This window comes from Sphaerisporangium siamense (assembly GCF_014205275.1).
Lineage (GTDB): Bacteria > Actinomycetota > Actinomycetes > Streptosporangiales > Streptosporangiaceae > Sphaerisporangium > Sphaerisporangium siamense.
Genome location: NZ_JACHND010000001.1, coordinates 3,472,793 through 4,389,811 on the forward strand (window position 1 = coordinate 3,472,793; position 917,019 = coordinate 4,389,811).

A 917,019-nucleotide genomic window follows, 5' to 3' on the forward strand; every position below is an offset into this window, starting at 1 on the left:
AGGGCAGCAGGGGGACGCCGCGCCAGGAGGGGATGGCGTGGCCGTGCAGGTCGGTGCTCTGCGGGTAGACGCCGCGGCGGCTGGCCTCCCGGCCGAAGGCGGCGATGGTGAGCGGGTGCGCCAGGAAGAACGCCGGCTCCTTCCACACGGTCGCCAGCAGGTCGTCGAGGTCGTCGGGGGTTGGGGGGCCGGTGCGGGTGTGGATGCGTTGTTTGAGGTCGGCGTTGTGGAGGAGGCCGAAGTCGGTGTTGTTGATGAGTTCGTGTTCTTGGCGTTCGCGGAGGGCTTCGATGGTGAGGCGGAGTTGTTGGTGGGTTTGGTTCATGGGGTGGTTGTAGAGGTCGGCGATGCGGGTGTGGATGCGGAGGATGGTTTGGGCGACGGAGAGTTCGTATTCGCGGGGGGTGGTTTCGTAGTCGACGAAGGTGCCGGGGAGGTGGGGTTCTCCGGTGTGGCCTGAGGTGATGGTGATGGTGGCTTCGCCGTGTTTGTTCTGTGGGTGGTGGGGGGTGTTCTGGTGTTGTTGGAGGTGGGTGGCGAGGGTGGGGTTGATGGCGAGGAGTTGTTGGAAGTCTTGGCGGGTGAGGGTGAGGGTTGTGGTGGGGGTGACGGCTTGGATGGTGTGTTGCCAGGTGGTGTCGCCGGTGGTGGTGAGGGTGTGGTCGCCGTAGTGGTCGCCGTCGGCGAGGGTGGCGAGGATGGTGTTGTCGCCGTAGGGGCCGGTGCCGATTTTGTTGACTTTGCCGTGGGCGATGAGGATGAGGCGGTCGGCGGGTTGGCCGGTTTGGGTGATGGTTTCGCCGGTTTGGTGTTGGTTTTGGGTGAAGCGTTGGGCGAGGGCGTGGAGGGTGTCGTCGTCGTCGAAGTGGCGGAGCAGGGGGAGTTCGCGTAGTTCTTGGGGGATGACGTGGATGTCGGTGCCTTGGCTGGTGAAGCTGAGGCGGCCGTCGCCGATGGCGTAGGACAGGCGGCGGTTGACGCGGTAGGTGCCGCCGCTGGTGTGGATCCAGGGGAGCATGCGCAGCAGCCAGCGCGAGGAGATGTTCTGCATCTGGGGCTGCGATTTGGTCGTTGTGGCCAGGTTGCGGGCGGCCGTGGTGGCCAGTGCCTGCTGGGCCTGGTTCTCCGGCGTTATATCGGTTGTCTCGGTCACAACCCACACCACCAATCCCTGAAGCAATGAACGGGGGAACAAGGGATCACTCGGATTACTCGGCCAGGAAGGCCGTGCGCAGTGGGGTGATGCCGTCGGCGCGATATCGCTGAATTCCACCGGCGCGGGGCCGGCGGACGCCCGGCGGCCGGACGACGGACGGAGTGCGATTCCGTGTCGCCGGTCGCCGCCTTACAGGAGGGTCACTCGAAAAAGACGTACGCCGATCGCCGGACGATATTCCGGCCGTTCGTCGTGCTCGGGGGTGAAGCTTTTATGTCGCGGGGATGACGGGCGGTCTTTCGATGTCGCGTATGGCGCCGGGCCGCTGTAATTATGCGGTGCCGATCTTTCGTGTGTCAATTCCGTATCCGCCGCTCGCCGGGTTGCGGCCCCCGATATTCGGATTGATCGATAAAGCCGGGTGAGTCAGGTATTTCCGAACACTACGCTGGATTTCGCTGTTGGGCGGTCAAATGCCACCTTCGCCGCGTCCGGTGATCCCCCGAGACGGCCCCGGGGCACGGCGGGAAGGCTCCCGCCGCCCGGGAAGCGTAGGCTCGGAAAGGACGGCTCAGGTCCGCCCGGGAGGCGCCGCGCGCGCCTCCGTGGCGCAGGTGCGCCGGGCGGCCCGCGTCCGAGCACGTTGGGGGCCACCCATGTCCGACCACCTGTTCCGCGACCGCAGGGACGCGGGCCGCGCGCTGGCGGGCCTGCTCGACCGCTACCGGGGCGAGCCGGCGCTCCTCGTCCTCGCCCTGCCGCGCGGAGGCGTCCCCATCGCCTACGAGGTGGCCAGAACCCTCGGGGCCCCGCTCGACGTCTTCCTCGCGCGCAAGCTCGGCGTGCCCGGCCAGGAGGACCTGGCGATGGGCGCCGTCGCGGGCGGCGGCGTGCTCGCGCTCAACGACGACGTCATCCGCGGCCTGGCCATCCCCGCCGAGGTGGTCGAGCACGTCGCCGACTGGGAGGGCCGCGAGATCCCCCGCTGGGAACGGCACTTCCGGCAGGACCGCCCGCCGCGGACGATCGAGGGCCGCGTGGTGATCCTCGTCGACGACGGGATGACCACCGGGGCCGGCCTGCGCGCCGCCATCAAGGCGCTGCGCCGGCGGCGTCCCGTGCGCATCGTGGTCGCCGTCCCCGCCGTCGCGGAGGCCACCTGCGAGGAACTGGCCGCGGAGGCGGACGAGGTCGTCTACGCCACCACCCCCTCGCCGTTCTTCGCCGTCGACCAGTCCTACTGGGACTTCACCGAGGTCACCGTGGAGGACGTGCGCGACCTGCTGCGCGCCTCGGCCGAGTCGCTGCCCGCGAGGGCCTCGACGCCGGTGCCCGGGGAGATCACGGCCGTCCGCGCGGAGGCGCTCCCGACGCAGGACGGGGTCCCGCACGCGGACGCGCTCGCCGACCTGGTGGGGGACGCCCACCTGGTGCTCATCGGGGGCGCCTCTCACGGCACCCACGAGTTCTACGCGGCGCGCGCGGCCATGACCCGCCGGCTCATCGAGGACAAGGGGTTCTGCGCCGTCGCGATCCAGGCCGACTGGCCGGACGCCTACCGGGTCAACCGGTACGTCCAGGGGCACGGCCACGACGCCACCGCCGAGGAGGCGCTGCGCGGCTTCCAGCGGTTCCCGGTCTGGATGTGGCGCAACGCGGTGGTGCTCGACTTCGTCCAGTGGCTGCGCGACCACAACGACAGGGAGATCGGCGAGTGCCATGACAAGGCCAGGTTCTACGGGCTGGACCTGTACGGCATCCACAAGGCGATGCACGAGGTGGTCGCCCACCTGGACCGGATCGACCCGTCGGCGGCGGCCCGCGCGCGGGAGCGGTACGGCTGCTTCGACCACCTGGGCAGCGGTGAGGCCCAGGCGTACGGGTTCACGGCGGCCTGCGGCGCCGGGGACGCCTGCGAGAGCGACGTGATCGGCCACCTGGTGGACCTGCGCAGGCGGGTGCCGGAGTCCGAACGGCGGCAGGGGCTGCTCGCCGAGGACGAGCTGTTCTACCCCGACCTGAGCAGGCGCGCGCTGGAGTCGGCGCGCGAGTACTACCGTTCGATGTTCTCGGGCCGCATCGCGGCGTGGAACCTGCGCGACCGTCACATGGCCGACACCCTCGACGCGATCCTGGAGAACCTCTCCCACCGCAGGGGCAGCCCGGCGAAGATCGTCGTGTGGATGCACAACGCGCACGTCGGCGACGCGCGCGCCACCGAGGCGGCCTGCCGCGGCGAGATCAACGTCGGCGGCCTGGTGCGTGAGCGGCACGGCGAGGACTGCCGCCTCATCGGCCTCACCACCTACACGGGGACGGTGACCGGGACCGGCTGCTGGGAGGGCCCCGCCGAGCGCAGGTGGCTGCGGCCCGCCCTGCCCGACAGCGTCGAGGAGCTGTTCCACGAGGCGGGGGAGAAGGAGTTCCTCACCGCGTTCCGGTTCGCGCCGCGCAGCGGGGACGTGCTGGGCTCGGCGCGCCTGGAGCGCATGGTCGGCGCGGTCTACCGGCCGCGCTCGGAGCGGCGCAGCCACTACTTCCGCGCCCGCCTGCGCGACCAGTTCGACGCCGTCATCCACGTGGACGAGACCCGCGCCGTGGAGCCCCTGGACGGCAGGGCGCACTGGAGCGAGGGCGAGCTGCCCGAGACCTATCCGGCGCGCACCTGACCGGGGGGCCGCGTCCGGCACGAGGAGGACCCGATGGCCGTCACCGAAAGCATCCAGATCCCCGCCGCCGGGGTCGCCCTCGGGGCCGACGTCGTCGTGCCGTCCTTCGCCCGCGGGGTCGTGGTCTTCGCGCACGGCAGCGGCAGCGGCCGGCACAGCCCCCGCAACCGCCGCGTGGCGGCCGACCTCCAGGTCGCGAACCTGGCGACCGTCCTGGTGGACCTGCTGACCCCCGAGGAGGAGCGGGTCGACGTGATCACGGCGGGGCTGCGGTTCGACATCGGGCTGCTGGCGGAGCGGGTGATCGCCGTGACGGACTGGGTGCGCGGGCACGGGCCGACCGCCTCGCTCGGCGCCGGCCTCTTCGGCGCCAGCACCGGCGCGGCGGCGGCGCTGGTGGCGGCGGCCGAGCGGCCCGCCACGGTGCAGGCCGTCGTGTCGCGCGGCGGGCGCCCGGACCTCGCGGGCGACCACCTGCGCAGGGTGACGCGGCCGACCCTGCTGATCGTCGGCGAGCTGGACCCGGTGGTGATCGAGCTGAACCGCGAGGCGAGGGAGATGATCCCCGGAGAGACGTCCTTCGCCGTCGTGGCCGGCGCCACGCACCTGTTCGAGGAGCCCGGGGCGCTGGAGCAGGTGGCGCGCCTGGCCCGCGACTGGTTCGTCCGGCATCTGAGGAGCGTGCCGCGGCCCCAGCCGCACCCCTGGGAGTGACCGCGGGAAGATCGTTGATCGGACACCCTGGGCGTACCGGGGTGAGACCGCCTAGGTGTGGCGATCAACCCTTTACTCCATGTTGTCCCGCGTAGGGTGTCGGTCCGCTGTGTACGCACCGTAGCCTGGCGACTACGGTACATAACGGAGCGTACACATGCCTGTGACATCGAGCACGCGCCTGGCCGTCGGCGAGGCCTTCGCCCGGCGGGACGCGGCGGGACGCCGGTTGGCGGAGGACGCCGAGCGCATCGCGCGCGCGTGCCGTGACATGGCGGCGCGGTTCCACCAGGGCGGGAAGCTCGTCGTCTTCGGCAACGGCGGCGCGGGCACGGACGCCTCGCACGTCGCGGTGGAGTTCATGCACCCGGTCGTCGTGGGCAAGCGCGCGCTGCCGGCCTTGGCCCTCGGCAACGACTCCGCCACGGTCACCGGCGTGACCGCCCGCGAGGGCTTCGCCGAGGTGTTCGCCCACCAGATACGCCACTGGGCCGATCCGGCCGACATCGCGCTCGGGATCTCGCCGGACGGCGCGTGCGCCAATGTCCTGCGCGGGCTGGAGACGGCCCGCGAGCTGGGCCTGTACACGATGGCGCTGCTCGGCGGCGACGGCGGCGCGGTGGCGCGGAGCCCCGCCGTCGACCAGGCGCTGATCGCCAGGTCCTGCGACCCGGCGGTGGTGAAGGAAATCCACGTCACGACCTACCACGTGCTGTGGGAGCTGGTCCATGTCTTCTTCGCCCAGACCGTCCCGCCCGGGTCCGCCGGGTCCGAGACCGGTGAACCCGAGACCTCCGCGCGCGCGGCGGGACGAGCCCGGCGCGCGTCCGAGGGCGGGGGAGATCGGGATGTGGAGGCGGTGAGATGAACGAGCGCGTGAACCGCCTCGCGGACGCCTGCCTGACCTGCTCGGACGAGGCGCTGCCCGCCCGGGTGGTCCGGCCGTCGGGGCCGGGCCTCGCCGTGGTGGAGATCGAGGGCGCCGAGGAGGAGGTCAGCGTCGCGCTGGTCGACGCCGGGCCCGGCGACACCGTCCTCGTGCACGCCAAGGAGGCCATCGCCGTCATCACCAGGGGGCACGGGCATGGCGGGCAGGGCGGGCATGGCTGAGGAGACGCGCCCGGAGGCGGTGCGCCGGCTGTACCCGTTCCTGTACGGCGGCCCGGCCGCGCGGACGGACGCGCCGCCCGGTGACGGCGACCAGGCGCGCCGCGCCGCCGCGCACGCGATCTGGTCCACCGAGGTGAAGGCCGACGAGATCGTGCGCCTGCGCCGCCAGGTCGGGGACATGTACGCCGACCGGCTCGCCGCGTGCGCCGAGGAGATGGCCCAGCGGTTCGCCGCGGGCGGCAGGCTGTTCACGTTCGGCAACGGCGGCAGCAGCACCGACGCCCAGGACATGGCGACCTGCTACCTGAACCCGCCCTACGGCCGGCCGCTGCCCGCGCTCTCGCTCACCACGGACGTCGCCGTCGTGACCGCCCTGTCCAACGACGTCGGGTTCGACATCGTCTTCGCGCGCCAGATCGCGGCCCTCGGACGGCCCGGCGACATGGCCGTCGGCCTGTCGACGAGCGGCGGCTCGCTCAACCTCGTGCAGGCGTTCCAGGAGGCCAGCCGCAGGGACATGCTGACGGCGGGCCTGGCCGGCTATCAGGGCGGACGGCTGGCCGAGCTGGCCGAGCTCGACGTGCTCGACCACCTGTTCGTCGTGCCCTCCTCGTCGGTGCACCGCATCCAGGAGGCGCAGACGACCGTCTACCACGTCCTCTGGGAGATCACCCAGCAGGTGCTCGGCTCCGCGGCCGTCGCACGGCCGCCGGGGGCGGCCCTGCGATGAGCGGAGCCGCGCGGGTCCGGTGACCGGAGGCCATCGACAGCCGGGAGAACGGGGAGAAGGGGGAGGCGGTATGGCGACGACGGCGAAGCAGACGGGGAACGCGACGCGGGAGCGGGACGAACCCGTCGTCCACATTCTCTGGATCAACGCCGGGATGAGCTGCGACGGCGACTCGGTGGCGCTCACCGCGGCGCTGCAGCCGCCCATCGAGGACATCGTCCTCGGCGCCCTGCCCGGGCTGCCCAAGGTGGAGGTCCACTGGCCCCTGATCGACTACTGCAGCGGGCCCATGCAGGGCGCCGACGCCATGATCCAGTGGTACTTCCTGGCGGCCGAGGGCGGCCTGGAGCCGTTCGTGCTGGTCGTCGAGGGGTCCATCCCGAACGAGTCGATCAAGCAGGAGGGCTACTGGTCCGGGTTCGGCAACAACCCCGAGACCGGCCAGCCGATCACCCTGCCCGAGTGGCTGGACCGGCTCGCGCCGGAGGCCACGGCGGTGATCGCGGCGGGCACCTGCGCGACGTACGGCGGCATCCACGCCATGGCGGGCAACCCGACCGGCTCGATGGGCCTGGCCGACTACCTCGGCTGGGAGTGGAGGTCCAAGGCGGGCATCCCCATCGTCAACGTGCCGGGCTGCCCGATCCAGCCGGACAACATGTCCGAGACCCTTCTGTACCTGCTCTACCAGCTCAACGGGCAGGCGCCGATGATCCCGCTGGACGAGGCGCTGCGCCCGACGTGGCTGTTCGGCCAGACCGTCCACGAGGGCTGCGACCGGGCCGGGTACTACGAGCAGGGGCAGTTCGCCGTCGAGTACGGCTCGCCGCTGTGCCTGGTCAAGATCGGCTGCTGGGGCCCGGTCGTGAAGTGCAACGTCCCCAAGCGCGGGTGGATGAACGGCATCGGCGGCTGCCCGAACGTCGGCGGCATCTGCATCGCCTGCACGATGCCCGGCTTCCCGGACAAGTTCATGCCGTTCATGGACGAGCCGCCGGGCGCCCGCGTGTCCTCGACGGTCAGCACCATGTACGGCGGCGTCATCCGCAGGCTGCGCGACATCACGCTCAAGACCGTCGACAAGGAGCCGAAGTGGCGGGCCAAGGGCCGCGCGCTGCTCACCGGATACAAGGCCCCGTGGAGCTGAGATGACCACCTCGAAGGAGCGGAAGAGCGACCTGGTCGAGATGGCCTGGGACCCGATCACGCGCATCGTCGGCAGCCTGGGCATCTACGCCAAGATCGACTTTGCGCAGAAGAAGGTCGCGGAGTGTCACAGCACGTCGTCGATCTTCCGCGGCTACAGCATCTTCATGAAGGGCAAGGACCCCCGCGACGCCCACTTCATCACCAGCCGCATCTGCGGGATCTGCGGCGACAACCACGCGACGTGCTCGGTCTACACGCAGAACATGGCCTACGGCGTGCGTCCGCCGGCGCTCGCCGAGTGGATCATCAACCTGGGCGAGTGCGCCGAGTACATGTTCGACCACAACATCTACCAGGAGAACCTGGTGGGGGTCGACTACTGCGAGAAGATGGTCCGCGAGACCAACCCCGGCGTCCTCGAACTCGCCGAGCGCACCGAATGCGCGCACGCCGCCGAGCACGGCTACCGCACGATCGCCGACATCATGCGCTCCCTCAACCCGTTGGAGGGCGAGTTCTACCGCGAGGCGCTGGTGATGAGCCGCCTGGCCCGCGAGATGTTCTGCCTGATGGAAGGGCGGCACGTCCACCCCTCGACGCTGTACCCCGGCGGCGTCGGCACGGTCGCGACCGTCCAGCTCTTCACCGACTACCTCACCCGGCTCATGCGCTACGTCGAGTTCATGAAGAAGGTCGTGCCGATGCACGACGACCTGTTCGACTTCTTCTACGACGCGCTGCCGGGCTACGAGCAGGTCGGACGGCGCCGGGTGCTGCTCGGCTGCTGGGGCTCGCTCAACGACCCCGCGTACTGCGACTTCACCTACGACAACATGAACGCCTGGGGCCACAAGATGTTCGTCACCCCGGGCGTCATCGTCGACGGCAGGCTCGTCACCAACGACCTGGTCGACATCAACCTCGGCATGCGCATCCTGCTCGGCAGCTCCTACTACGAGGACTGGCAGGACCAGGAGCCGTTCGTCACCCACGACCCGCTCGGCAACCCGGTCGACATGCGGCACCCGTGGAACCAGCACACGATCCCGCGCCCGCAGAAGCGCGACTTCAAGGACAAGTACAGCTGGGTGATGTCGCCGCGCTGGTTCGACGGCCAGGACATGCTCCCGCTGGACACCGGAGGCGGCCCGATCGCCCGGCTGTGGTCCACGGCGCTGAACGGCAAGGTGGACATCGGCTTCGTCAAGGCCACCGGCCACAGCGTCCAGATCACCCTGCCGAAGACGGCCACGCTGCCGGAGAAGACCCTGGAGTGGACGATCCCGCAGTGGAACGGCGAGCCGCTGTCCAACACGCTGGAGCGCAACCGGGCCAGGTCCTACTTCCAGGCGTACGTCGCCGCGTGCGCGGTGTACTTCACCGAGCAGGCCCTCGACGAGGTCAGGCGGGGACACAGCCAGACCTGGGAGCCGTTCGAGGTGCCGGAGGAGGCCATCTCGTGCGGGTTCACCGAGGCCGTGCGCGGCGTGCTGTCCCACCACATGGTGATCAGGAACGGCAGGATCGCCAACTACCACCCGTACCCGCCGACGCCGTGGAACGCCAGCGTCCGCGACAGCAACGGCGTGCCCGGCCCGTACGAGGACGCCGTGCAGAACACGCCGATCTTCGAGGAGAACCCGCCCGGCGACTTCAAGGGGATCGACATCATGCGCACGGTCCGCAGCTTCGATCCCTGCCTGCCCTGCGGGGTGCACATGTACCTCGGCGGCGGCAAGGAACTGCGCAAGATACACAGCCCTCATGCGTTCGGTGCGAGCTGAGCCGCGCGGCGCCGCGCGCCGGGAGGGCGGGCCCGGCGACGCGCCCGCCCTCGACGTGCGGCGGGCGGGCGAGCGCGCCGAGGCGCTGATCGACGAGCTGGCCGCGCTCGCCGACCCGGCCGCCAGGGACAAGGCCGAGGAACTGGTGCGCCTGCTCGTCGGCCTGTACGGCGCCGGGCTGGAGAGGATGCTCGGCGTCGTGGTGGAGTGCGACGCGGCCGAGGTGCTCCGCAGGTTCACCGCCGACGAGGTCGTCTCCGGCCTGCTCGTCCTGCACGACCTGCACCCGCTCGGCACCCAGGAGCGCGTCCGCGCCGCGCTGGACGGCGTGCGCGGGCGCCTCGGGGACGGCGTCGAACTGCTCGGCGTGGACCGCGGCGGCGGGCAGGGCGTCGTGCGGCTGCGGATCGCCGGCCACGGGTGCGCCTCCACGCGGGCCGCGGTCACCGGGGCGGTCGAGCACGCGGTCCTGGCCGCCGCGCCCGAGGTGGCGCGCGTCGAGGTCGAGCAGGCGGCCGAGGCGCCGCCGCTGCTGCAGATCGGGCGCAGGCCGCCGGGGGAGGCCGCGCCGTGACCGCCGCGGGCCCGCCCGCCGGGCTGCGCCGCTTCCGTGAGCCCCCGCCGCCGGAGACGCCCCGCTGCGAGATGTGCGCCGAGCCGCTGGAGGAGCGGCACGGCCACGTCGTGAACGTCCAGACCCGGGCGCTGCTGTGCACGTGCCGGGGCTGCTCGCTGGTCATGCCCGGCAGCGGCCCGGGGGCGCGCTACCGCGGCGTGCCCGAGCGCCACCTGCACCTCCCGGGGTTCCGGCTGACCGCGGCCGACTGGGAGGCCCTGCAGATCCCCGTACGCGCCGCCTTCTTCTTCCACCACTCGGTGCTCGGCCGGTACGTGGCCTTCTACCCGAGCCCGGCGGGCGCCGCCGAGTCGCTGCTCCCCCTGGACGCCTGGGACGACGTGCTCGCGGCCAACCCCGAGGCGCCCCGCCCGCTGCCGGACGTCGAGGCGTACCTCGTCGACCGGGGCCCCGAGCGCCTCGCCTGCCACCTGGTGCCGATCGACGCCTGCTACGAGCTGGTCGGACTCGTGCGCCTGCACTGGAAGGGGTTCCACGGCGGCCCCGAGGCGTGGCGGGCCATCGACGGCTTCTTCGCCGAGATCCGCGCCCGCGCCGGGGAGGACCGTCGTGTCTGAGACGCGGGAGACACCCGCCGGGTCCGAGATCCGGTTCGAGTGCCTGGGCGTGCGCGCCGACCCGCACGCCGCGTCCCCCACCCTGTGCTTCCGCATCGGCGTCCACGAGCCCGTCGGCGAGTCGGTGCACGCCATCGCGCTGCGCGTGCAGATCAGGATCGAGCCGGCGCGCCGCCGCCACGGCCCCGCCGAGAGCGATTTGCTGGCCGACCTGTTCGGGCATCCCTCCCGGTGGGGCGACACGGTCAAGCCGCTGCAGTTCGCCACCGTCTCGGTCATGGTGCCGCGCTTCACCGGCTCCACCGAGGTGGACCTGCCCGTCCCGTGCAGTTACGACCTGGAGGTCGCCGCGGGCAAGTACTTCGCCTCGCTCGACGACGGAGAGGTGCCCCTGCTGCTGCTGTTCAGCGGCACGGTGTTCGCCAGGTCCGGCGAGGGGTTCACCGTGCGCCAGGTCCCGTGGCACTGCGAGGCGCGCCAGGGGCTGCCCGTGGCGGTGTGGCGGGAACTGATGGACCGCTACTTCCCCGGCGGCGGCTGGCTGCGCCTGCACCGCGACACCCTGCGCGCGCTGCAACGGTTCAAATCCGACCGCGCCCTCGCCACCTGGGACGAGACGGTCGAAGCGCTGCTGAAGGAGGCGCGCCGATGAGCGTGGCCATGGACAACGCCCGCAAGGTCGCCGACGCCGTCCTGTACGAGGGCTATCTGCTGTACCCGTACCGGGCCTCGGCGGCCAAGAACCGGGTGCGCTGGCAGTTCGGGGTGCTCGTCCCGCCCGCCTACACCGCGACCTCCGAGCCCTCCGCCAGCGTGACGGAATGCCTGCTCGACGGCGCGGCCAACGCGCTGGTGCGGCTGCGCCTGAGGTTCCTGCACGTCAAGGAGCGCAGGGTGGAGCGCTCGGACGGCGGCGGTTTCGTCCCCGTGGCCCGCCTGGACGCCGGCGAGCGCAGCCACCTGACCTTCGACGAGGCCACCGAGCGCGAGGTGGAGCACGTGCTCGCCATGCCCGCCCTGCTCGGCGTGGAGCGCACGGTGACCGTGCGCGTGCCGGGGGACCGGTCCGAGGAGGCCGTCGTGTCCGGCGCGGGGGAACCGCTCGGCCGGGTGGTCACCGAGCACCGGCCGCTGCGCGCCGTGCTGGACGTCGCGGCCGAGGCGGGCGTGGGCCCCCAAGGGCTGGTGAAGCTGCGCGTCCGCACCCGCAACATCACCGGCTGGGCGGGCGACGGCACGCGCGAGCACGCGCTGCGGCACTCGCTGGTCGCCGCGCACCTGCTCATCGGCGTCACCGCGGGCCGGTTCCTGTCGCTGTCCGACCCGCCGGAGTGGGCGCGCCCGGCCGCGCGCGGCTGCGTCAACGAGAACACCTGGCCGGTGCTGGTGGGCGGGTCCGGCGGGCGCGACGCCGTGCTGTCCTCGCCGATCATCCTCTACGACCACCCGCGCGTCGCCCCCGAGAGCCCCGGAGACCTGTGCGACGCGACCGAGATCGACGAGCTGCTCCACCTGCGCACCCGGACGCTCACCGAGGAGGAGAAGCGGGAGGCGATGGCCACCGACCCGCGCGCCGCGGAGATCGTCCGCCTGGCCGGCGAGCTGCCGCCGGAGATGATGGAACGCCTGCACGGCGCGATGCGCCACGACCCCGCGACGCCGTGGTGGGACCCGGCCGCCGACGCCGAGGTGTCGCCGGACACCGACACCGTGACCGTCGCCGGGGTCAGCGTCGCCAAGGGCAGCCGGGTGCGGCTGACGCCGGGACGGCGGCGCGCCGACGCCCACGACATGTTCCTCGCGGGCAGGACCGCGCGCGTGGAGGCCGTCCTGTCCGACGTGGACGGCGCGCCCCACCTCGCCGTGACGCTGGAGGAGGACCCCGGGGCCGACCTGCACCGCTCGCACGGCCGCTACCTGTACTTCGCGCCGGACGAGGTCGAGCCGCTGGCGGAGCCTCCGGGGGAGGGGGACGCGTGAACGTCCTGGTGGCCGGGGTCGGCAACGTGTTCCTCGGCGACGACGGCTTCGGCGTCGCGGTGGCGCGGCGGCTGGCCGGCGCGGACCTGCCCGCCGGGGCCGTGGTGGGCGACTTCGGCATCCGCGGCGTCCACCTGGCCTACGAGCTGACCGGCGGCGCCTACGACGGCGCGGTCATCGTGGACGCGGTCGCGCGCGGCGGGCCCGCGGGCACGCTGTACGTCCTGCGGCCCGAGCCGGCCGAGGCCCCGCCGGTGTTCGCCGACGCCCACGACATGACCCCCGACGCCGTGCTGGCCCTGTCGGTCGCGCTCGGCGGCGCCCCCGGGCGGGTGCTGGTCGTCGGGTGCGAGCCGCGCGACCTCTCGCCCGGCATGGAACTGAGCCCGCCGGTGTCCGAGGCGGTCGGCCCCGCCGCGGACCTGGTGCTCGAACTGGTCGCGGACCTCGCCACCGCACGAGCCGCGGACCCGGCCACGGAAAAGATCGCGGAACGGACGGCCGCGGCGCCGCCAGGCGCCGCGCGGAAGGAGGACCACCATGATGAAGCGTCTCGTGATGATCTCGGCGCTGGTCGCGGCCGGCGTCATGGTCTACCAGTCGATTCCGGACATCAAGCGGTACATGAAGATCCGGAGCATGTGACCGGCGCGGGCAACTCTCGGGAAACGAGGTGAACTGATCGTGCACGAGTTCGGGATCGCCGAGTCGATCCTCGCCGCGGTCGAGGGCCGCGCGGACGGCCGGCGCATACGCCGGGCGCGCGTCCAGGTGGGCGCGCTGCTCCGCGTCGCCGAGCCCTCGCTCAACGACGCGTTCTCGCTGGTCGCCGAAGGGACGGTCGCCGAGGGCGCGCAGCTCGACCTGGTGACGATCCCGGTGCGGCTCACCTGCCGGGCCTGCGGCGACACCGCCACGTCGGTGGACCCGTACGCGGTCTGCCCCCACTGCGGGGACACCGACGTCGACGTCGAAGGGGGCGACGACCTCGTCCTCGAATCCATCCAGCTCGCGGAGGCGGCGCATGTGCCTGGGAATTCCCGGGGAGATCGTGGAGATCCTCAAGGATCGTCCTGACCTGGCGCAGGTCGACGTGAGCGGGGTGCGGCGCGCCATCAACATCGGCCTGCTGGAGGGGGAGCCGCTCGCACCGGGCGACTGGATCCTCATCCACGTCGGCTTCGCGCTGTCGAAGATCGACGAGGCGGAGGCCAAGTCGGCGATGGACTTCCTCACCGGCATCGGCCAGGCGTACGAGGACGAGATGGCGGCGCTGCGCGACTCGATGATCGAAGAGGGGTGAGGCGCGGTGCGCTTCGTCGACGAGTACCGCGACGCCGGCAAGGCCAGGGCCCTGGCCGCGCGGATCGCCGCGCTGTGCGAGCCCGGCCGCCCGTACAAGTTCATGGAGGTCTGCGGCGGCCACACCCACACCATCTACAAGCACGGCCTGGAGGACCACCTGCCCGCCACGGTCACGCTCGTCCACGGGCCCGGGTGCCCGGTGTGCGTGATCCCGATGGGCCGGGTGGACGACGCCGTCCACATCGCCGAGCAGTCCGGCGTCATCATGGCCACCTTCGGCGACATGATGCGCGTCCCCGGCGGGCGCGGCACCTTCCTGGAGGCCACGGCCCGCGGCGCGGACATCCGCATGGTGTACTCGCCGCTCGACGCGCTGAAGATCGCCCGCGAGAATCCGGACCGGCGGGTGGTGTTCCTCGCGATCGGCTTCGAGACCACGGCCCCGTCCACGGCCATGACGGTGCTGCGCGCGCGGGCCGAGGGCGTCACCAACTTCTCGGTGTTCTGCAACCACGTGATGATCATCCCGGCCATCAACGCCATCCTGGACTCGCCCGACCTGCGGCTGGACGGGTTCATCGGCCCCGGTCACGTCTCGGCGGTGATCGGCTGCCTGCCGTACCGCTTCATCGCCCGCGACCACGGCAAGCCGCTGGTCGTCGCGGGCTTCGAGCCCCTGGACGTGCTGCAGGCGGTGTACCAGAACCTGGTCCAGCTCGCCGAGGGGCGCGCGGAGGTCGAGAACCAGTACGCCCGGGTCGTGCCGTGGGAGGGCAACCTCAAGGCGCTGGCCGTGATCGACGAGGTCATGGAGGTGCGCCCGACCTTCGAGTGGCGCGGGCTCGGCTTCATCTCGGAGTCGGCGCTGCGGATGCGCGACCGGTACGCCGAGTTCGACGCCGAGCAGGTGTTCGGCGTTCCCGGCGTGCGCGTGGCCGACCCGCAGGCGTGCCAGTGCGGCGAGGTGCTGAAGGGCGTGCTCAAGCCCTGGGAGTGCAAGGTCTTCGGCACGGCCTGCACCCCCGAGACCCCGATCGGCACGTGCATGGTGTCGTCGGAGGGGGCCTGCGCGGCCTACTACAACTTCGGCCGGTTCTCGCGCGACCGGGTGCGCGAGGCGACGCTGACCGGGACGGCGGGGGACGGGGAGCGGCCGTGAGCGGCGAGGAGCAGGTGCTGGAACGGATCGAGCGGGTACGCCGCCGCAAGCCCCGCGTGCGCGAGGAACTGGTCACGCTCGCGCACGGCGCCGGGGGGAAGGCCACGCGCACGCTCATCGAGGCCGTCTTCCTGGAGGCGTTCTCCAACCCGCTGCTGGCCCCGCTCGCCGACGGGGCGGTGGCCGACGGGCTGGCGTTCACCACCGACGCCTACGTGGTGACCCCGCTGTTCTTCCCCGGCGGCGACATCGGGGACCTGGCGGTCAACGGGACCGTCAACGACCTCGCCATGTGCGGCGCCCGCCCGTCGTACCTGTCGGCGGCGTTCGTCCTGGAGGAGGGCTTCCCCGTCGAGGACCTGCGCCGCGTCACCGCCTCGATGGCGCGGGCCGCGCGGGACGCCGGCGTGCCGATCGTCACCGGCGACACCAAGGTCGTGCAGCGCGGCAAGGCCGACGGCTGCTACATCACCACGGCCGGGGTCGGCACCGTCGACCCGGCGGTCCGGCTGCGGGCCTCCGCCGCGCGGCCCGGGGACGCCGTCATCGTGTCGGGACCGATCGGCGAGCACGGCGTCACGGTCATGCTCGCCCGGGGCGAGCTGGACATCGAGGCCGACCTCACCTCCGACACCGCCCCGCTGGCCGGCCTGGTCGCCTGCCTGCTCGACTCCTGTGGTCAAGGGCAGGTGCGCTGCCTGCGCGACCCCACGCGGGGCGGGGTGGCGACCGTGCTCAACGAGATCGCCGGAGCGTCCGAGGCCGCGGTCGTGCTCGACGAGGACGCCGTCCCGGTGCGGCCGGCGGTGCGCGGCGCCTGCGAGCTGCTCGGCATCGACCCGCTGTACGTCGCCTGCGAAGGACGCATGATCGCCGTCGTGGACTCCGGCGCCGCGCCCGCCGCGCTGGACGCGTTGCGCGCGCACCCGCTCGGCGCGGGCGCGGCCGTGATCGGGCGGATCGCGCAGGACCCGCCCGGCCTCGTGCTGCTCAGGACCGCCTTCGGGGGGACGCGGATCGTCGACGTGCTCGTGGGCGATCCTCTGCCGCGTATCTGCTGAACGCCCGGTCGCGGCGCGCCGGGCGCAGCAGGGTGCGCACCCGCGCGGCCAGCAGGCCGCGGACCATGCCGGGGGCCATGAGCGCGATGAGCACGGCCGACGCCCACGGCAGCTCACCGCCGCCGCCCTTCCACCGCACCGGGTGCCCGGCGACCCGGTACCCCCGCGCGGCAAGAGTGTGCAGGAGCTCGACGTCGAACGCCCACGAGCGCCACGACGACCGGGCCAGCCCGGCGCGCGCGGCGGCGCGGGTCATGACCTTCAGCGGCGTCTGGGTGTCCCGCACGGGCAGGCGCGGGAACAGCAGGCGCGTCAGGCGGACGAACCCGTTGGTCTTCGCCCGGCGCGTAGCGCTCCAGTCGTGCTGGTCGCGCTGCGCCACCAGGCAGTCGGCCTCGCCGTCCCGCACGCGGGCGACCATCGCGCGCAGGTCGTCCGGCCCCGCCTCCCACCCGTGGTCGGCGTCGAGGTAGGACACGATCCGGCCGCGCGCCTGGGCGAGGCCGTGCCGGACGGCGGCGGCCTTGGCCCCCGGCGCCTCCAGCAGCCGCACGCGGGCGTCCACGGTGAGCGCGTAGGAGCGCGTCGCGGCGGCGGCGGGGCCGGGCGTCGCGGGGTCGGTGACGACGAGGATCTCCGAATCCGGCCAGGCGGCCCTGACGACGTCCAGGGTGGCGGTCATGCCGGTGTGGCCACCGCGCACGGGGATGACGACCGACAGCTCAGGCTCGGGGGCGGGTGACGGCATCGACGCGGGTCTCCTTGTAGTTCGCCCAGGGCAGCAGACGGACGACGGGGCGGGCCACGCCGGTCGAGGCCAGCGAGGCCACGGTCAGCTCCAGGTTCGCGACGCCGTCCCGCCACAGCCGGTGGTCCAGCGGGGTGTTGGCGGGCAGCCACGACGGGTCGGGCAGGCCGGGCGGGGCCGCCACCGGGCGGTCATGCGCCCACATGGGGATGCCGTGCCCGACGAGGTTTCCCGTCAGGTCGCCGTGCGGGCCGGGCGCGACGAGATAGGAGTGGGTGCGGTCGGCCCCTATCACGAGCGTCGGACGCGCCTCGCCGTCCGGCCCGGTCAGCGGCTGGATGCCGCGGCCGGAGCGCAGCCTCCCCGGCCCATGCTCGTACCAGCCGTGGCCGGTGTGGCGGAGCAGCCGCGGCGCGGCGACGCGGCGCGGGTGGTGGCGCTCCAGGGCCGTCAGGATCGCCTCGGCGCACAGGTGCCGGGTCGCGTACCCGTACAGGACCGCGGTGTCGGCGAACCGCAGGAACGCCTGGGACAGCGGGTCGCTCGCCGGCAGCCCGAACAGCTGGTGCTCTCCCACCAGGCTCGGCTCGACCAGGCGCAGGTCCAGGCAGCGCCGGGCCATGGGCCCGAACAGGTTCTCGTAGGCCCAGGCACGGATCGCCGGCGCCCCGGTGTGCACGACGATCACCAACTCGCCGTCCACCACGCCGCACATGTCCGCCATGTTGGCCATGTTGAGCATGTCCGGCATGTCGGCCGATGGGGTGAGAGGCTGGGCGGTGTAGAGGGCCACGAAGTGACCGGAGACCGACCCGGCGTGGTCGGCCAGGAGCCGGCGCAGGCCCGCGTCGAACAGGCTCGCGTCTCCGCGCAGTCCCGCGGGCTGCTCCGCCCCGGGGCCCGGGTCGTACCCGGCGGGGCCGGGCAGCGCGGTCAGCCCGCCTTCGAGGACCGCGTCGATGTCGACGTCCGGCGCGATCCTGCCGGGGGAGGTGACGGCGATGGCCGCTCTGATGCCGGCGAACACGTGCCCGGCGCGCTCCCGGCTCCAGCCCGACGGGTCCACACCGGTGGCGATCACGGCGAAGCCGCAGGCGATGTCGGTGACGGCGGTCGGGTAGACCATGGGGTCGTCGGCGGACGTGGTCACCGCGACGCCGGTGGGGACGCCGAGCGACTTGGGCGCGACGTCGGCCCACACGTCCACCGCGGTGACCGTCGGCAGACCGGCCACCCGCTCGATGACCCGCCGCAGAGGCGAGGCGTCGAACCGCCCGGTGAGGTAGGCGTCGGCGAACACCGTCACAGGCGCGGAGACCGCCGTGCCGGGCGGGGATGGGGGCCTGTCGGGAGGTGTGCGGCAGGGCGCGGGCGATGCCGAGGGGGCCAGCCGCCGGTGCGTGACGTGGGTCGTGGGGTCGCCCGCCCAGAGTTCGTGAGGGAGAGGCTGGGGCGCGGAGAACCATCGCACCAGTCCGCCGTCGGCGAGCGCACTCACCTGGGCCGCCTCTTCCGCGGATTCGCCCTCGGGAACCAGGACCCCCGGCACGCCGTGCCGGGCCGGCGCGCCGGGCGGGCTCACCTGGACCGCCTCCTCCGTGGGCTCGCCCTCGGGGAGCAGGACTCCCAGAACGCCGTGCCGGGCGAGTGCGCCGGGGTCGGTCAGCAGGGGGCGCGTGTGGTGGTCGACGGCCAGGACGCACGGCTCCGGGGTGGCGGGGAGCCTGGAGACCACCCGCAGGCCGCGGGGTGTGGGAGGTGGGCGGGGCGCGGGGGGCTCGGCCGGGAGTTCGTCCGGGTCGAGGAGGAGCAGGCCGCGGTCGCCGTCGACGGTGACGAGGTCGCCGTCCCTGACGACCTCGGGGGCCGTGAGCAGGCCGGTCACGCAGGGCTTGCCGAGCTCGCGGGCCACGATCGCGGTGTGGCAGAGCAGGCCGGAGTCGGCGCACGCGATCGCGGCGGCCTTCACCAGCGCGGGCACCAGCTCGGGACGCGCGGGACCGCAGACCAGCACGCCGCCGTCCGGCATGCCCCCCGCGCCGGCCGCGTCCAGGATCACCGCCGCCACCCCCGCCGCCACCCCCGGCGAGGCCGCCTCCCCGGCCAGCACCCGCCCACCGAAGGGGACCGCCTCCCCAGAAGGCGCCGGGTCGTCGGAGGGGGACGCCTCTCCGGGAAGCGCGGGGGTGGTGGCGGGGCGGGCTTGGAGGAGCCAGAGGTGGGCGTGGTGGTCGCGGGCCCATTCGATGTCCAGGGCGTCGCGTTCGAGGATTTCGGTGGCTCGGCGTCCGAGGTCGCGGACGGCGGTCACGCCGGCCAGGTCCAGGGCCGGGGCGCGGCCGGTCGTCGTGGACGGACGCGCGTAGACCAGATGGTCGCCGCTGAACACGAGCTTGGACCGGCCGCCGGCGGGCCAGGAGATCCACTCGCCGGGCGGCAGGCCGGCCTCCTCGGGCGCGGCGGGCAGCGCGACGACGTACTTCTCCGCGATCCGCTCGCCCCGCCCGGTGTGGACGTCCGGCCGGACCTCGCCGTTCACGAGCAGGACGGCCAGCCCGAGCGTGGCCTCGATCCGCCAGTCCTCGCCCCAGCGGGTGAACAGCACCCCCGCGCTCCACGGCCGGATCGCGGGCTGCACGAGGACGGCCATCCCCGTGGGCGGCGGCAGGCCGCGCGCGGCGGCGTACCCGGTGACGGCGGGGCCGGTGGCGGAGGCGCGCACCTCCGCGACGGCGCGCCCGACCGCCTCCACGGTCGGCGCGGCGAAGCGCGAGGCGAACAGCCCGGCGAAGCTCGCGTGCGCGCCGTCCTCGGCCGGAGCCGAGGAGCGCACCACCACGCCGTGCGGCGCGCGCGCCCGCGCCCACGCCGCGATGCCCTCGACCAGGCCGGACGCCCGGCCCTCGCCGACGGCGGCGACCTCCTCGACGTCCAGCACGATCCCGGGCGGGACCGGCAGCCCGGCCCGGGCCAGGACGGCGAGCGCGACGGCCTTGCCCCCGTGCCGCGACGGATCCTCGGCGTCGATCAACGCGCGCACGCGACCTCCTCGAACGCGGCGGCGAACCCGTCCAGCGTGAGCGTGAACGCGTCCCAGTGATGGGTCTGCGCGAGCAGGCGCAGCGCCCGCAGCAGGCGCTGCTGGGCGACCTTGCGGAACTCCTCCTCGTCGGCGGCCAGTTCGCACGCCACGCCGATCGCCTGGGTGGTCTCGTGGGCGGCGTGGTCGCCCGCGCAGGCCAGCAGCGCGGCCGCGTACAGGTCGTCGCGTCGCGCGGACGCGCGGCGATGGCTGTCGCGCAACGCGGACACCTGCGCGGTCAGATGGTCCTCTCCCTCGCGGGCCAGGCGCTCCAGCAGCGCCGAGGCGTGGCGCGGGTCCTCCCAGGGGGTCGCCGCGAGCCCTTGGCGCTGCAGGAAGCCGCCGCGCCTGGCGAAGGTCTCCGCGTCCGCGTCGGCGGCGCACTCCAGCAGCCAGGCGTGCACGTCCAGCAGGTGGGCGGGCTCGGCCGGGACCATCTGGGCGAGCAGGCAGGCGCGGCCCGCCGTCCTGTCGCCGAGCACCGCGCTCAGGTGGTCCTCGGCGCGTTCGCGGGGGAGCAGCCAGTTGAGGGTGTGGAACGCCATCACCGCGTCCATCGCCGCCGCGAGGTCCCGCAGCGGGGGAGGCGGGGCCGCGCCGGCGAGGTGCTCCTCCAGGAGGGCGAGGCCGGCGGTGAGCGCGCGCCGGGCGTCGTCGAAGGCGGCTCTGGCGGCGAGGGCGCCGTCCAGGGTGAGCAGCCGGTCGCGCACGGCGGCGCAGAAGAGGTCGTAGCGTGCCGCGGGGACGTCGACCACGCCGGGGCGGCGGACGCGGCCGAGTGGCGCGGGGTCGTCCAGCAGCACGCGGGGCGCGACGCGCAACCCCCTGCCGTACAGGTCGTACTCGACGAGCGCGCCGCGCCCGGCGGCGCCCTCCATCAGGTCGATCTCGTAGTCGCAGATCACCAGGTCGCGCCAGCGTATCTCCATGAGGCCCTCCCGCTCGTGGACCTCCGGGGGCGGCGGAGCGCGGCCGCCCCCGGACGTCGCTCAGGTCATCCGTTCAGGTCGGTGGCCGGCTCGGAGACCTTGACGGGCGGGAGGGTGGGAGTGGTGTCGGGTCGCGTCTCGGCGGCGCGGGCGAGCATCGCGACGAATCGGGCGAGCTTGGAGTCGGCGAGCATGACTTCCGCCATGGCGGATTCTCCCTTCGGGAGGTCACCAGCCCAGCCGGCTGACCTCCTCGGTTGCCTCGTTGACGTCCTTGATCGTGTCCACGCCCCGCCAGTAGCCGTTGATCTTGTAGGCGGCGAGCCGCTTGTCGACCGCGAGCTGGGGGAACGTGGTGTCCTCGTGGTCGCCCTTCTCCGGCAGCAGCGGGATCACGTCGGGTTCGAAGACGTAGATGCCGCCGTTGATCCAGTACGGCAGACGCGGCGACTGGACGAACCCGACGATGCGGTCATGGTCGTCCAGGGTCGCGATGCCCCAGGTGGTCCGGTACTGGGCGAGGGCGATGGTGGCCATCGCCGCGGCGGTGACGTGCCGCTCCACGATCTCCTCCAGCGGGAAACGGGTGAGCACGTCGCCGTTGAGGGCCAGCCACCGGTGACCGCGGCCCGGCAGGTGGTCCGCGGCAAACCGCAGGGCCCCGCCCCGGCCGAGGGGTTCCGACTCGACGGCCACCTCGATCTTCATGGGGTAGGAGTGGCCGCTGAGGTGGTCCTGGAGGACGTCGGCCCGGTAGCCGCACGACACCACCACATGCTCGATGCCCTGCGCGGCGAGCCAGTCCAGCTGCCATTCCAAGATCGTCCGTTCGGCGACGGGGATCATCGCCTTCGGGCGGTCGTCGGTGTAGGGCCGCAGCCGGGTCGCCTGGCCACCGGCCAGGATGACGGCCTGTCGTACTGCGTTCGTGTCGGTAACCATGGGCGAACCTTAGCCCCGACCGGGGTGTGCTACCCGACGTGTCGTCGATCGAGGTCACCGTGCCCTCCGGCTCGGCCGGGACCGTCAGCGGCCCGGCGTTCCTGTGGTCACGTCCGCCCTCCGCGCGCCATGTCGGGAATGTGATCGAGCGACTACCTTGCGTAGCGGGGGTTCTGGACACATGATGCGCCCGCGCCGTGCGTCTGGCAAGGAATTCTTTGCCGGGCCGCCCGCCAGGGAGGGACGCCGCACGCCGCGGACCGCCGTCGCGCATCCGCGGGCGCGGGCCTGGGTAGGTCGACGTATGTGAAGAATCTCGGATGAACGACGTGCTCAACGGGGGTGACGATGTCATGACCACGCCATTCGGGACGGAGAGCGCCGGCCGCAGGGTGGACCTGGACGAACTGCGCAGGAAGGTCCGCGCCCAGGTCGCCATGGCGGGGGACCGCGCGTTCGCGAGCCCGCCGCTCGGCGACAGGCGTCCACCGCGCGTCGTGACCGAGGTCGAGCGCGAGGGGGTGCCCTCGACCGACACCGAGGCCACCGCGCCGCTCGGCGTCGGCCCGAGCATGACCGGCAGGGCCGAGAAGATCGCCCAGCGCGAGCAGGAGCCCGGACTCGAGAAGGGCGGTACCGAGGGGCCCGCCAAGCGGCCCTACGGCCGGTCGGGGCCCGAGCGGCACACGGGCGTCGGCGTGCAGGGCACCGTCCACGAGGACAGCCCGACCATGCTCGCGGGCGACCAGGGGGGCTGACCGGCCCACCGCCGTGCGGGCCGCCGGGCCGGCGCGGCCAGGCCCCGCGCGGCCGGACTCGCGTGCGAGGCGTCCCGTCCATGACGGGGGTGATCGACGGCCGCGCCGGTGGCACAGTTGAGGCGTGGCGGACGATGTGCGCATAGGGGTCTTCCTGCTGGCCGCGGGTTTCCCCGGGCGGGATCACGGGGAGGTGCTCACGTCCGCGGTGGACACCGCCGTGGCCGCCGAGCGGGCCGGGTTCGACGACGTGTGGATCGCCGAGCACCACTTCATGTCCTACGGCGTGTGCCCCTCGGCCGTCACGCTGGCCGGATACGTCCTCGGCAGGACCGAGCGCGTGGGCGTCGGCACGGCGGTGAGTGTGCTGTCCACCCGGCATCCGGTGGCGCTGGCCGAGGAGGCCGCACTGCTGGACCGGGTGTCGGGGGGCCGGTTCCGGCTCGGCGTGGGGCGCGGCGGGCCGTGGGTGGACCTGGAGGTGTTCGGCACCGGTCTCGACCGCTTCGAGAACGGCTTCGCCGAGAGCCTCGACCTGCTGCTGGCCGCGCTGAACCGCCCCCGCGTGTCGTCGGACGGTCCGGCCTTCCGCTTCCGCGAGGTCGAGATCGTGCCACGGCCCGGCGGGCCGTTCCTGCCGGTCGTGGCCGCCACCTCGCCCCTGACCGCGCGCCTGGCCGCGTCCCGGGGGCTTCCCTTGCTGCTCGGCATGCACGTCGGCGACGCCGAGAAGGCCGCCATGGTCCGCGAGCACGCCGAGGCCGCCGGAGGGTCACCCGCGCACGCCGGAGGACCCGGGCGGGCGGGACACGTCGCGGCCGGTGTCGCCCACGTGGCGGACACGACCGCCGAGGCGGTGGCGGAGATGCGGAGGTCGCTGCCCCGGTGGCTCGCGCCCGGCCTGGCCGGGTACCGGCCCGTCGACGGCCGCCCCTACCGGCCGCGGGACCCCCACGAGTACGCCGACCTGCTGTGCCGTCTGCACCCGGTCGGCTCGCCCGCCCACTGCGCGGACACCATGATCGCCACGATCCGGCGCACCGGTGTGCGGCACCTGATCCTTCTGGTGGAGGGTACGGGCGACCCGGAGCTGACCCGGGCGAACGTGGCGCGTCTGGGCGCGGAGGTCCTTCCCGCCGTACGGGCCGCTTTTCGGCATTCTCCGTATATCACGCGATAAAACCCTATTTCACAAAAAGTGGGATGACGGGTCAGGGTGACGCGCCCTACCATTGGCCTCCTTTCCCCGGTGATATGCACAATTGGAGACCTGATGGCCTGCGTGCAATGCGGATACGCGTTACCCTCCGACGCCGCCTTCTGCCCCACCTGTCACCGCCCCTCCGACGCGCACGCGAGTGTCCCCACGGACGCCCGCGCCGCCGACGGCACGGCCTCCGCCGCGCCGTCGGTCCAAGGCGTTCCGGTTCCTCCGCTGGGCCGTTCCCCATGGGAGGCGTCGCACGGCCCGGCCGCGCCCGCGCGCGTGGTGCGCCCCATCCAGGGGCTCACGCTGGCGGTGACGGTGACGCTCGGCCTCTGGTGCGTGACGGCGCTCTTCGGCGAGGTGGTCGCCGTGACCCGCGTGATCGTGATCGGCTCCGTGCTCGACGGGAAGGACGTGCCGCAGGGCGCGCTCGACGCGAACGACGAACTGTACGCCCTGAGCTGGCTTGTCGGGTTCCTCGCGCAGGCGGTGGCCGGGGTGGTCTTCGTGGTGTGGCTGTTCCGCGCCCGCGCCAACGCCAAGGCCATGAGCACTCTTCGGCACCGCTACGCCAAGTTGTGGCTGGTCTTCGGATGGATCCTGCCGGTGGTGAGCCTCTTCGTGCCCAAGGGGGTCGTCGACGACATCTGGCTGGCCTCACAGGGGGAGCCGGTCACCGTGCGCGCGCGTCGTCCCGCCCTGGTGCGGGTGTGGTGGATGGCGTGGCTGTGCTCGACCATCGTCCCGTGGACCCTGGAGCGCGTCTTCTTCCGCGAGGACGACCTGGAGGACCTGCGCGCCGCCGCCCTCGTCGAGGTGGCCGCGACCGCGGCCGGGCTCGCCGCGGCCGTGCTGGCGGTCCTGGTCGTCCGGCGCGTCACCGTTTTCCAGGAGCTTCGCCGCACCGGGCCCGCGGCGGGGCCGCGTGCCGCATGATTTGAGTGCCGGGACACGCGGCAGGGGATGACCGGCTCAGGCGATCGAAGGGCGGCTCGTATGCGTGTGGTCATCGCGGGGGGACATGGCAAGATCGCGCTGCGCCTGGAGCGCCTGCTGGCGGGGCGTGGCGACGAGCCGGTGGGCCTGATCAGGAACCCCGGGCACGAGGCCGACCTCGAGGCGGCCGGGGCCCGCCCGGTGCTCTGCGACCTGGAGGGCGCCGGCGTCGAGGAGGTCGCCTCCCACCTGCGGGGCGCGGGCGCGGTGGTGTTCGCGGCCGGCGCCGGGCCGGGCAGCGGCGCCGCGCGCAAGGACACGGTGGACCGCGCGGCGTCGGTGCTGCTCGCGGACGCCGCCGAGCGGGCGGGCGTGCCGCGCTTCGTGCAGATCTCCGCGATCGGCGCGGACGCGTCGCCCCGCGAGGGCTCCGACGAGGTCTGGGCCGCCTACATCCGGGCCAAGGGCGACGCCGAGGACGATCTGCGGGCGCGCGACCTGGACTGGACCATCCTGCGCCCGGGCGGGCTCACCGACGCCCCGGGCGTGGGCGCGGTGCGCCTGGACGAGCGCGTGCCGCGCGGCACGGTCACCCGGGACGACGTCGCCGCGGTGATCGTCGCGCTGCTGGACACGCCCGGCACCGCCGGCCGCACGCTGGAACTGGTCCAGGGCGACGTCCCGGTCGAGGAGGCCGTGGCCAGGTACGCCCGCTGAGCCGCCCGGCCCGTCGCCCTGGCGCCGGCCCGGACCTCGTCACCGCGGCAGTGAACCGGACACGCCGGAGCGGCCTTGTCGGCACGGGAAACCGAATGTCACTCTGGTCGCATGAACCGCGTGACGGTCAACGGCATCGACCTGGCCTACGACACCTTCGGCGCCCCGAGCGGGCGCCCGCTGCTACTGATCATGGGTCTCGGCGCGCAGATGATCCAGTGGGACGAGCGGCTCTGCGCGATGTTCGCCGAGCACGGGCACCACGTCGTCCGGTTCGACAACCGGGACGCGGGGCTGTCCACGCACCTGCGCGCCGCGGGGGTCCCCGACCTCGGCCAGGCGCTCGGCGGCGGGCCCGTGGCGGCGCCGTACCTGGTGGAGGACATGGCCGACGACACCGCCGGGCTGCTGGACGCCCTCGGCTGGGAGGGCGCCCACCTGCTGGGCGTCTCGATGGGCGGCATGATCGCGCAGTCCTTCGCCGTACGGCACCCGGCCAGGACGCGCAGCCTCACCTCGGTCATGTCCACGCCCTCGCCGTACGTCGGCGCGCCGACCGAGCAGGCGCTGGCCGCGCTGCTGGCGCCCTCGCTGCCGGAGCGCGACGCCGTCGTGCGCCGGGCGGTCGAGTCGGCCAGGGTGCTCGGCTCGCCCGGGTACCCGATGGACGAGGAACGGGTGGCCGCGCTCGCCGGGCGCGCCTTCGACCGCTCCTACGACCCGGCCGGGTTCGCCCGCCAGTTCGCGGCGATCCTCGCCTCGGGCGACCGCACGCCCGCCCTGCGCGGGCTGTCGGTGCCGGCCCTGGTGATCCACGGGGAGCGGGACCAGCTCATCCAGCCGCCCGGCGGCGTCGCGACGGCCGACGCGATCCCGGGCGCCAAGCTGCTGACCTTCCCCGGCATGGGGCACGACCTGCCCGAGCCCCTCTGGCCCGACATCGTGGCCGCCGTCTCCGAGCTCACCGGGCGCGCCGAGGCCGTCTAGGGCCCGTACCGTGGAGGTATGGAGAGGATCCTCGTCAGCGCCTGCCTGATGGGGCGTGCCGTGCGCTTCGACGGCCGCGCCAAGACGCTGGACGACGCGCTGCTCGCCCGCTGGCGCGACGAGGGCCGCCTCGTGCCGCTCTGCCCCGAGATGGAGGGCGGGCTGCCCGTCCCGAGGCCGCCCGCCGAGATCGAGGGCGGCGCGGGCGGCGCCGCCGTGCTGGCGGGCCACGCCCGCGTCCTCACGCCCGCGGGCGCCGACGTCACGGCGAACTTCCTCGCGGGCGCGCACGCCGCGCTGGCCGTGGCGCGGTCGATGGGCGTCCGGGTCGCCCTGCTGAAAGAGGGCAGCCCGTCCTGCGGAAGCCTGCGCGTCCACGACGGCACCTTCCGCGGCCGGGTCGCCCCGGGGGCGGGCGTGACGGCCGCGCTGCTGGAGGCGGGCGGGGTGCGCGTCTTCGGCGAGGACCGCCTGGCCGAGGCCGCCACCCACGTCGCCGAGCTGGAGGGGGCGGCGGGCACGGGCAGAGCGCGCTACTCCGGGCAGGGCGGCGGCTGAGCACGGCCCCGGGCGCGAGGGGCCGGGCGCCGCTCCGGCTCAGAGGCCGGTGGCGTCGGTCTCGGGGGCGCCGATGATCGCCTTCTCGTCGGGCTTGAAGATCAGCACGGTGTCGATGTAGGAGCGCAGGGCGGCCTCCAGCCCGACGTCGCGGCCCGCGGTCTCGGACATGTACCAGCGGTGGTCGAGCACCTCGTGGAAGAGCTGCGCGGGCTCCAGCTTGCCGCGCAGGCCGGGCGGGATCGCCGTCACCGTGGGCTGGAAGATCTCGGCGAGCCAGCGGTGCGCCACGATGGCCTCGTCCTCGTGGCGCAGCCCCTTGGCGACGCGGAAGGAGTCGAGGTCGTTGAGCAGCCGCCTGGCCTGGTTCTCCTCGACGTCGAGCCCGGTGAGGCGCAGCAGGCGGCGCTGGTGGTGGCCGGAGTCCACGACCTTGGGCCGCACGATCAGCCGGGCGGTGCCGGCCTTGCGCCTGACCATCATCTCGGCGACGTCGAAGCCCAGGGAGTTGAGCCGGCGGATGCGCTGGTCGATGAGGTGCCATTCGACGTCCTCGACGATCTCCTCCTGGGTGAGCTCGTCCCACAGCCGGTGATAACGGCGGCACAATTGCTCGGCGAACGCGAGGGGATCTATCGAGGAGTGCAGGAAACCGCCCGCCTCCAGGTCCAGCATTTCCCCATAAATATTGATATGAGCGACTTCGATGTCGTAATTGCGCTGGCCTTCGCTGAGCACGGGATGCAGTTCCCCGGTCTCGGCGTCCACCAGGTACGCCGCGAACGCCCCCGCGTCCCGCCGGAACAGGGTGTTGCTCAGCGAGCAGTCGCCCCAATAGAACCCGGCCAGGTGCAGCCGGACCAGCAGGACGGCCAGCGCGTCGAGCAGGCGGATCAGCGTGTCCGGGCGGAGGGTGCCCGACAGCATGGCCCGGTAGGGGAGCGAGAACTGCAGGTGGCGGGTGATCAGCGCCGAGTCCAGCGGCTCGCCCCCGGCCTCGCGCCTGCCCGTCACCACCGCCACGGGCTCGACGGCCGGCGCGTCGAGCCGGTTCAGGTCCCACAGGAGCTGGTACTCCCGCTTGGCGTACCGCTCGCTGATCTCCTTGATCGCGTACACCCGTCCGGACAGCCTGGCGAACCGCACGATGTGCCGGGAGATGCCCCGGGGCAGCGTGACCAGGTGGTGCTCGGGCCACTCCTCAAGGGGGACGTCCCAGGGCAGGCGGATGAGGTCCGGATCGCTGGGGGCGCCGGTCATCTGGAGCGGCAATGTGCTCCTCCATGTCGGGGTTGTCGGATTCGACGGTAACCGGTCCCGGCAGGGGACGGGGAGCCGGTTCAACGGGTGGACGGCAGGCGTACATTTCCTTCCTGCGGCAGGGCGCCCTCCGCGTGGACCGCGCGAGGGCGCCAAGATCGCGGCGGGCTCCGGAGGTAGACCGGTGGCGGCCCTGACAGCCGATCTTCGCTGTGCTGGTCTAGACCGGGTCAAGAGGGTGTCGATTTGGCCTCAATTTGCGACTTTATCGGCCGATGACCTGTGCCGATGCTAGGTTTCACGGTAGCCGCGGCAGGGGTCGGACACGGCCGTTGGTCGCGGGGTGAGTGCTGGTCGGCTACAGCTCGATCACGGGTTGGCCCATACCACTTGACCCCGGCCGGGGATGGACGTACGTTCCTCAAACGTTTAGGAAACTTTCCTAATTGATTGGCCCCATTCCTGGAGGGTTGCATGACCAACTCCGCAGGCTCCCCCAAAGACATCACCCGGCGGCAGATGCTCCGCCGTATCGGCCTGACCGCTCTCGTCGCGGGACCGGCAGGCGGCATGCTGGCCGCCTGCGCGACGGGCGGCGGCAGCTCCGAGGCCTCTCCTAGCGCCGCGCCGAGCGCCGCGGCGACCTCCGCCCAGAACCCGTTCGGCGTCAAGGCGGACGCCGCCCTGGAAGTCGTGATCTTCAAGGGCGGCCTCGGGGACGGCTACGCCAAGGATGTCCACGAGCCGCTGTACAAGAAGACGTTCCCCAACGCGACGATCAAGCACGTCGCGACCCAGCAGATCGCGCAGACGCTGCAGCCTCGTTTCGCCAGCGGCGACGTGCCGGACTTCATCGCCAACTCCGGCACCGACCTCATGGACAACGGCGCCCTGCAGAGCGAGGGCCAGCTCCTCGACCTCACCCCGCTGTTCGACGCGCCGTCCATCGACGACCCGAGCAAGAAGATCAAGGACACGATCCTCGCCGGGACGGTCGAGTCGGGCCTGATCGCGGGCAAGCCGTTCATCCTGAACTACGTGTCCAGCGGCTACGGCCTCTGGTTCAACACCAAGCTCTTCCAGGAGAAGGGCTGGACGCCGCCGAAGGACTTCACCGAGTTCAAGGCGGTCTGCGAGAAGATCAAGGCCGCCGGTCTCACGCCGTACGCCTACGCCGGCAAGAACGCCTCGTACTACCAGTACTGGATGATCCTCATCACCGCCGCCAAGGCCGAGGGCAACCAGGTCCTGCTGGACATCGACAACCTGGTCGACGGCGCCTGGCTGAAGGACTCGGTCAAGCAGTCCGCCGCCGCCTGGGCCGAGATCGGCAAGTTCATCGACAAGAGCTACGAGGGCCTGATCCACACCGAGGTCCAGACCCGGCAGAACCAGAACAAGGTCGCGTTCTACCCGTCCGGCTCCTGGCTGGAGAACGAGCAGAAGTCCAACACCCCGGCCGGCTTCGAGTACGCCGTGGCGCCGACCCCGAGCCTCACGCCGTCGGACAAGCTGCCCTACGAGGCCATCCGCGTCGCCGCGGGCGAGCCGTACATCATCCCGTCCAAGGCGAAGAACACCGCCGGGGCGCTGGAGTACGCGCGCATCATGCTCTCCAAGGAGGGCGCGAAGGGCTTCACCGAGAAGTCCGGCAGCCTCACCGTCGTCAAGGGCGCGGCCGAGGGCCTGTCGCTGTCCCCGGGCATCAAGAGCCTCAACGACGCGATCGGCGCGGCGGGTGACAACATCGTCACCTACAGCCAGTTCGAGAACTGGTACAAGGAGCTGGAGACCGAGCTGCGCAAGCAGACCAACTCCCTGATGTTCGGCCGTATCTCCGCCGACGAGTTCTGCAGCAACATGCAGAAGAAGGCGGACTCCGTCAAGGCCGACTCCTCGATCACCAAGCAGAACCGGACGGTGTAGTCGATCATGCGGCATGGCGACGTCGGGGGCGCCGGAAGGCTGGCCTCGAACAGGATGAGGAAGTACGGGTTCATCTTCTCGTTCCTCGTGGTCCCGGTGATCCTCTACGCGATCTTCGTGATCAGCCCGTACTTGCAGGCGTTCTACATCTCGCTGACCAACTGGCGGGGCATCTCGGCGAACCCCCAGTTCATCGGGTTCGAGAACTTCACACGCCTGCTGGGCGACGACGTCTTCTGGGCCGCGGTGCGGCACCACGCCGTCTTGCTGGTCGCCATGCCGCTGATCACGATCGCGATCGCGTTGTTCTTCTCGTTCCTGCTCAACGTCGGAGGGGGTAGCAAGAGCGGGAAGATGGCCGGTGTCCGCGGGTCGAAGTTCTACCGGGTGGTCTACTTCTTCCCGCAGGTCCTGGCGGTGGCGGTGGTCGGCGTCCTGTTCCAGGCCATCTACCGTCCCGACAACACCGGTGTGCTGAACGGCCTGCTGGAACTGGTCGGCCTCGGTCCCGTGGGCTGGCTCATCGACACGAACCTGGCCCTGTGGTCGATCATGGGTGTGATCATCTGGCAGGGCGTCGGCTTCTACGTGGTGCTGTTCTCGGCCGGCATGGCGGCCATCCCGAGCGAGGTCTTCGAGGCGGCGGCCCTGGACGGCGCCGGGCGCTTCCGGCTGTTCTTCAGCATCACGCTTCCGCTGATCTGGGACACCATCCAGGTCGGCTGGGTGTACCTGGGCATCGCGGCGTTCGACGCCTTCGCCCTGGTGCAGGTGCTCTCCGTGGACCGCGGCGGTCCCGACAACGCCACCACGGTCCTGCCCCTGGAGATCTGGCGCACGGCGTTCACCTTCTCCAAGTTCGGCTACGCCTCGGCGATGGGCGTGGCCCTGTTCTTCCTCACCATCACGTTCGCGGCGCTGAGCCTGCGCGTGACGCGGCGCGAAAGGATCGAGGTCTGAGAATGGCGACCCAGACCGACGCGTACCGGATGGCGCCCTCGCGCGCCGCCTCCCGGCGCAGGCAGAAGAAGAACCAGCTCGGCGCCTTCGGCGCGCTGTCCCACGTGGCCCTGATCGTGTGGGCCGTCCTGGTCATCGGTCCGATCCTGTGGACCTTCCTGGCCTCCTTCAAGACCAACCCCGAGATCATGGGCGACGCGCCGCTCGCCATGCCCGACAGCTTCAGCTGGGCCTCATGGGGACGCGCCTGGGAGAAGGCGCACATCGGGCGGTACATGCTGAACACGGTCCTGGTGGTCGGCGTCAGCACGTTCTTCACGATGCTGTTCGGCTCGATGGCCGCGTACGTGATCGCGCGCTTCCGGTTCCCCGGCAACCGGATCATCTACTACCTGTTCGTCTCCGGCCTGGCGTTCCCGGTCTTCCTGGCGCTGGTCCCGCTGTTCTTCGTGGTCCGCAACCTCGGCCTGATCGACACCCACGTCGGCGTGATCCTGGTGTACATCGCCTACTCGCTGCCGTTCACGGTGTTCTTCCTGACCGCGTTCTTCAAGACGCTGCCGAACTCGGTGGCCGAGGCCGCGATGATGGACGGTTCCTCGCACACCCGGACGTTCTTCCAGATCATGGTGCCGATGGCCAAGCCGGGCCTGATCAGCATCACGATCTTCAACATCCTCGGCCAGTGGAACCAGTACCTTCTGCCCATCGTGCTTCTCTCGGGCAGCGTCGAGGACAAGTGGCTGATCACCCAGGGCATCGCGAACATCAACACCAACGCCGGCTACGAGGCGGACTGGCCCGGTCTGTTCGCCGCGCTCAGCATGGCGATCCTGCCGATGATGATCGTGTACATCATCTTCCAGCGGCAGATCCAGTCGGGCCTCACGGCCGGCGCGGTCAAGTGACCGGTCCGATCCCAGGCTTCTGAGCGGCCCGTTTCACCATCTGTAGGAGATTTCGCCCTGATTTTTCCTACAGATGGTGGAAGATCTCCGTCTACGGCGTCTGTAGCGTCCTCCGCTGAAGCCCGGCCCCAGACGGAGGGTGATGCCGTGACGACGTCGGTCCATCATGCCAAGAGCCGCCGGAAGATTTCCGTGAAGAGACGGCTCGCGCTCCTCTTCACCGCGATCGTGCTCGGGCCCGCCGGGCTCCTGACGGCCCAGGCCCCGGCCTCGGCCGCGCCGCCGCCCGTGCCCCCGAACCCCTGGCAGGCCGACCACTGGCCGCAGCGCCAGCCCTGGCAGGAGCAGGCGCCGTCGGCGCTGTTCAAGGGCAAGCCGGGCGGGCCCGCCGCGATCGACCCGCAGAACTGGAAGAACCCCGACCACATGACCTGGGCCGACTACAAGCCGGTCCCCGGAACGACGTGGGCGAACCCCGCCGCCAAGGGCTCCAAGCGGACGTTCAAGGGCGCGCTCGTCCTGCTGGACTACCCGAACCAGCCCTTCGTCGCCACCCAGCCCGCGCGTTCGACGGTCTTCGGCAACCCCAGCGTGGAGGCCCACGACGTCCCCCGCGACCAGGTCGCCAAGTTCTACAAGGACTTCCTCAACACGCCCAACACGCTGAACCGCGGGCACACCATCCACGAGTACTGGATGGAGGACTCCGGCGGCCGGTACGGCGTCGACCTCACCTCGTTCGGCCCGTACAAGATGCCGGGCAAGTCCCACGAGTACGCCATGGAGTTCCAGGCGGGCACCGGATGTCCGGCGGGCGACACCTGTAACCGCAACATCCGCACCGACGGCCGCGCCGCCTGGGTCGGCGACGTCGGCGAGGAGACGGCCGGCGGATTCGACTTCATCTTCTACCTGAGCGCGGGCCAGGACGAGTCCTCCACCTGGCAGGAGTTCGGGTCGATGAAGTTCCCCACCAAGGAGGACGTCACCGACGAGTTCGGCCCGCCGGACCCGGGCCTGCCCAACTGGGCCAGGACCCGGTACGTCGAGTGGACCTCCTGGGCCTCCGGCTCCACCATCTGGCCCAACGCCGGCGGCGGCTCCTCCACCCAGGCCGAGAGTTCCGGCATGAGCGTGTACGCCCACGAGTTCAGCCACATCCTCGGCATCGGCGACAACTACAACAACCCGTTCGGCGTGCCGCCGCGCCGTGACTACTCCGGCCCCTGGGAGATGCTCAGCCGCGGCACCTTCAACGGCCCCGGCGGGCCGCACAGCCGCTGGGTGATCCCGCCCACCGGCGGCTCGGCCATGGGCGCCCAGCACATGCTCCGCAACAAGCTCAAGCTGGAGATTGTGGACGAGCGGAACATCCTGCGCCTGTCGCGCGAGGCGCTCGCCGAGTCCGGCCTGGTCGTCGCGCGGGTGACCGCCCGCGAGGTGCGGCCGGGCGACACCGGCCTGTCCGGCGTGAACATCGCCCTCGACAAGGACCGTGCCCCGGCGTGCGCGACCGCCACCGACCCGTACTGCGACGGCGGCGGCTACGACAACTACACGGTCGAGGTCGTGGACCGGATCGGCGCCGACTCCTTCACCCCGGACTCCGGCGTGCTGCTGGCCAAGACCAAGGACAAGGACGACGCGCCGTTCGAGTGGGTCGTGGACGCCAACCCCCAGCACATCGGCATGACCGACTACGTGCTGCCCGACGGCACCAAGGTGCCCATCACGATCGGCGACTACCGCCAGCTCTCCGACGCGCTGTTCCACGCGGGCACCGACTCCGGCAGCGAGTACGAGTACACCGACGAGGGCAACCGCCTGCGGTTCTACATCATCGACAAGCACCGCGACCGGCAGGGCCTGCTGTCCTACACCGTGGCGGTCCGCTCCCTGGACGGCGCGGGGCCGCAGAAGCGCGGCGTGCGCGTGCTGCCGAGCGCCGCGGTCACCAAGGGCGGCGACTGGGTGGCCTGCGAGCTGCCGCTCACCAACACGGGCAGGGCCGCGGCCCCGCGCGGGCAGCACCCCGAGGACGTCGCCTCCTACCTGAAGTCCGACGTCTACCGGCTGTCGGCGGCCGTGGACGGCAAGGGCTGGACGGCCTGGCTGCCCAACAAGCTGACCGCCGTCGACTTCGGCAAGACCGCCTCCGTGGTGGTCTACGCGCAGCGGACGCCGGGCGGCAACCACCTCGCCAAGGTGAACCTCACCGCCACCTCCGAGAGCGACCCGTCCAAGACGTCCACCGCCTCCTGCCGGCTGGTGAGCCTCTGACGCACCCGTGGCCGGGCAAGGGGCGGGCCCCCTTGCCCGACCCCTGAACACGAACGGGCACTCTTTCCGGGCCGGCTCTCCCAGGTGATGATGGGACCGTTCTGGATCTTTCGCTCACAGACCGCGCCCGCCGGCCCCGGCGGGCGCGGGCGCGCGTTCAGGAGGCCGACGTGGCGTACATCGAGTTGGGTAACGAGTCCCCGGGTGTCGGCGGGCTCATGGAGTACCGGCCCGAGACCGGCAGGAGCCTGAGCCGGCTGGCCGAGACCCTGCTCAGGGACGAGGAGACGATCTCCCATCCGGACAACACGCTGACCCGCGGGGAGCGTGAGCTCATCGCCACCTACGTGTCCTCGCTGAACGCGTGCAAGTTCTGCTCCACCTCGCACGCCGCCTTCGCCGCCGCCCAGCTGCCCGGGGGCGCGCAGACGGTCGCCGACACCTGCGGCGACCTCGGGAGCGCCCCGGTGTCGGACAAGCTCAAGGCGCTGCTGCGCATCGCCGGCGCCGTCCAGCAGAGCGGCAAGGCCGTGACCGCCGAGGACGTCGCCGCCGCCCGCGCGACCGGCGCCACCGACCTGGAGATCCACGACACCGTCCTCATCGCCGCCGCGTTCTGCATGTACAACCGCTACGTGGACGGCCTCGGCACCTGGGCCCCCGACGACCCCGCCGGGTACGAGCAGGCCGCCCGGCGCATCGTCGCCGAGGGCTACATGAGCCGCTACGCCGAGACCGCCGGCGCCTGACCTCCCGGGCCCTCCGGCCGGACGTCTCCGGCCGGAGGGCCCGTCGCGCGGACGGCAGGGTGGACGGCAGGGTGGACGACAAGGTCACCGGCCCGTGCGAGACTGGCCGCATGGACAGGCTGGACGACGAGGCGATCACCACCCGGCTGGCCGAGGTGCCCGACTGGCGGCGCGAGGGCGACGAGATCCGGCGCACGATCACGGCGCCCGACTTCCGCACGGCCATCGCCATCGTCAACGACGTGGCCGAGCAGGCGGAGCACCTGAACCATCACCCCGACATCGACATCCGCTGGCGGCGGCTGCACCTGGCCCTCACCACCCACGACGCCGGGGGCCTGACCGAGACGGACTTCAAGCTCGCCGCGCGGATCGACGCCATCGCCGCCGACCACGGCGCCTGACCCGCGGGCGATCACGGTCGCCGGCCGGCCGCGCCGCCGGGGACTCAGGCGGGCCCGTCGGGGGAGACGGTCTCGGTGCGGAACGGGCGAAGGCCGCGGCGGGTGTAGTTGGGCAGCGCGTTCGGGTGGTCGTTCGTGGAGGTGTGCAGCCAGACCCGCCGCACCGCGTCGGCCTCCAGCGGCTCCACCCGCCACGCCTGGGCGATGGCCAGCGTCAGGGCGTACCCGCCGAGGCCCTTGCCCACGAACTCGGGCAGCAGGCCGAACGTCGTGATCTCCACGTCGCCCCCGGGGTGGGGTTCGATGTCGGCGATGCCGGCGACCCGCGGGCCGTCCATGATCAGCCAGTACTGCCGCAGGGGGTGCGACAGCCAGTCCGACCACTCCTGCGGGGTCCTGGACGCGCTGCGCCAGCCATGAGGGGCGCCGATGCGCGCCTGCACGTCCGGGATCAGGGGCGAGTCGGCCGCCACGCGTTCGAGCCGCAGCCCCGCCACCGGAGGGGAGGGGCGGAGGTCATCCAGGCTGGTCATTTCCAGATAAGTAATGACTTCTTCCACACCGTGCAGGCTATTCGCGCCGTCGGCCGGGTGGAGGGCGAGCGCCGGCCGCGTGAGGGGTTGGGCCCGTCATCGGCTGGGGAGAACGGGCCCCGACGCGGCCAGCGGGGAGGGGCGGGCCGGACCTAGGTCCGCGCGCGCCCGTCGGACGAGGGCGGCGTGAGCGACAGGTCGAGCTGCTCCTTGGCCACGCTCACGGCCGCGTCCAGGTACGACAGCGTCGCCTGGGCGATCGTGGCCTTCTCATGGGGGGAGAGAGCGCGGCCGGGGGCCAGCGCGCGGTGCAGGGTGTCGGCCAGGAGCTGGGCCATCCTCTCCTCCGGCAGGCGGTGGTCCACGGGCATGTGCGGCGGAGCGAGGAAGAACCCGTACAGCGTGGCGCCGATGACGTTGGCCTGGTCCAGCAGGGACAGGTCCGTGCGGACCGCCTGCTGCCCGCGCAGCATGCGCAGGTACGCCTCGGCCAGCGAGCGCATGCCCTCGGCGACCCGGGTCTCGGGCCTCTGGTGGATCAGCTTGCCGAGCACGGTCACGTCACCGAGCAGCACCGCCTTCACCAGAGGCCGCCGGGTCAGGCCCAGCGCCAGGTGGTGGAAGAGCTCCCGGACGCTCACGCCGCCGGGACGCCGGGCGAGCCCGTCGCGGACCTGCTCCAGCAGCCGGACCCGGTCGCGGCGCAGGAGCGCGGTGAAGAGCTCCTCGCGCGATTTCCAGTGCAGATAGATCGTCCCCTTGGCCACGCCCGCCGAGCGCGCCACGTCGTCGATCGTGGTCTTGTCGTAACCCCAGCGCAGGAGCAGTTCGCCGGCGGTGTCCAAGATCCGGTGGGCTCTCTCCTGGCGCGTGTGCGCGTCCTGCCTGCGCACGCGGGCTTCCATGTCGGGAGTCGTCATGACCTCACTCATTCTCTCGTGACCCGGGCGTCGAGCCCGGTCATGCGGACGTGGTGGACACGAGCGCCCGGCGGAAGGAGCCCCCGGTGGGATTCGCCCCTGGACGCACGTGTCTTATTCGTCCCAAGAGGGTGGTTCTGATTGCCGTTGACGAGAAAAGTTCATGGATACTCTGGGCCACTCTCGTCCACGCGGCGTGACGGCCTGTGCCCGTGGCGTCCGCGTGGTGGCCCGGGGTTCTGCCGGGGTCAGGCGAAGAGGTCGGGCGGGGGGACGGGGGCGACGACCGCGTCGCCGTCCTTGATGGGCGGGGCGCCGGCGACGAACTTCACCAGATCGTCCTCGGCGACGCACCGGGCCTGGGTGAGCCCTCCCGCGGCGCGGCGCGTCAGTGAGGCGATGTGCAGGGGAGCGCGGGAGGCGGCGACGATCAGGTTGCCGAACCTGCGCCCCCGCAGGACGCCGGGCTCGGCGAGCAGCGCGACGTGGCGGAAGGTGCCCTGGACGGTCGCGACGACGCGGCGCGCGAACGGCAGCCCCTTGCCGTCGGCGAGGTTGACCAGCAGGACGCCCGGGTCCTTCAGCACGCGCGCGATGTCGCCCATGTACTCGGCCGTCGCCAGGTCCAGCGGCATGACGGCCCCGGTGAAGGCGTCCAGCACGAACAGGTCCGCCGAGGCGTCCCGCAGCCCCGCGGCGCCGGAGCGCCCGTCGGCGACGCGCACCTTCAGCGCGGGCACCGACCTCAGCCGCAGATGGTCCCGGACGAGCCGCACCAGCGCGGCGTCCGGCTCGATCACGATGTGCCGGGAGCCCGGCCGGGTCGCGGCCACGTACCGGGGCAGCGTGCAGGCGCCCGCGCCCACGTGGACGACGTCGAGCGGCCCCTCGTCGAGCACGTCGATGACGTCGGCCATCAGCCGGACGTACTCGAACTCCAGGTACGTCGGGTCGTCCAGGTCCACGTACGACTGCGGCACACCGCCCATGCTCAGCAGCCACCCGCTCGGCCGGTCGAGGTCGCGCAGCAACTCGACCTCGCCCGAGTCCACCGTGTAGCGGCCGGGGGCGGGGCTCGGCTCGGACTTGCGCTTGCCCACACGGTCTCCCACGGGTTCTGGTATATCCGGATGTGCCATACCCGGCACCCATGGGAGAACCGTATGCGCCGCCGAGGACTGCTCGCTCTCGTCGTGTTCTGCGCGATGCTCCTGGCCGCCGGGCTCGCCGCCGTCATCACCGACGCCCGCCGCGTCACCGGCGGCCCCGAGGCGACCGGCAGGGCCTACCTCGACGCCTGGGCCGCCGAGAACCTCGCCGAGATGCGCGGGCTGGTCGCCTTCCCGCCCGCGAACTTCCTGGAGGCGCACCGGCGGTTCGACGCCGACCTCCAGGTCCTGTCGGTCAAGCTGACGCCCGGGGCCGTCGTGGCCCGCGGCGAGTGGGCCGCCGACCTGCCCTTCCAGGGGGTGCGGCGGATCAGGGAGCTCGGCGAGTGGAAGTTCTCCTCGGTGCTGCGCCTGGCCGTCAGGGACGGCGCGTGGAAGGTCGTCTGGACGCCCGCGACGCTCCTGCCCGGCGTCGCCGCCGACGAGCGCCTGCGCCTGGCGAAGGTCTCCGTGCCCGGCACCGAGCTGCTGACCCGGCAGGGCAGGCCCCTGCCGCACGACAGCGGCGCCAAGGCGTACTTCGACGGCCTGGCGCACCGGGTGGACCGGGCCGAGGAGGACCCGGCGTCGGGCTGGGCCGTCGAGGCGGTCTCCGCGCGGACCGGGGCGTCCCGGAGCCTGGTGGTGTTCCGCCCGCCCACGCACCGCACCCTGCGCACGACCGTGGACTGGTGGACGCAGGCCGCTGCGGCCCGGGCCCTGGACGGCCTCGCCGGCCCGGCCGCGATCGTCGCGGTGCGCCCGTCCACGGGCGAGGTGCTGGCCGTGGCGGACCGCCTGCCGGGCCTCGGCGCCTTCTTCACGGCCTACCCGGCGACGTTCGCCCGCCTGGCGGTCGAGCGGCTCAAGGGCGGCGGGCTGCGGCGCGCGGCGGCGGGCCTCGGGTTCGGCGGAGCCCTGACCTCCGGCTTCGGCGGGGTCTGCGGCACCGTGCGCGCGGCAGGGAACGCCGGCGCGCCGGCCGTGGACGCCGCCGGCCGCGACTCGGTGACCGCCACCCCCGTGTGCATGGCGCTGGTCGCCGCGGCCGTCCAGAACGGCGCCTGGCGCCCGCCGCGGCTGATGTCGGAGCGCGCGGTCGGTCGCCTGGAGACGGCCCGCGTTCCCGCGCCGCGGCGGCTGCCCGCCAAGCCGGCCGCGTGGCTGCGGCGGATGATGGCGGTGGCCGGGACCACCGCCGGCCTGCCTGCGGGCGTGGCCGGCACGGCGGGCACGGCTCCGGCGGAGTCGGGCGCCGACCACGCCTGGTGCGTGGGCTACCGGGACGATCTGGCGTTCGCGGTGTTCGTCGAGAACGGCGGCACGGGCGCGGCGAGCGCCGTCCCGGCCGCCGTACGCTTCCTGGACGCCCTCTGAGGGCTCAGCCGGTCACGGCCTCCCGCGACAGGCGCCGCTCGGCCAGTTCGGCGTACAGGGCCGCGCCGTCGGCGAGCACGGCGTCGTCGAAGGCCGCCTCGGGGGAGTGGTTGTAGGCGGCGCGGGCCGGGTCGACCCCGGCGGGGCACGCGCCGAGGGCGATGAACGCCGACGGCACCTGGTCGCAGACGAACGAGAAGTCCTCCGCCCCGGTGAAGGGCTGCGGGGCCGTGATGTAGCGGTGTTCGTCGAAGACCTCGCGCACGGTGTCGCCGACGAAGGCGGCCTCGCCCCGGTCGTTGACGGTCACCGGGTAGCTGACGTCGTAGTGGGCGTCGACGGTCAGCCCGTGCGCGGCGCCGATGCCGTGCAGCAGCGTCAGGATGCGCTCCTGGACGCGGGTGTGCGCCTCGGCGGAGAACGACCGCACCGTCGCCTCGAACCGGGCCTCCTCGGGGATGATGTTGTCCGCCGTCCCGGCGTGGAAGCTGCCCACCGTGACGACCACGGGGTCGAAGACGTCGAAGCCGCGGGTCACCATCGTCTGCAGCGCGGTGACCATCTCGCACGCCGCCGGGATCGGGTCGCTCGCGCGGTGCGGCGTGGAGCCGTGCCCGCCCGCGCCGCGCACGGTGACGATGAGACGGTCGGCCGCGGCCATGATGGGGCCGGCGCGGCTGACGAACGTGCCCTGCGGGATCACCGAGCTGATGACGTGCAGCGCGTAGGCGGCGACGGGACGGTGCCCGGCGGCGTCCAGCACGCCCTCGTCGATCATGATCTTGGCGCCGCCCGCGCCCTCTTCACCCGGCTGGAACATGAACACCACGTCCCCGGCGAGACGGTCGCGCCGGGCGGCGAGCAGGTGGGCCGCTCCGGCGAGCATCGTGGTGTGCAGGTCGTGCCCACAGGCGTGCATGCGCCCGGGCGTCTCGGAGACCACGGCGGACCCGCCGCGCTCGGTCACCGGCAGGGCGTCCATGTCCCCGCGCAGCAGGACCGCCGGACCCGGCCGCGCGCCGCGCAGCACGGCCGTGACCGAGCTGAGGCCCTTGCCCGTGGAGACCGTGAGGGGAAGCCCCGCGAGCGCGGCGAGCACCTTCTCCTGTGTCCTCGGCAGGTCCAGCCCGAGTTCGGGCTCCCGGTGCAGCGCGTGGCGCAGGCGGATCAGCTCGTCGCCGATGTCGTGGGCGGCTTCGCGAAGTGACACCGCGTCTCCTCCTCGGGTCTTGTGCCAGACATGTCCCCGCGTCGCCCGCGCGTGTAAACGACGCTCAAACGATATGCCGTTGCTTGACGCGCGGTGGGGTGCTTTTGACCGCTCCTTGGGCTGCTATCGCCACCTTTCCGGATAGTACGGAAACGTGGTGATGGAGGGAAACATCTCGGGATTTGCGGCATCGAAGGGTGCGTGTCCTTCTCACCAGGGCCGGGCGCTGTGACCGAGGTTCGAGTACGGAGGACGAAATGCGTGACATCGGCGACCACGAGGTCGTGGGAACGAGGAGCCGCCTCGCCTGGTGGATGCTCGTCGTGCGCGGGATCTGCGCGGTGGTGTTCGGCGTGCTGGCCGTCATCTGGCCGTTGATCACGCTGCTGACGCTGGTGGTGCTCTTCGGCGCCTTCGCGGTCGTCAGCGGGGTCCTCACCCTCGGCCACGCCTTCCGCGGCGACCATCCCCGCGACTCGCGGACCTGGATGGTCGTCTCCGGCGTGCTGAGCATCCTCGCGGGCCTCATCGCCTGGTTCTGGCCCGCCATCACGGCGTTGGCGCTGCTCCTGCTGATCGCCGTCTACGCGGTCGTCATCGGCGTGGCGGAGATCGTCGCCGCGGTCCGGCGCCGCAGGGCGGGCGACGCCGAGTGGTCGTACCTGGGGAGCGGCGTGCTCGCGGTGATCTTCGGAATCCTGCTCTTCATCTGGCCCGCCACGGGCGCGCTGGCGGTGACCTGGCTGATCGGCCTGTTCGCGATCGCGTACGGCATCGCGCTGCTGGTGCTGGCCTACCGGATCAGGGATGTCGGCCACCGCGGGGCCGAGGGCACGGCCGCCCACGCGATGTAGCGCACGCCGAAAATCTTTCTGGATATATCGAGTACGCCGGAAAGTATTCACATATTCACGGTCTCCTGAGGGAATAGTGGAATCACAGCCACCTTCGACCCAGGAGAGCACATGAGCGTCCTCGAACGTCTCTCGCGGCACCTGCTCATCGACGGCTACCGGCTGGAGCTGGATCTGGAGCGCAGCGGCGGGTCCTGGATCGTGGACGGCGGCACCGGCCGCCGGTACCTCGACTTCTACACCTTCTTCGCCTCGGCCCCGCTCGGCGTGAACCCGTTCGACGACGACCCCGCGTTCGTCACCCTGCTCGGCAGGATCGCCTCCAACAAACCGGCCAACTCCGACCTCTACAGCGTCCACCTCGCCGACTTCGCCGACACCTTCGCCCGCGTGCTCGGCGACCCCGAACTCCCCCACCTGTTCTTCGTCGAGGGCGGGGCGCTGGCCGTCGAGAACGCGCTCAAGTGCGCCTTCGACTGGAAGAGCCGCAGCAACGAGTCGCTCGGCCGCCCCCGCGAGCTCGGTGGCAAGGTGCTGCACCTCACCCGGGCCTTCCACGGCCGCAGCGGCTACACCCTCTCGCTCACCAACACCGAACCGGTCAAGACCGACCGCTTCCCCCTCTTCGCGTGGCCGCGGATCGACGTGCCCGCCATCCACTTCGGCGACGTCGAGGCGGCCGAGCGCAGGGCGCTGGACCAGGCCCGGGCCGCCTTCGCGGCGCACCCGCACGACATCGCCTGTTTCATCGCCGAGCCGATCCAGGGCGAGGGCGGGGACAACCACATGCGCCCGGAGTTCCTCCAGGCCATGCAGCGCCTCTGCCACGAGCACGACGCGCTGTTCGTCCTGGACGAGGTGCAGACCGGCGCGGGGCTCACCGGCACGCCGTGGGCCTACCAGCAGCTCGGCCTCGCGCCCGACATCGTGGCCTTCGCCAAGAAGGTGCAGGTGGGGGGGATCATGGCGGGCCGCAGGGTGGACGAGGTGCCGGGCAACGTCTTCCGGACGAGCGGGCGCATCAACTCCACCTGGGGCGGCGGCCTCGTCGACATGGTGCGCTCCCGGCGCATGCTGGAGATCGTCGAGCGGGACGGGCTCATCCCGCGCGCCGGGGAACTCGGTCAGCGCCTGCTGGCCGGCCTGCGGGACCTGGAGCGGGCCTTCCCCGAACTGGTGAGCAACGCCAGGGGCAGGGGCCTCATGTGCGCGTTCGACGTCTCCACCGGCAGGGACCGCCTGGTGGCCGCGCTGCGCGAGGACGAAGGGGTGCTCGTCCTGCCGTGCGGCGAGCGCTCGGTGCGGCTCCGCCCGGCGCTGTCGGTGCGCGAGGAGGAGATCGACCTGGGCCTCGCGGCGTTCGGGCGCGCGTTGACGGCGGCCCGGGACGCCATGGCGGTGCCGGCCTGAGGCAGCCCGCCCCGGCCCGCCTGGCATCCGTCCTGCGCCCCTCGTGTCACGACAGGGCGTCAGGTGCGGGACTGTCCCGGGGTCAGGCTCCGCCACAGTCCGATGGCGGTCACCCGGGAATCGGCGCCGAGCTTCGAGTAAATGCGATTGACGTGGTTCTTCACGGTCTTCTCGCTGAGGAAGAGCCGCTGCGCGATCTCCCCGTTCGAATGTCCGGTCGCGATCAGCTCCATCACCTCGGCCTCGCGTTTGCTCAACCCTGTGTGCGCGTGCTCGTTGTACGTGGCGTCATCGACACTCATCCGGCCTCCGGTGGCGCGAACATTGTCAGATCGCCGAGCCCCCCGCGCTGGCGGTGTAGCGGTTCTGTGCGAGCATAGCCCGCCGTCCCATTCTTTGGGCCCCTGCGGCGGGAGAAAGACTACTTTTGCCGGGAGAGGGTGGGGTTGTCCAGTAAAAGCGTGATGGCCGGTCCATTTGGACCGGCCATCTTCCGCGGGTGAGTGATGGGACTTGAACCCACGACATCCAGGACCACAACCTGGCGCTCTGCCAACTGAGCTACACCCACCATGACCGCGATCGCGTCGCGGCACAGGAGAAAGTGTAGCGGGCTTCCAGGGGTTCTCGCGCCCCGGCACGGTCAAGACCCGGTGATCGCCTCCGCGACCTCGCGCGCGGTCGCGGAATCGGGGCCGGGCTGGGGGACGAAGACGGCGGCGCGGTAGTACCGCATCTCCTGCACGCTCTCGGTGATGTCGGCCAGCGCGCGGTGCCCCCCCTGCTTGGCGGGGGAGGCGAAGTAGACCCGCGGGTACCAGCGGCGGACCAGCTCCTTGACGGAGGAGACGTCCACCATGCGGTAGTGCAGGTAGGCGTCGACCGCGGGCATGTCGCGCGCGATGAAGGAGCGGTCGGTGGAGATGGAGTTGCCGCAGAGCGGCGCCTTCTTGGGCTCGGAGACGTGCCGCCGGATGTACTCCAGGATCGCCGACTCGGCCTCGGCGAGGGTGACGCCCTCGCCGAGGGCGGTGAGCAGGCCCGAGGAGGTGTGCATCTGCCGCACGACCTCCGACATCTGCTCCAGAGCCTCCCGCGGGGGCTTGATGATGACGTCCACGCCCTCGTCGAGCTGGTTCAGCTCGCCGTCGGTCACCACGCACGCGACCTCGACGAGCGCGTCGCGGCCGAGGTCGAGTCCGGTCATCTCGCAGTCGATCCAGACCAGCAGGTCACTCATAATGCTCAGCGTAGTGCCCGGTCAGGAGGCTTTGAGAGAGTCCAGTACGCGATCTATCACCTTGGTGTCCAGATTGTCCGGAATCGAGGCGTACATCAGGGTAGGACGCTGCCCGGGACCCTGGTCGACCAGCAGGTAGAACGCCTGCTCCTTGCGGAACTTCCAGCCGCTCTTCTTGGCCACTTCGGTGAAGTCCATCTCCAGCCGGAGCAGCCACGCCTTCTTGCCGCTCACGTCCATGGCCGCCTCCTTGACGACCTTGCGCTTGTGAGGGGGCGAGTAGAAGACCTTGTCATAGGTGATCATGACCTGACCGACCGTGTTGCGCAGGTCGTCCGGGCCCTTGTACTCGAAGATCTCCGGAAGGGGCGCGGTCGACACCTGGCCCACCCAGTCGTGGTCCTCGCCGTCGTAGTTCTTCTGAGAGGTGATCTCGAAGCCGCTGGTCCACTGCGGGAACCGCCGGTCGGCCGGACCGCTGCCGTTCCACTCCTGCCAGCTCGGCACCCGCCAGTCACCGCCCGGGTAGGTGTACGACAGCCCCGTGCGCGGGTCGGCGATCACGCCGTCCTTGGGCGTGGGCAGGACGGCGGGATAGTCGGTGCTGTCGGGACTCGGCTCCGGCGTGGGCGTCGTCTCCAGCGGGGGCGTGATCTGCGGGTCCGACGGCTCGATCGTCTCGCTCGGGGCCGGGGTGTTCACGGCCACCGGGGTCTCCTCACCCCGCCGGACGAGGGTGACGCCGATCACCAGGGCCACGACCAGGAGGATCACCACCGCGCCGCCGCCGAGCACCCACGGCAGGGTGTTCTTCTTCGCGGGGGGCGGCGGGCCGCCGAACTCCGGCGCGGAGAACTGCGCGGTCGCACCGGGGGCCTGCCCGCCCCACTGCTGCTGCCCGGGGCCGCCGTACGGCGCTCCGGGACGGGCGAACTGGTCAGGCGGCGCGTACGGACCAGGCTGGCCGGGCTGGCCGGGCTGCCCCGGCCGGCCGTACTGGCCGGTCCCGGGAGGGGCGTACTGCCCTGATCCGGGGGGTGTGAACTGGCCGGTGCCCTGCGGTCCCTGGCCGCCCGCCGGCCCCTGCTGACCCCCGTACGGCGACCCCTGCGGCAGGAACTGCGGCCCTGTCCCGCCCTGGGGCCCCGCGCCCTGCGGTCCCTGGCCGCCCGGCGGCGGAGGCGCCTGCTGCGGCCCCGTCTGGGACTGCGGACCTCCGGGCGGGCTCTGCGGGCCGGTCGGCTGCCCCTGCGACCCCGTGCCGGGTTGCCCCTGCGGGGCCGCGCCGGGCTGTCCCTGCGGTCCCGTGACGGGCGAACCCTGCGGTCCCGTACCGGGCTGTCCCTGCGGTCCCGTGCCGGGGCCGGGCTGGGGCGGTGCGCCGGGCCCCGCCTGCGCCGCCTGGCCCGGCTGCGCCCACTGGCCGGTCGATACCGGCCCGCTCTGCCCCGGGGAACTCTCCAGCGGGTGGGTGGCATCGGTCCACTGCGTGCCGTCCCACCAACGCAGTTGGGGGGTTCCGTACGGGTCGGGGTACCAGCCGGCGGGGGTCTGCGTCATGCCCGCCAGAATAGTGACAATCGGAGTTATCGCGCATTTGCTGGCGAAAGGTGGTCCCGCCGGTCGCCCGGCGGGACCACCCGGCTCAGCACTTGTAGGTGAAGGACGCCTCGTCGTGCAGCGGGGTGCCCGACCCCGTCGGCGACAGGACGACCAGCCGCGCGGTGTACTTCTGGGTGCCCTCGCCCTTGACCCGCCAGGGGAAGTTCAGCTCGTAGGTCGTGCCGCCCGAGGGGACCGTGTCGGTCTGCTCGATCGGTTTCTTCCTGTCGCTGCGCCACCACTGGTACTTGATCTGCCCGGCCCCGCCGTTGGTGGTGATCTTTCCCACGATGTTCACCGTGACGTCGCAACCCTTGGGCTTGGGGGCGGTGACGTCCACCGCCTCCACCGACAGCGGCGCGGCGCGCTGGGACCACAGGTACAGGGCCACGGCCAGGACGGCGAGGAACAGCACGCCCGTGCCGAGCACGCCGCCGCGCCGCCGCCGCTTGGGCGGCCTGCCGCCGACCCGGTCCTTGGCCGCGACGGTGAGCTGCTGCTGCCCGGCCCGCCAGATCTGCGCGGCCGTCGTGTCCGAGGGCACGCCCGGACCGAAGCGCATCTCGCCGCCGGTCGTTCCCGCGGCGCCGGCGGGCGCGGTGTCGGGGACGCCGGAGGCCGCCGCCGCCGCGCCGATCGCGGCCGCGTGGCCCGGCGGGAGACCCGGAGGCGCCGCCTGGCCCGCGCCGGTGTCCCGGTAGAGCAGGGTCACGATCTCGCCCTCGTCCACCTGCGGGTTCGTGGCGACCGGCGGCGCGGGCCTGCCGGTCGGCACCTCCGACGCCGACCACCACTGGAGCGTCCGCACCAGCCGCTCGCGGGTCGTGAACCCGGCGGGCAGCAGCTCGCGACCGCTCAGCAGGGTGTCGCGCGCGGCGCTCAGGCCCCGCGACTCCGCCGTGGCCGCCGCGTGCTCCAGCAGGCGGGCCGCGTCGGCGGAGCCCGCGGCCCAGCCGGACGCGAGGGTCCTGGCCAGGGCCGCCCACGCCGCGACGTCCCGCCCGGGCGAGGCGTCGCCGCCGTACAGGGCCGTGGCGAGGCCGCGCTCGGCCAGCAGGGCCGTGCCGTCCTCGCCGACGACCACCGTGCCGGCGTGCAGGGCGCCGTGCGCGAGGCCCGCCGCGTGCACGGCGAGCAGGGTCTGCGCGGTCTCGACCAGGACGGTGGCCGCGCTGCCCGCGTCGGGCGCGTCCCCGGGCGGGCGTCCCCGCGCGAGCTCGTCCAGCGACGGGATGGCCGGGCGGGCGGTCAGCACCCACACGTCGTCCCCCGCGGCCACCAGGTCGGAGACGGGCAGCAGCCCGGTGACGCCGTTCTGCGTGAGGTGACGGTCGGCCAGGACCGCGGCCACCACCCGGTCGCGGGCCCCCGGCGCCGACAGCGCGCGCGGATCGAGCCGCAGCGCGCCGCCGTGGGCGCCATCGGGGGCCACGGCGTCCACCCAGACGCCCGCATCGGAGGCGCGCGAACGGCCGGCGAGCCGATAACCCGCGATGTTGCCGCCCTCTGGCATCTACCGCCGCCTCCGGTGCCGTCCCGCCATCCGCTTCCTCACGAACAGTGTGGCGGGAACGGCGCCCGTCGTCACCAGCCCGACGGCGAGAAGACCGGCCGGCACGTCGTCACCGCGGCCCGGCGGGGGGTCCGCCGGGCCGGTGGGCTCGGTGCCCTCGCCGGACTCGCCGCCCCGCGGCGTCTCGCCGCCGTCGCTCGGGGTCTCGCCCGTCCCCTCGCCGTCGCCGCCCGACCTGGTGGGGGTGGGCGTGGGGGACGGCGTGGTGGGGGTGCGGGTGGGCTGCGGCGACGGGGGAGCCGACGTCGGGGTGGGCGTCGGGGTCGGCTTGGGCCTCGGGGTGGGCTTGGTGCTCACCTTGGGGTCCTGCGGCTCGTCCTCGGTCGCCGACGGCTTCGGCTTGGGCTTGCCGGTCGGCGAGGCGGGGGGCCCCGGCTTGTCCGGCTTCTTGCTGGGCGAGGGCGCCTTCGCGGTGGGAGACGGAGCCCCGGTGGGGGCGGCGGCCGTCTGCCGCGGCGTGGTCGGCTGCGCGCTGGCCTCCTCGGACGGCTCCTGCGTGGGCTCCTCCGAGGGGACCTCGGTGGGGGAGTCGTCGATGGCGGGCTCGGGGCTGCCGTCGGTCGTGACGGTCTCGGCGGGCGCGGGCGTCGGCGTGAGCACCGAGGTCTGCGCCTGCAGGGAGGTGTCGCCGAGCGAGCCGACCAGCACCGCGGTGACGGCGGACACGACCGCCAGGCCGAGCGCGCCGATCGCGATCTTGACGCTGAGCTTCTTCAGGCCGCGCCGGGCGCCGAGGTCGGACTCGGCCAGCGCGGCCCCGGCCTGCGGCGCCGCCTCGCCGAGCGGGAACAGCAGCACGAGCAGGCCGGCGAGGGCGGCGAGGCGGCGGCGCCCGCGCTCCTCCCAGTCCTGGCCGTACGCCTCGACGGCCACGGCCTCCAGTTCGGCGAGGAACTCGGCGGCCGAGGCGGGCCGGTCGGCGGGGTGCTTGGCCATGCCCCGCTCCACCAGGCCGCGCAGCGACGCGGGAACCTGCTCGATCGGCGGCGGCATCGTCTGGTGCTGGCGGGCCAGCACCAGCGCGTTCTGCGACTGGAACGGCCGGGTGCCGGTGAGGCACTCGAAGAAGACCACGGTCGCCGCGTAGACGTCCGTGCTCGGCCCCGCCGGGGCGCCCGCCCACTGTTCGGGCGCCATGTACGGCGGGGTGCCCGCGCCGCTCACGCCGTCGCCGACGCGCACCGCGATGCCGAAGTCGACGAGCTTGCTGTGCCCGGCGCCGTCGATGACGACGTTCTCGGGCTTGAAGTCGCGGTGGACCAGCCCGTTGGCGTGCGCGGCGCCGAGGCCGAGCAGCGACCCCTTGAGCAGGACGAGCGCCGCCTCGGCGCCGGTCGGCCCCTCCGAGCGCAGCATCGCGCGCAGGGAGACGCCGTTGACCAGTTCCATGACGATGGCCGCGCCGCCGTCGGTCTCGACGTACTCGTAGAACCTCGCGGCGTGCGGGCTGTCCAGCAGCTCCAGCAGCCGCGCCTCATGCCGGAACCTGATCAGGAAACCGGGGTCGGAGATGAGGTCGCCGGACAGGTATTTGATCGCGACCGTCGTTCCGTCGGCCTCGTGGCGTGCCATCACGACACGTCCCGAGCCCCCCGCGCCGAGATCTCGGATCTCGGTGTATCCGGGGACTCGCCAGGCCCCCATGTGGCCGTCCAATTCGATCTCCCTTTTGTGGCCGGGCCCCCACCCTTGACGCGAGAACGAAGCTTAACGACGACCTGGCGGCCTGAGGTGCCTAAGTCGATATTTGGCACATTGTCGATGCGATTGTCAGTTATTGCGCGTGATTGCTGGTGACCGCTGGTGATTGCGAGGACACGGCGGAGGTCACCCCGCGCCGCCGGGATCGGGGCGGTCGGAGATGTGCGGAGGCACCGGAATCCCCGCCCGCAGAGCCGGATCCGGCACGGGCTCGCCCCAGGTGGTCCGCAGCGGCAGCACCCCCGCCCACACGGGCAGCGCGTAGTCCTCCTCCTCGTCCCCAGGCGGCCCCTGCCGCGTCTTCACCGACGCCTCGGCCAGCGCCACGGCGAGCACCGCCGTGGCGGCGAGGTCCTTGCGCGACGGCCCGCGCACCGCGTCCCACTGGCCGGGCGCGAGCTGCTCGGTGATCGCCCGCAGCGCCGCCAGCCGCTCGTCCTCGTCCTCGACCGCGCGCGCCGCACCGAAGATCATCGCCGAGCGGTAGTTCACCGAGTGGTGGAAGACCGAGCGGGCCAGCACGAGGCCGTCCACGTGCGTCACCGTGACGCAGACCTCGCCCGGCTCGGCGGCCGTGCGCAGCGAGGCGGCGCCGGTGGACCCGTGCAGGTAGAGGGTGTCGCCGATCCTGCCGTACCCGGTCGGGATCACGCGGGGGGAGCCGTCCACCACGACTCCGAGGTGGCAGATCAGCCCGGCGTCGAGGACGGCGTACAGCTCGGAGCGGTCGGTGCGGCCACGGGCCTTGGACCTGTTGAGCGTCGTGCGAGCGGTCGTGGAAAGCATGCCGCTACCGTAGGACGGAAGTGGATGGTTGTGGATGTCCACTGACGACCACTTCTGAGGGACCACTTTTCCCGAGTTCCCCCCCGAGCCTTCCGGAGACGACCGTGCGCGGGCCCATCGACCTCCCCCTCGCCCTGGACCGCGCGGCGCCGGTGCCGCTCGCCGTGCAACTCACCGGGCAGCTCCGCGAGGGCGTGCGCGCCGGCATGCTCCGCTCCGGCGAGCGGCTGCCCTCCAGCCGGGCCCTGGCGCAACTGCTCGGCGTCAGCCGCACGGTCGTCACCGAGGCGTTCCAGCAGCTCTACGCCGAGGGGTGGCTGGAGGGCCGCCACGGCTCCGGCACCTACGTCGCGCACCTGACCGGCCGCCCGGGAGGGGACGCGGCGCCCGCCGCCCGCCGGGAGGCGCCGGCCGAGCCCGACCCGTGGGGCGACGCCGACTCGCCGCCCGCCGGGGTGATCGACCTGCGGCCGGGACGGCCGTGGGTGCTCGGGTACGACGAGGGCGCCTGGCGGCGTGCCTGGCGCCTGGCCGCGCTGCGCCCGCCCGCCGCCTACATCGACCCGTACGGCCATCCCCGCCTGCGCGCCCTGCTGGCCGGTCACCTGCGCAGGGCCAGGGCCATCCCCGTCGGGCCCGAGAACGTGATGGTCACCCGCGGCACCGGCAACGGGCTCGACCTGGTGGCCGCCGCCCTGCTGCGGCCGGGCGACGGCGCGGGCGTGGAGGAGCCGGGCTACCGCACCGCCCGCCACGTGCTGGCCGCGCGCGGCGGCCGGGTCACGCCGTGCCCGGTGGACGAGCAGGGCGTGATCGTGGACGGGCTCCCCGACGACCTGCGCGTCCTCTACACCACCCCCGCCCACCAGTACCCGCTCGGCGGCAGGCTGCCGATCGCCCGCAGGGAACGGCTGCTCGCCTGGGCCCGGCGCACCGGCGCCACCGTGCTGGAGGACGACTACGACGGCGAGTTCCGCTACGACGTGGCGCCGCTGCCCGCGCTGTACGGGCTCGACCCCGAGCGGGTCGTGCTGCTCGGCACGCTGTCGAAGTCGCTGACGCCGGACGTCGGCATCGGCTGGCTGGTCGCCGCGCCCGAGCTGCTGCGGAAGATCGCCGCGATCCGGCGCGTGCTCGGCGACCGCGCCCCCGGGCCGGTGCAGGAGGCGGTCTCGGTCCTGCTGGAGCGCGGCGACCTGGACCGGCACCTGCGGCGCATGCGGCTGGAGTACGCGCGCCGCCGCGCCGCCATCGTGGAGATCCTCGGCTCCCGCGCGCGGGGCGACTCGGCCGGGCTGCACGTCTTCGTCGGCCTGCCCGCGGGGACGGTCGGCCCGCTGGTCGCCGAGGCCGCCGCGCGCGGCGTGCTCCTCGACACGGCCGAACGCCACCACCACGGCCCGGTGGCCGCCCACGGCCTGGTGATCGGCTACGGCTCGGCGTCCCTCGCCGAGGTCAGGAAGGCGTGCGAGATCATCCGCGACCTGATCGGCGAGAACGCCCGCTGACCCGCCCGGGGCTCAGGCGGCCCGGGGCATGAGGTGGTCGCCCGGCGGGGGCGGGGCCGGGCGCAGCGACTCCACGACCGGCAACGCCCGCGCCGCGTACAGCGGGTCCACGGGAAGGACGTGCCGCGCCCACCACAGCGCGACCTCCGGCTCGGGCGACGGCTCGACGAACGCCTCGGCGTAGATGTCGTACGGCGGGTCGTACAGGTAGCCGGTGGGGACGCCGCGCCGCTCCAGCGCGGCGATCGCCAAGTCGCGGTCCGACACCAGCAGCGGCACCCGGAACAGGGGCTGGCCGGCGTGGGCGCGCACGCCGTCCGCCACGGTGGGCAGCTCGGCCAGCCGGGCGACCCCGGCCAGCCTGCGGTCGCGCTCGCGCGGCAGGCGGGCGAGGCGGCGGCCCTGGTACCAGCGGGCGAGGCCGCCCCGGGTGCGGCGGTAGTCGTGCAGGTCGGCGCGCACCCACGGGTCCAGCGGGGCCAGGCTCGCGCCGCCGTCCCGGCTGCGGGCGAGGGCGTCGCCCAGCGCGCCCGGCCGCAGGGCGATGCGGTACCCCTCGCGGGGCTCGTGCAGCCCTAACGCGCGGGCGGCCCGCATCGCCGGCCGGGCCATGTCCATCCGCAGGGCGAGGTGGCGGGCCGCCGAGGTGGCGACGGAGAAGACGTCCTTGCGCAGGGCGCCCGGCTGCAGCAGCAGGTCGCGCCCGCGCTCCAGCGCGCGCCGGTCGGCGGCGCCGTCCACCACCAGCACGCCCCCCGACCCGGCCCCGGCGTGCTTGGACAGGCTGAACACCCCCGCCACGCCGAACGTGCCGAGCGGGCGGCCGTCGACGGAGGTCTCGGCGGCGTGCGCGACGTCCTCGATCACCACCATGCCCGCCATGGCGCGCAGATCGTCCGGCAGGCCGTACAGGTTCGTGGTGAGCACCGCGTCCACCGTGCCGAGCAGCGCGCGGACGGCGTCGATGTTGCCGTCCAGGACGGAGATGGGGGCGATCACCGGGATCAGCCCGGCGGCCAGCACGAGGAACAGGATCTCGTCCGCCGAGATGGGCGACATGAGCAGGCGCTGCCCCGGGGTGCACCAGTGGCGCAGGGCGAGGTACAGCCCGAGCCGGTTGGAGGGGAGGTACACGCTTTCACGGCCCGTGCGCGCCGTGATGATCTTCTCGGGGCTCACCGCTCCCTCTTCCATCGCACCGCCGCGGTCCGCCACCGCCTCGACGGTCAGAGCAGAAAGGTAGCGCATGCGATGACCGCGGGACGCGGGCTCGGCGTGAAGCCGACCGCCTCCGGTCAGGTCGCCGGCGGGCGAGGTCAGGACGCCAGGGAGGTGCGGATGCGCCCGTAGGTCTTGAGCGCCAGGTCGGCGGTCTCGCGAAGCACCGAGTTGGCGAGGACCGTTCCACGGGCCTTGCGCACGGGGACGCGCACGAGCCAGTGGACCCCCGCGGCCGGCGTCGCCCGGGCGATCCTGCCCTCGGTCACCCAGAGCTCGCCGGTCTTCAGCTTCTCCTTGTACTCCTTCTCACCGCGGCCCATGTCGATCAGGCGGATGCCGGCCTCGGCCGCGCGCTCGGCCATCGCCAGGTGGTGGATCAGGCCGGGGGAGTACTTGGCGAAGGCCGGGTCGTAGGCGGGGAACCACCCGGCGAGCGTGGTCTTGGTGCGCAGCCCGAAGTGGCCCGCGACCGGCCGGTCGCCGACGTAGATCATGTCGAGCGCGCCGGCGAAGTGCTCGGTGTCGACGTCCAGCAGGTTCTCGACCAGGCGGGTGATCCACGGCCGGGAGAACCGGTCGGCGCGGCCGGTCCTGCGGTACTGGTCGGTCTTCCAGTCGGTGAGCGTGCGCAGGACGGCGTGGTCGCGGATCCCGAAGTCGTGGCGCAGCTCGCCGAAGTCGCGCCCGAGCTTGCGGCTCTTGTACGCGGTGCTCTTGTAGGTCTTGCCCGAGACCTTCTTCAGCGTCTCGACGTACGCCTCGTACCCGTCCGACAGATCGATCACGGGGGAGGGGTGGCGCGAGTGCCGTTCGGGGACCAGCGGCTGCCCGGCCAGCAGGTGGTCGAACTCGAAGACCCCGAGCCCGCACGCCTTCATCAGCTCGGGCACGGAGAGCTCGATGTCCTTGGCGTGCACCATGCCCTGCGCGTCGGTGAGCCCCGCCGCCACCGGCCTGCCGATGCCGAGCGGGTGACGTTCGAACGGGAAGAAGCCCACGATGTCGCCGCCGTCGGCCAGCACGGCCACGCGTGCCTGCTCGCGCACCCGGCCCGTCTCCATCGTGAACTCCGGAGACAGGAACGGGCTGTCGAACGACGGGTCGGCGGCCTGGAGAGCACGCCACCGTGCCGTCTCGGACGGCCCGAGCTCGCGGGGATGAACGACGGAGATGCGCATGAGCTCCTACTGGGGTACCTAACGACGCGGGCCAGGCTCGCGCCTTTACCCAGCTTGGCTCCTAGGATGTAATAGTAGGATAAAGATCAGATCACGGTGCCCGTCGGGCCGTTGATCGAATACCTCTCCGCCGCGCATTCCTGAGGCATGTCGCGGGCTTCCATCTCCGCGCGGTGACGGGGCACGTCGAGGTTCGGCGCGAGGCCGCCGACGATGCGATGGACGTCGATGGGGCCGGGGTCTCCTTCCGAGGTGCCCGGCACCTGCGAGTTGCCGAAGTGGCCGCCCCTCGCCCACAGCCGCCGGCTGCGCTGGGCGGCCAGCGAGTGCGGGTAGGGCAGCGGGGGCCCGGCGGGCCAGTGCCGCGGCACCTCCCACGAATCCAGCCAGGCCAGGATGTCGTCCAGCCCGTCGAGCTTGCTCTCGGTGAACGGCTCCTCCACCGAGCCCAGCACGCGGATCTGCACGCACACCCTGCCCTGCCTGTTGAGATCGCCGGGCAGGCCGTTTGCCGCGCGTGTGGGGGGCAGAGACTGGACGATCTGCCCGGAGACGGGGTTCCACACGAGATGGGCGGGCTGTTTGATCTGCACGAGCCGCTGGGCGACGGATTTGGCGGAGACCCGCTGGGGATCGGTCGGCCAAATGAACCAGACCACGCGGGGCGCGCCGCCGGCCATGGGGCCGGCGTCCTCTGGAGCGGGAATTCGACTGGCGACGGGCAGCCATGCTCGGGCCACTGTGCCCCCTCAAATCCTCGGTCGCCGGATTCATACCGCTTTCATGCCAGCTCCACACCTTAAGATGCTTGATTATTAGTTCGGCGCTTCATCGGCAGACTTGAGTGGTTAAAGCGATTATCGGGTGGTCCAGTGACGGACCACGGCTCCCGGCACGACGGCGTGCCGCCGACGCGTCGGCGGCGCCGGGACAGCGCCATGACAGCGCCATGACGGCGGCACGACATCGGCACGACGGCCGTGCGGCGGCGGGGAGCCGGACGCGGGACATCAGGGGGACGGCGCGGGGGTCACCGCCCGTAGTGGGAGCATTTCAAGGGTCTTGCAAGCGTGAGCGGATACGGTGACGAAGTGTTGGAGAACAGTGGCCGGCATGCTCGGCGTCGCTACATCCCCCGCGGGCCCGCGGCCATCGGGGCAGGCCTGATCGCGCTCGCCCTGGTGGCGGGGCTCCTGGCGGTCGCCGCCCGGCGCGGGCCCGAGCGCTCCGAGGGCGTGGCGGCCACCATCGTCGCCACCCCCCAGCCGCCGCCCACGCTGGAACCCCCGCCGGTGGTCGAGAGCTGGCCGCGCTGGGGCGTCACGCACACGCAGTACAGCGCCGACAACGAGACCGACGAGGTCAGGAGCCGGGCGGCCGACCTGTTCAGCCGGGTCCCCGTCCTGCAGAACCAGCACATCATGGGCTGGGGCGCGGGCAACCCCGAGCCCTCGCCCGGCAAGTACGACTTCCGCGACCTGGACCGCCGGGTCAAGCTGATGGCCGCCACCAAGGCCCAGCCGGTCCTCACCCTGTGCTGCGCGCCCGACTGGATGAAGGGCGGCGCGGAGGGCCGCACGAACTGGGGCAAGATCGAGGTCGCCCCCCAGCGGGAGCACTTCGACGACTTCGCCGCGCTGGCCGCCACCGTCGCCAAGCGCTACCCCACCGTCACCCACTACATGGTCTGGAACGAGTTCAAAGGCTTCTGGGACGAGGCGCACAACAACTGGGACGTCGAGGCGTACACCGACCTGTACAACCGCGTCTACGACGCGCTCAAGGCCGTGAACCCGAAGATCCAGGTGGGCGGCCCGTACGTCCCGGTGGACAGCCACGTCTCCAGCGCCAACTCCTCCACGGTCAAGGGACCGTGGGGCTCCATCGACAGCAGGCCGCTGGAGAGCATCCAGTACTGGCTGGAACACAAGAAGGGCGCCGACTTCATCGTCGTCGACGCCTCCTCGGCCACCAACGACCGCGGCCTGGTCCCCGACGAGTTCACCGCGCTGAAGAAGTTCTCCGCCGTGACCGCCTGGCTGCGGGAGAGGAGCGGCGACCTGCCCGTCTGGTGGGCCGAGTGGTACATCTCACCCGACAACATCGACTGGGACGAGCAGCACCGCACGGCCGTGCAGGCCGCGGCCATGATGGAGTTCGCCAGGAGCGGGGCCGCGACCGCCCTCTACTGGAACCCGCAGCGCCGCGAGGGGGACGACTGTCCCGGCTGCCTCTGGTCGCCCGCGCGCGGGGACGAGATGCCGATGGCGGGCCTGATCAGCGGGTTCACGCGCTGGTTCCCCGCGGGCGCCGCGCTGGTGGACGTCCAGACCTCCGACCCGCGCGTCCAGGTGCTCGCCGTGGACAAGCAGATGATCATGGTGAACACGGCCGGCGCGGCGCTGAAGGTCCAGGTCGACGGCCGCCCCTTCGAACTGCGGCCGTACGCGGTCCAGTGGAGCGACCGGGGGCAGTGACCCCCGGCCTGACACCGGCTCGGCGGAGCCCCCTCGGCCAGGAGGCTCCGCCCGCTCAGGTCGAGATCAGCACCGGGAACCTCGCCCGAACAGGCAAGGTCGGCGCAGGGAACGTCACCCGATCACACCAGGTCGGCGCCGGCGACCTCGCCCGCTCAGGCGAGGTCCGTGCCGGTGACTTCGCCCGCTCACGGTGAGGTCAGCGTCAGGAAGCGCTCGACGATCACGGCCAGTGCCGCCGCCGTCATGAGCATGCCGACGATCACCAGCCTGCGGCGGCCACGCGGCGTCCGCTCGGTGCCGCGCAGCCGTACCAGCTCCGCCGCGAACAACGTCGCCACCGCCAGCGCCAGCGCCACCAGCCCCACCGGCGTCCACGGCGTGGAGCGGTCGCCGACCAGCGTCATCGCCGTCGGCGGCGGGATCTCCGAACCCTTCGGGTACGAGCGCAGCGTGTAGATCGCCGCGTCCGCGTTGGCGAACACCCGCTTCAGGCTCGTGGAGGAGTCCAGCGCGGCGCGGAACCGCTTCCCCCAGTCCGAGGGGAAGCCGTGGTTCAGCTCCAGGTACGCCGCCTGCCCGCGACTGGTGATCAGGAACGTGTTGGCCGCCTTGCCGCGCAGCGCCGTCAGCACCCCGGCCAGGTCCTTCGGGTTCTTGGTGACCAGCGCCTGGTCGTACTCCACCAGGTCGATGTCCCGCTCGCGCCACGGGATCGTCGGCGTGACCTCCTCGCCGAGCACCGGCACCAGGTACAGCAGCCGCGCGCTCGGCCGGTCGTGGGCGTAGACGTAGTGCATCGCCGCCGCCTCGCCCGTCGTGACCCGCTCGAACTTCTCGTTCCCGTAGCGCGCCACCAGGAACGCCACCGACAACACCAGCGCCGTCCCCGCCGCCAGCACCGCCGAGATCTTCCGCGTCGTGGCCGGGGACGGGCGGAACCTGCGGCGCCGCTCGGGGACCGCCTCGCCCTCCCGCGCGTCGCCCGTGTTCGCCGGCAGGTTCGGGAAGAACGCGTACGCGCCGAGAATGCACGCCGCGGGCAGCGCGAACATGTAGACGCGCAGGCCGATCTCGCCGCCGTAACTCTGCAGGCCGAGCGCCAGGACGGGAACGCACAGCAGCACCAGCGCGCTGCGGTCGGCGACGCCCCGCCGCAGGCGCCGCAGCAGGCCCACCCCGGCGAACATCAGGATCACGCCGCAGATGGCCAGCCGCACCTGCAGCACGATGGCGTGCTGCGGGTCGGTGCCCTCCAGGCGGTCGCCGGTGTTCTCCTGCAGGTTGGCGAAGATCTTGCCGATGCCGCCGAACAGCTCGTTGATCCGGCCGCTCCAGAACGGCGTCGCCTGGTAGTTGATCCACGCGATCACGATCAGGCCGAGGAACACCGGCAGTGCCAGCGACAGCGTGCTGCGCCGCAGCAGGATCAGGCCCGTCAGCGCGCCGAGCATCATGAACGGCGTGATCTGGTGGGTGGCCGTCGTCGCCACGAACAGGCCGACCAGCAGCGTCAGCAGCACCACCCGGTCGGTCACCGTCGTCGGCCGCGCCGGCAGCTCGCCGGGCGCCAGCCGGTCCAGCCGGGCGAGCAGCCGCCGCAGGCGTCCCTTGGCGGGCAGCGGCGCGGTCCGCGGCTCCGCGCGGCCGAACCAGCGCATCAGGATCGCCACGAACACCAGGTACAGCGCGAACGTGAAGCCCTGCGGCGAAAAGTAGTCCTGGCCGATCCACTGGACGAGGACGAACAGCAGCGCGGCGAACCAGCGCGCCCGGGTGGTCGCGACGATCTGGCGCAGGATCAGCACGAACGGCAGCAGGTACAGCAGGTTGGACAGGAACGGCGTCCACTGCAGCACCATCGACGGGTCGTCGATCCCGGCGGCGCGCAGCACGAAGCCGAACAGCGCGAAGAAGCCCGGCCAGGCGAACCGGGCGTCCAGGCCGGGCAGGGCCTCGCCCGCGCGGCCGATGTACTCGGCGAAGCCCGCGTGGACCCAGGCGGTGTGGAAGCGGGGCTCGGGCTCGATCAGCGCCGCCGCGCCGTGCAGGGCGAAGGTGATCGCGCCGAGCTGGGACAGCAGCAGGCCCTTGCGGTCGGTGTTCTGCGTCAGGGTCACGAAGAACGACACGATGAGCAGCGCGATCGCGGCGAACGCCGTCACGGGGAGCACCGAGATCAGGCCCAGGCCGTCGATCTTGTCCAGGTCGACCCCGCGCATGGGCCCGTGCGGCACCCGCATGGCCAGCACGTACATGACCAGGCCCTCGATGGTGAGCAACGGCGGCAACCAGAACGCCGCCTTCCCCGCCACCCGCCCCGCGAGCACCCCTTCCCGCACCCGGGCCGACCGGTCCCGCGCGGCCTGGTCCCGCCGCGCCGACTCCTCTCCTCGCGTCGCCTGGTCCGGGTGCGCGGCCTGGTCCCGCCGCGCCGCTTTCTCCGTCCGAGCGGCCTTCTGGGCGCGAGCCGTCCCGTCGGCCTCGAAGGTCTTGTTCGCCCGGGACATCCTGTTGGCCCGGGCCGTCTTGCCCGCCCGAGCGGTCCCGGCCGCCTCAGCCGTCTTACTCGCCCCGGCCGTCCGGTCCGCTCCCGTCGCATTGTGCGCGCGAGAGGTCTCGTCGGCCCGCGCCGTCTCCGCCGCCAGGGCCGCCTCGCGGGCCGACTTCCTCGCCCGCGCCTCTCTCTCCCTCCGCTTCCGCGCCGCCTTCTCCGTCCACGTCCGGGCCGGGCTCACACGCTTCCCGGCCGCGGGCCCGGTGGCCTCCGTGGGGACGTGCGCGGACTCCTGGGCGTCGGTCGCCCGGTCCGCGGTTTTCGCGGGGGGTTCGATCGGCTCGCGGGTGGCGAGTATCTCGCGGACGTACCTGCGGGGCGCCGTGTTCGCCGGGTCCAGATACAGGGGCATCACCAGAGGACCGGGAGCCGCCGCGGCCCCCGTGGCCGCCGGGCTACGGAAGTCCGCCGTCTCGTCGCCCGTGTACTCCGCCTCGTCGCGGCCGTCTCCCTCGTCCGGGCCGTCCCCCTTGGGGGAAGGGCCTTGAGCGGAGCCGCCCGGCACGGATTCCTTGGGGCTGGACTTCTCGGCCGCGGGGTCATCCCCGGTGGAGTCCTCCGGCTGGCGGGCGTCCCCAGGTGAGTCCTGGTCAGGGTGCGCCGGGGGTGCGGATTCCTCGGGAGAGGACTTGGGCGTTCTGTGGCGGCGGATGGGGACGTCCGGTGCGGCGGGAGGCTGCACGGCGGGGGCGACTTCCGCGGCGACCTCGGCCGCGCCCCCTTCCGAGGGCGAGGACAGCGCCTGGACGAGGTCGTCTCCCGGCAGCACGGGGATCACCTGGGTGTCCTCGGCATCGGGGACGACCGGCGCCGCCTTCCGCCCGCCCGCCGAGGTCTTCTCACCCGCGCGCGACGAATCGGGATCCGCGCCCGTGGTGTCTTGACCCGTGGGTGCGGAGTCGAGATCCGCGTCCGGGGTGTCGTGGTCCGCGTCCGAGGAGTCGTGGTCCGCGTACGGGGTGGTCTGGTCCGTACGGGGGGAGTTCTGGGCGGAGTCGTGGTCTGGGGGTGGGGGGTTCGGGGCCGGGGGCGGGGTGTTCTCGTCCGGGCCGGAATCGTGCTGGTCCACGGGGGTCAGGTCCGAATCGGCGTTCTCCTCGTCCGGGCGCGGAGACTCCTGCGCCGGCTGTGCGGCGTCCTCGTCGGCGCGCGGGGCGCCGGGGGGCGGGGAGGGGGGTGGCCTGTGGCCCGTGCCGCCGGCCCGCTCGGCCGTCTCCTGCTTCGCCGCTTCACCCGTCCCTTGCCTCACGTTGACCATGATGCGGCCTCTGGCGTGTCCCGCGCGCCAGACGAATGCGGCGTTTCGGTGGGTTTGAGAATTTTACGTAGCCCGCCGAAGATCAGAGCGGCCACCAGCAGCTCGCTGAACAGCAGTCCGTACCCCACCGACGTGATGCCCGTCACCGGCAGCAGGATGACCGACGACGACAGCACGAGCACCGCCAGCCCGATCTGGACGAGGGCGAGCATACGGGCCCTGCTGTTGGCCCGCAGCGCGCTCAGGTAGATCTCGATGAGCACGCGCGGCAGCACCGCGAGGGCCATCAGCCGCAGCAGCGGCGTGCCGTGCTCGGAGAACCCGGGCCCGAACACCGACAGGATCAGCGGGGCCGCCAGGAACGTCACCACCGCGACCGGCCCGATGATCAGGTACGCCCGGCGCAGCGCCTGCCGGCAGTTGGCGGCCAGCCGCGAGCCGTCCGCCGAGCCCTCGATGGTCAGCGAGGTGGCCATGTTGATGGCCAGCAGCTCGATCATCGCCCCCAGCGTCTGCGCCATGGCGAAGTAGCCGAACAGCTCCCCGCTCACCCGCGAGGCGACGTACACCGGCAGGAAGTAGACGATGGCCAGCACCGAGAACGCCCCCGGGTAGTCGCCCGCCAGGAAGCGGCCGATCTCGCGGAGGCCGGGCGGGCGCGTCCCCTCGGGCGCGCCGCGGGCGTGCCGGGGCACCAGGACGCCGAAGATGAAGAGGTTCACCGGAACCAGCGCCAGCGCCGTCGGGATGATCCACGACACGAACACGCCGTCGTCGGGGAGCGCACCCGCCAGGGCCACGAGCAGCCCCATCTTCACGATGCCGAAGCAGATGCTGTTCACCGGCACCCAGACGGCCTGCCGCATCCCGGCGAGCGCGACGTCCTGCAGCGTGAACACCGACCAGATCGCCACCGAGGCGAGGAAGAACAGCCCCGGCCCCCAACCGGCCAGCCGGGCGTAGTTCTCCCCCCAGAACGGCAGCGTGAGCAGGAACCCCACGGCCGCGACCACCGCCGTCACCGTGGCGATGAGGTAGCCGCGCCCGATGAGCCCCCCGGTGCGCTTGCCGGCCACCGGGATGAACCGGGCGAGCGCGCCGGTCAGGCCGAGCGCCGTGAGCCCCGCGAACAACCGCATCGCGTTGATCAGCGCCTGGCTGCGCCCGAAGTCCTCGGGGGAGTACAGCCGGGCGGCGAGCAGCCAGTAGCCCATGCCGAGCACCGCCGTGACGGCCGTGTTGGCCATCAGGGCGTACCCGTTGAGGAAGAGCGGGTTGCGCAGGTCGCGCATGATCCGCCGGCGCAGCCCGGCGAGCCCCCGGTCCCGTCCGTTCTCCTTTCGATCCCTCGGTCCGCCTGCCACGGTGGTGGTCATGGCGGTCTCACCCCCCTCGTCGACGCCTGGCGTCGCCCGCGGTCGCGTCACACGCGCCCGACCACGTGGCGCAGGCCGTACCGCGTCCGGCGCACCACCGCGTACCCCTTGGTCAGCGCGTGTTCCTTCAGATAGATCATGGGGACGCCGCGCCCCTCGACCGCGCGCCGGAAGCGGTCCATGGTGGTGGACCTGCCGACGGTGAGCCGGGAGAGCGCCATGACGTCGCCGGACTCGTCCGCGAGCGCGTTGGCGACCGCGCACGCGGCCCAGTAGCCCGCCTTGCGCACCTCTTTGCGCACCCGGGCGCTGGAGTAGCCGTACGGGTAGGCCATCGTGGCGACGGGCCACCCCACCTTGTCCTCCAGCAGGGCCTTGTTGCGGCGCAGTTCCACGCGCAGCGCGGCGTCGGGTAACTGGTCGAGCTGGGGGTGGCTGTGGCTGTGCCCGGCGATCTCGATGCCGCACGAGGCGGCCTCGCGGGCCTGGCTCCAGGTCAGCATGCGGTCCAGCGGCCGGCCCGCGGCGTCGGGGCCGGCGTCCTCCACCCACCCGCTGGTGAGGAAGACGGTCGCGGGGAGGCCGAGGCGCTCCAGGACGGGCAGCGCGTTCTCGTGGAAGTCGGCGTACCCGTCGTCGAACGTCACGACCACGGGACGCTCGGGCGCCGGGGCGCCGCCCGTGCCGTACAGCGAGGCGACCAGGTCGGCGAGGGTGAGCGGCGTGAACCCCCGGTCCTTGAGGTAGGCCATCTGCGCCTCGAACACCGAGGGCCGCACCGCCAGGGGCCGTGTGGCGCTGTTCGGACGGTCGGTGACGGAGTGGTACATCAGGATCGGCACACGCATGAACTCACCGTTCGTGTCGGTTGGTCTCGGCTCGGTCGCCGCGCAGGCGCAGCCGGGCGGACCCGACCGCGTACCCCCAGGAGGTCCAGGCCAGGCCCGCGACGATCGCCCCCGCCCTGGCGAGCCCCGCGGGGTCGCCGCGCAGCGCGTCCCGCACGCCGCGCAGCGCGCCGAGCGGAAGCACCTTCAGGGCGTGGGAACGCTCGCTGGACAGGCCGTCGCCCGCGCCGACGCTGCGCGCCACCAGGGCCTTGGACAGCCCCTCCGCGTAGCAGCGCGCGCGGAAGTAGCGGAACGTGGCCCGGGCCGCGGGGACCCGGTGGCCGATGACGGCCTCGGGCTCGAACATGATGACCGACCCCGGCCGGCGCTGGGAGAGCCGGATGCAGAACTCGGTCTCCTCGCAGCCGAGCGGCCGGCTCTTGCGTCCCTGCACGCTGCGGCCGATGCCGGAGTGGAACCCGCCGACCTCGCCCACGACGTGGCCGCGGAAGGCGGCGTTGCCCCCCATCACGTTGCGGATGGCCTTGCGCTCGGCGGGCAGGCCGCGGTAGGTGCACCCGACGGTCCAGTCGAACTCCTCGGGGAACCACCGCGGCCGGCGGCCGGTCGCCCACAGGGGCCGGGTCAGCCCGCCGACCCCGACGACGGCGGGGTCGGCCGCCATGGCCCGCGCGAACGCCGCGAGCCACCCGGGCTCGGCCACCGCGTCGTCGTCCAGGAACGCCACCACGTCGCCGGAGGCGGTCGCCACCCCGGTGTTCTTGCCGCCCGACAGCCCTCGTTCGTGGGTGTTCTCCACGACGATCGCGTCGACGTACTCCCGCTTCAGCCTGAGGTGAAGGTCGGGGTTGTGGTCGACGACGAGGATCAGCTCGTGCGGCGGGAACGTCTGGGCGCGCACCGACTCGACGGCGGCTCTGATGTCGTCCCACCGGTCTTCCGTGTAGACACAGATGACGACGGAGATCTTCATCCCGCTATGCCGCGCCCTGGTCCGCGGCGCGCTGCGCGGAGGACGGGGCCGGAGGGGCCTCGACCGCCGGGCGCCGCCACTCGCGCATGATCGTCCTGAGCACGCGCAAGCCGTCCCTGACGACGCGCAGGTTGCTCTCGCCGTGGATGCGGCACCGCTCGTGGCTCGGCACCTCGTGGACGCGCAGGCCGGCCTTGGCCGCGCGGATGTTGAGCACGGTCTCGACCTCGAAGCCCTCGCAGTCGAGGTCGAGGACGTCCAGGTGACGCGTCCAGAACGCGTTGTAGCCGTAGCACAGGTCGGTGTACCGGGTGCCGTAGATGCGGTTCACCATGCCGCGCAGGACGCTGTTGCCGAGGCGGCGGCTGAAGGTGAGGTCGTCGCTGCCCCCGCCGCTCGCGTACCGGGATCCCTTGACGAAGTCCGCGCCGGTCAGCAGGGCCCCGACGAAGTTGATGATCTCGCGGCCGTCGGTGGAGCCGTCGGCGTCGATCATGACGGTGATGTCGCCCGTGCATTCCGCGAAACCCGTGCGAAGGGCGTCGCCCTTGCCCTTCCCACGTTGCTGGACGACACGCAGGTTCGGGCGCAGGCGGCGGGCGACCGCCACGGTGTCGTCGGTGGAGTTGCCGTCCACGAGAATGACCTCGTGGATCCAGTGCGGCAAGGTGGCGAAGACGTGAGGGAGGTTCTCCGCCTCGTTCATCGCGGGGATGACGACGCTGACGGTCGGGGATATGGCCAGGTGCGGGGTCACCGGCGTGAAGCGTTCCACGCCCGGCAACGGCCGCAGCGCGTGGATCTGGGGCTTCCCGTTGTGCTTGGTGATCTCGGGACTCATTTGAGGGAATGTCCTTCCGGGCGGTCTGACATCGGCGGCGACTGCCAATAGGACCGGCGCGACTGGACGGAGAGGGGATTCTCCGTCCCGGTCATAACTGAGGTGTGCTGTGCGAGGGGACGCGCCTTTCAGCGTGCCCCCGAGGGTTCCTTCTCGACGGTTGCGGGCTGGAGGGATGTGCGGACCCGTCCGAAGCCCTTCAGCAGGCGGTCTGCCAGCCGGTAGAGCGAAGGACGGTCAACCACGATGTTGCGCGCCTTGTTCACGGGCGTCCGGCCCATCCAATGGACGGCCGCCGTCGCCGACGGCCGGGAGACCCGGCCTTCGGTGACGTGGGTGGTGCCGTTCTTCAACCAGCCCTTGTACTCCCTGCCCCCCTTGCCCATGTCGACATGGCCCAGGCCGTTCGAGGCGGCCTGCTCCGCCATGTGCAAGTGGTGCATGATTCCGGGGGAGTACCGGGCGAACTCGGGGTCGTAGGCCGGGAACCATCCGACCAGGGTCTTCTCGGTGCGCAGGCCGAAGTGCCCCGCCACCGGGGTGTCTCCGGCGTAGAGCATGGTCAGCACGCCCGCGAACGAGGGCGAGTCGCTGGCGTGCATCTCTTCCAGCAGCTCGACGATCCACGGCTGGGCGAAGCGGTCGACCCGGCCCGTGCGGCGGTACTGGTCGGACTTCCAGCCGGTGAGGACGCGCATGGCGTCCGGGCCGGCGGCGCCCCAGTCGAGGTGGACCACGCCGTGCTCGCGGGCGAGCTTGCGCTCTTTGTAACGCACCGTCTTGTAGTTCTTCGGGGAGCCGGCCCGCACGTGCCCGATGTAGGCGTCGTAGCCGCCGGTGAGGTCCATCATCGGCACGGGCCGCACCGCCGACTCGTGCGGCTCCCATGTGGGCTGCCCCGCGACCATGTGGTCGAAGGCGAAGACCGACAGGCCGCAGGCACGGATCAGGTGGCGGGCGGGGATGTCGAGGTCGGGGACCGCGATGAGGCCGTGGCAGGTGGTGAGCCAGCTTCCGAGGGGCTTGCCGACGCCGAACGCGTGGCGCTCGAACGGCATGAAGCCGACCACCTTGTCGTGGTCCTCGATCACCGCCACCCGGACGTAGGACCGCAGCCGGCCGAGGGCCAGCGCGAACTCCACCGACAGGAAGGGGTTGTCCAGCGAGGGCGTGGCGGTCTGGAGCTCGCGCCAGCGCGCGACCTCCGTCTGACCGAGTTCTCCGGGCCGGATGACCGTCACTTTCATCTTGACCCGGCCCCCTGTTCTACGTGCGTGCTGCCGTTCCCTCGGTACAGCGACCGAAGCACCCACAGGAAACCGGCGAGTACGGCGACGGTGGCCACTCCCGCGCGCGGAGACCATGCGTCGAACAGCAGCATGGCTTCGGCTAAGAGAACGTTTATAACGAGACTTGCCGCGGCACCCACCGTTAGTGCGGCGAGAGGGTCACGATCACGCAACAGTCCGACGACCGATGCCCCCGGGACCACCAAAAGGAACAAAGCAGTAAGAATCGGGCGCGCCGGGGTCTGGATGTCGGCCAGCGCGACGACCGCTCCCGCGGCGCACGCCAGCACCAGCACCCAAATCAGCACCGCCCTATTGATACGCATTTCTCCTGGCTCCGCTGGTCAAGACCGATTGAAGAGGTGGTTGATCGCTGCTCTCATGGGACCAACGGCGCCGCGCGGCAGTCAATGCCGACGCCCGAACCCGGCCACCGGTTTACAGCGACGGCGGCGAGAACAGTGTGTGATCGACCACGTCACCTCCACCTTCCATTGGTCCCGCTGGGGCCGCTGGGGCTCACGGGACAGGGGGTGTTTACAAAGGTACCGTCGGTCAAGCCTAAAGGAGCAGTCAGGGTCGGGTCAGGAGGCGCCCCCGGTGGGCTCACCGGAGGGTGTGTCGGTCGCCGACGGCTCCGAGGTCGGGGGGTCGTCCCGGGGCGGATCGGAGGCGGGAGGCATGTCCTGCCCCTCCCACGACACGGCGCACGAGGCGCCGCCCGCGCCCGAGCTCAGGACCACGTTCGCCCGTCCTGCCTGGGCGGGGTCGGCCGCCTCGACCGACAGACGCGCCTTGGCGCCGGACTCCAGCACGCCGTTCGCCGGCGTCACGGTGAGGCCCTTGCCCGCGGTCGCCCGCCAGGAAAGTCCGCCGTCACGCGCTGAGATGAGGATCACACCCGCGCCCTCGTCCCCGAGCGCTCCCGGACAAGAGATGACAAGCCGGGCGGAAGGGACGGACGGCCGCCGGGACGGGGAGCGCGAGGCGGACGGCTTCGGGGCGGCGGTCGAGGCCGCGGGCGCCTCGGCTGCGCGGGCCCGGGTCCGCGTGGCGCTCGGCCTCGGCGCCGGCGACGACGGCTCGGGCACGACGGCGTCGGCCGGCTCGGGGGCGTAGGTGATCTGCAGTTCGCCGGGAGTGCGGCTCGGGAAGCGCAACGTCGTGGTGGAGCCGTCGCGGTGGCCGGAGTCCTGGCCGGTGATCACGATCATGGCGCCGGTCGTGAGCAGCACGCAGGCCAGCGCGGCGAAGATCGGGGCGGCCCTGCGGCCCGTCCTGGCCCCCGGCTGACGGCGCCCGGCCCGGGAGCGCCCGCGCCCGCCCGTCCCGTCCACGACGGGGTACCTCGCGGTGACGGCGTGCCCGCGTTCCGGTGTGTCCTCGCTCCTGAAGCCGTGCCGAGGGGTGTCGCCGGAGGCGGAGGACCCCTTGGCGCGGCGGTCCGGGCCCACGGGCGGGAAGCCGTTCTTGTCCAGGACGCCGGGCGCGGGCATGATCGCGGTCTTGGCCGCGTCGCGCTCCGACCTGCCGCAGGTCTCGGCGACCCGCCGCCGCAGCGACAGCGGCGGGAATCCCACGGGGAGGGTGTCGAGCAGGCGTTCCGCCGACACGCGGCGGTGGCGGCCCTCGGTGCACACCTCGCAGCCCGCGATGTGCCGGACCAGGCGCCGGCGCAGCGGCTGCGGGAGCGGGCCGTCGATGGAGTCCAGCAGCGCGGACAGGTCCGGGCAGTGGGCGCGGCCGGTCCTGGCGAGGATCACCGCGGCGGCGGCGTTCTCCAGGTGGTCGCGGGCCCGGGCGAGCCGCGTGCCGGTCTGGCGCGAGGTCAGCCCGACGACGGCGCCCACCTCCGCGGCGGTCAGGCCGTGCCGCACCCCGAGCAGCAGCACCTCGCGGTCCTTCTGCCCGAGCTCGCCGAGGGCCTCGCGGACGATGGCCGCGAGCTCCGGGTCCTCCTGGTTCTCGTCCGGGAGCGCGGTTCCGTGGGCCGGCGTGCGCCCCTGGCGCGCGAGGCACTGGTAGCGCGTCAGCGCGTACAGCCAGGCCCGCAGGCGGGCCGGCTCGCGCAGGGCGTCCGCCCGGCCGTGGGCGGTGACGAACGCGTCGTGCACGGCGTCGGCCGCGGCGTCGGGGTCGTCGAGCAGTGAACAGGCGTAGTCGTTGAGTCGGTCGGCGTAGTGGTCGTAGAGACCGTCCGCCGCGCGACCTTCCGCGCGGCGCAGGGCCTCCACAAGACGCTGGTCGTCAGCGCGGCCGGCGCTCGGCCATCCGGGCACGAATGTTCCTCCCCGCAGGACGGGAATCTGGTCGTTGGAAGCACTTGATCACGAGAATTTCTCCTGCCCGCACCAGTCCCCACACGTACAGGACGTCCATTCTCCTCAAGCGGTTCACCCGGGATTGATTAATAATCAGCCGGTATGACCTGGGAAAACAGTGCCTTGTGGGGCCTATGAAACACCTGTGACAAAGCTCAGTCAATGAGACGGCGGACGGTGACATCGGACCGGCCGGCGGTGACGCGGAGCGATCGGCGGGCCGTACGGAAATCCGGTTCCGGAGAGGCCCGCGCCTCCGGAACACGGCGAGACGCCCGGCCCCGCGCGAACCGGGACCGGGCGTCATGGCGGAGCGCCGAGGAGGGGCCTACTGCCCGCCGCAGTTGGGCGCGCACAGGCGGCGCGAGATGCCTTCGAGGAACACCTTGCGGATCTCCAGCGCGTTGCGCGGGAAGAACGCCTGGCCCTGCGTCGCCTGCGCGATGGCCTGCATCTGCCTGCGCCCGGCGGCGTCGTCGGCGCCGAGCGCCACGATGATCACGCTGATCGGCTGCGTCCGGTCGAACTCGTCGCGCAGCTTCTTCAGGATCTCGCTGTTGCTGATGCCGCCCTCGGGGTCGTCGTTGCCGACGCCGTCGGTGAAGACGAGGATGGTGTTGATCTTGTCGGCCTCGTACTCGGCCTTCATCTTGTCGTAGGCGGCGGCCAGCGTGTCGTTGAGCCCGGTGTCGCCGGTCGCCTTCGCCCGCAGCCGCGACAGGGACCGGGTGATGACGTCCCGGCGCGGGACGCCGTTGATCTTCTGGCCGATGGGGCCGACCGGCACCGTCTCGCGGTGGTCGACGCCCTGGCCGTTCAGGTTGGTGGAGAAGACCCAGGTGCCGGCCTCGGTCTTGTCCGGGAACAGCTTCAGCCCCTCGATCGCGGTCTGCGCGATGAGCCGCATGCGGTCGCCGGGGGCGCCGACGGCGGGCAGCGCCATGGTGCCCGAGACGTCCAGCAGGGCCAGCAGGCGGCCGCCGAGCTTCAGACGCGACCACGCCTGGGAGAGCCGGGTCACCTGGGCGGCCTCGGGCATCTTGATGGCGCGCGGGGTCGCCGGGTCCAGGCCGTTCTCCCGGCTGATCGCGGCCCCGCCCTTGCCGTCGGGGGTGCGGAAGCCGTGGTCGCGGACGATCTTCATGGCGTCCGCGCCGGTCAGCGCGGTGGCGAACTTCTTGGCCGCCTCGCGCGCCGCCTGCTCCTTGGCCGTGATGACGATCGGGTAGTCCAGGCTGATCGTTCCCTCGGCGGGGTACAGCGCGACGATCGTGCCCGGCTCGGTCTTGTCGTTGAACGCCCACACGCCCTGCTCGGAGACGATGCCGATCGGCGCGCGCGAGGACTGCTTGGTCATGGTGGCGAACATGTTGGCGGGGGTGCTCACGGCGCTCTCCGAGAGCTGCCGCAGCACGCCCACGAGCTGCTCCTCGCCCGTCCCCGAGCCCTTCAGCACGCTCGCGCCCGCGAGGATCGCGCTCAGCCCGGCCGCGTTCACCATCGGGTCCAGGGGCAGGACGCGGATGTTGCGGCCGATGCCGTCGGGGGTGGCGGCGTTGGCGGCCGACATCAGGCCGCTCCAGCTCGGCTCGCCGAAGGCGCCGCGCAGCTTCTCGACGACGCTCTTGGGCGCCGCGAGCACCACGGGGGAGCGGGCCGCCGAGCCGCTCGGCTCCGAGAGGCCCGCGCCCTTCCGCGAGGCGCGCAGCTTGGAGACCCAGAGGCTGGAGTCCGGGATCCACAGGTCGGCGTCGAACTTCCCGCTGGTCGCGCCGGAGCCGGCGATGGCGTTGGTGACGCTCGCCGAGTCGCCGCTCTTCACCGCGACCGCGACGCACGCGTCTCCCTGCGGCGTGGCGGCGCTGTTGTACGCCGCGGCGATCTTGGAGATGGCGGGCTCGATGTCGGGGGAGGCGACGACGTTCAGGGCGACCTTGGCCACGCCGCCCTGGCCGCAGGTTCTGTCACGGCTCACGATCACGTACGCGGCGACGCCGAGCAGCACCGCGAGCGCGACGGCGCCCGCGAGCGGCACCAGGACCTTGCCCCGGCTCGCCCGGCGGCGGCCCGCGGGCTCGTGATAAGGGTTGTAGCCGCCATCAAGGTCGTCAGTGCGGTGGCGTCCGCCCACGTTGTCCTCTTCGGGTGTTCGATCTCGTCCGGTCTCGGCGCGCTAGCAGCGACCATATAGCGAGATCCCGTGCAATGCTTACGGAACCCTAGCGTTCAGGACTAATTGGGTAAAACCCACCCCTTCCTGCCGTGATTACGGTATGTAGCGTCGCCCCGCGACTATCTGGACATAAGGCGATACATCTTGACTTGCTCTGAACGCGATGTATCGTGATCAGTGGATCACGGGAGCGGCGGCCAGGGGACGGCCGCCGGGCAGGGGGGACGGGCTCGTGTCACCGGCGATCGAAGCCCACAGGGTCACATCGGATCACGCCATGGTCGCCTGGGCGGTCGGCGCGATGGCGTCGCGCGCCGTGGCGCGGGCCGACGGCCGGCCCGACCTGCTCGTCCTGCGCCTGGCCGGCCCGCGCTGCCCCGACGAGGTGCGCAGAGCCCTGCGAGGCTGCGAGTTCGTCCGCGAGGTCGTCGTGTCCGGCCACGTCTGCCGGGCCGTGGCCGACCCCGGCACCGGGCCGCGCGTCGCCGCCGCCCTGCGCGCCGAGGGCCTGCCGGTGGCCGTGGTGATCCTTCAATGGGGGCAGGAACGGCCCCGCCAGGCGTTGCCGCCCTCGCGCGTGGCGACCGGCGCCGGCGTCCCCGCCGGGCCGGACCACCACCCCGACGACGTCGCCACCGGCCCGGCCGCCACCCCGCCCGTCCTCGGGGCGCACGGCGTGTTCTGGGCGCCCGCGCCCGCCGTCGCCACCGCCGAGACCGGCCGCGCGCCGGGCCGCCGCTCGGCGAGCCCGAGCGCCGGCATGCTGACCAGGCTGATCGTCGTGACCACGATGCCGAGCGCGGTCGGCGCGGCCCGCTGACCCACCGGGTCGCGGCACACCTGCGGGCTCACGTACGGGGCGAGGGTCCGGAAGCCGACCGTCACGGCCTTGCGTGCCCGGTGTCCGGCGACGGGGGAGCGCGGCCGGGACGTCGCGGGAGCCGCGAGGCGCACGCCCGCGTCCGGATCTGGCACCATGGCCCCCGATCATCGAGAAGCCGCCGCGTCAGCGCGCCGTAGCCCTCCGGCTACCGCCCGTGCCGGACGGCGCCCGCACGAGGCTGTGGACGAGCCGCGGGTCCCGCAAGCGAGGAGAGTCGCCTGTGCCGTTCACCCCGAGCCATGTCGCCGCGGTGATCCCTCTCATCTCCACCGCGCGGGTGCGCAAGGTGCTGGACCCCTGGGCGCTCGGCATCGGGTCGATGGTGCCCGACCTGCCGATGTTCCTGCCCTACCTCGACGCCTACAGCCGCTGGCACTCGCCGCTCGGCGTGGTGACCGACGACGTGATCGCGACGTTCGTCCTGCTCGCCCTCTTCGCACTGGTGTTCCGCGACCCGCTCACCGCGCTGCTCCCCGCCCCCGTCGCCGCCCGGGTCGCCGCGCTGCCCGGCCCGGCGTGGCGCGCCCCGCACACCATCGCGCTCGGCGCCGCCGCGGGCGCGGCCACCCACGTGCTCTGGGACTCCTTCACCCACGACTGGGGAGCGGAGTTCTGGGGGTGGAGCTGGATGACCACGTCCGTGTTCGGATGGGTCACCGGCTACCGGCTGACCCAGTACGTCTGCTCGGTCCTCGGCCTGGCCGCCGTCGCCTGGTGGGTCGTCCGGGCGCTGCGCGCGCCCGGCGCCGCCCCGCTCCCCCCGCGCCTCACGATGCCGGGCCGGCTGCGCTGGGGCGTGCTCGCCTGCACGGCGCTGGGCGCCGCGGCGGCCGCGGCCGTGTGGACGTTCGTCGACCCCCCGAACCCCGTGTTCGGCTGGGCGGGCGTCGTCACCAAGACCGGCGTCGGCCTGGTGGTCGGCTTCTGCGCGGTGCTCACGGTGTACGCCCTGCTCTGGCAGGCCGGGCGCGTCATACGCTTGTCCCGTGCCTGAGCTCATCGAGGTGGAGGACGCCGCCGACCCCCGGCTCGCCGACTACGTGCGGCTGCGCGACGTCGAGCTGCGCAAGAGCCTGGAGGCCGAGCGGGGCCTGTTCATCGCCGAGGGCGAGAAGGTCATCCGCCGCGCCGTCACGACCGGCTACCCGGTGCGGTCGGTGCTCACCACCCGCCGCTGGCTCCCCGGCCTCGCCGACGTCCTCGGCGGCGCCCGCGTCTACCTGGTGCCCGAGGACGTGATGGCGGGCATCGCCGGCTTCGCCGTCCACCGCGGCGCGCTCGCCTCCATGGCACGGCGCGAACTCCCCGACCTGAAGACGCTCCTCACCGAACCACCCGGTACGGCGAGGGGGACGGCCGGTTTCGACGCGGCGGGCGCCGGGCCCCGGCGCGTGCTGGTGCTGGAGGACCTGGTCGACCATGGGAACGTCGGCGCCATCTTCCGCTGCGCCGCCGCGCTCGGCGTCGAGGCGGTCGTCCTCTCGCCGCGCTGCGCCGACCCCCTCTACCGGCGGTCGGTGAAGGTCTCCATGGGCGCGGTCTTCGCCGTGCCGTACGCCCGCATGTACGACTGGCACCACGGGCTCGCCGAGCTGCGCGACCTGGGGTTCCGCACGCTGGCCCTCACCCCGGCCCCAGCCGCGACCCCCATCGACGAGGTCGCGCTCGGCCCCCGCGTGGCCCTGCTGCTGGGCTCGGAGGGGGACGGCCTGTCGTCCCGCTGGCTGCGCGAGGCCGACGAGGCCGTCCGCATCCCGATGAGCCCTCAGGCGATGAGCCTCGGCGTCGACTCGCTGAACGTGGTCGCCGCCGCCGCCATCGCCTGCCACGGCCTCATGCGCGGCGCCCCGGCCGGTCGCTAGGCGGCGGTGGCGGCGTCGAGGAGGGAACGGGCGGTGCGGTAGCGGGCGGCGTCGGTGCGCTCGCCGAGGATCACCCCGATGTAGGTGCGGCCGTCCCGGGCCGCGGCGAACATCAGGCAGTAGCCCGCCGGGCGGGTGTAGCCCGTCTTCAGCCCCTGGGCGTCGACGGGCAGCAGCCTGTTGGTGTTCTTCCACACGTGGCCGCGGTGCAGGGACGTCTTGGCGACCGCGTGCCGCTTCGTGCCGGCGACCTGCGCCACGACCGGATCGGCGAGGACGGCCTTGGCCAGCGTGACCTGGTCGAACGCGGTCGAATGGTCGCCGCCGGGCTGCGGCATGCCGTCGGGGTTGACGTAGAGGGTGTCCCGCATGCCGAGCGAGCGCGCGGCGGCGTTCATCTTGCCCACGAACCGCTGCACGCCCGGGCCGTACGTGCGGGCCAGCGCGTTGGCGGCGTCCGCGCCCGAGGGCAGCAGCAGCGCGTACAGCAGGTCGCGCACGCTCAGCCGCTCGCCGGCCTTCAGGCCCGCGCGGGCGGCGCCGCCCGCGGCGGCGTGCCGCACGTCGGCCTTGGTGATCGTCACCACCGCGTCCAGGGAGGCGGACCTGCGCACGACGTACGCCGTCATGATCTTGGTGAGGCTCGCCACGGGGACGCGCCGGGTCTCCCGCCGTGCGAACCGCGCCGCCCCGGTCGCCGCGTCGATCAGGTAGACCTCCTTGGCGGTGACGCGGGGCGCGGTACGGGCGTGGGCCGGGCCAGCCAGGCCCGCCACGGCCAGCAGCGCGGCCATGACGGCGACGGTCAGCATGCGCATCCGCATATGATCGCACGGCCGCTCCGGCGATTCGCCCTCTGACGTGGCATCCGTCCCTGTTCTGGGAGTTTCCTGCCCCGCCGCGCACTGCAAGTAGACGGCAAGTAGGGAGCAACCACCCAGGCGTACACCTTTGAGTGAGCGAAAGGGGAGGATCATGAGGACGCGGAGGGGCATGGCCCCCGGGCTGGTGCCGGTCGTGATGAGTGGTACGGCCACCGTGTTCAAACTGATCGTCGCCTCCCTGGCCGTCGCCGGCGCCTACTTCGGCGCGGCGGCGGTCGGCCCGGCGGTGGGCACGGCGAAGGGCACGGCGGAGGGTACGGCCGCGGGCCGGCCCGCCGTCAAAACCGTGACCCTCTCCTCGCGCGCCATGCCGGCCGAGGACACCCGCCTCCCCCGCCCGGGCGTCGTCACGGCGGCACTGGCCGGCGCCGGGCCGTCCTGCCACCGCGTCTACCACGTCCAGAGCGTGATCGACGCCGCCGGCGAGCCCATCGTCTACGAGTGGCGCCTGGCCCGCTGGAGCCCCTCCGCCCGCGCCTGGCGGACCTACCTCGTCTCCGCGACCGCCGGGTTCATGGGCGGGCAGCGCACCGTCGAGTGGTACCCGCGGGTCGTCGGCAACCCCGGCCGGTACCGGGCCGAGCTGTCGATCAGGAGCGGCGCCGACGCCGGCCCGCGCCGGACGGTGACCGGCGAGGGGTTCCAGGTCAGCTGCTGACCGGGTTGCCCGGGCCCAGCGCCTTGCGCGCCGCGGCCACCCACCGGGGGACGCGCACCCGCTCGGCCACCCCGAGCGCCTTGCGGTAGTGCCGCTCGGCCTCCGCCGGCTGCCCGAGGCGCACCGCCAGGTCGCCCAGCGTCTGGGCCACCGGCCACAGGGCCACGACCCCGGTGCCCGCCCCGGCGATCCGGTCGGAGAACGGCCCGAGCGTGGAGTAGGCGTCCTGCATCCGGTCGCGGTCGCCGAGCAGCATGCCCGCCAGCGCCCGCCATGTCATGGCCAGCTCGTACAGGAAGTCGGGACGCACGGGCGTCCGCGTCGCGGCCACCGCGCGCGCGTCCTTCAGGTGGCCCGCCGAGGTGAGCGCGACGGCGTAGGCGTCCAGGGTCCACTTGGCGCCGCGCCGGTGCGCCTCCTCCAGCGGCTCCACCATGTCCTCGGCCTTGCCGTCCACCAGCCGCAGGCAGAAGGCGGTGATCAGCGGCAGGTCCTGGCGGCCCTCCAGCATGCCGGCCCGCGCGGTGAGGCCGGCCGCCCTGCGGTAGGCCCGCTCGGCCCCGGCGTAGTCACCGCTGATCATCATGCGCATGCCCGCGTACCAGGCGCCGACGGCCGGGGGCGCGGGCAGGGCGTACTGCTTGGCCAGCCGCTCGGCCGCGCCGACCTGCGCGTCGGCCTCGGCGAAGTCGCCGCGCGCCGCCGCGCACTCCATCAGCACCAGGTGGGCCAGCGCCTGCACCGCGATCTGCCCGGAGGCCGCGCCGACCTCCAGCAGCTCGCGGCCGATCGCCTCGCGCTCGTCGACGACCGTGATGACGTACGACTGGCGCAGCCGCCCGCTCAGCGCGACGGCCAGCAGCGCCGGGTCGCCGCTCTGCCGGGCCAGTTCCTCGGCCTCCAGGGACGCCTCGTACCCGCGGCCGGTCGCCGAGCCCTCCAGCTCCAGCGCGAGGGTGGCCAGCAGGCTCGCCCGCAGGGACTGCTCGCCGGGCGGCAGCTCGATCAGCGCCCGCTCGGTGACGTCGACGATCTCCCACGCCGTGCGGGTCAGGTCGCGGGCGATGCCCTTGTGCGGCACGGCCACCGAGGCGGCGATCCGCGCGGTCAGCTCCAGGTCGCCCAGCGGCAGCGCCGCGTCCATGGCCTCGCGGCGGCGGGCGCGTGCGGCCGTCATGTCCCCGGCCAGCGCCAGCGCCTTGATCAGCCGGAGCTGTAGCAGCAGGCGCTCCTTGGACGGCGGCCCGCCCGGGCGGGCGCGGTCGAAGGCGGCGATGGCCCGCTCCCACAGCCTCGCCGCCTCGCGGTGGGCGAACCGGCGCTCGGCCTGCTCGGCGGCCAGGCCCGCGTAGTGGACGGCCTTCGCGGCGGTCTCGGCGGTGCCCGCGGCGTCGTAGTGGTGGGCCAGCGCGGCGACGTCGGACGGCGAACGGCTCTCGATCACCGAGGCGACTGCGGCGTGCAGGCGCGACCTGCGCAGCCGGGAGGCGTCCGAGTACAGGGTGTCGCGGACCAGGTCGTGGTCGAAGCGCAGCATGCCGGGGCCCGGCTCGGTGACCAGCCCGGCCAGCAGGGCGGCCTCGACCGCGTCGACCACGGCCTCCTCGTCGCCGGACACGTCCACCAGCACGTCGATGTCGACCTCCCTGCCGATCACCGCCGCCTGCAGCAGGATCTGCTGGGCCGTCACCGGCAGCCGGGTGACGCGGCGGCGCAGCACGTCCCGCACGCCGGACGGCACCTCGGAGATCACCTCGGCCGCCGTGGCCCGGCCGCCGCTCCCCTCGGAGTCCAGCAGGCGGACGGTCTCGCGGACGAAGAACGGGTTGCCGCCGGTGCGCTCGACGATCGTGCTGACGGCGTCCTCGTCCACCTCGCGGACGCAGGTGGCGCGGACCAGCTCGGCCACGGCGTCCCCGTCCAGCCCCTCAAGGCCGACCCGGACGGGGCCGAGCCGGGCGAGCGCCGCCAGCACCTCGGACTGCTGGTCGTTCAGCTCGCCGTCGCGGCAGGTGACCACGAGCAGCACGCGGCCGGCCGCCAGCAGGCTGGGCAGGGCGCGCAGCAGCGCGATCGTCTGGTCGTCCGCCCAGTGCAGGTCCTCCAGGACGATCAGCACGGGGGCCTCGCGCGCGATGGCGGCGATGTAGCCGCCCACCGCGCGGTGCAGGCGGAAGCCGCCGGACGCCTGGTCGTCGTCGTCGCCGGGCGCGGCGTCGTCCAGCAGCGGCGCGAGCAGCGTGCCGTACTCGCCGGTGCCGCGCGCGGCGACCAGCGTGCGCAGGACCTCCACCCACGCCCAGCCCGGGGGCGTGGCGCTGCTGTCGGGGCAGCCGCCCGAGGCGGTGATCCACCCCTGGCCGCCGAGCGTGCGCCCGAGCCGGCGCACCAGCGTCGTCTTGCCCGCGCCGGGGTCGCCGCTGACCACGGCGGCGGTGAACCGCCCGGCCATGGCGTGCGGGGCGGCGCCGGTGAGCCGGTCCAGCTCGGCGTCCCGGCCGACGAACGGCTCGGTCGCCAGGGGCGGCATGTCGCCGGTCTGGCTCTCCGGGCGCGGCGGCCAGGTGCCGGCCGCCTCGGCGAAGCGCGGACGCTGGGGGAGGACGAGTTCCAGGGACGGATCCTGGGAGAGGATGTCCGACTCCATCTTGCGCAGCGCGGGACCGGGGTCGATGCCCAGCTCGTCGGCCAGCGTCGTGCGGGCACGGCGCAGCGCGGCCAGGGCGTCGCCCTGCCTGCCGCAGCGGTACAGGCCGAGGGCGAGCAGCCGCCAGCCCTCCTCGCGCAAGGGGTGCTCGGTGGTCAGCGCCTCCAGGTCGGGGACGGTCTCGGCGTGCAGGCCGAGGCGCAGCCCCGCGTCGCCGTGCCGCTCGCGGGCGACGAGCCGCAGTTCCGCCAGCCTGCTGACCTCCGCCTCCGCCCAGTGGTGCTCGGCGAAGTCGGCGTAGGGCGTGCCGCGCCACAGGCCGAGCGCGGTCTCCAGGCCCGCGCGGGCCGGCTCGGGGTCGTCGTTGTCGAGGTACTTGCCCGCCGCGCGGACCATGCCCTCGAAGCGCAGCGCGTCGACCTGGTCGGGCGTGGTGCGCAGGGCGTAGCCGGAGGCGACGGTGACCAGCAGGCGGTTGGGCCCGCCGCGCGGGCGTCCCGGCTCCAGGACGCGGCGCAGCCGGGAGATGTAGACCTGGAGCCCGGACTGCGCTCCTTTGGCCCCTTCGTCGGTCCACAGGTCGAACAGCAGCGTGTCGACGGGCACGACCTGGCCGCGGGCGACGAGTAATCGGGCGAGGACGGCACGCTGGCGCAGCCCGCCGAGGTCGAGCTCGCCCTCGGCGTACGCCTCGACCGGGCCGAGCACGCGGAACGTCACCATGTCAGCCCCGCCGCCACCCAAGTCGTCAGCCACGTCGTCGCCACGTCAGCACCATGCCAGTCATGTCAGCCGCAACGCTATGCGCGCCCGTGAAGCACGCACAAGCCGTTCGCCAAGGCCCGCTTTCCTCCTCGTGTCCGCCCGGTATAGGGCGCCAGGGCGCGATCACGCCGGAAATGAGGCTACAGGTTTCCGCGCGGCCGGAGACCACCGAGCGGGCAGAGAGGGGATACGCGGGTCAGGCGCGGGTCGCGGGCTCCGGTGAGCGGCGGTCGCGGTCCTTGGCGTCGCGCCTGCGCAGCAGCGACCAGCCGCCGAGGGCGAGGCCGCCCCAGGGGATCTCGATCGTGTAGGTCCAGAAGCCGAACAGGATGGCCGCGGCGAGCGCCGAGCCCGACGGCTGGCCGAAGGCGATCAGCAGCGAGGCCGTGCCGCCCTCCATGATGCCCGCGCCGCTCGGGGTGATCAGCGCGCTGGTCAGCACCCGGCTCACCGCGAACACCGCGACGGTCTCGGCCGGGCCCGGGTAGGCGCCGGTGGCGACCAGGCAGGCCGTCATGATCAGGCACTGGAACCCCAGGAACCCGACCATGCCGAGCGACAGCCCGAGCGAGCCCTTGCGGACGATCTCGGCGGTGTCGGCGCGCAGGCGCTGGATCGCGCCGGACGCGGCGTGCTCGGCGGGGCGGATCCGGCGCGGCAGCACCCCGAGCACCCGGTCCAGGACGCGGCCGAGCACGCCCGCCGCCCGCTCCCAGTACAGGGCCGAGGCCACCACGGCCACCAGGATCAGGATCGAGACCGCCCCGCCCCAGGCGGCGCTGACCACGCGCTGGTCCGGGATGCGCCCGGCGACGAGCAGGGCGATGATGCCGATCGCGGGCAGGATGAACCGGAACAGCGTGTTCCACACGCCGGTGACCACGGCGTACACCACGACGGGCCGGGTCGCGAACCCCCAGCCCTTGGTCATGCCGAAGGTCAGCGCGAGGCCCGCGGCCCCGCCGAACGGCAGCAGGTTGCTGACCGCGCTGCCCGCGGCGTTCAGCGTCAGCGCCTGCAGGTGGGTCAGGCCCGGCAGCGCGGAGGTCATCACGAACGTGTAGGCGTACAGGCTGGCCAGCCACAGCACGGTCATCAGCAGGACCATCGGCACGCTCATGGCGGCGAACTGCGCGCCGATCTCGCCCCAGCTCACGGTGGCGCCGGTGAGGGCGTGGACGATCTGCGGGAGGAACACCACGAGCAGGACCGCCAGGGCCAGCGAGGCCATGGACAGGCCCGCCTTGACCCATTTGCCGCTCATCAGGGTGCTCCCGTCAGTGTTCCGTGATCTGGGTGTCCCGACCGTCAGACGCCCCCGTCCGGTGACCCCGCCCCAGCGGGGGCCCTCGCAACGAGGCTACCCGCGGTCCCCGGACGGCGACGCGCTCTCCAGTCTGGGGCGGCCCGCCCGGCCGGATCTCATCCTCGAGGACGAACTCGCCCCGTCCCGGTCTCCTCCGGTGGCAGGTCGTCGAAGGGGTGGGTGCGGCGGCTGCCCGGGGGCAGCTCGCGGCGGACGTACCACTCGGTGCCGAACACCAGGCGGTACAGCGCGCCGGGGATCTTCAGCATGACGCCGAGCGTGCGCGCGCCGTCCCCGCCGGAGGCCTGGCTGGCGTGCGCGGCCATGCTGGCCCGTTTGACCTTGGTGTACCTGCGGACGTTCACCCGGTGGGTGATCACCTCGCCGGGGGAGTAGGCCCGCTCGAACGAGCGCACGTCGAACTCGGGGGGGAAGCGGTAGAACCGCTGGGCCAGCCGCAGCGCCTTGAGCAGCGGGTCGCGGTTGACGGTGGCCTCCAGCAGGATCGGGGTGCCCGCGAGGTCCGCCGCGCGCTGCCCGACCCGGTAGACCTGCACGTGGTCGGGGTGCCCGTACCCGCCCGCCGGGTCATAGATCGTCAGCAGGTCGGCGTCCTCCTCCTTGAGCACGGCGGCCACGCGCTGGGCGGCCTCCTCGATGTCGGCGTCGATGAAGGCGTTCGGCGGCCGGTCGTCGCCCACGCCCGCGTTCTCGTCGACGCCCCGCTCGTCGAGGCCGGCGGTGTCCAGGCCGGAGTCGCCGTACCCGAGCAGCACCACGCGCGCCACGCCGAGCACGGCCGCCGAGGCGTACAGCTCACCGGTGCGGGCCTCCGCGAGCGCCTCGCCGTGCGGCAGCTCGGCCAGGCCGCGCTCGCCCGCGGTCGCCACGATCAGGACGACCCGATGGCCCTCGGCCGCCAGCATCGCCATGGTCCCGGCCGTCAGAAGAGCCTCGTCGTCGGGGTGCGCGTGGAAGAAGACCGCGGTACGTGCCACGCCGCCATGATTCCACGGCCCCGCCGCCCACGTGCGAGCCGCCTCCCCGTTGACCGGCCGTGAGACCCTTCTCGGCGGCCTCGGAACGGGCCGGTGCGGGGCCCCGGTGCGCCGGGGCGCGTTTGAAGCGGCTTGCGGGCTCTGCGAGGCTGGCCCGGTGCGGATCCTTCACGTCAGCGACTGTTACCTGCCGCGGCTCGGGGGCATCGAGGTGCAGGTGGCCGACCTGGTACGGGCGCAGGCCGCCGCTGGCCACGAGGTCGAGGTCGCGACCGCGACCCCCGGCGAACCGCTCCCCGGCGTGCACCGCGTGGTCGCCCCCATGCCGTTCGGCCTGCCCGTCCACCCGCGGGGCACGCGCCACCTGCTGCGCCTCATGGCCGCCCGCCGCCCGGACGTCGTGCACGTCCACACCGGCGCGGTGTCGCCGTTCGCGTGGATGGGCGTGCGCGCGGCCGTGCGGGCGCGGCTGCCGGTCGTGGTGACCGTGCACAGCATGTGGGACCCGGTGACGCGGGCCCTCTACCGGGGGCTGGACGCGATCTGGGGGTGGAGCAGCTGGCGGGTGGTCTCCACGGCGGTGAGCAACGCCGCCGCCCGCCCGATCCGCGCGGTGGTGGGCGGGCGGGTGCCGGTGGCCGTCGTCTCCAACGGGCTGGACGTCTCCGCCTGGCGGCCCCAGGGCGACCCGCCGCCCCGCGAGCACGAGGGCGTGCACGTCGTCGCCGTGGGCCGGCTGGCCCCGCGCAAGCAGCCCGTCCGCCTGCTCAAGCTCCTGTTGCGGGCGCGCCGCCTGGTGCCGAGGGACGTCCCGATGCGGGCCACGCTCGTGGGGGACGGCCCGGCGCGCGGGTCGATGGAGCGGTACGTCCGCGCCCACGGCATGGGCGACTGGGTGTCGCTGCCGGGCCGGTACTCGCGCGAGCAGATCCGCGCGCTGCTGGCCTCGGCGGACGTGTTCGTCGCGCCCGCGCCGCGCGAGTCGTTCGGCATCGCCGCGCTGGAGGCGCGGGCCGCGGGCGTGCCCGTGGTGGCCAGGGCGCAGAGCGGCGTGGCCGACTTCGTCAGGCCCGGCAAGGAGGGCTTACTCGGGCGCAGCTTCGACGAGCTGGTGCGCTCGGTGGCGCTGCTGGCCCGCGACGGCGGCCTGCGCGCGTCGATCGCGCTGCACAACCGGGAGACCGAGCTGACGCGCTGCCTCTGGCCGTCGGTCCTGGAAGGCTTCGACCAGGCCTACACGCTGGCGGCGCGGCGGCGCGACGCGGCCGGGCGGGGCCGATGACGGTCCGCGGCGGCGCGGACACTCGCTCACGCGGACGACCGGAAACCGGCGACCGCCCCGGATGGGATCGGGAAAGGCCGGTGACCGGGGAAAGGGACTAGAAGGGGAGCACGCGGCCGGACGGGCTGCGGAGATCGAGCGGGGCGGGGTGTCGTGGGGGCCGGGGCCGGGGCGTGGTGAGAATCCGCTTCATGTCCATCTCCTTCGGTACGGGCTCAACACTTCCCTCGTCACTCGTCGGCGGACAGGTCCTTTTTCCTCACTGCGAATTCCACGACCGGGAGGTTCGTGGACCCGACCTCACCTCCTCTTTACCCTTTCCAGGGCCGCCGCAGACGCTTTCCACCCTAGTTTCTTCGACCTTCATTTGCCGTGGAACCCCTAGCCGTCCCCTGTCGCCGTGTCGCACCCTGGCGGCGGTCCGGGCCTCTGACCTCGGATATCGCCGGCGTAAAAACACCGTGTTTCCAATCCGGTTCTGAATTGTCACGGACGGGCGTCCTGCCGGCCCGTCGCCGAGGGGCGCGAAGGGCGGCCGCGGTGAAACCGCGGGGAATCGGGCCGCGCGCGGGCCGCCGCGTTTCCCCGGCGGCTCCCGTCCGAAACCTCGCGGGGGCACGGGAACGCGAATCGAAATCCATCCGTCACATTCGGATGGCTCCGGACCGCATATCGGGTGTTTAAGATTCACTCACCCAACCTCCGGGAGGTCCGATGGGAGCACGGCAGGCGGCGTCGGACCAGGCCCGGGCACGCCCGGCGGAGCGACCGGGAGGAACGGGGCCCTGGGCCGAGTTCGGCGCGCAGATGCGCAGGTGGCGGGGCAGCGCCGGGTTCACCCAGGCCCAGGTGGGGGCGCGGGTCGGCTACGACCACAGCGCCATCAGCAGGCTGGAGAGCGGCGCCAGGGAACCCTCCGACCGGCTGGCCCGCCGCCTGGACGAGGTGCTCGGAGCCGGCGGCGCGCTGCTCGCCGCCTACCGCGCCGTGGCCGCCGAGCAGGGACGCCACGACGGTGCCGGACGCGCGGACCCCCTGCCCGGCGGCGCCCCCGGGCCGCTCGTGCCGGACGGCCTCGTGCTGCCGTCCCTGCTGCCCAGCTACGGCATCGCCTGCCCGCTGCACCCCGAGGCCCGCTGCGAGGTGCCTCCGCTCGCCGAGACTCCCCGCCCCGGCGCCCTGGACGGCAGGGCCCCCGGCGCCGACACCGTCCACCTGCTGTGCGCGCTGCTGGCGGCCTGCTGGAGCGCGGGCGACGAGCGGCCGCTCCCGGGGACGGCGGCGGCCGTGGAGCGGGCCCTGCACCTGATCGTCGGCTGGGCCGGGGAGGCCACCGGACCGGCACGCCGGGCCCTGGTGCGGCTCGCCGGGGCGTACGCGCTGCTGGCGGGGGAGCTGCGCGCGTCGCGGGGCCAGAACGGCATGGCCATGGCCTGGTTGCACAAATGCCTGTACTGGGCGGGGATGTCCGACGACCCGGCCGTCCACGTCGCGGCGCTGTGCGACATGGCGACCATCGCCCGGCTCGAACACGACGCGCCGTCCGCGATCACCTACGCGGGCGCCATGCGGGAGGCGTACCCCGGGCGCCGCTGGGCGGCCGTCATGGCCGACCTGTGCGAGGCCAGGGGCCACGCGCTGATCGGAGACGTCCGCGCGTGCCGCCGCCGCGTCGACGGCGCGCGCGACCGCCTCCACGGGGTCGGCGAGCGCGACCTCGCCGAGGCTCCGTGGCTCGCGGAGGCGTCCGGTCAGGTGTACGTGGAGTCGGCCGCCGCCGGGGCCCTGCGCGATCTGGCCGCGATGACGGCCGACCGGTCGCTCGCCCGCCTGGCGATCGACGCGGCCGGCCGGTCGCTGGCGTGCCTGGCGCCCGGCCGCCGCGCGGCGCGGGTGCTGTTCACCCTGCGCCTGGCCGACGGCCACGCCTGTGCGGGCGATCTGGACGCGGCCGTGGCCATCGCCGAGCCGCTGCTGGCCGAGCTGCCCACGCTGCACACACCCCTGATCGGTCAGGAGTTGTACGGCCTGCGCAGCCGGCTCATGGCGCGCTGGGGCAACCGGCCCGGCATGCGCGACTTCACCGCCCACCTCGGCGCCGTTTGGCAGTGAGCTTGACAGTTCACCGCGAACCGGTGACGTTCCGCGTATCTACGGGACACTCCCGGTGACGTCCCGCGCCTCGCTTTGACGGCCGTTTGCGCCATGCCGCGCGCCCATTGAACCCCGCCGGGGCCGTTGGCACCGTTCACCTCGCATCAGCCGCGGCCCGGGATCCTCTCCGGCCGCGGTCACCCCCCGTATCGCGACAGCGAGGATTCATGAGAGGTCTACTCCGGACGCTGACCTTGGTCGGCGTCGCATCCGCCGTGGCCGCCACCCCGGCGGTCGCCCTGCCCACCTGGGCCGGGCCAACCCCCAGCCCCCTGTCCGCGCAGGCCGTGAAAGAACACGCCGAGCGCGCCGTCGAGGGGAACCGCACCGCGATCCGCGGCGCCGACCCCGACAAGTACGAGGTGTTCCGGGTGAAGGTCGACCCGGGCGGCACCGCACACGTCCGCTACAGCCGCACCTACCGGGGCCTGCGGGTGCGCGGGGGCGACTTCGTCGTCCACCTCAAGCCGGACGGCACCTTCGCCGACGCCTCGGTCGGCCTCACCGCGCCGCTGAACGTCGGCACCCGGCCCGCCGTCCCGGCCGCGACCGCCGCCCAGCGGGCCAAGGAGCGGTTCGCCGGCCGGGTCACCCAGGTCGGTACGCCTGACCTGTTCGTGGACGCCTCCTCCGGACAGGGTCGCCTGGCCTGGGACGTCCTGGTCAGCGGCTGGGCGAAGGACGGGCAGACGCCCTCCCGGCTGCACGTGACCGTCGACGCCACCACCGGGGCCGTCATCGACGCCTCCGACGAGATCAAGATGGCGAGCGAGGTGGACGGAACCGGCAACTCGCTGTACTCGGGCACCGTCACGATCTCCACGACGCAGTCCGGCTCCTCCTACAGCATGGTGGACCCCGATCACGGCAACGGCCGCACGTGCGACATGAACAACTCGACCGGCGGGAGCTGCACCACCTTCACCGACGCCGACAACACCTGGGGCACCGGCACCAACGCCAGCCGGCAGTCGGCGGCCGTGGACGCGCACTACGGCGCCGCCGAGACGTTCGAGTACTTCAAGCAGGTCCATGCCCGCAACGGGATCTTCGGCGACGGCCGGGGTGTGCCCAGCCGGGTCCACTACGGCAGCAACTACGTCAACGCCTTCTGGGACGGCGCCCAGATGACCTACGGCGACGGCTCGGGCAACAGCAGGCCGCTGGTCGCCCTCGACGTGGCCGGGCACGAGATGAGCCACGGCGTGACCGAGAACTCGGTGCCGGGCGGGCTGACGTACTCGGGCGAGTCCGGCGGGCTCAACGAGGCGACCAGCGACATCTTCGGCAGCATGATGGAGTTCCACTCCGGCTCGTCCGCCGACCCGGGTGACTACGACATCGGCGAGAAGATCAACATCAGCGGCAACGGCCGCCCGCTGCGCTACATGTACAACCCGACCCTGGACGGCCGCTCGCATGGCTGCTGGTCGACCAGCACCCAGAGCGTCGACGTGCACTACTCCTCGGGCGTCGCCAACCACTTCTACTTCGACCTGGCCGAGGGCACCGGCGCCACGCCGTACGGCACCTCACCGCTGTGCGGTTCGGCCCCCGCGGTGACCGGCATCGGCCGGGCCAAGGCCGAGAAGATCTGGTACCGCGCGCTGGACACGTACTTCACCTCCAGCACCCGCTACGTCAGCTCCTCCAACCCGGGCAACACCGCGCGCGCCTACACCCTGCGCGCCGCCACCGACCTGTTCGGCAGCTGCTCGACCGAGTACCGGACCGTCCAGGCCGCCTGGACCGCCGTCAACGTGGCGGGCAACGACGCTCCCTGCCAGGCCGGGGACGACTTCTCCCTCGCCGTGTCCCCCACCGCCGGCGCGACCGACCCCGGAGGCGCGGTGGAGACCACGGTCGGCACCGCCGTCACCGGGGGCTCGGCGCAGGCCGTCCGGCTGTCGACCAGCGCCCTGCCCGCCGGGGTCACCGCCGCGTTCGACCCCGCGGAGGTCACCGCGGGCGGCAGTTCCAAGCTGACCCTCACCACCTCGGCCACCACCCCTGCCGGGACGTACGCCGTGACCGTCACCGGCACCGGCACCTCCGCCACCCGCTCGGCCACCTACACGCTCCGGGTGAACGGGCCGGACGGGGGCGGGGTGCCGGACATCTCGCTGGCCGCGGTCAAGGGGCACCTGTCCCAGCTCCAGTCCATCGCCTCCGCCAACGGCGGTAACCGTGCGCACGGCAGGGCCGGCTTCCGCGCCTCGATCGACTACGTGAAGGGCAAGCTGGACGAGGCCGGGTACACCACCGCGTTGCAGTCCTTCAGCTACGGCGGGGCCACCGGCTACAACCTCGTCGCCGACTGGCCGGGCGGCGACCCGAACGACGTGCTCATGCTGGGCGCCCACCTGGACAGCGTCACCGCGGGCCCCGGCATCAACGACAACGGCTCGGGCTCCGCGGCGATCCTGGAGACCGCTCTCCAGGTGTCGCGCTCATCGCTCACCCCGCAGAAGCACCTGCGCTTCGCCTGGTGGGGCGCGGAGGAACTGGGGCTGATCGGCTCCAACCACTACGTGACCAACCTCCCCGCCGCGGAACGGTCGAAGATCAAGGCGTACTACAACTTCGACATGGTGGGGTCGCCCAACCCCGGCTACTTCATCTACGACGGCGACAACTCCGACGGCACCGGATCCGGCCCCGGCCCGGCGGGCTCCGACCGGCTGGAGCGGGTCCTGCAGGACTACTTCACCTCGATCAGCGTGCCCACGCGGGGCACCGACTTCGACGGACGCAGCGACTACGGCCCGTTCATCCGGTACGGCATCGCCTCCGGCGGCACCTTCACCGGCGCCGAGGGCGTCAAGAGCGCCGCTCAGGCCCAGATGTGGGGCGGCACGGCCGGCGTCGCCTTCGACCGCTGCTACCACGGCGCCTGCGACACGACCAGCAACATCAACGACACGGCGCTCGACCGTAACAGCGACGCCATCGCCTACGCGGTCTGGACGGTCGGTGGCTCGGGGCAGCAGCCGGAGGACGACTTCTCGATGGCGGTGCAGCCCGCCTCGGGTTCGGTGGACCCGGGTGGCTCGGTGAACGCGACCGTGTCGACGGCGATCACCCGCGGCGCGGCCCAGCGGATCACGCTGTCGGCCACCGGGCTGCCGTCCGGGGCGAGCGCGGCCTTCACCCCGCAGGTGGTCGACGCGGGCGCATCCTCGGCGATGGCCGTCACGACCTCGGCGAACACCCCGCCGGGCAGCTACGCGATCACGATCAGCGGCACCGGGACCGGCGCCACCCGTACGACGACCTACACCCTGACGGTCAACGGCACCTCCGGCACCTGCACCGGCTACGAGAACACCAAGACCGGCACGCTGAGCACCGGCCAGAGCTTCTACCAGAACGTGTCGGCCACCGCGACCGGTACCTTCCGGGCGTGCCTGGCCGGTCCTCCCGGATCCGACTACGACCTGTACCTGCAGAAGCTGAGCGGCTCGCTGTGGATCGTCGTGGCCCAGAGCACCTCGCCGGGCGCCGATGAGTCCCTCACCTACACCGGTACCCCCGGCACCTACCGCTACCGGGTCCACTCCTACAGCGGCACGGGGACCTACACCCTCGGTTACGACGTCCCGTAACACCCCCCGATCACCGGCTCGGGCCAGGCCCAAGGACGTGTCCTGGCCCGGAGCCGGCTCCATCTCACCGGAAAGGAGATGAAACGACCGTGGGACTCACCAGAGCCCTGCTCGCCGGCCTCCTGCTGGCCGGCGCCGCTCTGTCCGGGGCGTCACCGGCCGGGGCGTCCGCCGAGGCGTCCTACCTCGTGGTACTGAAGAAGGACGGCCAGGCGTTCGACGGCGATCGCGCCGCCTCGCTGGGGGGCCGGTACGGCGCGCGCGTCGATCACGTCTACGAGCACGCCCTGCACGGTTTCGATGCGCGCATGACCAAGGACGCCGCGCGCAGGCTCGCCGCCGACCCGGAGGTCCGCTATGTGGAGCCCGACCGTGTCGTGACCATCGCGAGCCCGGCACCGTCCTGGGGCCTGGACCGCATCGACCAGCGGGCGCTCCCGCTGGACGGGGAGTACCGCTACCCGGGGCTGGCGTCACCGGTGCGGATGTACATCCTCGACACCGGGATTCGCTTCACCCACCAGGACTTCGGTGGGCGTGCCGTGTCCGGACCCGACTTCGTGGATTCGGACGACAACTCCAGCGACTGCAACGGGCACGGTACCTTCGTGGCCGGCGTGGCGGGCGGCACCGCGTACGGCGTGGCGAAGAACGCCTCGCTGATGGGCGTCCGGGTGATGAATTGCTACGGGTCGGGGCGGTGGGCGAACGTCATCGCGGCGCTGGACTGGGTGGTGGGCGACCACCAGCCGGGCGTGCCCGCGGTGCTGAACCTGAGCCTGTCCAGCGGGAAGGTGCAGGCGGCCAACGACGCGGTCGCGGCGGCGGTCGCCGACGGCGTGGTGGTCACCGCGGCGGCGGGTAACGACAACGGTCAGGACGCCTGCCTCCGTTCGCCCGCGAGCACCCCCGAGGCGATCAGCGTCGGTGCCACCCAGCGGGACGACTCCCGGTCGGGGTTCTCCAACATCGGCCCCTGCCTGGACCTTTTCGCCCCCGGCGGCGCGATCGTGTCCGACTGGCACACCGGCGACACCGCGCGCACGGGCGGCAGCGGCACCTCCTACGCCGCCCCGCACGTCGCGGGCGCGGCGGCGCTGTACCTGGCCGCCAACCCCACGGCGACGCCGAGGCAGGTGCAGGACGCGATCGTCAGGAACGCCACCCCTGGCGTCGTGACCAACGCCGGCGCGGGATCGCCCAACCGGCTGCTGTACGTCACCACCGAGGGCGGGCCCGTCACCGACGACTTCTCGATGACGACGCGGCCGGGCTCGGCGACCGTCGACCCGGGTGGCTCGGCGAGCGCCACCGTGTCCACCGCGGTGACCCGCGGGTCGGCGCAGCAGGTCATGCTGTCGGCCGCCGGCCCGCCCGGCTCGTCGGCCGTCTTCACCCCGGCCGTCGTCCAGGCGGGCGCCGAGGCCGTGATGACCCTCACCACCGCGCCCGCGACGCCGCCCGGCACCTACACCGTGACCATCACGGGCACCGGGACCGCCAACACCCGGTCCACGACGTTCGCCCTCACCGTCACCGGCACCGCCTGCCCGGGACACGAGACCACCAGGACCGGGAACCTGAGCGACGGCCAGAGCGCCTACCAGGCCGTCCCCTCCACGGCGGCCGGCACGCACCGGGCGTGCCTGGCCGGGCCGCCAGGATCCGACTACGACCTCTACCTGCAGAAACTGAACGGCTCGACCTGGACGACCGTGGCGCAGAGCACCTCGCCCGGCTCCGACGAGAACCTCTCCTACACCGGCGCCGCCGGGACCTACCGCTACCGGGTCCACTCCTACAGCGGCACGGGCGCCTACACCCTCGGCTTCACCGACCCCGGCTGACCACCGAGCAGGGGGCGCGCCCGCCTGCCCGCGGCGGGCGCGCTCCCGGGGGCTAGGACGTCAGGGCGCACCGTCCCCGGTCCTCCTTGACCGGGCCCTCCGCGTTCGGGCGGACGTCGAAGTCGAAGATCGCGGTCGGGATGTAGAGCGAGCAGCAGGCGTTCGGCGCGTCCACCACCTCGCTGATGCGGCCCTCGATCGGCGCCGCGCCGAGCAGCAGGTACGCCTGCTCGCCCGAGTAGCCCCACTTCTTGAGGTACTCGATCGCGTTCAGGCACGCCCGGCGGTAGGCGATCGTCGCGTCCAGGTAGTGGTTCGTGCCCGACTCGTCGACCGAGATGCCGACGAAGGACAGGAACTCCGAGTACCGCGGCTCGACGTTGCCCGGCAGGAAGACCGGGTTGGAGGTCACGCCGTACTTCTCCATGCCGCCCTTGATGAGGTCGACGTGGAAGTCGATGAACCCGCCCATCTCGATCGCGCCGCAGAAGGTGATCTCACCCTCTCCCTGGCTGAAGTGCAGGTCGCCCACCGACAGGTTGGCGCCGTCCACGAACACCGGGCAGAAGACCCGCGCGCCGCGGGAGAAGTTCTTGATGTCCTGGTTGCCGCCGTGCTCGCGGGGCGGCACCGTGCGGGCCCCCTCGGCGAGCACGCGCTCGGCCGCGTCGCCGCTCGCCGTCCCCGCCAGGCCCCCGTGCGGCTGCGGCGGCCAGGCCAGCGGCGGGACGCGTCCGGGGTCGGTGTCGATGAGCGCGCGCTCCCGCCGGTTCCAGGTGGCGAGCAGGTCCGCCGACGGCGCCGTGCCGAACAGGCCCGGGTGGGTGATGCCCGCGAATCTGACCCCGGGCAGGTGCCGGGAGGTCGCGTAGAGGCCGTGGAAGTCCCAGACCGCCTTGGACGCGCCGGGGAAGTGCTCGGTGAGGAAGCTGCCGCCGTTCTCCTTGGCGAAGACGCCGGTGTAGCCCCAGCCCTGGCCGGCGACGGCGCCCGACTGCTGCGGGATCGGGCCGAGGTCGAGGATGTCGACGATCAGCAGGTCGCCGGGCTCGGCGCCCTCGATCGCGACGGGCCCGCTGAGCATGTGCGGGACGGTCAGGTCGGCGTCGCGCACGTCGTCGGCGGAGTCGTTGTCGCCGATCTGGGCGTCGGTCCAGTCCCGGCACTCCATCCGGAACTCCGCGCCCGCCCGTACCGTGACGACGGCGGGGATGTCCGGGTGCCAGCGGTTGTGGCCGGGCACTTCCTGGTCCCGCATGGAGCGTGTCTGGTCGACGCTGAACACGACCTCGGGCATGGCTGCCTCCTGGGTGGGTCTCGGTCAGACGGGCCGCCGTCCCGGCGGCACGCCGGAGACGATCTCGGGCGCGTCACGGCTGCGCTCCTCCCGCGCGAACGCGTCGGCCACCGCCGGGTCCAGACGGCCCAGGTGCGGCGCGCAGAACACCCGCCGCGCGGCGCACCGGCATTCCGGGCAGGTGTGGCGGGCGGACGCCGTTCCCATGGGCAGCGTCACCTCGAACGGCCCGCATTCTGGACAAAGAAATTGATATGTCGCCATAGCATTCCTTTGGCCGCGTTTCGGGCATTTAGCCCATATTCCCCTGTACGCCTTTCCTGCCCCCCGTGTCAAGGGCGGGCCCCGCCGGCCGTACGGGGCGGGGCTAGAGGAACTGGTCGGCGACGACCGCGGCCACCGTGCAGCCGACCGCGACGCTGAGCAGCCAGAAGCCCCAGCGGATGAGGACGTATTTGCGGTGCGCGATGCGGCTCAGCTTGCGGAGCTGGTCGGAGACCTGCCGCAGGTCCGGGCGCGCCGCGCCGAGCAGGGCGGACGCCAGCGACCGCACCGACTCGAAGCGCGCGATGTCCCCGTAGTACGACGCGATCGAGGGCTTCGCCGCGCGCCGCGTACCGGTCCTCGGGTAGACCGCCCCGGACAGGCACGCGAGCGCGCCGAGCGCGGCGGCCACACCGGTCCACCACAGCCACTCCACGGCGTTCGACAGGTCGTACGGCGACCAGTCGCCCGCGAACAGCCCTCCGGCGACCGCGCCCAGCCCGACCCCGGCGACACCCAGCAGCACCTGCGCCTTGGCGTCCGCCCTGTTGATCTCATCGCGGACCTCCGCCATCAGCCTGCCCGCGTGGGCGAGGGCGGCCGACTCCGCCTCCCCGCGCGCGGCCGGCGCCTCGCGGCCTGCCCCCGCGTTCCTCAGGCGACGTAGCACGTTCTGGCTCCACTCCTCCGGACGGCCGCCGCCGACCAGCGGCAGGCATATGGTGAACCGCACGTAACGCGGGCGAGCATGCCATGCGGCGGCGACGGCCGTACAGGAGGATCGGCGCACTCGGCCTGGTTCGCCGTGGGCGTGCGGAGGTGCGGGAGGGCGCATGCCGATGGATCTGACCGCCGTGATCGGCGGGATCGCACTGGTAGATCACCATGTGCACGGCGCGCTGCGGGAGGTGGTCGGGCGGCCGGAGTTCGAAGGCATGCTCACCGAGTCGGACCGGCCGGTTCCGCCGTGGATGACGCAGATGGACTCCCAGCTCGGGTTCGCGGTCCGCCGGCACTGCGCGCCGCTGCTCGGGCTGGAGCCGTCGGCGGGCGCGGGCGACTACTGGGCCGCCAGGTCCGCGCGCGAGCCGGAGGAGCTGGCCCGCCTGTTCCTGCGGGCGAGCGGCACCGGCCACTGGCTGGTGGAGACCGGGTACAAGGGCGGCATGCTCCTCGGACCGGCCGGCATGGCGGCGGCCGGGGGAGCCGAGGCCCGCGAGATCGTCCGCCTGGAGTCCCTGCTGGAGGAGGTCGCGCCCGGGGCCACGGCGGCGGGCCTGCGGGACGCCTTCCGCGCGGCGCTGCGCGCCCGGTGCGCGGAGCCGGGAGTGGCGGGGCTGAAGAGCGTCGTGGCCTACCGCCACGGCTTCGACTTCGACCCCGCCCCGCCCGGCGACGCCGAGGTCGCCGGCGCGGCGGGCCGCTGGCTGCGGCGGATCGCCGCGGGCGCGGCGCCGCGCGTCACCGACCCGGCGCTGCTGCGCATGGCGCTGTGGGAGGCCGTGCGGACCGGGCTGCCCCTGCAACTGCACGCCGGGTACGGCGACCCGGACATCGAGCTGCACCGCTGCGACCCGCTGCTCCTCACCCGCTGGCTGCGTGCCGTCGAGCCGACCGGCACGGCGGTCCTTCTGCTGCACTGCTACCCGTACCACCGCGGCGCGGGCTACCTCGCCCAGGCGTTCCCGCACGTGTACTTCGACGCGGGCCTGGCGATCAACCATACGGGCGCGCGTTCGGCCGCCGTGGTCGCCGAGACCCTGGAGCTCGCCCCCTTCGCCAAGATCCTCTACTCCTCGGACGCGTGGGGGCCGCCGGAGCTGCACTACCTCGGCGCGCTGCTGTGGCGCCGGGGCATGACGCGCGCCCTGACGGCCTGGGTGGAGGAGGGCGAGTGGACGGCGGCGGACGCGGCCCGGGTCGCGATCATGATCGGCCGTGACAACGCCGCCCGTCTCTACGGCCTCGATCCCACCGGCTGAGCGTCGCCCGTGGGTCACATGCCGAGGGAGCGTTTGAGGAAGTCGAGCTGCAGGTGCAGCAGGTTCTCGGCGACGGCGTCCTGGGCGACCATGTGGGTGACGCCGGTCAGCGGCAGGACGGTGTGCGGACGCCCGGCGGCGGTGAGGGCGGCCGAGAGCCGCAGCGTGTGCGCGGCCACCACGTTGTCGTCGGCGAGGCCCTGGATCAGCATGAGCGGCCGCGTCAGGTTCGGCGCGTCGTCGATCAGCGAGGTGCGCCGGTAGACGTCGGGATGCACGTCCGGGTGGCCGAGGTACCGCTCCTTCCAGTAGGTGTCGTACAGCCCCTGGTCGGTGGGCGCGGCCCCGGCCACCGCGGCGTGGAAGACGTCCGGCCGCCGCAGCACGGCCAGCGCGGCGAGGAAACCGCCGAACGACCAGCCGCGGATGCCCACCCGGCTCAGGTCCAGGTCGGAGTGGCGCTCCGCCGCCGCGCGCAGCGCCGCGACCTGGTCCTCCAGCACCGGGGTGGCGAGGTCGCCCCACACCGTCCGCTCCCAGGCCGGCCCGCGGTTCGGCGTGCCCCGGCCGTCGGCGACGACCACGGCGAAGCCCTGCTCGGCGAACCACTGCGCGACCAGCGTCCACCAGGTCCGCGCGGCCACGACGAGCTGCGTCGCCGGCCCGCCGTAGGGATCCATGAGCACGGGCAGCTTGCGCGAGCCGGGCACGTGCCACGAGGGGAACAGCACCGCCGTGCGCAGCTCGCGCTCACCGGCCCGCATCAGCTCGACCCGCGGGGTGAGCACGGGCTTCTCGGTGAGCGAGGCGATCCCGGCGACGCGGCGGCCTTCGCGGTGGACGTCCACGAGCACGCCGTCGTGGGCCAGGGACCGCGCCGCCACGACCAGCGTGCCGGCGCCGAGCACCCCCTCGTACACGCCGGGCGAGGTGGTGACCCGCCGCACCCCGTCCGCGGGGGAGTACGTCCACAGGTGGCGCTCGGTCGGCTCGTCGGTGGCCGCGAACAGCACCGTGTCGCCGTCGGCGCCCAGCACCTCGCCGACCTGCAGGCCGGGCGGCGTGACCGGCTCGCCGCCCACGACCAGGCGCCGGGTGTCCTCGGAGTCCGCCGCCCACACGAGCGCGCCGGAGGCGGTGAGCGCCGGGGTGCCGCGCACGATCTCGACCCAGGCGGGGTCGCGGTCCTCGCGGACCACGGTCGTGGCCCCGGTGCCGGGGTCCACGCGCAGGACCCGCGCGGTGCGCTGGTCGCGGCTCTGCACGGTGACGAGCAGGGACGTCCCCCAGAACACCGAGACGACGTACTCGAACGCCTCCCGGTCCCAGTCGACGGCCACGCGGGAGCCGTCGAGGCCGACCAGCCAGAGGGTGACGTCGGAGTTGGCCTTGCCCGCCTGCGGGTAGGCCATGCGGCGCGGCGGCGCGGCCGGGTCGGCGGGGTCGGAGATGTACCACCGTTCGAGCGCGGCGTCGTCGACGCGGGCGACGAGCAGGCGCGAGCCGTCCGGCGACCACCAGAAGCCCCGGTCCCGGCCCATCTCCTCGGCGGCGATGTGCTCGGCGAGCCCGTAGACCACCTCGTCGCCGTCGGGGGCGGCCAGCGTCCGGGCGCCCGTGCCGTCCAGGTCCACGACCCGCAGCGCGCCCCCGGCCACGTACGCCAGGCGGGTCCCCGACGGGTCGGGGCGGGGGTCGACGACCGGGCCGGGCACGTCCAGCTCGGCGGGCACGGCCGCCGGGTCGTCGAGGGCGACCGTGTACAGCCGTCCGGACAGCGCGAACGCGGCGACGCGCGCGGCGGCGTCCGTCGCGTACGCCACGATGCCCCCGGACTGCTCCCGGGAGCGTTCGCGGCGGACCTTCTCCACCTCGGGCACCTCACCGGCGGCCTCCAGCGTCGCCGGGTCGGCGACGAGCCGCTCCTCGCCGGTCGCGACGTCGAGGATCCACAGCCGCTCGACGGGGTCGTCCCCGGCGCCGGTCCTGATGAACGTCACGGCGCCGCCGTCGGGGGAGACGGCGAACCGGCGCGGGGTGCCGAGCCGGAAGCGTCGGGTGCGGGCGAACTGTCGGGGAAAGTTCGGTTCGGTCATGCCTGGCATGCTCGCAGAGGACATGGGCCTGGATCTAATGGATTTTGGGCGTTTGCCCAGGTCGGAGGGATATCAGCCCCGGGTGAGGACGAAGTCGTCCTCGTCGTCCCCCTCGCCGACCGATCCGACCGCCCAGAGGCGGGTCGACCCCGGCACGCGGGCGAGCGCCACCCTGCGGATGTAATGGCTCTTCTCGTACTGCTGGTCCTCGCGCCGCTCGCGCAGCGCGGGCCCGTACGACGGCGTCCACGCGCGGCCGTCGAAGTGCAGGAACAGCGGCCGCTCCGGCAGGGAGGCGTCCACGCCGCCGATCCAGACGTCGCGGGGGCCGTACGCCGTGACGTCGAGCAGTTCTCCCTTGGAGACCGCGACGTCCACGCGCCGCCAGGACGAGCCGTCGAAGTGGAGCAGCAGCGGGGTTTCGCCCCCGCCGTCCTCGGCGACCACCTTGCCCACCGCCCACACGTCGGACGGCGTGACCGCGGCGACGCCCTGGAGGTACCCGCCGGTGATCCTGGGCACCTGTGCGCGCTCCCAGGACCGGACGTCCGTGCCGGAGACGGCGGCGCCGTGCCAGATCATCGGCGTTTCCCCGCTGATCCTTCCGGAGGCGGCCGGCGCGTTGGAGCCGACCGCCCACACGTGCCCCGGCGCGGTGGTGAGGGCGGTGAAGACGCCGTCGGCGCGCAGCGCCGTGCGGAACCGCGTCCCCGTCCAGCGCAGGATCTGCCCCTGCGTGTCGTTGCGCGCCGTGAACCAGGCGCCGGCCGGGCCGGTGGAGACCCCGGTGAGGGAATAGTCCTCGGCGACGCCGAAGGGCTGCCACCCGTGCCACCGTGTCCCGTCCCAGCGCGCCGCGTACGGACTGTCGGCGTTTCCGACGATCCACGCGTCGCGCGGGCCGGCCGCGCTCACGCCGACCAGATGCCAGACGTCCTCACCGGCAACCGCCGACTCCGTCCAGCGGGCGCCGTCCCAGTGCAGCAGCGCGGGGGCTCCTTCTCTGTCCTCGGCGCTGCGCTGGTAGCCGACCGCCCAGACGTCCCGCGGGCCGGTCGCCGCGACGCCGAGCAGCGCCGAGGCCCACCCCAACCGGACGTCGCCGGTGAGCCTCCACTCCGAGGGCGGCAGGGACGGCGAGAGCGTGGGTGCGGGGGTGGGGGTGGGCGAGGCGGACGGCGCGGTGGCCATGGGCGGTCTGGGCGCGGAGGACCCCTCGGCGGGGAGGCCGCCGCCGCTGCACGAGGTCACAAGGGCCAGGCAGGCGAGCGCGACGGGCAGGCTTCTCCTCATGTCATGGCATGCTCGCAGGAAGTGACGCGGCCGCGCCAGCGAAACGGGCACCGGTGACGTCGCGAACCCCGCGCGGGTGAACCGCGGGCGACGTGACGGTGAACCGGCTGATCGCGGGTGGGAACGCGTACGGCTCGCGTGGTGGGGCTCACGCGAGCCGTACGGGCATGGGGAGGGGATTTCCGTGGCCACGCGGACACGGCCCGTGCGGTGGTCCCGGAATTGCGGAAATCCCCTGCGAAATGATCACGAAAACCCCGGGAAAGGCCTGAGAAGGGCGCCGGCCTGGTCAGCGTCGCATTACGTGCAGGACGCTGGCGATGCGCTCGGCCGCGGTGACGATGTCGGAGGCGTGGCCGATGCGGCCGGCCCACGAGAGCCAGAACCACCATTCCCCGTCGGCGGCGTTGGCGGCCAGGACGTCCTCGGTGACGGTGGGGGCCATGGGGTTGATCACGCGGAGGCGGGGATACAGCCCGGTGCGCGCGGTCAGGCGTACCTGGAAGGCGTGGGCCTCCAATTGCGCGGCGAGTCGTTCCAGGTGGTCGAGGGCCGCGGCGGTCTCGCCTGATTCTGCCGTCTTCATCGTGGTCTCCAGCGAGGGACAAGGTGACCGGATGGGGAACAGCCTGAACCCGGTCCCGCGTGGCGGCAATCCGAGCGAATCCACTGATAAGTGGAATAGCGTCGAAACGACGGGGGGTTTACGTGGAAACCACGCGGATGCCCGTGCATCAGTCCCATAACGCTGTGGGGCCAAAGGTGCCGGGTCGTTAACATCGGGGAAACATAAGGCCAGGACTCCAGTGGCGGAGGCAAGGGTATGGCCCGTGGAGAGCACTCCCCTGCATGCGCCAGGCGCTGGCGGGAACAGGCCGCGACGCAGGGGTGGAGCCTGTGGCAGACGGCCCAGGCCGTTCACGGCTGCTGCGGGGTGAGCCTGCTCAAGGCCCACCGTCTCGCGCGAGGCTGGTCGGCCCGCCAGGCCGTCGAAGAGCTGGAGCGCCTCTGCGAGGTCCATTCCCTCGGCCTGCCCCGGGCGAGCATCGACCTGCTCAACGCCTGGGAGAACAACCGTGCCCGCCCCCGCCCCCAGACCATCGACCAGATCGCGCGGCTCTACTCCGCCAACGCCGTGCGCCTCGGCCTCGCCGCCGACTACTGCGACGACGGCGACTCCCGGCAGGTCGTGGTCGTGGCCGCCCACCACGCCGTCCCCGTCGAGGACGCCTTCGCCCACGTGCCGCGCGGCCCGGCCGCCGAGTCCGAGGACGAGGGGGAGCGCCGGGCCCTGTTCCACCAGGCGCTGCTCGGCGCCGGGTTCCCCCTGAACGGCCGCCTGCTGGCCGAGGTCGAGCGCACCCGCCAGGACATGGACCGCACGCTGGCGTCCGCCACCGTCAGCGAGGACCAGCTCGACCGCCTGGACGAACAGGTGCTGCGCTACCGCCGCGAGTACATCAAGAGCGCGCCGCTGCCCATGCTCTACCGCCTCATGCTGGAGATCGGCGACGTGCGCAGGCTGGTCGCCGCCCGCCAGCCCGCCGTCGTCCAGCGCCGCCTGCTGAACGCCACCACGATGCTCGCCCTGCTGTCGGCCGACGCGCTCATGAAGCTCGGCGACACCCGGCAGGCCCACGCCTGGTACGGCACGGCGCGCGCCGCCTCCGACGACGTGGGCGAGGTGCGGCTGCGCGCGCTCGTGCGGGCGCAGGAGGCCATGCTGCCGTACTACTACGGCGACCTGACCGAGACCGTGCGCCTGGCCCGCGAGGCCCGCATGCTCGCCGGGAACGCGCCGAGCTCCCCGGCGGCGCTCGGCGCGGCGGCCGAGGCGCGCGCCCTGGCCCGCATGGGCGAGCACCAGGCCGCCCGCGTGGCCCTGGCCGAGGCCGAGCGCATCTTCTCGCGCATGCCGCACGAGGACACCGACCACCTGGCGTTCCGCTTCTCCGAGCGGCGGCTGCAGTTCTACCGCATGGGCACCCTCATCGAGCTGGGCGAGGCCGCGCAGGTCCAGGAGTGGATCTCCCGGTCCGCCAGCCCGTACACCATCGACCCGGCGCTGGTCCTGCTCGACCAGGCGACCCACACCGCCCGGCACGGCGGCTACGACGAGGCCTGCGGGCTCGCCGAGCAGGCGCTCACGCGGGTGCCCCCCGAGCACCGCACCTCGATCGTCGTCACCCGCGCCCGCGCCCTGCTGTCGATGATCCCGCGCGGCCATCGGCGAACACCCGCGGTGCGGCATCTGCACGACCTGCTCGCCGAGAGCGGCCCGCAGCTCGCCCTGGACCGCCGATGAACATCCTGGCGGACGAGGCCACCGCGATCCTCGCGGACGTGTGCGAGACCGTCGGCCTCGACGCCCGGGACGCCCGGCTCCTGCGCGTGCGCAGCAACGCGGTCTTCAAGCTGCGGGACGCGATCGTGGTGCGCATCGCGACCGCGCCCGACGCGCTCACGCGGCTGCCCGTCGTGCTGGCCGTGGCGCGGTGGCTGGCCGAGCGCGGCTTCCCCGCCGTGCGCCCCGCCGACGAGCTGTGCGCGCAGCCGCTGGTCCACGAGGACCGCGTGGTGACCTTCTGGCACTACGTCCCGGCCAGCGGACGGCCCACCACCCACCAGCTCGGCAAGATCCTCCGCAGCCTGCACCGGCTGCCGGTGCCGCCGTTCCCGCTCAAGCGGCTCGCCGACCCGCTGGCCGAGGTCCGCCACTCGGTCGAGCACCGCAAGGAGGTGCTGACGCCGTGCCAGCGGGTCTGGCTGCGCGACCGGGTCGACGAGCTGACCACGCGCTGGGAGTCGCTGCAGACCGGCGCCCCCGCGGTGCTGCTGCACGGCGACGCCTGGATCGACAACCTGCTGCGCTGCCGGGACGGCCACGCGGTGCTGTGCGACTGGGACGGGGTGGCGGTCGGCCCCCGGGAGTGGGACCTGGTGCACACCTACCACGGCGAGCGACGGTTCGGGCTGACCTCGGCGGACGTCGACGAGTTCGCCGGGGCCTACGGCTCTGACCTGCGCGGCTGGCACGGCTACGCGACCCTGATGGAGATCAGGGACATGTACGCGATCGGCATCCACATCCGCAACGCCACCCGCGACCCGTTCTCCCGCAAGGAGCTGCCCCGCCGGCTGGACTCGCTGACCCGCGGGGACGGCCAGGCGCGCTGGTATCTGGCGGAGCCGGCCTGAATCACGGGGGTGTCCCGGGGCCCGCGGTTTGCGGGACGACAGAATTGGCACAATGGGCACAGTGGACATCGGCCTATCAACAGGACACCCCGTGAGTGGTCCCGCCGAGACGAGGAGGCGCGTGGCATGACCGAGCGCCCTTCCCTGGACGCGGGGCTGCTGTCCCCGGTGCGCGCGGGGACGGCCGTGGAGGCCGTCACCTCCGACGAGGCGTTCCTGCGCGGCATGCTCGACGCCGAGGCGGCGCTGGCCCGCGCGCAGGCGCGGCTCGGCCTCGTGCCCGCGCCCGCCGCCGAGGCCATCGGACGGCTGTGCGAGAAGATCGAGCCGGACGTGGCGGAGGTGGCCCGGCGCGCCCGGGGCGCGGGGAACCCGCTGGTGCCCCTGCTGGCCGACCTGCGCGCCGCCGCCGACCCCACCGTGAGCCGATACATCCATCAAGGGGCGACGAGCCAGGACATCGTGGATACGGCGGCCATGCTCGTTGCCGCCCGCGCCCGCGAGATCGTCCTGCGCGACCTCGGCCGCGTCCTCGCCGCCCTGGCCGGGCTCGCCGGCGATCACCGCGACACCCCGATGGCCGGGCGCACGCTCGGCCAGCACGCCGTCCCGATCACCTTCGGCCTCAAGGCGGCCGGATGGCTGCTCGGCGTCCTCGACGCCAGGAACGCCCTGCGGGACGCCCGCCCGCCCGCCCAGCTCGGCGGCGCGGCCGGCACCCTCGAAGGGCTCGGACCCGCCGGGCTGATCGACGCCTTCGCCGCCGAGGTCGGCCTCGCGCCCGCCGTACTGCCCTGGCACACGCGCAGGACCCCGGTCACCGCGCTCGGCGCCGCCCTGGCCGCGGTCGCCGGAGCGCTCGGGAAGATCGCCCAGGACGTCGTGCTGCTGACCCAGAACGAGGTCGGCGAGGTCGCCGAGCCGTCGGCCCCCGGACGCGGCGGGTCCTCCGCGATGGCGCACAAGCGCAACCCCGTGCTGTCCATCATGATCCGCTCGGCCGCCGCGCAGGTGCCCGCCCTCACGGCGATCCTGCACTCGTCCGCGGCGACGGCCGAGCACGAGCGCCCCGCGGGCGGCTGGCACGCCGAGTGGCAGCCGCTGCGCGAGTGCCTGCGCCTCGCCGGAGGGGCCGCCGAGACCGCGGCCGAGCTCTGCGAGGGCCTGGAAGTCCTCCCCGCGCGCATGCGGGAGAACCTGGAGACGACGGGTGAGCTGTCCGGCGGTCTCGGCGCGTCGGCGGACCTCGTCGAGCGCGCCCTGGAGGCCTACCACCGGGACCGGTGAACCGGACGGCGGGGGCCGGCGCACGGCCGAGTACAGAAAGCGGAGAGACGGCGTGGAGCTGCGATATCAGGTGACCGGGCCCGAGGACGGGCCGCTGCTGGTGCTGGGGCCCTCCCTGGGCACCACCACCCACATGCTGGAGGCGCAGGCCGCCGAGCTGAGCCGGTCCTGGCGGGTGCTGCGCTACGACCACCCCGGCCACGGGAGCTCTCCCGCGGCCAAGAACCCCTTCACGATCGAGGACCTGGCCAGGGCCGTGCTCGCGCTAGCGGACGAGGACCGCTTCGCCATCGGGGGAGTGTCCCTCGGCGGCGCGGTGGCGCTGGCCGTCGCCGCGCTGGCCCCCGAGCGCGTCACCGACCTGGTGCTCTGCTGCACCGCGGCGCGGTTCGGCGAGCCGGGGCCCTGGCACGAGCGGGCCGCGCGCGTGCGCGCCGAGGGCATGGGCTGGCTGGCGGGCATCGTCACCGCCCGCTGGTTCACCCTGGGCGTGGACCCGGAGGTCGCCGAGCCGGTGCAGTCCACGCTCCTCGGCACCGACCCGGAGTCGTACGCGCTGGCCTGCGAGGCGGTCGCCGCGTTCGACCTGCGCGACGCGCTGCGGGACGTCAGGGCCCGCACGCTGGTGATCGCGGGGGACCAGGACCCGGCCACGCCCGTGGAGTACTCCGAGGTGATCGCGGACGGGATCCCCGGCGCTCGCCTGGCCGTGGTCCCCGACGCGGCGCACCTGGCGAACGTGGAGCGTGCCCCGGTGGTGGGCGGGCTGATGGCGCGGTTCCTCGGCCACGGCGTGGGCCTGAAGACCCGCAGGGAGGTGCTCGGCGACCCCCACGTGGACCGGGCGCGCGCGGCCGTCACCGACTTCACCGCCGACTTCCAGGAGTTCATCACCCGCTACGCCTGGGGCGAGATCTGGACGCGGCCCGGCCTGGACCGCAGGACCAGGAGCTGTATCACGCTGACCGCGCTGGTCGCGCGGGGGCAGCTGGAGGAGCTGGCCATGCACGTGCGGGCCGCGCTGCGCAACGGCCTCACGCCCGACGAGATCAAGGAAGTGCTGCTCCACAGCGCGATCTACTGCGGCCTGCCCGCCGCGAACGCGGCGTTCGCGGTCGCCCAGAAGGTGCTTAACGAGGACATATAACCGCCCTTCCGGCGTAAACGGCATAAACGTTTTTTAGCAAAAGTCCGCCCGGTTTACCCGGCGATGCTCCCCGAACTCGAAGGCGCCCCGCGACACGCCGGGCGCTTTTGAGTTCGGCGCGGACGGCATGTAAGGTCGGCTGTGTCGTGGCGGAGCCTCGCCACGTCGTGGTCTCCGGGAAAACAGCCGACCGTTGTTTTCTCGCCGGCGGTCGTAGCGCTTCTCCCGTGGTTTTCCGTGAATGCGGGGTAGGGTCACGCTATGCAGCCCCGAGTCGTCGGCCCGGCGGCCCGGTGAAGCTCTTACCAGGGAGAAAGCAGTTGTCTGAAGGCACCGTCAAATGGTTCAACGCCGAAAAGGGCTTCGGTTTCATCGCCCCGGACGATGGTGGTGACGACGTGTTCGTGCACTATTCGGCGATCACCTCCGGCGGCTACCGCACATTGGACGAGAACCAGCGCGTCACGTTCGTGACCGTGCAGGGCGCCAAGGGTCCGCAGGCGGAGCAGGTCACCGTCATCTGATCCCCGCCATTCTCATCCGAGCCCGTACCGCGTCGCCGGTACGGGCCTTGGGCCTTTCAGGCCGCACAGTCCGATCAGATATTCCGCCGTTCTCCGGGGTAGTCGCGACCGGGTGAGACTCACCAACACCTCAGACCTGTGGTGGAAGAACGCCGTCGTCTACTGCCTGGACGTCGAGACGTACGCCGATGGCAACGGCGACGGCATCGGCGACTTCCGGGGCCTCACCGAGCACGTCGATCACCTCGACCGGCTCGGCGTCACCTGCCTCTGGCTTATGCCGTTCTTCCCGACCCCCGACCGGGACGACGGATACGACATCACCGACTTCTACAGCGTGGACCCCAAGCTCGGCACGCTCGGAGAGTTCGTGGAGTTCATGCGGGTCGCGCGTGACCGGGGAATCCGGGTCATCGCCGATCTGGTCGTCAACCACACCTCCGACGAGCATCCGTGGTTCAAGGAGGCGCGCTCCAGCCGCGACTCCCGCTACCGCGACTGGTACATCTGGTCCGACACCCCCGAGCCCGACGATCCCAAGGGCGTGGTCTTCCCCGACAAGGAGGACAGCCTCTGGGAGTTCGACGAGGGCAGCGGGCAGTACTACTACCACCGCTTCTACCGCTTCCAGCCCGACCTCAACGTCGCCAACCCCGAGGTCCGCGACGAGATCACAAGGATCCTCGGGTTCTGGATGGAACTCGGCCTGTCCGGCTTCCGCGTCGACGCCGTCCCCTTCCTCGTCGAGGACGTCGGCAAGAAGGAGGAGTCCGCCAAGGAGGCCGAGCGGGCCAAGGACGGCAAGGGAGGCTCTCGGCCGGATTCGCGGCAGGAACCTCCGCACGCCGCCGGCGAGTGGCAGGGCGGCCAGGGCGCGGGGAGCCACGGACGGAAGGCGGCGGACGACGACGGCGGGCTGCCCGACGTCCACCGCTTCCTGCGCGACATGCGCGCCTTCATGAACCGCAGGAACGGCAGCGCCATGCTGCTCGGCGAGGTCAACCTGCCCTACCCCGACCTGCTGAAGTACTTCGGCAACGACCTCGGCGACGAGGTCACCATGTGCTTCGACTTCATCGGCATGCAGCGCATGTACCTGGCGCTCGCCCGGGGCGAGGCCGCGCCGCTGGCCGAGGCGCTGCTGGAGCGCCCGTACCCGCCCAGCGACTGCCACTGGGCCACGTTCGTCCGCAACCACGACGAGCTGACGCTGGACAAGCTGACCGACGCCGAGCGCCAGGAGGTGTTCGACGCGTTCGGCCCCGACAAGGACATGCAGATCTTCGACAGGGGCCTGCGCCGCCGGTTGCCCCCGATGCTGGACGGCGACCCGCGCAAGATCCGCATGGTCTACAGCCTGCTGTTCTCCCTGCCGGGCACACCCGTGCTGTTCTACGGCGAGGAGATCGGCATGGGCGAGAACCTCAAGGCCGAGGGACGCCAGGCCGTCCGCACCCCGATGCAGTGGACCCCGCACAAGAACGGGGGCTTCTCCACGGCCGACCCGTCCTCGTTCCGCAACCCGATGACCGAGGGCGAGTTCGGGCCCGAGAACGTCAACGTCAGCGCGCAGCGGCGCGACCCCGACTCGCTGCTGATGTGGATGACCAAGCTCGTCGAGCAGTACCGCGAGTGCCCGGAGCTGGCTTGGGGACGCTACGAGATCCTGGACACCGGGGAGCCGTCGGTGCTGGCCCACCGCGCCGACATCGACGGCGCCACCGTGCTGGCCCTGCACAACTTCGCCGACGAGGAGGTCTCCTTCACGCTCCGCCTCGACGACCTGGACGACGGCCAGGTGCTGACCGACCTACTGGTCGACGGCACCACGAAGATCTCCAAGGACGGCGACGCCGACATCGAGCTCGGCCCGTACGGCTGCCGCTGGCTGCGGGCCTCCGAGCCCGAGCTCGCGCCCGCCGACGCGGCCGACGTCGCCGACTCCGAGGCCCGCGAGGTCCAGGGCGCGTGACCCGGGGGCGCCGTCCCCGAGGCGCCCCTGACCCCGTCACCGCAGGTCACCGGGGCCGGACCCTGATCCGGACCCCGGTGGCGCCACGCTGAGCCCGGGGTCGCCTCGGGGCCGCTCCAGGGCTCCATCCGGCCGATCTCCGATGTCCGCGCAGGTCACGGGGCGGAAGAGTCGACGGCATGAACAGTCGTCTCACCGCCGGGGGGTTCGCGGCCCTCGTCTCCGGCGCGGCCGCGATGGCGGCGCTGCACGTCGTCTCGGATCTCGATCCGCTCCGGGGCATGATCAGCGAGTACGCCTACCACCCGAACGGCTGGCTGCTGCCGCTCTCGCTGACGCTGCTCGCCGTCGGATCGGCCCTGTTCGCCGTGGACATGGCGAGGCGGCGGATGGGACGGGCCGCCGCGCCGCTGCTCGGCGGCTGGAGCGTCTGCATGCTGCTGATCGGGGCGTTCCCGACGGACGCGCCGGGCATGTCGCTGTCGATGTCCGGGGGTATCCACCGCTACGCCGCGTTCGCCGCCTTCGTCTGCATGCCCGCGGCGGGCCTGGTCGTGGCGGCGCGCGGCGGCCGGCACGCCCGCGCCCTGCGCGCGCTGAGCTACGCGGCGGGCGTCTTCCTGGTCCTGGTGCTCGTCCCCTACGCCATGCGCATGTTCGGGCTCGACCCCGGCGCCGTGCCGGCCGGTCTCACCCAGCGGCTGGTCGTGGTGACGGAAGTGGTGATCCTCGCCCTCCTCGGGCTGACGGCCGTCACCGGCCGTGGTCGCCGTCCGGCCGCCGCGCGGGCGGCCGTCCAGGACCGGCCGGTGAGCGCCGTCCCGCAGAGGGTGTGACGGGCACCCTAGATGAGGCCGAGCCCGGCGACCGCGTCGCGCTCCTCGCTGAGCTCCCGCACCGAGGCGTCGATGCGCTCGCGCGAGAACGCGTTCACCGGCACGCCCGGCACGACCTCCCAGCGCCCGTTCCTGGACACCGCGGGGAACGACGAGATCAGGCCCTCGGGCACGCCGTAGGAGCCGTCGGAGGTCAGCGACACCGACGTCCAGTCACCCTCGGGGGTGCCGTTCACCCAGTCGTAGACGTGGTCGATGGCCGCGTTCGCCGCCGAGGCCGCCGAGGACGCGCCGCGGGCCTCGATGATCGCCGCGCCGCGCTTGGCCACGGTCGGGATGAAGGTGTCGCGCAGCCACGCCTCGTCGACCTGCTCGGCGGCGATCTTGCCGTTCACCTCGGCGTTGTAGAGGTCGGGGTACTGCGTGGCGGAGTGGTTGCCCCAGATCGTCATCTTGCTGATGGCGGTCACCGGGACGTTCAGCTTGGCGGCGAGCTGCGACAGCGCCCGGTTGTGGTCCAGGCGGGTCATCGCGGTGAAGCGCTCGGCGGGGACGTCCGGGGCGTGCGAGCGGGCGATGAGCGCGTTGGTGTTGGCCGGGTTGCCCACCACGAGCACCCGTACGTCGTCGGCCGCGTGGTCGTTGATGGCCTTGCCCTGCGGGCCGAAGATGCCGCCGTTGGCCTGCAGGAGGTCGCCGCGCTCCATGCCCGCCGTGCGCGGCCGCGCGCCGACCAGCAGGCCCACGTTCGCGCCGTCGAAGGCGACGTTCGGGTCGTCGCTGATGTCGATGCCCGCGAGCAGCGGGAACGCGCAGTCGTCCAGTTCCATGGCGGTGCCCTCGGCGGCCTTCACGGCCTGCGGGATCTCCAGCAGGCTGAGCCGCACGGGCACGTCCGGGCCGAGCAACTGGCCCGAGGCGATGCGGAAGAGCAGCGCGTAGCCGATCTGACCGGCGGCGCCGGTGACGGTGACCTTGACGGGAGCCTGCGTCATGACGTTTCCCTACGTGGACGGTTGACGTTTTCCGAACAGCCGAAGGCTATCCGTTCGCCCAGCACATCCCGCAGCCAGGTGCCGCGGTCGGCCCGTCGACGGCCGAATCCGTTGACGGCCACCCCCCGGCGATCTACGGTGGGCACCCCTCCGTCCCTTCGATGGCGAGTCCAGGAGGTTCCATGGCCGTGGTGGAGACCGTGCGCGGGCCGGTGGACGTCGAGCGGCTGGGGGAGACGTTGATGCACGAGCATGTGTTCGTGCTCGACCCCCAGCACGTCGAGGACTACGGCAGAGGGGCCTGGTGGGACGAGGAGTTCCGGGTCGCCGACGCCGTCGCCAAGCTGCGGAAGCTCGTGGACAGGGGAGTGTCCACCATCGTCGATCCGACGGTGTGGGGCATCGGCCGCTACATTCCGCGCGTCCAGCGGGTGGCCGCCGAGGTGCCCGAGCTCAACATCATCGTCGCCACCGGGCTGTACAGCTTCGCGGACGTGCCGTTCGCGTACGCCAACCAGGGGCCGGGCAAGCTGCTCGACATCCCGGAGCCGATGGCCGAGGACTTCGCCAAGGACATCACCGACGGCATCGCCGGCACCGGCGTGAAGGCGGCGTTCCTCAAGTGCGCGATCGATGGTCACGGCCTGATGCCGGGCGTGGAGCGCATCCTCAGGGCCGTGGCGCTCACCCACGTCAGGACCGGCGTGCCGATCACCGTGCACACCGACCCCCACACCCACACCGGGTCGGCCGTCATCGACGTGTTCACCGAGGAAGGCGTGGACCTGACCAAGGTCGTGCTCGGCCACTCCGGCGACAGCAACGACCTGGACCACCTCATGCGGCTCGCCGACTCGGGGGCGACGCTCGGCATGGACCGCTTCGGGCTGGAGTTCTACAACCCCACCGGCTCGCGGGTGGACACGGTCGTGCGCCTGTGCGAGCGCGGCTACGCCGACCGCATGGTGCTCAGCCACGACTACGCCTGCTTCATGGACACCGTGGGCGAGCACTGGGACGAGGCGCTGCCGCGGGTGGCGCCGCACTGGCACTACGGCCACATCCACGACGACATCCTGCCCGCCCTGCGCGAGAAGGGGGTCACCGACGCGCAGATCCACCAGATGCTCGTCGAGAACCCCCGCAGGCACTTCTCCTAGACGCGGGCCGCCCGTCGCGGCCCGGCCGTCACGGGTGGGCGATGTAGTAGAGGATCACGTCGTGGACGTGGTGGCTCTTCTGCTCGCCGCGGAACTCCATCTCGTAGACGTGGGTGCCGACGTTGATCGCGATGGTGCCCGAGGAGAAGAAGGACCCGGCCATCGACTTGTTGCTCACCACGCTCACGCTGGTGATCTTCGAGTACGGGATGCTGGTGATCGCGATCCTCTTGCCGACGAACGACTTGTCCTGGATGACGACGCGCCGGTCGGTGAGGCCGAGGAAACCGGTGCCCGCGCCGATGGCGTCGTAGACGGCGATGATCTGCTCGCCCTGCATGAGACCGCTCTGGATCTGCTGGAGCTGGTCCGGACGGTCGTGCGGGATGGGCCGGCTCATGGACGCTCCTCCTGCCGTGGGCTCGCCCGCCGGCGGGTCCGGAGGGCAAGCCGACTCTGGCGGACGCCGATCACAACCCGATCCGCGCGCGATTGACGTGCCGTACGGCGGGGAGCCCCCTCGCCGGACGGCACGCCCGTCACACGGTCACTTGAGCCCCTTGTCCAGCCCGGCCTTGCGCAGGGCCTCGGCCAGCGCGCCGCCGCCGGTGGATCCGCGGTCCTGCCGGGGCCGGCCGCCTCCGCCGCCTCCGCCGCGCCGGTCGGGCTTGCCGCCGCCGCCCCGGTTGCGGTCCCGGCCGCCGTCCTGCCCGGACTGCCCGGACCGGCCGCGGGCGTCGGTCTCGTCGTCCAGCCGCAGCGTCAGCGAGATGCGCTTGCGGGGGATGTCGACGTCGAGCACCTTGACCCGGACGATGTCGCCGGGCTTCACCACCTCACGCGGGTCCTTCACGAAGTTCTTGGACATGGCCGACACGTGGACGAGCCCGTCCTGGTGGACGCCGACGTCCACGAACGCGCCGAACGCCGCCACGTTGGTGACCACGCCCTCCAGCAGCATGCCGGGGGACAGGTCCGCCAGCTTCTCGACGCCCTCCTTGAACGTCGCCGCGCGGAAGGCCGGGCGCGGGTCGCGGCCCGGCTTCTCCAGCTCCTTGAGGATGTCGGTGACCGTGGGAAGGCCGAAGGTGTCGTCGGCGAACCGCGCCGGCTGCAGCGTGCGCAGCGCCGCGGTGTTGCCGATGAGCGTCTTGATGTCGGTGCCCGCCGCGTCCAGGATGCGCCGCACCACCGGGTACGCCTCCGGGTGCACGCTGGAGGAGTCCAGCGGGTCGTCCCCGCCGGGGATGCGCAGGAAGCCCGCGCACTGCTCGAACGCCTTCGGGCCGAGCCGGGGGACGTCCTTGAGCGCGCGGCGCGAGCGGAACGGGCCGTTGGCGTCGCGGTGCTGCACGATGTTCTCGGCGAGCCCGGAGCCGATGCCGGACACGCGGGTCAGCAGCGGCGCCGAGGCGGTGTTGACGTCCACCCCGACGGCGTTCACGCAGTCCTCCACGACCGCGTCCAGCGACCGGGACAGCTTGGTCTCGGCCACGTCGTGCTGGTACTGGCCCACGCCGATGGCCTTGGGTTCGATCTTGACCAGCTCGGCCAAGGGGTCCTGGAGGCGGCGGGCGATCGACACCGCGCCGCGCAGCGACACGTCCAGGCCGGGCAGCTCCTGCGAGGCGTACGGGGAGGCGGAGTACACCGACGCGCCCGCCTCCGACACCACGACCTTGGTGAGCCCGAGGCCGGGATGACGCTTGATCAGGTCGCCCGCGAGCTTGTCGGTCTCGCGCGAGGCGGTGCCGTTGCCGATGGCGACCAGCTCGACGCCGTGCTGACCGGCGAGCCTCGCCAGGACCTCGATCGACTCGTCCCATCGGCGCCGCGGCTCGTGCGGGTAGATCGTCTCGGTGGCCACGACCTTGCCGGTGGCGTCCACGACGGCGACCTTCACGCCGGTGCGCAGGCCCGGGTCCAGCCCCATGGTCGGACGGGTGCCCGCGGGGGCGGCGAGCAGCAGGTCGCGCAGGTTGGCGGCGAACACGCGCACCGCCTCGTCCTCGGCGGCCTGCCACAGCCGCATGCGCAGGTCGATGCCGAGGTGGACCAGCACGCGGGTGCGCCAGGCCCAGCGGACCGTGTCCAGCAGCCACCGGTCGGCGGGCCTGCCCCGGTCGGCCACGTCGAAGTGCCGGGCGATGCGGACCTCGTACCCGTTCGGGCCGTCCTCGGCCGGGGCCTCCTCGGGCTCCAGCGTGAGGGTGAGGACCTCCTCCTTCTCGCCGCGGAACATCGCCAGGACGCGGTGGGAGGGCAGCTTGGTGAACGGCTCGGCGAAGTCGAAGTAGTCGGAGAACTTGGCCCCGGCCTCCTGCTTGTCGTCCCTGACCCGGGAGACCAGCCGGCCGCGCGTCCACATCTGCTCGCGCAGCGAGCCGATCAGGTCGGCGTCCTCGGCGAAGCGCTCGATCAGGATGGCCCGCGCCCCTTCCAGCGCGGCGGCGGCGTCCGGCACGCCCTTCTCGGCGTCGGCGTACGGCGCGGCGGCCTCGTGGGGGTCGTGCGCGGGGTCGGACAGCAGGAGATCGGCCAGCGGTTCCAGCCCCGCCTCACGGGCGATCTGGGCCTTGGTGCGGCGCTTGGGCTTGTAGGGGAGGTAGATGTCCTCCAGCCGGGCCTTGGAGTCGGCCGCCATGATCTGCGCTTCGAGCGCGTCGTCCAACTTGCCCTGGGAACGGATCGACTCCAGGATCGCCGCCCGCCGATCCTCCAGCTCGCGCAGGTACCGCAACCGCTCTTCGAGCGTGCGCAACTGCGCGTCGTCGAGCATCTCGGTCGCTTCCTTGCGGTAGCGGGCGATGAACGGCACGGTCGCCCCGCCGTCGAGTAGCTCGACGGCGGCCTGCACCTGCCGCTCGCGCACGCCGAGCTCCTCGGCGATCCGCTGGTGAATGGAGATCGTCACGGTGTTGGTCCGCCTTCGGTTCGAGGTACGGGGACGATTGTGCACCCCCGCCCCTCGATTGTCGCGCCATGCGGGACCCGGTCAGGGCCCCGGGAACGCGAAAGGGGAGCCGCGCCCCGCGCGCGGCTCCCCTTCGTGCCTGGGGCTAGCCCAGGCCGCTCTTCATCGCGGTGATCAGCTCACCGTTGGTGGTGTCTCCGGTCAGCTCCCAGAAGAAGGCGCCGCCGAGCCCCTGGCTCTTGGCCCACTGCATCTTGCTGGTGATCGTCGCCGGAGTGTCGTAGCTCCACCACTGGCCGTTGCAGAACGCGTAGGCCGTACCCGCGATGGTGCCGTTGGACGGGCAGCGGGTCTTGAGGACCTTGTAGTCCTCGATGCCCGCCTCGTAGGTGCCGGGGGCGGCGCCGGTCGCCGTGCCACCAGGCGTCGCCTGGGTCACACCGGTCCAGCCACGGCCGTAGAAGCCGATGCCGAGCAGCAGCTTGTTGGCGGGGACGCCCTGCGCCTTGAGCTTGGCGATGGCGGCCTCGGTGGTGAAGCCCTCCTGCGGGAGGCCCGGGTAGGAGGTGAGGGGCGAGTGCGGAGCCGTCGGGCCCTTGTCGGCCCAGGCGCCGAAGAAGTCGTACGTCATCACGTTGTACCAGTCGAGGTACTGGCCGGCACCCGCGTAGTCGGTCAGGTCGATCTTGCCGCCGGCGGAGCCGTCAGCGGTGATGGCGGCGGTGATGAGGTAGTTCTGGCCGAACTTGTTGCGCAGAGCCTGGGTGAGGCCCTTCAGCGCGTTGGGGCCGCTGGTGTCACAGGTCAGGCCACAGGCGTTCGGGTACTCCCAGTCGATGTCGATGCCGTCGAACACGTCGGCCCAACGCGGGTCCTCGACCAGGTTGTAGCAGGAGTTCGCGAAGGCGGTCGGGTTCTTCGCCGCCTGCGGGAAGCCGCCGGACCAGGTCCAGCCGCCGAAGGAGTAGATGACCTTCAGGCCGGGGTACTTGGCCTTGAGCTTGCGAAGCTGGTTGAAGCTGCCGCGCAGGGCGCCGTTGTCCCAGGTGTCGGCCTGACCGTCGACGCTCTCGCCCGCCTGGTAGAAGCGGTCGTAGTCGGCGTAGCTGTCACCGATGGCGCAGCCACCGTTGGTCACGTTGCCGAAGGCGAAGTTGATGTAGCCGAGCTTCGCGGCCGAGCCGCTGGTGTCGATGTTCTTGACGTGGTAGTTGCGCCCGTAGACGCCCCAGTCCACGAAGTAACCCACGATCTTGTTGCCGCCGCCGCCGCCCTTCTGGGTGGTGGCGCTGATCTGGTTGCTCGCGTCCGACAGGTTGTTCGCCGCGTCCTTGGCCTTCACCGTGTAGGTGTAGGTCGTCTCCGCGCTGAGGCCGGTGTCGGTGTAGGTGGTGCCGGTGACCGTGGTGACCAGCGTGCCGCCGCGGTAGACGTTGTAGCCGGTGACGCCCACGTTGTCGGTGGAGGCGTTCCAGGCCAGGATCACGCTGGAGGTCGTCGTGCCGGTGGAGCGCAGGTTGCCCGGCGCGGTCGGCGGGGTCTTGTCGCCGCCACCGTTGTCGTTGTCGGTGGTCACGCTGAGCGTGTTGCTCGCGTCCGACAGGTTGTTGGCGGCGTCGCGGGCCTTCACCGTGTAGCTGTACGCCGTGTTCGCGGTCAGGCCGCTGTCGGTGAACGAGGTGCCGCTGACCGTGGTGACCAGGGTCGTGCCGCGGTAGACGTTGTAGCCGGTGACGCCGACGTTGTCGGTCGAGGCGTTCCAGGCCAGCGAGACGCTGTTGGCCGACTTGGCGGTCGAGCGCAGGTTGCCGGGCGCGGTCGGCGGGGTCTTGTCGTCGCCACCGGTGTTGTCGGTGGTCACGCTGACGGCGTTGCTCGCGGCCGACTGGTTGTTGGCGGCGTCGCGGGCCTTCACCGTGTAGCTGTACGCCGTGTTCGCGGTCAGGCCGCTGTCGGTGTACGAGGTGCCGGTGACCGTGGTGACCAGCGTGCTGCCGCGGTAGACCAGGTAGCCGGTGACACCGACGTTGTCGGTGGAGGCGTTCCAGGCCAGCGAGACGCTGTTGGCCGTCTTGGCGGTCGAGCGCAGGTTGCCGGGGACGCTGGGCGCCGTGGTGTCGGTGCCGCTGCCACCCGCGGGCGTCCACAGAGCGGGGACGTTCGGCGGCTCCCAGCCGGGGAGCGAGGTGTGGGCCTGCACGCACTTGTAGTCGACGCCGTTGTAGGTGACGATCGTGCCTGCGGTGTACGCCGTGTTCGGGGCCCAGGCCGCGGCCAGGGCGACGCTGCTCGACGCGGTGGAAGTGGCGGACGCGCTGGGGCTGAGCGCCACCGCCGTACCCAGCGGGAGAAGCATCGCTCCCGCTGCGATTAGGAGTTTCGCGGACCTGTATTTCATATGGTGCTCCACGTCCATCGGGCGGATGGGAAGGGGGGTACAACTGGACGCATGTACGGAGCCGACGTGCCGCCGAAGCCGGGACAGTGACGTCGGCCGGTCGCCGGTTTTGCCGGGCGACAGGAGGAGCCAGGCATGGGTGTGGTGGGGATCGCGGCATACTGCGACCTTCCTACCTTGGGCTAGAGCCCTTACTTTTAGGAAGCTTTCCTTTTAATTAGCTGGAAACCTACCCGCAGGCGCTTGCGCCGTCAATGTCTCCGGCACACCCGAGTCGGGCGCGCTCCCGCCGGCCCCGCTCCCCGCCTTCCGGTGGACGCGGGTGCCCCGGGCCGCGCGCGTCTTCTCACCTGGCCAATTCCTGGCGCCGGGACGGACCGGAGACGAGACCGGGCGCCGCGCCATTCCATATAGGCACGGGCCCAAACATGATGATCGTCACACGGGCGCCCACCGCGGGCCGGACTCGCCGGCGGACCGCCCCACGACACGGGCGGTGAGGTTACGCTCGGGGCATGAGCGTGGACGACCAGGAAAGCCGGTCCTACGAGCGGTTCTGCGCGGTCACCGAGGCCGAGACGAGCCGGATGGCCGCCGCCGCGCGCGAGGCGGGCCCCGAGGCGCCGGTGCCCACCTGCCCCGGGTGGAGCGTCGCCAAGCTGCTCAAGCACGCCGGCATCGTCCAGCGCTGGGCCGCGCACATCGTGGGCGGGCGCGTCCAGGCGCCCATCAGCACGCGCCAGGTCCCCGTCGAGCTTCCCGGCGACCCCGGCGACTACCCCGGCTGGCTGGAGGACGGCGGGCGCGCGCTCACCGCGACGCTGCGCGCGGCCGACCCCGGCACGCCGGTGTGGTCCTGGGGGCCCGGCGGGTCCGCCGCGTTCTGGGCGCGGCGCATGGCGCACGAGGCGGCCGTCCACCGGGCCGACGCCGAGATCGCCGCCGGCCTCGCCCCGCGCTTCGACGCCAGGCTCGCCGCGGACGGCGTCGACGAGCTGCTCGGCAACCTCGGCATGGTTCCCGCGGTCGCCGAGCGCCTCGCCGCGCTGGGCGAGGAGAACCGCACGCTGCACTTCCACGCCACCGACCTCGACGGCGCCGGCGAGTGGCTGGTCACGCTGACGCCGGGCGGGTTCACCTGGGAGCACGGCCACGGCAAGGGCGACGTCGCGGCGCGCGGCACGGCGGGCGACCTGCTGCTGCTCGTCTACGGCCGGTCGGACCCGGCGTCCGGCCGCGTCGAGGTCTTCGGCGACCACGGCCTGCTGACCCGGTGGCTGGCGGCCACACCGATCTAGCCCGGCTCCCCGGCCGCCGTCACGTTCAGAGGGAGCGGCCGGTCTCGCCCCAGTGGGCGGCGTCCAACGCCTGGTCAGGCACCTCCTGCGGGCGGTCGGTCGCGACCACTTCCACCATCTCGCTCGGCCGGACGCGCTCGGGAAGCGTTCCGAACCTGACGTACCTCAGGAACGCGTACTCTTCGGCGCTGAACTGCTCCACCGGCGTGTTCTCGTCGTCCATCGCGGCCTCCTCACGCACGACCATTGTCGCCAGCCGCTCATCACCCCGCAATCATCGCGATCACCGTCGCTTCCCCTCAATTCCCGCCGGATCCATGCAGCAGGCGCTTCCAGTCGGGGCCGAGCGCGTCCGCGTACGCCGCGCGCTCGCGGGCCAGCTCCGCCCAGTCCTCCGGCTTCTCGGCCACCGCCAGGCAGTCGTTGCCGTGCAGGCCCCACACTTCCGCCTCCACCCAGCACAGGTGCCGGTACTTGCGCGGCGCCGTGGCCTGCGCGCCGAAATCCCAGCCCACCGCCGACACCGCCTTCCCCGAGAACTGCCGCGCCGCCCGGGCGGCGTACGCGCGCCGGGTCAGCGTGTCCGGGTGCAGGAAGGAGAGGTCGAACCCGTTGAGCCCCAGCCCGAACGCCGCGAGACCGTACAGGAACGTCGCCCGGATCCCCCGCCCGGCGCAGAACGCGGTGATCCGCCGCGCGCCGCGCAACGCCCCCGCGTACGACAGGACGTACACCCGCTTCAGCCGGTGCGACTCCAGGTACCGGCCGAGGGCGGCGATGATCGTGGCGCCGGAGGCGACGGTGTCCCCGACCAGCAGCGTGTCGGCGGGCGCCTCGAACTGCGCGTAGGACACCTCGACCCGCGCGGTGTCCGGCGAGACGGCCACCCGGGAGGTCGCGACGAGGTTCAGCGGCAGGTTCTCGCCGCTCTGCCGGACGACCGCCTCGCCGAGCTGGTAGACGAGGCCCTTGCTCAGGATCGCCAGCTCGGCCGTGCGGCCCGGCTGGTACTCGTCGCCGAGATGGCCGATGAAGAGGCGGCTCGATTCCAGGCAGGCGCGGCGGAAGTCGGCGCCGATCAGATTACGGTCGAACAGCAGCCGCTCCAGCGCGCCGTTGTGCACCACGTACAGACGGGACCCCCGCGTGCCCGCCTCGATGAGCTCCGCGGTGCTGCCGTCCGCGTCGAGGATCACCTGTTCCTCCTGTTCGGTCGTGTTCGTGCTCTCCGTGATGTCCGGGTGACGGTCAGGCGGGCGCGCGGGCCAGGCGCTCGGCCACCGCCGCCACGTTCGACACGGCCTGTCCGCAGGTCAGCGCGGGATCGAGCCGCGTGCCCGCGCGCACCACCGCGAACCTGACCGCGTCCGCCGAGCCGCTCCCGTACAGCGTGGAGGTGATGACCCCGAACTCGGGACGCGACCTCAGCAGCACCAGCTCCCGCCACGTCGCCCCGCCGTGGACGAACTCGTCGACGCGCAGCCAGCGCAGCACGAGGTCGAGGCGCCGGTAGGAGAGCATCCGTCCCCTCAGGCCCGCCTCCGCCTCGTCCAGCCCGCACGACAGCGGGGCCAGGGGCAGATCGGTGAGGAGCGAGGTGTCCAGGTCGCGCACGTAGCAGCGCAGGTACGCGGCCGACACGAACTGCGCGAGACGGCCGCGCGCCTGATCCGGGACGGGCGCGGGCAGCGTCCGCTCGACGAACCGCCTCACGAACGCCTGCCCGTCGAGCCGCTCCGGCGACGCCGCCATGACGGCCGCCACCTGATCGTACGGACGGCCCCAGGCGCGCCCGAGCGTGCGGACGAGCCCGGACAGGTCACCGTCCGGAGTCACCGCCTTTTTCCACATTTCGGCGATTCCCGCGGCGGTCGGATCGCCGAAACGGGGATACCACGCGAGATCCGGGTCGACGCGGAGCGGGCCCGCGCGGGCGTACGGATTCCCGCGGTCGTCGCGGTACTCGCGCGCCTTTCTTTCGCGGTACGCCGGCAACTCCGGAGTGGTCGAGGTATGGCGCACCAAGCCCTCATGGACGAGTGGTCCCAAACGCGCGAGGAAAACGCCGAACCACGGCAGCTCGAACATGTAGGACGACGGGAAGAGCAGATAGGAATCGGTCAGCAGGACGGCGAGCCGGGTCGCGTCCAGCGCCTGACGCAGGGCCGCCTCCGCGTCCCGCCCTGCCGCGTCCCTGCCGTAGCAGGCGAGGATCTCCGGGTTGAGGTACTGGACGAACAGCGGCCTCTCCCGGCGGTGGGCCCCCTCGCGCACGGTCTCGCGCCGCCGCGCCGCGGTCGTCCCGTCCAGCGTCACCGGTGTCCCGTCCAGCGTCACGTTCACCGACAGGTCGCGCGCCGCCGTGAACGCGTCCCCCCGGGCCAGTACGCGCTGCCCGGTCCCGTGCCCGTCGCGCGGCGCCCACGCGGCGGGGCGGCGCGGCGGCCCTTGTCTAGGCTTCATCGTGATCACGAGGGGCGGCGGGACGCGGGGTGACGTGCAGGTCGCGGGCCGAGGTGTAGGAGTCGCGTCCGGCGTTGATCTGCTGGACCACCGTGAAGGTGTCGCGGGCGGTGGCCCTGCGCGCCTCGTCGACGAACTCCCGCAGCTCGGACGCCGCCTCGCCGTGCCTGCTCAGGAACGCCCCCAGGATGGCCGCCCACCGCCGCCGCTCCTCGACGGCGGCCGGTTCCGGCGAGCCGGGCGTCTCGCGCAGACGTTCCTCGGTGACCTCAAGCTGCCCGGCAAGGTCCGGGTCGCCCTCGCCACGATGACGGTTGAAGATCTTGACCAGGCGGGCCTTCGCGGTCTCCCAGGTGTCCCGGGTCATCGCCTGCACGAGCGCGGTGCTCGCGATGCCGGCAAGACCGGCCAGAGCGGGGTCCATCGCGATACTCCTTCGATGCGACGCGTTCCCCACTAACGACTGATCGGCTGCTTGCCCCGCTAGTATGCCCCCGCCCGATGGCGAATTTCCAGAGATTTATAAACGTTCATGCAAATATTCCCCGATCAAACACCCCACCCCAAATACCGCCCCCTCAGTCCCTCCGTGAACCGTTTCATTCTCCCCCAAACGTCCCATACCAAGATTCCATAACCCCCGGCCTTCACCCACCCACCAGGAAGCCCCGCGGATAACCTCCAATCCCACCTGTGACCCGCCGCCATGGTCGCTCACAGTGATCCCACCCGACGACTGCGCGATGGCGAGTCGCTGGGGGATCTAAGTGACCGGCAGAGGGTTCTGGCCGAGGAAGCGGTGGCCGTTGTCGGCGGAGTGGCGTACGGCGGTGAAGGCGTAGTCGATCATCGCGGTTTCGTAGGCATGCGGCGCTGATAGGACCGGGCCGCCGTCGCGGAGGGCTTTCGCCAGGGTGGTGGCTCGCTCCTCGCGCCCTCTCCGGCCAGGTCGTCGGCAGGTGGTGCGGTGGAGGCTTGGGGGTGTGCGGTCAGGCGGTGAGGCGGTGGGGTGGTGACGGAGAGAGGAGGTCGGGGAGGGGGCAGCCGAGGGTCCATTCGGCGAGTTGGTCTCGGGCGATCATGGGGAGTTCGGCGGCTCGGCCCTCGCGTAACGCGGCCGAGGTGAAGCCGCTGGAGGTCACGAGCAGGCCGGTGTGGCCGGCGTAGGCGTGGGCGAGGGCGCCGAGCAGGTTGCGCACGTGGGGAGAGCCCACGTTGTTCGACCATCGCTTGCACTGGACGGCGAACAGGCGGCCGTCCGGCGCGACGGCGAGGACGTCCACCCCGCCGTCGCCGGCGCCGCCCGTGACGCGGACCTTGCGGAAGCCGTCCCGGCGGAGCAGCGCGGCCACCAGGTGCTCGAACTGCTCGCCGCTCATCTGGTCGATGGTCTGCAGGCCGGCGTTCGCGCGAAGGTAGTGGTCGCGCTGCCGGTGCGACCGGCGGACGAGGAGCAGCGCCACGGCGGCGACCGCGACGCCCGCCGTGAGGGTGGCCGCGAGCAGCCACGGCCCGGACGCGCGCACGAACCCGACCGTCGCGTTGATCAGTGGCACCGCGACGACCAGCCCCACGAGCGCCCACATGACGCCGTCGCCGCCGGTGCGCCGCCCCGCGCGCCGGGCCGTTCGTCGTCGAGCCATCGCGAACCTCCTCGAAGACCCAGGGGGCACCTCGGGACCGAGGTGGCCACACCGAAGAGTGTGAACCCCGCCACCGACAAAATCCGGAGAGGCGTCTCTGCCGTGGGTGTGGCATCGCTCGCGGAGACCCATGACGTCGGAGCCGGGCGGCGCCGTCCCGCTCATTCGGGAGACCGTCGATGAGGATCACGAGCCGCTGCTCGGTCAGGGAGTCGTGCGGCGAAGACCCGGCGCGCGTGTGCGCTGACGCCGGGCTTCTAGATCATCGCACGTTCCGCGGGCCGCCATGACCAGATGACCGCCGCGTACCTGACAAAACGGCCGTGAAGCAGGGGCGGAGCGGGATGAAAAAGCCTTCGGTGGGCGCCCCGTCGCCCTGGGCGCGGAGGGCGGCGGGGCCGCCCGCCGGGCGCCGGGTCACTGCGTGGCGGCGGTGCGGAGCGCGCGGAACTGGTCCAGAAGGGCCTGGTCGCCGGTGTGGCGTACGGCGTCGCCGCCGCGGTTCCACAGCCACAGCAGGAGCGGGACGGTGTCCCCGCTGACGAGCGCGTCGCCGTCGAAGCCCGTCCGGGCGTCCTCCACGGTGACGCCGCCCGGCAGCGCCCGCACCGTCCACGCGTGGTGGCTGGTGGAGACCGAGAGGGGACGCTGGTCGGGCGCGTCGAGCACCGTGCCGAAGTCGTCCTTCCAGCGGGTGCTTCCGTAGCCGACGAACAGCTTCAGGACCTCGTCGATGCCGTCGAGGGCGATGTCGCCGGGAATGCCGGACACCGGCCGCCCGGCCACGAGCTCCGCGTCCACGCGGTGGATCACCGTCTCCTGCGCCATGCGGCGGATCCAGAAGCCGACGGTCTGGTCGGGCTCGTACCACGAGGGCGCGGCGTCGCCGGGCTCGTGCGCGGAGAACTGCCCGGTCAGGACGGCGTACGCCTTGTCCAGCGCGGTCAGGGGATCGGCGTCCAGGTGCTCCTCGGGCAGCGACTCGGGGAAGACGCCAAGCCTGATGATCTCCGCCTTGTGGAGGTACACCTGGGCGACGTGCTGGGCGAGGTCGGCGGCCGACCAGTCGGGGCAGGACGGCACCCGGGAGGCGGGGTCGGCGGCGGCGACGGCGTCGCGGAGCAGGGCGAAGTCGTCCTGGAGACGATCGAGCAGACGAGAGGAATCCATACCTCTTATCGAAGCGCACCCACCGGACCGTCCGAACCTGGTTTTCCCGCCGCTGACCGCGCGGGCGTCATGGGACCAGGGCCGAGATCTTCTTCGGTACGCACATGCGCCACGACTCCACGACCAGTTCGCGCATCTCGGCGCGGTCGAGGGCGGCCAGGCGGACGCGGACCCAGTTGTAGCGCTCGTCGGAGGGAAGCGGCATCACGAACTTCTCCGGGTTCCCGGCGACCAGGCCCGCCCGTTCCTCCTTGGGGAAGCCGAAGCCCATCAGAGTCTCGTCCGGCGAGACGGACAGGTACACGATCTTCCCCACCCGGAACTTCACGTGATCGCGGATGAGGTGCTCGGACGTCCGGGGCAGCGCCGACGCCACCTCGCGGATCTCGTCGACGGTGACCATGTGCCCCTCCCGCCGGCCCGACGGCTCCCGCGGGCGACCCGGACGGCCGCCGCGCTCCGGCCGATCATATCCACGCCGCGTGGGACGCGGCGCCCGCCGGTTGGAGGCCGTCCGCCGGTTCGAGCGCCCCTGCCCGTTCCATCGCGGGCACCGGTCGGCGCCGCTGATCCAGGGCGCCGGGGCTCCCGGAGGCGAGGGACTCCATCGCCCGGACGACCCCGTACGGGCCAGGGGTGTCGCGCAGGAGGGCGCCGAGACGGCGGGCCCGCTCCGCGGCGGCGGTCGCGGCGAGGTGGTCGGCGGCCTCCTTCAGCTCGGTGGACGTCGGGACGCCGCCGAGGACGCGGGCGGCGCCGTGCGCCTCTCACGAGCGGCGAGCGGCGTGGCGCGATGCCGTTGTCGTCGGCGAGGATCTTGTGGTGCAGCCGCTGGAGGTCGGGTCCCGGTTCGATGCCGACCTCGTCGATGAGGGTCTGCCGGCCGTCCTGGTAGACGGCGAGGGCGTCGGCGCGGCGCGTCTATTCGCCCCGGACCGCGCGGAACCCCCTCGACGAGACCCGGGCGGACCAAGCCCGTGACCGCTGCCACTGTCGTGGAGCGGACGGACATCGGAACCGGCGGGTCAGTCGGAGGCCGGGATGCGGGTCAGGAGGAGGGCTACGTCGTCGTACTGCTGGGGGAGGGCGTCGACGATGGCGGCGCAGGCGGCTTCGAGGGATTCGTGGGGTTCGGTGAGGGATGTGCGTAGGGTAGCGATGCCGGTGTCGATGTCCTGTTCGCGGCTTTCGACCAGGCCATCGGTGTAGAAGGCGAGGGTGGCGCCCGGAGGCATCGCGAACTCGGTGGTGGTGAAGTCGCCCGCGAACTCGGGGTCGCCGAGGCCGAGCGCCAGCCCGGAGGGCAGGTCGAGGACGACCGCGGCGCCGTCGGCGCCGACCAGGATGGGCGGCGGGTGCCCCGCGCGGGAGATCGCGCAGGTGTGGGTGCGCAGGTCGATGACAGCGTACAGGCAGGTCGCGCACTGGATGGAGTGCATGTCGTCGGCCATGCGGTCGAGCTGTCGCAGCACCTCGTCGGGGGTGAGGTCGAACCCGGCGAGCGCGCGCACGGCCGCGCGGAGCTGGCCCATGCCCCCCGCGGCCACCGCGCCGTGCCCCATGGCGTCGCCGATCACCAGGCCGATGCGGTCGCCGGGCAGCGGGAACACGTCGTACCAGTCGCCGCCGACCGTCATCGCGCTCGCGGGCAGGTAGCGGTGCGCGAGGTCGAGGCCGGGCGGGACGGTGAGCCTGCGCGGCGCGAGGTTCTGCTGGAACGCCTGCGTGATGCGGTGTTCCTTGGAGTAGAGGCGGGCGTTGTCGATGCAGATGGCGGCGCGGGCCGCGAGGTCGGCGGCCAGGGTCTCGTCGTGGGCGTCGAACGGGGCGCGCTCGGGGTTGCGGGTCATGGTGATGAACCCGATGACGGTGCCCCGGGCGGTGAGCGGCGCCGCCAGGTAGGAGGCGGAGCAGAGGACGTCGGCGGCGGAGTCGCCGAGGACGCCGCTGATCCTGCTCACCTCCTCCGCGCCGAGCTCGGCCGCGCCGTAGGTGACGGGGACGCCGGTGCTCATGCAGCGGATGGCCGGGTGGCCGGGGCCGTAGACCACGAGTTCGTTGTCGGGGAAGGTCTTGGCCCAGTCGTGCTCCGGGGTGTGGCGGACGTCGAGCCGGAAGGCCAGCCGCCGCACCCGCACCGAGCCGTCCGCGCCGTGGTCGGGGTAGGCCTCGTCCCTGAGCAGGCCCTCGATGACCGACACGCTGGCGGTGTCGGCCAGGCGCGGCACGGCGACGTCGATGAAGTCCTCGGCGGCCTGCCGGGGGTCGAGGGTGGCGCCGATGCGCGAGCTGACCTCGTTGAGCAGGGCGAGGCGCTCGCCGGCCTCGAAGTCGGCGCGGGTGGGGCGCGGCGCGCGGGTGTCGGCCGCGGTGACCATGACCGTGCCCCACGGTCCGGGCATGCTCAGGGGCTCCAGCTCGAACCGGACCTCGTGGACGCGGCCGTCGGCGCACGCGGCGGACAGGACGCCGCTCCAGCCCGACCCGGACGCGCAGCCGTCCAGCGCCTGCGTGATCGTGTCGCGGCGGGCGCCGAGGAACAGCAGGTCGCAGATGTCGTGGCCGAGCGCCTTGTCTGCCGCACGGCCGAAGAGACGTGTCGCCCCGCCGCTCCACTGCGTGACACGGCCGTTCTCGTCGAGCACCAGGGCCGCGAAACGGCCGTTGTGGATCACTCCCTGGCGTGGACGGCGCCTCCCGTCCGCCCTCGGCGCTTCTGCCCTCGCCGCACGCGCCACCAGTCCTCCTGGCACAGAAAATCGGGACATCGGGTCCAGACCGCGTTGGGAGGCGCGTGATGGTTCCCCCGGGACTGCGCCTGTGTCGCGGCTACCGTCAGTAAAGTATCATCTACGATTTGCTTTCCATCGTGAAAACCCCTCGAAGCCCCCCACCCCTGACGTCTTTCGTTCACCTTGGCGGGTGACGGCACCTGTTTCAAGAGGTTCACGAGGGCGGGCGTCCGCCGGAGCGGCTCACCGGACCCACCCCCGGTCTCGTCCCTGTCCCATATTTCGGATATAACCTACCTGTGATACATGTTTCCCGGCTGAGGAAGGTCTACGGGACGGGGGTCGTCGCGCTCGACGGCGTCGACCTCGACGTGCGCGAGGGAGAGGTCTTCGGCGTGCTCGGGCAGAGCGGCGCCGGCAAGAGCACGCTGCTGCGCTGCGTCAACCTGCTCGAACGCCCGACCAGCGGGACCGTGACGGTCGGGGGACAGGAGCTCACCACGCTCGGCCCCGCCGCGCTCCGGCGCGCCAGGCAGGGCATCGGCATGATCCACCAGCAGTTCGCCCTGCTCTCCTCGCGGACGGTGGCCGGCAACGTCGCCTTCCCCCTGGAGGTCGCGGGCGTCCCCCGGCGCGAGCGCGCCGCCCGGGTGACGGACCTGCTCGACGTCGTCGGCCTCGACGGCAAGGCCGCGCACTACCCCGCCCAGCTCTCCGGCGGGCAGAAGCAGCGGGTCGGCATCGCCCGCGCCCTCGCCGCCGGTCCGAAGGTGCTGCTGTCGGACGAGGCCACGAGCGCCCTGGACCCCGGGACCACGCAGTCGATCCTCGCCCTGCTCAAGCGGCTCAACGCCGAGCTCGGCCTGACGATCCTGCTCATCACGCACGAGATGCACGTCATCAAGGCCGTCTGCGACTCGGTCGCCGTCATGCGCGAGGGCAAGGTGGCGGAGTACGGCCGGGTCGCCGAACTGGTCGCCACGCCGGGGTCCCTGCTGACCCGTGAGATCTTCCCGCTGCCCGAGTCCGCGCCGCCCGGCGCGGTCACGGTGACCTTCACCGGACGGCCGGGCGAGGCGATCCTGTCCGGCCTGGTCCGCGAGTACGACGTGGACGTGGACATCCTCGCCGGGTCGCTGGAGGAGGTGGGCGGCGTGTCGGCCGGGCGCCTGCGGCTGCGGATCGACGGGACCGCCCGCGCCGAGGCCCTCGCCGACCTGCGCCGGCGCGGCCTCGTCCAGGAGGAGTCCGCCGCGCGGGAGGAGGTCCGGTGAACGCCGACGAACTGCTGCCCGTCCTCCTCCAGGCCACCGGCGAGACGGCCCAGATGGTGTTCTGGTCGGCGCTGCTCACGCTGGTGCTCGGCCTGCCCCTCGGCGTGCTGCTCGTGGCCACCGACCGCGGCGGGCTGCTGCCAGCCCCCGCCGCCAAGGCCGTGCTCGGCGGCGTCGTCAACGTGGGCCGTTCGCTGCCGTTCATCGTGCTGATGGTCGCGATCCTCCCGTTCACCCGCCTGGTGACGGGCACGACGATCGGCACGGTCGCCGCGATCGTCCCCCTGACCCTGGGCGCCGTCCCCTTCTACGCCCGCCTGGTGGAGACCGCGCTGCGCGGGGTGGAGCGCGAGGTGGTGGAGGCCGCCCAGGCCATGGGGGCCGGGCGCGTCCGCGTGGTCGCGCGGGTGCTGCTGCCCGAGGCGCTGCCGGGCCTGGTCGCCGGGCTCACCGTCACGGTGGTGGCGCTCATCGGGTACTCGGCGATGGCCGGGGCGATCGGCGGGGGCGGCCTCGGCGACCTGGCCATCAGGTACGGCTACCAGCGCTTCGACACGACCGTGATGGTGATCACGGTCGCGCTGCTCGTGGTGGTCGTGCAGCTCGTCCAGAGCCTCGGCGACCTGGTGGCGCGCAGGCTCTCCCACAAGTGAGGCCCCGGCGGTCGCGGGCCGTCCTGGGTCGTTTCCCGATTGATCAGCCGATGTAAGGAGATATGGCGATGCGTAGGTTCATGGGGGCCGTGGCCGCCGCCGCGCTGGCACTGACGCTGGCCGCCTGCGGCGGGGAGAGCGCCGCGCCAGGGGCGACCACGAGCGCGAGCGCCGCGCAGGACGCGCCGCTGAAGGTGGGCGTGAGCCCCGTGCCGCACGGGGAGATCCTGAAGTTCGTGAAGGACAAGCTGGCCTCCGCGGCCGGGCTGAAGCTGGAGATCGTCGAGTTCACCGACTACGTGCAGCCCAACAGCCAGCTCCAGGAGGGGCAGCTCGACGCGAACTACTTCCAGCACCGCCCCTACCTGGACGACTTCCAGAAGTCCAAGGGCGGCAAGGAGATGGTGTTCGTGCGGGCCGTCCACCTGGAGCCGCTCGGCCTGTACTCGCGGAAGGTCAAGAGCACGGGCGAGCTGGCGAACGGCGCGACGGTGGCCGTCCCCAACGACGCCACCAACCTCGGGCGCGGGCTGAAGCTGCTGGAGGACAACGGCCTCATCGAGCTCAAGCCCGGCGTCGGCGCCGCGGCCACCGAGAGGGACGTGGCGGAGAACCCCAAGAACATCCAGTTCAAGCCGCTGGAGGCCGCGCAGCTCCCGCGCTCGCTGGAGGACGTGGACGCCGCCGTCATCAACGGCAACTACGCGCTGGAGGCCGAGCTGAAGCCGGCGTCGGACGCGCTGGTGCTGGAGAAGGCCGAGGGCAACCCGTACGCCAACGGGCTGGTCGTCCTCAAGGGCCGGGAGGGCGACGCGAGGATCGAGAAGCTGGCCGGGCTGCTGGCCGGGCCCGAGGTGAGGAAGTTCATCGAGGACACCTACCAGGGCTCGGTCATCCCGTCGGCGACGTGACGTCCTCGGAGGGCCGCCGGCGCAGGCCGTCGAACGCGATCTTGCAGACGGCCTCCGCCAGCGCCGCCGCGCCCATGCCGCCGCGCGGCCTGTACCACTCGGTCACCGAGTTGACCAGCCCGAACAGCAGGCGGCTGACCACGGCCGGGTCCACGTCCGGCCGGATGTCGCCCTCGGCCTCGGCCTGGCGCACCAGCTCGCCCGCCAGATGGTCGAACGCGCGGCGGCGGGCCAGGGCCTGACGTTCCACCTTGGTGTTGCCGCGCACCCGCAGCAGCAGCGTGACGAACGGCAGCCGCTCGACCAGGACGTGGACGCTGCGGCGCACCAGGTGCTCCAGGCGGTCGATCGCCCGGCCCTCCATGGCCGCGGCCTCCTCGGCCGCCTCCGACAGCCCGTCCAGGGCCCGGTCCACCGCCAGGCGCAGCAGCTCGTCCTTGCCCGAGACGTGGTGGTAGATCGCCGACTTGGTGATGCCGAGCCTGCGGGACAGGTCCTCCATGCTGGTGGCCTCGTAGCCGCGTTCGTTGAAGACTTTGACGGCGACGGCGAGCAGTGATTCCAGGTCGTAGCCGGGACGGCCCCGGCGGGCCGGGGTGGCGCGGGCGGTGGCCATCGCGGGTGCACGCCTGCCTTTCTGGGGGTCGAGGGACCGCGCGGCCGGGCGGGGAGGTCGTTCACGCCCCCTGATCGCGATCATATCGTCACCGCGGCCGGTGGCCCCGTTTCGTCCGGCGCTGGTACGGGCACGCCTGGCAGGCGATGACGGGGCGAGCGGGCCGTGCCGGGCGGCGCGGGCTCCGACCGGTGTCCGGGTTGGTGGTGTGGGTACCTGTATCGTCGGAAAACGCCGGATTCGCGTATTTGATCGCCACCGAAACCTTCCAAGGAGGTCGACCGCCATGCCGGAGGCATATCTCGTCGACGGGGTCCGCACCCCCCTAGGCCGGTACGGGGGAGTGCTCGCGGGCGTGCGTCCCGACGATCTCGCCGCCCTCGTCGTGGGCGAGGTGCTGCGCCGCGCCGGCGCGCCCGGGGACGAGGTGGACGAGGTGATCCTCGGCGCCGCCAACCAGGCGGGCGAGGACAACCGCAACGTCGCCAGGATGGCCGTCCTGCTCGCCGGGCTCGCCGAGACCGTCCCCGGCTACACCGTCAACCGCCTGTGCGCGAGCGGCCTCACCGCCGTCGTCTCCGCCGCCCAGGCCGTGCGCGCCGGCGAGGCGGACCTGGTCGTCGCGGGCGGCGTGGAGTCCATGACCCGCGCGCCCTGGGTCATGGCCAAGCCCGGCACCCCCTGGGCGCGTCCCGGCGAGGTCGCCGACACCTCCCTCGGCTGGCGCCTGGTCAACCCCCGGTTCGACGCCAAGACCACCCTGTCGATGGGCGAGACGGCCGAGGAGGTCGCCGCGCAGGACGGCGTCTCCCGCGAGGACAGCGACGCGTTCGCGCTGCGCAGCCACCGCAGGGCCATCGCCGCCATGGACGAGGGCCGCTTCGACGCCGAGATCGTCCCCGTCCCCGTCAAGGACGGCGAGGTCACCAAGGACGAGGGGCCGCGCAGGAACACCACCCTGGAGAAGCTCGCCGCCCTGCGCCCGGTGTTCCGCGCGGGCGGCGTGGTGACGGCGGGTTCGTCCTCGCCGCTGTCGGACGGCGCGGCGGCCCTGATCGTCGCGAGCGAGGCCGCCGTCGAGCGGTACGGCCTGCGTCCCCGCGCCCGCGTGGTGACCTCCGCCAGCGCGGGGGTGGAGCCGCGCGTGATGGGCGTCGGCCCGGTGCCGGCGACCGAGAAGGCGCTGGCCCGCGCCGGCTGGCAGGCCGGCGACCTGGAGGCGGTCGAGCTCAACGAGGCGTTCGCCGTGCAGAGCCTGGCCGTCATCCGCAGGCTCAAGCTGGAGGAGGACATCGTCAACGCCGACGGCGGCGCGATCGCCCTCGGCCACCCCCTCGGCTGCTCGGGCGCCCGCGCCCTCGTGACGCTGCTCGGCCGCATGGAGCGCGAGGACGCCCGGCGCGGCCTCGCGACGCTGTGCGTGGGCGTGGGACAGGGCGTCGCGATGCTGGTCGAACGGGTCTGACCAGGTCATAAAGGAAGAGCGGCCCGGGGTGCGGAGCCCCCGGGGCGAGGTGTCGCCGTGCGCGCGTGCGGGGTAGGACGCGAGATGTCCCCCCGCACGCGGACGCTGGGACCCGTGCGGGGTTACCATCCGAACGTACGGTCAGTAAATGACTCCTCGTGGAGGTCCGCCATGGCCACGCTCCGAAGCTATGTGACCGGTTCCTGGCACACGCCGGGCGAGGACGGGGCCCCGCTGCACGACGCCGTCACCGGCGAGGAGGTCGTGCGGATCTCCTCGGCCGGCGTCGACTTCGGGGCCACCCTGGAGTACGGGCGCCGCGTCGGCGGGCCCGCGATCCGCGAGCTGACCTTCCACCAGCGGGCGGCCCTGCTCAAGGCCCTCGCCTCCTACCTGCGGGAACGCCGTGAGGAGCTGTACGGGCTGTCGCTGCGCACCGGCGCCACCCGCGGCGATGCGCGCTTCGATGTCGACGGCGGCATCGGCGTGCTGTTCTCCTACTCCAGCAAGGGCCGCCGCGAGATGCCCAACGACACCGTCTACGTCGAGGGCGCCGTGGAGCCCCTCGGCAAGGGCGGCTCCTTCGCCGCGCAGCACGTCTGCACCCCCCGGCGCGGGGTCGCGGTGCAGATCAACGCGTTCAACTTCCCCGTCTGGGGCCCGCTGGAGAAGCTCGCGCCCGCGTTCGTCGCCGGCATGCCGTCCCTGATCAAGCCCGCCGGCCAGACGGCGTACGTCACCGCGCGGCTCGTCGAGATGATCGTCGAATCCGGCCTGCTGCCCGAGGGCTCGGTGCAGCTCGTCTGCGGCAGCGCGGGCGACCTGTTCGAGCACCTCACCGAGCAGGACCTGGTCGCCTTCACCGGCTCGGCCTCCACCGCGCAGAAGCTGCGCACCCACCCGGTCGTCGCCGCGCGCTCGGTGCGGTTCAACGCCGAGGCCGACTCGCTGAACTGCTCGATCCTCGGCCCGGACGCCGTGCCCGGCACCAAGGAGTTCGACCTGTTCGTCGCCCAGCTCGTCACCGAGATGACGGTGAAGGCGGGGCAGAAGTGCACGGCGATCCGCCGGGCGTTCGTCCCCGAGAGCCTGCTCGGCGACGTCGCCGAGGCCACCGCCGCCCGGCTCGCCGCGATCACCGTGGGGAACCCGGCGGACCCGGCGGTCGGCATGGGCGCGCTGGCGAGCCTGGGCCAGCGCGAGGAGGTCCGCCGCGCGCTCAAGGCCCTGACCGCCGCGGGCTCGATCGTCTTCGGCGATCCCGACCGGGTGGACGTGCTCGGCGCCGACGCCGAGCGTGGCGCGTTCGTCTCGCCGGTGCTGCTGCGCGTGGACGAGGCCGACCGGCCCGAGCCGCACGAGGTGGAGGCGTTCGGGCCGGTCAGCGCCCTCATGCCGTACACCTCCGCCGAGCACGTGATCGAGCTGGCCGCCCGGGGCCAGGGGAGCCTCGCGGGGTCCGTCGTCACCGGCGACGCCGGATTCGCCCGGCAGGTCGTGCTCGGCACCGCGCCCTGGCACGGTCGCCTGCTCGTCCTGGACGCCGAGGCCGGCAAGGAGTCCACCGGGCACGGCTCGCCGCTGCCGATGCTCGTGCACGGCGGCCCCGGCCGGGCCGGCGGCGGCGAGGAGATGGGCGGCGTCCGCGGCATCCTGCACCACATGAACCGCACGGCCGTCCAGGGGAGCCCGGACATGCTCGCGGCGGTCACCGGCCGATGGGTGCCGGGCGCGGCGCGGGACACCTCCGGCGTCCACCCCTTCCGCAAGCACCTGGAGGACCTGCGCGTCGGCGACACGGTGGTCGGCGGGCCGCGCCGGGTCGGGCTGGAGGACATCGAGCACTTCGCCGCGTTCACCGGGGACACCTTCTACGCGCACATGGACGAGGAGGCCGCCCGGGCCAACCCGTTCTTCGACGGCAGGGTGGCCCACGGCTACCTGATCGTCTCGCTGGCCGCCGGGCTGTTCGTCGACCCCGACCCGGGGCCGGTGCTGGCCAACTACGGCCTGGAGAACCTGCGGTTCCTCACCCCCGTCTACCCGGGCGACGAGCTGACGGTCACGCTGACCGCCAAGCAGATCACCCCGCGCGAGGGGCTGGAGCACGGGGAGGTCCGCTGGGACGCCGACGTCACCAAGCAGGACGGCTCGTCGGTCGCCAAGTACGACGTGCTGACTCTGGTGGCCAAGCGCGAGACGCCGGAGTTGCGAGGCGGGCAGGGGTGAGCGAGACTACTAACTGACCGAATGTTCGGTAAAGGTGGCGAGGCATGGCTGACCTCCAGGAGCACTTCGACCGTACGATCGCGCGCGATCAGCGCGTGGAGCCGCGCGACTGGATGCCCGACGGCTACCGCGGCACGATGATCCGGCAGATCGCCCAGCACGCGCACTCGGAGATCATCGGCATGCAGCCGGAAGGGGCGTGGATCACCCGGGCGCCCTCGCTGCGCCGCAAGGCGATCCTGCTGGCCAAGGTGCAGGACGAGGCCGGGCACGGCCTGTACCTGTACTCGGCCGCCGAGACGCTCGGCACCGACCGCGCCGAGCTGACCGGCAAGCTCATCGAGGGACGGCAGAAGTACTCCTCGATCTTCAACTACCCGACGCTGTCCTACGCGGACGTGGGCGTGATCGGCTGGCTGGTGGACGGGGCGGCGATCTGCAACCAGGTGCCGCTGTGCCGCAGCTCCTACGGGCCCTACGCGCGGGCGATGATCCGCATCTGCAAGGAGGAGTCCTTCCACCAGCGGCAGGGCTACGAGCTGCTGATGACGATGATGGCGGGCACGCCGGCGCAGCGCGACATGGTGCAGGACGCGGTGGACCGCTGGTGGTGGCCGTCCCTGATGATGTTCGGCCCGCCCGACCACGCCTCGCCCAACACCGAGCGTTCCATGGCCTGGAAGATCAAGCGGCACACCAACGACGAGCTGCGGCAGCGCTTCGTGGACATGACCGTCCCGCAGGCCGAGGCGCTCGGCGTCACCCTCCCCGACCCCGGCCTGCGCTGGAACCCCGAGCGCGGCCACCACGACTTCGGCCCGATCGACTGGTCGGAGCTCCAGCGCGTGATCAGCGGGAACGGGCCGTGCAACGCCGAGCGCATGGCCGTGCGCCGCGCCGCCCACGAGGACGGCGCGTGGGTCCGCGAGGCCGCCGCCGCGTACGCACGCAAGACCCGCGATGGGGAGGCGGCATGAGCGACTGGCCCCTGTACGAGGTGTTCGTGCGCGGCAAGCGCGGCCTCAACCACGTCCACGTCGGCTCGCTGCACGCCGCCGACGAGGAGACCGCCCTGCGCCACGCCCGCGACCTCTACACGCGCAGGAACGAGGGCGTCAGCATCTGGGTGGTGCGCTCGGAGCACATCGCCGCCACCAGCCCGGACGAGAAGGACCCGTTCTTCGCGCCGAGCGGCGACAAGGTGTACCGGCATCCGACGTTCTACACGATTCCCGACGACGTCCCGCACATGTGAGGCCGCCATGTCTGACATGTCCGCCATGCCGTCCTTCGGCAGCCACCCCGATCCCGCCGCCGGCAACGCCTACGAGGCGCTCAACGAGGCCGACGACCCGCGCTGGGCGTTCGGCACCGGGTTCACCGACCCCCTGGCCGGGGTGGACACCACCCTGCCTTCGGGCGTGGACGGCGCCGACCTGGCCGCGTACTGCCTCATGCTCGGCGACGACGCCCTGATCATGTCCCATCGCCTCCAGGAGTGGTGCACCCACGCGCCCGAGCTGGAGGAGGAGGTCGCGTTGGCCAACATCGCCCTCGACCTGCTCGGCCAGGCGCGGCTGCTGCTCGCCCGCGCCGGGACCGCCGACGGGACCGGGCGCGACGAGGACGCGCTGGCGTTCCTGCGCGACCCCGGCGAGTTCCGCAACGCGCGGCTGGCCGAGGTCCGGAACGGCGACTTCGGGCACGCCATGGCCCGGCTGCTCGTCTTCGCCACCTGGCGGCTGGCCCTGCTCGACCGGCTCGCCGCCTCCCGCGACCCGGTCCTCGCCGCGGTCGCCGCCAAGGGCGTCAAGGAACTGGCCTACCACCGCGACTACGCGGCCGGCTGGGTCGTCCGGCTCGGCGACGGCACCGCGCACTCGCGCGAGCGCGTCTACGAGGGGTTGTCGTCGGTGTGGCCGCTCGTCCCCGAGCTGTTCGCCGCGCACCCGGTGGAGGCCCGCCTCGCGCGCGCGGGCGTGGCGGCCGACCCCGCCGACCTCCGCGCCGAGTTCGACGCCGTGATCGACCAGGTGCTGGCCGCGGCCACCCTCACCCGGCCGCCCCTGCCGTCCGAGGGATCGGCGCTCGGCCGCGGCGGCGCCCACACCGAGGCGCTGACCGTCCTGCTGGAGGAACTGCAGAGCGTCGCCCGCGCCCACCCGGGGGCACGATGGTGAGCCCGACGCGGGAACGGGGCCGGGCCGGCGAGGTCGCCGCCACCGTGGCCGACCCCGAGCTGCCCATGCTCACCCTGGCCGACCTCGGCATCCTGCGCGAGGTCACCGAGACCGGCGACGGCCGCGTCGTCGTCACGATCACGCCGACCTACAGCGGATGCCCGGCGATGGACGCGATCCGCGCCGACCTGTCCGCTGCCCTGCGCGCCGCCGGGTACGCCGACGTCGAGATCCGCACCTCGCTCACGCCGCCCTGGACCACCGACTGGATCGGCGAGGCCGGCAGGCGCAAGCTCGCCGCGGCGGGCATCTCCCCGCCAGGCCCCGCCCCGCGCCGGGCCCCCGGCCCGGTGCCGGTCGCGCTCGGCCCGGTCCGCGCGCGGCTGACCTGCCCGAACTGCGGCTCCGGCGAGACCGGGGAGATTTCGCGCTTCGGCGCGACCGCGTGCAGGTCCCTGTGGCGCTGCCAGGCGTGCCACGAGCCGTTCGAGCACGTCAAGGAGATCTGAGATGGCCGGACGCCCGCCCGAGGACCTTTCGCTATCCGGGCCGGGGGAGCCCGGCGGCGCCGTGCGGGTGGCCGAGCCCGCCCGCGGCCGTGCCACGTTCACGGCGCTGCGCGTCGCCCGGGTCGAACGGCTCTGCGAGGACGCCGCCGCCGTCACCTTCGACGTGCCGCCGGACCTCGCCGAGCGGTTCGCCTTCCTGCCCGGCCAGTCCCTGACCCTCCGCGCCATCGTGGACGGCCGCGACGAGCGCAGGTCGTACTCGATCTGCTCCCCGGCCGGCGGGCCGCTGCGCATCGGCGTCCGCGAGATCCCCGACGGCCTGTTCTCCACCTGGCTCGTGCGCCACCTCAAGGCCGGCGACACCCTCGCCGTCCAGCCGCCGAGCGGCGGCTTCACCGCCGACCTGAGCCGTCCCGCCCACCACGTGTTCATCGCCGCCGGGTCCGGCATCACGCCCGTGCTGTCGCTCGCCTCCTCCGCGCTGGCCGTCCCCGGCTCCCGGGCGACGATCTTCTACGGCAACCGCACCACGCGGACCGTCATGTTCGCCGAGGAGCTCGCCGACCTGAAGGACTCCGCGCCCGCCCGCGTCGAACTCGTCCACGTGCTGTCCCGGGAGCCGCGCGAGCCGGAGCTGTTCACCGGCCGCCTGGACGCCGCCAAGCTGCGGGTCCTGCTCCCCGCCCTCACCGCCGTGCGGGAGGTCGCGCACTGGTGGCTGTGCGGGCCGTACCAGATGGTCATGGACGCGCGGCGGGTGCTCGCCGAGCTGGGTGTCCCGCCCGGACGCCTGCACCACGAGCTGTTCTACGTGGACGAGCCGCCGCCCGCGCCCGTCCGGCCCGCGGCGGGCCCGGAGGAGGAGACGGCCGAGGTCACGGTGATCCTGGACGGCCGCGCCACCACCGCCGCGCTGCCCTTCGACGTCACCGTGCTCGAAGGCGCGCAGCGCGTGCGCCCCGACCTGCCGTTCGCCTGCAAGGGCGGCGTCTGCGGCACCTGCCGCGCCCGCGTCGTGGACGGCGCGGCCGACATGCGCAGGAACTTCGCCCTCGAACCCCGCGAGGTCCAAGCCGGGTACGTGCTGACCTGCCAGTCGTTCCCCGGCTCGGCCAGGCTCACCGTCGACTACGACGCCTGACCCGCCTCACGCCACCCGTCCCGCGGCGGGCAGGCGCAGGTGCCAGCGGCGGCCGTCGGAGGTCAGCGTCACGTGGCCGAGCGGAGGGACGTCCACGCTCCAGAACGCGCCCGGCGCGGCGCCCATCGCGTGGACCACGGCCGCCCTGACGACCGCCGGATGGGTGACGGCCAGGAGGCGGCCATCGCCGTGCCGGGCCGCCAGCCAGCCGGCCACCCGGCCGATCAGCGCCGCGACGGACTCGCCGCCGTGCGGGGCCGCCCCGGGATCGGTGAGCCAGGCGACGAATTCCTCCGGGTGCTCCGCCTGCACCTCGGCGAGCGTGCGGCCCGCCCAGCGGCCCGCGTCCAGGTCCCTCAACCCGTCGTCCACCTCGGCGGTCAGGCCCAGGCCCTCGGCCGTCCGCAGGCAGCGCAGCGACGGCCCGCACAGGACGCGCGGCGCGAGGCCCGCGAACAGAGGCGCGGCGTCCGCCACCTGGCGGACGCCCTGGGGCTCCAGCTCTTCGTCCAGGGGGAACGCGGCCCGGCGCAGCGCGCCGGTCGGGCCGTGGGAGAGCAGGACGATCCTCGCGGTCACGATGTCCACCCCTGGAAACGGAAGGAAGCGGCCTGAAGGAGGGGAATGTCTCCCTTGACGTCAGTTGACGCGTCTGTGGTTCACACCGTAGCGTCCAAGCCGACATTGATGACGGTGTGGGGAAGCCCAGCGAGATTCTGGCACGGCCGCGCCACTGTGACCGGTCCTTCGGGGCCGGGAGTCAGACCCTCCATCGTCACCGGAACTCCCTATGGGACGCGTGATCCCGAGGAGGCGCCTTACTCATGGCCAACACCGCCGTTCCCCAGTCCCGGCCCGTTCCCGTCCGCATTCCCGTCAGGGAACTGCTGCCGTGGGCGATCTTCGCCGGAGTCCTCGCCCTCGCCCTCATCTACTTCGTCGGCGCCGAACAGGGCGCCACCTCGCTGATCTCCGGCGACACCGTGCACGAGTTCGTGCACGACGCACGCCACCTTCTCGGTTTCCCCTGCCACTGAGGCCGGGCTGAACCAGAGATGGTGAGAAACCTCCTGGTCCGCGGCATGCTCGCGGGCCTGGCCGCCGCCGCCCTCGCCCTGGTCTTCGCCTGGGTCTTCGGAGAGCCCCAGGTCACGGGGGCCATCGCCGTCGAGGAGAGCGGCGGCGGCCACGCAACCCACGCCCCGGCGGTGCCGGGCACCGATTCCGGCACCGGATCCGGTGAGACCACCGGGCACGACCACGAGGACGAGGGGCCCGTCAGCCGGGACGTGCAGTCGCCCCTCGGCCTCGCCACGGGCCTCGGCGTGTTCGGCGTCGCCGTCGGCGGGCTGTTCGCGCTCGCGTTCGCCTTCGCCTACGGGCGGGTCGGCGCGCTCGGGGCGCGGGCGACGTCGGCGCTGCTCGCGCTGGGCGCGTTCGTGGCTGTCGAACTCCTGCCTTTCCTGAAATATCCCGCCAACCCACCGGCGGTGGGCGACCCCGCCACGATCTCCCGCCGGACCGTCCTCTACCTCGCGATGCTCGCGATCTCGGTGCTCCTGGCCGTCGCCGCCGTCCACCTCGGCCGCCGGCTCGCGGCGCGCCACGGCGCCTGGAACGCCACGCTGCTCGCCGTCGCCGCCTACCTCGCGGCGGTGATCGTGGCGTACCTGCTCATGCCCACGGTGGACGAGGTGCCGTCCGGCTTCCCCGCCACACTGCTGTGGCGGTTCCGGCTCGCGTCCCTCGGCATCCAGGCGATCATGTGGAGCGGCATCGGGCTGACCTTCGGCGTGCTCGCCGAACGCGCCCTCGCCCCGCGCCGCGCGCTCGCCACCGCCGCCTGACCCCGGGCCGACCTCAGCCCTGGCCACCCGCGGCGCCGCGCCGCTCGGAAGGACGTTCTCAACATGCCGGACCACCCGGCCGCACGCCACCACTACCCCTTCACCGCGGTGGTGGGACTCGACACCCTCAAACTGGCCCTCATCCTCAACGCCGTCTCCCCCCGCACCGGCGGCGTACTGATCCGCGGAGAGAAAGGGACGGCCAAGTCCACGATCGTCCGCGCGCTGGCGGCCCTGCTGCCGCCGGTCGCGGTCATCCCCGGCTGCCGCTTCTCCTGCGACCCCACCACCCCCGACCCGGACTGCCCCGACGGCCCACACAGCGCCACCCCCGGCCCCGACGGCCCGCACGGTAACGCCCCCGACTATCCGGACAGCTCGCAGGGCGACGACCGCGGCGTCACCGTACGCCCCGCGCGGCTCGCCGAGCTGCCCGTCGGCGCCACCGAGGACCGTCTGACCGGCTCGCTCGACCTGGAACGCGCGCTGACCGAAGGCGTCAAGGCGTTCGAGCCCGGCCTGCTCGCCGCGGCGCACCGGGGCGTGCTGTACGTCGACGAGGTCAACCTGCTGCACGACCACCTGGTGGACCTGCTGCTCGACGCCGCCGCGCTCGGCACCTGCTACGTCGAGCGGGACGCGGTGTCGGTCCGGCACGCGGCCAGGTTCATGCTGGTCGGCACCATGAACCCCGAGGAGGGAGAGCTGCGGCCCCAGCTCCTCGACCGCTTCGGCCTCACCGTCGAGGTCGCCGCCTCCCGCGACCCCGGCGAGCGCGCCGAGGTCGTCCGCCGCAGGCTGGCCTACGAGGACGACCCCAAGGGGTTCGCGGCACGCTGGGCGGCGGAGGAAGAGGCCCTCGCCGCCCGCATCGCCGCCGCCCGCGACCGGCTGCGCGCCGTCGAGCTGCCCGACGCGGCGCTGCGCCGCATCTCCGCCGTCTGCGCGGCCTTCGACGTGGACGGGATGCGCGCCGACCTGATCACCGCGCACGCCGCCGTGGCCCACGCCGCCTGGCGGGGCGGCACGCGCGTGACGGCCGACGACATTCGGCAGGCCGCCCGGCTCGCCCTGCCCCACCGCCGCAGACGCGACCCCTTCGACGCCCCCGGCCTGGACGACTCCGAACTCGACGCCCTCCTCCAGGACCCCGCCCTCGACACCGGACCGGACCCGGACGATGCCGCCGGGCGCGGCCCCGATGGCGGCCCCGAGGGTGGGCGCGAGGGTGGGCGCGACCCCAGGGCCGCCGATTCCGGGGACGGCCGGCCCGGCGGACCGGACGGCGGCACCGAGCCGCACCCGGACCCGGACCCCGACCTCGACCCGTCCCCAGGCCCGGGCGGCAACGGCCGGGCCGCCGAGCAGACCCCCGGCGGCCCCGTCCCGGCGGGCGGCCAGGCCGGGGCGCACGGCGAGACAACCAACGGCCTGGATCGCGGGCAGCACGGCGAGACCACCGGCGGCCGGGACCCCGGGCAGCGGGCCACACCGGCAGGCGAGCCGTACCGGGTGCGCGCCCTGACCGTCCCCGGGCTCGGCGCCGGCGCCCCGGGACGGCGGTCCCGGGCCCGTACGTCGTACGGCCGGGTCTCGGGATCCCGCGTCCCCGAAGGCCGCATGGCCGCGCCGCACCTGACCGCGACCCTCCGCGCCGCGGCGCCGCACCAGCACGCCCGCGGCAGGACCGGCCCCGGCCTGGTCGTGCGCCGCGACGACCTGCGCGAGGCCGTGCGCGAGGGCCGCGAGGGCAACCTCGTGCTCTTCGTCGTGGACGCCAGCGGCTCGATGGCCGCGCGCCGCCGCATGGGCGCGGTCAAGGGCGCGGTGCTGAGCCTGCTGCTGGACGCCTACCAGCGCCGCGACAAGGTCGGCCTGGTGACGTTCCGCGGCTCCGGCGCCGAGCTGGCGCTCCCGCCCACCTCGTCGGTGGAGGCGGGGGCGGCCCGCCTGCGCGCCCTGCCCACGGGCGGCCGCACCCCTCTCGCGGCCGGGCTGCGGCGGGCCGCCGAGGTGCTGCGCGCCGAACGCCTGCGCGACCCCGCGCGCCGGCCGCTGCTCGTCGTGGTCACCGACGGCCGGGCCACCGCGGGCTCTCCCGCCGACGTGCGCGGGGCGGCGGCCCTGCTCAGGGACGTCGCGGCCGTCGTGGTGGACTGTGAGAGCGGGCCCGTGCGGCTCGGCCTGGCCGGAGGGCTGGCGCGCCTGCTCGGCGGCGAAGCCGTCCGGCTGGAGGAGCTGGCGGCGGGAAGCCTGCGCGATCTGGTGCGCGAACGCAGGAAGGCGGCCTGACATGCCTCAAGGGAAACCGGCCCGGGTGCCGGAGGACGGCCTGACGACCCGGCAGCGGCGCGCCCGCCCGCTGGTCTTCGTCCACACCGGCCCCGGCAAGGGGAAGTCCACCGCGGCCTTCGGCCTGGCCCTACGCGCCTGGAACCAGGGCTGGCCGATCGGCGTGTTCCAGTTCGTCAAGTCCGCCAAGTGGCGCGTCGGCGAGGAACGCGCGCTGACGGTGCTCGGCGAGTCCGGCGCGGGCGGCGCGGTGACCTGGCACAAGATGGGCGAGGGCTGGTCCTGGATCAAGAAGGCGGGCACCGAGGAGGACCACGCCGCCGACGCCCGCGAGGGCTGGGCACAGATCAAACGCGACCTCGCCGCCGAGACGTACCGGCTGTACGTGCTGGACGAGTTCACCTATCCCATCAAATGGGGCTGGATCGACGTCGAGGACGTCGTCTCCGCGCTCGCCACCCGCCCCGGCACCCAACACGTGGTCATCACCGGCAGGGACGCCCACCCCCGCCTCCTGGAGTCCGCCGACCTGGTCACCGAAATGACCAAACTCAGACACCCCATGGACTCCGGCCAAAAAGGCCAAAAGGGCATCGAATGGTAACCCGCCCTACCCCCACCCTCCCGCCCCTACCACGGCGGACCACCCAAGAGACCGCCATGCCCACCACCAACCCCCCTGCGGTGACCCACCCAACCTCTACCGCCTCTGGCCTTCCGCTCCTGCCACGGCGGCCGGCCCAAGAGGCCGGCATGCCCGCTGCTGAGGCCCCTGTGGTGACCAGCCCTGCCCCTCCCGTGCCGGAGCCCTCCGTCCCCCTGCCGCCGGTCGTTCCGGGTTTTCGTGTGCCCGGCGTTCCTCTTTCCCGGGTGCGGGTCGCCGGTCCGCTGGAGAGGGGCGGGCATGGTTGAGGTTCCGCGTCTGGTGATCGCGGCGCCGGCGTCAGGGGCCGGGAAGACGACGGTGGCGACCGGGGTGATGGCGGCGCTGGCCGCCAAGGGTGTCGCCGTGTCGCCGCACAAGGTCGGTCCCGACTACATCGACCCCGGCTACCACGCGCTCGCCGCCGGACGGCCCGGCCGCAACCTCGACCCTTGGCTGACCGGCGAGGATCTCCTAGTTCCCCTATTCCTGCACGGCGCGGCGGGCGCGGACATCGCGGTCATCGAAGGCGTGATGGGGCTCTTCGACGGCGCGTCCTTCCCGCGCGGCGCCGTCCCCGGGGCGGACGCCGACCACTTCGCCTCCACGGCGCACGTCGCCCGGGTGCTCGGCGCGCCGGTCGTGCTCGTGGTGGACGTCTCGGCGCAGGCCGGCTCGGTCGCGGCGCTGGTGCACGGCTTCGTGTCGTACGACACCCGGCTCCGCGTCGGCGGGGTGATCCTCAACCGGGTCGGCTCGCCCCGGCACGAGCAGATCTGCCGGGACGCGCTGGACGGCATCGGCCTGCCCGTGCTCGGCGCGATCCCGCGCACCGACATCGCCGGCACGCCGTCCCGCCACCTCGGCCTCGTCCCGCCCGCCGAACGCAGCGCCGAGGCCCTCCGCGCCGTCGCGACCATGGGCGACCTGATCACCGCCACCTGCGACCTGCCCGCGCTGACCGAGCTGGCCAGAAGCGCGCCCCCGCTCACGGCCCGCCCGTGGAATCCCCGTGAGGCGATCGCCACCACGGCCGGCGACCGCGCACCGAGCGGTGTGGCGGCGCCGACGGGCGGCGAGGCGGATGTGGCGGTGCGGCGGGGTGGCAGGGCCGATGTGGCGCAGCGAGCGGGCGGCGAAGGCGATGTGGCGCAGCGGGCGGGGGCCGGTGCGGACGCGTCCCGCTCCCCGGCCCCGCCGGAACGCGAGGTCGTCGTGGCCGTGGCCGGAGGAAAGGCGTTCACCTTCGGGTACGCCGAGCAGGCCGAGCTGATCGCCGCGGCCGGCGCGACCGTCGCCGTGTTCGACCCGCTCACCGACGAGCGGCTGCCCGAGGGCACCGCCGCCCTGGTGCTACCCGGCGGCTTCCCCGAGGTGTACGCGGGGGAGCTGTCGGCCAACGAGCCCCTGCGCCGGGCGGTGGCCGCGTTCGGCGGCCCCATCGCCGCCGAATGCGCCGGGCTGCTCTACCTCTGCCGCGAGCTGGACGGCCGTCCCATGTGCGGAGTGGTGGACGCGACCGCGGCCATGACGGACACGCTGACGCTCGGCTACCGCGGCGCCGTGGCCGTACGCGACTCGGTGCTGACCCGCGAGGGCGAGCGCTACCACGGGCACGAGTTCCACCGCACCCGCGTCACGCCCGCCACCGGCGACCGCCCCCTCTACCGATGGCGGGAAGGCGCCGACGGGTTCGGCGGCCCACGGCTGGCGGCCTCGTACCTGCACCTGCACTGGGCGGGCAGCCCCCACCTGGCGCTCCGCCTGGTGGCCGCGGCCCGGAACGGTGAGCTATGAGCGGTTCCGCGGCGACAGCGGCGATCAGCGCGCCCTGGGACGGCGCTTGTGAGCCCCGCCGTGGTGATCGGCATGGGGATCGCCCTGGGGGGTGTGCCGTGAGCCGCACCGTGGTGATCACCATGAGGGTTGCCCTGGGGTGGTGTCTTGTGAGCCGTGCCGTGGTGGTCGCGTACGAGGGGTCGGTCGTGAAGAACCTGGTCAGGGCCGCCGGAGTGCCCTCGGGTGGTGTGGTGTGAGCCGGGCCGTAGTGGTCGCGTACGAAGGGTCGGTCGTGAACAGCCTGGTCAGGGCCGCCGGAGTGTCCAGGGGTGGTGTGCTGTGAGTCGGGCTGTGGTCGTGGTCGGGATCGGTGCGGACGGGTGGGGTGGGCTCGCGGAGCAGGCGCGTCGGGAGATCCGCGCGGCGGACGTTCTCATGGGCGGTGCCCGGCAGCTCGCCCTGGTCCCGGACACCGGCGCGGAGCGCGTGACATGGCCCTCCCCGATGCTCCCCGCCGCCTTCCGCCTCATCGCCGAACGCGAGGGCAAGGCGGTGTGCGTGCTGGCCAGCGGCGACCCGATGCTGTACGGCGTCGGCGGGACGCTGGTGCGGACACTCGGACCCGGGCGCGTGCGCGTGCTGCCGCACCCGTCCGCGGTGTCGCTGGCCTGCGCCCGCATGGGATGGCCGGTCGAGGACACGCCGGTCGTCAGCCTGGTCGGCCGTCCCGCCGAACTGCTGAACCGCGCGCTGCGCCCGTCCGCCCGCGTGCTCGTCCTGAGCGCCGGCGCCGCCACCCCCGGCGAGGTGGCCCGCCTCCTCGCCGCCCAGGGGTACGGCCGCAGCCTGATGACCGTGCTCGAACGGCTCGGCGCGCCCGAGGAACGCCTGGTCGAGGGCCTGGCCGCGACGTGGGACGCCGCCGTGGACCCGCTGAACGTCATCGCTCTCGAATGCCGGGCCGACCCGGGGGTGACCGCGCCGCCGTGCGTGCCCGGCCTGCCCGACGAGGCGTTCGAGCACGACGGCCAGCTCACCAAGCGGGAGGTGCGCGCGGTGACGCTGTCCCGGCTCGCCCCCCGGCCCGGGGAGACGCTGTGGGACGTGGGCGCGGGCGCGGGCAGCGTCGCCGTCGAGTGGATGCGCGCCCACCCCTCCTGTACGGCGATCGCCGTCGAGTCCCGCGCCGACCGGGCCGAGCGGATCGGGCGCAACGCCCGCGCGCTCGGCGTCCCCGGCCTGCGGGTCGTGCACGGCACGGCCCCCGAGGCGCTGGAAGGGCTGGACCCGCCGGACGCGGTGTTCGTGGGTGGCGGGAGCACGGCGCCGGGCGTCCTTGCCACCTGCTGGGACGCGCTCGCGCCCGGAGGCAGGCTCGTCGTCAACGCGGTCACCGTGGAGTCGGAGGCCGTCCTCGCCTCCTGGCACGCCCGCCTCGGCGGCGACCTGCTCCGCCTGGCCGTCCACCGCGCGGGCCCGGTCGGCGGCTTCACCGCCTGGCGTCCCGCGATGCCCGTGACCATATGGACGGCGGTCCGGCCGTGAGCCGGCCGCGGCAGGGCGGGCGGCTGCGGCGGTTCGTGCGGGACCTGCGAGAACACGCGAGAACATGCGAGAACTGGGAGGCGTCGTCGTGACGGTCCACTTCATCGGGGCGGGGCCGGGCGCGGCCGATCTCATCACCGTGCGCGGGCGCGACCTGATCGCCTCCTCGCCGGTGTGCTTGTACGCCGGGTCGCTGGTGCCCAAGGAACTGCTCGACCACGCGCCGCCGCGCGCCCGGCTCGTGGACACCGCGCGGCTGAACCTCGACGAGATCGTGGCCGAGATGCTCGCCGCGCACGCCGACGGGCTGGACGTGGCGCGGCTGCACTCCGGCGACCCTTCCATTTACAGCGCGATGGCCGAGCAGATGCGCAGGCTGGACGCGGCCGGGGTGCCGTACGACGTGACGCCCGGCGTCCCGGCCTTCGCCGCGGCGGCCGCCTCGCTGCGCCGGGAGCTGACCGTGCCCGGGGTCGGCCAGACGGTCGTGCTGACCCGCACCTCCGCCCGTGCGACCCCGATGCCGCCCGGTGAGGACCTGCCGGCGCTCGGGCGGAGCCGGGCCACGATGGTGCTGCACCTGGCCGTCCAGCGCGTGGACGCCGTGGTGGAGGAGCTGATCCCGAACTATGGTGCCGACTGCCCCGTGGCCGTGGTCGCCCGCGCCAGCCGCGACGACGAGGTGATCCTGCGCGGCACGCTGGCCGACATCGCCGGGCAGGTGAAGGAGGCCGGGGTACGGCGCACGGCCGTGATCGTCGTCGGCGGGGTGCTCACGGCGTCGGAGTTCGTCGACAGCCACCTGTACTCGGCGGCCCGGGATCGCGGAGAGCACCCATGAGCCCCGAGAAGACCGCCGCTCCCGGCAGGCCGGTGGCAGGGCCCGCCGCCCCTGGCGGTCCCGTGACGGCGCCCGCCGCTCCTGGCGGTCCCGTGGCAGGGCTCGCCGCTCCTGGCGGTCCCGTGGCAGGGCCCGTCGCTCCTGGCGGTCCGGTGGCGGAGCCGTACGGCTACGTGCGCGACGGTGCGGAGATCTATCGCCGCTCGTTCGCGACCATCCGCGCCGAAGCCGACCTGGCGGGCGTGCCCGACGACGTCGCGCGGGTGGCCGTGCGCATGATCCACGCCTGCGGCATGGTGGACCTCGTCCGGGATCTCGCCTGGTCGCCCGGCGTGGTCGCCACCGCGCGGGCCGCGCTGCTCGCCGGCGCGCCGATCATGTGCGACGCCACGATGGTCGCCGCCGGCGTGACCAGGTCCCGGCTGCCCGCGGCCAACGAGGTGGTCTGCACGCTGGGCGACCCCCGGGTGCCCGAGCTGGCCCGCCGCCTCGGCACCACCCGCAGCGCCGCCGCGCTGGAACTGTGGCGCGACCGCCTCGCCGGCGCGGTCGTCGCCGTCGGCAACGCGCCAACCGCCCTGTTCCGGCTACTGGAACTGATGGACGAGGGCGGTGGACGGCCCGCCGCCGTCCTCGGCCTCCCGGTCGGTTTCATCGGAGCCGCCGAGTCCAAGCAGGCCCTGGCCGATTACGGCGACCTCCCATACCTGGTCGTCCACGGCCGCCGCGGCGGAAGCGCACTGGCAGCGGCAGCCATCAACGCGATCGCAACCGAGAAAGAGTGAACGCGCAATGAACGCCGAACCACAACCCGAACCCCGCGAGAACGAGCCCCGAATCGACGTCCCCCGAAGCGTCCAGATCCGGGGTGGCGAGGCTCGGGGAAGCCAAGATTGGGACGGCGGAGTCCAGGGTGACGAGGTCGGGGGCGGCGAGGCCCGGGGTAGCCAAGATTGGGACGGCGGAGTCCAGGGTGGCCAGGTCGGGGGCGGCGATGCCCGGGGCGGCGAGGTCGGGGGCGGCGACGCCCGGGGTGGCCAGGTCGGGGGCGGCGAGGTTCAGGGGGGTCAGGGGCGAGGGGGCGGGATTCGGGATGGTGAGATTCGGGATTGTGGGGTTCTGGGCGGTGGGGTGCCGGCGAAAGGGTGGTTGCGCGGGGTCGGGGTGGGGCCGGGGGATCCGGAGTTGGTGACCGTCAAGGCCGCCCGGGTCATCGGCGCGGCCGAGGTGATCGCCTACCACAGCGCGCGGCACGGGCGCAGCGTCGCGCGGGCCGTCGCCGCGCCGTACCTGCGGGACGGGCAGATCGAGGAGGCCCTCGTCTACCCGGTCACGACCGAGACGACCCGGCACCCGGGCGGGTACCAGGGCGCCATCGACGAGTTCTACGAGGACTGCGCCCGCCGCCTCGCCGCCCATCTCGACGCCGGGCGCGACGTCGTCGTGCTCTGCGAGGGCGACCCGTTCTTCTACGGCTCGTACATGCACATGCACAAGCGGCTCGCGCACCGCTACCCGACCGAGGTCGTGCCCGGGGTCACCTCGGTGAGCGCCGCCTCGGCGGTGCTGGGCCGTCCGCTGGTCGAGCGCGAGGAGTCCCTGACCGTCCTGCCCGGCACGCTGCCGCCGGACACGCTGGCCGCGCGCATGGCCGAGCCCGGCTCCCTGGCGGTGCTCAAGCTCGGCCGCACGTTCCCCGCGGTCCGCGACGCGCTCGACCGCGCGGGCCGCCTCGGCGAGGCCTGGTACGTCGAGCGCGCCACCAGCGACCGGCAGCGCATCGCCCCTCTCGCCGAAGTGAACCCGGCCGAGGTCCCGTACTTCTCACTCGCGATCATCCCCAGTAGGGCCGGTGCCCGTCTCCCCACCGCCACCCCGGCGCCGGGCGAGGCGAGCCACGGCGGCACGGTGCCGTACGGGACGCATCATGGCGAGGCGGAGCGGCGCGAGTCGGTCCCGTTCTCGGCCGAGCAGAGCCGTGGCGAGGTGGAGCGGCGTGAGGTGGTGCCGGTTCCGGTCGAGCAGGGGAGCCATGGCGGAGCGGTGGCGTATGGGGAGGTAGAGCTGCGGGGGCCGGGGTCGGTTCCGGACGGGCAGGTGGGTCGGGGGGACGTGCGGCGGGGGGAGGTGGCCGTTGTGGGGCTTGGGCCTGCGGGGCAGGCGTGGCTGACGCCTGAGGCACAGGACGCGCTGGCCCGTGCCGACGACCTCGTGGGGTACGGCCCGTACCTGGACCGGGTGCCGCCCAACCCGCGTCAGCGGCGGTACCCGTCCGACAACCGCGTGGAGGCCGAGCGCGCCGCCCACGCCCTGGAACTGGCCGGGGCAGGCTCGCGCGTGGCCGTCGTCTCCTCAGGTGACCCGGGCGTCTTCGCCATGGCGGCGGCGGTGCTGGAGGTGGCGTGCGAGCCGAGGTTCGCCGACGTGCCGGTGCGCGTGGTGCCCGGGCTGACCGCGGCCCAGGCGGTCGCCGCCCGCGCGGGCGCGCCGCTCGGCCACGACTACTGCGTCCTGTCCCTGTCCGACCGGCTCAAGCCCTGGGACGTCATCGCCGCCCGCCTGACCGCCGCCGCCCGCGCCGACCTCGTGATCGCCATCTACAACCCGGCCTCACGCGCCCGCCGCCGGCAGGTGGAGGCGGCCCGCGACCTGCTACTGCGGCACCGCGCCCCGGACACTCCCGTCGTGGTCGGGCGCGACGTCGGCGGCCCCGCCGAGAACGTCCACATCACGACCCTGGACAAGCTGGACGTCAACGACATCGACATGCGCTGCCTGCTACTGATCGGCTCCTCAACAACCCGCCACGCCACCCGAAACGGCGGCCCTGCCGTCTACACCCCCCGCCGCTACCCGGCCTGATCTGACGTGCCGCGCCTCGCCATCCGGGTATCCCTGGGAAGACCGAGCCGCCGGTGCCGGGACGGTTCGAGTGCTGTGTTCGCGAGTGGGTGGGAGGGGCGTGAGTCCGTCGGGTAGTTGCGTGACGACGCGAGTTCGACCCGGGTGCTCACAGCAAGGTACGCACCCAGGCGAGTGCGGCCTCCACGGTCTCGGCCACGCGGCAGTCCGGTAGCGGCGGGCGGCGTACGACGACGACCGGCAGGCCGAGATCCCGGGCGGCGGCCAGTTTGGCCACGGTCATCGTCCCGCCGCTGTCCTTGGTCACCAGGACGTCGATCCGGTGCTCGCGCATCAGCGACCGCTCGCCGTCCGGGGTGTACGGCCCGCGGTCCAGGATGAGGTGGTGGCGCGCGGGCAGGGGCGGCTCGGGCGGGTCCACCGTGCGGATCAGGAACCACAATGCGTCCAGGCCCGCGAACACGGGCAGGCCCTGGCGGCCGGTCGTCAGGAAGACCCTGCGGCCCAGGGAGGGCAGGGACGCGGCGGCCTCCTCCAGCGACCGCGCCCAGTGCCAGTCGTCCCCCTTCTCGGCGCGCCAGCCCGGACGCCTGAGCACCAGCAGCGGGACCCCGGCCTGTTCGGTGGCCCGGACGGCGGAGACGGTGATCCGCTCCGCGAAGGGGTGCGTGGCGTCGACCACCGCGCGTATGCGCTGGTCACGAAGCCATGCGGCCATCAGCTCCGGGCCGCCGAACCCGCCGACGCGGACCTCGCCCTCCGGCAGCCGCGGGTCGCTCACCCGCCCGGCCAGCGACGAGACCACGCGCACCTCCGGACGGCCCGCGAGCGCCGCCGCCAGCCGCCGCGCCTCCCCCGTGCCGCCGAGTATCAGCACCCCCGCCGTCACCGCGCCTCCTAATGCATCTCGCGCATGAGCACGAAGCTCCGTCAGCGCGCCTCGCGGGCCGCGGTGACGGCGGCGGCGACGTCCTCGATGTCCGCGGCGCGCACGCTCCCGCCTCCAGCCTCGACCCGGTACCCATCCCCAGTGGCCACCACCAGCACGGCATCCCCGCTCGGCCGCCCACACCGACGCTCACACCCCACCCAGTGCACCGGCAGCGGCACGCCGCGAGGACCGGCGGCCTCGACTGTGGCGGGGCCGGGACCGCCCTGTGGGGTGAAGTAGGTGGTGGCGGCCTGGTGGGTGGCTTGGGCGGCGTCGGACTGGACGTCGGAGAGGGACTTCTCGCATCCTGGCCGCCCGGCGCAGGATGACACCCCGCTCCATGGGGAACGCGGATCGGTGACCAGCCCGGCCTCCTCCGACCGCGATCGACACTGCTCCGCGTCCTCCGGGGCCAGTCCGGGCACGATCACGCCGCGCCACGGCGTCAGCCGCACCTCGCCCGACCCCACGCGCGCCGCCGCCGCCAGCACGGCCGTCTGCGCGGCCGTCAGCCGTCCGAGTGGCGGCATGACGACGAGCGCCACCCGCCCGTCGGCCTGCGGCATCAGCCCGAGTAGCGGGGCACCCGGCTCCCGGGGGAGTACGGCCTCACCTGCCGCAGCGCGACCCGGTGCCGAAGATCGAGGGGGCGCGGGGAGGCGCGTGGTGATCGCTTCGGGGCCGTCGGTCAGTTCCGCGACGCGCCAGGCGGCGGAACCCCGCGCCGCGCGCTCGGCGAGGAACGCCTCCGCGGCGTCGATCATGAGGTTCACGGCCTCGTGCGGCCCCGCCCGCAGACCGGTGTCCCGCCCGGCCAGCAGAACCACGCCCTGGACGGATACGGCCGGCTTACTAGCGGACGCGGCCGGCTCGTGAGCGGACGTGGCGGGCTCGTGCATGGATGTGGCCGGCTCGTAAGCGGGTGCGGGCGGCCGGTGAGGGGAGCGGAGCGGAGACTCAGCGGATGCGGGGACCGACAGGGGGATGTACGCGATGTCGGCGGGGAGGTGGGCGACGTCGCCGCGGCCGTCGTCCAGGGTGAACAGGAAGCGGCCGGGGAGTTCGGCGAGGGCCGGGCGGGAGACCAGCATGGCGTCCAACTCACGGACCAGCGGGGCGATTTCCAGGAGCCCGCGGCCGTCCAGCCCCGCCAAGGGGGAGGCCAGGATGTTCCGCACCCGTTCGTGCGTGGCCGAAGGGAGGAGGCCGGCGGCGGCCATCCGCTCGGCGAATCGTGCCGCGGCCGGGCCGGTGAGCCCGCGTACCTGCACGTTCGCCCGCGAGGTCAGCTCGACGACCCCCGAGCCGAGGTCCGCCGCCGCCGCGCCGAGTTCGCGCAGCCGCCTGGCCGTGAGCAGCCCTCCCGGGACGCGGACCCGGGCCACGGCGCCGTCCGCCGCGGGATGCGTCTGCAGGGCACCGGGACAGGCGTCCCGCCGCGCCCGCTCGGGAAAGTCCACGACCTCCACGCCGAGGATCGTAACCCCAGACCCGAGCGCCGTGGAGCGGAGCATCCCGCCTAGAGGGCGCGGCCGATTTCGCCATGGGCGGTGGTGGCGTGGTCTGATAGGGGCGACGGCGTTATGGAGGAAGCCGGTGTGAGTCCGGCGCGGTCCCGCCACTGTTACCGGGGAGTCAACCCCACCTGAAGGCCACGGCCCGGCGACGGGCGGGAAGGCCGGGGTGAAGCGCCGATCCGGGAGCCAGGAGACTCCGAGCCGTGTATGGACCCGCTACCCGGGGCGCGGACCCCGAGTGAGGAAACGTGCCGTGCGCGAACTCCCTGTTCTGCTGCTGTCCACCTCCGACACCGACCTGCTCAGCGCGCGCGCGAGCGGTCTGCCGTACCGGCTCGGCAACCCCGCCCGGCTGGCCCCCGCCGACCTTCCTCCTCTGCTGGAGGGCGCCGGGCTCGTGGTCGTCCGCCTGCTGGGCGGCCGGCGCGTCTGGGAGGAAGGGCTGGACGCCGTGCTGGCCGGGCCCCGCCCGGTCGTGGTGCTCGGCGGTGAGCAGGCTCCCGACGCCGAGCTGATGGAGCTGTCCACGGTGCCGGGCGGCGTGTGCGCGGAGGCGCACGCCTACCTGGCCCACGGCGGCCCGGCGAACCTGGCCGAGCTGCACCGCTTCCTGTCCGACACCGTCCTGCTGACCGGCCACGGCTTCGCCCCGCCCACCCCCACCCCGAGCTGGGGCGTCCTGGACCGCCCGCGACCGTCGGGGGCGCAGGGTGTACGACCCGCGGGGGCGAACCAGACGCTGGGCGCCCATGCTCAGGATGCGTCGTCTGAGGAAGGGCAGGGGGCATGGTCTGCGGAGGGGCAGGGGACGCGGCCTGTGGAGGCGCACGAGGAGCGGCCGCTGGTGGGGGTGCTTTATTACCGGGCGCATCATGTGGCGGGGAACACGCGGTTCGTTGAGGTTTTGTGTGACGCCGTTGAGGAGGGTGGGGGGCGGGCGTTGGCGGTGTACTGTGCGTCGCTGCGGGCACCGGAGCCGGGGCTGCTGGAGGTGCTGGCTCAGGTGGACGCGCTGGTGGTCACCGTGCTCGCGGCGGGAGGTACGCGGCCCGCGACCGCGTCGGCGGGGGGTGACGACGAGGCGTGGGACGTGGGGGCGCTGGCGAGGCTGGACGTGCCCGTCCTGCAGGGGCTGTGCCTCACGGGGGACCGCGCGACGTGGCTGGAGAGCGACGACGGCCTGTCGCCGCTGGACGCCGCCTCGCAGGTGGCCATCCCGGAGTTCGACGGGCGGATCATCACCGTCCCCTTCTCGTTCAAGGAGATCGACGCCGACGGCCTGCCCGTCTACGTGGCCGACCCCGAGCGCGCCGCCCGGGTCGCGGGCATCGCGGTCCGGCACGCCGCGCTCCGGCACGTGCCCCCGCCCGCGAGGCGGGTCGCCGTGATGCTGTCGGCGTACCCGACCAAGCACGCCCGCATCGGCAACGCGGTCGGTCTCGACACGCCCGCCAGCGTCGTACGGCTGCTGGCCGCGATGCGGGACCAGGGGTACGACATCGGGGCCGCGGGCGAGATCCCCGGCGTGGCGGAGGAGGACGGCGACGCGCTGATCCACGCGCTCATCGCCGCGGGCGGCCAGGACCAGGACTGGCTGACCGAGGAGCAGCTCGCCGGCAACCCCGTGCGCGTCTCGGCCGCCCGCTACGGCGCCTGGTACGCCACCCTGCCCGAGGATCTGCGCACCCGCATGGAGCGGCACTGGGGCCCGCCGCCGGGCGAGCTGTTCGTCGACCGTTCCCGCGACCCCGGGGGCGAGATCGTTCTGGCGGCGCTGCGCGCCGGCAACGTCGTGGTGATGGTGCAGCCGCCGCGCGGGTTCGGCGAGAACCCCATCGCGATCTACCACGACCCCGACCTGCCGCCGAGCCACCATTTCCTGGCCGCCTACCGCTGGCTGCGCGACGGCTTCGGCGCGCACGCCGTCGTCCACGTCGGCAAGCACGGCAACCTGGAGTGGCTCCCGGGCAAGTCGGCCGGCATGTCGGCCTCCTGCGGCACCGACGCCGCGCTCGGCGACCTGCCGCTCATCTACCCGTTCCTGGTCAACGACCCCGGCGAGGGCACGCAGGCCAAGCGCCGCGCCCACGCCGTCCTGGTGGACCATCTCGTGCCGCCGATGGCCCGCGCCGACGGCTACGGCGACATGGCGCGCCTGGAGCAGCTCCTGGACGAGCACGCCTCGATCGCCGCGATGGACCCGGCCAAGCTGCCGGCGATCCGCGCCCAGATCTGGACGCTGATCCAGGCCGCGCGCCTGGACCACGACCTCGGGGTGGCGGACCGGCCGCACGACGCCGAGTTCGACGACTTCCTGCTGCACGTGGACGGGTGGCTGTGCGAGGTCAAGGACGTGCAGATCCGCGACGGGCTGCACGTGCTCGGCCAGGCCCCGGAGGGACGCGCCCGCGTGGACCTCGTGCTGGCCATGCTGCGGGCCCGGCAGATGTGGGCGGGCGGCGTCGCGCTGCCGGGCCTGCGCGAGGCGCTCGGCCTCACCGAGGACGGCGCCGCCGGGCGCGCCGAGACCGACAGGGCCGAGGGCCTGGCGGCGGCCCTGGTCGAGGGCATGGAGGAGCGCGGCTGGGATCCGGCCGCGGCGGCCGAGGTGTGCGCGTCCGTCCTCGGCGCCGTGGAGGAGACGCGGGACGCCGTGGTGCGGGTGCTGGAGTTCGCGGCCACCGAGGTCGTGCCGCGGCTGGCGGGGACGGCCGGCGAGATCGGGGCGGTGCTGCACGCTCTGGACGGCGGGTACGTCCCGGCGGGGCCCAGCGGTTCGCCGTTGCGCGGCCTGGTCAACGTGCTGCCGACCGGCCGCAACTTCTACTCGGTGGACCCGAAGGCGGTGCCGAGCCGGCTCGCGTGGGAGACGGGGCAGGCGATGGCCGACTCCCTGCTCGCCCGCTACCGCGCCGACACCGGCGAGTGGCCCCGTTCGGTCGGCCTGTCCATCTGGGGCACCAGCGCCATGCGGACGGCGGGGGACGACGTGGGGGAGGTGCTGGCCCTGCTCGGCGTCCGCCCGGTGTGGGACGAGGCGTCCCGGCGGGTCACGGGCCTGGAGGCGGTGCCCGCCGCTGAGCTGGGCCGTCCCCGCGTGGACGTGACGGTCCGCATCAGCGGGTTCTTCCGTGACGCGTTCCCGCACGTCGTGGCCATGCTGGACGACGCCGTCCGGCTGGCGGCCGCGCAGGACGAGCCGGAGGAGCTGAACTACGTGCGCGCGCACGTGCGGGCCGACCGGGCCGTGCACGGCGACGAGCGGCGCGCCACCACGCGCATCTTCGGCTCCCGCCCGGGTGCGTACGGGGCGGGGCTGCTGCCGCTCATCGACAGCCGGAACTGGCGCGACGACGCCGACCTGGCCGAGGTGTACGCGGTGTGGGGCGGTTTCGCGTACGGCAGGGACATGGACGGCGTCCCGGCGCGCCCGGACATGGAGTCCGCCTACCGGCGCATCGCGGTGGCCGCCAAGAACGTGGACACGCGCGAGCACGACATCGCCGACTCCGACGACTACTTCCAGTACCACGGCGGCATGATCGCCACGGTCCGCGCCCTGACCGGCCGCGCGCCGGCCGCGTACGTCGGCGACAGCACCCGCCCGGACGCCGTGCGCACCCGCACGCTGTCGGAGGAGACGGCGCGGATCTTCCGCGCCCGGGTGGTGAACCCGCGCTGGGTGGCGGCGATGCGACGGCACGGGTACAAGGGGGCGTTCGAGCTGGCGGCGACGGTCGACTACCTGTTCGGCTACGACGCGACGACGGGCGTGGTGGCCGACTGGATGTACGACAGGCTCGCGGCGGTGTACGTGCTGGACCCGGAGAACCAGGCGTTCCTCGCCGAGTCCAACCCTTGGGCGCTGCACGGCATCGCCGAGCGCCTGCTGGAGGCGGCGAGCAGGAACATGTGGGAGCACCCGGACCCGGACCTCCTAAGCGCCCTCCAGGAGGTCTACCTGAAGGTCGAGGGCGATATCGAGGGCGGCGGCGGACCGGCGTGAACCGGGGCGCGTGTGGTGCTCTTCCCGGGTAAAGGCGGATGCGTGGGGACCGGGCGGCAAAATGCTTTCGTAAGCAATATGTGAAAGCGCGAATATCTGCATTCCACCGTATTCGGCCGCCTTTTCCGGTGACCCGTCGGCGTCCGGAGTATTGGGCGCCTTACGCGGCGCCGCCTCCGGCCGTTCAGCGAGGAGCGGCGGGGGTGGGGCGGTGAAGCCGCGCGGGGCGGGGAAGAATCGTTGTCGGGGGCGTGATGACGAGGACTCCGATCGCCGACTACGCGTTGCTGTCCGACCGCCATTCGGCGGCGCTGGTCTCGCGGCACGGCTCGGTGGACTGGCTGTGCCTGCCGCGCTTCGACAGCCCGTCGGTGTTCGGGGCGATCCTGGACGACGCGGCCGGCCACTGGTCCATCGGCCCGTCCGGCCCGCGGAAGGTGTCGCGGCGGTACCTGGACGGCACGATGGTGCTGGAGACGACGTTCGAGACCGCGACCGGCACGCTGGTGCTGACCGACGCCATGGTCGTCGGCGAGAATCCCGACGTGCACCGTCTCGGCGCGGGCGCGCCCCACGTGCTCGCCCGCCGGGCCGCCTGCACGCGCGGCACCGTCCGCGTCGAGCTGCGCTACGCCCCGCGATCCGAGTACGGCCAGGTCGTGCCGCTGTTGTGCGAGATCCCCGGCGGGGTGAGCTCCCGGGGCGGCCCCGACCGGCTGACGATGTCGACACCGGTCGGGTTCAACCTGGAGGGCCAGGAGGCCGTGGCGACGGTCGCGATGGAGGAGGGCGCCCGCCTGTGCTTCGCGCTGCACCGCGGCGACGCCTGCGCGGAGGCGCCGCCCGTCTGGGACCAGGCGCGGATCGCCGAGGCGATCGAGACGACGGCGCGGGCCTGGCGGCGCTGGGCCGAGGCCCACCAGCGCTACGACGGCCCCTACCGCGACCTGGTGGGCCTGTCCGGGCGCGTGCTGCAGGCGCTGAGCTACCAGCCGACCGGCGCGATCGTGGCGGCGCCGACCACCTCGCTGCCGGAGAGCCCCCAGGGTGAGCGCAACTGGGACTACCGCTTCTCCTGGATCCGGGACGCCAGCTTCACGATGGAGGCCCTGTGGGTCGCGGCCTGCCCGGACGAGGCGGGCGACTTCCTCGACTTCATGACCACCGCCGCCGCGAGCTACGAGCCGCAGCGCGCCCTGCAGATCATGTTCGGCGTCGGCTGCGAGCACGACCTGACCGAGCGTGAGCTGCCCCACCTGCGCGGATGGCAGGACAGCAGGCCGGTGCGCGTCGGCAACGCGGCGTGGACGCAGCCCCAGGTCGACGTCTACGGCGAGCTGCTGGCCGCCGTCCACCTCCTGGTGGACCAGATCGGGACGCTGGACCGGGAGAGCCGCGCCTTCCTCGTGTCCCTGGCGGACGCCGCCGCGGGCCAGTGGCGTGAGCCCGACCACGGCATCTGGGAGATCAGGGGCGAACCCCGCCACTACCTGTACTCCAAGCTGATGTGCTGGGTGGCCCTGGACCGCGCCCTCGACCTCGCCCCCCGGCTGGACGCCGCCGGGCGCACGGGCCCCTGGCGGACGGCGCGCGAGGAGGTGCGGGAGGCGATCCTGCGGCAGGGCTGGGACGAGGGCTTGGGCGCGTACACGCAGGCGTTCGGCTCGTCGGTGCTGGACGCGTCCGCGCTGATGATGCCGATCGTCGGCTTCGCCCCGGCGCGCGACCCGCGGATCCGGGCCACCATCGGCGCGATCGCCGAGCACCTGACCGACGAGGACGGCCTCGTGTACCGCTACCGGGCCGCCGACGGGCTGGCGGGCGAGGAGGGGCCGTTCCTGATGTGCACGTTCTGGCTGGCCCACGCGCAGGCCCTGGCCGGGTGGCGGGACCTGGCGCGCGAGACCTTCGCGCGGGCGGCGGGGTTCGCCAACGACGTGGGGTTGCTGTCGGAGGAGGTCTGCCCGCGGACCCGCCGGCTCCTCGGGAACTTCCCCCAGGCGTTCAGCCACATCGGCCTGGTCAACGCCGCGTGGGCCATCGACCAGGCGGAACGGGAGGCGCGGGGAGGGCGCTCCGGGAAGCGTCTCGACCTGTGACCCCCGGCGCGCCGGTTGGTCAGGCCGCCGCATCGTATGCGATCCGGCGAAGCGCCTGGTGGATTCGCGAGACTTCTCCGGTATGACGCGGGATTCCGCAACCCGTGAACACAGAAGTGACTCAGGCGCGAGGATGGGCCGCATGATGCGGAGGGAGACGCCGTGGGGTGCTTGGGACCCCGCGTCGCTTTCGGAAGCGGTCGCGATGTTCTCGACCCTGCGCACCCCGTGGTGGATCGCCGGCGGATACGCCATCGAGCTCGCGGTGGGACGTCCGTTCCGTGATCACTCGGACGTCGACGTGCTGCTGCTCCGGCGCGATCAGCTCGCCGCCCACAAGGCGCTGCCCTCCTGGGAGCTGTGGGCGGCCGACCCGCCCGGCGTCCTGCGGCCCTGGACGGCGGGCGAGATCCTGCCGGGGACGGTGCACGACGTCTGGTGCCGCCCGGGCCCCGTCGACCCCTGGCGCGTCCAGGTCATGCTGGACGAGTCGGACGGCCGCGACTGGATCTCCCGCCGCGACCAGCGCGTGCGCATGCCGATCGGCGAGGTCGGCCGCGTCTCCGCGGAGGGCGTCCCGTACCTGGCGCCCGAGGTCCAGCTCTTCTACAAGGCGAAACGCCCGCGCGCCAAGGACGAGCAGGACTTCGGCGAGACCCTGCCGGTGCTCGGCCCCGGCAGGCGGCGCTGGCTGGCCGAGGCCATCTCCCTCGCCTACGGCGACCATCCCTGGCTCGCCCGGCTGCGCGGGTGAGCGGTCACGCGCCGAGGTCGATGGCCCGCACGCCCGAGTAGGTCGTGTAGGACGTGATCGTCCGGGGCGTGCGCAGACCGGGGTTGGCGAGGAACAGCTGCCGCAGCCGCGAGAACGGCCCTCCCCGGCTCTCGGCCTCGGCCACGCCGTCGAGCAGCCGCGTGTCGGTGTCGTCCAGGTGCAGGCGCTCCGAGAGGTTCCAGCCGTCCCAGGGCAGCACCTCGACCTTGTTCAGCGCCGCCAGGTCCCGCACGACGTTGCCCTGCACCAGGTCCAAGCCCGACAGGCCGACGACGGAGACCCCGAACGCGTCCGGGTCGGCCCGTCCCTCCCGGCAGGCGCGCCAGGCGTCGCCCGCGACCAGGAAGCGGTCGCGGGGCACGTCCGCCGGGTCGAACGCGATCGTGAAGGCCTCCATGACCTGCGGGCTGGGAAGCTGGGCGTCCACCAGCGTCCATCCCTTGTCGCGGTCCCAGTACTCGGTCACCCAGTGGTCCTCGTAGCGGTCGGGGACCAGGTAGGTCGCGAAGCCGCAGCGGACGCGCGCGGGCGTGCCGGTGGTGCGCAGCAGGGAGCACAGGCCCAGTGCGAAGTCCCGGCAGGTTCCGGCGAACCGCCGCCCGGGGGCGCGGGGCGCCGTGAGGGGCCTGTCGTCCAGCTCGGTGACGATCCGCAGGATCGCGGAGACGTAGCGCGTCTCGGCCTCGTTCCTGCGGTGCTCCGGCAGCGTGAACCCGAACAGCCACCCCTCTTCCCTGTGGACGAGCAGGTCGCGGACCAGTCGTGCCAGCGCGGCCGGTTCGGTGGGAATGCCGTCCAGCCTTGACAGGTCGCCGGGGTCGCTGAAAACGCTGTGGGCGAGATAAAAGGCCGGCTCATCCGCTTCGAGAGCGCGCGCGTCGGTCATGGTTCGCCTTCCCTCGCTAGGTGCACCGTCACGGACCGGCCTTAGCTTGACGGTAATTAATGGAGAATGTCCACCATTTCACCGACAGCTGCGAAATTACGCGGGTAGATCGGGGTGGCCGAACCGGATATATGTGCTGGTGGTCATAGCGAGCGGTCAGGGGCGTTCCGGGGAGGAGGATGCGTGATCGTTACGGTGCGTGGGGCCGTGCGGGTCGGCGCAGTGCGCGTCGGCGCGCCCGATCGTGAGCAGCTCCGGCGTCGCGTGGTCGACCTGCAGCGTGGTGTGGTCGATGCCGTACTGGTCGTGGACCAGCCGCTCGGCCGCGATCCGCACGCCGTGACAGTCGGCGCCCGGCTCGACCAGGATGTGCGCCGACAGCGCGGCGTACCCGGAGGTCACCTCCCAGATGTGCAGGTCGTGCACCTCCACGACGTGTTCGAGCGACGCGGCCTTCCTGCCGATCTCGGCGGGGTTCATGCCCGCGGGCGCGGCCTCCATGAAGACCCGGCCCGAGTCGCGGACCAGGCCCCAGCCCGCCTTGAGCATCAGCGCGGCCACGACGAGGGCGGCGACGGCGTCGGCCCTGGTCCAGCCGGTGGTCCACACGACGATTCCGGCCACGGTCGTGGCCATGAACGCGTACAGGTCGTTGAGGATGTGCTGGAAGGCGCCCTCGACGTTCAGGCTGGACCTGTCGGCCTTCCTGAGCAGCATCGTCGCCCCCACGTTGACGGCGATGCCGGCGAGCCCGGTGAAGACGACGTACGCCCCCTCGACCTCGGGCGGGGAGATCAGCCGGACGACGCCCTCGTACACGAAGTAGGCGGCGAGCAGCAGCAGCGTGATGCCGTTGATCTGGGCCGAGACGATCTCGGCGCGCTTGAGGCCGTAGGTGAAGCCGCCTCGCGGGGGACGCTGGGCGATCCGCATCGCGACGAGCGCGAACACGATCGCGATCGCGTCGGTCAGCATGTGGCCGGCGTCGGAGATCAGCGCCAGCGAGCTCGCGATGAAGCCGATGACCACCTCGACGGCCATGAAGGCGACGATCAGCGCGAGCGCGCCGCTCAGGTAGCGCCGGTCGGAGTCGGCGCCGAACCCGTGGCCGTGCCCGTGTCCCTGCCCGTGTCCCTGCCCCTGTCCGTGTCCGTGGCCCTGCCCGTTCTCGTGCTCCGGCTTCGGCCCTCGGCCCTTGGGCTCGGAGCGCGCGGCCCGGTCAGCCATCGCCGGCCTCCTTCTCGGTGTGCCTGGAGTGGGTGATCGCCAGGTCGAAGAGCATGCGGACGTGGGAGTCGGCGAGCTGGTAGTACGCCATGCGTCCTGACCTGCGCACCTTGACCACCCGGTGCATGCGCAGCAGCCGGAGCGCGTGCGAGGCCCCGGACATGCTCTGCCCGGTGGCGGCGGCGAGGTCGCACACGCACATCTCACCGCCCTCCAGCAGCGCGGCCATCATGCGGAGCCGGCCGGGGTCGGCGAGCAGGCCGAAGACCTCCGCCAGGTCCTGCACCGTCTCCTCGGAGGGGAGGGACTCGCGGACGGACGTCACACGGTCGGCGTCCACGATCGGGGTGGTACAGGCGTCGGGGTTCATCACTACGACATTTGCACGATCCTTCATATATGGAAGTGTAGGAATCAGGCCGCTCCTTGTCGACCTCCGGGCGCGAAGAGCCGTGCCGCACCACCTCGCGCGGTGCGGCACGGCCCGGGACGCGGCCGTGGCTCACAGGGGAGTGAACGCCCCCGTCTCCGGCTGGAAGTTGGACACGACGCCGGTGTCGACGTCGTAGTACCAGCCGTGCAGGCGCAGCCGCCCGCTCGCGACGCGCCGGGCCACCCGCGGGTAGCGGCGGAGCTTGTCGAGCTGGGCGACCAGGTGCGCGCGGCCCGGCTCCTCGCCGCCGGTGACGCGCGCCTCGCGCCAGCGGTGGGTCTGCAGCAGCCACCAGCGCGTGGTGGGCGCCGAGCGCAGCGTCCAGGAGCGGACCCTGCCCTGGACCGCGCCGCAGCGGGTGTGGCCGCAGACGATGAGGTCGCGAACGCCGAGGATGTTCACGGCGTACTCGATGGTGGCGGCCTCGGCGGTCAGCCGGCCGAGCCGGTAGGGCGGGATGATGTTCCCGGCCGTGCGCAGCTCGAACAGCTCGCCGGGCCGCGCCCCGGTGATCAGGGACGGGATGACGTGGGCATCGGAGCAGGTGACGAACATCGCTTGCGGCGAGATGCCTTCTTTGAGGGGGGCCGCCTGTTCTCGCCCGCCGCTGACCTTGCGGTGGAACATGCGGGCATGGTCGATCAACGACTGCATGAGGAGCACTCCTTCGTGCTGATGACGGGACGGGCAGGGGGAGACCGGCCGGACGCCCGAGGCGAGTCCGGCCCCCGCGTGGCGCGGGAGGCCCGTCGATCAGCAGCGGAAAACGGGCAGCCGCGGCCCTGTCGGCCGCGCCCTCCGCAGGGCGAAGGCGCCCGCTCCGGACGTCCCCGCCAGAGACGCCGTCTCGGCGACGGCTCTCGCTCTCTGCGGTGGGGGCCCGCCGTTGCGCGACGGCGGTGGGGAAGACTTGTGCCAGCCCGCGGCGCCCGGCTGTTCCCACGGCTTCGGGCACCCGTCGTGGTCGGCGTCCTCGGGAAAAGAGGCGGGGGACGGGACGGGGGCCGTCGGCGCGGGCGCCTGCGCGACGAGCGCGAACGGCTCGGACCGGAACGCGGGCGAGCCGGAGGCTTCGGCGCCGGGGGCGACGCCGTGGACGAGCAGGACGGCGGCGGTCACGGCCAGCAAAGCGCGTAGAACCGCCGTCATCGCAGATCGTCGCTCCGTCAACGCATCGCCCCGCTACTTATAGCATGCAGTTGATTACGAATAGTAGTCGAAGGGTCGTGTCACGTACATTGGCTGTTTGGCAAAGGTGCTGGTCACGCTATGGATATGGGAGATCGGCGCGGCGGACACCGTCCCGTGCCCGATGTTTCCGCTAATGCGGCTTTTGATCGCGAGCCTGCACCCGCGGGTCATCCGTTGTTGTGCCCGGCTTCACCGAACGTCCCTAGCGTGGCGGCCATGAGAAAAACCATGATCGGGCTGGGCGCCCTCGTCCTGGCGCTGAGCATGACCGCTCCCGCCTTCGCCGACCAGGGCGGCGACGGCCGGGGCGGGCACGGCGGCTCCTTCGGCCGCGCCACCCTGACCGGCTTCGCCTCCCTGCCCGCCGAGACCTTCGTGCCCGGCAGCGAGCCCTCCGGCGGCCAGATCGGCACCGCCCCGATCAACGGAGTCACCCCGCCGTTCCCCGGCCAGCCCGTCCAGGGCTTCAGCGGCGTCCTGCGCCGCCGCGACGGCACCTTCGACGTGCTGTCCGACAACGGCTACGGCGCCAAGGCCAACAGCGCCGACTTCCTGCTGCGCGTCCAGCGCCTGGCGCCCGACCTGCGCACCGGCAAGGTGCGCGTCATCGGCGGCGTCGACCTCACCGACCCCAAGGGCCGGGTCCCCTTCGCGCTCACCCGCGCCGACAGGAAACTCACCGGCGCCGACTTCGACGTCGAGTCGATCGTCGCGGGCGACGACGGCACCTACTGGATCGGCGACGAGTTCGGCCCGTTCCTGCTCCACTTCTCGGCCACGGGCGTCCTCCTGGACGCGCCGATCCCGCTGCCCGGCGTCAAGGCCCCGGAGAACCCCGACCTCAACGGGGGACAGCCGAACCTGGGCGGCAGCAAGGGCTTCGAGGGCATGGCCCGCTCGGTGGACGGCCGCACGCTCTACCCGATGCTCGAAGGCACCGTCGCGGGCGACCCGGCGGGCACGCTGCGGATCAACGAGTTCGACCTGCGCGCCCGCTCCTACACCGGCCGCCGCTGGACGTACCGGTTGGAGGACCCGGCCAACTCCATCGGCGACCTCATCGCGGTGGACCGCCACCGCTTCCTGGTCATCGAGCGCGACAACCTGCAGGGCGACGCCGCCAGGACCAAGAAGGTCCACCTCATCGACGTCCGCGACCGCGACCGGGACGGCTACGCCGACAAGACCCAGGTCGCCGACCTGCTCGATCTGGCGAACCCGCGCGGCCTCGGCGGGTCCGGCCCGGCCTTCCGGTTCCCGTTCCAGACGATCGAGGACATCGTGCTCCTCGACGACCGCACGATCGCCCTGCTGAACGACAACAACTTCCCCTTCTCCAACGGCCGCACCCCTGGCCGCCCCGACCCCAACGAGTTCATCACCGTAAAGCTGACGCGCGGCCTCGACGCCCATCCCCGCGCCCTGTGACCGGCCGCTGAGCGGCCGCCCCGCGGTTCGCGTCCGGGAAGCCCCCGCCGGCTCGTACGACGGGGGCTCTTCCATGCCGTCCCGTCACGCTCCGGGGGGTGTGGCCGTCACGCGGGTCCACTCGACGCGGCACTGCGCCGCGTTGCCTCCGGAGGTGCCCGTCACCCAGTGGGTGACCTGGGGGCTTTCCCGGCTGTCCTGCACCACCCAGGTGGCGCCGGTGTCGGCGCCGTCCCGGTAGAGGCGGGCCACGCCCGAGGAGCCCACCGTGACCCGCCACGTGGCCGGCGCGGCGGCCGTGGCCGTGGCGTGCACCCGTTCCCACACCCGCGAGCCCTTGCGCATGCTCCACACCCCGCCGCGCTGGACCGTCAGCATGAGCCGCCGGTGCCCGTTGGCGACCTTCGCGCCCAGGCTCACGCCCTCGCCGCCGTCGGGGTCGAGCGCGCTGTCGTCGTCCACCCGCCCGCGGAACTCCAGGGTGAAATCGCAGCCGAGGGCCACGTCGAGCCCGACGGAGGCGCTGGAGCCCCGGGCGGTGGCGCTGCGCAGGCGCAGCGCCCCTCCCACGACCTCGGCGGCGCCGCCCGCGCCGTTGAGCGTCCAGCCCGCGAAGGAGTCCCAGGAGCCCGCCGCGAGGACGTCCACGACCTCCACGGCCTCCACCAGGGCCTCGGCGGGCCGCGCGGCCGTGCCCGAGCACCACACCGACACCTGGGGCGACTCGCGGGAGGCCGCGACCACCCAGCGGGCCGGGGTCTGCGCGCCGTCGCGGTACAGGACGGCCTCGCCCGCCGCGCCGACCGTCACCTGCCAGGTGTGGGACGCGGCGGTGTCGATCTCCGTGGCGTGGACCCGCGTCCAGCCGGGCGTGCCCTGGGCGAACGAGTACACCCCGTCGGCCTGGAGGGCCAGCATGAGCCGCCGGGCGCCGGTGGCGACCTTCAGCGCCGTCCCCGCGCCCGCGCCCGTGGTCGGGTCCAGCGCCCCGTGCCCGGCGACCCGCGCCTTGATCGACGCCGCGAACGCGCCGGCGGGGCCGTACGGCTGCGAGACGCCGGAGAAGCCGGGCTCGGGGCCGGGCGCGGCGTTGACCAGGCGCAGGCCGCCGGAGCCGTCCGCCTCGGCGGCGCCCCCGCCCGGGGTGACCGTCCAGGCGGACAGGTCGCCGAAGCCGCCGCCGACGCCCGTGAACGACGCGCCGGCGTCGAGCGAGGCGACCATGATGTCGGTCTGGTTGTGCTCCCAGGTCACGAAGAACCGGCCGGGGGCGTACTCGTCGGCGCTCGCGTACACGTCCCAGCCGCGGGCGGCGCCGCTGGTCAGGCGGGCGCCGTCGGCGAACAGCCGCCCCGGGCCCCACGGCGCGCCCGGCCGCTTGATCTTGTAGCAGAGGACCTCGCGGTACTGGTCGGGCTTGCTCGCGCCCGACCCCGTGAAGGGCCCGGCCATCGTGTTGTAGATCGCCAGGTAGGCGCCCGAGGAGTCCCTGGTGAGGAGCCCTTTGACGTAATAGTTGGGGATGTCCGGGTCGAAGGTCACCGGGGACCAGGTGAGGCCGCCGTCCCTGCTCGTGCAGGTGACCGCGTGCACGGCGTGGGTGCGGTAGTAGGCGTCCCGCTGGGCGGGGGAGGAGCCGCCCCTGAGGTCGAGCGGGCGGGCCGTCATGACCAGCACGCCGGGGTCGTCGTGCGAGACGACGACCTGCGGCTCCTCGATCGAGCCGACGCCGGGCGGGTTGGCGGTCAGCGCGCCCGGCCGCCAGGTGGTCAGGTCCGTCGAACGCAGCACGCCCGCGCGGTTGGCGCCGCCCGAGGACTGCCAGAACGGCAGCACCCACACCCCCTGATACCTGATCGGCTTGCCGGCGAGCACGACGCCCCGGCTGTTGGCCGGCACCTCGACGCCCACCGGGAAGTCGCGCCACGTCCGGCCCGCGTCGGTGCTCCGCTTGGCGACCATGGTCACCGGGAAGCCGTCGACGTCGCCCTCGCGATCGCGGTCGGCGGCGACGGTGATGCGGCCGAGCAGGGCGTAGAGGGTTCCCGCGTCGTTCAGGAAGATCACGTAGTGGTAGCGGTGCGTGGCGGTCGCCGCGGCGAGGGTGCCGTTCGTCCAGGTGGCGCCGCCGTCGGTGGAGCGCGCGAACAGGATGGACCCCTGGTCGGTCGCGGCCGGGTCCCGCGCGTCTCGCAGGCCCGCGCGCCAGGCGACGACCAGGGTGCGCGCGTCCGGCGCCACGATGTCGGGGACCCGGTTGCCCTCGTGGGCCAGCTCGCCGCCCGCGGAGGTGCTGACCTTGGAGTACACGACGACGGGACGGCCGACCGCCGCTCCCGCGACGTCGGCCTCCGGCCATGATCGGACGGACTGAGGGGTGTCGCCGGCGCTCATGCCTAGAGCCAACACGACCACCGGGCCCGGCGCGGGCGGACCGCCGCGCGTTAACCGGCTGTTCATGGTGATACGCCGGGATTCGTCCGGTCTTGGGCTGCGAGGTCGGCTCAGTCGGGCTGCTCCCCACGGGGGTGGGTGCGGGATCGGTAAGGATGGAGACGTGCAGCTTCGCCCGATCACTTTCGAAGGGCTCGTCGAGGAACTGGCCGACCGCGTCGCGCGCGCGCCCGGACGGACGCGCGTGGCGCTGGACGGCGCGCCGGCGGCCCGGCCCGAGGCGCTGGCGGACGCGCTGGTGGGGCCGTTGCGCCTGCGGGGGCGCGAGGTCGTGCGGGTGTCCGCGTCCGACTTCCTGCGCCCGGCCTCGCTCCGCTTCGAGTACGGCCGCACCAACCCGGACGCCTTCTACGAGGACTGGCTGGACCAGGGGGCGCTCGCCCGCGAGGTGCTCGGCCCGCTGGAGCCGGGCGGGTCCGGCAAGATCCTGCCGACCCTCTGGAACAGCGCGACCGACCGGGCCACCCGCGCCCCGTACGTCACCGTCCCGCCGCACGGCGTCCTGGTCATGGACGGCGTGCTGCTGCTCGGCCGCGGGCTGCCCTTCGACCTCGCCGTGCACCTGTGGCTCACGCCGGGCGCGCTCGCCCGCCGCACGCCCGGGGACCGGCGCTGGACCCTGCCCGCGTACGCCCGGTACGAGGAGGAGACCGGGCCGCGCGATCTCGCCGACGTGGTCGTCCGCGTCGACGATCCCCGGCACCCGGCGATCGTCGTCGGCTGACCGCCGGAGACCGGCCGGGCATACATGAGGCCTCACATGCCGTTTGACCTGGTAAGACGCTTTTCTCCGGATGAGACGTGGGGTCGGCGAAATGTGCGGAATCTGCGGATGGGTGGGCTACGACAGGGACCTGACCGAGTCGCGGGACACCCTGCGAGGCATGACGGAGCAGATGGCCTGCCGGGGCCCGGACGACGAGGGAATGTGGCTCTCGCCACACGGCGCCGTCGGCCACCGGCGGCTGGCGATCATCGACATCGAGGGCGGACGCCAGCCGATGATCGCCGACGAGGACGGCGGCGAGCCGGTCGTGCTCACCTACAGCGGCGAGGTCTACAACTTCACGGAACTACGCGAGGAGCTGGAGGAGCTGGGCCACCGCTTCCGCACCCGCAGCGACACCGAGGTCGTCATCCGGGCCTACCTGGAATGGGGCCCCGGGTTCGCCGCCCGGCTGAACGGCATGTACGCCATGGGCATCTGGGACACCCGCACCGAGCAGATGCTGCTGGTCCGCGACCGGATGGGCATCAAGCCGCTCTACTACTACCCGACCCCCGACGGCGTGCTGTTCGGGTCCGAGCCCAAGGCCATCCTCGCCAACCCCCTGTGCCGCCCGGCCGTCGACGCCGACGGCCTGCGCGAGCTGCTCTCCTTCGTCAAGACGCCCGAGCACGGCATCTACCAGGGCATGTACGAGGTGCGCCCCGGATCGGTCGTCACCGTCGGACGCCACGGTGTGGCCAAGGAGCGGTACTGGCGGCTGGAGTCCCGCGAGCACACCGACGACGTGGAGGCGACCGTCGCCACCGTCAGAGGGCTGCTGGACGACATCGTCGAGCGTCAGCTCATCTCCGACGTCCCGCTGTGCACGCTGCTGTCGGGCGGCCTGGACTCCAGCGCGGTCACCGCGCTCGCCGCCAACGCCCTGCACCGGTACGACGAGGGCAAACTGCGCTCGTTCGCCGTCGACTTCGTCGGCTACGCCGAGAACTTCAGCCCCGACGCGATGCGCGACGCCCCCGACACGCCGTTCGTCCACGACCTCGTACGGCACCTCGGGGAGCTCGGCGTCGAGCACGCCGACATCATCCTGGACTCCGGCGACCTCATGGACCGCGAGGTGCGCTCGGCCGTGCTGCGGGCGCGCGACATGCCCACGGGCATCGGCGACATGGACAGCTCGCTCTACCTGCTGTTCAAGGCGATCCGCGGCCACTCGACCGTCGCGCTGTCCGGCGAGTCCGCCGACGAGGTGTTCGGCGGCTACCGCTGGTTCCACGACCCGCAGGCCGTGCACTCCGGCACCTTCCCCTGGCTGGCGGAGGGCAGCGGGCACCGCTTCAGCGCGCTGGAGGACGTGCTGAGGCCGGAGCTGGCCCGTGAGCTGGACGTCCCCGGCTACCGCGCCGCGCGCTACCGGCAGGCGCTGGACGAGGTGCCCCGCCTGCCCGGCGAGACCGGGCTGGAGGCGCGGATGCGCGAGATCAGCTACCTGCACCTCACCCGGTTCGTCCAGATCCTGCTGGACCGCAAGGACCGGATGAGCATGGCGGTGGGCCTGGAGGTCCGCGTCCCGTTCTGCGACCACCGGCTGGTGGAGTACGTGTTCAACGCGCCGTGGGCGATGAAGACCTTCGACGGGCGGGAGAAGAGCCTGCTGCGCGCGGCCGTGCGGGACGTGCTGCCCGCCTCGGTGCTGGAGCGCCGCAAGAGCCCCTACCCCTCGACGCAGGACCCCGCCTACGAGAAGGCCCTGCGGGACCGGACCGCCCGCGTCCTGTCCGGCCACGTGGCCGCCGAGCGACTCGTGGACGTGGGCAAGGTCCGCGCCATGCTGGAGGCGCCGCAGGACGAGGTCAGCCGGCACGACGTGCGCGGGGCGCTGGAGGGCTTCCTGCAGTTCAACGCCTGGCTGGCCCGGTACGGCGTGCGGGTGGACCTGTAGGGATCCTGGCACGCCGGGCACCCGGAAGCGCCTCGGGGGCCGGGCGGTTCCACTAGGGTGATCCTCCGCCTTCGTGGAGGTCGCCTGACGATGCCCCTTGCCCGAGGCGTCGGCCCTGCCGCCGCGCTCCTGCTCACCCTCGCCGTCCTGACGCCGCAGCGCGTCGCCTCCGACGCCGCCGGACGGGCGGCCGGCGCGCCGCGCGAGATCCGCGAGATCACGGTGGCGGCCTGCCCGCCCGGCGCCATGGAGCCCGCCGAGCTGACGGAGTCGTGCGGCGGCGAGACGGCCGCCGCCCTGTTCACCGGCCTGGTCGACTACGACCCCGCCACGGCCGCGACCCGCGAGGCCGTCGCGTCCTCCATCACCACCACCGACGACCGGCTTTTCACCGTACGGCTGAGGAAGGGATGGCTCTTCCACGACGGCACCGAGGTGAAGGCCGCCGGCTTCGTCCGCGCCTGGAGCCACGCCGCCGGGGCGAGCGCCAACGGGTCCTACTACTTCCGGAACATCGCCGGCTTCGGCAGGCCGCCGCGCGGGGGCGTGCTCTCCGGGCTGAAGGTGCTCGACGACCACACGTTCACGATCAGGCTCACCAGGCCGTCCGGCGGTTTCGTCGCCCTGCTCGGACGGACCGCCTTCGCGCCGCTGCCCGACTCCTTCTTCGCCGACCCCGCGCGGTACCACAAGGCGCCCATCGGCAACGGGCCGTACCGTTTCGTGGCCAGGACCGGCGGCGACGTCACCCTCCAGCGGTTCGACGACTACGGCGGCCCGGTCCTTCCCCGGCCCGACCGCGTCGTCTTCCGCGCCTTCCCCGACTGGGACAAGGCGTTCCAGGCGCTGCGGCGCGGCGAGATCGACTACACGCCGAGCCTGCCGCACGCCCGATGGGACCATGTGGTGAACACCCCGTTCCCCGGCGTCCACGTGCTGAACTTCCCCATGGGACGACCGGAGGCGGGCAACGCGGCCTTCCGCAGGGCCCTGTCGATGGCGATCCCGCGGCAGCGGATCGTGCGGGAGTTCGGGGCCGAGCGCGTGCCGGCCGACGGGTTCGTCCCGCCCCCCGCGACGGGCGCGCGCCCCGGGACGTGCGGCGCCGCCTGCGCGTACGACCCGGCGGGGGCGCGTGAGGCGCTCGCTGAGGCCCGCGCGGCGGGGTTCACGCCGCCGCGCACCTTCACGATCTACTACAACTCCGACGCGCTCCAGCGGAAATGGGCGGCGCTCGCCGCGACCGCCGCGACCAAGGCGTTCGGGGGACGGCCCACGGTCGTCGCCAAGCCCGCGCCCCCGTTCGACGAGATGGTGCGCCGGGCCGACGCGGGCGGCCTCGCGGGCGCCTTCCGGTGGGCGTGGCTGCTGGACGCCCCCCACGCGTCCGACGTCCTCGCGACGTACCGCTCGGGGGCGCCCGACAACCACACCGGCTACGCGGACCGGCGGTTCGACGCGCTGCTCGACGCCGCGGACCGCACCCCCTCGCCCGGCGCCGCCGCCAAGCTCTATCACCGGGCGGAGAAGCTGCTGGTCCGCGACATGCCGGCCATCCCGTTGTTCTTCTACCGCAACGCCGCCGGGTACTCCCCACGGCTCTCGGGCGTTCGCACCACACCGTTCGGCGGCCTCGACCTGTTCTCCGTCCGGGTGTGACGGACCGGCCCGGACGGGTGCGGCCGGGTCAGCCGCGCACGCGGGCGAGCCCGTCGACGATGCCCTGGCGCAGCATGTCGCCGTACGGGCCAGGGGGCAGGGCGGGGGCGTGATCCTCGGCGAGGCGGAAGTAGCGCTCGGCCTCCGCCGGATCGCCGAGCAGCTCGTGCGAGGCGCCCATGTTCAGGTACAGCGACGGGAAGAACCCGGCGACGCGCTCGTCGCCGGCCTCCTTGGCGTGGTGCAGGGCCACGGCGTTCCACAGCAGGACCTCTTCGGGGCTGTCCTGCTGGCGGGCGACGTAATGCGCGGCCACGCAGGCGTCGAAGTCGTCGGAGCGCTCGGCCCACGCCTGGTCGAACAGTCGCCTGGCGTCCTCGGGCCTGCCCTCGGCCTCGGCGCGCATTCCCTCGGTGCACAACCGGACCACCACGTTGGCGGGATCCATCTCCACGGCCACCTCCCTTGTCAGGTGCCCGGCAGCATAGACGCGGGGTACGACAATCCCGGGCCGCTTCCCGGCCCGGAGGAGAGGTCAGCGACCCGGCGCGCAGTCGGGACAGACGCCGAAGATCTCGACGGTGTGGTCGACATCGACGAAGCCGGCCTCGGCGGCCACCCGGTCGGCCCAGCGCTCGACGGCCTTGCCCTCGACCTCGACGCTGCGCCCGCACGAACGGCAGGTCACGTGGTGGTGGTGACCGCCGGTGGCGCAGCGGCGGTACAGGGTCTCGCCGCTCTCGTCGCGGATGGCGTCCACCACCTCGTTCTCACTGAGCACCTGGAGATGCCGGTAGACGGTGGTCAGCCCGACCTGCTCGCCCTGGCGGCGCAGCTCGGCGTGGATCTCCTGCGCGCTGTGGAACCCGGTCAGCTTGCCCAGCACCGACACCAGGGCCTCGGCCTGCCGCGTGCCCCTGACCCGGGTGCCCCGGTTCGGCGGCGGTTCGACCTGGGGAGTGGGCTGGGCCGATTGTGACGTCATGCTGAGCCCTCCCACACGTCGTGACGCTGACCGGTCGCGGACACCGCCGCGCCTATCGCACACTACCAACGCGCGCGGGCCAGTCCTCGTTCCCTCCTCGGGACCGGTGATCGTCGTCGCGGTCCGGGCGGCGGGCTCGCCGGGCGGGCGGCATCCCCCCCGCCTGCCCGGTCGTGACCTGCGATGGCTAGCCGGGCGGCACGGGCAGCCCCGCGCGGAACAGGCCCTGCTCCAGCCGTACGGCGGCGCGCACACCGTCCGCCGCGGCCTGGCTCACCAGCGTGAGGCCGTCCTGCAGCGCCCCCTGCCTCGCCATGTCCCCCGCGGCGAACACGCCCGGCACGGACGTCTGCTGGAACTCGTCCACCAGCACGAACCCGTCATCCAGCAGTCGCGCGCCGAGCTGGGTGGCGAACGGCGCCTGCTGGCGGGTCGGCGCCCGGTGGAAGATGGCCTGCCGGGGCAGGACGGTGCCGTCCGCGAAGTGCACGTTCAGCGCGCCCGCCCGGCCGGTCACCTCGGCCAGCGGCGTGTCGATCAGCTTCACGCCCAGGGCCTCCAGGTTGGCGAGGATGGGCGAGGGCAGGGAGTGCGGCCCGTCGGTGGCCACGACGACGTCGTCGGAGTAGCGGTCGGCCAGGTAGGCGGCGAGCACGACCTGCGTCGGCTCGCGCCCGAGGACCGCCAGGCTCTGACCGGACGCCTCCCACCCGTGGCAGAACGGGCAGTGGAAGATGCCGCGCCCGAAACGCTCGGGCACGCCCGGGACGTCCCAGGGCTCGTCGAGAAGCCCCGTGGCGAGGATCAGCCGGCGGGCGCGGAACACCGGGCCGCCGGTCACCGTGACCGTGAAGTCGTCGATCTCGCCGCCCACCGACTCGGCGTGGGCCGAGCGCACCTCGACGGAGGGGTAGGCGGCGAGCTCCTCCCTGCCGAGGGCGACCAGGCCGATGGGGGTGAAGCCGTCGCGGCTGAGGTACATGTGCATGCCGCTGGCGCGGGCGTTGCGTACCCGTCCGCCGTCCAGGACCAGGGTTCTTCGGCGCTGGCGGCCGAGGACCTGCGCGGCGCTGAGCCCGGCGGCGCCGCCGCCGATCACGATCACGTCGTAGATGGACGGGGTCGCGGGCTCGCCGCGCGCGCTTCTCGCCGTGGACCACAGCAGGCCCGGCGGTGCGGCGTGGTCGCGGGTGCCGTTCGTCTCTGGCAGGTAGTGCTCGTACGGCGCCGGCCAGTTCAGGCGTGCCGTGCTCATGGGACCTGCGGTGCCGGAGGTGTCAACGTCATCGATTCCGTCTCCAGGGTTCGTCGCCGAAGGGCGGCCGGGCTGAGGTCGTCGCCGTCCCCGGGGCGCGGGCGGGCCGCGAGGGGGGTGATCCGAGTGGCGGGCTCGGGAATCTCGGTTGCGTTGTCAGGGCTGAGCAGGACATTACTCGGGAATGGTTCCCGTTTCCAGTAACGTTTCGGGGGAAATGTCGGGCTATGGGGTGGGAGGGGGAGGACATACCAGCCAGCCCGTACGGAGAAGCGTCCGAAATGCCGATTCGGACATAGGTCGCCTGACCAGAACATTATTTCATGTGACTGGATAGACCAGCTGTATCAATGACATACGTGATGCGATCGGAATATCGCCCCCACGCCACCCTGCGCAAAGCTCCACCCCTCACGAATTCGCGGGCCCCGGCGCGATTCCGGGTGGACGAGCGGCGTGGCCCGCCTGGACGGGCCGGCCGCGTCGTCCTCTGGGGATCGGACGCCTCACCTCCCACAACGGGCGGGCCGCCATGCCGGTTCGGCCCTGTGGCGGGGCAAAAGGAAACGTCGGCGGGGCGTGCCATGCTGGCGTACCGTCCGCCGCCTGCTTCCGGAGAGCGAGCCCATGAGCCTGACCTGGCGCCACCTGCCCAAGCCCGCGCGGGCCATCGCCGAGGCCGCGGCCGCCGCGGTCGAGGCCGCCCGGGCCCGCGACGCCGAGGCGTACCCGCGTGAGGTCGCGCGGCTGGCCGCCCTGCCCCCCGAGCGGGCCGGGCTCGTGCTGGGCGGCGTCGTGCGGGCCCTGCTGGAGGAGCAGTACCCCGACGGGCTGACCGCGGACGACGTGCGGGCGCTGGCCGTGCGCTGCGTGCGCGGGGCGGCCGGCTGGTTCCCGGCCGTCGAGCCCGATGTCGTGATCATGCTCGTGGCCGGCGCGCTCGGCCTTCACCCGTCCGCCGACGAGGGCCTGCCTTTGCAGGCCGCCGACGTCGCGGCCCACGCGCCCCTGCTCGTCGCCGACCTGCTCACCACCTCGGCCGCTCCTCTGAACACCCACCTGACGACGGCCTTCACCACCCTGGCCGTCATCGAGCTCTCCGACACGCCCTAGACGGGCGGGGCGTCAGTACAGGTGGGCGGCCGAGCCGGTCAGGGCAGGGCGCGCGAGGTGGCGCCAGGTCAGCCGTACGCCGGTGACGCGCTCGGCGAGGGCGAAGGCGGCGAGGACGGCCAGGTCCGCGGACGGCAGGTCCGCCAGGTCGCCGGAGGGCGCCGGGGCCACGCCGTCGGGCGAGGGCAGCAGGCCGGGGGAGGCACCCCACGGCGCGGTGGGCAGGCCGGGCTCGTAACCGGCGACGACCTGGCCGTCCGCCGCGAAGACGAACTGCCGGCCGTCGTCGGCGTCCAGGTGGACGGCGGCCGTCACCGTGCCCGCCGAGAGACGCCGCGTCACCTCCGCCAGCGTGCCCGCCCGGCCCCCGTCCTCCAGCAGGACCGTGCCCCCCGCGGCGGCGTAGGCGGCGATCGGACGGCCGTCCGCCGCGACGTCAGGGGCGGCGGGGTGTCCGGGTGCCGCGAGGTCAGGGGAAACCGGGTGGGCGGTCGCGGTCGCGGACGTCACGCCGATGCGGGCGAACGCCTCTTCTGGCGACAGTCCCCGTACGAACGTCAGGCAGAAACCGGACACCCATAAGCTGTCGCCGTACTTTTCCTCGAACCAGGCATAGTCGGCTGCCGTCGCGTCGGCCATCGGGCGATCCCTTCGACATCTCGGCGCTACCCATGATCGTGCCACCCGCCTCCGACAGAATTCCGTCGTTCACCGACCCCGGCCGGCCGCGGAAACCCCGCCGCCATAGGGGATCCGCGAGGGGGAGCGGCGATCAGGTGCCGGGGGCCGGACGCGGGCGGCCGGCCCGGTCATCAGGGTGCGAAGCAGCTCCCGCAGGCCGTCGGCGACCTCGATGTGGCCCCGAGGAGCCCTGGCGGCGCGGCTCTGGGAGGTGGCCGAGAACCTCACCGGGGTTGTCCTACGCGCCGGGGCCCGTGTCCGCCTCAGAGGTAGCGCAGGGGCGGCCAGGCGGTTTTCCCCAGGGCGACGCGGCGGTGCACGGTCCACTGCCGGGGTCCGGAAGAATGGAGGCGTCAGGCATTCGAGGAAGGATGTTCCCATCGTGGCTATGAGCCCTGAGGCCGACTGGGTCTCACGATTCGCGGACGAGGTCATCGCCGAGGCGGAGCGTCGCGCCCCCGGCAAACCGATCGTCTGCGCGTCGGGCCTCAGCCCGTCCGGCCCGGTCCACCTGGGCAACCTTCGCGAGGTCATGACGCCCCACCTGGTCGCCGACGAGATCCGCCGCCGGGGCCACGAGGTCGTGCACATCATCTCCTGGGATGATTTCGACAGGTTCCGGAAGGTCCCCGCCGGCATCGACTCCTCGTGGTCGGAGCACATCGGCAAGCCGCTCACCACCGTGCCCGCCCCGCCCGGCAGCACGTACGCCAACTGGGCCGAACACTTCAAGGCGCCGATGATCGCCGCCCTTGAGGAGCTCGGCGTCGAGTACCACGGCATCAGCCAGACCGCGCAGTACACCTCCGGGGTGTACCGCGAGCAGATCCTGCTGGCCATGCGCGAGCGCGAGCGCATCGACGCGATCCTCGACCGCTACCGCACCAAGGCCAAGCCCGCCAAGAAGCCCCAGACGCAGGGGCTGGACGAGGCCGAGGCCGCCGCGGCCGAGGCGGCGGCCGAGGGGTCGGGCGCCGCCTCCGAGGACGACGGCTCCGCCGCCGCGGGCTACTTCCCGTACAAGCCGTACTGCTCGGTGTGCGACCGGGACATGACCACGGTCACCTCCTACGACGACGCGTCCACCGAGCTGTCCTACACCTGCGTGTGCGGCCACTCCGAGACCGTCCGGCTGTCGGAGTTCAACCGCGGCAAGCTGGTGTGGAAGGTCGACTGGCCGATGCGCTGGGCGTACGAGGGCGTGGTGTTCGAGCCCTCCGGCGTCGACCACAGCTCCCCGGGGTCGTCGTTCGTCGTCGGCGGCCACATCGTGAAGGAGATCTTCGGCGCCGACCAGCCCATCGGGCCGATGTACGCCTTCGTCGGCATCAGCGGCATGGCCAAGATGAGCAGTTCCAAGGGCGCGGTGCCCACCCCGGCCGACGCCCTGGCCATCATGGAGGCGCCGCTGCTGCGCTGGCTGTACGCGCGCCGCCGGCCGAACCAGTCCTTCAAGATCGCCTTCGACCAGGAGATCCAGCGCACCTACGACGAGTGGGACACGCTGGAGCGCAAGGTCGCCGAGGGGGTCGCGCTGCCGGCCGACGTCGCCGCGCACACCCGTGCGGCCACCACCGCCGCCGGGCCGCTGCCCGCCACGCCGCGGCCGGTGCCCTACCGCACGCTGGCCTCGATCGTCGACGTCACCACCGGCCACGCCGAGCAGACCCTGCGCATCCTGCGCGACCTGGACGCCGAGCGGCCCATCACCTCCCTGGACGAGGTCCGCCCCCGGCTCGACCGCGCCGAACGCTGGATCACCACGCAGGTCCCCGCCGAACAGCGCACCCGCGTCCGCGACGAGCCGGACGTCGCGCTGCTCGCGTCCCTGGGCGAGCGCGAGCGCGAGTCGCTGCGCCTGCTGCTCGACGGCCTGGACGACCACTGGTCACTGGACGGCCTGACGGCCCTGGTGTACGGCGTGCCCAAGGTGCAGGCCGGCCTCACCCCCGACGCCAAGCCCACCCCCGAACTGAAGGTCGCCCAGCGCGAGTTCTTCGCCCTCCTCTACACCCTCCTCGTCAGCCGCGACACCGGCCCCCGCCTCCCCACCCTCCTCCTGGCCGTAGGCCCCGACCGCGCCCGCGAACTCCTCCGCCCCTGACCCCCCAACGGCCGGCCAGCTGCGGGGAGATCAAGAGGTGATCTCCCCGTGCGGGCACGTCCAGGCCGCTTCCTAGGCCGTTTCGTTCGGTAGGGCGTTCGTCGTGAGGTGTCCGAGTGAGCTGGGTGAAATGCGCCTCGTCCACTGCCTGCGCCTCGCGTTCGGATCTCGCGTTCACGCGTTGCGTTCGCTGTGGGGACGATGGTGGGGGGGATCGCGGTGACCGGCCACGACGGCGGGCCACGGGTGGGGTCAAATCACCTCAGCCATTGAATCTTCTCTTCAGGCGGGTGGTGTGAGGATCGCTGCGTCGCCCAGGCGATCGCTCGGTGTGTCGCTCCCCATGCGCGCCACCCCGCCAGAAGAAAGGTCTAACGGCTGAGGTGGGTCGATCCCACCCGTGCCCGCCGTCGAGGTCAAGCGCCGCGATCCCACCCATCACCTGCGCCACCAGCGAACGGTGAGATGCGAACGCAAGGTGCGAACGTCAGGCGTGAACGCCAAGTGCGAACGCTGGGCGCGAACCCACCGCGCGAACGCGGCTGGGTTGACGCCTACGGACCGCTCGAACATCTCCGCCACCAGGGGAACCCTCCTGTGCGGGCACGTGCCTGCCGATGGGTGTGCTTGTGCCGCTAGAAGGTCTGTGGCTGGGGTTGTAGTTGTGTGATTGGTTGACAGTGGGATTGCTTCTTTGGTGTGGGGTGTCTGTTAAGTCGGGTATGGGGTTGCATGGTGGGGGTGGTGGATTAAGATCAATAAAGTCGTTGATGTGCGAGTTGGTGGGTGAGGGTGGCGTGGGCGAGGCGAAGGCGCCGACCGGAGTCGATCCGTATACCCCGAGCGTCGCGCGGATGTACGACTACTACCTCGGTGGCAAGGACAACTTCGCGTCCGATCGCGAGGCGGCCGAGAAGATCATCGAGATCCTGCCCAACCTGCGTGACATCGCCCGGGAGAACCGCGAGTTCCTGATCCGCGCGGTCACCTACCTCAGCCGTCAGGGCATCCGGCAGTTCCTGGACATCGGCGCGGGGCTGCCGACGCAGCGGAACGTGCACCAGGTCGCGCAGGAGCTGGTCCCCGAGTCCCGCGTCGTCTACGTCGACAACGACCCCATCGTCCTGTCCCACGCTCGGGCGCTGCTCGCCGAGAACGACCGGGTGATCGCCGTGGACGCCGACCTGCGCGACCCCGAGGCTTTGCTGGCCCGCCCGGAGATCCGGGCCCACCTCGACTTCACGAGGCCCGTGGCGATCCTGCTGCTCGGCGTGCTGCACTTCGTCCCGGACGACGTGGAGGCCGCGCGGATCGTCGCGACCCTGAAGGCCGCGCTCGGGCCTGGCGGCCATCTGGTGATCTCGCACGGCTCGATCGGCGAGTTGAGCGACGAGCAGCAGTCGGCGGGCGATCGGGTGTTCAGCCGTACGGCGGTGCCGGGCACCAAGTCGCGGTCGCCCGAGCAGGTGCGCGCGTTCTTCGACGGCCTGGAGCCGGTGGAGCCCGGCGTCGTCCCGTTGCAGGACTGGCGGCCCGACGCCGACGTTCCCCTGGCCAGGCCCGGCGAGGCGGGCGCCGTGGGCGGCGTCGCCCGCATGGCCTGACCCGCGGCGGGTCCACCCCTTCGGGGATCTCGACGGCGCGCTGCCGCACCGGCCGCCGCACTCCCGCGTGGCCTCGTAGGTCGATCTTCCGGAGATCCGCTCCTCCATCTGCCCTAGGTCGACGCGTCTGCCCTGGGTCGGCGCGTCGTGCGCCGATCTTTCGCACGTCGATCTCCACGCCTTGTGCGCCGATCTCCCGTGCGTCCTCCCGGGACCCCTTCACCCATGTCGGCGACGGGAGCGCGCCCGGGGTTCGGGGGAGTCTTCGCAGGTGGAAGGGGTACTAAAAGATAGCTTCATGCTAGGCTGCTGGAACGAAAAAATTTTCCCACCCTGTCCCGGCGCCCGTAAGGTCCTGGCAATCGGGGACCTGGAGCACTTCATGAAGCGACTCACAGCGATCGCCGCCCTCGCGGCGATCGCCACAGCCACCGCCTGCGGCACCACGGGGACCACCTCGTCGGGAGGCATCTACACGACGATCGACGGCGCGAAGCAGATCGACGCGAGCGCGCCGATCAACCCGTTCAACCCGCAGGGCAGCACGTTCGTCGGCTACGACACGATGTCCCTGGGCTGGCCCAAGAACGACCTGATGAATCCCGACCTGTTCTACCCCGGCCTGGCCGCGAGCTGGTCGGCCACGCCCGACCAGGGCGAGGTCGTGATCCACCTGCGCCCGAACGCGCGCTGGTCGGACGGCAAGCCGGTGACCAGCAAGGACGTGCGTACGTCCATCGGCCTCGCCTACACCCAGGGCGGCAGCGCCTACACGGTGAACGCGGGCGCGGCCGGAGCGGCGGCCGACGTGGTGATCGTGGACGACAAGACCGTCAAGATCACACAAGGGGCCAACCGCAGCAACGCCTTCCTCAGGAACGTGCTCTCGACGGTCGTCGTGCCCGACCACGTGTACGGCGCGCTGCTGCCCGCCGGCTTCTGGCGCACGCTCCAGGACGCCCGGGGCACGGGCCCGGCCGCGGACAAGGCCAAGACCGAGATCACCGGCCTGTCGCAGAAGGTCATCACCTTCTCCCCGCGCGAGGACGTCTCCGCGGGCCCCTTCGTGCTGGAGCGCGTGAACCCCGGCGCGGCGCTGCTGAAGCGGAACCCGTACTTCTACGACTCCGCCAAGATCGTGCCCGACAAGGTGAAGGTGCTCAACTACACGGGCAACGAGCAGATCTGGAACTACCTGGTCTCCGGCAAGCTCGACAGCGCCCCCTTCACCGCGGTCCCCGCCGCCGTCATGGCGCGCATCAAGGCGACCGCGGGCAACGAGGTCCGCAAGGGCTACTCCCCGGTCGCGGCGTCGATGGCCTTCAACCAGTCCCGCAAGCCGTACGACGACCCGCACGTGCGCCGCGCGCTCGCGTACCTGATCGACCGCGCCCAGGTCACCCGGGTCGCCTCGCCCGAGGCGGGCACGCCGTCCATCGCCACCACCGGCATCCACGGCAGCGCGGCCAAGGCGTGGCTCGGCCCGGGACTCGCCGGGCTGAACCCGTACAAGGTGGACCCGGCCAAGGCGGACCAGGAACTGAGGGCGGCCGGCATGGTCAAGCGCAAGGGCCAGTGGGGCTTCGCGGACGGCAAGCCGTGGAAGGTGCGTCTCACGGTGCCCGCCGAGTTCTCCGACTGGGTGGCCGCGGCCAAGTCGATCACCAGCCAGCTCAACGACCACGGCATCGACGCGAGCGTGACGACGTCCGCCGACTACACGCTCTACCTGGAGGAGCTGGCCTCGGGCAAGCTCGACGTCGGCTTCTGGCTGATGGCGCTCGGCCCGTCGCCGTACAACATCTACCAGCGTCTCTACGGCTCGGCCAACGGCTGGTCCCTGCTCGCGGGCCGGCTCACCCACTCGCCGCCCGGCAAGGACGGCAACTGGATGGGCGGCCCGGAGAAGATCGGCGGCGTGAACCCCGGCGAGCTCACCAACCGCCTGAACCTGGCGACCCCCGAGGAGCAGAAGAAGATCGTCGGCACGCTCGCGGCGCTGACGAACCAGCAGCTCCCCGTCATCCAGCTCTACGACTACGTCAACACCCAGTTCGTCAACACGTCCCGCTACACCGGCTGGCCTCCCCACGACAGCGAGGCGCTGCGCCTTCCCGCGGGCGTGTGGATGCAGCTCGGCATGATCGAGAAGAAGTAGCCCATGAAGCTTTCCGCGACCCGTGACGGCACCCGGGAAGACCCGGTGGAGCCGAACGCGCAGGCCGCCCCGGTGGCGAGGAAGGGCCATCCGGTCAGGCGCCGGCTCGCCGGCCACCTGGTCAGGGGGCTCGTCATGATCTGGGTGGTCACCACGATCAGCTTCGTGATCATCCGCAGCATCCCCGGCGACCCCGTCCGGGGGCAGTACGAGGCGCTGATCGAACGCGGCATGTCCCCCGATCAGGCCGAGCGCGCCACCGCCGTGCTGTACGGCTTCCTGCCGACCGGCACGCTGTGGGAGCAGTACGTCGGCTACATGAAGGCGCTGCTCCACCTGGACCTCGGCCAGTCGCTCAGCACGCCCGGCACCGAGGTGACCACGCTGCTCGGCTCCGCCGCCTCGTGGACGATCCTGCCCGTGCTCGGCGGCACGCTGCTCAGCTTCCTGCTGGGGGTGACCCTCGGCGTCTACGCGGGCATCAAGCGCGCGGGCAAGCTCGGCGACCTGCTCACCATCTCCGGATCGCTGCTGCACGGCGTGCCGCAGTACGTGTTGGGCCTGCTGATGCTGGCCATCTTCACGACGCTGTGGCCGATCCTGCCCGCGGGCGGCCCGGTCGACGTCGAGTTCCCGCCCGGGCTCAACGGCCCCTACCTGGCCTCGCTGGTCCAGCACGCCACCCTGCCCGTGCTGACGTACGCGCTGGCCAGCTACGGCGGCTGGGTGCTGGCGATGAAGTCCAGCGTGGCGACCGTGCTCGGCGACGACTTCATCCTGGCCGCCGAGCTGCGCGGGCTGTCGCGGTGGGTGCTGTTCCGGTACGTCGCCCGCAACGCGATCCTGCCGCTGTTCACGATCCTGGCCCTGTCGCTCGGCATGCTGTTCGGCGGCGCGATCTTCATCGAGCGCATCTTCAACTACCCGGGCCTCGGCCTGCTGCTGGTCGACAGCATCGGCGCCCGCGACTACGCGCTCATGGGCGGCGCCTTCCTGGTCACCACCATCGCGGTCGTCGTCGCCAACATCGCGGCCGACCTGCTGTACACCGTGATCGACCCGCGGGTGCGGACGGGGGACGCGGCATGACCGTGACGGCGATGCTTCCCGACGGCCAGGGCGGCGGGAGCGCCCGCGCCACGCTGCGCCGCAACTTCTGGCGGGGCGTGGCCCGCGTGCTGCGCCGCAAGCCGAGCCGTGTCGCCGGGGTGGTGATCCTGGCGCTGTTCGCGCTGATGGCCGTGGTGGGGCCCATGCTGTACCCGGCCCACCTGCCGCGCGACGACGACGCCCTGTACGCGCCGCCGAGCCTGGCGCACCCGTTCGGCACCGACTTCGAGGGCACCGACGTGCTCGCGCTGGTCGTCACCGGCTCCCGGTACGTCATCCTCACGGGCCTCGCCACGGCGGTGATCACGGTCGCGGTCGGCACGGCGCTCGGCCTGCTGGCCGGGTTCCACCGGGGCCGCTGGGACACGGTGCTGATGCGCGTCACCGACCTGCAGCTCACCATCCCCGGCCTGCCGCTGCTGCTCGTGCTGTCCACGGTGTGGAAGTTCGAGGGCCCGCTGGAGATGGGCCTCGTGCTCGGGCTGCTCGGCTGGGGCGGCATCGCGCGGGCGGTGCGCTCGCAGACGCTGTCCCTGCGCGAGCGCGGCTTCATCGAGGCCGCGCGGGGGCTCGGCCTGTCCACCCCGCACATCGTCGTGCGCGAGCTGCTGCCCGGCATGGCGCCGTACATCGCGATGAACATGCTCATCGCCGTGACCGGCGCCATCTACGCCCAGGTCGGCCTGTTCTTCCTCGGCGTCCTGCCGTTCGACTCCAACAACTGGGGTGTGATGCTCAACCTCGCCGTCTTCGGCGGCGGCGCCCTGACCAGCGCGGCGGCGCTGCCGTACCTGCTGGCGCCGCTGCTGGCGATCCTGCTGCTGACGCTCGGCATCGTGCTCGTCGTGGACGCGATGGACGAGATCTTCAACCCACGGCTGCGTGAGGAGTGACCCGGGTGACCATGAACGCCACGCGGCTGCTGAGGCGCTCCCGCGCCGAGGCGGCCTCCAGCGGTTCCCCGAGCGGCGCCGCCGCCGGGGCTCACCGCCCCGACCCCGGCCCCCCGCCGGGCGTGCGGGTGCGCGACCTCACCGTCGTCTACAAGACCCCGCTCGGCGAGCTGCCCGCCGTCGGCGGCGTCTCGCTCACCATCGCCCCCGGCACGATCACCGGCATCGTCGGCGAGTCCGGCTCCGGCAAGTCCACGCTGGCGCTGTCGCTGCTCAACGCCGTCCAGCCGCCTGGCCGCATCGCCGGGGGCAGCGTCGAGGTGGACGGCCTCGGCGACGTGCTCCGGCTGGGCGGCGACGAGCTGCGCCACGCCCGCGGCCGGCACCTCGGGTACGTCTTCCAGGCCGCGCAGAACTCGCTGAACCCGCTCAAGACGGTCGGCAAGCAGGTGCTCGACCTCGGGCGCTCCCACGGCGTGGACGACCTGCCCGCGCTGGTCAGGGACGCCAGGGGGCTGCTGGAGCGCATGGGCCTGGACGGCGCCCGCGTGCTGGACTCCCACCAGCACGAGCTGTCGGGCGGCATGCGCCAGCGGGTCGGCATCATGCTCGCCCTGGTGCTGAACGCCCGGCTGGCGATCCTGGACGAGCCGACCACGGCGCTGGACATGATCACGCAGGCGACGATCCTGCGCATCGTCCGCGAGGTGCACAAGGAGCGCGGGCTCACCACGCTCATGATCACCCACGACATCGGCGTGGCCGCGGAGGTCACCGACCGGCTGGCCGTGATGTACGGCGGGCGCGTGGTCGAGCACGGCCCCACCATGGACGTCCTCGGCGCCCCCGCCCACCCGTACACCCAGGGCCTGATCCGGGCCATCCCGCGCCTGTCCGGCGACCCCACGCAGGCCAGGGCCCTGCCGGGGCGCCCGCCGACGCTCGGCACGCTGCCCGCGCGCGGGTGCGTGTTCCGGGAGCGCTGCCCGCTGCGCATGGAGGTCTGCGAGACCACCGAGCCGCCGCGGGTGGCCGTGGAGGAGAAGACCGTCGCCTGCCACGCCGTGGCGGCGAGGCGGGAGGAGCACGCGTGATCACCGGCACCGGCATCACCAAGACCTACCGGCAGCGCGGCGACGTCCTCGGCGGACGCGAGGTGCGGGCGCTGCGCGGGGTCGACTTCGCCGTCCCCCGGGGCGGCGCGGTCTCGTTCATCGGCGAGTCCGGCTGCGGCAAGACCACGCTCGGCCGGATCGTCGCCGGGCTGGAGACCTACGACGCGGGCGAGATCGTCATCGACGGCACGCCGCTGTCGTCGCTGCGGAACAGGCAGCGGCAGGCGGAGTTCCGGAAGATCCAGCTCATCCACCAGGACCCGTACTCGGCGCTCAACCCGAGCCGCACCATCCACCAGACGCTGCAGGCGCCGCTGGCGCTGCGCGCCCGACGCACCGGCCGCCCGTCCTCCTGGGTGGACGACCGGGCCGAGGAACTGCTGTCCCTGGTCGGCATCGACCCGGGGTACGTGCTCGGCCGCTACCCGCACCAGCTCTCCGGCGGTATGCGCCAGCGCGTGGTCATCGCCCGCGCGCTGACCGTGGACCCGGAGATGCTCGTCGCCGACGAGTCGGTCTCCATGATCGACGTCTCGATGCGGCTGAGCGTGCTCGCCCTGCTCAAGGACCTGCGCGAGCGGCTCGGGGTGAGCGTGCTCTTCATCACCCACGACATCGCCACCGCGCGCTACATCGGCGACGCCGGCGAGCTGTACGTGCTGTACCGCGGGCAGGTCGTCGAACGCGGGCTCACCGAGTCGGTGATCTCCGGGCCCGTGCACCCCTACACGCAGTCGCTGCTGTCGGCGATCCCCGTCCTGCACGGCCTCGAACGGCCGGGGCCGGACCGGGTGGTGCCGACCGAGGCGCTGGACGAGCGCCGTCCGGACACCGGCTGCCTGTTCGCCCGCCGTTGCCCGTTCCGCACCGAGGAGTGCACGGCCGAACGGCCCGCGTTGGTCCGCGTGGCCGGGCCGGGCGTGGAGCCGGTGCCGCACGAGCACGCCTGCTACCACCCGGCGCGGCGCAGCGTGATCCCCGAGGAGGCCGCGTGAGGAGCCCCGATCTCATGACCGGCGTCCGGGCCGCCACGCCCACGGAGCTGCCCGCGGTCGGCGAGCTGGCGCGCGAGTCGCTGCACCTGGACGTGGCCGAGGCCTCCGCCCTGGTGGCCCGGCAGTCGGCCCCGCCGGCGGGCCGCGCCTGGACGGCCCTGGTCACACCCGGCCTCGACGGGGTGGTGTTCGCCTCCGCGTCCCCGGTGCGCGGCCATGGGCACATCGACCTGCTCGCCGTGCGCCCGGCCGCGCGGGGCCGGGGCCTCGGCAGGGCTCTGGTCGTGGCCGCCGAGGGCTGGCTGCGGGAGCACGGCGTCCAGGAGGTGAGCCTCGCCGGGAACCCGCCCTGCTACGCCTGGCCCGGCATCGACGTCCGCTACACCCCCGCGGTCCTGCTGGCCGAGAGCCTGGGGTACGAGCGGCGCCACACCGCCTGGAACATGTCCGTCGGCCTGGAACCGTCGGGGCACGCCTGGGCGGCCGCGGACGACGGGGACCTCGCCCGCCTGGCCGCGGCGGACGTCACCCTGCACGCCGCGCCCGCGGGCGGCCGCGGCGAGGTGGCCGCGTTCGTGCGGGCGCACTGGAACGACGCCTGGGCGTGGGAGGCCGAGCAGGCCGCCGGCTGCCACTACGCCGTCAGGGACGGCGAGATCCTGGGCTTCGCCGCCTGGGGCACCCGGCCGGCGTGGTTCGGCCCGATGGGGACGGCAGAGGCCGCGCGCGGGCTCGGCGTCGGCCGGGTCCTGCTGCGGCGCTGCCTGGAGGAGATGGCCGGGGCCGGGCACGCCTCCGCCCAGATCGCCTGGGTGGGCCCGATCGGCTTCTACGCCAAGGCCGTCGGCGCCCGGGTGGAACGCGCATTCTGGCTCTACGGCCGCTCGCTCGTCTGAGGCCGGCCCTTTCGCCCACTCGCTTGGAATGAGGACGCATGACCCGACCACTGGTGGCAACGACGGAACAGAGCGACCCGCGGTACCGGCGGATCGACCGCCTGCCGACCGAGGAGATCGCCCGGCTGATGAACGCCGCGGACTCCACCGTGCCCGCCGCGGTGGCGGAGGCCGTCCCGGCGATCGCCGCCGCGATCGAGGACATCGCCGCGCGCATGCGGCAGGGCGGCCGGCTGCTGTACGTGGGCGCGGGCACCAGCGGGCGCCTGGCCGTGCTGGACGCCTCCGAGTGCCCGCCGACGTTCGGCACCGACCCCGATCTCGTGCGCGGCATCATCGCCGGGGGCGCCCCGGCGCTGACCCGCTCGGTGGAGGGCGCCGAGGACGACGCCGAGGCGGGCGCCGCGGCCGTCCGCGAGGCCGGGGCCGGGCCGCTTGACTCGGTGGTGGGCCTGTCGGCGAGCGGGCGGGCGCCGTTCGTGCTGGCCGCCGTGGCGCAGGCCCGCCGGCTGGGGGCGCTGACCGTGGGGTTGTCGTGCAACCGCGGCGTGCCGCTGTCGGACGCCGCCGAGCACGCGGTCGAGGTCGTGGTGGGCCCCGAGGTGGTCACGGGCTCGACCCGGCTGAAGGCGGGCACGGCGCAGAAGCTCGTGCTCAACATGATCTCGACGATCTCGATGATCAAGTGCGGGCGCACGTTCGGCAACTACATGGTCGAGGTGTCGGCGAGCAACTCCAAGCTCGTCGACCGGGCGGCGCGCATCGTCGGGGAGATCGCCGGGACCGACGTGGCCACGGCCCGTGGCGTGCTGGTGGCCGCCGGGCACGAGGTGAAGACCGCCGTCGTCATGATCGCCCGTGGCCTGGACGCCGACGCGGCGCGCCTGCTGCTGGCCGCCTACGACGGCCGGCTGGACACCGTCCTGGACGCGCGGGTCCCGTAGCGGGATGTGACCCGCGTCATGGCGAGTGACCGCGGGCGAGTTCGGGTGAAATGCGGCCTAAATGGGCATATTTCGGGATAGACAGCGGGTGGCGACCCGCGGTGGGCCCGCGGTCGCCCGCAGCGGACGGGGGAGAACATGTCACCACCTGTACGTGTGCGCCGCGTATACGATGACCCGGCCGCCGAGGACGGCGATCGCGTCCTGGTCGACCGGCTGTGGCCACGGGGCCTGTCCAAGGAGGAGGCCCACGTGGACGAGTGGCTCAAGGACGTGGCCCCCTCGGCGGAGCTGCGCGCCTGGTACGGCCACGACCCGGCCCGGTACCAGGAGTTCCGGCAACGCTATCTCGCCGAGCTGCGGGACTCCCGGCATCGGGACGCCCTGGAACGGCTGCGGACGATCCTCCACGACAAGGCCCCGGTGACGCTGCTCACCGCGACCAAGGACGTGAAGATCAGCAACGCCGCCGTCCTCGCCGACCTCCTCAACGAGCCGGGCTGACCCGGCTCCGGTTGGACGGCTTCCCGGTGCCCCGCGTGCCCGCGGCACGACGCGCCGCGCGCCCGCGTGTGGCTCCCGGAGGGACGGCACGGGCGGGAGTAGGTTCTCTCACCATGACCCCGAGGTCGCCGGTGAGCGCACCGGCCGCGTCCGGTCCGTCGAGGCGCCGCGGCACCCGCGCGGCCGTGACGCTGCTGTCCCTGCTGTCGTTGCCGTCCCTGATGGGCGCGTCGGGCGTGGCGCTGGACGTGCTGACCGCCTCCGGCGCGCCGGGCACGGCCCTCGCCCGCGCGGCGGTCTCGCGGGCCGGGACGGAACGCGTCGGCTCCGTCCTCGGGCTCGGCGACTCGGTGCCCGCGGGGTCGGCGTGCGACTGTGAGGGCTTCGTCGCGCTGGTCAGGGACGGCCTGGCCCGCCGCCAGGGCACGCCGGTGGGCGGCGCCAACCTCGCCGTCCCCGGCCTGACCAGCGAGGGCTTGCTGGACCTGCTCGACGACGACGCCGTGCGGACCGCGGTGGCGGACGCCGACCTGACGATCATCACGATCGGCGCCAACGACTTCGACCCCGCCCTCGCCGAGGAGGAGGCGTGCGGCCCGCGCCTGGCCTGCCACCAGGACGCCCTGGCCCGGCTGCGCACCGGCGTGGACGCCGTCCTGGCCAAGGTGCGCGCGCTGCACGGCCCCGGCGGGCGCGTCGTCCTCACCGGCTACTGGAACGTGTTCCTGGACGGCGCCGCCGGCCGCGCCCGGGGGCCCGCGTACGTGGCGGGCGCCGACCGGCTCACCGTGGCCGTGAACGGCGCGCTGGCCGCGTCGGCCGCCGGCGCGGGGGCGCTGTACGCCGACCTCTACACGGCCTTCAAGGGGCCGGAGGGCGCACGCGACGTCACCGGGCTGCTCGCCGCCGACGGCGACCATCCCGCCGCCTCGGGCCACGCGTTGATCGCCGAGACCGTGCTCGCCGTCCTGGCGGACGCCGACGCCGCGCCGCAGCGCTGACTCACATGCGTTTTTCCGGGCCTGTCCGGGTATCGTCAGGTTGACCCCCGGGAGCCCGGCCGCGCGAGCGGCGCCTGATCGTTGGCCAAGGGGGACGGCATGTTGGAGCGCACATTCGCCGTGGCCGCGCTGCTCGTCTTCGCCGCCTCGGCGCCCGCCGTGATCCCGGGCGACGGGACGGCGCACGCGATCGTCGCCGGGGGCGGCGGCGGGGGAGCGGGGCCGGCCGCCGGGACGGAGGTGTCCGCCACCCAGTACAAGATCCTGCTGCGCCAGTGCCGCTACGCCGACACCCGCAGGGCGCGCCGGCAGTGCCGCCAGGCGGTGAAGGCCAGGTACCGCGTCGGCGCGTGGAACCCCCGCCTGGACTGCCGGACGTACTCCGGCATCACCGTCTGCGGCAGGCTCAAGCTGAACAAGCGCGAGCGCCGCTGCGTCGCGTACCTGGTCAAGGCCGGGCTCACCCGCCGGCGCGCCGAGGTGGAGTGCTACGCCTTCGTGTGACGGCGCCGCCGGGTGTCAGGGCACCAGCAGCACCTTGATCGCGCCGTCCCGCTTCTTCTGGAAGATCTCGTAGCCGTGCGGCGCCTGGTCCAGGGGGAGGCGGTGCGTGGCCAGGTCCAGCACGCCGAGCGGGTCCGCCTCGTCGCACACCAGGGGCAGCAGGTCGTCGATCCACCGCTTGACGTGCGCCTGGCCCATGCGCAGGGTGACGCCCTTGTCGAACATCCGCATCATGGGCAGCGGGTCCGCCATGCCGGCGTACACGCCGACCACCGAGACGGTGCCGCCGCGGCGCACGGCGTCGATGCCCTGGTTGAGCGCGGCCAGCCGGTCCACGCCCGCGTTCCTCATGAGGGGGGCCGCGAGCGCGTCGGGCAGGAGCCCGGTCGTCGCGTGCGCGAGCTTGGCCATGGGGGAGCCGTGGGCCTCCATGCCCACCGCGTCGATCACCGAGTCGGCGCCGCGTCCGCCGGTCAGCTCGCGGACGGCCTCCGCCGGGTCCCGCACGTCGCGGGCGTCGATCACCTCGACGCCGTGGCGGCGGGCCATCTCCAGGCGCGCGCCGACGCCGTCCACCCCGATCACCCGGTGACCGAGGTGCCGGGCCACACGGCAGGCCATCTGCCCGATCGGGCCCAGTCCGAAGACGGCGACGGTACCGCCGGCGGGCAGGTCCGCGTACGCGACCGCCTGCCAGGCGGTGGGCAGCACGTCGGACAGGTAGACGAACCGCTCGTCCGGCGGCCCCGCGGGGACCTTGATCGGGCCGAAGTGCGCCTGGGGCACCCGCAGGTACTCCGCCTGGCCGCCGGGCACGTGGCCGTACAGCTTGGTGTAGCCGAACAGGGCCGCGCCGGTGCCGTGCTCGCGCACCTGCGTGGTCTCGCACTGGGCGAATAGCTTGAGCTCGCACATGTGGCAGTCGCCGCAGGAGATGTTGAACGGGACCACCACCCGGTCGCCCGGGGCGATGTGGGTCACCTCGGGGCCGACCTCCTGAACGATGCCCATGGGCTCGTGGCCGAGCACGTCGCCCTGTTGCAGGAACGGCCCCATCACCTCGTACAGGTGCAGGTCGGATCCGCAGACGCCGGAGGAAGTGATCTTGATGATGGCGTCGGTGGGCTCCTTGATGATCGGGTCGGGGACCTCCTCGACCCGGATGTCGCGCTTGCCGTGCCAGGTAACCGCCTTCATTGCTCCTCTTCCCCGAGTGGACGTGTCGAGGACGGCTACCCGTTCAGGAGCGCTGTATAGCCGATTGTCCCGTTGTGACGGATGTTTCCGACGATGTGGTCCGGGTATCCGCGTGCGCACCGCACCGGGATCGGGCCCCCGGTCGCGCCGCCGGGCCCGTGGCGGGGCAGGCCGAGCGCGAGAGGGGACGAAGTTCGTGATGGAGCACAGTGGGGACGTCATCACCGTCCTGACCACCGACCACCGGCAGATGGAGGAGATCTTCGCCGAGCTGGAGGCGCTGCGCGGCGCCGGACGGGACGACCGCCGCAAGGAACTGGCCGACAAGGTGATCATCGAGCTGGTGGGGCACACGGTCGCCGAGGAGGCGTACCTGTACCCGGCCGCGCGCCGGCACCTTCCCGACGGGGACGCGCTCGCCGACCGGGCGGTGGCCGAGCACGCGCAGGTGGAGCGGCTGATGAAGGACCTGGAGCGCGCCGAGCCCGGCGACCCGGTCTTCGACCACCTGCTCGACCGGCTGATCGCCGAGGTGCGCCACCACGTCCGGGAGGAGGAGAGCCGGATCTTCCCCGACCTGGTGCGCTACGTCGAGCCGGAGGACCTGGTCAGCCTGGGCGGCAAGATCCGGATGATCAAGAAGATCGGCCCGACGCGGCCCCACCCCGCCGCGCCCGGCAGTCCCGCGGCGGGCAAGCTCCTCGCGCCCGGCACGGGTCTGGTGGACCGCGTCCGCGACCTGCTCACCGGCCGGGGGAGGGACTGACCGTCCGCGCCCGGGCGGGCGGCGGCGCGGTTTAGCCGCAGGCCGAGCGGGGAGCAGCCTGGTATGCGGGTAATTGTGGTGGGGGCGACCGGCAACGTCGGAACCAGCGTGATCTCCGCCCTGGAGCGGGATTCGAGCGTCGACACGATCGTGGGCGTCGCGCGCCGCCTGCCGGGGTGGCGCCCCGGCAGGACCGAGTGGCGGGCCGCCGACATCGCCACCGACGACCTCACCGGCCTTTTCGCCGGCGCGGACGCCGTGGTGAACCTCGCCTGGCTGTTCCAGCCCACCCGCGACCCGGCGGTGACCTGGCGGGCCAACGTGCTCGGCGGCATGCGCGTCTTCCGCGCCGTCGCCGAGGCGGGCGTCCCCGCGCTGGTCCACGCCTCCTCGGTCGGCGCCTACTCGCCCGGCCCCAAGGACCGCGCGGTGGACGAGGGCTGGCCCACCCACGGCTGGCCGCGTGCCGCCTACTCCCGCGAGAAGGCGTACCTGGAGCGCGTCCTCGACGTCTTCGAGAACGACCATCCCGGCATCCGCGTGGTCCGCATGCGCCCGGGGTTCATCTTCAAGCGCGAGTCGGCCACCCAGCAGCGCCGCCTGTTCGCGGGCCCCCTGCTGCCGCAGCGGCTCGTGCGGCCCGGCTGGGTGCCGTTCCTGCCGGACGTCCCCGGCCTCCGCATCCAGGCCCTGCACTCCGACGACGCGGGCGAGGCGTACCGGCTCGCCGTCACCCGCCCGGTATCCGGGCCGTTCAACCTCGCCGCCGACCCCGTCGTGGAGCCGGCCGACCTGGCCGAACTGCTCAGGACCAGGCTGGTGCCCGTCACACCGTGGATGATCCGCAGCCTGACGGCCGCTGCCTGGCACCTGCACCTGGTGCCGGCCTCGCCGGGCCTGGTCGAGATGGCGCTCAAGATCCCGATCATGGACACCACGCGCGCCCGCACCGAACTCGGCTGGACCCCGCGCCACTCCGCGATCCAGGCGGTCCGCGAGGTGGTCGCGGGCATGGAGGGCGGCGCGGGCATGGACACCCCACCCCTGGAACCGGCCTCCGGCCTGAAGGGCCGCCTCCACGAACTCGCCACGGGAGTCGGCGGCCGTCCCTAGCCGCGTCCCCGGGCGGAGGCCGACACTCACCCGAACGACGACTTGCGATCCAGGGCGCCGGTAACCTATAACTGTAGTAGGAAGTTTTCGGAAAGGCAGGCGTGAGGAAACCTGCCTGTTCTACTGGAGGTGGTCACCGATGCTGCTGACGTCGATCGATCCGTTCATCCAGGAGTTCGACCGGCAGTTCGACAGGTTCACCCGGCAGGCCCTCGGCGCGGGTGACGGCGGAGCGCGGGTCATGCCCCTCGACGGCGTCCGGCGCAAGGACGACGTCCTCCTCAGGTTCGACCTCCCCGGCATCGACCCCGACTCGATCGAGGTCACCGTCGACCGCGGCGTGCTGTCGGTCAGCGCCACGCGGGAAGAGGAGCACGCGCAGGAGGACCGGGTCTTCGTGCGGGAGCGCCCCATGGGCACCTTCACCCGCCGCGTCTACCTCTCCGAGCACCTCGACAGCGAAAAGGTCGACGCCGCCTATTCCAACGGGGTCCTCGCCGTGCGCATCCCCGTGATCGAGAAGGCCCGGCCCCGCAAGGTCGAGATCCACAAGGGTGCGGAGGTCAAGTCGATCAAGGCGTGAGGTCCGCGAGCGCGTGACGCGACGCGAGGGGCGGGCGCCGGCGACGGCGCCCGCCCCGTTTCAGTTCCAATAATGAGGACGTCCTGGGCCGTCCCGGCCCCCCACGCGGGAAGGAACGAGCGACGATGGCGAGGCTGCCGTTCGACGACGAGCACGCGCCCCTGTATTCCGTCGGACAGGTCGCGGCCATGCTCGACGTCGAACAGGCGTTCCTGCGGCGGCTGGACGACTTCGACGTCGTGCGGCCCGCGCGCTCCAGCGGCGGCCAGCGCCGCTACAGCCGTCACGAGATCGGCGACGTGCAGAACGCCATCGCGCTCGTCGGCGAGGGCATGACGCTGGTGGCCGTGCGCCGCATCTTCGAGCTGCAGCAGCAGGTGGACGAGCTGCGGGCCGAGCTGGCCCGGGAGCGCGCCCGGCGGAGCGGGGAGGACGCGCCGGGCTGAGCGGCCCTCGGATGGCGCGGCCGGTCCGCGGCACGGGGTCCTAGACTCCGGTGTATGCGGCGGCTCGGGAGCACGGTGGTCGTGGTGGTGGGGGAGCGGGCGGCCGAGGTGGTCGGCGGGCTGGACGGGCTGCACAACGTCCGTGCGATACGGCGTGGGGAGCGTGCGGTGGCGGAGGTCACCGATCTGGTGGTGCGCGCGGCGGCCACCTACGTCGTCCACGACGCCGACCCGCTGGGCGGGCTCGGTGAGGCGTGGACGGGCTTCTTCGACGAGTCGGCCCCGGCCGGGGGCCTGGAGGTCGCGATCGAGTCCGCGCTGGCCGACCTGCGGGACGAGCGGGTCCTCCTGCCCGACTACTACCTCGTCCTGGACCCCGACGACATGCCCGCGACCCGGCGGCACTGGTGGCTCGGCGTGCTCGCCGGGGCGGCGCCCTCCCGGGTCGTGCCCACCCCCGGCACCGCGGCGGCGGTCACCGGCGCCCTCGGCCGGCTCTCGGCGGGTCCGTGGTGGCCCGCCGACCTGGAGGGCCGGCTGCGCGCGCTTCCCCGCACCGTCCCCGACCGCGCCGGGCTCCCCACCGCCTGAGGCGGCCCCGGGCGGGCGGCCATGGGAGGCTGTACCCGGAGTCATTTCTCGCGTCTTCAAGTCGGCACATATCCGGTTCGGCTGGTGAGTCCCCGAACCGCCCCCGGCACCACCCCGATCGAGGAGCACCACGTTGCACCTGCTCACCAACCCCCTGAAGGACTACGCCTGGGGGTCGCGCACGGACATCGCCGAGCTCACCGGGCGGCCCGCCCCCTCGCCGGGGCCCGAGGCCGAGATGTGGCTCGGCACGCACCCGGCCGGGCCCTCGACGCTCGACGGGGACGGGCGCTCCCTCGCCGACCTGATCGCCGCCGACCCGCTCGCCGGGCTCGGCGCGCGGACGCTGGAGCGCCACGGCGCGCGGCTGCCGTTCCTCCTCAAGCTGATCGCGGTCGCCAGGCCCCTGTCCCTCCAGGTCCACCCGTCCGCCGGGCAGGCCGCGGAGGGGCACGCCCGGGGCGTCTACGGTGATCCCTGGGCGAAGCCGGAGCTGGTGTGCGCGCTCACCCCGTTCACCGCGCTGGCCGGGTTCCGCGCCGCCGACCAGGCGGCCATGCTGGTCGACCGGCTCGGCGTGCCCGGGCTCAAGGACGTGGTCACGCTGCTGGCCGAGGGGGCGCCGCTGAAGGCCCTCGCCGCGCTGCTGGACGGCCGCGACATCGCCGAGCAGGCCGTCTGGGCCGCCTCCGCCGTCCACCAGCCCGACTACGCCCTGGTGGTCCGCCTGGCCCGCTGCCACCCCGGAGACCCCGCCTGCCTGGCCCCGCTGATGCTCAGGCGGCACGAGCTGGCCCCGGGCCAGGCGCTCTTCCTCGGCGCCGGGGTGCTGCACTGCTACGTCAAGGGCTTCGGCGTGGAGATCATGGGCAGCTCCGACAACGTCGTGCGGGCGGGGCTGACCGCCAAGCCGGTCGACGTGGCGGAACTGCTGCGCGTGGCCGAGCCGGACGCGGGCCCGCTGGTGCCGGGCACGGGGCCGGACGGGGTCTTCGACACCCCGGCGCCGGAGTTCCGGCTGCGGCGCCTCGTGGTGGACGGCGAGACGCGGCTGGAGGGCGGCGTGCCGCGCATCCTGCTGGGTGTGGCGGGCGAGACGCGCGCGGACGGCGTGGACCTCGGCGCGGGACGCTCGGTGTTCGTGCCCGCCGCCGACCCCGCGCCCACCCTGTCGGGCTCCGGCGTGGTCTTCTGCGCCGAGCCCGGCGTCGACGGCTGACAACGGCGGACGGCGCCGCCCCCCTCGGGGAGGCGGCGCCGTCCGGTGACGCGCTCAGGCCGCGCCGAACCGCGGGATCGGCAGATCCTCGGTCGCCAGGTGCACGATGTGCGCCTCGGTGTAGACGTCGATGCTGTGGTGCCCGCCCTCGCGGCCGAGGCCGCTGGCCTTGACGCCGCCGAACGGCGTGCGCAGGTCCCGGACGTTCTGCGAGTTGACCCACATCATGCCCGCCTCGATGGACTGCGCGAGCCGGTGCGTCCTGCGCAGGTCGTTGGTCCACAGGTAGGCGGCCAGGCCGTAGCGGGTGGCGTTGGCCAGCTCCAGCGCCTCGGCCTCGGTCGAGAACGGCGTGACGCAGACCACCGGGCCGAAGATCTCCTCCTGGAAGATCCGCATCTTCGGCGTGACGTCCGCGAACACCGTCGCCCCCAGGAAGTTGCCCTCGGGCAGGTGCGCGGGACGCTCGCCGCCCGCGACGAGGCGGGCGCCCTCCTCCGTGCCGATCCGCACGTACTCCATGACCCGCTCGTAGTGCTCGGGGTGGATCAGCGCGCCCAGCTCGGTGGCGGGGTCGCCGGGGGCGCCCACCTTCACTCGCGAGGCGCGCGCGGCCAGGCGCTCCACGAACTCGTCGTAGACCTCCTCCTGGACCAGGACGCGCGAGCTGGCGGTGCAGCGCTCGCCGTTGAGGGAGAACACCCCGAAGACGGCCGCGTCCAGCGCGCGGTCCAGATCGGCGTCGGCGAACACCAGCAGCGGCGACTTGCCGCCGAGCTCCATCGACAGCGCCTTCAGGTTCTCGGCGGCGTTGCGCATGATGATCTGGCCGGTGGTGGTCTCACCGGTGAAGGAGATCACCGGGACGTCCGGGTGCGCCACGAGCGCCGCGCCGGCGTCCTCGCCGATGCCGTGCACCAGGTTGAAGACGCCGGTGGGGAGCCCGGCCTCCTCCATGATCTCCGGCAGCAGCCCGGCCGACGCGGGGGACCACTCGGCGGGCTTGAGGACGACCGGGCAGCCCGCGGCGAGCGCCGGGGCGAGCTTCCAGGTCTCCAGCATGAAGGGCGTGTTCCAGGGCGTGATCAGGCCGGCGACGCCGACCGGCTTGCGCAGCACGTAGTTGAGCTGCGCCGAGGCGACCCGGTAGACCTCCTCGCCCAGCGTCGTGATGACGTCGGCGAAGAAGCGGAAGTTGTGCGCGGCGCGGTGCGCCTGGCCGCGGGCCTGGGTGATCGGCAGGCCGGTGTCCCGGCACTCCCGGGCGGCGATCTCGTCGTCGCGGGACTCGATCGCGGCGGCGATCCTGCGCAGCACCGCGGCGCGCTGGTCGCCGCTCATCTTCGGCCACGGCCCCTCGGTGAAGGCGGTGCGCGCGGCGGCCACGGCGGCGGCGATGTCCTCGGGGCCGCCCGCCGCCACCGTCAGGTACGGCTTGTTGGTCGCGGGCTCCAGGGCGGTGAACGTCGCCCCGGTGACGCTGGGGACGTGGGCCCCGCCGATGTAGTGCTCAAGGTTCATCAGGCGACTCCCTCGCTCTGAGCCAGTAGTTCTTCGATCCGCGCGATGCCCGCGTCGGTGGGCGGGATCAGCGGCGGGCGCACGTGGCGTGAGGTGATCAGGCCACGCCGCTCGAGTACCAACTTCGCGGGAGCCGGGTTGGTCTCCACGAAAAGCAGGTCGACCAGGGGATGCAGTGCGTAGTGCAGGTCGAGGGCGGTCTTGTGGTCGCCCTCGGTGTAGGCGGTGTACATGCGGGCCACCGCGGACGGGGCCAGGTTGGCCACCGCGCTCACGAAGCCGACGCCGCCGATGGCCAGCAGCGGCAGGCACAGCAGCTCGATGCCGGACCACATGAGGAAATCGCGTCCGCACAGCTGGAGGACGCGGGAGAAGTGCTCGAAGTCCTTCGTCGTCTCTTTGATGCCCACGATGTTGGCATGCGCGCGGCGCAGCCGGGCGACGGTCTCGGGGGCGATGTCCACGGCCGTGCGGGAGGGGACGTTGTAGATGACGATGGGGAGGGAGGGGAACTCCGTGGCGACCGTGGCGTACCACTGGAAGAGGGCCTCTTGCGTCGGCCGCGCGTAGTACGGGGTGATGACCAGCGCGGCGTCGGCGCCCAGCCGCTCGGCCTCGGCCGTGAGGCGCAGGGTCTCGTCCAGCTTGGCGGACCCGGTGCCGGGCAGGAACGGCACCTGGTCGGCGGTCTCGGCCGCGACGGCGGCCATCGCCGCGATCCGCTCATCGACGGTCTGCGCGCTCGGCTCGCCGGTGGAGCCGCCGGTGGAGATCCCGTGCGATCCCTGCGCGAGCTGCCAGCGCACCAGCGCCCGCAGGGACGCGAGGTCGAGCTCTCCGTCCTCGGTGAACGGCGTCACCACGGGGGCGATGGACCCGCGTATGGTGGCCGGGTCCGACCGGAATTTCATGCCAACTCCCTATTGACGGCGCGGCCTTCGCCGCGCGGCGTGCGGGCGCCTGTGTGCCGGCGCGGGCATTGCTGCGTGGTCACGAGCCGCGCCGTTGGGTCTCGTAGGTCTCACGCCAGGTCTTGTTCATGGGGTAGAGGCCGTCCACGGAGGCGCCCTCGTTCACCTGCTCGTAGATGAAGCGCTCCTCGTCCTCCTGTGCGGCCGCGTCGCGGGCGACCTCGGCGACGAGGCGCGGGGGGATGACCACCACGCCCTCGGCGTCGCCGACCAGCACGTCGCCGGGCATCACCAGCACGCCGCCGCACGCGACCGGCACCTGCGACTCCAGCGGGACGTGCTTGCGGCCGAGGACGGCGGCGTGGGGGACGGCGTAGTAGGCGGGCATGTCCAGGTTCGCGAAGGAGGGGCTGTCGCGCAGGCCGCCGTCGGTGACGACCCCGGCGGCGCCGCGGCGCAGGGCGCGCAGCGCGAGGATGTCGCCGAGCGTGCCGGCCCCGTGGTCGCCGCGCGCCTCGATGACGAGCACCTCACCCGGGCGGATCTCCTCGACGGTGCGCTTCTGGGCGTTCATGCCGCCGCCGATGGCGGCGAAGACGTCCTCGCGCAGGGGGACGTAGCGCAGCGTCCTCGCCACGCCGACCATGCGCAGGTCGGGCCGGGCGGGGCGCACGCCCTCGATGAAGTGGTGGTCGATGCCGCGCTTGCGGAGCTGGGAGGACAGCGTGGCCGTCGAGACCGAGCGCAGCGCCGCGGCGGTCTCCTCGTCCAGCACGCCCGCGGACGGGGCGCCCGCCGAGCCGTAGGCCGCGGCGCGGGTCTCCTCGGTCACCTTGGCCTGGACGCCGTACCCGGGCACGTCGCGCTCGTCGGCGACGACCTGGTTGCGCAGGCGGCCCGCGCCCTCCAGCTCGACCTCCACGACGTCGCCGGGGCGCACGACCGTGGACCCGGCGGGGGTGCCGGCGAGGATGAGGTCGCCCGGCTCCAGCGTCATGAAGCGGGACAGGTCCGCGACCAGCAGGTCGAACCCGAACAACAGCTCCTCGGTGGAGGCGTCCTGGACCAGCTCGCCGTTGACGTAGGTGCGCAGCCGCAGCCGGTCGGGATCGGCGTCCCGCAGAATTTCGGGGCCCACCGGGGTGAAGCCGTCCTGGCCCTTGGCGCGTAGGTTGGACCCGAGGTCGGCATGTTTGAAGTCGTAGACTCCGAAGTCGTTGGCCGCGGTGTACCCGGCGACGTGCTCCAGCGCGTGCGCGGGGGAGACGCGGTGTGCCCGCTTGCCGATGACGATGGCGATCTCGCCCTCGAACGCCAGCAGCTCGCATCCCGCCGGCCGCACCACCGGGCGTCCCGACCAGGACAGCGACGACGGCGGCTTGAGGAAGTAGGAGGGGACGGCCGGCGTACGCCCGCGCTCGGCCGCGCGGCTGCGGTAGTTGAGGTGCACCGCGATGATCTTTTGCGGTGCGAGGCCGAGCGGGTGCTCCACGGGTCTGACTCCCTTCAAATCGTATATGACATCCTGGATGATACGCGGTTCTGCCACGTGGAGCTATAGACAAAGATATTTGACTTCGTACATGATTCTGGTGTGCCACAAGCCGGGCAACCCTGTCGGCGGACGTCAGAGGCGGGGCAGAGCCGTTGACGGCCGCCGACCGGGACGGTGGGAACACGAGAATCCGCGGGACCGTGACCGGACCCTCGACATCCCCACTAGATTCCAACGACATCCCCTCGGCCGCGGGACAGGCCGCGGGGGACCGGACGCACCAAGGAGGGGCCTGATGGGCGAGCTCGTCATGGCGGCAAAGATCACGCACGTGCCATCGATCTGGCTGTCGATCCAACCCGGCAAGCACTTCGGGATCCGCAGGCCCGCCGAGCTCGCCCTGACGGAGGTCGGCGAGCGCGCCCGCGAGCGCGGCGCCGACACGTTCCTCATCGCCGACACCCACTGGATGAACAGCATCGGCTTCCACCTCAACGGCAAGGCCAGGCACCAGGGCTCCTACGTCAGCCACGAGCTGCCGCACTTCATCCACGACCTGGAGTACGACTACCCGGGCGACCCCGAGCTCGCCGAACTCGTGCGCGAGGAGATCGTGCTCGGCGGCCAGAAGGCGCGTCTGCACACCTACAAGGACCTCGGCCTGGAGTACGCGACGCTCGTGCCGATGTACTTCATGAACGGCGACTCCTCGATCCGGGTCCTGCCCATCGGCTGCAACATCTACTCCACGATCGAGGAGAACCGGCGCATCGGCGAGGCCCTCCTGCGGGCCATCCACCGCAGTGACCGCAAGGTGGCCTTCCTGGCCAGCGGCTCCCTGTCGCACGCCTTCCCGCCCAACGAGATCGCCGAGTCGCTGCTCGACGACGTCAGCAGCGAGATCAACCGCCAGGTGGACATGGCCGTCCTCGACATGTGGACCGAGGGCAGGGCGGGCGAGTTCCTGGAGATGCTGCCCGACTACAACAAGCGCTGCACGGGCGAGGGCGCCATGGCCGACACCGCCATGCTCTTCGGTCTGCTCGGCTGGGGCGAGTACGCCGGCAAGGGCGAGCAGCTCTGCCCGTACTTCGGCAGCAGCGGCACCGGCCAGGTCGTGGTGGACTTCCCCGTGCCCGTCACGGTCGAGTGACCCGGGCACGCCCTCGCCGGTGATCACGGCGCCATGCAGTACGATAAGAAATCGTATGCGAAAGTACCGGCCGAGGAGCTAGCCACCGATGCACGACCGTCCCGCACTGGCCTATCGTCTCTTCCCCCCGGACACCGATGACGGCCGGGCGGCGGGCTCGCCGCCGGTGCTCCTGCTGCACGGCTTCGCCTCCGACGGCGAGAGCGACTGGGTGGCGCCGGGCACCGTGGCGGCGCTGACGGCCGCGGGCCGCACGGTGATCCTTCCCGACCTGCGCGGCCACGGCGCGAGCCCGGCCCCGGCGAGCGGCGCCGAGACCACCGCGGCGGCGCAGGCCGCCGACCTGGTCGCCGTGCTCGACGGCGCGGGCGCCGGCACGTTCGACGTCGCCGGCTACTCGCTCGGCGCCCGGCTGGCCTGGGAGCTCGCCGACATCGTCCCCGGCCGGGTGCGCCGCGCCGTGCTCGGCGGGCTGGCCCCGATGGAGCCGTTCACCGGCGTGGACGTCGCGGCCCTGCACCGCGCCGTCGACGAGGGCGCCGAGCCCGGCGACCCGATGACGGGGATGATCGCCGGCATGGTGAGCTCCAAGGGCGACCGCGCCAAGGCGCTGGCCTTCGTCGTGGAAGGGCTCCACGACTCGCCCTTCGAGCCCAAGGCGTGGGCCGGCCCGACGGCGCCGGTCTTCGTGAGAGGCGAAGACGACGTGATGACGAACGGGATCGAGCGTATCGTCGGAGTCGTCGGAGGAGAGCTGATCGTCGTCCCCGGTGACCACTTCCAGGCCCTCGCGGGAGCCGAGTTCCGCGGCATTGTCGTGAGAGCCTTGGGTGAGTGACCGTCAGGGCCGTGGTCCTCGGCGTGGACATCAGCTGTTGGCCAGTAAGGGGACGCCTGTGAGAGCCGGGAAGAAGGCCGGAGCCGTGAAGGAGTCGAAGGCGGAGCTCAGTTACGAGCTACTTCGGTCACGGATCCTCGACGGCACCTATGGGCCCGGCTACCGCCTCGTGATGGACCAACTCGCCCGCGAGACCGGCGTCAGCACCATCCCGCTGCGCGAGGCCGTGCGCCGGCTGCAGTCCGAGGGCCTGGTCGAGGTCGTGCGCAACATCGGCGCCCGCGTCGCCGCCTTCGACGCCGCGCAGGTCGAGCACACGCTCAACATCCTCGCCCGGCTGGAGGGCTACGCCACCGCGATCTCCGCGCCGCTGATGAAGCCGCGGCACATCGAGATCTCGCGTGAGATCAACCAGCGCATGGCCGCGGCGCTGGAGGAGTTCGACCCGGCCTCCTTCACGGCGCTGAACCGCCAGTTCCACTTCTCCATCTACGAGCACTGCCCGGACGACCACCTGTGCGTGCTGCTGGAGTCGCAGTGGGCCCGGCTGGACCACATGCGCCGGTCGACGTTCACCTACGTCCCGGGGCGCGCCCGCCGTTCGGTCGCCGAGCACGACCACATGCTCGACCTCATCGCGATGGGCGCCGAGGGCGCCGAGATCGAGCGGGTGGCCTGCGCCCACAAGATCGCGACCGCGGACGCGCTGCACAACGCGCAGCACAGCGCGCACGTCACGCCCCAGCAGCCCGCCGCCCGCTGATCCCGGCCGCGATCGGCGCCACACCGGCGCGGGTCAGGCTGCTGATCCGCCCCGAAAACCACGAGCCCGGCACGCCCCCTCGGTGTGCCGGGCTCGACGCTTTCGCGCCACGGGCGCTCACATCAGCAACTGGCCGCCGTCCACCTGGACCACCGCGCCGGTGATGTGCCCCGCCGAGGGCGAGGCGAGGAAGAGCACCAGCGGGGTGATGTCGCCGGTGGTGGCGATCTTCCGCAGGGGGATGCGGGACTCCCAGGCCGCGCGGGCGTCGGGGTTGTCCGCCAGCCCCGCGGTCATCGGCGTGATGACCGGGCCGGGGGCCACGCCGTTCACGCGGATGCCGTGCCCGGCGAGCTCGATCGCCGCCGTGCGGGTGAGGGCGTCCACGCCCGCCTTGGTCGCCTCGTAGTGCCCGAGGCCAGGGGTGGGCTGGCGCGCGCCGATCGAGCTGATGTTGACGACGCAGCCGCCCGCGCCCGCCTTGATCATCTGGTTGGCGACGGCCTGGGTGACGAGGAAGGTGCCCCGCATGTTCACGGCCATGACCCGGTCGAAGATCTCGACGGGCAGGTCGGTGAGCGGCCCGCCGCCGGCGACGATGCCCGCGTTGTTGACCAGGACCTCGACGGGCCCGAGCCGCTCGGCCACCAGCTCGACGCCGGCGGCGACCGACTCGGGGTCGGTGATGTCCACCGCGACCGGCAGGGCGCCGAGCTCCGCGGCGACGGCGCCGGCCGCGGCCTCGTCGATGTCCACGACGGCGACGCGGTCGCCGTTCTCCGCGAACGCCTGCGCCACGGCGCGGCCGATGCCGCTGGCCGCGCCGGTCACCAGGACGACACGGCCGGCGGTCACCGGGCCTCCGCGATGATGATCCGCGGGCTGGCCGTGAGGCTACGCGTCTCGACCGGGTGCCACCCCGCTTCGGTGAGCCACGCGCGCACTTCGGCCTCCGGATAGACGATCGTGCCGTCGATCACAAGGTATTCGCCGGCGTGCAGCGCGTCGAGGGGACGCTGGTGCTCGTCGTCGTCGAGGAAGAAGTCGAGCAGGATGAGCGTGGCGCCGGGCGCGGCGGCCTCCCGGGCCTTACGGATGATCACACGGTTCTCCGCCACGTCGTGGCGGTGCGCGACGTGTTCGAGGAGCACCAGGTCGAAGCCGGTGGGGAGCTCGCCGGTCAGCGGGTCGCCGGTGATGACCTCGGTGCGGTCGCCGAGACCGGCGCCGTCGAGGAACTCCTTGGCGAACCCGGTCATGTGCTCGGTGGAGTAGAAGGTGCCGTGCAGGCCGGGGTTCGGGCCGAGGGCCTCGGCGAGGAACGCGCCGGACAGGCCGTCCAGGTCCAGCACCCGCTGGTGGCGCGAGAAGTCGTACGCCTGGGCGAGCATCTTGGCGTGCAGCGCGTTGTAGGTCATGACGCCGGTCATGAACGTTCCAAGCCGATCGCCGCCGAGGTCGAGCGGGGCCGGCTTGGCGGTGCGCGACGTCTCGCCGAAGCCGAGCCAGTGCCCGTAGCTGATGCCGTCGAGGAACCCGAGGAAGGGGCGGAGGTCGACGTCGTCGCCGCCACCGGACAGGTAGCGGGCGGTGGCCGGCGAGTTGGCGTACACCCCGTTGGTGCGGGTCACCAGATCGAGGCCCGCCATGGTGTCGGCGAGGATGCGCGCGGTGCGCTCGGGAAGCCCGGTGCGGGCGGAGATCTCGGCCACGCTCGCGGGACCTTCGGCGAGGGCGGCGAACAGGCCGGCTTCGCTGGCCGCGAAGAGCTGCTTGGCGGCCATGTAGCCGACGGCCACGTCGACGATCCTGGAAGGGCCGTCGGACGCGGGGATGTCGGAGTGGGGCGGCATGAACTCAACTCCCTAGATGCTAAACAATATTCGGAATGCTATACGATTCACCTCTCGGCGACCAGAGGTCGCGCGCGTCGGTCATCGGAGGTGCACGATGGAGTTCACAGGTCCAGTCCCCAGGCGCCGGCTCGGCCCCGAAGGTCCGGAGATCCCCGTGTTCGGGCTCGGATCCTGGAACACCTGGGACCGCATGGAGCGCGGTGACGCCGCCACGCTGATCAGGCGGGCCGTCGACCTGGGTGTCGACCTCTTCGACGTCGCCCACTACAACTTCGGCCCGCACGCCGAGGACGCCGTCACCGACCTGCTCTTCAACAGGGCGGTCAGGGACGCGGGGCTCGCCCGGGAAGACTACCTGTTGTGCGGCAAGCTGTGGCTCTGGGACTACCCGAAGACCTCCTTCGCCGAGCAGATCCAGGTCTCCCTGGCCCGCGCAGGGGTCGAGCGCGCCGACTTCGTGGTGGCCGGCGACTTCTTCGGTGACCTGGACATCCGCGCGGTGGTGACCGACGCCACCGAGCTCGTCCACGCGGGCTGGTTCGGGGCCTGGGGCGTCAACAACTGGTCGGCGGCCGACCTGCGGCTCGCCCGCGAGTTCGCCGCCGCCGAGGGACTGGTGCCGCCGACCTTCGCCCAGCTCAAGTACAGCCTGGCCCGCCGCTCGGTGCCCGAGGGCGAGCCGTACGGGCGCATGTTCGCCGAAGGGCTGGCCCTGCAGGCGTCCGACGTCTTCGAGGGCGGCATCCTCGCCGGCAAGCTGAACCCCCAGCGCAAGATCGGCGCGGACCCGGGCGGCATCCGCGAGCGCATCCGCGACTCCTACCCCGAGGTCCAGCGGGTGGCCGAGGGGTTCGGCGCCACCCCCGCGCAGCTCGCCATCGCCTACACCCTCACCCACCCCGCCACGGTGAACGTGCTGTTCGGCGCGAGCGGGCTCGCGCAGCTCCAGGACAACCTCGGCGCGCTGGAGCTGCTCGACCGGCACGGCGACGAGCTGCGCGCGGCGGTCGCGGACCTGTGGATCGACAAGGACGTCGTGCGCCCCGACGCCTCGTGGGGAACCGACGCCCCCGAGCGCTCCTGAGACTCGCACCGGCCGGCGCCTGCCCTGAGCCGCCGGCCGGTGCGGATCAAAGCTCGTGGACGACGCGGCCGTCCACCAGCGTCAGGCTCACGGGCACCTTCGGCAGGGCCTCCGGCTCGGTCTCCAGCAGGCCGGCGTCCAGGACGCACAGGTCGGCGACCTTGCCCGGCTCCAGCGAGCCCTTCCAGGACTCGTCCCCGTCCTGCCAGGCCGGGACGATCGTGTAGGAGCGCAGGGCCTCGGCGACCGTCAGGCGCTGCTCCTCCCCGCACACACGGCCGTCCAGGCCGCGCCGGGTCACCGCCGCGGCCAGTCCCGCCCGCCAGTCGGGGGTCAGGACGGGCGCGTCGGAGCTCAGGCAGAGCCGCACTCCCGCGGTGAGCGCGTCCCGCGTCGGCCAGGTGATCGGCATGACGTCGTCGCCGACCGCGCCGCGCATCATGTCGCCGGTGAAGACCGCGATCCCGGCCTGGGTGTTCAGGCCGACGCCGGCCGAGGCCATCGTGGCGAGCGTCCCGGGCGCGAGCAGGTCGCCGTGGATGATGTAGTGGCGGGCGTCGCGCCCGTCGCGGGCCAGGGCGCCGGCCATCGCGCGCGCTACCGTCCTGGTCGTGCGGCTGCCGGTGGCGTGCACCGCGATCTGGTGCCCGGCCGCGTGCGCCGCGTCGATCATCGCCAGCAGCGCCGCCTCGCGGTCGGCCTCGGAGTCGCCCTCGACCAGCAGGCCGCCGTAGGAGCCGTCGGTGTACGGCTCGTCGACCCAGGCGTTGCGCATCGGGGGTATGCCGTCGGCGAAGATCTTCACGCCCGCGACCCGGAACCAGCCCGGCACGGGGGAGGGCGGCGTGAAGTCGCGCAGGCCGCCGAGCACGTCCTTGAGGGAGCTGCGCCCGTCGAGCTCGCCGAACAGCATGAGCGCGGTGACGCGCGCGGTGAGCCTGCCCTCGGCGGCCAGGTCGGCGTAGTCGCGCAGGGCCTCGGAGCCGAAGCAGCCGCTCGGGCCCGCGTCCTCGCCGGGGCCGAGCCCGGGTTCGGTGTAGCTGGTGACGCCGAGGGGCGCCAGCAGCTCGGCCGTCTTGAGGATGGCGCGGCGCCGGTCCTCACGCGTCTTCAGGGGCGCGGGGGCCTCACCGCCGCCGGCCGCCATCTGCTCCATGAGAAGGGACGGCCACATCTGGCCGAGCCACACGCCGTGCAGGTGGGAGTCGTTGATGCCGGGGAGCACCGAGCGTCCCTCCAGGGGGATGACCCGGGTGCGCGGTCCGATCAACGGCGTGATCTGATCAGCGGTGCCGGTTCTCGCGATCCGGCCGCCGGTGACGGCGATCGCCTCCACCACGCGGTCCGCGGCGTCGACGGTGTGGACCGCGCCGCCGGTCAAGACCAGGTCGGCGGTCCCGGCCAGGTACTCCGATTCGTTAGCCAACATTTCACCATCGCTCTGGACACGTGATTTCGTCGCGAATAACGTACATGGAATCGGATACGATTTGTGAGTGCCTGAACGATGAGGGCGGGCACCCGGGCTCCCGGAGGTATCGATGCCCCTGCATCCGGAGGCGCAGGCCATAGTGTCACGCGCCGCCATCCAGGGCCAGGGCGAGGCTCCCGCCACCCAGCCCAGCGCGGCGGAGATGCGCGAGCAGTTCCGTCAGGTCTGGTCGATGCCGGATGATCTCCCGTCCGTCGGCGGCGTGGTCGACACCGTCTTCCCCGGCCCCGCCGGAGAGGTGCCGATCCGCGTCTACACGCCGGAGGGAGAAGGTCCCTTCCCTGTCTTCGTGTGGTTCCACGGCGGTGGCTGGACGATCGGCTCGCTTGACGAGAACGAGGTCTCCTGCCGTACGGTGTGCGCGGGCGCGAACGTCGTGGTGGTGTCCGTGGACTACCGGCTCGCGCCGGAGAACCCCTACCCCGCCGCGGCGGACGACTGCTACGCCGCCGTGCGGTGGGTGCACGAGAACCCGGAGGCCGTGAACGCCGACCCGTCGCGGATCGCCGTCGGAGGCGAGAGCGCCGGAGGCAATCTCGCCGCCGTCGCCGCGCTCATGGCGAGGGACCTCGGAGGTCCGCGACTGGCCCTGCAAGTGCTCGTGTCTCCCGTGCTCGGCCACCCGGACGACGGACGGGCGTCGTATCGGGACTGCTCGGAAGGATACTTCCTCTCGAAGGCCAGCATGGATTGGTTTTTCACGACATACCCCCGCGACGCGCGCGACCTGGAGGACCCGTACCTCCTGCCGCTGCGCGCCAAGGACCTGTCGGGCCTGCCCCCGGCCGTGGTCCTCGGCGCCGAGTACGACGTGCTGCGCGACGAGGGTGAGGACTACGCCGAGGCGCTCCGCGCCGCCGGCGTCCCCGTGGACCTGGTCCGCTACGAGGGCCTGATCCACGGCTTCTTCGGCTTGCTGTCCCGCGAGCTGTCGGACTCCGCCAAGGCACACCGGCGGGTCATCGACGCTCTGCGGGCGGCGTACGCGAAAGGCGATCGATGAGCGGGCCCCTGCTCGCCCTGGACGGCGTGAGCATCAACCGGGGCGAAGTCCCCATCGTCCATGACGTGACCTTGGGCGTCCGGCCCGGTACGATCACCGTTGTCCTCGGGGCCAACGGTGCGGGCAAGACGACTTTGATGGACGGAATCGCCGGGCTGGCCCAGGTGACATCAGGAACGATCCAGCTGGGGCAGGCCCCCATCGGCAAACTGCCGACCTACAAGCGGGCGCAGGCCGGTCTCGGCTACGTCGAGCAGGCCCGCACGGTGTTCCGCACCCTCACGGTCGAGCAGAACCTCAACGTCTCCAAGGCCGGCGACGGCGACCTCGGCATGGCCTACGGTCTCTTCCCCGAACTGGAGAAGCGCCGCAACCTGCAGGCCGGGCACCTGTCCGGCGGCGAGCAGCAGATGCTCGTCATCGGCCGCGCCCTGGTGTCCTCCCCCAAGCTCGTGATGATCGACGAGATGTCCCTGGGCCTCGCGCCCGTGATCGTCCGCCGCCTCATGCACGCGGTGGAGGACCTGCTGCAGTTCGGGATCTCCGTGCTGCTCATCGAGCAGTTCGCCAACCTCGCGCTCGACGTCGGCACCCACGCCTACGTGCTGCGCAAGGGCCGCGTCGTCTTCGACGGGCCGTGTACGGAGCTGCGCGGCGACGCCGACCGGCTCCACGAGTGTTACTTCGGCTCGGTTGACGCCGGCGCCGGTGAGGAGGGCCTGGCTCGATGACGGCCATCGACAAGCGAACGTGGGGGATCGGCCTCGGCATCGCCGTGGTCGCCTGCGTGCTGGTCCCGAACGTTCTCTCGTCCTACTGGATCTACCTGGCGATCACCGCCATGGTCAGCGCCGTGATCATGCAGAGCTTCGGCGTGATCGTCGGCCGGGCCGGGGTCATGTCCCTGTGCCAGATGTCCTTCGCGGCGATCGGCGCGTGGGTGGTGCTGCGGCTCAACCTCAGCGACGCCCCGGGCGGATTCCTGCTCTGGCTGCTGATCGGCGGCCTCGCCGCCGTCCCCGTGGGCGTGGCGATCGGCCTGCCCGCGCTGCGCATCCGCGGGGTCAACCTCGCCGTCGTCACCTTCGGCTTCGCGGTGTCCGCGGACATCGTCCTCAACGCCAACCAGTTCCCCGGCACCGAGGAGCTGAAGACGCTCAACCGCCCCAGCATGTTCGCCAGCAACGGCAAGTTCTTCATCCTCGTGGTGATCGTCTTCGTCCTGCTGGCCATCCTGCTGGAGTTCTTCAACCGCACCAGGATCGGCATGTCCTGGCGTGAGCTGCGCTACTCCGAGCGGGCCGCCGCCGCGCACGGCACCTCGGTGGCGCGCAGCAAGCTCGCCGCCTTCGCGCTCAGCGCCTTCATCGCCGGCGTCGGCGGCGGGCTGATGGCGGGTCAGCTCGGCCTGGTCGTGGCGAGCAACTTCTCCATGGGCCAGTCCCTGGCCCTGTTCGCCGTGGCCATCCTCATCGGCCCGCACCACACCGAGGGCGCGATCATGGGCGGCGTCTTCGGCGCCGTCATGGCGACGATCCTGGACAAGCTGAAGCTTCCGCAGGACCTGGGGGGCCTGCTCTTCGGCGTCTTCGCGATCTTCGCGCTGCGCACCGGCGTCAGCCAGACCGACTTCACCCGGGCGCGCAAGCGGGAGGCCGAGGCCCGCAAGGTGCTCGCGGCGCTCCCCGAGAAGAGCGAGTCCGAGAAGGCCGGACCCGTCGTCGCGCCGCCCGTGGGTGGCGCGCCGCTCCTGGAGGTGCGCGGCCTGACGGTCCGCTTCGGCGAGGTCGTCGCGGTGGACGGCATCAACCTGTCGATCCCCGACGGGGGAGTCGTCGGGCTGATCGGCCCCAACGGCGCCGGCAAGTCGACCTTCATCGCCGCCGTCACCGGCTTCCTCGCCGGCTACGAGGGCAGCGTCGCGCTCGCCGGCCGGCCGATCGACCGGCTCACGCCGAGCGCGCGGGCCCGCCTGGGGCTGCGCCGCACCTTCCAGACCACGACGATCGCTCCGGAGCTCACGCAGTACGAGTACCTGACGATCGGCGCGGGCCGGAAGCTGGCCAAGGAGGAGGCCGACGAACTGCTCGACTTCTTCGGGTGCCCTCCTGGGGAGGTACCCGTGTCCATCGTGGACGTCGGCACCCGCCGCCTGCTGGACGTGGCCGCCGCCATCGCGGCCCGTCCGAAGGTCGCGCTGCTGGACGAGCCGGCCGCCGGGCAGTCCGCGGCCGAGTCGCTCGCGCTGGGACGCCGCCTCGCGCAGGTGCCGGGCCGGTTCGGTGTGTCGATCCTTCTGGTCGAGCACGACATGGAACTCGTGCGTGCCGCATGCGCTAAGGTGACCGTCCTCGACTTCGGCCATGTGATCGCCTCGGGTCCCACCCGAGAGGTCCTGGACGATCCGGCCGTCATGGCGGCCTACCTTGGCACTGCGGATGTACCCCTCGTCTGAATCAACCCCCGAACCTCTCCAATCAACCCCCCAGGAAAGCGGCAGTAATGAAGCGTTCTCTCACCAGCATCGTGGCGGTGGCCGCCCTCGCCCTGGCCACCTCCGCCTGCGGCGGCGATAGCGGAACCGACGGCCCGATCAAGGTCGGCGCCATCAACGGCATCACGGGCCTGTTCCAGACCCCCGAGGTCCCGAAGGCCGTCCAGGCGGTCTTCGACGAGGTGAACAAGGCGGGCGGCATCAACGGCCGCAAGCTGGAGTTCATCACCAAGGACGACGCGATGAACCCGCAGCGGTCCACCGAGGCCGCGATCGACCTCATCGAGTCGGAGGAGGTCGTGGCGCTGGTCGGGTCCTCCAGCGCGGTCGACTGCGGCCTCAACCGCGCCACCTACAGTAACAACAAGATCGTATCAATTCCCGCGGTCGGCGTCGACGCGACGTGCTTCACGAGCCCGAACATCGCCCCGGTCAACCCCGGTCCGTTCAAGCTGATCACGGCGATGCTGTACTACGCCTCCGAGACCCTGAAGCGCGACAAGGTGTGCATGTACTACACCGTGCTCCCGGGCAGCGGCGGCGGCATCGAGAACGCCATCAAGGAGTGGACCGACATCACCGGCAAGTCCCTCACGGTGAAGGACCTGTCGGTCGGTCAGGGCGACCCGACGCCGTACCTGGTCAAGGCCAAGGCGGCCGGCTGCCAGGCCATCCTCTACAACGCGCAGGTCGGCCCGTGGTTCGCCCAGGCGGCCACGCAGGGCATGACCGACGTCGACTTCATCATGGGCGCCAACAGCTACACCGACGCCAACGCCGCGCTCATCCCCGCGAAGATCAACGCCTACGCGGGCACCGAGTGGCAGCCGTACACCGACGCCACGCTGCCGGGCAACGAGCGCTGGTCCAAGGTCGTCGACGCCAACAAGATCCAGAGGACGGCGTTCAGCCAGGGCGCGGTCATGGCGGCCGATGTCTTCGTCGAGGTGCTCAAGGGCATCAAGGGTGACATCACCCGCGAGTCGGTCACCAACGCCTTCAAGAACATGAAGCCTATCCAGTACCCGATGGTCGGCACGCCCTACGTGTTCGGACCGGGCAACGCGCACAACCCGATCGAGGGCAGCCGCTTCGTCAAGGTTCTGAACGGTAAGTGGCAGGTCCTTCCCGAGGGCTTCATCGTCCCCGGCAAGAACTAGCCCCCCGGGCGTTTTTCCAGAAGGAGTCTGTCCGATGCTGAACTCCATCATCGCCGGCCTGACGAGCGGCGGGGTATACGCCCTGCTGGGCCTGTGCGTGGTGCTGACCTATCGGCTCGTCGCCGTGGTCAACTTCGCCATGGCCGCCACCGGCGCCGTGGGGGCGTTCACGATGGTGTCGCTGACCGAGGCCGGGCTGAACGTGTGGCCCGCCCTCATCCTCGGCGTGGCCGCGGGAGCGGCGCTGTCGGGGCTGCTCGGCGCGGTGCTCGTCCGCTGGTTCTCCGGGCACGACGAGCGCACCAAGGCGGCCGTCACGGTCGCGATCTACGTGGCCCTCATGGCCGCCGGCCTGCGGATCTTCGGCAACAACACGTCGGGCGCCCGGGCCTTCCCGCGGCCGTTCGACTCGCCCGCCTTCACCGTGGGCGACGTCGTGGTCCCGCAGGCGGTGCTGGTCTCGCTGGCCTTCGCGGTGCTGATCACCGTCGGCGTGACACTCCTTCTCAGCAGGACGGGAGTGGGCCTGCGCCTGCAGGCCCTCTCCGAGCGCCCCGAGACCGCGCAGGTCGTCGGAATCCCGGCCCCCCGCCTCGCCATGGCGGTGTGGGTGGCCATCGGCGCCCTGACCACGCTGGTCATCCTCATCGTGGCGCCCCGCCTCGGCGGCGACTTCTCCACGCTGGGCGGGCTCATCGCGACCGCGCTCGCGGTCGCGATGGTGGGGGCCTTCCGCAGCCTCCCGCTCACGCTCCTCGGCGGCATCCTGCTCGGCTGCCTGGAGGGCTTCGCCGCCTTCTGGGAGCCCGTGCAGCAGTACCGGGGCGTGGTCCCCTTCCTGGTGATCCTGGTCCTGCTGTGGTGGCGCAGCCGCCACGAGGTCTGGGACACCGCGCACAGCAGATAACCGATCGGAGATTCACCGCATGTCAGTTCCCACAGCGACCCGCGCGGCCGTCCTGACCGCCCACGGGGAGCCGCTGGCCATCGAGGAGCTTCCGCTGCCGGGCGAGATCGAGCCCGGCGCGGCGATCGTCAAGGTCGACTGCGCGACGCTGTGCGCCACCGACGTGCACATCTGGAGCGGCGCCATGTCGTTCCCGGGGATGCTGCCCATGGTGCTCGGCCACGAGATGGTCGGCACCGTGGTCGCGGCCGGGCCGGGGACGGTCGACGCCCTCGGCCGCCCCGTCCAGCCGGGGCAGCGCATCGGCTGGTCGGAGTCCACCTGCGGCCACTGCTACGGGTGCACGGTCGTCCGCAACCCCGTGGCGTGCTCCAACCGCGGGTACGGCTTCCTCCAGCGGTCCGACCGGTTCCCGTTCTCCACCGCCGGTCTTGCCGAGTACGACTACGTCACGCCGGGCGCGCAGAAGCTGCTGCTGCCCGAGGACGTGAAGGACACCTGGGCGGCCAGCGCGGGCTGCGCCGTCAAGACCGTGCTGCACGCCTTCGACCGCGCGGGAGGCGTTCGGACCGGGTCCACCGTCCTCGTCCAGGGCGCCGGAGCGCTCGGCATCGTCGCCACGGCGGTGGCGAGCGCCTCCGGCGCCCGCACGGTCATCACCGTCGGCGCGCCCGACTCCCGGCTCGAACTGGCCAAGCGGTTCGGCGCCGACGTCACCATCGGCCTGGACGGCGACGCCGACAGCAGGCGTGCCGCCGTCATGGAGGCCACCGGCGGGCGCGGCGCCGACCTGGTGCTCGACCTCGCCGGCGCGCCCGGCGTCGGCGCCGAGGCCGTGGACGCCGCCGCGTTCGGCGGCACCTTCGTCATCGTCGGCACCACCGGCCCCCGCCCCGACCCCATCGCGCTCGGGACGATCATGGGCAAGGAGCTGAACGTCCTCGGCTCCCTCAACGGCGACATCGGCGACTACCACGACTCCGTGGAGTTCCTGCGCGCGTTCCAGTCGCGCTTCCCGTGGGACGAGCTGTTCAGCGCGCCCGTCGGGCTCAGCGGCGCCTCCGAGGCGCTGGCCGCCATGTCGCGCCTGGAGCAGGTCAAGGCCGTCGTCCACCCCTGGCTTCCCTGAGTCTCCCTTCCCCCACCCCGGCGGATTCGCGCCGTGCGGCGTGTTCCGCATGCCGCCAATCCGCCGGTGACACCGCTGTCCGCACCACCGCACGACCGAGGAGTCCGATGTCCGAGCGAAACAAGGTCGTCCCTCTGCGCAGGGCCGGCACCCACGGCCCCGAGGTCTCCCTGCTGTCCCTCGGGTCCTGGCACACCTACGACCGCATGCACTTCGAGGACGCCGTGGCCATGATCCGCCACGCCGTCGACCTCGGGATCAACCTGTTCGACGTCGGCGTCTACGGGTTCCCGGGCATGCCGCCGGTGTTCACCGACGTGCTGTTCTCTGCGATGATCCGCGCCGCCGGCGTGGAGCGCGACGAGTACGTGCTGTCCTCCAAGATGTGGCTGGAGCCGTACCCGGAGATGTCGCTGCGCGAGCAGCTCGACCGGGCCCTGTTCCGCGTCGGCCTCACCCACGCGGACATCGTGATCCTCGGCGACATCCGCCGCGACGACCTGGACCTGCGCCGCCTCGCCGAGGACCTGGCCGCGCTGGAGTCCGACGGCGTCATCGGCTGCTACGGCGTCAACAACTGGTCGGCCACCTCGATCCTGACCCTCCGCGAGCACGCCCTGGCGGCCGGGTCGCCCGGCCCCCAGATGGCGCAGCTCAAGTACAGCCCCTCCCGCCGGTCGATCGCCGACGGCAAGCCCTTCCAGGAGGTGTGGGGCGCCGGCATCACCCTGCAGGCGTCCGACGTCATGGAGGGCGGCATCCTGGCGGGCAAGACGGGGGAGAGCCGCCAGGTCGGCCGCGACCCCGGCGGCGTCAGGGAGCGCATCGTGGAGTCGGCGCCGAAGCTCGCCGCCGTGGCCGCGGACCTGTCGGCCAGCCCGGCCCAGCTCTGCGTCGCCTTCGCGCTGAGCCACCCCGCGGTCAGCACGGTGCTGTTCGGCGCCAGCCGCATGGAGCAGCTCGTCGACAACGTCGCCGCGCTGGAACTGCTGAACCGGGTCGGCGCGGACCGCATCCGCGAGCTGGTCACCCCGTTCTGGGCGGACAAGGACGCGGTCGACCCCGAGGGCCCCTGACCGGCGTCCTCAGCCCCGTCGCGCGCGGGCGCGGCGCTTGCCCTCGTGCATGGCCCGCACGCGGGCGACGGGGATCGTGTGGCCCTCCTCGACCAGGTCGGCGGGCAGCCGCTGCGGGGCGGGCATGAGCGCCGCCCACGGGTCGGCGTCCGCGACCAGGCGTGCCGCCGTGCGCAGGGTGAAGTCGCCCGGCGCGACGCGGTCCAGGTCCTCCCACGCCACCGGGAACGACACCGGCACGCCGGGACGGATCCGCGGGCTGTAGGCGGCGGCCACGGTCGCGCCTCCGGCCCGGGTCGAGTCCAGGAAGACCTTGCCGCCGCGGTCCTCCCGGATGAACGCCGTCGTGGCGAGCGCCGGGTCCAGCCGCTCGGCGCGCGCGGCGACCGCCCGGGTGGCCGCCGCGACGTCCTCCATGGCGGCGCCCGGCTCCAGCGGGACGAAGACGTGCACGCCCTTGGACCCGCTGGTCTTCACCGCGCCCGCCAGCCCGTCGGCGGCGAGCGCCTGACGGACGAGCAGGGCGGCCCGCACGGCCATCGCGAACGCGTCGCCCTCCGGCGGGTCCAGGTCGAGGATCAGGTGGGTGGGCGAGTCCAGCCGGTCGGCCGTGGCCAGCCCCGGGTGGTACTCGACGGCCCGCTGGTTGGCGAACCACAGCAGCGTGCGCCGGTCGTCGCACAGGGCGTAGGAGACCTCGCGCCGCGAGGTCTCCGCCCACAGCGTCACCGTGCGCAGCCAGTCCGGGGCGTACTTGGGGACGTTCTTCTGCATGAACGGCTCCTGGCCCTGGCGCACGCGGATCACCGAGAGCGGCCGGCCGCGCAGCGCGGGCACGATCCGGTCGGCGACGGCGTCCAGGTAGTCGACCAGGTCGCGCTTGGTCGCGCCCGCCCCGTCGAAGAGCGGCTGGTCGAGGTTGGTGAGCGGCACTCCGTCTCGCGTCTCGTCGGTGGTCACCCGCCCACCTTGCCCACCCGGACATTCCAGGGTCAACCACGCGCGCCGGGCACGCTCAGATCGCCACGACCTGGGATGCCCGGCGAACCGGCTCCCGCCGAGGGCTGTCCGGGGCGTTGACCTTGCCGCGACGTCAACGTGTGTAATGCAGGCATGCGGATCGGCGAGCTTGCCGCCATGGTCGGGGTGTCCACCCGTACCGTGCGCCACTACCACCACCTGGGGCTCCTCCCCGAGCCCCCGCGGCTGGCCAACGGCTACCGCGAGTACGGGTTCCGCGACGCGGTCGCGCTCGCGCGCGTCCGGCATCTGGCCGAGCTGGGCCTGACGCTGGACGAGCTGCGCGACGCGCTCGCCGACGACGAGGGCAGGGAACTGCGCGAGGTGCTCCTCGAACTCGACGCCGACCTCGCCAGGGAGCAGGAGGCCCTCGCGATCAAGCGCGAGAGGGTCGCGGCGCTGCTCGCGGAGGCCGACCTGCGGCCTGGCGGCATGGTGTCCCTCGACATGGCGACGATGCTGCGCGACATGTCCGCCGCGGGCTCCAGGATCGCGACGCTCGATCGTGAGCTGTTCGGGCTGATGGGCACCGTCGCGGCGCCCGGCGACCGGGCGCGCGTCGCCGAGATGATGCGCCCCTTCACCGAGCCGGACGCGCTCGCCCGCAGCCAGGACCTGTACCGGCGGCTCGACGACCTGGCCGGCGCCGGCCCGGAGGACCCGCGCGTCGCCGATCTCGCCGCCGATCTCGCCGCCCAGTTCCCCGACGAGATCGCCGCGGTCATCGTGGCCAACCTGGGCGCGGTCCCCGACGCGCTGCGCCCGGAAGGGCACGCCCCCGCGGGCTCGGCCGACGGCCGGCTGTGGGGGGAGGCGATGCTCACCGAGCTGTCGCCCGCCCAGGTCGAGGTGTTCCGCCGGATCGTGCTCATCCTGAAGGAGCGAGGGTGATGGTCAGGATCGCCCGTGCCGCCCTGTTCACCGTGTTCCCCGCCGAGCTCCTGCTCATGATCTGTCTCGTGTCCGGGGTGGCGCTGCCCGGGTACGTCGTCTGGACGGCCGAGACGGTGGTCGTGCTGGTCTTCGCCCTGGAGGCGGCGGCCGCGTACCGCCTGTTCCGCGCGAACCGCAGGGGCGGCGCGGACCGGCGGGCGGCGCTGCGGCTGACCTACCACGGGCTCGTTCCCACGAAGGTGCGAAAGATCATGGAGTTCGAGGCCAAGGCCACGGTCAGCGTCTTTCTGTGGATCGCGCGCCGCCGCGTCGGGGTGCCGCCCGGGGCCACCGCCGGCTCGTACGCGCGGGAGCAGGTCACGATGCTGGTGCTCATCATCTTCGTCACGGTGATCGAGACCGTCGGCCTGGACCTGCTGCTGGTCGCGTTCGGCGTCCCGGACGCGGTGCGTGTCCCGATCCTCGTCGCCGACCTCTACGGGATCGTGTTCGGGGTGGCGTTCGGCGCCGCCTGCGTCACCCGGCCCCACGTCGTGTCGGCGGAGGAGCTCCGTGTCCGGTACGGCGCCTACCTCGACGTCCGCGTGCCCCGCGACCTGATCGCCTCGGTGCGGCCGACCCGTGGGTACAACGAGCGCAGCATGGTGTCCATCGTCGGTGACGTGCTCACCGCGGCCGTTTCGTCGCAGGTCAATCTGGTCGTCGAGCTGAACGCGCCGGTCACGGTCGAGCGTCCCCTCGGGGGCTCCGCCGACGTCACGACCCTCCGCTTCTTCGCCGACGACCCGCGTCTCCTCCTGAACGCCCTCACGACGTCCCCGTACGCGAGCGCCGCCTGACCTGCGGCCTCGTGGACCGGCCGTCAGACCGGGGGAGCGCCCTTCGGCTTCAGGGGCGTGACGGCGAGCGGCGCGGCGGGCGGGGGGACGGCCCAGGCGGCGCCGGCGACGGCGGCGTTGCCGGCCTGGTTCTGGCCGGTGAGAAGCAGGGGCACGGCGGCGGGGGCGGCGCGCATCGCGTGCGCCGTCGCCGCGTTGCCCGCCGAGGCCGGCACCACGACGGGGACGACGGCGGGGGCCACGACGTGGGGTTTGCCCGACCTGTGGGCTTCGGCGGCCAGGCGGCATTCACGGGACGCGGCCGGCGAGCCCGGCATCAGGCAGCGGACCAGGGAGAGCGGCGGTTCGATGGGCAGCATCACGGATCACCCCGATGGTTCGTCGTCGCCGAGCAGGTGGGCGTGCGCGCCGAGCTCGGAGGGACGCAGCAGCCGGGCCTCGCGCTGGAACTGCCGGGCGACGCCCCGGACGACGTGCCGCATGGCGATCACCGGGCTGTCGCCGTCGGCCGCGGCGAGCGCGGCGGTGCGGGCGGCGGCGCCGATGCCCGCGCCCGTCATGTCCAGGCGGCACAGCGCCTCCAGGTCCACATCGGCGCCGAGCGGCGCCTCCTCGGGGAAGGCCAGCCGCCACAGCCTGCGCCGCTCGGCCGCGCCCGGCCGGGGGAAGTGGACCACGAAGTGGAAGCGGCGGGTGAAGGCCGGGTCGATGTTCTCCTTGAGGTTGCTCGTCAGGATCACCAGGCCGTCGCTGGCCTCCAGGCGTTGCAGCAGGTACCCGACCTCCAGGTTGGCGTAGCGGTCGGTGCCGTGGCGGACCTCGCCGCGCTTGCCGAACAGGGCGTCGGCCTCGTCGAACAGCAGCACCGCGTGGCTCTCCTCCGCCTGACGGAACGCGGCCTCCATGTTCTTCTCCGTCTCGCCCACCCACTTCGAGACGACCTGCGCCAGATCGACCTTCAGCAGCTCCAGCCCGAGCATGCCGGTGACGATCTCGGCGGACATCGTCTTGCCCGTCCCCGGCTCGCCGGTGAACAGCGCCTTCACCCCGCCGTTCCCCGAACGCCGCCCGAAGCCCCAGGTCTCGGCGACACGCGGCCAGGCGCGGAACGCCGACACCATCTCCAGGATCTGCCGGAGCTGACCGTCGGGCAGCACCAGGTCGTCGATCGTCCTGCGGGGCAGGATGGACCGCACGGCGCTGCCGTTGCGCCCGCGGGTCACGGTGGCGATCGCGGGCTCGACGTGGTCGGCCACCGGCGCGGGCGGCCCGCCGCCCGCCAGGCGCGCCCCGGCGCCGGCGACCGAGGCCACGGCGCGCAGCTCGCCGCCGCTCATCCGGTACCGGACGGCCAGGTCCTCCAGCAGCGTCCCGTCCACCTGGGGGAGCGCCGCCGACCACATCGCGCGCCGGTCGCGCAGCCCCGGCGCGGGCACGGTCAGCTCGGCGTACGCCCGCGCGGCCAGCAGGCCCGCCGGCCGCCAGGGCTTCAGCCCCGTCAGGCACGCCGGGACCCGGGAGCGCAGCAGCGTCGCGCACACCGCGTCGGCCGTCCGCGGGTCGTCGTGCAGGTCGTCGGTGGAGATCCACAGCACCGCGTCCAGGGACGCGGCGGCGCGCACCCCCGCGGCCAGGTCGCCGCCGTCCGGAACCAGGGCGCGCAGCGGCCTGCCCGCCGCGTGCGCGAGAGCCTGGGCGACGTCGAGCCGATCGCCCGGCGGGCATCCCCACAGCCCCGCCAGGTCGATGTCCCCGGCGCCGAGGGCCCGGCCGAGCCGGGTGAGCCGGTCCGCCGCGGCCAGGTACGGCGGGACCGTTCGCGGTCCGGGGGCCACCTCGCCCGGGTCGTGGCCGAGCAGCCCGACGTCACCGCCCCAGCCCAGCAGGAACGCCAGCACGCCGGGCCCGAGCACCAGCTCCTGCGCCAGCTCCACCGGGGCCTCGCCGTGCGCGCGCAGCAGGCCGAAACGGCGCAGCGGCCCGTCGGGGCCGAGGGCCCGGCGGCGGGCCAGCCGCGCCGCCGGGGTCGCGCCGCCGACCGTCACCAGCAGCTCGACGCACGGGAGCCGCCGGTTCAGGTTGTCCACGACGTAGGCGTAGATCCGCTCGTAGGCGCGGTCCAGCTCGGGCGCGGCGACCAGCACCAGCGCGTCCTGGTCGGCGCGCGTCAGGCCGAACCGGGTGGCGAGCGCGTCCAGGGGCAGCGTCACGCCCTCGGCGGCGGCGCGGCGCCGCAGGTCGCGCTCGGCGTCCGGCTCCTGCTCCGGCGGGGGGCCGGGCGCCGTCATGGCGGCGGCGAACGCGTCCACCTCGTCCAGCAGCACGCCGACCTGCTCGTCGGTCACGCAGAACGGGGTCAGGTCCGGCCGGGTCAGCAGGGCGGCGGCCCGCGCCTGGCGTCCGACCGCCTCGCGCAGCGCCTCGTGCAGGCATTCCAGCCGGATCCGCAGATGTTCCAGCGCGCTCATGGCATCTCACCCACCGGAGAAGGTCAGGGTCCGTCCGCCCAGCCACACCACGCCGGGGACGTCGGCCAGCAGGCCGGCGCGCAGCAGGTCGGCGTGGCGGCGGCCCAGCGGGACGCGCACCCGCACGGCGTCCCGCTCGAAGCGGACCGTGGCGTCGAGGTCGGCGAACCGGGTCAGCGCCACCACGGGATCGGGCGTCTCCCGGTCGCGCCACAGCATCCACGCGATCGTCGCCAGGCCGAGCCCCGCGGCCAGCGTGACCGTGCGCTCCAGGTCGTCGCGGGCGGCGAGCGGCGCGGCCCGGCGTTCGGCGACCAGGGCGCGGACGAGCCCGCCGAGGCGTCCGGCGTGGCCGGGCAGCTCGGTGGCGAGCCGCGGCTCGACCCGCGCGCCCTCGGCGGCCCAGACCGGGGCGCGCCACGGCAGCCGCGTCACCGGGTCGCCGCGCAGCGGCCGCAGGGCCGTCACGAACGGCACGCCCGCCTCGGCCAGGTCGCGCAGGCAGCCCGGCGGCAGCGGACCCTCGCACACCAGCATCGGCGGCCGTCCGCACGCCCGCCAGTGCGGCACCAGGCCGGACGCCTCCTCCGCCCACGCCACCGGGAACAGGCCCCGCGCGTCCACCAGCAGCAGGCCGCCCGCCGCGCCGGTGACCAGGAGCGGGTCCGCGGCGTCGTGGCCGCGGGACACCGCGAGCGCGAGGACGCCGTCCAGCACGGGGAGTGCGGGGCGCAGGCGGCGGGCGGCGGCGGTCAGCTCCCCCTCGGGGACGGGCGGGGCGAGCCCGGCGAACGCGGCGGCGGCCACGGTGTCGCGCTCGGCCCGCCGCCAGCCCCGCTCGGTCACGCCGAGCACCTTGTACGCCAGGGCGGCGGCGAGGAGGGGGGCGTCGTCGGCCAGGTCCAGCCCGGCCAGGGCGGGGCCGATCGCGTCGAGGAGGCCGACCCGGGCCAGCGGCCCGGCGAGCAGGAAGGGCAACGCCGACCACACCCGCGCCTCGCCGGACGCCCCCGCGCGAACCTGCCCGGGACGCGGACGGTCCAGGCTTTCCGAGGGCGGGCCCGTCATCGACGCCACCAGCCGGGCGGTCTCCCCGGGCCCCACTCGCGTGACGAGCCCGGTGAACAGGGCGGCCAGAGACGCGACGACCTCCTCGGGGTCGCCGGACGGGAGCGTCGCGTCCGGCAGGGACCGGGCGAGCCGCGCCGGGTCCGTGCGCAGGGCCAGCTCGGCGAACACCCGCCCGGCCACGGGGGAGGAGGCGGCGTCCGCGTCGCCGAGCAGCGCCAGCAGGTAGGCCCGCACCGAATCGTCGGGCAACAGCGCCAGCAGCGGGCCGAGCTCGCCCCGCTCGGCCAGTTCGGCGAACAGCGTGACGGCGGCCTCCTCTGGCGGGGCGTGTGTGGCGGACCCGGCGGACGGCCCCGGGAACGATTCCGCGAAGGACTCCCCGAAGGACTCGCGGAAGGTCTCCGCGAGCGCGTCCGCGGACGCTCCCGCGCGCGGCCCGGTGGACGTCCCGCCAGGGAGCGGGTCGCCCGGCGGGGTGACCACCATGCCGGTGGCGGCCGTCGTGGGCCACCGTCCCGGCCGCACCGTGATGACGACCGGCTCGGTGATCTCCACGTCCGGGCCGTCCCCGGCCAGGTACTCGGCGAAGTGCTCGGCGAGCACGCCGGGCAGCGCGTCCACGACCCGCCCGGCCAGCGCCCCCGGCTCCGGCCCCCAACTCCACCCCCCACGCCGCACCACCGTCACCGTGCACCGCCCCACCACGACCTCCTCCGACTCCCCGGCACCCCCGGACTCCCCGGCGTCCCCTGGGTGCCCGGCGTGCGGGCCGATCCCGGCGCCCGCCCATTCCGGCGCGGCGGGCGCGGTCACGGCGCCTCCCCAGGCGTCTCCAGTGCGGCGCGAAGGGTCACGATGTGTTCTCCGGTGTCTCCGACGCGGCATGAAGGGTCACGGCGTGTTCTCCGGTCTCTTCGGTGCGGCGCGAAGGGTCACCGGGAGTTCTCCGGTGTCCGGTTGCGGCGTGAAAGGTCACGACGTGTGCTCCGTGTCGCCGGTCGCGGTGGGCGGGATCACGGCGTCTCCTTCGGGGGCTCGTGCGCGGTGGGGGCGGTTACGGGACGTTCAGCTTCTCCAGGCGGCCCGTGTTCCCGGCGACCAGGACCAGCACGCCGTGCGGCCCGGCGTCGAGCGCGACCGGGAGCTCCGCCTTGTCGCCGCCCGGCGGGATCTCGCCACTGGCGACGTGCGTTTCGCTGCCGTCGGAGAGGAGGGCCAGCACAGGGGTGAGGCGGGTGGCCGGGACCGGCAGGGTGACCGTGAGCCTGTCCTTCGCCAGGCTCAGCGGCGTCGTCCACGGCGCCAGCCGCGCCAGGGCGGGCTTGGGCCTGCCGCCGGAGGTCAGCTCGACCCCGAACGCCAGCGGGTCGTCGAAGACCCCGGGCTCGTCGTCGGCGGGCGCGAGGGCGAGCCGCCTGGCACTCAGGGGAAGGGGCGCGACCCTGCCCTCGCCGAGCGGGACGCGCAGCGACAGCTCGGCCCCCACGACCGCCCCCAGGTCGGCGGCCACGCCCGCGCCGGTCAGCGCGAGCGCACCGACGACGTGCCCGCTGTCGGCCACGTACACCACGGAAAGAGCCACGCTCAGCCGCCTCCGTTCATCGCCACGTACACCACGGGAAGAGTCATCGTCAGCCGCCTCCCATCCGTGGTCGAGCCGACCGCGAGAAGGTCATCGGCGGCCGCCTCCCCTCGTCGCCGCGTCCACCGCGGAAGGGGTCATGGTCAGCCGCCCTCCGTTCGTCGTCGTGGGGCACTGTGGAGAGGATCATCGTCAGCCGCCCCCGTTCGCGGCGGTGACGGCTGCAAGGAGCAGGAAGTCGACCGCGCCGGGGCGGTCTTGGACTTCTACCGGGGAGGCCAGGGGGTCGAAGACCCGTATCCGGCAGCGGACCCGGCGGTCGGCGTCCACCGTGGCCTCCACCGTGCTGTGCAGGGCCGAGTCCGACCGGGTGGCCGGCGCCCGGGGGGTGAGGTGGACGTGCAGGACGACGCGGCCGTCGGTCACCTGCTCGGGGGTGACCCCGGCGGGCAGCGGCAGCAGCGTCCCGTCGGTCGCCGTCCCGGACTGGACGAGCACGCTGCCCACCGAGATCCCACCGGAGAAGCTCCCCTGGATGCTCAGGTTCCCGTTGGCCGCCACGGTCATCAGCGGGTCGACCGTCCCGTTGCCCTGGTACAGGCCGAACACCAGGCTCGGCGGGTCGCCGCCGGACAGCACCAGCGCCGGGCGGCCCTCCCGCGCGGCCGGGCCGGTCCGCAGGGTGAGCGCGCCGGCCCGCGCCGACACGGTGTCGGCGCGGACGCCCGCGTAGCGCCGCGCCACCCCGCGCGCCGCGGCCTCGACGCCGGCGAAGTGGCCGTCGGTCCACCGGACGTACCCGAGCAGCACGAGCCAGCGGACGGGCGGGTCGGCGGGCGCGGCCCCGACCTCGGGCGGACGCTGGTCGGCGACCAGCCGCTCGTCCCCGAGCCGGCCGAACAGGATCTGGTAGGTCTCCTCGACCCGGGTCCGCCCGGCCGTCCCGCCGCACGAGCCCGCGACCGGCGACCGGGACGGTTCGCGCTCGGCGGAGGTGAGGAACACCGGGTACGGCTCGCCGGTCGGCAGGTCGGCCCCGTTGACGTCCTCGAAGTCGCTCTCGCGCAGCACCACGGGCTCGGTGACGACGATCTCGCGCCCGGTCCCGTCGACGGCCATGCCCGCCGCCAGGCTCACCTCGACGTAACGGGTGCCGCTCAGCGGGTCGGCGCGGGGCGCGGTGACCAGCTCCAGCCCTTCGGCGATGCCCCATTCGTGCAGGTAGCGCGCCTGGCGCGCGGCGGCGCCGCGGGCGTGCGCGACCGTGGCGGACAGGTCGGCGGCGGCCAGCACCTGGCCCTCGTGGAACTCGGGCCGCAGCGGGCCGCTCACGAGGAATCACCCGGCGACGGCTTCTGCGACCGCCCGGACCGCGGTCTGCGGGTCTGCGGGGACTCGCCTTCGCGGGTGCCGCCTTCCTGCGTGCCGGCCTCCAGCTCCTCAAGGCGCTGGCCGAGCCGTTCGGGAAGTCGCTCCCGCACGTCATCGACCTGCGACCGCGCCGTGCCGAGCTGGGCGCGCAGACCCTCAAGCGCCGAGGTCAGGTCCGCCACCTGGGCACGCAGGACGGAAAGCTCCCGCAGGCTGTCGGTGACCTCGCTCGGCGCGGTGTACACCTGCTCGTGGATCGCCTTGGGCGGCGTCTCGCCCGGCGCGGGGGTGAGCAGCAGGGTCAGCATCTCCTCCAGGTCGCCGGTGCGCGGCCGGTCGGCCAGCAGCCCCTCCGGGTACGGCCGCGGGATCGGGCCGTCCTTGGGCGGTTCCGGACGGCGCGGGCCGGGCGCCGGCGCGCAGCAGAGCCGTTCGGCCAGCTCGCGCAGCCGGTACAGCTTGGGCAGCCACTCGCCGTACGCCGACCCGCCCGGCAGCACCTGCGGCCGCGTCGCCGCGCAGACCCGGACGACGTCGCAGTCGTCCAGCTCCAGGCGGGCGAGCAGGACGTCGGTGCCGGCGCGGTCCGCGCACGGCGGGTTGAGGGTCGCGCAGGCGGCGTCGGTGAGGAAGCGGCGCAGCGCGGCGGTCAGCGCCGCCGTGGACTCGGCGATCCGCCGCAGCTCGGCGATGGTCAGCCGCTCCCCGTCGTCGCCGTCCTCCGGGCGCGGCATCAGGTGCGGCACCTCGATCGCGGAGGTCGTGGCGCGCAGCGAGCAGTCCGCCAGGCCGGGCGACTCCTCAAGCCGGCCGAGCAGCCACTCGCGGACCAGGCTGAGGTCGGCGCGGAACTCCACCTGCAACGCGTGGCTGAGCGGCGTGCCCTGCGCGAGCAGGCGGACCTCCAGCGGCGCGCCGGTGTCCGGCCGGTCGGGCGCGACCCGGGCCGCGGTCTCGGCGACCACGGCGCGGGCGAGCGACCGGCGCAGCGGGTCGGGCCACACGGTCTCGGTGTCGGTCCCGGCCAGCCGCTCGCAGGACCCCCGGAGTGTCTTGCGGGCGTCGCCGACGCCGCCGAGGTCCGGGTAGTCCTTCTTGAGCTGGCTCTGCCCGGCCTGGTCGTAGGTGTCGAACCGGGCGATGGCACTGGCCAGCGCGCGCACGTGCTCGGTCATCTCGCGCGCCACCGGATCCGCCGGGGTCCCGTCGCCGCTCTGGCTCAGCCACGCCAGGCTGTCGGCGTACCGCTTGGCGTCGGAGGCGTCGAACAGGATGGCGCGGTCGGAGCCGAGCGCCGCGACGAACATGGCGTCGGCGTACCGGCCGAGCCGCGCGTCGCGGGCCCGCGCCCGCCCGGCCCTGTCCAGGCCGCCGAGGCTGGCCAGCAGCCGCGTGCCGGGGTTGTACCGGTGGTCCTCGAAGCCGTCCCGCTTGACCAGGAACCGGTAGCCCTCCTGGATCCGGGACGGCACGCAGCCGGGCGAGGGGCACGGCTCCTCGGTCGCGTACGGCGCCACCGGCTCGACGGACAGCTCCTCGTAGCGGACGAACAGCCCGTAGCGGCGGGCGCCGTCGCCGTCGCACGGGTCGCCGCAGTCCACGCCGAGGCCGCCGATCCGCAGCTCGCGCACCAGCGCCGGCACGTCCACCTTCTCGGCACAGGACAGGACGATGTCGTTGCCGGCGTGGTCCAGGGCGTGCCCGGGGCGCACCACGACGGTGCCGCCGCCGCACGGGTCGCAGCCGACCTCCAGGCCGCACACGACCCCAGGCCCGGACAGCGACCGGTTGTGCAGCCTGCTCTTGCCCGTCACGTACCGGACCAGCAGCTCCAGATCGTCCTCGGTGAGCAGTTGCCCGGCGAAGAAGCGCGGCCGGACGAAGGCCGGCGACCGGGTCGCCGTCCCTCCGCAGCCGCATCCGCAGGCTGTCGACATCCTCAGGTCTCCCTCACGAAGAACCAGCTTTCGAACACGTCGCCGCCCGCGCCGGTGCCGGACGTCCAGGGCCCGACCCCGGACGGCGGGACGTCGCAGCCCCGCGACTCACCGTCCTCGGCCGGGTCGATCGTGGGGACGCGCCCTCCGACGTTGGTGCCGTCCACCGGACGGCAGCAGCGGTCGAGGATGAACGCGCCGCGCACGCTGATCAGCACCCGGTCGCTGTCCTGCAGCACCTCGCGGGTGGTCTGCCGGTAGCGGAACTGACGGGTGAACTCCTGGTCCTCGTCCGGCTCGGCGAACGTGCCGCCCATGTACCAGGTCGAGGCGTTGCGCCCGGCGCCGCCCTCGATGACCTGGATCTCCACCACGCCCGGCCGCAGCGTGTCCACGCGGACGTCGTCGGAGAACCGCACCACCAGGCCGCCCGCCTCGTCGTGCGTGCCGAGCAGGGCCCGCGCCTCGTCGACGGTGTAGGTGTGGCCGTGGATCCAGTTGATCCCGGTGATCACGGTGGGCACGTGCCGGCCGAACGGGCGCCGGACGTTCATGTGGATCTGGTCCTCGCGCACCGGACGGCGCCAGTCCACGTCGTCGATCCTGGCCAGCCACAGGGTCTTGTGGCGGCAGCGGGCGCAGGCGGTGTCGCAGCGCTCGTCCTCGGGCGGCTCGTGCCCGGTCACGCGGACGGTGTAGCACTCCTCGGTCCAGCCGAACTCGCAGTCGGAGGACTCGGCGCACCCGTCGTTGTAGACGGCCCGGGTCGGCTCCACCGGACGCTCGGCGTACCGGACGCCCACCCAGACGGTGCCGGTGTCCCGCTCGTCGGGCGGCAGCGCCTTCCACAGGTCGACCAGGGTGCCGTCCCTGACCACGATCTCGTTGCCGTCGCAGTCCACGCCGAGGCCCGGCCTGATGCGGACCTTGGCCCGGTGGCGGTGCCGCCTGGACGCGTCCAGGCCCTCGCCGTCCCCGCCGTCCCCGGCGTTTTCGGCGCCGTCCTCGACGGCCTCGTCGTCGCCCTCAGCGTCGTCGCCGGCCGCGGTCTCCTCGCCGGGCCGCGGCCCGTCGCCGTCCGCGTCGGGGTGGTCGTCCCCCCGCCACGGCGGCTCGACGAACAGCCCGCACACCACGCCGTACCCGAGGAGGCCGCGCAGCCGCAGCCTCAGCTTCTCGCGGAAGTATTCCTGCTCACGCTGGAAGTCCCTGGCGCTCAGCATCTGGCCGTGGAAGTACCGTAACCGGCGCAGCGGCGGGGCGTCGAACCCCGTCGTTCCCGTCTCTGTCTCCGTCATCTCCCTGGTCCTCTCAAGACAATTGCGTGTGCACGCCCACGGCGGAGATCACTCCGGCGCTCACCCCGGCGTGCGCTCCCTTCGGCCCCGGCCTCAGCACCCCGTCGCGGTTCAGCCGCAGCGCGCCGCCCAGCACGGGCGGGGGCAACGGGACGAACGCGGTGTCCACCCCGACCGTGGACCGGGCGCCGACCACGAAACCCGCGCCGCCGAGCCGCACCGACCCCGCGGTGTGCGCGGGGGCCTGCCGTTCGACCAGCCGCCCGAGCGCGCGCTCGTCGGCCGACCCGGCGGGCAGCAGCACGCGGAAGCGGTGCGCGTGCGCGGCCTGCGGGTCCCCGTCCGGGTCGCCGAACGCGCGCAGCGGCGCGCCGCCCAGGGCGGAGCCGCCCACCCGGAACCGGCTCGACGACCGGCCGAACAGCCGTACGGCCCCGAGCCCCGGCCCGGAGCCCGACGCGAGCCGCCGGACCTGGGCCCACTGACGGTCGCCCGTCAGCTCGTCCAGCACCGGCTTGACCCCGAAGACGATGCGCACCGCCTTCTTCAGCGCCCACGGCGTGCCGCGGCGGCGGTAGAGCTCCGGGGCCGCGGCCAGCAGCGCCCGCCGCGTCCGCGCGTCCCACCCCGCCTCGAACGACAGGCCGAGCAGGCCCGCGAGCCAGGGCAGCGCCCGGTCGGGCACCCCGGCCGGGTCGAGCAGCGCGGGGTGGCGTTCGATGACCCGGTCCAGTTCCTCCAGCGAGGCGTCGAACAGCGACAGGAAGCGCTCGGTGAAGTCGTCGGCCGCCGGGTCCTGGCGGAACGCGGGGGGCAGCAGGTCCGCGCTGGTGGCACGCGGGAAGTCCAGGCGGATCCTCCGCACGACCGGGGTCGCGGCGCCGTCGCCGGACAGCCGCAGGCGCAGCGTGAGGAACCGGCCGGGCGGCTGGTCCACCAGGAAGTCGGTGGTCCCGGGCGGCGCGGCCTGCCAGTCGGACTCGGCGTACCGGTCGTCCTCGGACACCACGATCTCGACGCCCACCGCCGTCCCCGGGGGGACGTCGGCGTCCACGCGGACGCGGTGCCAGCGGCACCGCGACAGGCCGCTGTCGATGCGGGCGGTGACGTACTGCCCGGCCGGCACGTACGCCTCCGGCTCGGGCGGGTCCCCGGGCCGCGGCCGGCCGCGCCAGGTGTAGCACCGGGTCGTCTCGCCGTCCGCGCCGTTCTCCGTGAGGCGGAAGCCGTCCTCGCCCGCCGAGACCAGCCCGCTCGGGGGGACGGCGGCGGCCAGCTCCTCCAGGGTGGCGGGCTCGAACGGGCGGTGCCGCCCGCCGCGATAGATGCGCGGGGACCCGTCGTCGGCCAGCACCCAGATCGCCCGGCCCGGCCCGGCGAGCAGCCCGGCGATCTCGCCGGGGATGCCGGTGCGCAGCACGCCGCGGGGCCGCCCGTCCGAGGCGAACCGCCACAGGTCCGTGCCGTCCTCGCGGGCCACCAGCACCTCGTCACCCGGGGCGAGCGCGGCGCGCCGCGCGCCGCGTACCTTGACGACCCCGGCGAGCTGTTCGCCCTCCCGCCGCCACACCAGCACCCGGTCCCGCTCCACCAGCGCGACGCGGTGTCCCCGCGCGGCCACCGACACCGGGTGGCGGGCCAGGCCGGGATCGCGGTCGCCCCGCCACACCGGCGTCCAGCCGCACGCGTCGCGGCGCAGCAGCCGGGGCCCGCCGGGCACGGCCAGGTACCAGGCGCCGGGCCGGCAGCCGGGCGCGAGCCTGCGGTCGGGGAACCACGGCAGCAGGTGGCGCCGGGTCGGCCCCGCGGGGGAGTTCCCGGCGTAGGCCAGGCGGACGCCGGCCGGGTCGTCGAACCCGGTGAGCCCGGTGTCGCCGGGCGGGCCGGTCACCTCCCACCCGACGTAGGCGTCGAGCAGGCGGAAGGTCGGAGGCTGGGGAGCGCACGTCACGGTCGGTCTCCTACGGGGATCAGCAGCGGGCGCTCGGGCCACACGAGCGTGTGGGGCGCGATCGCGTGATCGGCGCAGGGCGGCAACCGCAGGCCGTCGACGGTGAACGTGAGCCGGGACACCGCGCGCACCCCGTCCACCGCCAGCAGCCGCCGCACCGTCGGGGTGTGCCGCAGCGCGCCGCCGAACGGCCAGCCCGCGCCGGAGTCCCCGCCGCGCAGCGGGTCCAGGTACGCGGTCACCGCGTCGCCCGCCGCGGCCAGCACGCCGGCGCGGTCGCGGCCCGGGTCCAGGACGACCCACGCATCCACGGCCACCCGCGCGTACCGCACCGGCCCGGCGACCACCGTGACCCCGGCCGGGGCCACCTCACGGGTGAGATGGCCGGCGACCGCGCGCAGCGTCGCGGCCGTCGGCACCGGAGGCTCGCCGTCGTCGCCCGCGGGCGGCACCACGAGAACGCCCACCACGCCCGGGATCGGCACGCCGGGGTGGTCCGGGTGCAGGCCCGCCACCCCGTGCGCGCGGGCCACCGACGCGCCCGGCGCATGCGCGGCCAGCAGCCCGTAGTCGGCGGGCGTCACGGCGCGGCCCCGGGCGCGCAGCTCCCCGGCGCCGCGTCGGATCGCCTCGGCGTCGGGCTCGGCGTCCGTCCCGCCCGAGGCGGGGAAGGGGTTGGTGACGCCGGCGACGAACGGGAGCGCGGTCACCACGGCGTTGACGGCGCCCGCCCGCACGGCTCCGGCCGCGCCGCCGCCCACGCGGTAGCGCGCCGCCCGCACGTTGCGGAACCCGGGCGGCACGGCCGCGCCGTGCACGCCGTCGCCGAAGGTGACCTCGCCGGTCGCGTGGTCCACGACGAACACCCGGTCGTCGGGGCCGTAGGCGGCCAGGCTCTCCACTTCCTCCCACCGCGTCGCGCGGGCCGCCGTCGTGCCGAACACGTCGCCGCCCGCGTCGTCGTCCACCTCGATCACGACCGAGCCCGCGAGGATCGGCACCTGGCTCAGCGTCATCCGCCGCCGCCCCGCGTCCGAAGGGTCCTGGACCGGTTGCAGCGGCTCGTCCCTGATGGTGCGGGCGGCCGTGGCCGCGACCATGTTGAGCCGCAGCCCCGAGATCGCGGGCGGCGCGCCGTCGAACGCGCCGTGCGCGATCCGCAGCCGCAGCCACCGCAGCGGCGGGCCCGGCCTGGGCCCCGGCGGGCGGGACGGCTCCCAGGAGCGCGGCACCCGCAGCTCCACGGTCCCGCTCGCGCGCAGCCCGCCGGTGTCGTCGCGCACGACGGTGACGGGCACGAACCTGCCGCCGTCCAGCACGTCCCAGCGCAGCAGCGGCGGAGGCGGGGACGGCACGGGGGCGAGCCCGCCGGAGGCCGCGGGCGCGGGCGGCGCGGCGGCCACCACGAAGCCCAGCGTGAGCGCCGGGTACGGGCTCGCGGTGCCCGCCAGGCCGATCCACAGCCCGTTGCCCGGCTCGGGGGCGCGGCGGAAGGGCGCGAACGGGCGTCCGGGGCCTGCGGGGCCGAGCACGATCGCCTGGAGCGACCCGGCCTCCTGCACCGCGAGCGCGGCGAGCGTGGCCGGGGTGGCGTACAGGTCCTCGTCGGTCTCGTAGATCACCTGCCCGGCCGTGCCGGACACGGTGGCCTGGAACCCGGCCGGGACCAGCACCGACGCGCCGTCCGGCGGGTTCACCGCGAACTCCAGCAGCGCGACCGCCGCCCCGGCCGGCCTGCGCCGCACGCCCGCCGTCGCCAGGTGCTCGGCCAGCGCCTTCTCCGGCAGCCGGTTCACCCGGGCGAGCACGGGCTCGGCCTGCGTGCCGAACAGCCGCACCAGCGCGACCCCGGCGTCCCTGCGGTCGGAGTTGGTCCAGTCGGGCGTGTACCCGGGGATCCGGGCGCGCACGGCGGCCCTGACCGCCTCCCGGGTCGCCTCGACCAGCTCCGGCCGCACGCCCGAGGGCCCGGGGCCGGGGACGATCCGTCCCTCGGCGTCGTCGTCCGCGGCCCGCTCCCACCACACCTGCCCGGTCATGTCAGCCCCTCACCCGTCTCGGCCACGGGCACGACCCGGATCCGGATCACCCGCGGCACCGGCAGCTCGAACGACCGCAGCGGCACATCGCGACAGTCCTCCCACGCCGCCTCGCCGTCCACGCCGGCCGCCCCGGCCGCGCTGTCAATGCCTTCAATGCCGTCAGCACAGTTCTCGCCGCCCGTGCCGATCGCGACGGCCAGGACGTCCGCGAGGTCGCCGAGCGCCCGCTGGGCGGCGCGCACCAGGGCGGAGGGGCGCAGCGCCTCCCCGAACGGCCATCCGTCCTCTTCGTCCCCACCCACCAGCGGGTCCAGGTAGCGGCGCAGCGCGGCGGTCACGACGGCCGAGACCCGCGCCCGGTCGGCCGGGTCGCCGGACAGGTCGACGCGCAGCGCCACCTCGCGATAGGCGGGCGGGCGGACGAACACCTCGGCGGTGAGCAGCCGCGCCTCCTCCAGACGGGCGGCGACCACGCGGAGCGCCGCCGGATCGGGCACGGGCGCGGCGACGAAGTCCGGACGGCCGAAGTCCCCGCGCGGCGCGGCGGGCACGATCCGCACGGTCACCGCGCCCGGCACCGTGGCGCAGGGGAAGCCGGGGTGCTCGCCGGGCGAGGCGTGCGCGCGGGCGACCGCGACCCCCGGCGTGGTCTCGGCCAGCGTGACGTGGTCGGCGGCGGTGACGGCGCGGGTCACCTCGCCGAGCGCCCCGGCGGCGCGGCGGCGGGCGTCGGCCACGGTCTCGGGTTCCTCGCCGCCCTCGGCCCGCACCACGTTGGCCCCTGCCAGCGCGCCGCGCCGGATGACGGAGTCCTGGACGGGCAGCCAGTTCCCGGTCAGGCCGCCGTTGCCGGCCCGTCCGCCCCCGACCACGTACTCGACCCTCACGTCCCCGGTCGGCACGGGGACGCGGCCGGTGAGGCCGTCGCCGAACTCCAGCGCGCCCTCCTCCCGGTCGATGACGAAGACCCGGTCGGCGGGAGCGCCGAAGGTGAGGTCGGCCACCGGCCGCCATTCCTCGCCCGCCAGCCACAGGGACGCCTCCAGCAGGCGACCGGCGGCGTCCGGCAGCACGAGCCGCTGTCCCGGCAGCTTCCGCCACGCGCCGATCTGGTCGCCGAGCTCGGCGCCGGTCGCGGTGCGCCACTCGCGGTCCCGGGCGGCCGACACGTTGACCGCCACCTGGAGCAGCCGGGGCGGCGCGGCGAACGTCGCGGCGCGGGTGGACAGCAGCAGCCCCCGGCCCTCGGTGGTCCAGCCGGCGGGCGGCAGCAGCCGGACGATCCCGGAGCGCCGCAGGCCCGCCGTGCCGTCCCGCACCTCGGCGAAGGGACGTGGCGCGTCGTCGGAGCCGGGCCGGAACCAGGACCAGGTCAGCTCGGCGGGCGGCGGCACGTCGCCGGCCGCGCGCGGCGACCACGACGGCGGGGACGCGGCGGGCGCGTCCAGCTCGAACAGCAGCGAGATCGGGCCGGGCGCGGGCAGCGCGCCGGCGAGCGGCAGCGTGAACCGCGCCTCTGCCGGGCCGCCGCCGGGCGCCGCCAGCGGGACCCCGCGGCGGGCCCGCAGGTCCGTGGTGCGGTCCCGGTCGGTCCACACGGTCACCTCGCCCGCGGGGTCGAGCGGGAGGACGGTCACGTCGTCGTCCAGGGTGAAGGCCACCCGCCCCGCCGGGTCCCGCGACAGCACCGTCCCGGCGGGCACGACGGGGACCGGCTCATCGGGCCACTCGGCGGCCAGCCGGAGCACCGTGGCCGCCGCCCCGGCCGGCCGGGGCGGGTCGAGGCCGAGCAGGCGCAGCACGGCGACCGTCAACGCGTCCGGCGCCTGGTCCAGCCAGTAGAGGCGCTGCTCCAGCAGGTAGGCGAACAGCTCCAGCAGCGTGACGCCGGGGTCGGCGGGCGCGTGCAGCGTCCAGACGCCGCCGGACTCGGCGGGAACGCGGCGGCGAATGGCCGCCATCATGTCGGCCCAGGTCAGGTCGTCCAGCTTCGGCGCGGGAATCGTCACGGCGCGCTCCCGGTGGGGCGTGCGGGGGGAGTGGTCACGGAGCGCTCCCGGTCGGGCCGTTCGGCGGGAATGGTCACGGGGTGCTCCCGGTGAGGCCGAGGTAGTACGGGAAGACGAGGTTGGCCTTGGTGTTGCCGCGGCGGATTCGGTAGGTCACCGAGACGGTGACCCGGGAGGCGTCGGCGGGGTCGGTCTCGGCGCGCACCTCTTCCAGTTCCACGCGGGGCTCGTGGGCGCGCACGGCCTCGACGATCGAGTTCTCCAGGTCGCGCAGGCTCTGCACGCCGCCGGGCGCGAACACCGACTCCTGGGCGCGGGTGCCGAAGTCCGGTCGCATCACGCGTTCGCCGGTCGCGGTGAGCAGCAGGGCGCGCAGGCAGTGCTCGATGCTCTGCTCGCCGGCGGCGTACTCCAGCCGTCCCGCCTCGTCGGGCATGATCGGGAAGCGCCAGCCGGTGCCGAGGAAGTCCTCGCTCACGCGGTCCTCGCCTTCGTGGCCAGCACGGAGGTGTCCAATGGCGGTGTGGGGGGCGCGCCGGACGACGCATGGGTGTGGGTGTTGAAGGCGGTCAGCAGCGCGTTGCCGAGCACGAGCGGCTCGGTCGCGCCGCCGCCGAGGTCGATGGACGAGGACTCGATGGTGACCTTCGCGGCCGTGAGCGTGATGTCGCCCGTGGCGGTCACGGTCACGCTGCCGCCCTCGGCCGCGGTGATCCTGATCGCCTTGCCCTGGTCGTCCAGCTCGACGACGTGCCCGGCGGCCGATCTGACCCGGACGGCGGCCTTGGACGCGGTGTCGTCCAGCAGCACCTCGTGCCCGTGCCGGGTCCGGATGATCTTCTGGTCCTTTCCGTCCTTCCTGGCCGCCGGCGGCTTGTCCACGCCGTTGTAGAGGCCGCCGAGGACGATCGGGAAGCGCATGTCACCGTGCACGAACGCCACCAGCACCTCGTCGCCCTTCTCGGGGACGAAGAGCGAGCCGTAGCCGCCGCCCGCGTAGAGCTGGCTCACCCGGCACCAGTCGGTGACGGTGCTGCCGTCGAACCACGGGAAGCGCACCTTCACCCGGCCCTCGTCGTCGCCCTCGTTCTCCTCGACGATGGCCTCGACGACGCCGTAGTAGCGCTTGTCGGTGCTGCGGGCGCGCGGCGTGGTCCTGGTCATGACCGGTCTCCCTCGTGGATGCGCCGGGCGGTGAACTGGGTGAAGAACCCGCTGGTGCTCAGCGAGTGCTCGACCCGCTTGACGAAGTACGAGCCGGAGAACCGCCGGCCGAGGCCGTAGATCTCCAGGTTGTCGCCGGGCCGCAGCTCGGGCAGCCCGGCGACGCGGCCGGTGGCGGTGATGAACTCGTAGGCGCGTTCCCGCAGCAGGCTGATCGCCAGCTCGCGGGCCTCCTGGTCGCTGGTGACCGGCGCGTCGACCAGCACCTCCTGGCGGCCCTGCAGCGCGCTGTCGGCCGCCTGCGGCCCGCTCTGCCCGTCGGCGGTGTTCTGCCCGGCCGGCAGGTTCTCGGCGGTCGCGGTGAACGCGATGGGTTGCTTGGTGCGGGGGTCCCAGCCGCGCACGGTCAGCTTGCTGACCTGCTGCGACACCGTCAGGGTCGGGGTGAACTCGATCAGGTTGGGCACCAGGCCCGCGGGCTGGGCGCCGGGCCCGGTGCTCAGCCCCGGCGCGTAGGCCAGCCGGTAGACCCGGATCGGACGGCCGTCGCGCCCGTCGGTGGGCTTGATGAAGTAGAGGGTGTCCTCGCCGGTGGCCGGGTCGGGCAGGATGTAGCAGTCGAAGTCGAGCCGCTTCGCGCGCTCCATCAGGAACGACGCGTCGTCCTGGTTCTTCTGCACCACCACGTCGTGCGTCGGGCCCTCCTTGGTGACGGCGATCCGCAGGTGGTTGCGCTGGGCGATCAGCTCGGCGATCTGCCAGTCGGGCTTGTTCCGGTAGATCTTGGTCTCGTTCTCGGCGGGTTTGCGGTCCTTGAGCCGCAGCAGCCCGTCCACGCCGCTCACCGCCACGGTCGGCGACGCGGAGTCGGAGAACTTGGGGCTGAGCGTGCTGATCGTCCCGGTGGCGACGGTGAGCAGCCGGTCGGCGTAGCCCAGGCGCACCGACACCCGGCCGCCGAGCCGGAACCGCGTCGAATCGCTGTGCTTGAACCGCAGGTTGACGTCGTCCCAGTTGTTCAGCGTGAGGTCGAACCCGGACATCTCATCGATGTCCCGGTTGACCTTGATGTCGATGATGTCGTTCTTGGTGGTGGGGTCGAGCTCCAACCCCTCGATGTGCACCTCGAACTCCGGCGCGTACCGGTCCGGCGAGGCGACCTCGGGCACGGGCGTGCTCATCGCGTCCCCCTCACGGCAGCCGGGGCACGGTGAGCACCCGGCCCGGCCGCAGGTCGCGCGGATCGTCGATGCCGTTGGCCCGCGCCAGCTCCCGCCAGGCGTCCGGCCGCCGGTACACCGCCGCGGAGATGCTGCTGAGCGTGTCGCCCCGGCGCACCACGTAGCTCTTCTCCACGGTGGGGGAGGACCGCGGCGTCTCGGCCGCCTGCGCCGCCGCCGTGCGGAACTCCTTCAGCGTCAGGTCCAGCAGGGCGCGCAGCGGCACCCCGTCCGGCTTGAAGAGCTGGTAGTTCACGTCCAGCTTCTCCACGACCCCGGTGAACACCGCCTCGTCCCAGACGAACCTGACGATCGGCGGCGCGTGCTCCCGGCTGTCGGGACGCAGCAGGTTCCGCAGCGCGTCCACGTAGCGCACCCGGACGTTCTCCAGCGTGTCGGAGGTGTCCACCAGCGCCTGCACGGTCAGCGTCTCGGTGCCGCCGCGCACGTACTGCAGCGGCGGCGTCTCAAGACCCGGGATCGTGACCTCGGCGAACGTGTTGCTCTTGCTGAGCTTGTAGTCGGTCGGGTTGAACCGCAGCGGGATCCGGCGGCTGCGCTCGTCGGCGATCACCGGCCGGATGATCTCCAGCCGGGCCGGCGCGTCGCCCTGGCGCGCGAAGGACGTGGGGGTGACGCTCACGGGCGGTCCCCGCCGTCGCCGAACCGGCGTTCCGCGTCGGTGTGCCTGGCCCGGGCGCACTCCTGCTCGTAGAGCCGCGCCCACGCCTGGATGTGCTTGTTGAACAGGCGGGTGAACACCGCTCCCTCGTCTCCCTCCACCTGGAACCGGACCTCCAGGTTGTGGATCGTCACCTTCGGCATCCCGGTCACCTCCCTTCGCCGTCCTGCGTGACCTTGGTGAGCCCCTCGTGCGCGATCTCCAGGGACTCCAGCGCGACCGCGTTCTGCTCGCCGTGCAGGTCCGGGCCGCTCCACTTGGCGGCCAGCCCGCCGTGGAACCCCCACGCCACCGCCGGGACGCCGTCCGGGCCGAGCACGATCACCGCGCCGTCGCGGCGTGCGCCGAGCGAGTCGGCCAGCCCGGCCTGGTACCAGGACCACAGCAAGGGGTCGCGCACGACGCCCCGCTTGAGCGTGATCCGGTTCCACGAGTGGCGCAGCGGGAGCTGGCGCACCGAGTCGTTGCGCCCGCCCTCGGCGTAGCTCGTGACCTCCAATTGCGCGCCGAGGCCCGTGACCTCCTGGAACGCGCCCGCCGCGACCAGCGGCAGCAGCAGCGCCTGCGCGGGCGGCAGGTAGGCGTCGCCGGGGTCCAGCGTGACCAGGAAGCGGTATTTGGGCAGCGGGTCCGGCATCATGCCTCGATCACCTCCAGGCCACGGTCCTGGCCGAGCACCAGGCGCAGGCGGACGAACTCCATCGGGACGGCGGGGGCGACCTCGACCTCACAGACCACCAGGCCCGGGTCCTGGTCGGGCGGGTTGTCAGTGTCGTCGCAGGTCACGCGGAACGCCTGCTCGGGCCGCGCGCCCGCGAGCGCGCCCGCCCTGAACGCCGACAGCAGCACCGAGGTCAGCGCGCGCACCAGCGTCAGCCGCAGCTCGGGCGCGTTGACGTCGAACACCAGCGGCAGCGCCACCCGCCGGATCGCGCGCACGAGCAGGTGCACCAGCCGCCGGTGCGCCACGTACCTGCCGTGCGGCGCGGCAGACAGCGTGCGCCCGCCCCACACCAGCAGCCCGCGCCCGCGCGTGCACCGCACCAGGTTCACGCCCGCCTCGAACAGGCGGACCTGCTGCGGCTCGGGGAACTCGTCCGCCAGGTCCACCGCGTCCAGCACCACCGCGTTGGCCGGGGTGTGGTGCGCGCCGCGCTCGCCGTCGAGCCTGGCGATCACGCCGAGCACGTGCCCGGACGCCGGGAGCGCGCCCGGGGCGCCGGGCGCCCGCAGCCCCGCGTGGTAGACCGCCGCCGTGCTCAGCAGGGCGTCGTCGCCGGTCGCCTCCAGCGACCGCACCCAGGCCACCGCGTCGTCCGCCGAGGACGCCGCGGGCGGGACGTCCAGGACGGCCAGCCGGTCCAGGGACGCCGCCGCCGCGCCCAGCAGGTCGAGGACGGTGTCGGTGTGGTCGGTCCCGGTCAGGTCCGCGCCGAGGTCGGGCAGCGCGACCAGCGCCGGCTCCGGCAGCTCGGCCTGCGCGCGCACCGCGTCCAGGTACTCGGCCCTGCCCGGCGCGGCGTCGGCGCCGCCCGTGAGCGTCAGGTCCCAGGCCCGCGAGATCGGGTCGTCCGGTTCCCGGGGACGGGGCGGGGCGTCGGGGACCAGCCGGACCAGCCGGGACGCGGCCAGCCGGGCGGCCACCTCGGCGGGCGGCATGCCGGCGAACGTCTCGGGCGGCTCGCCGGGCGAGGTCACCCGCACCGACACCGTCGGCGGCCCGGCCACCGTGCTCGCCTGGAACCGGATCGCGACGCGGCAGCCGTTCGCCCACGCCCCCGGGCCGGTCGCGACCACCCGGTAGCGCGCGTGGGCGAAGCCGCCCCCGGCCTCCCACACCGCGCCCGCGGTCGCCGCCGGGCCGGTGACCCGCAGCACCCAGGCCGTCCTGCCGCCGTTCTCGAAGAACCCGCGCAGCGCGTACGGCGTGACCGACCTGCCGTCGGGCGGCCCGAAGGCGCCCACGACGTCGTTCCAGCTCTCCACCCGCACCGGGGTGCCGGCCGGGCCGCGGCGCAGGCGGCCGAGGAACGCGGCCACGTCCGTGCGCAGCGGCTCCTCGGCGGAGCCGCGCGGTTCGAACGTCAGGGAGACGCCAGGGAGCGCTGCCATGTCAGGCGTCGATCAGCAGGCTCTCGACGCACAGCACGAGCGTCTCCATGGCGATCTCGTTCTTGGCCGCGCTCAGCGTCGGGCCGGTGTACTTCGTCGGCCAGCCCCGGTCGAAGTTCCAGCGCATCGCCTCCTGGCGGTTCTCGTCCAGCAGGATGATCGAGCCGGACGTGCGGCGCACCTTGCCGTTGAGCGCCTCGACCACCCAGTTGAAGAACCCGACGTGGCCGGTGATGCCCCGCTTGAGCGTGATGTTGGTGAACTTCTTCAGCCCGGGGATCTTGCGTACGGTGATGTCCTCGCTGCCGTTGCGGTACTCGATCGGCGGGATCTCCAGCTCCAGCCCGCTGGCCTCGGTGAACGAGCCGCTCACCGCCACCCCGTCGTCGCTGACGTTGGTCACGATGACCTGGAAGTTGTATGCCGCGTAGGGATCGTCCCTGATCACGGGTGGCATCGGTTCGCCTCTCTCCTTGGAAGGTCTGCGGGGGCGGGACTCAGGCGAGCTGGGTCTCGCGGGTCTTCTGCTGGATCCGGAAGATCACGAACTCGGCGGGGAAGACCGGCGCGACGCCGATGACGCACACGAGCCTGCCGTTGCGCAGGTCGTCCTCGGTCATCGTCGAGCGGTCGCAGGCGACGAAGAACGCCTCCTCGGCGGTCGTGCCCGCCAGCGCCCCGCTGCGCCAGACCGTGGTCAGGAAGTTCGTCACCGTCTGGCGGACCAGGGCCCACAGCGCCTCGTCGTTGGGCTCGAACACCACCCACTGGGTGCCCTCGTCGATCGACTCCTCCAGGAACAGGAACAGCCGCCGGACGTTGACGTACTTCCACGAGGGGTCGGAGGACAGCGTGCGCGCCCCCCACACCCGGTGGCCGAGGCCGGGGAAGAACCGCAGCGCGTTGATCCCCTTGGGGTTCAGCAGGTCCTGGTGGCGCTTGGTGACGTCCTGGGCGATGCCGTCGGTGAGGCGGACGCCCCGGATGACCACGTTGGCCGGCGCCTTGTGCACGCCCCGCTCGACGTCCACGCGGGCGTAGATGCCGGCCAGGTGCCCCGACGGCGGCACCTCCACGTCCAGGTCGGACGAGGGGTCGCGGGTGACGAGCCAGGGGTGGTACAGGGCGGCGTACTTGGTGTCGAACGGCTCGCGGAACGCCTGGATGCCCTCGATGTCGAGCCCGTCCTGCGGGTCGAGGATCGCGAACCGGTCCTTCAGCAGCTCGCAGTGGGTGATCAGCGCGGACTGGACCGTCCCCGACCACACGCCGGGCACCGCGCAGACCGCCACCTCGTCGATGTCCTCCAGGGCGGCGATCCCGGTGCGCAGGCCGCTGCCGCCGTCCTCGCCGACGAAGTCCGCGACGGTCAGCGTGTCGTAGGAGTCGGACCCGTCGGCCAGGGTGAGCCAGCCCCCGGTGGCCGGGACGGGGAAGCGGGCGGGGTCGGTGGACAGCCCGCCGAGCGTCCGCGCCCGGACGAGCCGGGACCGCGCCTCCAGGGTGGCCACGACGCCGGACGGCCGGTCGCCGGTCAGCCGGAGGTTCGGGAACGACTCCTCGACCGTCGTCCCCGCCGGGTCGGTGAACCGGGTGTCCACCCGGGCCTCCACCAGGTAGAGCCGGTCGGTCTCGAACAGCGTGCCCGGCACGGCCGCGCCGAACGTGACGACGTCACCGGCCACCGTGTCCACGGTGAGGGTGGTGAGGTTCCTGCCGTCGTCGAGCTGGACCACCGCGTCCTCGTACAGGCGGCCCGCGCCGCCCACGCGCAGCGTCCGGCCGCCGCCGGCGGTGGTGCCCCGGCGCACCCGGCGCACCGCCAGGCCCTCGCGCCATTCCGGGTGCGAGGTCCCCGACGGGAAGGTCAGCGTGACCTGACCGGAGGCGGGCCGGCCCACCTGCGCCTTGTACCGGGCGCCGCCGATCAGCACCCACACGTCGGCGGGCAGGTCGTCGGGGTCCAGCCCCGCCACCTCGGCGACCTCGACCGTCTCGGCGTCGGCCTCGGCGTCCTCGGCGAGCCGCGTCACGAACAGCGCGCCTTCCTGCGGGTCGGGCAGCACCGGCAGCGCGGCGCCGACCACCGGCCGCACCCGCACCTGCACGGCCCCGCCCCACGACCCCGGGCTCACCGCGGAGAACTCCAGCGTCCGCTCCGGCCCGCGCGCGCCGACCTGCACGTAGTCCCCGCGCGCGGGCCTCAGCTCCGCGGGCAGCGGCGCGTCCAGCTCGATGCGCCGGGCGGTCACGTCGTAGGCGGCGACCTGCGCGGTGTGGATCGACCGCTGGTCGTCGCCGCGGAAGAACTCGATCCGCTGGCCGACGCCGGTGAAGCCGATCAGGTGGCCGAGCTCCACGCTCGACGCCCCGCGGGCGGCGTCCCCGGCGACCGGGCTCACCAAGCCGTGGACCAGCGCGCCCGAGGCCGCCGCGGCGTGCTTGCTGGCGACCCGCTTGACGTACAGGCGCTGCCCGCCGTTGTCGAAGAACCCCTTCACCGCGAGCGGGAACAGCCACCACCGGCCGCCCTCGGACGGGTTGCCCGCCCACGCGTCGCGGACGCCCGCGTCCGGCTCCGGGAGGAACCCGCCGAACGTGCGCTGGAACTCCAGGAAGTTGGTCACCAGCTTGGGCTTTCCTGTGTACGGACCGCGAAGGGTGACCCCGGCCATGCCCGCCGTGCTGGTGCTCACCCCCGCGATCGGCCGCGGCCCCGCGTCGATCTCCTCGACGTAGACCCCCGGGCTCAGATACTCGGGCATTGGCCGGCTCCTCACTTCCTCGTTGATCGCTACTGGTCGCTTACTGGTCGCGGACTTCGATGACGTGCCGGCGGCCGGCGTCCTCGGGCAGGCGCACGACCAGCGAGCCGGTCCGGCCCGGCCGCTCGGTGGCCCGCAGGCGGAACGTCTCCTCGGCGGCGTCCTCGTCGTCCTTCTCGCCCTCCCAGCGCAGCGCCAGCCGGAAGGCGCCCGTGGCGTCGGTCAGCGTGCGCTCGTGCCACGGCACCAGGTCCCTGCTCGTCCGTCCCCGCGCCTCGACCAGCGCGTTCGCGACCGGCGCCCCGGACGCCGCGTCCAGCACGACGCCGTGCGCGGTCCGCAGGCCGGGCGGGTAGGGGAAGGAGGTGCTCGGCAGCAGCCGGACGAGCCGCGGTTCGGTCTGCGCCGCCGGCGGGTGGGTGTCGTCGTAGGGGTGCACCAGGAACTCGACGCCGACGAGGCCGGACGAGAACGGCTCGTCGTCGGCGGGGTACAGGGGCCGGTAGCCGGCGGCCGAGAAGCGGGCCCGGTGGCGTTCCGGCGCGCCGCGCCACGGCCCGCCGCGACGGCCGAGGCCCGGGTACACGAGGGCCGCGCTCGGCGTGCGGACCGCCGCGACGTCCTGCGGCGCCCATTCCTCGCCGGTCCACCGGTCCAGTTCGACGGTCACGCCGGCCGTGCGGACCCGCCGGGCGTAGTCGTCGAACGGCACGAACCAGGCCGGGCTGTGCAGCACCGACCGCGCGAGGGGCGTGAAGCGGCTCATGGCGTGGCCGCCCCGTCGACGATCCGGCTGTGCACGGGCCGGATCTCCTGCTCGGCGACGGCGTCCAGGTTGACGACGCGGAACTCGTAGTTCAGCGAGAGCCGGTACGGCTTCTGGATCGCGTACCAGACCCACGACTTCTGGTCCAGGGTGAGCGGCGTCAGCGTGACGTGCAGCGAGTCCGTCGAGGCCGCCAGGCTCCCGGTGAGCCGCGTGCCGTCCAGGATGGCGTCGTCGTAGAACGTCTGCAGGGCGCGGCCGAGCATGCGGTGCTGCGTCGGCTGGTCACCGCCCCACGGGGTGATCAGGTACCGCAGCAGCAGCGCCATCGGCGGCTTGCGGGTGGTGGGCGCGTCCGGCGGCCGGGAACGCACCGGCGGCCTGTTGCGCGACGCCGGGTCCTCGGCGATCTCGTAGAGGAACACCGTCAGTTTGGGCGGCGGCGTCTGGACCGGCTCGGACAGGTCGTGCAGTTCCGCGATCGGCGGGTCCTGGCTGAGTCCGCGCAGGGACTGGGTCAGGGTTCTCACGATGATCGTCGACACATCGGCGATGACCCCGAAGTCGCCCATGCGAAATCCTCCCCGTTCCGCGTGAAAGCGTGCGGGGGAGAGCATGCCGGGGCCGCCGTGGCGCGAACGCGATCCGGCCGTCACGCGGGCGTCACCGGAGTGTTCCGCCCCGCCGCGGGCGGCGCCGGCCCGCCGGGACGGCCGCGCCCGCGGGGCGACGCGTGCGAAGACGCGGCGGCGATGCCGGGGTGACAGCGATGCGGCATCCTTCCCTTCGTGGAGGCCCCGGGGGAGCGCAGCGGCACGTTGATACTCCGCGTGTGGGTGGAGGAGGGGCGGCGGGACGGCTTCCGGGCGCGCGTGATCTGCACGGTGGGGCCGGGCGAGGCGCGGTCGTGGGCGGTCAGCGAGCCGGCCGACGTGCACGCGGTCGTCCAGGCGTGGCTGGACGGGCTGCTGGAACCGGGCGGGTGACGCCCGGGCGACGCCGCGGTGACGCCCCGCCCTTTAGCATGCGCCGCACCAGGGGGGAACGCGAAGGGGCGATACGCGTGATAATCCTTATTGCCCGGGGGTCACGTGTCCGCGCTTTTGCGGACTAATCACCAAGCAAACGTGCATTTGATCTAATATGGGACTGACTTGTCCTGTACCGCATCGGAAGCTGATCACCAAGGCCACATCGCCCGGGGGAACCGATGACCACAGACACCCAAGTCGTTTCATTACGGCTGCTCAAGGGCTTCGCCTTGTCCGTCGGCCAGCGCCGCGTCTCGATATCGTCAAGCGCCCAACGGCTGGTCGCGTTTCTCGCGCTTCAGGACAGCCCGCGCGCCCGCGCCTATGTGGCGGGAACGCTCTGGCCCGAGGCCACGGTGTCCCGCGCCAACGCCAATCTCCGGTCGTCGCTGTGGCGCGCGGCGCGCATGGGCCACAAGGTCATCGAGGCGTCCGCGCAGGAGCTGGAGATCGGCAAGTACATCAGCGTCGACGTCCGCGACGCCGTCGCCCGCGCGCACCGGCTGCTCGACATCTCGCGCCCGTGCGACGACATCCTGACCGTGCACACGCTGACCGTCCTGTCGGCCGACCTGCTGCCCGACTGGTCCGAGAGCGACTGGGTGCTGATCGAGCAGGAGCAGTACCACCAGCTCCGGCTGCACGCGCTGGAAGCCATGTCGGAACGTCTCACCGCCGCCCGGCGGCACGGCGAGGCGGTCGCCGCGGGGCTCGCCGCCGTCCGCGCCGAGCCGCTGCGGGAGAGCGCCCACCGCGTGCTCGTCAACGCCCACCTCGCCGCCGGCAACCGCGCCGCCGCGATGCGCCAGTACGAACAGTGCCGCACCGTCCTCCGCAACGAACTCGGCCTGGAACCCTCCCAGGCACTCAAAAGCCTCCTCAACTCCTGCCGTCGCCCCACGGCCACCGCGGTATGAAGGACCGGCCTGAAATAGCCATTAAGCCTTATGTCGCCATGTGAACCGTTAACGCGATAAGCCGGGAACGGCCCTCATTCGACCACACCCTGACAAGCCTTTCCGGCCACCCGTTTCGAATTCCGGGGAGCGGCGCGACGGCGGGTCCTAGAGCGCCGGGGGGATGTTGAAGTTGACGCGGAACATGTTGTCCGGGTCGTAGGTGGCCTTCGCCTTGGCGAGGCGGGCGTAGTCGGCCGGGGTGAAGGCCAGCTTGACGCGTTCGGGGGTCGCGTCGGCGACGCCGGAGAAGTTGAAGACGGTCCCGCCGGTGGCCCAGGGGCGCATCTTCTCCGCGAGCTGCTCGTGCGCCCGGCGTATCGCGTCCTCCTGGCCGGGCTCCAGGATGGAGGCGGCGAACAGCGTGTACGCGGCGTCGCGGCCCCCGACCGCGCTGGGGATCGCCGGCGGCCGGGCGTAGGCGCCGCCGAGCTGGCGCATCTCGATCAGCAGCGGCGAGCCGGTGTCCGGCCCGGCCAGCGACAGCAGCGTGTCGACCGCGCCCTCGTCCAGCGTGTGCAGCGAGATGTTGGAGTCGTACACCCGCGCCGGCTCCGTGGGATCGTTGAAGATCGTCCCGACCTCGGTGTAGGGCATCTCGCCGAGCGTGTCCAGGATCTGCGAGCCGATCTCGCGCAGCGGCCGCACCAGCCGCTCGCCCTCCTCGGCGATGCCGGTGAAGGCCAGCCGCAGGTGGGCGATGTACCGGCCGCGGAAGATCTCGGGGACCTCGGGGATCGGCGGGAACGTGACCAGCAGCACCGAGGACGACATCTCCTCCGGCGCGGCCGGCAACCACCGGCTGTAGGCGTGCAGCACGTCCGCGGTCGCCTCGGCCGGGAAGAACAGCCCGCCGCCGTACAGCCGCGACACCGGCACGAGGTCGAACTCCAGCCCGACGACCACGCCGAAGTTGCCCTTGCCGCCGCGCACCGCCCAGAACAGCTCCGGGTCGCCGTCCGCCGTCACCTGCCGCAGCCGGCCGTCGGCGGTGACCAGGTCGACGCGGCGCACCCGGTCGGCGGCGAAGCCGTAGGAACGGCCGAGCGGCCCGACGCCGCCGCCGAGCGTGTAGCCGACGACGCCGACGTTCGGGCTGGACCCGTTGAGCGGGGCGAGGCCGTGCGGCACCGTCTCCGGCAGCACCTGGCGCCAGCGCACCCCGCCGCCGACCCGCGCCGTGCGCGCCGCCGGGTCCACCCGGACGTCGCTCATGCGGCGGGTGGTGACGAGCACCTGGCCGTCGGCGGGCACCGCCGGGCCGTGCCCGGTCGTCAGCACCGCGACCGCGAGGCCGCGCGCCGCGGCGTACTCGACCGCCGCGATCACGTCGTCGGGCCCGGTCGCCCCGACGATCAGCTCGGGGTGGTGGTCCACGGTGAGGTTGAACCCCGACCGCTCGGCGTCGTAACCGTCGTCGCCCGGCCGGAACACCGGCCCCGTGAAAGCGCCCACGATGATCGAGCCTAGACCGCCGCCTACCGGATGAGACGGCCCCGCGCGCGCTCCCGGCCGTATTCCGTGAGGTTCCGTGAGGTTCCGCGCGGGCCCGTGCCGCCCGGCGGCGGTAGGGTCGCCGGGTAACCGCCGGACACCACGCGAAGGGTGGATGCGACATGAGCCCGGAGGAGATCGCCGAGCTGCTGCTGGGCCTCCCGGAGGTCAGCGAGGAGGAGCCGTTCGCGCCCGGTCTGCCGGTGTACAAGGTGGTGGGAAAGGTCTTCGCGATCTACCAGCCCGACCCACCGGCGCAGATCACGCTGAAGTGCGATCCCGCGCGGGCGCTGCACCTGCGCGACGAGTATCCGGCGATCGTGCCCGGGTACCACGTCAACAAGCGGCTGTGGAACACGGTGAGCCTCGACGGCAGCGTTCCCGACGATCTGCTCGCCGATCTGATGCGCCATTCCTACGAACAGGCCGCGGCGGGGTTGCGCAAGGCCGATCGCGAACGAGTACTCGATCGACTTGACCGGGCCGGGCCAATTTAACGCGCAATTACCGCGAACCTAATCAAGTACGCTCCTCTTGCTCTCCGAACCGCCATGGATGACGCCCGTGTGTCAGGATCCTTTCAGCCCAAGGACACGCCTCATCCGTCGAAAGGAGAGACCAGTGGCCAGAACGACTCTTTGGACCTCCAGCGCCGCAGTCCGTCCGGAAAAGTACGAGGGCGGCCTGGAGCAGGGCACGCACACCGGCGGAACCTCGACCTTCGAGATCCCCGCCGGGCAGGAAGTCTGGTTCCACTTCCCGCTCCCGACCCCGTGGCTGGTGAACGACCTGGCTTACTACCTGGAGCGGGTCGCGATCCTCTGGGAGACGGACAACGCGCAGGTCACCGAGGTCGCGGCCTACCACGGCCCGGGTGAGCGCTACACCCTCTCCACGGTTCCGCAGGAGGGCAGCTACCTGCAGGCCGGGCCGGACATCCCCGACAACACCTACACCGTCCAGACCGACGCGGGCGACCGGCCGAGAACCGGCTACGGCGTGCAGGCGTCCATCAAGGTGAAGGCGAACGGCGGCGCGGGCCGCGTCACGTTCGGCGGCGCCGGCGCGACGTTCCACGACACCCCTCTTCGTGGACACCGCGAGGCGGTAGCCCGGCAGTAAAACGCGAGATTTCGGATCGTCTTTCCGAGGAAAAGGCTGGTGGACTCCGGACGCACCGGAGTTCACCGGCTTTTCTTTTTCACCACCCCTATCGGGGACGGCGCGAAAAAGAAAAGTAAATCCGGTGCGCGGCGCGAAAAAGAAGCGCGTGACCCGGCGCCGGGCGAAAATCGAACGCGCCGCCCGGCGCGGGCCCGGAGATCGCCCGGTACCGCGCCGGGGCGCGGGACCGGGCGATCGCGGTCAGTCGGCGACGAGCCGGCAGCACGGCGCGTACGCCGCCACCAGGACCTCCTCGCCGGGATCGTCCAGCACGGTCGGCGCGGCCAGGCCGTCCAGCACGATGAACCGCAGCCGCGAGCCCCGCGCCTTCTTGTCGATCCGCATCGCCTCCAGCAGGTCGGGCCACACGTCGGGCCGGTAGGTGGTGGGCAGGCCCAGCATCATGAGGATCTCGGCGTGCCGGTCCGCGGTCGCGTCGTCGAGGTGGCCGGTGATGCGGCCCAGCTCGGCGGCGTAGCACATCCCGACCGAGACGGCCGACCCGTGCCGCCACCTGTACCGCGCCACCTTCTCGATGGCGTGCCCGAGCGTGTGGCCGTAGTTCAGGAACTGCCGGCGCCCGTGGTCGCGCATGTCCTCGGTGACGATCTCGGCCTTGATCCGGGCCGCGCGCTCGATGATGTCGCGGAGCTGCGGCGTGCCGGGCGTCGTGACGGCCTCGGTGCCGGCCTCGATGGTGTCCAGGATGACCGGGTCGGCGATGAAGCCGATCCTCACGACCTCGGCCAGGCCGTTGACCAGCTCGATCTCCGGCAGCGTTTCGAGCAGGCCGAGGTCGCAGACCACCCCGGCCGGCGCGTGGAACGCGCCGACCAGGTTCTTGCCCGCGGGGATGTTGATCGCGGTCTTGCCGCCGATCGCGCCGTCCACCATCGCGGTCAGCGAGGTCGGCACCTGCACGATGGGCACGCCGCGCAGCCAGGTCGCCGCGACGAACCCCGCGAGGTCGGTGGTGGCGCCGCCGCCGACGGCCACGACGGCGTCGGAACGGGTGAATCCGAGGCGCGCGAGCTCGTTCCAGCAGTGCGCGGCGACCGCGTGGTCCTTGGCCTGTTCGCCGTCGGGCACCGCGATGAGCTCCGCCTCGTGGCCGTGCGCGCGCAGGTCGCCGGCGATGGCGTGCGCGGTGTCCTTCATCGTCTGGCAGTGGATCACCGCGGCCCGTCCGGAGCCGCTCAGCAAGGCTGGTACTTCCGTTAGTGCGTCATCGCCGATGACGATCTCGTACGCGGCCGAACCGCCTACCGGGATGCGCGTCAAGTCAGCACTGGACACAGGTCACCAACTTCCGTCCTAGCGGTCCGGACGATTATCCGTGCCGGTCGCGACGGGGTCAGCAGGGACTTGACATATCGCCGCCACGTTTCGTGGGAACCCTCGACAACGTGCCGTCGGTCCAAAATCATCGAGCGGCAGGCTGTCGTGGGGAGCGCGCTATGACCATGTCAGAGGCCGGATCCCAGGCCGGCGTCGCGCCGGGCCCCGGGCGGTGGGTGCTGGAGACGGCGCACCAGGCCCGGCCGTTCACCCGGTTCTTCCTCGGCGTGTGGCTGCCGGTCTTCGCCGAGTCGATGCCCGCGGGGTTCCGCCGGTACGGGCTGCTGCTGGAACGGCTGGACATGCGGCTGTCCGGCATCTGGAAGTACGTCCAGGCCCGGCAGGTCGTGCCGTGGCGGGACCGCGGTCCCGCGGCGCTGCGGCCCGCCCGTCAGCTCGCGTGGCGGCTGCACCCCGAGGTGCGCGGGCGCGCCCGCGCCGCGCGCCGCGCCCTGGCCTCTCGGGCGTGGCGGGAGGAGGCCGCGGAGTGGTTCGACGGCGGGCTGCGGGCGCGGTTCGTCGCGCGCAACCGGGCGCTCCAGGCGGTGCCGGTCGACGACCTGGACGAGGCCGCCCTGCGCGGGCACATCGATGAGCTGATCGCGCTGCTGCACGACGGCGACATGGTGCACATGCGGCACCTGGTCGCGCAGAACGTCGCGGTCGGCGACTGGCTCGCGCACGTGCGCCGCTGGACCGGCGTGGACCCGGCCGACGCGCTGGCCGTGCTGCGCGGCGCCTCACCGGCGTCGGTCCGCCCGCTCGCCGGCCTGGACCGCCTGGTCGCGGCGGTGCGCGCCGCCGGCGCCGACCCGGGGGCCGCCGGGCCGCCGGAGAAACGCCTGGAGGCGGTGCGGGCCGCCTCGCCGGAGGCCGCCGCGGCGCTGGAGGAGTACCTGGGCGAGCACGGCGACGACCTGCTGGGTTTCGACCTCGACGAGCCGACGCTGCGCGAGATGCCCGCGCTGGTGCTCGCGGCGCTGGAGGCACGGCTGTCGGCCCCGGCGGCCCCGCCCCCCGGCGGCGCGGCGGACCCGCTGCGGGCCCGGGTGCCCGAGCGGCACCGGGCCGAGTACGACCGGCTGCTGGACGACGCGCGGCTGCTGTACGGCCTGCGCGACGACGACGTGGCCTGGACAGAGATGCGGCCGTGGGGGCTGCTGCGCCGCGCGCTGCTCGCCGCCGGGCGCCGGCTCGTGGCGCGGTCGGCGCTGGAAAACCCCGAGCACGCGGTGGAGGCCGACCCCGCCGAGCTGGCCGCGCTGCTCTCCGGCGCGGACGCGCCCACGGCGGCCGAGCTGGCCGAGCGGGCCACGCGGCGGCGCACCGCCGCCCGCCCGCCGCTGGAGCTGGGCGAGGAGGAGCCGGCCATGCCGCTGCCGAGGCTGCCCGCCGCGCTCGCCCGCGTGAACGACGCGCTGCTGGAGGCCATGTCGCAGGACCTGCTGGAGCGGGCCGTCCCGTCCGAACCCACCGACACCGAGGTGCACGGCACCCCGGCCAGCCCCGGCGTGTACACCGGGCGGGCGCGGATCGTGCGCGGGCCGGCGGAGTTCGGGCGGCTGGAGAAGGGCGACGTGCTGGTCGCGCCGACCACCGGCCCCTCGTACAACGTCGTGCTGCCGCTGATCGGCGCGGTCGTCACCGACCGGGGCGGCGCCCTCTCGCACGCGGCCGTGGTCGCCCGCGAGTTCGGCGTCCCCGCGGTCGTCGGCACGCGGGTCGCCACCCAGAGGATCAGGGACGGGGAGCTGGTCAGGATCGACGGCGCGCGGGGCGTCGTCACGGTCCTGTGATCGCCGCGCTGGCCGGGGCCCTCGACCCCGCCGTCTTCGGCGGGAAGGCCGCCGCGCTCGCCGCCGCCGCGGACGCCGGGCTGCCGGTGCCGCGCGGGTTCGCCGTCTCGGTGGACGCCCTGGCCGCGGTCGTGGCCGGCGACGCCGCGGCGACGGCGGCGGCGGGCGAGATGGCGGCACCGCTCGGGCCGGTCGCCGTGCGGTCGTCGGCGGTGGGGGAGGACGGCGCGCGGGCGAGCTTCGCCGGGCAGTACGCGACCGTGCTCGCGGTGCGGGGCGCCGGGGCGGTGCTGGCCGCGCTGGCGACGGTGCACGCCTCCGCCGCGGGCGCGGCCGACTACCGGCGCCGCCTCGGCCTGCCCGCCGGGCGGGTGGCCGCGGTCGTCCAGGAACTGGTGGCGCCGGACGTGGCGGGTGTGCTGTTCACCCGCGACCCGATGGGCGGTGCCGGCATGGTGGTCGAGGCGTCCTGGGGGCTTGGCGAGGCCGTCGTGTCCGGGCTCGTGACCCCCGACCACTGGCTGCTGGACCGGGACGGCGCCGTCCTTCAGGAGCGTCCGGCGCGCAAGGACGTCGCGATCCGGCCGGCCGTCGGCGGCGGCACCCGCGAGGAGCCGGTCGCCGCGCCGTGGGCCGGCCTGCCGTGCCTCGACGCCGCCGCGCTGGCCCGGCTCGCCGAGCTCGGCCGCCGGTGCGTCGCGGTGTTCGGCGCCGAACAGGACGTCGAGTGGGCGCTCGCCGGCGGCCGGCTGTACCTGCTGCAGTCGCGGCCGCTGACGGCGGTGGCCTGATGCCCGGTGAACCGGTGCGGTCGCCCGGCGGGCCGGGGCTAATGCCCGGTGGACCGGCGCCGTCGTCCGGCGGGCCGGCGCTAGTGCCCGGTGGACCGGCGCGCCTCCGCCAGGAACCGGCCGGCCTCGCGGTGGAACTCCTCCGGCCGTTCGAGCGACGCGCCGTGCCCGCAGCGGTCCACCAGGACCAGCCGCGCGTCCGGCAGCCGGTCGGCGAGGTCGGCGAGCTGGTCCGGCGGCGTCATCCGGTCCCGCCGCCCGCCGATGACCAGCACCGGGCAGCGCACCCCGGCGGCGCGGTCGCGGATGTCGTACTCCCGCAGCGCCGCCGACAGCACCTGCCAGCGGCCCTCGTCGTCGGGGATCGGGATCGAGCGGGGGAACCACACCAGCTTGCGGAACGCCCACGGCATCCGCCCGGTGAAGATGTTCCGCAACGTGTCGCGCTGGAGTTCCGGCCACCGGCGCCGCGCGGCCATGGCGTCCCAGCGCGTCACGTACCGCAGCAGCGGGTCGGCCGCGTGGCTGGGCGTGCACTCGCAGACGATCGAGTCGACCAGATCGGGGTGGCGCTCGGCGAGCAGCAGCGCGACCATGCCGCCCATCGAGTTGCCCCAGATCGCGGCCGGGCCCAGGCCCAGCGTGGTGATCAGCGTCGCGGCGTCGCCGACGAGGTCGTCCAGCCGGTGGCCGGGCGCGGCGGGCGTCCGCCAGGAGGTGACGACGACGCGGCGGTGGGCGAGCGGGCCGTACAACGCCCGCGCCCCCGCGGCGGTCCCGGGGTTCTCCATGGTGGTCAGCGCGTCGCCGAGCCCGCGCAGCACCAGCAGCGGGGCGCCGCCGGGGGCGCCGAACTCGACGTACGGCAGCCGCGCGCCGCCGGTCAGATCGCAGTACTGGAGGGACATCGCGTACTCCTCGCATGGACCCGAGAGCCGAAAGCCGTCCTGGCTACTTCTGGCTACATTGCCTTCTCCCGGATGAGGTGGCGCCCCGGCGCCGCCCGATTGGAGCGTAAATCGTGAAGTTGGGCATCGGTCTTCCCAATGTCATCCCCGACGTCCCGGGGCGGGTCCTGGTCGACTGGGCGATCCGGGCAGAGGCGGCCGGGTTCTCGTCGCTGGTGACCACCGACCGGGTGGTGTACCCGGGGTACGACCCGCTGCTGGCGCTCGGCGCGGCGGCCGCGGTGACGAGCAGGATCCGCCTGGTCACCGACGTCATCGTGGGGCCGGTGCGCAGCCCGGTGCTGCTGGCCAAGGACGCGGCCGGGGTATACGAGATCTCGGGGGGCCGGCTGGTGCTCGGCGTCGGCCCGGGGGTGCGGGAGGACGACTTCGTGGTGGCGGAGCGCGACTTCGCCGGGCGGTGGGCGCGATTCGAACGCGACCTCGGCGTCATGCGGCGCGTGTGGGCGGGGGAGCCCGCGGACGGCACCGACCGGTCGCCGCTGCCCCGGCCGCTGCCGGACGGCGGGGTGCCGGTGCTGATGGGCGGGTTCAGCGACGGGTGCATCCGGCGGGCGGTGAAGTGGGGCATCGGCTGGGCCGCGCCGAGCCTGCCGCCGGACGACGTGGTGCCGTTTGCGCAGCGGGTGCGGGAGGCGTGGGCGGCGGCCGGGCGGGACGGCAAGCCGGAGATCATCGCGATGGCGCGGTTCGGGATCGGCGAGGACGTGCTGGAGGAGTCGCGGCACTCGGCACGGGACTACTTCTCGATCCTCGGACCGGAGCTGGCGGAGGTCTTCGCCGATGACGCCGCCCGTGACACCGAGGCCGTCCAGGCCATGATCGGCAAGTACGCCGAGGCGGGCGTGGACGAGCTGATCTTCAACCCGACGGTGGCCCGGGTCTCGCAGGTGGACCGCCTGGCCGAGGCCTGCTTCGGCTGATCCGCCCGCCCGCGCCGAAACCGGGTTCCGTGCCCCGCGCGGGCGACCGGAACCCGGTTTCGGCGCCTTTCACGGCCCGGCGACACCCCACGGCGCCGGGCCGTTACGGGCCTCAGGCCCAGACGTGATCGCCGGGGTCCATGCTGCCGAGCTGCTCGCGCACCGCGTACAGCGCCGCGGGCCCGGGATCGGCGGACGGGATCGGCCGCACCGTCAGCGGGCGCAGCCCGGACAGGGCGGCGGGCACGGCGCCGGCGGCGAGGTAGGTGACGGGGATCGGCGGGTCGCCGCCGGGCGCGACCACGACGCCGTCCGGCTCGCCCGACAGGAACAGGTGGGCCGCACGCCCGGCCGGCAGCAGCGCCGCGGCCAGGCCCAGCGCGGGCGCGATGGCGGCCCCGTCGGCGGCCAGCGCGAACGGGCCGCCGGCCGCCTCGCGCCGGACCACCCGCGCGGCGCCGGGCCCGCCGGGGCCCAGGCGGTGGAAGACGATCTCGGCGCCGAACCGGTCCGGCCAGCCGACGGCGTCGGCGCCGAGGACGAAGACGTGGACGGCGGGCACTACGTCGGCAGCCCGCCGGTCTGGCCCAGCGCGCCCTGGTAGATCTCCCAGCCGAGGAGACGGCGCATGAGCGGGGTGGCGCGGTCGTGCACGTCCCGGTCGACCGCGACGAACGGGTTCTCCTGCTGGCGGATGTACGCCCGGCAGTAGTAGACGAGGATGCCGTGCCTGAGCCGGTCCTTGGTCCGGTTGGCGCCGGTCTGGTGCCACAGGCGCCCGTCGAAGACCATCACCGTGCCGGCCGGCCCGCACACCGCCTGGGTCTCGATGTCGCCCTCGCCCGCCGCGTAGTCCGGCGGCCTGCCGAGCAGATGGGTCCCGGGAATCACCCGCGTCGCACCGTTCTCCTCGGTGAAATCGTCGAGCATCCACATGCTGTTGGCCACGAAGGGGTACGGCGGCCACGGCATTCTGGCGAATGTCTGGTCCGGGTGCAATGCCATCCTGGCGCCGCCGGGCCCCGCGATGTTGGCGTGGATGCTGGAGAGCAGGAAGTTGTAGCCGAGCAGCTCTTCCATCAGCTCGCACACGGCTTCGTTCTGCACGATCTCCTCGAAGATCGTGCCTTTGTTGAGCAACCCGAATACCCGTTGGTTGCCGCCGTCGTACAGGAATGCCGAGTTGTCTTCCCTTTCCGCCTCCGCGAGCTCGGTGAGACGTTCGACGAGCTCCTTGAACTTCGCCGGGGGCAGCGGATTCTCGATGAGACAGAAACCCCATTCCCGAAGGTGCGCCTTGGCTTCCTCGTAGTTGCCGGTTATCGTTCCCAACGCCGTCATACATCGCCTCCGGTGACCGTTGCAGAAAGGGGCCCGATATGGCCGCGCGATTCAAGGTAGGCGCCTGGTTGATGCCGCAGCACACCTCGGTCGAGCGGCTGCGCGCCGCCTGGCGGGAGGCCGACCTGCGGGGCGTGGACTCCATCTGGCTGTGGGACCACTTCTATCCGCTGACCGGCGAGCCGGACGGCACGCACTTCGAGGGCTGGACGCTGCTGGCGGCGATGGCCGTGGAGACCTCCCGCGCCCGCGTCGGCGTGCTGGTGACCGACCAGGACTACCGCAACCCCGACCTGCTCGCCGACATGGCCCGCACCGTGGACCACCTCAGCGGCGGGCGGCTCGTGCTCGGGCTCGGCGCCGGCTGGTTCGAGCGCGACTACGCCGAGTACGGCTACGAGTTCCGGCCCGGCGCCGAGCGGGCGGAGGCGCTGGAGGGGTACGTGGAGCGGGTGAAGGCGCGGCTGGCCAAGCTCAACCCGCCGCCGCTCGGCGAGATCCCCCTGCTGATCGGCGGCGACGGCAAGCGCGTCGTGCTGCGCACCGTGGCACGGCACGCCGACGCCTGGAACACGATGGCGTGGCGGTTCGAGGAGGGCACCAGGACGCTGGACGAGTGGTGCGCCCGCCTGGACCGCGACCCCGCCGAGATCGAGCGGAGCTGCTTCCTGACCGCGCCCGAGCACCTGGACCAGGTGGACCGGCTGGTCGCGGCCGGTGCGCGGCACATCATCATGCAGGTCGGCGACCCGTTCGACCTCGGCCTCGTCGACCGGCTGCTGAGCCTCGCCCGCGAGTCCGCGGCCTAGCGGACGGCCGGCAAGACGCGGCGGACGCGGAAGACGCGGAAGACGGCTCGCGGGCCGGCCGGAGAGCCGGCCCGCGGGTCCGTGCTGAAGGCGGTACGGCGTCCCCGTGCGCATGGCTAGTCCGGCGGCCAGCCCATCAGCTCGTAGATCAGGCGGCCCGCCTGGTCCGCCGACAGGTGGTGGATCCCGGTCATGCCGGCGAGCTCGGCGCCCCGCACGTTCGCCTCGTTGTCGTCCACGTGGATGCACTGCTCCGGCAGCACCCCGATCAGCTCGGCGGTGTAGGTGTAGATCTCGGGGTCGGGCTTGCGCATGCCGACCGTGCCGGAGACGACGACGGTGTCGAACAGCTCCCACCAGTCGCGGGCGTCGTAGTCGAAGTTCCACGAGTTCGACAGCACCGCGGTGTGCACGCCGTGCCGGCGGGCGCGCACCAGCAGGTCCTCCATCGCGTGGTCCATCTGCACGCTGGCGTGGAAGCGGGACACCAGCCCCTTGGGGTCGACCACGTGGCCGTCGGTGGTGCGGATCTCGGCGGCGAATAGCCGCTCGAATTCCGGAATCGACATCTGGCCGCGTTCCAGGAGCTGTATCGGGGTGTATTTCCCGTCCACCACCGGGCGCTCCGTCCACTCGCGCATGAGCTCGGTGAAATGGACCAGGTCCAAAAGCTCGGCGGCGGCGAAGTTGGCGAAGACGTCCTTGGCGGGTAACGTCAGCGTGCCGCCGTAGTCGAACAGCAGGGCTCGGTAACGGCTATTCGGCATGTGTGGCGACCTCCTCCGTCGTGGCGCGTCGCGACAGCCGTAGGATACGTCCGCGGAGCAGGCAGCGGAAGGGGCGTTCCCGCTGCCTATCGCCGCGACTTGACGAAGCCTCACCCGGCGAGTGGACGTCCGCGCGCACCGCCGCCTAATGTCGGTTTCGGCTCGCTCGTCACGGTTCAGGAGTTTTCCGCGTCGTCCGTTATCAGCCCGGAAACGGAGGACTGTTTTGGCCACCCTGCGCACCCCTCCCAAGGCGCTGATTATCGGATTGGACGGCGCCGGTTTCGATATTATCGACCGCCTCGTTTCGGCCGGCCGGTTGCCGAATCTGGCCGCGCTGCTCGGCGCCGGGGCCTCGGCGCCCGTCGACTGCACCTGGCCGGCCCACACCGCGCCGGGGTGGAGCTCGTTCGTCACCGGGCGGCGGCCGGGCGGGCACGGCGTCTACCAGTTCTTCGACACCCAGGACCCCGGGTACGGCGCGCACATCGTGGGCTCCTCCGACCTCGGCTGCTCCTCGGCGTGGGACTGGCTGGCCGCGCAGGGCTGGTCGCTCGGCCTGGTGAACGTGCCGATGTCGCACCCGCCGCGCGACCTGCCCGGCTACCAGATCACCTGGCCCCTCCAGCAGACGATCCGCTACTGCAGGCCGGCCGGGCTGCTCGCGGAGCTGGCGAGGAACGGCGTCCACTTCCAGTCGGACCTGGCGACGATGTTCCGCGGCGACCTCGGGTACCTCGACGAGGCGGTCGCCAACGTCGAGGCGCGCGTCCGGTCGCTGGAGTACCTCATGACCGCCCACCCGACCGACCTGGTGATGGCGGTCCTGACCGAGGCCGACCGGGTGTGCCACCACTACTGGCACTTCTGGGACCCCGGCCACCCGCGGCACGCGCCGGCGCCCGAGGGCAGCGGCTGGGACGAGGCGATCGAGCGGATCTACGGGGCGCTCGACGACGGCGTGGGCCGGCTGCTGGACATGGTCGGCGACGAGACCTCGATCGTGGTGGCGTCCGACCACGGGCTCGGCGTCGGCCGGTACGGCGTCGCGGTCCACCGGCTGCTGGAGGACGCCGGGCTGCTCGCCACCGTCCCGGCCGGTGGGGCGCGGGACGGCGGGCAGGCGAGCTGGTTCGCCGGCGCGCGGCGCTCCGTCGACTTCGGGCGGACGCGCGTCTACATGCCGGTGCCGGGCAGCTACGGCCTGAACGTGAACCTGGCCGGCCGGCAGCGCGACGGCGTCGTCGCCGAGCGGGACAGGGCCGCGGTCCTCGCCGAGGCCGCCGCCCTGCTGGAGGACCTCCGGCCGCCCGGCCGCGACGGCTTACCGGTGTTCTCGGCGGTCGTGCCCCGCGACGTGGTCTACCCGGGCGTCAACGTCGGACGGGCGCCCGACCTGCTGCTCGTGCCGCGCGACGAGAGCGTGCTGCCGATCCCGGACCTGGAAGGGCCGGTGTGGCGGCCGAGCTGGCAGACCGGCCTGCACCGGTACCAGGGCATGTGGATCCACCGCTCGCCGCGGGTCACGCCCGGGCGGCTGGCCGAGCCGGTCCGCATCGTGGACCTGCTGCCGACCCTGCTCGCCGAGCTCGGCGCGAGCTGGCCGGACTCGATCGACGGCCACCCGGTGCCGGTGGTGCGGGAGCGGCACGCCCGCCCGCTCGGCCCCCTGGCCGAGGACGAGGTCGTGGCGCCGGCCCCGGCCGGGCCGACCGAGGAAGACCAGTACACCAGTCAACGACTCCGGGAGATGGGCTACCTGTAGGCGGGCCCTCGACGCGAAGGACACCTGATGGAAGACACCAAGGCAAAGCTGCGGAAGATCCTCGTCGAGTCGCTGGAGCTGTCCCGGGACGCCGCCGACATCCCCGACACCAACCTGGTGCAGGAGCTGGGACTCGATTCGATCAACACGCTGGAGTACCTGATCTGGGTGGAGAGCGAGTTCGGCATCCAGATCGCCGACGAGGACCTCTCGGTCGACCTGATCAACGACCTGAACGTCCTCGCCTCCTACGTCGAGGCCCGCGTGGCCCAGTCGGTGTGAGACCGTGGCCTCTCCCCACCGCACCCCCCACGGTGCCCCCCGCCGTGTCGTCGTCGTCATCACCGAAGGCGCCACCCCGGAGCTGCTGACCCGGTGGAGCGACACGGGCGCGCTGCCCAACTTCGCCCGGCTGTTCCGCTCCGGCCGGTCCGGGCCGCTCGACGCGGACGGGGTGCCGTACGAGCCGCCCGGCCTGGTGTCGCTGCTGACCGGGCGCCGCCCCGGCGACCACGGCTTCTACTCGTACTGGTCGGTCCACGACCCCGACCACCAGCCGAGGGTGCTCACCGCCGAACGGCACCGGCACCCGCTGCTGTGGCAGCAGTCCGAGCTCGTCGGGCTGCGCTTCGCCTGCGTCGGGATCTTCGGCACCCATCCGCCCGCCCCGATGCCCGGTTCCCTGATCACCTACCCGATGCGGACGACGCTGCACGCCTGCTACCCGCCGAACCTGCACCGCACCCTCGCCGAGCGCGGCATCAAGCCGGTGCACGACGTGTCGATCTGGTGGTCGGGCCAGCCGCGGGCCGAGCTGCTGCCCCGGCTGCTGGAGGCCGACGTCCGGCGCGGGCAGGCCGCGCTGACGCTGTTCGACGAGGGCGCCGACGTCACGCTGGTGAACCTCACCGCGATCGACCGCTGCTCGCACATCTTCTGGCAGGAGCTGGAGCTCGGGCCGGAGCGGGAGGCCGCGAGCGCGGTCTTCGCCGCGTACCGCACCGCGGACGGCGTGCTCGGCGACTTCCTGGACCGCCTCGACGACCGCACCACGCTGGTCGCGTTCTCCGAGATCGGCTTCGGGCCGCTGCGGGCGTACTGCTCGATGAACGACGTGCTGGAGAGCGCCGGGCTGTTCGGCCGGGCCGAGCACGGCGGCACCGCCTGGGAGAAGACCGCCGCGTTCGAGGCGGTCCAGGGCACGCACGGGGTGAACGTCAACCTGCGCGGCCGCTACGGCTCGGGCACGGTCGCCGCCGAGGACTACGAGCGGGTCCGCGACGACGCCGCGCGGGCGCTGCTGGAGGCGGTCAACCCGCGCACCGGACTGCCCTACCTGTCCGCCGTGCTGCGCCGCGAGGAGGTCTACCGGGGCGGGGCCCTGGAGCAGGCGCCCGATCTCGTCCTGGAACCCGCCGACTGGCGGTACCTGCCGCTGGGCGACCCGGGCTGGGCGTCGCACGTGCACCGGCACTGGCAGAGCGCCTGGCACCGGCGCCGCTCGTACTGGGCCGCGGCCGGCGCCGGCGTGCGTCCGGGCCGGGCCGAGGAGGTCGCCACCCCGGTGGACGTGGCCGCCGCGGTGGTCGGCTACGCCGGGCGCGAGGTGCCCGCCGGCTTCGCGGGAACGCCGCTGGAGGATCTGCGATGAGGCTACTGCCGCTGGCGATCACCAAGGTGGACGACCACGAGGCCTGCGTCGGCGCGGTCACCGAGGCCGGCGAGTGGATCAGGCCGGAGCCCGTGGCGACCGCGCAGGTGACCGCGGCCGACTCGCCGTTCCGGTACTGGCACCGCACCGAGGTCCCCCTCGGGCCGTCGGCGGAACCGGACGCGCGGCCGGAGGACAGGGCGGTGCGCGGGGCGCCCGTCCTCGACCCGGCGTCCTACGTCCCGCCCGAGGAGCGGCCCGCGCTGCTGGAGCGGCTGTGCGCGCCGGACGCCGAGGCGGCGGTCGGCGGCGCCCGGCGGACGCTCGGGCTGATCCGGGCGCAGGTGCTCGACGTCACGGTCCGGCGGGCCACCGGGGGGCGCGCGTTCCTGCGCTGCCGGTTCCGCGACGGCGCGGGCGCGGAGTACGACTGGATCGTGCCGGAGATCGCGTTCGGCGCGCGGGTGTGGCCGCACGTCCACGACGGCCGCCTCGACCCGCCGTACCGGGCCGGGCTCCTGGAGTCGCTGCGCGGCGCGGACACCTTCCTCACGCTGGGCCTCACCAAGCCGAACGACCGGTTCCCCAACCGGTTCGGCGGCTGTCATCCTCTCGTCGTCGGTGTCCACGCCGCCGTGCCCGACCGGGCCGCGGGTCGCGTCGGGACACCGGCATGACGGGGCGGATGCTCGTCGTCGGCCTGGACGGTATGCCGCTCGACCTGCTGCGCGAGCTCGCCGGGGACGGGATCATGCCGGCCGCGCGGCGGCTGCTGGCCGAGGGCCGCGGCGTGGAGCTGCGGGCGCCGGTGCCCGAGGTCAGCTCGACGTCCTGGGCGTCGTTCCTCACCGGCGCCAACCCCGCGCGGCACGGCGTCTACGGGTTCGTCGACCTGGTGCCCGGCGGGTACCAGACCTACTTCCCGAACGTCACGCACCTGCGCGCGCCGCCGCTGTGGGAGCGGGCCGCCGGGCGCAGGACGCTGTGCCTCAACGTCCCCGGTACCTATCCCGCGCCGGAGACCGGCGGGGTCGTGGTGTCCGGCTTCGTCGCGCCGTCGTTCGAGCGCGCCGTCCGCCCGGCCCGGCTGCTGGAACCGCTGCGCCGGCGCGGATACCAGCTCGACGTCGAGGTCGGCGACGTGGCCGCCGACCCGCGGGCGTTCGTCGGCCGGGTGAGCGCGGCGCTCGCCGCCCGCGCCCTGAGCTTCGAGTACCTGCTCGACACCGAACCGTGGGATCTCGCGATCGCCGTGATCACCGAGACCGACCGGCTGCAGCACTTCCTGTGGCGGCACGTGACCGACGAGACGAGCCCGCTGCACGAGGCGGTGCTCGGCGTGTACGCGCAGGTCGACGCGTGCCTCGCCCGGCTGGTCGAACGGTGCGACGGTGACGACGGGATCGCCATGGTCAGCGACCACGGCTTCGGCCCCGCGGACTGCCAGTTCCACGTCAACGCCTGGCTGCGCCAGGAGGGATACCTCGCTCCGCGCGAGGACACGCCGTCGCTGGCGGAGGTGGACGAGCGGACCTCGGTGTTCGCGCTCGACCCCGCGCGGCTGTACCTGAACCGGCCCGGCCGCTTCCCGCGCGGGCGCGCCGGCCTCGGCGACTCCTTCGCCGAGGAGCTGGTCGCGAGGCTGACCAGCCTGCGCTGGGAGGGACGGCCCGTCGTCGAGCGGGTGCACCGGCGCGAGGAGGTCTACCGCGGGCCGCTGCTGGACCGGGCGCCCGACCTGGTCGTGATGCCGGCGCCCGGAGTCCAGCTCCGCGGCGCGTTCAACGCGGACGCCGTGGTGCGCCCGGACGTCTTCACCGGCACCCACACCCGCGGCAACGCCGTGTTCTACCTGCGCGGCGCCATCGCGGACACGGCGCTGCCTGACCCCATGGACATGGAGGACGTCGCGCCGGTCCTGCTGGACCGCCTGGGCGTGCCGGCCGCGGTTCCCGTCGGAGGTAGGGGATGACCACCACGCTGCCCATCACCATGGTGACGCGCAAGCCGGGCACGTTCGAGATCGCGATCGACCCGCGGATCACCGACCCGGCGTCGTTCCGGGTCAGCTTCCTGATCCTGCTGGACGGCGACCTGGTCATGTCGCCGGAGCACCTCGGCGTGGCCTACATGGCGAGCGTGCTGCGCAAGGTCGGGGTCACCGCCGAGATCCGCGAGGTCGTCCACGGCGAGGAGAAGGCGGCGGTCGACGAGCTGGTCGAGTACGCGCCGCGGCTGGTCTGCTTCACGCTGATGAGCCTGAACGTGTCGAGCTGCCTGCGGGTCTCCCGGCTGATCCGCGAACGCCTGCCCGACACGGTGATCGCCTGCGGCGGGCCCGCGGGCACCTTCGCCGGGCTGGACGTGCTGCGCAACAACCCGCACGTCGACGTCGTCGCGGTGGGCGAGGGCGAGCCGGTCATCCTCGACCTGGTGCAGAAGCTCTACCTGGGCGAGCCGCTGTCCGGCTGCCCCGGCATCGGCCTGCGGCTGCCGGACGGCGAGCTGCGGCAGAACCCGCCGCGGCCGGTGCTGCACGACCTCAACGTGCTGCCGTTCCCGGCCCGCGACCAGCTGGAACAGCACGGCAACAAGCTGGAGTACGTGCGGGTCAGCACCAGCCGCGGTTGCGTCGCGCACTGCACGTTCTGCTCGGCGCCGCACCTGAAGAACCGCGCCCAGCCGGGCAAGCCGTGGCGGGCCCGCGATCCCGAGCTGGTGGTGGACGAGGTCGAGGATCTGGTGAAGCGGTACCGGTTCCGCACCTACGACTTCATCGACTCGACGTTCGAGGACCCCGACGGCGGCCGGGTCGGCAAGAAGCGGGTCGCCGCCATCGCGGGCGGCATCCTCGATCGCGGTCTGGACATCTACTACAACGTCTGCATGCGCGCCGAGAACTGGAGCGACGACGACAACGAGCTGCTCGACCTCCTGGTGCGCTCGGGCCTGGAGAAGGTCAACGTCGGCATCGAGTCCGGCGTGCCGTCCGAGCTGGAGCTGTGGGAGAAGCGGGCGACCGTGGAGAACAACGCCACGATCATCCGGCTGCTCCGTGAGCACGGCATCTACCTCGCGATGGGCTTCATCCCCTTCCATCCCTACGCCACGGCCGAGACGCTGGTGCAGAACGCGGAGTTCCTGCGCAGGAACGCCGGGCACAACCTGCGCCGGCTGACCGAGCGGCTGGAGATCTACCCCGGCACCGCGATCCTGCGCAAGATCGAGGCCGAGGGCCTGCTCGCCGACGGGTACTGGGACACCCTGGACCCGTACGGCTACCACTTCGCCGACCCGCGCGTGGAACGGCTCGCCAAGCACTACGCGTCGCTGTACAACAACGGCGACTACCACCGGCACGGCGTCATCACCGAGCAGTCGTCGGTGTTCGAGTTCGAGACGTTCAACGTCGTCGTGCAGACGTTCATCTCGCGGCTGTACCGGCGGTTCCACCCGGTGCCGGGCGCCAAGGAGGTCATCCAGGCGTTCAAGGACTGGGTGCACGGCGTGCGGCAGGAGTGCGGGCAGTTCAACTTCGAGTTCTTCATGCGCAACCTCGACGCCGTGCTGAACGACCGGCTGGACGGCGACAAGCAGCGCCGCGACGTGGAGGACGTCGACCACTACTTCCGGCAGCGGATCAACCAGATCAAGAGCCAGCAGCTCAGGGTCGGCAAGGCGCTGTACCGGCTGGGCTGCAACGTCGCCGAGATCAGCTCCACGCTGCCGTCCGTACGGCCCGGCGGCGCGCCCCGGAGCTACAGCACCGAGGGCGCGAGCGCCGTATGGTGACCCGCCTACTCGACCACCGCGCCGCGCTGCCCGGCCCGGCGCGGCAGCCCGAGCAGGTCCTGCAGGGTGGGCGCCACGTCGTACAGCGACAGGCCCTCCCTGCGGCCGGGGGTGCGGCCGGTGCCGGACAGCACGAAGATGCCCTGCTCGGCGTGGTTGGCGTGGTCGGGTCCGGTGTCGTTGTCGGGCGAGTACAGGCCGCGGCCGAGGCCGAGCGTGGCGAGCGCGCGCCAGCGCAGGTCGCCGAAGTAGACGATCAGGTCCGGCGGGATCGCGTTGACCTCGGGGTACACGTCGGCGGGCCGCATCGCCCGGTTGCCCATCGGCAGGCCGTCGGGGCCGGGGATCGCCTCGATGGCCGCGGCGATCTGGTCGAGCGTCGCGTCCAGCTCGCGCGCGGGCACCGTGCCCTGCGGCTCGCGGCCGGCCACGTTGAGGAAGATCCGGCCGTAGTAGCCGCCCTCGGCCCAGGCGGTGGTGCGCGACCAGTCGACCTTGGCATCGGCCATCCGCGTCGGGCCGGACGGCTCCTCGGTCAGCACCAGCAGGCCCTGCCGCCGCAGCCACTCGTTGACGCAGAACCCGCCGACCATCGGCTGACCGCCGTGGTCGGACACGACCAGCACGGCGGTGCCGTCCGGCAGGGATTCGAGGAACGCCGCGAGGTGCCGGTCCAGGGCCCGGTAGTAGTCGCGGAAGACGTGCTCCCAGCGGTTGCCCGGCTCGTACCGGGGGTGCTCGGGGTCGCAGTACCGCCAGAAGCCGTGGTGCAACCGGTCCGGCCCCATGTCGACGAAGGCGAAGAAGTCCCATTCGCGGGTGCGGGCCATGTGCCCGGCGAGCGCGAAACGCTGCTCGGACATGTCGAAGATCTGCTGGGAGACGCGTTCCAGGTCGGGCGACCGGAAGTCGTTGACGTCGAGGTGATATCCGCCGGTAATGCGTTGTACTTCGTTACGAAGCTCGCGGGGAAACGTGAAGTCGGCGTCGGTCGAGGGCGCCATGAAACACGACACCATTTCCCCGTGAATGGGGGCGGGAGGGTAGGTGCCCGGCATGCCGATGACGACGCTGCGCCGGCGTTCGGCGGACAGCGCGTCCCACAGTCGCGGCAGCGTGAACTTGTCCGACGAGGCGAAGGCCAGCGACCCGTAGCTGTGGTCGCGCCGGTCGCGGAAGCCGTAGACGCCCAGCTCGCCGGGGGTTCGGCCGGACATCATGCAGGCCCAGGCCGGCACCGTGATCGGGGGCACGACACTGCGCATGGGTCCCCACGCCGCGTCCTGCCGCAGCCGGGTCAGCGTCGGCATGTCGGCGGCGAACCGGTCGAAGGCGAGCTGGGGAGTACCGCAGTCCAGCCCAATCAGAGCGACTCGTTGAGGCATAACACGAAAATACCGGAGACGTCATGAAGTTCGGATATTTCACGCACGTATGGGGCAATTCTGGACTGACCGCCGGGCAGCGGTACGAAACTCTCTGGAACGAAGTGGAGCTCGCCGACCGGCTCGGCTTCGACTACGCCTTCTCCGTCGAGCACCACTTCTCCCCGGAGGAGAGCTGGATGCCCTCCCCGACGATCTTCTGCACCGGCGCCGCGCTGCGCACCGAGCGGATCAGGCTCGGGCCGATGGGCTACATCCCGCCCCTCTACAACCCGATCCGGGTCGTGGAGGAGATCGCTGCCCTCGACCACGTGACCGGCGGGCGGCTCGACGTCGGGCTCACCTCCGGGCTGATGCGGTCGTTCTTCGACCCCTACGGCGCCGACTTCGACCGGCGGCGTGAGCTGACCCAGGAGTGCCTGGAGCTGATCCGGGTCGCGCTGGCCGCCGACGGGCCGTTCTCCTTCGAGGGCTCCGCGCACAGCTACCACGACCTGACCCTGTCCTTCGGCCCGGTGCAGCGCCCGCACCCGCCGCTGTGGATCCCCACCCGCGACCGCAACATGCTGCGCTACCTCGCGCGGATCGGCGCGCACACCTCCTCGACGATGATCGTGCCGCGCTCCGCGCTCGGCCTGGTGTACCGGCACTACGTGCGCTGGTGGCAGGAGGCCGGGCACCCCGGCAAGCCCGACATCGGCTACTGGACGCTGATCCACGTCGCCGACGACGACGAGGAGGCGGTGGAGCGCGCGGCGCCGCACGTCATCCACACCCTGACCAAGGTGCTGGGGTACGGGCGCAACACCTCCGAGCCGATCGGCGGCGGGTACGGCCGGCGGGCCGCGCTCAGCACCGACGACATCCTGCGGCACGCGGGCGACATGAACTTCCTGATGGAGCACAACCTGGTCTTCGCCGGGTCGCCCGCGACCGTGGCCGACCAGATCCGCAGGGCCGCCCAGGAGGGCTGCTTCAACACGCTGCTGGGCGAGTTCAACTTCGGCTCGCTGGACTGGCGGGAGCTGTCGGGGTCGATGCGGAGGTTCGCCGAGGAGGTCATCCCGGCCCTGGCGGACTTCGAGCCGTACTGAGCGGGACGAACAGAAGGAGGAGCCGTGGAACCGGAGCGGATCGACCAGGACACCGAGACGGACGCCGGCCCCGCCGGGCCGGAAATCTACAGCCGCGAGGAGGAGGAACAGCTCGCGGCGCGGCTGCAGGAACTGGGCTACATCGAGTGAAGAGCGAGGCACGATGCCGGAGGGCATGTCCGCGGCGGAGTTCGCGGACTATCTGACCAGATCGGTCGGCAGGGCGGGCACGGCGCTGGACCGGGACCGGCCGCTCGGCGAGCAGCTCGACGTGGACTCCTCCCGGCTGATGGAGCTGTCGATCGCGCTGGAGCTGGAGCTCGGCATGGACCTGCCCGACGACGTCGACCTGCGCGCGCTCAGCCCCGCCGCGCTGTACCGCGACTACCGCGCCGACTCCCGTGCCGGCGACTGACGCGGTGGCGGCGCCGGACGTCGCCACCGACCGGCTGGCCGAGCTGGTGGACCTGGTGCGGCGGGTGCCGGACGAGGTCCGCCGGTTCTCGCTGCCCGCCGAGGCGGCCAGGACGCTGCACCGCGTCGACACGGCGCTGCTCGACCGCCTGGTGGCGCTCGGCCTGCCGCACGTGGAATGCGGGGCGGTCCGGCTGTTCGACGACCACGACATGAGCAACATCGCGCTCCACCTGGGGCTGATGTCGGTGCGGCGGCGGGCGATGCGCGCCTGGTCCAGCGCGCTGCGCCTCGGCGGCGAGGGCAGCCCGGCGCGGCGCGTCCACTTCGTCCCCGGCTGCCCGGCGCCGGGGCACCCGGGGCCGTGCCGCTACCAGGTGCTGGCGCCCGGCGGGACGCGCCGGGAGTGCGTGGCGGGCCCCGACCCGACGGCACCGGTCATGTCGCTGGACCTGCGGGTGCGCGCCGACTGGCCGGAACCGCCGCCCGCGGCGCTGGAGCTGATGGCCGAGGTGCGGCCGGTGCGGTTCTTCCTGCTGCCGGAGGCGATCCGCTGGGACCTGGGCTTCCTGCGCAGGACGGGCCTCGCCGACTGCGGCGGGGTGGCCAAGTACCTGGTGGCCGAGGGGCGGCGGCGCGGGATACCGGTGCGGTTCTCCTTCGGGCTGCTGGTCTCCAAGCCGTACTCGACGCCGCACTGCTGGGCGGAGTTCGAGGTGGACGGGACCTGGGTACCGGTGGACCCGCTGATGGTCGCGGCCATGTGCGCGTGGGCGGGGCTGCCCGCGGCCGAGTGGCCGGCGTCGCGGTCGCCGGGCGCGCTGTTCTGCCGGCTGACCGACCGGTTCACCCGGGTGGCCGTCCACGACGGACTGTGGGCGGCCCTGTCTCTGCCAACGGAGGTAGTGTGATGGGCGCCGCCCAGAGGGATATCCGCGCCGTCGTGTTCGACCTCGACGGCGTCCTGGTGGACAGCTTCGCCGTGATGCGCGAGGCGTTCACGATCGCCTACGCCGAGGTCGTGGGGCCGGGCGCGCCGCCGTTCGAGGAGTACAGCCGCCACCTGGGCCTGTACTTCCCCGACATCATGCGCATGATGGGCCTGCCGCTGGAGATGGAGGAGCCGTTCATCGAGGCCAGCCGGCGGCTGACCGACCGGGTGCGGGTCTACGACGGCGTGCCGGACATGCTGGCGTCGCTGCGGGACGCCGGGCTGGTGACCGGCGTGGCCACCGGCAAGCACGGGTGGCGGGCGCGGGCGCTGCTGGAGGCGGTCGGCCTGTCGCCCGCGCTGGACGTGGTGATCGGCAGCGACGAGGTGTCCCGGCCGAAACCCGCGCCCGACATCGTCCAGGCGTGCCTGGACAAGCTGGGCGTGCCGCCGCGGCGGGCGATGTACGTGGGCGACGCCCCGGCCGACATGCGCAGCGCCCGGGCGGCGGCGGTGCTCGCCGTGGCCGCGCTGTGGGGCGGCGACGGCCAGGGGCCTGAGGCGCTGCTCGCCGAGCGGCCCGACCTGGTGTGCGCGCGGCCGTCGGACGTGGTGGCGGCGGCGGTGACCGGCGATGCCTGAGATCCTGCTGCTCAACGGCCCGAACCTCGGCATACTCGGCCGCCGGCAGGTGCACGTCTACGGCACCGACACGCTGGCCGACATCGAGCGCGCGGTGGCCGACGAGATCGCCCCGGAGTACAAGCTGGCCGGGGTCCAGCGCGACGGCGAGGGCGAGCTGATCGGCGCGGTCCAGGACCACTACCACGTGGCCGGCGCGATCGTGAACCCCGGCGCGCTCATGATCGCCGGCTGGGGCCTGCGCGACGCGCTGGAGAGCTTCCCCGCCCCGTGGATCGAGGTGCACCTGTCGAACGTCTGGGCCCGGGAGTCCTTCCGCCACGAGTCCATCACCGCCGCGCTCTCCGCCGGCGTGATCGCGGGCTTCGGCGCGCACGGCTACCGCCTCGCCGCCAAGGCCCTCCTGCACATCCTGGCGACCCGCCCCGCCGGGTCGCCCTGACGTGGCGGCCGCGGCCCGCTAGGCGGGGGCGGGCGCGGCGGCCGGCGTGACGAGCGGGACGACCTCGGTCTTGAACGCCTCCAGGCTGGTGGTCTCGGGGTAGTCGCGGAAGGACACCACCATCTCGGTGATCCCGGTGTCCACGTACCGCTGCACCTGCCTGGCAACCGACGGCACCGTGCCGACGAGGTTGCGCTCGGCGTAGTTGTCGGGGTGGGCGCTCCAGAACGCGATCACGAACGGGCTGCCCAGCCAGCGGTCCCGCGCGATGTTGTCGGGGAAGATCCGGCACTCGACGTGGACGGCCTCGGCGATGCCGGACGGGTCGCGGCCCGCCCGCGAGCACGCCTCACGCAGCCGCGCCCGGCCCGCGGCCACCTCCGCCGGGCCGCCCTGCCACACGACCTGGTCGGCGCGGCGCGCGGCCAGCTCGACGTCACCCTCGATCCGGTCGGCCTGTAACCGCACCGGCGGCGCCTGGACCGGCGGGGGAGCGCAGTGGGCGTCCTTGAGCCGCCAGTGCTCGCCCGTGTACGTCACGGCGGGCTCGCTCCACAGCAGGCGCAGCGCCTCGACCTGCTCGTCCAGGATGGCCAGCCGCTCGGCCGGCGCGGGCGTCGCCCACCCGTAGGACTCGTACCCGCACGGGTGGCTCCCCGCGCCGAGCCCCAGCACGACCCGGCCGCCGCTCGCCACGTCCAGCGTCGCCGCCCGCTTGGCCAGCGCGCCCGGGTGGTGGTACGGCGCGCAGGGCACCTGGACGCCGATCCGCGCCCGGGCGGTGACCCCGGCCACCGCCGCCGCGGCGATCCAGCAGTCGAAGACCGGCTCCGGCGAGCGCCGCGGCTGGGTGTCCACGCAGTCCTGCACCCACAGCTCGTCGTACCCGAGGCGCTCGGCCAGCTCGCCCACCTCGGTCATGCGCCGCCAGGCCGCCGCGGGATCCCATCCGGAGAACTCCTGGTTCACCCCGTGTGGCAGGAAAGCGCCCCACCGAAATCCGCCGGGTTTCACAGTCGAGTCACCTACTTCGTCAAGTCGCTCCTGTATATAGTCGGTGCCCTCACCTAGGCTACCGCTAGGTGCCCCAATATGCGAAGTACGTCCGGCCAAAGAAAGGGATTCCGACGTGGCGGACGCGGATATTCTCGATAGAGCCGAAGAGTTCTTGTGGCGTAACGCCCGGCTGGTCGACCGGCTGCGTTTCGAGCACCTATTCCGCGGAGGCGGCAGCGACCTGCCCGTCGCCGCGGTGCGCGCCTACCAGAATTCCGACGGCGGGTTCGGCAACGCGCTCGAACCCGACCTGCGCGGCCCGGGCAGCCAGCCCGAGCCGACCAACCTCGCGCTGCAGATGCTCGACGAGCTCGGCGCGACCGGCGACCCCGCCGTGCCGAAGGCGCTGGACTACCTCGCCTCGATCACCCGGCCCGACGGCGGCGTCCCCTTCGTCCTGCCGTCGTCGCGGCGCTACCCGCACGCGCCGTGGTGGCGGACCGAGGACGACCCGCCGGGCACCCTGGTGGCGACCGCGAATGTCGTGGGCACCCTGTATAAGAACGGAATCCGGCATTCCTGGACGGAGCCCGCGACCGAGTTCTGCTGGCGGGAACTGGAACGCCTCACCGGCACCTGGCCGTACGAGGCCCGGTCGTTCATCCCATTTCTGGATTATGTCCCGGACCGGGCGCGCGCCGAGGCCGTGTTCGAGCGGGTCGGAAAACTGATTCTCCAGATCGTGGAATTCGACCCCGACGCCGAGGGCGAAGTGCACAGACCACTCGATTTCGCACCCCGTCCTGACACCATCGCACGGCGGCTGTTCGGCGACGACGTCATCGAAAAGCACCTCGACGCGCTCGTCGCCGCCCAGGAGGACGACGGCGGCTGGACCTTCGACTGGCAGGTCTGGACCCCGGTGACCGAGCCGGAATGGCGCGGCTGGGTCACGGTCCGCGCACTGAAGACCCTGCGGGCGTACGACCGGCTCTGAGGCGGCGGCATGGCTGACACCGCACCATTCCCCATGTGGATCGGCGGCCGTCCCGTGCCCGCCGCCGAGGGCGAGACGTTCGCCTCCTACGAACCGGCGACCGGCACGCGCCTCGCCGACGTTCCCCGGGCGACGTCACCCGACGTCCGGGCCGCCGTGCGCGCGGCCCGGGCCGCCTTCGACGAAGGGCCCTGGCCCCGGCTGCGGCCCGGCGAGCGCGCCGCCGTGCTGCGCCGCGTCGCCGGCCGCCTCGCCGCCGAGTCCGCCCGGCTCGCCGAGCTGGAGGTGCGCGACACCGGCAGCACCATCCGCAAGGCGACGCACGTCGACGTCGCCGGGGCCGCCGCCGCGTTCGAGTGGTGCGCCTGGTGGGCGGAGTCCCTGGACACCCACGAGCCGCCCGGCCCCGCGGCCGAGTACCTGCACTGGCGGCCGGTCGGCGTGGTCGCCGCCATCACCCCGTGGAACTTCCCGCTGCTGCTGGCCGCCTCCCGGGTCGCCCCCGCGATCGCCGCCGGCAACGCGTGCGTGCTCAAGCCCGCCTCCTTCACCTCGCTGACCTCGCTGGAGCTCGGCCGCGTCGCCCACGAGGCCGGCCTCCCCCCGGGCGTGCTCAACGTCGTGACCGGCCCCGGCGCCGCCGTCGGCGACGAACTGGCCAGGAGCCCCGAGGTGGACCTCGTGACGCTGACCGGCTCCGACGGCGTGGGGGAGCAGGTGCGGGCCGCGGCGGCGGGCGCGGTCCGGCTCGACCTCGGCGGCAAGTCGGCCAACGTCGTGCTCGACGACGCCGACCTCGACCACGCCGCCTCCGGCGCGCTGTGGGGCTGCTTCTTCCACAACGGCCAGATCTGCATGGCCGGCGCGCGGCTCATCGCCGCCGACCCGGTGTACGACGAACTGGTCGCCCTGCTCGCCAAGCGCGCCCCGCTGCTGCGGCTCGGCGACCCCCTCGACCCGGCCACCGACCTCGGCCCGCTGATCACCCGCCAGCAGGCGCGCACCGTGCGCCGGCACGTCCAGGCCGCGGTGGCCGACGGAGCGGCGCTGCGCTGCGGCGGCGACGGCCCCGGCGTCCTCCCCGCGGGGCTGGACGCCGCCGCGTACTTCCGCCCGACCGTGCTCGCCGACGTCGCGCCGGACAGCGCCGCCGCGCAGGAGGAGATCTTCGGCCCGGTGCTGTCGGTGATCCGGGTGCGGTCCGACGACGAGGCCGTGGCGGTCGCCAACGGCACCCGGTACGGGCTGAGCGCGGCGGTGTGGTCCGGCGACCCCCGGCGCGCGGCCGGCGTCGCCGAGCGGCTGCGCGCCGACACCGTGTGGATCAACGACTACCGGATGGTCGACGTCACCCGGCCGGGCGCCCCGGGGACCGCCGCCGACCGGCACTGGAACCGGCTGACCAACGAGCTCGATCACTACCGGCGGCGACAGCGCGTAGACGCGGCCGTGGACGCCGGCCGCAGGCGGCGCAACTACGACCTACTGAGCGGCGAGATCTGACCCGTCGGCTCAGGGAGCAGGAGACACGCCATGCCCAAAGCACTGCTCGGCAACGACCTGGTCATCAACGAGGACTCGTGCAACCTGAGCTGCACCTACTGCCTGACCGGCCAGAGCAACCTGAAGGAAGGGCACCAGCTCAAGCTCATCTTCCAGCCGCCCACCCGAGACTCCTACACGCCGGGCGGCCCGCTGGCCGACCGGATCGAGACGGTGTCCGACCGGCTCCGCGACCACTTCAAGCTGCCCCTGCTGAAGGTCACCGGCGGCGAGATCTTCCTGGTCAGGAACATCATGGACTTCCTGGAGCGCGAGGCCCCGAAATACGAGGTGCTCGTCGTCCAGACCAACGCCGTGCTCGTCAACGACGAGCACCTGGCGCGGCTCACCGCCATCCCGAACGTCGTACTGCAGATCTCGCTGGACAGCCACCTGGCGACCGGCAACAGCTACCGGGTCCCCAAGGACTCCCTGCACGACCGGATCGTGGCCGGGATCGCCCACATCATCGAGTCCGGGATCCCCGTCGAGATCTACGCGGTGCTCAACGACCGCAGCGTGTCCGAGATGACCGACTTCGCCGGCTGGCTGATGAGCTTCGCGAACCGGCCGACGTACTTCCCGTTCCCGGTGCGCGGGCCGAGCGCCGAGGAGTTCAAGGTGCGCCCGGATCAGGTGCGCCACATCGAGGAGTTCGCCGAGCGGTACGACGAGTTCGCCCCCATCCTGCCGCCCCGCGCGTACTTCGACCGGCTGCTGCGCTTCTACCACGAGGGACGGCGCAACTTCCGCTGCCACCTGCCGCGGCTGGTCGTGTCCACCTTCAGCGACGGCGTCGTGACCCCGTGCCCGAACATCTGGTTCAGCGACATGGGCAACACCCTCGGCGAGGAATGGGAGAAATCCCTGAACAAGGTCGGCGAGACCGGCCTGTACAAGGCGCTGCTCGCCCCCCGTCCCCGGCTGGAGGCCTGCCACGGCTGCTTCACGCCCTGGGACACCCTGTCGATGTACTTCGAGGACGAGATCACCCTCGACGAGCTGTGCGCCGCGCCCACCTACTCCCCGCCGCGCATCAGGGAACTGCTGGCCGAGATGAAGCGCGAGTACCTGGCGGGCGGCGCGTGACCGGCCTCCCCGGCCTGGTGCGGTCCGGCGACCCGGACCGGCGCGTCGTCAACGGCCTGACCGCGGCGCAGGTCGACAAGGAGGTCCGGCGCCGCGCCGACGAGCTGCGCGCGCTCAGGGTGGCCGGGCCGGTCGCGCTGCGGGCCCCCAACGGCGCCGACTGGCTGGTGGAGTTCCTGGCCCTGCTGGAGGCCGGGGCGAGCCCGCTGCTCGTCTCGGAGGACGCCCCCGACCAGGAGCTCTCCCGGCTGCTCGACCTGGCCCGCGACGGCGACCGTCCCGAGCGGGCGATCCTCGTGCCGACCTCCGGCTCCACCGGCCTGCCCGCGCTCGTCACCCGCACCGAGGCGTCCCTGCTGCGTGAGGGCGAGCGGTACCGCACCACGCTCGCGCTGGACGGGTGCGACCGCGTCCTGCTCCCGCTGCCGCTGTGCCACGCGTACGCGCTGGCGTGGGCGACGGCCGCGCTGGTCGCCGGCGCCGAGCTGCGGGCCGTCCCGCCCGCCGCGCTCACCGCCATCGAGGACGAACTCGCCCAGGGCGCCACGATCATCGCGCTCGTGCCCACCCTCGCCCGGCTGCTCGCCACCCGGCGGCTCCGGCGCGGCGGCGAGATCCCCCCGCCGCCGCGCATGGCGATGGTCGGCGCCGGGCCCGTCGACCAGCGGCTGGAGGACTCCTTCCGCGCCGCGTTCGGCTGCGGCACCTCCCGCAACTACGGCTCCACCGAGACAGGAACCCTGTTCGCCGGCCTGGCCGACCTGCCGTCCCTGTGCGTCGGACGGCCGCTGGACGGCGTGGCCTACCGCATCGTCGACGAGCGCGGGCGGCCCTGCCCGGACGGCAGGCCCGGCGTGCTGGAGGTCGAGCTCGACGACGCCGGCGCCTGGCACTCCACCCGCGACCTCGCCGTCCGGGACGCCGAAGGCCGCGTCTTCATGCTCGGCCGGCAGTCCAGCGCGATCCGCCGCGGCGCGCGCTGGGTGGCGCCGCTGGAGGTCGAGAACGTGCTGCGCGAACACCCCGCCGTCCGCGACGTGCACGTGTACGCGCGGGCCGGGCGGTTCGAGGGCGAGGACGCGATCGTCGCCGAGGTCGAGGCGGCCCCCGGCCTGGACGAGGGCGAGCTGCTGGCGTTCGCCCGCGAGCGGCTGGCCCCGCACAAGGTGCCCACCGAGATCGTCCGCACCGCCCGGCTGGACCGGACGATGACCGGCAAGGTCCGCGCCAGGCCCCGCTACCGGCTCGCCGGACCGGACGTCGTCGCCGCGGCCGTGCGCGGGTACAAGGCGGCCGAGCTGCTGTTCGCGCTGCGCGACCTCGGCGTGCTCGACCGGCTCGACGGCCGCGCCGGCACCGAAGAGATCGCCGCCCGCCTCGGCCTCTCGGCCCCCGAACTCGACTGGGCCCTCGCCATCGCCGCCCGCCTCGGCCTCGTCGTCACCGGCACAGAAGGCGACCCCGAGACCGGCCCGTACCTGGACCTGGAGGCGGCGCTGTCCCGCGGCTGGACGGCCAGGGAGACGATCGCCGACACCCTGCGGCACGGCCGCCGCCGACTCGACGTCCGCGCCCCCGCCGACGAGGTCGTCCACGCCTACCAGGCGGCGATGAACGGCCCCCAGACCGCCGGCCGCACGCGCCTCGGCCGCAGGCTCGCCGCCGTCCCGCCCGGTGCCCACGTCCTGGAGGTCTCCGCCGGACCCGGCCGGTACCTGGCCGAGATCCTCGCCGCAGACCCGGCCGCCACCGGAGAGCTGCTGCGGCTCGGCCGGTTCTCCGGCCCGCCCGCGCCCGGAATCACGACCACGGAGGATCCGCCGGCCGGGGCGTACGACCTGTGCGTCGTCGCCAACGGCATCCACGGCCCCGCGCCCGGCGACGACCTCGCCTGGCTGCTCACCCGGCTGCGTCCCGGCGGGCGGCTGCTCGTCGACGACGTGTTCCTGCCCCCCGAGGGCGCCGGGTCCGAGCTCGGCATCGACTGGCTCACCCACGGCGGCTGGTCCTGGCCGGCCGTGACCGACCTGACCGCAGGGCTCGCCGCGGCCGGCGGCGCCGTCGTGCGCGACGCCCGGATCGGCGCCTCGCCCTGCCACCTCGTCCTCGCCACGGAAGGATCATGATGGCCGACCTCGCCCACCTGACCGCCCGATACGGCCTGGACGACCGGGTCGCCGTCGTCTCCGGCGCCTCCGGGAACATCGGATCCGCCTGCTGCCGCGAACTCGCCCTGGCCGGGGCCACGGTCATCGCCGGCTACCACGGCAACGAGCAGGCGGCGAAACTCCTCGCCGAACAGATCGAGGCCGCCGGCGGCACCTGCGTCCCGGTACAGGCCGACCTCAGCCGCCCGGACGGCGCGCAGACGCTCGTCGACACCGCCCTGCGGACCTTCAAGCGGGTCGACATCGCCGTGGCGGCGGCCGGCATCCGCACCCGCCGCCTGGCCCTCAGCACCGACCCCGCCACGGTCGCCGAACTCCTCGCCGTCAACCTCGAAAGCGCGATCGGCCTGGCCAAGGCGTGCCTGCGCCCCATGATGCGCGCCAGGTACGGCCGCATCATCCTCTTCGGCTCCCGCGCCGGCGTCACCGGCCTCCCCGGCCACGCGGCCTACGCCGCCACCAAGGGCGCGCTACAACCGTGGGCCGCCTCCGTCGCCGGCGAACTCGGCACCCACGGCATCACCGTCAACGTGATCGCCCCCGGCGCCATCCGCGCCGACCAGACCGACTTCCACTCCGAGGAAGAACAGAAACTGGTCCTGAAGTTCATCGGCGCCGGCCGCTTCGGCGAACCGGAGGAGGTCGCCGCCGCGGTGAGTTTCCTGGCCTCCTCCTCATCCAGCTACCTCAACGGCACCACCGTGACCGTCGACGGCGGAGCAAGATTCTGATGGACCCCGCCCGGACGACCAGCACCGCCGCGGTCTCAACGCTCCGGACCAACGCGACTTCCATCGCTGCCGTCACGACGGTCCGGGCCGCCGTGGTCGGGCTCGGCTGGAGTGGCCGGGAGCTTTGGCTGCGCCGGCTCGCGGCCAACCCCGCCTATCAGGTCACCGCCCTGGCCGACCCGGACGACGAGGCCCTCGCCGCGGCCGCCGAGATCGCCCCCGACGCCCGGCGCACCCGCCGCGCCGAGGAGATCGGGCCGGACCTGGCGGACCTGGCGATCGTCGCCGTCCCCAACCACCTGCACACGGCCACCGCCGAGACGCTGCTCGGCACCGGCGTGTCGGTGTTCGTCGAGAAGCCGGTGTGCCTGTCCCGGCCGGAACTGGAGCGGCTGCGGGCCGCAGAGGCGGCGAGCGCCGGACGGCTGTTCGCCGGCAGCGCCGCCCGCTGGCGCGCCGACGTGGGCACCCTGCGGTCGGTCGTGCCGGCACTCGGCCGCATCCGGCTGGTCGAACTGTCCTGGGTACGGGCGCGCGGCATACCCCGGCAGGGCGGCTGGTTCACCGAACGGTGCCGTTCCGGGGGCGGCGCGCTCATCGACCTCGGCTGGCACCTGCTCGACGTCGGGCTCGACCTGATCGGACGGCCCGGCATCGTGCAGGCGTGCGCGGTCACCTCGGCCGACCTGCTCGACGACGGCCGATGGTCGGCGTCCTGGCGGGGCGACAGGACGGCGTCCGGGCGGCGCGACGTGGAGGACGGCGCCGCCGGGTTCCTGGTGACCGACGACGGCGTCGGAATGTTCCTCCGCACCGCCTGGGCCTCCCACCAGCCGTACGACCTCACGAAGATCCGCCTGCACGGCTCCGCCGCCACCGCGTCACTGTCCTGCACGTTCGGCTTCAGCCCGACCCGCGAGCCGACCCCCCGCCTGGTCGTCCACCGCGCCGGCATCGCCGAACCCGTACCGCTGGCGGAGGAGCCGATCGGCACTGAGTATCACCGCCAACTGGAGGAACTGCCCCTCCTGGTCGCCGGCGGCGAGCCACGCGGCCGCGCCCTCGACGAAACCGCGACGATCATCAGCGCCATAGAGGCCCTCTACGCCTCCGCCGCCCCCCCAAGCTCCCCCCTCAAGGAGCGAGCCGGGTGACCCCCACCCCCCACCCCTCGAACAGCAGCCCATCACCCGGCCCCTTCAGCATCACCGGGCCACCCCGCCTCCCGAGCACCACCCGGGGGCCTGGTTCGCTGAGCCGCACCCGGCCGTCCAGTCCGCCGCGCGACGCCCAGCCGTCCGGTCCGCTGGGTGACGCCGGGCAGTCCGGTCCGCTGAGCGATGCCCGTCTGCGTAGGCTCCTGAGCGATGTCCGGCCGCCTGGACCCCAGGACGTTCACGTCTGGACGTTCCCGGCCGACGAGCAGGCCCGGTACGCGGCGGCCCACTTCGTGACACGCCGGATTCTTGGCCGATACCTGGACCTGCCCGCCGAGGCCGTCGAGTTCCAGTACGGCGAGAACGGCAAGCCCGCGCTGCGCCCCGACCCGGCCCGGCCGGACCTGCGGTTCAACCTCAGCCACTCCGGGCCGCTCGCCTTGCTCGCCGTTGCCGTGGGGCGCGACGTCGGCGTGGACGTGGAACGGGTGCGCTCCGGCGTGTCGGCCCGTGCCATAGCCGAACGGCGCTTCGACCGCGAGGGTGCCGAGGCCGTCGCCGCCGACCCCGGCGTGTTCTTCCGCCTGTGGACCCGCAAAGAGGCCTGCGTCAAGGCGTCCGGCGGGCGCCTCGGCTGGGGAATGGCCATCCCGGTCTCCGGCCCCGTCGCCACCGGGACCCCCCGCCTGCCCGGCCCGTGGCGCCTGTACGACCTCCCGGCCCCCGAGGGCTACGTCGCCGCACTCGCACTACCCGGACCGCACCCCGCACACGTCACGACGCACCCACTCCCCGAAGGCCCGCTGCCATGACCTCCTTCCTTGCCTCGGGTGCCGGCTCCGGTACCTACCTCGGCATCGACATCGGTGGGACGAAGGTGGCCGCGCGGATGGAGGTCGGGAACGCCGCCTACGAGGCGGAGGCCCGCTGGCCGCCGTACGCACCCGATCCCGAGCGCGACCTGGCGGTGATCGGGGACCTCGTCGAGCGGCTGGGGCCGCGGGATCGCTGCGCCGCCGTCGGCGTGTCGTCCGCGGCGACGGTCGACGGCGGCGGCCGGGTCGTCGCCTGGCCGAACCGGCCGAGCTGGATCGGCTTCGACCTCGTCGCCGCGCTGCGGTGCCGGCTGGGAACGTTGATCGACGGCGCGCCGGTCCGCGTCGCCGACGACGGCGGCCTGGCCGCGCTTGCCGAGGCGCGCGCCTGCGGCTGCCCCGACCTGGCCTTTCTTGGCGTCGGCACCGGCGTCGGCGGCGGGCTCGTCCTGGACGGCGAGCCGTTCGCCGGCGGCGCGGCGGTCGAGCTGGGTCACATGGTGGTCCACCCCGGCGGCCCGGCCTGCTCCTGCGGCCGCGACGGCTGCCTCCAGGCCACGGCGTCCGGCCCGGCGACGCTGCGCCGTGCCGCCGCGCGCAGGGGCGGGACGGTCACCGCCGAGGACCTCGTGTCGGCAGCCGTCCGGGGCGAGGACTGGGCGGCGGCCACGATCGCCGAAACCGCCACGGCCCTCGCGTTCGCCGTCGTGTCGCTCACAGAGATCGTCCGGCCGAGGCGGGTCCACATCGGCGGCGGATTCGGCGCCGCCGCGCCCGGCCTGGTCCCCGGTGTGGCCGCCCACGTCGCCGCGCTCGCCAGGACCGGCCGGCCTGTGCCGGTCGTGGCGCCGGCCGCACTCGGCCCCAGGGCGTCGCTGCTCGGCGCCCTGCTGCACGCCCGGAACGCTCAACTTCAGGAGGTGGCCGGATGACATCCGCCGAGGTTCCCGCCCAGCCGCAGTTCCCCGAATGGCCCCAGTACGGCGAGGAGGAACGGGCCGGTCTGACCCGCGCCCTCGAACAGGGGCAGTGGTGGCGGGTGGGCGGGGCGGAGGTGTCGGCCTTCGAGCGCGAGTTCGCCGACTACCACGGCGCCCCCTACGCCCTCGCCGTCACCAACGGCACGCACGCGCTGGAACTCGCCGTGGAACTCCTCGGCATCAGGCCCGGCGAGGAGGTGATCGTGCCGGCGTTCACGTTCATCTCCTCCTCCATGGCCGTGCAACGGCTCGGCGTGGTCCCCGTGCCGGTGGACGTGCTCCCGGACACGTACAACATCGACCCGGCGGCGGCCGCGGCCGCGGTCACCGACAGGACCCGGGCCATCATGCCGGTGCACATGGCCGGTTTCTTCTCCGACATGGACGCGCTCGGCAAGCTGGCCACCGACGCGGGCGTGGCGATCCTTCAGGACGCCGCGCACGCGCACGGCGCGCGGTGGCGCGGCCAACGGGTGGGCGAGCTGGGCTCGATCGCGGCGTTCAGCTTCCAGAACGGCAAGCTGATGACCGCGGGGGAGGGCGGCGCGCTGCTGGTCCCCGACCGGGAGACGTACGACGAGGGCTTCGTCCGGCACAGCTGCGGCCGGCCGCCGTCCGACCGCCGGTATCTGCACGAGACCGCCGGGACGAACTACCGCATGAACGAGTTCTCCGGCGCGGTGCTACGGGCCCAGCTCGCCCGCCTCCCGGAACAGATCGCCCGCCGCGAGGCGAACTGGCCGATCCTGCGCGCCCTGCTCGCCGCGATCCCCGGCGTCGAGCCGCAGGGCCGCGACGACCGCTGCGACGTCGTCCCCCACTACATGGCGATGTTCCGCCTCCCCGGCACAACCGAGGAACGCCGCAACGCCATCGTGGACGCCCTGGTGGCCCGAGGAATCCCCGCCTTCGTAGCCTTCCGCCCCATCTACCGCACCGACGCCTTCTGGTCCGCCCCCACCGAACCACTCTCCGTGGACGACCTCGCCCGCCGCTGCCCGATAACCGAAGAAATCGGCAGAGACTGCATCTGGCTCCACCACCGCACCCTCCTAGGCGACGAAGCAGGCCTGACCGCGATAGCCAACACCCTGACCGCCGTGCTCTCCGACCTCTGACGCCATGAGCGTCAGCGTTGTCATCCCCACTCGGGACAAGGCGTTGCGGCTGCGCCTCACGCTGGCCTGCCTCGCCGACACGGAGCCCGCCGGTTACCTGACCGAGGTCGTGGTCGTCGACGACGGGTCCGTCGACGCCACCGCCGAGGTCCTCGCGGAGGCCGCCGAGCGGCTGCCGCTGCGGGTCGTCGCCGGTGGCGGGCGCGGGCGGGCCGGCGCGCGCAACCTGGGCGCCGAGCACGCCGGGGGCGACCTGCTCGTGTTCCTCGACGACGACGTGCTCGTCGGGCCGGGATTCGTGGGCGGGCACCGCGCGCGGTCCCGGCCCGACCGGTTCGTGCACGGTCGGCTGCGCGAGTTACCGGCCGCCGACCACCTGGTCCGTACGCTCGACGGCGCGCCGTACCCGGAGGTGCGCGAGGCCCGCGACCTCATCCACGGCGGACGGTCCAGCCACCCACGGCATCGGCTCAAGGCCAACGCCCTGGAACGCGCGATCGAGGCCATGCACGGCGGCGACCTCCCCGACGCCGTGCCGTGGCTCGGCTGCGTCGGAGCCAACGTGTCGATGCCGCGCGCCCTGTGGGAGCGGGTGGGCGGCTTCGACGCCGGCTTCGGCGAGGTCTGGGGATGCGAGGACCTGGAGCTCGGCCTGCGGCTGTACGAGGCGGGCGCCCGCCGCGACCTGGCCCCGGACGCCCTCGGCGTCCACCTCACCCACCGCCGCCCGTCCCGCTGGGACGAACACGCCACCAACATGAACCGCTTCGCCGCCCTGCACCCCGTCCCAGCGGTCCGCGAACTCCCCTACCTCCTCTCCGCCTCCGGCGACCCGTCTACCTACATAACCCGAGTCCTCACCGCCGCCCGACTCACCACCCCACCGGCTCCCACCGTTCCCTCCGCCCCACCTGCCGGTTCACATCTCGCTGGACCCCCGGTCGCCGGGTCCGCTTCAGCCCCTGCTGGACCTCCACCCCCTAGCCTGACCACCGGACCCGCACCTACCGTCCCCGTCCTCGCCGATCCGGCTGCCGCATCCGCCCCTACCGGACCCACCTCCACCGCCGCTCCTCACCACTCCGGACCTCATCCCGTTGCGCCGGCCGCAGGACCCGCCCCCGATGCGTCATGAGCGGCCGGCTGGTCCTATCGCCGCATCCGGATGACGCGGTGTGGTCCATCGGCGGGTGCATCGCGCGCTGGCGCCGTGCCGGCGAGCCTGTCACCGTGCTAACGGTCTTCGACGGCCCGCCGAACGGTCCCATCGCCGGCCTGCCGTCCGACATGGCGAGCGGCACGGCCGAAGGCGCGGCGGGCGTCACCACCGAGGACTGGCGGCGGGTGGCCGAGCCCGCCGTCCGGCGGGAGGAGGACCGCCGCGCGCTCGCCGCGATCGACGCTGGCGGCGTGTCAGTGGGCCTGCCCGACGCCGCCCTCCGTACCAGTGACAACGAACCACGGTACTCGCGGGTGCTGAGCCTGTTCGGCCGTCCGCACCCCGACGACCACACGCTGCCCGCCGCCATCGCCGCCGCGATCCACGCCCACCTCGCCCCCGGCGACGCGCTGTACGCCCCCCTCGCCGCGGGAAACCACATCGACCACCGCTTGGTGCGCGCAGCCGTCGAGTCCGACCCCACCCTGCGGGCCCGCACGACCTGGTACGAGGACGTCCCGTACAAGCTCGCTCCCCGCGACACCGCCGGCCTCCACCCGCGCTACGAGCCGATCGACCCGGCCGACCTAGAAGCCTGGATCGCCGCCGCCGTCCACTACGAGAGCCAGGCCGAGGCAGTCCTCGGCGGCACGAGAGAACTGCGCGCTCACCTGACCGGCCGCGTCGAGCCCCACGGCGGCGCCATCCGGTTGTGGTCGGCCCCCGCCGCCTGACCAGGCCGTACCCAGCCGTCGAGAGCCGGACCAGGCTGTGCCCGAGGCGACTGGGGGTCGTACCACGCCGTGCCGGAATCGGACCTGTACGGCGGGGGAGAGGGACACCTGACGTGGCCGCATCCGGACTTGACGGTATGCCCCCGACGTACCACCCGATCGTCCTGATTCGCTGCGATAACGGAAACAATCAGCCCATGACGCTGACCGACGCCGCTCGCCGGATTGACGCGGTTGAGCGCTTCATCTGGCTGAACGCCCGCCTCATCGACCGCTACCGCTTCGACTGCCTCTTCCGGGACGGCGACTCCGACCGGCTCGTCGCGGCGCTGCGGCCGTACCAGAACCCGGACGGCGGCTTCGGCAACGCGTTGGAGGGCGACTTCCGCGGCCCCACCAGCCAGGCCACCACCGCCGATTTCGCGCTGCGCATGATGGACGACGTCGGCCGCAGCGACCGCGACATCGTCATCCCGTTCTACGACTGGCTGATGACGGTGACCAGCGAGGACGGCGGCGTCCCCATGGTGCTGCCGACCGTCGAGGGCTACCCGCGCGCGTCCTGGTGGGAGAACCCGACCCCGCCCGGCCTGAACCCCACCGCGACCCTCGCCGCGTACCTGTGGCGCTACGACATCGACCACCCGTGGCGCGACCCCGCGACCGCGTTCGCCTGGCGGGCGTTCGACGGCATCCCGAACCGCATCGCCGCCGGCGAATGGCCGGTGCAGATCGCCTACGACGTCCGTACCGCCGTCCAGTTCCTCGATGTCGTCCCCGACCGCGACCGCGCCGAGAAGACCTGCGCCGAGGTCGGCGAGATCCTCAAGGACCACGACGTCATCGCCTTCGACCCGACCCGGCCCGGCGACATCTCACTGCCCCTCGACTTCGCGCCGGCCGCCGACTCCATCACCAGGAGCTGGTTCACCGACGACGTCATCGAGGCCAACCTCGACGTGTTCGCGGCCGCCCAGGACGAGGACGGCGGCTGGCAGGTCACCTGGGACGTCTGGAACCCGTCGTCCCTCGCCGAATGGCGCGGCTGGTTCACGATCGAGCGGATGAAGATCCTGCGTTCGTACGGCCGTATCTGACTGTGGAGGACTAGCGACGCCATGGCCGCTCCCACCGTCCAGGAAAAGCTTCCCGAACTGGTGCTGACCCCCGTCGACAGGCTCAGGCTGCGACGCACCCGGCGCCCCACCGACTTCCTGGAACGGCTGGGCGCGGGCTCCCCGCGGATCGTCCGCTTCCGGCTGCGCGGCCAGGACACCTACCTGCTGATCGCCCCGGACCTGGTCCGCGAGCTGCTCGTCGCCCAGGGCCGCGCCACCGGCAAGGCGCGCGGCCACAGCCACGCCCGCATGATCCTCGGCCAGGGTCTGCTCACCAGCGACGGCGACCTGCACCAACGGCAGCGCCGCATGATCGCGCCCGCCTTCCACCCGACCCGCGTCGAGCAGTACGCCGACCAGGCCGTCGTCACCGCCACCGTGCTCGCCGAGCACCCCGACTGGCGGGACGGCGCGGTCCGCGACGTCGCCGAGGACATGATCGACCTGATGCTCCTCAACATCGGCCGCATGCTGTTCGGCGCCGACCTCACCGAGGACGCCGGTGCCGTGGCCGGCGCGCTCACCACGCTGCTGCGGCCCTTCGAACGCCGCCTGCTGCCTACCAGCAAACTGATGCGCCGCCTGCGCACCCCCGGCGACCGGCAGATCGCCGCCGCGGGCGCCGAGCTGACCCGCGTGGTCGAACGCCACATCGCCGAGCACCGCGAGTCCGGCGACCGTGGCGACATCCTCTCCATGCTGCTGTCCGCCCGGGACCCCTCCGGCGAGCCGATGCCGGACGGCCAGGTGCGCGACGAGGCGGTCACGATGATGCTGGCCGGCCACGAGACCTCGGCGGCGGCGCTGTCGTGGACGTGGTTGTTCCTCGACGAGAACCCTTCGGTGGCCGAACGGCTGCACGAGGAGGTCGACCGCCTCGACACCACCCCCACCCACGGCGACCTGGACCGGCTGCCCTGGTCCCGCGCGGTGATCGCCGAGTCCCTGCGCATCATGCCCCCGACCTGGATGATGAGCCGCCGCCTCCAACAGGACGTCGTCTTCGACGGCTGGACGGTCCCCGACGGCTCGACCTGCATCGTCGCCCAATGGCTCACCCACCGCGACGAACGCTGGTGGCCCACCCCCCTGACCTTCCGCCCCGAACGCTGGATCACCCCGGCCGGCAAGTTCGACGAGACCGCCCCCGGCCAGCCGCCAGGCGCGTACTTCCCCTTCGGAATGGGCCGCCGCGTCTGCCTCGGCCAACCGTTCGCCCGCGCCGAACTGGCCCTGGTCCTGGCGACGCTGACCCGCCACTGGTCGGCGACCCTCATCCCCGGCCACCCCATCGACATCCGCCCCGGCACCGCCCTACGCCCCGCCCACGGCCTGCGGATGACCCTGCACCGCCGCCCGTGAGGCTGCGGCCACCCATAGAAGCCGAGGCTGCGGCCGCCCGTAGAAGCTGGGGCGGGAACGCGACTCGCGAAGGGAGCAGCGATGCCTGGGGCTGGGGCGCGACCGTCGCTCGCGAGGGAGTAGTGATGGCTGGAACACACAAGAAGCCCGAGGACCTGGACACCGAACTCACCGGCGGCATCAAATCCGGCGGCGAGGAATGGGGCGAATTCACCGTCCGCTACGTCGAGGTCCCCGCAGGCACCGACGTGACCCCCCTCCTGAAGGGCCTCCCCGGAGACCTGTGCCAGTGCCCCCACTGGGGCCTGATGCTCAAGGGCGAAATGTGGCAACGCTACGCCGACGGCTCAGAAATGCTCACCCGCGCAGGCGAACTCTTCTACTGGCCCCCCGGCCACACCGGCATCAACCACGTAGACACCGTCTTCATCGAGTTCAGCCCCACCACCGACCTCCGCCCGGTCATCGAACACATGGCCCGCCTACTCAGTAGCCCGGAGACCCCCTCCCATGGCGACACCGCCGCCCAACCCCTCGTCCCCGACCGCACGTCCTGACCTGCCTTTCCAGGTCGCGGCACATCGGCTGAAGCGGCTCGTACGCGGCCGCCGAGATGACCCACGGGTCCTGGCGCGGACGGCGCCGAAGACCGACCCGCCCCCGGCCGCGCGGCATGGTCCGATGATCCAGTCCGGGATGTGGCCGCTGAGATGAACTGGAGGTCCGGTCCATGCGGGTAGCGCTGGTCAACATGCCCTGGGCGCCGATCGACGTCCCCTCGCTCGCCCTCGGCATCCTGCGCAACACCGTCTCCCAGTCCCTTCCCGATGCCGAGGTCGTGGACGTCCACGCCCACCTGGACTATCTGGACTGGTGCGCCGGCCTCACCGTGGACGACTACCGCTTCTATTCCGATCACACCTACTTCGAGGGCTACGGCGACTGGATCTTCTCCGCCGCCCTGTACGACGACCCCGCCTGGCGGGTCGCCGAGTTCCGCGACCGATACACGAAGTCGATGACCCCGGACGAGCTGTCTCTAACCCTGCGCCTGCACGAGTCCGCGCCCCGCTTCGTGGCCGACCTGGCCGACCGTCTCGCCGCGATCGCCCCCGACATCATCGGCTTCACCTCCACGTTCCAGCAGACCACCGCCACCCTCGCCACCGCCCGCCGCCTGAAACTCCTCCGGCCGAACACGGTGGTCATCCTCGGCGGCGCCAACTGCGACGGCGTCCAGGGCGCGGCCCTGCACCGCAACTTCCCCTTCCTCGACTACGTGGTCCGCGGCGAAGGCGAAGCCGCCTTCCCCCAGCTCCTGACCACCCTGGCCGGCGGCGTACACCCACCTTTACCGACATCCTCTGCGGCGGAGGTGCCCGGCCTGTGCTGGCGTACCCCGGACGGCACTTCGGTCGCCAACCCGATGCGGGCCCGCCCCTTGCGCCCGTCCGAGATCGTGGCTCCCGACTACGGCACCTACTTCGACCGCCTCAGCACCTCCACCGCCCGCGACCGGATCGAGCCCAAGCTCGTCGTCGAGGGATCACGCGGCTGCTGGTGGGGCGAGAAACACCACTGCACTTTCTGCGGCCTGAACGGCACGGCCCTGGAATTCCGGAGCAAAAGCCCGGACCGCTTCTACAACGAAATCATGGACCTGGTGGAACGGCACCAGATCCGGGACATGTTCGTCGTGGACGACATTCTCGACATGGGCTACCTGACCTCCGTCCTGCCCCGGATAGCCGAATCCGGCCAGGACCTGCGGCTACGCTACGAAGTCAAGTCGAACCTGCGCCGCGACCAACTGGAAACTCTCGTCCGCGCCGGCCTGACCCACGTACAGCCGGGCATCGAAAACCTAAGTGGCCGGGTGCTCGACCTCATAGGCAAGGGCGTGACCGGCTGCCAGAACGTCCGCCTGCTCCGCGACGCCGCCTCCGTAGGTCTCTCACTCTCCTGGAACTACCTCTACGGCTTCCCCGGCGAAACCGACGACGACTACGAGTCCGTCCTATGCCAACTCCCCGCCCTGCACCACTTGGCCCCGGCCGAACAGGTGGCTCGAATCGCCATCGAACGCTTCAGCCCCTACTTCGACCGCCCCGATCTAGGCTTCCCCGACCCCCGCCCCCGCGACCACTATCACCTCACCTACGACCTTCCCGAACGAGAACTCGCCGACCTGGCCTACCTCTTCGACGCCCCACCCCAGGGCATCGCCGACACCATGGCCACCCACCTCGCCAACGCCGTCACCACCTGGCGCGACGCCTACTCCACCAGCCACCTCACCTACCAGGAAACCGACAACACGATCACCGTCACCAACACCCGCCCCACCTACCACTGGACAACCCTCCACCTGCAAGACCCCCGCGAGATCGCCGCCCTCCACCTCCTCGACCAACCCCGCACCGCGGCCTTTCTCGAACGTGCCCTCCCCGCCGATACGACCTGGGTCACGAGCCTGCTCAAGCACTGGCACGCCATGGGTCTGCTCTTCACCGACGCGGACCGGTACCTCCACCTGGTCACCACCCCAACGATCCCCGCCCTGCCCCACTCCCTGCCCCCTGAGTGGCCCGGCTGGCAGGACACTCCAACACCCCAGGACCACACGACCCCCCTGCCATGAAGACCGCAGGCTACAGATTCGGACCGATGGGACACCGCCACGTCCGAGGGGGAAAACCGGTGCGAGAATTGGCCGACTGCGCAGCGCGGAAAGCAAGGGCACTATTTCGCGGCTCGATCGACGCATGTCGTGACGAGCTACAAATCCACGAAAGTCGTAGTGCGAGGCCAACGGCATACCTTCGTCCCGGCTTGAGATCTGGTACGTAAGATATGCCTTCGCCCAACGGTGAGCATCGGAGCAATTTCCGGCCGGCACCGCATCGTCGGCGGCTTAGAACCTGTTAAGTGTTACGAAAAGGGTACGCTCCATGCCGGTGATATAAAGGTTCAAAGTACTGTTCGCTCACCCCAGCCGTCAATTGCAAGCGCTAGATGTTGTTCTAGGTAGCTGACAGCCGGACGGAGCTGTGATGGGACCTGGATGGGGGCATTGGCGAGCATCGCCAAGTCGGGATATTTGTGCAGGCTCGGTGCGATTCGTACGGTCCAGGTTCTGGCTTCGATGACCAGGAGTCCGCGGTCGAATAATGCGTGGAGATCACGGCGGAGCAGCAGGCCGCCATTGATGTCGTGATTGGGAGTGTCCCTGTAGCGATAGAGATGGGCGGCTTCGAGACACTCGGCTGGTTGGGCCCCTGTGATGGCGCAGCAACTACCATAGCGTTCTAGGAGGTGGCTACGGAACTTCGCTTGTCCCACCCGTGCCCTTTGAAGGACCTGCCGATGGCCGCCCTTAATAGGCGGGCGCACGCCGCCGTCCTCCCTCCACCACAGTGAGCCAAGGCCGACTGCGGCGCTGAAGAGCTCTCGCAGTCCATCTGGTTTGATGGGGCGGATGGACTGTTGCCCTGACCGGTTTCCATACAAGCTGCGGAGCGCTTTCTCTGGCATCGGTGTGTCCAAAGGACGCCAGGTGCGCCCGTAGTAGCCCTCGAACACGGTGACGTCGATGGTCTCTGACGTCGGAGTCTCGAACTCTTTTCCGCATGGTGAGCATTTGAAGGGAATGTCGCGAGTCTTGCGGGTTTTGAAGGAGGTCGCTCCGCATTGTGGACAGCGCCGTCGCTCCTTCTTGCCGGTACCGGAGGCGATCTCGTCCATCCAGGCAAGACCGAGAACCCACCCTCCGTCCTTAAGAATGACGAGGTCACCCTCTTGGGCGTCGCCACTGTGAGCGACCGTGCTGTTCCACACATACTTATCGCCTAAGACGTCCTCGTAGCCGAGGTTGCCCCCGAATTGCCGGTCGGCCTCCTCGACAGTGAGGAGACTCCACGCTCTCAGCATCGACGTATGATCTCATGCCCGGTCCGCAATGTGCTGACAAGTCAGATCAATCTCGCGCAAGCTGTGATATTTTCGTGTTCCTCCCAGGGAGGGTGTGCGCTGCAGTCCCATGTCAGCCAATGAGCGTAGAACCACAGGTCGGCGAGCTGGGGTGAGGGCGAGCCGGTAGGAGAACCGGGACCAGGAACGGCTCAAGAGGGCGACTGCGGCGCGGTTCATTGGTCCCGTCGTCGCTGCGCAGTTCGCGTCGTGCGCTGCGTGCGTCTGCGCTCCTCTGCGATTCCTGGCAACCCTCGGTCACTTACACCGCACCCGCTGCCTGAGAGTCCTCTGAGATGTGGCAACGATGGTAAGCAAGGTGTCGGCGATCCGGTGGGTGTCCGTCGGCGAGCCGCATTTGTGCGATCACCTTGCCGCTGGGGACGTCGACGGCCACCAGCTCGTCGCTGATTGTGATCGTTCCACCGTCGAACAGGACGTGATGGTTAGGGCACAGGCAGAGAAGGTTGCCCGGCTCGTCGGGGCCGTTGTGAGGCGTGCCAAGCGGGCGGATGTGGGCGCCTTCGGCGTAAGGACCTCGCCTGGTCGTGAGACGGATACCACAGAGTTGGCACCGATGGTCGTGCAGGAGCTTGACCTGCTCCGCGAGCGCCGAGTCACGGATCACGCGGTTGGTTGTGACCGCGCGGCGGCTTGGTGTCGGTGTCCCATTGGGAAGAGATCTGATCTCGTCCTGGGGCGACGAGATGGCGTCGGGTTCAGGGGCAAGTCGGGTGGCCGCAAGTAGCTCATCGTGGTCGACATCACGGAAGTACTCGTCGAGGAGCCGCAGGACGATCTGAGCGCGTACGGCCGGATGGTCGGTGACAAGGTTGTGAGCCCATGAGGGTAAACCGCTGAGTGGCTGGTTCTGCCGCATCCAGCGCTGAGCCGCACTGCCGCTGGCCCTTGGAACGTCGTCATGGTCCGGGAAGGCCCAGAGCCCGTGGTGATAGAGACGGAGTACGGGAAACTCGGCGTGTAGACCGTCGCCGGGATGACCGAACTCTCGCAGGAGCGACTCGAGTGCGGGAAAGGCAACTCTCCATGGCACAAGGTGTTCGTAGCCCCGGGCCGCTCTGCCGAGGGCCCAGAGAAGGGTCAAAGGCTGATGCCGTTTCCGCGCGCCGGGCGTGGCCGATGCGGCGGTTTTGAGTGTGAGGATCTTCTGGAGCAGGTTCTCCAGGGAGCGTCCGTCGATGACGTCGCTCGGACGGGTGACCTCAAAGCCGAGGTTACTCAGTGCGCGTGCGACGGTGGCGTTGCCGCCGGAGAAGTTCTCGGCTTGGAGCGGTCGCCCGTCAACGCCGCGATGTGCCACGCCGGCGATGGCCTTGGAGTCGTACCGCTTCCCGTCATGTAGGAGGAAGTAGTCGCGTGCCGGGCCGTATCCGTAGACCTTGAGAAAGGCATCCCTGCCCAGCTTGTCGTACTCCTCGATGGCGGACAGAACCATCTCGTGACGGAGATCGGAAAGTGCCATAAGGGCATGATAGGAGGAGCTATTGAACTAAATGCCAAACCTGATGGCTATATCAACCGATTGATGTGGTTTTGTCCACTAATTTCGCTGGTATGGGCTAGGCTGTTCGCCGCCGGTCGGCGGCTGCCGGCGCAGATGGGAAAGCCGTATCCCCGTCTCCTGCAAGCGAGATGCAATAGGCGTGGAGCACAACGCGCACCGTTCTGGGCGTGGGTCAGTTCTCGAGGATGTCAAGCGGCTGAGCATGGTAGAACGCTCGGTGTGGAGTAGCGGCAGGATCGGTTGCGGGCGCTGGAGAGTTGTTTCGGCGGCTGTGTCGGGAGGCTGGGCTGACGGGTTTCGGGTGCTCTGGTCTCGGAGAGAGGGACCGCCGCGAGCTGCATGCATTTCGGATGCGGTCGCGGGATGAGGTGTCGCGGCCGGGGGTGGGCGGGCTGGGCGGGAAGCGGCGAATGCCGCCCGAGTGCGTTCGGCTCGGTAATTGCGGTGTTCTCCTCGGCGATGATTCTTCCGCTGTTGCAGACGGCCGAGTAGTCACGACTGGCGTTGGCGGTCGGCCAGGATATGGATGAGGAAGAAGTGGCCAGGGCAGCGACCGCGCGCGTTGAGGTGCAGGCGGTGCTCTTTGAGGAGGGCCGGAAGTTCGCGTTCGTGCTGGCGGAAGGGCCCGGTGCGGACGTGGCCGGGATCGCTGCCGTATGTTTTCGGCTCGGCGTGGTGCCTGGAGGATCGAGGCGCCGGCGTTTCCGCCGGATGGGTTCATGGGCTTTGACGGGGCGGGGAGCGTAGTGGAGAGTCTGACGGGTGACCTCACGTTGACCGAGCCGCGTGAGATCGCAATGCATGAGGACGCTATCGAGATTTTCGTGGCTTCGGTGGTGTACGGCGACGCCCTGCAAACCTTTCTAGGTGCAGATGGGGTGGATTTTCGGAAGTTGGGGCCCAGCCAGAGAAGTAACGCATTTATGCATGGCGATCTGGAGACCTATGAGCTGGAGGCAATGGCACTGCTTGGCGCCTTCGACGCGTGGCTTCCCCTGCCTCTCAAGATGGACCTGCGCTCGTGAGACTCGCCTGTCCGCGTCGCGTTCAGCGGAACGGTGCTGATCCAGACGCCGATTCGACCTGGCCACCTCGCTACGACGAAGCCATCCTCCTGGCGATCCGCTGTGGCACGGGCGACTTCACAACCAGCTTCACCTTCACCCTTGAACGCATCAAGCGCCGTCCCGCCGGTATCTGACTCAGAACGCGACCACGAACCGGCCTGGTCGTCGGACTTGAACCAGGCGCCGCCCTGCGTGTGCCGTCAGTAGTGGTAGGTGTCCGCGGACGTCTTCGCGGCGAGGCTGATGAGTTCCTGGGCGATGTCCATGATCTGCCTTGACGACGTGAGCAGGTGGTTGAGCCCTTTCTCGAACGACGCGCTGTCGTCCTGCTCGGCAGCGGTGAGCATGGTCTTCACATCGCGGTCGAGCGCGTCGATCGCCGCCGACCAATGCCGCTGCATGGGCGGGTCGGGGAGCTGGAAGTAGCGCCGGATCCTTTGGATGTCGGCGACCAGGGCCCTTAGACGTGGGATCGCCTTCTTCTCATCGAGCTCACCGTTCGGAGACTTCAGCTTGAGGTCATTTCCCAGCTCCTCCAGATCGTTGCCGTACTGCATGAGCAGAGCGCCCCCGCCGTACTGCAACCAGGCCGCCGCCTGAGCCGCACGCAGCTCGGAGGAGGCGCGTGTGACGGCGGGGACATCCGTGATCTCGGCCGTCGACCGGAAGCCGAGGCTGACGCCCCCATCCGTGGGCAGGCCGGCGACCGTCAATAGCACCGGCACCACCGCGGCGACGAGCACCAGGGCGCCGCGCCGCACGCTCCGGCCCGTCTCGGTGAGGAACCCGCCGGCCCACTCGCTCCGCCGGACGTTGAACGGCAGGAGGGCCACGACGGCGACGACCGGCACCGAAGGCACGAGTACGGCGACGATCGGCTGGGGCCACGAGGCTCCGAACCACGCCTTCCAGGAACACGAACGCGCCACGAGGTTAACGGGCCCCAGGCATCCGTCCAGCCCGAGCATGAGGAAGATCCCGAAGGCCGCCACCGTCACCGACAGGGCGGTCACGGCGAGGGTTGTGAGCAGGCGGAAGCGTACGGCACGCCAGGCGGTCCACAGCGCGGCGGGGATCACGCCGGCCAGCGTGGTGAAGATCAGGAACAACGTGACGACGAAGGCCAGAGCGCGGGCGTCGATGGGCGGGCGGATCTGCGAATGGAGGTAGGTCAGGGCCAACGCGTTCAGAAGGAGGGCGAGCGCGCCTCCCGCCAACCCCGCGAGCAGCACTTTCGGCAGCGACGGACGGCTGCCCCCCAGGAAGACGCTGACGACCAGCGGCACCAGGCAGGCCGCGGTGGCGCTCGCGGGCCAGAGTGGCACGGTCGTGAAACCGATCAGATTCGCCGACATCGCCAGCAGCAAGGGTACGGTTTGCCCGCCCACCTGGCCGAGCCGCCCGAGCTGGGCGAGCACGGCCTGGTCGTGGATCAGATGGCCGAGCACCAGGAGCTTGCCTATGTGCTCCCACCACAGCAGCCAGCCGGCCAGCACGAACGCGGTCAGCACGACGCGGGCAACGGTCCACCGCCTCCACAACGCGGTGAGTTCCGCGGCCAGCCGGCAGGTGAACACCGCGAACAGCGGCAGCGCGAGCAGCATCCACGGCCGGCTCGGCAGCCACTGGTTGCCGTCGATCCTGTTCAGCACCGCCTCAGCCAGGACGAGCCCGAGCCCGAACCAGAGCCCGGCCCTGACGCCGTTCGTCGGGGTCACCGTCCCTACCACGATGCTGCCGGCCAGCAGCCCAGTGAGGACCGCCGCGGCCATGCTCCAGTCGCCTCGCAGCCCGAAATCCGTGGGAAGGTCGCTCACCACCGCGGTGACGAACAACGTCGCCGCACCGGTCAGTACCATGGGCAGCGCGGTCTCGCCGGGAGCCGCGGCGCGTTCGATGGCCGTCCTCCGGCTCTGCCACGACGGATGGGAGCTCCATAAGTCGCGCAACCTCCGGGGGCCCTGCTCCACGTACCTCGACCAGACGTCCGGTTCGCCGCCCCAGCGGACGGCGGCCAGGTCCGCCTGATGCTCCCGGTGCCGTAGGAGATTCGCTCGCGTGACGGTGACCAGCAGCGTCAGCGCACCGGCCAGCGCCAGCTCGCGCACCAGGATCGGCGCTGCCCCAGGCCAGAACAGCGAACGAGCCTCAGACCACCCGAACAGCTCGCGGGCCAGTATCCTGCCGTTCGCGGTCGCGAACGGCAGGAGGACGATGATCAGGAAGACCCGCCACAACGCGGTCGTCGCGTACGCGAGCCGTACGTCACCCGCCCTGACGTGGGCCAACTCGTGCAGGACCACCGCCGTGAAGCCTGCGGGATCAGCCTGCCTCCTGGCGAGCAGCCCGGCGTGCAGGCTCACTGTGTAGCTGCCCGGCCGGCCGAACGCCACCGCGCCCGAGGTCATCGCCGAAGGGTCGACGACGAACCGCACGCTGCCCTGGTCGATGCCGGCCCGTGTCATCAACTCCCTGAGCACCGTATGGTCGGCCTCCCCGATGATGGGCCGGGTTCTGCGCGCCCGCCACCACGGCAGCGCGAGGAACAGCCCTGCGGCGCTCACGAGAAGCACGATCAGGACGATCGCCGGTCGCCACCACGACACAACTGGCGAAAAGCGCGCATAACACGCGGTCAGTGCCACGTCGTTCCTGATCAGGGCCATGAGATTGGCCAGCCGTTCGGTTCGGGGATCCACCCCAGCGGCCAGCATGCAGCCGAGATCGCGGTTGTCGTTGTCGATCGTCAGCCGCAGCAGACCTTCGTCCGCCATCGACGCCGTGGCCGCCACCAGTGCCAGGATGAGCAGCGCGAACCGCGGATTGGTGCCGACATTGCCCAGCCTGGCGGGCACCGGCTCAGCTCTCGAGCTCGGGACGCTCGCCGCTCGCGGCTTGGATGGCGAGCCGGGCCACGACCCCGTCGGCGACCTGTTCGGCCTGCTTCGCCTCCAGCCCCGCCTCGGCCCCGAGCTCCTTGATCCGGTCGTGTACGGCACGCAGCTGCTCCGCCGTCATCACCGGCATCACAGGATCCGCCCGAGGAGCCGGGTCCCTACCGGTGAGCCTGCGGAAAACCGCCACCAGCCGAGGCTTGAGCCAGCCGCCGGTCGCCGTCACAGCGCTCTCCGCGCTCTTGTTCAGCACCTCGTCCAGCACGATCCAGATCACCGGCGTGACCAGCGCCACGACTTCCCCGAGGCCGAAGCCCAAGGGCTCGCGGCGTGCGCGGGATCGCTTCAACCGCCGCACAGCCTCGTCGTGACCGACGTCGTCGAACGCGTGGACGATGGCCGCCTCTTCGGGGGCCACCTCTGCGACCACCTGGGAGACCACTTCGCGCGGAGAGGGACGTAAGCCCGCAGTCATGGCGAAATCGTACTCACTACAGTCATCTCGATCACGGATGTCGAGAATGCGGTGCCGGCAGTATGGCAAGGGAGCCCAGCAGCGACCCGGCCGTAAGGCCACCGCGGTGCACGCGTGAACGAGGCCCGCGAGGCTCGCTAGAACCTGTCGGCCACCGCACGTGATCGCGACGTGGGCGCCCACCCACGGTCCACTCCATCCGTACTCTCATTTTGCGCCCGGTCCAGGAGAACTCGAACTGGGGTTATCGGCGGGTGTACGGAGAGCTCACCACGCTCGGCATCAAGGTCGCACCCTCCATGACCTTGAAGGGCAGCGTCAAGCACATCCTGGGCGTCATCGAGCACGCCAACAGGCGCATCCGCGTGTTGGGCACCACCGCTCACTCGACCGCTGAACGAACGCCACCTACAGCACGCCCGACGCGAGTACGAACGGTTCTACCACCAACACCGCCCCACCAAGCCCCGACCCAAGCAGCCCCCCTGTGCCCCATCTCGGACCCGATCACAGATGCCGAACGAATCACCGACCTGAACATACGCTGACGAGACCGGCTCGGCGGAGTCCTCCACAAATACTCATATGCGGCTTGACCTGCAAGGATTAAATCATCGGCAAGCGCAGAGCTGGCAGTCGGATTAAGCATCCGGCCGCGATCGCCGACCTTCTGGGGGCGAGGCGGAGCCGTTGCTCTTGCCTATCAGGCCGGAGGCAACGGGTGATCATGGTGCGCGCAGGGTCGGCGCACCCGAGCACGCACGGAGCACGCAACCGCTAGACAAAGATTCCAGAACGCATCCGTCGCCGCATACTTGCAGGTCAGACCATGGTCAAAACGCAAAGCGCGCCCTGCAGGATTCGAACCTGCGACCGTCGGATTAGAAGTCGACCGCCACCCACCACCCCCATCACCCCTCCGACCTGCACCGCAGCCTTTCGGCAACCGGTCGGCGGCCAGCACCATCCCGCGCATATCCCGCAACGGTGCCCAGCCCCGTCACCCGGTGGGACGGGCTGAGGCACGAAGCCCGTCCCGTCGATCGCCCCCAACCCCGCACGGCGCTCAACCTCCGCAGGGCGATCGTAGGGGGACGCGACGCAACGGCCCCATGCGGCACGGCTTCCGTCTTTCGGTCTGGGAGAAAGATCATTACGTAGCCTTCACACTGGCCTGACCCGCGCGCGGAGGCCTCCTCGTCCAATTATCCCGTCTGCTGTCACGACCAAGGGGGTTCTCACGTACTCCCCGGACCCCCACGGCGTGTTCCAAGCGTGTACCAAGAAGTGTTGACGCCTGGCTACCCATCGATCTACCTTATGACGTGGAACACGCGAGGAACACGGGAGGGCATGTGGCGGCTCGCTACTACACGGCGTCGAAGGTTCGCGACAAGGGCCGTGAGAGGTACTCAGTTATCTTCCGTCACCCGATCCGCCTCGACCCCGCCACAGGCAAGCCCGGACGAAGGGTCAGGCGTGGTCTCGGCACGAGCGATGAGGCCGAGGCGGAGGAGTTGGTAACTCAACTCAACATGCTCCTGAGCGACGAGAGCTACTGGAGCGCGACGGCCAGGACGAACGCCGAGGGAAGGTTTGACGGGCGCGTCGTCTCGGCCTTCTTCGACGGCATGACGCCCGCGCGGGAGAAGGACTCGGCCAGGCTCCGGGAGAAGCTGCTGCCGCTCCCCTCAGCGGATGACGGATACCGCCGTGTGCTGCTGCTGGGTACGACCGGCGCAGGCAAGACCACCGTCGTCCGGCAGTTTCTAGGGACAGATCCGGAGTCTGACCGATTTCCCTCGACCTCGACCGCCAAGACAACGGTGGCCGACATGGAGATCGTGATGGGGCCCGGCCCCTTCCGTGCGGTGGTCACGTTCTTTCCGCGCGATGAGATTGTGGATCACCTTGCGGACTGCGCCTCCAAGGCTGCCCTGGCCGCGCTTGACGGGGCGGGGGATGGAGAGATCCGCCGGCTTCTGCTCGATCATGAAAATCAGCGGTTCCGCTTCAGCTATGTGCTCGGCCGGAGGGGACATCGCCCGGTTGCTCTTGCCGTCTCATCTTCCAGTGGGGACGACTTCGATGAATTCGATGACGAGGAACCAGACGAGGGGGCGGCTCAGGACTTCAGCGCCCAGCCGGCGGGCCTGGTCGGCATCGACCTCGATGCCACAATGGCATTGGTCGACGAGGCCGTGGTGACTCTCCGCGACCTGGTCAAGGAGCACGAGGACTACGCACGGACCATACTCGACACGAACGACAGGGAAGATGAGAGGGTCGTTCGGGAGCTCCTTGACGAGGAGCTGGACAAGATTCTTCGGGGAGACGAGCGCTTCAACGCCATAGTGGACTTTTTTCTCGAAGAGATTGAGAAGAGGTTCTACGCCCTCCCCATCGGTACCATCAAGCGCGACCAGCAGGCATGGCCGCTCACATGGACATGGGAGACGGACGAACGGGCCGAGTTCCTGCGGGGCGTCAACCGCTTCACGTCGAACTACGCGCCGCTCTTCGGACACCTTCTGACCCCCCTCGTCGACGGGATCAGAGTGGCCGGACCCTTTGCCCCGCTGTGGCTGGAAGGCGAAGTCCCGCGCCTGGTTCTCATTGACGGCGAAGGTCTCGGGCACACTCCCAAGTCCGCCGCGGCGATCTCGACCCCGGTGGCCAAGGCGATCGACGAGGCTGACGCCGTGCTACTGGTCGACAACGCCGCCATGCCCGTTCAGGCGGCGCCCGCCTCGGCCGTTCGCTCCATCCTCACGTCGGGCAACGCCGACAAGCTTCTCTTCTGCTTCACGCACTTCGACGAGGTGAAGGGCGACAACCTGCGAGGGTTGAAGGACCGGAGAAACCACGTCCTCGCCTCGGTTGAAAACCTGCTGTCCAATTTCCGCATTGAATTCGGCGTGAGGTCTGAGCTCATGCTGCGGCGGCGGCTCGACGTGGCAGTGTTTCTCGCCGATATCGACAAGCCGCTCGATCCCGACACCCAGTCGGGCCGACTGTCGATTAGCCAGTTCAAGAAGCTGCTCTCGGGCATCGAAGCGACCACTGAACGTCCGGAACTCGGCCCGGCGCGTCCCGTCTACGACAAGGCGAACCTCGTGCTCGCCGTCGCCGCGGCCGCGACGTCCTTCCATCGGCGCTGGAACGCGGTGCTCGGCATCCAGCGGCAAGCTGACGTGGCCAAGGAGCACTGGACGCGGATCAAGGCCCTGAACCGCCGCTTCGCTGAAGACACATCAGACCAGTACGATTCGCTGCGACCTGCTTCCGACCTGCGCGAATTCCTGAAAGATGAGATCTACAAGACCCTGCAGCGCCCTGTTGAGTGGACGGGCGACTCACCTGCGGATGACGAGGCCCTGACCGTCGTCATCAACGAATTGTCCCAGGCGATCGCCAGGCGGCTCTCCGCCGCGATCAGGGACCGACTCTCCGTGCGTCCCGTCAGGGAGTGGCAGCATGCCTACTACCTGAGTGGAAGTGGGTCGACCTTCGTCCGTGCCAGGCACATTTCCAACGCGATTTTCGCGCGGAACGTGCCGATTCCAGGAGTCACGCCGTCTCCCGATCACAATGACTTCCTCCATGCCGTGATCGCCGTAGTCAACGACGCGGCCGAAGAAGTCGGGGTGGAACTGCGCTGAGTCTCGCATCCGATTTTTCGCAAGGGCGTGCGGCACTCCGCGCTGAGCCGAGCAACGCGTGCTCAGCATTGGTGGCGTGGGCAGGTAGACGGCGAGCTGCCTGTTCTCGCATGCCTGAGTATCCGGACTCAGAGGCGGAGACGCGCCCCTGGTCGGCGGATGAGGTCCCTGCGGCGGGCGCTGTGTACGACGGGCGGCCCGTAGTTCCGCTGCCGTTCGGGACCGGCGCCCACGCCGCACGCCCGAACGGCAGGCGGACGGCGGGCCGCGCGGCGGCGCGAAGCGCCGCCGCCTTGATCATCTATGAGTGCAATTCGGCAGAGCATGCTACTACGGAATACCCAGCAATAGGAGAGAAGCGGTTACTCCGTCTTCTAATGCCGCTTGAGCTGGGCAAATAGCCTTCGCCGAGTGTGTACCATGCACGATGATCCTTTGTGTCCCTGCGGGGCTCCGCTGCAGTCCATCGTCACAAGCAGGGTGAATCGTACATCGCTACCAAATGTGACCGCCTGGAGTGCTTGCCCTCTACCGTGTTTGGGCAAACTGCGATATCCTCGACGAATGGTCTATATAGGCCTTGCGATGTATGGAGGATGACGTGGTCGAAACTTACAATCTCCTGAATCCAGAGTCTCTGACTGAAAACTACGTACGTCAACTACGGCAGACCATTGACGCATATCTTCCCCAGTATATCTTTATAGGTGAAGTCCTTCAGAATTCCCTGGACGCAGTTCGAGAGACGCAACACGGGAAACATAATATTGATATTACGATCGACCTGGACAAATCTGAGGTATGTATACAGGACGATGCAATGGGGTTTCCCAACGAGCCAAGTCTTCTTTTCCTCGGCGGAGGGAAGAAGGATGGTAAGAAACTCGCTGGCCAGGTTGGGGTAGGCCTCAAGGTGGTTCTCTTCAGTTCAGAGTACTTCAGTATACGATCGAGAACCGTCACGGGTGGATTCAGGTTCGAAATCGATGACGCGTACCGCTTCGACTCTGAAGACACCGTGCGTCCCAACTTCACAGTGCCGAAGCAATTCGAGCCCGACCCTGACCCCCTAGAGAGGTGTGGGACTGAGGTTAGATATCGATTCAATGGAGCGTCGAGAGTCCTCTCGAATTACCTAAAGCAAGTAAAAGAGGAGGCACTTCCCAAAGGGCTTAAGTCAGAATTCATGCCTACACTAACGAACGCCGTGGCAAGTGGAATCTTTCCAACAAGGTTTGCTGCTCTTCTCGCCTGCGACCTGAAGAGATTTTCTTACCTCGCCATGACAGAGGTTCCCGACGCACTTAAGGACACGACTGTTACTGTATCGATATTGTGTCAGAATCCTCAGGCGATCTTAGGTGACGTCCTGGCTGAGCTTTTCGACCAGAAGCAGGGGTTTACTTTTCAAGTGCCGGTCGGGTATCTGCAAATGGGGGAGACCGTGTCTTGGGCGAAGCCCCCGAAGCCGGCTCCTTATGCTCAGAAGCTCGGGGCTGGGGGGGCCGATCTTTTCAGAGTTCAGAATGGGTTCAATGCTACAGAATATCGTAGCGAAAGTGATCTAGAGCAACTTCTGACCAACGCCCGAGGGAAGCTTCCTGACGAGATTGAATCGTTCAGAAGAAACCTTTTCCCTAGGATCAACTTCGTTCGTTTAACGATTGCACGGATACCTCATCTCGAGCGCTATCTGCCTGGCGGAAGCCGACGAATCTTCAGTGCAAATGGAGTCGTGACGCAGCATTCTCCTGACTTGACCAAGGGGCGCAATCAGCAGTACGTAAGGTGCTTCGATATCGTGGTCGACGTAGATGCAGAGCTTAATTATGGGAAGACCCATCTAAAAAATATGCGTCTGGTAGGCCAACTCAAAAGTTTCGTTAATGAGGCGTATCGATCAGTCATTCAGAACGCTGCATCACGCTTCGTAGGCAAGGCGGATCCATTCGAAGAGGAAGAGCGGTCGGTTTCATTCTGGTCCAAGGAGGACCTTCTGCGCCCCGAGCTAACTATCTGCAAGGTCCCTGGAGATGAGAATGATGTAATAGCGCTGTTCTTTGAACTGGCAGGAATGGGCAAGTTCCCAGAGTTTCGCTGGTATGGATTGTCTCAACGGGATAAGTATGACGCGCGGGCTGTTATACAACGTGTAATGGATGACCCGAAGGTCCTCGAAAGGCCAACCGAGAACTCGCTCCGCGTAGTGGAATTTAAGATTCGGGCCGGAGCTATTACAGAAGACTTCGATCGCGAGGATAAGTCTCCTAAAGATGTGCACCTTCTGATAGCGTACGAAGAAGGTGTTTCCAGGTCGCCCCAGTTTCAATTCATCGATATCGGGGATTCGGATACATATGCGCGTGCTCCCGAGAAGATATTTCCACATGTAACCCGGGTCCTTAAGGACATGCAATCCGGCTATGAGGTGCAGGTTCTTCTGTTGAGAGAATGTCTAGAGAAGTTTTTCCCGCCACCGCCGCCTCCTGCGGCTCCGGAAGACGCAATAGACGACTATTGAGACTGATGGTTTCGCGTGCCATCGAAGGAACCGCCCATAGGCGAGTCACCGGGCGGCAGCTTTCGCTCAGGGCCTTGGCCCATGATCGGTAACCATGCGATCATAGGGTGCTCCTAGGATCATATTCGTCCGGCCTGTCCCGCTGGCGCTGGCCGTTGACACCATTATGGGTTTTAGGTGGGCGTATGAGGCTGCTCTCCACAGTGGCCCTGTCGAGCGCTCTGATGTTGACGCGACTTCGCGTGACGGCTCGCCGGCGTCACAGCGCCGTGAGTCCACTACGATGCGGGTGATACGCAATTCAGGTTTTAACGCAGTAGGTTGATTAGTTGCTCGGACATCACTGCCAATCGGTGCTGCACCGCTTCGACTTCCCGCCGAGTCGTACGCTGAAGGCACCACACCCATATCCGCCCCCATTGGCAAACCTCACTACAGGCGCGAGGTGCGAAGCAACATTCTCTCTATCTCTGTCTTCGCCAAACGATCAGGTGCGCTACGACCGCGGCGACCTCATGTATACCCCTCTGGCTCGGTGGGTATGAGAAGCTCCTTCTATGACCACCGATGATGCGGAGGGCGTCTGCCTTCCCCTATACCGCACGCAGGCATCACTCGCGCTTGCTACGCCGGAGAATCACGTCCGTGAGCTTACCGATTGGGTAGAGCACGCTTTTGTCGTACGCGGTGAGGCTGTCCAACAGGAAGGTTGGGAGAGCGCTTACAAGTGGCTCCGGCTTGCCCAAGGGCTGCGCACAATGACCTTCGACATGTCGTACGAAGACGGGGGCATGTGCGCCGTCGGCGATGACTTCGACGCCGTCTGGTCGGAGATGATGGAGGAGTGGCAGCTACACCTAGTGCGGCTTGGCTATGTTCGGGCAGCGCTCGAAGGATTCGTCAGAGTGCTGTACCCGCACAGCTCGCAGCCCGCTACCGCCATCGAAGAGGCGGAGCACCACCTGTCTCACCGCGCCGACGTCTGGCCACTGCATGCACGCGAAGTCGCCCAGCACCTCACGGCCCATACAAGGGATCGGGCCGACGGCACCGCTGTGTCCGTCGCGTCCGGTGTCGCCCAGGCGATCGCAGTGCATCATCAGGTGGTGCACGGCCTCGCAGGAATCCCCGAGCCGATCCACGACGTGGACGCGAAGGTGCACGCAGCCGGCCGGGAAGCCATTTGCGCCGCCAGGGAGGCGTCCACGGCCGTGATGCTGGGCATCCAGCTGCTGCTGGCGAGAGCACTGGCCGAAGGGAGCATCGCGGTTCTTAACGAGGATAAGTACCTCTTCGATGGCAGGTATGTCCCCGATGGTGCTGGCGGCAGCCGGTGGGTAGATGACGAAATGCCCTACAGCGAGTACCTGGCGGTTCTCCACCTTGAGCCTGGCGAGCCGCCGGAGCTCTAACCAGGGTGATCGTACCGGCCGTCGGCTCTGTTCCGCCCGTTAATTCAGGTCATACACCAGCCGGAGTCACAGGAACCGTCCCCCTCGTCGATGCTGCTGTCTCCCAAATCGTCTGCACGGATTGCCTGCGGGAGTGGGCGACCGTACCTGGTGAGATACACAGAATCGCGTCCGAGCGCAGCCCGGCGTTCGTTGATCATCTCCTCAAGCTGCACCGAGAGGGCGAACAGCTCGGGTTCGTGCTTGCGCTGGTGCCGCCACGCGCCGACGGTGCGAAAGGGGCAGAAGAAGCAGGAGCTTTTCGGTGGAACAGGCAGGCCGACCTCCGTGATGATGTGCTCGCAGTCGCTCCTCCGCAACCCGAGATCGAGGAGGGGATACTCGATGAGCTCGTGAGGCTCTCGTCGGCGCCGGTTGGCGCGGTGGATCTCGTCCAGTGATATACCGATTGCCACCGCCGCCGGATGCTCTGCGGTGGCCCCGTGCTCTCGGAGCCACCGCCCGATCACCTTGATTTTGAAGTCCGTTGTGCAGTTACGTCGGCCTGGAGCCCCATTCGCCATGCGCACTGGGATGGGTATCGATCGCGTGGCCGGCCGGTTCAGGCGCTGCATGAGTGTCTCGGTGGATCCGTCACGTCGGCGCCGCCTGAGCTCCTGGACTTCGAGCCCCGCTCGGGCCGCATACGGGATGGCGATCTCGCGAACGTAGGCGAGCGTCGCCGGGTGCTCGCTGTCGTCGCCCACGTTGGCGAAGAGGAAGGTCCGGAAATCGATCTCTCTACGGGCCGCCAGCGCGAGCAGCGCTGTTGATTGCACGCCACCTCCGTAGGAGACGACCTTCACGGAGGCGTAGCTCGGCCAGCCGGAAGCGGCCCGGTGATCGAAGTCGGTTGGGTCGGCGCCATGGGCTCCGAGGGCGTGCTTTAGGCTCGACATGTGAGAGATGATATTGACAGAGGCGCCGCGCATCAAGTGTTTATCTCACAATCGTTGGCGAACAACGAAACTGATCGCGGGCGGCGTCGCAGCCTGGGTCGTAACCGTAGGCGGACAGTTGACTCAGGGCTGAGGCTTGATCACGACGGAGTAGCCCTGGGTCAGTACAGATGCGAGGAACTCCACGGCGGCGGCCTGGTCGGCGCTCGTGAACGTTCGTGCTGCGGGGAGCACCTCTTGCGGCGGGCGCACCATGGTGGTGGGGTTGCCAGACTTGCGGCCGCGAGGCTTCTGTGGGGCGCGCTCACCGGCACGCAGCATGGCGATCTCGGCGGTGACGACGGATCGCTTCCGGTGTTGCGCGTCCGCAAGGATCGTTTCCAAGAGCCAGAGCGGAGAACCAGAGAGGACGAGGTCAGCCTCGGCGATACGTCCACGGTTACGCCATCGGGAAACTGCCTGGGCATCTCGACCGAGGATACGGCCTACCTCCTGAATGCCGAGGATGACAGGCAGTTGTTCGTCGTTCTGCAAGACATAGCCGTAAGGGATGGCCGCCTTGTAGGCCCCGAGCTGGCCCTGATCAATTCGACGGTCTCCGACACCGCTGATGCGCAGCACCGTCGCTAGCAGCCAGTACGGGTTGCCGGAAGCGACTAGGTCGGGCTTGGGCAGTGTGCCTTCTGTGCGCCACTTCTGTGATGTTTGACGCTCGACTCGGAATAGGAAGGCGATCTCAGCGTGCCCGAGCAGGTACGGGACCCGCACTTGAGCCATGAGATCCTTCCCAACATCTGTGCTCCTACCGCAAGCCCGCCAGGCGGGGCTGCCGCCACATCTGGCGGTCCGTACAGATCCTAGACACACCGGCGGATCAGGTCGGGTGGCCGACAGCGGCTCGACATCGAGCAGTTTGCCGGCAGCGGCGACCTCAGTACCGATGTCAAGGTCACTTCGGACGGGGCGGTTACGGCAGCTCCCGTCCGTGCCTGATTTCCCACGTTCCCACATCCGTGTAAAAGTGGCCGAAGTGCCGAAGCCACGCGGCAATGGTCTCGGTCGCTCTTTTGGCCTGCTCATCGGTCATGCCTGCCTGTTCCTGCAGCGCATGCTGCAGCGCAACGTTGGTCAGGCGACTACCCTCCACCAGCCCCCGGAGAGCGGGAATCTCCCGCAGGCGCTTTTCGACCCAGTCGGAGAACTCCTCCTCAGTCAAGGCTGCCGGTACGCCCAAGAACGCGAGGTCCCGCAGGATGGCTGCTTCCAAGGATCGCCCGAATCGAGCCCTTCCGCAGTAGTACGGGTAGACGGCCTCCGGGCGCCGTGTGACCGGGTGCCAGCTCTGCTGGGCTTCCTCTCGTAGCTGGTCGGAGGCAGTCGGGCGGTGTTCCTTTAGCAGCTCCGCTTGTCTTCTCACCAGGGTGGCCATGTGGGGCGTCGCCTCGATTGCGCATGTCTCGATCTCGGCGAGTACCCGGCCGACTTCCGGATGTTCCGCGGACGCCTCGATAAGGATCTCAATGTTCGGGTTTGTGACCCGCCCGGTGGCCTTCCCTGTCAGGTTAGCCGATCCGATCAGACAGCGCTCGCCTGCAATATAGAACTTGGCGTGCAGACTCGGGCATAGGGCGATGCGCAGCCGCTTGTCGTCCTCTGTGAGCTCAATGATTTCAGGGTCCGACACCCCTGCCGCCACCTCCTCAGGCACCCACCGCGTGATGCACTTGATGCTCCTGACTGAGGCGGAGACGGCGGAGAGTACGGCTACTAGAACCTCTCGCTTGATGAAGGGCGCCACGAGGGTTACGCGTCCATGGGCGCCCGTCATCAGTTCTTCTATCTGCCGCCAGATGTGGGCGGACTCGGTCACGCGTCGCTGGCCTTTCCGTCCACAAAGTCGCGGGCGTACCGTCCCCACTCGCGGCGGGCGTCCGCGATACGTTCGCGGTCGCGGTCGGGGTAGGTCTCGTCCTCCATACGAGCCCAGGAGAAGAGCAGCAGCTTGAAAGTCTCCGCGGCACGGTTAAGCCGGTTGCGCAGGTCGTCCACGTCCGCTTCTTCCGGGACGTCTTCAAGGACAGCCATCAGCTGAGCGTGCAGTGGGTGCTTCTCGTTAAAGATCACCTGCAGCATGCCGGCCATGAGGTCGATGCTGAAGAAGGCGGAGGTGTCCTGGAAGCTGGAGATCCATCGCGCGCGGAGATCCTTCTCCAAGGCCTCCTCGACCATAGACTGTGCAGTGTCCTCGTCAAGGTGGTGCCGCTGGGTTAGGGCTTCGACCTGTTCTTGCCGCTTGGTCTCGCTGGTCGCCCCTGCCTCCAGCTCGTCCGTCTTGCCGGTGTAGCCCTCCTCGCTTCGGCGCTTGACGGCATCGGTGGCCCTGGAAGCGGCGTCATCGTCGTGCCGCTTCTTGCTCTTACGTGTACCGACCGTCTGCTGCTTCAGCTGCCGCCGGATGGCAGGCAGGAGCTTCTCCTCTAGGTAGAGCACGAGGTCGATGAGAGGAAGACGCGGATCGTTGAACTCGGCAAGGCGATCCTTGAACCCTTTAAAGGACTCGCCGGTGTCGGCGTGGGCCTTCCAGTCGAAGTGAGCAAGGGAGGAGAAGACAGTGGCGCTCTGCTTGTTGTTCGTCACGCCGAAGATGGTGTCGAGTTCCGGCGGGAACTCCACCTCGACGCCCCACCACCGTTCCGTCGGGTCGTACCCAATAGCCCAGGATGCGTCGAGGTCGAGTTCCCTGCTCTGGCGTACGAGCGAGATGCCGACGTTGCGCCTGGCGTGCTTGCCCCACGGAAGAGTTCCAGGGTCGGTCGTGCGACTGATGTCGTCCGGCCACGGATGGCCTTCGACATTGGCACGGCGTGCCTCCGGGCGAGCGATGGAGGCCCGGACCGTGATGTTGTGCTTCTTGCCCTCATGAAGCACGGGGAAGTGTGACACGCCGGGCTCGGACTCGCTGCCCATGGAGAAAGGCATGAACATCGGCTGGTCTGCGAACGGCGCAGGGGTGGAAGTGGGCGTCATCAGGTAGAGGGGGTCGTTGGGTACGGCGTGGTATTCGCCGTCGACAACTTTGCCCTCTCGGACAGGCGCCATTCGGATGTCGACGCGTCCGTCGTGAAGATAGTGCCGATAGACGCGGCCGATCAGCTCGGCGGTGTTCTTCAGGGTGGCGGCGGCTCCGTACCAGTTGACCTTGTCCAGCTTGGTCCAGACGACGAGCGTGCCGGTATCACCTAGCCCCTCGCTCAGGTCCCGCCAGTAGTCGGGTAACGGATGATGTGTGGGTTCGGGGACATTGTCAATCAACCCCGTTTCGATCTCTTGGAGATCGAGGTAGGTGTGCATGGCGTTGCCCGCGCCGTTGGTCCAGGACCAGACGTCGAGCCGGGTGCACTGGGACATGCTGGAGTTGGGCAGGCCCATGCCGAAACGGCCGATACGGGCGGGGTCGGCACCCTGCCCGTCACCGTACTTCAGGGCGCGCCGCAGCTGCGGCGGCTCCATGCCGTGGCCGTTATCGAGGACGGCGATGGTCTCCACCCGGTGGTTGGTCCGAGCGCCGACTTTCACCGGGTTCTCGCAGGCGAAGACTTCAACGAGAGTGGCCTTGGCGTCGATGCTGTTGTCGATCAGTTCGGCGAGGGCGTAGGCGGTGTTCTTGTAGCCACTGTCCCGCATGGCCTTGACGGTCAGCGAGGGACTGACGATCCGGTAGTTGCTGCCGTCGCTGGTCACGCTGTCTCCCATACGTCTTCCCAGTTGGTGAATGCCTCCGCCACGTCGCCGAATCCGGGAAGCTCCGGGTTCACGACGGTGACGATTTCGCAGGTGGCGGTCCCGCCAGCCTTTGGGCCGCGGATCACGCGGCCGACCATCTGGCTGTAGAGCACCAGGGACCTGGTTGGGCGGGCGATCACTGCAGCGCTAGCGGCCGGGGCGTCGAAGCCGGTCGTCAGGACGCCGAAGTTGCACAGAACCATGGGGCGCTGACCAGCCCCCTTAAACCGAGAGATCACCTGGCTGCGGTGCCGAGGAGAGGACTCTCCGGTTACGAACTCAGCATCAATGCCGGCCGCGGATAGGACGGCCGCGATCAGCCGGCAGTGGTCGACAGAGGCGGCGAACACCAGAATGCGGCGGTGCTCCTGGAGCAGCCCCATGATCGTCTGGACGATCTTGAGGTTCCACTGCTCGTCTCGCGCAAGCTCGGCCAGCATCACGGCCGGGATGTCGAACGACCGCGCAAGGAGCTGTTGATCTTGAGCTGACAGGTGCATACCCGGCGCAGAAGCCACTGTCCTTATCAGCGGCTTGGCCAGATATCCCTGCTCAATCAGGGCCGTCACAGGGTTGGTGTAGCCCTCGATCTCCAACATGACCTTCTGTCGGGAGAAGTAGTCGGAGAGCTCCTCGTCCTTGGAGATATCCGCCCACGTCCGACCTGGAGTAGCTGTCAACCCGAGGAGGCTAGCGTCATGGCGGATCGTCAGTTCATCGACCACCCTCTCGAAGGTGGGAGCGATGATCTGATGAGCCTCGTCGAAGACGGTCAGGGTGCTGCGTGCCGCAAGGGTGGCTAGGAACTGCGGATCCGACTTTAGAGTCGAGACGGCTTTCTCCAGGCCGAGAACGACCAGCCCATCGGTCATCTCCATGAGCATTGCAGGGGCATTGCCCCACACACGAAGAACGGGGAGCGGACGGTCACCGACCTTGGTCCAGGCGCGCTCAAACTCTGCGGCGGCCTGCTCCAGCAGCTCCTGCCCATGCGCCAGCCACACCACCACGGTCGGTTCGTGCTGCCGCAGATGATCGCAGATCAGACTCATGCCCGTTCGCGTCTTGCCAACGCCAGTGGGTAGATGGAGCACTGTCCGCCGCGAGCCGTCGTACAGCAGTTCCTTGACCCGGGCTGCCGCCTGACGCTGATGCGGGAACAAGGCATAGTCGGGCGCCGCCTCCTGCTTGAACGCTGGCGGGAGGGAAGGCGCCCGGTCGATCGTGAAGCCCATAAACTCAAGCAGCTCGCGCCGCTCGTCAGCCGTCCACTTCAGGCCCCGTAGATAGTCCAGGGGTGCCTGCCCATCGCCTACAGAGCCAAGCCGCTGCGCCAGCTCGGCCTGCTTGGGGCCCGGAACCATCTCTATGAGAGCGCAGCGTTCGGCCTCGTCAGCGACCAGGCGCTCGGCGTCGATAGCGATCGGGGCAACGGCCCGCAGCCGATCGTCTGGCGCTTTACCCCCCTCGATCAGATCGAGCAGGGCACATAGCTGCTCGCCGAGATGTGCCCGGATGTACGACACCGGCGCATCAGCGAGGAGCGCCTTGAAGGACATCCCCGGTGACCAAGTCGTCAAGACTCACCTGCCCGATGCGTGGCGGACAAGAGCCCTCACACGCGCGGTCGGCGCAGTCGTCATGAACTTCCTCTCCCAGTTTGAGTACGCCCAGCGCTGCCCTCACGTGTAGGTACTGCACGGTCGCAGCGTGCGAACCACCCTAATCAGGGGCACTGACAACAGGGGCACTATTAGGCGAAAACCCCAGCCCGGGGCGGGGTTTGTCGCTCTCTGGCCGGAAATCCCTGCCCCTTGGGCAGATCTTGTTGCAGGCGAGCTGTGCGCACCACGCTTAGGTGTAGAACGTTCGTTCCAGTAAGCGACCTGTGACACCATGCGGCTGATCGATTCAAGTGGCAGATCTTGTCCACATGACTAGGATCGACTTGCTCCTGGTGGAAACCCGGATGCGGCGCGAGCTTTCCCCCAGGAGTACATTGCTCTGCGACACACGTGAGACGGAGTGGCGGATGATGAACAGGCCCAATGGGTCGGATGTGTCCTACCTTGACTACAATGCCACAGCACCGATCCGACCCGAGGCCGCCGCAGCCGTCATTGAAGCGATGCAGTCGGTCGGAAACGCCTCAAGCATCCACCAACCGGGACGACGGGCCGCGCATCGGGTCGACCTTGCTCGTCGACAGCTGGCAGCCCTGCTTAACTGCTCACCGGGCGAGATCATCTTCACGTCCGGGGCTACCGAGGCCAACAATCTTGCCCTCCGCTCTACCTACATCCCTGGGCGTCCGCTGGTGACGAGCCCGGTGGAACATCCTGCTGTTCTGGAGACAGCCCGGATGGTGACCGTCGAACGTCCAGAGGACCTTGTGTTGCTGCCGGTCGGCTCCGACGGCCTGGTGGATCTCAACGCCGTGGAGCAGGTCTTCGCGACACGAAGCGGTGGGGTCGTCTCCCTGATGAGAGCGAACAACGAGACCGGTGTCCTTACTGATCTTCGAGTCGTGGCCAAGGCGGCTCGTGAGGTCGGCGCCCTCGTTCACACGGACGCCACCCAAATCGTCGGCCGTCTGCCTGTAGATGTTGCTGAACTCGATGTCGACCTGCTGTCGCTGTCGGCCCACAAGTTCGGTGGCCCGCAGGGCGTCGGCGCGCTGTATGTGCGGCGTGGGACGCCACTGCCGCCCCGGTCGCTCTTGGTGGGTGGCGAGCAAGAGCGCGGCTTGCGCGCGGGTACTTTGAACGTGGCGGGGATTGTCGGTATGGGTGCTGCGGCCGACGTGGTACGACGCGACCTTAGTGAGGAAGCCAAGCGTATTACCGCACTGCGTGACCGCCTCGAACGCCTGCTGACCTGTGCTCTGCCTAACTGCCGTATCAATGGCCGGCGAGATCAGCGACTCCCTGGTGTTACGAGTATCACCTTTCCGGGGGTGCCAGCGGATGCCGTGCTGGCGGCCATGCCTGACGTCGCTGCTTCGGAGGGCAGCGCGTGTGCGTCCGGTGCCCCGACGCCGAGCCACGTGCTTCTGGCGATGGGACTGTCCCGAGAGGATGCCGATAGCACGATCCGCTTCTCGCTGGGCTACGTCACTACGGACGCTGAGATTGAGCACGCGGCGCAAGCCGTCGCACGTGCTGTGACGCAGGTTCGTTCCGCGCTGGCCGATGGCTCTCGCTGACTGTCACCCGTTCAACACCTCGTTAGAGGAATGCATCGAACATGGAGGTTCTGGATGTCAGACAGCCGGCTTGGGGAAGCCGCTCATTTTTCCTTCGCGCGACATGAGACCTTCGCGCCTCGCTTCGGCTGGCTGCATAAGGCGTATACGCAGGTTAAAGACGACCCGAGCGCGTTCCTCGCAGATGACGCCCCAGTGCTGTTCGGCGTGGGCAAGAACATGGTCAACGCCATGCGCTACTGGTCGCGGGCCTTCAAGCTGACCCGCGAGCACTACCCGACGAGCGGGGCGCGCTCCAAGTACTCTTTCCCCACCTGGGAGGCCCGTTGGCTTCTCGACGATGATGGCGCTGACCCCTATTTGGAAGAAAATGGCAGCCTGTGGTTGCTGCACTGGTGGCTGGTCTCTTCCCGTCCCGGGGCTAAATGCTGGGCGCCGACCTGGTACACGGCTTTCCATCTTGCGCCGTTCTCCCGGTTCACGGTGGCGGACATGACGCAGGTCGTCACTCGGCACGTGAACTTCTCCTACAAGGAGAGTCCGGTCGAAGCATCAATCGGTCGTGATATCGACTGCTTGACCAAGATGTACGCGCGTAGCGCTCCGGAGAAGGCCGGCTCACCGGGCAGCTATGAAGACCTGCTTGCTTGCCCATTCCGAGACCTCGACCTGCTTACCTTTGTTGGCACGCGTGGCAAGCCAGAGTGGCAGTTCACTAGCGGGCACCGAACCACGCTACCTGCCCGGGTCCTGGCCTATGCCTGCCTCGACTACGCCGCCAAGTTCTCCCGTCAGGCCAACTCGATCTCTGTTGCCCGTCTGGCCAACGAGCCGGGTTCCCCGGGGCGCGCCTTCCGCGTCAGAGAGAACGAGATCGTCATGGCGCTGCAGAAGGTCGCCGCGGACCACCCGCAACTTAACCTGACCGAGGCCGTAGGACAGCGCAGCCTCGCGTTCGCGATCGACCCCTTCGTGCTGGCATGGCAGGTGCTCGACGAGCAGTATGACTTCGTCACCCAGCGCCCCGGTTTCCCTACCCGCGAAGAATGGGCCGCCCAGTTCCCTAAGCTCGCCGAGGCCGAACCAAAGGAACTCACCACCAACACCGCCGAGCCGCTCTTTGAGGAGACCGCGTGACCACCGCGACCCCCACGCGGACCTCCAGCAGCCCCGCGACCTTCGCCCCCCAGTTTCCCGCCGGCATCGAACTCGTCGGCTCCCAGATGCGCTCGACGAACCTTGAGCGGGACATTACGGACGACCTGCACGCTCCCTATGTCGGCGCCCGGGCGGTCGATGTTCTGGAACGTGTTGCTAGCGCGCTTGCCGACCAACGCCGAACCCGCGCCTGGTCGTTCACCGGCCCATACGGATCCGGCAAGTCCACCCTGTCCAACTTCATCGACGCCTTGCTCGGGCGGGACGCCAAGCGGCGCAGCGAGGCCGAGCGCATCCTCGACGAGGCCAGCCCTGCTCTCGCTCAGCGCCTGGTTGGAGCACGCGATGCCATCGCCCCCCAAGGGTTCCTCGGCGGCGTAGCCACCGCACGCCGTGAATCCCTGATCGCCACGCTCGCCCGGGCCCTGCACACCGCGGCGGAGCGACGCTGGGACAAGCGCATCCCCAAGGCCATCGCTGCGGCCCTTACGGCATGCGCCGACCCGGATACTGCCAGCGCTAAGAACATCCTCGACGCCGTTACCAAACTGACGGCGGGCGGACAGCCCCTGCTCCTCGTCATCGACGAGTTCGGCAAGACGCTGGAACACCTTGCTGGGCACAACGAGTTCGCCGACGCCCAGCACGATCTGTTCCTGCTGCAGGAACTCGCCGAGAAGTCGGCCGGCCCCAATGGGCTGCCCGTTTACCTGATGACCCTGCAGCACCTGTCGTTCATTGATTACGCCGCCCGGTCCAGCGAACTGAAAACCCGCGAGTGGGCCAAGATCCAGGGGCGCTTCGAGGACATCACCTTTGTCCCTCATCACGGCGACTCCCTGCACCTGCTGCGCCGCTGCCTCGACCACGCGGCCGTCAGCCCCTCAGGGCAGGCACTGATTACCGCCTCGGCCCAGGCAGCCGCGGAGATCTGGACGGAGCATGGTCTCGGGGCCCTAGCTGAACTCGGACCCGAGCATTTCGCGGACCTCTACCCGCTGCACCCGATCACGGCCCTCGCCGCACCGATCCTCGCTGCCCAAATCGGCCAACACGACCGCAGCATCTCAGGCTTCCTTAACAGCGGGGAACCTAATACCGTCCGTCACTCGCTAGCCCGGCACAGTAGCGAGAAGGCCGACCGTGCCAGCACGGTGCGACTGCCGCAGCTGTACGACTACTTCCTCAACTCTGGGCGCACCACCCTGCTCGCTTCCGCCAACGCGAGCCGGTGGATCGAGGTCGACTCGCGCATTCGGGACGCAAACGGCCTTCCGGACACCGATCAGGACATTCTAAAGACCATCGGTGTCCTCAATCTGATCGACTCCGACGGGGTCCTCAGTGCCACCGCGCCGATGATTCACTTCGCTCTCCACGACCCCACGGAGGTCGCCGACCCCGACGACTTCACGGCGCTCGAAGAACGACTCGCCGACCTTGTCCGCCGGGGCTTCGTGGTTCACCGTGAGTTCAGTGGCGAGTACCGGGTTTGGCAGGGCACGGACGTCGACATCGACGGTCGACTCAAGGAAATCATCAGCCACTTCGATGACGCCTCGGTTATCGATCGTCTCGGCAGTCTCGTCCCACAGGCATTCGTGGCTGGCCGCCATAGCCAGGTCACCGGCATGATGCGCGTATTCTACACCGCGGTTAGTGGTCCGGAGACCAAGACAGTTGCCGCCCCGGACGAGTTGAGGGAGCCTGCCGACGGTCTCGTCGTCTTCCACCTCGGCACCGACGCCGATCGGCCGAGCGTCGACTCGCCCCTGCCAGTGCTCGTTGGCACCACGCCACACCCGGACGTGGTGCTCACGACGGCGACCTACTTGGTCGCGCTTAAAGAACTCAGCAATGACCAGGGCCTCGACCACGTCGCCCGGCGGGAAGTCACCGAGCGAATCGTGCAGGCCGAAGCGGAACTGCTGGAACTGATGCAGGACGCTTTCTACCCGCCGTCCTCCGAGGCGTCGTGGAACCTGTGGCACAGCGGCATCGCCCCCGGCGAAGCACCTGCCGCCTCGAACCTGACGGCCCGAAGTCTCAGCGGACTGGTCTCCCTGGCCTGCGAGTCGGTGTACCCGCACACGCCCCACATCCGCAACGAGATGCTCGGCCGTCACGTCCTGACCAGCCAGGCCGCCCAGGCCCGCGGCATACTGCTAACAGCCATGTTCTCCGCTTCAGGGCAAAAAAACCTCGGCTTCACGGACGGCTACAAGCCCGAGCGCGCTATGTACAGCGGCGTGCTGGCCTACCTTGGCCTGCACCGCCAGAACGGCGTGGCCCAGGCCGAGAGCCAGCAGGAAAGCCTGCTCCCGTACGGCTTCTCCCCGCCTGGAGAAGGCCACGAGCATGCACAGCCCGCCTGGAACGCGCTGAACGAGGTACTCACCGGTGCCACCGAGCGTCTGAGCACCGAGGAGGTCATCCGGACTCTGATGAGCCCGCCTTTCGGGCTCAAGGCCGGAGTCATTCCGGTGTTTCTCGTGCCAGCTCTCGTCATCCGCCGACACGACATCGCCCTGTTCGAGGAAGGCACCTATCTGCCCCGGCTGACCATCGACGTGGTCGAACGCCTCGTTAAGGGCCCGGGACGCTTCTCGGTGAAGTACACGCCGGCCGGAGAAGGCCAGCGCGGCGGCATTATCAAGAAACTGATGATCTCCCTCGGCGTGGAAGCACCACGCTCCAAGGCTCTGCGCAACCCCGACCTGCTCGCGGTCGCCAGTGCCCTAATCATGCGGGTGGCCGATCTCAACAAGTACGCCCGCACCACGCAGAACATCTCCGCCGATGCTCGCGCGGTGCGCGCGACCATTGCTAAGGCGGTGGACCCTGACGAGCTGGTCTTCCACGCACTCCCAAAGGCTCTCGGTCTCCCCGAGGTCCCGGCACGCACGCGCGCCAACGTGGAGGCGGCGAACACTTATGTCGAACGCCTTACCGCAGCTGCGGACGAACTCGTCGCGATCGACGATCGGCTGCGCACGGAAGTCATCCAAGTACTGGCCAAGGAGTTCCGCCTGCCAGCCAAACTGTCCCAGCTGCGTACCCAGCTCGCGGCCCGTCTGCGAGGCTTCGCAGACGCCGTGCTAGCACCGGAACTGCGGGGCTTCGTCGACTTTGTCCTAAGCGACAGTCTCCAAGACGACGACTGGCTTGAGCCCATCGTCGTACGCCTCACCAACTCCGCCCTCGGCGACTGGGACGACCACGAAGTCAAGGTCTTCCCCCAGAAAGCCAGGGTGATGGCTGCAGCCCTCGACCGCGTCGGTCACCTGCACCATGCCGGACGTGAGATCCGTGGTCGGGAAGAGAAGCTCGACGCGCAGCTGTTGACCTTGACCGACAGCGCCGGCGTAGAGCAGCGCACCCTGATCTACGTGCCGGAGCATGCCCGTGGAGAGGCCGACACACTGGCCATTGACGTCTTGAAGCAGGCCGAGAAGGTGCTCGGCCCGGATGGAGCACGCATTCTGCTCGCTGCCCTCGCTCAGCGTGTTACCGATGCCGCCGCAGCGGCAAGTGAAAGGAAGGCAGAGGGATGACAGAAGGAGTCGACAACAAGAAGGTCCGGCACGTGCTCGGTATATCCGGCGGCAAGGACTCCTCCGCGCTTGCTGTCTATATGCGCGACCGAGTTCCGGAGATGGAGTACTTCTTCTGCGACACCGGCGCCGAGCTGCCTGAGACCTACGAGTACCTCAACCGGCTTGAGGCTGCTCTGGGAAAGTCGATCGTGCGGCTGAACGCCGACCGCGACTTCGACCACTGGATGGAGGTCTACCAGGGCACCCTGCCCAGCCCCCAGATGCGGTGGTGCACCAAGAACCTAAAGATCAAGCCCCTGGAAGACTGGGTCGGTGACGACAAGGTCATCTCCTACGTCGCTATCCGCGCCGACGAGAACCGCCTCGGCTACGTCAGCACTAAGCCGAACATCGAGGCCGTCTTTCCCTTCCGCGAGGACGGCATCGACAAGGACGGTGTGATGCGGATTCTCGACGAGGCTGGCATCGGTCTACCCGACTACTACGAGTGGCGCACTCGCTCAGGCTGTTACTTCTGCTTCTTCCAGCGCAAGCACGAGTGGGTCGGCCTCAAGGAGCGTCACCCTGACCTCTTCGAACGGGCCGTCGAGTATGAGGAGAAGGTTCGGTACCGCCACACTGCCATGAAGGGCCGCAACTACACCTGGTCGCAGGGTGAGTCCCTTCCGGATCTGATAGCGCGCAAGGACGAGATCGAGGCTAAGCACCAAGCGGCCTTGGAGCGCGCCGCCAAGCGCATCAAGCCCAACCGGCCCCTCCTGGAAGTCCTCAGTGACGCCCTCGACTCCGAGGATGACGAGGCCGGCTGCTCCGTCTGCCACCTCTGAGAGGGTGACGCCCGGGTCCAACTACATAGGCCCGCCCCGGCGAAGGCTTTCGCGCGGTGGGCCGTTGCCGTCAGTCGTTCGGGCACATCAGAGGATTGCACCGATTAGTGGCTTGTGATGCGGCAGCCGCAGACCTAACCGCCACGTTGCATAGGCTACGCCGGACACGTGGTCTGTGGGGTCGGACCGTGCAGCGCACATCTAAGAGCCCTGAATCGCTCGATTGCTTCCTCTGATCTGCTCCTAGGTGAGATGCTAGGTGCTATGTCGGGACGCGTTCTGAAACGGATAGGCGGAGTCCTGTTTATAGGGGCCGCAATCGCGATGGGTATCTACTTCTATCGAACCGGGCTGGATAAGGCCGACAAACTCGCTAGTGTACTTGGCGCGTTTATCGGCCTTACTGGCCTGGCCCTAGCGCTCTATGGCTCATTGCGGAACGAAGACACGAGCTCGTCGCCCATGCTGGACAATGAATCGTCGGGAGTGCACAACACCATCGGTGGTAACAGCACCTTCCATGGTCCGGTAGCGCAGGGTAATAACTTCAACCAGATTGCCTTCGGGTCGCCGGCGCTCCCTACGCCTCAACAAAGCACTCCACCGTTGGAGAAACTCACTTCCTCTCCATGCGATCCCCATGCCGCTGACGCGGGATGAAACGGTATTCGCCGAGATCTGCGCAAGCTTTTCCCCTTCGTGGCCTCTGACCTCTCTTGTTGGCCGACTTCCCCAAACTCAATCGACTCAAGAATTGATTTGCATTCGAAATGAGATGGCGACGCGCCCCTAAGGGCGGGAACTCTAACCAAGTGACCGGTGGTTCGTTCTATGGCCCAGTCATCCAGGCGGGCAACATTGGCAACGTCACGCTACATGTAGCCGAGGGCGCGCCAGCTGCTGTCGCAGGGTTGCCCGCAAGTCCACCTGGGTTTGTAGGTCGCGACGAGCACCTGCAGCAACTGCGATACTTTCTTGACCCCGCTAGTGAATTCCCCGCGGCCTCAACGATTGCAGTAGTTGTTGGAATGGCTGGAATTGGTAAGACTGCTCTCACTTTAGTGGCCGCTCGTCAGGCGTTGGACGCTGGTTGGTTCCCCGGCGGAGTTTTGTTCATCGACATGTGCGGTTATCATGCAGATAAGGCGGTGCAAGCGGGCGTGGCAGCCGGGCAGCTACTTCGGGCACTCGGCGTGCGCGATACAGATCTGCCCCCGACAGAAGATGAACAACTGATCCTGTATCGATCAATCTTGGAACAGTATGCTCGGGATGGGCGTCGGCTACTAATCGTCGCCGATAACGTTGCTACTTCTGGTCAGCTTATCCCCCTGCTGCCTGCTCATAGCTCTCACCGATTGCTGGTTACATCGCGACACACTCTATCGCTGACTGCACGCTATTTCGAGTTGGATATTCTTGCCGAAGCAGAGGCTCTTGCACTGTTACGGACGGCTCTGCATGTCGCTGAGCACGACCTGCGCGTGGAGATCTATCCTGATCAAGCCATAGCAATTGTTGAGTTATGTGGGTATCTACCACTCGCATTGCAAATCATCGCCGCGCTTATGCGCGCAGAGCCGGATCGCCCTCTTGTGGAAATGGCGGCCGAACTTACCGATGCCCGCGATCGCCTCGCTGTGCTAGATACCGGTGATGCTGATGAATGGGGACGCCCTGTTGCGGTTCGGGCCGCCTTCGACCTTTCCTACCACCATCTCCTTTCCCAGCGCCCGGAACAAGCGCGGATCTTCCGACTCATGCCTCTAAATCCCGGGACTGACATCTCCACGGACGCTGCCGCTGCTCTCGCAGGTCAACCACAGGCTGCGGTGCGTCGTCACCTTGCCGCCCTCGCGCGTGCTCACCTAATCACCCGTGGCAATGAAGGTCGCCGCTGGGGCATGCATGATTTGCTTCGTCTGTACGCCGACGAACATGGCCGAGATAGTAGTGACGCCGACGATCGCGAACGTGCTCTTGATCGTCTCCTCGATCACTACCTTGTACTAGCCGACAAAGCTGACGACTGTTTGCTGGGACCGCTTGCTCCCGCGCCCCAGGGGACCTTTAGGAGCCGCGACAAGGCACTTGCATGGTTCGATGATGAGCGTCTAAGCCTCCTTGGTTCCGTATCTGTCGCGTATGAGACTCGGCGGTTCAAGGTCGCCTTGGACCTTCCTGGCTGCCTTAACCGATATCTGCGATGGCGGGGCTACTATAGCGATCGCATTACAATCGATGTATTGGCTGTGGATGCGGCCCGGCAGCTCCCAGACGCATCCGGAGAGGGTATTGCACTGAATAACCTCGGCAATGCCTTGGGGCAAGTCCGAGATTTCGATGAAGCTATCCATGCCTACCGAGGCGCCCTTGCTATCTATAGGCAGCTCGGGGACCAGTATCGCGCGGGTCTCACCTTAGGTAATCTTGCCACCGCCCTGGCGGAGGTACGCCGGTTTGATGAAGCAGTTTCAGCATGCGAAGAAGCGCTGGTCATCTGCCGCCATACTGGTGATCAGCATGGCGAAGCTCAAGCTCTAAATAACCTTGGTATCGTGTTGCGTGAGGTTCGACGGTTCGAAGAGGCTATCGCTGCTCACAGGCAGGCTCTGGATTTATGGCGCCATCTCGGCGACTTATTTCATCAAGGCATGGCATGGAATAATCTCGGCCTTGCTTTAAGTGATTCTCGTTCTTTTCAAGAGGCGGTCGAGGTGCAGCAGCAGGCCTTGGAGATCAGCCAAAAGATGCAAGACCGATATGGCGAACAATCGGCACTAAATAACCTGGGGTCGGCGTTATTGCGCGTGAGAAATTACGCCGAATCCATCGCTGCTCACCAGAAGGCCTTGGAGATTAGCCGACAACTGGAAGATCAAGATGGTGAACGGTCGGCCTTGAATAATCTTGGTCTCGCGCTGGCCGCTGTGGGCGATTTCGATGAAGCCATATCTATTTACGAGCAAGCTCTGAACATCAGTCGCCAGCTTGGCAAGCAGGATGGTGAGGCTGAAGTGCTAAACAACCTCGGTCTCGCTTTGATCGAGGTTGCTCTCTATGATCAGGCTAAAGCGGCTTTTCGGGATGTAATCACCATCTGTCGCCATCTCGGTATGCAGCATCGTGAAGCTGCAGCGTTAAGTAGTCTCGGTCAGACCTTCACTAGGATGGGTCTGCTCGATGAGGCTATTGCCGCCCATCAAAAAGGTCTGGAAATTTGCCGCGACATCGGTGACAAAGAAGGTGAATTCGCTACACTGATACATCTCGGCGACGCTTTGCGTGCATTTGGCCGTTCTGTGGAAGCTGAAGCAATCTATCAGCAGGCTATCACTATCTCCGACACCCTAGAATGATTGCATTGCTGCTAGTATAGCTGGATAACGGCGGGAGTAGACGTCCAGGACGACGCAGCAGTGGACCTTGCCCTGCGGGGTCGGGTGTTCGGTGATGTCGGTGAACCACGGCTGGTTGAGCCCGCTCCTGCTAATAGCCGGTCGACATGTCGGTCGCTGTTGGCACCTCCGAATCGAGTGCCGGCGGTGGTTGCCGGGTAGGCCCTTGATGCCAGCACGACTCGTCAACACGGCAACTGCGTCGTATCGCACCGCGATGCCGCGGCCGAGGGCGTGTTCGGCGTGCACTCGCCGGCCGCCGTAGACGCCTCGAGAGGCGGTGTGGACCTGGCGTATTATCTCGGTGAGCCAGGCACGGCGCAGCGCCCAGGCCGAGGGCGGGTGCGTCCGCCAAGCGTAGTAGCCCCACTCCGAGACGCCCAGCGCCCGATACCAGACCTGGACTGGGAAGCCTTCGCCGACCATCACCGCGATGGCTTCGAATCGCCCATTGGGACACCACCTTTCCCAGCAGATCGACAGCTCGCCGGGTCACCGCCAAATACGTTTTCCAGCTCTGTGATGCGCCGCCGGGCGGCCGCCAGTTCCGTCTGAGCACAGGACCAAATGCTGGGCTCGAGCCAAGCATCGATGTGGTCTTGCTTACGCCAGTTGCAGATTGCCTGGTCGCTGATCTGCAGGTCCGCGGCCACCTGTGGCACCGTCCGTCCGGACTTCAGCAGATCCAGAACCTTACGACGGAACTCGGGGGGCTCCTGGGCATGGCGACCTATCCTGGGGGATCGAGGCATACCAGTCAGCTAAAGTGACTTCACGAAAGCCAGCGAGCATCAGCACCTGTTAGATCTGAGGGTCCGCGAAAACGCGCCGATGGTAGGCCAGGTGTTGGGGCGCCGGCGTGTGTCCCTCGGCGAGCCGGAGTTGGGTGATCGGCTTGCCGGTCGACACGTCGACGGCTACGAGGTCTTCGCTGATTGAGATTGTTCCACCGTCAAACAGGACGTGGTGGTTGGGGCACAGGCAGAGGAGGTTGCCCGGCTCGTCTGGGCCGTTGTGAGGCATGCCGAGCGGGCGGATGTGGGCGCCTTCGGCGTAGGGGCCTCGGCCGGTCATGAGACGGGTGCCGCAGATCTGGCACTGATAGTCGTGCAGGAGTTTGACCTGCTCCGCGAGCGCGGAGTCACGGATGACGCGGCTGGTCGTGACGGTGCGGCGGGTTGGTGTTGGTGTCCCATCGCGGGGAGGCGTGACCTCGTCCAGGGCTGGCCTAATGGCGTTGGGTTCGGGGATAAGCAAGGTGGCTGCGAGTAACTTGTCGTGGTCGACGTCGTGGAAGTATCCATCAAGGAGTCGCAGGACGATCTGCGCACGTATGGCCGGTTGATCGGCCACGAGGTCGTGTACCCATGAGCGTAAACCGCTGAGCGGCTGGTTCTGCCGCATCCAGCTCTGCGCCGCGCTGCCACTGGCTGTTGGAACGTCGTTATGGCCAGGGAGGTCCCAGAGCCCGTGGTGATACAGACGGAGTACGGGAAACTCGGCATTCAGGCCGTCGCCGGGATGGCCGAACTCCCGCAGGAGCGACTCGAGTGCGGGAGAGGCATCTGGCCACGGCACCAGGCGATCGTCGCGTCGGGCCGCTCTGCCAAGGGCCCAGAGAAGGGCCAATGGCTGGTGCCGCTTCCGTGCGCCGGGCGAAACCGATGCGGCGGTTTTGAGTGTGAGGATCTTCTGGAGCAGGCTTCCCGGGGAGTGTCCGTCGATGACGTCGCTTGGCCGGGTGACCTCGAAGCCGAGGTCGCTCAGTGTGCGTGCGACGGTGGCGTCGCCGCCGGAGAAGTCGTCGGCTCGTAGCGGTCGGCCGTCTACGCCGCGATGTGCTACGCCGGCGATGGCCTTGGAGTCGTACCGCTTCCCGTCGTATAGGAGGAAGTAGTCGCGTGCCGGGCCGTATCCGTAGGCCTTGAGAAAGGCACCCCTTCCCAGCTTGTCGTACTCCTCGATGGCGGACAGAACCATGTCACGACGGAGATCGGAAAGCGCCATAAGGGAATGATAGGAGCAGCTATTGGCCTAAATGCTGAACCTGATGGCCATAGTGCCCTGTTAGTGGGGAGTTGTCTGCAAATTGGTCCGATACGGCCTGGACTAGATCACAGCGGTCGCTGGCCACTTGTGCAGTTGGCACGCCGCATGCACACGTCCTGCAAGCCACATGCCGCGGGCGTCGCAGCGTTCTTGGCGAGGACCACTGACCGAGGATGTGAAGTGGCTCAGCGTGATAGAACGCTCGGTGTGGAGGAGCGGCGGGATCGGTTGCGGGGGTTGGGGGAGCTGTTTCGGCGGCTTCGTCGGGAGGCTGGGCTGACGGGGAAGGAGTTGGCGCAGCGGGCGCAGGTGGGGCAGCCGACCATCTCGCGGATAGAGACGGGGCAGCTTCTTCCTACGCCCGAGACCGTTGAGCGGGTTGCGGCTGCTCTTGGGCTCGGTGAGAGGGACCGCGGCGAGCTTGATGCGCTGCTGGCGCGGCTGCGGGATGAGGTGTCGCGGCTGCGGGGTGGGTTGGCCGGCCGGGAGGCGGCGAATGCTGCCCGGGTTCGTTCGGCTCAGTGGATCGCGGTGTTCTCCTCGGCGATGATCCCGGCGCTGTTGCAGACGGCTGAGTATGCGCGATTGGCGTTGGCGGTCGGCCGGGATGTGGATGAAGAGGACGCGGCGAAGGCGGCGGCCGTGCGGGTTGAGGCGCAGGCGGTACTCTTTGAGGAGAGCCGGAAGTTCGCGTTCGTGCTGACGGAGGGGGCGGTGCGGACGTGGCCAGGGTCGCCGTCGTTGATGCTCGCCCAGCTTGATCGGTTGGTTCAGGTGTCGACGTTGCCGCATGTTCGGCTGGGTGTGGTGCCTTGGAGGACTGAAGCGCCGGCCTTTCCGTTGCATGGCTTCACGCTCGTTGATGGAGCCGTGAGCGTGGTGGAGAGCCTGACGGGTGATCTCACGTTGACCGAGCCGGGCGAGATTGCCATGCATGAGGATGCTTTCGAAGCATTCGCGGCTGCGGCGGTGTACGGGGATGCTCTGCGGGATTTACTGGGTGAAATCGGGGCGGACTTTCGGAAGTTGGCGGCCCAGCTAGAGAAGTGACGCATTTATGCGTCGAATTCCTTGATGATGACCAAGCGCAGGTCATACGCTCGTGACGTGGGTGTATAGCCCTCTAGACGTTGGAGCGTATCCATGAGCGCATGGCGCATGTCCCGGTCCTTCCTCGGCACTTCCCCCTCGGTCCGGGAAGCCCGCCGTTTCGTCACGACGTTCCTCGCGGGCTGGCCGATCGTGGAGTCGGCCGAACTCATCGTCAGCGAGCTGGCCGCCAACGCCGTCCGTCACACCGCCAGCGGCACGTTCGGCGGGCAGTTCCAGGTGATGATCCACGCCCAGCACGACCGGGTGTGGCTGGGCGTCGTCGATGCCGGCGCCGCGTACGGTCCCAGCGTCTTCTCCCCGGAAGACGATGAGGAGGGCGGCCGGGGCTTGATGATCGTCGGCGCCCTGGCCGACACCTACGGCATCCGCGGCGACGAGCGAGGTCGCACGGTATGGGCGCTGTTGCTGGTCAATGCGGGCAAGAACGCCCCGGCCGCACCTCTGCCGGGCTCCGAGGCGTCACGTGCTTGATCGGCTGCCCTGCTGGTGTGAGCGTGGTCCTTATCGCGTGCGGCTCGCTGAGCGGGGTCTGCGGTGAGTCCGCGGGGCGTACCCCATCGCAGGTGGAACATAAAGGCGGTAAGCCTCCAAACCGGTGAACAGCTCAAACGTGCACTGTCTAGGGGAATAGACGACAAAGCGTCTAGGGGCCTAGACTCGGTGGAGCATCACCGAGAGGAACCGGCCGTGCCATCCAGCGAGCTTGAGCGTATCGCCGCGATCGAGGACCCGTACGTCCTGCTGCGCGCGGCCACCGAGCGGCTGAATGCCGCCCAACAAGAGGTGACCGAGCTGGCTCGGCTGCGCCGCCGGGTGATCCAGGATCTGCACGCCCAAGGCATGTCCTACGCCCAGATCGCCGAGGCCGCCGGCCTCACCCGGGGCCGGATTCACCAGATCCGACACACCGGGCCGGCGCCGGAAGGGGCGTTCTTCGGCATGGGCGCAGTGACGGTAGTGACTCCGCTTCGGCTTGATCCCGCGACCGGGCGATCGGTGGTGGCGTTGGACGACATGCGGGCAGGGAGTCGGCTGGAGAATCTTGCGCGCGGCTACGGGCTTAGCGTGGGCTCCGACAACGTCTCGGTGGACGGTGACATCAACTTGAACCGTCCCGGGCTGCTGGTCATCTGCGGGCCGCGCATGTCCGCGGCGGTACGCGAGTGCTACGACAAGGACCCGGTGGTCCGGTGGGACCGCGATGACAAGGGATGGCTGCTGCGCGACACCCGTACCGGGACCGTCTACCGCTCTGGCACGCAGACCGACCCGCCTCGCCCGACGGACTCGGCGTATCTGGGACGACTGCCTCGGCCGGACGGTAACGGCAGTCTTCTGATCATCGCGGGAATCCATCCCAACGGGTCGCTCGGGGTGATCCACCTGCTAGCGAGCGAGACCGCGACGCTGTGGGGGCAGGTGGGGGACCAGCGGTTCTCCACGGTGGTGGGGGTGGAGTACGACCCCGACAGCGGGGAGCCCGTGAAGGCTGAGCTGATCAGTCCGCTGTACCGTCACGACGAGGACTAGGGGCTACGCGACGTGCGTCTGACCTTCGCCACCGAGCCCGCCTATCTCGGCCGCTTGAACGAGGACTTCATCGCTGCCACACAGGATGCGGTCGTGTTGTTGGATGGCGCTGGAACGCCGCCGGGTGTGGAGTGCGGCTGTCATCACGGCGTGGCCTGGTACTCCCACACGCTTGGCTCCACCCTCGTCACGTCGATGACCCAAAGCGCCGGCACACTGGGCGAAATCCTGGCCGATGGGATCAAGACCGTCGCCGGTCTGCACGCGTCCAGCTGCGATCTAACCCATGCCGGTTCGCCCTCGGCCACCGTGGTGATGCTTCGCCGGACCGGCGAGATGCTGGAGTGGCTGGTGCTGGCCGACTCGGTCCTCGTCTTGGACGTTGCCGGATCACCCGAGCCGGTGGTCATCTGCGACGATCGGGAAGCGCAGGTTGGTGCGCGTTATCGAACCCTCATGGACTCACTGCCCGGCGGCAGCCCGGAACATCAGCGAGCGCATGCCCAGTACGTCGAGACGATGCGCCGGCACCGTAATCGCGAGGATGGTTTCTGGGTCGCCTCGGTGGACCCTTCGGCCGCAGATCAGGCACAGAGCGGTGCCATACCTGTTGGCGAGGTTCGCGCGGCTGCTGTGCTGAGCGATGGCGCTTCCCGGTTGGTCGATCGGTTCGAGTTGGCCACCTGGCGGCAGCTGCTGGATCTGCTCGACTCCTCCGGTCCTGGTGAGTTGATCGACCGGGTGCGGCAGGCCGAGCGTTCTGACCTGGAGGGACGTCGCTGGCCTCGCGGCAAGGCGTTTGATGACGCTACGGCCGCTTATGTCACAGCTCTCGGCGACGGTTGGTAAGCGACACGCCACTCTTTGCGTCCATCCCCCTAGACAACCGCGCTTCGCGCTGCCTATCTTCTTTTGTATAGCCCCCTAGACAGTTTGTCTCAGCGGTCTCGCTGTAGCTGTCTAGGGGGATCGACGGGAGATGAAGCGATGGGTATCCGAGGCGCCATCCCGATCCGATTCGAGGATGTGTTCCCCAACGGCTGCTTCATGGTCGGTGAGGTCGACCAGGTCAAGGACTTCGAGGCCTCCACCGCCACCAAGCCGGTCTACGCCCGCGACAAGACCACGGGTGAGTTCGTCTGGCAGGTCACCGTGATCGACTGCGACCCCGATGCTCGGGAGAAGACGGTCAAGGTCAAGATCACCTCGCCGGTTCAGCCGGTGCCCCCGGCTGCGATGCCGGGGTTGCCGTTCATTCCGGTGGAGTTCGGCCAGCTCGCCGTCACGCCGTACGTCAACGGCAACGGCCGGCTCACCTACTCGGTCAAGGCGCGCGAGATGCGCGCTCCACGCAACGCCAACTCGACTCCCGCGGCTTCGGCTGCGGTCAAGCACACCAACGTCTCTGGAAAGGAAGCCGCCTGATGGCTCGCCGCAGGACTGCCCGCATCAGCACCATCACCCTCAACACCGGCAGCGGAGCTCAAGCGATCAACCACCCGTACCCCGCCCGCACTCCGGTCCTGGCCCTGGACTTCGGCGCCCTGTCGGTCCTGGTCACCACTTCCACCGGCGACGAGGTGACCGCCTCCGACCTGGAGTTCGCCCGCCAGCTCGCCCACCAGGCCCACCAGTTCGCCACCTCGGTGGAGCGCTGTTACCACGGTCTGCCCAACGGACGCGGGGTGGCTGCGTGAGGGACAACCAGCACCAGCCCTACACCCACCTGCGGGCCGCGATCGACGACGGGATCACCTGCCTGGACGTCTCCTTCTATACCCCCGACCTGGCCGTCTCGGTGTTCTGCATTGACCAGGAGCGGGCCTGCCTGGACATCTCCAGCGCCGATGGCCAGGTGAGCATCTCCAGCACCGGCGGCGGTCCTGTCACCCGGGCCGACATCGCTCTGGCCCGTGAGCTCGCGCACGCGGCGGCGCGTTACCTGTCGGAGTGCGAGCGCCTGTACGCCAAGCGCCACCTGCCCCCGGCCGCGTGGTGGGGCCGCTGGAACTGGTACTTCCGGCGGCCCCTGATCTCCCTGGACACAACATCAAGAGAGGGCTCAAGCCTAATGTTCAAAAAGCTTCCTGGCGATGAGACGGCACGCCTGGTCTCCACCACGCCGGACACCGCCGTCGTCTTCCGCCCGGCCGTCGTTCAGACCCCGGCCATCCTGACCATCGCCATCGCCGTCTGGCGCATGCTCACCGGGGTGGTCGGCCTGGTCTGGCGTCACCCGATCGCGCTCGCCATCACCGTCGGTCTCGGCGTCATCTGGACCCGATACGGCTACCTGCACGTCCTCGCGCTCGCGGGCCTGGCCGTAGCGGCCGGCGTCTCGTGGAGGCTGGTCGACCGGCCCTCGTTCCTTCGACTGGTCGGCTGGCCACTGCTGGGCTGGTGGCGGCTGGTCTCGGTTTACCGGCGTCACTGGCAGCCGGTGATGATCGTTTCCGGGCTCGGACGGTATCTGCGGGGGCGCGACTGCCTTCCCCGGCTGCTCGCCGTCACCTGCACGCCGTGGGCGGATCTGGTCACGGTGAAGATGCTGTCGGGGCAGGCCGTCACCGACTGGACCGACCGTACCGAGCATCTCGCCCACGGCTTTGGCGCCACCTCCTGCCGGATCAGCGTCCAGCGCTCCGGCCGGCTTCTGCTCACCTTCCCGCGGAGTGACCCGCTGGCCGTCCCGCTCTCGGCCGTCCCCGTGCCTGAGACTGCGGCGGCTGGGCCGGTACAGGTCGGCATGCAGGAGAATGGCCACCCGTGGCTGCTCAAGCTCCATGGCACCCACGTCCTGGTCGCCGGAGCCACCGGAGCAGGCAAGGGCTCGGTGATCTGGTCGGCCATCCGTGGCCTCCTGCCTGCCATGCGCGCCGGGCTGGTGCAGGTGTGGGCGCTGGACCCCAAGCTCATGGAGCTGTCTTACGGCCGGGCCATCTTCGGTGACCGCTACGCTGCCGACCCGGATGCGTGTGCCGATCTGCTGGACGCGGCGGTCAAGGTCATGCAGGAGAGGGCGGGCCGGTTCGCCGGCGTTCAGCGCAACCACACGCCCACCTTCGAGGACCCGTTCGTCCTGGTGGTCGTCGACGAGGTCGCCTTTCTGACCGCCTACCAGCCGGACAAGCACCTTCGCCAACGCATCACCGCCGCTCTTGCCACCTTGACGACCCAAGGTCGCGCGGTGGGCGTCGGCGTGCTGGCCGCGCTCCAGGACCCGCGCAAAGAGGTCATGAACATCCGCAACCTCTTCCCCGACAAGATCGCACTCCGGCTGGACGAATCCGAACAGGTCGACATGGTCCTCGGCGACGGAGCACGCGACAGAGGAGCACTGGCCGACCTCATCTCACCCCGCCCGGAAGCCGGGGCCGGTATCGGGTACGTGCGTTTGGAGACCAGCCCCGACCCGGTACGCGTCCGTGCTGCGTACGTCTCCGACGCCGACATCCGGGCCATGGCTGCCGAGTTCGCCCCGGTGGGTGAGGCTGTATGACGCTGACTCACTTCCTCGACGGTCTGCGTTGTGAGGTGTGCCGCTGTCTCAACGTCCTGTGGCTGGACCCGGCATGCGGGCTGGTCGAGTGCCAGGAGTGCGGCCAGACCGCCGTGACGCTTCCGGCCGAGGACGGCGGTGATGACCAATGACCAACGCCAATGACCGGTCGCTGCCTCGGGCGGTGCGGATGGCGATGCCGCTGGCCCGGGATGTCGTCGAGCAGATCGCCAAGCAGTACGGCGTGTGCATCCGTCCCGTTGCGCTCCAACGGCTGGACATCGCGACCGGCAAGTCCGAGATCATCGATGTTCCCTGCGGGGCGACGTTGGAGTCGAAGTGCCCCTCCTGCGCGAAGCGCAACAGGCAGCTTCGGATGGCTCAGTGCCGGGAGGGCTGGCACCTGGAGGCCGAGCCGATCATCACCCCAGATGAGGCGGACGACTATCAACGCTGCCTTGTTGAGGTACGGGCCGACGCCCAGGTGTGGCGAGATCAGGCCGAAGCCGCGGGGCGGTCCACCGACGAGTTGGATGCGGCGATCGCCGAGTTGGACGACGAGATCAACAACGCCGGGATGCGCGGCAACGTCCTCGGTCGGATGGTGGGCAAGCGGTGCCGGTCGACCAAGCGGCGCCAGGATGCCCCGGACCTGCCTCGGCGCAAGATGAGCGCCTCGACCCTCGGCCGGGTGTTCCACGCGCCGGACGGCAAGATCTTCCGGCCATCGATGTTTCTGACCCTCACCCTGCCGTCGTACGGGCGGATCAAGGAAGGTGTCCCGGTTGACCCGAGCACCTATGACTACGTCCGAGCTGCTCGGGATGCGCTGCACTTCTCCAAGCTGGTGGACCGGTTCGTGCAGAACCTTCGCCGGGTGGCTGGTTTCGATGTGCAGTACTTCGCCGCCGTCGAACCGCAGAAGCGGCTGGCCCCGCACCTACATATGGCCGTCCGCGGGACGCTGCCTCGGGCGGAGATCAAGCAGATCGCCGCGGCGACCTATCACCAGGTCTGGTGGCCGGCGATCGACGAGGTGAAGTACCAGGGCGATCACCTGCCCGTCTGGTCCGATGGCGTCGGATACCTCGACCCGGCGACCGGTGAGCTCCTGCCGACCTGGGACGAAGCCCTTGACCGGCTTGACGCCGATGAGGAGGCGGACCCGCTGCATGTGGTCCGCTTCGGCACCCAAGTTGACGTGCAAGGTGTGCTCGCCGGGACCAAGGACGCCGACCAGTGCATCCGCTACCTGTCCAAGTACCTCACGAAGAGCATCGGCGACACTCTCGACTCGGAGAACCAGGCTCAGCGCCTCCACGCTGAACGGCTGGCGGACGCACTGCGGTTCGAGCCGTGCTCGCCGACGTGCCCGAACTGGCTGCGGTATGGGGTGCAGCCCAAGAGCGCGAAGGCAGGCATGGTCCCGGGCCGGTGCCGGGGGAAGGCCCACAAGCCCGAGCATCTGGGCTACGCGGGCCGGCGGGTCCTGGTGTCGCGGAAGTGGTCCAACAAGACGCTGGCCGAACACAAGCAGGATCGGCGCACCTGGGTTTTGGAGGCCCTCGGCGTCGCGGATGAGCCGGTCGACCCGCACCGCTATGTCTGGCGTCCCGTCCCGCATGGCGATGCCAACGTGCCACCCCTGGCCCTACGGCTGCTGCGGTCGGTTCATGAGCGGCAGCGGTGGCGCAACCACATGAACCAGCTGCAGGCGCAAGGAGACGGACAGGATCTTTCGGCAACTGAAGGGAAAGCTGCATGGGCAAGCGTGACGAGCTGATGACCGTTCCCGACATCCTCACCGAGCTGGGTGGGGTCTTCGTCCGCACCTTCTACCGCTGGCGGGAGATTGGAAAGGCACCCAAAGGCTTCAAGCTGCCCAACGGCGAGATCCGGGTCTACCGGAGCGACTTCGAGGCCTGGCTGGAGACGCTGCGGGAAGCCGCATGACGACCAGCTATGACGTCAAGTTCTGGGACATCCGCCGGAACAAGTCGAGCAAGACGGCGTCGTACGAGGTGCGCTGGAAGGTCGGCGGCAGGGAGAAGTCCAAGACTCTTCGCACCAAGGCCCTGGCCGAGAACTTCCTGTCCGACCTGCGGCAGGCGGCTCGGCGGGGAGAGGCTTTCGACGTCGAGCGCGGGCTGCCCGAGTCGCTGGTCAAGGCCAAGACCGCGCGGACCTGGCTGGAGTTCGCCCAGGCGTATGTACTGGCCAAGTGGCCGCACTCTGCGGCCAAGTCACGCGAGGGCATCACCGACACGATGACCGGCGTCACGCTCGCCTTGCTGCGAGACCGGCCGGGTAAGCCCGAGCTTCGGGTCTTGCGGTCGGTACTGCGGGGGCATGTCTTCCTGCCCGATGGCCGGCGGGGGAGTCTCGACCCGGAGCACGCCGTAGCGCTGCGCTGGCTCACCAGTGCTTCGCTGCCCATGGTCGAGCTGAAAGAGGCCAAGACCGTGCGGGCCGTGCTAGAGGCCCTGTCGGTCACCCTCGACGGGACGCGGGCCGCTGACTCCACCTTCCGGCGTAAGCGGGCGGTGTTCCATCATGCGTTGGAGTACGCCGTCGAACTCGGGGATCTTTCGGCAAATCCGCTGGACCGGGTGAACTGGAAGCCCGCCAAGGTCTCGGGAGAGGTGGACCGGCGGGTCGTGGTCAACCCGGCGCAGGCTCGGGAACTCCTCGTGGCCGTCACATATATCGGACGGTCGCGCGGGGCGATGCTCGCCGGGATGTTCGCCTGCATGTACTTCGCCGGCCTTCGACCTGCGGAGGCGGCGGGGCTCCGGGAGAAGGACTGTCATCTTCCGGCAACTGGGTGGGGCCTACTGACCTTGGAGGAGACGCGGCCAGAGAGCGGGCGACGGTTCTCCGACTCGGGGAGCACCCATGATGTCCGCGGGCTCAAGCAGCGTCGGCGCAAGGCCATCCGGGATGTGCCGATCCCGCCGGAGCTGGTGCGCATTCTTCGCGAGCACGTTGAGCTGCACGGCACCGCGGCTGACGGCCGGCTCTTCCGGACCGCGACTGGCGGCGTCTTCTCCACGACGGCGTACGCCAAGGTCTGGAAGGAGGCACGGACGTATGCGCTGATACCTGATCAGGTCGCGTCGCCCCTGGCCGGCAGGCCGTACGACCTGCGCCATGCGGCCGTCTCGCTCTGGCTCAACGCCGGCGTCCCAGCACCGGACGTGGCCGAACGGGCCGGGCACAGCGTGGACGTGCTGCTCCGTGTCTACGCGAAGTGCGTCGACGGGCAGCGGGAGATCGCGAACCAGCGAATAGCCGAGGCGCTGTCGGCGTGAGGACGATCTACCATCGGAGGGTTGCGGTCATCCCGTGGCCCTCTCTTTTTATGCCTCTGACCTGGGAAAACGTCGCTGCATCCATCCCGTGTATATCCCGTGAGGGGTGGCTGGGAGCTGCTTTGGGTGGCATCCGGCTGCGGGTGGCGTCATGGGCTGATCAAGAGAAAAGACCAGGTCAGCAGGGGTGCGACCTGGTCCTGAGGGCGCGCCCTGCAGGATTCGAACCTGCGACCGTCGGATTAGAAGTCCGGTGCTCTGTCCAGCTGAGCTAAGGGCGCTCTCGGTTAATTGTGCATGATCCCAGGAGTGTCCGTGTACCTTGCGCAGGCGGGTGGCCTGGTCATGTCTTGCGGGAGTCTATGGCCTGGCAGGGCAGGGGGTAGGTGAGTGGCCGGGGGTTCTGAGGTCGGTGTTTTCGGTCGGTGGGTGTGATCTTCGGGCGGAGGTCTCTCTAGTGGTGATCTTCGGTCTTTCAGGGGCTGTCGCGCTGGCCGCACGCGATAAGCGGGATGTGGAGTCGGGCAGCCCGGCGTGTAGGGCACCGGGATTCACCGTCGCGCATCATGCTGTGGCGGCGCCGACAAGAGGACGTGCACCAAGACGATGAAGCACGCTACGCGACACAAACAGCGACTGGGTGGGTGAGAGCGCACGAGGTCAGACCGTCTACGTGGACGCAACCACGTGGGTGTGGGGTGGCTGTCGCTGATCGGTACGGCGCATGACGTGGGTTGGATCGCACCGGCAGACGGGACGGGTGTACTTCGTCGTCGGTACGGGTGGCGGGGAGTGCAGGTTGTCGAGAACTCGGGTGGGCGTATCGGGAGACAACCGGGTAAAGCGCGGGCGCTGCTGGTGAGGTGAAGCAGTAGTCGCTTCGCCTTTCAGGCGCGGACTCATGAAGGGGTGGCCGTTGAGGGTTGATGCGGCCGAGATCGATGATGCCGAGCTGATCAGGCGGTCTGGTGATGACCCTGAGCAGTTCGCGGTGTTGTTCGACCGGTATGGGCGGCAGATTCATCGGTATGTGGCGCGTCGGCTTGGTGCGCAGGTCGCCGATGACATCGTGGCCGAGACGTTTCTGGCCGCGTTCCGGCGGCGTGGAGCGTTCGACACGTCGTTTCCGCAGGCCAGGCCGTGGCTGTACGGGATCGCTACCACGCTGATCGCCCGGCATCGGCGGCAGGAGGAGCGGTTGCTGCGGGCGCTGCACCGGACGGGGGTCGATCCGTTGCCTGAGGCCATGGCGGACGTCGTGGAGCGGCGGGTGGCGGCGCAGGACAGGAAGCGTGAGCTGGCGGGGGCGTTGGCGTCGCTGTCGCGCGGCGATCGGGACGTGCTGTTGCTGGTCGCGTGGGAGGACATGTCGTACGAGGAGGTGGCGCGGGCGTTGGACATCCCCTTGGGAACCGTGCGGTCGCGGCTGCACCGGGCGAGGAAGAAGGCCAGGAGCGTGCTGGAAGAGGAGATCTGATGGGGGTCACTCTCAGGGAGTTTCGGCGAGGCGTGCCGGAGATGACGGTGGAGGCCGAGGGGGCGGCTCGGGCGCGGCTGGTGGCGGCCATGCGTGCTGAGCGCGAAGGTCGCGAAAGCGCGGAGCGGGGAGGCGTCGAAGGCCTGGAGCGGGACGGTCGTGGAGGCCGGGTGGGGCGGAAGGCTGGGCTTGGCCGGGGTGGTGGTTCTTCCGCGGTTCGGTGGTGGCCGCGGTTGGGGGTGCGGGTGGCGGTCGCTATGGGGGTGGCGGTGCTGGTCGGTGCCGGGATCGTTCTGGTGCGGGGCGAGCCTGCCATGGTGCCGGCGGCGAACGTGCGTGAGCTTGGGGAGCGGGCGGCCGAGGCGGCGAAGAGTACGCCCGCACCGGTGGCGGGCACCGGCAAATGGCTTTACATCAAGCAGCTTCAGGCGCCCGCGGCCGAGGGGAGCCACGGGTTCGGCAGGGACCTGCGTAAGCGCACCACGTGGGAGCAGTGGACCAGCTCGGACGGGAAGCAGGTCGCCTGGTATCAGCCGGACGGCAAGCTGCTCGTGCAGGGGACCTCTCCTGGCGTCAGCGCGGCGGAGCTGTCCGAGCAGCCGGTCACTCCAGAGGAGATGATCAAGCGCGTCGAAACCGCGTTGCGGGCGAGCCGCGCTGGCACCATCGTCGAAGTCAATTACGGACCGCCCACGACGAAAGAGCAGGAGCTGTTTCAGGCGATCTCACAGCTGATGAGTGAGCAGTCACTCGGCCCCGAGGTCCGGGCCGCGCTTTTCCGGGCGCTGCCCACCATCCCGGGCGTCTCGATGACGCCGGACGTGGCCGACGCCGATGGCAGAAAGGGGGTGGCGTTCAGCTATTCGGGATCCTGGGCCAGGTCCGACCTCATCCTGGACGCCACGGACTACCGCTTCCTGGGCACCTACGGGGTCGCCGTCAAGGATCAGACCTTCGAGTACGCCGACATCGGCAAGGTCTTCGTCAAAGCAGGCACTCCGCTCGACTGGACGGCCCAACTTGAGACTCAGGTCGTGGATCGGGCCGGCCTGAAGCCCTGACGGGACATGTACAGGGCGGGATAGAAGTCCATGCCGGGAACGCGTGCGCGGAGTCCCACGCGCACGCTTTGCGCCTGGGACATGGCCTGGGGGCCTGTCCCAGGCACGTGTAGCCGGTTATGGCCTCAGCCTCAGCGCTGCGGCGGTGCCAGTGCGCCGCGTGGGTGGGACATGGCCATTGGGCCGTGTCCCACCCACGCGGCACCCGCGCGTCCGAGTTTGCGGGTGCTCCCACGCCACGCCAAAGCGCCCCGGAAGGACGAGTCGACGTCAGGTGGCCCTGGAATTCACTGTGATTCTCTTGAGTTCCTGCCTCCGCCCCTGAGCGGCAGGTACGCGGATGCCTTGGACGGGTACAAGCCGGACGGCTTCCGGGTTCGCGGCAAGACGGTCGCGGACGTCCGCGCCGAGTTGGATCGGCGCGGGTTGAAGGCCGTCTACCAGCTCTGGTGGAGTTACGCCGACGGCGGCTTCTTCCCCGAGCCCGTTTCCGTGGACCGGATAAAGGACGACTTGATCGTCGAGAGCTCCCGCGCGTACAGCTCCGACACGATCGAGCTCACCGTCGTTCCCGGTCCGGAGGCCGGCCCCGCGCCTACTCCCTCTCCCCGCCCCCAATGGTGGGACCTCCCGGAGGAAGGCTGATCAACGGGTCAGAGTTCGCCGCGGAGCGGGAGGCCCGCTTTGCGGTAGATGGCGTCGATGACGGTCATGTTGGCGAGGGCGTCTTCTGGTGGGGTCAGGGGTGGGGTGCCGTTGTGGATGGCGGTTCTGAAGGCGCGGAGTTGGTGCGTATAGGTGGGCTCGCCGGGGACGCGTTCGCGGCGGCGTTCGCCGTCCACGGTGATGGTGAGTCGGTGGAAGAGCTGTGGGGCGACGTAGTTGGTGACGCGCAGGGTGCCGTGCTCGCCCTCGACGCGGGCGGCGATCTTGAGGGGGTGGCCGCCCGACCACATGGAGGCGTGGACGCGGCCGGTGGCGCCCGTAGGGAAGCGCAGGTCGGCGGCCATGGCGCGGTCGACGCCCGGGGATCGCAGCAGGGCGGCGGCCGCGACCACGGACGGCTCGCCGGGGCCGAGCGTGCGCAGGCAGTGGACGGCGTAGCTGCCCGCGTCCATGAGCGCCCCGCCCGACAGTTGCAGTGAGTACCGGATGTCGGAGAAGCGGGGGAGCGGGAAGCACATCCAGGTCTCGACGTGCCGTACCTCGCCGAGCTCGGTGTGGACGATCTCCAGCACGCGTTCCATCAGCGGGTGGTAGCGGTAGTGGAACGCCTCCATGACGACCAGGCCGGAGCGGCGCGCGGCCTCCGCGACGGACGTGGCCTCGGCGGCGTTCGAGGTGAAGGGCTTCTCGCAGAGGACGTGCTTGCCCGCCTCGATCGCGCGCAGTGTCCACTCGGCGTGCAGGGCGTTGGGCAGCGGGTTGTAGATGGCGTCGATGGACGGGTCTGAGATGAGCGCATCGTAGGACCGGTGGACCACGGGGATGCGGTGCTTCGTCGCGAAGCGCTCCGCCCGGGAGCGGTCGCGCGCGGCGACGGCCACGATGTCGACGCCGGGGATGGAGCGGGCGGGCCTGACAAGTGCCATGGGGGTGATCCGGGCCGCCCCGAGAGTCCCGATACGCATGATCGAATCATGCCAGATCGACATGACACGGAGGCCGCGCCGGGAGTCGGGACCGAGGGTTAGGGGGAGGGGGTGGTTCCGGTGCTGGGGCCACAGTTCGGATCGGTGCCGGAACCACGTCGATCGGCGCGGGACCGGCGGTGCCGGAACCACGCCGGATCGGCGCGGGATCGGTGGGTGTAGCCCGAGCTTGCGCGAAGCGGGGGGCTTGGGCCTGGGCGAGAACACAGCCGGGGTTCGAGTCGGCGCCGGGGCGGGCGTCCGGGAGGGGGTGTAGCCGGGAGGCAAGAGCGACGACGGGACAGGGGCAAGGACGGACCTGGACGCGGGGAGCACGGGGAAGCAGACGGGACAACGGGGCACAGAGGGTGAGGGCAGAGCGGGGACGTGGGTGGCACGGGTGCGGACAAGACAGGTGGCGGGGACGGAACCGGATTCGGGGGCAGGGGGACCTGGGCGGGACCAGGGGCGGCAGAGAGGTCGGGGGAGGGTCGGCACGTGGGCGGCACGGGGGTGTGGACGAGACAGGAGGCGAGGGGCGACCAGGACTTCGACGGGACCGGGTGGGGGCAGGCGGAAGGCGGGGTGGCGCGGTGGAGTTTACGGGGAAGTGCTTGGTTTTTGGGAAAGGCTGCCGTTGGTGGGGTGGGCTGCCTAAAATTAGACGTCATGTTCGTCCGTACGGCCCTTCCTGAGATATCGCTGACCGGTGGTGATGTGACGGAGGGGGTCGTGCGCGTAGGCGACACCGTGCGGCGGCCGATGGGGCCGTCCAGTCCCGCCGTTCACGCCCTGCTGCGACACCTGGAGTCCGTGCGGTTCGAGGGCGCGCCCCGGGTGCTCGGTATCGACGACCGGGGCAGGGAAGTCCTCTCGTACGTCCCCGGCCAGGTGGCCACGCGTCCGTTGGCGCCGTACGTGGTGACGGACGAGGTGTTGGTTCGGCTTGGGCGGCTGGTGCGTCGTTTTCATGATGCGGTGTCCACGTTCGTGCCGCCTTCTGGCGCGGAATGGGTGGACGGGTCGGGGGACGACGCGGAACCCGAGTTGGTCGGCCACTGCGACATCACGCCGGAGAACGTCGTCTTCCGCGGCAGCACGCCGTGGGCGCTGATCGACTTCGACATGGCGCGGCCGACGACGCGCCTGTTCGACGTCGTCACCACCCTGCGGCACTGGGCCCCGATCGCCGACCCCATCGACCGCGATCCCGCGCAGCGCCTGCTGGACGTCGGCAGGCGCATCCGCGTCTTCTGCGACGCGTACGGGCTGGAGGGGCGCGACCGGCGCCGGCTCCTGGAGTTGAGCAGGCTCCGGTTCGGCCGCTCGTATGTCGCCATGCGCGCGCGGGCGATCGAGGACGGCGGGGGGTGGGCCCGGATGTGGGAGGGCGGCGCGGGGGAGCGCATCCGCAGGGCCGCCGACTGGCTGGATGACAACTGGGACGAGCTGGAGTTCCACCTCCATTAGCCGATTCACCGGCGTTCCTGCACAATTCTGGACGGCGTAACGAGACGCGACGACGCGATGTCACGTGCCGTGCCACTGACTCATGGGCACCCCGAGTGCGGAGAGTTGAGCGGTGGGCGCGGATACCCGACGCCGTGGCACGAGGATCATGGACGTCGCGGAGGAACAGAGGGTGGGGTCGCGGTGAAGCGGGCGCGTACAGGACCGAGGCGGGTACGGCGGGCGGGGCTGCGGGAGCGGGCCCTTGGGCTGGCCGCGGGCATGGTCCTGGACACGATCTTCGCCGATCCCCGGAGCGTCGCGCATCCGGTGGCGGTGTTCGGACGGGCCGCGTCCCTGCTGGAGGGCCGCCTGTATGGACGGTCGCGGGCGCGGGGCGTGGCGTACGTCGTCATCTGTGCGGGGTCGGCGGCGGCCTTGGGCGTGGCGGCCGAGCGGCTGACCCGGCGCAGCCCGCTGGCGCGTACGGGTGTCACGGCCGTGGCGGCCTGGGCCGTGCTCGGGGGGACGAGTCTGGCCCGGGAGGGCGCGTTCATGGCCACGGCGCTGGAAAGAGGTGACCTGGAGGCCGCGCGCGGACGGCTGTCCCATCTGTGCGGTCGTGATCCGTCCCGGCTCTCGGAGGGGGAACTGGCGCGGGCGACCGTCGAGTCGATCGCGGAGAACACCTCCGACGCGGTGGTGGCGCCGCTGGTCTGGGGTGCGGTGGCCGGGGTGCCGGGGCTGCTGGCGTACCGGGCGGTCAACACGATGGACGCGATGGTCGGGCACCGCTCGGAGCGGTACGAGGTCTTCGGCTGGGCCGCCGCGCGGCTGGACGACGTGGCGAACTACCTGCCGGCGCGGCTCACCGGGGCTGTGGCGAGCGTGTTGGCCCCGCTGGCCGGAGGGTCGCCGCGGACGGCGGCGGCCATGCTGTTCAGGGACGGTCACCGGCATCCGTCCCCGAATTCCGGCCGGTGCGAGGCGGCCTTCGCCGGGGCGCTGGGCGTACGGCTCGGGGGTCGTAACGACTATGGCGGACGGATCGAACACCGGCCGCACCTGGGGGATGGTCCCCCGCCTTCCGTTCCCGACATTTCACGATCCGTACGCTTGGCGCGCGCCGTGAACCTGACCTCCGCCGCCCTCGCCGCGACCGCGGTACTGGCCATCCACCGGTACCTGGGGAAACGGAGAGGCACGAGCGCGTCCGCCGACTGAGATTCTCGGGACCGTGCGTCCGTTCGGGGGGAGAGAGACGCGTGGAGGTCGGCCGGGTGCCGTGCCAGGGGTGGCGCGTGTGCGCGGGGTGCAGTACGTGTACCAGGGCGGGGTCGTCCGGGTGAGGAGGGAAGGCGCGGGATGAGGTTTCCGGGGACCGCGTCCGTGTGGGGAGGCGGGCGCGGGGCGGCCGCTGGGTGAGTGTTTTGTGCCGGGAGTCTCGTCCGGGCGGGGGTCTGGCATGGTTGGGCTGTGCGGACCGGGATGCTGCTTGTGGCGGGGACTACGTCGGATGCGGGGAAGAGTGTGGTCACGGCTGGTATCTGCCGGTGGCTTGCTCGCCGTGGGGTGCGCGTGGCGCCGTTCAAGGCGCAGAATATGTCGCTTAATTCGTATGTGACGGCTGATGGTGCTGAGATCGGGCGGGCGCAGGCGGCGCAGGCGCGGGCGGCAGGGGTGGAGCCTGTCGCCGATATGAATCCGGTTCTGCTGAAGCCGGGCAGCGACCGGCGCAGCCAGGTCGTCGTGCTGGGCAAGCCCGTCGCCGAGGTGGACGCGATGGAGTACGGCGCGCACAAGGACCGCCTCAGGGCCGTCGCGCTGGAGTCGCTGGAGCGGCTGCGGGCGTCCTATGACGTGGTGGTGTGCGAGGGCGCGGGCAGCCCTGCCGAGATCAACCTGCGCCGGGGGGACATCGCGAACATGGGCCTGGCGCGGGCGGCGGGGATGCCGGTGGTCGTGGTCGGGGACATCGATCGCGGCGGCGTCTTCGCGGCCCTGTACGGCACGCTGGCGCTGATGGACGCCGGGGACCAGGCGCTGGTCAGCGGGTTTCTGATCAACAAGTTCCGTGGGGCGCGCGAGCTGCTCGATCCGGGGCTGGACATGCTCACCGAGCTGACCGGACGGCCGGTGTACGGCGTGCTGCCGTGGCTGGACGGGATGTGGATGGACCTGGAGGACTCACTCGCCCTCGACGCCCGTCGCGGGGCGGTTCCGGCGAGCGCGGGTGCCCGGGAGAGCCTGCGGGTCGCGGTGGTGCGCTACCCGAGGATCAGCAACTTCACCGACGTGGACGCCCTCGCCGCCGAGCCGGGGGTGGTGGTCCGCTTCGCCGGGTCGCCCGCCGAGATCCTGGACGCCGACCTGGTCGTCCTGCCGGGATCGCGAGCCACCGTGTCAGACCTGGCGTGGCTGCGCAGCACGGGCCTGGCGGGCGCGCTGCTGGACAGGAAAGGCCCGATTCTTGGTATCTGCGGCGGCTATCAGATGCTCGCCCGCACGATCCGCGACGACGTCGAGTCCGGGGCGGGGCTGGTGGACGGGCTCGGTCTGCTGCCGGCGGACGTCGAGTTCGCCCGCGAGAAGACGCTCGCACGGCCGTCCGGGACGGCGTACGGCCAGCGCGTGGCGGCGTACGAGATCCACCACGGCATCGTGACGGTCGACGCCGGGGCCGAGCCGTTCCTGGACGGCTGCCGCGCGGGCGCCGTCTGGGGGACCACCTGGCACGGCGCCCTGGAGAACGACGGCTTCCGCCGCGCCTTCCTGGCCGACGTGGCGGCGGTCGCCGGCCGCGACTTCGTCCCCGCGCCCGGCGTCTCCTTCGCGGCCCTGCGTGAGCGGCACCTCGACGCCCTCGGCGACATGATCGAGCAGCACGTCGACACCGAGGCGCTGCTGTCCCTGATCCACGACGGCGCGCCCAAGGGTCTTCCCGTCCTGCCACCCGGCGCCTGACAGCCGTCCCCGTGGGGGTACGCGGGCCGGTGCCCGCCGGTCGGCTCAGCCGGGCGTGCGTAGAATCGGGGCGTGCTCGTCTACGACGGAGACTGCGGGTTCTGCCAGCGATGCGTGGACTTCGGCCACGCCCACCTCCGGATGCCGCAGGTGCGGCGCTTTCAGGAGCTGGATCTCGCCGAGCACGGTCTCACGCTTCAGCAGGTCACCGATTCGGTGCAGCTTCTCGGGCCGGACGGCATGCGGGCGTCTGGAGCGCGTGCGGTGGCCGTGCTGCTGGCCGTGCAGCCGGGTCTTGGCTGGCGGCTGCTCGGACGGCTGATGCTGGTGCCCCCGGTGAGCTGGGCCGCCGAGGCGGTCTATCGGATGATCGCCCGCAACCGCCACCGTCTGCCCGGCAGTACGGGCGCCTGCGCGATGCCCCAGCGCTGAGGAACCCCCTCCCGCGCCACCCCATCCGGTGCCTTCGCCACGACAGCGGGCCTTGCCGGATTCGGGAAAGGAAGGGGGGGTCAACTGTCCGGGAATGCTGCTATCGCGTCTCTCGGGTGCGCGGCACGATGCCTTGCATGACAGCAGTGGTGGAGACCGAAGGGCTGACGAAGTTCTACGGGAAACGCCGGGGGCTTGAGGATCTGAGCTTCGAGATTCGGCGTGGTGAGGTGTTCGGGTATCTCGGGCCGAACGGGGCGGGGAAGACGACCACGATCAGGTTGCTTCTGGACGTGATCCGGCCGACCCGGGGTAGCCTGCGCGTGCTCGGTGCCGATCCGCGTGACCCGGCGGTCCGGGGCAGGATCGGGTATCTTCCCGGCGAGTTGGCGCTGGAAGGTCGTGAGAAGGCGCGCGAGTATCTGCGGTTCCTGGCGGACGTCCGGGGCGGGGTGGCGGCGGGGCGGATCGAGGGGCTCGCGGAGCGGCTGGAAGCCGATCTGTCGGTGCCGATGGGGAAGCTCTCCAAGGGCAACAAGCAGAAGGTCGGGCTCATCCAGGCGTTCATGCACGACCCGGAGTTCCTGATCCTGGACGAGCCCACCAGCGGCCTGGACCCGCTGGTCCAGCAGGAGTTCCTGGCCATGGTCCGCGAGGTCCGCGCGGACGGCAGGACGGTGCTGATGTCGTCGCACGTGCTGGCGGAGGTGGAGCACGTCTCCGACCGGGTCGGCATCGTCAGGGGCGGCCGGCTGGTGGCCGTGGAGGACGTCGGCGCGCTGCGGGAGAAGGCGGTGCGCCGGGTGGAGTTCCATTTCGACGCGCCCGTCCCGGAGGAGGCGTTCCGCGACCTGCCGGGGGTGCGCGACCTGAAGGTGGAGGGCGCGAACGTGGTGTGCACGATCGACGGCCGTCCCGACGCGCTCGTCAAGGCGGCGGCGAGGTTCACCGTCGTCCACATGGTCTCGGCCGAGCCGGACCTGGAAGAGATCTTTCTCACCTACTACAGCGAGGACGTGCACCGTGCCCACGTTGGCGCTTAAGACGCTGCGCGAGTCGCGGCGTGCGATCATCGGCTGGACGATCGGCATCTGCGCGTTCACCGGGATGTACACCTCGTTCTATCCGCAGATGGCGGCGAACCCGGATCTCTACAGCGAGATCGCGATGGCGAAATATCCGGACAGTGTGCGCAAGCTGCTGGGCGGCCTGGAGAACATCTCCACCGGCGTCGGTTTCCTCCAGGCGGTCATCTACCAGCTCTTCGTCCCGCTGCTCTTCGTCATGTGCGCGGTGGTCCTCGGCAACAAGGCGATCGCCGCGCCGGAGGAGTCCAAGACGCTGGAGCTGACCCTCACCCTCCCGATCGACCGCAAGCGGCTGGTGCTGGAGCGGTTCGCCGGCCTGGCCACCGCCTTGCTGACCATCGCGGTCGCCTCGCTCCTCGTGATCGCCGTGCTCGGCGTCGCCGTGGACCTCGACGTTCCCTTCGGAAGTCTCCTCGCCGCGCACACCGGCCTTTTTCTGCTGGTTCTCTTCTTCGGTACACTCGCGCTGACCGTCGGGGCGGCCACCGGGCGCAAGGCCCTGGCGATGGCGGTCGCGGGGGTGTACGCGGTCGGGGGGTACCTGGCGCAGACGCTCGCGGCGGACGTCGAGGTGATGAAGTGGCTCAGCCACCTGTCGCCGTTCCACTACTACAGCCAGGGAAATCCGCTGGTCAACGGCCTTCCGGTGGGCGACTACCTCATCCTGCTCGCGGCGACCGCCGTGCTGCTCCTGACCGCCGTCCTCGCGTTCGACCGGCGTGACGTAGGGGTGTGATGGACGTTCTCGCTCACGTGAGCGAGGCCACGGGGGTGCCTGCCGACCTGCTCGGCGGGTACCTGCCGGTCCTCTCCGCCGCCGCGGCGACCGGGCGCCTGCCCGGCCGGGACGCCGTGGACGCGCTGCGCGCCCTCGGGGCCGAGGCCGCCGAGCGGGGCGTCCCCATGCGCGCGCTGGCCGAGGCGTGCCTGCTGGCCGCCGAGCTGGACGCGGGCCCCGCGGGGGCGCCGGTGCTGGCCGCGGCGCGCCGCGCGCTCGGGGCCTACTTCGACGGGTACGAGGAGGCGCAGCTCAGGGCCATCCGCAGCGAGGACGAGGCCCGGCGCGCCTTCATCGACGACCTGCTGCAGGGACGGGCGGACCGGCTGGCCGAGCGTGCCGAGCACTTCGGCCTGCGGCTGGCCGAGGGGTACGTCGTCGCCGCCGCCAAGGACGCCGAGCCCATCGACGCCGACCACCCTCTGGTCCGGCGGATCGAGGAGGCGCTCATCGCCCGGTTCGGCTCGCACAACATCCTGATCGCCGCCCGCGACGGCCTGCTCGTGTGCGTGGCCCCGGCCACGCTCACCGCCGCGACCGGCGAGTTCACCCACCACGTGCGGGGCGGTCTCGGGCCGGGCTGGCGGGTGGGCGTCGGGCGCCCGCACCGCGGCCCCGGCGGTGTGGTGACCTCCTTCCGTGAGGCGAGCGACGCGATCGCGCTGGGGGAGCGGCTCAAGCTGCGCCCGCAGGTGCTGAAGGCCGCCGACCTGCTCGTCTTCCCGGTCCTGTTACGCGACAGGGCCGCGATGGACGACCTCGTGGCCACGGTGCTCGGTCCGCTGCTGGCGGCGCGCGGCGGTCCCGAGCCGCTGCTGGAGACCTTGGAGGCGGTGTTCGGCGCGCAGGGCAACCAGACCGCCGCCGCCCGCAGGCTCGGCATCAGCACGCGGGCGGTCACCTACCGCCTGGAACGCGTCCGCCGTCTCACCGGTTTCTCTCCCGACGATCCGACGCAGCGCTTCACCCTGGAGACCGCCGTCCTCGGCGCCCGTCTGATCGGCTGGCCCCCGCCGGCGCGGCCCGGCGGCGAGCCGTGATTGATCGGTATTGTCCGGTCCTGTCCGGGGAGGGGGGTGTGCCTTACCATACGGAGCGTGATCACGACCCGTGGGCTGGTTCTCCGGTCGATCGGCACGCTCGTCGGACTCGGCGGGCTGGCCTGCTGCCTGACGATGCTCTACCTCGGCGCTCGCGCCGTCATGTCCGTCGGCGGCTCCTGCGGCTCCGGCGGGCGGTACGCGACGGCGGTGCCCTGCCCGGACGGGGTGGCGTGGCTGATACCGGTGTCCACCATGGGCGGCATCCTGGCCCTCGGGGTGTACCTCGGCCTCCGGCTGCCCGTCGGGCCGAGGCTGGCCGTGCTGGCCTGGCCTGCCCTGTTCCTCAGCCTCGGCTGGGCGTTCCTGGACAGCGCCATGGCCGACCCCGCCCTCGGCCTGGGCATCATGATCCCCGGAGTGGTCTTCCTGATCATGGGAGGGGCGCCGCTCGCCCTGCTCCTCCACCGCAGGGCCGCACGCGCGGTCTTCGTGGGCCCCGCACCCTCCCGCCCACCCTTGACGACCCGGGTCGCGGGCCGGAGCGGGGGGCCGAGCGGGGGGACCGTGCGCTGGACCACGTCCGTGGTGCTGCCCGGCCAGGACGACCTGCCCCGCGACGCCGTGGACCTGGACGACCCTCCCCAGGACCGTCCCACCTACCCGCCGCCCCGCACCGCACCCGCCCCACGTCCGCGCTCCCCACAGTTCGCCTACCTGGACGGCCCCCGCGACGCCCCTGAGGATGCACCCCGCGACGCCCCTTGGGACGCACCCCGGGACGCCCCTTGGGACGCCTGAGCCCGATGAGATCGCGAACGGAGTCCCCATGAGCAACGGGAAGGCGCTGCGCGCCTGGGCGATCGCGCTGCACGTGATCGCGATCGCCGGAGGCGTCTACCTGGGCGTCCTGTTCTTCGGCCTGGCGACGGGGACGGGCTGAGGTCAGGGGATCAGCAGCAGCTTGCCGGTGGTACGGCGGCCTTCCAGGTCCTCGTGGGCCTGACGCACCCGCGCGAGCGGGTACCGGTGCGAGATGTGCACGTGAAGCCGGCCGGACTCCACCCAGCCGAGGACGTCCGCGGCCCGGCCGAGCAGTTCCTCGCGGGTGACGGTGTAGTGCGCCAGCGTGGGCCTGGTCAGGAACAGCGACCCGGCCGCGTTGAGCCGCTGCGGGTCGAACGGCGGCACCGGGCCGCTCGCCGCGCCGTACAGCGCCATCATGCCGCGCACGCCGAGCGAGGCCAGGCTCCCGTCGAAGGTGGCCGCCCCGACGCCGTCGTACACGACCCGCACGCCGCGGCCTCCGGTGAGCCCGCGCACCTTCTTGTCGAAGTTCTCGTAGCGGATCACGTCGTCGGCCCCGGCCTCGCGGGCCAGCTTCTGCTTCTCGTCGGTGGAGACGGTGCCGATGACCCGGCCGCCGCGCAGCTTCGCCATCTGGGTGAGCAGCAGGCCCATGCCGCCCGCGGCGGCGTGGACGAGCACGTCGTCGCCGGGGCTCACGGCGTGCACCGAGTGCGTGAGGTAGTGGGCGGTGAGCCCTTGCAGCAGGACGGCGGCGGCCCGCTCGAAGTCCACGCCGTCGGGCAGCGGAATCGTCCGCTCCGCCGGCACCACCACCTTCTCCGCGTACCCCCCGAGACCGTCGCACCAGCCCACCCGGTCGCCGATCGCGACGCCGCGCACGTCCGGCCCCACGGCGGTGACCGTGCCCGCCCCCTCGGAGCCGAGGACGAACGGCGTCTTGATCGGGTAGCGCCCCTCGCGACGGTAGACGTCGATGAAGTTCACCCCGGCCGCGGCCACGTCCACGAGCACCTCACCCGCCCCCGGCACCGGATCGGGCACCTCGGCGTAGTCAAGGGCGTCGGATCCACCGGGAGTCGTGACGACTATGGCATGCATGGCGTAAGGCTCCTTCTCCACGAGTTCTCCACGAGTTTCCTGGCGACGCCGGGAAGGGTCTGACGTGCGCCGTCGCGGACTGTCGATCGTCCCCAACCCCGCGTCACCCGCCCATTGTTCCCCGATGTTCCCGCGGACGCGGCGGGAACCTCCGACGTCCTCGCGTGAGCGCCCGCGGACGGCACGGCGCACGGCTGGCATACTGGGGATCATGGAAGGACCCGGGCTGCGCGTGCGGTTCGACGAGGATCTCCGGCTGTTCCTGCCCCCTCGGCACCGGCGCGAGGAGGAGGTGCTCCTGCCCTACGACGGCGTGTCCTCGCTCGGCCACGTCGTCGAGACCGCGGGGGTGCCGCTGCCCGAGGTCGGCGCCCTGGTCGCCGGTGAGCGCGCGGTGACGCCCGCCTACCGTCCCGAGCCGGGTGAGGTCGTCGGCGTCGCCGCGGTGTCCCGCCCGCAGCCGATCCCGGCGCCGCGCTTCCTGCTGGACGTCCACTTCGGCACGCTCGCGCGGCGGTTGCGGCTGGTCGGCGTGGACACCGCCTACGAGAACGACCTCGACGACGACACGCTGATCGTCCGCGCCAACGCCGAGCGCCGCGTGCTGCTCACCCAGGACCGGGGCCTCCTGCGGCGCAGAAGCCTCTGGCTCGGCGCGCACGTGCGGGGTTCGCGGCCGGCGGACCAGTTCCGCGACGTGCTCACCCGCTTCGCGCCCCCGCTGGCGCCCTGGACCCGCTGCACGGCCTGCAACGGCCCCTTGGCCCCCGCGGGCAAGGACGACGTCGCCCCCGAGCTGCTCCCGGGCACCCGCCGCGCCTACGACACCTTCGCGCGCTGCCGCGACTGCGGCCAGGTGTACTGGCAGGGCGCGCACGGTTCCCACCTGCACGACATCGTCGCGCAGGCCGAGCGGGTGCTGGCCGCCCAGAAGGCCGGCTGAGGCGGCGCCTCAGCGCGTCGTGGCCGCCCCGGCCGCCGGGCCCTGCACGCCGAAGTCGTCGAAGGACGCCTTCAGGGTGCTCTCGGTCTTGTCCGGGACGCGGGCGAGCAGGCCGACGTCCCCGTTCGGCAGGCTGGACGGCGTGCCGGAGGAGTCCAGGAACGTGGCCACCCGGTCGCCGTCCACCCACATGGAGAGCCGGACGCCGTCGGAGGTCTTGGCGCACTCGGCCTGCAGCTTCACCGGGACGTTCTTCTTCAGGCCGCCCACCGACGCGGGCTGGGTGAGGTTGCCGCCCGCGCCCTTGGTCACGCGGCGGATCCGCGCCTCGCCCGTGGCGGTGATCAGGAACTCGTACCGGCTGGGGTAGCTCTCCTCGTCGGCGCGGCAGAACAGGCCGTACTCGCCGGCGCCGGACGTCTCGCGCACGGTCGCGGTCACGGTGAGCAGCAGCAGCTCGGGCGTGGTGGGGGTCGGCGAGGCGGACGGGTCGGGCGTGGCCGGCTGCCGGGGGACGAAGGGGATGGGCGCCTTGACGATGCGCTCGGCGTGGTCGTCGGCGACGTCGATCGCGTAGAAGCCGTTGGGCGCGTACCCGTAGGTGCTGGAGGAGTCGCCGCTGTAGTCCCCGCCGTCCCAGCCGGTGCCGCTCTGGGCGAAGTCGTCCTGGAACAGGGTGTTCAGGTTGGTGGGCGGCGCGGAGTCGCCGAGCAGCGTGCGGGCGCCGAGGGCCCCGGCGACCACGACGGCGGCGACGCCGACCCCGATGAGGCCCTTGCGCCAGGCCGCCGTGCCGGGCGGGCCGGCGGGGCCGTGACCGCCCGCGAACCGGGTGGCCGTCCCTGGGGGGTGCGCGCCGGGGGAGATCCGCGTGTCCGGGGCGGTGTGACCGGGCGGGACGGGGCCGCCGTATCCGGGGGCGGCGCCGTGCCAGGTCGCGGGGCCTTCCTGCCAGGCGCGGAACACCGAGTGCTCGGCGTGCTCGGGCGTGGTGCGGCCGACCATCTGGTCGAGGATCTGCTGGGCCGTGGGCCGGCGCGCCGGGTCCTTGACCAGGGTGGCGGTCACCAGCGCGCGCAGCGAGGGCTCCATGCCGTCCAGGGCGGGCTCGGTGTTGAGCACCTGGTAGACGATGGACGGCAGCGACTCGCCGCCGAACGGCGCCCTGCCGCTGGCCGCGTACGCGACCAGGCATCCCCAGGAGAACACGTCGCAGGCGGGCGAGGCCGGCTCGCCGCGCAGGACCTCCGGCGCCATGTACCGCGGCGTGCCCATCAGCTCGCCGGTGCCGGTGACGCCGCCGAGCGTGTCCAGGGCCCGCGCGATGCCGAAGTCGATCACGCGCGGCCCGACCGGCGAGAGCAGGACGTTGGACGGCTTGAGGTCGCGGTGCACGATGCCGGCGCTGTGGATGGCGGTCAGCGCGGTGGCCACGCCGACGGCCAGCGCGTCGAGGCTGGACCCGCGCATCGGCCCGGACGCCTGGACGGCGCTGTGCAGGTCGGGCCCGTCGACGAACTCGGTGACCACGTAGAGCTGGTCGCCGTCGAGGTCGGCGTCCAGGACGGCCGCGGTGCAGAACCGCCGCACCCGCCGCGCCGACTCGGCCTCCCGCCGGAACCGCACCCGGAACTGCTCGTGCTGGCTGTACTCGGGGTTGATCACCTTGACGGCGACCCGCTGTCCGGACTCGTCCTCGCCCAGGAACACCGTGCCCATGCCGCCGCGACCGAGCCGCCCGATCAACCGGTAGCGACCTAGCTGGGAGGGTTCACCCGGACTTAGGTTGTTCACGCCGTTGCCTTACCGCTATGCACCTGTTCGCGGGGGCCAGCCTACCGAGATCGGCGCCAGGCGACCGGTCAACGCCGCACGGCGACGTGAAGATCACCTGTCGCCTGATGCCTGTGGTCTGCGGGAATCGAGATCGCGTTCGAACCACACGATCTTGCCTTCGGGGCATGACCTGACTCCCCAGCGGCTGCTGAGCGCGTCGATGAGGAACAGGCCGCGCCCGTGTTCTTCGAGTAACCGCCCGGGAATGCGGGCGCCGGTAAGGATCAACTCTGGCGGGACCGTCAAGATGGGCGGCCTGCGGTCATTGTCCGTCACCTCGATACGTATGCGCGTCTCGTTCCGGGTCACGTTCACGGGCAGCTTCGCGTCATGGTGCGCGTGAGTGATCGCGTTGGTCACGGCTTCGCTCGCGCAGACGATCAGGTCATCGATCACGTGTCCAGGAGCCCAGGTATGGATCATCTCCCGCAGGGGGGCGCGTGTGCGGCTCACGGCTTTCGGCTGAGCGGGCATGTCGAGACGGAAACTTCGAATCTCAACGTTGATCACCATGTCGCGTACCCCTCCTGAACAGCACGATCGGCGGACGCGGGGAACGCTGACGTTCGGTCACCGTGGCCTCGCCGTCCGTAGTGGTTTCTCATCTTGCAATCCCAAAACGGGATGGCGCGGCACAACGCTTGGCTGGAACTCCAGCCCTCTCATGCGCATGTGGGGCGAGCGGCTTGCCAGGAAGATGTTCCAAGCCGAGAGGAGGCGCGATGCGGGAAAATTCCACTATTTTGCGAATAAGGCTAGGGGCCGAGTTGCGGGAGTTGCGTGACCGCCTGGGGCTGAGCCTGGACGCGGCCTGCAAGGCTCTCGCGGAGAGCGATCAAGACATCTCGGTCTCGAAGCTGAGCAGGCTGGAGAACGGAAAGGGCGCCATCCGGCTTCAGGATATTCGTGCGCTCCTCGATTTGTACGAGGTGGCGGGCGGTGCCCAGCGTGACGCGCTTCTGCGGATGGCGCGCGAGGCCAAGGCGGTCGCTCCGGCGGCATGGTGGACGGATTATGAGTCCATTCTTCCGTCCGGTCTTTCGACCTATGTCGGGATGGAGGCCGGAGCCGGACGCCTGCTCACGTTCACATTGACGCTCATCGACGGTTTGCTGCAGACGGAGGCGTACGCGCATGCGCTGATCCGGGCATGGGCGCCAGCCGATCCGCCGGAGACGATCGAGCGGCTGGTCGAGCTACGCGTGCAGCGACAGAAGCTGCTGGTCGCGGAGCCCGGGCTTGAGCTCGTCACGATCATGGATGAGGCGGCTTTACGGCGTCCGATAGGCGGAGCGGCGACGATGCGCGCACAACTGAGGCATGTGGCCGATGTCTGTGAGCGGCTGGCCAACGTGACCGTCCACGTCGTTCCGCTCTGTGCGGGGGCCTACGGTCCCCAGCACGGGATGTTCACGCTGATCGAGCCTCGGAACCCCGCGGACAAGCCAGTGGCATATGTGGACTCTTTAGGCGGAAACTTGTACATGCAGCGGCCGGATCAAATATCCCGATTCAGGGTGATGTTCGATCGTCTGCGTGCCATAGCCCTCGATCCCGAGGACTCTCTGCGGGTCATCCGGGCCGTCGCCGAGGAGATGTCATCATGAGTGCCGCGCAATCACGTGATCTTCAATGGTTCAAGGCCAAGGCGAGCACGTCGGGCAATGGTTGTGTCGAGGTCGCACACCTGCCTGACGGAGGCGTCGCCGTGCGGAACAGCCGAACGCCGGATGAGCCGGTGATCCGTTTCACCGCCTTCGAGTGGGACTGCTTCCTCGATGGGGCCAGGAAAGGCGAGTTCGACCTTCCTACCGTGTGATCCGCTCCTGTGGGCCTCGCCGTCCTTTCGTGTGCCGAGGCGTTCAAGAACAATCGTCGAAACCGGGCGGCCGATGATCGCCGCCCGGTTCCCGCGATTCTTCCAGTTCGCGGCTGATCTCAGGCTGCCGCGGTCGCCGTCCGGGACGACACCAGGACCGGGCGGTCGACGAGGCGTACCGCTGCGCGCCCGCCGGGGGTGAAGTGGGTGGCGTTGTGGCCGGGGAGGTCGGCGGTGAGTTCGGTGCCGTCGGGGAGGCGGAGGAGGAGGCGGACCGAGGCGCCGCGGAAGGAGGAGGTGACGATCAGGGCGTCGGTCTCGCCGCCGGGGGTGACGAGGACGGCCTCGGGGCGGACGAGGACGTCCACCTCTGGTGTGCCGGGTATGTCGCCGTGGACGGGGAGGCGTTGGCCGGCCACCTCGACCAGGCCGTCGCCGTCGAGGCGGCCCGGCAGGTGGTTCATGGTGCCGACGAACCCGGCCACGAACGGTGTCGCGGGGCGGTCGTAGATCTCCGCGGGCGGGCCGGACTGCTCCAGGCGGCCCGCCCTGAGCACCGCGACGTGGTCGGCGACCGAGAGGGCCTCCTCCTGGTCGTGGGTGACGAAGATCGTCGTGATGCCGAGGGAGAGCTGCAGCCGCCGGATCTCCTCGCGCAGCGCGACGCGTACCTTGGCGTCCAGCGCGGACAGCGGCTCGTCCAGCAGCAGCACGCGCGGCTCCAGCGCCAGCGCCCTGGCCAGCGCCACGCGCTGCTGCTGGCCGCCGGAGAGCTGGTGGGGGTACCGGCCGCCGTGCGCGGGCAGGCCCACCAGGTCGAGCAGCTCGGCCGCGCGGGCGTGCCGCCCGGCCGCGGCCACCCCGCGCACCCGCATCCCGAACGCCACGTTGTCGCGGGCGTTCATGTTGGGGAAGAGGCTGTAGGACTGGAAGACCATCCCGGCGTCGCGGCGGTTGGCCGGCACCCGCGTGACGTCCTCGCCGTCCACGAGCACGGCGCCCTCGTCGGGGGTCTCGAAGCCGGCCACGCAGCGCAGCGCGGTCGTCTTGCCGCATCCGGACGGGCCGAGCAGGGCGATCAGCTCGCCCGGCGCCACCGTGAGGTCGAGACCGTCGAGGGCGACGGTGTCGCCGAACGTCCGGCGCAGCCCACGGAACTCCACGCGCGCCCCGTTCACGAACGACTCCTTCTGGTTCCGGCGGTCGACAGGATGAGCAGCAGCGCCCAGGTGAGCAGCAGGCTGAAGATGGACACCGCGACCGACAGCGGGGCGTTCGCGCCGGAGATCGTGACGATCCACACCGAGAACGGCTCGAAGCCGAGCAGCCGCGCGACCGTGTACTCGCCGAGCACGAGCGCCAGGGTGAGGAAGGACGCGCCGGCCAGGCCCGTCTTCAGGTTGGGGACGATCACCCGCAGCAGCACCACGGGCCAGGACGCGCCGCAGTTGCGCGCGGCCTCCACCAGCGTGCGGACGTCCATCGCGCCGAGCCCGGCGTCCAGCGCCCGGTAGACGAACGGCAGCGCCAGCACCGCGTAGGCGACGACCAGAACGACGGGGAACGACGGGTTCTGGACGGCGATGATCGTCTGGTAGAACGGCGTGGCCGCCAGGTAGTCGGGGCCCCAGCGCAGCACCGTGCTGATCCCGGCCACGAACGTGATCGGCGGCACGACCAGCGGCAGCGTGCACAGCACTTCGAGCACCGGCCGCAGCCGCGGCGCGCCGAGCCGCACGGCCAGCATGGCGGGCAGCGTGAGCAGCAGCACGACCGTGATCGTCGCCGCGGCCAGCCCGAGCGACAGCAGCAGGCTCCGCGCGAAGCCCTCGGCGGTGAAGATCTCCCCGTACGCCTCCAGGGTGAACCCCTTCGCGGGGTCGTTCACCGTGAACACGAACGAGGCGGCGAGCGGCGTCACGAAGTACAGCGCGGCCACGGTCAGCACCACCGCCCGCCAGGCCCCCGCCGCGCGCCGCGAGCGCCCGGCCCGGGGCGCGGGCACGCCGGCCTCGGGCAGGACGGCCGGGGTCAGCGCAGCCATCGGGCGCTCCTGCGCTGGAGGGGCAGGTAGACGGCCATGACCAGGCCGGCGACCACGATCATGTCGAGGCTGAGGGCCAGGGCCACGTTCTCGTGGCCGATCAGGACGTTGCCGGCCAGCGCGTCGGCGATCTGCAGCGTGACCAGCGGGACGACGGTGCCGACCATGGCGGCGGCGGTCGCGTAGGCGGCGAAGGCGCCGCCGAACAGCAGGACCACGCCGCCGAGCAGGCTCGGGGTGAGCACGGGGATCCCGACGTGCCGCCAGAACTGCCAGGTGGTGGCGCCGTTGTTCTGCGCCGCCTCCCGCCACTGGGGCCGCAGCCCGTCCAGCGCGGGCACGATGACCAGCACCATCAGCGGGACGGAGAAGTACAGGTACACCAGCACCAGGCCCCAGAAGCTGTAGAGGTTCCAGCCGAGGTCGCCGAGGCCGAGGCGCGTGGTGAGCACGCCGGAGTTGCCGAGCGTGGCGATCCAGGCGAAGGCGAGCGGGACGCCGCCGAAGTTGGCGAGCACGCCCGAGGCGGTGAGCACCGCCTCGCGCAGGGCCCGCAGGCGCGAGGTGACCACGGCCTGGGCGAGGAAGGTGCCGAGCACGGCGCCGGCGACCGCGACGACGGCCGACAGCTTCACGCTGCTGAGCATCGCGGTGAGGTAGGCGCCTCGCAGGGACTCGGCCAGGTTGGCCGTGCTGGGGGCGCCGCCCGCGGTGAACGCGCCGCCGAGCAGCGCGGCGGCGGGGACGCCGAAGGCCAGGCCGGCGAAGACCAGCAGGGGCAGTGCCCCGGTCCAGCCGGCGGAGCGGGTGCGGGCCCTGCCGCCGCCCTCGCCCCTGCTCTTCAGGGGGAGGGCGGCGGGGGCCGCAGAGGTGGTCTCGATCATCGGCGGGTCAGCCGGAGACCGCCGCGCCCCAGCCCGCGGCGAGGACTTCCTTGGCCTTGGTGACCTGCGCGTCGGTCGGGAACTCGGGGGTGCCCTCGACCTTCGGCAGCTTGGCGACCAGCGCGGCGTCGGCGCTGCCGTCGGACTGCATGGACGGCAGGAGCACGGGGCGGGCGTACCCCTTCAGCCAGAGGTTCTGGCCTTCGGTGCTGTAGAGGAACTCCTCCCACAGGCGGGCGGCGGCCGGGTGGGGGGCCCACTTGTTGATCGCCTGCGCGTAGAAGTTGGCGTACTTGCCGTCGGCCGGGACGGTGACCTTCCAGTCCACGCCCTTGGCGGCGAACTGGTCGGTGTAGCCGGAGTTGAGGTAGTCCCAGTCGATGCTGATCGGCGTCTCGCCGTTCTGCACGGTCGCGGGGGTCGACTCGACGGGGTTGTAGTTGCCCGCCGCCTTGAGCTTCTTGAAGAAGTCGAGGCCAGGCTGGATGTCGTCGAAGGAGCCGCCGTCGGCCAGCGCGGCGGCGAACACGCCGGCGAACGCGGAGCCGGACTTGGTCGGGTTGCCGTTCATCGCGACCTTGCCCTTGTACTCGGGCTTGAGCAGGTCGGCGAAGGTCTGCGGGCAGGCCGGGATGCGCTTGGCGTCGCAGCCGATGGAGACGTAGCCGCCGTAGTCGTTGTACCAGTTGCCCTGGGCGTCCTTCTGCCCCTCGGGGATCTTGTCGAAGGACCGCACCTTGTACGGCGCGAACAGGCCCTCTCTGGCGCCGCTGAGGGCGAACGCCGTGCCGAGGTCGAGCACGTCGGGAGCGCGGTCCTGGCCCTTGCGGGTCTTGACGGCGTTGATCTCGTCCGCGCTGGAGCCGTCGGGGTTCTCGCTGTTGACCTTGATGCCGTACTTCTCGCCGAACGTCTTGATGATCTCCCCGTAGTTCGCCCAGTCCGGGGGCAGGGTGATGACGTTGAGCTGCCCCTCCTTCTTCGCCGCCTCGACGAGCTTGTCGAGGCCGCCGAGGTCGGCCGCGGAGGTCGCGGTCGCGGCGGAGTTCGCGGTGGAGGAGGAGGCACCGGTCTGCGCGCCGGTGGCCGGGGCGGACCCGCAGGCCGCGCCGAGAGAAGTCGCGACGGTAAGGACGGCGGCCAGGCCGACGATACGCGTTCGTGATGATTGCACGCTTGCTCCCACTTTCGGAGGTTGTGGGATGAACGTAGAAGAGCAGGGACAACGGCTCGCGACTACTTCCCGGCGCGCGGGTTTCTTCGTGTGAACAGCTGGTGACATGGTTCCGGCCCGCCGGGGCGATCGTGACCGGACGATGACGTGCCCGCGGCCTGTGGTGATTTGCCCTCCGGGGCTCTGGGAACGTATGTTCGAAGTAGCACCACCCGCCTTCCCCCGGGTGCTCCAAGTTCCAGAGGCCCAGGGAGAAGAAGCGCCATTGAGCAGAATCTACGGCGATCCCATCGAGGTGTGGACGCGCGACGGCGAGCCCGCCCGCTTCGTGTGGCGCGACCGGCTCTACGTCGTCCGCCGCGCCCTCGACCACTGGGTGACCTCCCGCGAGTGGTGGAAGATCTCCGAGACCGACCCGGGTGAGCGCCGCTTCTGGCGGGTGGAGGCCAGCCCCGGCGGAGACACCGGCACCTACGAGCTGCGCTTCGACACCGCGAGCGGCGGCTGGCTGCTGCTGAGGGCGTGGGACTGATGTTCGCCCACCTCCACGTCGCCTCCGCCTACTCCCTGCGGTACGGCTCCGCCTTCCCCAAGGACCTGGTCGCCCGCGCGGCCGGGCACGGCATGGACATCCTCGCGCTGACCGACCGCGACGGCCTGTACGGCGCGGTCAAGCACGTCCAGGCGTGCTTCGAGGCCGGCCTGCGGCCCGTCGTCGGCGTCGACCTGCTCCTGGACGGTTCCCCGGGCGACGACGGCGACGGCGACAGAGTCACCGTGCTGGCCAGGGCGGACGGCTGGGCGCACCTGTGCCGTCTCACCACCGCCGCCCACCACGCGGGGGAGCGCGGCGAGCCCCGCCTCACCCGCGAGCTGGCCGGCCGCCACGCCGACGGGCTGCTGGTCATGCTCGGCCCCCGCTCCGACGTGGGCCGCGCCGTGGCCGGGCGCCGCGACGGCCGGGCGCGCGAGCTGCTCGCCGCCTGGCGGGCCGCCGTCCCCGACGTGGTGGTCGAGGTCGTCGACCAGTTCGGGCACCGGGAGGCGAGCACCGCCGCGCGCATGATCGCCCTGGCCGAGTCGGCGGGCGTGCCCGCCGTGCTGACCAACGCCGTGCGCCACCTGGACCCGGGGGACTACCGCGTCGGCGACGTGCTGGACGCCGCGCGCAAGCTCGTCCCCCTGCACACGCGCCACCTGGAGCACTCCGCCTCCCACGCCTATCTCAAGAGCGGCGAGGAGATGGGGCGTGTGGCCCTGCGGATCTGCGGCGGCGACCAGGCCCGCGCGTCCCGGCTGCTCGCCCGCACGCGGGAGACCGCCGAGCGGTGCGCGCTGGACCCCTTGGAGGTCCTGGCGCTGCGCGGCGGGCGGGAGCGGCTCCACCTGCCCGAGGTCGACGGCGACGCCGTCCCCCTGCTGCGCGGCCGGTGCGAGGAGGGCCTGGTGGCCCGGGGGATGGAACGGTCCAGCGAGGCGCGCGAGCGGCTGGAAGACGAGCTGCGCGTGATCGAGGCGAAGCAGCTGTCCGGCTATTTCACGGTCGTCTCCGACATCACCGACATGATCCGCCGAATGGGCGTGCGCTGCGCGATCCGCGGCTCGGGCGCCGGCAGCCTGGTCAACTACCTCATCCGCATCGGCGAGGTGAACCCCCTCGAACACGGCCTCCTCATGGAGCGCTTCCTGTCCGAAGGCCGCAAAGGGCTGCCCGACATCGACGTGGACGTGGAGTCCGCGCGCCGCCTGGACTGCTACCGCGCCATCCTGGACCGCTACGGCGAGGACCGTGTCGCCTGCGTCTCCATGATGGAGACCTACCGCGCCCGCAGCGCCATCCGCGACGTCGGCGCCGCCATGGGCCTGCCCCCGCACGAGATCGACGTCATCGCCAAGGCGTTCCCGCACATCAGGGCCAGGCAGATCCGCGCCGCCCTGTCCGACCTTCCCGAACTGCGCGACAGCGGCCTCGGCGACCGCGCCCTGGCCACGATGTTCGAGCTCGCCGAAAAGCTGGACGGCCTGCCCCGGCACATCGCCCTGCACCCCTGCGGCGTGCTCGTCGGCAACTCCGGCCTGCGCGACCGCACCCCGGTCGAACGCAGCCTGCTGGAGTTCCCGATGAGCCAGTTCGACAAGGAGGACGTCGAGGAGGCCGGGCTGCTGAAGCTCGACGTGCTCGGCGTGCGCATGCAGTCGGCGATGGCGTACGCTCTCGGCGAGATCAGGCGGGTGGACGGCGAGGACGTCGACCTGGACCGGGGCGTCCCCCGGGACGACCGGGCGACCTACGACATGATCCGCACCGGGCACACGCTCGGCTGCTTCCAGATCGAGTCCCCCGGCCAGCGGGAACTGGTGTCCAAGCTGGAGCCCCGTACCATGCACGACCTGATCGTCGACATCTCGCTGTTCCGGCCGGGCCCGGTCAACTCCGACATGGTCACCCCTTACCTGGAGGCCAGGCACGGCTGGCGCGAGCCGTCCTACCCGCACCCGAGGCTCAGGCCCGCGCTGCGCGAGACCCACGGCGTCGTCATCTTCCACGAGCAGGTCCTGCGGGTCGTCGACGCCATGACCGGCTGCGGGCTGTCGGAGGCCGAGAGCGTCCGCCGCGCGCTGTCCTCGCCCGAAGGGCGCGAGGCGGTCCGCGCGTGGTGGGAGGGCGCGGTGCTCCCCGAGTTCGACCGCGAGACCACCGACCGCGCCTGGAAGGTGCTCGACGCGTTCGGCTCGTTCGGGTTCTGCAAGGCGCACGCCGCCGCGTTCGCGCTCCCCACCTACCAGTCGGCCTGGCTGAAACGCCACCACGCCGCCGCGTTCTTCGCCGGGGTGCTCACCCACGAACCGGGCATGTACCCCAACCGGGTCATCCTCGACGAGGCCCGCCAGTGCGGGGTGGCCGTCCTGCCCCTGGACGTCAACCGCTCGGGACGGCAGTGGCTCGTCGAGCGGTGCCCCGCCCCGCCCTCCGACGCCCCGCCCGAAGACCCTCCCCGCCGCGTCGGCGAGGGGTACGGCCTGCGGGTGCCGTTCTCGTCGGTCAAGGGCGTCAGCGAGGCCGAGGTCGAGCGCATGGTCGCCGGGCGGCCGTACACCTCGCTCGCCGACTTCTGGGAGCGCGCCCGGCCGTCACGGCCGGTCGCCGAGCGCATCGTGCAGGTCGGCGGCCTCGACGCGCTGTACGGGCTGCACCCCGGAGGGCCGCGCTGGCGGCCGGGCGAGCTGACGCGGCGCGACCTGCTCGCCCAGGTCGGCACCCTGGAGCGCGCCTCGGCGACGGGCGTGCGCGCCGCGCGGCGCGCCGGGACCGGACGCGCCAGGGCCCAGCCTCCCCCCGAGGCCGGAACGGACGCCGTGCAGATCCCGATGGGCTTCACCGAGCACGTCCGGCCGGGCGAGCTGCCCGAGATGACCGAGGCGGAGGCCGTGCAGGCCGAGCTGGAGATCCTCGGCATGGACGTCAGCCACCACATCATCGCCTTCCACGAGGACCTGCTCGCCGCGATCGGCGTCGTCAGGGCCTCGGAGCTGCTCACGATGCGCAACGGCGCCGAGATCCTCGTCGCCGGGGTGAAGGTCGCCACCCAGACCCCGGCCGTGCGCTCGGGGCAGCGCGTCGTCTTCACCACCCTGGACGACGCCACCGGGCCGATCGACCTGACCTTCTTCGAGTCCGTGCAGGGCCACTGCGCCGCCACGCTGTTCGGGTCGTGGCTGCTGGTCGCCAAGGGCGCCGTGCGGCGGGTCGGGGCCCGCGCCGTCTCGCTGCGCGCCCTGGACTGCTGGAACCTCGTCGAGCTCGACGAGATCTGGCGCACCGAGGGAATCGACGCGGTGCGCGCGGTGCTGGGCGCCGCCCCCGCGAACCGGGGCGGGGTCGGCGGGCGGCCCCTGGACTACGGCAACGGCTACCGGCTCTCACCGTACGCCGACATCGGCCCGGCCTCGGGCGTGCGGACCGCGCCGCGCAAGCTGTGGCACGCCAGCCCCGGCAGCTCGGGGCCGCCGCCCGCGCCGCAGCGCCTGGACCTCAATCCCGGGCCGGGTACGTGTGCCGGGGGAGCGAGCGCAGGGCGGGCAGCAGCTTCAGGCGGGGCGCGATCCCCGAAGGACGCGCGCTCATCCGCGCCTCGGTGACCTCGTGGACCGTCACCGCACACAGCAGCGCGGCCAGCACCGCCACCGCGAGCTCGGGCACGCCGAGCCCGGTGAGGTCCTTGCCCTGCGGGGCGCCCGTCACGGGCAGCCGCGACCCGATGAGGAACAGGATGCCGAGCCAGCTCGCCCACCAGGCGGCGAGCATCGCGATCCACACCTTGCGGCGGCCCTCGCGCAGCCCCGCGTCCTCGCGCAGGGCGTGCAGCAGCAGCGCCGGCGCCGCCAGGTTCAGCACGGGGACGAACCAGGCGATGGCGATCATGCCCGGTGTCGCGCCGGCCTGCCGCAGCCACGCGAAGTACGAGAACCCGGCCGCGACCGTGGCCGCCGCCACCAGAAGGATCAGCACCGCGAACCAGGTCATCGCGCCCGTGACGGCCGCCGCGCCCGGCGCGGCGGGGTCGGCGCCGAGCCGCGCGACGTGCCGGGCCAGCGCCTCGCCCCGGGCCCGCTCGAAGACGACCAGGCAGGCGAACGTGGCGATCTGGGCCGCGAGCGCCAGGTAGACGCCGACCGCCGACCTGCGCACTGAGGATCGGGCATAGCGCATGTCTCTCTCCCCCCGGCATGCGCCTCGGTCGTGTTCGCTCTGCGACGTAGCGCGACGCCTGACTCACTCCTATCCAGGAGATCGCCGCGCTAATCGGCGAGCCGGGGGAGAGATCCCGGACCCTCCGCGAGATGATCTGAGGTTCGTCCGGCGGTCAGCGCACGACGCCGGACTCCCACGCCCACGCGGCGGTCTCGACGCGGTTACGGACGCCCAGTTTCGCCTGGATGCTGCTGAGATGCGTCTTCACCGTGGACAGGGAGACGAACAGCTCGGCCGCGACCTCCTGGTTGGTCCGGCCCCGCGCGACCAGCCGCACGACGTCGTACTCCCGCTCGGTCAGCGGCTCGCGCGGCGGCCTTCCCTGGCGGGCCGCGGGCCGGGCCAGGTGTTGCAGCAGGCGCACCGTCACCGACGGCGAGACCAGGGCGTCGCCGTTGGCGGCGGCGCGGACCGCCTCGATCAGCAGGGTGGGCCCGCTGTCCTTCAGCAGGAACCCGCACGCGCCCGCCCGCAGCGCGCCGTACACGTACTCGTCCAGGTCGAAGGTGGTGACGATCACCACGCGCATGGGGTCGGGGACGCCGGGACCCGCGAGGATCTTGGTGACCTCCAGGCCGTCGAGCCGGGGCATCCGGATGTCCAGCAGGCACACGTCGGGGCGCAGCCTGCGGGCCTGCTCCACCGCCGCCGCGCCGTCGGCGACCGCCGCGACGACCTCGATGTCCGGCTGGGCGTCGAGGATCATCTGGAATCCGGTTCGCACAAGCTCCTGGTCATCCGCGACGAGTACCCTCACCCGCCCGATTCTGCCAGCCCCCGGGCACGGCCGCCGCCGCACGGGCGAGCGGCGGCGGGCGGATCGACCGGCGCGGGCGGGTGCGGCGTGCGGGTCGGTCATTCGGCCGACCGCCGGGCCGCCGGATCCGACGGGCGGCCGATCCGCGGGGCGGCACCGCCCGGCCATGCTCGGGGACATGTCCGCGCACATCGTTCTGGAAGGCCGTGGCCTCAGGAAGAGCTTCGGTACCGCCACCGCCCTCGCCGGCGTCGATCTCGCGATCGGCCGCGGCGAGGCCGTCGCCGTCATGGGTCCCAGCGGCTCGGGGAAATCGACCCTGCTCCATTGCCTCGCCGGGATCATGAAGCCGGACTCCGGCGAGGTCCACCTGCTCGGCGAGCGGATCGACGCGCTCGGCGAGCGCCGCCGCAGCGCGCTGCGCCGCACCCGTTTCGGCTTCGTCTTCCAGTTCGGCCAGCTCCTGCCCGAGCTGCCCGCGGACGAGAACGTCGCGCTGCCCCTCATGCTCGGCGGCACGTCGCGGGCCCAGGCCGTGCGGCAGGCCCGGTCGTGGTTCGGCCCGCTCGGGCTGGCCGGGCTGGAGGGACGCCGCCCGGGCGAGCTGTCCGGCGGGCAGGCCCAGCGCGTGGCAATCGCCCGGGCGCTCGTCACCCGGCCCGCCGTCGTCTTCGCCGACGAGCCCACCGGCGCGCTCGACCAGGCCACCGGCCAGGACACCATGCGCCTGCTCGTCGAGGCCGCCAAGCACAACGACGCCTGCCTGGTCGTCGTCACCCACGACCCCGCCGTCGCCGCCTGGTGCGACCGCGTGGCCGAGGTGCGCGACGGCCTCATCGTCCCCCCGCACGCGGCGCGCGCCGCGGGCCAGGGGAGGACGGCGTGAGCGGCCTCCTGGACCTCACCTGGCGCCTGATCAAGGGCGGCGGGCGGCGAGGGACGCTGGGGTCGGCCCTCACCGTGGCGGCGGTCGCCGTCTCGACCGGCCTGCTGCTGTTCGCCGTGGCCGTCAACGTCGCCTTCGACGGGCGCGCCCAGCGCGCCGCCTGGCGCGAGCCCGTCGCCGCCACGGGCGCCCCGCGCGCGATCGAGGCGGTCCGCACCCACTTCACCGGCGACCTGCCGGTCACCGTCGTCCATGTGGCGGTGCTCGACCCCGGCGTGCGCCCGCCCGCAGGGGTGTCCCGCCTGCCGGGGCCGGGCGAGACGCTGCTGTCGCCCGCGCTCGCCCGCGACCCCGCCGCGGCGCGCGGCGTCCCGGGGAAGGCCGTGGGGACGATCGGGGACGAGGCCCTGGCCCACCCCGACGAGCTGGTCGCGCTGGCCGGGCACGCGCCCGGCGACCCGGTGATGAAGGAGCGCTGGACCGGTGACTACCGGTTCGGAACGTCCGCCGTGAAGGTCTCCGGCTTCGCCGGAACGCAGAGCAACACCGCCGTCGGGTACCGGGTGCTCGCCGCGCTCGCCGGCGTGCTCATGATCGTGCCGCTGCTCGTGTTCGGGGGCGCGGCGGCACGGCTCACCGTCGCACGCCGCGACCAGCGGCTCGCCGCCCTGCGCCTGATCGGCGCGACGCCCGGCCAGGTGGTGGCGATGACCGTCGCCGAGGCCGTGATCACCGCCTTCGCCGGCGCGGTGCTGGGGCTGGTCCTCTACGCCGCCGCGGCTCCGTCCCTGCGGCGGATCGAGATCACCGGCGGCACGTGGTTCGCCTCCGACATCTGGCCGGGCGTGCTGCCCGTGGCCGCCGTGCTGGTGGCGGTGCCGCTGCTGGTCGGCCTGTCGGCGGTCGCCGGCCTGCGCAGGGTCGTCGTCAGCCCGCTCGGCGTGGCCCGGCGCCAGACGCCGCCCGCGCTGCGGTTCGTGCGGGTCGTCGCGCTGGTGGCCGTCCTCGCCGCGGTGCCCGTCACGGGCATGGGCGCGCGGCTCGGCGTGATCCTCGCCGTGCTCGCGCTCGCGTTCCTCGCCCTCAACGCGGCCGGCGCGTGGGTGGTCGGCATGATCGGCCGAATCGTGGCGGCGACCGCGCGCGGCCCGGCGCGCCTGCTGGCCGGGCGGCGGCTCACCGACGACCCCAAATCGGCCTGGCGCACGGTGAGCGGGGTGGCGATGACGGGCTTCGTCGCCGGGTTCGTCGGCCTGCTCACCCCGCCCGGGGACCTGGCCACCGACAAGATGACCGCCCTGCTGCTGCGGGACGTGCGCACCGGCACGCTGGTCGTCCTCGCCGTGTCGTTCCTGATCGCGATCGTCAGCGCGGGCGTCACGGCGGCGTCCTCGATCCTCGACCGCCGCCAGGCGTACGCGCTGCTGCGCCTGGCGGGCACGCCGCTGGAGGTGCTCGACCGCGCCCGGCGCGTCGAGACGCTCCTGCCGCTCACCGTCATGGGAGGCGGCTCGATCGCCACCGGCCTGCTGTGCGCGACGCCCTTCGCCATCGGGGCCATGAGCGCGGCGGGGGCGGTCACGCTGCTGTGCTGCGTGGCCCTCGGCTTCGGCGGGGTCGTCGCGGCGGGCGCGCTGACCCGTCCCCTGCTCCGCTCGGTGGCCACCGACCCGGCGCCCCGCCCCGACTAGCCCGGCCCCGGGTCAGGCGCCGGGCGTGCCGTCCAGCAGCACGTCGCACAGGGCGTCGGTGATGGGCATCCCGGTGACCTCCTCGATCAGCAGGAAGCCGCCCTCGGGGTTGACCTCCAGGAACACGTAGTGGTCCTCGGGCGTCAGCGTCAGGTCGATCGTCCCGAAGGACAGGCCGAGGTGCGCCATGACGCCGAGGCAGCGCGCCCGCACCTCCTCGGGGAGGTCGTGGGCGCGCAGCCGTCGTACGCTCCGCGGCGAGTGGATCTCGGTGGCGAACACGCGGGAGCCGGTGACGATCACCCGCAGCGCCAGCCTGCGCAGCACCCGCGCCTGCGCGACCAAGGGGAAGGGGCCCGTGCCCGCGGGGTCGGTGAGCACGGGCGCCTCCTCCTCCGGCACGGGCGGCGGCTCGCTCACGTCCCACGGGCGGTCGAGCACCCGGGCCACGATCTGCCCGTGATGGGCCAGGTAGAAGTCCAGCAGCTCCTCGTGGTCGGTGCTGATCAGCGTGGACGGCAGCTCGAAGCCCGCGCGGCCCGCCACCGAGAGCTGGTACAGCTTGCGCTGGGCCCTGCGGATCGCCGCGCGCGTGGCCGGCACGGCCAGGCAGTCCAGGGTGTCCCACACGTCGGAGGCGAACCCGTCCTGCTGGGTGCTGCCCTCGACGGGCGGCCCGGGACGCCGGAACCACACCGAGGTGAGCCGGTCGAGGTCCACGCGCCGTCCGGCGGCGAGGAGCACGCGCCGCGCCGTGCCGGAATGGTCCAGCGTGACGGACAGGCGCGCGGCGCCGGGGAACCATCCCGGCTCTAAGACGAGCGCGTCGGCCCCCCGCCCGACGAGGGCGCGCGCCACGTGCCGCGCCTGGGTGTCGCCATCCTCGGTGAGGATGAGCACCGTACTACTCATGTCCCGATCTCCACTCGTGCCCGAGGATCGGGGGCGGCCCGCCTCGGCGTTCCATGGACGGTTCACGATGACGCGCGGCACTTGATCACGGCTTGTCGGCGCGGCGGGGCGACTTGCGGATGGCTTGGAGCACTACGCGACCGGTGCGCGCCGATCTATTCCAGATAAAACCTGTAGGGATAGTTGTAAAGTTCGGCCCACGGGATTACCGTGGGGAACGTGAACCGCGCCGCCTACCTGACCACTCGCCGGCACGTCGATCTCTGCAGGGTCACCGGTTCTCTCTGTCACGCCGAGACGCCCACCGGCCGATCGACGACGACAGGAGAAGACCATGCAGGAGTTGTGGTACACCCGAGCCCCTGAGCCCACCGCGACCGGCATCGCCGCCGATCTCGGCTGGCTCGACGACGAGTTCGCCCCCGAGGGCATCGCCGTGCGCCCCTTCAGAGAGACCACCGGTCTCGACGGGCACGCGGGCGGCCCGCTGCGGACGCTGCTCCACGAGAGCGGCAACGTCCCCGCCCTGTGGGCCCGCTCGCGCGGCGCCTCGTCCCGGCTCGTCGCCCTGGCCTGGGCCGAGACGCCGCAGGTGATACTCACCCGTGCCCACGTCACCATCCGCGAGCCCGAGGATCTGCGCGGGCGCCGCCTCGGCCTGCCCCTGCGTCCGGACGTCCCGGTGGACGTCGAACGCGCCACGGCCCTGCGCGGCCTGCGCAACGCCCTCTGGGCCGGCGGCCTCACGCTCAACGACGTCCACCTGATCGACGTCCCCGTCACGCCCGGCGCGGCGGCCCCCGAGCTCGACGCGCTGGCCCGTGGCGAGGTGGACGCGGTCTACGTCGGGAACGCGGCCGTCCTGCACGCCGCCGAGACCCGCGGCCTGCCGGTCGCGATCGACCTCGGCGTCCATCCCGACAAGCGTGTCAGGGTCAACGACGCCACGCTCAGGCTCATCACCGTCGACCAACTGCTGCTGGACATCCGGCCCGACGTCGTCGCCCGCTTCCTGCGGGTGCTCCTCGACGCCGCCGACTGGGCCGCCGCCTACCCGCGGCAGGCCGTCCTGCTGGCCGGCGAGAACGACGACGGCGCGCCCGGCCGGCGCACGCCGCCGCAGCGCACGCCCGGCTCCGGCTGGGACGCGCCGCCGCCCGGCCTGGCCGACCTGCGGGTCGACCTGTCGGCCGAGCGTCTCGGCCTGCTCGCCGAGCAGGAGCGCTTCCTGCGGTCGCACGGCTTCCTGGAGTCCGCCGTGGACGTCCACGGCTGGGCCGACGACACGGCGCTCGCCGCCGCCCATGCGGGCCGCCGCTCCTACCAGGAGCAGACCGTGTGACGCGCACGCGCGGGCCCGCGGGCCCGCGCCCACGAGCCGGTACGGCGAAGAGCGGGGCGCGCTCAGAGGATGGCTCGCCGTACCATCCGGGGCACCGGTGGGGGAGGACGTTTCGGGGTTGGCCGCCCTCCCTCCCGGTGCCCCACCACGTCATCCGCCCTGAGACGCCGCCTCCTTCTCCGGGGCCGGCGGCGTCCGTTCGGTCTCCAGCAGGGTCTTGAGGTCGGCGAGGATGCGCGGCCAGCCCTGCGACACCCCTTCGAGCACCTTGCTCCCGGGGTCGAACCCGTCGTGGACGACGGTCAGCTTGACCATCCCGTCGACCGGCTCGATGTCGAACGTGACCTTGGAGCGCCGCTCGGACGCCCACGTGCCGAACATCTCCTCCGCCACGTCGTGCGCCTTGGCGAACTCCGGCGTGAAGGTGTGCCAGGTGTAGGACAGGCGCCGGTAGGGGTCCGACTCCAGGACGACTTGTTCGGGATCGGCCATCGTGACGCCGGACTCCCGCCAGACCACCGCGGATCCGGTCTTCCATTCGGACTCGAAGGTCACCCCCCAGTACCGCCGGGTGAAGGCGGGCTCGGTCAGCGCCTGCCAGAGGCGCTCGGGCGTGGTGTTGATGTAGGTCGTGTAGACGAACTCGGGCTTGCTCATCGGCTCCTGCTCCAATGCCTTCTTCAGGTCGGCGAGCGCGTGCACGCGGTGGCGGTCGTACCGGTCGATCCAGCGCTCGGCCACGGCGTTGATGGGCGCCGCGTTGAGGTAGTGCAGCTTCTCCCGCCCCCGCCACACCGTGGTCACGAGGTTCGCCTCCTGCAGCACGGCCAGATGCTTGCTGACGGCCTGCCGGGTCATGTCCAGGCCCGCGCAGAGCTCCCGCAGCGTCTGGCCGTTGCGCGCGTTCAGGCCGTCCAGCAACCGCCGCCGGCTGGGGTCGGCCAGCGCCTTGAACACCTCGTCCATCTCGCCACCTCTGATATGCAACCATCAGGCTGCATGTTCACCATAGGCAGCCATACGGTTGCATGTCAACGCGCCGCCCCGGCGGGGAAGTGTCCTGACAAGGGGTCGCGTGCGGGGAACAGTAGGGTCGGACCGTGATCGACCGGAGGCGGTCCGCGGGAAGGAGGCGGCGGTGCGGGTCGGGTTGTTCGTGACCTGTGTGAACGACACCTTGTTCCCCGAGACGGGGAAGGCGGTCGTGACGCTTCTGCGGCGGCTCGGGTGCGCGGTGGAGTTCCCCGAGGGGCAGACGTGCTGCGGGCAGATGCACGTGAACACCGGGTACCGCGACGAGGGCCTGCGGCTGGCGCGCCGCTTCCTGGAGGTCTTCGCGGGGTACGACGCCGTGGTGGTCCCGTCCGGGTCGTGCGCGGCCATGGTGCGCGAGCAGTACCCGAAGCTCGCGGCGGGCATGGGCGCGGCGCGGCCGGGCGCCTTCGCGGGCGCGCACCGCGGACGCACGCGGTTCGCCGAGGCGGTGGCCGCGGTGACGCCCCGGGTGTACGACCTCTCGGAGTTCCTCGTGGACGTCCTCGGCCGCACCGACGTAGGCGCATATTTCCCGCACCGGGTGACATATCACCCGACGTGCCACTCGCTGCGCGGCCTGCGCGTCGGCGACCGCCCCACCCGGCTCCTGCGGGCCGTGCGCGGCCTCGAACTCGTCCCCCTCCCCGCCGCCGACGAGTGCTGCGGCTTCGGCGGCACGTTCGCCGTCAAGAACGCGGCCGTCTCCGCGGCGATGTGCGCGGACAAGGTCGCCGGCGTCGAGGCCACGGGCGCGGAGGTCCTGTGCGCGGCCGACAACTCCTGCCTCATGCACATCGGCGGCACGCTGAGCCGGCTGCGCACCGGCGTGCGGGTGATGCACCTGGCCGAGATCCTCGCCGCGACGGAGGAGGACCGGTGAGCGGCACGTTCCTCGGGATGCCCGCGTTCCCGCGCAACGCCGAGAAGGCCCTGCTGAACTCGCAACTGCGGTTCAACCTCCGCAACGCCACCCACACCATCCGGGCCCGCCGGGCCGCCGTCGTCGACGAGCTCCCCGACTGGGAGCGGCTCCGCGCGGCCGGCAAGGCGATCAAGGACGACGCGCTGCGCAACCTCGACCGCTACCTGGTGCAGGCGGAGGAGGCCGTGACCAGGGCGGGCGGCCACGTCCACTGGGCCGCCGACGCCGCCGAGGCGGGCCGGCTCGTCGCCGACCTGGTCAGGGCGACCGGCGAGACCGAGGTGGTGAAGGTCAAGTCGATGGCCACCCAGGAGATCGGCCTCAACGAGATCCTGAGGGACGCGGGCATCGTCGCCGCCGAGACCGACCTCGCCGAACTGATCGTGCAGCTCGGCGACGACCTGCCTTCGCACATCCTCGTGCCCGCGATCCACAGGAACCGCGCGGAGATCCGCGAGATCTTCCGGGAGCGCATGGCCGACTGGGGCCGGCCCGCGCCGCCGGACCTGACCGACGATCCCGCCGCGCTGGCCGAGGCCGCCCGCCGCCACCTGCGCGAGCGGTTCCTGACGGCCGAGGTCGGCATCTCGGGGGCGAACTTCCTGATCGCCGAGACCGGCACGCTGGTGGTGCTGGAGTCGGAGGGCAACGGCCGCATGTGCCTGACGCTGCCCCGCACGCTGATCAGCGTGGTCGGCATCGAGAAGGTGCTGCCCACCTGGCGCGACCTGGAGGTGTTCCTCCAGCTCCTGCCGAGGAGCTCCACGGGGGAGCGGATGAACCCCTACACCTCCACCTGGACGGGCGCGGCCGAGGGCCAGGAGTTCCACCTGATCCTGCTGGACAACGGCCGGACGAACGCGCTGGCCGACGAGATCGGGCGCCAGGCCCTGCGCTGCATCCGCTGCTCGGCGTGCCTCAACGTCTGCCCGGTGTACGAGCGGGTCGGCGGGCACGCGTACGGCTCGGTCTATCCGGGGCCGATCGGGGCGATCCTCACCCCGCTGCTGCGCGGCACGGCGACCGACCTCGACGCCTCCCTGCCGTACGCCTCCAGCCTGTGCGGCGCCTGCTACGACGTGTGCCCGGTCGCCATCGACATCCCCGAGGTGCTCGTCCACCTGCGCGCCAAGGGGCCGCATCCCCCGGCGGAGCGGCTCGGCATGAAGGCCGTGGGCTGGACGCTGAACCGCCCGGCCCGGCTGCGGCTGGCCCAGCGCGCCGCCTCGCGCCTGCGCCGGCTCGTACCCAGGCGGCGCCTGCCCGGCCCCGGCGCGGCCTGGACGGACACCCGGGACGTCCCGGCCGTCCCCGAGGAGTCGTTCCGCGCGTGGTGGCGGCGGACCGAGGGACGCGAAGGAGGGGCCCGGTGAGTTCGCGGGAGCGGATCCTGGCGCGCGTCCGCGCGGCCGTGGCGGGCGCGCCGCCCGTGCGGGTCGAGCGCGACCACCGCACGGCCGGTCACGGGCCCGGGGACGCCGGGCTGTTCGCCGAGCGGGTCCGCGACTACCGGGCCGCGGTCCACGTCGTCCCCGCCGATCAGGTGGCGGACGCGGTCGCCCGCGCGCTGGCGGAGCGCGGGGCGCGGCGGGTGGTCGTCCCCGACGGTCTTCCCGAGGAGTGGCTGCCCGCGGGACTGGAGCGGCTGCGGGACGACCCGCCGCTCGGCGCGGCGGCGCTGGACGCGGCGGACGGGGTGATCACCGGCTGCGCGGTCGCCATCGCGGAGACGGGCACGATCGTCCTGGACACCGGCCCGGGCCAGGGCCGCAGGGCGCTCACCCTGGTTCCGGACTACCACCTGTGCGTGGTCCCGGCCGCGCGGATCGTCCCCGCCGTCCCCGACGCGGTGGCCCGCCTCGACCCGTCCCGTCCCCTGACGTGGATCAGCGGTCCGTCCGCGACCAGCGACATCGAGTTGAACCGGGTCGAGGGGGTTCACGGCCCGCGCACGCTCGACGTCGTGGTCGCCGCCGGCTGATCGCACCCCGCCGCACCGGCGCTCCGTCGCGGCCCCGTAAAGAATGACATTCCACCACTTGAACCGGAGTTGAGTACTTGATACGTTTTTGAACACCTGAAGAGGGGGCGAGCGGATGGACGCTGACGGGGACCTCAGTGCGCGGGAGGCGTTCGAGGCCATCGGCCAGGTGCGCCGCAAGGTCGGCCGCTCGGCGGCCTGGCTGGGCTGGCTGCTCATCTTCTGGGGGGTCGCGGCGTTCGTCTTCTGGAACGCGATGTACTTCGGCCCGGAGCTCCTCCGGGAGATCGTCGGCGTCGGCTGGATGGTGATGACCGTCGTCTCGGTCGTCTACGTGTACATGCGCGGCGTCTACGGCAAGGGTTCCTCCTGCCGCGAGCAGTTCGCGGTGACCTTCTCCTGGCTCGCCGCGATGTTCGCCGCCGGCGTCTACGCCGACGTCATGCCCGAGGGTCCCACCGGCTGGTGGATCCCGGGAGGGGTCGCGGCCGCGCTCGTGGCGGCGGCGCCCGTCTGCTACGTCGGCTGGCGGTTACGCCCCTGGGAGGGCGAACGGTGACGACGGGAGGCGGAGCGCACCCTCGGCACGACCTCGACCAGCTCATCCACACCCCGGTACGCCTGTCGGTCATGGCGGCGCTGGCCACCGCCGAGAAGGTCGAGTTCCGCTTCCTGCGCGACACCATCGAGGTCAGCGACTCCCTGCTGTCCAAGCACATGCTGGTCCTCGAAGAGGCGGGCTACGTCAAGGTCGAGAAGGCCTTCATCAGCAAGAAGCCCGGCACCTGGCTCTCGCTCACCCCGGCGGGACGCGCCGCGTTCCAGGAGTACGTCACGGTGCTGGAAAGGATCATGAAGGGATCCCCTCATGCTTGAGATCGACGGGTTGAGAAAACGGTACGGCGACGTCGTCGCGCTCGACGGCGTCAGCCTGACCGTCACCCCCGGCCAGATGTTCGGCTTCGTCGGCGCCAACGGCGCGGGCAAGACCACCACGATGCGCATCGTGATGGGCGTGCTGAGCAGCGACGGCGGCGAGGTCCGGTGGAAGGGGGCCAAGGTCGGCCACGACACCCGCCGCCGGTTCGGCTACATGCCGGAGGAGCGCGGGCTGTACGCCAAGATGCGGGTCGCCGAGCAGATCGAGTACTTCGGCAAGCTCGGCGGCATGAGCCCCGAGGCCGCCAGGCGGTCGGCGGGCGACCTCATCGAGCGGCTGAACCTGACCGAGCGGCGCGGCGACGACGTCGACAGCCTGTCCCTGGGCAACCAGCAGCGCGTCCAGCTCGCCGTGGCGCTCATCCACGACCCCGAGCTGCTCGTCCTCGACGAGCCGTTCTCCGGCCTCGACCCGATCGCCGTCGACGCGCTGGCGGGCGTCCTCGCCGAGCGCAAGGCGGCCGGCGTGCCGGTCGTGTTCTCCAGCCACCAGCTCGACCTGGTCGAGCGCCTGTGCGACTCGGTCGGCATCATCAAGGCCGGCCGCCTGATCGCCGGAGGGACGGTCGCGGAACTGCGGGCACGGGAGTCCCGCAAGCTCCTGCGCGTCGTCGTCACCGGCGCCGCCCCCGGCTGGACCGACCGGCTGCCCGGCGAGATCGTCAGCAAGACCGACCGCCCGCGGCACGGCGCGCCGGACGCGTACGGGGACGACCGCTACGACGAGGTGGTCCTCATGCCCACCGACGACCAGGAGGCCCTGCGCGTCGCCGTCCAGGCCGGCCGTGTCCAGCACTTCGCCTGGCAGCAGCCCTCGCTGGCCGAGATCTTCCGTGAGGTGGTCGCGTGAACCCCGTGCTGCTGGTCGCCCGGCGCGAGATCGACGTGCGGGGGCGCACGCGAGGATACCGCTGGGGCCTGCTCGTCACCGCCGTCCTGGTGGCCGTGCTCGCCGCGCTGCCGAAGCTCATCGGCGGCGGCTCCGACTACGCCGTGGGCCTGGCGGGCGCGCAGGCCGACCGCCTGCAGGCCACGCTGAGCGCCCAGGCGGCGCAGGCGAGCGACACCACCCTCAAGGTGGTCCGGTACGCCGACGAGGCCGCGGCGCGCAAGGCCGTCGCCGCCGGGGATGTCGAGGCCGCGATCGTGGACAACGCCACCGTCATCGCCAAGTCCGTCGTGGGCGACGACCTGTCGGTCCTGCTGGACACCGCGCACCGCGTCGCCGCCACCGAGCGGAACCTGACGGCGGCGGGCATCGACCCGGCCAAGGTCGGCCAGGCCCAGCAGGTCGCCCCGCTGAAGGCGGTGTCGCTCGACGGCACCGGCGAGGACGCCACGGTCCGGCGCGTCATCGCCAGCGTCATCGTCGTGCTGCTGTTCATGCTGCTGATCCAGGTCTGCACCTGGGTCGCCATGGGCGTGGTCGAGGAGAAGGGGAGCAGGATCATCGAGATCCTCCTCACCGCCGTGCGCCCGTGGCAGCTCCTGGCCGGCAAGGTCATCGGCCTCGGCGTGCTCGGGCTCGCGCAGATCATCGTCATCGCCGTGGTCGGGCTCACCGCGACGCGGATCACCGGCTCGGTACCCGACCTGCCGGACGGCACCTACGGCGTCGTGGCGAGCGCCATCGGCTGGTTCCTGCTCGGCTACCTCTTCTACGCGGCGGTGTTCTCGGCCATCGCCTCGCTGGTGTCCCGGCAGGAGGAGCTCAGCGGCGTGCTGACCCCGGCGACGATGCTGCTGATGGCGAGCTACCTGATCAGCTTCCTCTCCGTGACGAGCCCGGACAGCACGCTGACGCGCGTGCTGTCGATCGTCCCGCCCTTCTCCGCCATGGTCATGCCGGTGCGGTCCGCGGTCGTCCCCGTGCCCCTCTGGGAGCTGGCGCTGGCGGCCGTGCTCATGGTCGTCGCGGCGGTCATCGTGCTGCGGATCGGCGGGCTCGTCTACCAGCGGGCCGTCCTGCGCACGGGCGCCCGGGTGAAGTGGCGGGAGGCGCTGGCCCGCGCGTCCTGAGTTGCGCACATCCCCCCTTGTGCGGTGAGCTGATATGTCCGCACAAGGGGGATCACATTGACCGGCTTCGACCAGCACTTGACGATCGTCACCAAGCGGCTCGTGCTACGCCCGTTCGGCCCGCACGACGCCGACCGGGTGCGGGGGATCATCGAGTCCGGCGCGCGGTTCCTCCCACCCGGCGCCCCCGGTCACGTCGCGGGCGTCGCGCAGTGGCTGTCGTACGGCGTCCACGACCTGTGGCGGTCCGGCCAGGGCATCCACCTCGCCATGGTCAGCGAAGGCGTGATCGTCGGCGCCATCAGCCTCTTCAAGACCATGTGGAACGCCGGGACCGCCGAGGTCGGCTACGGCGTCCACCCCGCCCACCGCGGGCGCGGCCACGCCACCGAGGCCCTCATGGGCCTCACCGAGTGGATGCTCACCAAGGGCGGCCTGCGGCGCGTCGAACTACGCGCCAACCTCGACAACGCCTCCTCGCTGCGCGTCGCGGAGAAGGCCGGGTACACCCGCGAGGGCCTGCTGCGCGGCGGCGGGTTCGAGGACGACGGCCCGCACGACCTGGTCGTGTTCGGCATGCTGGCCCGCGACCTCGCCATCGGCCCTCCCACGATCAGCGGGCGCGGCTTCGGCACCGGGGTGCGCCTGGAGAGCGAACGGCTGATCCTGCGCCCGTTCACCGGCTCCGACGCCCGGGACGTCTTCGCCGCCGTCGACGGCGACCCGGAGATCAACCACTGGATGCCCTGGGCCGAAGGCTACGACCTGCAGCGCGCCTACGACTGGTGCACCAGGTACGCCCACGCCGACTCGGTGAGCGGTGTCCACTTCGCCATCGAGCCCAAGGACGGGGGCAGGTTCGCCGGGTCCGCGGGGGTGCAGCGGGCGGACTGGGAGCGCGGCGACGTGGAGATCGGCTACTGGATCTCGCCATGGGCCCGCCGCCAGGGCGTGGCGCTGGAGGCCACCCGCGCGGTCGCCACCTTCCTGATGATGCGCGGCTTCCATCGGGTGACCCTGCTCATCGCGGTCGGCAACCACGCCAGCCAGGCGGTGGCGAGGAAGGCCGGCTTCATCCAGGAGGGCGTGCTGCGCCGGGCGCTGCACGTGTCCGGCGGCCTCTCCGACGCCCTCCTGTTCAGCTTGCTCAAAGGCGAGACCGCCTGAGGTGACACCGGGGGGCGCGTGGCCGTGTCCGCGCCGCCTTCCGCAAGATCGCGATGAACCCTCGGTCTTGACTTGGCCAAATACGGCGCAAAGTCATGTCCATAGATTGGCAGATTCGGATATTCTCGCGACCCGGCCATCATAACCGCAGGTCAACGTATCGGAGATCCACATGAAGCCGTCGCTCTTGCTGATCGGGCACGGCGCCCACGACGACACGGGCGCGGCAGAGTTCGGCCGTTTCGTCCACCGCCTGCGGTGCCGGCTCGACGGGGTCGCCGCCGAGGTGTCCGGCGGGTTCGCCGCGCGGGGACGCCCCGCGCTCGGCGACTCGATCGCCTCGCTCGTCGCCCGCGGCCACCACCGCATGGTGGCCATCCCCCTCACCCTCGGCCACAGCGACGACATCCCCGCCGCCCTCGCCCGGGCCCGGGTCGCCCACCCCACCCTCACCTACGACTACGGCCGCTCGCTCGCCGCGTCCCCCCGGGTGCTGGCGCTGATGGCCGAGCGGCTCGCCGACGCGCTCGCCGAGATGCCGCGCCTGGCCGCCGTGCCCGCCGGGTGCTCCGACGACCACGACGCGGTCCGCGAGCCGGTGTCCCCGGCCGAGACCGCCGTGGTGCTGGTCGGGCACGGCTCCCACGACACCGCCGCCAACGCCGAGGTCCACCGGGTGTCGCGGCTGTTCTGGGAGACCCACGCGCCCGGCCTGCTCACCGTCGAGACCGCGTACGTCTCCGACGCCCCGCCCAGCGTCGCCCAGGGCATCGAGCGCTGCCGCCGCCTCGGCGCCAAGCGCGTCGTCGTGCTGCCGTACCTGCTGTTCGCCGGGGCCGTGCTCGAACGCATCTGGGCCGAGGCGCTGGCGTACGCCGCCGGGCACGTCGACCTGGACGTGCGCTGCGCCGAGGTGATCGGCGACTGCGAGGGGCTCGCCGACCTGATCATCGAGAGGTACGAGTCCGCGCTGAGCGCCGTCGAGCCCGTCCACGTCCTGACCGACGAGGCGCTGGAGGTCTCGCTGCAGGAGGTCGAGCCCCTCATGGAGGCCCTGACCGAGGTCGAGTCCGCCGAGCCCGCCGTCGAGCCGGTTGCCGAACCCGCCATCGAGTCCATCACCGGGTTCGTCGCCGACCCCGTCATCGAGCCCGTCGCCGAGCCTGTGGTCGAGCCCGTAGGTGGGGCCGCCGCCGGGCCGGAGGCGCCCCGGCCGCGGCGGCTGACGCCCCGGGGGACGGCGGCACTGGCGGACGGGCGCGTCTGACCCCGATCGGGGCCTTCGCCACCTTTCAGTGGCTTCGTACCGGTAATGGGGTTAAATGGTGACATTCTGTTGAAGAGCGTGATTGGACCTTGATGCCCTGCACCGGCACCCCCGAGCCCGCCGGGGACGGAGACCGCCCCCCGGGGCGAGCCGTGTCCCCGGCCGCGCCGGGCCTGTAGGTTTACTCCACGCACAACGGTTCCGCCACGTCCCGGGAAAGGGAACACCGTCCCCATGTCGTCGCCCTACCTGCTCGGTCTCCGTCTCGACGGCAGGCGCGTGCTCGTCGTCGGCGGCGGGCGCGTGGCCCAGCGCAGGGTTCCCACCCTCCTGGACGCGGGCGCGTCGGTCGTCCTGGTCTCCCCGAGCGTGACCCCCGCCCTCGACGACCTCATCGCCGACGGCGCCATCACTTGGGAGCGCCGGGCCTACCAGGTCGGCGACTGTGACGGCGCCTGGCTCGTCCATGCCTGCACCTCCGACCGGGCCGCGAACGCCGCCATCGCCGCCGAGGCCGAGGCCAAGCGCATCTGGTGCGTGCGCGCCGACGACCGCGACGCCTCCGCCGCCTGGACTCCCGCGAGCGGCAGGGTCGACGAGATCAGCGTCGCCGTCACGGCCGGAGGCGACCCCCGCCGCGCGGCCGGCATCCGGGACGCCGTGGTCGGAGCGCTGCGCGACGGCACCGTCGACGCCCGGCGCAACCGCACCAAGCCCGTCGGAGTCGCGCTGGTGGGCGGCGGCCCCGGCGACCCCGGCCTGATCACCGTGCGCGGGCGACAGCTTCTCGCGCAGGCCGACGTCGTCGTCGCCGACCGGCTGGCGCCCCGGGCCCTGCTGGACGAGCTGGCCCCCGACGTCGAGCTCATCGACGCCGCCAAGATCCCGTACGGCCGCTACCTCGCCCAGGAGAAGATCAACGAGCTGCTGGTCGAGCACGCGCGGCGCGGCAGGTTCGTCGTCCGGCTCAAGGGCGGCGACCCGTTCGTGTTCGGCCGCGGCGGCGAAGAGATGCTGGCCTGCGCGCGGGCCGGGATCCCCGTCCTGGTGGTCCCCGGCGTGACGAGCGCGGTCGCGGTGCCCGCCGCCGAGGGCGTGCCCGTCACCCACCGCGGCGTGAGCCAGGAGTTCCACGTGATCTCGGTTCACGTGGCGCCCGAGGATCCGAGATCAACTGTTGACTGGCCAGGACTGGCGAGATCACCAGGAACCCTGGTACTCCTGATGGCTGTCGAGCGAATCGCCGCGATCGCTCACACACTCATACGAGAAGGACGTTCGCCGGAAACACCCGTGATGGTGGTACAGGACGGTACTCTTCCGACCCAGCGAGCTCTTTATGCCGATCTTTCCACGGTGGCGGAGCGCGTGATCGCCGCTGGGACGCGGCCTCCGGCGATCGTGGTCGTCGGTGACGTCGTCAGGGTCGGCCAGGAGATCAAGATGGTGCGAGCGGAGCGGGTTCCGTGAAATCGGCTGCGAGGAAGACGGAGTGCGCCGATGAGCACACCGAGCGGTCGGGGGACATGGTGACCGGGGGGAAGGACGCCCCCGAGGTCCCGGAGGAACAGACCATTACCTTCCAGGCCATCAGGGTCGAGGAAGATCGAGAGGACGCCCGCGAAGCGGCCGGGCCCGTGGACGCCGAGAAGGCCGAAGACGCCGAGGACACCGCGGACCCCCGGAGCCCTGAGGACGCCGACCGTCCCGAGGACGAAGAGGGACCTCAAGACGCCGAGACGGCCGACGCCGCAGACGCGGTGGATCCGGCCCACCAGGCGGACGCGGCCGACCCGGACGAGCTCGCGGACGACGAGCCGACGGATGCGGCCGACCCCGCCGATCACCCGGACGCGGCGGATCCCGGCGACCGTACGGACGAGTCCGACGCGGCCGAGCGTGCCGACGCGGACGCGCCCGACACGGTGCCGGCCGACACGGACGCGAAGGACCTGGACGCGCCCGACGTGGACGTGGACGGGGTGGAAGCGTCGGATGTGGAAGCGTCGGGCGGAGATGCGCCGGACGTGGACGCGGTGGACGTGGACGCGGTGGATGCGGACACGGATGCGGCGGACGCCGATGTGGTGGACGCGGACGCGCCGGGCTCGGACGAGAACGGACCTCACGCGCCGGAGGAGAGCGAGACCGCGGGGGAGTCGCCCGAGACGGCCGGGCACGTGCGTGAGGTGCCGCTGCCCAAGCCCGTCTCGCGTGCCCTCACCGTCGCGCTGTCCACCCTGCGCGACAGCGTCACCGGCCTGCGCCTCGGCCTGGACGTCCCCGGGGTCGAGGAGGCGCGCAAGGCCCAGGGCGAGCTGCTCGCCCAGCTCGGCAACTACGTGATCCCGCGCGTGCACATGAGCACCGCGCCCGCCCTGATCGTCGTCGTGGGCTCGACGGGCGCGGGCAAGTCCACGCTGGTCAACACCCTCGCCGCCGCCAAGGTGAGCGCCACGGGCGTGCGCCGTCCCACCACCGGAACGCCCGTGCTGGCCTGCCACCCCGACGACCGCGACTGGTTCGCCAAGGGCGACGTCCTCGGCGGCATGATCCGCGTGGACCGGCCCGGCACGGACAGCTCCCTCGACACCCTGGTCCTCGCCACCACCGAGAGGCTGCCCCAGGGGGTGGCGCTGCTGGACACGCCCGACATCGACTCGGTGGTCGAGACGCACCACGACATCGCCCACCGCATGCTCGACGCGGCAGACCTGTGGGTCTTCGTCACGACCGCCGCCCGCTACGCCGACGCCCCCTCGTGGAACGTGCTGCGCCGCGCCAAGGAACGGGGCGCGCGCCTCGCCATCGTGCTGTCCCGCGTGCCGCCGAAGTCCCGCGAGGTGATCGACAAGCACTTCGCCCGCATGCTGCACGAGTACGGCCTCGGCGACGTCGAGCGGTTCGTGGTCAACGAGTCCGCGGTGACCGGCGGCCGCCTGCCGGAGGACGACGTGGCCGAGCTGCGCATGTGGCTCACCGAGCTGTCGGTGGACGAGCAGCGGCGCGAGCAGGCCGTCCAGGCCACCCTCGACGGCGTGATGAACAGCTTCCGCGCGCGGGTCCCCGCCCTGGCCCGCCACCTGGAGGCCCAGGTCGCGTTCCGCTCCGAGCTGCGCACCGACGTTGACGCCGCCTACATGGCCGCGCTCGCCGAGATCGACGAGGCCACGACCAACGGGTCGCTGATGCGCGGCGAGGTGCTCGCCCGCTGGCAGGACTTCGCGGGCTCCGGCGACCTGATGCGCACGCTGCACCTTCGCCGTCCCGGACGCCTGGCGTCCAAGACGTCCCAGCAGGGCCCGGCGCGCTCGCGCGCCTTCAAGACGGCCCTGCGCGCGGCGCTCGAATCCGTCATCGTCTCGGCGGGCCAGCGCGCGGCCGAGGAGGTCGTCTCCCGCTGGCGGCGGCACGACGGGGTCGGCGACCGTCTGGCCGACACGCCCGGGCTCGACGGCCCGTCCGAGGAGTTCGTCCGCCGGGTCGGCCGCATGGTCGGCGCCTGGCAGGAGCACGTGGTGGGCCTGGTCCGCTCGGTCGGCGTGGCCAAGCGCTCGGTCGCCAAGCTGGTCGCCTTCGACGAGGAGTCGCTGGCGCTGGTGTTCATGATCGGGCTGCTGGGCTACGGCGGCTCGGAGGTCGCGGCGGCCTCGGGCACCGGCACCCTCCCCGAGCGGCTGCTGCGCGGCGTGCTCGGCGCCGAGACGCTGCGCACCGTCGGGACCAAGGCGCGCAGCGATCTTCGCGCCCGTGTCAGCGTGCTCTTCGACGAGGAGACATTGCGATACGTGCAGGTTCTCGACGAGGCGGGAATCCCCGACGAGGCCGCGGCCAAGCGGCTCTACCAGGCAACGTACAACCTCGAGGTCGCCCGATGAGTGTCACCGCCGGACGTGCCGGGACGATGGAGCGGAGCGACCTGGGCCATCGGCTGGCGGCCCTGGCGAAGGTCGTCGAGCTCGGCCCCGGCCGGATCGACCCCGAGCTGCTCGCCGAGAGCGGCCGGCTGCTGCTGCGCGCCGGCGACCGTCTCAAGCTGTCCGGCGAGCACACGGTGGTGGCGCTCGCGGGCGGCACGGGCAGCGGCAAGTCCTCGCTGTTCAACCGCGTCTCCGGGCTGGAGCTCTCCCCGACGGGCGTCCGCCGTCCCACCACCGCGCGGCCGCACGCCTGCGTCTGGGGCATCGACGGCGCCGGGCCGCTGCTGGACTGGCTGCAGATCCAGTGGCGGCACCGCTTCGCCCGCGCCAGCGCCCTGGACAAGGGGGAGAGCCAGCTCCACGGGCTGATCCTGCTCGACCTGCCCGACCACGACTCGATCCGCGCCATCACCGATCACGAGGCCGACCGGCTGATCCAGGTCGCGGACGTCATCGTCTGGGTGCTCGACCCGCAGAAGTACGCCGACGCCGCCACGCACGGCAAGTACGTCGCCGAGCTGGCCGGGCACGAGGCGGTGACCGTGTTCGCGCTCAACCAGGCCGACCGTCTGGCGCCCGAGGAACTGGCCGAGTGCGTCGTCGACCTGTCCGACCTGCTCAAGCGCGAGGGGGTGCAGCACCCGCGCATCGTCCCCACCTCGGCGGTCACCGGCAGGGGAGTGAACAGCCTCAAGAGCGTGCTCGCCGAGTCCGTCGCCGGGCGCCGGGCCGCCGTCCAGCGTCTGGAGGCCGACCTCGACCGCGTCATGGCCCGGCTGGGCAAGGTGATGCCGGGGCCGGAGGCCATGGCCGTGCAGCCCACCGTGGACCTGGCCAGGCAGGAAGGGCTGACCGACGCGCTCAGCGACGCGGTCGGCGTCCCCGCCGTCGGAGAGGCCATGGAGAACGTCTACGGCGTGCGCTCCCTGGACTGGATCGGCTGGCCCTTCGCCCGCTGGGCGGCGCGGCTCCGCCCCGACCCGCTCAACAGCCTGCGCCTCGGCAACCTCAAGGACGAGATCAAGGCCGTGACCGCGGCCTCGGTGAGCGCCCAGCCGGCCGAGGTCGAGAATGCCGTGCAGGCGCTCGCCGACGGTCTCACCTCGGGCATGCCGGAGGCGTGGCGCAACGGGGTGCGCGACGCCGCGCGGTCCCAGCTCGGCAGGCTGCCGAAGGTCCTCTCCGAGGAACTGGCGGAGGCCGCGCCGCGTCTCGACCGCGTGCCGGGGTGGTGGCGGCTGATGAGGGTCTGGCAGTACCTGCTGGTGGCGCTGTTCGCGGCCGGGCTGGCGTGGGCCGCGGCGATCCTGATCTACGGCGTGTTCAAGCTGGGGCGGGCGCCGTCGGAGACGCTCGGGGACGTCGCGCTGCTGCCGTGGATCGGCGTGATGCTGGTCAGCGTGCTCGGGCTCGGCCTGCTCTCGGCCATCGCCGGGCGGAACTTCGTGGTGCTGGGCGCGGCCAACGAGCGCGAGCGGCTCGAACGCGAGATGCGCCGGCGCATCTCGGTCGTCGCCAAGGAGATGGTGGTCAAGCCGGTGGAGCAGGAGCTCGCGCGGTACAACGAGTTCTTCGCCGCGCTCTTCTCCGTCCGCCGCTGACCCTCCCGTCCTCCGCGGGTTTTCCACAGGAGACGGCGGGGCGTGGCGAGCCGTCCACAGAACCTGGTTCGGCGACCGTGGAGGGTGACGGGTCCGGGCAGGCTGGCCTCCATGCCGGTGGCACAGCGCGCGCCGGCCCACCACGGGAGGCACCACGATGAACGACATCTACATCACGCTGAGCGGCAACGTCATCGCCGAGCCCCGGCAGTTCGCCGCCGAGGCCGGCCCCCGCGTCACGTCCCTGCGCGTCGCCTCGACGCCACGCCTCTACGACAAGCCCACCCAGTCCTGGTACGACGGTGAGACCAGCTACTACGTCGTCCGCTGCTACCGGGTCCTCGCCGAGAACGTCGCCAGGTCCGTCAAGGCGGGCCAGCCGGTCGTGGTCCACGGCAAGCTGCGCATCCGCTCCCTGGATCGCGACGGCCAGAGACGCTCGGTCGCCGAGGTCGAGGCCGTCTCCGTCGGCCACGACCTGCGACGCGGCGTCAGCGTCTTCGACAGACCCCAGCGAACTTCCCTCACCCCGGCACCCGCCCTCAGCAGTGGCGGCAAGGGCACGGGCGAACACCCCGGCCAGGCGAGCTCTCGCCCGTTGTCCATCGAACTACCGTTTGCCGAATCCATCGACGGCGCATCCGGCGATATCGGATCCAGTGGTGTCGGATCCAGTGGTGTCGGTCCGGGCACTGGGGCCGCCGAGGCCGTCGGGCCGCTCGCACCGGCCCGATCGGAGCCGCTGCCCGCCTGGCCCGAGCCGCTCCCCGCGCCGGAGCCCGTCGCTCTCACGCGCCCGGCGGAACCGGAGACGTCCGCTGAGCCGGCCGGAATCCTGGCCGCCTGACCTGCGGAGACAGGGGCTTGGTGGGGATGCGGTGCGTGGTTGTCGTGATGCGGGTGTCGTTGGTAGGGGGCCGGCGGCGCGGCCGATGTCGGTGGAGGTCGGCTCGCGCGCCGGTCGAGGGGCCGCCGTGGGTGATGTGTGGGTGCATCTGATCAGGTCCAGATGATGCCTCGCACCATGGCTGCTCCTTTCCCGCAGGGGAGCCGCTCGTCGTGGAGCGGTCGGATCGAGGCCGGCGCCTCTGAACCCCCGAGGCGTGGCCGCAGTGCTCCAACGTAGCGGTTCTCTTCGCGGCCCGCACACTCTGCGACTATTGTGTTACACATCGTGAGACGTACAGTCGAGACATCCACCCGGTCCTGGCCGATGTGAGCGTGGGGGAAGTGATGACGGCGCCCGGTCATTCCTCGGTCGAGCCACGCGGCGGCGTGCTATCGCTAGCCGACCGCTGGCCGCTGCTGGCTCAGCCCACCATGCTGGTCCTCTATCTTTGCGCCACCGTGGGCCTCGCCGCGGGCGCCGCGGGCTATCTTGCCACGGCCACCCCGTTCCGCTGGGCCGAGTTCCTGACCTTCCTGGCCCTGGTGGCGTGCGGCGCCGTCTGCATCGAGGCCACCCGCAGGCTCGGCATGCCGGCCGGCGTCTCGCGTGACCTGTTGTCGGCGTGGTGGCTGCCGGTGGCCCTGCTGCTGCCTCCGGTGTACGCCCTGCTGGCCCCGCTGCCGCTGCAGTTCCTGCTGCAGATCCGCGTGCGGGCCACGGTCCTGTACCGCCGCGTGTTCAGCGCCGCCGCCATCGGCCTCGCCGCGGGCGTCGCGTCGATGGTCTTCCACGCCTTCGTGCGCGATCCCGCCGGGCCCGCGCTGCGCTCGGGCGGCCCGATCGTGCTGGCCGTGGCCTGCGCCGTGATCTTCACGGTGCTCAACACGGCCTTGATCGCCGCCGCGCTGCACATCTCCGACCGCGACATCCGCTGGCGCGACGTCCTGTGGGACCGTGAGCGCGTCCTGCTCGACGTCGTCGAGCTCTGCCTCGGCGTCCTGGTCGCCATCGCCTGCGGGGTCAGCCCCCTGCTCCTGCTGCTGACGCTCCCGCCGGTCGTGCTCCTGCAACGCAGCCTGCTGCACGCCCAGCTCAAGGCCGCCGCCCGCACCGACGCCAAGACCGGCCTGCTCAACGCCACGGCCTGGCAGCGCGAGGCCGACACCGAGATCGTCCGCGCCCGCCGCACCGGCGAGACGCTGGCCCTGCTCATCGTCGACATCGACCATTTCAAGCGGGTGAACGACACCTTCGGCCACCTGGTCGGCGACCAGGTGCTCGCCGGCGTGGCCACGGCCCTGCGCAGCCAGCTGCGCGACTACGACGTCGTGGGCAGGTTCGGCGGCGAAGAGTTCGTGATCCTTCTTCCCCGGGCGGACATCGGCGAGGCCCGCCGGGTGGCCGAGCGCCTGCGCTCCCGCGTCGGCAGAATGGCCATCCCCGTCGATGACGCGATGATCACGGTCACGGTGTCCGCCGGGGTGGCCATCATGAGCGTCCATGGCGACGATCTGATCGAGCTTCTCGCCGCCGCCGATCTCGCCCTCTACCGGGCCAAAGAGCTGGGCCGCGATCGCATCTGCCTGCCGGTCGCGCCCGTCCCTCCGCCCCGTGCGCGGGCGGACAACTCCGATGGCGGAATCCCCTAGTCTTAGGAGCATGCCCGAGTACATCTACACGATGCAGCGCGTGCGCAAGGCGCACGGCGACAAGGTTGTCCTTGACGACGTCACGCTGCATTTCCTGCCCGGAGCCAAGATTGGTGTACTGGGCCCCAACGGTACTGGTAAGTCCACGCTTCTGAAGATGATGGCCGGTCTGGAGCAGCCGTCCAACGGCGACGCCCGGCTGATGCCCGGCTTCACGGTTGGCCTGCTTCAGCAGGAGCCCCCGCTCAACGAGTCCAAGGACGTCCTCGGCAACGTCCAGGAAGGTCTCGCCGACGTGCTCGCCATGCGGGCGCGCTTCGAAGAGATCGCCGAGCTCATGGCGACCGACTACAGCGACGAGCTCCTCGACGAGATGGGCAGGCTGCAGGAGGCCCTCGACCACCGCAACGCCTGGGACGTCGACAGCCAGCTCGAACAGGCCATGGACGCCCTGCGCTGCCCCCCGCCGGACGCCGACGTCACCAAGCTGTCGGGTGGTGAGCGCCGCCGGGTCGCGCTGTGCAAGCTGCTGCTGGAGCAGCCCGACCTGCTGCTGCTGGACGAGCCCACCAACCACCTCGACGCCGAGAGCGTCCAGTGGCTGGAGCAGCACCTGGAGAAGTATCCGGGCACCGTCCTGGCCGTCACCCACGACCGTTACTTCCTCGACAACGTCGCGACGTGGATCCTTGAGCTCGACCGCGGCCGCTGCTTCCCCTACGAGGGCAACTACTCCACCTACCTGGAGCAGAAGACGGCCCGCCTGAAGGTCGAGGGGCAGAAGGACGTCAAGCGCAGGAAGCGCCTGCAGGACGAGCTCGAGTGGGTGCGCTCCAACGCGCGGGCCCGCCAGACCAAGAGCCGGGCCCGCCTGCAGCGCTACGAAGAGATGGCGGCCGAGGCCGACAAGTACCGCAAGCTCGACTTCGAAGAGATCCAGATCCCGCCGGGCCCGCGCCTCGGCACCACGGTGATCCGGGCGAACGGAGTCACCAAGGGCTTCGGCGACCGCGTCCTCATGGAGGGGCTGAGCTTCGACCTGCCCCGCAACGGCATCGTCGGCATCATCGGCCCGAACGGCGTCGGCAAGACCACGCTCTTCCGCATGATCATGGACGCCGAGACCCCGGACTCGGGTGAGATCACGATCGGCGAGACCGTCAAGATCTCCTATGTGGACCAGGGGCGCAGCAACATCGCCCCGGACAAGAACGTCTGGCAGGTCGTCTCCGACGAGCTGGACCACATCAAGGTCGGCCACGTCGAGATGCCCTCGCGGGCGTACATCGCGGCGTTCGGCTTCAAGGGCCCCGACCAGCAGAAGCCGGCGGGCATCCTGTCCGGCGGCGAGCGCAACCGCCTGAACCTGGCGCTCACCCTCAAGCAGGGCGGCAACGTCCTGCTGCTGGACGAGCCCACCAACGACCTCGACACCGAGACCCTGTCCAGCCTGGAGAACGCCCTGCTGGAGTTCCCGGGCTGTGCGGTGATCACCTCCCACGACCGCTGGTTCCTGGACCGCATCGCGACCCACATCCTGGCCTGGGAGGGCGACTCGAACTGGTTCTGGTTCGAGGGCAACTACGCCGACTACGAGAAGAACAAGATCGAACGGCTGGGCCTTGAGGCGGCGCGCCCCCACCGCGTGACCTACCGCAAGCTCACCCGCGACTGACACGAACCACGATGGCGGGCCCGGTCCGAGACCGGGCCCGCCATCGCGTTCCCGGGCACATGCCGGGCGCGCCCCGAAGCCGGGGATCAGGGGTTGTTGACGAGGCTCTGCGCGGCGTACTCGAGGTAGTGCCAGAGCTTGGCCGAGAGCTCCTCGGGGAGTTCCAGCGAGTCGACGGCGTCCCGCATGTGCCGAAGCCAGGCGTCCCGCTCGGCGGGGCCGATCACGAACGGCACGTGCCGCATGCGCAACCGGGGGTGGCCGCGGCGCTCGCCGTACGTGCTGGGACCACCCCAGTACTGGATCAGGAACAGGCGCAGGCGCTCCTCGGCGCCGGTGAGATCCTCCTCGGGGTACAGCGGGCGCAGCAGGGGATCTTCCGCGACGCCCTCGTAGAAGCGGCGCACCAGGCGCTCGAACGCCTCCGAGCCGCCCACGGCGTCGTAGAACGAGATGGATTCCGGAGAAGTAGCGGACACGCTCACAAGCCTACTCAGACACTGGCGAGGGGAATCCCGGCGTGGTCGAGCGCGGCCTTGACCCGCACGCGAAGCTCCCTGGCCGCCTCGGCCTGGTGGGCGGGCACGGTCTTCACGGTGATCCGGAAGATCACCGCCGCGGCGGAGATCTGCTCCAGCCCGTACACCTGGGGCTCCTCGACCAGCGCGATGTCGCGGAACTCCGGGTCCTCCCAGATGTCCGCGGCGATCTTCTTGAGGATCTCGCGGACGGCGGTGACGTCCGACTCGTAGGCCACGGGCACGTCCACGAGTGCCCGCGACCAGCCCTGCGACTCGTTGCCGACCCGGTTGATCGTGCCGTTGCGCACGTACCAGACCCGGCCGTCGACGTCCCGCAGGCGGGTGATCCGCAGCGTGACGGCCTCGACGGTGCCGGCGGCCACCCCGGTGTCGATCAGGTCGCCGACGCCGTACTGGTCCTCCACGAGCATGAACATGCCCGCGATGAAGTCCTTGACGAGTTCCTGTGCGCCGAACCCGACCGCGATGCCGAGGATGCCGACGCTGGTCAGGATGGGGGCCAGGTCCAGCCCGAAGCGCCCGAGGACCATCAGGCCGGCGGTGCCGAAGACGATGGCCGTGACCAGGCTGCTGAGGACGGACCCGAGCGTCTCGGCCCGCTGGCGGCGCCGCTCGGTGAGCACGGCGGCGGCCCCGTCCATGGGGGTGGCCCCCCGGAACCGTAGGCGCTCGGGCATGACGCCGTCGGCGGCCCGCCGGATCACCCGGTCGATCAGCCGGTTGAGGAGCGCTCGGATGATCAGGGCGACGACGACGATGAGTGCGATGCTGATGACCCAGGCCACTGGCGACGCCCACTCGGGAGGAAGCACGTTCAGCAGGGTCGCACAGACGGCGTCGTCGCGACCGTTGCCGCCGCAACCTTTCAGAAAATTGACGCCGAACTCCGTGACCGGATCGGGCGTCGGACTGGGCGTCGGGCTGGGGGCCAGCAGGAACACGCGGTTGATCCCCTTCGGATCGGGTCGGTCGGCGAAGACGATTATCGGTACTTGACCTACAAGGAACGGTACTTGACCGAAGCGCCTTCGCCGACCGGCCCGGCCGCCGCCACATCGCGCCGGGGAAGACGGGAGTGCCCGGCCCGGGGCCGCGGAGGGCGGGCCCGGACACCCCGGTGACGTACGGCCCGGGCGGGACACGCACCCGGAAGCGTGTCCCGCGCCGTTTCCGATCGGGGTTCTCCCGATCACCACCGGAGGCGGAGGGCGTCCGCGCCCGGAGGCTGCTTCAGGGGCCGCTCGGCCCGGCGGGGAGCACGGGCCTGAATCGGTTCAGCGCAGCGCCGGAAATCATCCACTGCGCCCGTAAAATGGAGCCCTTATCCTGTAAGGGGTTCTACGTACTCACACGCCGTTGTATGGGCACGTATGCGGGTTTCCCGAAATGTGCCGGAAAACCATACGGAGCCGGCGGGGCGCCCAGCGCTCTGGCCGTGTCGCCACGGTCCGGAGCGCTCCGCACCGGACGCCCCGCCGACCCCGAAGAGCCGCGGTGTGACGCGGGCGGACGAGATGACTGCGCTGCATCGCGTCCGCCACGTGCCTATTCGCTCACCGCGGCCAGCACTCGGGCGACCTTGGTCGCCGCCCCCGCGGGGTCGTCGGCCTTGTGCATGCGCTCGCCCCATGACCACCAGTAGTACGCGGGAGTCGCCTGCGCCCGGCAGGTGACGTTCTCGGCCAGGGTCGTGGCGTTCGGATTGATCACGCGGACGAACGCCCGTCCCGACTGTGTGCGCACCACCCTGGCGAGCAGCCCGCGAGCGTCGAGCTCGTCGGCCAGTCGTTCGAGGTGCTGGAAGCTGTCGTCCACTCGGAGCCTTCCTCGTCTCCAGCGATTTCCCGTGGTGTTAATCCCAGGCGAATCGCGGCTGGTTGGCCAAATCTGACTCACCCGCGCCGATGGGTCAACGAAGGTTCACAGGCGACCGGGTGGGGGGTTATTTCAAGTGGGTTGAAAGAACATCCCCGGCGGGGGACGATTCTATGCCAGCAGCTTCTATCGTCCTTTCACGGCTGGTCATAACTGGTCCATCATTCTCAATAGACGCAGCGTAACCCGGCAGTGATGCTGCGTCATCACAGGTGAGGACCGGTCGGGATATGTGACCAGCATGAGCGGCTGGCCGCAAGGGAGGGGCCGGGATGTCCGGCAGACAGCACAAGGAAACGGAGACGGCCCGGCGCGCCCGGGCCCGCGGCCTCGCGGTCGGCCGTAGCGCGGCCCGAATCGCCGAGGAGATTTATGAAGAGTGTTCCCCCCATTTCGGGACAACTCGAATCAAATCACACCGCCTCGCGCACGGGGTCGCCCTTGCCGACGTGATCGAGCAGGTGCGCGCCCTGTTCGAGCGTGACGGCAAGCCCGCACCCGGCATCGGGGAAACGCTTCTCAGTGCGTACGAAAGCGGGCTGAAGCGCCCCGGGCCCGAGTACCTCCACTATCTATGTTCCGTCTACCGGGTCGAGCCGGCCGCCCTCGGATACGACGGCCCGTGCATCTGTGGCCATGGCCACCGAATGCCAGGCGTCGTACGGGGCGGCCTCAAAGAGGTCAAACCCGAAAATTCCCCCGATACGCGTGAGCTGTGGACGAAACCGCTCAGCGACTCCTCCGCGGACGGGGGTGAGGAGGACGAGAACGTGTTACGTAGGACGCTGCTGGCGATGATCGCCGGATCCACGGTCCCGCTGAACGACTCCGTGCTCGGCGCGGCCGACAACATCCGCAGGCGTATGGACGAGACCCTGGTGTCGACCACCGTGTCCCCGGCGATGCTCGACCACTGGGAAGAGGCCGCGGCCTCTTTCGGACGGCAGTACATGAACACCCCGCCTCTTCGCCAGCTCTGCGACGTGCTCCTGGAGTTCAGCACCGTGCGGCAGGCGATGGAGCGCCACCAGCCGATCGACCTCCAGGAACGGCTGTGCGCCCTGGCCGCCCGCCTGGCGGGGCTGGCCGGCATCATCATGATCGACCTCGGCGACCAGCGCCTTGCCCGCTCCTTCTTCCGCACCTCGCGCACCGCGGCGGACGAGACGGGCGACCGCGCGCTGCGCGCCTGGGTCACCGCCCGCGAGGCCCTGGTGCCCCTGTTCTACGGAGACCCGCGCGAGGCGCTCAACCTGGCCAAGAAGAGCCGCGACCTCGCCGGCCAGACCCCGTGCGCGGCCAAGGCCATGGCCCCCGTCGTGGAGGCCAGGGCGCTGTCCATGCTCGCGAACGCCGGCGGCAAGAAGGACGTGGTCGACCAGGCCAAGCGCGCCCTGGCCCGCGCCCGCGCGGCGTTCGCCCAGATGACTCCCGCCCAGCAGGAGGACACCGTCTTCGGCTACACCGAGCGGCAGCTCTACTTCCACCAGGGCGACGCGCTCACCCGCCTCGGCCAGACCGTCGAGGCCGACCTGATCCTTGAGCAGGCGCTGGAGAAGTACGACGGCGACCTGCTCGACCAGACGCTCATCAGGTTCGACCAGGCGCACTGCCGGCTGCTCGAAGGCGACGGCGCGGAGGCGTTGCGGCTCGGCCAGGAGGCGGTCGAGCGGGTCGGCGAGGGCTTCCGCACGGACATCATCGTGCGCCGCGCCGCCGACCTCGCCCGCGCGATCCAGGCCAAGTGCGGCCCCGTGGAGGGCCTGCGCGACTTCGTCGACCAGCTCGCGAAGCTCAACCCTCCGGCCGACGAGGCGTCCTCCGCTGCCGCGGAGGTCGATGCATGACGCTTGTGCTCAGGCGGTATCGCTGGTCGGATCGGGACGCCGTCTGGGAGCTGCACCGCACCTGCCTCGCCCAGGTCGGGATCACGCTGGGGGACGGGGTCTACTACGAGGACGACATCCCTCGGATCACCGAGATCTACCTGGCCGACCGGGGCGAGTTCCTGGTCGGCGAGGTGGAGGGCGCCGGCATCGTGGCCATGGGCGGCCTGCGGCGCGTCGACGACGAGACCGCCGAGCTGTGCCGGCTGCGCGTGCGCCCCGACTTCCAGCGGCGCGGGTTCGGCACGCGGATCATCGACGCGCTGGAGGCGTCCGCCCTGCGCCTCGGCTACGGCAGGCTGCGCGGGGACACCACGTTGTCCCAGGGCGCCGCGCTGGAGCTCTACCGGAAGTACGGCTGGCGTGAAGTCCGCCGCGAGGAGAGGGGCGGGCAGGTGGTCGTTTACGGCGAGAAGACGCTGGCGCGGGACCGCTCATCGCAACTTACCGGTTAGACGCAATATATCGACGATATCCGGATGATTCAGACCGAAATGCTTGCGGATTTATAGATATGTTCCATAATTGGGTCTTTGTAGCCGGAGACCTGATGAGAGGGCACCCGATGAAGAAGATCGTCGTCCGCAAGCCTGGCATGGTCCATCTCACCGGCAGCGCCAGCGCGATCCACAAGGGGTGAGGGCCCGTCCCGGCCATCTCTGGGTCCACGGAGGCACCTCGCGGGACCGTCTGAGGGTCCTGGACGGGCTCGGGCTCCCCGGATGGCCGGTCCCCGTGCTGGACGCGCACCGGCGGCCGCGCGGGCCGTACGGCTTCGGGGGAGCGCTGCTCCAGGCCCTGGTGCCGGCGGCCCTCGCCCGCGCGCCCGGCGTCGTGGCGGCGCACGACATCGAGATCCGAGCGGTGGCACCCGATCTGCGCGACCGGGTGCCGGCCCGCCGTGCGCCGCTCTACACCCGCCTGCCGGACGAGGAGCGCATCCTCGTGCCCGCCCCGCGCCGCACGCTGCGGATCGCGAATGGCATCACCGAATTCCTCCGGGACTGCGGGGTGCCGCTCCGGACGATCGTGGCGGACAACGTGGACGAGGCCGACGAGACCGATCGCGAACTTCTCCAGACGCTCGCGCGGCGTTTCGATCCGGACCATGTGACGATTGTCACGTGTTCGGCTAAAGCGCCGCCGGATTGGTTTGTGGGACGTGCGATAAAAGCTGATTTATCGGCCGAGAGAGAATCACGCGATCTCGCGGGCCGATATGTCGCCTCCGACGGCATCCTGGACGACCCGCGCGCCCTCGCCGCCTACCACGCGCTGCCCCCGGAGGTACGCGCCCGCCTGCACGACCGCCGTGCCGACCTGCTGGCCGCCACCGGTGGACGATCCTCACACCTCGGGGCGATCCCCTACCACCGCGAACACGGCGGCGACCCCTCCGGAGCCGGCGTCGAGGCGCTGTGGGCCGCCCTCGACCACTGCCTCGGCGAGGGGTTCCTGGACGCCGCCGCCGATTACGGGCTGCGCGGTCTGGCGCTGGCCGAGCCCGCCACGGTCCGCTGGTGGAACCTCCTCCAGGGCGCGGCGACCGCGCTGGCAGGGATCGGCCGCAGGGACGAGGCGCGCGACCTGTACGAGCGGGCGCGCCGCACGAGCCTGGACCCCGAGGTCCACTCGGCGTCGGCCTACGGCGCCGCGATGCTGGACGCGCGCCACCCCGACCCCGCGCGCCGCGACCTCGGCCGCGCCCAGGGCTGGGTCAACGAGGCCATCGCGATCTCGACGCTGCTGCCCGACCGAGCCGTGCGGGCGTTCAAACTGGGCTTCGACCTCAACGGCAAGGCCCTGATCGAGATGCGCGCCGGCCGCCCCGACCAGGCGCTGACGCTGGTGGAGTCGGCCGTCAAGCTCGCCGAGACGGACCTGCCCCCCGGCAGGCACCTGGTCCACCGCATGATCCTGCACGCCAACCGCGCGCAGCTCCTCGGCGTGCTGGGCCACCCGGACGAGGCCCTGGAGGACCTGGACACCGCGGTGGCCATGGACCCCGACTACCCGGACCACCACCTGGATCGCGGCAACCTTCTGTTCCAGATGGGCCGCGCGGACGACGCGCTCGCCGACTACGACGCCGCGATCCGGCTCAGCCCGCCCCTGCCCGAGGGCCACTACAACCGCGCCCAGGTCCTGCTGGCCGTGGGCGAGCTGGGGCGCGCCCGCGCCGACCTGGACCGTGTGCTGGAGCTCGACCCCGGCTACCTGGACGCCTACATCAACCGGGCGGGCCTGCTGGCCGAGCTCGGACTGGACGAGGCCGCCAGGGCCGACGTCACGGCCGGGCTCTCCCTGGCCCCGGGCAACCCGCACCTGCTCTGCGTGCTCGGCCAGCTCGAAACCGCGGCGAAGGCCTTCACCCGGGCGCGCGAGGCCTTCGACGCGGCACTGGCGTCCTCACCCGCCCTCGTCCCGGCCTGGGCGGGCCGCGCGGACCTGCGCTACGAGACCGGTGACCTCGACGGCGCGGTCGTGGACCTGTCCCGCGCCATCGAGCTGGATGAGGGAGCGGCGCTGTACTTCAACAGGGCCGTCGCCCTCGACGGGCTCGGCAGGCGGGACGAGGCGCTGGCCGACCTGCGCCGCGCCCACGAGCTGGACCCCGGCGACCAGGACATCGTCACCGCCCTGCACAGGACCTGACCCGCCTCCCGGCCGCACGAGCCCGCGCCGCCCGGTCGCACGCGGCTCCGCCTCGCGATCGCCCGCGCCCGTCAGCCTGAGGCGCTCGTCACGGCCGGCCGAGGTCCGTGGGCGGGTCGCGGAGCAGGCGGACGACCTCCGTCAGCGTGGGCGGCTCGACGGCGTCGTCCAGGGCCGCGATCTCGTCCAGGGTGTGCCAGGCGTGGCCGAGGAAGGTGTCCACTTCCTCGTGGGTGAGCGCGGCCGGCGTGACCGGCGGGGTGCCGGGGAAGCGCGCCAGATAGAACGGCTCCACCTTCACGTAGTGGACGCCGAGCCAGTGGTAGTCCCGCGCCACGGGCACCCACATGTCGATCACCGCGTCGCCGGGGAGCCCGGTCTCCTCGGCCAGCTCGCGCCGCGCGGCCTCCAGCGGGCCCTCCCCGGAGTCGATGCCCCCGCCGGGCGGCTCCCAGAACACCCGTCCGCTGACGGCGTCGCGCCAGCGCATCAACAGCACCCTGCCCTGGCCGTCCACGCAGACCACGCGCGCGGCGGGCCGGTCACTGGTCGTCATCGCAGGCCTCTTCCCGAACGCGGTGGTTCAGGAGCCGGGGGTCTCGGGAGGGTCGGTGAGGGCGTCGGGCCAGGTGTTGGCGTTGACGATCTCCCAGAACTCCGACTCCTTCGCGCCGCGCCGGGTGCGGCGGGGCGTCTCCCGTGCCTCCAGATCGGCCGCGATGGCGCGCTGTTCCTCGTAGGCGTTCTTCATCGCGTCGAGCCACTCCACCGGGTCCACCCCGGCCCGTCTGGCGGATCTGAGGGCCATGTCGGCGTACTGTTCGGGCGTGGCGTTGAAGGTCCAGCCGGTGCGTTCGAGCAACTGCTCGTCGCTGAGCTCGCCGCGGCGCCAGGCGATCGTCTCGGCGAGGTGTTCGGCGACGAAGACGGCGTTGACGTAACCGGGGAGCATCGCCGCCAGGGCGACCGCCGCTCTCTTCTCCCCCGGTGACAGAGTGTCCCATTTCAGCACCCGCGGCTCCTCCCTCTCCTCCGGGCGCCACTGTACGTCCCGCCCGCGTCCGCCGCGAAGATCAGTCGCTCCGGACCAGGTCGGCGAGGTCGAGGTGCCGGGACAGCTCGGCCACATCGGTGTAGTAGGCGACGTACTCCCGCCCCCTGCGCACGCGCAGCCAAGGCCGGTTGCCGAGAACCAGGGCCTCGACCTCGAATCCTCTGCTGTCGACCCATTTCACGTCATAGAGGCTATGAAGCGGTAGGTCAATAGGGAGCCATGGATGGTGTGGATTTGCCCCTCGGTCCCGCCGGGCGTCGGCAATACGCCTTCCGGGGGGTCCGGACGACGCCGCCGCGCCCTCGGATACGGGCGGACGAGAGCCCTGTGGCCGTCCGGACCGGAAGGCGACGCCCGCGGGCCCGGAGAGCGGTAATCTGCTCACGCGAAGACGAAAGGGTGAGACCCGGTGAGCTCGGAGTTCGTACTGACCTTGTCGTGTCCGGACCGGCCGGGCGTGGTGGCCGCCGTCTCCGGGGTCCTGGCGGCGCACGGCTGCAACATCACCGAGAGCCAGCAGTTCGGCGACCCGTTCGCCGGGCGCTTCTTCATGCGGGTCCAGTTCACCTCCACCCTCCCCGAGGACGAGCTGCGCGCGGCGTTCGCCGCGCTGGTCCCCGAGCTGGCGATGGAGTTCCGGCTGCACGACCTCGCGGTCAAGCCCCGCGTGCTCGTGATGGTGAGCAAGCTCGGCCACTGCCTGAACGACCTGCTGTACCGCACGCGCTCGGGCCTGCTGGACATCGAGATCGTCGGCGTCGTCTCCAACCACCCCGACATGCGCCCGCTCACCCAGTCGTACGGCATCGACTACCACCACCTGCCGGTCACGTCCGAGACCAAGCAGCGCCAGGAGGCCGAGATCCTCACGCTGGTGGAGTACTACCGCGCCGACCTGGTGGTGCTGGCCCGGTACATGCAGGTCCTGTCTGAGGAGCTGTGCGCCAAGCTCACCGGCAAGGTGATCAACATCCACCACTCGTTCCTGCCGTCGTTCAAGGGCGCCAAGCCCTACCACCAGGCGTACTCGCGCGGGGTCAAGCTGATCGGCGCGACCGCGCACTACGTGACCGCCGAGCTGGACGAGGGCCCGATCATCGAGCAGGAGGTCGCCCGCGTGGACCACACGCACTCGCCCGACGACCTCGCCGCGATGGGCAGGGACGTCGAGCGGCTCGCGCTCGCCCGGGCCGTCCGCTGGCACGCGGAGCAACGCGTGGTGCTGGACGGCCACAAGACGATCGTCTTCCAGAGGTAGCGCGCCTCAGCCGGTGAGCCCGGTGTGCTGGGCGAGGAAGGCGTACTGGTCGGCCATGAGGTCGACCGAGCGGCTGACCGCCCGGGCTCCGTGCCCGACCTCGCTCTCGTTGCGCAGCAGGATCGGCGGCCCGTCCGGCGCCTGGGCGTGCTGGAGGGCGGCGCACATCTTCCAGGCGTGCAGCGGATGCACCCGGGTGTCGGAGGAGAAGACCATGAACAGCGTCGCCGGATAGCGCACGCCCTCGCGGACGTGGTGGTAGGGCGAGTAGCCCCACAACCAGGAGAACTCCTCCGGGTCGTCGGTGGTGCCGTACTCGACGTTCCAGGTGGCGCCGAGACCGAACTTCTCGTACCTGACCATGTCCAGCAGCGGCGCCGAGCACGCCACCGCGGCGTACAGCTCGGGGCGCTGGGTGAGCGCCGCGCCGACCAGCAGCCCGCCGTTGGAGCCCCCGGAGATCGCCAGCCGGTCCGCGGTGGTGACCCCGGTGGCGATCAGGTGCTCGGCCGCGGCGTGCAGGTCGTCGAAGACGTTCTGCTTGTGGGCGAGCATGCCCGCGCGGTGCCACTGCTCGCCCTGCTCGCCGCCGCCGCGGAGCTGGGCGACGGCGTAGACCCCGCCGGCCTCGACCCAGGCCAGGGTGGCCCCGGAGAAGCCCGGCGTCATGGACAGGCCGAAGCCGCCGTAGCCGTACAGGATGGTGGGGCGGGGCCCCTCGCCGGGCCGGGACACCACGATCATGTGGACCTCGGTGCCGTCGGCGGAGTGGTACACGACCTGCTCGGTGGTGACCTCGGGCAGCTCCACGGCGCCGGGGGACGCCGCCCACAGCGTGGTCTCGCCGGTGCGGGCGTCGTAGCGCTGGATGCTCGGCGGGGTGGTGTGGTCGGTGTAGCCGAACCAGGCCTCGTGCCCGCCCTCGGGACGCTCGGTGATGCCGCCGATCGCGCCGAGACCGGGAGTGGGGACCTCGCCGACCTTCTCGCCGGTGGTCAGGTCGTGCACGGAGATCTCGCTGATGGCGTGGCGGGTCCAGCCCACCAGCATGACCGGGCGCTCCAGGTCGTCCAGGATCGCGAAGTCGGTGAGCACGGCCTCGGGGTCCTCCGGGACGAGCTCGCGCCAGCCCTCGTAGGCCGGGGCGTCCGGGGAGGCCACGCACATGCGGCCGCGCGGGGCGTCGCGGTCGGTGAAGACGTACAGCAGGCCGTCGCGGCCGAACAGCAGCGCCGTCTGCGCGTCCACCCCCTCCTGGACGGTGACGAACCGGGGGGACTCCAGGGGCGAGGCGGCGAGGTCGGCCACCCAGACGTCGTTGCGCGGCGCCGTGCCCCGCGACGCCGAGACCGTCAGCCACCGGCCGTCCCGGGACACCGAGATGCCGTAGTAGTTGGTCTTCTCCATGCCCTCGCCGAAGATCAGGACGTCCTCGTCGGTGGGCGTGCCGAGGCGGTGCAGGTAGACGCGGCGGTGGTACTGCTCCTCGCCCTCGGGGACCTCGCCGGGGTGGAGCCTGCGGACGTAGTAGAACGCCTCGCCGCCGGGCAGCCAGGCGATGGGGGAGTAGCGGCAGCGGTCGATCGGGCCGTCCAGGCGCTCGCCGGTCGCGATGTCGACGACGTGCAGCCGGGACTCCTCGTCGCCGCCCACCGAGATCTGGTACGCCAGGCGCCGGCCCTCCTTGTCCGGCTGCCAGGAGTCGATCGTGGTCAGGCCGGAGGAGTCGAAGGCCATCGGGTCGAGCAGGACGTGCTCGACCTCGTCGGGGCCGGCGGTGTAGAGCACGGCGTGCTCCTGGTCGGGCTCGCGGCGCATGAAGAAGCGGCGGTCGCCGCGCCAGGCCGGCGGGCCGACCGTGCCGGAGCGGACCAGCTCGGCGATGCGCTCGCGAAAGGTGTCCCGCAGGGGTGACGCGGCCATGGCCTTGGCGAACAGCTCGCCCTGCGCGTCGAGCCATTCCTTCGTCGCGGGATCTTCCGCGCTCTCAAGCCAGCGGTACGGATCGGGCACGGGCGTGCCGTGATAGTGGTCGACCACGGAGTCACGGCGTGCGTTCGGGTACGGCACTCGCGTCATGTAGTGAGCTTATGGCACCCCTGTTACCGCTCGTGAGTCACCGTTTTGTCAAGCTCCGCGTCGGCACCGGATCCGGACGATCGTGTACGAACAACAGTGATCTTTGCCTAATAGGTTTGCTTAGCGGGGCTAACCGGACATAAAACGGAAGGCGGGGTCGGGACGACACGGCCGTTAATTGGGGTGGCGTGAGGGTCGTCTGAAAGGCCACACTTGCTGAAGGGCGGTGCCGTGGAACCCATCCGCTGGGCCGTCCGGCGGAGGTCCACGTGACGGAAGCATCCGGGGCCCAAGACGACGGGCCGCAAGTCGGGGTGCGCTGCGGCGCATCCCTTTCGACGACGTCCATGGCGGGAAGGGCCCGCTGATGCGCCAGGTCCTGCTGCTGAACGCCACCTTCGAGCCGTTGACCACCCTCAACCTGCACCGGGCCGTCGTGCTCGTGATCAGGGAGAAGGCCGACGTCGTCCACCGCGACGGGCGGGGCGCCGTACTCCGCTCCGCCTCGCGCACGGTGGACGTGCCCTCGGTCATCAGGCTCCGGCGATATGTCCGCATTCCTTACCGCTCGCGCATCCCGCTGACCCGGGCCGCGCTCATGCGCAGGGACGACTACCGCTGCGCGTACTGCGGTCTGCGCGCGGAGACGATCGACCACGTCCTGCCCCGCTCCAGGGGCGGGCTGCACACGTGGGAGAACTGCGTCGCCTCGTGCATGCAGTGCAACCACCGCAAGGCGGACCGCCTGCTGGAAGAGATCGGCTGGACGCTGCGCGTCGCGCCGGTGGTGCCGCGGGGCGTCCACTGGCGGCTCATCGGGGCGCAGTTCGACGGCGACCCCCAGTGGGCGCCCTACCTCGCCGAGACGGCCGCCTGAGCCGCGTGCCGGCGGGGCTGTGCGGGACGGGCGGCCTCGGCCCGGTGCCGTGGGCCGCCCGGTTCGTCGTACCCTGAGGACATGCCGCGTTACGACTACCGCTGCCGCGCCTGCGGATCGACCTTCGAGCTCTCGCGCCCCATGTCCGCCGCGGGCGACGCCGCCGTCTGCCCGCAGGGCCACGACGACACGGTAAAACTGCTGTCGACGGTCGCCGTCACGGGCGGCGCGCAGGCCCCCCGTCCCGCCGGGGGAGGCTGCTGCGGCGGCGGATGCTGCGGCTGAGCGATTATGCCGCCCTTCTCCGCTGGAAGGGCAGGTAGCGCTCGGCGCGGTGCGCCCGCGCGGGCACCAGTGTCGGCTCCACCGCCACGATGCGGTCGAACCGGAACGCCCTGATGCCGGCCGCCGTGCGGCACCAGCCCACGAGGTACCAGTGGTCCCGGTGCACCAGGCAGGTGACGGGCTCGACGTCGCGCGAGCTCACCCGCCCGGAGGCGTCGCGGTAGTGCAGGCGCACCACCTGGCGGCCGGTCACGGCGGACGCGATCGTGCGGGCGCGCCGGGCGACGTCCGGGGGCAGGGGAGTGGTCAGGGTGTCGAGCGTCTCGGCCACGACCTCGTCGTCGAGGTTCAGCTGTTCGAATACCGAGCGCAGACCCCGGCGGGCGGTCACCGCCTGGGGGCCTTCGCCCAGATGGGCCAAGGACAAGGCGAGAGCGGCGATTTCGGCGGTCGTCAGAAGGGGCGTGGTGACGTTTGCCATGCCTCAAGACTACCGCCGGGCACCGACATTTTTCGAACACCAGATCGCTGTACGGGCATCCCGGGGGCGACTCTTCTCAGCCCCCGGGTGACGCCCGTCTCACCCTCGCGACGTGTCAGCGAGACAGCTGGGACAGGTCGCGGGACGCGCCGGTGGAGGCCGAGGTCGTGAGCGCGGCGTAGGCCTGCAGGGCGGCGCTCACCGGCCGGGTGCGCTCACGCGGGCGGTAGCCGCCCAGGGACGACAGCAGGCGCTCGCGCCGCGCGGCCAGCTCGGCCTCGGAGACCCGCAGCTCCATGCTCCGCCCGGGGATGTCGATCTCGATCAGGTCGCCGTCCTCGACCAGGGCGATCATGCCGCCCTCGGCGGCCTCGGGGGAGGCGTGGCCGATGGACAGGCCGGAGGTGCCGCCGGAGAACCGGCCGTCGGTGATCAGCGCGCACGCCTTGCCGAGGCCCCTGCCCTTCAGGAAGCTGGTCGGGTAGAGCATCTCCTGCATGCCGGGGCCGCCCTTGGGGCCCTCGTAGCGGATCACCACGACGTCGCCGGCCGACACCTTGCCGCCCAGGATGCCCTCGACGGCGTCCTCCTGCGACTCGAACACCACCGCGGGGCCGCTGAACCGCCAGATCGACTCGTCGACGCCCGCCGTCTTGACGATGGCGCCGTCGGGCGAGATGTTGCCGTACAGGACCGCCAGGCCGCCGTCGCGGGTGTAGGCGTGCTCCAGGTCGCGGACGCAGCCCTCGGCGCGGTCCAGGTCCAGGGAGTCCCACCGGGCGTCCTGCGAGTAGGCCTTGACGGTGCGCACGTTGCCGGGGGCGGCGTGCCACAGCTCCAGGGCCTCCTCGGTGACGCCGGGGGACTTCGGGTCCCAGGCGCCGAGGAACTCGGTCAGGGAGGAGGCGTGCACGCTGTGGGCGTCGCGGTGGAGCAGACCCGCGCGGTCCAGCTCGCCCAGGATGGCCGGGATGCCGCCGGCACGGTGGACGTCCTCGACGTGGTACTTCGCCGTGGCGGGCGCGACCTTGCACAGGCAGGGGACGCGCAGCGACAGCTCGTTGATCTCTTTGAGGCCGAAGTCCACGCCGGCCTCGCGGGCCGCGGCCAGCAGGTGAAGGATGGTGTTGGTCGAGCCGCCCATGGCGACGTCCAGCGCCATGGCGTTCTCGAATGCGTCGCGGGTGGCGATGGCGCGCGGCAGAACCGACGCGTCGTCCTGCTCGTAGTAGCGGCGGGCGATCTCGACGACCTGGCGCCCGGCCTTCTCGAACAGTGCCTTGCGCGCCGTGTGGGTGGCGAGGGTGGTGCCGTTGCCCGGCAGGGCCAGGCCGAGCGCCTCGGTGAGGCAGTTCATGGAGTTGGCGGTGAACATGCCGCTGCACGAGCCGCAGGTGGGGCAGGCGTTCTCCTCCATCTCGAGGAGCTCGGCGTCGGAGACGCCGTCGTCGGCCGCGGCGATCATCGGGTCGATGAGGTCGAGTTTGCGGCCGGGGGTCTTGCCGGCCTCCATGGGGCCGCCGGAGACGAAGACGGTCGGGATGTTGAGCCGGAACGCGGCCAGCAGCATGCCCGGGGTGATCTTGTCGCAGTTGGAGACGCAGACCAGCGCGTCGGCGCAGTGGGCGTTCACCATGTACTCGACGGCGTCGGCGATCAGCTCGCGGGAGGGCAGGGAGTAGAGCATGCCCCCGTGGCCCATGGCGATGCCGTCGTCGACGGCGATGGTGTTGAACTCCCGTGGGATGGCCCCGGCCTCGCGGACGGCGCCGGCGACCACGTCGGCGACCTCGCGCAGATGGACGTGGCCGGGGACGAACTGGGTGAAGCTGTTGGCCACCGCGACGATCGGCTTGCCGAAGTCGGAGCCGGCCACGCCCGTGGCCCGGAGGAGGGCGCGGGCACCCGCCATGTTCCTGCCGTGAGTGACCGTACGTGACCTGAGGGCCGGCATGTCCGTATCTCCCATCCGACGACCGCGGCGGGCCTTTCCGCGAAGGCTTCGCGCCTGAGTCTTCAAATGGTACGGCCACCGCCCGCCTGCCGAGACACGTGGTCCACAGGACGGACGGCGGCGTCGCCGGCCACGGCGGCGCCGGACCGGCGCGGACCGCCACGAGACCGGACCCGAGACGGTGTAGGACCGACGTCGGACCGGCGTGAGAAAAGGTCCTTCGGGGCTCCCGGGGGCAGTGGTGTTCGGTGACGGGAACCCCGAAGGACCCTCTCGACGGTCAGCTCTCGGGGTAACGCGCGGGCAGCACCTGCTCGGCGGCGGCGAAGATCTGCTCGATCTCTTCCTCGGTGAGGGAGCGCTCGCGGTTGGTGATCCACTTGCGCACCCGCGAGCCGTCGAAGACGTCCACCTCGCGGATGTTGAGGATCTTCCAAGGGATGGCGGGGCCGTAGATCGCCAGGGACGGCACGACGGTGATCTCGCGGCCGAGGGCCTTGCCGATCAGCTCGCCGGCCTGCGAGGCCTCCCAGCGGGCCTCGTCCAGGCGGGGCTTCTGGTTGAAGGGCCCGTGGAACAGCTTGCGGTGCGACTGGACCCGCACCGGCAGCCGTTTGTCCCACTTCTCGGAGTCGACCGCGTACACGCCGGTGGGCCCGACGACCAGGTGGTCGATCTGGGCGTCGCTGCCGGGGAAGCCGCGCGCGTGCAGCGTGAGGTAGCCGTTGCGCTCCAGCTTCTTCAGCTGGGCCTCGGTGCGCCGCTCGGCCGCGGAGGCGCGGCGCCAGGGCGCGACCGAGGATGACGTGCGCGCGCGGTAGATCGTGTCGCCGATCGCGGCGATGATCGCGGCGACGAGGCCGAGCCGCCAGCTCCACATGGGAATGCCCACCAGCAGCGCCGCGCCGGCGGCGATGAGGGCGCGTACCCGCAGGTGCCGGTATTTGGGTTGCTGGAGCAGCCCCGCGAGGGAGACGCGCTCGATGGGCGCATAGGTCGCCTCGGGAGCTGAAGGCCGAGATTTCGGCTCCGAGGAACGGTCACTCACCCATATAGGTGACGTATTGTGACCGTCGTCAGGTTCTAGCCCGGAATCCACGTAACTCACGGTAGTTGACGCCCAAGGGTGTGCCTAGTGTTGGCTAGTTCACATTTTTGTGGCCGCACGTTCTCGCATCGTAGGGCGAAAAGCCGGGTATCTAACTCTTTTCTCTCTAGATAACTCGAAGCGCGGGCCCTACTGTGCGGATCGTGGCGCAGATACATGATCTCACAGCCCTGGAACTCGCGGCGGCCGTACGGTCCAGGGAGCTCTCCCCGGTCGAGGTCACCAAGCACTATCTGGAGCGCGTCGAACGGCTCGGCCCCGAGGTCGGGGCCTTCGTCACGCCGACCCCCGAGCGCGCCCTGGAACAGGCGCGCCAGGCCGAGGAGACGGTCCTGCGCGGCGGCGACCTGCCCCCGCTGCTCGGCGTCCCCGTCCCGATCAAGGACCTGAACCTGGTCAAGGACGTCCCCGTCCTGTTCGGCTCGGCGACCTACGAGGGGTTCGTGGCGCCCGTCGACGACAGCGTGGTCGAGCGCCTGCGCGACGCCGGGACCATCATGATCGGCAAGACGGCCACCCCCGAGTTCGGCCTCCCCTGCTACACCGAGACCGACGTCTCGCCCCCGGCACGCACTCCGTGGGACCTGAGCAGGTCCGCGGGAGGTTCGAGCGGCGGGGCCGCGGCGGCGGTCGCCGCGGGGCTGGCCCCGGCCGCGCACGGCAGCGACGGCGCGGGCTCGATCCGCATCCCCGCCTCGGTGTGCGGCCTGTACGGCATCAAGCCCACCCGCGGGCGCATCTCGTTCGCCCCGATCGTCCCCGACCTCGCGGGGCTGTCCACCAACGGCCCGCTGGCCCGCACGGTCGCCGACGCCGCCGCGCTGCTGGAGGTCATGGCGCACAACCAGCCGGGCGACCTGTACGTCGCCCCTCCGTCCCCGATCGGCTTCGCCGAGGCCGCCACCCGCGCGCCGGGACGCCTCAAGATCGGCCGCTACGCCACGCCGGTCGTGCCGGGCGCCGAGGTGCACCCGGACGTCCTCGCCGCCTACGAGGAGGCCTCACGGCTGCTGGCCTCGCTCGGCCACGAGATCGTGGACATGACGCCGCCGTTCGACTCCTCGATCGTCGCCGAGTTCGAGAAGCTGTGGTTCTGCTTCGCTTGCATGCACCCGGTGGACCCCTCGCTCGAACCCCGCCTGCGTCCCCTGACGCGATGGCTGCGCGAGCGCGGCCTCGCCACCAGCGCCCCGGACTTCCTGCGGGCCCAGGCCGCGCTCCAGACGGCCACCCGCTTCGCGTTCCTGGTCATGAACGAGTTCGACGCGGTGCTGACGCCCACCGTCACCCAGCCGCCCGCGCCGGTCGGCTGGTTCGAGGACGCCGGCGACCCCCAGGTCACCTTCGAGCGCATGGAGGGCTTCGCCCCCTTCGCCGCGACCTGCAACGTCAGCGGCCAGCCGGCCGTCAACCTCCCCCTGCACTGGACGGAGGCCGGGCTGCCCATCGGCGTCATGCTCGCCGGCCGCTTCGGCGACGAGGCCACGCTCATCTCGCTGTCGGCGCAGGTCGAGGCGGCCGTCGGCGGCTTCTGGGGCGCGCGGCGCCCCGCGCTGTGGTGACGCTCACCGCCCCCGCGGGCGCGGCACGCCGATCAGCCTGACCAGCTCGGCCGAGACGTCCGCCAGCAGCGTCGCCGGGCGGATCGGCGCGCCGGCGACCGCGCCGAACAGGCTCGGCAGGCCCGGCAGCGGGAAGCCGTCGTCCCGGGTGGCGCGGTGGCCGACGCCGTTCTTGTCCAGCTGCGCCCGGCTCCTGGCCCAGGCGTCCAGCACTTCCTCGGGCGAGGGCACCCCGAAGCCGTGGCCGACCGGCGCGGCGTGGCGCAGGCGCACCAGCGGGGTGTCGGCGAACGTCAGCGCCACCTTGCACCGCAGGGCCAGGCCGTCGCGCGCCTCGGCCGGGATCCAGTCCATCGCCGTGCACGGCTTGCGGCACTTGGCCACGCACGTGGCCAGCGCCCCGGCGAGCTGGCTGTGCTGGCGGTCGAAGTACGTCCGCCACCCCTCCGGCGGCTCCTGCGCCACCCGCAGCGTGCGCTCGGCGGCGGACTTCTCCGACTTGGTGTGGTCGCACTCCCGGTCGCCGATCACCCCGAAGCGGCTGCCCTCGGCGCGCAGGCCCCCCGGCCAGAGCGCCGGGTCGCCCGAGTGGCCGAGCACCGGCTCGAAGGCCAGCAAGGGCAGGTACTCCCCGGCGATGTGCAGGGCCGCGATCATCGAGCTGAGCTCCCGCCGCTCCCAGCGGATCTTGATCACTTCCAGCAGCAGCCCGTAGGCCGGCCGAAGCGAGGCCAGGGCCCCGCGGGGCCGCTCGCGCGGCGTCTGGGGCATGTGACAGTCGCGCGCCCGCTTGCGCAGGTCGCTCCGCACGGCCGCGGCGTCGGTCTCGACGGCGAAGTCCTCGGCGTCCAGCGTCAGCAGGCGCTGCCCGAACTCGCACAACGCGGGGACCAGCACCGCATGGGGGACGACCATGGGGGCCAGCGCGCCGAGATCGGCGAAGGCGTACCTGCGCGCGAGCGCGGTGAGCAGGTCGAGAGGGGAGTTCACCCTGGACACCTTCTCACGCGACCGGTGACCTTCCCTCGGCCCGTGCGACGACCGCGCGGGCCAGCCCGATCAGCGCCCCCGGAGGCGGCGGCCCCTCGGGCGATCGGACGTGGACGGCGAAGGCGCCCTGGGACGTGCGCGCCGCCACCACGCCCGGGTAGAGCATGGCGCGCCCGCCCATGCCGGGGATCGGCCGCCCCTGCTCGCGGGCGAGCAGCCCGCCGAGGGCGATCAGGAAGACGGCCCGGGGCCCGGCGGCGGTGTGCACGTCCACGGTCACCGGAGTGCCCCCGGTGGCCTCGTACCGGCACGAGCGCACGGCGAGCGAGGGCGGCATGGGCGTGCCGCCCGTCCACGCCCTGGCGGGGCCGAAGGGGACGCCGAGCGCCCGGCGCAGGTCGGCGGGGGTGACGAGCGAGGACGGGCCGCCGGGCTCCTCCTCGTCCCGGCGGGCCACCGGGCCGGGCGCGCGGCCGAACACGCGGACCTCCCCGAGGTTCTCCGGGGCCTCCAGCAGGTGCTCGCCGGTGTCGTCGTAGGACGCGGCGCCGCGGTGGCGTGAGCCGGCGAGCACCTCCACGGCCTCGACCCAGCCGGTCCTGCGTCCCACGCGCGCCCGCACCAGATCCCCCTCGGCGAGGGGGCTCCACAGCTCCTCGGTGATGCCGTACGCCTTCACCTCGCGCACGCGGCCGTCGTCCAGCGCGAGCCGGTAGGCGTACCGCGGACGGTCGTCGCCGCCCACCCGGAACCGGCGCAGCCGCACGATCTGCCCCTCGGCCTCCTCCTTGGCGGCGAGGTCCGCCAGGACGCGGTAGATCGGCACGCCGGCCGTCAGCGCGGCGGCCAGGACGGCGACGGGCAGGTTCAGGGACCGCGGCCAGTCGAGGACGGCGGAGCCGACGACGCCGAGCAGCCAGGTCCAGAAGCCGCAGAAGAACGCGGCGGCGAGCGCGCTGAACACGATCGTGCCGGGCGGGCGGCCCCACAGGAAGCGGCGAGGGTAGGTCACGGTGACCGCGTGCCACATGCCGCCGTAGTCGGACCAGGCGCGCCGGTCGTCGGCGGGACGGCCGATCGGCAGGCTCGCCACGGCCCGGCCCGCCAGGCCCAGGGCGGCGGCGTAGGCCAGGTGCCGTCCCCAGATCGTGACGGCGGCGGCGGGCCGCTCGGCGAATCCCTCGCCCGCCGCCAGGTGCTCGCGCACGCCCATCCAGTACCCGGCCACGCGCGCGCCCTCGGCGGTGCCGCGCTCGCCGTTCAGCCTGCCCATCAGCGTGACCAGCACGCCGAACCCCAGGACCGCCGCGCCGACGCCCCCGTCGCGGTCCGAGGAGGAGCCGGAGGTGACGCTCACGGCGACCCCGAGCGCGGCGGCGGGCACGGCCGCGGCGGCGGTGAGCGCGGCCACCTGGACCCGGGTCCAGCGCGGGCGCGACAGGCCCTTCTCACGGGCCTCCGCGATCACCTTCTTCCTGAAGCTCTTCCACCAGCGGCCGAGGTCGCGCGAGCCCTCCGCGAGCGCTCCCGTGGCCACCACGCCGTCGGCCGCCAGGGACCGCACATGGTCGTGCACGAGCTTCTCGTAGGGCCGCAGCGGCGTCCTGGGCGCGCGGGGCCGCACCAGGGACAGCTCGGGCCCGATCTCCTCGATCTGGACGGCGCCCCGGGCCGCCAGGTCCAGCAGGGTGGCCGCCGCGGCCTCGTCGCCGAGCCGCCAGCCGCCGGTGAGCAGGTCCACCAGCGCGGGCGACTCCTCGCGCAGTTCCGCGGTGGCCGGGCCGGGGACGACGGACGGGGAGCGGGTGACGGCGGCCGTCGCCGCCAGCAGCAGCAGCCACAGGCCGGCGGCGGCCGCGGCGGCGACGAAGAAGACCATGGTCGGGGAAACGGCCTAGAAGCGGACCTGGACCGGGCCGCGCTCCTCGCCGGGCGCCCGGAAGTACTCCCGCTCCCGGAAGCCCGCCATGCCCGCCACGATGTTCGCCGGAACGGTCTGGATGCCGTTGTTGTAGGCCAGGACGGCGTCGTTGTAGTACTGCCGCGAATAGGCGATGCGGTTCTCGCCGTCGGCCAGCTCGTCCTGCAGGGCCGCGAAGTTCCGGTCCGCCGCCAGCGCGGGGTAGGCCTCCGAGACGGCGAAGAGGCCGTGCAGCGCGCCGGTCAGCATGTTCTCGGCCATGGCCTGGTCCCGGGGGCCGTGGGCGGAGGCCGCCTGACGGCGGGCCGCGGTCACCGCCTCCAAGGTGCCACGCTCGTGCGCCGCGTACCCCTTGACGGTCTCCACCAGGTTCGGGATCAGGTCGTGGCGGCGCTTGAGCTGCACGTCGATCTGCGCCCAGGCGTTGTCGACCGCCCCGCGCCTCCGGACGAGACCGTTGTAGGCGCCGACGGCGGCGAGGACGAGGAGGGCGAAGAGGAGGGCGAGGGCGCCGGCGGCGACGAGGGCGATCAAGGGGAGCCTCCCGGGCGTACGGGGACGGCGCGCCCGCCCGCCGTGTCCGGCTGTCGCGCGGGCCGCCGTCCTGCTCGGCTCCCATGACACCCGCCCGGGCTTGCAGCGGGCTTACAGCGCGCTGAAGCCGGCACTGCCCGCCCGGCGCGGGGCCGGGCGGGCAGTGCGAGCAGTCGTTGCGCGGGGCGGTCAGGCCGCCGAGGCGTCGCGGGCGCGGGCGCGCAGGGCGCGGCTGATGCCGTCCGCCCCCTCCAGCAGCAGGCGGCGCAGGGCGTGCGGCGGCTCCTCGGCGGAGATGTAGTCCTGCGTGCGGGCGACCGTGGACGGCTCGATCAGCAGCATGGGGTAGCAGCCCATGGCGAAGCGCTGCGCGGTGTCGAACGTCCACTCCTTGTAGATGCGGCCGACCTCGGAGAAGAACAGCTCGCCGTACGGCTGCAGCAGCTCGGTGTGGTTGGGGTCCATGAAGCCGACGATCGTGGAGCGCAGCACCGCGCCGCTCAGCGTGCCGCCGACGATGGACGCCCACGCCGCGGCCTTGCTGTCGGCCGTCGGGATCGCCGCACGGCACAGGGCCGCGGAGCGCTCGCCGGTGGCCGTCGGGTCGCGCCGCAGCTCCTCGGCGATGTCGGCGTCGCCGTAGACACCGCCCGACACCAGGGCGTGGATCAGCGTCCAGCGCAGGTCGGCGTCGACGGTGAGGCCCTCGGGCACCGACTCGCCGTCCAGGATCGCCTTCACGAAGGCGAGATCGCCGGGGGAGGTGGCGCCCGCGGTGAACGCGTTGATGTAGGCGAGCTGGTGGTCGGAGCCGGGCTCGGCCGTGGCGATCAGGTCGCGCAGGGCCCGCGACAGCTCGGCCAGGCCGGTGTCGCGCCAGGCCGGGTCGGCGTACTGCTGGGCGGCCAGGCGGGCCTGGCGCAGCACCGTCTGCAGCACGGTGATGTCGGTGATCGAGCGGACGCCGGAGGTGACGAGCCTGACGTAGTCGCGGGTCGCCATCTCGGCGTCGCGGGTCATGTCCCAGGCCGCCGACCAGCACAGGGCGCGCGGGAGGGACTCGGTGACCGCGGTGATGCCGCCGTCGACGAGCGTGCGCAGCGAACGCTCGTCCAGGCGGATCTTGGCGTACGTCAGGTCGTCGTCGTTGATGAGGATCAGGTCCGGCTGGGGCTCGCCGACCAGCTCGTGCACGGGGGTGCGGGCGCCGATGACGTCCAGCTCGACGCGCTTGACCCGCACGAGCGTGTCGCCCTGCCGGGAGTACAGGCCGATGGCGACGCGGTGCGAGCGCAGCGTCGGGTAGTCGGCCGGGGCCTCCTGCAGCACGTCGAAGCCGAGGAAGCGTCCCTCGTCGTCGACGGTGAAGGACGGGCGCAGGGTGTTGACCCAGGAGGTCTCCAGCCATTCCTTCGACCAGGAGGACAGGTCGCGGCCGGAGGTGCGCTCCAGGGCCGACAGCAGGTCCTTCAGCTCGGTGTTGCCCCAGGCGTGCTCGCCGAAGTAGTCGCGCACGCCCGCCAGGAAGTTGTCCAGGCCGACGTAGGCGACGAGCTGCTTGAGCACCGCCGCGCCCTTGGCGTAGGTGATGCCGTCGAAGTTGACCTCGACGGCCTGCATGTCGGGGATGTCGGCGGCGATGGGGTGGGTGGAGGGGAGCTGGTCCTGGCGGTAGGCCCAGGACTTCTCGACGTTGGCGAAGGTGGTCCAGGCGCCCTGGCCCCAGCGGGTGGCCTCGGCCTGGCACAGCACCGACATGTAGGTGGCGAAGGACTCGTTGAGCCACAGGTCGTCCCACCAGCGCATGGTGACCAGGTCGCCGAACCACATGTGCGCCATCTCGTGCAGGATCGTCTCGGCGCGGCGCTCCACCATGGCGTCGGTGACGCGGGAGCGGAAGATGTAGTCCTCCAGGAAGGTGACCGCGCCGGCGTTCTCCATGGCGCCCGCGTTGAACTCGGGCACGAAGATCTGGTCGTACTTGCCGAAGGCGTAGCGCAGGCCGAACACCCGGTGGAAGAAGTCGAAGCCCTGCTTGGTGACCTGGAGCACGTTGTCGGCGTCGAGGTGCTCGGCCAGGGACGCGCGGCAGTAGACGCCGAGCGGGATGCCGTCGTGCTCGTCGCGGACGACCTCGTACGGCCCGGCGATGAGGGCGGTGATGTAGGTGGACATCACCGGGGTGGGCGGGAAGTGCCAGCGCTTGGCCGTCTGGAGCGTGCCGTGGCGGCCCTGGTGCTCCTCAAGGTCGTCGACGGAGTCGGGGGCGGAGTTGGAGACGACCTGCCAGTCTGCGGGGGCGAGCACGGACAGCTCGAAGGTCGCCTTCAGGTCGGGCTGGTCGAAGCAGGCGTACATGCGGTGGGCGTCGGCGGTCTCGAACTGCGAGTGCAGGTAGACCTTCTGGTCGACGGGGTCGACGAAGCGGTGGAGGCCCTCGCCGGTGCGCATGTAGGTGAGGTCGGCGTCGAGGCGCAGTTCGTTGTGCGCCGCGAGCCCGGGAAGGGGCAGGCGGCCCGTCTCGGCGTCGTAGGCGGTGACGTCGAACTCGACGCCGTTGAGCACGGCGGAACGCACCTTGGCGCCCGCCAGCTCGATGAAGGTGGAGGCGCCGGGGTCGGCACAGGAGAAGCGGACGGTCGTGACGCTCTCGAACCGTTCGTCGCCCTCGGTGAGATCGAGCTCGACCGAGTAGGACTCGACCTTGAGCAGTCGGGCCCGCTCCCGGGCTTCGTCACGGGTCAGGTTGCCAGCCACATCCGCTCCTCTTCACAAATCTCCCCCGCCCCTTCGCGAGAGGAATGCATGAATCCTGCCACGTCGGTCGCTCGAATGCCGCACCGGAAGGGGGTCTTTCCCCCGGTGAGGGGCTTACGCCGACCGCGAAGCACGCTTCGGTAGACCCCTTCCCGACCGGGAGGAGTGAGGAAAGTCAGGAATTGGGCAAGCCGTCGCCGCTCCTCAAGGGGCATTGGTGACGGTCCGATACCGGCGATGTCAGTGGTACGGAAGGGACGATCTCGGTCATTCCCATTCCCCACCGAATTCGACGGGAATAGAAGCCGTGGCCCCTGAGGTTGTCGCACGTGCTACTGAATCACGAGCAGGAAGACGGCCATGACTGAACGAACCCCGGTGGACTTCTGGTTCGATCCGATCTGCCCATGGGCGTGGATGACGTCGCGCTGGGTGCACGAGGTCGCCACGGTGCGCCCCGTCGAGCCGCGATGGCACATCATGAGCCTCGCCGTGCTGAACGAGGGCAAGGACGTCTCTCCGGAGTACAAGGAGATCCTCAAGCACGCCATCAAGCCCGTCCGCGTGCTCCAGGCCGCGGCGGAGAAGTACGGCGAGGGCGTCCTCGGCTCCCTGTACACCGAGCTCGGCACCCGCATGCACAACCAGGGCCGGCTCAAGACCGCCGACATCGGCGGCGCGGGGGAGGGGGCCGAGGTCTCCGAGGTGTTCCGCGACGTCGTCGGAGAGGCCCTTGAGGCGGCGGGCCTGGACCCGGCCCTCGTCGAGGCCGCCACCACCACCCAGTACGACGAGGCCGTGCGCCGGTCACACGAGCGCGGCATCGGCCTCGTCGGCCAGGAGGTCGGCACCCCGATCGTCGCCGTGGACGGGGTGGCCTTCTTCGGGCCCGTCGTCTCCCCCGCCCCCAAGGGCGAGGACGCGGCCAAGCTCTGGGACGGAGTGCTGCTCGTCGCGCGGACCGACGGCTTCTTCGAGCTGAAGCGCTCGCGCACCCGCTCCCCGATCTTCGACTGAGCGGCCCCCGCGCGCCGGAGGGTTGCGGCGTTCCGGCGGCCATGGTCGACTCGAAGAGGACCCGCCGGCCGCCCGCGGACGGCGGGTGGACGGCAGGGGTCGGGGTCGCGTGAGGATTGAGGGCATGCGGCGGCTATATGTGCGGGGCACCTGGGTCACCTCGGCGTCGGGCGACGTCGTCGAGGTCGTCGATCCCGCGACCGAAGAAGTGATCGACCGGGTGCCCGCGGGCTCGCCCGAAGACGTGGAGCGCGCCGTCGCCGCCGCGCGCGCCGCGTTCCCCGCCTGGGCGGCGACCAGCCCCGCCGAACGGGGCAAGCTGCTGGAGTCGGCCGCCGCGCTGCTGGAGGCCCGAGCGGAGCGGGTCGCCCGCACGATCACCACGGACATGGGCGCGCCGTACCCGATGGCGCTGAAGGTCCACACGCTCCCGCCCGTCCGGATGCTGGCCGCCCACGCCCGTCTCGCCGCCGAGCGCGGCGAGACGGAGAGGCGGGTCGGCAACTCGCTGGTCGTGCGCGAGCCCGTGGGCGTCGTCGCGGCGATCACCCCGTGGAACTACCCCCTGCTCCAGGTGGTGTGCAAGGTGGCGCCGGCGCTCGCCACCGGGTGCACGGTCGTGCTCAAGCCCAGCGAGGTGGCCCCGCTGGCGGCGTACGCGCTCGCCGAGGTGTTCGACGAGATCGGCCTGCCGCCCGGGGTGTTCAACATGGTCAGCGGGCACGGCCCGGTCGTGGGGGAGGCCCTCGCCGCGCACCCCGACGTCGACATGGTGTCCTTCACCGGCTCCACGCGGGCGGGCACGCGGGTCGCGGCGCTGGCCGCGCGCACGGTCAAGCGCGTCGCGCTGGAGCTCGGCGGCAAGTCGGCCAACGTGATCCTGCCCGGCGCCGACCTCGGCGCCGCCGTGAAGGCGGGCGTCGCCAACGCCTTCCTCAACTCGGGCCAGACCTGCTCGGCCTGGACGCGCATGCTCGTCCACCGCGACCTGTACGACGAGGCCGTCGGACGGGCGGTGGAGTCGGCGTCCGCCTACACCGTCGGCGACCCCTTCGCCCCGGCGACCCGGCTCGGCCCGCTGGTGTCGGCGGCGCAGCGCGACCGCGTCGAGGGGTACATCACCCGCGGCCAGGAGGAGGGCGCGCGGCTGCTGCTGGGCGGTGAGCGCCCGCCCGGCCGCGGCTACCTTGTCGCGCCCGCGGTCTTCGCCGGGGTCGAGCCCGGCATGGCCATCGAGCAGGAGGAGATCTTCGGCCCCGTGCTGTCGATCGTCCCCTACACCACGGTGGACCAGGCCGTCGAGATCGCCAACGGCACGCCGTACGGCCTGGCGGACGCGGTGTGGGCCGGCAGCCGCGAGGAGGCGGTCGCCGTGGCCAGGCGGCTGCGGACGGGCCAGGTGGCGATCAACGGCGGGCGGTTCAACCCTTTGGCCCCGTTCGGCGGCTTGAAGCGGTCGGGCGTCGGCCGCGAGATGGGCGAGTTCGGGATGGACGAGTACGTCGAGCTGAAGTCCCTGCAGTTCTGACCGGGGACGCGGTGCGGCCGGGAAGGGGCGGTGCCATGGAGCGGGGCGTGCGGCGGGTGGGCGCGTTCGAGGTGGCGCTGGCGCTGGGCGGCCTGCTGCTGGTGGTGCTGGCCCTGCAGAGCGCGGGCCCCGCGCTGTCGGCGTTGCGCGGCGACGGCACGCACGGCACCTTCACCGCGCGCCGGCTGGCGTGCGTCCAGCACCCCGGCCACGAGCAGTGCTCGTGGCTCGGCGCGTTCCGGCCCGCCGGCGGGGGGACCGTGCGCGAGGACGTCGCCTTCTACGGCGCCGAGCGGGACACCTTCACGGCCGGGGCCTCCTCGCCCGCGTTCGACACCGGCAGGCGCGGCCACGTGTACGGGCCCGGGGGCTCCAACGAGTGGGTGGTCGTCGCGGCGATGCTGCTCGCCGGCCTGGCCCTGATGGCGTGGCCTCTGCTGCGCCCGCGCCGCCGTCGCACGGCCCCGGCGCCGTCCTGAGCGTCAGGGCGCCTGAAGCAGGATCTTGCGCGCGGTGTCCTTGCTCAGGCGGTCGACGTACAGGACGCCTTCGAGGTGGTCGAACTCGTGCTGGAAGCAGCGGGCGAGCAGGCCGCGCGCCTTCACCCGCAGCGGCCTCCCGAGCCGGTCGTACCCGGTGACGGTCACGCCGGCGGCGCGGGGCGTGCGCGCGTAGAGGGGCTTGCCGGTCTCGCGGCCGGGCACCGACAGGCACCCTTCCTCGTCGAGCACCTCCTCGGCGTCGTCGACGGTCAGCTCGGGGTTGATCACGTGCCCCTTGCGCCCGGCGGCGTCGTAGACGAAGAGCCTCCTGGACACGCCGATCTGCGGCGCGGCGAGCCCGACGCCGTCGGCGGCGTACATGGCCTCCATCATCTCGTCGACGAGCCTGCGAAGATCTCTGTCGAACTCCGTGACCGGCTCGGCGGGGGTGCGCAGGACGGGGTCGCCGATCACGCGGATCTCGCGCATGAAGATCTCCTGTAAGAGGTCAACCAGCCTAGTGGCTCTTACTGTATCGGAGAACGCGCCGGTCCAGGGCCCCGAGCCGAAGCGAGACGGCGCGGCCTGGCGGCCCGGGCCGCGGCGGGAGTGCGACAATGGGCCCGTGCGCGTCTACATCGCCGCCGACCACGCCGGCTATGAACTCAAGAACCATCTGGTGTCGACCCTGAAGGAGCGTGGCCACGAGGTCGTCGACGAAGGCCCCTTCGTCTACGACGCCGAGGACGACTATCCGATCTTCATCCTCCGCGCCGCCGAGGCCGTCTCCAACGACGAGGGCAGCCTCGGCGTGGTGATCGGCGGGTCCGGCAACGGCGAGCAGATCGCGGCGAACAAGGTGCGCGGCATCCGGGCGGCCCTGGCCTGGAGCGTCGAGACCGCCGAGCTCGCCCGCCGCCACAACGACGCGAACGTCATCAGCCTCGGCGCGCGCATGCACTCCGCGGAGGAGGCCGCGCGGTTCGTGCAGGTCTTCCTGGACACCCCGTTCTCCGGCGACGAGCGCCACCGGCGGCGCATCGCCCAGATCGCCGCCTACGAGGTCACCGGCACGATCCCGCCGCTTCCCTAGCGGCTACGGTCCCTGCCCGTTCCGAGGGCGCCTCGCGGCCTGCGGGGCGCCCTCAGGCATGTTCAGCCGCGGCGGCGGCCCTCACCGCTCCTGCGCGCGGGGTCGGCGCCGCGGCTCTTCTGTGTGTCCGCCTTGCGCGCGGCCTCGTCCCGCAGAGGGCGGCGGTCGGCGGCCTCCTGCTGCTCGTCGGAGGGACGCGACACGTCTCGTGCCCGCATCGCCGTGATCGGGGTGATCTGCAAGCTCTGGAGTGCCATGTCCAGATCGTATGCCTCCGTACCGGTTGCGGCCCGACCGCTCAGAAGACGAGCCCTCCCCAGGGGCGGGTCTCCCACTGCATCGCCGCCGACAGCGCGCGGACGGCCCCCGGGCGCGCCTCGCGGACGACCCCCGCGGCCTGCAAGGCGCCGAGCGCGCGCCCGCCCAGGTAGGCGGCCCCGAGCACGTCCACGGGCAGCTCGACGTCGGCGGGGTCGCCGGTCCTCTCGCACGTGGCGCCCGTGGTGTCGGCCGACAGCCGCCAGCGCCCGGCGTTCCACGGGCACACGGGGTCGGCGACGTCGATGACGACGTCCACCGGCGCGGAGTAGGCCCGGTACGGCATCGCCCGCCCGACGTCCACCACGCGCGCCCACAGCTCGTCCAGCCATCCTGCGTTCAGCACGCGGGGCTCGGCGAGCAGATGGATGATCGGGTCGTCCACGGGCCGGTTGCGCGCGAAGACCCTGGCGCACAGGTCGCGGTCCAGCACGTGCCGCCACAGCAGCGCGTACGCCGCCGGGTCCACGGCGAACAGATCGTCCACCTGCACCTCGCCGTCGGGGACGTCGTGCTCGGTGAAGTTCGGCTTGATGCGGAAGAGGGTGTAGCCGCGCGGCCCGGCGTCGTCCTCGGCCACCACGCAGCGCAGCGAGTTCCTGCCCTTGCGGGCCTCCTCGTCGTCGGCCAGCACCGCGTCCCATGTCGCCGGGCTCCTGGCGTACAGACCGGGACGGCCCGGCATCACGGCCTCGAACACCTTCTCCAGGTCGGCGCGCGCCTCGGCCGGGCGTACGACACGCAGCCGCAGCGCCGGGTCCTCAGGAGCGTGCGGCGTGAACTCCGAGCCGCGCCGCGGGATGTGGAAGAAGAGGCTGTCGGCGGCCCTGCCGTAGCCGAACCTTCCGTAGATGGCCGCCTCGGCGGCGTACAGCAGCGCGACCGGCTCGCCCCCTTCGTGCAGGTCGGCGAGCTGGCGGCGCATGAGCCGGCTGAGGATTCCCCGGCGCCGGTGGGAGGGCAGCACGCTGACCGCCGTGACCCCGCACACCGGGCGGGGGCCGCCGGGCAGCGTCATCGTGAAGCTCAAGCCCCCCGCCGTGCCCACCAGCCGGTCGCCGTCGAAGGCGCCGAGCGAGCGGTCGAACTCGATCAGGGCCTTGAACCGGTCCCTCTTGGCGGGGCCGAAGTCGGCTCCGAAGGCCTCCTCGTCCACGTCGATCCAGCGGTCCCACTCCGACTCTTGGATGGGGCGGATGACCGGTTCCGGCCGGGGATTTGGTTCGGTGTTCATCCGATTAACGTTAGGACCGGGCAAACCGGATCGGCCACCTAATATCCCCGTTTAATGATCAAGGTCTTGGTCAAGTCGGCTGCCCAAAGGGCCTGCTTGCGGATAGAGTCGAGCCCATCATGAGTTCCCGTCCGGCGCCGCTGATCCCCCCGCGGCTCCGCGCGATCTTGGTACGGGTCCCGCTTCTCGTGCCGATCGTGCGATTCCTCCGCAGGGGGCCACTGGCGCGTGACCGGAACCTCCTCATCACCCTGAGCGTCCTCACGCTGCTCCTCGGCGCGCTCGCCGCCCGGGTCTCCAGCGACGTGTTCTCGCCCAGCCTCCTCGTCCTGGTCACCCTCGTCGGCGGTCTCCAGCTCCGGCTGCGCAGCCTGGTCGTCCTCACCGGCGCGGTCGGCGTCGCCCTGGCCTACATCGCCGTCGTGCTCGGGCCGCGCTCGGTCAGCCTCGGCCTGCTCGTCACCATCGGCTTCACCAGCGTGCTCGCGTTCCTGATGGCGCGCACGCGCGGCAAACTCGGCGTCCAGGGCCTGCGCGGCGACGCCATGCTGCTGGAACTGCGCGACCGGCTCAAGAGGCAGGGCGACCTGCCCGCCCTCTCCAAGGACTGGGGCCAGCGCGTCGTGCTCAAACAGGCGGGCGGCTCGTCCTTCGGCGGCGACTTCCTGGTCTCCACGCGCCACGACGACATCCTGGAGGTCGCGCTCGTCGACGTCTCGGGCAAGGGCGTGGACGCCGGCACGCGCGCGCTCATGCTCTCGGGCACCTTCGGCGGGCTGCTCGGCTCGGTGGAGTCGTTCCTTCCCGCCTGCAACGCCTACCTCCACCGCCAGCCCGAGGGTGAGGGGTTCGTCACGGCCGTCCACCTCCGGCTGGACCTGTCCACCGGGGCCTACGAGATCACCTCGGCGGGTCATCCTCCCGTGGTCAAGTTCGACGCGGGCACGGGCACCTGGCAGGTCTCCGCCGCCAAGGGGGTCGTGCTCGGCGTCGTCCCCGACCTGCACTGCGAGCCCGACAACGGCGTGCTCCACAAGGGCGACGCGCTCATGCTCTACACCGACGGGCTCATCGAGCAGCCCGGGCGCGACATCGACTCCGGCCTCGACCGCCTCCTCGGCGAGGCCGAGCGCCTGGTGCCGTCGGGCTTCTACGACGGCGCGCGGCCCCTGGTCAACTCCATGTCGGCGGGGCACAACGACGACTGCGCGCTGATCCTCATCTGGCGTCCCTGAGCCGGGCTCACAGCCAGCCGGCCTCCACGGCGATCCGCACCGCGTCGACACGGTTGCGGGCCCCCGTCTTGCAGATGACGCGCGACAGGTGGTTGCGGACCGTTCCCACGGATAAGTACAGCTTCTCCGCGATCTCCTTGGACGCCGCCCCCTGCGCCGCGATGCGCAGCACGTCGAGCTCGCGGGGCGTCAAGGGGTTGTCGGCGGAGGCCAGCGCGGCGATGGCCAGGTCGGCGTCGACGGCCTTGCGCCCGGCGGCGACCCGGCGTATGCCCTCGGCGAGGTGCTCGGGCGCCACGTCGATGCTCAGGAAGCCGAGCGCGTGGGCGGCGAAGGCGCGCCGGACCTGCCCCGGGTTCGGCTGGCCCGACAGGAGCAGCACCCTGCACCGGGGGGCCTTCTCGTACAGGCGCGCGGCCGCGGTGAGGCCGTCCACGTCGGGAAGGTCCACGTCGATGACCGCCGCGTCCGGGTTGAGTTCCAGCGCCGCTGGGACGATGTACTCGCCGGAGGCGACATCGGCGATCACCATGAGGTCCTTCTCCCCGTTCAGCGAAGCAACCAGGCCCCGCCGTACCAGCGGGAGATGTTCGGCGACCAGGATGCGTATCAAGGTGCTCCCTTGAGTGGCTTAGGAACAGACCCGGCATATGTCGCTTCGCCGGTTCATATCCCACGGTGTCTAGATGATTGCTGACCGTCAATGCAGTCTCTCGATTCGGTCCACGCCGCGCAAGTCACTCCTACGCTTGGTCGTTGATGCCGTTTTCCCGGTGCGGCGGGAGTGCGCGCGGAGTTCGGTTAGGCTCGGAGAGGGCATTGCGCGCCGCAGCCGTCTTCTCCGCAGGTGGGGGTAGGTCTATGAGCTGGCTCATCGTGGCCGGGTTTCTCATCTTCTTCCTCGGGATGGCCTTGTCCATTGCCCTGCACGAGCTCGGGCACCTCGTTCCCGCCAAGCTCTTCGGGGTGAAGGTCACGCAGTACATGGTCGGTTTCGGGCCCACGGTCTGGTCCCGGCGGCGCGGCGAAACCGAATACGGCCTCAAGTGGATTCCGTTCGGCGGTTACATCCGCATGATCGGTCCCCTTCCTCCCCGGCCCACCGACGATCCGAACAAACTGCGCAGTCTGCCCACCGGCCCGTGGCAGGGGCTCATCGAGACCGCCAGGCAGGCGTCCCTGGAGGAGGTACGCCCCGGCGACGAGAACCGCGTGCTGTACCGCAAGCCGTGGTGGCAGAGGTTCATCATCTTCCTCGGTGGGCCGCTCATGAACTTCCTTCTCGCGTTCGCCCTGTTCGCGGTGGTGTTCATGGGCTTCGGCGTCGAGGTCGCCAAGCCCACGGTGGCCAAGGTGTCGCAGTGCGTCATGACCGTGGCGCAGGAGTCCAAGGGCCAGAAGTGCGACTCCACCTTCAAGCCGACCCCCGCCGCGCTCGCCGGGCTCCGGCCCAACGACACCATCGTCTCCTTCGACGGCAAGCCGGTGCGCACGTGGGACGACGCCACCGGCTACATCCGGTCGCACGGCGCGGGCCCGGTCACCATCGGCATCCGCCGCGACGGCGCCCCCATGACGCTCACCACCAGCCTCATCGCCCAGGACCGCCCCTCCGTCGCGGAGCCGGGCAAGGTCGACAAGGGCGTCGGCTTCCTGGGCGTCACCCCGGTCAGCGTGGTCGAGAAGCAGGGCTTCGGGTACACCCTCGGCGCCATGTGGGACATCACCGCCCGCACCGCCCACGCGCTGTCGCAGTTCCCGCAGCGCCTGGTCGGCGTGTGGCAGGCCGCCTTCGGCGGGGCGGAGCGTCAGCTCGACAGCCCGCAGAGCATCGTCGGCGCGGGCCGCATCGGCGGCGAGATCGCCGCGTCCGCGCTGCCCATGGAAGGCAAGATCGTCGCGTTCATCCAGCTCCTGGCGGGCGTGAACCTGGCGATCGGCATGTTCAACCTCATCCCGCTGCTGCCGCTGGACGGCGGCCAGATCGCGGGCGCCCTGTGGGAGGGCCTCAAGCGCGGGTACGCCCGCGTGCGGCGCCGCTCGATGCCGGGCTACGTCGACATCGCCAAGGCCCTTCCCCTGACCTACGCGATGGTCGCGATCCTGCTCGTCGTCGGCGGCCTGCTGGTCTACGCCGACATCGTCGCCCCGATCCGCCTCACCGGCTGACCCCGCGGGCCCGGCCGAGGCCGCCGGCCCGGCCGAGGGGCTAGTACATCGAGATGTGCACGTGGTCGAAGTGGTTGGCCGTGATGCCGCCGCGGTTCGCCATCGCGCGCCAGCCGGGGAAGCCCATGTTGTAGATGCGCTGCCGGTAGATCACGTACTTGACGCCCAGCTTGCCGCCGTTCTTGATCGCCCAGGCGGCGATCTGCTCGCCCAGCGCGACCTGGGCGGCGGACGGCATCGCGCCGCCGGAGCTGAGCATGAAGTCGCAGGCTCGGCCGAGGGGATGCTCGCCGGAGTTCTCGGCGCGGTAGCAGCCGATCGGGAACCGCATGGCGAAGTGGTCCTTGATCTCGGCGCGGATCAGCCGCATGCGGGGGGTGATGTTCTCGCCTCCCGAGGGCAGCTCCGGCGCCCACGACCCGTTGGCCCTCTTGCCGGGCGCGGTCGGCACGAGCGTGTCCAGCTTGTCGTTGATCTGGTCGATCAGCTTCTCGGCCTCCTCGCGCTGCTCCTTCACCTCGGTCATGTCGGCGCGGAGCCGTTCGGTGAGCCGGGCGGCGTCGTCGGAGGCCTTCTTGCGCTCCTCCCGCACGGTCACGAACCTGGCGATCTTCGCCTCCTGCTCGTCGCGGAGCTGGGTGAGCAGCGCGGCGCCGCCGTAGCCGGGGGACAGGAGCTGGCCTGCCATGCCGAGGTTTCCCGCCTGGTACTGGAGCTGGGCCAGGTCGCCCACCTGTGCCTGCGCGGCCCGCAGGCCCGCCTCGGAGTCCTTCAGGCGCGAGCGCGCGGCCTTCTCGGCGGCCTTGGCCTCGGCCGTCGCGACGCGCTTGGCATTGTACTGCGCGATCAGCTTGTCGACCTGCTTGCCGAGCGACTCCAGTTGCGCCTTCAGCTGCTTTTCGGACGGCTTCGGCGCGGCGCCCGCCGTCGCCGTGCCGAGCAGGAGCCCGGCGGTGGTGAACGTGGCCAGAACGGCTGCGGCCACGCCGGCGTGGCGGCCTTTCCTCGGGGGCAGAGCCCTCTCCTCTCCATCTGCCGACCGGGTTAGCTGACGGGTTCGGGCCGGAGCAGCCCTACCACGGACGTGGATTCACCCCAAGAACCTATGGGTCCCCGGTTCCCGGGCGAGGCGCCTGGGATTTGGCGTACCGGCTGTTTCGGCCGGTGATGGATGGATGTTAGTACCTGACCATGGTCAGTGGGGACTTTGGGGCGAAATGTCGCTAAAAATCACCTGATGTCCGAAGTAGCTGGGCGGCCTCCTCCGGGAGCACGTCGTTGACGAACGCGCCCATCGCCGACTCCGAGCCGGCCAGGTACTTCAGCTTCTCCGCCGCCCTGCGGACGCTGAAGAGCTGGAGATGCAGGTAGGCCAGGTCGCGCCCCTGGCGCACCGGCGCCTGGTGCCAGGCGGCGACGTACGGCATCGCCACGCCGAACAGGCCGTCCAGCCGCCGCAGCACTCCGGTGTACAGCGGGCCGAACGACGCCCGCTCGCCGGCGTCCAGCGCAGTCAGGTCCGGCACCCGCCGGTGGGGGTAGACGTGCACCTCGAAGGGCCAGCGCGCCGCGGCCGGGACGAACGCCGTCCAGTGCTCGTTCTCGGCCACCACGCGCACCCCTGCCTTGCGCTCGGCGGCGAGCACGTCGGCGAACAGGTCGCCGCCCGTGCGCTCCCGGTGGCGCGCCGCCGAGGCCAGCATGCGCCGGGTCCGCGGGGTCACGTACGGGTAGGCGTAGATCTGCCCGTGCGGGTGCGTGAGCGTGATGCCGATCTCTGCGCCGCGGTTCTCGAAGCAGAACACCTGCTCCACGCCCGGCAGCCGCGACAGCTCGGTGGTGCGGTCGGCCCACGCCGCGAGCACCAGCTCGACCTGGGCGGGGGAGAGGGCGGCGAAGGAGGAGTCGTGCGCGGAGGTGAAGCACACCACCTCGCACCGCCCGGCGCCCGCCCGCGCCTCGCTCAGCCCGCCCGGATCCTCGTACGCGCCCGCCTGCCCGCCGAAGGACGGGAAGCGGTTCTCGAAGACCGCGACGTCGTAGTCGGGGGAGGGGATCTCGCTCGCCCGGCCCGGGGCGGACGGGCACAGCGGGCACTGGTCGGCGGGCGGCAGGAACGTGCGGCCCTGGCGGTGCCCGGCGATGGCGACCCACTCGTCGAGGACGGGGTCGTGCCGCAGCTCCGAGGCCGGGGGACGCGGCGGCAGGTCGCGGGTGTCGGCCGCGGAGCGGTCGGCGTCCGCGCGCCGGTCGAAGTAGATCAGCTCCCTGCCGTCCGCCAGGCGGGTGACCGTGCGCTTCACTGGGCCGCCGCCTCGGCCGCCTCGCGCGGGTCGGCGAGCACCAGCGCGCCCACCTGGTCGGCGAGGAGGGGACGCGCGTCTTCGGGCAGGCCCGTGTCGCTGATCAGCACGTGCGCCTCCTCGAGTTTGGCGATCGTGCTGATGCCGACCGTGCCCCACTTGGTGTGGTCGGCGAGCACGACCAGTTGCTGCGCGGCGGCGACCAGCTCTCTGTTGGTCTCGGCCTCCAGCAGGTTCGGCGTGGTGAAGCCCGCCCTGAGGTTCATGCCGTGGACGCCGAGCATGAGCGTGTCGACGTTCAGCTCGCGGATGGCGGCCACCGCGACCGGGCCGACCAGCGCGTCCGAGGGCGTGCGCACCCCGCCGGTGAGCACCACGGTCTGGTCCGGCCTGCCCGAGCGGTGGAAGACGTCGGCCACCTGCAGCGAGTTGGTGATGACGGTCAGCTCGGGGACGTCGGTCAGGAAGTGGGCGAGCGTCCAGGTCGTCGTGCCCGCCGACAGCGCGACCGCGGTGCCGGGGCGCACCAGTTCGGCGGCGCTGCGCGCGATGGCCTCCTTCTCGGCCTGCTGGCGCACGGACTTGGCGGCGAAGCCCGGCTCCTCGGTGGAACCGGCGCCGGTGGCCGTGGCGCCGCCGTGCACCTTCTCAACGAGTCCCCGCTCGGCGAGGACCTCCAGGTCCCTGCGGATCGTCATGTCCGAGACGCCGAGCTCGCGCACGAGGTCGGCGACGCGTGCCGCGCCGTTCCTGCGCACCCGCTCCAGGATCGCCTGCTGCCGCTGCTGTGCCAGCATCCCCCACCCCTTTCCCCACATTCCACCAAATTATTACATATCCCCACCGAACTGCTGTTTGAACGTGGTGGGGTCGTGCCGCCGCGCACGCGGTTCCTTTGACGTTTGGGCCTTGTACGGCCCCCGTTCACCGGGCGAGGGTGGGAGCACGAGACGAACCCGAAGGGACGCCGAGATGGCCAGACGCGCGCGCAAGAGCCGGGCACGCAAGAAGAGGAAGGCCAACCACGGCAAGCGCCCGGCGTCACGCTGAGACGCGCGGCACCGGCCTAGGGAGCCTCCGGCGGGCGGGCGCCCCGCCCCCAGGCCGCGAGCAGGCGCGTCTGCGCGTCGGCGTCCTCCGGCAGGGGCGGGCGATCTCCTATCACGCCCGCCTGCCGGTAGGCGTCCTCCGCCCCCGCGAACCACGCCGCGCAGACCTCGACCAGCTCGGGATCCAGACGGTCGCCGGCGTCGATGGCCGTCGCCAGGTCCCAGGTGTGGATCAACGTGTCGGCGAACAGCTCGGTGATGTACTCCTCGCCGGGGACGTCGCCGAAGGACAGGCGCACCGTCCTGGTCAGCACGTCGGCGGGCTCCGTGGCGCGCACGGCGGCCGCCGCGGCGACGTCGAACGCCTTCACCGGGTCGTCGCCCAGCAGGTCCCCCTCCAGCAGATCCTGCACCTCGGCCGCCGACCGGCCGGAAAGAAGCTCCGGGGCGCATAAGCTCTCGCCCACCAGATGCTCGACCAAGGTGCGTACGTCCCAGTCCCCGCACGCCGTGGGGAGCCGCCACTCGCCGGCCCCCACCCGGTGCACGTACCCGCCGAAGTGGTGCAGAGCCCGGCGGTACGCCTCGCGGATGTCCATCGTCATCATGCCCCTCCCGCGTTGTCGCCCCTGACGTTAACCCGGCGAGCAAGATCTCGTCAGGGGGCGCGGGTCACTCAGGGCGGCACGGGTACGGGGCTCAGCCGAGCCCGGCGAGGGCGTCCTCGACGGCGCGGTGGAAGGTGGGGTAGGCGTAGATCATGCTCCGGAGCCGCTCGACCGGGATCCGTTCGTGGACGGCCAGGGTGAGCAGGGCGAGCACCTCGCCGCCGGACGGCCCCGCCGCCGTCGCGCCCGCCAGCACATTGCCGTCCGCCACGAGCTTCACGAACCCCTCGGCACCCGCGATCCAACCCCGGGCGGAGGACTCCAGCGGGACCGTCGAGACGCGCACGCGCAGCCCCCTCTCCCGGGCCTCCCGCTCGGTCAGCCCCACCGAGCCGACCTCGGGGTCGGTGAAGGTCACCCGGGGCACGGCGTGGTACTCCGCCGCGGGGCCCGGCTTGCCCAGGATGTCGGCGAGCGCGATCCTCGCCTGGTACACCGCTACGTGCGTGAACGGCCCTATGCCGGTCACGTCCCCGACCGCCCAGACGCCGTCGGCCGCACGCATGTGGCCGTCCACGGCGATCGCCGGGGCCGACTCGTCCAGGCCGGCCGCCCCGGCGCCGAGCGCGGCGAGGTCCGAGCGGCGTCCGGTGGCCACCAGCAGCCGCTCGGCGCGGTTGCTGCCGGCGTCGGTCATCACGGTGAAGGCCGCGCCGTGGTGGTCAACGCGGGAGACCTCGGTGCCGGTGCGCACGGTGACGCCCTCATCGGCGAACACCTTGGCGAGCAGCTCGCCCGCCTCCGGCTCCTCCTGGGGGAGCAGCCGGTCGGCCGCCTCGACGACGGTGACCTCGGCGCCGAAGCGGCGGAACACCTGCGCGAGCTCCAGGCCGACCGCGCCGCCGCCGAGCACGACCAGCGACTCGGGCACCCGCGCGGCCTCGGCGGCCTGGTGGTTGGTCCAGTACGGGGTTCCGGCCAGCCCCGGGATCGGCGGCACCGCGGCCTGCGACCCGGTCGCGACGACGACGCCCCTGCGGGCGCGCAGGAGCCGGGTGCCGTCCACCAGGACCTCCCGCGGCCCGGCCAGCCTGCCGTGGCCGCGCACCAGGGTGCCGCCCTTGCCCGCGAAACGGCCGGCGGCGGTCGCGTCGTCCCACCCGTCGGTCGCCTCCTCGCGGACGCGACGCGCCACAGGCGTCCAGTCGGGAATCACGGCGGCCCCTCCCGCGGTCCCACGGACCCGGCGGGCATCGGCGAGCAGGTCAGCAGCGTGAATCATCATCTTGGACGGCACGCACCCCCAATAGGGGCATTCGCCGCCCACGAGCCGCGCCTCGACCCCGGCCACGGCGACCCCCGCCTCGGCGAGCCGCCCCGCGACCTCCTCGCCCCCAGGCCCCAGCCCCAGCACGATGACGTCGAACTCTTCCGCTTGCGCACCCATGACGTCCCTCTGCCCCACCCGATATCCACCGAACGCCAACACGTCAAAACATGTCCGAATAGCCGGAATTCCCTGACGCGTCCCCCAACGAGCACGCTTTCCGAGGACACCCTTCGGATACTCACCTCTCGTCCGGAAATTCTCGAAAGGGCTTGAGCGGCGCTGGATGGCAACCAGAACCGCAACCGGGGAGCGGAGACAACGAACGGGATGATCTCGATGATCCGTCCCTAGATCACCCGGCTGTCGAGCACCCGTGCCGGCCATGGTCCAGCTATGGGCAGCGGAGCCACATGACCAGGGGATAAGAGCCCCCACCCGGGATGTCGACCCACCGGTATCCCGCTTCCACGCGCGCTCCCGCGCTTCGATTCATCTTGTCGGACGGATCTTCGTCCCAGAGGCATTCGGGTCGGTCCCCCTGATGCCAGGTGCCCTCACGATCGGTCCATGGCACCGTTCCCCAGACGAGGGCGGTCAGACCGTTGTCCGCCTGAAAGGAGCCGTGGACACCTGGCCCGTTCAGCATCGCGTGTCCCTCGGCCAGCGTGAGGCGGACGCTACCGATTCGCAGGTGGATCGCTGCGACGCCGCCTATAACCAGAGCAGAAGCCATTAGAGCGAGACCCATGCCCTTGGAGATCGTCACCTGACCTGTCAGCGGGCGGCGTATGCGTTGATTGAGGGGCATGGGCGAACAGTAGGTGAAGGGGCGAATTCTGGCGATGTACCCAATCGAGTGGTGGGTCTGGCCGTGATGATCATCTTGATGCCGGAGTGCCCTCGGCCGGGGAGGGGCTCTTCCGCCGTCCGCGCGCGATCAGCCAGAGAAGCCACGCTTGGAGCAGGCCGGTAGCGGGGAAAAGCGTGCTGATGATCACTTCGTTCAGCGATGCGAGCGGCAGGAACATGAGGAGTTGCGAGAGCGGAGAGGTGACCGCGAACAGCACCACCCCCTCCAACCCTTGGCTGCCTGGAGTCGGCCGGGACCGGCGCCCACGGCGCAGGCCGGGCGGCCTGGGCGTGCGGGCCGTGCGACGGCGTGGAGCGCCGTGGCCTTGTATCGAACTGTCCTCACGGGCACGGCACCAAAAGCCGGCCGTGAATAAAGTGAGGCCCGGGTCGGGGATCGTGTCCTCTGCCTGGGCCTTCGGGGTGAGAGCGGACGACGGGAATCGAACCCGCGTAGCCAGTTTGGAAGACTGGGGCTCTACCATTGAGCTACGTCCGCGCGAGCCGGTCGCCGTCTGGTCTAGACTTCATCCGGTCGTCAGGACGTAAGCGTACCGGAGATTCCGAGTGCGCGAGCGGCCAGGCGTTCCGGGGTGTAGCGCAGCTTGGTAGCGCGCCTGCTTTGGGTGCAGGAGATCATCGGTTCAAATCCGGTCACCCCGACACGAGCCTGTCGGCTCGCCCGCGGCGGCGGGGGAGCGGCCCCGTGTCGTAGCGGTCATCCGGGGCGCGAGGGCGGCGGGTTCCCGGCCGGCCGGTCGGCCCGCGCGACTCGGCGTCCGCGCGACCGACACCTATACAAAAGGTGAGATCGCCGTTTGGGCGGGTGCGGACCGTGAGCGCCTGTGCAGACGTCTCCGGTCCGACATCAGCGCGTAACCAGGCCGAAATTTCGACGTAGGCCCAAGGACGTTTTCGCGGCGTTCGCGGGAGGGCTCAGGCGGAGCCGAAAAGCGCCCAGACGGCCTTGCCGCCCTCGTCCAGGGCGTCCCATCCCCAGCGCGTGCTGTAGGTCTCCACGATGTGCAGTCCGCGCCCATGCTCGGAGATGAAATCCGGCTCCTTGGGCGTCGGTATCTCGTCGCTGGGGTCGGAGACGGCGAGCAGCACGTGCGGCGAGAGGCGCAGGAGGATCAGCGTGATCGGCTGGGCGTCCAGGCGTCGCGGCCCGCAGATGCCGTAGCGCACGGCGTTGGTGACCAGCTCGGATACGACCAGGACCGCGTCGTCGCAGAGCGGGGCGAGTCCCCAGCCGCCGAGGGTGGTCCTCGTGACGTCGCGGGCCGTTTTCACGGAATCGGCCTGGGGGCGCAGCGGGCAGGTGGCGGTGTCGCCGTGGAGCGCGGAGCGCATGAGCCGCTGGAAACCCACACCGTCGGCCGGTTCGAGACATCGGGCTGCGGATACCGGCTCCAGCATCCCGCTGATACCTCCCGCCGTCATTGTGAGTCTCCGCGCCCTGTCGTCTCTTTACGAGTTAGTGCACCTTTAGCCCAATATGCACTAGGCCATCATGGGTCAGTATTGCGGCTCATGCAAGACCCAAATGCACGTGCAGCTGCGTCGTGCAAACGCAAGAGCCGGGCCGTTCGCGCTCCGTGAGCACCGGTCAGCGGCCCGTCGGAAGGGCGCGCGCACCAGACCTTGTCAGGCGGGCCGGAAGTGGTGACACTGTGTTGGCTGGCCGTAGACCCGAGAAGAGAAGGAGGCCGAATGACTCAGTACCAGCCTGGCTCCGGTCCGACGGCCCTCCGTATTCTTCTCGGCACCCAGCTGCGCCGCCTGCGCGAAGAGAAGGGCATCACGCGGGAGGACGCCGGCCACGTGATCCGCGGCTCCGAGTCCAAGATCAGCAGGATGGAGCTCGGCCGGGTCGGGTTCAAGGAGCGCGACGTCGCCGATCTGCTCGCCTATTACGGGGTCGCCGAGGGCGAGGCGCGCACCGCCGTCATGAACCTCCTGGAGAGGGCCAACGAACCCGGCTGGTGGCACCGCTTCAACGACCTCCTCCCCTCGTGGTTCCAGGCGTACGTCGGCCTGGAGGAGGCGGCGGCCCGCATCCGCACCTACGAGGTGCAGTTCATCCCCGGCCTGCTGCAGACCAAGGAGTACGCCCGCGCGGTCATCACCGCGGGGGCCGCGGGCATCGGCCCCGCCGAGATCTCGCGCCGCGTCGACCTGCGCATGGAACGCCAGCGCGTCCTCGACCGCGACGACGGCCCGATCTTCTGGGCCGTCATCGACGAGGCCGCGCTGCGGCGCCCCATCGGGGGGACCGACGTGATGCGCGGCCAGCTTGAACATCTGCTTGAGCTCATGCGCCAGCCGAAGATCACCATCCAGGTCATGCCGTTCAGCTTCGGCGGGCACAGCGCCGAGGGCGGCGCCTTCAGCATCCTTCGCTTCCACGACAACGACCTGCCGGACGTGGTGTACGTCGAGCAACTCGCCAGCGCGCTCTACCTCGACAAACGCGAGGAAGTGGACCGTTACAGCGAGGTGATGGAACGGCTGTGCGCCGTCAGCACCACCCCCGAGGCCACCGTCGATATCTTGCAGAAGATCATCTCTGACCGAATGTGACGCCTGTCGATGACGCCGGAGGTGCCTGTCTGCCCTAGACTGGCATGCGGCGCTGGACACCCGCCTCAGTTGAGCACGCCCGAGCCGGACGTGCCCGCTGGCTGTGCACTGAGCCGCCCAAGTGGGCGCGGCGCGCGATCGTGTCGCGGTGGCCGTACGGCATGACGCGCCCGCGATCACCAGAAGCTTGATCAAGGAGACCACCCCGTGAAGACCGCTGTCGAGGAGCTCAGCCCCACCCGGGTGAAGCTCACCGTCGAGGTGCCGTTCGAGGAGCTCGAGACGAGCATGCAGGCGGCGTACAAGAAGGTCGCGCAGCAGGTGCGCGTGCCCGGCTTCCGCCCCGGCAAGGTTCCCGCCCGCATCATCGAGCAGCGCTTCGGCCGCGCGGTGGTCCTGGAGGAGACGCTCAACGACGCCCTGCCGAAGCTGTACGGCAAGGCCGTCGACGAGAGCGACGTCTTCCCCGTCAGCCAGCCCGAGATCGAGGTCACCAAGATCGACGACGGCAAGGAGGTCGAGTTCACCGCCGAGGTGGACGTCCGCCCCGCCTTCGACGTCCCCGACTACAAGGGCATCGAGGTGACCGTCCCCTCCTCCGAGGTCTCCGACGAGGACATCGACGCGCAGGTCGAGGCGCTGCGCCAGCGCTTCGCCACGCTGACCGGCGTCGAGCGCGCCGCCGGCAACGGCGACTACGTCGTCATGGACCTCGCCGCCACGATCGACGGCAAGAACATCGAGGAGCAGCAGGCCTCCGACGTCTCCTACGAGGTCGGCGCGGGCTCGGTGCTCCAGGGTCTCGACGACGCCCTGGTCGGCATGGCCGCCGGTGACGAGAAGACCTTCACCACCACGCTGGTGGGCGGTGAGAACGCCGGCGAGGAGGCCGACGTCACCATCAAGGTCAAGAACGTCAAGGAGAAGGTCCTCCCCGAGCTCGACGACGAGTTCGCCGGCCTGGCCAGCGAGTTCGACACCCTGCAGGAGCTGCGCGACAGCATCCGCGAGCAGGCCCGCCGCAACAAGCTCATCGACCAGGTCGTGCAGGCCCGCGAGAACGCCCTGACGGCTCTGCTGGACCAGATCGACATTCCGCTGCCCGACAGCGCCCTCAACGCCGAGGTGGACGCCCGCAAGCACAATCTGGAGCACCAGATCGGCGAGAGCGGCCTGAGCCGCGAGGCGTTCTTCCGGCTCTACCAGACCACCGAGGAAGAGCGCTTCGCCGAGTTCGACGAGAACTCCCGCAAGGCGATCAAGACCGGCTTCCTGCTCGACAAGATCGTCAAGCAGGAGGACCTGGGCGTCAGCGAGCAGGAGCTGACCAACTTCGTGGTGCGCCGCGCCGCCCAGCTCGGCGTCGCCCCGAACACCCTCGCCCAGCACCTCGCCGACAACGACCAGCTCACCCTGGCCATGGTCGAGATCGTCCGCGACAAGGCCAAGACCGTCATCGGCGACGCCGCCAAGGTGACCGACGAGGACGGCAACGAGGTCGACCTCAAGGCCATCTACACCGAGCTGAACGCCGAGGAGGAGGCCGAGGAGAACGCCCCGGCCGCCGAGTGACCTTCGCGTCCCCGCTCTGAGGCGCGGCCCGCGCCTCCGGTGTGATCGTCCATGCCCTCACCGTGATGCACGGTGAGGGCATTGGCATTTACTGCGACATGCGCACCCTTGTGCAACCTTTGTGGTGATTGTTGCCATATCCGGGGCAACTCTCGACTGTGAGAGCGGGCTACCGGGGGCGCCGGTGATCGAGGCATACCTCATCGTGGCGGTCGCGATCGCCGTGATGATGCTGGTCGGACGAGCGGTGGCACGGGGGACGGGCATACCGGCGGCGATCCCGCTCGTGCTGCTCGGCGTGGCGGCGAGCTTCGTGCCCACCATGTCCAAGGCCGTGGTGCCGCCCGACTTCATCCTCAACCTGTACCTCCCCCTGCTGGTCTACCGCGCCGCCTTCCTCACCGCGCCCCGGGAGACCAAGGAGGACGCGGTCCCCATCTCGGTGATGGCCTTCGGCCTCACCTGCGCCACCGCCCTCGCGGTCATGGCCGCCGTACGCTTCGTCCTGCCGGAGGTCGGCTGGCCCGTGGCGCTCGCACTCGGCGCCGCCGTCGCCCCCACCGACCCGGTGTCGGCCACGTCGATCATGCGCCGCCTCGGCACCCCGCGCCGCCTGGTGACGATCCTGGAGGGCGAGAGCCTCGTCAACGACGCCGTGGCGCTCACCCTGTTCGGTCTGGCCCTCACGGCGCTCACCGAGCCCGTCACGCCCGCCGCGGGGGTCCTGCTGCTCGTGCGCGTCGTCGCGGGCGGCGTGCTGTACGGCCTCGTGCTCGGCTGGGTGGTCGGCAGGCTCCGCGGCCGGATCACCGACCCCGGCGCGCAGATCGTGCTCTCGCTGATCACGCCGTTCGTCGCCTACCTGCCCGCCGAGCACTTCGGCTTCTCCGGCGTGCTCGCCACGATCGCCACCGGCTTCTACCTGGGCACGCGCGCCCACGGACTGCTCCAGCCCGCCTCCCGGCTCACCGGCAACGCCTTCTGGGAGGTGCTGGTGCTGCTGCTGGAGTCCAGCCTGTTCGTCCTGCTCGGGCTGGAGATCCGCCAGGTGATCTCCGGGGTGTCGAACTACTCCATCGGCATGCTGGCCACGACCGCGGTGGTCGTCCTCGCCGCGGTGGTCGTGCTGCGCCTGCTGTGGACCATGATCGCCTTCCGGCTGGCCCGGTGGCTGCCGGGCAAGCACCTGTCGTTCGACCGCGTCGGCAGGCGGGAGCGGCTGGTGATGGGCTGGGCGGGCATGCGGGGCGCCATCACGCTCGCCGTCGCGCTGTCCATCCCGCTGAGCGCCTCCAACCGGCCACTGATGATCTTCCTGGCGGCCGTGGTGGTCCTCGCCACTCTGCTCGGGCAGGCGACCACGCTCGCGCCCCTGCTGCGGCGCCTGGGCCTCGGCGAGTCCAAGAAGGCCGTCATCGAGGAGGCGCACGCCCGCCGGGCCACCGCCGAGGCCGCGCTGTCGCGCCTGGAGGAGCTCGCCTCCGACGACCGGGTCGACGAGCACACCGCCGAGGTTTTCCGGCAGCTTTACGAACTTCGCCTCGACCGCGCCCGCGCCGTCCTGGACGAGAGCGACGGCGACGAGGAGAAGGGGCTCGACGAGCAGAGCCTGCGCTGGCTGCGCAAGCAACTCGCCCGTGCGCAACGGCAGGAAGTGGACGACCTCTACGCCGATGGCAAGATCAGCGCCACCACCCAGCGGCATCTCATCCACGAGCTTGACCTGGAGGAGCGCCGGCGCGCGTCCGATCCGCAGTGACCTTTAGAGACCTGCGCCGTCAGCGAACAGTGTTGAGACCGGGTCTGACCGGTGCTTGCCGCGCGTTAAGGTCACAAGCAACGCCCATCGATTACGACGCATCGGAAGGTGACGCTGTGACCAGCCCGCCGACCTCATACCAGCCCGCCAGCTTCGGGCCGGAGTCCCGGGGCCGTGAGAACGGTTCCTTCCGGCTGGAGGACCAGCTTTACAACCGTCTGTTGCGTGAGCGCATCGTGGTGCTCGGCACCCAGGTGGATGACGAGGTCGCCAACCGCATCTGCGCCGAGCTGCTACTGCTGGCCGCCGACGACGCCGATCGCGACATCTGGCTCTACATCAACTCGCCAGGCGGTTCGGTGACGGCCGGCATGGCGATTTACGACATGATGGAGTATGTGCCGAACGATGTCTGCACGGTGGCCATGGGGCTCGCCGCCTCGATGGGACAGTTCCTCCTGTGCGCCGGGGCCCACGGCAAGCGCTACGCGCTTCCGCATGCCCGCATCATGATGCACCAGCCTTCCGGCGGCATCGGCGGCACGGCCGCGGACATCGCGATCCAGGCGGAGCAGATGCTCTACGTCAAGAAGACCTTGGCCGAGCGCATCGCCCACCACACCGGCCAGCCGCTCGACCAGATCGAGAAGGATTCCGACCGGGACCGCTGGTTCACCGCCGAAGAGGCCAAGGACTACGGCTTCATCGACCACGTCGTGCGCAGCGCCCGGCAGGTGCCCTCCGAGGGCGCCGTCTCCTGAAGGGACAATTCGTGAGTGACCTGATCCGGCCGGGAGACATCAACGGCCGTTACATCATCCCTTCGTTCGTCGAACGCACCACGTACGGCGTCAAGGAGATGAACCCCTACAACAAGCTCTTCGAGGACCGCATCATCTTCCTCGGAGTGCAGATCGACGACGCGTCGGCGAACGACGTCATGGCCCAGCTTCTGACGCTGGAGTCGCTCGATCCCGACCGTGACATCAGCATCTACATCAATTCGCCCGGCGGCTCGTTCACGGCCATGACGGCGATCTACGACACGATGCAGTTCGTCAGGCCCGAGATCCAGACGGTCTGCCTCGGCCAGGCGGCGTCGGCCGCGGCCGTGCTGCTCGCCGGCGGCACGCCGGGCAAGCGCTTTGCGCTCCCGAACGCCCGCATGCTGATCCACCAGCCCTCCACCGAGGGCGGGGGCCAGGGCAGCGACATCGAGATCCAGGCCCGCGAGATCCTGCGCATGCGCTCGCTCCTGGAGGAGATCGTCGCCCGCCACTCGGGCAAGTCGCCCGAGCAGGTCCGCCGCGACATCGAGCGCGACAAGATTCTCAACGCCGACGAGGCCAAGGAGTACGGCCTCATCGACGACATCATCCCCTCACGGAAGAAGCGCGCTCAAGCGGTTGCTTCCTGAGGACGCGGATCGCACCGGAACGGTGCCCAATTGGGCACGTTCCGGTGCGACTCACCGCTAGGGGGCGCACTGAGGGCCCAGAAGACGGTAACGTCGAAACCTGAGCGGGATGACTTTTCGGACCGAGTCCGCAAGATTCGGATCGCGGAGCAGGCGGTCCCACGCAAAGGAGTATCTGGGGTGGCACGCATCGGCGACGGCGGAGACCTGCTGAAGTGCTCGTTCTGCGGGAAGAGCCAGAAGCAAGTCAAAAAGCTCATCGCCGGACCAGGTGTCTACATCTGCGATGAGTGCATCGATCTCTGCAACGAGATCATCGAGGAGGAACTCTCCGAGTCCTCCGAGCTCAAGTGGGACAGTCTCCCCAAGCCGAGAGAGATCTTCGAGTTCCTGGACGCTTATGTCATCGGCCAGGACAAGGCGAAGAAGGCCCTCTCGGTGGCGGTGTACAACCACTACAAGCGGGTGCAGTCCGGCGAACGCGGCCGAGACGACGGTCTGGAGGTGGGCAAGTCCAACATCCTTCTCCTCGGCCCGACGGGCTCGGGCAAGACCTTGCTCGCACAGACCCTCGCCAAGATGCTGAACGTGCCGTTCGCCATCGCGGACGCCACGGCGCTCACCGAGGCGGGCTACGTCGGCGAGGACGTCGAGAACATCCTCCTGAAACTGATCCAGGCCGCTGACTACGACGTCAAGAAGGCCGAGACGGGCATCATCTACATCGACGAGGTCGACAAGATAGCCCGCAAGAGCGAGAACCCTTCGATCACGCGCGACGTGTCCGGTGAAGGCGTGCAGCAGGCTCTGCTGAAGATCCTTGAGGGCACGACCGCCTCGGTCCCGCCGCAGGGCGGCCGCAAGCACCCGCACCAGGAGTTCATCCAGATCGACACCACCAACGTGCTGTTCATCTGCGGTGGGGCGTTCGCGGGGCTTGAGAAGATCATCGAGTCGCGCATCGGCAAGAAGGGCATCGGCTTCAACGCCATCATCCACTCCAAGGACGAGATCGACGCCTCGGACATCTTCTCGGACGTCATGCCCGAGGACCTGCTGAAGTTCGGCATGATCCCCGAGTTCGTCGGCCGTCTGCCGATCATCACCAGCGTGCACAACCTCGATCGCGACGCGCTGATCCAGATCCTCACCGAGCCGAGGAACGCGCTGGTCAAGCAGTACCGCCGGCTGTTCGAGCTCGACAACGTCGAGCTGGAGTTCACCGACGACGCCCTGGAGGCCATCGCCGACCAGGCCATCCTGCGGGGCACGGGTGCCCGCGGCCTGCGCGCCATCATGGAGGAGGTCCTCCTCTCGGTGATGTACGAGGTGCCGTCCCGCCAGGACGTCGCGCGGGTGGTCATCACTCGTGAGTCCGTGCTGGAGCACGTGAACCCCACGCTGGTCCCGCGGGACCAGCTCAACGCCAAGCAGCAGCGCACTCCCCGGGAGAAGTCCGCCTGACCGGCGGCTCCCGCACCAGGCCGCATGAACGCGTGAGCGGAGGGGCGACCGCTCACCGTCATGGCACGCGCCTGCGCCGACCGGCATCGTCCTACCCTCACGTGTCGATCGGGTGCCTAACAGGTTACGTAACGTAGTACAGGGCGGTTACGGTCCGCCGAATGCGCGTTTTTGTGCCTCGTGCCCGTATATCAGGTTACGGGCCTGCGCCGACGCGACACGGGCAAGGGAGCGGCCTCCCTACAATTGGTGACTGTGACAACGCCTGAACTGCCTACTCAATACGCACCCGCCGACGTCGAGACCCGGAGCTACGAGCGCTGGGTATCCGAGGGCTACTTCCGGGCGGACGTAGGCAGCGAGCGCGAGGCCTACACCATCGTCCTGCCCCCGCCCAACGTCACCGGCGTCCTCCACATCGGCCACGCCCTCGACCACTCCATCCAGGACGCCCTCACCCGGCGGGCCCGCATGCGCGGCTTCGAGACCCTCTGGCTCCCCGGCATGGACCACGCCGGCATCGCCACGCAGAACGTCGTCGAGCGCGAGCTGGCCAAACAGGGCCTCTCCCGGCACGACCTCGGCCGCGAGGCCTTCGTCGAGCGCGTCTGGCAGTGGAAAGAAGAGTCCGGCGGCCGCATCCTCGGCCAGATGACCAAGCTCGGCGACGGCGTCGACTGGTCCCGCGAGCGCTTCACCATGGACGAGGGCCTGTCCCGCGCCGTCCAGACCATCTTCAAGCGCCTTTTCGACGACGGCCTCATCTACCGCGCCGAACGCATCATCAACTGGTGCCCCCGCTGCCTGACCGCGCTGTCCGACATCGAGGTCGACCACTCCGACGACGAGGGCGAGCTCGTCTCGATCCGCTACGGCGACGGCGACGCGTCCATCGTGGTCGCCACCACCCGTGCCGAGACCATGCTCGGCGACACCGCCGTCGCCGTGCACCCCGCGGACGACCGCTACGCCCACCTCGTCGGCACCACCGTCGAGGTGCCCTTCACCGGCCGGCGGATCCCCGTCGTGGCCGACGAGCACGTCGACCCCGCGTTCGGCACCGGCGCCGTCAAGGTGACCCCCGCGCACGACCCCAACGACTTCGAGATCGGGCGCCGTCACGGCCTGCCGTCGCTCACCGTCATGGACGAGCGCGGCGTCATCACCGCCCACGGCCCGTTCCAGGGCCTCGACCGCTTCGAGGCCAGGCCCGCCGTGGTCGCCGCGCTGCGCGCGGAAGGGCGCATCGTCGCCGAGAAGCGCCCGTACCTCCACGCCGTCGGCCACTGCTCCCGCTGCAAGACCGTTGTCGAGCCGCGCCTGTCCCTGCAGTGGTTCGTCAACGTCCAGCCCCTGGCGAAGGCCGCCGGCGACGCCGTGCGCGACGGGCGCACCCGCGTCCACCCGCCCGAGCTCGCCAAGCGCTACTTCGACTGGGTCGACGACATGCACGACTGGTGCATCTCGCGGCAGCTCTGGTGGGGGCACCGCATCCCCGTCTGGTACGGCCCCGAGGGCGAGGTCGTCTGCGTCGGCCCCGACGAGCAGGCCCCGCCCGGCTACGTCCAGGACCCCGACGTCCTGGACACCTGGTTCTCCTCGGGCCTGTGGCCGTTCTCCACGCTCGGCTGGCCCGACCGCACGCCCGACCTGGAGCGCTTCTATCCCACCACCGTCCTGGTGACGGGCTACGACATCCTCTTCTTCTGGGTCGCCCGCATGATGATGTTCGGGCTGTACGCCATGGACGGCACCCCGCCGTTCCAGACGGTCGCCCTGCACGGCATCGTCCGCGACCAGTTCGGCAAGAAGATGTCGAAGTCCTCCGGGAACGTCGTCGACCCGCTGGACTGGATCACCCGGTACGGCGCGGACGCCACCCGCTTCACGCTGCTGCGCGGCGCCAGCCCCGGGTCCGACGTCGCGATCAGCGAAGACTGGGTGGCCGGGGCCCGCAACTTCTGCAACAAGATCTGGAACGCCACCCGGTTCGCGCTGATGAACGGCGCGACCGTCTCGGCGCCGCTGCCCGCCCCCGGCGACCTCACCGTCGCCGACCGCTGGATCCTCTCGCGGCTGCGGACGGTGACCGGCGCGGTCGACACCGCCTACGACGAGTTCGAGTTCGCGAAGATCTCCGACCAGCTCTACCACTTCGCCTGGGACGAGGTCTGCGACTGGTACGTCGAACTGGCCAAGATCCAGATCGGCACGGGCGGGGAGGTGGCCGATCGCACCCGCCTGGTCCTCGGCCATGTCTTCGACGCTCTGCTACGCCTGCTGCACCCGCTGGTGCCCTTCGTCACCGAAGAGCTGTGGCGGGCGCTCACCGGCGATGCGTCCCTCATGGCGACCTCGTGGCCGGACACTCGGCCCGAGTACGCCGACCCGGCCGCCGAGAACGAGATCGCCGCGCTGCAGGACCTCATCACCGAGGTCCGCCGCTTCCGCTCCGACCAAGGGCTGAAGCCGGGCCAGCGGGTCGCGGCCAAGCTCAGATTCGACGACGCGGCCCTCGCCGCGCACGAGGCCGCCATCCGGTCCCTGGTGCGGCTCGACGATCCCTCCGGCGATTTCAGCGCCACCGCGAGGCTCGCCGTGGGCGCGGCCGTCGTCGAGCTCGACACGGCCGGGGCCATCGACGTCGCGGCCGAGCGCCGGCGCCTGGAGAAGGACCTCGCGGTCGCCCGTAAGGAGGCCGCCCAGCAGGCCGGAAAGCTCGGCAACGAACAGTTCATGGCCAAGGCCCCCGATGACGTCGTCGCCAAGGTGCGCGCCCGGGCCGCCCAGGCCGACGCCGACATCGCCCGCCTCGAAGCCCAGCTCGCCGCCCTGCCCACGGGTTGATGTGCGCGGGGAGCCCTGTCGGCCTGCGCCGGCCGGGCTCCCCAAGCATCCCGCCATGCCCCCTCGACATCGAAGGTTTGAGCAGGGGTGACCCGGGAATAACCGCAGGCTTGCCGAAGTTGTTCATCCCACGCGCGTGTCGGTGCTAGAGTCTTATCTCGCAGGGCGGCGCACAACTCCGCATGACGCGGAGGCTCCGAGATCGATCCGGTCCCGGAGGTGCTAAGCTCCTCTGCACTCCCGAGATCCTCTCTCTGATCGAGATGTCGCGTCAGACGTTGACACGGCAAGTTGATCAGCGTAAGGTAGTGGAGTTGCCCTGGAGACGGGGTGCGGGTCTTGGCGCTGGTCAGGGCCTGGGTGCTGGTGCGGGTGCCGGTAACGGCCCGGTTTGCCGGTGGTCAGGTTGGTTGATAGCGTCGGGATCACCGCGAAACGAGATGGAAGCCCCGGAGTTCGGGTCCTGGTCGCAGGGTTCGGGTGATGGTGTACGCGTCCGTTTCTTGAGAACTCAACAGTGTGTTAAAAGCCAGTGCATGAATCATGCATGATCCTCCGTCTGCCATGCCTCTGGGTGTGGTGGTGGATGGTTCCTTTGGTTGGACGCCTGCCTTGTGTGGTGGGTGTCTGCCGGGATTTTTTCCAGACATTGTTTGGAGAGTTTGATCCTGGCTCAGGACGAACGCTGGCGGCGTGCTTAACACATGCAAGTCGAGCGGAAAGGCCCTTCGGGGTACTCGAGCGGCGAACGGGTGAGTAACACGTGAGTAACCTGCCCTCAACTTCGGGATAAGCCTGGGAAACCGGGTCTAATACCGGATAGGACCTGGTCTGGCATCGGACTTCAGGTGGAAAGTTTTTTCGGTTGGGGATGGGCTCGCGGCCTATCAGCTTGTTGGTGGGGTAGTGGCCTACCAAGGCGACGACGGGTAGCCGGCCTGAGAGGGCGACCGGCCACACTGGGACTGAGACACGGCCCAGACTCCTACGGGAGGCAGCAGTGGGGAATATTGCGCAATGGGCGGAAGCCTGACGCAGCGACGCCGCGTGGGGGATGACGGCCTTCGGGTTGTAAACCTCTTTCAGCAGGGACGAAGTTGACGTGTACCTGCACAAGAAGCGCCGGCTAACTACGTGCCAGCAGCCGCGGTAATACGTAGGGCGCGAGCGTTGTCCGGAATTATTGGGCGTAAAGAGCTCGTAGGTGGCTTGTCGCGTCTGCCGTGAAAGCCCATGGCTTAACTGTGGGTCTGCGGTGGATACGGGCTGGCTAGAGGTAGGTAGGGGCAAGCGGAATTCCTGGTGTAGCGGTGAAATGCGCAGATATCAGGAGGAACACCGGTGGCGAAGGCGGCTTGCTGGGCCTTACCTGACGCTGAGGAGCGAAAGCGTGGGGAGCGAACAGGATTAGATACCCTGGTAGTCCACGCTGTAAACGTTGGGCGCTAGGTGTGGGGTCCTTCCACGGGTCCCGTGCCGTAGCTAACGCATTAAGCGCCCCGCCTGGGGAGTACGGCCGCAAGGCTAAAACTCAAAGGAATTGACGGGGGCCCGCACAAGCGGCGGAGCATGTTGCTTAATTCGACGCAACGCGAAGAACCTTACCAAGGCTTGACATCGCCTGGAAAGCTCTGGAGACAGGGCCCTCCTTTGGACTGGGTGACAGGTGGTGCATGGCTGTCGTCAGCTCGTGTCGTGAGATGTTGGGTTAAGTCCCGCAACGAGCGCAACCCTTGTTCCATGTTGCCAGCGCGCCCTTCGGGGTGGCGGGGACTCATGGGAGACTGCCGGGGTCAACTCGGAGGAAGGTGGGGATGACGTCAAGTCATCATGCCCCTTATGTCTTGGGCTGCAAACATGCTACAATGGTCGGTACAGAGGGTTGCGAGGCCGTGAGGCGGAGCGAATCCCTAAAAGCCGATCTCAGTTCGGATTGGGGTCTGCAACTCGACCCCATGAAGTCGGAGTCGCTAGTAATCGCAGATCAGCAATGCTGCGGTGAATACGTTCCCGGGCCTTGTACACACCGCCCGTCACGTCACGAAAGTCGGCAACACCCGAAGCCCGTGGCCCAACCCGCAAGGGGGGGAGCGGTCGAAGGTGGGGCTGGCGATTGGGACGAAGTCGTAACAAGGTAGCCGTACCGGAAGGTGCGGCTGGATCACCTCCTTTCTAAGGAGCACCGGCCTTGTGTGTGCCCCGCGCAAGCGGGCAGACCGGGTCCATGTCCGATGCCGGCAAGCGAACGTCTTGCCCATCGGCACGCTCATTAGTGGAGCACTGGCTACTCAACCAGACCCGCCTGCCGGGCCTGCCAGTACTGCCTGCTTCTTCGGAAGCGGGTTCAGGAACGCGGGGTACGGGGTCGGGGTTGGTTGGACACACTGTTGGGTCCTGAGGAAACGGACCTGCTTGCGGGTGGCTGAGGCCGCTGTGGCGGCCCTTGGGGTCGCGGTAGCGGTCTCGCCGCATGCGAGAGCTGGTTGTTCCTCGTTGTCGGGACCGGTCTTCTGTCATACCGGCTCACGTGTCCGGCGTTTGGTTCTTCTCCTCTTGTTGTGGGGGGTTGGGCTGCTGGGTGTGGTGGGTGTTTGGTGGCGGGTTGGGCTGGTGGTCTCGTTTGTTGTTTGTGAATTGCATAGTGGACGCGAGCATCTTTGTGGCCAAGTTTTTTAGGGCACACGGTGGATGCCTTGGCATCAGGAGCCGATGAAGGACGTGGGAGGCTGCGTTAAGCCTCGGGGAGTCGCCAACCAGACGTTGATCCGGGGATGTCCGAATGGGGAAACCTGGCACCAGTCATGTGGTGTCGCCGCCGTCTGAATGTATAGGGCGGTTGGTGGTAACGCGGGGAAGTGAAACATCTCAGTACCCGTAGGAAGAGAAAACAAAATGTGATTCCGTGAGTAGTGGTGAGCGAAAGCGGATGAGGCTAAACCATGCGCGTGTGATAGCCGGCAGGTGTTGCGTGTGTGGGGTTGTGGGACCTTCGTGGGAGGGCTGCCGTTCTCCCGAGGAGTGATAAACCGTTGCGATAGCCGAAGCCTCTGGGAAGGGGCGCCGTAGACCGTGAGAGCCGGGTAGGTGAAATCGTGTCGGCTTCTTGAGGGGATCCCAAGTAGCACGGGGCCCGAGAAATCCTGTGTGAATCTGCCAGGACCACCTGGTAAGCCTGAATACTCCCTGATGACCGATAGTGCACGAGTACCGTGAGGGAAAGGTGAAAAGCACCCCGGTGAGGGGTCGTGAAATAGTACCTGAAACCGTGTGCCTACAAGCCGTAGGAGCGTAACCGTCCTTCGGGATGGTTGTGATGTGACTGCGTGCCTTTTGAAGAATGAGCCTGCGAGTCATGGTGTGTGGCGAGGTTAACCCGTGTGGGGGAGCCGTAGCGAAAGCGAGTCTGAATAGGGCGTTTGTAGTCGCATGCTGTGGACCCGAAGCGGAGTGATCTACGCATGGGCAGGTTGAAGCGCGGGTAAGACCGTGTGGAGGACCGAACCCACCAGGGTTGAAAACCTGGGGGATGATCTGTGTGTAGGGGTGAAAGGCCAATCAAACTCCGTGATAGCTGGTTCTCCCCGAAATGCATTTAGGTGCAGCGTTGCGTGTTTCTTGCCGGAGGTAGAGCACTGGATGGCTGATGGGCCTTACCGGGTTACTGACGTCAGCCAAACTCCGAATGCCGGTAAGTGAGAGCGTGGCAGTGAGACTGCGGGGGATAAGCTCCGTGGTCGAGAGGGAAACAGCCCAGACCACCGACTAAGGCCCCTAAGGGTGTGCTAAGTGGGAAAGGATGTGGAGTCGCAGTGACAACCAGGAGGTTGGCTTAGAAGCAGCCACCCTTGAAAGAGTGCGTAATAGCTCACTGGTCAAGTGATTCCGCGCCGACAATGTAGCGGGGCTCAAGTACGCCGCCGAAGTCGTGGCACTCACACGTGTAGCCCGGTGCGGCTTTGTCGCATCCAGGTGTGTGGGTGGGTAGGGGAGCGTCGTGCAGCCGGTGAAGCGGTGGGGTGACCCAATCGTGGAGGCTGTGCGAGTGAGAATGCAGGCATGAGTAGCGAATCAGAAGTGAGAAACTTCTGCGCCGGATGACCAAGGGTTCCTGGGCTAGGTTAATCCGCCCAGGGTAAGTCGGGACCTAAGGCGAGGCCGACAGGCGTAGTCGATGGACAACGGGTTGATATTCCCGTACCCGCGGGCACGCGCCCATATCGAATCCAGTGATACTAAGGGTCCTTAACCCCTCACGCCCTTCGGGGTGTGGGTGAGGGTGAACGCCTGGCCTGATCTGGTAGTAGGTAAGCGATGGGGTGACGCAGGAGGGTAGCCCATCCCAGGCGATGGTTGTTCCTGGGGTAAGCATGTAGGGAGGAGCGTAGGCAAATCCGCGCTCTATTATCCTGAGATGTGATGCCGAGCCGATTGTGGTGAAGTGGGTGATCCCATGCTGCCGAGAAAAGCCTCTAGTGAGTGTGCCGGCGGCCCGTACCCTAAACCGACTCAGGTGGTCAGGTAGAGAATACCGAGGCGATCGGGTGAACTGTGGTTAAGGAACTCGGCAAATTGCCCCCGTAACTTCGGGAGAAGGGGGGCCTTCGCTGGTGATGGACCGTGCGTCCGGAGCTGGTGGGGGTCGCAGTGGCCAGGGGGAAGCGACTGTTTACTAAAAACACAGGTCCGTGCGAAGTCGTAAGACGATGTATACGGACTGACGCCTGCCCGGTGCCGGAACGTTAAGGGGACCGCTTAGCTTGTGGTAACGCAGGCGAAGGTGAGAACTTAAGCGCCGGTAAACGGCGGTGGTAACTATAACCATCCTAAGGTAGCGAAATTCCTTGTCGGGTAAGTTCCGACCTGCACGAATGGCGTAACGACTTCCCCGCTGTCTCAACCGCAGACCCGGCGAAATTGCACTACGAGTAAAGATGCTCGTTACGCGCAGCAGGACGGAAAGACCCCGGGACCTTCACTACAGCTTGACATTGGTGTTTGGGACGGCTTGTGTAGGATAGGTGGGAGACGGTGAAGCTGTCACGCTAGTGGTGGTGGAGTCATTGGTGAAATACCACTCTGGTCGTTTTGGATGTCTAACCCGCGCCCGTGGATCCGGGTGGGGGACAGTGTCTGGTGGGTAGTTTAACTGGGGCGGTTGCCTCCTAAAGGGTAACGGAGGCGCCCAAAGGTTCCCTCAGCCTGGTTGGCAATCAGGTGGCGAGTGTAAGTGCACAAGGGAGCTTGACTGTGAGACCGACGGGTCGAGCAGGAGCGAAAGCTGGGACTAGTGATCCGGCGGTGGCTTGTGGAAGCGCCGTCGCTCAACGGCTAAAAGGTACCCCGGGGATAACAGGCTGATCTTCCCCAAGAGTCCATATCGACGGGATGGTTTGGCACCTCGATGTCGGCTCGTCGCATCCTGGGGCTGGAGTAGGTCCCAAGGGTTGGGCTGTTCGCCCATTAAAGCGGTACGCGAGCTGGGTTTAGAACGTCGCGAGACAGTTCGGTCCCTATCCGCTGCGCGCGCAGGAGACTTGAAGGGGGCTGTCCCTAGTACGAGAGGACCGGGACGGACGAACCTCTGGTGTGCCAGTTGTTCTGCCAAGGGCATGGCTGGTTGGCTACGTTCGGGAGGGATAACCGCTGAAGGCATCTAAGCGGGAAGCCTGCCTTGAGATGAGGTCTCCCACCCCTGTGAGGGGGGTAAGGCTCCCAGGTGACGACTGGGTTGATAGGCCGGGTGTGGAAGCATCGTAAGGTGTGGAGCTGACCGGTACTAATAGGCCGAGGACTTGACCACAAAGCAACGACACCCGCGCCGGTTGAGGCTGGTGTGGGTGGTGCTCGCGTCCACTGTGTGATCTCAGAGACATCAAACCTGAGACCCACACCAACCAACAGGCACCGGTAATGGTGTGTTGGTGGGTGGTGTGCTCGGTTGGTTGTTTCACGGGGTTACGGCGGTTTTAGCGGAAGGGAAACACCCGGTTACATTCCGAACCCGGAAGTTAAGCTTTCCAGCGCCGATGGTACTGCACCGGGGACGGTGTGGGAGAGTAGGACACCGCCGGACAATCTTTTGAAGTGAATGCAAGGTAGGGCCATCCAGGAGCTTCGTGCTCCACGGGGTGGCCCTTCCTGCATTTCCGGACACTTTTCCTCTTCGTGTCCTGCATTCCAGGACTTTCCATTCGTGGTCTCCGAGACTTCTTCATTCGTGCGTCCCTGCCACAAACTCCGGGACCTTTCCTCCGCCACGAGGGTCTTCATCGAGGGCGCCGCGTCGGCGGGGTGCAGGTCGGCGAATCCCGGCGCCTACAACGGCGGCCCACCCGCCCCTACCTGTCCCTGCCCACGACAGCCGCCGACCGGTCACGAAAGTGAGAACGCCGAGGGGCGCCGCAGAATGGGCTCCGCCTCCGGCTCGGACAGTGCTTCCCCGGGCGCTGACGCGCGCTTCCTCTCGTAGCGCGCACTGCCGAAGGGCCGACTGGGGCGCCGTTATGGGCGCAGGGCTTGGTGGTCAAGCAGGAGAACACCGGCCTGCTGGCTCAGATGATCGCGCTCTGAAGTGCGTCTCACTGAAACCACAGGCTGACCAGGAAAGACGACCCTCGAACACGCCTCGGCCTGGTTGAAGGCGTGCACGGCCACCGAGTAGACAGCGGCCATCGACATCCGCAAGCTCAGCGGCGAGCTGGCGGTCGAGCCGCCGCCCCCACACAGAAATCATCGACTACACACAATGGCGTTCGCCGAGGCCCGGTGGTGTCCGGATCTGCCGATGAGCGCGCACTCCTGGCTTCCGGTGCGACGTCACGTGAGGAGCACGGCGGTGAGCATCGAGAGATACGACTCGTGGGCGAGACGCAGGCTGTCAAGGTCGGATGTCCAGAACCACGCCACAGCGTCGTGCTCGTCCGGCGCGGCGTTGACGGGTGTTCCGGTCCACCTGTCGATCAACCAGATCCGCATGTCGAACGTCGCGGTCCGGATCTCATGCATCGGCGGGCCGGATGGCTCCGATGCCGTGATTCCCAACTCCTCCCGAAGCTCGCGGACAAGGCTCTCCTTCGGATCCTCCCCCTCCTCGACATGACCGCCCGGCAGATCCCACACGTCGGGATACCAACGACGTCCGGCGCTTCGATGACACAGCAACACCCGATCGCCGTCGCGAACAATGGCCGTCACAATCCGGACCGGACCGGAGTCGTCAGTGGAGATCGTCATCGGCACATTTTGACCCATGCGGATCGGAGTTCGGTCAACTTGGCCTACGCGAAGGAAGTGATCGTCATCCTCTGACCTGCTGGAAGGCTCCGACAACCCTAGATAGCCGTCAAAACGACGGCTGCGCCAGGAAGTGGCAGTGGACGGAACGCTGGACTCTCAGAGTTAAATGTGGGGCTCCGCCGGGGAATGGGCCTCGCCTTCGGCTCGGGCTGTGTTTCCTAGGCGCTGACGCGCGTTCCTCTCGTACCGGGTTCGCAGAGCGGTGGCCGGCCGGCCGCCGTCATGGGTGCCGAGCTTCGCCTACCTGCACCCCGCCGACACGGCCCTGAACCGAAGCTCGCATCCGAACGGGACAACAGGAAACAGAAAGAGCACAAAATGAAAAGAGCACGAAGACGCTGTGGCTAGCACCATGGCGATGACAGCGGAGCGAAGGTCGGCGCCAGCCACTTTCCGTGCTATTGAGGACCGTGGCCGGGACCTCTTGTTCCAGGGCTTGCCTGCGAGTCGACGGTGCGGTCGTTGTGTCGTCGGGTGAGCTTGTGCCGGTTAGGGCCTTAGGGCGGGGGCTTGTGGTGAGGGGGCCCAGGAAATTAGGTGGGAGGGGTGAAGAGGGTTTCGGTGGGGGCGTTGATGGTGTCCAGGACTTTGCCTGTGAAGTAGACCGTGCCGATGGCCAGGACGTGGGGGGCGATTTCGGTGAGGAATTGGCGGGTGAGCTGGGATTCGTCGATGACGGTCCAGTCTGCGGGGAGTGGGGCGGTGAAGCGCAGGTGGGGGAGCGCCAGGCGTACGAACGTGACCGGGAGGCCGGCGAGTTCGGTGATGGCTCCTTGGACGTCCTTGTGGTCGGGGAGGCATAGGAGGACATGGTCCACGCGGGGCCAGCGCCGCAGGGCCATGGTGAGGGCCGTGGCCAGCCCGGGTCGGTTGATCGCCGAGTCGACGCACAGTTCGGTCCCGCTCTCGGGAAGGGTGTGGAACGACAGGCGACCCGGGAGTCGTATGGACGCGAGCACATCCGTCAGGGGCTTCGGGGCGGGGAGGGGCAGGCCGAGCAGGGAGAGCATGCGCGCGGCGGCGGCGCAGCCCAGCTCGGCGTTCCACCGGCCGTAGGAGGGCGGAAGGAGATCACGGGGCAGCGTGCCGCCCTCGGTGTCCACTGTCTCCACCTCTACCTTCGTCGTCTCCACCTTCGTCACCGTCTTCGCCTCTAGGTTCGTCTGCGTCTCCGTCTGCGTCTCCGTCTGCGTCTCCGTCTGCGTCTCCGTCTGCGTCTCCGTCCTGCGTCTCCGTCTGCGTCTCCGTCTGCGTCTCCGTCTGCGTCTCCGTCTGCGTCTCCGTCTGCGTCTCCGTCTGCGTCTCCGTCTGCGTCTCCGTCTGCGTCTCCGTCTGCGTCTCCGTCTGCGTCTCCGTCTGCGTCTCCGTCTGCGTCTCCGTCTGGTCTCCGTCTGCGTCTCCGTCTGCGTCTCCGTCTGCGTCTCCGTCTGCGTCTCCGTCTGCGTCTCCGTCTGCGTCTCCGTCTGCGTCTCGTCTGCGTCTCCGTCTGCGTCTCCGTCTGCGTCTCCGTCTGCGTCTCCGTCTGCGTCTCCGTCTGCGTCTCCGTCTGCGTCTCCGTCTGCGTCTCCGTCTGCGTCTCCCCCGTCTGCGTCTCCGTCTGCGTCTCCGTCTGCGTCTCCGTCTGCGTCTCCGTCTGCGTCTCCGTCTGCGTCTCCGTCTGCGTCTCCGTCTGCGTCTCCGTCTGCGTCTCCGTCTGCGTCTCCGTCTGCGTCTCCGTCTGCGTCTCCGTCTGCGTCTCCGTCTGCGTCTCCGTCTGCGTCTCCGTCTGCGTCTCCGTCTGCGTCTCCGTCTGCGTCTCCGTCTGCGTCTCCGTCTGCGTCTCCGTCTGCGTCTCCGTCTGCGTCTCCGTCTGCGTCTCCGTCTGCGTCTCCGTCTGCGTCTCCGTCTGCGTCTCCGTCTGCGTCTCCGTCTGCGTCTCCGTCTGCGTCTCCGTCTGCGTCTCCCGTCTGCGTCTCCGTCTGCGTCTCCGTCTGCGTCTCCGTCTGCGTCGTCTCCGCCTCTGCCTGCGCTTCTGTCTCCGTTGTTTTCAGCTCGGCTTCTACCTCTGCCGTTTCCGCTTCCCGTACTTCGGCCTCCCGTACTTCCGCGTCCCCTGCTTGCCTCTTCGCCGTCTGGATGTCGCCGAGCTTGATGTCGGCTCTGGGCGACGCGTTGGGTTCGGTGGTCGCTGTCGCGCCGTTCGAATGGGTAGGGGCTGGGAGGCGTGGTGACGGGTTCCGGGTTCGTAAGTTCGGTCTTTGGCTGGGAGCTCGCTGCGGTGTCCGTGGTTTCGTTGTTCGGGGCGGTGTCCATCCGGGGTGCGGTGCCGGTGGTGGAGGGCGCGGCTTCCATGGGGCGTGTGGTGCGGGCGCGGATCACCGTGCTGATCGCTTGCTGGACGGCCGGCTGTTGGGGGAGGGAGAGGACGGCCTGGGTTCGAGAGGACGTCACTGCGGCCTTCTCACGGGCTATTTCGGCGGGGGTGTCGCCGAGGACGCCGACGTGTTCGGCGAAGATCTCGGTGATGGCCACGGTGTGCGGGGGGAGCAGGGAGACCTCGTCGGAGGCTCCGCCCATGCCGGCTTCGAGCACGATGACGTCGGCCTCGATGTCCCGCGCGTGCAGGACGCCCGCGATGGTGAAAAGGCCGACGGGGGACAGGTATCCAGGAGATTCGCGGCGGTCCGGCATCGACCGGAGGGCCTGGGCTATCCGCGCGGCCAGCCCGCTCAGCGTCGCGTCCGAGATGGCCGTGCCGTTCACCCTGATGCGTTCACGGTTGGCGCGCAGCGCCGGACTGGTGACGGAGACGACCCGGAGGCCGGCGGCGGCTAGATAGGCGGACGCGTACATGGCGGTCGTGCCCTTGCCCTTGGAGCCGACGACGGTGAGGACAGGGGCGCTCGCCGTGGAGGCGTCGAGCAGCTCCAGGAGCCGGCGGGCGCGGGCGAGGCTGCGGCGCTCTCCCCCGCCGCGGGCGCGCCACTCGGCGAAGAAGACGTCGTCCGGGCTCACCGCACAAGTCTATTGCCGGGCGTGCTTCCCGGTTTTCCACAGGCCGTGGGACGGTCGGTTGGGCGGTGATAGGGGCCGATAAGCTGACGGAGTGATGGCAGGGCAGGAAATTCGCGTCGTCGAGGCAGCGATCCGCGAGCGCGGAGTCGAGTGGGACATCGATCCCACGCTTGACCGCATCGCCGGGCTGGCGGACATCCTCGGGCATCCGGAGCGCATGTACCCGGTCATCCACATCGCCGGCACCAACGGCAAGTCGAGCACGGCCCGCATGATCGACGCGCTGTTGCGCGCGCGGAACCTGCGAACCGGCCGGTACACCAGCCCGGAGTTCTCCGAGATGCGCGAGCGCATCTGCGTGGACGGCGTCCCTCTCCCTGAGGACCGTTTCATCGAGGTCTACCGCGAGATCGAGCCGTATCTGGAGATCATCGACGCGAAGCTCGGCCGGGTGAGCTTCTTCGAGGTGCTCACCGCGATGGCGTACGCGGCGTTCGCGGACGCTCCGGTCGATTTCGCGGTCATCGAGACCGGCATGGGCGGCACGTGGGACGCGACCAACATCGCGGACGGCACGGTCGCCGTGATCACCCCCATCTCTTTGGACCACACCGAGTATCTGGGCCCGGACGTCGAGACGATCGCCGGGGAGAAGGCGGGCATCATCAAGCCGGGCGCGACGGCCGTTCTGGCGCAGCAGCCGCTGCCCGCCGCCGAGGTGCTGGTCAGGCGCGCGGCGGAGGCCGAGGCCACCGTGGCGCGCGAGGGGCTGGAGTTCGGGGTGCTGCACCGCGAGCTGGCCATGGGTGGCCAGGTGCTGCGGTTGCAGGGCCTCAAGGGCGTCTACGAGGACGTCTTCCTTCCGTTGTACGGCGCGCATCAGGCCGGCAACGCGGCGCTGGCGCTCGCGGCGGTGGAGGCCCTCACGGGGGGCGACGATCCGCTGGACGCGGAGCTGGTACGGCAGGCGTTCGCCGAGGTGTCCAGCCCGGGCCGGCTGGAGGTCATACGGCGCGGCCCGACGGTGCTGGTGGACGCGGCCCACAACCCGGGGGGCATGGAGGCGAGCGTCGACGCGATCAGCGAGTCCTTCGGGTTCACGCGTCTCATCGCCGTCGTCGCGGTCATGGGGGACAAGGACGTGGACACGATCCTGGAGCTCCTGGAGCCGGTCGTCGAAGAGATCGTGGTGACGCGCAACTCGTCCCCGCGCTCCATGGACGTGGCCGAGCTGGCCGAGCGTGCCGAGGGCGTGTTCGGCCCCGAGCGGGTGCATCGGGCCGACCGGCTCGACGGGGCCATCGACACGGCCATGGGGCTCGCCGACCAGGGCGACGAGTTCGGCTCCGGCGTCCTCATCACCGGCTCCGTCGCGACCGCGGGCGACGCCCGCATCCTCCTGAAAGCGAACCGATGACCTCCCCCGAGCCGGACGCCCGCAAGTGCACCCCGGCGACCTCCCCACATGCCTCGGATACTCCCGAGTCCCGCCCGACATCCTCGGGAAAGCCGCAACCCCCTGACCGCGCAGCGGCTTCAGAGGAGTCGCGGCGTGTTGAGGGTGGACGGATGGCCGCGGAGGGGCCGTCCGGGGGTGGGGCTGCGAGCTCGGGGGAGTCGCGGTCCGGGGAAGGTGGGGCCGGGAGTTCGGGCGGGCCGGGGTTCGTGGAGCTTGGGTCGGTCGCCGAGGGGGGCGTCGGGGCTTCGTCGGGGGCGCGGTCTCAGGAGGGTGAGTCTGTAGTGCGTGAGTCGGTTTTGTCGGGGGAGTCGGTCGTGTCTGGGGAGTCGGGGGCTCGTAGGGAGAAGGGGTTCAGGGTTACGCCGGGGATGCGGCGGCTTGGGGCGAGTGTGTTGGGGATGGAGGCGATCGTTCTCGGGCTGGTGACGCCCGTGGCGATCGTGATCAACAAGGTGTCGCCAGGGATAGCCGTGGCGGTCGGCCTGGGGCTCGCGGTGGTGTGCGTCCTGGTGGCGGGCATGTTGAAGCGGCCCTTCGCCTACATCGCGGGTAGCGTCGTGCAGGTCCTGGCCATCGCGACCGGGTTCCTCGTCCCGATCATGTTCTTCCTCGGCGTGGTGTTCGCCGCGCTGTGGATCACAGCCATTCTGGTCGCTCGGCGTGTCGAGGGCGTGACTTAACGCTAAAGTCGGCCGGTATGGCCGTCCCCCCAATCCAGGCCACGGGCCTCACGGCTCTCGGTCGGGTCAATCGCATACCGCTCGTGCTCGACGTGATCGTCGGGCTGCTGACCGCCCTCGCGCTTCCACTGGCGATCGTGGCCATTCCGAACACCATCTCGGTGGTCTCCGCTCTGCTGCCTCCGGACATCGCCGGGGTCGGCGTCCTGCGCGCCCACGGGCTCGCCCTGCCGGTGATGCTCTGCGTGGTGCCGCTCACCGCCGTGGCGCTCGGCCGGTTCTCACCCGCCCCCGTCCTGCTCGCGGGCCTGGCGCTGCTCGGCGTGGCCGACGTGGCCGGAGGGTACGCCGGCTCGGCGGTCGCGGTCGGGGTCCTCAGGGCCCTGCACGGCGTCGCCGCGGGCATGCTCGTCCCCGCCACCCTCGCCGCCTGCCGGGAACGATCCGCCTCCTCGCGCGGGGTGCTGGTCCCGGTCTGGGCGGCGGCCCTGGCGGCGGCCTTCCTGACCGCCCAGGCGCTGGCGCTGTGGCCGCTGGACCAGGTGACGTCGTGGCGGGTGACGCTGCAGCCGTATCCGATGCTGACGGGGGTGGCGCTCGCGCTCGCCGCGACATACTTCGCGATCAGCCGTCTCACCGGCGAGGACACCCGGCCCGCCGAGGATGGCCAATGGGAGGGCGCCCCGTACGCCGAGAATGGCCGACGGGGCGGCGCCTGGTCCGCCAAGGATGGTCAACGGGGCGGAGCTTCGCCGTACGCCGAGAATGGCCAACCGGGCGATGCCCGGTCCGCTGAGGGTGGCCAACGGAGTGGAGCTTCGCCGTACGCCGCGAATCGTCGATGGGGCGGTGCGCGGTCAGCCGAGGATGGTCAGCGTGGCGGCGGCGCCTCGTTCGCGCAGGATGGTGGGCGGGAGGGCGCCTGGTTCGCTCAGGGCTTTCGCGCGGGTTCCGGTGGGGACTTGTCGGGTGGGTCGGTGCGGGTGTTGTTCACGCTGGGGCCGTCCGCGGGGGTGGCCCTGCTTGCTCTCGGCACCACGTTCGGGTGGCCGCCGTGGCTCATCGTCGTGTCCGCCGCGGTCGCCGTGGCGGTGCTGCTGACCCCGGCGTGCGCCGGGCGGGCCGGAGGGCCGGCAGGGCGGGCGCTCGCGTTCGTGATGGTCGCCGTCGGGCTGGTGGTGCTGCCGACCGCCGCGCAGGTCACCTACGTGGAGCTGGGCGGCCTCGGCGGGCCGGGGTTGTCGGGTCTGTGGGCGCCGTTCGGGCTGGCCGTGCTGTTGGTACTGGTCGTGGTGCTGGTCATCCCCGCCGCCCGCTTCGCCCCGCACGTCGTGGGCCGGTTCGGCGAGGTTCCCGCGTCCAAGCTGGTCGCAGGGGGACTGGTCGCCATGGTGGCCGGGCTGTGCGCGATCCGGCTGATGGTGCCGGCGCCTTCGGGCATGCCGCTGCTCGTGCCGTTCGCGCTGCTCGGGGGCGGCGCGGCGGTGGCGGTGACGGCGGCACTCCGCGCGGTGCCCTTGTCCACGGCGCTGTCCGCCCTGTCCCTCTGCCTGCCTGCCGTTCTCAGCGGCTTCCTGCTCGGAACGGGTATCCAAGTGGAACGACTGCACGCGGTCAGCACGTCCGGTGAGGTCACCTCGCAGGCGATGGTCGACGGGTTCGTGGAGGCGCTGCACGTCTGGGCGCTGGTCGCCGGGTTCGCCGTGGTCGTCATCCTGGTGCTGGGGGCGGTGCTGGCGACCCGCTCGGCCGAGCGGGCCCTGCGCGACGCCCCGGCCGACACTCCAGCCGATGTCCCGCCGCGGGGAGTCGAGGACGGTGCGGACGAGGGCGCCGCGGACCGGGCGGCGGCCGGCGAAGCGAGCGGCGCCGGCGGGGCCGGCGGGGTCGTGGGCCCGGAGGGGGCGGGGCGGACGGCGGGCGAGGAGGGCGCCGGCGACGGCCCGGAGACGTCGATGATCCCGGTGGTGCCCGCGCCCACCCGGTCCCCAGAGGCGGGCGGCGACCAGGACGGCCGGGACGGCGAGGGGTCCCCGGGCCGGTAAGCTGCGCACACGCTTCCCCTCTCGCCGGCCGTCTCGCGTGGCGCCCGGCGTTGACAATGAAGGAGATTCCCGTGTCCGAGCGCACGCTTGTCCTGATCAAGCCCGACGGTGTCCGCCGCGGCCTCATCGGTGACGTGATCGCCCGCGTGGAGCGCAAGGGCCTCAAGGTCGTGGCCTTGGAACTTCGCACGCTCGACGTGGAGACGGCCAAGGCGCACTACGCCGAGCACGCGGAGAAGCCCTTCTTCGGCGAGCTGGTCGAGTTCATCACCTCCGGGCCGCTGGTGGCCCTGGTGCTGGAGGGGCCGCGCGCGGTCGAGGCGTTCCGCTCCCTGGCCGGCGCCACCGACCCGGTGAAGTCGGCGCCGGGCACGATCCGCGGCGACCACGCGCTGGAGATCGGCGAGAACGTCGTGCACGGCTCCGACTCGCCGGAGTCGGCCGCCCGCGAGGTCAAGCTTTTCTTCCCGGACCGTTTCTGAGCGGTGAACGTCCCCGGCTCCCGCGAGAGCCGGGTGTGAACAGGCCCCGGCGCGCGCGGCGCGCCGGGGCCTGTTCGTTGGGGGTGTTTCCGCAGGTCCCCGCCATGTGATCAGGTGGGTGCGACAAGATTTTCCCCGGCGGGACGGCTCGTTGCCCGCGCGAGTGGGTACGTCACGTTACGATTCGAATGCGAATCGTAATCTCTCGCGAACGACCTGTAGGAAGGTTTCCTTCCCCATGGGCAGCAAGCTGGCATTCCTCGGCCGTGACATGGCCGTCGACCTCGGCACCGCCAACACGTTGGTGTACGTGCGGGGTCGCGGCATCGTGCTCAACGAGCCGTCGGTGGTGGCGATCAACACGACCACCGGCAAGATCGTGGCAGTGGGCATCGAGGCCAAGAGGATGATTGGCCGGACGCCCGGGAACATCGTGGCGATACGCCCGCTGAAGGACGGCGTGATCGCCGACTTCGACGTCACGGAGCGCATGCTCCGCTATTTCATCCAGCGTGTGCACAAACGGCGGCACTTCGCCAAGCCGCGCATCATCGTCGCCGTCCCGAGCGGGATCACCGGCGTCGAGCAGCGGGCCGTCAAGGAGGCCGGCTACCAGGCCGGGGCGCGCCGGGTGTACATCATCGAGGAGCCCATGGCCGCCGCGATCGGCGCGCGGCTGCCCGTCCACGAGCCGACCGGCAACATGGTGGTCGACATCGGCGGCGGCACCACCGAGGTCGCGATCATCTCCATGGGCGGCATCGTGACCAGCCAGTCGATCCGCGTCGGCGGCGACGAGCTCGACCAGGCCATCATCGCGTTCGCCAAGAAGGAGTACTCCCTGATGCTCGGGGAGCGCACCGCCGAGGAGATCAAGATCGCGATCGGCTCCGCCTGCCCGGTCGGGGACGACTGCCACGCCGAGATCCGGGGCCGTGACCTGGTCACCGGCCTGCCGAAGACGATCGTGGTGTCGGCGGACGAGATCCGCAAGGCGACCGAGGAGCCGCTGAAGTCCATCATCGACGCGGTGAAGTCGACGCTGGACAAGTGCCCGCCCGAGCTGTCCGGCGACCTGATGGACCGGGGCGTGGCCCTCACCGGCGGCGGGGCGCTGCTGAAGGGCATGGACGACCGTCTGCGCGACGAGACCGGCATGCCGATCCATCTCGTGGAGAACGCCCTGGACTCGGTGGCGCTCGGCTCGGGCAAGTGCGTCGAGGAGTTCGAGGTCCTGCAGCAGGTCCTGGTGCCCGAACCGAGACACTGACCACATTCGATGGAGCCGAGAGACCGATGAGGGATACGCGCCGTGCGCGGTTGATCCTTGGCCTGCTGCTGGCCGCGGCGCTCGTCCTGATCACCGTCGACCACCGCCAGCGCGACGACTCCCTGTTCGAGCCGGTGCGCTCGCTGGCGTCCTCGCTGTTCGGCGTGGCCGAGCGTGCCGGGACGAGCGTGGTGCGGCCGATGGGCGACCTCGTCGACACCTACGCCTCCGCCGCCGAGTACAAGCGGCAGATCGCGGCGATGCGCGCGGAGAACTCCCGCCTGCGGCGCGAGGTGACCGCGCGCACGCTCGACCGGCAGCGGTCCGAGCAGCTCACGCGCATGCTCGGGCTGTCGGGCATGGGCGGCTACCGCGTGGTGGCGGCCCAGGTGATCGCCAGGCGCGGCGTCCCGGGGTTCGAGGAGGCGGTCGAGATCGACGCGGGGTCGGGCGACGGTGTGCGGCCGGACATGACCGTGCTGAACGGGGACGGTTTGGTGGGGCGGGTCGCCCACGCCGGTCCGGGCACCTCCACGGTGGTCCTGCTGACCGATCCGGCCTCGACGGCGGGGGCGCGCATGGAGGGCGGCAACCAGGTGGGCGTGGTGACGGGCCTGGGTCCGGCCGCGGAGAGCCGTCTGATCCGTTTCCGGCTGCTGGACTCGGCGGCGACGCTGGCGGCGGGCCGCCGCATCGTGAGCTTCGGGTCGGAGAACGGCGTGCCGTACGCGCCGGGGCTGCCGGTGGGGGTGATCGAGCGCGTGGAGCCGACGCCGGGCGAGCTGACCCGGGTGGCCTACGCCAGGCCGTTCGTCGACTTCGCGGGGCTGGACGTGGTCGGGGTGGTCGTGAAGGCGCCGCGCCGCGACCCCCGGGACGCCATGCTGCCGCCCGCGCCGCCGCCGCCCAAGAAGCAGGCCCGCGCGCCCGCTCCTCCTCCCGCGCCGTCCCCGTCCGCGCCGCCCCCCTCGCCTTCGCCGTCCGCGCCGACGCGCGAGGAACGCCGGGACGATCGGCGGGACGAACGCCGGCAGGAGCGCCGCGAGGAGGAACGGGGAGAACGGCGCGGCGAGCAGCGGGAGGACCCCGGCGAGAGACCACGGCGTGAGCAGGACGGCGAGGGCAGGCGGAGCGGCGCGCACGCCCCGCCGGCCCGCCGGGAGCTACGGGCCGTCCACCGGCCCGCGCGCGAGAAGCGTGACAGACATGACGCCCGTGACGGGCACGGGCGGGACCGAGCGGGCGGGAGGACGTGACACAGTGCTCCGAGCGATCACGGCGGTGCTGCTCGCCGGCCTCATCATGATCGTGCAGGTGAGCATCGTGAACCGCCTCCCCCTTCCCGGGGGTGGAGCCCCTGACCTGGTGCTCCTCGGCGTGGTGATGTTCGCCCTGGCGCGCGGGCCGGTGCCCGGGGCCGCCACGGGCTTCGCCATGGGCCTGGCCGCCGACGTGCTGCCGCCGTCGGCGCACGTCATGGGCCAGTACGCGCTGGTGTTCTGCCTGGTGGGCTACGCGGTGGGGCGGGCCGCCGAGCGGGCGCCGGGGGCGTCGGCGGTCACGGTGATCGTCGCGGTGATGGTCGCGCCGCTCCTGGCGGCCGGGGTCGGCGGGCTGCTCGGCGACCCGCGGGCCGACTGGCACACGCTGCCGCGCGTGTGGCCGGCCCTGGTCATGTACAACCTGGCGGTCGCGGCGGCGGTCTTCTGGGGGGTCTCGCGGTTCTCCGCGCGCCGCCACCGGCGCGAGGCCGTCCCCACGGGGGCCTACCCGGTTCGGAGGCACGTGTGATCCGTGTCCGCGCCCGGCTGGTCGTGCTGCAGTTCCTGGTCCTGACGCTGCTGGCGGTGCTGACCGTCCGGCTGTGGCAGGTGCAGGTCGTGCACGGGTCGCAGTTCGTGGTCGCGGCGACCGAGACCCGCACGCGCGACGTGATCGTCCCGGCCGCGCGCGGGCAGATCCTGGACGCGTCGGGGCGTCCCTTGGTGCGCAACCGCGCCTCGCTGGTGGTCTCGGTGGACCGCGCCGAGTTCGAGCGCATGCCGGACGGCGGCGCGGCGGTGCTGAAGCGCCTCGGGGCCGTGCTGGGCCGTCCGGTGAAGGAACTGCGCGAGCGCATCCGCCCGTGCGGGCCGAAGGTGCACCGTCCGTGCTGGCCCGGCTCCCTCTACTCGCAGATCCCCATCGACGACGACGTCTCCACCCGGCAGGCCCTGCAGATTCTGGAGCGCCAGGAGGACTTCCCGGGGGTGGTCGCCGAGGTGCAGGCCGTCCGCGACTACCCCCTCGGGACGGGGGCGTCCCAGACGCTCGGTTACCTGCAGCCGGTCACCGAGGAGGAGCTGAAGAAGCGGTCCAAGCTCAAGGCGAACTTCTCCGGCGTCGACCTGGTGGGCAGGGACGGCCTGGAGTACGTCTACGACGAGGCGCTGCGCGGCCAGCCCGGCCTGCGCCGGGTCCAGGTGGACCGCATGGGCAAGGTGCTCGGCGTCGAGCGGCAGACCTCGCCCGTGCCCGGCGACGTGCTGATCACCAACATGGACGTCAACGTGCAGAAGGCCGTCGACGCGGCGCTGGCCAAGGCGATGAAGAGCGCGCCGAGCGCGGACGGCGCCGCCGCGGTGGTGCTGGACGTGCGGACCGGCGGGGTGGTCGCGATCGGCAGCATGCCGACCTACGATCCCTCGGTCTGGGCGGGCGGCATCGCCGAGAAGGACTACCAGCACCTGCTGTCGGAGAAGGCGGGCCTGCCGCTGATCTCCCGCGCGACCCACGGCCAGTACGCGCCCGGCTCGACGTTCAAGGTCTCCTCGGTGTCGGCGATGGTCAGGGACGGCTACCCCCTGCACGGCAAGTACGACTGCCCGGGGGTGTACGACGTCGCGGGCACGGCGTTCCACAACTTCCACGGCATCCCCCTCGGCGTGCTCGATCTTCACACGGCCCTGGTGAAGTCCTGCGACACGATCTTCTACAAGGCGGCCTACGAGATGTGGCAGCGGGACGGCGGCCTCAAGCCCGTCCCCCGTCCCAAGGAGCCGATGACCAACACGGCCAAGGCGTTCGGGTTCGGCAGGAGGACCGGCATCGACCTTCCCGGCGAGGTGCCCGGGCGCATCCCCGGCCGCGCGTGGAAGAAGGAGATGTGGGACGCCACCCACCACCTGAGCTGCCAGCGCTCCAAGACCGGCTATCCCGAGGTGGAGAAGAAGAACCCCGGCCGGGCGGCCTACCTCAAGAGGCTCGCCCACGAGAACTGCGTGGAGGGCATGCAGTGGAAGGCCGCCGAGGCCGCCAACCTCTCCATCGGGCAGGGCGACGTGCTGGTGACGCCGCTGCAGCTCGCCGCCGCCTACGCCGCCCTGGTCGGGGACGGCAAGCTGCGCAGCCCGCGCATCGCCAAGGCGATCGTCCGGCCGGACGGCAGTCACGTCGAGGAGATCAAGGCCCCGGTGACGGGACGACTGCCCGTCGACAAGGGCACCCGTGACTACATCCGCAAGGCGCTGAGCGAGGTGACGTCGGACGGCACGGCGGCGGGCGCGTTCGGCGGCTTCCCGATGGACGTGGTGAAGATCGGTGGCAAGACCGGCACCGCCGAGGTCTACGGCAAGGAGGACACCTCCTGGTTCGCCTCCTTCGCGCCCGCCGCCGATCCCCGCCTGGTGGTCGTCGTCACGGTGTCACAGGGCGGCCAGGGCGCCATGGCCGCGGCCCCGGCGGCACGGGAGATCTGGGAGGCCATCTACGGCGTCAAGGGGCCGCCGGCCCTGCCCGGCGGCAAGCCGGTCGCGCGCCTGCCGAAGATCAGGAGCGACGGGACGGTGGCGGAGTGAACCAGGCCCTCGTCCCGCGGAACCGCTCGCTGATGCGCAGGGCCGTCGGCGCGCACTCGGCGGTGTGGCGGGCCGACGGCGTGCTGCTGGTCGCGGTCATGGCGCTGTCGGTCATCGGCACGCTGCTGGTGTGGTCCTCCACCCGCACCTGGGCGGCGGGCGCGCCGACGGGCATGGTCAAGAAGCACGTGCTCAACCTGGTCATCGGCTGGGTGCTGTGCGGCATCGCGGCCCTGGCCGACCAGCGCACGCTGCGCATCTACGCCCCCGCGGTGTACGGGGTGGCGCTGCTCGGGCTGCTCGCGGTGATCACCCCGCTGGGGTCCACGATCAACGGGTCGCACTCGTGGATCCTGCTCGGCGGCGGGTTCGCGGTCCAGCCGTCGGAGCTGGCCAAGCCCGCGCTGATCCTCATGCTGTGCGCGCTGCTGGCCGAGCCCGCGCCCGGCACCGACCGGCCCCGCCCGCTGGACCTGCTGCTCGCCATGGCCGCCGCCGCGATCGCCATGGGGCTGGTCATGCTCCAGCCCGACTTCGGCACCACGATGGTGCTCGCCGTGATCACCGCCGCTTCCATGATCTTCGCGGGCCTACGCAAGCGCTACATCGTCGCGCTGGCCGCGCTGGCGGGGGCGGGCGCCGCGGCCGTGTGGCTGTTCGGCCTGCTCAAGCCGTACCAGATCGCCCGGTTCACCGCGTTCATCGACCCCGCCAACGACCCGCGCGGCGCCGGGTACAACAGCACCCAGTCGCTGATCGCCATCGGCTCGGGCGAGCTGTTCGGCAAGGGCCTGTTCCACGGCGGGCAGACCACCGGCAGGTTCGTCCCCGAGCAGCACACCGACTTCATCTTCACCGTCGTGGGGGAGGAGTTCGGGTTTCTCGGCTCGATCGCCGTCGTCGCGCTGCTCGGCGTGATCCTCCTGCGGGGGCTGCGCATCGCCCGCCAGTGCGAGGACCGCTTCGGGGCGCTGGTCGTGGGCGGGATCGTCTGCTGGTTCGCCTTCCAGACGTTCGTCAACGTGGGCATGACGATCGGCATCATGCCGATCACCGGCGTCCCGCTGCCATTCGTGTCCTACGGAGGGACGGCGACGTTCGCCAACATGATCGCGCTGGGCCTGCTGCAGGCCGTCCACATCCGCGAGCGGGCGTTCTGACCGCCCTGGGACGCGCTGGCGCGAGCCGTGGCGCGCAGGAACTACCCTTGGAGTCATGTCTGTCGAGTCGCTGTTTCCCCGTCTGGAACCGCTTCTGCCCAAGGTGCAGAAGCCGATCCAGTACGTAGGGGGTGAGCTGAATTCGACCGTCAAGGACTGGGACGAGGCGAGCGTCCGCTGGGCGCTCATGTACCCCGACGCGTACGAGGTCGGCCTGCCCAACCAGGGCGTCCAGATCCTCTACGAGATCCTCAACGAGCTGCCCGGCACGCTCGCCGAGCGCACCTACGCCGTCTGGCCCGACCTTGAGGCCCTCATGCGCGAGCACGGCGTGCCGCAGTTCACCGTCGACGGCCACCGCCCGGTGCGCGCCTTCGACGTGCTCGGCGTGTCCTTCTCCACCGAGCTCGGCTACACCAACCTGCTGACCGCCCTCGACCTGGCCGGCATCCCGCTGGTCGCCGCCGACCGCGGCGAGGACGACCCCGTCGTCCTGGCGGGCGGGCACGCCGCGTTCAACCCCGAGCCCATCGCCGACTTCCTGGACGCCGCCGTGCTCGGCGACGGCGAGCAGATCTGCATCGCGATCTCCGAGGTCGTCCGCGAGTGGAAGGACGAGGGCCGCCCCGGCGGGCGCGACGAGCTGCTCCTGCGCCTGGCCTCCACCGGCGGCGTCTACGTGCCGAAGTTCTACGACGTCGAGTACCACGCCGACGGCCGCATCAAGCGCGTCGCGCCGAACCGCTCGGGCGTGCCCTGGCGGGTGCAGAAGCACACGGTGATGGATCTCGACGAGTGGCCCTATCCGAAGAAGCCGCTGGTCCCGCTGGCCGAGACGGTCCACGAGCGCTTCAGCGTCGAGATCTTCCGCGGGTGTACGCGCGGCTGCCGGTTCTGCCAGGCCGGCATGATCACCCGCCCGGTGCGCGAGCGGTCGATCACGACGATCGGCGACATGGTCGAGGTCGGGCTGAAGGAGTCCGGCTTCAACGAGGTCGGCCTGCTGTCGCTGTCCAGCGCCGACCACTCCGAGATCGCCGAGGTCGCCAAGGGCCTGGCCGACCGCTACGAGGGAAGCGACGTCGGCCTGTCGCTGCCCTCCACCCGCGTCGACGCCTTCAACATCGACCTGGCCAACGAATTCTCGCGCAACGGCCGCAGGTCCGGCCTGACGTTCGCGCCCGAGGGCGGGTCCGAGCGCATGCGCAAGGTGATCAACAAGATGGTCACCGAGGAAGACCTGATCCGCACCGTCACCGCCGCCTACGGCCAGGGCTGGCGGCAGGTCAAGCTCTACTTCATGTGCGGCCTGCCCACCGAGACCGACGAGGACGTCCTCGGCATCGCCGACCTGGCCAAGAAGGTCATCAAGGCCGGCCGCGAGGCCACCGGCACGCGCGACATCCGCTGCACCGTCTCCATCGGCGGGTTCGTGCCGAAGCCCCATACCCCGTTCCAGTGGGCCGCCCAGTGCGACCACGAGACCGTCGACGCCCGGCTGCGCAAGCTCAGGGACGCCCTGCGCTCCGACAAGGAGTACGGCAGGGCCATCGGCTTCCGCTACCACGACGGCCAGCCCTCGATCGTCGAGGGCCTGCTGTCGCGGGGCGACCGGCGCGTCGGCGCGGTCGTGCGGGCCGTCTGGGAGGACGGCGGCCGGTTCGACGGCTGGAGCGAGCACTTCTCCTACGACCGGTGGATGTCCTGCGCCGAGCGGGCGTTCGCCGGGCAGCCCGTGGACGTCGACTGGTACACCACCCGCGAGCGCGAGGAGGTCGAGGTGCTCCCGTGGGACCACCTGGACGCCGGCCTCGACCGCGAGTGGCTCTGGCAGGACTGGCAGGACGCCGTCGGCGGCGCCGAGGTCGAGGACTGCCGGTGGACTCCCTGCTACGACTGCGGGGTCTGCCCCACCATGGGCACCGAGATCCAGATCGGCCCGACGGGGAGAAAGCTGCTCCCGCTGACGGTCGTCTGACCCGCCGAACGGAAGCAAACACCGCCCGTAACCGTTGCACCCTGTAGGTCGTTCGTCACACCGGCCCCCGGGCCGGGACAGGGAGGGTCGCCAGGCTCATATCCTGGAGCGACGGCCACGGCAGCGACACAGGAAAGGATCACTTAGCTGAAGAACCCCGTTCCTGATGGGCCCCCGCCCGCGCCGGTGGTGCAGCGCCTTCGGGTGCGTTACGCCAAGCGTGGCCGCCTGCGGTTCACCAGCCACCGAGACGTCACGCGCGCCATCGAGCGCGCGGTGCGCAGGGCCGGCATTCCCGTCGGCTTCAGCGCGGGATTCACCCCCCATCCGAAGATCTCATACGCCGGCGCAGCCCCCACCGGGGTGGCCAGCGAAGCCGAATACCTGGAGATCGGCGTCGTCACGACCTGCGCGCCGGACCGGTTGCGCGGCGAGCTCGACGCCTCCTTGCCGCCCGGTCTGGACGTCCTGGACGTGGTGGAGTCGGCCGGCGGCAGCCTGGCCGAGCGGCTGCAGGGCTCGATCTGGGAGGCCCGCCTCCCCGGGATCGAGCCGGCCGAGGCCGCCGAGGCCGCCGCGCTGTTCATGGCGGCCGAGCGCGTCGAGGTCGAGCGGCTGACCAAGAAGGGCCCGCGTCGCTTCGACGCGCGCGAGGCGGTCGTCTCGCTGACGGCGGAGGACGCCGTCGCGCAGGCGGCTCGCCAGGGAACGGGTGAAACGGCGGACCGGGAGCCCGGCCCGCCATGTGCGATACTTCGTATGGTTGTTCGGCACGTTACGCCCGCCGTTCGACCCGACGACGTGCTCACGGGGCTGCGTCTCGTGGCCGCCTTCGCGCCGCCGTCACCACCACTGGTGACCAGGCTGGCGCAGGGTCCGCTGGAGGCGCGCACCGGTGCAATGGCCGACCCGCTCGACCCGGACCGCGACGCTCGCGGCGGCGAGCCGGGACCGGCTGTGCGGCAGGTCGAAGACCACGGATAGGACTTGGCGCCGGGCCCCGCGGCCTGGCGCACAGCGAGAGACGAGAGCTCCCGCGCGGCGCGGAGACGCGCCCGGGAGCTGACGGGAGAACGCCCGCATGCTCGACAACGAGCCCATCGCCGGGGCCCTCGGCCCCGACGGGGATACAACATCACACCAGGAAACCAAGCCGGTCCGGCGCCGCCGCGCGGCGAGCCGCCCGGCCGGCCCGCCGCCGGAGGAGGCCGAGACCGCCGCCCCGGCGGAGACGCCCGCCGCGGCGAGCGCGCAGGCTCCGGCGGAGGTGTCCGTACAGGCTCCGGCGCAGCCGGTCGAGGACGCCCCCGTGGAGGCCGCGCCGGTCAAGCGCACCCGCGCCCGTACCACGAGGAAGGCGGCCGAGGCCGCCGAGGGTGAGGCCCCCGCCGCCAAGCCCGCCAGGACGTCCCGGGCCAAGGCCGCCAAGGACGCCGACGGCGAGGACGAGGCCGCGCCGGTCAAGCGCACCCGCGCCCGTACCACCAGGAAGGCCGCGGAGGCCGCCTCCGCCGAGCCGCAGGCCGTCGCCGAGACGCCCGCCCCTGAGCCGGTCGTGGAGCCCGCCGAGGCCGCTGAGGCCGCCGCGCCGGCGCGCCGCAGGCGCACCCGCAAGACCGCCGAGACGGCGGCCCCGGACGCCCTCCAGGCCCCCGAGCCCGGTGCGGCCCCGGCGGAACGATCCAGGGTCGAGGCCGCGGCCAAGGCCGAGGTCGCCGCCGCGATCGCCGAGTCGATGCCGGTCAACGAGCCCTTGGACGACGAGCCGGTCGGCGAGGACGTCGACGACATCGCCGGCGCCGAGCAGGCCGGAACCGGCGAGGACCGGGGCCAGAGGCCGCTGTTCGCCGATCCGTTCGGACTCGGCGCGCTGGCCGAGGCGCGTGCCACGGCCCCCGCCGTCACCTTCCAGGCCCCCGCGGCGGTCTTCCAGCCGGTCTTCCAGGCGCCCGAGCCGCGCGCGGCCGTGCCGCCCGTCGTGCTCCCGCCCCAGCAGCGCCCCGAGCCCGCCGACGAGGAGGCCGAGGAGCCGGAGGACTCCGCCGAGGGCCCGCAGGACGACGACGGCGAGGACGACGACCAGGGCGGCCGTCGCCGCCGCCGTCGCCGTGGTGGCCGCGGCCGGGGCAAGGCGCGCGAGCACGACGAGGCCGAGGACGGCGAGGAGGACGAGGACGGCAGGCCGGCCGACGCCGCCGAGGGTTCGGCCGAGGCCGACGCCCAGCGCCGCGACAAGGACGACCAGGAGGACGACGAGGACGGCGGCTCCTCCTCGCGCCGGCGCCGCCGCCGTCGCCGCAGGGGCGGGGACGAGGCCGAGGCGGCGTCCGACGATCCGCCGAACACCGTCACCCGCATCCGCGCCCCCCGCGCCGGGCGTCCCACCTCGGTGGACGAGGTGCAGGGCTTCCGCGGCTCCACCCGCCTGGAGGCCAAGAAGCAGCGCCGCCGCGAGGGCCGCGAGCAGGGCCGCCGCCGGCCGCCGGTGATCACCGAGTCGGAGTTCCTGGCCCGCCGGGAGTCGGTCGAGCGCGTCATGGTCGTGCGCCGCCAGGGCGGGCGCACCCAGATCGCGGTGCTGGAGGACGGCGTGCTCGTCGAGCACTACGTCGACCGCGAGGCGTCGCAGTCCTACGTCGGCAACGTCTATCTGGGCAAGGTGCAGAACGTCCTGCCGTCCATGGAGGCGGCGTTCATCGACATCGGCAAGGGCCGCAACGCCGTGCTGTACGCCGGTGAGGTCAACTTCGACACCGCCGGGCTGGAGGGCCAGCCCAAGCGCATCGAGGCGGCGCTGAAGTCGGGCCAGTCGGTGCTCGTCCAGGTCACCAAGGACCCGATGGGGCACAAGGGCGCCCGCCTGACCAGCCAGATCAGCCTGCCGGGCCGCTACCTCGTGTACGTGCCCGACGGTTCGATGACCGGCATCAGCCGCAAGCTCCCCGACAAGGAGCGCACCCGTCTCAAGACCATCCTGAAGAAGGTCATGCCGGAGAACGCCGGCGTGATCGTCAGGACCGCCGCGGAGGGCGCTTCGGAGGACGAGCTCGACCGGGACGTGGCCCGCCTGTCGGCGCAGTGGGAGAACATCCAGCGCAAGGCCAAGTCGGCCAGCCCGCCCGAGTTGCTGTACTCCGAGCCCGACCTGACGATCCGCGTGGTCCGCGACGTCTTCAACGAGGACTTCTCCTCGCTGGTGGTGTCCGGCGACGAGGCGTGGGGCACGGTGGACGAGTACGTCCGCTACGTCGCGCCGCACCTGGCCGACCGGCTCACCAAGTGGGAGGACGGCGACGTGTTCGCCGCCTACCGCATCGACGAGCAGATCGCCAAGGCCATGGAGCGCAAGGTGTGGCTGCCGAGCGGCGGCTCGCTGGTGATCGACCGCACCGAGGCCATGACCGTCGTGGACGTCAACACCGGCAAGTTCACCGGCCAGGGCGGCAACCTGGAGGAGACGGTCACCAAGAACAACCTGGAGGCGGCCGAGGAGATCGTCCGCCAGCTCAGGTTGCGCGACATCGGCGGCATCATCGTCATCGACTTCATCGACATGGTGCTGGAGAGCAACCGCGACCTGGTGCTGCGGCGCATGCTGGAGTGCCTGGCCCGCGACCGCACCAAGCACCAGGTGGCCGAGGTCACCTCGCTGGGCCTGGTGCAGATGACGCGCAAGCGTGTCGGCCAGGGGCTGCTGGAGGCGTTCTCCACGCCGTGCGAGTGCTGCAACGGGCGCGGGCTGATCGTCTCGACCGAGCCGGTCGAGGGCAAGCCCGAGCCGCGGGGCACGCAGGGCAAGATGGCGATCGAGAAGGCGGTGGCCGACAAGCTGGACAAGGCCAAGGCCGACGCCGACAAGATCCTCAAGGAGGGGGCGGTCGGTGTGGCGGTCGCGGCCAACGGCGAGGGCGGCCGGGACAGCGTGACCGGCGCGCTCGGCGGCTCCGAGGACGGCGCCGTCCCGGCGTCCGCCCGGGGGCGCCGCCGCTCGCGGAAGGTCACCAGGCCTGCCGGGCCGGCCGAATAGGCCGGCCCTCCGGCGTACCGTCCGGTTCGACCAAGGACCCCGCAATCCGGTATCCTGGTCAATCGGTGCGTCCGGTGGCGCGCTCAGCTACGCGCGCCTGCTCGGTTCGCCGGTCGTGTTATATCGACGGGAGCTGGACGCAAGAGGCGCAGCGTTCAGCAGCAATCAGCCAGGAGAAGGGTTCCGCGGTGTACGCGATCGTTCGTTGCGGCGGCAGGCAGCAGAAGGTCTCCGTCGGTGACGTCCTCGAGGTGGACAAGGTCGCCGGTGAGGTCGGCTCCACGGTGTCGCTGTCGCCGGTGCTCGTCGTCAACGACGGCGATGTCACCACAGACGCAGCCACGCTTGGCAAGTACGAGGTGACCGCCGAGATCCTCGGCGAGACCAAGGGTCCCAAGATCCACATCCTCAAGTACAAGAACAAGACCGGTTACAAGAAGCGCCAGGGGCACCGCCAGCGGTACACCCAGGTGAAGGTGACCGCCATCAACCCCGGGAAGTAGTGGTAGCGAACCATGGCACACAAGAAGGGCGCCTCGTCCACGCGGAACGGCCGTGACTCCAACGCCCAGCGGCTCGGCGTCAAGCGTTTCGGCGGGCAGCTCGTCAACGCCGGCGAGATCATCGTCCGCCAGCGCGGCACCCACTTCCACCCGGGTGACAACGTCGGCCGTGGCGGCGACGACACGCTGTTCGCGCTCGTCGCGGGCCACGTGAAGTTCGGCAACAAGCGCGGTCGCCGCGCTGTGAGCATCCTCCCGGCCGCGGAGTAATTCCGCCGGACCGGTAATTGGCCCTCGCTTGGGCGGGGGCCGGCAGTCGCGTTGATGAGGCGGATCGGCTTTCTCGATCCGCCTCATCGTCGTGATGGCGCAGGTCGTACGGCGTCGCAAGAGGTCGTGAGGGGGCGCCCGCGAGCGTGCGGACACGCCGCGGCGTGGGGCGTTAAGGTACGCCGGCGAAAAGGGAGTGACGGTGGCGGAGTTCGTCGACCAAGTGGTCCTGCACATCAAGGCCGGTGACGGGGGCAACGGCTGCGCGTCCGTCCACCGGGAGAAGTTCAAGCCGCTCGGCGGCCCCGACGGGGGCAACGGCGGGCGCGGCGGCGACGTGATCCTGGAGGTCGACCCGAACACCTCCACGCTGCTCGACTACCACCACCGTCCGCACCGCAAGGCCGGCAACGGCAAGCAGGGCATGGGCTCCAACCGCGACGGCGCCACCGGCGAGGACGTCCTGCTGAAGGTCCCGAACGGCACGGTCGTCAAGAACGCCAGGACCGGCGAGGTGCTGATCGACCTGGTCGGCTCGGGCACCCGCTACGTCGTCGCGCAGGGGGGCTTCGGCGGGCTCGGCAACGCCGCGCTGGCCTCCACCAAGCGCAAGGCGCCGGGGTTCGCGCTGCTCGGCGAGCCCGGCGACGAGATGGACGTCGTGCTGGAGCTGAAGACCGTCGCCGACGTGGCGCTGGTCGGGTACCCGAACGCCGGGAAGTCCTCGCTGATCGCGGCGCTGAGCGCCGCCCGGCCCAAGATCGCCGACTATCCGTTCACGACGCTGGTGCCGAACCTCGGCGTCGTGACCGCGGGCGAGACCGTGTTCACCGTCGCCGACGTGCCGGGGCTGATCCCGGGCGCCTCGCAGGGCCGCGGGCTCGGGCACGAGTTCCTGCGCCACGTCGAGCGGTGCTCGACGATCGTCCACGTCCTGGACTGCGCCACCCTGGAGCCCGGCCGCGACCCGCTGAGCGACTTCGAGGTCATCGAGGGCGAGCTGGCCGCCTACGGCGAGCTGCACGACCGCCCGCGCCTGGCCGTGCTGAACAAGGCGGACGTGCCCGAGGCCCGCGAGCTGGCCGAGATGGTGCGCCCCATGCTGGAGGAGCGCGGGCTGCGCGTCTTCACGATCTCCGCGGCCACCCACGAGGGCCTGCGCGAGCTGTCGTTCGCCGTGGCCGAGATGGTGGCGGCGGCGCGGGCGGCCAAACCGGTCGAGGAGCCCACGCGGCTGATCATCCGGCCCCCGCAGTACGGTGACGTCCAGTTCCAGGTCCGGCGGGTCGACGAGCACACCTTCCAGGTCACCGGCGAGAAGCCCGAACGGTGGATCCGCCAGACCGACTTCTCCAACGACGAGGCCGTCGGCTACCTGGCCGACCGGCTGGAGCGGCTCGGCATCGAGAAGGCGCTCGGCGAGGCGGGGGCGACCGAGGGCGCGGAGGTCGTGATCGGCCCGATGGAGGGCGGCTACGTCTTCGACTGGCATCCCACCCTCGACGCGGCGGCCGTCCCCGGGCCACGGGGCAGCGACAACCGCATCGGGTGAGCCCCGCGGGAACGGGGACGACGGACGGGACCGGGCAGCGGTCCCGAGGCGAGTGAAAGGTACGAAGGTGGACAACACCGGCCGGGGACGGGTCGCGGCGGCGGCGCGTCTGGTCGTCAAGGTCGGGTCGTCGTCGCTGACGACGCCGCAGGGCATGATCGACGTGGACCGCGTGGACGCCCTCGTCGACGTCCTCGCCGCCCGGGCCCGCGCCGGCACGCAGATCATCCTCGTCTCCTCCGGCGCGATCGCGGCCGGGCTAGGCCCGCTCGGCCTGAGCGCCCGCCCGCGGGACCTGGCGACCCAGCAGGCTGCCGCGTCCGTCGGGCAGGGGGTGCTGGTCGCCCGCTACACCTCCTCCTTCGCCCGCTACGGCCTGCGCGTGGGCCAGGTGCTGCTCACCGCCGACGACATGATGCGCCGCTCCCACCACCGCAACGCCCAGCGCACACTGGCGCGGCTGCTGGAGCTCGGCATCGTCCCGGTGGTCAACGAGAACGACACCGTCGCCACCGACGAGATCCGCTTCGGCGACAACGACCGCCTGGCCGCGCTCGTCGCCCACCTGCTGCACGCCGACGCGCTGGTGCTGCTGTCGGACGTGGACGCCCTGTACGACGGCGACCCGCGCCAGCCGGGGGCGCGGCGCATCCCCCTGGTCCGCGGGCCCGAGGACCTCGACGGCGTGGAGCTCGGCAGGTCGGGCCGCGTCGGCACCGGCGGCATGATCACCAAGGTGGAGGCGGCCCGCATCGCCACCGGCGCGGGCGTCCCGGTCGTGCTCACGGCCGCCGCCCACGCCGCCCAGGCCCTGGCCGGGGCGGACGTCGGCACGTGCTTCCAGCCGGACGGCCGCCACCCCGGCACCCGCCTGCTGTGGCTCGCCCACGCCACCACCGGCCGGGGCCGCCTGCACCTGGACGCCGGGGCCGTGGCGGCCGTGGTCGGCCGGCGCATGTCCCTGCTGCCCGCCGGGGTGACGCTCGTGGAGGGCGACTTCACCGCGGGCGACCCCGTCGACCTCTGCAGCCCGCACGGCACGCCGGTGGCCAGGGGGCTGGTCAACTTCGACGCGGCGGAGATCCCCGACCTGCTCGGCCGTTCGACCCGCGAGCTGGCCGCCAGCCTGGGCCCGGAGTACGAGCGCGAGCTGATCCACCGCGACGACATCGTCATACTGGACCCCGTCACCGAGAGCAGGAGCGCGAGGCATGTCTGAGGCCGAGGACTTCGTGAAGGTCGCCCACGCCGCGAGGGAGGCCGCCGCCGCGCTCGCGCCGCTGCCTCGTGCTCCGAAGGACGCCGCGCTGCGCGCCGTCGCCGACGCCCTGGTGGCCCAGGCCAAGGAGATCGTCGAGGCCAACGCGCTCGACATCGAGGCCGCCCGGCAGGGCGGCACCGCCGAGGCCATGATCGACCGGCTGCGCCTGGACGAGCGGCGCGTCGAGGCCATCGCCGCCGCGGTCCGCGAGGTCGCCGACCTGCCCGACCCGGTCGGCGAGGTCGTGCGGGGGACCACGCTGCCGAACGGGCTGGAGCTGCGGCAGGTCCGCGTGCCGCTCGGCGTCGTCGGCATCATCTACGAGGGCCGTCCCAACGTCACCGTCGACGCCGCCGCGCTGTGCCTCAAGAGCGGCAACGCGGTGCTGCTGCGCGGCTCCTCCAGCGCCTACCGCTCCAACTCGGTGCTGGTCACCGTCATGCAGGAGGCCCTGGCCGGCACCGAGGTGCCCGCCGGCGCCGTCCAGCTCGTGCCCGGCACCACCCGCGAGTCGGTCAAGCACCTCATGCGGGCCCGCGGCCTGGTCGACGTGCTCATCCCGCGCGGCGGCGCCTCGCTGATCAACGCGGTGGTGGAGGAGTCCACGGTGCCGGTCATCGAGACCGGCGTGGGCAACTGCCACGTCTACGTCGACGCCGACGCCGACCTCGGCCTGGCCATGGAGATCCTGGTCAACGCCAAGACCCAGCGTCCGTCGGTGTGCAACGCGGCCGAGACGCTGCTCGTGCACGCGGCCGTCGCCGACGCCTTCGTCCCGGCGGCCCTGGCCCGGCTCGCCGCCGAGGGCGTGACCGTCCACGGCGACGAGCGCGTCGCCTCCTACGGCGCCTCCTCGGGGGCGGACGTGCGGCCGGCCACCGACGAGGACTTCCAGAAGGAGTACCTGTCGCTGGACATCGCCGCCGCCGTCGTCGACTCGCTGGAGGGGGCCGTCGCGCACATCCGGCGCTACGGCTCGGCGCACACCGACGCCATCGTCACCCGCTCCCAGCGGGCCGCCCGCCGGTTCGTGGCGCTGGTGGACTCGGCGGCGGTGGCGGTCAACGCCTCCACCCGGTTCACCGACGGCGGCGAGTTCGGGTTCGGCGCCGAGATCGGCATCTCCACGCAGAAGCTGCACGCCCGCGGCCCCATGGGCCTGCCCGAGCTGACCTCCACCAAGTGGGTGTACACCGGCGAGGGCCACCTGCGCACCTCCACCGGCACGGTCATCGCCGCCGAACGCGCCGAGTGATCGGCGTGTCGCTGCCTGTGATCGGCGTGCCCCGGTGCTTGACTGGTCCGTCATGGGACTCGTCTTCGCCTTCGGGTACGCCATCGCGGTGGTGGTGGCCGCCGACCGGCTGATGCTGTGGCTGGAGCGCCGCGGTCACGTGAACTGGCGGCGCAGGGGACGCAAGTCCCTGGCGGCGAGCCCCAGCGTCCGTCTGGACAGCCTTTTCGAGGAGCGGCCCGGCGCGCGCTAGCCGTCCGGCTCCGCGAACGTGGGCGGGATGCGGCACCTATCCCGGCGTGTCCGGAAGAACCCGCGGCATGACATCCGGCGCGCCGCCGCGGATTATGGACGGATCGCCGCTATGGTGGCGTCTCCTATGGGTGGACGGCGAGTGGGCGGCCTTGGAAGGGTCGGCCCGTACTCCATGGTCGAGCGCCTCGGTCGCGGTGGCATGGGCGAGGTCTATCTCGCCGTCGGCAAGCGCGGGGAGAAAGTCGCCGTCAAGATCCTTCGCGACCCGATCGGAGACGATCCCGAGGCGCGATTACGGCTGGACCGCGAGGTGCGGGCGCTGCGGCGGGTGGAGAGCCCGTACGTGGCCAGGGTCCTGGACTGCGACCTGTCCGGCCACCGTCCCTACCTCGTCATGGAACACATCGAGGGGGAGACCCTCCTCGACGCGGTCCGGCGGAGCGGGCCCCTCTCGGGCGCCCAGCTGATCGACCTCGCCCGGGGTCTGGCCGCCGCGATCGCCATCATCCACGCCTGCGGAGTGATCCACCGCGACGTCAAACCGGCCAACGTGGTGCTCGGCCCGGACGGCCCCGTGCTGATCGACTTCGGCATCGCGCAGGTGTCTGACGCGACCCGGCTCACGATGACCGGCACGTTCCTCGGCACGCCGGGGTACTCCGCGCCGGAGGTCTTCGCCGAGGAGGAGGTCGGCGAGCCGTCGGACGTCCATTCGTGGGCGGCGACGGTCGGGTTCGCCGCCACCGGGCGCCCGACGTTCGGCGGGGGCACGGTCGAGGCGCAGATGTACGCGGTGCTCGACGGGCGCGCGGACCTTGCAGGCGTGCCCGGCTCGCTGCTGCCGCTGGTGCGGGCCGCGCTGAACCGCGAGCCCGCCAAGCGGCCCAACGCCGCGCTGCTCGCCGACCGGTTGTCCCGCCTGGCCCGCGCCACGGCCCCCACCCGGTCACGCACCGGCACGCGCGGCGCCGACCCGTCGCGCACGGGTTCGCGCGGCGCCGACCCGTCGCGGACGGGCACGCGCGGGGCCGACACACCGCGTCCCGGTACGCGCGGGGCCGACACACCGCGTCCCGGTACGCGCGGGGCCGACACACCGCGCGCGGACACGCCGCGTCCCGGGGCGCGTTCCCGGGGCGAGGAGGCGGCCGTGCGCGCCGAGGAGCCGCCCGCGCGGGAGGACGGCGCGGCGGACACCCCGTCCGGCGCGCGGAGGAAGCCCGCGCAGCCGCGCCGTCCGGCCCGACCGCCGGCGCCCGCCGACCGCGCCCGCCGCACGCCCGCCGAGGCGGCAGGGGCCACGGCCGCGGAACGCGTCCGGCGCGCGCCCGGCGACCAGGCGGCGGCCGGGGCGACCGGTTCCCGGGAGCGGGCGCGGCGGACGGCCGCGAACGTCAAGGAGCGGGCCAAGGCCGGCGTCCGCCAGTCGGTGCTCGGCGCGGGGGCGGCCCCGGCCACCGCGGCGCCGCCCGGCGGCGCGGTGCTGATCATGCTGGCGATGGCGGCCGTCCCGTGCGTCGTGGCGTCGGTGATCTGGCCGCTGGCGACGTTCGCGATCACCGGGGCGTTCTGCGTGCTGGCCCGCGCCTGGTGGGGCGGGCACTGGCTCGTCAGACGGCGCAGGTCGGCGCGGGTGCGCGGCACGCTGCGGGTGGTGTCGTTCCCCGTGACGCTGATCGGGGCGGCGCTGACCGCCGCCGTGTGGCCCGGCGTGCCCGCCGCCGCCATCGCCGCGTCGGCGTTCTGGGTGGCGGCCGGCGGGCACATGGACGACGGATGGTGGACCTGGTCCGGCCCCATGACGGTCGCGGGGGTGGTCTTCGGCGTCGTGTGCGGCGGGATCGTCGGCCGTGAGGTGGAACGCGTCGGCGGCCACCTGCCCGACCTGCGCCGGGAGGGGTTGCGTGCGCTGTCGGTGCTCGGCGGGTTCGTCGCGCTGTGCGCCGCCGCCGTCCGCGTGCTGGCCTGGGTGCTCCCGCACGCGTTCTGATAAGCCGGGCCTTTCAGGGCCGGCGGCGTCGCCGGGCGGCGCGCCGCCGGACCCGGCCGGGGGCGGCGCGCCCGGTCAGTTGCTGCCGTCCCGGCGGGCGAACCTGTTGAAGATGCGCTCACCGGCGTTGACGGCGCCCTCCGCGACGTCGCGCAGCACGCCGATGAACGGGTCCTGGGACTGGGCCCACGACTCGCGGTAGGAGCGCGCGGCGGCCTTGACCTCTTCGGAGATGCTGGCGTTGGCGTCGTCCTCGCGGCGCGGGTAGTTGCCGGCCAGGATGGCCTCGTACTCGCCGCCGCGCCGCCAGCGGTCCAGCTCGGCCACGCGCATCACCGCGAACGGGTGGGTGGTGCCGAGCAGGTTGAGCACCTTGAGCAGGCCGTCGCGCACGTCACCGGCGGTGTCGTACTCGCGGGCCTGGTCGAGGAACGCCTCGATGTTCATCTCGTGCAGGCGCGAGCCGCCCGCCAGCTTCATCAGGGCGCGCATGCCGGCCTCGGGGTCCTGGCCGCAGAGCAGACCGCCACGGTCGGCGGAGAGCTCGGCCTTGCGGTGCCATTCCTCAAGGGCGGTGACGATGATGCGCAGCCCGATGTAGCCGAGCGGGATCCACGCCACGCGGGTGGCGAGCCGCGTGAGGATCGCCAGCATCGTGCCGTAGACGGCGTGCCCGGACAGGATGTGCGAGGTCTCGTGCCCGACGACGAAGCGCAGCTCCTCTTCGTCCATGAGGTCGAGCAGGCCCGTGTTGACCACGATGAACGGGTCGTCGAAGCCGATCGCCATGGCGTTCGGCTTGGGGTCCTGCTGGACGTAGATCTCCGGGATCCGGTGCAGGTCCAGAAGGTAGGCGCTGTCGCGCCCCATGTCGTACAGGGCGCGGAACTGGGTCTCGCTGGCGCGCACGGAGGAGGCGAGGAACATCAGCCGCAGGCGACGCTCGCTGAACAGGCCGGACATGCGCTTGAGCACGGAGTCGAAGCCGGACAGGGAGCGCATCGCGACCAGGGCCGAACGGTCGGCCGGATGTTCGTATGCCCGCGAACTGATGCCGGGCAGTTGTACGCGGTTGCGATCCGGGGTGGTGGTGGTCATGGTCGGCATGCTACGTCCGGCCGCCTGCCCGCGCGCGGCGTTGCCGGACGCCTTTCGCCCGCGCGGAGGCGGACCCGCGGCGCGGGCGTCCGGGGCCGGGGGCGGCCTCATGGGCCCGCCGGCGCGCGCGTTAGGGTCCCTCGCATGAGAAACGGGGCTCCCATCAGGCGGCTCGGCGTGATGGGCGGGACGTTCGACCCGATCCATCACGGCCACCTGGTCGCGGCCAGCGAGGTCGCCCACCACTTCGACCTCGACGAGGTGGTGTTCGTGCCCACCGGGCAGCCGTGGCAGAAGGCGGACAAGACCGTCTCCGCCGTGGAGGACCGCTACCTGATGACGGTGATCGCCACCGCCTCCAACCCGAGGTTCTCGGTCAGCCGGGTGGACGTCGACCGGCCGGGACCGACGTTCACGATCGACACCCTGCGCGAGATCGCCGCCATCTACGGGCCGGAGGTGGAGCTGTACTTCATCACCGGCGCGGACGCCCTGGCGCAGATCCTGAGCTGGCGCGACGCCGACGAGCTCTTCACCATGGCCCACTTCGTCGGCTGCACCCGCCCCGGGCACGTCCTGCACGACCCCGGCCTCCCCAAGGGAAGGGTCAGCCTGATCGAGATCCCCGCGCTCGCCATCTCCTCCTCGGAGTGCCGCCAGCGCGTCGCCGCCGGCGAGCCCATCTGGTACCTGGTCCCCGACGGAATCGTCCAGTACATCAACAAACGCGGCCTCTACCGCGACCCGGAGCACTGACCCCTGACGGGAATGCGGCGGCGGGTCTCCTCAGTACAGGTTCGGGGGATTGCCCTTGGTCTCGATGACCCGTCGGGTCTGGCCCTCCCACTTCGAGATGAGATCGCGCCATTCGGGGGAGTGTAAATAGTCGTCCACCGGCGTGGACGCATCGAATTCCGGCATATAGGTACCGATTACGCCCTTGTCCAGCACGCCGTCGACGATCACGCCCGACTCCCGCAGGATAAGGATGGGCAGGCCGAGCTGGAAGGCCATCGCCGGCTCGATGTGGGACCACGGGCTCGTGAGCCATTGGCCGGTGATGGGGCGGGCCGGGCGGTCGGGCAGGTCCGTCAGGTGGTTCACGACGGCCCGCTCGATGTAGGTGCGGCGGAACGCGACGGTGATCATGCCGTTCGACTCCAGCATCAAACGGCGGATCGCTTTCAGGGGAGCGTCCATGTCGTAATCGGTCACGCCCAAAGTGCGCGGCGCGAAACCCCGGTCGTCGAGATACGCGCGGAGCGCCTCGATGAACTCTTCCTGCCGGGAGTTACAAGGGTTCGGATGGCTCAGAAAGACGGAGATCTTGAACCTGGGCCGGGAGGATGACCACCTGCTGGGCACGGGGGCAGGCTACCGCGATCCGCCGCGATAAACCCGCTGACATAACGATGCCGGTCTCCTATCGTCGCCCCATGACGACGGTCTTATGCGTGCCGCAGTGGCAGGGATCCGGCGCGGAGGGGGCGCCGCGGCTGGTGGAGGGGGCGCGGCGTGCCGCGGAGCTGGCCGGGGGCGGGGCGCGGGTGACGGCGCCGGTGCTTGAGGCGCCCGGAGAGCACCGGGACGGGGTGCGGGCGCTCGACGTGCTCGTGGAGAACCTGCGGCTGACCCGGCGGGCCCTGGACGGGATCGACGACGTGGTGGTCACCGTCGGCGGCGACTGCGGCGCGGACCTGGCGCCGATCGCCGCCGCGCGCGCCCGGTACGGCGACGAGCTCACGGTGCTGTGGATCGACGCCCACCCCGATCTCTACCTGCCGCACACCGTCCCGACCGGCGCCTTCCACGGGATGATCCTGCGCACCCTGCTCGGGGAGGGGCCCGCCGAACTCGTCCCGGCGTGCCCGCTGGCGCCCGAGCAGGTGATCATCGCGGGCGTGCGGGCGGGAGACCCCGTCGAGCGCGAGTACCTCGGCAGAGCGCCCGTCCGGACGTACGGCGTGGCCGAGCTGGACGAGGCGGTCGACGGGCTCAGCGGGCCGGTGTACGTGCACATCGACCTGGATGTGCTGGACCCGGGGTCGTTCCGCTCCGTCTGCTACCCCGAGCCGGACGGGGTCGTGCCCGAGGCGCTGGCCGAGGCTGTGGCGCGACTCGATCACGTCGTCGGGGCCGCCATCACCGAGCACGCGCCGCCCGACGGGCCGGCCGACCCCGGCGAGGCCGAGGTGATCCGCCGGATCGCGGCGGCGCTGCCGGTGTGGAACGGCGGCCGGTGAACGTCGAAGTGGTAAATGCCAGCGGGCCGTTGGGCCAAGCCACGCGGGAATCGCTAGATTGGATTGTACCGTCGAGGCCAGAATCCGCACCGGAGGAACAACCCACATCGTGACAGCATCTGAGAGATCGCTCCAGCTCGTGGCTCTCGCGGCCGAGGCCGCGGCCGAGAAGCTGGCCGACGACATCATCGCCTACGACGTGAGCGAGCAGCTGGTCATCACCGACGCCTTCCTGCTCTGCTCCGCCTCCAACGACCGGCAGGTCCGCGCCATCGTCGACGAGATCGAGGAAAGGCTGCGAATCGAGGCCCACGCCAAGCCGGTGCGGCGCGAGGGGGAGCGCGAGGGGCGCTGGGTGCTGCTGGACTACCTCGACATCGTGGTCCACGTCCAGCACGAGGAAGACCGCACCTTCTACGCCCTGGAGCGCCTCTGGAAGGACTGCCCCGCCATCGCCCTCCCGGACAGCGTCACGCGGGTGGCTGCCCAGCGGTCGCGCGGGACGGCAGGTGAGTGACCGGCGGGGCGCAGGCCGCCGCGTCGTCTTCTGGCGCCATGGGCAGACGCTCTGGAACGTCGAGCACCGGTTCCAGGGCCACACCGACATTCCCCTGGACGAGACCGGCCTGGCGCAGGCCGCCCGGGCCGCCGCGCTGCTCGCCGCCCTGCGGCCCTCGCTGATCGTCTCCTCCCACCTTCGGCGCGCCCAGGACACCGCGTCCGCGCTCGGCGCCCTCGCCGGGCTCGACGTCAAGGTCGACAAGGATCTGCGCGAGCGTGGCGGCGGCGAGTGGGAGGGCCTGACCCGCGCGGAGATCGCCGCCGGGTGGCCCGCCGAGTACGCCGCCTGGGAGGCTCCGGGCGGCGAGGAGGTGAGCGAGGTCGCTGACCGGGTCGTGGCCGCCACACGCCGCTGGCTCGCGCACCTGGAGGACGGCGGCCTCATGGTCGTCGCCTCGCACGGCGCCGCGATCCGCCTGGGCCTCGCCCGCCTGCTCGGCCTGCCCGAGGGGCTCTGGTCGATCCTCGGCGGCCTCGGCAACTGCGCCTGGTCCGTCGTCCACGAGGGCACCAGCGGCTGGCGCCTCCTCGAACACAACGCGGGAACGCTTCCGGAGCCGGTCAACAGCGACGACCGCCCCGAATCCGCCCCCATCGCGACCTGACCCCCACGTCGACAGGCTCGGTGCGGACTCCGCGCCGGGCCTTCGTCATGCGCCCGCCGGGGTCCTCACCGGCCCTGGGTCGGCGACCGGCCGTGACGGACGGGGCCATGGCGCGGATTACGATGACAATGTGTGGTCGGCCACGTGTTCCATCTGGCCGACAGGCACCCGGGGGGTGCGAAATGGCCATCTTCTATGTGATCCTCGTGGTCCTGATCCTGGGCACGGCGTTGCTGGCGGCGAGCGTGCGCGTGGTCCGGCAGTTCGAACGGGGCATCGTCTTCCGGTTCGGGTGCGTGCGATCGGCGATCCGCGGACCCGGGCTCGCGCTGCTCGTGCCGATCGCCGACCGCCTGGAGAAGGTCAACCTGCAGATCATCACGATGCCGGTGCCCGCCCAGGACGGCATCACCCGCGACAACGTGACGGTTCGCGTGGACGCCGTCGTCTACTTCAACGTCGTCGACCCGATGCGGGTGACCATCGACGTCCAGGACTACATGTCCGCCATCGGCCAGGTCGCGCAGACCTCGCTGCGGTCGATCATCGGCAAGAGCGACCTGGACGACCTCCTGTCCAACCGGGAGCAGCTCAACCAGGGCCTGGAACTCATGATCGACAGCCCGGCGCTGGGCTGGGGGGTCCACATCGACCGCGTGGAGATCAAGGACGTGGCGCTGCCGGAGTCGATGAAACGGTCGATCGCCCGCCAGGCCGAAGCCGAACGGGAGCGGCGGGCCCGCGTCATCACCGCCGACGGCGAACTACAGGCCTCGGCCAAGCTGAGCCAGGCCGCGGAGGCGATGACACAGCACCCGGCCGCGCTGGAGCTCCGCCTGCTCCAGACCGTCGTCGAGGTCGCCGCCGAGAAGAACTCGACGCTCGTCCTGCCCTTCCCGGTGGAACTGCTCAGGTTCCTGGAGCGAGCCGCGCCCGGCGAGGAGACGCCCGGTGAAGAGCCCGGCCGGTCGGCCGCAGCCGCGCCGTCCGGCACGGCGCCCGCCCAGGACGACGGCCCATCGATCTCGATCACGCCGCACGTCCCGGACGCCCGCCGCTCCGAGGAGTCCACGCCCGTCGTCGGACACCCTGGCCGCTAGGCATTTCCGCGCAAGGGTCCGAGGCAGAACCACGCCGCGATCACAGCGCCCCGGGCGACGGCCGCCGTCCTGAAAATGGGCCTCGCTGCGCTCGGGCTGTGTTCATGAGAGGCTGCCGCGCCTCACTCTCGCCTCCGGGTCCTGAGCTGATCGGGGGAGGGGGACCTCGGGCAACGCCCACCGCGCCCACACGACCTTGCCAGGCCGGCCGGCGAGGAAGACGACCCCCGACTCCGTAGCCAGAGCGGCCACGATGGAAAGCCCACGCCCGTGGACCGCTTGCGGTCCTGGAGTGAGACGCCGAGGCCGGCCGCCCCCGTGATCGGTGACACGGACCCACAGCTCATGAGCCGATCGCCACAGCGCGAGCTGTATCGGGGGCGCGCCGTGGGAGATCGCGTTGGCGAGCGTCTCCGCCACCACCAGCTCGACGTCATCGGCCACGTCCATGAGAAACCAGGAGGTGAGGGTCGCCCGCACCTTGTGCCGTGCCGCGCGTACCTCCGCGGGGTTGTACGGCACTTCCCACGTGGCCACTTCCACCCCGCCAGGGATCGTGATCACGGCTGCTCCTCCGAGGCTGCCGCGATCTTCGCGGCCGTTCATGCCACCCTCCGCTGCCGGGGGGCCTCCGGCGGCATGATCTCCGCCTCCACCGCCCGCATCCGCTCGCACAGTTCTTCGACGCTCCGCGCGTCCTCGATCAACGGTTCGGTCTGCCAGACCGCGATGGCGTAGAACCGGCGGCTCCACAGCCCGTACATGACGTGCCACCCTGGCTCCATCCGGTCGAGCAGGTCGGCCGCCGCCTTCTTGTCCTGGTCCCAGAGCCGGGGGCGGACCTCGGTGACGAGGACACCCGGTGCGTGCCGTCCGCCCGGCCGGCTCATGCCGCCGCTCCCCGCCGGTACGGGGCGCGACGGCGGAGGCCGGTGTCACCCTGGGTTTCTATGACGCGAATACCGCTTATTTTGGACATTCAGCGGGAACCTCAATTTCTAATCAAATACATCCGTATGGTGCGGTCATCGCCTGTGGGGGTGGCGTTTGCGCGTCCGTTTTCGGTGACGCGCTGCCATAGTGGGAATCATCCGCGAGGACGGCGGAAGTCCGACCTGGTGAACGGGCACGTTCACCAGCCGATCACCAGGAGTCCGATGGCCGATCTTTCTCCCGCCTGGCCGCGATTCGGCGCCGCTCTGCGCCAGTGGCGCGAGTCCCGGCGAATGGGGTTACGCGAGACCGCGTCGGTGATCCACATCGATCATTCGCTGCTCAGCAAATGGGAGACGGGTCAGCGCCCCGTACCGGCCGAGCATGCCGCCCGCTTGGATGCCGCCCTCGGTGCAGAGGGGCTGATAACGGCACTTCACGCCGCAATCACCGAATCGGATGAATTGCGAAGTACGCTGCTGGAAAAGCAGCTCACTTCTTCCGGTGAGGACACCATGGAACGACGTGCGGCCATGCAAATCCTGACAGCCATCGGCGCGGGTGCGGCAATACCCGCGAACGCCTTGGAGGACGTCTTCGCCGCGATCGAGCGCGCGACCGGTGACCGCCTCGACCTGGACGACTGGGAACGCAGGCTCTACGAGTACAGCCATCTGATCACCAGGCGGCCGGTGGGATTTCTGATCAATGACCTGACCGCCGACGTACTCGCTCTCGGGCGCATCCTCGAACGGGGCCAGTCGCCCAGCGCGCAGGCCGGGTTGCTCCGTGTCGGAGCAGGGCTCTCCGGGCTGCTGGCGACGGAGTTCGGAGACACGGGGGACCGGCGTGCCGCGCGCCTCGCGTGGCGGTCCGCTCGCCGTGCCGCCGACGCCTCAGGTGATCGCGAAATGTCGGTGTGGGTCCGTGCGAAGGAGGCATCCGATACACGCCATGCGGATGTTCCGTTCCACGTCGTCGCGGAGTTGGCGGATCAGGCCGTCCAGATAGCGGATGGAGTACCCAGCTATGGGCATATGCGGGCGCACTCCGTCCGCGCATGGATAGCGGCCGAGCGGGGTGACCATGCCATGGCCCGCGCCGAGCTGCAAGCCTTCGTCCAGACCTTCGAGAAACTTCCTGACAGATCCGGCCCGAACATCGACCCTGCGGCTTTCGGACTGGCAGAGGCTTATGTGCTATGGCAGATAGCGCACGTTCACACGCGTACCGGGCACGAGAGGGCAGCGGAATCCATTGATCAGGCGCTCGCTATCTATCCGAGAGACGCACAAGGGCCCAGATTGCTCCTACACCTCATCCGTTCCGCTGACCTCGTACGGCACCGCGAGATCGACGAGGGGATCGGCCATGCCTTGGAGACGCTCCAGAGAATGCCCGTGACCACTCCGAGGGCACGGCATATGGCGGCCGAAGTCTTCGCCGCCCTGCCGGACAAGGCCAGGGGGCTGCCCGCCGCCCGAGAGTTGCGCAAGCTCACGGCGTAGGGGGCTCCGAAAGCAGCCGATACTTATACGCGCCGTCGGCCGCCTCGCCGGGTCTACGTGCGCACCTGGTCGCAGGTGTCCGCCAGGTGGGGGTGAACTCCCCAATGAACACGGTCCGAGCGAAGCGAGGCCCGTTTCCCGGGCGGCGGCAGTGCCGGGGCGCTGTCGAAGGTCGTGAGGGTTGACCAACCCGGACCCCTATGTAAAAGTTTTACGTATGCCTCCGCAGATGACAGTGGCCGTGGTGACGTTGCTCAAGGTGTTTCTTGAGGATCCGGGGCGGGAGCGTTACGGCTATGACCTCATGAAAGAGACCGGGTTTCCGAGTGGGAAGATCTATCCGCTGCTGGCCAGGCTGCGCGGGGCGGGGTGGCTGGCGGTGGTCGAGGAGGACGTCGACCCGGCCGTGGCGGGGCGGCCGGCGCGGCGCGGGTACCGGCTGACCGACGACGGGATCCAGGTGGCGCGGCTGGAGCTCGCGAAGCTCAGCGAGCGGCTGCGGCCGTCCTCGGGCCTCGGGGCCCTGCGACCGGAGCAGGGGTTGCGGTGAGCGGCTTCCTGTCCGGACTGAGCGCCGTGGTGGCGTTCGCCGGGCTGCTCGGGGCCGCCGTCGTCGTCAACCTGGTGAGCGAGGAGGTACGGATGCGCCTCGAAAGGCTACCCTTCGTGATCTTACGTCTCGCCGCGCGCCGGATCCCGCCGGAGTTACGCGACGAGATCTACGGCAACACGTTGCTGCCGGAGCTGCACTACCTGCTCAGCGAAGAGACCGGATCGGGGCCGATAACCCGGCTGGTCGCCGCGAACCGGTGGGCGTTGTCCATGTTCGTGCGCCAGGGCGGCTCGCGCACGGCGAAGGGGCTGAACGCGTGCGCCCCTCCCGTCATGGACGGGTTCGAGGACATCCGCCAGCTTCCCCGGAGCCGGCGCAAGCGCTTCGAGGCGCTGACCACGCGGCTGGGCGAGCTGTGCGACCGTCCCGCCGAGATCTTCGAGGACGACGCCCTGGCCCGCCTCGTGTCCGGCGTGGCCATCGCCTGTGAGGCCCTCGTCAACGACCGGGCCGAGCGGCGGGCCCTGGCCCTCGCCGTGCCGCTCATCGCCGGCTCGCATCCGCTGACCCGGCGGCTGGGCCACGACCACCCCGCCGTCCTCAACCTGCGCCGCGCCCACGCGCACGCGCGGCTGCAACTCGGCCATGCGGACGCCGAGAGGCTGCTGCGCGAGCTGTACCAGGACGAGACCCGTGCGTACGGCCACGACGACCCGCGAAGCTTCCGCACGTTGCACCTCCTCATGTGGGCGGTGGCGAACGCGGGCCGCCTCGAAGAGGCCGAGGCCGGACTGCTCCTCCTGGAAGCGCGCATGGGGCGCCAGGCGGGCCTCGATCTGCCCTTGCTCCTGCACGTCCGGTGCAAGCGGAGCTGGATCCAGAGCGAGCTGGGCAAGCGGGACGCGGCGGTGGAGGGCTACAGCGGGGTCATCGCGGGCCGTTCGGGCGAGCTGGGCGCCACGCACGGCGACACCTTGGACGCCATGCACAGCCTCGGCAAGCTGCGCGTCCGGGCGGGTGAGGGCACGTGGGCCGTGGCCACCCTCGCCCGGGCGTACGCCGAGCGCAGGCGCCTGCAGGGGCGTCGCCATCCCGACACCCTGGAGACCGAGAAGTACCTGGCCCTGGCCCGCTTCCAGGCCGCCGGAGACGAGGGCGCGTTCGCGCGCCGCCGGCTGCTGTGGCGGCTCCGCCGGATCCGCAGGGCGCAGATCCGCTCGCGCGAGGCCGCCCACCCCGACACGCTCGACACCCAGCGCTGGATCACCTCGCTCACCAAGCCCCTGGAGACGTCATGAAGCTCGGCCTGCTCACCGCGTGCCTGGGCGCGCAGTCGCTGGACGAGGTCGCCGCGTGGGCCTCCCAGGCCGGATACGAGGCCCTGGAGATCGCGACCTGGCCGAAGGGCACCGGGCACGTCCACCAGGCCGCGCACCTCGACGTGGAGAACTTCTCCGCGGCCGACGCCGAGCGGGTCCGGGAGCTGATGGACCGGCACGCGCTCACCGTCCCCGCGCTGACGTACTGCGACAACAACCTGCATCCCGACGAACGGCGGCGTGAGGCGATCCACCGGCACCTGCGGTCGGTCATCGACACCGCGGCGGCGCTGCGGGTGCCGTACGTGTGCACGTTCGTCGGGCGGGACGTCACCCTGCCGGTGGCCGACAACCTCAAGCTCGCCGAACGGCACCTGCGCCCGCTCGCCGAGTACGCGGCCGGGCGCGGCGTGGGCCTGCTCGCCGAGAACTGCCCGATGGAGGGCTGGCATCCCGACGGCTACCCCGGCAACCTCGCCTACTCGCCCGAGCTGTGGGACTGGATGTCCGGCCTCGGCTTCCGCCTCACCTACGACCCCTCCCACCTGCCCTGGCTCGGCATCGACCCGATCGACGCCCTGCGGTACGCCCTGCGGCGCGGCATGGTCGCCCACGTCCAGGCCAAGGACATCGAGATCGACGAGCGCGCCCGCACCCGCCACGGCGTCTTCGGCAAGACCGCCGAGCGCGCCTCGCCGACCGACGTCGGATGGTGGCGCTACCGCGTCCCCGGCCGCGGCGTCATCGACTGGAACCGCGTCATCGACACCCTCTACGACCACGGCTACGACGGCACCGTCGCCGTTGAGCACGAAGACCCGATTTGGGGCGGCTCCCTGCCCCGAATCCACCAGGGCCTGCGGATCGCCGCCGCCACCTTGCGCCCGTTCATCACCCCCGAGATTGGCGACGCCTCCTCTCCGTGACGCGGCGGCCCCGAGGGGTTTCCGGGGCGGATGGTGTCAATTAGGTGAACGAGGGGCTGTGGCTATATGCTCTCCGAGCGCCGTGACGGGAGTACCCATAGCGGCGACAAGGGGCTATAGCGCAGTTGGTAGCGCGCCTCCATGGCATGGAGGAGGTCTGGGGTTCGAATCCCCATAGCTCCACTTCCGATGAAAGCCCAGGCCGGGAATCGTTTCCTCGCCTGGGCTCGCTCGTTTCCCAGGCTTTCGCCGTCCGGAGGGGCGGCGAGTCGGCCATTCACGCCTTGTTGGGCGTGCTCCCGTGACAGACGCACCCTTGACCGTGCCGAACCCCCGTGTTCTGCTGATGTAACTAGTTGCTGTAACTAGTTACATCGAGAGGTGCGGCATGGTCGAGCACGTGGTCGTGATCGGTGCCGGCGTCTACGGCGCGGCGGTGGCCGCCGCGCTGACGCGGCGGGGCGCCCGGGTCACCGTCGTGGACGCCGGCGCCCCGGCGGGCGGGACCTCCGGGGCGACGTTCTCGTGGGTCAACTCCTGCGGTAAGCGGCCGCGGTCGTACCACGATCTCAACGTCGCGGGCATGGCGGCCCACCGGAGGCTGGCGGCCGACGTGCCGCACGGCGACTGGTACCACGAGGGCGGCAACCTCGAATGGGCCGCCGACGACGCCGGGCGCGCGGAACTGCGCGGCAAGGTCGCAGGCGTCCTCGACTACGGATACGAGGCGCGGTGGCTGAGCCGGGCCGAGGCGCTGCGCCTGGAACCGGACATGGACCCGGCCGGGCTACCGGACGACGAGATCGCCTACTTCCCCCGCGAAGGCTGGATCGAGCCGGTCCGACTGATCGGCCACCTGCTGTCCAGTGCGGTGGCCGGGGGTGCGGAACCGGTGGCGTACGACGGCGTCACCGGGCTGGAGGTGACCGCGGGCATGGTGCGCGCCGTGTGGCTCGCCTCCGGACGACGACTCCTCGCGGACGCGGTCGTGAACTGCGCGGGACCACAGGCCGCCGCGATCGCCGAGCTCGCCGGGCTCGTGCTGCCCATGCGCAACACCCGCGGCGTGCTCGTCTCCACCTCACCGGTCGCGGTCTCGCCGTCGCGCGTCATCCATTCCCCGCACGTCCACCTACGCCCGGACGGCGGCGGGCGCGTCCTGCTGCACACCCATGAGATCGACGGCGCGGCGCACGTCTCCGGCGCCGGGGAGATCAGCGTCGATCCGTCGGCCGTCGGCAAGGTCGTCGAGGCCGGTCGTGCGCTGTATCCGGGACTCCGCGCGGCGACCGTGGAGGGGGTCCGGGTCGGTGAACGGCCCATCCCCGGCGATGGCCTGCCGGTGCTCGGCCGGGTCGTCGCGCTGCCCAACTTCCACTTCGCGGTCTCGCACAGCGGCGCGACGCTGAGCGTGCACGCCGGTGACCTGGTCGCCGGCGAGGTGCTCGGCGAGAACCAGGACGAGGCGCTGGCGGCGTTCCGGTTCGAGCGGCCGGCGCTTGCGGCCCGGTGAGGAGGAATCGTGCGTACGATCGTCCTGCATGACGGTGACCTGGTCGACGGCACCGGCACGGACCCGCGGCGCGCGGTCGACATCGTCGTCGCGGGGGACACCGTCCGCGAGATCGTGCCCTCGCGCCCGGCCGACGCCTACGGCACGGTGGACGAGATCGTCGACGCGGCCGGAATGCTGGTGATCCCCGGGCTGATCAACAACCACACGCACGGCACCGCGTACGGGCCGCTGTTCCCCAGCGGCCATGAGGCCCTGCCACACGAGCAGGTGCTCGCCAACCTCGACCGGCACCTGGTGGAGGGGACGACCACGGTGCTCTGCGTGGACGGCTTCGTCACCGCCGAGGCGCTCGCGCGCACCGGCGAGGCGCACCCGGTCAACGTCAGGCTCGCCTCGTGCAACACCCCCGCCTGCCTGGCGGCGGCGACCATCGCCGACGGCGGCGGTCTCACCGCGGCGAACCGCGCGTTCACCGCGCGGGACGCGGTTCGCGCCGGGGCGGTCGCGCTCGGCGAGATCGGAGCGGGGCACACCCTCGGCGGGGGCGGGGCGAGTTACATGTACATCCCCGCCGAGGTCGAGAGACGTACCGGCGTCCGGATCACGCCCCGCCAGGCGAACGGGCTGAAGGTCGCGGTGCTGGGCCGGCACATCTCGGCGAGCGCGTTCGACCGGGACGCCGTGGAGGAGGCGCTGGCGGGCGCGGGCCTGACCGGCAGGCTCTCGGTCGAGGACGCCCGCGAGATCGTCTCCGGCATCGTGCTGCCGGCCTTCGACATCGCCCTGCGCGGGCTCGCCGAGGCGGCCGGGCAGGCCCGCGCGGCGGGCGTCCCGGTGCTGGTGCACAACGCGGCGGCGTCGATGACCCAGGTCGCCTCGATCGCGCGGACGGACGTCATCCTGATCGCCGGGCACTCCAACCACTCCAGCTTCGAGCTCCGCGAGGCCGTCGAGCACGCCGGACGGCTGAAGGAGATGGGCGCGATCGTGGACGTGTCCACTCTGGACACGTTCGGGGCGCAACGGCTGACGACGGGGCCAGAATTGCTCTATGCGATGTTCTCTGCGGGAGTGGTGGACACGATCTCCACCGACTACGCGGGCGGTCATCACGACCCGATCCTGCTGGCGATCGACCGATCCATCAAGGCCGGCGTGGTGAGCCTGCCGGCCGCGGTGGCGATGGCGACCGCCAACGTCGCGGACGCCGTTCCCGGCGTGGCGCCGCGGCGTGGCCGTGTCGCGCCGGGCATGATCGCCGACCTCGTGGTGACCGACCCCGCGGAACTTCACCACGTGGGGACCGTCATGGTGGGCGGCGAGATCGTCGTGCGAGCCGGGCAGCGAGTCGTGGCCTGAACGGCGCGGGAAACGTCGGACCGACCGGGGGAGTCTGGTGAAGCGAGCGACCATCGGCGACGTCGCCGCGGACGCGGGTGTGTCCACGGCCACGGTCTCCCGCGTCCTCAACGGCGGCGCCGTCACCGAGGCGACCGCCACCCGGGTGTGGGAGGCGGTGGCTCGTCTGGAGTACACCCCCAACGCGCTCACCAAGGGCGTCTTCGCCGGGAGTTCCAGCACGATCGGCGTCGTCATCCGCGATCTGAGCAGCCCCTTCTACCTCGACCTCATCCGCGGCGTCGACGAGGTGGCGGCGGCCAACGACAGCCTCGTCATGCTCGCCAACACGTTTCGCCGCGTCGACCGCGAGGTCGCCCAGGTACGGACCATGGACGAGCAGAGGGTGCGCGGGCTGATCGTGACCACCGGTGAGGCGACCGACGGCCGGACACGCCGGATGGCCGGGAACGGCACCCCGTGCGTGATCGTCGCGCGGTCCGTGCGGGACGCGCCGCCCGGCCTGCACTCGATCACCTTGGACGATGTCGAGGCCGGGCGGCTGATGGCCGCCCATCTGGCCGAGTGCGGGCGCTCCTCCATCGGCGTCGTCTCCTCGGGACGCCGCCCCTCCCAGATCAGGCGTACGGCGGGGCTGCGGCGGGCTCTGGCGGGCCTGGGGTCGCCCTTGCGCGAGGACGCGGTGGCGGTCGCGGAGAGCGAAGAGGACGTGAGCGCCGCCGTCGACGGGCTGCTCGCCCGTGGCCGTGACCGGGGCGAGCCGTTGGACGCGATCGTCTGCACCACCGGCCGGCTGACCGTCGCGGTCCACTCGGCCCTCATCACGCGGGGCATCGCGATCCCCGGCGACCTCGCGTTCGTGACGATGGACGATTTTCCGTGGGCCGCGGCGCTCGGGATCACCGTGGTCGCCCAGCCCTCCTACCAGATGGGCCTGAAGGCCGCCGAACTCATCGTGGACCGCCCCGGCGGGCCGGTCGCGCTCGTCTTCGCGCCGACGCTGGTCGCCCGCGCCTCGTGCGGCGAGCGCCGGACGGCGTGAGCCCGCAGGATCACGTATGGCTGCGTAGGGAGCTGAGCAGGTCCAGGACGCGGGCGCGGTGGGCCAGGTCGCCGAAGGGACTGATGAGGAGTTCGGTGGCGCCGGCGTCGGTGTAGGAGCGCAGGGCGCGTTCGATGGTGGTCTCGTCGCCGGCGATGACGGTCTCGTGGACGCCGGTCAGGCCCTGGCGGTCGAGCAGGGCGCGGTAGCTGGGCAGGTGCCCGACCATGCCGTAGGCGTCGGCGACCCGGCGGACGGCGGCCTCGGGGTCGGCGGTGAGGGCCACGATGACCGTGGTGACGACGCGCGGGGCGGGCCGTCCGGCCTGGGAGGCGGCGCGGGTGACGGCGGGAACGATGTACTCGCCGGTCGTCCGAGGCGTCGTCCAGGTGGTGACGACGCCGTCGGTCAGCTCGCCCGCGATGCCGAGCATGACGGGGCCGAGCGCCGACAGCAGGACCGGCGGGGGCGTGGCGCCGGGCACCTCGACCCGTCCGGCCGCCGTGAGGGTCTCGCCGCGGTACTCCACCTGCTCGCCGCGCAGCAGCGGCCCGAGCGCCGTCAGGTACTCGCGGACGTGCCGGGCGGGGCGGGCGTAGGAGTAGCCGAACCAGCCTTCGATGATCGGCTGGTGGCTGGGGCCGACGCCGAGGACGAACCGGCCGCGGCTCGCCGCCTGGGCGGTGAGCGCCTGTCCGGCGAGCGCCAGCGGATGCCGGGGGTAGGTCTGGGTCACCGCCGTCCCGACGTCGATGCCGGGGACCTCGCGGGCGGCGAGCGCGGCGAGCGTGACCGCGTCCCACGAGGTGAGCTGGTTGGTGTACACGCCGTCCAGCCCCGCCTCCGCGGCCGCGCGCACCTGCCCGATCAGCTCGTCGAGGCTCAGCCCTTCTTGCCCGACGTGGATGGCGAACTTCATGATCACTCCAAAGTGAATCGGACCTTCATCTTCCGTCTACCACCGTACAGTAACCTGAATCCCCGATTCCGTTCGTAGAGGAGCCGAGGAGGGCCCGGACGTGCGAGCCGACGCGCGCCGCAACCGCGACCTGATCGTCGCGACCGCGGTCGAGCTGTTCACCGGGCGCGGCCCCGGCGTCTCCATGGAGGAGATCGCGCGGGCGGCCGGCCTCGGCGTCGGCACGCTCTACCGGCACTTCCCCGACCGGCAGGCCCTGCTGGAGGAGATCGCCGTCGACAGCCTGCGCCGGCTCCTCACCACGGGCCGCGAGCTCACCGCCCAGGGGTTGCCCGGCTGGCAGGTGTTGCGCCTGTTGATGGAGCGCTGCGTCGAGCTGCCCCTCTCTCTGACCAAGTCGCTCGCCGGCGTGCCCACCGCGCACCCCGAGCTGCCCGCCCTGACCGGCGACATGGACGCCCTGCTCAGGCGGATCGCCGAGCAGGCGCAGCGGGAAGGGGCGATGCGCCCCGACATCCCGCCGGGCGAGGTCGTCGGCCTGCTCAACGTGGCCGTCTGCCGCCCCGGCGCCCGCGCCGACGACCCCCTCACCACCGTCATCCTCGACGGCCTCAGGGCGGCCCCGGCCTGACCCGCGCCGGGCCTAGGCTCCCATGTGCACGTGGGACGCCCACAGCGTCGGCATGCCCGGGTGGCGGTCGCGCAGGGCGCGCGTCGCCCGGTGGAGGCAGCGCGCCGCGTGCGCCGGGTCGGAGCCCGCCGCGACCAGGTCCTCGTACACCTTCACGGCGAGCTGCGCGGCGGCGGCGTCGCCGATCTCCCACAGCGTGCCGACGACGTGCGAGAACCCGGCGAGCTGGAAGGCCGAGACGACGTGGACGCACTCGTCGGCCAGCTCCGGCGCGGTGACGGCGGTGTCGCAGGCCGACAGGTAGGCGAACTCGGCGTCCCGCAGCCGGAGCCGGGACACCTCCACCACGTCGAGCGGCCGGCCGGCGTGGTCGTGCACCAGCAGGTGGCTGCCGGACGGATCGGCGGGGTCGGCGGCGGCGTGGCAGGCGAAGTGCGCCCAGGCGCTGCGGGGAAGGCGGGACAGGACGGCGTCGCGGGTGGCGTCCGGGCCGACCAGCCCGTCCAGGCCGGGGAAGAGCCGGGACAGCCGGCTGTACTCGACCCGGGCCCCCGGCAGGGGCGCCGCGCCGGGCGTCTCCGGCATGGCGACCGCGAGCACGCGCGGCCGGCGGGGACCGGGCCGCTCCGCCCGCCGCGCCCGGGCATGGGCCAGCGCCCGGACGGTGGTGGTGTAGGAGGACACGACCCGGTCCATCACCGTACGGCGGCCGGGTCCCGGCGGATCCTCGTGGTGGCCGGCCGCGTGCAGGGGGAAGTACGCCATGGGGCCGCACGGCACCCACCACAGGCGCCGTTCACCGCCCGCCGCGTCTGTCAGCTCGTCGGCCGCGCCCGTCAGTCCGAGACGGTCGAGGACCGGGCCCGCGACGGCGTCCCAGAGCCAGGCCAGCGTGGCGTGCATCGCCCGCTCGGCCCGCTCGCGTTCCGGCTCGGCGCCGCTCCTCAGGGCCAGCGCCTCGCGCATCACCGCGAGCCGCTCGTGGACGGCCCGCGTGCTCAGGCCGGGCAGCTCCTGCACCTGGACGCCGGAGGAGGTGAGGATCAGCGCGTCACACCGATGGTCGCTGACATTGACCATGACCACCGGGCCGTCGCTCGCCTCGGCGCGCAGCCGCGCCAGGTCCGGGGGCAGCAGGAACCTGTCGAGGCCGGGCAGCGACCGGACGCGCTCGATCAGCTCCGCCAGCTCGCCGGCCAGCTCTCGGCGCAGGTCGGGCGAGTCGGACGGGTCGCCGGTCTCGTCGGCGTCGAGCCGCGTCACCAGGTAGGCGAACCGGTCGGCGAGCGCCGCGTCCCGCTCGCGCAACTCGGTCAGGTCGGTGCGCGCGTCCAGGGCCTGGGACAGCAGCACGCCGCGCCCCGCCTCCAGCAGCTCGACCGCCCGCTCGGGCCGTCCGGTCTCCACGGCCAGCGCCGCCGCGTCCCCGGCCAGCCGCGCGTACTCGGCCATCCAGTGCGTCGCGTCGGACCGGGACAGGCCGCGGGCCGCCAGGCGGGGCAGCAGCTCCACGGCGGCGGCCAGTCCCCGCGCCGCCCGTTCGGTCTCACCCCGGCCCGCCGCCAGCCTGCCCCAGCCGCGGGCGGCCTCGACCCGGACCGAGGTCCTGGCCCGCTCCTGTCCCGCGGCCGCCTCCAGCAGGCCGAGGGCCTCCTCCGCCGCACGGTCGTCGCCGGTCGCCTCGGTCAGCTCGTCCAGCGCGCGGGACAGGTTCACCGCGCAGATCGCCCTGGTGGGGTCGTCGCCGGAGAGCGCGGCCAGGGCGGTCCTGCCCTGTGCGATCGCCTCCCGCAGGGCGGCCGTGTCGCCGGTGAGCTCGTAGGACGCGAGCAGGGCGTTGGCCAGTCCGGTGACGGCTCCTGCCAGGAAACGGCCGGAGGCGTTCCTCGCGGACCGCCGGTGGAGCGCGATCGTCTCGTCCAGCAGGCCGGCGTCGCCGGTGCGGCCGGCCATGGCCGTCAGCGCGACGGCGAGGTTGGTCGCGGACTGCGTCCAGAGGGGGTGGTCCTCGGAGAGGGTCTCCACCGCCGTGCGGCCGAGCGCGATCGCCTCGTCCAGTGTCCCGAGGTCGCCGGAGCGCTGGAAACGGGCCACCAGCCACGCCGCGAGCGACGACCGGTACAGCGGCGCGTCCGGGTGGACCGGGGGAGTGGCGTCGACGACCACGTCCGCGAGGACGACGGCCTCGTTCAGGGCCCGCAGGTCCCCGGTGTGCTCGAACTGCTCGCGCAGCAGGCCGGCGAGGTTGTACCGGCACGCCACCTGGAGCGGGGTGCGGGGCGGCGCCTGGGCGGCCGCCCGGCGCGCGACGGCGATCGCCTCGCCCAGCACGTCCTGGCGGCCCGTGCGCTCGAACCGCGCCCGCAGCGCGCTGCCGTGGTTGGTGAGCATCACGGCGGACGGCGGGAGCTCGGGCGGGAGGGCCTCGATCGCCGCCGCCCCGAGCACGCACAGCTCTTCCAGCAGCGCGGGGTCGTCGGTGCGGTCGTACAGAGCGCGAAGGGCGAGGCTCAGCTCCATGAGCGGCACGTACCGCTGGGGGTGGCCGTGCGGCACGACCCGCAGCGCCCACCTGCCGGTCTCGACGGAGCGGTGCAGCGCGGGTACGTCGCCGGTGTGCTCGTAGCGGACCCGCAGGCTCGTGGCGAGGCCGGAGAGGAAGGCGGCGCGGTCCTCGTCCGTCCGTGCCTCCGCCGCGCCCTGCTCCCCGATCTCGATGGCCTCGTCCAGGCTCGCCAGGTCGCCGGACTGCTCGAACAGGCACCGCAGGGCGTTGGAGAGGAAGATCAGGTGGCCGATCCGCATGGGATGCCCGGCAGGAGTGGACCGCGCGGCGTTGCGCCCGACGTGCACCGCGAGCCGCAGCCGGTACGGGTCGGCTCCGCTCGTCAGCCACGTTTCGAGCACTTCGAGGAAGTGCATCCAGGTGAGGGGCTCACCCGGGAGCACCTGCGGGATCGCGGCCAGCGTGGGCGCGAGCGGCTCCGGCGGCGGCAGCGCCGAACCCGACCGGTGGACCATCATGAACAGGGGGACGGCGATGTCCACCTCGCGCGCGGCGCGTTCGTCCGCCAGGGACTGGGCGCGCCGCCAGTGCAGCGTCCCGGCCGCGTGGCAGGTCGCGGGCAGGTCGTACACCTGGGTGGTCGCGGCGAAGAGGGCCTCGGCCTCGGCGAGCGCGGACGGGTCGAGCACGGTGTAGCCGCCCGTCCTCGACCGGAGTGCGCTCAGCCATTTCTCCCTGTTTTCCGGCATGTCAGGATCATGGCAGCGGTGACTCCACGATACTGAGCGAATGCCAGATATCGCGGAACACTTACTCGATATCCTGCCGAGAGTCGCCGAAGAGACGATTGGCCGACTCGGCTACGGACCTCCCACGCAGGTCCATATTTTGACAGAAGATATGGACCCACCATATGTCGGATATATCTCTTCCCGTGGCTTCACGCCGGGCGCCGACGGGGTCGCGGCGATATCGGACCTCGGCGTGCTGCCGTCCGTCCTGAAGGCGACGCGCCTGCTGGTCCTGTGGGAAGAGCGCTACCTGCGCGTCGGTTTCGGGATGCCCGTGGAGGCGTTCGAGAGCGGCGTCGTGGTCCTGGACGCGAGGTTCCGCGGCCACACCCTCCACTGGCGGCCGTTCACGGCCACCCCCGCCACCACGCCGGGCCGGGCCCTGCACCTCCAGTGGGGCACGCCCGCCCGGTACGAGGACGTGGAACTGCCCGGGCCGGTCGCCACGCTGCTCGGCGTCTGGCGGGAGTTCCGGGACGACGATCTCACCCACACGGTGATCCGCTTGCAGGAGGCCGGATACGAGGTGAACTGGGTGGGCCACCCGGACTGAGCGCGGCGACTCCCCTCAGCGGCCCGACGTGGCCGGGGTCCGCCGTGGCCTGCGGCGCTCGGCCTCCGGCCGCACCGGCTCCTCCTCGGCGAGCCGGCGCAGGTACATCTCCCGGGTGTGATCGGTGTGGCGCTTCATGACCTCGGCGGCCCCCTCGGCGTCCCCCCGGTCCAGGGCGTCGACGAGCTCGGCGTGCTCCTTCCAGGCCAGGACCCCGCGCTGGAGCGCCACCGGAGACTGGAACCACCGCACCCGGCGGGAGACCTGCGCGGCCAGGTCGGTGAGCACCGCGTTGCCGGCGAGTTCCATGACGATGCCGTGCAGCTCGAAGTTGAGCGCCACCACCGCGTCGTTGTCGCCGGCGTGGATGGCGGCCAGGCCCCGCGCGCACCGCTCGCGCAGCCGCGCGACCGCCTCGTCGGTGCGGTGACGGGCGGCCAGCCGCGCCGCCTCGGTCTCCAGCAGGCAACGCACGGCGAGCAACTGGTCGGCTTCGGCGAAGGTGGGGACGTGCACGAAGGCGCCGTGCCCCGGGTGCAGGTCCACCCAGCCTTCCCGGCTGAGGTGCTGCAGCGCTTCCCTGACCGGCTGCCGGGAGACGCCGAGCATCTCGGCGAGCTCGCTCTCGGCCAGGTGTTCGCCCGGGCGGACGGTCCGTCTGATGATGAGTTCCAGGAGCGCCTCGTGGACGCTCTCGCGCAACGGGACGGGACGGGCGATCTTGTGTGCGGCGGCCCTGCCTGCGAGGTCCTGCGCGGACATCGCGACTCCAATGATCATCACGGCGCCACGGGTCTCGCGGCCGCCGGGACTCCTTCGTCAACCGCCTACAGAATACAGTTCGCCTTTGTCTTCCTCTCGGCCGGGCGGCCCTGACCTGCTATTTCTCTGACGCGGCGACGCCCAGCGAGGTCGCCGTCCTGATGGCGATGTTGCTCGTCGCGGTGGCCGCCGGGATCACCGCGCCGGGCAGCCCCTGGTAGGAGGCGGCCGCGAGCGACGGCGCCAGGGCTCCGTGCCCGAGCCCGACGACGAACAGCGCCCCCATGAGGATCCACGCGGGGGTGGCGGCGCCGGTGCGCGTGTAGGCGAACATGCCGGCCAGGACGAGGCCGCACAGCGCGACGCCCCGGGCCCCGAGGCGGTCGGTCAGCCGGCCGGCCGGCGGCATCGTGATGATCGCGCGTGGCGCGTCCTGACCGCGGTGGACGACTACGTCCTCGGGCACGTCATCCGCGACGTCCTGGAGGGCAGGTCGGGGCACGGCCGCATGTCGCCGGAGGAACGCGACGAGGTCTTCCTGCCCTACCTCATGGACCTGGTGCGCGGCGGCGGCTTCCCCAACCTCGCGCCGCTGCTGGAGCAGGGCGTCCCCGTGGCGGACGACAACTTCGAGCGCGGCCTGAAATGGCTGCTCGACGGCCTGGCCGCGGAGTTGTCGCTGCCGTGAGCCGGCCGTAGTGTCCGCATCCGGACACTACGAATGGTGACCAATCAATCGCGATATGACGTCCAATCGGGATATCAGCGGCCATAGTCAGAGGGTTCGGTATTTCTCCGAGACCGAAAGGCTCCAATGAGATCCCTCCGGCATCCCCTCGCCGCTGTCGCGGCGGCCGTCACCATGGCCGTCACGATGGCGGTGGCCCCCCTCTTCGCCACCCCCGCCCTCGCCGGCCCGCCCGAGGTGGCGCTGTCCTTATCCTCCGCTCAGGTCCAGGCGGGCGACCCGGTCACGGTCACCGTCACGGTCACCAACGTCCACGCCTTCACGGTCCTGAACGCGGCGGCGCGCGTGTTCACCACCCCCGCGCCCCTGCCGTCCTACGCCACGCTCACCGGATGCGCGGGCGCGGCGGCTCCGTGCACGACGGTCACGGACGGCGGCGGAACCCCGATCGGCTTCCAGGCGCCGGTCGGCGCGCTCTCCGGGGGAGCCTCGGCCACCGTCGCGTTCACCCTGTCCGTCGCGCCGGACGCCGCCCCGGGGGAGCGGACCTTCCAGGGCGAACTGCGCGGGTCGAACTACGCCTCCACGATCGTCACCGGACCGGTGCTGACCGTCGTCGCCGAGGCCGACGCCGCCGTGGCCCTCACCGCCACGCCCCGCCTCGGCCTGCTCGTCCCGAAGATCGACTTCAAGGTGCGGGTCACCGGCAACGGGCCGGGCGCGGTGCGCGACGCGACCGTCACGACGACGCTGCCCGCCGGGCTCACCGCCTCGCCCGGCGACTGCGCCGCGGGCCAGGGCGCCGTCACCTGCGCGACGGGAACCGTGCCCGCCGGGTCCTCGGTGACCAGGACGTTCTCCGTGCCCCTCGGGCTGCTCACCATCGGCGTCCCCTACACCTTCACCGCCACCCGCACGGCCTCCGACCCCGTGGACCCGGTGAGCGCCAACGACTCCGATCAGGTGCGGTGCACGGTGGTGTCGGTGGTGCTGGTGACCTGCGACTGACCGGCGGCCCACGCCAGAGGCCCTCTCCGGCGGCGCGCGGCGGAGGGGGTCTCCTCGGGGGAGGGACCGAGGCGGACGGCCGATACCCTACCTGCCATGCTCCCGAAGACCCCGGTGTCCCGGCCCCTGCCGAGCCGTGAGGACGCCCGATGATCGGCGGCCTGGCCACCGCGCTCATCATCGGCGCGCTGCTGCTCGCCGCGGCCTGCGTGATCGTCGCGATCAGGAACAGGGCCATGGGCGTCGTGCTGCTCATCGGCCTCGGGGTGCTGGAACTGGGGCTGCTCGTGCAGGCGGGCATCGGCGTGGCCAAGGTGATCGGCGGCCAGAGCCCGCACGAGACGGCCACGTTCATCGGCTACCTGGCCGGCACCGTGGTCATCCCGCCGGTCGCCGCCGTCTGGGCGCTCGCCGAGCGCACCCGCTGGGGGCCCGCGGTCGCCGCGGTGGCCTGCTTCGCGATCCCGGTCATGGTCGGGCGCCTGCTGCAGATCTGGCAGGGGACGGCGTGACCGGCGCGCCGGTCGGCACCGGGCCGGGGCGCCTGCTGGTCGCGGTGTACGGCATCTTCGCGCTCGCCGCCGGGGCCCGCGCGGGCGTGCAGATCGCCACCCGGTTCGACGAGGCGCCGCTGGCCTACGCCCTGTCGGCGTTCGCCGCCGCCGTCTACGTCGTGCTCACCGTCGCCCTGGCCAGGGGCGCTCGCCGGACGGCGCTGGCGGCCTGCGCGATCGAGCTGGCCGGGGTGCTGATCGTCGGGACGCTCAGCATGGCCGACCCGGCGGCGTTCCCGCACGCGACCGTCTGGTCGGGGTACGGCAGCGGCTACGTGTTCATCCCGCTGATCCTGCCGCTGGTCGGCCTTTTTTGGCTTTTGCGGACGCGGCGGCCTGATTAGAGGGGACGACGGCGGGCAGGGCGATTCTCCGAGGCCACACGAAGGTCACACAGAGGGAGGAAGCCCTGATGAGCACGATCGAGCACTCGGTCGACGTCGCCGTGCCGGTGCGCACCGCGTACAACCAGTGGACCCAGTTCGAGAGCTTCCCCGAGTTCATGGAAGGGGTCGAGTCGGTCAAGCAGCTCGACGACACCCGTCTCGCCTGGACCGTTCAGGTCGCGGGCGTCCACCGCGAGTTCGAGGCCGAGGTCACCGAGCAGCGTCCGGACGAGCGCGTCGCGTGGCGCTCGCTGGACGAGCCGCGCCAGGCCGGCGTGGTGACCTTCCACAGGCTCTCCGACGAGACGACCCGGGTCATGCTCCAGATGGAGTTCGAACCCGAGGGCATCGTCGAGCAGGTCGGCGACAAGCTGCAGCTCGTCCGCATGCGTGTCCACGGCGACCTCGAACGATTCAAGAAGTTCATCGAGTCCAAGGGGCACGAGACGGGCGGCTGGCGCGGGGAGGTCCCGACGCCGCTCGACAGCGACCACGGCGCCGCCGCGCGCACGGCGCCCCACGGTGACGTGCTGCACGGCACGGGCGCGACCGCGCCCGACCCCGCGTACGACCGGCCCGGCGCCGCCTATGGCGAGCCGGTGCCGCCGCAGCCGGTCCAGCGCGACTATCCGCCGGAGACGACGCTCCCGGCGCCGGGCAGCGGCCCGGTCTCGCCGACCGGCGACCCGCGCTGGGACGACGAGCCGCCGCTGAAGCCCGAGCGTCTGGCCTGACGACGCGGGCGAAGGAGTGGGGGGCGGGGCGACCCGCCCCCTTCGCCGTTTCCAGGTTCGGTCAGCGAACAGCACAGCGGGAGTAAAGCGGATTTATCGGCGTCTGATACAGTAGCGGACATCCAATCATCCTATGAATCGATCTGCTGCTGAACAGGAGGACCGATCCCGCCATGAGCGTGCTCACCCCCTTCGCGACCACCGCGCGCGGGCCGGGAAGGACGGGATCGCTTCCCTGGCTCATCGTGCTCGGCATCGTGCTCGCCGCGCTCAACCTGCGCACGGCCGTCACCAGCGTCGGCCCCGTGCTCGACCAGGTCAGCCGCTCCCTCGGCATGTCCGGGGTCGTGACGGGCCTGCTCACCTCGCTGCCGGTGCTGTGCTTCGCGGTGTTCGGCGTCGTCACCCCCGCGCTGGCCCGGCGCGCCGGCGAGCACCGCCTGCTGCTGGTCTCCCTCGTCGCCCTCGGCACCGGCCTCGTGGTGCGCGTCGCGGTCGACTCCTCCTGGGTGTTCCTGGCGGCCAGCGTGCTCGCCCTCTCCGGCGGCGCGGTCGGCAACGTGCTGATCCCGACGCTGGTCAAGCGGCACTTCCCGGGTCGCGCCGGCGCGATGATGACCGTCTACACCACCGCACTGGCCGTGGGCACCATGCTCGCCGCCGCCGCCACGATCCCGATCGAGCGCGCCGCGGGCGGCGACTGGCACGTGGCGCTCGGCGTGTGGGCGGCGCTGGCGGCGGTGGCCGCCGTCCCGTGGCTCGCCCTCCTGCGCCGCGAGCCCGCGCGCGACCCCGGGCGCCGGGACGCCGGTCCGCGCGCCCTGGTCCGCAGCCGCCTCGCCTGGGCCGTCGCCGGGTACTTCGGCACGCAGTCCCTCCTCGCGTACGTGATGTTCGGCTGGCTCGCCCAGATGCTCCAGGACCGCGGCCTCAGCAGCGGCGAGGCCGGGACGTGCCTCGCCGTCTTCTCCGCGCTCGGCATCCCGGTCGCGCTCGCCGTCCCCGCCGTCGCGGCGCGGCTCGGGAACCAGCGTCCCATGATCGCCGGGTTCGCCGTCCTCTACGTCCTCGGGTTCGCCGGGCTGCTGGCGGGGCCGTCAGCGCTGCTCTGGCCGTCGGTGGTGCTCATCGGCGTCGGCATGGGCTCGTTCCCGTTCGCGCTGACCCTGCTGACGCTGCGCACCCGCACCGCCGACGCCACCGCCGCGCTGTCGGCCTTCGGCCAGAGCGTGGGATACCTCATCTCCGGGGCGGGCCCGATCGTGGTCGGCGTGCTCTACTCGGCCACCGGGGGCTGGACGCTGCCGTTCGTCCTGCTGTTCGCCGTGGTCGCGGCGCAGGTGCTCACCGGGTGGTACGCGGCGGGGAACCGCATGCTGGAGGACGAGGCCCGGTAAGGCCGTCCGCCGCGCGACCGCGGGCCCACGCAGTGGTCAGGTTCCGATAGACTGGGCCCGCATTCGCAAGGGGCTATGGCGCAGCTGGTAGCGCGCCTCCATGGCATGGAGGAGGTCTGGGGTTCGAATCCCCATAGCTCCACCCTCGCGAACCACCCGATACCGCCCCCTCGTGGGCGGTATCGCCGTTTCAGGGGAAGGGCCGGACGCGTGAACCGAACCGGGGTGGTGGTGCGGCGCGCCCTTCCCACCGATCCCGCCGTGCGCGCCTCCGCCTCCCTGTTCGTCACCGAGGCCGAACGCCAGGGCCTGCGCGCCGGCCGCCGCATGCTGTACGTGGGCCCCGAGCCCGCGAACGCCCGCGTCGCCGCCGCGCTGCGGGTCGCGCCGGGCGCGGACGTGCTGGCGCGCCGCAAGCTGCTGCTCGCCGGGGGCGTCCCGGTGCGCGTGGCCACCAGCTACTTCCGGCTCGACCTCTTCGGCGGCACGCCCCTGAGCGAGCCCGGGTTCGTCCGCCCCAGCCTGCAGGCCGGCATCGAGGCCCTCGGCCACCGGTTCGGCCACGCCGAGGAGGACCTGATCGCCCGACCGCCCGAGGGCGACGAGGTGCCCACGCTGGACCTGGCGCCGGGGGAGTGGGTCGTCCAGATCGTGCGCACCGGCCACGACACCTCGGGCACGCCGATCCACACCCTGGAGACGATCTGCGCCGCCTCCCGGCACGTCTTCACGATCACCCAGGTCACCGGCGCCGACGAGTTCTAGCCAGGGGAAACCCGTTCGCCTCGCGGAAGCGGATCTTGGCACACTGTCCTGCATGTCCTGGACGTTCACCTCCCGCCCCGAGGAGTTCCCCGAAGCCGCCGAGGCGTGGCTGCGCGCCGATCCCACGCGCAACACCGTGCCGCTGACCGTGCTGAACCGCCTGCGCCACGGGCTGTGGGCCGAGGACGCCACCCTCGGCTGGCTGACCGCCGGCGGCGAGGTGCGCGGCGCCGTCGTCCACACCCCGCCCTACCCCGTGCTGCTCGGTGACATCCCGCTCGGCTCGGTGGCGGCGCTGGCCGAGGCGCTGCGCGGCCGGCCGATCTCCGGCGTGAGCGGCCCCAAGGAGCAGGCCGAGGCGTTCGCCGCCACCGGCGGCCGCGCCGAGTCCGGCCGCGTGGCCCAGCGCCTCTACCGGCTCGGCGACCTGCGGCCGCACTCGTCCACCGGCGCGCCGCGGCCGGCCGACGAGGCCGACGCGGGATGGGTCGCCTCCTGGATGCGCGACTTCATGGCCGAGGCCGAGCCCGAGAACGCGGGCGGCGACTTCCTGCCGCAGATGAGGCACAGGATCGCCCAGGGCGAGATGGTGCTGTGGGCGGACGCCGGGCGGCCGGTTGCGATGGCCGGGTTCTCCCGCCCGATCAGCGGCATGTCCCGGATCGGGCCCGTCTACACGCCGTCGGGGTCGCGCGGGCGCGGGTACGGCTCGGCGGTGACGCACGCGGCCACCCGCGCGGCCCAGGAGGCGGGGGCCGGTCTGCTGCTGCTGTTCACCGACCTCGCCAACCCGACGTCCAACTCCATCTACCAGAACCTCGGGTACCGCCCCGTCAGCGACTACGCCTCCATCGCGTTCGCGCCCCCGGCGTAGCGGCGCACGGCGGCGGCGTAGCGCCCGCAGAAGAAGTTCTGCGCCAGGATCATCACCGGCCGGCCCAGGCGGCTGTACCAGCGGCCCGGCCGGGTGAAGGCGGTGACGGTGAGGGTGAGTTTCCCGCCGGGGGCGACCTCCAGGAGGAAGGACTCCTCGCCGGACTCCGGATGCCCCGGGAGCGTGCCGTAGGCGAACCCGGCGCGGTCCTCCTCCTCGACGGTCCAGATGATCCGGCAGGGGGCCGTCAGGGCGAGCGGGCCGATCCCGAGGCGGTTCACGACCACCGCGCCCGGCGTCGCCCGGGGCGCGGTGGCCCGGGGCCGCAGGCCGAGCGCGGCGTGCACCCGCCAGGTCAGCAGGGCGTCGGCCGCGCGGCCGAGCGCGGGCGCCTCGCCCACGACGTACCGGCGCCGCAGGTGGTGGTAGCCGGGGGGGAGGTTCCCGGTGCGGGTGGCGCCCACGTCGGCGTAGGTCGGCTCCACGTTCAGGTAGCGCTTCGGGTCCATGGCGCTCTCTCCGTTTCCCAGGATTCCAGGGGACTTCACAGGGGCCGCAGCCTGCGCCAGGCGGCCATCCCGCACAGCGCGAACCCCGCGGCGTTGCACACCCCGTGGGTGGCGGCCATCCACGCGATCGACGGGTGCGGAATGCCGGTGGCCTCGCCGAGGGCCCAGCTCAGCGCGAGCAGCATCGTGGCGGACAGGACCGCGGCCGAGACGGCGAGCAGCGCCCTCGTCAGGCGGTCCCCGGCGAGGTGCCGCACCCGCGTCCAGGTCAGCAGGCCCACCAGCCACATGCCCGCCGTCAGGACGATCGCACCCGCCAGTTCCGCCCAGTCGCCCACGAAGTAGCCGGCCAGCACCAGGGCCGTGCCGCAGGGCACCGTCAGCGCGGCGGCCCCGGAGATCCTCCGCTCCCCGGTGGCGCGGCACACCAGGCCCGCGACCAGCGCGGCGGCGAACCCGGCGTAGTGGAAGTGCGCCACGGTCAAGGCCAGGATCGGCGGCTTGAACCCCAGCAGCGGGTGGCCCGCGCGCTCCCAGAGCAGCGACACGCCCGCGACCGACGGGGCGGCGAGCGCGGTCAGCACGGCCACCTCGCGGGGGGACGGCAGGTGCCGCGGCAGGCGCGTGGCCGCGTGCGCGGCGAGCACGGCGGTGGCGAGCGCGTAGGGGACGGCGAGCGCGACGGCGCCCGGGCCGCGGGGCAGCCACAGCGAGAGGGCGCCCGGCACGGCCCCGGCGATCCAGGCCATGCGGACCGCGCGGGGGACGCCGGCCAATCGGAGCCCGAGAGGGACCACGACGAGCATGCCGGCCGCGATGATGACATTGACCAGGGGGACCATGCCGCCTCCGGTTGAACGTGTTCAAGACACTTCTGACGGCACGGTATCAGGGCGCGGAAGCCGTGATATTCGGGGGCCGCATTATCCGGGCGATGCCACCCGGGAGGAGCACGTGATCCGGACATTCACGACAAAAGCCGCGCGACTCATGTTTCTTCCTCTATACTGTTAACTCCACGTCATGACTGGACTTGACTTTGTGAGTGGTATCACCCTATTTAATGGAGAGGCAGATAACTCCTCCGGCGTTGGGTGGACGGAATGGCTGTGGGACGCTCGCGCCCGGTGCATCGGGCGGCGCAGGCCGACGCGTTCGACAAGATCGGCGACAGGTACGACGAGGCCTTTCCTTACAAGGGCGGTCAGATCGCCTCCGCGGAGTGGATCCTGCGCAAACTCCGCCCCGGCGCCCGCGTGCTGGACGTCGGCTGCGGCACGGGCGTGCCCACGGCGCGGCAGTTCGTCGAGGCCGGCTGCGAGGTGACCGGCATCGACATCTCGCCCGTCATGATCTCCATCGCCGCCCAGAACGTGCCCGAGGCCGACCTGCACCTCCTGGACGTCGTCGAGCTGGACGACACGCTCGGCCGGTTCGACGCGGTCGCGGCCTACTTCTCGCTGTCCATGCTGCGGCGCGAAGAGATCATGGCGTCCCTGCTCCGCCTGCACGAGATCCTGGTCCCCGGCGGGTGGCTCGGCCTCGGCATGGTCGAGATGGACATGGACGACGCGCCGGTCCGCGTCCTCGGCACGCCCATGCGCATGACCGGCTACGGCCGGGCGGCGCTGCGGGCGGTCGTGCAGGAGGCCGGCTTCTCGGTGCGCGAGCAGATGGACCTGGCGTACGTGCCGGCCAGCGAGAACGACCCCTTCGAGATGCAGCTCTTCCTCAACTGCCGGAGGAACACCTTCTGACCGCGGCCCGCCGGGCCCGGCCGCGCGGCCGGTCATGTCAGGGCGGCGAACACGCCGGCCCCGATCAGGGCGACCGCCCAGGCTAAATCGAGATTGAACCACGCCCGGCGCAGCACGGACACCCCGAGCCGCTCGTAGACGACGACCGCGAGCGTGGCCGTCACCGCCAGCATCGCGGCGGTGTGCACCCCGGCCGCCGCGAGGGTCTCGCGGCTGAGCGCGAGCGCCGCACGCTCGTGGCCCGCCAGCGTGACCGGCAGCAGCATCAGCCCCGCGCCGTGCGCGGTCGCCATGAGGAACGACCACCCGGCGAGCTGCCACCCGGTGACGCGCATGCCCACCCAGCGGGGGTGGCGCCGCCGCAGCAGCTTCCACAGGCCGAACCCGCACACCAGCGCCGCCACACCGTACGACACCGCCCGCGGCGGGGTGGCCACCCGGACGGCGGCCACCAGCGCCAGCGTGACCAGCACCGACCCGGCGTGCCCGAGCACGATCGGCGGCAGCGCCCCGAGCACGGCGCGCCGCGACCGTTCCTGCAGGCCGAGCGCCACCGCGAACAGCCAGCCCATGGCCGGGTTCAGGCCGTGGAAGGCGCCGAACCCGGCCAGGACCAGGAGTTGGGTCAGCTCCATGCGCCGCTCAGGGGTAGCAGAAGGAGTCGGAGGAGGAGTCGCCGCCCTGCAGCCTCACCTGGTGGGGCCTGCGCCCGTCGGCGGCGAAGTCCACCAGGAAGCCGGGGTCGAGGGCGATGGAGCCGTCCTCGGCGATGTCCGCCTTGACCAGCCACCCGTCGATGCCGTCGGGGTAGAACACCTCGTCCCAGGACCGGTAGAGCGAGTTGGTGAAGTACGCCCGCCTGCCGTCCCTGCTGACCTCGACCATCTGCGGGCCGCCGTTGCGCGGCGTGCCGGGCGTGCCGGGGTGGGCGGCGCGCCCGGTGATGCCGCCGACGCGCACCGAGCCGGTCTGCCGGGGGTTCAGCGGGTCGGACACGTCGAAGGCGAGCAACTCGCCGGTGCCCCATGCCGAGACGAGCAGGATGCGGTCGTCCAGGGTGAGGGAGATGTCGCTGACCAGCGGCGGGACCGCGCCGAACTGCTTGAGCGGCTCGGGCAGCAGGGCCGGGTCGGCGGGCTCGGCCGGGATCGTGATCGTCTTCTTGGCCTTCCAGACGCCGTCCTCCAGGTACCAGGTGAAGATGTTGGCCGACAGGTCCTCCACGCTGATCACGGTGTTGACGAAGCCGTAGGTCTTGGTGGGGTCGTGGGCGGGACGCAGTTCGAGCGCCATCTGGTGCTGGTCGCCGAGGTCGATCTGCTGCAGGTGGGTGCGCTTGCGCAGGTCCCAGACGTGCAGCTTGTGGCCGTACTGCCGGCCGACGAGGAGGCCGAGGTCGGGCCCGGCCTCGATCATGTTGGGCGTGCCCCACTCGCTTGTGATCATGGTGTCGTGCCCGAGATGCCACCAGAAGTCGTAGTGCAGCCGCTGCGGCCCCCGGTCGGCCTCCCACGGGCCGAGGGGCTCGAAGGTGTCGTGGTCGAGCATGAACACGCCGCCGGGCGCGTCGCCGTCCACGTTGCCGAGCGCGCTGACGTAGATGGCGTCGGTGCCGCAGTGGACGGTGTGGGGGCGGCTGTAGCCGGTGCGCTCGAAGATGACCTCGGGCTCGATGGTCTTGACCAGCTTGGGCCGCGCCGGGTCGTCCTTGACGTCGAACACGTAGATGCGCGAGGAGCGCAGCCCGGGGACGACGAGGTAGCGCCGCTCGACGTGCGGGTGCGGGGCGTACGGGCACAGCGCGGCGCTGCACACGTTCCACCCGAAGTGGTGCAGCTCGTCGCCGGGCACGGTCATGTCGTGCACGCCGACGACCGTGCCGTAGGCGGGGGAGTCGGGGTCGAGGTCGACGGTGGCGAGGCCGTCGGGCCTGCCCTCCCCCTTGGTGTCGAGCAGCGCGACGTACGCCAGCTTCTCGCGCGGCGCCCTCATGGCCTCGCGGGCGGAGGGATAGAACGTGGGATCGGGTTGGATGAGCACATGACCCCCTTCGGACCGGATCGATAACCTATCAATCTTGTAGGGAAAACGGGCGTTGTCCAGAGTGACCAGGTCTTTACTCCTGGTACGTCCGGAAAGTCCTGTGTCCGAGGGGAGATCGCGGGGTCACGGTCGGATCGCGGTTCGCCGTCGCTTGCGTGACGGCCCCGGCGTCGCCTCCCGTGGCGGTCGTCCTAAGAGATGACGCCAAGGAGGCTCCCATGAAGACGCGAATCCTCACCGGTGCCGTTGTGGCCCTCACCTTCTTCCTGTCGGCGTGCTCCGGCGGGGGCGCGGCGAACACGCAGTCGGACGGCGGCGCGCACGCCCCTGCCCCCACCACGTCCGTGCCCCAGGGGGAACAGCCCCCGTCCTCCTCCCGCGCCCCCGCCGAACGTTCCCCCGCCGAGCTGTCCACGTTCGCCCTCGACGTCGACACCGCCTCCTACGGGAACGCCAGAGCCGCGCTGAAGGACGGCCGCCTGCCCGACCCCGGCCAGGTGCGGCCCGAGGAGTTCGTCAACTCCTTCCGCCAGGGGTACGCCGAGCCGCCGGGCGACGGCTTCTCCGTCCAGGTGGACGGCGCGCTAAGGGACGGCGGCGCGCTGCTGCGCGTCGGCCTGCAGACCAGGACCACCGGCGCGGCGGCCAGGAGACCGGCCAACCTGACCTTCGTGGTGGACGTGTCCGGCTCGATGGGCGATCCCGGCCGGCTCGACCTGGTCCGCGAATCCCTGCACACTCTCGTCGACCAGCTCGGCCCCGGCGACGCGGTGGCCATCGTCTCCTTCAGCGACGAGGCGCGGCTGCGCGTCCCCATGACCGGCGCCGACCGGCGCGAGGACCTGCACGCGGCGATCGACACGCTCACCGTGGAAGGATCGACCAACCTGGAGGCCGGGCTGGTCACCGGCTACCAGGAGGCGTCCCGCGCCTTCCGCCCGGTGGCCACCAACCGCGTCGTCGTCCTGTCCGACGGCCTCGCCAACACCGGCGACACCACCTGGCAGGGCATTCTCAAGCGGGTCGAGGAGCACGCCGCGCGCGGCGTCACCCTGCTGTGCGTGGGCGTCGGCCGCGACTACGGCGACGCCCTGATGGAGCGGCTGGCCGACAACGGCGACGGCGCGGCGATCTACGTCAGCTCTCGGGAGGACGCCCGCCAGGTCTTCGTCGAGCGGCTGCCCGCCGCCCTGGACCTGCGGGCCCGCGACGCCAAGGCGCAGGTGGCGTTCAACCCGGCCACCGTCGAGTCCTACCGGCTCGTCGGCTACGAGAACCGGGCGCTGGCCCAGGAGGACTTCCGCGACGACACCAAGGACGGCGGCGAGGTCGGCCCCGGGCACGCGGTCACCGCGCTGTACGAGGTGCGCCTGAAGCCGGGCGCCTCCGGGCAGCTCGCGGTGGCGACCGTCCGCTGGCTGGACCCCGACAGCCGCGCGCCCGGCGAGGCCAGCCGCGCCCTGGAGGTCTCCGGGCTGTCCGGCTCTCTGTGGGAGGGCGCGCCGGCGGCGCTGCAGGTGGACGCGGTGGTCGCGGGCTTCGCCCAGCGGCTCAGGGGCGCCGGGGACGACCTGCTGACGGAGAACCTCGGCGACCTGTCCGACCACGCGACGCGTCTCGCGGCCCTGACCCAGGACCCCATGGTGCGCGAGCTGGCCGAGCTGATCCGCACGGCGGCATCCCTGCGGTGACGGCGTAACCCGTTCGGCGCGCCCGGCGATGTCCGATACACTGGCGTCGCGCCAGGCGGAATTCCGCCTGGGGCGGCTGAGGGGCTATGGCGCAGCTGGTAGCGCGCCTCCATGGCATGGAGGAGGTCTGGGGTTCGAATCCCCATAGCTCCACCTCGGTTATCCCGCCGTCCGGCCGACGGTCATGATTCCGGCCGGGCGGCGAACGTGTGGCGATAGGTCAGCGGCGCGACGCCGACGGTGGCGTGCAGGTGCTGGCGCAGGGAGGTCGCCGTGCCGAATCCCGCCCGCGCGGCCACCTGGTCCACCGGCAGCGTCGTCGACTCCAGCAGGTGCCGGGCGTGCTGCACCCGCTGGAGGGTCAGCCACCTGGCCGGGCTCAGCCCCGTCTCCTCGCGGAACCTGCGCGTGTAGGTGCGCACGCTCATGCGGGCGTGCCGGGCCTGCGCGGCCAGGTCCAGCGGGTCGGACAGCCGCTCCAGCATCCACGCCCGCGTCGGCGCCGTGGTCGCGCCGCCGGGCTCGGGGAGGGGCCGCTCGATGAACTGCGCCTGACCGCCCTCGCGCCAGGGCGGCGTCACACACCGCCTGGCCACCCGGTTGGCGATCTCGCTGCCGTGGTCGCGGCGGACGACGTGCAGGCACAGGTCGATGCCGGCCGCGACGCCCGCCGAGGTCAGCAGGTCGCCGTCGTCGATGAACAGCACGTCCGGGTCCAGGCGCACTCGGGGGAACAGCGCGCGGAAGTGGGCGGCCTCCCGCCAGTGCGTCGTGGCCGGGCGGTCGTCCAGCAGACCGGCGGCGGCGAGCACGAACGCGCCCGTGCAGATCGACATCATGCGCGAGCGGGTCGCCGCGTCGCGCAGGGCGTCGCCCAGCTCGGGGTCGATGGTGCCGTCCTCCACCGGCGCGCCGCCGTGGATGCCGGGAATCAGGACGGTGTCGGCCGTGGCCAGCACCGACAGGTCGTGGTCGGGGAGCACGCGGTAGCCCGCGGGCCCGCGGACCGGACGGCCGCCGGGGGAGCAGGTGACCACCTCGTACACCCGCCGGCCGTCCCGCCGGGCGATGTGGAAGACCTGGCCGGGGATGCCGAGGTCCAGGGTGGCGAAGTCGTCGAGCGCGACGATCACGACGCGATGGGTCATGGCCGGATTCTTGCACATATTGGCTATCAAGCCACTCGTCCCGCACGGGATCAAAATCGATGATGGTCCGCATGACCTCGACGACTGACGTGGCACGAAGATGGCGCCTCCACCGGGCCTGGGTGGTGGCCGGCGTCGCCTTCGTCGCCATCCTGGGGGCCGCCGGGTTCCGGGCGACGCCCGGCGTGCTCATCACCCCGCTGGAGGACGAGTTCGGCTGGACGCGCGGCACCATATCGCTGGCCATCTCGGTGAACCTCACCCTGTTCGGCCTCATCGCGCCCTTCGCCGCCGCCCTGATGGACCGCCTCGGCATGCGCCGCGTGGTGACCTTCGCGCTCATGCTCGTCGCCCTCGGCAGCGGCCTGACCGTGCTCATGACCGCGAGCTGGCAGCTCGTCGCGCTGTGGGGCGTGCTGGTCGGCCTCGGCACCGGCTCCATGGCGCTGGTCTTCGTGGCCACCGTCACCGACCGGTGGTTCGTCCGGCACCGGGGCGTGGTGACCGGCCTGCTCACCGCCGCGGGCGCCACCGGCCAGCTCATCTTCCTCCCCCTGCTCGCGTGGCTGGCCGAGGGACCCGGCTGGCGCACCGCCGCCCTCGCCGTGGCCGGGTCCGCGCTCGCCGTCGTCCCGCTGGTGTGGTTCCTGATGCGCGACCGCCCCGAGGACGTCGGCCTGACCCCGCTCGGCGCCCCGCCGGACGCCGGCCCCGCGCCGGACGCCGTCCCCGTGCCCCCGTCCCAAGGAGGTGCGGCGGCGCGCGCGGTGCGCGTGCTCGGGTCGGCGGCGCGCACCCGCGCGTTCTGGTTCCTGGCCGGCGGGTTCGCGATCTGCGGGGCCAGCACCAACGGGCTGGTCGGCACCCACTTCATCCCCGCCGCGCACGACCACGGCATGCCCGAGACCATGGCGGCCGGCCTGCTCGCCTTGATCGGCGTCTTCGACATCGCCGGCACCGTGCTGTCGGGGTGGCTCAGCGACCGGGTGGACCCCCGCGTCCTGCTCGGCGCCTACTACGCGCTGCGCGGCGCGTCCCTGCTGATCCTGCCCGCGCTGTTCTCGGCCACCACCGAGCCCAGCATGCTCATCTTCATCGTCTTCTACGGGCTCGACTGGGTGGCCACCGTGCCGCCGACCGTCGCGCTGTGCCGCCGCATCTATGGTGCCGACGGCGCGGTCGTGTTCGGCTGGGTCTTCGCCTCCCACCAGGTCGGCGCCGCCATCGCCGCCGTGCTCGCCGGGCTGGCCCGCGACCACCTCGGCCAGTACGACGCCGCCTGGTACGGCGCGGGCGCCCTGTGCGCCATCGCCGCCGTCATGTCACTGCGCGTCGGGCGCGGGGCCGTCCCCCCGGCCGCGCCCGCGCCGTCCGTGCGGGAGGCCGCCCCGGCGGAGGCGGGCAGGGCGTGAGCCCCGCGGGTGCGGCCGCCTGAGATCCTTGGTGCCGTGAACCCGCCAGACCAGAGAGTGCTCCCGCTCGTCGTCAGGATCGAGCGGGCCTCCCCGCCGCAGCGCACCGACGCCCTGGAGGCCGCCGCGCTGGCCGTGCTCACCCTGCTCAACGACGAGCGGGCCCTGAGCGGCGAGTGGGCAGAACCCGTGACCGCCTGGGAGACCATCGGCATCAGGAAGGTCGTCCGCCGGGCGCGGGGCGGCGAGTGGAAGCGCGTGCTGGATCTGCCCGGCATCACCGTCGCCGTGCGCTCCGCCGAGGTGCGCGTCCACCCGCCCGTCCCGCTCGACGCCTGGCCGAAGGACCTGTCGCGGCTCCAGGTCTCCGGCACCGACCTCACCGACACCGCGCCCCCGGACGAACCCGCGCCCGGCGCGGCGATCCTGTGGCTGAACCCCTCCCTGGAGATGTCGGCGGGCAAGGCCATGGCCCAGGCCGGGCACGCGGCGCAGCTCGCCTGGTGGGGCACCGACGAGCCCGCCCGCGAGGCGTGGCGGGCCGGCGGCCTGCCCGTCGCCGTGCGCGTCGCCGGGCCGCGCCGCTGGTCGGCCCTCGTGGACAGCGGGCTGCCCGTCGTGCGGGACGCGGGGTTCACCGAGATCGAACCGGGCTCGCGCACGGTCGTCGCCGACGCGCCGTGGCTGCGGGCCGGCGGCCACCGCCCGGCCGGCTGGGGGCCGCTGCGCAACCCCTCGCCGTGACCCGTTGACCGGGCGGGAAACCTCAGGTCAGAGGCCATGAAAACCCCGTGCGCGGCGGGTACTCGTTCCCGAAGTGTGATCGGGAGATCGGACGGACCGGCGCAATATGCCGTACGCTCCCAACGTGCCAAATGGGGTGGGTAATCACGGCAAAGCCGTCCCGACGTACGTGGCGGCAGACGCGGAGACCGCGCCACTTCCCAAGATCACGGTGGAGTCGCCTCCGCCGGCCGAGGCCCCCGAGCCGCGCCCCAGGCGTTCACTGATCGCGCGCCTCGGCGACCTTCCGATGCGGCTCATCTACCGCCTGCTGGTCGCGGCCGTCACCGCGGTCGCCGTCGCCGTGGCCGGGCTCGTGCTGTTCGTCACCCGCTCCCCGGCCAAGGGGACGCCGGCCGCCGCGCACCCGGCGCCCGCCGTCACGGCCGCCGCTCCGGGCGCGACCACGTCCCCGGCCGTCTCACCCGCCGCCTCCCCGGCGACCTCCGCCTCGGCCTCCGTCACGACCTCCCCGGTGGGCGTCGTCCCGGCGTCGCCGGTCGCCTCGCCCGCGGCCTCCTCGGCGTCCGGGCTGTCGCCCGGCGTCTCCTCCGGCCCGTCGCCCGCGTCCGCCGCGTCGGCGTCCGCCGGCGTCGTCGTGCCGTCCGCCTCGGCGTCCGCAGGGGCCGTCGCGCCGCCCGCCTCCCCGTCCGCCGGGGCCGTCGTGCCCTCCACCGGGGTCACGCCGTCCACCGGAGCCTCCCCGGGCACGCCGCCCACTCCGTCGCCGTCCGCCAGCGCGGGCAGGACGCCGCTCGCGGCGGCCAAGGCCGACCCCCGCGTGCCCAAACTGCCCCGCAACCGCAAGCTCACCAACTACCCCGGGCGGGGCGGGCCGACCAAGGGGCGGGTGACCGACAAGCGGTCCGGCATCTCCTTCGCCCGCTTCGCCAAGCAGTGGAAGCTCGCCAAGTCGGCGCCCTTCGGCACCCGGCGCACGCTCCCGGCGGCGAAGGGGGCCGGATACCGGGCCCTGCTGGCCTCCTGCCCGGTGCCCATCGCCGTGCAGGACAGCCTCAAGGACACCGCCTTCCTGGCCGCGCGCTGGACGCTCAACTACCACCCGGACGGCGCCAAGATCGCCTGGACGGCCTCGCAGCCGATCAAGGCGGGCAAGCGCAAGGGCTGGCTGCTCGGGTACCGCGTCCTGTACAAGGTACGCGGCAAGAAGCGCGCCGCCACCGCGGCCGTCGCCCTCGTCGACGTCCCCGACGGCAAACCCGCCCTCCTGTTCATCTCGATCCCCGACGCACAGAAGAAGCGCAGAGCCGACATCAACACCGTCATCACCAGCTTGCGCCCCCTGTAACCCTTCTAGGGCCGCCGCCGGCCTGTGGCCTCTGTGACCCCTCTCGGGCCGTCGCCGGCCTGCGCGCCCCGTGACCACCCCTTTCGGGCCGTCGTCGGGCTGCGCGCCCGGTGACCCTTCCCGCGCTCTCGCCTGCCTGCGCGCCCTATGGCCCTTCCCGCGCCGTCGCCGGCCTGCGCGTCCTGTGACGCTTCTCGGGCCGTCGCCGGCGGCGCGGGCGTGCGGCGCGGTGCCCTAGGCTCGTAAGACATGACCGAGATCGTCCTCGCCTCCGCCTCTCCCGCGCGGCTCGCGCTCCTGCGCAGCGCCGGGCTCGACCCCAAGGTGATCGTCAGCAACGTCGACGAGGAGGCCGCGTCGGCCCGGTACGCCGACGCCCCCGCAGAACTGTGCCTGGTCCTGGCCCGCGCCAAGGCGTCCGCCGTCGCGGACGGCCTCGCCGAGGGACTGGTCATCGGCTGCGACTCGGTCCTGGAACTGGACGGCCGTGCCTACGGCAAGCCCGAATCGCCCGAGATGGCCGTCGAACGGTGGCGCGCCATGCGCGGTCGCACAGGAACCCTGTACACCGGGCACTGCGTCATCGACGCCGCCACGGGCGCCCAGGCGTCCGCGGCGGGCGCGACCGTGGTCCGCTTCGGCACGCCCGGCGACGACGAGATAGCCGCCTACGTCGCCACCGGCGAGCCACTGCGCGTGGCCGGGTCTTTCACGCTGGACGGCCACGGCGGCTGGTTCGTCGAGGGCATCGACGGCGACCACGGCAACGTGCTCGGCATCTCACTACCCCTGGTCCGTCACCTACTCGCCGAACTCGGCGTCCAGGTGACGTCGCTCTGGAAACAGGGATCTCTCCACTGATCGTGCGACGAACCGGGCGGCAGGCGCTAGCCTGCCGGGCATGAACAGCATGGGCCAGCCCGTCCGCCGTGGCGTCGGCGGCTTCGCCGACGGCGTCAGATATGTCCTCCGAGGTCTCGGCTGGGTCGCCCGCAATCCTCGCCAGTGGCTCTTCGGGCTCATCCCGGCGCTGCTCGCGCTCGTCCTCTACATCGTCGCGCTCGTGCTGCTCGGCACCTACGCGGGCGACCTTGCGGCCTGGGCCACCCCGTTCGCCGACGGCTGGAACTCCGGCCTCCGCCAGACCGTGCGCGTGCTGCTCGGAGTGGTGATCTTCGCGCTCGGGCTCGTGCTCTCGGTCCTCACGTTCACGGCCGCGACGCTCGCGATCGGGGAGCCCTTCTACGAGAAGCTCTCGGAGCGGGTCGAGCACGACCTCGGTGGGCTGGAGGCCGTGCCCGAGGTCCCGCTGTGGCGGTCCATCCCACGGTCACTGCGCGACAGCCTGATCACCCTCGGGTACGCGCTGCTGTTCACGATCCCGCTGTTCGTCCTGGGATTCGTCCCCGTCGTCGGGCAGACCGTCGTGCCCGTGCTGGGCGCCGCCGTGTCCGGCTTCTTCCTGACCGTCGAGCTGACGGCGCTCGCCATGGAACGCCGCGGACTGGCCCGCAAGCAGCGCTTCGCCGCACTACGCGCCGACAAGGCCCCCGCCCTCGGCTTCGGCGTGCTGCTGTTCCTGATCTTCCTGGTGCCGTTCGGCGCGGTCATCGCGATGCCCGCCGCCGTCGCCGGCGCCACCATCATGGTCAGAGAACGCCTGTCCCCCACCCCAACCCCCCACGGCCAGCCCCCCAGATCAGCACACCCCTGAACCACTGCCCTTCAGCGAGCACGCCCGTCCCGTGGCCGTCACGTCCTGGTGATGTGACAGCCCGCGGAGGTCGACCGCGTCCGCTCGCGCCTCGGCGGCGCGGCACTCGATTGTCCACAGGGCCTCCGGAGCATCGCCGGGGACCATGCCCATGACCTCCCCGGGCCGGCCGCGCCGCTGCACGCGGACGTGCAGGCGTTGCCGTATCCGGGGAGAAGCGCCGTCACCAGCGAGGACGCACCCCCGCTGCTGCTTTCCGTGTATGCGGATCGGCATGGGGCCGTTCAGTACGGGGCCGTTGTCGCGCGCGCCGGCGACGTGCGGCGTGCGCGCTCTTTCCGAACGCGCCTCGGTTCGTTGTCCACAGGGCGCGCAGCGGCACCCGCGCCGCCACGGCCGATCCGCGAGGGTGTCCGCCATGACGCCGACACCGATCCTCCTCACCTCACCCGACGACATCCTCGGGGCCGTTCCCTACCTGCTCGGGTTCCACCCGGCCGACAGCCTCGTCGTGATCGCCTTCACGGGGCGGGGCGTCCAGGGCAAGCTCCGCTTCACCACCCGGTGGGATCTCCCACAGCCCCCGGGCGCGCTCGACCGGCTCGTCCCGCTGCTGCGCCGTGAGGACGTCACGCACGTCATCCTGGCCGGGTTCGGCACCGGGCCGCTCGTCACTCCCGCCGTGGACGAGGCCCTGCGGCTGTTCCGCGGCGCGGGCGTCGAGGTCATCGAGGCGCTGCGCGCCCACGAGGGGCGCTACTGGTCCTATGTGTGCCCCCGGGTGGAATGCTGCCCGCCCGAGGGCCGCGCGTACGACACGGTGGCCGGCCCGGTCGCGGCCCGCGCCACCGTCGGCGGGCTCGTCGCCCTGCCCGACCGCGAGAGCCTGCGGAGCTCGATCGCGCCCCTCCACGGGGCGGCGCGGACCGCGATGGCCGAGGCCACCCGCCGCGTCGCCGCCGAGATCCGCGCCCGCCTCCTGTCCGTCCCCGACCCCGCGCACGTGCCCCATGCGTACGTCGGCGAGGCGCTCGACCGCGTGCGCCGCAGCCTCGCCGCGTTCCCCGGCCACGGTCCTCCGCCCGACCCCGAGGCCGCGCGGCTCGGCTTCGACCTGGCCGTCATCCGCGTCCGCGACGAGGCGTGGACGTTGATGGACGACGCGACGCAGGACGTCCACGTGGCGCTCTGGGCCGATCTCACCCGCAGGCTCGAAACACCCTTCGTACCGCCCGTCGCCTCCTTGCTGGCCGCCGCGGCCTGGCGGCGCGGCGACTGCGCGCTGGCGGGCATCGCGGTCGAACGCGCTTTGGCCGCCGACCCGTCCTATTCAATGGCCGGCCTCCTCGCCGAGGGCCTCCGCCGCCTCATCGGCCCCGACATCCTCCGCGACCGCATGCCCACCTCCAAAGACCTCGACACCGCCATGGGCCCACCCCGCATGGACTGGCTCCACCCCTTACTCCCGCTTCTGGACACCCACGCCCTCCCCAACCCCGAACCGAAGTGACAGCCCCCGGGCGAGCGATCGTGGGCCTACCACATCACCGGCAGCGGGAGGGTCCCAGCTGGCACTGGGTCGGGGTGATCCAGACTTCCCGCTATCTGCTGGAGATACGGATTCCGAATCAGGGGTCGCGCCTTCGGGCCGATCCCGCCAAGCTGCTGCCTCTGATCGCCCAGGAGGTACGAAAAGGCGGGACGGCATTCCAATAGCTGTATCGCTGGACTGTGTGCATCCTGATTGCCCTGGTCACGACGATTCGGCGGAAAGCGGTGGCGGCTAAAGAGGAGGCTTCGATAAGACGGCAATACTCAAGATCCGATGCCCCGACCGGGCGCCTCGTTGCTGTCTTACAGTGCCTTGATTCCGCTGCCCGGCCACAGCCTGACTCGCCTGGCCACTGGCTTCGCCATCGGCGCCACCACGGCCTGGCGCTACATTCGCGAACGCGTCGATCTCCTGGCGGCTCTAGCCGATGAGGGGGTGGAAGGAGGGGGGCGAGTTCGGGCGGGGGGTTGGGGAGAGAGGTGCTCGCGAGGAGGTGGGGGTTACTGGTCCAGGTTGTTTCGGCGGCGGTCGTTGTAGGCGCGCATTCTGCCGGGGTAACCCGTGAGTTGGACGTCGTACACGGGGAGGGCGAGTCCTCGTGCCACTTTGATGATGACGGCGGGGGAGCCGACCCGGCGGCGGGTCCATTCACCGTCGTGGGCCACGGCGACAGCGGTGGTGTCGGTGGCGAACGTCTCCGGCTCGACGTAGAACTCGACACCCTGCCGGGATTTCGCGAAGGCTATGAGCGCCTCGATGTCGGCGTCATTGGCCTCACGGTCGAACTTCGCGATCTTGCGGCCACGGAGCCGACGAATTCCATAGCGATCACGCCATCTCATATCCCCTTGTATACCTGGACTCGGCCCCACATGGGCGGCTCCGGGCCACATCGGGGATGGCTCGGGGATGTTCCGGATGGACCCCGGCCGCCGCGGTCCCGAAGATGAGATGGACGGCTGTTCCGATGGGAAGGCACGGGACTCTAATGGCAGGGGCAGTGAGACAACCGGCGACATCCGCGAGCGGAGGCTGGAGGCCCGCGCCTCACCTTCGCGGCGCTCAGCACCCCCAGCTCCGGGTGACCAACGACGACCGTGACGAGGTGGTCGAACTGGTCACCTCCGCCTACGCGGAGGGCCGCCTCAGCAAGGACGAATTCGACGAACGGCTTCATCGGGCGATGACGGCGCGCGTGCACGGCGAGCTGGCGCCGATCGTCGCGGACCTGAACGCCGTGCCCTCGGTACCGCCGCCGCCCATGCCGCCCGCGTGGCCGGGGCAGCCGCGATCCTGGCCCGGGCACGGGTACGCCGCGCCGCCGACCGGCAACGAGCGGCTGGGCGCCGCGGCGGCCCACGTCCTCCCGATCTGCGGGTTGTTCTTCGTCGGCCCGCTGATCATGCTGCTCACCGGAGGCCGGCGCTCGGCGTACATCAGGCGGCACGCGATCGAGGCGCTCAACTTCCACCTGACGGTGCTGGGCGCGACGTTGCTGCTGCCGTTCACCGTGATCGGCATCGTGCTGATCCCGTTCATCTGGATCCTGGCGTTCGTGCTCAGCATCGTCGGGGGAGCCGCCGCGCTCGGTGACGGCCGGTTCACCTACCCGCTCACGGTCCGCCTCATCAAGTGACGCGCGAAGGTGCTCGTCCGGCGGTGAGCGCGGGGGAGGCGCTCAGCGGGCGAGCACCTGGTATTTCACGGTCATCGTGCCGGCGCTGAGGCTGCCGATCGCGTCGAAGGCGGCGCGTGACAGGTCGAGGCACCGGCCGCCGATGTACGGGCCGCGGTCGTTGATGCGGACGGTCACGGCGGCGCCGCTGCGGGGGTTGCTCACGCGCACCTTGCTGCCCAAGGCGAGGGTCTTGTGGGCCGCGGTCATCGCGTTGGGGTTGAACCGTTCGCCGCTGGCCGTCATCTGGCCCTCGTCGTAGTAGGAGGCGCCGCACCTGCCGGAGGCGATCACCTTGCCGGCGGACTTCTTGACCTTTTTCGTCTTCTTGGTGCCGGTGCCGGTGCCGGTGTCGGCCGAGGCCTTCTGCTGTCCGGCGCTCTCCTTGCTCGGGCTGCTGGGCGCCTTTTCGGAAGCGTCCGGCTTGGAGGCCTTCGTGTGACGGGGGGACGGGGACGCCTCGCTCGCCGGGGGCCCGTCCACCGGGGTTTCGGCGGGCGGTGTGGGTGCGGAGGCCGGGGCCAGGACTCCTTCTCCCGGTGACGTGTCCGGGGAGGTCGTGGCGAACGGCCAGGTGGCGGCGAGCGTGCCGTCCGACGGGCTCGTATCGGCGACGGAAGCGGTGGTGGTCTGCCGGGACGTGACGGCGCCCGCGGCCGAGCCGCCGGAGTCGTCGCCGTCGAGGGCGACCCATGCCCCCGCGGACGCGGCGGCGACCACGGCCGTGAGGGCGATCACGGTGCCCCAGCGCCGCCTGGCGCCGCCGTCGGGATCGGAGGGCGTGTTGTAGTCGTACCGACGTGCCGGAGCGCGGTGCTGACCCAAGGGGAACCACTGTCCTAGGTAGGGAACAAGGACGCGGGACGACCGGCGCGGGGGAGCGCCGGAGGCGGTGGACGGACGACGCACCGCGGTCCCGGACACCGAATGGGCTGAAACAACCCAAAAGGCAACGTCCAGCACCATACGGGATAAAGCCCAAGTAAAGTGAAGTCATGGCAACGTAAAGTGAGACACCTCACACGAAACGTGATCACGTGTGGGTGTGGTGTCCCTGCCCGAGAAGGCCGGTCGGCAGGCGGCTCACGGGCGCCGGGGCCCGGCCTCGGTCGGCGCAGACGTCCGGGCATGTCGAGCCGCCCGAAGGGCGAGCGCCACGGAGCGCGCCGACCGGCTGACGGCGGCGGTGTGACGGGCGCGGACGGGCCTCGGAGGGGTGCTCAGCGGTGAGTGCGCCGTGGTGGCGTGATCAGAGAAGGAGCTGGCGGACCGACTCGACCGTGTCGGCCTCTTCGGGATTCTTGTCCGGGCGGTAGCGCAGGACGCGGGCGAACCGCAGCGCCATGCCGCCCGGGTAGCGCGGCGAGCGTTGCACGCCGTCGAAGGCGATCTCGACCACCAGCTCGGGACGCAGCCGCACCACCCACTCGTCGCTCGGCCCGTCGGCGATCGTCAGGAACCGCTCGGTCTGCCAGGCGAGCAGCTCGTCGGTCAGGCCCTTGAATGTCTTGCCGAGCATGACGAAGCCGCCGGACTCCGGATCGCGGGCGCCGAGATGCAGGTTGGACAGCTTGCCCTGCCGCCGCCCGTGCCCCCACTCGGCGGCCAGGACGACGAGATCGAGGGTGTGCCGGGGCTTGACCTTGATCCACCCCGCGCCGCGACGGCCGGCCGCGTAGGGGGTGGCGGGCGACTTGGCGACCAGGCCCTCGTGCCCCTGCCGCAGCACTTCGGTGAAGAACGCCGTGCCTTCTTCGGGGTCGGAGGTGACCAGGCGCGGCGTGATCAGCTCCGCGGGCACGGCCCGCACCAGCGCCGCGTGGCGTTCGCCGTCGGGCAGGTCGAGCAGGTCCTCGCCGTTCACGCGCAGCGCGTCGAAGAAGAACACGCTCAACGGCGTGGTGCCGCGCAGCCGCTCTGTCTCGATCTTGCTGGCCACCCGGCTCGCGGTCACCTGGAACGGCTCGGGACGGCCGTCGGGACGCAGGGCGATCACCTCGCCGTCCAGCACCAGGTCCTCCACGGAGAGGGCCAGCACCGCCTCGACCAGCTCGGGCACCTGCGCGGTGATCTCGTCGAGAGTGCGGGTGAAGACCTTAACCTCGCCGCCCGAGCGGTGCGCCTGGACGCGGACGCCGTCGAGCTTCCACTCCAGCGCGACCGGGCCGCCCCCGAGCTTCTCGAACGCCGCTGTGACGTTCGGCGCGCTCTGCGCCAGCATGGGGGCGACGGGGCGGCCCACCTCCAGGTGGAAGGACCGCAGCGCTTCGACGCCGCCGGTGAGCGCCGCCGCGCCGACCGCGGGGAGCCAGCCCCGCAGCGTCAGGGCGCGCCGTACTTCGGCGGCGGGTGTGCCCGCGGCCTTGGCGACCGCCTCGATCATGACGCCGTTCAGCGCTCCCTGGCGCATCTCGCCGGCGAGCAGGCGAAGCAGGAACGCCTGTTCCTGGGCCGTGACCGAGCGGAACAGGCGGTCCACCAGGTCCTTTCTGGCCGCTTGGGAGCCGGGGCCGGACTGCGCCTTGATGCTGCTGAGCAGGGCGTCCACCTCGGTGAGCGACGCGGCGGCGATCTGGCGCGGCTCGGGGAGGTCCTGCAGGCTGCGCCAGCCGACGCCGATCTGGCGCTGAGGGAGTTCACCGGACAGGTAGGCGACGGCGATCTCGGCCTCGTCCGGCCCGACCCTGCTCAGCAACTCGGAGAGGTGCCGGATCTTGACGAGGCGCGCCGGATCCGCGGCGACGGCGGACGAGGTGCGGGCGAGGTCGATGAGCAGCACAGTCCTCATCGTGTCAGTTCAGGGCGGCGGATGCTGCCGCAGGTCGCCATAAGGGTCATATGCCGCATCCCGCTCACCGCGCAGCGTTGGCGGTGCCGTCCCCGGGAGTGCGATATGTCCTGTTACCGGGTGCGATGGATGGCGATATGCGACGGGAAGAGGGCCGGCGGAAATCGGGTGGAGTGCGCGGCCGGGGACGGCCACCATGGGCGGGTGGAGACCTTCCTGGTGACCGAGCGGCTCCGGCTGCGCCCGTTCACCGAGGCGGACGCCGGCCACGTCCACGCGCTCGACGACGACCCCGCCGTCATGCGCTTCATCAACGGCGGACGGCCATGCTCACGGGACACGGTCCGTCGTGAGACCCTGCCCCGCCTGATGCGCACCTACGACTGGCCGCCGGGCCGTGCCTACTGGGCCGCCGAGGAGAAGGACTCCGGGCGCTTCGCGGGCTGGTTCGAACTACGGCCCCTGGACGCCGGTCCGGACGAGGCAGAGCTGGGATACCGCCTGCGCACCCGCTTCTGGGGTCAGGGATACGCCACCGAGGGCGCCCGCGCCCTGATACGCAAGGCGTTCACCGACCTGGGTCTCCGGCGCGTGATGGCCCAGACCATGGCCGTCAACGCCGGTTCCCGGCGCGTCATGGAGAAGTCCGGCCTGACCTACGTCCAGACCTTCTTCCACAACTGGCCCGAAGCCATCGACGGCTCAGAACACGGCGACGTCGAATACGCCCTGGCCCGCGATGAATGGCTCCATCGAGTCCCTGAATGACGGGAAGACTCAGGGCGCGAGAAGCCCCGTGAGTACCAATGGAAACCCGGGCCACCGGCGAAGTGAGCGCCGGTGGGAATGCGTGGTGAGGTACGGGTGCGGGGAATCCACAGCCAGGGACCTTGTTGAGTTCACCACATGCGTGAAGCCGTCGTGCGTGGGTGCCGGGCGCGACCCGGGGTGAGGGGACGCCGGTGAAGCCGTAGTGCCGTGGTGGGTGGGCTTGTCTCAATGGGGAGCCGGGCCACCACGGGCACTTGGGCGTCGAAGCGGGTCAGCTCACTCCGAGCAGGTCCACCACGAAGATCAGCGTCTCGCCGGGCTTGATGGCGTTGCCCGCGCCGTGGTCACCGTAGCCGAGGTGCGGCGGGATGGTGAGGCGGCGGCGGCCGCCCACGCGCATCCCGGCGACACCCTGGTCCCATCCGGCGATGACACGGCCGGCGCCGAGCGGGAACTGGAAGGCGTCGCCGCGGTTCCACGACGCGTCGAATTCCTCACCGGTGGAGAACGCCACGCCGACGTAGTGCACCTTCACCGTGTGGCCGGGCTTCGCCTCCTCACCGTCGCCCACGGTGATGTCGACGATCTCGAGGTCGGCCGGCGCCGCGCCCTCCGGGAAGTCGATCTCGGGCTTCTTGAGAGCCACGTGTTCTCCTTGTTTCACAGTTCGTTGACGGTGCGCGCCCATGGGATCGGCCGCGCGGGGACCGGAACGCCGACCGGCTTCCCGGCCGACCGCACGACTCTACGGGGTCGCGCCGACGGGCGGGCGCCGAGGGCGTGTTACGCGATCATGCCGCACGGCGCCCGCACAGCAGGCGTCCGACTCCGGGAAGCCCCCCGGCCGCATGGGCGTCCGTCCCGGTGTCGGCGGCCTGGAAGGGCCGGTCCGGGGCGGCAGGGCGGGGGCGGCCGTCCTGCCGGGGAACCCGTCGGTCAGGGCTTGGGCCGGGGCTGAGGGGCGTCGCCCGGCCGCGCGTGGCCGGGGGAGGTGTCCGGCGTCGGCTCCGGTGCGGCGGAGGCGGCTTCCGGGCCTTCGGAGGCCGCCGAGAAGCCGGGGGCCGCGGGCGTGGCCGGTGCGGAAGAGGTGTGCACGCGGCGGTCTTCCGGGGGCGGGGCGGCGGCCCCGGCGTCGGGGTCCGCGGGGGGCGTGGTGGCGGGACCGGAGTCGGCGGAGGTGGTCGCCGCGCGGACCGTCGACAAGGGAAGGGCGATCGTGGCCTCTTCCATGGCCTCGGCCTTGTCGGCGGGCGGCGGCAGAATGGGCTCACCCGACGTCCCCGGCCGATTCGATGACGCGGTGTCAGGTCCGCCGGACGGCCCGGCGGCGGCCGTCCCGGAGGGCGAGGACCCCTGCGCGGCCGGAGAGACAGGCGAAGCGGGAGAGGAGGACTCGTGGGCGGTGCGGAAGGAGTCGTCCTCGCCCCTGACGAGCGGTGTGTCGCCTGAGGGGCCGGTCGGGGGCGGAGGCGCCGGGGTCGGCGGGGCCGAGCCGGACGGGGTCGGGGAGTGGTCGGAAGGGGGAGGAGTCGGGGTCGATTGGGGAGCGGTGGGGGCGGTGGCGGTGGCGTACGGGCCACTGGACGGCGGGCGGGCGACGACCACCGTGTCAGCGGGGCGCAGGCCGCCCTCCAGCACCGTGACCGCCTCCTGCAACGCGGCGGAGGGGACCAGGACGTCGTACCGGCCCGCCACGATCATGCTTCGTGAGCTGAAGTCCCGCGTGCCGCCCTTGAAGGCGTGTCCTGCGAAGCCGAATCCGGCGCCCATCACGGCCCCCCACAGCGCCGCCCATATGGCCAGGGCGAAGAAGGACGCGGTGGTGGAGGTGAACAGCCCGAGGAACATGCCGACGACAAGGCCGAAGACGGCGCCGCTGATCGCGCCGGACAGGGCGGCGCGCGGGTTGGTGAGCCGCCCGGTGACGGTCTCCTCAAGGCGCAGGTCGCTGCCGACGATGGCCACGTTCTGCACGGGATACCCGGCGTCGGAGAGGGTGTCCACGGCCCGCTGGGCGGCCGGGTAGTTGTCGTAGCTGACCAGCAGCCGCCGGTCGACGGCGACGGACGAGGTCGGCGCGGGTGATGTCTGGATCATGGCGATGTCTCGCCTCCGCGGCTAGGGGGTCATTATGACCTCCCCCGCTACCCGGTGGAGGCGGGATATCACGCCAGGTGTGTCACGGGCCTGACCGGTCACCGGCTTTCACGGCGCCGAGGTCGCGGTCGCTCGTGGACGGATGACCTTCTGTACGTGCTCGTCCGCCCATGATCACCGCTCTGAGCCGGCCGCCGTAATGCGGCGCCGGCTTCACCGCGCCACGTCCCACCGACCCGGCGCCATCACGTCACCAGCTTTGGTGGAGGGGCATGCCTTCGGAGTAGCCGGAGGCGCTTTGGATGCCTATGACGGCGCGGGCGTGGAACTCTTCCAGGGTGGTGGCGCCCGCGTAGGTCAGGGAGGAGCGGAGGCCGGCGACGATCGCGTCGATCTGGTCCTCGACGCCCGGGCGCAGCGGGTCCAGGTACATGCGGGAGGTGGAGATGCCCTCCTCGAAGAGGGCTTTGCGCGCCCGGTCGAACGGGGTGTCCTCGGCGGTGCGGAGCCGGACGGCGCGGGCGGAGGCCATGCCGAAGTTCTCCTTGTAGCGGCGGCCGTTGGCGTCGGTGTGGGCGTCGCCGGGCGACTCGTAGGTGCCGGCGAACCAGGAGCCGATCATGACGTTGGACGCGCCCGCGGCGAGGGCGAGGGCGACGTCGCGCGGGTGGCGCACGCCGCCGTCGGCCCACACGTGCCTGCCGAGCGCGCGGGCCGCGGCGGCGCATTCGAGTACGGCGGAGAACTGGGGCCTGCCGACGCCGGTCATCATGCGGGTGGTGCACATGGCGCCGGGCCCGACGCCGACCTTGATGATGTCGGCGCCCGCGTCGGCGAGGTCGCGCACCCCGGCGGCGGTGACGACGTTGCCGGCGGCGACGGGCACCTCGGGGTCGAGGGCGCGGACGGCGGCCAGCGCGGAGATCATCTTCTCCTGGTGGCCGTGCGCGGTGTCGACGACCAGGCAGTCCACGCCGGCGTCCAGCAGCTCCTTGGCCTTGAAGGCGACGTCGCCGTTGACGCCGACGGCGGCGGCGATGCGCAGGCGTCCCCCGGCGTCCACGGCGGGCTCGTACAGGGTGGCGCGCAGGGCGCCGGTGCGGGTGAGCACGCCGACGAGGCGGCCGTCGCCGTCCACCACGGGGGCGAGCCTGTGCCGTCCCTCGTGCAGGGTCTCGAAGGCCGCGCGGGGGTCGACGCCCGCGGGGACGGTGAGCGGCGGGCCCGACATCACTTGGGAGAGCTGGGTGAACATGTCGACGCCGTGGCAGTCGGCCTCGGTTACCACGCCGATGGGCCGGTTCTCCCAGTCGACGATGACGACCGCGCCGTGCGCGCGCTTGGGCAGCAGGTTGAGCGCCTCGCCGACGGTCTCGTGCGCGGTGAGCGTGATGGGCGTGTCGTGCACCAGGTCGCGCTGCTTGACCCAGTCGATCACTTCGGCGACGACGTCGATCGGGATGTCCTGGGGGAGGACGACGATGCCGCCGCGCCGCGCGACGGTCTCGGCCATGCGGCGGCCGGCCACGGCGGTCATGTTGGCGACCACGATCGGGACGGTGGTGCCCGTTCCGTCGTGGGTGGAGAGGTCGACGGCGAGCCGGGAGCCGATCGCCGACCGCGAGGGGACCATGAAGACGTCGCTGTAGGTCAGGTCGTAGATCGGAGCCTGATCGTTGAGGAATCGCACGTTGGTTCAGCCTATGCGATTCATGGTAAACAATGGGATTTCCCAGCTCACTTATGCGATATGTCCTTCGGTGACCGTCGCGGGGAGCGCTCCCGATACCTCTGTAGGCGATGATCGAGACGACCATCGGCCGGTACGGATACATTGACCGCGCGAACGGGTCAAGTGGGGTGACCCTGGAATGTGGAGGCGCTATGTACATCGTCGAACGGCCGGAGCTTCTCGTCGCCGGTTACGCCGTGCGCACCACCAACGCGGCGGAGGCCGACCCGTCCCGGGCGCTCCTGCCGGGGCTGTGGTCGCGCGCGGGCGTGCCGGGGGCCTTCGCCCACGTGCCGGGCCGGGTCGACGACAACCTGTACGCCGTGCTGACCGACTACGAGAGCGACCATCAGGGCGCCTTCACCCAGGTCGTGGGGGTGGCGATCCGGACGGCGGCGGGGCTGCCCGAGGGCATGGTGGCGGTCCGGGTGCCGGGCGTGCACTGCCTGAAGCTGGAGGCGCACGGCCCGATGCCGCAGGCGCTGATCGAGGCGTGGCAGCGCATCTGGAGCTACACCGAGGGCGGGGGCATCCCGCCGCGGGCGTTCTCCACCGACCTGGAGGTCCACCACGCCGACGGCGTGGACCTCTACCTGGCGGTCCTCCCCGCCCCCGCGGGCCAAGGCAGGGACCGGGTCCAGGCCTGACGAGCCGAGGGGCCGGGGGCGGACTGTCGCAGGCGGCCCGGGCGGACGTCAGGCCAGCACGCCGGCCGCGCGCAGCGCCTCGGCCTCGCCCCCGGGGAGCCCCCAGGCGGACAGGTCGCGCAGGCGGGTGGCCTGGGCGGGCGTGCCGCGGGCGCCGCCGAGCAGGCGGGGCGCGGGCGCGGGCTGGGTGATCCCTCCGACCTCGAAGAAGGTGCCGCGCGCGGCGTTGTGCGGGTGCGCGGCGGCCTCCTCCAGGGACAGGACCGGCGCGACGCAGGCGTCCGAGCCCGCGAAGACCTGCTCCCACTCGGCCCGAGTCCTGGTGACGAACGCGGCCGCGAGCCGTTCGCGGATCAGCGGCCAGTTGGCGGGGTCGTCGCGGCCGGGCAGGTCGGTGAGCCCGAGCCCGGCGACCAGTTCGTCCCAGAACCGGGGTTCCAGCGCGCCGACCGCGACGTGCTCGCCGTCCGCGGTCGCGTAGGTGTCGTACATGGGCGCGCCGGTGTCGAGGAGGTTGGTGCCGCGCGGCCCCCAGGCGCCCCTCCCGGCGAACTGGGCGAACATGGCGAACAGCAGGGCCGCGCCGTCCACCATCGCCGCGTCGATGACCCGCCCGCGCCCGGTGCGCTCGCGCTCCAGCAGGGCCAGCAGGACGCCGTAGGCGAGCATCAGGCCGCCGCCCGCGAAGTCCCCGAGGATGTTGATCGGCGGGGTGGGCTTCTCGCCGTCCCGGCCGAGCAGGGACAGCACGCCGGCGACGGCGATGTAATCGATGTCGTGCCCGGCGGCGGCGGCCAGCGGCCCGTCCTGCCCCCAGCCGGTCAGGCGGCCGTAGACGAGCCGCTCGTTGACCGCGTGCAGGTCGGCGGGCCCGATGCCGAGCCGTTCGGCGACCCCGGGGCGGAACACCTCGATCACGACGTCGGCGCGCGCGGCGAGCCGCCTGAACGCGGCGACGCCCTCGGGCCGCTTCAGGTCGAGGCCGATGGTGCGCTTGCCCCGGTCCATGACGTCGGGGCGGGGCCGGTCTCCGCTCGCGGCGACGGGGGCGACCCGGTCGATCCGCAGGACCTCGGCGCCGTGGTCGGCCAGCATCATGCCCGCGAAGGGGCCGGGGGCGAGGCCGGCGAGTTCGAGGACGCGGACCCCGGCCAGCGGGCCCGCGGACGTGCCGGACCCGCCCTGATCTGCGGTGATGGTCATGGATCTTCTCCTCGGGATCCGGCGTCGCGCGCGACGCCCTCACGGAAACGAGCAAACGCTTGGTGTCGAGAGGCTCCACCGCGGCCGCGCACACCCGGACCCGCGGCGTCAACCCCTGTGCCACCGCGCTTCGCGGGGGGCCCCTGAGTTTGCGCGGGTTTAACGTGTCTACTCTGGTCGGTGATTATCCGAGGAGATAACGTGCTAGCGACGATCTCCGACGCTACGTTTCCAGGGGGTGGTGGCATGCCAGATCACACGGTAAAGACGACCGCCCGGATGACGGCACATCGCAGGGCCGTCGAGCAGATCAGGGAGTCGATCAGCGCCCTTCCCGAGGGCGCATCCCCGAGGCTCGCCAAGCCGACCACCAACCTCTTCCGCTTCCGGGACTCCGGCAGGGCCGCGGCGAAGCTGTCCGCCCGCGACCTGGACCAGGTGATCCAGGTGGACCCCGAGACCAGGACCGCCGAGGTCCAGGGTATGACGACCTACGAGCGCCTCGTGGACGCCACGCTGCCGTCCGGTCTCATGCCCTACGTCGTGCCCCAGCTCAAGACCATCACCCTCGGCGGCGCGGTCACCGGTCTCGGCATCGAGTCCACCAGCTTCCGCCACGGTCTGCCGCACGAGTCGGTCGAGGAGATGGAGATCCTCACCGGCGACGGCCAAATCCTCGTGGCCAGGGCCGACAACGAGCACGCCGACCTGTTCCGGGCGTTCCCCAACTCCTACGGCACCCTGGGCTACGCTCTGCGGCTGCGCATCAAGCTGCTGCCCGTCCAGCCGTACGTGCGGCTGACGCACGTCCCGTTCTCGGACGCCCACAAGTGCATGCTCGCCATGCAGGAGATCTGCGACAGCGGGCGCTACGACGGCGAGCCGGTCGACTTCGTGGACGGCACCTACTTCCATCCGGGCGAGATGTACCTCACGGTCGGGCAGTTCGCCGACCGCGCGCCGTACGCCTCGGACTACACCGGGATGCGCATCTACTACCAGTCGATCCGCACCCGCACGCGCGACTGGCTGACCGTCCGCGACTATCTGTGGCGCTGGGACACCGACTGGTTCTGGTGCTCGCGCGCCTTCGGGGTCCAGCAGCCGCTGGTCCGCTCCCTGATCCCCCGCCGCTGGCTGCGCTCGGACGTCTACCGCCGGCTCGTCGGCCTCAACCAGAAGTACGGCGTGACGGCCAGGATCGACCGGTGGCGGGACAACCCCGTGCACGAGTCGGTCATCCAGGACGTCGAGGTGCCGGCCGAGCGGGGCGCTGACTTCCTGGAGTTCTTCCAGGACAAGGTGGGCATGACGCCCGTGTGGATGTGCCCGCTCAAGGCCACCGAAGACTGGCCGCTCTACCCCCTGGAGCCGGGCAAGCTCTATGTGAACTTCGGATTCTGGGGCATGGTCGCCCTGCCGCGCGGCCAGTTCGACGGGTATCACAACAGGCTCATCGAGAGGAACGTGCACGAGCTGGGCGGCCACAAATCCCTGTATTCCACATCGTTCTACCCCCGTGACGAGTTCTGGCGTCTCTACAACGGCGACGCGTACTGGCCGGTCAAGCAGGCATACGACCCCCAGGGACGGCTGCTCGACCTCTACGACAAGTGCGTGCGGGGGCGTTGAGGAGGTTGGTTGGATGACACTCGCCCAGATCTTCGAGAAGGTCGTGGGGCCGGAGGCGAATGTGGCGTTCGCCGCCTACGACGGCAGCAAGGCCGGCCGTTCGGACGCCGACGTCCGCATCGAGGTCAAGACCCCGATAGCGCTCGCCTACCTCGCGCAGGCCCCCGGTGAGATGGGTCTCGCCCGCGCGTACATCGCCGGGCACATCGACGTGCAGGGGGACATGTACACCCTGCTGTCGGAGATGGCGCAGGTCACGCTGAACGACATCCCCCTCAAGGAGAAGGTGTCGATCGCGCGCTCGCTCGGGCTCAAGCCGTTGCTGATGCGGGTGCCCCCGCCCCCGCAGGAGGTCCGCCGCAGCGCCATGGCGCGGCTCGGCAGCCGTCACGCCAAGCAGCGCGACGCCGAGGCGATCCACCACCACTACGACGTCTCCAACCGGTTCTACGAGTGGGTGCTCGGCCCGTCCATGGCCTACACCTGCGCGGTGTTCCCCGAGGCGGACAGTTCGCTGGAAGAGGCGCAGTTCGCCAAGTTCGACCTGGTCGCCAAGAAGCTCGGCCTCAAGCCGGGCATGCGGCTGCTCGACGTCGGCTGCGGCTGGGGCGGCATGGTCATGCACGCGGCCAAGCACTACGGGGTCAAGGCGCTCGGCGTCACGCTCTCGCGCCAGCAGGCCGAGTGGGCGCAGAAGGCCATCGCCGAGGCCGGGCTGTCGGAGCTGGCCGAGGTCCGCCACCTGGACTACCGCGACGTGACCGAGACCGGCTTCGACGCGGTCAGCTCCATCGGCCTCACCGAGCACATCGGCAAGGACCAGCTCCCCGGCTACTTCGGCTTCCTGTACGGCAAGCTCAAGCCCGGCGGCAGGCTGCTCAACCACTGCATCACCCGCCCGACCGGCACCGAGCGCACCATCAACAAGGGCGGCTTCATCAACCGGTACGTCTTCCCCGACGGCGAGCTGGAGTCGGTCGGCTACCTGATCCGGCAGATGGAGGACCTGGGCTTCGAGATCCGCCACGAGGAGAACCTGCGCGAGCACTACGCCAAGACCCTCATGAAGTGGTGCGCCAACCTCGACGACCACTGGGAGGAGGCGCTCGCGGAGGTCGGCCGCGGCACGGCCCGCGTGTGGCGGCTCTACATGGCCGGCTGCGTCGTCGGCTTCGAGCGCAACAAGGTGCAGCTCCACCAGGTGCTGGGCGTCAAGCTGCGCGAGAACGGCGAGGCGGACGTCCCGCTGCGCCCCTCGCTGGACTGGCCCTGATCCACCGCCGGCCCGGCGGCGGCCCGCCCGTGAGTCTTGCTCACGGCGCGGCCGGCCGCCGGGCGGGCGCGGTCAGCGCAGCTCGCGCTTGAGGATCTTCCCGCTGGCGGTCATCGGGAAGGATTCGCGGAACTCCACCAGCCGGGGGTACTTGTAGGCCGCCATGGTGGCCCTGCACCACTCGACCAGTTCCTCCTCGGTGAGCGTCGCGCCCGGCTTGAGGATCACGTGCGCCTTGACCTCCTCGCCGAGGGACTCGTGCGGCACGCCGACGACCGCCGCGAGCGAGACCGCCTCGTGGGTCATCAGGACCTCTTCCAGCTCGCGCGGATACACGTTGAACCCGCCCCGGATGATCATGTCCTTGGCGCGGTCGACGATGAAGTAGAAGCCGTCGGCGTCCCGGGTCGCGATGTCGCCGGTCCGGAACCAGCCGTCCCTCATCACCTCGGCGGTGGCCTCCGGCCGGCCGTAGTAGCCCTTCATCACGTTGTGGCCGCGGACGGCGATCTCGCCGGGCCCCTCGCCCTCCACGGTGTTCCACTCCGCGTCGACCAGGCGCATCTCGACGCCCCAGATGGGCGTGCCCACCGAGCCGGGCTTGGTCGGCCGGTCCCGCTGGTTGAAGCTCGCCACCGGCGAGGTCTCCGACAGCCCGTACCCCTCCAGCACCGGCACGCCGAACGTCTTCTCGACGTCCTTGAGCACCTCGACCGGCAGCGACGACCCGCCCGCCACCGCCGTCCGCAGCGTGGCCGGCGCCGCGAGGCCCTGGGCGTGGACGGCGGTCAGCATGGCCCAGTACATCGTCGGGACCCCGGCGAAGAACGTCACCCGCTCCTCGCGCATGAGCGCCAGCGCGCCCGCCGGGTCGAAGCGCGGCATCAGCACCAGGCTCGCCCGCCGCCGGAACCCCACGTTCATGATCACGGTCTGCCCGAACGAGTGGAACAGCGGCAGCGTCGCGAGCAGGACGTCCTCGCCGGTCCGCTCGAACATCTCGTCGGAGACGATCGCGTTCATGAGCATGTTCTGGTGGCTCAGCTCGGCGCCCTTCGGCTGCCCGGTCGTGCCGCTCGTGTAGAGGATCACCGCCGTGTCGTCCGGCGCGGTGGCCGCGGTCTCGAACGTCCCGGAGTGTCCCCGCAGCGCGCCCCACAACGTCGGGACGCCGTCGATGCCGGACTCGGTGGCGAGCGGCGTGGCGGGCAGCAGGAAGAAGCCGTCGGCGTGCGGCCCGTCCGGGACGGCCTCGCGGAAGGCGGCGAGCCCGCGCTCCCCGAGCGGCAGGTCCGGGGTGCCCTCGAAGCAGAACAGCGCCTTGGCCCCCGAGTCGCGCAGGTGGTAGGCGATCTCGCGTGGCTGGAGCAGCACGTTGAGCGGGACGACCGCGGCGCCGGCCTTGAGGACGCCGTAGTAGACGACGGGGAAGTACGGCAGGTTGGGGCAGGCCAGGGCCACGGTGTCGCCCCTGCCGACACCCCGCGAGGCGAGGAGGTTCGCGACCTGGTTCGCCAGCGTGTCCACCAGCGCGTAGGACATCCGGACGTCGCCGGACACGACGGCCGTGCGGTCGGGGTGTTCGCGGGCGCTGTCCTCCAGGATGACGGACAGGTTGAGCATGGGCGGTCTCCTTTGGTGCGAGGACCTCGCGGGGCCGACGGGGGCGGTCACGCGGTCGCGAGGCTGGCGTCATCCTGGCAGCCCGGCGGCAGTAACGCTACTAATCGGTAACGAGCGTGGACGGACGGCGATGACCCGGCGTAAGTACGTGAGCAGTTGCGTACCACCCGGAGGCGGCAATGCAGTACGACTACGTCATCGTCGGGGCCGGCGCGGCGGGCTGCGTGCTCGCCAACCGGCTCTCGGCCGATCCCGCCGTGCGGGTGCTCCTGCTGGAGGCGGGCGGCGCCGACCGGCGCATGGAGATCCGGGTCCCCGCCGCCTTCTCCAAGCTCTTCAGGACCCGCTACGACTGGAACGTCACCACCGCCAAGCAGGTGGAGATGTCCGGGCGCCGGCTGTACTGGCCGCTCGGCAGGACGCTCGGCGGGTCGACGTCCATCAACGCCCAGATGTGGGTGCGCGGGCACCGGGCCGACTACGACGGCTGGAACCTGCCCGGTTGGTCCTACGAGGAGGTCCTGCCGTACTTCCGGCGCAGCGAGCGGCGGATCGGCTCCAACCGGGGCGGGGTGTACGGCACCGGCGGCCCCATGTTCGTCTCGGAGTTACGCGCTCCCAACGAGGCCACCCTGGCGTTCCTGCGCGCCTGTGAGGAGGCGGGGATGGCCCGGCTGGAGGAGCTGAACGGCCCCTCCAACGAGGGGTTCTCCCAGACGCCGGTCACCCAGGAGCGCGGCAGGCGGTGGAGCGCCGCCGACGGCTACCTCAGGCCCGCGATGAGCCGTCCCAATCTGACCGTGCTCACCGCGGCCCCGGCCCGCCGCGTGCTGCTGGACGGCTCGGGCCGGGCCACGGGGGTCGAGTACGGCGAGGGCAGACAGGTGACGGCCACCCGTGAGGTGATCGTCTCGGCCGGGGCGGTCGGGTCGCCGCGGCTGCTCATGCTCTCCGGCATCGGCGACCCCGCCGAGCTGCGGGCCGCCGGCGTCGAGCCCCGGCACGAGTTGCCCGGCGTGGGCCGCAACCTCATGGACCACCTGGCGGCCGGGATCGTCGTGGCGTGCCCGGCGCCGGTGACGCTGGCCTCGGCCGAGTCGCTCGGCAACCTGGCGCGCTACCTGTTCGGGCGCGGCGGGCCGCTGACCTCCAACGTGGCGGAGGCCGTCGCCTTCCTCAGGACCACTCCGCAGGAGCCCGCCCCCGACATCGAGCTGATCTTCGCGCCCGTGCCGTTCGTGGACCACGGCCTGAGCAGGCCGCCCGGGCACGGCGTCACCGTCGGCGCGATCCTGCTCCAGCCGGAGAGCCGCGGCCGGGTCACGCTGGACGGCGAGGGCGGCGTCGTGGTGGACCCGTGCTATCTCACCGCCGAGGCCGACGTGCGGCGCCTGGCCGCCGGGCTGGCGCGGGCGCGGGAGCTCACCGAGACCGAGGCGTTCCGGCCGTACGCGGGCGGGCCGATGCGGCCGTACGGCGGGGAGCGCACCCAGCCGGAACTGGCCCGCTACGCGCGCGAGACCGCCGAGACGCTCTACCATCCCGCGGGCACGTGCAAGATGGGCATCGACGACGACGCCGTGGTGGACCCGTCGCTGCGCGTGATCGGGGTGCCGGGGCTGCGGGTGGCCGACGCCTCGGTGATGCCGACGCTGAACCGCGGCCACACCCAGGCCCCGACCATCATGATCGCCGAAAAGGCCGCCGATATGATCCGCGCCTCTTGACGGCCGGAGGGATCTTTCCAACGATGGACGCGGAGGTGTGGGGGCGATGACGCTTGCTGTCACGGACATCGACCTGTCCGACATCCCCTTCTGGGGGTTGCCGCACGGCGCGCGCAACGACGCCTTCCGGCGGCTGCGCGAGCTCGACCGGCCGGTGTTCATGGCCGAGCAGCGCATCCCGTTCATCGGCGGGGGCAAGGGCTACTACGCGCTGGTCCGGCACGCCGACGTCACCGAGGCCAGCCGCAACGCGGGGGTCTTCAGCAGCGAGCCGACCTCCAACAGCATCCCCGACCTGCCGAGGTGGCTCGCGATCTACTTCGGCTCGATGATCAACATGGACGATCCCCGGCACGCCCGCCTGCGCCGGATCGTCTCGCGCGCGTTCACCCCGCGGATCCTGCGGAAGATGGAGGAGGACGTCGCCAGGGCGGCGCGCGAGGTTCTCGACGCGGCGATGGCGGAGGGGGCGGGGGACTTCGTCCCGCAGATCGCCGCCCGGCTTCCCGTCCAGGTCATCTGCGACATGATGGGCATCCCGCCGAAATATCACGACATGGTGCTACGGCACACCAACGTCGTCCTCGGCAACGCCGACGTCGAGTACACCGGCATCCGCCCCGACATGAGCCGCCTCAACGTCGCCCGCGGCATCGCCCGGCTGCTGCGCTCGGGCCACGCGCTCAACTCCCTGGCCCGCGGCCTCGGCCGCGAGCGGCGCGCCCGCCCGACCGGCGACCTGACCAGCCTGCTGGTGAACGGCGACGAACACCTGACCGCCCAGGAGCTCGGCTCGTTCTTCATCCTGCTCGTCGTGGCGGGCAGCGAGACCACCCGCAACGCCATCGCCCACGGGCTCAAGCTGTTCACCGACAACCCTGACCAGCGCGACCTGCTGCTCGGCGACCTGGATGGCCGCCTGCCCGGCGCCGTCGAAGAGATCATCCGCTGCGCCACCCCGGTGATCCAGTTCCGGCGCACGGTCACCCGCGACCACGAGATGAACGGCCAGAGGTACGTCAAGGGCGACAAGGTGCTGCTCTTCTACAACTCGGCCAACCGCGACGAGGCCGTGTTCGACGACCCGGACGTCTTCGACATCACCCGCAGCCCGAACCCCCACGTCGGGTTCGGCGGCCCGGGCCCGCACTACTGCCTCGGCGCCCACCTGGCGCGGCGGGAGGTCACGGTCATGTTCCGCGAGCTGTTCTCCCGCGCGCCCGGTGTCCACGCCATCGGCGAGCCCGACTACCTGCTCTCCAACTTCATCAACGGCATCAAGCACATGGGCTACCGCTTCGCCTGAGCCGCCCCGCCGTCAGGAGGTCGCCGCGGCCGGGCGGATCGAGGAGAACACCGTGTTGACGTCCGGCAGCAGTTCCTTCTTGCTCGCCGGCACCGCCATGTAGACGATCGCGGGAACGTCCGCGCCCGTGCTCGCCGCCGCGACCACCAGCGTGGTCTTGGTCCCGCCGGCCAGCACCTGGTAGGCGACCAGGCGCGCGGGCATGCCCCCGGCCGACACCCGCTGCTCGGCCGTCTTGACGACCTTGTTGCCCGCGGGGAAGAACTTGTTGCGCGCGGCGAACGCCACCGCGCTGATCACCGGGGTCAGCTCGGCGGGCTCGGAGGCGGAGTACTTGCCCGCCAGGCTCTTGGCCAGCGGGCCGGTCATGATCTGCGCGAACACCGGCGCGCCCGAGCCGTCGGTGCCGGCGGGCACGTACTGCCGCGTCGCGAACCCGTAGGTGGCGCGCACGTGCTCGGCGCGCGTGTCCAGTTGCCACGGCCCGCCGAGCCTGGGCACGGTCACGGCCCCCGCCCGGTCGGTGAGCGCGCCGATGCGCGGGGACGCCTCGCCGGAGTACTTCGGCAGCCTGCCGATGGACTGCGGCTTGGTGCTGGCCTGCGTGCCGGACGGCGAGGCCTTCGGCTTGCCCGTGCCCGCCTTGGCGGTCGGCTCCGCCGCTGCGGAGCCGGAGGAGGAGCTGAGCGGGCCGGCGAGGAACGCCCACAGCAGGGCCAGCACGAGCGCGACCGCCACGGAGGCCACGAGCGCGATCAGCCACACCTTCCTGCCGTCGCCGCCGTCGGCCTCCTCACCGATCGCCTCGTAGTTCTCGCCGAAGACGGTGTTCCACAGCTCCTGCTGGCGCTCGGGCGGCGGCGTCTTGGGGCCGCTGATCTGGCCGGCGGTGACGAACGGCTTGTCGGGATCCTCGGGGGAGAACGCCGGCCCCTGGTGACGCGGTGGCTGGTGTCCCGGCCGGTGCCCGCCGTCCGGGCCGCCGGGCCCGGGCCCGCCGGGACGCGTCGCCGGGCCGGGGACCCGCATGGTGGTCTCGGTGCCCGGCGGCACGTAGGGGCGCGCCTGGGGGCCGGTGTGCTGGGCGCCCATCTGCCGGGGGTCCATCTGCCGGGGGTCCATCTGCCGGGGGTCCATGTGCTGCGGGCCGGTCTGATGGGGGCCGGCCTGGTGGGGGCCCGTGGGCTGGGGGCCTGTGGGCTGGGGGCCTGTGGGGTGCGGACCGGTGGGCCGGGGCGCGTACGACTCCGGCGGGCGGGGCGGCTGCTGCGGGTGCGGCGCCGTCGCGGGGGCGCCGAACGAGCGCTGCTGCTCCCGGGCGGGCGGAGCGGGGGGCGGAGGCGGGGGAGGAGGCATTTCCGGCCACGCCGGGGGGCGCGTGGACTGGCTGGTCTGCTCAGGAGCCATCGCTGGCGAACCTCCCGACTTCATGCCCGGATTGGGGGTGCTGGGCATGATCTCATGGGGTGCGGGGGTGTCCGCAGGAGAATGCGAGAATGCCCGAGGCAGCCGCAGCCCTGTCGGATCGGTCGGCGGATCCTGCATCGGCAGGCCCTCTTGCGTGAATTGCGGGCCGCGTTCCCGGCCGATCGAGTTCGCCACGGCGAAAAGAGTAAACTAAAGGGACATATGAGGTCACAACGGATCTATCACCTTTAGGTACCTGTGTGAGATTCCGGAGCTTTCCTCTGGGGTGCCCCTGACCCACGCGGGGGCGGCCCGAACGCGAGGAAGGCGCATTGCCCGCTGCGCTACCCTTGAGCTATGCGTGGCAGGACCCTGCTTCTTGGCGGGCCGCGGCGACCGAGCTGAAGACCGGTCGGCGCGGCTGCCCCTCGTGGACACGAGGGGTTTCTTTATTGGTCCGGCCATCCACGCCGAGTCAACCGAGGGACATGGGCCGTGAGTGACGAGCAGTACGATCCGCAGGCGCTGCAGGTGAAGTGGCAGGCGCGCTGGGAAGAGCTGGACCCGTACCGGGCGGGCGAGGACGCCGCCGACGAGCGTCCGCGCAAATACCTGCTCGACATGTTCCCCTACCCCTCCGGCGACCTCCACATGGGGCACGGCGAGGTCTTCGCCATCGCCGACGTGCTGGCCCGCTACTGGTTCCAGCGCGGCTACAACGTCCTGCACCCCATCGGCTGGGACTCCTTCGGCCTGCCCGCGGAGAACGCGGCCATCAAGCGCGACGCCCACCCCGCCGAGTGGACGTACGCCAACATCGACACCCAGGCCAACTCCTTCAAGAGGTACGGCATCTCCTTCGACTGGTCGCGCCGCCTGCACACCAGCGACCCGGAGTACTACCGCTGGAACCAGTGGCTGTTCAACCGGTTCTACGAGCGTGGCCTGGCCTACCGCAAGGGCGGCCTGGTCAACTGGTGCCCCAAGGACCAGACGGTGCTGGCCAACGAGCAGGTCGTCGCCGGCCGCTGCGAACGCTGCGGCACCGAGGTCGTGCGGCGCGAGCTGACCCAGTGGTACTTCCGCATCACCGACTACGCCGACCGCCTGCTGGACGACATGGCCCAGCTGGAGGGTGGCTGGCCCGAGCGCGTGCTGACCATGCAGCGCAACTGGATCGGCCGCTCCGAGGGCGCCGACGTCCGCTTCGAGATCGAGGGCCGCGACGAGCCGGTCACCGTCTACACCACCCGCCCCGACACCCTGTACGGCGCCACGTTCTTCGTGGTCGCCGCGGACGCGGCGCTGGCCGAAGAGATCTGCGCGCCCGAGCAGCTGCCCGCGCTGCGCGCCTACCAGGCCGAGGTCGCCAAGCTGAGCGACATCGAGCGCCTGGCCACCGACAAGGAGAAGACCGGCGTCTTCCTCGGGCGCCACGCCGTCAACCCCGTCAACGGCGAGCGCATCCCGGTGTGGGCCGCCGACTACGTCCTGTCCGACTACGGCCACGGCGCGATCATGGCCGTGCCCGCCCACGACCAGCGCGACCTGGACTTCGCCCTGAAGTTCGGCCTGCCCGTGCGGGTCGTCGTCGAGACCGGCCTGCCCGACCCCGCCGAGACCGGCGCCGCCACCCCAGGCGAGGGCACCCTGGTCAACTCCGGGCCCCTGGACGGCCTGTCCAAGGTCGAGGCCATCGCCCGCATCGTCCAGATCCTCCAGGAACGCGGCACGGGCGCCGCCGCCGTCAACTTCCGGCTGCGCGACTGGCTGCTGTCGCGCCAGCGCTTCTGGGGCACGCCCATCCCGATCATCCACTGCCCCGACTGCGGCGAGGTCCCCGTCCCCGACGACCAGTTGCCGGTCACGCTGCCCGACCTGCGCGGCGAGGCCCTGGCGCCCAAGGGCGTCTCGCCGCTGGCCGGGGCCGCCGACTGGGTCGAGGTGGACTGCCCCAAGTGCGGCGGCCCCGCGCGGCGCGACACCGACACCATGGACACCTTCGTCGACTCCTCGTGGTACTTCCTGCGGTACTGCTCGCCCGGCTACGAGGACGGCCCCTTCGACGTCGAGCGCGTCCGGCGCTGGGGCCCGGTGGACCAGTACGTCGGCGGCGTGGAGCACGCCGTGCTCCACCTGCTGTACGCCCGGTTCTTCACCAAGGTCCTGCACGACATGGGCATGGTCGACTTCCCCGAGCCGTTCCTGCGCCTGCTCAACCAGGGGCAGGTCATCAACCAGGGCAAGGCGATGTCCAAGTCCCTGGGCAACGGCGTCGACCTGGGGGAGCAGATCGACGACTTCGGGGTGGACGCCGTCCGGCTGACCATGGTCTTCGCCGGCCCGCCCGAGGACGACATCGACTGGGCCGACGTCTCTCCGGCCGCGTCGCAGAAGTTCCTGGCCCGGGCGTTCCGCGTCGTGGCCGAGGCGGGCGCGGCCTCGGCGCCCGGCGCGGACCCCGCCTCCGGCGATCTGGAGCTGCGCAAGGTCACCCACCGGACGATCGACGAGGTCACCCGCCTGGTCGAGTCCTCCCGCTTCAACGTGGCCGTGGCCCGCATGATGGAACTGACCAGCGCGGCGCGCAGGGCCATCGACTCCGGCCCCGGCGCCGCCGACCCCGCCGTGCGCGAGGCCGCCGAGACGCTGGCCGTCATGCTGTCGCTGGTCGCCCCGTACGCCGCCGAGGAGGGCTGGGAGCGGCTCGGCCACGGCCCGACGATCGCGCGGGCGGGCTGGCCCGCCGCCGACCCGGCGCTGCTGGTCCAGGAGTCGGTCACCTGCGTCGTGCAGGTGGCGGGCAAGGTGCGCGACCGTCTGGAGGTCTCGCCGTCCATCTCGGAGTCCGCGCTGCAGGAGCTGGCCCTGGCCTCCGAGAAGGTGCGGCCGTACCTGTCGGGGACGCCGCGCAAGGTGATCGTGCGGGCGCCCAAGCTGGTCAACATCGTCCCCTGAGCCCCGCGGGGGCCTGCCGGACGGCATGCGAAACCGCCTGAACGTTCCCCGTGGGGACGCTCAGGCGGTTTCGTGGGCTTCGCCGCGCCCGGGCGGTGGGCGCCGGCGAGCGGCCGGATGCGGCGCCGCTCGCCCGGTCAGAGCTTGCGCAGGACCGCGGTCACCTTGCCGAGGACGGTGGCCTCGTCGCCGGGGATCGGGTCGTAGTTGGGGTTGTGCGGGACCAGCCAGACGTGGCCGTCCTTGCGCTTGAAGGTCTTCACGGTGGCCTCGCCGTCGATCATGGCCGCGACGATGTCGCCGTTGTCGGCCACCGGCTGCTGACGCACGACCACCCAGTCGCCGTCGGCGATGGCGGCGTCGATCATGGAGTCACCGGAGACCTGGAGCAGGAACAGCGTGCCCTCGCCCACGAGCTGCTTGGGCAGCGCGAAGACGTCCTCGACGCGCTCCTCGGCCAGGATGGGGCCACCGGCGGCGATGCGGCCCACCAGCGGCACGAACGCGGCCGTGGGGCGGGTCACCAAAGGCTCCTCCTCGCCGGGGCCGACCGGGTCGACCCAGAGCGCGGGCTCCCCGGGCAGGCGGACCTCCAGCGCGCGCGGACGGTGCGGGTCACGGCGCAGGTAGCCCTTGCGCTGCAGCGCGGTGAGCTGGTGGGAGACACTGGAGGTGCTGGTCAGCTGGACCGCCTCGCCGATCTCGCGCATCGACGGCGGATAGCCGCGCTGCTGCACCGAATCGCGGATCACCTCAAGGATCTTGCGCTGCCTCGGGGTGAGGCCCAGGGAGTCACGCCTGCGCACCGCGAGGTCGGTGACGACCGCGCCGCTCTCGTCTTGCTCGTTCATAGTCAACTCCTCCTCGCCGGGCACCCTCGGACGCGCCGCCACCTCAACGCCATGCCCGCCCGGCCGGCTGCCCGTCCGTGTTCCCGATGTCGCACACAGCGACAATAACGCCGTTCAAGATCGTCATCAAACAACTGTTCGAGATAATCCGAACGTGGTCGCCGGTCGGCGCATGACATCGTACGGGAGTTCGATCGATATCGTGTTCGACTTTCGCGATCTTACGCTGGTGAGGCGGGAAAGTCGATCACATGAGCGATCTCGGTCTGATGCGTCCCTTCTCGGGCGCTCCGGGGCCGGGCGCGGCGCCGGAGGCCCCGCACGGGCGCGACACGCCGGGGCGGGGGCCGTTCCCCCTGATCGGCGGGGGGTTCGCGATCCGGGGCCCCGCCGACTTGCGTTCATGGTGCGGCCCTCCTACGGTTGGACCACAACATCTAGTAGTTACACCGTTGTCGGTTGCCCATAGGTTGTGTTTCCGTGGGCGCACTGTGAGCACCCGCAGTGCGCGCGCATGCCTATTTCGGTTAATCCGGAATGGGCTCGCGAGCGTGGGGCGAATACGGAAACATGGGGCGGATTTTCCCCGGGATCGACCCTCCGGGGGGCCGCATTCACGGGGGTCCGGCCGGGTAACCGGTGGGGAATCGCGAGAAAAGGGAGGCGACACGTGCATTGCCCATTCTGTCGTCATCCAGACACCAGGGTGATCGACAGCCGGTCGACCGAGGACGGCGCGGCGATCAGGCGGCGCCGCACGTGCTCCCAATGCGGGCGCCGGTTCACCACCCAGGAGACGGTGTTGCTGATGGTGAGCAAACGCAGCGGCGTGACCGAGGCGTTCTCCCGGGACAAGGTCATCGCCGGGGTGCGCCGCGCCTGCCAGGGCCGTCCCGTCGGCGAGGACTCCCTCGCGCAGCTCGGGCAGCGCGTCGAGGAGAGCATCCGCGCGACGGGTTCGGCCGAGATCCCCTCCCACCAGGTCGGCCTGGCGATCCTCGGGCCGCTGCGCGAGCTCGACGAGGTCGCCTACCTGCGGTTCGCCTCCGTCTACCGCGGCTTCGAGACCCTCGCCGACTTCGAGGAAGAGATCGAGCAACTGCGCGCCTCGCGGGGCGCGGACCAAGACTGACCACTTCAGACACGACCAACACGCCCGGGGAGTCCGAAGGCCGTCGCACGCCGACGAACTCGCCGGGCGCCGGCGCCGGGGGATGTGCGCGGCGCGCGGATGTGTTCCGACATTAGGGCTCCACGGGGTCCCGGAAGGGGAAAGATCATGACGGAGACGGTGAGCGGTTCAGTGGGGCGCGGGGGCAAGCGGGCCTCCAAGGGCCTGAAGGTCAGGCGCATCCACACCACGCCCGGCGTGCACCCGTACGACCAGGTGCGCTGGGAGCGCCGTGACGTCGTCATGACCAACTGGCGGGACGGCTCGATCAACTTCGAGCAGCGGGACGTCGAGTTCCCCGACTTCTGGTCGGTCAACGCCGCCAACATCGTCACCACGAAGTACTTCCGCGGGGCCGTGGGCACCCCGCAGCGCGAGACCGGCCTGCGCCAGCTCGTCGACCGGGTCGTGGGCGTCTACACGCGCACCGGCCGCGAGAACGGCTACTTCGCCACCGAGGAGGACGCCGAGATCTTCGACCACGAGCTGAAGCACGCGCTGATCCACCAGATCTTCAGCTTCAACTCGCCGGTCTGGTTCAACGTCGGCACCGCCTCCCCGCAGCAGGTCTCGGCGTGCTTCATCCTCGCCGTGGACGACCAGATGGAGTCCATCCTGGAGTGGTACAAGGAGGAGGGCATCATCTTCAAGGGCGGGTCCGGGTCGGGGGTCAACCTCTCCCGCATCCGCTCCAGCAAGGAGCTCCTGTCCAGTGGAGGCACCGCCAGCGGCCCGGTGTCGTTCATGCGCGGCGCCGACGCCTCCGCGGGCACCATCAAGTCGGGCGGGGCCACCCGCCGGGCGGCCAAGATGGTCGTCCTCGACGTCGACCACCCCGACATCGAGGAGTTCATCGAGACCAAGGCCCGCGAAGAGGACAAGATCCGCGCCCTGCGCGACGCCGGCTTCGACATGGACCTCGGCGGCAAGGACATCGTGTCCGTCCAGTACCAGAACGCCAACAACTCCGTGCGCGTCTCCGACGAGTTCATGCGCGCCGTGGAGGGGGGCGAAAGCTTCGGGCTGCGCGCCCGGCTGAGCGGCGAGGTGATCGAGCGGGTCGACGCCAAGGCGCTGTTCCGCAAGATGGCCCAGGCTGCATGGGAGTGCGCCGACCCCGGCGTGCAGTACGACGACACCATCAACGACTGGCACACCTGCCCGGAGACCGGGCGCATCACCGCCTCCAACCCGTGCTCGGAGTACGTCCACCTGGACAACTCCTCCTGCAACCTGGCGAGCATCAACCTGCTCAAGTTCCTGCGCGAGGACGACACCTTCGACGTCGAGGGCTTCGTCAAGACGACCGAGCTGATCATCACCGCGATGGACATCTCGATCACCTTCGCCGACTTCCCCACCGACAAGATCGCCGAGACCACGCGCGCCTACCGCCAGCTCGGCATCGGCTACGCCAACCTCGGCGCCCTGCTGATGGCCACCGGCCACGCCTACGACTCCGAGGGCGGGCGCGCCGCCGCCGCGGCGATCACGAGCCTGATGACGGGCGCGTCCTACCGCCGCAGCGCCGAGCTCGCCGCGATCGTCGGCCCCTACGACGGCTACAAGCGCAACGCCGAGGCCCACAAGCGCGTCATGCGCAAGCACTCCGCCGCCAACGACGGCCTGCGCGGCATGGACACCCTGGACAAGCCGATCCTGGCCGAGGCCACCCGCCAGTGGCAGGAATGCCTGCGTCTCGGCGAGAAGAACGGCTACCGCAACGCCCAGGCCTCGCTGCTCGCGCCCACCGGCACCATCGGGCTCATGATGGACTGCGACACCACCGGCATCGAGCCCGACCTCGGCCTGGTCAAGTTCAAGAAGCTCGTCGGCGGCGGGTCGATGCAGATCGTCAACCAGACCATCCCCCGCGCGCTGCGCAAGCTCGGCTACCAGCCCGAGCAGGTCGAGGCCATCGTCGAGTACATCGCCGAGCACGGCCACGTGATGGACGCCCCCGGCCTGCGGGCCGAACACTACGAGGTGTTCGACTGCGCCATGGGCGAGCGCGCCATCGCGCCGATGGGCCACGTCCGCATGATGGCCGCCACCCAGCCGTTCCTGTCGGGCGCCATCTCCAAGACCGTGAACCTGCCCGAGTCGGCCACCGTCGAGGACATCGAGCAGGTCTACCTCGAAGGCTGGCGGCTCGGTCTGAAGGCCCTCGCGGTCTACCGCGACAACTGCAAGGTCGGCCAGCCGCTCTCGCTCGCCAAGAAGGGCGACGACGCCAAGAACGTCAAGGACGTCAAGGACGCGGCAGAGGCGAAGGCCGCCGAGCCCGTCGTCCAGGTCGTCGAGGTGCCGCGGCCGCAGCGCCGCCGCCTGCCGAACCAGCGTCCGAGCACCACGACCCGCTTCACGGTCGCCGGCGCCAAGGGGTACATGACCGCCTCGTCCTACCCCGACGACGGCCTCGGCGAGGTCTTCCTGAAGATGTCCAAGCAGGGGTCCACCCTCGCGGGGGTCATGGACGCGTTCTCGGTGGCGATCTCGGTGGGCCTGCAGCACGGCGTCCCGCTGGACACCTTCGTCAGCAAGTTCATCAACATGCGGTTCGAGCCGGCCGGCATGACCGACGACCCGGACGTCCGCATGGCCGCCTCGGTCGTCGACTACATCTTCCGCCGCCTGGCGCTCGACCACCTTCCGTACGCCGAGCGGGCGGCCCTCGGGGTCTTCTCGGCTGCCGAGCGCGCCGCCCAGCAGCGCGGGGAGGACCCGGGCGCGGTCCAGGAGGTCATCATCGACACGGCGGAGCTGGCGCAGTCGGCCCCCATCGAGGAGAAGCCGGCCGCGCCGGCCCCGGCCGCCGTGCCGACCGCGCGCGAAAACGGCGCGGCCCCGGCCCTGGAGAGCCACCAGGGCCGTACGGCGGACGCCCCGCTGTGCCTGACCTGCGGCACCAAGATGCGTCCCGCGGGAAGCTGCTACGTCTGCGAGGGCTGCGGCAGCACCAGCGGCTGCAGCTGAGCGCGGTGTCCCGGCTCCGGCCGGAAACCGGGTGGGGGCGGCGGGCCGAAGGTCCGCCGCCCCCGCGCGCTCCGCGACCGGTGAAGGGCGTTTTCCTGGGTAGTCCAGGCGTCATGTCACCTACGGTCGCGGTCATCGCTCACAAGAAGAAGACGCTCGGCGCCGGGCTGGACCGTCTGCGCGTGCTGATCAGCGAGCAGGACGTCGGCGAGTTGCTCTGGTACGAGGTGCCCAAGTCCAAGAAGGCGCCCAAGCGGGTCGCGAAGGCGCTGAAGAAGGGCGCCGATCTGGTGTTCGTCTGGGGCGGCGACGGCATGGTGCAGCGCTGTTCCGACGTGATGGCCGGCTCGGGGGTCCCGATGGCGATCCTCCCGGCCGGCACGGCGAACCTTTTCGCCCGGGACCTCGGCATTCCCATCGACCTTGAGGAGGCCGTGCGCCTCGGGTTCCAGGGCCGGCGCAGGAAGCTGGACCTGGGCAAGCTGAACGGCGAGCACTTCGCGGTCATGGCCGGCGCGGGCTTCGAGGCCGAGATGATCGCCGACGCCGACGGCGGCAGCAAGGGCCGGCTCGGGCGCCTGGCGTACGTGAGCGCCGCGGTGCGGCACGTCGGCGGGCCGCTGGTGCCGATGACGGTCAAGGTGGACGGCGTCACCTGGTTCGAGGGCAAGGGGAGCTGCCTGCTGCTCGGCAACATCGGCACGATCACCGGCGGCATCCGCGCCTTCGACGACGCCCGCCCCGACGACGGCTGGCTGGAGGTCGGCGTCTCCACGGCGCAGGGGCCCATCCAGTGGGCGCGCGTGCTGGGCCGCATGACCGCGGGGCGCAGCGACGAGTCGCCGTTCGTCCGGATCACCCGGGCCAGGGAGGTGACGGCCGAGTTCGGCGCGCCGCTCATGTACGAGCTGGACGGCGGTGACCGCGAGCCGGTCGACCGGCTGGAGGCGCGCGTCGTGCCCGGTGCGCTGACGGTCTGCGTCCCGGAGGCCGCGCGGTAGGCGTGCCTTCCGCCCTTCCCTGAGTGGCGCAGAAGGGGTGCGGCCGGCCGGTGTCCCGCCTGTCCGGCCGCAGCGGCCCGCGACGTCATTCGTGCAGAGGGAGCCGCCTGGTCAGCGCGGTGACGCGGCCACGCGGCCCGAACACCCCGACGGCGACGAACTCGACCTCGTCGCCGGGCGTGGCGGCCAGGTCGGCGAGATAGACGTCGTAGTCCCTGGCGCGCCGGGCCACCTCGTTGAAGCCGACGGTGATCAGCTCCTCGTCGGCCCCGGCCTTGGCGTGCAGGTCCGCGAGTTCGGCGGGCGTGGCCGTCAGGACGGGCACGGCGATCACTACACTGGGGCCGTCGCCGGGGGGGAGGTGAGGCCGGTGGGCCGCTGGGTCGAGGTCGCCGACCATGTCTGGGTGCGCCGTCACACCGAGCTGGACCTGTCGCTCGGCCTGGTCGCCGGCGAGCGCGCCTGCCTGGTGGTCGACACCGGCGCCGACGAACGGCAGGGCGCCGAGTTCGCGGCGGCCGTCCGCGAGCTGACCGGACTGCCGTGGTCGGTCGTGCTGACCCACGCCCACTTCGACCACGCCTTCGGCACGGCGGCGTTCGACGGAGCCACGGTGTGGGCGCACCCGGGCTGCCGGGCCGAGCTGGCCGGCGGAGCGCAAGACCAGCGGACGACCTGGGCGGCGTACTACCGCGCGCAGGGCGACCCCGAGGCCGCGGCCCGCGTCGAGACCGCGCGCATCGTGCCGCCGGACCAGCTCGTCGACGCCGCCGCCGAGATCGACCTCGGCGGCCGTGCCGTGCGGCTCCTGCACCCCGGCCCCGGCCACACCGGCCACGACCTGGTGGCGCACGTGCCGGACGCGGGCGTGCTCTTCGCCGGCGACCTCGTCGAGCAGGGCGCGCCGCCCTCGTTCGACGACTCCCACCCGGCGGCCTGGCCCGCCGCGGTGGACCGGCTGCTGGACCTCGGGGCACGCACGGTGGTGCCCGGGCACGGCGAGCCGGTGGACGCCGCGTTCGTGACCCGGCAGCGCGATGAGCTCGCCGAGATCGCGGACCTGTGCCGGGCCGTGGCCGCCGGCGAGATGACGGCGGACGTTGCGCTCGCGCGCTCGCCCTACCCCGCAGCGTTCACCTCCGAGGCGCTGCGCCGGGCCGCCACGTCCTCGTGACGGCCCCGGGCGCGCCGGGGCGGTCATCCGGGAGCCCGGGGCCCGGCCGGGCTACTCCTCGTCCGGGGCGTCCGGCCCGGCCGGAGACGGGGGAGCGAGGGCGGGGCCGCTGCCGAGCGCCCCGCCGATCGCGGCGATGTCCGGCGCGACCCGCACGCCCGAGCCGTCGCGGCGTCCGAGCTCGGACGGCAGCTCCACCGGCTTGCCCGTCGAGGACACGGCCTTGACCGGCGCGGGGCCCGCCCAGGCCAGCACCAGGACGTCCTCGCCCTTGAGGAAGCGCTGGGCGCGGACGCCGCCGGTGGCCCTGCCCTTGGGCGGGAAGTCGGCGTAGTCCGACACCTTGCCGCCGCCCATGCCGGTGCCGGGCAGCGCCGAGGCCGACCCGGCGATGGTGACCACGCGGGACTCGCGGGAGGGATCGACCACCCCGTACCAGATGACCTTGGCGCCGTCGGCGAGGCGGATGCCGGCCATGCCCCCGGCGGGCCGCCCCTGCGGGCGCACCGAGGACGCCGGGAAGCGCAGCACCTGGGCGTCGGAGGAGATGAACACCAGGTCATGGTCCTCGGAGGTGACCTCGACGGCGCCGACCACGCTGTCGCCGGGCTTGAGGCCGATGACCTCGAAGTCGTCGCGGTTCACGGGGTACTCGGGCACGACGCGCTTGACCATGCCGTGTGCGGTGCCGAGCGCCAGCCCGAGCCCTTGGGGGTCGAGGGAGCCGAGGCCCACGACGTGCTCGCCGGGGTTGAGCGTGACGTACTCGCTCACCGGATGGCCGCCGGACAGGGACGGGGGAGCGGCCGTGGACGGCAGCGCGGGCAGGTCGAGCACCGAGACGCGGATGGCGCGCCCGGCGGAGGTGATCACGCCGACCTCGCCTCTGACCGTCGAGCGCACGACCGCGACCAGCACATCGTGAGCCGAGCGTTCCTCGCCGGTGCCGAGCGGGACGGCGTCGCCGGTGCGGGCGAGCAGGCCGGTGGAGGACAGCAGCACCAGGCACGGGTCGTCGGCGACCTCCAGCGGCATGGCCGCCGCGGTCGCGACGCTCGCGCCGTCCTCCAGCAGGACGGTGCGGCGCGGGGCGCCGTAGGTCTTGGCGACGTCGGCCAGCTCGCCGGACACGACCCGGCGCAGCTTGTCCTCGGAGGACAGGATGGCGGCGAGCTCGGCGATCTCGTCGTTCAACGTCTGACGCTCGCGGTCCAGCTCCAGCTTGTCGTACCGGGTGAGGCGGCGCAGCGGGGTGTCGAGGATGTAGACGGCCTGGGTCTCGGACAGGTCGAAGATCTCCATGAGGCGGGCGCGCGCCTCAGCGGAGTCCTCGGAGGAGCGAATGACCTGGATGACCTCGTCGATGTTGAGCAGCGCGACGATGAGGCCGTCCACCAGGTGGAGGCGCTCCTCGCGCTTGCGCAGCCGGTGGGCGGACCTGCGGCGCACGACGTCGATGCGGTGGTCGACGTAGACCTGGAGCAGCTCGCGCAGGCCGAGCGTGCGGGGCTGGCCGTCGACCAGCGCCACGTTGTTGATGCCGAACGTCTCCTCCATGGGAGTCAGGCGGTAGAGCTCGGCGAGCACGGCCTCGGGGTGGAAGCCGTTCTTGACCTCGATGACCAGGCGCAGGCCCTTGTGCCGGTCGGTGAGGTCCTTCAGGTCGGAGATGCCGGACAACCTCTTGGAGGTCACCAGCTCCTTGATCTTGGTGATGACCCGCTCGGGCCCGACGTTGAAGGGCAGCTCGGTGACGACGATGCCCTTGCGCCGGGGGGTGACCTGCTCGACGGTGGCCTTGGCGCGCATGCGGAAGGTGCCGCGGCCGGTCTGGTAGGCGTCGCGGACGCCGGAGAGCCCGATGATCGTGCCGCCGGTCGGCAGGTCGGGCCCGGGGACGAAGCGCATCAGCTCGTCGAGCGTGGCGCCCGGGTTCTTGATCAGGTGGCGGGCGGCGGCGATGACCTCGACGAGGTTGTGCGGCGCCATGTTGGTCGCCATGCCGACCGCGATGCCGGAGGCGCCGTTCACCAGGAGGTTGGGGAAGGCGCTCGGCAGGACCGTCGGCTCGGTCTCCTGGCCGTCGTAGTTCGGCTTGAAGTCGACGGTGTCCTCGTCGATGGACTGCACCATCAGCATGGCCGCGGGGGCCAGGCGCGCCTCGGTGTACCGCATGGCGGCGGGGAGATCGTCGGGGGAGCCGAAGTTGCCGTGCCCGTCCACCAGCGGCAGCCGCATCGAGAACGGCTGGGCCATGCGCACCAGCGCGTCGTAGATGGCGCTGTCGCCGTGGGGGTGCAGCTTGCCCATCACGTCGCCGACGACGCGCGAGGACTTCACGTGCCCGCGCTCGGGCCGCAGGCCCATCTCGCTCATCGAGTAGAGGATGCGGCGTTGGACCGGCTTGAGGCCGTCACGGGCGTCGGGGAGCGCGCGCTGGTAGATCACCGAGTAGGCGTACTCGAGGTAGCTCGTGCGCATCTCGGTCGCCACGTCGATGTCGACGATGCGTTCCTCGAAGTCTTCCGGCGGGGGCGTGGTGGTGCGTCGGGCCATATCGAACATTGTGCCGAAGCTTGGAGGTGCTCCGCGACCCGAAGCGCTTTTGCGCCCGTACGACGGCAGGCGCGGCGGCGTCGGCCGTTTGGACGTCTCCGGCACGGATAAGGCTCATGCGTTCGCGCCGGGCTCACCCCGCCCGGCAGTCGCCGAGGTGACCGGCGATCGCAGTTTGGTAGTGTCGCCATCGACCGAAGGGAGTGCCCATGAGCGAGATCGCACGTATGTACGCCGTCGTCCTGGACTGTCCGGACCCCCAGGCGCTGGCCGCCTTCTACTCGGCCGTGCTCGGGTGGAAGGTCGTGGACGACCGGCCCGACTGGGTCACCATCAGCGGAGGCGGGGACTACAAGCTGTCCTTCCAGCACGCCGAGGACTTCAGGGCGCCGGTGTGGCCGTCGTCCGACCACCCTCAGCAGATGCACCTGGACCTGGTCGTGGACGACCGCGAGAAGTCCGGCGCCCAGGTGGTCGCCCTGGGCGCGGTCCAGCACTCCCACCAGCCGGGACGGGACTTCACCGTCTACCTCGACCCGGCGGGCCACCCCTTCTGCCTCTGCGACGACTGAGGGGCCGGCCGGGCCCGGCGCCCGTTCAGGCGGCGGGCGTCGTGCCCCCCGGGCGGGGGAAACGGATCACGTTGCGGCCCGTGTACGCCTGCAGGTGAACGATCGTGGAATCGGTCGCGGACTCGGAGGACGGCTTGCGGCGGTGCGCGGAACGGATGTCGCGCACCTTGTGCCGTGGTACGTAAGCGGGTACCGCCGCCAGCCTCTTCATCGAACCCCCCGCCGTGACGCATTCGTTATATAGATGTCTACAGATGTGATCGTAAGACCATCGTAAAGATCGCGGATGGCCGCTAGTAGGGCAGGGGGCGTCCCGACGGGGACCTCAGGTCCAGGGACGCCGCCGTCTCGGTGCGGCGGTTCGTGCGCGGACGGGCGATTCTGATGCGCCTCATCGACGGCTCCTTCCTCTGCGAGGTGCCGGTGTCCCTGGGCACACCATTTCTCCGCGAGGTTGACGTCTTCTTATCAACGGCTTGCAGCCCCCGTCCGCCGGGCGCGCGCGGCCGCGGCCGTCGCCGTTCCCCTTCCCGGGCCGGTGCCGGTGCCGTTACGCTTGGTGTTCCCTTGACCACAGAATGACTCCGTCGTCGGCGCCGCGCCGGTGAGTCAGGTCTGGCCGGGTGTCTGCGAGGGAGCCTCATGACCAGAATGATCGACATCGACCCGTCCGAGTCGCCGCGCGCGCGTTTCGCCTACGAGCTGCGCCGCCACCGTCTCGCGGCGCGGCTCACGCAGAAACAGCTCGCCCGCAGGATCGGCTTCTCCACCAGCGCGGTGGCCATGGTCGAGACCTCCAAGTTCCGCCCTTCCGAGCGCTTCGCCGAGCGGTGTGACGAGGCGTTCGGCCTGGACGGCGTGGTGACCCGCCTGTACGCCGAGGTCTGGCCGCCCCCGCCCCCGGTCCCCGCCCACTTCCGCGACTGGGCGGTCGAGGAACGGCGTGCCACCGCCCTGCGGTTCTGGGCGCCCATGCTCGTCCCCGGCATGCTGCAGACCGAGAGCTACGCGCGCCGGGTGCTCTCCCGCCTGCCCGGGGCCACGGAAACGGAGATCGAGCAGCGCCTGTCGGCCCGCATGCTCCGCCAGGCCGTGCTGTCCCGCGACGACGGCCCGGTCATCACGGCGCTGATCGACGAGGGGGTGTTGCACCGCCCCGTCGGCGGGCCCGCGGTCATGCGCGAACAGCTCGCCCACCTGGTGGCGATGACCCGCCACCCGCGGGTCACCGTCCAGATCGTGCCCTACGGCGCCGAGGCCCTGTCGGGGCTGAACGGCGCCTACTCCATCGCCGAGATGCGCGGCAACCCGTACATGGTGCGCGTCGAGTCCCAGCCCTGGGGGCGCACCCTGTCGGAACGGGGCCTGATCGCCGACCTGGTCAAGGGCTTCGACGCCATCCGCGCCGACGCCTATCCCCAGCACCTGTCCATCGTCATGATCGAAGAGACGATGACGTCCGAATGGGCCTGAGCGGGTCTGTCGGCAGTGGGGGCGCTGTGCGTTCGGCTCTGCGTGAGCGGGTAAAGGGCCGGTCCCTGGATCGCCAATTATGCGTACATGGTCGTCCGGCCATGACGGCTCCCGGGAGGTTTCGGGGTAATTCGGGAGAGACGCGTAAGGGGTGAGGATCATGGCGAAGTGCGAAGTATGCGGCAATGACTATGACATGAGCTTCGAGATCCACGCCAAGGGCGGCGTGCACACCTACGACAGCTTCGAGTGCGCCATCCAGGGCATGGCCCCCACCTGCGAGAACTGCGGCGTCCGCATCGTCGGGCACGGCGTCGACGCCGGCGGCCACTGGTACTGCTGCGCCCACTGCGCGCGCAGGCAGGGCGTCTCCGCGATCGTCGACCACGTCGGCGCCGCGACCTACTGACCGCCCGCGTCCACGCGGTCGTACCGTCGCCGCGACATCGTGGCGGGACGGGGTCCCGCCGCGCGTCCTGGACGGTCCAGGTCCCGCTCTGGCTAATTTATGGTCGTGCCGCTTGCCTTATGGGTGGTGTTGCGGACATTGTTAGGGATGCCGGTCCGGCGGGTGAGGTCAGGTCACCCGCCGGGCCGGTTCCGTGATCCTTCCAGGGGCGCCGCCATGCCCCGCGACCGCCGGGCCGCTGCGGCGCTCACGCCGCCGCCCAGGCCGGAACCGGAACCGGAACCCGCGGATCCCCGCGGTCAGGACCGGACGGGAACGACGGCCGCCGCCGATCACACGCACCCCCGGCCAGTACCGCCCGCACCCACCACGACCGGCGAGGCTCTCCGCTCGCGATCGTGTCCGCCTTTGGCGGGGGAGGGCGCGGAATCTGTTGTGAGGTCCGGCCGGTCAGTCCTTGTCGGACGGTTTGCGGCTGCCCGCGACCAGGCGGTCACGTCCGGCGGGCGGCGGCGCGTCGCGGGGGGACTCGGGGTCCTCGGAGCCGGACTCGGCGGGCTTGGCGGCGCGGCGGGCGCGCGGCGCCTTGCGCGGCGCGGTGACCTCGGCGGTGTCGGAGCCCTCCGGAGACCCCGATGACCCTGATGAGCCGGACGTCCCGGACCCGGAGGAGGTCCCGGGCGAGCCGGGGGAGTCTGAGGAACCGGAGGCGCCGTCGCCGGGGTGGTCCTTCATCTTGGCGAAGGTGACGGGACCCGCCGGGGGCGGCTTGGACGTGGCGTCCCCGTCGCGGGGAGCGTCCACCCGGGTGACCTCGTGGTCGGAGGCCGTCCCGGTGGGCCGGGCGGTGTCGCGCCAGGAGGAGATGACGTCGTCGGCCTCGGCGTCGGCGGCCATCTCGCCGGCGGCCTCGGCCTCGCGCCGCCGGATCACGACGAGGTGGTCGACCGAGACGCGGCCCGCGCCGACCACGGCGAGCAGCACCGACGCGGCTCCGAGCGCGACGACGAGGTTGACGTCCCCGCCGGTGAGCGGCAGGCCGGTGTCCCCGCTGACGAGGGCGAACACCGCCAGCGCCTCGGCGAACAGGATGAGCCCGCAGGCGGGCACGGCGAGACCCGCGACCAGCAGCGCCCCGCCGAGCAGTTCGATGAGCATGGTGGCGGCGGCCCACACACCCGGCCCGGGGGCGCCCATCTTCGCGAACTGGTCGCTCGTCGCGGTCAGCCCGAACTCCAGCTTGTGCCAGCCGTTGGCGAAGAAGATCCCGCCGACGCCCAGCCGGGCGGCGAGCGCGGCGAGATCCTGGAAGGCTCGTCTCACGGTAGCCATTCTGTAGGGGTCTGTCCGTGTTGCACAGGCGATTGCCCTGTATCCCTCCCGTCATGCGCGGTGGGCGTGGAAGGCGCACGCGCGGCCCGTCCGCGTAGATCGCCGAGGGGCGGCGCGCCGTTCTGGAGGGACCGCTGGGGTTGCCGGTCACGGTGAGGCGGTCCCGACCTCTCTAGAGAGCTATAGGTATATGTCCGACATCTAGGCAAAGGGTGATCCGCAACAGACCATTACGGCGTGGGGAACGCCAGCGAGGAATCCGATCCCTCTCCGGTGCCGTCCCCGCGAGACCGCTCCGATCCCCGCGCCTGGTGTGTGGTCGCCGTCGCACGGCTGGCCCGCGACCAGCCGGAGGGAGCGCTGGAGGCCGCCGGCGAGGCGGTCGAACGCGATCCCGACGGCGAGTGGGGGCATCGGCTGACGAGTCTCGCCCTCGAACGCCTCGGCCGCGACTCCGAGGCGGTCGTCGCGGCTCAGGACGCCGTCCGGCTCGCACCCGGCTCCTGGGCCGCGCGGCTACGTCTGGGCGCGGCCCTGCGCAGGCTCCCCGGCCGCTGGAGGGACGCCTGGGCGCAGGCCCAGCAGGCCGTCCGCTTCGCCCCCGAGCAGCCCGACCCGCACGTCCTCATCGGCGACCTGGCGCTGGCCCGGGGCGACCACGGGCAGGCCGCCACCGCCTACCGGGCGGCCCTGCGCCGCGACGCCGACCACCCCGGCGCCCGCGTCAACCTCGGCCTCACCTTCCTGCGCTGGGACCGCCCCCGCGACCACCACGACCCGACCTGGCAGGTGGACCCGCGCGAGACCGCCCGCGCCCGCCGCGCGCTGGAAACGTGGGCCAGGCATCTGCGCGCCCTGTTCGCGGCCTGCCTCGCCGCGGTGGCCGTGCTGTCCTTCTGGTACGGACTGCGCGAGGAGGCCACGATCGGCGGCGCCGCCGCGTTCCTGGTGGCCGCGGCGATCACCGTGCGCCAGGCGAGGAAGGTCCAGGTCTGGCGGTTCGTGCCCGGCATGCTGGCCCGCGACCTGTGGCTCGCGGTCGCCGTCTCGGTCACCCTGCTGGTGACGGCCGCCTACGCGGTCGCCCTGGCCACCATGCCCACCTGGTCGCTCGCCGACGAGGCGCGCACGGCCCTCCCGCTCGTCTCCGCCGCCTCCCCCCTGGTGCGGTGGGACGACGTCCTCGGCGCCTTCTGGGCGGGGCTGTTCGGCCTCGTGCTGTTCAACGGCGTGGCGGTGCTGCTGTTCCGCGCCCTGGCGGAGGCGTGGCGGGGCAGGCCCGTGCGGGCGCTCGCCGAGTTCACCGCCGTGCCGCCCGAGCGGGTCGGCCTGCGCGACCTCGGCGTCACGCTGTGGATCGTGGCCACGCGCCTGTGGTTCCTCGTCGCCGCCCTCGCCCTGGCGCCGCTGATCGCCGGAGAGCCGCGCGCGGCGCTCGCCGGGCCGCTCGTCCCCGCCGCGCTGGTGTACGTGTGGGCCAGGGGCGGTCTGCGGTCACGGCGGCGCGAGGTCGCGTCCTCGGACGCGTGGCTGCTGGTGGCCGTGCTCGCCCTTCTGGTCGCCTCGGGCGCCCTGGTCGTGGCCGGCGCCGTGCCGGCGGGGGACCCGGTGGCCGTCCGGGCCTGGTGGACGGTCGCGGCGGCCCAGCTCGCCGTGCTGCTCGCCTTCGCCGCGCGGGCGGCCAGGGGCTGGTGGCGCGGCTCGGCGGGGCCGTGGCGGGCGTCGCTGGTCCCGTGCGACGGCTGCGGCCCGCGCCTGCCGGGGGAGGTCACCCCCTCGGTGGGGCTCAGCGCTGATGTGCGGCGCGCCTTCACCCACTCCCGGGGCGTCGTGCTGTCCTACACCGACGCCGCGGGGCCCCGCACGCTGGCCGTCGGCGCCGTCACCTCGGTCAGCCCGTCCGGCGACCTGCGGCTGATCGCCGCGGAGGACGCCTGGGCGGCGGCGGAGCGCGACCCGCGCGTGGCCGTCTTCGTCGCCGACCCGGCCGAGCGCCGGTTCTGGGCGGAGGTGCGCGGCATCGCCCTGGCCGACCCGGCCGACAACGTGCTGCGGGTGACGCCCAAGCACGTGCTCGTCGGCGAGTACCCCGGCCGTCACGAGGCCAGGGCCGTCTCGCGCCGCCCCTGAGCCGCCTCTGAGCCGCCCCCTCGGCATCCGCCGCCCCAGCGGTCCCAATGGGCGGCTCCCGGCCCGTAACCCGTCCACGCCGGTCCCCGTCCGCGCGCATGGACGCGCGGCGCGCGGAAAGGGGACAGGGCCGGGGACGCGCGCCGAACGTCCCGGTGCGGTATAACCGGGAGGCGACCGGGGAGGCAAAATGCGGGACTCCGACAGGGCCCGGCCGGCGGGGCGCGCCGTGGCCCGCGATCACTTCGAGCGTGTCCGGAAAGGCTATTTCAGACTTTCGCGCGGGCAGAGGCGTGCCCTCTTCGCCGGAGGTCTCGCCGCGGGCGCGATCCTCGCCCTGGTCCTCGGCTGGTCGTTCGCGGCCTTCGTCACGATCTTCTTACTCCTCTGCTACGCCGACCTCACGCTGAGGTTCCCCCGCGCCGCCGCGACCGTCCTGGTCGTGGTGGCGTGGTGTTCCGTCATGGTCGCGATGGGGGGCTTCGTCCAGCCGAACTCCGCGCTGCCCACCATGTTCATCCTGCTCGGCGTGCTGACCGGCGGGGCCGCGCACCTGATCCAGCACGTCACCCCGTGGGTCACCACCCTGGCCGCGCTCGGCGCCGCCGCCATGGTGACCTTCGCCGTGGCCACCTTCTCGCCGCAGATCGCCCTGTTCGCCGCCTACGGCGTGGCGGTGGTCGTGCTGGTGTACCGGCTGGTCCAGGCCGTCCAGGTGCGTCGCGCCAGGGCGGCGGCGTCGGCCGTGCCCGCGCAGGTCAGGCAGCGGGCGCGCGAGGGCGCCGCCGACCGCGCCGCCGCGGCCGAGCACGAGGTGCCGCCGCCCATCTCCGTCGAGGAGGCGCTCGGCGAGCTGGAGAGCATGATCGGGCTGGACCCGGTCAAGGAGCAGGTGCGCTCCATCGCCGCCTCCATCGAGGCGGCGCGGCTGCGCGCCGAGGCCGGCTACTTCACCGAGCAGCCGATGCGCCACTTCGTCTTCGTCGGCCCGCCCGGCACGGGCAAGACCTCCGTCGCCCGCACCGTCGCCAAGATCTTCTACGCCTTCGGCCTGCTGGATACGCCCTACGTCGTGGAGGCCCAGCGCGCCGACCTCGTCGGCGAGTACCTCGGGGCCACCGCGATCAAGACCAACGAGCTGATCGACCAGGCCCTCGGCGGCGTGCTGTTCATCGACGAGGCCTACGGCCTGATGAACTCCGGCGACGGCCAGCCCGACCGTTTCGGCGCCGAGGCCGTGCAGACCCTGCTCAAGCGCGCCGAGGACGACCGCGACCGGCTGATCATCATCCTGGCCGGCTACGACAAGGAGATGACCACCTTCCTGTCGTCCAACCCCGGGCTGTCCTCCCGCTTCGCCACCAGGATCAACTTCCCGTCCTACGCGCCCGCCGAGCTGCTGAGCATCGTCCGGCTCCTCAGCGACCGGCGCAGCGAGCGGCTGTCGGCGGACGCGCCCGCCGCGCTGATCGGCATGTTCGAGGACGTCCACCGCCGCAACCTGGTGGACGAGCTGGGCAACGCCCGGTTCGCGCGCAGCCTGGTCGAGGCGGCGGCCCAGGCCCGCGACGTCCGCGTCGTGGGCGCGGGCGGCGCGCCGACCCGCGACGACCTGATCACGACAACCACCGCCGACCTGACCAAGGCGTTCAACGAGATCACCGCCAGGTTCCGCGGCTACATGGCCACCCCGACCCTGGAGGAGGCCCTGGCCGACCTCGACCGCATGGCCGGCCTCGAACCCGTCAAGCGGCAGGTCCACGCCATCGCCGCCCAGCTCCGCGTCGCCCGCATGCGCCAGGAGCAGGGGCTGCCCGCGCCGCCGCAGATGCGGCACTTCGTCTTCGTGGGGCCGCCGGGCACGGGCAAGACCACGGTGGCGCGCGTGCTCGGCCGCGTCTTCGCCGCGCTCGGCCTGCTCTCGCGGCCGGACGTCGTCGAGGCGTCCCGCGCCGACATGGTCGGCCAGCACCTCGGGGCCACCGCGATCAAGACCAACGAGCTGGTCGACCGCGCGCTCGGCGGCGTGCTGTTCATCGACGAGGCGTACAGCCTGGTCAACAGCGGCTACCAGGGCGGGGACGCCTTCGGCGCCGAGGCGGTGCAGACCCTGCTCAAGCGCGCCGAGGACGACCGCGACCGGCTGGTGATCATCCTCGCCGGGTACGCCGCCGAGATGGAGCGCCTGCTGGCCACCAACCCGGGCCTGGCCAGCAGGTTCAACCAGCGCGTGACGTTCCCGTCCTACACCTCCGCCGAGCTGACCGCGATCGCCGGCCTGCTCGCCGAAGGCGCGGGTGACCGCTTCGACGCCTCCGCCGAGCGCGACCTCGGCGACGTCTTCTCCTACGTCTGCGCCGAGGGCCTGATCGACGGCCTCGGCAACGGCCGCTTCGCCCGGTCGCTGTTCGAGCGCGCCGCCCTCGGGCGCGACGTGCGCCTGGCCGGGCGCGGCGGCACCGCCAGCGCCGAGGAGCTGACGACGATCACCAGCGCCGACGTGCGCGCGGCCGTGGACGAGCTCGCCGGACGCTAGAAACCGCCCGCGAGCCCCCGAATCCGGCCCGCGCCGGGGCCGTCTCACCCGACACCTGACCCGGTTGACCACATTCTTGTCACCACGCCGTTACCCGATGTAGCAGGATGGGCACACACGGTCGCGAGACCGGCCCTGCGACAGGGTAATCGGCGGAAGGGGGGCGATGGCGGGTTTCCTGCTGCGCCGGCTGGTCAACTACGCGGTCCTGATCGCCGTCGCCACGAGCCTGGCGTACATGCTGGCCGCCCTCGCCCTGGATCCCCGGTCCAACTACGAGGGGCGCAACCCCCGGCCCCCGGCCGCGGTCGTCGACGCCCAGCTGTCGCTGTACAACCTCAACGACCGCACCCCGCTCGTCCGGCGGTACCTGCGGTGGGCCGGCGGCGTGCTGCGGGGCGACCTCGGCAGGACGTGGAACGGCGACCGCGTGGACGCCGAGGTGCGGCGGCGCGTCGGCGTCACGCTGCGGCTCATCGTGCTCGGCCTCGTGCTCGGCAGCGTGGCCGGAGTGCTCACCGGCGCGCTGGCGGCCGTGCGGCAGTACGGCTGGTTCGACCGCCTGTCCACCATGGCCGCGTTCGTGGTGCTGGCCGTCCCCACCGTCGTGCTGGCCAACATGCTGATCATCATGGCGGTCTGGCTCAACGACCGCCTGGGCGTCCAGGTGTTCCTGGTCAGCGGCGAGCACACCCCCGGCCTCGACGGCGGGGTGGGCGCCGGGCTCCTCGACCGCGTCAAGCACCTGGCCCTGCCCACCGTCTCGCTCGCCCTCGGCCAGATCGCCGTCTACAGCCGCTACCAGCGCAACATGATGCTCGACGTCCTCGACGCCGACTTCGTGCGCACCGCGATGGCCAAGGGGCTGCGCCGGCGCACGGCCCTGGTCAAGCACGCCCTTCGCACCGCGCTGATCCCCGCGGTCACCTACTTCGCGTTCACCTTCGGCTCGCTGCTGGTGGGCGCGACCATCACCGAGTCGGTGTTCGGCTGGCACGGCATGGGCGAGGAACTGGTCGCCTCGATCCGGTCCAACGACGTCAACATGGTCGCGGCGATCAGCTGCTTCGCCGCGCTCGCCGTGCTGACGGCGTCGCTGGCCGCCGACGTGCTGCACGCCGTCCTCGACCCCAGGGTCCGGGTGTCCTGACATGATGACGCTGCCGGAGGAGGAGTACGCCGAGATCGCGGCGGACGCCGGGAGCGGGCGCGTCCCCTCCCGGACACGGGTGGTCGCCGCGCGGTTCTTCGGCACGCGGCAGGGGCGTCTGGGGTTCGCGCTGCTGGCCCTGCTGTTCCTGCTCGCCTTCGCCGGGCCGCTGGTCGCCCCCTGGTCCTACACCGACATGGACTTCTCGGCGTTCATGCGGCCGCCCTCGGCGTCCCACTGGTTCGGCACGCTGCAGACCGGCTCGGACGTCTTCGCCCTCACCCTGCGCGGCGCGCAGAAGTCGCTCACCGTGGGCCTGCTGGTCGCGGTGGTGTCGACGGCGGTCGCGGCGGTCGTCGGCTCGTTCGCCGGCTACTTCCTCGGCTGGACCGACCGCACGCTCATGTGGGTGGCCGACCTGCTGCTCGTGCTGCCGGCGTTCCTGATCCTGGCCATCATGTCGCCGCTGCTCGCGGCGGGACGGTTGCTGCTGTTCGCGCTGATGCTGGCGCTGTTCCTGTGGATGGTCACCTCCAAGATCGTCCGGGGCATGACCAAGGCGATCAAGGAGCGCGAGTACGTCAAGGCGGCGCGGTTCATGGGCGTGCCGCCCGCGAGGATCATCTACCGGCACGTGCTGCCCAACCTGGCCTCGCTGCTGGTCGTGGACGCCACCCTCAACGTCAGCGCCGCCATCCTCACCGAGACGACGCTGTCGTACTTCGGCTTCGGCATCCAGCCGCCGGACGTCTCGCTCGGGGCGCTGATCGCCGACGGCTCCCGCACGGCCCTGTACGCGCCGTGGACGTTCTGGTTCGCCGCCGGGGTGCTGGTCCTCGCCGTCCTGGCCGTCAACCTCGTCGGCGACTCGCTGCGCGACGCCCTCGACCCCGGCGCGGGGGGCGGGAGATGACCGGGCGGGCCGGCGACGAGCCTGTTCTGGCGGTCCGGGGCCTGGAGGTGCGCTTCGGCGACGTCCCGGTCGTGCGGGGGATCGACTACTCGGTCGCGGCGGGCGAGATCCTCGGCGTGGTCGGCGAGTCGGGGTCGGGCAAGTCGGTGAGCTGCCTGGCCGTCATGGGCCTGCTCCCGCGGCACGCCAAGGTCGCGGGATCGGTGCTGCTGCACGGCCGGGAGCTGCTCGGCGCGCCTGAGAAGGAACTGGCCGCCGTCCGCGGCGCCACGATGTCCATGATCTTCCAGGACCCTCTGTCGGCCCTGACGCCGGTCTACCGGGTCGGCGACCAGATCGCCGAGGCCGTCCGCGTCCACCGGGGGATGAGCGGGCGGCAGGCCGCCGAGCGCGCGGTCGAACTGCTCGACCTGGTGGGCATTCCGAACCCCCGGCAACGCGCCCGGGCGTTCCCGCACGAGTTCTCCGGCGGCATGCGCCAGCGCGCGGTGATCGCCATGGCCATCGCCAACGACCCCGACGTCATCCTGTGCGACGAGCCGACCACGGCGCTGGACGTCACCATCCAGGCCCAGGTCCTGGAGGTGCTGAAACAGGCACGCCGCGAGACCGGCGCCGCCATCGTCCTGATCACCCACGACCTCGGCGTGGTCGCGGGCCTCGCCGACCGCGTGCTCGTCATGTACGCGGGGCGGCACGTCGAGTCCGGCGCGGTCCGCGACGTCTACCACCACCCCCGCATGCCCTACACGATCGGCCTGCTCGGCTCGGTGCCGCGCCTGGACACCGGCCGGGAGGTCCCCCTGACGCCGATCGAGGGGGCCCCGCCGTCGGCCGCGGCCCTCCCCTCGGGCTGCCCGTTCCGGCCGCGCTGCCCCATGGCCGTCGCCGCCTGCGAGGAGGCCGAGCCTCCGCTCGCCGAGGTCGGACCCGGGCACCGGGCCGCCTGCCTGCGCGCCGGCGAGATCACCGACCGCCCGGCCGCGCTGGCGCCCGCGCCCGGCGTCCTCGTGCCGCCGCCCCGGGAGGAATCGGTGGTGCTGGAGGTCGACGGCCTGGTCAAGCACCACCCCCTGACCAAGGGCGCGGTGTTCCGGCGCCGCGTCGGCACCGTGCGGGCCGTGGACGGCGTCTCCTTCGACGTCCGCGAGGGCGAGACGCTGGGGCTGGTGGGGGAGTCCGGCTGCGGGAAGACCACCGCGCTCATGGAGATCCTGGAGCTGGCCGGCCCCCAGGAGGGCCGCGTCGTGGTCTTCGGGCGTGACACCGCCGCGCTCACCCCCCGCGACCGCATGGCCGTGCGCCGCGACCTCCAGGTCGTCTTCCAGGACCCCCTGGCCTCGCTCGACCCGCGCATGACCGTCCACGACATCGTCGGCGAGCCGCTGGTCACCCACGGGTGCGCCGACACCGGCCCCCGCGTCCGCCGGTTGCTGCGCCTGGTCGGGCTCGACCCCGCGCACGCCGCGCGCTACCCGCGCGACCTGTCGGGCGGCCAGCGCCAGCGCGTGGCCGTCGCACGGGCCCTCGCCCTGGAGCCGCGACTGGTCATCCTGGACGAGCCGGTGTCCGCGCTGGACGTCTCGGTCCAGGCCGGGGTGGTCAACCTGCTGTCGAAGCTCGCGGACCGGCTCGGGCTGTCGTACCTGTTCGTGGCGCACGATCTGGCCGTCGTGCGGCACATCGCCCACCGCGTGGCCGTGATGTACCTCGGCAGGATCGCCGAGATCGGCGCGGTCGAGCTGATCTACGGCGCCCCGGCCCACCCCTACACCCAGGCCCTGCTGTCGGCGGTGCCCATCCCCGACCCCGACAAGGAGCGCGAGCGCCGCCGCATCCTGCTCGACGGCGACCTGCCGAGCCCCGCCGACCCTCCGTCGGGCTGCCGGTTCCGCACCCGCTGCCCGAAGTTCAAGGCCCTGACCGACGCGCGGCGGGTCCGCTGCGTGGAGGAGGAGCCGCAGGTCCGGCCGATGGGCGGCGATCAGGGCGCCGCCTGCCACTACGCGGAGAGGGCCGGCGTCGTCTAGGGGCGCGGACCCGTCCCCGGCCGTTCCCGGTGAGCCTCAGTGATTCCCATTGATCCCGGTCATCTTGGAGGAGAACGTGACAGTGCCGCCCGCGCCTTCGGCGTACCCACCACCCTGGACACCCCTCGCGCCGCCGCGATCGGCGCGCGGGCGGCGGCGCGCGCCGGTCGCGGCGCTGACGGCCGTCCTGGTGACCGTGCTGCCCGTGGCCGGATGCGGGGGAGGAGGCACCGGAGGCGCCTCGCCCGGCGGGGCGCCCGCGACCACCAAGTCGTTCGACATCAACCCGGCGCCGCGCGAGCGGGTCAGGGACGGCGGCACGCTGCGCTGGGGCATCACCGAGTTCCCCACCCAGTGGAACCTCAACCACGTCGACGGCAACCTCGCCGAGGTCAAGAAGGTCGTCGACGCCCTGATGCCGGCCGCGTTCCGCTCCGACGAGAAGGCCGCGGCCACGCCCAACACCGACTACGTGCTGGACGCCCGGGTGATCGCCACCAGCCCGCGCCAGGTCGTCTCCTACAAGCTCAACCCCCGGGCCCGCTGGTCGGACGGCAGGCCGATCACCTGGCAGGACTACGAGGCGCAGTGGAAGGCCCTGCGCGGCCGCGACCTGGACTACCACGTCGCCTCCACGACCGGCTACCAGGACATCGCGAGCGTGCGGCGCGGCGACGACGACCACGAGGTGCTGGTCACCTTCGCCAACCCCTTCAGCGAGTGGCAAGCGCTGTTCTGGCCGCTGTATCCGAAGTCCGCCAACGCCAGCCCCGAGGCGTTCAACACCGGCTGGCTGAACCGCGTCCCCGTCACCGCGGGGCCGTTCCGGTTCGGCTCCTTCGACCCGACGGCCAAGACCGTCACGCTCGTCCGCGACGAGCACTGGTGGGGAGGCCGCGCCAAGCTCGACAAGATCATTTACCGGTCGCTGGCCACCGACGCGCTGGTCGGGGCCTTCACCAACGGCGAGCTGGACGTGTTCGACATCGGGCCGTCCGCGCCCGACTACGCCAGGGCCAGGAACGCCAGGGGGGCCGTGATCCGCCAGGCGGCGGGCCCGGACTTCCGGCACTTCACCTTCAACGGCGAGAGCCCCGCCCTGGCCGACCCGCGGGTGCGCCAGGCCGTCGTCCTCGGGCTGGACCGCTCCGCGATCACCCGCTCCGACCTGCAGGGGCTGGACTGGAACACCGCCCCGCTGAACAACCACTTCTTCATGAACACCCAGGAGGGCTACCAGGACAACGCGGGCGGCCTCGGGAAGTACGATCCGGCCAAGGCCGAGCGGCTGCTGGACGCGGCCGGGTGGCACCGGGCGAGCCCGTCCCGGGTCAAGGGCGGCCGCGAGCTCAGCGTGCGGTTCGTGATCCCGTCGGGGCTCGCGCTCAGCAAGACCGAGGCCGAGCTGACCCAGGCAATGCTCGCCAAGATCGGCGTCAAGGTGGCGATCCAATCCGTCCCCAGCGACGACTTCTTCGCGAAGTACATCATCCCCGGCAACTTCGACATCGCGCCGTTCTCCTACATCGGCACGCCGTTCCCGATCTCCAGCAGCTACGGCACCTACGCCGACGCCACCAGAGGCCCGGGCGGCAAGGTGCAGTGGAACGCCAACTTCGGCAGGTCAGGCTCCCCGGAGATCGACACGGCGATGCGCAGGGCCTCCTCCGACCTCAACCCCGAGCGGGCGCGCGCCGGCGCCAACGAGGCCGACCGCCTGATCTGGCAGAAGGTCAACGTGCTGCCCCTCTACCAGCGGCCGCAGAACTGGGGGGTCAAGGCGCGCCTGGCCAACATCGGCGCCCCCGGCTTCTACACCCTGAAGTACGCCGACATCGGCTTCCTGCGCTGACCCCGCCCCCGCGGCCGCCGGGCCCTAAGGGCCCGGCGGCGGCTCGTCGGGGATGTCGGCGATGTCGTCCAGGGCGGCGGCCAGCTCGTCCGGGTGGTCGCCGATGCGCTCGGCGATCTCCATCAGTACGTGCAGCACGTCGTGGCGGTCGTGGCCGAGGTCGAGCAGGCGCTGCGCGGCCTCCCACATCTGCTCGGGGTCGCCGTTCCACAGCCGGGTGGCGATCTCCTCATGCCAGGCCAGGTGCTCGGCGAAGTCGGGGCGGTCGCGCTCGGCGGCGTGGTCGATCTCCAGCAGGATGCGCCGGTCGGCGTCCTCGGCCGGGTGCAGGGCCGACAGGTCGACGTCCCCGCGCATGCCCTCCAGGAACGGGAAGGCGAACGCCCGCCGCGCCAGGGCCGACAGGTCGCCGTCCGGGAGCAGTCGCCGCACCAAGGAGCGGTCCAGGCCGAAGGTCGTCGGGTCCCGGTAGGCCTCCGTGAAGCGCCCCATGGCCTCGTAGACGGCGTCCAGGGTGGCCCTGAGGCCCTCCTCGGGCAGGCCGGTCCTCGGGGCCGCGAAGCGCACCCAGGACAGCAGGACGTGCGGCATGGCGTCCTGCTCGGCCGGGTCGAGCAGCACCTTGCGCGGCAGCCAGTCCAGCAGGAACGTCTCGCACTTGGTGGGGCTGACCCGCAGCGGCCGGTTGAAGTCCTGGTCGCAGCCGTAGTCGATGATGTGGTCGGCGCAGCGGGACGCCGCGGACGGGTCCGACAGGTGCTCGGCGGCGTCGGAGGCCAGGAACTCGGCCGCCAGCATCGCCCGGCGGTCCCGGCTGTAGGGGGCCTCGCTGAACAGCGGGGCCGGGCGCTTGCGGCCCGGCGGCAACGCCTTGATGCGGGCCCGGGCGAAGGCGTGGTAGGCGCTGTAGCCGTCGCTGACGATGGTGGTCGACTTGCGGCCGAGCCCCTCGGCCGTGGCCTTCATGGCGAACTCCAGCAGCGCGCGGGCCTGCTGGGGCTCCAGCTCCTCGAAGCGCAGCATCGGATTGCCGGCGGCCTCGATGCCGGCCTTCTCCAGCAGGGTGTCGACCTGCGAGGAGACCCACGCGTCACGGGCCATGCCGCGCATGTTGTAGTCGACGATCACCACCAGGGCGTGCGGATCCTCGGCGGGGCCCTGCGCCGCGCCGCTCCCGGCCTCCTGGACGGCCCCGGCGGCGCCGGGAACGGTCCTGGGCACGCCGCGGTAGGCGAAGGTGCACACCACCGTGTCCTGGTCGCCGTAGGCGTCCCTGGAGACGTAGCAGCCCTGCGGCTTGACCGCCCCCACCCGCTCGGCCCAGCGGGGCCGCGCCACGTCGGACTCCATGAGCGCCAGCGCGGCGCCCTCGGCCTTGGCGGCCTGGCGCGCGGTGCCGAGATAGGCGACCGCGATCAGCAGGGTGAGCGCCGCGGGCGTGCCGGCCTTGGCCGCGTAGTCGACCAGGCCCTCGCCCAGGAACTCCTCGACGTCGCCGCGGCGTAAGCGCCTGCCCCACCACGCGCCCAGCATGTCGGAGACCATCAGCTCGGCGTCCAGGGGGCTGCGCACGGCCAGCAGCTCGCGCGCCGCCACGAGCATCTCCGCGAAAACGTCGTCCGGCGGCGGTGTCCCCCTGGGGTCTCGGCGTCGTCGGCGGCTCACGACCCTTACCTTCTCGCATTTCGGGCCCGAACGGCGCGCGGAACGCCGTGTGGTGACCCCGCTGTTACCCGAAATCCCCGGTTGCGGGCCTCCGTGGCCCGCGAGTGTCACCGGACGGTGCGAAGAATGTCACCTTCGCGGCCGACGAGCGGAGCGGAGGCCGCCAGCGCGCGCAGGTGTTCGCGCGCGATGCGCTCCACCGCCGGCGCGGAGACCTCCAGGCCCAGGTGGGCGGCGCACGCCCACACGTCCTCCACGCATCGCTCGACCGTTTCCTGGCGCACCGTCGCGAACTCGCCGGACAGGCGCTCGCTGACGAGCCCGCGCGCCCCCGCCAGGGAGCTGGGCTCGCGGGGCCGCTCGGGTCCCGGCCCGGTGTGCCGCGTCGCAAGAGCAGGCATGGGCGGTTTCGCATCCCTCCGGTGAGCCGGGGGACGTCCATCCCCCGGGGCAGTGCTCTTAGGGGGCGTGCGTACCCATTCCATCCTGAATCACGCGAGTGTCAACCCCTCGCGGTGTAAGGCTTACCCGGCACATCCGGCACCACAGGCGCCCCGCTCGTGGGAAGCTGGTCCCCGAGCGTGTCCGGTCCGCGGATGTGCCACGCCGCCCGGCACGAAACGGTACCGTTCCCTCAAGGACGACGGGAAGGTGACAGCTTGATCGACCTGGGGAAGATCCGGCGCGCCCAGCGCCGGACGCCGAGAAAGTCGGCCGATCTCGCTGCACACGGCGGCGTGTTTTTGACAGGATGCGTTGACCGCATCGCGGCCGGGGCTTCCGTCCGCGCGTGCCCATCACCGATGATGTAGTGCAGTTCTGCGCTGCCAATCACAGTTATGGAGATGTGCCTCGTGGGAGACCCTGGCACGCGACGGAGGTGCCGACCATGAGCGCCGACACCTCCGTGCCCCGTCCCCGGGAGTCGGGTGTGGACATCTCAGACCCCGCCCTGTTCGAGGGCCTGCTCGCGGAGGCTCCGTTCGCCTTCGCGTTCTTCGACACGTCCGCCAGGTTCCTGCGGGTCAACCAGAGCTTCGCCGACCTGAGCGGCGTCGCGGCCGACGAGCACGCGGGGCGCACGGCCTCCGAGATCCTCTCCGCCGATCTCTCCGCCCTGGTGGACGCCGCCCTGCGCAGGGTCGTGGGCGAGCACCGCGCCGTCGCCGGCGGCGACCAGCGCTACCGCGGCATGTCTCCCGCCGGCGAGCTGCGCCACTGGAGCCTCTCGTTCTACCCGATCCACGGTGACAAGGGCGCGGTCGCGGGCGTCGCCCTGTTCGGCGTGGACGTCACCGAGCGCCAGCTCACCGAAGAGGAGCTGCGCCGCAGCGAGGAGCGCTACCGCTCCCTGGTCGAGTCCCAGCAGCAGCTCGTGTGGATCACCTCGCCCAACGGCGCCGTCGTCGAGGACGCCCCGCAGTGGCGCGCCATCACCGGCCAGAGCCTGGAGGAGTACCTCGCCTACGGCTGGCTGGACGCCGTGCACCCCGACGACCGGCAGGCCGCCGACGAGGCCTGGCGCGAGGCGCTGCGCGGCCGCACGATGTTCGAGTGGAGCTACCGCGTCCGCACCCGGGCGAGCGGTTACCGCCACTTCGAGGTCCGCGCCGTCCCGATCATCCGCCACGGCCGGGTGATCGAGTGGGTCGGCGCCAACACCGACGTCACCCCGCAGCGCGAGGCGGAGGAGATGCGGGGCCGGCTGACCGACCAGCTCGGCGCCGCCGCCCTGCGCACCGCACGCCTTCAGGGCGCGACCGCCCTGCTGGCCGAGGCCCTCACCGTCGAGCAGGTCGTCCAGGTCATCATCGACGTCGGCCGCACGGCCCTGGCCGCCGACAAGTCGGCGGTGGCCCTGCTCGACCTGGACCGCGCCACGCTGAAGATGACCCACAGCGGCGGGCTCCCCGACGCCCCGGGGGAGGAGATCCCGCTCTCGCAGTCCAGCGTGATGACCATCGCCGTCAACAGCCGCAGGCCCGTCTTCGCCGAGTCGCCCGAGAGCCTGAAGGCCCAGCTCGTCGAGGCCGGCGCGGACGAGTCGGTGATCTCCGGGTTCCTCGCCCACAGCGACGAGCGGGCCTGGGTCGGCCTGCCGCTGCTGGCGGCGGGACGCGCGCTCGGGGCGCTGCGGTTCGCCTTCACCCGCCCGCAGAAGATCTCCCAGGAGGACGGCGTCTTCCTGGAGGCCCTCGCGGGCCAGTGCGCGCTCGCCGTGGAGCGGGCCACGCTGTTCGAGCGCGAGCACCGCACCGCCGAGACCCTGCAGCGCAGCCTCCTGCCCGACCGGCTGCCGGTGATCCCCGGCCTGGTGCTGGCCCAGCGCTTCCGCTCGGGGAGCAGGCACGTCCAGGTCGGCGGCGACTGGTACGACGCGTTCGTCCTGCAGGACGCCCGGGTCGCGGCCGTCGTCGGCGACGTCATGGGCAAGGGCGTCAAGGCGGCGGCGGGCATGGGCCGCATCCGCAACGCCATGCGCGCCCTGGCGCTGACCAACCCGCCGCCCGCGGCCGTGCTGACGGGCCTCGACCGGGTCTTCGACGCCACCGAGGAGGAGGAGGCCGTCACCACCCTGGCCTACATGGTCGTCGAGCCCGGCACCGGCGAGGGCACCCTCGCCCTGGCCGGGCATCCGCCGCCCCTGCTGGTGTCCCCGCAGGGCACCGCGGTCCTGTCCGACGGCGAGCCCGGCACTCCGCTCGGCTGGCCGACCGTCCGCAAGCAGTTCCGGTTCTGCGTCCCGCCGGGGCACACGGCGGTGCTCTACTCCGACGGTCTGGTCGAGAATCGCAAGCGAGGGCTCGACGCCGGTCTGGCGGAGCTTTCGTCCGTCGTCGCGGAAGCACCCCCTGAAGTCCTAGGAAATCCGCATATGTTGCTTGACTTCCTGGTGGACAGGATGCTGGCGGGGTATGAGCAGGACGATGACGTCACAGTGCTCGCCGTCCACGTGCCGGCCGCCACAAAGAGTGACTGAATGAAACAGTCATAAGGGTTGCTTTCGGGTATCGGTGACCCGCTTCCGTACGCACTACTGTTCCGGTCGGCCTAGGGTGGAAGGCAACCGCTGTGAGGCGGCCGTATGGACTGCGGGGTCATGCCACAATGCTGGGCAGGTGCGTCGCGGTTCGCACGGGCCGTCACGATAGAAGCAAGCGCCCCTAGCGGGCACCTGGGTCCATTCTCACCATGCGTTCGTTCGAGAGGTGTTCGTGTCGCCTGCAAGTTCGACTCGCTCGAAGCCGTCTGAGCTGAACGAGCCCGTCATTCAGCGGCTCATCGAGCGTGGGCGCTCGCAGGGTTTCCTCGAGTCTGAGGATGTCCGCAAGGCCTTCGAGGAGGCGGACATCCCGATGTCGCACGCCGCTGGGTTCCTGCGGAGCCTCAGCAAAGAGGGTGTGACCGTCGTGGTGACCGCTGCGGACTCGGCGGCGCCGAAGAGGTCTCGTGGACCGGCCAAGCGTCGCACAGCCGCCCCCGTCAAGAAGACCAAGACCGCCACCACCGCGGCGGCCAAGGAGCAGCCCGATACCGTCACGGCCGTGGTGAGCGGTGCCGGGGACGAGGCAGCGACGCCGGCCGAGAAGCCGGCCGCCAAGAAGCCGGCGGCCAAGAAGGCCGTCCCGGCGAAGAAGGCCGCGCCCGCCCCTGACGCTCCCGCCAAGGTCGCCACCCCTGCCGCCCTCGCCAAGAAGGCCAAGCCGGAGGTCGCCGTGCCAGCGTCGCCATCGCCCAAGATCGAAACCAAGCCCAAGGTCTCCTCCGACGACGACGAGGAACTCGACATCGAGGGCGACCTCGAACTTGAGGACTTCGACATCGACGCCGAGGTGGAGGCCGAAGCCGACGCCGAAGCCGACACCGAGATCGAGGCGGAGGGCGACGCGGAGCCCGAGGCCGAGACCGAAGAGGAGCCCAAGCCGGGCGTCGAGGTTCAGAGCGACGACGAGGTCCTGATCCTCTCCGACGATGACGACGACGCCCCCGTGGCGCAGGTCGCCGCCGCCGGCGCCACCGCCGACCCGGTGAAGGACTATCTGAAGCAGATCGGCAAGGTCCCCCTGCTCAACGCCGAGCAGGAGGTCGAGCTGGCCAAGCGCATCGAGGCCGGCCTCTTCGCCGAGGAGCAGCTCGCCAACGACGGCGAGCGCCTGCCCGTGGACGTCCGCGCCGAGCTGGAGTGGATCGCCGAGGACGGCCGCCGCGCCAAGAACCACCTGCTGGAGGCCAACCTCCGCCTGGTCGTCTCCCTGGCCAAGCGCTACACCGGCCGCGGCATGCTCTTCCTGGACCTGATCCAGGAGGGCAACCTGGGCCTGATCCGCGCGGTCGAGAAGTTCGACTACACCAAGGGCTACAAGTTCTCCACCTACGCCACCTGGTGGATCCGCCAGGCGATCACCCGCGCCATGGCCGACCAGGCGCGCACGATCCGCATCCCGGTCCACATGGTCGAGGTCATCAACAAGCTGGCCCGCGTCCAGCGCCAGATGCTCCAGGACCTGGGCCGCGAGCCCACCCCCGAAGAGCTCGCCCGTGAGCTCGACATGACCCCCGAGAAGGTCGTCGAGGTCCAGAAGTACGGCCGCGAGCCGATCTCCCTGCACACCCCCCTCGGTGAGGAGGGCGACAGCGAGTTCGGCGACCTCATCGAGGACTCCGAGGCGATCGTCCCCGCGGACGCCGTCAGCTTCACCCTGCTGCAGGAGCAGCTCCACTCCGTGCTCGACACCCTGTCGGAGCGCGAGGCGGGCGTGGTGTCCATGCGGTTCGGCCTCACCGACGGCCAGCCGAAGACGCTGGACGAGATCGGCAAGGTCTACGGGGTGACGCGCGAGCGCATCCGCCAGATCGAGTCCAAGACCATGTCCAAGCTGCGCCACCCGTCGCGTTCGCAGGTCCTGCGCGACTACCTCGACTGACGAGGCTTGACGGGCCCCCGCCGTGGGCGGGGGCCTTCGTCATGTCCGGTCACCTCGCGCGGGCGGGGGATGACCGGGCGTGTTCCCGGCTGAATGCGGTCACGAACGCATAACCACGGGTCACTCGCGGGTGACCACGTCCAGCGTCCACGGGCGGCCCGCGCGGGGTTCCGGGCCCAGCTCGGTGACATGCCCCAGATCGGCGAGAATCCCGGCCAGTTGCCGAGGCGTGCGAGGGTTCGCCCCGGACTCCAGCAGCGACCGGGCGACGGCCCCGCGCGTGGCCTTGGCCATGTGGCTGACCACCGAGCGGCCGCCGTCGGCCGCCTCGCGGAGCACCCGCACCGTCACCCCTCGGGACCCCGGCGGCCACGCCTGCGCGTACGTCGAGGACCGCAGGTCGATCACCACGCCCTTGGCCTCCTTGGCGACGGCCTCGGCCAGCGCCTCGGTCAGGGCGGGCCGCCAGTAGGCCGCCAGGCCGCCGAGAGAAGGCAGGCGCACGCCCATCGACAGGCGGTAGGGCGGAACCCGGTCGGACGGCCTCAGCGCGCCCCACAGCCCCGAGAACACGATCAGCGACCGGCTCGCCCTGCGGCGCCCGGCCGGGCTCAGCGTCGCCAGGCCGAGGTTGTCGTACAGCACTCCGGTGTAGAGCCGGGAGGCGGGGAGGGTGCGGGCCGTGCGCAGCCCGCGGTTCCTGGCCAGCTCATCGGCTTGCCCCGGCGTCAGGCCCAGCACCGCCAGCGCCTCGTCCTCGGGGCCGCGCGCGACGGCCTCCAGGGCGTCGAGCACCTTCTCGCGGGCGGGGCCGAGCGAGGGGAAGCTCAGGGCGTCGAGATCCAGCGGAGCGCCGCTGCCCTTGGCGGCCTTTCCCTCGGACGGCGGCAACAAGATGAGCATGAATCCGCAGTCTAGGGGAGGGATGCCGTGCTGCCCTGGGGGTGGGGGCCGAGGTCAGGGGAGGGGTTAGGGTGCCGGGATGAACCTGGAGAATCTGGACTTCGATCAGCTCGTCCACCGGGCGTGGCCGGCGCCGTGCCAGGAGGGCTTCGGCGGCTGGGTCCTGCGCTACGCGTCGGGGGTGACGAAGCGGGCCAACTCGGTGCTGCCGCTCGGCGAGCCGGAGGACGCCGTCGCGGCGATCGAGGCGGCCGAGAGGTTCTACGCCGCGCGGGGACTGCCGTGCGTCTTCTCCATGGGCCCCGCCGCCCCGGGAGGGCTGGACGATCGACTGGAGGCGCGTGGCTACCGCGTCGTGGATCACACGGCTTACATGACGGCGTCCGTGGAGTCGGTGGCCCGCGGGTACTCCTTGCCCGGCGAGGTCGAACTGGCGGGCGAGGCGTCGGAGGAGTGGCTCGCGGCCTGGTGGGCCGTGGACGGGCGCTTCGGCGATCAGGGCCTGGCCGCCGCGGCGCGCATCCTGGAAGGCGTCCCCGCCACCTACGCCGGAGTGCGGCGGGACGGCAGGATGGTCGCGGTGGGCCGCTCGGTCCTGCAGGGCGACACGCTGGGCGTCTACTGCATGGCCACGCTGCCCGAGGCCCGGCGGCAGGGGCTCGGCGGCGCCGTCCTGCGGGCCCTGGCCGCGGACGGCCGCGCCCGCGGCGCCGTACGCGCCTACCTGGTGGTGATCGCCTCGAACGCAGCCGCGATCGCGCTGTACGAACGACACGGTTTCACCCGGGCAGGCGGTTATCACTACCGGGTGCGCTCACGTGAAGAGATCTGACATGTCCGTCATGCCGCTTCGGCGTAGGCGGTTCCGGCTTTGATCCCCACTCCCCCCACCGGCGGCCGCGAGATCGGCGCGCCGGTGTCCGGGAGCGGGAGGAAGGGCGAGCCCTTCCGTCTGACGACACACCGGCCGAGGACCCCTCGGGCGGCACGGCCGGAACCGCGCCAGGGCACTATCGGTCGGTCATGACTTGCCGGTTTATGGGATCGGGGCGGGGACCTGGGTCACCGCTCCGCGGTCGGGGTCGGGGTTTCGCTCAGGCGCGCCGACTCGTCCTGGATGTCGGCGCCCTTCTCGCGCAGGGCCGCGATGTGGCGGCGCCCGTGGTGTGCGCAGAACAGCAGCTCCCCGCCCATGGGGAGAGATGCGCGGATGTACGCCTGAGCGCCGCACCGGTCGCAACGGTCGACGGCGGTAAGCGGCTTGGTGGGGGCGAGAGCTCCAGTCACGTATCGCCTTTCGGGTCACCCCACTGACGTGGGGATGTTGGCGTCAGTCACTTGGGACAACATCTAACCCGATGCGGACGTTCCCAATCGCCTTCCGGATACGCCGAGAGCAGAATGTGTCGTTAAGTGATGGCGATGGGGCTCCGGCTGCCACGGAACCCCCTGATGGTGGCACTCTAGGCACGGCGGAACATCAAAAAGACGGTAGGCTACGCACACATGTTCGATGGTCGGTGGGAGTGGGAGTGACCGCAGTGAGCACGGAGACGGGCTACACGGCCCGTCACCTGTCGGTGCTGGAGGGCCTTGAAGCCGTCCGTAAGCGCCCCGGGATGTACATCGGGTCCACTGACAGCCGCGGCCTCATGCACTGCCTCTGGGAGATCGTGGACAACGCCGTCGACGAGGCCCTGGCCGGCTTCTGCGACCGCATCGAGGTCGAGCTGTTCCCCGACGGCTCCATCGAGGTCCGCGACAACGGCCGCGGCATCCCCGTCGACATCGAGCCCAAGAGCGGCCTGGCGGGCGTCGAGCTCGTCTACACCAAGCTCCACGCCGGCGGCAAGTTCGGCGGTGGCGCCTACGCCGCCTCCGGCGGCCTGCACGGCGTCGGCGCCTCGGTGGTCAACGCCCTGTCCGCCCGGCTGGACGTCGCGGTCGACCTCGACGGCCGCGTACACGAGATCAGCTTCCGCCGCGGCGTGCCCGGCGTGTTCGACGGCGACGGCCCCACCGCCAAGTTCAAGAAGAAGTCCGGCCTGCGCGACGGCGGGCCCCTGCGCGCCAAGGCCACCGGCACGCGCGTCCGCTGGTGGCTCGACAAGCAGATCTTCCTGGCCGAGGCCGAGGTCTCGCTGGACGAACTGCACGTCCGCGCCCGGCAGACCGCGTTCCTGGTCCCCGGTCTGACGATCGCGGTGCGCGACAGCCGTCTTGAGCAGGTCGTGGAGGACGAGTTCCGCTTCGAGGGCGGCATCTCCGAGTTCACCGAGTTCCTGGCCCGCGACGAACCCATCTGCGACGTCATGCGGCTGCAGGGCTTGGGCCACTTCCACGAGACCGTCCCCGTCCTCGACGAGCAGGGGCACATGACCTCCACCGAGGTCGAGCGCGAGCTCACCGTCGACGTCGCGGTGCGCTGGGGCAAGGGTTACGACACCACGGTCCGTTCGTTCGTGAACGTGATCGCGACGGCCAAGGGCGGCACCCACGTCAGCGGCTTCGAGCGCGCCCTGGTGCGCACGGTCAACGAGCAGCTCCGTGAGACCCGCCTGCTCAAGAACGGCGACGATCCGGTCACCAAGGAGGACATCCTTGAGGGGCTGACCGCGGTGGTCACCGTACGGGTGCCGGAGCCGCAGTTCGAGGGCCAGACCAAGGAGGTCCTCGGCACCTCCGCGGCCACCCGCATCGTCTCGCACGTGGTGTCGCGCGAGCTCAAGGAGCTTTTCGCCAGCACCAGGCGCGCCCACAAGCTCCAGCTCCGCGCCGTCCTGGAGAAGATCGTCGCGGCGGCCAAGGCCCGCATCGCCGCCCGTGAGCACCGGGACAACCAGCGCCGCAAGAGCGCCCTGGAGAACTCGGCGCTGCCGGCCAAGCTGGTCGACTGCCGCAGCGACGCCGTCGACCGCAGCGAGCTGTTCATCGTCGAGGGCGACTCGGCCCTCGGCACGGCCCGCGCGGCGCGCGACTCGGAGTTCCAGGCCCTGCTGCCGATCCGCGGCAAGATCCTCAACGTGCAGAAGGCCTCCGTGGCCGACATGCTGAAGAACGCGGAGTGCGCCGCGATCATCCAGGTCATCGGCGCCGGCTCGGGCCGCGGCTTCGACCTGGAGGCCGCGCGGTACGGCAAGGTCATCCTCATGGCCGACGCCGACGTCGACGGCGCCCACATCCGCTGCCTGCTGCTCACGCTGTTCCACCGCTACATGCGGCCCATGATCGAGGCCGGGCGCGTCTTCGCCGCCGTCCCCCCGCTACACCGCATCGAGATCACCAACCCGGGCCGCGGCAAGGACAAATACGTCTACACCTACTCCGACGCCGAGCTCCACCGCGTCCTGCGCGACCTGGAGCGCCGGGGCAAGCGCTGGAAGGATCCCATCCAGCGTTACAAGGGCCTCGGCGAGATGGACGCCGACCAGCTCGCCGAGACCACCATGGAGCCCCGCCACCGCACTCTGCGCCGCGTCCGCATCGAGGACGCCGAGGCGGCGGAGCAGATCTTCGCGCTGCTGATGGGCAGCGATGTGGCGCCGCGGCGCGAGTTCATCGTCGGCAGCGCGGCCGAGGTCGACCGCGAGGCCATCGACGCCTGAGCCCGCGCCGGCGGCGCGCCGTCACAGATCGACGGGCATCAGCTTGCCGGTGTGCACGTCGTAGACGGCGCCCCCGACGGCCAGCCGTTCCGGCAGGTACGGGTACGTGCGGACACGGATGAGATCGCGGCGGAGCGCCGAGTCCTGGTTGGACACGGTATGGAACTCCAGGCTGCGCGTGTCCATGCCGAACTCGCGATTGATCAGCTCATGTACCTCCTCGTCGGTCGATTTGGCCATCCGGCAGTCGGTGTGCGGCATCACCAGGACACGATCCACGCCCAGCAGGTAGACCGCGAGCACCAGCGTGCGCAGCACGTCGTCGGTGACCCGCGCGCCCGCGTTGCGCAGGATCTTGGCGTCGCCCGCGCCCAGGCCGAGCAGCCCGAGCGGATCGATCCGTGAATCCATGCAGGTGACCACGGCGAGGCCCCGGGCGGCGCGGCCTGTCAGGCCCGAGTACTCGAAGGTCCGTGAGAAGTCGTGATTGGCGGCCAGCACATCGTCGAACGCTCCCGTCATGTGACCAATATTCTCGTACGCCTCCTTCGTCGCCACCGGTGGGGGATGGTTGTCATGGTCTTCGTAAAGATCCCACGATCACGCGTCACCTTCGGTGATGATTGCCTTACCGAGAGTGCGTGATCGTGAAGGAGCTTCAGGGTGGGGAAGACCGATTCGCTCGCCGGCCACCTGCGCGCCCGGGCCAGGTGGCGGCTCGACCGCGTCCAGCGCGCCGACGACGGCTGGAACGCGCGCTGCGCCCTGGCCCTGCTCGACGCCGCCTCCTACGTCCACGATCTGCCGGAGGACGATCCGCTGATCGTCGCACTGGAGCAGGCCGGCTGCTTCGGCCCCTACGGCGTCGGCGACTTCCAGCCCGGCGAGGCCGTCGCCAAGCTGATCGACTTCTGGCACTCGGGGGAGCCGTGGGAACTGCTCACCGCCATCCCGCCGGTCGCACGCGGCGAGGCGGTGCCCACCCGGCGGTGAGCCCCGAGCCCCCCCGCGCAGATCCTTCCGGTGGTGACCTCCGCCCGTCCGCGCCCTCCTACGCCTCGGTTCCCGGCTTCCACTTGATGCCGCAGCCCAGGCTCGGCCGCTGCTCGCCCGGCACCGGACGCCCGGCGAGTGTGGCGTCGATCGCCTCACGCAGCGAGGCGCCCGTCACCGGCTCCTGGTTCGACGGCCGGGCGTCGTCGAACTGGCCCCGGTAGGCCAGCAGCCGGTCGGCGTCGTAGAGGAAGAAGTCCGGCGTGCAGGCGGCCCTGTAGGCCCGCGCCACGTCCTGCGACTCGTCCACCAGGTACGGGAAGCCGAACCCCGCACGCCCGGCCTGCTCCTTGAGGTGGGCGATGTCGTCGTCCGGATAGTTCACGACGTCGTTGCTGGAGATGCCGACCGTGGCGACCCGCCCGCGGTAGTCCGCGGCCAGCGCTCCGAGCCCCTTCTCGATCCGGCGCACGTACGGGCAGTGGTTGGACAGGAAGACCACCAGGGTCGCGGGCGTTGCCTTCAGGTCGGACAGGGACACCCGCCCCCCGTCGATCGACGGCAGATCGAACTCCGGCGCGGCGGTCCCCAGCGGGACCATGAATGAGGTGACAGCCATGGCGTCATTGTCCGTCACCGGCCGCCGTACGGACGGGAGGCGCCGCGCGCCCTTTGTGTGGGATCGACCTGTGGACGACCGGGGCGGCGGGGTGTAGCCGTCCACAGGTCGGCGCCGGGCTCGGAAACCGTCGCCGGGACCTGGTACCAAGGAGGCATGGTTGACGAGAGCGGCCTGCGGGCCGAGGCGGAACACAAGCTGCGGTCCCTCGCCGGGCCCGGCGCGCGGCTGCGTGACGACCAGTGGTCGGCGATCCGCGCGCTGGTGGTCGAGCGACGGCGCGCCCTCGTCGTGCAGCGCACCGGCTGGGGCAAGTCGGCGGTCTACTTCATCGCCACCGCCCTGCTGCGCGCGCGGGGCGCGGGTCCCACGGTCATCGTCTCGCCGCTGCTCGCGCTGATGCGCAACCAGATCGCCGCCGCCGCGCGCGCGGGCGTCAACGCCGCCACGATCAACTCCGCCAACACCGACGAGTGGGACCACGTCCACGCCGAGGTCGAGCGCGGCGAGATCGACGTCCTCCTGGTCAGCCCCGAGCGGCTCAACAACCCCGACTTCCGCGCGCTGGTGCTGCCCAAGCTGGCGGCCGGCGCCGGGCTCGTGGTCGTCGACGAGGCGCACTGCATCTCCGACTGGGGCCACGACTTCCGGCCCGATTACCGCCGCCTGCGCAGCCTCCTGGCGAGCCTGCCTCCCGGCGTGCCGGTCCTCGCCACCACGGCCACGGCCAACGCCCGCGTCACCCACGACGTCGCCGAGCAACTGGGCTCCGCGCCACCCGGCGGGTCCGCCGCGACGGGCGGGGCGGCGGCCGTGGCGCGGCCGGAGGGCGCCGGCGAGACGCTGGTGCTGCGCGGGCCTCTGGAGCGGGACAGCCTGCGGCTCGCCGTCGTGCGGCAGCCCACGGCCGAGCGGCGGCTGGCCTGGCTCGCCGAGGCCCTGCGCGACCTGCCCGGCTCCGGCATCATCTACACCCTCACCGTGGCCGCCACGCACGAGATCTCCGCCTACCTCCGTGAGCAGGGGTTCCAGGTGGCGGCCTACTCGGGCCAGACCGAGCAGGCCGAGCGCCTGGCCGCCGAGCAGGCCCTGCTCGACAACCAGGTGAAGGCGCTGATCGCCACCTCCGCCCTCGGCATGGGGTTCGACAAGCCCGACCTGGGGTTCGTGGTCCACGTCGGCGCCCCCGCGTCCCCGGTGGCCTACTACCAGCAGATCGGCCGCGCCGGGCGCGGCGTCGAGCGCGCCGAGGTGATCCTTCTCCCCGGCCCGGAGGATCGCGACATCTGGGCCTACTTCGCGTCGCTGGCCTTCCCGCCCGAGTCGACCGTGCGGGCCACGATCGGCGCCCTGTCCGAGCACGGCACGATGTCCACGGCCGCGCTGGAGACACGGGTCGATCTGAGCCGTGCCCGGCTGGAGACGATGCTCAAGGTCCTCGACGTGGACGGCGCGGTCGAGCGCGTCAAGGGAGGCTGGCGCTCCACCGGCGCGCCGTGGGCCTATGACGGGGCCCGGTACGCCCGGGTCGCCGCCGAGCGCGCCGCCGAGCAGCGGGCCATGCTCGACTACATCGCCACCGACCAGTGCCGCGAAGAGTTCCTCCGCCACCACCTGGACGACGAGACCGCCCGGCCCTGCGGCCGCTGCGACAACTGCACCGGGACCCACCGTTCGGAGTCCGTCCGTGAGGAGGCGGTGGGCCGGGCCCGCGATCGGCTGCGCCGGCCCGGCGTCGAGGTCGAACCCCGCTCGCAGTGGCCCACCGGCCTGAAAGAGCTCGGCCTGTCCGGCCGCATCCGCCCTGAGGTCTCCGCCGAGCCCGGCCGCGCGCTCGGCCGTCTCACCGACATCGGCTGGGGCAACGTGCTCAGACGTCTGCTCGCCCCCGACGCTCCCGACCGGCCCGTCCCCGACGAGGTGTTCGACGCCGTGGTCCAGGTGCTGGCCGCCTGGGAGTGGCGGCAGCGCCCCGTCGCGGTCGTCAGCGTCCCCTCCGCCACCCGTCCGAGGCTGGTCACGAGCCTGGCCGAGCGGCTGGCCACCGTCGGCAGGCTCACCTACCTCGGCTCCTTGGCCTACCGCAACGGCCCGCCAGGCCGCCAGCACAACAGCGCCCACCGCGTACGCGCCCTCACCACCACGCTGACCGCCAACGCCCTGGGCAGCCCTCAGGACCCCGCCCTGCCCGGAGCGGCTGCCATGCCGGAAGCCGCCGCCGTGTCCCTGTCCAGCGGCCCGGTGCTCCTGGTCGACGACCGCGTCGAAACCGGCTGGACGATGACCGTCGCCACAGCGATGCTCCGCCAAGCAGGCGCCCCGGCCGTCCTCCCCCTCACCTTGGCCACCACCACCTGACCCTAGACACCCCCCAACCTGACCTCCCAGATCAAGGCGCGCCACCGTGCCCGGACCGGCTGCCAGCCGGCATGCGCCGGGCACGGCAACCAAAGGGATCAGAGGCGTCAGGGCAAGGCGCACAAGCGAAAGCGCAGGGCGGAGCGAAGCCAGAGGCCAAAGACGGCGCGCACTCGGGCTCTGGTGGAGCCGGAGGGGAGGGGGTGGAGGTTAGAGGCGGGGGCGGGCGCCGAGGTTGGAGATGGCCTTGGCGGCCAAAGCGTTGCCGGCGGCGAGGGCGTCGGCGGCCTGCTTGCCTTCCAGCCAGGGCTGGAGGAAGCCCGCGGTGAACGCGTCGCCCGCGCCGGTGCCGTCGACCACGCGCTCCACGGGCTCGGCCGGGACGCGGACGGGCTCGGCGCGGTTGTTGGTGTACCAGAGGGAGCCCTCGGCGCCGAGCTTGATCACGACCTGGGGGAACCACGCCGTCAGCACCTTGGCCGCGGCGGCGGCGTCGTCCCGGCCGGTGAGCACCTTGACCTGGGCCTCGTTGGCGAACAGCAGCTTGGCGCCGCTGTGCGTCCATTCAAGGAAGGGCTCGGCGCCCGTGCGCTCCAGCGGCGCGGCCGAGGCGCAGTCGACCGAGATCGACATGCCCGCCCGGCGGGCGTTGTCCAGCGCGGCCAGCCCGGCCTCGCGCGAGCCCTCGTTCAGCAGCGTGTAGCCGGAGAGGTGGAGGTGGCCGCCCTGCGAGAACAGGTCACGAGGAAGGTCCTCGGGGGAGAGGGCGGCGTTGGCGCCGGGGTCGGACAGCAGCGTGCGCTCGCCCTTGTGCGTGACGAGCACGACGCACGTGCCGGTCGGCCGCTCGGGATCCATGACGAGGCGGGCGTCGACGCCGTAGCCCATCAGCTCCATGTCGCGGTTGCGGCCGGTGATGTCGGCGCCCCTGCGGCCCACGAAGGCGACCTCGGCGCCCTCGACGGCGAGCCAGGACGCGATATTGGCCCCAGAACCGCCACCGTGCATGGTGACCACGGCCGGAGTGTCGCTCGCCCGGGCGAGAGGGTAGCGGGCACGTGCGACCGCGTCGGTCATCAGATCGCCCACCACGACAACCCGCGTCATGATGTCACCACCTTGTTGGCACTACAGGAGGCTGCTGACAGAAAACCTAACAGCTTCAAGGCGGGGCGTGGGGCGTAGAGCGGACACCCGGGCACAGTCGATGCACAAGCGTTGCCCAACAAACCAGACATCATCTCCCCAACGCCACCCGACCCGTTCAGCCCTTGCCACGCTTGCGGTTCCGCTCTCGCGGACCCCGCACCACGGCCGGTGCGGAGCCCACCCGGCGACCCGGCGACGACATCCTCACGCCCTCGCGCCAGGTCCCGGAAACCGCGTTCTCCGCCCCCGACACCGTAGCCGCCGGCGCCCACCGCCCGTGCCCGAACCGCGTGCTCCGGCCAAGGCTTTGGTGGGTGGACCTCGATCGGGCGGGGTGCGCCCGCGGCCGTGATCGTGTTCGGGAACCCGGTGGCGCCCAGGGGCGGTCCCAGCCGCCCGCCGTTGAGCGGTGTCGGCCTGGTGGGTATTTGGGGGGTTTGTGGCGAGTGTGGGGGATTGGGGGGCGCTTAGGCTCAGGGGGTGGTAGTTCGTTATCCGGCCCATTGGGAGGCTGACGTCGTCCTCGCCGACGGGGGGACGGCGCATCTGCGGCCGATCCGGCCCGAGGACGCCGACATCCTCCGGGCGTTCTACTCCCGGCTGTCCGACCAGTCCATCTACTTCCGCTTCTTCGGCCCCCACCCGCGCCTGTCGGACCGCGAGGTCGCCTGGTTCACCACCATGGACTACGTGGACCGGGTGGCGCTGATCGCCACGATCGGCACGGAGATGGTGGCCGTCGTCCGCTTCGACCGCATGCCGGACCCCGGCAGCGCGGAGGTCGCGTTCCTCGTCGAGGACGCCCATCAGGGCAGGGGCGTGGCCTCGGTGCTCATGGAGCACCTGCGCGCGGCGGCCAGGGAACGCGGCATCGAGCGCTTCGTCGCGGACGTCCTGCCGAACAACGCCCGCATGATGGCGTTCTTCCGCCAGGCCGGCTACACCGCCCAGAGCCGGTTCGAGGACGGCGTCGTCCGCATGACCCTCGACCTGGCCGCCACGGAGACCTCCCGCGAGGTCACGATGGCGCGCGAGCACCGCGCCGAGGCCCGCTCGATCGAGCGGCTGCTCAGCCCGGCCTCGGTGGTGGTCGTGGGCGCGGGCCGCGAGGCGGGCGGCGTCGGCCAGACCGTGCTGCGCAACCTCCTCGCGGCCGACTTCAATGGCCCGGTGTACCCCGTCCACCGCGAGGTGCGCGCGGTGGCGGGCGTCCGCGCGTACAAGAACGTCTCGGCGATCGACGGGGACGTCGACCTGGCCGTGGTCGCCGTGCCCGCGGACGCCGTCCTGGACGTGGTCGAGGAATGCGCGAGAAAGGGGGTGAAGGGCCTGGTCGTCGTCTCCTCCGGCTTCGGCGAGACCGGGCCGGAGGGGCGCGCCCGCCAGGACGAGCTGGTGCGGATCGCCCGGGCCTACGGCCTTCGCGTGGTGGGCCCGAACTGCCTGGGCATCGCCAACACCGACCCGAAGGTCCGCCTGAACGCCACCTTGGCCGCCCGGCTGCCCGGCAGGGGCCGTGTGGGGTTCTTCAGCCAGTCCGGCGCCCTCGGCACCGCGTTGCTGCAGCGCGTCGCCCAGCGCGGCATGGGCATCTCGACGTTCGTCTCGGCGGGGAACCGGGCGGACGTGTCCGGCAACGACCTGCTGCAGTACTGGGAGGAGGACCCGGCCACCGACGTCGTCCTCCTCTACCTGGAGTCGCTCGGCAACCCGCGCAAGTTCGCCCGCCTGGCCCGGCGGACCGCGCGCAGGAAGCCGGTGGTGGTCGTCAAGAGCGGCGGGATCACCCGCGGCGTGCCGGTGGGCCACGCCGCGCCGGTGCTCGGGCTGCCGGACCCGGCGGTCAGCGCGCTGTTCGAGCAGGCGGGCGTGATCCGCGTGGACGACCTGGCCCAGCTCTTCGACGTGGCGCAGCTCCTGGCGTACCAGCCGCTGCCCAAGGGGCCGCGGGTCGGCGTGGTGAGCAACTCCGACGCGCTGGCGCTGCTGGCCGTGGACGCCTGCGTGGCGGCCGGGCTGGAGCCGTGCCCGCCCGCCAACCTCGGGGCGCGGGCGGGGGCGGCGGAGTACCGGGAGGCGCTCGCCGCCATGGACGGCCGGGTGGACGCGGTCGTGGCGATCTACATGCCGCCGATCCCGGGCAACGCGGCCGAGGTCGCCGCCGAGCTGGTGCGGGCGGCGGAGGAGTCGGGCAGGCCGGTGCTCGCCACCTTCGAGGGCCGCATGGGCATGCCTCCGGAGCTACGCGTCCCGGGCGAGGGCGGCGATCCGGGCAAGGGGTCCATCCCCTCCTATCCCGCCGCGGAGGAGGCCGTACGGGCCCTGGCGCACGTGGTGCGGTACGCCACCTGGAGGAAGCGCCCCCACGGCACCCCGCCGCGTCTGGACGGCGTGGACACCGACGGGGCGCGGGAGGCCGTGGAGGAGATCCTGGCCGGGACGGGGCCCGGAGAGGTCGACGCGGCCGGTCTGCTCGCCCGGTACGGCGTGGAGGTCTGGCCGGCCGAGCCGGTGCGCTCGCCCGAGGAGGCGGTGGCGGCGGCCGAGCGGCTCGGCTGGCCGGTGGTCGTGCGCTCCGCCGACCCCGACGTGGCGCACCGGGCGGGCACGGTACGGCTCGGCCTGACCGACCCGGACGGCGTGCGGCACGCCTACGAGGACCTCACCGCGCGGCTCGGGCGGCGGGTGACGCTGTCGGTCCAGCGGATGGCCCCGCAGCCGGCCGTGCCGACCGTGGTCCGGGTGGTGGACGACCCCCACGTCGGGGCGGTGGTGTCGTTCGGGCTCGGCGAGATCACCGCCAGGCTCCTCGGCGACGAGGCGTTCCGCATGGCGCCCCTCACGGCCGAGGACGCCGCCGCGCTGGTGCGGTCGGTGCGGACGGCGCCGCTGCTGTTCGGCGGGTACGGCTACCCGCCCGTCGCGGTCGGGGCGCTGGAGGACCTGCTGGGGCGGGTCGGAAGGCTGGCCGACGAGCTGCCTCAGGTGGCGCGGCTGGACCTGGACCCGGTCCTGGTGGGGGAGGACGGCGTCAGCGTGCTCGGCGCCCGCGCGATCCTGCGTGACCCGGTCGGGCCGCGTCCGGACCGGGGGCCGCGCCGGCTGCGGTGAGCGGCCGGCGCGTGCAGATGGCCGAATGTGGTCAAACCCACCTATTGATATGCAGGAGGTACGGGGGACGAGGTGGCATTTCGGGCCGCAGATTGTTCGCGAGTTGCCCTCAGCGCGGACGCCGGCGAGGTGAAAGACCCCGCCGAGACAGGGCAGGATGGACCCATGAGGGAAACCCGAGTCTCGGCCGCTGGTCTGCGCGAGGCCATCGAACGCAGCGGCTACTACCCCGACCTCGTGGCCGACGCGGCCGAATCCGCGTTGGGCAAGGAGGCGGTGACGGCGTTCGTCGTCCACCACGAGGCAACCTTCGACCCGGCGATGGAAGTCCGCCGGCATGTCACCGTGGTGATCCTCTCACCCACCCGGCTCCTGGTCTGCCACACCGACGAGCATCCGCCCGCCGACGGTATGCCCACCTCGCACGCCTCCACCACCACCGAGGCCGTCCGTTTGAGCCGGGTCCAGTCCGTGGCGGTGACCCGGGTGGTGCCCGACCCCGCCTCCTACGTGCCCGGCGTGCCACCGAGCGAGGTGACGCTCACGATCGGCTGGGGCGCGATCTCCCACGTCGACCTTGAGCCCGCCACCTGCGGAGACGAGAACTGCGAGGCCGACCACGGCTACACCGGTGCCATCACCGCCGACGACCTGTCCCTGCGGGTCAGCGAGGCCGCCGACGGCCCCGAGGCCGTGACCAACGTCCTGGCCTTCGCCAAAGCCCTCTCCGAGGCCACCGCCCGCTTCGCAAGCTGACCACCCCCGCCGCCGATCGTCCGACCACGGCCCCTCCGGCGGCAAGCCCCCATGTCCCCCACACCCCTGATCGACCGCGGCAGGTCCGGCCGCCAACCGGCGCCACCCCCGGCGGCCGAGCCGCAGCCACACCCCACGCCACCACACCCCAACCGCCGCCCCCGCCGGGTGTCCCCGCCCCCGGCGCGACGGCCCCACCCAGGCAACCCGGGCCACGCCGACGCGGCACAACCCATTGCCTTCCCGCCGGCCCGCCACGGCGATCCCGCCTGCGCAGCGCCCGGCGTTCGTGGCCGTGCCGCGGCTCGTCAGGGGATGCGAGACTGATCGGAGTCCGTGCGGGACGTCCGCCGGGTCTGACCAAGGGGGTCGCTCTATGTTCGAGATCGTGCGGGAGCTTCGATGAGTCCGCTCGTCGGTCCCACGGAACTCGTAGATGCCGTGATCCTGGATGTGCGATGGCGGCTCGTGGGGCCGCCCGGAGCGGAGTCCTATCGCGAAGGCCACATCCCCGGCGCGGTGTTCTGCGATCTCGACCGTGATCTCGCCGCTCCTCCCGGTGCCGGCGGCCGGCACCCGCTGCCCGAGGCGGGGGCCTTCCAGGACGCCATGCGCCGCCTTGGCGTGTCCGGCTCGCGGCCGGTCGTCGTGTACGACGACGCCGACGCCACCGCCGCCGCGCGCGCCTGGTGGACGCTGCGCTACTTCGGGCACCCGGACGTCCGCGTGCTCGACGGCGGCTACCGCCGGTGGGTGGCCGAAGGCTTCCCCATCAGCGCCGAGGAGCCCGCGCCCGCCCCGGGCGACTTCACCGCGCGCCCCGGCGGCATGCCCGTCCTGGACGCCGCGCAGGCCGGTGCCCTGGCCAGGGAGGGCGTGCTGCTCGACGCCCGCGCCGCGGAGCGCCATCGCGGCGAGGTCGAGCCCGTGGACCCGGTGGCCGGGCACATCCCCGGCGCGGTCAGCGCCCCCACCTCCGAGAACGTCGACCCCTCCACCGGCCGCCTCCACCCGGCCGAGTTCCTCAGAGAACGCTTCATCTCCCTCGGCGCCGTGCCCGAGGTCCCGGTGGGCGCCTACTGCGGCTCCGGCGTCACCGCCTCCCACGAGGTCCTGGCCCTGGAGGTCGCCGGCGTCCCCGCGGCTCTCTACGTCGGCTCATGGTCCGACTGGATCACCGACCCCGCTCGTCCAGTGGCAACCGGCTGACCCGCCTCCCCGCCAGCGTGCGCTCCCGGTGGGACGGTGTGTGTTCGCCTGCCTTGTCGCCACTCACCTGATCCACGGCGGATGAGAGCCCGAAGCGACCGATCTTTGCGCGGGACAGTCGCTCCGGGCTGGTGACGATGGTCCGAACGGTGGATCCGGCCTCAGTGGAGTGGGTGGCCGAGGGAGCCGAAGCAGGCGAAACCATGGACGCCCGTCTTCTCCGTCGCCGTGGCCAGGGCCTCGGCGGGGCTGCGTCCGCTGGTGAGCAGCGCGTGGAAGGCCGTCATCAGCGTCAGGGCGTCCTCGTCGCGGACGGGGACCAGGCCGGCGATCACGCATGCCGTGCCCCGGTCGAGGAACGCCCCGGCGAGGCCGAGCGGCGCGCCGTCGACGGGCGCGTGGGCCATCCCGGCGTCGCAGGCGGACAGCACGACCAGCCAAGGCGTGCGCGGCAGCCGCAGCAGGTCGTAGGCCATCAACGGGCCGTCGTCCAGCGTGATGTCCGAGAGCAGTGGGCTGCGGGCGCGGAAGGTCCCGTGCGCGGCCACGTGGAAGACCTCGGCCCGCCCGAGCGCCTCCAGCACCGCGCCGCCGGTGGCCGCGACCCGCACGGCTTCACGCCCGGCCTCCCTATGGACGCGTACGACCATCGCCGCCTCGGCGTCCGCGTGCCGCAGGCCGGGACCGGCCACCCCGGCGACGTGCCGGTGCGGGCCCGGTCGGCGGGCGTCCGCCGCCTGCCAGGCCCGTGCGCTCGACGCCACGCACAGCGCGCGGCCCCGGAACGGCGGCAGCACCGGCCATGGCAGCGTGTGCAGCGCTCCGGTGGGCACGATCACCACCGGACGGTCCCCGATGTCCTTCGCCAGCGGTCCGACGAGCCGGGCGGCCAGCGACTCGGCCTCCCCCGTCACGCCCGCCGCGTCATGGGCACGCGTGTCGCGCAGTCCCGCACGCCGCAGGCCGTACCTCAGCCGGATCGTCGCCTCGGCCGCGGCCGTATAGGACCCCAGCGACCGCAGCACACACCGCCCCGCCGCGACCACGACCGCCGCGAGCCGATCCCCATGCCGCACCACCTCCACCAACGCCACGTCCCCCAACTTCTCAACAGCCCATTCCCCACCCGCCGGGTGTTGGGGGGACGGGGTGGGGTGGGTCAGGGAGCGGCAGTGTTCGGCCCAGCTGAGGACTGATTCGGGGCGGCCGTCGGCGAAGGCCAGTGACAGGCCGAATTCGGCCAGCCGCTCGCCTGCCCGCATGGCGTGCGCTCGTACTCCGGGATCGGCGAGGCGTTGCCCGGCGGCGGTCACGTCCGCCAGGCCCTCGCGCAGCGCGGCCACGGCTCCGGCACGGTCCCCTTGGTGGGCGTGCCGCAGGGCTATGGCGTGCTGCCGGATGAGGCGGTGCGCGCGTCCGGCGGGTGCGTCCGCGATGATCAACGCCAGCTCGGCCTCGGCGGCGGCGGTGTCACCCAGCTCCAGTGCGAGCTCGGCGGCGGTCAGCCGTAGACCCGCCGCCGGGCCCGTCCAGCCCTCGGCGGTCAAGCGGGCGGCGAGCCGGCGCAGCTCGTCCAGCGATCGCGCGTCCGGGACCTCAACGGCCAGCCGGGCGCGCAGCACGACCTCTCCGGCCAAGGGAAGCCAGGCGCGGCGTCCCTGCACGGCGAGCTCCCGTGCGGCCAGCTCCGCGCCCGTCCTGGCCTGGTGCGGGTCGCCGACGAGCAGCTCAAGCTCGGCGAGCAGGAGGCGGGACTCGGCCAGCGAACCCCTGGCCTCCGCCGCCGCGAGTTCCGGAACGGCCAGGGCGAGCAGGGCGCGGGCCTCCCCGGGCAGGTGTGCGGCCAGCAGAGCTTCGGCGAGGTCGGCGCGCATCACGGCCAGGCGCTCGGGATAGCCCGCCAGGGCCCGTTCCGCGGCCTCGTACCCGGCGAAGGCGGCGGGGATGTCCCCGCGCCTCGCGGCGGCGAACGGCAGGTTCGCCTGCGCGAGGGTGGCCAGATGGTCCAGCCCCGCCCGCCGGGCGAGGGCGGCGCACGCCGACAGGTCGCGGGCCGCTTCGTCGTACCGTCCGAGGTAGGTGTGGGCGATGCCGCGGTTCACCAGGGCGCCGGCGAGGAAGCGGGCGTCGCCGGATCCGGTCAGGCCTTCGACGGCCAGGTCGCAGTGGGCCACGGCCTCGGCGCACCGCCCCAGGCGGACGAGCGCCACCGAGCGCTGCACGCCGAGCCGGTGGTGGTCCAGGCCGGTCAGGTCGCCCTCGGCGAGGTCGGCGATCCGCAGCGCGCCCTCGGGGTCGCCCAGGTCGGCCCGGATCGTCACCAGGGACAGCCGGGCCTGCGCCGCGCGTTCAGGCAGGTCGCGGGCCGCCGTGATGGCCCGCGTGAGGTGGTCGGCCGCGACCGTCAGCTCACCGAACTCACGGGCGGCGAGGGCCAGCGCCCGGTGCGCGATGGACACGGCCTCGGCGACGCCGCGCGCCCGCGCCTCGCCCAGCACGACTTCAGCCCGCTCACGCGCCCGCCGGGGATCGACCCCGGACAACACCACGGCCCGCTCAGCCGCCCCCACGAGAGCCCCCACGCCACCTGCCACCTCGTCCGGGCCGGCTTCCTCGCTGCCACGGACGACCTCCACGGCGTCTGAGCACGTGTCCGGTCGCTGCCGGGGTGTCGGGTTGTCCGGAGAGGCATTGGCGCCGTCCCGGGCGATCTCCACGGTGTCCGGAGACGTGGTGTTCGGGGGGAGGGGCATGGGGTTGGTCAGTGGCGGATGCATTGCCAGTTGGTGGCGATGGGGCGGGCGTTGGGGCGGTGGCAGACCAGGCTGAGCCAGCCGTGGGGGAGGCCGGTGGTGGCGAACTGGCCGGTTTCGGTGGGGAAACGGATCTTGCTGATGTGGGGGGTGCGGATCTCGACCCGGGTGCCTCTGGCGGGGGCGGGGTGTACCTGTCCGGCTAGGTCCAGGTATGAGTCACGGAACGTGATCTCGATGTCGATGGTCAGGTCGTCCGCGCCGAAGCGCAGCAGCCTCGGCTCCTCGTGCGCTCCGGCCCGCACGCCGGCCAATCCCGTCAGGCCTCTCATGCCAGTCATGCCGGTCAGATCCGTGCCCGGCTCGGTTGGCATGCAGTCTTCCACTGCCATGCCGTTCTCCGGTGGGGTGTCGGGTTCCGGTGGCTGGGGCGTTCCGGCTGGCGGGGGGGATAGGAGGTTTGCTCCGGATCGTGTTCCTGCCCATTGCGGTGCGCCGGGGCGCCGGTCTGTTCTGGGGAGTGGGCCCGCGGGGGCGCGGGAGAGGGTGATGGGGCCGGCGAGGATGGCGCCGGGGAGGCGTAGGGCGTAGGCCGCCCGTGCGTCGGCGCTCACTCGTTCCGGTATCGGGTCGACTCCGGCCGCGATCCTGAGGGCCGCCAGAAGATACTCGTCGGGTTCGCTCACCGTTCCTCCTCGCCGTTCGCCGTTGTGTCTCTCACGTTCGCCGTGCCGCCTCGCCGTTCGCCCTTCCAGTCCCACCGTCCGCTGCGCGCGTCAGCGGCCGTCCTCGCCCAGAAGGGTGCGGACGCGTCTCAGGCAGCGGAGGCGGGTGGGGCCGACGCTGCCGATGGGCATGTCCATGCGGTGCGCCAGCTGGGCGTAGGTGACCTCGGGGACGGTGACGATCAGGCGGAGCAACGTGCGGCACGGTTCGCCGAGCGTGCCGATCGCGGCCCAGAGCCGGCGCCCGTCGTCGTCGCTGAGCATGCGCGCCACCGGGTCGCCGTCGGTGGCGGGGACGTCGGGCACCAGGCCGGTGAGCTGGTGCCCCGCCCGTTTGCGGCGGATGCGCCCGGCCTCGTGCCGGGTGGTGGTGACGAGCCAGGCGCCGATGCGCTCGGGATCGCGGATCGTGTCCAGTTTCTCCACCAGGCGCAGCCAGGCCGCCTGGACGGCGTCGGCGGCGTCGGCCGTGTCGAGGCCGCAGGCGCGGGCGACGGCCCACATGCGGAACCCGAAGCGGTCGACGAGGCCGCGCCAGGCGGTCTCGTCGAGGAGGTCGAGGTCGTGAGACATGTGACGACCTTGTGTAGTCGTATGGATACTCTTGGTGAGAACCTTAGCGATCCGTGGGGACGAACACCCCGAGATCGGGGAATCGCCGGCCGCGCCCCGGGTCGAGGACGTGCGCGGCGGCCTCGGCGGGGGGCATGTGGCGCGCGGCGGCGGCGATGGCCCCGGCGACGAGCGCGGCCGAGAAGGACGTGCCGCTCCAGCTCGCGTAGCTCCTGAACGGCGCGAAGTCGACGAAGCTGCTGGTCAGGTCTTCGCCGCGCGCGCAGGCGTCCACCCAGGGGCCGTGCGCGGAGAACGGGGCCCGCCGGGCCTCGGCGGCGTCGAGGGCGGCCACGGCGACGACCCGGCGCAGGGCGGCGGGCCAGAACGGCCGGGAGGAGGCCGTGTTGCCGGCGCAGGCCACGATCACGGTGCCGGTGAACCGGCCGAGCGCGCGTTCCAGCAGCGGGGAGGGCCGGTCGTCGTAGGTGAAGCAGCCGAAGGACAGCAGCAGGACGTCCACGCGGGCGCCGCGCAGCCGTCCGAGCGCGTGCAGCACCCCGGCCTCGTCGCCGACGCCGTCGCTGTCGAGCACCCGTGCCACGCGCAGCCGTACGCCCGGGGCCTGCCCGAGCAGCAGCCCGGCGATGAACGTGCCGTGCCCGGCCTGGCGGTCCAGGCGGCCGTCGCCGTCGGCGTCCAGGACCTCCGCGGGCTGGCCCTCGAACCAGTCGCGTCCCTGGAACCACGGGTGCGGGGCCAGGCCGGTGTCCAGCAGGCCGACCGTGACCCGGGACGGCTCCCCGGGCTCGTACGCGGGCGCCGGGGCGGGACGGGGCACCCCGGTGGGACCGCCGAAAAAGAGGGGCTGCCCGGTGACGACGTGGTTGGGGGCGACCTCGTGCCCGGGCCGGGTGAGGGTGGCGGCGAGCTCGCACGGGTCCGCGCCCGGCTCCAGGCGCAGCACGAAGACGCCGTCGTGATATTCGACACTTTGCGTCCAGCGCGCGGCGGCCGTGGGGGAGCGGCTCAGCAGGACTCCAGGGCGGATCAGGGCGCTTCGCCCGGGTGTGTGCTCTACGGTCTGCGCATCCATGACCACTCCTCATCACAAAGGTAGCCACGGAGTGTACCTTTACCAATGCGTAGAGTAAGCAGGCGTGATTAGGTATGACCCGGCTCTGGTGCCCCGCCACGACGGACGGTAGTCTCTCCCTCAGTCGCTTGTGATCATCCCAGTACGAGGACGTTGGGGAAGGCGCACCTCGTACGAAACGGGAGGTCCGGTGTCTGCTCGTGGCGTGCTGTACGTCCACTCGGCTCAGCCCGCGCTGTGCCCGCATATCGAATGGGCGGTCGCGGGTGTCCTTGGCATACCCGTCGACCTGTCGTGGACCCCTCAGCCGGCCCAGCCCGGCACGGTGCGGACCCAGGCCGAGTGGGAGGGGCGCCCCGGCACGGCCGCGGCCATCACCTCGTCGCTCATGGGCTGGCAGCGCATCCGTTTCGAGATCACCGAGGACGCCTCTCCGGGCGTGGACGGCTCCCGCAACGCCTACACGCCGACGCTGGGCGCCTTCACCGCGGTGGTCGGCGTGAACGGCGACATCCTGGTCCCCGAGGACCGTCTGCGCAACGTCATGCTCATGGCCGCGCAGGGCCGCGCCGTGCTTGAGGAGGAGCTGGACAAGCTGCTCGGCAAGCAGTGGGACGAGGAACTGGAGCCGTTCCGCTACGCCGGCGACGGCGCCCCCGTCCGCTGGCTGCACGCTGCCGTCTGACGCTTCTCCCTGCTTCTCCCAGTTCCTCCCCGAGCGGGCACACGTCCTCCGCCCCCGACCGGCGCGCGACCTCTTCCCTCTCGCCGGCCCCCGGGGGTCTCGCCGTCCCTGCCCCCCGCGCCTCGGTAGCGTGGTCGGCGGCGAAAGGGAGTGATCATGGCCACCGAACGTCCCACCCCGCCTCTGATCGCGGACGAGCGCGAGATGCTGCGGGGGTATCTGGACTTCCACCGCGCGACCCTCGCGATGAAATGCGAGGGCCTGTCCGACGAGGAGCTGCGCCGCCGGTCGGTGCCGACCTCGACGCTGACGCTGCTCGGCCTGGTCCGTCACATGGCCGAGGTGGAGCGCGTCTGGTTCCGCCGGGTGATCAACGCCGAGGACGTCCCACGGGTGTGGTCGTCCGACGGCGACTTCCAGGCGGCCTTCGACGTGACCGGCGCCACACGGGCCGAGGCGTTCCCGGCCTGGCAGGCGGAGGTGGAGCACGCCCGCCGTATCGAGGAGAGCGCCGAGTCCCTCGACGTGACGGGGCACTTCGCCCGGTGGGGCGAGGACGTGTCGCTGCGCATGGTCATGCTCCACCTGATCCACGAGTACGCCCGCCACAACGGCCACGCCGACCTCCTCCGCGAGGCCGTCGACGGCACCGTGGGGGCCTGACCGCGAACGCGGCCGGTCGTTGCGCGCGGAGCGCCGAACGCCGTGCGCCCGATCAGGCGGTCCGCACGCCGGGCAGCACGCGGACGGCCTCGCCGTACTCGTGCTGATCGGCGGCGAGTGGCGCTCCGCCGCCACGGCCTTCGACGTGGTGGACCCGGCGACGCTACAGGTGGTCGGGCGGGCGGCCGACGGCGGCGCGGACGACGCCCTCGCGGCGCTCACCGCGGCCTGCGCCGCATTCGAGACCTGGCGCCACGTGCCCGCCGAGGAACGCGCGGCCCTGCTGCGCACGGCCGCCGACCGGGTGCGCGCCGAGGCCGACCGGCTCGCCGCCGTCCTCACCGGCGAGAACGGCAAGCCGCTCGCCGAGGCGCGCGGCGAGGTCCTCGGCAGCGCGCGCATGCTGGAGTGGGCCGCCGAGGAGGGACGCCGCGCGTACGGCAGGGTGACCCCGCCGGGCGCCGCGGGCCCCGGCCTGGTGCTGCGCCAGCCCGTGGGGCCGACTCTGGCGATCAGCCCGTGGAACTTCCCGGCCAGCATGCTCGTCCGCAAGGTGGCGCTGGCCCTCGCCGCCGGCTGCGCCGTCATCGTCAAACCCGCCGAGCAGACCCCGCTGATCGGGACCGAGCTCGTCCGGATCATCGCCGGCGCCGGCCTGCCGTCCGGCGCCCTCCAGTCGATCACGACGAGCCGGCCCGCCGGGGTGGCCGGGGCGCTGCTCGCCGACCCGCGGCTGCGCGAGGTCAGCTTCACCGGCTCCACCGAGGTCGGCCTCGGCCTGCTCCGCGCGACGCGGGACCACCTGCGCCGGACGTCCCTCGAACTCGGCGGCCACTCGCCGGCCATCGTGTTCGACGACGCCGACCTACCCTCCGCCGCGGCGGCCGTCGTCGCCCACCAAGTTCGCCAACGCCGGCCAGAGCTGCGTCTCGATCAACCGGCTGTTCGTGCAGAGAGCCGCGCACGAGGAGTTCCTCGCGCTGATCCTCGACCGGGTGGCGGCGCTGCGCGTCGGCCACGGGGCCGCCGACGGCACCACGATCGGCCCGCTCATCGACTTCGCCGGGCTCGACAAGGTCGAACGGCACGTCGCCGACGCCGTCAAGCGCGGCGCCACGGTCGCCGCCGGCGGAGGCCGCTGGACGCCCGCCGACGACACGCTGACCGGCGCGTTCTACGAGCCCACCGTGCTCACCGGGGTCGACGACGGCATGCGGGTCAGCACCGAGGAGACGTTCGGCCCCGTGCTGCCCGTCTACGTCTTCGACGAGGAGGACGAGGTCGTCGCCCGCGCCAACGCCACCGACTACGGCCTGGCCGCGTACGTCTACTCCACCCGCCTGGACCGGGTGTGGCGGACGGCCGACCGGCTGAACTTCGGCGTCATCGGCGTCAACGAGCCCTTCCCCGTGCGTCCCGAGCTCCCCTTCGGCGGGATGAAGAACAGCGGCCAGGAACGCGAGGGCGGCACCGAGGGCATCGACGCCTACCTGGAGACCAAGTCCGTCTCGGTGAGACTGTGACGAAGGCCGCCATCCGCGAACCCCGGCGTCGGAACCCTGCCCGCCGCCGGGGCCTGGGCGCCGCCGTCACCCTCCTGATCGCGGACCAGCCGGCCCGCTCGTAGCCCCGGGGGTCGCCGGGCTTGGGATCACCCGCGGGAGGGCGGGCATCGATCTGGCGGCCAGCACCGTGAGCGTGACGGCGCAGCACAGGAGCGCGGCGACCTGGCCGGCGGTCACGGCGAGCATGGTCCGGCTGATCGGATCGATGGCGCCGGTGGTCAGGTAGGAGGCGCGGCAGAGCGTCACGGGGATGATGAGGATCACCAGCGCCAGCGGCAGGGAGGCGGTGCGTCCGCCAGGGAACCGCAGACGCGTCCAGAAACAGGCGATGCTCGCGGCCAGGAGCGCCGCGCAGGCCAGCCCCGACTCGCCCAGCCACGGCCAAGTCCACGACCACGCCGGCGAGACGGCCTCCGGCGCCCGCAGGGCCGAGACGGGCACATACACGATCGTGTGGAACAGCACGCCGGCGACGACGGGCAGGGCGGCCGTCCGCCAGGGACGGCGTGTTCGTGGCGCGTCGCGATGGAATCCCGTCAGCAGCGCCAGCACGGGCACCACCACCAGAACGGTGTGCGGCACCAGCGATCGGTCGCCGTCCCACAGTACGGCCCCGGTCTCGACGATGGGGGCGTACGACAGTGCCAGTGCGAGCAGGGCCGACAGCTTCGCGGCCCGCGGGCGATCGCGGACGAGAAGGATGAAGGCCGCGATCCACATGAGGTAGGTCAGCGCATGCGCCATGTCCCACAGCCGCTGCGCGGATCCGGCGTCCCCGAGGCCGGACATGACGGTGCCCCTCAGAAGCTCCGTGAGCCAGGCGGAGCTCAGCGTCGCCTGGAAGGCCAGGCCCAGCGTGGCCACGAGGCGGACCGCCTCACCCCAGGCGAAGAACCTCGGCGCCGCGCCGACGCCGCCGAGGCCCACCCGGACCGAGAGGGCGAGGACGCTGGCGACCTCCGACCAGTGCGGCCGGGGGTTGTCCTCGTCGCGCGCGTCGCCCGCCCCCTCCAGGAACGCGCCGACCATCTCCGCCTCGCGTTCGGCGCGGTAGGAGGCGGGCAGCAGCCGGAGGATTCGCCGGTAGCGGTCTTCGAGAAGGCTCACGCCGTCCCTCCGGCGTACCGGGCGCGCAGCCGCCGGCGCGCGCTCTCGACGTTCCCCGCCAGCCGTGCGGCCTCCGCCTCCAGCGCGCGCGCCCCGGACTCGGTGAGCCGGTAGTAGCGGCGCAGCCGCCCCTGCTCCACCTCCTCGCGATCCAGCGCCACCAGCTCGTCGGCCGCAAGCCGGTCCAGCACCCCGTACAACGTGCCGATCTTCAGCCCGACCCGCCCGTCCGACAGCTTCTCCACCTCCTGCACGATGCCGTAGCCATGCCGCGGCGTGTCCACCAGCGCGGTGAGCACGAGGAACGCGGGTTCCGTCATCGTTCGGGTACTCATGACGCCCACCATATCTTGGAAGGAAAGATATTGTGAAGACAAGGCGTTGAGAGCGATGCCGTGGCGGGACCGGCGGATCAGGAGGGGGGGACGGGCGCGGGGTGGCGGAGGACACTGGCGCCGTGTCCAGCGTGTACAAGAGTTCGCGTGGTCGGCTCGCGGTGCGGCGGTGGTGTTCCGAGGCTCTGGCGCGGGCCGACTTCCCCCTCACGAATGTGACGGTGGACACCAGTGCGGGCGGGGTGGCGCTCGTGTCGGCCGGGCGGGGGGAGCCGCGGGTCGTCGTGGTGCCGGGCACAGGCTTCAACGCGGCGGTGGGGCTGCCGTGGCTGCGGACGCTGTCGGAGCGCTGGGCGACCACGGTGGTGGATCTGCCCGGTCAGCCCGGGCTCAGCGCTCCGTACCGGCCGCGGTGGGGCAGGTCGGCCTGGTACGGGCGGGTGCTGGACGAGATTCTGGCGGCCGCGGACCTGGACGGGGTCGTGCTGGTGGGCAACTCGCTCGGCGCGGCGGTGGCGCTGGCCGCCGGCTCACCCCGGATCGCGGCGCGGGCGCTCGTCTCTCCCGCCGGGTTCATCCGCCTCACGGTGGACCCGGCCATGGCGCTGGCTTCCACCATGTGGCTGCTGCGTCCCACGGCCGGACACACCCGCCGCATGCTCGGGATGTTCGTCGCCCCCGGCGAGGACCCGCCCGAGACCGAAGTGGAATGGATGACCCTCATGGCGGCGAGCTGCCGCACGACCCTGGCTCCGCCGCCCCTGCCCGCCGAACTGCGGACCCGCCGCGCCGACCGGCCCTGCGTGGTCGGCGTGGGCGAGTACGACCGCTTCCTTCCACCCCGCCGCCTGGCCCCGGCCCTGCGCCGCACCATGAACCTCGACCTGCGGATCCTCCCCGGCATGGGCCACCTGACGACTCCGGCTCATCTCGGCGACGTGGTGTCACTGGTGGCCGAGGTCGCCGACCGGCCCACCGGCTGAGCGGCATCACGGGTCGACGGCGCCGCGACGGTCAGTGCGTACCGGAACGCCCCGCGGCCGAAGGCGGCGCGCGGGGCGTCGGGGTGGTTCGGTCAGAGGGGGATGTTGCCGTGGGCGCCGCGGGCGGGGGTGGCCTGGGCGAGGGTCTTGGCGAGGGCGGTGCGGGTTTCCTCCGGCTTGATGACCTCGTCGACCACGCCGATCTGGATCGCGCGCTCCAGGCCGCCGGAGAGCTTCTCGTGCTCCTCGGCCAGCCGCGACTCCAGCGCCGAGCGCTCCTCCTCCGGCGCGGCGGCGATCTCGCGGCGCTTGAGCACCCGGACGGCGGCCAGCGAGCCCATGACCGAGATCTCGGCGGTCGGCCAGGCGAAGACCCTGGTGGCGCCGAGCGCGCGGGAGTTCATCGCGATGTACGCGCCGCCGTAGGACTTCCGGGTGATGAGGGTGACGCGCGGCACCGAGGCCTCGGCGAAGGCGTGCAGCAGCTTGGCGCCGCGGCGCACCACGCCGTCGTGCTCCTGGCCGACGCCGGGCAGGTAGCCGGGGACGTCCACGAGGACGACCAGCGGAACGCCGAAGGAGTCGCACATGCGGACGAAGCGCGCGGCCTTCTCGGCGGACACCGAGTCGAGGCAGCCGGCCAGCCGCATCGGGTTGTTGGCGATGACGCCGACCGTGCGGCCGCCGAGACGGCCCAGCGTGGTCACGATGTTGGGCGCCCACTTGGGGTGCAGCTCGACTCCGGGCTCGTCCAGCAGGCCGTTGACCAGCGGGTGCACCGAGTACGCCCGGCGGGCCTCCTCGGGCAGCAGGCCGGAGAAGTCGACGTCCTCGACCGCGTCGAGGCGCAGGCGTCCCTGGTGGCCGAGCAGGACGGCGAGGCGGCGGGCCTGCAGTACGGCCTCGGTGTCGGTCTTGGTGACGACGTGGACGACGCCGCTGCGCTTGCTGTGCGGCTCGGGGCCGCCGAGCCCCGCCATGTCGATCTGCTCGCCGGTGACGCTGCGGACGACGTCGGGGCCGGTGACGAAGATGCGGCCCTCGTTGGAGAGGATCACCAGGTCGGTGAGCGCGGGGCCGTACGCCGCGCCGCCGGCCGCGGGGCCGAGCACCACCGAGATCTGGGGGACGACGCCGGAGGCGCGGGTCATCGCCGCGAAGACGCGTCCGACGGCGTGCAGCGACTCGGCGCCCTCGGCGAGGCGGGCGCCGCCGGAGTGCCACAGCCCGATGATCGGCACGCGCTCGCGCACCGCGACGTCGTAGGCGTGGACGATGTGCTCGCAGCCCTCGCTGCCCATGGCGCCGCCCTGGAAGCGGGCGTCGCTGGCGAAGGCCACCACCGGCACGCCCTCGACGCGGCCCATGGCGGCGAGCGTGCCGCTGCGGTCCTCGGAAGTGATCAGGTGGAGGGAGCCCTCGTCGACCAGCGCCGAGAGGCGTATCAGCGGATCCCGGGGATCGGGTGGCCCCTGTTCGGAGGTACCGGTCACCACACCGTTGTCGAGTACGGTCACAGTCGCTCCAAATCAGATGCTGGTGAAGGCGACGGCGACGTTGTGGCCGCCGAACCCGAAGGAGTTGTTGATCGCCGCGATCTGGCCCTGGGGGAGCTCGCGCGGCTCGCCACGGACGATGTCCACCTCGACGCCGTCGTCGAGCTGGTCCAGGTTGACCGTGGGCGGCACCACGCGGTCGTACAGGGCCTTGATCGTGAAGACGGACTCGATGCCGCCGGCGCCGCCGAGGAGGTGGCCGGTCATCGACTTGGTGGCCGTCACGAGCGGGTGGTCGCCGATGATCTCCTGGATCGCGATGGTCTCGACGACGTCCCCGGCGGGGGTGGAGGTGGCGTGCGCGTTGACGTGCAGGATGTCCCGGCCGGTCAGGCCCGAGTCCTCCAGCACGCGCCGCGCGGCGCTTCTGATGCCGGCGCCGGTGGGCTCGGGCTGGGCGATGTGGTGGGCGTCGGCGGAGTAGCCGACGCCGGCGGCCACGGCGTAGACACGGGCGCCGCGCGCCAGGGCGTGCTCCTCGGACTCCAGCACGATGATGCCCGCGCCCTCGCCGAGCACGAACCCGTCGCGGTCCCTGTCCCAGGGACGGGAGGCGCGCCCGGGCTCGCCGTTGCGGGTGGACATCGCCCGCATGGCGGCGAAGGAGGCGATGTTGAGCGGGTGGATGGCGGCCTCGGTGCCGCCGGCCACCACGACGTCCGCGCGCCCCGACCTGATCATCTCCATGGCGTAGCCGATGGACTCGGCGCCGGTGGCACAGGCGCTGACGGTGGCGTGGACGCCCGCCGTCGCGCCGATGTCGATGCCGATCCACCCGGCCGAGCCGTTGGGCATCAGCATGGGGACGGTGAAGGGCGACAGGCGCTGCCAGCCCTTCTCCTTGAACAGGTCGTAGGCGTCGAGGATGGTGGTGATGCCGCCGATGCCGCTGCCGACGACCACGCCGAGGCGGTCGGGCGCGACCTTGGGAGTGCCGGCGTCCTTCCATGCCTGGCGCGCGGCGATCAGGGCGAACTGCTCGGCGCGGTCGAGTCGCCGGGACTCGGGCCTCGGCAGGACCTCGGTGGGTTCGACGGCGACCCTGGCGGCGAACTTCACCGGTACGGAGTCCACCCAGTCCTCGGTGAGGGGGGCGACGCCCGACTTCCCGGCGAGGAGCGCCGACCAGGTCGAGTCGACGTCTCCGCCGAGGGGCGTTGTCACGCCGAGCCCGGTGACAACGACGCGTACCCGGTCTGTGCTCACGATGCGCTCCCTGTTCTAGACGCGAAGCATGGTCCACGCGGCGGCGTGGCCGGTCGGGGGTCCCGGGGTCTCCGGGCGCCCGGCCGGATCAGTTCTGGATGAAGTTGACGACGTCCTTGACGTTCTTGAGGTGCTTGAGCTGGTCGTCGGGGATCTCGACGCCGAACTCGTCCTGGGCGGCGACGGCGATCTCGACCATGGAGAGGGAGTCGATGTCGAGGTCGTCGACGAAGCTCTTCTCCAGGGTGACCTCCGACTCCGGGATGCCGGTGATCTCGTTGATGATCTTGCCGAGGCCCGCGAGGATCTCCTGCTCGGTGGCTGCCATGTCGCGATTTCTCCTTGAATCGTGGGTTTTCCAACTATGTACGGTGAGCCGTGCGGGCCCCGTACAGGTTCAGGGGATCTCGACCACTTGGCCGGCGTAGGTCAAGCCGGCGCCGAAGCCGAGCAGCAGGGCGAGGTCGCCGGAGCGGAGCTCACCGCGCTCGGTCATGCGGCTCAGGGCGAGTGGGATGGAGGCCGCCGAGGTGTTGCCCGCGAGCACGATGTCCTTGGCGACCACGGCCTTGTCGGCGCCGAGCTTGCGGGCGATGGCCTCGATGATGCGCAGGTTGGCCTGATGGGGGACGAAGGCGGCCAGCTCCGAGGGGGCGACGCCCGCGCGGTCGCAGGCCTCCTTGGCGACCGGGGCCAGCGCGGTGGTGGCCCAGCGGAAGACCGTCTGGCCCTCCTGGTAGAGGTAGGAGTCGCGGGCCTTGACGGCGATCGCATCGGCCTTGTCGCCCGCGCTGCCCCAGACCACCGGGCCGATGCCCGGCGTCTCGGACGGCCCGACGACGGCCGCGCCCGCGCCGTCCGCGAAGATCACGCAGGTCGCCCTGTCGGTCCAGTCGACCCACTGGGAGAGCTTCTCGGTGCCGATGACCAGGACGTTCGTCGCCGAGCCCGCGCGCACGGCGTCCGCGGCGGCCGACAGGGCGTAGCAGAAGCCCGCGCAGGCGGCGTTGACGTCGAAGGCGCCGGGGGCGTGGATGCCGAGCCGGTGCGCCACCCGGGCGGCGGCGTTCGGGATCTGCGCCTCCAGCGTGCAGGTGGCGACGATGACCAGGTCGATCTCGCCGGCCGACAGCCCGCTGCCCGCCAGGGCCTTGCCGCCCGCCTGGACGGCGATGTCGACCTCGGACTCCTCGGGCCCGGCGATGCGGCGCTCCTTGATGCCCACGCGGCTCTGGATCCAGGCGTCGTTGGTGTCGATCGTCTTGGCGAGGTCGTCGTTGGTGACGACCCCGGACGGCTGGTAGCCGCCGAACGCGAGCACCTTGGCGCCAGGGGCGCCCCGCATGATCCTCACTGAGCGGTCTCCTTGCTGATCAGCGCGCGGGCGGCCGCGAGGTCGTCCGGGGTCTTCAAAGGGACGGTCGCGATGCCGCGCAGCGCCCGCTTCGCGAGGCCGGTCAGGGTGCCGCCGGGGAGCAGCTCGATCATGCCCGTGACGCCGAGGCCCTCCATGGTGGCCATGCAGCGGTCCCAGCGGACCGGGCGGCCGACCTGGTCGACGAGCCGGTCGACGAACTCGGCGCCGGTCGCCACGGCCGCGCCGTCGGCGTTGGACAGCAGGGTGACGCGCGGGTCCGCCGGGGTGATCGCGGCGGCCTCGGCGCGGAGGTGCTCGACGGCCGGGGTCATGTGGTGGGTGTGGAAGGCGCCCGCCACCGACAGCGGCCTGGCGCGGGCCGGAGGGTCGGCGGCCAGCGCGGCGAGCTGCTCCAGCGTGCCCGCGGCGACGATCTGGCCGGCGCCGTTGATGTTGGCGGGGGTGAGGCCGTGGCGCTCGATGGCGGCGAGGACCTCCTGCTCGTCCCCGCCCAGCAGGGCCGTCATGCCGGTCTCGGTGACCGACGCGGCCTTGGCCATGGCCCTGCCGCGCTCACGGACCAGCGCGAGCGCCTGCTCGGAGGTCAGCACGCCCGCGAGGGCGGCGGCGGTGAACTCGCCGACGCTGTGCCCGGCGACGACCACCGGGGGAAGCGGCGAGCCGTCCAGCAGGGCCTCGGCCGCGGCGAGCCCGGCGGCTACCAAGAGTGGCTGGGCGATCGCGGTGTCGCGGATCTCGTCGGCGTCCGCGGTGGTCCCGTACGAGATCAGATCGAGCCCCGCGATCTCGGACCACACGGCCAGGCGATCTCTCAGGCCGGGGATCTCCAGCCACGGGGAAAGGAATCCGGGCGATTGGGCACCTTGGCCGGGAGCGACGATGACGAGCACAAAATCCACCATGCCCTGTAGGAGTTCACCACACTGCTAATGATCCGTACGAACTTTGTCGGGGGGTCTTTGTAGGAAACCTCCAGGCAAGGTTTCCGGCCGGTTACAGAACCTGGTCACGTCACAACGGTTCGCGACAACCGGCCGAGGATCAACCCGACCTGCAGGGTGAAGGCGGACCGCCCCTCGGTCGGCTGGTAGCCCGTCAGTTCTGTGATTTTCTTCAGACGGTAACGCACGGTGTTCGGATGGACGAACAACAGACGGGCCGTGGCTTCCAAAGATGTCCCCTGCTCCAGGTAGGTCGCCAGGGTGTCGAGCAGGGGAGTGCCCTCCAGGGGCTTGTAGACGTTCTCGATGAGCTGCGCCCTGGCGTCGTCGTCGCCGTCGATGGCCCGCTCGGCCAGCAGGTCCTCGGCCAGGACCGGGCGGGGCGCGTCCGGCCAGCCCGCCGCGGCCCGCAGGCCCGCCGTGGCCGCGCGGGCGGAGCGCGCGGCGGCGTGCAGGTCGGGCACCTCGGGGCCGATCACCACGGGGCCCGCGCCGAAGCGGGGCACGACGTGCCGGGCGGCGTCCTTGATGCTGTCCGCGCCGCCGACGATGACGATCAGCCGGTCGCCCTGCACGCCGGCCAGCAGGTCCTGCCCGAGGCGCCGCCCCTTGTCGCGCATGCCGTCGATGACGGTCTGGGGATCGGCGTCGGGGGCGTACCCGGCGAGCACGACGACGGGGGAGGACGTCCACCCGAGGGCGGCGGCCCAGGAGTGCAGCCCGTCGTCCACCTCTCCGCGCACGAGCGCGTCGACGATCAGCGCCTCCAGGCGGGCGTCCCACGCGCCCCGCACCTCGGCCTCGCGGGCGTACACCTGCGCGGCGGCGAACGCCACGTCGCGGGTGTAGCGCAGCATCGCGTTGCGCAGCTGCTCCTCGCCGCCGGGCGCGGCCAGGTCGCCGACCTCGGCCTCCACGACCTCCACGACGACGCGCACCAGGTCGACGGTCTGCTGCAGGGACACCGAGCGTTTCAGCTCGCGCGGCGCGGTGCCGAAGATCTCGATGCTGGGGGCGGGCCTGCCCCCGCCCGCGTTCTGGAACCACTCGACGAAGGCGGCGATGCCGGCCTGGGCCACCAGGCCGACCCAGGAGCGGTCCTCCGCCGACAGGGCGCGGTACCAGGGCAGACGGTCGTCCATCCGGGCCATGGCCGCGGTGCCGAGACTGCCCATCGCGCGTTCGAGCCGTCGTGCGGTGTCCTCGCGTACCCGGTCGTTCACACCCCTAGGGTGCCAGGTGGGACGGAGTGCGGGCGCATCATGGGCCGCCGTGTGTGCGGTATATCACCGCCCCTAGATCACCGCGACGGCCGTGATCAGCCCGATCGCGAGGTGGGTGACGGCCAGCAGGACGGCGCCGGGCTGCAGCTTGGGCTGGCGGGTCAGCTCGCGTACCGAGATGCCCGCGACCCGGTCGAACACCACCATGCCGAGGGTCTGGACGGCGATGCCGACCAGGCCGAACACCAGCGTGGCGAGCAACCCTTCCTGCAGCACGCCGCCCGAGGACCAGATGGAGGCGGCGACGATGAGCCCAACGGCGGCCAGCCCGGAGGCGGCGAGCAGCGCGGCGTTCGGGTTGCGGTCCTGCTGGATCAGCTTGCCCAGCTTGCCCGGCGTCGCCATGTCGATCACGTAGAAGCCGGCGATCAGCAGCAGGACGCCGAGCACGGCGTAGGCGAGGATGGCCAGGGCCCCTCGTCCGAGCGCCTCCGCGAGCGGCGCGGCGAGCGCGATGGTCATATGTCTCTCCTCTGCGAGGTGGGGGGTGCCGGCCGCGGGCGGGCCAGGCGGGAAGGAAGGGTGTCAAAGGGCGATGCGGTGGGGGACGAACGAGGAGGAGTCATCGGTGATCAGGCCGGAGGTCTCCCGGATGCCGAGCCCGGCCGCCTCGTCCCCGACGATCCACGCCCCGAGCACCGGCCGCCAGCCGTCGAAGCCGGGCAGGGCGCGGAACTCCTGGTAGACGTGGCCCTCCGCGCCGTACTCGCCGCCGGTCTCGTTCACGCCGCCGGGCGTGACGACGCGCATGCCCGCGCCCTCCCTGCCGAGCAGCGGCTTGCGGATGTGCGCGGGAAGGTCGCGCGGGCCGTCCAGGTAGGCGGGCAGCAGGTTGGGGTGGCCGGGGTACATCTCCCACAGCACGGCGAGCAGCGCCTTGTTGGACAGCAGCATCTTCCACAGCGGCTCGATCCAGGTCATCGAGACCTGCTGCCGGACGGCCTGCGGCCCGAACGGGTCGGCGACCGCCCACTCCCAGGGGTACAGCTTGCACAGCGTGCGGATCACCCGGCGCTCCATGTCGAGGAAGCGCCCGCTCGCCGGATCCCAGCCGATGTCCTCCATGGCGATGGCGACCGTGGCGAGGCCGGCCTGCTCGGCGGTCTCCTGCAGGTAGCCGAGCGTCATCGCCTCCTCGCCGGTCTCGTCCATGTTCGTCCAGGCGAAGTGCGCGGGGCCGCTCTGCAGCGGCAGTTCCTTCCACCGCGCGACGAGGCGTTCGTGGACGGAGTTCCACTGGTCGTCGCCGGGGTGGACGTCCTTGAGCCAGAACCACTGGACCAGAGAGGTCTCGACGAGGCTGGTCGGGGTGTCGGCGTTGTACTCCAGCAGCTTGGCCGGGCCCGTGCCGTCGTAGCGCAGGTCGAAGCGGCCGTACACGTGCGGGTCGCCGCGCCGCCAGGACGCCTCGATCTCCGGCGCCACCCAGTCGGGTATCGCGAAGTCGCGGTAGCGGCCGGTGGCGATGACGTGCCGGACCGCCTCCAGGCACATGCCGTGCAGTTCCTCGGCCTGGCTCTCCAGGGCCAGCACCTCGTCCATGGTGAAGCTGTAGTGGACGCTCTCGTCCCAGTACGGCCGGGTGAGGTGCCCGGGGTGCGCGGCCCGGTGGTAGGCGAGGCCCTGTGACTCGATGATCCGCTGCCAGCCGTCGCGCGGGTCGGAGGCCTCGCGCCGCACGTCAACTCCCCCCGGAGGTGCGGCCGCCGAAGCCGCCGCGCTGGAGCACCGTGCCCGAGCGGGTGTCGATGCGCGCGTTCGCCGGGCGCACGGTCGTGCCGCCGCCGACCCGTCCCGCCCGCGCCGTGCCGCCGTAGTACCAGCCGTAGGCGCCGTGGGATCCGTGGTAGCCGCCGGAGTGGCCGTCGTCGTCGCAGAGGTCGTCGTCGACCGTGCGGTAGGTGCCGTCGGGCTGCCGGTCGGCGAGGTCGACGCAGTCGGCGGTGGTGCGCTTGGCGAAGGTGTCCTGGGCGGCGCAGAAGCCCACGAGCAGGGTGGACAGCACGCCCATCGTGCCGAGCGTGATCGCGGTGGAGGCCAGCTTCTTCTTCTTGGCGGCGCCCGGGCCCGTTCCGGGAGGCTCGGCCTTCCGTGCCAGGGGGTGAGGGGAGCGCACGGGCTTTTGCCCAGGGTTCGCCATTGATGTCCATCTCTCGAAAAGTGAGAACAGCGTACCGTTGGACCGTTCAACGTGGCTGTCCTAAACATAGTTTCTTTGCACGAAAGATCCCGTTAAAGCAGGCGCAAGTTGTGTCAACGCCGGCACGGAGCGACACGTGGGGCCGGCGGAGTCGTCCAGCGAGGTAGATTCGCGGATGTGGACCCGGTCGAAGCCCTCAAGCGCATCGCCTTCCTGCTGGAGCGCGCCGGCGAGCCCACCTACCGCGTGCGCGCCTTCCGCGGCGCCGCCGCCACCGTCGAGGCCCTGCCCCGCGAGGAGCTTTCGCGCCTGGCCCGCTCCGGGGGGCTGTCGGAGCTGAAGGGCATCGGCAAGGTCACCTCCCTGGCCATCACCGAGGCCCTGGAGGGCGGGACGCCCACCTACCTGCGCCGCCTGGAGGACACCGCGGGGCTCGACCTGGACGAGGCGACGGCCGCGCTGCGCGCCGCGCTCAAGGGCGACCTGCACAGCCACTCCGACTGGTCCGACGGCGGGTCGCCGATCGCGGAGATGGCCCTGGCCGCCCGCGGCCTCGGCCACGAGTACCTGGCCCTGACCGACCACTCGCCGCGCCTCACCGTGGCCCGCGGGCTGTCCCCCGAGCGGCTGCGCGAACAGCTCGACGTCGTCGCCGCGCTGAACGAGGAACTGGCGCCGTTCCGCGTCCTCACCGGCATCGAGGTGGACATCCTGCCCGACGGCTCGCTCGACCAGGAGCCCGAGCTGTTGGACCGCCTGGACGTGGTCGTCGCTAGCGTCCACTCCCAGCTCCGCATGGACGCCGCCGACATGACCCGCAGGATGGTCACCGCCGTCGCCGACCCCCGCGTGGACGTGCTCGGCCACTGCACCGGCCGCGTCGTGCGCGCCGGCGGCAGGCGTGGCGGCCTGCGGCCCGAGTCCGCCTTCGACGCCGAGGTGGTCTTCGAGGCGTGCCGCCGCTTCGGCGTGGCCGTCGAGATCAACTCCCGCCCGGACCGCCTCGACCCGCCCAAGCGGCTGCTGCGGCAGGCGTACGAGACGGGCTGCCTGTTCTCGATCGACTCCGACGCCCACGCCCCCGGCCAGCTCGAATGGCAGCACCACGGCTGCGAGCGCGCGGTCCGGTGCGGCGTCGAGGCCGCCCGCGTCGTGGACACCTGGCCGCTCGCCGATCTGCTCGCCTGGACCTCCGGCTAGTCCGGATCCGGACGCGCGCCGACTGCGGGTCCCCCGAATGTCGGTGTCCGGGCGTAGCTTGCGGGTGTGAACCGTACCGATCGGCTGTACGCGCTCGTCGAGGAGCTGCGCGCGATCTCCCCCCGGTGCCGGTCCGCACGAGAGCTGAGCGAGCGCCTCCATGTGAGCGTGCGCACCATCGAGCGCGACATCGCCGCCCTCCAGCAGGCAGGGGTCCCCATCTACGCCGAGCCGGGACGGCGCGGCGGCTACGTCCTCGACAAGGCCATGTCCCTTCCCCCGCTCAACTTCACCCCGGCCGAGGCGGTGGCCATCGCGGTCGCGCTCAGCCAGGCCCGCGACCGTCCCTTCGCCGCCGACGCCCGCAGCGCGCTGCGCAAGCTGGTCGCCGCCATGCCCGGCCCCGACGGCGACCGCGCCCGCGAGCTCGCCTCCCGCGTCCACCTGATCAGCGACGCGGGCCAGGACCCCGGGCCGGACACCGCGCACGGGCGCGCCGCGGCGGCCCAGGTCATCGACCAGGCGCTGCAACACCGCCGCGTGCTCCTCATCTCCTACGAGGATCGTTCCGGCGCGCTCACCCGGCGCGAGGTCGAGCCGGGCGTCTTCGTCGGCGGCCGCGGCGGCTTCTGGTACCTGGTCGGGTTCTGCCGGCTCCGGCAGGACGTGCGGGTGTTCCGGCTGGACCGCATCCACGACGCCGAGCTCACCGGCGAGACGGCCTCCGCCCGCCCCCAGCTCGACGACTTCGCCTCCGACGTCCCGAACTTCACCGCGCGCAACCCCGTGCTGGACTGATGTTCTGAAATCGCGTCGAAAACACCGACATAATGCTGTCGTTCTTCTCCGGGATCGTGAAGGTGTTCGAGAGGCCGCGCCGCAGGCGAGGCCCATCGCCACGGTCATCCTGATCAGAGGAGATAGAACGTCATGAGCACGCCACCGTTCGACACCGTCGCCTGGTTCGAGGTCGCCACCGACGACCCCGGCCTCGCCCAGCGCTTCTACGGCGAGCTGTTCGGCTGGTCCTTCGAGGCCGACGAGGGGTCGGCGAAGGACGGCCTGGACTACCGCCTGATCCGCTACCGGGGCGGCGAGGCGCCCAAGGGCGGCGTCTACGGCACCAAGGGCGAGGCGCCCGGGCACGCCGTGTTCACCGTCGCGGTCGCCGACGTCGCCGCCACGTGCGACCGGATCGAGGGGCTCGGCGGCAAGACGGTGATGAAGGCGGTCGGCAACGCCAACGGGCCCGACTTCGCCTACGTCACCGACCCGGCGGGCAACCTGTTCGGCCTGTTCACCCCGCGCCCCTGAGCCGGGCGTTCCCGCCGGGGCTGTGAGCCGGGGCTCCCGGACCGAGACGAGGCCCGCCGCGTGCGTCACGCGACGGGCCTCGTGCGGCCGGTCACTGCTCCGAGGGGCGGTCCTGGAGCCGGCGGCGCAGCTCGGCCAGCTCGCGCTCCAGGTCGGCGAGCTGCCGCTCGTCCCCGGCGCCGTTGTGCTGCCGGCCTCCGTACGGGGGCGGGGGAGGGGCGCCGTGCTGAGCCGGATAGCCCTGCGGGGGGTGGTACTGGGGGCCGGCGAGCTCGTGCTGCGGCGGTCCGGCGGGGCCGCCGTACGGTCCGGGCGCGGGCTGCCAGGGCTGCGCCACGGCGAACCCGGCGGGGACGGGCGCCGCGGCGGCCTTGCGGCGCTTGCGGCCGAGCGAAAGGATCACCACGGCGGCCAGGACCGCCACGACGACGGCGCCGCCTCCGACGAGGATCCAGGGCAGCATCGACGACGGCGTCTCGTCCTTGCCCGACGAGATCGCCTGCTGGCTGTCGCTGATGTACTTGGCGACGTAGGGGTGGTTCGGGAACAGCGCCTGCACCTCGCGGAACTTCGGCAGCGCGAGCGAGTAGTGGTGGCGGAAGAAGTCGTCCAGCGCCTCGGAGTACCGGGTGGCGGTGAGCGCCTGGGAGGGCTTGACGTTCTTCTCGTTCAGCTTCTCCTTGATCACACTGACGGGCAGGACGAACGTCTGGCTCTCGGTGTTCTCCCCGCCGTCGGTGACCGAACCGGCGATCAGCATGCCGATGACCTTGCCCTGGCGGCTGAAGACCGGACCGCCGGAGTTGCCGTGGTAGGCCGGGGCCTGCGTCTGGATGTACGGCACGCCGGTCTGGGTGGTGCGCTTGGCGTTGTACGGGCCCTCGGTCAGCGCGGGGTCCAGCTTGGACTCCAGGCTGAAGAACGGGGTGTTGGTCACCAGGCCGGGGAAGCCGCTGATGTAGAGCGTGTCACCGGTCTGGACGTCGCCGTCGTCGCCGAGCGGCACGGTCGGCAGGTTCTGCTGGTTGTTGACCTTGAGCAGCGCGAAGTCCTTGCCCGGATAGCTCTCGCCCACCGACACCAGCTCGGCGGGGACCGGCTTGGCGGTCTTGTCGACGCCGCCGCCGGGCAGGCTCTGCAGCACCGAGAGCTGCTTCTGCAGTCCCTGGATCTTCAGGTGGGTGTTGTTGAAGATGACGAAGATCTGCGTCGCCAGCTTCACGATCTCTTCGTCGGTCTGGTAGTCGCCCAGCTCCTGGAGGACGGCGGCGGCGTCCTCCTTGTTGAACTTGGCGAGCGCCTGCTGGGCGAACATCTGCCCGAGTTGCTCCTCGCCGGTCTCGACGCAGTGCGCCCCGGTGACCATGTAGCCGTCCGGGGTGACCCACCAGCCGGTGCACAGCCCGCCGACCTCGGCGTCGACCGACCGGTTGGGGCCGACGGCGCGCAGGTAGGCGTTGGGGTTGGCGGCCATCTTCTGGAAGATGTACTTGGCGATGTTGCGCTCGTCCTGGGCGATCTTCCCGGTGATCGCGGCGGTGGCGGCCTGCCGGGCGAGCGCCTGCAGCGCCGACTGCTTGATCTCGGGCGTGGGGACGACGACCTGGCCGCTGTAGGTGAGGCTGGTGAGCTGGACGGCCGGGTGCGCCTTGGCCGCCAGGCGGGTGCCCACGGGCACGTCGGGCTCGCCGTCGGCGTGCGCCGCCGTCGCCGCGCCCGCCGTCACGCCCAGGGCGATCGCGACCACCGCGGCGGCCATCGAGAGCTTTCGAGTGATGAATCCGTTCACGTCGGACATCGTCAAACAGTCGGCTTGTTCATGGCTTGTGACTGACTTTGAAACCCGTCCGGAGACGACGACGGGCCCCGCGCCGGTCGCGCGGGGCCCGTGACGCCGGTGGGGGTCAGACCCCCATGGACTGCGTCTCGTTGCTCTCCGGGGTCGGCTGGGCGACGACCTCGGTGACGCCGTTCTTGAGGTGGTAGCGCGCGATGGCCTCGCGCAGCACCTCGGGCTTGACCTCGCCCCGCTTGGCCAGCTCGGTGAGCACGGCCAGCGTGATCGACGCGGCGTCCACGTGGAAGTGGCGGCGCAGCGCCGAGCGGGTGTCCGACAGGCCGAAGCCGTCGGTGCCCAGCGACGCCCAGTCGCCCGGCACCCACCGGGCGATCTGGTCCGGCACGGCCCGCATGTAGTCGCTGACGCCCACGAACGGGCCGGGCACGTCGGTCAGCACCCGGGTGACGTACGGCACGCGCTGCTCGGCCTCGGGGTTGAGCAGGTTGTGCTCCTCGCAGTCCAGCGCGTCGCGGCGGAGCTCCGACCACGACGGCGCCGACCACACCGCCGCCGCCACGCCCCACTCCTCGGCGAGCAGGCGCTGCGCCTCCAGGGCCCAGCGGCCGGCCACGCCGGAGGCGAGGATGTTCGCCCGGGGACCCTCGACGTCCGGGGCCTCGGCGAAGCGGTACAGCCCCTTCAGGACCCCCTCGACGTCCAGGCCCTCGGGCTCGGCCGGCTGCGGGTAGGGCTCGTTGTAGACGGTGAGGTAATAGAAGACGTCCTCGGGGTTCTCGCCGTACATGCGGCGCAGCCCGTCCTTGACGATGTGCGCGATCTCGAACGCCCACGCCGGGTCGTAGACGACCGTGGCCGGGTTGGTCGAGGCGATCAGCGGCGTGTGGCCGTCCTCGTGCTGGAGGCCCTCGCCGTTGAGCGTGGTGCGCCCGGCGGTGGCGCCGAGCAGGAAGCCGCGCCCCATCTGGTCGCCCATCGCCCACATCTGGTCGGCGGTGCGCTGGAACCCGAACATCGAGTAGAAGATGTAGATCGGGATCATGTGCTCGCCGTGGGTGGCGTACGAGCTGCCGACGGCGATCGCCGAGCCCATGGAGCCGGACTCGCTGATGCCCTCGTGCAGGATCTGCCCCTCGGTCGACTCCTTGTACGACAGCAGCAGGTTGCGGTCCACCGCGTCGTAGGTCTGGCCGTGCGGGGAGTAGATCTTGGCGGTGGGGAACATCGCGTCGAGGCCGAACGTGCGGGCCTCGTCCGGGATGATCGGGACGAACCTGGAGCCGATCTCCTTGTCCCGCATCAGGTCCTTCAGCAGGCGGACGAACGCCATGGTCGTGGCGACGTTCTGCTTGCCGGACCCCTTCTTCAGGTCGGCGTAGACCGCGTCGCCGGGCAGCTTGAGCGGCTTGGCGCGGGTGAGGCGCTTCGGCAGGTAGCCGCCGAGCGCGGCGCGCCGCTCGCGCATGTAGGCGATCTCTTCGTCGTTCTCGCCCGGGTGGAAGTACGGAGGCAGCTCGCCTTCGAGGTCCTTGTCGGGGATCGGCAGGTAGAGCCGGTCGCGGAACTCCTTGAGCTCGGCCTTGGTCATCTTCTTCATCTGGTGCGTGGCGTTGCGCGCCTCGAAGTCCTTGCCCAGCGTCCATCCCTTGATGGTCTGGGCGAGGATGACCGTGGGCTGGCCGACGTGCTCACGGGCCGCCTTGAACGCCGCGTACACCTTGCGGTAGTCGTGGCCGCCCCGCGACAGCTTGCGGATGTCGTCGTCGGAGAGGTGCTCGACCATCTTGCGCAGGCGCGGGTCGTCGCCGAAGAAGTGCTCGCGGATGTACTCGCCCGACTCGACGGAGTACGTCTGGAACTGGCCGTCGGGGGTGGTGTTCATCTTGTTCACGAGCACGCCGTCGACGTCGGCGGCGAGCAGCGGATCCCAGTCGCGGCCCCAGACGACCTTGATGACGTTCCATCCGGCCCCCCGGAAGAACGACTCCAGCTCCTGGATGATCTTGCCGTTGCCGCGTACCGGGCCGTCGAGACGCTGCAGGTTGCAGTTGATCACGAAGGTCAGGTTGTCGAGCTCCTCGCGCGCGGCCACGCCGATGGCGCCGAGCGACTCCGGCTCGTCCATCTCGCCGTCGCCGAGGAAGCACCAGACCTGGCTGCGGCTGGTGTCCTTGATCTTGCGGTTGAGCAGGTAGCGGTTGAACCGCGCCTGGTAGATCGCGCCGATCGCGCCGAGGCCCATGGAGACCGTGGGGAACTCCCAGAAGTCCGGCATCAGGCGGGGGTGCGGGTACGAGGGCAGGCCCTTGGAGCCGTGCGACAGCTCCTGCCGGAAGGCGTCGAGCTGCGACTCGTTCAGGCGGCCCTCCAGGAACGCCCGGGCGTAGATGCCCGGGGCCGCGTGCCCCTGGATGAAGACCTGGTCGCCGGACTCGCCGTGGTCCTTGCCGCGGAAGAAGTGGTTGAAGCCCACCTCGTACAGCGACGCCGCCGAGGCGTAGGTGGCGATGTGGCCGCCGACGTTGGTGCGGGCGTTGGCCCGGGTCACCATGACGGCCGCGTTCCACCGGATATAGGCGCGGATGCGCCGCTCCACGTACTCGTCACCCGGGAACCACGGCTCGCGCTCCGGCGGGATGGTGTTGATGTAGTCGGTGCTTCGCAGTCCGGGCACCCCCACCTGATGCTCGCGCGCACGTTCGAGCAGGCGCAGCATCAGATAGCGGGCTCGGCTACGACCCTCCGTCTTCACGACGGTGTCAAGCGACTCGAGCCACTCCTGAGTCTCGCTGGGATCGACATCAGGCAGCTGGCTGGGTAGGCCGTCGCTGATGATCGAGAAACGCTGGCGTCCGGAAGCCACTGGGTCTCGCCTTCCGATTATGGACTGGTAAGCCTCTTCTACGGTGTCTAGGTCGTCTTCCATCCTGGCCGCTTGCACCGGAAAGTGCATCTCTACCCTCCGGTAACAAGATGTCCCTGCTGGCAGGCAGGCAGCCATGGCCTAGACCACCGATGGTAGGACGATTTTCACCACTGGCGGCAAACTATACAAAACCGGAGACATGCTCCTGTTCCCGGCAGGGGGGCCATCAGGGTGCCCGCACCCCTCTGCCTCCCCCTCAAGAGGGACATTCAACCCCGCCCGCGCGCGATGCGCCACGCGCCCCCGCCCGCAAACCCTGACGTCACGGCCTTGGGGCCGTCCACCCACGCCGTTCGCCGGCAAGGCCGGCCGCAAGGCCAACGACAAGGTGAGGAACCTCATGATGCGCGGACTCACGGCGCTGCTGCCGCTCGCCGTCCTCCTGGCGGGATGCGCGTCCTCCCCCCAGAGCGCGGCGTCCCCCACACCGTCCCCCACCGGGAGCGGGCAGATCCTCTCCGCGTACCGGGAACTGGCCCGATGCCTGCGGAGCCACGCGACGCCCGGCTTCCCCGACCCCGTCCTCGACCCCCGCACGGGCGAGGTCACCCTGCCGCCCGGCACCCGCGAGCCCACCGAGGCCGCGATGAACGCCTGCAGGTCCATCGCCGACCGGCTGCCCGCCAAGGGCGGTGGCCGCGCGTCACCGGCCACGACGCGCAGGTCGGCGACACGGCGTCCGGGCGCGTCCTGCACGGCGGCAGCGCCGTCCCCGTCGTGTCGGTGTCGCTCGACCCCACCATGGCGCCGACCGTGCGCCGCGGCGACAAGGTGATCGTCACCCTGCCCGACGGCGCCACGCGATCCGGCACGATCGCCCGGGTGAGCCCGGTCGCCCAGACGGTCCCCGAGTCGCAGGACGGCGGCTCGCCCCAGCCGGCGGTGCCGGTCACGATCACGCTGAAGGACAGGCCCGTCACGGCGCTCGACCAGGCGCTCGTGCAGGTGGACGTCACCGTGGAACGGCACGCGGACGTCCTCACCGTGCCGATCGTGGCCCTGCTCGCCCAGCCGGGCGGCACGTTCGCCGTCGTGACCGTCGCCGGGAACCAGCGCCGGAAGGTCCCGGTGCGCACCGGGCTGTTCGACGAGGGCCAAGGGGTCGTCGAGGTGACCGGGGTGGACGAGGGCGCCCAGGTCGAGGTGCCGGTGGAATGACCGGGCCCGCCTCCTCACTCCTGACCTCCCCATCGCCGTCCGGCCCGCCGGTGCTGCAACTCGGCGACGTCCGCAAGGTCTACCCCGGCGAACCCCCGGTCGAGTCGGTCCGCGGCGTCTCGCTGACCGTCGGGGCAGGGGAGATGGTCGCCCTGCTCGGCCCCTCGGGCTCGGGCAAGTCGACGCTCCTGCACATCATGGCCGCGCTCGACCGCCCGACCTCCGGCTCGGTGCGCCTGGCGGGGCACCCCGTGGAGCGGTACGGCGACCGGCGGCTGTCGGGGCTGCGCGCCCACCACGTCGGCGTGGTCTTCCAGCGGTTCTTCCTGCTCGACAGCCTCACGGCCCTGGAGAACGTCGCCATGGGACTGCTCTACCGGGGCGTGCCCGCCGCCGGGCGCCGCCGGCTGGCCGCCGCCGCGCTGGACCGCGTGGGCCTCGCGCACCGGGCCGCGCACCGCTCGGCCAAGCTGTCCGGAGGGGAGCGCCAGCGGGTCGCCATCGCCCGCGCGCTGGCCGGACGGCCCTCCATCCTCTTCGCCGACGAACCCACCGGCAACCTCGACTCCGCCAACGGAGCCGAGATCGTCGGCAACATCATGGTCATCTCGGTACTGGAGCGGCGCGGGGAGATCGGCCTGCGCCGCGCGCTCGGCGCGGCCCCGCGGCACGTCGCCGGACAGTTCCTCACCGAGTCCCTCGTCCTCGCCGCGATCGGCGGCGCAGGGGGAGTGGCCATCGGCTGCGCGGTCACCCTCGCCCTCGCCCGGGCCCGGGGATGGACGGTGCTCATCCCGGGGGAAGGACTGTGGGGCGGTGTGGCGGTCGCGGTGGTCGTGGGCGCCCTGGCCGGTCTCTACCCCGCCCTGCGCGCGGCCCGCCTGTCCCCGACCGACGCCCTGCGCACGGTCTGACCCGCGCCGGCCTCACTCCCGCGCGTCGCCGTCCAGCGCCTCGTCCAGCGGGACCAGGCCGTGCTGGAGTCCCACGATCGCGGCCTGGGTGCGGTCGGCGACGCCCAGCTTCGCCAGGATGCTCGACACGTGGGTCTTCACCGTCTCCTTCCCCAGGGACAGCGAACGGGCCCCAGGGACAGCGAGCGGGCGATCTCCCCGTTGGAGCGGCCCCTGGCCAGCTCGGTGAGCACCTCGCGCTCGCGCGGGGTCAGCACGTCCAACCGGCCGCGGGGCCCGCCGCGCCGCACCTGCCGGACGAGCAGGGCGGCGACGCCCGGCTCCAGGACGCTGCCGCCCCGGGCCGCGGCGCGCACCGCCTCCACCACCCGGTCCACCGCCGTGGTCTTCGGCAGGTAGGACAGCGCGCCCAGCCGGACGGCGGCCGACCGGCACCACCAGAGCGAGGATGAGCGCGCCGGGGGCCAGCAGCGGCGTGGCGGCGTCCATGAACGGCACCCGCGCGTACGCGTCGGCCGGGGCCTGAACGTAGATGTAGCCGATGATCTGGAGTTTTTCGCCCTTCGACGCCTTCGCGGGCGCGAGGGGCCCGCCGGCGGGCGCCGTCCCCGCGGTCTTCGGGGCGAGGATCGGACTGGTCCACCACGCGGCGGTGCCCGCCGGGGTCTTGCCCCACCCTCCCTGTCCCTCGGCCTGCGGGGGCGGATCGGTCAGCACGAGCAGGCCGGGCGGGAAGGACTTCGGCGCGGTGCTGTCGATCACCCGGCCCGCCGGGTCCAGCAGCGTCTCCACGAGGTCCTGACCGGCCTTCCGCGGCGCCTCGACGGCCACCTTCCCCTCCCCGGCCGCCGTCTTCGGAGGCACCGGGACCTCTTTGTGGGACCGGTCGAGCCCGGTCAGCCCGAAGGAGGCCGTCATCGCCGCCTTCAACAGGCCCCGCGCGGTGGACTCGGCCCCGGACATGACGATCTTGGTCGCGCTCGCGCTCATGATCTTCGCGTCCTCGCCGGCCAGGTTCTGCAGCTTGGCCAGCAGGGTGGAGTCGCCGGCCGACGAGATCACGAAGCCGACCAGGACCGCCTCCACGATCAGCACGGCCGCCGCGGTGACCAGCACGTAGGACGCCGCCGTCCGCGCCCGCAGCCCGAAGCGCCACATCCCCGCAGAGTAACGTTTCGGTGTTTATTTCCCCTCCCTCCGTCGGGGGAGGGCCTCTCCCTCTTTTCGCCGGACGCTCGCCGTACCACTCTGGGAAGTGACCCTGAAGAAGGAGGATCGACGTGTACGCGACCGTAGGCGACCGGCTCCTCGTCCACGGGACCACCGTGGGTGACAGGGACCGGCCGGGACTGATCATCGAGGTACGCGGTACCGAAGGCTCCCCGCCTTACGTCGTGCGCTTCGACGACGGGCACACCGGATTGGTGTTTCCCGGTCCGGATGCGATTGTCGTCCCAGTTCAGCGGGGATCATAAGATCCGTCAGGTGAGATCTCAGACGTTCGAGGTGAGCACGGGGACAAAGGAACGGGTGTACGACATCACCCGGCGGTGCGAGGAGTTCGCGCGGTCGTGCGGAGGAGACGGAATACTCCACGTGTTCGTCCCCCACGCGACCGCCGGGGTGGCGTTGCTGGAGCTCGGCTCGGGCAGCGACGACGACCTTCTCGGCCTGCTGGACGATCTGCTACCGGCCGACGACCGCTGGCGACACGCCCACGGTACGCGCGGTCATGGCAGGTCACACGTGATGCCGGCGCTCATTCCGCCGTACGCGACGATTCCGGTACTGGACGGCAGGTTGGCGTTGGGGACGTGGCAGTCCGTCGCCATCGTGGACCTGAACGTCGACAACCCGGAACGACGTGTTCGTTTGTCGTTTTTGTCGGACTAACAGATAACGGTGCGGGTCACCGGTCGTGGCGACCGTTGACGACGATGGGTCACAGCGTGTGGACTGTGCCGAAGCGGCCTCACAGGGGCCGGTTGAGCCCGCCCGAGGCGGGGCCACCCAAGCAGGAGGGATACACGTGAGCGCGACCGCGGGTCAGGCGCAGGGCGAGCGCGGCCTGGCCGAGCGACTCGGTCTGAAGCCGGGTCAGGTGGTGCAGGAGATCGGCTGGGACGAGGACTCCGACGAGGAGCTCCGCCAGTCGATCGAAGAGCTGACCGGCAACGAACTGGTCGACGAGGATTCCGAGGACGTCGTCGACGTCGTGCTGCTGTGGTGGCGCGATGGAGATGGTGACCTGTTCGACGCCTTGAGCGACGCCATGACCGGTCTGGCCGACGGCGGCCAGATCTGGGTGCTGACTCCCAAGGTGGGCCGGGAAGGTCACGTCGAGCCGAGCGACATCGGGGAGGACGCCACTACTGCCGGCCTCGCCCAGACCAGCAGCGTCAGCGCGGCCCGCGACTGGTCGGGCACACGCCTTGTCGCTCCGAAGGGACGTCGCTAGAGCTCTTCGCTTCCCCTGCCGTACGGCTCACACCGGCCGTACGGCAGGATGGGTGTGCTTCGCGGCCGTTCGTCCGCCGCGGGGCCATCGGAGACCTCGGAACCTTTTCCGGCCGGGGGCCTTCGGGGCGCGCCGGGGCTTCGGGGGTCACGCGCGGGCTCCGGCCCGTTCCGCGGGCTTACGGGGAAAGGAACGGCATGGCTGTCGAGGTGGGCGAGAAGGCCCCCGAGTTCGAGCTCCAGGACCAGCACGGCGTCTCCGTGCGGCTGTCCGGCCTCCGGGGCCATCGAGTCGTGCTCATGTTCTACCCGCTCGCCTTCACCGGCGTCTGCCACGGCGAGCTCGGCGTCCTGCGCGACGAGTTCGTCGCGTCGCTGCCCAAGGACGTCCAGGTGCTCACCGTGTCCGTCGACTCGATCTTCGTCCACCGGGCGTGGGCCGAGCAAGAGCGCTACACGTTCCCGCTGCTCTCCGATTTCTGGCCGCATGGCGAGGTGGCCAGGGCGTACGGTGTCCTCGATGAGGAGAGGGGCGTCGCGCTGCGCGGCACCTTCATCATCGACGCCGAGGGCGTGGTCCGGTGGAAGGCCGTGAACCCGATTCCCTTGGCGCGCGACATCTCCGAGTACCACCGAGTGCTCGCGACAATCCCCTAGAGGTGTGCGCCGGGCGGCGACCTGGCGAAGACGAAGGCGGTGGCGACGATGCCCTGCTATCGATGCGGCGTCCGGCAGACGGACCCGGAACGCGGCGCGAGCCCCTGGCGGCGCGGGGTGCACCGCGAGGCCCAGGTGCTGATCTGCCCGGCCTGCCAGCGCGAACACGACCTCGAACTGGAACACTGCGGGTCCTGTCGCTCGACGCGGCTGATCTGCAGGCTGGGCGAGGTCGAATGCCGCGCCTGCGGGTGGGTGCGCCCCGCGCGCTCCGGCGAGCCGGTGGCCCCTCTGGTCAAGGCCGGCGCGCCCGGCCTGTCGGAGGAGGTCGAGGCCGCGCTGAGCCGCGTCCTCGGGCGACGGCCCGGCGGCTGACCCCCTCGCCGGACAGGTGTCCGAAATATCGGGTTCCTCCGGTTTTGACTCATGCACTTATTTGAGCAAAACTGCGCGGGAATGCGCAGCAGTCTTCTGGTCCTGCCGCGCGCGGGGATATGTGCCGCCACCCCGCGCCGTCGGGCCGTGGCCCGCGCGCGATCGAGGGCGAACGAGCCGCGCCGCGGTATGAAGATCGCGAAAGAGGGGAACGACTCCGTGCAAACCGCCACCCGAAGGAGCACCCCCACCCCTCGCCCTCCCTCCCGTCCGGCCGCAGAAGCCCAGAACGCCGTTCCGGTCACGTCCGGCGCGGTCCCCCCGTCCTTCTCCGCCGATGCTGACACTCCGGCCAAGGCCCGTACGCACGCCGGTCCGGTCATCCACCACCCCCCGTCCGCCGCGGTCGCGCCTCGCGCCGTCACCGCCGCGGTCTCGTCCACGACCACCATGGGAACGAGGGCAGGCGCATGAACAGCTATGTCGTGGCTCTCGACGTCGGCGGCACCGCCATGAAGGGCGGCCTCGTCAGCGCCTCGGGCGAGGTGCTGATGACCGAGCGGCGCGTCACCCCCCGCGCCGACGGGCCTCTGCGCGTCGTCGAGGCGATCCGCTCCTTCGTCGGCGACCTGGCCGCGGCGGGCCCCGGCGCGCCGTCCGGCGTCGGCCTCGCCGTCCCCGGGCTCGTCACCGAGGACAGGGCCGTCTACTCGGCCAACATCGGCTGGAAGGACGTCCCCGCCACCGACTTCACGCCCCTGAACGTCCCGGTCCGCCTCGGTCACGACGTCCGCACCGGAGGCCTGGCCGAGAGCGTCCTCGGCGCCGGCCGCTCCGTGCGGGACTTCCTCTTCCTCCCCATCGGCACGGGAATCGCCGGCGCAGTGATCATCGGTGGCGCCCCGTACGGCGGCTCATCCGGCTGGGGCGGCGAGATCGGCCACATCCCGGTCTTCCCGGGCGGCGAACGCTGCGCCTGCGGCCAGACCGGCTGCCTGGAAACCTACGCCTCCGCCGCCTCAGTAGCCCGCCGCTACGCCGAACGCCTAAGCCGCACCGCCTCCCTCCACCCCCCGTCCGGCCTCCGAGACACCGCTGGACAACCGCCCACCGCTGCGCACCTGAACAGCCCCCGGCACTCGGACACCGCTCGGCACCGGCACACCGCTGGCCACCGGGACGCTGGGGGCATTCTGGACACCTCCGGCCTCCCCGACACCCCCGCCTTCCGGTCGCTCTCCGACCGACAGGCGGCCGCCGGACGCCACACCGCCCCGGGACCGTCCGAGGAGGACATCACCTCCCTGGGCACATCCCCCTACGTCGACGACATCACCGCCGCCCGCGGCACCGCGACCGCCGAGGACGTCGTCCACCTGGCCATGCGAGGCGACCCCGACGCCGCGGCCATCTGGGACGACGCCCTGGAGGCCCTCTCCTACGCCCTCGCCACCTACACCCTCCTCCTGGACCCCTCCACCATCGTCCTCGGAGGAGGCCTCGCCGAGGCCGGCCACGCCCTGCTCGACCCCCTCGCCGAACGCCTCCAGTCCCGCCTGACCTTCCGCGCCGCCCCACCCCTGCGCTCCGCCGCCCTCGGCATGAACGCCGGCATGCTGGGAGCCGCCCTCCTGGGCTGGCAGGCCGCCGGCGTCCCCACCCCCGGCACCACTTGGCCACTCGATGTGCTCAGGTCCCCTTCAGTACCGTAAGGTGTAGCCCGACCGCCCCCAAGAGGGGCCACGGGGGCGCTTAGCTCAGCGGTAGAGCACTCGCCTTACAAGCGAGGGGTCACTGGTTCGAACCCAGTAGCGCCCACATTAAGGCCCTGACCTGCGGAAATGGTCAGGGCCTTCGTCGTGTCCGAGGTGCTACGCCGCTCAGTGACCACTCGCCTTAGCCGGATGCCGGGCGTAGCGTGTGAGGCATGGCCCCACTCAGTGACTACGCTGCGCAACATTTCGGCGCTGAGATTGCCTCCTTCCGCCGTTCCCTCCGCGCTCGCAACCTCAGCGACAACACCGTCCGGGTCTACACCGACGCCGCCGAGCGGTTCGCGAACTGGCTCGGCGACTGGCCGGGCGAGGAGGCGCCGACGGTCGATGTCTGGGACGGCGTGGAGGCCGCTCACATCCAGGCGTGGATGATCTCCTTGCTGGACACCAACAAGCCGGGGTACGCCAACAACCAGTTCAGATCGATCCAGCAGTTCTGGAAGTGGTGGAGCGCCGAGGAAGAGCTCCCCAGCCCGATGCTCGGGCTGACCCCGCCCACCGTGCCGGAACAGCCGGTCCAAGTCCTGCGCAAGGAGCACTTGGGCGCGCTGCTGCGATCCTGCCAGGGCAGGGAGTTCATCAACCGCCGCGACCTGGCGATCCTGTACATCTTCATGGACTCCGGCATCCGGCGCGCCGAACTGGCCGGCCTCCAGGTCGCCGATGTCGACCTGGACCAGCGGGAGGTCCATGTCCTGGGGAAGGGCCGACGCGGCCGGATCGTGACGATCGGCCGGCGGGCCGCGGTCGCCGTCGACCGGTACCTGCGAGAACGGGGTCGGCAGAAGTGGGGGGATCGGCCTGAGCTGTGGCTGGCCGAGAAGAACAAGGGGGTCCTCACCAAGTGGGGCGTGCGCGAGATGCTCGAGCGGCGTGGCCGTGCTGTCGGCATCCCGAACCTGCACCCGCACATGCTGAGGCATTCCTGGGCCCACTACGCAAAGCAGAACCTGTCGGAGGAGGAGCTGATGCGTCTGGCGGGGTGGCGTTCACGGCAGATGGTTGACAGGTATGCCGCCTCGCTGGCGGACGAGCGGGCGCGGGAGGCGGGAAAGCGTCGTCCGCTGGGGGATGAGCTGTAGGGGCTCGTACTCGCGGAGCGTAGTGGCGTGCATGCATTTCGGCGCGAAACCCTAGGACCGATACACCTTTTTGGGTCGTCCGATTTCGGTTCACCTATGGCACATATTATACGATTGGGCCATTCATGGAACGCGACAATACGGACATATCCCGCGTTCCATGTCATCTTGATGAATTTTCAATGACTCTGCGTGCTCGCTTCGAAACCCGCCTGCTGTCGCCGTCGCGGACGAGAGAAATTTCGGGGATTGCATAGTTCCACCGCGAGACCTATCGGCCTAAAGTGATGCAATCTCGGGGGACAGTGGGGAGACGACCTGACACCAGCACGTGGCCGAAACTGCACAGTGGCGGCCGAAGGGGGCCTGACAGCCCGTGAAGATCAGCACAGTAGCCGTAGTCACACTCGTCACCGCCGCAGCGTGGGCGCCGCTCATCATCGAGTTCGCAACACCCGTCGAGGTTCTGGACGTCAAGCTCTTCACCACAGCGCTCGCCGTAGGACTGCTTGCCCCAACGTGCGGGGTGATGCTCTATCTCGTCACGCGCATCGAGGCCGCGCTCTGGGCGAATGCCGCCCGCGTCGAGACCGCGCTCGACCGGCATGCCAAGTTGCTGAAGGAGCAGATCCTGACCGTCGAGCGATTCTTCAGCATTGGCATCCGGTCCAAGCGGATCGCGGAGATTCAGGCGGACGAGATGCACGGACCAGCTGATACGGGGCCGTTCTCCCCCTGGCGCAACTAGGCGCCCGATGCCAGAGGTACGGAGGCCGGGCGTTACTCGTCCGGCCTCTTGTTCCGCTCCCGCTTCAGGCGCGCCTCTTCGAAGCGCCGTGCCCGGTGCTCCAGGTGGACCGCGATGATGTTGGCCTTCGTCTCCTCGGAGATATCGTCGGACGCCTCGATCTCCGCGATGATGGGATCCGGCGGCAAGGCGGGGGGAACGCTAAGTTCTTCTCGTGAGGCGAGACCAGCCGCGATGAGCATCTCACCGATGGTCTTGCCTTCCCCGGCCGCCGACTCGCGCAGCTCGCCCAGGGCGTCGGCGAGGGATGCGCTATCTCCTCGGAGGGATGCCCGGACGGGGAGTTCCTCGGCTGTCGCGAGGCCGGCGTGGACGAGCATCTCGCCGAGTGTGTGCCCGAGGACCCGGCCCATGCCTCGCAGGGCGGAGAGGTCTGGGATCACGCCCTCGTTGATTGCGCGGCTGACCGTGGATTTGTTGACGCCGGCCTCTCGGGCGAAGCGGGTTAGCGCTCCGCGCTCCGTGTAGCCGCGCGCGTTCATCGCGGCGCGTATCCACGCGCCGAAAGGGCCGGTCTGAGCAGCCATGTTGCTCACGAGCAACGATGATACTCGGTCGCTCGCGAGGAACGGTACACCCTTGGTCGATCCCACCTGCTGACTCACGCATCAACTCCAGGTCGATGAGGCTTGTTGTCGCCGACAGGAAGAATCTTGCGGCATTCGTTGCTCCCTCGCAACCATCATTGCTAGGGTGTTTGTTGTTGGGTAGCAACAACAGAGAGGGTGCCCCATGGCGCGCGTGAAATTGCGGCGTGATCGGTTCGTGGAGTCGGCGCAGGGCCGAGGGCTCACATCCCAGCAGGCGCAGGCCGACGCCATTGGTGTTGGCAAGTCCACTCACAGCCGCGCGCTCGCCGGCCACATCACGCTCAGCGGTGAGTACGTCGTCGGCACGCTCAAGGCGCTCGGAGACAAGCAGATCCGCAACATGCTCGACGAGCTGTTCGAGATCGATGGCGAGATGCAGGTGGCGTCGTGAGCATGTCGCCGACATCGCTGCAGTTCCATCTTGCACACGTTGACCCCGACGGGGCGTTGACCGAGGCCGAGCGGATCCAGGCCGCCGAGGCGCGGCACCGCGTCTTCGTCAGCAACGGACGCCTCGGCGGGCTCACCTCCTGGGGCAACACCCAGGACCGGAAGGCGCGCACCAAGCCGGGCCACTCCCGCTCGCCCGCCTCGCTGGACCACTGGATCGCCAAGGTCCGCCAGGAGCAGGAGCAGAAGCCCGCCGGGCAGCGGATGAGCAGCGACGACCAGCTCAAGGCCGCCACAGCGCGACACAAGGCGCACATGCTGCGCCTCGCCCAGGCGTCGGCGCAGGCCCGCCGCATCAGGGCCGCGATGCGCAACCACAGCACCGCCTGACCTCGCACATGCGTGCGGGCCCTCAGCCGACCTCACCGGCGAGGACCCGCGAGACCCACCAACAGCACATCCCATCTCCTGAGAGGAGCTGGTGGATCGTGGTTTCCACGGTATCCCAGCAGACCCCCGCGCACACCGGCCCGAGGCGCACGATCAGCGTCGAGCGCGCCGGCGACGTCCCCGAGCTGGCCCCCTACGACATGCTGTCGTGGTCCCGCGTCATCGTGGAGCGCCGCGACGGGATGTTCGTCCGCCACCACGGCAACGAGTTCAGGTTGCCCCAGATGGGCGCCGACATCGAGACCGCGGCCCGTTCCCTGGTCATCGAGCTGGCCAGCCGCGCGGAGACGGCGGACTACCAGTACGCCGAGGTGCCCGCCGTGGCCATGCAGACCCCGCGCGCGGCTGTCGAGCTGGTCGCCGCCGCCCGCCGGTTGCGCGCCGAGCTTGCCGCCCCCGGCCGGCACCCGGTCGACATGGCCGGAGCCCTGCCCTACCTGGGCGAGGCCGCCATGGACATCGCCGGGATGCTGAACCTGATCAGCGACACCGCCAACGCCCACTCGCTCGCGGCGGTGCGCGACGCGGCCGACGACGCCGCCCACCCGATCGCCAAGGGCGCCAACGCCGTGGCGTCGGTGGTCGAGGCCGTCGAGGTCGCCACCGGTACGTTGATCGACCCCGTCCCCGACACCCTTCCAACCCGCGGGCTCCTGGAGACGCTGGCCGCCGCCCACGTCGAGGGCCTGTCCCTGCACACCGCCCTGCTCGCCGCGATCCACGCCGACCGGCTGGGCGTGGCCCCGGCCGTCGCGGTCGACCTGGCCTGCAACGAGGCGTGGGACGACGAGGTCCGCGCGGCCGGGAAGGTCCGCGCCCAGCTGATCGAGTACGCGCGCCTGGCCGCGCTCGCCGCCGAACACGACGAGACCGCTGCGGCGGTGGTGTGATGGACCTGCACCTCTACACCGACGGGTTGCGGGGCCGGCACAGCGACTCCTACACCCGCCAGGTCGCCGCCGGGGCCTCCGAAGCGCTTCGCGTCCTCAACCACGCCACCGTCCCAGGCGCGGGTGGGGTCACCTACCCGGCCACGATCGCCGACGTCCTCGGCTCCCTGTACGACGCCGCCGCCCGGCATGACCAGCTGCTGTCGCAGCTCGCCGACCACCTGTCCGCCCTGCTCGTCTCCGGCCTGCGCGAGGTGCGCGCGGGCGGCGTGGGTGACCCGGCGACGGCGGTGATGGCCGCCAAGGCGGAGCTGCTCCGCGCCCGCCAGGCCGCCGCCACACTGGCCGGCGCGCTGCGCAACGCCCAGACCGCCGTCTCGGCGCTGTATCTGCTGGAGGACCCGGACGGCGGTGAGGACCAGTGACCGCCACGCTGGAAGGCCGTCACGGCACCTGGCGCGCCGAGCACGTCCTGCCCCGGGACGACGGCGGGTTCGACGTCGTCGTCTCCTACCGGTCCCGCCGCGGCACCTGCTACTCGGCCTACCGCTGGGCGCCGGGGCGGTGGTCGGCGCTGGCCGAGGGCTGGGCGCTGCGCGCGGTTGCGGCCCATGAGGCGCCGGTCGTGGACGCCGGTTCGCGGCTCGGTGCCGGGCACCCGCTGCTGGTCCTGCTGGCTGACGCGCTCGCCGAGCACCTCCTTGCCGAGCACCGGCTCGTCGCACAAGGCGGTGGGCGATGAGCGCCCCGGCCGGAGTCCGTGTGGACGTCGAGGCCGCGGTGCGGCGCCTGGAGGAACTGGCCGCCGCCTGGTCGGCGGGGGAGTGGACAGACGGCCACGCCGCCGAGCTGTACCGCCTGGCCGCTCCGCGCTCACGTATGGCGACCTGGGACCTGTTCGAGGAACTCGCCCGCCGGATCCAGGGCGTTGAGGACGCCGCCCGCACCCTGCTGGGAGGTGGGCGATGACCGGCCTTCGCGCCCGGCGACCCACCGGTGCCGTTCCCTGGCCGCTCATCCTCCTGGAGGGAGGAGAGAAGGCCGGCAAGTCCTGGGCTGCCGCTGAGCTGTCGGCCAGCGAGCGGGTTGGCCAGACCTACTGGCTGGACCTCAACGAGGGCGCCGCCGACGAGTACGGCGCCATCCCCGGCGCCCGCTACCTGGTCATCGAGCACGACGGCACCTGGGGGGACATCCTCGCCTCGGTCGCCGCGGTCCGCGACGAGGCCCGCCGCGCATCCGACGCCGGAGAGGCCCCGATGGTGCTGGTCATCGACTCGATGACCGCCGAGTGGGACCTGCTGAAGGACTGGGCCGCCAACCGGGCCAAGGGCTCGCAGAGCAACCAGAACCGGCTGCGCAAGGACCCCCACGCCGAGGTCCAGGTCCCGATGAACCTGTGGAACGACGCCACCGCCCGCCACCGGCGGCTGATGACGATGCTGATGACCTTCCCCGGCATCGTCGTCATGACCGCCCGCGGCAAAGAGGTCGCCGCGCTCGACACCGGCGGCCGGCCGATCGAGGGCTCCAAGGACTACAAGGTCGAAGGCCACAAGAGCCTGGCCTACGACGCCTCGGTGTGGGTGCGCATGTCCCGCGACCACGCGCCGATGGTCGTCGGCGCCCGCTCGGTCCACGCCGGGCTGCGGCCGGGCGTGGACAAGCCGCAGCCGATCCACGACTTCTCCCTGGACCGGCTCATATTCGACCTGCTCAAGTGCGACCCGGCCACGGCGCGGGCGCGGGATGTGACGCCGATGCAGCCTGGCGACGAGCCGGACGCCGAACGCTCGCCGAAGGCCGCCGCGCTGCTCACCGCAGCCGAAGACTCCGCCTCCGATGCGGACCTGCGCAAGGTGTGGACGGCGATCGGCCCGGCACTCGCCGCCGGGGACATCTCGCAGGCCGAGGCCGACCAGGTCGCCAACCGGATCACCGCGCTGCGCGCCGAGCTGAACAAGGAGGCCGCGGCGTGACCGCGAAACTGCACGGGCTCAGGGTCGCCGCCGGCAAGGTCCTCGCTGACATCGTCACCGCCGGGTATGAGGGAGTCCGCGCCGACGCCGAGAAGGTGTTCGGTGCGGCCCGCCGCGAGCTCGGCGCCAAGACGCTGGACGTGGCCCTCCCGGACGGCACCAGCCTCGGCACGATCAGCATCCTCGCCGGCCCGGCCGAGCGGACGGTCAACATGTCCGCCGTCGCCGCGATCGTCGCCCAGCAGTCGGGCGCCGTGGAAGCGCTCCGCCCTGAGGCGGTCACCGACCCGGCGCTGCTGGCGTTCGTCCGTGACCACATGCCGCACCTGATCGAGACCAAGGTCCGGCAGGAGGACCTGAAGGCCGCGCTGAAGCGCATCGACGCCGAAGGCTGCCTGAACGGCACGGACGGCAAGAAGGTCAAGGTCGCCGAGGTCCAGCGCGGCGAGCCGACCGGGGAGTTCCGCTACCGCCCGTCCCCAGAGGCCGAGGCCGCGATCCGCAGAGCGTGGCAGGCGGGCGAACTGCAGGAACTGCTGGCCGACCTGATCAGGCCCGCTGTTGAAGCCGGCGGCCAGTCGTGAACGCCCCGACATGGACCCCCAACGAGATCGCCCTGCGGCTGTCGCAGCTCTCCAGGGCCTTGGACGATTTGGCGGGCGACCTCGAAGGGCTGGAGAGGGACGCCGTCGTCAAACGCCACACCTACGAACTGGCGTTCGCCCGGGCCTTCCTCGGCCAGGAGTCCGGATCGGTGGACGCCCGCAAGCAGGCCGCGGTCCTGGCCACCGCCGCCGAGAAGCTGGAGGCCGAGACCGCCGAGGCGGTGCTGCGCGCGGCGCGGACCCGGATCGGGACGCTGAAGACGCAGATCGAGACGGGCCGGTCGCTGAACGCCCTCATGCGCTCGGAGATGGCGCTGGCGGGGGTGGGCACGTGAAGCGCTCCGCCCCACTCCGCCGCGGCAAGCCCCTGGAGCGGTACACCCCGCTCCAGGGCGGCGCCCCGCTCGCGCGGAAGACGCCACTCAAGTACCGCTCGGCCAAGCAGGAGGCGGCGTACCGCGTCCGCCGGCCGCTGGTGGCCGCGCTGCTGGCCGAACACCCAGTGTGCGAGCGGTGCCGCCGGGCCCGCTCCGTCGAGGTCCACGAACCTCGCATGCGCTCCCGCGGGGTGGACATCTGCGACCCGGCCGAGTGCGTGGCCCTTTGCCACCCCTGCCACCGCTGGACTCACGACCACCCGGCGAAGGCCACCACCGAGGGCTGGCTGATCCCTTCCCACGACACGACCACGCCCGCGCGTGCCGCTGCTGAGCGGCGCGCGTCGGCCGCCTGGCGCGAGCAGGCCCAGGAGGCGTCGTGAAGCACATCGTCCAGTACTCCACCGGCCTGGCCTCCGCTGAAGTCGCCCGACGCCTGGTCCAAGAGCACGGTCCCCGCGACGTCGTCCTCCTCACCGCGAACACCACCAAAGAAGACCCCGATAACTGGCGGTTCGCCCACGAGGTCTATGACCGGTTCCTCGCCGGCTGCGAGTGGGTGTTCCTCGCCGACGGCCGTAGCCCGATGCAGGTGGGCCGTGACGAGCGGGTCGTGCCGAACAACCGCCTGGCGGTGTGCTCCAAGAAGCTGAAGCGGGAGCTGCTGCGCCGGTGGATCGACGAGCACTGCGACCCGGCGGAGGTAGTGATCGCGCTGGGCTATGACTGGACCGAGGAGCACCGCATCAAGGCCGCCTGGCCGCTGTGGGAGCCCTACAAGGTCGTGGCACCGCTGGCCAAGCGGCCGTTCGTGATGAAGGAGCAGCTCCGCGAGATCTATCGCGAGCGATACAAGATCGAAACGCCTCGCCTGTATGCGGCTGGCTTCCAACATGCCAACTGCGGTGGAGCGTGTGTGCGCGGCGGCCAGGCCCAGTGGGAGCTGCTGCTCCGCTGGAACCGCGAGCGCTACCTGGAGTGGGAGGCCGACGAGGAGGCCACCCGGGCCGAGCTCGGCAAGGACGTGTCGATCCTGCGGGACCGCTCCCGCGGCGCCACCCGGCCGCTGACGCTTCGCACCTTCCGGAAGCGACTGGAGCTCCAGCCGTCCCTGTTCGACGCCGACGACTGGGGCGCGTGCGGCTGCCTGAGTGACCAGCCCGAGGCCGCCCCTTGATGCACGACGCCCCGCGCCGTGCCGGGCGCGGGGCGGCAACACCAAGAACGGAGAACACCGTGAGCACGGACCTTACCGACATCGCCGCCCCGCCACTGACCCAGGCCGGCCGCGACTACCTCACCAAAGTCCTCGACAGCGCCTGGACCGAGCGTGCAGGCCTCACCGGAAAACGCGACGCCCTGCTCCGCGAGGTCGCCAGCATCACCCGCGTCATCGACTGCACCGACCGGTCCATCGCCATGCTGCAGGCCGAGCTCGACGGCCCCGTGTCGTTACTGCCACCGATGGTTGACCTGGGCGACGACCCCGAGGGGGAACTCCCGCTCGAAGCCGCCGCACACGCCGCGGCCCTCGCCGAGCAGTCCAAGGCCGGCCGCGACCCCTACGGGCCGTCCACGCTGCCGGACCTGCCGCGCGCTCTCGGCGCGGTCCGCGTCCCCGGTGACTTCGAGACCGAGCCTGTGGGAGGTGCCCGGTGAGCGCCTCGATCCCCGTCCCGCCCGCCCTCGAGGGCCACCCCGGGCTGTGGGGCAAGGACATGGAGCCAGAGCAGGTCCGCAAGGCGTACGACGACATGCTCAAGGCCGGTCCCCGGCGACGCGCCGCCGAGCAGGCACAGGGCGGCCGCCGTGGCTGAGAACAGTGGCCTCGACCTGCTCGGCATGGTCGCCGCGCTCACCGACCCGGCCAACGCGCACATGCCCACGCTCATCTGCCTCGCCGCTGGCGCGGTGCTCATCGTCGGCTGCGCGGTGGCCCTGGTCCTGCACCGAGACCAGCAGGTGCGCCGCCGGCCGCCGTTGGAGGATCTGGCCGATCCGCCGCACAACCCGAGCATCGACGGCACCTTCGACTACATCCGGAGGCCCCGGTGAAGCGCCGCCAGCAGAAGAAGGCGGAGAAGCAGCGGCAGGCCAAGGTCTTCGCCCGCGAGCTCCGCGCCGCCGTGGAGGACTACCAGCCGGCCGAGGCCCTGAGGGCGATCCGCGAGCGCATCGGGGGTGCGCGGTGACGCTGCGCGTTATGGATTGGTTCTGCGGGGCCGGCGGTTCCTCCCAGGGCGCGCATGCGGTCCCGGGGGTGACCGTCGCCCTGGCCGCGAACCACTGGGCCAAGGCCATCGAGTCGCACGCCGCGAACTTCCCGGAGACCGACCACTGGAAAGGCGACATCCGGGAGGCCCCGGTCCACCGCTGGCCCGTCGCGGACATCTTCTGGGCGTCCCCGGAGTGCCCGCAGTGGTCCAACGCCCGCGGCAAGAAGCGTGACTTCGCCACCTCGCTGCAGGACTCCCTGTTCGGCGTGGAGACCGACGAGGAGGCCGAGCGGTCTCGCGCGCTGATGGAGGAGGTCCCGGCCTACCTGCGTGGTGTGCAGGACCGCGGCGGGCTCGTCCTGGCCGGGGTCGTGGAGAACGTGGTCGACGTGCGGGCGTGGGACCAGTGGGACCGGTGGCTGGGCGAGATCAAGAAGCTGGGCTACCGCACCCGCGTGGTGGCGATGAACTCGATGCACGCCCACACCACCCGCACCCCGATCGCACCGCAGTCGCGCGATCGGCTCTACGTGGCGTACTGGCACCGCTCGCTCGGCCGCGACCCGGACTGGGACAAGTGGCTGCGCCCGCAGGCGTGGTGCCCGACCTGCGAGCAGGTCGTCCGCGCCGTGCAGGTCTTCAAGACCCTCGGCGCCGACATGGGCCGCTACCGCCAGCAGTACATCTACCGCTGCCCCCGCGCCGCCTGCCGCAACGCCGTGGTCGAGCCGCACGTGCTCCCGGCCGCGGCGGCGATCGACTGGACGCTGCCCGGGCAGCGCATCGGCGACCGGGCCAAGCCCCTGGCCGACAAGACGCTCGCGCGGATCAAGGCGGGTCTGGCCAAGTACGCCCGGCCGATCACCCTGGAGGCGGCCGGCCACACCTTCGAGTGCCGCCCCGGCGTTCGCACATGGCCGGTGGACGCGCCGCTGACCGCGCAGACCACCACGGCGACCAAGGCCATGGCCTACGAGCCGTTCATGGTCCCCGCCGGCGGCACCTGGCGCAACGAGCCGACCCCGGTGTCGGAGCCTATGCCCACCAGGACGACACGAGAGAACGACGGCATCGCCATCCCGCCGTTCTTGGTGCCGCTCCGTTCGGGCCGCAACCGCAGCCTGCGCGCCGACACCGACCCGCTCGCGACCGTTGTCGCCGACGGCGGCAACCACGGCCTGGTCGTGCCGCCGCTGCTGATCCCCGTCGAGGGCCGCGAGGGGAAGGAGCCCAGCTCCGCCGAGCATCCGTTGCGCACCCAGACTGCGCGCAACGAGACCGGCCTGGCCTGGCTGCCGTTCGTCGCCGAGTTGCGCGGCGGCGGCTCCGACGCTCGCCCGGTCACCGACCCCCTGGCCACGGTGACCGCGTCCGGCAACCATCACGGACTCGTCGCTCCGCCCGTCACCGCTCTGGTGATGCGGAACAACACCCCGCGCGGCGACGCCGGCCAGATGTCCACTCCCGTCACCGAGCCGCTGCGCACGCTGACCGCGGCGGGCCACCAGTCCCTCATCACCTGGGAAACCCTGCTGGTCCCCTACTACGGCAAGGGGAACGCCCGACAGGTCGCCGAGCCCATCGGCACGCTTACCACCCGCGACAAGTACGCCGTCGTCAACGGGCTCAACCAGATCGACCTGGACGACGTGCTCTTCCGCATGCTCGAACCCCACGAGATCGGCCGGGCGATGGCCTTCGGCGAGGGCTACATCGTCATCGGCAACAAGCGCGAACGCGTCCGCCAGTACGGGAATGCCGTCACCCCCCCGGTCGCCGAGCTGCTCGTCTCGGCGCTGGTGGAGGCCATCACGGGCGAGGACCTGGAGGTGGCCGCGTAATGCCCGCCACCACCCACCGCTCCCACGACGCGCTGTGGCACGCCCACCAGGCGCTGGTGCTCAACGACCGCGAACTGGCCTCGGTCCGACGCTTCGGGAAGAAGGCGACGGTCGACGCGCGGCGCCTCACCCCCTCCATGGCGGACAGCGACCCTGGCGACGCTGCGGCCGCGGTGCGGGCCGCCTGCCAGATCGCCTCCCGCGCCGGGATGGACGCCGCCGAGCTGCGCGAGGTCCTGGAAGCCCTCGGCCTTGCGCAGGCGACGCCCGCCAAGGGGGTGGCCCGCTGATGCCCGCAACCAAGAAGCTCCTCGCCCGCGGCGCGCAGATCCAGGCCGCCGTCCACCGCCACCTGGCCGCCTACCCGCACGCCCAGCTCACCACCTACGAACTGGCCCGGGTCCTGGAGTACGGCAAGGCCGGCCGGTGCGGCGTCAACGGCGCGTTGCACCGCCTCGCCGACGTGGGAGAGGTCCGGCGCGTCCCGGCGGCGGACCCGATGAACGCGCGCCGCACCATCTACCGGTGGCAGGTGGCGCCGTGACGGTTCACTGCCGCGCCATCCACAACGGCGTCCGCTACTGCGACAAGGTGGCCGCCTACCGGGCGACGTTCACCGACTGCCCCGTCTGCGCGCGCGAGGGGTTCCTGACCTGCTTCGGCCACTCGGTGTGCGCCGACGACGCCGCGGACCTGCGCGCCGACCAGTTCGTGTTCGTCCTCGACGGCGCCTCCGCTGTCGTCTCCAACCTGCGGATGGCGGTATGAACCGCCGCCACTTCTCGCCCCCGGCTGACTTGCCGCTGATCCGCGTGGCCCAGATCTGGGCAGGCCGAGCCGATGTCCGCCGCCGGTTCTTCGTCCAGCGTTTCGCCGCCGGTGCGGTCTACGGCATGGACTACCTCGTCCACAAGTCGGCCACCCGGGTCAAGACGTTGCCTGTCGAGGAGTTCCTCGACAAGTTCACTCTGCTGGAGGACACCCCTGAGGGCCTGCTCGCCGACGCTGAACAGCAGGCCGCGGTCGACGAGATTCCGTGGCCGGACCACCCGGAGGTCCGGACGATCGAGACGGTGGAGCTGCCGCCCTTCGATGCGGGGGACACGGCGGTCGCCGGGAGCAGCCCGTCGGTCGCGCCCACGGGACCGGACGGGGGCGCGCCGTGATGGCCCCCTTGCCGAACGGGCGGAACGGCCGCGCGCCGCGCGTCTCCCTCAAGGAACTGGCCGAGCCGTGCGCCCGCTGCTCCCACCAGAACGGCGGACACACCGGCGGCGCCGCCCGCTACGGCTGGGCACCCATCGACACGATCTGGTCATCCGCGACCGGCTGGTGCACCGTCCCCGGCTGCGGCTGCCCCGCCCGGACCAACGACCCCACCGCCGCGCCCCAACGCCCGGCCGAGACCGCCACGGCGATCGCGCCGCCTCCGCCGATCGCGACGGCCCTGACCGGTCCGTGCGGCCACGGGCCAGGCCCATGCGGGGCGACGCCGACCAGACCGTTTGCCGAAGGACCTAGGTGCGCCTCCTGCACTCCTGGCGCCCCACGACCGTGCCCGTGCACCCGCCCGGCGCCGTGGCGGTTCCTGGCCGCCGGCTCCCGCCACCACCGGGACAAGCCGCTCATCTGGGGCACGTGCGACGAGATCCACGCAGCCCATCCCGAGCTGCTCGTCGTCCACGGCGCCTGCTACCCGCGCGCCGTGCGGGGCGTCCGGCCGGAGGTGTCGGCGGACTGGCTGGTCCACCTGTGGTGCCAGGCCCGGGGCGTCCAGGACGAACCGCACCCCGCGGACTGGGACGCCCACGGCGACCAGGCCGGGCCGATCCGCAACGCCGAGATGGTCGCGCTGGGCGCCGACGAGTGCGTGGGCTGGCCGCTCGGCCGGTCCCCGGGAACCTGGGACTGCCTGCGCAAGGCCAAGGCCGCCGGCATCCTCACCCGGGCCATTCACCCCGCGCGCGCCGACTCCTACCAGGACAGCCTGTTCGTGGTGGTCGCATGAGCCTTCGTATCGTCCCTGTCCGATTCAAGGACGCGTGCGGGTTTATCGCCATGTGGCACCGCCACCACGCTCCGCCCGCGGGCTGCAAGTTCTGCGTCGGTGTCGCCGATGACGCGGATGTGCTCCGAGGGGTGGCGATCGTCGGCCGCCCGGTTGCCCGCCTCTTCGACAACGGCATGACCCTCGAGGTCACTCGCACCGCCACCGACGGCACCCGCAACGCCAACTCGATGCTGTACGGCGCCGCCTGGCGCGCGACCAAGGCGCTCGGCTTCACCCGGCTGATCACCTACACCCAGCAGGGCGAGTCAGGGGCGTCCCTGAAAGGGGCCGGCTGGCGCGAGGTCGCGCGGCGGCCAGCCAGGGGCGGCTGGACGTGTCCATCCCGCCCCCGCCAACCGAACGGCGCCGAGGGCATCCCCCGCTCCCTGTGGGAGGTGGCCCTGTGACCACCCGGACCCGAGGCCGTGCCTGCGCGGGCAAGCGACTGGGGTCGGCCAGCGCCGCTCAGAGGGACGAGGGCGGGCGGACGGCCCCGGACAACCCAATCGACGTTAATAACCGACGGGCGGCGCGGATTACTTATGTCACTCGTCACATAATCGACTGCGGTAATCCATTAACGCAATCGGTTGTCGTGCTTAATGGTTTTGCTTGTCGGATTACGGCGTCGGTTGTTGTGGAAGCATTAATAAACCGGCAAGTCTTATTCGACATCGTCTCCGAAAGTGTTATTAATCAACGTCGCAATCGGACACTCCGGGACATTCTTGGAGTGCGCGATGAATGCAGCCGAAGGCTTGCGGGCCAGCCTTCACAATGCCAGAATAAATGCCATCCAATTGACGTACGGGCCGGTCGGTGAAAGGCGCCGTTACGGCGGCCGGCCGTTCGAGGCCTCTATTCGGGGTGCCCGAAGAGATGCCCCACCCTCGCCCTGAGCTTCTCCTTGTTCCGTCGATCCACACGTCAGCTCGCGAGTACGGAAGGCCCCCGCGGTGAAAATCCGAGCTGTACCTCTCACATACAGAGGCGTCACGTTCCGGTCCGCGCTGGAGGCGGACTGGGCCGCGACGTTCGACGCCCTCGATATCTACTGGCAGTACGAGCCCCTCACCCTCCAACTGGAAAGCGGGCAGTTCTACCTCCCGGACTTCTACCTGCCCAACCTGCACACCTGGGCGGAGGTGAAGGGCCCGCACTGGGAGCGCATGGACAAGGCGCTGGAGCTTCGGGACACGCTCGCGGTTGACTGGCCGGGCTGGTGGGCGCACATCCACGTCGTCGTCTTGGAGGCCGCAGGGCCGGGCGACGCCGCGGCGTGGCACGCCCCCAACGGCGAGCGCAAGCTCTGGTTGACCGACTGCGGCGGCTGTGGCCTGTGGACGTGGGTGCACGAGGACGGCGCCTGCTGGCGGTGCGGCCACGTCGGCGGGGGCGACCACCCGCTGTACTGGCCGGCCCCGGCGGCCGAGGGGGCGGGTGTGCTGCGGCCGACTTACCGGATGGCGCGGGCGCCGCGTCCCGAGGTCGGCGTCGGCCGGAAGCTGGGGGCGTAGATGGCCGCGGGGGAGATCCACATCGAGCTGGCCGTCAACTTCGCCGAGGACCCGAAGTTGCGCAGCCTGCTGCGGTACGGGTCCGAGGTGCGGGGGCTGCGGGACCTGTACGTACTGATGATCTGCTACTGCAAGCGCAACCTGACCGACGGGTTCGTCCCGGTCGAAGAGATCGGGCTGATGGTCTACCCGGACACCTGGGACAACGGTCAGCGCGACGCCAAGCGGCTCATCGAGGCCGGCCTGCTGCTGGAGGCGGACGGCGGCTACATCGTGGCCGCCTACATCAAGCGCAACCGCAGCAAGGTCGAGGTGCTGCAGCTTCTGCAGGACAAGGCGGCTGGCGGGTCGCTCGGCAACCACAAGCGGTGGCACGAGGGCAAGGGCGTCGTCAAGGCGGACTGCAAGCACTGCAAACCGAACCTGGATCGCTCCACCGATCGCACCTCCGATCGGTGGAGCGATGGGGGGTCCGATTCGGGTGCGATCCGGGGTGCGAATCGCACCGATCCGGGGGAGCGGTCGAATGCGGCGCCGCAGCAGCACTTTGACGGCGACCGCAGCGACCGCAGCAACGACAGCAATGCGACCGCAGATTCACCGCATGACGAAAGCGGCGTACAAGGCGAGCTGTCTGACCTGCGGGAAGGCGGCGTATCGCATACCGATCGCACCACCGATTCGCATACCGATCGGGGGGCGAGTCGGGTGCGATCCCCAAAGACAGAGACAGAGACAGAGACAGAGACAGATAAGAGCAACCCCCCTACCCCCCAAGGGGGGCAGCGCCGCAAGCGGCGCGTGGAGGGCGAGGACTACGACTCCGACCCGGCCTTCGTGCGGTTCTGGGACGTGTACCCCGAGAAGCGCGGCAAGTTCGAGGGCTTCAAGGCGTGGCAGGCCGCCATGGCTCGCGGCGACGACCCCGAGCGGATCATCCAGGCCGCGCAGTGGTTCCGCGACGACCCCACGCGCAACCCGGAGAAGACCAAGTGGGCGCAGGGCTGGCTCAACAACCGCCGCTACAAGGACCAGCGCCCCGTCCGCCCCCGCGTCCCCGTCGGCAACTTCTGGGAGAACTGATGGACGTCCTGCACGAGCTCGTGCTGCCCAAGCTCGACGGCGCCCGACGCTCCGGCGCCGGCTACGACGCCCGCTGCCCGGCCCACGACGACGGTCGTGCCAGCCTCAGCGTCGGCCCTGGCAAAGAGCACCCGGTGGTGTTCAACTGCCACGCCGGGTGCGACCGCGACGCCATCCTCGCCGCGCTGGACCTCACCTGGGCCGACCTGTGCAAGCCCCGCGAGGACCAGCGCGCCCCCGGCGCCGGCGAGTGGACGCCCCGCGGCCCGGCGGTCGCCGTCTACGACTACGTCGACGAGCAGGGCAACCTGCTGTTCCAGGTGTGCCGCACCGCCGACAAGCAGTTCCCCCAGCGGGTCCCTGACCGCACCCGCAAGACGGGCTGGTCCTGGCGTCTCGGTGATGTCCGCCGCGTGCCCTACCGGTTGCCCAAGGTCATCGAGGGCGTGCTCAGCGGTCAGCGGATCTTCATCGTCGAGGGCGAGAAGGACGTCCACACGCTGGAAAGACTCGGCCTGATCGCCACCTGCAACCCCGGCGGGGCGGGCAAATGGCAGCCCGAGTACAGCGACTTCCTCCGCGAGGCGGATGTCACGATCGTCGTGGACATGGACGAGTTCGGTCAGGCGCATGGCCGGCAGGTCGCCCGTGCGCTCAACGGCATCGCCGCCAGCATCCGCGCCGTCGAACCGCTGAACGGCAAGGACGTCACCGAGCACCTGCAGCGCGGGCACAGCCTCGACGAACTCGTCCAGGTGTGGTCCTCCGAGCAGGCCCCGCGGGTGGACCTGGCCCCGGACCTGTGGGAGTTCATCTCGGTCCCTGACGAGGAGCACGACTGGATCGTCCCCGACCTGCTGGAGCGCGGCGACCGCCTGGTGTGGACCGGGTTCGAGGGTCTCGGCAAGTCCATGGCGATCCGGCAGATGGCCGTGATGATCGCCGCCGGTCTGCACCCGTTCAAGTGGACCGAAATCCCGCCCAAGCGGGTGCTGCTCATCGACTGCGAGAACTCCGAAGTGCAGTCCCGCCGCAAGTTCCGGCCGCTCGCCGCCTGCTCGATCAAGTACGGGCACCGCGTCCCCGACGGCGCGCTCCGCCTCATCCACCGCCCCGAAGGCATCGACGTCCTGCGGCCCGACGACGCCGCCTGGCTGCTCGAACGCGTCACCGCACACAAGCCCGACATCCTGTTCATCGGCCCCTTCTACCGGCTCCACGCCGGCAACATCAACGACGAAGAAGCCGCCCGCAAGACCGTCGCCATCCTCGACCAGGCCCGCGTCCAAGCCGACTGCGCGATGGTCATCGAAGCCCACGCCGGCCACGGCGAGCACGGCAAGAACCGCTCCGTCCGCCCGGTCGGCTCCAGCCTGCTGCTGCGCTGGCCCGAGTTCGGCCTGGGCATCGCCCCCGACGACCCCGACCAGCGGCCCGGCGAGCGCTGCAAGACCGTCGCCGTCAAGCCCTGGCGCGGAGGCCGCGACGAACGCGACTGGCCCAACCGGCTCACCTACGGCGGCGAAGGCAACTGGCCCTGGCAGATCGCCCCCGACTACATCCCGCCCGCGGGCTGGGAATCCTCCACCGGAAGGAACTGACCATGTCCGCGCAGATCACCCTCGCCGGCCGCCTCGCCAGCGACCCGGAGATGAAGTTCACCCAATCCGGCAAGGCCATCACCCGGTTCACCGTCGTCACTTCCCGGCGCCGCAAAAACGGCGACCAGTGGGAGGACGCCGACACCACGTTCTGGACGTGCACCGCGTGGGACCAGCTCGCCGAGCAGATCGTCGAACACCTGCGCAAGGGCGCCGCAGTCGTCGTCACCGGGCAGGCGTACCAGAACAACTGGGAGAAGGACGGCGAGAAGCACTCGCGCATCGAAGTCCGCGTCGACTCGGCCGGGCCAAACCTGCGATGGCCGCCCAAGCAGGCCGAACGCTCCAAGCCGTCCTCGCCGGCTGCCGGTGACCCGTGGGCGAATGGGGGGACGCCGGATGAGCCGCCGTTCTGACGCGATGGTCCCTGCGTGCCCGAACTGCGGCGACTGCCTGCCCGACGCCGGACCGGACGACCAGGTGTGCACCTGCGGCTCGCAGTGGGGCGACCAGCCCTTAGTGCCCACGTGGGTCCCGTCGATGCGCCAGCTCATCGGCACGCTCGCCCAGCTCCTGACAAACCCTGGACCGCCCGACTTCGAGGAGTCTGCATGACCCCCGCTCCCGAGCCCACCCACCTGGAGCACGGCCGCCCGGTGGCCGTGCTCATCAAGCCCTACCAGCGGCGCAAGGACCTGCCGCCGCGGCGCTGGCCGATGCCGCTGATCCGTGACTACGCCCCGGTGAACGTGCTCATCGAGCGGGAGGACGGGACGCGCGTGGTCCGGCCCCGGCGCGGCCTGAGGAGGCTCGATGCCTGAGACGCCTGATGTCCGGCCCGGCCAGGTGTGGGCGGGCTGCGACAAGCGCTCCGCCGGCCGGAAGGTGCACGTGGTCGAGGTCGGCGACACGCACGCGGTCGTCGAGGCGTACATCCCGCCCGGCGCCCGCCACCTGCACACCCGGCCGCCGCGGCAGTCCCGGATCCGCCTGGATCGGTTCCGCCCGACCTCGACCGGCTACCGGCTTGTGTCCGCGGAGGCGCCCGATGCGTGAGATCCCGCCGCACGCCGTACAGGCCGCCGTCCGCGCGGTCCTCGGTCATCCGTGGGGGAGTGGGCCGTGGACGGCGCACGGCGCGCACGAGCGCGGGCGTGACGCCGAGTGCGCCGTCTGCCGCGGCGACGTCGAGGCGATCCTCGCGGTCGCGCTGCAGGCCGCTGCGCCGCTCCTGGCCGAGCACATCGCCCGCCTGATCGAGGCCAACGTCCACGGCGACGCGCAGGACCGGGGCGGTTGGTTGTCTCCGTCGCCGTGCATGGCGTACGTGGACGGCCACGACAACGCCGCCCGGATCGCGCGCGGAGCGTTCGGTGTGGGGGAGCGGTCGGTCGGCGATGCCCCTGTGCGGGCCTGTGAGGCCCCTCAGGGCGATTCGGTAGGCATTGCTCGGGACGTCCGCTCACCGGATGAATCGCGCGCCTCTGAGGGCCGTACAGCGCTTCGCGGCCAGATCGCTCGCGTCCGCGAGGTCGCCGCCCAGTGGGCCGCGCTCGCGCACCGCCGACGACTGGGGGCTGACCCCGGCCGACACCGTCCTCGCTGACGCCGGGCGTGCGGTGCTCCTGTTGCTCGACCAGCCCGCCGACGGCGAGCAGACCCCGACCTCTGCAACCGAGGAGACCGACCATGGCTGAGACCACCTACGACAGCACCGCAGACACCCTGAAGCATTCGCTGCGGGTTGGCGCCCTCATGGGTCAGCCGATCGCCGAGCTGGTCGAACGCTCCGTGCGACACGATCTGTCGAAGACCGAGCCGCCCGAGTTGGAGATCTTCAACGAGTTCACACCGAAGCTGAAGGGCTCCACGTACGGCTCGGAGGAGTACAAGGGCTTCCTGGAGGCCATGGGCGAGGGCTTGCGGCACCACTACGCGAACAATCGCCACCACCCTGAGCACTTCGGCACGCGCGGCGTCTACGGGATGACCCTCGTGGACCTCATCGAGATGCTTGCCGACTGGAAGGCCGCCACCGAACGCCACGCTGACGGCGACCTCGCGCGCAGCCTAGAGATCCAGCGCGAACGCTTCAAACTCAGCCCGCAGCTCGCAGCGATCCTCCGCAACACCGCCGCGCACTTCGGCTGGATCCCGTCGGTGGAGTGCGGAGCCCGCGGCCACGCCCCGAACGGCGACGCCCTGACGTGCAACGTCCACGCCGGCCACGACGGGCCGCACGCCGACGGCGCGATGGACTGCCTGGAGTTCGAAGGCGACGAGCGCACCCAGCCCTCGGCCGACGGCGAGCAGACGGGAGGTGGCGATGTCTGACCGTCCGGTTCTCGCCGTGATCCCGCTCCCGGCCCGCCTCGAGGTGTCGGCTGCCATCCTCGGCGCGCTCGCCGACGTCTGGGAGGAGCACCACGGCCAGACGTTGACCACCGCGCACATGGCCGAGGAGTTCACGCCGTGGGGGAGAGCGCTCGTCATCCGCGAACCCGAACCGTTCACCGCCGACCACGACCATCAGACCGTCGCTGAGGAACCTCCGCAGGGGCCAGCCGCAACAAGGCCCGCCTCATGACACGGGACATGGACACCATGCCTGAAGCGACAGGACATGGAGATAAATGCGGCGCCCGCAAACGCGACGGCTCTGGTGCAACCTGCCGGCACCCGGCCGGCTGGGGCACCGACCACGTCGGCATCGGGCACTGCCGCAAACACGGAGGCAACACCCCCAACCACGTCACCGCCGCCCGCGCGGAAGAGGCACGCCGCGCGGTCGCCACCTACGGTCTGCCTCGCACCATCGACCCCGCAGCCGCGCTCTTGGAGGAGGTGCATCGCACCGCTGGGCATGTCACCTGGCTCGGCGAGAAGGTCGCCGAGCTCGCCGAGGACGACCTGGTATGGGGCGTCACCGAGGAAGTCGACAAGGCATCGGGGGAGTTCCCCGGCACCGACATGACCAGAGCGGCGAAGCCGAACGCGTGGCTGGTGCTCTACCAGCAGGAACGCAAGCACCTGGTGGATGTGTCCGCTGCGGCGATACGAGCGGGTGTGGATGCCGCGCTGGTCCGCATGACCGAGCAGCAAGGGGTGCTGCTCGCTGGCGTGATCTCACGGGTGCTGGCGCGGCTGGAGTTGTCGCCGGAGCAGCGAGCACTGGTTGGCGTGGTGGTACCGGAAGAACTACGGGCGGCGGTGGGGTCCTGATGGGCGGGTCAGCTGGTGACGTGGGTCCTTGCAGAGGATGCCGCAGAGGTTCTCCCATGCCGATCGCGGCCGGCCGCTGGATGCCCGAGCGCCGCCTCGCCCTGACCCGCACCCCGCTCTGCCTACACCCCCGTTAAGGACGGCTGCGGCTCCCGGCCTGCCACCAGGGAGCCGCACATAACCCGTCCGCCGTCATCACCCAAAAGATCACGGTCTGTCCTCATGCTACCTGGGGGGAGACCCGATATGCCCTACTACCTGCACAGCGACCCCGCAGCCGACGACGGGTACTGGCGCAACGCAGGCCTCACCGAGTGCGCCCGCGGCGACCAGTGCACCGACCCCCGCCTCCTTGCCGTCGACGGCACCACGCGCCGGGCCCCCGCGCTCACCCCGCGAGTGTTCTGCGCCGCCGACGAGGCCGTCATCGCTCAGGTCCTGGCGGTACTCCCCGCACGCTGGCGCGATGTCCACGCCGAGCTCGGCACCAAGAGGCAGTCCTCCGGCCCCAAGGTCGCCGTCTCCAAGACCGCGCCGATCCCACTCTCCGAGAACGCCGACGAGTTGCTCCGCGACATCGTCGCCATCCTCACCTCCTGGGAGGAGCGCGTCGCCGCCGTGGCGCGGCTGCACATCGACACCGACGCCTCGCGCCGGCGCCGGGCGCACATCGCCGTCGACGCCGCCGCCCGCACTCTCACCAAGCACCTCGCCGTGCTCCTGGCGCTCCCGGCCGAACCCATGATGCGCGCCGTGTCGCTGACCACCGCGGCGACCCTCCCGCGCGGCACCCGCGGCCTGGTCCGCGAGGCGGCCGGTTACGCCGAGGTCTTCCTCGACCTGTCCGGCGCCGACGCCGGCCTCGAGGTCCTACAGCTGCTCCGCCGCTGCCGCCGCCTTCTCGGCGAGACGCCACCGCCCGTGCGGCGACTCGACGGTGTCGCCTGCGGCGGGTGCGGGTTCTCCGAGCTACGCGAAGTCCTCGATGACGACGGCGTCATGGCTGGTGCCCGCTGCTGGGAGTGCGGCACCGACTACACCACGATGACCTACAACGAGCTCGTCGACGAGCAGAGGGCGGCCGCAACCCGGGCTGGCTGCCGACGACGTGGCCTCGCTCGCGCCGACAACGACGATGTTCTCAGTCGTCGAGCCTGACCTGCGCCACGGCATGCTACTGACCGTAGGCAGCATTGATGAGAGTTCCGTCGAGGGCCTCTGCGATCCGCGCGCCGTAATAGTGATCAGGGCAGTCGACTATCCAATTGTCGCCGACGACCGACCACAAGTCGGTGTAGCCGGGCTGCTGAGCTCTCGATAGCGCCACGGCGGTCTCGGCAACCGACTCTTGACGCTGATCGACGGAGTCGAAGATGACGACCGTCGCTGTCATAGAGGGTTCGGAGCTTCTCGTGAACTCCAGCCTGCACGTCGCCATCTTGCGTTCTGGATGATCAGCCGGAGTGAAAATGGGAGTCTGTTCAGCGCAGACGAGCCCGTGGTCCTTCATGACGGCCATCACGTCGTACGGGCTGAGATACCCAGAAGGCCGAATCTCTACTGGCGTTGGGTTTGCCGCGGTGACGAACATGGAGATCACGAAGCCGAATAGCACCACGGAGCCTAGGACCGCGGCACCAACGGCTGCGGTCATAACCCACGATGTGCCGCCCTCTTGCTCCACCCCGTCAGCGGAGTACAAGGGATTCGGCTGAGGGGTGTCCATTGGTGGTTCCCTTCGAAGCGGCGGAGCGGTCGTGAGCGAGAGCTGGACCGATCGTGTGCCCTATCGTCCATTCGAAGACGCTCGGGGTCACGATCTGGATCACGTCGATGAGGAAGTACTGACTTGGCGTTTGACCCAGCGGCGTGTTATAAATCGCCTTGATTGTGGAACTGCCAGCCCTCGAACGGGAAACCGTCGAGGGCTTTCTGCTTGCCGGGGGGGTGCTCGGCGTGCAGGAACCCCCGATCCGTGAGCCCATCACCATCGCCGCGGCCGCTGCGCGGCTCGGCCGGCCCGAGCCCACGGTCCGCGTCTGGGCATCCCGCCACCACGCCCTCAAGCTGCGTAAACGTGGCAAGACGGCCTGGTACGACTGGCACGATTTGAAGACCATCTCCCGCCAGCTCGACCGCGGCGAACCGGTCCCGCAGACCCCCGAGGAGCGTGACGCGCTGCGCGCGCAGCTGCGCGCCGCCCGCGCGTCCGCCCTTCCATAGACGGCGTGCCGCCTGCCCCGCAGCGGCGCGCCCCGCTGCGCTGGTCCGCACGCCCGCCGACTGGCGCAGCCCCACCCGGTACGGCCCGGCCCGTTCTGTATAGGGCCGCAGAGGGCCGGGCCGTACCACCGCCGGCCCTGGAGAACCACGTGGAAGACAAGCTCAACGACATCGAACGGGACAACCTGCGCAAGGCCGTCGCCAAGCTCCTGCGGTTCACGATGTGGATAGGCGCCGCAGCCGTCGCCTGCACGGCGGCCGCCATCTGGTTCAGCGACTGGCGCCTCGCTGGTATCGCCGGGCTGGCCTGGCTCGGCGTTCTGGCGCTGTACCTGCTCATGTGCTTCATGTCCCATCCGGACAACGAAGCAACGCTGGCCAAGCACATCCGGACGGCTGAGCGGGCGAAGAAGGCGAAGGAAGAGCAGCGCCGCCGCCACGTTGAGGATCTGGAGCGGGACCTGTTCGGCGCGGAGAGCTGAGCGCGGTGCGCGGACGTTTGACCGCCGCGGACGTCGCCGAGGTCGCCGAGTGGGTCCGCCGGTGGCGCGGGCTGGACCTGCCCGTCACGGTCGAGGCCGGGCCGGTGATCGTCCTGTATCAGGGCAACGGCCGGCTCCTGGAGTTCGGCGCCGACGCCATACGACGTCTTGTCCCAGTCAGGAAGAGGTGACCCGTGGCCGGCGGTCTTCGGAGCATGCCCGCGCCTGAGGGGCCCGCCCTCGTGTACGTCACTCAGGGAGCGGGCGCCACGACCGTGGTCCTCGACCGCGCCGACCTATCCGTGCTGGCTCCGCGTGAGCGCGCCATCTGCCGCGCGCTGCTGACGCATGTGCTCAACGGCCTGGACGCCCTCGAAGAGCCACGGGAACGCCTGGTGATCGACACCTACCACCAGGAGCTCAAGCACAGCATCGCCGCGGAGACTGCGGAGGCGCTGGGGTATCTCACCAGGCGTGCATGATCTTCGACCCGGCAGTCTGCGTGTCCACGGAATCACGCGTGGCCGGCCGGGTTGAGAGGATCGGCCGCCGTGGCGATCCGGTCCTATGGCGGAGTAGAGCAGTTGGTAGCTCGTCGGCCCCATAAGTCGAAGGTCCTCGGTTCGAATCCGAGCTCCGCTACGAAGGGCGCCGCGTGGGAACCCCACGCCCCCGTGGCGCCCTGATCCACCGTGCCCCCGTACCCGCCGATTCCCCATGGAGGCCCCCATGCCGGCGAACCACAACCGGAAGCGTACGATCCGCGCGCTGATGGCCGAGACAGGCTTGAAGTACACGGCGGCCGCTCGCGAGTTCGACCGGCGGCAGGCGGAATCGCAGGCCGCGGAGGCGACTGCTGAAGAGCCCATGGCCTCCACCGGTGCTCCGCTGTTCCTTTTCGACCCCAACGAGCGGGGCGAACCGGGCAACGCGTACTGCGCAGAGTTCTATGCGAACCCCTTCCACGGTGAGTTCCTGGCGTGGGCCAGGAGCAACGGCATCGATCCGACGAACTCCTCCCGGCTCGAGGTGTATGAAGGCGACTCGGGGTTGTTCGCCAAGGTCACCGTGTACGACCTCGACGACAAGGGCGTTAAGTTCGTGGTCCCTGGTACCGAGGACTTCTCCAAGCACGTGGCGACGATCCCTCTGTCGTCCATGCCTCCTCGGCCGGGGTGCACCGATGAGTGACAGGCCGCGCTGCTGCGCCTGCCGCACCGGCAGCACAACGATCTGCCAGTGTGGCGCCAGATGGCGGCAACTGGCAGCAGGCAGCAGCGGCCTGGTCCCTCTGCTCCCGCTCGGGTCGGTGCAGTAGGTTCTTGGGGCGGTCCTGGTGGCAGGACGACCGGTCAAATCGCTGCGCCGCCAGGACCGCACCTGACCCTCTCGAATGCACGTTCGAAGTTCTGGGTACGCTCACCTGCATGGAGGAGCGTCCACCACCCGTCTGGCTGCCGTCACTCGGCCACGGCGCTCACCTGCTCGCCTGGCTGCTGCACCACAACGACTGGTGGGCTCATCTGGCGGTGATCCAGACCGTCCCGCCAGGCGGATTCGGCCAGCAGGACACGTTCTATTCGTGGGAGCTCTGCGCGCACGCCGCGATGGTCCAGCCACGCGAAGGCTGGGACTACACGCGCGTGCCGCGACTCCGCGCCTGACGTCTCGGCTGCCCCGTACGTGCCCCTCCGGCTGATGGCCGGCTGCGTCTTACGGGCCGCGTTGGCGTCGCGGTGTAGGGCGGGGAACTAGCCAGCCCGCAGCGGCGGGGCGGCCGAGCATACCTTCACCAGCGTCAAGGCCTCGCGGCCACCAACCACCAGGGAGGCCGCCGTGACCGACTACAAGCTCTGGCCCGCCACCAACGGCCCCGACACCGCCGCCTCGGACTCGGCGGTCACGGCAGGCGTGGAATGGCGCACCACACGAAACGACCTGTATCTCAAGGGCTACAGGTACTACCGAGGCACCACGGCGGTCCGCGGAACCGACGTGGCGACGTGGAACCACGACACCACCAGCATGATCACCGGCAGCCAGACAGCGTTCACCACACCCACCGCCACCGGGTGGCAGGAAGCTCTCCTCACCACGCCGTACCCGGCTGTCGCCTCCGGCGTGAAATACGTGAGCGGCGTCCTGTTCACCGACCCAGGAGATACCGCTAACTGCCACTACACGGCCACCACGGGTTACTGGAGCTCAGGCGCAGGCACCAGCGGCATCGGCGACACCAACCTGTCGGCCCCCGGCATCAACGACTCCGCCGGCGGCCAGGGCAAGTTCGTGGCGGGCTCCACGCTGGCCAGGCCGGTCACCAACGCCAACGGGATCAACTTCTGGGTCGAACCCATCTTGAGCGACTCCGATGGCAGCGGCGGAGGAGGAGACCCGGAGGAGACCGGCACCGTCAGCGCCCAGCTCGTCGGCACCGCGCTCCCAGACGCGTTCGCCGGGCTCATCGACTGGGAGAACGGCACGATCGTCGCCACCCTCCACACCGCCGCCTGGACTCCCGACATCACCACCCTGTCGCGGGTCTCGGGCCTGGCCAACGAGGTCGTGACGGGCCATGGATACGTCCAAGGGACCGGACAGGTGCTCACAGGCAAGTCTTCGACGTTCGTGTCGGCCGCCTCCCTCACCGCGCGCGCCAACTCCACCGCCTATGCCGTGGGCGACCTGGTCAGGCCGGCCTCCTCCAACGGCCACGTCTACCGGTGCATCGCCGCCGGCACCTCCGCATCCAGTGCCCCGACTTGGCCGACCACCCCGCTCACCACGGTGACCGACGGCACGGTGACCTGGATCGAGTGCGGCCGCGGTGTGGCCATCCTGGACTGCGACCCCATCGAGTTCGGCGGCATCACCGGTGAGGCGTTGTACCTGGTGCTCTCCGACCGCACCGCCAGCGGCGCGGCCAACCAGCCGGTCATCCTGCTGGTGCAGTTCGAGCAGGCCGAGTCCGGAACCACGCAGTTCGACTACCATCCCCCTGCCGGTGGGCTCGTGCACTTCCCGGTCTTCTGATGCCGCACAAGCTGATCGTCGGCTCGCGTGTCGGGCGACTGCCGCCCGCGTCGCCCACTGCGGCCACGACGGGGCCGGAGGCGTGGCCAGGGTGGACAGGTTCGTTCGCGCAGACGATCGTAGGTGGGCCGGACATCATCATCGATGAGAGCGGCACCGAGGATGAGCACCTGGTCATCTCCGGGTTGCACCTGATCGGCCCGACCATCCACACCGCGCCAGGCGTGCAGTGGGTGGACATCGTCGGGTGCTGGGTCGAGGGCTGGCAGCCGTCGCTGGGAGGCATCAACCTCTCCCACGCCGACAACAGCAACTGCTCCATCCAGTACTGCCGAATCGCGGCCAGGAGCGACCAGGACGGCACGCCGGAGTCCTACGACGGGATGCGCCTGAACTACGGCATCCGCGTCTTCTCCGACGACGTGCTCATCGCGCACAACGAGATCCACTGGACCCCGGACGCCATCCAGATCGCCGGGTCTCGGAACACGATCACGGGCAACTACTGCCACGACACCACCTACTGGGACAATGACCAGGGCGGCGTGGGCGCCTCGCCCGGCGGCGACCACAACAACGGGTTACTCCACAACGGGGGCGTCGTCTCAGACCTGGTCATCACGGGCAACACCTTCGTCCTCGACCGCCAAGGCGCCGGCATGCCACAGACGGGCGCACTGTCGCTCCAGCAGAGCGCAGAGTTCCCCGGCCAGTACACCAACATCCTGATCGAGGGCAACCTCATCGCCGGCGGCGGCTACGGCTTGTACGCGGGCTATGAGCCGTCCAAGCCCGGCAACTCGTCCGCGACCGGTTTCGTCGTGAGGAACAACAGGTTCTCCACCAGGTACTTCCAGGACTGCGGATTCTTCGGGCACACGACCGGTGCGCAGCCTTGGGGCGTGGACGGCAACGTGTGGGAGGGGAACCGGTGGGCTGAGGGCGTCCGCGACGGCCAGCTCGTGCCGCCCCCGTAGGGAGGCGACGCCGTGGCCGTCATCCGTCAGTCCGCCCCCGCGCTCGCGGTGACCATCACCCCCGACGCCGGCCTGGAGGCCCAGTCCATCACGATCTTCGGGTGGCCGGCGCTGGCCCTGGCGATGGGCCCGCCCGGCTCGATGGAGACCGCGGGCAGCGAACAGGTCGCCGCGATCGTCCGGCAGTCCGCGCCCGCGCTGGCGTTGCCCGTGGGCGGTCTCGGCAGGCTGCTGACGGGCGGCGTGCCGTCTGCGGCCGCGATCATCCGCCAGAGCGCACCTGCCTTCGCGCTCGTCCTGGGCGGCGCCGGGACGCTTCTGGCCCAGGGCACGCCCAAGGCGCGGGCCGTGATCCGGCAGAGCGCGCCGGCGCTGGCGCTCGCGTTGCCGGGCCGCGCGGGGAGCTTGGACGTGCTGACCCCGCCGCCGCTGGACATCCGGATCGTGATCGGGCGGCCGCGGTCCCGGTGGGCTGCAGGCCAGGTCTGGACGTGACAGGAGCGGGGGTGCGCTGTGCTGCAAAAGCGCATCCCCGCCTCGTCGACGGAGTTCCTCCACCTGGACTTCGACGTGGCGCCCGGCAACATCACCACGCTGCCCGTGCAGATGGCGATCACGGTGTACCCGCGGGGGCCGGTGAGCGGGGACTGGGTGGATGCCGCCTGGACTCCCGGGGCGGCGCCGCCGGCGTCTCGCATCCTCATCGGCCCGGATTCAGCTCGCCCGCTAGCGCGGGCGACGTATTGCGTGTGGGGGCGGGTGACGGCGGCACCGGAGCTGCCGGTGGTGGAGGCGCCGTGGGTGCTGACGGTTACGTGAGTCAAGCTGAGGTTTCGTAAGGGTCGATTACTTTTGGGAATACCCATTCCCGTTGGTTAGCGAAGATCGCGTGGGAGGGCCGTTCATGACGACCCTCACCGCTTGGGAGGCCGCGGCCCGCATGTTCGAGCCGCCGGTGCACCGCTGGGCCACCCCCGGCGAGCTCGCCGCCGCGATCGACCCCACCACGGTCCAGACCGAAGCCCTCCACCTCATCGACCAGGCGCTCGTCGACGTCGCCGAAGGCCGCTGCGACCGGCTCATCGTCACGGTGCCGCCCCAAGAGGGAAAAGCACCCGGGTCACCACAGTCGGTCCCCTGTGGATGCTGACCCGCAACCCGGACCTGCGCATCGCAATCGCCTGCTACGCCCAGGACCTGGCCGATGAGTTCGGCCGCAACATCCGCAACCACATCACCGGCAACGACGGCACCGACGGCAGCCTCGACCTTGGCCTGCGCATCGCCCCCGACAACGGCGCCGCCCGCCGCTGGCGCATCGCCGGCCGCCGCGGCGGCGTCCGCGCCGTCGGCCTCACCGCCGGCCTCACCGGCAAACCCGCCGACGCGATCTTCATCGACGACCCGATCGCCGACCTCATCCAGGCCAACTCCGCCGCCTGGCGCGAGGTCGTCTGGGGCTTCTGGACAGCCGTCGCCAACACCCGCCTGGCCCCCGGCGCGCCCGTGGTAGTGATCTTGACTCGCTGGCATGAGGACGACCTCGTCGGCCGGCTCCTGGCCGCCGAGGACGCCCACCGCTGGCGCGTGATCAACATCCCCGCGCAGGCCGACCACGACCCGGCCAAGGGCGAGACCGACCCGCTCGGCCGCGAGCCCGGCGAATATCTCAACTCCGCGCGCGGCCGCACCGTCGAGCAGTGGGAGCAGATCCGCGTCGCTGTCGGCTCCCGGGTCTGGAACGCCCTCTACCAGGGGCGGCCCACGGCACCCGAGGGTGACCTGTTCGAACGCGGCTGGTGGCGCGAGTACACCTCGCCGCGGTGGATCGTCCGCGACGACGGCTCCTACTGGGCGATCAACCCCGACGAGGTCATCCAGTCCTGGGACATGGCCTTCAAGGACACCGACAGCAGCGACTGGGTCGTCGGCCAGGTCTGGGCCCGCTGGGGCCTGCAGGTCTACCTGCTCGACCAGGTCCGCGACCGGATGACCTTCGTCGAGACCCGCAAGGCGGTCCGCCGCCTGGCCGTCAAGTGGCCCCAGGCCACGCTGAAGCTCGTGGAGGACAAGGCCAACGGCCCCGCCGTAATCAACAGCCTCAGCAACACGGTGGCCGGGCTCATCCCCGAGGAACCCCACGGCAGCAAGTACGCGCGGGCCGCCGCGGTCTCCCCCTTCGCCGAGGCCGGGCAGGTCTTCCTCCCGGCCCCCGAGCTCGCCCCGTGGGTCGGCGACTTCATCGAAGAACACGCCTCCTTTCCCAACGGCCGCCACGACGACCAGGTCGACGGCACCTCTCAGGCCATCAACCGGCTCCTGCTGGCCCCGCTACTCGCCGGCACCCTCATCGTCGAGGCCGACGAGCTCGACAGCGAGCTGGACGACTACGAGATCAGCCCGATCTGACCATGCGGGGAGGTGACCGTGGGTTTCACCGACACCGTGCGTGAACGCGTTGGTCTTCCCCTCCGGGAGACGTTCGCGCGCTGGACAGGCCACACCGAGCTGGCCGAGCAGCTGCGGCAGGAGCGCGAGAACGCCGCGTTCTTCCGCGAGAGCCTGTCCGAGCTCGAAAACCGGATGCGCGAGCCCGGCTATGTCCACCTCACCGCGCTCGCCGAGCGGGAGTTCTCCCGCGAGGGCCTGGCCGACATCACCGCGGTGGTCCGGGTCATGGCGATCAAGAACCCGTTGATCAAGCGGGGGCTGGCTCTGCGCGCCTCCTACGTGTGGGGCCAGGGCGTGCAGGTCACGGCCCGGGCCGCGGGGCAGCGCGACCGGCAGGGCCGCCGCCTGCAGGACGTCAACACCGTCATCCAAGGCTTCCTCGACGACCCGGGCAACCGCCGTGCGTTCTCCTCCCAGCAGGCCCGCCAGGAGCTGGAGCGCGCCCTCGGTACCGACGGCAACCTGTTCTTCCCCCTGTTCACCAGCCCGCGGACCGGGCGGGTGCAGATCCGCACGGTGCCGTGGGACGAGATCGTCGAGGTCATCACCAACCCCGAGGACTCCAGCGAGCCCTGGTACTACCGGCGCGAGTACTGGATCGACCGGCGCGACATCGAATCCGGCGGCGTGATCACCGAGCGCCGCTCGGCGATCTACCCGGCGCTCGGGTACCGGCCCAAGATCCGGCCGCGCCGCATCGCCACCGTCACCGGCGGCAAGGCCGACGTCATGTGGGACGCCCCGATCCTGCACGTCAGCGTCAACCGGCCCCTGGGCTCCCGGTGGGGCATCCCCGACGCCTACGCCGCGGTGGACTGGGCCAACGCCTACCGGGAGTTCCTGACCGACTGGGCCCGGCTGGTCAAGTCCTTGAGCCGGTTCGCCTGGCGCTTCACCAGCAAGGGCAGCAAGCAGGCCGCCGCGCGAGCCCGGCTCGCCGCCGCCCCGGCCCGCGACACCGTCACCGGCGACCCGCAGTACGCCGGCGCGACCGCGCTCGGCACCCCCGACATGGTCTTGGAGGCCATCCCCAAGTCCGGCGCCACCATCGACAGCGACTCCGGCCGGCCGCTGGCGGCGATGACCGCCGCAGCGCTCGACGTCCCGGTCACCATGCTGCTCGGCGACCCCGGGCAGACCGGCGCCCGCGCGGTCGCCGAGACCCTCGACCAGCCGACCGAGCTGGCCATGCAGATGCGCCGCGAGCTGTGGACCGACGTCCAGCGCACCATCTACGACTACGTGATCGACCAGTCGGTCAAGGCGCCCATGGGCATGCTCAAGGGCGCCGTCACCGTGGACGAGGACGGCCAGGAGGTCGTCACGCTGCGCGGCGTGACCGAGCGCACCATCGACATCGTCTGGCCCGACCTGGACGACGTCGACCAGGGCCAGCTCATCAAGGCCATCGTCGAGGCCGACTCCACCCAGTACCTGCCTCCGCTGATCGTGCTGAGGCAGTTGCTGCAGGCGCTGAAGGTCAGAGACGTGGACGAGATCCTGGCGCGCGTGACCGACGACAACGGAGAGTTCGTCGCGCCGAAGGCCAACGCCGGCCAGCAGGCGGTGGACCGGTTCCGCCGCGGTGAGGACCCCGCGGCCGCGTTCGGCGGCGGTGACTCCCCGCCGGCGCGGCCCGACCAGCCGCGCCGCGACGAGCGCCGGCCACCCCGTGGGGAGAAGGACCCGGTGTCGGTATGACCTTGCACCTCATCCCGGCGGCCGACGCGGGTGAGCACACCGCGTCGGGGACATGCCCCTGCGGGCCCCGCGCGCGGACGGTGCGGCATGAGGGCGGGCGTCGCGTGGCCGTCGTCCACGGGCCCCTCGGGCGGGACGGGGGCGGGCGTGGCGATCACCGAGCGGACCCTGCGACTGGTCCGGGAGATGCGGGCCAACCTCGACAAGATCGTTGATGAGCAGACCCGGGCCACCACCCGGGCGTGGGTCCGCGCGTGGGACGAGCTCATCGACGCCTTCAACGCCGCGGCTGATGCGCTCATCGCCGCAGCGACCGGCGGCCGGTGGCCCTCCCGGCGCGAGGTGACCCGCTCCCAGCGGGTGCAGCGCGCCCTGGACCTGGCCGCGCGCAGCCTCGGCGACCTTGCCCTCAAGGCCAGCAACGACGTCGCCCAAGCCGCCTGGCAGGCGGTGCATCTGGCGGTCGAGGGCACCGACCCGATCTTGCTGTCGCAGATGCCGGGCAGCCCCCGTGCCCGGGCCGGTATCCGGTTCGGCCGGATCGACGAGCGCGCGGTCGGGTGGATCGTGCAGCGCACCACCGAGCAGATCAACGCGCGGCACTGGCCGCTGGCAGCTGATGCCACTGAGGCGATGCGCCGGGAACTCGTCCGCGGCGTGGTCCTCGGGAGCAACCCGCGCGAGGCGGCCCGGCGCATGGTCGATCGGTGCGAGGGCGAGTTCAACGGCGGCTTGGCCAGAGCGACCAACATCGCCAGGACCGAGATCCTCGACGCGCACCGCGCCGGCGCTCAGGCCGCCCAGGACGCCAACGCCGCCACGCTCGCCGGGTGGGTGTGGACGGCCAAACTGGACGCCCGGTCATGTGCGAGCTGCTGGGCCCAGCACGGCCAGCTTCATCCCCTCGATGAGCCGGGGCCGCTGGATCACCAGTCCGGCAGATGCGCGCGCACCCCGAAGACCAAGAGCTGGCGCGAACTCGGTATCGACCTCGATGAGCCGGACGACGTGATCCCCGACGCCCGGGCCGTCTTCGACGCACTATCCCGCAGCGAGCAGTTGGCGATCCTCGGCCCGGCCCGGCTCGGCATGCTGGAGGACGGTGAAATCTCCTGGGACGATCTGTCCACCCGCCGGAGCGTCGACGGGTGGCGGGATAGCTACAACGTCACGCCACTCAGGGATCTGGGAGCAGACCGCGGTCCTGCCGGCACGCTGCCCGAGCCTCACACGCGGCTGACCCCCGACACACTGCCCGCCACCGATCAACAAGACACCCGGGCACCGCGCCCCGAGCCCAAGCCGGGCTCCCCGGCCAACTCCTCACGTCCGGGCATCGGTGCCCTCATTCCCACAGACGCCGACGACGCCGCGGCCCGCGAGACAGACATTCGGGCTGCCGTCACCCAGCACATCGAGGGCACCTACGCGGGGTTCACCGCCACGGTGAGTGCCGTCCGGGTTATGCCAAACCGTCTGATCATCAGCGGCACCTTCCATCGCGCGGATGCCGAGCTTGGCGAGTTCATCCGGTCGTTGCATCGCGACAGCGATGGCACGTTGTGGGCCAAGCACGGGCTGCTGGAACTCCAGCCCGACGCACAGGGCCAAGGCCTGGCCGCCGCGTTCAATCGCCACCTGCTGGAGTGGTACGTCGACTCGGGGGTCGACCGTGTGGAGCTGCTGGCGAACATCGACGTGGGCGGATATGCATGGGCGCGCGCCGGGTACGACTGGGCCGCTGAGAGCTCGGCGCGCCGGTGCCTGAACCGCCTCGAGCAGGTCCTGGACCGGGCCCGGTATGACCTGGCCGATGCGCAGTCCAGCGGAGACGACGCGCAGGCAGCGGAGCTGGTGACGCAACTTCAGATGGAGATCGGCGATGCCGAGCAGATTCTGGAGCGGGGCCGTACTGTGGAGTTCGGCGCCGACGATTTCCCGACGCCGTACGAGATAAGCCAGGCCGGGCGCCGGTCAGGCCGCACGAGGTGGATCGGAAAACAGGCGATGCTCGGCACGACATGGCAGGCGGTGCGATGGCTCCGGTGAGGCCGAGCGCGGCACGCATCGCGCGTCTTGCCGCCCTCGCCGCCGCCCACGACGCCTGGGTGGCGGAGCGCCTCCCTGGCGCCGAGTTCCGTCCCGAGGGACGGCGCCCCGGATCGGACTACAACCAGCACTACCTGGATGTGAACCCGTCGGCCGACGCCGAGGACGACTTCCAGCGTCGCGCCCGCCAGGCCATGGGCCTGGACCCGCAGACCGGCCGCCGCCCCTCCTAAACCGCGGCGTACGCCGTACGTCAGCACACCCCCAGCCCCGAGCAGGTCTGGCTCGGGGCTTTCGCATTCCCGCACTTGCCCCACTGGAGACTCGCCATGAGCGGCCCAGATGTGTTCACCCTGCTCGCGATCATCTTGTTCGGCACCGCCGCCGTCGTGGCCGGCATCCGTAAGTCGTGGGTCGCCGCGCTTGTCTGCGCCGCCGCGGTGTGCCTGCTGCTTGTCGGCGCGCCCATCATCCGCTCCTGAGCCACTCTCACAGCGAGGACTGACCATGCCCGACCGGCAGCTCTTGGCCGAGGCCACGGCCAGCCTCGGCACCATCCGGCAGACCCAGCCCGGCACCGGCCGCTTCCGTGCGCTGCTCATCCGCGAGGGCTGGGGCAGCAGCGGCTACTACAGCGAGGCCCTGCTCCGGCGGGACGGCGCGAAGACGTGGCCCGCCGGCACGCAGATGTACCTGGACCACCCCTCGGTCAGTGAGTCCGCTGAGCGGCCCGAGCGGTCGGTGCGCGACCTGGCCTCGGTCACGCTCACCGACGCGCAGTGGGACCCGGCCCTGCGCGGTCTGGTCGCCGAGGTTCAGGTGTTCCCCCAGTGGCGGGACTTGCTGAACGAGGAGTTCGCGCGCGCGATCGGCCTGTCGATCCGCGCCGCGGGCACGGTGGAGTACGGCGAGGCCGAAGGACGTCAGGGTCCCCTGGTCGCGAGCCTGGATGACGGCGTCTCGGTCGACTGGGTGACCAAGGCGGGCGCCGGCGGCCGCGTGCTGGAGCTGATCGAGTCCGCGCGCGGCTCCCTGGCCGAGGGCCGGCACTCGGCGGGCTGGGACGAGGACAAACATCCGCGGGCGTCGGATGGCCGGTTCGGTAGCAAGGCCGGCGTCCACTCTGGAGGCGGCGACTCCGGTGGCGGCCGGTCGCATGGCGGCTCCTCCAGGGGCGGTTCGGGCGGCCGTCACGCGGCCGGGAGCGGGTCTTCGGGCGGCGGGGACCCCAGCAGCGGCCGGTCGGCCGGGAGCGGCGCACGGCGTAGCGACAGCTCTGATGGTGATCGCGCCAAGGACAGCCGCTCCTACTCGGCGAAGACCAGCAGGGGTTCCGCAGAGGTCACCAACCACCGTGACGGCAGCGCAACCGTCCGAATCGGCGACTCCAGCATCGACGTTGACCAGGACGAATACAAGGACCTGGCAGGCGGCTTGGCCGCTTTGGCGATGGTGAAGGCAGGCGTCACGTCATCGGGCCGGTCCTTCACCGTCGGCAAAGACCGGCCCATCCCCACAGACGCCGGTGACGAGCCTCTCGCGATTGTGAAGCGCACCGACTCCGACACCTTCCAGGTGCATCTGCGCCCCCGAAAAGGAGCGACCCGCGACGAGATCCTGGCCTCCCCCGGCACAGAGATATCCGGGAATGATGGCGACCGCATCTCCTCTGCCATGAGGCAGTACGAGCTCGAACGCGCGCAGGAGGAGAAGGCGGCCAAGGCCGCGGAGCGTGCGGAGAACGTCCGCGCCAACCGCACCGACCCTGAGGCGGCCCGGCGGCGCGCCACCAGCAGGCAGCCCACGCCCACCGACTCCGACGAGCGGGGCATGCCCAACACGATCGCCCGGCGCGAGGTGACCGCCACCGGCGGCCGGAAGATCACCGTGCACCGCGAAGAGGGGGACGACTACACCCACCTGTCCAGCGACGACGGCCGGTCCTTCGCCCTGACCGGCGACGAGATAACCGAGATCGACGACCGGATCGGCACGGCCGACGACGACAGGCTGGAGAGGGGCGAGCACGACCCGCTCATCGACGAGGATGGTTTCACCTTCGGCCGCATCACCAAAACCGGCTCCCGGTCCTATGACGTCGAGATCGACGGCCAGCCCGCCTTCACACTCAGCACCAGGGACGCTGAGAAGATCCGAGAAGCCCATGAGTCGCTCGTCGGGACCCGGCGTTTCAACACCTCCACGGGGAAGATTGATCTGTTCCCCGCCGGTGGCGGCAAGCTGGGCCTGCGCCACCTCGGCGATGACGGACGCCCCGTGGAGACGGTGTTCAACGCTCAGTCCAAGGAGCGGCTCGACCACGCCGTCGATGTCATTTTCGAGGGCTTCGACGAAGAGGACACCAGTCCCGACGCCCCTGACGCCGGTGTCACCAGCACGGAGTTCCAGTCCAATGTGGGGCCGGTACGGGTCGAGATCACCGACGGCGAGTGGGGCGAGCCCGGCGCCAAGCTGTGGATCACCCCCGTTACCGGCGACGCCTGGGGCGCAGTCATCGATGCCCCCAACATGGACGACTTCACATCGGCCCTGAGCGACCTGATGGAAGCCCGCACGGCAGGCCGGCCTGCGGGGCGCACCCTTCTGAATGAGAGAGCGATGAGCGAGACCATCTCCACCAAGCCCTGGTCTGGCTTCTCCGCCGCGGACTACTCCATTGAGCAGTGGCGCAAGGCGTGCCTGATCGGGCCGGCGGAGGCCTCCGACAGCAAGGGCGACTACTCCCTGCCGGTCCGCGAGCCGGACGGCACGCTGAACCGCAACGCCGTGCACGCCGCGGCCGCCCGGATCGGGCAGGTCAAGGCGGATACGGGTGCCAAGAGCTCCGCCGCGAAGACGTTGGCCGCCCTCTACCGCCAGCTGGATGAGGACCCGCCCGAATCTCTCGCCGCGCTCGCCGAACCTCAGACCAAGCCGGCGAAGGAGGCCGCGTCTGACCGGCACGCCGAGCTGGTCGAGGGTGGCGGCAGCATCGGCGCCTACCTCGAGTCGCGCATCCACGCCGTGTTCACCCAGCTCACCGACGACATGTACGGCGAAGGCCACCTCACCCGGGACGAACGCATCGCCCTGTCCAGCGCGATCGGCGATGGGCTGAAGGCCTTCGTCGCGCGCGTCGAGGCCGACCAGCCGGGCCTGTACCGGCGCGGCCTCTACGACACCCTCCAGGACGCGCCCGCCATGGTGTCGGAGACCTCCGGCGCCACGCTGCCCGCACCCGCCGAGGCGGCCCCCGCCGCAGCCTCCCAGCCCGTCGACGCGCCGCCGGCGGCCGTCGAGGAGTCCACCCCACCGGGCACCCCGCCCGTCCCCACAGAACAGATCAAGGAGAGCGAGATGCCCGAGCTCACCGAAGAGCTGCAGCGCCAGCTGGCCGAAGCCGCCACGCTGGGCAGCAAGCTCGAGGAGGCCATGGCCCTGCTCGGCACGGCCACCACCCAGCTCCAGGCCCTCACCGAGCGCGCTGACGCCGCCGACGCCCGTGCGGACGCCGCCGACGCCAAGGCACTGCGCCTGGAGAACGACAAGGCCGCCCGTACCGCGGTCGCCGAGGCGCTGCAAAACAGCACGCTGCCCGCCCGTTGCCACGCCCGGGTCACCGAGTCGGTGTGCCGCGCGTTGCCCACGCTCGAGAGCGGCGAGCTGGACACCGCGGCGCTGAGCGAGTCCATCACCGCGGCGATCGACGCCGAGAACAGCTACGCCGCCGGACTGCTGGAGGACAGCGGGGCCGGGCAGGTCCGCGGCCTGGGCGAGAGCAAGCCGCTCGCCACCGAACCGCTCAGTGAGTCCGACTTCGAGACCGGCCTGGCCGAGCAGTTCGCCCGGCTCGGCCTGACCAGCGACGCCGCCAAGGCCGCGGCCGCAGGAAGGCGGTAACCACCCGATGGCCACCAACACCGAGCACATGTGGACCAAGAGCCTCAGCGTGCCGTGCACCGCGCCGACCACACCGAACTCCGGGGACCCCGTGCTGTACGGGCAGCTCCCCGGTGTCGCGCTCATCGACGAGCAGGCCGACGGCCTCACCACCATCGCCCTGGACGGCGTGTTCCGGCTGCCGGTCAAGGGCGAGACCACGACCAACGCCGCGGTGAACGCCGGCGACATCCTCTACTACGACTCGGGTGTGATCAACAAGGACTCCAGCAACGGCGTGCGCTTCGGGTACGCGCTGGACGCCGTCGCCTCCGGGGCCACCACCACCATCGGCGTCCTCGTCGGCTACTAGGAGAACCACTTCCATGACGCTCACCACCGACTCCGGCACCTCGCTCGGTCTGGTCGACTCCTACACCGGCGGCACCGAGCACGCCGCCACCTCCCGCATCTACGCCAGCGAGGGCCGCCGGATCACCCGCCGCACCCAGGACCCGCGCTACCAGCGCGACCTGACCGAGGCGCTCAGGCTCTACGAGCGGGTCCTGGGCGGCAATCGGCGCGCCGCCCTGGACTTCCAGGAATCCATGTCCCGCTCGGACTTCCAGTTCCTGTTCGGCGACGTCATCGACCGCCAACTGCTGGCCTTCTACAACACGATGCCCGTCAACTGGGACATCACCGCCCGCCGCGGCCGCGTCCGCGACTTTCGCACCGTCAAGCGGTTCACCCTGGACGGTGGCCGCGGCGTGCTGTCGGAGGTCGGCGAGCTCGCCCCGTACAAGGCCCGCGCGGTCGTCGACGGCGCCTACGAGTACTCGGTCAAGAAGTACGGCGCGGAGATCCCGATCTCATGGGAGACCGTCGTCAACGACGACCTGGACGCCCTGTCGGACCTGCCCAGCACGCTCGGCCTGGCCGCGCGGCGCACCGAGGAACGGTTCGCCACCGCCCTGTACGCCAGCAGCTCGGGCCCGAACTCGACGTTCTTCTCCAACGCCCACAAGAACGTGATCAACCCCACCGTCGGCGGCGCCGGGGTCACCGTCACCAACCCCGCGCTGTCGGTGTCGGCGCTGCAGGTCGCCATGCAGATCATGGGCCAGCAGGTCGACTCCGACGGCGGCCCGATCTACGTGCAGTCGGTGGTGCTGGAGGTGCCTCCGGCGCTGGAGGTCGTGGCCAACAACATCGTCAACTCCACCGAGATCCTGTCGGCCAGCGGCGGCGGTGACGGCACCGGCAACGACCAGCTGCGCGTCCAGAACTGGATGCGCAACCGTGTCACCGTCCGCGTCAACCCCTGGCTCCCGCTGATCGACACCACCACCGGCAACTCCGCGTGGTACCTGTTCGCCTCCCCCAGCTCGGGCCGCCCGGCGATGGAGGTCGGCTTCCTGATCGGCCACGAGACCCCCGAGCTGTGGATGAAGTCCCCCGACGCGGTTCGTGTCGGCGGCGGCCCGGTCGCACCGGAGGAGGGCGACTTCGAGCACGACGGCATCCGCTACCGCGTCCGCCACGTCCTGGGCGGCACGCCGATGGACCACAAGATGGCGATCGCCTCCACCGGCACCAGCTCCTGACATGGGACACCCGCTGCCGACGCCTCGCAGTGATGCCGAGGAGTACGCCGCCGCGCAGCTTCAGGTGCTGGACGACATCCGGGGCCTGCTGCGGGATGTCCGCGACCGGCTGCCCGAGCGGCCGGCGGCCCAGGTGGGGGGCCGGGTGGAGCTGCGCGAGCCTGTTCCCGCTCCGTCCCCCGGCGGGGAGGAGGCCGCGCCGCAGGCCAAGCCCGCCACCAACTCCGCCCCCGGGAAGTCCGCTGCGGCGACGGCCGGTCCCACACGGCCCGGCCGCGCGCGGCGCAAGACCACGCCCAACAAGGAGAGCTCCTGATGAGCGCTACCGCCAAGGGCCAGCCGAACGGGCTGGCCACCCTGGACTCCACCGGCAAGGTCCCGGCGACGCAGCTGGCGGGCCGGTCGGCCGTCGCGCCGCTCACCGCCACCGCGACCCTGGACTTCGCCTCCATCAGCGCGGGCGCGATCGGCACCCACACCGTGACCGTGACCGGCGCGGCCGCCGGCGACAAGGTCGCCCTGGGCCCGCCGGCCGCCATCGAGGCCGGGCTGATCTGGTGCGCGTATGTCTCGGCCGCCAACACCGTGACGATCCGGCTGCTCAACACCACCGGCGGCGCCGTCGACCCGGCCAGCGCGAGCTGGAAGGTCGCCGTCTTCACCACCTGATCATGGCGATCGACTACTCCACCCCCGCAGGCCAGGTGCGGCTGCTGATCCCGGACACCGACGAGCAGAACCTGCTGCTCAACGACCCGCAGATCGAGGCGTTCCTCTCATTGAACAGCGGCAATGTCCGGCTCGCCGCTGCTCAGGCCCTGGACGTCATCGCCGCATCAGAGGCGCTGATCTCCAAGAAGCTCACGATCGACGGGCGCTCCACCGACGGGCCCGCCGTGGCCGCCTCCCTCAAGGCCGCCGCCACCGAGCTGCGCCGCCAGGTCGACGCGGGCGAGGGCGACGACACCGCGGGCGGGTTCGACATCGTGAACTTCGACCCGCAGGCGGGCCTGCGCGGCTGGGGCGCCGGCTTCCTGTGAAGGAGGCGATCGCGTGCCGCTCGGAGGCCACACGCCGATCCATCCTCGCTGGTCGGAGCACCATCGGCCGGTGGCCACAGGCACTCAGACCGGACGCTGCCGCATCACCCGGCACACCGGTAGCACCGGGAATCTGGACACAGACCTGGTCTGGCACCCCGGGATGACGCGGATCACGCTCTACACCGGGCCTTGCCACATCGCCCCGCCGGTGCCCGTCGGCTACCAGGCCGTCGGGGAGCGCCGCACCGGCACCACCGACTACCAGGTCGCCATCGGATGGGACGCCCCGGAGATCCTCGACGGCGACGACGTCGAGATCCTGGCCGCCGAGGACCCCGAGCTGGTCGGCCGACGCCTGAGGGTCACCAGCGCGGTCGGCGATGGCGGTACCCAGCAGTGGGAGCGGCTGCTGACCTGCGTGCAGGACACCACCAACCGGGAGCGGTGATGGCGGAGTTCGAGTTCGATGAGGTCATCACTCACATCCGGCGCATCGAAAAGGCCACCGCCGAGGTGACGGCCAAAAGTCGCCTGGTCGTGGAGAAGACCGGCCACAACACTGTCGGCTACGCCCAGAACCTGGCGCCCGTGGACACCGGCAACCTGCGTGCCTCGATCGGAGTGGACTTCGACGACGACGGCCTGGGGTTCGAGGCCGGGCCGACGGCGGAGTACGGCGCCGATGTGGAGTACGGGACCCGGCCGCACGTGATCCGCCCTCGCGAGAAGAAGGCCCTGTACTGGCCGGACGCCAAGCACCCGATGCGGAAGGTCAACCACCCGGGGACCACGCCGCAGCCCTACATGCGGCCGGCGTTCGACCGGGCGACACAGGAGTTCGACGCGGCGATCGATGCGATTCTCCGGGATGCCTTCTGATGGCGGTCAGCCCGGCGGCGCCGGCCGCCCCTCACACCGTGGCCTTCACCACGGCGTTGGCCGCCGCAGATCTCGCTGTCGATGTCGGCGTCGCTCCCGCGGGGGCTGGCTGGCAGGGCGAGCCGGGCGAGTCGCAGTTCGTGCCGTACGTCGTCCTGTTCCCCTCGCCCGGCAGCACTGACGGCGACCTCGGCGATCCCAACGCCTATCTCGACTACGAGACGCAGGCCACGGTCGTCGGTGTCACCCCGGCGCAGGTCGAGCGGGCCATGGACAAGGTCAAGGCCACGCTGGTCGGCCGCCAGCTCGACGTGACCGGCCGCAACTCCTACCGCGTGCAGCTGGGCGAGGGCGGTCGGCCGATCAGCCGCGACGACTCGGTCCAGCCTCCGGAGTACTACGCCAGCGCGCTGTTCACCCTGCGCACCGGCCCCGCCTAACCACCTCATCTCCCGAGCCCGGCGCCTGAGGCGTGCGGGCCCTTTCGCATGTCCTGGAGGAGCCCCTCGTGGCGACATACGGCATCCAGAGCCCGAGCCCGAACGGTGTGACGCTGACGTTCCGTTCCGCGGCGTCGAGCGACAAGATCAGCGGTCTGCGCACCAAGGCCGGCCGCATCCTCGTCAACAACGCCTCCGGCGCCTCGGTGAACCTCACGTTCTCACCGCCCGGCAACACCGGGTACGGCGTCGCCAACCCCACCAAGGTCGTCGCGTGCGCGGCGGGCCAGATCACCGAGATCACCCTGCTGCCGGAGTACCGGGACGCCACCGACGGCTACAACATCGCGCTCGCCTGGTCGGCCACCAGCAGCGTGACCTGGGCGGCGATCCGCTGATGCCGCGCCGCATGATCCCGGTCCGCAACAAGACGACCGGCCAGGAAGCACTGGTGTCCGAGCGCGCCTTCCCCCTGTTCGCCGCCTCCCACGAGCGGCTCGACCACGACACCCCCACCGATGCCACCGAGGCCGCCTCCCCGGACGCCTCTCCGGCGGTGTCCTCACCTGCCCCGCAGGCCACAACCCCCAAGCCCCAGCGCCGCGGTGCGGCCACCGACGACAAGGAGTAGCCGCCCATGGCTGGTGCAGACCTTCTCGGCGACGGCAACGTCAAGGTCACCTTCTGCCTGACCATCGCCGACATCGACAACCCCACCGCTGCAGAGCTGAACGGCGGCGTGGACCTGCAGGAGCACATCACCAAGCAGGGCCTGGACATCCAGCCCGACCAGGCGTCGGTGGACAACACCGCGCTCGCCTCGCGCACCGAGACCGAGGACGCCGGCACCGTGTCCTACAAGATCGAGCTGACCTGCAAGCGCAAGCAGCTCACGCTGGAGGACATCGCCTGGCACACCCTCACCGACGGCCAGCTCGGCTACCTGGCGGTGCGGCGCAACCTGCCGCACGAGACCGCCTGGGCCGCAGGGCAGGACGCCGAGGTCCACCCGGTCCGCTGCGGCCGCCCGAACATGCAGCCGCCTGAGCTGAACACCGCCCAGCAGTTCAAGAGCAAGCTGTTCAACCACGCCGAGTCCGCGCCGTCTGCGGTGGTGGCCGCCTGATGGACCTGAAGATCGATGACATCCTCGGGAAGCTGCAGCTGCCGGAGAAGAGCGTCCCGCTGTGCCTGCGCGCTGACCTGCAGGCCCGCTTCGACACCCTGGAGCGGGACCTGCGGGCGGCGCAGCGCGCACCCGAGCAGGACTCCCTGGCCGGCAGCGGCGCCACCGCGCGGGAGATCGCCAACCAGATCGAGGCGATCCGGACGGAGATGCAGGCCCACACCGTCGCCTTCCTGCTGAGGGCCTTGCCCAACAAGGAGTGGTCCGACCTTCTCAAGCAGCACCCACCCCGCAAGGGCAACCAGGGCGACCTCGTCTCGGACTACAACACCGAGACCTTCCCCGTCGCGGCGCTGGCGGCGTGCTGCAAGTCGCCCAAGATGACCGAAGACCAAGCGGGGCAGCTGGTGGATGCGATCACCAACGGCCAGTGGTCCCGGCTCACCATGGCGATCGGCGAGCTGAACAACGGCGGTGGGGACATCCCTTTCTCCGTCGCCGCATCCGCGCTGGCGGGCGGCACGCCGACGAGCTAACCCTGGCCGCCTACTACCGGATTCCGCGGTCCAAGCTGCTGGGCCGCGAGCCGGTGGAGACGACGACCTACCACTACGACGAGCAGGGCCGGCTCACCCACACGGTGACCCTTCGGGAGCCGGAGTGGCTGGAGGATGACGTCGCGTGGGCGTTGGCGTGGAAGCAGGAGCAGGCCGGTCTGTGCCCGGGGTGCAAGCTGCCGTTGGAGGAGACGACCGACCCGGCCAACGACGGACGCTACCGGGTGCCTCCGGCAACTCGGTGCTTTGCGTGCACTCCGCTAGCCGAGGCGCATAAGGAGTATGCCGCCTCAGCCCCAGGGGTACTGCTGCACGCGGAAAAGGACGAGGAATAAGACGGCTACTCGGCGCAAGCCAGGATTTCCTCTTGCGTTTCGGCCCCCTGAAGGCATTCCACGGTCTTCTGATTATTGTCGCTGACCTGGTTAACCGTGTTGTTGAACTCGTTCACGGCGGTGAAGGTGACGCGGGCGCCGTTGAACGCGGCGATCAAGGCCAGGAGGCTGAGGAAGACCGCGATGTTGGTCGTGCGGCTGTTGTTGGCGGTGCCGCGGCGCACACGTCCCATGCCGGCGATGCCCAGGGCCATGGCGATGATGGCCAGCGGCCCGCCGATGACGAAGGCGATGGGGACGATACCGCACAGTAGGCCGATAATCGCGCAGATCATCGCGGCTAAGCCCAGGCCGTTGCGGGGTTCGGGCATGGCCATGGGCATAGGCATGGGGTGCTGGTAGCCGTACGGCGGCTGCGCAGGGTGGGGATGGCCGGGCGGCGGCCCGTACTGCTGAGGGTGGCCGTACTGCTGCGGCGGACCGTAGGACTGCGGCGGGTAGGGCGGCTGGCCATGGCCGTAGGGCTGCTGATTCATCGGCACTCCTGATCAACATGGCGCGCGCGGCGCTTCCAGTCCCCCGACCGGTCTCGATGATGACGGCCATCTCGCTCACGCGGTTGTCAATCGTCGCAAGTCGTTATGCGGTGATTTCTGGGGCGGGGGTGGTCCGCCTTGGCCGACCGCACGATCACCACCCGCCTCCGCTTGGATGTCTCCCAGTTCGTCGCCGGGGAGAGCAAGGCCAAGGGCAGCCTCAACAACCTGAACCGGCAGTTCGCCGAGACCGCGGGCGCGGCCGAGGGGTTCCGTAAGAAGCTCGAGGCGTCGTTCAAGCGGCTGCCGGACATCAAGATCACGGCGGATTCTCTTCCGGCCGAGGTCAAGCTGGCCGAGCTGCGCGCCAGGATGCAGACGCTGGCGGCGCAGAAGATCGGCGTGGACATCGACGCCAGCGCGGCGCTGGTGCAGATGGCCGCCATCCAGGCCGAGCTGCAGGAGCTCGAGGGCCAGACCTCGTTCGAGGTCCGGGCCGACGTCGGCAAGGCCCTGGCCGACATCGAGTCGGTGATCCGCGAGGTCCAGCGGCTCGACAACAGCGCGGTGCAGGTCCCCGTCGAGGTGGAGATCCGCGGCGGCGCCTTCGCTGAGCGGCTGCGCGCCCAGGTCGATGCGGCCGCCCGGTCCCTGCCGAAGATCCCGCTCGACGCCGACTCCACCCCGGCGCAGCGGCAGGTCGCCGACCTGCGGGCGCGCCTGGAGTCACTGGGCAGCAAGCGGGTCGGGATCGACATCGACGCCGCGAGTGCGATCGCGCAGGTGCGGTCCATCGAGTCTGAGCTGTCCCGGATCGACGGCGACTCGGCCACCATCGACATCCGCGCGGACGCGGCCTCGGCGGCGGCCGCGCTGGCGGTGATCAGCGGCGAGGTGTCCCGGCTGGACGGCCGTACCGCTAACGCGCGCGTCAACGTGGACATCGCCGGTGCGCTGGCCGCGATCGGGACGGTGGCCGCCGCGCTGGCTGGGCTTGCCGCGGTGCCTGCGCTGGCGTCGGTGGGGTTCGCCGCCGCCGGGCTGGGCGCGGCGTTCGGCGCGGCGGGCGTCGGCGCGGCCTCTTTCGCCGCAGTGGCGGTGCCGTCGCTGGGCCGGGTCAACGAGGCGCTGAAGGAGCAGGAGTCCGCGAGCCGGTCGGCTGGCGGGGCGGGCAAGAGCTTGGCGGCGTCCCAGGCCGAGGCCGCGGCTCGGGCGTTGCAACTGGCCGAGGCGCAGAACCGGGTGCGGGATGCGGCTGTCGCCGTGGTGCAGGCCAAGCGCGCTCTGCGGTCGGCGATCGATGACGTGACGCGGGCCCAGGAGGATGAGCGCCGCGCGTCCGATGATCTTGCACGGGCGGTTGAGGACGGCGCCCGCCGGCACGCTGAGGCGCTTAGGCAGGTCGAGGACGGCGAGCGCGCCGTCCGCGACGCACAGGCCGATGCGCTGCGCGCGCAGGAAGCTCTGAACGACGCCCGTCGTGAAGAGGAGCGCAGCCTCCAGGACCTGGGCAACCGGCTGATCGACACTCGACTTGACCAGCGGCAGGCCGCGGTCGACCTGCAGGACGCGGAAGCGCGGCTGAACGCGACCCGGGCCGATCCGCGAGCGACGCCCAAGGACATCGAGCGCGCGGAGATCGCCTACGAGCGTGCCAAGCAGCGCGTCACCGAGCTGCAGATCTCCATCGAGCGGCTTCAGCAGGAGCAGAGCGAGGCCGACAAGAACGGCGTCGAGGGCTCCGACCGCGTCAAGAACGCAAAAGACGCCCTTGAGCAGGCAAATCGCCGTATAGAGGAATCCGAGCGGGCTCTGGCGGAAACCAGGGCAAATGTCGCTCGCGTTGATGAGGAAAGCGCACGCCGTGTAGCCGACTCGCAACGGCAGGTTGCTGAGTCGCATCGGCGTGTAGCCGACGCCCAGGCCAAGGTGATCGACTCCCAGGAGCGGCTCGTCCGGAGCCAGCGCGACGCCGAGATGGCGGCCCGCCGGCTCAAGGTCGAGCAACTGCAGGCCAAGGCCGCCATGGAGCAGACCGGCGGTTCGGCAGGCGGAGCGATCACCAAGATGTCGCAGCTGTCCAAGGCCGAGAAGGAGCTGGCCAAGGACATGGCCGCCTTCAAGACGACCTACGAGGACTGGCAGAAGAGCCTCCAGCCGGACGTCTTCCCGGTCATCTCCGGCGGCCTGGACCTCATCGCCGATGCCCTGCCGAAGCTGAACCCGCTGGTCAGGGGCGCAGCGGCCGGGTTCACCTTGCTGGAGAAGCGTGCCGGCGAGGCGTTGAAGGATCCCTTCTGGGATGAGTTCATCCGCCGGCTCAGCGCCGAGATCCCGGGGGCGATCGACGATTTCGGTGCCGCTGCGTTGAATGTCGGCAAGGGCGCCGCCGGGATGATCCAGGCGTTCCTCCCCTACGCAGGTGACCTGACCGATTGGGTAGTCGGCATCACCAAGCGGTTCGCCGACTGGGGGACCAACCTGGAGACCAGCCCGGGCTTCAAGGCGTTCGTGGCCTACGCCCAGGCGAACCTGCCCAAGGTGCAGAAGATCGTCGAGAACATCGGCACCGCCGTGGCGAAGATCCTCCAGGCGGCGGCCGCGCCCGGGCAGGGGGCCCTGGACTTCCTGGTCGGCCTGTCTCAGAAGCTGGCCGAGCTGTCGCCGGACCAGATTCAGGCCATCGCCGGCGGTATCGGGGCGATCTTCACGGCGGCCAAGCTCGGTACGACGATCAAGCTCGGCGGCTTCCTCGTCCTGGCCGACGTACTGTCCGAGATGAGCCCGGGCCAGATCCAGGCGCTGGCTGGGGCCATCGTCGCGGTCATGCTCGCGGTCAAGGGCTACCAGACCGCGACCGATGCCATCGAGTTCTTTCAAGGGCTGCGCGGCGAGGTCGGCAAGGCCGGCGATGCCGCCGGCGCCGCCCGCGGGAAGTTCTCCGGCCTCGGAGGAGTCCTGCAGGGCGCGGGGATCGCCGCCGGCATAACCGCCATCGCCGCGGGCGTGGGCCTGCTCGACGACAAGTTGTCGGGGCTGAGTCCCAACATGTCGAACCTGACCCGGCACCTCGGCGACTGGGTCAAGGGCGGCAAACCGGCCGCTGATGTCCTCGATCAGATCCAGGGCAAGATCAGCATTCTGGACCCGCGCGGGCTGCAGGGCATCGGCGATGTCGTGCAGCGGATGAGCAGCGGGCATTGGTGGGACGAGCTCGACACCCAGATGGCCGGCTTCGCCAACACGCTCGGGGGGAAGATCGGCGTCACGCTGGATCACGGCACGAAGCGGGTCCAGAACCTCGACCAGGCCATGGCCAGCATGGTGGCCTCGGGCAACCCGCAGGAAGCGGCGAAGCTCTTCGACGCCATCACCAAGCAGGCGCAGAACGCCGGCACCCCCCTGAACCGGCTGAAGGACCTGTTCCCGCAGTACACCGACGCCGTTGGGAAGTCGGTCCAGCCGACCAACGAAGCCGGCAGCGCGATCGATACGGCCAAGCAGAAGCTCGACGGCTTCAATACCTCCCTGTCGACCTTCTCAGGCCGGACGGATGCCTTTACCGCGCTGCAGAACATGCGCCAGGCATACAACGACGCCCGGGACGCCATCGACGCCGCCAACGGCAAGCTGGACATTAACGCCCAGATGACCGATAAGCAGCGCGACGCGGTGATCCGGGCCCGTGACATGTTCGTCGGCTACCTGGAGAGGGTCCGCGACGGCGCCGATGCTCAGGCCAAGCTGTCGGGGAAGACCACTGACGCCACGCGCACGGTCCTTGAGCAGCTTCCCAAGCTCAGCGACCTGGCCGGGTCGAACAAGGAAGCCCGCGCCCAGGTTCTGCTGCTGGCCGATGCCTATGGAATTTCCCGCAGTGACGCGCTCAAAGCGATGGAGGGCGGCAAGAAACTCAAGGAGGTCTTGGACAAGCTGAAGTCGAAGCAGATTCGCATCGACATGGAAACCAAGGCTGCGGAGGAAAAGCTTAAGAAGCTGTATGACTGGCAGCTGAAAATCCTCGGAGTGAATACTAAGCTGCCCGAGACCATCGCGGCGCCGAAGACCAAGACCAAGGCCGACGGCGGCGTGAGTTTCAACCCATACGCTGCGGGCGGCATCGCCTATTTCGCATCCGGCGCGGAGAATCACATCGCGCAGATCGCCCCGGCCGGGGCGATGCGTGTGTGGGCCGAGCCGGAGACCGGAGGCGAGAGCTACATCCCGCTGGCGCCCAGCAAGCGGGAGCGCAGCACGCAGATCCTCGCGGCGACCGCCCAGATCATGGGCTACCAGCTCATGCCCGCGGGCAAGCTCGCGCTGATCGCCATGGCCGCCGGCGGGCTGGTCGCCGGCCAGAGGACGCCGGTGCTGTCCACCGGCCCGGCGACCGGCGGGCTGACGGTGAGCATCGACAATCTCGGCCAGATGACGGCCAGCCTGGATGCGGTGAACGCCGGGCTCAACGAGCAGCTCGCCGGAGCCACCGGCGTGCTTACCTCCACCATCAGCGAGACCGGCACCCTGACCAAGACCATCTCCTCGGCGGGGCAGGCGGCAGGCAAGGTGGCCACCACCACCGGCCAGGCCGCCACCACCACGGCCTCGGGCACGGCGAAACTGACCACGGCGATCACCTCCCTGACCAAAGCGATCACGAGCCTGACCGCCGCGGTGAACAAGGCCGGGTCGCTGGCCGGCGGCGGGGCGGGCAGCAAGGCGCCCGCGAAGAAGACCACCGCCACCAAGAAGCCCGCGGCCCGCACTGACCCGAACGATGTCACCTACGACCGGGGCCCGACCAGGAAGAACAACACGGGCACGCTGACCGCGGAGCTGCCCCCCAAGCCGTCCAACCAGGTCGAACCTTACGGCGGCAGCGGCGATGGCAGCGGGTCGATCGTGGGGGCCGCGGCGTACGCCGGGGCGTTGGCCGGGGTCGGCGGCGCGGCGGGGCTGATCGGCGCGTCGGCGGGCCGGGCGTTCGGTTCGGTCATGGCGGGATCGGCGGCGCAGGTGGCACGGTCGCTGCCGCTGAACGGCACCGGCTCGGGCGGCACCCAGGCCCGGTCGGCGCAACGGTCCGCGCCGCAGATGGGCGGTGGCGGCGCATCCTACTCCGGGGTGTACGGGGCTGGGGCGGCGCAGAGCGGATCGCTGGCAGGGCGGCTGGCGCACGACGCCGCGACGGGCACGGCTGGTTCAGCCAAGTCGAGCAGCGGCCGAGACGGGCCGTTGATCGAGAACTTCTACGCCGCGCCGAACAGCTCGCCTCGGCAGCTCGCCGAGGAGCTGAACTTCCTGCAGCGTCGCCGGTGACCCGCCCGGCCGGCGGTGCTGCTCATCCACCCATTTTGTGATCTTGGGGGTTTCGCATGCCCAGACCCGATCCCGACGAGCCGGGTATCACCTACGGCGAGAAGCTGCGCCGCAAGGGCCTGCAGATCCGCCCGCGCGGCTGGACCGACGCCACCCGTGACCAGCACGCCTTCGGCCGGCGCGCTGATGGGGTGCGGTGGAAGCGCACCCGCGACCAGCTCGGCCACGACACCACCGAGCACGCCGACGACCGCGTCGATGTGCAGATCAACCTGCGCTGAGGGGGCCGGGTGGCTATCACCACAGAGGGCTGGTTCGTCGACACCCAAGTCAAGATCGCGACGAACGCGATCGCCCTCAACCTGGGCGACACCACGCCGGGCATGTTCAAGTTCGCCCTGTTCCTCGACACCATCACCCCCAACTTCTCGCAGGCCAACCCCGCCTACGGCAGTGCGCCGTTCAACAGCGGAGAGGCCTCGGGCGCGGGCTACACCGCCGAGGGCATCGCGCTGAGCGGGGTGGTCTACGAGGAACACCCCTCAGCGGCCGGGTGGGTGCGCTGGGACTTCAACAACCTGTCCTGGGCGGGGTCCACCATCACCGGCGCCAAGGCCGGTCTGATCCACGTGCCGAGCCTGTCGTACCGGGCCGTGCTGCTGCGCACCTTCGGCCAGGCCTACTCCACCAACGACGGCACCTTCGGCATCAACCTGCCGAGCGACGGCGTCGCCAAGTCTCGGGTCATCACGGCCTGACGGGTCCCGGCAACGACCTCACCCCTGCCCCTGTAGGGCAGGGGTTTCGCATGAAAGGGGCCCGATGGCCACCTATGCAATCGACACCAACGGCGATATCGCCCTGTCGGCGGCGACTGCCAAAACGATCCTGAACGTGATCGCGGCCTCGGGTGGCCTGGTGAAGATCACCGAGCTGAGTGTCTCCTTCGATGGCACCAGTTCCACCGCCGAACCGGTCACGGTCGAGCTGTGCGCCTCCACCCAGGCGGGCGCCGGCACCTCGACCTCCCACACCCCGCTCCAGGTGTCCGGCGCGACCCGGACCGTCAGCGCGACCGGCGCGCGCAACTACTCAGCGGAGCCGACCGTGCTGACCGTCCGCAAGCGGTGGCTGGTCCACCCCCAGGGCGGGCTGCTCGTGGTGCAGTTCCCGCTCAGCCGCGAGCCGCAACTGGCGGCCACCGGCGGCTGGGCGCTGCGCTGCACCGCCCCGGCGACCGTGAACGTGCAGGCCTACCTGGAATTCGCCGAGAACGAGTAGGAGAACCACCTGATGGTGTACCTGTACTGGCGGTGGCCCGGCACGCACACCGACGCCGACGGGCGTCCGGTCACCGAGCGGCGCGCGCCCTACGGCAGCCTGAGCGACGCACGCGGCCAAGCCGACCACGACCTCGCCCTGTGTAAGGCGTCCGACGACTATGCCGCGGCGCCGCTTCGAGTCCTGGACGACGGCGGCCGGGTGCTGTGGGAGGCCACGATCCCTGCGGGCAGGTAGCCGATGATCGGTTTCGCGTCCTCGCCGAATGTCGCCGTGTCCGACACAAGCACCGTCGAGACGGCGCTGTTCTCCCCTCCCGCAGGTTCTTTGCTGGTGGCGGTGCTGATGTGCTTCGACACCGGCTCCAGGCCACCAACCAACACCGGGACGGCCTTGACGTGGACACCTCGGATGCTCACCTCGGGGGTACGCATCTACACCGCCCCCAACAACACCGATCAGACGAACATCAAGGTGTCAGCCCCGTTCGACACCGAGCAGGGAGCCGTCAAGGTCCACGTCGCCACCGGTGTTGACCTCACAGTGCCCGTGGGAGCGACGGGGAGCGGCAGCACCGCCACCAACAACGCGACCATCACCGCCTACACCAGCACCGTGGACGGATCCCGCGGTATCTGCGGCGCGGTCGAAGAGAACGCTCTGGGCACCCCCTCGAGCACTGACCAGGCGGAGCCCTGGAGTGTGAACCTCGGCCTCAAGGGTCTGTCGCTGCTCAAAGCCACCAACACCACACCGGTCGGCTCCACCGTCACCTTCAACCTCGACGCGGCCGGCTCCTCTCCCGCCTCCTGGGAGTGGGCGGCGCTCGAACTTCTCCCCTCGCTCAGCCCCAGCCGCCCCATCCGGCTGATGAATGTCGGCCAAGCCGTCAAACGCGGCACCATCTGGTAGCCGAGGGGAGCGTGCGTGGCTCGTATCGGGCGCGGGTTCCCCTCCCGGATCACCGCGATCAAACCGGCAAGATCCACCGACGCGATCGTCGAGCTGGAGACGTTCGCCACCGTCTGGGAATTCCCCGCCCTTGAGGTCACCTCGCCCTCGATCGGCATCGAGCTGCCGGTGTTCGCCACCACCTGGGAATTCCCCGCGCTCGAGGTTGTCTACGACACCGAGATCAACCTGACGGCCTTCTCCACGGTGTGGGAGTTCCCGCCGCTGGCGGTGGACACACCGATCCTGCCCGGCATCACGATCACCCGCGACGGCGAGATCGAGTGGCGAGGCGTCCTGTGGTCCTCGGCCAACAAGTTCCGCCCCCAGAACGATCTCGCCGGGTGGGACGACCTGCCCGGGCTGGACTCCGGTAACGCGCCCCGGGCCAACGACGACGGCTCGTGGGCCGGTCCGGACTATCCCGAGCAGCGCTCCGTCAGCGTGACCGTGCAGATCGACGACCAGACCGCCTTCGCCGCCTCCCGCAAGGCCATCCGCGACCTGCTGACCCCCGGCGACGATGAGAGCGAGTACCCGCTGGTGATCCGGATCAGCGGGGAGACCTTGCTGGCCTACGGCAAGGTCGCCAAGCGGATCATCCCCTCGACGCTGGCGGGCATCGGCAAGGCCGACGTCGCGATCCAGTGGGTCTGCGCCGACCCCTACCGGTACTGGCTGACCGAGTTCGGGATCACCGTCACCCCTGAAGGGCCGCAGGTCATCTCCAACGGCGGCGGCGCGCGCACCAAGCCGCGGCTGCGCTTCCACGGCCCCGCCAGCGTCCCCCGCATCCGGGTGGCCGGCCGGATCCTGGCGTTCCAGGTCGAACTCGGCGCCGGAGATGTCTTCGACGTCAACTGCCGGACCGGCGACACCACGATCGGCGAACTGGACTACGTGCGCGTCCATGACTTCTCGGTGGCCATCACCGACCTGGTGATCCCCCCGGGTGACTGGGAGCTGGAGTACATCCCCGACTCCGGCGGCGCCGCCGGGGTGGATGTGTTCTGGCGGCCCGCCGAAAGCTGACCTTGCGCGCGGATCGGGGGTCGGTGTGGCCGTCCGGTACAGGTATGTATTCGCCGACCTGCTCACCGACCAGACCATCGATGACCTGCCGCTCAGCAAGGTCTCCTTCGACCACCGCATCAACCAGCCGGGCACCTTCGCCGGCGGCCTGCCGATCACCAACCGGCGGATCGCCCGCCGGCTGGACCGGGTGATCCCCGCCGACATCGACGACCTGTCAGCGGGCCCAGGCCGGATCGTGTGCCACTGCCTGCGCGACAACGGCACGCGCGTGGACCTGTGGGGGACGTACTGGATCTGGTACGCCAAAACCAGCCAGGGCCGCAAGGGGCCGCCGCAGGTGGACCTGCGCGGCATGTCCTTGGACGGCTACCTGGCGTCGGTGGAGATCCAGCAGAACTTCATCCGGTACGGCACCGACCGGGTCACCATCGCCCGGGACCTGCTCACCGAGGCCCAGGCCCTGCCGTACACCGGGCTCGGCATCGCCTTCGCTTCCGGCACCAGCGGCGTGCTCCAGGACCTGATCGTCGCGGCCACCGACAAGGCCAACTACGGCGAAACCGTACGCAAGCTGGCCGAGCAGACCAACGGGTTCGAAACCCACATGGACACCTACCTGGCCGACGGACAGCGGCGGCGCGAGCTGCGCTGGGCGTTCCCCAAGCTCGGCGACGTCGACGGCCGCCACCACGAGTTCTCCCAGCCAGGCAACGTGCTCGAATGGTCGCAGGAGTCCGACGCGCTGCGCGGCGGCACCCGGTGGCGGGCCCGCGGCGACTCGGCCAACAACGACCTGTCGGCGGCGTCCGGGCCGCAGTTCTCCACCCCGGTGGAGGCCACCGCGCACCTGCAGGCCGGGTGGCCGCGCATCGACCGGACCCTGGACCTGCAGGGGGAGATCGACCCCTCGGCGCTGAAGTCGTATGCGGCGTACTGGGCGGCGACCGCGGCCGGCGCCGTGCGGGTACACACCGCGACCGTGCGCCTGGACCCGGCCACCTCGCTCACCCCGCACCGGCTCGGGGACTACGCCACGCTGCGGCTCACCAACCAGCGTTTCCCCCGCCGCAACGGGGTCGCAAGCTTCGTGCGCAGCTGGAGGGTGATCGGCATGGAGATCAGGCCGCCCGAGCGGGGCAACGGCATCGAAGAGGCCAATCTGATCTTCGAGGAGCTGGTGGCCTGATGCCCGTCGGATACCCCCAGGACGCCCTGGTACGGATCGAACGGCTCGAAAAGCTGGTCGACCAGCTGTACACCGCCTCCCAGACCCGGCCGGCCCAAGACGTCATCCGCTCGGCTGCGGTCACCATCGGCGACCCCGATGGGGCCCACATCAAGCTGATCCCGATGGGCGACATCGGCGCCGAGATCCACCTCACCCCCGCCTCCGGGACGAACCCGACCAAGCTGCAGGCCGACACCAGCGCCGGGTACCCGGGCGAGGCGGCCCTGCACATCGTCTCCGGCGACGCCGGCGCGGTGTCCTCAGAGCTGCTGCTGGCCTCCGGCCAGGTGTCCATGCGGATCCTGGACGGCGGCGGCGACGCCGGCGGGTTTGCCTACTGGGGGTCTGATCGGGCGAGGTTCGGGTTCATCGACGGGAGCAACGACAACTACTTCGACTTCTCCGGCAACGGCATCTCCCGGCATTACGGGCAGTGGGAGGACTTCGGTTCGCTGGCCTCCAACGCCGGCGTGCTGTCGGGGTCCTGGACGATCGCCAGCGGCTTCGTCGGGGCGACGGTCCACTATCCCTCCACCATGGACAGCAACATGGGGCCTGTCGCCTCCCTTCGGGACGGCGCGTCCAACCCGAACTTCTACCACTGCCTGACCTCGAGCACGACGAGCTCCTACGACCACGACTGGTCGCCTTCTGGCGGCTTGGGGGGTCCGCTCACCGGCAAGGCGGGCTACTTCTGGAGCTTCCGCCACTGACCTGAAAGGAGGGGCGCGTGCCTGAGTTGGTCGAGATCTACGACAGTGAGGCCTCCTACCAGGGCCGGCCGCCGGACTTGACCTCCCCGCGGTTGGACCCGGACGCGAGCGTGGAGCCGACGTGGGGTGTGCACCTGTGGGATCCGGGGCGCGGCGGCCGCCGGATGGCGATCATCCCGCACGTCCGGCTTGAGACGACTGTGGTGCAGCGCGGTCACGACCCTGAGGACCTGGAGGGCATCGTGGCCACGATCTTGCACCTGCCCTACCTGCCCGACCCGGGCGACCCGCTCTCCTACGACGACCCCGCTCAGATGGCGCTGCTGAACGCCGTCGCCGACGTGCCCGACGCGCTGATGCCAGGCATGCCGCAGGCCGAGAAGTTGGAAGCGACCCTGGCGCTGGTCGCCGCGGTGCGCGAGCACCGCATCACCGTGGATCCGGCCTCCCGGCAGGACCGGCAGGGGGCACTGGACTGGCGGCGCGCGGTGATCCTCGCAGCGGGTGACCGGCTTCCGGCGGAGTACCGGCTCGGGCTGGAGGATCAGGCGCCGGAACATCCGCTGGACGCGATCCTGGCCGGCGTGCGGTTGGACCCGGCACGGATCGCCGCCCGCCGGCAGCGCGAAGCGTGGGCGGCCGCGAGACGCGAGCGGGTGGCGAGCCGCGCTGTGGCGCTCATGGGGCCGCGCAACTTCGGGTTCGGCCGAATCGTGCCGACCGACCCTGCGGGCTGACGACTTTTGCGTGCAGCACGCCAACCTTGTAGCCGGTCGACCGTCCGCCTCACCTTCTGACGGGCGTTGCACCACTCTCTCCCCCCTGACGTGCTGCCCCTGATCTCGGGCGCGGTCGGCACCCACCCATGCCCGAGACCGGAGGCCGAGTGGAACTGCTGTCGATCACGGCGGCACAGGCGAGCGTCCTCGGCAGCATCATCGCCGCGCTGGTCGGAACCGTCGTGTACGGCTTCCGACTGGTCTACGTCGGCCGACTGGTCCCGAGGTCCACGGTCGACGCGCTCACCGACTCCGCCGAGCAGCGCGTCAAGGCCGCCAAGGAGTACGCCGAGCAGAAGGCCGCCGAAGCCGCCGAGTACAAGGCGGCGTGGCTGGCCTCCGAAAAGGCGCGGCACGAGCAGGACGTGCAGATCGGCGAGCTGATGGAGTCCAGCCGCACCACGGTCGCGATCCTGCGGTCCATCGCCCCCGTACCCCCCGGAGAGGCCCGCGATGTGGTGGCCCCGTAGACGCCGGCCCGCGCCGGACCCCGCGCCCGAACCGCAGATCACCACCGAAGAGCCTCAGCGCCTGGCCGCCGCGCGCGCCGCGCGCCGCCAGGCCGAGCGGCAGCTGGAGCTGGCCCGGGCGCGGCGGCCGGAGGTCGAGCAGATCGCCTCCTCGCTGCGCCGGGTCCGCGAACGCAACGGGTTCGCCGAGATCTTCGCCAACGCCTTGAGAGGAACCCCTGGTGATCCATCAGCTGGGTAGCGTCCTGGTCGTCCTGGCCACGACCGAGGCGCTCGCCTGCGCAGTGTTCTACGGGCTGTTCTTCCGCTGGTGGACCAGCGACGAGGGCCGCCACCTGTTCACCTTCATGGGCGTGGTCGCCGCGGCGATGACCTTGTGGACGGTCCTGCTGGTCGCTGGCGGGACCGCATGGACTCCGGCACCGGCAGGGCCCCGGGAGTGGGCGCGGACGCTCACCTTCGCCGCGATCGCCTGGATCCTCGGCGACCGGCTTCGCCTGCTGGCCAAGGGCAAACGCAACGAACGGCGAGACGGAAGGAGACGCTGACATGCCGTATCTGACCCAGCTCGCCGAGGTGGCCCGCCGCACCGGATACCCCGTGACCGAGTGCCCCGGGTGGAAGACCCGCGGCCACGGCCCCCAGCCCGCAGTCGAGGGGGTGGTGTGCCACCACACCGCCGACCGGGAGGACCTGCACGTAGTCCGCGACGGCCGGCCCGGGCTGGACGGGCCGCTGTCGCAGATCTGGCTGCGCCATGACGGGCGAATCTTCATCGTCGCTGCGGGCCGGTGCTGGCATAACGCCCCCTCCACCTCGCCGAACCATACCAACAGCGCCTCGATCGGCATCGAGGCCGAAAACAACGGCCGCTCGCCTTGGCCGGCGGGACAGCTCGACGCCTACCGCCGGTTGTGCGCCGAACTGTGCAAGGAGTTCGGTCTGCCGGCCTCTCGGGTGCGGGGCCACAAGGAAGTCAACACCGCCAAGTCCGACCCCCACACCTTGTCCATGAACGACTTCCGTGCCGAGGTGGCACGGCTCATGACCGGCGCCGGGCCGACCCCGGCCAGCGCCACGCGTGTAGAGGAGGACGCCGTGCCCGAAATCGTGTCCCTGGGCGCCGGCCGCGACCAGGATGTGCCCGCCGCGGGCGAACTGGTGGTGCGCTGGCACACCGAGTACGTGGACGACCCCGACGACCACGGCGCCGACGGTGTGGCGGTGTTCGCCGACGGCGCGCGGTGGGCGCTGTGTGACGCACTGGTCAAGCTGCGCGGCCTGCAGCCTGGCGAGGACGTGGACCTGGCGTGGACGCGGTGCTCCCGCGACGGCACGAAGGTTCTGGACGACCCGTGGCGGTTGACCGTGCACGCCGACCCCGACGGCCGGATCGAGCGCAACCTGGGTGGCCAGTTCGCGCTGAGCGCGGACAACCAGCTGCGGCTGCGGATCCTCAACCCCGGGCCGCGGCCGGTGACGCTGGAGAAGGTGACGATGGCGAAGATCGCCTTGTTCCGGCGTTGACCAGAGGCTGAGGCTCGGCGAACTCTCAGACCACTTTTCTGTGACCTGCGGCGACGCGGGTCCTTTTTGTTGCCCGGCTTCGTCCGAGGAGACCGCGTGCCCCCATCTGACGGCGCGGCCATGCGAGCGGCAGCTCTCACGGCCGCCATCAAGACCCACCTGCTCGTGGGTGACCTGCGGCTGTGTCTCGGCGTGAGCCGGGATGAGGCCATCGCTCACGCCGAGGACGCGATCCGACAGACCGCCGACACGTTCGCGGCGTGGATCGCCGGCACGACCCGACTCCGCCTCATCCCCGGCCCCGTCGTCGACGAGGCCACCGGCGCGCCCGCGGGCGCAACCTTCACTGGAGAGAAGATGCAGCTCAACACCGGCCAGAAGATCACGTACACGGTCGACACCGAGGACGCCTCCGGCTACGACACCAACGAGACCATCGAGTGGTCTGTCGACAACGCCGACTCGCTGGTGCTCACCGTCTCGGAGGACACCCGCTCGGCGACCGTCGTGTCCGGCGCCCCGGGTTCCGGCGTGCTGAAGGCGTCGATCCCCGCGCTTGGCCTGGAGGCCACCGAGGCCATCGACATCGTCCCGGCCGGCACCGCCACCATCAAGCTCGTCGCGGGCCCGGTCGAGGAGGAGAACCCGGCCCCCGAGCAGTAACAGCAAGTCCCCGCCTCGGCGGGCCCTGAACCCCTGAGGAGGGGTACATGCACATCTCACCCGATCCGGCGCCCTCGAAGCGGCCGGTCGAAGCCAAGGTCAAGGCGGCCGGCGTCGGGGCTTTCCTCGGCTCGATCGGTCTGCTGGCCATCCTCCAGGCCGTGGACGCCGACCACAGCCTCATCGACTTCCTGCCCGACTGGCTGGAAACCGTCCTCATCCCGCTGATCCCGACCGGCATCACGGTCGCCGCGGGCTGGAGGGCCCAGCACACCCCGCGCCCGGACCTACCGGACGACCAGCGATGACCCCAGGTGGCCAGGGCTAGCGTGAGTCGTTGTCCTAACGGTCACAGGTACTGCCGCGGTCATGGGTGGACATCGACGCCAGCACGCCCCGCGATAGTCCGGTCATGTCACTTGCGTGCGCAGCAGCCCGTATCCCTCCCCAAGGAGGGGTACGGGCTGCTTTTGGCGTTTTCAGACGTCGTTTCGCTCCGCCCCACACGCCCGGCGGGAGTACGCTCAGTGGCCGTGGATGTGCTGAAGGAACATGGGCTTGCCCGGTCCGAAGAAGAGGTCCTCGAGCACCTCGTGTTGGACATGCTCTACGAATACGCCGCCTTGGATCCCAGCCTCGTCCCTCGCCTGCACGAACTCGCTGAGGCCGTAGGGCGGCACGGCGACGTGCCACGGCTCCTAGAGCACGCGGAGAGCATCATCCATGGCCTCGATTCTCGGGGCGTGATCTCTGTTGCAAGGTCGGTGGGCGGCTGGGTGAACTTCGGCCTCGCGATCACCCCGGATGGTAAGCGGGAAGCCCAGCGGGTGCGGCGGAGGCGTGCGGACATCGCCGCGCGCCGCGCGGCGTGTCGAATCGCGCTCCTTCGGTGGCTCTATGGCCAGGACGCGAAGGTCGAGACGCCCAGCATGGCGAATGCCGAGCACTTCTTCCTGGACTGCCTCTCGTTCTTCTGGGGCGAGCAGTTCCAGGCGGGCGAGGTGGACCGCGCTGCGGCACGGCTGCGTGAGGACAAGCTCATCACGGGGGGCGAGAGCTGGGGAGGGCACACCCCGCGCGCGCAGATCACGTCGAGGGGGATTGACTGCGTGGAGCAGGACCAAGGGGATATCGCGGCATACATGGGGAGGATGGCGATGAGCGGCGGCCAGCACGTCAGTGTCGGCGGGGACTTCCACGGCCAGCTCGGTATGACCGGACAAGGGGACGTCACGCAGACGCAGGACCAGAAGGTCGACATCAAGAAGATCATGAGTGTGCTGGACGGGGTCCGCGCTCAGCTGCCCACCCTGGGCCTCGACGCGGAGGATGCCGAGGGCCTGGATCGAACGATCGCTGAGATCGAGGAGAAGGGCAACGCTGGCGAGCTCACCCAGGAGGAGAAGAAGACTCTGCTCCAGCGGATCGGGGGCTTCCTGGGGAAGGCGACGGCCTTTCTTGGGCCGGCGCTTCTGGCGGCGGTGCAGCAGCTGGCCGAGTCCTCCTAGTAGCACGGGCACTAAGGGCGCCCGCCCCGGAGGGCGGGCGCCGAGGAGTTCCTTGGCAACCTGGGTGCGGTCAGATGCCCAGGGAGTCAAGGACCGGCGGAACGGCGCCGAGCAGGACCGCCAGGGCCACAACCACTCCAACAAGCAGCTTGGGGGCTGTGATGGAGGTACGGCGGACTGCGTAGGCCGCGGTCGTAAGGATGGCGATGACGCCGATCAGCGGGATGTGCTGGTGCATGGGCAGTTCCCCTTCGCCTATGTTAGTCGACCTCTGTCTCGATTCCGCCCGAATTGCTCACGGTTGGTAATTGTCCGCGTACGGTCGGCAATCGAAGGCAAACTCTAGCGGCTCGCTTGACTGTGCGGCCCATGTGTTTGCCGATCCTGAGGAAGATTCGGGGGGCGCGTTCGCAGCTACACGCTAAGTGAACGTCTGAACACGCTAGGGTTGAGGGTTGGTGCATGGTTTTCTTAGTCGACCTCTGCGCCCAAGGGCGGGAAGCCCCCGGCTGGTAACCGCGGGGCCCCCGCCCGCTTCAACGCGACGGCAGGGAGACGACCTCGACCAGGTCCTCCAGCGCGACGTGCTCGGCGACCTCGGCCACCGACCGGGCGTACGCGACCAGAACTCCGTACTGGCGGATCCTCAGCACCTGTCGGCCGTTCAGCACGATCCGATCGATCACGAAACGATCCGGCCCAGCCCATATTGACACCCCGCCAGGCTAAGAATTCGCAGGTCAAGGGATGGCAAAGCGAGCGTAGATCCCCTCGTGAGCGCTGTACCGGTGGTGCATGCCATTCACACCCCCGCGGCGGTCCGCCGCTCTCATCTCCCTGAGCATGCTCCTGGCCGCTCTCCTTGGCGGATCACCGGCGTCCGCCGCACCGGTCACGCTGCCTGAGCCCTCGCCGGCCGCGACCGCACGCGTCGAACTCGCCGAGCTCGCGGTTGACGTGCCCCATGCGATGACCGGCTACTCCCGGGCGAAGTTCCCGCACTGGATCGAGCAGGGCGGGTCGTGCTCCACCCGCGAGGTCGTCCTCGAACGCGACGGGACCGCCGTCGAGCGAGACGAGGAGTGCCGGGCGGTCTCGGGCACCTGGCACAGCGAGTACGACGGCAAGACACTCACGGCCGCTGCCCAGGTCGACATCGACCACGTGGTGCCGCTGGCCAACGCCTGGCGCTCGGGTGCGGACGCCTGGTCGACGGCCAAGCGGAGAGCCTTCGCCAACGACCTCGTAAACCCACAGCTCATCGCCGTGTCCGCCGCCAGCAACCGGGCCAAGGGCGACCAGAACCCGGCGCAGTGGAAGCCGCCGCTGCGCTCCTACTGGTGCACCTACGCCCGCGCCTGGACGGACGTTAAGCACCTCTACGGGCTCGCCGTCACCACCGAGGAGAAGACGGCGCTCGACCAGATGCTCGACACCTGCCCCGACGGCCAGAACCCATGAGCGACCGACTTGAAGCCCACGTCGTCGCCGGCCCTGGTGGCGTCATGACGGACGAGGTCGGCGTGGTCACCGGGGACCTCACCGTGGCCACCGAGGTCCGCGGCGACCAAGCCACCATCACCGTCCAGTACACCGGAGCCGAGGAGTGGTACACCGTCACCGGCAGCCCGCTCACGGTCGTCGGCTGCGACGGGCCATGGGTGCACGCCGCGGTGGTGCGCGCCGTTGCGGCGGGACTGCCTGAGGGGCTCGCGGAGATGGAGGCCGAGTAGCAAGCCCTCGGGCGCGAGGAACCCGCCATAGATACGAATAGGCCCCGGTCCTCCGCGAAGGATCGGGGCCGACGCGAACGGCTATGCGCGCTTCCAGCGCCACCGGCCATTGCTGTACCGGGTGCACCGATAGCGATTTCCGGTCTTCGAGATGCCGAGCTTGCCGTGCGCGGCGGCCGGGCAGTACGCGCCCGGGGTGATGCAGTTCCAGTGGTTGCCGACGCGCTTGTACTGGCAGGCCGCGGCGGCCGTGGTGGCGTCGGCGGCGCCTACGGCGACGGGGGCGACCAGCAGCCCGGCGGCCAGGGCGGCGGTGGAAACGAGAGAGCGGAAGCGCAAGAGGACCTCCTGTGGGGATGAACACGAAGAAGACGAGGGTCGCCCGCGCGTGGTTTGCGTGGTGTCCGGATCCGGACGTTCGCAGCGGCTTCGCCGTAGTCGGGGTGTTCTCGCTGATCGGAATCGCTGCTCGTAGGATCGGCCACAACCCGCGGCCGGGGGAGCTTCATGGCCGACTACGAGATCCCTGACGACCTGCTGAAGCCTCAGGTGGCCTTCGAGCGCGGGCAAAGGGATTGACTGCTGGCGCGCCGGCCGCTCGGGCGGTGGGACACGGCCAGGGCACCTTGCACGACAGGCATGCAGCACGGTTTGCAGGGTGAGGCGAATGCAGATGTTGGATCGCGGTGCGTAGCTGCTGGTACTTGTCGTCTGACTCGCTCGCCGCCTTGCCGCGGAGGACAAGCGAGACCATGAAAGCGCCCCACCCTCCCAGCAGGAGAACGACGCCGATTGCGACGGGGGACATCGCCTGCGCCTGGCACTGCTGGACAGCCATCGCGGTCAAGGAGCCATCGTCGACAACCTGGCCACCAGAGGCGAAAAGGGCGAACACAGCCGGCCCGCAAGACGCGGTAGTGCCCAGTACGTTCAGCGACACCGGCCAGAAGGCAGCGATCAGGCCGACGACCGTCCCCAGCAGCGCGGCTATCGGGCCCCACGGTAATCGGCGCGACTTCATCGTGCGGCTCCCTCTTTACCCAGTACGTGACGCGGCAACGCTAGTCCTGGTGTGCGCGGGCAGGGCGTCGTGTGTACGAAATGTGACCCCCGTACGATCGGCGCCGCACCGCGAGCACGGGGAGCATCCGTCGCAGTAGCGCCAGCGTTAGATTTGGGGCGCATCAAGCGTGCGTTAGGTTGTGCGACAAACCATGCCGTCCTGGTATCGCGAACGAGTGGCAAGCGAGGAATGGTGCAAGCGCATGGTTGCGGCTATGACACGCCTCCGCCTTCGGATCGGCGTGAATGCGGACGGTCGGCCGCGGCTGAAGCTCCCATTAAGAGGCGAGGGGGGAATACACGAAAGGTGACGGGTGGATCACTCTTCTACTACCGCAGCTGACCCGGTGTGCATGGTCGGAGTCAGCGGCTGGGGGCTCCGGCGCCGCTCACGCCGACGACGGTGAGGTCACTCGCCGCCGCGGCCTGAAGCTCCAGGTCTAGGACGACGCCGGCCCCGGGCAGCTCGGCCTCTTGACGCCCCCGGCCCAGCTCCACAGCAGATAACCGCCTGGTTGGAGTCCCGACGACGGTGATCACTAAGTCGTCAACACGACCGTTACCCCAGATCAGAGGCAACTTCGTCAGGTCAGTCCTGCGCCGTTGTAGCGCTGCGGATGTCTGCAGGTGTTGCTACTGGTCGGCGCGTGCGTCCGGTCACAAGGCCGATGATCGAGCTGATCTCGGTGATCCGCGCTTTGTGGGCGATGACGAGGTAGAGGAACATGCCAAGGCCACCACCAACGGCCAGAGAGAGCAGCGCGTTGGAAAATCCTGGCGAGCGGAACAGTTGCTGAGCAATCCAGAGCGAGGCCAGCGCGAGCACGGCGCCGGGCAGTGAGCACCAGTACATCTTGGTCAAGATCGAGCCGATAGCCCATCCCCCGAGCCCTTGCGCGCGGCGACTGGCTAGCATCCACGCCGCGACGGCACCCGCCGCATAGGCGACGGCGTAGGCGAAGGCGAGTCCCATGACGACATACCGGGCAGGCAGCACGAAGTACAGGGTCATCATAAGCAAGGCGTGAAGTGCCGTTGTGCCCGCACCTACCAGTACCGGCGTGCGGGTGTCGCCGAAGCTGTAGAAGACGCGGAGCAGTAACTGGAAGATCGTGAACGGCATCAGCGCCAGGCCGTACACCTGCAGCACGTTGCCGATGTAGACGGCGTCGTCCACCGTTGTGGCCCCGTGCGCGTAGATCGGCACGGTGATGGCCGGTCCCAGGATCATCAGCAGCAACGACATCGGCACCATCACCGCGCTGATGAGGCGCACGCCCGACTGGAACTCATCACGGACCAGGTCGAGCCGCCCTTCACCGGCCGCGCGGCTCATCCGGGGCAGCATGGCGGTGATCACCGAGACGCCGATGACGCCGTAGGGCAGTTGGAAGAGCTGGAAGGCGAAGGTGTAGGGAGTGATGCCGTGGCCGGGCACCTGGTCGCCGGCCGAGCTGGACAAATTTGTGGTGAGCATGAAGCCCAGCTGGGTGATCACCACATACCCTATGGTCCAAATACCCATTCTGGACATCTCGCCCAGTCGGGCGTTGCGCACGTCGAAGCGGGGGCGGAAAGAGAACCCGGCCCGCTTGAGCGACACGATCAGAACCACCGACTGGGCCACGATCCCGGCCGTGGTACCCAAGCCGAGTAGTGCGAGCTGCGCATCGGTGACCTGCGAGATGTTGCCGCCCGCGTGGCCGGTGACTAGCGCGAAGGCCAGTAGGACGCAGATCACCACGAGGTTGTTGACCACTGGTGCCCACATGGGCGCCGCGAAGCGGTCGCGGGTGTTGAGTATGGCGCCGGCCACGGCGCCGATGCCGAAGAAGGCCAGCTGCGGCAGGATGAACCTGGCCAGCGTCACCGCGACCTTGAATTCGTTGCTGTCGGGCGCCCAGTTGGTGGTGTACAGGTCGATCAGCAGTGGTGCGGCGAGCACCGCCACGACCGCCACAACGATCAGCGTGAGCGTGACGATGGTCATCAGCCGTTGTTCGTAGGCCCGTCCGCCGTCGGGGTCCTGCTGCTGCGCTTTGACGATCATGGGGACCACGACGCTGCTCAGCACGCCGAGCAGGAGCAGATCCAGGATGCTGTACGGAATGGCGTAGGCCGCGTTGTACGCGTCGCCCATCGCCGCCGTGCCGATGGCATAGGCGAGCACCATCGTGCGAACGAATCCGGTGACCCTGGACACCATCGTGCCTGCCGCCATGATCGCGCTGACACGCAGGCTGCGACTCATGCTGCTCATCCTCCAACCGGTGTTCTACTGACGACGATCAGGTCGCGCACGGACTGGCTCCGCTTGAACGCCGGTCCCGCCGTGTGAGGACTCCGGCAATATGCCAGTCGAAAATACCGCAGTACTGCGGCTGTACTGAACCGACGGCAACAGCCCACGAGCGTATCGGAAGCGGCGATAGCCCGCGTCGGTGTAGCGCCGTGTTGGAGAATCACCATTCGCTGTGATATGGACCGGCGGCGGCAGTGAAGGCTCGGCGTCGAAGTCGCGGTCAACGCCTGAGTACGGGGAGCACTACTGACCGTGCCCCAATTCGGCCACACTCCCAAGTAGTAGACGACATCCGTTTCAGTTCGCCTACCCGTAATTAGGGTATCCATCTTTCCGAAAACTCATCGTTTTTAACCCAGAGCGAAATACTATGCCCACCTCCGTACCGGCGAAGATCTGAATTGGTTAATATCTGCAGTGCGGCGCTGGTTTGGTCGGGGCGCACGGCCTCCCCCCATTCCGAATTCACGCCGCGCGCGGCACGCTGGCTTCGGTTCCAGCGTGCATTTCGGCAAGGTTTCATACCTACCCCCGAAAGGCGGGACATGAAAAAGCGACTCGTGCTGGCATCGGTATTGACGGGTGGGGCTTTAGCCACTTCCCTTCTGGTAACAGGCCCGCCGGCCTCTGCCACCAGCACATCAGCCGCACTTCTTCTCTGCACGCACGCGCCACTGTCCAGCGGAGGTAAGGCAGGTGGCAAGTCCTGGTGCCCCAGCCACCCGGCCCAGCACACACACCGTGTGTGGGTCGACTGCAGGCCTCAGGGAAGTCCCTTCACCCACAGGGTCTACGGCCCTTACGTCGGCGGAACATCCACTTCAACGGCTTGGTGTGATTTGGGTGAGACTTCACCCAACGTCGGCCACGAGGAGTTCGCCGAACCCCCTCTTCTGGGTAGGTAAGGATCGCCAGGCGTAAACGCTGGCAGAATAGTAAGCAGGACTAAAACGCGATAGCGTGGGCCGGTGGCGGAGTAACGTGATCCGCCACCGGTTCGGTGCGTAAGAAGGATGAATCGTCGCCATATCGCTAATGCCATGCCAGGAAGCTGATAGGTGCGAGCCTTGTGCATTAGTCGTCGATATGGCCTTCACGCGCCATTGACCAGCTTCCTATCCGGATCAATTCAGGATGTTGATGTATACGCGAACTGCCTCGGCATGAGCAGCTTCTGTTGTTACACAGCGTCGGCGACCTTGTCATCCAGCAGCACGTACAACCGGGCGGTGTTAGTGCAGGCATTGCCGAGGCGGCAGTCCACGACCTCGATGGAGACGCCAACCTCTACGCACGCGTGCTGAGAGCTCTTGTAGCTGCATAGGCAGATACCCGGATGGCCACCCGCCTGCGCGGGCGGCTAGGTAGGCCGGTGGTTGTGCCTGGGTCTGCATTCGGCAAGACGGCGGCGTGTCATCCCAAGGGGCCGCCGTTCGGGCGGCAGTAATTGGGGTGCCACCGGAGTACGGCGGAAACGGGCCGCATCTGCCGGAGACCGCACGTCAGGCGGTGGGAGCGGACGCCGGGGTTTCGCCTGTGGATGGCGGTGCCGGCGGGTACCGCTAACGGCTGTCCTGCGGTTCCTCAACCCCCGATGCGGGGTGACTCTCCACCGCGCGTCATGTGATTCCCATGGTGTGGCCGGTCTCGGCGCGCGCCGGTCGATGACCGGCGGCGTCATCGCTTAGAGCTGGGAACGTTGGTTCCCGTCAGAAGGATGAATCATGCCGACCGAATCACTTCAGGAACTGAAGGACTACTACCGCCAAAGCGGCGCTAGGACGGGGATCAAGCTCGGTGACGACGAGATGCGCCGGGTCATCTCGCTGCTCCCTGAGCTGGGGCCCATGGTCGAGACGCCGCCCGCTGAGCTCCGCTACATCGAGGGACTCCTGCGCCTACCGCTCGGGGCGGTTGGTGGCTTCTGGGTCATCCCTGCCTCGGGCGGATCGCCCTGTCCGTGCGGTCGCACGCCGACCGCGCTGGACATCGTCGCGTATGCCGTCAACCAACGGGTGCATGAGGAGCGGCTGCTGCGTGACACCGTGCTCGGCGTGCACAACGTCTTCGAGTTCGCCGACGAGGGGCGCACTGCGCCGTGCCATGTTTGCGGACGGGAGTTCACCAGCCGCTCCTACTGGATCGACAGGCACAAGTACCTGTACGCATGAAGAAGCGTCGCGTTGGCCGCGGCCTTGGCGCGGCTGGCGTGCGCCTCGGCGCAGCCGACCAGCGCGTGGGAGATGCTTCCATAAGGTGTACATCAGGGGCGGCCGGAGTAATACGACCTGCGGAGCCACGGACTTTCGCAGAGCGGAGCCCCGACTTATCCCTCGCTGTTAGAGCCGGAACGTCAGGCCCCCACCAAGGTCGCCACCGATGGGTGGCCCTTTCGGGCGCATTCCGGCCGTACCCCTAATTGTGCGTACGCGCCGAGGCGCGCAGGTACGCGCGTACCCGCGCGAGCGGCTAGGTAGGCGCCTAGGAATGTAGGTGGTTGCCTATGCATGGACCTAGGTCCGCGCCCGGGTCACCAGGCGGGCAGCTGCTGCGGGGCTGGACCGGGGGCGAGGGCGCCGAACAGGTCGAGCTGCCCATCGGCGGCGGGCTGGTGGAGCTTCAGGCAGCGGCGGCAGGTGACCTCGCCGTGGTCGGGGTGGGCGGCGCCGGGGTCCCAGCCGCTGACGCCGACCATGCACGCCGGGCCGGGCATCAGGTGCCCGCCCAGCCAGCGCGTCATCGCGACCTGGTGGACGATGCCGCTGGAGCGCACCCGCAGGTGCGCCCCGCCGGCGTAGGCGGCGCGGGCGGCGGCCGCGATGTCGGCCAGCGCCTCGTAGGTGCCGCTCACAGCCCGGTCACCGGGTTGTCGGTCCAGCGGTCGCCCTCTTCGAGGTAGCCGAGCAGCGCGCGGGAGCCGTCGGCCCAGCCGCCGTGGCGGCCGATGCGCTCCAGGGTCTTGCCGTCGCGCCGGGCGGCGGTGGCGAACCCGCGGCGCAGGCTGTGGCCGCTCCAGCGGCCTTCCAACCCGGCGGCCGCGGCGATGCGCGCCACAACGTCGGCGACGGCCTCGGCGGTCATCCGCCCGGCCGGGTCGCCGATGGTGCGGCCTTCCCGGCGCAGGGGCGGAGCGATGCGGCCGTGCCGGTCGATGCGCACCAGCAGCGGCCCGGCGGTGCTGCCGGCCTGTCCATGGCGGCCAGCAGGTCGCGCACCGCGCGCACCGGGCACGTCGCGGGGACGCGGCCGTAGGGGATGGCCGCCTCGGTGAACTTCTTGATCTTCCGCCGGTAGACGGTGACCAGCAGCCCGTCAGAGGTCTCGGCGACGTCGGCGATGTCCAGCGCGGCCAGCTCGCTGACGCGGGCCGCGCAGGCGTAGCCGAGCAGCAGCGCGACCGCGTCGCATTTGCCGGCCAGCGTGGCCCGGTCGAGGGTGGCGAGCATGGCGCGCAGGGCGTCGGGCACGGCGGGGTCGGCCTTGCGGGGCCGGGCGGCGGGATCCTTGGCCAGGGCCAGGCGCTCGCGGTACCCGGCCAGCACCTTACGGGCGGCCTTGGTCTGCGGCGGGCCCGCGTCGGCGGCCTGGTGCATGGTGCGGATCGCCGCCAGGGCCCGCTCGATGGACGGCGGGGCGAGCGGCCGACCGGTGCGCGCCGAGGGCACGGCGGTCAGGTGGGTGACGTACTCGGTGACGGTCTGGGCGGTCGCCGGCATCGGCGCGCGGCCGCGCTCGGCGCACCAGGCGGCGAAGGCGCTCCAGTCGCGGGCGTAGGCGCGGCGGGTCGACTCCGGGACGCCGGCCTCGATCGCCGCGCGGGCGGCCGGGCTCAGCCAGTGGTCGACGGCGGTGTGCGCCGGGAGGGTCGCCGGGTCGGCCGGGCCGGTCCGGCGGGGTGCGAGCGCGGTCACGGGTGTGCCTCCCGGGGCGAATGTTGACTCCTGACAAGAATTATCAGGAGCCAGAACGAGACGACGGGGGACCACACCAGCCGACACCAGCCAACACCGGGCCCAGACTCAACGGCCTGTCGGCCGATCATCTGAGCTCGTCAATTGATGAACACTTCGCGCGCGGCTCGCCGTCGATAGGCTTTGCCTCAGCTTGGTCTTGGTTGGTCGCTGTCTCATCGGACGGCTCCACGTGGTTGCCCGAAGGGCGGCCCCACCGGCCGGTCTCTGCGGAGTCGGCTTGGTGGTCCAACCAGGAGACAGGTAGTGCCATGGGAAAGCACCGTCGTTCGGATGCTGAGGGGCCAAGGTCTGGGGGAGTTCCCTGGGGCCGGCTTATCGCCTTTGGCGGGCGCGGCCTGGTTCGCGTGCTGCTGTGGGAGATCGGCCGGCGTCTTTGGTCACTGCTGACCGATGACGACGGCCCTGGTCCTCTCTCGCGCTGACACGCGAGGAGGACCGAGGACCGCCCGAACTGGGGGAGGAGCCACCAGCGCCCGAGTCCGGCAAGACTCACCGGGCACGGGGTTTCTCCCCCATCTCTTTTCTCAAGCCTTCGCCACGGTGGTCGTCAGTGCGACCGGCGAGTGTAAGCGTCCGCGCTTACACATCACGGTACACATGCGCGGGGGGTTTCTCGACCGAAGAAACCTCACCACCGAAGTCGCGGCGCATCCGGGTGTCATGACCGCCCGGGACGTCCCCCGCGGTTGACCTGACAGCACAGTGCTCCAGACGCGCCGCCGGGACTGCAAGGGACCGGGTGCGTGTGGTCGCATTGGAAGGCGGTGCGACCGGAGAGTGTAAGCATCCGCGCTTACACGAATCACGGGGCCGGGCGCGTGTCGTCGCACTGGAAGGCGGATAGCTGGAGCCCTAGGGAGCGATCACGGCGGTGGCCTGCCACTCGGGGTGATTACGGTGCGCTCGTGGACAGCCTCGCCAAGCTCGCCCGGTCGGTCGCCGAGTTCGCCGATACCGCCTCGCTCACGCTGGTGCCCGCCGTTCCTGGGCATGCCCTCGGGGCGGAGGTGTGCCTGGCCCCGGACGTGCTGGATCTGCCCGGGTTCTTGGCTCTGGCGCGCAAGCTCGGGGGCGGGGTGCTCTACCTGAAGGCCGCACCGTTCGACCCCGGCGATGATGAGTACGAGGTCGACGATCCGCCCGAGCACCTGCTTAAGCGCAATGGGCAGATCGGTCAGCTCAGCGTCGCGTTCGCCACGAACGGCATCGTGCACTTCTGGAAGCATCGCGCCGGCTGGTACGCCGAGTGGCAGCAGCTCGCCGAGGATGAGGAGTCGCCGGACGACGCCGAGGACGAAGACGGCCGGCTCACCGAGGAGGAGCGGGAGCGGCTCACCGCCGAACTCGTCGAGGCGCTGCTGGCCAACCCGGAGTTCCGGGCCGCCAAGGCAGGAGCCCGGCACCGGACCGGCAGCCTGCTGATCCCGCCGGACACTCCTCGGGTGGTCGAATGGGAGGCGCTCCGGATCGCCTACGACCGGGCCGATGAGCTGGCCAGAGCGGCGTATGCGCAGATCAGCGATGACCGCCTCGATGAGCTGGCGGCCGAGCTGCTGGCCACGCCCGAATACCAGCGGGCCAGCGCGCCGGCGACCCGCAAGCAGACCACCGAGCGGTTCCTCACCCGTCACGCGGACGGATTCAGCCCGCCGGCCCCGATACGCGATGAGCTGTACGCGCGGGCCCAGAAGCTCGCCAAGGCCAACAAGTCGGGGGGGCTATTCTAACCGCCGACCGAAGCGGCCGCGCGTCGGCCGACGGCAGGGCCGATGCCTGCATAGCTCAGCTGCGACAACGTAGGCCGACCCTCTTGGGAAGGTCTATCGCGGTCCGGGGCGACGATCGCCAGAGGTGGCGAATCAGCGGCCCGGACCGCGCCTATAGAACTACGCGCACGACGGCGTCCCGGCGAGGAAGCGTGGATCGGGATCGCGCCAGGCCATCCTGCGCCGTGCGCGCTCGGCGCTATCCCCGTGCATGCCGTACGAAGTACTGGGTTTCGTGAAGTAAGGACAGGCGCTGAAGGTGTCGGCTGCTACGGGGTACCGGCGGGCAGACCAGTCTCCGGGTCGTGCCCAGTCGCCACGCGCGAGGCGCGCAGGAATTCCGGATCCTCATCCGGGTCGACGTTGTACTCCAGCGCCCAACTTCGGTACAGCTCGTTGAACACACGGTCGGCGTCGCGGCCGACCAGCAGCGGCCGGGGCAGTTCGTTGTCATCATCCTTGACCGTTCTAGGGCACGGGTTCCGCGACCGGGGCCTGGGGGATTGTTCCGAGGGGTTCATACGGCTTTTTCAACCCGCCTCGACTGGGGTGCGAATTGCGCCGACTCTAGATCCACTCCTTGTAGCCATCGGATGTAGGCCTCTCGCTCATTCTTGCGGCGGTCCAGTGACTCGCCAGCCATGTGCAGCGTGGTCATCTCCTTGCCCAGGATTTTGTCGTAGCGGGTCTCCCGTGCGGCCTCGTAGACCCCGTAGCCAGTGATGTCGCCGGCCGACATCCGCCCGGTCCGGCCGAAGATCAGCGCAGGTTCCAGATCCTTGAAGAACACCCAAGTCTGCCGGAGTCCGCCGCCGCGCATGCCGACCACGTAGCCGCGCTCGACAACGTGCGCCCTGGTGTCCCGGGCGAGGGGCAGCGTCCCAGCCTGGGCCAGGTTGATGTGGTCATATTTCGGCGGGTTGTTGCCGACTATCCGTCGGTCGTCGCGCGCTCTCGCCATCTCCTCGGACTGTCCGCCGAGCGGCTTACGGCCGTTGGCATCGGGGCCTGTGAGAACTGTGGCCAGGTCAGGAGGGGGCGAGAGGAAAGGGTCGCGGCGACTGATGCTTGGGCGAGTTGGGAGCGGGGCCCGCTGGTGTTCCCGCAGACGCAGGTGCTGCCAGGCTTGGGTCCAGGTCTCGAGGTCGGCGCGGCAGGCGATCACGATGGCGCGGACGATCTCCAGCGGGGGCATACGTTCCCGGTTGGGGTTGAGCGCGTCGTACACGGTGCTTTTGGCCAGCCGAATCTCGGCTGCGGATGCCACGTCGTAGTAGCTACGCTGCCCGCTCCAAGCCCGCAACTCGCGCAGCGCCAGCACGAACTCGCGGGCTGAGTGTGCCTGCCAGGGATCGGGGGCCGACGGTGTGGGGTGCTGGGGTGCGGTGTGGGCCCTGGCCATGCTGCTGCTTGTCGCGGACGTCTGGCGCGAGACTGCCGGGCGCCGACGCCGGGGGGCTTTGTGTGCTCGTTCCCACCGCTCCTGCCAGTCCTCGGGCTGTTCGCCGCACGCGATGACGTAGTCACGCAGAACCTCCCAGGTCGGGCAGGTCCGCCCGCGGGCGGCTTCCGCCAGCGGGGAGTGCCTGCTGAGGCAGCGGGGATCTTCGGCCATCTTGCGATAGGTGGGTTGGCCGGCCCGTGCGCGCAAGTCACGCAGCGCAAGCGCCAGCTCAACGACCGGGCCTTCCCCAGTGATGGGGCTCTCGGGTCTTCCCATCGGGGTCTCGCTCAGCGCTCGGACGCGATCTGGGTCACCACCGCGTCCAGGCGCGCGATCGCGGTGACCGCCGCGAGCGCCACGCCCAGCGCCAGGGCCGGGTCCCGGCCCGTCACCGACAGCACGACGACGAACAGCAGCACCACGAGCAGGATCACCAGGCGCCCGGACGAGCCGGGGCGCGGGACGGGCAGGCAGGGCAGGAACGGCATGAATGCCTCCAAGCGTGTTGTGGTCCGGACGAGCGTGGTTCGACGGTGTGAGGGGACGCGCGACGGGGTTGCCCTCCCCGTGCGCCTCAGACGTCGATACACGCATCATCGCGGCTGATCGCCGTGGCGGGGAGCGGGACGTGACGATCGGCTTTCGCGAACAATCCCACACAGACCGGACCGGCATACGACAACCGTTTCTTCCCTGCTCGGCGGCCTAAGCAAGAGATTGTGCGGGCCGGTGGCGCGATCCACGACGGTCCGCCTCAGTCCGGAGCAGTCCTAGACGATCCGATGGGGGCCGTAGGTGTTCCTGGTCCTCGGGGTCATGGCCGATGATGGTTGGGTAGCGCCGGGAACAGCGGCCTCCGAATCGGAGCATCGCCCCTGGTCGCAGCCCCAAAGCGTCAGTTTGTTGGTCCGGACGAGCGCCGTGGGCTATTACATGAACGGCCCTCCGCCATTGCCCGGCGGGGGGCCGTTGTCGGTGGCAAACCTGAGACAATCCTCCGGACAATCTGATGCCGCACAACCTCCGACGGCGTGCACGACCAGATGTCCCACCAGGAGATGACCTCCCTGGCCGTGCAACACCGGGCCGACACGCAGGGCGTGGCCGACGCCCTCACCGTGGCCGCCGCCGGGCCGGGGCGGGGGTGAAGCGAAGGGGGGCGGGCAGGCAGGGCTTCACTCGGGGAGCAGTGTCCTGCGATCCGGTGCGAGCGGGGACTGGCTGGTACAACCGCCGTCCACCACGAGTGTCTGCCCTGTCATGTAGCGCGACTCGTCGGAGGCGAGGAAGAGCATCGTGTTGCCGATGTCTTCGGGAGCCCCCAGATACGGCAGCGCGTTGTGACTCTGGAGCCGCTCGATGGCCTCGGCCGGCATGTTGTCGCGCAGTGCCGGAGTCATCACCGCCCCCGGGGCGACGGCGTTGCAGCGGACCCGCTGCGGCCCGTACTGGACGGCGATGTATCTGGTGACGTTGATCAACGCCGCCTTCACCGCGCCGTAGGCGATCTGCAAGGAGTCGCCCAGCAGGCGGACCAGAGCGCCCCGGAGGGCGCCGTGACCCACTGCGTCGATCGTTCTACGCGTGCTCGGATCGTGGCGGCAGGGCGCCATCCTCACGCCAGGAGGCCCCTCGTAGGATCGGCCCGTACCGCGCGACCCGGGGGAGCATCATGGCCGACTACGAGATCCCTGACGACATGCTCAAGGCACAGGTGGCCTTCTACGAGGCCGACGCCGTGGTGCAGTCCTTCGAGGGGAACCTGCCGCCGGCGTCCGAGATTGTTGCCGGTGAGGCGGCCATCAGTCCGGCGCAGGAGGAGGAGCTGGCCGCGGCGCGCCGCGAGCGTGGGCTGGCGCTGGATGCCCTGTACGCGCCTCACGACTGGTGGGGCCAGGCGGACAGCAGGCTGGCGGCCCGTGAGGCGCTGCAGAAGGCCGGCTGGGAGGCATTCCAGAAGCCGCCGCGGAGCTGAGGGCTCAAGGTGTGGCTGGGCCCTCTCACACCCTCGCAGCGAAAGGGCCGCAACGCCGCCCTCGCCGTCGCCCCCGCGACAGCGTCACCATTGGGACGCACCAAACGAACGTTAGGTTGCGCGTGAAACCATGCCCGCTGGCTATGAGAACGCGCCCGCCTCCAGCGTGGAGACGGGCGCGTCATGCTATGTCGGCAGCCTGGATGCGGTCAGTCTGGAAGCGCGTCGAGGATCAGGGGGACGGCGCCGAGCAGCGCGGCCAACGCGAGGACGAGTTTCGCCATGCCACCGGGGGCGGCAGTGGAGGATCGTCTGATCGCGTAGGCGGCCACCGCGAGCACGGCAAGCACAATGCTCGCTTTGGCGGCTTTGAGCAGGGTGGACTCCATTCGGTCTCCTAGTAGGGATTGCCGGGCATCGCCGACCTCGCCCGCAGTCGCTACGGCTGGTATCTGTCCGTATGCGAAACGCGATCGGCAGTCGCACTCTAGTGGAGTGATCGGAGATGCGTATCAGGATCGACGATCCATCCCACTCGATCGTCATGGATCCCTCTGAGTCCCTGGACAACGAGCAGAGAGACGCTATTGTCGCCCGGGAGCAGGGACCGATTGCCGGGCCCGTGCGTAGGGCGGGGCGCCTCCCGGCTGGTATCCGCGGAGCCGCCCCGCCCGCTTCACCGCCTCGGCAGAGAGACGACCTCCACCAGGTCCTCCAGTGCAACGATCGCGGCCAGCTCCCGCACGGAGTGGACGTAGGCGACCACATAGCCCAGCTGGCAGACCCGCATCGTCGGCCGGCCGTTCAGCACGATGCACTCCACCTCGAAGCCGTCCGTGCCGACCCGCCGCGCTGCCATGGGGACAGGATAGGAAAGGGCAGGTCAGAGGATGGCAAGAGCCCTAGCTGGGTAGCTTCGCGAGCGCGTCCAGCATGGCTTGAGCGGAAGCGACGTCCGCCTCTGTGTAGCAATGAGGGTTATTGATGATCATATGGGCGCCGGTTCGGGATTCATGCGAACCGTCGGTGACTCCGTTGTTGATCTTGAACTGTCGGGTGCCTTCCTCAATGTGTTCTGCGGCCTCCTTCTGAATCGCGGCGCAGTCCCCGCCTTCACTCTCTGGCACCAGAACGGTGAACTCGGCGCCACCGGCGAGATACCCCGCATAGAAGATGGCCCCGGCCCCGAGGAGCCACCCGCAGATCTTAAGGAAGATCTTTTCGCCGGGCAGTAATCGAGAGGGGCGGGAGGGCTTAGAGGTCATGCGAGTGTGACGCGGACTGGTCGCTGCTGGTGTACTTCGCTACCGGTGGGGCGTCGCCGATGATCGAGATCAGCCCTCGTAGGATCGGCCCGAAACGCACGATCCAGGGGAGCACCATGGCCGACGACACCGAGATCGAGTTCCCTGCCGACCTGCTGCAGGCCCAGCGGGACTACTACGCCGCCGACGCCGAAGTTGAGCGGCTCGTCGCCCAGCTCCCCTCGTCAGTGGACGTCGTCGCCGGCGAAGCCGCGTGGGACGAGGATCTGCGCGCTGCGGTCGAGGGTGCCCGGGCTGAGCGAGGCCGGCTCGTGGGGATCCTGTACGGACACGAGTACTGGGAGACCGCGATGGACAAGTACGCCCGACGGCTGGAACTGCAGAAGCTGGCCCGCGCTCAAGGCTGAGCCTGGACATGGTAACGCCCCGCCACCCGAGGGTAACGGGGCGAGAGGCGCGCTGCCTATCGCGACTGGGCGGGTTCCGCGTCGAGGCAGGGTTGGCACATGGCCACGTCCACGGTTCCCACGCTCGCGCTGCGGTAGCGCACCGTACCGGCCGCTTCCCCGGCGCAGATACCCATTCGATCGTCGTGACGGCGACCGCAGAAGCAGTGGCAGCGGCCGGGATCGGGCTCGATCTCGCCGCGCTCGTGGGCTTCGATCAAGGTGCGACCCTGCGGAGAATTCGCGAACTCGACGAAAGCCTGCCACTCCGGCGACTGCGCCAGGGTTCGCGCCATGCTGGCGTACGCTTCACCGATCTGGCGAATGGATTCCTGCATTGCCATGGCCAGCGGCACGAACGCCTGCGTGAGGCCCTCAAGCTGCTCCGGAGTGATCACAGGAAGCTTGGGAGGCTGCACTCGGTGCGGTGCTTCCGGCGTCCACCGCATAGCGTCGCCCTCATGTGGATCCCACTCCAGGGCGCCATCGATCGCGGCGAGAATGTGGTCGGTGCGGTCCTGCATGGGTCGATCCTCTCGCACAGTCAAGATCATTAGGGGTGGCTGATAATCGGCGTTATCGGTACATGGAGCGCGACGGCCGTTCTCCCTGTTGTCAGAGGGAGGGCGGCCGTCGCGTGTGGATCAGCTCTGATTAGGAAGCGTGCCTGTCCAGCCAACCTGGCTTGATCGCAGGGGCGGGCACTCGGCCTTGGTCCACGGCATCCAGGTCGGTCATGTCGAGCATGATCTGGAAGAGGTACAGAACGCGCAGCACCTTGACCGCCGCCAAGCACACGGCGGCCTCGAAGATCCAGCGAGCGGCGACCAGCTCGCCCGATTTGTTACCGTCAAGCGCCATGGCCACCAGGCAAGCCAGAGCGGCGAGCATTGGGAGCGCCAGCGTCCCGAGCCATTGATTACGTAGGGTCTTGCCGAACGTGCGCTTGGCGGTTCGGGCGCGATCTCCTTGGGCGCTGGAGTAGTGGGCTACGGCGGCTGACGCGAACCCGAAGATGATCGCGATGACGGTAGCGCCGGTCGTGTACAGATCCTTGCGATCGTCCTGCGCCATCCATCCGATGACGTCCCCATGGTGGAACTTGAGCACGACGAACAGGTGCAAGCCGACGAGCGCGGCGGAGAACAGAAGGTCGATTGCTGGGTGCTCGATGATCAGGTCAGCCAAGCGACGCTCAGACGTCATGGCGCACCCTTCCCTGGTCACACCGTGAACACGGACACTAGCGGTCGATGGCGTCCACAGCCAGGCGCAACGCGTGTTCGACTTCGGCCGCTACTGTCATGATTGCACCCACGGCCGACGAATTTCGGATCAGCTGTCCCTGGGCGTCGAAACTCGATATCCGCCTCTTGGCCGTGATTCGCTCCTGCATGAGGTTGACGCTCTCGGCCTCCGCCTCCTCGGTGGCGTCGAAGTAGGTGAGCTTGGCTCTGGCGTTCTCGGCCACGTCGGTGATAGCGGCCAACTGCATGACATCGTCAAGGAGCTCGCGGTGTGCCCTGCGGTAGGACTTGTCCTTGGGGACGTCGACGATGATCGTGATCTTCGCGTCGCCGTACTCCTGCCGGAGTGTGTGGATGGTGCGGCCCAGTCTGGTGTTGGCGTCGGCCACGGCTGCCGCCTTGCTGGTCCCCACGCGGAATTCCATCGTCTGCGCGCCGTCGGCCTTCTGGATCTTGTCCATCGCGCTTTTGCTCACGATGGCACGGACATCGACCTCACCTTCTAGGATGTCGATGCCATTGATCCACTCGGCGAGAGCGTTGGACCCGGGGGCCGAGGTCGAGCCTCGGATCATTCCAACGATGTTTCCATAGGGCAAGAAGCACATGACCGAGGTCTCGAGGAGACCGCGGTTCTCGGCGCTGTTGAACTGTTCGATGGACCCGTCCTCGAAGTTCACTTGCTCGATCCACTCGGCGGCGTCCTTGACCTTCCCGAGCAGGAGGTGGTCCGTTTCCTGGTAGGTCACGACCTGGCCGACTAGGGTCCGCAGCCGGCCCCGGACCATCCGGTCCTTGATCGGTGCGCCAAACAGCCCGGCGAGGATCTTGGGCCAGTCGATCTGTGTCATCCGCTCGTGCTTGTCGCTGACTATCTCGTAAAACGCAACGGTTCGTTCCCTGTCTTTCCTGTTCGTCATGGAACGACACCGCCTTCGATAGGAGTGGGAGTGGAGCGACTATCCCACATTGCGGACGGTCTCGAATGGGATCTAACGGGCAATCCGGAGACAGTTGGTCATAACGGATTGCTATGGGCCGAGGTTGAAGAAGACGAGCAACTAGTGCATCACCCTCTGCGGTCGCCCTTGCGTGAATAGTGGGCGGAAGCAGCCCGCGTCAGCCCAGAACGGCGGCGACGATCTGTGACGGGTCCTGCTCCAGCCGATTGCGCGCGTGGATGTACCGGCGGGTCGTCTCCGGCGAGGCGTGGCCGAGCGCGTCCTGCAGGTGCGACAGCGGTGCCTTGTACTCATCCGCCACCGTGGCGAACGTGTGCCGCAGCGTGTGCGGCGTCACCCGTTCCGGATGCTCCAGCCCGGCGTCTCGAGCGATCCGCTGGACAAGGGCGAACAGGTACCGCGAGGCGAGCGGTTGGCCCGACGCGGTGACGAACAGCGAGCCGTCGAGGTCGGCCACCGCGACGCCTTCCGCCCGGGCGCGCGCCTCGAGGTAGGCGTCCAGAGCCGCGGCGGGCGCGGGCGGCAGGTTTCGCACCCGCACCTTCTTGCCCTTGCCGACGATCCGCACTGTGCGGTGGCCGCGTTCGAAGCCGAGCGAGGACATCTGGAGCGCGCACACCTCGGCCACGCGCGGGCCGATCGCGACCATCAACCGGATGACGGCCGCCGTGCGCAGCGCCGCCGGCGCGCGGTCGGCGTCCGCCGCGGCGATGAGCGCCCGCGCCTCCTCCTCGGTCAGCCCGACCGTCTCCGAGTGCATCCGGTCGAGCTTCGGCCGCGCCGCCGCGGTGAACCGGGGCGGGTCGATCGCGTCCTCCTCGACCAGGAAGCCGTACCAGGAGGAGACCGCGGCGAGCTTCGCCGCCACGGTGGCTGGCTTGCAACTGCGCGGCGGGACCTCCAGCCACCTCGCCCACAAGTTCCCCTCCCCACGGGAGGCGGTGAGCGGGTTGATGTCCGCGCCGGCGGCGAACGCGAGCCACTGGGCCAGGTGCACCCGGTAGGCGCGGCGGGTCGCAGGGGAGGAGAACGACAGCAGCCAGTCCATCGTCAGCTGCTGGATCCGGTCGGGCAGCGGCGTTGGGACAGTTAGGTCGGCGGCCGGGGCTCGGTCGACGATCGTCACTCTCGCTCCTCATAGGGTGGTCAGGGGATTGTGAGACATCAAGACTTTTGATCACGTTTCCGAACACCACGCGGGCCCGGATCGGAGTCTCGCACCAGTCCGTACGGATCTTGCTCGGAAACCGTCGATTCCGAACACCAGGGGCCGCAGGACTGGCGCGCGAGAACAAGCCTTGTCATGCCCCAGAGCTGCCGGATTTGCCTGAATCGAACTCACCGCCTCCGCGCGGCCGACGCGCGCCCGAGCTGGAAAGCGATCAGCACGGTCAGCTCGGCCACCACCGCGCGCAACCCGGCATCCACGTCGTCCTCGCCGCCGGCATCGGTCCACGCCGCCCGCGCGGCCGGGAGGAGCTCCTCGATGGCGCGCCGGCTGAGCAGCCGGGGCCGGGTGATGGTCATGGAGCGCGCGGCGAGTGCGGCGAGGATGTCGGAGGTGGCCTTCTCCACGGCCTGGTCGTCGACCGGGCCGAACGCCCCGCCGCCCCGCTCGTGGCCTTGCCCGTATTGGAGGGTGTTGGCGATCACGACGCGGGCGCCCGGGTCGAGCAGCGCTGCCACCAGGTGGTCGCGGTCGGTGTAGTACTGGGCCACCCTGTCGGTGCTGTCGCTCATGGCGTTCCTCTCCTGGGGGCGTCCCGCTCGGGCGAGGCGAGCGGGGCGCGTAGCGGTAAGGGTGGGGCTCAACGGGCAGCGCGGTCCAGTGCGACCGGTCGGCGCCCGCATCGTGTGGTCTTTTCGTGGGGCGTCCCACCCGCGCCTTCCCCGCGGGCGGGACGCGGGTACGGGCTACGCCTGGATGACGGGACTGTGCACGTCCCGGTGGGTGAGCTGCACGGCCACGCCGCAGTCGCGCAACCCGCGAGCGATCTCGGCGGCCAACACCACCGAGCGGCGCCGCCCGCCGGCGCATCCGGCGGCGATGGTGCAGTCCAGGCCGCAGGAGGCCAGGCCGATGGCGTAGTGGATGGCCGCGGCGATGGTGGAGCCGATGCCCGGGGTGGCCATGACGTGGTCGCGGACGTCCGCGTCGAGGCCGGTGGCGTGCCGCATGGCGGGGTCGTCGCAGCGGTTGCGGAACAGGCGGCGGGCGTCGATGGTCAGGTCGGCCTCAGGCGCCGGGGCGTGGCCGTAGCCGAAAGACATGACGTGGATGGTCACCGGCTACCGCCCTCGGGGCAGGCGTCGAGGATGTCGGCGAGCATCTGGCGGTGGGCGGCGAACACCCGGCCGCCGTAGCCTGCGATGTGGTGGACGAGGTCGTTGTAGGTGTCGGCCCTGACCCACTCGGCGCGCTTGGCGTCGTCGGCGCCCACCAGTGCGGGCAGGTCGGCGCGGTGCATGGTGCCCATGTGCGCGCGGACCGGGACGGTGACCATCCACGCCTCGTCGCTCTGGCGCGGGTCGGGGACGACGCGGGCCGGGAGCGCGACCCACAGGGCGTTGTGCTCCCCGAGGACGAGTCCGGTCTCCTCGGCTAGCTCGCGGATCGCCGTCGCGGTCGGCTCCTCGCCGGGGTCCGCTTTGCCACCGGGGAGCGCCCAGCCGTGGCCGTCGGCGCGCTCCACCATGACGATCCACCGGTGGCCGTCCTCGTCCCAGGCAGTGGGGATCGCATCAGCGCACACCTGCTCACCCCAATGGCCCAACTCGTTGCGGCCGTACCGGATGCCGGTCGGTGCGCACGGGTTGAGCGGACGGCCGTCGACGACCTCGAAGGCGATCAGGGCGGCGGCCTGCCGGGGCGGCCAGTCGATCCGGGTCGGGTCGGTCTGCGGGTCGGCCCAGCCCTCGGTGACGCCGGTGGTGAGGACGTCGGGGTGGGTGTACTGGCGGCCGGGCATCACATGCCTCCGTCGAGGTAGCGGGCGACGATGCCGCGCTCGGCGTCGTCCAGGCTGGCGAGGATCTCCTCGGCGCGGTCCGGGGTCACCTCGTGGTTGGAGATCCAGCGTTCGGCCTCGTCGGTGAGGGTCTCCAGGGCCATCCAGTCGCCGTTCTCGCGGGCGTCGGCGAGCAGGTTGTTGAGGTGGGCGCGAATGGCGTCCTCGGCGGTTTCCCGCTCGGCGGTGGTGAGCAGCGGGTAGGTGAGTACGGGCATGATGGGTGTACCTCTCTGATGGGGTGGGCGGGCGCGCCCGGCGTGGGCGTTCTTGGCGGAGTGACCACGCTGGTGCGCGCCCGCGCAGGGTTGAGTCCTAGCGCCACTTGCCGACGGTCATGGGCTGGGCCCAGCTGTGGGTCTTGCTCCTGTCGATGACGATGTCGCCGTTGTCCTTGAGGACGACCTCGCTCGGGGTGACGCCGTCGGCCTTGAAGTCGGCGCAGACCTTGTCCTTGATCTTCTTGATGGCGGCGTCGCGGTCGGCCTTGCTCTGCGGCATCGTGTGCTCCTTCTTCGTTGTGTGCTGCGTGGCGGTGGGAGTGGTCAGCCGAACAGGCGGTGCAGTCCCTTGGCGCGGGCGCCGGCGCGCCGCAGGGCGTCTTCCTTCAACCGGGTGGCCTTGCGCTTGCCGACGGCGGCCACTAGCTCGCCCTCGGCCTGGTTCTTGGCCTGTCTGGTGACGCCGAGCCCGGTCGCGGTCTCGGCGAGCTTGCTGAGCGTGGCGGCGGTCGCGGCGGCCTGCTTGGCCTTGGCGAGCTGGCCGGCGGTCATGCGGCTGGGCATCGCCGTCACCTCGCCGCGGGGGTCTTGTTCACCAGGGCCTTGAACTCGGTGCCGGGCTTGAACCGAGGGACCCGGGACTCGGCGATGTGGATGGTCTCGCCGGTGGAGGGGTTGCGGCCCTGCCGGGCCGGCTTGTGGGACGCCTCCCAGGTGCCGAACCCGATGACCTGGACCCGGTCGCCGGAGGCGACCGCGGTGCGGATGGTGTCCAGGACTGCGGTGACCGCGGCCTCGGCGGTCGTCTTGTGGATGTCGAGCCGCTCGGCTACGGCGGCGATGAGCTCGGTCTTGTTCATGGACGATCCTTTCGGGGTGATAGGTCGGGGGCGGGTTACCGGTAGATCCAGGGGATGTTCTTCTCGGCCTTGGCGACCTCGCTGTTGAGCTGCAGGTACTCGTCGGTCTCGTCGCGGTCGGTGTTAGCCTCCAGCGCCTCGCGGGCCTGCTTGTACGCCTGGACGGCGGCTTTGCGCTCCTGCGGGCTCTGGCCCTTGTTTCTGATCAAACCCATGTCGTTCTCCCTTTCTTTGGCGTTATTGCTGTAGGTGCCGCTCCGGGCTCTGGCACGATCGGGGCGGACCAGGCGAGCGTCCGCCGGTGGTGACGGTTCAGGGCACCCGGCGGCACTTCTCGGCGTGGGACCCGGCCGCCTGCGGCGAGACGTCGCGGCGGCTGTGCCCGCAGCCCTGGCAGGTCACCGTGCCGACGGGGTAGCGGCCGCCCGCGCGGCCGTGCGGCGCGGACAGCCCGGTCTCGGTCCAGGTGGTGAGCACTCCGCCAAGGGTGCGGAACTTTTGGGTGGTGGCCATGGGGCTCCTCCTATAGAGGTGGTCGGGTGTGGAGCGGACGTTCCGAGCGCGCCCGGATCGCCGGGCGGCTCCCGCAGCGTCCGCGCCGTCAGCGGGCGAGGTCCAAGCGGCGGGCGCGGGCGTACACCGGCGGGTGGCCTGTGAAGACAAAGCCGCCGGCGGCGTGCCACCACGGGTCGACCACCAGGTCGGCGGCGTGCATGGCGGCCATCGCCTCGCGGCCGGGCAGGCCCGCGCGGTCGAGCAGGGCCAGGGCGCGGGCGTCGGCGGCGACCTCACGGCGCCGGTACATGGCGTTGGTGGCCAGCCACACCATCGCCGCCGCGGTGGCCAGCCCGCCGAGCACGGCCCAGGCGTCCGCCAGCGCGGCGATCAGCGCGGCCACGCCGAGGGCGCGCTGCAGGTAGATGATCCAGTAGTCGACCGGGTCGGTGGTGTGGCCGAGGTCGTGGTGGGCGAGCTCGTGGCCCAGGGTGGCCAGGCGCACCAGCGGCGGCTCGGCTACGGCCTCGCCGCCGAAGACGACCGTGGGGCCGGGGGAGCAGCGGTGGGAGCGTTCGGCGCGGGCCGCCCCCGACATGTGCGGGGCGGCGGTGACGGTCAGGTGCGGCATGCCTGCGGCGCGGCGCAGCGTCTCGGCATGGTTAAGCAGGTCACACATGATCGTTTCTCCTGATGTCGATCACGCGAAGGGCAGTTAGATCGCGGATTTCGAGTTAGGTTTCTAACCTCGCGCCGCCAGAGACACAGAGTTGCCCCTGACCTGCGGAAAGTTAGGCAGTTACGTCGGCGTGAGCGGGTTAGCCGAGCGGTCGACGAGGGCTCTGTAGAGGCATCCACGCCGCGCGGCTCGACCTAATTCGCTCCGTCCACGGCTTGGGCCGCGCGCAGGGCGAGTGCCTCGCGGATGAGGTCGGGGTAGACCGGCCACTTGTTGCCGGTGGAGGGCACCTTGACCCCGAGCTCGGCGAGCTGCTCGCGCAACTGCTTGCCGGAGAGCCGGGCGTAGGGCGCCCACCGGGGGGCGTGCCGGGACAGCAGCGCGGGCAGGTCCGCCAGGTACCGCATCTCGCCTCCGAGCACTGCGGCCAGGTCCTCCAGCAGATCCCGCTCATCCTCGGGCTGAGCGGCGACGCCGGCCTTCTCGCGGATTCGCAGGGCACGCTCAACGACCACGCCCGCCTCGGCCTGGGTCACGTAGTAGCCGCGCAGCAGCCCGGGCTTGGCGGTGAACCCGCGGGCCATGAACGTGCCCACGTCGCCGGGGCCCTCGTCGGTTTTGGGCTCCAGGCCGACAGCGGAGATTCCCGCCGTGTAGGAGCCGGTGCCGAGGATGGCGTCGTTGCTGGTCTGGTCGCCAATCGCGAAGCACGCCTTGTTGGAAGTGATGGCCATGAGCCTGCGCGGCAGCGACGCCGAGGAGGGCTCCGGCGTCGCGAAGATCAACGTGACGGCGTACTTGCGGGCCGCGCTCTCTAGCTTGACCGCGATCTCCAGGGCGGCGGCGCCGTACTCCTCGTGCATGAACAGGGCCTGGCACTCGTCGATCACGATGATGCGCGGGCGCAGCCGGGCGTCCTTCTCGGCCAGCTCGCGGGTCACAGCGCGCGCGCCGTGCTCCTGCAGAGCCTTACCGCGGACGTTCAGGTCGTCGTACATGTCGCGGAGCGTGGCCAGGCACGCCTCCACGACCTCCTCCCCGGTCCCGGTCATCAGGGTGCGCAGCCGGGGCTTCATCGGGTCGTAGTCGGCATTGACCGCCATGACGAACACGTCCGCGTCGACCAGCGGGTCGAGCAGCGCGCCGAGCAGGGCGGTGATGATGAGCGTGGACTTGCCCGACCCCATCATCCCGGCGATGCCGTAGTTAGCCTCGAACAGCCGGCCGATGATGGTCTTGCCGCGGATGTCCATGGCGACGGGCACGCCCTTGAAGTAGTCCCCTACACCGTCGGTGAGCAGGGGCCACGGCGGAACCGGGCCGGTCAAGGCACCCTGGTCGGCCACCCACAGGTCCAGTACACCGGGCAGGTTGCGCGGCTCGGTAGGCCAGACCTCGACAGGGAAACGCACCAGGTTGTGCGCCAGGACCGGCTTCTTCTTGACGATCATCTCCACTGTCACGGCCGGTGGGAGTTCCACCTGGGTGCGGTAGCCCTTGCCGTCCCGTTCGGTGGGTAGCACGAACCGGGGCCGCCACCCACCCCTGAACGCCTTGTTCAACGCGGAGATCTCCAGGTTGCGTAGCGCGTTGAGGATCGCTCCCTCGTCGGGTATCACGTCCCGGCCGGTGGCGGCTTCCTCGGCGGACCCGGAGATCCACCGCGGTAGCGCCCCCACCCGGCGCCCTTCCAGGTACGCGGCGAGGGCCAGGGCGAGCGGCGCCACGACCGGCACCGCGGGCCACACGAACGCCACGGCGCTGAACACCGACCGGACCGCGCTGAACACCGCTGCGAACACCGTGGTCGGCTCCGCCACGCCCGCCATGCCGACGCCGATGCTGACCACCAGCAACACACCTCCTGTACCAGCGGCCACGGCGCCTGCGAGTTTGGCCAGGCCCACCACCATGCCCGGCAGATCGGCCAGGCGGGTGTGCCGCGCCTGCTGGGCGCGCTGCTTACGCTCGATCCACTCCGCCAGCGCCTCCCGGTCGCCTGCGGCTTCGGCGGCGCGGATCTGTCGCCGGTGCACGCCGAACGTGGCGGCGTCGTAGGCGCGGACGATCCACGACCGCACGCCCTGGGCCACGGTGAGCAGGACGCCGGCGGTGCCGCGCGCTCCGGCGCGGGCCCGCTCGGACCGGGGCAGGCGGGTGATACTGCCGACGATCCTGACCTGCAAGGACTTGCCCGGCTCGGCGTCGTCCTTGAACAGCACGCGGCCCTCGATCACGGGATGGGGTTCGGCGTCCCGGCCAGGCGCGTCTTGCTCGTGGTCCCGCGGAGCGGAGGCCGGGGTGAGATGCAGCGGCGGGGCGTCCTCGCCGTCGCGGACGACGTAGAACCGGCGGTCGGGGTGGCTCATGCGTGCTCCAAGGAAGAGCGAGCGGTGAGAGATACCAGGTGCTCGGCCACCACGAGCAGGACGGAACCAGTACCGCGCGCGACGTGCACGCACATCCAGCACCCCGCGGCCATGACGTACAGGGCGGGCACCACGACCAGGAGCAGACCGCGGCCGGCGCACCGCCACCACCCGGCCCGGCACGCCGCCTCGCTCAGCTGGGCCGGGGTGCGGGCGTCGGCCGTGGCCTCGCGCAGCGAGCACAGGGCGACAGCGGCCACGGCAAGCAGGCCGGCGAGGATCGTGGCCATCACGCACCTCCGCGGCCGTGTCGCCGGTCGAGCATGGCGAAGTACTCCGGCGTGTCGAACTCGGGGCAGTCACAGGGCGCGTGCGCGCACAGGGCGCACCGGACCTGGGAGGCGTCGATCTGCCCGGCGGCGTAGGCGTCCAGGTCGGGGGACGTCTTGATGCTGATGTGGGGCGTCTTCTTGCTCATCGCAGGGCTCCTGTCAGGGGTTCTCGATGAGTTGGTCGATGTCGCCGTCGGCGAGCCGGGTGGTGACCTGGTCGAGGTCCTTGGCGACCTTGGCGTAGTGGCGCATGGCCTCGGTGTCGCCGCGCTTCTTGGCGGCGGCGGCCTTGCGCAGGTTGCGGGCGGTGGCGTCGGAGCTGCGTTCGATCGCGTCGGCGCGGGTCTTGAACAGCGTCACGGTCGGCTCTCCAGCGGGTCAGGCGGCGATGATGAGGGCGGTGATGAACAGCCAGCCGATATGCCAGGACTGGTCGAGGGCGTAGGCGCCGGTGCCCAGGTGTGGGGCGTCGTCGCGGCCGGGGCGGGGTGCGCCGAGCCGGTAGAAGTCGCCCTTGCCGATGCGCTCGGCGAGGGCGGCCAGGGTGGTGCGGCGGTCGGCCCAGTAGTGCGAGGCCGCGTCCACCGCCAGGCCGGCCAGCACGGCGGCGGGGTGGAGCCGGGCCCCGGTGGCCAGCTCCAGGGCGAGCAGGAACGCGGCCTTGGTGGCGGTGAGCGTGGCGACGTGGCGGGCGCAGGCCAGGCGCCCCGTTCGGCCGGGGGTGCCCTTGATGCACGCCTGCGCGTGGGTCTGCACCCAGTGGTCGCCGAAGCTGTGCGCGGCGTAGAGGGCGGCGAACACAGCGGCGAAAGTCGCGAGGGTCATCACGACACCTCCAGGCGGGTTATGTTGATGTCGTCGGCGTGGACACTCGGCGCGCCGTTCACGGTGGCTGGCGCAGAGGGCGGCTGGACGACATTGCCGGGCAGGAACCGGTAACCCTTGGCGGTCATCTCTTCGCGCGCCGCCTGGACACGAAGCCGTGCCCAGCCCTTGCTGAATCCGTATCGCTCGACGATCTCGCCTTGGGTGGGCGTGCGGCCTTTACGCATGGCCGCGCGGACCCACTTCTCGGCCTCGCGATTGTCCTGCTCATCCGGACGATCCCGGTCACTGTCGTGCTCGCTGTCGAGGGCCGGAGAAGTGACCGGCTGGATGACAGGCGAGGGGGTGTCGGCGGGGGGCTGCGGCGGACAGTCGATCGTCGTCGCCGTGGTCACTTCATCGTTAGCCGGAGTGATCGGCGAAGTGACCGGTGAAGTGATCGCGGCGATGGCGCCGTGGTGGTCGATGGCCGGCCCTTCGACCGTCGTCGCGACGGTCATTTCGCCGGGCGCCGGAGTGGTGTCGGCAATGACCATCTGGGTGACCGTGATGAGGTCGGACTGGGTGCGGATGAGGGCCGCCTGGGCGGCCGTGATCTGTTCGCGGGCTCGGTCGAGCAGTACCGCCCCCTCGGTCGTGGTCTCGTCGGCCTGGACCGCGAGGATCGCCGCCGAGGGGGACTGCTCGCCGTGGCGGACCGCCCACTTCAACGCCTGCCAGGTCTCCGCGCGGTGGAGCACCCAGCGCAAGACGCTGAACTTGGGGGCCCGTGGGTCGATGAGCCCAGCGGTGCGGAGCTGGGTTCGGTGCAGGTGCCGGGAGTGCATGGCCCACAACCAGGGCGACAGGATCGACGCCAGGCCGAACATGATGGCCTGGTCGGTGGGATGCCCGTCCGGGGCGTAGTGGTGGTAGTTGAGCCCGCCCACGATCAGGGCGATGGCGTAGGAGGTGACGCGCAGCCGGAACACACTGTCGCCTTCGATGAGGGCGACGTGGGCGTGCCAGCCGACGTAGATAGCGATGGACTCCACCACTGCAGCGGCACCGAGCGCGGCCAGCAGATCCCAGCCGAACCCCTTGTGGAAGGCGGTGACCTGCCCGGCGATCGCGACCAGGTTGACGCCGACGATCGCGCCGACCAGGACGAGGGTGCGGCGCAGCGTCTCGGCGCGCCGGCGAGCCGTGCCCCACCAGGCGGCCCGATCGCGGCTTCGGATGTCCTTGCGGTGGCGCTTGGCCTCCTCGGCGCGCTGTCGGCGCCGCAGCCGGGCCTCGGCGAGGATGTCCTCGCGCCGGGCCTCGGCTTCGGCGTCACGGGCACGCCGCTCGGCTCGCGTGGGCCTGGTCGAGGGCGAGGTCGAGGCGTCGTCCCAACCATGCGTGGTGTCCTCGGCCGCAGGCATGCGGGTGGTGCTGCGCTCGCGCTCGATCCGGAGCTGGGTGTCGGAGCGCAGCACCTCGGCCTGAGCACGGCGGGCCTCGGCGTCGGCCTCGGCGACCGCCCGCTCGGCCCGGTGATCGTAGAAGGTGGTCACGACGCCACCGGCCGGATCACGTAGGCGAGCGCAGCCTCGAAGCACGCCGGCTCGCACGCCTGCATGAACGACAGCATCGTGGCGGTCTGTGTGGGCGTCAGGTGGGACAGCGCGTCCTGCATGGCCGCGCGGTCGAGGTCGCTCATCGGGCGCTCCGGGCGGTGTTGTGGGCGTGGATCCGCTCGCGGTCGCGGGCGCACGCGGCGTCGGTCTCTTCGCGCTGGGCGGGGGAGAGGCGGGGCATCACGGCGTCACGGGTGGGGATGTGCTCGCCGAGTGCCTCGTAGAGGACCCGGATGAGCAGGTCCGTGGCCTCGGCGTTGGACAGGCGGCTCACCGCGGACTCCGGAGGGTGCGGGTGGGGCGGCGGCAGACGTGGCTGCCGGTGAACTGGGCGCTGCAACGCGAGCAGGTGGTGATCGGCGTGGTGGGGGCGTCGTTGGCACCGGCCGGCCACTGCTGCCGGGCGTGCGGCGCAAGCGAGGGGACTGTGGTCACGACGGCTGCCCGCCAACCGCCGGACAGATCCGGCACGAGGAGTCGCCGCAGGACGTCGCCGTGGGCGCGGGCATGGCCGACGGGTCGTCGGGGGCGACCGCCTCCCGGGTGGCCTGAATCTGGAGGACCGCGTCGTAGAGGGCCGCGGAGAACAACTCCAGCTCGGCCTCGTCGAACGTCTCCTCCGTGTGCATGTCGATGATCGTGCGGGCGATGTCGAAGCCGTAGATGCGGATCAGGTCGATGACGAGGGCCGCGCCGGATCGCAAGCCGAAGGTGAAGATGGACGTGGGGGCGTCGGACGTGGGCGGAGTACGCTCAGCCATGGATCTCTCTCCTGTAACGGCAGGTTGGAGGGTCTAGGGCCTGTTCGGTGTTCCAGCACCGGGCAGGCCCGTTTTGCGTTGGTCGCCTCTGACGACTTCTTGCGGGTGTGGCCACACCCAAGTTACGTTAGGTGTGGCCACACCCGCAAGTCGCATCCAAGGAGAGCTGCAATTGATAACCGAGGGCCATACCCCGTACCGTGATCTCGTGCCCAACCAGCCATCGACCCCGAAGCACGGCGTCCGGATCCCGGACGTCCGGTGGAACGCCTTCGGCGAGCGTGCGCAGCAACAGGGCACCGATCGGACCAAGTTGATCAACGCGTTCATGGCGTGGTACATCCGCGAACCCGGCGCCGAACTGCCCGAACGTCCATCGGTCGGCGAGGAATAACGCCAGCTAATAGGCACCTTTCAATTCAACGTAGGGCGCCATGAGTAAACGATGCACTGAGAGTGCATCGCTGATGCAGCGTGACCGCTCTCAGTGCATCGCCAGTGCGTCCTTCGACGCGCTTGTTAACATCAAGGTCCATCCGCTGGTACGGCCCGCAGGGAGCCGGACGTGGACGTCGTAGACCGCTGGACCGGGCGCCATGCCTGCGCTCTCCAGGCTGCGTTACGCATGACCCACGATGAGTTCGCTGAGTCGCTGGGTGTCGCCCGCAGAACCGTCGCCGCATGGCACGGCAGGCCGGCCGTGGTCTTGCGCTCCGACATGCAGCGCGCTCTGGACACCGCCTATGAGAGGGCGCCCGCGACAGCCCGGGCCCGATTCATGCAACACCTCGGTCGCCTGCAGCGCGGCCCCGGCAAGCAAGAGCAGGCGCTCACGGTGGCCATCGCTGTCGTCGTCAAGGATGGGCACGTGCTCCTGGTGTGCAGGCGCGACGCCGAGACGGCAGGCATCACCTGGCAGTTCGTCGCTGGCGTCGTCAAGCCCGGCGTAGCACCCGAGATCATCGCGGTCCGGGAGACCTTTGCCGAGACCGGCGTGCACTGCTCCGTCCGAACGCACCTCGGCAGCCGCCTTCACCCAGTGACGGGCGTCCACTGCGACTACTACCTGTGCGACTACCTTGCAGGGGACGTCGAGAACCGCGACCCCGAAGAGAATGTGAGCGCCATCTGGGCGCTGCAGACCGCTCTCACCCGCTTCATACCGCCCGAACAGATCTACGCCCCGGTGCTCGACGCCATCGAGGAGAACCATGAACGACCAGCCTGAACGGCCCGCCATTGCCGCTGCCGTCATCGTGGACGACGGTCGACTCCTACTCGTCCGCCGTCGAGTCAGCGAGGGGAGCCTGTCGTGGCAGTTCCCGGCCGGTGCCGTGGAAGCGGGAGAGTCCGGGGAAGAGGCTGCCGTGCGAGAAACGCGTGAGGAGACGGGCCTCGCGGTCGTCCCGGTCAAGCATCTCGGGGAACGCATCCACCCGAACACCGGCCGTCTCATGATCTACGTGGCATGCGAGGTGCTCGACGGATCTGCTCATGTGGCCGACGCCGACGAACTCGCCGAGGTCGAATGGTGCGATCGCGTGTTGGTGGCAGACCATGTCCCCTACCCGTTCTATGAGCCTGTTCAGGCGTACTTGGACGGGCTCCTCTGAGCCAGTCGCAGCGAGCTCCTATGCGCCTGGGTGCTGCTGGGCTGCCCGACGTCGCCGACGTAGTTCACGCTGAGCCTGCGCACGGGCACACTCACGCGAGCAATACTTCACGCCCTCCGATCGGTATTGTCCGTACTCCGCACGTCCCCGTTGGCGGACGAAGGGGCGGCCGCAGGGCTCATTTGTGCATCTTTTGACGGGTGTTCCTTCTGCAAGGTGGTTGTACAGCTGCAAGAATGACACGGAGAAGATCGTGGGCCATCTATCGGATAGATCCCCCAGTCCGACGCTGAATTTCCGTAGCGCGCCGTTCATTGTGTCCTTAAGGTCCGAGAGGCGTAGTTCAATTTCAAGCTTCCTAAGTGCGTTCAAAGATTCTGGCCATAGAAAAGGCTTGTCGCTATTGAGCTGCTGTAGGAAGCGCAAACGCTCGTCGGAAACATCTGGCTCGACGACCCTCTCCAAGCCTCCTTCTTCCTGGCAGGCCAGCCATGTTTGGACGGCGCGCTGAGCGAGACGGATATGGAATGACACCTCCTCGCGGTGGAAGCCTGACCCCGACCTGAAGCGATCGCGGTGCTCCTCTTCGGTAGGAATGGCTGCAATCTCGTCTTCGTGATCGAGACGCAACGACTGGTGTATTTCCTGAAATTCAAAGGCGAACAGCAAGCCGTAGGTTCTCATGAGATGAGCTGCGGCGTCGAGGTCGTCGGGTGGCGTTTCAAGTAGCTCCCGCATGTAGAAGTCTTGCGGAAGGTGGATGGGACTCCCTCGCAGGATCCCAGCCGGCCACGCAAGCCAATCGCCATCTACTTCCACCTCAAGCAATGGAGTCACGGGAGGGGTTGGGATCACAGTCCCCGGCCAGAGCGTAGGACGAAATCGTGGGTCGAGGTATGACGTCATGGCGCCACCCTAGCCGCTAGGGTCGTAGCACGTAACCCTCTTCCTCTGTACCACGCCCCCGGCAGACTGGAAGGCTCCCACATGATCGACATCCCTGCACGAGCTTCTGCATCCCCCTTCGATGCGCTGCGCCACGAAGATCAGAACGGCGAGTATTGGACCGCCCGTGAGCTCCAGGTCGTCATGGGCTACGAGAAGTGGGAACACTTCCAAGACGTCATCGAACGCGCCATCCGATCCGCTGAGAACACCGGCACCTACTCTGAGCAGCCTTTTTCCCGGATCCGGGAGAAAGGCACCGGCGGCGCACCCCGCATCGACTACCGCTTGAGCCGTCACGCGGCCTACCTCGTGGCCATGAACGGCCATCCGAACAAGTCCCAGGTCGCCGCGGCGCAGGCGTACTTCACGGTCCGAACTCGCGAGGCCGAGGTCGCCATGGCCAAGCCCATGTCTGAGCTGGAGATGGCCCGCAAGTACGTCGCCGTCCTGGAGCGAGAGGCAGCCCTCTCCAAGGAGTTGGAGGTGGCTAAGCCCAAGGCCACCAAGTGGGAGGCCTACATCAACAGCGACGGCCTGATCGGCATGCGAGAGCTGGCCGACATCCTGAAGACCAACGTCGTCACGCTCACGAGCTGGCTGGTCGAGGTCAACCTGTTCCGCCGAAGCATCTCGCGGCACGGCGGCGCGCGGAACCTCCCCCGGGCCACCACTCAGAACGCTGGCTACTTCGAGACCAAGACCGAGACGGCCAACGGCGCTGTGTTCCCCGTCGCCTACGCCACGCCTCGCGGGGTGGACGTGGTTGTGGATCTCTGGTGGCGGAAGCAATAACCCAATTTGTGTGCAAACGCGGGCGGGGGACCTGGTGCTGCTGGACAACGGTGCGGCCAATTACGAGGCCGCCGTCTCAGCCCCCGGACCGCTTCGACATCGGCCGCCCTGCCGTGCCGCATCTCAGCTCTGACCATCGGCATCGGCTACTGCATCGGCGCCCGTTGGCCTACACCGAGTTGCGGGTGGTCTTCTTCCAGCTCCCTACCCTCAAACTGGGGTGCGCGACCGACAAGCTGAGCTTGTTTGAGCAAATGCTCACCGGCGGTCTGACCGCCCTACCGGTCATCTGGTGACCGCCGTGACCAAGACGAGCGCGAAGACGAACCTGCGGCCGGGTCTGTGGCCGGATGTACCCGACGATTGCCCGCGCCCTGGACGAGGGCGGCCCGGCCGGGCGGCCACGCACCTACGGAAATCTCTTGCGTAGGTACGGCCGGCCGCCCGGTGAGGAGGTCAGCCAGAACACCGAGGGTCAGGCGATCCGCTGACGGCCGACGAGCGGCAGCCACCCCGCAGAGGACGGCCAGGTGCGGTGCGGCATCTGGGTCCGCAGATCCAACGCCTCAGCGGCCCAGCCTTCGGCGGCTTTCAGAGCGGGACCGGAGATCTGATCGTAGGCGGGGGCAACCCAGATCCAATGGAAGGCCTCGCGCTTCCACCGCTCGGCCAGATGCTTTCTGATCCGCCCGGTCACGCCCTGGGCGCCAGACGCGTTGCCGAGCCACAGGATGCGGTGCTTGGCGTCGAGAGCGAGGTACAGGCCGGGAGAGTAGGCCTGAACGCTGTCGACCCGGGACCAGAAAGGCTCGCCGCTGCTGTAGCAGCCCAAGGCGTGCGTCAGGAGCGGGACGTGATGCCGCTGCAGGACCGGCCCCGGCGCCGAAGCGTCGGCGTACGGGGCGCAGGCCGACGGCCCGATGCCGCTCATTCGGTGTCCTGCGAGAAGGGGAAGTCGTTGATGTCGCCGGCCGTGGCGTCGGTGTTGGTCGGCCGATACCGCAGCAGCTTCAGCTGCTGGCTGGCGACCCCCAAGATGCCCTGCAGCGCCTCGAGCTCGTCCTGCCAGCCTTCCCGATCCTCGGCCGTCATCTCCCGGCCCTCCCCGACGAGAGGCACCATGGCCGTGAAATGCTCGGCGATAGCGTTCGCGGCTCGTTTCGCGCTCTTGAACAGGCCGACCGTGTTCTGGAGCTTGGCCGTCCACTGCTCGCTGGGCGACAGCTGGGACTGTGTGCCCGGCCTGCCGTCGGGCTCGGGCTGGCTGGTCTCCAACGGCCAATGGCTGGTGAACCACTCCGAGTCGGCCGCCTTCGTCTCGGTGGTCACCACCTCCCCGTTCACAACGCGGCGCAGACGGCCCTCAGGTGTGCCCTGCCGCGGCGCGGCCGGGCGGCCAGCGCGTACCTGGAGCACCTCGGCGAACGCGTCGATAGCCTCGACGAACAGCCTGATCCCGTCGCTGGTGGTGCGGGCTGCAGCGAGCTTGGTCGACGGCGTGCGCCGGTCGCCAGTGGATCCGTAGGAACCGAGGAGCACCTTGCCGTTGACCAGACCCGGAACCGCGACATGCGCCAACTCGGCACGAGCCTCGTCGCGGATCGGGCCGGGGTCGGCGGACATCGCGGCGGCGATCAGGTCAGCGGCCGACAGGCCGGTCGTAGGAATGCCCTGCCGGACCATCCGCTGATGGGGGGTGTCCATCGCGGCCGCCGGGAGATCGACTCCGCCGACTGCGGCGGTGAGCAGGGCGCTGCGGATCTCGGCCCTGGTCTGCACGTGCTTAGCGGTCAGGTGTGCTGGCGGCGGCTCAACGAGCACCTTGGTCGTCCTGCGCAGATCGGGGATGTTGTTGGGGAAGACCACCCGGTCGACCAGCCGGACAAGCGCCACCACGGCCTCACGCGGCTCGGCGTGAAGACATGCAGCAGGCGTCGCACCGGACAGGACCGCGTGTTCCAGGTCCGTGATCGCGTCGGCGGCATACGCGGCGTCGGCCAGCTTGCGGCCGGACGCCATGGCCTGGTTGGCGCCGGTGAAGTCCAGCGGGCCCCGCAGGTGGGTGCGCAGGTTGGTCGAGGCCAGCGCTGCGTCGAAGTCCGGCCGGCTCTCGTCGGCCGGGACATATCCGATCACGAACGCGGCGTCGGTGGTCGCAACCTGGATCGCGGCGTTGGCGGCCTCCGCGAACCGGCGATTCTGCATCGCCTCCGCGGCCTTGTTCGGATCGTCGGCCGGGATCTCGATGCTCTCGGGATCGACGCCGAAGAACTCGTTGAGCTTCGCGGTGTATCGGTCCCGCCAGTCAGCCGGGTCCCGCCAGCGCTGATCCTCGGGTCCACCGAAGATCCGTTGAGGCAGGCCGAGCAGTCCGACCGCGGGGAGGAGGCCGTACAGGTCGTGGCGGTGCCGGGTGCGGTTGGAGCCGGCCGTGGCGGCGGAGGTGTCCCACACCTGGTCGCCGACGCGGTAGCGCACGATGTGGTAGGTGGCCCGCTCGGACTGGCCGGAGACCTGAAGGTCGGCCTTCAGGTCGTACTTACGGGCCTTCTCGGCCGCGTTCAGCCTGCCCTCGACGAAGGTCAGGTGGTCTATGAGCGACTGCTCGGACTCGAACTCGACCTCCAGTTGCGCGGGCTGGCGGCCGTCTGGCGCCGTCATCGCCACGACGCGCGGCGTGGCCACGGCGACGGCCTGGGCCACGTCGTAGGCGAAGCGGATGTTGAACTGGTTGATCGCGCTGGCCAGACCGGGCTGCTTGGCGATCAGCTGGTAGAGGATGCCGTGCTCGGTCTTCACCTTGAGGACGGCGTTGGGTTTGAAGCCCTTGACCACGATGCCGGTGTTCTTGCTGCCGCTGGTTTCGATCAGGGGCTTGATGTTGGTGATGTCGGTGGCGAGGCGTTCCAGGGCGCTCTGGTCGAGAGTGCACCGTGGGTCTTTCAGGCCTGCCTGGACGAACTGGGCCCGGTACTCGGGCTCGTCGAGGTAGGGGAAGGGTCCGGTCGGGCGGTTGGGACGACGCGGTGACATACCGCACCTCTGCTTTCGGGCGCAGGGCGGCAGGATTCCGCTGCCGTGCCCTGGAGGACAAGGACGCGGAGTGGGTCCGCCTCCCGTTGTGCAGAGGCCGGTGCCGCCGCCGTACCACCTCCCCGCCATGGCAGGGCACTGGGCCGTTGCAACCACCTTGGACAGATCGCCGTACCGGACCGCCGCAAGCTCCTCAAGGGAACCGCGACATGTGGTCACCCCGAACCGATTCGATCCATTGGGGCTGGTGCGGGTCACCAACATCGGTGCGCTCCAAGCGCCATCTTAAGGGGTACGAGCGACAATCTCCCGATATTCGGTGTCCGCCAGCCGCACCGGTTCACTCGGCGTCTGGGCAGAAATGGACCGGTCACCGGCCGGGGACTTGCTGAGCTTCGGCCTTCCAAAGTTGTATTGCGCTCGGCGTGTTGTCCTCGCACGCGCTGGCCGTACATCTGCTTCTTGGCGAACTGCGGGTGACGTCGTAGGCCGCCCGCGAGGCGCGCGTTGTCCCAGCCGTCGAAGGCCATGCGCGGGGTACCGCCGAGATCGCATGGTGCGACCTCGGCACTGCGGCCGTCCGCGTGCGCTACCCGTTCCACAAGTCCGTGGAGGCGTACCTGGACGACACTCTGAAGTGACAGCCGGGAGTGCCTTCTCGCGAGTGGGCGGCCAGCCGGGAGCCGTCCGCCTATCCTTGGGCCCATGGCCTTCATCGAGGAGCGCGTCGACACCGTCGAGAACGACATCGCGGAGATCAAGGAGACCCTCGGAGCGCACTCCGAGGTGCTCGCCGGGCACACCCGCTCCCTGACCGCACTGGAGCGGAACACCGCACTGATGCGCGACGACATCGCCGAGCTGAAGGCCGGCCAGATCGAGATCCGGGACCTGCTCGCTCGCGTCGTCGCACGTCTGGAGGGTGTGCAGGCGTAGACCGCCCATCGCACGCTGATCCGTTAGCCTGACGTTGAGAGCCCTGGCGTGGGGAAGCGCTGGGGCTCTCGCTATGCCGGTAAACCTCACCGCCGGTTGCCACGTCTACTAATCCCACACCGAGGGCCTCACCGGCGCCCCGCGCTCCCGGTACGTGGAGCGCGGGGCGTTCGAGGGGTGATCAGTCGCCGAGTGTCAGTGTGACCGGGTGGGTCATCTGCTCCCCGGTGTACTGCACGCGGCCGCGGTGGCTGATCTCGACGGCGTAGAAGGGGTGGCCGGCCTGGACGCCGGTGACGCTGAACAAGAAGATGCACACCCCGCGCTGGTGACTCCACGAGCCGTAGGCGAGCTCGCCGAGGCCGAGTGTGCGGCCCGACGGGTCGGAGACCACCACCTGGGCGCCCTCGCGAATATCGCTGTACCCGCCCTTGGAGGTGCAGGTGAGGTCGTTCTCGATGATGGTGCTGTCGCTGCTGAAGCTCACTTCGAGCTGGCCGGTGACGGTCAGCGTGGAGGGCGACGGCGAGGGGGATGGCGACGCGGCGGCCGGGGCCGAGGCTGCTGCAGGGGCCGGCGTACTGCCCTGGGCGAGCGTGAGGATCGTGTAGGCGGCGCCGACGAGTAGCACCAGAGGCACGGTCACGGCGAGCACCCATAACAGTGTGCGGCGCCGCGGACGTGGCGGGGGAGGAGGCGGGTGGCCATAGCCCGGTGGCGGGCCGTAGGGGGGTTGCTGGGGGCCGTGCTGGTAGGCCATCGCGGACTCCTGGGGAAAGCCTGGTGGACTTTTCCTGGACGGTCGGTGGACGCGGTGGGGTTACCGTGAGGTGCGTCTGGTGATCGGATTGTTAGCTCGCAAGGGGTGGGTGAGCCCGCCAGGCGCTAAACTACGGAGAGTGACATGGCTGACGATCCGCTAGATCGCTTAGTGACCACTCGCCTTCGGGGTTTTCGCTGAAATCCCAGGTGAGAATACGCAAGCGGGTATGTCGTACAGCCCAAACCGCCTTACAAGCGAGGGGTCACTGGTTCGAACCCAGTAGCGCCCACCAGCGAAAACAGCCCCGTCTCCGACCTGGGAAAACGGGGCTCGTGCCATTACCGTGCCATTAGCTCTCATCGGCGATCTTGCTCAGTGACCCCTCGCCTTGACGGTGAACACGTTTGTGATCTTGCTGTCCATGGCGTCAGCGATCTTACGGTCCGCTTCCGCCGTGCTGTGCTGGTAGATCATCGCCGCGCGTACGCTGTCGTGTCCCATTCGCTCCATGAGATCGCGAAGGCTCGCCCCGGACCCGGCCGCGAGCGTGTTGCCCGTGTGCCGCAGATCATGGAAGTGCAACCCAGGTAGGCCGATCTTGCGTGTGGCGTCCGCCCAGTTGGCCGCCCTGCGGAAGTTGCTCCGCCGGAAGATGCCGCCACGGGATCCCGTGAAGATCAGTGCGTCGTCTCCCGGACTTGTGTACTTCGCAAGGTGATCGTCCAGCGCCGGGATGATCGCCGAGGGGATCGCGACGGTACGCACTCCCGCCCGTGACTTGGGCGGACCGACGATCAGCTCTCCGGTGTCCAGCTCGACATGCTGTTGCCGGACGCTGACCGTGCCCGCCGTCAGGTTGAGGTCCATCCGCCGCAGCGCCGCCACCTCGCCCCATCGAAGGCTCGCGAACGTGGCCAGCAGCACGAGCGCCCGCAGCCGTTCCGGCATCAGATCGGCGAGCTGGAACACCTGCGCGACCGTGAGCACCGGCCGTTCCTCCGGCTTCTCCTCGCCGGCGCCTTTGATCCGGCACGGGTTACGCGGGATGATCCGGTCGTCTGCCGCCGTCATCAGCACGGCCCGCAGGAACCGGTACGACTTCGCCACCTCGGACGCACCCACGCCTTTGCCGACGAGCGTTGCCCGCCATTCCCTGATCACGGCCGTCTCGATCTTGCCGAGAGCCACGTTGCCGAGATAGGGAATGAGGTACCGCCGCAGCAGCCCCCGGTAGATCTCGACCGTACGAGGCCGGAGGTTCGCCCGCTCCTTGATCCACTTCTCGGCGTACTCGCCGAGCTTGACTTTCGCCCGCTGAGGGTCGGTCCAGTCACCAGTGACGAGCTTTGCTTCCACGAGCGCGAGCGCCTTGTCCGCGTCCCGCTCGGTGGCATAGGTGGCGTCACCGGTACGCATCCGCCCGTCCGGTCCGGGATAGCGGATCTGGAACCGGCCGGACGGCAGCTTGCGGATACTGCCGAAACGGCGTCGTCCCTCCCTGTTGGCCATCAGGCAGCCCTCCCCGTTGCCGAAAGATCTTCGATGGGTCGTCCGTCTGCGCGTGCTTGGGCTTGCTGGAGTGCGGTTCGCCAGCGTTGCCGGTTGGCGATCTCTTTTAGGAGCCGTTCGGCCAGGGGAGGCACGTCATGATCGGCGGGGGTTACGACTCGCCAGAGGTACCGGTGTGGTTCTACGGGCCGCGCCTGGTCATCGGTTGCCGAAAGGCCGAGCTGTTCCAGCACCCAGGCCCGGCGATCCTGCTTGTGCTCGGCCAGGGTCTTGCCCGACCACTTGCGCGAGACCAGGACCCGCCGACCCGCATAGCCGAGATGCTCGGGCTTATGTGCCTTGGACCGACACGAGCCCGGCCGCATCCCTGCCTTGGCTCCTTTGGGCTGCACGCCGTAGCGCAGCCAGTTCGAGCAACTCGGCGCGCACGGCTCGTAGCGAAGCACGTTCATCAGCCGTTCGACGTGCGCCCGCTGAGCGTCACTCGTGGCCTCGTGGCACTCGGTCAGTGATTTCGTGAGGTACTTGGTCAGGTAGTGCAGCCCGAGGTCGGCACCGGGCGATCCGGCGACCACGCCCTTGACGTCGACTTGTTCCCCTAGACGCACCACGTGGAAGGGCTGAGCGGCTTCGTCGGCGTCGAGCAGGTCGAGCGCCTGATCCCAGGTGGGCAGCACCTCACCGGTTCTCGGGTCGAGATAGTCGCCGGCCTGGCCGTCGCCGAGGTCGTCGGTGACCCACACGGGCAGGTGGTCACCCTCGAAACGGACCACGTCGCCCGATGGCCACCACACCTGATGGTAGGTGGCTGCCGCCACGGCCTTCACTTCAGCGCGGGGCATGGTGCCGCGTACGGCCATGTGCAGATGGGGCGCCAGCCGCCTTTGCGGTTCGACGGTGGCGAAGTACTGCACGTCATAGCCCGCCACACGGCGAAGGTTCTGCACAAAGCGATCTACCACCTTGGGGAAGTGGATCGCATCACGCGCGGCGCGCACGTAGTCATAGGTGGAGGGGTCGACCGGTGTGCCGTCGTGACGGACCTTGCCGTAGCTGTCGCAGGTCAAGGTGATGAACAGCGACGGCCGGTGGATGCGCCCGTCCGGTGCGGTGAAGGTGCGTCCAACGGTGCGGTTCTCGCGTTGCCGCTTGGGCAGGTCGGGAGCGTCCTGCCTGCGACGGGTCGACCGAGTGCGCCGCGGCTTGCCCTCTCCGGGGATCACGCTGCCACGGACCCCGGACGCGGCCAACTCGTCCTCTAACGTGGTGATGACCTCATCCCAGATCGCCACGTCTCCACCGATCTCCTCCTCCAGTTCCCGGAGCACGTGAGCATCGGCGCGTTCCTCGACGAGCCAAAGCTGACGGTCGTTTGGTTCGGCGGGTCCGGCGACCGGTTCGGCCTCCAGATGCCAGCCCTCGCGGCATTGGGCCCTACGGAGCTGGACCGCCCGGTTGGCGCACGGCTCACACTTGCTCGCCAGCGTGGCACCGCAGGGAATGTTGATGACCTCGGTCTTGCCGGTCTGGACGTCGGTGCGCTTGACCGGGATGGGCTGGACGCACACGCCGTGTTGCTTGGCGACCTCCTTGATGACGTCCAGAGCCAGCGGCATCGAGGAGCGTACGGCCCGGGGGAGACGGCGGTCGTTCGGGTTGGTCACGCGGCCTCACCGCCGTCCTCTACTGGGAGCGTGATGGCGGTCTGGCCGCACTCACGGCATTCGACCAGGCCCCGCACCGGGTCCAGCCACAGCACGTCGCGGCAGCGGCATACCTCGCAGCACAGGCCGACCAGGAGGTGAACCAGCTTGGTCATCGGTCCTCACCCGCCCCCGCGAACTCGGCCACCATGGCGCGGATGTCGATGTCGGAGACGTAGGCCGCGCGGACCCGGATGGGTTCGGGGGAGGCTTCCAGCCGCACGTAGCCCACCCCGGCACCTACGGCCGGGTTCGAGGAGATCTGATCAGCGAGCGCGCCACGGTCCCGCGCACCGTCGCCGAGCACTAGATCCACCTGTGAGGGCTCGTCGAGCCGTAGGGCGATCTTGTCTGGGAACAGGTTGCGGATGTTGAGGACCTCCTTACGCGGGTCCTGCAAGGCGGCCAGGACGCCGACGCCCACCGCACGGCCCTGTGTGGTCAGGGTGGCCAGTGCGGAGGTGATGCGCTCTTTGAGCTTGCGGTCCGTCTGGTAGGCGGTCAGGAACGCCACCTCGTCCACCACCACCAGGACGAAGGGGTCCTGCACGGTAGGGACGTGGTTGCGTTGGTTGCCCGCGAATCGGCCCGCGCGTTCCTGCATGACCTTGACGGCCAGCTCCAGCAGCTCGGCGCACGCTTCGGGACTTGCCGCGTACCTGTCCCGGAACAACTCGCGGCCATAGGACAGCTCCATGAGCTTGGGGTCCAGCGCCCAGACCTCGGCCAGCCCAGCCGCCGTCGCCGGGAGTAAGCCGCGGATGGCCGACCACAGCCATGAGCCCTTCCCGGCAACGGTCGCGCCGGCCACCAGGACGTGAGTGCCGTGGAGCTTGAGCAGGTACGGCGATCCGTCCTCACACAGGCCGATCGGGAGGGCACCGACCTGGGCGGCGTCGGAGACGGGCATCGCCGCGATCGGGGTTGCCAGCACATCGCGCTGAGGGAAGACGAGGATGACCCGGCCGGGCTTGGCGAGCTTGACGCGGCATTCAGGCGCGGCGAACCCGTGGGCGAGGTTGTCGGCTCGATCCTGCCACTCGGCCGCGGACTGTCCCGACAGCATCTTCACCGTGACCAGGTCGGCCATGGGGGTGGAGGTGACTTTGAGCAGGCGGGGCAGGTATTCGCGTCCGCCGATGTGCTTGGCCAGGCCGGAGACGGCCATGACGGGTTGCCAGTGCCGCCGGTAGATCCACATCCACCGCCACCACGCCCGCAGCCGAAGCCCCGCCCACGCCGAGTAGGACACCGGTTCGGCCAGCCGCCACCCGGCAAGCGCCGAGGCGGTCGCGACGACGGCCACGAGGGCGACGCGCCAGCCGTACACCACCCATAATCCCGCAGGGACGGCGACGGCCAGGCAAGCGACGGGGTGACGCCACACCATCCGCATCAGCCCTGCGATCGTGCGGAGGGCGATCACGGCGATGGTGAAGATGGCCGGGGTGTTGACGACGGTGGGGCGGAATACCAGGGAGTCGGGGGCGGTGGAGACGATGTCGCGGGTGTAGTCGCCGGGGAGTTTGCGCAGCATAAACTGATCGCCTCTTCTCGTGATGTGAGAGTCGATGGGGAGAGAAGTGCGGGGGCCGCCGGAAGTTGCCGCTTCCAGCGGCCCCACCCGAAACCGGTCAGGCCGCCTTGCCGGGTGCCGTCTGATCGGTGACCAGGTCTACTGGGTCGCCCTGGTCGGTCGTGTCGGTCTTGTCCGCGTGCTGGTCGCGCAGTCGCTCGCAGTCGGCCAGGAACCGCGCCGCCGCCTCGAACAGCGACCGGGCGAAGGTGACGTGCGCGTCGGTGATCACGGTGTCCTGGGTGGTGCCGATGGTGACGTGCGCGTCGCAGTGGTCGATGCCGATGAAGGCGTGCGGGTCGTTCCCGGCCGGGTAGTAGTGGACGCTCGCGTGCTGGTCGGGGTAGATGCTGACCCCCACGCGCGGGGACTGCCCGGGGTGCATGCTGATCGTGGTGTAGCTGTAGCCGCTCACGCCGCTTCCTCCCGCCGGTCGGCCTGCTGGGTGTGGTGGAGCCGTTCGACCTCCAGGGCGAAGGCGTGCGCCTGCTCGGCCAGCTCCCGGGCGAACACCCGCACCGCGTCGTCCACCCACGTGGCGGGAAGCACGATCTTCACCACGCTCGACCCGGTGGGGATCTCCAAGATGGGGGTGCGGTCGGGGTAGGTGTGGCAGTCGGCCGCGCCCCGGCCCTGGATGTGCAGGAAGGTCTGTGTCCAGGACACTCCGGACCGGCGGGGCGTCACGCCGCGTCCTTGCTACTGGCGACAGGGCCCGGGGCCGAGGGCTTGCCGGCGGGGCGAGGTGCGCGCATCTCCCGGGCCCGGATCGAGTACGCGAGGCGGCCGGTGGCCTGGTGGACATATGGGGTGACGGTCATGCCGTCGAACTCCACCGGGGTGAACGGCAGCCCGCTGGTCGAGGCCGGGGGAACCGGCTGGACGGGGGCGAGGATCTTGATCGACACCGTCTTCTGCGCGGCCTTGACCACCGGGTCGGCGTCCATCACCGCCACCTGCCAGACCAGCTCACCGCTGATCTTGTCCCGCGCCTGGACGAACTTACCTCCCGTGGAGGCTTCGAAGTCCTTGACCGGTTCGACTTCGCCGACGATGTAGCAGCCCAGCGGGAACACCTGCGTGAACCCGACCGGGATCGGTCCCTGTAGTGCCATGGTGGTGGAGTCTCCCTTCTCATCCGCTCAGCCATCTTGACTGGCCAAGCTGTCTGACTCCAGTAAACGCGAAACCCGCTTGGCTAGTCAAGCAAACCAAGCGGGTTTGATGTTGAAGCTACAAATTCCCTGATGGGGCTAGGGCTAGCGGATCGGATAGGCGTCTTCCAGCTCGTGACGATCGCCTGGCAGCACCGTCTGAAGGACGACCCAGGGCTTGCCCGTGGCGTCACAGGCCACCGCGTACAGATCCAGCAGCGCAGCGGAGGCGGTGACACCGAGCAGGTCGCGTTCCTCCTTGGTGGGGTTGCGCGCGGTGAGGTGCTCGATGATGTGATCCAGCCCCACCCCGGCCGCCGACTCCACCAGTCGGCGCACCCCTTGCGGCAACTCCTCGGACGCCGCAAGCGCGCTGCCCTCGGCCACCTGTGCGGGCAGCCACGCGGACACGATCTCCGAAGGCTGGTCCCCCTGAAGCACCACCGTCTTGCGCAGCACCACCGAGGCGGCGCCGTCGATGCCGAGATAGGAGGCGATCCGCCGGGGCGCCTTGACCAGCCCCACCAACACCAGCCGGGTAGTGGCCGGGATCTCTTTGCGATCCAGCAGTTCCCGCCCCGTCCGCGGATGCCCCCCGGCGGCCAGCGCGGGCCGGCCCCGTACAAAGCGCCCCTTGCCCTGCTGGGTGATGATCCACCCGTTATCCCGCAAGACCCCAAGCGCCTTGACCACGGTGGGCCGGGCCATGCCGAACTCGGCCATCAACTGATGCTCGCTCGGCAGCGGTGAGCCGGGCGGGTACTCGCCGGACTCGATCCGCCGTTCCATCTCGGCGATCAGTTGCGCGTACTTGGGGGGCGTGTACTCGAACGACATCCCGGAGACCCTCGCATTCAGCTTGCCTGCCTAACCAAGCACGTTAGCAGGACAGCCAACCCATGCGAAGCCCTTACCAGCACTAGCGCGCACACAGATGACCGCGCCGCAGGCCACCCCCGGCACGCGAACAAGCCCCCACGGGAACAGTCCCGCAGAGGCTCACACGCACGACCGGCTACGACGACGAAACCGATCCACCCACATCCGAGGCAGCACGCGGACCGGGCGCGCGCACAGCCTTACGCCGACTCTCGGCCTGCCACTGCTCATCCAGCCGCACCGCAAGATCAGCCAGGGTGTCAGCCCCCAGCACGTTGCTGATCCCGAACCGCTCGGTATCAGCCGACCAGGAGTGCCGGCGGATCGCGATCCATCCACCGAAGAAGTCCATGATCTGCCAGGTACGCCCGTGACGCTCCTGAAGTTGGGCGAGAGCAGGGGTACTCACTGGATCAACTGCCAGTCCGGCGCCCGCCCGACAACGAACGCCAGCGCCGAAGCACCCTCCGAAACCGGGAACAGGTAATACCGCTCCCCGTCCGCTGGACGCACCGAGTAAGCGGGCTCACTCACCCCTCGCACGATCGTGACCGTCGCCCGCACCCGTCGATCCGCCCCCCGCACCTCCAGCATCGGAGGCACATACACCGGGAAGGCGTACTCCTCATGCCGCAGCCGAAGCCGGATCACCCAGACCATCCGGCTGGCGATGCCTTGCTTTCTCAGCGCGTCACTGAACCCGCCCAGCAACGCGCCGAAGTAGGCGGCGGTGGACTGCTCCACTGAGCCGTAGGCGAGCGTCATGACACCGACTTCCCTTCATCCGGGGATAAAGCCAAAGATCTAGATCGCTACGCCGCTTCGCTGCCGGGCGCGGGGCAGTCGAAGCACTCCACCCGCCGCACCTCCACCGGCCGCCCGTCCACCCGAGCCGCACCGCTGGCCCGGTGCGCCCGCACAAACCGCCACCCGTTACCCCGGCACCCAGGGCATGCCGTCTGCTCCTGCTGACTCTGTAAACTCATGTTATCCAGAGTCGTAAAGCCAGAATCGGTAACCTATCCCGGGCCGATATCCCTTGACGGCATAACCCCAAGTCCCCTACCTGTTGTAGGTCAGTGATCGGCGACGATCTGGGGGACCAGCGCATGCGGGCACAGGCGAGCGAGCCCATCGGCCTATCTAATGCGTTCTGGCAGCGTCAGGACGTATTTGCGGCACTACGCGCCCGCGATATCGGCCAGATATTCCGCTTGGTCCGCCAATACGGCGGGATGAGCCAAACGCGCATCGGCATCGCCGTGAACCTCAGTCAAGGCAAAGTCAGCGCCATCATGAACGGATCCGCGCAGGTCACGACCCTTGAGGTGTTCGAGCGCGTAGCTGACGGCCTAGCCATACCCGACCCCGCCCGCATCGCTCTCGGCCTCGCGCCTCAGTCCGTCATCGCAGCCATCTCGCCCCGGGATACCTCCCAGGCACCCTCCGAACCACCACGCGGCACGCCACCTACTGTGGGACTCGTCCGATCAGGGGAGGACGAGGACACCATGAGACGCCGCGACTTCGTTGGACTGACCGGCACCGCCCTGTTCAGCGCCATCCTGCAACCCACCTCGGCCAGCCGCCCAGCCGACAGCATCGCCGGCATCGCGGCTGCTCTCACCGACTACTCCACCCCAACCGGACAGCCGATCGACCTGCAAGCCCTCACACACGCTGTCGCCCAGGCCAAAGGCACCTACCAGGCATGCCGCTACACCGAGGTCACCGCGATGCTCCCCGAGCTGCTGCGCGCCGTCCGTATCGCTTGCACGACCATGACCGGAGACGCCCGCCACAGGGCATATGTGCTATCGGCCGAAGCCCACCACGTCGCGGCCTCCATCCTGCTCAAACAAGACGACAAGGGCCTTGCCTGGCTGGCCGCCGACCGCAGCACCCAAGCCGCCCATGCCTCCGAGAACCCCCTGGCGATCGGCTCCAGCACCCGCATCATCACCCGCGCCCTCATGGACGGAAAGCACCACGACACCGCTGTGCTGACCGCCAGCACCGCCGCCCAACGCATGGACAGCGACCTCACCCAGCCGAACCACAACGACTTGTCTGTGTACGGGGCCCTGCTGCTCAGCGGAGCCGTCGCCGCCGCCCAGATCGGCAACCGGCACGCCAGCGCCGAACTACTGGACGAAGCCGAGCAGGCGGGCCGCAGACTCGGCCACGACGGAAACCACATGTGGACCGCGTTCGGACCAAACAACGTCCTATGCCACCGGGTGAACACCGCCCTCACCCTCGGCGACGCCGGCACCGCCATCGACCACGCCCGCCGCATCGACATCGACGCCTTGCCGATCAACGAGCGAAAAGCCACCCTCCTCCTGGACACCGCCCGCGCGTTCCTCATCTGGAGTAAACACGACCAAGCGCTCCATGTGCTCCGTGCAGCAGGTGAAATCGCCCCCGAAGAGATCACCAGCCGCCCCGCCACCCTGCGCCTGGTCCGCGACCTACTCGCCACCGCCCCCATCACCGTCCGCCGCGAGGCCCGCGAATACGCCGAATCCCTCGGAGTCTCGGCGTGAGCAAAGTTCTCTACATCATCGTGTGCGCCGCAGGCCCCGCCGCAGACGTCGGCAAGCTCGTGGCCCTGGCCCAGGATGACGGCTGGATCGTCCAGCTCATCGCCACCCCGTCCGCCCTGGACTTCATCGACGTCCCGGCCCTGGAAAAGCAGACCGGCCGCCCCGTCCGCAGCCAGTACCGCAAACCAGGAGAGCCCAAGTCCCCGCGGGCCGACGCCATCATCGTGGCCCCCGCCACCTACAACACCATCAACAAATTCGCCCAAGGCATCGCCGACACCTACGCCCTCGGCATCCTCTCCGAAGCCCCCAACCTCGGCATCCCCGTCGCCGTCCTGCCCTTCGTGAACTCCGCCCTCGCAGACAGAGCACCGTTCCGCCGCAGCATCAACGACCTACGCGCCGAAGGCGTACACATCCTCCTCGGCCCCGGCCACTTCGAACCCCACCCACCGGGCGCCGGAGGCAACCGCATGGACACCTACCCCTGGCATCTCGCCGTCGCCGCGCTCAACGCACCGTAGCCGTAGGCGAACCGCGGATCTTGCCGAATTGTTCTTGTGAGTTATCAAGGCGACGGCGCTCCGCGCCGCCGCACGGCCCGCCGCCCGCTCCGCCCGGCCGGGCATGCGGCGTGGGCGCCGGTCCCGGCCGGCGGCGGGAACGCGGGCCGCCCGCCGCACACAGCACCCGCCGCACGCAACCTGATCCGCCGACCAGGGACGCGCCGCCGCACAGACGCAGCACGACGATCGCCATGCTGTGGCCGGCCATCACACGGGGCCGGGGGCGATCGAAGGGCCGGGACTTCGTACCTCAGCCCCGGCCCACCGAGTCATCCGAGCAGGGCGGAGCGGCATTCGGGCGAGATCCCGATGCCGGTGTGTAGTCGGTAGGTCAGTTCGACCGTGCTGCCAAACCCGCGACGCCGGAAACTTGTCGCATGCTGATGGAGGCGCCAGTAGATTACCGACGACAAGCGGGTGGAGGACGACCATGCCGATCAACCATGAGTGGGTACTGGCGGAGTGGGATCGTTTCCTCAAGATGACTGAACGCGTTAAAACCGGTGTGACGAGAGGCAACCACATCACGCAGGCGGTCTATAGCTTCGCGGCTCCTGACGATGAGGTGAGGCAGCAAGCATCGATCGTCCAAGAGGCACTCCTGGCCGTCTTTCCAGACGAGGATTTCTACTTCGGGCGCGGATCATTATTTGCCCAAGTGACGGTGCTGCGAGAACTGATACATAAGCACATCCCTCTGGTTCGGAGGGCCGAAGAAATCGCTGCCAATCTCTACGACGATACTCCTGGGCCGGCCATAGCAGCAGAATCTCTCCATCCGTGGGTATGGGATGCCGCTCGTCCTCACTGGGAAAGCGGCAACTACCGAGCGGCTATCCACGCAGCAGCAACCAATGTCAATTCTTGGTTGCGGAAGAAGTTGGGGCGTCGTGACGTATCGGAAGGCCGGGCGGTGCAGCAAGCCTTCAGTCTGGAGGATCCTGACTTGGATCACCCTCGCCTGCGTCTTAGCTCGAAGGAAGATCCGGCACACTTCAAAAGTGTGCATGTGGGAGCCACGCAGATCGGATGTGGCCTCTTCTCGGCGGTACGAAATCCAGTCGCACACTTGGCGGATGATGATCACGATGTCGATGAGCAGGAGGCGTTGGAGTCACTCGCCGCCTTCAGTCTGTTCGCCCGGTGGGTCGATCGAGCAACCGTCGAGGTGGCTGACGGGGGCTCCCCGGAGGGCATGTGACAAGAGGGAGCCTGCTTCAGCACCGCTGTGCGCCCACCTTTGTCCCTCCTGAAGATCCGGAATACTTCCGGAATACACATTGAAGAGGAATGATCGGCTAACTGCAAAGGCGCAGGTCGAAGGGACTGCGAAGGTCGGAACCGCGACGCCCTGTAAAACCGTGGGCTCAGCCCACGCCGGTTCAAGTCCTGCATCTACCACACCAGCAGCAGGAGGCCCCTCATCAGTACAAACGTGGTGAAGGGCTTCTTCTCGTATGTCCGGCTGTCCCCGGCTCCTACAGGTGCCTGTGCCGAATACGCGCCCAAGTTTCAAGGCCCTGATCGCCTCCCAAATCCGGCGCATCGCCTCGCCCTGCTGGCCGTGGATGCACTTGGCGTAGATCCGTGTAGTGGGACGTTTACGCTGTGTCCCGTCCACTCAGCGACCTGAGGGCTGGCACTCCGGCGTTGAGCCACGACGCAGCCGCTATGTCTCAGAGGTCCCCGAGTGAGCGTCTGGCGTTGTCGATGAGTTCCTTGTACGTGATGACCTCGACACGGTTCACGTGCGTGTTGAACGTCCGAAGCGCTTCGTTGATCTCCCCTTCTGGCACGCTCGGCTGGACGGCTGGATGGCCGATCAGAACGATGGCGCTTGCTCGGCGAGTCTCGATGCCGAAGTCTTCGAAGATCTGCTGACGGTTCTCATCTAGGCCGACAAGGTAGTTGACTGCTTGGCCGACGGCATCGTGCACCTCAGCAGTAGGCACCCAGGCTCCGCGATGTCGCTTCACCAGAGAACCCTTCATGCTCATGGCCCGCTTCAACTCGACGATGTGAAGACTTCCATCGCCGCGGATCAGAGGAATGTCTACCTCGTCACCCGACACCAACCTGCGCTGCGCAGCTTCCCCGACGAAGCGCCCACCGAAGATCCAGTGCTGCCCTTCCAGCGCCCGTTGTAGGTCCAGCTCCGTGGCGGTTTTGTCCTCCACCACTTTGCGCAGGCTTTCCAGGCGGGCCGAGCGCTGCTGAAGCTGGGCTGCCCGGAGGATCATCTGACCATCTGAATCAGCGGCTAGGAGAGCCCATGCCTCTGGTGACGCAGCAATCCGCTGAGCGGCTTCCTCCGGGTCTTCGATATCGACCCGCTCTTGGAGCACACGCTCCAGCCACACCATCGTCTCCCTCCGGCCGCGGAAGAGCGAGTATCGCCCTGGCCGATCCGCTGGTGCTACGAGATACCGAGCGTCATGGCTGAGCGAGTTGATATAGGCCAGCAGATCATCCGCATCTGCACCGGGGTGCTGGTCCAGGAACTCGCTCCCCATCTCGGCGACGTACTTGAATTTGATCTCAAGCGTGTTTGCCACAAACCGCCGCAGCCCTTGATTGCGTATGCCGTCCTGAAAAAGTCGGTATCTCTCGTTGAACTCCGGTTGCAAGATCCGTTCCTCGGTGTAATCCAGGGAGTCCTGCAGCAGCCGCACAACCTCCCACTCGCCGACCGAGGCTGCTTGCCCGCGCGCCTCTGTCAAGAGTTGCACGAGCGCCTTCCCGCCCCTGCGGTGGCCGCCGCGTCCAGTTCGCATGTGCTGGAGCACGCAGGTGACCGCTCGCTTCAGCTCGTCGCTCGCCGCCTGCTTGTGAACGTACTCAAGCTGCAGGTCTAATGAGAAGTCTGATCTAACGCCCATGGCTGAAGTGTGACCGGCAGGTGTGACAATTCCTTGCGAGGGTTCCAGGCAGGTTGCCGACGCCGTTCAGGCGCGCTAGAGGTCGTCCTACCGATCGCGGAAACCCATGTCCCGGAAGTTCGCTACGAACAGGCCCAGGTCGGGGAGGTCCTCGAACTCCTTCCAGGCAAGGTAGTCGGCAGCCATGTGACGGATGGACTCTTCCGGCGCCGGCAACACCCCGCCTTGGCGCAGACCTCCTCGTACTGCTCCCGCGACATCCCTCGGGGGAAGCGACGCCCCAGCTCTCGACGTGGCTGAGATGGACCTGATCATCTCGTCTGCCTCGACCCAGGCAAGCCCCGCAGGCCAACTCCTCCGGCTCAAGCCCGTCTGTGACGGTTGGCATCTCACGGCCGAGGAACGGCGACCGGCGAACGGACACGCGAAACGGGCTTGCCCCACCGTCGCCGGTCCGCTGCCGCTTCGCGGTGGGTCGAGGCAGACGGGGTGATCAGGTGGGGGAGACGTGCGCTTCTGCGCGGCTGGTGTAGACCCGCGTTCGGGTTGCAGTTTGGGTTGCAGTTCACCGCCGTACCACGCCGTTCCAGGGGGACCAACCGGGCGTGTTGGTCCAGGTTGAACCCCATTGAAGGGGCAAGATCCGAGCTGCTAATGCGGTTTGGGAGGGTGCGCCGACGCCAGAGTGGTCTGCGTGCCATCGGCGTGCCGGAGATCGTGCCATCGCGTGCCATTCGGAGACGTTGAGACACAGGTCAGATTCATGATCACCGTGCCATTAGCGTGCCATTAGCTCGCGGCCAGGCCGTTCGGTCGCGACTGGGCCGAGGGGGTCCGTCGCAGGTTATGGATCCGCCTAGGCGATCTTGGCTCCTTACAAGCGAGGGGTCACTGGTTCGAACCCAGTAGCGCCCACCAGCCAAGACACCCCGTCTCCGATCTTGGAAACGGGGCGTGGGTGACCAACTGGGTGACTATCGTTCTACGGCAGCGGGAAGATCTCATCCATCGCGGTCGCGCCCTCCTGCATCACGGGCCGGATCTGATGCCGGTAGACGGTCTGGGGTGCCCCGATTTTTCCGGACAGTCGATTTGCGGGCTGAGCCTATGCGGCTCGTGGGTGTGAGTAGTGCTCGGTGAGTGCCTCAAGAGGCGTGCGGTAGCCGAGCGCCGAGTGCAGGCGCTGCCGGTTGTAAAAGCCCTCGATGTAGCGGATGACCTGCTGCCTGGCCTTGGCCCGGGTGGTGAAGACGGCCTGGTCCAGCCACTCGGTTTTGAGCGCGGCGAAGAACGATTCGGCCATCGCGTTGTCGTGGCAAACGCCGGTGCGGCCGGCCGAGCGGCGGATCTGCCGGTCGGCGCAGAACCGGCCGGAGGCATCGCTGGTGTAGTTCGAGCCGCGGTCGGTGTGGGAGACGGCCTCCGGCTCGACCAGGCCGGTGCCCAGAGCTTTGCGCAAGGCGTCTTTGACCGGTTCAGTGCGGTAGTGCTCGGCCATCGCCCAGCCGATGACGGCTTTGCTGTGACAGTCGATGACGGTGGCGAGGTAGGCGAAGCCCTCCTGGGTGTGGATGTAGGTGATGTCGCCGACCAGTTTGACTCCAGGCCGGGGTGCGGTGAAGTCACGGCGGACCAGGTCCGGGATGCCGCGAAAGTTGCCCTGTTCGGTCGTGGTGGGCCGGAAGGCCCGCTGCTGGATGGGGAGCAGGCCGAGTCGGCGCATCAGTGCCCGGACCAGTTCGGGTGAGCACTCCTGGCCGGCGCGGGTCAGGGCGGCATGGACACGCCGGTAGCCATAGGTCTGGTGGCTGCCGGTAAAGATGCTGGTGATGAGGGTCTTGAGGTGTTCGCGTCGTTGGGCGGTGGCCGAGGCGGGACGGTCGCGCCATTCGTAGTAGGGGGGTTCCCCCCGAAGTGTGGACACCTGCAGCCATCGGCACATCCGGACGATGCGGTGGGTGGCCTTCTCCGCGTCGATCAGCTCGTACTTGGCGAGCGTCATCGAGTCTCGGCGGCGAAGAAGGCGGCTGCTTTTTTTAGGAACGTCAGCTTCTCGCGCAGCTCGGCGTTCTCGCGCTCCAGCTCGCGGATCCGGGCCCGTTCCGGCCCCGGCAGCGGCTGCTCGGTCTCGGGGTGGATGGCTTTGTGCATGTTGACCCAGCTGCCGAGCGTGGTGGGGTTCATGCCGAACTCACGGGCCACCGAGGCGACCGTGCGGGGCCGTCCAGCACCATGCGGACGGCTTCCTCCTTGAACTCGGGCGAGAACTGCCTGCGACGCCGCGTCACGTACTTACCTCTTCCAGACTCTCTGTCAGGTTATGTTCCCGACTGTCCGGAAGTTGTAGAGCACCTCAGGGCGCTACTGGGTTCGAACCAGTGACCCCTCGCTTGTAAGGCAATTCAGAGAAGAATTGACCTAGACAGATACCCGCTCTGACCTGGGCATATAGTCCGTCATAGTACGCCGGTGTCCGGGCTTGTCCATGGCGATTGTCATCCAGATAGTCACCCAGGTCTCTGGCTATGGGGCCAAGCCTCGGCCGTCGCCGGTCTCGACTGTCCGAGCGTCACACCGTAGGGAGGACGTCCCTCTCTCCGGGACTCCATCGCACCTCACCGCATCATCTGGGGCCGTCGACAAGTACATCGTGAACTACCACGAGAACGTGAACTTACCTTCCAAGGCGTCGACGACCGTCACCATCACAATGAACAGGGCTAGATAGCAAAGGTACGTCACCTCGCTGGTATGCGGCGGTGACCCATCACAACGAAGGTGTTCCAGCGAGGCCGCCCTCATACAGAGGCCAGACTGCCCATAGGGGCACCTCTTCTCGGGGTCGTGTTACCTAGAGATGTAGGTTCAAAATGTTATTCGTCTACAAACTCCTCTTCATCCCCGAGGCGGGGTTGTTCTTCTGGCGGGGCGGAGCGGCGGTATTCGGGATGGTCGAGGTCCATTTGCTTGGCTGCGTGCAGAGGGGCGGGGTAACGAGAGCGATCGGACCAGGCGATGGTCTGGTGGCAGAGGCGGGCGGTCGCAATCGCCAGGGCTTCGGCGTCGATCTCTGCGGAGAAGACAAACGGGTGGATCTCTGTGGCGGTCATGGTGTACCAGGGGGCCTTGAGCTCGTTCTTCTCGCGGTCGGCTGCATTATCGCCTCCTTTGCCGATTGGGGCATCCCAACGGGTCTTCGTGGATCCGAGGCGGCCGCCACCACTGCCGTCGTAATTTCGGGGAACGTTGAACAGCATCCAGGTGGGGATCCCGAAGTCGGGGGTCAGCCGGTAGAGCTTAGGTGAGGTGCGTGCTTCTTTGCTGGTGCCGTCTTTGTTGACCTGGGTGATGGATACGGGTTGTGGCACCTCGTCGCTCTTGATATTGATTCGGATAACGGCCGCGGGGCGTTTGTGCGGGGCGATGCCGGCGCCGGGTAACCAGGTCCTCTGCTCATCCGGATCGGGGGCACGATTGAGGTTCTGGTTCTGGAGGCCGGGCCATATACGGCGGCATGCATGGCCGTCGACCACGACTGCGTAGGGTTCGCCGTCGAGGTATTCGGATAGGTCTGCTAGTGCTTGGTCGATGTCTTGCCCAGCTTCGGCCCAGCGCTGCTCCTCGCGCTGGCCGGTACCCCTGCGGTGTTCAGGATAGCTGTTGGCGTGAAAGACGTTATTGGCCTGCCGATAGGGCTGCCATTTTCGTTCGATCGAGGTCCATCCCAGCATTGTCCAAACTCCACCCGGTTCGGCAGAAGGAACCAGCGCCGAGGCGAGGATGATCCGCCTCGGTTCGTCGAAGGGGCCTGTGTTTCCGGCCTGCTTACGGACGTGAACACCGCAGAAGGTCATGCGCGGCAGCACAGACTCATCGTCCTCGGTGACGAGAGCGCGTTCGATTCGCTGGTCAATGATGCCGAGCGAACGGTAGAGATCGCAGAGCGCCATGTATGCCGGGTGGTCTTTCTCGGCAGGCTGAACGACCTCGTCCGGTTTGCCGAACTGGCCGCGGCGCTTGCCTAGCAGGTATTGAGCGGTGACGTCGTGTCCAACAAGGAAGCGTCTGGTCTGGAACTTGGCGTCGATTTTCTCAATCTTCAGGGCCATGGATTCGGCCGTGTCGCCATCTTCCTTTGCGAGCTTCTCGGGATACTCAGTCTCGCAGAGCGCGGCGACCATGACCGAACTGTTCCCGTCGAGGTACTTGTCGAAAGGCTTGGCGGCGTCTCGTCGGCCGTTGACAGGGCCGTGCGCGAGGAAGTCTTCCGCGTTGCGGAAGAGCACGCTGACATGGGGAGTGAGAAGGACTTCCTGCCCTTCGGGAGGGTCGAGCCATCCGGGCGCGAGAGAGTACGCTTTAGCAAGACAGTTGATCATGCGTAGTCGGGTCTCGTGCCGGTAGTAGAGACACAGAAGGCGTAGCCGCTCGTACCCCGCTGCCGCGATGGATCGGTGCACGTCATCGACCGGCGGGAAACCAAGGTTGTCTGTGGGCAGGCCAGCCTTTTCGCGGTTTTCTTTCTCCTTCTTCCGCAGTGGGTCGGTCGGGCGGGCGGCGAAACTCATGGCCACCTGAGGCATACCCAGGTGGACCGCACGGCCTCCGAAGATCGCGTCGACGTGGTCGGCCAGGAGTCGCAGGTGGTGCATACCCGCGCCAGTACCCACGGCAAAGGCGTAGTTCTTGGGCATGATGGGGCGCACTTGACCGGGCGGCGGGGTAATGAAGCCCGGTTTTTCCTTCTTTTCCTGGGCGACCTTGACGATCTGCCGCTCCGACGCTGAGCGTTGTTCGATCTGCCGGAGAGGAGCATCGTCCATCTTGAGATGGGCGAGCACCTGGAGTGCGAGGCGGTTGACTGTTCGCATGCCGCCACCGCCGGTTAGGGAGACACGCAGCAGGGGCAGTCCGGGTTTGGGTTGTTCAACCAGCGCCGTCTTGGCGTACACGATGTTGCTGTAGATGCGAGTGACGTGGGAGTCGAGCAGGAGCACGGGACTGGTGATGTTGGGCAGCGTCTTCATCGACAACGAGATGTTCGACAGCCCGTACTGCGCATCGCGGGCCGTCGGGTGTTCGGGGTTGATGTCGTCGCTGTTGTAAATACGACCGAACGGGGCGTGCCAGGCGATCAGTCCCCCTGAGCTGTCAGGCAGGTATTGCACCTGCCGTGGGTCGCCAGGCACCCAGTCGTATACACGTGGCTTCCCCGTCGAGTCTTCTTTGCGAAGCGGGTGGAGCATGTTGATCGTGAACGGGCGTTCGGCCAACTGGCGGGCCAAGTCCCAGGTCACGGTCTCGTACACCCAGCCAGGTGCGACGGGCTGTCGGCCGGGCCGCGGAGCGAGATATTCGGCCAGGAAGTGATGTTGCTGAGGGGTGCGCGAGACGAGCACGGCCAATTGGGGAGGCTCGTTGAGCGGGATGGCATCGGTGGGCATGCCCAGGGCGAACCCTTCGAGGTAGGTGAACATCCGCAGGAGCGTGCGGTCGGTGAGGGGTTCCTTGGAGGCTAGGAATTTCAAGTACTTGTCCAGGTGGACGTAGCCGCCGGTGAGGACCCGCAGCACCGTAGTGGCGATGCTGTAGGGGATCTGCTCGGGTCCGCCGCGCTTGGCGCGCCTCTGCAGATCACGCCAGGCGTCGCGGGTGTCGTCGTCGAACACCCTGAGGTAGACGGAGGAGTCTCCGACCAGCGCCGGAGTGCAGCGAAGGGCCAGGGTGTTGGCGTGGGGGACTGTGGCGATATCGCGGGTCAACGGTCGTGTCTCCGGTTCGGGGGGAAGTGGGTCACACTTGATTCGGATCGATGCCGGCGTAGGACAGGAACGCGCCCAGCGCCTCGCCATAAAGGTCATTCATGCGGTGCTGGACCTCGGGTGGCCAGCGGGAGTGGATGCGCTTGATGATGGTCACCAGGTCCGAGCTCCAGGTCTCGTCTTGGAAGGCGTAGTCCACCAGGTGCAGGTTCATATCGGTGCCGCCGCGCCGAGCGCGTCCAGCGAGCTGGATCAAGTTGACGAGCATCCCGGCGATCACTTGTTCCTGGAGGGTGGGGGTCATGGCCGAGAACTGCGTGGGGGAACGGAGGATCAGGCCGAGTTGCTGCCATGCCTGTTCGCCCGCGGCTCTTAGGACTTCCGCAGGGTCGCCGGAGCCGCCGTCGGGCAGCACGCTCATGCCTGCGGCGTTCACGCTCCCGTACATCCACGCGGGCTCGTCGATGGTCAGGGGCGGCCGGGTGCAGAGGTAGATCGATTGCACGGCCGAGCGGGTCGCGACCACGATGTTCAGGCCGCGGGCGATGACCGACAGCGGGGCGATAAGGATGTCGCCGTAGGCCGGGAAGTCCTCGAACTGCTCGGGTGTGACGGGCCGGGCAAGTGTCTCGGACGGGAGGTACCTGGCATAGCGTGTGGGGTCATCTGAGGGGACTGCGACGCACACACGGTGGTTGAAGCCCTTGGCACGGGACAGGCCTAGCGCGAGATAGGCGCATTGTTCGTAGCTGTTGGCGGCCAGGATGACGCGGGCCCGGTCGGGGTCTTTGCGGCGCAGCTTCTCGATCTTCTGGGAGATTTTCGTCTCGTATAGGCGCGTGCCGAGTTCGATCAAGGCCGAGGGCTTCCCGGCGGGGTGGGTGCCGGAGATCCTTATGGATTCACCCATGAGCGGGTGTCCCGACCCGTAGGTGATTTTGTGGGATTCAGCGACGATCGATCGGGCCTGGGCGTCGGTCATCCACCAGGCGACTGGCGCGTGCACATGCTCACGGACGGCCTGGGGAAAGTAGGCGGTGGCCGACAGCCCCACCACAGGGCGTTCCACCCTAGCTGTCAGCAGGGAGACCAGGCCGCCAAGTTCACTGACGTATGTATGGGGGTCGCCGGAGATGTTCTGCGCGGACAGCTCGGCGTCCTTCTCCTTGTTGTCGAGTCCGGTGACGCGGTATCCGGTGATGGCGCGCCCGAGCATGCCCAGAGGGAGGATGGAATTGACCGCGCGCGGGTGGACGGCCTCAAGGATGCGGTTGGCCGAGGACAGGCCTGAGTGCCGAAGCTGCTGCACGTGGTCGCGTAGCGTGGTCAGGGAGGTGTCGAGTTCTTTCAGGTAGCCGCGGACCACGAGCAGGTTGATCGCTCTGCTGCGGCTACGGGCGTCAGGAATGGTGTCGGCGAGGAGTCCGTGTAACTCCAGTTTCACCAGATCCAGGAAGTCATGCCCCCGCGGTGCGGTCAGCACGTCCAGCGCCCTGCGCACGTCGTCCCATCCCCGGTCCAGGCCGTTGTCCTGTCCAGCGAGGAGGCTGGAGGCTCCGTAGCGTTCGGGCAGCAGCGCATCAAGCTTGCCGAACAACTCGGGCGGGATGCTCTCGCCTTCGGCTACCGCTCCAGGGAAAAGGAGTCCGATCAGTTCGCGGTCGCGGGCATGTGCCAGCCGCCATCCCGCGTTCTGATGGCCGCTGCGCTGCTGTGTGGTGTGTTCGTCGTCGCTCGCGGTGAGGTGCAGCGCGCCGTGGCAGATGCTCAGCAGTAGGAACTCGGCCATCAGCCGAACGTGGCTGACGGAGTTGACCAAGCTGCTCTCGACACGGATGGGCATGTGCTTTGCGTCAGTGTCGAACTGCTGGGGTGCCGAGGTCCAGGGGCGGCGTGAGTGCAAAACGATGTGGGTGGCACACTTGTCGATCAAGTTCGACTGGAACTGGTCGATCTCGTCGATAACGACCGCGTGGCAGGTCCTCAGCGCGAACTCACGCACCGTGACGCCACGGGTCGGGCGGCCGTCCAGGTTTAAGCCGATCTTGAGGTTTCCGTCGATGAAGTTGTGATGGTTGGTGACCACCACAGCAGCGCCGCAAGCGGCGTAGATGGGAGCGAACTTGTCACACCGGGGAATCCACGGGCAGCTGGCGAACGCGCCCTCACGCTGCAACGTGAAGCAGTTTTCCCGGCCTGAGGGATAGGTTCCAGCGGTGTCCAGGAACCGTTCCTGGGCGCAGCCGTAGGCGAGATTGTCGATGTCGCGCTGTCCGCGTTTGCCCCACTCGCCAGGGTAGTGCGGGTCTTCGCGGATGAGCGCGGCGCTTTTGAGCGCTCGTTCCTGTCGGCGGTTAGGCGACATAAGCGGAACGCACGTGGCCCGCTGTTCGAGATGACCGTCCTGGTGCAGGAATTCCAGGTCTGCGGAGATGTCCCACGCGGTGGACAGGGTGGCCTTCACGTCGGGGACGACCAGCGCGATCCGCAATCCTTGGAGAGCGAACCAGGACGCGAGGACGCGGACCAGGACGGTCTTGCCGGTGCCAGTCGGGGCGTTGAGGATCTGGGTCCGTCCGGCGATCAGGCGCATCACCTCGACGACGGAGGAGGACTCTTCGCAATGAAGTTTGCTGAACAGCCGGGCGAGGGTATCGTGAAGGTACCTCTCTGTGTCGCTGTCGTAGCGACGCTCAACGAGTGCCGCTGCGTCCAGCAGTTCTTTTACTGTCGGTGAGATTTCCGGTGTGTAGGGCACGGTGGAAACCGTGGGGAGCGTGGAATGATCCGGGGCGGCGACGAAATCGGGGTAGGTGGGGATGGTGAGCTTTCCATGCACCCAGCCCTCGCCGGTGACGTACACCTTCTGGGTGTGCCAAACTCCCGGTCCGGCGAAGTCCGCGGGCTGCTGGCGGGCGCTAGGACGACGGAAACGCGCGGTGATCCTGTCCACATACGCCAAGAGGTCGCCGCCGACGTGAGGGCGGGCGGCGTCCGCCCGGGACGGGATGTCGCCGGCGAGGATGAATGGCCGCAGAACGGCCGCCCGATGCTGCTCGACATCGTCATCGAGAGCTCCTAGCAGGGACCTGGCGGCCACGGCGAACGCCTTGGCGTCGGCCAGTTCAGCGGGCGCCAGGGCCATCACGTCCGCGACGCGGCGTCGGGCCTCATGATCCAGACGATGCCAGCCGTCCCAGGCCTGCGGCTTGCGCGCGGCGAAGAACGCAGCCTCCCGAAACGGGGCGAGCAGACCGCCGTTCTCATGGCGTGGGAAATAGTGCCCGGCCAGTGCTAGAGCGGCGTAGACGAAGACGTGCCGGACCGGAAGTTCACTCATGCCCACTCCGCCCCTGCCTCGGCGCACACCATCACCGCGAAATCCGTGGCTGTCAGGGCCCTCATTTCGTACTTGACGCAGATCGCGTCCAGCAAGGGCACCTGGCCAGCCCTATGGTCGGGGACGACCAGCCACTGCGCGCGGCCCCGGTCACCTTGGGCACGATGGATCGTCTTACCCAACGTGTGCGCGTGCGTGTAGTCCTTCAGGTCGGCTTTGAACTTCCGAACCGTGCCATCGGGCTTGGTCACTTTCACGAGGTGGTCGTAAGCGTCGCCCATGGGCCACAGGCCCACCTGTGCTCCTGTCCTCGCCAGCCGACTTTCCAGTTCCTGGTGCAGTCGTAGTTCTGCCAACCCAGGGACAGTCGTGTAGCGCCATACCCCGCGCGCCAGCGCTTTGCAGCCGTTGGCCGACCGCGCTTGGGGAGGTTCACCGGGGACGCCCAGGTGCAAGGGGACCTCCCGCGTGATCGGCCTGATGACGTCCCCGAACGGCTGTAGCGTGGGAGGGCCACCCTCGGTGAGGTGGAAGTAGTAGGAGGCACCCGTCTCGGCATGCCTAGGGTAGAAGCATTCGGCCTTACCGTAGTTCTTGCCTCCCGAGCGGTATTCGGTCACCTTCATCGGCCAGCGGCACACGGGGCAAGGGAACCACCAGTCGCGATAGAGGGACTGGTACGAAATGTCGGTGTAGAAGCCGACCGCCTTCAGAGGAAGCCCCAAGTCCGACAGTTCGTCGGTGTCGCCCGCGGGATGCGTGATGAGGTTCGTACGGTCGTGAACGTACTGCTCCGGCCCCCGCCCGGAGATCGCTTCGAAGACTTCCTTTTGAGCGAGGTGGTTGCGCACCTGGTCGGCGCTGACGCGCCCTCCGGAGAAATCCCGCAGATTCCTGATCAGGTTGAGCAGTTCAGCGTTCTCCCACCGCAGATCGAATGCATCCTCGGTGACGTATCCGTCGCTGTCGAGGATGGTCAGGTCTTCCAGCCCTTCGGTGGATATCCACGACGGGAGCATGTCACGGATCGGCCCGCGCAGCTTCGCACGGAACTCGCTGAACGGCAGTCGAGCGTTGGGACCGAGGGCGGCGAGCGCGTCCCCGTGGCACTCCATCAGTGTCGCCAGCCGCTCCTCGGGACGGAGGCCAGGAGCGGTCAGGGCTTCCCCGGCGATCAGGAAGGCGGTGTTGAGAAGGGAGAGCGCTTCGGTCTCACCGAATTCGACGCCCTCGTCAGACAGTGCAGGGGCCATGACGCAGCACGATAGAGCAGGGCGCCGACAGTTCGGCGGCACTAAGCAGTAATTCTAGGTATCACCCCATATCGGACGTGCCGTCACCGCTAGGTACGGTATCCAATTTTGGATAAATGGTCCGGTACTGATGCGCGTATTCCAACACGTGTCGTCTGCCGAGTTCGGTGAGGTGCCAACGGTACTCCCGTACATGGGTGCCGTCCTCCGACATAACAGGCACGAACTCGATGAAGCCGCGGCTGGCGTGGCCTTCTGGTGCGGGCTTATACCCGACCGCAAGATAGAAGGGTGCCTTACCAGCGAGGAAGTTCTCGCTCAAACCGTCCGATCCCGCATCGACGATGCGCAAGATCGTCCGCCAGAGCCACTCTGACAACAAATGCTGCGGCGCGCCGGGATCGCGGGGCTCGTCGAGGCCCGCGCGGGCGGCAGCCCGTCCGGTCCGGGTGAGCTCCACGACCACTCGAGGAATAGAACCCAGTCCAGGCAAGTCGACCTGGTCCTCACTCACCGACACCAGTCCGCTGCGTGACAGGGCGTGCAGGGTCGGGCCAGCACCGGGATCGTGCACGCCGCGGGCCCGTAGCCGTTCCTGAAGGCGCGTGTATCCGACGAGGTCGGCCGGAGCACGAAGCGCGAACGGCAACTTGCGCCACTGTGAGGCGGGGGGGACCGGCAGGTGATGGGCCCGCCGTATCCACATCTCCGCTTCTGTCATCCGGTCATCACGCATGATCTCGCCCAGATAGATACGCTGACGATCATTGAGTGCGCCCCAACGGCTCAACGAGGCGGCGCTGGGCGGCTTGCGGCCTGGGTCCGGCATCGCGGGTGCCTGATCGTTGGGCCGGGAACGAAGCCATGCATCGAGCACCACCCGACAGGGCACGCCGTAAAGATCGGCCAGTCGGCGTACAAGCCGGCCGGTATGCCAGGGATCCCGCCACCTCCATCCACGCAGCGTGCGCCCCCGTTCGAGATCACGGAGTTTGGTGGCGCTGACAAACAGCTCCTTGCCCAGCTCGTCCTCTCGCAGGATCGCAGCGGCCCTCTCGGTGGACAGTCCCGCAGCGAAACGCAGATCAGCCAGCGTTTCCGTGCCGGGCCTGCGTCCCGTCAACGCGGCCACAGTACAGCCCAGCGCATGAGCCAACCGTTTCAGATTCTGCGCCTCGGGAGTGTGCCGTCCCGCCTCCCAATACTCGATCATGCGGGTCGTCGTGCCCACCATCTCCGCCAACTGACGGGCATCCAGCCCCGCCTGTGCCCGCAGGTCCCTAAGCCGAGCGGGATCCACCATCAGCAGACGATTCGCCATAGCCTCAAGAGGAACGCAACGAAGTCTTCATCGCAACTCAGATATCTGAGTCCTCGGGCGCGTCGCGGGACTGTAAGACCAACGGCCCTGTCTCTCTCGGTGGTGACTGAGAGTGGGTTAGGCCAAGACGATGCAGTGGCGGAGCCCGACGAAGCCGACCCGGTAGTGCATCTGGCGCATGATCCGCTTGATCTTGGTGTGCACGCCTTCGCTGTCGCCGTTGCTGAACGGCAAGGTGACGGCTGCGCAGACAGCGTCGCGGTTCTGGTCAAGGTCGAGGATGAAGGCGTGCAGATGAAGGAGATCGGCGGCCTTGGTACTGGCGATCCACGCATCCAGACGATCGGCATTGCCCTCAGGTGGCCGTAGCAGGCCAACGAAGCCACGGACGAGCCCGGACAAATCGATCACCTCCGGGCGGGCGACGATAAGGTCGCTTAGTACTTCGTTCCTTAAAGAAGGTAGGTAAAACGTCGTCGATGTGGAGAGGCCCGGAAGGTGGACGGCCCCAGATCCAGGGACGGCGCGGGCGTTGAGCGGGAGGTCGCCGGGGTAGTGGCGTAGGTGATCTCATCGGGATCAGCGAAAGTCTGCCTGGCCAGGGCGTGGCGGCGGAAGATCCGCCGCCACGCTTCTTGCAGGTTCAGCCAGCAGGCGCCCTTGGGATGTGCAGGCCGCCGTACACCCACATCTTCTCCGTGCCGCGGCTGTATTACCCGCCAGCCGTGGGGTGTCCAGCCGGGCCCGGGAGCAAGGGTCCGCAGCATGACGGGCCGAGTTCATCGGCGGCCACGACCATGAGGTGCTCTACAACTTCCGGACAGTCGGGAACATAACCTGACAGAGAGTCTGGAAGAGGTAAGTACGTGACGCGGCGTCGCAGGCAGTTCTCGCCCGAGTTCAAGGAGGAAGCCGTCCGCATGGTGCTGGACGGCCCCGCACGGTCGCCTCGGTGGCCCGTGAGTTCGGCATGAACCCCACCACGCTCGGCAGCTGGGTCAACATGCACAAAGCCATCCACCCCGAGACCGAGCAGCCGCTGCCGGGGCCGGAACGGGCCCGGATCCGCGAGCTGGAGCGCGAGAACGCCGAGCTGCGCGAGAAGCTGACGTTCCTAAAAAAAGCAGCCGCCTTCTTCGCCGCCGAGACTCGATGACGCTCGCCAAGTACGAGCTGATCGACGCGGAGAAGGCCACCCACCGCATCGTCCGGATGTGCCGATGGCTGCAGGTGTCCACACTTCGGGGGGAACCCCCCTACTACGAATGGCGCGACCGTCCCGCCTCGGCCACCGCCCAACGACGCGAACACCTCAAGACCCTCATCACCAGCATCTTTACCGGCAGCCACCAGACCTATGGCTACCGGCGTGTCCATGCCGCCCTGACCCGCGCCGGCCAGGAGTGCTCACCCGAACTGGTCCGGGCACTGATGCGCCGACTCGGCCTGCTCCCCATCCAGCAGCGGGCCTTCCGGCCCACCACGACCGAACAGGGCAACTTTCGCGGCATCCCGGACCTGGTCCGCCGTGACTTCACCGCACCCCGGCCTGGAGTCAAACTGGTCGGCGACATCACCTACATCCACACCCAGGAGGGCTTCGCCTACCTCGCCACCGTCATCGACTGTCACAGCAAAGCCGTCATCGGCTGGGCGATGGCCGAGCACTACCGCACTGAACCGGTCAAAGACGCCTTGCGCAAAGCTCTGGGCACCGGCCTGGTCGAGCCGGAGGCCGTCTCCCACACCGACCGCGGCTCGAACTACACCAGCGATGCCTCCGGCCGGTTCTGCGCCGACCGGCAGATCCGCCGCTCGGCCGGCCGCACCGGCGTTTGCCACGACAACGCGATGGCCGAATCGTTCTTCGCCGCGCTCAAAACCGAGTGGCTGGACCAGGCCGTCTTCACCACCCGGGCCAAGGCCAGGCAGCAGGTCATCCGCTACATCGAGGGCTTTTACAACCGGCAGCGCCTGCACTCGGCGCTCGGCTACCGCACGCCTCTTGAGGCACTCACCGAGCACTACTCACACCCACGAGCCGCATAGGCTCAGCCCGCAAATCGACTGTCCGGAAAAATCGGGGCACCCCACCCACCACCCAGACACCCCCGCCAGCGATCATCTGACGGGGGCTCCGTGCCATTAGCGTGCCATTAGGTTCGCGATCTTGGGCGTCTGCGTTGTGATTCCTTGGGGTGATCACTCGCTGATACCGTTGCCTCGCCGATCATGCTTTTCATCGCGTCAGCGATCTTCCGACCTACTTGTGCGGTGCTGTGCGGGTAGATCACCGCGGCCCGCACGCTGTCTTGCCCCATGCGCTCCATGAGGTCACGAAGGCTTGCCCCAGATCCCGCCGCGGGCCGGGATCAGCCGTTCGGGTCCTTCGGAGTCGCCTCCACGATGGACAGGACGGTACCGGTGGGGACGACGCGGGACAGCTGCAGATCGGCCGCCTCGAAAAGCTGAGAGAACTCCTGCGCCGTGCGCTCACGACCGACGAGAGAAGCCATCAGCAGAAGGTCGACGAGCTTCGCCTGGTGCGGGGCGTTGCCGGGGGGAACGACCGCGTCGATGACCAGGATCCGCCCGCCCGGCCGCATCGCCGTACGGCAGTTGCGCAGAATGGTCACGCACTGGTCGTCCTCCCAGTCGTGCAGGATGCGCTTCAGCAGGTAGACGTCCCCTTTGGGGACCCCGGTGAAGAAGTCCCCCACGGCCAGTTCCCAGCGGCCACCGGCCTCCGCCACGTCCAGCAGGTGGTGCCGCAGGACGTGCTCGGCGTCGAAGAGCACACCCCGCAGCCCGTCCCTCCGGCCCAGCACCTCCAGCAGCAGCCCGCCCTGGCCGCCGCCGACGTCGACGACGACTCCCGAGTCGGGGAATTCGCAGGCCGCGGCGATCGGCGCGTTCTCCTGGGCGGACATGGCCGCCATCCCATGGTGGAAGATGGCCGCCGTCGCCTGATCTTGTGCGAAATAGTCGAAGAACGGCATGCCGAAGATGTCGTCGAACGCCGGGCCGCCCCGCTGCAGGCAGCGTTCCATCTCGCCGGCGGGCCGCCACATCGACTGGTCCGTGAGCATCAGTACGGCCGCCCGCGCTGACAGGGCCGCGTCCGTGCGCAGCGCGTCCCCCGTAGGGGTGAGGCGGAACCGGCCGTCGTCCAACTCCTCGAAGATCCCGCGGGTCGCCGACACCCGCAGGGCCCGGTACAGGCTCTGCGTGTTGACACCTGTACGCCGGGCCAGGTCTTCGACGGTACGCGGACCGTCCGCGAGATGATCTGCCACGCCGGTCGCGGCTATGGCCCGCAGGGCGGCCGTGTAATAGAACATGAGTGCTTCGTCGATCAGGAAGGACGCCGACGCCCGGCCGTCGACGGTCGCGCTGTCCTCTTCGTGGCGGCCTTCCATCGAGGTGCCTCCCTTGGTGGGATCTGCGTGTGCTTCGCCGGCGCGACGGAGCACGCCGTCCGCCGATTCTGCGGTGTGGGACCTCGTGCGAGCCTATGGGCCTGCCGGATTCTCAACCATTGGTCCAGGGGGCGATATCCGGCTGCACCGTGAGTGAGCAAAGTGTCGCGCGGGTCACCGGCCCGCCACCCCGGTCGGCCGGTTCTGCGCTGCGGCGAACGGCGGGAGGTGCGAACGGAGGAGAGGACGCCGGATCCCTCCCGCCGTCAGCTCACTTCCTGGCACCCGCAAGCGCACTCTCAGGCCGTACCAACTCCGCGGGCTGCTCCTCTGCGGCGTCGAGGTTCACTGCAATCCGCCTCACAGGAGACGCTCGACGCCATCATCGTGGCCCCCGCCACCTACAACACCATCGACGAATTCGCCCAGGGCATCGCCGACACCTACGCCCTCGGCATCCTCTCCGAAGCCCCACCCTCGGCATCCCGGCCGTCATGCTGCCCTTTGTGGACTCGGCTCTCGCAGGCAGAGCCCCGTTCCGCCGCAGCATCAACGACTCAAGGCCGGTCCCGGCGGACGTGCAGGACTCCGGGCCACCGCCGCACGCGCACCGCGCCGCCCTCACACCGTTCGCCGGCCTCTGGTCGCGCCGTCGCCCCCATGCAGCACGACGATCGTCGGGGGGTGGCCGATGTTCCGCTGTAGTCAGGGGCCGATCGAAGATCCAGGCTTCGTTCCTCACCCTGGCTCACCGGGCGTCGGGGGCTTGTCTGTGTCGCGTTTCGCCCAATGAAGCCTGGGGTTGAGGGCGGCCCAAGCGCACGAGTTCGTGAGCACGAGTGGCTGAAGCATATGCGGTTCTCACGTCTGGGCCTGGCTGTCATGGCCAATAACGTAGACATTCGTGGGCGCCCCAAATAATCAGAAGGCTCGTCTGCGCCCCTTCGAACTATCGAGAGGTCTCTGTGCCGGAATCTTCAGAGAAGGCCGTGCAAGCAGTCGCTCGGGTCGATGCCCTCCACCAGTTGGGCACAATCGTCCAGTGGCGCCCTTGCTCTCGCCATGTCAGGCACACGCGGAAGCCTCGCGGCTGCGACGACTGCACGTTCGATCACGTTAAGACCTGTCCCACCTGCCGTATGTGGCCGTGTCCCACGCACCTGGCCCTGTACGACGAGACGGAAGAAGGGTGCAGTCACCGAATTCCTGTCGAGCCGGTCACAGATGGGACGAGCCATCATTCCGAGCGGCCGATCGTCGTCGGCGACCGCAGAGCGACCACGGACGTTTACGCATGGTGGAGCCAGTCTGGATGGGCGCCGGCAGCGTTCTGTTTCACCTTCATAGCCGGCCTTGCGCCTGAAGAGGTGCTAAGCCGGCTGGGACTCACCGAGGACTCCGAACAGGAGGGTTTCGCCACCATAGAAGTCGGCCGCGCGCCCGGTGGATCGATCATGGTGGAGGACGGCAGTGCCGGGATCTTGCGCGACGTGGTGCACACTCTCTCGCAAGGCACGTCGATCGCCAGCGTTGAGCGCAGTGTTAACCATCACTCCCGCTTCATCCATGCAGCAGATGGCCACATCGTCGCCCGGCTGGTCCCGATGTTCGCCCACTGGAGCGACAGTACCGACCCTGAACGGCTGAAGCAGGACCTCGAAGAGTTGGGCATGCTCTGGGACTTCGACTCGGACCCCGAGGTCTTCCCGCCTTACATTGAGGGCGCTCTGGCGCTCGCTGAACGACGTACCGGAGTCCGACTGGAACCCAGCCACCTCCAGCCCGGCGGCTTACCTCACCGCGCCTCCATCGCCCGCTACTACGAAAGCCCTGAAGGTACATTTCCAGAGCTGGCTTGACCTAGGTGTGTTCCATTGGTGAAGAGATTCGGTGAGCGAGACCCGCGTACCACTAGGTCATGGGCCCGGTCGGGTTGCAGTTTGGGTTGCAGTTCGCCGCGGTACCAGTGCGTTTCAGGCGGATCTGGGGACGGTGTTGGTCCAAGTGACTAATTAAGTGATTAAGTCGCGGCGCCTGTGCGCCAGGCCATCGCCTCGACCCTGTCCATCCCGCCGATCGGCCGCTCGTGACGCTGAGACGCCGGTCGGCACGCGCACATTCGGCCCCGGAGCAGGCTTCTCACTCCGGGGCCTTCGTACGCTAATCGCCACACGTAGCCTCCTCCGAGGCCGGGTTGGTCTGCGGCCGGCAAAGCAGCGCGTGGAGCAGGCCGCCCCTCAGTTGAGGTCGATGTAGCGCGTGCACTTGCCGGTGAGGACGCTGCTGATCTGGATCTTCACGTACGGATGCCGCTTCTTCGCGATTGCGACGTCCTTGGTCTGGCGGTCGTAGACCGTCGGGAAAGATCGCGCTTCCAGCCCGAATTTCTGGATGGTGGTCTTACCGTTGTCCGCGCGCCAGTAGACGTCGGCGCTCATGAACTTGTAGTTCTCCACGTCGGTGAGGTAGATCTCGCGCAGCATGGTGCGGTTCTTGTCATAGTCCCGGTACCACACCTTGACCCGCCCGCCATTGCAGGTGACCGACTTCCTCTTGTCGACGCGCGACACGAGGGCCTGCGCGTGCGCTGCCTGGGCCTTCTCGCCGGCGGTGGAATGCGACGCTTGGGCCGCCTCGGCGCCCGGTACGACGCTGATCGCACCCGCTACCAGGATGGCCAGGGCGATACCGAACTTTCTCGTGACAGTCACGAGGCTTCCCTTCTCATACGGGGATCGACTTTCAGGGATCCCGACTGGGTTGTGACAGTTCGAGAATGCGGGCTGCCGCGCAAGCAGGGCTTTCATGGCTCTTTAGTAGCTGGTCACATGCATCGCCCCCGTCCGCCGCACATCGACCTCGCCTGTCGGTCGCGGAGCGGGTTAGTAGGTGAGTCCGACTTACGGTCCCGCCGCGGCGCCGTCGACGGCCCCCGCGCGCAGGCCCTCGCATTGCCGGCCGCGCATGATCGAATGCATATTCTCTGTAATCAATCAAGGTCGGCCTGCGGCTGCCGGGCCCGTTGGCGAGAGAATTCGCGGCATGACCAACATGGACAAGGCCGCTCCAGATGCCGAGTCCAGATCACCACACCGCCGGTCCTGCACAATTGGCGGCAGGTGTCGACGGTGTGCTCGATGTCTTCGTCACTGATGTTGCCGAACAAGCCGCGGACGAGCACGACATCTGCCGGCACCATGTCCCGGTAATAGTCGGTAAGCGCGGCATCGGCTGTGATCACCTCGACCTGTGAGAGCCCCGCAACTCGCACCGCCTCTTCGGTGATCGCGGTGTTGCCCGGGTCTAGTTCGACCAACCGCGCGTGGACATCGTCCCCGGCCCGCTGCCGCTTCGTGGTGGGGCGAGGCGGACGGGAGGTCAGGCAGGGGAGACGTGCGCGTCCGCGCAGGTCATGGGTCCCGTCTGTAGTTGCAGTTCTGGTTGCGGTTCAGGGATGTTCGATGTCGTTCCAGCCGGAGGGGGGTCCGTCGAGGGCGCCATGGAGCGCAGCCCCTGCGAGTACTCTGGGTCACTGCTCTCCTTCAGTCTGCTCCTCGCGAACACCGATACTCGCGGGTTGGTCGAAGGATGGCGGGAAGACGAGATCACCTCCACAGAGGCAGGCGGCGCCTTGGTGGAGTCCTGCCTGCGGGATTCGCCGCCCGGGCGGGTGAGCGGCCGGCAGGGGCTTGACATGGATGTCGCGTGCGAGATCATGCGGCAGATGTACGCCGAGGCGCCGGAGGTGACCGGGTGACCGAACAGTGGCAGATCCTCGCGTCCCTCGTTGACTGGTTGAACCGCAGTAACGGCACCGGGGACCACGAGATCGCCATCCGCGTCATGAAGGTGGGGGAGGAGTTCGGTGAAGCGGTCGCGGCCTATGTCGGCATGACCGGTCAGAATCCGCGGAAAGGAGTCACCCACTCCGTCGAGGATGTGGCGGGCGAACTGGTCGACGTCGCCGTTACGGCCCTGGTCGCACTGCACTCCTTCACCGACGATCCGCAGGCGGTGTTCGAGGCGAAGCTTGCTCGGATCGCTGATCGAGCTACCGCGGCGGAGGAGTCGCCTTGAGCATCTACGCCACCCTGTTCTGCCTGGATGCCGACAACCACGAGCCAGGGCAGTGCGCAGTCTGGCGGGAGGTGCCGAAGTCGGCCGGCCGGTGGGACGCGGCCACAACCGACGGCAGGTACTGGGTGCGTGTCGATGCCGCCTGTACGTGCGGCAACGGGGCGCCGCTCATCTATCAGGGCAGCCATGTCAACCCGTCCGAGATTGACGCCCCTGGGGGATCCCTCCTGGTGTGCGGCATACCTGACCACTGCCATCCGGATGTTCGCGGCACCGATGATGCCGGCCGTCCGGTGGAGTTCCTGCGAGTGTTCGCATCCGAGGACGAGAGGACCTATCGGGGCGGCGAGCCAGGACAGGCCACGCTCATACTGGACCTTGAGCAGGTGACCGAACTGCGAGACATGCTCAACGGGTGGCTTGAGAGCCGAACGCCCACCCCGGAGCGGGGGGATGGCTTGTAGCGGATTCCGTAAGACGGTGCACAGCCACGCCCTGACGTGGCTGTGCACCCGGCGATATGGAGCCTCTGCTCCTATTTCTCCTGCATCAACGACTCGGGCAGCTTAGGTCCGCCGGCGATCCCGTTGCAGGACCAGAAGGAACCCCCGTTGCTCAGGTAGCCATCAGGAAGCCACCCTTCTTTGCTGGTTCCGGCGACCCGTGCGTACGTCCAGGTGTGGCCGTAGCCGTTGACGGCGTAGCACCAGTAGTAGAGATAGGTGCCCACGTTCACGTAGCTGGCGCGGTCGCACACGTTGTAGGGGGCGGCCTTCATGTAGCCGGCCTTGGTCACGGTGCCCGTCGAGTCGTCGTAGTTGGCGTGTCGCCAGTCCCCGCAGTACGGGTCGTCAGCAGACGCCGCCGATGATGTGGCACTCGCGTTCGCCTGAACGGTGCTGACACCGGTTACCAGCGCTGCCGCGCATAAGGCGATACCGATCTTTCTCATCACAGTCATGGTGCTGTCCCTTCTTCTGGGTCTTCGGGAATTGTGAGGCAGGAACAGCCCTGGTGATCTGCTCTCCGTGCCGGCTCGGTGCGTGGCATGAAGGGCAGGCATTGTTCATCAGGGGGCGGGCCGTGGCCGTGACGGCGTGAATGACCGCGGTTCCATTCCTCTTTACTTCCTTTGCCGTTGACCCGGAATACCCTGCCTCTTTCCAGGCGTCTCAAAGGTAGGACTGCCGGCCGAGGTGGGCCAGTTGTCACGGCGCTCAATTCGGAAGAGGCGTTGCGCACGGCGCGCAGTCGTGACGGCGAGAGCCGGGATCGCGCCCGTCGGCCGCGAAGCGGTTCCTCCGGTGATCTGTGCCATTCACGGCAAAAGTGCGGGAATTGCGATATGGCCGGTGATGTGGAGGGCGTGGGCGAGGTCGTAGACGCCGGGACCGCCCGACAGGAGGTCTCGGTTGAGCAGGTGTTGCGCGGTGATGAGGTGAGCTCTGACGGTGTTGCGGCTGATCCCGAGGCGGTGGGCGGTCTCCTGCGCGTCGATGCCGGCCTCGATCCACGCCTTCAGCGTCGTGTGCAGGTCGCAGCGATGGGTGTGCTTGTCCAGCGGTTGGAGGAACCCTTCGGCCCATTGGTGAGCGGCTTGTCCGCGTAGTGCCCGGGCGAAGTCGGGCAGGGCCGCCGGCTCCGGGCTGTCGCCGGAGCCGGGACCAGTGATCTTCAGCGCCAGGGACAGTGTGGCGCGGCAACCCACGTCGTCCAGGTCCAGCCCGAGCGCCTCCTCGGCGCGCCTGAGGTGAGCTGTGACGGTGTTGCGGCTGATGCCCAGCAGGTTCGCGACCCCGGAGCGGGGTAACTGCAGGACCAAAGCGAGCACGTCGACGGTCAGCCGGGGGGCCGCGTCCAGCGGAGCGAGCAGGCGGCGGGCCCAGTGGCGGGCCGCCTCGCGCGGCAGGACCTCCTCCAGGGACGGCTCGCCTTGGAAGACCGCCGCCCGGGAGGCGCCGCCGCCGGCGGCGGCCAGGGCGTGCAGGGCCTCCTGGTAGGCCCGCGCCGTCGCGGCCAGAGGGTGGGGTCGGCTGATGCCCAGCAGGTACCGCCGATCGTCCGCCAGGCTTCGCAACAGTCCTGGCAGGCCGCGCCGGTCGGCTCCAGGCTCCTCGTCCTCGTCTTCTCCGGCGAGGCTGATGAGGTGTTCGTCGTAGACCGGGCAGCGCACCATCAGGCCGCGGCCGTGATAGCCCGAGGCGTCCTCATGCGCCCACGCGATGTGATCACGCTCCGCCGGCGGGCACTGCAGGATGCAGACCCGCAGGCGGCTCGCGTTGAGCAGCGGCGGGACGGCGCCGGTGCTGATCCTGCGGGCCAGCGTGACATCACCTGTCAGTAGCGTCATGGCCAAGGCCAGCCGCACCCGGTGGGCCTTGTCCCGGTAGGCCCGGGACGCCTGGGCGGCCTCCCGGGCACGGCACAGGGCCGCGACGATGCCGCCGGCGTGCGAGGCCAGCGACACGGCCGGGCGAGCCAGAGCCGCGGTGCCGGCGATCAGCAGCACCGGGCGTGGTGGCTCAGTGCCGATGGCCTCCAGGTAGATCCGAAGCTCTCCGGCTTCCGTGGCGACTGATGCGATCTTCCCGGTGACCAGGTCTGTGAGCGTCGGTTCCAGCGGTCCCAAGGTTTCTCTGGGAAACCCGGGTGTCGACAGGTCCACCGTTCCCGACCGGTTGATGAGTGCGATTTCCACACAGAGCTGCTGACGTAGCCATGTGACGGCCGCGTCGAGGCGGTCGTCCCGTTCCGGTCTGCGGGCCGCCTGACCGGCTAGACGCAGGAATTCATCGAGATGCCCGTTAGGCATCGATATCTCTCGCGTATCCCCCATGCCCCCGTCCTCTCTCCTTTTGGATTCACTGAGGTTGTTCGCGGGAATTTCTACGTCATTTACCGAGAGGGACGTCCCAAGGAGAACAGGAAATTAGTCTGATTGAGTTATCGCATGCTCCTTGGGAAACACATATGTGACTGAAACGCACCACATGCGTGGCGGGACGCTGTTCCGCTGTACTGCTTGGCCTCGAAGATGTGGGGATGCGTATCAAGATCAACTCTGTGCGGCTGATTTCTGCACGCAGACTCCTCGGAGGTCTGTATGGGGATCGGCTCGGGATGCCGAGTGGGTTGTGACTGTTCGAGGATGTGGGCTGCCGAGCAAGGGCGGCTTTCATGACGCTTTAGCCGCAGTTCACATGGGTCACCCCGCCGCTCACCGTCCGCCGCACATCGCCCTCGTGCGTCGGTCGCGGAGCAGGTAGAGCGGATACCGGCTGCTGCACCATCGTCATCGGGCGCACCCCTCGCCACGGCCGAGATATGGCGCGCGGTCCGTCGATCCATCACCGATCCCTGATCGGGACCGTCCGGACCTGCCCCTGCTGCGGTGCGAAGCCTGGCCGCCATGATCTCGGCGGGTCGCAACACCCACTCGTTTCGACTGCCCGTACACACGGCCGTGAGGCTTTGCGGCATGCCCGGCGGGCGGCGAAAGGACGAAAGGACCAATCGCCAACGCCTTCGGCACCACCCCGGTCGATTGGTCGCCGGACGGCACTAAGATCGTCTACGGGCTGGGCAATGTCCTCTACACCATCAACCCCGACGGCACCGGACAGACCGCCGTGACCAGCGGCAGCAGCGCCGGCCGCTACCTCGGCGACACCGCCACCCGCGTCACCAGCTACTACGGCAGCCTGCCCGGCTGCCTGCTCGGCACCGCCCCCATCTCTTCCGCCACCGGCCTGGTCGACAGCCTTCTGCTCGCCAACTGAATGCGCCCTCCGACGTCCCACCAAGATCGGTGTTTCCGAAGCCGCAGCCCAGGACCGGTCGGCCGCGAGGGTGCGCGGCCTGGCTGCGGCCGGCGTCGCGGCGTGGTCAGCGGCGAGGGAGCAGTCGCCACAGGCGGCCGCAGGCGATGGTTCCGCCGATCCACAGGACGTAGACGAGTGGGCTCCACGCGCCGCCGACGTGGCCGGGGTTTCCCTGGTCGAAGGTGTAGACGATGGGGGACTGCAGGTAGCTGATGCCCTGCCAGGTGTAGGTGCCGGTGGCGTGGGGGTCGGCCGCGGTGATGGCCTGCTCGTAGGCTCCGGCCGCCTCGGAGAGGAAGAAGTTCAGCAGCAGTGGGACGGCGGTGAGGAAGTACGCGGCGGCGACCCACGAGTGCCGCGGGCGCCGTCCGAGTTCGGCTTCGAGGTACTCCTCGGCCAGCCGGCGACTGCCGCCCAGGCGCTTCAGTGCCACCGACGTCCCGATGTCGCGGGACGCTTCGAGCAGGTTGGCGCGGACCTCCCGGCGCTTGGCGACGCGCGAGTGGTGCGGCAGATCGTAGAGTTGCTGGTCCAGCGTCCACACGAGGCGCTCGATGCGGAGGCGGTCGAGTAAGGTCACCGGGTGCGTCATGTCGGCGTCCCTTCCGGGTCGTTGGGGAGTGGTCTGTGCAGGACCGCGTTGACGCCGTCCACGTGCCGGTTCCACATGTCGGTCGCGGCCCGCAGGTATTCGTGGCCGTCCGGGGTCAGCCGGTAGTACTTGCGCGCGGGCCCGCTCGGTGACGGGACGAGCCGCGTGGCCAGCCGCCCCTCCCGCTCCAGCCGGGCCAGCGCCGGATACACCGTGCCTTCCAGTACGTCGGCGAACCCTGTTTCGTGCAGCCGCTGCACCACCTCGTACCCGTAGGACTCCCGCTCGGCGAGCAGCCGCAGCAGCAGCGCCGACAGGACTCCCTTCAGCAATTGCGGGTCATGGCTTGAGGTCACGCTTCTAGAGTGTGTCAGGTACTAGATAAAGTCAAGTAGTGGGGTCCTTCGCTTCGCCGGGTGAGGCGCGCGAGCCGTGCAGGCCGGAAGTGCCGAGTTCGGCTTCGAACCGTCGGGCCGGGCTTCAGGCGGCCGGGCAGAGGATGGCTTCGCCGGCTTTGACCATCGCGGGGATGATGGCGTCGTCGTCGTAGGTGCTCCGCGTGACGGAGATGACGAACTGCCGCCGGCCGTCGTCCGAGAAGAGGGTGAGTGCGATGTAGCCGGGCGCCGAGCCGCCGAACATTTTCAGCTCGTCCATGCACGAGCCCGTGCCCTGTTGCGCGCTGCCACGGGGGCGGCCGGTGAGCACTTCCTGCAGCGACGGCGGCAGCAGCCTGCCCTGGTCCAAGGCCCGCTGGAAGGTGCTGACGTCGCGCGTGGTCGAGACGACGCCGCCGGCGCCGTTGCCCCAGCTGGCGTTGAAGCGGTGCATGTCGCGCAGGGCGCCGGTGGAGTCGGGGTGGTAGCCGTGCCCGTGCGGGCCCTTGATGCCCTCCGGGGGCTTGGTGACCTGGTAGGTGCGGGTCATGCCGAGCGGGCGGAACAGACGCCGATCGAGCTCGTGGGCCAGGGTGTGCCCGGTCACCTTCTCGATGATCATGCCGATGAGCGTGTAGTTGGTGTTGGAGTAGGTGAACGTCTCGCCCGGCTCGCCGGTGCGCGGCAGGCTCCGCGTCATCTTCACGATGTCGATGGGCCGGTAGTAGGTGGTGAAGTCGAAGACGTCGAACGCCGGTTCGGCTGAGCCGCTCCGGGAGAACCAGTCGGGGATGCCGGAGGTGTGCCGGACCAGCTGCTGGACGGTGATCTCGCCGGCTCGTTCCACCAGCCCGTCGGCGGCCACCTCGGGCAGCAGGTCGGCGAGTTCGTCGTCCAGGCCGATCCTGCCCTCCTCGACGAGCCGGAGGAGCACGGTGGCCACCATCATCTTGGTCAGCGAGCCGATGCGGAAGCGGGAGTCCGCAGGGATCGTGCCGCCCTTGCCGTTGAGCAGCCGTGACCCGGCGGTGCCACTGCCGACGGGCTTGCCGTCCACGTACGCGCCGCCGATCGCGCCCACGACGCCGGGCGCCTCGGCGAGCTCCTCCATGGCCTTCTGGACGTCGCCGATCGCGGCGGCGCCGGCGGGTGTCGCGGGTGAGACGGTGGCCAGCAGCAGGACGGCCGCGGTCGCGGCGGCAACGGACATGTGCTTCAAGACGACAACTCCTTCGAGAGGACGAAGAGGATCAGCGCTTGGGAAGTCGCTTTCCATCGACTCCGACCACTGTCGGTCGGCCGTGTCCTCACCTCGTCGGCGCCGTGTCATGGTCGTGTCACGGGACGGTGATCGGGCACGGACGGGGGGCGGGCGGGACGTTCTTGACTCACATCGTCCAGGGCGTATCGTCCGATCAGGAAAGTTTCTTAACGGAAGCGCCATGTACCTTCGAAGCCGGAGGAAGCGCACATGAGAAGACGCTGGGCCGCAGCCGTGTCCGCCACCGCCCTGCTCACCGCGTCCCTGCTGGTGGGCTCCGCATCCCCCGCCCACGCCGCCCCGACGGGCTGCACCGTCTGGCAGGAGGGGTACGTCGTCTCCAGCAGGTGCACGGGCGGCACAGGCACGCAGGCGGTGCACGCGAGCGGCCTGCACGTGAACCCTATGTGGGGGCCGTACTTCATGGACGGCCCTCGGGTGGGGGTTGGCGAGATATCGTCGGTCAACTTCCCGGGCACCGTGCAGTACCGAGGCATCACCTTGTACGACTGACGCGACACCGAGCGGCATGACGACGCCCCCGGCCTCCGGTACGGGCCACCGTTGGTGAAGTAGATCAAAAGCAGCCGCCCCATGATCACGTCTGTGATCGTGGGGCGGCGCTTGTCGTTCTTGCTCGCGGATGGGGTCGCGGGTGTCGCCCCGTTCGACATCGGTGAGGTCGGCGGTGACCTGCTCCCCGTGCAGCCGCCGTTCCTTCCGGGTCCGGATTGGCCGCCCCAGGGCGGTCTCGTGCTCGTTGGCGTCGAGCGCGGATGGGGCGATGGGGGCATGATGGGAGCTGGCCTCTCGATGGGGAGGCGGCGAGCAGCGGCATTGGGAGGTCGCGTGAGCGGCAGGTTCTCGGGAGCGGACTTCTAGGGACCACGCCGGAGAGTCCGGCGGGCCCCGAGAGGTCCGCGATGTCCCGTACAGACAACACCATGCCGCTCCGGATCCAAGAGGAGGACGGCCGTCGCGCCATGTGGACGGCCGGTGGCTCCTACGCCGGTATAGGCGAAGACTGCAACTACGCGGAGCGGCAAGCTCGTCAGCGGGTACGCCTGGCCCTCCTGCGCGGCGAGGAGCCCGAGCCGACCCGTCACCGGCACAGCGTGAAATGGATGTGGTGATGACGGCCGGTAGCTCGGCCGCGCGGCCTGGTACGGCGTGACTGTAGCGGCAGGGAAACCGAACCGGCCGACGACTGGCGTGTACGCGTATCGCCTTGCCGGCTCCGGTGCCGCCCGCGACCCGGGCGAATGCCTGGCTCATCGCCGGACTCGCGACTCTCGGCGACAAGGTCACGCACTCTCGAACCGGCGGCTGCTTGGGACCTGTCTCCGCGAGGACTCGGAGATTGCCTGGATCCGCGTGCACTTCGGCATAGGCGGGTCGTCTCCCGGAGGTATCCGGGAGACGACCCGCCTGGTTGAGGATCTCGGTGCGGCTGGGTGGCCGCATCCGGTCATGTCGGTGATATGCGGGGTTTGTTGGGCAAGCCGCCACGGACCGTTGCGCAGGAGGGGCTCTACCGGGACACCCGGGGCTGCTGTCATGGCTGCGCAGAGGCGGAAAGAGACGGACGAGAGAGAGGACTCGGTATGCGGGCGTCGCCCTTCATCTGCCGTAAGGCCGCGCTGGTGTTGATGGGAACGACGCTGGTGGGCGGGCTGTTATCCACGGCACCGTCAGCCAGCGCCTTGGCCTGGAACTGCCGGAAGGTCATAGCGCAAGACGTGCGGTGGTTCGCGTCTTCCACCGGGACCACGACCAACCCTCCGCATAGCTTGTCCTACGGCCACCGGTTCAAGAGCTTCGGCGTCTCCAATGGCCGGTACAGCGCGCAGATCATCACGCCTTACGCGGCGGCGGGCTGGGTGACCGCCGACAGCCAGTACGTGACGCAGGTCAGTGACTCCGAGTGCAACTGGTGATCACCGTCCGTCTGCCCTGCCGCTCGCGGTCGTAGGCCAGGACGGGCCGTGGGCGCACGCCGCGATGGTGGGCGCTGTCACTGCGCGGCTGCCTGAGGGGCTCGCGGAACATCGGCCCCGGCCTCTCATGGAGGACCGGGGCCGACGCGCGTCGCAGTTCCGCTCGGGAGATTCCGGCGGACGGTTGATGTTCCCCGATCTCGCGCCGATGGGCGTTGTCAGGCGTGCCCTGCCGGGTAGGCAGCATGAGCGGCATGCGGGGCCGCTGGGCGAAGGGGGAGCGGGATGGGTGAGGGGCAGGTCATTTCCGCTGTCGGGGGAGGGCTGGCTGCCGTCGGCAAGGCAGCCGCGCGGCTGAGGCGGGGGCGGCCGTTGCATCCGAACGGTCTCGTCCTGCGGGCCACGCTGCGGCTGCAGGGGTGCTCCAGGCCGTTGGGCGCCGCCTTTCTGGATGAGCCGGCGACGCTGACGGGGCTGGCCCGTCTGTCTCGCGCGGCCGGTTTCCCGTCTCCGCTGCCGGACATCCTCGGTCTGGCCGTGCGCTGGCCCGTGGACGCTTCTCAGACGGCCGGCCGTGCCGACGGCGATGTGTGCGACCTGCTCCTGGCCACCACGGGGCACACGGTCCTCGGACGGCGGTTGCTGCGCCCGGCGAGGCGATGGGCGCCCGGTCTGTACGGTTCGGTGTTGCCGTACGCGGCCGGTCCGCGAAGGGTGTTGCTGGGCGCGATCGCACGATCCTCGTGGTCGGCGCCCGCGAACCTCGACGCGCTCGCGCGGAGGGTGGAAGAGGGGCCGCTGCCGTTCGACTTGATCGTGGCGCCCCTGCTGGGGCCGTGGCAGCGGTTCGGCCTGCTGGACCTGACCGGGCCGGCGTTGCCGGACTCCGCCGAGCCGATACGGTTCGACCCGGTCCGGCACCCCATTCCCGGGCTCGAACCGGCCGGTGTGTTCCAGCGGCTACGTGAACCGGTCTACGAGGCCGCCCAGCAGGTACCTGACCGCGGAGAGGCTCCTTCCTCACATACCACGGCGCGCGGGCGTCGGTAGGAGAGCCGGCGTCGAGGGGGAGAGAACGCGCGAGGTCAGCGGGCTGAGGTTCGGCCGTGCCGGTGGTGGGCGGTGGACTTTCGGGGGGTGAACTGGGACAGGTCGTGGATGTGCAGGGCCTTTTCTATGTCGGCGACCCGGTGGACGACGGCGGTGAAGCCGCGTTGGCCGAAACGGCGGTGTTCCTCGGCCTCGAAGACCTCGCCCAGGCGGGCGAACTCCCTGGCGGGCGTCACCTTGCGGAAGACGGGGAACACGCCGGTGTCTTCCCGTGCCTCGTGGGGCTCGTACATGCGGATGAAGGCGGCCATGTCGGAGACCAAGGCGTGGCGCTGCCGGGCCGAGGCCCTGGAATGGCGGGTGCCGGCGAGGATGCGGGCGGTCACCTCGCGTCCCCGCTTGTGCTGCACTTCCAGGACCGAGACCGTGTGACGGAGCCTGCCGGCCTCGCGCAGGCGCGGGAAGACGTACTTCTCTTCCAGGTACTCGTGGTAGCGCTCGATGAAGTCGCGGATGATGCGGGCCGCGTCATGCAACGGCTGGGCGGGCACCTGCTCGCCGCGCTGGATCCGCCGGATCCCCTCCCGGTACACCAGCAGGATGCTCTTCAGCACCCCGTGCTCCCGCATGAGATCCTCCGGAGGAGTCACCCCCGGCTTGCGCCCATGCCCGTCGGCCTGCGAAGGGGACACCGCCGCGAGAGCCGGGGCGCCGGATTCGAGGGAGACGGCGAGGGGCGCCGCGCCGGCCAGGGCGACGGTGGACAGGCTTAGCAGGTCACGGCGGCTCACCGCCGACGAGTGATGATCTTCCACAGTATCTCCGTTTTGCCCGGTTATCCGGTTTCACCGCACGCACCCGCGTGTGCACGGGAGAGGTCCCCCGCCCCGCCCTGCCCCATGCCGACACGTGGGTAAATGCCTGGCCTTGCCGCTCGCGCCGACGCCCCGCCGCTGGAAGTTACGGGGGGCATCTCGGGCATGAGGTCGCCCGGGTTCGAGGGGCGCGATGGCGGCTGAGTGATTTGGGTGGTTCTCGAACGACTCCGGCGGCGGCGCGAGAATCCACTTCATCTACCAGGTGAACCATGTCCCGAGACACACGGTCGTGGCGATCGCCCGCGAAATGCGCTCACTCATCCGAGGCATGAGCTGACAGACCGAATCCCCAGAGAACCAGTGAACCGCCGACTCCAGAAACACTCCCCGAATCTGAGGAACTGAGAGGATCCGGTCATGAGTGCCTTATGGCGGGCTGTGCTTGTGGGAGCCGCGATCGGGGTGGGGGAACTTCTGGTCTACCTCAATGGTCCGGAAGACGACTGGACGAAGACGGTTACGTTGTTCTTCGCCCCTTTCCCGATGGGGCTGGCGCTGGGGTGGCTGGTCAGGTTGCCGCGCTGGTGGGCGGTGGCGATTCTGGCGCCGTTCGTCAACACGGCGTTCCTCGTTCTCGTGTTCGACGGTCAGACGCTCTTCTACATCGAGGACCTCGGCATGAAGCCGATGATCCTCACCTTCGTGGGTATCGGAGTATGCGGCCATGCCGCGGCGGCCGCGGTCGTCGTCGAGGGTGATCGGACTCTCCGCGTGTCTGTGGTGGGTGCGGTGCTCGTCGGATCCGTCGCCACGTCGTGGAGCCGGGACGCGATAGCCGAGGCGGCGCGTGCGCGGAGGCTGACCTATGCCGGTGTGCCGCTCATCGCGCCTGCCCTGCGGGACTATCGGCTCACGGATCTCGATGAATGGTTCGACGGAGTGCTGGTGGGGCCACCGTCGTTCGGACTCGCCTACGAGCACGTACGCGACCGCTCCGAGATAGATGTCTATGTCATGTCGGCGACGGCGGCCTCGCCGCAGGCCTCGTGCGCCGAACCTGTTCCGGATGTGACCAACAGACCCGACGTGACCGGCACTTGCCGGCAGGTGTCACCGGATGTCTGGGTGCGCCGGGAGGCCGTCTCGATAAGAGTTTTCGCCAGGCACGGTGATGCCCTGCTACAGATCGCGAGCGACAACACCCCCGAAGCCGACCTGCTCGCCGTGCTGCCGACGATCCGGCCTACCACCGCGGAAGAACTGGCCGCGGTCGGCGAGATCTGAGACGCGCGCCCAGGCAACTCGTAGTCAGCGTCGCCGCGATGGCCGTAACACTCGTGAGCGGCTCACCCGTCCTGGTCGGTCGACTGGCTCACTCCCAGACAGGCCACGATCTGTGCGGCGTCCGGCGCGAGGAACAGGTGAAAGTGGTAGTCGCGTCGTGCGCTCCTGGCGTAGCCGAGGAGGACGTCCGTCAGTGCGCATGACTCCAGGCGGGAGACGGCGTCGGTGAACCCCAAGGACGGAATTCGCTCGCTTCTGTTGAGACGCTCGCGACGACGATAGACGCGTACGAGATGGTCGACGGGGACAGCGCCGTTCCATATCTCGAAGTCGCCGCCCGCGAGGATGGCAGCGCGGCATGCCGCATCGGCTTCGCCTGGGTACACCAGGAGTTCCGCGAGTGCGTGCCGGTCCACGGCGACATGGTCCCACGGCGGTGCCGTCCGCCTTGTTCACGCCCGGCGCGGAAATCTCTTCATCATGGAGAACGCCCCGTGCCTGTGGTTCGGCTACGGGGCGTGCTCGGGGGAGGGGGTCAGTTGCCCAGGACCAGCATGATGGGGGCGCTGATCTGGTTGGAGTTGAAGTCCATGCGCTGGCGGCGGCCTATTTGGACGCCGTAGGACTTCTCCTCGGCGGAGACGCCCGGGACCTGGAAGATGAAGACGCAGTCCATCTGGCCCTGGACGGTGCCGATCGTGAGGGCGCCACGGGCGATGGTCTTGCCGTAGGAGTTGGTCACGACGACCGGGGTGCCCTCCTTGATATCGGTGTTGGGGCCGCTCTTGACGCTGCAGTTCTGGCCGTTGCTGATGTTGATGATGTTCGGGTCGCCCTTGACGGTGATCTCGCCGCCCACGTTGACCACCGCGTACGTCGGCGACGGCGACGCGGAGGCGGTGGTGACGCCGACGCCGTTCATGGAGGCGACGAAGTAGCCGCCCGCGCCCAGCAGCACCACGGGCAGGCCGACCGCGAGGAGCCAGAACATCGGGCCGCGCTTGCGCTTGGAGGCGCCGTCCGTGGCGGTGTCGTCCTGGTTCGGCTTGTCGTACAGGGACGAGCTGTAGAGCGATTGGCCGTAGTGGGACGCCGGGCCGTAGAGGGCGGGGCCCTGGGCGGACTGATCCTGGGACGACTGGTCCTGGGCGGGCCAGCCGAAGGCGGACGGGTTCTCGGCCGGCCCGCCGAACGGGGACGGAGTCTCGGCCGGGCCGCCGAACGGGGACGGAGTCTCGGCCGGGCCGCCGAACGGGGACTGGGGCTCGGCCGGGCCGCCGAAGCTCTCGGCCGATCGGCCGTAGGGCGACTGGGGCTCCGAGGTGCGGCCGTACGAGGACTGGCCCTGCGACGGCTGCCCGTAGTCCTCGGCGGGCCAGCCGTAGGGGGACTGGCCCTGGGAGGGCTGCCCGTAGGGAGGCTGTTCCTGGGACGAGCGGCCGTAGGGAGATTGGTTGTCGGGCGGCATCCCATAAGGCGATTGGGTATGGGACGGCTGCCCGTAAGGGCTCTCGGACGGCTGGCCGTAAGGGGACTGGTTGTCCGCGGACTGGCCGTATGGAGATTGGCCGTGGGAAGGCCGGGCGTACGGGGACTCACTCTGGGATGGCTCACCGTACGGGGACTGGTTTTCCGGGGAAACGTCGTAGGGGGATTGGCGGGGGCCGTTCTGGTACGCCATCGTTGGTCTCCGTGGTGGGCCGAGATTGGTGCCGTAAAGACAAGCAGCACACCTTAGCCCGGATCCTCCCCGCGCAGGACGCGATCGGGTCGTTAATAGGTCACGGGACGATATCTTGGCGGTCACCTGCGCTTCATGGGGCCGGAGACCGCCGCGTGGGGTCTGGACGGGTCCGCGCGGGCCGGTTCCGGCCTGTCGGCCGGCATGTCGCGCGGGCGTGCTCAGTGACATCACGTGCGGCGACAATTCGATTACTCATGGGAATCGAATTGCTCCGTCCCGGCCGGTCACGGTGAGATGGGCGGTGCTCGCGCGAAGGCCGGCGGTCGCCGATACTTTCCAATTGTGACGGGGGACTTGATGCGGGTCGCGTACGCCACGGCGCCGGGAACTCCCGGGCGCCGTAATGAGGATTTCGTCATCGCGGGTCCCGACTGGGTCGTGGTCCTCGACGGCGCCACCGCGCCCGCGGGCGTGGAATCCGGCTGCGTTCACGACGTGCCGTGGCTGGTGGCGCGGCTGGCCGCCGCCCTGGCCCGTGGTCTCGTGCTCGACCGCGGCGCGAGCCTGCAGGACATCCTCGGCGGGGCGATCGGCGCGACGATGAAGGCGCACGTCGACACGTGTGACCTGGCGAACCCCGATTCCCCGTCGTCCACCGTCGCGATGCTCCGCCGGCGCGGGGAGAGCGTCGACTATCTGGTGCTCTGCGATTCGCCGGTCGTACTGGCGACCGGGGACGGCGGCGTCGAGGTGGTCCACGACGACAGGACCGAACACCTGCCCGGCGGCCGGCCGTACAGTTTCGAACTGGTCCGGTCGACGCGTAACCGGCCGGGCGGGTTCTGGGTCGCCTCCACCGATCCGGGCGCCGCGCACGAGGCGCTGACCGGGTCGGTCGCGGCGTCGGACCTCGACGGGGCGCTCGTGCTCACCGACGGCGTGACACGGCTGGTGGAGTGGTTCGGGTATTCGTGGGAGACGCTGCGCCGCGTCGCCGAGGAGCAAGGCCCCGCCCGCCTGATTTCCCTGGTGAGGGAGGAGGAAGGGAAGACCGTCGTCCCGCGCCCGGGGAAACCTCACGATGACGCGACGGCGGCGTGGGTCTCGTTCGCGGAGTAGCGCGCCACGCCCGGCCCGGACGCGGGATTTCCCCCACGGTGGCCGTGCGCCGTGCGCGCCGGTGTCCGCTCGATACCGTGCTGCCCCGCCGGGATGTAGCGTGCCGGGTGAGGGAGGTCGGACGACGCATGACAGACAAGCCGCCCACCACGATAGGCGCGTGCTACGCGTGCAAACGCGGGTTCGCCTACGACCCGCAGACGGTCACCCTGTTCCCCGTCGATCCCGAGACCGGGCTGCCCCCGGGGATGACGGTGCTGGGCTCGACGCGGGAGCCGTCCCCGGAGGCGCTGGCCAGGGCCGTGCGCAAGCCCGTGTGCCCGGACTGCGTCCGCAGGGCCGAGCAGTTCAAGGAGGCCTCAGAACGGGTGGCCGACCCGTCGGCGGGCTGGAAGTCCTGGCCCCCGGGCGGCGACGGCTGATCTCGGCGGGCCTCTCCGAGCCGGATGTCGGGATGCGCCTGGTTTGGGTAGGACACGCGTGACGGGCTCCACGACGTCGAAAGGATCACGATGGGCGCTCCTGAGGATGTGCTCGCCCACATCCCCCCGGGCGCGGACCTGATCGTCCCGAATGCCGCGGGCGAGCCGGTCACGCTGCTCGACACCCTGGAGGCGCACGCCGGCCGTCTGGAAGGGGTGCGGATCCACCGGATGGATCCCCGCCGCGAGCGCGCCTACATCCGCGGCGAGTTCGGGGACCGGCTGCGGCACGTGGACTACTTCCTCGGGCCCGGGTCCCGGCGGGCGTACTGGGACGGCGGCTGCGACCTGGTGCCGGTCCACTTCAGCGAGGCCGCGATGCTCATGCGCGCCACCACCAAGTGCACGCTGGCGATCGCGACGGTCAGCCCTCCCGACCGGCACGGGTACGTGAGCATGGGCACCAACGCCGACTACACCGCCTCGTTCATCGGCGACATCCCGTTCTTCGTCGAGGTGAACCCCAACATGCCGTACACCTCCGGGGAGAACCAGATCAAGCTCGCCGACGTCGCGGGCTGGTGCCGTTCCGAGGCGCCGCTGCCCGAACTGGAGCGCACACGGCCGGACGAGCGGGACACGGCGATCGCCGCCTACATCGCCGAGCGCGTCCCGGACGGCGCGTGCCTGCAGATCGGGGTCGGCCGCGTGCCGAGCGCGCTGCCCGCCGCCCTGTCGGGCCACCGCGACCTCGGCGTGCACACCGAGGTGCTGTCCGACGGCATCATGGAGCTGGTCGAGAAGGGCGTGGTCACCGGCGCGCGCAAGCGCCACTTCCGCAACAAGCACGTCGCGACGTTCGCGGTCGGCACCCGCCGCCTGTACGACTGGCTGGACCACAACGGCGCCGTCGCGATGATGCCGGCGGCCTGGGTGAACAGCCCGCGGACGGTCGCGCGCGAGCCCGGCACGGTGTCGGTCAACGCCACCAGCGAGGTGGACCTGCTGGGACAGGCCGCCAGCGAGACGATCGCGGGACGCTACTGGTCGGGGTCCGGCGGGCAGAGCGACTTCGCGCGCGGCGCCATGTACTCCGAGGGCGGCCAGGGGTTCCTGGTCCTGCACGCGACGACCGGCGACGGGAGGAGCCGCGTCAACCTGAGGCTGACCCCGGGCAGCGTCGTCACCACGCTGAAGAACACGGTGGACAACGTCGTGACCGAGTACGGCGTCGCCGAGCTGCGCGGCCGGACGATGGCCGAGCGGGCCGCGGCGCTCATCAGGATCGCCCACCCCGGCCACAGGGACCGCCTGCGCCACGAGGCCCGCCACGCGGGACTGATGACCTGACGCCACGCGGGACGTCTCGCGCCGGCGACGGGCGGACGCGCCCGCCCGCCGGAGACCGGGAGGACTAAGCCTCCGCGAGGACGTCCCGGGCCTTCATCAGGGCGAACCCGAGCAGGTTCAGCCCCTGCCATCGCTCCGCCGAGGCGGCGCGTTCGTCGGAGGCCGTCAGGCCGATGCCCCAGACGCGGTCGTGGGGGCTGGCCTCGACGAGGACGTGGTCGCGCGTGGCCAGCAGGTATTCCGCGAGCTCGGGGCGGGCGCCGAACTTGGCGACGTTGCCCCGGACCACGATGGCGAACCGGTGCGCCGCCCACGTCTCCTCGGAGAAGCCGCGGACGGCGCGGCCGAGGGCCTTGGCCTCGCCGGGGTGCGCCGCGGCGAGGATCGCGGACGCGGTCTCGTCGTCGCCGGACAGCCACGCCTTGTGGGCCATCATGTAGTGCTCCGCGGACCGGTACAGGCGCCCGTCCTCGGTGAACTCGACCGGCCACCACTGGCTCAGGGCGCCGGGGCCGATCTGTCCGTCGCGCCGTGGGCGGTGTCCCCAGAAGTACAGGTAGCGAGGGCGCATACCGGAACGCTCGGCGGCGACGGCCTCGGCGACCGAATACGGGTGATCATGGAGCGTGGGCATCGTCCTAGGGTGACATGTCCGGACGAGGGGTCGCCATCGCTTATTGGGTGTCTGCCGCAGGGGATTCTCGGGCGGGCCCGGAAACGGCGATTGAGGAGGCGCGTACGGGAAGGGAAGGCGTTCGGGACGGGAACCGAATACGGCGAGGTTATTGCACGGAGTCAAGGATTCCCATGGCGGGCGTGAAATGGTCGGTCCTCTTTCTTTGGATGTGACATCCGAAATGGGGGCGTGGCATGGGTGGGCGGGGGTGCCGCCCTGGCCTGGGTGCGCTCCCACGCGCCGGCGGCGCGGCGCGCCGGCCTGGGTTTGAGCAGGTGAATCCGGGCCGCACCGACCGTCCCGCGAGGCGTGTCCCTATTCGTAAGTTCGCGGCGGCGCATGGTCCCGGTTGAACCACGAATATGATTCGTGTAATGACAGCCTTGACAAAACACCTATAAGATCCCCCATCGTGGCTGAAGTCGCTCTTCCCGGTCTCCGGTTGGCCGATGACCTGTTCTTCGGGATGCATTACGACATAACCGGTCGAATGCGACTGCACGCCCGGTTGACCGGCCTCGGTCTCGCCGCGGCGCTGCTGGGCGAGCTGATGCTCGCCGAACGGATCGCCGTCCACAAGGTCCAGGGCGAGACACGGCTCCAGGCCGGCGCGCCCCGCCAGGGTGAGGGCGCCGGCGCGGGACACCCCGAGCACGGGCGGGACATGGTCACCCGCGCCGTCCTCGACCACATCGTCGCCGAGCCGTCCCACCCCTTCCGCACCTGGCTGCAGTTCATCGCGCGGACGGCCCACGCCGACATCGCGACCCGGATGACCGCCGCCGGCCTGCTGCGCCCCCAGCGGATGCGCCTGTCCTCCCGGTACCTGCCGGTCGACGCCAACCAGGCGGCGTGGCCGGTCGGACGGCTCAACCTGGCGGTGCGGCGCAGGGAACCCCTGAACACCCAGGACCGCGTCCTGCTCGGCCTGCTGGTCGCGACGGGCGTCGGCAGGCACGTGCTGTGGGAGCACAACGCGGCGTACCTGGCGCAGTCGGCGGCCGGGCTCACGGCCCCGCTCCAGGAACTGCTCGCGCAGACCGAGGCCGCCGTCGGAGACGCCGTCATCAGCCGCCGGTGACCTCGCTTCCGGCCTCCTCCCTTCCCCTCGTCACAAGGAGTTCCGGTTGTCCCTGACAGAACAGAGGGCCGGCGCCGTCTCGGCGGCGCTGGCCGAAGATCGCCTCGGCGTGCCGTCGGTGGTCTTCTTCGTCATATCGGCGGCGGCGCCGCTGACCGTCGTCGCGGGAGTGGTCGGCACCGCCTACGCGGTGACCGGCGTGACCGGGGTGCCGCTGGCGTTCCTCGTGCTCGGCGCGATCCTCGCCGTGTTCGCCGTCGGGTACGTGACCATGGCCCGCCACGTCGTCAACGCGGGCGCGTTCTACGCCTACACCGCCCAGGGGCTCGGCCGCCCGTTCGGCGTGGCCACCGCGTGGGTCGCGCTGCTGGCCTACAACGCGCTGCAGGTCGGCCTGTACGGCGTGATCGCCTCCGCGGTGAACCCGTTGCTCGCGGAGTGGTTCGGCGTCAGCCTCGACTGGTGGGTCGTGGCCCTGGCCGCCTGGGCGGTCACTGGCGCGCTCGGGCTGATGCGGGTGGACGTCAACGGCAGGGTGCTGTCGGTGCTGCTGATGGCCGAGATCGCGGTCGTGGTCGTCTTCGACATCGCCGACCTGGCCAACCCGGCGGCGTCCGGCTACTCCATGGAAGGGTTCGCCCCGTCGAGCCTCGTCGTGCCCGGGATGGGCGCGCTGGTGGCGGTGTGCGTCGCGGCCTTCTCCGGCTTCGAGTCCTCGGTGGTGTTCTCCGAGGAGACCAAGGACCCCCGGCGCACGGTGCCGATCGCCACGTACGTCGCCCTCGCCGTCATCTCGGGCCTCTACGCCGTCTCGTCGTGGACGGTGAGCGTGGCCGTGGGCCCGGACAAGGTGGTCGAGGCGTCCAGGAGCCAGGGCCCCGGCCTCATCTTCGGCCTGGCCGGGCAGCACATGGGCTCGGCCGTGGCGACGCTCGGCTCGGTGCTGTTCGTGACGAGCATCGTGGCGGCGCTCATCGCCTTCCACAACACGATCTCCCGGTACATCTTCGCCCTCGGCAGGGAGAGGGTGCTGCCCGCCGTGTTCGGCCGCACCTCCCCGCCGACCGGGGCCCCGGTGACCGGCTCGGTCGCGCAGAGCGTCATCGGGCTGGCCGTGATCGCCGTCTACGCGTTCGCCGGCCTGGACCCGGTGGTGCACCTGTTCTTCACGATCGGCTCGTTCGGCGGGTTCGGGGTGCTGCTGCTGCTCGCGGGCACCTCGGTCGCGGTGCTGTGCTACTTCGCCAAGAACCCCGGCACGGAGAACGCCTGGCGTACCAAGGTGGCGCCCGCCGTCGCCTCGGTGCTGCTGTTCGTCGTGCTGGGGCTCGCCCTGTCCAACTTCGACGTCGTGCTCGGCGTCGAGCCGTCCTCTCCGCTGCGCTGGATCCTGCCCGGCGTCTACCTCGCCGCCGTCGCGCTCGGCGTCCTGTGGGGGCTGACTCTGCGGGCGAGCAGGCCGGACGTCTACGCCAACATAGGCCTGGGAGCCCGGGCGGCGATCGGAGGCCGGAGATGACCGAGATCATCGACCTGGGGGCCGAACCCGGGGCCGCGAGAATCGCCGGGGCCGTGGTCGGCGAGTCCTTCCACGCCCTGCAGGTCTCGCTGTGGACCATTCCACCGGAGGACGACCGCCGCGCGCTCCTGCCCGGCTTCTTCGCCCTGCACGCCGCGCACGCCCTCACCCACGGCGAGATCGCCGCCACCGCCGACCGGACGGCGGTCGCGGTCTGGTTCGACAACCGCAATCCGCCCCTGCCGCCCGTGCCGGGCCTGGAGGAGTACGTGGGGGAGATGAAGCCCGACTACGCCGAGCGCTTCATGGCCCTCGGCGAGGAGATGGAGCGGCGCCACCCCGGCACGCCGCACCACTACCTGGCGCTGCTCGCCGTTCTTCCCGGCCACCAGGGGCACGGGCTCGGCAGCCTGCTGCTGGAGCGGCACCACCGCAGGCTGGACGCCGAAGGGATCGCCGCGTACCTGGAGGCCAGTAATGTCAACAGCCGGCGCCTCTACCTGCGGCACGGCTACGAGGACCTGGGCGAGCCGCTGCGCCTTCCCGGCGGCCCGCCGATGTTCCCGATGTGGCGCCCGCCGAAGCCCTGACCGCGGTCGCGGCGCGCGTCACACCTTGGTGACGCGCACCGCGTCCGCGACGACGTAGCCGGTCGTGGACGTCCAGCGGCTGACACCGACCACGTCCCGCGCGCCCGCCGCGAGCGGGAAGACGCCGAGGTCGCGCCACCGGCCGCCGCCGGAGCGCTGGTCGACGGCGACGACCCGGTCGCCCGAGGCCGTGGCCACGATGTACGGCGTGGCGGAGTTGTAGCCGGGGTCGGCCGGGTACCGCGCCTCGACCCGGTAGGAGCCCGCCTCCGGCACCGTCACGCGGAACCACGCCGGGTCGCTCGCCGCGACGGGGCTCGCGAACCGGTAGTCCGCGCCGTACCGCTGGGACGAGTACGACGAGGTGCCCCAGGCGGCGCTCGCGGTGAAGCCCGGGCCGGCGTTGTCGACGACCACGCTGAACGGGGCGCCGGTCCCGGTCACCGTACGGCCGGGGCTCGCGGCGCTCTCGTGGTGGGTGCGGTCCAGGGCCGAGACGTAGTAGGTGGAGGTCCCGGTGGCCGAGGCGGTGGTGTCGGTGAACGTGGCCGCGCGGGTGGTGGCGAGCAGGTGCCGGGCGTCGGCGAACCGGCACGGGTCCGCGCCGGGGGAGCCGTCGACCCGGTAGACGGCGTAGGAGGCCGTGGCCGCGGAGCCGGGCCGCCACGCCAGCGCGACGCCGCCCGCGACGCGCGCCGCCGAGGTGATCGACGGCGCCGACGGCGCGGACGCCTGGCCGTACGCGGGCGCCAGCGCGGGCCTGGAGTAGTGGTCGGTCACGACGCGGCTCATCGCGCCGATGCGGTCGGCGCGGACGTCCTTGGCGCTGAAGTACACGTCGCCGAGGATCTCCGGGTGCTTCCGGTTCTCCAGCAGGTGGTTCGACAGCTCGGCCGGCTGCTGCCAGGCCGGGTCCTGCCCGGAGACCCCGGCGCGGTAGGCGGCCTGGCCGGCGTAGAGCTGGACGGGGGTGCCGCGCACGGTCTCCGCCCACCAGGCGGCGAGGACGGCGTAGTCGGCGGCGGGGAAGCCGATGTGCCAGTAGATCTGCGGCGCGATGTAGTCGATCCAGCCCTGCCGCACCCACAGCCGGGTGTCGGCGTAGATGGCGTCGTACGACTGCAGGCCTGAGGTGCGCGAGCCGAGCGGGTCGGTGGAGGCGTTGCGCCAGATGCCGAAGGGGCTCACGCCGAACCGCACCCACGGCTTGGCCTGGTGGACGCGCCCGCCGAGCTCGCGGATCAGCAGGTTGACGTTGTCGCGCCGCCAGTCGCCGATGTCGGTGTGGCCGCCGCCGTACCGCTCGAAGGCGTCCTGGTCGGGGATGGTCTCGCCGCTGACCGGATACGGGTAGAAGTAGTCGTCGAGGTGGACGGCGTCGATGTCGTAGCGGGTCACGGCGTCCATGACGGCGTTCTCGATGAAGCTCCGCACGGCGGGGATGCCGGGGTTGTAGTACATCTTGCCGCCGTAGGCGAAGCGCCAGTCAGGGTTGCGCCGCGCGGGGTGGTCCGCCGCCAGGCGGGTGGGGTCGATGTGGTTGGCGACGCGGTACGGGTTGAACCACGCGTGGAACTCCAGGTCGCGGGCGTGGGCCTCGGCGACCATGAAGGCCAGCGGGTCGTAGCCGGGGTCGGCGCCCTGGGTGCCGGTCAGCCACTCCGACCACGGCTCGTAGGGGGAGGGCCAGAACGCGTCGGCGGTCGGCCTGACCTGCACGACGACGGCGTTCATGCGGTCGCGGACGGCGAGGTCGAGCCAGGCGCGGAACTCGGCCTGCTGGGCCGCCACGTCGAGCCCGGGGCGGCTCGGCCAGTCGATGTTGGCGACGCTCGCCACCCACATGGCGCGCGCCCGGCGCTTGGGCGTGGCCGGGTCGGTGGGGCAGGACGTCTGCGGGGCGGGCGTGGCGGCGGCCGGGGGGCCGGGGGCGGCGTTCGCGGCGGCGGGGGTGAGGGCGCTGATGAGCACCAGGGTAAGCGCCGTCGCGGCGGCGCGGGCGAGACGCCGGTGGGCGGGGGCTGCGGCGGGCCGCCGGGCGCGGCTCGCTGGGTGGGGGGTCACGGAGATTATCTTCAGTGCCGATCAGGGTGAGCGCAATAGTCTTCAGCGTGTCGGTCAGGTTGATCTTGACCGACGGTCGGGTGGCCGGAAATCTTCGTGCAGGTGAAAAGTAATGTCAATCATCGACATTCGATCGAAGATTTTCTACTGTGCAGCCGTCGGCCCCTCCACTGAGGAGTTCTCATGACATCCCCCCACCCCCGGGCGACCACGGCGGCCGGCCGGCTGCTCACCGCCCTCCTCGCCTGCTCCTTCCTCGCCCTCGCCGTCAGCCCGGCTCACGCCGCCGCTCCCGTCTCCCTGGCGGACGCGTTCGCGCGCGCCGCCGCCGCGCACGAGGTGCCCCGCGACCTGCTCGTCGCCCTCGCCTACGCCGAGACCCACCTCGACGGCCACGGCGGCAGGCCCAGCGCCGACGGCGGGTACGGCGTCATGCACCTGGTCAGCAACCCCACCACCCACACCCTCGAACGCGCGGCCGAACTCACCGGCCTGCCCGCGGACACGCTGCGCGCCGACACCGCGGCCAACGTCCTCGGCGGCGCCGCCGTCCTGCGTGCCCACGCCGACCGGGCCGGCCTTGACGCCGCGGCGCGCCGGGACATCGGACGCTGGTACCCGGCCGTGGCCGCGTACGCCGGCGCCTCGACTCCCGCGGTCGCCCGGCTCTACGCCGACGCCGTCTACGAGTTCCTCGGCCGCGGGATCAAGGCCGCCGGCGTGACCGTGGCCCCGCGGGAGGTCACCGCCGACCGCGGCGACTACACCCGCGCGCTCGACCTCAACGCGGCCGCCGCCCCCGACTACCCGGACGGGAGCTGGGTGGCGGCCGGTTCCGGCAACTACACCGCCTCCAGCCGTCCGTCGAGCTACGCCATCGACCGCGTGGTGATCCACATCACCCAGGGCTCGTACGCCGGCACGATCTCGTGGTTCCAGAACCCGAGCGCGCAGGTCTCCGCGCACTACGTGGTGCGTTCCTCCGACGGCGCCGTCACCCAGATGGTGCGCGACAAGGACGTCGCCTGGCACGCCGGGAACTGGGACTACAACACCCGGTCCATCGGCATCGAACACGAGGGCTACGTCACCGACGCCTCCTGGTACACCGACGCGATGTACCGGGGCTCGGCGGCGCTGACCCGCTACATCTGCGACAAGTACGGCATCCCCAAGGACCGCGCCCACATCGTCGGGCACTCCGAGGTCCCCGGCGCCACCCACACCGACCCCGGCCCGTACTGGAACTGGACCACCTACATGGGGTACGTGACCGGCGGCGGCGCCCCCTCCTGGTCGACGACGATCGACAACGCCACCGCGGGACGGTTCACCGCGAGCGCCGGCTGGGGCACCTCCGCCTATTCGGCCCAGCGCCACGGCGCCGACTACCGCTTCGCCGCCCCCGTCGCGGCCGGCGACCCCGCCTGGTACAAGGCCGCCATCCCCGGCGCGGGTAGCTACCGCGTCGAGGTCTGGCACCCCGCCGACCCCGGCTACAACAGCTCCGCGCCGTACATCGTCGCGGCCTCGGGCGGCAACCAGACCGTCTACCTCGACCAGCGGACCGGCGGCGGGACGTGGCGGACCCTCGGCACCTTCACCCTCGCCGCCGGCGACCGTGACGTGGTCGCCGTGAGCCGGTGGACCGCGGGCACCGGCCTGGTCGTCGCCGACGCGGTGCGGATCTCGCGCGTCTGACCCGCCCGCGCACCCTCGAATACGGCACGACCCACGTCGCAGGCGTGGGCCGTGCCATCTTTTGGGCCCCGGCCCAATACGAGCTCACACCGGTTTCCCATTCCGTGACCGCGCCGGTACCGCCGGTAGCGCATACACCATGTGTATCGGGTTCGCCACCCTCCGGTTGACAATTAGTTGCCGATCGGCTGACAACATGCTGAATCCGAACCCTCTGTGCCGGACTCCCGCAATGACTCATAGTTTGTATTGCAAGTCATTGACCAACCCCACCGAATAAGGGAGACGGAAATGAAGAAGGCTGGAATCCTCGCGAAGCTCGGTGTCGGCGCCGCCCTGGCGTTCGGTGTGGCCGCCGCGATGGCGCCCGGCGCCCAGGCCGCGGCGCCGTCCTTCACCGCGAGCCCGAACACGGGTCTGAGCGACGGTTCCGTCGTCACGGTGTCGGTCTCCGGCGCCGCGGCGAACGAGACCTACAGCATCGCCGAGTGCGCCGACCTGGCGGCCGGCGTCCTGGCCTGTGACGAGACCAGTGGCGCGTCGTTCACCACGGACGCGAACGGCTCCGCCACCTTCCCGTTGACGGTGCGCAAGACCTTCGAGGGCAAGACCTACGAGGGCACCACCGTCGGCACCGCGAACTGCGCGGTCGACGCCTGCTACCTCGGCGCCGGCAACAACAACCTGGTTCTCGGCCAGGTGGCGCTCTCCTTCAACTGAGCCGCGTGCGGGCAAGGTAACCCGATTCGCGGGTGAGCCCGCGTGGCGAGACCGGCCGCGCCGGCCGTGCCGTCCCCATCGTGGCGGGGAACGGTACGGCCCGGCGCGGCCTCGTCGCGTTCCGGGGCGGCGCCGGGCGGCCGGAAAATGCAATGCGCCGGTGAATATCGGCGGTTATAATGGGTATGGACAACCTTCACGTAAGAGTCCGGCTCCTGGCCGTGGCGTGAATTTCACGGTGTCCGACAATGGACTGTGAATACCGCGCGGTCCTTTTGTCAAGGGAGACGGGCATGGACGAGCGGCGGCTGGTGAAGGTTTCCAAATACCTGTCCAGACACCTGCGGCATTCGCCCGGCCGCATCGGCGTCGAGCTGGACGCCCAGGGCTGGGTGCCCGTCGGCACGCTGCTGGAGGCCGCCGCCGCCCACGGCTTCCCGATCACGCGCGACGAACTGGAGCGGGTGGTCGCCGAGAACGACAAGCGGCGGTTCGAGATCGCGGGGGAGCGCATCCGCGCCGCGCAGGGCCACTCGGTGCCCGTGGATCTCGCCCTCCCGCCCGCCACCCCGCCCCCGTACCTCTACCACGGCACCGTCGCCCGCGCCGTCGCGGCCATCCGCGCCGAGGGGCTCCGGGCGATGAGCCGCCACGACGTCCACCTGTCGCCCGACCGTGAGACCGCCGCCCGGGTCGGGGCCAGGCGCGGCAGTCCGGTCGTCCTGAGCGTCGACGCCGCGGCGATGCGCGCGGCGGGGCACGAGTTCCGGGTCAGCGCCAACGGCGTGTGGCTGGTCGCTCACGTTCCGCCGGGATTCATCCGCTTCCCCGGCTGAGCCGTCCTCCCAGGCGCGGTTCTACCATGGGAAGGTGTGACGCCGATCTCGTGACCGTGGCCCTCTGCGGTGACGTCATGCTCGGCAGGGGCGTCGACCAGATCTTGCCGCACCCCGGCGACCCCGCCCTGCGCGAGCCGTCCGTCCGCGACGCCCGCGCCTACGTCGGCCTCGCCGAGGGCGTGAACGGCCCGATCCCCTGCCCTGTGCCGTTCACCTGGCCCTGGGGCGACGCCCTGCGGGTGCTGCGCGAGGCCGCCGTGCGCGTGGTCAACCTGGAGACCAGCGTCACCAGCGGCGGCGAATACTCTCCCGGCAAGGTCATCCATTATCGGATGCATCCCGCCAACCTGCCCTGCCTGGCGGCGGCCTGGCCGGACGTCTGCGTGCTCGCCAACAACCACGTGCTCGACTTCGGCCGCCACGGCCTGGAGGAGACGCTCGGCGCCCTCGCCGGCGCGGGCCTGTCCGTGGCGGGCGCCGGGCGCGACGAGCGGGAGGCGCGGCGTCCGGCGATCGTCCCCGCGGGCGGGGGCAGGGTGCTCGTGTTCGCCGCCGGCACCGAGTCCAGCGGCGTCCCCGCGGACTGGGCGGCCACCTCCGAACGCTCCGGCGTGGACCTGCTCCCCGACCTGTCGGAGGCCACCGCGGCCGAGGTCACCGCCCGCGTGCGGCGTGCCAAGCGGCCCGGCGACATCGCGGTGGTGTCCCTCCACTGGGGGTCGAACTGGGGGTACCACGTCCCGGCGTGCCGGATCCGCTTCGCGCACATGCTGATCGACGGCGGCGCCGACATCGTGCACGGCCACTCCTCCCACCACCCCCGGCCGGTGGAGGTGTACCAGGGCAAGCTCGTGCTGTACGGCTGCGGTGACCTCATCGACGACTACGAAGGCATCCCCGGGTACGAGCGGTTCCGCGACGACCTGAGGCTCGTGTACCTGGCCTCGGTCGACCCGGCGTCGGGCCTGCTGGCCGGCCTGCGTCTCGTCCCCCTCGCCGCCCGCCGGATGCGCCTGGAACGGGCCGGGCCGGAGGACCGCGCCTGGCTGCGCCAGGTGCTGGAAGAGGTCAGTCGCGAGCTCGGCGAGGAGACCGGGGCGGCGGCGCCGCGGATCGGGCAGGAGGAGGACGGCGACCTGGTCCTGCGCTGGTGAGCGCCGCGCCGGCGCCCTGACCGCTCAGGCCGGTTCCTCGTCGAGGCCGCCGGCGAGGACGCGGGCGGCGGCGGTGTCGTCCTCGCCCATGCCCGAGTAGCCGTCGCGCCGGTGCCGCTCGGCCTGGTCGTCGATCCAACGGGTGTGCGCCTCCCAGGCGGCCTGCTTGCTGGTGCCGAGGGCGGCGCCGATCTGCGACCAGGAGGCGCCCGAGGCGCGCGCGGCCCGGACGGCGAGCTGACGCCCGTACCCCGCCTTCCTCGCGATCACCTCCCCGAGGGCGAGCACCTCCAGGGCCTCCTCACGGGTGAGAGGCGGAGGCGCGTCCGGGTCCGGGAGGTCGTCCTCGCCGACGGGGGCGGAGAGCGCCTCGCGGGCGCGTAGATCGTCGTAGCGGGCGGTGGCGCTGACGAGCGTGAACCGCTTTTCGAGATCTTCAGGAGTGACCATGACCCGAGTATCCGCGTCAAGCCACCCTGACGTCAAGATGGCTTGACGCTACGACCATGCGCACAACAGGACGAGTGGACGGAAGAGGGCGCCCCGGCCTCCGGACGGTACGGGGCGGATGACCGGAGGGCCCGGGTCGGGAAGGGGGGGACGGGTGAGGGTGCCTGGGTTCGGGACAGTACGAGGCAGGTGACCGGCGGGTCCGGCTTATGCGGGTGAGCCTCGGTGGAGGCGCCAGGCCGGGGCGGTCGCGTCGCCGCCGGGGTGGATGGCGAAGGCGCGCAGTTCGAAGGTGTGGCGGCCGTCCGGGGCCGGGAGCCAGACGCCCTCGGGGGAGGGCAGCATCTCGGTGACCGTCACCGGCCCGGCGGTGCGGGCCACGTGCCGGTGGAACACCTCGATCAAGTGGCGGCTCGAGAAGTCCAGCAGCAGCGGCTTCGGCTCCTCGGGAGTGCGGTAGTACACCTGCTCCGGCATCCCCGCGCGGGCACGCCACTCGCGCGCCGCCCTGACCAGCGACCACCCCGCGAGATCCGCGTCCCACGGCAGGCCGGGCGCCTGCCAGCGCTCCCGCTGATAGACGACGCCGCCCACGGTCAGGCGCGGGGTGTGCCCCGGCAGCGTGAACGGGTGATCCTCGACCGCGGGCAGCGTGAACGCCGCCAGCGGGTCGAACCCGGGGGCGCGCTTGAGCTGCGGATGCAGCAGCAGAGGGCCGTCCTCGTCGCACAGGGCCACGCCCGCCCCGTCGCGGCGCACCCGCAGGGCGGACGCCGGCACCGCGCCGCCCGCCGCGGGCAGGTGCGGGCGCAGCTCGACCAGCGTGTCGGCCACCCGGTACGGGAAGATCTTCGTGCCGCGCCCGATCAGCACCTGGGCCACCCGCACGCCCGCGTCGGCGAACACCTTCTCCATGAGCGCGGCGATGCGGTCGGGCCTGCCCTCCTCGCGGCGGAAGTGATCCGTCGGGAACACCGACAGCAGGGCGGGCGCGTGTCCCTCGCCGACCACGATCCGGAAGTCCCCCTCGGCGAGCGCCCGTTCGTCGCGCGCCGCGATGAGCAGGTCCACCGAGGTGAACGCGGGCAGGTCCGCGCCCGGCACGGGCACGTCCGCGAGCATCTCCCGCGCCCGTGCCGCCAGGGCGATGATCTCCTCGGCCCGCAACTCGACGTGCGACTCGCCCTCACGCCCCTCCAACAGACCACGCACCAGCCCCTCGAACCGCGCGAGCGCCGTACCAGCGCCACCCGGGGCGGCGTCACCGCCCGCGCGTGTGAGGTCGTCGCGCTGCTCCGCGGGGGTGAGGCCGCCGTGCCGGTCCCCGTAAGTGAGTTCGTCGCGCCCGGCCCCGCGGGTGGCGTCGTCCTGCCGGTCCGTGCCGCTGCCGTCGCCGTGCCGGTTCGCGCGGGTGGCGTCGCCGTGCCGGTTCGCGCCGTGCCCGGCGGTCGCCGCGCGCAAGTAGGCCAGCAGCGGGGCCTCCCCCTGCGGGGCCACGGTGTCGAGCACGCGGCGGGCGCGGACCTGCTGGTCGTGGTGGCGCAGCAGCGCGGCCGTCCTCCACAACTCCAGGACGGGGACGAGCCCGTCGCCCACCCGCCGGGTCACCGGCCCACCCAGCTCGAACCGGGTCAGGTCCCCCCGGCACTCCTCGAAGACCAGCGTCCGGTCCACGTACATGCGGCCCGCACCGCGCCGCGCGGCCTCGCCGGTGAGCGCCTCGTAGCGCTCCTCCAGCTCCCGCGCGGCCGCGACCCCTTCGGCGCGCGACTCCGCACCGCACGCCTCGACCAGGGACGCGAGCTCGGCGGCGGTCGCCCGCCACTCACGCACCGCCTCCTCCCCGTCCTTACCGGGGTCCTGGTCCGCGACGGCGTCCAGCCACGCGATCACCGCGTCGAGCGGACGGGCCGTATCCGGAGCCGCGAGCGGCGCATACGTCAACAGCCGCCGCCGCACCAGCGCCTCCACCCGCCCCACGACGTCCTCCAGCACGCCGCGCGCCGCACCGCCCGACGTCCGCCCGGCCTCCTCTGTGGCCGGCGTCCGCTCGGCTTCCGTCTGCGCGAGCTGCGCCCGGTCGGACTCCGCCTGTGGGAGCCGCGTGCGCTCCGTCTCTGGCTCCGTGACCGGTGTTGGCTCGGTTTCCACCTGCGTCAGCCGCGTGCGCTCCGGCTCCGGCTCCGGCGGTCGCGTCTCCTGGGTTGTTTCGCGGGACAGCTCGCGGGCCAGTTCGCGTACCGTCAGGCCGGTCGCGGACAAGGTGATCAGGCGGGCGTCCACCGGGTCCAGGGCGGTCGCGGCGCCCGTGATCTGGCTGACGGCCCTGTCGCCGGCGAACCGGTGGGTGAGCGAGGGACGGGGACGCAGGTGGCCGCGCATCCGCGGGTCGGCGCGCACGCCGTCGGAGATCGCCTCTGCCAGGCGGGCGGAGGCGAAGACGGTGCGGGTCACGGCCGACGGGTCGCGCTCGACGCGGGCCGCCGCCGGCAGGTCCGGGTTCAGCGTGCCGTAGTTGACCGGGCCGAAATGGCTGTTGGTCTCGTTCTTGGCGGCCAGCCGCTGCAGGTAGGTGACCAGCCTGCGCTCGATCTGGCGGTTCTCCCGGTTCTGACCGGACGGCGACGCGGCGTACTTGCGCAGGCCCTCGTGGAAGGCCGGGCTGAGCAGCAGTACCGCGTCCCGCAGCAGCGGATCGCCTGCCCGGGCCTTCAGACGCGCGGAGCACCGCGCCAGTTCGGCCTCGTGGGCGGCCGACGCGCGCGTGGCCAGCTCGGCGGCCTCCGCGAGCAGGCGGTTCCACTCCACCAGCGCAGCCGCCAGCTCCGCGCCGGGGGCGGACTCGGCTCGGGGGGCGGGGACGCGCCGGCCCACCGCCGCGCGCTGCTTGCTGAGCAGCCGCCCCGCCGCCGGCTCCGCCTCGCGCGCCGCGCGCACGGCCTCGGGGAACGCCTCGCGCAGCAGGTGCTCGCGGTGGGCCTCCGCGGCACGCTCGGCGGCCAGTACGGCGTCGACGCCCGCGGCGGTGTCCGGCAGCCGCACCTCCTCCAGCGCCTCGTACGGGAAGCCCGCCGTGCGCACCACGAGGTGGTCGTGGAGAAGCCAGCTCATCGTGCCGCTCCCCGGACGTGCGGGGTGGCCGACGTGGTGGGAATCGCCATTTCTCCGCCTTCTCATCCTGCGGTATCGGGTCGCACAGCAAACTCTGTGCGACCCACGCACCGCGAACCAGGCAAAGGCAGGTCAGCAAGTTGCCGAACGATATCCGCTTCCTGCCAACCAGCGGAAGAAATGCGAGAACCACCAAGCCGACCTGCGAAGACACGCCCGGAAGCACCAGGCACGGCGACGGACGACATGAAGGGCACGAACCGCCGCCCGGAAGGGAGCGCCCGGCGATTTCTACCTCCCCGGGCCGATCGAGGACAGCCGATGTTCATGCGGCTTACCATGACGCTCGCGCTTCCGTTTGGTGTGAGGAAGGACACCTGGCGGATTCCGCCTGCCGGCCGGTCGATGTGAGCCGATGTTCATGCGGCTGACTAGGACGCTCGCGCTTCCGTCTGGGGTTAGGTAGGGCGCCTGGCGGATTCCGGCTTTCGGCCGGTTGAGGTCAGCCGATGTTCATGCGGCTTACCAGGATGCTTGGGCTTTCGGCTCCGGGGGCGAGGTGGGAATGGGACGGGTCGTCGCCGGTTGCTGTGATGGAGCGGAGCAGTTCGAATATTCCGGAGGACAGGCGTACGGGGCCGAGGGGCTCGGCGCGTTGGCCGTCGTGCACCCTCCAGCCGAGGATCACGGTCGTGAACGTGCCCCGTCGTCCCCGGATCGCGCCCGGCTGCACCACTCCGACCGCCTCTACGCCGTCGCCCATCTCGGCGCGCAGCGCGTCCAGCGACCGCTCGCCCGCGGCGAGTGAGATGCGGGACGGGCTCTCGACGGCGGGTTGGTCCGGGGCGGCGCGCCGTGCGGCGCCCGACGGGGTTACGCCGAGTTCCGCGGCGCTGGTACGGCCGGTGAGGAAGCCGCGCAGCACCCCGCCGTCCAGCAAGGTCTGACGGCGTGTCGGCGTGCCCTCGGCGTCCACGGGGCCCGAGGGATCGTCCACGAGCGTGACGGCGGGGGAGGCGATCCGCCGGCCCACCCGCTCCAGCAGCGGGCGCATGCCGGCCAGGACGTTGCCCGCGCTGAACAGGAAGCCCAGGCTGCGGACCAGGTGGGCCGCCACTCCGGGATGGAGCAGCACCGGGAGCGGTCCCTCCTCGTCGAGCGGCCGGGGGCCCGCGAGGTGGACGGCGCGGAACTCGCGCGCGCGTGCGGCGAGGGCGTCCCACCGCAGCTCGTCGAACCGCGAGGCGGTCAGCCCGTCGACCATGTGCCCGCCGAGCCCCTCCAGCCAGTGCCAGGCGTGGTGCCCGCTCTGCTCGTACGCCACCGCCGCGCCCGTCCCGTCGACGGCGATCGTCCAGCTACGGGTGTGGACGTACTCGGCGCCGAGACCCGCCGGACCGTCCGCCGGCGCCAGCAGCCCGGCCAACAGGCCCCGGGACGTCTCGAACGGGGCCTCCGGCTCCGCCGGTGCGGGGTGCACGGCCGTGTCCGGGAACACCGCAGAGCGGCCGTCGTGGCCGGTCGCGGACAGGAGGGGGGCGCCGTCCGGGGTCAGGCGCGGGGAGCCCTCCGGGGTCGGGGTCAGGCGCGGGGGGCCGTCCGGGGTTGGGGTCAGGGATATCAGTGGGAGGCCGTTGTCGGCGCGGGAGCGGCGGGCCAGGGCCACTGCCAGGCGGGCCACGTCCTCGGGGGATTCCGGCGGTGCGCCCAGTAGCAGGGCCGCGGCGCCGTCGCCGGCGCGGACCCGCAGGCCCGTGGTGGTGGTCACGCCCTGGCGGGCCGCGTGGGTGCCGTCGGCGAAGACCTGCGTGGCGCGGACCGAGGTGGACACGCACTCGACGTCGGCCGCGTCCCCACCGGCCGCCGCGATGGCGTGCAGCAGCGCACGGCATCGGTCCAGCAGCACGGCCACCTCCGCCGGCGCGGCGCCTGGGACAACGCCTGGGACAACGCCTGGGACAGCATCTGGAGCAACCTTTGGGACAGCGTCTGGAGCAACGCTTGAGGGAGCGCCTGGGACAGCGTTCGGGGCAGCGTTCGGGGTGGTGCTCGGGTCTACCGTGGTCATGGGCCGCTCACCGTCATGCGGGCCACCCGTAGGGTGGGCTGGCCGACCGAGACCGTCACCGGGAACTGGCCCAGCTTGTTGCACTGGTAGCCGTACGGCATGAAGCGCAGGTCGTCGCCGATCATGTCGATCTCGCGCAGCACGCCGGGCCCCGTGCCCGACAGGGTCGCCTCGCGGACGGGGGCGGTCAGCCTGCCGTTCTCGATGAGCCGCCCGGCCGTCACGCGGACGCTGAACCGTCCCGAGCTCATGTCCGTCTCGCCGGACACGATCGACTCCACGTACAGGCCGTACGGCGTCGCAGCGATGATCTCTTCGGGGGACGACCGGCCTGGCGCGACGTAGGTGCAGCTCATGCGGGGCAGCGCGGGGTAGGCGTAGCCGAGGCGCCGTCCATGGCCGTGCGGCCGCAGCCCCGCCGCCGCGGCGCTGCGCCGGTCGTGCAGGTAGGAGCGCAGCACGCCGTCCTCCAGCAGCGCCACTTCCTCGGCGTGCTCGCCCTCGTCGTCGAAGTCGTACAGGCCCGCGCCGAGTGGGGCCCGCGGCGCGTCGATCAGGGTCAGGCCCGCCGGGGACAGCAGCTCGCCGAGCAGGCCGCCGTACGCGGCGCCGGGCAGCAGCGCGACGTCCGCCTCCAGCCCGTGGCCGCACACCTCGTGCAGCAGCGCGCCCGGACCGCCCGGGGCGAGCACCACGGGCATCTCGCCCAGAGGGGGCTCGACGGCGTCCAGGTCTCGGACGGCCGCCTCCGCAGCGGCCCGCGCCAGCGCCCGGACGACGTCGTCACCCGGCGCGAGCCTCAGCGGTTCTCCCGTCGCACGAGGATGGTCGCCTCGGGTCATGGGAGTCGTGAGACCCGTGGAAGCTGTAGGAGTCATGACAGCGGTACCGATCTCGGCGCCGGCGACGCGGAGGGTACGGGCGATGACGCCGTCGCGGCGCGCGGTCGCGTGGATCCTCAGTTCCAGGTGGCGGTGCGGGCCGTGGCGCAGCAACCCGTCCTCGCGGGCCACCAGTGTGGCGCGCTCGACGAACTCGCCGGTCACCCGGGCGGTCACGACACCGGGGAAGGCGCCCTCGACTTCGTCGGCGGCGAGCGCCACCATCCGGGACAACTCCTCCGCCGTGGCCAGTCCGGCGTCCGCGACCGCGGCGGAGCCGTACGGAGGCGGCGCGGCAGGGGAGCCGCCGGGGGGTGCGAGGGAAGGGCGGCCGGGTGGCGTGGTGGCGGAGCCGTCGTCCGCCGGGTCGCCGGGCCGCAGGTCGTGCGGGACGGTTCCGGGCGGGCCGCCGTGTCGCCCGGTGGGACGGGCGGGTGTGGGGTCGTCGGCGAGGAGGGCGGGGAGGCGGGACGGGTCGAGGTAGGGCAGGTGGCGGTGGTGGACGCCGTCCGCCGTGGTCAGCGACAGCCCGGTGCCCTCGCGGCGGCGCTGGGCCAGCCGCAGCCCGAACCGGTCGGCGACCGCGCGGGACAGCACCCACGACTCGGCGAACACCTCGGCCCGCCGCCCGGAGCCCGCCGCAGCAGCAGCGGTGCGCAGCGCGGCATCCGGGTCGATCACCGGGAAGGCCGACGAGGTGTCTCCCTCAAGGGTGGGACGGGCCGCGTGCCGGGGCCGGGCGCCGGCTCCGGGTTCGGTGCCGTGCCGGGGTTCGGGGGCCGGGGTGGGTTCGGGGCCGTGGTCGGCGTGGCTGCCGGACCCGGGGTGGGTCAGGGGCGTGCTCACGGGTGTGCGTCTCCTGGTGAGGCGGGGGCCGTGCGGACGGCGGTGAGGCGGAGCTCGGAGCAGTGCGCCCCGCCGGAGCCGTGGAGCCACAGGTCCCCGGGGCCGGGCAGCATCTCCGACACGCCGAGGTCGGCGCCCTGTTCGCTGAGATGGGCGACCAGCTCGGTGAGGAAGAGGCCCTCGGTGTCGAGGAGGACGGGCTTGCGCTCACCGGGGATCTTGACGAAGACCCAGCGGGGCAGGCCGTGCCGGCGTACGGCCTGGCGCAGCGCGACGAGCAGCGCGAACGAGGCGTCGTCGCCGCCGCGCGCCGGCTCGGGGACCAGTTCCTCGCGGGCGATCAGCCACCGCTCCCGCTGGAGCACCGTACGGCCGACGGTGACGCGGGGAGTGTGCCGGAGCCCGGCGCGCCCGAACGCCACCGGGCGCACCCGGGGCGGGGCCAGCGCGTTGTGCGCGGGCGAGTCCAGCTCGCCGTTGTAGAGCAGGAACCCGTCCTGTCCCGGGGCCGACAGCGTCAGCCGCCCGTCCCGCACCACCACGTCGACCTCGCCGACCGGGATGGTGCGCCCGTCGGCGCGGCTGCTCGGCTGGGACGCCTCCACGGTCGCGCCCGGGAACTCGAACGGCACGATCTTCGCGCGCTTCGAGGTCAGCATGTTGGCGAGGGGACGGTGGGTGTCGAGGCGGGCCAGCAGGCCGCCGATCGCGCCCTGGGTCGCGCCGGGGTCGTCCATGAACTGCAGGGCCCAGCCCCACAGCAGCACCGTGTCGTGCGACTCGGCCAGCACGAGCGTGAAGTCCCCGGCCCGCACGGCGTCCAGGTCCCTGGCCACGATCATGACGTCCGGCGAGCAGATCAGGGCCCGTCCGGCCAGCACCTCGGGATCCACGGCGACGTCCCGCGCCTCCAGCTCGACGCGTCCCGTCGCGGCCGGCGCATCGCCCGCCGTGGCCGCGTGCGTCCGGTCGCGCGGCGGGCGCGCGTATTCCGCCGCGTCCACCCGCTCGTCGATGACCGCCCGCCACATCCCCGGCGTTTCCGCCTGGTGGGGCTCCGGGTCCTCCGAGTTAGGCGCTCCGTCCGTGGGAGCGGGGCTCGGAGGGGTCAGGGTCGTGGGCCAGGAGTGGGCCAGATAGGCGGGGAGGGGGAGACGGTCGCCCTCCGCCAGGTTCAGGCCGTTCAGGGCGGTCGCGGTGAGGTGGGCGTGCACGCGCACGGCCTCGGCGGCCAGGAGGTCCAGGACGGGGGCCAGCTCGTCGGTCAGCAGGCGCAGCACGTCCTCACCGAGGTGGAGGGGCGTCACCGCGCCCAGGCACTCCTCGGTGATCACCAGCCGGTCGGCGTACAGCTGCCCGCCGGCGCGGCGGGTGTCCTGGCCGGTCAGCTCGCCGATCTGCCGCTCCAGGATCTCTAGGAGTTCGCGCCGCCGCTCGAAGCCGGAGGCCGCGAACTCCTCCTGCAGGCCGCGCAGGCCGTCGAGCCGCGACAGCCACACCTCCCGGGCGGGACAGTCGTCGGGGAGCTCGGCGACGCGGTCGCGCAGCGCCTCCAAGGCGCGCGGCTCGGTCACCGGCAGGTCCACGCCGAAGGCGACGACGCGTCCCTTGGCCAGCCGGTCCAGCTCCGCCACCACCTCGGCGACCGGGATCCCGGTCTCGCGCGCCAGCTCGGTCGCGGTGCGCTTGCCGTCCACGAGCGGCGCCAGCGCGGCGGCGCGCCCCTTGAGGGCGAACGTGCGGGTACGGACGAGCGTCACCGCCGTGCCGTCCGGGGAGAGCCGCGCCAGCGTGGACAGGCGCGGCCGCAGGTGCGGCCGTACGTCCGGCTCCGCCGCGATCCTGTCGGCCAGCCCCCGCACCACCCAGTACGCCACATACGCATGCCGCCGCACCACCACCCCCGCCCCGCCACCTCGGGTTTCCTCCCCCTCAACCGCAAAAGTGCGCGCACCGTGGCCCTGTCCCCGTAGCAGCAGCGCACCGGGGTCGGCCCTCGGCGCATCGGCCGTGGGTGCCTCCGACCGCGGCGCCTCGGGCGTGAGTGACGCCTCTGTGGGGAGGGACGGCTCGTGAGCCGGCGCCGCCCCGCCACCTCGCCCTTCGTCTCCCCCAACCACAAAGGCCCCTGCAGCGTGGTTCTGTCCCGGTAGTGGCGCGCCAGGTTCGGCCCTTGGCGCATCGGTCGTGGGAGCGTCCGGCTGCGGCGCCTCGGGCCTGGGGGGCGCCTCTGTGTGGAGGGACGGGGCGTGAGTCGGGGTGGGGTGGGGGGATTGGTTGGGGAGGGGGGCGGGGGCCGGGGTGGTGAAGGTGCCGTAGTTGATGGGGCCGAAGAAGCTTGTTGTTTCGTTTTTGGCGGATACGCGTTGGAGGTAGCCGGCTAGTTGGCGTTCTAGGGAGCGGGTGCGGCTGGTGCGGGCCGTTGTGACGTCGGATGCCACGTAGCCGCGCAGGCCGCGGTCGTACATCTGGGGGCTGGACAGCCAGACGGCCTCTTGGAAGCGCTCGTCGGAGGCTAGGTCGCGCAGGGCGGTGCGCCGGGCCGGCAGTTCGGCGTCGAACGTGGCGCGGGCCTCGCGTTCCGTCCGCGCGAGCCGGTCGAGGGCGCGGGCGTACTCGTCCAGCAGGGTTCTGGTTCCGGACGGCAGTCCGGCCGTCTCCGCGGGGTCCGGGAGGGGGCGGTGGCGCGACAGGGTCTTCCAGAGCTTGCGGCGTAGCTTCCCGTCGGTGACGTCCTCGGAGTCGCGTAGGTGGGCCACGGCGGCGTCGGCGGCCGCGGTGAGGGCCTCCTGGGCGTCGAGCACCGCGTCGATCCCGGCGGACGTCAGCGGGAAGGAGATCCGCTCCAGCAGTGCGAATGGGAACCCGGTACTCCGCAGGATGAACTCGGGATGCAGGTCCCACCCCGCCCTTGCCGACTCACGCGGACCCGTCCGCGACGCCGGCCCCGGCCGCGTCGAGCTTGCCGAAGCGTCCCCGGCAGCCGGTCGCCCCTGCGCGGTCTGCGCCCGGCTCGGCAGGGTGGGGCCTGCCGAGGAGTCCGTCACGGTCCGCGGCGCGTGTGCCGGGCTCGGCGAGGCGGAGACGGCGGGGGAGCCGGTTACGGTCCGCGAGGCATGTGCCGGGCTCGGCAGGGGGGAGCCTGCGGAGGGGGCCGCCACGATCTGCGGGGGGTGGGCCGGGTTCGGGGTGGTGGGGGTGGGGGTGGGATGAGAGTCGGGTGGGGCGGGGTGGGTGGGGGTCATCGGGTGGGCTCGGTGGTGGGGGTGAAGGCGGTGGACCATTCGTTCTGGTCGCCGGCGACGAGGTCGGCGACGGCCAGGCCGGTGAGGGCGCCGGTGAGGATGCCCTGGCCGCCGTGGCCCGTGGCGGCGATCACGCGGTCGTCGCCGGGCAGGAAGCCGAGCAGCGGGCGGCCTCCGGGGGCGGCGGCGCGCAGGCCGCTCCACACGTCCCGCAGCGTGCCGCCGCCGAGGCGGGGCAGCGTCCTGCTGAGGAACGCGGTCAGCACCATGACCCCTTCGGGGGTGACGGTCTCGGTGAAGCCGGTCTTCTCCTCGGTGGCGCCGACGACCACGGTGCCGGACCGGCTGGGCGCCGCGTACAGCGACCCGGAGACGACGTGCCGCAGGGTGACCGGCGCGTCCACGCGCAGCATCTGGCCGCGCAGCGGGCGGATCGGCAGCCGGGGAAGCCCCGGGACGGATCCGGACCAGGCGCCCGCCGCGAGCACGACCCGGTCGGCCTGGACGGTCCCGTCGTGGGTGGCCAGCTCGACGCCGTCGGCGGTGCGCTCCACGCCGAGGACGGGGGAGGCGAGCCGGATCCTGGCCCCGGCGGCGGTCGCGGCCTGCTGCAGCAGGCTGACGTACCCGTCGGCGTCCATGACGAGGCCGGACGGGTCGAAGTAGGCGCCGTGCAGCTTGTCGGGGGACAGCAGCGGCTCGATGTCGGGGAGCCCGGGGGCGTCGTACCAGGTGCCGAGGTAACCGGGGTGGGCGGTGGCGGCGTTCTCCAGCTCCTCGCGCTGCTGGGGCGTGCGGACGAGCCGGATGACGCCGGCCTCGGTGCGCAGCCGTCCCGGGTCGCCGCCGGTGATCTCGTCCAGGTCGGTGAAGAGCTGCTTGCGGCCCGCCTCGGCGAAGGACAGCATCAGCGGGTCGGCGAGCAGCCGCACGGACGGCACCCCCACCCCGGCCGCCGCGCGGGACCCGCGCCCGCCGAGCCCGTGGGCGTCGAGGGCGATGACGGAGGCGCCCTGCGCGGCCAGACGGCGGGCTGCGGACGCGCCGACGACTCCCGCGCCGATGACGGCGACGTCGTATCGGTTCTGTGCCATTGGTGTTCCTTCCGGTCCTGCGCCTCAGAGGCGGGTGATGTAGGTCATCCGTAGCTCGGTGCTGTAGGAGCCCCGGTCGTCGGCCAGCCACCAGCCGGACGGGTCCGGCAGCAGCTCGCTCAGCCGCAGCGGCCCGCCCGCCGGGCGGACCATGTGCGTGAGGTGTTCGAGGCTCAGCGGCTCGGCGAGGTCGGCGTAGAAGGGCTTGCGCTCGCCGGGCACGCGCGCGAAGACGCGGGACGGCAGCCCGTGCGCCGCGCGCAGCCGGTCGGCGGCGAGCAGCGCCTCCGACGGCCCGCGGGCGTCGAGCAGGGGCGCCAGGGTCTCGGGGGGCAGCTCCCAGCCGCGGCGCCAGACCACCGCGCCGCCGAGCCGCACGCGCGGGGTGCCGCCGGGCAGGCGCAGCGGCGGCAGCACGACGGGCGGCGGGCCGAACAGCCAGCTCGACGCGGCCCTCGGGTCGCGGGGGCGCGGGAACAGGTCGCCCGCCTCGGGGTGGCGCAGCCGCAGCCGTCCCCCGGCGAGGACGACGGACAGGTCGGCGGCGCGCATCCGGTGCTCGGCCGGCTTGGCGGACCGGCCGAGCACCTCGATGTCGAGGCCGGGTAGGTCGCGCTCGAACGCCTTGCCCTGGGTGCGGCGGTGCACGAGGGCGGCGGGCGTGCGCCCGTCCAGCTCCAGCAGCGCGGCCAGTTCGGCCGCGTAGGCGTCGCGGCCGGGCACCAGGGCGGTCAGGTGCGTCCAGACCTGGACGCCGTGGTGGATCTCGCCCACGATCACGTCCAGGTCGCCGTCCCGCAGGGCGTCCTCGGACGGCGCGGCGAGGAAGACGTCGGGGGAGACGGCGAGGCCGGGGGGCAGCGGGCGCAGCAGCGGCGCGACGTCGGCCGCGTCCAGGTCGGCGGCGCCGTCGCGGGCGCGGTCGCGGACGATGCCCGCGAGCCGGTCGAGGAAGGCCGCCACGGGCGGGTCGGCGGTCAGCTCGTCCACTTGGACGCGCCGGTCCAGCTCGGCGATGAAGGGAAGGAAGCCGGCCCGCGCGCCGCCGCCGGCGAGTTCGGCGTGCAGGGCGACGGCCCGGGTGTGGACGGCCTCGGCGAGCGTGAGCGCGTAGCTCGCCGACAGCCGCAGCACCGGGTCGAGCCGCTCGGACAGCAGGGCGAGCAGCGGCCCGCCGACGGCGGCGTCCACGACGTCGCCCCGGCAGTCCTCGGTGACGATGAGCCGGTCGGCGTAGATGGTGCCGGCCGCGCGGCGGGCCTCGGCCCCGGTCAGCTCGGTGAAGCGCCGCTCGGCCTCCCGCAGCGCCTCGGCCTTGCCGTCCGGCCCGGCCTCGGCGAACGCCCGCACGGCCCCTTCGAAGGCGCCGATCCCGGCGAGCGCGGCGGGCGGTTCCTCGGCGGGGTCGAACAGACCGGTCAACGCGTCGCTCAGCCAGGCGAGCGGATCGTCCACGGTGGTCGGGATCTGCGGGTCGCGGCGGATCACGCCCCGGGCGAGCAGCCGCGCGGCGGCGGCCGACTCCTCGGCGGTCGCCTTCTCCTCGAACTCGGCCAGGGTCAGGCCGCGGTCGCAGGCCACGAGCGCGGCGCGGGACGCCTCGTCCAGGCGCGCCCTGCGGCCGTCGGGCAGGGTCAGCACGCGCCCGTCCGCGGTGGCGGCGAAGCCGGGGGCGAGCCTGAGGGGCAGCCGCGCCTGGACGTCCGGGTCGGCGGCGAGCCGCGCGCCGAGCGCCTCGGCCGCCCAGTGCGCGGCGCGCGGCCACCGCCGCAGCAGCGTGCCCGGCGCCCGTTCCAGCCGCAGCGACTCCGGGGACGCGGGGTCGACCCGCACCGCGTCCACGGGGCCGAAGAAGCTGACCGACTCGTTCTTGGCGCAGAACCGCTGCAGGTAGGCGTACAGCAGGCCCTCGTCGCGGCGGGCCCTGGCGTTGCGGGACGCGGCGGGGACGCCGGTCGCGCCGTGCAGCACCCGCTCGTAGGCGCCGGGGTTGGACAGCAGGACGGCTTCGCGGAACGGCGCGCTCGTGGCCGCCTCCCACAGCGCGGCGCGCGCGCCGTCGAGGGCACGGCCAGCGGCCTCGTCCAGTTCGGCGGCGCGGGCGTCCAGCTCGGCGACGGCGGCGCGCAGGCGGGCGGCCCACGCGGCCGTGCCGGGGCCGAGCGCCTCGACGTCGGCCAGTGCCCGCGCGGGCGGCGCCTCGGCGCGCCCGGCCGCCTTGCGCACCCGGTACAGCGCCTTGAACGCCGGGGCGGGCGCGCCCGCGGCCTCCTGCTCGCGCACCGCGGCGGGGAACACCTCGGCGGTGAACTCCGCGCACGCCGCGGCCAGATCCTCCCCGGCGGCCCGACGCGCCGCCACCGCCCGCGCCACCTCGTCCCGGGTGAGCCGGCCGAGCCATTCGAACGGGAACCCGGTGCGCCGCAGCAACGCCAGCGGCGCCGGACGCCACCGGCCCGGATCAGCCGTCACGCCGTGGCCTCGCGGGGGCCGGGAAGCCGGCGGGAGGCGGCCGCGTCGGCGGGTCTGCGCATGGGCGTTCCTTCCCGGAGGCGGCACAGGATCGACGCCCACGGTAATTACGCACGGCCGCCGCTCCATCTTCCAGATTGCGCAGTCGGCGGGACCCTTCCGCAGGCGGGTGCGCCCGGCGCGGGGAGGAAGGAGGGCGCGCAGCGCTGACGCCCTGATCAGCGGCTTTCCGCACGCCTGTGGGACGGCCTGAGAGCCCGGCCGCGGCCCGCCGGGACCGGGCCGCGGCGGCGGAAGGTCAGCACGTCCGAAGAAGACAACGCGATCGTTGCTGCTGAAGGATCGGGGGGAAAGCAGGGCCGTGACCCTGTGACCATCGGCGCGTGTCCGGCGTGCCCCGCCGGGGGCGCGCACGGGGGTCAGGGCGGCACGGCGGAGACGAGGGAAAGCGCGGTGACACGGTTCCGCGTGTCACCGGGCGCCTTTCGAGAGGAGACCCTGGATGGCCGACGAAGAGATCACCGAGACCGGCGCTGCGGAGGAGACCGATCTCGACGGCGACGAGCTCGGCGACCTCGACGACATGGAATTCCTGCTCGAAGAGATCGAGAACCGCATCGCCCCCCTCGCCTGACCCGGGCGAGCGGAGACGGTCCACCTCTGATTCACCGACATCCGACCTTCTCGACCTGAGCGACGCGTCCATGTGATCCGCGGCGGCCAAGCCGGGGCCACGTGTGCCGCCGGAGCGGATTCGGGGCGACGTGAGCCCTCGAACCGCCGACGGCAGGGCCGCGGGCCCGCGGGGACCGGTTGAGAAGGCTTCATTCATCAAACCGACGGGATCGATGGGAGTTCAGGTACGAATGGCCGTGAACACACTGGTGGAGTTGCCGCGGGACGCGGTGGTCGTCCTCGCCGATGACCCGTCGTCTCCGCCGGCCGGCCCGGCGCCCGTCGTGGTGGACGCCGGCACCCGGCTTCCCGTCGCGTTCTCGTCCCTGCGGGCCGTGATCGCCGCGCTCGCCGGCCTCGTCCCCGACGCGGTGGACGAGGTCGCGCGGCGCCGCAGGCCCGAGTGGAACTGGCTGTTCCCCGGCACCTTCCCGGACGCGCCGCTGCTGGCGGACCTCGCGGGAACGCCGTCGGAGCGCCGCCTGCACGCCGAGTCCGAGCAGGTCTTCCGGGTGCTCGACACCGCCGCCGAGGCGATCGCCGCCGGTCTGGTGGCCACCGGCCGTCCCTTGCTGCTGCGCGGCACCGCCCACGCCGACATCGTCAGCCTGCGCGCGCTGCCGAGGCTCGTGGAGCGGCTCACGCTGAGCGAGCCGCCCGCCGGCGTGCGCGTGGAGCTGGCCGACGTCACCCCTGCCGAGCCGGGGCCGGCCACGCTGGCCGCCGACATCCGGCGCCGCACGCTGGCCTCCGTCCTCGACCGGCTCGGCCTGACCGCGCCCGCCGCCTCCGCCGGGTACGTCCCGGGCACCGTGCCGGGCCCGGCGGCGGGGGACGTCGCCGAGCACCGCCAGCTCACCGAGGCGTTCGAGGCCCCCGACGTCGAGCCGGAGCGCGCTGTCGCCGCCGCCCTGCTCGCCGTACGCTCCTGCTTCTTCAGCGCCAACTACGAAGGCGCGGTGCTCGCCGCCGAACTGCTGCTCGAACGGCTCGACGCCGCGCCCGCCCTGGACGTCGCCGAGGTCGCCGAGCACTTCGCGGCCCTGGACCCCGGCGACGGCACCCCCGCGATCGGCATCTACGCCGAGGTCGCCGAGTCGCCCGCGCACCTGCGCGCCCTGGCGATCCGGTGCGTCGGCGTCGTGCGCGCCCTCGTGCAGGACCTGGAAGGGGCCCGCGAGGAGTTCACCCGCGCGCTCGCCGAGGCCCCCGACCCGGTCAGCGAGGCCCGCATCCTGCTGCTGCGCGCGCTGCTCGCCGTCAAGAGGTCCGGCACCCTGCCGGAGGGCATCGCCGACATCGAGCACGGCCTGACCCGGCTCGCCGAGGTCAAGAGCCCGGTCTCGGCCGTGGAGCAGGCGTGGCTGCGCAACGTGCGCGCGCTGGCCCACGTCCGGGCCAAGGAGGCCGGGCCCGCCATGCGCGAGGAGAAGCTCGCCGTCGGGCTCATCTCCAAGCTGCACTCGGCCGACGCCACCCACCTCAAGATCAACCTGATCTCGAACATCAGCGTGCTGCAGGAGATGGGCAAGAAGTACGAGCTGGCCTCCGCGACGTGGGACCACTTCGCGAAGATCAGCTCCGAGTGGGGCGACAGCTTCTTCAAGCACCACCACTACCGGGCGGCCGGGCTCAGCTACCTGGCCGGGGACGCCGAGCAGGCCCTGGCCGGGTTCGACGCCGTCTACGACCTGGCGAGCAAGCTGGACGACCACTTCCACCAGCAGATCGTCGCCACCGAGGTCGGCGGCCTGCTGCTCGACCTCGGCGAGCCCGCCCGCGCCGCCGAGTGGTACGCCCGCGCCGAGGCCGCCGCGTCCGTCATGCAGGACCCGTACTACCTGGCGCTCGCCACCACCGGGCGCGCCATCGCGGCGGGCGGCGCGCCGGGCCCGGTCGTCAGGGAGCTGGCCTCCCGCAGCCTGGCCTTCCGCCCGGAGGCCGCCAAGCTGATCGCCGCCCTCGACGCGGCGGCGGCCGGCGGCGACCCGTCCGCGCTCGCCGCCGCGCTGCCCCGGCCCACCACCAAGCTGAACCGTCCGTTCCGGCTCATCGCGCTCGACCTGGCACCGTCGGCATGACCGCCTTCCGGATGCTGGACTCCTTCGTGCTGCGGCGCGCGGGGTTCGCCCTGAGCCTGATCGACGGACTCGGCTGCCCCCGCACCGCCGCCGCGCTGCGCGAGGCCCACCTGTGGGACGAGCGCGCCGAGGAGGCCCGCGCCCGCCTGCTGCGGCAGGTCGTCCCCGAGGAGGTCGCGCGGCTGCGCGCCTCCGGGGACCCCGGGGAGCAGGGAAGCAGGGCCGCGCTGCGCGCGCTGTCCCGGCTGCGCAGCAGGCTCGGCCGCCGCACGCGGGCCGCGCTGCCGCCGGGAGACTGGTCGCCCGCCCTGACCGGCGGGCACCGGGCCTGGACCGAGGCGCTGGAGGCCGCCGACCGGGAGGTCGCCCGCGCGGGCGGCCTCCTGGCCGAGGAGGAACCCGAGGCGGCGGCCCGGCTGCTCGCCCTCACCGGGCGCGCCGACGTCCGCGAGGCGATCTTCCTGCTGTCGCCGGACTTCCTGGAGGCCCTCGTGCGCCGGGACCTGGGCGCGGAGTCCCAGCCCGGCCGCACGGCGCGCGACCGCGCCCTGGAGCGCCGCGTCTACGCCTTCGCGCAGCGGCTCGCCGCCAAGAACGAGACCACCAGCTTCTTCGGCCCCATCTGCTTCGGCCGCGTCGACCCGGAGGCGGACACGGTCGGGCGTTCGCCCGAGACGCCGTCGGGCGTCGTGCACCGGGCGGCGTTCTTCGCCTTCTGGGCCGCGGCGGCGTGGGGAAAGGCAGCGGCCCAGATCCCGGCCGTCCGCCGCGCGCTGCCGCCGCGCCGGCTGCCCGTCGCGGTGGTCGAGGACACCCGGGCCACCATCCCCGGCCGCCCGCCCGTCGAACTGGACGCCACCGCGGTGGCGCTGCTGCGCGCCGCCGACGGCACCCGCACCCCCGGCGAGCTGTCCGCCGTCCTCGGCGTCACACCGGAGGAGACCGCGCGCCGGATCACCGCCCTCGAACGCGCGCTGCTGCTGCGCCGCGACCTGGAGCCCAGCTCCACCACCGTCCACCCCCTGCGCGACGTGGTCGCCCGCCTGCCCGACGTGCCCGAGGCGCGGCGCTTCGTCACCGCCGCCGCCGACATGGAGGCGCTGCTGGAGCGCTTCGCCGAGGAGACGGCCGTCCCCCGGCGCACCAAGATCCTCGCCGCGGCCGAGGAGCTGTTCGAGTCCGTCACCGGCGTGCCCGCGCGGCGCAACCAGGGCCGCACGTACGCCGACCGCTTCATCCTCTTCGAGGACTGCCGCGCCGACGACGAGCCCCTCGTCTGGCCCGCCCCGATCGCCCGCCGCGTCGAGAACGCCCTGGACCCGGTGCTCAGGCTCGGCCTCACCGGCGGGCGCACCCAGCGCGACGGCCTGCGCGCCATCGCCGCCGAGGTGCTGGCCGGCGCGGGCGGCTCGCTGCCGTTCCTGGAGTTCGCCGACGCCCTCGCCACACGCCTCGCCGACGGGGTCTTCGAGCCCGTGCTCGACACGTGGGGACGGTGGCGCACCGCGCTGCTCGACCGCTTCCTCGCCGTCTCCGACGGCCGCCGCGCCCACCTGGACCCGCACCAGGTCGAGGACCTCATCGACGCGCCCGAGGGGTCGTTCTTCGTCAGCCCCGACGTCATGCTGCAGAAGGACGGCGACGCGCCGCTCGTCCTCGGCGAGATCCACCCCTACGTCTTCGCCTGGGGCCTTCAGGGCGTCTTCGCGCCCGACCCCGACCGGCTCGCCCGCGACGTCGCGCCCGTCCTGGACGTCTGGGGCGGCACCGGGCGCGCCGCGACCGTCCTGCACCGCCGCCAGCACAAGGGCCTGGTCGGCGAGGCCTACCCGGGCCGTTTCATCGAGGTCGCCGGGCGCGCGGGCACCGGTCCCGAGCGGCGGCTCGCCGTCGGCGACCTGCGGGCCGTGCTCCGGGACGGCGAACCCGAGCTGGTCGGGCCGCACGGGCCGATCTCGCTGTACGTCGGCGAGGACGACCACCCCCACCTGCGCGTCTTCGCCCCCGTGCCGGTGGACTTCCCCCGGCTGCGCGCGGGCGCGCACACCCCGCGCCTCGTGCTCGGCGACCTGGTCGTGCAGCGTGAGCGGTGGGACCTGCCCGTGGGCGCGCTCGCGGACATCGTGGCCGCCGAGGGACGGCTGGAGCTGTTCCGCGCCGTCACCGCCGCCCGCGAGCGCCTCGGCTGGCCCCGGCACGTCTTCGCCCTCAGCCCCTCGGAGACCAAACCGGTGTACCTCGACCTCGACGTCCCCCAGGCGCAGGAGCAGCTCCGCGTGCTCGCGGCGGCGGGCCCGCTCGCGGTCTCGGAGATGCTCCCGGGCCCGGGCGAGCTGTGGCTGGACCGCTCGGACGGCCCGCACACCAGCGAGTTCCGCGTAGCCCTGGTCGGCCACGTGCAGGCCACCCCATGACCCGCGATAGCCGAGGCGACGGCGCCGGGCCGGGCGTGGTCGTGATCGTGCCGCCGCTCGGCGACGTCACCGTGAGCGCCGAGTGGACGGCGGGACCGCACCGGCTCCTCGACCCCGGACGCCGGTTCATCGCCCGTATCCTGGCCACGGCCCCCGCCCTCGCCGAGGACGAAGCCACGCATGACGGCTCCGCGCGCTCCGCCGGGGACGGCGCGGACGGCCAGGGGGATCGTGTCGTGCGGCTGCGCGCGGGGGTGGCCGTGCTCGCCGATCCGGCCGGGCCGATGGCGCGGCTGCGCGCCGCCGGGCTGCTGGTCCCCGCCGTCACCGAGACCCACCCTGGTTCGGCCGTCGACCTGGTCCTGGACGACCTGGAGCTGCGGGACGGCACCACGGAGGACGCGGCGGCGGCGTCGCGCGCCTCCGCGGGCCCGGCGCCGTACGACCCGGAACTGGAGGAGGCCCTCGCCGCGGTGGGCCCGGAGGACGAGGTCTGGCTGGTCCTGGAACGCGACCAGCAACTGCCCGCCACCCTCGCGCTCGCCGCTCGCCTGCCGGGCCCGGTCCACGTCACGGGCCGGTACGCCCACCAGCACTGGACCGTCCTCGCCCGCCTTTCCCCCTTGAGCACCGCACGCCTCGCCACCCCGCCCTCCCCACTGCGGTGGCGCGTCACCGGCCTCCCCGACGCCACACCTGAAGGGGAGACAGAGGTCTACTGGCGGGAGCGGGCGGCGGACCCCGTGCCGCCGGGACCGTGGGCCGGCCGGGTGAGCCTGCGCCAGGCCGTGGAGGCCCCCGGTGAGCTGGTCGCCGCCGGATGCGTGACCGCCGTCCTCGGGCTGTGCGCCGCCGACCACGAGTTCGCCGGCCGCGGCGGCTCGGTGTGGCCCGCGGAGAAGGCGCGCGCCGCCCTGGACGTCCTGCGCGCGTCCGGTGTCACCGTGCTGGCGGAACTGTGGCTCGGCGCCCCCGGCGTCCCCGCCGCCCGCGTCCGCGCCGCCGTGGAGACCCTCACCGCGCCCGGCGGCCCGGTCGGCCGTCTCGTCGGCTTGCGGCCGTTCGACTGGCCCACCCACTGGGACGACCCCCGCTGGGGTGAGGCCCGCGTGCGCTGGACCGCGAACGAGGACCGCGCGCCCGAAGAGGCCGCCACGGACGCGGGACGGCGCGAGCTCGCGCGGCACCGCGAGTTCCTCGCCGAAGGGACGCTGAGCCGTGCGGAGGTCCAGGAGCTGGTGTCCGAGATCGGCCCGGCGCTCGCGCGCGCCGGCATGCTGATCCCGGCGCGCGTCGCCGCTGCCTACCTGGCCGCCGGCTCCCCGGACGAGGGCGCGGACGGCCCGAACGGTGAGGGGGTGGCGCTGGCGGCGGACACGGTGGTGGTGCCCGGCCCCGCCGCGTCCGGCCAGTGGTACGCGGTGGACCTGCGCGCGGGCCGGATCGTCCGGCTCGACCCGCGCGTGGCGAGCCGCCTGCGGATCGGACGCCGCCCCGTGCCCGAGGCCGAGGCGCTGCCCGGCGTCGCGCCCGCGACGCGCGCCCGTGTGCTGGACGCCCTCGCCGGCGGCGGCCTGCTGATCCGGCGCTGATGGGGCGTCGGGCTTGGAGGAGGAAGAACAGGTGAATCGACCCGGCGGCACGTCACCGTGGACGCTCGCCCCCGTCTTCGTGCTGCGGCACGCGGGGCTGCCCTTCGACTGGGTGGAGTCGCTCGGCGCCGCCCCCGCGGTCCTCGCCGCCTGCGAGGAGGTGCTGGACGTCGAGGAGGAGCTCGGCAACGCGCTCGGCGCCGCCGCGCCGGCCGTGGTCGCCACCCTGGCCGCCGGAGGCGCCCCCTCGGTGCCGCGCGGCGCCCGCGAGATCGTCGCGCGCTGGCGGGCCGCCTACGACCGCCTGGCCGCCGCGCACGCCGGGGACCTGCCCGCGCTGCGCCGCAAGCTGCGCGACCACGCGGCCACGCCGGCGTTCAGGGACGCGGTGTTCACCTCCAACCCCGGCATGTACGAAGGGATGGTGGCCCGCTACCTGGAGCTGGACGAGGCGCCCGACGCCGCCAAGCACCGCCGCGTGGAACGCCAGCTCTACACCTACCTGCAGCGCTTCTGCGGCAAGAACGAGACGGCCAGCGCGTACGGGCCGATGGGGTACGGGCAGGTCACCGACGGGGACGGCTTCACCGTCGAGAAGGTGGCGAACCCGGCGCGGCGCGCCTTCCTCGCGTACTGGGCGGTCATCGAGCTCGCCCGCGCCGCGGCACGGGACAGGACGCTGGCCCCGCACGTGCCGATCCGCCTCAGCCTGCTCGCCCGCCGCTCCGGCGACGCCGTCGAGGTGGACGGGCTGGAGGAGCCGCTGCGGCCGGGAGCCGACGCGCTGCGGCTGGTCGCCCTCCTGGAGGAGAGGCCGGCCGGGTTCGCGGGGCTGGCCAAGGCGGCCGGCGTCCCCGCGCGCGCCGCCGTCGAGGCGCTGCGGCCGCTGCTGGCGGCGGGCGCGCTGGTCAGAGGCCTGGACGTGCCAGGGGAGCGGGTGGACCCGCTGCCCGGCCTGCGCGCGTCGCTGTCCGCGCTCCCCGCCTCCGAGGCCCGCGACGGCTGGGTGCGGCGGCTGGACGGCCTGGCGTCCCTGTGCGACCGGTTCAGCGTGGCGGCGGGCGACGTGGACGCCCGGCGCGCCGTGCTCGCCGAGCTGGAGTCCACGTTCACCGAGCTCACGGGCGTGCCGGCCCGGCGCGGCGCGGGCGCGGTGTACGCCGACAGGCTCGTGCTGTTCGAGGAGGCCGCGTCCCCGTTCCGGCTCGTCGTCGGCCGTGACGCCGCCGCGCGCCTGGAGGCCGCGCTCGCCCCCGCGCTCGAACTGTCCGCCGCCTTCGGCGACCAGGTGCAGGGCGCGCACCGCGACGAGATGGCGGAGATCGTCCGTCAGGCGGGCGGCGCGCTGGGATTCGCCGCGTACGCCGCCCGCGCGCGGCCGGAGCACCAGGAGGGCAGCCGGTTCTCGCCCGTCCGGCCCGTGACCGTCCCGGCGGGCGACGGGGAACCCGTGCGGCTGAGCCCGGACGCGCTCGGCCCGTCCGGCGGGGAGGCGCGGTACGCGCTGCCGGACGTGTGCCTGGCCATGGCGTCGCCCCAGGAGGGCGCCGACGGCACCTGGCGGGTGCTGCTCGCCCGGGTCCACCACCACCTGCTGCTCACCGGCTGGCTGACCACCTTCCACCCCGACCCCGCGGCGTTCGACCGCGCCGCCGCGGACTGGCTGGACGGCGACGGGCGGGACGTGGTCGCCCTGGCCACGAGCCGGCGCAACAAGGGGTTCTACCGGTTCCCCGGCCCCCGGCTGGTCTTCAACGCCGCCGACCCCGACGCGCGCGAGGACAACCTGGCCGCGGCGGAGTGCGCGGTCGAGCTGCGGGACGGGCGGCCCGTGCTCGTGGACGCCGCCGGACGCGTCCGTGAGCTGTACCCGATGCTCAACGACCTCACCACCTACCCGCCGTTCGCGGCGCTGTCCCCGCCGTCGGTGCTGCACGCGCCCGTACGCGGGACGTACGGGCATCTCGGCAGGGTGACGATCGGCGACGCCTGCTACCAGCGGGAACGCTGGGCCCTGGGCACGGGCGAGCTGCCCGCGGGCGGGCGCGGCCCCTCGGCGCTGCTGGCCCTGCGCCGGCTCGCGCGCCGGCACGGCCTTCCCCGGTTCGTGTTCGCCCGTGTCGAGGCCGAGCGCAAGCCCGTCCTCGTCGACACGGCCTCTCCGTTCGCCGCCGAGTTGCTCGGCCACCTGCGCGGTGACGAGGCCGGGCCCGAGGGAGGGCAGGTGCTGGTCGAGGAGATGTACCCCGGCCCCGGCGACCTGTGGCTCCGCGACGAGTCCGGCCGCTACACCTGCGAACTCCGCATGCAACTCACCCGCCCCGCCACCGCCCGCACCCCACCCCCTCCCACGTACGCGGAGGCCCGATGAGGGCGGCGCTCCGCGACGACACCCCGCCCCCGGACCCGGTGAAGACGCCCACCCCGAACGCGATCACGCCGGACGCCTCCACACGACCAGGAGGAGACCCATGAGCACCGACGCCGAGATCGGACAGGACGCCCACGAGGCCCCCGTCACCGGCATGGCACGCTACCTGCGGCTCGCCGCGACCCCGGGCGCCGTGCCCATGACCGTGGCGGCGCTGGTGGGACGGCTGCCGAGCGGCATGGCGGGCCTGCTGCTCGTCACCGGCTTCGTCCAGAGCAACGGCTCCTACGCCCAGGCGGGAATCGCCGCCGCCTGCTACGCGGTCGGCGTGGGCGTGTCGGGCCCGCTGCGGGGCCGCGCGGTGGACCGGCGGGGCGCCAGGGGCGTGCTGCTGGTCGCCGGGGCCGGCCAGGCGCTCGCGTTCCTCGCGCTGCTGGCCGCCCTGGCCGCGGAGACGCCCGCGGTGGTGCCGCTGGTGTTGTCGTTCGTGGTCGGCGCGCTGCTGCCGCCGATCGGCCCGGTGATGCGGACGATGTGGAGCCGTTCGCTGACCGACCAGGGCCTGCGGTCGGCGGCCTTCGCCCTGGAGTCCGTCATCGTGGACGCGGTGTTCATCGTCGGCCCGTCGATCGTGGCCCTGCTGCTCGCGGTGTCGAACTCCGGGGTGGCCATCGGGGTGACGGCCGCGTTCACCGCCGTGGGGTGCTTCGCGCTGGCCGGGGCCCCGGCGATCGGCGCGCTGCGGCCGGTCGAGGGCGCGGCGCGCGACTGGCGCGGCCCGCTGCGCGTGGCCGGGGTGCGCTGGATGCTGCCGGTCGGGCTGCTGGCCACGGGCAGCATCACCGGCGTGGAGGTCGCGCTGCTGGCCACGGCGGACGCCCAGGGGCACGCCGACCTCGGCGGCCTGCTGATCGCCGCGTTCTCGGTGGGCAGCGTGTTCGGCGGGTTCGCCTACGGCGCGGTGAAGCTGCGCGGCACCAGCGCGGGGCATCTCGGCGTCTTCCTCGCCGTGCTCGCCGCCGGGTACGCCGTGGCGCTCGCCGTGACGAACCTGTGGCTGCTGGCGGTGGTGTTCGCGGTGGCGGGCGTCGCGCTCGCCCCGATGATGACGGCGCAGTACACGGCGATGGAGGAGGTCGCGCCGGAGGACGCGATGACCGAGTCGTTCGCGTGGCTGAACGCCCTCGGGCAGGGCGGCGGCGCGCTGGCGGCCACGGCCGCGGGGGCGCTGGCCGCGGACGGACGCCCGGGCGGCGGGTTCCTGGTGGCCGCCGCGATGGCGGTCGCCGCGGCCCTGCTGACCCTCGCACTGCGCCGTCCCCGGGCGGTTTCCGCATGAAACCGCTCATAAGCCGCAGCCTTCGGCGAGTGCCCACGGGGTCCGGGATGGATGGGTAGCTTGGCTTCGTCCGTACGCCGGCCGCCGGGCCGCGCGGCAGAGTGAAGGTGGGGGTGGGCATGACGGTCACCGTGCAGTCGCCGGAGGCGGTGCCGTTCGACGCGATCTGTCCTCTCATGGGGGTGGAGGAGGAGTACTTCGTCGTCGATCCGGCGACGCGCGCCGCCATGCCGCGCGGCGCGGAGGTGGTCCGGCGCGCCGGGAACCGGTTGCACGACCGGGTCAGCCTGGAGTTCACCATGTTCCAGATGGAGGCCAAGACGCCGCCGTGCGCCGGGCTGCCCGAGCTGGAGCGCGAGCTGCGGCGCATGCGCGCGGAGGTCGCCGCGGCGGCCCGCGAGGAAGGGCTGGCCCCGGTGGCGACGGGCACCGCCGTGCTCGGCGACTACGTGCCGCCGCTCATCCACGAGGACCCCCGGTACGCGGTCGGCATCGCCAACTACCGTTCCCTGCACGACGAGGCCGCCATCTGCGCCGGGCACGTCCACGTCCACCTGCCCGACCGCGAGCGGGCCGTGCTGGTCAGCAACCACCTGCGGCCGTGGCTGCCCGTGCTCATCGCCCTGATGTCCAACTCGCCGTTCTGGCAGGGGCACGACACCGGCTACGCCTCCTACCGCACCCTCACCTGGGGCAAGTGGCCCGTCGCGGGCCCGCCGCCGTACTTCTCCTCGCTGGCCGAGTACGAGGAGGTGGTCGCCGCGCTCGGCGAGTCCGGCGCGCTCGTGGACCCCGGCACGATCTTCTGGGACATCAGGCCCTCCGCCCACCTGCCCACGCTGGAGGTCAGGGTCACCGACGTCGCCGGCACGGCGGGGGAGTCGGCGCTGCTGGCCGCGATCGTGCGCGCGCTGGTGGTGGTCTCCCTGGAGCGGGTCGAGCGCGGCGACCACGGCCCGCGCCTGTCGGGCGAGCGGCTGCGGGTGGCGTACTGGCGCGCCTGCCGCGACGGCCTGGACGGGCACGGCATCGACCCGCTCACCGGGCGCCTGCGCCCGGCGGCTGAGCTGGCCGGCACGCTGCTCGCGCACATCAGGCCGTCCCTGGCCCGCACCGGCGACCTCGCCGTGGTGACCCGGCGGCTGGAGCGCCTGCTGGCCGAGGGGAGCGGCGCGGCCCGCCAGCGCGCCGCCTTCGCCGCGCGCGGACGGGCCGCGGACGTAGTGGACCACCTGGTGGCGTCCTACATCGGTTCCGAGGATCGAGAGGAGCCGGAGGAGCACGCCTGACGGGCGCCGGGCCCGCCCGGCCGGGTCCGCTCAAGCCGGGCCGCCTCAGGGGGCGAGGTGCTCGCTCAGGAAGCGGCGCAGCGGCTCGACGTGCCGGACGGGGTCGCGCCACTGCGCCTGGAGGTCCTCCAGCAGGTGCCGCTCGGCGACCTGTTCGCCGCGCCGCCACACTCGGACGACCGGGTGCAGGAACGCGCTCTCGTCGGCGCGGCCGGGCGTCGGGTGCCTCTGGATGGCGAACACGTCGCCGTAGTCGCGGCGGCCCCAGCGCAGCGTGACCGTGAACAGCAGGTCCTCGCCGGCGAACCGCTCGGCGGCGTAGTCCTCGGGCAGATCCTCGTACCGGTGGAAGTGCCCGGACGCCGGGTCGCGCACGTAGGCGTCGGCCAGGTACTCGAACTGCGTCCACAGCGCCGAGCTGTAGTTGACCCGCTCCAGCATGGTGAAGGTCAGCTCGCCGGCGTCGGGCACCACGGGGTGCCGGGGGAGCGGGGTGTCCTCGTAGCGCTCGGCGAGCAGCGCGGCCAGCGTGCGCAGGTTGTAGCGGAAGCCGTCGATGAACGCCGAGGACGCCTGCTTGAAGTCGCGGGCCTGCATCAGCGTCCCGGCGAAGTACAGGCCGTCCACGTTCGGCGACCGGAAGTCGGGCCGGATCGCGGGCAGGCGCCCGTCCCGGAGGGTCTCGGGCGCGCAGGAGGCGTCGAAGATGCCCGTGTCCATGGTGAAGCCGGTGCAGCGCACCACCGCGTCGTACTCCAGCAGCGCCTGCTCCCCCTCGGCCAGGGTGTAGGTGATGGCGGCCTTGTAGTGGTCACCCTCGCGCCAGAGGCGGTCGATGGTGCATTCGAGCACGCCGTGCAGGGTCTTGAACCAGTAGCTGTCGAGCAGCGCGCCGTACTGGCCGCGCACGTGCCCGGGGTGCTTGCTCGTCCAGGCGAGCCGCGTCGGGCTGGGGCTGGCCATGTGGATGATCGCGGCGTGCGGCAGCATGGCGTGGGCGGTCTCGAACGCCGAGTTGCCCTTGCCGATGATCAGTACGCGCTTGCCGGTGAAGTCCTCGCCGGACGCGCTGACGTCCTCGTAGCCGACGGCCAGCTCGATGCCCGGGATATCGGGGATGTACGGCCCGCCCCAGCCGATGGCGACGATGACGCACTCGGCGTGGAACACCTCGCCGCCCGCGTGCACGGTGAAGCGTCCCCCGGACTTCTCCACGCGCTCGACGGCGGCGCCGTACCGGACGTTCAGCGCGTGCTCGCGCTGGAAGTCGGCCAGGTAGCGCACCAGGTCGTCGGCGGAGGGGAAGTACTCGCGCGAGTACCGGGGGAACTGCAGGGCCGGGGAGTCGTTGAGCAGCGAGTTCCAGTCCCAGCGCAGCAGGATCTCGGGGTCCTTCTCGGTGGTGTTCACCTTGTTGAGCGAGATCAGCCGGCGGTGGCGGGGGAACCTGCGGAAGAAGCCGCCCGGCGCGTCCCCGCGTTCCAGCGTGACGTAGTCGAGGCCGGCGCGGCCGAGGAAGTAGCTGAGCTGCAGTCCGGCGGGGCCGGCTCCGATGATCAGGTAGCGGTGCGTGTGCGCGCGTGCCGCCGGGGCGGTCGGGGGCATGGACGGTCCTCCTGCGAAGGGTGGCGCCGCGCTCGCGGCATGGGCAGGCCCCGCCTCGCGTGGGCGAGGCGGGGTGGTCGTCGCGTGCCGGAGCGCCGGGCGGACGGACGCGTCACGGGCTCCGCGCTCCGGCGGTCACGCCCGTCATGCTCACGCGGAGGAGGCCGCGCAGCGGCAGCTCATCGCGGCGCGTTCGGCGGTGTTCGGCCTGCGGTGCAGCCACATGGCCACCACCATGGGCGCGAACACGACCGCGTTGTAGAACAGGTGCAGTTCCACGCGCGGGACCACGAGCTGCAGCACGCTGGTCGGCACGGGCTTGCCGAGCAGGTACAGGCCGGTCACCTTCTGGCCGAGCAGCAGCAGGTGCTCGAAGTGGTGCCAGACCTGGATGCCGAGCGAGATGTTCCACCAGGTGCGCGACCTGCCGGTGAAGCCCTTGCGCAGCAGGATCAGCCCGATGAGCATGAGCAGCGCGTAGCCGTAGTGCATCCACTCGGAGGTCACGAGCCAGGGGAAGGGCCCGCCGAGCACGCCGCGGGCCTCGGGCAGCGGCCAGCCGAGGGCGTAGATCTGGATCGCCTGGGCGACGTGCTCGGCCCAGTGGGCGAGCACGATGAACAGGAAGACGTTGAGGCCGAGCCGGTGGTGGTCGGTGTTGATCGAGCCGATCAGGCTCGCGCGCGGGGGTAACGCGCCGGAGTGTGTCGCCATCGCCTGTGCTCCAGTCTTTCGTCGGACGCGGCGGCCGCGCGCGGGGGACGGTGGCGCGCCGGAGGTCAGTGCTCGGGGGTTCGGGCCGGCAGGCCCAGGTAGCCGTCCGCGGCGACGTGCCCGGCCCGCGCCGCGTACATGGCGGGGTCGTCGGGCACGGACGTCGCCAGGCCGTCGACGTAGCGGTTCACCATGCAGAACGCGGCCGCGAGCAGCACGGTGTCGTGGATCTCCCGGTCCGTGGCGCCCGCGGCGCGCGCCGCGGACACGTGGGCCTCGGTGACGTTCTCGCCGCCCTTCTGGACGGCCGTGGCGATGCCGAGCGGGGCGCGCATCCGGTCCGGCACGGGGGCGGCGCCCGGGTCGGCGCGGACGCGTTCGACGAGGTCCATGCCTTGGGGGAGCTGGGCGGCGGCGTTGGCGGCGTGGGAGCGGTAGCAGAAGTCGCAGTCGTTGAGCGCCGAGACGTGGGCGGCGATGAGCTCGCGCTCGCCGTGGGTCAGGGGGCTCTCTCCGCGCAGCATCACCTCGGCCAGCTCGATGAGCGGGCGCGCGGTCTCCGGGCGGTACCGGAAGAGGCCGCGGACTCCGGGCTCGTCGTTGCCGAGGGCGATGTGGGGCATGGGGCTCCTTGTCGCACGAGGAAGGGCGCCGCGCGGCCTGGCGAGAACCGTCCGACGACTGTTCATGCTCGTCATGGTTTTGGCCGGTGTCAATGGTCCGATTTACCGCGTGTTATGTACGTCCAAGTCCGTAATTACGGTCACCCCTATTGGCGCATGGCCGGTAGGTAAGTGTGTCCTAACTCCCTTTTGTCTGTCCTGATCTCCTCGCGTAGCGTCGCCGTCGCGCCCTCAGAAAGATCCGCACCGTTTCATGAGGAGACCGTAGTGTCAGAGCATTCCGACATCAGCGCGGCCCGTGCGAGTTACGAGTCGATCACCAAGGGGGACCTCGACTACATCCGCGACGACCTGCTCGCCGACGACGTGGTCTTCCACGTCCCCGGGCACGGCTCCCTCGCCGGCGAGTACCGGGGCAAGGCCGACGTGATCGGGTACCTGTCCCGGCTCGTCGACGTCACCGGCAACACCATGCGCTACGAGCCGGAGGCCTTCCTGTCCGGTGACGGGCACATCGCGGTGTTCCTGCGCATCCGCGGGGACCGCGCCGGCAAGGAGCTCGACGAGCGCGGCGTCCACGTGTTCCGCGTCGCCGACGGCAAGATCGCCGAGCGCTGGAGCTTCCCGCAGGACTCCTACGCCGTGGACGAGTTCTTCTCCTAGGCCGCGGGGCCCGGCTCCGGGGGAGCCGCCCGGCCTGTGCCGAGACCGCCGCGCGGGCCGGGGACCGCGCCGGGCTCCGTCAGGACGCCCGGCGCAGCTGCTCGCCGTTCACCGCCACGTATCCGCCGGTCATGCTCGCCCGCGCCGCGTAGACGGCCGGGTCGTCCGGCGTGAACGTCGCCAGGCCGTCGACGTAGCGGTTGTACATGCAGAACGCCGCCGCGATCAGCACGGTGTCGTGGATCTCCACGTCCGTGGCGCCGACCTCGCGCGCGGCGTCCACCAGCTCGCCGGTCACCTGCCTGCCGTCCTGCTGCACGGTGCCGGCGATGCGCAGCAACGCCCGCAGCTTGGCCGTGACCGGCGCCGAGTCGAGGTCCTCGCACACCTGCTCCACCAGCGTCATGCCCTCGGGGGCCCGCACCGCCGCGAACGCCGCGTGGGTGTAGAAGCAGAACCGGCACTGGTTCCTCGCCGACACGTACGCCGCGATCAGTTCCCGATCACCGCGGCTCAGCGTGCTCTCCCCGCACAGCAGCACCTCCGACAGGAGGATGAGGGGATGCGCGGTCTCGGGGCGGTACTGGAAAAGCGCCCGTATTCCGGGTTCGTTGGTGCCGAGCGCGATATGCGGGCCGGAATCCCGGCGGTCACCGAGAGAAACCGACGGGGGACGCTGCGGCCATTTCAGGTGCGATGAAATGTCCTCGGACGCGCTCGCGTCCGCCACGTCGCCGGCGGGCCGGGGCGCCGGGTGGGTCACCGAGGTCGTCATGATGTCCGAAGCCTTTCTCGCGTCATCTCGCCGTTTCGGCGCAGTTGCCACTGTGCGTCGCCCGGCGGCGCGGAAACAGGGCCGCGCGCTTTCATGAAGCTGCGGGCGCGCGTCCGGTTGCTGACGCCCGCGCCGGTTGACAGGCGCCCTTTCCGCGCGTCGCGCGACTCGGCAAGCGAGAAGTTGTCCCCGGCCGCCGCGCGGGGCGACGCTGGACGTCGGACGAGTGATCGGGGGTGTGCGGTGGCGCCGGAATGGTACCTGACGGTGGTCCGCGGCGATCCGAGCCCCGAGGAACTGGCCGCGCTCATCGTGGCGCTCGCCGCCCGTGCCGCCTCCGCCGCGGACGCCGAGGACCCCCAGGCCTCTGGGGACCCCGCGGAACCCCCCGCCCGGCGCCGCTGGCGCGACGCCGCCCGCCGCGCCCCGGCCCCCGGCGGCGACCCCGGCGCCTGGCGCGTGAGCGGCTGGGCCTGACGGGAAACGCGCGAAATTCCCGAATCCGGATGGTACCGCAATACGGGAGATGTAACTCGCGGATCGCACATATGACCATGAAATGGTCGAGCTGATGTGAGTAACCGTCATCGGCTGACGGTGAAACGTGAGGAGCATTATGCCTACCCTGTTCGGTTCGCTGCGCAGACTCCTGTTGACGCCGTCGCTGGCCGAGGTGACTTTCGGCGAGCGGGGTTTTCCCGTCACCCCGACGGATGCCACACGGCGGCTTGAGGCCATTCCCCAGGCGGTGATCTGCGGATTCGAGTGGGGAATCGACGCGCGCGACCAGTGGGAGGTCGAGCGCCGCCTGAGCCTCGTGGACCCCGAGCACCGCGGTTTCGCCTACGAGGGCGCGACGATGGCCTTCACCGTGGTGGACGCGATGGGCGGCGGACGCGGGCACCGCACCCGTGACCTCCTCCTCGGCCCCGGGCAGCCGCACATATTCCTCACCTACATCGGCATCGGCTTCGCCATGGCCCGCCTGCCGCGGCCGCTCTGGAAGAAGGTCATGCCCGACCTCAGCGGCTCGGCGTACTACCCGACCATGAGCTGGCTCGCCGTGGACGGCTACGGCTTCGACCGCGCCTACTTCGAGACCCGGCGCTGGGTGGACGAGCAGCGCGTGCCGGCCGCCTATTCGTGGGAGGGGTCCCCGGACTACTTCCTGCGCGCGGTGGACCAGGGCATCGGCAGGGCGCTGTGGTTCATCCACGGCGGCCAGGCCGCCGACGTGGCCGCGCACGTGCGCGCGTTCGCCTCGCACCGGCAGGCCGACCTGTGGGGCGGCGTCGGCCTCGCCGCGACCTTCGCCGGCGGCGCCGAGCCCGAGGTCCTCGCGATCCTGCGCGCCGAGGCCGGCGAGTACCGGCCCGAGGTGGCCCAGGGCGCGGTCTTCGCGGCCAAGGCCCGCGACTTCGCCGGGTTCGTTCCCCCGCACACCGAGGTCGCCACCTCGGTCCTCGCCGGCCTCACCGTCCGCGGCGCCGTGGCGCTCGCCGACGACGCGGCCGTGACCGCGCCGGCCTCCGGCGTCCCCGCCTACGAGCTGTGGCGGCGCGGCGTGCGGGCGCGTTTCGTCTCCGAGGGCACGCCCGTCGCGGGCTGAAGCCCTTTTTCATAGCGGAAATTCGCCGGTCGCTTCTTCGCGGGCGGATATTCATTGCAAGGCGCGCCGGCTCCGGCATGCCGGGAAACGGGTTCCCGCGCGGACGCGGTTGAGCAAGTCCGAAGTGGGTCCGGTGTCGATGCCGATGGTTACATTTGACCAAACACGACCCCTGGACAAGGGGAAACTCCCGCGGGAGGGAGAGGTAATTGCCCAGCCTTCTTCGGTCGCTAAGGCGCCGTATTCTCACACCCAACGTCTCGGAGACGAAACTTTCGACGCGTGGATTCCACGTGAAAAACGAGGAATCACGTGACCTGCTGGAGACGGTCGGGGAGATGTTCCTCACCGGATTCGCGTACGCGGTGGAGTCACGTACCACCGCCGAGGCCGAGGAGCGGTTGGAGACGCTCCCTCTGAGGTTCCGCGGATTCGCCTACGAGGGCGCGGGGATGGGGTTCGCGATCCTCGACGCCATGCCGTTCACCAGTGGCCGCAAGGTCGCCGAGTTCCTCGCGGGCCCGCGCGGGGAGGCCCAGACCGACCTGATCTACGTCGGTGTCGGCTGGGCCATGGCGCGGCTGCCCAAGTTCCTGTGGTCGCGCCTCCACGCGCCCGACCCGCTGCTGCGGTGGCTCGCGCTGGACGGATACGGCTTCCACCAGGCGTACTTCCAGACCGAGAAGTACGTGCGGCAGCAGTACCAGGACCCCGCGTTCCCGTGGCCCGCCGGTGGCCCTCCCGGTTACGCCAACCGCGTCATCGACCAGGGCATCGGGCGGGCCATGTGGTTCGTCGGCGGCACCGACGTCGACGTCGTCGCCGACCTGATCGAGACCTTCCCCGAGCGCCGCAGGGCGGACCTGTTCGCCGGGAGCGGCCTGGCCGCGACCTACGCCTGCGGCGTCGAGGAGGACGAGCTGCGCAGGTTCAGGGAGCGCGCGGGCCAGTACCGCCCGCAGCTCGCGCAGGGGTCGGCGTTCGCCGCCGAGGCGCGGTACCGGCCCGGCCTGGTCGTGCCGTCCACCGAGCTCGCGACGAGCGTCTTCTGCGGCACGACGGCCGAACGGGCGGCGATGGTCTGCTACGAGACCATTCCCGACCAGCCGGACCAGGGCGATGTGCCCGCCTACGAGGTGTGGCGCCGGCGCATCGCCGACCAACTTGTAACTCTTGGAGGTGTTACCCAGTGACCACGACCTTTGGCTGGCTTCGCAGACAGCTTCCGGGAGTCGTCGCTCTCGTGCTGGTCACGAGCGTCTTCTTGATCGCCCGTCTGCCCAGCTACTCGTCCGCCGAGGCGGCGACCATCGCGCAGAAGTTCGCGTTCAAGCCCCTGTCGATCGCGCTGCCCAGCGGATACCCACAGAAGTCGATCCGCCAGGTGAACAAGGACTACAAGCACATCGACGCCTGGATCTCCTCGGTCGGCGCCGCCGTCGCGATGAACGACCTCGACGGCGACGGGCTGTCCAACGACATCTGCCTCGTGGACACGCGCATCGACCAGGTCGTGATCACCCCGGCCCCGGGCGCCAAGTCCACCCGGTACGCGCCGTTCGCGCTGAAGAGCACGCTGCCGATGAACGACGTCATGGCCCCGATGGGCTGCGTCCCCGGCGACTACAACGAGGACGGCCGCGTCGACCTGCTCGTCTACATGTGGGGCCGCACGCCGATCATCTACCTGGCCCAGCCCGGCGCCACCAAGCTGGACGTGAGCGCCTACCGGTCGGTCGAGCTGGTGCCCGGCCCGAACGCCGCGGGCGGCAAGTACACCGGCCCGCAGTGGAACACCAACGCCGCGACCGTCGCCGACTTCGACGGTGACGGGCACGACGACATCTTCATCGGCAACTACTTCGCCGACGGCCCCGTCCTGGACCCGAAGGTCGCGGGCGGCGTCCACATGAACCACTCGATGTCGGCCGCGCACAACGGCGGCGAGGACTACTTCTTCCGCTTCACCGGCCTGCAGAGCGGCACGCCCGCCTACGAGTGCCAGGACGACGTCCTGCCCAAGGACGAGTCCAAGGGCTGGGAGCTCGCCGCCGCGGCCAACGACCTGGACGGCGACCTGCTGCCCGAGCTGTACCTGGCCAACGACTTCGGCCCGGACCGCATGTACTACAACCGGTCCACCCCCGGCACCATCAAGCTGGCGCTGGTGGAGGGCGTGCGCTCGCCGCTGGTCCCCAAGTCCAAGGCGGTCGGCCGCGACTCCTTCAAGGGCATGGGCGTCGACTTCGGCGACCTGGACCACGACGGCATCTACGACATGTTCGTCAGCAACATCACCACCTCGTGGGGCATCGAGGAGAGTAACTTCCAGTTCGTCTCGACCGCCAAGAACCAGGAGGACCTGCGCGCCCAGCTCCGTGACGGCGTCGCCCCCTGGAAGGACGAGAGCGGCCCGGCGGGCACCGCCTGGTCCGGCTGGGGCTGGGACGTCAAGATCGAGGACTTCAACAACGGCGGTGAGCTGCAGATCGCCCAGGCCACCGGCTTCGTCAAGGGACAGACCGACCGCTGGCCGCAGCTCCAGGAGCTCGCCACCGCCAACGACGAGATGCTGCAGAACCCGTTCTGGTGGCCGAACGCCACTGCGGGCGACGACATCGGCGGCAACCAGACGCTGCACTTCTTCGTGAAGGGCCCCTCCGGGCGCTACGTCGACCTCGCCAAGGAGCTCGGCCTGGCCATCCCGGTGCCGACGCGCGGCATCGCCACCGGTGACGCCGACGGCGACGGCCGCCTGGACTTCGCGGTCGCCCGCCAGTGGGAGGCCCCGGTCTTCTACCAGAACCAGAGCCCGGACGCCGGCGCCTTCGTCGGCCTGCGCCTGACCCACGAGACCTCCGCCGCGAAGGGCAAGGCCGCCAAGGGCGCGCTCGCCGCCCCCGGCTCGCCGGTCACCGGCGCCCAGGTCTGCGTGACGACCCCGGACGGCCGCAAGTTCGTCGCCCGCGTCGACGGCAGCAGCGGCCACTCCGGCCGGCGCAGCACCGACGTCCACATCGGCCTCGGTCCGAACGTCGCGGGCCCGCTGAAGGCGGAGATCAAGTGGCGTGACCGCACCGGCAAGCCGCACAAGCAGGAACTCCAGCTCACCCCTGGCTGGCACTCCCTCACACTCGGCCAGCAGGCCAAGGAGAAGTGATCATGTCTGACCAGAAGCCAAGCGCTCCGCCGCGGCACGACCCCAAGGTCGTCATCGCGCTGCGCAACTTCGCGTTGTCCATCACGGTGTTCAACATCGTCGGCTACACGATCCTCGGATTCGAGCAGCCGTGGCTGTGGCCCTTCATCGCGCTCGCGGTCGGCTACGCCACCGAGATCGGCCTGGAGAAGATCGGCGCGAAGGTCGAGGGACGCACCCCCCGCTACATGGGCAACGGCTTCCGCGGCCTGCGCGAGTTCCTGTACCCGGCGCACATCACCAGCCTCGCCATGAACATGCTGATCTACGTCAACGACCAGGTGATGGTGCTGGTGTTCGGCGTCGTGGTGGCCGTCGGCGCCAAGTGGGTGCTCCGCGCCCCGGTCAAGGGCCGCATGCGCCACTACATGAACCCCTCGAACTTCGGCATCGCCGTGATCCTGCTGGTGTTCCCGTGGGCGAGCATCGCGCCGCCCTACCACTTCACCGAGAACATCGACACCTGGGCCGACTGGCTGATTCCCGGCCTGATCATCGTCGGCGGCACCATGCTGAACGGCAAGCTCACCGGCCGCATGCCGCTGATCGCCGGCTGGGTCGGCGTCTTCGCCCTCCAGGCCGTCGTCCGCGGCATCTTCTTCGGCACGTCCATCTCGGCCGCGCTCGCCATGATGACCGGTGTCGCGTTCGTCCTGTACAGCAACTACATGGTCACCGACCCCGGCACCAGCCCGTCCAAGCCGTGGTCCCAGTTCGCCTTCGGCGGCGGTGTCGCCCTGATGTACGGGCTGCTGACCGCCGTGCACATCTCCTACGCGCTCTTCTTCGCCACCGCCGGCATCTGCGCCATCCGCGGCGGCTTCTTCTGGGCGCTGCACTTCGTCAACAAGGCCCGCGAGCAGCGCGAGGCGGCCACGGCTCCCCAGCCCCTTCCGCCCCTGCCCGTCGACGCGATCTCGCCGAACGGTAAAGAGGTCGCCGCCGTATGACCAGGATCGCGATCGTCGGCATGGCGTGCCGGTACCCGGACGCCACGTCGCCGAGAGAGCTCTGGGAGAACGCTCTCGCCGGTCGCCGCGCCTTCCGAAGACTGCCCGACGTGCGCATGCGCCTTGAGGACTACTGGGATCCCGATCCGGCGACCCCGGACACGTTCTACGCGCGCACGGCGGCGGTCATCGAGGGCTACGAGTTCGACCGGGTCCGCTACAAGATCGCCGGTAGCACGTACCGCTCCACCGACCTGACCCACTGGCTCGCCCTCGACATGGCGGGCCAGGCGCTGGCGGACGCGGGATTCCCCGGGGCGGAAGGCCTGCCCCGGGAGCGCACCGGCGTGGTGGTGGGCAACACCCTCACCGGCGAGTTCACCAGGGCGAACGTCATGCGGCTGCGCTGGCCGTACGTCCGCCGCACCGTGGCCGCGGTCCTCAAGGAACAGGGCTGGGACGACGACCGTCTCGCCACGTTCCTCGCCGACCTGGAGGTCACCTACAAGAACCCGTTCCCGCCCGTCGACGAGGACACCCTGGCCGGTGGCCTCTCCAACACGATCGCCGGGCGGATCTGCAACCACTTCGACCTGAACGGCGGCGGCTACACCGTCGACGGCGCGTGCTCCTCGTCGCTGCTGTCGGTGACCACCGCCTGCAAGGGCCTGATCGACGGCGACATCGACGTGGCGATCGCGGGCGGGGTGGACCTGTCCATCGACCCGTTCGAGATCATCGGCTTCGCCAAGACCGGCGCCCTGGCCAAGGGCGAGTTCCGCCTGTACGACCGGCACTCCAACGGCTTCTGGCCGGGCGAGGGCTGCGGCATGGTCGTGCTGATGCGCGAGGAGGACGCCCTCGCCGCCCGGCACCGGATCTACGCCACCATCGCCGGCTGGGGCATCTCCTCCGACGGCAAGGGCGGCATCACCCGGCCCGAGGTGGGCGGTTACAAGCTCGCGCTGCGCCGCGCCTACGACCGCGCCGGGTTCGGCATCGAGAGCGTCGAGCTGTTCGAGGGCCACGGCACGGGCACGGCGGTCGGCGACAAGACCGAGCTGACCGCCCTGTCCGAGGCCCGCGCCGAGGCCGGCGCGGACGTGCCGGCCGCGGTCACCTCGATCAAGGGCATGATCGGCCACGCCAAGGCGGCGGCCGGCGTCGCGGGGCTCATCAAGACCGCGATGGCCGTGCACGAGCAGGTGCTGCCGCCGACCATCGGCTGCGTCGACCCGCAGGACATCCTCACCTCCGAGTCGGCCACGCTGCGCGCCCTGCGCAAGGCGGAGCCCTGGCCCACCGGCACGCCCGTGCGCGCCGGCGTCACCGCCATGGGCTTCGGCGGCATCAACACCCACGTCGTGCTGGAGAAGACCGGCCCGCGCAAGCGCGTGCTGTCCACGCGCACCCGGCAGCTCGCCGCCTCCTCCCAGGACGCCGAACTGCTGCTCGCCGACGCCGCCTCGCCGCAGGCCCTGCGCGACCGGCTCGCCGAGCTGGCCGACTTCGTGATCACGGTGTCGTACGGCCAGGTCGCCGACCTCGCGGCCACGCTGCAGCGCGAGCTGCGCGACCTGCCGTTCCGCGCCGCCGTGGTCGCGACCTCGCCCGAGGACGCCGAGCGGCAGTTGCGCCGCGCGATCGACGCCCTCGACGCGGGCGAGACCACGCTGATCACGCCGGACGGCCGGGCGTTCCTCGGCCACGCCGACGGGCCCGGCCGGGTGGGCTTCCTGTTCCCCGGCCAGGGGTCGGGGCGCGGCACCAGCGGCGGCGCGCTGCGCCGCAGGTTCTCCGAGGTCGAGGAGATCTACCTGCGGGCGGACCTGCCGGTCTCCGGCGACATGGTGGCGACCGCGGTCGCCCAGCCGCGCATCGTCACCGGCTCGATCGCGGGCCTGCGCGCGCTGTCCCTCATCGGCGTGGAGGCCGAGGTCGCCGTCGGGCACAGCCTCGGCGAGATCTCGGCCCTGCACTGGGCCGGCGCGCTCGACGAGGACGCCCTGCTGCGCGTGGCCGCGGTCCGCGGCCGGGCCATGACCGAGCGCAGCAGCGCCACGGGCACCATGGCCGGCGTCCGCGCGACCCCGGACGCGGTGATCCAGCTCCTCGGCGACCTGCCCGTCGTCATCGCCGGGTACAACGGCCCCGAGCAGACCGTGGTCGCCGGGACGGTCGAGGCGGTCGAGGCGTTCGGCGCCAAGGCCACCGCCGCGGGCCTGAAGTGGACCCGCCTCGCGGTGTCCCACGCCTTCCACTCGCCGCTGGTCGCCCCGGCCGCCGAGCAGTTCGGCGCCGCCCTCGACGAGGAGGAGTTCGGCCCCGTCGGACGGCGGATCGTCTCCACCGTCACCGGGGAGACGCTGGCCTCGTCCACCGACGTCCGCGTCCTGCTGCGCGACCAGATCACCGACCCGGTGCTGTTCACCCAGGCGGTCGAGCGCGCGGCCAAGGACATCGACCTGTTCGTCGAGGTCGGCCCCGGCCGGGTGCTGAGCGGCCTGGCCGCGTCGGTGACCGACGTCCCCGCCGTGCCGCTGGACACCGACGACGAGTCGCTGACCGGGCTGCTGCGCGTGGCCGGCGCCGCGTACGTCTCGGGCGTCCCGGTCGTGCACGAGGAGCTGTTCCACGGGCGGCTGCTGCGCCCGCTGGAGGTCGGGACGGAGTTCTCGTTCTTCCAGAGCCCCGTCGAGCAGGCGCCGCAGGTCAGCGTCACCGGCACGGTCCGCCGCGAGGCGGCCGCCGCGGCCCCGGCCGTCGCCGAGCCCGCGGCTCCGGCGGCGACCGGCTCGGAGTCGAGCATCGACCTGCTGCGCCGCCTGGCGGCCGAGCGGGCCGAGCTCCCGCTGGAGATGGTGAGCGAGGACGCCAGGCCCCTGGACGAGCTGCACCTCAGCTCGGTCACGGTGATGCACATCATCGACCAGGCCAGCCAGCGGCTCGGCGTCCCGGCGTCCAACGCGCCGACCAACCTCGCCACGGCGAGCCTGCGCGAGCTGTCGGAGGCGCTGGACGCGCTCGCCGCGGACGCCAGGAGCGCCGAGGCGGCCGGCCCCGCGATCGTCGCGGGCGCCGCGCCCTGGTCGCGGCCGTTCGCGGTCGACCTGGACGAGCTGCCGCTTCCCGCGCGCACCTCTCCCCAGGAGAACGGCCGCTGGCGGCTCTTCGCGCCCGAGGGCACCGCGCTCGCCGGGTCGCTGCACCAGGCGCTCGAAACGGGCGGCGTCGGCTCCGGCCTGGTCGTGGTGCTGCCCGAGGGACGCGCCGAGGCGCACCTGGAGCACGCGCTGCGCGCCGCGAAGGAGGCGGTCGCCAGCGAGCCGGGCACCCGCTTCGTCGCCGTCCAGCACGGCGCCGGCGCGGCCGGCCTCGCCAAGACCCTCCAGCTGGAGGCGCCGCACCTGCGCACCACCATCGTCCACCTGCCCCCCGGCCCCGACGCGGTCGCCCGCGTCGTGGACGAGGTCGCCGCGACCACCCGGTTCTCCGAGGTGTTCTACGACGACCGGGGCACGCGCCGGGTGCCGACCCTGCGCGTGCTGCCGGTGCGGGCCGCCCGCACCGACCGGCCGCTCGGCGCCGGCGACGTGCTGCTGGTGACCGGCGGCGGCAAGGGCATCACCGCCGAGTGCGCGCTCGCGGTGGCCGCCGACTCCGGGGCCAAGCTGGCCGTGCTCGGCCGCTCGGACCCGGCGGCCGACCAGGAGCTGTCGGACAACCTGCGGCGGATGGCCGACTCCGGCGTCACGGTGCGCTACGCCCGCGCCGACGTCACCGACGCCGCCCAGGTGCGGGCCGCGGTGGCCGGGCTGGCGGCCGAGCTCGGGCAGGTCACCGCCGTCCTGCACGGCGCGGGCCGCAACGAGCCCGCCGCGCTGACCGGCCTGGACATGGGCGCGTTCCGGCGCACCTTCGCCCCGAAGGTCGACGGCCTGCGCAACGTCCTGGACGCGGTCGACCCCGGCGCGCTGCGCCTGCTGGTCACGTTCGGCAGCATCATCGGCCGGGCCGGCCTGCAGGGCGAGGCGCACTACTCCACCGCCAACGACTGGATGGCGGAGATCACCCGCGAGGTGGGGGAGACCCACCCCGGCTGCCGGGCGATCTGCATGGAGTGGTCGGTCTGGTCCGAGGTCGGCATGGGCGAGAAGCTCTCGGTGGTCGACGCGCTCGGCCGCATGGGCGTCACCGCCATCACGCCCGAGCAGGGCGTGCAGATCATGCGCAGGCTCGTCACCGACCCCGACGTCCCCGCCACCGTGGTGATCAGCGGCCGTACGCAGGGCATCGACACCGCCCGCTACGACCTGCCCGAGCTGCCGCTGCTGCGGTTCGTCGACAAGCCCCTCGTCCACTACCACGGCGTCGAGCTCGTCACCGAGGTGGAGATGAACGCGGGCACCGACCTGTACCTCGCCGACCACCTGCTCGACGGCAACCTGCTGTTCCCCGCCGTCTTCGGCATGGAGGCGATGGCGCAGGTCGCCGGTGCGGTCACCGGTCGCGAGACCGCACCGGTCATCGAGGACGCGGAGTTCGTCCGGCCCATCATCGTGCCGCCCGCGGGCAGCACGACGATCCGGGTCGCGGCCACCGTCGTCGACGGCGACCAGGACGGCGAGACCGTCGCGGTCGCGATCCGCAGCGCGGAGACCGGCTTCGAGGTGGACCACTTCCGCGCGACCGTGCGGTTCACCGGGGACCCGGTGCCGCAGGGCCCGCCGGAGCAGGTCGCCGAGGGCCTGCCGGTCGTGCCGCTGGACCCGGCCACCGAGATGTACGGCGACGTGCTGTTCCAGGGCGGACGGTTCCACCGCCTGCGCCGTTACCACCGCGCCGCCGCACGTCACGTCGACGCCGAGGTGGCCGCGCTGGACGCGCGCGACTGGTTCGCCGGGTTCCTGCCCGGCGAGCTGCGGCTCGCCGACCCGGGCATGCGCGACGCGCTCATGCACGGCAACCAGGTCTGCGTCCCCGACGCGACCCTGCTGCCGACCGGCATCGAGCGGGTGCACGCGGGCGGGTCCGCGCTCACCGGCACGGAGGGTCTGCGTTACTGCGCCACCGAGCGCCTGCGCGACGGCGACACCTACATCTACGACATCGCCGTCCGCACGCCCGCCGGCGAGGTGGTCGAGCGGTGGGAGGGGCTGCGCCTGCAGGCCGTCCGCAAGAAGGACGGCCGGGGACCGTGGGTCACCCCGCTGCTCGGCTCGTACGTGGAGCGGACGCTGGAGGACCTGGTCGGCGCCCGTGTCGCGGTCGCCGTCGAACCCCGCCTCGGCGACGCCGGCGACCCCGGCGACGAGGCGCGGACGGCCGTCGCGGCCGGGCGCGCCGCCGGACGCCCGGTCACGCTGCGCGCGCGGCCGGACGGGCGGCACGAGGTCGAGGGCGGCCCGGTGGTCTCCGCGGCCCACGGCGCCGGGCTCACGCTGGTCGTCCTCACCGACGGCAAGGCGGGCACCGGCGTGGCCGAGGTCGCCGAGCGCACCGAGGCCGAGTGGAAGAAGGTGCTCGGCGCCCGCCTGCCGCTGGCCAAGGAGGTCTCCGCCCGCACCGGCGAGGGCCTCGGCACCGCGGCGGCCCGCGTGCAGGCCGCCGTGGCGAGCATGCGCGAGGCCGGGCTGTCCGCCCGTGCGCGGCTCACCTTCCACGAGGGGAGCGGCGAGGCGTGGGCGGTGTTCGCCTCCGGCGAGACGCGCGTCGCGACGCTGGCCACCACGCTGCGGGACGCGCCGGCGCCGGTGGTCCTCGCGGTGCTCACCGAAGGGAGGCCGTAGGCCTTGAGCAAGTACTACGAGTATCTGCACACGGTCGGCTTCGAGGAGACCAACCTCGTCGGCAACGTGTACTACGTGAACTACCTGCGGTGGCAGGGCCGCTGCAGGGAGATGTTCCTGAAGGAGAGAGCCACCGAGGTGCTCGCCGACATGCAGGACGACCTGAAGCTGTTCACGCTGAAGGTCGACTGCGAGTTCTTCGCCGAGATCACCGCCTTCGACGAGCTCTCGATCCGGATGCGGCTGGTGGAGCTGGCCAAGACGCAGGTCGAGTTCAGCTTCGACTACGTCCGGCTGGACCGGGGCGGCGGCGAGACGCTCGTCGCCCGCGGACGGCAGCGGGTGGCCTGCATGCGCGGGCCCAACACCCGCACGGTTCCCGCCAGGGTCCCCGACGCCCTGGCGCAGGCGCTCGAACCCTACGCGTCATAGGCGCGGACCCGAACAGTGAGCAGGAGACCAGCGTGAACGTCGACAACTCCGCGCCACCCCGCCCGGCGACCGAGGCGAAGTCACTGCGGCGGGCGTTCGGGGCCTTCGCCACCGGCGTCACCGTGGTGACGACCGGCGGCGACGTCCCGCACGCCATGACCGCCAACTCCTTCACCTCGGTGTCGCTCGATCCGCCGCTCCTGCTGGTCTGCGTCGACCGCGGCGCGCTGATGCACCAGTACCTCAGCGCGTCGCGGTTCTTCGGGGTGTCGGTGCTCGCCTCGCACCAGGAGGCGGAGGCGATGCACTTCGCCGACCGCCACCGCACGCTCGGGGCCGCCCAGTTCGAGCGCGTCGACTGGTACCCCGGACGCCTGACCGGCGTGCCGCTGCTCGGCGGCACGCTGGCGAGCTTCGAGTGCGAGATGTGGCGCGCCTACGACGGCGGGGACCACACCATCTTCATCGGCGAGGTCTTGAACCTGCACCAGCCCACCGACAGGGAAGCGCTGCTCGTCTTCAAGGCCAAGATCCGCCAGCTCAGTCCCGATTGGAGTGAGGTGCCGGCGTGACCCTGACCGGACCCAAGGCCACGGCGGCGTCCGGGGGAACCTCCCCGGGCGCCCGCCGGGTGCCGCCCGGCCCGCCCCTGTGGGCCGGGCCGAGCCTGTTCAAGAAGCTCGCCACCGACCGCCTGGCCCTGATGGAGCAGGCCGCGACCTACGGCGACGCGGCGAAGCTGACCATCGGCCCCAAGAAGCTGTACTTCTTCAACCATCCCGACCACGCCAAGCACGTGCTCGCCGACAACAGCGGCAACTACCACAAGGGCGTGGGCCTGGTCCAGGCGCGGCGCGCCATCGGCGACGGCCTGCTGACCAGCGAGGGCGAGCTGTGGCGCAAACAGCGCCGCATGATCCAGCCGGTGTTCCAGAACAAGCGGATCTCCCAGCAGGCCGGGGTCATCGCCGCGGAGGCGGCGAACCTGGTCGAGCGGCTGCGCGCCAAGGGGCGCCAGGGACCGGTCGACGTCGTCCAGGAGATGACGTGGCTGAGCCTCGGCGTGCTCGGCCGCACGCTGCTGGACGCCGACCTCGGCGCGTTCGACCGGATCGGCCAGGACTTCGAGGCCGTCCAGGACCAGGCGATGTTCGAGCTGGTCACGCTGAGCAAGGTGCCGATGTGGGTGCCGCTGCCCAAGCAGCTCCGCTTCCGCCGCGCCCGCAACGACCTGCAGCGCATCGTCGACCACCTGGAGGCCGAGCGGCTGCGCACGGGCATCGACGGCGACGACGTCGTCTCGCGGCTCATCGGCTCGACGCGGGAGGAGTCCGACCACCGTGTCGGGCGGCAGCGCATGCGCGACGAGCTCGTCACGCTGCTGCTGGCCGGGCACGAGACCACGGCGAGCACCCTGTCGTGGACGTTCCACCTCATCGACGGGCACCCGGAGGTGCGCGAGCGGCTGCACGCCGAGGCCGTCGAGGTGCTCGGCGACCGGCTGCCGGTCTACGAGGACCTGAGCCGGCTGACGTACACCGCGATGGTGGTGGAGGAGGTCATGCGCCTCTACCCGCCGGTGTGGATGCTGCCCCGCGAGGCCCAGGGCGACGACGAGGTGGGCGGCTACCACGTGCCCGCGGGCGCCGACGTGCTGATCAGCCCCTACACGCTGCACCGGCACCCGGCGTTCTGGGACAGGCCCGAGGTGTTCGACCCCGAGCGGTTCGACCCGGGACGCCCCTCGGGACGCCCCCGGTACGCCTACATCCCCTTCGGCGCCGGACCACGGTTCTGCGTCGGCAACCACCTCGGCATGATGGAGGCCACGTTCGTGATCGCCATGGTGGCGCGCGACCTGCGGCTGGCCAAGGTGCCGGGGTACGAGGTGGTCCCCGAGCCGATGCTGTCGCTGCGGGTGCGCGGCGGCCTGCCCATGACGGTGCACGCCGCCGGGGCCTGAGCGGAAGACCCCTCCACCCGCCGGCGCCGGGCGCATCCCGGTGCCGGCGGGCGGGGCCCTCGCGCGCGGGATCGTGGCCGGCTTTCCCGCGCGCAACAGGGGTCACATTCGCCTGCCCCTTAAGGGAGGCATTCCCTTTTCCGGGCACGGCGGATTTCCGCGCCGACGCGGTGGGGGCCGTGTCAGGGGGCGCGGAAGATGATCTGGGGTGGCGGCGGCATGCCGTCGTGAACGACGATGGTCCCGTTCCGGGGGACTCATCGTCACGCCGTGTTCCGCCATTACGCGGGCACGGCGCCGTTCTCATATTCCCGGAATCACGCGTCCCGCGCGGCACGCCGGGGCGCCATTCGCGTATGCGATTCTTTTCCGCGGGCCCGTGGCTTTTTCCGGGCGCGCCGCGCGCGTCCGCCGGAGAAGCGGGCCGGCAAAGTGAAAAGGACGGGCCTGGCCGGGGCCCGTCCGCCGCCGTGCGCCGCGCGGGGTGCGGCGCAGGCTCAGTGGGTGAGCTGGGGAACGCCGTCCGAGAGCAGGTCGCGCAGGGCGAGCAGGACGGGCGGGTCTAGGGGGCGGATGGGGCGGAGTCGCAGGTGGGCGAGCCGCAGCTCGGTGCCGGGCCGGACCGTGATGGGCCCGTGGCGGCCGATGCACAGACCCTCGTCCCCTCCGGCCGGGTGGGGGACGACGTCCTCCCTGCCGGGGGCGACGGACTGCGCCATCAGGTGCCATTCGCCCTGCGGGACGTCCTCCAGGACGAAGGGTCCCGGCCTGCGCAGGATCGTGTAGCGGACGGGCTTGCCTTCGAGAATTCTGTCGGGGAACAGCCCGGCGAAGATGGGCTGGTCCTTGAGAGGGGACGAGATGTCGCCCCTGATGGTGGTCACCGGCCTCCCTCGCCCGTCGCCGGCCACGGCGTCGGGCGGCATCTGCGGTGTGATGCTCTTGAGCTGCCGGTACTTCGTGGGGGAGAGCCCCACGCTCGCGGTGAACCGCGAGCTGAAGGTCCCCACGCTGGAATAGCCCACGCGGTGGCTGATGTCGGTGACCGTCAGCGAGGTGGTCGTGAGCAGGCGCTTGGCCTCCTGGATCCGCACCGCCGAAAGGAACCGGCCAGGCGACAACCCGGTGACCCGCTGGAACACCCGGGAGAAGTGGAACTTGCTGAACATCGCGGTACGCGCCATGTCGTTGATGGTCAGCTGCTCACCGAGGTTCTCGTGCATGCTCTTGACGACCCGTAGGACGGCTTGCTCGATCGCGTTTTCCATGGCTCCTCCCGTGCGCTGGAGGCGCTGTGATAATTGACCCCGAATTGACACGGGAGGACTCGTCATCGTGAGCCTCCGTCATCTGCTCACACCCCGAAGCGGCGAATGCAAGCCACTCCGCTGCGGTGTGATTTCAGGAATGAACGACGCCCGACGACGACACATCGACGGCACTTGGCCATGGCATCAGAATTGGGTGCGGCACCTGCCGCGACAACCCCTATCCGCCCCCTGCCTGCCCATATCCGGCAGACGCCGCGCGGGAATCCCCCCGATCCTTTGCGCCGAATGACGCCCGTCCCCGGCATTGCGCACGCGCGTTCACCGGCCAGAATCCACGTCCCCGTGGCACCGATGTCGGGGGTTAGGGGGGTGTTCGTCCGGAATGCGAAAGCAACTCAGGAGATGCACCTATCCAGGCGATGCCGTTCCATGAACTGGTCAGCAGCCCTCCTGGACGAGCGAGGATACGCGTATGCGACCGCCATCCACAGATGTAGACGACACCAGGACGATGACGCTGGAGGCGTTCGCGGACACGATCGTCCCCGGCGAGAAGCGCTCACCGGACGACCGGGCCATCGCCGGCGCCACCACCGGAGGCGGCGCGGTGCAGGCCGGAGCACTTGAACTGCTCGGATGGGACGCGACCGGGCTGACCGAGGGGCTGGACGGCTTCGCCACCGCCCTCACCGGCCACGCCACGGCGTACGCCCTGGAGCACGGCCTGGACCTGGACCCGGCCGTCCCGCCGTTCGTGTCCCTCGCCTTCGAGCACCGCACCGCGCTGGTGCGGCGGCTCACCACGCCCGGCCACCCCGAGAAGGAGCTCTGGGTCAGCCTCGCCCTGTTCTGCAACATGGCCTTCGACTCCGCCGCGCACATGAGCACCGCCGACGCCATCGCCCAGGGACACCCGGGCCTGCTGGCCATGGGCATCGAGAAGCCCGACGCCGACGGCCGGTGGAGGTTCCCGAACTTCTCCTACGGCCGGCCCCTGGCCCGTCTGCACCCGGACACGACCCCCACAGGGAGTCCCTCATGACCAGCACGGAACGCACCGACGTCCTCGTGGTCGGCAGCGGCTTCGGCGGCGCGATCGCGGCCTACCACCTCGCCGCGGGCGGGGCCCGGGTCGTCATCCTCGAACGCGGCCCCTGGCTGACCGGCCAGGACTTCGACCACGACTTCAAGCTCGGCTCGTCCTACACCCGGGCCTTCGACTTCACCGTCGGCGACGGCATGAGCATCCTCGGCGGCAACTGCGTCGGCGGCGGCAGCGTCGTCTACTTCGCCGCGATGCCGCGCGCCCCCCGGTTCGTCTTCGAGCGGCACGGCGGCATCGGCCGCCGCATGTGGCCGGCCTCCGTCAGCCGCGACACCCTCGACCCCTGGTACGACCGGGTGGCCGAGTCCATCCCGATCACCCAGCAGAACTGGGACGACGTCACCTACGCCGGCGGGCTGTGGGCCGCGGCCTGCGACCACGCGGGCCGCACCGCCAACCCCGTCCCGGCGGCCATCGACCGGAGCAAGTGCGTCAACTGCAACTGGATGATGGCCGGGTGCCACTTCGACGCCAAGCAGTCGCTGCTGCTCAACTACCTGCCCGCGGCCGTCGCGCACGGCGCCGAGATCCGCCCGCTGCACGAGGTGCAGCAGATCTCGCGCACCGACGACGGCGGCTACCGCGTGCACTACGACGTCATGGACGACGAGGACTACCGCCTGCGCGGCGAGAGCGGCACGATCGACGCCAAGATCGTCGTGATCGCCGCGGGCGCCGGCGCCACCCCCGTCATCCTCCAGCGCAGCGAGGCCACGCTCGGCGCCATGCCCCACGCCGTCGGCCGGTACTTCTCCGGCAACGGCGAGCGCCTCAACACCGCGATCATCAACGAGGACAAGGTGCGCGAGGTGCTCGGCCTCGAACGCGAGAACGGCCTGGCGTACGCGGCGAACCAGATCGGCAAGGGCCCGGTCGTCGCCAGCTGGGACCGGCTCGACGGCTCGCTGCCGGAGTTCGAGCGCTTCTCGCTGGAGCAGCTCTACTTCCCGCCCGGCCTCGGCACGATCCTCGCCGAGGTGCCCGGCGCGACCGGCCCGAGCTGGTTCGGCGTCGACAAGAAGGAGATCCTCAAGCGCTGGCAGTCCTGGCTCATCATCTTCCAGATGATCGAGGACAACAACGAGGGCGTCTTCGGCCCGCCGCCGGCCAAGGGCAACGCCGACCGGCTCTCCCAGCAGATGCTCGGCGTCGGCCGCCTCAAGTACGACCCCACCCCGCAGACGCTGCGCGCCTGGGCGCTGGCGGACGCCGAGGTCAAGGACATCCTGGAGCGCGACGGCCTCGCCGAGGTCGCCGCCTGGACCAACGACGTGGTCGGCGCCTACACCGTCCACCCGCTGTCGTCCTGCCGTATCGGCGACGACCCGGCCACCTCCGCGCTGGACGACCGCAACGAGCTGCGCGGCCACCCGGGCATCTTCGTCACCGACGGCTCGGCCGTGCCCGGCGCGCTCACCGTCAACCCGGCGATGACCATCTCGGCCCTGGCCGAGCGGGCCATCCCCGGCATCGTCGCCGCCGCCCGCGAGCGCGGCGTCGACGTCACCTACGGAGCCCCGGCCCCCGACGGCTCGACCAGCGGACGGCGCGGCGTCGCCCCGCTGATCCCGAGCCTCTCGCGCCGGTAAGGAGGGAGCGGGCGATGGGCAGGATGCTCAGCCGTGCGACGCTGCCGGGGACGCTGTCCCACGTCCGGCACGTCACCCCGGTACGACCCCGTACCGCGCCGGACCTCGTCGCGAAGGTCTACGCGCAGGTGGAGCGCGACTTCGGCATGCTGGCGCCGCCGATGCTCCTGCACTCACCCGCTCCCGTCACCCTCGCGGCGTCGTGGACGATGCTGCGGGAATCCCTCCTGGCCGCCGGGACCGCCGCCCGGCCGCTGAAGGAGGCGGTCGCGACCGCCGTGTCGCGCGGGAACGCCTGCCCCTACTGCGTCGACGTGCACCAGGCCACGATGGACGGCCTGGTGCGCGGCGGCCACGCCGCGCTGGTCGCGGCCGGCCGGGACGACGAGATCGACGACCCCGGCGTGCGCCGGGTGGCGTCGTGGGCGCGGGCGATCGGGACGCGCGACGCGGCGGCGCGGCACGAGCCGCCGCTCCCGGCCGAGCCGCTGCGCGAGCTGGTCGCGGTGGCGGTGACCTTCCACTACCTCAACCGCATGGTGAACGTGTTCCTCACCGAGTCGCCGCTGCCGCCGGAGGTGCCCACCGGCGCCCGCGGCACGCTGCTGCGGCTGTTCGGCCTGGTCATGCGGCGCTACGCCCGCCGCGCGGCCACGCCGGGCGACGCGCTCGTCCTGCTGCCTGCCGCCCCGCCGCCCGCCGACCTGGCGTGGGCGCAGGGGTCGCCGGGCCTGGCCGCCGCGTTCGCCCGCGCCGCCGCCGCCATCGACGAGGCCGGCGCCCGCTCGGTGCCGGGCCCGGTCCGCGACCTGGTGGCGGAGCGGCTGGCCGGGTGGGACGGCGCGCCCACCGGGATCAGCCGGGCCTGGGTGGCGGAGGCCGTGACCGCGCTGCCGCGGGACCTGCGCCCGGCCGGACGGCTGGCGCTGCTCACCGCGATGGCCTCCTACCAGGTCGACGACGGGCTCGTCGCCGACTTCCGCGAGGGAACGCCGGACGACCGCGCGCTGGTCGAGCTCACCTCGTGGGCGAGCATGGCGGCGGCGCGCAGGATCGGCTCCTGGAGCACGGCACGCCCCCAGACGGCGCCCCCAGCCATTCGAATTAGCCGCCCTTGATTTTCCGGGTCAACGGAATTGCAAATCGATAGTAAGACGAAGGCACTCACGGAGAAGACACCCGAATTCGCCTGATGCATGCTTGGTTCGTGGCGGACGCGACGTGCTAATTCCGTCTCCGTCGAATCGACATTCATTTTCAGATGCCTCCTGAGCTGGGCGGCAGCGATCGATAAGGCGCGCGCACGCGGGCCGAAAACGGTTTTCATTCGTTCGACAAGGTTATTTCAGTGAGAGGACTGCAGGCGTGAGCGAGCTTGATGAGGTGCTGCGGGCGCTGACCGAAGAAGGCGAGGAGCTCGACCGTGTGGTCGCCGGGCTCGAGCCTTCGCAGTGGAACCTGCCCACCCCCGCCCCCGGATGGACGATCGCCGACCAGGTCGCGCACCTGACCTTCATCTTCGGCCTCGCCAGGACCGCCGCCGAGGACGCCGAGACGTTCAAGGCGCTGGTCGCGGGCGCGGAGAAGGACTTCAACGGCGCGGTCAACGCCGCGCTCGGCCTGTTCGCCGGCGACAGCCCCGAGACGCTGCTGGCCAAGTGGCGCGGCGAGCGCGCCGACGTCGTGACCGCCCTCGCCGCCGTGCCGGCGGGGCAGGTCGTGCCGTGGCTGGTCAACCCGCTGCCGCCGGTCATCCTGGCCTGCGCCGGCATCATGGAGCAGTTCGCGCACGGCCAGGACATCCTGGACGCGCTCGGCGTGCGGCGCCGGTACACCGACCGCATCAAGCACCTGGTGGTCTTCGCCGTCCTCACCAAGGACTTCGGCTACCTGTCGCGCGGCCTCACCCCGCCCGCCACCGAGTTCCGCTTCGAGCTCACCGCCCCCTCGGGCGAGCTGTGGGCGTTCGGACCCGAGGACGCCACGCAGCGGATCACCGGCCCGGCCGCGGACTTCTGCCTGCTCGCGACCCGCCGCCGGCACCGCGACGACCTCGCCGTCGTCGCCACCGGCGAGGAGGCCGACCACTGGCTGGACATCGCCCAGTGCTACCGGGGCCCCGCGGGCGAGGGCCGCAGGCCCGGCCAGTTCGCCGTCGCCCAGGTCTGACCGGGCACCGCGGAAAGAATGGCAACCGTCATGGTCCCGGGCGAGGTCTGATGCATCCCGCCACGCTGCGCCGCGTCACGATCATGGGGAGCGGCCTGATCGGGACCTCCATCGGGCTGGCGCTGCGGCGCTCCGGCGTCCTCGTCGCGCTGTCCGACCGCGACGAGGACGTCGTCGCCAAGGCCGAGATGATGGGCGCCGGCGTCGCGCTGACGCCCGGCGACCCCCCGGCCGACGTCGTCCTCATCGCCACCCCGCCGTCCATCGTCGCCAAGGTCCTGCGCGACGCGCAGTCCCGCGGGCTCGGCGCCGCCTACACCGACGTCGCCAGCACCAAGGCCGGCATCGTCGCCGAGGCCGAGCGCGCGGGATGCGACCTTTCGACCTACGTCCCCGGGCATCCGATGGGGGGCCGCGAGCTGTCGGGGCCGTTCGCCGCGCGGGCGGACCTGTTCGCCGGACGGCCCTGGCTGCTGTGCCCGCACCCGACCACGCCGCCCGGCCCGCTCGCCCTGGTCGCCGAGCTGGCCACGGCCTGCGGCGCGGCGCCCGAGGTGATCGAGGCCCGCGCGCACGACCAGATCGTGGCCACGGTCTCGCACGTGCCGCACCTGGTGTCGGCCGCGCTCGCCGCCCGGTTCTGCGCCGCCGACGACACCACCTTGTCGCTGGTCGGCAAGGGGCTGCAGGACACCACGCGGATCGCCACCGGCGATCCCGGCCTGTGGTCGGACATCCTCGCGCAGAACGCCGACGCCGTCGCCGCCGTGCTCGACGAGGTGGTGGGCGACCTCACCGAGGCCGTGCGCGCCCTGCGCGGGCTGGAACACGGCGGCCACGGCCGGCTGTCCGAGCTGCTGACCAGGGGAAACCGAGGACGCGAGCACATCGTCCGCGGCCATCGCGCCGCCTCTCGCGTCTGACCGCCGCCCTCCTCCCACGCCACCCGGAGGAGGGCGGCCTTTTTCATGCCCGGGGAGAACGGCTCCCGCGCCGGGGAAGGGACGGCTCTCCCGTGGCGGGAGGACGAGAAGGCTCCGTTGACCGGAGGGGAACGCGGAAACGCCCGGCCGGATGAGGCGGGGGCCTCATCCGGCCGGGCGCGAAGTTCACCCGGCGGGCGCGGTCAGTGGGCGCCGGCCCCGGCGGGGACCTGGGCGGTGAGCCGGACCGGAAGGGTGCGGTGGCCGTTCATGATGAACGTCGGCAGCGGCTGCAGCTCCTCGCGCGAGACGGCGAGGGACAGCTCGGGGTAGCGCTCGAACAGCGTCGACAGCCCGATCTCCGCGACCATGCGCGCGATGCCGGCGCCGAGGCAGAAGTGCGGGCCGTGGCCGAAGGACAGGTGCTCCTTGTCGGCGCGGGTGATGTCGAAGTCGCCGGCGGTGTCGCCGTGCAGCTCCGGGTCGCGGCCGACCGCGCTGTAGTTGACGAGGATCGGGTCGCCCTTGGGGATGGTGACGCCGTCCAGCTCGATGTCCTCGACGGCGTAGCGCAGCGGGAGCTGGGCGAGGGGCGACTCCACGCGCAGGACCTCGTCGATGACGTCGTCCCAGGTGGCGCGGCCGCTCTTGACCAGTTCGAGCTGCTCGGGGTGGGTCAGCAGCGCGGTGATGGCGTTGTCGAAGAAGTTGATCGTCGTCTCCGAGCCGGCGCCGAGGATCGCGAAGATCGTGTCGGTCAGCTCGTCCTCGCTCAGCCGCGAGCCGTCCTCCTCGCGGGCGGCGATGAGGTCGGTGGTGATGTCCTCGCCGGGGTTGGCGCGCTTGGAGGCGATCAGCTCGGCCATCGCCTGACGCCAGCCGCCGAGGATCTCGGCCGCCTGCTCCGGGCTGACGGTCGTGTCGATCATCATCTCGATGACCTTGGCCGTCTTGGCCAGGGCCTCCTGAGACATCCCGATCAGCTCGGCGACGATCAGGGCGGGCAGCGGGTAGGCGAAGCGCTCGCGCAGGTCGACGACCTCGCCGGGCGGGGTCGCGGCCAGCGCGTCGAGGAGCTGACCGGTGAGCTCGACGACGCGGGGGCGGATCGCCTCGGTGCGGCGGCGGGTGAACGCCTTGCCGACCAGCTTGCGCAGGCGGACGTGCTCCTTGCCGTAGGCGGTGACCATGTTGTCCATGGCGACCCAGCTGATCATCTCCCAGTCCGGGGGGATCTCGCCGTTGATGAAGGCCGGCCAGTGGTTGCGGGCGCTCTTGGTCACTCGCGGGTCGGTGAGCAGGTCCCTGATGACGGCGTGGCTGTTGATCGACCACGCCTGGACGCCGCCGGGCAGCTCCACCAGGGTCGCGGGGCCCGCCGCGCGCAGCCTGTCCGCCTCGGCGTGGATGTCTTTCCCTGTGGTGTCGAGGGCGACGGGGCAGCGTTCTACCATCTGAGGTTCTCCCATGATCTCGTCGGAGAGATTGATCAGGATGCCGGCCTGCCAATGCTGAATATTGGTGATTCGGCTCGCTCGCCGGAGGACGCCTGTCGGCCGCCGTATTGGTAATCGCCCGTGCATCCGTGACTGTATGCTGTAATAATACGTCGCCGCGGCCTGCCGCAATAGGGATGCGGAGGCCGCGGAAAGGTATTCAGCAATTCAGAAGAGGAATGGCGCTTCCGGCGTCGCGTCGCATTCTGAGAGAAGAATGAGCGCATAATGCGAGAAAGGCCGCGCAATTCTGGAGAAGACATTCTCCCGCGTGCGGCCTCCCGGGGCGGGCTCCCCGGGCGCGGAAACGCCGAGAGCCACCTCCGCCGGGTGGCGGGGGTGGCTCTCGGGTGGCGCGGGGCGTCGCGCCGGGGATGTCAGCCCGTGGTGACCTGGACGGCAGGCGGGGAGGGCTCGGAGCCGGCGGCCGCCTCGCCGGACTCCTCGGCGCCGCCGCCGTGACCGTGGTCGCCGCTCGGGTTCACGTGCCGCAGCGCGACCGCCGCGAGCACCGCGAGCAGGACGGCGAGGCCCGCGCTCACCGCGGCGCCCGAGTTGAGCGCCGAGGTGAACGCCTCGCGCGCCGCCGCCAGCAGGCCCGCCCCGGTGGCGCCGGGCAGGTCGGCGGCGACGTGGACGGCGCTCGCGATGCTCTCGCTCGCGGTGGCCGCCGCCTGGGCGGGCACGCCCGCCGGGATCGCGTCGCTGATCTGCGCTCCGTAGACCGCGGTGCCGACGCTACCGATGGCCGCGATGCCGAGCGCGATGCCGAGCTCGCCGCCGGTCTCCGACAGCGACGCCGCCGACCCGGCCTTCTCCGGGGGCGCGGAGGCCATGATCAGCCCGGTGCCGAGGCCCGCCATCGGGCCCGCGCCGAGCGCGGAGACGTAGATGCCGGCCACCAGCAGGCCGATGCCGGTGGAGTTGTCGACCTGGGTCACAAGCGCGTAGCCGATCGCCATGACGAGCAGGCCGCCCGCGATGGTGTAGGCGGGGCGCACCTTGCGGGCGATGATCGGGGCGAGCTGCAGGCCGAGGACCGTGGCCACGGTGCCGGGCACCAGCCAGAGGCCCGCGCGCAGCGGGGACAGCCCCTCGACCGTCTGCAGGTACAGGTTGATCAGCAGGAACGTGCCGCTCATGACGCCGCCGAAGACCATGATGATCAGCGCGGCGCTGAAGGACCGGTTGCCGAACAGGCGCAGGTCGAGCAGCGGGTGCTCCAGGGTGCGCTGCCTGCGGATGAACAGCAGGCCGACGACGACGCCCACCGCGATGGCGACGAGCGAGGTGGCCTGCACGCCGCTCTTGGCGAGCTCCTTGAGGCCGTAGATGAGGGGCAGGATCGTGGCCAGCGACATGATCACGCTGAGCACGTCCACCTTGCCGGCGTTCGGGTCGCGGTACTCGGGCAGCAGTCGCGGCCCGGCCACCAGGAGCAGGCCCATGACCGGCACGCTGAGCAGGAACACCGAGCCCCACCAGAAGTTCTCCAGCAGCACGCCGCCGACGACGGGGCCGATGGCCATGCCGCCCATGAAGCAGCTCATCCACACGGCGATGGCCGTGCCCATCTGCTTGGGGTCGCGGAACATGTTGCTGAGCAGGGCGAGCGTGGAGGGCATGAGCGTGGCGCCGGTGATGCCCATGAGCGCGCGGGTGGCGATCAGCATCTCGGCGCCGGTGGAGTAGGCCGCCGCCACCGAGGCCAGCGCGAACAGGCCCGCGCCGATCATCAGCAGCCTGCGGCGGCCGATCCGGTCGCCGAGGGTGCCCATGGTGACCAGGCAGCCGGCGATGAGGAACCCGTAGATGTCGGTGATCCACAGCAGCTGGGTGCTGCCGGCGTCGAGGTCGGCGCTGAGCTGGGGCAGCGCCAGGTACAACACGCTCGAGTCCAGAGCGAGCAGCAGGGTGGGCAGGGCCAGAACCGCAAGCCCGATCCACTCGCGCCGTCCCGCCTTGACACCGGACCCGGCGTCGGCGATCGCATCCATCAAAGATCCTTCCGTCTGTTCTGTCCGGGCCGTTGTGACGACATCAGCTCGCTATCGCGACATTTTTTGTCAATGCATAAGGGCTCAGCTCAAGTCTTACCAGCCGAGATCTCGTTCGGGCTTCTCTCAGATTGCGGAAATCGAACCGTGACCGGCGGCGGCCGGGGGCGAGGGAGTTGGGTGTCCGCGCAGGTCAACGGCCATGGCGGGCCGCTGGGGGAGGGTGGGGAAAGCGGCTTTTCCCGTGCCTGGCGGTAAGGATGGTCAAGTATCCTGTTTGGGACGTCTGGCACCCTGGTTATTGACATCACAAATCCGGCTTCCAAGCGACAAATCCGCATGTTTCCCGGCGGCCATGACGCGCAATGCCGGAGATGCGCCGCCCGCGCGCGCGGTGTGACGCTGACGGCATGCCGATCCCTCACGACGCGGTCGTCTTCGACTGCGACGGCACCCTGGTCGACACCGAGACCGCGTGGAACGACGCCTACCGCGACCTCTTCGCGCGGTACGGCGTGCCCCTCGACCCCGTCGCCCGCACGCGGCTGGTGGGCCTGCAGCTCGCCGAGCTGGGCGAGGAACTGGCCTACCTGCTCGGCCGCCCCGCGCCGCCCGAGGAGCTGGGCCGCGCCGTGTACGAGATGGTGTGCGACGGCACGACCGCGCCCGGCACGATCGTGCCCATGCCGGGCGCGGTCGAGCTGGTCACCGCCCTGCACGGCACCCGGCCGCTCGCCATCGCGACCAACACGCCCGTGGAGATCGTCACCGGGTACCTGCGCCGCGCGGGCATCCACGACGCGTTCGACGCGGTCGTGGACTTCGCGGCGGCCGGGGCGGCCAAGCCGTCGCCGCTGCCGTACCTGCGCGCGTGCGCCGAGCTCGGCGTGCACCCCGGCCGGGCCATCGCCGTCGAGGACTCACGCAACGGCACAGTCGCCGCGCGGGCGGCGGGCATGTTCGTGGTCGGGGTCCCGTCCCACCCCGAGATCGGCCTGGAGGCCGACCTGGTCGCCGCCGGCCTGCGCGACCCCCGCGTCTGGCTGACCTTCGGCGTGCCCGTCGCGCTCCTGGACCGGCCCGCGCCGGGCGCCGCCGGCTCCAGCGTCCCATAAAAGGGCGTTTTTCCCGCAAATCAGGCATTAACCCAGATATGGGCAATGTTCTCGATATACGGGATGTGGTCCAGTAGATTCTGAGCCCTCAACGCGGGCGGAACGCGGTCCATGGGATCGCGTCGGGGGAGTGCTTTCGCCTCGGCGTTTCAGCGTGGGGCGAGGAGCGGGCGATGGGGATCGATCATGCCGGGGGTCGGGAGGGCGCGCGCGTCCTCCCGAAAGGCGTTCACTATATTTTTCAGGTCGTCGACGCCGCGGCGGCCGAACGGGCGGACGGCCGCCGTATTCCCGTCGTTCTCATCACCCGTGAGCACGGTCCCGGCGGGCCTGAGACGGCGGGCGCGGAAACGGCGCAGTCGTGGCTGGTCTCGGCGTACCGCGACCGCCTCTGCCGCAAGCGCGGGCCGGGCCGGGAGGGCCTGGACAGCCTCGTCCCGCACGCCTACGTCGACGACGCCGCGCTCGGCGCCCCGGAAGAGCCGCACATCGCCCTGGTCGAGAGCGTCCGTGACCAGCTCAGGCGCTCGATGGGGGGAAGCGGCGTGCTGCGCTTCCCCTGCCTCGACCCGTGCCTGACGATCCTGCGCGCCGAAGTGGGCGTGGGCTCGGGGAAGAGCACCCTGCTGCGCGACAAGCTGTACGCCGACTACAAGGCCGGGCACTCCTGGCTCGACTGGCTGCCCGAGCTCGCGACCGCCGTCGGAAAGCAGGCCCCCTCGGGGGGATGGCTGGACGTGGTGCGGATCCCCGCGTCCCGGCTGGTCCGGCGGGTGTACATGAAGCGGCTCCGCCGCAGGCACCGCTGGCTCGAAGGCGTGCTCCAGGCCCCCGGCGGCGACTTCCTCGGCACGGCGCTGGAGATCGTCAAGGACGGCCCCCAGCGGGGCAACGAACCGCTCGTCCAGCGGATCCTGCTGATGGCGCTCATGCGCGACCTCGCCAAGGCCGTGCGCGGACCATGGCCGGGGTGGCTGTGGGGCCGGCGCCGCCCGGGACGGCCCTGGCCGTTCGTCCTCCTGCTCGGCACGGTGGGCGACCTCGGCACGCCGAGCCGCGCGTTCCTCGACCGGTACACCGACCTCGCGCGGACCGAGGACCCCGCCCCGCTGATGATCCTCGGAGCGCTCACCGGGGAGGTCCCGCCCTATGCCGTCCCGGTCGTCCCCGACGTGGCCGCGACGCCGCCGGGGCCCGGGCGCACCGCGGCGATGCACCTCGCCGACCGGCTGTCGGTCCTGTACGCGGGCGCCGAGACCGCCGGCGTCCATGTCGTGCCGCTGTCCGCGGAGCCGGACGAGGGCATGGACGCCGACTGGCTCCGGGCGAACCCGAAGGTCGTGCCGCCGCGCGTCCGGCGCCGCGCGAGGATGCGTCCGTACCTGCCCGTCGCCGTCGCGGCCGTGCTGCTGCTCGCGGCGTCGACGCTCGTCCTGCTCCCCGGACCGGCCCCGTCGGCGGCCCCGTCCGCGGCCTCCGTGAAACCGCCCTCGTGCCGGAAGACCAAGACCACCGACGAGATCGTCGGGGTGACCGACGGCCTGCGGTGCACGCTGGCCGGGCCGCGGGACACCGTGCTGCGGGAGCTGGAGCGGATCGCCGGGGAACAGAACAAGGCCCTCACGCCCGGCCGGGCCTACCGGTCGGTGGTCTTCCTCGCCCCCCTCACCAACGCGCGGGAGAACGACAACGCGGTGCCGTCCGGCATTCCGGGCCTGCGCGGCGCGCTGCTCGCGCAGCGGCGGATCAACAAGGCCCAGGCCCGGCGGATGCCGGTCCGGCTGCTCATCGCCAACGCCGGAGAGCAGTTCACCTACGGGTCGGACTGGTCGAAGGACCGCGAGGGCATCGACGTCGCCCAGATGATCATCGACGCCGCGGCGGAGGAGCACGTCGCGGGCGTCGTCGGCATCACGCAGAGCCGGGACGAGTCGCTGCAGGCGGCGCGCGAGCTGGACCGGGCGCAGATCCCCGTCATCGCGACGGGCACCGTGGGCAGCAGGATGGTGGACTTCGACGCCCCGCCGCGGTACTTCCAGGTGTCGCCGACCAACGACCGGATCGCCAGGGTGCTTGCCGATTTCGCGGTGAACTCCGAGGATCTGCGGAAGCACACCGGGCCGGGGCCGGCCACCGCGGTCGTCGTCCACGACCCGGCGGACGAGTTCTTCAGCGAAGACCTCGCCGACAAGTTCGGCGCGCGGTACACCGAGGCCGGCGGCGACGTCAGGAAGATCGCCTACCTGGAGAAGGGCAATGACAGGAACACCACCGACGTCGCCGAGGAGATCTGCCACACGGTCAGGGCCACGAACGGCTTCGTCCTGTACGCGGGGCGTTCGGGCGTGATGCCCAACCTGTTCCGCGCCATGCAGGGCTCACCTCTGTGCGAGAAGAGGAAGGGCACGATCGCGGTCCTGGCCGAGAGCGTCGATCCGGATCTCATCACCGCACCCGAGCGCATGGGGCGCGAGTACCCGTACCTGACGATGTTCTACTCGTCCTCCAACCCCATCGACGACGGGGACCGCAAGCACGCCTACACCAGGTTCTCCCTGGACTTCCGCGACATGTTCCACCGGGACGACCCCGACATCGAGGCCGCGGGCGGGTTCGACGCGCTGAACGTGCTCTCCGAGGTGATCAACGCGGTCTACACCGCCCATTCCGACGGCGACGTCCGCCCGAGCGACGTGTACACGCACCTGCGCAACACCGGGATCACCCATCTGGGCGCGACCGGCAGGCTGAGGCTGGACGGCCGCCACAACTACCCGCCGGACAAGGCCGTCTACATCCGTGAGATCGACCCGCGGGGGCGCATCCTGCCGCGCCTCGCCTGCGGGATCCTGCACAACACCGACGTGGCCACCACCTGGGGGCCGAAGGGCCGCCCGCACCCCTGCCCGCGCGACCCGTGAGCCCGTTGCGGCGCCCGGGGGAGGACCGTCACCAGCCCGAGCGGATGGTGGCGACGATGTGGGCGCGGTCCTCCTCGGTGAGCCACCAGCCGACGGGGACGTGCACGACCCGGTCGTGCACGGCGTCCAGGTTGGGCAGCGTCTCGGCGGCGTCCGGCGGCAGGCAGGTGTGGGTGTCGTTGCGCCGGACCACCGCGCTCGCCGTGATGCCGGCGTCCGCCAGCTTCCTGATGAAGTCGGCGCGCCGCTCCACCTTCACCGGGTACAGCCAGAACGACGACTCCTCGCCCTCGGGCCGCGCGGTCGGCTCCAGGCCCGGCACGCCCGCGAGGTGCTCGTCGAAGTGGGCGGCGTTGCGGCGGTGCAGCGCCACCCGGTCGGCGACGGTCTCCAGGTTGGCCAGGCCGATGGCCGCGGCGATCTCGCCGAGGTAGAAGTTGTAGCCCCATTCGGGCACGTCGTAGTCGCCGTTGACCCGGTCGGCGCGCCGGTCGATGCCGAAGAACCGCAGGCGCAGCGCACGGCGCAGCGACTCCTCGTCCGGCGTGACCAGCATGCCGCCCGCGCCGCACGCCAGGTGCTTGGTGGCGTGGAAGCTGAACACGCAGTAGTTGCCGTGGTTGCCGAGCGGCGTGCCGCGCAGGGTGGTGCCCCACGCCTGCGCGCAGTCCTCGATGACGGCCGGGCGGAACCCGTGGGCCGCCTCGGCGTCGTCCAGGACGCGCGCCAGCCGCTCGACGTCGACCGGGTGCCCGGCCCAGTGGACGACCATGATGGCGCGGGTGGCCGGCGAGATCTTCTTGGCCAGGTCGTCCAGGTCCATGTTGAGCGTGCCCGGGTCCACGTCCACCCAGCGGACGTGGAAGCCGTTGGCGAGGATGGCCCAGTTGGTGGCCTCGAAGGTGAGGGCCGTGGTGAGCACCTCGCCACGGTCGCCGTCCGCCGGCGGGTTCGAGCCGGGGGGAGCGGTCGCGAGCCGCAGGGCCAGGTGCAGGCCGGAGGTCCCGTTGTTGACGGTCGCCAGGTGCGGGGTGCCGACGCGGGCGCGCAGGGCGTCCTCGAACTCCTCGACCCGCGGCCCGTGCCCGAGCACGGCGGTGCCGATGACCTCGCGCACCCGGTCGGCGGCGTCCGGCGCCAGCGCGACCTTGAACAGGGGGATCATGCCGTCCCTCACCTCAGGATCACCGTCAGGTCAGTGCCGGATGCCGACGAACAGCCCGCGGCCCGCCAGGATGTCGCCGGGCTCGACGTACTCCACGGTGCACCCCGCGCGCAGGAACGCCGCCTCGTACTCGGCGGGCGAGAACAGGGTGAAGATCTGCACGTGCTCGAAGTGCCGCACGCCCGCGGAGTCGGCCACGACGTAGTGGGCCTGCTGGTGGACGGCGTCGCCGTGCCGCACCGACCGGGCGATGCGGGCGACCGTGCGGCCCTCGGTCCGGATGACGTCGTCGCCGATGTGCCCGTCGATGAACTTGTGGGGGAAGTACCACGGCTCGACGATGAGCACGCCGCCGGGGGAGACGTGCCCGGCCATGGCGGACACCGCGGCGTCCAGCTCCGCGGTGCTGCGCATGTAGCCGACCGTGCTGTACATGCTGGTCACGGCGTCGAAGGTGCGGCCGAGGCGGAAGTCGCGGATGTCGCCGGGATGGACGAGCACGCCGGGCAGCTTCTCGGCCGCCGCCGCGCGCATCGTGTCCGACAGCTCGACGCCCTCGACGTGGTCGAAGACGGTCCGCAGCGTGCGCAGGTGCTCACCGGTGCCGCAGGCGACGTCGACCAGCGAGTTCGCGTCGGCCTTGCGCGCGCGGATCAGGTCGACGAGGATCCGCGCCTCGCGCGCGTAGTCCTTGCCGCGGCCCTGGTAGAGGAGGTCGTAGACCTCGCTGACCTCCGGCGCGTAGACGTTGGTGTCTCGCACGGACAAATCTGTGGTCATCGGCGTCTCCCCAGGGGTCGGCACGGAGGGCCCGGTGGCGGGTCCGCCCTGAGCCTCCCGCTCCGGCGCCGCGGCGCGCATCTTCTGTCGTGCGGATCTTCGGCGCCCGCGCGGCACGGCGAACACGGCGTGCACCACGGCATTTCCGGAGAAGGTTCGCGAAGGCCCGGCGGTTAGCCTGAGCCTCATGCAGAGTAGCTGTCGGATTTGCGGCGGAGTGGTGCTGAAATCCATCGACCTCGGGCAGCAGCCCCGTGGCAACGGATTCCTGCTCCCGCGCGATGTCGAGAACGAGCTGACCTTCCACCTGACGATGGGACTGTGCGGCTCGTGCACGATGGCCCAGCTACAGGGCGAGGTCCCCCAGGAGCTCCGGTACCACGAGTCCTACCCCTACCACGCGTCGGTGTCGGCCGTGCACCGCGAGCACTTCGAGGGGAACGCGCGCTACTTCCTGGAGCACGAGCTGACGGGTCCCGACCCGTTCATCGTCGAGATCGGCAGCAACGACGGGGTCATGCTCGCCACGATCGCGCAGGCCGGCGTCCGCCACCTCGGCGTCGAGCCGTCCAAGGAGGTCGCCGAGCTGTCCATGGCCCGGGGCGTCCGCGTCCTGTCGGAGTTCTTCGACGAGACGACGGCGACCAAGATCCGCCTGGAGCACGGGCCCGCCGACGTCATCTTCGGCGCCAACTGCATCGCCCACATCGCCCACCTGGCGTCGGTGTGCCGCGGGGTGGAGTCGCTGCTCGGGCCGGACGGGGTGTTCGTCTTCGAGGAGCCGTACTTCGGCGCCGTCGTCGACAACACCGCCTTCGACATGATCTACGACGAGCACTCGTTCTACTTCGCCGTCCGCTCCATCAAGGCGATGGCCGAGCGGTTCGGCCTGGAGCTCGTCAACGCCGAGCCGCTCCCGTTGCACGGCGGCACGATGCGCTACACGCTCGGGCGGCCCGGCATGCGCACCCCCGCCCCGGCGGTGGCGGAGTTCCTGGACGAGGAGCGCGCCCGCGGCCTCGGTGAGCACGAGACGCTGCTGCGGTTCTCCGCCCGCGTGGAGCGCATCCGCGACGACCTGAACGCCCTGCTCGCGCGGATCCGCGCCGAGGGCCACCGGGTCGTCGGCTACGGCGCCCCCGCCAAGACCACCACGGTGACCAACTACTGCGGCATCGGGCCCGACCAGATCCCGTACGTGGTGGACAACACCCCGGCCAAACAGGGCCGTCTGGTGCCCGGCACCCACATCCCGGTGCTGCCGCCTTCGGCGTTCCACGAGGACTACCCCGAGTACGCCCTCCTGTTCGCCTGGAACCACGCCGAAGAGATCATGGCCAAGGAGACCGCGTTCCGCGACCGCGGCGGCCGGTGGATCCTCTACGTGCCGGACGTCCACGTCCTGTGACCCCTCCCACGCAGGCCGGCCGCCCGTGACGGCGGTCGGCCTCGTGTGGTCTCCGCCGCGGCGGTCAGTCAGCAATCGGGGAGATGCGGCGAGCGCGGCGAGGCGCGAATCATACGCCTAGATAGTCCTATTTCTCGCGGGCCACAGAGTGGAAAGGCCGGGGCGGCCCCGGCGCGGTGCGCGGTGAATAGGGGGCCGAGGAATCACGGTCGAGGCCGGTGAGCGGTTCTCCGCTCGAAGTCCGAGCACCGTAGGCCACCGGCCAGGACCATCTAGGAAAGAGGAGCCCTCATTTGTCCGCGGAAACGTCTTCCATCGAGGTCAAGCCTCCCGAGGAGCGTCAGCGCGACCTTCCCGCGCTGACGGGGATGCGCATCATCGCCGCGCTTCTCGTCTTCCTCAGCCACGTCGTCTACCCGATGACCACGGGGAACCAGAACCCCACCACCCCGTTCAAGGACGCGGGCGTCACCGAGAACCTCGTCTGGTTCTTCTCGCCGGGCGGCTCGATCGGCGTCTCGTTCTTCTTCATCCTCAGCGGTTTCGTCATCACCTGGTCCTCGCGGCCGGGCCGCTCGACCGGCGCCTACTACCGCCGCCGCGTCGTGAAGATCCTGCCCAACCACGTGGTGACCTGGGGCCTGGCGATGCTGCTGTTCGCCGCCTCCTACACCCCCGCGTACGGGCTGCTGAACCTCATCCTGGTGAACGCGTACTCGCCCGACCCGATGAACTGGGGCGGCGCGAACATGCCGGCCTGGTCGCTGTGCTCGGAGATGCTGTTCTACCTGCTGTTCCCGCTGCTGATCATCCCGATCAGGAAGATCCGCGACGGCCACCTGTGGGCGTGGGCCGCCGTCGCCGTCGCGGCCATGGCCGCCGTCGGCGTCGTCACGCTGACGCTGGTGCCGGACGCGCCGGTCTTCCCCGGCGACGTGCTGTCGCTCAACCAGTTCTGGTTCGTCTACATGTTCCCGCCGGTCCGGCTGTTCGAGTTCGTCTTCGGCATGATCCTGGCCCGCATCGTCCTGCGGGGCCGCTGGCCGCGGATCGGCTTCGTCCCCGTCGCGGCCCTGCTGGTGCTCGGGTACGCGGCGGCGCTGTACCTGCCGCCGCCGTGGAACCTCACCCTGGCCACCTCGATCCCGTTCGGCCTGGCCATCGGCACGTTCGCCAAGGCCAACGCCGAGGGCAGGCGCACGGTCATGGGCTCGCGCCCGATGGTGTGGCTCGGCAACGTGTCGTTCGGGTTCTACATGACCCAGGCCCTGGTGCTGTTCTGGCTGGTGCCGACGGTGCTCGGCACGTGGGCCTCCTTCAACGTCCTCGGCGGCACGCTGCTCGTCCTCGCCTACACCGGCGTCAACGTCGTCGCCGGCTGGCTGCTGTGGAAGTTCGTCGAGACGCCCGCGATGAAGTACCTGAGCCGGTCCAGGAAGCGGCCGGCGGACGGTCCCCCCGCCGCCTCCGCGCAGGAGCCGCGGGTCTCCGCCCAGACCACCCCGGCCTGATCCCACCCCGTCCCCACAGCGTCCACACAAAGGGAGTGGCGTACCGGACAGGTACGCCACTCCTTCTTTCTTCTCCCGCGATCCGCCGCGGCGGTCCGTCAGGAGGCGCCGCTGTCGGGCAGGGCCAGCCACCACGGGTTGGCGCGGGACCACTCGATGGTCCGGACGAGCCCGTCCTGCAGGCTCGTCGCCGGCTCCCAGCCCAGCACCCGGCGGGCCTTGGCGTTGTCGGGCACGCGCCGGGTCAGGTCCTCGTACGACGCTCCGTACGTCTCACGCGTGTCCACGGCCAGGGTCTCGACGTCGGCCTCGGCCAGCTTGGCGATCAGTGCGATCGCGTCGCCCACCGCGGTCTCCGTCATCGAGCCGAGGTTGAACGACTCGCCCACCGCCTCGGGGCTTGCCGCCGCCAGCAGCGTGCCCTCCACGGCGTCGCCCACGTAGGTGAAGCACCGGGTCTGGCGCCCCTGGTCGTAGGTGACCACGGGCCGCCCGTTGAGCGCGCGGTGCACGTTGCGGCTCACGATGTAGGCGGGACGCTGGCCGGGGCCGTAGGCGTTGAAGTACCGCACGATCGTGACGGGCAGCCCGTGCTGGCGGCCGAACGCGTAGGTGAGGTGCTCGGTCAGCGCCTTGGCCGAGGAGTAGGTCCAGCGGTCCACCGACGTCGGGCCGAGCACCCGGTCGCCGTCCTCGGTCCAGGGCACCACGGGGTTCTTGCCGAAGACCTCGCTGGTGCTGGCCACCACCACCCGGGCCCCGGCGCGCGCGGCGAGCTCCAGCACGTTGCGCGTGCCGCCGAAGTTGATGTCGATGACGTCCAGCGGCCGCGCCAGGTACTGGTCCACGCCGACGACCGCGGCCAGGTGGTAGACGACGTCCACGCCCGGCCTGATCGCCTCGGCGAGCCGGTCGAGGTCGCGGATGTCGCCCTGGACGTGCCGGACCTGCTCCCAGTCCCGGCGCCGGTGCGCGGGGAGCGGGCCGGCGTCGAAGGTCGTCACCTCGTCGCCGCGGCGGAGGAGCCGCTCGACCAGGTGCCCGCCGATGAAGCCGGAGCCGCCGGTCACGACGGCGCGCGTGGCGCTCACCGGCCGATCCCCCGGTAGACGTAGCCGAGCTCGCGCAGCGAGGCGATCTTCTCCGCGGGGTAGTACGCCCGGCCGTCCAGCACCAGGCACGACGGCGAGACGGGCAGCGCGGCGAAGTCGATCTCGCGGAACTGCTGGTGCAGGGTCATCAGGGCCAGGCAGTCGGCGCCCTCGACGGCCTCGCGCAGGGTCGCGACCGGCTTGAGGTCGAACAGCTCCTCGGCCTGCACGGGGTCCACCAGCGGGTCGTAGAGGCGCACCTTGGCGCCGGCCTTGCGCAGCGCGTTGACGGCCGCCTCGACCGGGGTGGCGCGCAGGTCGCCGGTGTCGCTCTTGAACGCCAGGCCCAGCACGGCCACGGTGGACTTCGCCGGGTCCTTGCCGAGCCGCTGGAGCTCCTCGGCGATGAGCTGCGCGCTGTACTCGGGCATCCCGGCGTTGACCTCGCGGCCGATCGGCGCGGTCAGGATCTCAAGACCCCGCTCGCGCGCCGAGCGCCAGACCATCCACGGGTCCTTGACCAGGCACGACCCACCGACGCCCACGCTCGGCAGCAAGATGTTCACCTTGCCCGCGCCCTTCGGCACGGTGTTGGCGGCCGCGATCACGTCCAGGACGTCCACCTCGAACAGCGCGCAGAACTTGGCCAGCTCGTTGGCCAGCGCGATGTTGAGGTCGATCCACCAGTTGTCGGCGAGCTTGACGATCTCGGCGGACTCCGGGGACGGCAGCGGGACGACCTTCACCTCGAAGGTCCTGCGCCAGAACGCGGCGGCGGCCTCGGTGCTGTCGTCGTCCATGCCGCCGACCACGATGGGCAGCTTGCGCAGCTCGCGCAGCGCGGTGCCCTCGGCGAAGCGCTCGGGGGTGAAGGCCAGGCCGAAGTCGTCGCCCTGGAGGAGCCCGCCGCGCTCCAGCAGCGGGAGCACCAGCTCGCGGGTGGTGCCCGGCGGCACCGTGCTCTTCAGCACGACGAGCTGGCCGGCGCGCAGGTGGCGGCTCACCTCGGTGCACGCGCCGCGGAGCTGGCCGTCCACGAGGGAGCCGTCCTCGCGGACCGGCGTGCCCACGGCGATGATGACCACGTCGGCGGCGGTCAGCGCGGCGTAGTCGGTGGTGACCCGGAGCCGGCCCGCGGCCATCGAGGTGAAGAGGAGGTCGGCGAGCCCCTCCTCGTGGTAACGGCAGTGGCGCGCGGTGAGCTCGTCGACCAGACGGGCATCATTGTCCACGCCGATGACCTCGCAGCCGTGGTCCGCCAGGATCGCGGCGAAGCAGGAGCCGACATATCCAAGGCCGACAATGGCGACTTTAGGCTCCCGGTGCTCAGGTAGAAAACGCATGTACGCTCCCGTCGAGAGAATTGGGACTCCATCACGGGGGTCGAGGCGCGCATGGCGACCCCGCATCCGGTCCGGAACGCCCCGAGGGTCGACCCCTCTCACCCCACATGGTCAGCCCGCCTCGTTACGCACGGCATCTCCTGAAATGCGAGACGGTAACGCGCGGCCCCGGCGCGCGGAAAACGCGCGCGGTATTCCGGAGAATCCACCGCATTTATGCTTTCGCGCACCGCAATCCAGGAGATGCGGCGGGTGAGGCGGGCCGCAGATGCTGTGGAGGTGAACGCCGGGCGGGTATTTCCCCCGCCCGTTCCCCTGAAGGTTTCCTCGCGGGAGAGCGGCCGTCGCGGCCCTCCTCGATTCGTCTCCGGCCGCCGCGGGCGGGGCGGCCGCGGGCGGGGCGGCCGACACCCGCCCGGCGGAGCGACCGCCCCGCACGTCCGCCGAGACCGTCCAGCACCGTCGATCCGAGGAGTAGAGACCGGAGATGAACGACCACAAGGCACTGATCCTCGACGAGGTCCGCAAGTTCCACCAGGACACCCAGACCGACAAGGGGTTCGTGCCGGGCGTCACCGAGATCTGGCCCACCGGCGCGGTGCACGACGTGGAGGACCGGGTCGCCCTGGTCGAGGCGGCGCTGGACCTGCGCGTCGCCGCCGGCACGCGGGCACGCAAGTTCGAGTCGCTGTTCGCGCGCAAGATGAAGCGCCGCAAGGCGCACCTGACCACCTCGGGCTCCTCGGCCAACCTGCTGGCCGTCTCCGCCCTGACCTCGCCCAAGCTGCAGGAGATGCGGCTGCGCCCCGGCGACGAGATCATCACGGTCGCGGCGGCGTTCCCGACGACGGTCAGCCCGATCCTCCAGAACGGCCTCGTGCCGGTCTTCGTCGACGTCGAGCTCGGCACCTACAACCCGACCGTCGAGAAGGTCGCGGCGGCGATCGGGCCGAAGACCAAGGCCATCATGATCGCGCACGCGGTCGGCAACCCGTTCGACGTCGTGGACATGGCCGCCCTCGCCGACGAGCACGACATGTTCCTCATCGAGGACAACTGCGACGCCGTCGGCTCGTTCTACGACGGCGAGCCGACCGGCTCGTTCGGCGACCTGTCCACCGTGAGCTTCTACCCGGCCCACCACATGACGATGGGCGAGGGCGGCTGCGTGCTGACCTCCAACCTCGCGCTGTCGCGCATCGTGGAGTCCCTGCGCGACTGGGGCCGCGACTGCTGGTGCGAGCCCGGCGAGAGCAACACCTGCCTCAAGCGCTTCAGCTACCAGATGGGCACGCTGCCCGCCGGCTACGACCACAAGTACATCTACTCGCACGTCGGCTACAACCTGAAGGCGACCGAGCTGCAGGCCGCCCTCGGCCTCAGCCAGCTCAACAAGGTGGACGACTTCTGCGCGGCCCGCCGCCGCAACTGGCGCCACCTGCACGACGGCCTGGAGGGCACGCGCCACCTGATCCTGCCCGAGGCCACGCCGCGCAGCGACCCGAGCTGGTACGGCTTCGTCATCACGGTCGACCCCGCGGCGCCGTTCCAGGCCTCCGAGCTGATCGCCTTCCTGGAGGACCGCAAGATCGGCACCCGGCGGCTGTTCGGCGGCAACCTGCTGCGCCACCCCGCCTACATGGAGCAGCCGCACCGCGTGGTCGGCGAGCTGACCAACACCGACATCATCACCACCCAGACCTTCCACGTCGGGGTCTACCCGGGCCTGACCGACGAGATGATCGAATACGTCGTCTCCTCCATCAAGGAGTTCGTGGAGGCACGTGGATAGGCGCGCCGCGTCCACCCCCGACCGACCGTGACGTCCTGAACCCCAAGGAGACGAACCGATGCGCGTGATGCTCACCGTCTGGCCGCAGATGTGCCACCTGTACCCGGTGATCCCGTACGCCCAGGCGTTGCAGAACGCCGGGCACGAGGTGGTCGTCGCCGGCCCTCCCGGCGCCGTCGAGCACGTCGTGGCCGCCGGGCTGACGGCCGTCGTGACCCGCGGCGACGAGGCCCCCCAGTCCGCGCAGGACTGGTCGCGCGACGACCTCGTGACCGACCACGCCGAGCTGGCCCGCCTCGCCGACGCGCTCGGGGTCACGCCCGCCGACCGCGACAACTGGGATGTCTTCTACCAGTTCCTGCTGTTCGGCGTGAAGTTCCACCTGCCGCCGCGGCCGAGCGCCGACAACCTGAGCCTTGTCGAGTTCGCCCGCGCCTGGCAGCCCGACCTCGTCCTGTGGGACCCGTGGTTCCCGGCCGGCGCCGTGGCCGCCCGCGCCAGCGGCGCCGCGCACGCCCGCATCCTGATGGCCCCCGACTACAGCGGCTGGGCCGTCCAGCGGTTCGCCGACGCCCGCGCCGCGGGCACGCACGAGTCGAACCCGCTGGCCGCGGCGATGCGGCCCCTCGCCGAGCGGTACGGCGTCGAGGTGGACGACGAGCTGCTGCTCGGCCAGTGGACGATCGACCCCATGCCCGAGGGCATGCGCCTGCCGGTCGACACCTCCTCCCTGCCCGTCCGCTGGATCCCCTACAACGGCGGCGGCGAGAAGCCCGAGTGGCTGTACCGGCGGCCGGAGCGGCCCCGCGTGGCGCTGTCGGTCGGGGTGTCGACGCGGCTGTACTTCAAGGGCGAGTGGCGCACCCCGAAGATCTTCGACGCGGTGGCCGACCTGGACATCGAGCTGGTGGCGACGCTGAACAAGGACCAGCTCGAAGGCGTCACCAAGATCCCCGCCAACGTGCGCACGGTCGACTACGTCCCCCTGGTGCAGCTCCTGCCGACCTGCTCGCTGAGCATCAACCACGGCTCCAGCGGCACCTTCTGGACCTCGGTCGCGGCGAACCTGCCGCAGCTCGTCGGCGACACCGACGAGCGCCAGGGGCAGGCCATCACCGGCGAGGGCGAGGACGCCCAGTTCGTCATCCCCGAGCGGCACATCCTGTCCAAGCTCGCCGCCAAGTACATCGTCGACAACGGCGCCGGCCTGCGCCTGGACCACCAGACGCAGTCGGTCGACGAGATCCGCAATGCGATCGTCAAGCTGCTGGAGGACCCCTCCTTCACGGACGGCGCGAACTCCGTCCACGACGAGTGGCTGGCCAAGCCGACGCCCGCGGGCATCGTCGCGGACCTGGAGAAGCTGACCGCCCGGAACCGGCGGCGCGGCTAGGACGCCGGAGAGCCAGAAGAGAGCCAGGAGAGACAGTCGATGAAGGCTCTGGTGTTGGCGGGCGGGTCCGGCACCCGCCTGCGGCCCTTCAGCTACTCCATGCCCAAGCAGCTCATCCCGATCGCCGGCAAGCCCGTGCTGGAGTACGTGCTGGAGAACATCCGCGACCTCGGCGTCACCGAGATCGGCGTGATCGTCGGCGAACGCTCCCACGAGATCGCCGAGGTCATCGGGGACGGCGCGCGCTTCGGCGCGCGGGTCACCTACATCCGGCAGGACCGGCCGCTCGGGCTGGCGCACTGCGTCACGCTGGCGCGCGGCTTCCTCGGCGAGGACGACTTCGTCATGTACCTCGGCGACAACATGCTGCCCGACGGCGTCGCCGCCATCGCCGAGGACTTCCTGGCCGCGCGCCCGGCGGCGCAGGTGGTGGTGCGCCGGGTGGCCGACCCCCGGGCGTTCGGCGTCGTGGAGGTCGACTCCACCGGCGCCGTGCGGGGGCTGGCCGAGAAGCCGGAGCACCCGCGCAGCGACCTCGCCATGCTCGGCGTCTACTTCTTCACCCCGGCGATCCACGAGGCGGTCGCGGCCATCGGCCCGAGCGCCCGGGGCGAGCTGGAGATCACCGACGCCGTGCAGTGGCTGCTGAGCGACGGGGCCGAGGTCAAGGCCAGCGAGTACCACGGGTACTGGAAGGACACCGGCCAGATCGAGGACGTGCTGGCCTGCAACCGCAGGCTGCTCGGCGGCCTGACCCCCGCCGTCCACGGCGACGTGGACGAGGCCAGCGTCGTCCAGGGGCGGGTCGTGGTGGAGCCGGGGGCGCGCGTGGTGCGCTCCCGGCTCGTCGGACCGGCCGTCGTCGGCGCGGGCACCGTCGTGGAGGACAGCCACATCGGGCCGGGCACCTCGGTCGGCCGCGGCTGCGTGCTGCGCGGCACCCGCATGGCCGACTCCATCGTGATGGACGGCGCCTCGATCTCGCAGGTGTCCGGGCTCACCGGCTCGCTGATCGGCCGCTCGGCCGTCGTCGGCCCCGCCGCCGCGGACCCGGCCGCCTACGGCGAGGCGCGCCACGTCCTGGTCGTCGGCGACCACACCCGCGTCGAGATCGCCGCCTGACGCCGGCGCCGCGTCACGCGGACGCGGGGCGGTAGGACAGGACGGCCACGCCGGAGTCGAACGTGGTGGCCTCGGCCAGCTCCAGCAGGGCCTTGCCGCCCTCGCGCACGATCTGCGTGCCGGGGGCGGTGGTCCCGACCAGGACGGGGTGGAACCAGATCTCCAGCTCGTCGAGCAGCCCGTGTTCGAGCAGGGTGTGGGCCAGGCGGCCGACGCCGTAGATGAGGATGCCGCCGCCCGGCTCCTCCTTCAGGGCGCGGACGCGCGCGACGACGTCCTCGCGGATGACGGTGACCGGGCCCCACTCGGTCTTCTCGATGGTCGTGGAGACCACGTACTTCGGCAGGGTGTTCATCCGGTGCGCGAAGCCCTCCAGGCCCGGCCGCTCGGGCATGGTGGGCCACGCCTGGGCGAAGCCCTCGTAGGTCAGCCTGCCGAGCAGCAGGGTGTCGCTGGCGAACAGCGTGTCCCGGGCCCGCTTGGCGGCCTGCTCGTTGAAGTAGGGCACCGACCATTCGGGGTTCTCGATGACGCCGTCCAGCGAGGCGTACACGACGGCGGTGATCTTGCGGGACAAGCGAACCTCCATGAGCGGATTTCTCGTGAGATGGGGTGGCGTGCGGCCGTCGGGCCGATCACGCGCGACGGCCGGCCCCGATCGCGCACCGCCGGACGCGGCGGTGCGCGATCGGTGACCGGCCGTCTGGGAGGACGGGGCCGTGGCGGCCTCAGGTGAGGTGCTTGGTGACCAGGGCGGAGATGGGGGCGATGGTGGTGTAGTCGCCGGGGGTGAAGCGGGTCTTGGTGACGGCGAAGGCGATGTTGTTGGTGAGGTCGGCGTCGGCGACGCTGCCGCCGGCGCCGGGCCAGCCGATGATGGTGGCTTCGGCGGGGGCGTCGGGGACGGGGCGGCCGATGGAGTAGCCGAGGGCGTATTGGGTGGGCATGCCGAAGATCTGGTCGGTGTCGGCGACGGCGACCTGGGAGATCTCCTTGAGTCGCTGGTCGGAGATCAGGGTGGTGCCGTGGAGCTGGCCGGCGAGGGCGGCGTAGACCTTGGCGACGCCGCGGGCGGTCATGGTGCCGCCGGCGGGGATGTCGGCGGTGAGGTAGTCGTCGCGGTTGCACAGCTCGGCCGACAGTTGGACGGCGGGGGGTGCGATTTTGAAGAAGGTGGGCATCATGGCGCGCAGTTGTTCCATGTCGATCTGCGGGCCGACCTGCTCCAGGCGGGCGACGCGGGAGAGTTCCTCGGTGGGGACGCCGAGGTAGATTTCGCGCTGGAGGCCGAGGGGGGTGGCGATTTTGTCGTGGAGGACTTTGGAGATGGGGTCGCCGGTGGCGCGGCGGACGATTTCGCCGAGGATGTAGCCGAAGGTCTGGGGGTGGTAGCCGACCTTGGTGCCGGGTTCCCACCAGGGCTGGGTGTCGGCGATGGCGGTGGTGATCTTGTCCCAGTCGAGCAGGTCGTCGGCGGTGGAGTCCTCGGGGACGCCGGGGACGCCGACGGTGAAGGCCAGGGCGTGGCGGATGGTGGCGTCCTGCTTGCCGTGGGCGGCGAATTCGGGCCAGATCTGGGCGATGGGGGTGTCGTAGTCCAGGACGCCTTGCTCGGCGAGCACGTGGATGAGGGTGCTGGTGAGGGATTTGCCGGTGGAGGCGACGTAGACGGGGGTGTCGCTGGTCAGCGGTCGGTCGGTGGCGGGGTCGGTGCCGGCGACGGCGTCCACGACCAGGTCGCCGTCCTTGTACACGGCGACCTGCAGTCCCCGCTCGGCTCCGGACTCGACCAGCTCGTCGATGGTCTTCTGCACTTCCTGCTGAAGGTCGCTCATCACTGTCCTTCTGATGGTGGATGTCGGGCAGCGCATGCCGGCGCGGGCCGGCAGCGGGATCGTCGGTACCGAGCGAAAATTCTCCCTTGCCGGGACCTCTCACAATTTTCTACCGATGGCCGTCAACCGACAACGCGACGCCGATAGACAGCATTCTCGAAGAAGAATGCCGGAGGCCCGGCGTGGAGCTTTCCCTGGTCAGCATGACGCAATGTCCTCAGGGCCGCCGTGCGGCCCTGAGGCGGTACCGGTGCGGTAGGGGTGACCCCTGAACCGTGCATAAGCCACATTCCTCCTCATCTATTCCGGTCCTGCGTTTTCCCGGCGCGACGCCGACCTTGACAGTGCCCCGCGGGCGATCTATAGGCCGTCGAATCCGGCCGAATCATCAACTTCCAGCGTGTGAACGCGCAGGAAACGCCTGCCGTCATACCCGCGGAACAGGCGTGCGGCCCCGGAAGAGAACGCAGCATTCCAAAAGATGCACCGGGAAGTCCCGCGGCGTGACGATAACGCGGTGAGGACCGGCGAATCCCGCTATCCCTCGCGGTGAATCCCTTATCGACATAAGCGGACGCGCGGTGGGCGGCGGGCGCCGGCGCCGTGCTGAATCCGGACCGCCTGCCCGGCCATTGGCCTCGGTAAGTCCAGCAGCCAGGCGTGCCGCCGGGCTGAAAACCGCCTATACACGAAATAGGTGCTCCAATGCGTCCATTCAAAATCGAGATCCCACAGGCCGACCTCGACGACCTCAAGCGGAGAATCGCCGGCACGCGCTGGCCCGACGAATTGCCGGGCGTCGGCTGGGAGCGCGGTGTTCCCGTCGGCTACCTCAAGGAACTGGCCGAATACTGGCGCTCCGGCTACGACTGGCGCGCGGCCGAGGAGAAGCTGAACCGCTTCCCGCAGTACATCACCGAGATCGACGGCGCCGACGTGCACTTCCTGCACGTCCGCTCGCCCGAGCCCGGCGCCACCCCGCTGATCATCACGCACGGCTGGCCCGGCTCGTTCGTCGAGTTCATCGACGTCATCGGCCCGCTCACCGACCCGCGCGCCCACGGCGGCGACCCGGCCGACGCCTTCCACGTGGTCATCCCGTCGATCCCCGGCCACGGCTTCTCGTCCCCGCTCACCCAGACCGGCTGGGACGTCCCCCGCGTCGCGCGGGCGTGGGCCGAGCTGATGAGCCGCCTCGGCTACGACCGCTACATCGCCCAGGGCGGCGACTGGGGCAAGGTCATCTCGCTGCAGCTCGGCCTCGTGGACCCCGAGCACGTCGCGGGCGTCCACATCAACATGCTGGTCACCTTCCCGCCGAGCGAGGCGGCCATCGCCGAGCTGAACGCCGAGGACATGACCCGGCTCCAGCACGGCGGCCACTTCCAGCAGGACGGCACCGGCTGGCAGAAGATCCAGTCCACCCGCCCGCAGACCCTGGCCTACGCGCTCACCGACTCCCCGGTCGGCCAGCTCGCCTGGATCACCGAGAAGTTCTACGAGTGGACCGCCTCGGAGAACTCCCCGGAGGAGGCGGTGGACCGCGACGACCTGCTGACCAACGTCACCCTCTACTGGCTGACCGCGACCGCCGGCTCCTCGGCGCAGTTCTACCGCGAGTCCTCCTACGGCGACGCCGCCTTCGCCCAGACCTGGGGCGGCCCCTGGCCGCTGACCATGCCGGCCGCCGTCGCGGTCTTCCCCGGCGACGCCACCCGGCCGATCCGCAGCTGGGGCGAGAAGGTCATCCCGTCCATCACCCGGTGGACGGAGTTCGAGAAGGGCGGCCACTTCGCCGCCATGGAGCAGCCCGAGCTGCTCGTCGGTGACGTCCGCGCCTTCGCCCGCTCGCTCGTCCGCGAGCCGGCCCGGGCCTGACCAGGCGACGTTGAGCACGAGAGAGGTGAGGTGACCGTCATGGCAGACCTTGCAGGAAACCCGGTAGGAAACCGCGCGGTCGTTCTCGGCGGGAGCATGGCGGGCCTGCTGGCGGCGCGCGTGCTGTCGGAGTCGTACGCCGAGGTGCTGATCGTCGACCGCGACAAGCTGATCGGGGTGACCACCGCGCGGCGCGGGGTGCCCCAGGGTCGTCACGTGCACGGACTGCTCGCCCGCGGGCAGCAGATCCTCGAAGAGCTGTTCCCCGGCTTCACCCAGCGGACCATCGCCGCGGGCGTCCCCACCGGCGACCTCGGCACGCTGCGCTGGTACTTCAACGGCGTGCGCCTCAAGCCGCGCGCGACCGGCCTGCTGTGCGTGTCGGCGGCCCGCCCGGTGCTGGAGGCCCACGTCCGCGAGGGCGTGCAGGCCCTGCCGAACGTCCGCTTCGTCGAGGAGACCGACATCGCCGGCCTCGTCGCCACGCCCGAGGGCGACCGGGTCACCGGCGTCCGCGTGCAGCGGCACGGCGGCGGCGCGGCCGAGGAGACCATCGAGGCCGACCTGGTGGTCGACGCCACCGGCCGCGGCTCGCGCACGCCCGTCTGGCTGGAGGAGCTCGGCTACGAGCGTCCCGAAGAGTCGCAGATCAAGGTCAACCTGACGTACACGAGCGGGCAGTTCCGGCTGCGCGACGAGAGCATCCTCAACGGCGACCTCTCGATCAACCCGGTGTCCTCGCCGTCGCACCCGCGCGGCGCGTTCTTCTCCCGGATCGAGAACGGCAAGTCCGCGCTGTCGCTGACCGGCGTCCTCGGCGACGCCGCGCCGACCGACCGCGAAGGCTTCATGGACTTCGTCAAGTCGCTGCCGGTGCCGGACATCTACGACGTCATCAAGGACGCCGAGCCGCTGGACGACCTGGTCGCGTTCAAGTACCCGGCGAGCGTCCGGCGCCACTACGAGCGGCTGGAGCGCTTCCCCGAGCGCCTGCTCGTGCTCGGCGACGCCGCGTGCAGCTTCAACCCGGTGTACGGCCAGGGCATGACCGTCGCCGCGCTCGAAGCCCTCACGCTGCGCGACCACCTCCGGCGCGGCGTGCCGGACCCCAAGGCGTTCCTCACGGACATCTCGAACGTCATCGAGGTGCCGTGGGGCGTCTCGGCCGGCGGTGACCTCGCCTACGAGGAGGTCGAGGCGCCCCGCCCGCCGATGGTGCGCATCATGAACAACTACATGGCGATGCTCCAGGCGTCCGCGACCCGCGACGGCGCCATCACCAGGACGTTCATGCGCGTCGCCGGGCTCGTCGACTCCCCGCAGGACCTGATGAGCCCCGACATGATGTTCCGCGTCATCTGGAACGCCAAGCCGGATCCGCAGCCCAGCGCGCCGAACTGGCAGGCCTCCCGGCCGGAGCTGGCGGGCCGGGTTCCCGTTCCCGCCTGATCGAAACGGGACCCCGGACGGTCCGGCGGGCGGGACGGACGCTCCCGCCCGCCGGACCTCTTCGCGTCTCCCGGGAGCCTCTTCGCGTCCCGGGAAAGACCGCACGCAGGAAGATGCGCGCACGACACGGGGCTGCCAGGCTGGTCGGCCCAGCCGCGTCCGCGCGCACCGGGCGCCGGCATGGGCTCCGGCGGCGACGCCGGGTGAGCGGAACGTCACGCGACCAGGGAAACGACCAGGAAAAGGGGAGTCCATGAGCGTCACCGTGGAAAGGCCGGGGCCGGCAGCGGCGGCCGTGGAGGCGGCGGACGGCATCCGCGTCGTCGGAGCTCGGGAGAACAACCTCAAGGACGTGTCCCTGACGATCCCCAAGAACAAGATCACGGTGTTCACCGGGGTGTCGGGGTCGGGCAAGTCGTCCATCGTCTTCGACACGATCGGCGTCGAGGCGCAGCGCCAGCTCAACGGCACCTTCCCCGCGTTCATCCGCAACCAGCTCCCCAAGTACGAGCGGCCGCAGGCGGACGCGATCGAGAACCTGACCGCGCCGGTCGTCGTCGACCAGAAGCCGGTCGGCGGCAACGCGCGCTCCACCGTCGGCACGATGACCGACATCTACTCGGTGATCCGGGCGCTGTTCGCCCGGCACGGCTCGCCGACCGACGGCCTCGTCTCGACGTACTCGTTCAACGACCCCAAGGGCATGTGCCCCGAGTGCGACGGGCTCGGGCAGGCCGTCCGCGCCGACCCGGACCTGATGTTCGACAAGGCCAAGTCGCTCAACGAGGGCGCGATCCTGCTGCCCAACTACGGCGTGGGCAGCGCCGACTGGCAGCTCTACGCCAACTCCGGCCGGCTCGACCCCGACAAGCCGCTGAAGGACTACACCGCCGAGGAGTGGGAGCTGTTCACCCGCGGCAGCGGCTTCAAGGTGCAGCTCAACGTGAAGAGCGGCTCCTACAAGACCAATTACGAGGGCGTGATCGACCGCTTCACCCGCCTCGGCGTCAAGCGCGACCTCAGCACGGTCAGCGAGCGCACCCGCGAGCAGATCCAGCGCTTCATCAGCGAGGGCACCTGCTCCGCCTGCGACGGCGCCCGGCTCAACCCCGCCGCGCTCGCCACCAAGATCGACGGGCGGAACATCGCCGACTGGTCGCGCATGCAGATCTCCGACCTGATCCAGGTGCTCGGCGCGATCGACGACCCGGTGGCCACGCCCATCGCCGAGGCCGCCCGCACCGCCCTGGCCCGGGTGGAGGCCATCGGCCTCGGCTACCTCAGCCTGGACCGCGCGACCGCCACCCTCTCCGGCGGCGAGAGCCAGCGCCTCAAGCTCGTCCGGCACCTCGGCAGCACGCTGACCGGCATGACGTACATCTTCGACGAGCCCAGCGTCGGCCTGCACCCGCGCGACGTCGGACGCCTCAACACCCTGCTGCGCGCGCTGCGCGACCAGGGCAACACCGTGATCGTCGTCGAGCACGACCCCGACGTCATCCAGATCGCCGACCACGTCGTGGACGTCGGCCCCAAGGCGGGCGCGCACGGCGGCGAGATCGTCTTCGAGGGCGACGTCGCCGGGCTGCGCGCGGCGGAGACGCTCACCGGGGAGGGGCTGCGCCGGGCCGTGCGCGGCAAGGAGACCTACCGCGAGCCGACCGGCGCGCTGGCCATCACCGGCGCCAGCCTGCACAACCTGAAGAACGTGTCGGTGGACGTGCCCACCGGCGTGCTGACCGCGGTGACCGGCGTCGCCGGGTCCGGCAAGAGCAGCCTGATCGCGGAGGTCTTCGTCAAGGCCCACCCGGAGACCATCTTCGTGGACCAGTCGGCGATCGCCGCGTCCTCCCGCTCCACGCCGGCCACCTACCTCGGCCTGATGGACCCGATCCGCAACCTGTTCGCCAAGGCCACCGGCGCCGCGGCCGGGCTGTTCAGCTTCAACTCCGAGGGCGCCTGCGAGGAGTGCCAGGGCCGCGGCGTGATCATCACCGAGCTGGCCTACATGGACCCGGTCACCACCCACTGCGACGTCTGCGACGGCCGCCGCTTCAAGGACGCGGTGCTGGAGCACAAGCTGCGCGGCAAGTCGATCGCCGACGTGCTGGAGCTGTCCGCCGAGGACGCCGTCGCGTTCTTCACCGAGGCTCCGCTGCGCCGCAAGCTGCGCCCGCTCGTCGAGGTGGGCCTGGACTACCTCAGCCTCGGCCAGCCGCTCAGCACCCTGTCCGGCGGCGAGCGCCAGCGCATCAAGCTCGCCACGCAGCTCGGCCGCACCGGCGGCGTGTACGTGCTGGACGAGCCCACCACCGGCCTGCACATGTCCGACATCGACACGCTGCTCGCCCTGCTCGACGGCCTGGTCGACAAGGGCAACACCGTCGTGCTCATCGAGCACAACCTGGACGTGGTCCAGCAGGCCGACTGGGTCATCGACCTCGGCCCCGACGGCGGCAAGGCCGGCGGCGAGATCGTCTTCACCGGCACCCCGCGCGACCTGCTGAACTCCGCCGAGTCCCTCACCGGCGAGTACCTGCGCCGCTACCGAGCCGTCCACGCGTCCTGAACGCGCTCCCGGACACGACGGGGACCGGCCGCCGCGGCCGGTCCCCGTTTCGCACGGGCCCCGTTTCGCCGCGCACGCCGCAATCTGGAAGGTGCGCCGCGCCGATCGGCCCCTCGACCATTGACCGTGCGCCCCGCCGTTCCACCGCACGTCCGCGCGGGCGCGCCCAGGTTTCGGCGAAGGAGGACGCGTTGGCAGGCGGGACAGGAACGGGCGCGGAGCTGTGGGCCATGGCCCACCTGGGGACGCCCATGGCCGTGCGCGTCGCGGCGACGCTGAGGATCGCCGACCACATCGCCCGCGGCGTGGACACCGCCGCCGCGCTGGCCCCGGTGGTGAACGCCGACGCCGACGCGCTGGAACGGCTCATGCGCTACCTGGCCGCCAGGGGAGTGCTCACCCGCGACGCCGACGGCCGGTACGCGCTCACCCCCAAGGGCGAGCCGCTGCGCGACGACCACCCCGACGGCATGCGCGCCCAGCTCGACATCGAGGCGTGGGTCGGCCGCGCCGAGCTGGCCTTCGCCCACCTGCTGCACAGCGTCCGCAGCGGCGAGCCGGCGTTTCCACTGCTGTTCGGCCACTCCTTCTGGGACGACCTGGCGCTGAACCCGGCGCTCGGCGAGGGGTTCGACGCCGCGATGGCCAAGGACATGCCGGTGCGCGCGCCCGCCATCGCCGAGGCGTACGACTGGGGGGCGCTCGGGCACGTCGTGGACGTCGGCGGCGGCGACGGCTCGCTGCTGACCGCCCTGCTGGAGCGGCACCCCACCCTGCGCGGCACGGTCGTCGACCAGCCGGAGACCGCCGAGGCCGCGCGCAAGGCGCTGGCCGCCGCGGGCCTGGCCGACCGCGCGGACGCGGTGGCGGGCAGCTTCTTCGACCCGCTGCCGCCGGGCGCGGGCGGGTACGTGCTGTCGCTCATCGTCCACAACTGGAACGACGAGGCGGTGCGCGCGATCCTGGGCCGCTGCGCGGAGGCGGCGGGCCGCGACGGGCGCGTGTTCATCGTCGAGAACATCGGCGACGACGGGGAGTCGCCGCACACCGGGATGGACCTGCGGATGCTCGTCTACTACGGCGGCAAGGAGCGCGGGCTCACCGACCTCGCCGCCCTGGCGGCGGACCGCGGGCTGGCCATCACGGGGGTCCACCGGGCGGGCAGGTTGTCCGTCGTCGAGCTGGCCGCTCGCTGAGCGGCGGGACGGGGAGAGGAAGCCAGTGGCGGAGCAGGTGCTGGAGCAGGTCCTCGGACCTGCGGAGATCATCGCGACCATGGTCGCCCCCGAAGGGCGCATGAACCCGTACCCCTTCTACGAGGCGCTGCGGGCCCACGGGAACCTGCTGCACGTCAAACCCGGGCTCGTGGTCGTCGTCGGCTACGCCGAGTGCACGCGGGTGCTGCGGGACGGCCGGCTACAGGTGCAGGACGACAAGAACTACGACCTGATCTACCCGGACTGGCGCTCGCACTCCTCGCTGCGCGGGTTCACCAACTCCATGCTCTACACCAACCCGCCCGACCACGGCCGGATGCGCCGCCTGGTGACCAGCGCGCTCACCCCGCGCCAGGTCACCGGGCTGCGCCCCACTGTGGAGCGCATGACCGGCAAGCTGCTCGACCGCCTGGCCGAGCTGGGCGCGGGCGGCGCGCCCGTCGACCTGATGGCGGAGTTCGCCTTCCGGCTGCCCGTCGCGGTGATCAGCGAGCTGCTCGGCGTCCCCGAGGACAAGCAGGTGTGGTTCCGCCAGGTGGCGGCCGACGTGATGATCGCGCTGGAGGGGCTGACCAACCCCGAGGAGCTGGCCATCGCCGACCGCGCGATGGACGACCTGGCGGCCTACCTCAACGAGCTCATCGAGCGCCGCAGCGCCGAGCCGTCCGACGACCTGCTGAGCAGGCTCGTCCAGGCCCGCGACGACGACGGCGACCGGCTCACGCACGACGAGCTGATGGGCAACCTGATGCTGCTGCTCAACGCCGGGTTCGACACCACCACCCACCTCATCGGGCACGGCGTCCTCCAGGCGCTGGAGCGGCCCGAGTTCGCCGACCGGCTGCGCGACGAGCCCGGCTTCGCCGTCGGATACGTCGAGGAGACGCTGCGCTTCGAGCCGCCGGTGCAGGCCACCAGCCGCTGGGCGCCGGCGGACATCACCATCATGGGCATGGAGATCCCCGCCGACACCAAGATCGTCGTCATCATGGGGGCCGGCAACCGGGACCCGCTCCGCTTCCCCGAGCCGGACCGCTTCGACCCCGACCGGCCCGACATCCAGCCCCTGACCTTCGCCGCCGGCATCCACTACTGCGTCGGCGCGCCGCTGGCCCGCATGGAGGCGCAGATCGCGCTCCCCGAACTGCTGAGCCGCTTCCCCCGCCTGGCCGTCGCCGGCGAGCCGAGCTTCCGCGACCGCTGGCTCGTCCGCGGCCACGACTACGTGCCCGTCACCCTCGGATAGCCGCTCCCGCCGTTCTTTCGCTGTTCTTCCGCCGCCGCCCCTGCCCGCCGCGCAGGGGCGGCGGCCGTCATGGGGGCGTCACGCGGCGGTGCGCGACGGCCGGTCCGCCAGCTCGGCGTCCAGGGCCTCGACGGCCGACAGGAGCTGGGCGTCGGACAGGTAGGGGGCCGGGCCGAGGCGCAGGTGACCGGCGCGGGCGTCGGCGCGGACGCCGCGGGCGGCCAGGCCCGCCCGCAGGCGGTCGGCGTGCGGGGTGCGCAGCGACAGGAACCCGCCGAAGTCTTCTGGGGAACCCGAGCGGTCGCGGGTGATGACGTCGTCGGGCGCGCCGAGCGCGTCGAAGGCGGCGGCCAGCAGGCCGACCTGGCGCAGCGACACCGCGCGCAGGAACGCGGGCGTCAGGCCCTGCTCGGCGAAGAAGCCGAAGACGTGCGCGGCGCGGTAGTGGCTCGTCGGGTCGTAGGTCGAGCCCGCGTACCGGGCGGCGCCGGTGGGATAGGCGACGGCGCCGGGACGGTGCGCCGCCGACAGCTCCGCGAACTCCGCGAACCAGCCGGTGATCACCGGGCGCAGCGCGTCGGCGTGCGCGGGCAGGCGCAGGAAGCAGTTGCCCTCGCCGAGCTGCAGGTACTTGTAGCCGCCCCCGACCACCCAGGCGTCCTCGATCCCCTCCATCGAGAACGGGACGGCGCCGAGCGCGTGGTAGGCGTCCACGAGCAGCTCGGCACCCCGCCGCGCGCAGGCGCCGGCCAGCGCGTCCAGGCCGGGGACGACGCGGGCGCTCTCGAACAGCACCGCCGAGACCAGCACGGCGGCCGTGCGGTCGTCCACCGCGGCGGCCATCCGCGCCGCCAGCGTGTCCGCCGGCGCGGCCGGCACCCGCACCACCTCGACGCCCTCCTCCGCCAGGCGGGCGAGCTGCCGCCGCAGCGTGTGGAACTCGCCGTCGGAGGTGATCAGGCGGGGACGCGACCGCAGGTCGAGCGCGGACAGGAACCGCAGGACCAGGTCGTGCGTGCTCGCGCCGAGGGCCAGGTCGGCGCGCGGGTCGCCGAGGAACAGGCGGAAGCCCTCGCGCACCCGCTCGGCCTTGGCGAACGCCGCCCCCCACTTCTCGTCCACCTCCAGCGCGGCGTCGCGGAACGCCTCGACCTGCCCGGTCAGCGCCACGTCCGGCCACGCCTGGTGCGAGTGCCCGGTCAGCAGCAGCCGCCGCGACACCTGGAAGGCGGAGTAGTGCGGCGCGAGCCGCCCCGACACGTCGCCGGGCGTCTCCCGCGGGAAGGGCGGCGTCTCGGTGAGGAGCGCGCCGGTCGCGGTGGCCGTCACATCAACCCCCGCGCCGCCCACAGGTCGGGGAACAGGGGCGAGAACAGCGTGCCGCGCAGGTAGGCCGCGCCCGACGAGCCGCCCGTGCCCGGCCGCACGCCGATGATGCGCTCGACCATCTTCACGTGCCGGTAGCGCCACTCCTGCACGGCCTCGTCGATGTCCACCAGCCGCTCGCAGATGTGCGCGGCGCCGCTGTCGTCCTCGTACACCTTCGCCAGCACGGCCTGCACGTCCTCCGACGCCTCCCAGGGCGCGGACACGTCCCGGTTCAGCGCCGCGTGCGGCACGCCGTACCCGCGGATGAACAGGTAGGTGAGCAGCGAGTCGAACACGGAGGGACGGTTCATCGCCCGCTCGACGCGCTCGCGCTCCCGGCTGCCCGCGGGGTAGTGCGAGTACATCTTGCTCTCGCGGCGCCCGAGCGTCGCCTCGATCTCGCGGAACTGCGCCGACTGGAACCCGCTGCCGCTGCCGAGGCCGTCGCGGAAGGCGGTGAACTGGCGCGGGGTCATGGTCTCCAGGATGTCGACCTGCGAGATCGCCACCTTGAGGATCTTCACCGCCCGCGTGGCCGCCTGCATCGCGTTGGCCGTGTGCCCCTCGGTCAGATCCTGCTGGAACTTGCCGAACTCGTGCAGGAGCTGCTTGAACCACAGTTCGTACACCTGGTGGACGACGATGAACAGCATCTCGTCGTGCTCTTCGGAGTTCGGGTGCTGGGCGTCCAGCACGTCGTCGAGCGCCAGGTAGGAGGAGTAGGTCAGCACGGCGGGCGGGTCGACGATCATGGCGTCACCATCCGGCCCTGCACGCGTGGACGGCGGCCTGCGGCGCGTCGCCGGCGCCGAGCGGCGCCAGTAAGGACTGCGGCATTTCTCTGTCCCTTTCCCCGGCCTGCGTTTCGAATTACGTGGTCCAATGCTGTGCCGGGTGCCGGGGCCGGACCATACGAAGGCAAGTCAGTTAGTTGCCCGCCGGTAGCAGCTTCCTGCCAGGGGAAAGCTGGACAGAATCTTCATCGGGTGGATCGGGGCCGCACCCGGTCCGACCGGCGGCGACGGCCGCGCCGGCGCGCGGAACCGCGAACACAGCAATTTGAAAGATGCCGGACCGGTGATTCCGAGGTCACCATGTCGGGTGACGGCCACTCATGCCCGGGGCGTGGCGGCTCGCCCCGGCCGTCGGTTCCCGCGGCGTTCCCGAGTTCGTGCGCGGGTTTTCACGAACCGGTCCCGCCGCGGGCCGCATAATCGCTCGTCCCGGAGGTCCGATGCGGTACGAAGACGTGCCCCGCGAATTCAACATCGCGTCACACTTCCTCGATCGCAACGATCCCGGCCGCACCGCGCTGATCACCCCCGAGGGCACCGCCACCTACGGCGAGCTGTCCGCGCGGGCCAACCGGATCGGCCACGCCCTGCGCGCCCTCGGCGTCGGCAGGGGCGACCGCGTCCTGATCGCGCTCGCCGACGGCGTCGACTTCGTCGCCACCTGGTACGGCGTCCAGAAGATCGGCGCGATCACCGCCGAGGTCTACACCTACCTCCAGCCCAAGGACTACCGCTACTACGCCGACTACGCCGAACCCCGGATCGTCGTCGCCGACGCCGTCACCCTGGAGAGGCTCCGCGTCGCCGGCGTGGGAAACCTGCTGGTCTCCGGCGTGCCCGCGGACCTGCTGCGGCCCGGCGAGCACCACTTCGAGTCGCTCGTCGCCGCCCAGCCCGCCGAGCTGGAACCCGCCCCCACCCGCAGCGACGACGTCGCGATCTGGAAGTTCACCACCGGCAGCACCGGCGCGCCCAAGGCGTGCGTGCTGCCCGCGCGCAGCCCGCTGCTGGCCTGCGAGTGGTACGCCCGCGGCGTGCTCGACATGGGCCCGGACGACGTCGTCCTGCCGGTGCCCAAGCTGTTCTTCGGCTACTCCCGCGACATGACCGCGCTGTACCCGTTCGGCTCCGGCGGCGCGGGCATCGCCTTCCCCGAGCGCAGCACGGCCGAGCGGATCTTCGAGCTGATCGCCGCCCACCGCCCGACGATCCTCGTCAACGTGCCGACCATGATGAGCGCCATGGTCTCCCACCCCGAGGCCGCCGCCCAGGACCTGAGCAGCCTGCGCCTGTGCACCTCGGCCGGGGAGGCCCTGCCCGCGGACCTGCACCGCAGGTGGATGGACACCTTCGGCGTCGAGGTGCTCGACGTCATCGGCTCCTCGGAGGTGTACCACGCCTACATCTCCAACCGGCCGGGACGCACGCGCCAGGGCAGCCTCGGCGAGGTCGTCCCCGGCTACCGCGCCCGCGTGATCGACGCCGACGGCGAGACGCTGCCGGACGGCGAGGTCGGCCGCCTGGAGATCGTCGGCGAGACCGCCGCGCTGGAGTACTGGCGGGCGCCCGAGAAGTCCGCGGAGACCTTCCCCGCTCCGCACACCGTACGGTCGGGCGACCTGTTCACCCGCGACGCCGACGGCTACTACTACTACAAGGGCCGCGCCGACGACCTGCTCAAGGTCAGCGGCGTCTGGGTCGCGCCCTCCGAGATCGAGAACTGCCTCCGCTCCCACCCGGCCGTCGCCGAGGCCGCCGTGGTCGGGTACGAGGTGGACGGCCTGACGCTGCCGCGCGCGTTCGTGGTGGCCTCCGGCGAGGTGTCCGCCGCGGAGCTGCAGGCATTCGTCAAGACGACGCTGGCGCCGCACAAATACCCCCGCGACGTCAGGTTCGTCGACCGTCTCCCCGAGACCGCCAACGGCAAACTCGACCGAAGAGCCCTCAAAGAAGTGGGGTGATCCGAGCGCGCCGCCCCCGGCGCGATGGACGTTTCCCGCCGCCGCCACCGCGCGGCACCCGATCGAATTCAGCATTTCAGAAGATGTGCCGTGCGGTGGCGGAGCGCGACGATGTCGTCCCCAGTACACCGTCGATAACGGTACGTAAGAACTTGAGCAGGGGAAACGCCCCTGAGGGGAGGAACGCTAATGGCGGCAACCACTCGTCTGAGCGATGTGGAGATCGGCAGTAACAAACGAATTCCCAAGCTCGAGGGCGTGCGCGGCGTCCTCGCGATGGGCGTTCTCGTCTTCCACGTCGCGTGGCAGGCGGGCGCCACCAACTACGCGGACAAGGTGGGCAACGGGATATGGGGGCATCTGGCTGACGGCCTTACCGTCATGCTGCCGCCCTTCTTCCTGCTGTCCGGCCTTTTCCTGTACCGCCCGTTCGCGCGGGCCGTCATGACACAGGACGCCAGGCCCGGCGCCGGAACGTTCCTGTTCCGCCGCGGCCTGCGCATCCTTCCGGCCTACTGGCTGCTCGTCGCCGTCGTGCTGCTCGGCATCAACCTGCGCGGCATCGACAGCGTCTGGGACGTCCTCCGCCCGGTCTTCGCGCTGCACTTCTATCTGCCCGAGGGCCAGCCGAACATCGGCCTCGGACACAGCTGGACCGTGCCGACCGAGCTCAGCTTCTACCTGCTGCTGCCGGTGCTCGCCTGGCTGGCCGCCGTGTTCGCCGGACGGAGCGTCGACGTCGCCAAGCGGGCGCGCGCGGCGCTGTGGCCGGCCGTCCTGCTGTTCGCCGTGGGCATCGCCTGGGTCACCTACACCAACCTGCCCTCGTTCACGGGGCCGTTCGAGTTCTGGTTCTGGCCGTTCTACTACGTCAGCGCCTTCGCCTGCGGCATGGCCCTGGCCGTCTGGTCGTCCAGGTCCGAGCTCACCGGCGTCACGCCGGCGATCTACCGCACGGTGGCCAAGCACCCCAACCTGTTCTGGCTCGCCGCGCTCGTCGTCTACCTCGTCAACATTCCCAAGCCGTTCGGCGAGCCGGGCATGGGCACGATCGGATCGCTCGTCCAGGAGCTGACCGGCCACATCCTGATCCTCGTCTTCGCCGTGCTGTTCCTGCTGCCGCTGATCGTGCCCGAGGCCCGGTCCCGGCTCATGGACGTGACGCTGGGCAACGCGCCGATGCGTTACCTCGGCCGCATCTCCTACGGCATCTACCTCTGGCACATCCCCTTCCAGAACTTCTTCGTCGGCAACGGCAACATGTTCGGCAAGACGCCGGTCATGGACGCCGAGCTGCGCGGCACCTCGGGGTTCTGGGAGCTGTTCGCGTTCGTGGCCGTCGGCAGCGTGCTGGCCGCGACGCTCAGCTACTTCCTGCTGGAGCGCCCGCTGGTCAACTACTTCAACCGGCGCGCCAAGAGGAAGCTCCAGTCCCGCATTCCGGTGGCTCCCGCCGACGACACGCCCGTGCCGTCCGAGCGCATCGTCAAGTAGAGCTCTCCCCGCGCGGGCCGGGCCGGTGGATCCCTCCGCCGGCCCGGCCTTCGCACGTGCGACGGGCATCTCAGCGGGCCGTCGCACCCGGGCTGACGTCGCCACGGAACAGCCCGCCGGGGTCCACGCGGTCGCGCACCCGGTCGGCGCGCTCCGCCTGGGCGGCGCTCAGGTGCCCCTGCGGCTGGGCGAAGTTCTCCACGAACGACGGCGCCGTCCGCCCGGTGTCCCAGGGGGACAACGCCGCGCGGACCTTCGCGCAGTGCTCCTCGATGGCCGCCGTCACCGCGGCGTCCTCGGCCACGCCCGCGCCCGAGTAGGCGTAGTGCGCGTCCAGGTGGTCCAGCGCGCCGCCGCCGGGGGACGGCCGCCCGTACGCGCCGCCGAGCTGGCGCAGCCCCGCCACGACGAACGGCGAGCCCGACCCCGCGCCGAGCAGCCGCAGGAACGCGGCGGCGCCGTCGTCGCCGATCTCACGCAGCAGCATGTGGTCGCCGGCGATCGCGATCGGGTCGTCCGGCTCCATGTGCGCCCGCAGCACCGCCGACGGCTCGGTGAGCCGCCAGTCGTCCATGACCGGCTCGGCCACCGCGCGCAGCGGCCCGAGCAGGTCCTCCGCCTGCCGCGTGGCCGCGGTCACGTCGCCGTCCAGGCTCAGCACCGCCCCGTCCACGCAGATCACCGGCCCGGCGGCCAGCGCGGGCGGCACCCCGGGCACCGGCGGCAGGTTCATCACCCGCAGCGACGTGGTCACCTCGTCGGGCGCGTCCAGCGTCCACCGGCGCCAGGCCGACAGCAGGCCCTCGGCGTGCGCGGCCGGCCAGTACGTCGCCCCGGTGATCACCTTGGCGGCCGGGAACAGGGCCACCTCGACGGCGGTCACCACGCCGAAGCCGCCGCCACCGCCGCGCAGCGCCCAGAACAGCTCCGGGTCGCTCCCGGCGTCCACGCGGCGCAGCTCGCCGTCCGCGGTGACCAGCTCGACCGCCCGGACGCTGTTGATCGCGAGCCCGATGTGCCGGCCGTAGAAGCTCAGCCCGCCGCGCAGCAGGTAGCCGACCACACCCACGGTGGGGGAGGAGCCGTGCGGCGCGGTCAGCCCGTACGGGGCCGCCGCGTCCACGACGTCGCCCCACAGCGTCCCGGCCGGGACCCTCGCCACCCGGCGCGCGGCGTCCACCTCGACGCCGCCTTCCAGGTCCGTCCGGATCAGCAGCGCGCCGTCCATGGGGCGCGCGGTGCCGGAGGCGTGCCCGGTCGTGTGCACGCGCACCGACAACCCTTCCGCCCGCGCGTGCCCGATCGCCGCACGGATCTGGTCGATGGTGCGCGCGGTCACCGCCGCCGCCGGCCGGGCCGGCGTGGCGAGGTTGAACACCCGCGTCGCGGCCTCGAACGCCGGGTCGCCGGGACGGGCGACTCCGGTGTCCCGCTCGTCGATCGTGGTCATGAGTGACATGCCTTCCGGAAACACCCCGGAGAACGGGGCGGGGGAAATGTGATGACAGGCCGAACGCCGTCGAGTCCGGCGGTGCGGTCAGATTCACACGCGCGCGCCCGCCCGCGCATCTCCGTGATTGCGCTGTGATCCCGGCCGGGCCCAGGTCAGGACGGCACTCTCGGAGATGTCGCCGCGCCCGCGGCCCGCACACCATTAGTGCAGATCATTCTGTCAATCGCTGTCTTCCCCGCGTCCGGCCGTCCCGGCCGGCAGCACCGAGGTCATGGGGCCGCTCGACGGGAGCGACGTATTCATGGGTAACGAAGTCATCGACACGGCCGTCATCGGCAGGCACTACGACGAGCGCTCCCCGATCGGGGACGAGCTCCGCGACGGCCAGATTCATATGTGGTACTGGTATGACGACGATGACGACGCCCCGCTGACCGCGGCCGTCCACCGCGTCAGCCGCAAGGTGACCGACACCCTCGGCCTGCGCGCCGGCGAGCACGTCCTCGACGCCGGGTGCGGGCCCGGCGCGACCGCCGTCTACCTGGCGCAGGCCCACGGCGTGCGGGTCACCGGCGTCACGGTGAGCGCCTTCGAGATCGACAAGGCCCGCGCCAGGGCCGCGGCCGGCGGCGTCGCCGGCCTGGTGAGCGTCGAGTACGGCGACTACGCCGCGCTCTCCTACGCCGACGGCGCCTTCGACGCCGTCCTCGCCCTGGAGTCGCTGCAGAACGCCGTCGACCTCGGCCAGGTGCTGCGCGAGCTGTACCGCGTGCTGCGGCCCGGGGGCAGGCTCACCTTCTCCGACTTCAGCCTGGAGTCCGACTCCGAGCCCGCCCGGGTGGCGAAGTTCATGGACAGCCTCAAACTCCACCGGCTCCCCACCCTGGCCGAATGGCTCGGCCACCTGCGGGACGCCGGATTCCAGATCGAGGAATACACCCAGTGCGGACCGCGGGTGTTCGGCAGGAAGTCGAAGTACCTGAAGTCGGCGATGGGCCGCAGGGACGAGGTCGCCGAGAAGTTCGGCGAGGACGCGGTCGCACAGTTCTCCCAGAGACACCTGGGCTTCTTCGCGCCCCGGAAGGAACAGATCGGGTACGTGATCGTCTCGGCCCGCAAGCCTCGGACCTGAAACCGCCAGCCATAGGAACGCCGCCGAAACGCCCGCAAGCCGCCGAGAACACCGCCGCGAACGCCGCCGAAAGCCGCCGAAAGCCGCTTGAAGCCGCCACCCGGCGCGCCACGAGCGGGCGATTCGCCCCACCGGCCGGTCGACACGGCCATCCATCAGGAAAGGACCCGCACATGAGTGTCTCCACGGCCCATTCGACCGCCGCCGAGGTGGTCGGCGCCTTCACCGGAGCCGACCGCGACCGCCTCGTGCCGGAGTTCCACCGGCTCGTCGCGGCCCTCTGGGACGACGGAACCCTGACCGACCTCGCCGTGCCCGCCGTCCCCGTCCTCGTCGAGCGGCTCGGCCAGGTCGACGACGAGCGCAAGGGCTACATCGCCGTCCTGCTCGGCATCCTCATCGAGGCCGAGTACCCCGACACCGAGGGCCCGATCACCACGGCCGCCCGCCAGGGCGTCGACCTGTACCTCGACCTGTGGCGCACCGCCCCCAACGGGCAGTCCCTCTCGGTGGCCCTGACCTACCTGGTCGCGCACTTCCCCTCCCACCGCGACCGCGTGCTCGCCGCCGCCGACCACCGCGACCTGCACATCGAGGACTACACCCGCCTGGAGCGCGGCCTGCAGGAGCTCGACCCGGCCAAGCCCGTCCTCGGCCGCGTCTTCCCCTCCCCGGCCGTCTGGGCGCTCATGGACGACAACGAGAAGTCGTTCGACCAGACCTGGATCCGGCAGATGACCGCCGAGCAGATCGCCGCGAACTGGGAGAAGGACACGCGCACCGTCTGGGGCCACGCCGGCGCCAAGGCGTACTGGGCCGTGGTCAACGGCACGCCCGCGCCCGTCGTGCTCGGCACCGTGCCGCCCCGCGACCAGGTGCCCCAGCTGCGCGAGCAGAGCGCCGACATCTTCGCCCCGCACGCCGAGGCGCTGCGCTGCCCGAACTGCGGCGGCGGCATCGAGGTCACCGGCGAGACCGTCCGCTGCGTGAGCTGCTCCACCGCCTTCCCCGCCGCCCACGGCATCCTCAACCTGTCCGAGGGCGCCCAGAACAACCCCGGCGACTTCCTCTACAAGCTCGCCGAGCTGCCCAGCATGGGCCTGTTCTACGAGGCGTACGCCCGCCCGAACTTCCTGCGCATCGCCGGCACCAACTGGGGCGCCCAGGTCACCCCCGAGGACGAGCGCCGCTACATCATCGACCACGTCGCCCCCGTCGAGGGCCCCGTGCTCGACCTCGCCTGCGGCGCGGGAACCTGGACCGAGATGCTGGTGGAGGCCGTCGGCGCCGAGCGCATCATCGCCCTGGACGCCTACGCCCCCATGCTCACCGCCACCCGCAACAAGCTGCCCGAGCTGCCCGCCGTCATGGCCAGCGCCAAGGCGCTGCCCTTCCAGGACGCCAGCGTCGGCGCCGTCCTGTGCTGGAACGCCCTGCAGGCGTTCCCCGACGACGCGGCCGAAGCCATCGCCGAGGTCGGCAGGATCCTGCGGCCGGGCGGCACGTTCTCGCTGCTCACCTTCCGCATGCACGACGACCGTCTCGCCCGGTACTTCCAGGCCTCGCACTACTTCCCCGGCCACCAGGAGGGGATGCAGCTCTTCGAGCTCGACGACGTCAAGCGGTGGCTGGCGGACGCGGGCCTCACCATCCGCGACGAGTCCGGGCCCGGCACCTTCATCATCATCACCGCCGAGCGCCCGCGCTGACCCCTCGCACCGGCCGGATCGCGCCACCGGAGCACGCAGCCACCGAGTCACCGAGCAGAGACATATGGGAGCCCACATGACCACCGACCAAGTCGCCGCGCCCTCCGTGCCCTCCTCCGAGGGGACGGCCGAGTTCTACGACGTCTTCAACCTCCTTCTCATCGACGTCTGGGACGAGAACTTCCACCAGGGCTACTGGGAGGACGAGAACGACGAGAGCTCCAACCGGCGGGCCGCCGAGCGGATGACCCAGCTCCTCATCGACCACTCCGGCCTGGAGAACGGCGGCCGCGTGCTCGACGTCGGCTGCGGCATCGGCCTGTCGGCGTTCCAGCTCGCCGGCGCCACCCCCGCCGAGATCGTCGGCATCTCCAACAACCAGGCCCAGATCGACGAGGCCAACCGCCGCTCCCGCGCCCAGGGCCTCGCCGACCGCGTCACCTTCGAGTACGCCGACGTCTACGACCTGCCCTACCCCGAGGGCTCCTTCGACGTCGTCTGGGTGTTCGACGCGCTCCTGCACATGGACCGCCTGCGCACGCTGCGCGAGCTGCGCCGCGTCCTGCGCCCGGGCGGCCGCGTCGTCGTCACCGACAAGCTGCAGACCGGCCCCATGAGCCCCGAGGACGAGCGCGCCGTCAGCGAGTTCATGACCGACCTGCAGGCCAGCCCCATCCTGTGGGAGAACGAGTACCGCGCCCTGGTCGCCGAGGCGGACCTGGAGGTCGCCGAGCTGCTGGACATCAGCAAGCACACCTACAAGTCCTCCACCCGCACTATCGAGGCCGTCAACGCCAAGTACGACGCCCTCATCGACCGCTACGGCGAGCAGGTCATCCCCATGCTGGAACTCCTCCGCAACCCGGTCGGCCTGGTGAAGGAACTCGGCTACCTCCTCTGCGTAGCCAAGAAGCCCGCCTGACCCACACCCCCGAACGGGCGACCTCCACCAAGAGGTCGCCCGTTCGCACATGCGAAGACGGCCCCGCCCTGAAATGAGGAAACACAAAGGGGGCGCCCCGAAAATGGGCCTCGCCTCCGGCTCGGACTGTGCTCTCCAGTGACCTCCGGCCCCGAGGGAGCCCCCTCGGACTCCCCGTCTGCCATGCCGCCTTCACCGCATCCGCTCAGCCGAGGAACTCAGCCGAAATCTCGGCGGCTGACGGCATCTTTCGTCGCCGACTCCTCCCACTCGCCGTCGCTGAGGGGATCGAACCCCAGGAACGCGGCCATCGCATCCACCTCTGCACGGGACACATGCCGGCCGACCATGAGCACCTTCGCCCGCCGCCACGCCTCTTCGGCCTCGCGTGACAGGCGTACCATCTCGACCGCCATGCGGATGGTGCTCGTGCCGACGAGGTGACGCTGATCCTCAGGCGGCCGGCTCCGGTCCCAGAGGAAGAACGGCATCATTGCTGATCGACCGGATGGACTGGATCGGCCGGTCGCCGCTGTCGGGGAAACCACGCCGCCGCGTCGTGGCCTTCGCACGCGTACGGCACCTCGAACCACAACGTCCGGCCGGCCTCGTGTTCCTCGACGCCCCATCGCCGGGCGATCGTGTCCACCAGCACCATCCCACGCCCACCTTCGGCCAGTGGGCTCCCGGCGACACGCGGAGCCGTCCGTCCGCCCGCGTCGGCGATCTCCGCATAGATGAATTCGCCGCAGTCGGCCAACGCCAGTCTGACGCGGCCACCGTCCTTGGAATCGGAGTGCAGCACCGAGTTCGTGACGGCCTCCGACACCAGGAGTGTCACGTCGTCCCGAACCGGGTGGTCCATGCCGAGAATCCGCCGTACGAAAGCGCGTGCTTCGTGCGCCGCTTCAGGAGCACCGAGCAAATCGATAGCGCCCAGTTGGATGCCTTTCGCCCCGCTCATATAGGTGGATGTCTGGCCCTTGGCCCGTGCCACGGATCGCACCTCCATAATGCGTTTCAAGGACCCGGTGTACGACGAGAAGCGTGGTGCGGGTCCGGTCATTCACGCCGTGGGCTTTCATCACATCGCTCTGTACGCATGCGGTGACAGTGCGCATGGGGGAGACTGGGGGAGACAGCCGGATTCCGCCGTTTCCCCCGAGGAGCTTGCGATGAGCGATATCCCGGCCTGGGCCGCGCGCCTCCGAGCGCTGCGGCGTCATAACCTGTGGACGCAGCGAGAGATGGCGAAGCGGCTCGCCGACGCCGCCGACGAGCACACCCGCGCGCGCCTGCCCGAACGTGACTCTCTCATCCGCATGATCAAGTACTGGGAGGCGGGCACGCACCGCCCCAAAGACCCCTATCCGGTGCTGTACTCGCGAGCTTTCGGCATGGACGAAGAGGAATTGTTCGGTGCTACGGCGGCTTCATCGCGCCGTGATTCCACGGATGCTTTGTGGCAGATCCTTCGCGGAGAAAATCCCCTTACTCCGTACGCCCGCCGCAAAGGCTCGCGTATAGGTGCGGAAACCCTCGCCGATATGTCGGCACGAGTCCATGGTCTGCGGCTCGCCGACGATGTCCTCGCCGGACTCGATCTCATCCAGCCCGCCTTCCGCGAACTCGGCACGGCCGTCCGGATGTACAGAGACTCGGCGCACACCGAGGAGGCAGGCCGGGACCTGTTGGTCATCATCGGGGAGTTCGCCCAGATCGCCGGCTGGGTGGCAGGCGACGCGGGACGGGCCGACCAGGCGGCGCGCACGTACAAGCTGGGCATAGGCGCGGCCCAGGACGCCGGTGACGGCACCCTCGCCTCGTACCTGATCGGATCGCTGGCCTATCAGGTTTCAAGTATCGACGACCCCGGCGAGAGTGTGGCCCTCGCACAGGCGGCGCTGGACGCGGCCGGGGCCTCCGCGCCTCCTCGGGCACGTGCTCTCTGCTGGGATCGGCTGGCGTGGGCGAACGCACGGGTGGGCGACGCGCAGGCGGCCATGCGGGCCCTCGGTGAGGCGGACGAGGCCCTTGACCGCGACTTCGGCGGCACGGAGCCCGCTTATCTGTACTGGGTGGACGAGAACGAGCTTCAGATCATGAAGGCACGCGCCTACACCGAACTACGGCGACCGCTGCGCGCTGTCCCGCTCCTGACCGATGTGCTCAGCCGATACAACCCCGCGCATTCACGAGAGCTCTCCTTGTACCTGTCGTGGCTGGCCGTCGCACTGGCGGACGCCAACGAACCCGAGGAATCGGCACGAGTGGCCGCCAGAATGCTGGAGCTCTCAGCGGACGTGGCCAGCGACCGCACCGCCCAACGCGCCCGCGTCGTTCTGGATCGCCTCCAGCCCTATCGGGACGTGCCACAAGTACGAGACCTGCTCATGGCGCACGGCTGAAATCCGCGGTGTGGAGCGTGGCTTATGGCAGGACGGACGGTGTGGTCGACAGGCCGATCATGACGAAGCGGGTCAGCGGATAGGTCAGCGCGACCAGGAGCCACCAAAAGCGGATGCGCCACCCAATGATCCATCGCGAGGAGGCGACGGCGATCAGACCGGCGGCCAGGGAGAGTAACAAGCCGGGGATACCTGCCACGGCCTGTGGCCGGCCTGGACGTGCGAGGGAGTAGCCCGTCCAGGCCGAGTGGCAGAAATGGAATGCTGCGCTCGGTTGGGTCCGCCGGCCCCTACTTCACGTCGTGATCGAAAGCGTCCGGTAAGAGGTCGAGCCGGCCGTAGCCGACGCTCCGGTCAGCGCGCTGTCCCGCGCCTGGTGCGCTGGCTGTGGACTCCGAAGACATGTACCCCTTCCGGCGCGTCACGGTGCAGAACCATGCGGTAGGCCATGCGGGGTCGCCGGCTGTGTGAGATATCCCTCTCCCGTCGTCGTGGTGCTGGTGGTCTGGGGAGGTGACCATGTAGTGATGACGTCCTCTCCCCGCCCGCCGTACGTCGGTGGCCGACCGGATCCGATAGGCGGGACTACCGCGCTCGGTGGAGAGCCCGCTCCCGCCCGCGGGTACCTGCTGGACAACGCACGCGCCGAGGCGGGCGAGCGATTCGTTTGGCTGGCCGAGCTGTTCGACGGTGTGACGCGGGGGCACTTCGCTCGACTGGGGGTCGGGGCCGGCTCGCGCTGCTGGGAGGTGGGGGCCGGTGGCCGCAGCATCCCGGAGGCGCTCGCGGCGGCCGTCGGTCCGACCGGGCACGTGCTGGCCACGGACATCGACCCGTCGTGGCTGAAGGCAGACGGCGGGTACGAGGTGCGCCGACACGACGTCGCCGCTGATGCGCCTCCGGAGTCGGGGACGTTCGATCTGGTGCACGCCCGGCTCGTGCTGGTCCATGTACCTGACCGGGCGCGGGCGCTGGCCACGATGGCGGCGGCGCTGCGGCCCGGCGGCTGGCTGCTGGTCGAGGACGCAGATACCGCTCTGCAGCCACTGGCATGCCTGGACGACAGCGGCCCGGCGCAGCGGCGGGCCAACAGGCTGCGCGACGCGGTCCGGGAACTGCTGACGCGCCGCGGCGCGGACCTGCGCTACGGCCGGACACTGCCGCGGGCATTGCGTGAGGCCGGCTTGGTAGATGTCGCCGCGGCGGGCTCTTTCCCGGTCGGCGGGATGGCCTGCGACCGGCTGGAGGCGGCGACCATCCGGCACGTGCGCGGCGAGCTCCTCGCGGCCGGCCTGGCCGACGACGCCGAGATCGACGCGCACTTGGCCGCCATCCACGCGGGCGAACTCGACCTGACACTCGCTCCGCTGATCTCGGCCTGGGGACGCCGTCCGGCCGAGCACCCGCCGGCACTCGGTTAGGCGCGGATCCAGGCGTTGCCCGACCTGCCCACAGCGCTGTTCGTCAAGGAGATTTTCGGGCCGCAGGAGTAGCCCCTTAGGACGGCGGTCGTCATGCCGAGCTGCGTGGGTCGGCTACCGCAGGTTCCACTCGCCTTTCTGGGAGGCGAATCCCGAGTCCAGCCCGCACACTCACGAGAACTCGCCTTGTACCTGTCATGGCTGGCCGTCGCACTAGCGGACGTCAACGAACCCGAAGAATCGGCGTGCGTGGCCGCCAGAATGCTGGAGCTTTCAGCGGACGTGGCCAGCGACCGCACCGCCCAGCGCGCCCGCGTCGTTCTGGATCGACTCAAGCCCTACCGCGACGTGCCACAAGTACGAGAACTGCTCACGGCGCACCACTGAAACCCTGACGGCGCCACGCTCGTTGTGCGCGGCCGGGTGAGTTTCGCGCCCTTTCAGTGTGGCCTGGTGACAGGAATGACTGAGAGCAGGTGGTCCAGTCCTTTGAAGTCCTTGGGGTTGCAGGTGTACAGCGGAAGGCGGTTCGCGATGGCCACGCAAGCGATCATCAAGTCGGCCGTACGGGGACGTGGGTTGCGGCCCGAGGCCATAACGGCGGTCCAGAGCTGGCCGTACTCGCGGGCGGCGGTCTCATCGAAGGGAAGGGGGTCGAATTCGGCCTCGGCCGCCTGGAGAACCTTCATCCGTTGAGCGAGTTCCTGCGGTCCGGAGGCCACCAGGACGCCTACGGACAACTCGGCGGTGGTGATAGAACTGATCATCATCTCGTCGGGCAGTTCGTCCGGATCGATTCCGGCGCGCAGGATGAGGATGTTGGTGTCGAGTAGACCCTGAGCAGGGGTCATGCCTCGTCCTCTGCGAACTCGCCTCTGCCGTACGCGCGATCGTAGGGGTCATAGAGATCGTCGTTGACGTGACGGTCCATGTCCTCGCGGTACTTCCGGTCGTCGAGGCGCGGCATGCCCCGGGACACCGCAGCGAACTCGGCCCGTGAGACGGTCCGGCGGCGTCGGCGTATGGGCACCAGATCGCCGATGTGATGACCGTTGCGGGTGACGGCGTACCGTTCTCCCCGCTCCAGGCCGTCCATGATCTCCGCGGACCGGTTGCGCAGGTCGCGCTGCGAGATCTGATGAGAATGGTCAGGCTCGGAGATGCTCACGGGGCCAGTCTACCTGGCGGTGTGCCATCTGGTGCTACCGGGTAGCACCAGATATGTCCTGTTCTGTAGGTTGTTTGGCGGGCAGGGGCGTTCGCGTGCGCGGTCCGGAACGGTGGGGCGGTCAGGTGGCCCGGTAGGCGGCGGCCCGGGTCTTGTAGTCGTCCTTCTCCTGGGCGAAGTCGGGGATGTCGGCGCGGTCGAGGCCGCCGGGGGCGAATGCCTGGTGCAGGGCCTCGATGCCGTCGCCGAACTCGGCGGCGCGGGTCTGCATGGTCTTCTCGTACGTGGTGACGGCCTCGTCGAGGTCTTCGTGCCGGGCCAGCGCGAGGGCGAGTTCGGCGCCGTCCAGCATGGCGTAGTTGGCGCCGTTGCCGCCGAACGGGGTCATCAGGTGGGCGGCGTCGCCGAGCAGGGTGACGCCGGGGGAGTGCGGCCAGAAGTGCGGGGCGGGGATGGCGTAGAGCGGACGGCTGACGTAGGGGCCGTCGTTGTCGGCGATCAGGGGGAGGAGGCTCGCGTCCCAGCCGGCGAACCGCTCCAGGAGCGCGGCGCGCACGGCCTCGGTGTCGGCCGGGTCGAGGCCGGCGGCGCGTTGCCAGTCGGGCTCGTCCCGGATGCCGATGTAGACGCAGACGCGCCCGCCGCTGTTGCGCTGCGCGATCAGGCCCTTGGAGTCGCCGGTGGCGAAGACCTGCCCGTCGCCCACCAGTGTGGCGACGGCCGGGTGGGCGCGGTCGACGTGGTGGAACCATGCCTCCACGAAGGTGACGCCGGTGTAGCGGGGAGTGGCGTCGCTGACCAGCGGGCGTACCTTCGACCAGGCGCCGTCGGCGCCGATGACCAGGTCGGTGTGCGTCGTGGTGCCGTCCTCGAAGAGCAGGCGGTGCGTGCCGTCGCCGTTGCCGGTGACCGACGCCAGCTTCCGGCCCCATCGGATGGTGCCCGGTTCGAGGGCGTCCGCCAGCAGGGCGCGGAGCTGTCCACGGTCGATCTCGGGGGCGCCGTCCTCGTCCTCGTCGGGCCGATAGTCGACGACGACCTCGCCGTGCGCGGTGAGCCCCCGCTTGGCCTGCCCGGCGGGGCGGGCCAAGGTGCGGAACCGGTCGAGGAGCCCTGCCGCCTCCAGGGCGATCTGCCCGCTGTCCGCGTGCATGTCGAGGCTGCCGCCCTGGGGGCGGGCGTCGAGGGAGGTGTCGAACTCGTGGACGGTGACCTGGACGCCGTGCCGCTGGAGGACTCGGGCGCAGGTCAGCCCGCCGGGTCCGGCTCCGATGACGCTGATGCGAGGTGTGGTGGTGGTCATGGGATCACTCCGATCGGCCTGGTGCGGGTGTCGGGAGGTCCGACCTCGCCAGAAAAGCACACCGATTCAAAAAGTGCAACGAGTCAATCTTTCATCTGAGGCAACCTACGGATAGAGTGAACCCGTGAGTGAGACGACATCGCCCCCAGGGCGTCGAGAGCGGAAGAAGGCGGCGACCCGCCAGGCCATCGCCGACGCCGCCCTGAACCTGTTCCTGGAACACGGCTACGACCAGGTGAGCATCCGGGACATCTGCGAGGCCGCCGACGTCTCCACCACCACGCTCTTCAAGCACTTCACCGGAAAGGAGGCCCTCGTCTTCGACGAGGAGGGCGACCAGGAAGCCGCCCTGATCGCCGCCGTTCTGGAACGCCCCGCCGGCCGGTCCATCGTCGCGGCCCTCCGTGCGCACATGCTGAGCCGCCTGGCCACCGCCGCCGACCCGGCCTTCGCCTCCTACAAGCGGCTCATCGAAGGCACCCCGGCGCTGCGCGAGTACTCCCACCGCATGTGGATGCGCCACGAGACCGCCCTGACCCGCGCCATCGCCCAGGACGCCGGCGCCGCCGCCGACGATCCCGCCTGCTCGGCCCTGGCGCACTTCGCCCTGGAGGCACTGGCCCTGGCGCACGGCCATGACGATCCTCCTCTGGCCGTCGAGACTGCCTTCGACCTCCTCGAGAACGGCTGGAACGGCCGGGCCTGACGCCGGCCTCGCCGGCGCGGCCACATCGCACTCCCCTGGAAGAAGGCTCGCGGCCGGACGCCTCCGGCATCGGCCGGGCAGCCGGCGAAGGGACGTGGCCCTGCCGTACCCGCCCGGCCGCGCGCGTCGACACTTCGGCCACTGCGCGGTCGCCTCCCGGCGAGGCGCGGTGGTCTGCCGGTAGGCGATGTGAGCCGGTGTCAGATGCGTGTCATGGTGGATTCGTATCCGCCGCCGCCGGGGTAGACCCACGCGCCGGTGACGGTGGTGCCGTCAGGGCTGAACGTGCCCTCGTAGTAGGCGGGACTGCCCTTCGCGCCGCCCCAGATGGTCAGCTTGTCGCCGACCAGCTCGTACACATAGTCGAACGTGTTGCCCGCCGCGTCGTAGAAGCGCGACATCACGTCCGCGCCGGCCGGTTCGCCGAACGGGCGCAGGTTGCCGATCACTTCCAGACCGGTGACAGGCTGACCGGAATGGGTGAGCGCGACGTGCTGAAGCAGGAAGAAGCCGCCGTGCAGCCACTCGTACCGGACGGTTCCCTCGGCGCCGCCGGTGACCGCCCAGGTGCCGACCAGGCGGTCCAGAGCCTGCACCTCGGCGCTCGGCTCGTAGGTCTCCGGGATCTCGGACATCTTATTCTCCTTGTGTGTCGTGGTGAGTGCTCGCCGGTACCTCGGAGGCGGCCCGCCCGCCTCGACACCACCTGCGGTGTGATTCACCTCACAATCCGATCGTGTCGAGAGCCCGGCTCGTGCCCCGAGGTAACGGCAGGAACCCCATCAAGGAGGAAGTCATGGTCACCGCCGCGACCGCCACCGGCGTCCCCGCCGACCGCCGCGCGCTGCCCATCCTCGTCGCGATCGCCGTCAACGGCCTGGGCGCCCTCACCGGGGCGACCGTCCTGGCCCTGTCCACGCGCCGCTTGGTCTGACTCCGCATACCCTTGCCCGACGCTCGACAAGGAGGATCCGCCGTGAAGTATCTGCTGCTCGGCTACACCCCGGCCGCCGACTGGGACGCCGCGACCGCCGACACCCCCTCTGAGGAGGCGCTGGCGGCGTTCGCCGCCTACCAGGAGTTCGAGCGAGAACTGACCGCCACCGGCGAGTTCGTCGGCAGCGAGGGCCTCGGTCATCCGGCGGTCAGCACCACGGTCCGCAGGACCGCCGACGGCGTGGTGGCGACCGACGGGCCGTTCGCCGAGCTGAAGGAGGTGCTGGCCAGCTTCGCCGTCATCGACGTCGCCAGCCGGGAGCGAGCCGTGGAGATCGTCTCGCGGATCGTCGAGACGCTGGGCGAGCCGATCGAGATCCGGCCGATCATGGGCGAGGACTTCGCGGCGTGACTCCCGTCAAGCCGGGCGACGCCCGGCGCGAGCGGGTGGCCGGGACGACCGCCGGATAGGCCCACCCAGGATGAACGCCGACATCGAGCACGTGCTGCGCACCGAGACGCCGCACGTGCTCGGCGCGCTGGTGCGGCGTTTCGGCCGCTTCGACATCGCCGAGGACGCGGTGCAGGAGGCACTGCTCGCCGCGAGCCGGGCCTGGCAGGCCGACGGTGTGCCGGACGACCCGCGCGGCTGGCTGATCCGCGTCGGCTACCGGCGGATGGTCGACCTGCTCCGCGCCGACCAGGCGCGGCGCCGCCGCGAGCGTGAGGCCGGCCTCGCCGAACTCGCCATGCGGGAACCGGCCCGCCAGGCGGGCCCGCCGCGGGACAGTGACGACAGCCTCGCCCTGCTGCTGCTCTGCTGCCACCCCGCACTGAGCCCCACCTCCCAGGTGGCGCTCACGCTGCGCGCGGTCGGCGGCCTGACCACCGCCGAGATCGCGCACGCCTACGGCACGTCCGAGGCCACCATGGGTACCCGGATCAGCCGCGCCAAGCAGCGACTGGCCCGCGCCGGAGCCCGCTTCACCCCGCCGGCAGGCGCCGACCGGGACAGCCGGATGGCCGCCGTGACGCAGGTGCTCTACCTCATCTTCAACGAGGGGTACACGGCCTCCAGCGGCACCACGCTCGCCCGCGTCGACCTGACCGGCGAGGCCATCCGCCTGACCCGCATGCTCCACGCCTCTCTGCCCGAAGACGCCGAGGTGACCGGCCTGCTCGCGCTGATGCTGCTCACCGAGGCCCGCCGCCCGGCCCGCACCGGCGGCCACGACGAGCTGGTGCCCTTGGACGAACAGGACCGGACGCGATGGGACTCCGGCCTCATCCGCGAAGGCACCACGCTGATCGACGGCGTCTGGAACCGCCGCGAGGTCGGCCCCTACCAGTTGCAGGCGGCGATCGCGGCGGTCCACGCCGCGGCGGCCTCGCCCGAGCACACCGACTGGCCGCAGATCGCGGCCCTCTACCTGTGGCTCGAACGCCTCCACCCCACCGCGCCGGTCCGGCTGAGCCGGGTGGTGGCGGTGGCCAAGGCTTACGGGCCGACCCGAGGCCTGGCCCTCCTCGACGACCTCAACCGCCGCTTCCACCTTGACCAGGACCCGCTGACCCACCAACGCGAACGCGCGGTGCGCGCACACTTGCTACGAATGACCGGCAACGCAACCGAAGCAGCACATCTGTACCGCGAGGCAGCTGCCCTCACCGGCAACCAGATCGAACAGCGATACCTACTCGACCAAGCCGACCGCCACGCCTGAGGACGCGGCCGTAGCAGGGTGTGGCCTGGCGGGAAAGGCACGTAGGCTCCTGGAGCCATGAAGGTGCTGATCTCTGTGGACATGGAGGGCATCTCGGGGATCGTCCATCCCACCGAGACGAATCCGGATCGCTACGACTACGAACGCGGCCGGGCCCTGATGACGGCCGAGACGAACGCCGTCATCGCCGGGGTCCTGGACGCCGAACCCGACGCCGTGGTGTGGGTCGCCGACGCGCACGGGCCGTTCCGTAACCTGCTGCCGGAGGAACTCGACCGGCGGGCCCACCTGGTGCGAGGCCGGCCGCGGCCGCTGGGCATGCTCGGCGGCCTCGACGAGAACACCGACGCGGTGCTGCTCGTCGGCTACCATGCCCGCGTCGGCGGCGGCCCGGCCGTGCTGGCGCACACCATGAGCGGCGACATCCTGGACGTGCGGGTGGCCGGACGTTCCCTGGGAGAGATCGGTCTCAACGCCGCCATGGCCGGACACCTGGGCGTACCGGTCGTCCTGCTCAGCGGCGATGACACCGCCTGCGCCGAACTGGCCGACCTGGTGCCCTCGGCCGTGACCGTCGCGGTCAAACAAGCCCTCGGCCAGGCCGCCGCCGTCGCCCTGCATCCGGAGGAGGCCCGCGAGCGGCTACGCGCCGCCGCCGCCGACGCCATCACCCGGCGTGCGCACGTCTCGCCTCTGACCATCCCCGGACCGCTGGCCGTCGAGGTCGACCTCTACAGCCCCACCACGGTCGACCTGGCGACACTGGTCCCCGGCGTCTCCCGCACCGCCGGCGACCGTACCGTCACCTTCACCGCCACCGACTTCGCCGAGCTCTACCGGCTCGTCCTGCTGCTGGTGCAACTCGCGACCATCAAACCCGGATAAGGAACCGCGAACGCAGGAGATCACGGTCAGACGCTCGAAGGCTCAGGGAATGTAGATGTTGAAGTAGTAACCCGCGCGGTAGTTTCGGTCGCCCGCGTAGTAGTAGCAGGCGCTCAGGCCGGTGTATTGGCCGTTGGCGGCGGCGTCGGCCAAGCCCACGCGGCACGCCTCCATGGTGGGGTAGTAGCTCGACCGGTACCAGTCCGGAGGCAGCAGGCCGCGCGCCTGCACGGAGGTGGCGGCATGGCCGGTGACGACGACGGCAGCCGCGGGGCCGGCGCCGGCCAGAAGGTCGGCCCCCAGCGCCATGGCAAGGACGGCTACGGCCTGAAACCTGCGAACCTTCACTACGGAGGACTCCTCACGCGTGCGGCGGAACGGGTACTTCCAGATGAACATCGATCACCGGGGACGAGTAGCAAGCACTTCTCCATATTCCGGCTGAATAGTCCACATTCCGGCTGGGAGCGAGTCGGCTGTTACCCGCAGGTCGAATCTCGTGGCGAGGCCACCGCCGCGCTCGTCGTGGGTGGGCGTGGAGACTCTGCGGGGATGCGGGGGTGACGGTCCCGTCACGGGTGGGTTGGCACACTGCGTCGAGGTGTCTCGAGGCACCGCGTTGCTGTCGTCACCGACGCGCAGGGGAGGGATCCCGTCCGATGCCGGCGCCGAAGGCTCTCGCGGTGCGGCTGGCGGCGCCGACGGCGATGCCCGCCGAGGTGTCGGCGACGGTCGTGACGGCGGCGTCCGCTCCGGCGAGGCGAAGCCGGGAGGCGCCCGGTTCCGTGCCGTCCCCCGTGGTCCTGTCCAACGCGGGGGTCACCGCAGCGCTGGCGGGCCGGAGCGCACCCCCAGCGGCCCTGGCCTTCTCCGGGGGACCGCCGGCGTCCACCGCCCAAAACATGGTCGGCAACGGCGCCGTCGCGGCCGCGGGCACCGGTGTGGAGCGGGAGGGAAAGGCGTCCGAGGGGGCCGGTGGCGGGCAGGCGAAGGCGCGGCCGGGGCCTGAGGCGGATCCGAAGTTCGCGTCGCTGAAGAAGGACGTGCGGAACAAGAAGCGAGCGCTGGCCGCCTCGCACCCGCCGCCGCGTACCGAGGCGGTGGCGGCGCAGGACGCGGCGCTGCCTCCGAAGGGCGACGAGGTGGCGCAGGGCAAGACGGCCAACGTCGAGAAGATGAACGAGGCCAGGCCGAAGGATTTCGACAAGGACGCGTTCATCAGGGCGGTCGAGAAGGCGATCGCCGACAAGGCGCCGAAGAACCTCGACGAGGCCGACAAGTTCGCCGACTCCGGCAAGGCGGAAGAGGTCCGCGCGGAGGTGCGCGGCGGGGTCGGCGAGGGGAAGGCGGACTCGGCCCAGCAGATCACCACGACGACGGCGGCCCCGCCGGACACCTCCGCGGCCGTGCCCAAGAAGGTCGTCCCGCTGGCCGCGGACCGGCCGCCCGGAGCGCCGGGCGCGCCGAACCCGGCGAACGCCGTGCCGGACAGGCTTCCCCCATCGGCGACCGACATGTCGGCCGGGCCCGCGGCCGTCGACCGGCGGATGGCGGAGGCGCAGGTCACCGAGCCGCAGCTCCAGCGGTCCAACGAGCCGACGTTCACCAAGGCGCTGAGCGAGAAGAAGACCGCCGAACGGCACTCCGACACGGCGCCCGGCCGCCTGCGCAAGCACGAGGCGAACGAGCTGCGCGACGCCACCGGGCAGGCGAGGCGGCTCGGCGTCGCCGCCATGGGCGCGATGAGCGCCCAGCGGGTACGGACGGGCGGGCAGGTCCACACCGGCAAGACCGGCGCCAAGGGCCGCGACGAGGAGAAGCGGGCCCAGGTCACGGCCCTCCTCCAAGGCGTGTTCGACACGATGCGGAAGGACGTCCAGGGCATTCTGGACGGTCTGGACAAGCTGGTCGACGACCGGTTCGGCAGGGGCGAGAAGCAGGCCAGGGACGCGTTCACCGCCGAGCACAGGCGGAAGATGGACGAGTACAAGGACCGCAGGTACTCGGGCGCGGTGGGCAAGCTGCGCTGGGTGCGGGACAAGTTCGCCGGGCTGCCCGCCGAGGCCGACAAGATCTTCGAAGAGGCCCGCGACAACTACGTGCGCCGGATGCGGCAGGTGATCTCCGAGGTCGCCGACGTCATCGGCGCGGAGCTGAACCGGGCCAAACGGCGCATCGCGCGAGGCCGGGCCGAGATGCAGGCCGCCGTGCGCAAGCTGCCGGACGATCTGCGGGCCATCGGCCGGGAGGCGGCGGCCGAGTTCACCGACAGGTTCGACGAACTCGCGCGGTCCGTGGACGACAAGGGCACCCAGCTCGTCGACACCCTGGCCACCAAGTACACCGAGGCGCTGAAGTCCGTCGACGACGAGATCGCCGCGGAGAAGGAGAAGAACAAGGGGCTCGTGGCGAAGGCCGTAGCGGCGGTCAAGGGTGTGATCGACACGATCCTGGAGCTGAAGCGGCTGCTGCTGGGGGTCCTCGCCAAGGCCGCGCAGGCCGTCCTGCTGATCCTGAAGGATCCGATCGGGTTCCTGCGCAACCTGGTGTCCGCCGTCGGCGCGGGACTGCGGCTGTTCCTGCGGAACATCGGCCGGCACCTGCAGCAGGGCATCCTGTCCTGGCTGCTCGGCAAGACGGCCGAGGCGGGCATCGAGCTGCCGTCCAAGTTCGACACCCAGGGCGTGCTCAAGATGCTGGCCTCCCTGCTGCGCTTGACCTGGCCGTCGATCCGCGCTCGTATCACCCGGAAGGTCCCGGAACCGGCGGTCGCGGCGGCTGAGACGGCTGTGCCGCTGCTCGCGGAGGTCCGCAAGCGGGGCGTCGCCGGGATGTGGGCCGACCTCAGGACGCGCGTCGGCGACCTGCGCAAGGAACTGCTCGACAAGGTCATCGCCTACGTGACGCCCACAATCGTCGTCGCCGGGATCATGTGGGTGATCTCGCTGCTCAACCCCGCGTCCGCGTTCGTACGCGCGGTGAAGCTCATCATCGACATCGTCCGGTTCGTGGTCACCCAGGCCCGGCAGATCATCGAGTTCGTCAACGCGGTGCTCGACGCGGTCATCGCGATCGCGCGCGGCGGCAGCGGCGGCGTGCCGGCCCTCGTCGAACGCGCCCTCGCCCGCTCGATCCCGGTCCTGCTCGGCGTCCTGGCGGCGATCCTGGGCGTGGGCGGGATCGCCGGACGGGTCAGGCAGATCGTCCAGGCGATGTCCAAGCCGGTCGAGCGGGCGGTGGACTGGGTCATCGACAAGATCGTCGGCCTGGTGAAGAAGTTGTGGGCCAAACTCAAGACGGCCTTCGACAAGAAGAAGCCCAAGCGCGGCCCGAAGCGTCGTCCGGAACGGCGACGCCCCGGCACCCCACGCGGACCTGGTGCCCGCCGCCCCGACCGGCGCAAGCCCCGCAGACCCGGCCGGAAGCCGGACAGAAAGGGAAAGCGTCCCGACAAGCGCTCTGCCGAGGCCAAGAAACGCACCCTGGACGCCGCGGTCCGCGACGCGACGCGCCTCCTGAACGAGGAGTCGGCCACGGTCAAGACCGTGCGTCGCGGCCTTCCCTCGATCAAGCGGCGGTACGGGCTCACACGGATCCGGCTCAAGCAGGTGGCCGAGGGCAGGTACCTCATCCAGGTGACCGTCAACCCCCAGGAGGAGACACCGGCCGCGACGCTGTCCGAGAAGGAGTTCCCCTACAAGCTCAGCAGAGCCGAGGGCCCGGTCGAGGTGGTCGGGCACGGGCCGGCGATCACGCAGTTCCACGAGGTGCGGCCGGACTTCCAGGGGGACGATCCCTTCATCGGCTTCGTCGTCAACATGGCGGCCATTCCCAGCGAGATCAAGGAGAAGTCGCAGGTGGCCGCCCGCTATCTTCGAGCCGCCTGGCACGTCGACGGGGGCCGGGGCATGGCGGAGGATCTCGCGGCGGCGAGGACCGCGGTCGTGATCGGCGTCAACACCTTCGAGAGTTTGAAGCCCGAGAAGAACAAGGCCGAACTCGCCGCGGCGGTGCAGAGGGTGCAGGTCCCGGCCAAGCTCGTCATGGCCGCCTTCGGGTTCGTCTGGACGCCCACGTGGGTCCGCACCGAGAAGGGGAAATCGCAAGGCCCCGTCTCCCTGGCCGAGGTGCGCGCGAAGTACAGGGACCTCCGTGACGGCAAGGAGAAGCTCGCCGAGGAGAACGAGAAGGACCTGCGCGAGAAGGGGGCGCTTCCTTACGGCGTCTTCCGGCAGGAGGTGATCGGCTCCACGTACACAGACAAGGCCGTGGACATCCTGAGGAAGGCCAACAAGCAGGTCCACATCATCGGCCAGGACGCCGACACCGGTGTCGCGACGACCGAGGGAATGGGCGTCCTGGCGGCGTACACCCAGGTGCTCAGCGGGCTCCGGGAGCACCCGCTGCTCACGATCGGGGGCTACACCTTCAAGAACTTCGACTGGCACCAGGACACCGATCCTCGCACCGTGCAGTTGACGACGCTGTCCAACGAGGTGGATCGGGCCATCCGCCAGGCCATCGCGCAGTTGTACACGGAGATGCTCTATCCGACCGAGCCGAACATGCTCATCAAGGCGTGGGACGAGGAGGGCTCCAAGGGCATCTTCCAGGACGCCAGGACCCGCGCCCTGCTCAAGGCCCAGGGGGAGCTCTACCCCATCGGAGGCGCCGAGGGCCGGAAGCTCAAGATCAAGCTCATGGAGATCTTCGGCGACGGCTTCTCCATCCTGTACGCGCCTCTGGCGAGCACCACCACGAGCCCGGCCGAGCACCAAAAGACGCGTAAGCTCACCACCTTCTGGCAGGACGTCGCACGCGCCGAGACGGGAGAGGACCTCGACCGGGCGAAGCTGAGCCAGGAGGAGATCGCCCGGCGCAGCCATCGCGCCTACGTGCTGGTCCTGCAGTCGCAGTCCATGTCCAGCGCCACACGGCTCGCCTTCGAGTTCATCCAGTCCACCCCCAGGCCCCAGGGCATGAGCAGGCGAGCCTGGGAGGAACTGCGGACCAACCTGCAAGACTCGGTCTTCGTGCACGTCGAGGAAGTCATCAAACTGATGGCAGAGGATCCACGCCGGACCGTGAACAGCGTGGTGATCAGGCAGCGCATCAAACAGCTCAACCAAAAAGCGGAAAAGCTGACCAAGCTGGCACAGGATGACGGTAGGCCACAAGCTGAACCGATCATCGAGCTGGCGCGGCGACTGACGCGCCGAATCATCAGCGCCTTGACCGCGGACGCCCTCAAGGATGTCTGGGGCGAGCTTTCCCCCCTCCTGACGAGGAGCGTGGAGGAAGCGAGGCAGGCCGGAAAGGGGCAGGAATGACCGAGGAGCCGCTTCACCGTCTTCGCGCCCGGGCATCACGCGACGACTATGTCTCGATGGCCGAGCTGGGGAGGGCCCTCTACACCGAAGGGCTCACCTCCCAGGAGGTCGTACACGAGTGCTACGGAGTCGCATTCCCCCAGGAATTCTTTGTGCTCGCCGAGGCGGATCCCCGGTCACTGGAGCTGATGGCACACTTCACCCGCCTGCCGTGGCAACTGGCCGTGCCCCTCGACCGCGGCGGCCCCCACACGCGTCCGGGGCCGCTGGACGACATCGAGCGGAAGGTGTTCGCCCGGGACCCCGACCTTGTCCCCCTCTTCCTTGGCGTCAACACGGACCTCACGCACGGCGGCGGCGTCCGTTGCTACAGCTTGGCCGAGCTCGGCGCCGGACGGACGACCGTCTTCGGGATCTGGAAGGACGTCGAGCCGCACAACCAGGTCACACGGTCGGGTGATTCCCTGCTGGCCGTCCTGCACGAGCATCACACGCAGTACGTCGAGTGGCTGGAGGAGGACCTGCGGCTGCCCGAGCGGATGCGGACCCGCGCGATCGACGACGAGATCGTGGATGAGATCCGTGAGCTCGTCGTCCTGATCGAGGAGTTCCAGCGCCGGGCCGCCGCGCGACAGGACGGCTGACCGGCTCGGCGGCACGGGCCGAACGGCCGTCACGTGCTGGCGGAACCTGAGGTGACGGCCGTTCGGATGCGGACCGGAACCGGCGGGTGGGGTTTCAGCGGCCGAGTTTGACGATCTTCTCCAGGTCGGCGGCGGAGTAGTCGCGGCCGGCGGCGGCGGTGGCGAAGTGTTCGACGCGGAGGCTGGTGCCCTTGATGGGGCCGCCGTCGAGGCGGTCGGCGTGGTAGGCGTCCAGGAGGTTCTGGGCCTCGACCGTGGCCTCGGCGAAGCGGGTGAGCGGGTCGGCGCCGCGGGCCAGGACGTCGCCCATGGCGCGGGTCATCACGTCCTGGTTGCCGGCGAAGTCGCCGAACTGGGCGCCCTCGGACAGCGGGACGTCGCCGGAGCCCGGCGCCCGCGTCGCCCCGGCGGGGAAGCCGAGGACGTGGTCGCTGGCCACCCGGTGGTAGGGGTGCTGCTCGAACCAGCCCTCCTGCTCCAGCACGGCGTGCGCCGCGTGGGTGAGCGGCATGAAGCTGTTGGCCTTGTGCCGGTCGGCGGCCACGCGCGGGCTGTGCAGGTACATGAGGAAGGCCAGCGCGCCGTCCTCGGCCTCGTCGCCGAGCCCGTCCTTGAGGAAGATGGACGTGCCCGCCACCGCGTTGCCGACGTAGGGGACGTCGGCGTTGTACGGCATGAGGCCGACCTCGATGTCGAAGCCGTTGGCCTTCGCCGCCTGCACCATGTAGTTGACGTCGTTGGAGGAGGTGATGCGGAACACGACCTCCTGCTCGGCGAACGCCTTGAACGTGCCGGCCCAGTCGGGGATGCGGTCGGTGTAGAGGTAGTGGCCGTCCCGGTGGAGGCGGCGCCACCACTCGACCCACGTCATCATCGCCTCGGAGGTCAGGTCCACGGTGGTGGCCCGGCCCTGCCTGCCGTTGTGGTTGTCCACCAGCAGGCCGCCCTGCGTGGCCAGGGCCTGCTGGAAGAACGTGCCGTGGTTGGACCAGCCGACCGGGTACGCCGGGCGGCTCGGGCTCTTGGCGATCGCGCGGCACGCCGCGTCCAGCTCGTCCCACGTGCGGGGCAGCTCGGACAGGCCGCAGGCGCGCAGCAGGTTCTTGTTGGCGTAGATGAGGCTGGTCGTGCCGACCGACGGCATCGAGATGAGCTCGCCGCCGAGGCTGTAGTAGTCGCGCAGCGGCTTGAGGATGTCGTCCAGGACGACGGTCTCGCCGAGGATCTCGGTGCGCCCGCGCACGGCCCGCTGCAGCGAGGTGAACGTCGGGGTGCCGTCGCCGTTGAGCATGTCGCGCGCGCCCTCGGCGGTGTAGAAGTAGAACTCGGCGAGCGCGGGCGCGCGCCCTTCCGCGGCCGCCTCGGCGACCTTCTGCGGGAACGTCCAGAAATCCTGGCCGACGACCTTCACGTGGTATTCGGGGTGCAGCCTCTCGAAATCGGCCGCCTGCTCGTACCACCGGTCCATCCAGCCCGGAAAGGTGAGGTCGGGGACCCAGACTTCGATGACGATCCTGTTCTTCACTCGTTTCCTCCTGAAATTCAGGGCATGGTGTCCCGATCGTGCACGCGACGAAGTCGTCCGCCGGAATATCTCGGCCTGTCCTGTCAGATGGCCCGGGGCACGCGCCACGACAAGGTCAGGGCGCGCCACGGTTCACTCTCGAATGCTTTCTCACGGCGTGGTGCCGGGCATCTCCGCGATTGCTGTGTCGGCGCATTCAGAAAGATGCGCCGCCGGGCGCGCCGATGTGAGGCTGACTGGCATGGCACGGCGTGGCGGAGGCCCGCGTGCGGCCCGGAGTCGGTGGACCATCGCGAGACCAAAGGACCTGTGGCATGACGGTTATCACGAACGTTCGCGAGCAGGCGGCCGCCGCGGCGCCCGAGCCCGGCCTGACGCCCGAGGAGATCATCGCGCGGGCCGAGGCGATCGCGCCCACTCTGGTGGCGCGGCAGGCGGAGACCGAGGCGCGCACCTACTACGCCCAGGACACCCACGAGCTGTTCGCCGAAGCGGGGCTGTACCGCGTCCTCGTCCCGAAGCGGTACGGCGGGTACGAGTTCGGCGTCGACACCTTCTTCCGCGTGGTCATGACGCTGGCCCGCGGCTGCCCGTCCACGGGCTGGATGTACTGCCTCGGCGCGGCGCACGCGCTGGCCGTGGCGACGCTGTTCGGCGAGCGGGCCCAGGACGAGATCTTCGACGGCGACTTCATCTGCCCGGCCACGATCATGCCGAGCGGCACCGCGGAGCGCACCGAGGACGGCGACTGGATCATCAACGGGACCTGGGCGTACTGCTCCGGCTCCCCGTACGCCACGCACTTCGTCGGGCACACCCTGGTCGCGCCCGAGGAGGGCGCCGAGCCGGTCCCCATGCTGTTCATCGTGCCGAGCTCCCAGTTCCGGCGGCTGGACGACTGGGGCGGCCAGCTCGGGCTGAAGGGCAGCGGCTCCCACAGCATCACGATCGAGAACGCCCGCATCCCGGACCACTTCACGATCAAGTCGCACATCAGCCAGTTCGACGTCAGCGGCGGCACGCCCGGCCTGACGCTGCACGGCAACCCGCAGTACGGCGGCGGCCCGCTCAGCATCATGATCCTGGAGAGCGCGGTGCTGGCGGTCGGCATCGCGCACGGCGCCCTCGACGCCTACGAGGACCTGATGCGCGCCAGGACCACCTCCTTCCCGCCCATCACCGGCCGCACCGAGAACCCCGACTTCCAGTTCTGGTACGGCCAGGCGGCCGGCATGCTCGCCACCGCGGAGGCGGCCGTGCTGCACGCGCTGCAGCAGTGGAAGGACGCCTGCGCGCGCGGCCCGGAGGCGTTCACCCCCGAGCTGGAGCTGCGCATCGCCGGGATCGCCCGCGAGGTCGTGCGCCTGAGCTGGGACGCCGTCCAGCGCTACCTGTTCCCGACCGCCGGGTCCAGTTCGGTGCGCGTCGGCGAGCGCGTCGAGCGCGTGTGGCGCGACCTGTCCACCATGCACAGCCACGCCGGCGTCGCGATCTATCTGAACGGCCTGGCCCCCCGCGAGTACGCGATGGCGCGGTTCGGCATCGAGGCGCACCACTGACGCGCCCCCGAACCGGCGACCGCACGAGCCGGCCCGCACCCCCGGGCAGGGCTCCTCGCCCCCACGCCGGCCGCGCTCCCGACGGAGCGCGGCCGGTGTTTCTTTTCCCAGGGAAATGGCGGCGCATTCCCGATTCCGCCCGATCCCGCGTAATACCGCGCCGCGCATGTCACGGGCGCACCGCAGCATTCCAGGAGATGCGGTGATCCCGGCCCGCGCGTGACCATGTAACGGTGAGGATGAGTCATTCCGGCCGAATGGAATCCGGGCGGAAAAGCCGCCGCGGAAATGCCGGGCCGTTCGTCCCCCGCTGACGCGGGGCGCACGCAGGAAAAGAATCCCTCACGCGACCGCCTATTTATCGGGAGCCCCCTCCGCGCGGTCGCCGGAAGGCGAAAGGGAACACGAGTGACTGAGGCGTCCCGCGCACGCGGGTCCGGGACACGGCGCGCGGTTACCTCCTGCGCGCAGGACGGGCTGTGGTTCCTCCACGGGACCGCGCCCTGCGCCCCCGCGTACACCGTCGGCCGGGCCTACCGGGTCACCGGCGAGCTCCAGGTGCCGGCGCTGCGGGCGGCCTGGCGCGCGGTGGTCCGCCGCCACGAGAGCCTGCGCACGACCCTCGTCGAGGAGTCCGGGCGGCCGGTCCAGGAGATCGCCCCCGAGTGCGACCCCCGCGCGTTCGCCGACCTCGGCACGGCGGCGGGCCCCGACCCGGACGCGACGGCCGCCCGGCTGTACGCGCGCATGGCGTCCGAGCCGCTGGACCTGGCGGCCGGGCCGCTCGCCCGCCTGGGCGTCGCGCGCCTCGGCGCCGGCGAGCACCTCGTCCTGATCCTGCTCCACCGGGCGGTCGCCGACGACGCGTCGATGGCCGTCGTCGTCGAGGAGCTGTCGGCCTGCTACGCGGCCGCGACCGCCTGCCGCTCCGCCGGTTCCGTGCGCCCCGCGCTGCCGCCCCGGTACGCCGACCACGCCCGCGAGGAGCGCGCCCGGCTCGCCGCGCCCGGCCTCGGCGAGCGGCTGGACCGGTGGGCGGCCGAGCTGACCCCGCACCCCTCCCCGGCCGTCCCCCCGCCCGACCGGCCCCGCCGCGTCGTCCCCGAGTACGAGGGCGGCGCCGCCCGGTTCCACTGGGGCGCCGACCTCGCCGGGCCGGTGCGCGACCTGGCCGAGGCGGAGGGCGTGCCGCCGTACGCCGTCCCGCTCGCCGCCTTCCAGGCCCTGCTGGCGCGGTACGGCGGTGAGGAGCGGGTGGCCGTCGGCGTCCCGGTGTCCACGCGGCCGCCCGGGTTCGAGCGGGCGGTGGGGTGCTTCGAGAACCTCGTCGTGGTCTGCACGGACCTGTCCGGCCGGCCGTCCTTCCGTGACCTGCTCCGCCGGGCGGCGAGGAGCGCCGGGACGGCGTTCGCCCGCCGCGACGTCCCCTTCGACCGGCTGGTCCGGGCGCTCGGCCCCGACCGGGAGGCCGGCCGCGTCCCCTTCTGCGATGTCATGGTCGCCTTCGAGGCGCCCGAGCCGGTTCCCGACCTGGGCGGCGCCGTTGTACGGCGCCTGCGGGTCGAGGACGCCTACGTCCGCGCTGACCTCGCCCTGACCCTGGGCGAGGCGGCGACGGGCTCGCTGGCCTACCGGACGGCGCTGTACGACGACACGACCGCGCGGCTCGTGCTGCGCCACCTGCGCACCTTGCTGGCCGCGGCGCTGCGCGACCCGGACGCGCCGGTCGAGGCGCTGCCGCTGGAGACCCCCGAGCGGGCCCGCCTCGCGGTGCGCGCCGCCGACCGGGTCACCGGGGCCGCCGCCCCTGACCTGCCGGTCCACGAGCTCGTCCGCCTGCGCGCCCGCCGCGCCCCGTCCGCCCCGGCGCTGTCCTTCGACGGCGAGGTCGTCTCCTACGGCGAGCTGGACCGGTGGGCGGGGCGGGTGGCCGCGGCGCTCGGCGCGCCGGGCGGCGTCGCGGGCCGGCCCGTCGCCGTCCGTACCGCCTCCGGTCCCCGGCAGATCGCCGCGTCGCTCGGCGTCCTGCGCGCCGGGGGGCGGCTGGTCTGCCTCGGGACCGGCGACGTGGGGGAGCGGGGCCGCATGGTGCTCGGCGACGTGCGCCCGGCCGTCCTCGTGCTCGACGACCCGGACGGCGACCCGCTCGCCGCCTGGTACCGCGACGAGCTGGGCGGCACGGTCCTGGATCTGGCCGTGGCCGGCCGGGAACCGGCGTCCGGTCCGCCGGAGACGCCGGCGCCGGTGCCCTTCCGGCTGGGTGAGGCGGCGTACGTCACCTACACCTCCGGGTCCACCGGCAGGCCGAAGGGGATCGCCCAGACGCATGCCACGTTCGCGCAGTTCGTCACCTGGTTCGCGGACGAGTTCCGCATGGGCCCGGGCGCACGCGTGGCGCAGTGGGCGGCACCGGGGTACGACGCGAGCCTGGTGGAGGCGTTCTCCGCGCTCACCGCCGGGGCCACGCTCTGCCCCGTCCCCGACAAGATCCGGGCGAACCCCGACAAGGTCGTCGAATGGCTCGCCGATCAGCGGATCACCCTGTTCCAGACGGTCCCGAGCTTCGCACGGCAGTTGCTCGGGCTGATCGAGCGGCGCGGCCCCGCCGAGCCGCCCCTGGCCCTGGACCACCTGCTCCTGGCCGGGGAGCCGCTGCCGGGAGAGCTGGCCGGCGCGCTGCGCGCCGCGCTGCCGGGCGTGCGGCTCGTCAACCTGTACGGGCCCACCGAGTCCATCCTGGCCACCTGGCACGAGATCACGGGCCCGGTGCGGGGGATCGCGCCGATCGGCGGGTCCATCCCGGGACGGCAGGTGCTGGTGCTCGACGACCGGGACCGCCCGTGCCCGGCCGGCGTCACCGGCCAGATCGTCGTCATCGGTCCCTACGTGACGTCCGGCTACGTCGGCGCCGCGGCCGGGGACCGTGCCTCCTTCCAGCCGGTTCCGGCCATCCCGGACCTCGCGCTGGACGGCGGGCACTGCTACCGGACGGGAGACCTGGGCCGCCGCCGCTGGGACGGATCCCTGGAGTTCGGCGGGCGCAGGGACTTCCAGATCAAGTTCAACGGCGTCCGGGTCGAGCTCACCGACATCGAGGCGGCGCTGGCCGCCGAGGAGTCGGTGGCCGACTGCGCGGTGGTCCCGGTCGCCGACACCCACGGCCTGGTGACCCGCCTGGTGGCGTACGTCGTGCCACGGCCCGGCACCGGGGAGGCGGAGCCGGGACCCTGGCGCGCCGCGCTGCGCAGGCGGTTCGGCAGGTCCGCGCTCCCCGTCTCCTTCAAGATCATGGACGGGCTTCCGCGCAACGCCGGCGGCAAGGTGGACCGGCGCGGGCTTCCCGGCCCCGGCTCCTCGCCCGCGGGCGCCGCGGGAACGCGGCAGACGCGTGTGGAGCGGGAAATGGCCGCGCTCTGGTCGGAACTGCTGGGCGGCGATCCGAGCGCCCCGGACGATGGCGTCCGTTTCTCGGGCGACACCTTTTTCTCGGCGGGCGGGCATTCGCTGCTCGTCCCCGTGCTGCTGCGCCGGATTCGCGAGCGTTTCGGAACGGCGGTGTCGCTGCCCGAGTACCACGCGAACCCTACATTCGTCGGCCTCTCCGCCCTGGTCGACGCGCAGATTCCTTCAGTAAAAGCGGCAAGCGCCATCATGATGGGGTGAGAGAAACGTGACTCTGGTCGACACCGAAGTTTCCGTTGATTTCGACGGCGAGACCTTGGACATCCCGCGGATCAGGCGGGTCGCCGAGAACGGCGCGCACGTCACCGTGTCCTCCGGGGCGCTGGCCCGCGCCGCGGCGAGCCGGCGGCTCTTCGAGGACACCGTCCGGCAGGGCCTCCCCGTCTACGGGGTCACCACCGGCTACGGCGAGATGATCTACATGCTCGTGGACACCTCCAAGGAGGTGGAGCTCCAGACCAACCTGGTGCGCAGCCACAGCGCCGGCGTGGGCCCGCTGTTCGCCGAGGACGAGGCCAGGGCCATCCTCGCGGCCCGCCTGAACGCCCTGGCCAAGGGCTACTCGGCGGTGCGCCCCGAGCTGCTGGAGCGCCTCGCGCTGTACCTGAACCTGGGGATCACCCCGGCGATCCCGGAGATCGGCTCCCTGGGCGCGAGCGGCGACCTGGCCACGCTCGCGCACATCGCCGTCACCGTGATCGGCGAGGGCTACGTGCTGCGCGACGGCCGCCGCGTCGAGACCGGCGCGGTGCTGCGCGAGCTCGGCGTCGAGCCGCTGGAGCTGCGCTTCAAGGAGGGCCTGGCGCTGATCAACGGCACCTCCGGCATGACGGGCCTCGGCTCTCTGGTGGTGGGCCGCGCGCTGGACCAGATCCGCCAGGCCGAGATCGTCACCGCGCTCGTCGTGGAGACCCTGCGCGGCTCGACCAGCCCGTTCCTCCCAGAGGGCCACGACATCGCCCGCCCGCACGGCGGCCAGATCGACACCGCCGCCAACATGCGCGCCCTCATGCGCGGCAGCGGCGTCGCCGTCGAGCACGCCGAGCTGCGCCGGCAGGCCCAGGAGCAGCGCTCCGACGACGGCGTCTCGCGCACCGAGGTCTACCTGCAGAAGGCGTACACGCTGCGCGCCATCCCGCAGGTCGTCGGCGCGGTCAGGGACACCCTGTACCACGCGACCGAGAAGCTGCAGATCGAGCTGAACTCCTCCAACGACAACCCGCTGTTCTTCGAGGGCCAGGAGATCTTCCACGGCGCCAACTTCCACGGCCAGCCGATCGCGTTCGCCATGGACTACGTCACGATCGCGCTCACCCAGCTCGGCGTGTTCTCCGAGCGCCGCACCAACCGGCTGCTCAACCGGCACCTCAGCGACGGCCTCCCCGAGTTCCTCGTGCAGGGCGACCCCGGCCTCAACAGCGGCTTCGCCGGCGCGCAGTACCCGGCGACGGCGCTGGTGGCGGAGAACAGGACCATCGGCCCGGCCAGCACCCAGAGCGTCCCGTCCAACGGCGACAACCAGGACGTGGTCAGCATGGGTCTCATCTCGGCCCGCAACGCCCGCCGGGTGCTGAACAACAACACCAAGATCCTCGCCGTCGAGTTCCTGGCGGCGGCCCAGGCCGTCGACCTGTCCGGCCGGTACGAGGGGCTGAGCCGTGCGGGCAAGGCCACCTACGACCTGGTCCGCTCGCTGGTGCCGACCCTGGAGCAGGACCGCTACATGTCCGACGACCTGGAGACGGTGGCCGCCGCGATCGCGCGCGGCGACTTCGTCCGGGCCGTCGCGGGCGCCGGCGTCGAGCTGCGCTGACCCCGCCACGAGGACGACGCCTTCCCGGGACCGCGCTCCCGGGAAGGCGTTCCTCTTCCGCCCGGAAATGGGCCCGCGATTCGGCAACGTGGAAGAACCCATTTCTCCGGCGGCGTAGTTGAATAACCGGTATGACGGCCCGCGCGGGGTTTTACCGCCGACCGCGCGGGCGCCGTCGATTCACCGGAAAGAAGGGCGGCGCCGCCCCGCGAAATCGAGCATCCGTGCGGCGCCGCGTGCGTGCTTCCGCGGTCCGATCCCGCGCAGGCGGACCTGAAAGGGGTTCGAGGCCTCATGAGCATTTCTGAGACGATCGACGCGCCGGAGACGACGCGGATTCCGCTGTCCTTCAACCAGGAATTCCTGTGCATGTTCGACACGGGCGGCGACGACGGGCCCTTCGGCTCGCACTACAACATCGTGTACGGCTGGCGGCTCGATGGCCGCCTGGACGTCGAGGCGCTGCGCGAGGCGCTGAACGACGTCGTGGCCCGGCACGAGGCGCTGCGCACCTCCATCGAGACCGACGAGCAGGGCCGGTACCAGAGGGTGCTCCCGCCGTCCCCGGTCTCGCTGGAGGTGCGCGACCTGTCGGGCACCGACCCGGTGGACCGCGACCGCATCGCCGGTGAGCTGGTCAACGAGGCGGAGGCGGGCGCGTACGGCATCGAGGAGATGCCGCTGCTGCGCGGCGTCCTCGGCCGGTTCGACGCCCGGGACGCGGCGCTGGTGCTCATCGCGCACCACTCCGCCGTCGACGAGTGGTCGATGCGGCTCCTCATGCGCGACCTCGCCCTCTGCTACGCGGCGCGCCGGGGCCAGGACGCGCCCGCGCTGCCCGAGGTGCACCAGTACCAGGAGTTCGCCCGCTGGCAGCTCGACGCGCTCGCCGGCGGCGGCGGCAAGGCCCGCGCCTACTGGCGCGAGAAGCTGAGCGGGGCCCAGGTGTCGGCCACGCGCACCGACCACCCGCGCTCGGAGAACCGGCCGAAGACCACCTCCTGGCACCGGTTCGCCATCGGCAAGGACACCACCGCGGGCATCCTCAAGCTGTCCAAGACGACCCGCAGCTCGCCCTTCATGATCCTCCTCGCCGGGTACAGCCTGCTGCTCGGCAAGGTGAACGACTCCACCGACATCGTCGTCCCGACCTTCGCCTCCGGCCGGGGGCAGGCGCGGTTCCACGACACCGTGGGCTCCTTCTTCAACTTCATGCCGCTGCGCACCGACCTGACCGGCGCCGGAACCTTCCGCGAGGTGGTGCGGCGCGTCCGCGCGACGTGCATGGAGGCGTACTCCAACGACATCCCGTTCGCGCAGGTGCTGGAGGAGGCCCCGGCCCTGATGGCCCCGCTCGGCGAGGACGACCGCGCCGTGGCCGCCTTCCAGGTGTTCCGCTCCCCGTTCGCAAGCGACCGTGAGGTGGCGGGCGACCTGGAGTACGCGGAGATCCCGCGCCGGATCGACCAGCCGGTGGGCGGCGACGTCCCCGACGGCGCGCTGTGGCAGCTGGAGATCGACTCCTCCGGGGAGATCCTCGCGACGCTGGGGTTCAACAGCAACCTCTTCGACGAGAGCACCTTCACCGCCCAGGCCGCCGAGTTCACCCGGCTGCTGCGGGAGGCGGTCGCCGACCCCGACGCGCCTCTGAGCTGAGACGACACCGCCCATTCCCGCGTCCACACGACACGCCTTGCCGGCACACAGGAGGATCCAATGAGCAGCGGCCACACCGGGGACCTGGCGACCCAGGAGATCCAGGAGAAGGTCGAGAAGATCTGGAACGACGTGCTCGCGGTGCGCGTCGGCGAGGAGAACGCGACGTTCTTCGAGCTGAACGGCGAGTCCATCGCGGCCACCCGCATCGCCTCGCGCGTCGGTGACGAGATCGGCGTCGAGATCGAGGTCGCCGACATCTTCGAGGACGACCCCACCCTCGCCCAGTTCACCCGCACCATCGTCACCAAGGCCGGCGCCCCCTCCCCGGCCTGACGCGGCCCCGGGCCGAACGACCGAAGCCTCCGGCGTGGAGACATCCCGCCGGGGGCTTCGTCATGTCCGGCCACCCTCCGGCGAACGGATCAGAATCGGGGTTGTTTCCAGTCAAACGAGGTTTTACTCTGAGTCAGGCATAAGAGTGATCAATTGCGCCGCACGACCGCACACCTCACGACGGCCGAGGCCGCGTGACACCAGTACCTCGTGCCATGGCCAGGATGAGCCGACCCCTTATGGATTCGGGCCGCCGAGCGCTGCCTGAATCCATATCTCGATATCTCGACATCACGTGATGACCCATGCCCGCGCCATCCTGGCCGACCGTGTTCCGCGCTGTGATGCGCGCTGCCGGAAGGACAACGATGTCTCGATTACCGTCTCTGGAACGGCCGTCACCCGCCGTGCGATCGGTCATGGCGAGGTGGAAGCGCCGGGTGGCCGGCTTGCTGGCCCTGGTGCTGGTCACGGGAGTTCTCCAGATCGTCCCGCTGCCCGCGCCGCCCGCCGCGGCGGCTGTGACGCGGACCGCGATGACGTGGAACCTGCACGGGAACGGGGGCAACTCGGAGAAGGCTCTCGACTTGATGGCGGACCACGAGGTCACCGTCGCGGCTCTGCAGGAAGTGGCCAACGGCGATTTCATGGGCCTCCCGCACTCCGACTTCAACGCCCCTCATGTGAAACCGGACGGTACGGCCTCGTCTCCGTACAGCCAATGGAAGGTCGAGAAGTACACGCTCTCCGACTACGACATGACCGCCTTTGTGATCAACACCGATTCCCACAACCGCCGGATCGCGATCGTCACCAGCGAGGATGTCGCGACCACGGACGTACACGTCCTCGACGTACGCCCGGACTACCTCGGCAGGCGGTTCCCCGCCCTGGGCGTGAAGATCGACGACGTCTGGTACTACTCCATCCACGCCTCCACGCAGCGGCACCGTGCGGACAACAACGCGGACACGGTGGTCCACGACATCTCCGAGTTACAGGCGACGTCCGCCTTCGGAGGCGACTGGGCCGCGATGGGCGACTGGAACCGTTTCCCCAGCGAGGACTCACGCGCGTACCAGATCCAGCTCGGGCAGCTCAGGGCCAGCGCGCGCAACCGGTTCCCTGACGAGGAGGCGCCCCTAGGGAACGTCCTGGACCTCGACGACGACGAACGCCTGATCTGGCAGGGCGCGAGAACCCACGACCACGGCGCCGAGCTCGACTACATGGTGGCCAAGGGGGCCGGTGACGGCTACAAGGCCATGCGGTACAGGACGACCAACGGCTCCGATCACTACCCGGTGTTCTTCGCCGAGGAGACCGATGAGGACACCTGCATGGGCGGTACGACGCCGGCGCTGAACGCGCCACGTCCGGCGGCGGCAGGCGCCTGTCCCTTGGACGACCTGCCACGCGCCATCGTCTCCATGGGCGACAGCTACATCTCCGGTGAGGGAGGCCGCTGGCAGGGCAACGCCAACACCTCGGACGGGGGTGACTCCTGGGGCACCGACCGGGCCGCCGACGGTACCGAGGTCTACGAGAAGAACGCGGACGGCGGCGACGCCTGTCACCGCTCCGACGTCGCGGAGATCAAGAACGCCGACATCGCCGGGCTGCCCCCGGAACGCAAGTTCAACATCGCCTGCTCGGGCGCGGAGACCGAACATCTGCTCACCGAGAAGTTCAAGAGTGAGAAGCCGCAGATCGAGCAGCTCGCCGACATCGCGGAGAAACACCAGGTGCACACGATCGTGGTGTCGATCGGCGGCAACGACCTCAAGTTCTCCTCCATCGTGGAGACGTGCGCCAAGAACTTCCTGTTCGCCCGCGGGCCGTGTAACGAGAAGGCCGACGAGACCCTGAAAGAGGGGGTGGGCGACGTACGCAGATCCGTCTCGAAGGTGCTGACCGCGATCCGCGACACCATGAGCGAGGCCGGGCAGGCCGCGAACAGCTACAACCTCGTCCTCCAGTCCTACCCGTCCCCGTTGCCTCCCGTCGAGGAGATCCGGTATCCGGGCGACCACTACAACCGGTACACGAGCGGCGGCTGCCCCTTCTACGACGACGACCTGACCTGGACGCGCGACGGCGTCATCCGCCGGATCCGCGACATGCTGCAGGGCGTGGCCGCGGACGCGGGCGCGGCCTTCCTCGACCTGACGGACGCGTTCGCCGGACACGAACTGTGCGCGAAGACCGTCCGGCAGGCGGAGCCCGGCGAGAAGCTGACGCTTCCGGCGCCGGCCCCCCAGGTCGAGTGGGTGCGGTTCATCCAGGGGTACACCACGCCGGGCGACTGGGCGGAGCCCATCCATCCGAACGCGCACGGCCAGCGCGCCCTCAGCGCCTGCCTCACCGAGACCGTCTACGGGCTCGGCATGACGGACCGGATGGTGTACCCGTGCGTCGGGCGGCCGAAGAGCTGGCCGGGCGAGACGGCGCCGCTCAGATCGCCCATCGACGACGCCGTGGAGACCGCCGACGGCTGGAGAGGCGACGGCTTCCGGCTCGCCGATCATTACCTGTTCCAGCGCGGCAAGTACGCCCGCTTCAACCCGGACGCGGACATCGACGGCGAGATCCATCCCGGCAAGATCGAGTTCGGCCGGTCCGACGGATGGCTCGGGCAGGTGAAGGACACGCCCTCCAACTGGCCGAGCCTGCGCGACACCGACTTCGCGGGCGGCGTCGACGCCGTCTTCGAGGCGCGCACCGACTCCGCACCGCAACGCATCTTCATCCGCGGGGACCAGTACATGCGGGTCGAGCTGGATCCGGAGACCGCCGACGACACGCGTATCAAGGGCCCGGGCCCCCTCACCGACTACTTCCATGTGTTCCGGGACACCGCGTTCCAGTTCGGCGTGGACGCGGCCGCCGGCGACCAGAAGAACAGGGCGCTGGTCTTCCGTCATGACCAGGTGGGAGTGGTGCAGGTCACCATCGACCGCAACGACGACGAATGGCTCGTGCCGCCGACCCGCATCGACGAGGCGTTCCCCGTGCTCAAGAACACCCCGTTCGCCAAGCGCGTGGACGCGGCGCTGATCCGGCACCAGCGGGAGTCGGCGATGTGGGTCGACCTCATCTCCGGCACCCAGGTGGTGACGATCCTGGTGACACTGGACGACCTTCCGCAGAGCACCCTCAAGACGAGCCCGGTGGAACTCACGGTCATGTGGCCGGGCCTGCGCGGCAGCATCTTCGACTGGTCCGGCAAGGGAACGCGGCCGGACAGGCGGGACCTGAAGATGGCCGCGGGCGCCCCTTTCGACAAGGGCTCCGATGACCGGGAGTCCAAGCCGTCGGTGTCGGGCCCGCACTCCCGGTGCCGGCCGGAGGGACTCGCGGCCACCCGCGGCGTGGACGCGCCGTACTGCGAGGTGTACGACAAGGACGGCCGCGAATGGCTGGGCGGCGACGGGCACGACAGGCGGGTGGTGGGCTACTTCACCGGCTGGCGCACCGGCGAGAACGACCAGCCGCGCTACCTCGCCTCGAACATCCCGTGGTCGAAGGTGACCCACGTCAACTACGCGTTCGCCAAGGTGGAGGACAACGAGATCTCCATCGGCGACCCCGACGATCCCGACAACCCGGCCACCGGCCTGACCTGGACCGACTCGCTCGGCGGCCAGCCGGACGCCTCCCTGCCGTACAAGGGGCACTTCAACCTGCTGGCGCGGTACAAGAACAAACATCCACAGGTCAAAGTGCTGATCTCGGTGGGCGGCTGGGCCGACACGCGGAACTTCTACACGATGGCCACCAACGCCGACGGCAGCGTGAACCAGGGCGGCATCGACACCTTCGCCGACTCGGTCGTCGACTTCCTCGACCGCTACAAGGCGGCGTTCGACGGGGTTGACATCGACTACGAGTACCCCAGCGCGCTGCCCAGTGCGGGCAACCCCGCCGACCGGGATCTCTCGGAGCCGCGCCGCAAGGGCCTGCAGAAGGGCTACAACGCGCTGATGAAGACCCTGCGCGAGAAGCTCGACCGGGCCGGCGCCGACCGGGGCCGCTACTACCTGCTCACCGCCGCGGCCTCCGCGTCCGGGTACCTGGTGCGCGGCTACGACGCCGGAGAAGCCCTGCGGTACCTGGACTTCGTCAACCTCATGACCTACGACATGCACGGCTCGTGGAACCACTTCGTCGGCCCGCAGGCCCCGCTGTACGACGACGGGAAGGACAACGAGCTGGTCGCCGCCAAGTTCTATTCGACCAAGGAGTACGACAAGACCGGCTACTTCAACGTCGACTGGGCCTACCACTACTACCGCGGGGCGTTGCCGCCGGGCCGGATCAACATCGGCATCCCCTACTACACCCGCGGCTGGCAGAACGTGTCCGGCGGCACCGACGGCCTGTGGGGCACCGCGGCCCTGCCGGACCAGGGCAAGTGCCAGCCGGGCACCGGTCCCGGCTCCGGCGCGTCCACCCCCGTCGCCTGCGGCAACGGTGCGCAGGGCATCGACAACATCTGGCACGACCTGGGCAACCTGGGCCAGGAGATCGCGTCGGGATCCAACCCGATGTGGCACGCCAGGAACCTCCAGGAGGGCGTCGCCCCCTCGTACCTGCGCGCGTACACCGACGTCGGCGCGGACGCGGGCGGGCTGAAGGGCTCCTACGAGGAGAAGTACGACGACACGCTGCAGGCGTCGTGGCTGTGGAACCAGGAGAAGAAGGTGTTCCTGTCCACGGAGAACGACGCGTCGATCGACGCCAAGATCGAATACGTCAAGGACAACAAGCTCGGCGGCGTCATGATGTGGGAGCTCGCCGGCGACTACGCCCAGGACGAGGACGGCGAGTACGGCATGGGCTACGACCTGACCGACCGGCTCGACGAAGGGCTGCGCGGCTCGGGCGGCTACCAGACCACCCGTCAGGGCGAGACGACGTTGCCCGGCGACGTGGTCGACGTGACGGCCGAGCTCGTGGACTATCCCACGCAGAAGGACCCGAACAGCAAGGACGACCCCTTCTACCCGATGCGCCCCACCCTGCGCATCACCAACGACACCGACGTCACGCTGACGGCGGGCACCGAGATCTCCTTCGACATCCCCACCGCCACGCCACCGCTGCTGACGGACGAGAACTACCAGAAGTTCGGCAAGAACCTGACCGTCGAGGAGGGGCGGAGCGGCGCCAACGTCGGCGGGCTCGGGGCCGACTTCCACCGGGTGACCATGAAGCTGGACTACTGCGGGGACCTGGCGCCCGGCGCCAAGCGTGACATCATCCTGCGCCACTACCTGCCGCTCACGGGCCCGGCCAACGTCACCCTCAAGTCCGGCTCCCGCACCTACGGGATCACGCGCAACGATCAGAGTGACACGACCGTCGTGTCCCCGGACCTCGCCGACGGGATCGCCTGCCAGGCCGAGGAGTGGCGGCCGCACCCCTACAACCCGCACGGCACCTTCGCCTTCGAGAAGGACGGCAAGAACTGGCGGATCGTCGACTGGGTCGGCAGCCTGGTCCTGGACCACCCCGCCACCTGGGACACCCCGCACCTCGTCGAGAACCAGCCGGGCAACCAGAACCAGCTCTGGACGGTGGACGAGGAGGGCGGCTCGGGCTGGTACCGCATCAAGAGCCGCGGCAAGTGCCTCCAGGCCGACGGCGTCCTGAAGTCGCTCAGCGTGCACGACTGCGATGACGAGCCGCACCAGTGGTGGCAGATACGCGTCATGAAGGCCGACGGGAACGACGTCGTCGTGACCGGTCCGCCCACCCCCGGCACCGGCTACCAGTTGGTGTCCTACGACAGTGAGGAGTACGACGAGCCCGCATACGTCGCCGAGGGCAAGAACAGCGGCAACACGCCCGGGACCCAGGTGGTCGCCGGCGATCCCGACGGCTCCACCGCGAGCACCGTCATCCGGAACGGGTCCTACTGGCGCGCCAACTGGTGGACCAATGCCACGGACGAGCCCGGCAGGAGCGACGCCTGGAAGAAGCTCGGCCCCGTCTCCAGCGCGGCCTTGCCGCGGACCCCGGATGCGGGCGCCGACGGCCCGCGGCACACGCCGAGTCCCAGCACCGCAACGGTGAGCCCACCGCCGGGCGTACCGACCGGTCCCCGGACGGGAAACCCGCCCAGCCCGAACATGAAGCCCGCCCTGCCCGCGCCGAAGACACACAAGACGCCTAAGGGCCGATAGATCAGCGCACCGGCTCCGATGCCCCCGTCCCGGCCTCCCCGGAGGCCGGGACGGGTCCCGCCGGCTAGGCGAGGGAGCCGGTCCAGCGGCTTTCGGCGTTGCGGTAGACCGTGAAGGAGTCGCTGTCGAAGTACGGTGAGATGCCGGTGTCATACCGGTTGTCGCCGTCGGTGTCGGAAACGCTGATCGTGATGCCGTTGAGGTAGCCGGTGCCGGTGTCGCTCGAGTAATCGGTCAGCCACGAGGAGCCGAGAGAGCCGTCACCGGTGAACGGGGAGTTCACGCCGATGGGCCGGTCGGCGAGGAGGTTCGTGACGTGCACCGTGAACGTCGATCCGGTCGACCGTTCGAGAGCCTCGCCCGTGTAGGGCAGGCTCCCGTCGGGGTTCGGGCCGGCGGGGTAGCCGAAGACGTCGACCGTGGGCGCGAGCGGCTGGTTGAACGCGAGCCCCTGGCCGCCGACGTTGTCGGCCAGCCGCCCGGTATTGGTCAGTGTGTCCGGGGAAGGTGAGACGACACCGCTGTACACGTTGACGAAGGCGTAGTCGCGGTCGTGGTCGCGGACGTCGTCGAGATCATAGTGAGTGACGGCCTGCTTTCCGACGTACAGGCCGAACGGGGTCGTGCCGTCGGTGTAGCCGGGGACGAAGACCCACTTGGCGAGCGGGCCGGCCGGGGCCTCGATGTCCAGCAGGCAGTGACCTGCCGTCGCGACGACGTTCCGGTAGCGCGACTGCACGGCCGTGCCGGTGCACCAGTGCGGCTGGAGGTCGCTGCCGATGAAGAACACCTTGCCCGAGGTCGTGGGACTCGATCCGTCCGGCGAGGTCGCCCCCTCCACCGGCGGGACGGACCTCGGGGGGCCGTCCGGGACGACGTCCGTGGACAGGCGTTCCCCCGCGGCCGCCGTTCGCACGGTGTACGGCGTGGCGTTCCTCAGGTTGGCGGCTCCGTCGGCGAGCCAGTAGTTCGCGACCTGCTGGGCCGCCGTCGTGGTGGAGGCCAGCGGGACCACCAGCACGGTCGCGGCCTCTGCCGGCGCGGCGATGATGGTGGAACCCAACACGCTCAAGCCGGTGCCCAACGCGATCAGTGCACGCCTCAAAGTCGATCTCCCGTCCGGTTCTGGGCGTCTTCGCGCCCTGTCAGCGTGGAGAGCCGGCCGATCAACGGAAACGGCCGGCGAGCAGTGAGATCGTAACCGCGCCCGGGGCCCTGGTCCTAGAAGTTTTAGATCACGTGTTCGATACGAGGGGGTGCTGTGCCGTGGAGTGCCGACAGCCACCCGGGGGTGCCGGGTGGCTGTGGGGGAGTGACGTCAGGCGGTGAAGGGGGAGGCGCCGCCGATGTGGCGGAGGTGGTCGAAGGAGGAGAGGTCGGGGACGGTCCAGCCGTCGAGGTCGTACTCGTCGAGGCACTGCTGGACGAAGTCCTTGTAGCCGTCGATCTGGCCGTTGCCGAGCTGGTGGTTCAGCAGTTCCACGCGGGTGTTCTCGTGGTTGCCGGCGTAGTTGCGCTCGTACAGCTCGTGGCGCCCGCCGAACTCGGTGCCGACCGCGTCCCAGAGGAGCTTCATGACCTTGATGCGCTCGACCGCGTCGCTGCCGTCCGAGCCGCGGATGTACTTGTCCAGGTACGGCCGGATGTCGGGGTTCTTGAAGTCCTCGGCGCTGGAGTTGATGTAGATCAGGCCGCTGGCGATGTCCTGCTGGATGATCTCCTTGACCCGTGGGTAGCCGACCTGCAGGAACCAGCGGTAGGCCAGCCCGTAGGCGGGATTGGGCAGCAGGGCGCCGTCCTTCCACTCCACCGGGTTGCGCGCGGCGGCGTCGGAGAAGGCCCAGAACAGGTTGCGCCAGGCCAGGACCTCGCCGATGCGGGTCTGGACACCGCGGAAGTCCTTGGTGCCGGTCATCTCGGTGGCCCGGATGAGCAGGCCGGCGATGAACTCCAGCTTCACGGCCAGGCGCGTGCAGCCGTGGAAGGTGAACCGCTCGACGAAGCCGGAGCGGCCCGTGAAGAGCATGGCCTTGCCGAGGTGCCCGTAGACGAAGACGTTCTCCCAGGGGATGAGCACCTTGTCCAGCACGAGGATGGTGTCGTTCTCGTCCAGCCGCGAGGACAGCGGGTAGTCGAACGGGCTGCCCATCACGGTCGCGTTGGCGGTGTAGGACGGGCGGCAGATCAGCTTCATGCCGGGCGCGCCCATGGGCACGGTGGCGACGAGCGCGAACTTCTTGTCCTTGATCGGCAGGCCGTAGTGGGCGATGAAGTTGTAGTGCGTGAGCGCCGAGCCGGTGGCGACGACCTTGGCGCCGCTGACGATCAGGCCCGCGTCGGTCTCCTTCTCGACGTGGATGAACACGTCGGCGACCTCGTCCGGCGGCCGGTTGCGGTCGACGGGCGGGTGGACGATGGCGTGGTTCCAGAACAGGACCTTCTCCTGCGCCTCGCGGTACCAGCGGCGCGCGTTGTCGGAGAACGGGTCGTAGAACTCGGCGTTCGCGCCCAGCGTGCCGAGGAAGGACGCCTTGTAGTCGGGGCTGCGGCCCATCCAGCCGTAGCTCATCCGCGCCCAGGCGGCGATCGCCTGCTGGTCGGCGACCAGGTCCTCCACGCTGTGCGGCGTGGTGAAGAAGCGGTGGGTGTACCCGTCGCTGCCGGTGTCGGTCGGCTTGGTGAGCACGTCGCGGGTACGCGGGTCGTGCAGGGCGTCGTACAGCCGCGCCGTCATCCGGATGGGGTTGTGGAACGCGGGATGCGTGGTGACGTCGCGGACGCGCTCGCCGTACAGGTAGATCTCGCGGTCGTCACGGAGGCTCTCGATGTACTCGTCGCCCGTGAACGGGCGCGTCTTCGGCCGCGTGGCGGCCGCCGGGTCGCCGTTCGCCGGACCGGTTTCCTCTACTAGCACCTCAGCTCCTCGGTGATTCAGTGGCCATCTGGCGTCGCCGTCCGCGGATCTCCATGCTCACCCGGCCCGCGAAATAGGGCATCTCTCACATTGCGCTTCCCTGGCGCCGGCGATCCCGGGGCCTTCCGCACCGCAATCCAGAAGATGCGTCCCCAGGGGGCGAATGCGACCGTTCAGTGGTGAGCATCGGCGGACGGCCATTCGGCTGCGATTGTTTTACGGCTCTGCGGCGCAATTCGCCGGCTCCCCGATGGTCCGTCGGAATTCTTTTTTCCAGGAGGAAGAGAAAATGGTGCTGACGACCGATGTTCCGACGCGGGAACAGATTCTCGCCCGGGTTCAGGACACGCTCCCAACCCTGCGTAAGAACGCGGACTGGAACGAGGAGAACCGCCGCGTCCACGAGGAGTCCATCGAGGCCCTCGCCGACGCCGGCGTCTTCAAGCTGAGGACGCCGGTCCGCTACGGCGGCTACGAGTCCGACACCCGCACCCTCGTCGACGTCGCCAGCGCGATCGGCACGGCCGACGGCTCCACCTCGTGGGTGGCGTCGGTCTACTGGATCCCGACCTGGATGGCCTGCCTGTTCCCCGACCACGTCCAGGACGAGGTCTTCTCGACCCCCGACGTCCGCATCTGCGGCACGCTCAGCCCGACCGCCATGGCGGTCCCGGTCGACGGCGGCATCGTCGTCAACGGCAAGTGGGGCTTCATCAGCGGCGCCCACCACAGCCACTGGCAGGTCATCGTCACGGTCCTGGTCGCGCCCGAGGGCGAGCCGCAGCCGATGATGGCCCTGGTGCCGATGTCCGACCTCCAGGTCATCGACGACTGGAACACCTCGGGCCTCAAGGCCACCGGCAGCGTCAGCACGGCCGCGCAGGACCTGTTCATCCCCGCGGACCGCGTGCTGCACATCGGCCAGGTCCTGACGGGCCTGGGCGTCTCGGCGGCCAACGCCACCAGCGCCATCTACAACGCCCCGCTGCTCCCGGTCGCCTCGGCCTCCTCGGTCGGCGCGCTGCTGGGCATGGCCAGGGGCGCGCGGGCCGCGTTCTTCGAGCGCCTGCCCGAGCGCAAGATCACCTACACGGGCTACACCAGCCAGGCCGAGGCCCCGCTGACGCACCTGCAGGTCGCGGACGCCGAGATGAAGATCGACGAAGCTGAGTTCCACGCGCACCGCCTCGCCTCCCTGGTGGACGCCAAGGCCGCCGAGGCCGCGCAGTGGACGATGGAGCAGCGGGTCAAGGCCCGCGCCGACATGGGCTCGGTCGTCCGGCTGGCCAAGGAGGCCGTGGAGATCTACGCCTCCGCCAGCGGCGGCTCCTCCATCTACAGCCACCAGCCGATCCAGCGGTTCGCCCGCGACGTGCAGGCCGTGAACCTGCACGCGCTGATGCACCCGAACACCAACGCCGAGCTGTACGGCCGCCTGCTGTGCGGGCTCCAGCCCAACACTCTCTACGTCTGACCGCCGGCCGGGACGGCGGCCACGCCCGCCGTCCCGGCCTTCCAGGCATCTCCGTTCAGGGAATCAACCGAAAGGGCTTGAGTCATGGCCTCACCCACCGCCGAGCTGGAGAAGGCGGCCGTCGCCGCCGTCCCCTTCCGCATCGTCACCGCCTGGGCCCGTAAGGACGCCAAGGCGTTCGCCGACGTCTTCACGCCGGACGGGACCATGATCCTCCCCGGGTCCTACAACAAGGGCACGGCCGAGATCGAGGCGTTCATGGCGGACGCGTTCACGAACAAGTACAAGAACACCACGGTCACCGGCACGCCCCTCGACCTGCGGTTCCTCACCCCCGACACCGCGGTGATCACCACCGGCGGCGGCGTGCTGGCGCAGGGGGAGACCATCGTCTCCGACAAGGAGGCCATCCGCGCGACCTGGGTGATCACCCGGTACGAGGGTGACTGGAAGCTCGCCGCCTACCAGAACTGCTCCCGCGACGAAGTCTGACCAGCGGCGGGCGCCCGACGGACATCGGCCCGGCGCCGCCGCCCGCGACCGGGGAGACCTGGCCGCGGGCGCGCGCCGGGCCGGTGGTACGTCCCCCGCGCGCCGAACACGGCGCGGCGCGTTTCATTTCCATATGTGGCGGGCGCGGCGGGACCGGTGAAGGTCCGTGAACGCGCTCGCCGGACCGGCGAAATCCCGGTACCGCCATTGGAGAGCGCGACGTACGAAATCGATCACACCGCGGCCGCGAGGACTCCCGCGCGGGAGAAATGCGCGGCAACGGGATTTCTTCGAGGTTGCTGGATGGGTCCTCCCTTGTTGACGTGCGCTTTCGCGGGCGTGGAGCATTGGCGGTGTGCCAGTGCCTTGCGTGGTCCGCGGCACGTGCCGGGTGCTGGACGCCGGGCGAATCGGTCGCGCGGTCCGGTCGACGGCACGAACCTTCCGGCGGCGGCAGGGGGCCGCGAGCCGAAGGGCCCGCCGCCGGGCCCTTCCCATGTCCGGACCGTCGCGAGGAGTGACTGATGGCGCCCATTCCCGACAGCCCGCGATCGGCGATCTCGGCGTCGCGGCCGCCGGTCCGCTCGGGCGACGTGCACGCCGCGCGCGGCAGGGACGTCAGGGACGACACCGAGGTCACGAAGAGCGCGGAGCTCGCCGAGAGCATGGCGGGCACGGGGATCGCGGAGAGCACGGAAGGCACCGCCGAGGTCCTCGGCGGCGAGGTGCACCTGGCGTACGCGCGGCGCGCCGCCTCGGGCGTCGTCGCCGTGGCGGCCGGCTTCACCCCGCGCGGCGCCCGCGCCCGCGCCGAGACGCGGGCCACCGCCCTGGACGCGCTGTACGCCATCCCCGGCTCCCTGTCCGGCCCGGACGACGACGTCAGGGAGCTCGGTCTTGCCGACTTCATGCCCGAGCCGCCGGCCGACATCGAGGCGCGGGTCGCCGGCATCGGCCTGCTGAGCGGCGACAGCTACGCGCTGCCCGCCGGGATCGTGTGGCTGGGCGACAGGGACGGCCGCGTCGAGCCCACCACGGTCGGCGTGCCGGACGACGGCGAGGACGGCGCGATCGCCGACCTGCTCGCGCACGACATGGTGACCCGCTGGTGGGCGAGCCCCCGCACGCCGCTGCTGCGCGTCTCCGAGCACCTGCCGCGCCTGATCCCGGAGGGCGCCGCCGCGGCGGCGTCCCTGCTCGGGCTGCGGGTCTCGGCGTTCCTGCTACCCGGGCCCGACTTCCAGATCGCCGTGGCGGGGGTGAGCGGCGACGGCGCCACGATCGCCGCCGCGGCCGCGCGGACGGCGCGGGCCGCGGTGGGGGAGGCGTTCCTGCGCGCGATCGCCGCGCGGGCGCAGCCGTGGAGCACCCTGCCCGTGGCGGACTCGCTGCGCAGGCTCACGGTGTGGCACCGCGAGAGCGACTACCTGGCGTACCTGGAATGGTCGGCGCTGGAGGTGGACCCCACGGCGGTCGAGGCGATGGGCGTGGGCGCCGCGTCGCCGAGCTGGGCGGAGATCGCCACCCGCCGGTTCGGGCACGAGCCGGTCCTGGTGACGGCGTTCGGCCACGCGGTGAAGGTGGTCTGCCCGGGAGCCGCCTGCTACCGCACCGCCCCGCCGGGCACCCCGCTGCCCTGCCCGGTGCCGTAGGACCCCCGGCCTGGTGACCGGGCGTGGGGGAGGCGGGCCCGCACTCGGAGAGAAGAGACGGGCGGGCCCGGTGTGAAGAGGCCGGCTAGGACTCGGCGGGACGGTCGCGGTCGTGGACCAGGCGCCAGAGCAGGGTGTTGAGCCGCGCGCGCTCGTCGGCGTCCAGCGGCGCGAGGAAGCTGTCCAGGGCGTTCAGCATGACCGGGGCCAGTTTGTCGTGCAGCAGGGCCTGGCCCTCGCCGGTGAGCCCGATCGCGTATTTACGCCGGTCGTCGGGGTTGCGGGCGCGCTGCACCAGGCCGAGCCTCTCCAGCCCGTCCACGACGCTGACCATTGTGGTCCTGTCGATTCCGTGAATGCGGGCCAGTTGCTGCTGGGACTGCGGGCCCAATGACTCGATGGCCGCGAGGACGATGAAATCCTTGGCGCGCAGGCCGAAGGGCTCGACCGCCGTTTCCAGGATGTCGCTGAAAAGATCGTCGGCCTTGCTCAGCAGAACGCTCGTGGAACTGGACAGGAAGGCCGGGGGCAGGACATCGGCATGCGGGGAATCAGCGCTCACGTGAATGCCTTCCGTGGGGAACTGTCCGGAAATGCGTGGCATGCCGTTATTGCTACGCCGCCATATGGCAAGAGTGTCACATGTGCTCTTGTGCGACGCAACAGCGGAAGAAAAACCGTCAGGATCACTGATTGACAAGATTGCTGACGATCTGCCAAGCTACCTATTGGCGAGGGTCGGACTGCCCTGCCCGGTGTTCACCGCCGTGTGGCGAGGAGGGTTTCCATGTCCGAAGACGGGCGCGGCGGCCCCGACGCCGGCACCACCTGGGACGAGCTGAGCGCCCTCTGGGAAGAGGTGCGCGACATCGTGTCGGCGTGGGAGCAGTCCCAGCCGCTCGACGGGCGCGAGGGCTGAGCCGCCCCGGTCCCGAGGTCCTGTGAAGGAGGGGAAGGCATGGGCGGAACCCGGCGCGAACCCGCGCCGGCCGCGCCGTTGCTCGCCGAGTCCACGGCCTGGCTGCTGAACGGCGCCGCGCGCGAGGTCACGCTGAGGCTCGAACGGGCGTTGCGTGGCGACGAGCTGCGCTGGCGCGACTACGGCGTGCTCGGCGTGCTGGAGGCCGCGGGCCCGCTGTCCCAGCAGGAGGTCGGGCGGCGCCTCGGCGTCGACCGCTCCACGATGGTGCACATCATCGACGTCCTGGAACGGCGCGGGCTGGTGGCGCGCGGGCGCGACCGCGCCGACCGCAGGGCGTACGCCATCGAGCTCACCGAGGGCGGGCGCGCGTTCCTGCGCGACACCCTGCATCCCCTGACCGCCGAGGTGCACGAGGAGCTGATCGGCGGGCTCTCCGCCGAGGACCGCGCGCATCTGGACCGCATTCTCACGCTCCTGGCCTCGCGGGCCGAGGAGCGCACGATGTGATGGTATACGAACCATCTGATGTCTGATAATTTGTGATTACACATATCCTGGGGGAGCGGACGCGGGGTGGGAACCCCGGAGTCCTCCCCGGGTGAAGTACATGGCCAGGAGGCGCGCCATGGACGTTTCCGTGATCGGACTCACCGATGAGGCGGTGGAGGTCTATCGCTACTTCCTGCGAAACCCGGGCGCCGGCGTCGGATCGATCCGGCAGGGCCTCGACCTCGACCCCGACAGCGTCGAAGCCGCCGTGGAGACGCTGGCGAACCTGCAACTGATCGACCTCGCCGACCGGCACCGGGTGGTCGCCACCGAACCCCGCATCGGCATCGAGCGCCTCATCGAGGAACGCCTCAACGAGCTGAACACCGCGATCCGCCGCGTGCTCGCGGCCCGCGACGCCATCGCCGCCTTCGTCGAGGACCAGCGGCACGGCGAGAACGCCACTTCCATGCTCGACATCGAGCGCGTGGAGGGCCTGGACCGCGTGCGCCAGCGGCTGGACGACCTGGGCTTCTTCTCCTACCGGGAGACCCTGTGCCTGCACCCGGGCGGCCCGCTGTCGCCCGGAGCCATCGAGACCGCGCTGCCCCTGGACACCCGCTCCCTGCGGCGCGGCCTCGCGGTCAAGGCGGTGTACCACCCCAAGGCCCTGGACGACCCGCTGATGTCCGCCTACCTGCGCGACGTCGTCGGCCTCGGCGGCCAGATCCGCATCACCGAGGACCCCATGGACCGCATGGTGATCTTCGACCGCAGCGTCGCGGTCGTGCCGATCCACCCCAAGGAGAGCGCCAGGGGCGCCCTGCTGGTCCGCGAGGCCGGCCTGGTCTCCCAACTCGTCACCTACTTCGACGGCGTCTGGGACGCCGCCGTCGACTTCCGCGAGTTCACCGAGCCCAGCACCGACGGGCCGCTCCTGTCCGACCTCGAGCGCCGCGTGCTCGCCGTGATGGCCACCGCCGACAAGGACGAGATCGCGGCGCGCGAGATCGACGTCTCGGTGCGCACCTACCGGCGCTACGTCGCCGACCTGATGGCCAGGCTCGGCGCCGTCAACCGTTTCCAGGCCGCGTTGCGCGCCAAAGAGGAGAACTGGATCTGAGCCTCGGGTTCACGCCGGCGGGGGCAGCGTCCTGCACGCCGCCACCTCCCACTCGCCGACCTCCGGATTGGTGAGCACGGCGGCCACCTCGTCGCGAATTCGCGCCGCCGCGGGAAGGTCGGCGTGCACCCGCAGTGCCATTCCGTCGCCGGTCTGTTTCACGTCCTTGCGCCAGTGCCGGGGCAGCAGCGAGAGAATCCTGATTCCCGCGACCAGGGAATTGGGCGCGGTGTTCCCGTCCCTGCGGCGTATTGTCAGCTCGACCAGAGCCGGCGCTTGCCCGTCGCCGTCGTCCCCGTCGGGCGGGGCCGTGGAATCCCAGGTCGTGCCGGGTACGGTGGCCGCCGGGGCGCGGCCGTCATCGATGCCGGAGGGCGCGCTGCCGATCGGCGTGGTTCTTGTGGGCGTCATTTCCCGATCCGTTTTCTGCGTGTGCGATGCCGGGTCTCATACGACAACTTTGGGGGAAAGGAGGCCGCCCGGCCAGCCGATGCGAGGACAGCATGTTGCCTGCCCCGTAGCAGCTTGTTGCCAAGAAAAGCCGCCCCGCGGTGTTGAAAAGGCGTCGCACCGCTCACCGGGCGATCAGCACACTCGGAGATGACAGCCGGGAGCGCCAGGGATTTCACTGGTCTGGATCCGAGGAGATGATCTGATGCTGGTAAGCGTGACCGGCGGCACCGGATTCGTCGGCGCACATTCGGTCGCGGCCTTTGTGCGCGATGGCCACCGCGTCCGCCTGCTCGTGCGCGACCCCGCGAAGGCCGCCCGCGTCCTCGCGCCGCTCGGCGTCGACGCCGGCGCCGTCGAGCTGGTCCCGGGCGACGTCACCGACGAGCCGAGCGTTGCGCGGGCGACGCGCGGCGCCGAGGCCGTCCTGCACGCCGCCTCGGTGTACTCCTTCGACAGCAGGCGGCACGCCGAGACGCGCCGCACCAACGAGCGCGGCACGGCCGTCGTGCTCGGCGCCGCCCGCCGGGCGGGCGTCCGGCGCGTCCTGCACGTCTCCAGCGTCGCCGCCCTGTTCCCCGGAACCCCCGGCCCCGGCGGGCGGGTGATCGACGCGGACTCGCCGGTCGGGCGGCCCCGCGAGACGTACATGGCGAGCAAGGCGGCCGCCGAGGCCGTCGCCCGGGCCCATCAGGAGGACGGGGCGCCCGTCGTCATCACCTACCCGCCCGCGCTGCTCGGCCCGCACGACCCGAACCTCGGCGACCAGACCTCGCGGCTGCGCGCGGTGCTGCGCGGCCTGACGCCGATGTGGCCGGGCGGAGGCTTCCCCCTCGGGGACGTGCGCGACACCGCCGAGCTGCACGCCCGGCTGCTCACCGCGCCGGACGACGTGCCCGGCCGGCACTTCGGCCCCGGCCGCTACCTCACCACCCGCGCGTACGTGGACGTGCTGCGCGAGGTCACCGGCCGCGCCCTGCCCGCGGTGTTCCTCCCGGCCGCGGCGATGCTCCCGGCCGGGGCGCTCGCCGGTCTGCTGCAGCGGGTGTGGCCGTGGCACATCCCCGCCGAGTACGGCGCCATCTACACCTGCGCCTGCGCCACCCGGGTGGCCGGGCACGCGAGCACCTACGGGATCGCCCCCCGGCCCGTCGCCGAGACCGCCGCCGACACGGTGCGCTGGCTGCACGAGACGGGCCGCCTGACCGCCGGGCAGGCGGGGGCGGCGGCCCGCCGGCCGGGCCTTGTGTCAGGAGGAGCGCGATGAGGGGAGAAGCCGCCATGGGCGAGCGGACCGCGACCGGCCCGGACCTCGACCCCTCCGACGTGCCGATCGAGCCGCTGACCCCGCTCGGCCCGGTGAGCCCGCTCGACTTCGTCCCGGTCCCGGTGCCCCGCCGCGAGCAGGACGGCCCGGCCAGGCCCGCCGAGGCGCCCGCCCCGCCCGGCATGGCGGCGCTGCGCGAGCGGCGCGACGGCCTGCGCGACCGCATCGTCGCCGGCCGTCCCGACGGCGTCGCCCGCCAGCACGCGCTCGGCAAGCTCACCGCGCGCGAGCGCATCGACGCCCTGCTCGACGAGGACTCGTTCATCGAGCTGGACATGTACCGCCGCCACCAGGCGCACGGCCTGCGCATCGAGGAGAACCGCCCGCACACCGACGGCGTCGTCACCGGCTCGGGCACCATCCACGGCCGCCGCGTCTTCGTCTACGCCCAGGATTTCACCGTCTTCGGCGGCTCGCTCGGCGCCGCGCACGCGGCGAAGATCCACAAGGTGATGGACCTGGCCATCTCCACCGGCGCGCCGCTGATCGGCCTGCTCGACAGCGGCGGCGCCCGCATCCAGGAGGGCGTGGTCGCGCTCAGCGGGTACGGCGGCATCTTCCAGCGCAGCGTGCAGGCGTCCGGCGTGATCCCGCAGATCAGCGTCGTGCTCGGCCCGTGCGCCGGGGGAGCGGCCTACACCGTGGCGCTCGCCGACTTCGCCTTCATGGTGCGCGACATCGCCCAGATGTACCTGACGGGGCCCGACGTCGTGGCGGCCGTCAGCGGCCAGCGCGTCAGCCACGCCGAGCTCGGCGGCGCCGACGTGCACGGCGGGCGGTCGGGCCTCGCGACGTTCGTGTACGACGACGAGCGGAGCTGCCTGGCCGAGGTCAGGTACCTGGTGTCGATGCTGCCCGCCAACAACATGGAGTTCCCCCCGGCCGAGCCGCCCCGCGACGCCACCGCCGACGAGCGACCCCGGCTGGCCGGCATCGTCCCCGTCGAGCCGAACAAGCCCTACGACATGCGGCTCGTCATGGCCGAGATCCTCGACGACGGGGACTTCATGGAGGTGCACCAGGACTGGGCGCAGAACGTCGTCTGCGCGCTCGGCCGCCTCGACGGCGAGGTGGTCGGCGTGGTCGGCAACCAGCCCATGGTGCTGGCCGGGGTGCTGGACGTCACCGCCTCGCAGAAGGCCGCGCGCTTCGTCCGGTTCTGCGATGCCTTCAACATCCCCCTGGTCACGCTCATCGACGTGCCCGGCTTCCTGCCCGGCGTCGACCAGGAGCACGCGGGCATCATCCGGCACGGCGCCAAGCTCCTGTACGCCTACTGCGAGGCCACCGTGCCGCGCGTCCACGTCATCGTCCGCAAGGCCTACGGCGGCGCGTACATCGTCATGGACTCCCGCACGATCGGCACCGACCTGTCCCTGGCGTGGCCGACCAACGAGATCGCGGTCATGGGCGCGGAGGGCGCCGTCAACGTCATCTTCCGCAAGGAGCTGGCCGCCTCGATGGACCCGGCCCGGCTGCGCGCCGAGCTGGTCGCCGAGTACACCGAGCAGCTCATGCACCCGCACTACGCCGCCGAGCGCGGCCTGGTGGACGACGTCATCGACCCCGTGCAGACCCGCGCGGCGGTCGCGCGCGGCCTGGCGATGCTGCGCAACAAGCGCAGGCCCGCGCCGCAGCGCAAGCACGGCAACGTGCCGCTGTGACGCGTGGGCTTTATGGGTCCGCCCCGTGCTTTCCGTGTCCGCGTCGTTTCCCGGCGCAAGGGAAACCCTTCCCCATACCCGGCCGGGAAGAGTGAGCATATGAGAAGAAGACCCGGTGTGCGTTCTCTCCGACAATTGACGTGATTTCCCGTGCCGCACGAGAAACGCGCGGCCGGGATCACCCGGCGCGCGACCACCCGCGCGCCGGCGTACGGCCATGAACGTGGAAATCGAGGTTCGCCCATGGCTACAGAGACCGCCCGGCTCGGTTCCGTCGATTCCGGATCGGCGTTGAACGGCCGCCACCACAAGGCCGCGCTGTACGTCTTCGCGTTCATCGTGCTCGCCCACTGGGCCGAGCACATCGCCCAGGCGATACAGATCTACGTTCTCGGCTGGCCGCTGCCCGAGGCCCGCGGCGTGCTCGGGCTGCCGTTCCCGTGGCTCGTGAAGTCGGAGTGGATGCACTACGGCTACGCGCTGCTCATGCTCGTCGGCCTGATCATGCTGCGCAAGGGCTTCACCGGCAGGTCGCGCACCTGGTGGAACATCTCGCTCGGCATTCAGGTCTGGCACCACTTCGAGCACCTGCTGCTGCTCCTGCAGGCGCTGACCGGCAACAACCTGGCCGGCAAGCCCGTCCCGACGAGCATCATCCAGCTCCTGGTGCCGCGCGTGGAACTGCACCTGTTCTACAACACCGTCGTGTTCATCCCCATGGTCGTGGCCATGATCCTGCACCTGCGCCCGAACGCGGCCGAGCGCGCCGAGGCGAGGTGCACCTGCGCCGTGCCCGTGCCGGCGCGGGCATGACAGCCGGAAGGCGGAGGCGTTCTCCGTTCCTCACCGTCGTCCTGACCTTCATCGGCGCACTGCTGCTGTATCTGGCCGTGCCGAACATCGGCCCGACCCTGCGGGCCGCGCGGGCGGAGGGGACGCCGGGCGAGTTCACCGCCCGGCGGCTCTACTGCATCCAGCACCCCGGGCACGAGAGCTGCACCTGGCTCGGGGACTTCCGCACGAAGTCCGGGGAGATCCGCACCGACATCGCCCTGTACGGCAGTGATCGAACTATGCTCCGCGCCGGGGAGAGCACCAGGGCCGTCGACGTGGGGCGGCCCAACCAGGTCTACGGCCCCGGCGGCTCCAACGAGTGGATCTTCACGGGCCTGCTGCTCCTGGCGGGCCTGGCGATCCTGGTCTTCCTGTACGCCCCGCGGTCGCGCGGACCGGCGCGCGGGCGCCCCGCCGAGGAGGCGGCGGCCGGAGTCTGACGGAGGCACGTCATCCCGGGGACCGACACCACGATCATGATCGTGGGCGACTCGATCAGCCAGGGCCGGGAGGGCGACCACACCTGGCGCTACCGGCTGTCCCGGAGCCTGGCCCGCCACGGCGTCCCGGCGCGCTTCGCCGGGCCGTGGCGGGGCACCTGGGTGCCCTCGGCGGCCCAGCCGCCGGGCGGCCGTCCCGCGCCGCCCGGCCACCCCGCCTACGCGGGACCGTACCGGGAGGGGCTGCGCTTCCCCGACAGCAGGCACTACGCGTGCTGGGGGCGCCGGCTCGACGAGGCCAAGGACAACATCGCGGACGCGGTCGCCGAGCACCGCCCCGACTGGCTGATGGTCGCGCTCGGCTTCAACGACCTGGCCTGGGGCGTCTGCGGCCCCGACCGCCTGCTCGCCGCCATGGACGCCTTCGTCCACCAGGCCAGGCGGGCCGCCCCCGAGATCGGCCTGCTGGTGGCCGACGTGGTGCACCGCACGCCGCTGGAGGAGCACCCCCACCTGGAACGCGACGTCGCCGCCTACAACCGGCGGCTGCCCGCGCTCTTGCGGGGGTCGTCGACGGCCCGCTCGCCGGTCGCGCAGGTGGGCCTCGGCGTCGTCTACGACGCGCGCACCGACAGCTACGACGGCGTGCATCCGAACGAGCTCGGCGAAATCAAGATCGCGCGGGCGTTCGCCGAGGTGTTCCTCGGCACGGCCGCGATCAGGAGGCCGGCGCCCGTCCCGGGCTGACCGGCCCGGCGAGGACGCCGGTCAGCGGGACTCGGAGGCGAGCGAGGCGCCGGAGGAGATGGAACTGAGCAGGGCGACGAGCTGGTCGGGGGCCGAGACCATCGGCCAGTGACCGGTGTTGAGGGTGTGGAAGGACCAGTTGGGCCTGCCGCGCATCGCGGCGACGTCGGGGGAGATCTTGCCGCCGAAGTGGTCCTTGGCGCAGACGACGTAGGTCGCGCGCTGCTGCTCCAGCGGGCGGGTGAGCACCGCGGGCTCCGACAGGGTGTGCCCGGGGTGGCCGACGAAGCGTTCCACCAGCCAGTTCGCCTGCTGGAACGACAGGTCCTGCCCGTCGGCGACGATCGTGACGTCGGGGGTGGGCCAGCGGCCGCGGTTCTCGGCGATCAGGCGCAGCTCGCCGGCGCGCTGGCGTTCGGGGAAGGCGTGGAGCATCGACTTGCCGTGGTGGGGCAGGAACCCCTCCACGAACACGGTGTGGGCGACGCGTCCCGGCGCGCGGTCGGCGACCTGACCGGCCACGATGCCCGAGTAGCTGTGCCCCACGAGGATGACGTCCCGCAGATCCTCCTGCTCAAGGAGGGTGAGGACGTCCTCGACGTGGGTGGCGAGGCCGACGGTGGACACGTCGGCCTCGGCGTTGGCCAGCCCGGAAAGGGTGACCGGACTGACGGGATGCCCCCGGGCGCGGAGCCCGCGGGTCACCGGCTCCCAGACCCATGCGCCCATCCAGGGGCCGGGAACCAGGACGAAATGATTTCTCACGGAGCGGGCTTCCTCTCCTTTTCACCTGGACTGCCACTCGATAAGCGCGAAATCGGCCTGGCGGCGCGTTTTATGTATCGGGCCCCGAGGGCCGTGCCGGCGGTGAATTACCGTGGTTATTCATTCAACAGTCTTGTGCCGGATCGCGTCAACGGTCACGCGGCCAGAGGCGCGGCGGCGGGGAAGTCGGCGGGACCGAGCTCCGCCGCGTTCCTTTCGACCACCGTGATCGGAAGATGGTCGGTGATGATCGCGACGGCGCCCGTGTACCCGTCGCCGGGGAAAAGCGTGCGCAGTTGCAGCGCGGCCGGAGGGATCTCCAGCGGCCAGGCGATCAGTTCCGGATGCTCCCAGGCTTCGCTGACCTCCACTTTGTTCGGGGCGATCCGCAGACCGTGACCCGTGGCCTTCAAAACGGCTTCTTTGCGCGTCCACAGCCGCGCGAAGGCGGCGTGCCGCTCCTCCTCCGGGAGGGTTTCCAGCGCGGCGGACTCGGCCGGGCTCAGCGCGCAGCGCACCAGCTCGCGCAGCGGGGCGTCCGGCACCACCTCCACGTCGACGCCCACCGGGCCGGTGGCCGTCAGTGCGACGGCCACCCGCTCTCCCGAGTGGGACACCGACACGTGCAAGGGGTCGGGGCTCAGGATCCGCGGGCGGCCGTGCGGCTTGCCGCAGCCGTCGCAGCCGCGCTCGACGGGCACCTCCTCGGGCGCCACGCCGAGCTGCGCGCCCGCTGCCGTGCGCAGCAGCCAGCACGCCGTGACGAAGCGGATCCGGTCCTCGTCACGGCGGTACGTGGGCACGCGTTGCAGCTCCACGGCGTCGAGCACGCCGATCAGGCTCTCGATCCGGCGGTCCTGCGGGCGCGCCCACCAGACGTGGCACTCGCCGGCCTTGAGGGAAGGGGCGTTCACGGATATCCGTCCTTCGCGTCGGGGTCTCAAACGGTCACGGGTTCGCAGGCCAGCACTGCCCAGTCGCTCACCTCCGGGTTGGTCAATATCTCTGCCACCTGGTCACGGATCTGCGCGGCGGTCACGTGGTCGTCGGTCTGCACCCTGATGGCGATCTCGTCGGTCACGTGCCTGAGGTCCTTGTGCCACCGCCGGGGCAGCAGCGCGAGGATCCGGATGCCGTCCACCGGCGAGTTCGGTGACGGTTCTCCGGCGACGCGGCGGAGCGTCAGTTCGACGAGCATGGCGACCCCTCCCCCTCAGTCCCACGTCGTTCCGGGCGTGGCGGTGGCGGACTCCCGGGCGGCGCCCGGGGTGCCGGCGGCGTTCGCGGCCGGGGGGATCTTCGAGGGAGTCATGGTCGATCCGTGTCTTCGTCAGTAGTCTGTGTCGGTTGCCGGTCAGTCGTCCTAGATGTCGCACTCCCCACTGTGCGGGCTCGCCAGGGCCCGGACCAGGCGAAACGAAGGCAGCAAGTTGCACGCCCGCAGCAGCTTCCTGCCACGCCGCGCCCGTGGCCGCCCCCGGAGGCGGGCCCGGCGTCGCGGGGGCGGAGGCGGGAAGGTACAACGGAGAGAGATCAAGCCCGGCGTACGGCCCCAGGAGGTGGACGGTGCGGCAGCTCAGCGCGCTCGACGCGCAGTTCCTCAACTTCGAGAGCGAGACGAACGTCGCGAACGTCGCCGGGCTGTCGATCCTCGACGGCGAGGTGTCCCGCGACGACCTGCTGAAGCTCGTCGAGGAGCGTTCCGCCCTCGTCCCGCAGCTGCGGCAGCGGCTCGTCCCGGTGCCGCTCGGCCTCGACCACCCCTACTGGGCGCAGGACGAGGCCCTCGACCTGGACTACCACGTGCGCGAGGTCGCCCTGCCCGCGCCGGGCAGCGACCGCCAGCTCGCCGCGCAGGTCGCGCGGCTGCACGCCCGGCTTCTGGACCGCCACCGTCCGCTGTGGGAGATGTACCTCGTCCACGGCCTGTCCGGCGGCCGTACGGCGCTCTACACCAAGATGCACCACGCGGCGATCGACGGCATGGGCGGCGCCGACGTGCTGGCCGCGTTCATGGACATCGAACCGGACCCGCCGCGCCGCGAGCCCGAGCACCCCGTGGAGCCCGACCGCGCCCCCGAGGCGGCCGAGATGGTCGTCAGGACCGCCGCACGGCTGGCCGCCAACCCCGCCTACCTGCTGCGGTTCCTGGTCGAGGCCGTCCCGCACCTCGACGAGATCCCGATCGTCTCCCGGCTGCCCGGCGCCGTCCCCGTCTCCCGCGCGACCCGCGGGCTGCGCGCGTGGCTGCGCGGCGACGAGGAGGAGGTGCCCGAGCTGCCCCGGCTCGCGGTGCCGCGCACGCCCTTCAACGGTCCGGTGTCCGCGCACCGCCGCTTCGCCTTCACCCAGCTCCCGCTGGACGAGATCAAGCAGGTCAAGAACGCCTTCGGGTACACCGTCAACGACGTGGTGATGACGCTGGTGGCGACCGCCGTGCGCCGCTGGCTGCTCGACCACGACGCGCTGCCGGACGAGCCGCTGGTGGCGGGGGTGCCGTTCTCCCTGCGCGAGGACCCCCGGGCGCCGGGCAACCAGGTCACCCTCATGATCACCTCGCTGGACACCCAGGTCGCCGACCCGCGCGAGCGGCTGCGCGCCGTCCACGAGGCGATGGGACGGATCAAGGACCGCTTCAATCTGGCCCCCGCCCGCTGGCTGCGCACGCTGAGCGAGAGCATGCCCGCCGCGCTCACCGGCCTCGCCCACCGGGCGGCGTTCGGCCTGGCCGCGCAGACGACCCCGGCCGTCAACCTGATGATCTCCAACGTGCCGGGCCCGCAGATCCCGCTGTACGTGTGCGGCCGGCGGCTGCTCGCCCAGTACCCCGTCTCCGTGATCTCCGACGCGAGCGGCGGCGTCAACATCACCGCCTTCTCCTACGACGGGCGCGTCGACGTGGGCGTCATCGCCTGCCGGGGCATGGTGCCCGATGTCTGGTCGCTCACCACCTACCTGCACGAGGCGCTGGAGGAGCTGAAAGCCCTGAGCTGACCGGCGGGCCTCAGGAGGCCAGGCCGAGCAGCAGTTCGGTCCACAGGTGGTCGGCCTCGCGGTACCGCATGCGCGCGGTCTCGTGATCCTGCCCGGTCTGCTTGTCCGACCGCCGGACGTACGCCAGGCCGCCGCCCACCACCAGGTAGTACACGCGCGTCCGGCACTCGCACGTCCAGCGCAGGATGCGCCGCCGGCTCTCGGCGTTCATGGGCGGGTGCCAGGCGACGCGGCGGCAGTCCTCGCGGGGCTTCGGGACGTGCGGGCCGTGGTCGGCGTGGCCCGAGGACGAGGTCAGCGCCGTCATCGTGAGCCCTCCATGCGCGCGGTGATGAGAGCGGAGAGCCGTTCGGCCGTGGGGGCGTGGACCAGCCGGGCCTCCAGCCAGGGGCCGCACGCGTACCAGGTGGGCCCCGAGACCCACACGCGCCACCCCGGGTGGGCCCGGCGCAGCGCCCCGACCTCGCCCTCGACGTCCCGCCGCGGGGGCTCCGCCGGCGCCGCGCCGTGGACGCCGCGCGCGGCGCGATCCCGTGAGGGAGGCGGGGCGGGGGGGAGGGGAGGCGCCTCGCGGCGCGGGTGCGGGCGGCCGTGGTGTGCGAGACGGGCGCGGCAGGCGGCGTAGTAGGCGAGGGCCCCGGCCATCCAACCTCCTTTGGCGTCTGCGGCAATCGGTTGACATATACGACAATGGCGAGACGATAAGGTGCGTGTCAACCAGGTGACACGATCTGGAACCCCCGGCAGATGGGACACGACACGTGTCTGAGTACGTCTACGAGCGCATCGCGGCGGAACTGCGCGATGCGATCCTCGGCGGCGGACTCACCCCCGGCACCCGCCTTCCCCGCCACGCCGACCTGGCCCGCCAGTACGGGGTGTCCGAGATCGTCGTGCGGCAGGCGATCGACGACCTGAAGAACGCGGGCCTCGTCGAGACGCGCGGGCGCGGCGGCACCTGGGTGCGCGAACGGCCGCCCGTGCGCCGCATCTCCTCCGAGCGGTACCTGGCCGACCTCGGCCCGCAGACCGTGCCGCAGACCTCCTTCACGCGCGACCAGGGGATCACCTGGGAGCAGTACCGCCTGGACACCGCCTACCGGTGGATCGACGCCGACGAGCGCCTGGCCGGGCTGTTCGGCGTCGAGCCCGGCGCGCGCGTGCTCGAACGCCACTTCGTCTTCTACGCCGCCGGCGTGCCCGCGCAGGTGTCGCGGCCGTGCCTGCTGGCCGCCGACGTGGAGGGCACGCCCGTGGCCGACTCGCGCAACGAGCCCTGGCCCGGCGGCACGATCAACCAGCTCCGCACGCTCGGCATCGAGGTCGACGACATCCGGGAGTCGGTGACGACGCGCATGCCGACCCCGCAGGAGGCGCAGACGCTGCGCGTCGCGCAGGGCGTCCCGGTGTTCGCGATCACCCGCCTGATGCTGGCGGCCGGGCGCGTGGTGGAGGTCGCCGACCCGATCGTCATCCCGGGCGACCGCGCGATCCTCGACTACAGCATCCCGCTGCGGCGCTGAGGTCCCGGCGCCCGCGACGGCGTGGAGGCGGTCGCGGCTCGATCCTGGGGAAGGGCTGAGAAAGAGGTCGGGCACGCCGTCGTGACGGGCGGTGCGTCGTAGAGTTCGGCCATGGAGTCCACGCGGTACGCCAGGTTAGGCATGGTTTGCACCATCGACCACCTGGCCACGACGGCCGGAGTGACCATGCTCGGCCGCGGCGGCTCCGCGGCCGACGCCGCCATCGCCGCCAACGCGGTGCTCGCCGTGACCGCTCCCCACGCCTGCGGCCTGGGCGGAGACCTGTTCGCGCTCGTCCACGACGGCCAGGGCCCGCCGCGCACGCTCAACGCCTCCGGCCGCGCCGGGTCCGGGGCCGACCCCGACCGGCTGCGCGCCGAGGGGCACGAGCGCATGCCGTTCAAGAAGGACATCAGGTCGGTGCCCGTGCCCGGCTGCGCCGACGGCTGGGTCGCCCTGCACGCCCGCTACGGCCGCCTCCCGCTGGAGGAGATCCTCGCCCCGGCCGTCCGGTACGCCGAGTCCGGCTTCCCCGCCTCGCCGCTGCTCGCCCCGGCGGCGTCCGCGCTGCCGGGCGTGGACGGCCCCGTGGCGCCGGGCGCGCCGCTGCGGCGGCCCGGCGTCGCCCGCGCGCTCGCCGCCCTCGGCGCCGACGGCCGCGACGGCTTCTACCTCGGCGAGTTCGGCGCGGGCCTGCTCGCGCTCGGCCGCGACCCCGAGGCCGGCGGCACGGCGGCGGGGGAGTACTCCGAGGCCGACCTCGCCCGCGTGAACGCCGACTGGGTGGAGCCGATCGGCGTCCACGCCTTCGGGCACGACGTGTGGACGGTGCCGCCGAACTCCCAGGGATACCTGCTGCCCCTCGCGCTGGCCATCGCCGAGGGCCTCGGCCTGCCCGCCGCCCCCGGCGACCCGCTGTGGGCGCATCTGCTGGCCGAGTCCGCGCGGGCCGCCGGGCACGACCGCCCCGACGTGCTCTTCGAGGGCGCCCCGGTGGACGGCGTGCTGGCCACGGCGAACGAGCGCCGCGCGGGCATCGACCCCGCGCGCAGGTCGCGGCTGCGCGCCCTGGTCGCGCCGGGCGACACGACGTACCTGTGCGCCGTCGACGCCGAAGGCATGGGCGTGTCGCTCATCCAGTCGAACGCCGCCGGGTTCGGCAGCATGCTCTTCGAGCCGGCGACCGGGATCAACCTGCACAACCGCGGCCTCGGGTTCTGCCTGGTCCCCGGCCACCCCGCCGAGTACGGCCCCGGCCGCCGTCCACCGCACACGCTGGCCCCCGCGCTGGTCACCCGGCCGGACGGGGCGCTGCGCGCGGTGCTCGGCACCATGGGCGGCGACTCCCAGCCCCAGATCCTGCTCCAGGTGCTGGCGCGCCTGCTGGTCTCCGGGCAGACGCCCGGCGAGGCGATCGGCGCCCCTCGCTGGCGGCTCGGCCCCGGGGACAGCGGATTCGACGCCTGGGCCGACCCGGACGGGGCGACGCTGGACATCGAGGAGGGCGCCCCGTGGGCGGAGGGCCTGCGCGGGCGCGGCCACGACGTGCGGCTGCTGCCCTTCGGCGGCGCGTTCGGGCACGCCCACCTCATCGACGTACGCCCCGACGGCACCCTCGCGGGCGCCGCCGACCCCCGGGCGATCATCTCCAGCGCCGCCGGTCTCTGACCTCCCGAAAGCGTGCCGGTACGCCTTCGACACTCCGGGCTCGGGGGCGAGCGCGCTCTCCATGTCGAACGCTCGCCTGCCCCCGGGCCCGGGCGGTGAGGGGCGGGACGGGGCGAAGGCGCGGGAGCGTGGCCGAAAAAAGTCCGGTGGGTGGGGAACATCCGCCGCGAGGGCGTGGTTACATTACTCGTGGCTGATGTGTCTGGTGTCCCCGGGCCTCAACTACCGCCTTCGCGGACTACCGTTCGGCTGGAGCCGCGTTGAGCTTTTCGCCGAGAGGCGACCCGCACATCGGCCCACTGCGTAAGGGCCCCGCCCGGGATCCGTTCCCGGACGGGGCCCTTCGCGTTTCCGGCAGGCGCTTCCCGCCATGTTCCGGCGGTCTCCGGGCGTGTTCAGGCCAGGGAGACCAGGCGTGCGCCGCCGTCGCTCTCCAGCACGGTGCCGGTCACGTTGGGGTTGGTCGCCGCGAGGACGACGGCCTCCGCGACGTCGTCGGCGGTGGCGACCCGCCGGGCGGGCAGCAGCCCGGCCGCGTGCGCGAAGTAGGCCCGCCGCGCGTCCTCGGGCATCGCGTCCCACCAGGGGGTGTCCACCAGTCCGGGGGAGACGGCGTTCACCCGGATCGGGGCCAGCTCGACGGCCAGCGGCCTGACGAGCGACTCCACCGCGCCGTTCAGCGCCGCGAGCCCCGCCGTGCCCGGCATGGCCATGCGGGCGCTGATCGCGCTGATCAGGGTGATCGATCCGTCGGGGGCCAGGTGGGGCAGGGCGGCCTTGAGGGTGGTGAGCTGCACCCAGAACTTGGCGTCGAAGGCCCGGCGCAGGGCGTCCAGGTCGAGATCGGCGATCGGGCCCATCCCCTCCCCGCCGGACAGGCTCAGGATCAGCCAGTCCACCGTGCCCAGCGCGCCGAGCAGCTCCGTCACCTGGGCGGCGTCCCCGCCGTCCGCCTGGTGCACGGTGATCTTGGGGTCGCTCGCCGCGACGGCGTCGAGCCGGGCCCGGGTCCGGCCCGCGACGTGGACCTGGGTGCCCAGCGCGTTCAGCCGCCGTGCCGTGGCCAGGCCGATCCCGGACGTCCCGCCCACGATCAGCGCGGTCTTCTCGGTCATTCCCACACTCCAAATCGAACCGTATCGTCTCGCATTACGCCGAGCACGGGCGTCGATGAACGACCACAGTGTTCCCGGAGCCCCGGTTCCACCCGGCGATCCCGGCCGGAACGCCGCCGCATTCCGTGCGGTCGGGGCCGACGCCGGCGCGCGGGAGGGGCGACCTGCCCGCCGGCCCGCCGCCGGGCGCCGTCGCCGACATCGGCTTCGGCACGCTGGGGTACCGGCTGCTCGCCACCCGCGAACCCCTGGACGAGGCCCTGATCGGCGATCTCGTCCGTGTCCTGACGGCGGCGTGAGGAAGCCCTCGCCGGGCACCGTGCCACCCGGCGAGGGCCGTGGTCCCGCGGACGCGCCCGGCACGCCGATCACGGCCGGGCGCGGTCCCTTCTCGCGCGCGGTCAGGCTCCCGCGTACACCCGGTGGACGAACTCCGCGAGCTTCTCGTCGGGGAGTTCCTTGGCCAGGTCCGCCTCGCTGATCATGCCGACCAGGCGGTGGTTCTCCACGACCGGCACCCGCTTGATCTGGTGCTCGGTCATCGTCACCAGCGTCTCCTCGATGCTGGCCTCGCCGTCGATCCACACCAGGCCCGCGGCCATCTCGCCCACGGTCGTCTGGTCCAGGTTCTTGCCCTCGGCGTCGCACTTCACGACGATGTCGCGGTCGGTGATGATCCCCTTGAGCCGGTCGTCATCCCCGCAGATCGGCAGTGCGCCGACGCTCAGGTCGCGCATCATGCGGGCCGCCGAGCGCACGCTCTCGTGCTCGCCGACGCACTGGGCCCCCGGATGCATCACGTCGTGTGCCCTCTTCTCGGCGCTCGGTGTGCTCATGGCTACCCCCTGAGTCGATGGTCCGGTCCAGAGCTACATACCCGGAATGTCGATATTTGGGGCTAATGTTCGGTTCAAACCTCTCTCACCGTACAAACACCGGCGGTATACGGTCCCGCCACGGCATGGCCTCCTCCAGGCGGGCGGCGACCCGGAACAGCAGGTCCTCACGGCCGTACGGGGCCACGATCTGGACGCCGACCGGCAGGCCGCCCTGGCTCTGGCCGAGCGGCAGGCTGATCGCCGGCTGTCCGGTGACGTTGAACAGCGCGGTGAAGGGGCCGTAGGCGAACATGGACTCCTGCCAGCTCCGGAAGGTGTGCCCGGGATCGTCGTAGCGCAGGGTGCCGTGCGGCGCGGGCAGCCGCGCCAGCGTCGGGGTGACCAGCAGGTCGTGGCCGGTGAAGAACGCCCCCACCGACCGGCTCAGCCGGTTCTGCGCGTCGAACGCGGCCGACAGGTCGAGCGCGGTCATCTGCCCGGCCTCGTCGAGCAGGCGCCGCGTGACCGCCTCCAGCAGGGCCGGGTCAGGTCGCCGGGGGGCGTTCAGCAGCGGCGCCGCCGTGGAGATCACCCCGAACGGCACGGTGACGCCGAGCACGTCCTCCCAGTCGAGGGCGGGCGCCGCCTCGCCGACCTCGTGGCCCATGCGCGCCAGCACGCCGCAGACCTCGATCGCGACCACGGCCACCTCGGGGTCCACGGGCACGCCCGACCAGGCGCGGGTCGTCACCGCCACGCGCAGCCTGCCCGGGTCCGCGCCCACCTCCGTGGCGTAGGGGCGCGCCGGGGGAGGGGCGGTGTACTTGTCGCCCACTCCCGGCCCCTGGAGGGCGTCCAGCAGGCGGGCCGAGTCGCGCACCGTGCGGGTGAGCCCCGACTCGCACGCCATGCCGAAGAACGCCTCGCCGATGTCGGGGCCGCACGGCGTGCGCCCGCGGCTCGGCTTCAGGCCCACCAGGCCGCAGCACGACGCCGGGACGCGGACCGAGCCCGCGCCGTCGTTGGCGTGCGCCATGGGGACGGCGCCCGCGGCGACCAGGGCGGCGGCACCCCCGCTCGAACCGCCCACGCCGCGCGCGGGGTCCCACGGGTTGCGGGTGGGGCCGTGCTTGACCGGCTCGGTGGAGAAGCTCAGGCCCATCTCGGGGACGGTGGTCACCCCCAGGGTCACCAGGCCGGCCGCCCGGAACCGGCGCATCACGTCGCTGTCGTGCCGGGCCACGACGCCGCGCAGGGCACGGCTGCCCAGGGAGAACGGCACACCCTCCGCCATCGGCGCACTGTCCTTGATCAGGAAAGGCACCCCGGCGAACGGCCCGTCCGGCGAACCGGCGAGCGCTTGGTCGAACAACGGCAGCGCCAGCCCGTTGACCTCGGGATTCACCGACTCCAGCGCCTCCCGCGCCGCCCCCTCGACCTCCGCGGGCCCCACCTCCCCCGCCCGCAACGCCTCGGCGAGCCCCGTGGCGTCATACTCCGCATACTCCTGCGGCTTCACACCGACCTCCTGCGATCCCGGCACAACGCACCCTCACCCGCCTCCACGCCACCCCCCGTGGTTCGGCGAGGTTCCTGAACTTTCACCCTCGCCCCCCGCGGTGCCGACGCCGCGCGCCTCCCGCGGTCTCGGACATGGTCGGGCGAGAACCGTCCTATGCGAGCGGGCGTTCCCGGTCCACTCGATTTCCGGTGGTCCGTGGGCCGTAATGCGCCTGACGGATGTCCGTTTCCCCGAGGTGGGCCGCGCGCGTCGTTCTGTGGGAGCCGGGATTGGCGGTCTCTTTTCCGCTGGAGAAGGGGGTCCGAATCGCGCCGGGGCACCGCGGGTCAGCGGCCATAACGTCGTACCGGGCCGCGAGGTGCGGCACCACCGCCGGACGGCGTCCGAGGGGCGCGGAGTGCGAGCCGGACATCGCCCGGCCGCCGTTCACCGGCGTGTGATGATCGAGGAAAGGCACCACCATGGATTTGAAGCTCGCCGGACGCGTCGCGGTCGTCACCGGGGCGTCCAAGGGCATAGGACTCGCCGTCACCGGCACGCTGCTGGCCGAAGGGGCCCGGGTCGTGGCGACCTCCCGCACGCGCGGCCCGGGGCTGGAGGCGCTCGCCTGCCCCGATCTCGTGCACGTCCCCGCCGACCTCATGGACCCGGCCGCGCCGGAGGAAGTGGTGGCGCGGGCGGCCGAGACCTTCGGCGGCCTGGACATCCTGGTCAACAACGCCGGGGGGCCGCCGCCGGGCGTGACGCTGCCACGCGGCTCGTTCCTGGACGCCGGCGAGGAGGAGTGGCGCGCGATGTTCGAGTTCAACCTCTTCTCCGTCGTCAGGGCGGTGCGCGCGGCGATCCCGCGGATGCTGGAGCGCGGCGGCGGTGCGATCGTCAACGTGTCCTCGGGCAACGCGCGGCAGCCGTCGCCGATCAACGTGGACTACGGCGCCGCCAAGGCCGCGCTGACCAACCTCGGCAAGGCCCTGTCGGTGGAGTTCGGGCCGCGGGGCATCCGCGTGAACACGGTCTCGCCCGGGCCGGTGCGCACGCCGTGGTGGACCGACCAGGGCGGCGTGGCCGACATGATCGCCGCCCAGGCCGGCACCGGACGCGACGACGCGCTGGACAAGATCGCCCCCGAGATGATGAACCTCACCACAGGCCGCCTGGCCGACCCCCAGGAGATCGCCGACGCGGTGGCCCTGCTCGCCTCCCCGCGCTCGGCCAACACCACCGGCGCCGACTTCGTCGTGGACTCGGGCTTCCTGAAGGAGATCTGAGTCCAGGACACGGCGTCCACGGCCGGCCATCGAGCAGAACGCGCGCCGCCGCGTGCGCGCCGCCGGACCCGGCTCACGGCGGCCCCTTCCTCCGCCGGAGGCCGTCATGACTCGCTGTCCAGCGCATGCATCTGGGCGGGGGCGTAGCGGCCGCCGGCGGCGGCGCCGTCCGGGACGGCCTGTTCGATGGCGGTCAGGTCGCCGGGGGTGAGTTCGATGGACTCGGCGGCCAGGGACTCGGCCAGACGGTCGCGGCGGCGGGCGCCGATCAGCGGGACGACGTCCTTCCCGCGGCCGGCGACCCAGGCGACGGCGAGCTGGGCGACGGTCACGCCCTTGGCCGCGGCGACCGCGCGCAGGCGCTCGGCCAGTTCGAGGTTGCGGCGCAGGTTGCCGCCGGAGAACCGCGGGCTGGTGGCGCGGAAGTCGCGCGAGCCCAGCTCGCGCCGGGGACTCCAGTGTCCGCTGAGCAGGCCGCGCGACAGCACACCGTAGGCCGTGACGCCGATGCCGAGCTCGCGGGTGGTGGGCAGGATCTCGCGTTCGACGCCCCGCGACAGCAGCGAGTACTCGATCTGGAGGTCGGCGATGGGATGGACGGCGGCGGCGCGCCGGATCGTCTCGGCGCCGACCTCCGACAGGCCGATGTGGCGGACGTACCCCGCCTTGACCAGCTCGGCGATGGCGCCGATGGTGTCCTCGACGGGGACGGCGGGGTCGAGCCGGGCCGGGCGGTAGATGTCGACGTGGTCGGTGCCGAGCCGGCGCAGGCTGTAGGCGAGGAAGGTCTTCACCGCGGCGGGACGCGCGTCGAAGCCGGCCCAGGCGCCGCCGGGGTCGCGCAGGGCGCCGAACTTGACGCTGATGACGGCCTGGTCGCGGGAGCGGCCCTTCAACGCCTCGCGCAGGAGCATCTCGTTGTGGCCCATGCCGTAGAAGTCGCCGGTGTCCAGGAGGGTGACGCCGGCGTCGAGGGCGGCGTGGACGGTGGCGATCGACTCGGTCTCGTCGGCCGGGCCGTACATGTCCGACATGCCCATGAGCCCCAGCCCGAGGGCGGACACGGTGGGGCCGGTGCTGCCGAGAGTGCGGGTGCGCATGGCGTAGGTCCAATCCGCCCGGTATACCGGGACGCTCGATCACTGCTAACGCGGCGACGATAGCACCGCTACGCCTAACGTCGCTACCCCGAACCTGTTAGCTTTGGTACATGCCCACCGAGACCCTCAGCACCAGAGACCGAGTCCTGCGCGCCGCGGCCGACCTGCTGGCCGAAGGCGGCCGGGACGCCGTCTCGACGCGCGCGGTCGGCGCCGCCGCCGGGGTGCAGGCGCCCACGCTGTACCGCCTCTTCGGCGACAAGGACGGCCTGCTGGCCGCCGTGGCCGCCTACGGTTTCGAGGACTATCTGACGAGCAAGACGCGCATGGGCCGCTCCGACGACCCGGTGGCCGACCTGCGCCGCGGGTGGGACCTTCACGTCGGCTTCGGCCTGTCCCGCCCGGCCTTCTACGTGCTGATGTACGGCGACGCCCACCCCGGCGTCTGCTCGCCCGCCGCGCGCCGGGCCGCGTCCATGCTGGAGCAGATCATCACGCACATCGCCGACGCCGGGCGCCTGAAGACCAGCGTGGGCAGGGCGGCGGGCATGGTCCACGCCGCCGGCGTCGGCGTCACCCTGAGCCTCATCGCCACCGCCCCTGAGGAACGGGACCCGGAGATCTCCACCGTGACCCGTGAGGCCGTCCTGGGCGCGATCGTCACCGGGGACGAGGAGCCCGGCCCCGATCCGCGCGCCGGCGTCGCGGGCCGCGCGATGGCGCTGCGCGCCGCGCTGGCCGGGCACGAGACCCCGCTCAGCCCCGCCGAACGCGTCCTGCTCGCCGAATGGCTGGACCGCCTGGCCCGCTGAGCCCCCGGTCAGGAGCCGAGGAGGTGTACCAGGGCGGTCGCGCGGTCGGTTCGCTCGACGTGGATCTCGCGGCCCGACCGTTGCCGGTGGATCAGACCCGCGGTCTCCAGGCGGTCGCAGTGGTAGGTGACGGCGTTCGGCGCGTGCCGGGTGATCTCGGCGAGCCTGCCCATGGTCAGCGGCCGTTCCAGGCTGGTCAGGATCGCCGCCCGCGCCTCGCCCATCAGCAGCACCAGCGCGTCGCCGCCGTGCCTCTCCCTCGGGGCCCGGGACGCCAGCGTTCCCGCCAGGGGCAGGGGATACCCGATCCACACCACCTCGGGGCCGTCCAGGTTGCTCACCATCGAGGTCGGCCCGGTGATCATGGGCATGAGCACGAGCCTGCGCGACCCGATGTGGAAGCGCGCCGGCTCGGTGTCGGGGAAGCTGAAGGCGCCGTCCTGGAACATGCACCCCGCGTGCAGGTCGTTCAGCACCGCGTCCATGGACCCCCGGGCGGCGGCGATGGCGACCCGTTCGATCTCACGGTCCATCAGCGGCCGGGCGCGCGTCCAGACATCGCCCATGACCGACCAGACGCGCTCCAGCAGGCCGGCGTAGCCGTGCAGCCACGCCCTCGGGCGCTCGGCGGCGGCGCGCCAGTGCGGCGGGACGCGCCCGCCGGTGACCGCGGCGAGGTCGTCGAGCAGCGCCTGCCCGGGCAGGTCGCGCAGGATCTCGATCTGCGTCTCGACGGAGATGTCGCCGGTCGGCGTGCCGGGGAAGACCAGGTCGGGCACGACGCTGTAACCGGGGGTCGCCAGCGAGCGCACGATCGGCCCGTCTCCCGGCACGGCGACCGAGCGGATCATGCGGCGCCAGGACTCGGGCGCTCCGCGCAGCCGCCCGCCGAGCGCGTCGGTGATCAGTGCCAGCATCGACACGCCGGGAGCCAGAGCCACCGCCACCGGCACGCTCTGGGGCCGCTCCACGCTCAGGGTGGTACGCACGCGCTCTCCAGTCACCCAGGATCCCCTCGTCTCCCTTTGAACCTAGCCATATATCGAACACTTTCGCAGCCCCCTCCGGACCACTCAATGTCCGGAAATCTGACCCTGTCGTCAGCGTGGTCAGTGCGTCCCCTCCTGTCGGCGGCTGTCAGCGACGTGTGAGCGGTATGTGAGGACGGGTCCCTAATTTCGACATCGACCGCCCCGCAGGAGGGGCGCAGAACGAAGGGATTCGCCATGGGCACGACACGACGGACCGCCGGCGGTACGCCCGTTCCCGCTCTCGGACGCGCGGGCGTCCGCGTCACCCGCGCCTGATCCGGCGCCCGGCGCGGGCACACAGGGGCGTCCGCGCCGGATCCGAGAAGGGACGCCCGGCTCCGGGACCGATGAAGGGACGCCCGGCTCCGGACAGGAACAGGGACGTCCGCGCCGGACCCGGCGCGGACGTAGGGGGTGCCGGGCCGGGACGGTAGGGGGTCAGGCCCGGCGGAGATCGGGGGGATGGGGGCCGGTCTTCGCCGGGCCGCCGGGCGGGCGGGTCGCGTGGTCGTCGCCGAGTTCGGCGACGATCGCCGCGGCCTCCCGCCGGCGGGCCCGCGCGCCGTCCGGGTCGCCGGAAGCCGCCAGCACGTCACCGAGACGGCTCAGTACGCCCGCCTCGCCCCGGCGGTCCTCGAAGTCCCGCATGATCTCCAGCGCCGCCTCGAACGCCGCCGCGGCCTCGGCCGGGCGGCCGAGCGCGGCGTGCGCCGTTCCCAGCGTGCGCAGCGCCTCGGCCCGGTGGTAGCGGTCGCCGAGCTCGGTGTAGATGGCGAGCGCGGCACGGCTGCCGCGCGCCGCCTCCTCGTGGCGGCCGAGGCCGTTGTCGTTCTCGGCGATGTGGTTCAGCGTGCCGGCCTCCAGCCGCCGGTCGCCGCCGCCGCGCGCGATGGTCAGCGCCCGATCGTGGCACTCCACCGCCCGGTCGTGGCGCCCGAGCCGGAAGTAGGCCCTGCCGAGGTGGGTGAGGGCCTCCCCTTCGAGGTCGCGGTCCCCGGTGCGCCGCGCGGCCGCGAGCGCGTCGCCGTAGCGGGCGGCCGCCTCGTCCAGCCGCCCGAGCCGCGCGTAGGTCGCGGCCAGTCCGGCCAGCGCCCACCCCTCCTCGACGGCCGCGCCGCCGCGCCGGCACGCGCGCACCACGGCCCGCTGGACGTCGAGCCACGCCGGTCCCGGCACGTGGAACTCGGCGAACGGCGTCAGGGCGCGGCCGAGCCGCCAGGCGGCGTCGTGCCACTCCCGCGCCGCGGCGTGGCGCACCGCGGCGACCAGGTTGGGGAACTCCTCCTCGTACCATCCGACGGCGCGCTCGGCGTCGCCGAACGCCTGCGGGACCACGCCCGCCCCCTCCGGCTCGGGCGGCAGCTCGCGCCCGCCCGGGGGCAGATGGCCCGCCGCCTCGCGCGCCGTGCGGATGTACCACTCGACGACGCGGCACAGGGGATCCTCGCCGGACGCCGGATCGGCGTCCCCGGCGAGCCGCGCCTGCTCGGCCGCGTAGTCGCGCAGCAGGTCGTGGAAGTCGTACCGGCCGGGGGAGCGGGACCGCAGCAGGTGGTCGGCGGTGAGCCGGTCCAGGAGCCGGGTGACGGCCGGGGCGTCCCGTCCCGCCAGCGCGGCCGCCGCGCCCACGCCGACCTCCGGGCCCGGGTGCAGGCCGAGCAGCCGGAACAGGCGCGCCGCGTCCGGGTCGAGCGCCCGGTAGGTCCACGAGAACACCGTGCGCAGGTCGGTGTCGTCGCCGTCGCCGGTGTCCAGCGCGGCCAGGCGGGTGCGCTCGTCCCGCAGGTCGGCGACGAGCCGCCGCAGCGGCGTCCCGGGGAAGCGGGCGGCGCGCTCGGCGAAGATGCGCAGCGCCAGGGGCAGCCGGGCGCAGCGCTCGACGATCTCGGCCACCGCGGCGGGGTCGGCGGCGACGCGCTCGGGGCCGAGCACCCCGGCGAGCAGCTCGACGGCCTCGGCCGCGGGCATCTGGTCCAGGATGACGCGCCGCGCGCCGTACTGGACGATCAGGCCGCGCAGCTGGTTGCGGCTGGTCACGATCAGCACGCCGTCCGCGCCGGGGACCAGCGGGCGCACCTGCTCGCTGCCGCCCGCGTTGTCGAGCAGGACGAGCGTCCTGCGGCCCGCCAGCAGCGTCCGGTACAGCGCGGACCGCTCCTCAAGGCCCGCCGGGACGCGGTCGGGCGGCGTGCCGAGCGAGCGCAGCAGCGTCTCCAGCGCCGCCGCGGCCTGCACGGGCCTGCCCCGGCCGTACCCGTGCAGGTCCAGGTACAGCTGGCCGTCGGGGAAGCGGTCGCGGGCCCGGTGCGCCCAGTGGACGGCGAGCGCGGTCTTGCCCGACCCCGCCGTCCCCTGCAGGGAGACGATCGTGCCCGCCTGGGACGGGGAGACGCCGGCGAGGACGCGGTCGAGCGCGGCCAGCTCGGCCCTGCGGCCGGCGAAGCCGGGGATGTCGGGGCGGAGCTGCCGGGGCACCTGCGCGGGGGGCTTGAGCGTCGCCCGCCCCGGCGCGGGGCCGAGAGAGGGGTCCTCGGTGAGGATCGAGTGGTGCAGGTCGCGCAGCGCCGGTCCCGGGTCCACCCCGAGGTCGTCCGCCAGCACGGCGCCGACCTCCTGGTAGGCCCGCAGCGCCTCGGCCGGGCGCCCGCTGCGGTAGAGCGCCAGCATGAGCCGCTCCCAGAACGGCTCGCGCAGGGGATGGGCGCGCGTCAGCTCCCGCAGCGGCGCCACCAGCTCGGCGTGGCCGCCGGTGCTCAGGCGGATGTCGGCCCACCGCTCCTGGGCGTGCAGCCACTCCTCGGTGAGCGGCGCCACCTCGTCCCTGTGCAGCGCGGCCGACTCGGCGTTGGAGAGCAGGGGACGCCGCCACAGCTCCATCGCCTCGGCGTACGCGCGCGCGGCCGCCTCCAGGTCCCCGGCGGCGGCGGCCCGGCCCGCGTGGCCGGTCAGCGCGCGGAACCGCAGCAGGTCCAGGGCGCCGGGGTCCACGTCGGCGCGGTAGCCGTCGGGGACGGTGCGGACGACGTCGCGGATCTCGGGCAGCCGCCGCAGCCGGTTGACGTAGGTGTGGACGGTGGCCTTGGCGCGGTCGGGGTCCTCGGGCTCCTCGTCCCACAGCCAGGCGACCAGCCGTCCCACGGTGACGGTCTCGCCCGGACGCAGGAGGAGCCCGGCCAGCGCGACGCGCAGCTTGTTGCCGGGCACCGGCACCTCAAGGGCGTCCCGTCCGGCGCCGGAGGTGACGGTCAGCGGCCCGAGGACCCGGAACCGCGCCAGGCCGCGCGCTGGGCCGTCCGTCGCGTCCGCTGTCGTGTCCGCCGTCTGGTTCCGAGGGCTCCTGGCGCGCGCGGAGACGGTCATCGGCCGTCCCACGGCGGGACGCTCGCGGCCTGTGCCATCGGACCCCCCGATCTCATGTCGCCGGCAATCGCTCATGCTAGCGATCGTGAGCAGGGAGTCCGGACATATCCGTATTTTGGGCCAGGCTCCTCTCGGCCGCCCCTGTCACGCCGAGAGAAGCGAGGGCCCTTGATCAGTGCCGATCAAGGGCTGATCGCCACGGACCAGTCCCGATCAGCACGGATCAGCACGGATCAGCCGGGAATCCGCCCGAGGTAGAACCGGACGCCCTGGTCGTCGGCGCACTCGGCGCTCACGCCGTACGGCTGCCGCTCAGGCTCGGTACTGGTCCCCCCGGCCGCCCGCACCCGGGCCACGGCCGCGTCGATGTCGTCCACCGCGTACATCGGCACCACGGCGGCGCGCTCCCGCCCGCCCCACAGGCCGGTCATCGGGCGCACCTCCGTGTCCCCGGCGCGCACCCGCCACCCGTGCTCGACGTTGCCGGGCACGAACTCCCAGCCGAGGACGCTCCCGAAGAACGCGCGGGCGCGGTCGGCGTCGGGCACCTCGATCGTCAGATAGACGATCTCGCCCTGCGCCGTGGAACCGGACTCGCCGCTCGCGCCGGGCAGCTCGTAGAGGCTGAACGCCAGCCCCTGGTCGTCCACGCAGGCGGACACCAGGCCGTACGGCTCCCGGACCGGCTCCTCGGCGCGCCCGCCCGCGGCGCGGACCCGCTCGACGGCCGCGCGCACGTCGTCCACGAGGTGACAGACCCACATCGCGGGCGCCCCCTCCTGGCTCCACATGCCGTACGGAAGGGTGAGCCCTTCGACCTGACGGCCGCGCGGGTCGCCGGCCGGCGCGTACCGCCAGCCGAGCACGTCCCGGTAGAAGGCGGCGGCCCGGCCGGCGTCCGGCACCCGCAGCGCCACGAATCCGACGTCGCCCTGCCGCAGGGCGGTGGGGGTCGAGGTGGACGGCATGGTGTTCCCTCTCGTGTCGTGGGTCCTCTGGATCCGCTCCCGGGGAGGGAGCAGCTCCCGCTCCAGGCGGGCGCGCAGCCGCGCCGCGAAGGCGGGATCGGGGTCGACGGCCGTCACCGGCCGCAGGAGGGCCTCGAACGGGTCAGACAACGGATCAGACATCGCGGCCCTCCAATCTCTCGTAGTTCTCTCTGAACGCCTTCCTGGCCCGGACGAGCAGCGCCTCGGTCGCGTGGACGGTCCTGCCGAGCAGCCGTGCGACGTCGGGGACGGGCAGGCCGTCGAGATAGCGCAGGATGAGCGCGCCGCGGTGGTGCGGGCCGAGCGCGGCCAGCACCTCCTGCGCGATCATCGCGTCCAGCCGCTCGTCCCACGGGTCCTCGGGCTCGACGGGGAGTCCGTGGACGATCCGCAGGCCGCGCTGCTCGCGCTCGGCCCGCCTCCAGTGGTCGGCGAGCTTGTGCCGCGCCACGCCGACCAGCCAGGCGACGCCGACCTCGGGGGGCGGCCGCCTGCGCACCGCCTCGACGGCGGCCAGGAAGCTGTCTAGTCCTTAGACATATCTCTAGCTCATACTTGTGCGCCATGGACACACCCTCCGGACAGCTACGTGCCCTGCTCTACGCGAGAAAGTCCTCCTACCGCGGCAAGAAGGCCAGCGTCGGCCGGTCGGTTGCCGAGCAGTTGGAGGAGGAGCGGCGCTGGTGCGCCGACAACGGGGCCGTCGAGGTGGATACCTACATCGACGACGACCGGTCCGCCTCCCGTTACGCCACCAAGGAGCGCGAGGAGTTCGAGCGGTTGGTCGGTGACATTCAGGCTCGTCGAGGCAACATCGTCCTGGCGTGGGAGTCCAGCCGCCTCCAGCGCGATCTGGACGTCTACGTCCGACTGCGCAAGGCATGCATGGAAAACGATGTCCTGTGGTGCTATGGCGGCCGGATCTATGACATGAATGACCGGGACGACCGGCGCATGACCGCCTATGACGCGATCCGGGACGAGGACGCTGCAGAGGAGATCTCCGCGCGGGTGAAGCGCGCCATGCGTGCTAACGCCCGGGACGGCCGGCCGCACGGCGTGCCCCTGTACGGCTACCGTCGCGTGTATGACGACCGGCGGAAGCTGATCTCTGTGGAGATCGTCGAGTCCGAGGCGAAGGTGATCCGGGAGGTGGCGCGGCGGGTGGCTGAGTCCCAGAACCTGATCCCCATTGCTGAGGAGCTGAACGCCCGGGGCATCCCGTCTCCGGGAGGAAGTCGGTGGATCGCGAGGACCGTGCGCAGGCTGCTGCTCAACCCCGCCTACGCCGGTATCCGTGTGCATAACGGGGCTGAGGTGGGGCCGGCCACCTGGCAGCCGATTCTGGAGGAGGGGGTCTATGAGACGTGCCGCGCGGTGCTGCTCGACCCCTCGCGCAGGACCAACCGCGATGTGTCGATCAAGCATCTGCTTTCCGGCGTCGGACGCTGCCAGATATGCGGGGCACCTGCGCGGGTGACCAACCACCAGTCGGGCGCCTACAAGGTGTACTGGTGTTACCCCCGC

At 71.3% G+C, this 917,019-nt stretch carries 836 protein-coding genes, 9 tRNA genes, 3 rRNA genes, 7 pseudogenes and 2 riboswitches (2 of these 857 only partly in view); of the genes and pseudogenes, 522 read left to right on the forward strand and 333 right to left on the reverse strand.

Annotation, left to right across the window (positions count from 1 at the left end):
* On the reverse strand, positions 1-1,153 hold the 5' portion of the coding sequence (locus BJ982_RS15955; RefSeq protein WP_311772275.1) for a family 2B encapsulin nanocompartment shell protein. It extends 251 nt beyond the left edge of the window; the window shows 1,153 of its 1,404 coding nt (coding positions 1-1,153); it begins with the start codon at positions 1,151-1,153; its stop codon lies beyond the left edge, outside the window.
* 659 nt (positions 1,154-1,812) lie between these two features.
* On the opposite strand from BJ982_RS15955, the gene BJ982_RS15960 reads away from it, so the two are divergent.
* From BJ982_RS15960 to hypE, 16 genes are all read left to right on the forward strand, one after another.
* Complete coding sequence (locus BJ982_RS15960) at positions 1,813-3,825, forward strand: erythromycin esterase family protein (protein WP_184880868.1); 2,013 nt, start codon at positions 1,813-1,815, stop codon at positions 3,823-3,825.
* A gap of 33 nt (positions 3,826-3,858) precedes the next feature.
* The gene (locus tag BJ982_RS15965; RefSeq protein WP_184880870.1) at positions 3,859-4,539 is read left to right on the forward strand and encodes a dienelactone hydrolase family protein; all 681 of its coding nucleotides are present in this window, start codon (positions 3,859-3,861) and stop codon (positions 4,537-4,539) included.
* Positions 4,540-4,696: 157 nt separating this feature from the next.
* On the forward strand, positions 4,697-5,407 hold the full coding sequence (locus tag BJ982_RS15970; RefSeq protein ID WP_184880872.1) for a D-sedoheptulose-7-phosphate isomerase: 711 nt from the start codon (positions 4,697-4,699) through the stop codon (positions 5,405-5,407).
* Positions 5,404-5,649, forward strand: a complete 246-nt coding sequence (locus BJ982_RS15975) for a HypC/HybG/HupF family hydrogenase formation chaperone (RefSeq protein WP_184880874.1) — start codon at positions 5,404-5,406, stop codon at positions 5,647-5,649. The genes BJ982_RS15970 and BJ982_RS15975 overlap by 4 nt, the downstream gene beginning before the upstream one ends.
* The gene (locus tag BJ982_RS15980) at positions 5,642-6,379 is read left to right on the forward strand and encodes a D-sedoheptulose-7-phosphate isomerase (RefSeq protein WP_184880876.1); all 738 of its coding nucleotides are present in this window, start codon (positions 5,642-5,644) and stop codon (positions 6,377-6,379) included. The genes BJ982_RS15975 and BJ982_RS15980 overlap by 8 nt, the downstream gene beginning before the upstream one ends.
* A 70-nt stretch (positions 6,380-6,449) precedes the next feature.
* Entirely contained in the window at positions 6,450-7,526 is a 1,077-nt protein-coding gene (locus tag BJ982_RS15985; protein WP_184880878.1) for an NADH-quinone oxidoreductase subunit B family protein, read from the forward strand.
* A 1-nt stretch (position 7,527) separates the two neighbouring features.
* Positions 7,528-9,312, forward strand: a complete 1,785-nt coding sequence (locus tag BJ982_RS15990) for a nickel-dependent hydrogenase large subunit (RefSeq protein ID WP_184880880.1) — start codon at positions 7,528-7,530, stop codon at positions 9,310-9,312.
* Positions 9,293-9,886 (forward strand): NifU-related iron-sulfur-binding protein, encoded by a 594-nt coding sequence (locus BJ982_RS15995; RefSeq protein WP_184880882.1) that lies wholly within the window; start codon positions 9,293-9,295, stop codon positions 9,884-9,886. The genes BJ982_RS15990 and BJ982_RS15995 overlap by 20 nt, the downstream gene beginning before the upstream one ends.
* On the forward strand, positions 9,883-10,506 hold the full coding sequence (locus BJ982_RS16000; RefSeq protein WP_203959017.1) for a DUF5947 family protein: 624 nt from the start codon (positions 9,883-9,885) through the stop codon (positions 10,504-10,506). The genes BJ982_RS15995 and BJ982_RS16000 overlap by 4 nt, the downstream gene beginning before the upstream one ends.
* The gene (locus BJ982_RS16005) at positions 10,499-11,158 is read left to right on the forward strand and encodes a DUF6084 family protein (protein ID WP_184880884.1); all 660 of its coding nucleotides are present in this window, start codon (positions 10,499-10,501) and stop codon (positions 11,156-11,158) included. Before BJ982_RS16000 ends, BJ982_RS16005 begins: the two co-directional genes overlap by 8 nt.
* Positions 11,155-12,486, forward strand: coding sequence for a hypothetical protein (locus tag BJ982_RS16010; RefSeq protein WP_184880886.1), 1,332 nt, complete (start codon positions 11,155-11,157; stop codon positions 12,484-12,486). Before BJ982_RS16005 ends, BJ982_RS16010 begins: the two co-directional genes overlap by 4 nt.
* Positions 12,483-13,163 (forward strand): hydrogenase maturation protease, encoded by a 681-nt coding sequence (locus tag BJ982_RS41090; RefSeq protein WP_203959016.1) that lies wholly within the window; start codon positions 12,483-12,485, stop codon positions 13,161-13,163. The genes BJ982_RS16010 and BJ982_RS41090 overlap by 4 nt, the downstream gene beginning before the upstream one ends.
* Positions 13,164-13,170: 7 nt before the next feature.
* On the forward strand, positions 13,171-13,563 hold the full coding sequence (locus BJ982_RS16020; protein ID WP_184880888.1) for a hydrogenase maturation nickel metallochaperone HypA/HybF: 393 nt from the start codon (positions 13,171-13,173) through the stop codon (positions 13,561-13,563).
* Positions 13,538-13,789, forward strand: coding sequence for a HypC/HybG/HupF family hydrogenase formation chaperone (locus BJ982_RS16025; protein WP_373869621.1), 252 nt, complete (start codon positions 13,538-13,540; stop codon positions 13,787-13,789). Before BJ982_RS16020 ends, BJ982_RS16025 begins: the two co-directional genes overlap by 26 nt.
* 6 nt (positions 13,790-13,795) lie before the next feature.
* Positions 13,796-14,950, forward strand: coding sequence for a hydrogenase formation protein HypD (hypD, locus tag BJ982_RS16030; protein ID WP_184880893.1), 1,155 nt, complete (start codon positions 13,796-13,798; stop codon positions 14,948-14,950).
* Entirely contained in the window at positions 14,947-16,011 is a 1,065-nt protein-coding gene (hypE, locus tag BJ982_RS16035) for a hydrogenase expression/formation protein HypE (RefSeq protein WP_275411676.1), read from the forward strand. Before hypD ends, hypE begins: the two co-directional genes overlap by 4 nt.
* Here hypE and BJ982_RS16040 read toward each other — a convergent pair.
* The 5 genes from BJ982_RS16040 to BJ982_RS16060 form a co-directional block, all read right to left on the reverse strand.
* Positions 15,941-16,759 carry a glycosyltransferase family 2 protein gene (locus BJ982_RS16040; RefSeq protein WP_184880895.1) on the reverse strand — a complete coding sequence of 273 codons (819 nt, stop codon included), beginning with the start codon at positions 16,757-16,759 and terminating at the stop codon, positions 15,941-15,943. The two genes, hypE and BJ982_RS16040, sit on opposite strands and share 71 nt — an antisense overlap.
* Complete coding sequence (locus BJ982_RS16045; RefSeq protein WP_184880897.1) at positions 16,734-19,799, reverse strand: PEP/pyruvate-binding domain-containing protein; 3,066 nt, start codon at positions 19,797-19,799, stop codon at positions 16,734-16,736. The genes BJ982_RS16040 and BJ982_RS16045 overlap by 26 nt, the downstream gene beginning before the upstream one ends.
* Positions 19,787-20,770, reverse strand: coding sequence for a hypothetical protein (locus BJ982_RS16050; RefSeq protein WP_184880899.1), 984 nt, complete (start codon positions 20,768-20,770; stop codon positions 19,787-19,789). The genes BJ982_RS16045 and BJ982_RS16050 overlap by 13 nt, the downstream gene beginning before the upstream one ends.
* A 65-nt stretch (positions 20,771-20,835) precedes the next feature.
* On the reverse strand, positions 20,836-20,976 hold the full coding sequence (locus BJ982_RS16055) for a hypothetical protein (RefSeq protein ID WP_184612769.1): 141 nt from the start codon (positions 20,974-20,976) through the stop codon (positions 20,836-20,838).
* Between the two features lie 22 nt (positions 20,977-20,998).
* The gene (locus tag BJ982_RS16060) at positions 20,999-21,712 is read right to left on the reverse strand and encodes a nucleotidyltransferase family protein (RefSeq protein ID WP_184880901.1); all 714 of its coding nucleotides are present in this window, start codon (positions 21,710-21,712) and stop codon (positions 20,999-21,001) included.
* A gap of 353 nt (positions 21,713-22,065) precedes the next feature.
* Here BJ982_RS16060 and BJ982_RS16065 point away from each other — a divergent pair, with 353 nt between their 5' ends.
* The 6 genes from BJ982_RS16065 to BJ982_RS16090 all read left to right on the forward strand — a co-directional run bounded on the left by BJ982_RS16065 (position 22,066) and on the right by BJ982_RS16090 (position 26,875).
* Positions 22,066-22,470, forward strand: coding sequence for a hypothetical protein (locus BJ982_RS16065; protein ID WP_184880903.1), 405 nt, complete (start codon positions 22,066-22,068; stop codon positions 22,468-22,470).
* A gap of 124 nt (positions 22,471-22,594) precedes the next feature.
* Positions 22,595-23,650, forward strand: a complete 1,056-nt coding sequence (locus BJ982_RS16070; RefSeq protein ID WP_445009394.1) for an LLM class flavin-dependent oxidoreductase — start codon at positions 22,595-22,597, stop codon at positions 23,648-23,650.
* Between the two features lie 93 nt (positions 23,651-23,743).
* Positions 23,744-24,613, forward strand: coding sequence for a DUF4328 domain-containing protein (locus BJ982_RS16075; protein WP_184880905.1), 870 nt, complete (start codon positions 23,744-23,746; stop codon positions 24,611-24,613).
* 60 nt (positions 24,614-24,673) lie between these two features.
* Positions 24,674-25,330, forward strand: a complete 657-nt coding sequence (locus BJ982_RS16080; protein ID WP_184880906.1) for an NAD(P)H-binding protein — start codon at positions 24,674-24,676, stop codon at positions 25,328-25,330.
* Positions 25,331-25,441: 111 nt separating this feature from the next.
* Positions 25,442-26,317, forward strand: a complete 876-nt coding sequence (locus BJ982_RS16085) for an alpha/beta fold hydrolase (RefSeq protein ID WP_184880908.1) — start codon at positions 25,442-25,444, stop codon at positions 26,315-26,317.
* Positions 26,318-26,335: 18 nt separating this feature from the next.
* Entirely contained in the window at positions 26,336-26,875 is a 540-nt protein-coding gene (locus BJ982_RS16090) for a 2-thiouracil desulfurase family protein (protein WP_184880910.1), read from the forward strand.
* Between the two features lie 39 nt (positions 26,876-26,914).
* Here the strand turns inward: BJ982_RS16090 and BJ982_RS16095 are convergent, their stop codons facing one another.
* Positions 26,915-28,147, reverse strand: coding sequence for a DUF4032 domain-containing protein (locus BJ982_RS16095; protein WP_184880912.1), 1,233 nt, complete (start codon positions 28,145-28,147; stop codon positions 26,915-26,917).
* 462 nt (positions 28,148-28,609) lie between these two features.
* On the opposite strand from BJ982_RS16095, the gene ngcE reads away from it, so the two are divergent.
* The 6 genes from ngcE to BJ982_RS16125 all read left to right on the forward strand — a co-directional run bounded on the left by ngcE (position 28,610) and on the right by BJ982_RS16125 (position 35,362).
* Complete coding sequence (gene ngcE, locus BJ982_RS16100; protein WP_184880914.1) at positions 28,610-30,061, forward strand: N-acetylglucosamine/diacetylchitobiose ABC transporter substrate-binding protein; 1,452 nt, start codon at positions 28,610-28,612, stop codon at positions 30,059-30,061.
* Positions 30,062-30,115: 54 nt separating this feature from the next.
* Positions 30,116-31,021, forward strand: a complete 906-nt coding sequence (locus tag BJ982_RS16105) for a carbohydrate ABC transporter permease (RefSeq protein ID WP_184880916.1) — start codon at positions 30,116-30,118, stop codon at positions 31,019-31,021.
* A 2-nt stretch (positions 31,022-31,023) separates the two neighbouring features.
* Positions 31,024-31,929 (forward strand): carbohydrate ABC transporter permease, encoded by a 906-nt coding sequence (locus BJ982_RS16110; RefSeq protein WP_184880918.1) that lies wholly within the window; start codon positions 31,024-31,026, stop codon positions 31,927-31,929.
* Between the two features lie 192 nt (positions 31,930-32,121).
* Positions 32,122-34,209 carry a M6 family metalloprotease domain-containing protein gene (locus tag BJ982_RS16115; RefSeq protein WP_239122918.1) on the forward strand — a complete coding sequence of 696 codons (2,088 nt, stop codon included), beginning with the start codon at positions 32,122-32,124 and terminating at the stop codon, positions 34,207-34,209.
* Positions 34,210-34,379: 170 nt separating this feature from the next.
* Entirely contained in the window at positions 34,380-34,958 is a 579-nt protein-coding gene (locus BJ982_RS16120; RefSeq protein ID WP_184880919.1) for a carboxymuconolactone decarboxylase family protein, read from the forward strand.
* A 110-nt stretch (positions 34,959-35,068) separates the two neighbouring features.
* On the forward strand, positions 35,069-35,362 hold the full coding sequence (locus tag BJ982_RS16125) for a 4a-hydroxytetrahydrobiopterin dehydratase (RefSeq protein WP_184880921.1): 294 nt from the start codon (positions 35,069-35,071) through the stop codon (positions 35,360-35,362).
* 44 nt (positions 35,363-35,406) lie between these two features.
* On the opposite strand, the gene BJ982_RS16130 is transcribed toward BJ982_RS16125, so the two are convergent.
* From BJ982_RS16130 to BJ982_RS16140, 3 genes are all read right to left on the reverse strand, one after another.
* Positions 35,407-35,895, reverse strand: a complete 489-nt coding sequence (locus BJ982_RS16130; protein WP_203959015.1) for a GNAT family N-acetyltransferase — start codon at positions 35,893-35,895, stop codon at positions 35,407-35,409.
* A gap of 152 nt (positions 35,896-36,047) precedes the next feature.
* Positions 36,048-36,815: a TetR/AcrR family transcriptional regulator gene (locus tag BJ982_RS16135; protein WP_184880925.1), complete on the reverse strand. Its 768-nt coding sequence runs from the start codon at positions 36,813-36,815 to the stop codon at positions 36,048-36,050.
* A 248-nt stretch (positions 36,816-37,063) separates the two neighbouring features.
* A complete protein-coding gene (locus BJ982_RS16140) occupies positions 37,064-37,927 on the reverse strand; it encodes a spermidine synthase (protein ID WP_239122917.1) in 864 nt (287 codons plus the stop codon).
* 51 nt (positions 37,928-37,978) lie between these two features.
* Between BJ982_RS16140 and BJ982_RS16145 the strand changes: the two genes are divergently transcribed.
* On the forward strand, positions 37,979-39,340 hold the full coding sequence (locus tag BJ982_RS16145; RefSeq protein WP_184880929.1) for an NTF2-like N-terminal transpeptidase domain-containing protein: 1,362 nt from the start codon (positions 37,979-37,981) through the stop codon (positions 39,338-39,340).
* A 4-nt stretch (positions 39,341-39,344) separates the two neighbouring features.
* Here the strand turns inward: BJ982_RS16145 and BJ982_RS16150 are convergent, their stop codons facing one another.
* The gene (locus tag BJ982_RS16150) at positions 39,345-40,550 is read right to left on the reverse strand and encodes a M20 metallopeptidase family protein (RefSeq protein WP_184880931.1); all 1,206 of its coding nucleotides are present in this window, start codon (positions 40,548-40,550) and stop codon (positions 39,345-39,347) included.
* Positions 40,551-40,807: 257 nt separating this feature from the next.
* On the opposite strand from BJ982_RS16150, the gene BJ982_RS16155 reads away from it, so the two are divergent.
* Both BJ982_RS16155 and lat read left to right on the forward strand, forming a co-directional pair.
* Complete coding sequence (locus tag BJ982_RS16155; protein WP_184880933.1) at positions 40,808-41,404, forward strand: HdeD family acid-resistance protein; 597 nt, start codon at positions 40,808-40,810, stop codon at positions 41,402-41,404.
* Between the two features lie 111 nt (positions 41,405-41,515).
* A complete protein-coding gene (gene lat / locus BJ982_RS16160) occupies positions 41,516-42,814 on the forward strand; it encodes an L-lysine 6-transaminase (RefSeq protein ID WP_184880934.1) in 1,299 nt (432 codons plus the stop codon).
* Positions 42,815-42,873: 59 nt separating this feature from the next.
* Here lat and BJ982_RS16165 read toward each other — a convergent pair whose 3' ends face one another.
* The 7 genes from BJ982_RS16165 to BJ982_RS16195 all read right to left on the reverse strand — a co-directional run bounded on the left by BJ982_RS16165 (position 42,874) and on the right by BJ982_RS16195 (position 49,716).
* On the reverse strand, positions 42,874-43,116 hold the full coding sequence (locus BJ982_RS16165) for a helix-turn-helix domain-containing protein (protein ID WP_184612788.1): 243 nt from the start codon (positions 43,114-43,116) through the stop codon (positions 42,874-42,876).
* Between the two features lie 196 nt (positions 43,117-43,312).
* Positions 43,313-43,385: transfer RNA gene (locus BJ982_RS16170), tRNA-His, on the reverse strand.
* A gap of 72 nt (positions 43,386-43,457) precedes the next feature.
* Complete coding sequence (gene orn / locus BJ982_RS16175) at positions 43,458-44,054, reverse strand: oligoribonuclease (protein ID WP_184880936.1); 597 nt, start codon at positions 44,052-44,054, stop codon at positions 43,458-43,460.
* A gap of 21 nt (positions 44,055-44,075) precedes the next feature.
* Positions 44,076-45,614 carry a DUF2510 domain-containing protein gene (locus BJ982_RS40430; protein ID WP_184880938.1) on the reverse strand — a complete coding sequence of 513 codons (1,539 nt, stop codon included), beginning with the start codon at positions 45,612-45,614 and terminating at the stop codon, positions 44,076-44,078.
* An 85-nt stretch (positions 45,615-45,699) separates the two neighbouring features.
* On the reverse strand, positions 45,700-47,169 hold the full coding sequence (locus BJ982_RS16185; RefSeq protein ID WP_184880940.1) for a protein kinase family protein: 1,470 nt from the start codon (positions 47,167-47,169) through the stop codon (positions 45,700-45,702).
* On the reverse strand, positions 47,170-48,873 hold the full coding sequence (locus BJ982_RS16190; protein WP_184880942.1) for a serine/threonine protein kinase: 1,704 nt from the start codon (positions 48,871-48,873) through the stop codon (positions 47,170-47,172).
* A 183-nt stretch (positions 48,874-49,056) separates the two neighbouring features.
* A complete protein-coding gene (locus BJ982_RS16195; protein WP_184880944.1) occupies positions 49,057-49,716 on the reverse strand; it encodes a pyridoxamine 5'-phosphate oxidase family protein in 660 nt (219 codons plus the stop codon).
* Positions 49,717-49,820: 104 nt separating this feature from the next.
* Between BJ982_RS16195 and pdxR the strand changes: the two genes are divergently transcribed.
* A complete protein-coding gene (gene pdxR / locus BJ982_RS16200; RefSeq protein WP_184880946.1) occupies positions 49,821-51,224 on the forward strand; it encodes a MocR-like pyridoxine biosynthesis transcription factor PdxR in 1,404 nt (467 codons plus the stop codon).
* Positions 51,225-51,236: 12 nt separating this feature from the next.
* On the opposite strand, the gene BJ982_RS16205 is transcribed toward pdxR, so the two are convergent.
* The 3 genes from BJ982_RS16205 to BJ982_RS16215 form a co-directional block, all read right to left on the reverse strand.
* Positions 51,237-52,472: a DegT/DnrJ/EryC1/StrS family aminotransferase gene (locus BJ982_RS16205; protein ID WP_203959014.1), complete on the reverse strand. Its 1,236-nt coding sequence runs from the start codon at positions 52,470-52,472 to the stop codon at positions 51,237-51,239.
* 68 nt (positions 52,473-52,540) lie between these two features.
* The gene (locus tag BJ982_RS16210; RefSeq protein ID WP_184880948.1) at positions 52,541-53,623 is read right to left on the reverse strand and encodes a GNAT family N-acetyltransferase; all 1,083 of its coding nucleotides are present in this window, start codon (positions 53,621-53,623) and stop codon (positions 52,541-52,543) included.
* Positions 53,624-53,709: 86 nt separating this feature from the next.
* The gene (locus tag BJ982_RS16215) at positions 53,710-54,363 is read right to left on the reverse strand and encodes a hypothetical protein (protein ID WP_184880950.1); all 654 of its coding nucleotides are present in this window, start codon (positions 54,361-54,363) and stop codon (positions 53,710-53,712) included.
* A 351-nt stretch (positions 54,364-54,714) separates the two neighbouring features.
* Between BJ982_RS16215 and BJ982_RS16220 the strand changes: the two genes are divergently transcribed.
* Positions 54,715-56,100, forward strand: a complete 1,386-nt coding sequence (locus tag BJ982_RS16220) for a GH39 family glycosyl hydrolase (RefSeq protein ID WP_239122916.1) — start codon at positions 54,715-54,717, stop codon at positions 56,098-56,100.
* Positions 56,101-56,288: 188 nt separating this feature from the next.
* On the opposite strand, the gene BJ982_RS16225 is transcribed toward BJ982_RS16220, so the two are convergent.
* The 9 genes from BJ982_RS16225 to BJ982_RS16265 all read right to left on the reverse strand — a co-directional run bounded on the left by BJ982_RS16225 (position 56,289) and on the right by BJ982_RS16265 (position 69,697).
* The gene (locus BJ982_RS16225) at positions 56,289-59,906 is read right to left on the reverse strand and encodes a hypothetical protein (protein WP_184880952.1); all 3,618 of its coding nucleotides are present in this window, start codon (positions 59,904-59,906) and stop codon (positions 56,289-56,291) included.
* Positions 59,903-61,291 (reverse strand): lipopolysaccharide biosynthesis protein, encoded by a 1,389-nt coding sequence (locus BJ982_RS16230; protein ID WP_184880954.1) that lies wholly within the window; start codon positions 61,289-61,291, stop codon positions 59,903-59,905. Before BJ982_RS16230 ends, BJ982_RS16225 begins: the two co-directional genes overlap by 4 nt.
* 47 nt (positions 61,292-61,338) lie before the next feature.
* Complete coding sequence (locus BJ982_RS16235) at positions 61,339-62,139, reverse strand: polysaccharide deacetylase family protein (protein WP_184880955.1); 801 nt, start codon at positions 62,137-62,139, stop codon at positions 61,339-61,341.
* A gap of 4 nt (positions 62,140-62,143) precedes the next feature.
* A complete protein-coding gene (locus BJ982_RS16240; RefSeq protein ID WP_184880957.1) occupies positions 62,144-63,115 on the reverse strand; it encodes a glycosyltransferase family 2 protein in 972 nt (323 codons plus the stop codon).
* Positions 63,116-63,119: 4 nt separating this feature from the next.
* Positions 63,120-63,956: a glycosyltransferase family 2 protein gene (locus tag BJ982_RS16245; protein ID WP_184880959.1), complete on the reverse strand. Its 837-nt coding sequence runs from the start codon at positions 63,954-63,956 to the stop codon at positions 63,120-63,122.
* A 128-nt stretch (positions 63,957-64,084) separates the two neighbouring features.
* A complete protein-coding gene (locus tag BJ982_RS16250) occupies positions 64,085-65,203 on the reverse strand; it encodes a GNAT family N-acetyltransferase (protein ID WP_184880961.1) in 1,119 nt (372 codons plus the stop codon).
* The gene (locus BJ982_RS16255; protein WP_239122915.1) at positions 65,200-65,553 is read right to left on the reverse strand and encodes a hypothetical protein; all 354 of its coding nucleotides are present in this window, start codon (positions 65,551-65,553) and stop codon (positions 65,200-65,202) included. The genes BJ982_RS16250 and BJ982_RS16255 overlap by 4 nt, the downstream gene beginning before the upstream one ends.
* Before the next feature lie 276 nt (positions 65,554-65,829).
* Positions 65,830-67,524: a sigma-70 family RNA polymerase sigma factor gene (locus BJ982_RS16260; protein ID WP_184880965.1), complete on the reverse strand. Its 1,695-nt coding sequence runs from the start codon at positions 67,522-67,524 to the stop codon at positions 65,830-65,832.
* A gap of 370 nt (positions 67,525-67,894) precedes the next feature.
* A complete protein-coding gene (locus tag BJ982_RS16265) occupies positions 67,895-69,697 on the reverse strand; it encodes a substrate-binding and VWA domain-containing protein (RefSeq protein WP_184880967.1) in 1,803 nt (600 codons plus the stop codon).
* A 319-nt stretch (positions 69,698-70,016) separates the two neighbouring features.
* On the opposite strand from BJ982_RS16265, the gene BJ982_RS16270 reads away from it, so the two are divergent.
* From BJ982_RS16270 to BJ982_RS16280, 3 genes are all read left to right on the forward strand, one after another.
* Positions 70,017-70,559 (forward strand): hypothetical protein, encoded by a 543-nt coding sequence (locus tag BJ982_RS16270; protein ID WP_184880969.1) that lies wholly within the window; start codon positions 70,017-70,019, stop codon positions 70,557-70,559.
* 283 nt (positions 70,560-70,842) lie between these two features.
* Positions 70,843-71,616 (forward strand): DUF4184 family protein, encoded by a 774-nt coding sequence (locus BJ982_RS16275; RefSeq protein WP_184880971.1) that lies wholly within the window; start codon positions 70,843-70,845, stop codon positions 71,614-71,616.
* Positions 71,609-72,484: a TrmH family RNA methyltransferase gene (locus tag BJ982_RS16280; protein WP_184880973.1), complete on the forward strand. Its 876-nt coding sequence runs from the start codon at positions 71,609-71,611 to the stop codon at positions 72,482-72,484. Before BJ982_RS16275 ends, BJ982_RS16280 begins: the two co-directional genes overlap by 8 nt.
* On the opposite strand, the gene BJ982_RS16285 is transcribed toward BJ982_RS16280, so the two are convergent.
* Positions 72,481-73,302: a D-alanyl-D-alanine carboxypeptidase family protein gene (locus BJ982_RS16285; protein WP_239122914.1), complete on the reverse strand. Its 822-nt coding sequence runs from the start codon at positions 73,300-73,302 to the stop codon at positions 72,481-72,483. The genes BJ982_RS16280 and BJ982_RS16285 overlap by 4 nt on opposite strands.
* Before the next feature lie 157 nt (positions 73,303-73,459).
* Between BJ982_RS16285 and BJ982_RS16290 the strand changes: the two genes are divergently transcribed.
* Positions 73,460-74,026 (forward strand): hypothetical protein, encoded by a 567-nt coding sequence (locus BJ982_RS16290; protein WP_184880977.1) that lies wholly within the window; start codon positions 73,460-73,462, stop codon positions 74,024-74,026.
* Here the strand turns inward: BJ982_RS16290 and BJ982_RS16295 are convergent.
* From BJ982_RS16295 to BJ982_RS16305, 3 genes are all read right to left on the reverse strand, one after another.
* Entirely contained in the window at positions 74,016-77,429 is a 3,414-nt protein-coding gene (locus tag BJ982_RS16295) for an ATP-binding protein (protein WP_239122913.1), read from the reverse strand. The two genes, BJ982_RS16290 and BJ982_RS16295, sit on opposite strands and share 11 nt — an antisense overlap.
* 205 nt (positions 77,430-77,634) lie before the next feature.
* Entirely contained in the window at positions 77,635-78,702 is a 1,068-nt protein-coding gene (locus BJ982_RS16300; RefSeq protein WP_184880979.1) for a lysylphosphatidylglycerol synthase domain-containing protein, read from the reverse strand.
* Positions 78,703-78,860: 158 nt separating this feature from the next.
* Positions 78,861-79,742, reverse strand: coding sequence for a PIG-L deacetylase family protein (locus tag BJ982_RS16305; protein WP_184880981.1), 882 nt, complete (start codon positions 79,740-79,742; stop codon positions 78,861-78,863).
* Positions 79,743-79,899: 157 nt separating this feature from the next.
* Between BJ982_RS16305 and BJ982_RS16310 the strand changes: the two genes are divergently transcribed.
* The 4 genes from BJ982_RS16310 (at position 79,900) to BJ982_RS38510 (ending at position 88,630) form a co-directional block, all read left to right on the forward strand.
* Entirely contained in the window at positions 79,900-81,024 is a 1,125-nt protein-coding gene (locus BJ982_RS16310) for a glycosyltransferase family 4 protein (RefSeq protein ID WP_184880983.1), read from the forward strand.
* A 714-nt stretch (positions 81,025-81,738) separates the two neighbouring features.
* Positions 81,739-83,136, forward strand: a complete 1,398-nt coding sequence (locus BJ982_RS16315; protein ID WP_184880985.1) for a helix-turn-helix domain-containing protein — start codon at positions 81,739-81,741, stop codon at positions 83,134-83,136.
* Positions 83,137-83,345: 209 nt separating this feature from the next.
* Positions 83,346-86,783: a M28 family peptidase gene (locus BJ982_RS38505; RefSeq protein ID WP_203959012.1), complete on the forward strand. Its 3,438-nt coding sequence runs from the start codon at positions 83,346-83,348 to the stop codon at positions 86,781-86,783.
* Between the two features lie 89 nt (positions 86,784-86,872).
* Positions 86,873-88,630 (forward strand): S8 family peptidase, encoded by a 1,758-nt coding sequence (locus BJ982_RS38510; RefSeq protein ID WP_203959011.1) that lies wholly within the window; start codon positions 86,873-86,875, stop codon positions 88,628-88,630.
* Positions 88,631-88,682: 52 nt separating this feature from the next.
* Here the strand turns inward: BJ982_RS38510 and fmdA are convergent, their stop codons facing one another.
* The 3 genes from fmdA to BJ982_RS16340 all read right to left on the reverse strand — a co-directional run bounded on the left by fmdA (position 88,683) and on the right by BJ982_RS16340 (position 90,924).
* Positions 88,683-89,927, reverse strand: a complete 1,245-nt coding sequence (fmdA, locus tag BJ982_RS16330; RefSeq protein WP_184880987.1) for a formamidase — start codon at positions 89,925-89,927, stop codon at positions 88,683-88,685.
* 24 nt (positions 89,928-89,951) lie between these two features.
* Complete coding sequence (locus BJ982_RS16335) at positions 89,952-90,191, reverse strand: zinc ribbon domain-containing protein (protein WP_184880989.1); 240 nt, start codon at positions 90,189-90,191, stop codon at positions 89,952-89,954.
* Between the two features lie 103 nt (positions 90,192-90,294).
* Entirely contained in the window at positions 90,295-90,924 is a 630-nt protein-coding gene (locus BJ982_RS16340) for a Pycsar system effector family protein (protein WP_184880992.1), read from the reverse strand.
* A 100-nt stretch (positions 90,925-91,024) separates the two neighbouring features.
* On the opposite strand from BJ982_RS16340, the gene BJ982_RS16345 reads away from it, so the two are divergent.
* Complete coding sequence (locus BJ982_RS16345) at positions 91,025-92,173, forward strand: amidohydrolase family protein (RefSeq protein ID WP_184880994.1); 1,149 nt, start codon at positions 91,025-91,027, stop codon at positions 92,171-92,173.
* Positions 92,174-92,187: 14 nt separating this feature from the next.
* On the opposite strand, the gene BJ982_RS16350 is transcribed toward BJ982_RS16345, so the two are convergent.
* The 3 genes from BJ982_RS16350 to BJ982_RS16360 all read right to left on the reverse strand — a co-directional run bounded on the left by BJ982_RS16350 (position 92,188) and on the right by BJ982_RS16360 (position 96,148).
* Entirely contained in the window at positions 92,188-94,269 is a 2,082-nt protein-coding gene (locus BJ982_RS16350; protein ID WP_184880996.1) for a S9 family peptidase, read from the reverse strand.
* 72 nt (positions 94,270-94,341) lie between these two features.
* On the reverse strand, positions 94,342-95,562 hold the full coding sequence (locus BJ982_RS16355) for a hypothetical protein (protein WP_184880998.1): 1,221 nt from the start codon (positions 95,560-95,562) through the stop codon (positions 94,342-94,344).
* 289 nt (positions 95,563-95,851) lie between these two features.
* Positions 95,852-96,148 (reverse strand): hypothetical protein, encoded by a 297-nt coding sequence (locus BJ982_RS16360; protein WP_184881000.1) that lies wholly within the window; start codon positions 96,146-96,148, stop codon positions 95,852-95,854.
* A 237-nt stretch (positions 96,149-96,385) separates the two neighbouring features.
* Here BJ982_RS16360 and BJ982_RS16365 point away from each other — a divergent pair, with 237 nt between their 5' ends.
* The 7 genes from BJ982_RS16365 to BJ982_RS16395 all read left to right on the forward strand — a co-directional run bounded on the left by BJ982_RS16365 (position 96,386) and on the right by BJ982_RS16395 (position 104,526).
* The gene (locus BJ982_RS16365) at positions 96,386-97,867 is read left to right on the forward strand and encodes a helix-turn-helix domain-containing protein (protein ID WP_184881002.1); all 1,482 of its coding nucleotides are present in this window, start codon (positions 96,386-96,388) and stop codon (positions 97,865-97,867) included.
* The gene (locus BJ982_RS16370; RefSeq protein WP_184881004.1) at positions 97,864-98,760 is read left to right on the forward strand and encodes a phosphotransferase family protein; all 897 of its coding nucleotides are present in this window, start codon (positions 97,864-97,866) and stop codon (positions 98,758-98,760) included. The genes BJ982_RS16365 and BJ982_RS16370 overlap by 4 nt, the downstream gene beginning before the upstream one ends.
* 126 nt (positions 98,761-98,886) lie before the next feature.
* Positions 98,887-100,047, forward strand: a complete 1,161-nt coding sequence (pcaB, locus tag BJ982_RS16375; protein ID WP_184881006.1) for a 3-carboxy-cis,cis-muconate cycloisomerase — start codon at positions 98,887-98,889, stop codon at positions 100,045-100,047.
* A gap of 52 nt (positions 100,048-100,099) precedes the next feature.
* Positions 100,100-101,194 carry a bifunctional 3-oxoadipate enol-lactonase/4-carboxymuconolactone decarboxylase PcaDC gene (pcaDC, locus tag BJ982_RS16380; RefSeq protein WP_239122911.1) on the forward strand — a complete coding sequence of 365 codons (1,095 nt, stop codon included), beginning with the start codon at positions 100,100-100,102 and terminating at the stop codon, positions 101,192-101,194.
* A gap of 320 nt (positions 101,195-101,514) precedes the next feature.
* Positions 101,515-101,718: a cold-shock protein gene (locus BJ982_RS16385; RefSeq protein WP_184612824.1), complete on the forward strand. Its 204-nt coding sequence runs from the start codon at positions 101,515-101,517 to the stop codon at positions 101,716-101,718.
* A 112-nt stretch (positions 101,719-101,830) separates the two neighbouring features.
* Positions 101,831-103,690, forward strand: coding sequence for an alpha-amylase family protein (locus BJ982_RS16390; RefSeq protein WP_239122910.1), 1,860 nt, complete (start codon positions 101,831-101,833; stop codon positions 103,688-103,690).
* A 179-nt stretch (positions 103,691-103,869) separates the two neighbouring features.
* The gene (locus BJ982_RS16395; RefSeq protein ID WP_184881008.1) at positions 103,870-104,526 is read left to right on the forward strand and encodes a DUF998 domain-containing protein; all 657 of its coding nucleotides are present in this window, start codon (positions 103,870-103,872) and stop codon (positions 104,524-104,526) included.
* Positions 104,527-104,534: 8 nt separating this feature from the next.
* Here the strand turns inward: BJ982_RS16395 and BJ982_RS16400 are convergent, their stop codons facing one another.
* Positions 104,535-105,521: a malate dehydrogenase gene (locus BJ982_RS16400; RefSeq protein ID WP_184881010.1), complete on the reverse strand. Its 987-nt coding sequence runs from the start codon at positions 105,519-105,521 to the stop codon at positions 104,535-104,537.
* A gap of 182 nt (positions 105,522-105,703) precedes the next feature.
* Here BJ982_RS16400 and BJ982_RS16405 point away from each other — a divergent pair, with 182 nt between their 5' ends.
* Positions 105,704-106,681: a phosphotriesterase family protein gene (locus BJ982_RS16405; protein WP_184881012.1), complete on the forward strand. Its 978-nt coding sequence runs from the start codon at positions 105,704-105,706 to the stop codon at positions 106,679-106,681.
* A gap of 28 nt (positions 106,682-106,709) precedes the next feature.
* Here BJ982_RS16405 and BJ982_RS16410 read toward each other — a convergent pair whose 3' ends face one another.
* From BJ982_RS16410 to BJ982_RS16420, 3 genes are all read right to left on the reverse strand, one after another.
* Entirely contained in the window at positions 106,710-107,081 is a 372-nt protein-coding gene (locus BJ982_RS16410) for a PH domain-containing protein (RefSeq protein WP_184881014.1), read from the reverse strand.
* 147 nt (positions 107,082-107,228) lie between these two features.
* On the reverse strand, positions 107,229-109,595 hold the full coding sequence (locus BJ982_RS16415) for a Tex family protein (RefSeq protein WP_184881016.1): 2,367 nt from the start codon (positions 109,593-109,595) through the stop codon (positions 107,229-107,231).
* 145 nt (positions 109,596-109,740) lie between these two features.
* Complete coding sequence (locus BJ982_RS16420) at positions 109,741-111,951, reverse strand: glycosyl hydrolase family 18 protein (protein ID WP_184881018.1); 2,211 nt, start codon at positions 111,949-111,951, stop codon at positions 109,741-109,743.
* A gap of 557 nt (positions 111,952-112,508) precedes the next feature.
* Between BJ982_RS16420 and BJ982_RS16425 the strand changes: the two genes are divergently transcribed.
* The gene (locus BJ982_RS16425) at positions 112,509-113,291 is read left to right on the forward strand and encodes a maleylpyruvate isomerase family mycothiol-dependent enzyme (protein WP_184881020.1); all 783 of its coding nucleotides are present in this window, start codon (positions 112,509-112,511) and stop codon (positions 113,289-113,291) included.
* Positions 113,292-113,316: 25 nt separating this feature from the next.
* Here the strand turns inward: BJ982_RS16425 and BJ982_RS16430 are convergent, their stop codons facing one another.
* The 9 genes and pseudogenes from BJ982_RS16430 to BJ982_RS16470 form a co-directional block, all read right to left on the reverse strand.
* Positions 113,317-113,514, reverse strand: a complete 198-nt coding sequence (locus BJ982_RS16430) for a hypothetical protein (RefSeq protein WP_184881022.1) — start codon at positions 113,512-113,514, stop codon at positions 113,317-113,319.
* Between the two features lie 76 nt (positions 113,515-113,590).
* A complete protein-coding gene (locus BJ982_RS16435; protein ID WP_184881024.1) occupies positions 113,591-114,487 on the reverse strand; it encodes a hypothetical protein in 897 nt (298 codons plus the stop codon).
* A gap of 52 nt (positions 114,488-114,539) precedes the next feature.
* On the reverse strand, positions 114,540-115,754 hold the full coding sequence (locus BJ982_RS16440) for a hypothetical protein (RefSeq protein WP_184881026.1): 1,215 nt from the start codon (positions 115,752-115,754) through the stop codon (positions 114,540-114,542).
* Positions 115,744-116,178 carry a hypothetical protein gene (locus tag BJ982_RS16445; protein WP_184881028.1) on the reverse strand — a complete coding sequence of 145 codons (435 nt, stop codon included), beginning with the start codon at positions 116,176-116,178 and terminating at the stop codon, positions 115,744-115,746. Before BJ982_RS16445 ends, BJ982_RS16440 begins: the two co-directional genes overlap by 11 nt.
* A gap of 565 nt (positions 116,179-116,743) precedes the next feature.
* Positions 116,744-117,397, reverse strand: coding sequence for a restriction endonuclease (locus BJ982_RS16450; RefSeq protein ID WP_184881030.1), 654 nt, complete (start codon positions 117,395-117,397; stop codon positions 116,744-116,746).
* A gap of 417 nt (positions 117,398-117,814) precedes the next feature.
* The gene (locus tag BJ982_RS16455) at positions 117,815-118,567 is read right to left on the reverse strand and encodes a maleylpyruvate isomerase N-terminal domain-containing protein (protein ID WP_184881032.1); all 753 of its coding nucleotides are present in this window, start codon (positions 118,565-118,567) and stop codon (positions 117,815-117,817) included.
* A gap of 67 nt (positions 118,568-118,634) precedes the next feature.
* Positions 118,635-118,970, reverse strand: a complete 336-nt coding sequence (locus BJ982_RS16460) for an MmcQ/YjbR family DNA-binding protein (protein ID WP_184881034.1) — start codon at positions 118,968-118,970, stop codon at positions 118,635-118,637.
* Positions 118,892-119,473 (reverse strand): annotated as a pseudogene (locus BJ982_RS38515) (BTAD domain-containing putative transcriptional regulator); the annotation flags it as partial. The pseudogene BJ982_RS38515 and the gene BJ982_RS16460, both read right to left, overlap by 79 nt.
* Positions 119,474-119,592: 119 nt before the next feature.
* Entirely contained in the window at positions 119,593-121,242 is a 1,650-nt protein-coding gene (locus tag BJ982_RS16470) for a SpoIIE family protein phosphatase (protein WP_184881036.1), read from the reverse strand.
* A gap of 356 nt (positions 121,243-121,598) precedes the next feature.
* On the opposite strand from BJ982_RS16470, the gene BJ982_RS16475 reads away from it, so the two are divergent.
* The 3 genes from BJ982_RS16475 to BJ982_RS16485 all read left to right on the forward strand — a co-directional run bounded on the left by BJ982_RS16475 (position 121,599) and on the right by BJ982_RS16485 (position 124,137).
* Positions 121,599-122,573 (forward strand): methionine ABC transporter ATP-binding protein, encoded by a 975-nt coding sequence (locus BJ982_RS16475; protein WP_184881038.1) that lies wholly within the window; start codon positions 121,599-121,601, stop codon positions 122,571-122,573.
* Entirely contained in the window at positions 122,570-123,226 is a 657-nt protein-coding gene (locus BJ982_RS16480) for a methionine ABC transporter permease (RefSeq protein ID WP_184881040.1), read from the forward strand. Before BJ982_RS16475 ends, BJ982_RS16480 begins: the two co-directional genes overlap by 4 nt.
* 68 nt (positions 123,227-123,294) lie before the next feature.
* Positions 123,295-124,137 carry a MetQ/NlpA family ABC transporter substrate-binding protein gene (locus tag BJ982_RS16485; RefSeq protein WP_184881042.1) on the forward strand — a complete coding sequence of 281 codons (843 nt, stop codon included), beginning with the start codon at positions 123,295-123,297 and terminating at the stop codon, positions 124,135-124,137.
* Here BJ982_RS16485 and BJ982_RS16490 read toward each other — a convergent pair.
* Complete coding sequence (locus BJ982_RS16490; protein ID WP_184881044.1) at positions 124,118-124,753, reverse strand: TetR/AcrR family transcriptional regulator; 636 nt, start codon at positions 124,751-124,753, stop codon at positions 124,118-124,120. The genes BJ982_RS16485 and BJ982_RS16490 overlap by 20 nt on opposite strands.
* A 286-nt stretch (positions 124,754-125,039) precedes the next feature.
* Between BJ982_RS16490 and BJ982_RS16495 the strand changes: the two genes are divergently transcribed.
* From BJ982_RS16495 to paaE, 7 genes are all read left to right on the forward strand, one after another.
* A complete protein-coding gene (locus BJ982_RS16495) occupies positions 125,040-126,218 on the forward strand; it encodes a thiolase family protein (RefSeq protein ID WP_184881047.1) in 1,179 nt (392 codons plus the stop codon).
* A gap of 171 nt (positions 126,219-126,389) precedes the next feature.
* On the forward strand, positions 126,390-128,447 hold the full coding sequence (gene paaZ, locus BJ982_RS16500) for a phenylacetic acid degradation bifunctional protein PaaZ (RefSeq protein ID WP_184881049.1): 2,058 nt from the start codon (positions 126,390-126,392) through the stop codon (positions 128,445-128,447).
* Positions 128,448-128,491: 44 nt separating this feature from the next.
* The gene (gene paaA, locus BJ982_RS16505) at positions 128,492-129,424 is read left to right on the forward strand and encodes a 1,2-phenylacetyl-CoA epoxidase subunit PaaA (RefSeq protein WP_184881051.1); all 933 of its coding nucleotides are present in this window, start codon (positions 128,492-128,494) and stop codon (positions 129,422-129,424) included.
* Positions 129,421-129,702 (forward strand): 1,2-phenylacetyl-CoA epoxidase subunit PaaB, encoded by a 282-nt coding sequence (gene paaB / locus BJ982_RS16510; RefSeq protein ID WP_184881053.1) that lies wholly within the window; start codon positions 129,421-129,423, stop codon positions 129,700-129,702. The genes paaA and paaB overlap by 4 nt, the downstream gene beginning before the upstream one ends.
* Before the next feature lie 16 nt (positions 129,703-129,718).
* A complete protein-coding gene (gene paaC, locus BJ982_RS16515) occupies positions 129,719-130,627 on the forward strand; it encodes a 1,2-phenylacetyl-CoA epoxidase subunit PaaC (protein WP_373869624.1) in 909 nt (302 codons plus the stop codon).
* Complete coding sequence (gene paaD / locus BJ982_RS16520; protein WP_184881055.1) at positions 130,621-131,136, forward strand: 1,2-phenylacetyl-CoA epoxidase subunit PaaD; 516 nt, start codon at positions 130,621-130,623, stop codon at positions 131,134-131,136. The genes paaC and paaD overlap by 7 nt, the downstream gene beginning before the upstream one ends.
* A gap of 1 nt (position 131,137) precedes the next feature.
* Positions 131,138-132,277 (forward strand): 1,2-phenylacetyl-CoA epoxidase subunit PaaE, encoded by a 1,140-nt coding sequence (paaE, locus tag BJ982_RS16525; RefSeq protein WP_184881057.1) that lies wholly within the window; start codon positions 131,138-131,140, stop codon positions 132,275-132,277.
* 6 nt (positions 132,278-132,283) lie between these two features.
* Here paaE and BJ982_RS16530 read toward each other — a convergent pair whose 3' ends face one another.
* Entirely contained in the window at positions 132,284-132,856 is a 573-nt protein-coding gene (locus BJ982_RS16530) for a histidine phosphatase family protein (RefSeq protein WP_184881059.1), read from the reverse strand.
* A gap of 245 nt (positions 132,857-133,101) precedes the next feature.
* Between BJ982_RS16530 and BJ982_RS16535 the strand changes: the two genes are divergently transcribed.
* The 10 genes from BJ982_RS16535 to BJ982_RS16580 all read left to right on the forward strand — a co-directional run bounded on the left by BJ982_RS16535 (position 133,102) and on the right by BJ982_RS16580 (position 144,086).
* Positions 133,102-133,314 carry a CbtB domain-containing protein gene (locus BJ982_RS16535; RefSeq protein ID WP_184881061.1) on the forward strand — a complete coding sequence of 71 codons (213 nt, stop codon included), beginning with the start codon at positions 133,102-133,104 and terminating at the stop codon, positions 133,312-133,314.
* Between the two features lie 18 nt (positions 133,315-133,332).
* Positions 133,333-134,124, forward strand: a complete 792-nt coding sequence (locus BJ982_RS16540; protein WP_184881063.1) for a CbtA family protein — start codon at positions 133,333-133,335, stop codon at positions 134,122-134,124.
* A 63-nt stretch (positions 134,125-134,187) separates the two neighbouring features.
* Positions 134,188-136,416: a VWA domain-containing protein gene (locus BJ982_RS16545; protein WP_184881065.1), complete on the forward strand. Its 2,229-nt coding sequence runs from the start codon at positions 134,188-134,190 to the stop codon at positions 136,414-136,416.
* Between the two features lies 1 nt (position 136,417).
* The gene (gene cobO / locus BJ982_RS16550) at positions 136,418-137,020 is read left to right on the forward strand and encodes a cob(I)yrinic acid a,c-diamide adenosyltransferase (RefSeq protein ID WP_184881067.1); all 603 of its coding nucleotides are present in this window, start codon (positions 136,418-136,420) and stop codon (positions 137,018-137,020) included.
* A 300-nt stretch (positions 137,021-137,320) separates the two neighbouring features.
* Positions 137,321-138,856, forward strand: a complete 1,536-nt coding sequence (locus BJ982_RS16555; RefSeq protein ID WP_184881069.1) for a cobyrinic acid a,c-diamide synthase CobB — start codon at positions 137,321-137,323, stop codon at positions 138,854-138,856.
* Positions 138,857-138,954: 98 nt separating this feature from the next.
* Positions 138,955-139,095 carry a hypothetical protein gene (locus BJ982_RS16560; protein ID WP_184881071.1) on the forward strand — a complete coding sequence of 47 codons (141 nt, stop codon included), beginning with the start codon at positions 138,955-138,957 and terminating at the stop codon, positions 139,093-139,095.
* Positions 139,096-139,177: 82 nt separating this feature from the next.
* Entirely contained in the window at positions 139,178-140,383 is a 1,206-nt protein-coding gene (gene cbiE / locus BJ982_RS16565) for a precorrin-6y C5,15-methyltransferase (decarboxylating) subunit CbiE (protein ID WP_184881073.1), read from the forward strand.
* Between the two features lie 64 nt (positions 140,384-140,447).
* On the forward strand, positions 140,448-141,224 hold the full coding sequence (gene cobM, locus BJ982_RS16570; protein ID WP_221482325.1) for a precorrin-4 C(11)-methyltransferase: 777 nt from the start codon (positions 140,448-140,450) through the stop codon (positions 141,222-141,224).
* A 152-nt stretch (positions 141,225-141,376) separates the two neighbouring features.
* Positions 141,377-142,009, forward strand: a complete 633-nt coding sequence (locus tag BJ982_RS16575) for a precorrin-8X methylmutase (protein WP_239122923.1) — start codon at positions 141,377-141,379, stop codon at positions 142,007-142,009.
* Positions 142,010-142,355: 346 nt separating this feature from the next.
* Positions 142,356-144,086 carry a precorrin-2 C(20)-methyltransferase gene (locus tag BJ982_RS16580; RefSeq protein ID WP_275411675.1) on the forward strand — a complete coding sequence of 577 codons (1,731 nt, stop codon included), beginning with the start codon at positions 142,356-142,358 and terminating at the stop codon, positions 144,084-144,086.
* A 148-nt stretch (positions 144,087-144,234) separates the two neighbouring features.
* On the opposite strand, the gene BJ982_RS16585 is transcribed toward BJ982_RS16580, so the two are convergent.
* A complete protein-coding gene (locus tag BJ982_RS16585; protein WP_203959009.1) occupies positions 144,235-144,975 on the reverse strand; it encodes a cobalt-precorrin-6A reductase in 741 nt (246 codons plus the stop codon).
* A 41-nt stretch (positions 144,976-145,016) separates the two neighbouring features.
* Positions 145,017-146,486, reverse strand: coding sequence for a ferredoxin-like domain-containing protein (locus tag BJ982_RS16590; RefSeq protein ID WP_239122907.1), 1,470 nt, complete (start codon positions 146,484-146,486; stop codon positions 145,017-145,019).
* Positions 146,487-146,604: 118 nt separating this feature from the next.
* A riboswitch (cobalamin riboswitch) is annotated at positions 146,605-146,730 on the forward strand.
* A gap of 57 nt (positions 146,731-146,787) precedes the next feature.
* Here BJ982_RS16590 and cobN point away from each other — a divergent pair.
* The 3 genes from cobN (at position 146,788) to BJ982_RS16605 (ending at position 153,393) form a co-directional block, all read left to right on the forward strand.
* Positions 146,788-150,540, forward strand: coding sequence for a cobaltochelatase subunit CobN (gene cobN / locus BJ982_RS16595; protein WP_203959008.1), 3,753 nt, complete (start codon positions 146,788-146,790; stop codon positions 150,538-150,540).
* A gap of 254 nt (positions 150,541-150,794) precedes the next feature.
* Entirely contained in the window at positions 150,795-152,639 is a 1,845-nt protein-coding gene (locus BJ982_RS16600) for a glycoside hydrolase family 15 protein (RefSeq protein ID WP_184881079.1), read from the forward strand.
* A 145-nt stretch (positions 152,640-152,784) separates the two neighbouring features.
* The gene (locus BJ982_RS16605; protein ID WP_376697708.1) at positions 152,785-153,393 is read left to right on the forward strand and encodes a nucleotidyltransferase domain-containing protein; all 609 of its coding nucleotides are present in this window, start codon (positions 152,785-152,787) and stop codon (positions 153,391-153,393) included.
* Positions 153,394-153,397: 4 nt separating this feature from the next.
* Here the strand turns inward: BJ982_RS16605 and BJ982_RS16610 are convergent, their stop codons facing one another.
* The 5 genes from BJ982_RS16610 to BJ982_RS16630 all read right to left on the reverse strand — a co-directional run bounded on the left by BJ982_RS16610 (position 153,398) and on the right by BJ982_RS16630 (position 157,109).
* A complete protein-coding gene (locus BJ982_RS16610; protein ID WP_184881083.1) occupies positions 153,398-154,300 on the reverse strand; it encodes a transglutaminase-like domain-containing protein in 903 nt (300 codons plus the stop codon).
* A gap of 156 nt (positions 154,301-154,456) precedes the next feature.
* The gene (locus BJ982_RS16615) at positions 154,457-155,527 is read right to left on the reverse strand and encodes a cation diffusion facilitator family transporter (RefSeq protein ID WP_184881085.1); all 1,071 of its coding nucleotides are present in this window, start codon (positions 155,525-155,527) and stop codon (positions 154,457-154,459) included.
* The gene (locus BJ982_RS16620) at positions 155,520-155,924 is read right to left on the reverse strand and encodes an ArsR/SmtB family transcription factor (protein ID WP_239122905.1); all 405 of its coding nucleotides are present in this window, start codon (positions 155,922-155,924) and stop codon (positions 155,520-155,522) included. Before BJ982_RS16620 ends, BJ982_RS16615 begins: the two co-directional genes overlap by 8 nt.
* 105 nt (positions 155,925-156,029) lie before the next feature.
* Complete coding sequence (locus tag BJ982_RS16625; protein WP_184881087.1) at positions 156,030-156,614, reverse strand: carbonic anhydrase; 585 nt, start codon at positions 156,612-156,614, stop codon at positions 156,030-156,032.
* A gap of 99 nt (positions 156,615-156,713) precedes the next feature.
* Positions 156,714-157,109 (reverse strand): hypothetical protein, encoded by a 396-nt coding sequence (locus BJ982_RS16630; protein WP_184881089.1) that lies wholly within the window; start codon positions 157,107-157,109, stop codon positions 156,714-156,716.
* Between the two features lie 258 nt (positions 157,110-157,367).
* Between BJ982_RS16630 and BJ982_RS16635 the strand changes: the two genes are divergently transcribed.
* Complete coding sequence (locus BJ982_RS16635; RefSeq protein ID WP_184881091.1) at positions 157,368-158,579, forward strand: esterase-like activity of phytase family protein; 1,212 nt, start codon at positions 157,368-157,370, stop codon at positions 158,577-158,579.
* A gap of 84 nt (positions 158,580-158,663) precedes the next feature.
* Here the strand turns inward: BJ982_RS16635 and BJ982_RS16640 are convergent, their stop codons facing one another.
* Entirely contained in the window at positions 158,664-160,973 is a 2,310-nt protein-coding gene (locus BJ982_RS16640) for a sialidase family protein (protein ID WP_184881093.1), read from the reverse strand.
* Between the two features lie 163 nt (positions 160,974-161,136).
* On the opposite strand from BJ982_RS16640, the gene BJ982_RS16645 reads away from it, so the two are divergent.
* From BJ982_RS16645 to BJ982_RS16655, 3 genes are all read left to right on the forward strand, one after another.
* A complete protein-coding gene (locus BJ982_RS16645; protein WP_184881095.1) occupies positions 161,137-161,757 on the forward strand; it encodes a nucleoside/nucleotide kinase family protein in 621 nt (206 codons plus the stop codon).
* Positions 161,758-161,848: 91 nt separating this feature from the next.
* Positions 161,849-163,705, forward strand: a complete 1,857-nt coding sequence (asnB, locus tag BJ982_RS16650; protein ID WP_184881097.1) for an asparagine synthase (glutamine-hydrolyzing) — start codon at positions 161,849-161,851, stop codon at positions 163,703-163,705.
* A 90-nt stretch (positions 163,706-163,795) separates the two neighbouring features.
* Positions 163,796-165,364: an ABC transporter substrate-binding protein gene (locus tag BJ982_RS16655; protein WP_184881099.1), complete on the forward strand. Its 1,569-nt coding sequence runs from the start codon at positions 163,796-163,798 to the stop codon at positions 165,362-165,364.
* Between the two features lie 28 nt (positions 165,365-165,392).
* Here the strand turns inward: BJ982_RS16655 and BJ982_RS16660 are convergent, their stop codons facing one another.
* From BJ982_RS16660 to BJ982_RS16670, 3 genes are all read right to left on the reverse strand, one after another.
* The gene (locus tag BJ982_RS16660) at positions 165,393-165,818 is read right to left on the reverse strand and encodes a hypothetical protein (RefSeq protein ID WP_203959007.1); all 426 of its coding nucleotides are present in this window, start codon (positions 165,816-165,818) and stop codon (positions 165,393-165,395) included.
* A gap of 81 nt (positions 165,819-165,899) precedes the next feature.
* Positions 165,900-166,349, reverse strand: coding sequence for a Fur family transcriptional regulator (locus BJ982_RS16665; RefSeq protein ID WP_184881101.1), 450 nt, complete (start codon positions 166,347-166,349; stop codon positions 165,900-165,902).
* 187 nt (positions 166,350-166,536) lie between these two features.
* Positions 166,537-167,604, reverse strand: a complete 1,068-nt coding sequence (locus BJ982_RS16670; protein WP_221482326.1) for an NAD(P)/FAD-dependent oxidoreductase — start codon at positions 167,602-167,604, stop codon at positions 166,537-166,539.
* A gap of 627 nt (positions 167,605-168,231) precedes the next feature.
* Here BJ982_RS16670 and BJ982_RS16675 point away from each other — a divergent pair.
* Entirely contained in the window at positions 168,232-168,717 is a 486-nt protein-coding gene (locus tag BJ982_RS16675; RefSeq protein WP_221482327.1) for a hypothetical protein, read from the forward strand.
* Positions 168,718-168,729: 12 nt separating this feature from the next.
* Here BJ982_RS16675 and BJ982_RS16680 read toward each other — a convergent pair whose 3' ends face one another.
* Entirely contained in the window at positions 168,730-169,356 is a 627-nt protein-coding gene (locus tag BJ982_RS16680) for a DUF6461 domain-containing protein (RefSeq protein ID WP_184881103.1), read from the reverse strand.
* Between the two features lie 430 nt (positions 169,357-169,786).
* On the opposite strand from BJ982_RS16680, the gene lysS reads away from it, so the two are divergent.
* From lysS to BJ982_RS16740, 12 genes are all read left to right on the forward strand, one after another.
* Positions 169,787-171,502, forward strand: a complete 1,716-nt coding sequence (gene lysS, locus BJ982_RS16685; protein ID WP_184888945.1) for a lysine--tRNA ligase — start codon at positions 169,787-169,789, stop codon at positions 171,500-171,502.
* A 797-nt stretch (positions 171,503-172,299) separates the two neighbouring features.
* Positions 172,300-173,106 (forward strand): SAM-dependent methyltransferase, encoded by an 807-nt coding sequence (locus BJ982_RS16690; RefSeq protein ID WP_239122904.1) that lies wholly within the window; start codon positions 172,300-172,302, stop codon positions 173,104-173,106.
* Positions 173,107-173,488: 382 nt separating this feature from the next.
* Positions 173,489-175,264, forward strand: coding sequence for an ABC transporter substrate-binding protein (locus tag BJ982_RS16695; protein WP_184881107.1), 1,776 nt, complete (start codon positions 173,489-173,491; stop codon positions 175,262-175,264).
* Positions 175,265-175,267: 3 nt separating this feature from the next.
* Complete coding sequence (locus BJ982_RS16700; protein WP_184881109.1) at positions 175,268-176,353, forward strand: ABC transporter permease; 1,086 nt, start codon at positions 175,268-175,270, stop codon at positions 176,351-176,353.
* Complete coding sequence (locus BJ982_RS16705) at positions 176,350-177,267, forward strand: ABC transporter permease (RefSeq protein ID WP_184881111.1); 918 nt, start codon at positions 176,350-176,352, stop codon at positions 177,265-177,267. Before BJ982_RS16700 ends, BJ982_RS16705 begins: the two co-directional genes overlap by 4 nt.
* 11 nt (positions 177,268-177,278) lie before the next feature.
* Positions 177,279-178,361, forward strand: coding sequence for an ABC transporter ATP-binding protein (locus BJ982_RS16710; RefSeq protein ID WP_184888947.1), 1,083 nt, complete (start codon positions 177,279-177,281; stop codon positions 178,359-178,361).
* On the forward strand, positions 178,358-179,377 hold the full coding sequence (locus tag BJ982_RS16715; RefSeq protein ID WP_184881114.1) for an ABC transporter ATP-binding protein: 1,020 nt from the start codon (positions 178,358-178,360) through the stop codon (positions 179,375-179,377). The genes BJ982_RS16710 and BJ982_RS16715 overlap by 4 nt, the downstream gene beginning before the upstream one ends.
* Positions 179,374-180,273 (forward strand): GNAT family N-acetyltransferase, encoded by a 900-nt coding sequence (locus BJ982_RS16720; RefSeq protein ID WP_239122903.1) that lies wholly within the window; start codon positions 179,374-179,376, stop codon positions 180,271-180,273. The genes BJ982_RS16715 and BJ982_RS16720 overlap by 4 nt, the downstream gene beginning before the upstream one ends.
* A gap of 38 nt (positions 180,274-180,311) precedes the next feature.
* Positions 180,312-181,217, forward strand: coding sequence for an N-acetylmuramic acid 6-phosphate etherase (gene murQ, locus BJ982_RS16725; protein WP_184881116.1), 906 nt, complete (start codon positions 180,312-180,314; stop codon positions 181,215-181,217).
* Between the two features lie 156 nt (positions 181,218-181,373).
* Entirely contained in the window at positions 181,374-181,721 is a 348-nt protein-coding gene (locus BJ982_RS16730; RefSeq protein ID WP_239122902.1) for a DUF488 domain-containing protein, read from the forward strand.
* A 113-nt stretch (positions 181,722-181,834) separates the two neighbouring features.
* Complete coding sequence (locus tag BJ982_RS16735) at positions 181,835-182,722, forward strand: SGNH/GDSL hydrolase family protein (RefSeq protein WP_184881121.1); 888 nt, start codon at positions 181,835-181,837, stop codon at positions 182,720-182,722.
* 99 nt (positions 182,723-182,821) lie between these two features.
* Positions 182,822-183,226, forward strand: a complete 405-nt coding sequence (locus BJ982_RS16740; protein ID WP_221482328.1) for a hypothetical protein — start codon at positions 182,822-182,824, stop codon at positions 183,224-183,226.
* A 15-nt stretch (positions 183,227-183,241) separates the two neighbouring features.
* Here the strand turns inward: BJ982_RS16740 and BJ982_RS16745 are convergent, their stop codons facing one another.
* Positions 183,242-184,423: a zinc-dependent alcohol dehydrogenase gene (locus BJ982_RS16745; protein WP_184881123.1), complete on the reverse strand. Its 1,182-nt coding sequence runs from the start codon at positions 184,421-184,423 to the stop codon at positions 183,242-183,244.
* Positions 184,424-184,622: 199 nt separating this feature from the next.
* Here BJ982_RS16745 and BJ982_RS16750 point away from each other — a divergent pair, with 199 nt between their 5' ends.
* From BJ982_RS16750 to manA, 6 genes are all read left to right on the forward strand, one after another.
* Entirely contained in the window at positions 184,623-185,189 is a 567-nt protein-coding gene (locus BJ982_RS16750; protein ID WP_184888953.1) for a hemerythrin domain-containing protein, read from the forward strand.
* A gap of 63 nt (positions 185,190-185,252) precedes the next feature.
* Complete coding sequence (locus tag BJ982_RS16755; protein WP_184881126.1) at positions 185,253-186,302, forward strand: NAD-dependent epimerase/dehydratase family protein; 1,050 nt, start codon at positions 185,253-185,255, stop codon at positions 186,300-186,302.
* 139 nt (positions 186,303-186,441) lie between these two features.
* On the forward strand, positions 186,442-186,885 hold the full coding sequence (locus tag BJ982_RS16760) for an Hsp20/alpha crystallin family protein (RefSeq protein WP_184881128.1): 444 nt from the start codon (positions 186,442-186,444) through the stop codon (positions 186,883-186,885).
* A 125-nt stretch (positions 186,886-187,010) separates the two neighbouring features.
* On the forward strand, positions 187,011-187,331 hold the full coding sequence (locus BJ982_RS16765; RefSeq protein ID WP_184881130.1) for a MerR family transcriptional regulator: 321 nt from the start codon (positions 187,011-187,013) through the stop codon (positions 187,329-187,331).
* Positions 187,332-187,385: 54 nt separating this feature from the next.
* Positions 187,386-187,922: a hypothetical protein gene (locus BJ982_RS16770; protein ID WP_184881132.1), complete on the forward strand. Its 537-nt coding sequence runs from the start codon at positions 187,386-187,388 to the stop codon at positions 187,920-187,922.
* A 133-nt stretch (positions 187,923-188,055) separates the two neighbouring features.
* Entirely contained in the window at positions 188,056-189,141 is a 1,086-nt protein-coding gene (gene manA, locus BJ982_RS16775; protein WP_184881133.1) for a mannose-6-phosphate isomerase, class I, read from the forward strand.
* A 54-nt stretch (positions 189,142-189,195) separates the two neighbouring features.
* Here manA and hpaE read toward each other — a convergent pair whose 3' ends face one another.
* The 3 genes from hpaE to BJ982_RS16790 form a co-directional block, all read right to left on the reverse strand.
* Positions 189,196-190,662, reverse strand: coding sequence for a 5-carboxymethyl-2-hydroxymuconate semialdehyde dehydrogenase (gene hpaE, locus BJ982_RS16780; protein ID WP_184881135.1), 1,467 nt, complete (start codon positions 190,660-190,662; stop codon positions 189,196-189,198).
* Complete coding sequence (gene dapA / locus BJ982_RS16785; RefSeq protein ID WP_184881137.1) at positions 190,662-191,573, reverse strand: 4-hydroxy-tetrahydrodipicolinate synthase; 912 nt, start codon at positions 191,571-191,573, stop codon at positions 190,662-190,664. Before dapA ends, hpaE begins: the two co-directional genes overlap by 1 nt.
* A gap of 79 nt (positions 191,574-191,652) precedes the next feature.
* On the reverse strand, positions 191,653-193,065 hold the full coding sequence (locus tag BJ982_RS16790) for a fumarylacetoacetate hydrolase family protein (RefSeq protein WP_184881139.1): 1,413 nt from the start codon (positions 193,063-193,065) through the stop codon (positions 191,653-191,655).
* A gap of 298 nt (positions 193,066-193,363) precedes the next feature.
* Between BJ982_RS16790 and hpaD the strand changes: the two genes are divergently transcribed.
* From hpaD to BJ982_RS16805, 3 genes are all read left to right on the forward strand, one after another.
* Positions 193,364-194,221, forward strand: a complete 858-nt coding sequence (gene hpaD, locus BJ982_RS16795; RefSeq protein ID WP_184881140.1) for a 3,4-dihydroxyphenylacetate 2,3-dioxygenase — start codon at positions 193,364-193,366, stop codon at positions 194,219-194,221.
* Between the two features lie 88 nt (positions 194,222-194,309).
* Entirely contained in the window at positions 194,310-195,059 is a 750-nt protein-coding gene (locus BJ982_RS16800; protein ID WP_184881142.1) for an alpha/beta fold hydrolase, read from the forward strand.
* Positions 195,060-195,144: 85 nt separating this feature from the next.
* The gene (locus BJ982_RS16805; RefSeq protein ID WP_239122901.1) at positions 195,145-195,822 is read left to right on the forward strand and encodes a GntR family transcriptional regulator; all 678 of its coding nucleotides are present in this window, start codon (positions 195,145-195,147) and stop codon (positions 195,820-195,822) included.
* 117 nt (positions 195,823-195,939) lie between these two features.
* On the opposite strand, the gene BJ982_RS16810 is transcribed toward BJ982_RS16805, so the two are convergent.
* Together BJ982_RS16810 and BJ982_RS16815 are read right to left on the reverse strand one after the other, a co-directional pair.
* Complete coding sequence (locus BJ982_RS16810; RefSeq protein WP_184881146.1) at positions 195,940-196,677, reverse strand: SDR family NAD(P)-dependent oxidoreductase; 738 nt, start codon at positions 196,675-196,677, stop codon at positions 195,940-195,942.
* On the reverse strand, positions 196,674-197,675 hold the full coding sequence (locus tag BJ982_RS16815; RefSeq protein ID WP_184881148.1) for a methyltransferase: 1,002 nt from the start codon (positions 197,673-197,675) through the stop codon (positions 196,674-196,676). Before BJ982_RS16815 ends, BJ982_RS16810 begins: the two co-directional genes overlap by 4 nt.
* A gap of 157 nt (positions 197,676-197,832) precedes the next feature.
* On the opposite strand from BJ982_RS16815, the gene BJ982_RS16820 reads away from it, so the two are divergent.
* The gene (locus BJ982_RS16820) at positions 197,833-198,762 is read left to right on the forward strand and encodes an aldo/keto reductase (RefSeq protein WP_239122900.1); all 930 of its coding nucleotides are present in this window, start codon (positions 197,833-197,835) and stop codon (positions 198,760-198,762) included.
* 46 nt (positions 198,763-198,808) lie between these two features.
* On the opposite strand, the gene BJ982_RS16825 is transcribed toward BJ982_RS16820, so the two are convergent.
* Entirely contained in the window at positions 198,809-200,191 is a 1,383-nt protein-coding gene (locus BJ982_RS16825) for an amidohydrolase (RefSeq protein ID WP_184881152.1), read from the reverse strand.
* Positions 200,192-200,303: 112 nt separating this feature from the next.
* Between BJ982_RS16825 and lipP1 the strand changes: the two genes are divergently transcribed.
* The 7 genes from lipP1 (at position 200,304) to BJ982_RS16860 (ending at position 208,023) form a co-directional block, all read left to right on the forward strand.
* Positions 200,304-201,257, forward strand: coding sequence for a LipP1 family hormone-sensitive lipase (gene lipP1, locus BJ982_RS16830; RefSeq protein ID WP_184881154.1), 954 nt, complete (start codon positions 200,304-200,306; stop codon positions 201,255-201,257).
* Complete coding sequence (locus BJ982_RS16835) at positions 201,254-201,988, forward strand: ABC transporter ATP-binding protein (protein ID WP_184881156.1); 735 nt, start codon at positions 201,254-201,256, stop codon at positions 201,986-201,988. The genes lipP1 and BJ982_RS16835 overlap by 4 nt, the downstream gene beginning before the upstream one ends.
* Entirely contained in the window at positions 201,985-203,712 is a 1,728-nt protein-coding gene (locus BJ982_RS16840; RefSeq protein ID WP_184881158.1) for a branched-chain amino acid ABC transporter ATP-binding protein/permease, read from the forward strand. Before BJ982_RS16835 ends, BJ982_RS16840 begins: the two co-directional genes overlap by 4 nt.
* Positions 203,713-203,759: 47 nt before the next feature.
* Positions 203,760-204,911: an ABC transporter substrate-binding protein gene (locus tag BJ982_RS16845; RefSeq protein WP_184881160.1), complete on the forward strand. Its 1,152-nt coding sequence runs from the start codon at positions 203,760-203,762 to the stop codon at positions 204,909-204,911.
* A 34-nt stretch (positions 204,912-204,945) separates the two neighbouring features.
* A complete protein-coding gene (locus BJ982_RS16850; protein WP_184881162.1) occupies positions 204,946-205,818 on the forward strand; it encodes a branched-chain amino acid ABC transporter permease in 873 nt (290 codons plus the stop codon).
* 19 nt (positions 205,819-205,837) lie between these two features.
* Positions 205,838-206,947, forward strand: coding sequence for a zinc-binding dehydrogenase (locus BJ982_RS16855; protein ID WP_184881164.1), 1,110 nt, complete (start codon positions 205,838-205,840; stop codon positions 206,945-206,947).
* Between the two features lie 107 nt (positions 206,948-207,054).
* Complete coding sequence (locus tag BJ982_RS16860) at positions 207,055-208,023, forward strand: aldo/keto reductase (RefSeq protein WP_184881166.1); 969 nt, start codon at positions 207,055-207,057, stop codon at positions 208,021-208,023.
* Between the two features lie 9 nt (positions 208,024-208,032).
* Here BJ982_RS16860 and ligD read toward each other — a convergent pair whose 3' ends face one another.
* Complete coding sequence (gene ligD, locus BJ982_RS16865) at positions 208,033-208,983, reverse strand: non-homologous end-joining DNA ligase (protein ID WP_184881168.1); 951 nt, start codon at positions 208,981-208,983, stop codon at positions 208,033-208,035.
* Positions 208,984-209,136: 153 nt separating this feature from the next.
* On the opposite strand from ligD, the gene BJ982_RS16870 reads away from it, so the two are divergent.
* A complete protein-coding gene (locus BJ982_RS16870) occupies positions 209,137-209,934 on the forward strand; it encodes a MerR family transcriptional regulator (RefSeq protein WP_184881170.1) in 798 nt (265 codons plus the stop codon).
* Positions 209,934-210,776 carry a hypothetical protein gene (locus tag BJ982_RS16875; RefSeq protein ID WP_373869623.1) on the forward strand — a complete coding sequence of 281 codons (843 nt, stop codon included), beginning with the start codon at positions 209,934-209,936 and terminating at the stop codon, positions 210,774-210,776. The genes BJ982_RS16870 and BJ982_RS16875 overlap by 1 nt, the downstream gene beginning before the upstream one ends.
* A gap of 23 nt (positions 210,777-210,799) precedes the next feature.
* Here BJ982_RS16875 and BJ982_RS16880 read toward each other — a convergent pair whose 3' ends face one another.
* The 21 genes from BJ982_RS16880 to BJ982_RS16980 all read right to left on the reverse strand — a co-directional run bounded on the left by BJ982_RS16880 (position 210,800) and on the right by BJ982_RS16980 (position 235,786).
* Positions 210,800-211,135 (reverse strand): hypothetical protein, encoded by a 336-nt coding sequence (locus BJ982_RS16880; protein ID WP_203959005.1) that lies wholly within the window; start codon positions 211,133-211,135, stop codon positions 210,800-210,802.
* A 6-nt stretch (positions 211,136-211,141) separates the two neighbouring features.
* A complete protein-coding gene (locus tag BJ982_RS16885) occupies positions 211,142-213,244 on the reverse strand; it encodes an ATP-binding protein (protein ID WP_184881174.1) in 2,103 nt (700 codons plus the stop codon).
* Positions 213,245-213,250: 6 nt separating this feature from the next.
* Complete coding sequence (locus BJ982_RS16890; RefSeq protein WP_203959004.1) at positions 213,251-215,128, reverse strand: hypothetical protein; 1,878 nt, start codon at positions 215,126-215,128, stop codon at positions 213,251-213,253.
* A gap of 241 nt (positions 215,129-215,369) precedes the next feature.
* Entirely contained in the window at positions 215,370-215,897 is a 528-nt protein-coding gene (locus BJ982_RS16895) for a hypothetical protein (protein WP_184881176.1), read from the reverse strand.
* A 192-nt stretch (positions 215,898-216,089) separates the two neighbouring features.
* Entirely contained in the window at positions 216,090-217,229 is a 1,140-nt protein-coding gene (locus BJ982_RS16900) for a hypothetical protein (RefSeq protein WP_184881177.1), read from the reverse strand.
* The gene (locus BJ982_RS16905) at positions 217,226-219,205 is read right to left on the reverse strand and encodes a hypothetical protein (RefSeq protein WP_184881179.1); all 1,980 of its coding nucleotides are present in this window, start codon (positions 219,203-219,205) and stop codon (positions 217,226-217,228) included. Before BJ982_RS16905 ends, BJ982_RS16900 begins: the two co-directional genes overlap by 4 nt.
* 2 nt (positions 219,206-219,207) lie before the next feature.
* The gene (locus BJ982_RS16910; RefSeq protein WP_184881181.1) at positions 219,208-220,503 is read right to left on the reverse strand and encodes a hypothetical protein; all 1,296 of its coding nucleotides are present in this window, start codon (positions 220,501-220,503) and stop codon (positions 219,208-219,210) included.
* A gap of 13 nt (positions 220,504-220,516) precedes the next feature.
* A complete protein-coding gene (locus BJ982_RS40435; protein WP_184881183.1) occupies positions 220,517-222,454 on the reverse strand; it encodes a phage tail protein in 1,938 nt (645 codons plus the stop codon).
* Positions 222,451-224,493, reverse strand: a complete 2,043-nt coding sequence (locus tag BJ982_RS16920; protein ID WP_184881185.1) for a putative baseplate assembly protein — start codon at positions 224,491-224,493, stop codon at positions 222,451-222,453. Before BJ982_RS16920 ends, BJ982_RS40435 begins: the two co-directional genes overlap by 4 nt.
* A complete protein-coding gene (locus BJ982_RS16925) occupies positions 224,490-226,505 on the reverse strand; it encodes a baseplate J/gp47 family protein (RefSeq protein ID WP_184881187.1) in 2,016 nt (671 codons plus the stop codon). The genes BJ982_RS16920 and BJ982_RS16925 overlap by 4 nt, the downstream gene beginning before the upstream one ends.
* A 73-nt stretch (positions 226,506-226,578) precedes the next feature.
* Positions 226,579-226,983 carry a gp25 family contractile injection system sheath assembly initiator gene (locus BJ982_RS16930; protein WP_184881189.1) on the reverse strand — a complete coding sequence of 135 codons (405 nt, stop codon included), beginning with the start codon at positions 226,981-226,983 and terminating at the stop codon, positions 226,579-226,581.
* The gene (locus BJ982_RS16935; protein ID WP_184881191.1) at positions 226,980-227,669 is read right to left on the reverse strand and encodes a phage baseplate assembly protein V; all 690 of its coding nucleotides are present in this window, start codon (positions 227,667-227,669) and stop codon (positions 226,980-226,982) included. Before BJ982_RS16935 ends, BJ982_RS16930 begins: the two co-directional genes overlap by 4 nt.
* A complete protein-coding gene (locus BJ982_RS16940; protein ID WP_184881194.1) occupies positions 227,666-228,850 on the reverse strand; it encodes a phage late control D family protein in 1,185 nt (394 codons plus the stop codon). Before BJ982_RS16940 ends, BJ982_RS16935 begins: the two co-directional genes overlap by 4 nt.
* A gap of 10 nt (positions 228,851-228,860) precedes the next feature.
* On the reverse strand, positions 228,861-229,532 hold the full coding sequence (locus BJ982_RS16945) for a CIS tube protein (RefSeq protein ID WP_184881196.1): 672 nt from the start codon (positions 229,530-229,532) through the stop codon (positions 228,861-228,863).
* Positions 229,529-229,714 carry a putative phage tail protein gene (locus BJ982_RS16950; protein WP_184881198.1) on the reverse strand — a complete coding sequence of 62 codons (186 nt, stop codon included), beginning with the start codon at positions 229,712-229,714 and terminating at the stop codon, positions 229,529-229,531. Before BJ982_RS16950 ends, BJ982_RS16945 begins: the two co-directional genes overlap by 4 nt.
* Positions 229,715-229,719: 5 nt before the next feature.
* Complete coding sequence (locus BJ982_RS16955; protein WP_184881200.1) at positions 229,720-230,211, reverse strand: phage tail protein; 492 nt, start codon at positions 230,209-230,211, stop codon at positions 229,720-229,722.
* Positions 230,208-231,683 carry a phage tail sheath subtilisin-like domain-containing protein gene (locus BJ982_RS16960; protein ID WP_184881202.1) on the reverse strand — a complete coding sequence of 492 codons (1,476 nt, stop codon included), beginning with the start codon at positions 231,681-231,683 and terminating at the stop codon, positions 230,208-230,210. Before BJ982_RS16960 ends, BJ982_RS16955 begins: the two co-directional genes overlap by 4 nt.
* Position 231,684: 1 nt before the next feature.
* Entirely contained in the window at positions 231,685-232,140 is a 456-nt protein-coding gene (locus BJ982_RS16965; protein WP_184881204.1) for a phage tail protein, read from the reverse strand.
* 40 nt (positions 232,141-232,180) lie between these two features.
* Complete coding sequence (locus tag BJ982_RS16970; RefSeq protein WP_184881206.1) at positions 232,181-234,448, reverse strand: phage tail sheath C-terminal domain-containing protein; 2,268 nt, start codon at positions 234,446-234,448, stop codon at positions 232,181-232,183.
* 40 nt (positions 234,449-234,488) lie between these two features.
* Positions 234,489-235,214 (reverse strand): carboxypeptidase-like regulatory domain-containing protein, encoded by a 726-nt coding sequence (locus BJ982_RS16975; protein ID WP_184881208.1) that lies wholly within the window; start codon positions 235,212-235,214, stop codon positions 234,489-234,491.
* Positions 235,211-235,786, reverse strand: a complete 576-nt coding sequence (locus BJ982_RS16980) for a Pvc16 family protein (protein ID WP_184881210.1) — start codon at positions 235,784-235,786, stop codon at positions 235,211-235,213. Before BJ982_RS16980 ends, BJ982_RS16975 begins: the two co-directional genes overlap by 4 nt.
* A 216-nt stretch (positions 235,787-236,002) precedes the next feature.
* On the opposite strand from BJ982_RS16980, the gene BJ982_RS16985 reads away from it, so the two are divergent.
* On the forward strand, positions 236,003-236,200 hold the full coding sequence (locus tag BJ982_RS16985; protein WP_184881212.1) for a hypothetical protein: 198 nt from the start codon (positions 236,003-236,005) through the stop codon (positions 236,198-236,200).
* Positions 236,201-236,424: 224 nt separating this feature from the next.
* Positions 236,425-237,162 carry an AfsR/SARP family transcriptional regulator gene (locus tag BJ982_RS16990; RefSeq protein WP_184881214.1) on the forward strand — a complete coding sequence of 246 codons (738 nt, stop codon included), beginning with the start codon at positions 236,425-236,427 and terminating at the stop codon, positions 237,160-237,162.
* Between the two features lie 147 nt (positions 237,163-237,309).
* Here the strand turns inward: BJ982_RS16990 and BJ982_RS16995 are convergent, their stop codons facing one another.
* On the reverse strand, positions 237,310-238,656 hold the full coding sequence (locus tag BJ982_RS16995; protein ID WP_239122899.1) for an FAD-binding oxidoreductase: 1,347 nt from the start codon (positions 238,654-238,656) through the stop codon (positions 237,310-237,312).
* A 161-nt stretch (positions 238,657-238,817) separates the two neighbouring features.
* On the opposite strand from BJ982_RS16995, the gene BJ982_RS17000 reads away from it, so the two are divergent.
* Together BJ982_RS17000 and BJ982_RS17005 are read left to right on the forward strand one after the other, a co-directional pair.
* A complete protein-coding gene (locus tag BJ982_RS17000; RefSeq protein WP_184881216.1) occupies positions 238,818-239,192 on the forward strand; it encodes an MmcQ/YjbR family DNA-binding protein in 375 nt (124 codons plus the stop codon).
* A 124-nt stretch (positions 239,193-239,316) separates the two neighbouring features.
* A complete protein-coding gene (locus BJ982_RS17005) occupies positions 239,317-239,817 on the forward strand; it encodes a DUF6623 family protein (protein WP_184881218.1) in 501 nt (166 codons plus the stop codon).
* 243 nt (positions 239,818-240,060) lie between these two features.
* Here BJ982_RS17005 and aroB read toward each other — a convergent pair whose 3' ends face one another.
* Positions 240,061-241,140 (reverse strand): 3-dehydroquinate synthase, encoded by a 1,080-nt coding sequence (gene aroB / locus BJ982_RS17010; RefSeq protein WP_184881221.1) that lies wholly within the window; start codon positions 241,138-241,140, stop codon positions 240,061-240,063.
* Between the two features lie 176 nt (positions 241,141-241,316).
* Between aroB and BJ982_RS17015 the strand changes: the two genes are divergently transcribed.
* Both BJ982_RS17015 and BJ982_RS17020 read left to right on the forward strand, forming a co-directional pair.
* Positions 241,317-242,993, forward strand: a complete 1,677-nt coding sequence (locus BJ982_RS17015; RefSeq protein WP_184881223.1) for a PEP-utilizing enzyme — start codon at positions 241,317-241,319, stop codon at positions 242,991-242,993.
* Positions 242,990-243,784, forward strand: a complete 795-nt coding sequence (locus tag BJ982_RS17020) for a PEP/pyruvate-binding domain-containing protein (RefSeq protein ID WP_184881225.1) — start codon at positions 242,990-242,992, stop codon at positions 243,782-243,784. Before BJ982_RS17015 ends, BJ982_RS17020 begins: the two co-directional genes overlap by 4 nt.
* An 80-nt stretch (positions 243,785-243,864) precedes the next feature.
* On the opposite strand, the gene BJ982_RS17025 is transcribed toward BJ982_RS17020, so the two are convergent.
* Entirely contained in the window at positions 243,865-244,692 is an 828-nt protein-coding gene (locus tag BJ982_RS17025; RefSeq protein ID WP_184881227.1) for an alpha/beta fold hydrolase, read from the reverse strand.
* 113 nt (positions 244,693-244,805) lie between these two features.
* Between BJ982_RS17025 and BJ982_RS17030 the strand changes: the two genes are divergently transcribed.
* Complete coding sequence (locus tag BJ982_RS17030) at positions 244,806-245,675, forward strand: LLM class flavin-dependent oxidoreductase (protein WP_184881229.1); 870 nt, start codon at positions 244,806-244,808, stop codon at positions 245,673-245,675.
* A 112-nt stretch (positions 245,676-245,787) separates the two neighbouring features.
* Here BJ982_RS17030 and BJ982_RS17035 read toward each other — a convergent pair whose 3' ends face one another.
* Positions 245,788-246,237 carry a hypothetical protein gene (locus BJ982_RS17035; protein WP_184881230.1) on the reverse strand — a complete coding sequence of 150 codons (450 nt, stop codon included), beginning with the start codon at positions 246,235-246,237 and terminating at the stop codon, positions 245,788-245,790.
* Positions 246,237-247,016 (reverse strand): phytanoyl-CoA dioxygenase family protein, encoded by a 780-nt coding sequence (locus BJ982_RS17040; RefSeq protein ID WP_184881232.1) that lies wholly within the window; start codon positions 247,014-247,016, stop codon positions 246,237-246,239. The genes BJ982_RS17035 and BJ982_RS17040 overlap by 1 nt, the downstream gene beginning before the upstream one ends.
* A gap of 38 nt (positions 247,017-247,054) precedes the next feature.
* Between BJ982_RS17040 and BJ982_RS17045 the strand changes: the two genes are divergently transcribed.
* Complete coding sequence (locus tag BJ982_RS17045; RefSeq protein ID WP_184881234.1) at positions 247,055-247,825, forward strand: LLM class F420-dependent oxidoreductase; 771 nt, start codon at positions 247,055-247,057, stop codon at positions 247,823-247,825.
* Positions 247,826-247,941: 116 nt separating this feature from the next.
* Here the strand turns inward: BJ982_RS17045 and BJ982_RS17050 are convergent, their stop codons facing one another.
* Positions 247,942-248,592 (reverse strand): HAD family hydrolase, encoded by a 651-nt coding sequence (locus tag BJ982_RS17050; RefSeq protein ID WP_184881236.1) that lies wholly within the window; start codon positions 248,590-248,592, stop codon positions 247,942-247,944.
* Between the two features lie 148 nt (positions 248,593-248,740).
* On the opposite strand from BJ982_RS17050, the gene BJ982_RS17055 reads away from it, so the two are divergent.
* From BJ982_RS17055 to BJ982_RS17080, 6 genes are read left to right on the forward strand one after another with little or no spacing between them, the layout of a single operon-like run.
* Entirely contained in the window at positions 248,741-250,357 is a 1,617-nt protein-coding gene (locus BJ982_RS17055; protein ID WP_239122921.1) for an alkaline phosphatase family protein, read from the forward strand.
* A 27-nt stretch (positions 250,358-250,384) separates the two neighbouring features.
* The gene (locus BJ982_RS17060; protein ID WP_184881240.1) at positions 250,385-250,639 is read left to right on the forward strand and encodes an acyl carrier protein; all 255 of its coding nucleotides are present in this window, start codon (positions 250,385-250,387) and stop codon (positions 250,637-250,639) included.
* Between the two features lie 4 nt (positions 250,640-250,643).
* A complete protein-coding gene (locus tag BJ982_RS17065) occupies positions 250,644-252,008 on the forward strand; it encodes an alkaline phosphatase family protein (RefSeq protein ID WP_184881242.1) in 1,365 nt (454 codons plus the stop codon).
* Positions 252,005-252,685, forward strand: a complete 681-nt coding sequence (locus tag BJ982_RS17070) for a hypothetical protein (RefSeq protein WP_184881244.1) — start codon at positions 252,005-252,007, stop codon at positions 252,683-252,685. The genes BJ982_RS17065 and BJ982_RS17070 overlap by 4 nt, the downstream gene beginning before the upstream one ends.
* Complete coding sequence (locus BJ982_RS17075; protein ID WP_184881246.1) at positions 252,682-253,980, forward strand: alkaline phosphatase family protein; 1,299 nt, start codon at positions 252,682-252,684, stop codon at positions 253,978-253,980. Before BJ982_RS17070 ends, BJ982_RS17075 begins: the two co-directional genes overlap by 4 nt.
* Positions 253,977-255,800, forward strand: a complete 1,824-nt coding sequence (locus tag BJ982_RS17080; protein ID WP_184881248.1) for a B12-binding domain-containing radical SAM protein — start codon at positions 253,977-253,979, stop codon at positions 255,798-255,800. Before BJ982_RS17075 ends, BJ982_RS17080 begins: the two co-directional genes overlap by 4 nt.
* A gap of 5 nt (positions 255,801-255,805) precedes the next feature.
* On the opposite strand, the gene BJ982_RS17085 is transcribed toward BJ982_RS17080, so the two are convergent.
* On the reverse strand, positions 255,806-257,185 hold the full coding sequence (locus BJ982_RS17085) for an alkaline phosphatase family protein (protein WP_184881250.1): 1,380 nt from the start codon (positions 257,183-257,185) through the stop codon (positions 255,806-255,808).
* A 23-nt stretch (positions 257,186-257,208) separates the two neighbouring features.
* Here BJ982_RS17085 and BJ982_RS17090 point away from each other — a divergent pair, with 23 nt between their 5' ends.
* Genes BJ982_RS17090 through BJ982_RS17110 form a run of 6 tightly spaced genes read left to right on the forward strand, consistent with a single transcriptional unit; the run spans position 257,209 to position 260,708 of the window.
* On the forward strand, positions 257,209-258,279 hold the full coding sequence (locus BJ982_RS17090; RefSeq protein ID WP_184881251.1) for an LLM class flavin-dependent oxidoreductase: 1,071 nt from the start codon (positions 257,209-257,211) through the stop codon (positions 258,277-258,279).
* A 24-nt stretch (positions 258,280-258,303) separates the two neighbouring features.
* Positions 258,304-258,429, forward strand: a complete 126-nt coding sequence (locus BJ982_RS39370; protein WP_260413782.1) for a hypothetical protein — start codon at positions 258,304-258,306, stop codon at positions 258,427-258,429.
* A gap of 13 nt (positions 258,430-258,442) precedes the next feature.
* Positions 258,443-258,694 carry a hypothetical protein gene (locus BJ982_RS17095; RefSeq protein WP_184881253.1) on the forward strand — a complete coding sequence of 84 codons (252 nt, stop codon included), beginning with the start codon at positions 258,443-258,445 and terminating at the stop codon, positions 258,692-258,694.
* The gene (locus BJ982_RS40440; RefSeq protein WP_184881255.1) at positions 258,681-259,604 is read left to right on the forward strand and encodes a transglutaminase-like domain-containing protein; all 924 of its coding nucleotides are present in this window, start codon (positions 258,681-258,683) and stop codon (positions 259,602-259,604) included. The genes BJ982_RS17095 and BJ982_RS40440 overlap by 14 nt, the downstream gene beginning before the upstream one ends.
* Positions 259,604-260,266, forward strand: a complete 663-nt coding sequence (locus tag BJ982_RS17105) for an HAD-IA family hydrolase (protein ID WP_184881257.1) — start codon at positions 259,604-259,606, stop codon at positions 260,264-260,266. The genes BJ982_RS40440 and BJ982_RS17105 overlap by 1 nt, the downstream gene beginning before the upstream one ends.
* The gene (locus tag BJ982_RS17110; protein ID WP_184881258.1) at positions 260,259-260,708 is read left to right on the forward strand and encodes a type II 3-dehydroquinate dehydratase; all 450 of its coding nucleotides are present in this window, start codon (positions 260,259-260,261) and stop codon (positions 260,706-260,708) included. Before BJ982_RS17105 ends, BJ982_RS17110 begins: the two co-directional genes overlap by 8 nt.
* A gap of 18 nt (positions 260,709-260,726) precedes the next feature.
* Here the strand turns inward: BJ982_RS17110 and BJ982_RS17115 are convergent, their stop codons facing one another.
* Complete coding sequence (locus tag BJ982_RS17115) at positions 260,727-261,677, reverse strand: LLM class flavin-dependent oxidoreductase (protein ID WP_184881260.1); 951 nt, start codon at positions 261,675-261,677, stop codon at positions 260,727-260,729.
* A 160-nt stretch (positions 261,678-261,837) separates the two neighbouring features.
* Here BJ982_RS17115 and BJ982_RS17120 point away from each other — a divergent pair, with 160 nt between their 5' ends.
* The 15 genes from BJ982_RS17120 (at position 261,838) to BJ982_RS17190 (ending at position 279,315) form a co-directional block, all read left to right on the forward strand.
* Positions 261,838-262,701 carry a hypothetical protein gene (locus tag BJ982_RS17120; RefSeq protein WP_184881262.1) on the forward strand — a complete coding sequence of 288 codons (864 nt, stop codon included), beginning with the start codon at positions 261,838-261,840 and terminating at the stop codon, positions 262,699-262,701.
* Between the two features lie 9 nt (positions 262,702-262,710).
* Positions 262,711-264,204: an aldehyde dehydrogenase family protein gene (locus tag BJ982_RS17125; RefSeq protein WP_184881264.1), complete on the forward strand. Its 1,494-nt coding sequence runs from the start codon at positions 262,711-262,713 to the stop codon at positions 264,202-264,204.
* A 30-nt stretch (positions 264,205-264,234) separates the two neighbouring features.
* On the forward strand, positions 264,235-265,332 hold the full coding sequence (locus BJ982_RS17130) for a radical SAM protein (protein ID WP_184881266.1): 1,098 nt from the start codon (positions 264,235-264,237) through the stop codon (positions 265,330-265,332).
* A complete protein-coding gene (locus BJ982_RS17135) occupies positions 265,329-267,458 on the forward strand; it encodes an ANL family adenylate-forming protein (RefSeq protein ID WP_184881268.1) in 2,130 nt (709 codons plus the stop codon). The genes BJ982_RS17130 and BJ982_RS17135 overlap by 4 nt, the downstream gene beginning before the upstream one ends.
* Positions 267,455-268,231, forward strand: a complete 777-nt coding sequence (locus tag BJ982_RS17140) for an SDR family oxidoreductase (RefSeq protein ID WP_184881270.1) — start codon at positions 267,455-267,457, stop codon at positions 268,229-268,231. The genes BJ982_RS17135 and BJ982_RS17140 overlap by 4 nt, the downstream gene beginning before the upstream one ends.
* Positions 268,231-269,385 (forward strand): Gfo/Idh/MocA family protein, encoded by a 1,155-nt coding sequence (locus BJ982_RS17145; RefSeq protein ID WP_184881272.1) that lies wholly within the window; start codon positions 268,231-268,233, stop codon positions 269,383-269,385. Before BJ982_RS17140 ends, BJ982_RS17145 begins: the two co-directional genes overlap by 1 nt.
* Positions 269,382-270,200, forward strand: a complete 819-nt coding sequence (locus BJ982_RS40445) for a 4'-phosphopantetheinyl transferase family protein (RefSeq protein ID WP_203959003.1) — start codon at positions 269,382-269,384, stop codon at positions 270,198-270,200. Before BJ982_RS17145 ends, BJ982_RS40445 begins: the two co-directional genes overlap by 4 nt.
* Entirely contained in the window at positions 270,197-271,135 is a 939-nt protein-coding gene (locus tag BJ982_RS17155) for an ROK family protein (protein WP_184881275.1), read from the forward strand. Before BJ982_RS40445 ends, BJ982_RS17155 begins: the two co-directional genes overlap by 4 nt.
* Positions 271,132-272,301, forward strand: coding sequence for an aminotransferase class I/II-fold pyridoxal phosphate-dependent enzyme (locus BJ982_RS17160; protein WP_184881277.1), 1,170 nt, complete (start codon positions 271,132-271,134; stop codon positions 272,299-272,301). The genes BJ982_RS17155 and BJ982_RS17160 overlap by 4 nt, the downstream gene beginning before the upstream one ends.
* Positions 272,302-272,305: 4 nt before the next feature.
* Positions 272,306-273,436: a glycosyltransferase family 2 protein gene (locus BJ982_RS17165; protein WP_184881279.1), complete on the forward strand. Its 1,131-nt coding sequence runs from the start codon at positions 272,306-272,308 to the stop codon at positions 273,434-273,436.
* Positions 273,433-274,194 carry a PIG-L deacetylase family protein gene (locus BJ982_RS17170; RefSeq protein WP_239122898.1) on the forward strand — a complete coding sequence of 254 codons (762 nt, stop codon included), beginning with the start codon at positions 273,433-273,435 and terminating at the stop codon, positions 274,192-274,194. The genes BJ982_RS17165 and BJ982_RS17170 overlap by 4 nt, the downstream gene beginning before the upstream one ends.
* Positions 274,195-274,391: 197 nt before the next feature.
* Complete coding sequence (locus BJ982_RS17175; protein WP_184881283.1) at positions 274,392-275,291, forward strand: hypothetical protein; 900 nt, start codon at positions 274,392-274,394, stop codon at positions 275,289-275,291.
* Between the two features lie 21 nt (positions 275,292-275,312).
* A complete protein-coding gene (locus BJ982_RS17180; protein ID WP_184881285.1) occupies positions 275,313-276,674 on the forward strand; it encodes a cytochrome P450 in 1,362 nt (453 codons plus the stop codon).
* Positions 276,675-276,799: 125 nt separating this feature from the next.
* A complete protein-coding gene (locus BJ982_RS17185; RefSeq protein ID WP_184881288.1) occupies positions 276,800-277,231 on the forward strand; it encodes a cupin domain-containing protein in 432 nt (143 codons plus the stop codon).
* A 173-nt stretch (positions 277,232-277,404) separates the two neighbouring features.
* Complete coding sequence (locus tag BJ982_RS17190; protein ID WP_184881290.1) at positions 277,405-279,315, forward strand: RiPP maturation radical SAM C-methyltransferase; 1,911 nt, start codon at positions 277,405-277,407, stop codon at positions 279,313-279,315.
* 329 nt (positions 279,316-279,644) lie between these two features.
* Here the strand turns inward: BJ982_RS17190 and BJ982_RS17195 are convergent, their stop codons facing one another.
* Together BJ982_RS17195 and BJ982_RS38520 are read right to left on the reverse strand one after the other, a co-directional pair.
* Positions 279,645-280,604, reverse strand: coding sequence for an HNH endonuclease (locus BJ982_RS17195; RefSeq protein WP_184881292.1), 960 nt, complete (start codon positions 280,602-280,604; stop codon positions 279,645-279,647).
* Positions 280,605-280,905: 301 nt separating this feature from the next.
* Entirely contained in the window at positions 280,906-282,126 is a 1,221-nt protein-coding gene (locus BJ982_RS38520) for an HNH endonuclease (protein ID WP_203959002.1), read from the reverse strand.
* 788 nt (positions 282,127-282,914) lie between these two features.
* Between BJ982_RS38520 and BJ982_RS17205 the strand changes: the two genes are divergently transcribed.
* Positions 282,915-283,193, forward strand: coding sequence for a hypothetical protein (locus BJ982_RS17205; protein WP_184881294.1), 279 nt, complete (start codon positions 282,915-282,917; stop codon positions 283,191-283,193).
* 242 nt (positions 283,194-283,435) lie between these two features.
* Here BJ982_RS17205 and BJ982_RS17210 read toward each other — a convergent pair whose 3' ends face one another.
* Together BJ982_RS17210 and BJ982_RS17215 are read right to left on the reverse strand one after the other, a co-directional pair.
* Positions 283,436-286,090: a M48 family metalloprotease gene (locus BJ982_RS17210; protein WP_184881296.1), complete on the reverse strand. Its 2,655-nt coding sequence runs from the start codon at positions 286,088-286,090 to the stop codon at positions 283,436-283,438.
* 4 nt (positions 286,091-286,094) lie between these two features.
* Positions 286,095-286,604 (reverse strand): hypothetical protein, encoded by a 510-nt coding sequence (locus BJ982_RS17215; RefSeq protein WP_184881298.1) that lies wholly within the window; start codon positions 286,602-286,604, stop codon positions 286,095-286,097.
* 1,355 nt (positions 286,605-287,959) lie between these two features.
* On the opposite strand from BJ982_RS17215, the gene BJ982_RS17220 reads away from it, so the two are divergent.
* From BJ982_RS17220 to BJ982_RS17230, 3 genes are all read left to right on the forward strand, one after another.
* Positions 287,960-290,266, forward strand: a complete 2,307-nt coding sequence (locus BJ982_RS17220) for a hypothetical protein (protein WP_184881300.1) — start codon at positions 287,960-287,962, stop codon at positions 290,264-290,266.
* Between the two features lie 601 nt (positions 290,267-290,867).
* Positions 290,868-292,787, forward strand: coding sequence for an ATP-binding protein (locus BJ982_RS17225; protein ID WP_184881302.1), 1,920 nt, complete (start codon positions 290,868-290,870; stop codon positions 292,785-292,787).
* A 557-nt stretch (positions 292,788-293,344) separates the two neighbouring features.
* Positions 293,345-294,199, forward strand: coding sequence for a hypothetical protein (locus BJ982_RS17230; protein WP_184881304.1), 855 nt, complete (start codon positions 293,345-293,347; stop codon positions 294,197-294,199).
* Positions 294,200-294,243: 44 nt separating this feature from the next.
* Here the strand turns inward: BJ982_RS17230 and BJ982_RS17235 are convergent, their stop codons facing one another.
* From BJ982_RS17235 to BJ982_RS17255, 5 genes are all read right to left on the reverse strand, one after another.
* Complete coding sequence (locus tag BJ982_RS17235; protein WP_203959001.1) at positions 294,244-295,137, reverse strand: adenine nucleotide alpha hydrolase family protein; 894 nt, start codon at positions 295,135-295,137, stop codon at positions 294,244-294,246.
* 123 nt (positions 295,138-295,260) lie between these two features.
* On the reverse strand, positions 295,261-295,914 hold the full coding sequence (locus BJ982_RS17240) for a hypothetical protein (protein WP_184881306.1): 654 nt from the start codon (positions 295,912-295,914) through the stop codon (positions 295,261-295,263).
* 190 nt (positions 295,915-296,104) lie between these two features.
* Positions 296,105-297,007, reverse strand: a complete 903-nt coding sequence (locus BJ982_RS17245; protein ID WP_184881308.1) for a phospholipase D family protein — start codon at positions 297,005-297,007, stop codon at positions 296,105-296,107.
* The gene (locus tag BJ982_RS17250; RefSeq protein WP_239122897.1) at positions 297,004-298,878 is read right to left on the reverse strand and encodes an ATP-binding protein; all 1,875 of its coding nucleotides are present in this window, start codon (positions 298,876-298,878) and stop codon (positions 297,004-297,006) included. Before BJ982_RS17250 ends, BJ982_RS17245 begins: the two co-directional genes overlap by 4 nt.
* Entirely contained in the window at positions 298,875-300,479 is a 1,605-nt protein-coding gene (locus BJ982_RS17255; protein WP_184881312.1) for a DEAD/DEAH box helicase, read from the reverse strand. The genes BJ982_RS17250 and BJ982_RS17255 overlap by 4 nt, the downstream gene beginning before the upstream one ends.
* Positions 300,480-300,853: 374 nt before the next feature.
* Here BJ982_RS17255 and BJ982_RS17260 point away from each other — a divergent pair, with 374 nt between their 5' ends.
* The 6 genes from BJ982_RS17260 to BJ982_RS17285 all read left to right on the forward strand — a co-directional run bounded on the left by BJ982_RS17260 (position 300,854) and on the right by BJ982_RS17285 (position 311,026).
* Complete coding sequence (locus BJ982_RS17260) at positions 300,854-302,125, forward strand: cysteine desulfurase family protein (RefSeq protein ID WP_239122896.1); 1,272 nt, start codon at positions 300,854-300,856, stop codon at positions 302,123-302,125.
* Between the two features lie 54 nt (positions 302,126-302,179).
* Positions 302,180-303,262, forward strand: coding sequence for a DUF4007 family protein (locus tag BJ982_RS17265; protein WP_184881314.1), 1,083 nt, complete (start codon positions 302,180-302,182; stop codon positions 303,260-303,262).
* Entirely contained in the window at positions 303,259-306,837 is a 3,579-nt protein-coding gene (locus BJ982_RS17270) for an ATP-binding protein (protein WP_184881316.1), read from the forward strand. Before BJ982_RS17265 ends, BJ982_RS17270 begins: the two co-directional genes overlap by 4 nt.
* Positions 306,834-307,667 (forward strand): phosphoadenosine phosphosulfate reductase family protein, encoded by an 834-nt coding sequence (locus BJ982_RS17275; RefSeq protein WP_184881318.1) that lies wholly within the window; start codon positions 306,834-306,836, stop codon positions 307,665-307,667. Before BJ982_RS17270 ends, BJ982_RS17275 begins: the two co-directional genes overlap by 4 nt.
* A 324-nt stretch (positions 307,668-307,991) precedes the next feature.
* Positions 307,992-308,327, forward strand: coding sequence for a hypothetical protein (locus BJ982_RS17280; RefSeq protein ID WP_184881320.1), 336 nt, complete (start codon positions 307,992-307,994; stop codon positions 308,325-308,327).
* Positions 308,328-308,437: 110 nt separating this feature from the next.
* Entirely contained in the window at positions 308,438-311,026 is a 2,589-nt protein-coding gene (locus tag BJ982_RS17285) for a tetratricopeptide repeat protein (protein ID WP_260413786.1), read from the forward strand.
* 464 nt (positions 311,027-311,490) lie between these two features.
* Here BJ982_RS17285 and BJ982_RS40900 read toward each other — a convergent pair whose 3' ends face one another.
* The gene (locus BJ982_RS40900) at positions 311,491-311,817 is read right to left on the reverse strand and encodes a transposase (RefSeq protein ID WP_221482331.1); all 327 of its coding nucleotides are present in this window, start codon (positions 311,815-311,817) and stop codon (positions 311,491-311,493) included.
* Between the two features lie 49 nt (positions 311,818-311,866).
* The gene (locus BJ982_RS38530) at positions 311,867-313,072 is read right to left on the reverse strand and encodes an HNH endonuclease (RefSeq protein ID WP_203959000.1); all 1,206 of its coding nucleotides are present in this window, start codon (positions 313,070-313,072) and stop codon (positions 311,867-311,869) included.
* Between the two features lie 222 nt (positions 313,073-313,294).
* Here BJ982_RS38530 and BJ982_RS17295 point away from each other — a divergent pair, with 222 nt between their 5' ends.
* The 11 genes from BJ982_RS17295 to BJ982_RS17345 all read left to right on the forward strand — a co-directional run bounded on the left by BJ982_RS17295 (position 313,295) and on the right by BJ982_RS17345 (position 322,567).
* Positions 313,295-314,164 carry a helix-turn-helix domain-containing protein gene (locus BJ982_RS17295; RefSeq protein WP_184881324.1) on the forward strand — a complete coding sequence of 290 codons (870 nt, stop codon included), beginning with the start codon at positions 313,295-313,297 and terminating at the stop codon, positions 314,162-314,164.
* Positions 314,165-314,257: 93 nt separating this feature from the next.
* Positions 314,258-314,698 (forward strand): ATP-binding protein, encoded by a 441-nt coding sequence (locus tag BJ982_RS17300; protein ID WP_184881326.1) that lies wholly within the window; start codon positions 314,258-314,260, stop codon positions 314,696-314,698.
* Positions 314,699-314,914: 216 nt separating this feature from the next.
* Positions 314,915-315,757, forward strand: a complete 843-nt coding sequence (locus BJ982_RS17305; RefSeq protein WP_184881328.1) for a sigma-70 RNA polymerase sigma factor region 4 domain-containing protein — start codon at positions 314,915-314,917, stop codon at positions 315,755-315,757.
* A 12-nt stretch (positions 315,758-315,769) separates the two neighbouring features.
* A complete protein-coding gene (locus BJ982_RS17310) occupies positions 315,770-316,606 on the forward strand; it encodes a protein phosphatase 2C domain-containing protein (protein ID WP_184881330.1) in 837 nt (278 codons plus the stop codon).
* Between the two features lie 138 nt (positions 316,607-316,744).
* Positions 316,745-317,182 (forward strand): plasmid replication, integration and excision activator, encoded by a 438-nt coding sequence (locus tag BJ982_RS17315; protein WP_184881331.1) that lies wholly within the window; start codon positions 316,745-316,747, stop codon positions 317,180-317,182.
* Positions 317,182-317,454: a hypothetical protein gene (locus BJ982_RS17320; RefSeq protein WP_184881333.1), complete on the forward strand. Its 273-nt coding sequence runs from the start codon at positions 317,182-317,184 to the stop codon at positions 317,452-317,454. Before BJ982_RS17315 ends, BJ982_RS17320 begins: the two co-directional genes overlap by 1 nt.
* A 374-nt stretch (positions 317,455-317,828) precedes the next feature.
* The gene (locus tag BJ982_RS40450) at positions 317,829-319,256 is read left to right on the forward strand and encodes an FtsK/SpoIIIE domain-containing protein (RefSeq protein WP_184888971.1); all 1,428 of its coding nucleotides are present in this window, start codon (positions 317,829-317,831) and stop codon (positions 319,254-319,256) included.
* On the forward strand, positions 319,253-319,408 hold the full coding sequence (locus BJ982_RS17330; RefSeq protein WP_184881335.1) for a hypothetical protein: 156 nt from the start codon (positions 319,253-319,255) through the stop codon (positions 319,406-319,408). Before BJ982_RS40450 ends, BJ982_RS17330 begins: the two co-directional genes overlap by 4 nt.
* The gene (locus tag BJ982_RS17335; RefSeq protein ID WP_184881337.1) at positions 319,405-321,039 is read left to right on the forward strand and encodes a replication initiator; all 1,635 of its coding nucleotides are present in this window, start codon (positions 319,405-319,407) and stop codon (positions 321,037-321,039) included. Before BJ982_RS17330 ends, BJ982_RS17335 begins: the two co-directional genes overlap by 4 nt.
* Positions 321,018-321,209, forward strand: coding sequence for a helix-turn-helix transcriptional regulator (locus BJ982_RS17340; RefSeq protein ID WP_184881339.1), 192 nt, complete (start codon positions 321,018-321,020; stop codon positions 321,207-321,209). Before BJ982_RS17335 ends, BJ982_RS17340 begins: the two co-directional genes overlap by 22 nt.
* On the forward strand, positions 321,206-322,567 hold the full coding sequence (locus BJ982_RS17345; protein ID WP_184881341.1) for a tyrosine-type recombinase/integrase: 1,362 nt from the start codon (positions 321,206-321,208) through the stop codon (positions 322,565-322,567). Before BJ982_RS17340 ends, BJ982_RS17345 begins: the two co-directional genes overlap by 4 nt.
* A gap of 207 nt (positions 322,568-322,774) precedes the next feature.
* Here the strand turns inward: BJ982_RS17345 and BJ982_RS17350 are convergent.
* Positions 322,775-322,848: transfer RNA gene (locus tag BJ982_RS17350), tRNA-Arg, on the reverse strand.
* Between the two features lie 635 nt (positions 322,849-323,483).
* Between BJ982_RS17350 and BJ982_RS17355 the strand changes: the two genes are divergently transcribed.
* From BJ982_RS17355 to BJ982_RS17365, 3 genes are all read left to right on the forward strand, one after another.
* Entirely contained in the window at positions 323,484-324,044 is a 561-nt protein-coding gene (locus tag BJ982_RS17355) for an RNA polymerase sigma factor (RefSeq protein WP_239122893.1), read from the forward strand.
* Complete coding sequence (locus BJ982_RS17360; protein WP_184881345.1) at positions 324,044-325,105, forward strand: CU044_5270 family protein; 1,062 nt, start codon at positions 324,044-324,046, stop codon at positions 325,103-325,105. The genes BJ982_RS17355 and BJ982_RS17360 overlap by 1 nt, the downstream gene beginning before the upstream one ends.
* Before the next feature lie 345 nt (positions 325,106-325,450).
* Positions 325,451-325,750, forward strand: a complete 300-nt coding sequence (locus BJ982_RS17365) for a hypothetical protein (RefSeq protein ID WP_184881347.1) — start codon at positions 325,451-325,453, stop codon at positions 325,748-325,750.
* An 8-nt stretch (positions 325,751-325,758) separates the two neighbouring features.
* Here the strand turns inward: BJ982_RS17365 and BJ982_RS17370 are convergent, their stop codons facing one another.
* A complete protein-coding gene (locus BJ982_RS17370) occupies positions 325,759-326,736 on the reverse strand; it encodes a Gfo/Idh/MocA family protein (RefSeq protein ID WP_203958999.1) in 978 nt (325 codons plus the stop codon).
* Between the two features lie 732 nt (positions 326,737-327,468).
* On the opposite strand from BJ982_RS17370, the gene BJ982_RS17375 reads away from it, so the two are divergent.
* The 8 genes from BJ982_RS17375 to BJ982_RS17410 all read left to right on the forward strand — a co-directional run bounded on the left by BJ982_RS17375 (position 327,469) and on the right by BJ982_RS17410 (position 335,288).
* On the forward strand, positions 327,469-328,206 hold the full coding sequence (locus BJ982_RS17375) for a phosphotransferase (RefSeq protein ID WP_239122892.1): 738 nt from the start codon (positions 327,469-327,471) through the stop codon (positions 328,204-328,206).
* 183 nt (positions 328,207-328,389) lie between these two features.
* Positions 328,390-329,409, forward strand: a complete 1,020-nt coding sequence (locus tag BJ982_RS17380; RefSeq protein ID WP_275411674.1) for a cobalamin biosynthesis protein — start codon at positions 328,390-328,392, stop codon at positions 329,407-329,409.
* A 264-nt stretch (positions 329,410-329,673) separates the two neighbouring features.
* Positions 329,674-331,149: a cobyric acid synthase gene (locus tag BJ982_RS17385; protein WP_184888972.1), complete on the forward strand. Its 1,476-nt coding sequence runs from the start codon at positions 329,674-329,676 to the stop codon at positions 331,147-331,149.
* Positions 331,150-331,221: 72 nt separating this feature from the next.
* The gene (locus BJ982_RS17390; protein ID WP_184881355.1) at positions 331,222-331,581 is read left to right on the forward strand and encodes a thiol-disulfide oxidoreductase DCC family protein; all 360 of its coding nucleotides are present in this window, start codon (positions 331,222-331,224) and stop codon (positions 331,579-331,581) included.
* Between the two features lie 137 nt (positions 331,582-331,718).
* A complete protein-coding gene (locus tag BJ982_RS17395) occupies positions 331,719-332,624 on the forward strand; it encodes an ABC transporter ATP-binding protein (RefSeq protein ID WP_184881357.1) in 906 nt (301 codons plus the stop codon).
* Positions 332,605-333,405: an ABC transporter permease gene (locus BJ982_RS17400; protein WP_184881359.1), complete on the forward strand. Its 801-nt coding sequence runs from the start codon at positions 332,605-332,607 to the stop codon at positions 333,403-333,405. The genes BJ982_RS17395 and BJ982_RS17400 overlap by 20 nt, the downstream gene beginning before the upstream one ends.
* Positions 333,406-333,422: 17 nt before the next feature.
* On the forward strand, positions 333,423-334,487 hold the full coding sequence (locus BJ982_RS17405; protein ID WP_203958998.1) for a PucR family transcriptional regulator: 1,065 nt from the start codon (positions 333,423-333,425) through the stop codon (positions 334,485-334,487).
* Between the two features lie 57 nt (positions 334,488-334,544).
* Positions 334,545-335,288: a hypothetical protein gene (locus tag BJ982_RS17410; protein WP_184881363.1), complete on the forward strand. Its 744-nt coding sequence runs from the start codon at positions 334,545-334,547 to the stop codon at positions 335,286-335,288.
* Positions 335,289-335,432: 144 nt separating this feature from the next.
* On the opposite strand, the gene BJ982_RS17415 is transcribed toward BJ982_RS17410, so the two are convergent.
* Positions 335,433-336,395 (reverse strand): quinone oxidoreductase family protein, encoded by a 963-nt coding sequence (locus tag BJ982_RS17415; RefSeq protein WP_184881365.1) that lies wholly within the window; start codon positions 336,393-336,395, stop codon positions 335,433-335,435.
* Between the two features lie 211 nt (positions 336,396-336,606).
* Here BJ982_RS17415 and BJ982_RS17420 point away from each other — a divergent pair, with 211 nt between their 5' ends.
* Positions 336,607-337,338, forward strand: coding sequence for a Mut7-C RNAse domain-containing protein (locus BJ982_RS17420; RefSeq protein WP_184881367.1), 732 nt, complete (start codon positions 336,607-336,609; stop codon positions 337,336-337,338).
* A 9-nt stretch (positions 337,339-337,347) separates the two neighbouring features.
* Here BJ982_RS17420 and BJ982_RS17425 read toward each other — a convergent pair whose 3' ends face one another.
* Positions 337,348-339,132, reverse strand: coding sequence for a serine/threonine-protein kinase (locus BJ982_RS17425; protein ID WP_239122891.1), 1,785 nt, complete (start codon positions 339,130-339,132; stop codon positions 337,348-337,350).
* Positions 339,133-339,225: 93 nt separating this feature from the next.
* Positions 339,226-339,687, reverse strand: a complete 462-nt coding sequence (locus tag BJ982_RS17430) for an ATP-binding protein (protein WP_184881369.1) — start codon at positions 339,685-339,687, stop codon at positions 339,226-339,228.
* Between the two features lie 209 nt (positions 339,688-339,896).
* Here BJ982_RS17430 and BJ982_RS17435 point away from each other — a divergent pair, with 209 nt between their 5' ends.
* Both BJ982_RS17435 and BJ982_RS17440 read left to right on the forward strand, forming a co-directional pair.
* Entirely contained in the window at positions 339,897-340,781 is an 885-nt protein-coding gene (locus BJ982_RS17435; RefSeq protein ID WP_184881371.1) for a helix-turn-helix domain-containing protein, read from the forward strand.
* Positions 340,778-340,993: a DUF397 domain-containing protein gene (locus BJ982_RS17440; RefSeq protein WP_184881373.1), complete on the forward strand. Its 216-nt coding sequence runs from the start codon at positions 340,778-340,780 to the stop codon at positions 340,991-340,993. The genes BJ982_RS17435 and BJ982_RS17440 overlap by 4 nt, the downstream gene beginning before the upstream one ends.
* 119 nt (positions 340,994-341,112) lie before the next feature.
* On the opposite strand, the gene BJ982_RS17445 is transcribed toward BJ982_RS17440, so the two are convergent.
* Genes BJ982_RS17445 through BJ982_RS17460 form a run of 4 tightly spaced genes read right to left on the reverse strand, consistent with a single transcriptional unit; the run spans position 341,113 to position 345,095 of the window.
* Positions 341,113-342,171 (reverse strand): ABC transporter ATP-binding protein, encoded by a 1,059-nt coding sequence (locus tag BJ982_RS17445; protein ID WP_203958997.1) that lies wholly within the window; start codon positions 342,169-342,171, stop codon positions 341,113-341,115.
* Positions 342,168-343,037 carry an ABC transporter permease gene (locus tag BJ982_RS17450; protein ID WP_184881375.1) on the reverse strand — a complete coding sequence of 290 codons (870 nt, stop codon included), beginning with the start codon at positions 343,035-343,037 and terminating at the stop codon, positions 342,168-342,170. The genes BJ982_RS17445 and BJ982_RS17450 overlap by 4 nt, the downstream gene beginning before the upstream one ends.
* Entirely contained in the window at positions 343,025-343,921 is an 897-nt protein-coding gene (locus BJ982_RS17455) for an ABC transporter permease (RefSeq protein WP_184881377.1), read from the reverse strand. The genes BJ982_RS17450 and BJ982_RS17455 overlap by 13 nt, the downstream gene beginning before the upstream one ends.
* Positions 343,922-343,928: 7 nt before the next feature.
* The gene (locus tag BJ982_RS17460; protein WP_203958996.1) at positions 343,929-345,095 is read right to left on the reverse strand and encodes an ABC transporter substrate-binding protein; all 1,167 of its coding nucleotides are present in this window, start codon (positions 345,093-345,095) and stop codon (positions 343,929-343,931) included.
* A gap of 265 nt (positions 345,096-345,360) precedes the next feature.
* Between BJ982_RS17460 and BJ982_RS17465 the strand changes: the two genes are divergently transcribed.
* Together BJ982_RS17465 and BJ982_RS17470 are read left to right on the forward strand one after the other, a co-directional pair.
* Positions 345,361-345,627: a DUF6504 family protein gene (locus BJ982_RS17465; RefSeq protein WP_184613002.1), complete on the forward strand. Its 267-nt coding sequence runs from the start codon at positions 345,361-345,363 to the stop codon at positions 345,625-345,627.
* The gene (locus BJ982_RS17470; RefSeq protein ID WP_184888978.1) at positions 345,627-349,235 is read left to right on the forward strand and encodes a DNA polymerase III subunit alpha; all 3,609 of its coding nucleotides are present in this window, start codon (positions 345,627-345,629) and stop codon (positions 349,233-349,235) included. The genes BJ982_RS17465 and BJ982_RS17470 overlap by 1 nt, the downstream gene beginning before the upstream one ends.
* Here the strand turns inward: BJ982_RS17470 and BJ982_RS17475 are convergent.
* Together BJ982_RS17475 and BJ982_RS17480 are read right to left on the reverse strand one after the other, a co-directional pair.
* Complete coding sequence (locus BJ982_RS17475; protein ID WP_184881381.1) at positions 349,129-349,806, reverse strand: hypothetical protein; 678 nt, start codon at positions 349,804-349,806, stop codon at positions 349,129-349,131. The two genes, BJ982_RS17470 and BJ982_RS17475, sit on opposite strands and share 107 nt — an antisense overlap.
* A 154-nt stretch (positions 349,807-349,960) precedes the next feature.
* Positions 349,961-350,605, reverse strand: a complete 645-nt coding sequence (locus tag BJ982_RS17480; protein ID WP_275411673.1) for a response regulator — start codon at positions 350,603-350,605, stop codon at positions 349,961-349,963.
* 178 nt (positions 350,606-350,783) lie between these two features.
* Here BJ982_RS17480 and BJ982_RS17485 point away from each other — a divergent pair, with 178 nt between their 5' ends.
* Both BJ982_RS17485 and BJ982_RS17490 read left to right on the forward strand, forming a co-directional pair.
* Complete coding sequence (locus tag BJ982_RS17485; protein ID WP_184881385.1) at positions 350,784-351,491, forward strand: ABC transporter ATP-binding protein; 708 nt, start codon at positions 350,784-350,786, stop codon at positions 351,489-351,491.
* Positions 351,488-353,182, forward strand: a complete 1,695-nt coding sequence (locus BJ982_RS17490; protein WP_239122890.1) for an FtsX-like permease family protein — start codon at positions 351,488-351,490, stop codon at positions 353,180-353,182. The genes BJ982_RS17485 and BJ982_RS17490 overlap by 4 nt, the downstream gene beginning before the upstream one ends.
* Positions 353,183-353,194: 12 nt before the next feature.
* Here the strand turns inward: BJ982_RS17490 and BJ982_RS17495 are convergent, their stop codons facing one another.
* On the reverse strand, positions 353,195-354,094 hold the full coding sequence (locus BJ982_RS17495) for an MvdC/MvdD family ATP grasp protein (RefSeq protein ID WP_184881387.1): 900 nt from the start codon (positions 354,092-354,094) through the stop codon (positions 353,195-353,197).
* Between the two features lie 219 nt (positions 354,095-354,313).
* Here BJ982_RS17495 and BJ982_RS40905 point away from each other — a divergent pair, with 219 nt between their 5' ends.
* Both BJ982_RS40905 and BJ982_RS17500 read left to right on the forward strand, forming a co-directional pair.
* Entirely contained in the window at positions 354,314-354,460 is a 147-nt protein-coding gene (locus BJ982_RS40905; RefSeq protein WP_376697693.1) for a putative leader peptide, read from the forward strand.
* Positions 354,429-355,436 carry an ABC transporter substrate-binding protein gene (locus tag BJ982_RS17500; protein ID WP_184881389.1) on the forward strand — a complete coding sequence of 336 codons (1,008 nt, stop codon included), beginning with the start codon at positions 354,429-354,431 and terminating at the stop codon, positions 355,434-355,436. Before BJ982_RS40905 ends, BJ982_RS17500 begins: the two co-directional genes overlap by 32 nt.
* A gap of 150 nt (positions 355,437-355,586) precedes the next feature.
* Here the strand turns inward: BJ982_RS17500 and BJ982_RS17505 are convergent, their stop codons facing one another.
* Entirely contained in the window at positions 355,587-356,402 is an 816-nt protein-coding gene (locus BJ982_RS17505) for an ArsR/SmtB family transcription factor (protein ID WP_184881391.1), read from the reverse strand.
* A gap of 172 nt (positions 356,403-356,574) precedes the next feature.
* Between BJ982_RS17505 and BJ982_RS17510 the strand changes: the two genes are divergently transcribed.
* From BJ982_RS17510 to ettA, 15 genes are all read left to right on the forward strand, one after another.
* Positions 356,575-357,351 carry a (Fe-S)-binding protein gene (locus tag BJ982_RS17510; protein ID WP_184881393.1) on the forward strand — a complete coding sequence of 259 codons (777 nt, stop codon included), beginning with the start codon at positions 356,575-356,577 and terminating at the stop codon, positions 357,349-357,351.
* Complete coding sequence (locus BJ982_RS17515; RefSeq protein WP_184881395.1) at positions 357,348-358,766, forward strand: LutB/LldF family L-lactate oxidation iron-sulfur protein; 1,419 nt, start codon at positions 357,348-357,350, stop codon at positions 358,764-358,766. Before BJ982_RS17510 ends, BJ982_RS17515 begins: the two co-directional genes overlap by 4 nt.
* Positions 358,763-359,374 carry a LutC/YkgG family protein gene (locus BJ982_RS17520; RefSeq protein WP_184881397.1) on the forward strand — a complete coding sequence of 204 codons (612 nt, stop codon included), beginning with the start codon at positions 358,763-358,765 and terminating at the stop codon, positions 359,372-359,374. Before BJ982_RS17515 ends, BJ982_RS17520 begins: the two co-directional genes overlap by 4 nt.
* A 115-nt stretch (positions 359,375-359,489) precedes the next feature.
* On the forward strand, positions 359,490-359,933 hold the full coding sequence (locus tag BJ982_RS17525; protein WP_184881399.1) for a hypothetical protein: 444 nt from the start codon (positions 359,490-359,492) through the stop codon (positions 359,931-359,933).
* Positions 359,930-360,250: a winged helix-turn-helix domain-containing protein gene (locus BJ982_RS17530; RefSeq protein ID WP_184881401.1), complete on the forward strand. Its 321-nt coding sequence runs from the start codon at positions 359,930-359,932 to the stop codon at positions 360,248-360,250. The genes BJ982_RS17525 and BJ982_RS17530 overlap by 4 nt, the downstream gene beginning before the upstream one ends.
* On the forward strand, positions 360,243-361,163 hold the full coding sequence (locus BJ982_RS17535; protein ID WP_184881403.1) for an ABC transporter ATP-binding protein: 921 nt from the start codon (positions 360,243-360,245) through the stop codon (positions 361,161-361,163). Before BJ982_RS17530 ends, BJ982_RS17535 begins: the two co-directional genes overlap by 8 nt.
* On the forward strand, positions 361,160-362,332 hold the full coding sequence (locus BJ982_RS17540; RefSeq protein ID WP_184881405.1) for an ABC transporter permease: 1,173 nt from the start codon (positions 361,160-361,162) through the stop codon (positions 362,330-362,332). Before BJ982_RS17535 ends, BJ982_RS17540 begins: the two co-directional genes overlap by 4 nt.
* A 57-nt stretch (positions 362,333-362,389) precedes the next feature.
* Entirely contained in the window at positions 362,390-363,499 is a 1,110-nt protein-coding gene (locus tag BJ982_RS17545; protein WP_184881407.1) for a GNAT family N-acetyltransferase, read from the forward strand.
* 172 nt (positions 363,500-363,671) lie between these two features.
* Complete coding sequence (locus tag BJ982_RS17550; protein ID WP_184881409.1) at positions 363,672-364,766, forward strand: sirohydrochlorin chelatase; 1,095 nt, start codon at positions 363,672-363,674, stop codon at positions 364,764-364,766.
* Positions 364,767-365,000: 234 nt separating this feature from the next.
* Positions 365,001-366,236 carry a uroporphyrinogen-III C-methyltransferase gene (cobA, locus tag BJ982_RS17555; RefSeq protein WP_184881411.1) on the forward strand — a complete coding sequence of 412 codons (1,236 nt, stop codon included), beginning with the start codon at positions 365,001-365,003 and terminating at the stop codon, positions 366,234-366,236.
* Positions 366,233-368,644, forward strand: coding sequence for a GTPase (locus BJ982_RS17560; RefSeq protein ID WP_239122889.1), 2,412 nt, complete (start codon positions 366,233-366,235; stop codon positions 368,642-368,644). The genes cobA and BJ982_RS17560 overlap by 4 nt, the downstream gene beginning before the upstream one ends.
* Positions 368,641-370,287 carry a GTPase gene (locus BJ982_RS17565; protein ID WP_239122888.1) on the forward strand — a complete coding sequence of 549 codons (1,647 nt, stop codon included), beginning with the start codon at positions 368,641-368,643 and terminating at the stop codon, positions 370,285-370,287. Before BJ982_RS17560 ends, BJ982_RS17565 begins: the two co-directional genes overlap by 4 nt.
* Positions 370,288-370,444: 157 nt before the next feature.
* Complete coding sequence (locus BJ982_RS17570; protein ID WP_184881413.1) at positions 370,445-371,134, forward strand: single-stranded DNA-binding protein; 690 nt, start codon at positions 370,445-370,447, stop codon at positions 371,132-371,134.
* Between the two features lie 428 nt (positions 371,135-371,562).
* A complete protein-coding gene (locus BJ982_RS17575) occupies positions 371,563-372,825 on the forward strand; it encodes a GGDEF domain-containing protein (protein WP_239122887.1) in 1,263 nt (420 codons plus the stop codon).
* Positions 372,826-372,835: 10 nt separating this feature from the next.
* Positions 372,836-374,500, forward strand: a complete 1,665-nt coding sequence (ettA, locus tag BJ982_RS17580; RefSeq protein WP_184881417.1) for an energy-dependent translational throttle protein EttA — start codon at positions 372,836-372,838, stop codon at positions 374,498-374,500.
* A gap of 89 nt (positions 374,501-374,589) precedes the next feature.
* On the opposite strand, the pseudogene BJ982_RS17585 reads toward ettA, so the two are convergent.
* The 3 genes and pseudogenes from BJ982_RS17585 to BJ982_RS17595 all read right to left on the reverse strand — a co-directional run.
* Positions 374,590-374,955 (reverse strand): annotated as a pseudogene (locus BJ982_RS17585) (globin); the annotation flags it as partial.
* A 38-nt stretch (positions 374,956-374,993) separates the two neighbouring features.
* A complete protein-coding gene (locus BJ982_RS17590; protein WP_239122885.1) occupies positions 374,994-375,854 on the reverse strand; it encodes a mechanosensitive ion channel family protein in 861 nt (286 codons plus the stop codon).
* A 733-nt stretch (positions 375,855-376,587) separates the two neighbouring features.
* Positions 376,588-376,857 (reverse strand): hypothetical protein, encoded by a 270-nt coding sequence (locus BJ982_RS17595; protein ID WP_184881421.1) that lies wholly within the window; start codon positions 376,855-376,857, stop codon positions 376,588-376,590.
* A 509-nt stretch (positions 376,858-377,366) separates the two neighbouring features.
* Between BJ982_RS17595 and BJ982_RS17600 the strand changes: the two genes are divergently transcribed.
* The 3 genes from BJ982_RS17600 to BJ982_RS17610 all read left to right on the forward strand — a co-directional run bounded on the left by BJ982_RS17600 (position 377,367) and on the right by BJ982_RS17610 (position 381,458).
* Positions 377,367-378,764, forward strand: coding sequence for an NsdA family TPR-like regulatory protein (locus tag BJ982_RS17600; protein WP_311772276.1), 1,398 nt, complete (start codon positions 377,367-377,369; stop codon positions 378,762-378,764).
* Complete coding sequence (locus BJ982_RS17605; RefSeq protein ID WP_184881425.1) at positions 378,761-379,258, forward strand: GNAT family N-acetyltransferase; 498 nt, start codon at positions 378,761-378,763, stop codon at positions 379,256-379,258. Before BJ982_RS17600 ends, BJ982_RS17605 begins: the two co-directional genes overlap by 4 nt.
* 181 nt (positions 379,259-379,439) lie before the next feature.
* Positions 379,440-381,458 (forward strand): tetratricopeptide repeat protein, encoded by a 2,019-nt coding sequence (locus tag BJ982_RS17610; RefSeq protein WP_184881427.1) that lies wholly within the window; start codon positions 379,440-379,442, stop codon positions 381,456-381,458.
* Between the two features lie 88 nt (positions 381,459-381,546).
* Here the strand turns inward: BJ982_RS17610 and BJ982_RS17615 are convergent, their stop codons facing one another.
* The 3 genes from BJ982_RS17615 to BJ982_RS17625 form a co-directional block, all read right to left on the reverse strand.
* Positions 381,547-382,014 carry an NUDIX hydrolase gene (locus tag BJ982_RS17615; protein WP_184881429.1) on the reverse strand — a complete coding sequence of 156 codons (468 nt, stop codon included), beginning with the start codon at positions 382,012-382,014 and terminating at the stop codon, positions 381,547-381,549.
* A 27-nt stretch (positions 382,015-382,041) separates the two neighbouring features.
* Positions 382,042-382,470 carry a hypothetical protein gene (locus BJ982_RS17620; protein WP_184881431.1) on the reverse strand — a complete coding sequence of 143 codons (429 nt, stop codon included), beginning with the start codon at positions 382,468-382,470 and terminating at the stop codon, positions 382,042-382,044.
* Positions 382,471-382,531: 61 nt separating this feature from the next.
* Positions 382,532-382,693 carry a hypothetical protein gene (locus tag BJ982_RS17625; protein ID WP_184613027.1) on the reverse strand — a complete coding sequence of 54 codons (162 nt, stop codon included), beginning with the start codon at positions 382,691-382,693 and terminating at the stop codon, positions 382,532-382,534.
* A 228-nt stretch (positions 382,694-382,921) separates the two neighbouring features.
* Here BJ982_RS17625 and purU point away from each other — a divergent pair, with 228 nt between their 5' ends.
* Entirely contained in the window at positions 382,922-383,770 is an 849-nt protein-coding gene (gene purU / locus BJ982_RS17630; RefSeq protein ID WP_184881433.1) for a formyltetrahydrofolate deformylase, read from the forward strand.
* Between the two features lie 6 nt (positions 383,771-383,776).
* Here the strand turns inward: purU and BJ982_RS17635 are convergent, their stop codons facing one another.
* The gene (locus BJ982_RS17635) at positions 383,777-385,849 is read right to left on the reverse strand and encodes a prolyl oligopeptidase family serine peptidase (RefSeq protein ID WP_184881435.1); all 2,073 of its coding nucleotides are present in this window, start codon (positions 385,847-385,849) and stop codon (positions 383,777-383,779) included.
* 367 nt (positions 385,850-386,216) lie between these two features.
* On the opposite strand from BJ982_RS17635, the gene BJ982_RS17640 reads away from it, so the two are divergent.
* The gene (locus BJ982_RS17640) at positions 386,217-386,726 is read left to right on the forward strand and encodes an HNH endonuclease (protein ID WP_184881438.1); all 510 of its coding nucleotides are present in this window, start codon (positions 386,217-386,219) and stop codon (positions 386,724-386,726) included.
* A gap of 81 nt (positions 386,727-386,807) precedes the next feature.
* On the forward strand, positions 386,808-387,011 hold the full coding sequence (locus BJ982_RS17645) for an FmdB family zinc ribbon protein (protein WP_184881440.1): 204 nt from the start codon (positions 386,808-386,810) through the stop codon (positions 387,009-387,011).
* Between the two features lie 4 nt (positions 387,012-387,015).
* On the opposite strand, the gene BJ982_RS17650 is transcribed toward BJ982_RS17645, so the two are convergent.
* The 3 genes from BJ982_RS17650 to BJ982_RS17660 all read right to left on the reverse strand — a co-directional run bounded on the left by BJ982_RS17650 (position 387,016) and on the right by BJ982_RS17660 (position 390,494).
* Positions 387,016-387,492 carry a helix-turn-helix transcriptional regulator gene (locus BJ982_RS17650; RefSeq protein WP_184881442.1) on the reverse strand — a complete coding sequence of 159 codons (477 nt, stop codon included), beginning with the start codon at positions 387,490-387,492 and terminating at the stop codon, positions 387,016-387,018.
* 115 nt (positions 387,493-387,607) lie between these two features.
* Positions 387,608-389,446: a dihydroxy-acid dehydratase gene (gene ilvD, locus BJ982_RS17655; RefSeq protein WP_184881444.1), complete on the reverse strand. Its 1,839-nt coding sequence runs from the start codon at positions 389,444-389,446 to the stop codon at positions 387,608-387,610.
* A gap of 280 nt (positions 389,447-389,726) precedes the next feature.
* A complete protein-coding gene (locus tag BJ982_RS17660; RefSeq protein ID WP_239122882.1) occupies positions 389,727-390,494 on the reverse strand; it encodes a nuclease-related domain-containing protein in 768 nt (255 codons plus the stop codon).
* Between the two features lie 203 nt (positions 390,495-390,697).
* Between BJ982_RS17660 and BJ982_RS17665 the strand changes: the two genes are divergently transcribed.
* Complete coding sequence (locus BJ982_RS17665) at positions 390,698-392,116, forward strand: amidase (RefSeq protein ID WP_184881448.1); 1,419 nt, start codon at positions 390,698-390,700, stop codon at positions 392,114-392,116.
* A 3-nt stretch (positions 392,117-392,119) separates the two neighbouring features.
* Here BJ982_RS17665 and BJ982_RS17670 read toward each other — a convergent pair whose 3' ends face one another.
* From BJ982_RS17670 to pepN, 4 genes are all read right to left on the reverse strand, one after another.
* Positions 392,120-393,106, reverse strand: a complete 987-nt coding sequence (locus BJ982_RS17670) for a hypothetical protein (protein WP_184881450.1) — start codon at positions 393,104-393,106, stop codon at positions 392,120-392,122.
* A 13-nt stretch (positions 393,107-393,119) separates the two neighbouring features.
* Entirely contained in the window at positions 393,120-394,985 is a 1,866-nt protein-coding gene (locus BJ982_RS17675) for a DUF2207 family protein (protein WP_184881452.1), read from the reverse strand.
* 15 nt (positions 394,986-395,000) lie between these two features.
* Positions 395,001-395,561, reverse strand: a complete 561-nt coding sequence (locus BJ982_RS17680; protein WP_221482333.1) for a LemA family protein — start codon at positions 395,559-395,561, stop codon at positions 395,001-395,003.
* 189 nt (positions 395,562-395,750) lie between these two features.
* Positions 395,751-398,318, reverse strand: coding sequence for an aminopeptidase N (gene pepN, locus BJ982_RS17685; RefSeq protein ID WP_184881454.1), 2,568 nt, complete (start codon positions 398,316-398,318; stop codon positions 395,751-395,753).
* Positions 398,319-398,678: 360 nt separating this feature from the next.
* Between pepN and BJ982_RS17690 the strand changes: the two genes are divergently transcribed.
* From BJ982_RS17690 to BJ982_RS17700, 3 genes are all read left to right on the forward strand, one after another.
* Positions 398,679-399,335, forward strand: coding sequence for a mycothiol-dependent nitroreductase Rv2466c family protein (locus BJ982_RS17690; protein ID WP_184881456.1), 657 nt, complete (start codon positions 398,679-398,681; stop codon positions 399,333-399,335).
* A 124-nt stretch (positions 399,336-399,459) separates the two neighbouring features.
* Positions 399,460-400,863, forward strand: a complete 1,404-nt coding sequence (locus tag BJ982_RS17695) for an aldehyde dehydrogenase family protein (RefSeq protein WP_184881458.1) — start codon at positions 399,460-399,462, stop codon at positions 400,861-400,863.
* 35 nt (positions 400,864-400,898) lie between these two features.
* Positions 400,899-401,342: a hypothetical protein gene (locus BJ982_RS17700; protein ID WP_184881460.1), complete on the forward strand. Its 444-nt coding sequence runs from the start codon at positions 400,899-400,901 to the stop codon at positions 401,340-401,342.
* A gap of 3 nt (positions 401,343-401,345) precedes the next feature.
* On the opposite strand, the gene def is transcribed toward BJ982_RS17700, so the two are convergent.
* The gene (gene def, locus BJ982_RS17705; protein ID WP_203958995.1) at positions 401,346-401,834 is read right to left on the reverse strand and encodes a peptide deformylase; all 489 of its coding nucleotides are present in this window, start codon (positions 401,832-401,834) and stop codon (positions 401,346-401,348) included.
* 136 nt (positions 401,835-401,970) lie between these two features.
* Between def and BJ982_RS17710 the strand changes: the two genes are divergently transcribed.
* The gene (locus BJ982_RS17710) at positions 401,971-402,438 is read left to right on the forward strand and encodes a ribose-5-phosphate isomerase (RefSeq protein WP_184881462.1); all 468 of its coding nucleotides are present in this window, start codon (positions 401,971-401,973) and stop codon (positions 402,436-402,438) included.
* 62 nt (positions 402,439-402,500) lie between these two features.
* On the opposite strand, the gene BJ982_RS17715 is transcribed toward BJ982_RS17710, so the two are convergent.
* Both BJ982_RS17715 and BJ982_RS17720 read right to left on the reverse strand, forming a co-directional pair.
* On the reverse strand, positions 402,501-402,695 hold the full coding sequence (locus BJ982_RS17715) for a hypothetical protein (protein WP_184881464.1): 195 nt from the start codon (positions 402,693-402,695) through the stop codon (positions 402,501-402,503).
* Between the two features lie 41 nt (positions 402,696-402,736).
* The gene (locus BJ982_RS17720) at positions 402,737-403,990 is read right to left on the reverse strand and encodes a GNAT family N-acetyltransferase (RefSeq protein WP_184881466.1); all 1,254 of its coding nucleotides are present in this window, start codon (positions 403,988-403,990) and stop codon (positions 402,737-402,739) included.
* 119 nt (positions 403,991-404,109) lie between these two features.
* On the opposite strand from BJ982_RS17720, the gene BJ982_RS17725 reads away from it, so the two are divergent.
* Positions 404,110-405,225, forward strand: a complete 1,116-nt coding sequence (locus BJ982_RS17725) for a PP2C family protein-serine/threonine phosphatase (protein WP_184881468.1) — start codon at positions 404,110-404,112, stop codon at positions 405,223-405,225.
* A gap of 7 nt (positions 405,226-405,232) precedes the next feature.
* On the opposite strand, the gene BJ982_RS17730 is transcribed toward BJ982_RS17725, so the two are convergent.
* The gene (locus BJ982_RS17730) at positions 405,233-405,838 is read right to left on the reverse strand and encodes a response regulator transcription factor (protein WP_184881474.1); all 606 of its coding nucleotides are present in this window, start codon (positions 405,836-405,838) and stop codon (positions 405,233-405,235) included.
* Positions 405,839-406,086: 248 nt separating this feature from the next.
* Here BJ982_RS17730 and BJ982_RS17735 point away from each other — a divergent pair, with 248 nt between their 5' ends.
* Positions 406,087-407,394, forward strand: coding sequence for a M50 family metallopeptidase (locus tag BJ982_RS17735; RefSeq protein ID WP_184881477.1), 1,308 nt, complete (start codon positions 406,087-406,089; stop codon positions 407,392-407,394).
* A 40-nt stretch (positions 407,395-407,434) separates the two neighbouring features.
* On the opposite strand, the gene BJ982_RS17740 is transcribed toward BJ982_RS17735, so the two are convergent.
* The 3 genes from BJ982_RS17740 to BJ982_RS17750 all read right to left on the reverse strand — a co-directional run bounded on the left by BJ982_RS17740 (position 407,435) and on the right by BJ982_RS17750 (position 410,494).
* Positions 407,435-408,379: a coiled-coil domain-containing protein gene (locus tag BJ982_RS17740; RefSeq protein WP_184881479.1), complete on the reverse strand. Its 945-nt coding sequence runs from the start codon at positions 408,377-408,379 to the stop codon at positions 407,435-407,437.
* Between the two features lie 34 nt (positions 408,380-408,413).
* Positions 408,414-408,550, reverse strand: a riboswitch (cyclic di-AMP (ydaO/yuaA leader).
* 67 nt (positions 408,551-408,617) lie between these two features.
* Complete coding sequence (galT, locus tag BJ982_RS17745) at positions 408,618-409,697, reverse strand: galactose-1-phosphate uridylyltransferase (protein ID WP_184881481.1); 1,080 nt, start codon at positions 409,695-409,697, stop codon at positions 408,618-408,620.
* Positions 409,694-410,494, reverse strand: a complete 801-nt coding sequence (locus BJ982_RS17750; RefSeq protein ID WP_184881483.1) for a DeoR/GlpR family DNA-binding transcription regulator — start codon at positions 410,492-410,494, stop codon at positions 409,694-409,696. The genes galT and BJ982_RS17750 overlap by 4 nt, the downstream gene beginning before the upstream one ends.
* A gap of 175 nt (positions 410,495-410,669) precedes the next feature.
* Here BJ982_RS17750 and BJ982_RS40910 point away from each other — a divergent pair, with 175 nt between their 5' ends.
* Positions 410,670-410,747: a 50S ribosomal protein bL37 gene (locus BJ982_RS40910; protein ID WP_373869622.1), complete on the forward strand. Its 78-nt coding sequence runs from the start codon at positions 410,670-410,672 to the stop codon at positions 410,745-410,747.
* Between the two features lie 16 nt (positions 410,748-410,763).
* Here BJ982_RS40910 and BJ982_RS17755 read toward each other — a convergent pair whose 3' ends face one another.
* The 4 genes from BJ982_RS17755 to BJ982_RS17770 form a co-directional block, all read right to left on the reverse strand.
* Complete coding sequence (locus BJ982_RS17755) at positions 410,764-411,354, reverse strand: TIGR03086 family metal-binding protein (protein ID WP_239122881.1); 591 nt, start codon at positions 411,352-411,354, stop codon at positions 410,764-410,766.
* A 91-nt stretch (positions 411,355-411,445) separates the two neighbouring features.
* Complete coding sequence (locus tag BJ982_RS17760; protein WP_184881485.1) at positions 411,446-412,801, reverse strand: dihydrolipoyl dehydrogenase family protein; 1,356 nt, start codon at positions 412,799-412,801, stop codon at positions 411,446-411,448.
* A 761-nt stretch (positions 412,802-413,562) separates the two neighbouring features.
* Positions 413,563-413,763, reverse strand: a complete 201-nt coding sequence (locus tag BJ982_RS17765; RefSeq protein WP_373869614.1) for an SCO4225 family membrane protein — start codon at positions 413,761-413,763, stop codon at positions 413,563-413,565.
* Between the two features lie 198 nt (positions 413,764-413,961).
* Positions 413,962-414,032: transfer RNA gene (locus tag BJ982_RS17770), tRNA-Gly, on the reverse strand.
* A 90-nt stretch (positions 414,033-414,122) separates the two neighbouring features.
* Here BJ982_RS17770 and BJ982_RS17775 point away from each other — a divergent pair.
* Positions 414,123-414,196, forward strand: a tRNA-Pro gene (locus tag BJ982_RS17775).
* Between the two features lie 273 nt (positions 414,197-414,469).
* Here BJ982_RS17775 and BJ982_RS17780 read toward each other — a convergent pair.
* Positions 414,470-414,886, reverse strand: coding sequence for an ATP-binding protein (locus tag BJ982_RS17780; protein WP_260413790.1), 417 nt, complete (start codon positions 414,884-414,886; stop codon positions 414,470-414,472).
* A gap of 360 nt (positions 414,887-415,246) precedes the next feature.
* Between BJ982_RS17780 and BJ982_RS17785 the strand changes: the two genes are divergently transcribed.
* The 10 genes from BJ982_RS17785 (at position 415,247) to rrf (ending at position 431,248) form a co-directional block, all read left to right on the forward strand.
* Positions 415,247-416,116: a Sco1979 family transcriptional regulator gene (locus tag BJ982_RS17785; RefSeq protein WP_184613053.1), complete on the forward strand. Its 870-nt coding sequence runs from the start codon at positions 415,247-415,249 to the stop codon at positions 416,114-416,116.
* Between the two features lie 207 nt (positions 416,117-416,323).
* Complete coding sequence (tig, locus tag BJ982_RS17790; RefSeq protein WP_184881489.1) at positions 416,324-417,688, forward strand: trigger factor; 1,365 nt, start codon at positions 416,324-416,326, stop codon at positions 417,686-417,688.
* Positions 417,689-417,872: 184 nt separating this feature from the next.
* Complete coding sequence (locus BJ982_RS17795; protein WP_184881492.1) at positions 417,873-419,447, forward strand: Na+/H+ antiporter; 1,575 nt, start codon at positions 417,873-417,875, stop codon at positions 419,445-419,447.
* Between the two features lie 116 nt (positions 419,448-419,563).
* The gene (locus BJ982_RS17800) at positions 419,564-420,208 is read left to right on the forward strand and encodes a ClpP family protease (protein ID WP_184881494.1); all 645 of its coding nucleotides are present in this window, start codon (positions 419,564-419,566) and stop codon (positions 420,206-420,208) included.
* 11 nt (positions 420,209-420,219) lie between these two features.
* Positions 420,220-420,864, forward strand: a complete 645-nt coding sequence (locus BJ982_RS17805) for an ATP-dependent Clp protease proteolytic subunit (RefSeq protein ID WP_184613057.1) — start codon at positions 420,220-420,222, stop codon at positions 420,862-420,864.
* Positions 420,865-421,044: 180 nt separating this feature from the next.
* Positions 421,045-422,328 (forward strand): ATP-dependent Clp protease ATP-binding subunit ClpX, encoded by a 1,284-nt coding sequence (gene clpX, locus BJ982_RS17810; RefSeq protein WP_114033080.1) that lies wholly within the window; start codon positions 421,045-421,047, stop codon positions 422,326-422,328.
* 246 nt (positions 422,329-422,574) lie between these two features.
* Positions 422,575-425,175 (forward strand): valine--tRNA ligase, encoded by a 2,601-nt coding sequence (locus BJ982_RS17815; protein WP_184881496.1) that lies wholly within the window; start codon positions 422,575-422,577, stop codon positions 425,173-425,175.
* Positions 425,176-425,825: 650 nt separating this feature from the next.
* A 16S ribosomal RNA gene (locus BJ982_RS17820) occupies positions 425,826-427,347 on the forward strand.
* 489 nt (positions 427,348-427,836) lie between these two features.
* Positions 427,837-430,975: ribosomal RNA gene (locus tag BJ982_RS17825) — 23S ribosomal RNA — on the forward strand.
* Between the two features lie 156 nt (positions 430,976-431,131).
* Positions 431,132-431,248 (forward strand): 5S ribosomal RNA (gene rrf, locus BJ982_RS17830).
* The 16S, 23S and 5S rRNA genes sit together here, the layout of an rRNA operon.
* A 743-nt stretch (positions 431,249-431,991) precedes the next feature.
* Here rrf and BJ982_RS17835 read toward each other — a convergent pair.
* A complete protein-coding gene (locus BJ982_RS17835) occupies positions 431,992-432,408 on the reverse strand; it encodes an NUDIX domain-containing protein (protein WP_184881498.1) in 417 nt (138 codons plus the stop codon).
* Positions 432,409-433,004: 596 nt separating this feature from the next.
* On the reverse strand, positions 433,005-433,604 hold the full coding sequence (locus tag BJ982_RS17840; RefSeq protein WP_184881500.1) for a hypothetical protein: 600 nt from the start codon (positions 433,602-433,604) through the stop codon (positions 433,005-433,007).
* A gap of 1,237 nt (positions 433,605-434,841) precedes the next feature.
* Here BJ982_RS17840 and BJ982_RS38535 point away from each other — a divergent pair.
* The 20 genes from BJ982_RS38535 (at position 434,842) to BJ982_RS17940 (ending at position 459,467) form a co-directional block, all read left to right on the forward strand.
* Positions 434,842-435,285 carry a hypothetical protein gene (locus tag BJ982_RS38535; protein WP_221482335.1) on the forward strand — a complete coding sequence of 148 codons (444 nt, stop codon included), beginning with the start codon at positions 434,842-434,844 and terminating at the stop codon, positions 435,283-435,285.
* A gap of 274 nt (positions 435,286-435,559) precedes the next feature.
* The gene (locus BJ982_RS17850) at positions 435,560-436,882 is read left to right on the forward strand and encodes a bifunctional folylpolyglutamate synthase/dihydrofolate synthase (RefSeq protein ID WP_184881502.1); all 1,323 of its coding nucleotides are present in this window, start codon (positions 435,560-435,562) and stop codon (positions 436,880-436,882) included.
* Between the two features lie 410 nt (positions 436,883-437,292).
* On the forward strand, positions 437,293-437,604 hold the full coding sequence (locus tag BJ982_RS17855) for a DUF4233 domain-containing protein (protein ID WP_184881504.1): 312 nt from the start codon (positions 437,293-437,295) through the stop codon (positions 437,602-437,604).
* Between the two features lie 83 nt (positions 437,605-437,687).
* Positions 437,688-439,649, forward strand: a complete 1,962-nt coding sequence (locus BJ982_RS17860; RefSeq protein ID WP_184881506.1) for a hypothetical protein — start codon at positions 437,688-437,690, stop codon at positions 439,647-439,649.
* A gap of 56 nt (positions 439,650-439,705) precedes the next feature.
* Positions 439,706-440,131: a nucleoside-diphosphate kinase gene (gene ndk / locus BJ982_RS17865; RefSeq protein ID WP_184881508.1), complete on the forward strand. Its 426-nt coding sequence runs from the start codon at positions 439,706-439,708 to the stop codon at positions 440,129-440,131.
* 238 nt (positions 440,132-440,369) lie between these two features.
* Entirely contained in the window at positions 440,370-441,401 is a 1,032-nt protein-coding gene (locus BJ982_RS17870; protein ID WP_184881510.1) for a rod shape-determining protein, read from the forward strand.
* Positions 441,402-441,427: 26 nt separating this feature from the next.
* Entirely contained in the window at positions 441,428-442,657 is a 1,230-nt protein-coding gene (gene mreC / locus BJ982_RS17875) for a rod shape-determining protein MreC (RefSeq protein ID WP_184881512.1), read from the forward strand.
* 4 nt (positions 442,658-442,661) lie between these two features.
* Positions 442,662-443,192 (forward strand): rod shape-determining protein MreD, encoded by a 531-nt coding sequence (mreD, locus tag BJ982_RS17880; protein ID WP_239123327.1) that lies wholly within the window; start codon positions 442,662-442,664, stop codon positions 443,190-443,192.
* Complete coding sequence (mrdA, locus tag BJ982_RS17885) at positions 443,189-445,237, forward strand: penicillin-binding protein 2 (RefSeq protein WP_184881517.1); 2,049 nt, start codon at positions 443,189-443,191, stop codon at positions 445,235-445,237. The genes mreD and mrdA overlap by 4 nt, the downstream gene beginning before the upstream one ends.
* Positions 445,238-445,269: 32 nt before the next feature.
* Entirely contained in the window at positions 445,270-446,397 is a 1,128-nt protein-coding gene (rodA, locus tag BJ982_RS17890) for a rod shape-determining protein RodA (protein WP_184888995.1), read from the forward strand.
* Positions 446,398-446,452: 55 nt separating this feature from the next.
* Complete coding sequence (locus BJ982_RS17895) at positions 446,453-448,375, forward strand: TIGR03960 family B12-binding radical SAM protein (RefSeq protein ID WP_184881519.1); 1,923 nt, start codon at positions 446,453-446,455, stop codon at positions 448,373-448,375.
* A 204-nt stretch (positions 448,376-448,579) separates the two neighbouring features.
* Positions 448,580-449,359 carry a TIGR03936 family radical SAM-associated protein gene (locus tag BJ982_RS17900; RefSeq protein WP_203959311.1) on the forward strand — a complete coding sequence of 260 codons (780 nt, stop codon included), beginning with the start codon at positions 448,580-448,582 and terminating at the stop codon, positions 449,357-449,359.
* A 97-nt stretch (positions 449,360-449,456) separates the two neighbouring features.
* A complete protein-coding gene (locus BJ982_RS17905; RefSeq protein ID WP_184881520.1) occupies positions 449,457-452,402 on the forward strand; it encodes an Rne/Rng family ribonuclease in 2,946 nt (981 codons plus the stop codon).
* 188 nt (positions 452,403-452,590) lie between these two features.
* Entirely contained in the window at positions 452,591-452,905 is a 315-nt protein-coding gene (rplU, locus tag BJ982_RS17910) for a 50S ribosomal protein L21 (RefSeq protein WP_184616508.1), read from the forward strand.
* Between the two features lie 12 nt (positions 452,906-452,917).
* Positions 452,918-453,175, forward strand: a complete 258-nt coding sequence (rpmA, locus tag BJ982_RS17915; protein ID WP_184881522.1) for a 50S ribosomal protein L27 — start codon at positions 452,918-452,920, stop codon at positions 453,173-453,175.
* 202 nt (positions 453,176-453,377) lie between these two features.
* Entirely contained in the window at positions 453,378-454,727 is a 1,350-nt protein-coding gene (obgE, locus tag BJ982_RS17920; protein WP_184881524.1) for a GTPase ObgE, read from the forward strand.
* Between the two features lie 154 nt (positions 454,728-454,881).
* On the forward strand, positions 454,882-455,946 hold the full coding sequence (gene proB, locus BJ982_RS17925; RefSeq protein ID WP_373869675.1) for a glutamate 5-kinase: 1,065 nt from the start codon (positions 454,882-454,884) through the stop codon (positions 455,944-455,946).
* The gene (locus tag BJ982_RS17930; RefSeq protein ID WP_184881529.1) at positions 455,939-457,243 is read left to right on the forward strand and encodes a glutamate-5-semialdehyde dehydrogenase; all 1,305 of its coding nucleotides are present in this window, start codon (positions 455,939-455,941) and stop codon (positions 457,241-457,243) included. Before proB ends, BJ982_RS17930 begins: the two co-directional genes overlap by 8 nt.
* 34 nt (positions 457,244-457,277) lie before the next feature.
* On the forward strand, positions 457,278-457,475 hold the full coding sequence (locus BJ982_RS17935; RefSeq protein ID WP_311772277.1) for a hypothetical protein: 198 nt from the start codon (positions 457,278-457,280) through the stop codon (positions 457,473-457,475).
* A gap of 141 nt (positions 457,476-457,616) precedes the next feature.
* Entirely contained in the window at positions 457,617-459,467 is a 1,851-nt protein-coding gene (locus BJ982_RS17940) for a protein kinase domain-containing protein (protein WP_184881531.1), read from the forward strand.
* A 75-nt stretch (positions 459,468-459,542) separates the two neighbouring features.
* On the opposite strand, the gene BJ982_RS17945 is transcribed toward BJ982_RS17940, so the two are convergent.
* Positions 459,543-460,565: a M48 family metallopeptidase gene (locus BJ982_RS17945; RefSeq protein WP_184881534.1), complete on the reverse strand. Its 1,023-nt coding sequence runs from the start codon at positions 460,563-460,565 to the stop codon at positions 459,543-459,545.
* Between the two features lie 144 nt (positions 460,566-460,709).
* Here BJ982_RS17945 and nadD point away from each other — a divergent pair, with 144 nt between their 5' ends.
* Positions 460,710-461,321: a nicotinate-nucleotide adenylyltransferase gene (gene nadD / locus BJ982_RS17950; RefSeq protein ID WP_184881536.1), complete on the forward strand. Its 612-nt coding sequence runs from the start codon at positions 460,710-460,712 to the stop codon at positions 461,319-461,321.
* A 30-nt stretch (positions 461,322-461,351) separates the two neighbouring features.
* On the opposite strand, the gene BJ982_RS17955 is transcribed toward nadD, so the two are convergent.
* Positions 461,352-461,930, reverse strand: a complete 579-nt coding sequence (locus tag BJ982_RS17955) for a hypothetical protein (protein WP_184881538.1) — start codon at positions 461,928-461,930, stop codon at positions 461,352-461,354.
* Positions 461,931-462,001: 71 nt separating this feature from the next.
* Between BJ982_RS17955 and BJ982_RS17960 the strand changes: the two genes are divergently transcribed.
* From BJ982_RS17960 to BJ982_RS17975, 4 genes are all read left to right on the forward strand, one after another.
* Positions 462,002-462,808, forward strand: coding sequence for an arginase family protein (locus BJ982_RS17960; protein WP_184881540.1), 807 nt, complete (start codon positions 462,002-462,004; stop codon positions 462,806-462,808).
* Positions 462,809-462,917: 109 nt separating this feature from the next.
* Entirely contained in the window at positions 462,918-463,325 is a 408-nt protein-coding gene (gene rsfS / locus BJ982_RS17965; protein WP_184881542.1) for a ribosome silencing factor, read from the forward strand.
* On the forward strand, positions 463,318-463,974 hold the full coding sequence (locus BJ982_RS17970; protein ID WP_184881544.1) for a histidine phosphatase family protein: 657 nt from the start codon (positions 463,318-463,320) through the stop codon (positions 463,972-463,974). Before rsfS ends, BJ982_RS17970 begins: the two co-directional genes overlap by 8 nt.
* Positions 463,975-464,156: 182 nt before the next feature.
* Entirely contained in the window at positions 464,157-465,074 is a 918-nt protein-coding gene (locus BJ982_RS17975) for an SPFH domain-containing protein (protein WP_184881546.1), read from the forward strand.
* Positions 465,075-465,176: 102 nt separating this feature from the next.
* Here the strand turns inward: BJ982_RS17975 and BJ982_RS17980 are convergent, their stop codons facing one another.
* Both BJ982_RS17980 and BJ982_RS17985 read right to left on the reverse strand, forming a co-directional pair.
* Positions 465,177-465,638: an ATP-binding protein gene (locus BJ982_RS17980; RefSeq protein WP_184881548.1), complete on the reverse strand. Its 462-nt coding sequence runs from the start codon at positions 465,636-465,638 to the stop codon at positions 465,177-465,179.
* 38 nt (positions 465,639-465,676) lie between these two features.
* Positions 465,677-465,964, reverse strand: coding sequence for a hypothetical protein (locus tag BJ982_RS17985; RefSeq protein ID WP_184881550.1), 288 nt, complete (start codon positions 465,962-465,964; stop codon positions 465,677-465,679).
* 267 nt (positions 465,965-466,231) lie between these two features.
* Between BJ982_RS17985 and BJ982_RS17990 the strand changes: the two genes are divergently transcribed.
* From BJ982_RS17990 to BJ982_RS18025, 8 genes are all read left to right on the forward strand, one after another.
* Positions 466,232-467,515 (forward strand): helix-turn-helix domain-containing protein, encoded by a 1,284-nt coding sequence (locus BJ982_RS17990; protein ID WP_184881551.1) that lies wholly within the window; start codon positions 466,232-466,234, stop codon positions 467,513-467,515.
* Positions 467,516-467,744: 229 nt separating this feature from the next.
* A complete protein-coding gene (locus BJ982_RS17995) occupies positions 467,745-468,065 on the forward strand; it encodes a PadR family transcriptional regulator (protein ID WP_239123317.1) in 321 nt (106 codons plus the stop codon).
* Entirely contained in the window at positions 468,062-469,366 is a 1,305-nt protein-coding gene (locus BJ982_RS18000; RefSeq protein WP_184881555.1) for a tetratricopeptide repeat-containing protein, read from the forward strand. The genes BJ982_RS17995 and BJ982_RS18000 overlap by 4 nt, the downstream gene beginning before the upstream one ends.
* Positions 469,363-470,313 (forward strand): sugar phosphate isomerase/epimerase family protein, encoded by a 951-nt coding sequence (locus tag BJ982_RS18005; RefSeq protein WP_184881557.1) that lies wholly within the window; start codon positions 469,363-469,365, stop codon positions 470,311-470,313. Before BJ982_RS18000 ends, BJ982_RS18005 begins: the two co-directional genes overlap by 4 nt.
* 110 nt (positions 470,314-470,423) lie before the next feature.
* Positions 470,424-470,496, forward strand: a tRNA-Ala gene (locus tag BJ982_RS18010).
* 205 nt (positions 470,497-470,701) lie between these two features.
* Positions 470,702-471,826: an NAD(P)/FAD-dependent oxidoreductase gene (locus tag BJ982_RS18015; protein WP_184881559.1), complete on the forward strand. Its 1,125-nt coding sequence runs from the start codon at positions 470,702-470,704 to the stop codon at positions 471,824-471,826.
* Positions 471,827-471,835: 9 nt separating this feature from the next.
* Complete coding sequence (locus BJ982_RS18020; RefSeq protein WP_184881561.1) at positions 471,836-473,188, forward strand: amidohydrolase family protein; 1,353 nt, start codon at positions 471,836-471,838, stop codon at positions 473,186-473,188.
* Positions 473,189-473,225: 37 nt separating this feature from the next.
* Entirely contained in the window at positions 473,226-474,230 is a 1,005-nt protein-coding gene (locus BJ982_RS18025) for a LacI family DNA-binding transcriptional regulator (RefSeq protein WP_203959310.1), read from the forward strand.
* A 10-nt stretch (positions 474,231-474,240) separates the two neighbouring features.
* Here BJ982_RS18025 and BJ982_RS18030 read toward each other — a convergent pair whose 3' ends face one another.
* A complete protein-coding gene (locus BJ982_RS18030; RefSeq protein WP_373869674.1) occupies positions 474,241-475,155 on the reverse strand; it encodes a TIGR03564 family F420-dependent LLM class oxidoreductase in 915 nt (304 codons plus the stop codon).
* 94 nt (positions 475,156-475,249) lie between these two features.
* On the opposite strand from BJ982_RS18030, the gene BJ982_RS18035 reads away from it, so the two are divergent.
* Positions 475,250-475,780, forward strand: a complete 531-nt coding sequence (locus BJ982_RS18035; RefSeq protein WP_184881565.1) for a TetR/AcrR family transcriptional regulator — start codon at positions 475,250-475,252, stop codon at positions 475,778-475,780.
* A 12-nt stretch (positions 475,781-475,792) separates the two neighbouring features.
* Here the strand turns inward: BJ982_RS18035 and BJ982_RS18040 are convergent, their stop codons facing one another.
* Entirely contained in the window at positions 475,793-479,035 is a 3,243-nt protein-coding gene (locus BJ982_RS18040; RefSeq protein ID WP_184881567.1) for a CHAT domain-containing protein, read from the reverse strand.
* A gap of 151 nt (positions 479,036-479,186) precedes the next feature.
* Between BJ982_RS18040 and BJ982_RS18045 the strand changes: the two genes are divergently transcribed.
* Positions 479,187-479,630 (forward strand): hypothetical protein, encoded by a 444-nt coding sequence (locus BJ982_RS18045; protein ID WP_184881570.1) that lies wholly within the window; start codon positions 479,187-479,189, stop codon positions 479,628-479,630.
* Between the two features lie 15 nt (positions 479,631-479,645).
* Here the strand turns inward: BJ982_RS18045 and BJ982_RS18050 are convergent, their stop codons facing one another.
* Positions 479,646-480,392 (reverse strand): GntR family transcriptional regulator, encoded by a 747-nt coding sequence (locus BJ982_RS18050; RefSeq protein WP_184881572.1) that lies wholly within the window; start codon positions 480,390-480,392, stop codon positions 479,646-479,648.
* A gap of 118 nt (positions 480,393-480,510) precedes the next feature.
* Positions 480,511-480,858, reverse strand: a complete 348-nt coding sequence (locus BJ982_RS18055) for an MFS transporter (RefSeq protein ID WP_184881574.1) — start codon at positions 480,856-480,858, stop codon at positions 480,511-480,513.
* On the opposite strand from BJ982_RS18055, the gene BJ982_RS18060 reads away from it, so the two are divergent.
* From BJ982_RS18060 to BJ982_RS18100, 9 genes are all read left to right on the forward strand, one after another.
* Complete coding sequence (locus BJ982_RS18060; protein WP_184881577.1) at positions 480,835-481,080, forward strand: TetR/AcrR family transcriptional regulator C-terminal domain-containing protein; 246 nt, start codon at positions 480,835-480,837, stop codon at positions 481,078-481,080. The genes BJ982_RS18055 and BJ982_RS18060 overlap by 24 nt on opposite strands.
* Positions 481,081-481,206: 126 nt before the next feature.
* Entirely contained in the window at positions 481,207-482,088 is an 882-nt protein-coding gene (locus BJ982_RS18065) for a DUF11 domain-containing protein (RefSeq protein WP_184881579.1), read from the forward strand.
* 149 nt (positions 482,089-482,237) lie between these two features.
* The gene (locus BJ982_RS18070) at positions 482,238-482,600 is read left to right on the forward strand and encodes a hypothetical protein (protein ID WP_184881581.1); all 363 of its coding nucleotides are present in this window, start codon (positions 482,238-482,240) and stop codon (positions 482,598-482,600) included.
* A complete protein-coding gene (locus BJ982_RS18075) occupies positions 482,597-482,986 on the forward strand; it encodes a hypothetical protein (RefSeq protein ID WP_184881584.1) in 390 nt (129 codons plus the stop codon). Before BJ982_RS18070 ends, BJ982_RS18075 begins: the two co-directional genes overlap by 4 nt.
* A gap of 68 nt (positions 482,987-483,054) precedes the next feature.
* Positions 483,055-483,762: an SRPBCC family protein gene (locus tag BJ982_RS18080; protein ID WP_184881586.1), complete on the forward strand. Its 708-nt coding sequence runs from the start codon at positions 483,055-483,057 to the stop codon at positions 483,760-483,762.
* Positions 483,763-483,935: 173 nt separating this feature from the next.
* A complete protein-coding gene (locus BJ982_RS18085; RefSeq protein ID WP_184881588.1) occupies positions 483,936-485,159 on the forward strand; it encodes a CynX/NimT family MFS transporter in 1,224 nt (407 codons plus the stop codon).
* 69 nt (positions 485,160-485,228) lie between these two features.
* Positions 485,229-485,301, forward strand: a tRNA-Ala gene (locus BJ982_RS18090).
* Positions 485,302-485,369: 68 nt separating this feature from the next.
* Positions 485,370-485,924 (forward strand): UTRA domain-containing protein, encoded by a 555-nt coding sequence (locus BJ982_RS18095; protein ID WP_239123315.1) that lies wholly within the window; start codon positions 485,370-485,372, stop codon positions 485,922-485,924.
* Positions 485,925-485,976: 52 nt separating this feature from the next.
* A complete protein-coding gene (locus BJ982_RS18100; RefSeq protein ID WP_184881590.1) occupies positions 485,977-486,798 on the forward strand; it encodes a GNAT family N-acetyltransferase in 822 nt (273 codons plus the stop codon).
* Here the strand turns inward: BJ982_RS18100 and BJ982_RS18105 are convergent.
* On the reverse strand, positions 486,765-487,307 hold the full coding sequence (locus BJ982_RS18105; protein ID WP_184881592.1) for a DUF1990 domain-containing protein: 543 nt from the start codon (positions 487,305-487,307) through the stop codon (positions 486,765-486,767). The genes BJ982_RS18100 and BJ982_RS18105 overlap by 34 nt on opposite strands.
* A gap of 35 nt (positions 487,308-487,342) precedes the next feature.
* A complete protein-coding gene (locus BJ982_RS18110; protein ID WP_184881594.1) occupies positions 487,343-488,149 on the reverse strand; it encodes a YndJ family protein in 807 nt (268 codons plus the stop codon).
* A gap of 261 nt (positions 488,150-488,410) precedes the next feature.
* On the opposite strand from BJ982_RS18110, the gene BJ982_RS18115 reads away from it, so the two are divergent.
* Positions 488,411-489,064, forward strand: coding sequence for a class I SAM-dependent DNA methyltransferase (locus BJ982_RS18115; RefSeq protein WP_184881596.1), 654 nt, complete (start codon positions 488,411-488,413; stop codon positions 489,062-489,064).
* 32 nt (positions 489,065-489,096) lie between these two features.
* Here the strand turns inward: BJ982_RS18115 and BJ982_RS18120 are convergent, their stop codons facing one another.
* Together BJ982_RS18120 and BJ982_RS18125 are read right to left on the reverse strand one after the other, a co-directional pair.
* A complete protein-coding gene (locus BJ982_RS18120) occupies positions 489,097-489,699 on the reverse strand; it encodes a hypothetical protein (RefSeq protein ID WP_184881598.1) in 603 nt (200 codons plus the stop codon).
* A gap of 7 nt (positions 489,700-489,706) precedes the next feature.
* Entirely contained in the window at positions 489,707-491,104 is a 1,398-nt protein-coding gene (locus tag BJ982_RS18125; RefSeq protein WP_184881600.1) for a selenium-binding protein SBP56-related protein, read from the reverse strand.
* Positions 491,105-491,325: 221 nt separating this feature from the next.
* On the opposite strand from BJ982_RS18125, the gene BJ982_RS18130 reads away from it, so the two are divergent.
* Positions 491,326-492,798, forward strand: coding sequence for a vWA domain-containing protein (locus tag BJ982_RS18130; RefSeq protein WP_184881602.1), 1,473 nt, complete (start codon positions 491,326-491,328; stop codon positions 492,796-492,798).
* Positions 492,799-492,878: 80 nt separating this feature from the next.
* A tRNA-Ala gene (locus BJ982_RS18135) sits at positions 492,879-492,951 on the forward strand.
* Positions 492,952-492,980: 29 nt separating this feature from the next.
* Here the strand turns inward: BJ982_RS18135 and BJ982_RS18140 are convergent.
* Positions 492,981-493,946 (reverse strand): GlxA family transcriptional regulator, encoded by a 966-nt coding sequence (locus BJ982_RS18140; protein ID WP_239123313.1) that lies wholly within the window; start codon positions 493,944-493,946, stop codon positions 492,981-492,983.
* Between the two features lie 71 nt (positions 493,947-494,017).
* Between BJ982_RS18140 and BJ982_RS18145 the strand changes: the two genes are divergently transcribed.
* The 5 genes from BJ982_RS18145 to BJ982_RS18165 all read left to right on the forward strand — a co-directional run bounded on the left by BJ982_RS18145 (position 494,018) and on the right by BJ982_RS18165 (position 499,164).
* Positions 494,018-495,358: an MFS transporter gene (locus tag BJ982_RS18145; RefSeq protein WP_239123311.1), complete on the forward strand. Its 1,341-nt coding sequence runs from the start codon at positions 494,018-494,020 to the stop codon at positions 495,356-495,358.
* 36 nt (positions 495,359-495,394) lie between these two features.
* On the forward strand, positions 495,395-496,102 hold the full coding sequence (locus tag BJ982_RS40455; RefSeq protein WP_203959309.1) for a peptidyl-tRNA hydrolase: 708 nt from the start codon (positions 495,395-495,397) through the stop codon (positions 496,100-496,102).
* Positions 496,103-496,226: 124 nt separating this feature from the next.
* The gene (locus tag BJ982_RS18155; RefSeq protein WP_184881608.1) at positions 496,227-497,450 is read left to right on the forward strand and encodes a hypothetical protein; all 1,224 of its coding nucleotides are present in this window, start codon (positions 496,227-496,229) and stop codon (positions 497,448-497,450) included.
* A 249-nt stretch (positions 497,451-497,699) separates the two neighbouring features.
* Positions 497,700-498,311, forward strand: a complete 612-nt coding sequence (locus BJ982_RS18160; protein WP_184881610.1) for a Maf family protein — start codon at positions 497,700-497,702, stop codon at positions 498,309-498,311.
* Positions 498,312-498,351: 40 nt separating this feature from the next.
* Positions 498,352-499,164, forward strand: coding sequence for an EI24 domain-containing protein (locus BJ982_RS18165; protein WP_239123309.1), 813 nt, complete (start codon positions 498,352-498,354; stop codon positions 499,162-499,164).
* On the opposite strand, the gene BJ982_RS40915 is transcribed toward BJ982_RS18165, so the two are convergent.
* Positions 499,150-499,623 carry a DUF5990 family protein gene (locus tag BJ982_RS40915; RefSeq protein ID WP_376697695.1) on the reverse strand — a complete coding sequence of 158 codons (474 nt, stop codon included), beginning with the start codon at positions 499,621-499,623 and terminating at the stop codon, positions 499,150-499,152. The genes BJ982_RS18165 and BJ982_RS40915 overlap by 15 nt on opposite strands.
* Here BJ982_RS40915 and BJ982_RS18170 point away from each other — a divergent pair.
* Together BJ982_RS18170 and BJ982_RS40920 are read left to right on the forward strand one after the other, a co-directional pair.
* Positions 499,583-500,674 carry a DUF4192 domain-containing protein gene (locus BJ982_RS18170; protein ID WP_184881613.1) on the forward strand — a complete coding sequence of 364 codons (1,092 nt, stop codon included), beginning with the start codon at positions 499,583-499,585 and terminating at the stop codon, positions 500,672-500,674. The genes BJ982_RS40915 and BJ982_RS18170 overlap by 41 nt on opposite strands.
* A gap of 369 nt (positions 500,675-501,043) precedes the next feature.
* A pseudogene (locus tag BJ982_RS40920) lies at positions 501,044-501,148 on the forward strand (helix-turn-helix domain-containing protein); the annotation flags it as partial.
* Between the two features lie 68 nt (positions 501,149-501,216).
* Here BJ982_RS40920 and BJ982_RS18175 read toward each other — a convergent pair.
* Positions 501,217-501,558, reverse strand: coding sequence for a hypothetical protein (locus tag BJ982_RS18175; protein WP_184881615.1), 342 nt, complete (start codon positions 501,556-501,558; stop codon positions 501,217-501,219).
* 239 nt (positions 501,559-501,797) lie between these two features.
* Here BJ982_RS18175 and BJ982_RS18180 point away from each other — a divergent pair, with 239 nt between their 5' ends.
* On the forward strand, positions 501,798-502,352 hold the full coding sequence (locus BJ982_RS18180; protein WP_239123307.1) for a DUF1707 and DUF4870 domain-containing protein: 555 nt from the start codon (positions 501,798-501,800) through the stop codon (positions 502,350-502,352).
* A 42-nt stretch (positions 502,353-502,394) separates the two neighbouring features.
* Here BJ982_RS18180 and BJ982_RS39395 read toward each other — a convergent pair whose 3' ends face one another.
* The gene (locus BJ982_RS39395) at positions 502,395-503,216 is read right to left on the reverse strand and encodes a septal ring lytic transglycosylase RlpA family protein (RefSeq protein ID WP_239123306.1); all 822 of its coding nucleotides are present in this window, start codon (positions 503,214-503,216) and stop codon (positions 502,395-502,397) included.
* A 424-nt stretch (positions 503,217-503,640) separates the two neighbouring features.
* A complete protein-coding gene (locus BJ982_RS18190) occupies positions 503,641-505,179 on the reverse strand; it encodes an ATP-dependent DNA ligase (protein WP_221482339.1) in 1,539 nt (512 codons plus the stop codon).
* A gap of 204 nt (positions 505,180-505,383) precedes the next feature.
* Between BJ982_RS18190 and BJ982_RS18195 the strand changes: the two genes are divergently transcribed.
* A complete protein-coding gene (locus BJ982_RS18195; protein WP_184881619.1) occupies positions 505,384-505,947 on the forward strand; it encodes a GNAT family N-acetyltransferase in 564 nt (187 codons plus the stop codon).
* Positions 505,948-506,221: 274 nt separating this feature from the next.
* On the opposite strand, the gene BJ982_RS18200 is transcribed toward BJ982_RS18195, so the two are convergent.
* The 3 genes from BJ982_RS18200 to BJ982_RS18210 all read right to left on the reverse strand — a co-directional run bounded on the left by BJ982_RS18200 (position 506,222) and on the right by BJ982_RS18210 (position 509,737).
* Entirely contained in the window at positions 506,222-506,596 is a 375-nt protein-coding gene (locus tag BJ982_RS18200) for an FKBP-type peptidyl-prolyl cis-trans isomerase (protein ID WP_275411735.1), read from the reverse strand.
* Between the two features lie 290 nt (positions 506,597-506,886).
* A complete protein-coding gene (locus tag BJ982_RS18205) occupies positions 506,887-508,047 on the reverse strand; it encodes a YflT domain-containing protein (protein WP_184881623.1) in 1,161 nt (386 codons plus the stop codon).
* A 250-nt stretch (positions 508,048-508,297) separates the two neighbouring features.
* Entirely contained in the window at positions 508,298-509,737 is a 1,440-nt protein-coding gene (locus tag BJ982_RS18210) for a GuaB1 family IMP dehydrogenase-related protein (RefSeq protein ID WP_184881625.1), read from the reverse strand.
* A 194-nt stretch (positions 509,738-509,931) separates the two neighbouring features.
* Between BJ982_RS18210 and BJ982_RS18215 the strand changes: the two genes are divergently transcribed.
* The gene (locus BJ982_RS18215) at positions 509,932-510,426 is read left to right on the forward strand and encodes a GyrI-like domain-containing protein (RefSeq protein WP_184881627.1); all 495 of its coding nucleotides are present in this window, start codon (positions 509,932-509,934) and stop codon (positions 510,424-510,426) included.
* Positions 510,427-510,474: 48 nt separating this feature from the next.
* Here the strand turns inward: BJ982_RS18215 and BJ982_RS18220 are convergent, their stop codons facing one another.
* On the reverse strand, positions 510,475-511,629 hold the full coding sequence (locus tag BJ982_RS18220) for a CaiB/BaiF CoA transferase family protein (RefSeq protein WP_184881629.1): 1,155 nt from the start codon (positions 511,627-511,629) through the stop codon (positions 510,475-510,477).
* A 279-nt stretch (positions 511,630-511,908) separates the two neighbouring features.
* Between BJ982_RS18220 and BJ982_RS18225 the strand changes: the two genes are divergently transcribed.
* Both BJ982_RS18225 and BJ982_RS18230 read left to right on the forward strand, forming a co-directional pair.
* Complete coding sequence (locus BJ982_RS18225) at positions 511,909-513,261, forward strand: FAD-binding oxidoreductase (protein ID WP_184881631.1); 1,353 nt, start codon at positions 511,909-511,911, stop codon at positions 513,259-513,261.
* A gap of 13 nt (positions 513,262-513,274) precedes the next feature.
* Positions 513,275-514,534: an SAM-dependent methyltransferase gene (locus BJ982_RS18230; protein WP_184881633.1), complete on the forward strand. Its 1,260-nt coding sequence runs from the start codon at positions 513,275-513,277 to the stop codon at positions 514,532-514,534.
* Positions 514,535-514,606: 72 nt separating this feature from the next.
* Here BJ982_RS18230 and BJ982_RS18235 read toward each other — a convergent pair whose 3' ends face one another.
* Positions 514,607-516,157 (reverse strand): long-chain-fatty-acid--CoA ligase, encoded by a 1,551-nt coding sequence (locus BJ982_RS18235; protein ID WP_184881635.1) that lies wholly within the window; start codon positions 516,155-516,157, stop codon positions 514,607-514,609.
* Positions 516,158-516,336: 179 nt separating this feature from the next.
* Between BJ982_RS18235 and BJ982_RS18240 the strand changes: the two genes are divergently transcribed.
* Both BJ982_RS18240 and BJ982_RS18245 read left to right on the forward strand, forming a co-directional pair.
* Positions 516,337-517,884, forward strand: a complete 1,548-nt coding sequence (locus tag BJ982_RS18240) for a GMC family oxidoreductase (RefSeq protein ID WP_184881637.1) — start codon at positions 516,337-516,339, stop codon at positions 517,882-517,884.
* Between the two features lie 46 nt (positions 517,885-517,930).
* A complete protein-coding gene (locus tag BJ982_RS18245; RefSeq protein WP_184881639.1) occupies positions 517,931-519,190 on the forward strand; it encodes a cytochrome P450 in 1,260 nt (419 codons plus the stop codon).
* A gap of 12 nt (positions 519,191-519,202) precedes the next feature.
* Here BJ982_RS18245 and BJ982_RS18250 read toward each other — a convergent pair whose 3' ends face one another.
* Positions 519,203-520,597 (reverse strand): hypothetical protein, encoded by a 1,395-nt coding sequence (locus BJ982_RS18250; RefSeq protein WP_184881641.1) that lies wholly within the window; start codon positions 520,595-520,597, stop codon positions 519,203-519,205.
* Between the two features lie 495 nt (positions 520,598-521,092).
* On the opposite strand from BJ982_RS18250, the gene leuS reads away from it, so the two are divergent.
* Entirely contained in the window at positions 521,093-523,555 is a 2,463-nt protein-coding gene (gene leuS / locus BJ982_RS18255; RefSeq protein WP_184881643.1) for a leucine--tRNA ligase, read from the forward strand.
* A gap of 137 nt (positions 523,556-523,692) precedes the next feature.
* On the opposite strand, the gene lexA is transcribed toward leuS, so the two are convergent.
* Positions 523,693-524,406 carry a transcriptional repressor LexA gene (gene lexA / locus BJ982_RS18260; RefSeq protein ID WP_221482341.1) on the reverse strand — a complete coding sequence of 238 codons (714 nt, stop codon included), beginning with the start codon at positions 524,404-524,406 and terminating at the stop codon, positions 523,693-523,695.
* A gap of 670 nt (positions 524,407-525,076) precedes the next feature.
* Between lexA and nrdR the strand changes: the two genes are divergently transcribed.
* From nrdR to BJ982_RS18275, 3 genes are all read left to right on the forward strand, one after another.
* Positions 525,077-525,538, forward strand: a complete 462-nt coding sequence (nrdR, locus tag BJ982_RS18265; protein ID WP_184881645.1) for a transcriptional regulator NrdR — start codon at positions 525,077-525,079, stop codon at positions 525,536-525,538.
* 147 nt (positions 525,539-525,685) lie between these two features.
* Positions 525,686-528,553, forward strand: coding sequence for a vitamin B12-dependent ribonucleotide reductase (locus BJ982_RS18270; protein ID WP_184881647.1), 2,868 nt, complete (start codon positions 525,686-525,688; stop codon positions 528,551-528,553).
* A 113-nt stretch (positions 528,554-528,666) separates the two neighbouring features.
* Positions 528,667-529,554, forward strand: a complete 888-nt coding sequence (locus tag BJ982_RS18275) for a diacylglycerol/lipid kinase family protein (RefSeq protein ID WP_184881649.1) — start codon at positions 528,667-528,669, stop codon at positions 529,552-529,554.
* An 85-nt stretch (positions 529,555-529,639) separates the two neighbouring features.
* Here the strand turns inward: BJ982_RS18275 and BJ982_RS18280 are convergent, their stop codons facing one another.
* Positions 529,640-529,879 (reverse strand): DUF2000 family protein, encoded by a 240-nt coding sequence (locus tag BJ982_RS18280; RefSeq protein ID WP_184881651.1) that lies wholly within the window; start codon positions 529,877-529,879, stop codon positions 529,640-529,642.
* 45 nt (positions 529,880-529,924) lie between these two features.
* On the opposite strand from BJ982_RS18280, the gene BJ982_RS18285 reads away from it, so the two are divergent.
* Entirely contained in the window at positions 529,925-530,728 is an 804-nt protein-coding gene (locus BJ982_RS18285) for an MBL fold metallo-hydrolase (RefSeq protein WP_184881653.1), read from the forward strand.
* Positions 530,729-530,779: 51 nt separating this feature from the next.
* Here BJ982_RS18285 and BJ982_RS18290 read toward each other — a convergent pair whose 3' ends face one another.
* Entirely contained in the window at positions 530,780-533,284 is a 2,505-nt protein-coding gene (locus BJ982_RS18290) for a DNA gyrase/topoisomerase IV subunit A (protein WP_184881655.1), read from the reverse strand.
* A gap of 209 nt (positions 533,285-533,493) precedes the next feature.
* Between BJ982_RS18290 and BJ982_RS18295 the strand changes: the two genes are divergently transcribed.
* Positions 533,494-533,856: a VOC family protein gene (locus BJ982_RS18295; RefSeq protein ID WP_184881657.1), complete on the forward strand. Its 363-nt coding sequence runs from the start codon at positions 533,494-533,496 to the stop codon at positions 533,854-533,856.
* A gap of 25 nt (positions 533,857-533,881) precedes the next feature.
* Here BJ982_RS18295 and BJ982_RS18300 read toward each other — a convergent pair whose 3' ends face one another.
* On the reverse strand, positions 533,882-534,022 hold the full coding sequence (locus BJ982_RS18300) for a hypothetical protein (RefSeq protein WP_239123305.1): 141 nt from the start codon (positions 534,020-534,022) through the stop codon (positions 533,882-533,884).
* Positions 534,023-534,498: 476 nt separating this feature from the next.
* Here BJ982_RS18300 and BJ982_RS18305 point away from each other — a divergent pair, with 476 nt between their 5' ends.
* Together BJ982_RS18305 and BJ982_RS18310 are read left to right on the forward strand one after the other, a co-directional pair.
* The gene (locus tag BJ982_RS18305; protein ID WP_184881661.1) at positions 534,499-535,329 is read left to right on the forward strand and encodes a helix-turn-helix domain-containing protein; all 831 of its coding nucleotides are present in this window, start codon (positions 534,499-534,501) and stop codon (positions 535,327-535,329) included.
* 160 nt (positions 535,330-535,489) lie between these two features.
* The gene (locus tag BJ982_RS18310) at positions 535,490-535,738 is read left to right on the forward strand and encodes a metallothionein (protein WP_184616576.1); all 249 of its coding nucleotides are present in this window, start codon (positions 535,490-535,492) and stop codon (positions 535,736-535,738) included.
* A gap of 450 nt (positions 535,739-536,188) precedes the next feature.
* On the opposite strand, the gene BJ982_RS18315 is transcribed toward BJ982_RS18310, so the two are convergent.
* Positions 536,189-537,061, reverse strand: coding sequence for a DoxX family protein (locus tag BJ982_RS18315; protein ID WP_184881663.1), 873 nt, complete (start codon positions 537,059-537,061; stop codon positions 536,189-536,191).
* Positions 537,062-537,307: 246 nt separating this feature from the next.
* On the opposite strand from BJ982_RS18315, the gene BJ982_RS18320 reads away from it, so the two are divergent.
* From BJ982_RS18320 to BJ982_RS18345, 6 genes are all read left to right on the forward strand, one after another.
* Positions 537,308-539,200, forward strand: coding sequence for a CHAT domain-containing protein (locus tag BJ982_RS18320; RefSeq protein ID WP_184881665.1), 1,893 nt, complete (start codon positions 537,308-537,310; stop codon positions 539,198-539,200).
* Positions 539,201-539,390: 190 nt separating this feature from the next.
* The gene (locus tag BJ982_RS18325; protein WP_184881667.1) at positions 539,391-541,736 is read left to right on the forward strand and encodes an AAA family ATPase; all 2,346 of its coding nucleotides are present in this window, start codon (positions 539,391-539,393) and stop codon (positions 541,734-541,736) included.
* Between the two features lie 166 nt (positions 541,737-541,902).
* Positions 541,903-542,886, forward strand: a complete 984-nt coding sequence (locus tag BJ982_RS18330) for an ABC transporter permease (protein ID WP_184881669.1) — start codon at positions 541,903-541,905, stop codon at positions 542,884-542,886.
* 4 nt (positions 542,887-542,890) lie between these two features.
* On the forward strand, positions 542,891-543,799 hold the full coding sequence (locus BJ982_RS18335) for an ABC transporter permease (protein ID WP_184889016.1): 909 nt from the start codon (positions 542,891-542,893) through the stop codon (positions 543,797-543,799).
* Positions 543,796-545,829 carry an ABC transporter ATP-binding protein gene (locus BJ982_RS18340; RefSeq protein WP_184881671.1) on the forward strand — a complete coding sequence of 678 codons (2,034 nt, stop codon included), beginning with the start codon at positions 543,796-543,798 and terminating at the stop codon, positions 545,827-545,829. The genes BJ982_RS18335 and BJ982_RS18340 overlap by 4 nt, the downstream gene beginning before the upstream one ends.
* Before the next feature lie 76 nt (positions 545,830-545,905).
* Positions 545,906-547,681 carry an ABC transporter family substrate-binding protein gene (locus BJ982_RS18345; protein WP_239123303.1) on the forward strand — a complete coding sequence of 592 codons (1,776 nt, stop codon included), beginning with the start codon at positions 545,906-545,908 and terminating at the stop codon, positions 547,679-547,681.
* 24 nt (positions 547,682-547,705) lie between these two features.
* On the opposite strand, the gene BJ982_RS18350 is transcribed toward BJ982_RS18345, so the two are convergent.
* Positions 547,706-549,283: a hypothetical protein gene (locus BJ982_RS18350; RefSeq protein ID WP_184889020.1), complete on the reverse strand. Its 1,578-nt coding sequence runs from the start codon at positions 549,281-549,283 to the stop codon at positions 547,706-547,708.
* Between the two features lie 170 nt (positions 549,284-549,453).
* Positions 549,454-549,747 carry a hypothetical protein gene (locus tag BJ982_RS18355; RefSeq protein ID WP_239123301.1) on the reverse strand — a complete coding sequence of 98 codons (294 nt, stop codon included), beginning with the start codon at positions 549,745-549,747 and terminating at the stop codon, positions 549,454-549,456.
* Positions 549,748-550,235: 488 nt separating this feature from the next.
* On the opposite strand from BJ982_RS18355, the gene BJ982_RS18360 reads away from it, so the two are divergent.
* The gene (locus tag BJ982_RS18360; protein WP_184881673.1) at positions 550,236-552,326 is read left to right on the forward strand and encodes a SpoIIE family protein phosphatase; all 2,091 of its coding nucleotides are present in this window, start codon (positions 550,236-550,238) and stop codon (positions 552,324-552,326) included.
* Positions 552,327-552,561: 235 nt separating this feature from the next.
* Positions 552,562-554,271: an RNA polymerase sigma factor gene (locus tag BJ982_RS18365; protein ID WP_203959307.1), complete on the forward strand. Its 1,710-nt coding sequence runs from the start codon at positions 552,562-552,564 to the stop codon at positions 554,269-554,271.
* 120 nt (positions 554,272-554,391) lie between these two features.
* Here BJ982_RS18365 and yaaA read toward each other — a convergent pair whose 3' ends face one another.
* Positions 554,392-555,174, reverse strand: a complete 783-nt coding sequence (gene yaaA / locus BJ982_RS18370) for a peroxide stress protein YaaA (RefSeq protein ID WP_184881677.1) — start codon at positions 555,172-555,174, stop codon at positions 554,392-554,394.
* A 79-nt stretch (positions 555,175-555,253) separates the two neighbouring features.
* On the opposite strand from yaaA, the gene BJ982_RS18375 reads away from it, so the two are divergent.
* Positions 555,254-556,006 carry a GNAT family N-acetyltransferase gene (locus BJ982_RS18375; protein WP_184881679.1) on the forward strand — a complete coding sequence of 251 codons (753 nt, stop codon included), beginning with the start codon at positions 555,254-555,256 and terminating at the stop codon, positions 556,004-556,006.
* 230 nt (positions 556,007-556,236) lie between these two features.
* Here the strand turns inward: BJ982_RS18375 and BJ982_RS18380 are convergent, their stop codons facing one another.
* Positions 556,237-556,461, reverse strand: coding sequence for a DUF7455 domain-containing protein (locus BJ982_RS18380; protein WP_184616586.1), 225 nt, complete (start codon positions 556,459-556,461; stop codon positions 556,237-556,239).
* Between the two features lie 245 nt (positions 556,462-556,706).
* Here BJ982_RS18380 and BJ982_RS18385 point away from each other — a divergent pair, with 245 nt between their 5' ends.
* Positions 556,707-558,779, forward strand: coding sequence for a DNA gyrase/topoisomerase IV subunit B (locus BJ982_RS18385; protein WP_184881681.1), 2,073 nt, complete (start codon positions 556,707-556,709; stop codon positions 558,777-558,779).
* Positions 558,780-558,800: 21 nt separating this feature from the next.
* Here BJ982_RS18385 and BJ982_RS18390 read toward each other — a convergent pair whose 3' ends face one another.
* On the reverse strand, positions 558,801-559,301 hold the full coding sequence (locus BJ982_RS18390; protein WP_184881683.1) for a beta-class carbonic anhydrase: 501 nt from the start codon (positions 559,299-559,301) through the stop codon (positions 558,801-558,803).
* Between the two features lie 141 nt (positions 559,302-559,442).
* Between BJ982_RS18390 and BJ982_RS18395 the strand changes: the two genes are divergently transcribed.
* The gene (locus BJ982_RS18395; protein ID WP_184881685.1) at positions 559,443-559,772 is read left to right on the forward strand and encodes a hypothetical protein; all 330 of its coding nucleotides are present in this window, start codon (positions 559,443-559,445) and stop codon (positions 559,770-559,772) included.
* A gap of 58 nt (positions 559,773-559,830) precedes the next feature.
* On the opposite strand, the gene BJ982_RS18400 is transcribed toward BJ982_RS18395, so the two are convergent.
* Entirely contained in the window at positions 559,831-560,391 is a 561-nt protein-coding gene (locus BJ982_RS18400; RefSeq protein WP_184881687.1) for a thioredoxin family protein, read from the reverse strand.
* Between the two features lie 156 nt (positions 560,392-560,547).
* Between BJ982_RS18400 and BJ982_RS18405 the strand changes: the two genes are divergently transcribed.
* Positions 560,548-562,749 carry a RecQ family ATP-dependent DNA helicase gene (locus tag BJ982_RS18405; RefSeq protein ID WP_184881689.1) on the forward strand — a complete coding sequence of 734 codons (2,202 nt, stop codon included), beginning with the start codon at positions 560,548-560,550 and terminating at the stop codon, positions 562,747-562,749.
* Between the two features lie 210 nt (positions 562,750-562,959).
* On the opposite strand, the gene BJ982_RS18410 is transcribed toward BJ982_RS18405, so the two are convergent.
* A complete protein-coding gene (locus BJ982_RS18410) occupies positions 562,960-563,856 on the reverse strand; it encodes a carbohydrate kinase family protein (protein ID WP_184881691.1) in 897 nt (298 codons plus the stop codon).
* A gap of 522 nt (positions 563,857-564,378) precedes the next feature.
* Here BJ982_RS18410 and BJ982_RS18415 point away from each other — a divergent pair.
* From BJ982_RS18415 to BJ982_RS18425, 3 genes are all read left to right on the forward strand, one after another.
* Positions 564,379-567,009, forward strand: coding sequence for a bifunctional acetate--CoA ligase family protein/GNAT family N-acetyltransferase (locus BJ982_RS18415; protein ID WP_184881693.1), 2,631 nt, complete (start codon positions 564,379-564,381; stop codon positions 567,007-567,009).
* 165 nt (positions 567,010-567,174) lie between these two features.
* Positions 567,175-567,765 carry a DUF5998 family protein gene (locus BJ982_RS18420; protein WP_184616594.1) on the forward strand — a complete coding sequence of 197 codons (591 nt, stop codon included), beginning with the start codon at positions 567,175-567,177 and terminating at the stop codon, positions 567,763-567,765.
* A 402-nt stretch (positions 567,766-568,167) separates the two neighbouring features.
* Positions 568,168-568,974, forward strand: coding sequence for a sulfurtransferase (locus BJ982_RS18425; protein ID WP_184881695.1), 807 nt, complete (start codon positions 568,168-568,170; stop codon positions 568,972-568,974).
* 161 nt (positions 568,975-569,135) lie between these two features.
* Here BJ982_RS18425 and BJ982_RS40460 read toward each other — a convergent pair whose 3' ends face one another.
* The 4 genes from BJ982_RS40460 to BJ982_RS18445 all read right to left on the reverse strand — a co-directional run bounded on the left by BJ982_RS40460 (position 569,136) and on the right by BJ982_RS18445 (position 574,100).
* Positions 569,136-571,556 (reverse strand): CHAT domain-containing protein, encoded by a 2,421-nt coding sequence (locus tag BJ982_RS40460; RefSeq protein ID WP_184881697.1) that lies wholly within the window; start codon positions 571,554-571,556, stop codon positions 569,136-569,138.
* A gap of 179 nt (positions 571,557-571,735) precedes the next feature.
* A complete protein-coding gene (locus tag BJ982_RS18435) occupies positions 571,736-572,068 on the reverse strand; it encodes a hypothetical protein (RefSeq protein ID WP_184881698.1) in 333 nt (110 codons plus the stop codon).
* Positions 572,069-572,503: 435 nt separating this feature from the next.
* The gene (locus tag BJ982_RS18440) at positions 572,504-573,025 is read right to left on the reverse strand and encodes an RNA polymerase sigma factor (protein WP_184881700.1); all 522 of its coding nucleotides are present in this window, start codon (positions 573,023-573,025) and stop codon (positions 572,504-572,506) included.
* Between the two features lie 43 nt (positions 573,026-573,068).
* Entirely contained in the window at positions 573,069-574,100 is a 1,032-nt protein-coding gene (locus BJ982_RS18445; RefSeq protein WP_184881702.1) for a S8 family peptidase, read from the reverse strand.
* A 190-nt stretch (positions 574,101-574,290) separates the two neighbouring features.
* Between BJ982_RS18445 and BJ982_RS18450 the strand changes: the two genes are divergently transcribed.
* The 4 genes and pseudogenes from BJ982_RS18450 to BJ982_RS38550 all read left to right on the forward strand — a co-directional run.
* Positions 574,291-574,785, forward strand: coding sequence for a DUF3145 domain-containing protein (locus tag BJ982_RS18450; protein WP_184881704.1), 495 nt, complete (start codon positions 574,291-574,293; stop codon positions 574,783-574,785).
* A 156-nt stretch (positions 574,786-574,941) separates the two neighbouring features.
* A complete protein-coding gene (locus BJ982_RS18455; protein WP_184881706.1) occupies positions 574,942-575,448 on the forward strand; it encodes a DinB family protein in 507 nt (168 codons plus the stop codon).
* Positions 575,449-575,617: 169 nt separating this feature from the next.
* Positions 575,618-576,286 (forward strand): annotated as a pseudogene (locus tag BJ982_RS40925) (aldehyde dehydrogenase family protein); the annotation flags it as partial.
* A 73-nt stretch (positions 576,287-576,359) separates the two neighbouring features.
* Positions 576,360-576,971 (forward strand): annotated as a pseudogene (locus BJ982_RS38550) (aldehyde dehydrogenase family protein); the annotation flags it as partial.
* A gap of 66 nt (positions 576,972-577,037) precedes the next feature.
* Here the strand turns inward: BJ982_RS38550 and BJ982_RS18465 are convergent.
* Complete coding sequence (locus BJ982_RS18465; protein ID WP_184881708.1) at positions 577,038-578,120, reverse strand: hypothetical protein; 1,083 nt, start codon at positions 578,118-578,120, stop codon at positions 577,038-577,040.
* Entirely contained in the window at positions 578,117-578,455 is a 339-nt protein-coding gene (locus BJ982_RS18470) for a PadR family transcriptional regulator (protein WP_239123299.1), read from the reverse strand. Before BJ982_RS18470 ends, BJ982_RS18465 begins: the two co-directional genes overlap by 4 nt.
* Before the next feature lie 221 nt (positions 578,456-578,676).
* Here BJ982_RS18470 and BJ982_RS18475 point away from each other — a divergent pair, with 221 nt between their 5' ends.
* Entirely contained in the window at positions 578,677-579,438 is a 762-nt protein-coding gene (locus tag BJ982_RS18475; protein ID WP_184881711.1) for an alpha/beta fold hydrolase, read from the forward strand.
* 92 nt (positions 579,439-579,530) lie between these two features.
* Here the strand turns inward: BJ982_RS18475 and BJ982_RS18480 are convergent, their stop codons facing one another.
* The 9 genes from BJ982_RS18480 to BJ982_RS18520 form a co-directional block, all read right to left on the reverse strand.
* Positions 579,531-580,955, reverse strand: coding sequence for an acyl-CoA carboxylase subunit beta (locus BJ982_RS18480; protein WP_184881713.1), 1,425 nt, complete (start codon positions 580,953-580,955; stop codon positions 579,531-579,533).
* A gap of 12 nt (positions 580,956-580,967) precedes the next feature.
* Positions 580,968-582,200, reverse strand: coding sequence for a beta-ketoacyl-ACP synthase II (gene fabF / locus BJ982_RS18485; protein WP_184881715.1), 1,233 nt, complete (start codon positions 582,198-582,200; stop codon positions 580,968-580,970).
* 88 nt (positions 582,201-582,288) lie between these two features.
* Complete coding sequence (locus BJ982_RS18490) at positions 582,289-582,528, reverse strand: acyl carrier protein (protein ID WP_184616608.1); 240 nt, start codon at positions 582,526-582,528, stop codon at positions 582,289-582,291.
* Positions 582,529-582,597: 69 nt separating this feature from the next.
* A complete protein-coding gene (locus BJ982_RS18495; protein ID WP_184889026.1) occupies positions 582,598-583,545 on the reverse strand; it encodes a beta-ketoacyl-ACP synthase III in 948 nt (315 codons plus the stop codon).
* A gap of 5 nt (positions 583,546-583,550) precedes the next feature.
* Complete coding sequence (locus BJ982_RS18500; protein WP_184881717.1) at positions 583,551-584,468, reverse strand: ACP S-malonyltransferase; 918 nt, start codon at positions 584,466-584,468, stop codon at positions 583,551-583,553.
* A 116-nt stretch (positions 584,469-584,584) separates the two neighbouring features.
* Positions 584,585-585,694, reverse strand: coding sequence for a PucR family transcriptional regulator (locus BJ982_RS18505; RefSeq protein WP_184889028.1), 1,110 nt, complete (start codon positions 585,692-585,694; stop codon positions 584,585-584,587).
* Positions 585,695-585,814: 120 nt separating this feature from the next.
* On the reverse strand, positions 585,815-586,264 hold the full coding sequence (locus BJ982_RS18510) for a DUF350 domain-containing protein (RefSeq protein ID WP_184881719.1): 450 nt from the start codon (positions 586,262-586,264) through the stop codon (positions 585,815-585,817).
* Between the two features lie 63 nt (positions 586,265-586,327).
* Positions 586,328-587,482, reverse strand: a complete 1,155-nt coding sequence (locus BJ982_RS18515) for a glutathionylspermidine synthase family protein (RefSeq protein WP_184881721.1) — start codon at positions 587,480-587,482, stop codon at positions 586,328-586,330.
* 1 nt (position 587,483) lies between these two features.
* Positions 587,484-587,942 carry a hypothetical protein gene (locus BJ982_RS18520; RefSeq protein WP_239123297.1) on the reverse strand — a complete coding sequence of 153 codons (459 nt, stop codon included), beginning with the start codon at positions 587,940-587,942 and terminating at the stop codon, positions 587,484-587,486.
* A gap of 177 nt (positions 587,943-588,119) precedes the next feature.
* Here BJ982_RS18520 and BJ982_RS18525 point away from each other — a divergent pair, with 177 nt between their 5' ends.
* The 3 genes from BJ982_RS18525 (at position 588,120) to BJ982_RS18535 (ending at position 590,456) form a co-directional block, all read left to right on the forward strand.
* On the forward strand, positions 588,120-589,142 hold the full coding sequence (locus BJ982_RS18525) for a PHP domain-containing protein (protein ID WP_184881723.1): 1,023 nt from the start codon (positions 588,120-588,122) through the stop codon (positions 589,140-589,142).
* A 66-nt stretch (positions 589,143-589,208) separates the two neighbouring features.
* Entirely contained in the window at positions 589,209-589,940 is a 732-nt protein-coding gene (locus tag BJ982_RS18530; protein ID WP_184881725.1) for a helix-turn-helix transcriptional regulator, read from the forward strand.
* Positions 589,941-590,072: 132 nt separating this feature from the next.
* Complete coding sequence (locus tag BJ982_RS18535) at positions 590,073-590,456, forward strand: VOC family protein (protein WP_184881727.1); 384 nt, start codon at positions 590,073-590,075, stop codon at positions 590,454-590,456.
* Between the two features lie 91 nt (positions 590,457-590,547).
* On the opposite strand, the gene BJ982_RS18540 is transcribed toward BJ982_RS18535, so the two are convergent.
* Positions 590,548-592,245: a S1 family peptidase gene (locus BJ982_RS18540; protein ID WP_184881729.1), complete on the reverse strand. Its 1,698-nt coding sequence runs from the start codon at positions 592,243-592,245 to the stop codon at positions 590,548-590,550.
* Between the two features lie 115 nt (positions 592,246-592,360).
* Positions 592,361-595,117 carry a pyruvate dehydrogenase (acetyl-transferring), homodimeric type gene (gene aceE / locus BJ982_RS18545; RefSeq protein WP_184616616.1) on the reverse strand — a complete coding sequence of 919 codons (2,757 nt, stop codon included), beginning with the start codon at positions 595,115-595,117 and terminating at the stop codon, positions 592,361-592,363.
* A 403-nt stretch (positions 595,118-595,520) separates the two neighbouring features.
* Here aceE and BJ982_RS18550 point away from each other — a divergent pair, with 403 nt between their 5' ends.
* Genes BJ982_RS18550 through BJ982_RS18560 form a run of 3 tightly spaced genes read left to right on the forward strand, consistent with a single transcriptional unit; the run spans position 595,521 to position 597,252 of the window.
* On the forward strand, positions 595,521-595,955 hold the full coding sequence (locus BJ982_RS18550) for a hypothetical protein (RefSeq protein ID WP_184881731.1): 435 nt from the start codon (positions 595,521-595,523) through the stop codon (positions 595,953-595,955).
* Complete coding sequence (locus BJ982_RS18555; RefSeq protein ID WP_184881733.1) at positions 595,898-596,338, forward strand: efflux RND transporter periplasmic adaptor subunit; 441 nt, start codon at positions 595,898-595,900, stop codon at positions 596,336-596,338. The genes BJ982_RS18550 and BJ982_RS18555 overlap by 58 nt, the downstream gene beginning before the upstream one ends.
* A complete protein-coding gene (locus BJ982_RS18560) occupies positions 596,335-597,252 on the forward strand; it encodes an ABC transporter ATP-binding protein/permease (protein WP_184881735.1) in 918 nt (305 codons plus the stop codon). Before BJ982_RS18555 ends, BJ982_RS18560 begins: the two co-directional genes overlap by 4 nt.
* 12 nt (positions 597,253-597,264) lie before the next feature.
* Here the strand turns inward: BJ982_RS18560 and BJ982_RS40930 are convergent, their stop codons facing one another.
* On the reverse strand, positions 597,265-597,393 hold the full coding sequence (locus BJ982_RS40930) for a hypothetical protein (RefSeq protein ID WP_376697696.1): 129 nt from the start codon (positions 597,391-597,393) through the stop codon (positions 597,265-597,267).
* Positions 597,390-597,629 (reverse strand): LuxR C-terminal-related transcriptional regulator, encoded by a 240-nt coding sequence (locus BJ982_RS40935; RefSeq protein ID WP_376697697.1) that lies wholly within the window; start codon positions 597,627-597,629, stop codon positions 597,390-597,392. The genes BJ982_RS40930 and BJ982_RS40935 overlap by 4 nt, the downstream gene beginning before the upstream one ends.
* A 164-nt stretch (positions 597,630-597,793) precedes the next feature.
* On the opposite strand from BJ982_RS40935, the gene BJ982_RS40940 reads away from it, so the two are divergent.
* The 11 genes from BJ982_RS40940 (at position 597,794) to BJ982_RS18625 (ending at position 604,346) form a co-directional block, all read left to right on the forward strand.
* Positions 597,794-598,054 (forward strand): hypothetical protein, encoded by a 261-nt coding sequence (locus tag BJ982_RS40940; RefSeq protein WP_184881737.1) that lies wholly within the window; start codon positions 597,794-597,796, stop codon positions 598,052-598,054.
* Positions 598,055-598,126: 72 nt separating this feature from the next.
* A complete protein-coding gene (locus BJ982_RS40945) occupies positions 598,127-598,372 on the forward strand; it encodes a hypothetical protein (RefSeq protein WP_184881739.1) in 246 nt (81 codons plus the stop codon).
* Between the two features lie 160 nt (positions 598,373-598,532).
* Positions 598,533-598,727 carry a DUF1918 domain-containing protein gene (locus BJ982_RS18580; protein WP_184616622.1) on the forward strand — a complete coding sequence of 65 codons (195 nt, stop codon included), beginning with the start codon at positions 598,533-598,535 and terminating at the stop codon, positions 598,725-598,727.
* A 10-nt stretch (positions 598,728-598,737) separates the two neighbouring features.
* Positions 598,738-599,145 carry a YjbQ family protein gene (locus BJ982_RS18585; protein WP_184881741.1) on the forward strand — a complete coding sequence of 136 codons (408 nt, stop codon included), beginning with the start codon at positions 598,738-598,740 and terminating at the stop codon, positions 599,143-599,145.
* A gap of 136 nt (positions 599,146-599,281) precedes the next feature.
* Positions 599,282-599,710, forward strand: a complete 429-nt coding sequence (locus BJ982_RS18590) for a DUF3052 domain-containing protein (protein ID WP_184881744.1) — start codon at positions 599,282-599,284, stop codon at positions 599,708-599,710.
* A 197-nt stretch (positions 599,711-599,907) separates the two neighbouring features.
* Positions 599,908-600,366, forward strand: a complete 459-nt coding sequence (locus BJ982_RS18595; RefSeq protein ID WP_184881746.1) for a peroxiredoxin — start codon at positions 599,908-599,910, stop codon at positions 600,364-600,366.
* A 48-nt stretch (positions 600,367-600,414) separates the two neighbouring features.
* Positions 600,415-600,741 carry a hypothetical protein gene (locus tag BJ982_RS18600; RefSeq protein ID WP_184881748.1) on the forward strand — a complete coding sequence of 109 codons (327 nt, stop codon included), beginning with the start codon at positions 600,415-600,417 and terminating at the stop codon, positions 600,739-600,741.
* Between the two features lie 470 nt (positions 600,742-601,211).
* A complete protein-coding gene (locus BJ982_RS39420) occupies positions 601,212-602,453 on the forward strand; it encodes an ROK family protein (protein ID WP_239123295.1) in 1,242 nt (413 codons plus the stop codon).
* 34 nt (positions 602,454-602,487) lie between these two features.
* Positions 602,488-602,559 (forward strand) — tRNA-Val (locus tag BJ982_RS18615).
* 109 nt (positions 602,560-602,668) lie between these two features.
* On the forward strand, positions 602,669-603,598 hold the full coding sequence (locus tag BJ982_RS18620; protein WP_184881750.1) for a tyrosine-type recombinase/integrase: 930 nt from the start codon (positions 602,669-602,671) through the stop codon (positions 603,596-603,598).
* A 376-nt stretch (positions 603,599-603,974) separates the two neighbouring features.
* A complete protein-coding gene (locus tag BJ982_RS18625; RefSeq protein ID WP_184881752.1) occupies positions 603,975-604,346 on the forward strand; it encodes a hypothetical protein in 372 nt (123 codons plus the stop codon).
* Positions 604,347-604,378: 32 nt separating this feature from the next.
* On the opposite strand, the gene BJ982_RS18630 is transcribed toward BJ982_RS18625, so the two are convergent.
* Positions 604,379-604,942: a helix-turn-helix domain-containing protein gene (locus BJ982_RS18630; protein ID WP_184881753.1), complete on the reverse strand. Its 564-nt coding sequence runs from the start codon at positions 604,940-604,942 to the stop codon at positions 604,379-604,381.
* A gap of 196 nt (positions 604,943-605,138) precedes the next feature.
* On the opposite strand from BJ982_RS18630, the gene BJ982_RS18635 reads away from it, so the two are divergent.
* From BJ982_RS18635 to BJ982_RS18800, 34 genes are all read left to right on the forward strand, one after another.
* The gene (locus BJ982_RS18635) at positions 605,139-605,387 is read left to right on the forward strand and encodes a hypothetical protein (RefSeq protein WP_184881755.1); all 249 of its coding nucleotides are present in this window, start codon (positions 605,139-605,141) and stop codon (positions 605,385-605,387) included.
* Complete coding sequence (locus tag BJ982_RS18640) at positions 605,384-605,776, forward strand: hypothetical protein (protein ID WP_184881757.1); 393 nt, start codon at positions 605,384-605,386, stop codon at positions 605,774-605,776. Before BJ982_RS18635 ends, BJ982_RS18640 begins: the two co-directional genes overlap by 4 nt.
* A gap of 98 nt (positions 605,777-605,874) precedes the next feature.
* The gene (locus BJ982_RS18645; RefSeq protein WP_184881759.1) at positions 605,875-606,726 is read left to right on the forward strand and encodes a hypothetical protein; all 852 of its coding nucleotides are present in this window, start codon (positions 605,875-605,877) and stop codon (positions 606,724-606,726) included.
* Positions 606,726-607,151 carry a hypothetical protein gene (locus tag BJ982_RS18650; protein ID WP_184881761.1) on the forward strand — a complete coding sequence of 142 codons (426 nt, stop codon included), beginning with the start codon at positions 606,726-606,728 and terminating at the stop codon, positions 607,149-607,151. The genes BJ982_RS18645 and BJ982_RS18650 overlap by 1 nt, the downstream gene beginning before the upstream one ends.
* On the forward strand, positions 607,148-607,468 hold the full coding sequence (locus BJ982_RS18655; RefSeq protein WP_184881763.1) for a hypothetical protein: 321 nt from the start codon (positions 607,148-607,150) through the stop codon (positions 607,466-607,468). Before BJ982_RS18650 ends, BJ982_RS18655 begins: the two co-directional genes overlap by 4 nt.
* Positions 607,465-607,695: a hypothetical protein gene (locus tag BJ982_RS18660; RefSeq protein ID WP_184881765.1), complete on the forward strand. Its 231-nt coding sequence runs from the start codon at positions 607,465-607,467 to the stop codon at positions 607,693-607,695. Before BJ982_RS18655 ends, BJ982_RS18660 begins: the two co-directional genes overlap by 4 nt.
* A complete protein-coding gene (locus tag BJ982_RS18665) occupies positions 607,692-608,705 on the forward strand; it encodes an AAA family ATPase (RefSeq protein ID WP_184881766.1) in 1,014 nt (337 codons plus the stop codon). Before BJ982_RS18660 ends, BJ982_RS18665 begins: the two co-directional genes overlap by 4 nt.
* Positions 608,702-609,289, forward strand: coding sequence for a hypothetical protein (locus BJ982_RS18670; protein ID WP_184881768.1), 588 nt, complete (start codon positions 608,702-608,704; stop codon positions 609,287-609,289). The genes BJ982_RS18665 and BJ982_RS18670 overlap by 4 nt, the downstream gene beginning before the upstream one ends.
* The gene (locus BJ982_RS18675; protein WP_184881770.1) at positions 609,286-609,645 is read left to right on the forward strand and encodes a hypothetical protein; all 360 of its coding nucleotides are present in this window, start codon (positions 609,286-609,288) and stop codon (positions 609,643-609,645) included. The genes BJ982_RS18670 and BJ982_RS18675 overlap by 4 nt, the downstream gene beginning before the upstream one ends.
* Positions 609,642-610,070 (forward strand): hypothetical protein, encoded by a 429-nt coding sequence (locus tag BJ982_RS18680; RefSeq protein WP_184881772.1) that lies wholly within the window; start codon positions 609,642-609,644, stop codon positions 610,068-610,070. Before BJ982_RS18675 ends, BJ982_RS18680 begins: the two co-directional genes overlap by 4 nt.
* Positions 610,067-610,864: a hypothetical protein gene (locus BJ982_RS18685; protein WP_184881774.1), complete on the forward strand. Its 798-nt coding sequence runs from the start codon at positions 610,067-610,069 to the stop codon at positions 610,862-610,864. Before BJ982_RS18680 ends, BJ982_RS18685 begins: the two co-directional genes overlap by 4 nt.
* 59 nt (positions 610,865-610,923) lie before the next feature.
* Entirely contained in the window at positions 610,924-611,346 is a 423-nt protein-coding gene (locus tag BJ982_RS18690) for a hypothetical protein (RefSeq protein ID WP_184881776.1), read from the forward strand.
* Positions 611,343-611,504, forward strand: a complete 162-nt coding sequence (locus BJ982_RS18695; RefSeq protein ID WP_184881778.1) for a hypothetical protein — start codon at positions 611,343-611,345, stop codon at positions 611,502-611,504. The genes BJ982_RS18690 and BJ982_RS18695 overlap by 4 nt, the downstream gene beginning before the upstream one ends.
* Entirely contained in the window at positions 611,497-611,742 is a 246-nt protein-coding gene (locus BJ982_RS18700) for a hypothetical protein (protein WP_184881780.1), read from the forward strand. Before BJ982_RS18695 ends, BJ982_RS18700 begins: the two co-directional genes overlap by 8 nt.
* Positions 611,739-611,879: a hypothetical protein gene (locus tag BJ982_RS18705; RefSeq protein ID WP_184881782.1), complete on the forward strand. Its 141-nt coding sequence runs from the start codon at positions 611,739-611,741 to the stop codon at positions 611,877-611,879. Before BJ982_RS18700 ends, BJ982_RS18705 begins: the two co-directional genes overlap by 4 nt.
* An 11-nt stretch (positions 611,880-611,890) precedes the next feature.
* On the forward strand, positions 611,891-613,744 hold the full coding sequence (locus BJ982_RS18710) for a DNA cytosine methyltransferase (RefSeq protein WP_184889034.1): 1,854 nt from the start codon (positions 611,891-611,893) through the stop codon (positions 613,742-613,744).
* The gene (locus BJ982_RS18715) at positions 613,744-614,034 is read left to right on the forward strand and encodes a hypothetical protein (RefSeq protein ID WP_184881784.1); all 291 of its coding nucleotides are present in this window, start codon (positions 613,744-613,746) and stop codon (positions 614,032-614,034) included. The genes BJ982_RS18710 and BJ982_RS18715 overlap by 1 nt, the downstream gene beginning before the upstream one ends.
* Positions 614,034-614,288: a hypothetical protein gene (locus BJ982_RS18720; RefSeq protein ID WP_184881786.1), complete on the forward strand. Its 255-nt coding sequence runs from the start codon at positions 614,034-614,036 to the stop codon at positions 614,286-614,288. The genes BJ982_RS18715 and BJ982_RS18720 overlap by 1 nt, the downstream gene beginning before the upstream one ends.
* A complete protein-coding gene (locus BJ982_RS18725; RefSeq protein ID WP_184881788.1) occupies positions 614,285-614,512 on the forward strand; it encodes a hypothetical protein in 228 nt (75 codons plus the stop codon). The genes BJ982_RS18720 and BJ982_RS18725 overlap by 4 nt, the downstream gene beginning before the upstream one ends.
* Positions 614,509-614,910 carry a hypothetical protein gene (locus BJ982_RS18730; RefSeq protein WP_184881790.1) on the forward strand — a complete coding sequence of 134 codons (402 nt, stop codon included), beginning with the start codon at positions 614,509-614,511 and terminating at the stop codon, positions 614,908-614,910. Before BJ982_RS18725 ends, BJ982_RS18730 begins: the two co-directional genes overlap by 4 nt.
* Positions 614,910-615,752: an SLOG family protein gene (locus tag BJ982_RS18735; protein ID WP_184881792.1), complete on the forward strand. Its 843-nt coding sequence runs from the start codon at positions 614,910-614,912 to the stop codon at positions 615,750-615,752. The genes BJ982_RS18730 and BJ982_RS18735 overlap by 1 nt, the downstream gene beginning before the upstream one ends.
* Positions 615,749-616,201, forward strand: coding sequence for an XF1762 family protein (locus BJ982_RS18740; RefSeq protein WP_184881794.1), 453 nt, complete (start codon positions 615,749-615,751; stop codon positions 616,199-616,201). The genes BJ982_RS18735 and BJ982_RS18740 overlap by 4 nt, the downstream gene beginning before the upstream one ends.
* A gap of 549 nt (positions 616,202-616,750) precedes the next feature.
* The gene (locus BJ982_RS18745; protein WP_184881796.1) at positions 616,751-617,311 is read left to right on the forward strand and encodes a PDDEXK family nuclease; all 561 of its coding nucleotides are present in this window, start codon (positions 616,751-616,753) and stop codon (positions 617,309-617,311) included.
* Positions 617,312-618,394 (forward strand): LvrA C-terminal domain-related protein, encoded by a 1,083-nt coding sequence (locus tag BJ982_RS18750; protein WP_184881798.1) that lies wholly within the window; start codon positions 617,312-617,314, stop codon positions 618,392-618,394.
* Positions 618,394-619,995, forward strand: a complete 1,602-nt coding sequence (locus BJ982_RS18755; protein WP_184881800.1) for an AAA family ATPase — start codon at positions 618,394-618,396, stop codon at positions 619,993-619,995. The genes BJ982_RS18750 and BJ982_RS18755 overlap by 1 nt, the downstream gene beginning before the upstream one ends.
* A 2-nt stretch (positions 619,996-619,997) precedes the next feature.
* Entirely contained in the window at positions 619,998-620,411 is a 414-nt protein-coding gene (locus tag BJ982_RS18760) for a single-stranded DNA-binding protein (RefSeq protein ID WP_184881802.1), read from the forward strand.
* A complete protein-coding gene (locus BJ982_RS18765; protein ID WP_184881804.1) occupies positions 620,395-620,610 on the forward strand; it encodes a hypothetical protein in 216 nt (71 codons plus the stop codon). Before BJ982_RS18760 ends, BJ982_RS18765 begins: the two co-directional genes overlap by 17 nt.
* A complete protein-coding gene (locus BJ982_RS18770; RefSeq protein ID WP_184881807.1) occupies positions 620,607-620,816 on the forward strand; it encodes a hypothetical protein in 210 nt (69 codons plus the stop codon). The genes BJ982_RS18765 and BJ982_RS18770 overlap by 4 nt, the downstream gene beginning before the upstream one ends.
* Positions 620,809-621,051 (forward strand): hypothetical protein, encoded by a 243-nt coding sequence (locus BJ982_RS18775; RefSeq protein ID WP_184881808.1) that lies wholly within the window; start codon positions 620,809-620,811, stop codon positions 621,049-621,051. Before BJ982_RS18770 ends, BJ982_RS18775 begins: the two co-directional genes overlap by 8 nt.
* Entirely contained in the window at positions 621,044-621,601 is a 558-nt protein-coding gene (locus BJ982_RS18780; RefSeq protein WP_184881811.1) for a hypothetical protein, read from the forward strand. The genes BJ982_RS18775 and BJ982_RS18780 overlap by 8 nt, the downstream gene beginning before the upstream one ends.
* Before the next feature lie 83 nt (positions 621,602-621,684).
* The gene (locus BJ982_RS38555) at positions 621,685-622,329 is read left to right on the forward strand and encodes a DUF5662 family protein (RefSeq protein ID WP_203959304.1); all 645 of its coding nucleotides are present in this window, start codon (positions 621,685-621,687) and stop codon (positions 622,327-622,329) included.
* A complete protein-coding gene (locus BJ982_RS18790; RefSeq protein WP_184881813.1) occupies positions 622,322-622,582 on the forward strand; it encodes a hypothetical protein in 261 nt (86 codons plus the stop codon). Before BJ982_RS38555 ends, BJ982_RS18790 begins: the two co-directional genes overlap by 8 nt.
* 8 nt (positions 622,583-622,590) lie before the next feature.
* Positions 622,591-623,217, forward strand: coding sequence for a hypothetical protein (locus BJ982_RS18795; protein WP_203959303.1), 627 nt, complete (start codon positions 622,591-622,593; stop codon positions 623,215-623,217).
* A 246-nt stretch (positions 623,218-623,463) separates the two neighbouring features.
* Complete coding sequence (locus BJ982_RS18800; protein WP_184881814.1) at positions 623,464-624,375, forward strand: hypothetical protein; 912 nt, start codon at positions 623,464-623,466, stop codon at positions 624,373-624,375.
* A 16-nt stretch (positions 624,376-624,391) separates the two neighbouring features.
* Here BJ982_RS18800 and BJ982_RS18805 read toward each other — a convergent pair whose 3' ends face one another.
* On the reverse strand, positions 624,392-624,943 hold the full coding sequence (locus BJ982_RS18805; protein WP_184881816.1) for a hypothetical protein: 552 nt from the start codon (positions 624,941-624,943) through the stop codon (positions 624,392-624,394).
* A gap of 158 nt (positions 624,944-625,101) precedes the next feature.
* Between BJ982_RS18805 and BJ982_RS18810 the strand changes: the two genes are divergently transcribed.
* The 30 genes from BJ982_RS18810 (at position 625,102) to BJ982_RS18950 (ending at position 645,643) form a co-directional block, all read left to right on the forward strand.
* On the forward strand, positions 625,102-625,440 hold the full coding sequence (locus BJ982_RS18810; protein ID WP_184881818.1) for a hypothetical protein: 339 nt from the start codon (positions 625,102-625,104) through the stop codon (positions 625,438-625,440).
* A 149-nt stretch (positions 625,441-625,589) separates the two neighbouring features.
* Positions 625,590-625,922 (forward strand): hypothetical protein, encoded by a 333-nt coding sequence (locus BJ982_RS18815; RefSeq protein WP_184881820.1) that lies wholly within the window; start codon positions 625,590-625,592, stop codon positions 625,920-625,922.
* Between the two features lie 5 nt (positions 625,923-625,927).
* Positions 625,928-626,113: a hypothetical protein gene (locus BJ982_RS18820; RefSeq protein WP_184881823.1), complete on the forward strand. Its 186-nt coding sequence runs from the start codon at positions 625,928-625,930 to the stop codon at positions 626,111-626,113.
* A 24-nt stretch (positions 626,114-626,137) separates the two neighbouring features.
* A complete protein-coding gene (locus BJ982_RS18825; protein ID WP_184881825.1) occupies positions 626,138-626,404 on the forward strand; it encodes a hypothetical protein in 267 nt (88 codons plus the stop codon).
* An 87-nt stretch (positions 626,405-626,491) separates the two neighbouring features.
* A tRNA-Met gene (locus tag BJ982_RS18830) sits at positions 626,492-626,564 on the forward strand.
* 87 nt (positions 626,565-626,651) lie between these two features.
* A complete protein-coding gene (locus tag BJ982_RS18835) occupies positions 626,652-627,113 on the forward strand; it encodes a hypothetical protein (RefSeq protein ID WP_184881827.1) in 462 nt (153 codons plus the stop codon).
* Positions 627,114-627,349: 236 nt separating this feature from the next.
* The gene (locus BJ982_RS18840) at positions 627,350-627,586 is read left to right on the forward strand and encodes a hypothetical protein (protein ID WP_184881828.1); all 237 of its coding nucleotides are present in this window, start codon (positions 627,350-627,352) and stop codon (positions 627,584-627,586) included.
* 172 nt (positions 627,587-627,758) lie between these two features.
* Complete coding sequence (locus BJ982_RS18845) at positions 627,759-628,955, forward strand: DUF4082 domain-containing protein (protein ID WP_184881830.1); 1,197 nt, start codon at positions 627,759-627,761, stop codon at positions 628,953-628,955.
* A complete protein-coding gene (locus tag BJ982_RS18850) occupies positions 628,955-629,932 on the forward strand; it encodes a right-handed parallel beta-helix repeat-containing protein (RefSeq protein ID WP_184881832.1) in 978 nt (325 codons plus the stop codon). The genes BJ982_RS18845 and BJ982_RS18850 overlap by 1 nt, the downstream gene beginning before the upstream one ends.
* Before the next feature lie 12 nt (positions 629,933-629,944).
* On the forward strand, positions 629,945-630,427 hold the full coding sequence (locus tag BJ982_RS18855; protein ID WP_184881834.1) for a hypothetical protein: 483 nt from the start codon (positions 629,945-629,947) through the stop codon (positions 630,425-630,427).
* Between the two features lie 18 nt (positions 630,428-630,445).
* Positions 630,446-630,751: a hypothetical protein gene (locus tag BJ982_RS18860; RefSeq protein WP_184881836.1), complete on the forward strand. Its 306-nt coding sequence runs from the start codon at positions 630,446-630,448 to the stop codon at positions 630,749-630,751.
* A gap of 85 nt (positions 630,752-630,836) precedes the next feature.
* Entirely contained in the window at positions 630,837-631,082 is a 246-nt protein-coding gene (locus tag BJ982_RS38560) for a hypothetical protein (RefSeq protein WP_203959302.1), read from the forward strand.
* The gene (gene terL / locus BJ982_RS18865; RefSeq protein ID WP_203959301.1) at positions 631,076-632,341 is read left to right on the forward strand and encodes a phage terminase large subunit; all 1,266 of its coding nucleotides are present in this window, start codon (positions 631,076-631,078) and stop codon (positions 632,339-632,341) included. Before BJ982_RS38560 ends, terL begins: the two co-directional genes overlap by 7 nt.
* A gap of 18 nt (positions 632,342-632,359) precedes the next feature.
* Positions 632,360-634,084 (forward strand): hypothetical protein, encoded by a 1,725-nt coding sequence (locus BJ982_RS18870; protein ID WP_184881838.1) that lies wholly within the window; start codon positions 632,360-632,362, stop codon positions 634,082-634,084.
* Between the two features lie 147 nt (positions 634,085-634,231).
* Positions 634,232-636,133: a phage minor head protein gene (locus tag BJ982_RS18875; protein ID WP_184881840.1), complete on the forward strand. Its 1,902-nt coding sequence runs from the start codon at positions 634,232-634,234 to the stop codon at positions 636,131-636,133.
* Positions 636,121-636,366 (forward strand): hypothetical protein, encoded by a 246-nt coding sequence (locus tag BJ982_RS18880; protein WP_203959300.1) that lies wholly within the window; start codon positions 636,121-636,123, stop codon positions 636,364-636,366. The genes BJ982_RS18875 and BJ982_RS18880 overlap by 13 nt, the downstream gene beginning before the upstream one ends.
* A gap of 96 nt (positions 636,367-636,462) precedes the next feature.
* The gene (locus tag BJ982_RS18885) at positions 636,463-636,615 is read left to right on the forward strand and encodes a hypothetical protein (RefSeq protein WP_184881843.1); all 153 of its coding nucleotides are present in this window, start codon (positions 636,463-636,465) and stop codon (positions 636,613-636,615) included.
* 25 nt (positions 636,616-636,640) lie between these two features.
* A complete protein-coding gene (locus BJ982_RS18890; protein WP_184881845.1) occupies positions 636,641-640,033 on the forward strand; it encodes a hypothetical protein in 3,393 nt (1,130 codons plus the stop codon).
* Between the two features lie 7 nt (positions 640,034-640,040).
* Positions 640,041-640,385: a DUF2190 family protein gene (locus BJ982_RS18895; protein WP_184881847.1), complete on the forward strand. Its 345-nt coding sequence runs from the start codon at positions 640,041-640,043 to the stop codon at positions 640,383-640,385.
* Between the two features lie 13 nt (positions 640,386-640,398).
* Positions 640,399-641,619: a phage major capsid protein gene (locus BJ982_RS18900; RefSeq protein WP_184881849.1), complete on the forward strand. Its 1,221-nt coding sequence runs from the start codon at positions 640,399-640,401 to the stop codon at positions 641,617-641,619.
* A 1-nt stretch (position 641,620) separates the two neighbouring features.
* Positions 641,621-641,935, forward strand: a complete 315-nt coding sequence (locus BJ982_RS18905; RefSeq protein WP_184881858.1) for a hypothetical protein — start codon at positions 641,621-641,623, stop codon at positions 641,933-641,935.
* Positions 641,935-642,288: a hypothetical protein gene (locus BJ982_RS18910; protein WP_184881860.1), complete on the forward strand. Its 354-nt coding sequence runs from the start codon at positions 641,935-641,937 to the stop codon at positions 642,286-642,288. Before BJ982_RS18905 ends, BJ982_RS18910 begins: the two co-directional genes overlap by 1 nt.
* 2 nt (positions 642,289-642,290) lie before the next feature.
* On the forward strand, positions 642,291-642,659 hold the full coding sequence (locus BJ982_RS18915) for a hypothetical protein (protein WP_184881862.1): 369 nt from the start codon (positions 642,291-642,293) through the stop codon (positions 642,657-642,659).
* A gap of 70 nt (positions 642,660-642,729) precedes the next feature.
* Positions 642,730-643,110, forward strand: coding sequence for a DUF6093 family protein (locus tag BJ982_RS18920; protein WP_184881864.1), 381 nt, complete (start codon positions 642,730-642,732; stop codon positions 643,108-643,110).
* Positions 643,110-643,541 (forward strand): HK97 gp10 family phage protein, encoded by a 432-nt coding sequence (locus tag BJ982_RS18925; RefSeq protein WP_184881865.1) that lies wholly within the window; start codon positions 643,110-643,112, stop codon positions 643,539-643,541. Before BJ982_RS18920 ends, BJ982_RS18925 begins: the two co-directional genes overlap by 1 nt.
* Positions 643,541-643,981 (forward strand): hypothetical protein, encoded by a 441-nt coding sequence (locus BJ982_RS18930; protein ID WP_184881866.1) that lies wholly within the window; start codon positions 643,541-643,543, stop codon positions 643,979-643,981. Before BJ982_RS18925 ends, BJ982_RS18930 begins: the two co-directional genes overlap by 1 nt.
* A gap of 68 nt (positions 643,982-644,049) precedes the next feature.
* On the forward strand, positions 644,050-644,379 hold the full coding sequence (locus BJ982_RS18935) for a hypothetical protein (RefSeq protein WP_184881868.1): 330 nt from the start codon (positions 644,050-644,052) through the stop codon (positions 644,377-644,379).
* Complete coding sequence (locus tag BJ982_RS18940) at positions 644,379-644,612, forward strand: hypothetical protein (protein WP_184881870.1); 234 nt, start codon at positions 644,379-644,381, stop codon at positions 644,610-644,612. The genes BJ982_RS18935 and BJ982_RS18940 overlap by 1 nt, the downstream gene beginning before the upstream one ends.
* A gap of 6 nt (positions 644,613-644,618) precedes the next feature.
* On the forward strand, positions 644,619-645,107 hold the full coding sequence (locus tag BJ982_RS18945; RefSeq protein ID WP_184881871.1) for a phage tail tube protein: 489 nt from the start codon (positions 644,619-644,621) through the stop codon (positions 645,105-645,107).
* A complete protein-coding gene (locus BJ982_RS18950) occupies positions 645,107-645,643 on the forward strand; it encodes a hypothetical protein (protein ID WP_184881873.1) in 537 nt (178 codons plus the stop codon). Before BJ982_RS18945 ends, BJ982_RS18950 begins: the two co-directional genes overlap by 1 nt.
* A gap of 361 nt (positions 645,644-646,004) precedes the next feature.
* Here BJ982_RS18950 and BJ982_RS18955 read toward each other — a convergent pair whose 3' ends face one another.
* On the reverse strand, positions 646,005-646,535 hold the full coding sequence (locus tag BJ982_RS18955) for a DUF4190 domain-containing protein (protein ID WP_184881875.1): 531 nt from the start codon (positions 646,533-646,535) through the stop codon (positions 646,005-646,007).
* A gap of 138 nt (positions 646,536-646,673) precedes the next feature.
* On the opposite strand from BJ982_RS18955, the gene BJ982_RS18960 reads away from it, so the two are divergent.
* The 17 genes from BJ982_RS18960 to BJ982_RS19040 all read left to right on the forward strand — a co-directional run bounded on the left by BJ982_RS18960 (position 646,674) and on the right by BJ982_RS19040 (position 662,009).
* The gene (locus BJ982_RS18960) at positions 646,674-651,854 is read left to right on the forward strand and encodes a hypothetical protein (protein ID WP_184881877.1); all 5,181 of its coding nucleotides are present in this window, start codon (positions 646,674-646,676) and stop codon (positions 651,852-651,854) included.
* A gap of 56 nt (positions 651,855-651,910) precedes the next feature.
* Positions 651,911-652,135, forward strand: a complete 225-nt coding sequence (locus BJ982_RS18965; protein ID WP_184881881.1) for a hypothetical protein — start codon at positions 651,911-651,913, stop codon at positions 652,133-652,135.
* 9 nt (positions 652,136-652,144) lie between these two features.
* Entirely contained in the window at positions 652,145-652,612 is a 468-nt protein-coding gene (locus BJ982_RS18970) for a hypothetical protein (protein ID WP_184881883.1), read from the forward strand.
* 64 nt (positions 652,613-652,676) lie between these two features.
* Positions 652,677-653,135 carry a hypothetical protein gene (locus tag BJ982_RS18975; RefSeq protein ID WP_184881885.1) on the forward strand — a complete coding sequence of 153 codons (459 nt, stop codon included), beginning with the start codon at positions 652,677-652,679 and terminating at the stop codon, positions 653,133-653,135.
* Between the two features lie 12 nt (positions 653,136-653,147).
* Positions 653,148-653,372, forward strand: coding sequence for a hypothetical protein (locus BJ982_RS18980; RefSeq protein ID WP_184881887.1), 225 nt, complete (start codon positions 653,148-653,150; stop codon positions 653,370-653,372).
* Between the two features lie 3 nt (positions 653,373-653,375).
* Positions 653,376-654,047, forward strand: a complete 672-nt coding sequence (locus tag BJ982_RS18985; protein ID WP_184881889.1) for a hypothetical protein — start codon at positions 653,376-653,378, stop codon at positions 654,045-654,047.
* Positions 654,048-654,062: 15 nt separating this feature from the next.
* Positions 654,063-655,118 carry a phage tail family protein gene (locus tag BJ982_RS18990; protein WP_184881891.1) on the forward strand — a complete coding sequence of 352 codons (1,056 nt, stop codon included), beginning with the start codon at positions 654,063-654,065 and terminating at the stop codon, positions 655,116-655,118.
* 25 nt (positions 655,119-655,143) lie between these two features.
* The gene (locus BJ982_RS18995; RefSeq protein WP_184881893.1) at positions 655,144-656,307 is read left to right on the forward strand and encodes a hypothetical protein; all 1,164 of its coding nucleotides are present in this window, start codon (positions 655,144-655,146) and stop codon (positions 656,305-656,307) included.
* Complete coding sequence (locus tag BJ982_RS19000; RefSeq protein ID WP_184881895.1) at positions 656,307-657,062, forward strand: hypothetical protein; 756 nt, start codon at positions 656,307-656,309, stop codon at positions 657,060-657,062. The genes BJ982_RS18995 and BJ982_RS19000 overlap by 1 nt, the downstream gene beginning before the upstream one ends.
* Before the next feature lie 17 nt (positions 657,063-657,079).
* Positions 657,080-657,799, forward strand: coding sequence for a hypothetical protein (locus tag BJ982_RS19005; protein ID WP_184881897.1), 720 nt, complete (start codon positions 657,080-657,082; stop codon positions 657,797-657,799).
* A gap of 128 nt (positions 657,800-657,927) precedes the next feature.
* The gene (locus BJ982_RS19010) at positions 657,928-658,311 is read left to right on the forward strand and encodes a hypothetical protein (RefSeq protein ID WP_184881899.1); all 384 of its coding nucleotides are present in this window, start codon (positions 657,928-657,930) and stop codon (positions 658,309-658,311) included.
* Positions 658,295-658,552 carry a DUF7620 family protein gene (locus tag BJ982_RS19015; RefSeq protein WP_184881901.1) on the forward strand — a complete coding sequence of 86 codons (258 nt, stop codon included), beginning with the start codon at positions 658,295-658,297 and terminating at the stop codon, positions 658,550-658,552. The genes BJ982_RS19010 and BJ982_RS19015 overlap by 17 nt, the downstream gene beginning before the upstream one ends.
* On the forward strand, positions 658,533-658,859 hold the full coding sequence (locus tag BJ982_RS19020) for a putative phage holin (RefSeq protein ID WP_184881903.1): 327 nt from the start codon (positions 658,533-658,535) through the stop codon (positions 658,857-658,859). Before BJ982_RS19015 ends, BJ982_RS19020 begins: the two co-directional genes overlap by 20 nt.
* A 1-nt stretch (position 658,860) precedes the next feature.
* Positions 658,861-659,838 carry a peptidoglycan recognition protein family protein gene (locus tag BJ982_RS19025; RefSeq protein WP_184881905.1) on the forward strand — a complete coding sequence of 326 codons (978 nt, stop codon included), beginning with the start codon at positions 658,861-658,863 and terminating at the stop codon, positions 659,836-659,838.
* A 96-nt stretch (positions 659,839-659,934) separates the two neighbouring features.
* Positions 659,935-660,501: a hypothetical protein gene (locus BJ982_RS19030; protein ID WP_184881907.1), complete on the forward strand. Its 567-nt coding sequence runs from the start codon at positions 659,935-659,937 to the stop codon at positions 660,499-660,501.
* A gap of 47 nt (positions 660,502-660,548) precedes the next feature.
* Entirely contained in the window at positions 660,549-660,809 is a 261-nt protein-coding gene (locus BJ982_RS19035; protein WP_184881909.1) for a holin, read from the forward strand.
* 225 nt (positions 660,810-661,034) lie between these two features.
* Positions 661,035-662,009 carry a hypothetical protein gene (locus BJ982_RS19040; RefSeq protein ID WP_184881911.1) on the forward strand — a complete coding sequence of 325 codons (975 nt, stop codon included), beginning with the start codon at positions 661,035-661,037 and terminating at the stop codon, positions 662,007-662,009.
* 70 nt (positions 662,010-662,079) lie between these two features.
* On the opposite strand, the gene BJ982_RS19045 is transcribed toward BJ982_RS19040, so the two are convergent.
* Both BJ982_RS19045 and BJ982_RS19050 read right to left on the reverse strand, forming a co-directional pair.
* A complete protein-coding gene (locus BJ982_RS19045; protein WP_184881913.1) occupies positions 662,080-662,247 on the reverse strand; it encodes a hypothetical protein in 168 nt (55 codons plus the stop codon).
* A 298-nt stretch (positions 662,248-662,545) separates the two neighbouring features.
* Positions 662,546-662,695: a hypothetical protein gene (locus tag BJ982_RS19050; protein WP_221483259.1), complete on the reverse strand. Its 150-nt coding sequence runs from the start codon at positions 662,693-662,695 to the stop codon at positions 662,546-662,548.
* 109 nt (positions 662,696-662,804) lie between these two features.
* On the opposite strand from BJ982_RS19050, the gene BJ982_RS19055 reads away from it, so the two are divergent.
* Both BJ982_RS19055 and BJ982_RS19060 read left to right on the forward strand, forming a co-directional pair.
* Positions 662,805-663,470: an HNH endonuclease family protein gene (locus tag BJ982_RS19055; RefSeq protein WP_184881917.1), complete on the forward strand. Its 666-nt coding sequence runs from the start codon at positions 662,805-662,807 to the stop codon at positions 663,468-663,470.
* 44 nt (positions 663,471-663,514) lie between these two features.
* Complete coding sequence (locus tag BJ982_RS19060; protein WP_203959522.1) at positions 663,515-663,742, forward strand: hypothetical protein; 228 nt, start codon at positions 663,515-663,517, stop codon at positions 663,740-663,742.
* Between the two features lie 81 nt (positions 663,743-663,823).
* On the opposite strand, the gene BJ982_RS19065 is transcribed toward BJ982_RS19060, so the two are convergent.
* The 3 genes from BJ982_RS19065 to murJ all read right to left on the reverse strand — a co-directional run bounded on the left by BJ982_RS19065 (position 663,824) and on the right by murJ (position 667,055).
* Positions 663,824-664,081, reverse strand: a complete 258-nt coding sequence (locus BJ982_RS19065; protein ID WP_184881921.1) for a hypothetical protein — start codon at positions 664,079-664,081, stop codon at positions 663,824-663,826.
* Positions 664,082-665,167: 1,086 nt separating this feature from the next.
* Positions 665,168-665,302: a hypothetical protein gene (locus BJ982_RS39425; RefSeq protein WP_260413797.1), complete on the reverse strand. Its 135-nt coding sequence runs from the start codon at positions 665,300-665,302 to the stop codon at positions 665,168-665,170.
* Between the two features lie 91 nt (positions 665,303-665,393).
* Complete coding sequence (gene murJ / locus BJ982_RS19070; protein ID WP_184881922.1) at positions 665,394-667,055, reverse strand: murein biosynthesis integral membrane protein MurJ; 1,662 nt, start codon at positions 667,053-667,055, stop codon at positions 665,394-665,396.
* 1,775 nt (positions 667,056-668,830) lie between these two features.
* Between murJ and BJ982_RS19075 the strand changes: the two genes are divergently transcribed.
* A complete protein-coding gene (locus BJ982_RS19075; RefSeq protein WP_184881924.1) occupies positions 668,831-669,277 on the forward strand; it encodes a DUF8243 domain-containing protein in 447 nt (148 codons plus the stop codon).
* 359 nt (positions 669,278-669,636) lie between these two features.
* Here the strand turns inward: BJ982_RS19075 and BJ982_RS19080 are convergent, their stop codons facing one another.
* From BJ982_RS19080 to BJ982_RS19085, 3 genes are read right to left on the reverse strand one after another with little or no spacing between them, the layout of a single operon-like run.
* Positions 669,637-669,957 (reverse strand): hypothetical protein, encoded by a 321-nt coding sequence (locus BJ982_RS19080; protein ID WP_184881925.1) that lies wholly within the window; start codon positions 669,955-669,957, stop codon positions 669,637-669,639.
* A complete protein-coding gene (locus tag BJ982_RS38565; protein WP_203959521.1) occupies positions 669,954-670,187 on the reverse strand; it encodes a site-specific integrase in 234 nt (77 codons plus the stop codon). Before BJ982_RS38565 ends, BJ982_RS19080 begins: the two co-directional genes overlap by 4 nt.
* Positions 670,184-671,017, reverse strand: coding sequence for a tyrosine-type recombinase/integrase (locus BJ982_RS19085; protein WP_203959520.1), 834 nt, complete (start codon positions 671,015-671,017; stop codon positions 670,184-670,186). The genes BJ982_RS38565 and BJ982_RS19085 overlap by 4 nt, the downstream gene beginning before the upstream one ends.
* Before the next feature lie 968 nt (positions 671,018-671,985).
* Here BJ982_RS19085 and BJ982_RS19090 point away from each other — a divergent pair.
* Positions 671,986-672,807: a hypothetical protein gene (locus tag BJ982_RS19090; protein WP_184881927.1), complete on the forward strand. Its 822-nt coding sequence runs from the start codon at positions 671,986-671,988 to the stop codon at positions 672,805-672,807.
* 556 nt (positions 672,808-673,363) lie between these two features.
* Here the strand turns inward: BJ982_RS19090 and BJ982_RS19095 are convergent.
* From BJ982_RS19095 to BJ982_RS19105, 3 genes are all read right to left on the reverse strand, one after another.
* The gene (locus BJ982_RS19095; RefSeq protein WP_184881929.1) at positions 673,364-674,167 is read right to left on the reverse strand and encodes a hypothetical protein; all 804 of its coding nucleotides are present in this window, start codon (positions 674,165-674,167) and stop codon (positions 673,364-673,366) included.
* Between the two features lie 410 nt (positions 674,168-674,577).
* The gene (locus tag BJ982_RS19100; protein ID WP_184881931.1) at positions 674,578-674,778 is read right to left on the reverse strand and encodes a hypothetical protein; all 201 of its coding nucleotides are present in this window, start codon (positions 674,776-674,778) and stop codon (positions 674,578-674,580) included.
* A gap of 687 nt (positions 674,779-675,465) precedes the next feature.
* A complete protein-coding gene (locus BJ982_RS19105) occupies positions 675,466-675,855 on the reverse strand; it encodes an SDR family oxidoreductase (protein ID WP_311772279.1) in 390 nt (129 codons plus the stop codon).
* 107 nt (positions 675,856-675,962) lie between these two features.
* On the opposite strand from BJ982_RS19105, the gene BJ982_RS19110 reads away from it, so the two are divergent.
* A complete protein-coding gene (locus BJ982_RS19110; RefSeq protein WP_184881933.1) occupies positions 675,963-676,265 on the forward strand; it encodes a DUF8825 domain-containing protein in 303 nt (100 codons plus the stop codon).
* A 209-nt stretch (positions 676,266-676,474) separates the two neighbouring features.
* Here the strand turns inward: BJ982_RS19110 and BJ982_RS19115 are convergent, their stop codons facing one another.
* The 3 genes from BJ982_RS19115 to BJ982_RS19125 form a co-directional block, all read right to left on the reverse strand.
* Positions 676,475-676,654, reverse strand: a complete 180-nt coding sequence (locus BJ982_RS19115; protein ID WP_184881935.1) for a hypothetical protein — start codon at positions 676,652-676,654, stop codon at positions 676,475-676,477.
* Between the two features lie 287 nt (positions 676,655-676,941).
* Positions 676,942-677,124 carry a hypothetical protein gene (locus BJ982_RS19120; protein WP_184881936.1) on the reverse strand — a complete coding sequence of 61 codons (183 nt, stop codon included), beginning with the start codon at positions 677,122-677,124 and terminating at the stop codon, positions 676,942-676,944.
* A gap of 43 nt (positions 677,125-677,167) precedes the next feature.
* Complete coding sequence (locus BJ982_RS19125) at positions 677,168-677,530, reverse strand: hypothetical protein (RefSeq protein WP_184881938.1); 363 nt, start codon at positions 677,528-677,530, stop codon at positions 677,168-677,170.
* A gap of 29 nt (positions 677,531-677,559) precedes the next feature.
* On the opposite strand from BJ982_RS19125, the gene BJ982_RS19130 reads away from it, so the two are divergent.
* A complete protein-coding gene (locus BJ982_RS19130) occupies positions 677,560-677,937 on the forward strand; it encodes a DUF8825 domain-containing protein (RefSeq protein WP_184881940.1) in 378 nt (125 codons plus the stop codon).
* Positions 677,938-677,993: 56 nt separating this feature from the next.
* Here the strand turns inward: BJ982_RS19130 and BJ982_RS19135 are convergent, their stop codons facing one another.
* The 23 genes from BJ982_RS19135 to BJ982_RS19245 all read right to left on the reverse strand — a co-directional run bounded on the left by BJ982_RS19135 (position 677,994) and on the right by BJ982_RS19245 (position 691,336).
* Positions 677,994-678,500, reverse strand: a complete 507-nt coding sequence (locus tag BJ982_RS19135; RefSeq protein ID WP_184881943.1) for a hypothetical protein — start codon at positions 678,498-678,500, stop codon at positions 677,994-677,996.
* Between the two features lie 130 nt (positions 678,501-678,630).
* A complete protein-coding gene (locus BJ982_RS19140) occupies positions 678,631-679,182 on the reverse strand; it encodes a hypothetical protein (protein ID WP_184881945.1) in 552 nt (183 codons plus the stop codon).
* 37 nt (positions 679,183-679,219) lie between these two features.
* Positions 679,220-680,143: a hypothetical protein gene (locus tag BJ982_RS19145; protein WP_184881947.1), complete on the reverse strand. Its 924-nt coding sequence runs from the start codon at positions 680,141-680,143 to the stop codon at positions 679,220-679,222.
* A 199-nt stretch (positions 680,144-680,342) separates the two neighbouring features.
* Positions 680,343-681,311, reverse strand: coding sequence for a tyrosine-type recombinase/integrase (locus tag BJ982_RS40470; RefSeq protein WP_184881948.1), 969 nt, complete (start codon positions 681,309-681,311; stop codon positions 680,343-680,345).
* 212 nt (positions 681,312-681,523) lie between these two features.
* Positions 681,524-681,925 carry a hypothetical protein gene (locus BJ982_RS19155; RefSeq protein ID WP_184881950.1) on the reverse strand — a complete coding sequence of 134 codons (402 nt, stop codon included), beginning with the start codon at positions 681,923-681,925 and terminating at the stop codon, positions 681,524-681,526.
* Positions 681,926-682,099: 174 nt separating this feature from the next.
* Entirely contained in the window at positions 682,100-682,456 is a 357-nt protein-coding gene (locus tag BJ982_RS19160; RefSeq protein ID WP_184881952.1) for a RapZ C-terminal domain-containing protein, read from the reverse strand.
* An 11-nt stretch (positions 682,457-682,467) separates the two neighbouring features.
* Positions 682,468-683,154 carry an NUDIX domain-containing protein gene (locus tag BJ982_RS19165; protein ID WP_184881954.1) on the reverse strand — a complete coding sequence of 229 codons (687 nt, stop codon included), beginning with the start codon at positions 683,152-683,154 and terminating at the stop codon, positions 682,468-682,470.
* Entirely contained in the window at positions 683,154-683,411 is a 258-nt protein-coding gene (locus BJ982_RS19170) for a hypothetical protein (RefSeq protein WP_184881956.1), read from the reverse strand. Before BJ982_RS19170 ends, BJ982_RS19165 begins: the two co-directional genes overlap by 1 nt.
* A gap of 97 nt (positions 683,412-683,508) precedes the next feature.
* Entirely contained in the window at positions 683,509-683,694 is a 186-nt protein-coding gene (locus BJ982_RS19175; RefSeq protein ID WP_184881958.1) for a hypothetical protein, read from the reverse strand.
* A gap of 44 nt (positions 683,695-683,738) precedes the next feature.
* Complete coding sequence (locus BJ982_RS19180; protein WP_184881960.1) at positions 683,739-683,978, reverse strand: hypothetical protein; 240 nt, start codon at positions 683,976-683,978, stop codon at positions 683,739-683,741.
* A gap of 5 nt (positions 683,979-683,983) precedes the next feature.
* Positions 683,984-684,274 (reverse strand): HU family DNA-binding protein, encoded by a 291-nt coding sequence (locus BJ982_RS19185; protein ID WP_184881962.1) that lies wholly within the window; start codon positions 684,272-684,274, stop codon positions 683,984-683,986.
* A gap of 35 nt (positions 684,275-684,309) precedes the next feature.
* Positions 684,310-684,489, reverse strand: a complete 180-nt coding sequence (locus BJ982_RS19190) for a hypothetical protein (protein WP_184881964.1) — start codon at positions 684,487-684,489, stop codon at positions 684,310-684,312.
* Between the two features lie 97 nt (positions 684,490-684,586).
* Entirely contained in the window at positions 684,587-684,787 is a 201-nt protein-coding gene (locus BJ982_RS19195; RefSeq protein ID WP_184881966.1) for a hypothetical protein, read from the reverse strand.
* Between the two features lie 88 nt (positions 684,788-684,875).
* Entirely contained in the window at positions 684,876-685,448 is a 573-nt protein-coding gene (locus tag BJ982_RS19200) for a M48 family metalloprotease (RefSeq protein ID WP_184881968.1), read from the reverse strand.
* A 194-nt stretch (positions 685,449-685,642) separates the two neighbouring features.
* Positions 685,643-687,817, reverse strand: a complete 2,175-nt coding sequence (locus BJ982_RS19205; RefSeq protein ID WP_184881970.1) for a hypothetical protein — start codon at positions 687,815-687,817, stop codon at positions 685,643-685,645.
* A complete protein-coding gene (locus BJ982_RS19210) occupies positions 687,814-688,107 on the reverse strand; it encodes a hypothetical protein (protein ID WP_184881972.1) in 294 nt (97 codons plus the stop codon). The genes BJ982_RS19205 and BJ982_RS19210 overlap by 4 nt, the downstream gene beginning before the upstream one ends.
* Positions 688,107-688,295: a hypothetical protein gene (locus BJ982_RS19215; protein ID WP_184881974.1), complete on the reverse strand. Its 189-nt coding sequence runs from the start codon at positions 688,293-688,295 to the stop codon at positions 688,107-688,109. The genes BJ982_RS19210 and BJ982_RS19215 overlap by 1 nt, the downstream gene beginning before the upstream one ends.
* Positions 688,296-688,308: 13 nt before the next feature.
* A complete protein-coding gene (locus tag BJ982_RS19220) occupies positions 688,309-688,509 on the reverse strand; it encodes a hypothetical protein (protein ID WP_184881976.1) in 201 nt (66 codons plus the stop codon).
* 18 nt (positions 688,510-688,527) lie between these two features.
* Complete coding sequence (locus BJ982_RS19225) at positions 688,528-688,974, reverse strand: transcriptional regulator (protein WP_184881978.1); 447 nt, start codon at positions 688,972-688,974, stop codon at positions 688,528-688,530.
* The gene (locus BJ982_RS19230) at positions 688,974-690,512 is read right to left on the reverse strand and encodes a hypothetical protein (protein WP_184881980.1); all 1,539 of its coding nucleotides are present in this window, start codon (positions 690,510-690,512) and stop codon (positions 688,974-688,976) included. The genes BJ982_RS19225 and BJ982_RS19230 overlap by 1 nt, the downstream gene beginning before the upstream one ends.
* Positions 690,509-690,658, reverse strand: a complete 150-nt coding sequence (locus BJ982_RS19235; protein WP_184881982.1) for a hypothetical protein — start codon at positions 690,656-690,658, stop codon at positions 690,509-690,511. Before BJ982_RS19235 ends, BJ982_RS19230 begins: the two co-directional genes overlap by 4 nt.
* Positions 690,655-690,849 (reverse strand): hypothetical protein, encoded by a 195-nt coding sequence (locus BJ982_RS19240; RefSeq protein ID WP_184881984.1) that lies wholly within the window; start codon positions 690,847-690,849, stop codon positions 690,655-690,657. Before BJ982_RS19240 ends, BJ982_RS19235 begins: the two co-directional genes overlap by 4 nt.
* 157 nt (positions 690,850-691,006) lie before the next feature.
* Positions 691,007-691,336 carry a hypothetical protein gene (locus BJ982_RS19245; protein ID WP_184881986.1) on the reverse strand — a complete coding sequence of 110 codons (330 nt, stop codon included), beginning with the start codon at positions 691,334-691,336 and terminating at the stop codon, positions 691,007-691,009.
* Positions 691,337-691,544: 208 nt separating this feature from the next.
* On the opposite strand from BJ982_RS19245, the gene BJ982_RS19250 reads away from it, so the two are divergent.
* From BJ982_RS19250 to BJ982_RS19260, 3 genes are all read left to right on the forward strand, one after another.
* Entirely contained in the window at positions 691,545-691,730 is a 186-nt protein-coding gene (locus BJ982_RS19250; protein ID WP_184881988.1) for a hypothetical protein, read from the forward strand.
* Positions 691,731-691,901: 171 nt separating this feature from the next.
* Positions 691,902-692,564 carry an NUDIX hydrolase gene (locus tag BJ982_RS19255; RefSeq protein WP_184881991.1) on the forward strand — a complete coding sequence of 221 codons (663 nt, stop codon included), beginning with the start codon at positions 691,902-691,904 and terminating at the stop codon, positions 692,562-692,564.
* A complete protein-coding gene (locus tag BJ982_RS19260) occupies positions 692,548-692,949 on the forward strand; it encodes an NUDIX hydrolase (protein WP_184881993.1) in 402 nt (133 codons plus the stop codon). Before BJ982_RS19255 ends, BJ982_RS19260 begins: the two co-directional genes overlap by 17 nt.
* An 18-nt stretch (positions 692,950-692,967) precedes the next feature.
* Here BJ982_RS19260 and BJ982_RS19265 read toward each other — a convergent pair whose 3' ends face one another.
* Positions 692,968-693,687: a hypothetical protein gene (locus BJ982_RS19265; protein ID WP_203959496.1), complete on the reverse strand. Its 720-nt coding sequence runs from the start codon at positions 693,685-693,687 to the stop codon at positions 692,968-692,970.
* A 249-nt stretch (positions 693,688-693,936) separates the two neighbouring features.
* Between BJ982_RS19265 and BJ982_RS19270 the strand changes: the two genes are divergently transcribed.
* The gene (locus tag BJ982_RS19270; protein WP_184881995.1) at positions 693,937-694,689 is read left to right on the forward strand and encodes a phage antirepressor KilAC domain-containing protein; all 753 of its coding nucleotides are present in this window, start codon (positions 693,937-693,939) and stop codon (positions 694,687-694,689) included.
* 164 nt (positions 694,690-694,853) lie between these two features.
* Complete coding sequence (locus BJ982_RS39435) at positions 694,854-694,985, forward strand: hypothetical protein (protein WP_260413798.1); 132 nt, start codon at positions 694,854-694,856, stop codon at positions 694,983-694,985.
* A 179-nt stretch (positions 694,986-695,164) separates the two neighbouring features.
* Here BJ982_RS39435 and BJ982_RS19275 read toward each other — a convergent pair whose 3' ends face one another.
* Both BJ982_RS19275 and BJ982_RS19280 read right to left on the reverse strand, forming a co-directional pair.
* On the reverse strand, positions 695,165-695,620 hold the full coding sequence (locus tag BJ982_RS19275; RefSeq protein ID WP_184881997.1) for a hypothetical protein: 456 nt from the start codon (positions 695,618-695,620) through the stop codon (positions 695,165-695,167).
* Positions 695,617-697,722, reverse strand: coding sequence for a hypothetical protein (locus tag BJ982_RS19280; protein ID WP_184882000.1), 2,106 nt, complete (start codon positions 697,720-697,722; stop codon positions 695,617-695,619). The genes BJ982_RS19275 and BJ982_RS19280 overlap by 4 nt, the downstream gene beginning before the upstream one ends.
* A 705-nt stretch (positions 697,723-698,427) precedes the next feature.
* Between BJ982_RS19280 and BJ982_RS19285 the strand changes: the two genes are divergently transcribed.
* A complete protein-coding gene (locus BJ982_RS19285; protein WP_184882002.1) occupies positions 698,428-698,658 on the forward strand; it encodes a hypothetical protein in 231 nt (76 codons plus the stop codon).
* Between the two features lie 181 nt (positions 698,659-698,839).
* Here BJ982_RS19285 and BJ982_RS19290 read toward each other — a convergent pair whose 3' ends face one another.
* From BJ982_RS19290 to BJ982_RS19340, 11 genes are all read right to left on the reverse strand, one after another.
* On the reverse strand, positions 698,840-699,304 hold the full coding sequence (locus BJ982_RS19290; protein ID WP_184882004.1) for a hypothetical protein: 465 nt from the start codon (positions 699,302-699,304) through the stop codon (positions 698,840-698,842).
* A gap of 489 nt (positions 699,305-699,793) precedes the next feature.
* Positions 699,794-700,930 carry a site-specific integrase gene (locus BJ982_RS19295; RefSeq protein ID WP_184882006.1) on the reverse strand — a complete coding sequence of 379 codons (1,137 nt, stop codon included), beginning with the start codon at positions 700,928-700,930 and terminating at the stop codon, positions 699,794-699,796.
* Entirely contained in the window at positions 700,930-702,594 is a 1,665-nt protein-coding gene (locus BJ982_RS19300; RefSeq protein WP_184882008.1) for a replication initiator, read from the reverse strand. The genes BJ982_RS19295 and BJ982_RS19300 overlap by 1 nt, the downstream gene beginning before the upstream one ends.
* Positions 702,591-702,749 carry a hypothetical protein gene (locus tag BJ982_RS19305; RefSeq protein ID WP_184882010.1) on the reverse strand — a complete coding sequence of 53 codons (159 nt, stop codon included), beginning with the start codon at positions 702,747-702,749 and terminating at the stop codon, positions 702,591-702,593. The genes BJ982_RS19300 and BJ982_RS19305 overlap by 4 nt, the downstream gene beginning before the upstream one ends.
* Positions 702,746-704,170, reverse strand: coding sequence for an FtsK/SpoIIIE domain-containing protein (locus tag BJ982_RS19310; RefSeq protein ID WP_184882012.1), 1,425 nt, complete (start codon positions 704,168-704,170; stop codon positions 702,746-702,748). Before BJ982_RS19310 ends, BJ982_RS19305 begins: the two co-directional genes overlap by 4 nt.
* Positions 704,171-704,267: 97 nt before the next feature.
* The gene (locus BJ982_RS19315; RefSeq protein ID WP_184882014.1) at positions 704,268-704,624 is read right to left on the reverse strand and encodes a hypothetical protein; all 357 of its coding nucleotides are present in this window, start codon (positions 704,622-704,624) and stop codon (positions 704,268-704,270) included.
* Complete coding sequence (locus tag BJ982_RS19320; protein ID WP_184882016.1) at positions 704,621-704,896, reverse strand: hypothetical protein; 276 nt, start codon at positions 704,894-704,896, stop codon at positions 704,621-704,623. Before BJ982_RS19320 ends, BJ982_RS19315 begins: the two co-directional genes overlap by 4 nt.
* Positions 704,893-705,324, reverse strand: coding sequence for a plasmid replication, integration and excision activator (locus BJ982_RS19325; protein WP_184882018.1), 432 nt, complete (start codon positions 705,322-705,324; stop codon positions 704,893-704,895). The genes BJ982_RS19320 and BJ982_RS19325 overlap by 4 nt, the downstream gene beginning before the upstream one ends.
* A gap of 144 nt (positions 705,325-705,468) precedes the next feature.
* Positions 705,469-706,200 carry a GntR family transcriptional regulator gene (locus BJ982_RS19330; protein ID WP_184882020.1) on the reverse strand — a complete coding sequence of 244 codons (732 nt, stop codon included), beginning with the start codon at positions 706,198-706,200 and terminating at the stop codon, positions 705,469-705,471.
* 178 nt (positions 706,201-706,378) lie between these two features.
* Positions 706,379-706,594, reverse strand: a complete 216-nt coding sequence (locus BJ982_RS19335) for a hypothetical protein (protein WP_184882022.1) — start codon at positions 706,592-706,594, stop codon at positions 706,379-706,381.
* A gap of 53 nt (positions 706,595-706,647) precedes the next feature.
* Positions 706,648-707,007 carry a hypothetical protein gene (locus BJ982_RS19340; RefSeq protein WP_184882024.1) on the reverse strand — a complete coding sequence of 120 codons (360 nt, stop codon included), beginning with the start codon at positions 707,005-707,007 and terminating at the stop codon, positions 706,648-706,650.
* Positions 707,008-707,321: 314 nt separating this feature from the next.
* Here BJ982_RS19340 and BJ982_RS19345 point away from each other — a divergent pair, with 314 nt between their 5' ends.
* The 3 genes from BJ982_RS19345 to BJ982_RS19355 all read left to right on the forward strand — a co-directional run bounded on the left by BJ982_RS19345 (position 707,322) and on the right by BJ982_RS19355 (position 710,558).
* A complete protein-coding gene (locus BJ982_RS19345; RefSeq protein WP_239123770.1) occupies positions 707,322-708,791 on the forward strand; it encodes a helix-turn-helix domain-containing protein in 1,470 nt (489 codons plus the stop codon).
* Positions 708,788-709,315 (forward strand): flavoprotein, encoded by a 528-nt coding sequence (locus tag BJ982_RS19350; RefSeq protein WP_239123772.1) that lies wholly within the window; start codon positions 708,788-708,790, stop codon positions 709,313-709,315. The genes BJ982_RS19345 and BJ982_RS19350 overlap by 4 nt, the downstream gene beginning before the upstream one ends.
* A gap of 472 nt (positions 709,316-709,787) precedes the next feature.
* Entirely contained in the window at positions 709,788-710,558 is a 771-nt protein-coding gene (locus BJ982_RS19355) for a TIGR02391 family protein (protein WP_184882026.1), read from the forward strand.
* Positions 710,559-711,033: 475 nt separating this feature from the next.
* On the opposite strand, the gene BJ982_RS19360 is transcribed toward BJ982_RS19355, so the two are convergent.
* The 7 genes and pseudogenes from BJ982_RS19360 to BJ982_RS19390 form a co-directional block, all read right to left on the reverse strand.
* Complete coding sequence (locus tag BJ982_RS19360) at positions 711,034-712,236, reverse strand: Shedu anti-phage system protein SduA domain-containing protein (RefSeq protein ID WP_184882028.1); 1,203 nt, start codon at positions 712,234-712,236, stop codon at positions 711,034-711,036.
* 1,105 nt (positions 712,237-713,341) lie between these two features.
* A pseudogene (locus tag BJ982_RS19365) lies at positions 713,342-714,524 on the reverse strand (IS3 family transposase).
* 585 nt (positions 714,525-715,109) lie between these two features.
* Positions 715,110-717,998 carry an RNaseH domain-containing protein gene (locus BJ982_RS19370; RefSeq protein WP_184882030.1) on the reverse strand — a complete coding sequence of 963 codons (2,889 nt, stop codon included), beginning with the start codon at positions 717,996-717,998 and terminating at the stop codon, positions 715,110-715,112.
* Between the two features lie 31 nt (positions 717,999-718,029).
* The gene (locus tag BJ982_RS19375; protein WP_184882032.1) at positions 718,030-721,338 is read right to left on the reverse strand and encodes a DEAD/DEAH box helicase family protein; all 3,309 of its coding nucleotides are present in this window, start codon (positions 721,336-721,338) and stop codon (positions 718,030-718,032) included.
* On the reverse strand, positions 721,335-722,591 hold the full coding sequence (locus BJ982_RS19380) for a restriction endonuclease-related protein (protein WP_184882034.1): 1,257 nt from the start codon (positions 722,589-722,591) through the stop codon (positions 721,335-721,337). The genes BJ982_RS19375 and BJ982_RS19380 overlap by 4 nt, the downstream gene beginning before the upstream one ends.
* A 61-nt stretch (positions 722,592-722,652) precedes the next feature.
* The gene (locus BJ982_RS19385) at positions 722,653-723,912 is read right to left on the reverse strand and encodes a helix-turn-helix transcriptional regulator (RefSeq protein ID WP_184882036.1); all 1,260 of its coding nucleotides are present in this window, start codon (positions 723,910-723,912) and stop codon (positions 722,653-722,655) included.
* A 117-nt stretch (positions 723,913-724,029) separates the two neighbouring features.
* Positions 724,030-724,323, reverse strand: coding sequence for a transposase (locus tag BJ982_RS19390; RefSeq protein ID WP_184882038.1), 294 nt, complete (start codon positions 724,321-724,323; stop codon positions 724,030-724,032).
* A 455-nt stretch (positions 724,324-724,778) separates the two neighbouring features.
* Here BJ982_RS19390 and BJ982_RS19395 point away from each other — a divergent pair.
* Positions 724,779-725,961, forward strand: a pseudogene (locus tag BJ982_RS19395) (IS3 family transposase).
* Between the two features lie 323 nt (positions 725,962-726,284).
* Here the strand turns inward: BJ982_RS19395 and BJ982_RS19400 are convergent.
* Complete coding sequence (locus tag BJ982_RS19400; RefSeq protein WP_184882040.1) at positions 726,285-727,331, reverse strand: methyltransferase; 1,047 nt, start codon at positions 727,329-727,331, stop codon at positions 726,285-726,287.
* A 1,139-nt stretch (positions 727,332-728,470) separates the two neighbouring features.
* Between BJ982_RS19400 and BJ982_RS19410 the strand changes: the two genes are divergently transcribed.
* A complete protein-coding gene (locus tag BJ982_RS19410) occupies positions 728,471-729,190 on the forward strand; it encodes a DUF6461 domain-containing protein (RefSeq protein ID WP_221482348.1) in 720 nt (239 codons plus the stop codon).
* 378 nt (positions 729,191-729,568) lie between these two features.
* On the opposite strand, the gene BJ982_RS19415 is transcribed toward BJ982_RS19410, so the two are convergent.
* Both BJ982_RS19415 and BJ982_RS19420 read right to left on the reverse strand, forming a co-directional pair.
* On the reverse strand, positions 729,569-730,042 hold the full coding sequence (locus BJ982_RS19415; protein WP_184882044.1) for a hypothetical protein: 474 nt from the start codon (positions 730,040-730,042) through the stop codon (positions 729,569-729,571).
* Positions 730,043-730,320: 278 nt separating this feature from the next.
* Positions 730,321-730,647 (reverse strand): class I SAM-dependent methyltransferase, encoded by a 327-nt coding sequence (locus tag BJ982_RS19420; RefSeq protein ID WP_184882046.1) that lies wholly within the window; start codon positions 730,645-730,647, stop codon positions 730,321-730,323.
* 183 nt (positions 730,648-730,830) lie between these two features.
* Here BJ982_RS19420 and BJ982_RS19425 point away from each other — a divergent pair, with 183 nt between their 5' ends.
* From BJ982_RS19425 to BJ982_RS19435, 3 genes are read left to right on the forward strand one after another with little or no spacing between them, the layout of a single operon-like run.
* The gene (locus BJ982_RS19425; protein ID WP_184882048.1) at positions 730,831-731,088 is read left to right on the forward strand and encodes a hypothetical protein; all 258 of its coding nucleotides are present in this window, start codon (positions 730,831-730,833) and stop codon (positions 731,086-731,088) included.
* Entirely contained in the window at positions 731,085-731,408 is a 324-nt protein-coding gene (locus BJ982_RS19430) for a MazG-like family protein (protein WP_184882050.1), read from the forward strand. Before BJ982_RS19425 ends, BJ982_RS19430 begins: the two co-directional genes overlap by 4 nt.
* Positions 731,405-731,872, forward strand: coding sequence for a hypothetical protein (locus BJ982_RS19435; protein WP_184882052.1), 468 nt, complete (start codon positions 731,405-731,407; stop codon positions 731,870-731,872). The genes BJ982_RS19430 and BJ982_RS19435 overlap by 4 nt, the downstream gene beginning before the upstream one ends.
* Before the next feature lie 71 nt (positions 731,873-731,943).
* On the opposite strand, the gene BJ982_RS19440 is transcribed toward BJ982_RS19435, so the two are convergent.
* Both BJ982_RS19440 and BJ982_RS19445 read right to left on the reverse strand, forming a co-directional pair.
* Positions 731,944-732,360 (reverse strand): hypothetical protein, encoded by a 417-nt coding sequence (locus BJ982_RS19440; protein ID WP_184882054.1) that lies wholly within the window; start codon positions 732,358-732,360, stop codon positions 731,944-731,946.
* A 366-nt stretch (positions 732,361-732,726) separates the two neighbouring features.
* Positions 732,727-734,037, reverse strand: a complete 1,311-nt coding sequence (locus BJ982_RS19445) for a helix-turn-helix domain-containing protein (RefSeq protein WP_203959443.1) — start codon at positions 734,035-734,037, stop codon at positions 732,727-732,729.
* 1,000 nt (positions 734,038-735,037) lie between these two features.
* Between BJ982_RS19445 and BJ982_RS19450 the strand changes: the two genes are divergently transcribed.
* The gene (locus BJ982_RS19450) at positions 735,038-735,187 is read left to right on the forward strand and encodes a hypothetical protein (protein WP_184882058.1); all 150 of its coding nucleotides are present in this window, start codon (positions 735,038-735,040) and stop codon (positions 735,185-735,187) included.
* A gap of 106 nt (positions 735,188-735,293) precedes the next feature.
* Here the strand turns inward: BJ982_RS19450 and BJ982_RS19455 are convergent, their stop codons facing one another.
* From BJ982_RS19455 to BJ982_RS19465, 3 genes are all read right to left on the reverse strand, one after another.
* Positions 735,294-735,821, reverse strand: a complete 528-nt coding sequence (locus BJ982_RS19455; protein WP_184882060.1) for a hypothetical protein — start codon at positions 735,819-735,821, stop codon at positions 735,294-735,296.
* The gene (locus tag BJ982_RS19460) at positions 735,818-736,177 is read right to left on the reverse strand and encodes a PadR family transcriptional regulator (RefSeq protein ID WP_184882062.1); all 360 of its coding nucleotides are present in this window, start codon (positions 736,175-736,177) and stop codon (positions 735,818-735,820) included. The genes BJ982_RS19455 and BJ982_RS19460 overlap by 4 nt, the downstream gene beginning before the upstream one ends.
* Before the next feature lie 124 nt (positions 736,178-736,301).
* Positions 736,302-737,408, reverse strand: a complete 1,107-nt coding sequence (locus BJ982_RS19465; protein ID WP_239123707.1) for a serine hydrolase domain-containing protein — start codon at positions 737,406-737,408, stop codon at positions 736,302-736,304.
* A 261-nt stretch (positions 737,409-737,669) separates the two neighbouring features.
* Between BJ982_RS19465 and BJ982_RS19470 the strand changes: the two genes are divergently transcribed.
* From BJ982_RS19470 to BJ982_RS19485, 4 genes are all read left to right on the forward strand, one after another.
* On the forward strand, positions 737,670-737,972 hold the full coding sequence (locus BJ982_RS19470; RefSeq protein ID WP_184882066.1) for a hypothetical protein: 303 nt from the start codon (positions 737,670-737,672) through the stop codon (positions 737,970-737,972).
* A gap of 431 nt (positions 737,973-738,403) precedes the next feature.
* Positions 738,404-738,592, forward strand: a complete 189-nt coding sequence (locus BJ982_RS19475; RefSeq protein WP_184882068.1) for a hypothetical protein — start codon at positions 738,404-738,406, stop codon at positions 738,590-738,592.
* Positions 738,593-739,063: 471 nt separating this feature from the next.
* Positions 739,064-739,396, forward strand: a complete 333-nt coding sequence (locus BJ982_RS19480; RefSeq protein WP_184882070.1) for a hypothetical protein — start codon at positions 739,064-739,066, stop codon at positions 739,394-739,396.
* Between the two features lie 285 nt (positions 739,397-739,681).
* Positions 739,682-740,446, forward strand: a complete 765-nt coding sequence (locus BJ982_RS19485; protein WP_203959441.1) for a hypothetical protein — start codon at positions 739,682-739,684, stop codon at positions 740,444-740,446.
* A gap of 35 nt (positions 740,447-740,481) precedes the next feature.
* On the opposite strand, the gene BJ982_RS19490 is transcribed toward BJ982_RS19485, so the two are convergent.
* On the reverse strand, positions 740,482-741,261 hold the full coding sequence (locus BJ982_RS19490) for a hemerythrin domain-containing protein (RefSeq protein ID WP_184882073.1): 780 nt from the start codon (positions 741,259-741,261) through the stop codon (positions 740,482-740,484).
* Positions 741,262-741,681: 420 nt separating this feature from the next.
* Between BJ982_RS19490 and BJ982_RS19495 the strand changes: the two genes are divergently transcribed.
* Positions 741,682-742,548, forward strand: coding sequence for a hypothetical protein (locus tag BJ982_RS19495; RefSeq protein ID WP_184882075.1), 867 nt, complete (start codon positions 741,682-741,684; stop codon positions 742,546-742,548).
* A gap of 62 nt (positions 742,549-742,610) precedes the next feature.
* On the opposite strand, the gene BJ982_RS19500 is transcribed toward BJ982_RS19495, so the two are convergent.
* Together BJ982_RS19500 and BJ982_RS19505 are read right to left on the reverse strand one after the other, a co-directional pair.
* On the reverse strand, positions 742,611-742,964 hold the full coding sequence (locus BJ982_RS19500; protein ID WP_184882077.1) for a hypothetical protein: 354 nt from the start codon (positions 742,962-742,964) through the stop codon (positions 742,611-742,613).
* Positions 742,965-743,083: 119 nt separating this feature from the next.
* On the reverse strand, positions 743,084-744,016 hold the full coding sequence (locus BJ982_RS19505) for a chromosomal replication initiator protein DnaA (protein ID WP_184882079.1): 933 nt from the start codon (positions 744,014-744,016) through the stop codon (positions 743,084-743,086).
* 558 nt (positions 744,017-744,574) lie between these two features.
* Here BJ982_RS19505 and BJ982_RS19510 point away from each other — a divergent pair.
* From BJ982_RS19510 to BJ982_RS19520, 3 genes are all read left to right on the forward strand, one after another.
* Positions 744,575-745,351 carry a protein phosphatase 2C domain-containing protein gene (locus tag BJ982_RS19510; RefSeq protein ID WP_307784664.1) on the forward strand — a complete coding sequence of 259 codons (777 nt, stop codon included), beginning with the start codon at positions 744,575-744,577 and terminating at the stop codon, positions 745,349-745,351.
* A gap of 128 nt (positions 745,352-745,479) precedes the next feature.
* On the forward strand, positions 745,480-745,773 hold the full coding sequence (locus BJ982_RS19515; protein WP_184882081.1) for a hypothetical protein: 294 nt from the start codon (positions 745,480-745,482) through the stop codon (positions 745,771-745,773).
* Positions 745,774-745,863: 90 nt separating this feature from the next.
* Complete coding sequence (locus tag BJ982_RS19520; protein ID WP_184882083.1) at positions 745,864-747,123, forward strand: acetyl-CoA hydrolase/transferase family protein; 1,260 nt, start codon at positions 745,864-745,866, stop codon at positions 747,121-747,123.
* Positions 747,124-747,187: 64 nt separating this feature from the next.
* Here BJ982_RS19520 and ybiA read toward each other — a convergent pair whose 3' ends face one another.
* On the reverse strand, positions 747,188-747,757 hold the full coding sequence (ybiA, locus tag BJ982_RS19525) for a riboflavin biosynthesis intermediates N-glycosidase (RefSeq protein ID WP_184882085.1): 570 nt from the start codon (positions 747,755-747,757) through the stop codon (positions 747,188-747,190).
* 454 nt (positions 747,758-748,211) lie between these two features.
* Here ybiA and BJ982_RS19530 point away from each other — a divergent pair, with 454 nt between their 5' ends.
* Genes BJ982_RS19530 through BJ982_RS19540 form a run of 3 tightly spaced genes read left to right on the forward strand, consistent with a single transcriptional unit; the run spans position 748,212 to position 750,989 of the window.
* Positions 748,212-748,880, forward strand: coding sequence for a GOLPH3/VPS74 family protein (locus BJ982_RS19530; protein WP_184882087.1), 669 nt, complete (start codon positions 748,212-748,214; stop codon positions 748,878-748,880).
* A gap of 46 nt (positions 748,881-748,926) precedes the next feature.
* Complete coding sequence (locus tag BJ982_RS19535; RefSeq protein ID WP_203959440.1) at positions 748,927-750,399, forward strand: APC family permease; 1,473 nt, start codon at positions 748,927-748,929, stop codon at positions 750,397-750,399.
* Positions 750,396-750,989, forward strand: coding sequence for a GNAT family N-acetyltransferase (locus tag BJ982_RS19540; RefSeq protein ID WP_184882089.1), 594 nt, complete (start codon positions 750,396-750,398; stop codon positions 750,987-750,989). Before BJ982_RS19535 ends, BJ982_RS19540 begins: the two co-directional genes overlap by 4 nt.
* 18 nt (positions 750,990-751,007) lie before the next feature.
* Here BJ982_RS19540 and BJ982_RS19545 read toward each other — a convergent pair whose 3' ends face one another.
* The gene (locus BJ982_RS19545) at positions 751,008-753,053 is read right to left on the reverse strand and encodes a family 10 glycosylhydrolase (protein WP_184882091.1); all 2,046 of its coding nucleotides are present in this window, start codon (positions 753,051-753,053) and stop codon (positions 751,008-751,010) included.
* A gap of 183 nt (positions 753,054-753,236) precedes the next feature.
* Here BJ982_RS19545 and BJ982_RS19550 point away from each other — a divergent pair, with 183 nt between their 5' ends.
* The 4 genes from BJ982_RS19550 to BJ982_RS19565 all read left to right on the forward strand — a co-directional run bounded on the left by BJ982_RS19550 (position 753,237) and on the right by BJ982_RS19565 (position 757,467).
* Positions 753,237-754,754 carry a golvesin C-terminal-like domain-containing protein gene (locus BJ982_RS19550; protein ID WP_184882093.1) on the forward strand — a complete coding sequence of 506 codons (1,518 nt, stop codon included), beginning with the start codon at positions 753,237-753,239 and terminating at the stop codon, positions 754,752-754,754.
* A gap of 291 nt (positions 754,755-755,045) precedes the next feature.
* A complete protein-coding gene (locus BJ982_RS19555) occupies positions 755,046-755,474 on the forward strand; it encodes an enediyne antibiotic chromoprotein (protein ID WP_184882095.1) in 429 nt (142 codons plus the stop codon).
* Between the two features lie 293 nt (positions 755,475-755,767).
* Entirely contained in the window at positions 755,768-756,310 is a 543-nt protein-coding gene (locus BJ982_RS19560; protein WP_184882097.1) for an RNA 2'-phosphotransferase, read from the forward strand.
* Positions 756,311-756,360: 50 nt separating this feature from the next.
* Positions 756,361-757,467, forward strand: a complete 1,107-nt coding sequence (locus tag BJ982_RS19565; RefSeq protein ID WP_239123701.1) for a CapA family protein — start codon at positions 756,361-756,363, stop codon at positions 757,465-757,467.
* A gap of 24 nt (positions 757,468-757,491) precedes the next feature.
* Here BJ982_RS19565 and BJ982_RS19570 read toward each other — a convergent pair whose 3' ends face one another.
* The 7 genes from BJ982_RS19570 to BJ982_RS19600 form a co-directional block, all read right to left on the reverse strand.
* Positions 757,492-757,917, reverse strand: a complete 426-nt coding sequence (locus tag BJ982_RS19570; protein ID WP_184882101.1) for a hypothetical protein — start codon at positions 757,915-757,917, stop codon at positions 757,492-757,494.
* Positions 757,918-758,124: 207 nt separating this feature from the next.
* Complete coding sequence (locus BJ982_RS19575; RefSeq protein WP_184882103.1) at positions 758,125-761,028, reverse strand: lantibiotic dehydratase; 2,904 nt, start codon at positions 761,026-761,028, stop codon at positions 758,125-758,127.
* A gap of 502 nt (positions 761,029-761,530) precedes the next feature.
* Positions 761,531-762,934 (reverse strand): TldD/PmbA family protein, encoded by a 1,404-nt coding sequence (locus BJ982_RS19580; protein ID WP_184882105.1) that lies wholly within the window; start codon positions 762,932-762,934, stop codon positions 761,531-761,533.
* A 158-nt stretch (positions 762,935-763,092) separates the two neighbouring features.
* Positions 763,093-764,823, reverse strand: coding sequence for a TldD/PmbA family protein (locus tag BJ982_RS40480; protein ID WP_184882107.1), 1,731 nt, complete (start codon positions 764,821-764,823; stop codon positions 763,093-763,095).
* Positions 764,820-767,627 (reverse strand): lantibiotic dehydratase, encoded by a 2,808-nt coding sequence (locus tag BJ982_RS40485; protein WP_184882109.1) that lies wholly within the window; start codon positions 767,625-767,627, stop codon positions 764,820-764,822. Before BJ982_RS40485 ends, BJ982_RS40480 begins: the two co-directional genes overlap by 4 nt.
* A 437-nt stretch (positions 767,628-768,064) precedes the next feature.
* Positions 768,065-769,162 carry an NAD(P)/FAD-dependent oxidoreductase gene (locus BJ982_RS19595; protein ID WP_203959439.1) on the reverse strand — a complete coding sequence of 366 codons (1,098 nt, stop codon included), beginning with the start codon at positions 769,160-769,162 and terminating at the stop codon, positions 768,065-768,067.
* A 24-nt stretch (positions 769,163-769,186) separates the two neighbouring features.
* The gene (locus BJ982_RS19600; RefSeq protein ID WP_184882111.1) at positions 769,187-771,634 is read right to left on the reverse strand and encodes a hypothetical protein; all 2,448 of its coding nucleotides are present in this window, start codon (positions 771,632-771,634) and stop codon (positions 769,187-769,189) included.
* A 502-nt stretch (positions 771,635-772,136) separates the two neighbouring features.
* On the opposite strand from BJ982_RS19600, the gene BJ982_RS19605 reads away from it, so the two are divergent.
* The 7 genes from BJ982_RS19605 (at position 772,137) to BJ982_RS19635 (ending at position 783,395) form a co-directional block, all read left to right on the forward strand.
* Positions 772,137-772,268, forward strand: coding sequence for an ammosamide/lymphostin RiPP family protein (locus BJ982_RS19605; RefSeq protein ID WP_184616655.1), 132 nt, complete (start codon positions 772,137-772,139; stop codon positions 772,266-772,268).
* Between the two features lie 232 nt (positions 772,269-772,500).
* On the forward strand, positions 772,501-774,390 hold the full coding sequence (locus BJ982_RS19610) for a hypothetical protein (RefSeq protein ID WP_184882113.1): 1,890 nt from the start codon (positions 772,501-772,503) through the stop codon (positions 774,388-774,390).
* Positions 774,387-776,804 carry a lantibiotic dehydratase gene (locus tag BJ982_RS19615; RefSeq protein WP_184882115.1) on the forward strand — a complete coding sequence of 806 codons (2,418 nt, stop codon included), beginning with the start codon at positions 774,387-774,389 and terminating at the stop codon, positions 776,802-776,804. Before BJ982_RS19610 ends, BJ982_RS19615 begins: the two co-directional genes overlap by 4 nt.
* Positions 776,801-778,396, forward strand: coding sequence for a hypothetical protein (locus BJ982_RS19620; protein WP_184882117.1), 1,596 nt, complete (start codon positions 776,801-776,803; stop codon positions 778,394-778,396). The genes BJ982_RS19615 and BJ982_RS19620 overlap by 4 nt, the downstream gene beginning before the upstream one ends.
* A 31-nt stretch (positions 778,397-778,427) precedes the next feature.
* The gene (locus tag BJ982_RS19625) at positions 778,428-780,767 is read left to right on the forward strand and encodes a lantibiotic dehydratase (RefSeq protein WP_184882119.1); all 2,340 of its coding nucleotides are present in this window, start codon (positions 778,428-778,430) and stop codon (positions 780,765-780,767) included.
* Positions 780,768-780,867: 100 nt separating this feature from the next.
* On the forward strand, positions 780,868-782,106 hold the full coding sequence (locus BJ982_RS19630) for an MFS transporter (RefSeq protein WP_184882121.1): 1,239 nt from the start codon (positions 780,868-780,870) through the stop codon (positions 782,104-782,106).
* 119 nt (positions 782,107-782,225) lie between these two features.
* Positions 782,226-783,395, forward strand: a complete 1,170-nt coding sequence (locus tag BJ982_RS19635) for a carboxylate-amine ligase (RefSeq protein ID WP_184882123.1) — start codon at positions 782,226-782,228, stop codon at positions 783,393-783,395.
* Positions 783,396-783,440: 45 nt separating this feature from the next.
* On the opposite strand, the gene BJ982_RS19640 is transcribed toward BJ982_RS19635, so the two are convergent.
* The 3 genes from BJ982_RS19640 to BJ982_RS19650 all read right to left on the reverse strand — a co-directional run bounded on the left by BJ982_RS19640 (position 783,441) and on the right by BJ982_RS19650 (position 786,337).
* Complete coding sequence (locus BJ982_RS19640) at positions 783,441-785,000, reverse strand: NAD(P)-binding domain-containing protein (protein WP_184882125.1); 1,560 nt, start codon at positions 784,998-785,000, stop codon at positions 783,441-783,443.
* Positions 785,001-785,150: 150 nt separating this feature from the next.
* Positions 785,151-785,714 carry a hypothetical protein gene (locus BJ982_RS19645; protein WP_184882127.1) on the reverse strand — a complete coding sequence of 188 codons (564 nt, stop codon included), beginning with the start codon at positions 785,712-785,714 and terminating at the stop codon, positions 785,151-785,153.
* 65 nt (positions 785,715-785,779) lie between these two features.
* A complete protein-coding gene (locus tag BJ982_RS19650) occupies positions 785,780-786,337 on the reverse strand; it encodes a carboxymuconolactone decarboxylase family protein (protein WP_184882129.1) in 558 nt (185 codons plus the stop codon).
* A gap of 267 nt (positions 786,338-786,604) precedes the next feature.
* Between BJ982_RS19650 and BJ982_RS19655 the strand changes: the two genes are divergently transcribed.
* Complete coding sequence (locus BJ982_RS19655; protein WP_184882131.1) at positions 786,605-787,000, forward strand: nuclear transport factor 2 family protein; 396 nt, start codon at positions 786,605-786,607, stop codon at positions 786,998-787,000.
* A 79-nt stretch (positions 787,001-787,079) separates the two neighbouring features.
* On the opposite strand, the gene BJ982_RS19660 is transcribed toward BJ982_RS19655, so the two are convergent.
* Positions 787,080-787,775, reverse strand: a complete 696-nt coding sequence (locus BJ982_RS19660; RefSeq protein ID WP_239123699.1) for a carboxymuconolactone decarboxylase family protein — start codon at positions 787,773-787,775, stop codon at positions 787,080-787,082.
* 243 nt (positions 787,776-788,018) lie between these two features.
* Between BJ982_RS19660 and BJ982_RS39455 the strand changes: the two genes are divergently transcribed.
* From BJ982_RS39455 to BJ982_RS19705, 9 genes are all read left to right on the forward strand, one after another.
* Positions 788,019-788,252, forward strand: a complete 234-nt coding sequence (locus tag BJ982_RS39455; RefSeq protein ID WP_239123695.1) for an acyl-CoA carboxylase epsilon subunit — start codon at positions 788,019-788,021, stop codon at positions 788,250-788,252.
* Between the two features lie 139 nt (positions 788,253-788,391).
* Positions 788,392-789,384: a DUF1702 family protein gene (locus BJ982_RS19670; protein WP_184882135.1), complete on the forward strand. Its 993-nt coding sequence runs from the start codon at positions 788,392-788,394 to the stop codon at positions 789,382-789,384.
* A gap of 209 nt (positions 789,385-789,593) precedes the next feature.
* Positions 789,594-790,577, forward strand: a complete 984-nt coding sequence (locus BJ982_RS19675) for a DUF1702 family protein (RefSeq protein ID WP_184882137.1) — start codon at positions 789,594-789,596, stop codon at positions 790,575-790,577.
* Positions 790,574-792,544: a CRTAC1 family protein gene (locus tag BJ982_RS19680; protein ID WP_184882139.1), complete on the forward strand. Its 1,971-nt coding sequence runs from the start codon at positions 790,574-790,576 to the stop codon at positions 792,542-792,544. The genes BJ982_RS19675 and BJ982_RS19680 overlap by 4 nt, the downstream gene beginning before the upstream one ends.
* 2 nt (positions 792,545-792,546) lie before the next feature.
* The gene (locus BJ982_RS19685; protein WP_184882141.1) at positions 792,547-793,533 is read left to right on the forward strand and encodes an enediyne biosynthesis protein; all 987 of its coding nucleotides are present in this window, start codon (positions 792,547-792,549) and stop codon (positions 793,531-793,533) included.
* The gene (locus BJ982_RS19690) at positions 793,530-799,322 is read left to right on the forward strand and encodes a type I polyketide synthase (RefSeq protein WP_184882142.1); all 5,793 of its coding nucleotides are present in this window, start codon (positions 793,530-793,532) and stop codon (positions 799,320-799,322) included. The genes BJ982_RS19685 and BJ982_RS19690 overlap by 4 nt, the downstream gene beginning before the upstream one ends.
* A gap of 3 nt (positions 799,323-799,325) precedes the next feature.
* Positions 799,326-799,754 (forward strand): acyl-CoA thioesterase, encoded by a 429-nt coding sequence (locus BJ982_RS19695; protein WP_184616672.1) that lies wholly within the window; start codon positions 799,326-799,328, stop codon positions 799,752-799,754.
* Positions 799,755-799,786: 32 nt separating this feature from the next.
* Positions 799,787-800,326, forward strand: a complete 540-nt coding sequence (locus BJ982_RS19700; RefSeq protein WP_184882144.1) for a flavin reductase family protein — start codon at positions 799,787-799,789, stop codon at positions 800,324-800,326.
* A complete protein-coding gene (locus tag BJ982_RS19705; protein ID WP_184882146.1) occupies positions 800,323-801,717 on the forward strand; it encodes a cytochrome P450 in 1,395 nt (464 codons plus the stop codon). Before BJ982_RS19700 ends, BJ982_RS19705 begins: the two co-directional genes overlap by 4 nt.
* Positions 801,718-802,214: 497 nt before the next feature.
* Here the strand turns inward: BJ982_RS19705 and BJ982_RS19710 are convergent, their stop codons facing one another.
* Positions 802,215-802,985 carry a helix-turn-helix domain-containing protein gene (locus BJ982_RS19710; RefSeq protein ID WP_184882148.1) on the reverse strand — a complete coding sequence of 257 codons (771 nt, stop codon included), beginning with the start codon at positions 802,983-802,985 and terminating at the stop codon, positions 802,215-802,217.
* Positions 802,986-803,460: 475 nt separating this feature from the next.
* Here BJ982_RS19710 and BJ982_RS19715 point away from each other — a divergent pair, with 475 nt between their 5' ends.
* The 5 genes from BJ982_RS19715 to BJ982_RS19735 all read left to right on the forward strand — a co-directional run bounded on the left by BJ982_RS19715 (position 803,461) and on the right by BJ982_RS19735 (position 808,774).
* A complete protein-coding gene (locus BJ982_RS19715; protein WP_184882150.1) occupies positions 803,461-804,030 on the forward strand; it encodes a DUF5987 family protein in 570 nt (189 codons plus the stop codon).
* The gene (locus BJ982_RS19720; protein WP_184882152.1) at positions 804,027-805,682 is read left to right on the forward strand and encodes an FAD-dependent oxidoreductase; all 1,656 of its coding nucleotides are present in this window, start codon (positions 804,027-804,029) and stop codon (positions 805,680-805,682) included. The genes BJ982_RS19715 and BJ982_RS19720 overlap by 4 nt, the downstream gene beginning before the upstream one ends.
* 14 nt (positions 805,683-805,696) lie before the next feature.
* A complete protein-coding gene (locus BJ982_RS19725) occupies positions 805,697-806,800 on the forward strand; it encodes a carboxymuconolactone decarboxylase family protein (protein WP_184882154.1) in 1,104 nt (367 codons plus the stop codon).
* A 247-nt stretch (positions 806,801-807,047) separates the two neighbouring features.
* Positions 807,048-807,851, forward strand: coding sequence for a TIGR03084 family metal-binding protein (locus tag BJ982_RS19730; protein WP_184882157.1), 804 nt, complete (start codon positions 807,048-807,050; stop codon positions 807,849-807,851).
* A gap of 50 nt (positions 807,852-807,901) precedes the next feature.
* Positions 807,902-808,774: a prephenate dehydrogenase gene (locus tag BJ982_RS19735; protein ID WP_184882159.1), complete on the forward strand. Its 873-nt coding sequence runs from the start codon at positions 807,902-807,904 to the stop codon at positions 808,772-808,774.
* 203 nt (positions 808,775-808,977) lie between these two features.
* Here BJ982_RS19735 and BJ982_RS19740 read toward each other — a convergent pair whose 3' ends face one another.
* Together BJ982_RS19740 and BJ982_RS19745 are read right to left on the reverse strand one after the other, a co-directional pair.
* Positions 808,978-810,228, reverse strand: coding sequence for a cytochrome P450 family protein (locus tag BJ982_RS19740; protein WP_184882161.1), 1,251 nt, complete (start codon positions 810,226-810,228; stop codon positions 808,978-808,980).
* Positions 810,229-810,647: 419 nt separating this feature from the next.
* Positions 810,648-812,267 (reverse strand): MFS transporter, encoded by a 1,620-nt coding sequence (locus BJ982_RS19745; RefSeq protein ID WP_184882163.1) that lies wholly within the window; start codon positions 812,265-812,267, stop codon positions 810,648-810,650.
* 410 nt (positions 812,268-812,677) lie between these two features.
* On the opposite strand from BJ982_RS19745, the gene BJ982_RS19750 reads away from it, so the two are divergent.
* Positions 812,678-813,382, forward strand: coding sequence for an HAD family hydrolase (locus BJ982_RS19750; protein WP_184882164.1), 705 nt, complete (start codon positions 812,678-812,680; stop codon positions 813,380-813,382).
* A gap of 173 nt (positions 813,383-813,555) precedes the next feature.
* Complete coding sequence (locus BJ982_RS19755; protein ID WP_184882166.1) at positions 813,556-816,303, forward strand: ABC transporter substrate-binding protein; 2,748 nt, start codon at positions 813,556-813,558, stop codon at positions 816,301-816,303.
* 28 nt (positions 816,304-816,331) lie between these two features.
* Here the strand turns inward: BJ982_RS19755 and BJ982_RS19760 are convergent, their stop codons facing one another.
* A complete protein-coding gene (locus BJ982_RS19760; protein WP_184882168.1) occupies positions 816,332-817,468 on the reverse strand; it encodes a DegT/DnrJ/EryC1/StrS family aminotransferase in 1,137 nt (378 codons plus the stop codon).
* Positions 817,469-817,498: 30 nt separating this feature from the next.
* Positions 817,499-818,248, reverse strand: a complete 750-nt coding sequence (locus tag BJ982_RS19765) for a class I SAM-dependent methyltransferase (protein ID WP_184882170.1) — start codon at positions 818,246-818,248, stop codon at positions 817,499-817,501.
* A gap of 187 nt (positions 818,249-818,435) precedes the next feature.
* Between BJ982_RS19765 and BJ982_RS19770 the strand changes: the two genes are divergently transcribed.
* The gene (locus tag BJ982_RS19770; RefSeq protein ID WP_184882172.1) at positions 818,436-819,656 is read left to right on the forward strand and encodes a class I SAM-dependent methyltransferase; all 1,221 of its coding nucleotides are present in this window, start codon (positions 818,436-818,438) and stop codon (positions 819,654-819,656) included.
* Between the two features lie 293 nt (positions 819,657-819,949).
* The gene (locus BJ982_RS19775; protein ID WP_184882174.1) at positions 819,950-821,167 is read left to right on the forward strand and encodes an acyltransferase family protein; all 1,218 of its coding nucleotides are present in this window, start codon (positions 819,950-819,952) and stop codon (positions 821,165-821,167) included.
* Positions 821,168-821,265: 98 nt separating this feature from the next.
* Here BJ982_RS19775 and BJ982_RS19780 read toward each other — a convergent pair whose 3' ends face one another.
* On the reverse strand, positions 821,266-822,258 hold the full coding sequence (locus BJ982_RS19780; protein WP_184882176.1) for an NAD-dependent epimerase/dehydratase family protein: 993 nt from the start codon (positions 822,256-822,258) through the stop codon (positions 821,266-821,268).
* On the reverse strand, positions 822,255-823,601 hold the full coding sequence (locus BJ982_RS19785; protein WP_184882178.1) for a nucleotide sugar dehydrogenase: 1,347 nt from the start codon (positions 823,599-823,601) through the stop codon (positions 822,255-822,257). Before BJ982_RS19785 ends, BJ982_RS19780 begins: the two co-directional genes overlap by 4 nt.
* Before the next feature lie 487 nt (positions 823,602-824,088).
* Here BJ982_RS19785 and rfbH point away from each other — a divergent pair, with 487 nt between their 5' ends.
* The 3 genes from rfbH to BJ982_RS19800 are packed head-to-tail and all read left to right on the forward strand — an operon-like array spanning position 824,089 to position 827,908.
* Complete coding sequence (rfbH, locus tag BJ982_RS19790; RefSeq protein WP_184882180.1) at positions 824,089-825,393, forward strand: lipopolysaccharide biosynthesis protein RfbH; 1,305 nt, start codon at positions 824,089-824,091, stop codon at positions 825,391-825,393.
* Between the two features lie 58 nt (positions 825,394-825,451).
* On the forward strand, positions 825,452-826,786 hold the full coding sequence (locus BJ982_RS19795) for a nucleotide disphospho-sugar-binding domain-containing protein (RefSeq protein ID WP_184882182.1): 1,335 nt from the start codon (positions 825,452-825,454) through the stop codon (positions 826,784-826,786).
* Between the two features lie 39 nt (positions 826,787-826,825).
* Positions 826,826-827,908 (forward strand): glucose-1-phosphate thymidylyltransferase, encoded by a 1,083-nt coding sequence (locus tag BJ982_RS19800; RefSeq protein ID WP_184882184.1) that lies wholly within the window; start codon positions 826,826-826,828, stop codon positions 827,906-827,908.
* Between the two features lie 13 nt (positions 827,909-827,921).
* On the opposite strand, the gene BJ982_RS19805 is transcribed toward BJ982_RS19800, so the two are convergent.
* Both BJ982_RS19805 and BJ982_RS19810 read right to left on the reverse strand, forming a co-directional pair.
* Positions 827,922-828,485, reverse strand: coding sequence for a dihydrofolate reductase family protein (locus BJ982_RS19805; protein WP_203959438.1), 564 nt, complete (start codon positions 828,483-828,485; stop codon positions 827,922-827,924).
* A 151-nt stretch (positions 828,486-828,636) separates the two neighbouring features.
* Positions 828,637-829,743, reverse strand: a complete 1,107-nt coding sequence (locus BJ982_RS19810; protein ID WP_184882188.1) for a serine hydrolase domain-containing protein — start codon at positions 829,741-829,743, stop codon at positions 828,637-828,639.
* Between the two features lie 705 nt (positions 829,744-830,448).
* Here BJ982_RS19810 and BJ982_RS19815 point away from each other — a divergent pair.
* The 5 genes from BJ982_RS19815 to BJ982_RS19835 all read left to right on the forward strand — a co-directional run bounded on the left by BJ982_RS19815 (position 830,449) and on the right by BJ982_RS19835 (position 838,102).
* Positions 830,449-831,621, forward strand: coding sequence for an epoxide hydrolase family protein (locus tag BJ982_RS19815; protein ID WP_184882190.1), 1,173 nt, complete (start codon positions 830,449-830,451; stop codon positions 831,619-831,621).
* Positions 831,622-831,660: 39 nt separating this feature from the next.
* Positions 831,661-833,070 carry an FAD-dependent oxidoreductase gene (locus BJ982_RS19820; protein ID WP_184882193.1) on the forward strand — a complete coding sequence of 470 codons (1,410 nt, stop codon included), beginning with the start codon at positions 831,661-831,663 and terminating at the stop codon, positions 833,068-833,070.
* A 253-nt stretch (positions 833,071-833,323) separates the two neighbouring features.
* Positions 833,324-835,639 (forward strand): ATP-binding cassette domain-containing protein, encoded by a 2,316-nt coding sequence (locus BJ982_RS19825; RefSeq protein ID WP_184882195.1) that lies wholly within the window; start codon positions 833,324-833,326, stop codon positions 835,637-835,639.
* Between the two features lie 191 nt (positions 835,640-835,830).
* Positions 835,831-836,835 (forward strand): methyltransferase, encoded by a 1,005-nt coding sequence (locus tag BJ982_RS19830; protein WP_307784658.1) that lies wholly within the window; start codon positions 835,831-835,833, stop codon positions 836,833-836,835.
* Positions 836,836-836,860: 25 nt separating this feature from the next.
* Positions 836,861-838,102 carry a cytochrome P450 gene (locus tag BJ982_RS19835; protein WP_239123512.1) on the forward strand — a complete coding sequence of 414 codons (1,242 nt, stop codon included), beginning with the start codon at positions 836,861-836,863 and terminating at the stop codon, positions 838,100-838,102.
* Positions 838,103-838,180: 78 nt separating this feature from the next.
* Here the strand turns inward: BJ982_RS19835 and BJ982_RS19840 are convergent, their stop codons facing one another.
* Positions 838,181-839,431: a kynureninase/PvdN C-terminal domain-containing protein gene (locus tag BJ982_RS19840; RefSeq protein WP_239123513.1), complete on the reverse strand. Its 1,251-nt coding sequence runs from the start codon at positions 839,429-839,431 to the stop codon at positions 838,181-838,183.
* Positions 839,428-840,222 (reverse strand): tryptophan 2,3-dioxygenase, encoded by a 795-nt coding sequence (locus BJ982_RS19845; RefSeq protein WP_184882197.1) that lies wholly within the window; start codon positions 840,220-840,222, stop codon positions 839,428-839,430. The genes BJ982_RS19840 and BJ982_RS19845 overlap by 4 nt, the downstream gene beginning before the upstream one ends.
* 482 nt (positions 840,223-840,704) lie before the next feature.
* Between BJ982_RS19845 and BJ982_RS19850 the strand changes: the two genes are divergently transcribed.
* Together BJ982_RS19850 and BJ982_RS19855 are read left to right on the forward strand one after the other, a co-directional pair.
* On the forward strand, positions 840,705-842,225 hold the full coding sequence (locus tag BJ982_RS19850) for a benzoate-CoA ligase family protein (protein ID WP_184882199.1): 1,521 nt from the start codon (positions 840,705-840,707) through the stop codon (positions 842,223-842,225).
* Positions 842,226-842,414: 189 nt separating this feature from the next.
* Positions 842,415-843,719 (forward strand): acyltransferase family protein, encoded by a 1,305-nt coding sequence (locus tag BJ982_RS19855; protein ID WP_184882201.1) that lies wholly within the window; start codon positions 842,415-842,417, stop codon positions 843,717-843,719.
* A 70-nt stretch (positions 843,720-843,789) separates the two neighbouring features.
* Here the strand turns inward: BJ982_RS19855 and BJ982_RS19860 are convergent, their stop codons facing one another.
* Positions 843,790-845,169 (reverse strand): FAD-binding oxidoreductase, encoded by a 1,380-nt coding sequence (locus BJ982_RS19860; protein ID WP_184882203.1) that lies wholly within the window; start codon positions 845,167-845,169, stop codon positions 843,790-843,792.
* A gap of 304 nt (positions 845,170-845,473) precedes the next feature.
* Between BJ982_RS19860 and BJ982_RS19865 the strand changes: the two genes are divergently transcribed.
* The 3 genes from BJ982_RS19865 to BJ982_RS19875 all read left to right on the forward strand — a co-directional run bounded on the left by BJ982_RS19865 (position 845,474) and on the right by BJ982_RS19875 (position 848,935).
* Complete coding sequence (locus BJ982_RS19865; protein ID WP_184882205.1) at positions 845,474-846,304, forward strand: class I SAM-dependent methyltransferase; 831 nt, start codon at positions 845,474-845,476, stop codon at positions 846,302-846,304.
* Between the two features lie 173 nt (positions 846,305-846,477).
* Entirely contained in the window at positions 846,478-848,013 is a 1,536-nt protein-coding gene (locus tag BJ982_RS19870; RefSeq protein ID WP_184882207.1) for a class I SAM-dependent methyltransferase, read from the forward strand.
* Between the two features lie 76 nt (positions 848,014-848,089).
* Positions 848,090-848,935, forward strand: coding sequence for a methyltransferase domain-containing protein (locus BJ982_RS19875; RefSeq protein ID WP_184882209.1), 846 nt, complete (start codon positions 848,090-848,092; stop codon positions 848,933-848,935).
* 218 nt (positions 848,936-849,153) lie between these two features.
* Here BJ982_RS19875 and BJ982_RS19880 read toward each other — a convergent pair whose 3' ends face one another.
* Together BJ982_RS19880 and BJ982_RS19885 are read right to left on the reverse strand one after the other, a co-directional pair.
* The gene (locus BJ982_RS19880; protein ID WP_184882211.1) at positions 849,154-849,429 is read right to left on the reverse strand and encodes a hypothetical protein; all 276 of its coding nucleotides are present in this window, start codon (positions 849,427-849,429) and stop codon (positions 849,154-849,156) included.
* Complete coding sequence (locus tag BJ982_RS19885; protein ID WP_184882213.1) at positions 849,426-849,932, reverse strand: ATP-binding protein; 507 nt, start codon at positions 849,930-849,932, stop codon at positions 849,426-849,428. The genes BJ982_RS19880 and BJ982_RS19885 overlap by 4 nt, the downstream gene beginning before the upstream one ends.
* Before the next feature lie 178 nt (positions 849,933-850,110).
* Here BJ982_RS19885 and BJ982_RS19890 point away from each other — a divergent pair, with 178 nt between their 5' ends.
* Positions 850,111-851,343 (forward strand): NsdA family TPR-like regulatory protein, encoded by a 1,233-nt coding sequence (locus BJ982_RS19890; RefSeq protein WP_184882216.1) that lies wholly within the window; start codon positions 850,111-850,113, stop codon positions 851,341-851,343.
* 22 nt (positions 851,344-851,365) lie between these two features.
* Here the strand turns inward: BJ982_RS19890 and BJ982_RS19895 are convergent, their stop codons facing one another.
* A complete protein-coding gene (locus BJ982_RS19895; protein WP_184882218.1) occupies positions 851,366-851,524 on the reverse strand; it encodes a hypothetical protein in 159 nt (52 codons plus the stop codon).
* Positions 851,525-851,870: 346 nt separating this feature from the next.
* Between BJ982_RS19895 and BJ982_RS19900 the strand changes: the two genes are divergently transcribed.
* Positions 851,871-852,764: a methyltransferase domain-containing protein gene (locus BJ982_RS19900; protein ID WP_184882220.1), complete on the forward strand. Its 894-nt coding sequence runs from the start codon at positions 851,871-851,873 to the stop codon at positions 852,762-852,764.
* Between the two features lie 186 nt (positions 852,765-852,950).
* Positions 852,951-853,151 carry a hypothetical protein gene (locus tag BJ982_RS19905; RefSeq protein WP_203959383.1) on the forward strand — a complete coding sequence of 67 codons (201 nt, stop codon included), beginning with the start codon at positions 852,951-852,953 and terminating at the stop codon, positions 853,149-853,151.
* A gap of 53 nt (positions 853,152-853,204) precedes the next feature.
* Here BJ982_RS19905 and BJ982_RS19910 read toward each other — a convergent pair whose 3' ends face one another.
* The 3 genes from BJ982_RS19910 to BJ982_RS19920 form a co-directional block, all read right to left on the reverse strand.
* Positions 853,205-853,615 carry a type II toxin-antitoxin system VapC family toxin gene (locus tag BJ982_RS19910; RefSeq protein WP_184882222.1) on the reverse strand — a complete coding sequence of 137 codons (411 nt, stop codon included), beginning with the start codon at positions 853,613-853,615 and terminating at the stop codon, positions 853,205-853,207.
* Entirely contained in the window at positions 853,612-853,932 is a 321-nt protein-coding gene (locus BJ982_RS19915; protein WP_203959384.1) for a type II toxin-antitoxin system Phd/YefM family antitoxin, read from the reverse strand. Before BJ982_RS19915 ends, BJ982_RS19910 begins: the two co-directional genes overlap by 4 nt.
* 121 nt (positions 853,933-854,053) lie before the next feature.
* Entirely contained in the window at positions 854,054-855,235 is a 1,182-nt protein-coding gene (locus BJ982_RS19920; RefSeq protein ID WP_184882224.1) for an FAD-dependent oxidoreductase, read from the reverse strand.
* A 124-nt stretch (positions 855,236-855,359) separates the two neighbouring features.
* Here BJ982_RS19920 and BJ982_RS40490 point away from each other — a divergent pair, with 124 nt between their 5' ends.
* Positions 855,360-855,941: a TetR/AcrR family transcriptional regulator gene (locus tag BJ982_RS40490; RefSeq protein WP_184882226.1), complete on the forward strand. Its 582-nt coding sequence runs from the start codon at positions 855,360-855,362 to the stop codon at positions 855,939-855,941.
* A gap of 200 nt (positions 855,942-856,141) precedes the next feature.
* On the opposite strand, the gene BJ982_RS19930 is transcribed toward BJ982_RS40490, so the two are convergent.
* Complete coding sequence (locus BJ982_RS19930) at positions 856,142-856,576, reverse strand: hypothetical protein (RefSeq protein ID WP_184882228.1); 435 nt, start codon at positions 856,574-856,576, stop codon at positions 856,142-856,144.
* 101 nt (positions 856,577-856,677) lie between these two features.
* Here BJ982_RS19930 and BJ982_RS19935 point away from each other — a divergent pair, with 101 nt between their 5' ends.
* From BJ982_RS19935 to BJ982_RS19950, 4 genes are all read left to right on the forward strand, one after another.
* Positions 856,678-856,875, forward strand: a complete 198-nt coding sequence (locus tag BJ982_RS19935; protein WP_184882230.1) for a hypothetical protein — start codon at positions 856,678-856,680, stop codon at positions 856,873-856,875.
* 42 nt (positions 856,876-856,917) lie between these two features.
* Positions 856,918-857,289 (forward strand): YciI family protein, encoded by a 372-nt coding sequence (locus BJ982_RS19940; RefSeq protein ID WP_184882232.1) that lies wholly within the window; start codon positions 856,918-856,920, stop codon positions 857,287-857,289.
* Positions 857,290-857,359: 70 nt separating this feature from the next.
* Positions 857,360-858,601 carry an RNA polymerase sigma factor gene (locus tag BJ982_RS19945; RefSeq protein ID WP_184882234.1) on the forward strand — a complete coding sequence of 414 codons (1,242 nt, stop codon included), beginning with the start codon at positions 857,360-857,362 and terminating at the stop codon, positions 858,599-858,601.
* A 63-nt stretch (positions 858,602-858,664) separates the two neighbouring features.
* Positions 858,665-859,486, forward strand: a complete 822-nt coding sequence (locus BJ982_RS19950) for a M55 family metallopeptidase (protein ID WP_203959385.1) — start codon at positions 858,665-858,667, stop codon at positions 859,484-859,486.
* A gap of 42 nt (positions 859,487-859,528) precedes the next feature.
* Here the strand turns inward: BJ982_RS19950 and BJ982_RS19955 are convergent, their stop codons facing one another.
* Positions 859,529-859,885 (reverse strand): hypothetical protein, encoded by a 357-nt coding sequence (locus BJ982_RS19955; RefSeq protein ID WP_184882238.1) that lies wholly within the window; start codon positions 859,883-859,885, stop codon positions 859,529-859,531.
* A gap of 260 nt (positions 859,886-860,145) precedes the next feature.
* On the opposite strand from BJ982_RS19955, the gene BJ982_RS19960 reads away from it, so the two are divergent.
* The gene (locus tag BJ982_RS19960) at positions 860,146-864,816 is read left to right on the forward strand and encodes a hypothetical protein (protein ID WP_184882240.1); all 4,671 of its coding nucleotides are present in this window, start codon (positions 860,146-860,148) and stop codon (positions 864,814-864,816) included.
* 56 nt (positions 864,817-864,872) lie between these two features.
* Positions 864,873-865,460 carry a hypothetical protein gene (locus BJ982_RS19965; protein WP_203959386.1) on the forward strand — a complete coding sequence of 196 codons (588 nt, stop codon included), beginning with the start codon at positions 864,873-864,875 and terminating at the stop codon, positions 865,458-865,460.
* A 94-nt stretch (positions 865,461-865,554) separates the two neighbouring features.
* Here BJ982_RS19965 and BJ982_RS19970 read toward each other — a convergent pair whose 3' ends face one another.
* Positions 865,555-866,985, reverse strand: a complete 1,431-nt coding sequence (locus BJ982_RS19970; protein ID WP_184882244.1) for an extracellular solute-binding protein — start codon at positions 866,983-866,985, stop codon at positions 865,555-865,557.
* 314 nt (positions 866,986-867,299) lie between these two features.
* Between BJ982_RS19970 and BJ982_RS19975 the strand changes: the two genes are divergently transcribed.
* The 6 genes from BJ982_RS19975 (at position 867,300) to BJ982_RS20000 (ending at position 881,999) form a co-directional block, all read left to right on the forward strand.
* Positions 867,300-868,544 (forward strand): acyl-CoA dehydrogenase family protein, encoded by a 1,245-nt coding sequence (locus tag BJ982_RS19975; RefSeq protein ID WP_184882246.1) that lies wholly within the window; start codon positions 867,300-867,302, stop codon positions 868,542-868,544.
* A 408-nt stretch (positions 868,545-868,952) separates the two neighbouring features.
* The gene (locus BJ982_RS19980) at positions 868,953-872,207 is read left to right on the forward strand and encodes a non-ribosomal peptide synthetase (RefSeq protein WP_184882248.1); all 3,255 of its coding nucleotides are present in this window, start codon (positions 868,953-868,955) and stop codon (positions 872,205-872,207) included.
* 7 nt (positions 872,208-872,214) lie between these two features.
* Positions 872,215-873,819 (forward strand): tyrosine 2,3-aminomutase, encoded by a 1,605-nt coding sequence (gene cmdF, locus BJ982_RS19985; RefSeq protein WP_184882250.1) that lies wholly within the window; start codon positions 872,215-872,217, stop codon positions 873,817-873,819.
* 294 nt (positions 873,820-874,113) lie between these two features.
* On the forward strand, positions 874,114-875,475 hold the full coding sequence (locus BJ982_RS19990) for a condensation domain-containing protein (protein WP_184882252.1): 1,362 nt from the start codon (positions 874,114-874,116) through the stop codon (positions 875,473-875,475).
* Between the two features lie 60 nt (positions 875,476-875,535).
* Positions 875,536-875,811 (forward strand): phosphopantetheine-binding protein, encoded by a 276-nt coding sequence (locus tag BJ982_RS19995; protein ID WP_184882254.1) that lies wholly within the window; start codon positions 875,536-875,538, stop codon positions 875,809-875,811.
* A 440-nt stretch (positions 875,812-876,251) separates the two neighbouring features.
* Positions 876,252-881,999 (forward strand): glycosyl hydrolase family 18 protein, encoded by a 5,748-nt coding sequence (locus tag BJ982_RS20000; protein WP_184882255.1) that lies wholly within the window; start codon positions 876,252-876,254, stop codon positions 881,997-881,999.
* A 64-nt stretch (positions 882,000-882,063) separates the two neighbouring features.
* Here the strand turns inward: BJ982_RS20000 and BJ982_RS20005 are convergent, their stop codons facing one another.
* Both BJ982_RS20005 and BJ982_RS20010 read right to left on the reverse strand, forming a co-directional pair.
* Positions 882,064-883,065: a trypsin-like serine peptidase gene (locus tag BJ982_RS20005; protein ID WP_239123514.1), complete on the reverse strand. Its 1,002-nt coding sequence runs from the start codon at positions 883,063-883,065 to the stop codon at positions 882,064-882,066.
* Positions 883,066-883,317: 252 nt separating this feature from the next.
* The gene (locus tag BJ982_RS20010; RefSeq protein ID WP_184882257.1) at positions 883,318-884,913 is read right to left on the reverse strand and encodes a 4-hydroxyphenylacetate 3-hydroxylase family protein; all 1,596 of its coding nucleotides are present in this window, start codon (positions 884,911-884,913) and stop codon (positions 883,318-883,320) included.
* Positions 884,914-885,202: 289 nt separating this feature from the next.
* Between BJ982_RS20010 and BJ982_RS20015 the strand changes: the two genes are divergently transcribed.
* The 3 genes from BJ982_RS20015 to BJ982_RS20025 all read left to right on the forward strand — a co-directional run bounded on the left by BJ982_RS20015 (position 885,203) and on the right by BJ982_RS20025 (position 888,531).
* Positions 885,203-886,387: an acyl-CoA dehydrogenase family protein gene (locus tag BJ982_RS20015; protein ID WP_184882258.1), complete on the forward strand. Its 1,185-nt coding sequence runs from the start codon at positions 885,203-885,205 to the stop codon at positions 886,385-886,387.
* 84 nt (positions 886,388-886,471) lie between these two features.
* Positions 886,472-886,879: an SgcJ/EcaC family oxidoreductase gene (locus BJ982_RS20020; RefSeq protein WP_184882259.1), complete on the forward strand. Its 408-nt coding sequence runs from the start codon at positions 886,472-886,474 to the stop codon at positions 886,877-886,879.
* A 524-nt stretch (positions 886,880-887,403) separates the two neighbouring features.
* On the forward strand, positions 887,404-888,531 hold the full coding sequence (locus tag BJ982_RS20025) for a hypothetical protein (RefSeq protein ID WP_184882260.1): 1,128 nt from the start codon (positions 887,404-887,406) through the stop codon (positions 888,529-888,531).
* 85 nt (positions 888,532-888,616) lie between these two features.
* Here BJ982_RS20025 and BJ982_RS20030 read toward each other — a convergent pair whose 3' ends face one another.
* Positions 888,617-889,093 (reverse strand): MarR family winged helix-turn-helix transcriptional regulator, encoded by a 477-nt coding sequence (locus tag BJ982_RS20030; RefSeq protein WP_184882262.1) that lies wholly within the window; start codon positions 889,091-889,093, stop codon positions 888,617-888,619.
* 225 nt (positions 889,094-889,318) lie between these two features.
* Here BJ982_RS20030 and BJ982_RS39470 point away from each other — a divergent pair, with 225 nt between their 5' ends.
* The 3 genes from BJ982_RS39470 to BJ982_RS20040 all read left to right on the forward strand — a co-directional run bounded on the left by BJ982_RS39470 (position 889,319) and on the right by BJ982_RS20040 (position 891,065).
* Positions 889,319-889,450: a hypothetical protein gene (locus BJ982_RS39470; RefSeq protein WP_260413806.1), complete on the forward strand. Its 132-nt coding sequence runs from the start codon at positions 889,319-889,321 to the stop codon at positions 889,448-889,450.
* A gap of 39 nt (positions 889,451-889,489) precedes the next feature.
* Positions 889,490-889,960 carry a MarR family winged helix-turn-helix transcriptional regulator gene (locus BJ982_RS20035; protein WP_184882264.1) on the forward strand — a complete coding sequence of 157 codons (471 nt, stop codon included), beginning with the start codon at positions 889,490-889,492 and terminating at the stop codon, positions 889,958-889,960.
* Positions 889,961-890,078: 118 nt separating this feature from the next.
* A complete protein-coding gene (locus tag BJ982_RS20040; RefSeq protein ID WP_184882266.1) occupies positions 890,079-891,065 on the forward strand; it encodes a helix-turn-helix domain-containing protein in 987 nt (328 codons plus the stop codon).
* 9 nt (positions 891,066-891,074) lie between these two features.
* Here the strand turns inward: BJ982_RS20040 and BJ982_RS20045 are convergent, their stop codons facing one another.
* A complete protein-coding gene (locus BJ982_RS20045) occupies positions 891,075-891,476 on the reverse strand; it encodes a hypothetical protein (protein ID WP_184882267.1) in 402 nt (133 codons plus the stop codon).
* A 244-nt stretch (positions 891,477-891,720) separates the two neighbouring features.
* Between BJ982_RS20045 and BJ982_RS20050 the strand changes: the two genes are divergently transcribed.
* The 5 genes from BJ982_RS20050 to BJ982_RS20070 all read left to right on the forward strand — a co-directional run bounded on the left by BJ982_RS20050 (position 891,721) and on the right by BJ982_RS20070 (position 896,527).
* The gene (locus tag BJ982_RS20050; protein ID WP_184882268.1) at positions 891,721-892,782 is read left to right on the forward strand and encodes an NAD-dependent epimerase/dehydratase family protein; all 1,062 of its coding nucleotides are present in this window, start codon (positions 891,721-891,723) and stop codon (positions 892,780-892,782) included.
* Between the two features lie 182 nt (positions 892,783-892,964).
* On the forward strand, positions 892,965-894,506 hold the full coding sequence (locus BJ982_RS20055) for an acyl-CoA carboxylase subunit beta (protein ID WP_184889062.1): 1,542 nt from the start codon (positions 892,965-892,967) through the stop codon (positions 894,504-894,506).
* A 243-nt stretch (positions 894,507-894,749) separates the two neighbouring features.
* A complete protein-coding gene (locus BJ982_RS20060; RefSeq protein WP_184882270.1) occupies positions 894,750-895,319 on the forward strand; it encodes a hypothetical protein in 570 nt (189 codons plus the stop codon).
* Complete coding sequence (locus tag BJ982_RS20065; RefSeq protein WP_184882272.1) at positions 895,316-895,780, forward strand: hypothetical protein; 465 nt, start codon at positions 895,316-895,318, stop codon at positions 895,778-895,780. Before BJ982_RS20060 ends, BJ982_RS20065 begins: the two co-directional genes overlap by 4 nt.
* Positions 895,781-895,822: 42 nt before the next feature.
* Positions 895,823-896,527, forward strand: a complete 705-nt coding sequence (locus tag BJ982_RS20070) for a GDSL-type esterase/lipase family protein (protein WP_184882274.1) — start codon at positions 895,823-895,825, stop codon at positions 896,525-896,527.
* Between the two features lie 21 nt (positions 896,528-896,548).
* Here BJ982_RS20070 and BJ982_RS20075 read toward each other — a convergent pair whose 3' ends face one another.
* From BJ982_RS20075 to BJ982_RS20085, 3 genes are all read right to left on the reverse strand, one after another.
* Complete coding sequence (locus tag BJ982_RS20075; RefSeq protein ID WP_184882276.1) at positions 896,549-897,292, reverse strand: alpha/beta fold hydrolase; 744 nt, start codon at positions 897,290-897,292, stop codon at positions 896,549-896,551.
* 155 nt (positions 897,293-897,447) lie between these two features.
* Positions 897,448-898,206 (reverse strand): 4'-phosphopantetheinyl transferase family protein, encoded by a 759-nt coding sequence (locus BJ982_RS40495; protein ID WP_184882278.1) that lies wholly within the window; start codon positions 898,204-898,206, stop codon positions 897,448-897,450.
* A 26-nt stretch (positions 898,207-898,232) separates the two neighbouring features.
* The gene (locus tag BJ982_RS20085) at positions 898,233-898,490 is read right to left on the reverse strand and encodes a hypothetical protein (RefSeq protein WP_184882280.1); all 258 of its coding nucleotides are present in this window, start codon (positions 898,488-898,490) and stop codon (positions 898,233-898,235) included.
* Positions 898,491-898,858: 368 nt separating this feature from the next.
* On the opposite strand from BJ982_RS20085, the gene BJ982_RS20090 reads away from it, so the two are divergent.
* Positions 898,859-900,286 (forward strand): WS/DGAT/MGAT family O-acyltransferase, encoded by a 1,428-nt coding sequence (locus BJ982_RS20090; RefSeq protein WP_184882282.1) that lies wholly within the window; start codon positions 898,859-898,861, stop codon positions 900,284-900,286.
* A gap of 10 nt (positions 900,287-900,296) precedes the next feature.
* On the opposite strand, the gene BJ982_RS20095 is transcribed toward BJ982_RS20090, so the two are convergent.
* Both BJ982_RS20095 and BJ982_RS20100 read right to left on the reverse strand, forming a co-directional pair.
* The gene (locus tag BJ982_RS20095) at positions 900,297-900,593 is read right to left on the reverse strand and encodes a hypothetical protein (RefSeq protein ID WP_184882284.1); all 297 of its coding nucleotides are present in this window, start codon (positions 900,591-900,593) and stop codon (positions 900,297-900,299) included.
* Complete coding sequence (locus BJ982_RS20100) at positions 900,590-900,931, reverse strand: hypothetical protein (protein ID WP_184882286.1); 342 nt, start codon at positions 900,929-900,931, stop codon at positions 900,590-900,592. Before BJ982_RS20100 ends, BJ982_RS20095 begins: the two co-directional genes overlap by 4 nt.
* 116 nt (positions 900,932-901,047) lie before the next feature.
* Here BJ982_RS20100 and BJ982_RS20105 point away from each other — a divergent pair, with 116 nt between their 5' ends.
* Together BJ982_RS20105 and BJ982_RS20110 are read left to right on the forward strand one after the other, a co-directional pair.
* Positions 901,048-901,809, forward strand: coding sequence for a GntR family transcriptional regulator (locus BJ982_RS20105; protein ID WP_184882288.1), 762 nt, complete (start codon positions 901,048-901,050; stop codon positions 901,807-901,809).
* Between the two features lie 111 nt (positions 901,810-901,920).
* Positions 901,921-903,477 (forward strand): gamma-glutamyltransferase family protein, encoded by a 1,557-nt coding sequence (locus BJ982_RS20110; RefSeq protein WP_184882290.1) that lies wholly within the window; start codon positions 901,921-901,923, stop codon positions 903,475-903,477.
* A gap of 395 nt (positions 903,478-903,872) precedes the next feature.
* On the opposite strand, the gene BJ982_RS20115 is transcribed toward BJ982_RS20110, so the two are convergent.
* Positions 903,873-904,592, reverse strand: coding sequence for an SDR family oxidoreductase (locus BJ982_RS20115; protein WP_184882292.1), 720 nt, complete (start codon positions 904,590-904,592; stop codon positions 903,873-903,875).
* Between the two features lie 68 nt (positions 904,593-904,660).
* Here BJ982_RS20115 and BJ982_RS40500 point away from each other — a divergent pair, with 68 nt between their 5' ends.
* The gene (locus BJ982_RS40500; protein ID WP_184882294.1) at positions 904,661-904,891 is read left to right on the forward strand and encodes a TetR-like C-terminal domain-containing protein; all 231 of its coding nucleotides are present in this window, start codon (positions 904,661-904,663) and stop codon (positions 904,889-904,891) included.
* Positions 904,892-904,993: 102 nt separating this feature from the next.
* Here BJ982_RS40500 and BJ982_RS20125 read toward each other — a convergent pair whose 3' ends face one another.
* On the reverse strand, positions 904,994-905,428 hold the full coding sequence (locus BJ982_RS20125; protein ID WP_184882296.1) for a CBS domain-containing protein: 435 nt from the start codon (positions 905,426-905,428) through the stop codon (positions 904,994-904,996).
* A gap of 85 nt (positions 905,429-905,513) precedes the next feature.
* A complete protein-coding gene (locus BJ982_RS20130) occupies positions 905,514-906,929 on the reverse strand; it encodes an amidase (RefSeq protein ID WP_184882298.1) in 1,416 nt (471 codons plus the stop codon).
* Between the two features lie 464 nt (positions 906,930-907,393).
* On the opposite strand from BJ982_RS20130, the gene BJ982_RS20135 reads away from it, so the two are divergent.
* Positions 907,394-908,200: an SDR family NAD(P)-dependent oxidoreductase gene (locus BJ982_RS20135; RefSeq protein WP_184882300.1), complete on the forward strand. Its 807-nt coding sequence runs from the start codon at positions 907,394-907,396 to the stop codon at positions 908,198-908,200.
* A gap of 104 nt (positions 908,201-908,304) precedes the next feature.
* On the opposite strand, the gene BJ982_RS20140 is transcribed toward BJ982_RS20135, so the two are convergent.
* Positions 908,305-909,300, reverse strand: a complete 996-nt coding sequence (locus tag BJ982_RS20140; RefSeq protein ID WP_184882301.1) for an aldo/keto reductase — start codon at positions 909,298-909,300, stop codon at positions 908,305-908,307.
* A gap of 110 nt (positions 909,301-909,410) precedes the next feature.
* Here BJ982_RS20140 and BJ982_RS20145 point away from each other — a divergent pair, with 110 nt between their 5' ends.
* The gene (locus tag BJ982_RS20145) at positions 909,411-910,112 is read left to right on the forward strand and encodes a TetR/AcrR family transcriptional regulator (RefSeq protein WP_184882303.1); all 702 of its coding nucleotides are present in this window, start codon (positions 909,411-909,413) and stop codon (positions 910,110-910,112) included.
* 8 nt (positions 910,113-910,120) lie between these two features.
* On the opposite strand, the gene BJ982_RS20150 is transcribed toward BJ982_RS20145, so the two are convergent.
* From BJ982_RS20150 to BJ982_RS20165, 4 genes are all read right to left on the reverse strand, one after another.
* A complete protein-coding gene (locus BJ982_RS20150) occupies positions 910,121-911,101 on the reverse strand; it encodes a winged helix-turn-helix domain-containing protein (RefSeq protein ID WP_184882305.1) in 981 nt (326 codons plus the stop codon).
* Positions 911,102-911,581: 480 nt separating this feature from the next.
* Positions 911,582-914,503 (reverse strand): AfsR/SARP family transcriptional regulator, encoded by a 2,922-nt coding sequence (locus tag BJ982_RS20155; protein WP_184882307.1) that lies wholly within the window; start codon positions 914,501-914,503, stop codon positions 911,582-911,584.
* Positions 914,504-914,736: 233 nt separating this feature from the next.
* The gene (locus BJ982_RS20160; protein ID WP_184882309.1) at positions 914,737-915,633 is read right to left on the reverse strand and encodes a VOC family protein; all 897 of its coding nucleotides are present in this window, start codon (positions 915,631-915,633) and stop codon (positions 914,737-914,739) included.
* Complete coding sequence (locus tag BJ982_RS20165; RefSeq protein ID WP_221482351.1) at positions 915,626-915,991, reverse strand: RNA polymerase sigma factor; 366 nt, start codon at positions 915,989-915,991, stop codon at positions 915,626-915,628. Before BJ982_RS20165 ends, BJ982_RS20160 begins: the two co-directional genes overlap by 8 nt.
* Before the next feature lie 65 nt (positions 915,992-916,056).
* On the opposite strand from BJ982_RS20165, the gene BJ982_RS20170 reads away from it, so the two are divergent.
* Positions 916,057-917,019 carry the 5' portion of a recombinase family protein gene (locus BJ982_RS20170; RefSeq protein ID WP_184882311.1) on the forward strand. Its footprint extends 507 nt past the window's final position, so 963 of the gene's 1,470 nt are visible here — the first part of the coding sequence; it begins with the start codon at positions 916,057-916,059; its stop codon lies off the right edge, out of view.

Excerpts from the sequence above, each read along its gene's own strand:
- BJ982_RS15960 (WP_184880868.1), top strand. The coding sequence starts at position 1,813 with ATGTCCGACCACCTGTTCCGCGACCGCAGGGACGCGGGCCGCGCGCTG.
- BJ982_RS15965 (WP_184880870.1), top strand. The coding sequence starts at position 3,859 with ATGGCCGTCACCGAAAGCATCCAGATCCCCGCCGCCGGGGTCGCCCTC.
- BJ982_RS15970 (WP_184880872.1), top strand. The coding sequence starts at position 4,697 with ATGCCTGTGACATCGAGCACGCGCCTGGCCGTCGGCGAGGCCTTCGCC.
- BJ982_RS15975 (WP_184880874.1), top strand. The coding sequence starts at position 5,404 with ATGAACGAGCGCGTGAACCGCCTCGCGGACGCCTGCCTGACCTGCTCG.
- BJ982_RS15980 (WP_184880876.1), top strand. The coding sequence starts at position 5,642 with ATGGCTGAGGAGACGCGCCCGGAGGCGGTGCGCCGGCTGTACCCGTTC.
- BJ982_RS15985 (WP_184880878.1), top strand. The coding sequence starts at position 6,450 with ATGGCGACGACGGCGAAGCAGACGGGGAACGCGACGCGGGAGCGGGAC.
- BJ982_RS15990 (WP_184880880.1), top strand. The coding sequence starts at position 7,528 with ATGACCACCTCGAAGGAGCGGAAGAGCGACCTGGTCGAGATGGCCTGG.
- BJ982_RS15995 (WP_184880882.1), top strand. The coding sequence starts at position 9,293 with ATGCGTTCGGTGCGAGCTGAGCCGCGCGGCGCCGCGCGCCGGGAGGGC.
- BJ982_RS16010 (WP_184880886.1), top strand. The coding sequence starts at position 11,155 with ATGAGCGTGGCCATGGACAACGCCCGCAAGGTCGCCGACGCCGTCCTG.
- BJ982_RS16040 (WP_184880895.1), bottom strand. The coding sequence starts at position 16,759 with ATGCCGTCACCCGCCCCCGAGCCTGAGCTGTCGGTCGTCATCCCCGTG.
- BJ982_RS16050 (WP_184880899.1), bottom strand. The coding sequence starts at position 20,770 with ATGGAGATACGCTGGCGCGACCTGGTGATCTGCGACTACGAGATCGAC.
- BJ982_RS16055 (WP_184612769.1), bottom strand. The coding sequence starts at position 20,976 with ATGGCGGAAGTCATGCTCGCCGACTCCAAGCTCGCCCGATTCGTCGCG.
- BJ982_RS16060 (WP_184880901.1), bottom strand. The coding sequence starts at position 21,712 with ATGGTTACCGACACGAACGCAGTACGACAGGCCGTCATCCTGGCCGGT.
- BJ982_RS16065 (WP_184880903.1), top strand. The coding sequence starts at position 22,066 with ATGACCACGCCATTCGGGACGGAGAGCGCCGGCCGCAGGGTGGACCTG.
- BJ982_RS16075 (WP_184880905.1), top strand. The coding sequence starts at position 23,744 with ATGGCCTGCGTGCAATGCGGATACGCGTTACCCTCCGACGCCGCCTTC.
- BJ982_RS16080 (WP_184880906.1), top strand. The coding sequence starts at position 24,674 with ATGCGTGTGGTCATCGCGGGGGGACATGGCAAGATCGCGCTGCGCCTG.
- BJ982_RS16085 (WP_184880908.1), top strand. The coding sequence starts at position 25,442 with ATGAACCGCGTGACGGTCAACGGCATCGACCTGGCCTACGACACCTTC.
- BJ982_RS16090 (WP_184880910.1), top strand. The coding sequence starts at position 26,336 with ATGGAGAGGATCCTCGTCAGCGCCTGCCTGATGGGGCGTGCCGTGCGC.
- ngcE (WP_184880914.1), top strand. The coding sequence starts at position 28,610 with ATGACCAACTCCGCAGGCTCCCCCAAAGACATCACCCGGCGGCAGATG.
- BJ982_RS16105 (WP_184880916.1), top strand. The coding sequence starts at position 30,116 with ATGAGGAAGTACGGGTTCATCTTCTCGTTCCTCGTGGTCCCGGTGATC.
- BJ982_RS16110 (WP_184880918.1), top strand. The coding sequence starts at position 31,024 with ATGGCGACCCAGACCGACGCGTACCGGATGGCGCCCTCGCGCGCCGCC.
- BJ982_RS16125 (WP_184880921.1), top strand. The coding sequence starts at position 35,069 with ATGGACAGGCTGGACGACGAGGCGATCACCACCCGGCTGGCCGAGGTG.
- BJ982_RS16130 (WP_203959015.1), bottom strand. The coding sequence starts at position 35,895 with ATGACCAGCCTGGATGACCTCCGCCCCTCCCCTCCGGTGGCGGGGCTG.
- BJ982_RS16135 (WP_184880925.1), bottom strand. The coding sequence starts at position 36,815 with ATGACGACTCCCGACATGGAAGCCCGCGTGCGCAGGCAGGACGCGCAC.
- BJ982_RS16145 (WP_184880929.1), top strand. The coding sequence starts at position 37,979 with ATGCGCCGCCGAGGACTGCTCGCTCTCGTCGTGTTCTGCGCGATGCTC.
- BJ982_RS16155 (WP_184880933.1), top strand. The coding sequence starts at position 40,808 with ATGCGTGACATCGGCGACCACGAGGTCGTGGGAACGAGGAGCCGCCTC.
- lat (WP_184880934.1), top strand. The coding sequence starts at position 41,516 with ATGAGCGTCCTCGAACGTCTCTCGCGGCACCTGCTCATCGACGGCTAC.
- BJ982_RS16165 (WP_184612788.1), bottom strand. The coding sequence starts at position 43,116 with ATGAGTGTCGATGACGCCACGTACAACGAGCACGCGCACACAGGGTTG.
- orn (WP_184880936.1), bottom strand. The coding sequence starts at position 44,054 with ATGAGTGACCTGCTGGTCTGGATCGACTGCGAGATGACCGGACTCGAC.
- BJ982_RS40430 (WP_184880938.1), bottom strand. The coding sequence starts at position 45,614 with ATGACGCAGACCCCCGCCGGCTGGTACCCCGACCCGTACGGAACCCCC.
- BJ982_RS16185 (WP_184880940.1), bottom strand. The coding sequence starts at position 47,169 with ATGCCAGAGGGCGGCAACATCGCGGGTTATCGGCTCGCCGGCCGTTCG.
- BJ982_RS16190 (WP_184880942.1), bottom strand. The coding sequence starts at position 48,873 with ATGGGGGCCTGGCGAGTCCCCGGATACACCGAGATCCGAGATCTCGGC.
- BJ982_RS16195 (WP_184880944.1), bottom strand. The coding sequence starts at position 49,716 with ATGCTTTCCACGACCGCTCGCACGACGCTCAACAGGTCCAAGGCCCGT.
- BJ982_RS16205 (WP_203959014.1), bottom strand. The coding sequence starts at position 52,472 with ATGCGCTACCTTTCTGCTCTGACCGTCGAGGCGGTGGCGGACCGCGGC.
- BJ982_RS16210 (WP_184880948.1), bottom strand. The coding sequence starts at position 53,623 with ATGCGCATCTCCGTCGTTCATCCCCGCGAGCTCGGGCCGTCCGAGACG.
- BJ982_RS16230 (WP_184880954.1), bottom strand. The coding sequence starts at position 61,291 with ATGACCACCACCGTGGCAGGCGGACCGAGGGATCGAAAGGAGAACGGA.
- BJ982_RS16235 (WP_184880955.1), bottom strand. The coding sequence starts at position 62,139 with ATGCGTGTGCCGATCCTGATGTACCACTCCGTCACCGACCGTCCGAAC.
- BJ982_RS16240 (WP_184880957.1), bottom strand. The coding sequence starts at position 63,115 with ATGAAGATCTCCGTCGTCATCTGTGTCTACACGGAAGACCGGTGGGAC.
- BJ982_RS16245 (WP_184880959.1), bottom strand. The coding sequence starts at position 63,956 with ATGAGTCCCGAGATCACCAAGCACAACGGGAAGCCCCAGATCCACGCG.
- BJ982_RS16250 (WP_184880961.1), bottom strand. The coding sequence starts at position 65,203 with ATGAAAGTGACGGTCATCCGGCCCGGAGAACTCGGTCAGACGGAGGTC.
- BJ982_RS16270 (WP_184880969.1), top strand. The coding sequence starts at position 70,017 with ATGGTCGCCTGGGCGGTCGGCGCGATGGCGTCGCGCGCCGTGGCGCGG.
- BJ982_RS16285 (WP_239122914.1), bottom strand. The coding sequence starts at position 73,302 with ATGCGCATGCTGACCGTCGCCGTCATGGCCGCGCTGCTGGCCGTGGCG.
- BJ982_RS16290 (WP_184880977.1), top strand. The coding sequence starts at position 73,460 with ATGAGGACGCGGAGGGGCATGGCCCCCGGGCTGGTGCCGGTCGTGATG.
- BJ982_RS16300 (WP_184880979.1), bottom strand. The coding sequence starts at position 78,702 with ATGAGCGGCAAATGGGTCAAGGCGGGCCTGTCCATGGCCTCGCTGGCC.
- BJ982_RS16315 (WP_184880985.1), top strand. The coding sequence starts at position 81,739 with ATGGGAGCACGGCAGGCGGCGTCGGACCAGGCCCGGGCACGCCCGGCG.
- BJ982_RS38505 (WP_203959012.1), top strand. The coding sequence starts at position 83,346 with ATGAGAGGTCTACTCCGGACGCTGACCTTGGTCGGCGTCGCATCCGCC.
- fmdA (WP_184880987.1), bottom strand. The coding sequence starts at position 89,927 with ATGCCCGAGGTCGTGTTCAGCGTCGACCAGACACGCTCCATGCGGGAC.
- BJ982_RS16335 (WP_184880989.1), bottom strand. The coding sequence starts at position 90,191 with ATGGCGACATATCAATTTCTTTGTCCAGAATGCGGGCCGTTCGAGGTG.
- BJ982_RS16345 (WP_184880994.1), top strand. The coding sequence starts at position 91,025 with ATGCCGATGGATCTGACCGCCGTGATCGGCGGGATCGCACTGGTAGAT.
- BJ982_RS16350 (WP_184880996.1), bottom strand. The coding sequence starts at position 94,269 with ATGACCGAACCGAACTTTCCCCGACAGTTCGCCCGCACCCGACGCTTC.
- BJ982_RS16355 (WP_184880998.1), bottom strand. The coding sequence starts at position 95,562 with ATGAGGAGAAGCCTGCCCGTCGCGCTCGCCTGCCTGGCCCTTGTGACC.
- BJ982_RS16360 (WP_184881000.1), bottom strand. The coding sequence starts at position 96,148 with ATGAAGACGGCAGAATCAGGCGAGACCGCCGCGGCCCTCGACCACCTG.
- BJ982_RS16365 (WP_184881002.1), top strand. The coding sequence starts at position 96,386 with ATGGCCCGTGGAGAGCACTCCCCTGCATGCGCCAGGCGCTGGCGGGAA.
- BJ982_RS16370 (WP_184881004.1), top strand. The coding sequence starts at position 97,864 with ATGAACATCCTGGCGGACGAGGCCACCGCGATCCTCGCGGACGTGTGC.
- pcaB (WP_184881006.1), top strand. The coding sequence starts at position 98,887 with ATGACCGAGCGCCCTTCCCTGGACGCGGGGCTGCTGTCCCCGGTGCGC.
- BJ982_RS16395 (WP_184881008.1), top strand. The coding sequence starts at position 103,870 with ATGAACAGTCGTCTCACCGCCGGGGGGTTCGCGGCCCTCGTCTCCGGC.
- BJ982_RS16400 (WP_184881010.1), bottom strand. The coding sequence starts at position 105,521 with ATGACGCAGGCTCCCGTCAAGGTCACCGTCACCGGCGCCGCCGGTCAG.
- BJ982_RS16405 (WP_184881012.1), top strand. The coding sequence starts at position 105,704 with ATGGCCGTGGTGGAGACCGTGCGCGGGCCGGTGGACGTCGAGCGGCTG.
- BJ982_RS16410 (WP_184881014.1), bottom strand. The coding sequence starts at position 107,081 with ATGAGCCGGCCCATCCCGCACGACCGTCCGGACCAGCTCCAGCAGATC.
- BJ982_RS16420 (WP_184881018.1), bottom strand. The coding sequence starts at position 111,951 with ATGCTTCTCCCGCTGGGTACGGCGGTGGCGCTCAGCCCCAGCGCGTCC.
- BJ982_RS16425 (WP_184881020.1), top strand. The coding sequence starts at position 112,509 with ATGAGCGTGGACGACCAGGAAAGCCGGTCCTACGAGCGGTTCTGCGCG.
- BJ982_RS16430 (WP_184881022.1), bottom strand. The coding sequence starts at position 113,514 with ATGGACGACGAGAACACGCCGGTGGAGCAGTTCAGCGCCGAAGAGTAC.
- BJ982_RS16440 (WP_184881026.1), bottom strand. The coding sequence starts at position 115,754 with ATGAAGCCTAGACAAGGGCCGCCGCGCCGCCCCGCCGCGTGGGCGCCG.
- BJ982_RS16445 (WP_184881028.1), bottom strand. The coding sequence starts at position 116,178 with ATGGACCCCGCTCTGGCCGGTCTTGCCGGCATCGCGAGCACCGCGCTC.
- BJ982_RS16450 (WP_184881030.1), bottom strand. The coding sequence starts at position 117,397 with ATGGCTCGACGACGAACGGCCCGGCGCGCGGGGCGGCGCACCGGCGGC.
- BJ982_RS16455 (WP_184881032.1), bottom strand. The coding sequence starts at position 118,567 with ATGGATTCCTCTCGTCTGCTCGATCGTCTCCAGGACGACTTCGCCCTG.
- BJ982_RS16460 (WP_184881034.1), bottom strand. The coding sequence starts at position 118,970 with ATGGTCACCGTCGACGAGATCCGCGAGGTGGCGTCGGCGCTGCCCCGG.
- BJ982_RS16485 (WP_184881042.1), top strand. The coding sequence starts at position 123,295 with ATGCGTAGGTTCATGGGGGCCGTGGCCGCCGCCGCGCTGGCACTGACG.
- BJ982_RS16490 (WP_184881044.1), bottom strand. The coding sequence starts at position 124,753 with ATGGCCACCGCCCGCGCCACCCCGGCCCGCCGGGGCCGTCCCGGCTAC.
- BJ982_RS16495 (WP_184881047.1), top strand. The coding sequence starts at position 125,040 with ATGCCGGAGGCATATCTCGTCGACGGGGTCCGCACCCCCCTAGGCCGG.
- paaZ (WP_184881049.1), top strand. The coding sequence starts at position 126,390 with ATGGCCACGCTCCGAAGCTATGTGACCGGTTCCTGGCACACGCCGGGC.
- paaA (WP_184881051.1), top strand. The coding sequence starts at position 128,492 with ATGGCTGACCTCCAGGAGCACTTCGACCGTACGATCGCGCGCGATCAG.
- paaB (WP_184881053.1), top strand. The coding sequence starts at position 129,421 with ATGAGCGACTGGCCCCTGTACGAGGTGTTCGTGCGCGGCAAGCGCGGC.
- paaC (WP_373869624.1), top strand. The coding sequence starts at position 129,719 with ATGTCCGCCATGCCGTCCTTCGGCAGCCACCCCGATCCCGCCGCCGGC.
- paaD (WP_184881055.1), top strand. The coding sequence starts at position 130,621 with ATGGTGAGCCCGACGCGGGAACGGGGCCGGGCCGGCGAGGTCGCCGCC.
- paaE (WP_184881057.1), top strand. The coding sequence starts at position 131,138 with ATGGCCGGACGCCCGCCCGAGGACCTTTCGCTATCCGGGCCGGGGGAG.
- BJ982_RS16535 (WP_184881061.1), top strand. The coding sequence starts at position 133,102 with ATGGCCAACACCGCCGTTCCCCAGTCCCGGCCCGTTCCCGTCCGCATT.
- BJ982_RS16540 (WP_184881063.1), top strand. The coding sequence starts at position 133,333 with ATGGTGAGAAACCTCCTGGTCCGCGGCATGCTCGCGGGCCTGGCCGCC.
- BJ982_RS16545 (WP_184881065.1), top strand. The coding sequence starts at position 134,188 with ATGCCGGACCACCCGGCCGCACGCCACCACTACCCCTTCACCGCGGTG.
- cobO (WP_184881067.1), top strand. The coding sequence starts at position 136,418 with ATGCCTCAAGGGAAACCGGCCCGGGTGCCGGAGGACGGCCTGACGACC.
- BJ982_RS16555 (WP_184881069.1), top strand. The coding sequence starts at position 137,321 with ATGGTTGAGGTTCCGCGTCTGGTGATCGCGGCGCCGGCGTCAGGGGCC.
- cobM (WP_221482325.1), top strand. The coding sequence starts at position 140,448 with ATGCGAGAACTGGGAGGCGTCGTCGTGACGGTCCACTTCATCGGGGCG.
- BJ982_RS16600 (WP_184881079.1), top strand. The coding sequence starts at position 150,795 with ATGACGAGGACTCCGATCGCCGACTACGCGTTGCTGTCCGACCGCCAT.
- BJ982_RS16605 (WP_376697708.1), top strand. The coding sequence starts at position 152,785 with ATGCGGAGGGAGACGCCGTGGGGTGCTTGGGACCCCGCGTCGCTTTCG.
- BJ982_RS16610 (WP_184881083.1), bottom strand. The coding sequence starts at position 154,300 with ATGACCGACGCGCGCGCTCTCGAAGCGGATGAGCCGGCCTTTTATCTC.
- BJ982_RS16615 (WP_184881085.1), bottom strand. The coding sequence starts at position 155,527 with ATGGCTGACCGGGCCGCGCGCTCCGAGCCCAAGGGCCGAGGGCCGAAG.
- BJ982_RS16620 (WP_239122905.1), bottom strand. The coding sequence starts at position 155,924 with ATGAAGGATCGTGCAAATGTCGTAGTGATGAACCCCGACGCCTGTACC.
- BJ982_RS16625 (WP_184881087.1), bottom strand. The coding sequence starts at position 156,614 with ATGCAGTCGTTGATCGACCATGCCCGCATGTTCCACCGCAAGGTCAGC.
- BJ982_RS16630 (WP_184881089.1), bottom strand. The coding sequence starts at position 157,109 with ATGACGGCGGTTCTACGCGCTTTGCTGGCCGTGACCGCCGCCGTCCTG.
- BJ982_RS16635 (WP_184881091.1), top strand. The coding sequence starts at position 157,368 with ATGAGAAAAACCATGATCGGGCTGGGCGCCCTCGTCCTGGCGCTGAGC.
- BJ982_RS16640 (WP_184881093.1), bottom strand. The coding sequence starts at position 160,973 with ATGAGCGCCGGCGACACCCCTCAGTCCGTCCGATCATGGCCGGAGGCC.
- asnB (WP_184881097.1), top strand. The coding sequence starts at position 161,849 with ATGTGCGGAATCTGCGGATGGGTGGGCTACGACAGGGACCTGACCGAG.
- BJ982_RS16655 (WP_184881099.1), top strand. The coding sequence starts at position 163,796 with ATGCCCCTTGCCCGAGGCGTCGGCCCTGCCGCCGCGCTCCTGCTCACC.
- BJ982_RS16665 (WP_184881101.1), bottom strand. The coding sequence starts at position 166,349 with ATGACGTCACAATCGGCCCAGCCCACTCCCCAGGTCGAACCGCCGCCG.
- BJ982_RS16670 (WP_221482326.1), bottom strand. The coding sequence starts at position 167,604 with ATGAGCACGGCACGCCTGAACTGGCCGGCGCCGTACGAGCACTACCTG.
- BJ982_RS16675 (WP_221482327.1), top strand. The coding sequence starts at position 168,232 with ATGAGCCTGACCTGGCGCCACCTGCCCAAGCCCGCGCGGGCCATCGCC.
- BJ982_RS16680 (WP_184881103.1), bottom strand. The coding sequence starts at position 169,356 with ATGGCCGACGCGACGGCAGCCGACTATGCCTGGTTCGAGGAAAAGTAC.
- lysS (WP_184888945.1), top strand. The coding sequence starts at position 169,787 with ATGAGCCCTGAGGCCGACTGGGTCTCACGATTCGCGGACGAGGTCATC.
- BJ982_RS16695 (WP_184881107.1), top strand. The coding sequence starts at position 173,489 with ATGAAGCGACTCACAGCGATCGCCGCCCTCGCGGCGATCGCCACAGCC.
- BJ982_RS16700 (WP_184881109.1), top strand. The coding sequence starts at position 175,268 with ATGAAGCTTTCCGCGACCCGTGACGGCACCCGGGAAGACCCGGTGGAG.
- BJ982_RS16705 (WP_184881111.1), top strand. The coding sequence starts at position 176,350 with ATGACCGTGACGGCGATGCTTCCCGACGGCCAGGGCGGCGGGAGCGCC.
- BJ982_RS16710 (WP_184888947.1), top strand. The coding sequence starts at position 177,279 with ATGAACGCCACGCGGCTGCTGAGGCGCTCCCGCGCCGAGGCGGCCTCC.
- murQ (WP_184881116.1), top strand. The coding sequence starts at position 180,312 with ATGACCCGACCACTGGTGGCAACGACGGAACAGAGCGACCCGCGGTAC.
- BJ982_RS16735 (WP_184881121.1), top strand. The coding sequence starts at position 181,835 with ATGACCCCGAGGTCGCCGGTGAGCGCACCGGCCGCGTCCGGTCCGTCG.
- BJ982_RS16740 (WP_221482328.1), top strand. The coding sequence starts at position 182,822 with ATGTTGGAGCGCACATTCGCCGTGGCCGCGCTGCTCGTCTTCGCCGCC.
- BJ982_RS16745 (WP_184881123.1), bottom strand. The coding sequence starts at position 184,423 with ATGAAGGCGGTTACCTGGCACGGCAAGCGCGACATCCGGGTCGAGGAG.
- BJ982_RS16750 (WP_184888953.1), top strand. The coding sequence starts at position 184,623 with ATGGAGCACAGTGGGGACGTCATCACCGTCCTGACCACCGACCACCGG.
- BJ982_RS16755 (WP_184881126.1), top strand. The coding sequence starts at position 185,253 with ATGCGGGTAATTGTGGTGGGGGCGACCGGCAACGTCGGAACCAGCGTG.
- BJ982_RS16760 (WP_184881128.1), top strand. The coding sequence starts at position 186,442 with ATGCTGCTGACGTCGATCGATCCGTTCATCCAGGAGTTCGACCGGCAG.
- BJ982_RS16765 (WP_184881130.1), top strand. The coding sequence starts at position 187,011 with ATGGCGAGGCTGCCGTTCGACGACGAGCACGCGCCCCTGTATTCCGTC.
- BJ982_RS16770 (WP_184881132.1), top strand. The coding sequence starts at position 187,386 with ATGCGGCGGCTCGGGAGCACGGTGGTCGTGGTGGTGGGGGAGCGGGCG.
- hpaE (WP_184881135.1), bottom strand. The coding sequence starts at position 190,662 with ATGAACCTTGAGCACTACATCGGCGGGGCCCACGTCCCCAGCGTCACC.
- dapA (WP_184881137.1), bottom strand. The coding sequence starts at position 191,573 with ATGAAATTCCGGTCGGACCCGGCCACCATACGCGGGTCCATCGCCCCC.
- hpaD (WP_184881140.1), top strand. The coding sequence starts at position 193,364 with ATGGGCGAGCTCGTCATGGCGGCAAAGATCACGCACGTGCCATCGATC.
- BJ982_RS16800 (WP_184881142.1), top strand. The coding sequence starts at position 194,310 with ATGCACGACCGTCCCGCACTGGCCTATCGTCTCTTCCCCCCGGACACC.
- BJ982_RS16815 (WP_184881148.1), bottom strand. The coding sequence starts at position 197,675 with ATGCCGCCCCACTCCGACATCCCCGCGTCCGACGGCCCTTCCAGGATC.
- BJ982_RS16825 (WP_184881152.1), bottom strand. The coding sequence starts at position 200,191 with ATGTTGGCTAACGAATCGGAGTACCTGGCCGGGACCGCCGACCTGGTC.
- lipP1 (WP_184881154.1), top strand. The coding sequence starts at position 200,304 with ATGCCCCTGCATCCGGAGGCGCAGGCCATAGTGTCACGCGCCGCCATC.
- BJ982_RS16835 (WP_184881156.1), top strand. The coding sequence starts at position 201,254 with ATGAGCGGGCCCCTGCTCGCCCTGGACGGCGTGAGCATCAACCGGGGC.
- BJ982_RS16840 (WP_184881158.1), top strand. The coding sequence starts at position 201,985 with ATGACGGCCATCGACAAGCGAACGTGGGGGATCGGCCTCGGCATCGCC.
- BJ982_RS16845 (WP_184881160.1), top strand. The coding sequence starts at position 203,760 with ATGAAGCGTTCTCTCACCAGCATCGTGGCGGTGGCCGCCCTCGCCCTG.
- BJ982_RS16850 (WP_184881162.1), top strand. The coding sequence starts at position 204,946 with ATGCTGAACTCCATCATCGCCGGCCTGACGAGCGGCGGGGTATACGCC.
- BJ982_RS16855 (WP_184881164.1), top strand. The coding sequence starts at position 205,838 with ATGTCAGTTCCCACAGCGACCCGCGCGGCCGTCCTGACCGCCCACGGG.
- BJ982_RS16860 (WP_184881166.1), top strand. The coding sequence starts at position 207,055 with ATGTCCGAGCGAAACAAGGTCGTCCCTCTGCGCAGGGCCGGCACCCAC.
- BJ982_RS16870 (WP_184881170.1), top strand. The coding sequence starts at position 209,137 with ATGCGGATCGGCGAGCTTGCCGCCATGGTCGGGGTGTCCACCCGTACC.
- BJ982_RS16875 (WP_373869623.1), top strand. The coding sequence starts at position 209,934 with ATGGTCAGGATCGCCCGTGCCGCCCTGTTCACCGTGTTCCCCGCCGAG.
- BJ982_RS16880 (WP_203959005.1), bottom strand. The coding sequence starts at position 211,135 with ATGCTGCCCATCGAACCGCCGCTCTCCCTGGTCCGCTGCCTGATGCCG.
- BJ982_RS16885 (WP_184881174.1), bottom strand. The coding sequence starts at position 213,244 with ATGAGCGCGCTGGAACATCTGCGGATCCGGCTGGAATGCCTGCACGAG.
- BJ982_RS16905 (WP_184881179.1), bottom strand. The coding sequence starts at position 219,205 with ATGTCGACAGCCTGCGGATGCGGCTGCGGAGGGACGGCGACCCGGTCG.
- BJ982_RS16910 (WP_184881181.1), bottom strand. The coding sequence starts at position 220,503 with ATGACGGAGACAGAGACGGGAACGACGGGGTTCGACGCCCCGCCGCTG.
- BJ982_RS16920 (WP_184881185.1), bottom strand. The coding sequence starts at position 224,493 with ATGACCGGGCAGGTGTGGTGGGAGCGGGCCGCGGACGACGACGCCGAG.
- BJ982_RS16935 (WP_184881191.1), bottom strand. The coding sequence starts at position 227,669 with ATGACCAGGACCACGCCGCGCGCCCGCAGCACCGACAAGCGCTACTAC.
- BJ982_RS16940 (WP_184881194.1), bottom strand. The coding sequence starts at position 228,850 with ATGAGCACGCCCGTGCCCGAGGTCGCCTCGCCGGACCGGTACGCGCCG.
- BJ982_RS16950 (WP_184881198.1), bottom strand. The coding sequence starts at position 229,714 with ATGCCGAAGGTGACGATCCACAACCTGGAGGTCCGGTTCCAGGTGGAG.
- BJ982_RS16955 (WP_184881200.1), bottom strand. The coding sequence starts at position 230,211 with ATGATGCCGGACCCGCTGCCCAAATACCGCTTCCTGGTCACGCTGGAC.
- BJ982_RS16960 (WP_184881202.1), bottom strand. The coding sequence starts at position 231,683 with ATGGCAGCGCTCCCTGGCGTCTCCCTGACGTTCGAACCGCGCGGCTCC.
- BJ982_RS16965 (WP_184881204.1), bottom strand. The coding sequence starts at position 232,140 with ATGCCACCCGTGATCAGGGACGATCCCTACGCGGCATACAACTTCCAG.
- BJ982_RS16970 (WP_184881206.1), bottom strand. The coding sequence starts at position 234,448 with ATGCCCGAGTATCTGAGCCCGGGGGTCTACGTCGAGGAGATCGACGCG.
- BJ982_RS16975 (WP_184881208.1), bottom strand. The coding sequence starts at position 235,214 with ATGAGCCGCTTCACGCCCCTCGCGCGGTCGGTGCTGCACAGCCCGGCC.
- BJ982_RS16980 (WP_184881210.1), bottom strand. The coding sequence starts at position 235,786 with ATGGGCGACTTCGGGGTCATCGCCGATGTGTCGACGATCATCGTGAGA.
- BJ982_RS16990 (WP_184881214.1), top strand. The coding sequence starts at position 236,425 with ATGACCACAGACACCCAAGTCGTTTCATTACGGCTGCTCAAGGGCTTC.
- BJ982_RS17000 (WP_184881216.1), top strand. The coding sequence starts at position 238,818 with ATGAGCCCGGAGGAGATCGCCGAGCTGCTGCTGGGCCTCCCGGAGGTC.
- BJ982_RS17015 (WP_184881223.1), top strand. The coding sequence starts at position 241,317 with ATGACCATGTCAGAGGCCGGATCCCAGGCCGGCGTCGCGCCGGGCCCC.
- BJ982_RS17025 (WP_184881227.1), bottom strand. The coding sequence starts at position 244,692 with ATGTCCCTCCAGTACTGCGATCTGACCGGCGGCGCGCGGCTGCCGTAC.
- BJ982_RS17040 (WP_184881232.1), bottom strand. The coding sequence starts at position 247,016 with ATGACGGCGTTGGGAACGATAACCGGCAACTACGAGGAAGCCAAGGCG.
- BJ982_RS17045 (WP_184881234.1), top strand. The coding sequence starts at position 247,055 with ATGGCCGCGCGATTCAAGGTAGGCGCCTGGTTGATGCCGCAGCACACC.
- BJ982_RS17050 (WP_184881236.1), bottom strand. The coding sequence starts at position 248,592 with ATGCCGAATAGCCGTTACCGAGCCCTGCTGTTCGACTACGGCGGCACG.
- BJ982_RS17055 (WP_239122921.1), top strand. The coding sequence starts at position 248,741 with ATGTCGGTTTCGGCTCGCTCGTCACGGTTCAGGAGTTTTCCGCGTCGT.
- BJ982_RS17060 (WP_184881240.1), top strand. The coding sequence starts at position 250,385 with ATGGAAGACACCAAGGCAAAGCTGCGGAAGATCCTCGTCGAGTCGCTG.
- BJ982_RS17070 (WP_184881244.1), top strand. The coding sequence starts at position 252,005 with ATGAGGCTACTGCCGCTGGCGATCACCAAGGTGGACGACCACGAGGCC.
- BJ982_RS17075 (WP_184881246.1), top strand. The coding sequence starts at position 252,682 with ATGACGGGGCGGATGCTCGTCGTCGGCCTGGACGGTATGCCGCTCGAC.
- BJ982_RS17080 (WP_184881248.1), top strand. The coding sequence starts at position 253,977 with ATGACCACCACGCTGCCCATCACCATGGTGACGCGCAAGCCGGGCACG.
- BJ982_RS17085 (WP_184881250.1), bottom strand. The coding sequence starts at position 257,185 with ATGCCTCAACGAGTCGCTCTGATTGGGCTGGACTGCGGTACTCCCCAG.
- BJ982_RS17090 (WP_184881251.1), top strand. The coding sequence starts at position 257,209 with ATGAAGTTCGGATATTTCACGCACGTATGGGGCAATTCTGGACTGACC.
- BJ982_RS17095 (WP_184881253.1), top strand. The coding sequence starts at position 258,443 with ATGCCGGAGGGCATGTCCGCGGCGGAGTTCGCGGACTATCTGACCAGA.
- BJ982_RS17105 (WP_184881257.1), top strand. The coding sequence starts at position 259,604 with ATGGGCGCCGCCCAGAGGGATATCCGCGCCGTCGTGTTCGACCTCGAC.
- BJ982_RS17110 (WP_184881258.1), top strand. The coding sequence starts at position 260,259 with ATGCCTGAGATCCTGCTGCTCAACGGCCCGAACCTCGGCATACTCGGC.
- BJ982_RS17125 (WP_184881264.1), top strand. The coding sequence starts at position 262,711 with ATGGCTGACACCGCACCATTCCCCATGTGGATCGGCGGCCGTCCCGTG.
- BJ982_RS17130 (WP_184881266.1), top strand. The coding sequence starts at position 264,235 with ATGCCCAAAGCACTGCTCGGCAACGACCTGGTCATCAACGAGGACTCG.
- BJ982_RS17140 (WP_184881270.1), top strand. The coding sequence starts at position 267,455 with ATGATGGCCGACCTCGCCCACCTGACCGCCCGATACGGCCTGGACGAC.
- BJ982_RS17145 (WP_184881272.1), top strand. The coding sequence starts at position 268,231 with ATGGACCCCGCCCGGACGACCAGCACCGCCGCGGTCTCAACGCTCCGG.
- BJ982_RS17155 (WP_184881275.1), top strand. The coding sequence starts at position 270,197 with ATGACCTCCTTCCTTGCCTCGGGTGCCGGCTCCGGTACCTACCTCGGC.
- BJ982_RS17160 (WP_184881277.1), top strand. The coding sequence starts at position 271,132 with ATGACATCCGCCGAGGTTCCCGCCCAGCCGCAGTTCCCCGAATGGCCC.
- BJ982_RS17165 (WP_184881279.1), top strand. The coding sequence starts at position 272,306 with ATGAGCGTCAGCGTTGTCATCCCCACTCGGGACAAGGCGTTGCGGCTG.
- BJ982_RS17170 (WP_239122898.1), top strand. The coding sequence starts at position 273,433 with ATGAGCGGCCGGCTGGTCCTATCGCCGCATCCGGATGACGCGGTGTGG.
- BJ982_RS17175 (WP_184881283.1), top strand. The coding sequence starts at position 274,392 with ATGACGCTGACCGACGCCGCTCGCCGGATTGACGCGGTTGAGCGCTTC.
- BJ982_RS17180 (WP_184881285.1), top strand. The coding sequence starts at position 275,313 with ATGGCCGCTCCCACCGTCCAGGAAAAGCTTCCCGAACTGGTGCTGACC.
- BJ982_RS17185 (WP_184881288.1), top strand. The coding sequence starts at position 276,800 with ATGGCTGGAACACACAAGAAGCCCGAGGACCTGGACACCGAACTCACC.
- BJ982_RS17190 (WP_184881290.1), top strand. The coding sequence starts at position 277,405 with ATGCGGGTAGCGCTGGTCAACATGCCCTGGGCGCCGATCGACGTCCCC.
- BJ982_RS17195 (WP_184881292.1), bottom strand. The coding sequence starts at position 280,604 with ATGCTGAGAGCGTGGAGTCTCCTCACTGTCGAGGAGGCCGACCGGCAA.
- BJ982_RS38520 (WP_203959002.1), bottom strand. The coding sequence starts at position 282,126 with ATGGCACTTTCCGATCTCCGTCACGAGATGGTTCTGTCCGCCATCGAG.
- BJ982_RS17215 (WP_184881298.1), bottom strand. The coding sequence starts at position 286,604 with ATGACTGCGGGCTTACGTCCCTCTCCGCGCGAAGTGGTCTCCCAGGTG.
- BJ982_RS17230 (WP_184881304.1), top strand. The coding sequence starts at position 293,345 with ATGACCACCGATGATGCGGAGGGCGTCTGCCTTCCCCTATACCGCACG.
- BJ982_RS17235 (WP_203959001.1), bottom strand. The coding sequence starts at position 295,137 with ATGTCGAGCCTAAAGCACGCCCTCGGAGCCCATGGCGCCGACCCAACC.
- BJ982_RS17240 (WP_184881306.1), bottom strand. The coding sequence starts at position 295,914 with ATGGCTCAAGTGCGGGTCCCGTACCTGCTCGGGCACGCTGAGATCGCC.
- BJ982_RS17255 (WP_184881312.1), bottom strand. The coding sequence starts at position 300,479 with ATGTCCTTCAAGGCGCTCCTCGCTGATGCGCCGGTGTCGTACATCCGG.
- BJ982_RS17260 (WP_239122896.1), top strand. The coding sequence starts at position 300,854 with ATGACTAGGATCGACTTGCTCCTGGTGGAAACCCGGATGCGGCGCGAG.
- BJ982_RS17265 (WP_184881314.1), top strand. The coding sequence starts at position 302,180 with ATGTCAGACAGCCGGCTTGGGGAAGCCGCTCATTTTTCCTTCGCGCGA.
- BJ982_RS17275 (WP_184881318.1), top strand. The coding sequence starts at position 306,834 with ATGACAGAAGGAGTCGACAACAAGAAGGTCCGGCACGTGCTCGGTATA.
- BJ982_RS17280 (WP_184881320.1), top strand. The coding sequence starts at position 307,992 with ATGGGTATCTACTTCTATCGAACCGGGCTGGATAAGGCCGACAAACTC.
- BJ982_RS17285 (WP_260413786.1), top strand. The coding sequence starts at position 308,438 with ATGAGATGGCGACGCGCCCCTAAGGGCGGGAACTCTAACCAAGTGACC.
- BJ982_RS40900 (WP_221482331.1), bottom strand. The coding sequence starts at position 311,817 with ATGCCTCGATCCCCCAGGATAGGTCGCCATGCCCAGGAGCCCCCCGAG.
- BJ982_RS38530 (WP_203959000.1), bottom strand. The coding sequence starts at position 313,072 with ATGGCGCTTTCCGATCTCCGTCGTGACATGGTTCTGTCCGCCATCGAG.
- BJ982_RS17300 (WP_184881326.1), top strand. The coding sequence starts at position 314,258 with ATGAGCGCATGGCGCATGTCCCGGTCCTTCCTCGGCACTTCCCCCTCG.
- BJ982_RS17315 (WP_184881331.1), top strand. The coding sequence starts at position 316,745 with ATGGGTATCCGAGGCGCCATCCCGATCCGATTCGAGGATGTGTTCCCC.
- BJ982_RS17320 (WP_184881333.1), top strand. The coding sequence starts at position 317,182 with ATGGCTCGCCGCAGGACTGCCCGCATCAGCACCATCACCCTCAACACC.
- BJ982_RS40450 (WP_184888971.1), top strand. The coding sequence starts at position 317,829 with ATGTTCAAAAAGCTTCCTGGCGATGAGACGGCACGCCTGGTCTCCACC.
- BJ982_RS17330 (WP_184881335.1), top strand. The coding sequence starts at position 319,253 with ATGACGCTGACTCACTTCCTCGACGGTCTGCGTTGTGAGGTGTGCCGC.
- BJ982_RS17335 (WP_184881337.1), top strand. The coding sequence starts at position 319,405 with ATGACCAACGCCAATGACCGGTCGCTGCCTCGGGCGGTGCGGATGGCG.
- BJ982_RS17340 (WP_184881339.1), top strand. The coding sequence starts at position 321,018 with ATGGGCAAGCGTGACGAGCTGATGACCGTTCCCGACATCCTCACCGAG.
- BJ982_RS17345 (WP_184881341.1), top strand. The coding sequence starts at position 321,206 with ATGACGACCAGCTATGACGTCAAGTTCTGGGACATCCGCCGGAACAAG.
- BJ982_RS17360 (WP_184881345.1), top strand. The coding sequence starts at position 324,044 with ATGGGGGTCACTCTCAGGGAGTTTCGGCGAGGCGTGCCGGAGATGACG.
- BJ982_RS17370 (WP_203958999.1), bottom strand. The coding sequence starts at position 326,736 with ATGCGTATCGGGACTCTCGGGGCGGCCCGGATCACCCCCATGGCACTT.
- BJ982_RS17385 (WP_184888972.1), top strand. The coding sequence starts at position 329,674 with ATGCTGCTTGTGGCGGGGACTACGTCGGATGCGGGGAAGAGTGTGGTC.
- BJ982_RS17395 (WP_184881357.1), top strand. The coding sequence starts at position 331,719 with ATGACAGCAGTGGTGGAGACCGAAGGGCTGACGAAGTTCTACGGGAAA.
- BJ982_RS17415 (WP_184881365.1), bottom strand. The coding sequence starts at position 336,395 with ATGCATGCCATAGTCGTCACGACTCCCGGTGGATCCGACGCCCTTGAC.
- BJ982_RS17420 (WP_184881367.1), top strand. The coding sequence starts at position 336,607 with ATGGAAGGACCCGGGCTGCGCGTGCGGTTCGACGAGGATCTCCGGCTG.
- BJ982_RS17430 (WP_184881369.1), bottom strand. The coding sequence starts at position 339,687 with ATGGTGATCAACGTTGAGATTCGAAGTTTCCGTCTCGACATGCCCGCT.
- BJ982_RS17435 (WP_184881371.1), top strand. The coding sequence starts at position 339,897 with ATGCGGGAAAATTCCACTATTTTGCGAATAAGGCTAGGGGCCGAGTTG.
- BJ982_RS17440 (WP_184881373.1), top strand. The coding sequence starts at position 340,778 with ATGAGTGCCGCGCAATCACGTGATCTTCAATGGTTCAAGGCCAAGGCG.
- BJ982_RS17450 (WP_184881375.1), bottom strand. The coding sequence starts at position 343,037 with ATGGCTGCGCTGACCCCGGCCGTCCTGCCCGAGGCCGGCGTGCCCGCG.
- BJ982_RS17455 (WP_184881377.1), bottom strand. The coding sequence starts at position 343,921 with ATGATCGAGACCACCTCTGCGGCCCCCGCCGCCCTCCCCCTGAAGAGC.
- BJ982_RS17470 (WP_184888978.1), top strand. The coding sequence starts at position 345,627 with ATGTTCGCCCACCTCCACGTCGCCTCCGCCTACTCCCTGCGGTACGGC.
- BJ982_RS17475 (WP_184881381.1), bottom strand. The coding sequence starts at position 349,806 with ATGCGCTATGCCCGATCCTCAGTGCGCAGGTCGGCGGTCGGCGTCTAC.
- BJ982_RS17485 (WP_184881385.1), top strand. The coding sequence starts at position 350,784 with ATGTCCGCGCACATCGTTCTGGAAGGCCGTGGCCTCAGGAAGAGCTTC.
- BJ982_RS17495 (WP_184881387.1), bottom strand. The coding sequence starts at position 354,094 with ATGAGTAGTACGGTGCTCATCCTCACCGAGGATGGCGACACCCAGGCG.
- BJ982_RS17500 (WP_184881389.1), top strand. The coding sequence starts at position 354,429 with ATGCAGGAGTTGTGGTACACCCGAGCCCCTGAGCCCACCGCGACCGGC.
- BJ982_RS17505 (WP_184881391.1), bottom strand. The coding sequence starts at position 356,402 with ATGGACGAGGTGTTCAAGGCGCTGGCCGACCCCAGCCGGCGGCGGTTG.
- BJ982_RS17525 (WP_184881399.1), top strand. The coding sequence starts at position 359,490 with ATGGACGCTGACGGGGACCTCAGTGCGCGGGAGGCGTTCGAGGCCATC.
- BJ982_RS17535 (WP_184881403.1), top strand. The coding sequence starts at position 360,243 with ATGCTTGAGATCGACGGGTTGAGAAAACGGTACGGCGACGTCGTCGCG.
- BJ982_RS17550 (WP_184881409.1), top strand. The coding sequence starts at position 363,672 with ATGAAGCCGTCGCTCTTGCTGATCGGGCACGGCGCCCACGACGACACG.
- cobA (WP_184881411.1), top strand. The coding sequence starts at position 365,001 with ATGTCGTCGCCCTACCTGCTCGGTCTCCGTCTCGACGGCAGGCGCGTG.
- BJ982_RS17565 (WP_239122888.1), top strand. The coding sequence starts at position 368,641 with ATGAGTGTCACCGCCGGACGTGCCGGGACGATGGAGCGGAGCGACCTG.
- BJ982_RS17570 (WP_184881413.1), top strand. The coding sequence starts at position 370,445 with ATGAACGACATCTACATCACGCTGAGCGGCAACGTCATCGCCGAGCCC.
- ettA (WP_184881417.1), top strand. The coding sequence starts at position 372,836 with ATGCCCGAGTACATCTACACGATGCAGCGCGTGCGCAAGGCGCACGGC.
- BJ982_RS17605 (WP_184881425.1), top strand. The coding sequence starts at position 378,761 with ATGACGCTTGTGCTCAGGCGGTATCGCTGGTCGGATCGGGACGCCGTC.
- BJ982_RS17615 (WP_184881429.1), bottom strand. The coding sequence starts at position 382,014 with ATGACGACCAGTGACCGGCCCGCCGCGCGCGTGGTCTGCGTGGACGGC.
- BJ982_RS17635 (WP_184881435.1), bottom strand. The coding sequence starts at position 385,849 with ATGACGCGAGTGCCGTACCCGAACGCACGCCGTGACTCCGTGGTCGAC.
- BJ982_RS17640 (WP_184881438.1), top strand. The coding sequence starts at position 386,217 with ATGCGCCAGGTCCTGCTGCTGAACGCCACCTTCGAGCCGTTGACCACC.
- BJ982_RS17645 (WP_184881440.1), top strand. The coding sequence starts at position 386,808 with ATGCCGCGTTACGACTACCGCTGCCGCGCCTGCGGATCGACCTTCGAG.
- BJ982_RS17650 (WP_184881442.1), bottom strand. The coding sequence starts at position 387,492 with ATGGCAAACGTCACCACGCCCCTTCTGACGACCGCCGAAATCGCCGCT.
- ilvD (WP_184881444.1), bottom strand. The coding sequence starts at position 389,446 with ATGCCGGCCCTCAGGTCACGTACGGTCACTCACGGCAGGAACATGGCG.
- BJ982_RS17675 (WP_184881452.1), bottom strand. The coding sequence starts at position 394,985 with ATGGTCTTCTTCGTCGCCGCCGCGGCCGCCGCCGGCCTGTGGCTGCTG.
- BJ982_RS17690 (WP_184881456.1), top strand. The coding sequence starts at position 398,679 with ATGACTGAACGAACCCCGGTGGACTTCTGGTTCGATCCGATCTGCCCA.
- BJ982_RS17695 (WP_184881458.1), top strand. The coding sequence starts at position 399,460 with ATGCGGCGGCTATATGTGCGGGGCACCTGGGTCACCTCGGCGTCGGGC.
- BJ982_RS17700 (WP_184881460.1), top strand. The coding sequence starts at position 400,899 with ATGGAGCGGGGCGTGCGGCGGGTGGGCGCGTTCGAGGTGGCGCTGGCG.
- def (WP_203958995.1), bottom strand. The coding sequence starts at position 401,834 with ATGCGCGAGATCCGCGTGATCGGCGACCCCGTCCTGCGCACCCCCGCC.
- BJ982_RS17715 (WP_184881464.1), bottom strand. The coding sequence starts at position 402,695 with ATGGCACTCCAGAGCTTGCAGATCACCCCGATCACGGCGATGCGGGCA.
- BJ982_RS17720 (WP_184881466.1), bottom strand. The coding sequence starts at position 403,990 with ATGAACACCGAACCAAATCCCCGGCCGGAACCGGTCATCCGCCCCATC.
- BJ982_RS17725 (WP_184881468.1), top strand. The coding sequence starts at position 404,110 with ATGAGTTCCCGTCCGGCGCCGCTGATCCCCCCGCGGCTCCGCGCGATC.
- BJ982_RS17735 (WP_184881477.1), top strand. The coding sequence starts at position 406,087 with ATGAGCTGGCTCATCGTGGCCGGGTTTCTCATCTTCTTCCTCGGGATG.
- BJ982_RS17750 (WP_184881483.1), bottom strand. The coding sequence starts at position 410,494 with ATGCTGGCACAGCAGCGGCAGCAGGCGATCCTGGAGCGGGTGCGCAGG.
- BJ982_RS40910 (WP_373869622.1), top strand. The coding sequence starts at position 410,670 with ATGGCCAGACGCGCGCGCAAGAGCCGGGCACGCAAGAAGAGGAAGGCC.
- BJ982_RS17755 (WP_239122881.1), bottom strand. The coding sequence starts at position 411,354 with ATGATGACGATGGACATCCGCGAGGCGTACCGCCGGGCTCTGCACCAC.
- BJ982_RS17760 (WP_184881485.1), bottom strand. The coding sequence starts at position 412,801 with ATGGGTGCGCAAGCGGAAGAGTTCGACGTCATCGTGCTGGGGCTGGGG.
- BJ982_RS17780 (WP_260413790.1), bottom strand. The coding sequence starts at position 414,886 with ATGCGCTCCGCGCTCCACGGCGACACCGCCACCTGCCCGCTGCGCCCC.
- BJ982_RS17785 (WP_184613053.1), top strand. The coding sequence starts at position 415,247 with ATGACTCAGTACCAGCCTGGCTCCGGTCCGACGGCCCTCCGTATTCTT.
- BJ982_RS17835 (WP_184881498.1), bottom strand. The coding sequence starts at position 432,408 with ATGACGATCTCCACTGACGACTCCGGTCCGGTCCGGATTGTGACGGCC.
- BJ982_RS17850 (WP_184881502.1), top strand. The coding sequence starts at position 435,560 with ATGGCAGGGCAGGAAATTCGCGTCGTCGAGGCAGCGATCCGCGAGCGC.
- BJ982_RS17855 (WP_184881504.1), top strand. The coding sequence starts at position 437,293 with ATGCGGCGGCTTGGGGCGAGTGTGTTGGGGATGGAGGCGATCGTTCTC.
- ndk (WP_184881508.1), top strand. The coding sequence starts at position 439,706 with ATGAAGGAGATTCCCGTGTCCGAGCGCACGCTTGTCCTGATCAAGCCC.
- BJ982_RS17870 (WP_184881510.1), top strand. The coding sequence starts at position 440,370 with ATGGGCAGCAAGCTGGCATTCCTCGGCCGTGACATGGCCGTCGACCTC.
- mreC (WP_184881512.1), top strand. The coding sequence starts at position 441,428 with ATGAGGGATACGCGCCGTGCGCGGTTGATCCTTGGCCTGCTGCTGGCC.
- rodA (WP_184888995.1), top strand. The coding sequence starts at position 445,270 with ATGCGCAGGGCCGTCGGCGCGCACTCGGCGGTGTGGCGGGCCGACGGC.
- BJ982_RS17895 (WP_184881519.1), top strand. The coding sequence starts at position 446,453 with ATGTCTGTCGAGTCGCTGTTTCCCCGTCTGGAACCGCTTCTGCCCAAG.
- BJ982_RS17905 (WP_184881520.1), top strand. The coding sequence starts at position 449,457 with ATGCTCGACAACGAGCCCATCGCCGGGGCCCTCGGCCCCGACGGGGAT.
- rpmA (WP_184881522.1), top strand. The coding sequence starts at position 452,918 with ATGGCACACAAGAAGGGCGCCTCGTCCACGCGGAACGGCCGTGACTCC.
- proB (WP_373869675.1), top strand. The coding sequence starts at position 454,882 with ATGATCGACGTGGACCGCGTGGACGCCCTCGTCGACGTCCTCGCCGCC.
- BJ982_RS17930 (WP_184881529.1), top strand. The coding sequence starts at position 455,939 with ATGTCTGAGGCCGAGGACTTCGTGAAGGTCGCCCACGCCGCGAGGGAG.
- BJ982_RS17945 (WP_184881534.1), bottom strand. The coding sequence starts at position 460,565 with ATGACCACCACCACCCCGGATCGCAACCGCGTACAACTGCCCGGCATC.
- nadD (WP_184881536.1), top strand. The coding sequence starts at position 460,710 with ATGAGAAACGGGGCTCCCATCAGGCGGCTCGGCGTGATGGGCGGGACG.
- BJ982_RS17960 (WP_184881540.1), top strand. The coding sequence starts at position 462,002 with ATGACGACGGTCTTATGCGTGCCGCAGTGGCAGGGATCCGGCGCGGAG.
- BJ982_RS17975 (WP_184881546.1), top strand. The coding sequence starts at position 464,157 with ATGGCCATCTTCTATGTGATCCTCGTGGTCCTGATCCTGGGCACGGCG.
- BJ982_RS17985 (WP_184881550.1), bottom strand. The coding sequence starts at position 465,964 with ATGAGCCGGCCGGGCGGACGGCACGCACCGGGTGTCCTCGTCACCGAG.
- BJ982_RS17990 (WP_184881551.1), top strand. The coding sequence starts at position 466,232 with ATGGCCGATCTTTCTCCCGCCTGGCCGCGATTCGGCGCCGCTCTGCGC.
- BJ982_RS17995 (WP_239123317.1), top strand. The coding sequence starts at position 467,745 with ATGACAGTGGCCGTGGTGACGTTGCTCAAGGTGTTTCTTGAGGATCCG.
- BJ982_RS18005 (WP_184881557.1), top strand. The coding sequence starts at position 469,363 with ATGAAGCTCGGCCTGCTCACCGCGTGCCTGGGCGCGCAGTCGCTGGAC.
- BJ982_RS18015 (WP_184881559.1), top strand. The coding sequence starts at position 470,702 with ATGGTCGAGCACGTGGTCGTGATCGGTGCCGGCGTCTACGGCGCGGCG.
- BJ982_RS18040 (WP_184881567.1), bottom strand. The coding sequence starts at position 479,035 with ATGCCGGAAAACAGGGAGAAATGGCTGAGCGCACTCCGGTCGAGGACG.
- BJ982_RS18045 (WP_184881570.1), top strand. The coding sequence starts at position 479,187 with ATGGACCCACCATATGTCGGATATATCTCTTCCCGTGGCTTCACGCCG.
- BJ982_RS18050 (WP_184881572.1), bottom strand. The coding sequence starts at position 480,392 with ATGTCCGCGCAGGACCTCGCAGGCAGGGCCGCCGCACACAAGATCGCC.
- BJ982_RS18065 (WP_184881579.1), top strand. The coding sequence starts at position 481,207 with ATGAGATCCCTCCGGCATCCCCTCGCCGCTGTCGCGGCGGCCGTCACC.
- BJ982_RS18070 (WP_184881581.1), top strand. The coding sequence starts at position 482,238 with ATGATCGGCGGCCTGGCCACCGCGCTCATCATCGGCGCGCTGCTGCTC.
- BJ982_RS18080 (WP_184881586.1), top strand. The coding sequence starts at position 483,055 with ATGAGCACGATCGAGCACTCGGTCGACGTCGCCGTGCCGGTGCGCACC.
- BJ982_RS18085 (WP_184881588.1), top strand. The coding sequence starts at position 483,936 with ATGAGCGTGCTCACCCCCTTCGCGACCACCGCGCGCGGGCCGGGAAGG.
- BJ982_RS18100 (WP_184881590.1), top strand. The coding sequence starts at position 485,977 with ATGTCCTGGACGTTCACCTCCCGCCCCGAGGAGTTCCCCGAAGCCGCC.
- BJ982_RS18105 (WP_184881592.1), bottom strand. The coding sequence starts at position 487,307 with ATGGACCCGAAGCGCTACCTGAACGTGGAGCCGACCTACGCCGACGTG.
- BJ982_RS18110 (WP_184881594.1), bottom strand. The coding sequence starts at position 488,149 with ATGGTCCCCCTGGTCAATGTCATCATCGCGGCCGGCATGCTCGTCGTG.
- BJ982_RS18115 (WP_184881596.1), top strand. The coding sequence starts at position 488,411 with ATGGCTGTGGGACGCTCGCGCCCGGTGCATCGGGCGGCGCAGGCCGAC.
- BJ982_RS18120 (WP_184881598.1), bottom strand. The coding sequence starts at position 489,699 with ATGGAGCTGACCCAACTCCTGGTCCTGGCCGGGTTCGGCGCCTTCCAC.
- BJ982_RS18130 (WP_184881602.1), top strand. The coding sequence starts at position 491,326 with ATGAAGACGCGAATCCTCACCGGTGCCGTTGTGGCCCTCACCTTCTTC.
- BJ982_RS18140 (WP_239123313.1), bottom strand. The coding sequence starts at position 493,946 with ATGACCCATCGCGTCGTGATCGTCGCGCTCGACGACTTCGCCACCCTG.
- BJ982_RS18145 (WP_239123311.1), top strand. The coding sequence starts at position 494,018 with ATGACCTCGACGACTGACGTGGCACGAAGATGGCGCCTCCACCGGGCC.
- BJ982_RS18160 (WP_184881610.1), top strand. The coding sequence starts at position 497,700 with ATGACCGAGATCGTCCTCGCCTCCGCCTCTCCCGCGCGGCTCGCGCTC.
- BJ982_RS18165 (WP_239123309.1), top strand. The coding sequence starts at position 498,352 with ATGAACAGCATGGGCCAGCCCGTCCGCCGTGGCGTCGGCGGCTTCGCC.
- BJ982_RS18170 (WP_184881613.1), top strand. The coding sequence starts at position 499,583 with ATGACGCCGACACCGATCCTCCTCACCTCACCCGACGACATCCTCGGG.
- BJ982_RS40915 (WP_376697695.1), bottom strand. The coding sequence starts at position 499,623 with ATGTCGTCGGGTGAGGTGAGGAGGATCGGTGTCGGCGTCATGGCGGAC.
- BJ982_RS18175 (WP_184881615.1), bottom strand. The coding sequence starts at position 501,558 with ATGAGATGGCGTGATCGCTATGGAATTCGTCGGCTCCGTGGCCGCAAG.
- BJ982_RS18190 (WP_221482339.1), bottom strand. The coding sequence starts at position 505,179 with ATGAGGACTGTGCTGCTCATCGACCTCGCCCGCACCTCGTCCGCCGTC.
- BJ982_RS18205 (WP_184881623.1), bottom strand. The coding sequence starts at position 508,047 with ATGATCCAGACATCACCCGCGCCGACCTCGTCCGTCGCCGTCGACCGG.
- BJ982_RS18215 (WP_184881627.1), top strand. The coding sequence starts at position 509,932 with ATGTACATCGTCGAACGGCCGGAGCTTCTCGTCGCCGGTTACGCCGTG.
- BJ982_RS18220 (WP_184881629.1), bottom strand. The coding sequence starts at position 511,629 with ATGACCATCACCGCAGATCAGGGCGGGTCCGGCACGTCCGCGGGCCCG.
- BJ982_RS18225 (WP_184881631.1), top strand. The coding sequence starts at position 511,909 with ATGACGGCACATCGCAGGGCCGTCGAGCAGATCAGGGAGTCGATCAGC.
- BJ982_RS18230 (WP_184881633.1), top strand. The coding sequence starts at position 513,275 with ATGACACTCGCCCAGATCTTCGAGAAGGTCGTGGGGCCGGAGGCGAAT.
- BJ982_RS18235 (WP_184881635.1), bottom strand. The coding sequence starts at position 516,157 with ATGCTCAACCTGTCCGTCATCCTGGAGGACAGCGCCCGCGAACACCCC.
- BJ982_RS18240 (WP_184881637.1), top strand. The coding sequence starts at position 516,337 with ATGCAGTACGACTACGTCATCGTCGGGGCCGGCGCGGCGGGCTGCGTG.
- BJ982_RS18245 (WP_184881639.1), top strand. The coding sequence starts at position 517,931 with ATGACGCTTGCTGTCACGGACATCGACCTGTCCGACATCCCCTTCTGG.
- BJ982_RS18250 (WP_184881641.1), bottom strand. The coding sequence starts at position 520,597 with ATGGCTCCTGAGCAGACCAGCCAGTCCACGCGCCCCCCGGCGTGGCCG.
- lexA (WP_221482341.1), bottom strand. The coding sequence starts at position 524,406 with ATGAACGAGCAAGACGAGAGCGGCGCGGTCGTCACCGACCTCGCGGTG.
- BJ982_RS18270 (WP_184881647.1), top strand. The coding sequence starts at position 525,686 with ATGACGGAGACGGTGAGCGGTTCAGTGGGGCGCGGGGGCAAGCGGGCC.
- BJ982_RS18275 (WP_184881649.1), top strand. The coding sequence starts at position 528,667 with ATGTCACCTACGGTCGCGGTCATCGCTCACAAGAAGAAGACGCTCGGC.
- BJ982_RS18290 (WP_184881655.1), bottom strand. The coding sequence starts at position 533,284 with ATGGCCCGACGCACCACCACGCCCCCGCCGGAAGACTTCGAGGAACGC.
- BJ982_RS18295 (WP_184881657.1), top strand. The coding sequence starts at position 533,494 with ATGAGCGAGATCGCACGTATGTACGCCGTCGTCCTGGACTGTCCGGAC.
- BJ982_RS18305 (WP_184881661.1), top strand. The coding sequence starts at position 534,499 with ATGACCAGAATGATCGACATCGACCCGTCCGAGTCGCCGCGCGCGCGT.
- BJ982_RS18310 (WP_184616576.1), top strand. The coding sequence starts at position 535,490 with ATGGCGAAGTGCGAAGTATGCGGCAATGACTATGACATGAGCTTCGAG.
- BJ982_RS18325 (WP_184881667.1), top strand. The coding sequence starts at position 539,391 with ATGCGGGACTCCGACAGGGCCCGGCCGGCGGGGCGCGCCGTGGCCCGC.
- BJ982_RS18330 (WP_184881669.1), top strand. The coding sequence starts at position 541,903 with ATGGCGGGTTTCCTGCTGCGCCGGCTGGTCAACTACGCGGTCCTGATC.
- BJ982_RS18335 (WP_184889016.1), top strand. The coding sequence starts at position 542,891 with ATGACGCTGCCGGAGGAGGAGTACGCCGAGATCGCGGCGGACGCCGGG.
- BJ982_RS18340 (WP_184881671.1), top strand. The coding sequence starts at position 543,796 with ATGACCGGGCGGGCCGGCGACGAGCCTGTTCTGGCGGTCCGGGGCCTG.
- BJ982_RS18350 (WP_184889020.1), bottom strand. The coding sequence starts at position 549,283 with ATGCTCGTGGCGGCGCGCGAGCTGCTGGCCGTGCGCAGCCCCCTGGAC.
- BJ982_RS18355 (WP_239123301.1), bottom strand. The coding sequence starts at position 549,747 with ATGCCTGCTCTTGCGACGCGGCACACCGGGCCGGGACCCGAGCGGCCC.
- BJ982_RS18360 (WP_184881673.1), top strand. The coding sequence starts at position 550,236 with ATGAGCGCCGACACCTCCGTGCCCCGTCCCCGGGAGTCGGGTGTGGAC.
- yaaA (WP_184881677.1), bottom strand. The coding sequence starts at position 555,174 with ATGCTCATCTTGTTGCCGCCGTCCGAGGGAAAGGCCGCCAAGGGCAGC.
- BJ982_RS18375 (WP_184881679.1), top strand. The coding sequence starts at position 555,254 with ATGAACCTGGAGAATCTGGACTTCGATCAGCTCGTCCACCGGGCGTGG.
- BJ982_RS18390 (WP_184881683.1), bottom strand. The coding sequence starts at position 559,301 with ATGACGGGAGCGTTCGACGATGTGCTGGCCGCCAATCACGACTTCTCA.
- BJ982_RS18400 (WP_184881687.1), bottom strand. The coding sequence starts at position 560,391 with ATGGCTGTCACCTCATTCATGGTCCCGCTGGGGACCGCCGCGCCGGAG.
- BJ982_RS18405 (WP_184881689.1), top strand. The coding sequence starts at position 560,548 with ATGGTTGACGAGAGCGGCCTGCGGGCCGAGGCGGAACACAAGCTGCGG.
- BJ982_RS18410 (WP_184881691.1), bottom strand. The coding sequence starts at position 563,856 with ATGACGCGGGTTGTCGTGGTGGGCGATCTGATGACCGACGCGGTCGCA.
- BJ982_RS18420 (WP_184616594.1), top strand. The coding sequence starts at position 567,175 with ATGAGGGAAACCCGAGTCTCGGCCGCTGGTCTGCGCGAGGCCATCGAA.
- BJ982_RS18425 (WP_184881695.1), top strand. The coding sequence starts at position 568,168 with ATGAGTCCGCTCGTCGGTCCCACGGAACTCGTAGATGCCGTGATCCTG.
- BJ982_RS18435 (WP_184881698.1), bottom strand. The coding sequence starts at position 572,068 with ATGACTGGCATGAGAGGCCTGACGGGATTGGCCGGCGTGCGGGCCGGA.
- BJ982_RS18440 (WP_184881700.1), bottom strand. The coding sequence starts at position 573,025 with ATGTCTCACGACCTCGACCTCCTCGACGAGACCGCCTGGCGCGGCCTC.
- BJ982_RS18445 (WP_184881702.1), bottom strand. The coding sequence starts at position 574,100 with ATGGATGCGCAGACCGTAGAGCACACACCCGGGCGAAGCGCCCTGATC.
- BJ982_RS18455 (WP_184881706.1), top strand. The coding sequence starts at position 574,942 with ATGGCCACCGAACGTCCCACCCCGCCTCTGATCGCGGACGAGCGCGAG.
- BJ982_RS18470 (WP_239123299.1), bottom strand. The coding sequence starts at position 578,455 with ATGAGTACCCGAACGATGACGGAACCCGCGTTCCTCGTGCTCACCGCG.
- BJ982_RS18490 (WP_184616608.1), bottom strand. The coding sequence starts at position 582,528 with ATGGCAGCCACCGAGCAGGAGATCCTCGCGGGCCTCGGCAAGATCATC.
- BJ982_RS18495 (WP_184889026.1), bottom strand. The coding sequence starts at position 583,545 with ATGCGGGGCGCCCCTGGCGCCAAGGTGCTCGCGTTCGGCGGCTACCAG.
- BJ982_RS18505 (WP_184889028.1), bottom strand. The coding sequence starts at position 585,694 with ATGGGCAGTCTCGGCACCGCGGCCATGGCCCGGATGGACGACCGTCTG.
- BJ982_RS18510 (WP_184881719.1), bottom strand. The coding sequence starts at position 586,264 with ATGACCATCGCGCTCGCCGCGCCGCTCGCGGAGGCGCTCGGACGAGGG.
- BJ982_RS18520 (WP_239123297.1), bottom strand. The coding sequence starts at position 587,942 with ATGGCGAACCCTGGGCAAAAGCCCGTGCGCTCCCCTCACCCCCTGGCA.
- BJ982_RS18535 (WP_184881727.1), top strand. The coding sequence starts at position 590,073 with ATGAGCACGCCACCGTTCGACACCGTCGCCTGGTTCGAGGTCGCCACC.
- BJ982_RS18550 (WP_184881731.1), top strand. The coding sequence starts at position 595,521 with ATGATGCGCGGACTCACGGCGCTGCTGCCGCTCGCCGTCCTCCTGGCG.
- BJ982_RS18560 (WP_184881735.1), top strand. The coding sequence starts at position 596,335 with ATGACCGGGCCCGCCTCCTCACTCCTGACCTCCCCATCGCCGTCCGGC.
- BJ982_RS40940 (WP_184881737.1), top strand. The coding sequence starts at position 597,794 with ATGATCTGGAGTTTTTCGCCCTTCGACGCCTTCGCGGGCGCGAGGGGC.
- BJ982_RS18595 (WP_184881746.1), top strand. The coding sequence starts at position 599,908 with ATGGCTGTCGAGGTGGGCGAGAAGGCCCCCGAGTTCGAGCTCCAGGAC.
- BJ982_RS18600 (WP_184881748.1), top strand. The coding sequence starts at position 600,415 with ATGCCCTGCTATCGATGCGGCGTCCGGCAGACGGACCCGGAACGCGGC.
- BJ982_RS39420 (WP_239123295.1), top strand. The coding sequence starts at position 601,212 with ATGAACAGCTATGTCGTGGCTCTCGACGTCGGCGGCACCGCCATGAAG.
- BJ982_RS18620 (WP_184881750.1), top strand. The coding sequence starts at position 602,669 with ATGGCCCCACTCAGTGACTACGCTGCGCAACATTTCGGCGCTGAGATT.
- BJ982_RS18635 (WP_184881755.1), top strand. The coding sequence starts at position 605,139 with ATGGCGCGCGTGAAATTGCGGCGTGATCGGTTCGTGGAGTCGGCGCAG.
- BJ982_RS18650 (WP_184881761.1), top strand. The coding sequence starts at position 606,726 with ATGGACCTGCACCTCTACACCGACGGGTTGCGGGGCCGGCACAGCGAC.
- BJ982_RS18660 (WP_184881765.1), top strand. The coding sequence starts at position 607,465 with ATGAGCGCCCCGGCCGGAGTCCGTGTGGACGTCGAGGCCGCGGTGCGG.
- BJ982_RS18665 (WP_184881766.1), top strand. The coding sequence starts at position 607,692 with ATGACCGGCCTTCGCGCCCGGCGACCCACCGGTGCCGTTCCCTGGCCG.
- BJ982_RS18710 (WP_184889034.1), top strand. The coding sequence starts at position 611,891 with ATGGATTGGTTCTGCGGGGCCGGCGGTTCCTCCCAGGGCGCGCATGCG.
- BJ982_RS18715 (WP_184881784.1), top strand. The coding sequence starts at position 613,744 with ATGCCCGCCACCACCCACCGCTCCCACGACGCGCTGTGGCACGCCCAC.
- BJ982_RS18720 (WP_184881786.1), top strand. The coding sequence starts at position 614,034 with ATGCCCGCAACCAAGAAGCTCCTCGCCCGCGGCGCGCAGATCCAGGCC.
- BJ982_RS18730 (WP_184881790.1), top strand. The coding sequence starts at position 614,509 with ATGAACCGCCGCCACTTCTCGCCCCCGGCTGACTTGCCGCTGATCCGC.
- BJ982_RS18735 (WP_184881792.1), top strand. The coding sequence starts at position 614,910 with ATGGCCCCCTTGCCGAACGGGCGGAACGGCCGCGCGCCGCGCGTCTCC.
- BJ982_RS18740 (WP_184881794.1), top strand. The coding sequence starts at position 615,749 with ATGAGCCTTCGTATCGTCCCTGTCCGATTCAAGGACGCGTGCGGGTTT.
- BJ982_RS18750 (WP_184881798.1), top strand. The coding sequence starts at position 617,312 with ATGGCCGCGGGGGAGATCCACATCGAGCTGGCCGTCAACTTCGCCGAG.
- BJ982_RS18755 (WP_184881800.1), top strand. The coding sequence starts at position 618,394 with ATGGACGTCCTGCACGAGCTCGTGCTGCCCAAGCTCGACGGCGCCCGA.
- BJ982_RS18760 (WP_184881802.1), top strand. The coding sequence starts at position 619,998 with ATGTCCGCGCAGATCACCCTCGCCGGCCGCCTCGCCAGCGACCCGGAG.
- BJ982_RS18765 (WP_184881804.1), top strand. The coding sequence starts at position 620,395 with ATGAGCCGCCGTTCTGACGCGATGGTCCCTGCGTGCCCGAACTGCGGC.
- BJ982_RS18770 (WP_184881807.1), top strand. The coding sequence starts at position 620,607 with ATGACCCCCGCTCCCGAGCCCACCCACCTGGAGCACGGCCGCCCGGTG.
- BJ982_RS18775 (WP_184881808.1), top strand. The coding sequence starts at position 620,809 with ATGCCTGAGACGCCTGATGTCCGGCCCGGCCAGGTGTGGGCGGGCTGC.
- BJ982_RS18780 (WP_184881811.1), top strand. The coding sequence starts at position 621,044 with ATGCGTGAGATCCCGCCGCACGCCGTACAGGCCGCCGTCCGCGCGGTC.
- BJ982_RS38555 (WP_203959304.1), top strand. The coding sequence starts at position 621,685 with ATGGCTGAGACCACCTACGACAGCACCGCAGACACCCTGAAGCATTCG.
- BJ982_RS18790 (WP_184881813.1), top strand. The coding sequence starts at position 622,322 with ATGTCTGACCGTCCGGTTCTCGCCGTGATCCCGCTCCCGGCCCGCCTC.
- BJ982_RS18795 (WP_203959303.1), top strand. The coding sequence starts at position 622,591 with ATGGACACCATGCCTGAAGCGACAGGACATGGAGATAAATGCGGCGCC.
- BJ982_RS18800 (WP_184881814.1), top strand. The coding sequence starts at position 623,464 with ATGCCCTACTACCTGCACAGCGACCCCGCAGCCGACGACGGGTACTGG.
- BJ982_RS18805 (WP_184881816.1), bottom strand. The coding sequence starts at position 624,943 with ATGGACACCCCTCAGCCGAATCCCTTGTACTCCGCTGACGGGGTGGAG.
- BJ982_RS18825 (WP_184881825.1), top strand. The coding sequence starts at position 626,138 with ATGCCCGCGCCTGAGGGGCCCGCCCTCGTGTACGTCACTCAGGGAGCG.
- BJ982_RS18835 (WP_184881827.1), top strand. The coding sequence starts at position 626,652 with ATGCCGGCGAACCACAACCGGAAGCGTACGATCCGCGCGCTGATGGCC.
- BJ982_RS18840 (WP_184881828.1), top strand. The coding sequence starts at position 627,350 with ATGGAGGAGCGTCCACCACCCGTCTGGCTGCCGTCACTCGGCCACGGC.
- BJ982_RS18850 (WP_184881832.1), top strand. The coding sequence starts at position 628,955 with ATGCCGCACAAGCTGATCGTCGGCTCGCGTGTCGGGCGACTGCCGCCC.
- BJ982_RS38560 (WP_203959302.1), top strand. The coding sequence starts at position 630,837 with ATGACGACCCTCACCGCTTGGGAGGCCGCGGCCCGCATGTTCGAGCCG.
- terL (WP_203959301.1), top strand. The coding sequence starts at position 631,076 with ATGCTGACCCGCAACCCGGACCTGCGCATCGCAATCGCCTGCTACGCC.
- BJ982_RS18880 (WP_203959300.1), top strand. The coding sequence starts at position 636,121 with ATGGCTCCGGTGAGGCCGAGCGCGGCACGCATCGCGCGTCTTGCCGCC.
- BJ982_RS18885 (WP_184881843.1), top strand. The coding sequence starts at position 636,463 with ATGAGCGGCCCAGATGTGTTCACCCTGCTCGCGATCATCTTGTTCGGC.
- BJ982_RS18890 (WP_184881845.1), top strand. The coding sequence starts at position 636,641 with ATGCCCGACCGGCAGCTCTTGGCCGAGGCCACGGCCAGCCTCGGCACC.
- BJ982_RS18895 (WP_184881847.1), top strand. The coding sequence starts at position 640,041 with ATGGCCACCAACACCGAGCACATGTGGACCAAGAGCCTCAGCGTGCCG.
- BJ982_RS18900 (WP_184881849.1), top strand. The coding sequence starts at position 640,399 with ATGACGCTCACCACCGACTCCGGCACCTCGCTCGGTCTGGTCGACTCC.
- BJ982_RS18905 (WP_184881858.1), top strand. The coding sequence starts at position 641,621 with ATGGGACACCCGCTGCCGACGCCTCGCAGTGATGCCGAGGAGTACGCC.
- BJ982_RS18910 (WP_184881860.1), top strand. The coding sequence starts at position 641,935 with ATGAGCGCTACCGCCAAGGGCCAGCCGAACGGGCTGGCCACCCTGGAC.
- BJ982_RS18915 (WP_184881862.1), top strand. The coding sequence starts at position 642,291 with ATGGCGATCGACTACTCCACCCCCGCAGGCCAGGTGCGGCTGCTGATC.
- BJ982_RS18925 (WP_184881865.1), top strand. The coding sequence starts at position 643,110 with ATGGCGGAGTTCGAGTTCGATGAGGTCATCACTCACATCCGGCGCATC.
- BJ982_RS18930 (WP_184881866.1), top strand. The coding sequence starts at position 643,541 with ATGGCGGTCAGCCCGGCGGCGCCGGCCGCCCCTCACACCGTGGCCTTC.
- BJ982_RS18940 (WP_184881870.1), top strand. The coding sequence starts at position 644,379 with ATGCCGCGCCGCATGATCCCGGTCCGCAACAAGACGACCGGCCAGGAA.
- BJ982_RS18945 (WP_184881871.1), top strand. The coding sequence starts at position 644,619 with ATGGCTGGTGCAGACCTTCTCGGCGACGGCAACGTCAAGGTCACCTTC.
- BJ982_RS18950 (WP_184881873.1), top strand. The coding sequence starts at position 645,107 with ATGGACCTGAAGATCGATGACATCCTCGGGAAGCTGCAGCTGCCGGAG.
- BJ982_RS18955 (WP_184881875.1), bottom strand. The coding sequence starts at position 646,535 with ATGAATCAGCAGCCCTACGGCCATGGCCAGCCGCCCTACCCGCCGCAG.
- BJ982_RS18965 (WP_184881881.1), top strand. The coding sequence starts at position 651,911 with ATGCCCAGACCCGATCCCGACGAGCCGGGTATCACCTACGGCGAGAAG.
- BJ982_RS18975 (WP_184881885.1), top strand. The coding sequence starts at position 652,677 with ATGGCCACCTATGCAATCGACACCAACGGCGATATCGCCCTGTCGGCG.
- BJ982_RS18980 (WP_184881887.1), top strand. The coding sequence starts at position 653,148 with ATGGTGTACCTGTACTGGCGGTGGCCCGGCACGCACACCGACGCCGAC.
- BJ982_RS18985 (WP_184881889.1), top strand. The coding sequence starts at position 653,376 with ATGATCGGTTTCGCGTCCTCGCCGAATGTCGCCGTGTCCGACACAAGC.
- BJ982_RS19000 (WP_184881895.1), top strand. The coding sequence starts at position 656,307 with ATGCCCGTCGGATACCCCCAGGACGCCCTGGTACGGATCGAACGGCTC.
- BJ982_RS19010 (WP_184881899.1), top strand. The coding sequence starts at position 657,928 with ATGCCCGAGACCGGAGGCCGAGTGGAACTGCTGTCGATCACGGCGGCA.
- BJ982_RS19015 (WP_184881901.1), top strand. The coding sequence starts at position 658,295 with ATGTGGTGGCCCCGTAGACGCCGGCCCGCGCCGGACCCCGCGCCCGAA.
- BJ982_RS19025 (WP_184881905.1), top strand. The coding sequence starts at position 658,861 with ATGCCGTATCTGACCCAGCTCGCCGAGGTGGCCCGCCGCACCGGATAC.
- BJ982_RS19035 (WP_184881909.1), top strand. The coding sequence starts at position 660,549 with ATGCACATCTCACCCGATCCGGCGCCCTCGAAGCGGCCGGTCGAAGCC.
- BJ982_RS19045 (WP_184881913.1), bottom strand. The coding sequence starts at position 662,247 with ATGCACCAGCACATCCCGCTGATCGGCGTCATCGCCATCCTTACGACC.
- BJ982_RS19055 (WP_184881917.1), top strand. The coding sequence starts at position 662,805 with ATGCCATTCACACCCCCGCGGCGGTCCGCCGCTCTCATCTCCCTGAGC.
- BJ982_RS19060 (WP_203959522.1), top strand. The coding sequence starts at position 663,515 with ATGACGGACGAGGTCGGCGTGGTCACCGGGGACCTCACCGTGGCCACC.
- murJ (WP_184881922.1), bottom strand. The coding sequence starts at position 667,055 with ATGAGTCGCAGCCTGCGTGTCAGCGCGATCATGGCGGCAGGCACGATG.
- BJ982_RS19075 (WP_184881924.1), top strand. The coding sequence starts at position 668,831 with ATGCCGACCGAATCACTTCAGGAACTGAAGGACTACTACCGCCAAAGC.
- BJ982_RS38565 (WP_203959521.1), bottom strand. The coding sequence starts at position 670,187 with ATGACCGCCGAGGCCGTCGCCGACGTTGTGGCGCGCATCGCCGCGGCC.
- BJ982_RS19100 (WP_184881931.1), bottom strand. The coding sequence starts at position 674,778 with ATGCCGTTCCTGCCCTGCCTGCCCGTCCCGCGCCCCGGCTCGTCCGGG.
- BJ982_RS19110 (WP_184881933.1), top strand. The coding sequence starts at position 675,963 with ATGGCCGACTACGAGATCCCTGACGACATGCTCAAGGCACAGGTGGCC.
- BJ982_RS19115 (WP_184881935.1), bottom strand. The coding sequence starts at position 676,654 with ATGGAGTCCACCCTGCTCAAAGCCGCCAAAGCGAGCATTGTGCTTGCC.
- BJ982_RS19120 (WP_184881936.1), bottom strand. The coding sequence starts at position 677,124 with ATGGCAGCGCGGCGGGTCGGCACGGACGGCTTCGAGGTGGAGTGCATC.
- BJ982_RS19125 (WP_184881938.1), bottom strand. The coding sequence starts at position 677,530 with ATGACCTCTAAGCCCTCCCGCCCCTCTCGATTACTGCCCGGCGAAAAG.
- BJ982_RS19135 (WP_184881943.1), bottom strand. The coding sequence starts at position 678,500 with ATGCAGGACCGCACCGACCACATTCTCGCCGCGATCGATGGCGCCCTG.
- BJ982_RS19140 (WP_184881945.1), bottom strand. The coding sequence starts at position 679,182 with ATGACGTCTGAGCGTCGCTTGGCTGACCTGATCATCGAGCACCCAGCA.
- BJ982_RS19145 (WP_184881947.1), bottom strand. The coding sequence starts at position 680,143 with ATGACGAACAGGAAAGACAGGGAACGAACCGTTGCGTTTTACGAGATA.
- BJ982_RS19155 (WP_184881950.1), bottom strand. The coding sequence starts at position 681,925 with ATGAGCGACAGCACCGACAGGGTGGCCCAGTACTACACCGACCGCGAC.
- BJ982_RS19160 (WP_184881952.1), bottom strand. The coding sequence starts at position 682,456 with ATGTCTTTCGGCTACGGCCACGCCCCGGCGCCTGAGGCCGACCTGACC.
- BJ982_RS19165 (WP_184881954.1), bottom strand. The coding sequence starts at position 683,154 with ATGCCCGGCCGCCAGTACACCCACCCCGACGTCCTCACCACCGGCGTC.
- BJ982_RS19170 (WP_184881956.1), bottom strand. The coding sequence starts at position 683,411 with ATGCCCGTACTCACCTACCCGCTGCTCACCACCGCCGAGCGGGAAACC.
- BJ982_RS19175 (WP_184881958.1), bottom strand. The coding sequence starts at position 683,694 with ATGCCGCAGAGCAAGGCCGACCGCGACGCCGCCATCAAGAAGATCAAG.
- BJ982_RS19180 (WP_184881960.1), bottom strand. The coding sequence starts at position 683,978 with ATGCCCAGCCGCATGACCGCCGGCCAGCTCGCCAAGGCCAAGCAGGCC.
- BJ982_RS19185 (WP_184881962.1), bottom strand. The coding sequence starts at position 684,274 with ATGAACAAGACCGAGCTCATCGCCGCCGTAGCCGAGCGGCTCGACATC.
- BJ982_RS19190 (WP_184881964.1), bottom strand. The coding sequence starts at position 684,489 with ATGGGTTTGATCAGAAACAAGGGCCAGAGCCCGCAGGAGCGCAAAGCC.
- BJ982_RS19195 (WP_184881966.1), bottom strand. The coding sequence starts at position 684,787 with ATGGCCACCACCCAAAAGTTCCGCACCCTTGGCGGAGTGCTCACCACC.
- BJ982_RS19200 (WP_184881968.1), bottom strand. The coding sequence starts at position 685,448 with ATGTGTGACCTGCTTAACCATGCCGAGACGCTGCGCCGCGCCGCAGGC.
- BJ982_RS19205 (WP_184881970.1), bottom strand. The coding sequence starts at position 687,817 with ATGAGCCACCCCGACCGCCGGTTCTACGTCGTCCGCGACGGCGAGGAC.
- BJ982_RS19210 (WP_184881972.1), bottom strand. The coding sequence starts at position 688,107 with ATGGCCACGATCCTCGCCGGCCTGCTTGCCGTGGCCGCTGTCGCCCTG.
- BJ982_RS19215 (WP_184881974.1), bottom strand. The coding sequence starts at position 688,295 with ATGAGCAAGAAGACGCCCCACATCAGCATCAAGACGTCCCCCGACCTG.
- BJ982_RS19225 (WP_184881978.1), bottom strand. The coding sequence starts at position 688,974 with ATGACCCTCGCGACTTTCGCCGCTGTGTTCGCCGCCCTCTACGCCGCG.
- BJ982_RS19235 (WP_184881982.1), bottom strand. The coding sequence starts at position 690,658 with ATGAGCGACCTCGACCGCGCGGCCATGCAGGACGCGCTGTCCCACCTG.
- BJ982_RS19245 (WP_184881986.1), bottom strand. The coding sequence starts at position 691,336 with ATGGCTGAGCGTACTCCGCCCACGTCCGACGCCCCCACGTCCATCTTC.
- BJ982_RS19260 (WP_184881993.1), top strand. The coding sequence starts at position 692,548 with ATGAACGACCAGCCTGAACGGCCCGCCATTGCCGCTGCCGTCATCGTG.
- BJ982_RS19265 (WP_203959496.1), bottom strand. The coding sequence starts at position 693,687 with ATGCGGGAGCTACTTGAAACGCCACCCGACGACCTCGACGCCGCAGCT.
- BJ982_RS19270 (WP_184881995.1), top strand. The coding sequence starts at position 693,937 with ATGATCGACATCCCTGCACGAGCTTCTGCATCCCCCTTCGATGCGCTG.
- BJ982_RS19275 (WP_184881997.1), bottom strand. The coding sequence starts at position 695,620 with ATGAGCGGCATCGGGCCGTCGGCCTGCGCCCCGTACGCCGACGCTTCG.
- BJ982_RS19280 (WP_184882000.1), bottom strand. The coding sequence starts at position 697,722 with ATGTCACCGCGTCGTCCCAACCGCCCGACCGGACCCTTCCCCTACCTC.
- BJ982_RS19285 (WP_184882002.1), top strand. The coding sequence starts at position 698,428 with ATGGCCTTCATCGAGGAGCGCGTCGACACCGTCGAGAACGACATCGCG.
- BJ982_RS19295 (WP_184882006.1), bottom strand. The coding sequence starts at position 700,930 with ATGGCCAACAGGGAGGGACGACGCCGTTTCGGCAGTATCCGCAAGCTG.
- BJ982_RS19305 (WP_184882010.1), bottom strand. The coding sequence starts at position 702,749 with ATGACCAAGCTGGTTCACCTCCTGGTCGGCCTGTGCTGCGAGGTATGC.
- BJ982_RS19310 (WP_184882012.1), bottom strand. The coding sequence starts at position 704,170 with ATGCTGCGCAAACTCCCCGGCGACTACACCCGCGACATCGTCTCCACC.
- BJ982_RS19325 (WP_184882018.1), bottom strand. The coding sequence starts at position 705,324 with ATGGCACTACAGGGACCGATCCCGGTCGGGTTCACGCAGGTGTTCCCG.
- BJ982_RS19330 (WP_184882020.1), bottom strand. The coding sequence starts at position 706,200 with ATGTCGTTCGAGTACACGCCCCCCAAGTACGCGCAACTGATCGCCGAG.
- BJ982_RS19335 (WP_184882022.1), bottom strand. The coding sequence starts at position 706,594 with ATGGACTTCTTCGGTGGATGGATCGCGATCCGCCGGCACTCCTGGTCG.
- BJ982_RS19340 (WP_184882024.1), bottom strand. The coding sequence starts at position 707,007 with ATGACGCTCGCCTACGGCTCAGTGGAGCAGTCCACCGCCGCCTACTTC.
- BJ982_RS19355 (WP_184882026.1), top strand. The coding sequence starts at position 709,788 with ATGCCGATCAACCATGAGTGGGTACTGGCGGAGTGGGATCGTTTCCTC.
- BJ982_RS19360 (WP_184882028.1), bottom strand. The coding sequence starts at position 712,236 with ATGGGCGTTAGATCAGACTTCTCATTAGACCTGCAGCTTGAGTACGTT.
- BJ982_RS19375 (WP_184882032.1), bottom strand. The coding sequence starts at position 721,338 with ATGAGTGAACTTCCGGTCCGGCACGTCTTCGTCTACGCCGCTCTAGCA.
- BJ982_RS19380 (WP_184882034.1), bottom strand. The coding sequence starts at position 722,591 with ATGGCCCCTGCACTGTCTGACGAGGGCGTCGAATTCGGTGAGACCGAA.
- BJ982_RS19385 (WP_184882036.1), bottom strand. The coding sequence starts at position 723,912 with ATGGCGAATCGTCTGCTGATGGTGGATCCCGCTCGGCTTAGGGACCTG.
- BJ982_RS19400 (WP_184882040.1), bottom strand. The coding sequence starts at position 727,331 with ATGGAAGGCCGCCACGAAGAGGACAGCGCGACCGTCGACGGCCGGGCG.
- BJ982_RS19410 (WP_221482348.1), top strand. The coding sequence starts at position 728,471 with ATGTGGCCGTGTCCCACGCACCTGGCCCTGTACGACGAGACGGAAGAA.
- BJ982_RS19425 (WP_184882048.1), top strand. The coding sequence starts at position 730,831 with ATGGAGCGCAGCCCCTGCGAGTACTCTGGGTCACTGCTCTCCTTCAGT.
- BJ982_RS19440 (WP_184882054.1), bottom strand. The coding sequence starts at position 732,360 with ATGAGAAAGATCGGTATCGCCTTATGCGCGGCAGCGCTGGTAACCGGT.
- BJ982_RS19455 (WP_184882060.1), bottom strand. The coding sequence starts at position 735,821 with ATGACGCACCCGGTGACCTTACTCGACCGCCTCCGCATCGAGCGCCTC.
- BJ982_RS19465 (WP_239123707.1), bottom strand. The coding sequence starts at position 737,408 with ATGTCCGTTGCCGCCGCGACCGCGGCCGTCCTGCTGCTGGCCACCGTC.
- BJ982_RS19470 (WP_184882066.1), top strand. The coding sequence starts at position 737,670 with ATGAGAAGACGCTGGGCCGCAGCCGTGTCCGCCACCGCCCTGCTCACC.
- BJ982_RS19475 (WP_184882068.1), top strand. The coding sequence starts at position 738,404 with ATGCCGCTCCGGATCCAAGAGGAGGACGGCCGTCGCGCCATGTGGACG.
- BJ982_RS19480 (WP_184882070.1), top strand. The coding sequence starts at position 739,064 with ATGCGGGCGTCGCCCTTCATCTGCCGTAAGGCCGCGCTGGTGTTGATG.
- BJ982_RS19485 (WP_203959441.1), top strand. The coding sequence starts at position 739,682 with ATGGGTGAGGGGCAGGTCATTTCCGCTGTCGGGGGAGGGCTGGCTGCC.
- BJ982_RS19495 (WP_184882075.1), top strand. The coding sequence starts at position 741,682 with ATGAGTGCCTTATGGCGGGCTGTGCTTGTGGGAGCCGCGATCGGGGTG.
- BJ982_RS19505 (WP_184882079.1), bottom strand. The coding sequence starts at position 744,016 with ATGCCGCCCGACAACCAATCTCCCTACGGCCGCTCGTCCCAGGAACAG.
- BJ982_RS19515 (WP_184882081.1), top strand. The coding sequence starts at position 745,480 with ATGACAGACAAGCCGCCCACCACGATAGGCGCGTGCTACGCGTGCAAA.
- BJ982_RS19520 (WP_184882083.1), top strand. The coding sequence starts at position 745,864 with ATGGGCGCTCCTGAGGATGTGCTCGCCCACATCCCCCCGGGCGCGGAC.
- ybiA (WP_184882085.1), bottom strand. The coding sequence starts at position 747,757 with ATGCCCACGCTCCATGATCACCCGTATTCGGTCGCCGAGGCCGTCGCC.
- BJ982_RS19540 (WP_184882089.1), top strand. The coding sequence starts at position 750,396 with ATGACCGAGATCATCGACCTGGGGGCCGAACCCGGGGCCGCGAGAATC.
- BJ982_RS19550 (WP_184882093.1), top strand. The coding sequence starts at position 753,237 with ATGACATCCCCCCACCCCCGGGCGACCACGGCGGCCGGCCGGCTGCTC.
- BJ982_RS19555 (WP_184882095.1), top strand. The coding sequence starts at position 755,046 with ATGAAGAAGGCTGGAATCCTCGCGAAGCTCGGTGTCGGCGCCGCCCTG.
- BJ982_RS19560 (WP_184882097.1), top strand. The coding sequence starts at position 755,768 with ATGGACGAGCGGCGGCTGGTGAAGGTTTCCAAATACCTGTCCAGACAC.
- BJ982_RS19570 (WP_184882101.1), bottom strand. The coding sequence starts at position 757,917 with ATGGTCACTCCTGAAGATCTCGAAAAGCGGTTCACGCTCGTCAGCGCC.
- BJ982_RS19575 (WP_184882103.1), bottom strand. The coding sequence starts at position 761,028 with ATGAGCTGGCTTCTCCACGACCACCTCGTGGTGCGCACGGCGGGCTTC.
- BJ982_RS19595 (WP_203959439.1), bottom strand. The coding sequence starts at position 769,162 with ATGGCACAGAACCGATACGACGTCGCCGTCATCGGCGCGGGAGTCGTC.
- BJ982_RS19605 (WP_184616655.1), top strand. The coding sequence starts at position 772,137 with ATGGCCGACGAAGAGATCACCGAGACCGGCGCTGCGGAGGAGACCGAT.
- BJ982_RS19610 (WP_184882113.1), top strand. The coding sequence starts at position 772,501 with ATGGCCGTGAACACACTGGTGGAGTTGCCGCGGGACGCGGTGGTCGTC.
- BJ982_RS19615 (WP_184882115.1), top strand. The coding sequence starts at position 774,387 with ATGACCGCCTTCCGGATGCTGGACTCCTTCGTGCTGCGGCGCGCGGGG.
- BJ982_RS19620 (WP_184882117.1), top strand. The coding sequence starts at position 776,801 with ATGACCCGCGATAGCCGAGGCGACGGCGCCGGGCCGGGCGTGGTCGTG.
- BJ982_RS19630 (WP_184882121.1), top strand. The coding sequence starts at position 780,868 with ATGAGCACCGACGCCGAGATCGGACAGGACGCCCACGAGGCCCCCGTC.
- BJ982_RS19635 (WP_184882123.1), top strand. The coding sequence starts at position 782,226 with ATGACGGTCACCGTGCAGTCGCCGGAGGCGGTGCCGTTCGACGCGATC.
- BJ982_RS19640 (WP_184882125.1), bottom strand. The coding sequence starts at position 785,000 with ATGCCCCCGACCGCCCCGGCGGCACGCGCGCACACGCACCGCTACCTG.
- BJ982_RS19645 (WP_184882127.1), bottom strand. The coding sequence starts at position 785,714 with ATGGCGACACACTCCGGCGCGTTACCCCCGCGCGCGAGCCTGATCGGC.
- BJ982_RS19650 (WP_184882129.1), bottom strand. The coding sequence starts at position 786,337 with ATGCCCCACATCGCCCTCGGCAACGACGAGCCCGGAGTCCGCGGCCTC.
- BJ982_RS19660 (WP_239123699.1), bottom strand. The coding sequence starts at position 787,775 with ATGACGACCTCGGTGACCCACCCGGCGCCCCGGCCCGCCGGCGACGTG.
- BJ982_RS19670 (WP_184882135.1), top strand. The coding sequence starts at position 788,392 with ATGCCTACCCTGTTCGGTTCGCTGCGCAGACTCCTGTTGACGCCGTCG.
- BJ982_RS19685 (WP_184882141.1), top strand. The coding sequence starts at position 792,547 with ATGTCTGACCAGAAGCCAAGCGCTCCGCCGCGGCACGACCCCAAGGTC.
- BJ982_RS19690 (WP_184882142.1), top strand. The coding sequence starts at position 793,530 with ATGACCAGGATCGCGATCGTCGGCATGGCGTGCCGGTACCCGGACGCC.
- BJ982_RS19710 (WP_184882148.1), bottom strand. The coding sequence starts at position 802,985 with ATGGAAAACGCGATCGAGCAAGCCGTCCTACGGGTCGTCAAGAGCATG.
- BJ982_RS19715 (WP_184882150.1), top strand. The coding sequence starts at position 803,461 with ATGCGACCGCCATCCACAGATGTAGACGACACCAGGACGATGACGCTG.
- BJ982_RS19720 (WP_184882152.1), top strand. The coding sequence starts at position 804,027 with ATGACCAGCACGGAACGCACCGACGTCCTCGTGGTCGGCAGCGGCTTC.
- BJ982_RS19725 (WP_184882154.1), top strand. The coding sequence starts at position 805,697 with ATGGGCAGGATGCTCAGCCGTGCGACGCTGCCGGGGACGCTGTCCCAC.
- BJ982_RS19735 (WP_184882159.1), top strand. The coding sequence starts at position 807,902 with ATGCATCCCGCCACGCTGCGCCGCGTCACGATCATGGGGAGCGGCCTG.
- BJ982_RS19740 (WP_184882161.1), bottom strand. The coding sequence starts at position 810,228 with ATGGTAGAACGCTGCCCCGTCGCCCTCGACACCACAGGGAAAGACATC.
- BJ982_RS19745 (WP_184882163.1), bottom strand. The coding sequence starts at position 812,267 with ATGGATGCGATCGCCGACGCCGGGTCCGGTGTCAAGGCGGGACGGCGC.
- BJ982_RS19750 (WP_184882164.1), top strand. The coding sequence starts at position 812,678 with ATGCCGATCCCTCACGACGCGGTCGTCTTCGACTGCGACGGCACCCTG.
- BJ982_RS19755 (WP_184882166.1), top strand. The coding sequence starts at position 813,556 with ATGGGGATCGATCATGCCGGGGGTCGGGAGGGCGCGCGCGTCCTCCCG.
- BJ982_RS19760 (WP_184882168.1), bottom strand. The coding sequence starts at position 817,468 with ATGATCCCCCTGTTCAAGGTCGCGCTGGCGCCGGACGCCGCCGACCGG.
- BJ982_RS19765 (WP_184882170.1), bottom strand. The coding sequence starts at position 818,248 with ATGACCACAGATTTGTCCGTGCGAGACACCAACGTCTACGCGCCGGAG.
- BJ982_RS19770 (WP_184882172.1), top strand. The coding sequence starts at position 818,436 with ATGCAGAGTAGCTGTCGGATTTGCGGCGGAGTGGTGCTGAAATCCATC.
- BJ982_RS19785 (WP_184882178.1), bottom strand. The coding sequence starts at position 823,601 with ATGCGTTTTCTACCTGAGCACCGGGAGCCTAAAGTCGCCATTGTCGGC.
- rfbH (WP_184882180.1), top strand. The coding sequence starts at position 824,089 with ATGAACGACCACAAGGCACTGATCCTCGACGAGGTCCGCAAGTTCCAC.
- BJ982_RS19795 (WP_184882182.1), top strand. The coding sequence starts at position 825,452 with ATGCGCGTGATGCTCACCGTCTGGCCGCAGATGTGCCACCTGTACCCG.
- BJ982_RS19800 (WP_184882184.1), top strand. The coding sequence starts at position 826,826 with ATGAAGGCTCTGGTGTTGGCGGGCGGGTCCGGCACCCGCCTGCGGCCC.
- BJ982_RS19810 (WP_184882188.1), bottom strand. The coding sequence starts at position 829,743 with ATGAGCGACCTTCAGCAGGAAGTGCAGAAGACCATCGACGAGCTGGTC.
- BJ982_RS19815 (WP_184882190.1), top strand. The coding sequence starts at position 830,449 with ATGCGTCCATTCAAAATCGAGATCCCACAGGCCGACCTCGACGACCTC.
- BJ982_RS19820 (WP_184882193.1), top strand. The coding sequence starts at position 831,661 with ATGGCAGACCTTGCAGGAAACCCGGTAGGAAACCGCGCGGTCGTTCTC.
- BJ982_RS19825 (WP_184882195.1), top strand. The coding sequence starts at position 833,324 with ATGAGCGTCACCGTGGAAAGGCCGGGGCCGGCAGCGGCGGCCGTGGAG.
- BJ982_RS19845 (WP_184882197.1), bottom strand. The coding sequence starts at position 840,222 with ATGATCGTCGACCCGCCCGCCGTGCTGACCTACTCCTCCTACCTGGCG.
- BJ982_RS19850 (WP_184882199.1), top strand. The coding sequence starts at position 840,705 with ATGCGGTACGAAGACGTGCCCCGCGAATTCAACATCGCGTCACACTTC.
- BJ982_RS19855 (WP_184882201.1), top strand. The coding sequence starts at position 842,415 with ATGGCGGCAACCACTCGTCTGAGCGATGTGGAGATCGGCAGTAACAAA.
- BJ982_RS19860 (WP_184882203.1), bottom strand. The coding sequence starts at position 845,169 with ATGACCACGATCGACGAGCGGGACACCGGAGTCGCCCGTCCCGGCGAC.
- BJ982_RS19865 (WP_184882205.1), top strand. The coding sequence starts at position 845,474 with ATGGGTAACGAAGTCATCGACACGGCCGTCATCGGCAGGCACTACGAC.
- BJ982_RS19870 (WP_184882207.1), top strand. The coding sequence starts at position 846,478 with ATGAGTGTCTCCACGGCCCATTCGACCGCCGCCGAGGTGGTCGGCGCC.
- BJ982_RS19875 (WP_184882209.1), top strand. The coding sequence starts at position 848,090 with ATGACCACCGACCAAGTCGCCGCGCCCTCCGTGCCCTCCTCCGAGGGG.
- BJ982_RS19880 (WP_184882211.1), bottom strand. The coding sequence starts at position 849,429 with ATGATGCCGTTCTTCCTCTGGGACCGGAGCCGGCCGCCTGAGGATCAG.
- BJ982_RS19890 (WP_184882216.1), top strand. The coding sequence starts at position 850,111 with ATGAGCGATATCCCGGCCTGGGCCGCGCGCCTCCGAGCGCTGCGGCGT.
- BJ982_RS19900 (WP_184882220.1), top strand. The coding sequence starts at position 851,871 with ATGACGTCCTCTCCCCGCCCGCCGTACGTCGGTGGCCGACCGGATCCG.
- BJ982_RS19910 (WP_184882222.1), bottom strand. The coding sequence starts at position 853,615 with ATGACCCCTGCTCAGGGTCTACTCGACACCAACATCCTCATCCTGCGC.
- BJ982_RS19920 (WP_184882224.1), bottom strand. The coding sequence starts at position 855,235 with ATGACCACCACCACACCTCGCATCAGCGTCATCGGAGCCGGACCCGGC.
- BJ982_RS19930 (WP_184882228.1), bottom strand. The coding sequence starts at position 856,576 with ATGTCCGAGATCCCGGAGACCTACGAGCCGAGCGCCGAGGTGCAGGCT.
- BJ982_RS19945 (WP_184882234.1), top strand. The coding sequence starts at position 857,360 with ATGAACGCCGACATCGAGCACGTGCTGCGCACCGAGACGCCGCACGTG.
- BJ982_RS19955 (WP_184882238.1), bottom strand. The coding sequence starts at position 859,885 with ATGTTCATCTGGAAGTACCCGTTCCGCCGCACGCGTGAGGAGTCCTCC.
- BJ982_RS19960 (WP_184882240.1), top strand. The coding sequence starts at position 860,146 with ATGCCGGCGCCGAAGGCTCTCGCGGTGCGGCTGGCGGCGCCGACGGCG.
- BJ982_RS19965 (WP_203959386.1), top strand. The coding sequence starts at position 864,873 with ATGGCCGAGCTGGGGAGGGCCCTCTACACCGAAGGGCTCACCTCCCAG.
- BJ982_RS19975 (WP_184882246.1), top strand. The coding sequence starts at position 867,300 with ATGACGGTTATCACGAACGTTCGCGAGCAGGCGGCCGCCGCGGCGCCC.
- BJ982_RS19990 (WP_184882252.1), top strand. The coding sequence starts at position 874,114 with ATGAGCATTTCTGAGACGATCGACGCGCCGGAGACGACGCGGATTCCG.
- BJ982_RS19995 (WP_184882254.1), top strand. The coding sequence starts at position 875,536 with ATGAGCAGCGGCCACACCGGGGACCTGGCGACCCAGGAGATCCAGGAG.
- BJ982_RS20015 (WP_184882258.1), top strand. The coding sequence starts at position 885,203 with ATGGTGCTGACGACCGATGTTCCGACGCGGGAACAGATTCTCGCCCGG.
- BJ982_RS20020 (WP_184882259.1), top strand. The coding sequence starts at position 886,472 with ATGGCCTCACCCACCGCCGAGCTGGAGAAGGCGGCCGTCGCCGCCGTC.
- BJ982_RS20025 (WP_184882260.1), top strand. The coding sequence starts at position 887,404 with ATGGCGCCCATTCCCGACAGCCCGCGATCGGCGATCTCGGCGTCGCGG.
- BJ982_RS39470 (WP_260413806.1), top strand. The coding sequence starts at position 889,319 with ATGTCCGAAGACGGGCGCGGCGGCCCCGACGCCGGCACCACCTGGGAC.
- BJ982_RS20035 (WP_184882264.1), top strand. The coding sequence starts at position 889,490 with ATGGGCGGAACCCGGCGCGAACCCGCGCCGGCCGCGCCGTTGCTCGCC.
- BJ982_RS20040 (WP_184882266.1), top strand. The coding sequence starts at position 890,079 with ATGGACGTTTCCGTGATCGGACTCACCGATGAGGCGGTGGAGGTCTAT.
- BJ982_RS20045 (WP_184882267.1), bottom strand. The coding sequence starts at position 891,476 with ATGACGCCCACAAGAACCACGCCGATCGGCAGCGCGCCCTCCGGCATC.
- BJ982_RS20050 (WP_184882268.1), top strand. The coding sequence starts at position 891,721 with ATGCTGGTAAGCGTGACCGGCGGCACCGGATTCGTCGGCGCACATTCG.
- BJ982_RS20055 (WP_184889062.1), top strand. The coding sequence starts at position 892,965 with ATGGCGGCGCTGCGCGAGCGGCGCGACGGCCTGCGCGACCGCATCGTC.
- BJ982_RS20060 (WP_184882270.1), top strand. The coding sequence starts at position 894,750 with ATGGCTACAGAGACCGCCCGGCTCGGTTCCGTCGATTCCGGATCGGCG.
- BJ982_RS20065 (WP_184882272.1), top strand. The coding sequence starts at position 895,316 with ATGACAGCCGGAAGGCGGAGGCGTTCTCCGTTCCTCACCGTCGTCCTG.
- BJ982_RS20085 (WP_184882280.1), bottom strand. The coding sequence starts at position 898,490 with ATGCTCGTCGAACTGACGCTCCGCCGCGTCGCCGGAGAACCGTCACCG.
- BJ982_RS20095 (WP_184882284.1), bottom strand. The coding sequence starts at position 900,593 with ATGACGGCGCTGACCTCGTCCTCGGGCCACGCCGACCACGGCCCGCAC.
- BJ982_RS20100 (WP_184882286.1), bottom strand. The coding sequence starts at position 900,931 with ATGGCCGGGGCCCTCGCCTACTACGCCGCCTGCCGCGCCCGTCTCGCA.
- BJ982_RS20110 (WP_184882290.1), top strand. The coding sequence starts at position 901,921 with ATGGAGTCCACGCGGTACGCCAGGTTAGGCATGGTTTGCACCATCGAC.
- BJ982_RS20115 (WP_184882292.1), bottom strand. The coding sequence starts at position 904,592 with ATGACCGAGAAGACCGCGCTGATCGTGGGCGGGACGTCCGGGATCGGC.
- BJ982_RS20125 (WP_184882296.1), bottom strand. The coding sequence starts at position 905,428 with ATGAGCACACCGAGCGCCGAGAAGAGGGCACACGACGTGATGCATCCG.
- BJ982_RS20135 (WP_184882300.1), top strand. The coding sequence starts at position 907,394 with ATGGATTTGAAGCTCGCCGGACGCGTCGCGGTCGTCACCGGGGCGTCC.
- BJ982_RS20140 (WP_184882301.1), bottom strand. The coding sequence starts at position 909,300 with ATGCGCACCCGCACTCTCGGCAGCACCGGCCCCACCGTGTCCGCCCTC.
- BJ982_RS20145 (WP_184882303.1), top strand. The coding sequence starts at position 909,411 with ATGCCCACCGAGACCCTCAGCACCAGAGACCGAGTCCTGCGCGCCGCG.
- BJ982_RS20155 (WP_184882307.1), bottom strand. The coding sequence starts at position 914,503 with ATGACCGTCTCCGCGCGCGCCAGGAGCCCTCGGAACCAGACGGCGGAC.
- BJ982_RS20160 (WP_184882309.1), bottom strand. The coding sequence starts at position 915,633 with ATGTCTGATCCGTTGTCTGACCCGTTCGAGGCCCTCCTGCGGCCGGTG.